775 protein-coding genes, 16 tRNA genes, 3 rRNA genes, 2 other RNA genes, 41 pseudogenes and 2 riboswitches (1 of these 839 only partly in view) are annotated in these 922,746 nt (G+C 72.4%); of the genes and pseudogenes, 374 read left to right on the top strand and 463 right to left on the bottom strand.

Going from position 1 to position 922,746, the window contains the following annotated elements; genetic code table 11:
- Positions 1-2,106: 2,106 nt before the first annotated feature.
- Positions 2,107-2,697, top strand: a complete 591-nt coding sequence (locus D9753_RS25080; RefSeq protein ID WP_163010782.1) for a cobalamin-dependent protein — start codon at positions 2,107-2,109, stop codon at positions 2,695-2,697.
- Positions 2,698-2,946: 249 nt separating this feature from the next.
- Here the strand turns inward: D9753_RS25080 and rnpB are convergent.
- The 3 genes and pseudogenes from rnpB to D9753_RS25060 form a co-directional block, all read right to left on the bottom strand.
- Positions 2,947-3,350: RNase P RNA component class A (gene rnpB, locus D9753_RS25075), an RNA gene on the bottom strand.
- Positions 3,351-3,417: 67 nt separating this feature from the next.
- A pseudogene (locus tag D9753_RS39420) lies at positions 3,418-4,182 on the bottom strand (DMT family transporter); the annotation flags it as partial.
- Positions 4,183-4,241: 59 nt separating this feature from the next.
- Positions 4,242-5,213: an AraC family transcriptional regulator gene (locus D9753_RS25060; RefSeq protein WP_121789043.1), complete on the bottom strand. Its 972-nt coding sequence runs from the start codon at positions 5,211-5,213 to the stop codon at positions 4,242-4,244.
- A 335-nt stretch (positions 5,214-5,548) separates the two neighbouring features.
- Between D9753_RS25060 and yaaA the strand changes: the two genes are divergently transcribed.
- Positions 5,549-6,331: a peroxide stress protein YaaA gene (gene yaaA, locus D9753_RS25055; protein WP_121789042.1), complete on the top strand. Its 783-nt coding sequence runs from the start codon at positions 5,549-5,551 to the stop codon at positions 6,329-6,331.
- A 63-nt stretch (positions 6,332-6,394) separates the two neighbouring features.
- Entirely contained in the window at positions 6,395-7,099 is a 705-nt protein-coding gene (eda, locus tag D9753_RS25050; RefSeq protein ID WP_121789041.1) for a bifunctional 4-hydroxy-2-oxoglutarate aldolase/2-dehydro-3-deoxy-phosphogluconate aldolase, read from the top strand.
- Here eda and D9753_RS25045 read toward each other — a convergent pair.
- The 3 genes from D9753_RS25045 to D9753_RS25035 are packed head-to-tail and all read right to left on the bottom strand — an operon-like array spanning position 7,071 to position 10,174.
- Positions 7,071-8,561 (bottom strand): bifunctional RNase H/acid phosphatase, encoded by a 1,491-nt coding sequence (locus tag D9753_RS25045; protein WP_121789040.1) that lies wholly within the window; start codon positions 8,559-8,561, stop codon positions 7,071-7,073. The two genes, eda and D9753_RS25045, sit on opposite strands and share 29 nt — an antisense overlap.
- 16 nt (positions 8,562-8,577) lie before the next feature.
- Positions 8,578-9,321, bottom strand: a complete 744-nt coding sequence (locus tag D9753_RS25040; RefSeq protein WP_121791273.1) for a zinc ribbon domain-containing protein — start codon at positions 9,319-9,321, stop codon at positions 8,578-8,580.
- A gap of 13 nt (positions 9,322-9,334) precedes the next feature.
- On the bottom strand, positions 9,335-10,174 hold the full coding sequence (locus tag D9753_RS25035) for a Nif3-like dinuclear metal center hexameric protein (protein WP_121789039.1): 840 nt from the start codon (positions 10,172-10,174) through the stop codon (positions 9,335-9,337).
- Between the two features lie 188 nt (positions 10,175-10,362).
- Between D9753_RS25035 and D9753_RS25030 the strand changes: the two genes are divergently transcribed.
- Positions 10,363-11,748, top strand: coding sequence for a hypothetical protein (locus D9753_RS25030; RefSeq protein WP_121789038.1), 1,386 nt, complete (start codon positions 10,363-10,365; stop codon positions 11,746-11,748).
- A 96-nt stretch (positions 11,749-11,844) separates the two neighbouring features.
- Complete coding sequence (locus tag D9753_RS36680) at positions 11,845-12,006, top strand: hypothetical protein (RefSeq protein ID WP_163010781.1); 162 nt, start codon at positions 11,845-11,847, stop codon at positions 12,004-12,006.
- 104 nt (positions 12,007-12,110) lie between these two features.
- Here D9753_RS36680 and D9753_RS25025 read toward each other — a convergent pair whose 3' ends face one another.
- On the bottom strand, positions 12,111-12,983 hold the full coding sequence (locus D9753_RS25025; protein WP_121789037.1) for a MaoC/PaaZ C-terminal domain-containing protein: 873 nt from the start codon (positions 12,981-12,983) through the stop codon (positions 12,111-12,113).
- A gap of 189 nt (positions 12,984-13,172) precedes the next feature.
- Here D9753_RS25025 and D9753_RS25020 point away from each other — a divergent pair, with 189 nt between their 5' ends.
- Positions 13,173-14,513 (top strand): sensor histidine kinase, encoded by a 1,341-nt coding sequence (locus D9753_RS25020; protein WP_121789036.1) that lies wholly within the window; start codon positions 13,173-13,175, stop codon positions 14,511-14,513.
- Here D9753_RS25020 and D9753_RS25015 read toward each other — a convergent pair.
- Entirely contained in the window at positions 14,479-16,062 is a 1,584-nt protein-coding gene (locus D9753_RS25015; protein ID WP_121789035.1) for an alpha-L-arabinofuranosidase B, read from the bottom strand. The two genes, D9753_RS25020 and D9753_RS25015, sit on opposite strands and share 35 nt — an antisense overlap.
- 365 nt (positions 16,063-16,427) lie before the next feature.
- Between D9753_RS25015 and D9753_RS25010 the strand changes: the two genes are divergently transcribed.
- The 4 genes from D9753_RS25010 (at position 16,428) to D9753_RS24995 (ending at position 20,853) form a co-directional block, all read left to right on the top strand.
- Positions 16,428-18,170, top strand: coding sequence for an MFS transporter (locus tag D9753_RS25010; RefSeq protein WP_121789034.1), 1,743 nt, complete (start codon positions 16,428-16,430; stop codon positions 18,168-18,170).
- Positions 18,171-18,354: 184 nt separating this feature from the next.
- Positions 18,355-19,005 carry a class I SAM-dependent methyltransferase gene (locus tag D9753_RS25005; protein WP_121789033.1) on the top strand — a complete coding sequence of 217 codons (651 nt, stop codon included), beginning with the start codon at positions 18,355-18,357 and terminating at the stop codon, positions 19,003-19,005.
- 22 nt (positions 19,006-19,027) lie between these two features.
- Positions 19,028-19,963, top strand: coding sequence for an N-acetylmuramoyl-L-alanine amidase (locus D9753_RS25000; protein ID WP_205614251.1), 936 nt, complete (start codon positions 19,028-19,030; stop codon positions 19,961-19,963).
- A gap of 83 nt (positions 19,964-20,046) precedes the next feature.
- Complete coding sequence (locus tag D9753_RS24995) at positions 20,047-20,853, top strand: DUF5336 domain-containing protein (RefSeq protein WP_205614250.1); 807 nt, start codon at positions 20,047-20,049, stop codon at positions 20,851-20,853.
- Positions 20,854-20,958: 105 nt separating this feature from the next.
- Here D9753_RS24995 and D9753_RS24990 read toward each other — a convergent pair whose 3' ends face one another.
- The gene (locus D9753_RS24990; protein WP_121789031.1) at positions 20,959-21,534 is read right to left on the bottom strand and encodes a hypothetical protein; all 576 of its coding nucleotides are present in this window, start codon (positions 21,532-21,534) and stop codon (positions 20,959-20,961) included.
- Positions 21,535-21,660: 126 nt separating this feature from the next.
- Here D9753_RS24990 and D9753_RS24985 point away from each other — a divergent pair, with 126 nt between their 5' ends.
- Positions 21,661-21,954 (top strand): hypothetical protein, encoded by a 294-nt coding sequence (locus D9753_RS24985; RefSeq protein WP_121789030.1) that lies wholly within the window; start codon positions 21,661-21,663, stop codon positions 21,952-21,954.
- Between the two features lie 58 nt (positions 21,955-22,012).
- Here D9753_RS24985 and D9753_RS24980 read toward each other — a convergent pair whose 3' ends face one another.
- The 3 genes from D9753_RS24980 to D9753_RS24970 are packed head-to-tail and all read right to left on the bottom strand — an operon-like array spanning position 22,013 to position 25,256.
- Positions 22,013-23,083 (bottom strand): prenyltransferase/squalene oxidase repeat-containing protein, encoded by a 1,071-nt coding sequence (locus D9753_RS24980; protein ID WP_121789029.1) that lies wholly within the window; start codon positions 23,081-23,083, stop codon positions 22,013-22,015.
- Positions 23,080-23,844, bottom strand: a complete 765-nt coding sequence (locus D9753_RS24975) for a class I SAM-dependent methyltransferase (protein ID WP_121789028.1) — start codon at positions 23,842-23,844, stop codon at positions 23,080-23,082. Before D9753_RS24975 ends, D9753_RS24980 begins: the two co-directional genes overlap by 4 nt.
- Positions 23,838-25,256, bottom strand: a complete 1,419-nt coding sequence (locus tag D9753_RS24970; protein ID WP_121789027.1) for a glycosyltransferase family 4 protein — start codon at positions 25,254-25,256, stop codon at positions 23,838-23,840. Before D9753_RS24970 ends, D9753_RS24975 begins: the two co-directional genes overlap by 7 nt.
- Before the next feature lie 217 nt (positions 25,257-25,473).
- Between D9753_RS24970 and D9753_RS24965 the strand changes: the two genes are divergently transcribed.
- Positions 25,474-26,151, top strand: coding sequence for a TetR family transcriptional regulator (locus D9753_RS24965; protein WP_121789026.1), 678 nt, complete (start codon positions 25,474-25,476; stop codon positions 26,149-26,151).
- Between the two features lie 287 nt (positions 26,152-26,438).
- Here D9753_RS24965 and D9753_RS24960 read toward each other — a convergent pair whose 3' ends face one another.
- From D9753_RS24960 to D9753_RS24945, 4 genes are all read right to left on the bottom strand, one after another.
- Positions 26,439-27,302: a tetratricopeptide repeat protein gene (locus tag D9753_RS24960; protein ID WP_121789025.1), complete on the bottom strand. Its 864-nt coding sequence runs from the start codon at positions 27,300-27,302 to the stop codon at positions 26,439-26,441.
- A 169-nt stretch (positions 27,303-27,471) separates the two neighbouring features.
- Positions 27,472-28,677 (bottom strand): MAB_1171c family putative transporter, encoded by a 1,206-nt coding sequence (locus D9753_RS24955; protein ID WP_121789024.1) that lies wholly within the window; start codon positions 28,675-28,677, stop codon positions 27,472-27,474.
- Positions 28,677-29,315, bottom strand: coding sequence for a hypothetical protein (locus D9753_RS24950; RefSeq protein WP_240468281.1), 639 nt, complete (start codon positions 29,313-29,315; stop codon positions 28,677-28,679). Before D9753_RS24950 ends, D9753_RS24955 begins: the two co-directional genes overlap by 1 nt.
- A complete protein-coding gene (locus D9753_RS24945) occupies positions 29,308-29,901 on the bottom strand; it encodes a helix-turn-helix domain-containing protein (RefSeq protein ID WP_121789023.1) in 594 nt (197 codons plus the stop codon). The genes D9753_RS24950 and D9753_RS24945 overlap by 8 nt, the downstream gene beginning before the upstream one ends.
- A 239-nt stretch (positions 29,902-30,140) precedes the next feature.
- Between D9753_RS24945 and D9753_RS24940 the strand changes: the two genes are divergently transcribed.
- From D9753_RS24940 to D9753_RS24910, 8 genes and pseudogenes are all read left to right on the top strand, one after another.
- Positions 30,141-31,187 (top strand): ATP-grasp domain-containing protein, encoded by a 1,047-nt coding sequence (locus tag D9753_RS24940; RefSeq protein ID WP_121789022.1) that lies wholly within the window; start codon positions 30,141-30,143, stop codon positions 31,185-31,187.
- Positions 31,188-31,630: 443 nt separating this feature from the next.
- On the top strand, positions 31,631-32,842 hold the full coding sequence (locus D9753_RS24935) for a prenyltransferase/squalene oxidase repeat-containing protein (protein WP_121791269.1): 1,212 nt from the start codon (positions 31,631-31,633) through the stop codon (positions 32,840-32,842).
- 17 nt (positions 32,843-32,859) lie between these two features.
- Positions 32,860-33,501, top strand: a complete 642-nt coding sequence (locus tag D9753_RS24930; protein WP_121791270.1) for an SCO2322 family protein — start codon at positions 32,860-32,862, stop codon at positions 33,499-33,501.
- Positions 33,502-33,553: 52 nt separating this feature from the next.
- Complete coding sequence (locus tag D9753_RS24925) at positions 33,554-34,672, top strand: CbiQ family ECF transporter T component (RefSeq protein ID WP_394346751.1); 1,119 nt, start codon at positions 33,554-33,556, stop codon at positions 34,670-34,672.
- The gene (locus D9753_RS39415; RefSeq protein WP_394346750.1) at positions 34,669-34,956 is read left to right on the top strand and encodes an ATP-binding cassette domain-containing protein; all 288 of its coding nucleotides are present in this window, start codon (positions 34,669-34,671) and stop codon (positions 34,954-34,956) included. Before D9753_RS24925 ends, D9753_RS39415 begins: the two co-directional genes overlap by 4 nt.
- Positions 34,953-36,488, top strand: coding sequence for an ATP-binding cassette domain-containing protein (locus D9753_RS24920; RefSeq protein ID WP_394346749.1), 1,536 nt, complete (start codon positions 34,953-34,955; stop codon positions 36,486-36,488). The genes D9753_RS39415 and D9753_RS24920 overlap by 4 nt, the downstream gene beginning before the upstream one ends.
- On the top strand, positions 36,485-37,324 hold the full coding sequence (locus tag D9753_RS24915; protein WP_121789020.1) for an ECF transporter S component: 840 nt from the start codon (positions 36,485-36,487) through the stop codon (positions 37,322-37,324). Before D9753_RS24920 ends, D9753_RS24915 begins: the two co-directional genes overlap by 4 nt.
- A 336-nt stretch (positions 37,325-37,660) precedes the next feature.
- Positions 37,661-38,078: pseudogene (locus D9753_RS24910) on the top strand (aggregation-promoting factor C-terminal-like domain-containing protein).
- A 7-nt stretch (positions 38,079-38,085) separates the two neighbouring features.
- Here the strand turns inward: D9753_RS24910 and D9753_RS24905 are convergent.
- Positions 38,086-39,336, bottom strand: coding sequence for an alpha/beta hydrolase (locus D9753_RS24905; RefSeq protein WP_240468278.1), 1,251 nt, complete (start codon positions 39,334-39,336; stop codon positions 38,086-38,088).
- A gap of 162 nt (positions 39,337-39,498) precedes the next feature.
- Here D9753_RS24905 and D9753_RS24900 point away from each other — a divergent pair.
- The 3 genes and pseudogenes from D9753_RS24900 to D9753_RS24890 all read left to right on the top strand — a co-directional run.
- Positions 39,499-39,663 (top strand): annotated as a pseudogene (locus D9753_RS24900) (DUF1275 family protein); the annotation flags it as partial.
- Positions 39,664-39,915: 252 nt separating this feature from the next.
- Positions 39,916-41,298: a glycine betaine/L-proline transporter ProP gene (gene proP / locus D9753_RS24895; protein ID WP_121789019.1), complete on the top strand. Its 1,383-nt coding sequence runs from the start codon at positions 39,916-39,918 to the stop codon at positions 41,296-41,298.
- 239 nt (positions 41,299-41,537) lie between these two features.
- A complete protein-coding gene (locus D9753_RS24890; RefSeq protein ID WP_121789018.1) occupies positions 41,538-42,209 on the top strand; it encodes an O-methyltransferase in 672 nt (223 codons plus the stop codon).
- A gap of 27 nt (positions 42,210-42,236) precedes the next feature.
- On the opposite strand, the gene D9753_RS24885 is transcribed toward D9753_RS24890, so the two are convergent.
- Positions 42,237-42,629 carry a hypothetical protein gene (locus D9753_RS24885; protein ID WP_121789017.1) on the bottom strand — a complete coding sequence of 131 codons (393 nt, stop codon included), beginning with the start codon at positions 42,627-42,629 and terminating at the stop codon, positions 42,237-42,239.
- 99 nt (positions 42,630-42,728) lie between these two features.
- Here D9753_RS24885 and D9753_RS24880 point away from each other — a divergent pair, with 99 nt between their 5' ends.
- Positions 42,729-43,163, top strand: coding sequence for a DnaJ family domain-containing protein (locus D9753_RS24880; RefSeq protein ID WP_121789016.1), 435 nt, complete (start codon positions 42,729-42,731; stop codon positions 43,161-43,163).
- Here the strand turns inward: D9753_RS24880 and D9753_RS38195 are convergent.
- Positions 43,152-43,934 carry a hypothetical protein gene (locus tag D9753_RS38195; protein WP_240468277.1) on the bottom strand — a complete coding sequence of 261 codons (783 nt, stop codon included), beginning with the start codon at positions 43,932-43,934 and terminating at the stop codon, positions 43,152-43,154. The two genes, D9753_RS24880 and D9753_RS38195, sit on opposite strands and share 12 nt — an antisense overlap.
- Positions 43,935-43,939: 5 nt before the next feature.
- Complete coding sequence (locus tag D9753_RS24870; RefSeq protein WP_121789015.1) at positions 43,940-44,623, bottom strand: hypothetical protein; 684 nt, start codon at positions 44,621-44,623, stop codon at positions 43,940-43,942.
- A gap of 131 nt (positions 44,624-44,754) precedes the next feature.
- Here D9753_RS24870 and D9753_RS24865 point away from each other — a divergent pair, with 131 nt between their 5' ends.
- On the top strand, positions 44,755-45,288 hold the full coding sequence (locus D9753_RS24865; protein ID WP_121789014.1) for a GNAT family N-acetyltransferase: 534 nt from the start codon (positions 44,755-44,757) through the stop codon (positions 45,286-45,288).
- Here D9753_RS24865 and D9753_RS24860 read toward each other — a convergent pair.
- Positions 45,266-47,311 carry an MDR family MFS transporter gene (locus D9753_RS24860; RefSeq protein ID WP_121789013.1) on the bottom strand — a complete coding sequence of 682 codons (2,046 nt, stop codon included), beginning with the start codon at positions 47,309-47,311 and terminating at the stop codon, positions 45,266-45,268. The genes D9753_RS24865 and D9753_RS24860 overlap by 23 nt on opposite strands.
- A 127-nt stretch (positions 47,312-47,438) precedes the next feature.
- On the opposite strand from D9753_RS24860, the gene D9753_RS24855 reads away from it, so the two are divergent.
- On the top strand, positions 47,439-48,422 hold the full coding sequence (locus D9753_RS24855; RefSeq protein ID WP_121789012.1) for a peptidoglycan-binding domain-containing protein: 984 nt from the start codon (positions 47,439-47,441) through the stop codon (positions 48,420-48,422).
- A gap of 176 nt (positions 48,423-48,598) precedes the next feature.
- Here the strand turns inward: D9753_RS24855 and D9753_RS24850 are convergent, their stop codons facing one another.
- Both D9753_RS24850 and D9753_RS24845 read right to left on the bottom strand, forming a co-directional pair.
- Positions 48,599-49,270, bottom strand: coding sequence for an HAD-IA family hydrolase (locus D9753_RS24850; RefSeq protein WP_121789011.1), 672 nt, complete (start codon positions 49,268-49,270; stop codon positions 48,599-48,601).
- A 170-nt stretch (positions 49,271-49,440) separates the two neighbouring features.
- On the bottom strand, positions 49,441-50,022 hold the full coding sequence (locus D9753_RS24845) for a TMEM165/GDT1 family protein (protein ID WP_121789010.1): 582 nt from the start codon (positions 50,020-50,022) through the stop codon (positions 49,441-49,443).
- Between the two features lie 384 nt (positions 50,023-50,406).
- Between D9753_RS24845 and D9753_RS24840 the strand changes: the two genes are divergently transcribed.
- Positions 50,407-51,051 carry an HNH endonuclease family protein gene (locus D9753_RS24840; protein WP_121789009.1) on the top strand — a complete coding sequence of 215 codons (645 nt, stop codon included), beginning with the start codon at positions 50,407-50,409 and terminating at the stop codon, positions 51,049-51,051.
- Between the two features lie 103 nt (positions 51,052-51,154).
- Here the strand turns inward: D9753_RS24840 and D9753_RS24835 are convergent, their stop codons facing one another.
- The 3 genes from D9753_RS24835 to D9753_RS24825 all read right to left on the bottom strand — a co-directional run bounded on the left by D9753_RS24835 (position 51,155) and on the right by D9753_RS24825 (position 52,829).
- Positions 51,155-51,769 carry a DedA family protein gene (locus tag D9753_RS24835; RefSeq protein WP_121791267.1) on the bottom strand — a complete coding sequence of 205 codons (615 nt, stop codon included), beginning with the start codon at positions 51,767-51,769 and terminating at the stop codon, positions 51,155-51,157.
- An 88-nt stretch (positions 51,770-51,857) separates the two neighbouring features.
- The gene (locus D9753_RS24830) at positions 51,858-52,325 is read right to left on the bottom strand and encodes a DoxX family protein (protein WP_121789008.1); all 468 of its coding nucleotides are present in this window, start codon (positions 52,323-52,325) and stop codon (positions 51,858-51,860) included.
- 237 nt (positions 52,326-52,562) lie between these two features.
- A complete protein-coding gene (locus D9753_RS24825) occupies positions 52,563-52,829 on the bottom strand; it encodes a DUF2277 domain-containing protein (RefSeq protein ID WP_205614249.1) in 267 nt (88 codons plus the stop codon).
- Positions 52,830-52,920: 91 nt separating this feature from the next.
- On the opposite strand from D9753_RS24825, the gene D9753_RS24820 reads away from it, so the two are divergent.
- Together D9753_RS24820 and D9753_RS24815 are read left to right on the top strand one after the other, a co-directional pair.
- Complete coding sequence (locus D9753_RS24820) at positions 52,921-53,820, top strand: ketopantoate reductase family protein (RefSeq protein ID WP_121789007.1); 900 nt, start codon at positions 52,921-52,923, stop codon at positions 53,818-53,820.
- An 84-nt stretch (positions 53,821-53,904) separates the two neighbouring features.
- Positions 53,905-54,252 carry a hypothetical protein gene (locus D9753_RS24815; protein ID WP_121789006.1) on the top strand — a complete coding sequence of 116 codons (348 nt, stop codon included), beginning with the start codon at positions 53,905-53,907 and terminating at the stop codon, positions 54,250-54,252.
- A gap of 89 nt (positions 54,253-54,341) precedes the next feature.
- On the opposite strand, the gene D9753_RS24810 is transcribed toward D9753_RS24815, so the two are convergent.
- Positions 54,342-54,413, bottom strand: a tRNA-Val gene (locus D9753_RS24810).
- Positions 54,414-54,623: 210 nt separating this feature from the next.
- Between D9753_RS24810 and D9753_RS24805 the strand changes: the two genes are divergently transcribed.
- From D9753_RS24805 to D9753_RS24795, 3 genes are all read left to right on the top strand, one after another.
- Entirely contained in the window at positions 54,624-55,394 is a 771-nt protein-coding gene (locus D9753_RS24805; protein WP_121789005.1) for a DUF4097 family beta strand repeat-containing protein, read from the top strand.
- Between the two features lie 74 nt (positions 55,395-55,468).
- A complete protein-coding gene (locus D9753_RS24800) occupies positions 55,469-56,875 on the top strand; it encodes a coiled-coil domain-containing protein (RefSeq protein WP_121789004.1) in 1,407 nt (468 codons plus the stop codon).
- 83 nt (positions 56,876-56,958) lie between these two features.
- Entirely contained in the window at positions 56,959-57,531 is a 573-nt protein-coding gene (locus D9753_RS24795) for a DUF4383 domain-containing protein (protein ID WP_121789003.1), read from the top strand.
- Here D9753_RS24795 and D9753_RS24790 read toward each other — a convergent pair.
- The 3 genes from D9753_RS24790 to D9753_RS24780 all read right to left on the bottom strand — a co-directional run bounded on the left by D9753_RS24790 (position 57,519) and on the right by D9753_RS24780 (position 62,432).
- Positions 57,519-58,622, bottom strand: coding sequence for an amidase domain-containing protein (locus tag D9753_RS24790; RefSeq protein WP_121791265.1), 1,104 nt, complete (start codon positions 58,620-58,622; stop codon positions 57,519-57,521). The genes D9753_RS24795 and D9753_RS24790 overlap by 13 nt on opposite strands.
- A 187-nt stretch (positions 58,623-58,809) precedes the next feature.
- Positions 58,810-60,105, bottom strand: coding sequence for a polysaccharide deacetylase family protein (locus D9753_RS24785; protein ID WP_121789002.1), 1,296 nt, complete (start codon positions 60,103-60,105; stop codon positions 58,810-58,812).
- 38 nt (positions 60,106-60,143) lie between these two features.
- Positions 60,144-62,432: a transglycosylase domain-containing protein gene (locus D9753_RS24780; protein WP_394346748.1), complete on the bottom strand. Its 2,289-nt coding sequence runs from the start codon at positions 62,430-62,432 to the stop codon at positions 60,144-60,146.
- A gap of 177 nt (positions 62,433-62,609) precedes the next feature.
- Here D9753_RS24780 and D9753_RS24775 point away from each other — a divergent pair, with 177 nt between their 5' ends.
- Positions 62,610-62,858 carry an FmdB family zinc ribbon protein gene (locus D9753_RS24775; protein WP_121789001.1) on the top strand — a complete coding sequence of 83 codons (249 nt, stop codon included), beginning with the start codon at positions 62,610-62,612 and terminating at the stop codon, positions 62,856-62,858.
- A 168-nt stretch (positions 62,859-63,026) separates the two neighbouring features.
- Here D9753_RS24775 and D9753_RS24770 read toward each other — a convergent pair whose 3' ends face one another.
- Genes D9753_RS24770 through D9753_RS24760 form a run of 3 tightly spaced genes read right to left on the bottom strand, consistent with a single transcriptional unit; the run spans position 63,027 to position 67,552 of the window.
- Positions 63,027-63,875 carry an HAD family hydrolase gene (locus tag D9753_RS24770; RefSeq protein ID WP_121789000.1) on the bottom strand — a complete coding sequence of 283 codons (849 nt, stop codon included), beginning with the start codon at positions 63,873-63,875 and terminating at the stop codon, positions 63,027-63,029.
- A complete protein-coding gene (locus tag D9753_RS24765; protein WP_121788999.1) occupies positions 63,875-66,349 on the bottom strand; it encodes a phosphoribosyltransferase in 2,475 nt (824 codons plus the stop codon). The genes D9753_RS24770 and D9753_RS24765 overlap by 1 nt, the downstream gene beginning before the upstream one ends.
- 27 nt (positions 66,350-66,376) lie before the next feature.
- Positions 66,377-67,552 carry an HpcH/HpaI aldolase/citrate lyase family protein gene (locus D9753_RS24760; protein ID WP_121788998.1) on the bottom strand — a complete coding sequence of 392 codons (1,176 nt, stop codon included), beginning with the start codon at positions 67,550-67,552 and terminating at the stop codon, positions 66,377-66,379.
- 177 nt (positions 67,553-67,729) lie between these two features.
- On the opposite strand from D9753_RS24760, the gene D9753_RS24755 reads away from it, so the two are divergent.
- Complete coding sequence (locus D9753_RS24755; RefSeq protein WP_121788997.1) at positions 67,730-68,503, top strand: TerD family protein; 774 nt, start codon at positions 67,730-67,732, stop codon at positions 68,501-68,503.
- 32 nt (positions 68,504-68,535) lie between these two features.
- Here D9753_RS24755 and D9753_RS24750 read toward each other — a convergent pair whose 3' ends face one another.
- The 6 genes from D9753_RS24750 to D9753_RS24725 all read right to left on the bottom strand — a co-directional run bounded on the left by D9753_RS24750 (position 68,536) and on the right by D9753_RS24725 (position 73,014).
- Positions 68,536-69,270: a TerD family protein gene (locus tag D9753_RS24750; RefSeq protein WP_121788996.1), complete on the bottom strand. Its 735-nt coding sequence runs from the start codon at positions 69,268-69,270 to the stop codon at positions 68,536-68,538.
- A 97-nt stretch (positions 69,271-69,367) separates the two neighbouring features.
- Positions 69,368-70,507, bottom strand: a complete 1,140-nt coding sequence (locus tag D9753_RS24745; RefSeq protein WP_121788995.1) for a DUF475 domain-containing protein — start codon at positions 70,505-70,507, stop codon at positions 69,368-69,370.
- Between the two features lie 76 nt (positions 70,508-70,583).
- Positions 70,584-71,162, bottom strand: coding sequence for a TerD family protein (locus tag D9753_RS24740; protein ID WP_121788994.1), 579 nt, complete (start codon positions 71,160-71,162; stop codon positions 70,584-70,586).
- A gap of 96 nt (positions 71,163-71,258) precedes the next feature.
- Complete coding sequence (locus tag D9753_RS24735) at positions 71,259-71,834, bottom strand: TerD family protein (RefSeq protein WP_121788993.1); 576 nt, start codon at positions 71,832-71,834, stop codon at positions 71,259-71,261.
- A gap of 151 nt (positions 71,835-71,985) precedes the next feature.
- Positions 71,986-72,444, bottom strand: coding sequence for a peroxiredoxin (locus D9753_RS24730; protein ID WP_121788992.1), 459 nt, complete (start codon positions 72,442-72,444; stop codon positions 71,986-71,988).
- A 132-nt stretch (positions 72,445-72,576) separates the two neighbouring features.
- Positions 72,577-73,014, bottom strand: a complete 438-nt coding sequence (locus D9753_RS24725) for a DUF3052 domain-containing protein (RefSeq protein WP_205614247.1) — start codon at positions 73,012-73,014, stop codon at positions 72,577-72,579.
- A gap of 380 nt (positions 73,015-73,394) precedes the next feature.
- Between D9753_RS24725 and aceE the strand changes: the two are divergent.
- Both aceE and D9753_RS24715 read left to right on the top strand, forming a co-directional pair.
- Positions 73,395-76,143, top strand: a pseudogene (gene aceE / locus D9753_RS24720) (pyruvate dehydrogenase (acetyl-transferring), homodimeric type).
- A 79-nt stretch (positions 76,144-76,222) separates the two neighbouring features.
- Positions 76,223-76,964, top strand: a pseudogene (locus D9753_RS24715) (potassium channel family protein).
- Between the two features lie 131 nt (positions 76,965-77,095).
- On the opposite strand, the pseudogene D9753_RS38190 reads toward D9753_RS24715, so the two are convergent.
- Together D9753_RS38190 and D9753_RS24705 are read right to left on the bottom strand one after the other, a co-directional pair.
- Positions 77,096-77,405, bottom strand: a pseudogene (locus D9753_RS38190) (small hydrophobic protein).
- A 150-nt stretch (positions 77,406-77,555) separates the two neighbouring features.
- On the bottom strand, positions 77,556-79,172 hold the full coding sequence (locus D9753_RS24705; protein ID WP_121788990.1) for an MFS transporter: 1,617 nt from the start codon (positions 79,170-79,172) through the stop codon (positions 77,556-77,558).
- A gap of 113 nt (positions 79,173-79,285) precedes the next feature.
- Between D9753_RS24705 and D9753_RS24700 the strand changes: the two genes are divergently transcribed.
- From D9753_RS24700 to D9753_RS24690, 3 genes are all read left to right on the top strand, one after another.
- Positions 79,286-79,912, top strand: a complete 627-nt coding sequence (locus tag D9753_RS24700) for a TetR family transcriptional regulator (RefSeq protein WP_121788989.1) — start codon at positions 79,286-79,288, stop codon at positions 79,910-79,912.
- 196 nt (positions 79,913-80,108) lie between these two features.
- The gene (locus tag D9753_RS24695) at positions 80,109-81,326 is read left to right on the top strand and encodes an alpha/beta hydrolase (protein WP_121788988.1); all 1,218 of its coding nucleotides are present in this window, start codon (positions 80,109-80,111) and stop codon (positions 81,324-81,326) included.
- 66 nt (positions 81,327-81,392) lie between these two features.
- Positions 81,393-82,241 (top strand): DUF4429 domain-containing protein, encoded by an 849-nt coding sequence (locus tag D9753_RS24690; RefSeq protein WP_121788987.1) that lies wholly within the window; start codon positions 81,393-81,395, stop codon positions 82,239-82,241.
- A gap of 157 nt (positions 82,242-82,398) precedes the next feature.
- Here D9753_RS24690 and D9753_RS24685 read toward each other — a convergent pair whose 3' ends face one another.
- Entirely contained in the window at positions 82,399-83,415 is a 1,017-nt protein-coding gene (locus D9753_RS24685; RefSeq protein ID WP_121788986.1) for an aldo/keto reductase, read from the bottom strand.
- Positions 83,412-83,876 carry a MerR family transcriptional regulator gene (locus D9753_RS24680; RefSeq protein WP_121788985.1) on the bottom strand — a complete coding sequence of 155 codons (465 nt, stop codon included), beginning with the start codon at positions 83,874-83,876 and terminating at the stop codon, positions 83,412-83,414. Before D9753_RS24680 ends, D9753_RS24685 begins: the two co-directional genes overlap by 4 nt.
- A gap of 97 nt (positions 83,877-83,973) precedes the next feature.
- Between D9753_RS24680 and D9753_RS24675 the strand changes: the two genes are divergently transcribed.
- Complete coding sequence (locus tag D9753_RS24675) at positions 83,974-84,405, top strand: GNAT family N-acetyltransferase (protein ID WP_121791263.1); 432 nt, start codon at positions 83,974-83,976, stop codon at positions 84,403-84,405.
- Positions 84,406-84,651: 246 nt separating this feature from the next.
- Complete coding sequence (locus tag D9753_RS24670; protein ID WP_121788984.1) at positions 84,652-85,473, top strand: serine hydrolase domain-containing protein; 822 nt, start codon at positions 84,652-84,654, stop codon at positions 85,471-85,473.
- Positions 85,474-85,622: 149 nt separating this feature from the next.
- On the opposite strand, the pseudogene D9753_RS38185 reads toward D9753_RS24670, so the two are convergent.
- A pseudogene (locus tag D9753_RS38185) lies at positions 85,623-85,748 on the bottom strand (ATP-binding protein); the annotation flags it as partial.
- Between the two features lie 624 nt (positions 85,749-86,372).
- On the opposite strand from D9753_RS38185, the pseudogene D9753_RS39410 reads away from it, so the two are divergent.
- The 4 genes and pseudogenes from D9753_RS39410 to D9753_RS24645 all read left to right on the top strand — a co-directional run bounded on the left by D9753_RS39410 (position 86,373) and on the right by D9753_RS24645 (position 89,391).
- Positions 86,373-86,766 (top strand): annotated as a pseudogene (locus D9753_RS39410) (Scr1 family TA system antitoxin-like transcriptional regulator).
- A 40-nt stretch (positions 86,767-86,806) separates the two neighbouring features.
- Positions 86,807-86,920 carry a DUF397 domain-containing protein gene (locus D9753_RS39405; RefSeq protein WP_394346746.1) on the top strand — a complete coding sequence of 38 codons (114 nt, stop codon included), beginning with the start codon at positions 86,807-86,809 and terminating at the stop codon, positions 86,918-86,920.
- A 90-nt stretch (positions 86,921-87,010) separates the two neighbouring features.
- Positions 87,011-88,714 (top strand): DUF262 domain-containing protein, encoded by a 1,704-nt coding sequence (locus D9753_RS24650; protein WP_163010780.1) that lies wholly within the window; start codon positions 87,011-87,013, stop codon positions 88,712-88,714.
- Positions 88,715-88,737: 23 nt separating this feature from the next.
- A complete protein-coding gene (locus D9753_RS24645; protein ID WP_121788981.1) occupies positions 88,738-89,391 on the top strand; it encodes a JAB domain-containing protein in 654 nt (217 codons plus the stop codon).
- 12 nt (positions 89,392-89,403) lie between these two features.
- On the opposite strand, the gene D9753_RS36675 is transcribed toward D9753_RS24645, so the two are convergent.
- The 6 genes from D9753_RS36675 to D9753_RS24620 form a co-directional block, all read right to left on the bottom strand.
- Positions 89,404-90,588 (bottom strand): restriction endonuclease subunit S, encoded by a 1,185-nt coding sequence (locus D9753_RS36675; RefSeq protein WP_163010779.1) that lies wholly within the window; start codon positions 90,586-90,588, stop codon positions 89,404-89,406.
- Complete coding sequence (locus tag D9753_RS24640) at positions 90,575-92,092, bottom strand: type I restriction-modification system subunit M (protein ID WP_121788980.1); 1,518 nt, start codon at positions 92,090-92,092, stop codon at positions 90,575-90,577. Before D9753_RS24640 ends, D9753_RS36675 begins: the two co-directional genes overlap by 14 nt.
- A 50-nt stretch (positions 92,093-92,142) precedes the next feature.
- Positions 92,143-93,024 (bottom strand): nucleotidyl transferase AbiEii/AbiGii toxin family protein, encoded by an 882-nt coding sequence (locus tag D9753_RS24635; protein ID WP_121788979.1) that lies wholly within the window; start codon positions 93,022-93,024, stop codon positions 92,143-92,145.
- Positions 93,021-93,620 (bottom strand): type IV toxin-antitoxin system AbiEi family antitoxin domain-containing protein, encoded by a 600-nt coding sequence (locus D9753_RS24630; protein WP_121788978.1) that lies wholly within the window; start codon positions 93,618-93,620, stop codon positions 93,021-93,023. Before D9753_RS24630 ends, D9753_RS24635 begins: the two co-directional genes overlap by 4 nt.
- Before the next feature lie 102 nt (positions 93,621-93,722).
- A complete protein-coding gene (gene hsdR, locus D9753_RS24625; protein WP_121788977.1) occupies positions 93,723-96,224 on the bottom strand; it encodes an EcoAI/FtnUII family type I restriction enzme subunit R in 2,502 nt (833 codons plus the stop codon).
- A gap of 95 nt (positions 96,225-96,319) precedes the next feature.
- A complete protein-coding gene (locus tag D9753_RS24620; protein WP_121791262.1) occupies positions 96,320-96,976 on the bottom strand; it encodes a pirin family protein in 657 nt (218 codons plus the stop codon).
- 74 nt (positions 96,977-97,050) lie between these two features.
- Between D9753_RS24620 and D9753_RS24615 the strand changes: the two genes are divergently transcribed.
- The 5 genes from D9753_RS24615 to D9753_RS24595 all read left to right on the top strand — a co-directional run bounded on the left by D9753_RS24615 (position 97,051) and on the right by D9753_RS24595 (position 102,016).
- Positions 97,051-98,256 (top strand): PucR family transcriptional regulator, encoded by a 1,206-nt coding sequence (locus D9753_RS24615; RefSeq protein ID WP_121788976.1) that lies wholly within the window; start codon positions 97,051-97,053, stop codon positions 98,254-98,256.
- An 89-nt stretch (positions 98,257-98,345) separates the two neighbouring features.
- Positions 98,346-99,272 carry an ACP S-malonyltransferase gene (locus tag D9753_RS24610; protein ID WP_121788975.1) on the top strand — a complete coding sequence of 309 codons (927 nt, stop codon included), beginning with the start codon at positions 98,346-98,348 and terminating at the stop codon, positions 99,270-99,272.
- 10 nt (positions 99,273-99,282) lie between these two features.
- Complete coding sequence (locus tag D9753_RS24605) at positions 99,283-100,314, top strand: ketoacyl-ACP synthase III (RefSeq protein WP_121788974.1); 1,032 nt, start codon at positions 99,283-99,285, stop codon at positions 100,312-100,314.
- 81 nt (positions 100,315-100,395) lie between these two features.
- Complete coding sequence (locus D9753_RS24600) at positions 100,396-100,644, top strand: acyl carrier protein (protein WP_121788973.1); 249 nt, start codon at positions 100,396-100,398, stop codon at positions 100,642-100,644.
- 85 nt (positions 100,645-100,729) lie between these two features.
- Positions 100,730-102,016 (top strand): beta-ketoacyl-[acyl-carrier-protein] synthase family protein, encoded by a 1,287-nt coding sequence (locus tag D9753_RS24595; RefSeq protein ID WP_121788972.1) that lies wholly within the window; start codon positions 100,730-100,732, stop codon positions 102,014-102,016.
- A gap of 67 nt (positions 102,017-102,083) precedes the next feature.
- Here the strand turns inward: D9753_RS24595 and D9753_RS24590 are convergent, their stop codons facing one another.
- Positions 102,084-102,578, bottom strand: coding sequence for a DUF3145 domain-containing protein (locus tag D9753_RS24590; protein ID WP_121788971.1), 495 nt, complete (start codon positions 102,576-102,578; stop codon positions 102,084-102,086).
- Between the two features lie 255 nt (positions 102,579-102,833).
- Here D9753_RS24590 and D9753_RS24585 point away from each other — a divergent pair, with 255 nt between their 5' ends.
- Positions 102,834-103,709 (top strand): SGNH/GDSL hydrolase family protein, encoded by an 876-nt coding sequence (locus D9753_RS24585; protein ID WP_121788970.1) that lies wholly within the window; start codon positions 102,834-102,836, stop codon positions 103,707-103,709.
- A gap of 14 nt (positions 103,710-103,723) precedes the next feature.
- Positions 103,724-104,716 (top strand): aldose epimerase family protein, encoded by a 993-nt coding sequence (locus D9753_RS24580; RefSeq protein ID WP_121788969.1) that lies wholly within the window; start codon positions 103,724-103,726, stop codon positions 104,714-104,716.
- Between the two features lie 79 nt (positions 104,717-104,795).
- Here D9753_RS24580 and D9753_RS24575 read toward each other — a convergent pair.
- Positions 104,796-105,464, bottom strand: a pseudogene (locus D9753_RS24575) (glycoside hydrolase family 3 C-terminal domain-containing protein); the annotation flags it as partial.
- A 235-nt stretch (positions 105,465-105,699) separates the two neighbouring features.
- Between D9753_RS24575 and D9753_RS38750 the strand changes: the two are divergent.
- Both D9753_RS38750 and D9753_RS24570 read left to right on the top strand, forming a co-directional pair.
- Complete coding sequence (locus tag D9753_RS38750; RefSeq protein ID WP_276209445.1) at positions 105,700-105,822, top strand: hypothetical protein; 123 nt, start codon at positions 105,700-105,702, stop codon at positions 105,820-105,822.
- A gap of 178 nt (positions 105,823-106,000) precedes the next feature.
- A complete protein-coding gene (locus tag D9753_RS24570) occupies positions 106,001-107,260 on the top strand; it encodes a C15 family peptidase (protein WP_163010778.1) in 1,260 nt (419 codons plus the stop codon).
- Between the two features lie 19 nt (positions 107,261-107,279).
- On the opposite strand, the gene D9753_RS24565 is transcribed toward D9753_RS24570, so the two are convergent.
- Positions 107,280-108,086 (bottom strand): EI24 domain-containing protein, encoded by an 807-nt coding sequence (locus D9753_RS24565; protein ID WP_121788967.1) that lies wholly within the window; start codon positions 108,084-108,086, stop codon positions 107,280-107,282.
- Between the two features lie 38 nt (positions 108,087-108,124).
- The gene (locus D9753_RS24560) at positions 108,125-108,562 is read right to left on the bottom strand and encodes a MarR family winged helix-turn-helix transcriptional regulator (protein WP_121788966.1); all 438 of its coding nucleotides are present in this window, start codon (positions 108,560-108,562) and stop codon (positions 108,125-108,127) included.
- Positions 108,563-108,650: 88 nt separating this feature from the next.
- On the opposite strand from D9753_RS24560, the pseudogene D9753_RS24555 reads away from it, so the two are divergent.
- Positions 108,651-109,651: pseudogene (locus D9753_RS24555) on the top strand (NADP-dependent oxidoreductase).
- 131 nt (positions 109,652-109,782) lie between these two features.
- Entirely contained in the window at positions 109,783-110,202 is a 420-nt protein-coding gene (locus tag D9753_RS24550) for an organic hydroperoxide resistance protein (protein ID WP_121788965.1), read from the top strand.
- Positions 110,203-110,387: 185 nt separating this feature from the next.
- On the opposite strand, the gene D9753_RS36670 is transcribed toward D9753_RS24550, so the two are convergent.
- A complete protein-coding gene (locus tag D9753_RS36670) occupies positions 110,388-111,305 on the bottom strand; it encodes an SCO2400 family protein (protein ID WP_163010552.1) in 918 nt (305 codons plus the stop codon).
- A 201-nt stretch (positions 111,306-111,506) separates the two neighbouring features.
- On the opposite strand from D9753_RS36670, the gene D9753_RS24545 reads away from it, so the two are divergent.
- The 9 genes and pseudogenes from D9753_RS24545 (at position 111,507) to D9753_RS39395 (ending at position 121,733) form a co-directional block, all read left to right on the top strand.
- Complete coding sequence (locus tag D9753_RS24545) at positions 111,507-112,664, top strand: mandelate racemase/muconate lactonizing enzyme family protein (protein ID WP_121788964.1); 1,158 nt, start codon at positions 111,507-111,509, stop codon at positions 112,662-112,664.
- Positions 112,661-113,665 (top strand): zinc-dependent alcohol dehydrogenase, encoded by a 1,005-nt coding sequence (locus tag D9753_RS24540; protein ID WP_121788963.1) that lies wholly within the window; start codon positions 112,661-112,663, stop codon positions 113,663-113,665. The genes D9753_RS24545 and D9753_RS24540 overlap by 4 nt, the downstream gene beginning before the upstream one ends.
- Before the next feature lie 132 nt (positions 113,666-113,797).
- A complete protein-coding gene (locus D9753_RS24535; RefSeq protein WP_121788962.1) occupies positions 113,798-114,799 on the top strand; it encodes a hypothetical protein in 1,002 nt (333 codons plus the stop codon).
- 4 nt (positions 114,800-114,803) lie between these two features.
- Positions 114,804-115,913: a multiple monosaccharide ABC transporter substrate-binding protein gene (chvE, locus tag D9753_RS24530; protein ID WP_121788961.1), complete on the top strand. Its 1,110-nt coding sequence runs from the start codon at positions 114,804-114,806 to the stop codon at positions 115,911-115,913.
- A 44-nt stretch (positions 115,914-115,957) separates the two neighbouring features.
- On the top strand, positions 115,958-117,508 hold the full coding sequence (gene mmsA, locus D9753_RS24525; RefSeq protein ID WP_121788960.1) for a multiple monosaccharide ABC transporter ATP-binding protein: 1,551 nt from the start codon (positions 115,958-115,960) through the stop codon (positions 117,506-117,508).
- On the top strand, positions 117,505-118,749 hold the full coding sequence (mmsB, locus tag D9753_RS24520) for a multiple monosaccharide ABC transporter permease (protein ID WP_121788959.1): 1,245 nt from the start codon (positions 117,505-117,507) through the stop codon (positions 118,747-118,749). The genes mmsA (D9753_RS24525) and mmsB overlap by 4 nt, the downstream gene beginning before the upstream one ends.
- A gap of 25 nt (positions 118,750-118,774) precedes the next feature.
- Positions 118,775-119,929, top strand: a complete 1,155-nt coding sequence (locus D9753_RS24515) for an aldose epimerase family protein (protein WP_121788958.1) — start codon at positions 118,775-118,777, stop codon at positions 119,927-119,929.
- Positions 119,930-120,085: 156 nt separating this feature from the next.
- Positions 120,086-120,760: pseudogene (locus tag D9753_RS39400) on the top strand (aminotransferase class I/II-fold pyridoxal phosphate-dependent enzyme); the annotation flags it as partial.
- A gap of 64 nt (positions 120,761-120,824) precedes the next feature.
- On the top strand, positions 120,825-121,733 hold the full coding sequence (locus D9753_RS39395; protein ID WP_163010777.1) for a hypothetical protein: 909 nt from the start codon (positions 120,825-120,827) through the stop codon (positions 121,731-121,733).
- Positions 121,734-121,746: 13 nt separating this feature from the next.
- Here D9753_RS39395 and D9753_RS24500 read toward each other — a convergent pair whose 3' ends face one another.
- Entirely contained in the window at positions 121,747-122,232 is a 486-nt protein-coding gene (locus D9753_RS24500; protein ID WP_121788956.1) for an ATP-binding protein, read from the bottom strand.
- Positions 122,233-122,362: 130 nt separating this feature from the next.
- Here D9753_RS24500 and D9753_RS24495 point away from each other — a divergent pair, with 130 nt between their 5' ends.
- Together D9753_RS24495 and D9753_RS24490 are read left to right on the top strand one after the other, a co-directional pair.
- Positions 122,363-123,193, top strand: coding sequence for a helix-turn-helix domain-containing protein (locus D9753_RS24495; RefSeq protein ID WP_240468493.1), 831 nt, complete (start codon positions 122,363-122,365; stop codon positions 123,191-123,193).
- Positions 123,190-123,372: a DUF397 domain-containing protein gene (locus D9753_RS24490; protein ID WP_121788955.1), complete on the top strand. Its 183-nt coding sequence runs from the start codon at positions 123,190-123,192 to the stop codon at positions 123,370-123,372. Before D9753_RS24495 ends, D9753_RS24490 begins: the two co-directional genes overlap by 4 nt.
- Before the next feature lie 55 nt (positions 123,373-123,427).
- On the opposite strand, the gene D9753_RS24485 is transcribed toward D9753_RS24490, so the two are convergent.
- The 3 genes from D9753_RS24485 to D9753_RS24475 all read right to left on the bottom strand — a co-directional run bounded on the left by D9753_RS24485 (position 123,428) and on the right by D9753_RS24475 (position 124,995).
- Positions 123,428-124,078, bottom strand: a complete 651-nt coding sequence (locus D9753_RS24485) for a DUF4360 domain-containing protein (protein ID WP_121788954.1) — start codon at positions 124,076-124,078, stop codon at positions 123,428-123,430.
- Positions 124,079-124,262: 184 nt separating this feature from the next.
- On the bottom strand, positions 124,263-124,466 hold the full coding sequence (locus tag D9753_RS24480; RefSeq protein WP_121788953.1) for a hypothetical protein: 204 nt from the start codon (positions 124,464-124,466) through the stop codon (positions 124,263-124,265).
- Positions 124,467-124,536: 70 nt separating this feature from the next.
- Positions 124,537-124,995, bottom strand: coding sequence for an RrF2 family transcriptional regulator (locus D9753_RS24475; protein WP_121788952.1), 459 nt, complete (start codon positions 124,993-124,995; stop codon positions 124,537-124,539).
- A 75-nt stretch (positions 124,996-125,070) separates the two neighbouring features.
- Here D9753_RS24475 and D9753_RS24470 point away from each other — a divergent pair, with 75 nt between their 5' ends.
- The 3 genes from D9753_RS24470 (at position 125,071) to D9753_RS24460 (ending at position 130,038) form a co-directional block, all read left to right on the top strand.
- A complete protein-coding gene (locus D9753_RS24470; protein WP_121788951.1) occupies positions 125,071-128,025 on the top strand; it encodes a beta-galactosidase in 2,955 nt (984 codons plus the stop codon).
- Positions 128,026-128,152: 127 nt separating this feature from the next.
- Positions 128,153-128,812, top strand: a complete 660-nt coding sequence (locus tag D9753_RS24465) for a toxin-antitoxin system, toxin component family protein (RefSeq protein WP_240468275.1) — start codon at positions 128,153-128,155, stop codon at positions 128,810-128,812.
- Positions 128,809-130,038, top strand: a complete 1,230-nt coding sequence (locus D9753_RS24460) for an MAB_1171c family putative transporter (protein WP_121788950.1) — start codon at positions 128,809-128,811, stop codon at positions 130,036-130,038. Before D9753_RS24465 ends, D9753_RS24460 begins: the two co-directional genes overlap by 4 nt.
- Positions 130,039-130,112: 74 nt before the next feature.
- Here the strand turns inward: D9753_RS24460 and D9753_RS24455 are convergent, their stop codons facing one another.
- Positions 130,113-130,958 (bottom strand): SMP-30/gluconolactonase/LRE family protein, encoded by an 846-nt coding sequence (locus tag D9753_RS24455; protein ID WP_121788949.1) that lies wholly within the window; start codon positions 130,956-130,958, stop codon positions 130,113-130,115.
- The gene (locus tag D9753_RS24450) at positions 130,955-131,728 is read right to left on the bottom strand and encodes an IclR family transcriptional regulator (RefSeq protein ID WP_121788948.1); all 774 of its coding nucleotides are present in this window, start codon (positions 131,726-131,728) and stop codon (positions 130,955-130,957) included. Before D9753_RS24450 ends, D9753_RS24455 begins: the two co-directional genes overlap by 4 nt.
- Positions 131,729-131,889: 161 nt before the next feature.
- On the opposite strand from D9753_RS24450, the gene D9753_RS24445 reads away from it, so the two are divergent.
- Entirely contained in the window at positions 131,890-132,447 is a 558-nt protein-coding gene (locus D9753_RS24445; protein ID WP_338057989.1) for a hypothetical protein, read from the top strand.
- Positions 132,448-132,458: 11 nt separating this feature from the next.
- On the opposite strand, the gene D9753_RS24440 is transcribed toward D9753_RS24445, so the two are convergent.
- The gene (locus D9753_RS24440) at positions 132,459-133,334 is read right to left on the bottom strand and encodes an ATP-grasp domain-containing protein (protein WP_121788946.1); all 876 of its coding nucleotides are present in this window, start codon (positions 133,332-133,334) and stop codon (positions 132,459-132,461) included.
- A 230-nt stretch (positions 133,335-133,564) separates the two neighbouring features.
- Here D9753_RS24440 and D9753_RS24435 point away from each other — a divergent pair, with 230 nt between their 5' ends.
- Positions 133,565-135,010, top strand: coding sequence for an acyl-CoA synthetase (locus D9753_RS24435; RefSeq protein ID WP_121788945.1), 1,446 nt, complete (start codon positions 133,565-133,567; stop codon positions 135,008-135,010).
- Positions 135,003-136,412: a carboxyl transferase domain-containing protein gene (locus D9753_RS24430; RefSeq protein WP_205614245.1), complete on the top strand. Its 1,410-nt coding sequence runs from the start codon at positions 135,003-135,005 to the stop codon at positions 136,410-136,412. The genes D9753_RS24435 and D9753_RS24430 overlap by 8 nt, the downstream gene beginning before the upstream one ends.
- 1 nt (position 136,413) lies before the next feature.
- On the opposite strand, the gene D9753_RS24425 is transcribed toward D9753_RS24430, so the two are convergent.
- Positions 136,414-140,076 (bottom strand): S8 family serine peptidase, encoded by a 3,663-nt coding sequence (locus D9753_RS24425; protein WP_121788944.1) that lies wholly within the window; start codon positions 140,074-140,076, stop codon positions 136,414-136,416.
- A 228-nt stretch (positions 140,077-140,304) separates the two neighbouring features.
- On the opposite strand from D9753_RS24425, the gene D9753_RS24420 reads away from it, so the two are divergent.
- From D9753_RS24420 to D9753_RS38175, 4 genes are read left to right on the top strand one after another with little or no spacing between them, the layout of a single operon-like run.
- On the top strand, positions 140,305-140,709 hold the full coding sequence (locus D9753_RS24420; RefSeq protein ID WP_121788943.1) for a CU044_2847 family protein: 405 nt from the start codon (positions 140,305-140,307) through the stop codon (positions 140,707-140,709).
- Positions 140,709-142,433 (top strand): VMAP-C domain-containing protein, encoded by a 1,725-nt coding sequence (locus D9753_RS24415; RefSeq protein ID WP_240468274.1) that lies wholly within the window; start codon positions 140,709-140,711, stop codon positions 142,431-142,433. Before D9753_RS24420 ends, D9753_RS24415 begins: the two co-directional genes overlap by 1 nt.
- Before the next feature lie 30 nt (positions 142,434-142,463).
- A complete protein-coding gene (locus tag D9753_RS24410) occupies positions 142,464-143,543 on the top strand; it encodes an AAA family ATPase (protein WP_121788941.1) in 1,080 nt (359 codons plus the stop codon).
- On the top strand, positions 143,533-145,134 hold the full coding sequence (locus D9753_RS38175) for an SAV_2336 N-terminal domain-related protein (protein ID WP_240468273.1): 1,602 nt from the start codon (positions 143,533-143,535) through the stop codon (positions 145,132-145,134). The genes D9753_RS24410 and D9753_RS38175 overlap by 11 nt, the downstream gene beginning before the upstream one ends.
- A gap of 241 nt (positions 145,135-145,375) precedes the next feature.
- Here the strand turns inward: D9753_RS38175 and D9753_RS38170 are convergent, their stop codons facing one another.
- Positions 145,376-145,693, bottom strand: a complete 318-nt coding sequence (locus tag D9753_RS38170) for a hypothetical protein (RefSeq protein WP_240468272.1) — start codon at positions 145,691-145,693, stop codon at positions 145,376-145,378.
- A 1,355-nt stretch (positions 145,694-147,048) separates the two neighbouring features.
- Between D9753_RS38170 and D9753_RS24400 the strand changes: the two genes are divergently transcribed.
- Positions 147,049-148,086: a rod shape-determining protein gene (locus tag D9753_RS24400; protein WP_121788940.1), complete on the top strand. Its 1,038-nt coding sequence runs from the start codon at positions 147,049-147,051 to the stop codon at positions 148,084-148,086.
- Positions 148,087-148,099: 13 nt separating this feature from the next.
- On the opposite strand, the gene D9753_RS24395 is transcribed toward D9753_RS24400, so the two are convergent.
- From D9753_RS24395 to D9753_RS24360, 10 genes and pseudogenes are all read right to left on the bottom strand, one after another.
- Positions 148,100-149,065 carry an anti-sigma factor RsbA family regulatory protein gene (locus D9753_RS24395; protein WP_121788939.1) on the bottom strand — a complete coding sequence of 322 codons (966 nt, stop codon included), beginning with the start codon at positions 149,063-149,065 and terminating at the stop codon, positions 148,100-148,102.
- Complete coding sequence (locus D9753_RS24390) at positions 149,062-149,430, bottom strand: STAS domain-containing protein (RefSeq protein WP_240468271.1); 369 nt, start codon at positions 149,428-149,430, stop codon at positions 149,062-149,064. The genes D9753_RS24395 and D9753_RS24390 overlap by 4 nt, the downstream gene beginning before the upstream one ends.
- Before the next feature lie 395 nt (positions 149,431-149,825).
- On the bottom strand, positions 149,826-151,118 hold the full coding sequence (locus D9753_RS24385; RefSeq protein WP_121788938.1) for a serine/threonine-protein kinase: 1,293 nt from the start codon (positions 151,116-151,118) through the stop codon (positions 149,826-149,828).
- A gap of 96 nt (positions 151,119-151,214) precedes the next feature.
- Positions 151,215-151,481, bottom strand: a complete 267-nt coding sequence (locus D9753_RS38165) for a hypothetical protein (RefSeq protein ID WP_240468534.1) — start codon at positions 151,479-151,481, stop codon at positions 151,215-151,217.
- 6 nt (positions 151,482-151,487) lie between these two features.
- Positions 151,488-151,717, bottom strand: a pseudogene (locus tag D9753_RS38160) (asparagine synthase-related protein); the annotation flags it as partial.
- 64 nt (positions 151,718-151,781) lie between these two features.
- On the bottom strand, positions 151,782-152,033 hold the full coding sequence (locus tag D9753_RS38155; RefSeq protein ID WP_240468270.1) for a hypothetical protein: 252 nt from the start codon (positions 152,031-152,033) through the stop codon (positions 151,782-151,784).
- Between the two features lie 162 nt (positions 152,034-152,195).
- Positions 152,196-153,491 carry a M20 metallopeptidase family protein gene (locus tag D9753_RS24375; protein WP_121788937.1) on the bottom strand — a complete coding sequence of 432 codons (1,296 nt, stop codon included), beginning with the start codon at positions 153,489-153,491 and terminating at the stop codon, positions 152,196-152,198.
- Between the two features lie 322 nt (positions 153,492-153,813).
- Positions 153,814-153,887 (bottom strand) — tRNA-Ile (locus D9753_RS24370).
- 176 nt (positions 153,888-154,063) lie between these two features.
- Positions 154,064-154,136: transfer RNA gene (locus D9753_RS24365), tRNA-Asn, on the bottom strand.
- Between the two features lie 6 nt (positions 154,137-154,142).
- Positions 154,143-154,215 (bottom strand) — tRNA-Asn (locus tag D9753_RS24360).
- Between the two features lie 159 nt (positions 154,216-154,374).
- Here D9753_RS24360 and D9753_RS24355 point away from each other — a divergent pair.
- The 4 genes from D9753_RS24355 to D9753_RS24340 all read left to right on the top strand — a co-directional run bounded on the left by D9753_RS24355 (position 154,375) and on the right by D9753_RS24340 (position 159,985).
- Entirely contained in the window at positions 154,375-154,680 is a 306-nt protein-coding gene (locus D9753_RS24355) for a YtxH domain-containing protein (protein ID WP_121788936.1), read from the top strand.
- Between the two features lie 76 nt (positions 154,681-154,756).
- Positions 154,757-156,208 (top strand): xylulokinase, encoded by a 1,452-nt coding sequence (locus tag D9753_RS24350; protein ID WP_121788935.1) that lies wholly within the window; start codon positions 154,757-154,759, stop codon positions 156,206-156,208.
- Between the two features lie 115 nt (positions 156,209-156,323).
- Positions 156,324-158,057 carry an ABC transporter ATP-binding protein gene (locus D9753_RS24345; protein ID WP_121788934.1) on the top strand — a complete coding sequence of 578 codons (1,734 nt, stop codon included), beginning with the start codon at positions 156,324-156,326 and terminating at the stop codon, positions 158,055-158,057.
- Positions 158,057-159,985, top strand: a complete 1,929-nt coding sequence (locus D9753_RS24340) for an ABC transporter ATP-binding protein (RefSeq protein ID WP_121788933.1) — start codon at positions 158,057-158,059, stop codon at positions 159,983-159,985. The genes D9753_RS24345 and D9753_RS24340 overlap by 1 nt, the downstream gene beginning before the upstream one ends.
- 32 nt (positions 159,986-160,017) lie before the next feature.
- Here the strand turns inward: D9753_RS24340 and D9753_RS24335 are convergent, their stop codons facing one another.
- The 5 genes from D9753_RS24335 to D9753_RS24315 form a co-directional block, all read right to left on the bottom strand.
- Positions 160,018-161,184 carry an RNA polymerase sigma factor gene (locus D9753_RS24335; protein ID WP_121788932.1) on the bottom strand — a complete coding sequence of 389 codons (1,167 nt, stop codon included), beginning with the start codon at positions 161,182-161,184 and terminating at the stop codon, positions 160,018-160,020.
- A gap of 251 nt (positions 161,185-161,435) precedes the next feature.
- On the bottom strand, positions 161,436-163,346 hold the full coding sequence (gene dnaG / locus D9753_RS24330) for a DNA primase (protein ID WP_121788931.1): 1,911 nt from the start codon (positions 163,344-163,346) through the stop codon (positions 161,436-161,438).
- A gap of 47 nt (positions 163,347-163,393) precedes the next feature.
- On the bottom strand, positions 163,394-164,659 hold the full coding sequence (locus tag D9753_RS24325) for an NAD(P)/FAD-dependent oxidoreductase (protein ID WP_121788930.1): 1,266 nt from the start codon (positions 164,657-164,659) through the stop codon (positions 163,394-163,396).
- Positions 164,660-164,763: 104 nt separating this feature from the next.
- Entirely contained in the window at positions 164,764-166,110 is a 1,347-nt protein-coding gene (locus tag D9753_RS24320; protein WP_121788929.1) for a deoxyguanosinetriphosphate triphosphohydrolase, read from the bottom strand.
- 54 nt (positions 166,111-166,164) lie between these two features.
- On the bottom strand, positions 166,165-167,016 hold the full coding sequence (locus D9753_RS24315) for a sirohydrochlorin chelatase (protein WP_121788928.1): 852 nt from the start codon (positions 167,014-167,016) through the stop codon (positions 166,165-166,167).
- Positions 167,017-167,167: 151 nt separating this feature from the next.
- On the opposite strand from D9753_RS24315, the gene D9753_RS24310 reads away from it, so the two are divergent.
- From D9753_RS24310 to D9753_RS24300, 3 genes are all read left to right on the top strand, one after another.
- Positions 167,168-167,848, top strand: a complete 681-nt coding sequence (locus D9753_RS24310) for a SanA/YdcF family protein (RefSeq protein ID WP_205614244.1) — start codon at positions 167,168-167,170, stop codon at positions 167,846-167,848.
- A gap of 151 nt (positions 167,849-167,999) precedes the next feature.
- The gene (locus D9753_RS24305) at positions 168,000-170,240 is read left to right on the top strand and encodes a molybdopterin oxidoreductase family protein (RefSeq protein ID WP_121788927.1); all 2,241 of its coding nucleotides are present in this window, start codon (positions 168,000-168,002) and stop codon (positions 170,238-170,240) included.
- Positions 170,241-170,249: 9 nt separating this feature from the next.
- Positions 170,250-171,080 (top strand): arylamine N-acetyltransferase family protein, encoded by an 831-nt coding sequence (locus tag D9753_RS24300; RefSeq protein WP_121788926.1) that lies wholly within the window; start codon positions 170,250-170,252, stop codon positions 171,078-171,080.
- 1 nt (position 171,081) lies between these two features.
- Here D9753_RS24300 and D9753_RS24295 read toward each other — a convergent pair whose 3' ends face one another.
- Positions 171,082-171,579: a gamma-glutamylcyclotransferase family protein gene (locus D9753_RS24295; protein WP_121788925.1), complete on the bottom strand. Its 498-nt coding sequence runs from the start codon at positions 171,577-171,579 to the stop codon at positions 171,082-171,084.
- 100 nt (positions 171,580-171,679) lie between these two features.
- On the opposite strand from D9753_RS24295, the gene D9753_RS24290 reads away from it, so the two are divergent.
- The 6 genes from D9753_RS24290 (at position 171,680) to nirD (ending at position 179,231) form a co-directional block, all read left to right on the top strand.
- Positions 171,680-173,329: a M4 family metallopeptidase gene (locus tag D9753_RS24290; RefSeq protein WP_121788924.1), complete on the top strand. Its 1,650-nt coding sequence runs from the start codon at positions 171,680-171,682 to the stop codon at positions 173,327-173,329.
- 264 nt (positions 173,330-173,593) lie between these two features.
- Positions 173,594-174,109, top strand: a complete 516-nt coding sequence (locus D9753_RS24285) for a hypothetical protein (RefSeq protein WP_121788923.1) — start codon at positions 173,594-173,596, stop codon at positions 174,107-174,109.
- A gap of 154 nt (positions 174,110-174,263) precedes the next feature.
- Positions 174,264-174,923 carry a class F sortase gene (locus D9753_RS24280; RefSeq protein WP_121788922.1) on the top strand — a complete coding sequence of 220 codons (660 nt, stop codon included), beginning with the start codon at positions 174,264-174,266 and terminating at the stop codon, positions 174,921-174,923.
- Positions 174,924-175,044: 121 nt separating this feature from the next.
- Positions 175,045-176,259 carry an NAD(P)/FAD-dependent oxidoreductase gene (locus D9753_RS24275; RefSeq protein WP_121788921.1) on the top strand — a complete coding sequence of 405 codons (1,215 nt, stop codon included), beginning with the start codon at positions 175,045-175,047 and terminating at the stop codon, positions 176,257-176,259.
- On the top strand, positions 176,260-178,869 hold the full coding sequence (gene nirB, locus D9753_RS24270) for a nitrite reductase large subunit NirB (protein ID WP_121788920.1): 2,610 nt from the start codon (positions 176,260-176,262) through the stop codon (positions 178,867-178,869).
- Positions 178,866-179,231, top strand: a complete 366-nt coding sequence (gene nirD / locus D9753_RS24265; protein WP_121788919.1) for a nitrite reductase small subunit NirD — start codon at positions 178,866-178,868, stop codon at positions 179,229-179,231. The genes nirB and nirD overlap by 4 nt, the downstream gene beginning before the upstream one ends.
- Positions 179,232-179,285: 54 nt before the next feature.
- On the opposite strand, the gene D9753_RS24260 is transcribed toward nirD, so the two are convergent.
- The 5 genes from D9753_RS24260 to D9753_RS24240 all read right to left on the bottom strand — a co-directional run bounded on the left by D9753_RS24260 (position 179,286) and on the right by D9753_RS24240 (position 186,964).
- Positions 179,286-180,119 (bottom strand): carbohydrate ABC transporter permease, encoded by an 834-nt coding sequence (locus D9753_RS24260; protein WP_121788918.1) that lies wholly within the window; start codon positions 180,117-180,119, stop codon positions 179,286-179,288.
- A complete protein-coding gene (locus tag D9753_RS24255; protein WP_121788917.1) occupies positions 180,112-181,014 on the bottom strand; it encodes a carbohydrate ABC transporter permease in 903 nt (300 codons plus the stop codon). The genes D9753_RS24260 and D9753_RS24255 overlap by 8 nt, the downstream gene beginning before the upstream one ends.
- On the bottom strand, positions 181,011-182,258 hold the full coding sequence (locus D9753_RS24250) for an ABC transporter substrate-binding protein (RefSeq protein ID WP_205614243.1): 1,248 nt from the start codon (positions 182,256-182,258) through the stop codon (positions 181,011-181,013). Before D9753_RS24250 ends, D9753_RS24255 begins: the two co-directional genes overlap by 4 nt.
- Before the next feature lie 254 nt (positions 182,259-182,512).
- The gene (ppdK, locus tag D9753_RS24245) at positions 182,513-185,233 is read right to left on the bottom strand and encodes a pyruvate, phosphate dikinase (protein WP_121791255.1); all 2,721 of its coding nucleotides are present in this window, start codon (positions 185,231-185,233) and stop codon (positions 182,513-182,515) included.
- A 510-nt stretch (positions 185,234-185,743) separates the two neighbouring features.
- Positions 185,744-186,964: an ROK family transcriptional regulator gene (locus D9753_RS24240; protein ID WP_205614242.1), complete on the bottom strand. Its 1,221-nt coding sequence runs from the start codon at positions 186,962-186,964 to the stop codon at positions 185,744-185,746.
- A 120-nt stretch (positions 186,965-187,084) separates the two neighbouring features.
- Between D9753_RS24240 and D9753_RS24235 the strand changes: the two genes are divergently transcribed.
- The 3 genes from D9753_RS24235 to D9753_RS24225 all read left to right on the top strand — a co-directional run bounded on the left by D9753_RS24235 (position 187,085) and on the right by D9753_RS24225 (position 192,491).
- Complete coding sequence (locus tag D9753_RS24235; protein ID WP_121788915.1) at positions 187,085-188,518, top strand: MGH1-like glycoside hydrolase domain-containing protein; 1,434 nt, start codon at positions 187,085-187,087, stop codon at positions 188,516-188,518.
- Positions 188,515-190,452, top strand: a complete 1,938-nt coding sequence (locus tag D9753_RS24230; protein WP_121788914.1) for an amylo-alpha-1,6-glucosidase — start codon at positions 188,515-188,517, stop codon at positions 190,450-190,452. Before D9753_RS24235 ends, D9753_RS24230 begins: the two co-directional genes overlap by 4 nt.
- A 275-nt stretch (positions 190,453-190,727) precedes the next feature.
- Entirely contained in the window at positions 190,728-192,491 is a 1,764-nt protein-coding gene (locus D9753_RS24225) for an alkaline phosphatase family protein (protein ID WP_394346745.1), read from the top strand.
- Here the strand turns inward: D9753_RS24225 and dusB are convergent, their stop codons facing one another.
- Positions 192,492-193,622 (bottom strand): tRNA dihydrouridine synthase DusB, encoded by a 1,131-nt coding sequence (dusB, locus tag D9753_RS24220; protein WP_121788913.1) that lies wholly within the window; start codon positions 193,620-193,622, stop codon positions 192,492-192,494. It lies immediately after the preceding gene.
- 181 nt (positions 193,623-193,803) lie between these two features.
- On the opposite strand from dusB, the gene D9753_RS24215 reads away from it, so the two are divergent.
- From D9753_RS24215 to D9753_RS24205, 3 genes are all read left to right on the top strand, one after another.
- Positions 193,804-195,252: an MFS transporter gene (locus tag D9753_RS24215; RefSeq protein WP_121788912.1), complete on the top strand. Its 1,449-nt coding sequence runs from the start codon at positions 193,804-193,806 to the stop codon at positions 195,250-195,252.
- 154 nt (positions 195,253-195,406) lie between these two features.
- Complete coding sequence (locus D9753_RS24210) at positions 195,407-196,366, top strand: hypothetical protein (RefSeq protein WP_121788911.1); 960 nt, start codon at positions 195,407-195,409, stop codon at positions 196,364-196,366.
- 27 nt (positions 196,367-196,393) lie between these two features.
- The gene (locus D9753_RS24205; protein WP_121788910.1) at positions 196,394-196,669 is read left to right on the top strand and encodes a hypothetical protein; all 276 of its coding nucleotides are present in this window, start codon (positions 196,394-196,396) and stop codon (positions 196,667-196,669) included.
- Between the two features lie 182 nt (positions 196,670-196,851).
- Here D9753_RS24205 and D9753_RS24200 read toward each other — a convergent pair whose 3' ends face one another.
- A complete protein-coding gene (locus tag D9753_RS24200; RefSeq protein WP_121788909.1) occupies positions 196,852-197,451 on the bottom strand; it encodes a TetR family transcriptional regulator in 600 nt (199 codons plus the stop codon).
- 17 nt (positions 197,452-197,468) lie between these two features.
- The gene (locus tag D9753_RS24195) at positions 197,469-198,488 is read right to left on the bottom strand and encodes an aldo/keto reductase (protein ID WP_121788908.1); all 1,020 of its coding nucleotides are present in this window, start codon (positions 198,486-198,488) and stop codon (positions 197,469-197,471) included.
- Between the two features lie 187 nt (positions 198,489-198,675).
- Between D9753_RS24195 and D9753_RS39390 the strand changes: the two are divergent.
- Positions 198,676-199,570, top strand: a pseudogene (locus tag D9753_RS39390) (chitinase).
- Here the strand turns inward: D9753_RS39390 and D9753_RS24185 are convergent.
- On the bottom strand, positions 199,548-200,189 hold the full coding sequence (locus tag D9753_RS24185; protein WP_121788907.1) for a TetR/AcrR family transcriptional regulator: 642 nt from the start codon (positions 200,187-200,189) through the stop codon (positions 199,548-199,550). The pseudogene D9753_RS39390 and the gene D9753_RS24185 overlap by 23 nt on opposite strands.
- Before the next feature lie 182 nt (positions 200,190-200,371).
- On the bottom strand, positions 200,372-201,754 hold the full coding sequence (locus tag D9753_RS24180) for a glycine--tRNA ligase (RefSeq protein ID WP_121788906.1): 1,383 nt from the start codon (positions 201,752-201,754) through the stop codon (positions 200,372-200,374).
- A gap of 160 nt (positions 201,755-201,914) precedes the next feature.
- Between D9753_RS24180 and D9753_RS24175 the strand changes: the two genes are divergently transcribed.
- Genes D9753_RS24175 through D9753_RS24160 form a run of 4 tightly spaced genes read left to right on the top strand, consistent with a single transcriptional unit; the run spans position 201,915 to position 205,050 of the window.
- Positions 201,915-202,889, top strand: a complete 975-nt coding sequence (locus D9753_RS24175) for a metal ABC transporter substrate-binding protein (protein ID WP_121788905.1) — start codon at positions 201,915-201,917, stop codon at positions 202,887-202,889.
- A gap of 20 nt (positions 202,890-202,909) precedes the next feature.
- Positions 202,910-203,677, top strand: coding sequence for a metal ABC transporter ATP-binding protein (locus tag D9753_RS24170; RefSeq protein WP_163010776.1), 768 nt, complete (start codon positions 202,910-202,912; stop codon positions 203,675-203,677).
- Positions 203,677-204,579, top strand: a complete 903-nt coding sequence (locus tag D9753_RS24165) for a metal ABC transporter permease (protein WP_121788904.1) — start codon at positions 203,677-203,679, stop codon at positions 204,577-204,579. Before D9753_RS24170 ends, D9753_RS24165 begins: the two co-directional genes overlap by 1 nt.
- A gap of 60 nt (positions 204,580-204,639) precedes the next feature.
- The gene (locus tag D9753_RS24160) at positions 204,640-205,050 is read left to right on the top strand and encodes a Fur family transcriptional regulator (protein ID WP_121788903.1); all 411 of its coding nucleotides are present in this window, start codon (positions 204,640-204,642) and stop codon (positions 205,048-205,050) included.
- 91 nt (positions 205,051-205,141) lie between these two features.
- On the opposite strand, the gene D9753_RS24155 is transcribed toward D9753_RS24160, so the two are convergent.
- The 7 genes from D9753_RS24155 to D9753_RS24130 form a co-directional block, all read right to left on the bottom strand.
- Complete coding sequence (locus tag D9753_RS24155) at positions 205,142-206,470, bottom strand: histidine-type phosphatase (protein WP_121788902.1); 1,329 nt, start codon at positions 206,468-206,470, stop codon at positions 205,142-205,144.
- Between the two features lie 38 nt (positions 206,471-206,508).
- The gene (locus D9753_RS24150) at positions 206,509-207,357 is read right to left on the bottom strand and encodes an isoprenyl transferase (RefSeq protein ID WP_121788901.1); all 849 of its coding nucleotides are present in this window, start codon (positions 207,355-207,357) and stop codon (positions 206,509-206,511) included.
- Between the two features lie 26 nt (positions 207,358-207,383).
- Positions 207,384-208,130, bottom strand: coding sequence for a DNA repair protein RecO (gene recO, locus D9753_RS24145; protein WP_121788900.1), 747 nt, complete (start codon positions 208,128-208,130; stop codon positions 207,384-207,386).
- A gap of 57 nt (positions 208,131-208,187) precedes the next feature.
- On the bottom strand, positions 208,188-209,687 hold the full coding sequence (locus tag D9753_RS24140) for a caspase family protein (protein WP_163010775.1): 1,500 nt from the start codon (positions 209,685-209,687) through the stop codon (positions 208,188-208,190).
- Positions 209,674-210,105: an effector-associated constant component EACC1 gene (locus D9753_RS36665; protein ID WP_163010774.1), complete on the bottom strand. Its 432-nt coding sequence runs from the start codon at positions 210,103-210,105 to the stop codon at positions 209,674-209,676. Before D9753_RS36665 ends, D9753_RS24140 begins: the two co-directional genes overlap by 14 nt.
- A 113-nt stretch (positions 210,106-210,218) precedes the next feature.
- Positions 210,219-210,434, bottom strand: coding sequence for a hypothetical protein (locus D9753_RS24135; protein WP_163010773.1), 216 nt, complete (start codon positions 210,432-210,434; stop codon positions 210,219-210,221).
- Positions 210,431-210,640, bottom strand: a complete 210-nt coding sequence (locus D9753_RS24130) for a hypothetical protein (protein ID WP_121788897.1) — start codon at positions 210,638-210,640, stop codon at positions 210,431-210,433. The genes D9753_RS24135 and D9753_RS24130 overlap by 4 nt, the downstream gene beginning before the upstream one ends.
- A gap of 115 nt (positions 210,641-210,755) precedes the next feature.
- Between D9753_RS24130 and D9753_RS24125 the strand changes: the two genes are divergently transcribed.
- The 7 genes from D9753_RS24125 to D9753_RS24095 all read left to right on the top strand — a co-directional run bounded on the left by D9753_RS24125 (position 210,756) and on the right by D9753_RS24095 (position 218,569).
- Positions 210,756-211,589: a helix-turn-helix domain-containing protein gene (locus D9753_RS24125; protein WP_121791252.1), complete on the top strand. Its 834-nt coding sequence runs from the start codon at positions 210,756-210,758 to the stop codon at positions 211,587-211,589.
- Positions 211,571-211,840 carry a DUF397 domain-containing protein gene (locus D9753_RS24120; protein WP_121788896.1) on the top strand — a complete coding sequence of 90 codons (270 nt, stop codon included), beginning with the start codon at positions 211,571-211,573 and terminating at the stop codon, positions 211,838-211,840. The genes D9753_RS24125 and D9753_RS24120 overlap by 19 nt, the downstream gene beginning before the upstream one ends.
- Before the next feature lie 185 nt (positions 211,841-212,025).
- Positions 212,026-213,648 carry an ABC transporter substrate-binding protein gene (locus tag D9753_RS24115; RefSeq protein WP_121788895.1) on the top strand — a complete coding sequence of 541 codons (1,623 nt, stop codon included), beginning with the start codon at positions 212,026-212,028 and terminating at the stop codon, positions 213,646-213,648.
- A gap of 4 nt (positions 213,649-213,652) precedes the next feature.
- On the top strand, positions 213,653-214,609 hold the full coding sequence (locus D9753_RS24110; protein WP_121788894.1) for an ABC transporter permease: 957 nt from the start codon (positions 213,653-213,655) through the stop codon (positions 214,607-214,609).
- Positions 214,609-216,585 (top strand): dipeptide/oligopeptide/nickel ABC transporter permease/ATP-binding protein, encoded by a 1,977-nt coding sequence (locus tag D9753_RS24105; protein WP_121788893.1) that lies wholly within the window; start codon positions 214,609-214,611, stop codon positions 216,583-216,585. The genes D9753_RS24110 and D9753_RS24105 overlap by 1 nt, the downstream gene beginning before the upstream one ends.
- Entirely contained in the window at positions 216,582-217,589 is a 1,008-nt protein-coding gene (locus D9753_RS24100) for an oligopeptide/dipeptide ABC transporter ATP-binding protein (protein WP_121788892.1), read from the top strand. The genes D9753_RS24105 and D9753_RS24100 overlap by 4 nt, the downstream gene beginning before the upstream one ends.
- Entirely contained in the window at positions 217,586-218,569 is a 984-nt protein-coding gene (locus D9753_RS24095) for a dihydrodipicolinate synthase family protein (protein WP_121788891.1), read from the top strand. The genes D9753_RS24100 and D9753_RS24095 overlap by 4 nt, the downstream gene beginning before the upstream one ends.
- Here the strand turns inward: D9753_RS24095 and D9753_RS24090 are convergent.
- The 3 genes from D9753_RS24090 to leuA form a co-directional block, all read right to left on the bottom strand.
- A complete protein-coding gene (locus D9753_RS24090) occupies positions 218,521-219,702 on the bottom strand; it encodes a sialidase family protein (RefSeq protein WP_121788890.1) in 1,182 nt (393 codons plus the stop codon). The two genes, D9753_RS24095 and D9753_RS24090, sit on opposite strands and share 49 nt — an antisense overlap.
- A gap of 463 nt (positions 219,703-220,165) precedes the next feature.
- Positions 220,166-220,861 (bottom strand): TerB family tellurite resistance protein, encoded by a 696-nt coding sequence (locus tag D9753_RS24085; protein ID WP_121788889.1) that lies wholly within the window; start codon positions 220,859-220,861, stop codon positions 220,166-220,168.
- Between the two features lie 184 nt (positions 220,862-221,045).
- The gene (gene leuA, locus D9753_RS24080; protein WP_121788888.1) at positions 221,046-222,767 is read right to left on the bottom strand and encodes a 2-isopropylmalate synthase; all 1,722 of its coding nucleotides are present in this window, start codon (positions 222,765-222,767) and stop codon (positions 221,046-221,048) included.
- Between the two features lie 342 nt (positions 222,768-223,109).
- On the opposite strand from leuA, the gene D9753_RS24070 reads away from it, so the two are divergent.
- The gene (locus D9753_RS24070; RefSeq protein WP_121788887.1) at positions 223,110-224,174 is read left to right on the top strand and encodes a M4 family metallopeptidase; all 1,065 of its coding nucleotides are present in this window, start codon (positions 223,110-223,112) and stop codon (positions 224,172-224,174) included.
- A gap of 21 nt (positions 224,175-224,195) precedes the next feature.
- Positions 224,196-224,462: a protealysin inhibitor emfourin gene (locus D9753_RS24065; protein WP_121788886.1), complete on the top strand. Its 267-nt coding sequence runs from the start codon at positions 224,196-224,198 to the stop codon at positions 224,460-224,462.
- On the opposite strand, the gene D9753_RS24060 is transcribed toward D9753_RS24065, so the two are convergent.
- Complete coding sequence (locus D9753_RS24060) at positions 224,436-225,002, bottom strand: GNAT family N-acetyltransferase (protein WP_121788885.1); 567 nt, start codon at positions 225,000-225,002, stop codon at positions 224,436-224,438. The genes D9753_RS24065 and D9753_RS24060 overlap by 27 nt on opposite strands.
- Positions 225,003-225,085: 83 nt before the next feature.
- On the opposite strand from D9753_RS24060, the gene D9753_RS24055 reads away from it, so the two are divergent.
- A complete protein-coding gene (locus D9753_RS24055) occupies positions 225,086-226,429 on the top strand; it encodes a GH1 family beta-glucosidase (RefSeq protein ID WP_121788884.1) in 1,344 nt (447 codons plus the stop codon).
- Between the two features lie 34 nt (positions 226,430-226,463).
- Here D9753_RS24055 and D9753_RS24050 read toward each other — a convergent pair whose 3' ends face one another.
- Positions 226,464-227,312: an NAD-dependent epimerase/dehydratase family protein gene (locus D9753_RS24050; protein WP_121788883.1), complete on the bottom strand. Its 849-nt coding sequence runs from the start codon at positions 227,310-227,312 to the stop codon at positions 226,464-226,466.
- Positions 227,313-227,435: 123 nt separating this feature from the next.
- Here D9753_RS24050 and D9753_RS24045 point away from each other — a divergent pair, with 123 nt between their 5' ends.
- Positions 227,436-228,314, top strand: a complete 879-nt coding sequence (locus tag D9753_RS24045) for a helix-turn-helix transcriptional regulator (RefSeq protein WP_121788882.1) — start codon at positions 227,436-227,438, stop codon at positions 228,312-228,314.
- Positions 228,315-228,339: 25 nt separating this feature from the next.
- On the opposite strand, the gene era is transcribed toward D9753_RS24045, so the two are convergent.
- Positions 228,340-229,293, bottom strand: coding sequence for a GTPase Era (gene era, locus D9753_RS24040; RefSeq protein WP_121788881.1), 954 nt, complete (start codon positions 229,291-229,293; stop codon positions 228,340-228,342).
- A gap of 175 nt (positions 229,294-229,468) precedes the next feature.
- Here era and D9753_RS24035 point away from each other — a divergent pair, with 175 nt between their 5' ends.
- Both D9753_RS24035 and D9753_RS24030 read left to right on the top strand, forming a co-directional pair.
- Complete coding sequence (locus D9753_RS24035; protein ID WP_121788880.1) at positions 229,469-230,779, top strand: ammonium transporter; 1,311 nt, start codon at positions 229,469-229,471, stop codon at positions 230,777-230,779.
- Positions 230,776-231,114 carry a P-II family nitrogen regulator gene (locus D9753_RS24030; RefSeq protein WP_121788879.1) on the top strand — a complete coding sequence of 113 codons (339 nt, stop codon included), beginning with the start codon at positions 230,776-230,778 and terminating at the stop codon, positions 231,112-231,114. The genes D9753_RS24035 and D9753_RS24030 overlap by 4 nt, the downstream gene beginning before the upstream one ends.
- Before the next feature lie 43 nt (positions 231,115-231,157).
- Here the strand turns inward: D9753_RS24030 and D9753_RS24025 are convergent, their stop codons facing one another.
- Both D9753_RS24025 and D9753_RS24020 read right to left on the bottom strand, forming a co-directional pair.
- Positions 231,158-231,511, bottom strand: coding sequence for a cytidine/deoxycytidylate deaminase family protein (locus tag D9753_RS24025; protein ID WP_121788878.1), 354 nt, complete (start codon positions 231,509-231,511; stop codon positions 231,158-231,160).
- Between the two features lie 29 nt (positions 231,512-231,540).
- Positions 231,541-232,362 (bottom strand): helix-turn-helix transcriptional regulator, encoded by an 822-nt coding sequence (locus D9753_RS24020; RefSeq protein WP_240468489.1) that lies wholly within the window; start codon positions 232,360-232,362, stop codon positions 231,541-231,543.
- 148 nt (positions 232,363-232,510) lie between these two features.
- Between D9753_RS24020 and D9753_RS24015 the strand changes: the two genes are divergently transcribed.
- Positions 232,511-233,932: an MFS transporter gene (locus tag D9753_RS24015; protein WP_121788876.1), complete on the top strand. Its 1,422-nt coding sequence runs from the start codon at positions 232,511-232,513 to the stop codon at positions 233,930-233,932.
- A gap of 107 nt (positions 233,933-234,039) precedes the next feature.
- On the opposite strand, the gene D9753_RS24010 is transcribed toward D9753_RS24015, so the two are convergent.
- The 17 genes and pseudogenes from D9753_RS24010 to hrcA form a co-directional block, all read right to left on the bottom strand.
- Positions 234,040-234,399 (bottom strand): MmcQ/YjbR family DNA-binding protein, encoded by a 360-nt coding sequence (locus D9753_RS24010; protein ID WP_121788875.1) that lies wholly within the window; start codon positions 234,397-234,399, stop codon positions 234,040-234,042.
- Positions 234,396-235,697 carry a hemolysin family protein gene (locus tag D9753_RS24005; RefSeq protein WP_121788874.1) on the bottom strand — a complete coding sequence of 434 codons (1,302 nt, stop codon included), beginning with the start codon at positions 235,695-235,697 and terminating at the stop codon, positions 234,396-234,398. The genes D9753_RS24010 and D9753_RS24005 overlap by 4 nt, the downstream gene beginning before the upstream one ends.
- A gap of 6 nt (positions 235,698-235,703) precedes the next feature.
- Positions 235,704-236,201 carry an rRNA maturation RNase YbeY gene (gene ybeY / locus D9753_RS24000; protein ID WP_121788873.1) on the bottom strand — a complete coding sequence of 166 codons (498 nt, stop codon included), beginning with the start codon at positions 236,199-236,201 and terminating at the stop codon, positions 235,704-235,706.
- 12 nt (positions 236,202-236,213) lie between these two features.
- Positions 236,214-237,293, bottom strand: a complete 1,080-nt coding sequence (locus D9753_RS23995) for a PhoH family protein (protein ID WP_121788872.1) — start codon at positions 237,291-237,293, stop codon at positions 236,214-236,216.
- 152 nt (positions 237,294-237,445) lie between these two features.
- Positions 237,446-238,579: a carbohydrate kinase family protein gene (locus D9753_RS23990; protein WP_240468488.1), complete on the bottom strand. Its 1,134-nt coding sequence runs from the start codon at positions 238,577-238,579 to the stop codon at positions 237,446-237,448.
- 84 nt (positions 238,580-238,663) lie between these two features.
- Complete coding sequence (locus tag D9753_RS23985) at positions 238,664-239,953, bottom strand: glucarate dehydratase family protein (RefSeq protein WP_121788871.1); 1,290 nt, start codon at positions 239,951-239,953, stop codon at positions 238,664-238,666.
- A pseudogene (locus tag D9753_RS23980) lies at positions 239,950-240,869 on the bottom strand (5-dehydro-4-deoxyglucarate dehydratase). The gene D9753_RS23985 and the pseudogene D9753_RS23980 overlap by 4 nt, the downstream one beginning before the upstream one ends.
- Before the next feature lie 187 nt (positions 240,870-241,056).
- Positions 241,057-242,061, bottom strand: a complete 1,005-nt coding sequence (locus D9753_RS23975) for an adenosine deaminase (RefSeq protein ID WP_121788870.1) — start codon at positions 242,059-242,061, stop codon at positions 241,057-241,059.
- Between the two features lie 20 nt (positions 242,062-242,081).
- Positions 242,082-242,987: a ribonuclease Z gene (locus tag D9753_RS23970; protein ID WP_121788869.1), complete on the bottom strand. Its 906-nt coding sequence runs from the start codon at positions 242,985-242,987 to the stop codon at positions 242,082-242,084.
- Positions 242,988-242,992: 5 nt separating this feature from the next.
- Positions 242,993-243,346, bottom strand: coding sequence for a histidine triad nucleotide-binding protein (locus D9753_RS23965; protein ID WP_121788868.1), 354 nt, complete (start codon positions 243,344-243,346; stop codon positions 242,993-242,995).
- Between the two features lie 89 nt (positions 243,347-243,435).
- A complete protein-coding gene (locus D9753_RS23960; protein ID WP_121788867.1) occupies positions 243,436-246,654 on the bottom strand; it encodes a S41 family peptidase in 3,219 nt (1,072 codons plus the stop codon).
- Between the two features lie 46 nt (positions 246,655-246,700).
- On the bottom strand, positions 246,701-247,240 hold the full coding sequence (locus D9753_RS23955; protein ID WP_240468267.1) for a hypothetical protein: 540 nt from the start codon (positions 247,238-247,240) through the stop codon (positions 246,701-246,703).
- Positions 247,241-247,361: 121 nt separating this feature from the next.
- Positions 247,362-247,754, bottom strand: a complete 393-nt coding sequence (locus tag D9753_RS23950) for a VOC family protein (protein ID WP_121788865.1) — start codon at positions 247,752-247,754, stop codon at positions 247,362-247,364.
- 16 nt (positions 247,755-247,770) lie between these two features.
- Entirely contained in the window at positions 247,771-248,511 is a 741-nt protein-coding gene (locus D9753_RS23945) for a 16S rRNA (uracil(1498)-N(3))-methyltransferase (RefSeq protein WP_121788864.1), read from the bottom strand.
- Complete coding sequence (locus tag D9753_RS23940; RefSeq protein ID WP_121788863.1) at positions 248,508-249,638, bottom strand: nitronate monooxygenase; 1,131 nt, start codon at positions 249,636-249,638, stop codon at positions 248,508-248,510. The genes D9753_RS23945 and D9753_RS23940 overlap by 4 nt, the downstream gene beginning before the upstream one ends.
- Before the next feature lie 220 nt (positions 249,639-249,858).
- Entirely contained in the window at positions 249,859-250,995 is a 1,137-nt protein-coding gene (gene dnaJ / locus D9753_RS23935; RefSeq protein WP_121788862.1) for a molecular chaperone DnaJ, read from the bottom strand.
- A complete protein-coding gene (gene hrcA / locus D9753_RS23930; protein ID WP_121788861.1) occupies positions 250,996-252,012 on the bottom strand; it encodes a heat-inducible transcriptional repressor HrcA in 1,017 nt (338 codons plus the stop codon).
- A gap of 170 nt (positions 252,013-252,182) precedes the next feature.
- Here hrcA and D9753_RS23925 point away from each other — a divergent pair, with 170 nt between their 5' ends.
- Together D9753_RS23925 and D9753_RS23920 are read left to right on the top strand one after the other, a co-directional pair.
- A complete protein-coding gene (locus tag D9753_RS23925; protein WP_121788860.1) occupies positions 252,183-252,905 on the top strand; it encodes an MBL fold metallo-hydrolase in 723 nt (240 codons plus the stop codon).
- Positions 252,906-252,973: 68 nt separating this feature from the next.
- Positions 252,974-253,777, top strand: a complete 804-nt coding sequence (locus D9753_RS23920) for a DUF3097 domain-containing protein (RefSeq protein ID WP_121788859.1) — start codon at positions 252,974-252,976, stop codon at positions 253,775-253,777.
- An 89-nt stretch (positions 253,778-253,866) separates the two neighbouring features.
- On the opposite strand, the gene hemW is transcribed toward D9753_RS23920, so the two are convergent.
- From hemW to lepA, 3 genes are all read right to left on the bottom strand, one after another.
- Positions 253,867-255,099 (bottom strand): radical SAM family heme chaperone HemW, encoded by a 1,233-nt coding sequence (hemW, locus tag D9753_RS23915; RefSeq protein WP_121788858.1) that lies wholly within the window; start codon positions 255,097-255,099, stop codon positions 253,867-253,869.
- Between the two features lie 173 nt (positions 255,100-255,272).
- Entirely contained in the window at positions 255,273-257,147 is a 1,875-nt protein-coding gene (locus D9753_RS23910) for an AMP-dependent synthetase/ligase (protein ID WP_121788857.1), read from the bottom strand.
- A 262-nt stretch (positions 257,148-257,409) separates the two neighbouring features.
- Entirely contained in the window at positions 257,410-259,284 is a 1,875-nt protein-coding gene (gene lepA, locus D9753_RS23905) for a translation elongation factor 4 (protein ID WP_121788856.1), read from the bottom strand.
- Positions 259,285-259,509: 225 nt separating this feature from the next.
- Between lepA and rpsT the strand changes: the two genes are divergently transcribed.
- On the top strand, positions 259,510-259,776 hold the full coding sequence (rpsT, locus tag D9753_RS23895) for a 30S ribosomal protein S20 (RefSeq protein ID WP_121788854.1): 267 nt from the start codon (positions 259,510-259,512) through the stop codon (positions 259,774-259,776).
- A gap of 530 nt (positions 259,777-260,306) precedes the next feature.
- Here the strand turns inward: rpsT and holA are convergent.
- Together holA and D9753_RS23885 are read right to left on the bottom strand one after the other, a co-directional pair.
- Positions 260,307-261,296: a DNA polymerase III subunit delta gene (gene holA, locus D9753_RS23890; protein WP_205614241.1), complete on the bottom strand. Its 990-nt coding sequence runs from the start codon at positions 261,294-261,296 to the stop codon at positions 260,307-260,309.
- 277 nt (positions 261,297-261,573) lie between these two features.
- Complete coding sequence (locus D9753_RS23885; RefSeq protein ID WP_121788852.1) at positions 261,574-262,482, bottom strand: NAD(P)-dependent oxidoreductase; 909 nt, start codon at positions 262,480-262,482, stop codon at positions 261,574-261,576.
- 84 nt (positions 262,483-262,566) lie between these two features.
- Here D9753_RS23885 and D9753_RS23880 point away from each other — a divergent pair, with 84 nt between their 5' ends.
- Positions 262,567-262,938, top strand: coding sequence for a winged helix-turn-helix transcriptional regulator (locus D9753_RS23880; protein ID WP_121788851.1), 372 nt, complete (start codon positions 262,567-262,569; stop codon positions 262,936-262,938).
- 177 nt (positions 262,939-263,115) lie between these two features.
- Here the strand turns inward: D9753_RS23880 and D9753_RS23875 are convergent, their stop codons facing one another.
- The 6 genes from D9753_RS23875 to leuS all read right to left on the bottom strand — a co-directional run bounded on the left by D9753_RS23875 (position 263,116) and on the right by leuS (position 272,594).
- The gene (locus tag D9753_RS23875; protein ID WP_121788850.1) at positions 263,116-263,361 is read right to left on the bottom strand and encodes a hypothetical protein; all 246 of its coding nucleotides are present in this window, start codon (positions 263,359-263,361) and stop codon (positions 263,116-263,118) included.
- Between the two features lie 64 nt (positions 263,362-263,425).
- Complete coding sequence (locus D9753_RS23870; RefSeq protein WP_240468266.1) at positions 263,426-266,347, bottom strand: ComEC/Rec2 family competence protein; 2,922 nt, start codon at positions 266,345-266,347, stop codon at positions 263,426-263,428.
- 113 nt (positions 266,348-266,460) lie between these two features.
- Positions 266,461-267,345 (bottom strand): helix-hairpin-helix domain-containing protein, encoded by an 885-nt coding sequence (locus D9753_RS23865; protein ID WP_394346742.1) that lies wholly within the window; start codon positions 267,343-267,345, stop codon positions 266,461-266,463.
- Between the two features lie 559 nt (positions 267,346-267,904).
- Complete coding sequence (locus tag D9753_RS23860; RefSeq protein WP_121788848.1) at positions 267,905-268,750, bottom strand: DegV family protein; 846 nt, start codon at positions 268,748-268,750, stop codon at positions 267,905-267,907.
- A gap of 72 nt (positions 268,751-268,822) precedes the next feature.
- Complete coding sequence (locus tag D9753_RS23855; RefSeq protein ID WP_121788847.1) at positions 268,823-269,572, bottom strand: hypothetical protein; 750 nt, start codon at positions 269,570-269,572, stop codon at positions 268,823-268,825.
- Positions 269,573-269,711: 139 nt separating this feature from the next.
- Positions 269,712-272,594, bottom strand: a complete 2,883-nt coding sequence (gene leuS, locus D9753_RS23850) for a leucine--tRNA ligase (protein ID WP_121788846.1) — start codon at positions 272,592-272,594, stop codon at positions 269,712-269,714.
- A gap of 401 nt (positions 272,595-272,995) precedes the next feature.
- On the opposite strand from leuS, the gene D9753_RS23840 reads away from it, so the two are divergent.
- Positions 272,996-274,294 (top strand): cytochrome b/b6 domain-containing protein, encoded by a 1,299-nt coding sequence (locus D9753_RS23840; RefSeq protein WP_205614240.1) that lies wholly within the window; start codon positions 272,996-272,998, stop codon positions 274,292-274,294.
- On the top strand, positions 274,291-275,901 hold the full coding sequence (locus tag D9753_RS23835) for an NADH-quinone oxidoreductase subunit NuoF family protein (RefSeq protein WP_163010770.1): 1,611 nt from the start codon (positions 274,291-274,293) through the stop codon (positions 275,899-275,901). The genes D9753_RS23840 and D9753_RS23835 overlap by 4 nt, the downstream gene beginning before the upstream one ends.
- Positions 275,902-276,037: 136 nt before the next feature.
- Here D9753_RS23835 and D9753_RS23830 read toward each other — a convergent pair.
- A tRNA-Ala gene (locus tag D9753_RS23830) sits at positions 276,038-276,110 on the bottom strand.
- A 139-nt stretch (positions 276,111-276,249) separates the two neighbouring features.
- Between D9753_RS23830 and D9753_RS23825 the strand changes: the two genes are divergently transcribed.
- Positions 276,250-277,461 carry a glycosyltransferase 87 family protein gene (locus tag D9753_RS23825; protein ID WP_240468265.1) on the top strand — a complete coding sequence of 404 codons (1,212 nt, stop codon included), beginning with the start codon at positions 276,250-276,252 and terminating at the stop codon, positions 277,459-277,461.
- Here the strand turns inward: D9753_RS23825 and D9753_RS23820 are convergent.
- From D9753_RS23820 to D9753_RS23785, 9 genes are all read right to left on the bottom strand, one after another.
- Entirely contained in the window at positions 277,451-277,684 is a 234-nt protein-coding gene (locus D9753_RS23820) for a hypothetical protein (RefSeq protein ID WP_030653820.1), read from the bottom strand. The genes D9753_RS23825 and D9753_RS23820 overlap by 11 nt on opposite strands.
- 3 nt (positions 277,685-277,687) lie before the next feature.
- Positions 277,688-277,861, bottom strand: coding sequence for a hypothetical protein (locus D9753_RS23815; RefSeq protein ID WP_014672673.1), 174 nt, complete (start codon positions 277,859-277,861; stop codon positions 277,688-277,690).
- Between the two features lie 280 nt (positions 277,862-278,141).
- Positions 278,142-278,214, bottom strand: a tRNA-Ala gene (locus tag D9753_RS23810).
- Between the two features lie 92 nt (positions 278,215-278,306).
- Positions 278,307-278,975, bottom strand: a complete 669-nt coding sequence (locus D9753_RS23805; protein ID WP_121788843.1) for a histidine phosphatase family protein — start codon at positions 278,973-278,975, stop codon at positions 278,307-278,309.
- Complete coding sequence (gene rsfS, locus D9753_RS23800) at positions 278,972-279,418, bottom strand: ribosome silencing factor (protein ID WP_121788842.1); 447 nt, start codon at positions 279,416-279,418, stop codon at positions 278,972-278,974. Before rsfS ends, D9753_RS23805 begins: the two co-directional genes overlap by 4 nt.
- 122 nt (positions 279,419-279,540) lie before the next feature.
- Positions 279,541-281,295, bottom strand: coding sequence for an LCP family protein (locus D9753_RS23795; protein WP_121788841.1), 1,755 nt, complete (start codon positions 281,293-281,295; stop codon positions 279,541-279,543).
- 16 nt (positions 281,296-281,311) lie between these two features.
- A complete protein-coding gene (gene nadD / locus D9753_RS23790) occupies positions 281,312-281,998 on the bottom strand; it encodes a nicotinate-nucleotide adenylyltransferase (protein WP_121788840.1) in 687 nt (228 codons plus the stop codon).
- A 55-nt stretch (positions 281,999-282,053) separates the two neighbouring features.
- The gene (locus tag D9753_RS36660; protein WP_163010769.1) at positions 282,054-282,218 is read right to left on the bottom strand and encodes a hypothetical protein; all 165 of its coding nucleotides are present in this window, start codon (positions 282,216-282,218) and stop codon (positions 282,054-282,056) included.
- 184 nt (positions 282,219-282,402) lie between these two features.
- Positions 282,403-282,567: a hypothetical protein gene (locus D9753_RS23785; protein ID WP_121788839.1), complete on the bottom strand. Its 165-nt coding sequence runs from the start codon at positions 282,565-282,567 to the stop codon at positions 282,403-282,405.
- 106 nt (positions 282,568-282,673) lie between these two features.
- On the opposite strand from D9753_RS23785, the gene D9753_RS23780 reads away from it, so the two are divergent.
- Positions 282,674-283,762, top strand: coding sequence for a M48 family metallopeptidase (locus D9753_RS23780; protein ID WP_121788838.1), 1,089 nt, complete (start codon positions 282,674-282,676; stop codon positions 283,760-283,762).
- Between the two features lie 6 nt (positions 283,763-283,768).
- Here D9753_RS23780 and D9753_RS23775 read toward each other — a convergent pair whose 3' ends face one another.
- The 28 genes and pseudogenes from D9753_RS23775 to D9753_RS23635 all read right to left on the bottom strand — a co-directional run bounded on the left by D9753_RS23775 (position 283,769) and on the right by D9753_RS23635 (position 323,563).
- Positions 283,769-284,839 carry an SCO2583 family membrane protein gene (locus D9753_RS23775; protein ID WP_121788837.1) on the bottom strand — a complete coding sequence of 357 codons (1,071 nt, stop codon included), beginning with the start codon at positions 284,837-284,839 and terminating at the stop codon, positions 283,769-283,771.
- Positions 284,840-284,926: 87 nt separating this feature from the next.
- Entirely contained in the window at positions 284,927-285,499 is a 573-nt protein-coding gene (locus D9753_RS23770) for an SCO2584 family spore wall biosynthesis protein (protein ID WP_121788836.1), read from the bottom strand.
- 120 nt (positions 285,500-285,619) lie between these two features.
- Positions 285,620-286,906, bottom strand: a complete 1,287-nt coding sequence (locus D9753_RS23765; RefSeq protein ID WP_121788835.1) for a glutamate-5-semialdehyde dehydrogenase — start codon at positions 286,904-286,906, stop codon at positions 285,620-285,622.
- Positions 286,907-287,061: 155 nt separating this feature from the next.
- Positions 287,062-287,487: a hypothetical protein gene (locus tag D9753_RS23760; RefSeq protein WP_121791248.1), complete on the bottom strand. Its 426-nt coding sequence runs from the start codon at positions 287,485-287,487 to the stop codon at positions 287,062-287,064.
- A 193-nt stretch (positions 287,488-287,680) separates the two neighbouring features.
- A complete protein-coding gene (gene proB / locus D9753_RS23755; RefSeq protein ID WP_121788834.1) occupies positions 287,681-288,787 on the bottom strand; it encodes a glutamate 5-kinase in 1,107 nt (368 codons plus the stop codon).
- Between the two features lie 132 nt (positions 288,788-288,919).
- Entirely contained in the window at positions 288,920-290,080 is a 1,161-nt protein-coding gene (locus tag D9753_RS23750; RefSeq protein ID WP_240468487.1) for a glycosyltransferase family 2 protein, read from the bottom strand.
- 276 nt (positions 290,081-290,356) lie between these two features.
- Positions 290,357-292,477, bottom strand: coding sequence for a CDP-glycerol glycerophosphotransferase family protein (locus D9753_RS23745; protein ID WP_240468264.1), 2,121 nt, complete (start codon positions 292,475-292,477; stop codon positions 290,357-290,359).
- Positions 292,478-292,634: 157 nt separating this feature from the next.
- Positions 292,635-294,131 (bottom strand): bifunctional cytidylyltransferase/SDR family oxidoreductase, encoded by a 1,497-nt coding sequence (locus D9753_RS23740; protein WP_121788831.1) that lies wholly within the window; start codon positions 294,129-294,131, stop codon positions 292,635-292,637.
- Positions 294,132-294,659: 528 nt separating this feature from the next.
- Entirely contained in the window at positions 294,660-296,207 is a 1,548-nt protein-coding gene (locus tag D9753_RS23735; protein WP_121788830.1) for an alkaline phosphatase D family protein, read from the bottom strand.
- A gap of 207 nt (positions 296,208-296,414) precedes the next feature.
- A complete protein-coding gene (locus tag D9753_RS23730; RefSeq protein WP_240468263.1) occupies positions 296,415-297,938 on the bottom strand; it encodes an FG-GAP-like repeat-containing protein in 1,524 nt (507 codons plus the stop codon).
- Positions 297,939-298,071: 133 nt separating this feature from the next.
- A complete protein-coding gene (gene obgE / locus D9753_RS23725; protein WP_121788829.1) occupies positions 298,072-299,520 on the bottom strand; it encodes a GTPase ObgE in 1,449 nt (482 codons plus the stop codon).
- Positions 299,521-299,647: 127 nt separating this feature from the next.
- A complete protein-coding gene (rpmA, locus tag D9753_RS23720) occupies positions 299,648-299,902 on the bottom strand; it encodes a 50S ribosomal protein L27 (RefSeq protein ID WP_061922958.1) in 255 nt (84 codons plus the stop codon).
- 14 nt (positions 299,903-299,916) lie between these two features.
- Positions 299,917-300,237, bottom strand: a complete 321-nt coding sequence (rplU, locus tag D9753_RS23715; protein WP_030653874.1) for a 50S ribosomal protein L21 — start codon at positions 300,235-300,237, stop codon at positions 299,917-299,919.
- Positions 300,238-300,468: 231 nt separating this feature from the next.
- A complete protein-coding gene (locus D9753_RS23710; RefSeq protein ID WP_205614239.1) occupies positions 300,469-305,007 on the bottom strand; it encodes a ribonuclease E/G in 4,539 nt (1,512 codons plus the stop codon).
- Between the two features lie 262 nt (positions 305,008-305,269).
- The gene (locus D9753_RS23705; protein WP_121788828.1) at positions 305,270-306,046 is read right to left on the bottom strand and encodes a TIGR03936 family radical SAM-associated protein; all 777 of its coding nucleotides are present in this window, start codon (positions 306,044-306,046) and stop codon (positions 305,270-305,272) included.
- Between the two features lie 46 nt (positions 306,047-306,092).
- Positions 306,093-307,205, bottom strand: coding sequence for a hypothetical protein (locus D9753_RS23700; protein ID WP_121788827.1), 1,113 nt, complete (start codon positions 307,203-307,205; stop codon positions 306,093-306,095).
- 37 nt (positions 307,206-307,242) lie between these two features.
- Entirely contained in the window at positions 307,243-307,842 is a 600-nt protein-coding gene (locus D9753_RS23695) for a hypothetical protein (RefSeq protein WP_121788826.1), read from the bottom strand.
- Positions 307,843-308,115: 273 nt separating this feature from the next.
- Positions 308,116-310,078: pseudogene (locus tag D9753_RS23690) on the bottom strand (TIGR03960 family B12-binding radical SAM protein).
- Positions 310,079-310,148: 70 nt separating this feature from the next.
- Positions 310,149-311,651 (bottom strand): CYTH and CHAD domain-containing protein, encoded by a 1,503-nt coding sequence (locus D9753_RS23680; protein ID WP_121788824.1) that lies wholly within the window; start codon positions 311,649-311,651, stop codon positions 310,149-310,151.
- Between the two features lie 50 nt (positions 311,652-311,701).
- Complete coding sequence (gene rodA, locus D9753_RS23675; protein ID WP_121788823.1) at positions 311,702-312,898, bottom strand: rod shape-determining protein RodA; 1,197 nt, start codon at positions 312,896-312,898, stop codon at positions 311,702-311,704.
- Positions 312,895-315,156 carry a penicillin-binding protein 2 gene (mrdA, locus tag D9753_RS23670; protein ID WP_121788822.1) on the bottom strand — a complete coding sequence of 754 codons (2,262 nt, stop codon included), beginning with the start codon at positions 315,154-315,156 and terminating at the stop codon, positions 312,895-312,897. The genes rodA and mrdA overlap by 4 nt, the downstream gene beginning before the upstream one ends.
- Before the next feature lie 175 nt (positions 315,157-315,331).
- Positions 315,332-316,009 carry a rod shape-determining protein MreD gene (gene mreD, locus D9753_RS23665; RefSeq protein ID WP_121788821.1) on the bottom strand — a complete coding sequence of 226 codons (678 nt, stop codon included), beginning with the start codon at positions 316,007-316,009 and terminating at the stop codon, positions 315,332-315,334.
- Between the two features lie 12 nt (positions 316,010-316,021).
- Positions 316,022-316,960, bottom strand: a complete 939-nt coding sequence (gene mreC / locus D9753_RS23660; protein WP_121788820.1) for a rod shape-determining protein MreC — start codon at positions 316,958-316,960, stop codon at positions 316,022-316,024.
- A 164-nt stretch (positions 316,961-317,124) separates the two neighbouring features.
- Complete coding sequence (locus tag D9753_RS23655) at positions 317,125-318,144, bottom strand: rod shape-determining protein (protein ID WP_121788819.1); 1,020 nt, start codon at positions 318,142-318,144, stop codon at positions 317,125-317,127.
- Positions 318,145-318,364: 220 nt separating this feature from the next.
- Complete coding sequence (gene ndk / locus D9753_RS23650) at positions 318,365-318,778, bottom strand: nucleoside-diphosphate kinase (RefSeq protein ID WP_121788818.1); 414 nt, start codon at positions 318,776-318,778, stop codon at positions 318,365-318,367.
- A 65-nt stretch (positions 318,779-318,843) separates the two neighbouring features.
- Complete coding sequence (locus D9753_RS23645) at positions 318,844-319,206, bottom strand: DUF4233 domain-containing protein (protein WP_121788817.1); 363 nt, start codon at positions 319,204-319,206, stop codon at positions 318,844-318,846.
- Between the two features lie 7 nt (positions 319,207-319,213).
- Positions 319,214-320,728 carry a bifunctional tetrahydrofolate synthase/dihydrofolate synthase gene (folC, locus tag D9753_RS23640; RefSeq protein WP_121788816.1) on the bottom strand — a complete coding sequence of 505 codons (1,515 nt, stop codon included), beginning with the start codon at positions 320,726-320,728 and terminating at the stop codon, positions 319,214-319,216.
- A 210-nt stretch (positions 320,729-320,938) separates the two neighbouring features.
- Positions 320,939-323,563, bottom strand: a complete 2,625-nt coding sequence (locus D9753_RS23635) for a valine--tRNA ligase (RefSeq protein ID WP_121788815.1) — start codon at positions 323,561-323,563, stop codon at positions 320,939-320,941.
- A 137-nt stretch (positions 323,564-323,700) separates the two neighbouring features.
- On the opposite strand from D9753_RS23635, the gene D9753_RS23630 reads away from it, so the two are divergent.
- Entirely contained in the window at positions 323,701-324,681 is a 981-nt protein-coding gene (locus D9753_RS23630; RefSeq protein ID WP_121788814.1) for a hypothetical protein, read from the top strand.
- Between the two features lie 65 nt (positions 324,682-324,746).
- On the opposite strand, the gene clpX is transcribed toward D9753_RS23630, so the two are convergent.
- From clpX to D9753_RS23605, 5 genes are all read right to left on the bottom strand, one after another.
- Complete coding sequence (gene clpX / locus D9753_RS23625) at positions 324,747-326,033, bottom strand: ATP-dependent Clp protease ATP-binding subunit ClpX (RefSeq protein WP_121788813.1); 1,287 nt, start codon at positions 326,031-326,033, stop codon at positions 324,747-324,749.
- Between the two features lie 171 nt (positions 326,034-326,204).
- Complete coding sequence (locus tag D9753_RS23620; RefSeq protein WP_121788812.1) at positions 326,205-326,870, bottom strand: ATP-dependent Clp protease proteolytic subunit; 666 nt, start codon at positions 326,868-326,870, stop codon at positions 326,205-326,207.
- Positions 326,871-326,939: 69 nt separating this feature from the next.
- Positions 326,940-327,545: an ATP-dependent Clp protease proteolytic subunit gene (locus D9753_RS23615; RefSeq protein ID WP_121788811.1), complete on the bottom strand. Its 606-nt coding sequence runs from the start codon at positions 327,543-327,545 to the stop codon at positions 326,940-326,942.
- A 322-nt stretch (positions 327,546-327,867) separates the two neighbouring features.
- Positions 327,868-329,292 (bottom strand): trigger factor, encoded by a 1,425-nt coding sequence (gene tig, locus D9753_RS23610; protein WP_163010768.1) that lies wholly within the window; start codon positions 329,290-329,292, stop codon positions 327,868-327,870.
- A 181-nt stretch (positions 329,293-329,473) separates the two neighbouring features.
- Positions 329,474-329,550, bottom strand: a tRNA-Pro gene (locus tag D9753_RS23605).
- A 161-nt stretch (positions 329,551-329,711) separates the two neighbouring features.
- Between D9753_RS23605 and D9753_RS23600 the strand changes: the two genes are divergently transcribed.
- Positions 329,712-329,782 (top strand) — tRNA-Gly (locus D9753_RS23600).
- A 443-nt stretch (positions 329,783-330,225) separates the two neighbouring features.
- Here the strand turns inward: D9753_RS23600 and D9753_RS23590 are convergent.
- Positions 330,226-330,420 carry a hypothetical protein gene (locus D9753_RS23590; protein WP_121788808.1) on the bottom strand — a complete coding sequence of 65 codons (195 nt, stop codon included), beginning with the start codon at positions 330,418-330,420 and terminating at the stop codon, positions 330,226-330,228.
- A 438-nt stretch (positions 330,421-330,858) separates the two neighbouring features.
- Here D9753_RS23590 and D9753_RS23585 point away from each other — a divergent pair, with 438 nt between their 5' ends.
- Complete coding sequence (locus D9753_RS23585) at positions 330,859-332,037, top strand: acyltransferase family protein (RefSeq protein WP_121788807.1); 1,179 nt, start codon at positions 330,859-330,861, stop codon at positions 332,035-332,037.
- A 155-nt stretch (positions 332,038-332,192) separates the two neighbouring features.
- Here the strand turns inward: D9753_RS23585 and D9753_RS23580 are convergent, their stop codons facing one another.
- The gene (locus tag D9753_RS23580) at positions 332,193-332,699 is read right to left on the bottom strand and encodes an HD domain-containing protein (protein ID WP_121788806.1); all 507 of its coding nucleotides are present in this window, start codon (positions 332,697-332,699) and stop codon (positions 332,193-332,195) included.
- Between the two features lie 49 nt (positions 332,700-332,748).
- Entirely contained in the window at positions 332,749-333,921 is a 1,173-nt protein-coding gene (locus tag D9753_RS23575) for a PP2C family protein-serine/threonine phosphatase (protein ID WP_121788805.1), read from the bottom strand.
- 149 nt (positions 333,922-334,070) lie between these two features.
- On the opposite strand from D9753_RS23575, the gene D9753_RS23570 reads away from it, so the two are divergent.
- The gene (locus tag D9753_RS23570) at positions 334,071-335,312 is read left to right on the top strand and encodes a GNAT family N-acetyltransferase (RefSeq protein WP_121788804.1); all 1,242 of its coding nucleotides are present in this window, start codon (positions 334,071-334,073) and stop codon (positions 335,310-335,312) included.
- Positions 335,313-335,314: 2 nt separating this feature from the next.
- Here D9753_RS23570 and D9753_RS23565 read toward each other — a convergent pair whose 3' ends face one another.
- Together D9753_RS23565 and D9753_RS23560 are read right to left on the bottom strand one after the other, a co-directional pair.
- The gene (locus tag D9753_RS23565) at positions 335,315-336,124 is read right to left on the bottom strand and encodes an Fpg/Nei family DNA glycosylase (RefSeq protein ID WP_121788803.1); all 810 of its coding nucleotides are present in this window, start codon (positions 336,122-336,124) and stop codon (positions 335,315-335,317) included.
- Between the two features lie 50 nt (positions 336,125-336,174).
- On the bottom strand, positions 336,175-336,663 hold the full coding sequence (locus D9753_RS23560) for a ribose-5-phosphate isomerase (protein WP_121788802.1): 489 nt from the start codon (positions 336,661-336,663) through the stop codon (positions 336,175-336,177).
- Between the two features lie 214 nt (positions 336,664-336,877).
- Here D9753_RS23560 and D9753_RS23555 point away from each other — a divergent pair, with 214 nt between their 5' ends.
- Complete coding sequence (locus D9753_RS23555) at positions 336,878-338,296, top strand: amino acid permease (RefSeq protein WP_121788801.1); 1,419 nt, start codon at positions 336,878-336,880, stop codon at positions 338,294-338,296.
- 75 nt (positions 338,297-338,371) lie between these two features.
- Here the strand turns inward: D9753_RS23555 and D9753_RS23550 are convergent, their stop codons facing one another.
- The gene (locus D9753_RS23550) at positions 338,372-338,953 is read right to left on the bottom strand and encodes a biotin transporter BioY (protein WP_121788800.1); all 582 of its coding nucleotides are present in this window, start codon (positions 338,951-338,953) and stop codon (positions 338,372-338,374) included.
- Between the two features lie 448 nt (positions 338,954-339,401).
- On the opposite strand from D9753_RS23550, the gene D9753_RS23545 reads away from it, so the two are divergent.
- From D9753_RS23545 to D9753_RS23510, 8 genes are all read left to right on the top strand, one after another.
- A complete protein-coding gene (locus D9753_RS23545) occupies positions 339,402-340,601 on the top strand; it encodes an ROK family transcriptional regulator (RefSeq protein WP_121788799.1) in 1,200 nt (399 codons plus the stop codon).
- A 204-nt stretch (positions 340,602-340,805) separates the two neighbouring features.
- Entirely contained in the window at positions 340,806-341,849 is a 1,044-nt protein-coding gene (locus D9753_RS23540) for an ABC transporter substrate-binding protein (RefSeq protein WP_121788798.1), read from the top strand.
- Between the two features lie 5 nt (positions 341,850-341,854).
- The gene (locus D9753_RS23535) at positions 341,855-342,694 is read left to right on the top strand and encodes an ABC transporter permease (RefSeq protein WP_394346813.1); all 840 of its coding nucleotides are present in this window, start codon (positions 341,855-341,857) and stop codon (positions 342,692-342,694) included.
- On the top strand, positions 342,670-343,404 hold the full coding sequence (locus tag D9753_RS23530) for an ABC transporter ATP-binding protein (protein ID WP_121788796.1): 735 nt from the start codon (positions 342,670-342,672) through the stop codon (positions 343,402-343,404). Before D9753_RS23535 ends, D9753_RS23530 begins: the two co-directional genes overlap by 25 nt.
- Positions 343,401-344,756: an LLM class flavin-dependent oxidoreductase gene (locus tag D9753_RS23525; protein WP_121788795.1), complete on the top strand. Its 1,356-nt coding sequence runs from the start codon at positions 343,401-343,403 to the stop codon at positions 344,754-344,756. The genes D9753_RS23530 and D9753_RS23525 overlap by 4 nt, the downstream gene beginning before the upstream one ends.
- An 11-nt stretch (positions 344,757-344,767) precedes the next feature.
- Positions 344,768-345,658, top strand: a complete 891-nt coding sequence (locus tag D9753_RS23520) for a TauD/TfdA dioxygenase family protein (RefSeq protein WP_121788794.1) — start codon at positions 344,768-344,770, stop codon at positions 345,656-345,658.
- Positions 345,659-345,777: 119 nt separating this feature from the next.
- Positions 345,778-347,163 carry an amino acid permease gene (locus D9753_RS23515; RefSeq protein ID WP_121788793.1) on the top strand — a complete coding sequence of 462 codons (1,386 nt, stop codon included), beginning with the start codon at positions 345,778-345,780 and terminating at the stop codon, positions 347,161-347,163.
- Positions 347,164-347,287: 124 nt separating this feature from the next.
- Complete coding sequence (locus D9753_RS23510) at positions 347,288-347,935, top strand: superoxide dismutase (protein ID WP_121788792.1); 648 nt, start codon at positions 347,288-347,290, stop codon at positions 347,933-347,935.
- Positions 347,936-348,049: 114 nt separating this feature from the next.
- Here D9753_RS23510 and D9753_RS23505 read toward each other — a convergent pair whose 3' ends face one another.
- Together D9753_RS23505 and D9753_RS23500 are read right to left on the bottom strand one after the other, a co-directional pair.
- Positions 348,050-348,661 (bottom strand): histidine phosphatase family protein, encoded by a 612-nt coding sequence (locus D9753_RS23505; protein WP_121788791.1) that lies wholly within the window; start codon positions 348,659-348,661, stop codon positions 348,050-348,052.
- Positions 348,662-348,705: 44 nt separating this feature from the next.
- Complete coding sequence (locus D9753_RS23500; RefSeq protein WP_121788790.1) at positions 348,706-350,127, bottom strand: FGGY-family carbohydrate kinase; 1,422 nt, start codon at positions 350,125-350,127, stop codon at positions 348,706-348,708.
- Between the two features lie 179 nt (positions 350,128-350,306).
- On the opposite strand from D9753_RS23500, the gene D9753_RS23495 reads away from it, so the two are divergent.
- The 8 genes and pseudogenes from D9753_RS23495 to D9753_RS23460 all read left to right on the top strand — a co-directional run bounded on the left by D9753_RS23495 (position 350,307) and on the right by D9753_RS23460 (position 358,933).
- Positions 350,307-351,731 (top strand): ABC transporter substrate-binding protein, encoded by a 1,425-nt coding sequence (locus tag D9753_RS23495; protein ID WP_121788789.1) that lies wholly within the window; start codon positions 350,307-350,309, stop codon positions 351,729-351,731.
- Positions 351,731-352,615 (top strand): carbohydrate ABC transporter permease, encoded by an 885-nt coding sequence (locus D9753_RS23490; RefSeq protein ID WP_121788788.1) that lies wholly within the window; start codon positions 351,731-351,733, stop codon positions 352,613-352,615. The genes D9753_RS23495 and D9753_RS23490 overlap by 1 nt, the downstream gene beginning before the upstream one ends.
- Complete coding sequence (locus D9753_RS23485) at positions 352,612-353,436, top strand: carbohydrate ABC transporter permease (protein WP_121788787.1); 825 nt, start codon at positions 352,612-352,614, stop codon at positions 353,434-353,436. Before D9753_RS23490 ends, D9753_RS23485 begins: the two co-directional genes overlap by 4 nt.
- The gene (locus D9753_RS23480) at positions 353,433-354,521 is read left to right on the top strand and encodes an ABC transporter ATP-binding protein (RefSeq protein ID WP_121788786.1); all 1,089 of its coding nucleotides are present in this window, start codon (positions 353,433-353,435) and stop codon (positions 354,519-354,521) included. Before D9753_RS23485 ends, D9753_RS23480 begins: the two co-directional genes overlap by 4 nt.
- Positions 354,518-355,349, top strand: a pseudogene (locus D9753_RS23475) (DeoR/GlpR family DNA-binding transcription regulator). The gene D9753_RS23480 and the pseudogene D9753_RS23475 overlap by 4 nt, the downstream one beginning before the upstream one ends.
- Complete coding sequence (locus tag D9753_RS23470) at positions 355,327-356,400, top strand: ABC transporter ATP-binding protein (RefSeq protein ID WP_121788785.1); 1,074 nt, start codon at positions 355,327-355,329, stop codon at positions 356,398-356,400. Before D9753_RS23475 ends, D9753_RS23470 begins: the two are co-directional and overlap by 23 nt.
- Complete coding sequence (locus tag D9753_RS23465) at positions 356,397-357,422, top strand: 2-hydroxyacid dehydrogenase (RefSeq protein ID WP_121788784.1); 1,026 nt, start codon at positions 356,397-356,399, stop codon at positions 357,420-357,422. The genes D9753_RS23470 and D9753_RS23465 overlap by 4 nt, the downstream gene beginning before the upstream one ends.
- Positions 357,423-357,472: 50 nt before the next feature.
- Positions 357,473-358,933 carry an FGGY-family carbohydrate kinase gene (locus D9753_RS23460; protein ID WP_121788783.1) on the top strand — a complete coding sequence of 487 codons (1,461 nt, stop codon included), beginning with the start codon at positions 357,473-357,475 and terminating at the stop codon, positions 358,931-358,933.
- Here the strand turns inward: D9753_RS23460 and D9753_RS23455 are convergent.
- Positions 358,920-359,582 (bottom strand): mycothiol-dependent nitroreductase Rv2466c family protein, encoded by a 663-nt coding sequence (locus tag D9753_RS23455; RefSeq protein ID WP_121788782.1) that lies wholly within the window; start codon positions 359,580-359,582, stop codon positions 358,920-358,922. The genes D9753_RS23460 and D9753_RS23455 overlap by 14 nt on opposite strands.
- 141 nt (positions 359,583-359,723) lie before the next feature.
- Here D9753_RS23455 and pepN (D9753_RS23450) point away from each other — a divergent pair, with 141 nt between their 5' ends.
- Complete coding sequence (gene pepN / locus D9753_RS23450) at positions 359,724-362,306, top strand: aminopeptidase N (RefSeq protein WP_121788781.1); 2,583 nt, start codon at positions 359,724-359,726, stop codon at positions 362,304-362,306.
- Positions 362,307-362,513: 207 nt separating this feature from the next.
- Entirely contained in the window at positions 362,514-363,563 is a 1,050-nt protein-coding gene (locus D9753_RS23445) for a hypothetical protein (RefSeq protein WP_121788780.1), read from the top strand.
- Positions 363,564-363,581: 18 nt separating this feature from the next.
- On the opposite strand, the gene D9753_RS23440 is transcribed toward D9753_RS23445, so the two are convergent.
- The 4 genes from D9753_RS23440 to D9753_RS36655 form a co-directional block, all read right to left on the bottom strand.
- On the bottom strand, positions 363,582-364,385 hold the full coding sequence (locus tag D9753_RS23440) for a hypothetical protein (RefSeq protein WP_338057988.1): 804 nt from the start codon (positions 364,383-364,385) through the stop codon (positions 363,582-363,584).
- A 145-nt stretch (positions 364,386-364,530) separates the two neighbouring features.
- Complete coding sequence (locus tag D9753_RS23435; protein WP_121788779.1) at positions 364,531-365,685, bottom strand: serine hydrolase domain-containing protein; 1,155 nt, start codon at positions 365,683-365,685, stop codon at positions 364,531-364,533.
- Between the two features lie 91 nt (positions 365,686-365,776).
- Positions 365,777-367,540 carry a TIGR03767 family metallophosphoesterase gene (locus D9753_RS23430; RefSeq protein WP_121788778.1) on the bottom strand — a complete coding sequence of 588 codons (1,764 nt, stop codon included), beginning with the start codon at positions 367,538-367,540 and terminating at the stop codon, positions 365,777-365,779.
- Positions 367,541-367,740: 200 nt separating this feature from the next.
- The gene (locus D9753_RS36655; protein ID WP_163010551.1) at positions 367,741-367,890 is read right to left on the bottom strand and encodes a hypothetical protein; all 150 of its coding nucleotides are present in this window, start codon (positions 367,888-367,890) and stop codon (positions 367,741-367,743) included.
- A gap of 5 nt (positions 367,891-367,895) precedes the next feature.
- Here D9753_RS36655 and D9753_RS23425 point away from each other — a divergent pair.
- Together D9753_RS23425 and D9753_RS23420 are read left to right on the top strand one after the other, a co-directional pair.
- Positions 367,896-368,348 (top strand): annotated as a pseudogene (locus D9753_RS23425) (CGNR zinc finger domain-containing protein); the annotation flags it as partial.
- A gap of 154 nt (positions 368,349-368,502) precedes the next feature.
- Entirely contained in the window at positions 368,503-371,808 is a 3,306-nt protein-coding gene (locus D9753_RS23420; RefSeq protein ID WP_121788777.1) for a S8 family serine peptidase, read from the top strand.
- A gap of 328 nt (positions 371,809-372,136) precedes the next feature.
- Here D9753_RS23420 and D9753_RS37150 read toward each other — a convergent pair whose 3' ends face one another.
- Positions 372,137-373,300 carry a hypothetical protein gene (locus D9753_RS37150; RefSeq protein WP_205614237.1) on the bottom strand — a complete coding sequence of 388 codons (1,164 nt, stop codon included), beginning with the start codon at positions 373,298-373,300 and terminating at the stop codon, positions 372,137-372,139.
- 1 nt (position 373,301) lies between these two features.
- Positions 373,302-373,850, bottom strand: a complete 549-nt coding sequence (locus D9753_RS23410; protein WP_121788776.1) for an RNA polymerase sigma factor — start codon at positions 373,848-373,850, stop codon at positions 373,302-373,304.
- 329 nt (positions 373,851-374,179) lie between these two features.
- Here D9753_RS23410 and D9753_RS23405 point away from each other — a divergent pair, with 329 nt between their 5' ends.
- The 3 genes and pseudogenes from D9753_RS23405 to pepN (D9753_RS23395) all read left to right on the top strand — a co-directional run bounded on the left by D9753_RS23405 (position 374,180) and on the right by pepN (D9753_RS23395) (position 378,550).
- Positions 374,180-375,199 carry an aspartate-semialdehyde dehydrogenase gene (locus tag D9753_RS23405; protein ID WP_121788775.1) on the top strand — a complete coding sequence of 340 codons (1,020 nt, stop codon included), beginning with the start codon at positions 374,180-374,182 and terminating at the stop codon, positions 375,197-375,199.
- Between the two features lie 353 nt (positions 375,200-375,552).
- On the top strand, positions 375,553-375,810 hold the full coding sequence (locus D9753_RS23400) for a hypothetical protein (protein ID WP_121788774.1): 258 nt from the start codon (positions 375,553-375,555) through the stop codon (positions 375,808-375,810).
- A 165-nt stretch (positions 375,811-375,975) separates the two neighbouring features.
- Positions 375,976-378,550: pseudogene (pepN, locus tag D9753_RS23395) on the top strand (aminopeptidase N).
- 92 nt (positions 378,551-378,642) lie between these two features.
- Here the strand turns inward: pepN (D9753_RS23395) and D9753_RS23390 are convergent.
- On the bottom strand, positions 378,643-379,644 hold the full coding sequence (locus D9753_RS23390; RefSeq protein WP_121788773.1) for an EamA family transporter: 1,002 nt from the start codon (positions 379,642-379,644) through the stop codon (positions 378,643-378,645).
- 142 nt (positions 379,645-379,786) lie between these two features.
- On the opposite strand from D9753_RS23390, the gene D9753_RS23385 reads away from it, so the two are divergent.
- Positions 379,787-380,287 (top strand): MarR family winged helix-turn-helix transcriptional regulator, encoded by a 501-nt coding sequence (locus D9753_RS23385; RefSeq protein WP_121788772.1) that lies wholly within the window; start codon positions 379,787-379,789, stop codon positions 380,285-380,287.
- Between the two features lie 71 nt (positions 380,288-380,358).
- Here D9753_RS23385 and D9753_RS23380 read toward each other — a convergent pair whose 3' ends face one another.
- Positions 380,359-381,897, bottom strand: coding sequence for an FAD-dependent monooxygenase (locus D9753_RS23380; protein WP_163010767.1), 1,539 nt, complete (start codon positions 381,895-381,897; stop codon positions 380,359-380,361).
- Between the two features lie 169 nt (positions 381,898-382,066).
- Here D9753_RS23380 and D9753_RS23375 point away from each other — a divergent pair, with 169 nt between their 5' ends.
- Complete coding sequence (locus D9753_RS23375; RefSeq protein WP_121788770.1) at positions 382,067-382,654, top strand: TetR/AcrR family transcriptional regulator; 588 nt, start codon at positions 382,067-382,069, stop codon at positions 382,652-382,654.
- Positions 382,655-382,808: 154 nt separating this feature from the next.
- Here the strand turns inward: D9753_RS23375 and D9753_RS23370 are convergent, their stop codons facing one another.
- The 3 genes and pseudogenes from D9753_RS23370 to D9753_RS23360 all read right to left on the bottom strand — a co-directional run bounded on the left by D9753_RS23370 (position 382,809) and on the right by D9753_RS23360 (position 385,569).
- Complete coding sequence (locus tag D9753_RS23370) at positions 382,809-383,096, bottom strand: hypothetical protein (protein WP_121788769.1); 288 nt, start codon at positions 383,094-383,096, stop codon at positions 382,809-382,811.
- Positions 383,097-383,227: 131 nt separating this feature from the next.
- Positions 383,228-385,326, bottom strand: a pseudogene (gene malQ / locus D9753_RS23365) (4-alpha-glucanotransferase).
- The gene (locus D9753_RS23360; protein WP_121788768.1) at positions 385,327-385,569 is read right to left on the bottom strand and encodes a hypothetical protein; all 243 of its coding nucleotides are present in this window, start codon (positions 385,567-385,569) and stop codon (positions 385,327-385,329) included.
- 156 nt (positions 385,570-385,725) lie between these two features.
- Here D9753_RS23360 and D9753_RS23355 point away from each other — a divergent pair, with 156 nt between their 5' ends.
- From D9753_RS23355 to D9753_RS23335, 5 genes and pseudogenes are all read left to right on the top strand, one after another.
- Entirely contained in the window at positions 385,726-386,343 is a 618-nt protein-coding gene (locus tag D9753_RS23355) for an RNA polymerase sigma factor (RefSeq protein WP_121788767.1), read from the top strand.
- Positions 386,340-387,428 carry a zf-HC2 domain-containing protein gene (locus tag D9753_RS23350; RefSeq protein WP_121788766.1) on the top strand — a complete coding sequence of 363 codons (1,089 nt, stop codon included), beginning with the start codon at positions 386,340-386,342 and terminating at the stop codon, positions 387,426-387,428. The genes D9753_RS23355 and D9753_RS23350 overlap by 4 nt, the downstream gene beginning before the upstream one ends.
- Positions 387,429-387,555: 127 nt before the next feature.
- Complete coding sequence (locus D9753_RS23345) at positions 387,556-388,311, top strand: ABC transporter ATP-binding protein (RefSeq protein WP_121788765.1); 756 nt, start codon at positions 387,556-387,558, stop codon at positions 388,309-388,311.
- Positions 388,311-389,630 carry a hypothetical protein gene (locus D9753_RS23340; protein WP_121788764.1) on the top strand — a complete coding sequence of 440 codons (1,320 nt, stop codon included), beginning with the start codon at positions 388,311-388,313 and terminating at the stop codon, positions 389,628-389,630. The genes D9753_RS23345 and D9753_RS23340 overlap by 1 nt, the downstream gene beginning before the upstream one ends.
- Positions 389,627-390,239 (top strand): annotated as a pseudogene (locus D9753_RS23335) (hypothetical protein). Before D9753_RS23340 ends, D9753_RS23335 begins: the two are co-directional and overlap by 4 nt.
- Positions 390,240-390,303: 64 nt before the next feature.
- Here the strand turns inward: D9753_RS23335 and D9753_RS23330 are convergent.
- A pseudogene (locus tag D9753_RS23330) lies at positions 390,304-390,841 on the bottom strand (HNH endonuclease).
- A gap of 340 nt (positions 390,842-391,181) precedes the next feature.
- Here D9753_RS23330 and D9753_RS23325 point away from each other — a divergent pair.
- The 3 genes from D9753_RS23325 to D9753_RS38120 all read left to right on the top strand — a co-directional run bounded on the left by D9753_RS23325 (position 391,182) and on the right by D9753_RS38120 (position 393,003).
- Positions 391,182-392,270, top strand: a complete 1,089-nt coding sequence (locus tag D9753_RS23325; protein WP_205614414.1) for a mechanosensitive ion channel family protein — start codon at positions 391,182-391,184, stop codon at positions 392,268-392,270.
- Positions 392,271-392,401: 131 nt separating this feature from the next.
- Positions 392,402-392,572 carry a hypothetical protein gene (locus tag D9753_RS38125; protein WP_240468260.1) on the top strand — a complete coding sequence of 57 codons (171 nt, stop codon included), beginning with the start codon at positions 392,402-392,404 and terminating at the stop codon, positions 392,570-392,572.
- Positions 392,573-392,652: 80 nt separating this feature from the next.
- Entirely contained in the window at positions 392,653-393,003 is a 351-nt protein-coding gene (locus D9753_RS38120) for a Uma2 family endonuclease (protein ID WP_240468259.1), read from the top strand.
- Positions 393,004-393,108: 105 nt separating this feature from the next.
- Here D9753_RS38120 and D9753_RS23315 read toward each other — a convergent pair whose 3' ends face one another.
- On the bottom strand, positions 393,109-393,564 hold the full coding sequence (locus D9753_RS23315; protein ID WP_121788762.1) for a hypothetical protein: 456 nt from the start codon (positions 393,562-393,564) through the stop codon (positions 393,109-393,111).
- A 330-nt stretch (positions 393,565-393,894) separates the two neighbouring features.
- Here D9753_RS23315 and D9753_RS23310 point away from each other — a divergent pair, with 330 nt between their 5' ends.
- The 13 genes from D9753_RS23310 to D9753_RS23245 all read left to right on the top strand — a co-directional run bounded on the left by D9753_RS23310 (position 393,895) and on the right by D9753_RS23245 (position 411,945).
- On the top strand, positions 393,895-395,106 hold the full coding sequence (locus D9753_RS23310; RefSeq protein ID WP_121788761.1) for an ROK family transcriptional regulator: 1,212 nt from the start codon (positions 393,895-393,897) through the stop codon (positions 395,104-395,106).
- A gap of 59 nt (positions 395,107-395,165) precedes the next feature.
- The gene (locus D9753_RS23305; protein WP_121788760.1) at positions 395,166-396,509 is read left to right on the top strand and encodes an ABC transporter substrate-binding protein; all 1,344 of its coding nucleotides are present in this window, start codon (positions 395,166-395,168) and stop codon (positions 396,507-396,509) included.
- Positions 396,509-397,450 (top strand): carbohydrate ABC transporter permease, encoded by a 942-nt coding sequence (locus D9753_RS23300; RefSeq protein ID WP_121788759.1) that lies wholly within the window; start codon positions 396,509-396,511, stop codon positions 397,448-397,450. Before D9753_RS23305 ends, D9753_RS23300 begins: the two co-directional genes overlap by 1 nt.
- Before the next feature lie 2 nt (positions 397,451-397,452).
- A complete protein-coding gene (locus tag D9753_RS23295; RefSeq protein ID WP_121788758.1) occupies positions 397,453-398,346 on the top strand; it encodes a carbohydrate ABC transporter permease in 894 nt (297 codons plus the stop codon).
- A gap of 7 nt (positions 398,347-398,353) precedes the next feature.
- Complete coding sequence (locus D9753_RS23290) at positions 398,354-399,619, top strand: 6-phospho-beta-glucosidase (protein ID WP_121788757.1); 1,266 nt, start codon at positions 398,354-398,356, stop codon at positions 399,617-399,619.
- Positions 399,610-400,602 (top strand): N-acetylglucosamine kinase, encoded by a 993-nt coding sequence (locus D9753_RS23285; RefSeq protein WP_121788756.1) that lies wholly within the window; start codon positions 399,610-399,612, stop codon positions 400,600-400,602. The genes D9753_RS23290 and D9753_RS23285 overlap by 10 nt, the downstream gene beginning before the upstream one ends.
- Positions 400,603-401,016: 414 nt before the next feature.
- Positions 401,017-402,360, top strand: a complete 1,344-nt coding sequence (locus tag D9753_RS23275) for a hypothetical protein (protein WP_394346740.1) — start codon at positions 401,017-401,019, stop codon at positions 402,358-402,360.
- A gap of 14 nt (positions 402,361-402,374) precedes the next feature.
- Positions 402,375-403,400, top strand: a complete 1,026-nt coding sequence (locus tag D9753_RS23270; protein ID WP_121788755.1) for a glutamate ABC transporter substrate-binding protein — start codon at positions 402,375-402,377, stop codon at positions 403,398-403,400.
- A 41-nt stretch (positions 403,401-403,441) separates the two neighbouring features.
- The gene (locus D9753_RS23265; RefSeq protein ID WP_121788754.1) at positions 403,442-404,722 is read left to right on the top strand and encodes a coiled-coil domain-containing protein; all 1,281 of its coding nucleotides are present in this window, start codon (positions 403,442-403,444) and stop codon (positions 404,720-404,722) included.
- On the top strand, positions 404,719-407,460 hold the full coding sequence (locus D9753_RS23260) for a tetratricopeptide repeat protein (RefSeq protein ID WP_121788753.1): 2,742 nt from the start codon (positions 404,719-404,721) through the stop codon (positions 407,458-407,460). The genes D9753_RS23265 and D9753_RS23260 overlap by 4 nt, the downstream gene beginning before the upstream one ends.
- A 3-nt stretch (positions 407,461-407,463) precedes the next feature.
- The gene (locus D9753_RS23255) at positions 407,464-408,789 is read left to right on the top strand and encodes a PP2C family serine/threonine-protein phosphatase (protein ID WP_121788752.1); all 1,326 of its coding nucleotides are present in this window, start codon (positions 407,464-407,466) and stop codon (positions 408,787-408,789) included.
- 98 nt (positions 408,790-408,887) lie between these two features.
- Entirely contained in the window at positions 408,888-410,231 is a 1,344-nt protein-coding gene (locus D9753_RS23250; RefSeq protein ID WP_121788751.1) for a vWA domain-containing protein, read from the top strand.
- A 58-nt stretch (positions 410,232-410,289) separates the two neighbouring features.
- Complete coding sequence (locus tag D9753_RS23245; RefSeq protein WP_121788750.1) at positions 410,290-411,945, top strand: FHA domain-containing protein; 1,656 nt, start codon at positions 410,290-410,292, stop codon at positions 411,943-411,945.
- A gap of 6 nt (positions 411,946-411,951) precedes the next feature.
- On the opposite strand, the gene D9753_RS23240 is transcribed toward D9753_RS23245, so the two are convergent.
- Positions 411,952-412,929, bottom strand: coding sequence for a methyltransferase domain-containing protein (locus D9753_RS23240; RefSeq protein ID WP_121788749.1), 978 nt, complete (start codon positions 412,927-412,929; stop codon positions 411,952-411,954).
- A 167-nt stretch (positions 412,930-413,096) separates the two neighbouring features.
- Here D9753_RS23240 and D9753_RS23235 point away from each other — a divergent pair, with 167 nt between their 5' ends.
- Entirely contained in the window at positions 413,097-413,501 is a 405-nt protein-coding gene (locus tag D9753_RS23235) for a globin (protein WP_121788748.1), read from the top strand.
- Between the two features lie 138 nt (positions 413,502-413,639).
- Here the strand turns inward: D9753_RS23235 and D9753_RS23230 are convergent, their stop codons facing one another.
- From D9753_RS23230 to D9753_RS23195, 8 genes and pseudogenes are all read right to left on the bottom strand, one after another.
- A complete protein-coding gene (locus D9753_RS23230; protein ID WP_121788747.1) occupies positions 413,640-414,317 on the bottom strand; it encodes a hypothetical protein in 678 nt (225 codons plus the stop codon).
- Positions 414,314-414,742 (bottom strand): acyl-CoA thioesterase, encoded by a 429-nt coding sequence (locus D9753_RS23225; RefSeq protein WP_121788746.1) that lies wholly within the window; start codon positions 414,740-414,742, stop codon positions 414,314-414,316. The genes D9753_RS23230 and D9753_RS23225 overlap by 4 nt, the downstream gene beginning before the upstream one ends.
- Positions 414,743-414,748: 6 nt before the next feature.
- Entirely contained in the window at positions 414,749-416,413 is a 1,665-nt protein-coding gene (ettA, locus tag D9753_RS23220) for an energy-dependent translational throttle protein EttA (protein WP_121788745.1), read from the bottom strand.
- A 615-nt stretch (positions 416,414-417,028) separates the two neighbouring features.
- Positions 417,029-417,490: pseudogene (locus D9753_RS38110) on the bottom strand (hypothetical protein); the annotation flags it as partial.
- A gap of 198 nt (positions 417,491-417,688) precedes the next feature.
- Positions 417,689-419,095 carry a Cys-Gln thioester bond-forming surface protein gene (locus D9753_RS23210; RefSeq protein ID WP_240468258.1) on the bottom strand — a complete coding sequence of 469 codons (1,407 nt, stop codon included), beginning with the start codon at positions 419,093-419,095 and terminating at the stop codon, positions 417,689-417,691.
- Positions 419,096-419,558: 463 nt separating this feature from the next.
- Entirely contained in the window at positions 419,559-420,035 is a 477-nt protein-coding gene (locus tag D9753_RS23205) for a single-stranded DNA-binding protein (protein WP_121788744.1), read from the bottom strand.
- Between the two features lie 425 nt (positions 420,036-420,460).
- On the bottom strand, positions 420,461-422,485 hold the full coding sequence (locus D9753_RS23200) for a YfjP family GTPase (protein WP_240468486.1): 2,025 nt from the start codon (positions 422,483-422,485) through the stop codon (positions 420,461-420,463).
- A gap of 717 nt (positions 422,486-423,202) precedes the next feature.
- Positions 423,203-424,810: a dynamin family protein gene (locus D9753_RS23195; protein ID WP_121788742.1), complete on the bottom strand. Its 1,608-nt coding sequence runs from the start codon at positions 424,808-424,810 to the stop codon at positions 423,203-423,205.
- A 322-nt stretch (positions 424,811-425,132) separates the two neighbouring features.
- Between D9753_RS23195 and D9753_RS23190 the strand changes: the two genes are divergently transcribed.
- Positions 425,133-425,208 (top strand) — tRNA-Arg (locus tag D9753_RS23190).
- A gap of 106 nt (positions 425,209-425,314) precedes the next feature.
- Here D9753_RS23190 and D9753_RS23185 read toward each other — a convergent pair.
- Positions 425,315-425,548: pseudogene (locus tag D9753_RS23185) on the bottom strand (tyrosine-type recombinase/integrase); the annotation flags it as partial.
- Positions 425,549-425,608: 60 nt separating this feature from the next.
- Between D9753_RS23185 and D9753_RS23180 the strand changes: the two are divergent.
- Positions 425,609-426,439, top strand: a complete 831-nt coding sequence (locus tag D9753_RS23180; RefSeq protein ID WP_121788741.1) for an endonuclease/exonuclease/phosphatase family protein — start codon at positions 425,609-425,611, stop codon at positions 426,437-426,439.
- Between the two features lie 564 nt (positions 426,440-427,003).
- Positions 427,004-427,483, top strand: coding sequence for a hypothetical protein (locus D9753_RS23175; RefSeq protein ID WP_240468256.1), 480 nt, complete (start codon positions 427,004-427,006; stop codon positions 427,481-427,483).
- A gap of 121 nt (positions 427,484-427,604) precedes the next feature.
- Here D9753_RS23175 and D9753_RS23170 read toward each other — a convergent pair whose 3' ends face one another.
- From D9753_RS23170 to D9753_RS23150, 5 genes are all read right to left on the bottom strand, one after another.
- Entirely contained in the window at positions 427,605-428,117 is a 513-nt protein-coding gene (locus D9753_RS23170; protein WP_121788740.1) for a hypothetical protein, read from the bottom strand.
- Between the two features lie 60 nt (positions 428,118-428,177).
- The gene (locus tag D9753_RS23165) at positions 428,178-428,675 is read right to left on the bottom strand and encodes a hypothetical protein (protein WP_121788739.1); all 498 of its coding nucleotides are present in this window, start codon (positions 428,673-428,675) and stop codon (positions 428,178-428,180) included.
- 80 nt (positions 428,676-428,755) lie between these two features.
- The gene (locus D9753_RS23160) at positions 428,756-430,060 is read right to left on the bottom strand and encodes a hypothetical protein (protein WP_163010765.1); all 1,305 of its coding nucleotides are present in this window, start codon (positions 430,058-430,060) and stop codon (positions 428,756-428,758) included.
- Between the two features lie 98 nt (positions 430,061-430,158).
- Complete coding sequence (locus D9753_RS23155; RefSeq protein ID WP_240468255.1) at positions 430,159-430,596, bottom strand: hypothetical protein; 438 nt, start codon at positions 430,594-430,596, stop codon at positions 430,159-430,161.
- A gap of 129 nt (positions 430,597-430,725) precedes the next feature.
- Positions 430,726-431,082, bottom strand: coding sequence for a DUF4333 domain-containing protein (locus D9753_RS23150; protein ID WP_121788737.1), 357 nt, complete (start codon positions 431,080-431,082; stop codon positions 430,726-430,728).
- Between the two features lie 276 nt (positions 431,083-431,358).
- Here D9753_RS23150 and D9753_RS23145 point away from each other — a divergent pair, with 276 nt between their 5' ends.
- Positions 431,359-432,318, top strand: a complete 960-nt coding sequence (locus D9753_RS23145) for a D-2-hydroxyacid dehydrogenase family protein (RefSeq protein WP_121788736.1) — start codon at positions 431,359-431,361, stop codon at positions 432,316-432,318.
- A 368-nt stretch (positions 432,319-432,686) separates the two neighbouring features.
- The gene (locus D9753_RS23140; protein ID WP_121788735.1) at positions 432,687-432,959 is read left to right on the top strand and encodes a chaplin; all 273 of its coding nucleotides are present in this window, start codon (positions 432,687-432,689) and stop codon (positions 432,957-432,959) included.
- 81 nt (positions 432,960-433,040) lie between these two features.
- On the opposite strand, the gene D9753_RS23135 is transcribed toward D9753_RS23140, so the two are convergent.
- From D9753_RS23135 to D9753_RS23110, 7 genes are all read right to left on the bottom strand, one after another.
- The gene (locus D9753_RS23135) at positions 433,041-433,907 is read right to left on the bottom strand and encodes a tyrosinase family protein (RefSeq protein WP_121788734.1); all 867 of its coding nucleotides are present in this window, start codon (positions 433,905-433,907) and stop codon (positions 433,041-433,043) included.
- A complete protein-coding gene (locus D9753_RS23130; RefSeq protein WP_121788733.1) occupies positions 433,891-434,385 on the bottom strand; it encodes a tyrosinase family oxidase copper chaperone in 495 nt (164 codons plus the stop codon). Before D9753_RS23130 ends, D9753_RS23135 begins: the two co-directional genes overlap by 17 nt.
- A gap of 341 nt (positions 434,386-434,726) precedes the next feature.
- On the bottom strand, positions 434,727-435,311 hold the full coding sequence (locus D9753_RS23125) for a vitamin K epoxide reductase family protein (protein ID WP_121788732.1): 585 nt from the start codon (positions 435,309-435,311) through the stop codon (positions 434,727-434,729).
- Complete coding sequence (locus D9753_RS36650) at positions 435,311-435,481, bottom strand: DUF5949 family protein (protein WP_163010550.1); 171 nt, start codon at positions 435,479-435,481, stop codon at positions 435,311-435,313. The genes D9753_RS23125 and D9753_RS36650 overlap by 1 nt, the downstream gene beginning before the upstream one ends.
- Positions 435,482-435,640: 159 nt before the next feature.
- Positions 435,641-435,928: a hypothetical protein gene (locus D9753_RS23120; protein WP_121788731.1), complete on the bottom strand. Its 288-nt coding sequence runs from the start codon at positions 435,926-435,928 to the stop codon at positions 435,641-435,643.
- 172 nt (positions 435,929-436,100) lie between these two features.
- Positions 436,101-436,694, bottom strand: a complete 594-nt coding sequence (locus tag D9753_RS23115; protein ID WP_240468254.1) for a hypothetical protein — start codon at positions 436,692-436,694, stop codon at positions 436,101-436,103.
- Between the two features lie 340 nt (positions 436,695-437,034).
- The gene (locus D9753_RS23110; protein WP_121788730.1) at positions 437,035-437,274 is read right to left on the bottom strand and encodes a chaplin; all 240 of its coding nucleotides are present in this window, start codon (positions 437,272-437,274) and stop codon (positions 437,035-437,037) included.
- 213 nt (positions 437,275-437,487) lie between these two features.
- Between D9753_RS23110 and D9753_RS23105 the strand changes: the two genes are divergently transcribed.
- The 9 genes and pseudogenes from D9753_RS23105 to D9753_RS23065 all read left to right on the top strand — a co-directional run bounded on the left by D9753_RS23105 (position 437,488) and on the right by D9753_RS23065 (position 448,198).
- Positions 437,488-438,138, top strand: a complete 651-nt coding sequence (locus D9753_RS23105) for a hypothetical protein (RefSeq protein WP_121788729.1) — start codon at positions 437,488-437,490, stop codon at positions 438,136-438,138.
- A 55-nt stretch (positions 438,139-438,193) separates the two neighbouring features.
- On the top strand, positions 438,194-439,486 hold the full coding sequence (locus D9753_RS23100) for a glycosyltransferase (protein ID WP_121788728.1): 1,293 nt from the start codon (positions 438,194-438,196) through the stop codon (positions 439,484-439,486).
- Positions 439,483-440,904: an exopolysaccharide biosynthesis polyprenyl glycosylphosphotransferase gene (locus D9753_RS23095; protein WP_121788727.1), complete on the top strand. Its 1,422-nt coding sequence runs from the start codon at positions 439,483-439,485 to the stop codon at positions 440,902-440,904. Before D9753_RS23100 ends, D9753_RS23095 begins: the two co-directional genes overlap by 4 nt.
- A gap of 3 nt (positions 440,905-440,907) precedes the next feature.
- Entirely contained in the window at positions 440,908-442,269 is a 1,362-nt protein-coding gene (locus D9753_RS23090; RefSeq protein WP_121788726.1) for an O-antigen ligase family protein, read from the top strand.
- A gap of 649 nt (positions 442,270-442,918) precedes the next feature.
- On the top strand, positions 442,919-444,514 hold the full coding sequence (gene murJ / locus D9753_RS23085; protein ID WP_276209443.1) for a murein biosynthesis integral membrane protein MurJ: 1,596 nt from the start codon (positions 442,919-442,921) through the stop codon (positions 444,512-444,514).
- On the top strand, positions 444,498-445,265 hold the full coding sequence (locus D9753_RS23080) for a polysaccharide deacetylase family protein (RefSeq protein ID WP_205614236.1): 768 nt from the start codon (positions 444,498-444,500) through the stop codon (positions 445,263-445,265). The genes murJ and D9753_RS23080 overlap by 17 nt, the downstream gene beginning before the upstream one ends.
- Complete coding sequence (locus tag D9753_RS23075) at positions 445,262-446,419, top strand: glycosyltransferase (protein ID WP_121788723.1); 1,158 nt, start codon at positions 445,262-445,264, stop codon at positions 446,417-446,419. The genes D9753_RS23080 and D9753_RS23075 overlap by 4 nt, the downstream gene beginning before the upstream one ends.
- On the top strand, positions 446,416-447,072 hold the full coding sequence (locus tag D9753_RS23070; protein WP_121788722.1) for a YveK family protein: 657 nt from the start codon (positions 446,416-446,418) through the stop codon (positions 447,070-447,072). Before D9753_RS23075 ends, D9753_RS23070 begins: the two co-directional genes overlap by 4 nt.
- 78 nt (positions 447,073-447,150) lie before the next feature.
- Positions 447,151-448,198, top strand: a pseudogene (locus D9753_RS23065) (GNAT family N-acetyltransferase).
- On the opposite strand, the gene D9753_RS23060 reads toward D9753_RS23065, so the two are convergent.
- Entirely contained in the window at positions 448,195-449,466 is a 1,272-nt protein-coding gene (locus D9753_RS23060; RefSeq protein WP_121788721.1) for a glycoside hydrolase family 26 protein, read from the bottom strand. The pseudogene D9753_RS23065 and the gene D9753_RS23060 overlap by 4 nt on opposite strands.
- A gap of 154 nt (positions 449,467-449,620) precedes the next feature.
- On the opposite strand from D9753_RS23060, the gene D9753_RS23055 reads away from it, so the two are divergent.
- Together D9753_RS23055 and D9753_RS23050 are read left to right on the top strand one after the other, a co-directional pair.
- Positions 449,621-450,910 (top strand): carboxylate--amine ligase, encoded by a 1,290-nt coding sequence (locus tag D9753_RS23055; protein ID WP_240468253.1) that lies wholly within the window; start codon positions 449,621-449,623, stop codon positions 450,908-450,910.
- Complete coding sequence (locus tag D9753_RS23050) at positions 450,910-452,166, top strand: NAD(P)-binding domain-containing protein (RefSeq protein ID WP_121788720.1); 1,257 nt, start codon at positions 450,910-450,912, stop codon at positions 452,164-452,166. Before D9753_RS23055 ends, D9753_RS23050 begins: the two co-directional genes overlap by 1 nt.
- Before the next feature lie 240 nt (positions 452,167-452,406).
- Here the strand turns inward: D9753_RS23050 and D9753_RS23045 are convergent, their stop codons facing one another.
- The 8 genes from D9753_RS23045 to iolC all read right to left on the bottom strand — a co-directional run bounded on the left by D9753_RS23045 (position 452,407) and on the right by iolC (position 464,285).
- Positions 452,407-453,261: an ABC transporter permease gene (locus D9753_RS23045; protein WP_121788719.1), complete on the bottom strand. Its 855-nt coding sequence runs from the start codon at positions 453,259-453,261 to the stop codon at positions 452,407-452,409.
- Complete coding sequence (locus D9753_RS23040; RefSeq protein WP_121788718.1) at positions 453,258-455,909, bottom strand: CocE/NonD family hydrolase; 2,652 nt, start codon at positions 455,907-455,909, stop codon at positions 453,258-453,260. The genes D9753_RS23045 and D9753_RS23040 overlap by 4 nt, the downstream gene beginning before the upstream one ends.
- Positions 455,910-456,248: 339 nt before the next feature.
- Complete coding sequence (locus D9753_RS23035; RefSeq protein ID WP_240468252.1) at positions 456,249-457,730, bottom strand: APC family permease; 1,482 nt, start codon at positions 457,728-457,730, stop codon at positions 456,249-456,251.
- A 445-nt stretch (positions 457,731-458,175) separates the two neighbouring features.
- Positions 458,176-459,678 (bottom strand): CoA-acylating methylmalonate-semialdehyde dehydrogenase, encoded by a 1,503-nt coding sequence (mmsA, locus tag D9753_RS23030; protein ID WP_121788717.1) that lies wholly within the window; start codon positions 459,676-459,678, stop codon positions 458,176-458,178.
- Between the two features lie 15 nt (positions 459,679-459,693).
- Positions 459,694-461,571 carry a 3D-(3,5/4)-trihydroxycyclohexane-1,2-dione acylhydrolase (decyclizing) gene (gene iolD, locus D9753_RS23025; protein ID WP_121788716.1) on the bottom strand — a complete coding sequence of 626 codons (1,878 nt, stop codon included), beginning with the start codon at positions 461,569-461,571 and terminating at the stop codon, positions 459,694-459,696.
- Positions 461,568-462,392, bottom strand: a complete 825-nt coding sequence (gene iolB, locus D9753_RS23020; RefSeq protein ID WP_121788715.1) for a 5-deoxy-glucuronate isomerase — start codon at positions 462,390-462,392, stop codon at positions 461,568-461,570. Before iolB ends, iolD begins: the two co-directional genes overlap by 4 nt.
- 7 nt (positions 462,393-462,399) lie before the next feature.
- Positions 462,400-463,275: a Cgl0159 family (beta/alpha)8-fold protein gene (locus tag D9753_RS23015; protein ID WP_449455429.1), complete on the bottom strand. Its 876-nt coding sequence runs from the start codon at positions 463,273-463,275 to the stop codon at positions 462,400-462,402.
- 59 nt (positions 463,276-463,334) lie between these two features.
- On the bottom strand, positions 463,335-464,285 hold the full coding sequence (gene iolC / locus D9753_RS23010; RefSeq protein ID WP_121788714.1) for a 5-dehydro-2-deoxygluconokinase: 951 nt from the start codon (positions 464,283-464,285) through the stop codon (positions 463,335-463,337).
- Positions 464,286-464,622: 337 nt separating this feature from the next.
- Between iolC and D9753_RS38105 the strand changes: the two are divergent.
- The 6 genes and pseudogenes from D9753_RS38105 (at position 464,623) to D9753_RS22980 (ending at position 468,569) form a co-directional block, all read left to right on the top strand.
- Positions 464,623-464,824: pseudogene (locus D9753_RS38105) on the top strand (helix-turn-helix transcriptional regulator).
- A 300-nt stretch (positions 464,825-465,124) separates the two neighbouring features.
- Positions 465,125-466,537 (top strand): condensation domain-containing protein, encoded by a 1,413-nt coding sequence (locus D9753_RS23000; RefSeq protein WP_121788713.1) that lies wholly within the window; start codon positions 465,125-465,127, stop codon positions 466,535-466,537.
- 255 nt (positions 466,538-466,792) lie between these two features.
- Complete coding sequence (locus tag D9753_RS22995; RefSeq protein WP_121788712.1) at positions 466,793-467,038, top strand: hypothetical protein; 246 nt, start codon at positions 466,793-466,795, stop codon at positions 467,036-467,038.
- 155 nt (positions 467,039-467,193) lie between these two features.
- Positions 467,194-467,499 (top strand): hypothetical protein, encoded by a 306-nt coding sequence (locus D9753_RS22990; protein WP_121788711.1) that lies wholly within the window; start codon positions 467,194-467,196, stop codon positions 467,497-467,499.
- Between the two features lie 141 nt (positions 467,500-467,640).
- Positions 467,641-467,991 (top strand): hypothetical protein, encoded by a 351-nt coding sequence (locus D9753_RS36645; protein ID WP_163010764.1) that lies wholly within the window; start codon positions 467,641-467,643, stop codon positions 467,989-467,991.
- 236 nt (positions 467,992-468,227) lie between these two features.
- Positions 468,228-468,569, top strand: a complete 342-nt coding sequence (locus tag D9753_RS22980) for a hypothetical protein (RefSeq protein WP_240468251.1) — start codon at positions 468,228-468,230, stop codon at positions 468,567-468,569.
- A 141-nt stretch (positions 468,570-468,710) separates the two neighbouring features.
- On the opposite strand, the gene D9753_RS22975 is transcribed toward D9753_RS22980, so the two are convergent.
- From D9753_RS22975 to D9753_RS22960, 4 genes are all read right to left on the bottom strand, one after another.
- Positions 468,711-468,983: a hypothetical protein gene (locus D9753_RS22975; RefSeq protein ID WP_121788710.1), complete on the bottom strand. Its 273-nt coding sequence runs from the start codon at positions 468,981-468,983 to the stop codon at positions 468,711-468,713.
- Positions 468,984-469,198: 215 nt separating this feature from the next.
- The gene (locus tag D9753_RS22970; protein WP_121788709.1) at positions 469,199-469,471 is read right to left on the bottom strand and encodes a hypothetical protein; all 273 of its coding nucleotides are present in this window, start codon (positions 469,469-469,471) and stop codon (positions 469,199-469,201) included.
- Positions 469,472-469,686: 215 nt separating this feature from the next.
- Positions 469,687-469,968: a hypothetical protein gene (locus D9753_RS22965; RefSeq protein WP_121788708.1), complete on the bottom strand. Its 282-nt coding sequence runs from the start codon at positions 469,966-469,968 to the stop codon at positions 469,687-469,689.
- Between the two features lie 198 nt (positions 469,969-470,166).
- A complete protein-coding gene (locus D9753_RS22960; RefSeq protein ID WP_121788707.1) occupies positions 470,167-470,649 on the bottom strand; it encodes a hypothetical protein in 483 nt (160 codons plus the stop codon).
- Positions 470,650-471,096: 447 nt separating this feature from the next.
- Here D9753_RS22960 and D9753_RS22955 point away from each other — a divergent pair, with 447 nt between their 5' ends.
- Together D9753_RS22955 and D9753_RS22950 are read left to right on the top strand one after the other, a co-directional pair.
- Entirely contained in the window at positions 471,097-471,765 is a 669-nt protein-coding gene (locus tag D9753_RS22955; RefSeq protein ID WP_121788706.1) for a hypothetical protein, read from the top strand.
- Positions 471,766-471,838: 73 nt separating this feature from the next.
- Positions 471,839-472,117: a hypothetical protein gene (locus tag D9753_RS22950; protein WP_121788705.1), complete on the top strand. Its 279-nt coding sequence runs from the start codon at positions 471,839-471,841 to the stop codon at positions 472,115-472,117.
- 290 nt (positions 472,118-472,407) lie between these two features.
- Here D9753_RS22950 and D9753_RS22945 read toward each other — a convergent pair whose 3' ends face one another.
- Entirely contained in the window at positions 472,408-473,163 is a 756-nt protein-coding gene (locus D9753_RS22945) for a chaplin (RefSeq protein ID WP_205614235.1), read from the bottom strand.
- 263 nt (positions 473,164-473,426) lie between these two features.
- Here D9753_RS22945 and D9753_RS22940 point away from each other — a divergent pair, with 263 nt between their 5' ends.
- Positions 473,427-473,666, top strand: a complete 240-nt coding sequence (locus tag D9753_RS22940; RefSeq protein WP_121788703.1) for a heavy-metal-associated domain-containing protein — start codon at positions 473,427-473,429, stop codon at positions 473,664-473,666.
- An 86-nt stretch (positions 473,667-473,752) separates the two neighbouring features.
- The gene (locus D9753_RS22935; protein ID WP_121788702.1) at positions 473,753-476,011 is read left to right on the top strand and encodes a heavy metal translocating P-type ATPase; all 2,259 of its coding nucleotides are present in this window, start codon (positions 473,753-473,755) and stop codon (positions 476,009-476,011) included.
- Between the two features lie 621 nt (positions 476,012-476,632).
- On the opposite strand, the pseudogene D9753_RS22930 reads toward D9753_RS22935, so the two are convergent.
- Both D9753_RS22930 and recD2 read right to left on the bottom strand, forming a co-directional pair.
- Positions 476,633-477,924, bottom strand: a pseudogene (locus D9753_RS22930) (citrate synthase).
- Between the two features lie 179 nt (positions 477,925-478,103).
- Complete coding sequence (gene recD2 / locus D9753_RS22925) at positions 478,104-480,380, bottom strand: SF1B family DNA helicase RecD2 (RefSeq protein ID WP_121788701.1); 2,277 nt, start codon at positions 480,378-480,380, stop codon at positions 478,104-478,106.
- Positions 480,381-480,434: 54 nt separating this feature from the next.
- Between recD2 and D9753_RS22920 the strand changes: the two genes are divergently transcribed.
- Complete coding sequence (locus D9753_RS22920; protein WP_121788700.1) at positions 480,435-480,938, top strand: hypothetical protein; 504 nt, start codon at positions 480,435-480,437, stop codon at positions 480,936-480,938.
- Positions 480,939-480,942: 4 nt separating this feature from the next.
- Here D9753_RS22920 and D9753_RS22915 read toward each other — a convergent pair whose 3' ends face one another.
- A complete protein-coding gene (locus tag D9753_RS22915) occupies positions 480,943-481,131 on the bottom strand; it encodes a DUF397 domain-containing protein (protein ID WP_121788699.1) in 189 nt (62 codons plus the stop codon).
- A gap of 8 nt (positions 481,132-481,139) precedes the next feature.
- Positions 481,140-481,862 (bottom strand): DUF5753 domain-containing protein, encoded by a 723-nt coding sequence (locus tag D9753_RS22910; protein ID WP_121788698.1) that lies wholly within the window; start codon positions 481,860-481,862, stop codon positions 481,140-481,142.
- A gap of 47 nt (positions 481,863-481,909) precedes the next feature.
- On the opposite strand from D9753_RS22910, the gene D9753_RS22905 reads away from it, so the two are divergent.
- Positions 481,910-482,320 (top strand): ATP-binding protein, encoded by a 411-nt coding sequence (locus tag D9753_RS22905; protein ID WP_121788697.1) that lies wholly within the window; start codon positions 481,910-481,912, stop codon positions 482,318-482,320.
- A 33-nt stretch (positions 482,321-482,353) separates the two neighbouring features.
- Complete coding sequence (locus D9753_RS22900) at positions 482,354-483,262, top strand: RpnC/YadD family protein (protein WP_121788696.1); 909 nt, start codon at positions 482,354-482,356, stop codon at positions 483,260-483,262.
- Between the two features lie 806 nt (positions 483,263-484,068).
- On the opposite strand, the pseudogene D9753_RS22895 reads toward D9753_RS22900, so the two are convergent.
- Positions 484,069-484,809, bottom strand: a pseudogene (locus D9753_RS22895) (serine/threonine-protein kinase); the annotation flags it as partial.
- Positions 484,810-485,040: 231 nt separating this feature from the next.
- Here D9753_RS22895 and D9753_RS22890 point away from each other — a divergent pair.
- The 5 genes from D9753_RS22890 to rbsD all read left to right on the top strand — a co-directional run bounded on the left by D9753_RS22890 (position 485,041) and on the right by rbsD (position 490,955).
- The gene (locus D9753_RS22890; protein ID WP_121788695.1) at positions 485,041-486,075 is read left to right on the top strand and encodes a LacI family DNA-binding transcriptional regulator; all 1,035 of its coding nucleotides are present in this window, start codon (positions 485,041-485,043) and stop codon (positions 486,073-486,075) included.
- Entirely contained in the window at positions 486,072-487,643 is a 1,572-nt protein-coding gene (locus D9753_RS22885; RefSeq protein WP_121788694.1) for a sugar ABC transporter ATP-binding protein, read from the top strand. The genes D9753_RS22890 and D9753_RS22885 overlap by 4 nt, the downstream gene beginning before the upstream one ends.
- Positions 487,633-489,582 (top strand): ABC transporter permease/substrate-binding protein, encoded by a 1,950-nt coding sequence (locus tag D9753_RS22880; RefSeq protein WP_121788693.1) that lies wholly within the window; start codon positions 487,633-487,635, stop codon positions 489,580-489,582. The genes D9753_RS22885 and D9753_RS22880 overlap by 11 nt, the downstream gene beginning before the upstream one ends.
- 84 nt (positions 489,583-489,666) lie before the next feature.
- Entirely contained in the window at positions 489,667-490,569 is a 903-nt protein-coding gene (locus D9753_RS22875; protein WP_121788692.1) for a ribokinase, read from the top strand.
- Positions 490,566-490,955: a D-ribose pyranase gene (gene rbsD, locus D9753_RS22870; protein ID WP_121788691.1), complete on the top strand. Its 390-nt coding sequence runs from the start codon at positions 490,566-490,568 to the stop codon at positions 490,953-490,955. Before D9753_RS22875 ends, rbsD begins: the two co-directional genes overlap by 4 nt.
- Positions 490,956-490,959: 4 nt before the next feature.
- On the opposite strand, the gene D9753_RS22865 is transcribed toward rbsD, so the two are convergent.
- Positions 490,960-491,268: a hypothetical protein gene (locus D9753_RS22865; protein WP_121791236.1), complete on the bottom strand. Its 309-nt coding sequence runs from the start codon at positions 491,266-491,268 to the stop codon at positions 490,960-490,962.
- 8 nt (positions 491,269-491,276) lie between these two features.
- Positions 491,277-491,507 carry a hypothetical protein gene (locus tag D9753_RS22860; RefSeq protein WP_121788690.1) on the bottom strand — a complete coding sequence of 77 codons (231 nt, stop codon included), beginning with the start codon at positions 491,505-491,507 and terminating at the stop codon, positions 491,277-491,279.
- A 128-nt stretch (positions 491,508-491,635) separates the two neighbouring features.
- Here D9753_RS22860 and D9753_RS22855 point away from each other — a divergent pair, with 128 nt between their 5' ends.
- Positions 491,636-492,460, top strand: coding sequence for a helix-turn-helix domain-containing protein (locus D9753_RS22855; RefSeq protein ID WP_121788689.1), 825 nt, complete (start codon positions 491,636-491,638; stop codon positions 492,458-492,460).
- A complete protein-coding gene (locus D9753_RS22850; protein WP_121788688.1) occupies positions 492,447-492,674 on the top strand; it encodes a DUF397 domain-containing protein in 228 nt (75 codons plus the stop codon). The genes D9753_RS22855 and D9753_RS22850 overlap by 14 nt, the downstream gene beginning before the upstream one ends.
- A gap of 174 nt (positions 492,675-492,848) precedes the next feature.
- On the opposite strand, the gene D9753_RS22845 is transcribed toward D9753_RS22850, so the two are convergent.
- From D9753_RS22845 to D9753_RS22835, 3 genes are read right to left on the bottom strand one after another with little or no spacing between them, the layout of a single operon-like run.
- On the bottom strand, positions 492,849-493,646 hold the full coding sequence (locus D9753_RS22845) for a sugar phosphate isomerase/epimerase family protein (protein ID WP_121791235.1): 798 nt from the start codon (positions 493,644-493,646) through the stop codon (positions 492,849-492,851).
- A gap of 38 nt (positions 493,647-493,684) precedes the next feature.
- Positions 493,685-494,836 carry a dihydrodipicolinate synthase family protein gene (locus D9753_RS22840; RefSeq protein ID WP_121788687.1) on the bottom strand — a complete coding sequence of 384 codons (1,152 nt, stop codon included), beginning with the start codon at positions 494,834-494,836 and terminating at the stop codon, positions 493,685-493,687.
- Positions 494,833-495,984 (bottom strand): Gfo/Idh/MocA family protein, encoded by a 1,152-nt coding sequence (locus D9753_RS22835; protein WP_121788686.1) that lies wholly within the window; start codon positions 495,982-495,984, stop codon positions 494,833-494,835. The genes D9753_RS22840 and D9753_RS22835 overlap by 4 nt, the downstream gene beginning before the upstream one ends.
- Before the next feature lie 248 nt (positions 495,985-496,232).
- On the opposite strand from D9753_RS22835, the gene D9753_RS22830 reads away from it, so the two are divergent.
- The 3 genes from D9753_RS22830 (at position 496,233) to D9753_RS22820 (ending at position 499,009) form a co-directional block, all read left to right on the top strand.
- Positions 496,233-497,282, top strand: a complete 1,050-nt coding sequence (locus D9753_RS22830) for a LacI family DNA-binding transcriptional regulator (RefSeq protein ID WP_240468485.1) — start codon at positions 496,233-496,235, stop codon at positions 497,280-497,282.
- A 244-nt stretch (positions 497,283-497,526) separates the two neighbouring features.
- Positions 497,527-498,129: a dihydrofolate reductase family protein gene (locus D9753_RS22825; RefSeq protein ID WP_121788684.1), complete on the top strand. Its 603-nt coding sequence runs from the start codon at positions 497,527-497,529 to the stop codon at positions 498,127-498,129.
- Between the two features lie 79 nt (positions 498,130-498,208).
- Complete coding sequence (locus D9753_RS22820) at positions 498,209-499,009, top strand: sugar phosphate isomerase/epimerase family protein (protein ID WP_121788683.1); 801 nt, start codon at positions 498,209-498,211, stop codon at positions 499,007-499,009.
- A 51-nt stretch (positions 499,010-499,060) separates the two neighbouring features.
- Here D9753_RS22820 and aroA read toward each other — a convergent pair whose 3' ends face one another.
- Positions 499,061-500,296, bottom strand: coding sequence for a 3-phosphoshikimate 1-carboxyvinyltransferase (gene aroA / locus D9753_RS22815; RefSeq protein ID WP_121788682.1), 1,236 nt, complete (start codon positions 500,294-500,296; stop codon positions 499,061-499,063).
- Positions 500,297-500,483: 187 nt separating this feature from the next.
- On the opposite strand from aroA, the gene D9753_RS22810 reads away from it, so the two are divergent.
- On the top strand, positions 500,484-502,364 hold the full coding sequence (locus D9753_RS22810; RefSeq protein WP_121788681.1) for a glycoside hydrolase family 3 protein: 1,881 nt from the start codon (positions 500,484-500,486) through the stop codon (positions 502,362-502,364).
- A 20-nt stretch (positions 502,365-502,384) separates the two neighbouring features.
- Here the strand turns inward: D9753_RS22810 and D9753_RS22805 are convergent, their stop codons facing one another.
- From D9753_RS22805 to D9753_RS22730, 16 genes and pseudogenes are all read right to left on the bottom strand, one after another.
- Complete coding sequence (locus D9753_RS22805) at positions 502,385-503,803, bottom strand: S28 family serine protease (protein ID WP_121788680.1); 1,419 nt, start codon at positions 503,801-503,803, stop codon at positions 502,385-502,387.
- Positions 503,804-503,908: 105 nt separating this feature from the next.
- Positions 503,909-504,305: pseudogene (locus D9753_RS22800) on the bottom strand (hypothetical protein).
- Between the two features lie 112 nt (positions 504,306-504,417).
- A pseudogene (locus D9753_RS22795) lies at positions 504,418-508,152 on the bottom strand (ABC transporter ATP-binding protein).
- 60 nt (positions 508,153-508,212) lie between these two features.
- Entirely contained in the window at positions 508,213-508,518 is a 306-nt protein-coding gene (locus D9753_RS22790) for a putative quinol monooxygenase (RefSeq protein ID WP_121788679.1), read from the bottom strand.
- Positions 508,518-509,477 (bottom strand): NAD-dependent epimerase/dehydratase family protein, encoded by a 960-nt coding sequence (locus D9753_RS38745; RefSeq protein ID WP_121788678.1) that lies wholly within the window; start codon positions 509,475-509,477, stop codon positions 508,518-508,520. Before D9753_RS38745 ends, D9753_RS22790 begins: the two co-directional genes overlap by 1 nt.
- Entirely contained in the window at positions 509,470-510,711 is a 1,242-nt protein-coding gene (locus D9753_RS22780; RefSeq protein ID WP_121788677.1) for an MFS transporter, read from the bottom strand. The genes D9753_RS38745 and D9753_RS22780 overlap by 8 nt, the downstream gene beginning before the upstream one ends.
- The gene (locus D9753_RS22775; protein WP_240468250.1) at positions 510,708-512,009 is read right to left on the bottom strand and encodes an amidohydrolase family protein; all 1,302 of its coding nucleotides are present in this window, start codon (positions 512,007-512,009) and stop codon (positions 510,708-510,710) included. The genes D9753_RS22780 and D9753_RS22775 overlap by 4 nt, the downstream gene beginning before the upstream one ends.
- On the bottom strand, positions 512,006-513,268 hold the full coding sequence (locus tag D9753_RS22770; protein ID WP_121788675.1) for an ATP-grasp domain-containing protein: 1,263 nt from the start codon (positions 513,266-513,268) through the stop codon (positions 512,006-512,008). The genes D9753_RS22775 and D9753_RS22770 overlap by 4 nt, the downstream gene beginning before the upstream one ends.
- Positions 513,256-514,296: a transketolase family protein gene (locus D9753_RS22765; RefSeq protein ID WP_121788674.1), complete on the bottom strand. Its 1,041-nt coding sequence runs from the start codon at positions 514,294-514,296 to the stop codon at positions 513,256-513,258. Before D9753_RS22765 ends, D9753_RS22770 begins: the two co-directional genes overlap by 13 nt.
- A complete protein-coding gene (locus D9753_RS22760) occupies positions 514,293-515,111 on the bottom strand; it encodes a thiamine pyrophosphate-dependent enzyme (protein ID WP_121788673.1) in 819 nt (272 codons plus the stop codon). Before D9753_RS22760 ends, D9753_RS22765 begins: the two co-directional genes overlap by 4 nt.
- Entirely contained in the window at positions 515,108-516,964 is a 1,857-nt protein-coding gene (locus D9753_RS22755) for a M20/M25/M40 family metallo-hydrolase (protein ID WP_121788672.1), read from the bottom strand. The genes D9753_RS22760 and D9753_RS22755 overlap by 4 nt, the downstream gene beginning before the upstream one ends.
- Positions 516,961-518,031, bottom strand: a complete 1,071-nt coding sequence (gene argC, locus D9753_RS22750) for an N-acetyl-gamma-glutamyl-phosphate reductase (protein ID WP_121788671.1) — start codon at positions 518,029-518,031, stop codon at positions 516,961-516,963. Before argC ends, D9753_RS22755 begins: the two co-directional genes overlap by 4 nt.
- Entirely contained in the window at positions 518,024-519,343 is a 1,320-nt protein-coding gene (locus tag D9753_RS22745; protein WP_121788670.1) for a DegT/DnrJ/EryC1/StrS family aminotransferase, read from the bottom strand. The genes argC and D9753_RS22745 overlap by 8 nt, the downstream gene beginning before the upstream one ends.
- Entirely contained in the window at positions 519,340-519,972 is a 633-nt protein-coding gene (locus tag D9753_RS22740; protein ID WP_121788669.1) for a PLP-dependent aminotransferase family protein, read from the bottom strand. Before D9753_RS22740 ends, D9753_RS22745 begins: the two co-directional genes overlap by 4 nt.
- A 41-nt stretch (positions 519,973-520,013) precedes the next feature.
- The gene (locus tag D9753_RS22735; RefSeq protein WP_121788668.1) at positions 520,014-520,883 is read right to left on the bottom strand and encodes a RimK family alpha-L-glutamate ligase; all 870 of its coding nucleotides are present in this window, start codon (positions 520,881-520,883) and stop codon (positions 520,014-520,016) included.
- Entirely contained in the window at positions 520,880-521,068 is a 189-nt protein-coding gene (locus tag D9753_RS22730; protein WP_121788667.1) for a lysine biosynthesis protein LysW, read from the bottom strand. Before D9753_RS22730 ends, D9753_RS22735 begins: the two co-directional genes overlap by 4 nt.
- A 459-nt stretch (positions 521,069-521,527) precedes the next feature.
- Here D9753_RS22730 and D9753_RS22725 point away from each other — a divergent pair, with 459 nt between their 5' ends.
- Complete coding sequence (locus D9753_RS22725) at positions 521,528-522,541, top strand: helix-turn-helix transcriptional regulator (protein ID WP_121788666.1); 1,014 nt, start codon at positions 521,528-521,530, stop codon at positions 522,539-522,541.
- A 42-nt stretch (positions 522,542-522,583) separates the two neighbouring features.
- Here the strand turns inward: D9753_RS22725 and D9753_RS22720 are convergent, their stop codons facing one another.
- Together D9753_RS22720 and D9753_RS22715 are read right to left on the bottom strand one after the other, a co-directional pair.
- Positions 522,584-523,588: an esterase-like activity of phytase family protein gene (locus tag D9753_RS22720; RefSeq protein WP_121788665.1), complete on the bottom strand. Its 1,005-nt coding sequence runs from the start codon at positions 523,586-523,588 to the stop codon at positions 522,584-522,586.
- A gap of 64 nt (positions 523,589-523,652) precedes the next feature.
- Positions 523,653-524,573 (bottom strand): serine hydrolase, encoded by a 921-nt coding sequence (locus D9753_RS22715; protein WP_121788664.1) that lies wholly within the window; start codon positions 524,571-524,573, stop codon positions 523,653-523,655.
- Positions 524,574-524,894: 321 nt separating this feature from the next.
- On the opposite strand from D9753_RS22715, the gene D9753_RS22710 reads away from it, so the two are divergent.
- Entirely contained in the window at positions 524,895-525,275 is a 381-nt protein-coding gene (locus D9753_RS22710) for a hypothetical protein (protein ID WP_163010763.1), read from the top strand.
- Between the two features lie 45 nt (positions 525,276-525,320).
- On the opposite strand, the gene D9753_RS22705 is transcribed toward D9753_RS22710, so the two are convergent.
- The 7 genes and pseudogenes from D9753_RS22705 to D9753_RS22675 all read right to left on the bottom strand — a co-directional run bounded on the left by D9753_RS22705 (position 525,321) and on the right by D9753_RS22675 (position 533,681).
- Complete coding sequence (locus D9753_RS22705) at positions 525,321-526,247, bottom strand: serine hydrolase (protein ID WP_121788662.1); 927 nt, start codon at positions 526,245-526,247, stop codon at positions 525,321-525,323.
- A gap of 137 nt (positions 526,248-526,384) precedes the next feature.
- Complete coding sequence (locus D9753_RS22700) at positions 526,385-527,725, bottom strand: VanZ family protein (RefSeq protein WP_240468249.1); 1,341 nt, start codon at positions 527,723-527,725, stop codon at positions 526,385-526,387.
- A 169-nt stretch (positions 527,726-527,894) separates the two neighbouring features.
- Positions 527,895-528,239 (bottom strand): annotated as a pseudogene (locus tag D9753_RS22695) (thiamine pyrophosphate-dependent enzyme); the annotation flags it as partial.
- A 65-nt stretch (positions 528,240-528,304) separates the two neighbouring features.
- Positions 528,305-529,096, bottom strand: a complete 792-nt coding sequence (locus D9753_RS22690; protein WP_240468248.1) for a M48 family metallopeptidase — start codon at positions 529,094-529,096, stop codon at positions 528,305-528,307.
- Between the two features lie 4 nt (positions 529,097-529,100).
- Positions 529,101-532,670 carry a type I restriction endonuclease gene (locus D9753_RS22685; protein WP_121788660.1) on the bottom strand — a complete coding sequence of 1,190 codons (3,570 nt, stop codon included), beginning with the start codon at positions 532,668-532,670 and terminating at the stop codon, positions 529,101-529,103.
- 163 nt (positions 532,671-532,833) lie between these two features.
- Entirely contained in the window at positions 532,834-533,202 is a 369-nt protein-coding gene (locus tag D9753_RS22680) for a hypothetical protein (RefSeq protein WP_121788659.1), read from the bottom strand.
- Positions 533,199-533,681 (bottom strand): hypothetical protein, encoded by a 483-nt coding sequence (locus D9753_RS22675; RefSeq protein WP_240468247.1) that lies wholly within the window; start codon positions 533,679-533,681, stop codon positions 533,199-533,201. The genes D9753_RS22680 and D9753_RS22675 overlap by 4 nt, the downstream gene beginning before the upstream one ends.
- A gap of 77 nt (positions 533,682-533,758) precedes the next feature.
- Here D9753_RS22675 and D9753_RS22670 point away from each other — a divergent pair, with 77 nt between their 5' ends.
- Entirely contained in the window at positions 533,759-534,553 is a 795-nt protein-coding gene (locus D9753_RS22670) for a helix-turn-helix domain-containing protein (protein WP_121788657.1), read from the top strand.
- Positions 534,546-534,767 carry a DUF397 domain-containing protein gene (locus tag D9753_RS22665; protein ID WP_121788656.1) on the top strand — a complete coding sequence of 74 codons (222 nt, stop codon included), beginning with the start codon at positions 534,546-534,548 and terminating at the stop codon, positions 534,765-534,767. The genes D9753_RS22670 and D9753_RS22665 overlap by 8 nt, the downstream gene beginning before the upstream one ends.
- Positions 534,768-534,825: 58 nt before the next feature.
- Here the strand turns inward: D9753_RS22665 and D9753_RS22660 are convergent, their stop codons facing one another.
- The 7 genes from D9753_RS22660 to D9753_RS22630 form a co-directional block, all read right to left on the bottom strand.
- On the bottom strand, positions 534,826-536,007 hold the full coding sequence (locus D9753_RS22660; RefSeq protein ID WP_240468246.1) for a restriction endonuclease subunit S: 1,182 nt from the start codon (positions 536,005-536,007) through the stop codon (positions 534,826-534,828).
- Entirely contained in the window at positions 535,997-538,618 is a 2,622-nt protein-coding gene (locus D9753_RS22655; RefSeq protein WP_121788654.1) for a type I restriction-modification system subunit M, read from the bottom strand. The genes D9753_RS22660 and D9753_RS22655 overlap by 11 nt, the downstream gene beginning before the upstream one ends.
- Before the next feature lie 96 nt (positions 538,619-538,714).
- Positions 538,715-539,395, bottom strand: coding sequence for an RloB family protein (locus tag D9753_RS22650; protein ID WP_121788653.1), 681 nt, complete (start codon positions 539,393-539,395; stop codon positions 538,715-538,717).
- A complete protein-coding gene (locus tag D9753_RS22645) occupies positions 539,395-540,672 on the bottom strand; it encodes an AAA family ATPase (RefSeq protein ID WP_121788652.1) in 1,278 nt (425 codons plus the stop codon). Before D9753_RS22645 ends, D9753_RS22650 begins: the two co-directional genes overlap by 1 nt.
- A 117-nt stretch (positions 540,673-540,789) precedes the next feature.
- A complete protein-coding gene (locus tag D9753_RS22640; protein ID WP_121788651.1) occupies positions 540,790-542,481 on the bottom strand; it encodes a thiamine pyrophosphate-binding protein in 1,692 nt (563 codons plus the stop codon).
- The gene (gene speB, locus D9753_RS22635) at positions 542,478-543,458 is read right to left on the bottom strand and encodes an agmatinase (protein ID WP_121788650.1); all 981 of its coding nucleotides are present in this window, start codon (positions 543,456-543,458) and stop codon (positions 542,478-542,480) included. The genes D9753_RS22640 and speB overlap by 4 nt, the downstream gene beginning before the upstream one ends.
- A gap of 56 nt (positions 543,459-543,514) precedes the next feature.
- Positions 543,515-544,975, bottom strand: coding sequence for a sodium:solute symporter (locus D9753_RS22630; RefSeq protein ID WP_121788649.1), 1,461 nt, complete (start codon positions 544,973-544,975; stop codon positions 543,515-543,517).
- A 194-nt stretch (positions 544,976-545,169) separates the two neighbouring features.
- On the opposite strand from D9753_RS22630, the gene D9753_RS22625 reads away from it, so the two are divergent.
- Entirely contained in the window at positions 545,170-546,735 is a 1,566-nt protein-coding gene (locus D9753_RS22625) for a PucR family transcriptional regulator (RefSeq protein ID WP_205614234.1), read from the top strand.
- A gap of 78 nt (positions 546,736-546,813) precedes the next feature.
- On the top strand, positions 546,814-547,605 hold the full coding sequence (locus D9753_RS22620) for a phosphatase (RefSeq protein WP_121788647.1): 792 nt from the start codon (positions 546,814-546,816) through the stop codon (positions 547,603-547,605).
- Positions 547,606-547,682: 77 nt separating this feature from the next.
- Here the strand turns inward: D9753_RS22620 and D9753_RS22615 are convergent, their stop codons facing one another.
- From D9753_RS22615 to D9753_RS22600, 4 genes are all read right to left on the bottom strand, one after another.
- Complete coding sequence (locus D9753_RS22615) at positions 547,683-547,952, bottom strand: hypothetical protein (protein WP_121788646.1); 270 nt, start codon at positions 547,950-547,952, stop codon at positions 547,683-547,685.
- Between the two features lie 355 nt (positions 547,953-548,307).
- The gene (locus D9753_RS22610) at positions 548,308-549,192 is read right to left on the bottom strand and encodes an acyl-CoA thioesterase (RefSeq protein WP_121788645.1); all 885 of its coding nucleotides are present in this window, start codon (positions 549,190-549,192) and stop codon (positions 548,308-548,310) included.
- A gap of 36 nt (positions 549,193-549,228) precedes the next feature.
- Positions 549,229-550,386 (bottom strand): acyl-CoA dehydrogenase family protein, encoded by a 1,158-nt coding sequence (locus tag D9753_RS22605; RefSeq protein WP_121788644.1) that lies wholly within the window; start codon positions 550,384-550,386, stop codon positions 549,229-549,231.
- 291 nt (positions 550,387-550,677) lie between these two features.
- Positions 550,678-551,274: an SACE_7040 family transcriptional regulator gene (locus D9753_RS22600; protein ID WP_121788643.1), complete on the bottom strand. Its 597-nt coding sequence runs from the start codon at positions 551,272-551,274 to the stop codon at positions 550,678-550,680.
- Between the two features lie 98 nt (positions 551,275-551,372).
- Here D9753_RS22600 and D9753_RS22595 point away from each other — a divergent pair, with 98 nt between their 5' ends.
- The 11 genes from D9753_RS22595 (at position 551,373) to D9753_RS22545 (ending at position 566,791) form a co-directional block, all read left to right on the top strand.
- Positions 551,373-552,989 carry a carboxyl transferase domain-containing protein gene (locus D9753_RS22595; RefSeq protein WP_121788642.1) on the top strand — a complete coding sequence of 539 codons (1,617 nt, stop codon included), beginning with the start codon at positions 551,373-551,375 and terminating at the stop codon, positions 552,987-552,989.
- 11 nt (positions 552,990-553,000) lie between these two features.
- A complete protein-coding gene (locus tag D9753_RS22590; protein ID WP_121788641.1) occupies positions 553,001-554,941 on the top strand; it encodes an acetyl-CoA carboxylase biotin carboxylase subunit in 1,941 nt (646 codons plus the stop codon).
- A 17-nt stretch (positions 554,942-554,958) separates the two neighbouring features.
- Entirely contained in the window at positions 554,959-555,882 is a 924-nt protein-coding gene (locus D9753_RS22585; RefSeq protein WP_394346812.1) for a hydroxymethylglutaryl-CoA lyase, read from the top strand.
- 5 nt (positions 555,883-555,887) lie between these two features.
- A complete protein-coding gene (locus D9753_RS22580; protein WP_121791233.1) occupies positions 555,888-557,048 on the top strand; it encodes an acyl-CoA dehydrogenase family protein in 1,161 nt (386 codons plus the stop codon).
- A 157-nt stretch (positions 557,049-557,205) separates the two neighbouring features.
- Positions 557,206-558,252, top strand: a complete 1,047-nt coding sequence (locus D9753_RS22575) for an ABC transporter substrate-binding protein (RefSeq protein ID WP_121788639.1) — start codon at positions 557,206-557,208, stop codon at positions 558,250-558,252.
- A gap of 112 nt (positions 558,253-558,364) precedes the next feature.
- Complete coding sequence (locus tag D9753_RS22570) at positions 558,365-559,231, top strand: siderophore-interacting protein (RefSeq protein WP_121788638.1); 867 nt, start codon at positions 558,365-558,367, stop codon at positions 559,229-559,231.
- Positions 559,232-559,342: 111 nt separating this feature from the next.
- On the top strand, positions 559,343-560,785 hold the full coding sequence (desA, locus tag D9753_RS22565) for a lysine decarboxylase DesA (protein WP_121788637.1): 1,443 nt from the start codon (positions 559,343-559,345) through the stop codon (positions 560,783-560,785).
- Complete coding sequence (locus D9753_RS22560; protein ID WP_121788636.1) at positions 560,769-562,052, top strand: lysine N(6)-hydroxylase/L-ornithine N(5)-oxygenase family protein; 1,284 nt, start codon at positions 560,769-560,771, stop codon at positions 562,050-562,052. Before desA ends, D9753_RS22560 begins: the two co-directional genes overlap by 17 nt.
- Positions 562,049-562,573: a GNAT family N-acetyltransferase gene (locus D9753_RS22555; protein ID WP_121788635.1), complete on the top strand. Its 525-nt coding sequence runs from the start codon at positions 562,049-562,051 to the stop codon at positions 562,571-562,573. Before D9753_RS22560 ends, D9753_RS22555 begins: the two co-directional genes overlap by 4 nt.
- Entirely contained in the window at positions 562,570-564,339 is a 1,770-nt protein-coding gene (locus tag D9753_RS22550) for an IucA/IucC family protein (RefSeq protein ID WP_121788634.1), read from the top strand. The genes D9753_RS22555 and D9753_RS22550 overlap by 4 nt, the downstream gene beginning before the upstream one ends.
- A 274-nt stretch (positions 564,340-564,613) precedes the next feature.
- The gene (locus D9753_RS22545) at positions 564,614-566,791 is read left to right on the top strand and encodes a BTAD domain-containing putative transcriptional regulator (protein ID WP_121788633.1); all 2,178 of its coding nucleotides are present in this window, start codon (positions 564,614-564,616) and stop codon (positions 566,789-566,791) included.
- A 59-nt stretch (positions 566,792-566,850) separates the two neighbouring features.
- On the opposite strand, the gene D9753_RS22540 is transcribed toward D9753_RS22545, so the two are convergent.
- The 14 genes from D9753_RS22540 to D9753_RS22475 all read right to left on the bottom strand — a co-directional run bounded on the left by D9753_RS22540 (position 566,851) and on the right by D9753_RS22475 (position 582,023).
- Positions 566,851-567,489, bottom strand: coding sequence for a LysE family translocator (locus tag D9753_RS22540; protein ID WP_121788632.1), 639 nt, complete (start codon positions 567,487-567,489; stop codon positions 566,851-566,853).
- On the bottom strand, positions 567,486-568,769 hold the full coding sequence (locus D9753_RS22535) for an ATP-grasp domain-containing protein (RefSeq protein WP_121788631.1): 1,284 nt from the start codon (positions 568,767-568,769) through the stop codon (positions 567,486-567,488). The genes D9753_RS22540 and D9753_RS22535 overlap by 4 nt, the downstream gene beginning before the upstream one ends.
- Positions 568,756-569,754, bottom strand: a complete 999-nt coding sequence (locus D9753_RS22530; protein WP_240468245.1) for an alpha/beta hydrolase — start codon at positions 569,752-569,754, stop codon at positions 568,756-568,758. Before D9753_RS22530 ends, D9753_RS22535 begins: the two co-directional genes overlap by 14 nt.
- Positions 569,755-569,780: 26 nt before the next feature.
- Positions 569,781-571,076, bottom strand: a complete 1,296-nt coding sequence (locus D9753_RS22525; RefSeq protein ID WP_121788630.1) for an MFS transporter — start codon at positions 571,074-571,076, stop codon at positions 569,781-569,783.
- Positions 571,076-572,323, bottom strand: coding sequence for an ATP-grasp domain-containing protein (locus D9753_RS22520; protein WP_121788629.1), 1,248 nt, complete (start codon positions 572,321-572,323; stop codon positions 571,076-571,078). The genes D9753_RS22525 and D9753_RS22520 overlap by 1 nt, the downstream gene beginning before the upstream one ends.
- A 132-nt stretch (positions 572,324-572,455) precedes the next feature.
- Positions 572,456-572,824 (bottom strand): Rieske 2Fe-2S domain-containing protein, encoded by a 369-nt coding sequence (locus tag D9753_RS22515; protein ID WP_205614233.1) that lies wholly within the window; start codon positions 572,822-572,824, stop codon positions 572,456-572,458.
- Positions 572,821-574,239: an iron-containing redox enzyme family protein gene (locus D9753_RS22510; RefSeq protein WP_121788627.1), complete on the bottom strand. Its 1,419-nt coding sequence runs from the start codon at positions 574,237-574,239 to the stop codon at positions 572,821-572,823. The genes D9753_RS22515 and D9753_RS22510 overlap by 4 nt, the downstream gene beginning before the upstream one ends.
- 70 nt (positions 574,240-574,309) lie before the next feature.
- The gene (locus D9753_RS22505; RefSeq protein ID WP_240468244.1) at positions 574,310-575,395 is read right to left on the bottom strand and encodes a 50S ribosomal protein L11 methyltransferase; all 1,086 of its coding nucleotides are present in this window, start codon (positions 575,393-575,395) and stop codon (positions 574,310-574,312) included.
- Between the two features lie 260 nt (positions 575,396-575,655).
- Complete coding sequence (locus D9753_RS22500; RefSeq protein WP_121788625.1) at positions 575,656-576,432, bottom strand: 2OG-Fe(II) oxygenase; 777 nt, start codon at positions 576,430-576,432, stop codon at positions 575,656-575,658.
- 90 nt (positions 576,433-576,522) lie between these two features.
- On the bottom strand, positions 576,523-577,140 hold the full coding sequence (locus tag D9753_RS22495; RefSeq protein WP_121788624.1) for a methylated-DNA--[protein]-cysteine S-methyltransferase: 618 nt from the start codon (positions 577,138-577,140) through the stop codon (positions 576,523-576,525).
- 42 nt (positions 577,141-577,182) lie between these two features.
- Positions 577,183-577,983 (bottom strand): MGMT family protein, encoded by an 801-nt coding sequence (locus tag D9753_RS22490; RefSeq protein ID WP_121788623.1) that lies wholly within the window; start codon positions 577,981-577,983, stop codon positions 577,183-577,185.
- Positions 577,980-578,573 carry an RNA polymerase sigma factor gene (locus D9753_RS22485; protein ID WP_121788622.1) on the bottom strand — a complete coding sequence of 198 codons (594 nt, stop codon included), beginning with the start codon at positions 578,571-578,573 and terminating at the stop codon, positions 577,980-577,982. The genes D9753_RS22490 and D9753_RS22485 overlap by 4 nt, the downstream gene beginning before the upstream one ends.
- Positions 578,574-578,640: 67 nt before the next feature.
- Positions 578,641-580,248, bottom strand: coding sequence for a beta-N-acetylhexosaminidase (locus tag D9753_RS22480; protein ID WP_121788621.1), 1,608 nt, complete (start codon positions 580,246-580,248; stop codon positions 578,641-578,643).
- A 209-nt stretch (positions 580,249-580,457) separates the two neighbouring features.
- The gene (locus D9753_RS22475) at positions 580,458-582,023 is read right to left on the bottom strand and encodes a purple acid phosphatase family protein (RefSeq protein ID WP_205614232.1); all 1,566 of its coding nucleotides are present in this window, start codon (positions 582,021-582,023) and stop codon (positions 580,458-580,460) included.
- A 165-nt stretch (positions 582,024-582,188) separates the two neighbouring features.
- Between D9753_RS22475 and D9753_RS22470 the strand changes: the two genes are divergently transcribed.
- Together D9753_RS22470 and glmS are read left to right on the top strand one after the other, a co-directional pair.
- Positions 582,189-582,446 carry a hypothetical protein gene (locus tag D9753_RS22470; protein ID WP_121788619.1) on the top strand — a complete coding sequence of 86 codons (258 nt, stop codon included), beginning with the start codon at positions 582,189-582,191 and terminating at the stop codon, positions 582,444-582,446.
- 54 nt (positions 582,447-582,500) lie between these two features.
- The gene (gene glmS, locus D9753_RS22465) at positions 582,501-584,318 is read left to right on the top strand and encodes a glutamine--fructose-6-phosphate transaminase (isomerizing) (protein ID WP_121788618.1); all 1,818 of its coding nucleotides are present in this window, start codon (positions 582,501-582,503) and stop codon (positions 584,316-584,318) included.
- Between the two features lie 338 nt (positions 584,319-584,656).
- Here glmS and D9753_RS22460 read toward each other — a convergent pair whose 3' ends face one another.
- Positions 584,657-585,184 carry a universal stress protein gene (locus D9753_RS22460; RefSeq protein ID WP_121788617.1) on the bottom strand — a complete coding sequence of 176 codons (528 nt, stop codon included), beginning with the start codon at positions 585,182-585,184 and terminating at the stop codon, positions 584,657-584,659.
- A 319-nt stretch (positions 585,185-585,503) separates the two neighbouring features.
- Here D9753_RS22460 and D9753_RS22455 point away from each other — a divergent pair, with 319 nt between their 5' ends.
- From D9753_RS22455 to D9753_RS38740, 5 genes are all read left to right on the top strand, one after another.
- Positions 585,504-585,773, top strand: coding sequence for a hypothetical protein (locus D9753_RS22455; RefSeq protein ID WP_205614231.1), 270 nt, complete (start codon positions 585,504-585,506; stop codon positions 585,771-585,773).
- 378 nt (positions 585,774-586,151) lie between these two features.
- Entirely contained in the window at positions 586,152-587,372 is a 1,221-nt protein-coding gene (locus D9753_RS22450) for a helix-turn-helix domain-containing protein (RefSeq protein WP_121788616.1), read from the top strand.
- A 140-nt stretch (positions 587,373-587,512) separates the two neighbouring features.
- Positions 587,513-588,115, top strand: a complete 603-nt coding sequence (gene orn, locus D9753_RS22445) for an oligoribonuclease (protein ID WP_121788615.1) — start codon at positions 587,513-587,515, stop codon at positions 588,113-588,115.
- A gap of 114 nt (positions 588,116-588,229) precedes the next feature.
- Positions 588,230-588,302, top strand: a tRNA-His gene (locus D9753_RS22440).
- Between the two features lie 252 nt (positions 588,303-588,554).
- Positions 588,555-588,677 (top strand): hypothetical protein, encoded by a 123-nt coding sequence (locus tag D9753_RS38740; protein WP_276209442.1) that lies wholly within the window; start codon positions 588,555-588,557, stop codon positions 588,675-588,677.
- A 24-nt stretch (positions 588,678-588,701) separates the two neighbouring features.
- On the opposite strand, the gene D9753_RS22435 is transcribed toward D9753_RS38740, so the two are convergent.
- From D9753_RS22435 to D9753_RS22425, 3 genes are all read right to left on the bottom strand, one after another.
- Positions 588,702-588,911 (bottom strand): hypothetical protein, encoded by a 210-nt coding sequence (locus D9753_RS22435; protein WP_121788614.1) that lies wholly within the window; start codon positions 588,909-588,911, stop codon positions 588,702-588,704.
- A gap of 66 nt (positions 588,912-588,977) precedes the next feature.
- Positions 588,978-589,559 carry an HD domain-containing protein gene (locus D9753_RS22430; protein WP_121788613.1) on the bottom strand — a complete coding sequence of 194 codons (582 nt, stop codon included), beginning with the start codon at positions 589,557-589,559 and terminating at the stop codon, positions 588,978-588,980.
- Positions 589,560-589,571: 12 nt separating this feature from the next.
- Positions 589,572-590,690, bottom strand: coding sequence for a helix-turn-helix domain-containing protein (locus D9753_RS22425; protein ID WP_121788612.1), 1,119 nt, complete (start codon positions 590,688-590,690; stop codon positions 589,572-589,574).
- 125 nt (positions 590,691-590,815) lie between these two features.
- On the opposite strand from D9753_RS22425, the gene D9753_RS22420 reads away from it, so the two are divergent.
- Genes D9753_RS22420 through D9753_RS22405 form a run of 4 tightly spaced genes read left to right on the top strand, consistent with a single transcriptional unit; the run spans position 590,816 to position 592,918 of the window.
- The gene (locus tag D9753_RS22420; RefSeq protein WP_240468242.1) at positions 590,816-591,364 is read left to right on the top strand and encodes a hypothetical protein; all 549 of its coding nucleotides are present in this window, start codon (positions 590,816-590,818) and stop codon (positions 591,362-591,364) included.
- A gap of 23 nt (positions 591,365-591,387) precedes the next feature.
- Complete coding sequence (locus tag D9753_RS22415; RefSeq protein WP_240468241.1) at positions 591,388-591,702, top strand: hypothetical protein; 315 nt, start codon at positions 591,388-591,390, stop codon at positions 591,700-591,702.
- Positions 591,699-592,172: a hypothetical protein gene (locus D9753_RS22410; protein WP_121788610.1), complete on the top strand. Its 474-nt coding sequence runs from the start codon at positions 591,699-591,701 to the stop codon at positions 592,170-592,172. The genes D9753_RS22415 and D9753_RS22410 overlap by 4 nt, the downstream gene beginning before the upstream one ends.
- Positions 592,142-592,918: a hypothetical protein gene (locus D9753_RS22405; protein ID WP_121788609.1), complete on the top strand. Its 777-nt coding sequence runs from the start codon at positions 592,142-592,144 to the stop codon at positions 592,916-592,918. Before D9753_RS22410 ends, D9753_RS22405 begins: the two co-directional genes overlap by 31 nt.
- 39 nt (positions 592,919-592,957) lie before the next feature.
- Here D9753_RS22405 and D9753_RS39385 read toward each other — a convergent pair whose 3' ends face one another.
- A complete protein-coding gene (locus D9753_RS39385; protein WP_163010760.1) occupies positions 592,958-593,107 on the bottom strand; it encodes a helix-turn-helix domain-containing protein in 150 nt (49 codons plus the stop codon).
- Between the two features lie 549 nt (positions 593,108-593,656).
- On the opposite strand from D9753_RS39385, the gene D9753_RS22395 reads away from it, so the two are divergent.
- From D9753_RS22395 to D9753_RS22385, 3 genes are all read left to right on the top strand, one after another.
- The gene (locus D9753_RS22395) at positions 593,657-593,860 is read left to right on the top strand and encodes a cold-shock protein (RefSeq protein ID WP_077060004.1); all 204 of its coding nucleotides are present in this window, start codon (positions 593,657-593,659) and stop codon (positions 593,858-593,860) included.
- Positions 593,861-594,209: 349 nt separating this feature from the next.
- Positions 594,210-595,688: a DEAD/DEAH box helicase gene (locus tag D9753_RS22390; protein WP_121788607.1), complete on the top strand. Its 1,479-nt coding sequence runs from the start codon at positions 594,210-594,212 to the stop codon at positions 595,686-595,688.
- 45 nt (positions 595,689-595,733) lie between these two features.
- Positions 595,734-596,054, top strand: a complete 321-nt coding sequence (locus tag D9753_RS22385; protein ID WP_394346739.1) for a CBS domain-containing protein — start codon at positions 595,734-595,736, stop codon at positions 596,052-596,054.
- Positions 596,055-596,216: 162 nt separating this feature from the next.
- On the opposite strand, the gene D9753_RS22380 is transcribed toward D9753_RS22385, so the two are convergent.
- Positions 596,217-597,272: a LacI family DNA-binding transcriptional regulator gene (locus tag D9753_RS22380; RefSeq protein ID WP_121788606.1), complete on the bottom strand. Its 1,056-nt coding sequence runs from the start codon at positions 597,270-597,272 to the stop codon at positions 596,217-596,219.
- Between the two features lie 312 nt (positions 597,273-597,584).
- On the opposite strand from D9753_RS22380, the gene D9753_RS22375 reads away from it, so the two are divergent.
- From D9753_RS22375 to D9753_RS22360, 4 genes are all read left to right on the top strand, one after another.
- Positions 597,585-598,913, top strand: coding sequence for an ABC transporter substrate-binding protein (locus D9753_RS22375; RefSeq protein ID WP_121788605.1), 1,329 nt, complete (start codon positions 597,585-597,587; stop codon positions 598,911-598,913).
- Positions 598,910-599,935, top strand: coding sequence for a carbohydrate ABC transporter permease (locus D9753_RS22370; RefSeq protein WP_121788604.1), 1,026 nt, complete (start codon positions 598,910-598,912; stop codon positions 599,933-599,935). Before D9753_RS22375 ends, D9753_RS22370 begins: the two co-directional genes overlap by 4 nt.
- Positions 599,932-600,828, top strand: a complete 897-nt coding sequence (locus D9753_RS22365) for a carbohydrate ABC transporter permease (RefSeq protein WP_394346738.1) — start codon at positions 599,932-599,934, stop codon at positions 600,826-600,828. The genes D9753_RS22370 and D9753_RS22365 overlap by 4 nt, the downstream gene beginning before the upstream one ends.
- Before the next feature lie 112 nt (positions 600,829-600,940).
- The gene (locus tag D9753_RS22360) at positions 600,941-602,374 is read left to right on the top strand and encodes a GH1 family beta-glucosidase (RefSeq protein WP_121788602.1); all 1,434 of its coding nucleotides are present in this window, start codon (positions 600,941-600,943) and stop codon (positions 602,372-602,374) included.
- Positions 602,375-602,437: 63 nt separating this feature from the next.
- Here the strand turns inward: D9753_RS22360 and D9753_RS22355 are convergent, their stop codons facing one another.
- The 3 genes from D9753_RS22355 to D9753_RS22345 all read right to left on the bottom strand — a co-directional run bounded on the left by D9753_RS22355 (position 602,438) and on the right by D9753_RS22345 (position 606,118).
- Positions 602,438-603,880, bottom strand: a complete 1,443-nt coding sequence (locus tag D9753_RS22355; protein ID WP_121788601.1) for a glycoside hydrolase family 18 protein — start codon at positions 603,878-603,880, stop codon at positions 602,438-602,440.
- A gap of 130 nt (positions 603,881-604,010) precedes the next feature.
- Positions 604,011-605,414, bottom strand: a complete 1,404-nt coding sequence (locus tag D9753_RS22350; RefSeq protein WP_121788600.1) for a sensor histidine kinase — start codon at positions 605,412-605,414, stop codon at positions 604,011-604,013.
- On the bottom strand, positions 605,411-606,118 hold the full coding sequence (locus D9753_RS22345) for a response regulator transcription factor (RefSeq protein ID WP_121788599.1): 708 nt from the start codon (positions 606,116-606,118) through the stop codon (positions 605,411-605,413). The genes D9753_RS22350 and D9753_RS22345 overlap by 4 nt, the downstream gene beginning before the upstream one ends.
- Positions 606,119-606,216: 98 nt before the next feature.
- Between D9753_RS22345 and D9753_RS22340 the strand changes: the two genes are divergently transcribed.
- Positions 606,217-606,744, top strand: coding sequence for a hypothetical protein (locus D9753_RS22340; protein WP_121788598.1), 528 nt, complete (start codon positions 606,217-606,219; stop codon positions 606,742-606,744).
- A 40-nt stretch (positions 606,745-606,784) separates the two neighbouring features.
- Here the strand turns inward: D9753_RS22340 and D9753_RS22335 are convergent, their stop codons facing one another.
- Both D9753_RS22335 and D9753_RS22330 read right to left on the bottom strand, forming a co-directional pair.
- A complete protein-coding gene (locus D9753_RS22335) occupies positions 606,785-607,654 on the bottom strand; it encodes a spermidine synthase (protein ID WP_121788597.1) in 870 nt (289 codons plus the stop codon).
- 34 nt (positions 607,655-607,688) lie between these two features.
- The gene (locus D9753_RS22330) at positions 607,689-608,120 is read right to left on the bottom strand and encodes a hypothetical protein (protein WP_121791228.1); all 432 of its coding nucleotides are present in this window, start codon (positions 608,118-608,120) and stop codon (positions 607,689-607,691) included.
- 275 nt (positions 608,121-608,395) lie between these two features.
- Here D9753_RS22330 and D9753_RS22325 point away from each other — a divergent pair, with 275 nt between their 5' ends.
- Positions 608,396-609,877, top strand: a complete 1,482-nt coding sequence (locus tag D9753_RS22325; protein ID WP_205614230.1) for a hypothetical protein — start codon at positions 608,396-608,398, stop codon at positions 609,875-609,877.
- Between the two features lie 243 nt (positions 609,878-610,120).
- On the opposite strand, the gene D9753_RS22320 is transcribed toward D9753_RS22325, so the two are convergent.
- On the bottom strand, positions 610,121-610,717 hold the full coding sequence (locus D9753_RS22320) for a histidine phosphatase family protein (protein WP_121788596.1): 597 nt from the start codon (positions 610,715-610,717) through the stop codon (positions 610,121-610,123).
- 241 nt (positions 610,718-610,958) lie between these two features.
- Between D9753_RS22320 and D9753_RS22315 the strand changes: the two genes are divergently transcribed.
- The 7 genes from D9753_RS22315 (at position 610,959) to D9753_RS22285 (ending at position 617,191) form a co-directional block, all read left to right on the top strand.
- Positions 610,959-611,903, top strand: coding sequence for a phosphatase PAP2 family protein (locus D9753_RS22315; RefSeq protein WP_121788595.1), 945 nt, complete (start codon positions 610,959-610,961; stop codon positions 611,901-611,903).
- A 1-nt stretch (position 611,904) separates the two neighbouring features.
- Positions 611,905-612,990 carry a hypothetical protein gene (locus D9753_RS22310; RefSeq protein ID WP_121791226.1) on the top strand — a complete coding sequence of 362 codons (1,086 nt, stop codon included), beginning with the start codon at positions 611,905-611,907 and terminating at the stop codon, positions 612,988-612,990.
- A complete protein-coding gene (locus D9753_RS22305; RefSeq protein ID WP_121788594.1) occupies positions 612,981-614,570 on the top strand; it encodes a hypothetical protein in 1,590 nt (529 codons plus the stop codon). Before D9753_RS22310 ends, D9753_RS22305 begins: the two co-directional genes overlap by 10 nt.
- A complete protein-coding gene (locus D9753_RS22300) occupies positions 614,567-615,928 on the top strand; it encodes an AAA family ATPase (protein ID WP_121788593.1) in 1,362 nt (453 codons plus the stop codon). Before D9753_RS22305 ends, D9753_RS22300 begins: the two co-directional genes overlap by 4 nt.
- Positions 615,929-616,058: 130 nt before the next feature.
- Positions 616,059-616,427, top strand: coding sequence for a hypothetical protein (locus D9753_RS22295; protein WP_121788592.1), 369 nt, complete (start codon positions 616,059-616,061; stop codon positions 616,425-616,427).
- 130 nt (positions 616,428-616,557) lie between these two features.
- Entirely contained in the window at positions 616,558-617,127 is a 570-nt protein-coding gene (locus tag D9753_RS22290; protein ID WP_121788591.1) for a bifunctional DNA primase/polymerase, read from the top strand.
- Positions 617,118-617,191: transfer RNA gene (locus D9753_RS22285), tRNA-Lys, on the top strand. The genes D9753_RS22290 and D9753_RS22285 overlap by 10 nt, the downstream gene beginning before the upstream one ends.
- Before the next feature lie 75 nt (positions 617,192-617,266).
- On the opposite strand, the gene D9753_RS22280 is transcribed toward D9753_RS22285, so the two are convergent.
- Positions 617,267-618,526, bottom strand: a complete 1,260-nt coding sequence (locus D9753_RS22280; protein ID WP_121791225.1) for a M6 family metalloprotease domain-containing protein — start codon at positions 618,524-618,526, stop codon at positions 617,267-617,269.
- A 320-nt stretch (positions 618,527-618,846) separates the two neighbouring features.
- Here D9753_RS22280 and D9753_RS22275 point away from each other — a divergent pair, with 320 nt between their 5' ends.
- Positions 618,847-620,652 carry a putative bifunctional diguanylate cyclase/phosphodiesterase gene (locus D9753_RS22275; RefSeq protein WP_121788590.1) on the top strand — a complete coding sequence of 602 codons (1,806 nt, stop codon included), beginning with the start codon at positions 618,847-618,849 and terminating at the stop codon, positions 620,650-620,652.
- Here D9753_RS22275 and D9753_RS22270 read toward each other — a convergent pair.
- Both D9753_RS22270 and D9753_RS22265 read right to left on the bottom strand, forming a co-directional pair.
- Positions 620,631-621,728, bottom strand: a complete 1,098-nt coding sequence (locus tag D9753_RS22270; protein WP_121788589.1) for an LLM class flavin-dependent oxidoreductase — start codon at positions 621,726-621,728, stop codon at positions 620,631-620,633. The two genes, D9753_RS22275 and D9753_RS22270, sit on opposite strands and share 22 nt — an antisense overlap.
- A 124-nt stretch (positions 621,729-621,852) precedes the next feature.
- On the bottom strand, positions 621,853-622,584 hold the full coding sequence (locus D9753_RS22265) for a maleate cis-trans isomerase family protein (protein ID WP_121788588.1): 732 nt from the start codon (positions 622,582-622,584) through the stop codon (positions 621,853-621,855).
- A gap of 238 nt (positions 622,585-622,822) precedes the next feature.
- Between D9753_RS22265 and D9753_RS22260 the strand changes: the two genes are divergently transcribed.
- From D9753_RS22260 to D9753_RS22250, 3 genes are all read left to right on the top strand, one after another.
- Positions 622,823-623,767: a D-2-hydroxyacid dehydrogenase gene (locus D9753_RS22260; protein WP_121788587.1), complete on the top strand. Its 945-nt coding sequence runs from the start codon at positions 622,823-622,825 to the stop codon at positions 623,765-623,767.
- Between the two features lie 683 nt (positions 623,768-624,450).
- Positions 624,451-625,203, top strand: coding sequence for an IclR family transcriptional regulator (locus D9753_RS22255; RefSeq protein WP_121788586.1), 753 nt, complete (start codon positions 624,451-624,453; stop codon positions 625,201-625,203).
- A gap of 99 nt (positions 625,204-625,302) precedes the next feature.
- Positions 625,303-625,376, top strand: a tRNA-Lys gene (locus D9753_RS22250).
- Between the two features lie 64 nt (positions 625,377-625,440).
- Here the strand turns inward: D9753_RS22250 and D9753_RS22245 are convergent.
- From D9753_RS22245 to D9753_RS22230, 4 genes are all read right to left on the bottom strand, one after another.
- Positions 625,441-625,905, bottom strand: coding sequence for a DUF3592 domain-containing protein (locus tag D9753_RS22245; RefSeq protein ID WP_121788585.1), 465 nt, complete (start codon positions 625,903-625,905; stop codon positions 625,441-625,443).
- A gap of 118 nt (positions 625,906-626,023) precedes the next feature.
- On the bottom strand, positions 626,024-626,629 hold the full coding sequence (locus D9753_RS22240) for a lytic polysaccharide monooxygenase auxiliary activity family 9 protein (protein WP_121788584.1): 606 nt from the start codon (positions 626,627-626,629) through the stop codon (positions 626,024-626,026).
- A 112-nt stretch (positions 626,630-626,741) separates the two neighbouring features.
- A complete protein-coding gene (locus D9753_RS22235) occupies positions 626,742-627,878 on the bottom strand; it encodes an SPFH domain-containing protein (protein WP_121788583.1) in 1,137 nt (378 codons plus the stop codon).
- Between the two features lie 237 nt (positions 627,879-628,115).
- Complete coding sequence (locus D9753_RS22230; protein ID WP_121788582.1) at positions 628,116-629,243, bottom strand: peptidoglycan-binding protein; 1,128 nt, start codon at positions 629,241-629,243, stop codon at positions 628,116-628,118.
- Between the two features lie 185 nt (positions 629,244-629,428).
- Here D9753_RS22230 and D9753_RS22225 point away from each other — a divergent pair.
- Positions 629,429-629,502: transfer RNA gene (locus D9753_RS22225), tRNA-Lys, on the top strand.
- A gap of 72 nt (positions 629,503-629,574) precedes the next feature.
- On the top strand, positions 629,575-630,264 hold the full coding sequence (locus D9753_RS22220; RefSeq protein WP_121788581.1) for a FadR/GntR family transcriptional regulator: 690 nt from the start codon (positions 629,575-629,577) through the stop codon (positions 630,262-630,264).
- 5 nt (positions 630,265-630,269) lie between these two features.
- Here D9753_RS22220 and D9753_RS22215 read toward each other — a convergent pair whose 3' ends face one another.
- The 5 genes from D9753_RS22215 to D9753_RS22195 form a co-directional block, all read right to left on the bottom strand.
- The gene (locus D9753_RS22215; protein ID WP_121788580.1) at positions 630,270-630,941 is read right to left on the bottom strand and encodes a class F sortase; all 672 of its coding nucleotides are present in this window, start codon (positions 630,939-630,941) and stop codon (positions 630,270-630,272) included.
- Between the two features lie 8 nt (positions 630,942-630,949).
- The gene (locus tag D9753_RS22210; protein ID WP_163010759.1) at positions 630,950-631,504 is read right to left on the bottom strand and encodes a hypothetical protein; all 555 of its coding nucleotides are present in this window, start codon (positions 631,502-631,504) and stop codon (positions 630,950-630,952) included.
- Positions 631,505-631,642: 138 nt separating this feature from the next.
- Positions 631,643-632,422 carry an HAD-IIA family hydrolase gene (locus tag D9753_RS22205; RefSeq protein WP_121788579.1) on the bottom strand — a complete coding sequence of 260 codons (780 nt, stop codon included), beginning with the start codon at positions 632,420-632,422 and terminating at the stop codon, positions 631,643-631,645.
- A 480-nt stretch (positions 632,423-632,902) separates the two neighbouring features.
- Positions 632,903-633,649 (bottom strand): hypothetical protein, encoded by a 747-nt coding sequence (locus D9753_RS39070; RefSeq protein WP_338057987.1) that lies wholly within the window; start codon positions 633,647-633,649, stop codon positions 632,903-632,905.
- Positions 633,650-634,167: 518 nt separating this feature from the next.
- The gene (locus D9753_RS22195; protein ID WP_121788578.1) at positions 634,168-635,331 is read right to left on the bottom strand and encodes an ROK family transcriptional regulator; all 1,164 of its coding nucleotides are present in this window, start codon (positions 635,329-635,331) and stop codon (positions 634,168-634,170) included.
- 48 nt (positions 635,332-635,379) lie between these two features.
- Here D9753_RS22195 and D9753_RS22190 point away from each other — a divergent pair, with 48 nt between their 5' ends.
- Complete coding sequence (locus tag D9753_RS22190; protein WP_121788577.1) at positions 635,380-636,453, top strand: Gfo/Idh/MocA family protein; 1,074 nt, start codon at positions 635,380-635,382, stop codon at positions 636,451-636,453.
- Positions 636,453-636,941, top strand: a complete 489-nt coding sequence (locus D9753_RS22185) for a heme-degrading domain-containing protein (protein ID WP_121788576.1) — start codon at positions 636,453-636,455, stop codon at positions 636,939-636,941. Before D9753_RS22190 ends, D9753_RS22185 begins: the two co-directional genes overlap by 1 nt.
- A 10-nt stretch (positions 636,942-636,951) precedes the next feature.
- Here D9753_RS22185 and D9753_RS22180 read toward each other — a convergent pair whose 3' ends face one another.
- The 4 genes from D9753_RS22180 to D9753_RS22165 form a co-directional block, all read right to left on the bottom strand.
- The gene (locus D9753_RS22180; protein WP_121788575.1) at positions 636,952-637,809 is read right to left on the bottom strand and encodes a fumarylacetoacetate hydrolase family protein; all 858 of its coding nucleotides are present in this window, start codon (positions 637,807-637,809) and stop codon (positions 636,952-636,954) included.
- Between the two features lie 232 nt (positions 637,810-638,041).
- Entirely contained in the window at positions 638,042-638,752 is a 711-nt protein-coding gene (gene yidC, locus D9753_RS22175; RefSeq protein WP_121788574.1) for a membrane protein insertase YidC, read from the bottom strand.
- Positions 638,753-638,849: 97 nt separating this feature from the next.
- Positions 638,850-639,173: a DUF6412 domain-containing protein gene (locus D9753_RS22170; RefSeq protein WP_121791223.1), complete on the bottom strand. Its 324-nt coding sequence runs from the start codon at positions 639,171-639,173 to the stop codon at positions 638,850-638,852.
- A gap of 47 nt (positions 639,174-639,220) precedes the next feature.
- Entirely contained in the window at positions 639,221-639,760 is a 540-nt protein-coding gene (locus D9753_RS22165; protein WP_205614229.1) for a winged helix-turn-helix transcriptional regulator, read from the bottom strand.
- 153 nt (positions 639,761-639,913) lie between these two features.
- On the opposite strand from D9753_RS22165, the gene D9753_RS22160 reads away from it, so the two are divergent.
- The 3 genes from D9753_RS22160 (at position 639,914) to D9753_RS22150 (ending at position 643,374) form a co-directional block, all read left to right on the top strand.
- Positions 639,914-641,305: an MFS transporter gene (locus tag D9753_RS22160; RefSeq protein ID WP_121788572.1), complete on the top strand. Its 1,392-nt coding sequence runs from the start codon at positions 639,914-639,916 to the stop codon at positions 641,303-641,305.
- Between the two features lie 220 nt (positions 641,306-641,525).
- The gene (locus D9753_RS22155) at positions 641,526-642,545 is read left to right on the top strand and encodes a tetratricopeptide repeat protein (RefSeq protein WP_121788571.1); all 1,020 of its coding nucleotides are present in this window, start codon (positions 641,526-641,528) and stop codon (positions 642,543-642,545) included.
- A gap of 343 nt (positions 642,546-642,888) precedes the next feature.
- Positions 642,889-643,374: a very short patch repair endonuclease gene (locus tag D9753_RS22150; protein ID WP_240468239.1), complete on the top strand. Its 486-nt coding sequence runs from the start codon at positions 642,889-642,891 to the stop codon at positions 643,372-643,374.
- On the opposite strand, the gene D9753_RS22145 is transcribed toward D9753_RS22150, so the two are convergent.
- From D9753_RS22145 to D9753_RS22130, 4 genes are all read right to left on the bottom strand, one after another.
- Positions 643,346-644,629: a DNA cytosine methyltransferase gene (locus D9753_RS22145; RefSeq protein WP_121788569.1), complete on the bottom strand. Its 1,284-nt coding sequence runs from the start codon at positions 644,627-644,629 to the stop codon at positions 643,346-643,348. The genes D9753_RS22150 and D9753_RS22145 overlap by 29 nt on opposite strands.
- Positions 644,630-644,788: 159 nt before the next feature.
- Positions 644,789-646,594, bottom strand: coding sequence for a DEAD/DEAH box helicase (locus D9753_RS22140; RefSeq protein WP_121788568.1), 1,806 nt, complete (start codon positions 646,592-646,594; stop codon positions 644,789-644,791).
- Positions 646,591-648,024: a ParB N-terminal domain-containing protein gene (locus D9753_RS22135; RefSeq protein WP_121788567.1), complete on the bottom strand. Its 1,434-nt coding sequence runs from the start codon at positions 648,022-648,024 to the stop codon at positions 646,591-646,593. Before D9753_RS22135 ends, D9753_RS22140 begins: the two co-directional genes overlap by 4 nt.
- Before the next feature lie 60 nt (positions 648,025-648,084).
- Positions 648,085-648,786, bottom strand: coding sequence for a hypothetical protein (locus D9753_RS22130; RefSeq protein WP_121788566.1), 702 nt, complete (start codon positions 648,784-648,786; stop codon positions 648,085-648,087).
- Positions 648,787-649,235: 449 nt separating this feature from the next.
- Here D9753_RS22130 and D9753_RS22125 point away from each other — a divergent pair, with 449 nt between their 5' ends.
- Both D9753_RS22125 and D9753_RS22120 read left to right on the top strand, forming a co-directional pair.
- A complete protein-coding gene (locus tag D9753_RS22125; RefSeq protein WP_121788565.1) occupies positions 649,236-650,090 on the top strand; it encodes a hypothetical protein in 855 nt (284 codons plus the stop codon).
- Between the two features lie 316 nt (positions 650,091-650,406).
- Positions 650,407-651,174 (top strand): transposase, encoded by a 768-nt coding sequence (locus tag D9753_RS22120; RefSeq protein WP_121788564.1) that lies wholly within the window; start codon positions 650,407-650,409, stop codon positions 651,172-651,174.
- Between the two features lie 24 nt (positions 651,175-651,198).
- Here the strand turns inward: D9753_RS22120 and D9753_RS22115 are convergent, their stop codons facing one another.
- Together D9753_RS22115 and D9753_RS22110 are read right to left on the bottom strand one after the other, a co-directional pair.
- Positions 651,199-652,371 carry a serine hydrolase domain-containing protein gene (locus D9753_RS22115; RefSeq protein WP_121788563.1) on the bottom strand — a complete coding sequence of 391 codons (1,173 nt, stop codon included), beginning with the start codon at positions 652,369-652,371 and terminating at the stop codon, positions 651,199-651,201.
- Between the two features lie 70 nt (positions 652,372-652,441).
- Positions 652,442-653,785 carry a transcriptional regulator gene (locus D9753_RS22110; RefSeq protein ID WP_121788562.1) on the bottom strand — a complete coding sequence of 448 codons (1,344 nt, stop codon included), beginning with the start codon at positions 653,783-653,785 and terminating at the stop codon, positions 652,442-652,444.
- A 254-nt stretch (positions 653,786-654,039) separates the two neighbouring features.
- Here D9753_RS22110 and D9753_RS22105 point away from each other — a divergent pair, with 254 nt between their 5' ends.
- From D9753_RS22105 to D9753_RS22095, 4 genes are all read left to right on the top strand, one after another.
- Entirely contained in the window at positions 654,040-654,867 is an 828-nt protein-coding gene (locus tag D9753_RS22105) for an ATP-binding protein (protein ID WP_205614228.1), read from the top strand.
- Between the two features lie 132 nt (positions 654,868-654,999).
- Positions 655,000-655,167 (top strand): hypothetical protein, encoded by a 168-nt coding sequence (locus D9753_RS36640; protein WP_163010549.1) that lies wholly within the window; start codon positions 655,000-655,002, stop codon positions 655,165-655,167.
- 89 nt (positions 655,168-655,256) lie between these two features.
- Positions 655,257-656,453 (top strand): JmjC domain-containing protein, encoded by a 1,197-nt coding sequence (locus D9753_RS22100; protein ID WP_121788560.1) that lies wholly within the window; start codon positions 655,257-655,259, stop codon positions 656,451-656,453.
- Positions 656,387-657,244, top strand: coding sequence for an aldo/keto reductase (locus D9753_RS22095; RefSeq protein ID WP_121788559.1), 858 nt, complete (start codon positions 656,387-656,389; stop codon positions 657,242-657,244). The genes D9753_RS22100 and D9753_RS22095 overlap by 67 nt, the downstream gene beginning before the upstream one ends.
- On the opposite strand, the gene D9753_RS22090 is transcribed toward D9753_RS22095, so the two are convergent.
- The 3 genes from D9753_RS22090 to D9753_RS22080 all read right to left on the bottom strand — a co-directional run bounded on the left by D9753_RS22090 (position 657,232) and on the right by D9753_RS22080 (position 659,783).
- A complete protein-coding gene (locus D9753_RS22090; RefSeq protein ID WP_121788558.1) occupies positions 657,232-658,089 on the bottom strand; it encodes a hypothetical protein in 858 nt (285 codons plus the stop codon). The two genes, D9753_RS22095 and D9753_RS22090, sit on opposite strands and share 13 nt — an antisense overlap.
- Positions 658,090-658,395: 306 nt before the next feature.
- The gene (locus tag D9753_RS22085) at positions 658,396-658,887 is read right to left on the bottom strand and encodes a DUF2267 domain-containing protein (protein ID WP_121788557.1); all 492 of its coding nucleotides are present in this window, start codon (positions 658,885-658,887) and stop codon (positions 658,396-658,398) included.
- A 470-nt stretch (positions 658,888-659,357) separates the two neighbouring features.
- Positions 659,358-659,783: an Hsp20/alpha crystallin family protein gene (locus D9753_RS22080; RefSeq protein WP_205614412.1), complete on the bottom strand. Its 426-nt coding sequence runs from the start codon at positions 659,781-659,783 to the stop codon at positions 659,358-659,360.
- Between the two features lie 192 nt (positions 659,784-659,975).
- On the opposite strand from D9753_RS22080, the gene D9753_RS22075 reads away from it, so the two are divergent.
- Positions 659,976-660,278, top strand: coding sequence for a hypothetical protein (locus D9753_RS22075; RefSeq protein WP_121788555.1), 303 nt, complete (start codon positions 659,976-659,978; stop codon positions 660,276-660,278).
- A gap of 485 nt (positions 660,279-660,763) precedes the next feature.
- Here the strand turns inward: D9753_RS22075 and D9753_RS22070 are convergent, their stop codons facing one another.
- Positions 660,764-662,239: an MFS transporter gene (locus D9753_RS22070; protein ID WP_121788554.1), complete on the bottom strand. Its 1,476-nt coding sequence runs from the start codon at positions 662,237-662,239 to the stop codon at positions 660,764-660,766.
- A gap of 160 nt (positions 662,240-662,399) precedes the next feature.
- Positions 662,400-663,713: a DUF445 domain-containing protein gene (locus D9753_RS22065; protein WP_121791222.1), complete on the bottom strand. Its 1,314-nt coding sequence runs from the start codon at positions 663,711-663,713 to the stop codon at positions 662,400-662,402.
- Between the two features lie 196 nt (positions 663,714-663,909).
- Here D9753_RS22065 and D9753_RS22060 point away from each other — a divergent pair, with 196 nt between their 5' ends.
- Positions 663,910-665,253, top strand: a complete 1,344-nt coding sequence (locus D9753_RS22060) for an SGNH/GDSL hydrolase family protein (RefSeq protein ID WP_121788553.1) — start codon at positions 663,910-663,912, stop codon at positions 665,251-665,253.
- Between the two features lie 26 nt (positions 665,254-665,279).
- Positions 665,280-665,882 (top strand): RdgB/HAM1 family non-canonical purine NTP pyrophosphatase, encoded by a 603-nt coding sequence (gene rdgB / locus D9753_RS22055; RefSeq protein ID WP_121788552.1) that lies wholly within the window; start codon positions 665,280-665,282, stop codon positions 665,880-665,882.
- Between the two features lie 58 nt (positions 665,883-665,940).
- On the opposite strand, the gene D9753_RS22050 is transcribed toward rdgB, so the two are convergent.
- A tRNA-Leu gene (locus D9753_RS22050) sits at positions 665,941-666,024 on the bottom strand.
- A gap of 154 nt (positions 666,025-666,178) precedes the next feature.
- The gene (bcp, locus tag D9753_RS22045; RefSeq protein ID WP_121788551.1) at positions 666,179-666,646 is read right to left on the bottom strand and encodes a thioredoxin-dependent thiol peroxidase; all 468 of its coding nucleotides are present in this window, start codon (positions 666,644-666,646) and stop codon (positions 666,179-666,181) included.
- Between the two features lie 93 nt (positions 666,647-666,739).
- On the opposite strand from bcp, the gene D9753_RS22040 reads away from it, so the two are divergent.
- From D9753_RS22040 to D9753_RS22030, 3 genes are all read left to right on the top strand, one after another.
- Complete coding sequence (locus tag D9753_RS22040; RefSeq protein WP_121788550.1) at positions 666,740-667,069, top strand: DUF3618 domain-containing protein; 330 nt, start codon at positions 666,740-666,742, stop codon at positions 667,067-667,069.
- A gap of 54 nt (positions 667,070-667,123) precedes the next feature.
- Positions 667,124-667,483, top strand: coding sequence for a GroES family chaperonin (locus D9753_RS22035; RefSeq protein WP_014672972.1), 360 nt, complete (start codon positions 667,124-667,126; stop codon positions 667,481-667,483).
- A gap of 64 nt (positions 667,484-667,547) precedes the next feature.
- Positions 667,548-667,610: riboswitch (guanidine-III (ykkC-III) riboswitch) on the top strand.
- A 35-nt stretch (positions 667,611-667,645) separates the two neighbouring features.
- Positions 667,646-667,966, top strand: coding sequence for a DMT family transporter (locus D9753_RS22030; protein ID WP_121788549.1), 321 nt, complete (start codon positions 667,646-667,648; stop codon positions 667,964-667,966).
- Between the two features lie 2 nt (positions 667,967-667,968).
- On the opposite strand, the gene D9753_RS22025 is transcribed toward D9753_RS22030, so the two are convergent.
- The gene (locus tag D9753_RS22025; RefSeq protein ID WP_121788548.1) at positions 667,969-670,791 is read right to left on the bottom strand and encodes a transglycosylase domain-containing protein; all 2,823 of its coding nucleotides are present in this window, start codon (positions 670,789-670,791) and stop codon (positions 667,969-667,971) included.
- A gap of 1,136 nt (positions 670,792-671,927) precedes the next feature.
- On the opposite strand from D9753_RS22025, the pseudogene D9753_RS22015 reads away from it, so the two are divergent.
- The 4 genes and pseudogenes from D9753_RS22015 to D9753_RS22000 all read left to right on the top strand — a co-directional run bounded on the left by D9753_RS22015 (position 671,928) and on the right by D9753_RS22000 (position 675,335).
- A pseudogene (locus tag D9753_RS22015) lies at positions 671,928-672,729 on the top strand (ABC transporter permease).
- Positions 672,722-673,567, top strand: coding sequence for an ABC transporter permease (locus tag D9753_RS22010; protein ID WP_240468238.1), 846 nt, complete (start codon positions 672,722-672,724; stop codon positions 673,565-673,567). Before D9753_RS22015 ends, D9753_RS22010 begins: the two are co-directional and overlap by 8 nt.
- 1 nt (position 673,568) lies before the next feature.
- On the top strand, positions 673,569-674,531 hold the full coding sequence (locus D9753_RS22005; protein ID WP_205614227.1) for an ABC transporter ATP-binding protein: 963 nt from the start codon (positions 673,569-673,571) through the stop codon (positions 674,529-674,531).
- Between the two features lie 9 nt (positions 674,532-674,540).
- Complete coding sequence (locus tag D9753_RS22000) at positions 674,541-675,335, top strand: DUF1707 SHOCT-like domain-containing protein (protein ID WP_121788546.1); 795 nt, start codon at positions 674,541-674,543, stop codon at positions 675,333-675,335.
- Positions 675,336-675,426: 91 nt separating this feature from the next.
- On the opposite strand, the gene D9753_RS21995 is transcribed toward D9753_RS22000, so the two are convergent.
- From D9753_RS21995 to D9753_RS21985, 3 genes are all read right to left on the bottom strand, one after another.
- Entirely contained in the window at positions 675,427-675,834 is a 408-nt protein-coding gene (locus D9753_RS21995) for a prefoldin domain-containing protein (protein ID WP_121788545.1), read from the bottom strand.
- A 220-nt stretch (positions 675,835-676,054) separates the two neighbouring features.
- Complete coding sequence (gene rph / locus D9753_RS21990; protein ID WP_121788544.1) at positions 676,055-676,792, bottom strand: ribonuclease PH; 738 nt, start codon at positions 676,790-676,792, stop codon at positions 676,055-676,057.
- Between the two features lie 95 nt (positions 676,793-676,887).
- The gene (locus D9753_RS21985; RefSeq protein ID WP_121788543.1) at positions 676,888-677,121 is read right to left on the bottom strand and encodes a glucose PTS transporter subunit EIIB; all 234 of its coding nucleotides are present in this window, start codon (positions 677,119-677,121) and stop codon (positions 676,888-676,890) included.
- A 184-nt stretch (positions 677,122-677,305) separates the two neighbouring features.
- Here D9753_RS21985 and D9753_RS21980 point away from each other — a divergent pair, with 184 nt between their 5' ends.
- Together D9753_RS21980 and D9753_RS21975 are read left to right on the top strand one after the other, a co-directional pair.
- Positions 677,306-678,616 (top strand): PTS transporter subunit EIIC, encoded by a 1,311-nt coding sequence (locus tag D9753_RS21980; RefSeq protein ID WP_121788542.1) that lies wholly within the window; start codon positions 677,306-677,308, stop codon positions 678,614-678,616.
- A gap of 208 nt (positions 678,617-678,824) precedes the next feature.
- A pseudogene (locus D9753_RS21975) lies at positions 678,825-680,093 on the top strand (PTS transporter subunit EIIC).
- 71 nt (positions 680,094-680,164) lie between these two features.
- Here D9753_RS21975 and D9753_RS21970 read toward each other — a convergent pair.
- A pseudogene (locus tag D9753_RS21970) lies at positions 680,165-680,919 on the bottom strand (MBL fold metallo-hydrolase).
- 236 nt (positions 680,920-681,155) lie between these two features.
- Here D9753_RS21970 and D9753_RS21965 point away from each other — a divergent pair.
- Entirely contained in the window at positions 681,156-681,614 is a 459-nt protein-coding gene (locus D9753_RS21965) for a type II toxin-antitoxin system PemK/MazF family toxin (protein ID WP_121788541.1), read from the top strand.
- Between the two features lie 90 nt (positions 681,615-681,704).
- Here the strand turns inward: D9753_RS21965 and D9753_RS21960 are convergent, their stop codons facing one another.
- The 8 genes from D9753_RS21960 to clpS all read right to left on the bottom strand — a co-directional run bounded on the left by D9753_RS21960 (position 681,705) and on the right by clpS (position 687,080).
- Positions 681,705-682,154, bottom strand: coding sequence for a hypothetical protein (locus D9753_RS21960; RefSeq protein ID WP_121788540.1), 450 nt, complete (start codon positions 682,152-682,154; stop codon positions 681,705-681,707).
- Positions 682,155-682,235: 81 nt separating this feature from the next.
- Positions 682,236-683,186 carry a PLP-dependent cysteine synthase family protein gene (locus tag D9753_RS21955; protein WP_121788539.1) on the bottom strand — a complete coding sequence of 317 codons (951 nt, stop codon included), beginning with the start codon at positions 683,184-683,186 and terminating at the stop codon, positions 682,236-682,238.
- A gap of 17 nt (positions 683,187-683,203) precedes the next feature.
- The gene (locus D9753_RS21950; RefSeq protein ID WP_121788538.1) at positions 683,204-683,482 is read right to left on the bottom strand and encodes a MoaD/ThiS family protein; all 279 of its coding nucleotides are present in this window, start codon (positions 683,480-683,482) and stop codon (positions 683,204-683,206) included.
- 119 nt (positions 683,483-683,601) lie between these two features.
- Entirely contained in the window at positions 683,602-683,697 is a 96-nt protein-coding gene (locus tag D9753_RS39065) for a putative leader peptide (protein WP_309504872.1), read from the bottom strand.
- Positions 683,698-683,792: 95 nt separating this feature from the next.
- The gene (locus tag D9753_RS21940; protein WP_121788536.1) at positions 683,793-684,224 is read right to left on the bottom strand and encodes a Mov34/MPN/PAD-1 family protein; all 432 of its coding nucleotides are present in this window, start codon (positions 684,222-684,224) and stop codon (positions 683,793-683,795) included.
- Between the two features lie 155 nt (positions 684,225-684,379).
- Complete coding sequence (locus tag D9753_RS21935) at positions 684,380-685,816, bottom strand: amino acid permease (protein WP_121788535.1); 1,437 nt, start codon at positions 685,814-685,816, stop codon at positions 684,380-684,382.
- A gap of 327 nt (positions 685,817-686,143) precedes the next feature.
- The gene (locus D9753_RS21930; RefSeq protein WP_121788534.1) at positions 686,144-686,749 is read right to left on the bottom strand and encodes a DUF2017 domain-containing protein; all 606 of its coding nucleotides are present in this window, start codon (positions 686,747-686,749) and stop codon (positions 686,144-686,146) included.
- 13 nt (positions 686,750-686,762) lie between these two features.
- Positions 686,763-687,080 carry an ATP-dependent Clp protease adapter ClpS gene (gene clpS / locus D9753_RS21925; protein ID WP_121788533.1) on the bottom strand — a complete coding sequence of 106 codons (318 nt, stop codon included), beginning with the start codon at positions 687,078-687,080 and terminating at the stop codon, positions 686,763-686,765.
- Positions 687,081-687,136: 56 nt separating this feature from the next.
- Here clpS and D9753_RS21920 point away from each other — a divergent pair, with 56 nt between their 5' ends.
- From D9753_RS21920 to D9753_RS21905, 4 genes are all read left to right on the top strand, one after another.
- Positions 687,137-688,483, top strand: a complete 1,347-nt coding sequence (locus D9753_RS21920) for a nicotinate phosphoribosyltransferase (RefSeq protein WP_121788532.1) — start codon at positions 687,137-687,139, stop codon at positions 688,481-688,483.
- Between the two features lie 102 nt (positions 688,484-688,585).
- A complete protein-coding gene (locus D9753_RS21915) occupies positions 688,586-689,179 on the top strand; it encodes a nicotinamidase (RefSeq protein WP_121788531.1) in 594 nt (197 codons plus the stop codon).
- Between the two features lie 196 nt (positions 689,180-689,375).
- Positions 689,376-689,978 carry a zinc metalloprotease gene (locus D9753_RS21910; protein WP_121788530.1) on the top strand — a complete coding sequence of 201 codons (603 nt, stop codon included), beginning with the start codon at positions 689,376-689,378 and terminating at the stop codon, positions 689,976-689,978.
- Positions 689,979-690,003: 25 nt separating this feature from the next.
- Positions 690,004-690,795, top strand: a complete 792-nt coding sequence (locus D9753_RS21905; RefSeq protein ID WP_121788529.1) for a hypothetical protein — start codon at positions 690,004-690,006, stop codon at positions 690,793-690,795.
- A gap of 90 nt (positions 690,796-690,885) precedes the next feature.
- Here the strand turns inward: D9753_RS21905 and D9753_RS21900 are convergent, their stop codons facing one another.
- Together D9753_RS21900 and D9753_RS21895 are read right to left on the bottom strand one after the other, a co-directional pair.
- Complete coding sequence (locus D9753_RS21900; protein WP_121788528.1) at positions 690,886-691,212, bottom strand: hypothetical protein; 327 nt, start codon at positions 691,210-691,212, stop codon at positions 690,886-690,888.
- 122 nt (positions 691,213-691,334) lie between these two features.
- Complete coding sequence (locus tag D9753_RS21895; protein ID WP_121788527.1) at positions 691,335-693,698, bottom strand: immune inhibitor A domain-containing protein; 2,364 nt, start codon at positions 693,696-693,698, stop codon at positions 691,335-691,337.
- A gap of 361 nt (positions 693,699-694,059) precedes the next feature.
- On the opposite strand from D9753_RS21895, the gene D9753_RS21890 reads away from it, so the two are divergent.
- On the top strand, positions 694,060-694,296 hold the full coding sequence (locus D9753_RS21890) for a hypothetical protein (RefSeq protein ID WP_121788526.1): 237 nt from the start codon (positions 694,060-694,062) through the stop codon (positions 694,294-694,296).
- A gap of 145 nt (positions 694,297-694,441) precedes the next feature.
- Here D9753_RS21890 and D9753_RS21885 read toward each other — a convergent pair whose 3' ends face one another.
- Both D9753_RS21885 and D9753_RS21880 read right to left on the bottom strand, forming a co-directional pair.
- Complete coding sequence (locus tag D9753_RS21885; protein ID WP_121788525.1) at positions 694,442-695,038, bottom strand: RDD family protein; 597 nt, start codon at positions 695,036-695,038, stop codon at positions 694,442-694,444.
- 76 nt (positions 695,039-695,114) lie between these two features.
- Complete coding sequence (locus tag D9753_RS21880) at positions 695,115-696,689, bottom strand: RDD family protein (RefSeq protein WP_121788524.1); 1,575 nt, start codon at positions 696,687-696,689, stop codon at positions 695,115-695,117.
- A gap of 232 nt (positions 696,690-696,921) precedes the next feature.
- On the opposite strand from D9753_RS21880, the gene D9753_RS21875 reads away from it, so the two are divergent.
- Complete coding sequence (locus D9753_RS21875) at positions 696,922-697,335, top strand: SsgA family sporulation/cell division regulator (RefSeq protein ID WP_121788523.1); 414 nt, start codon at positions 696,922-696,924, stop codon at positions 697,333-697,335.
- A gap of 118 nt (positions 697,336-697,453) precedes the next feature.
- On the opposite strand, the gene D9753_RS21870 is transcribed toward D9753_RS21875, so the two are convergent.
- Positions 697,454-698,860, bottom strand: coding sequence for an FAD-binding oxidoreductase (locus D9753_RS21870; RefSeq protein ID WP_121788522.1), 1,407 nt, complete (start codon positions 698,858-698,860; stop codon positions 697,454-697,456).
- Between the two features lie 94 nt (positions 698,861-698,954).
- Here D9753_RS21870 and D9753_RS21865 point away from each other — a divergent pair.
- Positions 698,955-700,446 (top strand): annotated as a pseudogene (locus D9753_RS21865) (tetratricopeptide repeat protein).
- A gap of 4 nt (positions 700,447-700,450) precedes the next feature.
- On the opposite strand, the gene D9753_RS21860 reads toward D9753_RS21865, so the two are convergent.
- A complete protein-coding gene (locus D9753_RS21860; protein WP_121788521.1) occupies positions 700,451-701,302 on the bottom strand; it encodes a phage baseplate protein in 852 nt (283 codons plus the stop codon).
- Positions 701,303-701,338: 36 nt separating this feature from the next.
- Positions 701,339-702,487 carry a 4-hydroxyphenylpyruvate dioxygenase gene (gene hppD / locus D9753_RS21855; protein WP_121788520.1) on the bottom strand — a complete coding sequence of 383 codons (1,149 nt, stop codon included), beginning with the start codon at positions 702,485-702,487 and terminating at the stop codon, positions 701,339-701,341.
- A 122-nt stretch (positions 702,488-702,609) separates the two neighbouring features.
- On the opposite strand from hppD, the gene D9753_RS21850 reads away from it, so the two are divergent.
- The 5 genes from D9753_RS21850 (at position 702,610) to D9753_RS21830 (ending at position 706,839) form a co-directional block, all read left to right on the top strand.
- A complete protein-coding gene (locus tag D9753_RS21850; RefSeq protein WP_205614226.1) occupies positions 702,610-703,080 on the top strand; it encodes an Lrp/AsnC family transcriptional regulator in 471 nt (156 codons plus the stop codon).
- 82 nt (positions 703,081-703,162) lie between these two features.
- Positions 703,163-703,810: an ABC transporter permease gene (locus D9753_RS21845; RefSeq protein ID WP_121788518.1), complete on the top strand. Its 648-nt coding sequence runs from the start codon at positions 703,163-703,165 to the stop codon at positions 703,808-703,810.
- The gene (locus D9753_RS21840; RefSeq protein WP_121788517.1) at positions 703,803-705,041 is read left to right on the top strand and encodes a betaine/proline/choline family ABC transporter ATP-binding protein; all 1,239 of its coding nucleotides are present in this window, start codon (positions 703,803-703,805) and stop codon (positions 705,039-705,041) included. The genes D9753_RS21845 and D9753_RS21840 overlap by 8 nt, the downstream gene beginning before the upstream one ends.
- A complete protein-coding gene (locus tag D9753_RS21835) occupies positions 705,038-705,883 on the top strand; it encodes an ABC transporter permease (RefSeq protein ID WP_121788516.1) in 846 nt (281 codons plus the stop codon). Before D9753_RS21840 ends, D9753_RS21835 begins: the two co-directional genes overlap by 4 nt.
- The gene (locus tag D9753_RS21830) at positions 705,880-706,839 is read left to right on the top strand and encodes a glycine betaine ABC transporter substrate-binding protein (protein WP_121788515.1); all 960 of its coding nucleotides are present in this window, start codon (positions 705,880-705,882) and stop codon (positions 706,837-706,839) included. Before D9753_RS21835 ends, D9753_RS21830 begins: the two co-directional genes overlap by 4 nt.
- Before the next feature lie 31 nt (positions 706,840-706,870).
- Here D9753_RS21830 and D9753_RS21825 read toward each other — a convergent pair whose 3' ends face one another.
- The 4 genes from D9753_RS21825 to D9753_RS21810 form a co-directional block, all read right to left on the bottom strand.
- The gene (locus D9753_RS21825) at positions 706,871-707,662 is read right to left on the bottom strand and encodes a S16 family serine protease (RefSeq protein ID WP_121788514.1); all 792 of its coding nucleotides are present in this window, start codon (positions 707,660-707,662) and stop codon (positions 706,871-706,873) included.
- A gap of 289 nt (positions 707,663-707,951) precedes the next feature.
- A complete protein-coding gene (locus D9753_RS21820) occupies positions 707,952-708,593 on the bottom strand; it encodes an IclR family transcriptional regulator (protein WP_121788513.1) in 642 nt (213 codons plus the stop codon).
- Positions 708,594-708,885: 292 nt separating this feature from the next.
- Positions 708,886-710,685 (bottom strand): DEAD/DEAH box helicase, encoded by a 1,800-nt coding sequence (locus D9753_RS21815; protein ID WP_121788512.1) that lies wholly within the window; start codon positions 710,683-710,685, stop codon positions 708,886-708,888.
- A gap of 357 nt (positions 710,686-711,042) precedes the next feature.
- On the bottom strand, positions 711,043-712,485 hold the full coding sequence (locus D9753_RS21810) for an MFS transporter (protein WP_121788511.1): 1,443 nt from the start codon (positions 712,483-712,485) through the stop codon (positions 711,043-711,045).
- 177 nt (positions 712,486-712,662) lie between these two features.
- Here D9753_RS21810 and D9753_RS21805 point away from each other — a divergent pair.
- The 3 genes from D9753_RS21805 to D9753_RS36630 all read left to right on the top strand — a co-directional run bounded on the left by D9753_RS21805 (position 712,663) and on the right by D9753_RS36630 (position 714,373).
- Positions 712,663-712,734: transfer RNA gene (locus tag D9753_RS21805), tRNA-Cys, on the top strand.
- Positions 712,735-713,146: 412 nt separating this feature from the next.
- Positions 713,147-714,109, top strand: coding sequence for a hypothetical protein (locus D9753_RS21800; RefSeq protein WP_121788510.1), 963 nt, complete (start codon positions 713,147-713,149; stop codon positions 714,107-714,109).
- A 120-nt stretch (positions 714,110-714,229) separates the two neighbouring features.
- Positions 714,230-714,373, top strand: coding sequence for a hypothetical protein (locus D9753_RS36630; RefSeq protein ID WP_163010758.1), 144 nt, complete (start codon positions 714,230-714,232; stop codon positions 714,371-714,373).
- Positions 714,374-714,711: 338 nt separating this feature from the next.
- On the opposite strand, the gene D9753_RS21795 is transcribed toward D9753_RS36630, so the two are convergent.
- The 8 genes from D9753_RS21795 to D9753_RS21765 form a co-directional block, all read right to left on the bottom strand.
- Positions 714,712-715,869: an SUKH-4 family immunity protein gene (locus D9753_RS21795; protein ID WP_121788509.1), complete on the bottom strand. Its 1,158-nt coding sequence runs from the start codon at positions 715,867-715,869 to the stop codon at positions 714,712-714,714.
- Positions 715,870-716,041: 172 nt separating this feature from the next.
- On the bottom strand, positions 716,042-716,167 hold the full coding sequence (locus D9753_RS38735; protein ID WP_276209441.1) for a hypothetical protein: 126 nt from the start codon (positions 716,165-716,167) through the stop codon (positions 716,042-716,044).
- Positions 716,164-718,473, bottom strand: a complete 2,310-nt coding sequence (locus tag D9753_RS21790; RefSeq protein ID WP_121788508.1) for a xanthine dehydrogenase family protein molybdopterin-binding subunit — start codon at positions 718,471-718,473, stop codon at positions 716,164-716,166. The genes D9753_RS38735 and D9753_RS21790 overlap by 4 nt, the downstream gene beginning before the upstream one ends.
- The gene (locus D9753_RS21785) at positions 718,470-720,746 is read right to left on the bottom strand and encodes a 2Fe-2S iron-sulfur cluster-binding protein (protein WP_121788507.1); all 2,277 of its coding nucleotides are present in this window, start codon (positions 720,744-720,746) and stop codon (positions 718,470-718,472) included. Before D9753_RS21785 ends, D9753_RS21790 begins: the two co-directional genes overlap by 4 nt.
- Positions 720,743-721,636: an FAD binding domain-containing protein gene (locus tag D9753_RS21780; protein ID WP_121788506.1), complete on the bottom strand. Its 894-nt coding sequence runs from the start codon at positions 721,634-721,636 to the stop codon at positions 720,743-720,745. The genes D9753_RS21785 and D9753_RS21780 overlap by 4 nt, the downstream gene beginning before the upstream one ends.
- 224 nt (positions 721,637-721,860) lie before the next feature.
- Entirely contained in the window at positions 721,861-723,498 is a 1,638-nt protein-coding gene (locus D9753_RS21775) for a beta-N-acetylhexosaminidase (protein WP_121788505.1), read from the bottom strand.
- 198 nt (positions 723,499-723,696) lie between these two features.
- Positions 723,697-723,990: a DUF3039 domain-containing protein gene (locus D9753_RS21770; protein WP_121791220.1), complete on the bottom strand. Its 294-nt coding sequence runs from the start codon at positions 723,988-723,990 to the stop codon at positions 723,697-723,699.
- Positions 723,991-724,019: 29 nt separating this feature from the next.
- On the bottom strand, positions 724,020-724,592 hold the full coding sequence (locus D9753_RS21765; protein WP_163010757.1) for a YqgE/AlgH family protein: 573 nt from the start codon (positions 724,590-724,592) through the stop codon (positions 724,020-724,022).
- Positions 724,593-724,858: 266 nt separating this feature from the next.
- Between D9753_RS21765 and murA the strand changes: the two genes are divergently transcribed.
- Positions 724,859-726,199, top strand: coding sequence for a UDP-N-acetylglucosamine 1-carboxyvinyltransferase (gene murA, locus D9753_RS21760; protein WP_121788503.1), 1,341 nt, complete (start codon positions 724,859-724,861; stop codon positions 726,197-726,199).
- 171 nt (positions 726,200-726,370) lie between these two features.
- On the opposite strand, the gene D9753_RS21755 is transcribed toward murA, so the two are convergent.
- The 6 genes from D9753_RS21755 to D9753_RS21730 form a co-directional block, all read right to left on the bottom strand.
- Positions 726,371-726,652, bottom strand: coding sequence for an HU family DNA-binding protein (locus D9753_RS21755; RefSeq protein WP_023550134.1), 282 nt, complete (start codon positions 726,650-726,652; stop codon positions 726,371-726,373).
- Positions 726,653-727,027: 375 nt separating this feature from the next.
- The gene (locus tag D9753_RS21750) at positions 727,028-728,443 is read right to left on the bottom strand and encodes an NAD-dependent malic enzyme (RefSeq protein ID WP_121788502.1); all 1,416 of its coding nucleotides are present in this window, start codon (positions 728,441-728,443) and stop codon (positions 727,028-727,030) included.
- A gap of 372 nt (positions 728,444-728,815) precedes the next feature.
- On the bottom strand, positions 728,816-731,206 hold the full coding sequence (locus D9753_RS21745; protein WP_121788501.1) for a HelD family protein: 2,391 nt from the start codon (positions 731,204-731,206) through the stop codon (positions 728,816-728,818).
- Positions 731,207-731,342: 136 nt separating this feature from the next.
- A complete protein-coding gene (locus D9753_RS21740) occupies positions 731,343-732,110 on the bottom strand; it encodes an anti-sigma factor family protein (protein ID WP_205614225.1) in 768 nt (255 codons plus the stop codon).
- 62 nt (positions 732,111-732,172) lie between these two features.
- Complete coding sequence (locus D9753_RS21735; RefSeq protein ID WP_030167252.1) at positions 732,173-732,757, bottom strand: sigma-70 family RNA polymerase sigma factor; 585 nt, start codon at positions 732,755-732,757, stop codon at positions 732,173-732,175.
- A gap of 248 nt (positions 732,758-733,005) precedes the next feature.
- Positions 733,006-733,599 carry a CGNR zinc finger domain-containing protein gene (locus D9753_RS21730; RefSeq protein WP_121788499.1) on the bottom strand — a complete coding sequence of 198 codons (594 nt, stop codon included), beginning with the start codon at positions 733,597-733,599 and terminating at the stop codon, positions 733,006-733,008.
- A 47-nt stretch (positions 733,600-733,646) separates the two neighbouring features.
- Between D9753_RS21730 and D9753_RS39060 the strand changes: the two genes are divergently transcribed.
- From D9753_RS39060 to D9753_RS21705, 4 genes are all read left to right on the top strand, one after another.
- Positions 733,647-734,642: a putative immunity protein gene (locus D9753_RS39060; RefSeq protein WP_338057986.1), complete on the top strand. Its 996-nt coding sequence runs from the start codon at positions 733,647-733,649 to the stop codon at positions 734,640-734,642.
- A 113-nt stretch (positions 734,643-734,755) separates the two neighbouring features.
- Positions 734,756-736,129, top strand: coding sequence for a nitrate/nitrite transporter (locus D9753_RS21715; protein WP_121788498.1), 1,374 nt, complete (start codon positions 734,756-734,758; stop codon positions 736,127-736,129).
- A gap of 88 nt (positions 736,130-736,217) precedes the next feature.
- Positions 736,218-737,369 (top strand): uroporphyrinogen-III synthase, encoded by a 1,152-nt coding sequence (locus D9753_RS21710; protein ID WP_121788497.1) that lies wholly within the window; start codon positions 736,218-736,220, stop codon positions 737,367-737,369.
- 169 nt (positions 737,370-737,538) lie between these two features.
- Positions 737,539-737,883 carry a hypothetical protein gene (locus D9753_RS21705; RefSeq protein ID WP_205614224.1) on the top strand — a complete coding sequence of 115 codons (345 nt, stop codon included), beginning with the start codon at positions 737,539-737,541 and terminating at the stop codon, positions 737,881-737,883.
- A 52-nt stretch (positions 737,884-737,935) separates the two neighbouring features.
- Here D9753_RS21705 and D9753_RS21700 read toward each other — a convergent pair whose 3' ends face one another.
- Positions 737,936-738,913, bottom strand: coding sequence for a LysR family transcriptional regulator (locus D9753_RS21700; protein WP_121788496.1), 978 nt, complete (start codon positions 738,911-738,913; stop codon positions 737,936-737,938).
- A gap of 83 nt (positions 738,914-738,996) precedes the next feature.
- Between D9753_RS21700 and D9753_RS21695 the strand changes: the two genes are divergently transcribed.
- From D9753_RS21695 to D9753_RS21690, 3 genes are all read left to right on the top strand, one after another.
- Positions 738,997-740,289, top strand: coding sequence for an MFS transporter (locus D9753_RS21695; protein ID WP_121788495.1), 1,293 nt, complete (start codon positions 738,997-738,999; stop codon positions 740,287-740,289).
- A 392-nt stretch (positions 740,290-740,681) separates the two neighbouring features.
- Positions 740,682-740,804, top strand: coding sequence for a hypothetical protein (locus D9753_RS38730; RefSeq protein ID WP_276209440.1), 123 nt, complete (start codon positions 740,682-740,684; stop codon positions 740,802-740,804).
- A 313-nt stretch (positions 740,805-741,117) separates the two neighbouring features.
- On the top strand, positions 741,118-742,482 hold the full coding sequence (locus D9753_RS21690) for a helix-turn-helix transcriptional regulator (protein ID WP_163010756.1): 1,365 nt from the start codon (positions 741,118-741,120) through the stop codon (positions 742,480-742,482).
- Between the two features lie 110 nt (positions 742,483-742,592).
- Here D9753_RS21690 and ssrA read toward each other — a convergent pair.
- From ssrA to ftsE, 5 genes are all read right to left on the bottom strand, one after another.
- Positions 742,593-742,960, bottom strand: a transfer-messenger RNA (tmRNA) gene (ssrA, locus tag D9753_RS21685).
- 97 nt (positions 742,961-743,057) lie between these two features.
- Positions 743,058-743,537 carry an SsrA-binding protein SmpB gene (gene smpB, locus D9753_RS21680; protein WP_121788493.1) on the bottom strand — a complete coding sequence of 160 codons (480 nt, stop codon included), beginning with the start codon at positions 743,535-743,537 and terminating at the stop codon, positions 743,058-743,060.
- Between the two features lie 56 nt (positions 743,538-743,593).
- Entirely contained in the window at positions 743,594-744,775 is a 1,182-nt protein-coding gene (locus D9753_RS21675; protein WP_205614223.1) for a S41 family peptidase, read from the bottom strand.
- Between the two features lie 67 nt (positions 744,776-744,842).
- Positions 744,843-745,760: a permease-like cell division protein FtsX gene (gene ftsX, locus D9753_RS21670; protein ID WP_121788491.1), complete on the bottom strand. Its 918-nt coding sequence runs from the start codon at positions 745,758-745,760 to the stop codon at positions 744,843-744,845.
- Between the two features lie 36 nt (positions 745,761-745,796).
- Positions 745,797-746,486, bottom strand: coding sequence for a cell division ATP-binding protein FtsE (gene ftsE / locus D9753_RS21665; RefSeq protein WP_121788490.1), 690 nt, complete (start codon positions 746,484-746,486; stop codon positions 745,797-745,799).
- Between the two features lie 259 nt (positions 746,487-746,745).
- On the opposite strand from ftsE, the gene D9753_RS21660 reads away from it, so the two are divergent.
- The gene (locus D9753_RS21660; RefSeq protein WP_121788489.1) at positions 746,746-746,937 is read left to right on the top strand and encodes a hypothetical protein; all 192 of its coding nucleotides are present in this window, start codon (positions 746,746-746,748) and stop codon (positions 746,935-746,937) included.
- 138 nt (positions 746,938-747,075) lie between these two features.
- Here D9753_RS21660 and D9753_RS21655 read toward each other — a convergent pair whose 3' ends face one another.
- From D9753_RS21655 to D9753_RS21640, 4 genes are all read right to left on the bottom strand, one after another.
- Entirely contained in the window at positions 747,076-748,044 is a 969-nt protein-coding gene (locus D9753_RS21655; protein ID WP_121788488.1) for a hypothetical protein, read from the bottom strand.
- A 297-nt stretch (positions 748,045-748,341) separates the two neighbouring features.
- On the bottom strand, positions 748,342-749,448 hold the full coding sequence (gene prfB / locus D9753_RS21650; protein WP_121788487.1) for a peptide chain release factor 2: 1,107 nt from the start codon (positions 749,446-749,448) through the stop codon (positions 748,342-748,344).
- Positions 749,449-749,582: 134 nt separating this feature from the next.
- Complete coding sequence (locus tag D9753_RS21645; protein WP_121788486.1) at positions 749,583-750,809, bottom strand: serine/threonine-protein kinase; 1,227 nt, start codon at positions 750,807-750,809, stop codon at positions 749,583-749,585.
- A gap of 111 nt (positions 750,810-750,920) precedes the next feature.
- Positions 750,921-752,702 carry a serine/threonine-protein kinase gene (locus D9753_RS21640; RefSeq protein WP_121788485.1) on the bottom strand — a complete coding sequence of 594 codons (1,782 nt, stop codon included), beginning with the start codon at positions 752,700-752,702 and terminating at the stop codon, positions 750,921-750,923.
- A gap of 371 nt (positions 752,703-753,073) precedes the next feature.
- Between D9753_RS21640 and D9753_RS21635 the strand changes: the two genes are divergently transcribed.
- The 7 genes from D9753_RS21635 to D9753_RS21605 all read left to right on the top strand — a co-directional run bounded on the left by D9753_RS21635 (position 753,074) and on the right by D9753_RS21605 (position 767,879).
- Positions 753,074-757,114 (top strand): FHA domain-containing protein, encoded by a 4,041-nt coding sequence (locus tag D9753_RS21635; protein WP_121788484.1) that lies wholly within the window; start codon positions 753,074-753,076, stop codon positions 757,112-757,114.
- A 181-nt stretch (positions 757,115-757,295) separates the two neighbouring features.
- Positions 757,296-758,675, top strand: coding sequence for an ABC transporter substrate-binding protein (locus D9753_RS21630; RefSeq protein ID WP_121788483.1), 1,380 nt, complete (start codon positions 757,296-757,298; stop codon positions 758,673-758,675).
- 70 nt (positions 758,676-758,745) lie between these two features.
- Complete coding sequence (locus D9753_RS21625) at positions 758,746-760,026, top strand: carbohydrate ABC transporter permease (RefSeq protein WP_121788482.1); 1,281 nt, start codon at positions 758,746-758,748, stop codon at positions 760,024-760,026.
- Positions 760,023-760,934: a carbohydrate ABC transporter permease gene (locus D9753_RS21620; RefSeq protein ID WP_121788481.1), complete on the top strand. Its 912-nt coding sequence runs from the start codon at positions 760,023-760,025 to the stop codon at positions 760,932-760,934. Before D9753_RS21625 ends, D9753_RS21620 begins: the two co-directional genes overlap by 4 nt.
- A gap of 187 nt (positions 760,935-761,121) precedes the next feature.
- Positions 761,122-763,338 carry a bifunctional glycosyltransferase/CDP-glycerol:glycerophosphate glycerophosphotransferase gene (locus tag D9753_RS21615; RefSeq protein ID WP_121788480.1) on the top strand — a complete coding sequence of 739 codons (2,217 nt, stop codon included), beginning with the start codon at positions 761,122-761,124 and terminating at the stop codon, positions 763,336-763,338.
- A 125-nt stretch (positions 763,339-763,463) separates the two neighbouring features.
- Positions 763,464-765,665, top strand: coding sequence for a bifunctional glycosyltransferase/CDP-glycerol:glycerophosphate glycerophosphotransferase (locus D9753_RS21610; RefSeq protein ID WP_121788479.1), 2,202 nt, complete (start codon positions 763,464-763,466; stop codon positions 765,663-765,665).
- Between the two features lie 6 nt (positions 765,666-765,671).
- Positions 765,672-767,879: a bifunctional glycosyltransferase/CDP-glycerol:glycerophosphate glycerophosphotransferase gene (locus D9753_RS21605; protein WP_121788478.1), complete on the top strand. Its 2,208-nt coding sequence runs from the start codon at positions 765,672-765,674 to the stop codon at positions 767,877-767,879.
- A gap of 79 nt (positions 767,880-767,958) precedes the next feature.
- Here the strand turns inward: D9753_RS21605 and D9753_RS21600 are convergent, their stop codons facing one another.
- Positions 767,959-768,372 (bottom strand): organic hydroperoxide resistance protein, encoded by a 414-nt coding sequence (locus tag D9753_RS21600; RefSeq protein ID WP_121788477.1) that lies wholly within the window; start codon positions 768,370-768,372, stop codon positions 767,959-767,961.
- Between the two features lie 122 nt (positions 768,373-768,494).
- Here D9753_RS21600 and D9753_RS21595 point away from each other — a divergent pair, with 122 nt between their 5' ends.
- The gene (locus D9753_RS21595; RefSeq protein WP_121788476.1) at positions 768,495-768,986 is read left to right on the top strand and encodes a MarR family winged helix-turn-helix transcriptional regulator; all 492 of its coding nucleotides are present in this window, start codon (positions 768,495-768,497) and stop codon (positions 768,984-768,986) included.
- On the opposite strand, the gene D9753_RS38725 is transcribed toward D9753_RS21595, so the two are convergent.
- On the bottom strand, positions 768,934-770,688 hold the full coding sequence (locus D9753_RS38725) for a glycosyltransferase family 39 protein (RefSeq protein ID WP_338057985.1): 1,755 nt from the start codon (positions 770,686-770,688) through the stop codon (positions 768,934-768,936). The genes D9753_RS21595 and D9753_RS38725 overlap by 53 nt on opposite strands.
- A gap of 190 nt (positions 770,689-770,878) precedes the next feature.
- Between D9753_RS38725 and D9753_RS21585 the strand changes: the two genes are divergently transcribed.
- The 3 genes from D9753_RS21585 to galE are packed head-to-tail and all read left to right on the top strand — an operon-like array spanning position 770,879 to position 774,831.
- A complete protein-coding gene (locus D9753_RS21585) occupies positions 770,879-772,150 on the top strand; it encodes a glycosyltransferase 87 family protein (protein ID WP_205614222.1) in 1,272 nt (423 codons plus the stop codon).
- Positions 772,151-772,195: 45 nt separating this feature from the next.
- On the top strand, positions 772,196-773,854 hold the full coding sequence (locus tag D9753_RS21580; protein ID WP_121788474.1) for a glycosyltransferase family 2 protein: 1,659 nt from the start codon (positions 772,196-772,198) through the stop codon (positions 773,852-773,854).
- Positions 773,851-774,831, top strand: a complete 981-nt coding sequence (gene galE / locus D9753_RS21575) for a UDP-glucose 4-epimerase GalE (protein WP_121788473.1) — start codon at positions 773,851-773,853, stop codon at positions 774,829-774,831. Before D9753_RS21580 ends, galE begins: the two co-directional genes overlap by 4 nt.
- A 99-nt stretch (positions 774,832-774,930) precedes the next feature.
- On the opposite strand, the gene D9753_RS21570 is transcribed toward galE, so the two are convergent.
- Positions 774,931-775,566 (bottom strand): TetR/AcrR family transcriptional regulator, encoded by a 636-nt coding sequence (locus D9753_RS21570; RefSeq protein ID WP_121791218.1) that lies wholly within the window; start codon positions 775,564-775,566, stop codon positions 774,931-774,933.
- Positions 775,567-775,771: 205 nt separating this feature from the next.
- Between D9753_RS21570 and D9753_RS21565 the strand changes: the two genes are divergently transcribed.
- The 6 genes from D9753_RS21565 to D9753_RS21540 all read left to right on the top strand — a co-directional run bounded on the left by D9753_RS21565 (position 775,772) and on the right by D9753_RS21540 (position 784,245).
- Positions 775,772-776,686 (top strand): ABC transporter permease, encoded by a 915-nt coding sequence (locus D9753_RS21565; RefSeq protein ID WP_121788472.1) that lies wholly within the window; start codon positions 775,772-775,774, stop codon positions 776,684-776,686.
- A gap of 43 nt (positions 776,687-776,729) precedes the next feature.
- The gene (locus D9753_RS21560) at positions 776,730-777,584 is read left to right on the top strand and encodes an ABC transporter ATP-binding protein (RefSeq protein WP_121791217.1); all 855 of its coding nucleotides are present in this window, start codon (positions 776,730-776,732) and stop codon (positions 777,582-777,584) included.
- A 111-nt stretch (positions 777,585-777,695) separates the two neighbouring features.
- Positions 777,696-779,954 (top strand): CDP-glycerol glycerophosphotransferase family protein, encoded by a 2,259-nt coding sequence (locus D9753_RS21555; RefSeq protein WP_121791216.1) that lies wholly within the window; start codon positions 777,696-777,698, stop codon positions 779,952-779,954.
- Positions 779,951-781,615, top strand: a complete 1,665-nt coding sequence (locus D9753_RS21550) for a glycosyltransferase family 2 protein (protein WP_121788471.1) — start codon at positions 779,951-779,953, stop codon at positions 781,613-781,615. The genes D9753_RS21555 and D9753_RS21550 overlap by 4 nt, the downstream gene beginning before the upstream one ends.
- 54 nt (positions 781,616-781,669) lie before the next feature.
- Entirely contained in the window at positions 781,670-782,890 is a 1,221-nt protein-coding gene (locus D9753_RS21545) for a hypothetical protein (protein ID WP_121788470.1), read from the top strand.
- Between the two features lie 92 nt (positions 782,891-782,982).
- Complete coding sequence (locus tag D9753_RS21540) at positions 782,983-784,245, top strand: hypothetical protein (RefSeq protein ID WP_121788469.1); 1,263 nt, start codon at positions 782,983-782,985, stop codon at positions 784,243-784,245.
- A 96-nt stretch (positions 784,246-784,341) separates the two neighbouring features.
- On the opposite strand, the gene D9753_RS21535 is transcribed toward D9753_RS21540, so the two are convergent.
- Positions 784,342-789,285, bottom strand: a complete 4,944-nt coding sequence (locus D9753_RS21535) for an NAD-glutamate dehydrogenase (protein ID WP_121788468.1) — start codon at positions 789,283-789,285, stop codon at positions 784,342-784,344.
- A 577-nt stretch (positions 789,286-789,862) separates the two neighbouring features.
- On the opposite strand from D9753_RS21535, the gene D9753_RS21530 reads away from it, so the two are divergent.
- Positions 789,863-790,435 (top strand): DJ-1/PfpI family protein, encoded by a 573-nt coding sequence (locus tag D9753_RS21530; RefSeq protein ID WP_121788467.1) that lies wholly within the window; start codon positions 789,863-789,865, stop codon positions 790,433-790,435.
- A 154-nt stretch (positions 790,436-790,589) separates the two neighbouring features.
- On the opposite strand, the gene D9753_RS21525 is transcribed toward D9753_RS21530, so the two are convergent.
- Together D9753_RS21525 and D9753_RS21520 are read right to left on the bottom strand one after the other, a co-directional pair.
- The gene (locus D9753_RS21525; RefSeq protein WP_121791215.1) at positions 790,590-791,258 is read right to left on the bottom strand and encodes an HAD family hydrolase; all 669 of its coding nucleotides are present in this window, start codon (positions 791,256-791,258) and stop codon (positions 790,590-790,592) included.
- Positions 791,259-791,306: 48 nt separating this feature from the next.
- Positions 791,307-791,819 carry a DUF6912 family protein gene (locus D9753_RS21520; RefSeq protein ID WP_121788466.1) on the bottom strand — a complete coding sequence of 171 codons (513 nt, stop codon included), beginning with the start codon at positions 791,817-791,819 and terminating at the stop codon, positions 791,307-791,309.
- Positions 791,820-792,151: 332 nt separating this feature from the next.
- On the opposite strand from D9753_RS21520, the gene D9753_RS21515 reads away from it, so the two are divergent.
- Complete coding sequence (locus D9753_RS21515) at positions 792,152-792,640, top strand: Rv3235 family protein (protein ID WP_121788465.1); 489 nt, start codon at positions 792,152-792,154, stop codon at positions 792,638-792,640.
- A 232-nt stretch (positions 792,641-792,872) separates the two neighbouring features.
- Here the strand turns inward: D9753_RS21515 and secA are convergent, their stop codons facing one another.
- On the bottom strand, positions 792,873-795,683 hold the full coding sequence (gene secA / locus D9753_RS21510; protein WP_121788464.1) for a preprotein translocase subunit SecA: 2,811 nt from the start codon (positions 795,681-795,683) through the stop codon (positions 792,873-792,875).
- Between the two features lie 252 nt (positions 795,684-795,935).
- Here secA and D9753_RS21505 point away from each other — a divergent pair, with 252 nt between their 5' ends.
- Both D9753_RS21505 and D9753_RS21500 read left to right on the top strand, forming a co-directional pair.
- Positions 795,936-796,505 carry a GNAT family N-acetyltransferase gene (locus D9753_RS21505; RefSeq protein ID WP_121791214.1) on the top strand — a complete coding sequence of 190 codons (570 nt, stop codon included), beginning with the start codon at positions 795,936-795,938 and terminating at the stop codon, positions 796,503-796,505.
- Positions 796,506-796,557: 52 nt separating this feature from the next.
- Complete coding sequence (locus D9753_RS21500; RefSeq protein WP_121788463.1) at positions 796,558-797,739, top strand: winged helix-turn-helix domain-containing protein; 1,182 nt, start codon at positions 796,558-796,560, stop codon at positions 797,737-797,739.
- A gap of 9 nt (positions 797,740-797,748) precedes the next feature.
- On the opposite strand, the gene D9753_RS21495 is transcribed toward D9753_RS21500, so the two are convergent.
- The 7 genes from D9753_RS21495 to mtnA all read right to left on the bottom strand — a co-directional run bounded on the left by D9753_RS21495 (position 797,749) and on the right by mtnA (position 806,819).
- Positions 797,749-798,495 (bottom strand): response regulator, encoded by a 747-nt coding sequence (locus D9753_RS21495; RefSeq protein WP_121788462.1) that lies wholly within the window; start codon positions 798,493-798,495, stop codon positions 797,749-797,751.
- A 204-nt stretch (positions 798,496-798,699) separates the two neighbouring features.
- A complete protein-coding gene (hpf, locus tag D9753_RS21490) occupies positions 798,700-799,395 on the bottom strand; it encodes a ribosome hibernation-promoting factor, HPF/YfiA family (RefSeq protein WP_240468237.1) in 696 nt (231 codons plus the stop codon).
- Positions 799,396-799,718: 323 nt separating this feature from the next.
- Positions 799,719-800,588: a ComF family protein gene (locus D9753_RS21485; protein ID WP_121791213.1), complete on the bottom strand. Its 870-nt coding sequence runs from the start codon at positions 800,586-800,588 to the stop codon at positions 799,719-799,721.
- Between the two features lie 192 nt (positions 800,589-800,780).
- Positions 800,781-802,619, bottom strand: a complete 1,839-nt coding sequence (locus D9753_RS21480) for an LpqB family beta-propeller domain-containing protein (RefSeq protein WP_205614221.1) — start codon at positions 802,617-802,619, stop codon at positions 800,781-800,783.
- Positions 802,609-804,786: an MtrAB system histidine kinase MtrB gene (gene mtrB / locus D9753_RS21475; RefSeq protein WP_240468236.1), complete on the bottom strand. Its 2,178-nt coding sequence runs from the start codon at positions 804,784-804,786 to the stop codon at positions 802,609-802,611. The genes D9753_RS21480 and mtrB overlap by 11 nt, the downstream gene beginning before the upstream one ends.
- A gap of 1 nt (position 804,787) precedes the next feature.
- Complete coding sequence (mtrA, locus tag D9753_RS21470) at positions 804,788-805,477, bottom strand: two-component system response regulator MtrA (RefSeq protein ID WP_187279108.1); 690 nt, start codon at positions 805,475-805,477, stop codon at positions 804,788-804,790.
- Between the two features lie 199 nt (positions 805,478-805,676).
- Positions 805,677-806,819 (bottom strand): S-methyl-5-thioribose-1-phosphate isomerase, encoded by a 1,143-nt coding sequence (gene mtnA, locus D9753_RS21465; RefSeq protein WP_121788460.1) that lies wholly within the window; start codon positions 806,817-806,819, stop codon positions 805,677-805,679.
- Between the two features lie 140 nt (positions 806,820-806,959).
- Here mtnA and D9753_RS21460 point away from each other — a divergent pair, with 140 nt between their 5' ends.
- Genes D9753_RS21460 through D9753_RS21440 form a run of 5 tightly spaced genes read left to right on the top strand, consistent with a single transcriptional unit; the run spans position 806,960 to position 812,687 of the window.
- Positions 806,960-808,387 carry a glycerophosphoryl diester phosphodiesterase membrane domain-containing protein gene (locus D9753_RS21460; protein ID WP_121788459.1) on the top strand — a complete coding sequence of 476 codons (1,428 nt, stop codon included), beginning with the start codon at positions 806,960-806,962 and terminating at the stop codon, positions 808,385-808,387.
- A 4-nt stretch (positions 808,388-808,391) separates the two neighbouring features.
- Positions 808,392-809,180, top strand: coding sequence for a DUF4129 domain-containing protein (locus D9753_RS21455; RefSeq protein ID WP_205614220.1), 789 nt, complete (start codon positions 808,392-808,394; stop codon positions 809,178-809,180).
- Positions 809,180-810,388: a DUF4350 domain-containing protein gene (locus D9753_RS21450; RefSeq protein WP_121791209.1), complete on the top strand. Its 1,209-nt coding sequence runs from the start codon at positions 809,180-809,182 to the stop codon at positions 810,386-810,388. Before D9753_RS21455 ends, D9753_RS21450 begins: the two co-directional genes overlap by 1 nt.
- The gene (locus D9753_RS21445; protein WP_121788458.1) at positions 810,388-811,377 is read left to right on the top strand and encodes an AAA family ATPase; all 990 of its coding nucleotides are present in this window, start codon (positions 810,388-810,390) and stop codon (positions 811,375-811,377) included. The genes D9753_RS21450 and D9753_RS21445 overlap by 1 nt, the downstream gene beginning before the upstream one ends.
- Positions 811,377-812,687 carry a DUF58 domain-containing protein gene (locus D9753_RS21440; protein ID WP_121788457.1) on the top strand — a complete coding sequence of 437 codons (1,311 nt, stop codon included), beginning with the start codon at positions 811,377-811,379 and terminating at the stop codon, positions 812,685-812,687. The genes D9753_RS21445 and D9753_RS21440 overlap by 1 nt, the downstream gene beginning before the upstream one ends.
- A gap of 141 nt (positions 812,688-812,828) precedes the next feature.
- Here D9753_RS21440 and rrf read toward each other — a convergent pair.
- The 4 genes from rrf to D9753_RS21415 all read right to left on the bottom strand — a co-directional run bounded on the left by rrf (position 812,829) and on the right by D9753_RS21415 (position 819,533).
- Positions 812,829-812,945 (bottom strand): 5S ribosomal RNA (gene rrf / locus D9753_RS21435).
- Positions 812,946-813,031: 86 nt separating this feature from the next.
- Positions 813,032-816,144: ribosomal RNA gene (locus D9753_RS21430) — 23S ribosomal RNA — on the bottom strand.
- 300 nt (positions 816,145-816,444) lie between these two features.
- Positions 816,445-817,966: ribosomal RNA gene (locus D9753_RS21425) — 16S ribosomal RNA — on the bottom strand.
- The 16S, 23S and 5S rRNA genes sit together here, the layout of an rRNA operon.
- A gap of 559 nt (positions 817,967-818,525) precedes the next feature.
- On the bottom strand, positions 818,526-819,533 hold the full coding sequence (locus tag D9753_RS21415; protein ID WP_121788456.1) for a stage II sporulation protein M: 1,008 nt from the start codon (positions 819,531-819,533) through the stop codon (positions 818,526-818,528).
- A gap of 142 nt (positions 819,534-819,675) precedes the next feature.
- Here D9753_RS21415 and D9753_RS21410 point away from each other — a divergent pair, with 142 nt between their 5' ends.
- The gene (locus tag D9753_RS21410) at positions 819,676-820,698 is read left to right on the top strand and encodes an RDD family protein (protein WP_205614219.1); all 1,023 of its coding nucleotides are present in this window, start codon (positions 819,676-819,678) and stop codon (positions 820,696-820,698) included.
- A 53-nt stretch (positions 820,699-820,751) separates the two neighbouring features.
- Here the strand turns inward: D9753_RS21410 and D9753_RS21405 are convergent, their stop codons facing one another.
- The 8 genes from D9753_RS21405 to D9753_RS21365 form a co-directional block, all read right to left on the bottom strand.
- On the bottom strand, positions 820,752-821,366 hold the full coding sequence (locus D9753_RS21405) for a hypothetical protein (RefSeq protein WP_121788455.1): 615 nt from the start codon (positions 821,364-821,366) through the stop codon (positions 820,752-820,754).
- 189 nt (positions 821,367-821,555) lie between these two features.
- Positions 821,556-823,013 carry an adenosylhomocysteinase gene (gene ahcY / locus D9753_RS21400; RefSeq protein ID WP_121788454.1) on the bottom strand — a complete coding sequence of 486 codons (1,458 nt, stop codon included), beginning with the start codon at positions 823,011-823,013 and terminating at the stop codon, positions 821,556-821,558.
- 827 nt (positions 823,014-823,840) lie between these two features.
- The gene (locus tag D9753_RS21390) at positions 823,841-824,821 is read right to left on the bottom strand and encodes a cation diffusion facilitator family transporter (protein ID WP_121788453.1); all 981 of its coding nucleotides are present in this window, start codon (positions 824,819-824,821) and stop codon (positions 823,841-823,843) included.
- A gap of 141 nt (positions 824,822-824,962) precedes the next feature.
- Positions 824,963-826,114 carry a mannose-6-phosphate isomerase, class I gene (gene manA, locus D9753_RS21385; protein WP_121788452.1) on the bottom strand — a complete coding sequence of 384 codons (1,152 nt, stop codon included), beginning with the start codon at positions 826,112-826,114 and terminating at the stop codon, positions 824,963-824,965.
- 101 nt (positions 826,115-826,215) lie between these two features.
- Entirely contained in the window at positions 826,216-827,343 is a 1,128-nt protein-coding gene (locus tag D9753_RS21380; protein WP_121788451.1) for an SIS domain-containing protein, read from the bottom strand.
- 135 nt (positions 827,344-827,478) lie between these two features.
- Positions 827,479-827,649 carry a Trm112 family protein gene (locus D9753_RS21375; protein ID WP_121788450.1) on the bottom strand — a complete coding sequence of 57 codons (171 nt, stop codon included), beginning with the start codon at positions 827,647-827,649 and terminating at the stop codon, positions 827,479-827,481.
- 70 nt (positions 827,650-827,719) lie between these two features.
- Positions 827,720-829,084, bottom strand: a complete 1,365-nt coding sequence (locus D9753_RS21370) for a phosphomannomutase/phosphoglucomutase (protein WP_121788449.1) — start codon at positions 829,082-829,084, stop codon at positions 827,720-827,722.
- Between the two features lie 154 nt (positions 829,085-829,238).
- Complete coding sequence (locus D9753_RS21365; RefSeq protein ID WP_394346737.1) at positions 829,239-829,616, bottom strand: DUF3499 domain-containing protein; 378 nt, start codon at positions 829,614-829,616, stop codon at positions 829,239-829,241.
- A 398-nt stretch (positions 829,617-830,014) separates the two neighbouring features.
- On the opposite strand from D9753_RS21365, the gene D9753_RS21360 reads away from it, so the two are divergent.
- Complete coding sequence (locus D9753_RS21360) at positions 830,015-830,401, top strand: metallopeptidase family protein (protein ID WP_121788448.1); 387 nt, start codon at positions 830,015-830,017, stop codon at positions 830,399-830,401.
- 90 nt (positions 830,402-830,491) lie between these two features.
- Here the strand turns inward: D9753_RS21360 and D9753_RS21355 are convergent, their stop codons facing one another.
- The 3 genes and pseudogenes from D9753_RS21355 to D9753_RS21345 all read right to left on the bottom strand — a co-directional run bounded on the left by D9753_RS21355 (position 830,492) and on the right by D9753_RS21345 (position 836,147).
- Positions 830,492-831,985, bottom strand: a complete 1,494-nt coding sequence (locus D9753_RS21355; protein ID WP_121788447.1) for a DUF5719 family protein — start codon at positions 831,983-831,985, stop codon at positions 830,492-830,494.
- Positions 831,982-835,647, bottom strand: a pseudogene (locus D9753_RS21350) (glycosyltransferase). The gene D9753_RS21355 and the pseudogene D9753_RS21350 overlap by 4 nt, the downstream one beginning before the upstream one ends.
- 236 nt (positions 835,648-835,883) lie before the next feature.
- Positions 835,884-836,147: a WhiB family transcriptional regulator gene (locus D9753_RS21345; RefSeq protein WP_003975777.1), complete on the bottom strand. Its 264-nt coding sequence runs from the start codon at positions 836,145-836,147 to the stop codon at positions 835,884-835,886.
- 689 nt (positions 836,148-836,836) lie between these two features.
- On the opposite strand from D9753_RS21345, the gene D9753_RS21335 reads away from it, so the two are divergent.
- The 4 genes from D9753_RS21335 (at position 836,837) to D9753_RS21320 (ending at position 840,905) form a co-directional block, all read left to right on the top strand.
- Complete coding sequence (locus D9753_RS21335; protein WP_121788445.1) at positions 836,837-837,391, top strand: cysteine dioxygenase; 555 nt, start codon at positions 836,837-836,839, stop codon at positions 837,389-837,391.
- Positions 837,392-837,488: 97 nt separating this feature from the next.
- Entirely contained in the window at positions 837,489-838,475 is a 987-nt protein-coding gene (cofD, locus tag D9753_RS21330; RefSeq protein ID WP_121788444.1) for a 2-phospho-L-lactate transferase, read from the top strand.
- Positions 838,472-839,824 (top strand): coenzyme F420-0:L-glutamate ligase, encoded by a 1,353-nt coding sequence (locus D9753_RS21325; protein WP_121788443.1) that lies wholly within the window; start codon positions 838,472-838,474, stop codon positions 839,822-839,824. The genes cofD and D9753_RS21325 overlap by 4 nt, the downstream gene beginning before the upstream one ends.
- 58 nt (positions 839,825-839,882) lie before the next feature.
- Entirely contained in the window at positions 839,883-840,905 is a 1,023-nt protein-coding gene (locus D9753_RS21320; protein ID WP_205614218.1) for a DNA-3-methyladenine glycosylase family protein, read from the top strand.
- Positions 840,906-841,212: 307 nt separating this feature from the next.
- Here the strand turns inward: D9753_RS21320 and D9753_RS21315 are convergent, their stop codons facing one another.
- Positions 841,213-842,295, bottom strand: coding sequence for a mannose-1-phosphate guanylyltransferase (locus tag D9753_RS21315; protein ID WP_121788442.1), 1,083 nt, complete (start codon positions 842,293-842,295; stop codon positions 841,213-841,215).
- A 398-nt stretch (positions 842,296-842,693) separates the two neighbouring features.
- Between D9753_RS21315 and D9753_RS21310 the strand changes: the two are divergent.
- From D9753_RS21310 to D9753_RS21290, 4 genes and pseudogenes are all read left to right on the top strand, one after another.
- A pseudogene (locus D9753_RS21310) lies at positions 842,694-843,447 on the top strand (TIGR03089 family protein).
- A gap of 468 nt (positions 843,448-843,915) precedes the next feature.
- On the top strand, positions 843,916-845,097 hold the full coding sequence (locus tag D9753_RS21300) for an LCP family protein (RefSeq protein WP_121788441.1): 1,182 nt from the start codon (positions 843,916-843,918) through the stop codon (positions 845,095-845,097).
- 231 nt (positions 845,098-845,328) lie between these two features.
- The gene (locus D9753_RS21295; protein ID WP_121788440.1) at positions 845,329-847,092 is read left to right on the top strand and encodes an LCP family protein; all 1,764 of its coding nucleotides are present in this window, start codon (positions 845,329-845,331) and stop codon (positions 847,090-847,092) included.
- An 81-nt stretch (positions 847,093-847,173) separates the two neighbouring features.
- Entirely contained in the window at positions 847,174-848,820 is a 1,647-nt protein-coding gene (locus D9753_RS21290; protein WP_121788439.1) for an LCP family protein, read from the top strand.
- 58 nt (positions 848,821-848,878) lie between these two features.
- On the opposite strand, the gene D9753_RS21285 is transcribed toward D9753_RS21290, so the two are convergent.
- Positions 848,879-849,907, bottom strand: coding sequence for a glycosyltransferase family 2 protein (locus tag D9753_RS21285; protein ID WP_121788438.1), 1,029 nt, complete (start codon positions 849,905-849,907; stop codon positions 848,879-848,881).
- 128 nt (positions 849,908-850,035) lie between these two features.
- Here D9753_RS21285 and D9753_RS21280 point away from each other — a divergent pair, with 128 nt between their 5' ends.
- The gene (locus D9753_RS21280) at positions 850,036-851,541 is read left to right on the top strand and encodes an LCP family protein (protein ID WP_449455328.1); all 1,506 of its coding nucleotides are present in this window, start codon (positions 850,036-850,038) and stop codon (positions 851,539-851,541) included.
- Positions 851,542-851,586: 45 nt separating this feature from the next.
- Here the strand turns inward: D9753_RS21280 and D9753_RS21275 are convergent, their stop codons facing one another.
- The gene (locus tag D9753_RS21275) at positions 851,587-852,135 is read right to left on the bottom strand and encodes an acyl-CoA thioesterase (protein ID WP_121788437.1); all 549 of its coding nucleotides are present in this window, start codon (positions 852,133-852,135) and stop codon (positions 851,587-851,589) included.
- A 118-nt stretch (positions 852,136-852,253) separates the two neighbouring features.
- Between D9753_RS21275 and D9753_RS21270 the strand changes: the two genes are divergently transcribed.
- On the top strand, positions 852,254-853,531 hold the full coding sequence (locus tag D9753_RS21270; RefSeq protein WP_121788436.1) for an LCP family protein: 1,278 nt from the start codon (positions 852,254-852,256) through the stop codon (positions 853,529-853,531).
- Between the two features lie 71 nt (positions 853,532-853,602).
- On the opposite strand, the gene D9753_RS21265 is transcribed toward D9753_RS21270, so the two are convergent.
- Positions 853,603-853,965, bottom strand: a complete 363-nt coding sequence (locus tag D9753_RS21265; RefSeq protein ID WP_121788435.1) for a four-helix bundle copper-binding protein — start codon at positions 853,963-853,965, stop codon at positions 853,603-853,605.
- A gap of 599 nt (positions 853,966-854,564) precedes the next feature.
- Positions 854,565-855,737 (bottom strand): acyl-CoA dehydrogenase family protein, encoded by a 1,173-nt coding sequence (locus D9753_RS21260; RefSeq protein WP_121788434.1) that lies wholly within the window; start codon positions 855,735-855,737, stop codon positions 854,565-854,567.
- 188 nt (positions 855,738-855,925) lie between these two features.
- Between D9753_RS21260 and D9753_RS21255 the strand changes: the two genes are divergently transcribed.
- Entirely contained in the window at positions 855,926-857,269 is a 1,344-nt protein-coding gene (locus D9753_RS21255; RefSeq protein ID WP_121788433.1) for a UDP-glucose dehydrogenase family protein, read from the top strand.
- Positions 857,270-857,412: 143 nt separating this feature from the next.
- Here D9753_RS21255 and D9753_RS21250 read toward each other — a convergent pair whose 3' ends face one another.
- Positions 857,413-857,919: a CGNR zinc finger domain-containing protein gene (locus D9753_RS21250; RefSeq protein WP_121788432.1), complete on the bottom strand. Its 507-nt coding sequence runs from the start codon at positions 857,917-857,919 to the stop codon at positions 857,413-857,415.
- Positions 857,920-858,003: 84 nt separating this feature from the next.
- Here D9753_RS21250 and D9753_RS21245 point away from each other — a divergent pair, with 84 nt between their 5' ends.
- A complete protein-coding gene (locus tag D9753_RS21245; protein ID WP_121788431.1) occupies positions 858,004-858,363 on the top strand; it encodes a VOC family protein in 360 nt (119 codons plus the stop codon).
- Between the two features lie 68 nt (positions 858,364-858,431).
- Positions 858,432-858,818, top strand: coding sequence for a VOC family protein (locus D9753_RS21240; RefSeq protein WP_121788430.1), 387 nt, complete (start codon positions 858,432-858,434; stop codon positions 858,816-858,818).
- 36 nt (positions 858,819-858,854) lie between these two features.
- On the opposite strand, the gene D9753_RS21235 is transcribed toward D9753_RS21240, so the two are convergent.
- The 5 genes and pseudogenes from D9753_RS21235 to D9753_RS21210 form a co-directional block, all read right to left on the bottom strand.
- Positions 858,855-859,961 (bottom strand): dipeptidase, encoded by a 1,107-nt coding sequence (locus D9753_RS21235; RefSeq protein WP_121788429.1) that lies wholly within the window; start codon positions 859,959-859,961, stop codon positions 858,855-858,857.
- 111 nt (positions 859,962-860,072) lie between these two features.
- Positions 860,073-860,286: pseudogene (locus D9753_RS21230) on the bottom strand (MerR family transcriptional regulator); the annotation flags it as partial.
- Between the two features lie 210 nt (positions 860,287-860,496).
- The gene (locus tag D9753_RS21220) at positions 860,497-861,684 is read right to left on the bottom strand and encodes a dipeptidase (protein ID WP_121788428.1); all 1,188 of its coding nucleotides are present in this window, start codon (positions 861,682-861,684) and stop codon (positions 860,497-860,499) included.
- Positions 861,681-862,202 (bottom strand): 5-(carboxyamino)imidazole ribonucleotide mutase, encoded by a 522-nt coding sequence (gene purE / locus D9753_RS21215; RefSeq protein WP_121788427.1) that lies wholly within the window; start codon positions 862,200-862,202, stop codon positions 861,681-861,683. The genes D9753_RS21220 and purE overlap by 4 nt, the downstream gene beginning before the upstream one ends.
- Entirely contained in the window at positions 862,199-863,338 is a 1,140-nt protein-coding gene (locus tag D9753_RS21210; protein ID WP_121788426.1) for a 5-(carboxyamino)imidazole ribonucleotide synthase, read from the bottom strand. The genes purE and D9753_RS21210 overlap by 4 nt, the downstream gene beginning before the upstream one ends.
- Positions 863,339-863,520: 182 nt before the next feature.
- Between D9753_RS21210 and D9753_RS21205 the strand changes: the two genes are divergently transcribed.
- Positions 863,521-864,024, top strand: coding sequence for a GtrA family protein (locus D9753_RS21205; RefSeq protein ID WP_121788425.1), 504 nt, complete (start codon positions 863,521-863,523; stop codon positions 864,022-864,024).
- Positions 864,025-864,059: 35 nt separating this feature from the next.
- Here the strand turns inward: D9753_RS21205 and D9753_RS21200 are convergent, their stop codons facing one another.
- A complete protein-coding gene (locus D9753_RS21200; protein WP_121788424.1) occupies positions 864,060-865,331 on the bottom strand; it encodes an ATP-binding protein in 1,272 nt (423 codons plus the stop codon).
- 75 nt (positions 865,332-865,406) lie between these two features.
- Positions 865,407-866,084 (bottom strand): response regulator transcription factor, encoded by a 678-nt coding sequence (locus D9753_RS21195; RefSeq protein WP_121788423.1) that lies wholly within the window; start codon positions 866,082-866,084, stop codon positions 865,407-865,409.
- 492 nt (positions 866,085-866,576) lie between these two features.
- Here D9753_RS21195 and D9753_RS21190 point away from each other — a divergent pair, with 492 nt between their 5' ends.
- Complete coding sequence (locus tag D9753_RS21190; RefSeq protein ID WP_121788422.1) at positions 866,577-868,082, top strand: peptide MFS transporter; 1,506 nt, start codon at positions 866,577-866,579, stop codon at positions 868,080-868,082.
- A 424-nt stretch (positions 868,083-868,506) separates the two neighbouring features.
- Here D9753_RS21190 and D9753_RS21185 read toward each other — a convergent pair whose 3' ends face one another.
- Complete coding sequence (locus D9753_RS21185) at positions 868,507-869,076, bottom strand: ATP-binding protein (RefSeq protein ID WP_121788421.1); 570 nt, start codon at positions 869,074-869,076, stop codon at positions 868,507-868,509.
- Between the two features lie 324 nt (positions 869,077-869,400).
- A complete protein-coding gene (locus D9753_RS21180; protein WP_121788420.1) occupies positions 869,401-869,778 on the bottom strand; it encodes an STAS domain-containing protein in 378 nt (125 codons plus the stop codon).
- A 246-nt stretch (positions 869,779-870,024) separates the two neighbouring features.
- On the opposite strand from D9753_RS21180, the gene D9753_RS21175 reads away from it, so the two are divergent.
- Positions 870,025-870,921, top strand: coding sequence for an RNA polymerase sigma factor SigF (locus tag D9753_RS21175; protein ID WP_121788419.1), 897 nt, complete (start codon positions 870,025-870,027; stop codon positions 870,919-870,921).
- 172 nt (positions 870,922-871,093) lie between these two features.
- Positions 871,094-871,972 (top strand): annotated as a pseudogene (locus D9753_RS21170) (DMT family transporter); the annotation flags it as partial.
- A gap of 281 nt (positions 871,973-872,253) precedes the next feature.
- Here the strand turns inward: D9753_RS21170 and hutI are convergent.
- The 4 genes from hutI to hutU are packed head-to-tail and all read right to left on the bottom strand — an operon-like array spanning position 872,254 to position 877,698.
- Complete coding sequence (gene hutI / locus D9753_RS21165; protein WP_121788418.1) at positions 872,254-873,423, bottom strand: imidazolonepropionase; 1,170 nt, start codon at positions 873,421-873,423, stop codon at positions 872,254-872,256.
- A 29-nt stretch (positions 873,424-873,452) separates the two neighbouring features.
- Positions 873,453-874,790 (bottom strand): formimidoylglutamate deiminase, encoded by a 1,338-nt coding sequence (locus D9753_RS21160; protein ID WP_121788417.1) that lies wholly within the window; start codon positions 874,788-874,790, stop codon positions 873,453-873,455.
- Complete coding sequence (locus tag D9753_RS21155) at positions 874,787-875,989, bottom strand: allantoate amidohydrolase (protein WP_121791204.1); 1,203 nt, start codon at positions 875,987-875,989, stop codon at positions 874,787-874,789. The genes D9753_RS21160 and D9753_RS21155 overlap by 4 nt, the downstream gene beginning before the upstream one ends.
- A gap of 44 nt (positions 875,990-876,033) precedes the next feature.
- Positions 876,034-877,698: a urocanate hydratase gene (gene hutU / locus D9753_RS21150; protein ID WP_121788416.1), complete on the bottom strand. Its 1,665-nt coding sequence runs from the start codon at positions 877,696-877,698 to the stop codon at positions 876,034-876,036.
- A gap of 367 nt (positions 877,699-878,065) precedes the next feature.
- Between hutU and D9753_RS21145 the strand changes: the two genes are divergently transcribed.
- The 4 genes from D9753_RS21145 to D9753_RS21130 are packed head-to-tail and all read left to right on the top strand — an operon-like array spanning position 878,066 to position 880,179.
- On the top strand, positions 878,066-878,449 hold the full coding sequence (locus D9753_RS21145; RefSeq protein WP_121788415.1) for a hypothetical protein: 384 nt from the start codon (positions 878,066-878,068) through the stop codon (positions 878,447-878,449).
- Positions 878,446-879,246 (top strand): transcriptional regulator, encoded by an 801-nt coding sequence (locus tag D9753_RS21140; protein WP_121788414.1) that lies wholly within the window; start codon positions 878,446-878,448, stop codon positions 879,244-879,246. Before D9753_RS21145 ends, D9753_RS21140 begins: the two co-directional genes overlap by 4 nt.
- 31 nt (positions 879,247-879,277) lie before the next feature.
- Positions 879,278-879,784 carry a roadblock/LC7 domain-containing protein gene (locus D9753_RS21135; protein WP_121788413.1) on the top strand — a complete coding sequence of 169 codons (507 nt, stop codon included), beginning with the start codon at positions 879,278-879,280 and terminating at the stop codon, positions 879,782-879,784.
- Between the two features lie 20 nt (positions 879,785-879,804).
- Positions 879,805-880,179, top strand: coding sequence for a roadblock/LC7 domain-containing protein (locus D9753_RS21130; protein ID WP_121788412.1), 375 nt, complete (start codon positions 879,805-879,807; stop codon positions 880,177-880,179).
- 7 nt (positions 880,180-880,186) lie between these two features.
- On the opposite strand, the gene D9753_RS21125 is transcribed toward D9753_RS21130, so the two are convergent.
- Positions 880,187-880,771, bottom strand: a complete 585-nt coding sequence (locus D9753_RS21125; RefSeq protein ID WP_121788411.1) for a hypothetical protein — start codon at positions 880,769-880,771, stop codon at positions 880,187-880,189.
- A 97-nt stretch (positions 880,772-880,868) separates the two neighbouring features.
- A complete protein-coding gene (locus D9753_RS21120) occupies positions 880,869-881,711 on the bottom strand; it encodes a MurR/RpiR family transcriptional regulator (RefSeq protein ID WP_121788410.1) in 843 nt (280 codons plus the stop codon).
- A gap of 177 nt (positions 881,712-881,888) precedes the next feature.
- Here D9753_RS21120 and D9753_RS21115 point away from each other — a divergent pair, with 177 nt between their 5' ends.
- On the top strand, positions 881,889-882,311 hold the full coding sequence (locus D9753_RS21115; RefSeq protein ID WP_121788409.1) for a hypothetical protein: 423 nt from the start codon (positions 881,889-881,891) through the stop codon (positions 882,309-882,311).
- A gap of 437 nt (positions 882,312-882,748) precedes the next feature.
- On the opposite strand, the gene D9753_RS21110 is transcribed toward D9753_RS21115, so the two are convergent.
- Positions 882,749-884,140 (bottom strand): cystathionine beta-synthase, encoded by a 1,392-nt coding sequence (locus tag D9753_RS21110; RefSeq protein WP_121788408.1) that lies wholly within the window; start codon positions 884,138-884,140, stop codon positions 882,749-882,751.
- A gap of 161 nt (positions 884,141-884,301) precedes the next feature.
- Between D9753_RS21110 and D9753_RS21105 the strand changes: the two genes are divergently transcribed.
- The 3 genes from D9753_RS21105 to D9753_RS21095 all read left to right on the top strand — a co-directional run bounded on the left by D9753_RS21105 (position 884,302) and on the right by D9753_RS21095 (position 887,873).
- Positions 884,302-885,321 carry an SGNH/GDSL hydrolase family protein gene (locus D9753_RS21105; RefSeq protein ID WP_205614217.1) on the top strand — a complete coding sequence of 340 codons (1,020 nt, stop codon included), beginning with the start codon at positions 884,302-884,304 and terminating at the stop codon, positions 885,319-885,321.
- A gap of 259 nt (positions 885,322-885,580) precedes the next feature.
- Entirely contained in the window at positions 885,581-886,798 is a 1,218-nt protein-coding gene (locus D9753_RS21100; RefSeq protein ID WP_121788406.1) for an acetyl-CoA C-acetyltransferase, read from the top strand.
- Between the two features lie 292 nt (positions 886,799-887,090).
- Complete coding sequence (locus D9753_RS21095; protein WP_121791203.1) at positions 887,091-887,873, top strand: hypothetical protein; 783 nt, start codon at positions 887,091-887,093, stop codon at positions 887,871-887,873.
- A gap of 7 nt (positions 887,874-887,880) precedes the next feature.
- On the opposite strand, the gene D9753_RS21090 is transcribed toward D9753_RS21095, so the two are convergent.
- On the bottom strand, positions 887,881-888,192 hold the full coding sequence (locus D9753_RS21090) for a hypothetical protein (protein ID WP_205614216.1): 312 nt from the start codon (positions 888,190-888,192) through the stop codon (positions 887,881-887,883).
- A 99-nt stretch (positions 888,193-888,291) separates the two neighbouring features.
- Between D9753_RS21090 and D9753_RS21085 the strand changes: the two genes are divergently transcribed.
- Entirely contained in the window at positions 888,292-888,522 is a 231-nt protein-coding gene (locus D9753_RS21085; protein ID WP_121788404.1) for a DUF4287 domain-containing protein, read from the top strand.
- A gap of 76 nt (positions 888,523-888,598) precedes the next feature.
- On the opposite strand, the gene D9753_RS21080 is transcribed toward D9753_RS21085, so the two are convergent.
- The 8 genes and pseudogenes from D9753_RS21080 to D9753_RS21045 all read right to left on the bottom strand — a co-directional run bounded on the left by D9753_RS21080 (position 888,599) and on the right by D9753_RS21045 (position 895,343).
- Complete coding sequence (locus D9753_RS21080) at positions 888,599-889,444, bottom strand: Bax inhibitor-1/YccA family protein (RefSeq protein ID WP_121788403.1); 846 nt, start codon at positions 889,442-889,444, stop codon at positions 888,599-888,601.
- Between the two features lie 186 nt (positions 889,445-889,630).
- Positions 889,631-889,735, bottom strand: a pseudogene (locus tag D9753_RS21075) (FAD-dependent monooxygenase); the annotation flags it as partial.
- A gap of 625 nt (positions 889,736-890,360) precedes the next feature.
- Positions 890,361-891,176 carry an aminoglycoside phosphotransferase gene (locus D9753_RS21070; RefSeq protein WP_121788402.1) on the bottom strand — a complete coding sequence of 272 codons (816 nt, stop codon included), beginning with the start codon at positions 891,174-891,176 and terminating at the stop codon, positions 890,361-890,363.
- Positions 891,177-891,270: 94 nt separating this feature from the next.
- Positions 891,271-892,047 carry an enoyl-ACP reductase FabI gene (fabI, locus tag D9753_RS21065; protein ID WP_121788401.1) on the bottom strand — a complete coding sequence of 259 codons (777 nt, stop codon included), beginning with the start codon at positions 892,045-892,047 and terminating at the stop codon, positions 891,271-891,273.
- Positions 892,048-892,051: 4 nt separating this feature from the next.
- Positions 892,052-892,813 carry an acyl carrier protein gene (locus tag D9753_RS21060; RefSeq protein ID WP_163010753.1) on the bottom strand — a complete coding sequence of 254 codons (762 nt, stop codon included), beginning with the start codon at positions 892,811-892,813 and terminating at the stop codon, positions 892,052-892,054.
- Complete coding sequence (locus D9753_RS21055; RefSeq protein ID WP_163010752.1) at positions 892,810-893,991, bottom strand: 4Fe-4S cluster-binding domain-containing protein; 1,182 nt, start codon at positions 893,989-893,991, stop codon at positions 892,810-892,812. Before D9753_RS21055 ends, D9753_RS21060 begins: the two co-directional genes overlap by 4 nt.
- Before the next feature lie 318 nt (positions 893,992-894,309).
- On the bottom strand, positions 894,310-894,891 hold the full coding sequence (locus D9753_RS21050) for a hypothetical protein (protein ID WP_121788398.1): 582 nt from the start codon (positions 894,889-894,891) through the stop codon (positions 894,310-894,312).
- Positions 894,888-895,343, bottom strand: coding sequence for an ATP-binding protein (locus D9753_RS21045; protein WP_121788397.1), 456 nt, complete (start codon positions 895,341-895,343; stop codon positions 894,888-894,890). The genes D9753_RS21050 and D9753_RS21045 overlap by 4 nt, the downstream gene beginning before the upstream one ends.
- Positions 895,344-895,494: 151 nt before the next feature.
- On the opposite strand from D9753_RS21045, the gene D9753_RS21040 reads away from it, so the two are divergent.
- Positions 895,495-896,868, top strand: coding sequence for a tetratricopeptide repeat protein (locus D9753_RS21040; RefSeq protein ID WP_240468234.1), 1,374 nt, complete (start codon positions 895,495-895,497; stop codon positions 896,866-896,868).
- Between the two features lie 43 nt (positions 896,869-896,911).
- Positions 896,912-897,097: a DciA family protein gene (locus D9753_RS21035; RefSeq protein ID WP_121788395.1), complete on the top strand. Its 186-nt coding sequence runs from the start codon at positions 896,912-896,914 to the stop codon at positions 897,095-897,097.
- Between the two features lie 92 nt (positions 897,098-897,189).
- Here the strand turns inward: D9753_RS21035 and D9753_RS21030 are convergent, their stop codons facing one another.
- The 3 genes from D9753_RS21030 to D9753_RS36625 form a co-directional block, all read right to left on the bottom strand.
- Complete coding sequence (locus D9753_RS21030) at positions 897,190-897,429, bottom strand: hypothetical protein (protein WP_121788394.1); 240 nt, start codon at positions 897,427-897,429, stop codon at positions 897,190-897,192.
- A gap of 4 nt (positions 897,430-897,433) precedes the next feature.
- On the bottom strand, positions 897,434-897,670 hold the full coding sequence (locus D9753_RS21025) for a hypothetical protein (RefSeq protein WP_163010751.1): 237 nt from the start codon (positions 897,668-897,670) through the stop codon (positions 897,434-897,436).
- A 371-nt stretch (positions 897,671-898,041) separates the two neighbouring features.
- Positions 898,042-898,125 (bottom strand) — tRNA-Leu (locus D9753_RS36625).
- Between the two features lie 415 nt (positions 898,126-898,540).
- Between D9753_RS36625 and D9753_RS21020 the strand changes: the two genes are divergently transcribed.
- Together D9753_RS21020 and D9753_RS21015 are read left to right on the top strand one after the other, a co-directional pair.
- Entirely contained in the window at positions 898,541-899,338 is a 798-nt protein-coding gene (locus tag D9753_RS21020; RefSeq protein WP_121788392.1) for an ABC transporter ATP-binding protein, read from the top strand.
- Positions 899,338-901,866 (top strand): ABC transporter permease, encoded by a 2,529-nt coding sequence (locus D9753_RS21015; protein WP_121788391.1) that lies wholly within the window; start codon positions 899,338-899,340, stop codon positions 901,864-901,866. Before D9753_RS21020 ends, D9753_RS21015 begins: the two co-directional genes overlap by 1 nt.
- 77 nt (positions 901,867-901,943) lie before the next feature.
- On the opposite strand, the gene D9753_RS21010 is transcribed toward D9753_RS21015, so the two are convergent.
- On the bottom strand, positions 901,944-903,245 hold the full coding sequence (locus D9753_RS21010; protein WP_121788390.1) for an SAM-dependent methyltransferase: 1,302 nt from the start codon (positions 903,243-903,245) through the stop codon (positions 901,944-901,946).
- 240 nt (positions 903,246-903,485) lie between these two features.
- Here D9753_RS21010 and D9753_RS36620 point away from each other — a divergent pair, with 240 nt between their 5' ends.
- The gene (locus D9753_RS36620; protein WP_163010750.1) at positions 903,486-904,223 is read left to right on the top strand and encodes a hypothetical protein; all 738 of its coding nucleotides are present in this window, start codon (positions 903,486-903,488) and stop codon (positions 904,221-904,223) included.
- Positions 904,224-904,275: 52 nt separating this feature from the next.
- Here the strand turns inward: D9753_RS36620 and D9753_RS21000 are convergent, their stop codons facing one another.
- The 15 genes and pseudogenes from D9753_RS21000 to D9753_RS20925 all read right to left on the bottom strand — a co-directional run bounded on the left by D9753_RS21000 (position 904,276) and on the right by D9753_RS20925 (position 921,868).
- Positions 904,276-905,040, bottom strand: a complete 765-nt coding sequence (locus D9753_RS21000) for a hypothetical protein (RefSeq protein WP_163010749.1) — start codon at positions 905,038-905,040, stop codon at positions 904,276-904,278.
- 186 nt (positions 905,041-905,226) lie between these two features.
- A complete protein-coding gene (locus D9753_RS20995; RefSeq protein WP_121788388.1) occupies positions 905,227-906,606 on the bottom strand; it encodes an NAD(P)/FAD-dependent oxidoreductase in 1,380 nt (459 codons plus the stop codon).
- 444 nt (positions 906,607-907,050) lie between these two features.
- A complete protein-coding gene (locus D9753_RS20990; RefSeq protein ID WP_121788387.1) occupies positions 907,051-908,019 on the bottom strand; it encodes a Ppx/GppA phosphatase family protein in 969 nt (322 codons plus the stop codon).
- Positions 908,016-908,552 carry a DUF501 domain-containing protein gene (locus tag D9753_RS20985; RefSeq protein ID WP_121788386.1) on the bottom strand — a complete coding sequence of 179 codons (537 nt, stop codon included), beginning with the start codon at positions 908,550-908,552 and terminating at the stop codon, positions 908,016-908,018. Before D9753_RS20985 ends, D9753_RS20990 begins: the two co-directional genes overlap by 4 nt.
- A 50-nt stretch (positions 908,553-908,602) precedes the next feature.
- Positions 908,603-909,079 (bottom strand): FtsB family cell division protein, encoded by a 477-nt coding sequence (locus D9753_RS20980; RefSeq protein WP_121788385.1) that lies wholly within the window; start codon positions 909,077-909,079, stop codon positions 908,603-908,605.
- 189 nt (positions 909,080-909,268) lie between these two features.
- Positions 909,269-910,558, bottom strand: coding sequence for a phosphopyruvate hydratase (eno, locus tag D9753_RS20975; protein ID WP_121791202.1), 1,290 nt, complete (start codon positions 910,556-910,558; stop codon positions 909,269-909,271).
- Positions 910,559-910,889: 331 nt separating this feature from the next.
- Positions 910,890-911,627, bottom strand: a complete 738-nt coding sequence (locus D9753_RS20970) for a LysM peptidoglycan-binding domain-containing protein (protein ID WP_121788384.1) — start codon at positions 911,625-911,627, stop codon at positions 910,890-910,892.
- 4 nt (positions 911,628-911,631) lie between these two features.
- Positions 911,632-911,809, bottom strand: a riboswitch (cyclic di-AMP (ydaO/yuaA leader).
- A 182-nt stretch (positions 911,810-911,991) separates the two neighbouring features.
- The gene (locus D9753_RS20965; protein ID WP_121788383.1) at positions 911,992-913,095 is read right to left on the bottom strand and encodes a LysM peptidoglycan-binding domain-containing protein; all 1,104 of its coding nucleotides are present in this window, start codon (positions 913,093-913,095) and stop codon (positions 911,992-911,994) included.
- A 164-nt stretch (positions 913,096-913,259) separates the two neighbouring features.
- The gene (locus tag D9753_RS20960) at positions 913,260-914,531 is read right to left on the bottom strand and encodes a cytochrome P450 family protein (RefSeq protein ID WP_121788382.1); all 1,272 of its coding nucleotides are present in this window, start codon (positions 914,529-914,531) and stop codon (positions 913,260-913,262) included.
- A gap of 362 nt (positions 914,532-914,893) precedes the next feature.
- A pseudogene (locus tag D9753_RS20950) lies at positions 914,894-915,878 on the bottom strand (nucleoside triphosphate pyrophosphohydrolase).
- 228 nt (positions 915,879-916,106) lie between these two features.
- The gene (locus D9753_RS20945) at positions 916,107-916,757 is read right to left on the bottom strand and encodes a SurA N-terminal domain-containing protein (RefSeq protein WP_121788380.1); all 651 of its coding nucleotides are present in this window, start codon (positions 916,755-916,757) and stop codon (positions 916,107-916,109) included.
- A gap of 133 nt (positions 916,758-916,890) precedes the next feature.
- Positions 916,891-917,097 (bottom strand): annotated as a pseudogene (locus D9753_RS20940) (glycoside hydrolase domain-containing protein); the annotation flags it as partial.
- Between the two features lie 105 nt (positions 917,098-917,202).
- Positions 917,203-918,696: a serine/threonine-protein kinase gene (locus tag D9753_RS20935; protein WP_276209464.1), complete on the bottom strand. Its 1,494-nt coding sequence runs from the start codon at positions 918,694-918,696 to the stop codon at positions 917,203-917,205.
- Positions 918,697-918,734: 38 nt separating this feature from the next.
- Positions 918,735-919,427, bottom strand: coding sequence for a hypothetical protein (locus tag D9753_RS20930; protein ID WP_121788378.1), 693 nt, complete (start codon positions 919,425-919,427; stop codon positions 918,735-918,737).
- A 161-nt stretch (positions 919,428-919,588) separates the two neighbouring features.
- Entirely contained in the window at positions 919,589-921,868 is a 2,280-nt protein-coding gene (locus tag D9753_RS20925) for an N-6 DNA methylase (protein ID WP_121788377.1), read from the bottom strand.
- A gap of 224 nt (positions 921,869-922,092) precedes the next feature.
- On the opposite strand from D9753_RS20925, the gene D9753_RS20920 reads away from it, so the two are divergent.
- Positions 922,093-922,746: the 5' portion of a hypothetical protein gene (locus tag D9753_RS20920; protein WP_121788376.1), read on the top strand. The gene runs 60 nt beyond the window's last position; only the first 654 of its 714 coding nucleotides appear in the window; its start codon is at positions 922,093-922,095; its stop codon lies off the right edge, out of view.

The raw sequence follows: 922,746 nt of genomic DNA, 5'->3' as shown, positions 1-922,746 counted from the left end.
GGCATGGGCGCTTGCCCACCGTCGTCCGGAGGATGCTCTTCCCATAGATGAAAGAGTTCGTGAAGACTGGCGTGGAGGCGGGTGAGTTCACTGGCGTTGGAATCCACTACGATGTAGTCGCGGTCCCGGCCGCGAGCGCACAGACCGGAAACCTCAGGCGGTAGTGGTGCTTCTGTCAGAGTGATAGGCCTGCCGCGCTTCAATGCAACTATGTCAACTAGATCTTGGAGGCTCCGAACACCTGAAAGGCCGATATCCCGGCGAATGAGTCGTGCAGTCGCCCACGTGGCGGCAAGAATAGCTACGTGCTCGCGGACCGAGGACCACATTGATCCGGGCAGAAAGCGCTTAGCATAGTCCCCTTGCGTTTCTGGATACCGTGATCGCTCTGTCGCGGGCGCTAGCTTGTTGCTTCGGATCTCAGTCATGACTCACCGAGGACCCATCCCCGTGCGATGCCAACTAGTTGAAATTGGTCTTACCTGGGCGGACTCACGAAGTCTTTGCGGCATCCTGCGCTCCCCCTCCCCCGGGTACGCACCCAGGCGCCACCCAGAGCTGCCACGGCGTGCAAGATGAACGTCGTCGTTTGCCGGGTCCGCTAGCTGGCTAACAAGGCATTCTTGGTCGAACGGTGATCCTACCCGCAAGGGAAGTGTGTGTGCGACTTGTTGGCATGTGCCTTGGCTGCCCCAGGGGGACGGAACAACGCTGAGCGTCAGCAGCCCATGCGCGCTTCGTACTCCACGTGACCCTCGGCTATTGCTGCACCCAGACTGTCGGATCCCTACCAAATCGTGGCGGTTTAACCGAGGAATATGGTTCCAGGTGGTGAAAGGCAGGGGCATGCTATCCGTCAGGCTGCAACCTCCAACGGACTGAGTGGGGCCAGCTACTGCTACGGCCACCAGCATCAAGTAGGGCATTTTCGACAAACTCCAACTGGACCCTCGGCGGTACCTTGCCCGCGGCCGCTCCAGCGAGTTGCTCGGCCGGCACATCACCAGCACGACCCTGCGCATAAGACACACGACCGCTGACCACTGCATGCTGAGGCCGTCCCAGAACACCGATCTTGCATCGTCGCTGCTCTGACCTTCCAGCCGCGCCACTTCAGTTCCTTCCGAGCCTCCCGGAGTGCTGGCATCGCCTGGGTCGGCGAGCCCCCCTTCAACGCCCATTCGCTGCTCACGATGACCACGCCCGGCACAATGGGCGGGGTGTCGGCCAGGTTGTCGAGCAGGTGATCAAGCCCGCGGTAGCGGCTGCTGTAGCGGACTGTGTGTAGCCGTCCAACTGCGTGGCCGTGGCGGCCGGATCTACAACGGGGTACGGCTGCCCCTTCCAGAGACGCTCGAACCAGCGGCCGATCCCAATGGCCCCGGCCGCCGTTCCGGCCAGGGCCAGCCCTACGGTCGACATGATGAGGATCTTCCGGCTCCGGCCGAAGCGAAGGTTTCTCTGCGCCATGCACAGCACCGTGTGTACGAGTCGGGGTCGAGGCGCGACTGGAGCTCGGACAGGCAGAGCGCGAACTGCCTCGTACTCTCGGCAAGAGTGCGTTCGTCCATGGGGACATGGTCGCCGAGCCGGCGGCCGTGGGTGAGGTGTTCGTCGATTTTGGGATAAGCCGACATCTGGGACCGGCTACGCCAGCGGATGACTCTTCAGCACTTTCAGTAGTACGAACGCCCGTAGCGCCCCAGGGCGACGGTCTGGAGCCTACGGCCTGGGGCGATGTACCTGGTGGCGGTTGGGTACGGGCCCTCATGCCCGCCCCGCAGCGCCCACTGCAGGAACTTCTCACCCCTGAGTTCACCGATTCGCTGCGCCGACTGCTCAGACTGTCTCGGACCACTCGGCATGAACCTGATCGTGGACATCAATCTCCCGCAGCAGCCCAGCCCGAGCCAGCGGGAGCAGGACGGGCGGGAGATCGACGGGATCGCGAGAGTCAGCGGAATGGGGCCGTAGCGACAGATGGCCACCGCGGTTGGCGAGGGATGTCCACTGCGCGCATGCATGGTCCGGGACGTCACTCACGCAGCTGCATCGGCGCCACCTGGGGCGGCATTGCCGGCTCAGCAGACGGTCTCTGCCGAGACGATGCCGCAGGCGATCGCCGGCCTGGCCACGTACGCCACCACGAAGATGGACCTGAGGCACCCGGTGTGGCTGTTCAAGTATCCCGAGGCGCTGGCGGCCGCGCTGGAGCAGGACGGCCCGCCGGACGTGATCGGGTTCTCCCACTACATCTGGAACAGCCAGCTCTCGCTCGCGTTCGCCGAGCTGGTCAAACGGCGCTTCCCGCACACCACGGTCGTCTTCGGCGGCCCTCACTATCCGCTCCATCTCCCGGACCAGACCGACTTCTGGCACCAGCGCCTGGCCGGAAAGGTGGACTTCTACGTCGAAGGGGAGGGCGAGCCGGCGTTCGCGGACCTGCTGCTCACCTTCAACGACTTCGACCGGAAAGAAGTACGCGGCACCATCTCCGGAGCACACAACCTCCACGACGACGGCATCCTCTACACGCGGCCGCCCCGCCTGCGGATCCACAACCTGTCCAGCGTGCCCTCTCCCTACCTGGCCGGTCTCATGGACGAGTTCTTCGACGGCATGCACCCCCGGCTCACCGCAGCCCGTGCCGAATGGGCGGCGCGGACCGACACAACCACCAACGCCGAGGCCGCGTAATACCGCCGGGCCAAGACCGCCCTCACGCCGGCGGTGGCTCCAGCTCCGTGCTCCGACGGCTAGCGCGAACGCCCAGCTCAGAGGCCTCGACCACCCCCTTCACTCCAGGGACTTCTCAGGGACTTTCAGCGCTGTCCGAGGGACTTCCGAGGAACTTTCCGCCGCGTAACGCGGCAAGCCCCCGAAAGACCGGAAAGGGCCTCCGTCCCAGATCAGAGGCCCTTTCCAAGGCAAAGCCGCAGGTGGCGGCAGACGAGTCGGGCTGTACGCCGGGTTCTGTTCCCCGGTCGCCTCGCGGCGGCCGGGGCGACGGCCATCCATCTAGGGCCGGCGTTGCCGCCGGCCTCGTGCGGTCTACCCGCGGACTCGGGCGGGCAGCCCTCGATCGTCCGCGCAGAGCGCTTTTCACGGCGCTCCTCTTGACCTTGCTCCGGGTGGGGTTTACCTAGCTGCCCAGGTCACCCTGGGCACTGGTGGTCTCTTACACCACCGTTTCACCCTTACCGAGGACCGAGGTCCCCGGCGGTCTGCTTTCTGTGGCACTGTCCCGCGGGTCACCCCGGGTGGCCGTTAGCCACCACCCTGCCCTGTGGAGCCCGGACGTTCCTCGGGGAGCCCCCTGAGGGATTCCACGCGGCCGTCCGCCCGGCTCGTCTGCCGTGTCGACCATGGTACCGGGCGTGTGCCGCGCCGCGGACCGGCGGCCGTCGCCAGGACCGAGCCGGCCAGGATGAGCGCGAAGGCGGCCAGTACGGGCAGGGTCAGCGGCTCGTCCAGGAAGAGCGCGCCCGCCGCCACCGCCACCGCCGGGTTGACGTAGGTGATCACGGTCGCCCGTGTCGGGCCGGCCTCCCCGATCAGCTCCAGGAACGCCACGAACGCCACCGCCGTGCAGATCACGCCCAGGCCGGCCAGCGCGGCCAGGACCGTCGCGGACGGGACGGCGGACGGGCGGGTGAGCGCGGCCACGGGGGCGTAGACCAGCGCGGCCAGGGTCAGGCAGGCGGCGGTGAGGTGGAGGGACGGGACCTCCCTGAGGCGGCGCGCGGCGATGAGGGGGGCCGTGGCGTAGCCCAGGACGGTCAGCAGGACCTCCACCAGCGAGCGCGCGTCCCCGCCGGTGAGGTGCGGCAGGGTGAGGACCGTCACGCCGGCGAGGCCCAGCGTCAGGCCGGCCACCCGGCGGACGCCGAGGTGTTCGGTGTCCCCCAGCAGCCGCGCCACGATCACGCCCACGATCGGTACGCCCGCGATCAGCAGGCCGGCCGTCGAGCTGGACAGGTGCCGTTCGGCGTCGGTGAGGGTGAACCAGGGGACGATGATCTCCAGCACCGCGAAGGCCAGCAGGGGCCGCCAGTGGGCCCGTACGGTCGCGGGCAGGCCGCCCTGGCGCAGGGCGAACGGGAGCAGCAGGGCCGCGCCGAGCGCGCAGCGCGTGAACACCACCACCGGCGGGGACACCTCGTCCACCGCCACCTTGATCATCAGATAGGGGATGCCCCAGACCACTCCCATCAGGGAGAACAGGAACCAGCCGCGTGCAGTCATGCGGCCCAGTCTCGGCCGGTGCGCCCCGGGGTGTCTTGAACGCTGTTGCGGTAGACCGCCGGGGTCACCCCGAGCACCCGGCGGAACCAGCGGGTCAGGTGCGCCTGGTCGGCGAAGCCGACGAGGGCGGCGACCTCGGCCGGGCGCAGGCCGGTGTCGAACAGGGTGCGGGCGCGGGCGACCCGGTGCTGGGCGAGCCAGGCGTACGGGGGGATGCCCATGGTCGTACGGAAGGCGCGCAGGAGCTGGTAGCGGGACAGGCCGAGGTCGGTGGCGAGGAGGGCGAGGGACGGCGGGTCGGCGAGCTCACCGGCGAGGCGGTCACGGACCGTGCGGGCTATCGCGGCGGCGCCGGGGACGCGGTCGGGCACCGGGCGGGCTGTCGAGTGGCGCCGGGCCAGGGCGGTCAGCAGCCAGGGCAGCCGGGACTCGGCCTCCAGGGGGTCGGGGCAGGCGCTGAGCTGCGTGTGGGCGGTGCCCAGGGCCCTGACCAGCGCGGGGTCGTCGATGAGGGGCTCGCGGAAGTGCGCCGGGCCGCCGAGGGTGCCGTCGGCCAGCAGGGACGGCTCGGCGTACAGGGCGAGGTAGGCGTAGCCGTCGGTGGGGTTGCCGGGACCGCCGGTGTGCACCTCGCCGGGTTCGAGGACGATGATCGTGCCCGGGCCGGTGCGGACGTGGCCGCCCCGGTAGTCGATGACCTCGGAGCCGCCGACACAGACGCCGATCGTGTACTCGTCGTGGGCGTGCGGGGCGTACACGTGCCGCCGGAAGCTCGCGGTCAGCAGGTCGAGCGGGGGCCCGCAACGCCCCAGCCGGGCCCGCGTCCACCGCGCCTGCTCGCCGAGCGCCCGCTTGCCGAGCCCTTGCCCCCCGGACGCCTGCTCCCCGACTTCCGGGTTCCCCGCTCCCTGCTTCCCGGCACCCTGCTCATCCCCGAGCCCTCGCTGCACCCGGTTCCGCTCCCCCATCGGACTCCCCCTTGTCGTGCCGTCCGCCACGGGTGCAACGTCGACGGGCCCCGCTTCCATGCCGCGGGTCGCGCGTCCGCGGGTCGCGCGACCGCTTGCCGCGTGCGGCCTGGCCGTGCCGGTCCGGACCGGCACGGCCAGGAAGGTGGGGAGGTGGCGGGAAGCCGGGGAGGCGGGGCGCCGGGCAGGTGGGGGGTCGTGGCGGGAAGCCGGGGAGGCGGGGCGCCGGGCAGGTGGGGGGTCGGAGCGTGGGGCCGGGAGCCGTCGACGCCGGGGCGAGGACGTGCCCGCGGTACGCCGTACCCTGGCGCGGAGGTCTACGTGAGGAGTACGTGTTGCTGGTCCTGCTGCCCCCCTCGGAAGGCAAGGCGAGCGCGGGTGAGGGCGCCCCGCTGGAGCTGGAGTCGCTGTCCCTGCCGGGGCTGGCCGGCGCGCGGGAGGCCGTGCTCGCCGAACTGGTCGAGCTGTGCGCCGCCGACGAGGAGAAGGCCCGCGAGATCCTCGGGCTGAGCGAGGGACTGCGCGGCGAGGTCGCGAAGAACGCCGGGCTGCGTGCGGCCGGCGCCCGCCCCGCCGGGGAGATCTACACCGGCGTGCTCTACGACGCCCTCGGCCTGGCCACGCTGGACAAGGCGGCGAAGCGGCGCGCGGCGGACTCGCTGCTGGTGTTCTCGGGACTGTGGGGTGCCGTGCGGGTGACCGACCGCATCCCCTCCTACCGCTGCGCGATGGGCGTGAAGCTGCCGGGACTGGGTCCGCTGGCCGCGCACTGGCGGGCGCCGATGGCCGAGGTGCTGCCCGCCGCGGCTGCCGAGGGCCTGGTGCTCGACCTGCGGTCCGCCGCCTACGCGGCCGCCTGGAAGCCGAAGGGTGGGGTCGCCGAGCGGACGGCGACGGTACGGGTGCTGCACGCGCCGACCCGGAAGGTCGTCAGCCACTTCAACAAGGCGACGAAGGGGCGGATCGTCCGCGGCCTGCTGACCGCCGGGGCGGTGCCCGCGAGCCCCGCCGAGCTGGTGGAAGCATTGCGGGGGCTGGGGTACGCCGTGGAGGCGGAGGCCACCGGGAAGGCGGGCCGGGCGTGGTCGCTGGACGTACTGGTGGACGACGTCCACTGACCTTCCGTTGCGTCGTACGCAACGCTCATTGCGTGTGACGCAGTCGCTGGGCACGATGAGGGCATGACCTCGCCGCTGCCCTCCTTCCCGGCTGCCTCCGTGCTCGACCTGGCGCCCGTCGTGCCCGTGGTGGTGCTCGACGACGCCGCCGACGCCGTGCCGCTCGCGCGGGCGCTGGTGGCGGGCGGGCTGCCCGCGATCGAGGTGACCCTGCGGACACCGGCCGCGCCGGCCGCGATCCGGGCGATCGCCGAGGAGGTCCCGGAGGCCGTGGTCGGGGCGGGCACCGTGATCACGCCGGAACAGGTCGCGGTGTGCACGGCGGCCGGGGCGCGGTTCCTGGTCAGTCCCGGGTGGACGGAGGCACTGCTGGGGGCGATGCGCGGCTCCGGCGTGCCGTTCCTGCCCGGGGTGTCGACCACCTCGGAGGTCGTCGCGCTGCTGGAGCGCGGAGTGCGCGAGATGAAGTTCTTCCCGGCGCAGGCCGCGGGTGGAACGGCGTATCTGAGGTCCCTGGCCGGGCCGTTGCCGCAGGCGCGCTTCTGCCCGACCGGCGGGATCGGCCCGCGGAACGCCCCGGACTATCTGGCGCTGCCCAACGTCGGCTGCGTGGGCGGCGGCTGGATGGTCCCGGCGGAGGCGGTGACCGCCGGTGACTGGGGCCGGATCGAGGAACTGGCGCGGGCGGCGGCCGGGTTGGGGTCCGCCGCCGACGGTGACCTATGGGCCGGAGGTGGGCTCAGGGCCGGAGGTGGGACGTGTCGTTGAAGAGCCGGACGCTCGCGTTGCCGTCCGCGTAGTACGCCACCGCCGACAGGGAGGCGGCCGAAAGCTCCATGCGGAAAAGGGACTTGGCCGGGGCGCCCAGGGCGAGACGGATCAGGGTCTTGATCGGGGTGACGTGCGTGACCAGCAGCACCGTACGGCCCGCGTGGGCGGCGACCAGCTCGTCCCGGGCGGCGGCGATCCTGATGGCCGTATCGGCGAAGCTCTCGCCGCCGCCGGTGGGGTGGGCCTCCGGGTCGGCGAGCCAGGCGTTCAGGTCGTCCGGGTAGCGGTCCCGTACCTCACCGAAGGTCAGGCCCTCCCAGGCGCCGAAGTCCGTCTCCCGCAAGCCCTCTTCGAGCGTGACGTCCAGACCCAGCCGGGCGGCCACGATGGCGGCGGTCTCCCGGGTACGGGCGAGGGGCGAGGCGACGACGGCCTGGACCGTCCCGCGCCTGGCCAGCGCCTCCGCGACGCGCCGGGCCTGCTCACGGCCGGCACCGGAAAGGGAGGGATCCGTGCCGCCGCTCCCGGAGAAGCGCTTCTGCGGGGTGAGCGGTGTCTCGCCGTGGCGGAGCAGTACGAAGGTGGCGGGGGCCCCGAGATCGGGCGCCGCGCTCCAGCCGGGAGCGGACACGCGCCGCTCGGCGTCACCGGGAGCGGAGGAGCGTTGCTCGACGTCACCGGGAACGGAGGAACGCCGCTCGGCGGAGGGTGCCGTCTGCCGTGGGGCGGGCGTCCCCCCGTCGGCGCGGCTCTCCACCGCCGCGTCGGCGGCGGCAGGGAGCGCCGCGTCGGCGTCGGGAGCCGCGGCGGCCGGGAGCACCGCATCGGCGGCGGGCGCCGCATCCGCAGAGGTCGCCTCGTCGGAGTCGCCCACCGGAACGGCCGAAGCGCCGCGAGTGGCGGGAGTGGCCGAAGCGCCCTGTGCGGCCGGAGCAACCGAGGCAGCCGAGGCAGCCGAGGCAGCCGCGGGAATCGAAGTCGCCGTATCGGCGCCCTCGGTCTTCGTGTCCGCTGGGGCCGGCGGCTGGGGCGGCGGTGACCACTGTTCGCCCCTCGCCCCCGCGTCCATCGCCTCGTTGGCCAGCCGGTCCGCGTGCTTGTTCTGCTCGCGGGGGATCCACTCGTACGTGACCTGGTCCGGCGGGAAGACGGACCGGGCCGCCGCGGCCAGGGGCTTCATCGCGGGGTGTTTGATCTTCCAGCGGCCCGACATCTGCTCGACCACCAGCTTGGAGTCCATGCGGACGTGGACCGGCGCGGACGGGTCGAGGGCGTGGGCGGCACGGAGACCGGCCAGGAGACCGCGGTACTCGGCGACGTTGTTCGTGGCGACGCCGATGTACTCCGCCGCCTCGGCCAGGGTCTGGCCCGTCGCCGCGTCGCACACCACGGCACCGTAGCCCGCGGGTCCCGGGTTGCCCCGTGACCCGCCGTCGGCCTCGACGATGAACTCCCGCACCCGTCCGGCCCCTCGTCTACAGGCCCGACTCGGCCGTGCGCACCAGGATGCGGCGGCAGTTCTCGCAGCGCACCACCGTGTCCGGCGCCGCCGAGCGGATGTCGCTCAGCTCGGTGATCGCCAGCTCCTGCCGGCAGCCCTGGCAGGTGCGGGCGTACAGCTTGGCCGCGCCGATCCCGCCCTGCTGCGCGCGCAGCTTGTCGTAGAGCTTGAGCAGGTCCGCGGGGACGGAGGCCGCGACGACCTCGCGCTCCTTGGTGACCGAGGCGACCTCGCCGTCGATCTGCTCGAAGGCCGCGTTCCGGCGGCCGGTGGCGTCGTCGATCTTCGACTGGACGGACGCCACCCGCTCGGTCAGCTCGCCGACCCGCTCCTGCGCGGACTCGCGGCGCTCCATGACCTCGAGGACCACGTCCTCCAGGTCGCCCTGCCGCTTGGCGAGGGAGACGATCTCGTGCTGGAGGTTGGAGAGGTCCTTGGGCGAGGCGACCGCGCCGGAGTCCAGGCGCTGCTGGTCGCGGGTGGCGCGCCGGCGCACCTGGTCCACGTCCTGCTCCGCCTTGGTCTGCTCGCGGGCGCAGTCGCTCTCCTCGGTCTGCGCGGCCACGAGCAGGTCGCGTAGCTGGGTGAGGTCCTTGGTCAGCGAATCGATCTCGGCGTGCTCGGGCAGCGACTTCCGCTTGTGCGCGAGCTGCTGGAGACGGACGTCGAGGTCCTGGACGTCGAGGAGTCGGATCTGGTCGGCGGGCGCGGCGTTCAGTTGGGGGCTCCTGTTAGCTAGAGGGGGTGGTGGACGCCGCGTGGGCGGTCCAGGGGTCGGTGACCGTCCTGGAGACGTGGACGCGCAGGTCCCAGCCGTGGCGGTCGGAGATTTCGTCGAGCTGGGTGGCGGCCAGCTCGCACCAGGGCCACTCGGTGGCCCAGTGCGCCGCGTCGAGCAGCGCGAGGGGGCTGTGGGCCACCGCCTCGGAGGCCGGGTGGTGGCGCAGGTCGGCGGTGAGGAAGGCGTCGACGCCGGCCGTGCGGACCTGGTCGAAGAGGCTGTCGCCGGAGCCGCCGCTGACGGCGACCGTACGGACGACGGCCTCCGGGTCGCCGGCCACCCGGATGCCCTGCGCGGTGGCGGGCAGCCGTTCGGCGGCGCGGACGGCGAGTTCGCGCACGGTGAGCGGGTGGTCCAGTTCGCAGACGCGGCCGAGGCCCCGGCGGCCGTGCGGGTCGGTGGGGTCGGGCACGAGGGGTCGTACGACCCGGAGGTCCAGCGCGCCGGCGAGGGCGTCGGAGACACCCGGGTCGGCGGTGTCGGCGTTGGTGTGTGCGACGTGCAGCGCGATGTCGTTCTTGATGAGCGTGTGCACGGCCCGGCCCTTGAAGTGCGAGGCCGCGACCGTCGTCGTACCGCGCAGATAGAGCGGGTGGTGGGTGACCAGCAGGTCGGCGCCGAGCTTCACCGCCTCGTCGACGATCTCCTGGACCGGGTCGACGGCGAACAGGACCCGGGTGACCTCCTGGCCGGGGTCGCCCACGACGGTGCCGACCGCGTCCCAGGACTCGGCCCGCTCGGCGGGCCACAGGTTCTCCAGCGCGGCGATGACTTCAGACAGACGGGGCACGAGGGACAGGCTACCTGGCTGTTCTGCGGGCCTGTACCGCATCCGCCCGCTCCGGTCCCGGTCAGCACAGCCGCCCCGGTTATCTCAGAGGAATCGCTTCTGCCCCACCCGTATGTGTGAAGCGTGAGCCGCCGCATCCCCCGCCCGTGCGTACGAAAACTAGCTTCGTCGCAGGAGGTGACCGAACGATGACGGCCTGTGCGATCGAACCCCCGCCCACGGACGGGGCCGACGGTGCGCCGGGGGCGGGGTGTGCGATCACGGCGGACGGCGCGTACGCCGCCCGGCTCGCGCCGGCCGGTGACTCCTGGTTCCCGGAGCGCTGGACCCTGGACGGCCCGGAGCCGTACGCGGTGCCGCTGCCCGGCGACCAGCCGGAGGAGCCCGGCACCGAGGTGCAGCCCCTGGGCGACGGCCGGGTACTGATCCACCGGCTGGTGGAGCGGCGCCACGCGTTCTCGCTGCTGTATCCGACCGGGCCCGGCACCGGCGAACTGCCGCTGGGCACGGTGGAGTGCCCCGGACCCGGCCCCGGACTCACCCTGCTGCCGCCGGCGCCGGGGGGCACGCGCGCGTACGCCCTCGCCGTCGGGCCGCGTTCCAGCGCGGTGTGGCTGGTGGCGGGCGGGGCGTCCGGCCCGGAGCGGCTCGCCGAGGTACCGGGGCGCTGCTCGGGCGGGGTCTGGCTGGACCGCACCGGGCGGCTGCTGGCACTGGACCGGGGACTGGACGGGTGCACCAAGACGGTCGTGGTGGACCTGGAGCGCGGTGGCGCCGTCTCGCCGCTCCTTCAGATCACGGAGGACAGCGACGACCGGCTGCTGCTCGCCGACCCCGACAGCGGGTTGCTGCTGATCTCCTCGGACGCCCCCTCCCCGGGGCGGCGGCGACTGGGCTGGGGGGTGCTCGGCAGCACCCTGCCGGTGCGCTTCCCCGAGTCCCTGCGGGTGCCGGAGTGCCGGGTGACGCCGTTCGCGATCCAGCCGGGGCAGGTGCTGACGCCGGAGAACTGCGGGGTGGGGCTGCGGATCGACGGGACGTTCGGCACGTGGGTGGGCACCTGGCGGCCGTCCGAACGGCGCGTACGTCATCTTCCCGCGCCGCACGGCTGGCTGGCGGGGGCGGGGCTGTGGACACCGGAGGGCGTGCTGCGACTGCCGTACGCCACGCGGGACACCCCGTGCGGCGTGGCGGAGCTGACGGCCCCCAGGGGCGAGGCGGCGGACGCGTGCGCCGTCGGCGGGACGGAGCCCCCTGGGGGAACGGGAGCAATGGAGGTGGAGGGGGCAGGGGCCCTGGAGGGGACGGGGGGCCGGGGAGGAACCGGCGGGACGAGCGGGGCGGGCGAGACCGGCGGGACCGGATGGACAGTCGGGACAGGCGCGATCGGCAGGGCAGTCGAGACCCTCGGGATGGGAGATGCATTGGGGACCGGAGATGCATTCGGGGCAGCCGAGGTGCCCGGGGCCCTCGGAGCGTCCCCGGGCGGGGCGGAACCGGGCCCCGCGGAGCCCGTGGTGGCCCGTCCCGTGCCGCTCCAACAGGCGCCTCTGGGCCGTCTTGTAACGAACTAGTGCCGGTCGGCGTGTGCGCCTGGATTCGGCCCGTGGGGTGCCGGTTAGACTCGCCCGGCTGTAGGAAAGATCATGTTGACGGGGTGAATTCTTCCGATGAGCGACACCAGGACGCGGCAGCCGTCTGCCGACTCCAAGGAGAGCGCCGGCCACGGCCGGCACCGGGGCCCGATCGCGGCCCAGGAGAGCGAGACGACTCCGACTCCGCGCGGCCGGCACCGCAAGCCGGTCCAGGAGACGGTCGAGGCGGCTTTCTGACCGCAGGGGGCAGCAGGACCGGAGGGGCGCTCGTAGGGCGAGCGCCCCTCTGCCGTGTGCCGGCGCCGGCACCCACTCCTCCGGCCGCGTCGAGGTCTCCGGCGTCAGAGGTGCTGGACGACGGTGCCGGTGAGCACCGTGGTGTTCCGCTCGGCGGCGTCCACGGTGACCCGCACCCGGTCCTCCCCGCGCCACATGCGGACGCGCAGGGTCTCCCCCGGGTACACCACGCCGGTGAACCGGGCGTCGTAGCCGCGTACTTCGGTCACGTCACCGCCGAGCAGCGTGTCCACGACCGCCTTGAGCGTGATGCCGTAGCTGCACAGCCCGTGCAGGACCGGCCGGTCGAAACCGGCGCGCCCGGCGAACTCCGGGTCGGCGTGCAGGGGGTTCAGGTCACCGGAGAGGCGGTAGAGGAGTGCCTGGTCGGGGCGGACGGGGCGCTCGACGGTCCGGTCGGGGGCGCCGGCGGGCGGGTCAGGGCGGGAGGCGGGGCCGCGGTCGCCGCCCCAGCCGCCCTCGCCGCGCACGAAGACCCGGGCGTCATCGGTCCACAACGGGCCCTCGGCGTCCGTGACTTCGGTGCGCATGACGAGGACGGCGGCCTCGCCCTTGTCGTACACGGCTGCGATGCGGCTCGTGGCGGTGGCCGTGCCCGAGGCGGGGACCGGCCGGTGCAGCGTCAGGTCCTGGCCGCCGTGCAGGACCCTGGCGAGGTCGACGTCGACACCGGGCATGGACAGTGCGCGGATGACGCCGGGTGAGCCGGCGCCGGCGACGGTGGCGAAGCTCGGCAGGACGTGCAGCCGGGACTCCAGGGTGTAGCGCAGCTCGGCCGGGTCGATGGCGGGGTCGTCCCGGTCGGGGTGGGCGCCGGCCCCGATGCCGAGGTGGTAGAGCTGGACGTCCCTGGGGGTCCAGGAGATCCCGGCGGAACGGGGTGCGGCGGCGAGGGCCAGGGCTGCGTCGACGGGCATGCGGCTCCAGACGGTGAGGCTGATGCTGACACGGCGTCAGCACTGGTGGGCTCCGCCCGTGACATTCGTACCGCCCGGAACCGTACGCACGCATCTGCCCGCGGTCCCGTCCGGCTCCTTACCGTTGGTCCATACGCTGTGCGTCCTACCGCCGCACGGCGGGGACCACTCGACCGGGGGACGACAGAGATGACACGGTGGCGCGCACCGCGCTGCGGGACAGCGGCCTGGCAGGCCGAACGGCGCCGGTGGCGGGCGGAACAGCGTCGGTGGCGGGCGGAGCGCGAGGATTTCAGGGCCGCGCCACGGGCCGGCCGGAAGAACGGCGGTGCGCGGGGCGCCGAGCAACCGGGCCCGCCGCCCACCGGCTTCACGCTGCTGCCCTGGCTGCTGGTAGGCATGGGGGCCATCTCCAACGTGCTCCAGGGCAGGACCGCGCATCCGTGGATCGGCGGTCTGGGGCTGCTGGTCTTCAACTCCCTTTACGTGTACGTCACTTTCCGCGCCTTCGGCCGGCGCACGCGCGAGGCGGTGTCCACCCGGGTGGCGCTCGGCCTGATGGGCCTGCTCACCACCGGCCTGGCCCTCGGGTACGGCGGTGACTGGCTGGTGTTCTTCCCGCTGCTGGGCCTCGCCGCGGGCGCCTGCCTGCGCGGTCCGCTGCTGGGGCGCGCGGGGACGCTGCTCGCGCTGTACGCGGGTGCCATCGCCTATCTGCGTGGCGGCTGGGACGAGGCGACGAGCATCGGGTACGCCACCTTCATCTCCAGCATGGTGACCGCCGCGATCCTCGGCCTGTCGGAGGCCGTGCGGGAGTTGCGGGCCGCCCGCGAGGAACTGGCCCGGCAGGCCGTGGAGAAGGAGCGGCTGCGGTTCTCCCGCGATCTGCACGACCTGCTCGGGCACACCCTGTCGGTGATCGTGGTGAAGTCCGAGGCGGCCCGGCGACTGGCCCCGCGGGATCTCGACGCGGCGCTGACGCAGGTCGCGGACATCGAGTCGGTGGGCCGGCAGGCGCTCACCGAGATCCGCGAGGCGGTGACCGGCTACCGCGAGGGCAGTCTGGCCACCGAGCTGACCCGGGCCCGGTCGGCGCTGTCCGCGGCGAGCGTGGAGCCGGTGGTCCACCGGTCCGGGACGCCGCTCGACCCGCAGACGGAGGCGCTGCTGGGCTGGGTGGTGCGCGAGGCGGTCACCAACGTCGTCCGGCACAGCCACGCGACCCGCTGCGAGATCACCGTGGAGAGCACCCCCGAGCGGGCCCGGCTGACGGTCACGGACAACGGCACCGGCACCAGTACGAGCCCGGAGGCCGATGCCGGCGAGGGGGCCGGACGGTCCCGGGGGTGCGTCGGCGGTACGGGGCTGAAGGGGCTGACCGAACGCCTCGCGATGGCGGCCGGCTCCCTCACGGCCGGTCCGGCACCGCGCGGCGGCTTCTCGGTCACCGCCGAAATCCCCGTATCCGCCGACGCGTTGCTGCCGGCGGCGGCGGTTACGGCGCCCAGGGGGAGCCGGTCACCCAGCTAACGTCCGCGGCCCAGGAGGTGCTGCTGTCGAAGTCGTTGGACCCGCCGTTGCTCGCTATGTACAGCGTGTGGTTGTAGTGGCGCAGGTAGCGCGTCGGATAGTTGTACGAGGCGAACGAGGTGCCGGTGCCGCTCTTGCCGGTCTGCGGGCAGAAGGTGGCGTCGGCCCGGAACTGGGCGGTGCCGTCCATGGGCTGCCGGTGGAGCCGGTAGTCGAAGTGGCGCAGGAAGTCACCGGGGTAGTTGCGCGACTCGAAGGAGACGCAGGAGGCGTTGGCGAGCCCGCGGCGCACGATCCAGGTGGCGTCGCCCTTGTCGACGGCCGGGCTGCTCGACGTCACCGTGGAGGTGACGGCCGCGTCGTTCTGGTGGCGGACGTACTCGGTGGTGCAGCAGGCGGTCGTGGCGCGCAGCGAGATCTCCGAGCCGGGGTTCAGTGTGCCGGTGCTGCCGGTCGGGCCGCCGTAGCCGACGGAGACGATGTCGGCCTGGACGGCGGCGTCGGCGGCGTCGGTCGGGATGCCGGAGGTCATGACGCCCTCGAAGAACGACCCGATGGAGCCGTTGCTGTTGTCGCCTCCGGTGCCGAGGACGATCGCGCCCTCCTGGTGCATCGGCGAGTAGCCGCTCGCGGTCGGCTCACCGCCGGAATAGGTGGTCGTCAGTCCGCCGGACCGGGCGTTCGCGTATTTCAGCGCGAAGTGGTTCTGCCCGTTGTTCTTGAGCAGCGCGGTCACGAACGGCAGCGGTCCGGTCCCGGTGTTGGCCGTGTTCCTGCTGTATCCGGCGTCGGACTGGAACAGGCCGTTCTCCAGGTCGGCCTGCACCCACGGCCCCTGGCCGTAGCAGGGTGAGAACCAGCACTCGGTGCCGAAGTTGAGGGCGTCCATGTGACCGTTGCCGGTGTCCAGGTTGTTGGTCTCGGCGTTGCCGTAGTCGAAGCAGCAGCGGTTGTTGACGTGGGTGCCGGAGGTCACCATGTACATCCCCTCGGCCTGCCCGTTCACGGCGACGCCCGAGGTGGAGTTGTCCCGGTAGCCCATGCCGGCGGAGATCTCCAGGCCGTAGACCTGGTGGCCGCCGGCGGTCACCGGCAGGGCGTCCGCGGGCGCCCCCACATCGGCGGCGCCGGCGCCGCCCGCGCCCTCGACCGTGAGGTCGTTGTGGCGCGGGGACTGGTCGTAGATCTCGGTGATGATGCACGTCGTGCCGGAACAGAAGGAGTCCTGCGCGGCGGCGTCGGCGTAGCCGCCGGCGGACAGCAGGCCGATCCTCGTGGTCGCCCCGTCCGAGGCCCGCCGCACCTGGTAGAGCGGGCCGTTGTACGACCCGTACAGCGCCCGGGCCAGGCTGTGCGCGGCGACGCACGGGGTGCCCGCGGCGCCGTAGATGTCACAGGGCAGCGAAGCGGCGGCGGCCGCCGGGGGCGCGCCGGTGCCGAGGAGCAGGGCGGCGAGGCCGGCGAAGACGGTGAGGACGGACAGGAGCGCGGTTCTGACGCGCCGGGGAGTGCGAGGGGTTCGTGAGACTCGGGGGGTTCGGGGAAGCACGGTGTACCTCGTATTCGTCGGAGGCAGTGCGGGTCGCCCTCTTGTCCGATATTCCGAACATTGTTCGGTCGGTGTACCGGACGTGCCCCGCTGGAGGTGACCGGGGGTTGTCGCGAAGGCAGGGGCGATTGTTTGCGTACGGTCAAGAACCGTCAACCCCCGCCGCACGGGAGAAGGGAGATTCTTTAACCGGAACCCGCCCCCGGCCCACGCCCGCTCAGGCCGGCAGCCCACCCCGGACCGTGACGGCGCGTCAGAATCCCATGGATCGGTCAAGAATTCATTAGAGGCCCGAAGCAACGGAATAGTTGCCCGTGCATACGAGGTTTTACGCAGCACTTATGACACGCGGAAGGCCTCACCCCATGCCAGACACGACGACCGACCAGCCCACCCGGAGAGCGAGCGGGGCCGTGGTCCCCGTGCTCGCCTTCGCGGGCATCGTGGTCGCGGTGATGCAGACCCTGCTCGTGCCGGTCATCAAGGATCTGCCGGAGCTGCTGGACACCGCCCCCACCGACGCCACCTGGGTGCTCACCTCGACGCTCCTGTCAGGCGCCGTCGCCACCCCGATCATGGGCCGGCTCGGCGACCTGTACGGCAAGCGGCGCATGCTGGTGTTCAGCCTCTCCGTGATGGTGGTCGGCGCCCTGGTCAGCGCGCTCACCAGCGACCTGATCACCATGATCGTCGGCCGCACCCTCCAGGGCTTCGCCATGGGCGCGATACCGCTCGGCATCGGCCTGATGCGCGACATGCTGCCGCGCGAGAAGCTCGGCTCGGCCATGGCGCTCATGAGTTCCTCCATCGGCGTCGGCGGTGGCCTCGCCCTGCCCGCCGCGGCCCTGGTCGCACAGCACTCCGACTGGCACGCCCTGTTCTACGGCGCCGCCGGGCTCGGCGTGCTCGCCATCGCCCTCACCCTGGTCGTCGTCCCCGAGTCCCCCATGCGCGCCCGCGGCACGTTCGACGTGCTCGGTGCGGCAGGCCTGTCCGTCGGCCTGGTCCTCCTGCTGCTCCCGATCACCAAGGGCAGCGACTGGGGCTGGTCCTCCGGCACGACGCTCGGCCTGTTCGCCGCGGCCGTCGCCGTCCTCCTGCTGTGGGGCGTGTACGAGCTGCGCATCCAGGCACCCCTGGTCGACCTGCGCACCACCGCCCGCCGCGAGGTACTGCTCACCAACCTCGCCTCGATCATGGTCGGCGTCAGCTTCTACGTCGTCTCGCTGGTCCTGCCCCAACTGCTCCAGCTACCCGCCGCGACCGGCTACGGTCTCGGCCGGTCCATGGTCGTCGCGGGCCTGTGCGTGGCCCCGCTGGGCCTGACGATGATGTTCACGGCACCGGTCTACGCCCGCCTGTCCGCCCGCTACGGCCCCAAGGTCACCCTCATCCTCGGCATGCTGATCATCGCCGTCGGCTACGGCGGCGGCCTCGGCCTGATGGACGCGGCCTGGCAGACGGTCATCACCTCCGTGGTCCTCGGCGCGGGCATCGGCCTCGCCTACTCCTCGCTGCCCGCGCTGATCGTCGGCGCGGTCCCCGCCTCGGAGACCGGCGCGGCCAACGGCCTCAACACCCTCATGCGGTCCATCGGTACGTCGGTCTCCAGCGCCGTCATCGGCATGGTGCTGGCCAACACGGCGAACAACGTGGGCGGCGTCGCCGTCCCGACCATGCACGGCTTCCGGGTCTCGTTCCTGATCGCCACGGCCGCCGTCGCGGTGGGGCTGCTGCTCGCCCTCTGCCTGCCGAAGGCCTCTCGGCCGGCCCAGCACACCCGGCTGCGCGCGAGCAGCGAGGAGGACACGAACCTGGAGCACGCCGAGGATGTGCTGCGGGGCTTCAGGGGACGGGTGCTGGACGCCGGCGGCACGCCGGTGGCCCGGGCCACGGTCACCCTGATCGACCGCCGCGGCCGGCAGGCCGGGGCCACGGTCTCCGCGGAGGACGGCTCGTACACCCTCGCGGTGCCTTCGCAGGGCGCGTACGTACTCGCCGCGAAGGCCTCCGGCCATGGGCCGCTGGCGTCGTCGGCGACCCATTCCGGTGAGGAGCGGGCCGTCGACCTGGACCTTGCGTTGCCGGGGGCTTCGGTCAGCGCGTAGCGCTCCGCTGGGGGGCGGGTGCTCCACCGGGGGGCGTGCTGATGTCGTTCGGCGGCTGCGGCCGGGATGTGGCCGGGCGCGCCGTTCCTCGCGGACCTTCGGGAGTTGTCCCCACCCCCTGTCGAGTCGGTGGGTGGGGTGGGGGAGCATGGGGGTGGATCGTTGCGTCAGTGAGAGGTTGAGCATGGCCGCTGTGCCCCGTCCCGAGATTCTGGCCGCGTTCGAGGGGGCCAAGGGGTTCATGCCCGTGGACGAGGGGCTGGCGCTGTACGCGGCGGCGGTGGAGGCGGGGCGGCTGGGGCTGCCGCTGCTGGAGGTCGGCACGTACTGCGGGCGCTCCACCGTTCTGCTGGCCGACGCGGCCCGCGCGGCCGGCGTCGGTGCGCTGACCGTCGACCACCACCGGGGCAGTGAGGAGCAGCAGCCCGGCTGGGACTATCACGACCCGGAGACGGTGGACCCCGAGGTCGGCCTGATGGACACGCTCCCCGCCTTCCGGCGCACGCTGTTCCGGGCGGGCCTGGAGAAGCACGTGATCGCCCTTGTCGGCCGCTCCCCGCAGATCGCGCGGATCTGGAACTCCCCGCTCGGGCTGGTCTTCGTCGACGGCGGCCACACCGACGAGCACGCCACGGCCGACTACGAGGGCTGGGCGCCGCACGTGGCCGAGGGCGGGCTGCTCGTCATCCACGACGTCTTCCCGGACCCCGAGGACGAGTTCACCGGCCAGGCGCCGTACCGGGTGTATCTGCGGGCGCTGGGATCGGGGGCGTTCACGGAGGTGTCGGTGACCGGCTCGCTCCGGGTCCTGCGGCGAACGGGCGCGGGAACCTGAGCCCCCGGTTAGAGTCGCAGACGTGTCGTACGCAGGCCCGGACCTCGATCCCCCGCAGCCCCGCCGGCCCCGGCGCGGCCCACTGACCGTGGCGCTCGCCGCACTGGTGCCCGGTGCGCTGCTCGGCTGGGTGGTGTACGAGGCGGTGGGCGGCGGCGGTCCGGGCGGCCACTCCGGTACGGCCTCCCCCGCGTCGGCCCCGCGCCGCTCCGCGGTGTCCTCCTCCCCGTCGGCCCTGACCGCCCCGCCCGGCACCGGCGGCACACCGGACGGCGCCGCCCCGCTCAAGGGGAAGGTCGTCGTCATCGACCCGGGACACAACCCGGGCAACTTCCGGCACACGGCCGAGATCGGCCGCGCGGTGGACATCGGCACCCATCGCAAGGAGTGCGACACCACCGGCACGTCCACTGACGACGGTTATGCGGAGGCCCGGTTCACCCTGGACCTGGCGCACCGGCTGCGGGTGCTGCTGGAACGGCAGGGCGCCACCGTGAAGCTGACGCACGATCAGGACCGTCCGGCCTGGGGGCCGTGCGTGGACGAGCGGGCCCGGATCGGGAACACCGCGCGCGCGGACGCGGCCGTCTCCCTGCACGCCGACGGCTCCGCACCCGGGAACCGGGGCTTCCACGTCATCCTGCCCGGGTCCGTGCACGCGGGTGCGGCCGACACCCGTGCCATCGTCGGCCCCTCCCACGACCTGGGGACGCGCATCGCGGGCGGTTTCCTGCGGGCGACGGGCGAGCCGCCGTCCAACTACCTCGGTGAAGGCACCGGTCTGGTCACGCGGACGGACCTGGGCGGTCTCAATCTGTCAACGGTTCCCAAGGTGTTCCTCGAGTGCGGCAACATGCGCGATAGCAAGGACGCGGCACTGCTGACCAGCGGCGCCTGGCGGCAGAAGGCGGCGCGGGGGATCTCCGAGGGAATCGTGGGGTTCCTGCGTCAGTCGTGACCGGCGGGCGGATCCGGCCGTACGGCCGGATCTTGTGGGCGATAGTGTCTACCGACGACGAGACGACCTACGAAGGACCTGAAGTGAATATCCGCTCCCTCACTAGAGGCGACGGCGTGGTGATCGGAGCAGCGGTGGTGCTGTTCATCGCGTCGTTTCTCGACACGTTCGACACCGGCAGCGACAGCACCAACGCCTGGGACAACCTGGGCCTCGTGATGAGCATGTACGTCGGCGGCATCATCGGCGCGGTCCTGATCGTCGTCGCCCGCGCGCTGCCGAAGCCGCGCAAGGTCGTCGGCCTCGACCTCGGCCAGGTGGGCGTCGCCCTGGCGGTGTTCGCCGCCTGGACGGCGTTCTGGTCGATCCTCGACCCGTTGGGCGCCTTCGACGACTTCGACCGGTTCGACGTCGGCGCCGGCGCCGGCCTGGTCCTGGGGCTCATCGCCGCTCTGCTGCTGGCCGCGGGCGCCATCGCCACTCCTCTGGTGCCCGCCCTCCAGGCCGCCCTGGTCCCGGTTCCCAAGCCGGCCGCCCCGCAGCCCTACGGCGCCCAGCCGCCCGGCGGTTACGGCTACCCGGGTGCCCAGCCGCAGCAGCCGTACGGCGCCCAGCCGCAGCCGGGCCAGCCGTTCGGGCAGCAGCAGCCGCCGGCCCCGCAGGGCGCTGCGGCGCCGCAGCCGCCGGCCGGGGACTTCTCCCCGTTCTGGTTCGCCGTGCCGGTGGCCCGTCCGCTGTTCGCGGAGGACGGTTCGCCGAACCAGATCGCCGAACTGGCGCCGGGTACCTGGTATCTGGCCGTCGAGCAGCGCGGTGCCGCGCTGGTCGCGCAGACCCAGGACGGTCGTCGTGGTGTGCTCCAGGACAGTTCGGGCATCCAGCGCGGCTGAGCCGTGCACCCCGTACCGCACGGCCCCTCGCCCTTTGTGGCGGGGGGCCGTTGTCGTACGGCCGCTCCTCGTAGCAGATGTGCCGGAGCGTCAGATACGCCCGTGCTAGCCCTGGGAGAGCTGGGAGGCCGAGGGCACCTTGTTCTCCACCGGGGCGCCGGCGCTCTTGCCCGCGTCCTTGACCTTGTTGATGATGTCGTCGAAGGAGCCGGCCGCTCCCTCGTCGCCCTTGCGGAGCTTGGACGGCAGGTTCTTCAGGGATTCGATGCCGGTGGCCAGGGGTGCGAGGGCCTTGGACAGCAGCGGGTCCGCCTGGGCGTTCTTCTTGGCCGCCTTGAGCCGGTTGTAGGCGAAGAGGCCGGCGACACCGGCCTTCACCAGGGCCAGCTTGCGGCCGTGGGCGCCCTTCTTGAACTTGCCGGCCTTCCAGGGCTTCACGATCCACTGGTAGGTGGCGCCGGCGGCGAGGCCCGCGTCCACCACGAACCGCGTCTTGGCGAACTTGCGCTTCTCCGCGGACGTGCTGGGGCTGGGGGTGGGACTGTCCGCGGCGGGAACGGCCTGGGTCGCCGCGCTGTTCTTCGTCGTGCTCTTCCCGTCGCTTCCACAGGCGGTGGAACCGGCGAGCAGGGCGCAGCACAGGGTGAGCGCCACGGCGAGGCGCCGCATCGGTACGGGCACGAGATCCTCCGGACGTGTCTCCCCGAGCGGTTGGCTTCCTCCGGCAGCCTCCCCCGGGAAGCCCGGCCGCGCCACCCGGGGACGCCGTCCGGGTTTCACCGCCCGCCGCCCGGCAATCCGCAAGGCATGTCCCCTAGATATCGCAACGGTGCGAATCAGGCCGGGACGGTCATCGCGATCGTCGCCGACGTCATGGCCTTCATCCTCGGCCTGTGGATCCTGATGTACCTGTTGGACGCGAACCGGGCCAACAGCCTGGTGCAGTTCGTCCATGACGCGGCCTCCTGGCTGGCAGGCTGGTCGCACGACCTGTTCACCTTCGACGAGGCGTGGGCCCGGGTGGTCGCCGGGTACGGTCTGGCCGCGGTCGTCTACCTCTTCGTGGGCCACGCCATCGCCAACCGCATGAGCCGGCACTGACCCCGTCCCCACGGCCCACGCACCTCCCCCGGCGGGGGCGGTGCGTGGGCGACGGGCGTCAGTCGCAGCAGTCCGGCGTCAGGCCGGCCGGCAGGTACTGTCCGCCGAAGACCGCGCAGGTGGCCTCGTGGCCGCCCAGCGCGGCGACGGCCAGCAGCAGGGAGCCCGCCGTCCAGGTGGTCAGCTCGCGCGGCCAGACGGCGTCGTCGTCGAAGACGTAACCCGTCCAGTACAGGCCGCTGTCCGGGTCCCGCAGGTGCTGGATCGACTGCAGGATCTCCAGGGCGCGGTCCGACTCCCCCACCGCCCACAGGGCCAGGGCGAGTTCGCTGGACTCGCCGCCGGTCACCCAGGGGTTGGGGAGCACACAGCGCACGCCGAGGCCGGGGACGACGAACCGGTCCCAGGATTCCTCGATGCGCGCCTTGGCCGCCTCGTCCGTCAGCGCGCCGCCCAGGACCGGGTAGTACCAGTCCATCGAGTAGCGGTTCTTGTCCAGGAAGCGCTCGGGGTGCCGGGATATCGCGTGCCGCAGCGCGCCGACGGCCAACTCCCAGTCGGGCTGCGGCTCTTCGCGCTCCTCGGCGATGGCGAGCGCGCACCGCAGGGCGTGGTGGACGGAGGAGCTGCCGGTGAGCAGGGCGTCCGTCGCGGGCGTGCCGTCGTCGTCGCGGCGCCAGCCGATCTCACCGCCGGGCTGCTGCAGCCGCAGCACCCATTCCATGGCCGCGTAGACGGTCGGCCACATCCGGTCCAGGAACATGTCGTCGCCCGTGGACAGGTAGTGGTGCCAGACGCCGACGGCTATGTAGGCGACGAAGTTGGACTCGCGGGCCCGGTCGGTGACGTCGTCGTGGGCGCCGTCGGCGTAGGCGGCGTACCAGGAGCCGTCCTCGTTCTGGTGCCGGGCGAGCCAGTCGTAGGCCCGCTCGGCGGCCTCGTGCTCGCCGGCCGCGTCCAGGGCCATGGCGGCCTCGGTGTGGTCCCACGGGTCCAGGTGGTGCCCGCGGAACCACGGGAGCGCACCGTCCTCCCGCTGCACGGCGAGGATGCCGCGGACGGTCGCGGCGGCCTGCTCGGCGGTGAGGACCCCGGGCAGGACGAGGTGTTCTGTCCGGGGGGTGGTCACTTGGCGGCCACCTCGGAGGTCCCGGTCCCGGCGTCGGCCGGCCGCGGCAGGTGCGGCTTGGTGGCGTAGACGACGAAGCTCTTGCCGATGAGCGGGTTCAGGGCCCGCTCGGCGAGGCGGGTGGCGAGCGGCTTCTTCATGATGTCCCAGACCAGCAGCTTGTGGTACGCCCGCACCGGCAGCGCCTTGTCGTTGTCCACGCCGAACGCGCACTTCAGCCACCAGTACGGCGAGTGCAGCGCGTGCGCGTGATGGCTGCCGTACGGCTTCAGGCCGGCCTCGCGGACCTTGGTGACCAGTTCGTCGGCCCGGTAGATGCGGATGTGGCCGCCCTCGACCTCGTGGTAGGCGTCGGACAGTGCCCAGCAGACCTTCTCGGGGCCGTAGCGGGGCACGGTGACCGCGATCCGGCCGCCGGGCCTGAGCACGCGGACCATCTCGGCGAGCACGCCCTTGTCGTCGGGGATGTGCTCCATCACCTCGGAGATGATGACGACGTCGAAGGAGTCGTCGGGGAAGGGCAGGGCGAGGGCGTCGCCCTCCATGGCGGTGGCGGTGGCACCCTCGGGGGCCTCCCTGGCCTCCCGCATCGCCGCGAACCACTTGGCGACCTCGCGGATCTCCTCGGCGTTCTGGTCCAGCGCCACGACCTGGGCGCCGCGCCGGTAGCACTCGAAGGCGTGCCGGCCGGCCCCGCAGCCGAGGTCCAGGACACGGTCGCCGGGGGCGATCGGGAACCGGGAGAAGTCGACGGTCAGCACGTGGCCCTGCTTTCGGTGTAGACGCCGGGGGTGGCCGCGGGGCGGCCGGGGTCCTGCGGCCCGGGGCGCGGGCCGCCGGAACGGGCGATGGCCTCGCGGTAGCGGGCCACGGTGCCCTCGGCGGCCCGGGCCCAGGTGAAGCGTTCGAGCACCCGCTCGCGGCCGGCCGCGCCGAGCCGGGCCCGCAACGCCGGGTCGCCGAGCAGCCGGCCGAGACCGGCGGCGAGGGCGCCCGCGTCACCGGGCGGTACGGCCAGGCAGGTCTCGCCGTCCCGGCCGGCGACCTCGGGGATCGCGCCGCCGGTGGTGGCGACCAGCGGGGTGCCGGTGGCCATGGCCTCGGCGGCGGGCAGCGAGAACCCCTCGTACAGGGAGGGCACGCAGGCGACCTGGGCGGAGCGGATCAGGTCGACCAGTTCGGTGTCGGAGATGCCCTTGACGAACTCGACGGCGCCCTGGAGGCCGTACCGCTCGACGGCCTGGGCGACCGGGCCCTCCTGCGGGCGCTTGCCGACGACGACGAGATGGGCGTCCGGGTGCTCGGTGCGCAGCTTGGCGAGCGCCTCCACGAGGAACACCAGGCCCTTGAGGGGTACGTCGGCGCTGGAGGTGGTGACGATGCGTCCGGGGATCTCGGGCACGGCGGGGTCGGGCGCGAACAGGTCGGTGTCGGCGCCGATGTGGACCACGTGCACGCGGTCGTCGCGGACGCCGAGGTGGTCCACGATCTCCTGCCGGGAGCTGCCGGAGACGGTGAGGACCGAGGACAGGCGGCGGGCGACCCGCTTCTGCATGCGGGTGAACGCGTACCAGCGGCGCACCGAGTAGCGGCGCTGCCAGGTGCCGGCCGCGTCCAGCTCAAGCTGCCGGTCGACGGTTATGGGGTGGTGGATCGTGGTCACCAGGGGTGCGCCGATGTCGCCCAGCAGGCCGTAGCCCAGCGTCTGGTTGTCGTGCACGATGTCGAACTCGCCGCGCCGGGCGCGCAGATGCCGGCGGGCGCGCAGCGAGAAGGTCAGCGGCTCGGGGAAGCCGCCGGTCCACATGGTCGCCACTTCGAGGGCGTCGATCCAGTTCCGGTACTCGTCCCGTCCGGGGGTGCGGAAGGGATCGGGCTGGCGGTAGAGGTCGAGGCTGGGCAGCTCGGTGAGGGTGAGGTTCGGGTAGCCCTCGTCCAGGACGGGGTAGGGCTGCGATCCGATGACCTCGACCCGGTGGCCGAGGCGGGCCAGCTCGCGCGAGAGGTGCCGCACGTAGACGCCCTGCCCGCCGCAGAACGGGTTCCCCTTGTAGGTGAGGAGCGCGATGTCGAGCGGTCGCTCTCCCCCGCTCCCGGCCGTGCTCGAGCGGGAGGGACCCCCACCGGCAGCGGGTTGTGGACCGGCACCCGCTCCCCGGGCCTCAGCGGTCACTCCGTGCCCCCTTCTGCCTGCACTGCCCGCGACACTACGACGGGGGCTAATCTAGAACAAGTTTCAGACTTGATCGTTCAGGAGGCTCTGAATCTACCGGCAGGTAGAAGCGCTGTGAGCAGTGGATCAGGTGATTCGCGCCACGGCGAACGGCGCTGTCATGCTGTCCGATCACGAGCCCCACTGACGACCTCACCGACTGTCACGGACGGTACCCATGCCCGCGGAAGCCCGTACCTCGCGTCCGTCCCCCGAGCTGTCGGCCCCACTCGGGCGGGGGGCCTCCCCGCAGCCGCCCCTGACCGAACGGCAGGAGGCCCGGCGCCGCAGGATTCTGCTCGCCAGCGCCGAGCTGGCCGGCCGGGGCGGGTTCGACGGCGTGCAGATGCGCGAGGTCGCCGAGTCCTCGCAGGTGGCCCTCGGCACGCTGTACCGCTACTTCCCGTCCAAGGTGCACCTGCTCGTGGCCACCATGCACGACCAGCTCGAACACCTGCACCGCACCCTGCGCAAGAGGCCCCCCACGGGTGACACGGCCGCCGAGCGGGTCACCGAGACCCTGATGCGGGCCTTCCGCGCCCTTCAGCGGGAACCGCACCTGGCCGACGCGATGGTCCGCGCCCTCATCTTCGCCGACCGCAGCGTCTCGCCCGAGGTCGAGCGGGTCTCCCGCCGGACGACCGCGATCATCCTGGACGCGACGGGGCTGGCGGAGCCCACGCCCGGGCAACTGTCCGCGATCCGGGTCATCGAGCACACGTGGCACTCGGCGCTCACCACCTGGCTGTCGGGCCGCGCGTCCGTCGCGCAGGTCGAGGGCGACCTCGGGACGGTGTGCCGGCTGATCGACCTGCCGGAGCCGGGGGCGCCGGGCCCCACGGCACCGCGCGACTGACCGGGTCTGCGTACGGCACACGAAAGGACCTACGAGACGGGTTCCCTTCGCCGGCATGGTCCGGATCAGGTGCTGGGGGTCGCCGGCCGGCCTGACTGCTGCCGTGCGGCCTCTCAGCCCCACCGTCGCTGTCGGCCCCGGCGGATGCGTGCGCGTCGCGCCGTAGTCGGCTACTCCGGTTGGACTCCCTCACTCGCCTCGTAGGCTGTTCTCAGGATAGACCCGGCGACCGGTGTCAGAACCGGCCATTTCGCACCATTTGCCGACATCGGAGTGCCGGGTGCCTCTCAGCCGACCGGTTCCAGCCCCTTCCAGCTCCGGGCGGGCGCCTGTCGGCCGGCCCACTCCGCCAGCAGACGGCGGGCCTCCTGCGGCGGGGCGGCCAGGGAGACCCGCTGGGTGCCGGCGTGGGTGTCGCGCCTCTGCTCCAGCGTGCCCGCACTGCAGCAGGAGCACAGCGTCTCGAAGCTGCTCGCGGGCTCGGCGCCGTAGTCCTGCCGGCCGAACAGGTCGACCAGCGCCTCGATGTCGGCGGCCTCGGCCGCGTGCACCGTCACCGTGAGCGTGGGCAGGCCGGAGGGCTCGAAGAGGAGCAGTTCGTCGAAGACCGGGTACTCGCGGCCGTCCACGACCCGGCGGCCCGTAGGCTCGCCGTCGTGCACGACGACCTCGCCGTACCGGCGGCCGGCGGTCACCGGTACGTTCATCACCCGGCCCCGGGTCGGGCAGAGCCGGTCGATCCACACGACCTCCCGCTCGCCGCCGGTGTCCAGGCGTACGCAGGCCGGCCCGAGCCGGGCCTCGATCGCGCCGTCGCCCGCCGGGAGCGTGATGCCGAACCCCTCCCACGCCTGGCGTGCGGTGACCCAGTCACGCTGGATGGTGGCCGCGATGCCCAGGTTCCAGTACGCCGGATCGCCCTCACCGCGCGGGGCGCGCGCGGCGGCCTCCCGGCCCAGCTCGTACGCCTTCGCCCAGTTGCGCATGACCTTGTGGCCGAGGGCGGCGTCGTACCACCACCCCCCGCTCGGCTCCTCGTCGGGGAAGTGCGCGAGCACCCGTTCCAGCAGACCGGCGGCGGTCAGCCACTCCTCGGCGTCCCACGCCTGGTACGCCCGCTCGATCAGCTTCTCGGCCTCGGACTTGCGCACGCTGTCTTCCCCACCCCGGTCGGTACCCGTCAAAACCGCAGGAGCCTACCCCGCCCCCGCGTCACCGCGGCCCCGGGGTGGGAACACGGAACCCGCCCCCGAGCGCCCGGCACCGCCCGGATCGAGAAGGCCCGCGTCTCCCTGCCCGACGGGCCGCGGTTGTCGTGGGTCAGGCGGGGGTGGTGAGTCCTTCCGCGGTGGTCGCCCGGTGGCGGAACGTGTCGACGGCGGCGGCGTGGAAGCGCAGCGCGTGGGCGACGGACTCCAGTTCGCCGGGACCGCGGGCGGTCGCGGTGGGTCCGGCCGGCGCCGGGCGGCCCCGGCCCCGTGGCGCGTGCAGCATCTCGGCGGCGACGAGGATGTCCACCGCCGCCGCGATGCCGCGCGCGACGCACTCCGGATGACCCGCCGCGATCGCCGCCCGCAGGGTCCTCTCGCGCCGGGCTCCGCTGAGGTGCGGGGCCAGCTTGAGGAGGCCGTCGTTGATGGCGGCCCGGCGCAGTTCGAGGCGGAGGGCGGCGCCGCTGACCCGGCCGGTCGCCGGGGCCGCCGGGGCGCTGACGGTCAGCATGATCTGCCACAGCGGTTCCAGGCGCCGGTAGGTGCGCACGAGCCGGCGGCGCTCCGCCAGCAGCGGCCCGGCCTGCCCGGCGATGAAGGCGACGGCCACCAGGCCGGCCTCGGCGATGGCGAAGGGCGGGGCGACGTACGTGGACAGCCAGTCCCAGTCCCGGCCGCTCCACCGCGCGCCGATCGCGGTGAGTTTGGCCAGGTCGAAGAGGAGTCCGAGGGCGTAGGCCTCCTGGAGGAAGATCACCGCCCGGCGCAGCCAGGTCTCCTCGACCTCCTGGAACCAGGCCCACAGCATGCCGGCCGCGACCAGCGCCGACACCAGGTGGGCGACGAGGTAGAGCAGGACGAACTCGCGCATCCAGGGCGTGTCGGCGTAGTAGGTGTCGAGGTCCCGTACCCGTTCCACGTGGTGGTCGCCGAGCAGGAACGCCGTCCACAGACCGACGATGATCACGGAGTACGTCAGCCAGACCAGCCGGGTGCGCCGGCGGCGGACGGCGGACGGCGGCTCGCGCCAGGTGATGATGAGCCACAGGCAGGCGCCGCAGTAGACGGTCAGCAGGGAGTAGACCCACAGACCGGCGAAGTTGGGGATGCCGGTGAGCCGGTTGATGCCGTGCAGACCGGCCGGCGGCAGCGAGGCGAAGACGACCGCGCCGATGCCCAGCAGCAGGGCGGTGGCCCGCAGGATCGGGTCCTGCCAGGCGCGCCGCAGCAGCGGCAGTTTGATCACGAAGGCCACGGCGAGCAGGACGGCCGGGACGGCGTAGGCGGCGAAACAGCCGGCGAGGTCCCAGCGCATCAGGGCCCGCCGATGTTGCCCAGTGAGGAGGACAGCCGGTCGGTGAGGGTGTCCTGGCTCGTCCGGCCGGCCGCGCCCGGCCCGACGACCTTGGAGAACTTGGCCGCGAGGCGCAGTCCGCACTCCTCGGCCTCCCACTCGGCCTCGGCCGCCGGCGCGGCGGGCGAGCGGGTGGCCGTGGCGACCACCTGGTCCCAGGGGATGTCGTCCTCGGCGCGGGACAGCAGCCGGCGTGCGGCGGCGGGCAGTCCGGCCGGGTAGTGCACGTCCAGCGTGCCGTAGTGGACGTGGCCGATCTCATGGCCGGCGATGACGAACTGGTGCAGTTCGGGGGCGCGTTCCTCGACCACGACGAGGTACTCCTCGTCCCGGGCGAGGGTGACCCCGGAGACCTCCAGGGCGGCCGGGAAGGCGACGAACTTCAGCCGCACCGGGCGGTCGAGGCGCGGGCTGAGCGTGGCGCACAGCGCGTGCAGGAAGGCCCTCGGTTCCGTGGGCGGGGTGAGGGTGCGGACGGTGTCGCGCACGAGCTGGTCCAGGAAGCGCTTGGGGGACTTCGCGTGCTTCGGGGAGCCGCCCGGCCGCGGGCGGGAGGCGGGCGCCGGGTACTTCCGGGAGCGGGCGGGGCGCTCAGGCACGCCCGGTGTCCTTCACCCGCTCCGAGGAGATGATCATCTCGGCCAGGTCGGCCAGGGTGGCGAGCTGCCGGGCGTTCATCTGCGGGGCGCGGGCGGCCAGCCGTACCAGTCCGCTCTCGCGCAGCCGCAGCAGCGGGTCGGCCTCGGCCTCCAGGCTCTGGAGCACCGGTTGCAGCGCCTCGTGCAGCGCCTCCGGCTCGTCCGCGGTGAAGAAGCCCGCGGGCAGGCCGAAGAACCGGCGCAGCCGGTCGGCGTGTTCGAGGCTCGGCATGCCGCTCTTGCGCCACTCGCTCAGCCACTGCCGGCTGGTCCCGGCGATCCGGGCCAGCTCGTCCAGCGAGTACCGCTTGCCGTCGGGCCGGCGCCGGGTCTCCCGGATGAAGTCCAGCCGTTGGCGCACCCGTTGAGCCAGACAGGGCTCCGACACTCGGCCGCCGCGCAGGAGTTCGACGACGGTGCCCGCGGCGACGCCGGTGCGGTACGAGAGGCCGGACACGTCGAGGACCTCCGGCAGGCGGCCGGGCCGGCCGGTCAACTCCCCCAGGCGGGCCAGGACTTCGGTCAGCGAGGCGTAGGAGTCACTCACCGAGGTCCCCTCCGTTCGGCGGCTGAGCTGACGCGAGGCTACCCGGTCGCCCGTGCGTCGACCAGACGTGACAACACTCCCTGCGGAAGTACGCAGCTATCGTTGACAGTTGGGGGCGCGGTGGGTGAGGATCACTGCACAGAGAGCAAGATCTGACCCGCCCCGGGTGCCGCCGATGGGGGAGCGGCACCCGGGGTGTTTCTCGTCCGCCTTCGCCGTCGAGGAAGGACCAGGCACCCATGGCGCAGCCCGTCCTCCTCCTCGGAGCCGGACACGGGGACACGTGCGGCGAATTCTCGCTCGCGCGGATCGCCGCGGCCCACCCGGTGATCCTCGTCGACCCGGACCCGCCCGCCTGGGCGCGCCCGTACCTGGCCGGCCATCTCGCGGCCGACCCGGCCCGCGAGGCGCAGACGGCCGACGCGGTGCTGCGGTACGCGGCCCGGCGCCCGGTCGGCGGCCTGCTCACCTGGTCCGCGGAACACCTGGTGACCGCCGCGCGCGTCGCCGCCCGGCTGGAACTGCCCGGCCTGCCGTACGAGACGGCCGCGGCCTGCGCCGACCCCGCCGCACTGCGGGCGCTGCTGCTGCGGCACCGGGTGGCGCCGGCCGGTCCCGAGGACACCGAGGGGCCGCTCGTGTCCGCCGAGACCGTCGTCCTCGACGACGAGATCCGCATCGTCGCTCTCACCCGTACGACGACGGGTCCGCCGCCCGCCCGCCACGCGCTGCGCCACTGCGTCCATGCCCATGACGGGCTCCTGCACAACCGGTTCCTGCGCCAGTGCGTCGAACGGGCCGTCCGCGCGCTCGGGCTCACCCACACGGTCGCGCACGTCACCCTGCGGCTGACCGATCGCGGCCCCCGCGTCACCGGCGTCGCCCCGCACCTGCCCGGCGACCTCCTCCCGCTCCTGGTGGAGCAGGCCACCGGTGTCGACCTCGCCCGGGCCGCCGCCACCCTGGCCACCGGCCGGCTCCCGGAACTGACCCCGACCCGGCAGCGGGCCGCCGCCGTCCAGTTCGCCTACCCGGCCACCACCGGCCGTCTGACCCACCTGCGCCTGGACCCCGGCGCCGCGCACGAGCCGTCCGCCGAACGCATGGTCCTCACCCGGCGGGCCGGTGACCCGGTGACGGCCGCCGCGCACGCGGACGTCACCGACCGGCTCGCGCACTGGGTGGCCACGGGCGAGGACCCCGCACAGTGCGAGGAGGCACTGCGCCGCATGGCCCGCCACCTGAGCGCGACGGTGACCCCGACGACGACCACGTACGCGGCGTAGAGGGCCGGGCGCCGGTCGTCGTGGCCGTACGCCAAGGCCCGGACCGCGCAGTGCCCGTGCACCGCCCGGCCCCGGCGGCGGCCCGCGCGTCCGTCGCCGGCGCGGCCGTGACCCCGGTCACCGCCGCCGTGTGCCCACGGCCACCCCTCGGCCCGCGCGGGGCGGCCGGTACAGTGGCGGGGTCGTCATCACACCCGTACGGGGGGAAGCCGGTGCAATTCCGGCGTCGGCCCTTCCCACGCCCTCGACTTCGCTCGAGCAGGGGACACCCCTGTCCGTGAACCGTCGTCCGACGGTGCGCCGGACCGCCCCGGGCGGGACGTTGACCGGCTCCCGTGCGCCGGCGGCCCGCCGCGCACGGCACCGTCGAGTTCTACGGAGCCGAGCCGCCCGGGGGTCTCCCGCGCGCTGCCGGCTCCCCGCAGGAGAGGCAGTCGCCGACCATGAACGTCCGCCGCAGTGCCGCGGCCCTCGCCGCCGTAGGCGTGCTGGCCGCCGCCGCGCCCGCCACGGCCGCCGCCCCGTCCGCGCCGTCCCCCAAGGTGACGGTCCCGTCCGGGCTGTACGGCAAGGGGGACCCGACATGGGACGGCGTGTGGCGGCAGTCCCTCACGCTGATCGCCCAGCGCACCCTCGGCTACCGTCCCGCCGCCACGGCCGTGGACTGGCTCACCGGACAGCAGTGCGCGAACGGCGCGTTCGCCGCGTTCCGCGCCACCCCCGGCACCGCCTGCGACAGCAAGGTCAAGACCGACACCAACAGCACGGCCGCCGCCGTCCAGGCCCTCGCGGCGGTCGGCGGGCGCGGCGGCGCGGCCGGCAAGGCCGTGGACTGGCTGAAGTCCGTGCAGAACAAGGACGGCGGCTGGGGCTACTACCCGGGCGACCCCAGCGACACCAACTCCACCTCCGTCGTCATCGGCGCGCTCGCCGCGGCCGGCACGGACCCGGCGGACGTCCGCAGGTCCGGCCGGTCCCCCTACGACCCGCTGCCCGCCTGGTCCGTCCCCTGCGACCGGGACGGCGGCGGCGCCCTCGCCTTCCAGCCGGACAAGAAGGGCAAGCTGCTCGCCAACGCGGACGCGACCGCGGCCGGCGTGCTGGGCGCCCTCGGCAAGGGGTTCGTGACCCGGGCCGGCCACGCCCCGGCGAAGGACGGCTGCACCGGGGGCGGCCACCTCACCCGGACACAGGTGGCCGACAACGCGGGCGCGTACCTCGCGGCGGCCGTCGCGAAGAGCGGCCATCTGCGGTCCACGCTGCCCGGCGCCAAGGACCAGCCCGACTTCGGCAACACGGCGGACGCCGTCGTCGCGCTCTCCGCGGACGGCCGGACCGAGGCGGCCCGCACGGCGTACGCCTGGCTGGAGAAGAACGCCGGCCGATGGGCGGCGCAGAGCGGCCCGGCCGCGTACGCACAGCTCATCCTCGCCGCGCACGCGGTCGGGGAGCAGCCGGGCGACTTCGACGGCACCAGCCTGGTCCGTTCCCTCAACGCGCTCGGCCCGGCCCCGCACATGGACTCCGCCGCGGACCCGTCGGCGTCCGGCGAGAAGGACTCCGGGACCGGCGTGTGGTGGATCGTCGGCGTCGGTCTCGTCGCGGGCATCGGCATCGGTTTCCTGCTGAGCGGCCGGAAGAAGCGGCAGCCGTGACCGCGGTCCGCCGTGCCGTGACCGTCCGCCGTGCCGTGCCGGTGCTCGTCGCCGGGGCGCTGCTGTTCGGCTCCGCCGGGCAGGCCGGTGCCACCGGTTACCGCTACTGGTCGTTCTGGGAGCGCACCGGCGGGCACTGGGCCTACGCCACGCAGGGCCCGGCGTCCGTCCGCCCCGACGACGGCAGCGTGCAGGGCTTCCGGTTCGCGGTGAGCGCGGACTCCGCGGACGCGAGCCGGCCGCGCGGTACGGCGGACTTCAGCACGGTGTGTGCGGGGACGCCCGCGAAGTCCGGTACGAAGCGGGTGGGTCTGGTGCTGGACTTCGGTACGGCGTCGGACGCGCCGTCCGGCGAGGCCCCGCCCACGTCGCGTACGGCGTGCGCGCGGGTGTCGCCGGACGCGACGACGGCGGACGCGCTGGCCGCTGTGGCGAAGCCGCTGCGCTACGACACCGACGCCCTGTTGTGCGCGATCGCCGGATACCCGCGGAAGGGGTGCGGGGAGCAGGCCTCCGCCGGGGGTGGTTCCGCGTCCGAGGGCGGGAACGCGTCCGACGGTGGGCCCTCGCTGGGGCTGCCGATCGGCGTGGGCGTGGTCGCCGCGCTGGCGGGGGCGGCGGTCTGGCGGGCCAAACGGCGGCGCGATGACTCCGGGTGAGACCGGAGGGGGGTGCGGGTGCGCTGGGCCGGCTTGCGGGTGCGGGTGCGTCGTGGCTGGTCGCGCGGTTCCCCGCGCCCGTGGGGAGTTGCGGTCGGCGTCGGCCTTCAGTGGGAGTGTTGTGCATCCTGGGGCCTGGTGGGGGTGGGCCCTCGGGGTGGGGGTCGCGGCCGGCCGTACCACCAATCCGCTTCTCCTCGGCCTCCTCATAGCCGCCTCCGGCTACGTGGTGGCGACGCACCGCTCGTCCGCGCCCTGGTCCCGCTCGTACGCCGCCTTCGCACGGCTCGGGCTCGCCGTCGTCCTCGTCCGTCTCCTCTTCGCGGTGGCACTCGGCTCCCCGATCCCCGGCACGCACACGCTTCTCACGCTGCCCGAAGTCCCGCTGCCGCACTGGGCGCAGGGCATCCGTCTGGGCGGCCGGGTCACCGCGGAGGCGGTCGTGTTCGCCGCGTACGACGGACTCAAGCTCGCCACCCTCCTCGTCTGCGTCGGCGCGGCGAACGCGCTGGCCGCCCCGGCCCGCCTCCTGAAGTCCCTGCCCGGCGTCCTGTACGAGACGGGCGTGGCGGTGGTCGTCGCGCTCACCTTCGCGCCGCATCTCGTGGCCGACGTCCAGCGGCTGCGGGCCGCCCGCCGCCTGCGCGGTCGTCCCGACCGGGGTGTGCGGGGCCTGTTCCAGGTCGGACTGCCGGTTCTGGAGGGCGCGTTGGAGCGTTCGGTGGCGCTGGCCGCCGCCATGGAGGCGCGCGGTTACGGCCGTACCGCCGAGGTTCCCGCCCGGGTCCGCCGTACCACGGCCGCACTCACCCTCGGCGGTCTGCTGGGCGTGTGCGGGGGAACGTACGGGTTGTTGGCGGCCGAAGGGGGCACGTACGGCGTCCCCCTGCTGTGCGCCGGGGTCGCCGCCGCGCTCGCGGGCCTGCGGCTGGGCGGCCGGCGCTCCCTGCGGACCCGGTACCGCCCGGACCCGTGGGGTGCGCGCGCCTGGCTGGTCGCGGGCTCCGGTGCCGCGGTGGCCGCGCTGCTCACGCTCGCCTCCGTACGTGATCCGGGAGCGTTGCACCCGGGGGTCGTCCCCCTGGTCGCCCCCGGGCTTCCGGTCTGGCCCGCCGCGGCCGTCCTGTTCGCCCTGCTGCCCGCCTTCGCCGTCCCCAGGGAGCCGTCGTGATCCGTTTCGAGGATGTCAGCGTGACGTACGACGGTGCGGCCGGACCCATCGTCACCGGCGTCGACTTCGAGGTGCCCGAGGGCGAACTGGTGCTGCTGGCCGGTCCGTCCGGAGTCGGCAAGTCGACGGTGCTGGGCGCGGTGAGCGGGCTGGTGCCGCACTTCACCGGCGGTACCCTGCGCGGGCGCGTCACGGTGGCCGGCCGGGACCACCCGTACGCACCGGCCGCGTCATCTCGCCGACGTGGTCGGCACGGTGGGCCAGGCCGCTCGCGCACTTCGTGACGGACACCGTGGAGGACGAACTCGCCTACGGCATGGAGTCGTTGGGGCTCGCCCCGGAGGTGATGCGGCGCCGGGTGGAGGAGACCCTGGATCTGCTGGGCCTGGCCGGGCTGCGGGACCGGCCCATCGCCACGCTGTCCGGCGGGCAGCGCCAGCGCGTGGCGATCGGCTCGGTCCTCACCCCGCATCCGCGGGTGCTGGTCCTGGACGAGCCGACGTCGGCGCTGGACCCGGCCGCCGCGGAGGAGGTGCTGGCCGTGGTGCAGCGGCTGGTGCACGATCTGGGGACGACGGTGCTGATGGCCGAGCACCGGCTGGAGCGGGTGATCCAGTACGCCGACCGGGTCGTCCTGCTGCCGGCACCGGGTGCGGCTCCGGTCGTCGGTCCCCCGGCCGAGGTGATGGCCGTCTCGCCGGTGTTCCCGCCGGTGGTGGACCTGGGCCGGCTGGCCGGCTGGTCCCCGCTCCCCCTCACCGTCCGCGACGCCCGCCGCCGCGCGTCCGACCTGCGCACCCGTCTGAGCACCGCGAGCGGGAGCGCGAAGGCGAGCCCGGCCGAGAACGCGAGCGCGTACGCCAACACCAACACCAACACCAACACCAACGCGACCACGCCCACAACTGCCACCACCACCGCCACCGCCGCCCCCTTGGACACCCCCACCGCCACCGCCGCGGACATCCCCGCCCAGCCGCGGCCCCCCGCGCCCGCCCCCGCCGGGCCCGTCCGCCGGCCCTTCTTCCGCCGCCGGCCCTCCCCCGACCCGGTGCCGCCGGCCGCGCGCGTCGCCGAGGTACGCGGTCTCTCCGTGCGCCGGGACGGTGTCCACGCGCTGCGGCGGGTGGACCTGACCGTGACCCCGGGTGAGACGGTCGCCGTCATGGGCCGCAACGGCGCCGGGAAGTCGACCCTGCTCGGTTCCCTCGTCGGGCTCGTGGCACCCGGAGCCGGCACGGTCACCGTCGGCGGCGCCGTCCCTCACCGCGCCTCGCCCCGGGATCTCGTCCGCAAGGTCGGTCTCGTCCCGCAGGACCCGCGCGACCTGCTGTACGCGGACACGGTGGCCGTCGAGTGCGCGGCCGCCGACCGGGACGCGGGTGCGGCGCCCGGCACCTGCCGGGCGCTGGTGTCGGAACTGCTGCCGGGCATCGCGGACGACACGCACCCCCGCGACCTGTCCGAGGGCCAGTGTCTGGCGCTCGCCCTGGCCGTCGTGCTGACCGCCCGCCCTCCCCTGCTCCTGCTGGACGAGCCGACGCGCGGCCTGGACTATGCGGCGAAGGGCCGTCTGGTGGCCGTCCTGCGCGGGCTGGCGGCCGAGGGGCACGCGATCGTACTGGCCACGCACGACGTGGAGCTGGCCGCCGAACTGGCCCACCGGGTGGTGCTGCTCGCCGAGGGCGAGGTGATCGCCGACGGCCCCACGGCCGAGATCGTGGTGTCGTCGCCGTCGTTCGCCCCGCAGGTCACGAAGATCCTGGCACCGCAGCGGTGGCTGACGGTGTCCGAGGTGCGGGAGGCCCTGGCATGAGCGGTGCCCCACGGGTCCGGGCCCCACGCGTCCGTGCCGTCCGTCTCGGTCCCCGCTCCGTCGCCGCGCTCGCGCTGACCGGCGCGGTGGGTGTGGCGGCCTTCGGCTGGCCGTTCCTCGCCCCGCCCGGCTCCGGGCTGAGCGCGCACGCCCAGGACGCGCCGTGGCTGTTCGCGGGCCTGCTGCTGCTCCTGGTGGCGGTCGTGGGGGCGACGATCTCCGAGTCGGACCTCGGGCCGAAGGCCGTGGCCATGCTGGGGGTGCTGGCCGCGACGGGGGCGGCGTTGCGCCCGATCGGCGCGGGCACGGCGGGGCTGGAGCCGATGTTCTTCCTGATGGTGCTGAGCGGGCGGGTGCTCGGTCCGGGGTTCGGGTTCGCGCTGGGGTCGGTGACGATGTTCGCCTCCGCGCTGCTCACGGGCGGGGTGGGGCCGTGGCTGCCGTTCCAGATGCTGGCGATGGGCTGGTTCACGATGGGGGCCGGCCTGCTCCCGGGTCCGGTCCGCCTGCGCGGTCGCGGGGAACTGCTGGTGCTGGCCGTCTACGGCTTCCTGGCGGCCTTCGCGTACGGCACGGTCATGAACCTGGCCGGCTGGCCCTTCATGGGTGCGGCGGCCTCGGGGATCTCCTTCGACGCGGACGCGCCGGTCGCCGCCAACCTGGCCCGCTTCGTCGCGTACTGCGTGGCCACCTCGCTCGGCTGGGACCTGGGCCGGGCGGTGTGCACGGTGGTGCTGACGCTCGCCCTCGGTCCGGCGGTACTGCGCGCCCTGCGCCGGGCCACGCGGCGGGCCGCGTTCGAGACCGCGGTCACATTCGACGGCCCCGGTACGTGAGACGCCGCCTCCGCACGGTGAGTGCGACGGTGAAGCACCCCACATGACGCACGTCACCTACGACCCTCGACAGTAGTCCTATTTGTCCGATACATCCTTCCGTGCACCCCTTCTGACCTGCGCTTTGAGACCCACGCCACAGAGCCGGTCACACGGGCAGATCCGGCCACAACTAGTAAAAGGGGTCATTGCGGACTCGTTTCGCGCCTGTTTCTCTGGAGGACGTCGCCAGGTGCCACGAGCCTTCACGGGCCGCGGCACCGCCGCATGCGGCCACAGTGCGTGGTCCTTCCCATGCGGGTGACCCACCGTCCCCCACACAGAAAAGGTTTCTCCGTGTCCGTCTCCTTCATCCGCCGCATCGCTTCTCCGAAGAAGGCCCTCACCACCGTGGCCCTGGCCGCCGCCACCGCCGGCATGGCGCTGACCGCGGCGCCCGCCCAGGCCGCCCCCGCCTCCGGCTCCTCCGCCCAGGCGATCGCGCACAAGATGATCCCGGACGCCGCACAGTTCAACGCCTTCAGCAGGATCGTCGAGCACGAGAGCGGCTGGAACCCCAGCGCCACGAACAGCTCCTCCGGCGCCTACGGCCTGGTCCAGGCCCTGCCGGCCTCCAAGATGTCCTCCGCCGGCGCGGACTGGAAGACCAACCCCGCCACCCAGATCAAGTGGGGTCTGGACTACATGAACTCCCGCTACGGCAGCCCCGCCCAGGCCTGCCTGGAACTTCTGGCAGGCCAACGGCTGGTACTGAGCCACCCCTACGCGGTCGCACCGCTGAACCAGCGTGCGATCCCGGCCAGCGCCGCCCGGTCCGACCCGAAGTGGCCGACGGGCCCCACCTCCAGCACCCGCACCCTCGCCCCCCGGCCGGCGAGGGTGCGCGCGCATGTCCGGGCGTTGCCGATGGGCACGTCCGTGTCGCGGTTGCCCGCGTACAGCCGCACCGGCACGTCGGGCTTCCAGTCGCAGGCGTGCCCGTTGGCGCGCAGCGCCTCCAGCAGGCCGCCGGCCGGCTTGCGCAGCTCCCGGTAGAAACGGTCGGTCAGCAGCTTCCGGACGGTGGGCGCGAGCTGGCGGACGATGTCCTCGTCCTTGTGCCGCCCGTCGAAGAGCCCCTCGACCCGCCCGGCGTAGGGCTGCCGGAACACCTCGGCGGGGTCCTTGTAGATGGGGTGCAGCCGGTTCTGGGCGACGAGGAAGTAGGAGAGGTAGAACACTCCGCTGACGTTGTTGACCCGCCCGTCGGTGAGCGCGGGCTCCTCGGTGCCCTGGAGGTCGTACGGCCCCGCGACCGGCGCCACCGCCTTCAGCCGGAACCCGGCCGCGTCACCGCCCTGCACGGCCCGGGCCAGCGCCATCGCCACCTGACCGCCCTGGGAGAACCCGGTGACGTACAGGTCCCGGTCCAGTGAGCGCCCCAGCAGACGGCTCGCCGTCCGGGCCGCGCGCAGCATGTCCACGGAGGCGGTCACCGCGGACCGGGTGTCCATGTAGGGGTGGCGTCCGGGTCCTTCGCCCAGCCCCAGGTAGTCGGGCGCGGCGACCGCCCGCCCGGTGGCGGCGAACAGGTACGACCGGGTCCGCGCGTCCTCCGCGACGGAGGGGGCGTAGGCGCGGTTCGCCATGGTGCCGTGGGTGTCGGAGACCAGGCCGAGACGGCGCCCGCCGCCCGACGGCACGGACAGCAGACCGGTCGCGGTGGTCGGCCGCCCCTGCGGGTCCACCGTGCGGTACGTCACCCGGTACGCGAGGACGCCGTAGCGCAGCGGTACGGCCCCGACGTGCTGCCGGCCCAGTACCCGGGCGATCTCGGCGCGGCTGTGCGCGGCCACCGGTACGACGGACACGACCTCCCCCCGGTCACCGCTTCCCTGCCCCTCGGCCGCGGGCAGCCCCGGCACCACCCCGGCGACTCCGACGAGCGCCAGGGCACCCAGCGTGACCGCCGGGCCCTTCCGCATGGGCCGACCGGGCTGCGTTCCCACCACTTCGCGCGTGTCCTGTGTCATGCCCGGAACGCTACGGACGCAGGCTGCGCCGGGACATCCGAGAGCCCCCCGTCCTCGGGGTGGACTTCTTTCGCGCACCGGGTGGAGTTCTTTCCACCCGCCGGCCGCCACCGTCGCCCCGGAGGCACGACGCCACCGGTACCGGACCCGGAGGCGCGCGGGCTGCGGCTGGTGGCCGTACTGCTGGTGCCGGCCGTGGTGAGCGGGCTGGTCGACGCCGTCAGCTATCTCGGCCTGGGCCGGGTCCTCACGGCCGACATGACCGGCAACGTGGTCGTCCTGGGCTTCGCCGCGGCCGGCGCCCCCGTCTTCTCCGTCCTCCACACTGGAAGCCGACAGTCCAGGTGACCCGTGGTTGCGTGCCGGGGACGCGAGAAGGATCACATTGATCTTGTGGAATGGCAGTGGGTGAGGGGGCAGGAGTACCTGCGTATCCGCCCTTTAACTGCATCCTGCACCGATCCGCACACGGTACGTAGGGGGCAGACGTGCCCCTATGGTCGTTTTTCGGCCCGTCGTACGTCAGCGACGCCGTCCGGGTCCGTCCCCTGTCCCCGTCGAAAGTAGGCGAGCTCCGTCTTGGCGACCGTCACAGCCGTCACTCCGCCCCCGAAGGCACGACGGGCCACCACGGCCCGCGACACCGGCGACGTCACCGTCACCGACCCCGCGCTCGTCAAGCGCGCCGTGAAGGCGGCGGCGCTCGGCAACGCGATGGAATGGTTCGACTTCGGTGTCTACAGCTACATCGCGGTCACCCTGGGCAAGGTCTTCTTCCCGTCCGGCAACCCGACCGCACAACTGTTGTCGACCTTCGGCGCCTTCGCGGCGGCCTTCCTGGTCCGCCCGCTCGGCGGCATGGTCTTCGGTCCGCTGGGCGACCGCGTCGGCCGGCAGAAGGTCCTCGCCGTCACCATGATCATGATGGCGGCGGGCACGTTCGCGATCGGCCTGATCCCGTCGTACGCGACGATCGGCGTCGGCGCGCCGCTCCTGCTGCTGGCCGCGCGGCTCGTGCAGGGCTTCTCCACCGGCGGTGAGTACGCGGGCGCGACCACGTTCATCGCCGAGTACGCCCCGGACAAGAAGCGCGGCTTCCTCGGGAGCTGGCTGGAGTTCGGCACGCTCGCCGGCTACATCGGTGGCGCCGGCCTGGTCACCCTGATGACGGCCCTGCTCTCCTCCGACGACCTCACCTCCTGGGGCTGGCGGATCCCGTTCCTGATCGCGGGCCCCATGGGCGTCATCGGCCTGTACCTGCGGATGCGTCTGGAAGAGACCCCGGCGTTCGCCGCCGAGGTCGAGAAGGCGGAGGCCGCCCGGCCGAAGGTGCCGCTGCGCGAGATGGTCACGGGCCAGTGGAAGGCGCTGCTGCTGTGCATGGGCCTGGTCCTGGTCTTCAACGTCACCGACTACATGCTGCTGTCGTACATGCCGAGCTACCTCACCAGTGAGCTGAAGTACGACGAGACACACGGGCTGCTGGTCGTGCTCGGCGTGATGGCCCTGATGATGATCGTCCAGCCGTTCGCCGGCGCCCTGACCGACCGTGTCGGCCGCCGGCCGGTCATCGCGGCGGGCTGTGCGGGCTTCCTGCTGCTGTCCGTGCCCGCGCTGCTGCTGATCCGCCAGGGCAGCCTGGTCGCCGTCGCGCTGGGCATGGGCGCGCTGGGTCTGCTGCTGGTCTGCTTCACGGCCGCCATGCCCGCCGCGCTGCCCGCGCTCTTCCCGACACGGGTGCGCTACGGCTCCCTGTCGATCGGGTTCAACGTGTCCGTGTCCCTGTTCGGCGGGACGACTCCGCTCGTCGTGACCGCGCTGATCGGGATGACCGGGAACATGATGATGCCCGCGTACTACATGATGGCCGCGGCCGTCGTGGGCGGGTTCGCGGTGTGGCGGATGTCCGAGTCCGCGGGCCGGCCGCTGCCCGGGTCCGCGCCGGCGGTGGAGGAGCGGTAACCGTCGGCACGTCTCCGGGGAGCGCCGCGAGGGTTGAGGTTGCTCGCCGGGTGCGGACCGGTCGTGGCTGATCGCGTCGTTCCCCGCGCCCCTTCGGGGGCGCGGTGGCGTTTTCGGGGGCGCGGTTCCCCGTGCTCCTTCGGGGGTGCGGGGATCTCTGCTGGGATCATCTGGGGTGGGCAGGGGCAGGCAGTCCGGGGAAGACTCGGGAATGACACTCGGGAAAGGCAGCAGGCGCTATGAGCGGGTCGCAGCTCTGGGACGACGTCGACGACTACTTCATCAACCGCCTCTCACCGGACGACGAGGCACTGCGTGCGGCGCTGCGGGAGAGTGCGGCCGCGGGGCTGCCGCAGATCGGTGTGACGGCCGCGCAGGGCAAGCTGCTGCATCTGCTCGCCCGGCTCCAGGGCGCCCGGAACATCCTGGAGATCGGCACGCTCGGCGGCTACAGCACGATCTGGCTGGCCCGCGCCCTGCCCGAGGACGGCAGGCTGGTGTCGCTGGAGTACGACGCCAAGCACGCCGAGGTGGCCAACCGGAACATCGCCCGCGCGGGCCTGGAGCGGATCGCGCAGGTGCGGGTGGGGCCGGCGCTGGAGTCGCTGCCCAAGCTCGCCGATGAGAACCCGGCCCCCTTCGACCTGGTCTTCATCGACGCCGACAAGGTCAACAACGGTCGCTACGTGGAGTGGGCGCTGCGGCTCACCCGGGCCGGCAGCCTGATCGTCGTGGACAACGTGGTGCGCGGCGGCCGGGTGGCCGACGCGGACAGCACCGAGCCGGACGTGGTGGGCACCCGCGCGGCGATCGAGCTGATCGCCACGCACCCGAGACTGAGCGGTACGGCGATCCAGACCGTCGGCAGCAAGGGCTACGACGGCTTCGCGCTGGCCCACGTGCTGGGCTGACCGCCGGCACGCACGCCGGCCGGCACCTCACGCCTCGTGGTAGAAGCCCACGTTCACGCTGCGCGGTGCGGTGCGGTCCTGGACGACGACCTCGCCGGACCCGCCGAACGGCAGCGGGACGGTCGCGCCGTAGCCGACGGGCTGGACGTGCTCCCCCACCGCGACCCGGACGTCGGACGCCGGGTCGGGCTGTGAACCGCGCAGCCAGGTCACCTGCCAGGCACCCTCGGGGCCGCACAGGAACTCCAGGTGGACCCGGGAGACGAACAGCCAGTCCTCGGGGGTGGCCAGCCGGCACACGCTCGCGTCGCGGCCGACCCGCAGCACGGCACCGGGCTCGCTGGGCGCTTCGGCCATCGTCATGCCGGCCGTGGCGCCCGCGTCCTCCCCGGAGACGGCGGCCATGGTGAGTTCGAGCACGAGCGTTCCCCCTGCGACGTCCTGGCGCGGTGGGCGGATCGCCGTACCGCCGCCGCATGATAAAACGCCCGGCGGGGTCCCGTCCGGCACAATGGGTTCATGACCGAGCGAAAGCCACCGGGTGTCCCGTTCGAGTCCTGGGCCGACAAGCAGATCCGCGACGCGCAGCGGCGCGGGGAGTTCGACCGGCTGCCGGGGGCGGGGGCGCCGTTGCCCGCCGAGGTCGACTCCACGTACGACGAACTCTGGTGGGTCAAGCGGAAGTTGGCGCGTGAGGGGCTGGCCGTGCTGCCGCCCGCGCTGGCGCTGCGCAAGGAGGCGGAGGACGCGCTGGAGGCGGCGTACGCGGCGCCGTCGGAGCGGATCGCGCGGCGCATCGTCGAGGACGTCAACGTCCGGATCCGGCACATGATGTTCAGGCCGCCGCCCGGTCCGCCGCTGGGCAGGAAGCCGTACGACGTCGAGCAGGTGGCACGCGAATGGCGGCAGCGCAGGGCTGCCGCCAGGGCGGAGGGACCGGGGTCAGCCGTGTAGCAGGCGTCCGGCCAGTTCCCGGTAGTCGCGCAGGGCGAGCCGCAGCCGCTCGGTGTCGGTACCGGCGCCGGGGTCCTCGCCGCCCTCCCAGGAGGTGCGCAGGGCGCGGCGGCGCTCCGTCACCGCCTCGGTGAACCGTGCGGCGATCTCCTCCAGCGCCCGGTCGGCCTCCTCGACGGCAGCCTTCGGCTCGTCCACGAACCCGGCGACCACCTCCCGCATCCGCCGCTCCCACCCGTCCGCCTCGTCGTGCGGGAGCAGGGGCGTGTCCACGCCGGCGCCGTTGCGGGCCTCGTGAGCACCGCCGGACGCACCCGGCGCACCGGGCGTCCCGCCCGTGCGCGTGCCGGATGTTTCCGAGCCCAGGTCCTCCGTGCCGGGGCGCAGGCCCTCGGTGCCGTGTCCCTGTCCCGGGTCGAAGGGTCCGGCAGCGGGTGCCGCCGCGTCCTGCGACGGGGACGGGGCGAATCCTCCCGTGTCCGGTCCCGGCGCCGGCTGTGCCGAGTCGTGCGGGGCGCGGTCGTCGGCCGCCGGCCCTTCCCGGCCGGGGCCCGCCGAGCCCGGGAGCCGGCCGCCCGCGTGCTCGGCCGGGGCCGGTTCGCCCGGGAGCCGCTCCTGCGGGAGGGCCTCCCTCGGCGTGCGGTGGCCGGGTGCCGCGTCCCCGGCGGCCCACTCGTCGCTCTGTCCGGGCTCGCCCGCCGGCACCCCCGCGTCCGCCGGGGTGCGCGTGAAGCGCCGGTCGTCGCCCGTACCGCTCGTCCTGTCCGCCATGATGCTCAGCTCTCCTTCGGTCGGCTCCGGTGGAGGACCGGAGTGTGGGACCGGCCGTGGGAACGGGTACCGGCCTGGCTCCCGGGGCGGTCCGAACCGGCGGAGGCGCGGTGCCGGCCGGGCTCCGTGCTCGTCAGGTCGTCGAAGAGGGCGCGGGCGCCCAGCAGCGCCGACCGCAGCTCCTCGGTGGCGGCGCCGGACTCGGCCGTGCCGGCACCGGTGGCAGCACCGGTGCGGGCGGCCCGGTGCACCTGGCGGTAGCCGTCGACGTGCTCGGCGTGGTGCACGGACAGCGCGTCGAGCTGCTCCTCGTACCGCTCGCCGTCGGGGTAGCCGCGCACCGCGGCGAGTTCCGCGAGCAGCCGGTCGGCCTCGGCCACGGCTTCGCGCGGGGAGTCGACGAAGCGTTCCTGGACGGCCGTCCAGCGGTCCGCCCAGCGCTGCCGCTCGGCGGGGTCCAGCGGCCGTTCCCGCAGTTCGCCGTGGCGTTCGAGGCGCGCGGTCAGCTCTCGTTCGGCTGCCTGGTGGTCCCCGTCGTGCAGGGCCACGGTCCGCTCGTACTCGGGCCCGAAGCGCCGCCTGAGGCTGGGTCCGCCGTGCCGTCCGCGGCCGCGCGCGATCAGGGCCACCGCCCCGACGACCACGACCGCCACGATCACGGCCAACGCGATGATCATGCCTGTGGACATGGTTGCCTTCCGATCGGACCGGCTCCACTGGCCGGTTCATCCTTCGTGTGACCCGGAACCCCGGCCACAAACGGCCTCCGGCACGCCTGCCCGCATATCCGGTTGCCGAGGGTGAGGGGCACCTCCCGACAATGGCCGGCATGACATGGACGATCGCTCCGGAGCCGTACGACTCCCCGGCCGCCGCCGACCTGTGGCGGGCGTACTACACGGAGGTCAGCGACCGCTGGTACCTGCTGCACGAGGGACGCCGCACCGACCCGGACGAGCTGGAGCGGGAGATCGCCGCCCACCCGGGCGGCGAACTCGCCCCGCCGACGGGCCGGCTGCTCGTCGGGCGGTACGCGGGCACACCGGCCGGGTCGGCGGGCGTACGGCTGCTGGACGCGGACACGGCCGAACTGACCCGGGTGTTCGTGCGGGAGGAGGCGCGCGGCCGGGGCGGGGCCGCGCTGCTCATCGCCGCCGCCGAGGAGACGGCCCGCGGCCTCGGTGCCCGGCGGATCGTGCTCGACACCCGCGGCGACCTGGTCGAGGCCCGCGCCCTGTACGCCCGGCTCGGCTACACCGAGACCGGTCCGCACAACGACGCCCCGTACGCCGAGCACTGGTTCCGCAAGGACCTGGTCCGGGCGGAGCCCCTCAGCGGGCCCCGGACTTCGTGACCGTGCCGTTGTGCGGGCGTTCGCGTTCGGCGCCGCACAGTTCGCCGGTGAGGTCCCGGACCAGCTTCGTCAGGTCGGTGGGACGGCCCGGCTGCCACCAGTCGCCGAGCAGCTCGCCCAGGGTCTCCTCACGGGCCCGGGTGAGCCGTTCGGCGACCTCGCGGCCCGGCCCGGTCAGCACCAGCTCCAGCCCCTGGCGCTCGGCGAGCCGCCGCTCCTCGACCTGGCGGGCGGCGGCCATGACCGCCCGGAGCGGGACGGGACTGCGCTCGGCGAGCACGGCCGGCTCCACGGAGCCGTACCGGCGGATGCGCAGCAGCAGCCAGCTCGCGGCGGGCAGCAGGTCGTAGCCGGCCCGTTCGGTGATGTCCCGGTAGATCTCGCGGCGGCCCTCGCGGGTGCCGAGCACGGACAGGGCGCGGCACACCTCGTCGTAGGAGGAGCGCTCGACCGGGTTGGGCGGGATCGTCTCGGAGACGTCCGGTGCCGTGACCGAGCCGCGCAGCCGGTCCTCCTTCAGGAACCAGGCCAGCACGAAACCGACGGCGGCCACGGGCGCGGCGTACAGGAAGACGTCGGTGATGGCGGACGCGTACGCGTGCAGGGCCGCCGGGCGCAGCGCGGACGGCAGGGTGGCGATGCCCCGTGGGTCGGACCGGAGCGCGTCTGGGGTCGCGCCGGGCGGCAGGCGCAGACCCCGGAGGGCGTCGGCGAGCTTGTCGCCGAGGCGGCCGGCGAAGATCGTGCCGAAGATGGCCACGCCGAAGGCGGCGCCGATGGAGCGGAAGAAGGTGACGCCGGAGGTGGCGACGCCCAGGTCCGCGTAGGAGACGGCGTTCTGCACGATGAGCACGAGGACCTGCATGACCAGGCCCAGCCCCAGGCCGAGGACGAACAGGCAGGCGCTCATCTCGGCGGTCCCGCTGCGCTCGTCGAGCCGGTGCAGCAGGAGCAGGCCGATGGTGGTGACGGCGGTGCCGACGACCGGGAACACCTTCCAGCGGCCGGTGCGGCTGACGATCTGCCCGGAGACCGTGGACGACAGCAGCAGACCGAACACCATCGGCAGCATGTGCACGCCGGACAGGGTCGGGGAGACGCCGTGCACGACCTGGAGGAACGTCGGCAGGTAGGTCATCGCGCCGAACATCGCGAAACCGACGATGAAGCTGATCAGGGCGGCCAGGGTGAAGGTGCGGACGCGGAACAGGCCGAGCGGCAGGACCGGTTCGGCGGCCCGGCGCTCCACGACGACGAACGCCACGGCCAGCAGGACGCCCAGCACCGCCAGCCCGATGATCTGCGCCGAGCCCCACGCCCAGGTGGTGCCGCCGAGCGAGGCGACCAGGACCAGGCAGGTGGCGACGGCCGCGATCAGGGACGTACCCAGGTAGTCGATGACGTGGCGGGCGGCCCGGTGCGGGATGTGCAGGGCGACGGCGATCACGGCGAGCGCGACGACGCCGACGGGCAGGTTGACGTAGAACACCCAGCGCCAGCTCAGGTGCTCGGTGAACAGCCCGCCGAGCAGCGGCCCGAGCACGCTGGCCGCGCCGAAGACGGAACCGAACAGGCCCTGGTAGCGACCGCGCTCCCGCGGGGGCACGAGGTCGCCGACGATCGCCATGGACAGCACGATGAGCCCGCCGCCGCCCAGGCCCTGGAGCGCCCGGAAGGCGATGAGCTGGGGCATGTCCTGCGCGGCCCCGCACAGCGCCGAACCGATCAGGAAGATCACGATGGCCGTCTGGAACAGCCGTTTGCGCCCGTACTGGTCGCCCAGCTTGCCCCACAGCGGGGTCGCGGCGGTCGACGCCAGCAGATAGGCGGTGACGACCCAGGACAGGTGCTCCAGGCCGCCGAGTTCGCTGACGATCGTCGGCAGCGCGGTCGACACGATGGTCTGGTCCAGCGCGGCCAGCAGCAGGCCGAGCAGCAGGGCGCCGATCGGCACCAGCACGCTGCCCGGTACGTGTTCACCGCTCCGCACGTCCTTGGCCGTGCCGTGCGTGTCCAGGGCCATGGAGACCTCCCGGGGCTCGGATGCCCTCTCCCATCGTGATCGGTGTCACCACTTATGGCCTGTTGAGTCCCGCGGACGCGGAGAAGTCCGCATAATCTCTGAAGTTCCCTAGGGGAGGGCCGGACGGGTGACGGAGAAGACGGGGAAAACGGGGGCAGAGGACACCGGGTGCCCGGAGTGCGGGGCGCCGAGGGAGCCGGACCACACGCCGTCCTGCGACTGCACCGAGCGGGCCGCGGAAGCGCTGCACGAGACACGCACGGCCGAGGCGGCAGCGGCGGAGGACTTCGACCCACTGCGGATACGACCGTACGTGGAGATGCGGAACGCACCCACGGGACCGCCGGACGCGCCCGAGGACGTTCTTCCGGGCACGCCGGTGACGAGGCCGGACGCGGCCACAGGGCTGCCGGACACGCCACGAGCACCGCACCTGACGGCGGAGACCGGCGCCCTCGCAGCGGAGACCGGCGCCCCCACACCGGACGGGTCCGCTCCGCGCTCCCGGTCACCGCGCCGTTCCCGCCGTACCGTGCTGCCGGCGGCCGGGGGCGCGGGGATCGCACTCGTCGCGGCGGCCGGTCTCGCGCTGTCCTCCTACCACGAGCCCGCACGGGCCCAGGCGGCCCCAGCGATCAGGCAGAGCATCCCGGACGCCGTCACACCGGGCGCCGCGTCGGCGCCGGCGCCTGCGGTCGCGCCCCGCTCACCGGCCCCGCCCCCGTCCCGGTCCCCGGCGGCAGCATCGGCATCGGCCGATCCGAGCCCGTCCCAGGGCTCCGCTTCCCCGTCCCCGGCCCCGGCGCCCTCCGGCAGCGCGTCCGGCTCCGCCTCCCCCACCCCGTCCGGGACGGTCTCCGGCACCCCGCACACCACGCTCGCGGCGGCACCGGTGCTGCGACGCGGCGACACCGGCCCGCAGGTCACGGAACTCCAGCAGCGGCTGCGCCGGCTGAACCTCTACGGCGACCAGATGAACGGCGTCTTCACCCGCCCGGTGGAGGACGGCGTACGCAACTACCAACTGGCCCGGGGCATCGAGGGCGACATCCTGGGCGAGTACGGCCCGGCTACCCGAGCAAGCCTGGAATCGGAGACCTCACAGCCGTAGCCCGAAGGGGCGCACCGAATCGACACCGCCGACGCACCCCATCCAAGGGGCGCCAGGAACCGCGCGACCGGCCGACGCCGGCCCGCACCCGACCACCGGCCGAGCCACCCCGGACAACGCCCACCGGCGTCCGGCGAAAGACCCCTCCCCCGGCCGAGGCCCACCCGGAGCCCCGCTCAGCCGAGTCGCAACCGCACCGTGCCGGTGTCGTCCGAAGCCTCCACCGCGACCTGCGTAAGGTCGCGGACGACGGCGTCGGGCCCGTGGACCGCGGCGCGCGCCCCCACCCCCACGACTCGCATCCCCGCCGCGCGCCCCGCCGCGATACCCGCGCCGGAGTCCTCGAAGACGACGCAGTCGGCGGGGTCGACGCCCAGTTCGGCGGCGCCCTTGAGGAACCCCTCGGGGTCGGGCTTGCTCGCGCTCACGGACTCGGCGGTGATGCGGACGGCGGGCAGCGGCAGCCGCGCGGCGTTCATGCGCGCGGTGGACAGGGCGTCGTCGGCGGAGGTCACCAGCGCGTGCGGGATCCCGCGCAGGGCGGCGAGGAAGGCGCCCGCGCCGGGCACCTCGGTGACCCCGTCGGTGTCGGCGGTCTCCTCGGCGAGCATCCGGGCGTTGTCGGCGAGGTTCTGCTTCCCGGGCCGGTCGGGGAGCAGGACGGCCATGGAGGCGTGGCCCTGCCGGCCGTGCACGACCCGCATCACCTCGTCGCCGTCCAGCCCGTGCCGCTCGGCCCAGCGCCGCCAGATCCGTTCGACCACGGCGTCGGAGTCGACGAGGGTGCCGTCCATGTCGAGCAGGAGGGCCCGGGCGGTGAGGACGGTGGGCGTGGCGGTGGCCGGCATCGGCAACTCCAGGAACGGAAGAGGTCCCGTGTCGGGGGGGCGGCGGGAGGGACAAGGCGGCCCCGCCCGCCGGTCAGGGAGAACGGGCGGGAGCCACTTTGTTCCCCCACGGTACAAAACCGTTCGGACATGCGCCACCACCCACGGCGGACGTTCATCCGCCGTTCAGCTCAGCCGGCCACGGCCTCGTACAGGCTCCACACGCCGAGCGCCAGCATCAGCGCCGCCGCGATCTGCGTGATCAGCCGCAGCGGTACGCGCTTCATCAGGGCCTTTCCACCGACGATGCCGAGTCCGGCGACGGCCCACAGGCCCAGCACGGCACCGAGGCCGACGGAGAGCGGGGCGTCGTAGCGGGCGGCGAGGTTGGCGGTCATGATCTGGGTGAGATCGCCGAACTCGGCGACCAGGATGAGCATGAAGCCGGTGCCGGCGACCTTCCAGAAGGACTGGTCGGCGGGCTTCCTGACCTCCTCCTCGTCCTCGTCCTTCTTCAGCAGCAGCACCGCGGCCCCGCCGAGGAAGAGGACGCCGGTGACGGCGTGCACTATCTGCTGGGGCAGCAGGGTCAGCACGCTGCCGGCCGCGACGGCGAGCACGACGTGCAGCAGGAAGGCGGCGGCGACGCCCGCGAAGACGTACGAGGCGCGGTAGCGGGTGCCGAGGACGAGGCCGGCGAGCGCGGTCTTGTCGGGCAGTTCGGCGAGGAAGACGATGCCGAAGACGAGCGCCGTCACGGTGATGCTGATCAAGGTTCCTCAATCGGTCGGGCTGCCCCGCCGAGAGTGCGGTACGTCACGCGGTGACACCTCGGCACGGCAGCGCACACGGCGCCCGCGCCGGGGGCACGGGCGTGCACTGCTTGCCGAAGGTCTCGCTGACGGACCTCGATGAGAATCGACGGTCCGCCTCCGGGCGCCGGCTCAGGCTCGCTGAGCAGTATGTCGACGGTCCGGCGAAGAGCTACTCCCCTTCTGCGCCACCCATCGTACGGGATGTGAAGGTTCGGCCGTGAACCTTGTCGTGTCATGCGCACGTCATTAGTTTCTTACCGAGCGCTCACCCCCCGGCAACACGGCCCCGCGAGCATTCCCTCGCCCGCACCCCAACGCCCCCACCCCATAAGGGAGTTACCCATGCCCAAACTCTACGCGCGTCGACGGCTGAGCATACTCGCGGCCCTGACCGGCCTGATAGCCTCCGTCGCCCTGGTCAACTCCCCGAGCGCCTCGGCCGCCCTCCCCACGCCGGTCAGCGCCGCCACCGCCCGCGGCTACCTCGCCCAGCTCACCGTGGCCACCGAGAACCGCACCGGCTACAGCCGCGACCTCTTCCCGCTCTGGATCACCATCAGCGGCACCTGCAACACCCGCGAGACGGTCCTCAAGCGGGACGGCACGAACGTCGTCACCGACTCCGCCTGCGCCGCCACCAGCGGGAGCTGGTACTCCCCGTACGACGGCGCCACCTGGACCGCCGCCTCGGACCTGGACATCGACCACCTCGTCCCGCTGGCCGAGGCCTGGGACTCCGGGGCGAGCAAGTGGACCACCGCCCAGCGCCAGGGCTTCGCCAACGACCTGACCCGGCCGCAACTGATCGCCGTCACCGACAACGTCAACCAGGCCAAGGGCGACCAGGACCCGGCCACCTGGGTGCCGTCCCGGTCCGCGTACGTCTGCACCTACGTCCGCGCCTGGGTCCAGGTGAAGTACTACTACAACCTGTCGGTCGACTCCGCCGAGAAGAGCGCGCTGACGAACTACCTGGCCGGCTGCTGAACCCCGTGGAGCCGGTGACCGCGGGCCCGCCGGGGCCGGCCGTGCGGTGCCCGCGTCGTCGCGGGTACCGCGTGCCGCGTCCCCGCGGGCACCGCGCGTCGCGTCAGGCGGCCGGCCGGCGGCGCACCAGGAAGCCCGCCGCCGCGCCCGCCCCGAACAGCGCGGCCACGGAGACGCCCGTGGCCAGCCAGGTCGCGCCCAGCCACTGGGCGCCGTAGTACCCCAGGGCGACGCTGTACGCGGCCCAGGACAGGCCGGCCAGCGCCGACCAGGGGAGGAAGTCGCGGGCGCGGCGGTGGGCGGCGCCCGCGCAGAAGGAGACGACCGAGCGGCCGGCGGGGGCGAAGCGGGCGAGGACGACCAGCGCGCCGCCGCCCCGGGCGAGGGCGTCGCCGAGACGTTCCTGCGCGGTGGTCAGCCGCCGGGAGCGGGCTATCGCGCGATCCAGGCGGGCACCGCCCCGCCACGCCAGCCGGTAGGCCACCAGGTCACCGAGGACCGAAGCGGTCGCCGCGGAGACGATCAGGGCCAGGATGTCCGGCACCTCGTGCGGGACCCCGCCCGCCGCCGCGCCCGACCCCGCTGCCGCCGCCGTGCCGGCCGTGATGACGAGCACCCCGCTCGGCAGCACCGGCAGGAACACGTCGAACAGCACCGACAGGGCCACCACGGCATAGATCCATGGACCGGCCGCCAGCGACCCCACGCTTTCGAACACCACGACTCCCGACACTCCCCCGTTGACAGCCGTACAGCGTACGCCGGGGGTGTGACAGGAGGTTCGCGGGGGTTTCGGCGGTGCCGGGTCAGGCCGCCAGCGGGGCCTGTTCGGCACCTTCGGCCTCGACCGGCTTCTCGCCGGCCGCGGCCGTGCGCCGGGCGAGGATCCGGTCGAGGCCCAGGGCGCCGGAACCGGTGAAGACCAGCAGGAGGAACGCCCAGCAGAAGAGCACGGACGGCTCGCCGCCGTTCTGGATGGGCCACAGTGCGGCCTGCTGGTGGACGTCGAAGTAGGCGTACGCCATCGAGCCGGAGGCGATCAGCGCGGCTCCGCGGGTGCCGAGGCCCAGCAGCACCAGGCCGCCGGCGACGAGCTGGATCACGGCGGCGTACCAGCCGGGCCAGGTGCCGGCCCCGAGCGTGCCGCCGGTGCCGGCGGCGCCGCCGAGGACGCCGAACAGGGAGGCGGCGCCGTGCACGGCGAAGAGCAGGCCGATGACTATGCGGAAGAGCCCGAGGACGTAGGGCTGAGCGGAGTCGAGACGTGCGGACATGGGGGATTTCTCCTCTTCGGTGTCGGTCGGACCGGCCGTGAAGGATGGCCGGCCGTGGGGGCGGCGGAAACCGAACGAGGGCCCAGGTTAGGCGCCCCTAAGCAGTACTTGCAAGTTCAACATCCAACGCCGAGGACTCCCGCGTCCCGTCACCAGGGCATGACGAGACGGCGGGACGGCGCGCACCCCGACCGGACCGTGGGCGTCCGGTCCGCCGTTCCGCCGGGCCCCGGGCGGCTACCCCCGCACCGCCCGGTCCGGTTCCGCCCGGTCCGGTTCCGCCCGGACCGCGCCCGCGCCCCGCACCTCCAGTCCGTCGAGCAGCTCCGCCGTGGCCCGGGCCACGGCGTCCACCGCCCGGTCGAACACCTCACGGTTGTGGGCGGCGGGGGCCCGGAAACCGGACACCTTCCGCACGTACTGCAACGCGGCGGCGCGCATGTCCTCGTCCGTGGCCTCGCCCGGCAGCGCGGGCGGACGCAGCGTCTTGATGCTCCGGCACATGCCCTCAGTCTGGCGCGCCCCGGCCGGCCCTGCGATGATCATCGACAAGGCGGCCACCGACCCCGGGGCCGACCGTCGGAAGGACAACTCCATGACGAACCCGCTCACCGTCGCCGTACTCGGCCCCGGCGGCACCGGCGGCCTGCTCGCCGCCCTGCTGTCCCGCGCCGGCCACCGCGTCGTCTGCGTGGCCCGCGACGACACGGCCGACACCCTGCGTCGTACCGGCATCACGGTCCGCAGCCCGCAGTTCGGCGACTTCACCGCCCCCGTCGAGGCGGACACCGAGCTGCGCGGACCGGTGGACGCCTGCCTGGTCGCCGTCAAGCACACCGCGCTCGACGCCGCCCTCACCCGGGTCCCGCCCGCCGCCCTCGGCGACGCGCTCGTCGTACCCCTGCTGAACGGCGTCGAGCACCCGGCGGCCCTACGCGCCCGCTACCGCCCCGACCGGGTCGCCCCGGCAGTGATCCGCGTGGAGTCCACCCGGCTCGCCCCGGGCGTGATCGAACACGGCAGCCCCTTCACGGAACTGGAACTGGCCGGGGACGCCGTACCTCGCGCCCGTCTCGACACCCTCGCCGCGCACCTCGGTGCCGCCGGTCCGACCGTCCGCGTGGCCGGGGACGAGACGGCGGCCCTGTGGGCCAAGATGGCCTTCCTCGCCCCGTTCGCCCTGCTCACCACCCGGTACGGCCGTCCGCTCGGCGAGGTCCGCAGCGCTCACCGGGAGGAGCTGGAGGCGCTGGTCGCCGAGACCGCCGCGGTCGGCCGGGCCTGCGGCGTGCCGGCCGATCCGGCCGGCGCCATGGCCCGGTACGACGCCTTCCCGCCGGCCGCCAGGTCGTCCATGCAGCGCGACGCCGAGGCCGGCCGGCCGCTCGAACTGGACGCCATCGGCGGGGCCCTGCTCCGCGCGGCCGGGCGGCACGGCGTACCGGTGCCGGTGACGGCGCGGCTGGTGCGGGAGCTGCGCGACGCCGGCCACTGACACCGGCCACCCGTTCGGATGGACACCGTCCGCTTTCCCCGATCGGACTCGCCCCATAAATTCGAACAGGCGTAGCATTACCACGTGGCTACGACCTATGACTTCCCCAGTGACCTCCTCGCCGGCCAGGAGGAGCTGCATCAGGTCCGGGCCGAGTTGTCGGCCCTGCTCAGGCGGCTTCCCTGGTCGGTGGAGCCGATGGACGGCTTCAGCGACGACAACGGCTGGCGCCAGGTGGAACGGCCCGCGTCCCCCGGCTGGACGGACGACGAGCAGGCCGAGGTGGAGAAGCTGCGGCGCCGCGAGCACGAACTCGCGGTCTTCGTCAGCACCCATCGCTTCTGGAGCGAGGTCGCGGCGGCGGACCGCGTCGAGGCGCGCACCCGGCTGAAGCACTCCCACGGGGAGGCGGCGGCGGAGGGCGGGAGGTAGCGGGCGGGCGCCGCCGAAGCGCGACGGCCCCCGCAGACCTCCGGTGAAGCACGACGGCCCCCCGGAGACTTCTCCGGGGGGCCGGCCGGTGGGCGCGGACGGTTTCGAACCGCCGACATCCTGCTTGTAAGGCAGGCGCTCTACCCCTGAGCTACGCACCCGGGACAGGCCGACAGCCTACATTGCCCGGTGGGCTGCGCCGCAAACCGTTCTCCCCGCCCTCCGGGGCCGGGCGGCGGAGCGGGGGGTTGTCCCCACCCTCGTACGGGTGGCCGCCGGAGCGTCATGCGGGCGCCTACTGCCTAGAGTCGCCGGAGACCGACGTACTCCGGCCCCCCGGTCCGGCGGGCCGGCTCAGGGGGGAACATCCAATGGCCCGTTCCGTTTCCGTCCGTGCCACCGGCGCGGCCGTCCTCACCGGCGCGCTCCTCGCGGGGGTCAGCGCCTGCGGCGCCTCCGCCGCCGACGACGCGCACCCGGACCACCGGTCCTTCGCGCTGCACGGCCACACCCTCACCGTCGACTCCGACGACTCCGCCCTGGAGATCGTCGCCGCGGACGGACAGCGGGCCGGGACCGTCGCCGTGACCCGCTGGTTCGACGCGTCCGTGGTGGGCGGCGGTGACCCCACGGTGCGGTGGTCCATGACCGGCGGCCGGCTCGTCCTGCGCGTGCACTGCTCCGGGATCGTCACCGACTGCTCGGCCCGGCACCGGATCGAGGTGCCCCGCGGGGTCGGCGTGAACGTCGTGAACGAGGACGGCGCCGTGCGGGCCTCCGGGTTCCGGGACCCGCTCAGCGTCCGCGTCAGCGACGGCGCCGTGCACGTCACCGACTCCAGCGGCCCGCTGGACCTGCGGGCCGACGACGGGTCGGTGCGCGCGGAGGTAGCCTCGCGCCGGGTGAGGGCCGCCACGGAGGACGGCCCGGTGGACGTCCGGCTGTCCGGCGCGCCCGACCTCGTGGACGCCCACAGCGACGACGGTTCGGTGACGGTCACCGTGCCCAGGGGCGCCTACCGGGTGTCGGCCGGCGCGGACGACGGGACGGTGTCCGTGTCCGTGCCCCGCGACGACACCAGCCCGCACCGGGTGTCCGCGCACGCCCAGGACGGCGAAGTCACGGTGCGAACGGCGAACTGACCGGCCCGTGTGTTCGTCTTGGACGGGTGGGAGAATGACACCACCCAGGGCGAACCACAGCACGGGAGAGGGATGTGACGGCGACACCGGGCACGCCAGCGACGCGGCCGTACCCGCCGCCGTCCACCGCACGGGCCCGGCACGGGTCCGCCCCGCCGCGGGGCGCCCTGCGGGACGCCCTCACCCTGATGAGCCTGCCCGTGCTGGCCGCGCTCGCGCTGCCCGCCGCGTTCGCCGGCGGCGGCACCCGCCGTTGGTTCGGCGGGCGGGCGGACGGCCGGCGGGCCGACGCGCAGGCCGCCAAGGACGCCGCGGCGGCGGCGTTCTACGAACTCGACACCGCCCAGCGGGATCTGCGGATCTCGATCGAGACCATCACGGCGGTGGACGACTCCCCCGCCGCCCGGCGCGCCGTATCCGACTTCGAGGCGCTGGGCCGCCGGATCGACGAGGCCAGCGGACAGTACATCCAGGCCGTCGACGCCCACGACCTGGACCGCGACGACCTGGAGGCGGGCACGGCCGCCCGGGCGCGGGCCGAGCTGACCGCGGCCCGGGACGAGCTGGTGCGCGTCCGGCAGGACCTGGAGCGGTTCGGCACCTCGCTCGGGCCGCTGCTGGGCACCGCGGAGACCGCGCTGGCCCGGCTGGCACCGGCCGTGGAGCGGGCCCGGCAGTCGCTGCTGGCCGCGAGCAACGCCCTGGACGCCGTACGGGGGCACGGGCTGCGCGCCGACGAGCTGGCCGCGCGGCTGGCGGCCCTGTCGCCGGACCTGACCCGGCTGAACCAGGGTGCCGGGCAGCACGGTGTGGCGCCCACCCTGGAGCGCGCCGAGCGGGTGCAGCGGGAGGCCGGGGCGATCCGGGCGGAGGCCGAGCGGCTGCCGGAGAAGGCCGCCGAGATCGACCACCGGCTGGTCAGCCTGCGCACCAGGGCGCAGGCCCTGACCACGCGCGCCGGTCAGGTGCAGCCGGTGCTGAGCGAGCTGCGGCGCCGGTTCGCCGCCACCTGCTGGCAGGACCTCCAGCACGTGCCCGAACAGGCCGCGGAGAGCGTGCGGCAGGCCGAGCTGAAGCTCCGCGAGGCGCAGGCGGCGCGGGACGCCCAGCGGTGGCCGGACGCCACCTCGCTGCTGTCGACCGTGCGGGCCCTGCTGAACACCACGGACGACGCGGTCTCGGCCGCCGGGGACCGGCTGACCAGGCTGAACGCGGTGCAGAAGGATCCGCATCAGGAGATCGAGCGGACCCGGTTCGCGATCCGGGACGCCCAGCGGCTGGCCATGACGGGCCGTACGACCCCCGATCCGCGGGACGCCCGGCCCCTGGACGACGCGGTGGCCCGGCTGGAGCGGGCGATCGGCACGCTGGAGGGGCGGCACCCGGACTACTGGCACTTCCTGACCGAGACGGACGCGGTGCGGCAGGCGGCGGCCCGGGTGGTGTCGCGGATCCGCGAGGAGCGCGGCACCGGGCACTGAACCGCGCGTGTTGCCGAGTGGGGCGGAGCGGGCGGATATTGAAGTGGACCGATGGCCTCCGCTAGCGCCCGAGGGAGCCGGACATGGCCGCACACGCAGCGCACACGAGGAACGCCGGCGAGCGCCGGCGGACGCAGCTCGACGACCACCTGCCCGTCGACCACCGCCTCAACCGGGTCTACCGGTTCGGCGCGGGCCTGATCGGCGCGTTCCTGATCGTCTTCGGCATCCTCGGCCTGATCGACCACATCGGCTACTTCAACACCGGCGGTAACACCGTCACCGGGCTGAACACCAACGGCTCACTCAGTGTGCTGTCGATCTGCATCGGCGCGATCCTGCTGGTCGGCATGGTGATCGGCGGGAATTTCGCCTCGACCCTGAACATGGTCCTCGGCGTGCTGTTCCTGCTGAACGGCTTCTTGTTCCTCGGCCTGCTGGACACCGACAGCAACTTCCTGGCCTTCAAGATCCAGAACGTGTTCTTCAGCTTCGTCGTGGGCCTGCTGCTGATGACGTTCGGCATGTACGGCCGGGTCGGACACGCCCTGCCCCACGACAACCCGTACTGGCGGGCCCGCCACCCCGAACCCTCCCCGCACGAGCGGCGGGACGGGCAGGAGCGGCAGGACCCGCAGCGGGGTCAGGTGCGGTAGGCGTAGAACGCCGCGCCCGGGTACGAGGCGACGAGGCTCGCTACCGACCTGTTGTAGGTGTTGGTCGAGTGATAGCTCACGTACGGCACGCCGCGGCGGTCGCGGTACGTGACGATCATGGAGTGGTCCTTCGACCCGTCCCGGTTGAAGTCCATCTGGAGGACGTCACCGACGTCCAGCTGGTAGACGTTGGCCAGGCTGGTGACCCGCTTGGAGGACAGGGCGAACCAGGAGAACTCGTTGACCCCGACGAACGAGTCCGACTGGATGTCGGAGTTGCCGAACCACTTGTGGAAGTCGTTCGTGTAGCCGGGTACGTGCTTCCAGCCGCCCGCCTTCAGGGACTGGCTGACGAAGTTGGTGCAGTCGCCGCCGGCCCCCTGCCCGTTGAAGTCCGGGTAGGCCGGGTTGTACCTGTTCCAGTACTTGGCCGCGTACGCCGCCATGGCCTGGTAGTCGTAGCCGGACGCGGAGAAGTTCTTCGCGTTGGCCGGCGCGGGCCAGTTGGTGGCCGAGCGGACCGCGCTCGGCGGCCCGTCGTCCTCGCCCGCGGTCTTCACCTTGGCCACGGACGGCTTGGCGACCTGGTTCACCGCGAGGTAACCGTCGTCCGTGTCACGGATGCCGGTCAACTGCCAGTTCCCGTGCCGGTCGGCCGTGAAGGTCAGCTCGTGGTGCGCCTGGAAGCCGGTGGACTTCGGGCCCTTGGTCGTTGCCTTGTCGTAGGACAGCGCCGTGTTCTCGGTGACGGCCACCTTCGCGTGCCGGCCCGTGACCCGGGTCGCGTCCAGCGTGACCTTGGTGCTTCCCCCGCCGTACGTCTCGCCCAGCCGGGCCAGCCGGCTGCGGCGCTCACGCAGCTCGCCCAGCGCGGACGTCTGCTCGCGGGTCTGCCCGCCGGACAGGCGCACCGATCCCGAGAAGCCGGACGTGTGCCGGGTGCCGGCCTTGCCGGCGCCCTCCACGAGAGCCTGCGTGCGGTCGGTGAAGACCGCGTCGGCCAGCCGCTGGAAGGTCGCCTTGGTGGCCGCGTCCACGGTCGGATCGTCGGTCACCGCCGCCCCCGCGCTCCAGTTCGGCACCAGGGCCACACCGGCGACCACCGAGGCGGCGGCCGCGGTGACTATGGCCGCGCGGCTCCGCTTACGGCTCAGTCTTCTTGATTTCAATGATGTTTCCCCTCTACGCCGGTACACCTACCGGGGAGGGGCATCTTCGCACGGCGCGGGCGCCGGTTGTGAAGGGGGTTGCACAAGTGGAATCAGCGGCGTGCGCCGGTCACTTGACGACCGTCGACCAGTCCGGCGACTGGGCGGGGTCGAGGCTGCGCAGGGCGGCCAGGGTCTGCGGCTTCTGCACGTCGAGCCAGTCGGACAGCTCCTTGAAGGACACGCACTTCACGCCCTTCTTGGTGCAGACGTTCTTGACCACCTGGTCGATGGACCGCATGTAGATGCCACCGTTCCAGTCCTCGAAGTGGTTGCCGATGAACAGGGGTGCCCGGCTGCCGTAGTACACGCGGTTGAAGCCGGCCATGTAGGAGTCGACGGTCTGCTGCTCCCACTCGGGGTACTTGGCCGGGTCGCCCTTGGTCTCACCCTCGGACTGGTTGTAGAGGAAGTTGAAGTCCATCGACAGGCCCTGGTACTTGCCGCTCTCGTACGGCAGCATCTGGAGCGGGAAGTCCCAGATGCCGTTCTTCTTCGACGGCCATATCTGGAAGTCGCCCGGTGAACTGGCGTCGTAGCGCCAGCCGTAGCTCTTGATGGCCTTCAGCAGGTTCTTCTGGCCCTCCAGGCAGGGCGCCCGGCCCCCGGTGACCTCCTGCTTGAAGTCGAACGGCAGCGGGGGCAGGTCCTTGAAGCCGGTGTTGGTCTTCCAGTGCTCCACGAACGAGAAGAACTGGTCGATCTCGCTCTTCCACTCCCGCACGCTCCAGTCGCCGCCGCCCTTGGCCTCGCAGAAGTGACCGTTGAAGTGCGTGCCGATCTCGTCGCCGTCCTTGTACGCCTCGCCAAGCTGCTCCAGCGTGGTGCGTATGTGGTCGTCGGTGGCGTAGTCGATCGCGGCGTCGCCGGGCGAGTGCATGGGGCCGCGGTAGAGCGACTTCTTGCTCTTGGGCAGCAGGTAGATGCCGGTGAGGAAGAACGTCATGTGGGCGTCGTACTGCTCGGCCAGCTCCCGGTAGTGCGAGAACAGGTGGTCGCCGCCCTCCAGCGCGCCGTCCCAGGAGAACACCACGAACTGCGGCGGCGTCTCCCCCGGTTTGAGCGGCACCGGCTTCAACTGCCCCTTCTGCGGGCCCGTGTACGAGGTCGAGCCGTCACCGAGGATCTTGGTCCTGCCGTCCCAGCTCGGGCTCGGCGTCGCCTTCGGTGCGGCCGTGGGCTTCCGGTCCGCGGAGGCGGTCGGCGTGGTGCTGTCCGAGCGGGACAGCACCAGGAAACCGGCCACCAGCGACGCCACGACGAGGAGCGCCGCCAGGGCGGTCAGCAGTTGGGGCCGGGTGGGGCGGGGTGCACCGCGGCGACGGGGGGCGCGACGGCGGCCTGACGACGACATCTTGCGGGGCATGCGCGGCTCATTCTGGGGAAGGGGAAGGTGGGCAGGTCTCAGCCGAGGCCCGTCGCGGCCGACCAGAGGGTGTACGGGACGCTGTCGGCGGACGTGCCGGCCAGTCCGTCGAGCGGCAGCGGCTCCAGGGACCTGGCCAGGTCGATCCGGTAGACGACGATCGCGGTGGACACGGAGTCGGCCGTGCCGACGTACCAGGCGGCGGTGTCCTTCTCGGTGGTGCCGGCCCTCCCCGACACCCCGGTCCGGCCGGCCGCCGCCCCGGGATGGGCGGTGCGGAAGGAGTCGGCGAGCGCCTCGGTGACCTCCTCGGCCACCTGCGCGCCGACCGCCCGCCTGGCGTGCGGGACGGTCAGGGCGACCGGGGCGCCGTTGCGGGTGATGCGGCGCACCGAGTACGGCTCGGTGTGGGTGCCGCCGGCCGCGAACGTGGCGTAGCCGCTGGCCATGCGGATCGCACTCGGCGTGGAGTTGCCCAGCGACAGGGCGGGCACCTGCGGGCCGATGCTGGAGGACAGCAGCCCGGACGCCTCGGCGGTCCGGCGCACCGTGGTCAGGCCGGCGTCCATCCCCAACTGCATGAACGGGGTGTTCACCGACCGGGCCATCGCCTCGCGCAGCGTGATCCGCCCGTACGACGTCCCGCCGTCGTTGTGCGCGGCGACCTTCTTGCCGCTGCGGTCCCAGTAGGGCCCCTCCGGGGTGGTGACGGGCACGCCGTCGTCGCCGTCGTACACGGACTCCGGCGTGACGGGCGTGGCGGGGCCGCCGCGCGAGGTGTGGACGCCGTGTTCGAGTCCGGCGGCGTAGACGAACGGCGTGAACGCGGTGCCGGCCGGGACGGTGGTCGCGTTGGAGTCGTTGTAGCCCTGCTTACGGTGGTCCGGGCCGCCGTAGACGGCGAGGACGCGCCCGTCCGCGGCCACCGAGGAGCCGCCGTAGTGGGCGTTCGCCGCCACCTTCGCGTCGTTCCGCCTCGCCTGCTCACGGGCCTTGGTGACGGCGTCGGTCAGCGCCTTCTCCCGCTTGCGGTCGAACGTCGTGTAGATCTGGTAACCGCCCAGGTCGAACTGTTTGTCCGTAAGATGCGCGGCCTTCTTGGCGTACTGCGACGCCAGCTCCATCAGGTAGTCGCTCTGCTCACCGGTGTCGTACAGCGGGTTGCTCTTGAGCGGCTCGGGGAACTCGGTGTACTTCGCCCGTTCCTGCGGCGACAGTTTGCCGATCTTGACCATGCGGTCGAGGATCCAGGACCAGCGCTCCACCGCCCGCGCGTGGTTGGCCTTGCCGAGCGTCGGGTCGTACAGGCCGGCGCCCTTGAGCAGCGAGGCGAGCATGGCCGCCTGGGAGGCGTTGAGCTTGCCGACGTCCTTGCCGTAGTACGCCTGCGCCGCCCGCTGGATGCCGTAGGTGCCGCGGCCGAACCAGCTGGTGTTGAGATAGCCCTCGAGGATCTGGTCCTTGCTCATCGCGTTGTCGAGCTTGAGGGAGATCATCGCCTCGGTGAATTTGCGGCTTACCGTCTGATTCTGTGTGAGATAAACGTTTTTGACGTACTGCTGGGTGATGGTGGACCCGCCCTCGGTGTCCCCCTCGCCCAGCGTGCGGAACAGCGCCCGGGTGATGCCCTTGGCGGATATCCCCGGGTCCGAGTAGAAACTCTCGTTCTCCGCCGCGAGCACCGCCCAGCGGACGTCCGGGGGTATGTCCCGCAGCGGCATCGCCTGCCGCTGCACCCAGCCCGTCCGGGCCATGGGCGTACCGTCGGACCAGAAGTAGACGTTGTCCTGTTGCGTCGCGTACGAATTGAGATTGCTCGGTATGTCCGTCATCGCGTACGCGGTCACGAGGAAGGTGCCGAGCAGTCCGAACGAGGTCAGGAAGGCGCCGACCCACTGGCGCCAGGAGGGTATCCAGCGCCGCCAGCCGACCCGGCCGCGGCGCGGGTAGACCGGCTTCAGCCGGCGCGCGTACGGGGCCACGCGGCGCGCGTACGGGGCCAGCGGGCCGACCAGAGGGGCGAGGGCGGCGGCGGCGCGCTCACGGGCGGCGGAGAGGCCGGAGGCGCGACCCCCGGAGGCGCGACCCCCGGAGGAACGGCCGGAAGCATCCGCCGGGGGGCCCTCGGCGGAGCGCGCGCCACGCCGTCGCTCCGCCCGGCCGCCGGCCGGGGCGGACCGCTCGGGCGGCGGCGTGACCCGCAACTGCATGGTCTCGTCCGCCCTGAGGGCGTCCACTCTCAGATGCAGGGTCTCGTCGGCCTCCTGCGGCTTCTCGCCCCGGCCATCCCCCATGGAGCCGCCTTCCCCCTGCGACGCGTCGGTCACGCCTGCGTCCCCCTCCGCACTAGGTCTTGCTCGCGCGGGTGAGCTGAGCATCCTCGCAACGGCATTCACAAATTATCAGTAACGTTTTCGAATGCCCTGCACATATGCCGGATAGTAAGCAACACTCATAGAACATTGAGATGCCCTCCAGGGGTCCTTGACGACTAACCTGGGCTCATGCCTCGCTACGAGTACCGCTGCCGGACCTGCGGCGACACCTTCGAACTGAACCGCCCGATGGCGGAGTCCGCCACCCCCGCGAGCTGCCCCGCGGGCCACGACGACACGGTCAAACTCCTGTCGACGGTGGCCGTGGCCGGCGTCTCCCGCACCCCCTCCCCATCCCCGACGCCCCGCGCCGGCGGAGGCGGTGGCGGTGGCGGTGGCGGTGGCGGTGGGTGCTGCGGCGGAGGGTGCTGCGGCTGAGCGGAGGCGATTGCCAACGGACGGTTGCCAACAAGTGTTTGCCGACACCCGTTGGCAAACAGGTGATCGCCAACAAATGATTGCCAACAAGTGACTGCCAACGGGCGTCGGCCTACAGGCGTTGCCCTACCACCGTAGGCCAACACCTGTAGGCAAACATCTGTGGGCCTACAGGTGTTGGCCAACCGTCGTTGACCCGTGCACGGCCCCCGCCGCCCCCGCCGCCGCCAGGAACTCCCGCAGGATGCGCTCCCCGGCCAGCACTCCCCGCTCCGGCAGCGCGCTGACGTGCGGCGCGCTCCACGTGATGTCGGCCAATTCGCCGTGGCCGGGGCGCCAGCCCCGGTCGGCGGCCAGCAGCAGGTCCGCGTCGAGCAGCGAGTCCCCCGCCGCCAGCGTCAGCTCCGCGCCGGTGCGGCGGGCGACCTCACGGACGGCCGCGCTCTTGGTGAGCGGCTTCGGCACGGCGTAGATCTTGCGGCCCTGGAGCGAGACGGTCCAGCCCCGGTCCTCCGCCCACACCGCCAGCTCCTTGACCCACTCCTCGGGCAGCAGCTCGCGCTCGACCACGAGGTAGGCGAACAGGTCCTCGGCGACCCGCTGCCTGCGCACCCAGACCGGGTCGGCGGACCTCAGCAGGTGCTCGCGGATCTCCTCCAGCGGTGCGCACTCGTCGGCGAGCCGCGCCTGCACGGCCGCGTGCCAGCCGGCGTCGGTGACCCCGTCGACCAGGAGGTGGCCGCCGTTGGCGCAGATCGCGTACTTCGGCGGTGGCCCGGGCAGGTTGATGCGCTGGTACTGCTTGCGCGTCCGGGTCGTGGTCGGCACGAAGACGGCCGCGTCGCCGAGGTCGGTCAGCAGCCGGGCCGCGGTCTCCGTCAGGTAGGACAGCGGTCGCGCCTCGTGCACCTCCACGCACAGCAGTCGGGGTGCCCGAGCGTCCGGCATGGTCAGCGCGAGGGCCGCGGCGGAGTAGATCAGCGTACGGTCGAGGTCGCTCGCCACCAGCACCGGCATCACGCGGTCACCGCCCGGCCGTCGGCGCCCGTGGCACCGCGCGTGTACTGGGGGTGGATCAGCCCGACGCAGGTGTACGGCAGGCCGTCGACCTCCTCGACCGGCACCCCGCGCTGCCCGGCGAGCAGCCGGACGTGGTCCAGGTCGGCGCCGGCGCCGGCCCGCGCGAGGATCTTCCACGGCACCCGGCGCAGCAGCACCCGGGTGGTCTCGCCGACGCCGGGCTTGACGAGGTTCACGTCCTGGATGCCGTACTCCTCGCTGATGTGCTCCACGGCCCGCCAGCCCGCCCAGGTGGGCGAGCGGTCCTCGGCCATCAGTTCCCCGGCCGCCGCGCCGACCGAGCCGGCGACCTCCGGGAAGCGGGCGGAGACGGCGTCGAGGAAGGCTCCGGAGACGTCGGAGCCGGCGAGTTCACGGTAGAACTTGGCGCCGTGGAAGTCGTCCGGGCCGACCAGGTCGGCGCGCAGGACGGTGCGGGAGACCAGGCCGGACACCGTGGAGTTGAGGCAGGCGGAGGGGATGAGGAAGTCCTCGCGGGTGCCGTAGGTGCGTACGCAGGCGCCGGGGTCGGCGAGGACGGCGATCTCCGGGTCGAAGCCCGTGATGCCCTCCTTCTCCTCGAACTCCTCGACGGCCTGGGCGAGTTCGCGGGTGATGGCGCCCTTGCCGGTCCAGCCGTCCACGAAGACGACGTCCCGGGGGTCGTGGTGGGCGGCGAGCCAGCGCAGCGCGTTGGCGTCGATGCCCCGGCCCCGGACGATGGAGACGGCGTAGTGCGGCAGGTCGAGGCCGTGCCGGAACCGCGCCCAGCGGCGCATGAGGATGCCGACCGGGGTGCCCGCGCGGGCGAGGGAGACCAGCACCGGGCGCGGCGAGCGCTCCGCCAGGACCAGTTCCGTCACGGCGCCGGCCGCCCGGGCGATCCGCGCGGCCGAGGCGTCCAGGGCCGCGTGGAACAGCCGCTGGTACTGCTCGCTGGGCTGGTACTCCACCGGCAGCGACTCGGCGTAGTGCGCGCCGCCGCCCTGGATGGCCTCCTCGCGCTCCTCGGTCGGCGCCTCCAGGGTGACGTCGGAGAGGTCCTGGAGCAGCCAGCCGACCTCCTCGGGCGCGTACGAGGAGAATGCGGGGCCGCGGAGGGGCTCGGGCAGCATGGCCGGCCTTTCGGGTGCGTGCGGGACGTAGGAGGGGACGACCGCGAGCAGGACGTGCGGGACGTGCGCGGCGAGGCGGGCGAGGAGGCCGTCGGGCGCGTGCAGGGCGGGGGTGTCGGCGGCCGAGTCGACCACGGCGACGACGGCGTCGAAGCCGGCGCCGGCGACGTTGTAGGCGTAGCGCTCGCCGGGGCCGTCGGCCGGGTCGTCGTGGGCGGGGAAGACGAGGCGGGTGCGGATGGCGTAGCCGGGGTCGTCGACCGCGAGCACGGGCGAGCGGGTGGTGGTGGAGAACCGCACGTCGGCCGGCAGGAGCCGTTCCAGCTCGCGGGCGAGGCGCAGCGGGGTGTACATCAGCTCCTCGGACCCGAGCACGAGGACGCGGCCGGCGCCGGCGGGCAGCGCCTCGGCCAGTCGGGTGGCCATGGCGGGCAGCGCGGTGTCGAGGCGGGTGCGGTGGGCGGGGGTGAAGCCGTGCCGGCCGCCGTCGGGGAGGCCGGGGGGCCAGTGCAGGTCGACCCGGGCGGCCCGCTCCGGCCGGTGCGCTTCTCCCGGGGTGCGGGGGGAGGCGTCGGGCGCGGACGGGGCGTCGGCGGCGGACGTGTACCGCGCGACCAGTTCCTGGCCCTTCTCCAGCACCCCCTCCGGCAGCCGCACGGTCCCGGACGCGGCGGCGACGAGGTCCACCCGCGCCCCGATCTCAGCGGCGAACCGTTCCATCCGGGCGGTGTCCTCGGGCGCGCGCATGTCCACCAGCGCGACCACCACATAGCGCCGCCGCGGATACCGTTCATGCAGGTCACGGATGGTGTTCAGGACCGTGTTCCCGGTGGAGAACTCGTCGTCCACCAGAATCAGCGGCCCGCTGCCGGACAGCAGCCCGGGATCCTCGGGGAGCAGCAGATGGGACGTGGCGTGGGAGTGCGACTCCTCGAAGCCGCCGGCCCGGGCGACGCCGGCCACCGGCCGGCGCGTGGAGTGCAGGTACGGCGCCGTACCGAGGCCGTCGGCCACCGCGTGGCCCAGCCCGGTCGCGGTCTCCGCGTAGCCGAGGACGACCGCGGTGGCCGCCTCCGTCCCGCCGAGCAGCCCGGCGACCCGGCGGCCCAGCCGGAACCCGTGGTCGTAGACCACGGCCGGCGACTGCGGGACGTGCTTGCCGAGGACGTTCGAGACCAGCAGGTGGGCCCGCTTGGGGTTGCGGCGCAGGGCGAGTCCGAGCAGGGCCGGCAGCCCGTCGTCGCCCGTGAGTCCGACCCCGAGTCGCTCGGCGACCCAGCTACCGGACCAGACCCCGTCGTTCACTGCGTTCTTCATGCGTTCCTTGGAGAGAGGTGGGAAAGGTCAGCCGGGTATGCCGGCGGCGAGCAGCTCCACGAAGCCGACGTCCTCGTTGGCGACGCCGAACACCTCGGCGCGCAGCAGGGTCCGCTCGGCCCAGGCGCGGTGCGGCTTCACCTCGTTCATCTTGTTCGTGTAGGCCGACCTGAGGACACCCCCGCCGCCGCGTTCGGGCCGCAGGATGTCCCGGGCGTCGCTGAACTCCTCGTGGCTGACCACGGAGAGCGCGTGGACGGGCAGGACGTGGGAGGGGTGGATGCAGGTCTTGCCGAGGAGACCGTTGGCCTGGTCGAGGGAGATCTCGCGGAGCAGGCCGTCCATGGCGTGTTCGATGAGCTTCTCGCGCAGCTCGACGGCCTGCATCTCCAGGAAGGGGCTCTGCCGGAGCTGCGGCTTGAACATGCGCTCGGAGACGCGGAAGTACTCCCAGACCGGGCCGGTGACGGTGAAGCCGGTGCCGTCGGCGCGGCCGAGCATGTTCACGACGTCGGCGATCACGGAGGCGACGATCCGGACGTCGTAGGCCGTCATGTCGGGGGCGCGGCGCAGGCCGTAGGAGGAGCAGAAGTCGGTCACGCCGAGGCGGAGGGCCAGCACCCGCTCGCGGTACTTGTCGACCGCGCGGAATATGCCCTCCAGGGTGTCCACGCGGGACTCGAGGTAGAGCAGTTCGGGGGATTCCAGGACCGGCATGGCGAAGAGCCGCCGGCCGGCGGCGGCCTCGGCGACGGTCAGGGCCTCCAGGAACGGGATGCCGCGTTCCCCGGTGAACTTGGGCAGCACGAAACCGGACAGCAGGCGCACGGCCGGGCCGAGGCGCCGGGCGAGGTCGGGGATCTGTTCGGGGGTGCGCACCCGGATGAACAGCAGGGGCAGTTCCACGCCGGGCCGGGCGGCATGGGCGGCGAGGGCGGCGAACTGGCGGACGAGGTTCTCCTCGCCCGCCGCGACGTCCGCGTCGCCGATCGAGTCCTCCAGGCAGAGCACCATCGAGACCACGCCGTGGCCGGCCTGTCTGACGATGTCGTCGGCCAGCCGGGGCCGGGTGGCCGGGCTGTACAGCGTGGCGCCCAGGGCCGCGGAGAGCAGCCGGGCCGGGGAGTCGGCGGTGAACGCGCACGGCTCCCGGTGGAAGAGGCGCTGACGCACCTCCGGGGCGATGTGCCCGAAGTGACGCATGAGACTCCCTCTGGGGTGCGAGCCGAGTCTGAGGATTCGGTAAAGGGTGGCCGGTAATAGTACGTAGGGATCCATGTCGGGAGTTCCCGGTGGGCATGAATTTCCGGTAACCCGCCCATGTCGGCGCCTCGGCCCCCCGCATTGTCGTGAGCAGGACCGAGAGGGCAGGATGACCGCATGACGCACGCGATGCTGAAGGGGTCGAACGTCCCGCTGGAGGCCACCACGGTCCGCGCGGTGCTGCGCTGGACGCCGGGGCGGGAGGTCCCGGACGTGGACGCCTCGGCGCTGCTGCTGGGCCCCGACGGCCGTGTGCGCTCCGACGAGGACTTCGTCTTCTACAACCAGCCCCGGCACCCCTCCGGGGTGGTGTGGCGGCTGGGCAAGAAGCGGATCGCCGAGGGGCTGACCGACACGATCCAGACAGACCTGCCCGGTGTCGAACCGAGCGTCGGCCGGATCCTGCTGGTCGCCTCCGCCGACGGTGTCCCCTTCGACCGGGTGCCGGCGCTGTGCATCCTGCTGTACGACGCGGGGGCCGCCGACGGGGAGCCGCTGGCCCGGTTCGACATCAAGCCGGAGACCGGTGCGGAGACGGCGCTGATCTGCGGGGAGCTGTACCGGCGCGGGGAGGGGTGGAAGTTCCGCGCGCTGGGCGAGGGCTACTCGAACGGGCTGAAGGGGCTCGCCACCGACTTCGGGATCTCGGTGGACGAGTCGGAGGGGACGGCGGAGGAGTCCCAGGAGGAGTGGACGCCCGCCGGGCCGGCGTCCCGGCCGCTGCCCCCGGAGCTGCCGGCGTCCGTGGTGCCGGCGCAGGAGGCGTACGGCTACCCGCAGCCGGCTCCGCAGACGCACCCCCGGCCGATGCCGGTTCCGCTGCCGGCGACCGTGGGGCTGGACCCGCACTTCCGGCTGCCGCCGCAGGGCCCGCAGTTCCTCGGGCGGTAGGGGCGGCGCCTACGGGCCCGCCACCGGGGTGACTACCGGTCGACCTTGGTCTTGTAGCCCCGGCCCCACTGCAGTCCCCAGCCGTACAGGCGGTCCAGTTCGCCCTGGAAGCCGTAGACGAACTTGACCTCCCGGCGGACGACGAGTTCGCCCTTCACGTTCTCGATCATGACCACGGCGCAGGAGCGGGCCTGGGGGTGGCGTTCGTCCAGGCCTATCTCGATGCGGGGGCCGTTGCTCGGGTAGAGGGTGACGATCGCGTGGGTGCGGTCGAAGGCGGGCGTCCGGTCGTAGATGTAGACGAAGACCAGCAGCCGCTTGAGCGCGTCCCGGTGGTCGAGATTGACGTACATCGTCTCGCCGGATCCCGAGCCGAACCGGTCGTCGCCGCTGAGTTTGATGTACGGCGGGGCGTTGACGTCGCCGAGGTAGCCGCCGAGGGGCTGGACGACGCCCTTGGTGCCGTCGGCCAGTTCGTACAGGCAGCCCAGGTCGAGGTCGACGTCGACCATGCTCTGCCCGTGGCCGAGGATCTCCGGGGGCTTCAGTGCCTTGAAGGGGTGCCGCAGCAGGCTGGGGCGCCGGCTCCCGTCGAAGTCGGAGGTGCGCATTCGCCAGGTGAGGTTGACGCGCAGGTGGCCGGTGGCCGCGTCCTGCTTGGTGAGGGACACCGCCTGGTGCCGTCTGGTCAGCTCGATGGCGTTGGTCGCGTTGCCCGAGTCGAAGTCGGCGGTTCGCCCGCCCAGCAGTCCGTCGAAGAAACCCATTCCCGCCCCCAGGTACTCGCGTGCTCGTCCAGACGCCGTCGGGGCGGCCGACCCGCGTCGGCCGCCCCGCTCAGAGCGTTCCTCACCCGCGGGGGTGTCACACCCCGGAGGAGACCTCGGCCTTGTCGCCGGTGCCCTCGCCGGCCGCGGCCAGCGCGCGGTTGCGGCGGACGGAGGACCAGAACGACCAGGCGATCAGGATGACGCCGACGAGGCCGGTGATGACCTCGTTGATCTCGTACCGGATGGTGACCATGAGGATGATGGCCAGGGCGCCGATGGCGTAGTGGGCGCCGTGCTCCAGGTAGACGTAGTCGTCGAGGGTGCCCTGGCGGACCAGGTACACGGTCAGCGACCGGACGTACATCGCGCCGATGCCGAGGCCGAGGGCCATCAGGACGATGTCGTTGGTGATGGCGAAGGCGCCGATGACGCCGTCGAAGGAGAAGGACGCGTCCAGGACCTCGAGGTAGAGGAACATGAAGAACGCGGCCTGGCCGGCCAGGACGACCGCCGAGCGCTGCTTGCCCGAGCGGGCGGCCTCTTCCTCCTCCTCGTGCTCGCGCTCCTCCGCTTCCTCGAGCCTGTCCTCGAAGTAGCCGGAGAGGCCGCCGACGACCATGTAGGTGATCAGGCCCGCGATGCCGGCGATCAGGACCGTCTGGGCCTTGTCGGCGTGGGCGCCGCCGTGCTGGTGGGCGTGGGCGGCGAAGGTGAAGGAGGTGATCAGCAGGACGACGAGGGAGATGCAGACCGCCAGCATGTCGACCTTGCCGAGCTTGGCCAGGGGCCGCTCGATCCAGCGCAGCCACTGGATGTCCCGGTCCTCGAAGATGAAGTCGAGGAAGATCATCAGCAGGAACATGCCACCGAAGGCGGCGATCGCCGGGTGCGCGTCGGTGACGAGCTGCTGGTAGCGGTCCTTGTCGTTGAGCGCGAGGTCGACGGCCTGGAGCGGGCCCATCTTGGCCGTGACCGCCACGATGACGACGGGGAACACCAGCCGCATACCGAACACCGCGATGAGAACGCCGACCGTGAGGAAGATCTTCTGCCAGAAGGCACTCATCTTCTTCAGGATGCCGGCGTTGACCACCGCGTTGTCGAAGGAGAGCGAGATCTCCAGGACGGCGAGGATCGCCACGATGCCGAAGGCGGTCCACCCCCCGTAGAACACCGCAGCGACCAGACCGAGCGCGGTAATCGCGAACGACCAGCCGAAGGTTTTCAGAAGCACTGGCTACCCCATCATCTGTCGGGGGCTCCTCCCAGACGCTGTCTGGGGCAGGGCCTCCCCCATGCCGTACGCGGCTTTACGAAACGTTGACTCCGAAGTCTAGAGCGATACCCCGGAGGCCCGACGCGTACCCCTGTCCGACGGCGCGGAACTTCCACTCGCCCTGGTACCGGTACAGCTCGCCGAAAATCATGGCGGTCTCGGTGGAGGCGTCCTCGCTGAGGTCGTAGCGGGCCAGCTCCTGGCCGTCGGCCTGGTTCACGACGCGGATGAAGGCGTTGGAGACCTGGCCGAAGGTCTGGCCGCGCTCGTCCGCCATGTGGATGGAGACCGGAAAGACGATCTTCTCGCACCGGGCCGGCACCTTGCCGAGGTCCACCAGGACCGACTCGTCGTCGCCCTCGCCCTCACCGGTGAGGTTGTCCCCGGTGTGCTCGACGGAGCCCTCAGGGCTCGTGAGCTGGTTGTAGAACACGAAGTACTCGTCGCCGAGCACCCGGTTGGTGCCGTCGCACAGCAGCGCGCTGGCGTCCAGGTCGAAGGGGGCACCGGTGGTGGACCGCGCGTCCCAGCCGAGCCCGATCAAGACGTTGGTGAGGTTCGGTGCGGCCTTGGAGAGGGAGACGTTGCCTCCCTTGGCGAGCGTGACGCCCATGATGCTGGTCCTCCCCTGGTGGTGCCTGCCTGGTTGTGCTGCGCGTCCGGCGCCGCCCGTCGAACGGTGCGGCGCCGGGGCGGGAGCGGATCGGTGTCAGACGTTGACGCCGAAGTCCTGGGCGATGCCGCGCAGACCCGAGGCGTAGCCCTGGCCGATGGCGCGGAACTTCCACTCCGCGCCGTTCCGGTACAGCTCGCCGAAGACCATGGCGGTCTCGGTGGAGGCGTCCTCGCTGAGGTCGTAGCGGGCGATCTCCTGCTGGTTGGCCTGGTTCACCACGCGGATGAAGGCGTTGCGGACCTGGCCGAAGGACTGCTGGCGGTTCTCGGCCTCGTAGATCGACACCGGGAAGACGATCCTCTCGACGTCGGCCGGGACGCCGGCCAGGTCGACCTTGACCTGTTCGTCGTCGCCCTCGCCCTCACCGGTGATGTTGTCGCCGGTGTGCTCGACGGACCCGTCAGGGCTCTTGAGGTTGTTGAAGAAGACGAAGTGCTGGTCGCTCGCGACCTTGCCGGAGTTGTTCAGCAGCAGCGCACTGGCGTCGAGGTCGAAGTCCGTGCCGGTCGTGGTGCGCACGTCCCAGCCCAGACCGACGATGACGGCGGTCAGGCCCGGGGCCTCCTTCGTCAGGGATACGTTGCCGCCCTTGCTGAGGCTGACTCCCACGGGTCCTCCATGTGGTGTTCGGGGGCGGGGGCCCCGTCGTTCTTCGGATATGGGATCAACGTGCCGATCCTAGTGACGGGTTCCCGCCCCCCGCAGACCATGAGCATGGGAATCCGGCGGTTCCTGGCCGCCGGACGGCTCAGCGGGCGTCTCAGAGGGCGTCGAGTGCCTTGACGTATTCGCCCAGGTCACGGGCGTCCGGCAGGCCGTTGACCACGGTCCACCGCACGATGCCCTCCTTGTCGATGATGAAAGTGCCCCTAACGGCGCAGCCCTTGTCCTCGTCGAGGACGCCGTACGCGCGCGAGACCTCGCCGTGCGGCCAGAAGTCGCTCAGCAGGGGGTACTCGAAGCCCTCCTGTTCGGCGAAGACGCGCAGGGTGTGGATGGAGTCGTTGGAGACGGCGAGCAGCGTGGTGTCGCGGTCCGAGAACCGCGGCAGGTTGTCGCGCAGCTCGCACAGCTCGCCGGTGCACACGCCGGTGAAGGCGAAGGGATAGAAGAGGAGGACCACGTTCTTCTCGCCGTGGAACTCCGAGAGCCGCACGGTCCGGCCGTGGTTGTCCTTCAGCTCGAAGTCGGGCGCCTTGTCTCCGACCTGGATCGCCATCGTCGTGCATCCCTTCGGTGGGCTGTCGGGGGAGGAGGGCACAGCAAACGCCGTGGTCCACCCTACGCAGCGATCCCCCGGAGGTTACGGACGGGCCGGGCGTTCCCGGCCCGTCCGTGGGTGACGACGCGGTCACTTCTTGGACTTGGCCGCCTTCGGCGTCGCCAGACGGCTGCCGCTCCAGTCCTTGCCGACACTGACGCTCTTGGCCGCGGTCAGGCCTGCCGTCGTGGCGGCGTCCTGGATGTCGCTCGGCTCCACGTACCCCGAACGGCCGGTCTTCGGCGTGAGGAGCAGGATGATGCCGCCCTCTTCGATGTACGTGGTGGCATCCACCAGCGCATCCGTCAGGTCGCCGTCGTCATCACGGAACCACAGCACAACGGCGTCGGCCACGTCGTCGTAGTCCTCGTCCATGAGGTCGCCCTCGATGGCTTCCTCGATGGCCTCGCGGAGCTCCTGATCGACGTCGTCGTCGTAGCCGATCTCCTGGACCACCTGCCCGGGCTGGAACCCCAGCCTGCCGGCAGGGTTCGTCCGCTCCTCCGCGTGGTCCGCGGTCGCGCTCACGGGGTGCCTCCTGATCTTGTCTTGGGAATATCTCAGCCACGCGCGTGCGCGAAGCATTGGCCGTAGTCCACACGGGCGGGGCGGATCGCGCAAGTACCCGGCCCTCGGGACCGCCGAAACGGTGACGATCCCGGCCGGGTCGCCGCAACTTCTGGCACCGTATCCCGATTCTACGTAACCCACCTCACACCGATGTGCCCCGTTTGTACCGTTCGGAATCATCCGCAGACACGTCACTCGAACGACTTTGCCAAGCGCGTCACACCCCGGGCGTATCGTTGCGTTTTGACCGGTGCGGATGACGTACGCCCTCCCCAGGTACACGATGGGGACGGCGTAGGCAGGCGCAGAAACTGGCCCTCTCACAGGTAAGGAACAGCGTGGCTTCCGGATCCGATCGTAATCCGATCATCATTGGCGGCCTTCCGAGTCAGGTTCCTGACTTCGATCCCGAAGAGACCCAGGAGTGGCTCGACTCCCTGGACGCCGCCGTCGACGAGCGCGGCCGGGAGCGGGCGCGCTACCTCATGCTCCGTCTGATCGAGCGGGCGCGCGAGAAGCGCGTGGCCGTGCCCGAGATGCGCAGCACGGACTACGTCAACACCATCCCCACCAAGAGCGAGCCGTTCTTCCCGGGCAACGAGGAGATCGAGCGCCGGATCCTGAACGCGACGCGCTGGAACGCGGCCGTGATGGTGTCCCGCGCCCAGCGTCCGGGTATCGGCGTCGGCGGCCACATCGCCACGTTCGCCTCCTCCGCCTCCCTGTACGACGTCGGCTTCAACCACTTCTTCCGCGGCAAGGACGAGGGCGACGGCGGCGACCAGGTCTTCTTCCAGGGCCACGCCTCCCCCGGCATCTACGCCCGCGCGTACCTGCTCGACCGGCTCACCGAGGACCAGCTCGACGGCTTCCGCCAGGAGAAGTCGAAGCACCCGGTCGGCCTGTCCAGCTATCCCCACCCGCGCTCCATGCCGGACTTCTGGGAGTTCCCGACGGTCTCCATGGGCCTCGGCCCGCTCGGCGCGATCTACCAGGCGCGGATGAACCGCTACATGGAGGCGCGCGGTATCGCGGACACCTCCCGTTCGCACGTGTGGGCGTTCCTCGGCGACGGCGAGATGGACGAGCCGGAGTCCCTCGGCCAGCTGACCATCGCCGCGCGCGAGGGTCTGGACAACCTGACCTTCGTCGTGAACTGCAACCTCCAGCGCCTCGACGGCCCGGTGCGCGGCAACGGCAAGATCATCCAGGAGCTGGAGTCCGTGTTCCGGGGCGCCGGCTGGAACGTGATCAAGCTGATCTGGGACCGCACCTGGGACCCGCTGCTCGCGCAGGACCGGGACGGCATCCTCGTCAACAAGATGAACCGCACCCCGGACGGGCAGTTCCAGACGTACGCCACCGAGTCCGGCGCCTACATCCGCGACCACTTCTTCGGCGACGACCACCGGTTGCGCGCGATGGTCGAGAACATGACCGACGACCAGATCCTGCACCTGGGCCGCGGCGGTCACGACCACCGCAAGATCTACGCGGCGTTCAAGGCGGCCAAGGAGCACCGGGGCCAGCCGACGGTCATCCTCGCCAAGACGGTCAAGGGCTGGACGCTGGGCCCGAACTTCGAGGGCCGCAACGCCACCCATCAGATGAAGAAGCTGACGGTCGACGACCTCAAGCGCTTCCGGGACCGTCTGCACCTGCCGATCTCGGACAAGGAGCTGGACTCCGGCCTGCCGCCGTACTACCACCCGGGCCGGGACACGGAGGAGATCCAGTACATGCACGACCGCCGCCGGTCGCTCGGCGGTTACGTGCCCACCCGCGTCGTCCGCTCCCAGCCGCTGCCGCTGCCGGACGACAAGACGTACGCGACGGTGAAGAAGGGCACGGGCCAGCAGTCCATCGCGACGACGATGGCCTTCGTGCGCCTCCTCAAGGACCTGATGCGCGACAAGGAGATCGGCAGGCGGTTCGTGCTGATCGCGCCGGACGAGTACCGCACGTTCGGCATGGACTCCTTCTTCCCGAGTGCGAAGATCTACAACCCGCTCGGCCAGCAGTACGAGGCGGTGGACCGGGAGCTGCTCCTGGCCTACAAGGAGTCGCCGACCGGCCAGATGCTGCACGACGGCATCTCCGAGGCCGGCTGTACGGCCTCCCTGATCGCGGCCGGCTCGGCGTACGCCACGCACGGCGAGCCGCTGATCCCGGTCTACGTCTTCTACTCGATGTTCGGTTTCCAGCGCACCGGCGACCAGTTCTGGCAGATGGCCGACCAGCTTGCGCGCGGTTTCGTCCTGGGTGCGACCGCCGGCCGTACGACCCTGACGGGTGAGGGGCTCCAGCACGCGGACGGCCACTCGCAGCTCCTCGCCTCGACCAACCCGGCGTGCGTGGCCTACGACCCGGCGTACGCCTACGAGATCGCGCACATCGTGCAGGACGGCCTGCGCCGGATGTACGGCAGCTCGCCCGAGCACCCGCACGGCGAGGACGTCTTCTACTACCTGACCGTCTACAACGAGCCCATCCAGCACCCGGCCGAGCCCGCGGACGTGGACGTCGAGGGCATCGTCAAGGGTGTCCACCGGATCGGCGAGGGCACCGGCGGCTCGATCCCGGCGCAGATCATGGCCTCCGGTGTCGCGGTGCCGTGGGCGCTCCAGGCGCAGCGGATCCTCGCCGAGGAGTGGGACGTCAAGGCGGACGTGTGGTCCGCGACCTCCTGGAACGAGCTGCGCCGCGAGGCCGTGGAGTGCGAGCGGCACAACCTGCTGCACCCCGAGGAGGAGCAGCGGGTGCCGTACGTGACACGCAAGCTCGGCGCCGCGGAGGGCCCGTTCGTGGCCGTGTCCGACTGGATGCGGTCGGTCCCGGACCAGATCGCCCGGTGGGTGCCGGGCACCTACCAGTCCCTCGGTGCGGACGGCTTCGGCTTCGCCGACACCCGGGGGGCCGCGCGCCGCTTCTTCCACATCGACGCGCAGTCGATCGTGGTGGCGGTGCTGACCGAGCTGGCGCGCGAGGGGAAGGTGGACCGCTCCGTGCTGAAGGCAGGCCATCGACCGGTACCGGCTGCTGGACGTCTCGGCGGCGGACCCGGGCACGGCGGGCGGCGACGCGTGACCTGAGCGGCCCGGGAACGACCCGAGGGCGGTGGAGCCGGACGCTCCACCGCCCTTACGTTTTCTTTACGATACGTTTCATGGAACAACTGTCGGCGCAGGCGCGGTGGGAGCGGCACACCCAACGGCCGCTGCTGGCGTTCGCGCTCGCGTTCGCCGTCGCCTACGCGGTGCCGATCGTGGACGCGTCCGCCGGACGGTCGCTGACCGCCGCGTGCACGATGGTGGAGTGGGTGGTGTGGGGCGCGTTCGCCGTCGACTACCTGATGCGGCTGGCTCTCACCCCGCGCCGCGGGGAGTTCGTACGGCGCCACTGGCCCGACCTGTGCGCGGTGGTCCTGCCGATGCTCCAGCCGCTGCGGCTGCTGCGCCTGGTGTCCACGCTGCTGCTGGTGGGACGGCGGGCGCGGATGGCCCCGCAGATCCGGCTGACCACGTACGTCGTGGGGGCCGTGATCGGGCTGCTGATGTTCGGCTCGCTGGCGGTGCTGTCCGTGGAACGGGAGTCGCCGCACGGGAACATCCGGACACTGGGCGACGCCGTGTGGTGGTCTTTCACGACGATGACGACCGTGGGGTACGGGGGACCACGCACCGACCACCGGGCTCGGACGGATGATCGCGGTCGGGCTGATGCTGTCCGGCATCGCGCTGCTCGGTGTCGTCACGGCGAACATCGCCGCGTGGTTCATCTCGCGGTTCGAGAAGGACGACGTGGAGGAGCGGCGGCAGACGGAGGCGATCGCCTCCCTGACCGAGGAGGTGCGGCTGCTGCGCGCGGAGGTGGCCCGGCTGGTCGCGGAGCAACGGGAACACCGCTGACGCGACGCCGGGCTCCGCTCCACCGGACCGCGACCGCGTAGTACCGCCGGGGGCGCGGGGAACTGCGCGACCGGCCACGACGAGCCCGCGGCCGGCCACCCGTCCGCACCCTCACGGCGCGGCGCCGCCGGTCACAACAGGCCGTGGCCCCAGGTCGCCGCGCCCGCCAGGGCGATGAGGGCGAGCAGGGTGTCGATCGCGCCCAGGATCAGGGCCACCAGAGCCGGGTACGTTGCGGTCGTTGGACCAGGTGCGGCCCATCGACTGCCAGCCGCAGAACATCGCGACGGGGCCGAGGACGATGCCCAGCGCGAAGAAGCCGGCCACCGCGCAGATGGTTCCGATGATCCCGAGCGTCGCACGGTCCGGCCCGGTCCGCTGCCACGTCCGGCCGCGGGACCGGGGGTACCCGCGCGTTCCTTGCCCGAAGCCCGCCATCATCAACTCCCTGGGGTCTATGGGACAGTTCGGCTTCGGTGTGCGGGTACCCCGGTTCCGTCCCGGCAGACCTGCGCGCGCCGGGAGCGAGTGGTCTTCGGCGGTGTCACCCCGATAGGGGAACTCCGCCGGGGAGAGGCACGTGACCGGGCCTCAGATGTGGCCCACGCCCGCGCCCGCCTCCGCGTTCTCGCCCCGCTTGGTGAGCAGGGCGACCAGGACGGCCGCCGCCGCCACGCCGGCCGCGACCAGGGAGGCCAGGCTCATGCCGGAGATGAACGTGTCGTGGGCAACGGCGGTGATCTTCGCAGCGACCGGCTCCGGGATGCCCTTCGTCACCGGGGCCACGCCGACCTGCACCGCCTCGGAGGCCTGGGCGAGCTGACCTGGCGTCAGCTTCGGCAGGCCGGCGTCGGCCCAGTTGCCCGGCAGGTCGCTGTCGACCCTGGAGGCCATCACGGCACCGAGCACCGCCGTACCGAGGCTGCTGCCGATCTGCATGGCCGCCTGCTGGAGACCGCCGGCCACGCCGGACAGCTCCATGGGGGCGTTGCCGACGATGACCTCCGTGGCACCGACCATGACCGGCGCGAGACCGAGGCCGAGCAGGGCGAACCAGAGGGACAGCAGCGCGCTGCCGGTGTCGACCTCGAGCGCGGACATGCCGTACAGGGCGACCGCGGTGACGGCCATGCCGCCGGCCAGCGGGATGCGCGGGCCGAGCCGGGTGATCGCGGCGCCGGCGAGCGGGGAGCCTACGATCATCATGCCGGTGAGCGGCAGCAGGTGCAGACCGGCGTCGACCGGACTCATCCCGTGCACGTTCTGGAGGTAGAACGTCACGAAGAACAGGCCGCCCATGAACGCGATGGACATCAGCACCATCAGCACCGCGCCCGCCGAGAACGGCACGGAACGGAACAGGCGCAGCGGGATCAGCGGCTCCGCCACCCGCGTCTCCCAGAGGGCGAAGAGCACGAACAGCAGCACGGAGACGGCGAGGAACATCCAGGTGCGGCCCGCGCCCCAGCCCCACGCCGGGGCCTTGATGAGCGCCCAGACCAGGCAGAACATCGCGCCGGACAGCAGGGCGATGCCGAGGACGTCGAAGGAGCGCGGGGCGTTCTCGGCCCGGTGGTCGAGCAGGATCAGGGTGCCGAGGAGCAGGGCCAGGGCGCCGACCGGCACGTTGATGAAGAACACCGACTGCCAGTTGACGTGCTCGACGAGGATGCCGCCGAGGATGGGGCCGGCCGCCGTGGAGGCGCCGATCACCATGCCCCACACGCCGATGGCCATGTTGAGCTTCTCGGCCGGGAAGGTGGCCCGCAGCACGCCGAGCGCGGCCGGCATCAGCAGCGCGCCGAACAGGCCCTGGAAGACCCGGAAGGTGACGACCGCGGCGATGCTGCCGGAGAGTCCGATGACACCGGAGGCGGCGGCGAAGCCGGTGACCCCGATGAGGAAGGTCTGCCGGTGGCCGAAGCGGTCACCGAGCTTGCCCGCGGTGATCAGTGTGACCGCGAGGGCGAGGAAGTAGGAGTTGGTGATCCACTGCACGTCGGCGAAGGACGCGTGCAGATCGTCGCGGATGGCCGGGTTGGCGATGGCCACGATGGTGCCGTCCAGGGCCACCATCATGACCCCTACGGCGACGGTGATGAGGGTGAGCCACGGGTGGCCACGCAGGCCCGGGGCCGGGGGCGGCCCCGACGGAGCGGGCGCCTTGTCCCCCGGCCCCGTCGAGTCGATGGCGGTCTGACTAGTCATACCCTGAGATTAGTGACAGCGACTGACAGTTGACAAACGTATTCACACGACGGTTACTGACATGTCGCCGCCGGATAGGCTGAGCAGGCCGGACGTTCACGGAAGAGAGGGCCATGGAGACGCTGCGCGAGCTGAAGAAGCGGCGTACCCGGGAGGCACTGCTGCGGGCCGCTCTCGAACTGTTCACCACACAGGGGTACGAACAGACCACCGTCGACGAGATCGCCGAGGCCGTCGACGTCTCGCAGCGCACCTTCTTCCGCTATTTCGCGGGCAAGGAGGACGTGGCGTTCGCGGTCCAGCAGACGACGGAGGCGGCCTTCGTGGCGGCCGTCCGGGCCCGGCCGCCGCAGGAGGCGCCGATGCAGGCGCTGCGGCAGGCGTTCCTGGAGGGCTGGGACGCGATCCGTGAGACCGTCGAGTCGGCCGTCCCGGTCGAGCTGTACCTGCGCATGTACCGCACGATCGACTCCACGCCCGCGTTGCTCGCCGCCCATCTGCGCCGGTCGGCGGCGGCGGAGGAGACCATCGCGCGGGCGCTGGCCGAGCGCGAGGGCGTCGACGTGGACGCCGACCCGCGGCCACGGCTGGCGGTGGCCGTGTTCGGCGGGGTGATCCGGGTCTCCGAACGGCAGTGGTCCACCAGCGAGGACCTCGGCCTGGAGTCGATCCGCACGCTCACCGCGTCGTACCTCGACCAACTGGGTTCGGCGCTCACGGGGAGCTGGCGCGCCGGCTGAGAACGCCGGCGGACCAGGCGGACCACGGCGGATCAGCACGGATCGGCACGGACGACCGGAGGATCGGCACGGATCAGCGCGGATGACCGGCGGATCGACGGCGTGGTGTCCGTCGCCTGCTGAAACGTCCTCCGGCACGTGATCCGTGTCACTCCGTTACCGCGAGACCCTCCCGTTCTCTTAGTGTGTCCTCCCAGTGACTTCCTTCGACACCTCCCCGAAATTCAACGTCTGGCGCGCCCTGCCGGCGCTGGCCGTGGTGTTCGTGATGCTCGCGACCACCGGCTGGACCGCCATGCGCACCCACCGGGTGTCGACGGCACTCCAGGCCTCGCTCTCCCAGTGGGAGCACGGCAGCATCCACGGCCGCCACCTGCCGGACCCCGGGTCCGGCCCGGCGCGCCTCGGCCGCTTCTTCGCCTCCCTCACCCCGCACGAGCGCGACCGTCTCGCCCACCGCTACCCGTTGGCGGTCGGCAACATGAACGGCGCCCCCGTCCCGCTGCGCTACCGCGCCAACCGCGTCGCGCTGAAGCAGGCCCGCGAGGTGGACCGGAAGCGGATGCACGACAGCCGGCTCAGCGTGGCCGGCCAGCAGGACGCGGGCCAGCGGATGCAGCGCTACACGTCCCTGCTGGACCCCGGCCGGCACATCCTGGCCTTCGACCCCGAGGGTTCGGGCCGGGTCGCCGAGGTGTTCGGCGACCTCGACCGGGCGCAGCGGATCTCGGTCGTCGTCCCCGGCGTCGACACCGACCTGCTCACCTTCCAGCGGACGTACCGCAGGTACAGCGCCCCGGTCGGCATGGCCGAGGCCCTGTACGCGGCCGAGCGCACGGCCAGCCCCGGGACCGGTACGGCGGTGATCGCCTGGGCCGACTACACCGCCCCCGACGGGCTCGGCGTGGACGCGGCCACCGGCCTGCGCGCCGAGGAGGGCGCCGTACGGCTGAACGCGCTGCTGCGCGGGCTGCCCGGCCGGGCCCCGGTGTCGATGTTCTGCCACAGCTACGGCTCGGTCGTCTGCGGCGTCGCCGCGCACGGCATGCCCGGCAGGGTGGCCGACATAGCCGTGGCCGCGAGCCCGGGCATGCGGGTCACCAAGGCCGGTCACCTGGGCACGGCGGCCCGGGTGTGGGCCATGCGGGACGCCACCGACTGGGTGCAGGACGTGCCGTACCTGGAGCTGGGCGGCCTCGGTCACGGCGCCGACCCGGTGTCCGCGGGGTTCGGGGCGCGGGTGCTGTCGGCACGGGACGCGCAGGGCCACAGCGGTTACTTCCAGCCGGGCACGGACAGCCTGCGCAATCTCGCCGGGATCGGTGTGGGCGCGTACGACGTGGTGACGTGCGCACAGGAGAACGACGCGTGCCGGTCCGGTCTGTCCGGCACGATGACGGCCGGACGCGCGTAGAGACAGCAGGAAGTGCGGTCTGCGCGGGTGGCGACGGAGGAGCACGTGCCGCATACGATGAGCCGCATGGGTGACGTACTGGCGGGTTTTCATGCCGTATGGGGGTTCGAGTCCGACTCCGTGCTCATCCGTTACGAACGGGGGATACGGACACCGAAGCTGTTCCAGGCGCTCGGCGAGCGCCGGATTCCGCTGGCCGCGGTCGAGGAGGTGACCCTCACCCCGGGCAGACGCGGCACGGTCGTCCTGCGGCTGCGGCCACGCCCCGGCGCCGATCCGCTGGTGGAGGCGGCCGACGGCCAGCTCAAGGAGGGCTCCGACCCCTACCGGCTGGTGCTGCCGGCCGAGCGGGAGACCCTCGCGGAGTACTACGCCGACGAGCTGAAGGGCCTGCTGACCGCCTCCGGGCCCGCCGAACGGTATCTGGTGGCGGCGCCCGAGGCACCGCTCCAGTTCAAGGCGTACGACGGGAAGGCCTCCTTCGACGGCACGTCCGTGCAGTTCCGCTGGTCCTGGACGGGAGCGTCCTCGGCGAAGTGGAAGGCCGGCGACCAGAGCTTCGCGGTGGCCGGGCTGAGCGGGGTCGAGTGGCGTTCGCCGGAGCTCTTCGAGGGACACCTGCGGCTGCTGTCCCGTGACCCGGGCGCCGGCCGGTCCGTCCAGCCGGACCAGGACCCGGCGTCGGTGGTGTTCGGGCTGGGGTACGGGCCGGTGCACGAGTCGCTGCCGTTCGCCGCGGCGGTCCTCGCTGCGGTGCGCTCCCGCGGGCCGGCACCGGTGGCACCGGCCGTGTCGCGCCGCGACCCCGCCGGCGTCGCCGAGCGGATCCGGCATCTCGGGGAGCTGCACCGGGCCGGGCTGATCACCGACGAGGAGTTCGCCGCCAAGAAGGCCGAACTGCTCGCCGAGCTGTAGCGTCCGCCGGGCACGTGCGGCGGGCGAGGTCCACCACGCCACCCGGCGTCCGGCTGCCACCCCGCCTCCGGACAGGAGGTCCGGCTCGGCCGGCCACCACCGGGGTCGCGGCCGGCCCCGTCCGCCGGGCGCGGTCCGCGCCACCCGTGACCGGTCCTTACTCCCTGCCCGCGGAGGTGAAGGTCATGTCGGTGTAGCGGTCGCCCGCCACCTCGGCCGCAAGGGGTTCCAGCCGGGCCAGTTCCGCGTCGGTCAGGGTGATCCGCGTCGCCGCGGCGTTCTCCGCCACCCTGTCCGGACTGCGGGTGCCCGGGATGGGGACCACCGTCAGCCCGTCGACCGCCGCCCGCTGCTGGATCCAGGCCAGCGCGATCTGGCCGGGGGTGGCCCCGTGGGCCTCGGCGATCGCGCGGACCGGCGCCAGCAGCGCCGCGTTGGCGGCCGCGTTGTCCCCGCTGTAGCGGGGCATGTGGCGGCGGAAGTCGCCGGCGGTGAGATCCCGCGCGGCGTCGGCGAAGGCGCCGGTGAGGAAGCCGCGGCCCAGCGGGGAATACGGCACGAGGGCGACGCCCAGGTCCCGGGCGGCCGGTACGACGCGGGCCTCGATGTCCCGGCTGAACAGGGACCACTCCGACTGCACGGCCGCGACCGGGTGCACGGCGTGCGCGGCGCGCAGCTCGTCGGCGGTGACCTCGCTGAGCCCGAGGTGCTTGACCTTGCCCTCCCGGACCAGGTCCGCCATCGTGCCGACGGTCTCCTCGATGGGGACGTCCACGTCGCGGCGGTGCATGTAGTAGAGGTCGATCACGTCGACGCCGAGCCGCCGCAGGCTGGCCTCGACGGCCTGGCGGATGTAGGGCGGGTCGTTGCGGATGATCCGCTTCGTCGGGTCGTCCGGGTGCCAGGAGAGGGCGAACTTGGTGGCGATGACCACCTCGTCCCGGTGGGCCTCGAAGAACGGGGCGAGGAACCGTTCGTTCTCGCCGGAGCCGTAGAAGTCGGCGGTGTCGTAGAGGGTGACGCCGAGTTCGAGGGCCCGCTCCAGCGTCGACCGGGCCCGGCCGGTGTCGGTGGGTCCGTACGCGGCGCTGATGCCCATGCAGCCGAGCCCCTGGACGCCGGTCACCGGCCCCTGTGCGCCGAGCCGTACCGTGGCGATCCTGGCGTCGGTCATCGGTTGGTTCCCTCCGTGGCGTAGAAACTGATCTTGCGGTCGAGCACGGCGAGCGTGTCCCGCAGTTCGGCGATCCGGCCGAGCACGTCCCGGCGGGTGGCCTCCAGCAGCCCCCGGCGCGCCGCGTACGTGCTCTCGCCCTCGCGCACCAGTTCCGCGTACCGGACCATGTCCGCCACCGGCATCCCGGTCAGCCGCAGCTTGGTCACGAAGTCCAGCCAGTCCAGGTCGCGGTTGCTGTAGCGGCGCTGGCCGGTGTGCGAGCGGTCGACGTGCGGCATCAGCCCGATCCGCTCGTACCAGCGCAGGGTGTGCGCGGTCAGACCGGTGCGGGCGACGACCTCGCTGATCGTGTAGCGGTCCTGGCCGTCGGGCCGTGGATGGCGCCGGGGCGGGGCGGAGCAGATGTCGGCGGGGGTGGCGTGCCCGGTGGCCGCTGGCGTGGTCTGCATCACCGTCATGGCCCCCACGCTATGACCTTCGAGTGCACTCCAGGCAAGCGGGACCGGTGAGAAATCCGCGCGACGTGATCAAGGCGGGATGGTCGGCGTGCGGGACATGAGTTCCGTACGCCGGGCCCGGCCCGAGGACGCCGCCGAAGTGCTGCGGCTGCGCCAGCGGATGATCGACTCCCTGTGGGGCGCGGGGAGTTCGGGTCCGGCGGGGCCGGCCGACCGGCACGCGGAGTCGCTGCCGAGGCTGCGGGAGCGGCTCGGTGAGGAGGACGGGGACTTCGCGGCGTTCGTCGTGGAGGGCGCCGGCCGGCCGGGGAGGCCGGCCGCGCCGGTGGCGGGGACCGTGGAGTACCGCATCGGCTGGGCGGGGAATCCGCGGGAGCGGGTCGGCCAGGTCTTCAGTGTCGTGACCGACCCGGACGCGCGGCGGCGCGGCCACGCGCGCGCGTGCATGACCGAGCTGCTGGCCTGGTTCCGGGCGCGGGGCGCCGGGCACGTGCCGCTCAACGCCTCGCCGGAGGCGTACGCGGCGTAGCGGAGGCCGCGCGTCGGGTCGCCGACAGAGGGCGGGGGCTGCCCACCGTTTTGCGCGACCTCACCGGCCCCTGCCCGACGGGCGGCCGCGGGCACGTCGTGGCCGGTCGCGCAGGCCGCGCTGCGGGCGTTCGGCCACCGGAGCGGTGCTGACGACCGGCGCGCCGGAGGGGGCCTGCGCGCCCATGACCAGCGTCCGCCGACCCGTCGATGCGGCCGCCGCTGTGAGCCGCATAGGCTCGGGCGCATGTCGTCGCAGAGCCTGGCACTGATCGAGAACTGGCCCGTCCCCACCGCCGCCGCGGGTGTCGTACGCGCCGACGGGACCGTCCTCGGGACACACGGCCCCGTCGGGCACCGCTTCCCGCTGGCCTCCGTCACCAAGCCGCTGGCGGCCTACGCGGCGCTCGTGGCGTACGAGGAGGGGGCGGTCGAGCTGGACGAGCCGGCCGGTCCGCCCGGGTCGACGGTCCGTCATCTGCTCGCCCACACCTCCGGGCTGGCCTTCGACGAGCACCGGGTCACCGCCACGGCCGGGGAGCGGCGGCTGTACTCCAACGCCGGGTTCGAGCAGCTCGGTGACCACATCGCCCGGGCGACGGACATCCCGTTCGCCGAGTACCTGCGGCAGGCCGTGCTGGCGCCGCTGGGGATGACGTCGACGTCGCTGGAGGGCTCACCGGCCAAGGACGGCGTGTCGACGGTGGAGGATCTGCTGCGGTTCGCCGCCGAGGTGCAGGCGCCGCGGCTGCTGGACCCGCGGACGGTCGCGGAGGCGATGACCGTGCAGTACCCGGGGCGCAAGGGCGTCCTGCCCGGTTACGGCCACCAGAACCCCAACGACTGGGGCCTGGGCTTCGAGATCCGCGACGGCAAGTCCCCGCACTGGACGGGCGGTTCGTCCTCGCCGCGCACGTTCGGGCACTTCGGCCAGTCCGGTACGTTCCTGTGGATCGACCCCGACGCGCAGCTAGCCTGCGCGGCCCTGACCGACCGCGCCTTCGGCCCCTGGGCGACCGAGGCGTGGCCGGCGTTCACGGACGCGGTGCTGGCGGAGCTGCGACACTGAGGTACTCCTGGCTGCCAGGCGGCCTCACTCTCCGCCCGGCGGCTTGACGAGGCATTCGAACCACAGCGTCTTCCCCTCCCGTCGGTGCGGGGTTCCACTCCCCACCGATCGGTGAACGCCGCGACGAGAAGAAGGCCCTGGCCGCCCTCGGCGAGTGCGTCATCGGCTGCCGGAACGGGCAGTCGCGAGCAACTGTCGGAAACTTCCACCCGCGCGTTGCCCGGCCCGATATGGAAGCAGACGCGACAGTGGCGGCCGGGTACGTGTCGGACCATGTTGGCGACAAGCTCCGTAAGCGCCAGTTCGGCCGCATCGGCCACCTCCAGCAGGCCCCCGCCGGTGAGGTAGATCCACGGAATGCGACGCAGCTGCCGGGCCGAGTGCTCACCCACCGTGAACTCGGCGCGGTACTTCTCGACGTCCGCCGTCGGCTGATCGGTTACGCGATTCATGTCATCACAGTGCGACGGCTTGATTACCTTCGGCTATGCAATGAAGCGAACGCCGCGAGGCGTTGCAGGCCGGAGATACCGCAGTGGCCAACGTCCAATCGCTCGACCCCAGCGCTTCCCCGCTCGACTACTACTGCTGGGAGCTGCGTCGGCAGCGCGAGGCCCACGGCCTCAAACAGGGCCAGCTCGGCGAGATCATCTTATGCACGGGCTCGTCGGTCAGATCGAGACCACGAAAAAGATTCCCACCCGCGACTTCGCCGAACGGGTGGACGCAGCAGTCGGCACGGGCGGGATCTTCTCCCGGCTGATCGGCCTCGTACTGCGCAGTCAACTGCCCACCTGGTTCCAGCCCTACGCGGAGATTGAGGCGAAGGCGGCGTACATCTCACGTATCAGGCGCAGTTGTTGTACGGGCTGCCGCAGACGGAGGAGTACGCGCGGGCAGTGCTGGCCACCGGCATGCCGGACGACCTCGACACCCTAGTCGCGGCTCGGATGGAGCACCAGCGCATCCTGGAGAGGCAACAGCCGCCGCTGGCCTGGACGATCCACGACGAGGCCGTGCTGCACCGGCCCACGAACTCGGCGGGTGAACACGTCAGCTTCGATGGGGCTTCACTGCCTGCGCTTCGACGACGATCCCGACATCATCTACACGGAAGACCTCATTTCCGGCCACATGACGGCCAACCCCGAGACTGTCAGGGATGCCGCACGCCGTTACGCTCGCTTGCAGGCTGCCGCCCTCTCCGTAGAGGATTCTGCGGCACTGATCGCCCGCGTGATGGGGGAACGCTATGAAGACCAGCCCCGGACTGAGGAACGCACAGTGGCGTAAATCCAGCTACAGCGGAAGTACTGGCGGCGAATGCCTCGAGGTGGCCGACGGCTTCCCCGACGCCGTCCCCGTCCGCGACAGCAAGAACCCGGCCGGACCTGCGCTGCTCATCCGCCCGGACGCCTGGCGGGCCTTCGTGGACGGGCTCCGGTAGAACGCGGGCTCGTTCGCTTGTCAGTGCTGCCCCCTACGATCGTTGTCACAGCTGTTCCGGCTGTCGAGCGCGGCGATCAGGGGGTACGCAATGGGGACGTCACCAGCGAGGGTGCGCGCGCCCGAGCCGACGATCGCACCGATCACCTCACTCGCTTCGCGGGTCCTGAGCGGCGACATCGTTTTACCCAAGTTCCAGCGGGCGTTCGTCTGGACCCCGCAGCAGATCCTGTATCTGCTCGACTCGGTGCGCCGCAACTACCCCATCGGTAGCCTGCTCATGTGGCGCACAACGGCTAGGCTGGCCAGCGGACACGAGATCGCGGGCCTGGATACCGTGCCGCAGCACGACGGCGCACCGGTGCACTACGTCCTCGACGGCCAGCAGCGGCTGGCGAGCCTGGTCGGCGCGCTGCACGGTTCCGGGGCGATCTGGGAGATCGCGTACGACTTGGAGCGGGAGGAATTCCTGCACCTCACGGAGGATGCCCTGACGGGGCCGCACATCCTCCCAGTACGAGATCTCACCTCGGTCAGCGCGATCATGTCGTGGATCCGGCGGGACAACCCGAACGACGAGCTTCAGAGCCGCGCCCAAGCGCTGAGTGAGCAGTTCTCGCACTACCAGGTGCCGATGGTGACGCTGCTCGATGTCTCCGAGGAGGACTCGGCCCGGATCTTCGAGCGGATCAACAGTACGGGCACGTCCATGGACATCGTCGACCTGATCCGGGCCGGCACCTGGTCGAAGGACTTCGACCTCAAGGACGAGATCGAGCAGCTTCTCCTGGTCCTCGACGCCAAGAAGTACGGCCGGGTCGACGCCAAGACCATGCTGCGGACGATCTCGGCGGCGGCGGGTTTCGGCTTCTCCACCAAGTCCATCCACGAGCTGCGCGGGCTCGACCGGCAGCAGTTGCAGACCGCAGTTGCCGACGCAGGGAAGGCGGCTGCGCGGGCTGTGGACTTCCTCTCAACTCAGATCCACACCCCGCAGGCCGAAGCGCTGCCCTACTACAACCAGTTCGCGGTCCTGGTCGAGCTGTTCAGGCAGTTGCCCAAGCCGACCGCCGCCCAGTACGACGCTGTGACGCGCTGGTTCTGGCTCACGGCGAGCGGCGAGTACTTCAAGGGGTGGCGGGAGTCGCAGATGGGGCCGGATCTCACGGCCGTCACGGAGTTCGCGGCGGGTCGCTCGACGGAGGTCGAGACAGCGGCCGCGCTTCCTCGAAACGTCCTGTGGCAGCGCGCCCAGTTCTCCCGGCAGAACGCACCCAGCAAGCTTCTCGTGCTGCTGATGTCGTACGAGAAGCCCGTCGACCTGAACACGGGGCGCATCATCGACGTGGCCGACGCGTTGTCCTGGCAGAACGGGAAGCAGTTCCACCACTTCTTCCCGCGTGCGCACCTGAGGAAGGAGGGAGTGAAGGCAGGGAAGGACAACGTCTGCGGCAACCTGATCATGCTCAGCGCGATCACCAACAACTGGATCTCCGACCGCCGCCCCTCCGCCTATCTCAAGGACCTCGCCGACTGGCACGGCGAGGACGTCCTGCGTCAGCGCCTACACACCTGCCTGATCGAAGAGGACGCGTACCAGGCCGCGTTGCGCGACGACTACGACGCCTTCTTGCGGGCCCGCTCGGCGACGCTGCACCGGCGGCTGATGGAACTCATCGGCTCGGCAGCGGGAAGCAGCGGGGACGAGGATGCGTACGTTCCCTCCCCCGACCTGGAGCCCGAGCCGCCGGTAGCCGCTGACTCAGAGCCTCTCGACCGCGACTCGGTGGACTGAGGGGGTGCAGGGCCGTGGTAAGGATGCGGGACGTTCCGGCCCGGGACCGGCCGCGCGAACGGCCGTTGGCGCGGAGCGCGGAGGCTTTGTCCGACCGTGAGTTGCTTGGGTTGTTGCTGGGTGCGGGCCTTCCAGGCCAGGATGCGGTGGAACTGGCCGGCCAGTTGATCAACCGGTACGGCGACCTGTACGAACTGTCCCGACTCCCCGCGCATGAGATGGCGGCCGGCCTGCTTGGGATCGGCCCGGCGAAGGCAGCGCGGGTCGCAGCGGCGTTCCAGCTAGGCCGCCGGGTCTCGCCGCCGTCGGCCCGACAACGAGTTCGGGGCTCCGCAGACCTGGCGACGATTGCGGCTCCCCTTCTCCACGGCCTACGGCACGAACGCGTCGTGGTGGTCATCTGCGACGGATCGGGCTCGGTTCTCCGTACGCCCGTCCTCACGGAGGGCGTGACGGACCGCAGCCTGCTGCCGGTCCGGGATGTCCTCGCCCTGGTCCTCGCAGCGGGCGGCACATCCTTCGGCGTGGCCCATAACCACCCCACGGGTTGCACCGACCCCAGCGAGGCCGACCGCCGGGCAACGACCCGCCTGGCGGCGGGGGCTGCGACGGTCGGCCTACGGTTCCTTGACCATGTGGTGGTCACAGACCGGGGGTGGCGGCGCGTACACGAGTGAATCGGAACAAGGCTAAATCCGACCCGAGAAAGCCGCATCGAGCAGGGCAGATCGCAGACATTTCACACTACCAACCTCCTGGATGTGGAGGTCCCGAAACCTAACCCTCTGCTCGTGAATACGGTCTAGCGCCTTCAAAGCCGCCTCCCTCGCCGCCGAGTTGGGTGGGATTGGAATCTCGACGTTCCGTAGGTATTGGGCAGGCACACGTTGCTGACCGGCTGTTCCCGTCATAAACGGTAGTGCGGTGTCACGAAAGCGCCGAGAACGGACAATCCTATGGATCCAACGATTATCGCCCTCAGCATGAGCACGAATTACATGGAATTCGGTAGAACCGAATCCATGAACAGCAAGATCATCCTGGAATATAGCCGACTTCCCGTTCTGCATGCAAGGGGTAATTCTGGCGAACACCACATCCCCGCGCCGGAAGAGCTTATAGCCTGAACCAACGTCTCCGGCGGCCTTATAACTCGCACCGTCAATCTCTCCCTTGAAATCACTCAGTGCAGCCATCGGCACGAATGCGACATTTTCCGTTGCCCCAGGCCTTTCGGTCTTGGGGTTCACCTCAGCGAAGGAATGCATCGGGTCCGATTTCCACCCTCTTGCTAGGCAGTCGTCGAAAACTTGCGCCTCAAGAGCATCCAAGGTTGAGCTCACCAAAGCAGCTCGACCCGAGATCTTTTCATGCAGTCTGATTCGTGTTTCCATGGCCGCGTCTAGCCTGTCAGCAACGCGGCGCTGCTCAGCCATGTCCGGCAGTGGAACGATCGCGCTTTCGAAGTTCCTCGGCGAGACAGTCTGGTTACGGGCCACAGTCCCCGTCGATACTGATTTGATGAGGGATTTTCCCGCATCACTCTGGAAGAAGTAGTTCAGGTAGCGCAGGTCCACTTCTCCAATCGGCCGGTAGCTCAGAAAACGAGCTGAACCTACAAACCCATCCTCTTCCTTGGTTGAAACACCAATCGCCCCCTCCCAGGCCATGATGTTACTCACCACAAGCCGACCAGGGACGACCTCGAAATATTTAAGCTTGCTCAGTTCGCTACCCAAGCAAGGGTCCCGGTGAAAGATTCCATTCCCAAAGGACCTGACACCGATCTGACGATATTCAGCATCCGGATCCACGTCGACGGCGATCCGTTCCAGTTGAAGCACATCTCCGAGACGAACTTCACGCAGCACCATTACTCGCCCCCAGACCCTTGCGCAGCTCCTTCAACAGCCCGAGAATATCCGTCTCCGTCCGCATTAGCTCGTCCACCAACTCTTCCGGCGTCCGGTGCGCAAGCTTGTCACCCACATGCGGGTTGGCGATGTCGAGATTGAAGCCAGAGTCAATAATCTTCGCCGCCGGGACGACCCACGCTTGTTCGCCCACCTTGCGGTCTTTACGCGCCTTGCCACCCCACCAATCCACGCAGGGCTGGAAATCCTCGATCCTCATCGGCTTTGTCTTGGTGTAGCCGCGGCGACCCTCCGGCAACGGAATTTCGTAGAACCAGACCTCTTGCGTCGGTCCGGTCTTCTCAAAGAACAGGATATTAGACTGGATCTGCGTGTAGGGCGCGAAGACGCCCTGCGGGAGGCGGACGATGGTGTGCAGGTGGCAGTCCTTCATTAGCTTCTTCTTGATCTTCGCGCCGATGGAGTTCTCCCCCATCGCGAAGAGACTCCCGTTGGGCAGAACGATCGCGCACCGGCCGCCGAGCTTGAGCTGGTCGAGGATCGAGTAGAGGAAGAGCCAGGCCGTTTCCTGGGTCCGAAAGCCGTCCGGGAACGCCTTGACGACCGTCGCTTCCTCCTCCCCGCCGAAGGGCGGGTTGGTGAGGACCACGTCCACCTTGTCGGCGGCGCTGGAGTTCCGCATCTCCAGCAGCGAGTTGCCGCGCCGCACGTGCGGCGCGTCGATGCCGTGCAGCAGCAGGTTCATCGAGCCCAACAGGTAGGGCAGCGGCTTCTTCTCGATGCCCCGGATGTTCTTGTGCAGCCTCCTGCGCTGGGTGTCCGTCTTGACCTGGCCCTTCAGTTCCTCGTACGCCTGGACCAGGAACCCGCCGGTGCCACTGGCCGGGTCGAGGATCGACTCGTCGAGTTTGAGGAAGGACTGCTGCACCATGAAGCGGTTGACCGGACGCGGAGTGTAGAACTCGCCCGAGTCGCCGGCCGCGTCCCGCATCTCCTTGAGGATCGACTCATACACGAACGCCATGGTGTGGATGTCATCGGTGGAGACGAAGTGGATCTGGTTGACAATGTTGACCAGATCCCGTAGCAGCGTGCCCGACTGCATACGGTTGACGACGTCCTTGAAGATGGTCGAGATGACGTTGCGCGGGTCCTCCGCATCATCGCCGACCAACCCCGCCAGATGCGGAATGAGCTTCTCATTGACGAAGGATTTCAGCTCTTCACCGCTGAAGTCCGGGTCGGTCGCCCAGTCCTCCCAGCGGTACGGCTCCTCGATGGCACGCCTATAACCGTCCGGGTCCAGTGCCTCACCCTCCTGCTCCACGCGCTCGTCGAACGCCTTGAGGAAGAGCAGCCAGGAGAGTTGTGGCAGCCGGTCCAGGTCGCCGTTCATTCCGGCGTCCTTGCGCATCGTGTCTCGCGCGGACTTGATGAGGGACGCGAGGCGGGCCTGGGAGGTACCCGGGAACTTTCCCACCGTTTTCTTCGTGGTCACTGCCATGTGAGCTCAGCCGGTCTCTCTGTTCAGGTCGGGAAGAGGTAGGTGGTTCGTCAACGTGATGCATCGGCGAGGGCCGTCGCCCACAGCCCACGCACCAGCGCGAGTGCCGCGTCCAGCGTCGGCGGGATGCCTGTGGTCAGCTCCTGCGCCAGTTCCGGGTAGCTGTCGCGCCATCGGGGTGGAGGGTCGGGAAGTTCGTCCGGGACGTCGTGGGTGTCCCGGACCGCGAAGACGTGACGTACGGCAGTGACCAGCGCCGCGTCCCCCGGCAGACCGTCCTCGGCCAGCAGGACGAGGTCCGCCAAATCCTTGACGCGAGTATTGGGCCGGTCGCCGTAGTCGCGGGTGAAAGCGTGCAGCTTCTCCGCGAAGTGCTGGCGGCGGTCCACGGCCTCTATGGTCCGCTGCGGAGTGCCAGCGAAGGCGAGGGCGTTGGGGAGCGGAAGGCGCTCGGTCCGGGCGATCTCCTCACCCCGGTCCACCACGTCCACACGGACGCCCGCGAAGAGCTTCCCTGCGAGGTGGGCCTCAACGGAGAACCGCCAGCCGCCCCGCCCTGCCGTGTCCGCGGTCAGCGAGACGGGCGCACCGACACGGAAGCGGAACCAGTCCCCGTCGAGGTCGGCGGACAGGGCTTCGATAAGCAGCTCCCGGACCTCGTCACCATCGGTGTCCGAGCCGTCCTCGGGCCGTAGCGCCAGGTCCAGGTCCTTGGTGGTGCGGGCGCGGCCGGTCAGCCGGAACTCCATCGCCGCACCGCCCTTGAGGATCCAGCCGCCGGCCGGATCCTCCGCGAGACGCGCCGCCATGCGGTCGAAGACGACAAGGCGACGGCGGCGGCTCAGGTCGGTACCGGATGCGTCCGCGTCCTGCTTAAGCCGTGCCTCCAGCGCTCGGCGCAGGTCCGAGGCGTCGCGGTAGCGGCCGGTCACGACAGCGCTCCCAGAGCCCGCTCCACACCCAGTTCGGCACCGGCGCCCAGCAGCTGTGCCGCATGCAACAGTTTCCGGCGGGTCACGATCCCCTGCTCCAGCGCCTCCGCCACAGCACCGTCGATCACGTCCTGATCGTCACCGTCCGCCGCACACTCGGCGATCGCGCGCGACGGCACCGTCACCCGGTATCCCGCCCTGCCCTCGATGTCCGAGTCCGCCAGCTCCGCACGGTGCAGAGTCACAGCATCCGACTTCTGCCGGAAGCCACGCGGCACGGTGAGATGGACACGGGACGGGTTGGCCGTACCGAGGTCATGAACGGCGAGGGCGGTGGCGTGCGAGACGACCGCCCGCCCCTTGCTCCACAGCGACCAGCGCACCAGCTGCTCGTCACCCTCGCCCGGAAGATCGCTGAACTCCCGGAACCGGTAGAGAGCACGGTCGATCACCAGCCAGTTGCCGTGCTGGGCGTGATAACGCTGGGCCTGGTACGAGTACCCGGCTTCCAATGCCTGCGCGGCGGTGAAGTAGCCGCGCTGTCCGGCGGCGGTCCGCCAGAGCGTTGCGCGGCTGTCCGTACGGTCTCTGAGCACCGGGCCACCCTAGCAGTATCACGTTAATCAAAGACAACTTTAGTTCCATGATGTGAGCCAACATAGAACTAAAGTGCTTTTGTCGTTTTCCGAGCGCATCGCCTACACGGCCGACAGAAGCCGGGCGGCCAGCTGGTCTATGGCTTCGTGCGCCTCGCGGGGACCGCCGAACCGCCGGGTCAGGTCCACCACACGGCCCATCGAGTCGAAGGGCGGCACCTTGAGTGTGTCCACCTTCAGCTGCGGGGATCCCGACTCGGCGAACTTCACCAGCATCGCCTCCAGCACCTCACGGGCCTGCTCCCCAAAGGAGTCCAGGAACTCTCCGTGCTCCCGACGGAACCAGGTCAGCCGCTCGTCCCGGCTCACCACGGCGAGCCCCTCCCAAGCCGCGCTGACCAGCAGGTCCACCGGATCCACGTCGGGCTTGCCCAATTCCTCGGGCAGTTCCTCCACGTCGATGTCGGCCTCCCGAAGGGCTTCCATCAGGACGGCACGGCTCTTGGCCCGTGCCCACCGGGTACGCAACTGCGCCGGGTCCAGGTCCAGTTCGAGCACCTGGTTGTGCACCCACTGCTCGACGCTCACCAGCCGCATGGTTACGCCGTCGTCAGCGAGCTGATAACGCCGCTCGCCCAACTTGTAGACGTCCACACCACGCACCTCGTAGCGCTTGCCGCGCGCCTGGATGCGATCGACCTCGTCCGGGTCGGTGACCGTGTCGCCGTCACCTTCGTACACGTCGAACGAGCCGCCGTCCTGCTGCTCGTACTCCGCCTGCGGCTCTGTGACCGACTCCCCGTCGCCGTCATCCGCCTCCTCGGCCGGCGGGGTGATGTCCTCGACGTCCACCAGCTCGCCCTGCTCGTCGGCCGTCTCCCGGAGGAGCTTCAGCGGCGGCCCGTCAAACGCGTTGTCCTCGAAGAGACGGGTTGCCTCCACGAAGTCGATGATGTCGAACGACTCCTTGCCGATCTCCGGGCACAGCCGCGTACCGCGCCCGATGACCTGCTTGAACTCCGGCATGGAGGCCATCCGCCGGAACAACACCACATTGCGCACCGCAGGCAGATCCACACCCGTGGACAGCAGCTTCGACGTCACCGCGATGACCGGCTGGCTTGAGTCCGCCTTCCGGAACTCCTCCAGGGACTCGGCCCAATCAGACACGTCAGCGCTGGTGATCCGCTTGACGAAGTCCGGAAGGACGGCGACTTCCTCGGAGGCGATGTTGTGCAAAGCGGTGCGCATCCGCCCCGCGTGTCCGTTGTTCTCGCAGAACACGAGCGTCTTTCCCAGCCGTCCGTCCTCTGCGTTCTTGCGGAGGTGGTCCATGAGGTACTGCGCCGCCGTCTCGGTACGTTCGAGAATCACCATGACCCGCTCGAACTCCTTGGGTCCGTATAGGTCGTCGGGGATCTCCCGGCCGTAGACGTCCTTCTTGCCCGGCTCGGGTCGGTAGCCTTCCACGTCCACGTTCAGCCGGACCCTGCGCACCCGGTAGGGCGAGAGGAAACCGTCTTCGATGCCGTCCCGGAGCGAGTACGTGTAGACGGGGTTGCCGAAGTAATCGAAGGTGTCGGTCTTCTTGCCGCTGTCTCTGATCGGCGTGGCGGTCAGCCCGATCTGCACAGCGGGCGAGAAGTGCTCCAGCACCTTGCGCCACCGCGAGTCGCTGCTCGCGCTGCCCCGGTGACACTCGTCGACGATGACGAGGTCGAAATAGTCCGGCGGATACTCCCTGAAGAGCTCGGTCTGCGCCTCCCCCTGCTCCAGAGACTGATAGAGCGCGAAGTAGATCTTCCGACCACGCTTGGCCTCACCGCCGCCGATCTTGTGGACGTCGTCCTCGCCGAACACCGGTAGGAAGTAACGGTCCTTGGGGTCATCGACCAGCATGTTGCGGTCCGCGAGGTAGAGGACTCGGGGCTTGCGCCCACCGAACGCTCCCGGGGCCTTGGAGAGCCGGGCCACCAACTGGAGGGCGAGCATGGTCTTACCCGTACCGGTGGCTAGTACGAGCAGGATGCGGCGCTCGTCACGGGCAAGCGCCGCGAGTGCTCGGGTGATGGCGACCCGCTGGTAGTAGCGCGGACGCTTCACCGAGTTGTCGGTGTTCCGGAGGGTGTAGTCGTACGGAGCCGACATGAGCTCCTCACCCGCCGCGGTACCGCTGACCCCCTGATCGCGCAGGAAGCGCCCCCACAGATCGCCGGGCGAAGGGAACCGGTCGACAGACTGGATGACGGGCTTGTTCCCGCTGAAGTCGATCTCCACGATGTTGCGGCCGTTGGTGGCGTACGCGAAGGACAGACCCAGCTTGCGCGCGTAACGGCGCGCCTGCTCCACCCCGTTCTCCTCGCTGATGCGGTAGCGCTTGGCCTCCACCACCGCGATCGGCACGTCGGGGATGTACTCGAGCACATAGTCGGCGGCCAGCGCCGCCCCCCGCTTGTGGCGCCTGCGCGTCGGCACCAACCGGCCGTCGTTGATCCGGTACTGCGGACGGATCTGCTTCTCGCTCCACCCCGCTGCCCGCAGGGCAGGAAGGACGAACCGCTTGCACGTCTCGTCCTCGTTCATCTTGTATGCGTCGATCCCCATGAAGACAGGTGTACTTCATGCCTCTGACAACGGTGCCCGAACGGTGGAATCGACCACGGGTCAGGCCAGCTGCGCGGCCTCACTGCCGTGTCCTTTCACCTGGCTGCCATCTCCCACAGCAGCAGCTCCGCCGCCGTGACCGCCCTCGCCTCCAGGCCCGCCGCGTCCGTGACCCGGGCCGCGTCGCCCGCTCCCAGCTCCTCGCCGTCCAGCCGCACATCACCGCGCACCACGTGCACGTACACGAACGCCGCGTCCGGCACCGCGGTCCGCTCCCCCGGTGCCAGGCGCCGTACGTGCAGCATCGCGCCCGCGGCCGGGACCGCGTAAGGGGTGGAGCCGGCGATGCCCGTGACGGTCCGGTACGCGGGCTCGCCGCCCGTCTCCCGGGGAACCAGCCACATCTGGAGGAAGACCAGCGGGACGGTGCCGTCGTTGCGCTCGACGTGCCGCACACCCGTCGCCGCGCTGAGGTGCTGGACGTCCCCGGGGCGGACGGTCGTCCCGTGGCCCGTGGAGTCGCGGTGGGTCAGTTCGCCCTCGATCACCCAGGTGACGATCTCGGTGTGGCTGTGCGGGTGTTCGCCGAAGCCGGCGCCGGGGGCGAGCCGTTCCTCGTTGCAGGCGATCAGCACGCCGAAGCGGAGGTTGTCCGGGTCGTAGTGCGGGCCGAAGGAGAAGGCGTGGCGGGAGTCGGTCCCCGCCTCCGGGTCCCCTCCGCGGTAGCGCTCAGCGGCGCGCCGGACGTCCATCACGGGCACCACCGTAGACCCCGTCCCGGACCCGGCGACGCAGGGGCCCGTCCCGATAAGGCAGTCTTGTCCCCGTGCCCGAACCCGAAACCCACCGCAGCGATCCCGCAGTACACGCCGTCCACGCGCACGCCGCGACCCTGAGGCGACTGGAGAAGTCCTCCGGAAGTCTCGCCGCGCAGGCCATCGCGCGGATGGACGAGACCCTGCCGTGGTACCGGGCCATGCCCCCCGAGAACCGCTCCTGGATCGGGCTCGTCGCCCAGGCGGGCATCGCGGCCTTCACCGAGTGGTTCCGGCGCCCGGACGCGCCCCAGGCGATCTCCACGGACGTCTTCGGGACCGCGCCGCGCGAGCTGACCCGGGCCATCACGCTGCGGCAGACCGTGGAGATGGTGCGCACCACGATCGAGGTGATGGAGAGCGCTATCGACGAGGTGGCGGCGCCCGGCGACGAACGGGTGCTGCGCGAGGCGCTCCTCGTGTACGCCCGCGAGATCGCCTTCGCCACCGCCCAGGTGTACGCCCAGGCCGCCGAGGCACGGGGTGCCTGGGACGCGCGCCTGGAGTCCCTGGTGGTGAACGCCGTGCTCAGCGGGGAGGCCGACGAGGGGGCCGTCAGCCGGGCCGCCGCGCTGGGCTGGAACTCCCCCGAGCATGTGTGCGTGGTGCTCGGGACCGCCCCGGACGGGGACAGCGAGCTGACCGTCGAGGCGATCCGGCGGGCCGCCCGGCACGCCAAGCTCCAGGTGCTCACCGGGGTGCTCGGGGACCGGCTCGTCGTCGTGGCCGGCGGCAGCCCCAACCCGCTCGCGGTCGCCAAGTCGCTGATCGGGCCGTACGCGGCCGGGCCGGTGGTCGCCGGACCCGTCGTACCCGACCTGCTGGCCGCCACCCGGTCCGCGCAGGCCGCCGCCGCCGGACTGAAGGCCTGTTCCGCCTGGCAGGACGCGCCGCGGCCGGTGCTCGCGGACGATCTGCTGCCGGAGCGGGCCATGGCGGGTGATCCCAGCGCCCGTGAGCAGTTGGTGGAGGAGATCTACAGACCGCTGGAGGAGGCGGGCTCGGCCCTCCTGGAAACCCTGAGTGTCTACCTGGAGCAGGCGAGCAGCCTGGAAGGCGCGGCGAGAATGCTCTTCGTTCACCCGAACACCGTGCGCTACCGGCTCCGACGTGTGACAGACGTCACCGGTTGGTCGCCCTCGGATGTACGATCCGCCTTCACACTGCGGATCGCGCTCATCCTGGGGCGTCTGGCCGACGGTGATACTCAGGCATAGGGTTTTGTGGAGGCCCCACAAAACCCCTCCATGTTCTTCGTCCTTGTCCTCACGGGCGGCCGCGCCCGTCCCCAAGAGAGAGTGTGAGAGTGCTCGTACTCGTCGCTCCCGGCCAGGGTGCCCAGACGCCCGGCTTCCTGACCCCCTGGCTCGACCTCCCCGGTGCCGCGGACCGCGTCGCCGCGTGGTCGGACGCCCTCGGACTGGACCTGGTCCACTACGGCACCCAGGCCGACGCCGACGCCATCCGGGACACCGCGGTGGCCCAGCCGTTGCTGGTGGCAGCCGGCCTGCTGTCCGCCGCGGCACTGGGTGACATGTCCGAGATCGCGCCGGGCGCGGTCGCGGGTCACAGCGTCGGTGAGATCACCGCCGCCGTCTTCGCCGGGGTCCTCGACGACACGGCCGCCCTCGGTCTCGTCCGCACGCGGGGTCTGGCGATGGCCGACGCCGCCGCGGTCACCAAGACCGGCATGGCGGCGCTGCTGGGCGGCGACCCGGAGGTCACCCTCCCGCACCTGGAGAAGCTGGGGTTGACCCCCGCGAACATCAACGGCGCGGGCCAGATCGTCGCCGCCGGCACGCTGGAGCAGCTCGCCGCGCTGGCCGAGGACAAGCCCGAGGGCGTCCGCAAGGTCGTCCCGCTGAAGGTCGCCGGCGCCTTCCACACGCGTCACATGGCGCCCGCGGTCGAGACGCTGGCCAAGGCGGCGGCGGACCTCACGCCCGCCGACCCGCGGGTCGCCTACGTCTCCAACAAGGACGGACGGACCGTCGCCACCGGTGCCGAGGTGCTGGAGCGGCTGGTCGGCCAGGTCGCCAACCCCGTGCGCTGGGACCTGTGCATGGAGACCTTCAAGGAACTCGGCGTCACCGCGCTGATCGAGGTGTGCCCGGGCGGCACGCTGACCGGCCTGGCCAAGCGCGCGCTGCCCGGCGTGCCGACGCTGGCACTGAAGACCCCCGACGATCTCGACGCGGCCCGCGCTCTCCTCGCAGAGCACGCCGGCGTCTAAGGAGCCGTACATGGCGAAGATCAAGCCCAGCAAGGGCGCCCCGTACGCGCGCATTCTCGGTGTCGGCGGCTACCGTCCGACCCGGGTCGTGCCCAACGAGGTGATCCTCGAGAAGATCGACTCGTCGGATGAGTGGATCCGTTCGCGCTCCGGTATCGAGACCCGGCACTGGGCGGGACCCGACGAGACCGTGGCCACGATGGCGGTCGAGGCCTCCGGCAAGGCGATCGCGGACGCGGGCATCGACGCCGAGCGGATCGGCGCGGTGGTCGTCTCCACCGTCTCGCACTTCAGCCAGACCCCGGCCGTCGCCACCGAGATCGCCGACCGGCTGGGCACGAACAAGGCCGCCGCCTTCGACATCTCGGCCGGCTGTGCGGGCTTCGGCTACGGCCTGACGCTCGCCAAGGGCATGGTGGTGGAAGGTTCCGCCGACCACGTCCTCGTCATCGGCGTCGAGCGGCTGAGCGACCTGACCGACCTGGAGGACCGGGCCACCGCGTTCCTCTTCGGCGACGGCGCCGGTGCGGTCGTCGTCGGCCCCTCCGAGGAGCCGGCTATCGGCCCGACCGTGTGGGGTTCCGAGGGCGACAAGTCCGAGACGATCCGGCAGACCGTCTCGTGGGACCGGTTCCGGCTCGGTGACCTGTCCGCGCTGCCGCTCGACAGCGACGGCAACATCAAGTTCCCTGCGATCACGCAGGAGGGCCAGGCGGTGTTCCGCTGGGCCGTGTTCGAGATGGCGAAGGTCGCCCAGCAGGCGCTGGACGCGGCCGGAATCACCCCGGACGAACTGGACGTCTTCATCCCGCACCAGGCCAATGTGCGGATCATCGACTCGATGGTGAAGACGCTGAAACTGCCGGAGCACGTCACGGTCGCCCGTGACATCCGCACCACCGGCAACACCTCGGCCGCCTCGATCCCGCTCGCGATGGAGCGGCTCCTGGCGACCGGTGAGGCGAAGAGCGGTGACACCGCGCTCGTCATCGGATTCGGGGCGGGTCTCGTGTACGCCGCCACGGTCGTTACCCTCCCCTAGGCACTCCGTGCCGGACCATGCGGTCCGGAACGGGGACAACTGCCACAAACCGTCTGGAACATCGAAGAAGGAGCGCCTGACATGGCCGCCACTCAGGAAGAGATCGTCGCCGGTCTCGCCGAGATCGTGAACGAGATCGCCGGGATCCCCACCGAGGACGTCCAGAGGGACAAGTCCTTCACCGACGACCTGGACGTGGACTCGCTGTCCATGGTCGAGGTCGTCGTCGCCGCCGAGGAGCGCTTCGACGTGAAGATCCCGGACGAGGACGTCAAGAACCTCAGGACCGTCGGCGACGCCACCGACTACATCCTCAAGCACCAGGCCTGAGCAACCGCGCAGGCACCAGGCTGCTAGGCCCCGCCACCCGGCGGTGGCGCCGTCGAATCCCGTATCCGTTGGAGAAAGAATTCCCGTGAGCCCGACCAATCGCACCGTGGTCGTCACCGGTATCGGCGCAACCACACCGCTGGGTGGCGACGCAGCCTCGACCTGGGAGGCCCTCCTCGCCGGCACGTCCGGTGTCCGCCTTCTGGAGGAGGACTGGGCGGCCCAGCTCCCCGTCCGGATCGCCGCGCGGATCGCCGTCGAGCCGGGCGAGATCCTTCCCCGCCCGCAGGCCCGCAAGTTGGACCGGTCCGCGCAGTTCGCGCTGATCGCCGCTCAGGAGGCATGGAAGGACGCCGGTTTCACCGCCAGGGCCGGTGCTGTGACATCAGACGCTTCGGCGTCGGGCGCGTCCGTGAACCCCGACCGCCTCGGTGCGGTCATCGCCTCCGGCATCGGCGGTGTGACGACCCTCCTGGACCAGTACGACGTGCTCCGGGACAAGGGCGTCCGCCGTGTCTCCCCGCACACCGTGCCCATGCTGATGCCCAACTCCCCGGCGGCCAACGTCGGGATCGAGCTGGGTGCCCGCGCCGGTGTGCACACCCCGGTCTCGGCCTGCGCCTCGGGCGCGGAGGCCATCGGGTACGCGATCGAGATGATCCGCACCGGGCGTGCGGACGTGGTCGTGGCCGGTGGCACCGAGGCCGCCATCCACCCGCTTCCCATCGCCGCGTTCGGCAACATGATGGCGATGTCCAAGAACAACGACGACCCCACGGGCGCGTCGCGGCCGTACGACGCGGGCCGTGACGGCTTCGTGCTCGGCGAGGGCGCCGGTGTGATCGTCCTGGAGTCCGAGGAGCACGCGAAGGCCCGCGGCGCCCGGATCTACGTCGAGGCGGTCGGCCAGGGCATCTCCGCCGACAGCCACCACATCACGCAGCCGGAGCCGTCCGGCAACGGCATCGCGCACGCGCTGCACAACCTGCTGGACAACACGGATCTGAAGCCGGCCGAGATCGTGCACGTCAACGCGCACGCCACGTCGACCCCGCAGGGCGACGTCGCCGAGATCAAGGCACTGCGGAAGGTGTTCGGCGACGACGTCGACCACATGGCGGTCTCCGCGACCAAGTCGATGACCGGTCATCTGCTGGGCGGGGCCGGCGGTGTCGAGACCGTCGCGTCGATCCTGGCGCTGGTGAACCGTACGGCTCCGCCGACCATCAACGTGGACGACCTCGACCCCGAGGTCAACGCCGACGTGGTGACCGGTGCCCCGCGGGCGCTGCCCGAGGGCCGGATCGCCGTGCTGAACGACTCGTTCGGGTTCGGCGGGCACAACGTGGTCCTGGCGTTCAGGACCGTCTGAGCACACACATGACGAGGGGCCCTCACCGGCGGTGAGGGCCCCTCGTCATGTCCGGCGCCCGCCGGACTCACACCACCTGGTGCAACCAGCGCACCGGCGCGCCCTCTCCCGCGTAGCGGAACGGCTCCAGTTCGTCGTCCCACGGCTTGCCCAACAGCCGGGACAGCTCCCCCTCCAGGTCCGTCTCGCCGCTCCGGCTGCGTTGCAGGGCCGCGCGGAGCCGGTCCTCGGGGATGAGGATGTCGCCGTGGATACCGGTGACGGCGTGGAAGATGCCGAGGCCGGGGGTGCAGCTATAGCGCTCGCCCTCGGCGGTGGGGCAGGGCTCGGCGGTGACCTCGAAGCGCAGCAGGCGCCAGCCGCGCAGCGCGGAGGCGAGCTTGGAGGCGGTGCCGGCCTCGCCCCGCCAGGAGAACTCCGAGCGCCAGGTGCCGGGGGCCGCGGGCTGCCGGATCCAGTCGAGGCTGACGCGCGCGCCGAGCACCCCGGCGACGGCCCACTCGACGTGCGGGCACAGCGCGCGCGGCGCGGAGTGCACGTACAGAACTCCACGTGTCGTCACCGGAACCTCCGGGCAGAGCGGGACATCTTGCGGACTGGCTGGGCGGCTGTGGCACGACGGCCGCGTTGATGGCGAGGCTACCTTGCGACGGGGCAAGGAGTGTGACGTACCGTCGGTCCCGCTGCCAGGAAAACGCCGCCATTCACCCAGGGGGACGCTTGTGCGGGGGTGTGCCGTTCCCGGGGGGAGCCGGCCGGGAACCCCCGCACGTTGTCAGGGCAGGAGGCCGACCGTCGAGCGAGGGGAACACCAGGGATGCGGAAGCGAAGCCGCCGGGTGCGGGCCGTGCTCGTCGCCGTGGCGGCCGTCATGCTGGGCGCCGCCGGATGTGACGGCGCGGGGCCGGCCGCCCCGGAGGGCACGAAGCACGCGGCCCGGCCCCCGGTGTGGGACCGCAGCCCGGAGTCGATCGCCGCGGTGGGTGACTCCATCACGCGCGGTTTCGACGCGTGCGCGGTGCTGTCGGACTGCCCGGAGGTGTCGTGGGCGACGGGCGGTGACGCCCGGGTGGACAGTCTGGCGGTGCGGCTGCTGGGCGTGCCGGGGGCGGCGGAGCGGAGCTGGAACTACGCGGTGACCGGCGCCCGTATGGCGGACCTGCCCGGCCAGATGGAGCAGGCGGCGCGGCGCGGCCCGCAACTGGTGACGGTCATGGCCGGCGCGAACGACGCCTGCCGGTCGTCGGCGTCGGCGATGACGCCGGTGGCCGCCTTCCGCGCGGACTTCGAGAGGGCGATGCGCACCCTGCGTACGGCGCTGCCGCGGACACAGGTGTACGTGGCCAGCGTGCCGAACCTGAAGCGGCTGTGGTCCGAGGGCCGGACGAACCCGCTGGGCAAGCAGGTGTGGAAGCTCGGCATCTGCCCGTCGATGCTGGCCGACGCGGACGATCTGACCGGCTCGGCGATGGTGCGCCGGGACAGCGTGCAGCAGCGGGTGGTGGCGTACAACGCGGTGCTGAAGGACGTCTGCGCCCGGGACCGGCGCTGCCGGTTCGACGGGAACGCGGTCTACGACTACCGCTTCGGCACGGATCAGCTCAGTCACTGGGACTGGTTCCACCCCAGCACGGACGGCCAGGCGCGGCTGGCCGAGATCGCCTACGGAAGGATCACGGCGCGACAGCCGTGACCTAGGGTTTCCACATGAACGAACTTTTCGGCACACTTCCCGACGGCACGCCGGTGCACCGCTGGACGCTGGAGCGCGCCGGGGTCCGGGTCCGGGTGCTGTCCTACGGCGGGATCGTGCAGTCGGTGGAGGTCCCGGACGAGGCCCGACGGATGACGGACGTGGTGCTGGGATTCCCGTCCCTCGACGGCTATCTGGAGCATCCGGAACCGTATCTGGGCGCCGTGATCGGCCGGTACGCCAACCGGATCGCGGGCGGCCGGTTCCCGCTGGACGGCCGGACGTACGCCCTGACGCCGAACGAGGGCACCAACTCGCTGCACGGCGGCGCGCGGGGCTTCGACAAGCGGGTCTGGGACGTGACACCGGTCGGGCACGGGGTGCGCCTGAGCCGGGTGAGCCCGCACGGCGAGGAGGGCTTCCCGGGCCGGCTGGAGGTCGCGGTGACGTACACGCTGACGGACACGGGCGCGCTGCGCATCGCGTACGAGGCGGTCACCGACGCGCCGACCGTCGTCAGCCTGACGAACCACACGTACTGGAACCTGAGCGGCTCCGGCCACGCGGGCGGACACGAGCTGCGGCTGGCCGCGTCCCGGTACACGCCGGTGGACGCGGACCTCATCCCCACCGGTGCGCTGGAGGACGTGACCGGCTCCCGCCTCGACTTCCGCACGGCCCGGGCGGTGGGCACCGGCTACGACCACAACCTCGTGCTGGACAAGGGGGTGAGCGAGGCGGCCGAGGAGGTGGCCGAGCTGTACGACCCCGTGACCGGCCGCGTCCTGACGGTGGCGACGACCGAGCCGGGCGTCCAGCTCTACACCGCCGACCACCTCTCCGCCCCGTTCACCCCCGGCGCCGCGATCGCCCTGGAGACCCAGCACTTCCCGGACTCCCCCAACCACCCGTCCTTCCCCACCACGACCCTGCGACCGGGCGCCCCCTTGCGCTCCGAGACGGTGTACGGGTTCGGGGTACGGGGGCGGGGCGGGGCCGGCGACTGACGTTGCCCCGGTCCAGGGGTCAGGTCCCGGACCGGGGCTGTTCTTGGGGAGCCCCGCTGGGTGGGGGACTTGTCCTGGATCAGACGTTAATCGGTGCGGTGAGCCTTTGGTCGGCGATCGAGCGTCCGGCGGCGATCTCGTACGAACCCTTCACACACGCCCACGCCTTCGCCGTCTCGTCCCAGACCTCGAAGGCGCGGCGCGGGAGTTCGACGGTCACCTCGGTGCTCTCGCCGGGGGCGGCCTCGGCGGCGGCGAAAGCGGCCAGCCGGCGTGCGGGGCGTTCGGGGCCGGGGCCGGCCGGGGCGACGTAGATCTGGACGACCTCGCGGCCGGGGCGCTCGCCGGTGTGGCGCAGGCGGACGCGGACGGTGGTGCCGTCGACGTCCAGGGACTCGTAGGCCCAGTCGGTGTGGCCGAGGCCGTGGCCGAAGGGGTAGGACGGGGTGCGGCCGGCCTTCTCCCAGGCGGCGTAGCCGATGAACACGCCCTCTTCGTAGCGGAGTTCGCCGTCGGTCGGGACGACCTGGGTGACCAGGGCGTCGGCGAGGGAGCCCGAGGTGGTGGGCAGCCGGCCGCCGGGCTCGTGGGCGCCGGTGAGGACGTCGGCGAGGGCGGCGCCGCCCTCCTGGCCGGGGAACCAGCCGAGCAGGACGGCGGCGACCTCGTCCCGCCAGGGCAGTTCCACCGGGGAGCCCGCGTTCACGACGACGGTGTTCGGGTTGGCGGCTGCGACCGCGCGGACCACGCCTCGCGGGCCTGGTCGGCCGGGGTGGGCTGGGCTCCCGCCATCGCGGTTCCTCCTCGTCGGGGTCCGTGCAGGTGCCTCCATCGTGCATCCGGGGAGGTGATCGCCGAGCGCGGTCACCGGGATGCGAGCCTGTCCGCGGCGGCCGAGCGGGCGGGGCTGACCCGGCAGGCCTGCCGCACTGCTTCGGCACCGAGGACGCCCTGCCGGTGGCCGTGCTCCGGGAGCGCGACCGGTGGGACGCGGTGCCGGACACCCCCTGGCGGACGGACCTGCCGGCCTGCTGGACCCGGAGCCGGTCGAGGTGCCGGGCGCGTTCCGCGACTTCCCGCGGCTGCAGGGCGGACCGGCGGCCTGAGCGGGCGGGCCCTCGCGCGGCCGTCCTGCCTCAGCCGGCGGCGCCCATGTCCGACTACGGTCGACGCCGCCCGCGTTCGGGCCAGGTTCGTGGCATGGCGCGGGTGACTCCCGTCGCGTCATACTGCCGCCGTCCACCGCATCACGCGCCCCACAGCGACGGAAGGACCCGAACTCCCTTGACGTGCATATCCCTTCGTCTCGGCGTCATCGGCCTGGCTCTGCTCACCGGCCTGTCCGCCCCCGCCACCGCGGCCTCCGCAGGACCGGCGGCCCCGTCCCCCACCGTCGAGGAGCAACGGCTCGACCGGGCCGTACCGCGGGAGATCCTGCGACGCTCCGGGTTCGACGGGGTGGCGCCCGGTCTCCGCGACGGGCTGGAGCGCGTGCACTCCTACGCGCAGGCCCGCCGACTCGTCGGACGGGAGGGGACCGCGCTGTGGCGGCGGGCCGTGGCGCGGGCGCAGGGGCGGGGGCCGGCGGGGGGCGACCTGAGCCGGGACGACGACCGGCCGCTGTACTGGGCACGGCTGGGGATGAGCCGGGAACTGCGCGTGTGGGAGCCCGGGTTCGAGTTGACCGGCGGGCAACGGGGGGCGCTGCTGAACGAGTTGGAGCGGACCTCGCGCGGACAGACCGGCATCCGCTACCCCGGGGCGAAGCACCTGCGGCGCGTGCTGCTCACCGGCTTCGACCCCTTCACGCTCGACCGGGACATCCGCATCTCCAACCCGTCCGGGGCGAGCGCGCTCGCGCTGGACGGCACGGTGATCGAGACGGACCGGGGGCCGGCGCGCGTCGAGACCGCCGTGTTCCCGGTGCGCTGGCAGGACTTCGCCGAGGGCACGGTGGAGCGCGCCCTGCGGCCGTACCTGCCGGAGGTGGACCTGTTCACGACCGTGAGCCAGGGCCGCGTCGGCCGGTTCGACGTCGAGCGCACCAACGGCGCCTGGCGGGGCGGCTTCCCGGACAACGACAGCGTCTCGCGGACGGAGACCGTCCCGGTCGCCGACCCGGCCTCGCAGCCGCAGTGGACGAGCACGACCCTGCCGTACGCCGCAATGGTGGCCGCCCGGACAGGACGCTTCCCCGTCTACGACCACACCGAGGTGACCGAGATCCCGGCCGGGGGAGACAACCCCGTCGTACGGCCGGACGGGCCGACCCCCGGCTCCACCGCCCGCGCCGGGGGCGGCGGCGACTACCTCTCCAACGAGATCGCCTACCGGGTCACGCTGCTGCGGGACCGGCTCGGGCTGCACGACACCGTGCCCGGCGGCCATGTGCACACGCCCGTCCTGACCTTCGGCACCGGCAACACCGACCCGGCGACGGGTGCGGTGACCGACCCGGAGTTCGTACACAACCGGCTGGACATCATCGCTCAGGTGCGGTCCATCGTGACGGTCGCGGTCGGCGCCCCGGCGGCACACGGCTGACGCGCCGGGGCCACCGAGGTCACTGGGGGACGTCCTCCCTGTCCGGCTGGGCGGCGGAGGCCGCGGAGTCGCCGGCGGCGCTCTCCTCACCCAGCAGGTCGCGGGCGAGGAACGTGGCGCCGGCCACCGCGCCCGGCATCAGGAACACCGCGACGAACGGAACCAGGAAGGCCAGGCCCAGAGGGGTGCCGAAGCCCCAGACCAGCGTCTTGCGGGAGCGGAGCAGGGCGAGGCGGGCGCGCAGGTCGACGCCCCGGCGCTGGAGCGCCACGGCGGCGAGTTCCTCGGTGAGGAAGAAACCGGTGACGAAGAAGCCGAGCACGGGGACGACCGCCTGCCCGACGAACGGCAGGAAACCGAGGGCGAAGAGCAGCACGCCCCACAGGGCGGCGCGGACCAGGACGCGCAGGCTGTCACGGGCGGAGATCCACAGCTCGCGCCAGAGCGGAAGGTCGGAGCGGGGCGCGGTGCCGTCGGGCGAGACGTCGGCGTCGGCCTTCTCCGAGAGGTTCTCGTAGAAGGGCTGGCCGACCAGCAGGGTGACGGCCGTGAACGTCAGCACGGCCAGCAGCAGGCCGAGGGCGAACAGGACGGCGGTCAGAAAGCCGCGGAACAGGCCCTGCCAGGGGCTGGACCAGTCGTCCGCGAACGGGGTCGCCCAGGTGACGGCGCTCTCGCCCCACACGGCGAGCGCGACCAGCGCTGCGGCGTACAGCACCAGCGTGATCAGTCCGGGCAGCAACCCGAAGCCGTACTGCCGCCCGTGCCGGGCCACCCACCGCTGGCCCTTCAGCAGATAACCGAAACCCACCCCGAGATCGCGCATGCCCAGGACTTTACTGGCTCGGCACGCGGGGCGGATCCTCAGTCGTCGAGCATGCGGCGGAGCAGGTCCCGCAGGGAGCGGCGCTGCTCGTCGGACAGGCCGGCGAGGGGTTCGCGGGCGAAGTGCAGGCCCTCGCGGAGATCCTGGGCCACGCGCCGGCCCTCCTCGGTGGCGGCGGCCACCTTCACCCGGCGGTCGGCCGGGTCGGGGCGGCGCTCCGCCAGCCCGCGGGCCTCCAGGCGGTCCACGATCCCGGTCACGTTCGACGGCTCGCACTTCAGCTTCTGCGCCAGCTTGCGCATGGGCAGCGGCTCCAGCGAGAGCAGGCTGAGGAGGCGGGCCTGCGGGCCGGTCAGCGCGTGTTCGCCCGCCGCCTTCTCGTAGTCCTCGTAGAAGCGGGCCACGACGTCCCCGATCAGCTCGACGACCTCCAGGGTGAGCGCGTCGGGGCGGGGGGACTTCGATGGGGTGGACATATCCGCCAGGATACCCGGTTACTTGACATCATGAAATATCCATGAGCATGGTTGTTTCAGGTACTGAAATAAACAGGAAGGCGTTGTCATGATCAACCGCGAGTGGCACCTGCTCAGCCGTCCCGTCGGCTGGCCCAAGCCCGAGGACTTCGCCCTCGTCGAGGGCCCGGTCCCGACCCCGGGCGAGGGGCAGGTGCTGGTGCGGAACAAGTACCTCTCCGTCGACCCGTACATGCGCGGCCGGATGAGTGCCGCGAAGTCGTACGCCGCCCCGTTCGAGCTGAACAAGGTCATGCAGGGCGGTGCGGTCGGCGAGGTGATCGAGTCCCGCGCCGAGGGCATCTCCGCCGGCGACCACGTCCTGCACTTCTTCGGCTGGCGCGAGTACGCGGCCCTGGACGCGAAGCACGCCGTCAAGGTCGACCCCGACGCCGCGCCGCTCTCGACGTACCTCGGCGTCCTCGGCATGACCGGGCTGACCGCCTACGCCGGCCTGCTGCGCACCGCCTCCTTCAAGGAGGGCGACGTCGTCTTCGTCTCCGGAGCGGCGGGTGCCGTCGGCAGCCAGGTGGGACAGATCGCCAAGCTCAAGGGCGCCTCCCGGGTCATCGGCTCCGCCGGGTCCGACGAGAAGGTCAAGCTCCTGGTGGAGGAGTACGGCTTCGACGCCGCCTTCAACTACAAGAACGGCCCGGTCGCCGAGCAGTTGCGGCAGGCCGCGCCGGACGGCATCGACGTCTACTTCGACAACGTCGGCGGGGACCACCTGGAGGCCGCCATCGGCTCGCTGAACCAGGGCGGCCGGATCGCCGTCTGCGGCATGATCTCGGTCTACAACAACACCGAGCCCGCCCCCGGCCCGAAGAACCTCGCCCGGCTGATCCAGACCCGCGGCCGCATCGAGGGCTTTCTCGTCGGAGACCCACTACGACCTCCAGCCCCAGTTCGTCCAGGAGGTCGGCCCCCTGGGTCGCCTCGGGTGCGCTGAAGTACCGCGAGACCGTGGCCGAGGGCATCGAGAACAACCTGGAGGCGTTCCTCGGGGTCCTGCGGGGCGACAACATCGGCAAGATGGTCGTCAAGCTCTGACGGCACCCTTCCTGGGGCCGCCCTCTCCCTTGGGCGACCTTCCCGTTGATTTCGGCATGCGGTAACTTCATTCCGAAATCCGTCGGCGATCGTGGGCGCGAGTCGCGGCGGACCGAGAGGAAGACAACCGCATGCCCATCACGCAGTCAGACGTCCTGTACACGGCCGTCGCCACCGCCGAGAACGGCCGCGACGGGCGGGTCGCCACCGACGACGGCGCGCTCGACGTCGTCGTGAACCCGCCCGAGGTGATGGGCGGCGACGGCGCCGGCACCAACCCCGAGCAACTGTTCGCCGCGGGGTACAGCGCCTGCTTCCAGGGGGCGCTCGGTGTCGTCGCACGGCAGGAGGGCGTGGACGTGTCCGGGTCCACCGTCACCGCGAAGGTCGGTATCGGCAAGAACGAGGACGGGTTCGGGATCATCATGGAGATCTCGGCGAGCATTCCGAACGCCGACGGGGCGACCGCGCGGGCGCTGGTCGAGAAGGCTCACCAGGTGTGCCCCTACTCGAAGGCTACGCGCGGCAACATCACCGTGACGCTGGCCTGACGGCGTCCCGGCGGGGGCGGGGCGTCGTGTGCGGGGTGCGGTGAGGCCGCGGCGTGTTGTCGGGCGCGGGGCGTCGTGGGCCGGTCGCGCAGTTCCCCGCGCCCCTTCAGGGGCCTTGCCGTCGGCCGGCGTGTCAGGGGCTTGTTGCGCGGGATTCCGCGGCCCTCGGTACTGCGTCGGTGGTGTCAGGTGCACCACCAGAGGAAGCGGTCGCAGGTTCTGGTGGGGGTCGGGGTCGGGGTCGGGGTGGGGGCGGTGGTCGTGTGGGGGTGGCCGTCGTCGGGGTGGTGGTGGGCTCGGTGGCGGCCGGTGGTGCGGGGTCGTCCGCAGCGGCCGTACCGGAAGGCGTCGTGGCCGACTGCTCGGGCTTGTCGGTCTCCTGAGCCGACGGGGAGGCGGAATCCTTCTCCCGAGGGGACTTCGAGGCCGACGCGGAGGCCGCAGCCGCGGACGCGGAGCCCCGCGCGCCCCGGGGTCGCAGCGGAGACGGCGTCCAGCGGGTCTGCCGTGCGGGCCGCTGCCGCCGGGGAGGTACCGCCGTCCGCCGCCGCCTCCCCGGCCGGGGCCGGCTTGTCCCCGGTGAACGGCGAGAAGGGCATGTCCGTGCCCAGTTCGGCGAGGCTGAGTCCACCCGCCGCGAGGACGAACCCGGCGGCGACCAGGGCCGTACGGCGACGCCGGCGGCGGTGCGCGGCGGCCTTGCGGTCCCGTCGGCTGTCCTCGGCCCGGCCACGGGCCCGCCTGCCCGTGGGCGCGATGTCACCCTCGGCGGTCGCCACACCCTCGACGGCTTCCGCGGGCTGATCCGTGCGCTCCGACTCGCCGTACGGATACCCCCCGACGGCTTCGACGGCTCCGCCCCCGGACTGCGAGTCCCCGTACGGGTCTCCCCCGGCGGCTTCGGCGGGCCCGCCCCCGGGCGACGACTCCCCGTACGGGTGTCCCCCGACGGCTTCGGCGGGGCGGGGTGTGTGTTCCGCGGGGGTGTACGTGTATGCCTCGTACACCGGCGTCGGCGTCTGCGCGTACGTGGCCGGTGTTCCGCACCCGGGGCAGGCCAGGGCGCCGTTGAGGTGCCGTTGGCACGGGTGACAGAAGTTCATGACGCCGGAAGACTAGAGTCCGCACGACCCGGCTTCCAGGTGAGGCTGTGAAGGTTTCGTGCGGGACCGAAAGAGTTTCCGGTCACCGTGCCGAAACCGTTACCTGTTCGACCCATTGACACCCCTGCCGCACCGTCCTTACTGTCACGCCAGCATTTCGAACGTGTGACGAAATCTCGAACAGTCTGAGGGGCAACTGTCGTGCGCATCACCGGAATCAGCACGCACGTGGTCGGTACACCGTGGCGGAACCTGACCTACGTCCAGGTGCACACCGACGAGGGGATCACCGGCGTCGGCGAGACCCGGATGCTCGGTCACACCGACGCGCTGATCGGCTATCTGCGGGAGGCCGAGGCCAACCACATTCTCGGGTCGGACCCGTTCGCCGTCGAGGACCTGGCGCGCCGGATGAAGTACGGCGACTACGGCCGCGCCGGCGAGATCGTCATGTCGGGCATCGCGGTCGTGGAGATGGCCTGCTGGGACATCAAGGGCAAGGCCCTGGGCGTGCCGGTGTGGCAGCTACTCGGCGGGAAGGTCACCGACAAGGTCAAGGCGTACGCCAACGGGTGGTACACCACCGAGCGGACCCCGGAGGCGTACCACAGGGCCGCGCAGGGCGTGGTGGAGCGCGGCTACCGGGCGCTGAAGATCGACCCGTTCGGCACCGGACACTTCGAGCTGGACCACCGGGAGACCCTGTACGCCGTCTCGCTCATCGAGGCCGTACGGGACGCCATCGGCCCGGAGACGGAGCTGATGCTGGAGATGCACGGCCGCTTCTCCCCCGCCACCGCCGTCCGGCTGGCCAAGGAGATGGCGCCGTTCAAGCCGGCCTGGCTGGAGGAGCCGGTGCCGCCGGAGAACCTCAAGGCGCTGGAGAAGGTCGCCGCCAAGGTCGACATCCCGGTCGCCACCGGTGAACGCATCCACGACCGGATCGAGTTCCGCGAGCTGTTCGACAGCCAGGCCGTGGACATCATCCAGCCCGACGTCGGACACATCGGCGGCATCTGGGAGACCCGGAAGCTCGCCGCGACCGCCGAGACGCACTACATGCTGGTCGCCCCGCACAACGTGGGCGGGTCCGTGCTCACCGCCGCCTCCCTCCAGGTCGGCTTCACCTCCCCGAACTTCAAGATCCTTGAGCACTTCAACGACTTCGCCGACGCGGAGATCAAGAAGGTGGTCAAGGGGGCGCCGGAGGTCGTGGACGGGTACTTCCACCTGTCCGACGCACCGGGTCTCGGCGTGGAGCTGGACGTCGACGCGGCGGCCGAGTTCCCGCAGCAGCAGGCCCGGTTCGACCTGTGGGCCGAGGGCTGGGAGCAGCGCAAGCCGAAGGGCACTCAGTGAGTTCCCAGATCCTGGTCGAGGCGCCCGGCGTCCACCGGGTGGAGGCGCACGCGCCGCGGGAGCCCGGCCCGGGTGAGGCGCTGGTGGCCGTGCACGCGGTCGGCATCTGCGGCAGCGACCGCGAGGTGTACCAGGGCAACCGGCCCGAGGGGTACGTGCGTTACCCGCTGACCCCCGGACACGAGTGGTCGGGGACGGTCACCGCGGTGGGGCCCGGGGTGCCCGGCACGCTCGCCGGCCGCAAGGTGGTCGGCGAGGGTTTCCGCAACTGCCAGGTGTGCGAACGCTGTCACGCGGGCGAGACCACCCTGTGCACGGCCGGGTACGAGGAGACCGGGTTCACCCGGCCCGGGGCCATGGCGGCCACGCTGACCCTGCCGGCCCGGCTGCTGCACGTCCTGCCGGACGACGCCGACCTGACGGCCGCCGCACTGCTGGAGCCGGCCGCCTGTGTCGCCGCCGCCGCGCTGAAGGCGAACGCCCGGCCGGGTGAGCGGGTCGCGGTGGTGGGCACGGGCACGCTGGGCATGTTCGCCGTGCAGTTCCTGCGGGCCGTCTCACCGGCGGAGCTGCTCGTCGTCGGCACGCGCGACGACCGGGAGGCGCTGGCCCGGCGGTTCGGGGCCACCGGTTTCCGGCTCAAGGACGAGGAACTGCCCGCCGATTTCGACGTGGTGATCGAGACCGCCGGATCCGCGTCCGCCGCGCGCACCGCCGCCGCACTGCTACGGCGCGGCGGGCGCCTGGTCCTCACCGGGATCCCGGCGCCGGGCGCGGACGGGCTGGACCCGACCGATCTCGTCGTACGGCAGTTGGAGGTGCACACGGTCTTCGGGGCGCCGCCGGACGCCTGGGCGCACACCGTGCGGGTGTTCGGCGCCGGGCTGCTGGACCCGCTGCCGCTGGTCACGCACGAGCTGCCGCTGGCCGAGTTCTCGCGGGCCATCGAGCTGGTCGGGGCCGGCGACCCGGCGGTGGGCAAGGTGCTGCTCCACCCCTAGGGCCGCCTGCCGGACCCAGCCGTACGCCGGCCGGGGTGTGACCTGACGGCGCCCCGGCCGGCGTACCACCAGTGCCTCGCCGTACCCAGAGCCGCGAACTTTGTCCGATATACCGAACACGAAGGACAGCTTGTGACCGACGCTTCCGCCCCGGCAGTCCGCAGGCCCGGCGAGCAGGTGCTCGCCGCACTCGGCCTGGGGGCACCCGCCCTCGACCCCGCCGACGCCTCCGCCCGCACCTTCCCGGGCGGTGGCCGCTGGCGCACCGAGATCCCCTCGTGCGAGGGGCCCGAAGCGCTGGCGGTCATCCTGAAGGAGGCCTCGCGCCTCGACGTGCCGATCCACCGGATCAGCCAGGGCAGCGGCGTGTGGATGCTCACCGACGCCGAGATCACCGAGATGGTGGACGCCACCGCCGAACGCGACATCGAACTCTGCCTGTTCACCGGTCCGCGCGGCACCTGGGACATCGGCGGCTCGGTGCGGTCCGACTCGCGGGGGGCCGGACTGCGCGCCCGGGGCCACGACGCCGTGGCCGGCTGTGTCGAGGACGCCGTCCGCGCCACCGAACTGGGCGTCAAGTGCCTGCTCGTGGCCGACGAGGGCGTGCTGTGGACCCTGCACCGGGCGCGCGAGGCCGGGATCATCCCGGCCGACACCACCCTGAAGGTGTCGGCGCTCATCGGTCCCGTCAATCCGGCCTCGTACGCCGTCTACGAGCGGCTCGGCGCCGACTCCGTCAACGTGCCCAGCGACCTGACGCTGGATCACCTCACGGAGATCCGCCGGGTGTCCGGCGCTCCCATGGACATGTACATCGAGGCCCCCGACGACCTCGGCGGCTACATCCGGATGTACGAGGTCGCCGAGCTGATCCGGCGCGGCGCACCGCTCTACCTGAAGTTCGGCCTGTCCAAGGCCCCCGGCATCTACCCGTGGGGCACCCACCTCAGGGACCTGACCCTGCACACCGCCCGGGAGCGGGTGCGGCGCGGCCGGCTCGCCCTGGACCTGCTCGCCCGGCACGGCGCGGACGACGGCATGGCGCCGCTCGGCTCCCGGCTGCCCGGACCGCTCCACCGCTTCCCCGCCGAAGCATCCGCTCCCCTCAACGACGAGATCGACAAGGACTGATCCCATGCGCAACCGCAGAGCCGCACTCGCCGCGACAGCCGCGGCCGCCTCACTCGCCCTGACCCTGACCGCCTGCGGGCAGAGCGGCGAGGGCGGCAGCAAGGAGAAGCCCGGCGACGCCAAGGGCGCCACCATCGGCATCGCGATGCCGACCAAGTCCTCCGAGCGCTGGATATCCGACGGCAAGAACGTCGTGAGGGATCTGGAGGCCAAGGGTTACAAGACCAAGCTGGTCTACGGCGAGGACGACCCCGAGCAGCAGGTCTCGGAGATAGAGAACCTGATCACACAGGGCGTCAAGGGCCTGATCGTCGCGGCCATCGACAACAAGTCCCTGAACAGCGTGCTCCAGCAGGCCGCGGACGCGAACATCCCGGTCATCTCCTACGACCGGCTGATCCTCGGCACCAAGAACGTCGACTACTACGCCTCCTTCGACAACGAGAAGGTCGGCAGGCTCCAGGGCTCGTACATCGTGCACAAGCTCGGCCTGGACAGCGGCAAGAAGGGCCCGTTCAACATCGAGCTGTTCGCCGGCTCCAACGACGACAACAACACCCGGTACTTCTTCAACGGCGCGATGAGCGTCCTGAAGCCGTACATGGACAAGAAGCAGCTCGTCGTCCGGTCCGGCCAGACCGCGCTCAACAAGGTCGTCACCCTGCGCTGGGACGGCGCCACGGCCCAGCGGCGCATGGACGACATCCTCACCTCCTCGTACAAGAGCGAGCGGGTCGACGCGGTCCTCTCGCCCTACGACGGCATCTCCATCGGCATCCTGTCCGCGCTGAAGTCGGACGGCTACGGCTCCGGGAGCAAGCCGCTGCCGGTGATCACCGGCCAGGACGCCGAACTCGCCTCCGTGAAGTCGATCATCGGCGGGCAGCAGACGCAGACCGTCTACAAGGACCTCCGCAAGCTCGCCGAGGTGGCCTCCACGATGGTCGACGACGCCCTGAAGGGCAAGAAGCCGCAGGTCAACGACGTCAAGTCCTACGACAACGGCAGCAAGGTCGTCCCCGCCTACCTGCTCCAGCCGGTCAGTGTCGACAAGACCAACTACGAGGACGTGCTCGTCAAGGGCGGCTACTACACGGCCGCCCAGCTCAAGTAGTCCCGCCGGCCGACCGACCCCACCCCTGACTGAAAGGCACGACCATGGCGGGACCCGTCCTGGAAATGCGCTCGATCGTCAAGACCTTCCCCGGTGTCACAGCGCTCTCGGACGTCACGCTGACGGTACGTCAGGGCGAGGTCCACGCCATCTGCGGTGAGAACGGCGCCGGGAAGTCCACCCTGATGAAGGTGCTCTCCGGCGTCCACCCGTACGGCAGTTACGAGGGCGACGTCCTCTTCGAGGGCGAGCCCTGCCGCTTCAAGGACATCCGGGCGAGCGAGCAGCACGGCATCGTCATCATCCACCAGGAGCTGGCGCTGGTGCCGTACCTCTCCGTCGCGGAGAACATCTTCCTCGGCAACGAGCACGCCACGCGCGGCTTCATCAACTGGAACGACACCCTCAGGCACGCCACCGAACTGCTGCGCCGGGTCGGTCTGAGCGACCATCCGAAGACCCGCGTCGCCGACATCGGCGTGGGCAAGCAGCAGCTCGTGGAGATCGCCAAGGCACTGTCCAAGAAGGTGAAGCTGCTCATCCTGGACGAGCCGACGGCCGCCCTGAACGACGAGGACAGCGACAAACTCCTCGACCTGATCCTGGAGCTGAAGAAGCAGGGCATCACCTCGATCATCATCTCCCACAAGCTGGGCGAGATCCGCAAGGTCGCCGACTCGGTGACGATCATCCGCGACGGGCACTCCATCGAGACGCTCGACGTGAAGTCGGCGCAGACGACCGAGGACCGGATCATCAGCGGCATGGTCGGCCGCGACCTCGACCACCGCTTTCCCCAGCGCACCGCGCACGAGGCGCAGGAGGGCACGGCCCCGGCGCTGGAGATCCGCGACTGGACCGTGCACCACCCGATCGACCAGCAGCGCAAGGTGGTCGACCAGGTGTCGCTCAAGGTGCGGCGCGGGGAGATCGTCGGCATCGCGGGCCTCATGGGCGCCGGCCGCACCGAACTCGCCATGAGCGTCTTCGGGCGCTCCTACGGCCGGTACGCGGGCGGCACGGTCCTCAAGGACGGCACGGAGATCCGTACCCGGACCGTCCCCGAGGCCATCGGGCACGGCATCGCCTACGTCACCGAGGACCGCAAGCACTACGGCCTCAACCTCATCGACACCATCAACCGCAACATCTCGCTGACCTCCCTGCGCAAGGTGGCCCGGCGCGGTGTGGTCGACGAGCACGAGGAGCGGCGGGTCGCCGAACGGTTCCGCACCTCGATGAACATCAAGGCGCCGACCGTCTTCGAGCCGGTGGGCAAACTCTCGGGCGGCAACCAGCAGAAGGTCGTCCTCAGCAAATGGATCTTCGCGGGTCCCGACGTGCTGATCCTGGACGAGCCGACGCGCGGCATCGACGTCGGCGCCAAGTTCGAGATCTACACGGTCATCGACCAACTGGCGGCCGAAGGCAAGGCGGTCGTCTTCATCTCCTCCGAGCTGCCGGAGCTGCTCGGCATGTGCGACCGCATCTACACGATGGCCGCGGGGCGGCTGACCGGCGAGTTCTCACGGGCCGAGGCATCCCAGGAATCGCTGATGCGCCAGATGACGAAGGACAAAGAGGTAACCCGATGAGCACGGACGTGACCGCCAAGACCCCGGCACCGGCGCCGCCCGGGAAGAGCGGCGGCCAGGCCTCCGGCGGCCTGCTGCACCTGATCCTCGACGGCCTGCGCAACAACATGCGGCAGTACGGCATGCTGATCGCGCTCGGCCTGATCGTGATCCTGTTCTCGGTGTGGACCGGCGGCGACCTGCTGCTGCCGCGCAACGTCTCCAACCTGGTGCTCCAGAACAGCCACATCCTGATCCTCGCGATCGGCATGATGCTGGTGATCATCGCGGGCCACATCGACCTGTCGGTCGGCTCGCTGACGGCGTTCACCGGCGCGTTCGCGGCCGTCCTCACGGTGGAGCACGGCGTGTCCTGGCCCATCGCCCTGGTGCTGTGCCTGCTGGTGGGCGCGGTGGCCGGCGCGGTACAGGGCTTCATGATCGCCTACCTCGGCATACCCTCGTTCATCGTCACCCTCGCCGGGATGCTGATCTTCCGCGGCCTGACCGAGATCTTCCTTCAGGGCCAGACCCTCGGCCCGTTCCCGGACGGGCTCCAGAAGATGGGCAACGGCTTCCTGCCGGAGACCGGTCCGGACACGAACTACCACAACCTCACCCTGCTGCTGGGCCTCGCCCTGATCGTCTTCACGGTCCTGCGGGAGATCCGCGACCGGCGGCGCCAGCAGGAGTTCTCCCTCGACGTGCTGCCGGGCAACATCTTCCTGCTCAAGCTCGTCGCCATCACCGCCGCGATCCTCGTCGTCACGATGCTGCTCGCCAGCTACAAGGGCGCCCCCATCGTGCTGATCATCCTCGGCGTGCTGGTGGTCGGCTACGGCTACGTCATGCGCAACGCCGTCTTCGGCCGCCACATCTACGCCATCGGCGGCAACCTGCCGGCGGCCAAGCTGTCCGGCGTGAAGGACAAGAAGGTCACCTTCTACGTCTTCCTGAACATGGGCGTGCTCGCGGCCCTGGCGGGTCTGGTGGTCGCCGCCCGCCTGAACGCGGCCTCGCCGAAGGCGGGCCTCAACTTCGAACTCGAGGCCATCGCCTCGTCGTTCATCGGTGGCGCGTCCATGAGCGGCGGTGTCGGCACCGTCCTCGGCGCCATCATCGGCGGTCTCGTCCTCGGCGTGCTGAACAACGGCATGAACCTCCTCAGCGTCGGAACCGACTGGCAGCAGGTCATCAAGGGCCTGGCCCTGCTGGTGGCGGTCGGGTTCGACGTGTGGAACAAGCGCAAGTCCGGTTCGTAAGCGCCCAGACAAGGGAGCCGCACCCATGGAACTGAACAGACGCACGGTCATCGCAGGCGCCGCCGCAGCGGGCCTCGCCGCCACCACCCTCGGCACGGGCAGCGCCCAGGCCGCCGCCTCGGGCCGCAAACCCGTCCGGGAACCCTTCGGCACGCTCACCGACGGCACGAAGGTCCACCGCTGGTCGCTGGAGAACGGCGGCACCCGGCTGAAGGTGCTGTCGTACGGCGGCATCGTCCAGTCGCTCCAGACACCGGACCGGCACGGCCGCCACGCCGACATCGTCGCCGGCTTCGACGACATCGCCGACTACGAGGCGAAGAGCCCGTACTTCGGCGCCCTGATAGGCCGCTACGGCAACCGCATCGGCAAGGGCCGGTTCACGCTGGACGGCACGAGCCACCAGTTGTCCGTCAACGACGGCGTCAATCACCTGCACGGCGGCGCCAAGGGCTTCGACAAGCACGTGTGGGACGTCGAGCCGTTCACCGAGGGCTCCGACGTCGGACTGCACCTCCACTACACCAGCGTCGACGGCGAGATGGGCTACCCGGGCACCCTCAGGACGAAGGTGACGTACACCCTCACCCGGCACGGCGACTGGCGCATCACCTACGAGGCCACCACCGACCGGGCCACCATCGTCAACCTCACCAGCCACGTGTACTGGAACCTGGCCGGCGAGGGCAGCGGCACGATCGAGGACCACGAGCTGACGATCGCCGCCTCCCGCTACACCCCCACCGACTCCGGCCTGATCCCCACCGGCGAGCTGGCCGGGGTCGCGGGCACCCCCTTCGACTTCCGCCGGGGCAAGCCGATCGGCCGGGACCTGCGGGCGGGCCACGAGCAGCAGGTGCAGGCCAAGGGGTACGACCACAACTGGGTCCTGGACAAGGGCATCACCGCCCGGCCCGAGCACATCGCCACGCTCCGCGACCCGCGCTCCGGCCGCACCCTGAGGATCGCCACCGACCAGCCGGGCCTCCAGTTCTACTCCGGCAACTTCCTCGACGGCACCCTGACCGGCACCGGTGGCCGCACCTACCGCCAGGGCGACGCGCTCTGCCTGGAGACCCAGCACTTCCCGGACTCGCCGAACCACCCGCACTTCCCGTCGACGGTGCTCCGGCCGGGGCAGCCGTACCGCACGACGACGATCCACACGTTCGGGGCGTGAAGCGGCTCACACAGCGGCCGAGTTGAACGCCACTGACGCCACCTCCGTACCAGTGGGCGGCCCGTGCTCCCCCGCACGGGCCACCCCCGGACGGAGGTTCCCTTGCCTGACAACGTCACCTCGTTGTTCCGCGACGCCGCCGCGCACAGCCCTTCGATGGCGGCGCTGACGCGGGAGAGCGACGGGTCGGGCCCGGTGGACTTCTGCATCCCGTGCAACCCGTACTTCCCCACCCCCGCCATGTTCGAGGAGATGGGGGCCCGGCTGCGCGAGATCATCACGTACTACCCGAGCAGCACCGACACCATCACCGCGGAACTGTGCGGTCTGCTCCGGCTGCCCCCGCAGTGCGTGGCGATGGGCAACGGCTCCACGGAACTGATCACCTGGATCGACCACCTCCTCGTCCGCGAGTCCCTGGCGATCCCGGTGCCCACCTTCGGCCGCTGGACCGACCAGCCGATGGAGACGGGCAAGCGGGTCGACATGTTCCCGCTCCAGGAGGCGAACGGCTTCGCCCTGGACCTCGGCCGGTACGCCGAGTTCATCCGCGCCCGGGGCACCCGGGTCGCGGTGGTCTGCAACCCGAACAACCCCGACGGCGGCTATCTGCACCGCCGGCAGGTCGTGGAGTTCATGGACGCCATGGCGGACCTCGACCTGGTGATCGTGGACGAGTCCTTCCTGGAGTTCGCCGACGCGGAGCCCGAGCCGAGCGTCGTCCAGGAGGCCGTGCTCCGCCCCAACGTGGTCGTGCTGCGCAGCCTCGGCAAGAACTTCGGCCTGCACGGCGTACGCTTCGGCTACCTCGTCGCCAACCCCGGCACTCGCGGGCAGGATCCGCTCCAGACTGCCGAAGTGGAACCTCAACTCCCTCGCCGAGCACGTGGTGTTCATGCTGCGGGAGCACGGGCCCGAGTACGCGCAGAGCCTGGACCAGGTCCGCCGCGACCGGCTGGACATGGCCGGCCGGCTCTCCGCGCTCCCCGGCCTCACGGTCTACCCCTCCCAGGGCAACTTCCTCTTCGTCCGCCTTCCCGTCGGCGCCGAGGGCACGGTGGTCCGGGACCGGATGCTCACCGAGCACCGGATCCTGGTCCGCGAATGCGGCAACAAGATCGGATCCTCCAGCCGCTTCCTGCGGCTCGTGGTGCGCCCCCAGGTCGACGTGCGTCGCCTGGTGTCCGGCCTGGAACAGGTGCTCTACGGGTCCAGGAGGGGAGCCGCCGTACCCGGGCCGGGCGCCGGGATGAGCTACAGCTCGGGTACGGCGGCGGTGGACCGGCTGGTCAGCGAGACCAACGGGGCGGGTCTGCCGGGACTGGCCGCCCAGGCCGCCGGCACGGGCGTGGGGGTCGCCCCGGCCGTCCCCGCCCCGGCCACCGGCACGGGCATGCCGCTCCCGGCCGCCGTACCGCCGCCCGCCACGGGAACCCCGCTCCCGGCGGCGGCCTCCCTCCCCCAGCCGGCGTACACCCCGGCCCCCCGGCCCACGCCGGCGCCCCCACCCGTGCCCCCCACCGCCCCCACTCCCGTGCCGGCCCCCACTCCGGTACCGGCACCCACGCCCGCACCGGCTCCCACGCCCGTACCGGCCCCCGCACCCGCGCCCCTGGCCCCCGCGGCGTATGCCGCCTCCGCCCCCACTCCGCCCGGTGTCCCGGCCCGCGGCGGGCTCACCGCGGCCCAGGTCCGCGGGATGACGGCCCCGGCCCCGGCCACGGGCCTGACCCCGGCCCCCGCGACGGGCTGGCCCAACGCCCAGAGCTGGCCGAACGCGGCGGGCATCGGCCAGACCGGATAGGGCTTCGCTCCGATCAGGCGGACGCGCCGTCGGGCCGGTGGTTCAGGCCGGTGGCAGCGATGGACAGCCAGCGCGGCACATCGACCTCGGCCCGTACGGTCTTGCCCGGCGGCTCGCGGTCGACCACCTCCCACCGGTCGGCCAGCGCGTCCACCAGCACGAGCCCACGCCCCGTCTCCGCGAGGGACGCGGGCTCGGGTACGTCCCCCGGATCGGGCGGGCGCCGTTCGACGAGAGTGTCACTGACCTCGATCCGGACACTTCCGGTGACGAGAGCGATCCGCAGCTCGAAGTCGCGCCCCGGCACGCGCCCGTGGGTCACGGCGTTGGCGGCCAGCTCGGCGACGATCACGGCGACGGCCTCGGCCGTGCCGGAGTCGGGCGGGATGCCCCAGTCGTCGAGTTGGGCGAGCGCGAGCCGCCTTGCCAGGCGAGCGCCTCGGGGAGTGGGGCTGAGACGTTGCGTGAGCGTGGGCGGACGGACCGGTGGTGCTGTCATGGGACCAATGTGGGCCTCAGGGCAGGCACTTCACCAGGGTCGGGCCGCGTACGCTGCGGGAGCGTACGCGGTGACGCACTGGACAGTACCGGTGACCGAACGTGACTATGGGTGCCGGGAGGTGACCGAGGTGGTCGATGGTCGCGCGGGCAGCGAGCCGGAGTCGTCGGACAGCATGCGGACGTTCGGGGCGGTCGTTCAAGCGCTGCGGGAGTATCACCGGCTGAGCCGGGAGGAACTCGGCCGGCATGTCGGATACTCCAAACACACCGTCGCCTCGGTGGAACTGGGCCGTCGGATGCCGGACGCGGACTTCATCGAGGCGGCGGAAGGGGTGCTGGGAAACACGGGGGCACTGCGGAGGGCGGCGGGGCATCTGGTGCGGCAACCGGGATTGGCCTCATGGTTCCAGCGATGGGCCGCGCTGGAGAAGGCCGCCATCCACCTCTTCAACTACGAGTGCAGGATGATCCCCGGCCTGTTGCAGACGGAGGCGTACGCACGCCAACTGTTCGCCGACGAGTTGCCTCCGCTGACCGATGCTCAGATCGAGGCGACATGGGCCGCCCGAGCAAAACGTCAGCGCCTGCTGCGGGAACGGCCGAACACCGCGTTCAACTTCATCATCGAGGAGCACGCCCTCCTCCGCCACACAGGTGGCGTGGCGGTCACGCGTGACGCCGTCGACCGCATCCTCGACATCGCGCAACTGCGCAACGTGGAGATCCAGGTCATGCCGCTCCTTCAGAGGTCACACGCAGGACTGCACGGGCCGATCGCCTTGCTGGAGACCCCGAAGAACAAGTGGTTCGCGTACAGCGAGGGACAGGAGAGCGGTCAGTTCATCTCCGATGTGAAGGTGATCAGCACACTCCAGAGCAGGTATGCCAGGATTCGTTCGCAGGCTCTCACCATCGCGGACTCCGTGAGCCTGTTGCAGCGGATTCGAGGAGACCTATGAGCAACCCCGAACTGGCGTGGTTCAAGAGCAGCTACAGCAGCGGCTCCGGTGACAACTGCATCGAGGTCGCCCACACCCCCACCACCATCCACATCCGCGACTCCAAAGCCGAGGAAGGCCCCCAGTTGGCCCTCTCCCCCGCCGCCTGGTCGGCCTTCGTCGGCCACGCCGGGAAGTGACCCGAGGAGCCCGCGCCCCGTCCGGGGCCGCGGGTTCCCTGGTGTGCGGCTCCCGTCAGGCCTTCGGGCAGTTCTTCCAGGCCATGTGGTACACCGTGCTGATGTCCCCGTCGGTCGAGTCCATCGTCATGAAGCTGACCTTGTCGGGGGCCGCGGTGCCGGCGTTCACCCGCAGCTCGGTGTTGATGTTGAAGTTGCGCAGCACCCCGCAGGGCGCCCAGACCAGTTGGGCCCAGTCGGTGGAGTCGCCGGCCTGCCAGTCGTCGTTGTAGGGGCCGTTGAACGGGTGGGTCCGGGGCACGGTGCTGGAGGAGCCCTGGAAGTAGTACGACGCCTTCTGCGTGGCCGTGGCGCCCCGCTGGAGCGAGGCGAAGCCGCGGTAGTCCGCGCTGGCTATCGCGTAGGTGAAGCCCTGGGGGACGTGGACCACCAGGTTGAGCTGGCAGTTCTTGCGGAAAGCCGTGGGGTCGGAGTTGCCGCCGGCCTGGGCCAGGTAGGCGCTGTAGGTGACGGTGAAGGCCGTGTTGTCCGGTGCGACCGCCACGGCGGCCGTGCCGGCCGGGCAGCCCGAGCCGTTGACCGTCGCCACGTCGATGACGATCTTGTCCGGGGGCGGGTCGTCGAACACGGAGGAGGGGCTCTGGGCGGGCAGTGCGGTGGTGAGGAGAGCGGCCACGGCACCGCTCAGGAGGAGGCCACCAGCCATGGTTTCTCCCGGGTCGTCGGGTGGGGGGTGAGCCTCCCCCCGGTGTCCGCCCCCAGGTGAAGGATCTGTGCGTCACCTGTGAAGCGGGGAGGGAGGCGTGGGCATCGTAGGAAGCCCCGACCCGGCCCGGCAGGGTGAACTCCGGCCATTCACACCGGGGTTTTCACGTCGTCCGGGCCGTGGCTCACCCGCCCAGGACGCCCAGGGGCACCAGGGTCTGCGGGGAGGCGGTCGGGTGCCCCAGCTCCAGGGCGCCGAGGAGGCCCCGGAGGAGGGGCGCGCCGGGGACACCGGCGGACGGGACGGGCTGCACGGCCGCCTCGGCGGCGGGAGCGGACGCCAGGAGGGCGACGGCGAGGACGGAGGCGCAGGCGAGTTTCCTGATCATGCCGAGCCCAACGACGGACGCCCGCAGGGGGAAACCCGCCCGTCCCCCGGTCGGGCGAGCGGCGGGACTCCTAGGGGTTCTCCCAGGCCGCCGGTTCCGCCGCGAGCGCCCGGACCGGTTCGGGCAGGGCGTCCGCGGCGAGGTCGGCGAGGGTGACGCCCTCCAGGACGCGGCGGACGTTGGCGCGCAGGGCGATCCACAGGGGCAGCAGGGGCTGGGCCGTACCGGTGTAGGCGAGGCCGGTCGGGCGTTCGCCGCGTACCGAGACGATCGGGCCGTCGACCGAGCGGATGACGTCCGCCACGGTGATCGCCGCCGCGTCCCCGGCGAGCCGGTAGCCGCCGCCCCCGCCGCGCCGGCTGTCCACGATCCCGGCCCGCCGCAGGTCGCCCAGGATGCCCTCCAGGAACTTGTGCGGGATGTCCTGTACGGCGGCGATCTGCTCGGCCTTCACCGGGCCGTCACCCTGCCGTACGGCCAGCTCCAGCACCGCCCGTACCGCGTAATCCGCCCGCGCCGAGATCCTCATGCGTCCATTGTGGGGCGTCCTCCCGTGCAGAATGGCCGCACCCGCGCCCCGTAAGATCGCCCGGGAGGATCCACCTTGGCGCTCAGCAGACGTACCTTCAGTGCCCTGACCGGCTCGGCCGCGCTCGGTCTCGCCATGGGCGGCAGCGGCGGCCCGGGGGCGCCCTCGGCGTACGCGGGCGGCGGTGTGCCGGCCGGCCCGGCGCCGGCCCCGCCGGGCGCGGACGGTGTCCGGCACACCGTCGGCCACGACCGCCGCTCGCTGCTCGTGGACGGGCGGCGGCTGGTGGTGTGGTCCGGGGAGATGCATCCCTTCCGGCTGCCCAGCCCCTCCCTGTGGCGGGACGTGCTCCAGAAGATGCGGGCTCACGGCTTCAACGCGGTGAGCATCTACGTGGCCTGGAACTACCACTCCCCCGCGCCGGGCCGGTACGACTTCACCGGCGTCCGGGACCTCGGCCTGTTCCTGCGCACGGCCGCCGAGACCGGGCTGTACGTCATCCTGCGGCCGGGCCCGTACATCAACGCCGAGGTCGACGGCGGCGGCTTCCCCGGCTGGCTGACGGCGGCGAAGGGCACGGCCCGCACCGACGACCCGGCCTATCTCGCCCACGTCGACGAGTGGCTGGGCCAGGTGAACCGGATCGCCCGCGAGCACCTGTTCACGCGGGGCACGGGGACGGTCCTGCTCTACCAGATCGAGAACGAGTACGACGCCCATGTGAGCGAGGCCGCCGGCCGGAACTACATGTCCCACCTGTACCGGAAGGTGCGGGCCGACGGGATCGACGTACCCCTGTTCCACAACGACAAGGGGCGCAACGGGTACTGGGTGCCCGGGTCGTTCGACACCGGCGGGGAACGGGACGGCTGGCTGTACGGGTTCGACGGGTATCCCTCGCCCTCCCAGACCCCGCCGGACTGGGGGCACTACGGGCCCGGCGGGCCGAAGGGCGGGTCCACGGCGTCGCCGTCCACGCCCGGGTTCGTGCCCGAGTTCGGGGGCGGCTGGTTCGACCCGTGGGGCGGGGCCTGGTTCGACGGAAAGGGGTACGCCGAGTCGCGGCGCACCCGCGACGCGGCCTACGAGCGCCGCTTCTACCTGACCAACCTCGCCAACGGGCTCACCCTCCACAACGTGTACATGACCTTCGGCGGCACGTCGTGGGGCTGGCTGCCCGCACCCGTCGTCTACACCTCGTACGACTACGGCGCCGCCATCGACGAGGGCCGCAACGTCACCGCCAAGACGGCCCCGCTGCACCAGCTCGGGCACCTGCTGCAACGCGTGCCCGCCTTCGCCGGGCTGGACCGGGCGGCCGATGTGCGGGCCGAGGGCCTGAAGGTCTACCACCTCACCGACCGGCACACCGGCACCCATGTGTACGTCGCCCGCAACGACGGCACGGACGACGTCACCACCGACCTGCCGACCGACGCCGGCCGCCTGCGGATCACCGTGCCCGGCAAGGACGCCAAGCTGTTCACCACGGGGCTGCCGCTGGGCGCTCGGACCCTGAAGTACGCCACCGCCGCGCCGATGCTGTGCCTGACGGCGGGCCGCCAGGACATCGCCGTGTTCGCCGGCCGGCGCGGCGAGATGGCCGAGCTGGTGCTGAGGTGCCCGGCCGAGCCGTACGTGCAGCGGCTCGACCCGGAGGCCGCCTGGGTCTACGACCGGGACGAACTCCACGTGAACGCCCCGCTCGGGAAGGCCGGCCTGACCCGGGTCCTGGTGCGGAAGGGCGAGACCGACACCCCGCTGCTGCTGCTCTTCGCCGACGACGCCACCAGCCTCCGCCTCTTCCCGTACGACACCCCGTCCGGCACCCTGCTCGTGTACGGGCCGGCCCTGCTGCGCCACGCCGAGGTGCGCGGCTCCGAGGTCCGTCTGACCGGTGACCTCACCGAGGCGGCCGGCCTGGAGGTGTGGGGTCCGCGCGGGATCGACACCCTGGTGTGGAACGGGCGCAGGCAGGCCACCCGGGTCACCCTCTCCGGCAGCGTGAAGACCACCGGTGTGCTGCCGGCCGTCCCCGAGGTGCGGCTGCCCGAGCTGGGCGGCTGGCGGATGCGCACGGAGAACCCGGAGGCGGGCCCCGGCTTCGACGACTCGAAGTGGCGGGCCGCGGACAGGACGTCGTCGTACAGCACCACGGCCGTCCCGGCCGGGCAGCCGGTGCTGTTCGCCGACGACTACGGCTTCCACTACGGAGACGTCTGGTACCGGGGCACGCTCACCGGCACCACCGGCGTCGAGGAGGTCTCGCTCGCCTACAGCACCGGCACCCAGGGCCTGCTGATGGCCTGGCTGGACGGCGAACCGCTCGGCACCCACCGCATGCCCGTACCCGACAAGGAGGTGACGATCCGCAAGGGCACCTGGACGGACACGGCGGTCTTCCCGGTGCGCGCGCGGCTGCGCTCCCCCGGCCGGCACGTGCTGTCCGTCCTCGTCCGGCGCATGCAGCACGACCAGGACGGCAGGTCCCTCGACACGCACAAGGCGGCACGCGGACTGACGGCCGTCACCTTCGAAGGCGCGTCCCCGAGGGTGCGGTGGCGCATCCAGGGCGAGGGCGCGCCCGACCCGGTGCGCGGGCCGATGAACAACGGCGGTCTGTACGGGGAGCGGGAGGGCTGGCACCTGCCCGGCTTCCAGGACCGGGACTGGGAGAAGGTGACCTTCCCGCGCGCCGTGCGACGGCAGGGCGTCACCTGGTACCGGACCGCCTTCCGGCTGTCGGTGCCGGCCGACGTCGACGCCTCCGTGGGGCTGACCCTGGAGGACGACCCGTACCGCGCCTACCGTGCGCAGATCTTCCTCAACGGCTGGAACCTGGGGCAGTACATCAACAACGTGGGCCCGCAGCACACCTTCGTCCTGCCCAACGGCATCCTGCGCACCCGGGGCACCAACACCCTCGCGCTGGCGGTCCTCTCGGAGTTCACCACGCTGTCGGGGCCGGGGTCGGTGCGGCTGACGCTGCTGGGCGCGGCGTCGGGCGGAGTGCCGGTCACGCCCGTCTGACCACATCCGGCCACACGCCGGAACAGATCGTTCCGGGTGGGGCGACGGTCGCCGGATCGCATGACGCGGACACGCCCGGACGCGTACGCTCGGACCGGCCTGACACCGCGGACGGGAAGGGAGACCGATGAGCTTCGGCGGCGCGCGAGAAGGAACCGCACGCCTGGCCGCCCGCCTGCGGCGCCCCCGTCCGCGCTCCGCGATGCGCTCCCTCGCCCGGGACCTGGCCACCGCCGTCCGCGCCCGGCCGCGACAACCCCATGACGTACGGGAGTTGTGCCTGGCGCTGTGCGAGGAGACGAGCGCGCTGCGCGGCGGACGGCCGGTGGAGCTGCGGTTCGAACGGTTCCCCGACGAGATCGAGGTCACCGGACTGTGGGTGGAGTTCACCGACTTCGACCTGGTCATCGTCGAGGAACGCGCCGAAGCCGTGCAGCAACTGGTCATCCTCGGCCACGAACTGTGGCACCTGCACGCCGGACACCGCCACCACCACCTGGCCGGGACCGCCGCCGCCCGCGCGCTCGCCGGCACACCCGGCTGGCGGGAGGCGGCCCTCACGGTGGCCGCCCGCGACGGCTCCCGGGAGGCCGACGAGGCCGAGGCCGACGACTTCGGACACCGGCTGGCCACCCTGTTCCGGCACCGTCTCTCCCGCACCCGCGACCTCCCCCTCGACCCCGTCCAGCGTTCCCTCGGCTACCGCGGAGGGGAGCGGGCGGGTGAGCGCACGGGGCGCGCCCCGCGGGCGGACCGAGCGGCGGGGACGGGTGGAGCCACGCGGTGACCCCGCTGGCGCTGGATCCCGCGGGACTCCTCGGCGAGTTCTACATCTCCTTCTGGATCCCCACCGCCGTGCTCACCACCGCCCTGGTGATCAAGCTGCCCTCGATCATCCGGTTGTGGCGGGACCCGCTGCTGCGCGCGGTCGGCGGACTGCTGCTGCTCGCCTGCGCGGTGTTCGTGTTCTGCACGCCCTCCACCATCGCCGGGGTGAACCGGCTGACCGGCGTGCCCAACATCTCGGCGCCCTGGTGCTATTCGCTGATCACCGCGTTCTGCGGCTCCTGCCTGCTGCTCATCATCACCTGGCGCAACGGCCTGTCCGACCGCTCGGCCGCCACCCGCCGTGCGACGCGCTGGGTGATCACGGTGTACTCCGGGGTGATCGCCGCCCTGTGGACGCTCTTCCTGCTCGCCGACGCCCCCGAGGAACGGGTGCGCGACCTCGACACCTACTACGCCACCACGCCGTTCATGCGCGAGGAGATCCTGCTCTACCTCCTCGCGCACGCCGCGGCCTGCCTGATCACGTCCCGCCTCGTCTGGAACTGGGTACGCGGCGAGGGCCTGGACGCCTGGCTGCGGTGGGGCCTGGAACTCCTGGGCGCCGGCTACGTCCTCAACCTCGTCTTCGACGCGGCCAAGCTGACCGCCGTCACCGCCCGCTGGTGCGGCCGTGACCTGGACTGGCTCAGCACCGGCCTGGCCCCGCCGGTCGCCGCGCTGTCCGCCATCCTCATCGCGGTCGGCTTCATCCTGCCGCACGCCGGGCAGTACCTGCGCGACCGCTGGCGGGTCCGGCTCGCCCACCGTGAACTGCGGCCCCTGTACCGGCTGATGCGCGCCGCGAGCGGCGACGGCGTGCCGTTCGTGCTGCGCGCCACCCCCGAACTCCGGCTCACCCGGCGGGAGACGTTCATCCGGGACGTGCTGCTGCCCCTGGCCCGGCACATCGACACCGGCCTGGGCAGACGGTCCTACGACGCCGCCCTCGGACTCGGACATCCGCCGGAGCGGGCCCGGGCACTGGCCGCCGCGGTGAGCATCCTGGACGCCGTCGGCGCCGGGGCCCGTACGCCGGCACCGCCCGAACCGGCCACCGGGCCCGACACCACCGGCCTGCTCCAGGAGATCGGGGCCCTCTCCCGCGCCCTCCGCCGCCCCGACGACATCGAGGCGGTCCGCGCCCGTGCGACCGCCCCGGCGAAGAGCGTCGCCGCACACGAGTGAGCGACGGCGCCCTGCTCGGCAGTGCCCACCGCCGAGCGCCGCCGGCGGGCACTGCCGGGCGCCGCCGGGCGGGCTCAGCCCGTGAACGCCGGCTGCGGCAGGCCCTGGCCCGCTCCCGGGACCACCAGGAGCGAACCGGACAGGGGGTGCGGTGCCGGCAGGCCCGTGCGTGCCGTCGTGATGTACAGGTCGGTCAGCGCCGGGCCGCCGAACGCGCAGGCCGTCGTGCGCGGCGCGGGCACCCGGATCACCCGGTCGAGGAGCCCGTCGGGCGTGTACCGGCGCACCGCGCCGCCGTCCCACAGCGCCACCCACACGCAGCCCTCCGCGTCGACCGTGAGGCCGTCCGGGTAGCCCGCGCCCTCCTCGATCTCCACGAGCAGGCGGCGGTCGCGCACGCCGTCCGCGTCGTGGTCGAAGACGTCCACGCGGCGGGTCGGGGTGTCGACGTAGTACATGAGGCTGCCGTCGGGGCTCCAGCCGGTGCCGTTGCTGACGGTGACGTCGGCGAGGACCGTCCGCACCGTCCCGTCCCCGGTCAGCCGGGACAGCGTGCCGCCGCCCGCCGCCTCGTCGTAGCGCATCGTGCCCGCCCACAGCGAGCCGTCCGGGGCCACCGCGGCGTCGTTCGCGCGGCGGCCCGCGACCGGCTCGTGGTGCAGCCAGCGGAACGTGTCGTCGGGGTCCAGCAGACCCACGCCGTCCCGCAGGTTCAGCACCAGGCCGCCGCCCGCCCGGGGCTTGACCGCGCCGACGTGCTGTTCCGTCGTACGGACCGTGCGCCGGCCGGTCACCGGGTCGTACGTGTGCACCCGCATGCCCAGGATGTCGAGCCAGACCAGCCGGCCCGTCGCCGGGTCCCAGGTCGGTCCCTCGCCGAGCGTCGCCTCGGCCCGCACCGCCACCTCGTACGCCGTCATGCCCCGCTCCGGTGGCCCAGGCGCTCCGACAGCTCCGCCGCGCCCTTCACGGCGAGCTGCTCCAGCTCGGTCCGGCGCTCCTCGCTCCAGCGGATCATGGGCACGGAGATGGACAGGGCGGCCACGACCTGGCCGGTGCGGTCGCGGACCGGCGCGGCCACGCAGGACACGTCCGGGTTGGACTCGCGGTTCTCGACCGCGAGTCCGCGCTGCCGGATCTCCGCCAGGGCCTCGCGCAGGGCGGCCGGCCCGGTGATGCTGTTCGGGGTCATCGCGGCCAGCTCGGTGCCGTCGGGGATCCGCGCGGCCAGCTCCGGCTCCGGCAGGGAGGCCAGCAGCATCTTGCCGACGGAGGTGCAGTGGGCGGGGAGGCGGCGGCCCGCGGCGGAGACCATCCGGACCGCGTGCGTGGAGTCGACCTTGGCGATGTAGATGACGTCGGTGCCCTCGAGGATGGCGACGTGGACCGTCTCGTCGCAGGTCTCGGCGACGGAGCGGGCCACCTGCTGGCCCTCGGCGGCGAGGTCGAGCTGTTCGGCGTAGCGGCTGCCGAGCTGGTACGGGCGCACGCCGAGCCGGTACCGTCCGGGCTGTCCGGGCAACGGCACGATGTACGACCGTGCGGCGAGCGTGGTGACCAGCTCGTGCACGGTGGTGCGCGGCAGCCGGAGGCGGCGCACGATGTCGGGGGCGGAGAGTGTCCCGTCCCCCTCGAGGAACAGCTCCAGAATGTCGAGAGCCCGGGTCACGGCAGGCACGAGGCGTCCCACGTCCGGCCCCCTCCCTTTGGGTCTAGGCGCCTGCGGGCGATATCCCCACGTGATGTTCGAGATATCAACAGACGATCGGCATGACGAACACAGGCTAGTCAGGGAAGGGGGTGCGGGCAATGGCCGGGGGCGGGCGGAACGGTCCGGGCACCATGGATGCCATGCGACTCGACTTCCAGTTGGTGCTGCTGCGCCGGATGGCCGACCACAACCCCGACCTCGTCGAGGACGCCCGCCGCGAACTGGGCGCCTCGCTCGCGCAGATGCGGGAGACCAACAGACGCTGGCAGGCCATGGTCCGCTCACCCCGGGCCCGGGGTGCCGCCGCGCGCTACCGCTCCGTCCTCGGCGCACCCGAGCGCGTGCTCCCGCGCCGCCTCGGCGACGTCGACTGCGCGGCCTGGCAGTGGGCCCTGCCGCTCTGGCCCGGCCTGCGCTTCGAGGTGCTCGTGGGTCCCGACGGCGGGGTCTGGAACGAGTGGCTGGTGCGGGCGCCGGACGCCTCCGCCCCGGACCTGCGCGCCCTGGAGGACCTGACGCCCTGGTCCTGCACGGTGGACGAGGCGGCCCGCGCCTTCGCCCCCGCCCGCCCTCTGGAGGGCACGGCCCCGACCCGGTGGGGACTGGCGTTCACCGCCCCCGACCGGACCGGCACCCGGCGCGAGGTGGTCGCCGAGTTCACCTGGGGTCTGCTCCAGCGCACGGCACTCGTCACCTGAGCCGCGGGGGCCTACCCTTCGGCCGCCGTCAGGATCGCCCGGGTCACGTGCTCCAGCGAGCCGGGGTGCAGCCACAGGAACAGGTTGGGTTCCACCAGCTCCAGTTCCATCAGGCGGGGTGCGCCGTCCTCCCCGTCCACCAGGTCCACCCGCGCGTACAGCAGCCCGGATGAGCCGCCGGGCACGGCCGCCAGCGCCCGTTGGGCGACGGCGAGTTCGGCGGCCGTGGGCCGCCAGGGCTCCAGGCCGGGATGGGCGACCTTGACGGCGTCGTACGGGGTGCCGGGGGACAGCACGGCCCCCTTGCGGCTGGCGTGCAGCAGCCGGCCGCCGAAGAACTGCAGCGCCCGCTCGCCGTTGACGTCGATGCCCGGCATGTAGGGCTGCACCATCGCCGTGAGGCCCTCCGCGTGCATCCGCGCGAGCTGCCGTAGCGCCGTGTCGTGTTCGGCGGGCGTGTACCGGGCGGCGAACCGGGCGCCCGCGCCCGACGTCGGCTTGATCACGAAGTCGTGCCCGGCGGGCAGGCCGGCCGGCTCGCCCGATGCCGCGTACCGGGTGGGCACCGTGGGCACGCCGGCCGCCGCCAGCTCCCCGAGGTAGCGCTTGTCGCTGTTCCAGCGCACCACGGAGGCCGGGTTGGCCAGCCGGGTCAGCGCGCCGGCCCGCTCCACCCAGGCGGCGAACTCCGCGGCCCGCCAGCTGTAGTCCCAGGTGGACCGGATGACGACGAGGTCGTAGCCGCCCCAGTCCACCGCCGGGTCGTCCCAGTACGGGGCCTCCGCCCGCGCCCCGGCGTCCCCGAGCGCCCGCACCAGCAAGGGCAGGTCGGTGTCCCTGCTCGGCTCGGCTCCGGGGTCATAGGTGGCCAGGGCGATGCGGGGCACGGGCGGGCTCTCTTTCGTACGGCGGTTCGATCGGCGGACGCGCTGCGAGGCTAACAAGCACCGGGCGGCCCCAGCACGCCATTTGGCCTTCCCCCGCGGGCGGGCGCGTGGTCGCCGATGTGGTGGATGCCTCACCGGTCCGAGGGCGGTCGTCGGCCGGCGGGGTCTGGTGTAGGAAGGGTGCTGTCGTCCCCGGCGGTCGGCACCGTCGACAGTAAGGAGTGCGTCGCGTGTCCTCTCTCTTCCCCGCTCTGACGGACGGTCCGGGCGAGCGGGCCGCCCTGCGGTTCGGCCCGCGGACCCTGACGTACGGCGGGCTCGCGGGCGCCGCCGGGGCCCTCGCCGGCCGGCTGGCGGGCACCGGACGGGTCGCCGTGTGGGCCACCCCCGAGCTGGAGACGGCCGTCGCCGTCACCGGCGCGCTGCTGGCCGGGGTGGCCGCGGTGCCGCTGAACCCGAGGTCGGGCGAGAAGGAGCTGGCGCACATCCTGTCGGACAGCGCGCCGTCGCTGGTCCTCGCCGCCCCCGGGGCCCAGTTGCCGCCCGTCCTCGGGGCGCTGCCCCGGACCGACGTCGACGCCTTCGCCACCGGCACCGTCCCCGAGGAGCGGGCGGCGGACGGTGACCCGGCGCTGGTCGTCTACACCTCCGGCACCACCGGTCCGCCCAAGGGCGCGGTGCTGCCCCGCCGGGCCCTGGCCACCACCCTGGACGCGCTCGCCGACGCCTGGCAGTGGACCGCGGACGACGTGCTGGTGCACGGGCTGCCCCTGTTCCATGTGCACGGGCTGGTGCTGGGCGTCCTGGGCCCGCTGCGGCGCGGCGGCTCGGTGCGGCACCTGGGGCGGTTCTCCCCCCAGGGCGTGGCCCGGGAGCTGAACGACGGCGCGACCATGGTGTTCGGGGTGCCGACGATGTACCACCGCATCGCCGAGGCCCTGCCCGGCGACCCGGAGCTGGCGGGGGCGCTGGGTCGGGCCCGGCTGCTGGTCTCGGGGTCGGCGGCGCTGCCCGTGCACGACCACGAGCGGATCGCCGCCGCCACCGGGCGCCGGGTGATCGAGCGGTACGGCATGACCGAGACGCTGATGAACACCAGTGTGCGCGCCGACGGGGAGGCCCGGGCGGGCACGGTCGGGGTGCCGCTGCCGGGCGTGGAGCTGCGGCTGGTGGAGGAGGACGGCTCGGAGATCACCGGGTACGACGGGGAGAGCGTGGGCGAGATCCAGGTGCGCGGACCCCACCTGTTCACCGAGTACCTGAACCGGCCCGACGCCACCGCCGCCGCGTACACCGCCGACGGCTGGTTCCGCACCGGCGACATGGCCGTGCGCGAGCCCGACGGCTACGTCCGCATCGTCGGGCGCAAGGCCACCGACCTGATCAAGAGCGGTGGTTACAAGATCGGGGCCGGTGAGATCGAGAACGCGCTGCTGGAGCATCCGGGGGTGCGGGAGGCGGCGGTCACCGGGGAACCCGACGCCGACCTGGGCGAGCGGATCGTGGCCTGGATCGTGCCCGCGGAGCCGGGGACCCCGCCCGGCACCGAGGAGCTGGCGGACCATGTGGCCCGGCGGCTGGCCCCGCACAAGCGTCCCCGGGTCGTCCGCTACCTGGAGGCCCTCCCCCGCAACGACATGGGGAAGATCATGAAGCGGGCGCTGACCGGTGCCTGAACGGCTGTCCGCGCGGGAGGTGCTGGCGCTCGTCACGGACGCCGGCAGCTTCCGTGACCTCCCCGCGCCGCCGGAGGAGTCGGGGCCGGACGGCCCGCTCGGCTGGCAGGGCTACGACGCCTCGCGCGCCCGCGCCGCCGGCCGCACCGGCGAGCGGGAGTCGGTCGTCTGCGGCACCGCGAGCGTCGCGGGCACCCGGGCCGTGCTGATCGCCTTCGAGTTCGGCTTCCTGGGCGGCTCGCTCGGCGAACGCACCGGGGACCGGCTGGTGGCGGCGTACACGCATGCCCGCGCGCACCGGCTGCCGGTCGTGCCGCTCGTCGCGACCGGCGGCAGCCGGATGCAGGAGGGCATGCTCGCGCTGACCCAGCTCCAGCGGGTCGCCCGTCAGTCCGCGCTCACCAGGGAGGCCGGCCTGCCCCAGATCGCGGTCCTGCGGGACCCGACGACCGGCGGCGGCTGGGCCACGCTGGGCGCGGGCGCGGACGTCGTCCTGGCCCTGCCCGGTGCCCAGGTGGGCTTCGCCGGCTCCCGCGTGCGTCCCCCGGACGCCGACCCGGCGGCCTACACGGCCGAGGCGCAGGTGGCGGCGGGTTCGGTGGACGCGGTGGTGGAGCCGGCCGAGGTGCGGGAGGTGCTGGGCCGGTGGCTGCGGCTGCTGTCCCGCGGCACGCCCCTGGACGGCGGGCGGGTCGTGGCCGCGGACGTGCCGGCCGCTCTCGGTGCCGCCGGACTGCCCGGTACCGGCTGGGAGGCCGTACGGCGGGCCCGTTCGCCGCGACGGCCGCGCTGCCGGGCCTATCTGGACGCCTACTTCACCCACCGGGCCGGCATCAGCGGCGACCGGTGCGGGGGCACGGACACCGACGGCATGCTGTGCGGGTTCGGCGAGCGGGACGGCCGTACCGTGGCGTACGCGGCGCAGACCGGGGCGGCGACCCGTCCCGCCGGGTACCGCACCGCCGCCCGGCTCATCCGGCTGGCGGACCGGCTGGGGGCACCGGTGCTGACCCTGGTGGACACCCCGGGCGCCGCCAACGACGCGGAGGCGGAGCGGCAGGGCGCCGGCCCGGCCATCGCCGAGGTGTTCGGCGCGGTCGCCGCCGCCCGCGTGCCGGTCACCACCCTCGTCATCGGCGAGGGCGGCTCCGGCGGGGCCCTGGCGCTGGCGGCGCCCGGCAACACCTGGGCCACCCCGGACAGTTATTTCTCGGTGATCGCCCCGGAACTCGCCGCCGCGATCCTCAAACGCGGGCCCGGGCAGGTGGAGGCGACCGCGGGGCAGCTTCGTCTGCGGCCACAGGACCTGGTGGAACTGGGAGTGGTGCGGGGCATCGTGACGCACGAGGGGTCCGCGGAGGGCCCAGGTGGGGCCGGCCGCGGGGGACGGCCCCGGCCGTAGGTCAGCGCACCGCCACCGCCCGGACGATCTCCTGGGTCACCGAGCCGCCCCGGTCGTCGTGGGCCGAGGCCCGCAGGGAGATGTCGGACGCGGTGCGCGGCACGGTCAGGGTGCCGTGCCAGGAGGCGTCCCGGCCCGCCAGCGGCACCGGCCGCCAGGTCCGGCCGGCGTCGTACGACACCTCCAGGCGGGCGTCGCCGAGCGTCCCGGTGCCCGGGGCGTCCGCCACGTACTCCGCGTGCAGCGTGACCGGTGTCCGCCGCCCGCCGGGCACGGTGCCGGCGAGGCCGGTGCGCGGGCGGCAGACGAGGTTGATCAGCGGCAGGGCGGTCCAGTGGTCCTCCGGGGTGGCCGCCGAGCGGAACGTCCACTCGCTGTGGCCCCGGGTGGCCAGCGGCCAGCGGCCGGCGTCCAGGGCGGTGTCGGTGACGACCGTGTACGTGTGCTCGTCGGCGGGCGCGCCCTCGACCTGGACGGCGGATCCGGTGCGCCGGTCGGCCAGGGTGCCGTCCAGGCGGACGGCGGTGGTCTGGGTCATCCCGCTGCTCCCGCTCCACACGTCCCCGGAGCCGGTGTGGCCGGGCCCGGAGTCGCCCCAGCCGGGGGTGTCCAGCCGGATCCGGTCACCGGCGCGTTCCTGGCCCCGGCCGAGTCCGGTACCCAGCCACGGATGCCACACGGGACCGAACCAGTCCAGTGCCGGCCGGGTACCGCCGGTGTAGCGGACGAGCCCGCCGCGTTCCTCCAGGGCGCCGTCGGCGGCCGTGACGGTCTCCTGCCAGCGCCGGCCGGGTCCGGCGGAGACGTAGTCGGTGCGCTCGGAGGGCAGGGCGACGCGCTCCTGGAAGCCGAGTCCGACCGGGAAGGCGTCGGTGAGCGAGTACCGGAACTCGCCGCCGTCCCGCGAACCGGCGGCGTGGAACCGGACGTGCACGGCGGCCAGTTCACCCCGGCCGGGCGCGTACGTGAGGTCCCGGTCCGGGATCGCGCCCCGGTGGCCCTGCGTGAGGTCGTAGACGTACGGCGGGTAGGCCCTGCCGGTCATGTCGACGCGGCCCGCCGCCCGCAGGCGGGCCGCGTCCGCCCGGTTCACCGTGGCGATCGTCAGCGGCCGGTCGGTGTTGTCGTCGGTGCCCCACCAGGCCGTCAGCCGGCCGGGGACGTCGTCCGTGACGAACAGGGCCCGGGCGCCGGCGTCCTCGGCGGCACGGGCGAGCGCGGCCGGGTCGGTGCCGTCGGCGAGACGGGCGAGGACCGCCTTGCCGGACACCCCGGTGACCGGTCCGTCGGCCACGTCCACCAGGGGCAGTCGCGTGCGGCCCCCGACGAGGGTGCCGCCCGGCTGGACGGTCGCCTCGGTGACGCCCCTGACCTCCAGCCGGGGCGCGGCCAGCCGCCACACGGTCCGGTACTCGAAGGTGCCCCGGGCGACCCGGGGCGTGGGCGCGGCGAGGACGCTGTCGTAGGTGAGGGGCACCTGGACGGCGCCGGACAGGTCGGCGCCGCCGGCCCGGCGGTCGTACTCCATGACGAGCTGGCGGGTCTCGGTGCGCCGGTCCACGCGTGCCGCCACCTCCCGCAGCCGGCGCCCGTCCAGGGTGACGTCGCGGTCCCGGTCGAGGACGGTCCCGGGGGCCGTGAGGAAGCCGAGGCCGAGGGAGTCGGGGCCGTGACCGCCGGGCACGTCGAGGAAGGTGACGAGGGCGTAGGTGCCGGGTGGCAGGCGCAGCGCGAGCGTGCCGGAGTCGTCCACCCGGGCCTGCTGGGCGTCCTCGCCGGCGGCGAGCCGCTGGACGGTGAGGTCGGCGGGGGCCGGGCCTCCCGCGCGGTCCCGGACATGGACGGTGAGCGTGTACCGCTCCTCCTTGACCAGCCCGAACACGGTGTGCGCGACGATGGCGCCGGTCCCGTCCACGGCCACCACCCACCCGCTGGTCGTACCGGCCGGCGCCCGGGAGGCGTCGCCGGTGACGGTGGTGGAGGCGGTGCCGTGCGCGGGCACGGTGAGGGTGTCGTCGGCGAGGGTGGCGACCCCGTCCGGGGCGCCCCGCACCGACAGCCGCAACTCGGCCGGTCCGGCGGCGGTGTTGGTGTAGGTGAGGGTCCGGGTGACCGGTTCGTCGGTGTCCCGCGGCCGGCTGTGGAAGCCGAGGTCGGCGCTGCCCGTCGCGGTGACCGTCGCCCGCACCGCGTCCGGCACGCTCACCCGTCCGGCGCCCAGCACGTAGGGGGAGGCGTCCAGTCGCCGTGCGCCGGACATCAGCGCGTTCTTCAACTGGGGGCCGGTGAGGCCGGGGTGTTCCTCGGCGAGCAGCGCCGCGGCGCCCGCGACCTGCGGGGCCGCCATGGACGTACCGCTCATGGCGGTGTAGTAGCCGTCGCCGGGCGCGAGGTGGGAGCGGGCGGCGAGGACGCCGACGCCGGGGGCGGCGAGGTCCGGTTTCAGGGCGTTGTCGCCGTAGCGGGGGCCGGCGGAGGTGAAGGGGGCCGCGTGGTCGTCGGCGTCGACCGCGCCGACGGTGAGGGCGGCGTCGGCGGCGCCGGGCGAACCGATGGAGGACGGGGCGCCGGCGTTGCCGGCGGCGACGACGAACAGCGCGCCGGTCTCCCGGGACAGGGTGTCGAGCGCCCTGGCCATCGGGTCGGTGCCGTCGCTGGCCTCCGCCGTGCCCAGGCTCATCGAGACGATCCGGGCGTGCACGTCCCGTGCGGCCCACTCCATGCCGGCGATGATCTGGGACTCGCTGCCCGAGCCCTGGTCGCCGAGCACCTTGCCGACGGCGAGTGTCACGCCCGGCGCCACGCCCCGCTCCCGGCCGCCGGAGGCGGCACCGCTGCCGCCGACGACGGAGGTGACGTGGGTGCCGTGCCCGTCGCGGTCGACGACCTCCTGCCCGTCGACGAAACTCCTCGCCTCGTCGACCCGGCCGGCGAGGTCGGGGTGGCTCAGGTCGGCGCCGGTGTCCAGGACGGCGACGGTGACGCCCTTCCCGGTCAGCCCCGCGTCCCACGCCACCCGGGTGCCGATCTGGGCGTTGCTCTCGGCCAGACGGGCCGTCACCCGCCCGTCGAGCCACACCCGGTCGATGCCGGACGAAGCGGTGAACGCCCGCCAGAAGGTGCGCCCCCGGCCGGCCTCGACGGCCGCCCCTCGGACACTGGCCAGTGTGCGGATCCGCTCGGCTCCGGCCGGGACGGCGGCCCGCGCGTTCCTGCCGTAGGCCAGGATCAGCGGCAGCGCGTCGGTCCCGGCGTCCGTGAACCCCTGCCGGATAAGCCCGCTCACGTCGAACAGCCGCCGGTCCAGCGTCCCGGCCCGCAGATACGGCAGCGCCTCGTCCGGTACGACGGTCAGGTCGCCGTCGCTCGTCCGCGTCCGCACGGCACCGGTGGCCCCGGGCGGGCGGCGCACGGTGACCGTCCTCCTGCCGTGCCCGAGGTCGGTGACGGTCACCCGGTCGCCGGTGACGAGGGTGACGGTCCGGGCGGCGGCCGTCGTGCGCGGGGCCCGCGGCGCACCGCCCACGGCAGCCGGCGCCGCCGCCGTCGCCCCTGCTGTCGCCGCTGCCGCTGCCTGCGGCGTTCCCGTCGCCGTCGGCGACAGCGTCAGCACGAGCCCGGCCGCCCACAGCGCCGCCCCGCGTCCGACCGGTTCTCTTCTCATCGACGCCCCTCTTCCACGTCCGTGTGCGAGGCCGGGACCGCTGTGCAGAGTGCCGGGCGGGGCGCGCGACGGGAAGGCCGCCGGGGCGGCCGGGCCGGCGCGGTGGCGGGTTCTCGCCAACCTCGGCCGACACCTCGCCGCGCGCCGTCAACGGTGGGACACCCGAAGCGCCGTCCGTACCATGAGAGTTGTCAGCAGGTCAGGTACGACGGGGGAGCGAGCGGCGCCATGGACGGGCTGGTGGAGTTCACGACCGAGGACGGCGCGCGGGTCGTGGTGGAGGACGTGGTGACCCGGTCCGGTGCCCGACTCGTCTCGCGCGGCGACGGACCGGCGCAGGCGGCGCGGACCTTCGAGGGCGCCCTGGAGGGCGTACGGGCGGCGGCCTCGGCCGCGCTGCGGGTGTTCCGGGACGGCAGCCTGCGCCCCGACGCGGTGGAGATCGAGTTCGGGGTGCGGATGTCCGCGGAGGCCGGTGCCGTCATCGCGAAGGGATCGACGGAGGGCCACCTGGTGGTCAAGCTGAGCTGGTCCCCCGGACAGCAGCCGGAGCCGACGGCACCCGCGGAGCCCGCGCCGGGGCGGAGTGTGCCGGGCCAGGCCGCGCCGGTCCCGGAGGCCGCCGACCGGTGATGAGCAGTGCTGCCTGGCACGCCCGGATCGTCTGCGGCCACGAGGTGGGGGCCGGGTTCCTGATCACCGGCCGCCGGGTCCTCACCTGTGCCCACGTGGTCGAGGGCAGCGGCACGGCGGCGGTGACCGTCTCCTTCCCGCACGCCCGGGAGCTGGGCGAGCTGTCCGCCTCGGTCGTCGCCCACGGCGGCTGGGCGGGCGACGTCACCGACCCCGGTGACGTGGCCGTACTGGAACTGGAGCGGGACGTCCCGCTCGCGCCGGCCGGCTTCGCGCCGCCGGACGCCGCGTACACGGAGCCGTACCCCAAACTGATCGCGTACGGCTTCCCCGAGGGTTACGACGAGGGCACCCTCGCCGAGTACCAGGCCGTCTCCGGCCAGTTGATCGCCGGCGAGTGGCTGGAACTGGTCGCCTGGCACGGGCACGGGCAGCCGCTCGTGGCCGGATTCAGCGGGGCGGCGGCGACCCTGCCGGACGGCAGGGTCGCCGGCATGGTCACCGCGGCCCTGGACGCGCCGGCGGTGCGCAAGGGCCGGATGCTGCCGCTGGACGTGATGGCCCGGTACTGGCCCGAACTGGGCGAGCTGGTGCCCACCCCCGGCCACCGGGACGACAGCCGCCGGCGGCTGTACGCCCTGCTGCGGCGGGCCGCGGGCGCCGGCCGCGGAGGCGACTCGGACGCCGGCCGCGGCTGCGATCCGAACCGGCTCTACGTGGACGCGGTGGGCGCGTTCGGGCCGCCCCTGCCCGCGGGCGGCTTCCCCTCCCTGTGGGCGGCTGCCGCGTACGTGCAGTGGGAGGTGCCGGATCCGGAGGCGGTGAACCGGTTCGCCGCCCGCCTCGGGGAACTGCTGGACGCGGCCCCGGCCCCTCCCGCCCCTCCGGCGTCGCCGGCCTGGGCTCCGGTCGTCGTCGAGATCGAGCACAGCGGCGCCGGTCCCGACCAGGTGACCGTGGAGGTGTCCGCGTACCGCGACGGACAGCGCCGTCCGGTGGGCGCGGGCCGGCTGCCGCGGACCGGTGTGCGGGCCTACGTCCAGAGCCGCATCGACGAGGCCGTCGCCCAGCTCGCCCCGGACGCCGACGAGCTGGTGACGTTCGTCCTGCCGCGCGAGTGGCTCAACGAGGCGGTGGCGCACTGGGAGTGCGGCGCGGAGGACAGCACCCCCCTCGGGTGCGCGTATCCCCTCGTGGTGACCGACCGGGCACGCCACCACAGTGGCCGGCTGCGCCACCAGCTTCGCAAGAAGTGGCAGAAGCTGGACTCCGCCGGACAGGGGGTCGAGGTGCACCGCGTGGAGTGCGGCACCGCCGAGCGCCCGCCGAGCCTGCGCAAGCGGCTGTGGGACGGCGACGCCGGACTGGCCGGCTACGCCTCCCCGCCCACGGCGGCACGCGGCCACTTCGAGGTCGGTCTCACCGTGCCCGTCCCCGTCCTGCTGTGGTCCCGGACCGGCTGCCCCCACACCGCGCACACGGACCCGGGCCACCCCGGGCCCACGGAACAGCCCTGCCCCGGCGGGGCGTTCCTCGACCAGCTAGCCGTGTCGGTCGCGGAGGTCCCGCCCGCCGAACTCCCGCGCCACATCCTGTCCCTGCGGCTGGCCGCGGACGCCGCCGACGAGCCGGACCTGCACTGGGCGCGAGACCTCCAGCTCCTCTGGGACGACCCGCGCTGCTTCCCCGAGGCCACCGCGAGCCTGCACTCCCCCGTCGTCTGACCGACCGCCCCCCACGGAGAAGAAGAGCAAATGCCCCTGTGGCCCGTCTATACCGGTACGAACGAGCCGCACGACGGCATCGGGAAGCTGCCCCCGCCACCGCCGTGGCGGGCCTTCGACGGCGGGCCGGTGCTCCGGGCGCCCGACGCGGTCACCGAGGCCTCCGCCGTCTCACCCGACCGCATGCACCGCGCCGAGACGTACCAGGCCACGGAGCAGACGGTCCAGCTCGTCAACGCGGCCCTGTACCTGCGCCGCCCGCTGCTGGTCACCGGGCCGCCGGGCACCGGCAAGTCCTCCCTCGTGTACGCGGTCGCCCGTGAGCTGCGGCTCGGTCCGGTCCTGCGCTGGAACATCACCAGCCGCAGCACGCTGCACGACGGCCTGTACCAGTACGACCCGCTGTCGCGGCTGTACTCGGCCCGGCAGGTGGTCACCCGGACCGACCGGACCGGCCGGACCGGCCCCGGCGGACCGGCCGGCCAGGACGGGCGGGCGGAGGGGGCGGCCGGCGGGTCGGGCATCGAGGACCATCTGCGCCTCGGCCCGCTCGGCACCGCCCTGCTGCCCTACGACCGGCCCCGCGCCCTGCTCATCGACGAGATCGACAAGAGCGACCTCGACCTGCCCAACGACCTGCTGAACGTGCTGGAGGAGGGCCAGTACGAGATTCCCGAGCTGGTGCGCGCCGCCCGCCTCGCACCGGACGGCGTCGCCGAGGTGCTGGCCGACGGCGCCGACGAGCGGGTGCCGGTGGCGCACGGCCGGGTCCGCTGCCGGGCCTTCCCGTTCGTCGTCCTCACCAGCAACGGCGAGCGCGAGTTCCCGCCCGCCTTCCTGCGCCGCTGCGTCACGCTGCACCTGCGGCAGCCGGACGACCGGCACCTCGCCGAGATCGTCCGCGCCCACCTGGGGGAACCGGACGCGTACGCGCGGACCCTGATCGACCGCTTCCTGTCCCGGGCGGGCGTCGGCGACCTGGCCACCGACCAGCTCCTCAACGCGATCTACCTGGCCCGCTCCGCCGACCTGGACACCGAGTCCCTCGACCGGCTGGCCGAACGGCTGATGCCGTACCTCGGGCAGGCGGCGCAGTCCGATGTCTTCTGACCGCGCCGGTTCCCCGGACCCCGTGGTCCGCCTGGCCGGCATCCTGGCCGAGGCGGCCCACGGGGTGCGCCCGACCCCGCTCGAACTGGCAGAACTGCTGTGGCTGGCCGGACACATGAGCCCCGGCGCCACGGACGGCGAGACCACCGGGCAGCCGCCGGCCCCGGAGCAGGCACCACCGCCCCCGAAGCCGCCGCCCACCCGGCCGCCCACGGACCGGCCGGCGCCCCGGCCCTCCCGCCCGGCGGACCGGGACCCTGCGCCCGCACCGGCCCGAGCCCCCGGGCCGCCCTCCCGCGTCCCCCTGCACCTGCCCTCCCACCTCCCCGCCCCCGCACCGGCGGGCCGGCCCCGCACCACGCTGCTGGCCCCGGCGCCCCCGATGCTGCGCCACCCCCTCGCGCTCCAGCGCGCGCTGCGCCCGCTGGGGCGCCGCGTCGACGCGCCCGTCGGCCGCGAGCTGGACGAGCGGGCGACCGCCGACCGCATCGCCCGCCTGGGCGCCGCCCCCGAGTGGTGGCTGCCCGTGCTGCGCCCCGCCCAGGAGCGCTGGCTGCGCCTGAACCTGGTGTACGACACCGGGCCCACGATGCCGGTCTGGCGGCCCCTGATCCGCGAACTGCACACGGCCCTGGCCCAGTCGGGCACCTTCCGCACGGTCGCCCTGTACCGGGCCGCCGCCGACGGCACCGTACGCGGCGCCGACACGCACGCCCCCGGCGACGGCGGCCGCACCGTCACCCTCCTGATCAGCGACTGCATGGGCCCGCAGTGGCGGGAGGGCCCCGCCGGCACCCGCTGGTACGCCACCCTGCGCCGCTGGGCACGACGCACGCCCCTCGCCGTCGTCCAGCCGCTCCCGGAGCATCTGTGGCGGGACACGGCGCTTCCCGCCACGCCCGGCCGCCTGTCGGCCCCGCACCCCGTGGCGCCCTCGGCGACGCTCATGTTCACCCCGTACGAGCGGCACGCGCACGAGCCGGCCGTGGACACCGTGCCCCTCCCCGTGCTGGAGCCGGAACCGCGCTGGCTGGCGCACTGGGCGGCGCTGCTCACGGCGCCGGGCGGCGGGGAGGTGCCCGGCGCGGTCGCCGAGCTGGGCCGGCCGCTCCCGGCGGACGCCGAGGACCGCACGGACGTCGGCGCGCTGTCCGCCGAGGAACTGGTGCTGCGGTTCCGGGCGACCGCCTCCCCCCGAGGCGTTCCGGCTGGCCGGCCATCTCGCGGTGGGGCGCCCCGACCTGCCGGTCATGCGCCTGGTCCAGGCCGCCGTCGAACCCGAACCCCGCCCCCAGCACCTGGCCGAGATCGTCCTGAGCGGCATGCTCGTCACCGTCCCGGGGCGGCCCGCCCGGCGCCTACGCCTTCCGGGACGGGGTGCGGGAACTGCTCCTGCTCGGCCTGCCGCGCACCGCCCGCAACAGCACCGCCGGACTCCTGGAACGCGTGGGCGAGTTCATCGACCGGCGGGCGGGCCGGGCGCCGGGCGAGTTCCGGGCGTCGGTGCCCGCCGCGCGGGGCGCGGGCACGGCGGCGGAGGACGACCCGTTCGCCACGGTCAGCGAGGACAGCGTGCGCCGGCTCTCGGTAGCGGCCACGCCGCACCGGGAGCACACCCCCAGCGCCGACGCCGGGGCCCGGGACGGGGACGGGGTCCCCGTCGGCCGCTCCGGGATCCGGTTCTCGGCCGATGACCTCAGCGGCCGGCCGGAGGCCCGCATCACGCTCGAAGCCGCCGTGCACGAGGTCCTGGCCCGCGGTTCCCTCGGCCCCCGCCAGTACGCGGTGGACGTCCGTCCGGACGGCTACCTGGTACGCACCGAGCCGGACGCCTATCTGCTGCCCGCCCTCGTCGCCGTCCTGCGGGAACTCCCCCAGGCGCTGAGCCGGCTGACCGACCCGCCCCGGCTCGGGGTGACGTTCGGGGAGCCGTCCGTCCGGCCGCCGGAGGCGGCCGCGGACATCGTGGTCGTCGTACCGCCCGCGCTGTACGACGGCTTCGCCGCCAGCTCCGCCGCCCGGCGCTCCCCGCCGTTCCGGCCGCTCTTCCGCGACAGCGCCCCGGACAGTCCGCCGGCCGCCTGGTACTGCCTGCTGGGCCCGAGGTCCCCCGAGCCCGGTGAACGCGACCTGGTGCGGGGCCCGTTCATCACGCCCGATCTGCACGAGCTGGGCGTCCCCACCCCGGGCCGCACGGCGATCGTGCACACGCGGCCCGGCGGCCCGCTGACCCTGCTCGACCCGATCCAGCCGTACGGCACCCGCGCGCCCCGCCCGGAGACGTACTACACGGTCGACCTCACCCCGCACGAGGCCCGGCACCTGGTGTCCCTGCCGAGTTCCGGGAAGGGCGCGTTCAAGGCCGCGGTCAAGCTGTCCTGGCGCGTCGAGGACCCCATCGCCTTCGTCCGCGCCGAGACCACCGGCGTCCCCGGGCTCCTGCTGGCGCATCTCACCGCCGCGGCGGCCCCGCTCACGCGCCACCATCCGCTGCGCCGCGCGGGCGCGGCCCAGCGGGCGGTGAACGCGGGGGTCGACGCGTGGCCGGTGCCGGGGCTGGCGGTGTCGTACACCGTGCAGTTGGTCCCCGAGTGGGCGCCCGCACCGGAGGCGGAGCCGCCGGTCCCGTCGCGCCGCCGGCTGTCGGCCCTCCTGGACGACGCCCAGACGGTGCTGATCGGCTTCGACGGTCCCCTCGCCCGGCTGTTCCCGGCGCAGCGGGCCCGGGAGGCCGTCCTCGACCTGCTGTCCGTCGTGGCCGACCACCGCGATCCGCAGGACGCGCTGACGGGCCGGCCACTGCCCCTCGCCGGACCCGTCGGCCGCGAGGCGTTCACCCATCCGCTGGACCTGCTGCGCGCCTTCGCCCACGACCGGCTCGGTCCCCTGCTGCGGGCACGCCTGGACGACCTGGAACTGCGCGCCGTCCCCGACGCGCCCACGACGCACCGCTCCCTCGCGCTGGTGCGCGCCCTGCACCGCTCCGGCCGGCGCGTCAGCGTGGTGACGGACGTCAGCACCCCGGCCGTCCAGCGTTACCTGGAGCCCTGCCGGCTGCCGCTCGCGGGCGTCCACGGCCGCCGCGCCGACCTCGGCCTGCTGACGCCCCACCCCGACTGTCTGCTGCGCGCCCTGCGGGCCCGCGGCACACCGGCCCGCGGCGGCGTCCTGATCAGCTCCTCGGTCGCCGAACTCACCGCCGCCCAGCAGCTCGGCCTCCGCTTCATCGGATACGCCCCCCACCGCCGCCGGGGCGCCGGCGGCTGCGCGAGGAGGGCAGCGAGGTCACCGTGTCGTCCCTCGAACCGCTGCTGGAGGCCGCCCGTTCCCTGTGAAGGGGGGTGCTGTCCGGCCGACACTCCGCAGCGGCCCGGAATTACCCCCGTTCAGCGGCGCCCCGCCCGGCCGCCCAGGGAAGGCGCCCGCCCCCGGTGCCGCGCAGCATGTCCAGTGAGCCCGCCGACCAGGCGGGACGCCGAGGCCCGCGCACCCGGGAGGAGCTGCCGTGACCGTCAGCCTGGAGCAGTTGCGCCGCTGTCACTTCGCCGTCGACCTGGGCGCGGCGCGTACCCGCGTGTACGTGAAGGGCACCGGCCTGGTCGTCGACCAGCCGTCGGTCGCGGCCGTGAACACGCGGTCCGGCGCGCTCATCGCGGTGGGCGAGTTCGCGGAGCAGATGACGGGACGGACCCCGGACTACATCCGGGTCGTGCGGCCCATCTCCGGGGGCACCGTGGTCGACATCGAGATGGCCCAGCGGATGCTGCGGCACCTGCTCGGCGACAGGACGCGCCGGGCGCTGCGCCGCAAGCCCCGGCTGCGCGCGGCGGCCTGCACCCCGCACGACGCCGATCCGCTGGCCCAGCGGGCGACGATCGAGACGCTGGTCGGGCTCGGGGCCAGGCGGGTGGAGCTGGTGGACACGCTCATCGCGGCGGCCGTGGGGTGCGGGCTGCCGGTGGAACGGGCCGAGGCCACCATGATCATGGTGTGCGGGGCGGCGGCCACCCAGGTCGCGGTGCTGTCGATGGGGTCCATCGTCGCCGCCGAGCGGGTCCCGGTGGGCGGCGAGGCCGTGGACCACGCCATCGTGCAGCACCTGCGGCACGAGCACGAGCTGATGCTGCCCAGCCAGTCGGTACGGCCGCTCCAGCTCGCCCTGTCGGGCAACGGGCTCACCTCGCAGGGGCCGGCGTCCGCGGAGATCCACGGCCGGGACGTGGTGACGGGCCTGCCGCGCAGTGTGCGGGTGGACACCGCCGCCGTGCGCGGCGCGATCCAGACCCCGCTGACGGCCGTCCTGGACGGGATCGGCAAGGTGCTGCGCGACTGCCCGCCCGACCTGGTGGCCGATCTCGCCGACCGCGGGATCACCATGGTCGGCGGCTCCGCGCGGCTGCCCGGCTTCGACCAGATGCTGCGGCAGGCGACGGGGATGCCGGTGCACATCGCCGAACGGCCCGACATCTGCGCGGCGCAGGGCCTGGGCGACATGCTGGAGGGCCGGATCGAGCCGCTGGTGCTGAACCCCCTGGCCGCCTGAGGCCGGCGGCGGCTCAGCGGCCCAGGTAGGCCCGGATGGTCGTCCCCTCGGGTCCGGCGTGGACCCGCACCAGGTCCGCCACCAGGTTGACCAGCAGCAGACCGCGTCCGCCGCGCTGGTCGCGGGCGACGGGCCGGCGGCCGGCCAGCGGGTCGGCGAGGCGGCCCCCGTCGCGGACCTGGCACAGCACGGACCCGCTGTCGGGCCACACCGTGAGCACGCCCGTGCCGCCGCCGTGGACGACGCTGTTGGTGGTCAGCTCGGCGGTGATCAGCGTCAGGTTCTCCAGGGCCAGGCCGGACAGGCCCAGCCGGGCGCCGTGGTCGGTGGCCGAGTGCCGGACGGCGGAGAGCACGTCCTTGTGGAAGCCGACGGAGAGCAGGTCCGGGCCGTCCGGCACCGGTGGCAGCGGCTCGTTGTAGCGGGCGACCACCCCGTCCGGGTCGTAGGCGGCGCTCGCCCGCTCGCCCGCGGAGCCGGCCGGGATGAGGACGGGGTGGGTGGCGTGCGCGTCGGCGAGCGCCCGCTCGTCCAGGCGGGAGGTGTCGTACGGGCACAGGATGGTGATCTCGCGGCCCTGGAACGCGGCGTTGATCAGCGCCTCGTGCTGGGCGCAGGCCGGGTACTCGGCCGGGCTGCGGCCCGCCCACACCGGCTCGCCGATGATGCGGACCCGCCGGCCGGGCGGCTGGGCGTCGGCGAAGGCCCGCAGCACGCCGGGGATGATCCGGCCGGGGTTGCGGCCGGCCTCCCGCATGTCCAGGAACCGTACGGCGTCGCCGTCGGCGCCCAGCTCGTCCTGGATGAGGCGCAGGTTCTCGCCGGGCACCGCCACCGCGACCGGCTCCCCGGCGGCCAGCGCCGCCCGGACGAAGGGGACGGTGCCGGACACGTACTCCCGTGCGCCGGCGTAGAACAGGGCGGGGTGCACGAACGGGTCGGCGGCCTCGGCGGACCGGGCCTCGACGACTGCGGTCATGACGCCGACACCTCGATCCCCCGGAGTCCGGGCCACAGCAGGTCCAGCATGCGTGGCAGGACGGCCGGGGGCCGGTCCAGCACCAGCCGCCGCCGCTCGCCCCGGCGCCGGGCCGCGTCCGCCAGCGCGCCGGCGCCCGCGACGTCGACGAAGGTCAGCGCGGAAAGCTCCAAGTGATACACGTCATCGCCCTCGCGAACGGCCCGCTCCAGCGCGCGTTCCCAGATGCCCCGCGTGGGCAGGCTGACCTCGCCCGCCGCCCGCAGTCCGGTCCGCCCGCTCAGCGGGTACACATCGAGTCGCGGCACGGCGGGCGTGGGCACGACAACGACCCGCTGGGGCCTTCCCGGCTCGGTTCCGCTCACGCCATCCCCCCGCTGCACAGATACACGAGCGCCCAGTATGCGCCTCCGGCCGGCCCCGGGGGCCGAAGGCCCGGACACGACGGGCCGGTGCACGTGTCCGCACCCCGGACCGGGCGGGGCGAACCGCGCGGGGAACGCGCCGGGCGGCCGGAGCCAGGGGGCGGCCGGTTCAGTACGGCAGGATGCGTCCCGAGGGCGTCCTGCGGTCGATCTCCTGCCCTCGCGGCGCGGCGGGCCGCCGGCTGACACGTACCCGGATCCGACGGTCCATGACGCCCTCCTCCTGCCGACACCCCCCGGCTGGACGCCGGTAGGAGGTCCGTGCCCAGGACATGGCCCGTTCAAGCCTGAACGGGTCAAGTCGTGCCCGCGTCGGGGCGGTTGCCGTGGGCCGGCTACCGGGTCAGGTACCGGCCGAGGACCGGGTCGAGCTGGGTCACCCAGGTGCTCAGCCGGGCCTTGCGGCGGGCGTTCAGCTCGCAGGAGTACACACCGCCGTCCCACAGCCGGACGGTGACGGTGAGACGGTTGCCGCGCCAGGTGCGTTCGACGTGCGCGATCTCGTCCCACGGGAAGTCCGCGGTGGTGCCCGCGATCTCCAGGAGCACCCCGGCGGCGTTGACGACCACGCCGGCCTGCGCGTCGGCGAGGACGGCCTCCGGGCTGCCGTACGGGACCGGCGGCCCGAAACCGTAGGGGGCCGGCGGCGCGGCGGCGGGCAGGTGCGCGGGCGTGGCGGCCTGCACGGGCTGCTGGTACGGGGGCGGCGGGGGCGCGCCGAACCCCTGCGCCGCCGGGAGGAACACCGGCGGGGGCGCGGTGGGCATCTGCGGGGGCGCGGTGGGCACCTGCGGCGGCGGGGGCGGGGTGAGCGTCGTCGGTGGGTACGGGGTCAGCGGGTGGGCCGGCGGCGGGGCGGAGCCGGTCAGCAGGTCCAGCAGCGCGGTGGGCGTGGGCCGGTCCGCGGGCTCCTTGGCCAGACAGGCGGCCACGACGTCCGCCAGGGCGGCCGGTACGGCGGACAGGTCCGGCGGCTCGTGCACCGAGCGGTACATCAGCCCCATCGGGGTGCCCTCGCCCCACGCGGTGCCGCCCGCCGCCGCCACCAGCACGGCTCCGAGGGCGAACACGTCGGCGGCGCCGGTCACGTCGTGCCCCAGGGCCTGCTCGGGCGCGAGGAAGCCGGGGGTGCCGAAGGCGGTGCCGGTGGCGGTGAGGCGGGTGGACTCCACGGCCCGGGCGATGCCGAAGTCCAGGACGCGCGGCCCGTCGTCGGCCATGATGATGTTGCCCGGCTTCAGGTCGCGGTGGACCAGGCCGCAGGAGTGGATGGACTCCAGGGCCTCGGCGAGGGCGGCTCCCAGGGCCCGCAGCCGCGGCTCGTCCATGGCGCCGTCGGCGGCGAGCCGGGCCGCGAGGGTGGGCCCGGGGATGTAGGCGGTGGCCAGCCAGAGCGGGTCGCCGGTGACGTCGGCGTCTACCACCGGCGCCGTGTGGAAGCCGCCCACCGCCCGAGCCGCCTCGACCTCGCTGCGGAACCGCTCGCGGAAGACCGGGTCGGCGGCCAGTTCGGGCTTGGCGACCTTCAGCGCGACGGCCCGTCCGCCGCGCGTCCGTGCGAGGTGGACCGTGCCCATGCCGCCCTCGCCGAGCCGGCGCTCGACGAGGTATCCCCCGATGCGTTCCATGCGGACAAGTATGGCCGCCGGACAGGACCGTCCATCACCCCATCCGCGCCCGGGGGGCGGCCCGTGCCCCCTTCCGTGTCCGGCGGCCGGAGCGGCTCAGAGCACGACGTCCACGTCGTACGTGCGCAGCCAGGCGTCGAGCTGGAGGGTCGTCTCCAGCGCGGCCCGGCTCATGCCCTGCTCCAGTGCCGCGGCGCCCTCGCGCCGTACCCGTGCTCCGAGTTCCGGCGAGAGGAACGGGTCGAGCGGGCCGGAGCCGGCGCGGACCAGCTCGGCGAGGCGCTCGCGCAGGGTCCGGTTGTAGGCCTCGGCATTCATGGCCGCGCGCAGCAGGCTCTTCTCCCGGCCGTCGAAACTCTTCATCGCCCAGGGGATGTTGAAGGTGTACTCGACCAGCCGTGGTCGGCGAAGGGCACGCGGACCTCCAGTCCGCAGGTCATGCTCATGCGGTCCTTGCGGTCGAAGAGCACCTGGGCGTGGCGGGTGAGGGCTAGGTAGGTGACCTCGCGGTAGCGGGCCTCGGCGGGGTCGTCCAGGTGACGGCCGGCGTCGACCTCGGCGACGGCCGCGCTGTGGCAGTCCCGTTCGTAGGTGGCCAGGTCGAGCTTGGCGAGCAGGTCGGGGGTGAGGACGACCTCGTTGCCCCGGTAGTTGTGGCGGCCTTCAATGCTGAACAGCAGTCGTCGCCCTTGGCGATGGGCAGGTCGGGGTCGCTGACCGAGCAGGAGCGGATGCGGTCCAGGCCCCGGGTACGACCATCTGCTGTTCCACGACGGACGCGAGGAGTTCGCGCACCGTCCGGACGGTGTCGTCCAGGGAGTCGGTGTGCTCGGCCACGTGGAGCTGCCAGTAGCGCTCCTCGGTGAGGCCCGAGCGGTTCACGCGGACCACGCAGCCCGCCGGGACCTCGCGCATGCCGCGGAAGATCACGTGCCGGGATGTCCCGCAGCCCGTCCGCGTCGAGCACGGGACGGAAGGACGGGGTGGGCGACGACCTGCTCCGGTTCGCGGGGCGGGCGACCCCTTGTCCGGGGTGGACGACCCCTGTGTCCGGGGCGGACGGCCCGTACGGGGCGGTCACCGGGTCGGCCGCGCTCCGCGGTCGGCTAGGAAGGCCAGGGCCACGGCGGCCTCGCAGGCGATGCCCGTGGCGATGACCTCCTCGTCGATGCCCGTGCGGGACGAGTGCAGGGACGGGGCCTCGTCCGGGGACCGGCCCGGCGGGCAGGCGCCGAGGAAGGCCAGGGCGCCGGGGACCTCCTGGAGGACGTAGGAGAAGTCCTCCGCCGTCAGCGGCGCGGCCGGCAGCACGCCCACCGCCCCGGCGCCGAGCGCCTCCCCGGCGGTGCGCAGGACGAACCCGGTGAACCCGGCGTCGTTGACGGTGACCGGGTAGCCGGGTGTGACGGTCGCCTCCGCCGTCGCTCCGTGCGCCGCGGCCACCCCGTGGGCGACCCGGGCGATCGCCTCGTGCAGCCGCCGCCGGGTCCGCCCGGACAGGGTGCGCACGGTGCCGCCCAGCTCCGCGGTGTCCGGGACGACGCCCGGGGCGGTGCCCGCTTCCAGCCGCGTCACGCTGAGGACGGCGCTGTCGTCGGCGGCGAGGCCGCGGCTGACTGTCGTCTGGAGGGCGAGCACGATCTCGCAGGCCACGGGCACCGGGTCGCACGTGGTGTGCGGTGCCGACGCGTGGCCGCCGCGCCCGCGGACCAGGATCCGGAACCGGTCGGAGGCCGCCATCTGCGGTCCGGGGCGCAGCCACACCGTCCCGGCGGGCAGGGTGGGCTGTACGTGCAGGGCGAAGGCCGCGTCGGCCCGGCTGCCGGAGGCCTCCAGCACCCCTTCCGCGATCATGTGGCGGGCTCCGTGGTCGCCCTCCTCGCCGGGCTGGAACATGAACACCACGCGCCCGGCGAACGCCTCGCGCCGTCCGGCCAGCAGCCGTGCGGCGCCCACCAGCATCGCCATGTGGGCGTCGTGCCCGCACGCGTGCATCAGCCCGGGGGTCCGCGAGGCGAACGGCAGCCCGGTGTCCTCGGTGACCGGCAGCGCGTCCATGTCGGAGCGCAGCAGGATCGTCGGGCCGTCGCCGGCCCCGGTGAGGGTCGCGGTCACGGAGGACAGGGCGCGGCCGGTGCGGATCTCCAGGCCGAGGCCGTCGAGCGCGTCCAGGACCAGGCGCTGGGTGGCGGGCAGGTCCAGGCCCGTCTCCGGGCTGCGGTGCAGGGCGCGGCGCAGCGCGACCGCACCGGGAGCCCGCCGGCGTGCCGCATCGAGCAGGCCGGGGAGATCCGGGCCGGTGGGGTCGGGGCCCGCCGGGCGGGCGGGGTCGGCGTCGGGTGTGCCGGGCGGGGTCCGGGGCGGAGGTGGCAATGCGACCGTTCTCCTTCCGGGCCCGGCCCTGCCGGCGCGGCCCGCGAGGGGGCCTCACGAAGAGGCGGTACCCCTTCACCGTAGGGACGCCCCGGCCGCACCGCACCGCCCCGGGCGGTCTGCGGGCCACGGGACGCGGGACATGGGGCACGGCCATGGGACGCGGACGGTGAACGGGATGGGGGGCACGTGACAAGTAAAGAGGGTGACGGCCGTTCAACTGCGTGGCCCGCGCGGGTGAACGGTGGTCGCCGCCTCGGCGTGGCGGCCACCGTTCATCCGTCCTAGCAGGTCGCATCGATTCTGCGCCTGCACTGTCGGGTGGGGCGGGTGGGACTCGAACCCACGGCCGACGGATTATGAGTCCGCTGCTCTAACCGGCTGAGCTACCGCCCCATCGCGGCGTGTCGCGTACATGTGTGCGCGCCGTCTGCCGCAGCATAGCCGCTCATACGATCTCCTGCTTCGGATGGTCGGCTTCCGCGCTGCTCATGATCCCGAGGACGGCGACGCCGGGCCCGGCGGTTCCCGCGGACATGAAAAAGGACCCCTGCGGGGGTCCTCGTTCAGCGCTCCCCCGACTGGACTCGAACCAGTAACCTGCCGGTTAACAGCCGGCTGCTCTGCCAATTGAGCTACGGAGGACCGAAGCTCCCCCGACTGGACTCGAACCAGTAACCTGCCGGTTAACAGCCGGCTGCTCTGCCAATTGAGCTACGGAGGATCGCCTCGATTGCATCGATCGTACCTACCTGGGTATTCGCCAGGGGGCGGACGCTCGCTGCGACACATACATTAGCGCAAGCAGGGGGGTGCTCCGCCAATCGCTTCCCCTCGGGGTCAGCGCCGCACCAGAAACCAACGCACGGGAAGGGTGGCAGCCATGCGCTACCGGCTCACGTTCCTCGCCGGACTGTCCCTCGGTTACGTACTCGGCACGAGGGCCGGACGCGAGCGCTACGAGCAGTTGAAGAAGTCCGCACGGCAGGTCACCCAGAACCCTGCCGTGCGCAACACCGCCGAGACGGCCGCCCAGCAGGGCCGTGTCTACGCCGGCAAGGCCTTCCACACGGTCAGCGACAAGGTCGGCGACCACGTCCCGGAGTCCGTCGCCCAGCGGGTGCGGTCCCTGCGCGAGCGCGGCGTCAACGGCACGGGTGAGGACGACTGGGGCACCAGCACCACCTGAGGCCGTTGCCCGGCGCCGGCGACCGCCGCGGCCCCTCGGCCGGACCAGCCCCGCGGATACGGCAAAATTCGTAGGCATGGGGATAGTCGCCGGCTTGGACAGCTCGCCCGATTTCACGCGCATCGTGGTCTGCGACACGGACACGGGCGCCGTGCTGAGGCAGGGGTACGCCCCTCATCCGGTCGAGGCGCCGGACGGGGGGCGGCCCAGTGACGTCGACCCGCAGGCCTGGCTGCTCTCCCTGGGCGAGGCCGCGGGCGGCGGTCTGCTGGAGGGCGTGCAGGCCATCGGCGTCTCCTCGCAGCAGAACGCGCTGATCCCGCTGGACGCCCAGGGCAACACCGTCCGCCCGGCACTGGTCGGCGGCGACAAGCGCGCGCAGGTCGCGGCGGCGGACCTCGTGGACGCGCTCGGCGGCCGGGAGGCCTGGGCACAGGCAGTCGGAAGCGTTCCGCAGGCCGCCCAGCCGGTCACCAAACTGCGCTGGCTGGCGAAGAACGAACCGGAGAACGCGCGGCGCGCCACCGTCCTGCTCCAGGCCCACGACTGGCTGGTCTGGCAGCTACTGGGACGGCCGGCGCGCCGCACCACCGACCGCGGCGGGGCCTCCGGCACGGGGTACTGGTCGGCGGCCACCGGCGCCTACCGGCCCGAGCTGATCGAGCTGGCCCTCGGTCACCAGGCGATGCTGCCGGAGGTGATCGGCCCCTCGGACGCGGCCGGTACGACCCCGGAGGGGCTGCTGATATCCGCCGGGACCGGGGAGACCATGGCCGCCGCGTTCGGGCTCGGGATCGGGCTCGGGGACGCCGTCGTCTCGCTCGGCGCGTCCGGGTCCGTGATGGCCGTCCATCCGGAGGCGCTCGCCGACCAGTCCGGGATGATCACCTCCCTCGCCGACGCCACCGGCATGCACCTGCCGGTCGTCACCACCCTGAACGCCGTACGCACGCTGCGCGGCACCGCCGAACTGCTCGGGCTGGCGGACCTGGAGAGCCTGTCCGACCTGGCGGCGAAGTCCACGCCGGGCGCGCACGGCCTGGTGCTGCTGCCCTATCTGGAGGGTGAGCGGACGCCGAACCTGCCGCACACCGCGGGGACCCTGTCGGGGCTGCGGCGGGAGTCGATGAAGCCGGAGCACCTGGCGCGGGCCGCGTTCGAGGGCATGCTGTGCGGGCTCGCCGACGCGCTGGACGTGCTGCGCGGGCGGGGTGTGGAGGTGCGGCGGATCTTCCTGCTCGGCCCGGCCGGGGGGCTGTCCGCCGTGCAGGCCTCGGCGCCCTCGCTGTTCGGCGCGCAGGTCGTCGTGCCGCAGCCCGCGGACTACGCGGCGATCGGCGCGGCCCGGCAGGCGGCCTGGGCGCTCGGGGTGTCGCAGGGCACCCTCGACCCGCGGAACCCGCCGGCCTGGCAGGGCGCGGCGGCGCAGGTGCTGGAACCGGGCGAGGAGCTGGCCGTGGGGCAGGCGGTACGGCAGCAGTTCACGGCGGTGCGGGAACAGACCCATCCGGGGGCGTTCCGGTCATGACGCGGCGCGCACCGGACCGGTCGGGTTAATCGGTTGGGGTAACACGGGTGGTGTGCCCGACGATAGGGGCCAGGGGCAACCGTCCAGCCCTGTCGCCGACTCCGAGAGACGTAGCGTGCTCATACGACTTCTGCGGACCTATCTCAGGCCCTACAAGAAACCCATCGCCTTCCTGGTGCTGCTCCAGTTCCTCCAGACCTGCGCCACCCTCTACCTGCCCACCCTGAACGCCGACATCATCGACAACGGTGTGGTGAAGGGTGACACCGGGTACATCCTGTCTTTCGGCGCCCTGATGATCGGCATCTCGCTGGCCCAGGTCGTGTGCAACATCGGTGCCGTGTACCACGGCGCCCGGACCGCCTCCGCCCTCGGCCGGGACGTGCGCGGTGCCGTCTTCGACCGCGTCCAGTCGTTCTCCGCGCGTGAGGTCGGTCATTTCGGGGCCCCCTCGCTCATCACCCGTACGACGAACGACGTGCAGCAGGTCCAGATGCTGGCCCTGATGACGTTCACCCTGATGGTGTCGGCGCCCATCATGTGCGTGGGCGGGATCGTGCTGGCGCTCGGCCTGGACGTGCCGCTGTCCGGGGTACTGGCCGCGGTCGTACCCGTGCTCGGTGTCTGCGTGACGCTCATCGTGCGCCGGCTCCGCCCGCTGTTCCGGTCGATGCAGGTCCGCCTGGACACGGTGAACCGGGTGCTGCGCGAGCAGATCACCGGCAACCGGGTCATCCGCGCCTTCGTCCGGGACGAGTACGAGCAGGGCCGGTTCGGCGAGGCGAACGCCGAGCTGACCGGGATGCAGCTCGCCACCGGCCGGATGCTCGCCCTGATGTTCCCGATCGTCATGACGGTGGTGAACCTGTCGTCCCTCGCGGTGGTCTGGTTCGGCGCCCACCGGATCGACAGCGGCGAGATGGCGATCGGCGACCTGACCGCGTTCCTCGCGTATCTGATGCAGATCGTCATGTCGGTGATGATGGCGACCTTCATGTTCATGATGGTGCCGCGCGCCGAGGTGTGCGCCGAGCGGATCGAGGAGGTCCTCGGGACGGAGTCCAGCGTCGTACCGCCGGCCGCCCCGGTCCGGGAGCTGCGCGGGCACGGACACCTGGAGATCCGGGACGCGGGCTTCCGCTATCCGGGCGCCGAGGAGCCGGTGCTGAAGGCCGTCGGCCTGGTGGCCCGGCCCGGCGAGACGACCGCCGTGATCGGCTCCACCGGCAGCGGCAAGTCGACGCTGCTCGGACTCGTCCCCCGGCTGTTCGACGCCACCGAGGGCGAGGTGCTGGTCAACGGCGTGGACGTCCGGTCCGTCGATCCGGCGCTGCTCGCGAGGACCGTGGGGCTCGTCCCGCAGAAGCCGTACCTGTTCGCGGGCACCGTCGCCACCAACCTCCGTTACGGCAACCCGGACGCCACCGACGAGGAGCTGTGGCACGCGCTGGAGGTGGCACAGGCCGAGGGCTTCGTGCGGAAGCTGGAGGGCGGCCTGGACGCCCCGATCGCGCAGGGCGGCACCAACGTCTCCGGCGGCCAGCGCCAGCGCCTGGCCATCGCGCGCACCCTGGTGCAGCGCCCCGGGATCTACCTGTTCGACGACTCCTTCTCCGCGCTCGACTACGCGACCGACGCGGCCCTGCGCGCCGCGCTCATCCGGGAGACCGCCGAGGCGACCGTCGTCATCGTCGCCCAGCGGGTGGCGACCATCCGGGACGCCGACCGGATCATCGTGCTCGACGAGGGCCGCGTGGTCGGCTCCGGCCGGCACGCCGAACTGATGGCGTCCAACGAGACCTACCGGGAGATCGTGCTCTCCCAACTGACGGAAGCGGAGGCCGCCTGATGGCCGGGCCCATGGGACGCATGATGGCCGGGGGCGGCCCGGACCAGCGCTCGATGGACTTCAAGGGGTCGGGCAGACGGCTCGTCGCCCAGTTCAGACCGGAACGCGTCACGATCTACACGCTGCTGCTCTGCGTGGTCGTCAGCGTGGGCCTGAGCGTGATCGGCCCGAAGATCCTCGGGCGCGCCACCGACCTGGTGTTCTCCGGCCTCATCGGCCGGCAGATGCCGGACGGCGCCACGAAGGCACAGGTCCTGGCGAGGATGCGCGAGCACGGCCAGGGCCGGGTCGCGGACATGCTCAAGAGCACCGACTTCACGCCGGGCCAGGGCATCGACTTCGACGCCGTCGGCCGCGTCCTGCTGTTCGCGCTCGGCACCTTCCTGGTCGCCGGTCTGCTGATGGCGGTCGCGACCCGGCTGGTGAACCGGGCCGTGAACCGCACGATGTACCGGCTGCGCGAGGACGTGCAGAAGAAGCTGTCGCGGCTGCCGCTGTCGTACTTCGACAAGCGTCAGCGCGGTGAGGTGCTGTCCCGGGCGACCAACGACATCGACAACATCGGGCAGACGCTCCAGCAGTCGATGGGCCAGTTGATCAACTCGGTGCTGACCATCGTCGGCGTCCTCGCGATGATGTTCTGGGTCTCCTGGATCCTGGCGCTGGTCGCGCTCGTCACCGTCCCGCTGTCGTTCGTGGTCGCCACCCGGGTCGGCAAGCGGTCGCAGCCGCACTTCGTGCAGCAGTGGCGGTCCACCGGCAAGCTGAACGCGCACGTCGAGGAGATGTACACCGGGCACGCCCTGGTGAAGGTCTTCGGGCGGCAGGCGGAGTCGGCGCGGCAGTTCGCCGAGCAGAACGAGGCGCTGTACGAGGCCGGGTTCAGGGCGCAGTTCAACAGCGGCGTCATGCAGCCGCTGATGATGTTCGTGTCCAACCTCAACTACGTGCTGGTGGCGGTCGTCGGCGGGCTGCGGGTCGCGTCCGGCGCCCTGTCCATCGGTGACGTGCAGGCCTTCATCCAGTACTCGCGGCAGTTCTCGATGCCGCTGACGCAGGTCGCGTCGATGGCGAACCTGGTGCAGTCCGGTGTCGCCTCGGCCGAGCGGGTCTTCGAACTCCTGGACGCGGAGGAGCAGGAGGCGGACCCGGTGCCGGGCGAGCGGCCCGAGGAGCTGCGCGGCCGGGTGCGGCTGGAGCACGTGTCGTTCCGGTACGACCCCGAGAAGCCGCTGATCGAGGACCTGAACCTCGCGGTGGAGCCGGGGCACACGGTGGCCATCGTCGGCCCGACCGGTGCGGGCAAGACCACGCTGGTCAACCTGCTGATGCGGTTCTACGACGTCTCCGGCGGGCGGATCACGCTCGACGGGGTCGACATCCGCAGGATGTCCCGCGACGAACTGCGGGCCGGGATCGGCATGGTGCTCCAGGACACCTGGCTGTTCGGCGGCACCATCGCGGAGAACATCGCGTACGGCGCCTCGCGGGAGGTCACGCGCGGGGAGATCGAGGAGGCGGCGCGGGCGGCGCACGCCGACCGGTTCGTCCGCACGCTCCCCGACGGGTACGACACCGTGCTCGACGACGAGGGCACGGGCGTCAGCGCCGGCGAGAAGCAGCTCATCACCATCGCGCGGGCGTTCCTGTCCGACCCGGTGATCCTGGTGCTGGACGAGGCGACGAGTTCCGTCGACACGCGCACGGAGGTGCTGATCCAGAAGGCGATGGCCAAACTGGCGGCCGGGCGCACGTCGTTCGTGATCGCGCACCGGCTGTCGACGATCCGGGACGCCGACGTCATCCTCGTCATGGAGAACGGGTCCATCGTGGAACAGGGCGCGCACGCCGAGCTGCTGGCGGCCGGCGGCGCCTACGCCCGCCTGTACCAGGCCCAGTTCGCGCAGGCCGTCGCCGAGGTGGACTAGGCGGCCGGGGGCCGCCGCCGGGCGGCCCCCGGTCAGTCCAGGTAGCCCCTGAGCTGGTCCGCGAAGGCGTGGTCGCGGAGTTTGTTCAGGGTCTTGGACTCGATCTGCCGTATCCGCTCCCGGGTCACCCCGAAGATGCGGCCGATCTCCTCCAGGGTGCGGGGGCGGCCGTCGGCCAGGCCGTAGCGGAGCTGGACGACCTTCCGCTCCCGCTCCCCCAGCGTGGACAGCACGGCCTCCAGGTGCTGGCGCAGCAGCAGGAACGCCGCCGACTCCACGGGGCTGGCCGCGTCGCCGTCCTCGATGAGGTCACCGAGGGCGACATCGTCCTCCTCGCCGACCGGGGCGTGCAGCGACACCGGTTCCTGGGCGAGCCGCAGCACCTCGCCGATCCGCTCGGGCGGCAGGTCCAGGTGGGCGGCGACCTCGTCCGCCGTCGGCTCGCAGCCGCGCTCCTGGAGCAGCCGCCGCTGGACGCGGACGACCCGGTTGATCAGCTCCACGACGTGGACCGGGACGCGGATGGTGCGGGCCTGGTCGGCCAGGGCCCGGGACATGGCCTGACGGATCCACCAGGTGGCGTACGTGGAGAACTTGTAGCCGCGCGCGTAGTCGAACTTCTCCACGGCCCGGATGAGCCCGAGGTTGCCCTCCTGGACGAGGTCCAGCATGGTCAGTCCGCGGCCGACGTACCGCTTGGCGACGGACACCACCAGGCGCAGGTTGGCCTCGATGAGCCGGCGCTTGGCCATCCGGCCCATGACCACCAGGCGGTCCAGGTCGTGCGCCAGCCGGCTGTCCAGGTCGGGCGTGCTGACCAGCTTCTCCTCGGCGAACAGGCCGGCCTCGACCCGGCGGGCCAGCTCGACCTCCTCGGCGGCGGTGAGCAGCGGGATGCGGCCGATCTCGCGCAGGTACTGGCGGAACAGGTCGGCCGAGGGGCCGCCGGACTCGGCCCGGGCGACGGCCGGGGCCTCGACGGGTTCGGTGACGTCCTCGGCCTCCTCGATCTCCGCCGGTTCCGCCGCTTCGGCCGGTTCTCCGGGGTCCTCGTCGGACACCCCGGCGGCCGGGGCCTCGGGGTGCCGGGCGGCGCGGCCCTGCGGGGGTACGGCCCTGAGGACGTCCGTCTCCGCGTCCGGTTCGTCCGCGGTGGAGCGGGCGCTGCTGTCGGTCTGGGCGACGATCTGGGTCTGCACGGGGGGCGACCTCCAGGATGATCGCTGCTGAAGGGGGCGGCAGCGGTACTTCGGGGGCGGAGAGTCGACGGCCTGCGCTCCGAGGACCCGGGCACCGGCCCCCAGTGTGGAGTACGACACAACGCCGCCACGAGGGGCGTGCGGTGACTTTTTGCATCCGGTCCGTGACCGTTCGCTGACCGCGCCCTCAGCGGCGGCCCCGGCTGCGCCGCTGACCTGGCGTGATCCCGGGCGCCCGGGGACCGGGGTGGCTAGAGCGCTGCCGCGCCGCGTTCGCGCAGGGCCTGGTCGTACTGCTGGAGGACCCACACCTCGTTCTGGACGGCGGTCAGCCGGGCCGGGTCGCCGCCGGCGGCGAGGCGGGTGAGCTGGGACTGGATGTCGCGGATGCGGCGCTCCACGGCCCGGCGGCGGATCTGCACCAGGACCGTGCCGGCGTACGTCTCGTCCACCGTGCGGCGCAGGATCGGCTCGACGGCCAGTTCGGTGACCATCGCGCGGACGGTGTCGTCGGGGGCGGCCTCCCGCACCCGGACGACGTACTCCTGCGGGTCGGACACGCCGTACTCGGCGCCGCCCGCCTCCGCGACGGCCTGGCGCACGGCGGCGTACGGCGGGGCGGTGAACTCGTCCATGCCGTAGGCGTCGAAGGCCGGGGAGACCAGCTCGGGGCGCTGCAGGGCGAGTTTGAGCAGCTCGCGTTCGGCGGCGTGGACGGGGTTGCGCAGGGTCAGCGCCGGGCCGCCGGAGGTCGGGCGGGGGGCCTCGGTCCACTGGGGGCCGGCCGGGCGGGACGGGCCCTGCCGCGGGTCGCCCTTGCCGCCGCGGTCGCGGGCCCAGCGGGCGAGCTGGCCGACCCGGCGGACCACGAACTGGGTGTCGAGGATGCCGAGCATGCCGGCCAGTTCGACGGCGACCTCGTGCTGGGCGCCGCTGTTCTTGATCCGGGCGACGATCGGGGCGGCCTCGTCCAGGGCGGCGGCGCGGCCGGCCGGGGTGTCGAGGTCGTAGCGGATCAGGATCTGGCGGAGCGCGAACTCGAAGAGCGGGGTGCGGGGCTGGACCAGGTCGGCGACGGCCTCGTCGCCCTTGGCGAGACGCAGGTCACAGGGGTCCATGCCGTCGGGCGCGATCGCGATGTACGTCTCGGCGGCGAACTTCTGGTCGTCCTCGAAGGCGCGCAGGGCGGCCTTCTGGCCGGCCGCGTCGCCGTCGAAGGTGAAGATGACGCGGGCGCTGCCGTTGTCCATCAGCAGCCGACGCAGGATCTTGATGTGGTCGCCGCCGAAGGCCGTGCCGCAGGTCGCGATGGCGGTCGTCACCCCGGCGAGGTGGCAGGCCATGACGTCGGTGTAGCCCTCGACCACGACCGCCCGGCTCGCCTTCACGATCTCCTTCTTGGCCAGGTCGATGCCGTACAGGACCTGGCTCTTCCGGTAGATCGCCGTGTCGGGGGTGTTGAGGTACTTCGGGCCGTTGTCCGCCTCGTACAGCTTGCGGGCGCCGAAGCCGACGACCTCGCCGCCGATGTCCCGGATCGGCCACATCAGGCGGCCCCGGAACCGGTCGATGGGGCCCCGGCGGCCCTCCTGGGACAGGCCGGACAGGAGCAGTTCCTTGTCGGTGAAGCCCTTGCCGCGCAGGTAGCGGGTGAGGTGGTCCCAGCCCTGGGGGCTGTAGCCGACGCCGAAGTGGACGGCGGCGGCCTGGTCGAAGCCGCGTTCGGCGAGGAAGACCCGGCCGGTCTCGGCCTCGGGGCTGGTGGCGAGCTGCTCCGCGTACCACTGGGCGGCGATCTTGTGCGCCTCGACCAGGCGGATGCGCTCACCGCGCTGGTGGGCCGGGTTGTACCCGCCCTCCTCGTACCGCAGGGTGATGCCGGCCTGGGCGGCGAGGCGCTCGACCGCCTCCGAGAAGGAGAGGTGGTCCACCTTCATCACGAAGGTGATGGTGTCGCCGCCCTCCTGGCAGCCGAAGCAGTGGAAGAGTCCCTTGCTGGGGCTGACCTGGAAGGACGGCGACTTCTCGTCGTGGAACGGGCACAGGCCCTTGAGGTTGCCGCCGCCCGCGCTGCGTAGCTGGAGGTACTCGGAGACCACGGCGTCGATCGGGACCGCGTCCCGTACCGCCTTCACGTCCTCGTCGTTGATCCGTCCTGCCACGCGTGAATTCTACGGGGGTGGTGCGGCAGTGCCGGTGCGCGCGGCGGTCAGGAGGTGAGGCTGTCGAGCGGTACGTGCGGGTTCGAGAGTGCCTCGATGTTCACCGGGGACCGGGAACGGAGGAGCTGCTGGATCTGCTCTGTGACATCCCACACGTTCACGTTCATCCCGGCCAGCACGCGGCCCCGCTGCACCCAGAACGCGATGAACTCCCGTTTGCCGGCGTCGCCGCGGATCACCACCTCGTCGTACGAGCCGGGCGGCGCCCACCCGCTGTACTCCATGCCCAGGTCGTACTGGTCACTGAAGAAGTACGGCACGCGGTCGTAGATGACGTCCTTGCCGAGCATGGAGCGGGCGGCGGCCGGCCCGCCGTTCAGGGCGTTGGCCCAGTGCTCGACCCGCAGCCGGGTGCCGAACAGGGCGAGCGGGAAGGACGCCACGTCACCGGCCGCGTAGATGTCCGGGTCACTGGTGCGCAGCCGCTCGTCGACGACGATGCCGCCGCCGCGCGCCGGGTCGGCGGTCTCCAGCCCCGCGGCCTCCGCGAGGCCCGTGCGGGGAGCGGCGCCGATCGCGGCGAGGACGTCGTGCGCGGGGTGTTCCTCACCGTCGTCCGTGCGGGCGGCGAGGACCATGCCGTCCTGTCCGACGATCTCCGTGAGCCGGACGCCGAAGCGGAAGCGGACGCCGTGCTCGCGGTGCAGCTCCGCGAAGACGTTGCCCAGCTCGGGGCCGAGAACGCCGTGCAGCGGGGTCGGCGCCGGCTCGATCACCGTGACCTCCGCGCCGTACTCGCGGGCCGCCGCCGCGACCTCCAGGCCGATCCAGCCGGCGCCGGCGATCACGAGGTGCCCGTTGTCCCGGCCGAGCGCGGCCAGTACGCGTCTGAGCCGTTCGGCGTGGGACAGCCGGCGCAGATGGTGGACGCCCGTGAGGTCGGTGCCCGGGATGTCGAGGCGGCGGGGTTCGGCGCCGGTGACCAGGAGCAGCTTGTCGTAGCGGACGAGGGTGCCGTCGTCGCCGAAGCGGACCGTCTTCGCCGTACGGTCGACGCGGTCGACGGTCTGCCCGAGGTGCAGCTCGATGTCGTTGCGCGCGTACCAGGCGGGCTCGTGCACGAAGACGCTGTCGCGTTCCTCCTTGCCGAGCAGGTAGCCCTTGGACAGCGGCGGGCGCTCGTAGGGGTGGTCGCGTTCGTCGCAGATCAGTATCACCCGGCCGGTGAAGCCCTCCGCCCGGAGCGTCTCGGCCGCCTTCGCCCCGGCGAGACCGCCTCCGACGATGACGAATGTCTGATCCGCGTCGACCACGTGATGCCTCCTCATAAGGTTGCCGCCACCTGCGAGCGTCCCGCACGCAGCGTGATGCGGGAAGAGGGTGTGACCCGTTCAGGCCACGTAGGGTCACATTCCTTTCACAGCCGCCCCGTCAGTCTCGCGTGCAGCGAGAGGGCGGAGGCGTCGGTGAGGGAGGCGACCTGGTCGACGATCACCCGCTTGCGCGCGTGGTCGTCGGCCGCCGCGACGAACAGCGCCCGGAACTGCGGGTCCAGGTCGTCCGGGGCGCGGGCGGTGAGCGCCTCGGCCAGCTCCGCGACGATCACCCGCTGGTCGGCGCGCAGTTGTTCCTGCTCGGCGCGCTGTATGACGAACCGGTCGGCGACCGCCTTGAGCACCGCGCACTCCATGCGGGCGGCGCGGGGCACGACGAGTTCGGCGCCGTAGCGGGTGAGCCGGCCGGTGCCGTACGCGGCCCGGGTGGCGCCCTCGGCGGCCAGGCAGAACCGGCCGATGAGCTGGCTGGTGGCGTCCTTCAGGCGGGCCTGTGCCACCGCCGTGCCGTCATAGCCGTGCGGCCACCACTCCTGCTCCAGGAGGCGGTCCAGGGCCGCGGCGAGTTCCGCGGGGCTGGTGTCCGCGGGGACGTACCGGCCGACGGCGACCTCGAACACCGCCTGCCGTTCCGGTTGGGCGCGCAGGCAGCCGGGATCGATGTGGCCCGCGTGCAGGCCGTCCTCCACGTCGTGCACCGAGTAGGCCACATCGTCCGACCAGTCCATCACCTGCGCCTCGAAGCAGATGCGGGCGCCGGGGGCGTGCTGTCTGACCCAGTCGAACACCGGGCGGTCGTCCTCGTACACGCCGAACTTCCCCGACGCCGGGTCGGTGGGGTGGGCGCCGCGCGGCCAGGGGTACTTGGTGGCGGCGTCGAGGGTGGCGCGGGTGAGGTTGAGACCGACGGAGCCCTCCGGGGTGAAGCGCTTGGGTTCGATGCGGGTGAGCAGCCGCAGGGACTGGGCGTTGCCCTCGAAGCCGCCGCAGTCGTCGGCGAACTCGTTCAGCGCGTGTTCGCCGTTGTGGCCGAAGGGCGGGTGGCCGAGGTCGTGGGAGAGACAGGCCGCCTCGACCAGGTCGGGGTCGCAGCCGAGGGCGGCGCCCAGCTCCCGGCCGACCTGGGCGCACTCCAGGGAGTGGGTGAGGCGGGTGCGGGGGCTGGCGTCCCAGACCAGGCTGCGCGTTCCCGGGGTGACCACCTGGGTCTTGCCCGCCAGGCGGCGCAGGGCGGCGGAGTGCAGGACGCGGGCGCGGTCGCGCTGGAAGGCGGTGCGGCCGGGGCGTTTGTCCGGCTCGGGGGCCCAGCGGTCGGCCGACACCGGGTCGTATGCCGACGCGAGCGCGGTGCTTGTGCCTGTGCCTGTGCCTGTGCCTGTGCCTGTGCGTGCGGTGCGTGCGGTGCCTGCGGTGCGTGCGGTGCCTTCCATGGTTCGACAGTACGGGCCGGCACCGACAAAAACGGGCTGCCGCCTGCCGTGCTCTCAGGCGGAGGCCAGTTCCGGCTCCCGGCTCACGTGGGCCTGGTCGTACCGGTGCAGGACCAGACGGGCCATCGCCTCGTGGGCGCCCAAGGGGGCCGAGGCGAGCCACGGGGCCCGGTCCGCGCACTGGGTGGCGAAGCGGCCCGGGGCCGTGAAGTACGACGCGACCGCCACCCGGTGCCGGCCGCGTGCCGCGAGGGCGCGCAGGGCGGCCGGAACCGTCGGTGCCGCCGCGCAGGCGTACGCGGGGACGACGGGCACGCCGAGGCGGGCGGAGAGCAGGCGGGCGGTGCCGCGGGTGTCGGCGGCCGAGTCGGGGTCGCGGGAACCGGCCGCGGCGAGGACCACCGCGCTGGTGCGGCGGGCGGCGGCGTCCATGGCCACGGGCCAGCCGGCCTCCAGGAGGCGGTCGTGCAGGGTGCGGGCGAGGAGCGGGTGCGGGCCGAGGGGGGCGGCCACGCGTGCGCCCGCCGGTGCGGCTGCGGCCATCGCGGGGATGTCCTGCCGGACGTGGTAACCGCGGCCGAGGAGCAGCGGTACGAGCACGGCGGGGGTGTCGCCGAGGGCGGCGAGGGTGTCGGGCAGCAGGGGCGCGTTCAGTTCGATGTGGCCGAGGTGGACCGGGAGGCCGGGGCGCAGTGCGCGGACCTGTCCGGCCAGGGCCCGTACGGTGGTGAGCGCCCGGGGGTCGCGGCTGCCGTGGGCGACCAGGACCAGGGCGGGCGGGGCCGGGCGGCGGGACCGGAGCGGGGGGACGAGCCGGAGCCGGCCGGTGCTGCCATCGGTCCTAGGGTCCGCCGTGGGGCCGAGGGGGACGCGGGGTTCGTCGCTGCGTGGGTTCGACGCCGTCATGGAAGGATCCTGTCGGTCGGAGGTTGCGTCGCCGTTGCCGGCCCGTCACGGGTGTTTTCCGCCGTTTCACCACGGACGGACGCGGGGTGTGAGGCGAACCGGACGGGCGCCGGTGGCGTCTCCCTGACCGGAAGCGATCTCTGGGGGGCGCATGAGGATCCGTCGACCGCGGCTGCCGCGCACGCGCACCGGGCAGCGGCGGCTGGTGCAGGCCGTGATGGCCGGGTGCGTGCTGGCGCTGCTGCCGGTGACCTGGCTGTACGTGTCCACGGCGGACCGGCTGCGCACCACGGCCGACGTGCCGCACACCGAGGTGGCGATGGTGTTCGGGGCGGGGTTGTGGAAGCAGGGGGAACCGTCGCCGTACCTCGCGCACCGGCTGGACGCGGCGGCCCGGCTGTACCGGCAGGGGCGGATCGAGGTCGTCCTCGTCACCGGGGACAACAGCCGGGAGGACTACGACGAGCCGGACGCCATGCGCACCTATCTGACCCGGCACGGCGTGCCGGACGCGCGCATCGTCAGCGACTACGCCGGCTTCGACACCTGGGACTCCTGCGTCCGGGCCAGGAAGATCTTCGGGGTGCACCGGGCGGTGCTGATCAGCCAGGGCTTCCACATCCGGCGGGCGGTCGCGCTGTGCGAGGCCGCGGGCGTGGCGTCGTACGGCGTCGGGGTGGACGCGAAGCACGACGCGACCTGGTACTACGGCGGCACGCGCGAGGTGTTCGCGGCGGGCAAGGCGGCGCTGGACGCGGTGTTCCGCCCGGACCCGCGGTTCCTCGGGCGGAAGGAGCCGGGGGTGGCGCGGGCGCTGGCCGCCGGGCGGTGACCGTGTCCTCACGACCCCACCGCCCCACCGCCCCATGGCCTCTCGGCCCCACGGCCTCACGGCCCCCGGACCGGCGCGGGGAGGTCGCCGTGCCGGGCGTGTAACGGGATCCGGCCCGGGGGCGTAACACGCCGGACCCACGCTGGGCGGCATGGAGAACACCTCGGCGCCCACCCACTGCCCGTACTGCGCCCTTCAGTGCGGGATGACGCTCACACCCCTGCCCCAGGGGGGCGTCGAGGTCACCGAGCGCCCGGACTTCCCCGTCAACCGGGGCGCGCTGTGCGGCAAGGGCCGCACAGCGGCACAGGTGCTGTCGCCGGCGGTACGGCTGACCGCGCCGCTGGTCCGGGAGGGCGGCCGGCTGGTGGAGGCCGACTGGCCCCAGGCGCTGGACCGGATCGCCGAGCGGCTCGGGGCGGCCCGGGAGCGGTACGGCGCGGACGCCCTCGGGGTGTTCGGCGGGGGCGGGCTGACCAACGAGAAGGCGTACGCGCTCGGCAAGTTCGCGCGGGTCGTGCTGGGCACCTCGCAGATCGACTACAACGGCCGGTTCTGCATGTCGTCGGCCGCCGCGGCGGGCACGAAGGCGTTCGGTCTCGACCGTGGGCTGCCGTTCCCGCTGGAGGACATCCCGCGGACCGGCTGCGTGATCCTCGTCGGATCCAATCTCGCCGAGACCATGCCGCCGTCGCTGCGCTTCTTCACGGAACTCCGGGAGAACGGCGGCACGCTGATCGTCGTGGACCCGCGCCGGACGAAGACCGCCGAACAGGCCGACCTGCACCTCGCGCCGCGCCCCGGCACCGATCTCGCCCTCGCGCTCGGCCTGCTGCACCTGGTGGTCGCGGAGGGGCGGACGGACGAGGCGTACATCCGCGAGCGGACCACCGGCTGGGCGGAGGCCCGGGCCGCGGCGATGGCGCACTGGCCGGAGTACGTGGAGCGGATCACGGGCGTGCCCGTGCCGCAGCTCCGCGAGGCGGTACGGATGTTCTGCGCACCGGAGGCGGCGATGGTGCTCACCGCGCGCGGGCCGGAGCAGCAGTCCAAGGGCACGGACACGGTGGGCGCGTGGATCAACCTGTGCCTGGCCACCGGGCGGGCGGGGCGTCCGCTGTCCGGGTACGGGTGTCTGACCGGCCAGGGCAACGGGCAGGGCGGACGCGAACACGGCCAGAAGGCCGACCAGTTGCCCGGCTACCGCAAGCTCGACGACCCGGCGGCCAGGCGGCACGTGGCCGGGGTGTGGGGCGTGGACCCGGACGCGCTTCCCGGCCCGGGGCGCAGCGCCTACGAACTCCTCGACGCCCTCGGCACGGACGTGCGGACGCTGCTGCTGATGGGCTCCAACCCGGTGGTCTCCGCCCCCCGCGCGGCCCACGTCGAACAACGGCTGCGCTCCCTGGACTTCCTGGCCGTGGCCGACGTCGTCCTGTCGGAGACGGCGGAGCTGGCGGACGTCGTGCTGCCGGTCGCCCAGTGGGCGGAGGAGACCGGCACGACGACCAGCCTGGAGGGCAGGGTGCTGCTGCGCCGCCGGGCCGTCGCTCCCCCGCCCGGCGTCCGCACCGACCTGTACGTCCTGCACGAGCTGGCCGCCCGGCTCGGGGTGGAGAAGGGCTTCCCGACCGACCCCGAGGAGGTCTTCGAGGAACTCCGCCGAGCCAGCGCGGGCGGCCCCGCGGACTACTCGGGCATCACCTACCGCCGCCTCGCCGAGGAGAACGGCGTCTTCTGGCCCTGCCCGGCCGAACCACCCACCACGCGGACCGGAGGCGCGGACGCGGGCGCGGCACCGGGGTCGGACGGCCTGGCGGTGGCGCGGGCCGACGGCACCCGGGCGGCTCCCGGCGGCGTCCCCGGCCCCGGTCCCGACCCCGTTCCCGGCACCGAGGCGCATCCCGGGTCGCCGCGGCTCTTCCTCGAACGGTTCGCGACTGCCGACGGTCGCGCGCGGTTCGTCCCCGTCGTGCACCGGGCGACCGCCGAGGAGCCGGACGACGAGTATCCGCTGGTGCTGACCACCGGCCGGGTGGTGTCGCAGTACCAGTCGGGGGCGCAGACCCGGCGTGTGGCGGAGCTGAACGCGGCGGCGCCGGGACCGTTCGTGGAGCTGCATCCGCGGCTCGCGGCCCGGCTGGGGGCGGCCGACGGCGACCCGGTCGCGGTGGTCTCCCGGCGGGGCCGGGCCGTGGCGCCGGCGCGGGTCACCGCCGCCATCCGCCCGGACACCGTCTTCATGCCCTTCCACTGGCCGGGCGAGGGCCGTGCCAACACCCTCACCAACCCGGCCCTGGACCCTACGTCGGGGATGCCGGAGTTCAAGTCGTGCGCGGTGCGGGTGGAGGCCCTGGGGCCACGGACGCGGCCGGGGGACGCTCTCGCGTAGGTTCGGGGTATGGACGGCACCGGGCAGTACGACCTCGACGCCTATCTCGACCGCATCGGCTGGCAGGGCGAGCGGCGGGCCGACCTGGGCACCCTTCGTGGCGTGCACCTGGCGCACGCGCTGTCGCTGCCGTTCGAGAACCTGGACCCGCTGCGCGGGTCGGTGCCCTCGCTGGCGCCCGGGGACCTGATGGCGAAGATGGTGCACGGCCGGCGCGGCGGCTACTGCTACGAGCACAACACCCTGCTCCGGCTGGCCCTGGAGGCGCTCGGTTTCCGGGTGACCCTGCTGGCCGGCCGGGTGGTGCTGGGGGCGGAGCGCCCGGACAGCCGGCCGCGGACGCACGCGATGCTCCAGGTGGAGGTGGCGGGCGAGGCCGGGCCGTATCTGGCTGACGTCGGTTTCGGCGCCTCGGGGGCGCTGCTGCTGCCGGCGCCGCTGGTCACCGGCGTCGAGTCGGAGGGTGCCGGGCGCCGGCACCGGCTGGCGCGGCTGCCGCACGACGGGCCGCTGGAGCTGTCGGAGCTGCGGACGTACGACCGCCGGGACGGGGTGTGGGCCGGGCAGTACGCGTTCACGCGGGAGCCGTTCACCGCCACCGACCTGGAGGTGTTCAACTGGTATGTCGCCACGCACCCGCGTTCCCCGTTCACCCGCCGCCCCTATCTCCAGCGGACCACCGCCGAGCGTCATCTCGCGCTGGAAGGCGACCGGTTCACGCAGACTCTCGCCGACGGCACGGTGAGCGAGCGCACACTGACGCGAGAGGCGGAGGCGCGGCGCGTGGTGGCGGAGGAGTTCGGCATCGAGGTGCCCGAGGGGCTCGCCCTGCTGGGCTGAGTCAGCGGCCGTCCGGCCACTGGCCGCCCGGGATCGGCCGGCCCCGGGCGCGCAGCCGGTCCGCGACGCGGGGGGCGGCCAGGTTCACCCAGGCGCGGACGGTGGTGCCGTCGGCGCGTTCGACGTCCCGGGCGACGCGCTCGTAGAGGTTGCGGGGGTCGCCCGGCACGTACTCCTCCAGCCGGTCGAGGTCGGTGAGCAGGGCTTCGTACACCTCCGGGAGTGCGGTCACCAGTTCCCCGCGCACCCGTCCGCCGGGCTGCTCGACGGCGTAGGGGTGGCCGGGGCCGTCGTACAGCACGGCGCCGGCCAGCCGGGCCGGTTCCCCGGCGAGCGTACGTCCGCGCAGGAACCGGTCGTGGTTCGCCCCGCCGGCGCGCAGGGTGCCGTAGACGAAGAACGGCCGGGGGCCGCGGGGTCCACCCGGGCCGGGCTGTGGGGCGGGGGTTCCTCGGCGATCACGGAACCGATTCTGTACCCCCGCCGGCTCCCCACACATCCCTCCGAAAATGCTATGGACATGACATGTCATGCCCCCTTAAATCACAGGGACATCCGTGCCACCCCCACGCCTGCCGGGCGCCTTTTCGAGGAGACAGATGAGCCGGATACGGCACCACGTCCGAGGAACCCGTCGCACCGCCACCGCCGGCGCCGCCGTCACCGGCGCGGCCCTGCTGACCGTCACCCTCTCTCCCACCGCCCACGCCGACGCCAGACCGACCCGGGCCACCGCGGTCGCCAACGCGGCCTCGGCGCTCCTGGCCCACGCGGCCACGCTGGGCCTCGCCGCCGACCAGGACACGAGCGTCCGGGACGTGATCGTCGACAAGGACGGCACCCAGCACGTCCGCTACGACCGCGCCTACCACCGGCTCCCCGTCCTCGGCGGCGACTTCGTCGTCCACCTGGCCGGAGACGGCCGCTACCGCGGCGCCGACCGGGCCACCCGGCAGCCGCTCTCCCTGCCCTCCGTCACCCCCGAGGTCTCCGGCCCGAAGGCCGCCGCTCTCGCGGTGAGCGCCCTGCGCGCGGCCCACCCCGGCCACCGGATCGAGCAGGTCAAGGCCAAGCCGCGGCTGGTGGTCGACGCCCTCCACGGACACCCCCGGCTGGCCTGGCGGACCGACGCCGTCGGCCTCGACACGCTCGGCAACCCCGTCGCCCGCACCGTGCTGACCGACGCCCGCACCGGCACCCGGATCGACGCCTGGGACAGCATCGAGACGGCCACCGGCGACGGCGCGTCCCTGTACAGCGGGACGGTGCCGCTCCAGACCACCCCGTCCGGGTCGTCGTACCAACTGAAGGACCCGACGCGCGGGAACACCTACACCGGCGACGCGGCCAACAGGACCGACCTGTGCATCTTCGGCATCTGCATCAGCCGGGCCCCCGCGACCCTGTTCACGGACGCCGACAACCACTGGGGCACCGGCGCCACCGCGGACCGCTCCTCGGCGGCGGTCGACGCCCAGTACGGCACCGACGCGACCTGGGACTACTACAAGAACATCCACGGCCGCAACGGCATCGCGAACGACGGCAAGGGCTCGTACAACCGCGTCCACTACGGCAGCAACTACAACAACGCCTTCTGGGACGACAGTTGCTTCTGCATGACGTACGGCGACGGCGACGGCACCACCTTCGGCCCGCTGGTGGCGCTGGACGTCGCCGGGCACGAGATGACGCACGGCGTGACGTCCAAGTCGGCCGCGCTGGCCTACTCCGGGGAGTCCGGCGGGCTGAACGAGGCCACCTCCGACATCCTCGGCACCATGGTCGAGTGGTACGCGGGCAACTCCTCCGACCCGGGTGACTACCTGATCGGCGAGAAGATCGTCCGGCCCGGCTTCGGCAAGGCCGCCCTGCGCTTCATGGACCGGCCCTCCAGGGACGGCAGTTCGGCCGACTACTGGAGCTCGTCGGTCGGCAACCTGGACGTCCACTACTCCTCCGGCGTCGCCAACCACTTCGCCTACCTCCTCGCCGAGGGCAGCGGCGCGAAGACCGTCAACGGCGTCAGCTACGACTCGCCGACCGCCGACGGCGCCGCGCTCACCGGCATCGGCCGCGACAAGGTCGGCCGGATCTGGTACCGGGCGCTGACGGTCTACATGACGTCCTCGACGAACTACGCGGGCGCGCGCACCGCCACCCTGAACGCGGCCAGGGACCTGTACGGCGCCGGCAGCGCCGAGTACGACGCGGTCGCCGCCGCCTGGAGCGCGGTCAACGTGAACTGAGCCGGAGCGGCGCCTCCGCCGGCCCGCCCCGCCGACGGGGCGGGCCGGCGGGTGGAGGCCAATCGTGTGCTCTTCATACACAGCCCCCCACACGTCCGTGACCTGCCGGAACACTCCCCGGCTGGGCCGTGTGGGGGGCCGTCCGCGCCACCCGTTCACCGCATTCCCGGCGGTGCCCCGGGAAGCGGATCCCCGCGAGTGCGACTTATCTCGGTAGGGCAGGGGCGCACCCCTGGACGAGTCGGACAAGCGCTGGGGAGCACCATGCGACGCACTGCCCGTCTGCTGGCCGGTACGGCGCTCGCCGTGACCGCCGCGGCGCCCGCCCACGGCGCGGCCGGGGACACCGGCCGCCTGGACGTGTACCCGTCCACCGTGGCGCCCGGCGGTCACGTCACGGTGAACACCGCCGCGTGCGGGGACCGGGGTTCGGCGACCGGAGACGCGGGTGCGGTCGGCGCCGGCACCTTCACGCTGGCACCCACCGCGCACGACGGCGAGGCGATCGGCCGGTTCCAGGTGCCGCCGAGCGCGCAGCCAGGGACGTACGAGATCGTCGCCAGGTGCGCCGAGGGCGGCCGGCAGGTGGCGGGCGACCTGGTGGTGGCGCTGGGCGCGGCGCACGAACAGGTGCAGCCGCGCGGAAGTGTGAAGACGGGGGTCGGCGGCGGACTCGGTCCCGACCCCGTGCAGACCGCGGCGGGTGTGGCGGCGCTGGCCGTCGCCGCCGCGGGCGGTACCTGGCTCCTGCATCGCCGGGCGAGAGGCGACGGGATCTGACGGACACCCTCCGCTGTCCGTCCGCCGGTACCGCACGTCCCGCCCCCTCCGGGTCCGACGCCCCTCGCGGCCCGGAGGGGGAGGGGACCGGCCCCGAGGCCGGTCCCCTTCTCAGGGTCCCGTTCGGGGGCGCGCCCCCGGGAGAGGGGTTCGCATGCGCAGGAGAGCCAGGCTCGGCGACACCGCCATAGCCGCCGTCACCGTCGTCGCCCTCGGCTCGGGCGTGTGGCTGCTGGACGGTGGCACCGGCAGCCACGCGCCCCCGCAGCCGGCGGCCGCCGAGGGCCGCCCCGACCCGACGGGCGAGCGGCTGGCGGCGCCCGCGCTCGCGCCGTCCCCGCCGGTCCGCATCCGCATCCCCGCGATCCGCGTGGACGCCCCGCTGACGGGCCTGGCCCTGACCCGCTCCGGCAACCTGGAGGCGCCGCCCGCCGGGCGGAAGAACCTGGCCGGCTGGTACCGGGCCGGCACCGTGCCCGGCGAGACGGGCACCGCGGTCGTCGCCGGCCACGTCGACAACACCGAGGGCCCCGCCGTCTTCTACGACCTGGGCGCGCTGAAGCGGGGCGCCACCGTCGAGGTGGACCGCCAGGACGGCAGCGTGGCCGTCTTCACCGTGGACGCGGTGGAGGTGTACCCGGCCCGCGGCTTCCCCGACGACAAGGTGTACGGCGCCGCGCCCCGCCCCGAACTGCGCGTCATCACCTGCGGCGGCGGCTACTCCAGGACGACCGGCTACCAGGGCAACGTGGTGGTGTTCGCGCACCTGACGGGCAGCCGCCACACCACCGGGCAGGCGCCACCGGGCCGTTGACCGGCCGCGGGCCCCGGCACGCGCGGCCTCACACCCCCGGCGTGCCACCACTGAGGGCAGCGTTCCCCGCGGGAAACAGGGGTGATGCCACCGGGTAACGTCGGGGCCGCACGCTCGGGACATGACCTCGAATACGCGTGTGGTGGTGATCGGCGCCGGCCTCGCGGGCGTACGGCTCGCCCGGCGGCTCGGCGAGCTGGGTACGCCCGCGCTGCTCGTCGGCGAGGAGGAGCACCCCCCGTACAACCGCGTCCTGCTGGCCGAGGTGCTGGCCGGCCGGTACGCGCCGGAGGTGATCGCCCTCCCGCCGCCCGCCGGCCTGCTGCGCGCCCGGATCACCGGCATCGACCGGGCCGCCCGGACCGTCACCCGCGCCGACGGCATGCCGATCGCCTACGACACGCTGGTCCTGGCCACCGGCTCCAACCCCGTACTGCCGCCGCTGCGCGGCCTGTTCACGGCCGATCACCGGCTGCCCGAGGGTGTGCACGCGTTCCGCACCCTGGACGACTGCCTGGGCCTGGCGAAGGCCGTCCGGCCGGGCGTGCGCGCGGTCGTCATCGGCGGCGGCCTGCTGGGGGTCTCCGCGGCCCGCGCGCTCGCCGTGCGCGGCGCGCAGGTGGTCCTCGCCCAGCAGTCCGAACGGCTCATGGAACGCCAGCTCGACCCGGACGCCTCCCGGCTGGTGCTGCGGCACCTGACGGACCTGGGCGTCGAGGTGCACACCGAGTGCCGGGTGCGGGACGTGCGCTGCGTCGCGGGCGCGGTCCGCTCGGTGGAACTGGCCGACGGCTACGCCCTGGACGCCGACCTCGTCGTGGTCGCCTGCGGGGTGCGCCCGCGCACCGGCCTGGCGGAACAGGCCGGGCTCGCCGTCCACAAGGGCGTCCTCGTGGACGACGCGCTGCGCACCTCCGACCCGCACATCCACGCCGTCGGCGACTGCGCCCAGCACGACGGCACCGTCTACGGCCTGGCCGCCCCCGCGCTGGAACAGGCCGACGTGCTCGCCCGGCTGCTCGCCGGCGAGCCGGACGCCCGCTACCTCGGCACCCGCTCCCTGACCCGGCTGACCCTCACCGGCCCCGGCTCCCCGTTCGACCTCGCCGCGTTCGGCGACACCGAGGCACGCCCCGGCGACGACGTGGTGCGGCTCGCCGACGCCACCCGGGGCACCTACCGCAAGGTCGTCGTCCGCGACGAACGCCTGGTCGGCGGGGTCCTCGTCGGCGAACTCGGCACCGTAGGCGCGCTCGCCCGCGCCTGGGAGGGAGCAGAGCCGCTCCCCGGTGACGGCCCCCTGCTCCACCTGCTCACCCACGATGGAGGCTCCTGAATGACCGCCACCCCGGAGGCCACCCCCACGATCGTGCTCGTCGGCCACGGCATGGTCGGCCAGCGCTTCCTCGAAGCGCTCGCCGAGCGCGGCCTGACCGCCACGCACCGCGTGGTCGTGCTGTGCGAGGAGCCACGTCCGGCGTACGACCGCGTCCAGCTCACCTCGTACTTCTCCGGCCGGACGCCGCAGGACCTGTCCCTGACCGACGAGCGGTTCCTCGCGGACCACGGCATCGAGCTGCACCTCGGCGACCCGGCGGAGACGATCGACCGCGAGGCACGGCGGGTGACCGCCCGCTCCGGTCTGGTCGTCGGCTACGACGTCCTCGTCCTGGCGACCGGCTCCTACCCGTTCGTGCCGCCGGTGCCGAACAAGGACGCCACCGGCTGCTTCGTCTACCGCACCATCGAGGACCTCCTCGCCATCGAGGAGTACGCGGGGCGGAAGGCCTCGACGGGTGCCGTGGTCGGCGGCGGCCTGCTCGGTCTGGAGGCGGCGGGCGCCCTCAAGGGCCTCGGACTCGACGCCCACATCGTGGAGTTCGCGCCGCGCCTGATGCCGGTGCAGGTCGACGAGGGCGGCGGCGCGGCCCTCCTGCGGACCATCGAGGACATGGGGCTGACGGTCCACACCGGCGTGGGCACCCAGGAGATCGTCACGGACGCCTCCGGTGCCGTCACCGGCATGCGGCTGTCCGACGGCTCCGAACTCGCCGCCGACCTGGTCGTGTTCAGCGCCGGTGTCCGCCCCCGCGACCAGCTTGCCCGCGACTGCGGTCTGACGGTCGGCGAGCGCGGCGGCATCACGGTCGACGAGCAGTGCCGTACCGTCACCGATCCGCACGTCTTCGCCATCGGCGAGTGCGCGCTGGCGGCGGACGGCCGGGTGTACGGCCTGGTGGCGCCCGGGTACGAGCAGGCTCAGACCGCGGCGGCGACGATCGCGGCGGACGAGGCGTCCTTCACCGGCGCCGACCTGTCCACCAAGCTGAAGCTGCTCGGCGTGGACGTGGCGTCCTTCGGCGACGCGCACGGCACCACCGCGGACTGCCTGGACGTCGTCTACTCCGACTCCCGCGCCGGCCTGTACAAGAAGCTGGTCATCGGCCGGGACGGCACGCTCCTCGGCGGCGTCCTGGTCGGCGACGCGGAGGCGTACGGCACCCTGCGCGCGCTCACCGGCTCGGTGCCGCCCGTCTCCCCCGAGTCGCTGGTGCTGCCCGCCGGCGCCGGCTCGGCGGACCGGCTCGGCCCGTCCGCGCTGCCGGACGACGCGGTCATCTGCTCCTGCCACAACGTCACCAAGGGCACCATCCGCGGCGCGGTCACCGAGCACGCGTGCACCACCGTGCCCGAGGTGAAGAAGTGCACCCGGGCCGGCACCGGCTGCGGCTCCTGCGTGAAGGTCCTCGGCCAGCTCGTCACCGCCGAGCTGGAGGCGTCCGGCGTCGAGGTCGACAAGGGGCTGTGCGGCTGCTTCCCCCAGACCCGCGAGGAGCTGTACGAGATCGTCCGCGCCCTGCGTGTCACGTCGTACCGGGAGCTGCTGGACCGGTACGGCCGCGAGGACGCCCGGGGCGGGGACGGCTGCGAGGTGTGCAAGCCGGCCGTCGGCTCGGTCATCGCCTCGCTCGCCCCGGCGATCGGCGCCAGCGGCTACGTCCTGGACGGCGAGCAGGCGGCCCTCCAGGACACCAACGACCACTTCCTCGCCAACCTCCAGAAGAACGGCTCGTACTCGGTGGTGCCGCGGATCCCCGGCGGGGAGATCGCGCCCGAGAAACTGATCGTGATCGGCGAGATCGCCCGGGACTTCGGCCTCTACACGAAGATCACCGGAGGTCAGCGGATCGACATGTTCGGCGCCCGGGTCGAGGAGCTGCCGCTGATCTGGGCTCGGCTGGTGGACGCCGGCTTCGAGTCCGGGCACGCGTACGGCAAGTCGCTGCGCACGGTGAAGTCCTGCGTGGGCTCCACCTGGTGCCGCTACGGCGTGCAGGACTCGGTGCGGATGGCGATCGACCTGGAACTGCGCTACCGGGGGCTGAGGTCCCCGCACAAGCTGAAGTCGGCCGTGTCCGGGTGCGCCCGCGAGTGCGCGGAGGCCCAGTCGAAGGACTTCGGGGTGATCGCCACCTCCCACGGCTGGAACCTGTACGTCGGCGGCAACGGCGGTGCCACCCCCCGCCACGCCGACCTGCTGGCCCAGGACCTCTCCGACGCCGAACTGGTGCGTCTGATCGACCGGTTCCTGATGTTCTACATCCGTACGGCCGACCGTCTGGAGCGCACCAGCACCTGGCTGGAGCGGATCCCGGGCGGCCTGGACCACGTACGGGACGTGGTGGTGCGCGACTCGCTCGGCATCTGCGACGAGCTGGAGAAGCTCATGCGGGCGCACGTCGCGCACTACCGCGACGAGTGGGCGGAGACGGTCAACGACCCCGAGCGGCTGGCCCGGTTCGTGTCCTTCGTGAACGCCCCGGACACCCCGGACCCGGTCGTCTCCTTCGTCCCCGAGCGCGACCAGATCAAGCCCGACCTGCCGCTGCTGAACATCGGCCTGCGGCCCGCCGACGACGTCCTGGAAGGAAGCGCCCAGCGATGACCCTGGCACTCGAGACGACCGACCTGGCGGTACAGCTCCGGCTGGCGGACAACTGGTTCACGGTCTGCGACCTGAGCACGCTGGTCCCGGGCCGCGGGGTGGCGGCCCTGCTGCCGGACGGCCGCCAGGTGGCCGTCTTCCGCGACCGCGCGGACCGGCTGTACGCCGTCGACAACCGCGACCCCTTCACCGGCGCGGCCGTCCTCTCGCGCGGTCTGACCGGCAGTCACGAGGGTCGCCCGTTCGTGGCGTCCCCGCTGCTCAAGCAGCGCTTCGACCTGGCCGGCGGCCAGTGCCTGGACGACGAGGCGGTACGGGTGACCACGTACGAGGTCCGGGCGGCCCCGCCGTCTCTCGACTGATCGCGGGCGCGGGGCGGGCCGGCCGGGGAGCGCGTCCGGCCGGCCCTCGCCGGCTCAGTCGATGCCGGAGCGCTCCACCCCCGCCACGATCCACCGCTGGAAGCACAGGAACACCAGCAGCAGCGGCAGCACCGACACGGCGGCGGCGACGAACAGCTCGTGCAGCCGCACGACCTGGGCGGTGGTGAACGTGGAGAGGGCGACCTGCACCGTCCAGGCGTTCTGGTCCTGCCCGATCACCAGCGGCCACAGGAAGGCGTTCCAGGCCCCCAGGAACACGATGGTCCCGACGGCCGCGAACACCGGCCGGGCGTTGGGCACGACGACCAGCCAGTACGTCCGCCAGTACCCGAGCCCGTCCACCTCTGCCGCGTCCTCCAGTTCGTGCGGGAACCCGAGGAAGTACTGCCGGAAGACGAAGCAGGCGAACGCCGGGAACAGCGTCGGGACGATCAGCCCCCGCAGCGTGGAGATCCAGCCCAGCGACGACACCAGCACGAAGCTGGGGACGAAGGTGACGGCCGCCGGGACCAGCAGGGTGCCCAGGACGGCGTGGAACACCTTGTTCGCGTGCCGGTAGGGGATGCGGGCCAGGCCGTACCCGGCGAGGGAGGCCAGGAGCAGGGTGCCCAGGGTGGTGGCGACGGCGATCAGCGCGGAGTTGAGCAGGGACCGGGCGAACGGCACGGACGGATCGGCGAACAGCTCGCGGACGTTCCCCCACCGCACCTGCCGCGGGAAGAACGTCCAGGCCGGGGAGGTGATGTCCCGCTCAGCGGCCAGGCCGTTGCGCAGGAGCAGGTAGAAGGGGATCAGGAAGAGCAGGGCGAGGACGATCAGCAGCACCAGCCGCAGCGCCCGGCCGGCCCGCACCAGGGCGTCATCCATCGCCGTCCGTCCTTCCCAGCCTCAGCCAGCGCGCCTGTCCCACCGTGACGACGGCGACGACCAGCGCCAGGATCACCGCGCCCGCGCTGCCGAGCCCCAGGTTCTGTCCCTGCCCGAGCGCGGTGTAGTACAGGTAGACCAGGGGCGGCCGGGCGTACGGCGGATAGCCCCGGGCGTCCGACAGCAGGTTGTAGAACTCGTCGAAGGCCTGGAAGGCGTTGACGACGAGCAGCAGCACCACCGCGGCCGAGGTGGCCCGTAGCTGGGGCAGGGTGATGTGCCGCAGCACGGTCCAGCCGGGCCGGGCCCCGTCCACGGCCGCCGCCTCGTACAGCGCCGGGTCGATCCGCTGGAGCCCGGCGAGGAACAGGATCATGTAGAACCCGGCCTGGAGCCACAGCCGTACGGTCACGATGACCAGCCAGTACCAGGGCGGGTCGGGGGAGGCGAGCCAGGCGACGGGGCCGGCGCCGAACCAGCCCAGCACCGTGTTCGCCAGCCCGAACCGCACCCCGCTGAAGACGGACATCTTCCACACGAGCGCGGCCACCACATAGCTGCACGCGGCCGGCAGGAAGAACACGGACCGGAAGAAGGCCCGGGCGCGCCGGACCCGGTTGACCATCAGGGCCAGGGACAGGGAGCACCCGTAGGTGACGGGCACGATGAAGGCGGTGAAGACGAGGAAGGTGCGCAGGCTGTCGAGGAAGGCGTGGTCCCGCAGCATCGCCGTGTAGTTGTCCAGGCCGGTGAAGTGCGTGGGCGTGACGGTGTTGTGCGCGTCGAAGAAGCTGAGTGCCACGCTCCACAGCAGCGGTACGTACGTGAACAGGGCGAGCCCGAGGGCGAACGGCCCGACGAACACCCAGAACCACAGTGCCCGCCACCGCCTCACGGCTTCTTCCTCACCCGGTCGAGTTCGGCCGACACCTTTCCGACGACCGGCCTCAGTTCCCGCGCGGGATCCGCGCCGTTCCTGATGATCCGGCTGAGCGCGTCCTGGTAGGCGGTCTGGCCGGCCGGGGTCCACAGCAGCGGCTGGGCGTAGCCGTGGTCGGTGGCGAACCGGACGGCGTCGGCGGCGGCCCCCGATCTCAGCCGGCCGGCCTTCTTCGCGAGGGAGATCCGGGCCGGGATGTGGAAGCCGTACGACAACGCGAAGTCCCGTTGGTAGTCGGTCCGTTCGACCCACAGCCACTTCACGTACTCCTTGGCGGCCTCCCGGTGCCCGCTGCGGGCGCTGACGGCGGACCCGTACGCGCCGACGGGTACGGCGGGCCGGCCGGCGGCACCGTCCGCGGGGAACGGCAGCACCCCGAAGTCGTCGCCGAGTTCCTTGCGCACCTGCGGCAGCGCCCACAGCCCGGACCACTGCATCGCGGTCAGCCCCTGGAGGAGGGCGGACGGGTCGGACCAGTCGCTGGGCGCGCCCAGGAGCAGCGAGTCGTCGGCGTACAGCCGGTGCAGCTTGCCGAGGGTGCGGGCGGCGGCGGGATCGTCGAAGCCGGGCTTCCCGTCCTCGGTGACGAGGCTGAGTCCCGCCGCGTACAGGGGTGTTCCGCCGAGCACGCCCGCTCCCCCGTCGTTGCCGAGGAACAGTCCCTTGACGTTGCGGTCCGTGAGCGCGCGTGCCGCGTCGACCAGGGCGTCCAGGGTGGTGGGCGGCTCCACGCCGGCGTCCTTCAGCAGGCTCTTGCGGTAGTAGAGGAGCTGCGTGTCGATGACCTGCGGGACGGCCCAGATCCTGCCGTCGTACGTCTTCGGCGCGAGCGCGGCCGGCGCGAAGTCGTCCTTGACGCCCTCCAGCAGGGCGGTGAGGTCGGCGACCTGCCCGCCCCGGATCTGGTCCAGCGTGGGCCCGTTGACCTCGAAGACGTCGGGTCCGGCGGCGGTGAGCAGCGCGGCGGCGGTCTGCTGGTCGTAGTTCCCCGGCCGCCACTGCACGTCGACGCGCGCCTTCCGGTACGCGCCGGCGTAGCGCCGTACGGCCTGCTCGGTGCCCTGTTCGCCGTACTGGTGGTACCACTGCGACAGCGACGGCCCCGAAACACCGTCCCCGCGTCCGGTGTTGCCCCCGCACGCCGTGAGCAGTCCGGCGCCCGCACCCGCGGCCAGCAGGGTCCTGCGGCTGATCGTCATCCTGTGCCCCCAGACATCCGTCATCGATGCACGGCCCAACGATCAACCATCCACGACGATTACGAAAGGGGTGTTGCACGCACGTGTCGCGCCGGAGGGACCGTCCCGCCGCCCGCCCGTGCGGGCCGACGACCGCACGCGAAGCGGCGGCACCCCCCGCACAGGGATGCCGCCGCCTCTCTTTTCGTGTGCCGGAGCCGTCGCCGATCGGATGAGGGTCGGGGACCGGCGACGGCTCCGGGGTCCGGACGGGCCTAGCGGTGGTCGCTGCCCGTCGACTGTGTGGCCGCGCGGCCGGCCTCCAGGCGGGCGACCGGGATGCGGAACGGGGAGCACGAGACGTAGTCCAGGCCGACCTCGTGGAAGAAGTGCACCGACTCCGGGTCACCGCCGTGCTCGCCGCAGACGCCGAGCTTCAGGTCGGGGCGGGTGCGCCGGCCCGCTTCCGCCGCCGACTTCACGAGGGAGCCGACGCCGTCCCTGTCGATCGTCTCGAACGGGGAGACCCCGAAGATGCCCTTCTCCAGGTAGGCGGTGAAGAAGGAGGCCTCCACGTCGTCGCGGCTGAAGCCCCACACCGTCTGGGTCAGGTCGTTGGTGCCGAAGCTGAAGAACTCGGCCGCCTCCGCGATCTGCCCGGCGGTCAGCGCGGCGCGCGGCAGCTCGATCATCGTGCCGATCGCCAGCCTGAGCGCCGTACCGGTCGCCGCCTGGACGTCGGCGATGACCTGGTCCGCCTCCTCGCGGACGATCTCCAGCTCCTGGACCGTGCCGACGAGCGGGATCATGATCTCCGCGCGCGGGTCGCCCTTGGCGGCCTTGCGCTCCGCCGCGGCCTCGGCGATGGCGCGGACCTGCATGGTGAACAGGCCGGGGATAACCAGTCCGAGGCGTACGCCGCGCAGGCCCAGCATCGGGTTCTGCTCGTGCAGGCGGTGCACGGCCTGGAGCAGGCGCAGGTCGTTCTCGTGCGGCTCCTGGCGGGACTCGGCCAGGGCCACGCGGACCGACAGCTCGGTGATGTCGGGGAGGAACTCGTGCAGCGGGGGGTCGAGGAGGCGGACGGTGACGGGCAGGCCGTCCATCGCCTCGAACAGTTCCACGAAGTCCTTCTTCTGGAGCGGCAGCAGGGCCTTGAGGGACTCCTCGCGCTCCTCCTCCGTGTCCGCCAGGATCAGGCGCTCGACCAGTTCGCGGCGGTCGCCGAGGAACATGTGCTCCGTGCGGCACAGGCCGATGCCCTGGGCGCCGAAGCGGCGGGCGCGCAGCGCGTCCTCGGCGTTGTCGGCGTTGGCGCGTACGCGCAGGCGGCGCTTGCGGTCGGCGAAGGCCATCATGCGGTGGACCGCCTCGACCAGCTCGTCCGCGTCGTCGGCGCCGGGGTGCATCCGGCCCTCGAAGTACTCGACGACCGGGGAGGGCACGACGGGCACCTCGCCCAGGTAGACCTTGCCGGACGAGCCGTCGATGGAGATCAGGTCGCCCTCCTCCACCACATGGCCGCCGGGGACCGTCATCCGGCGGCGCTTGGTGTCGACCTCCAGCTCCTCGGCTCCGCAGACACAGGTCTTGCCCATGCCGCGGGCGACGACCGCCGCGTGGGAGGTCTTGCCGCCGCGCGAGGTCAGGATGCCCTCGGCGGCGATCATGCCGTCGAGGTCGTCGGGGTTGGTCTCGCGGCGGACCAGGATGACCTTCTCGCCGGAGCGGGACCACTTCACGGCGGTGTAGGAGTCGAAGACGGCCTTGCCGACCGCGGCGCCCGGCGAGGCGGCGATGCCCCGGCCGACCTGCGCGGCCTTGGCGTGCTCGTCGAAGCGCGGGAACATAAGCTGGGCAAGCTGGGCGCCGGTGACGCGCTGGAGCGCCTCGGTCTCGTCGATCAGGCCCTGGTCCACGAGCTGGGTGGCGATGCGGAAGGCGGCGCCGGCGGTGCGCTTGCCGACGCGGGTCTGGAGCATCCAGAGCTGGCCGCGCTCGATGGTGAACTCGATGTCGCAGAGATCCTTGTAGTGGTTCTCCAGGGTCTTCATGATCTGCATGAGCTGGTCGTACGACTTCTTGTCGATCTGCTCCAGCTCCGCCAGCGGGACGGTGTTGCGGATGCCCGCGACGACGTCCTCGCCCTGCGCGTTCTGGAGGTAGTCGCCGTAGACGCCCTGGTGGCCGGAGGCGGGGTCGCGGGTGAAGGCGACGCCGGTGCCGGAGTCCGGGCCCAGGTTGCCGAAGACCATGGAGCAGACGTTGACGGCGGTGCCGAGGTCGTGCGGGATGCGCTCCTGGCGGCGGTACAGCTTGGCGCGGTCGCCGTTCCAGGAGTCGAAGACCGCCTTGATGGCGAGGTCCATCTGCTCGCGCGGGTCCTGCGGGAAGTCCCGGCCGGCCTCCGCCTTGACGATCTTCTTGAAGGTCGCGACCAGCTTCTTCAGGTCGGCGGCCTCCAGGTCGGTGTCGACCGTGACCTTCTTGGCGTGCTTGGCCTTCTCCAGGGCCTCCTCGAAGAGGTCGCCGTCGACGCCGAGGACGGTCTTGCCGAACATCTGGATCAGGCGGCGGTAGGAGTCCCACGCGAAGCGGTCGTCGCCGGCCTGCTCGGCCAGACCCTTGACCGACTTGTCGGAGAGGCCGATGTTCAGGACGGTGTCCATCATGCCGGGCATGGAGAACTTGGCGCCGGAGCGCACGGAGACGAGCAGCGGGTTTTCGGGCTGGCCGAGCTTCTTGCCCATCTTCTGCTCAAGGGCGTCGAGGTGCGCACTCACCTCGTCACGCAGTGCCGCGGGCTCCTCACCGCTGTCCAGGTAGACCTTGCAGGCCTCCGTGGTGATGGTGAAGCCGGGAGGGACGGGGAGACCCAGGTTGGTCATCTCGGCGAGGTTGGCACCCTTGCCACCGAGGAGGTCCTTGAGGTCCTTGTTGCCCTCGGTGAAGTCGTAAACGAACTTCGCTGCGTGGGGATCTTTGTTTTCCGACACGGGTCTCGACTCCTTGAGGCCACGGTGGCTGCCCTGACGGCGAGGAACATACCCAGATCGAAGGCCCATGGGTACGTCCACTTGCGCGTCATACGCCTGTAACCACCTGTCCGCCAGCGGATCGAAAGTCAAGGCTTGGCAAGCCAAGCGCCGTTTGTGTTTTCACTTCTTGAAGACAACAGCCCCTCCGACGTGAACTTTCGCGCTCATGTGAGCATCTCCCAGCACGACTGAGTTCGATCGATGAACGATCAAGGGGTGGCACGCAGTGCCACCCCTTGGAGAAGTGCAGTCGTGCATGATCCGCTCATCTGAGCGCAACCCTTATCAAGGGTGGCGAGAATCACGCTGCCACAGAGCGGCCGGTTCCACCATGCGGACCCGGCCACGGACGCGCCCGGTCAGAGGAAACACCCGCGTCACACAACCTGCGTCACACGGTCCCCGGCCACGTCACGCGCCCCCTCGCCCATGTCACGCGCCCCACCCTCACGCGCCCCTCGCCCGCGCTCACACACCCATCGCCGAGAGCCGCTCCTCCACCCGCTCCGGCGCGTACAGGTGCTCCACCACCAGCGCGCCGGCGCCCAGCAGTCCGGCCCGCTCCCCGAGCCGGGAGGTGACGACCTCCAGGCGGGCCGTGGAGCGGGGCAGCGCCCGCTGGTAGAGCAGCTCGCGCACGCCGGTGACGAACGGCGTCCCGGCCAGGTCGCCCGCGATCATCAGGACGCCCGGGTTGAGCAGGGTCACGACGGTCGCCAGTACGTCCCCGACCCGGCGCCCGGCCTCCCGGGCGAGCGCCGCGGCCTCCGGATGGCCCGCGGCCAGCAGGTCCCGTACGTCCGAGCCGGAGGCGGCCGGCACCCCGGAGGCGGCCAGCCGGCGGGCCACGGCGCCGCCGCTCGCGACGGCGGCGAGACAGCCGTACGAGCCGCACCGGCACAGCGCCTCGGTGCCCACCCTGATGTGTCCGATGTCGCCGGCGCCGCCGTCCACGCCCCGGTAGACCGAGCCGTGCACGACCACCCCGGCGCCGATGCCGGTGGACACCTTGACCAGTACGAAGGCCGTGCAGTCGGGGTGTCCGGCGCGCTGTTCGCCGTACGCCATCAGGTTGGCGTCGTTGTCGACCAGGACCGGGACCGTGCGGGCCCCGGTGTGCTCGGTGAAGGCGCGGGACAGCCGGCCCCGTATGTCGTAGCCGTCCCAGCCGGGCATGATCGGGGGCTGCACGACCCGGCCGGTCCCGCTGTCCACCGGGCCGGGCACGGCGAGTCCGATGCCGCAGACCTCCCCGGCCCGGTGCCCGGCCTCGGCCAGCAACCGGGCGAACCAGCGGCCCAGTTCGCCGAGGACGGCCTCCGGGCCGTCGTCGACGGCGAGCGCGCCGGAGTGCTCGGCGAGAAGGTCACCGGTCAGGGTGAGGACGGCGGCACGGGCGTGCCGGGTGTCGAGGTCGGCGGCGAGGACGACCGCGTGGGAGTCGTCGAACTCCAGTGTGACGGCGGGGCGTCCGCCGAGCGGCGAGCCGACCGGGCCGCCGGCGCCCTCCCGCAGCCAGCCGGCCCGGAACAGCCGGTCCAGGCGGTGGCCGACGGTGGCCCGGGACAGTCCGGTCGCCTGCTGGAGCGCACCCCGTGTCACGGCCCTTCCGCTGCGCACCAGTTCGAGCAGCTCGCCGGAGCTGGCCTGTCCCGCGCCCCTGCCCGTCCGTCCCGGCCGCCCGGTCATGCGCACCCCCTTGTGTTCATCAAGCTTCCCTTACATATTGGGTTTTGCGTGTTAAATAGACGTAACCCTGCGGTAGCCGTAGCCAAACCCGGTCGGCCGGATGTCTTCGGGGAGTCCCGAGTGGATCGCTCTGCCCAGCTCACAGCCCGTCCCGCCCCCGGCGAGATCGCATACGATCAGCCGCCTTCAGCAACGTCCGCGCACGTCGCAGCGGCCCGGGTGCTGGCCGCCAACTGGACGGGCAGTTCGACGGTCCCGTCCCGCAGCCTGTACCCGCACCAGTGGTCCTGGGACTCCGCGTTCATCGCCATCGGGCTGCGGCACATCTCGCCGCTGCGCGCCCAGACCGAGCTGGAGACGCTGCTGACGGCCCAGTGGGCCGACGGGCGCGTCCCGCACATCGTGTTCAACCCCTCCGTACCGCTCGACGCGTACTTCCCGAGCCCCGACTTCTGGCGCTCCGTCACCGCCGGGCGCGGAGCGGGCGCCCCGCGCACCGTACAGACGTCCGGGATCGTGCAGCCACCCGTGCACGCGCTGGCGGCCTGGCTGGTGCACCGCGCCGACCCCGTCCTGTCCCGGGCCCGCGGCTTCCTGGCCCGGCTCCACCCGCGGCTGGCCGCCTGGCACCGGTATCTGCTGCACCGGCGCGACCTGGGCGGCGCCGGCCTGGCGTCCGTCGTCCACCCCTGGGAGCAGGGCATGGACAACAGCCCCTGCTGGGACGCCCCGCTCGCCCGGATCACCCCGGCCCCGGCCCGCTCCTTCCGGCGCGCCGACCTCGACCACGGCGCGCCCGGGGACCGGCCGACCGACCTGGACTACGGGCGGTACGTGCGGCTGGCCGCCGACTACCGGGACCGCGGATACACCCGGGAGGACGGGGAGTTCGCAGTGGAGGACCCGTCGTTCAACGCGCTCCTCATCGCCTCCGAGTACGCCCTCGCCCGGATCGCCGGGGAACTGGGCGCGACCGGCACCGCCCGCCGCGCCCGCGCCGAACGGCTCACGGCGACGCTGGTGGAACGGCTGTGGGACCCGCGGGCCGGGATGTTCCTCTGCCGCGACCTGCGGGGCGGCGGCCTCCTCACCGAGCGCGGTGTCGGCGGCCTGGTCCCGCTGCTGCTGCCGGGCCTGCCCAGGGAGGTCGCCGCCGCGCTCGTCCGCACCCTGCGGGGGCCGCACTTCTCGTTCGGCGACCGCACCCGGCTCGTGCCGAGCTACGACCTGCTCGGCGAGGCCTTCGACCCGCACCGGTACTGGCGCGGGCCGGCCTGGTTCAACACCGGCTGGCTGGTGGAGCGCGGGCTGCGGACGCACGGCGAGACGGCGGCGGCCGACGCCCTGCGCGCGGCCGTGGTGCGGCTGGCCGACGCCTCGGGTTTCGCCGAGTACGTCGACCCGTTCACCGGTGAGGCCTGCGGCGCCACCGGCTTCAGTTGGACCGCCGCGCTCGCGCTCGACCTGCTGGCCACGGACCACCCGGAACCGGGCGTGTCCCCGACGGGCACCGGCGCGTTCGACAGAAGTGACGAAGGAGGGGACCGGAGATGACGGAACGGCATCATCTGCTCGTGCACGGTGCGACGTTCGCCGCCGTGGGTGACCGGGGTGACATCGGCGGAGTGCGGGGCGGGTGCGTGCCGGACGGGCTGTTCGTCCGGGACGCCCGGCACCTCAGCCGCTGGCAGCTCACCGTCGACGGCGCGGTGCCCGAGGTGCTCACGCCGGTCACGGACGGGGACGCGGCCCGCTGCGTGCTGGTCCCGCGCGGCGGCCGGCAGGAACCGCCGGCCCACACCCTCTTCCGTGAACAGGCTGTCGGGGACAGCTCGTTGGTGGAGTCGGTGAAGGTGACCAGCAACCGCCCGGTGGCCACCACCGTACGGCTCGCCCTCACCGTCGACGCCGACTTCACCGACCAGTTCGAACTCCGCTCCGACCACCGCACCTACGTCAAGGCCGGCGCCGTACGCTCCCGCGAGATCCTCGACGACGGCATCGAGTTCACCTACCGGCGCGCCGAGTGGCGCTCCAGTACGACGATCATGGCCGATCCGCCCCCCGACGCCGTGGAGGAGACGGGCACCGGCGCCCGCCGGCTGGTGTGGACCCTGGGCCTCGCACCGCACGGCACGACGGAGCTGGTGCTGCGGGTGATCGCCCGGCCCCACGGCGAGAAGCGGGCCCTGCGCGTGCCCCGCGACCCGGCCGCCGTGCACGAGCAGGTCCGGGAGCTGGAGGGCGAGTTCGTGGAGGGGGTCGCCTTCCCGACCGGCTGGCCGGAGCTGGCGGCGGCCTGCGCCCGGGGTCTGGCCGACCTGGCGGCGCTCCAGATCCAGGCGCGCGGCCCCGACGGGGAGGAACTGCGGGTCCCGGCGGCCGGCGCCCCCTGGTTCCTCACCCTGATCGCCCGCGACGCGCTCCTCACCTCCCTCTTCGCCCTGCCCTACCGCCCCCGGCCGGCCGCCGCCACCCTCCTCGCCCTGGCCGCCACCCAGGCGACCGGCGGCGGCATCTCCCCGGTCACCCAGCCCGGCAAGATCGTGCACGAGGTCCGGCACGGCGAACTGGCGCACTTCGGGCAGGTGCCCTACGGCCGCTACTACGGCTCGGTCGACGCCACCCCGCTGTTCCTGATCCTGCTCGGCGCGTACGTGGAGCGGACCGGCGACACCGCCCTGGCCCGGCGTCTGGAGCCGCACGCGCGCGCCGCCGTCGGCTGGATGCTCGACCACGGCGGCCTCACCTCGCGCGGCTACCTGGTCTACCGCGCCGACGAGGGCGGCCTCGCCAACCAGAACTGGAAGGACTCCCCCGGCGCGATCTGCTGCGCCGACGGCACCCGGCCCAGCGGCGCGGTGATGGCGGCGGGCGCCCAGGGCTACGCGTACGACGCGCTGCGCCGCACGGCGGGGGTGGCGCGCGGGGTGTGGGCCGACGAGACGTACGCCGCGTTGCTGGAGCAGGCTGCGGCCGACCTCCGGGACCGGTTCCAGCGCGACTTCTGGATGCGCGAGCACTCCTTCCCGGCGCTCGCGCTGGACGGGCAGGGCCGCCGCATCGACGCGCTGGCGTCCGACGCCGGGCACCTGCTGTGGTCGGGGCTGCTGGACAAGGAGTACGGGGAGATGGTGGGCCGGCGGCTGCTGGAGCCGGACTTCTTCTCCGGCTGGGGCGTACGCACGGTCGCCTCCGGCCAGCCGGCGTACCACCCGCTGTCCTATCACCGTGGCTCGGTCTGGCCGCACGACAACGCGCTGATCACGCTGGGGCTCGCGCGGTACGGGCTGCACGACGAGGCCCGCACGGTCGCGCACGCGCTGGTCGACGCGGCGACGGTGACCGGGCACCGGCTGCCGGAGGTGTGGGCGGGGTACGGGCGGGACACGCACAGTGAGCCGGTGCCGTATCCGCACGCGTGCGTGCGGGAGGCCCGCTCGGCGGCGACACCACTGGCACTGCTGACCGCGGTGGGCGGCGCGTAGGAGGTCCGGGCGGGCGCCGGGAGTGGGGCGGGGCCCGGCGTGCGTGCGAGCGGGACCGCGTCTCCGCGGACGCACGGACCGCGGGGGCACCCGGCGGACGCCGCGAGCGGCAGGGGCCGGCGGTAGCACGACACGTACGGGCTTCCGGCGGGCGCGCCGACCGTCGGGGCTCCCGGCGGACGTCGTGTCGGTCCCCCGCGCCCCTCCCGCGCTGTTGACCAGGTGTTTGCCCGGTGGGCGTGAACGATGGTCCCCGGGGGGCCGTAACGGTGGGCATGAGCACGCTCCAGTCAGCCGAGGAAGCGGGTGCCGACGCGGTGACCGCCCCTGCCCCGCGTCCCTTGCGCCGCCCCTGGACCGTCTGGCCGGCGTGGCGGCGGCGCTGGCGGGAGGAGCATCCGGCCGCCGCCCACGCGCTGTCCGTCACCGTCACGGTGCTGGCCGCCGCCCTCGTCGTCGCCGCGCTCGTGATGCCCGACCGGGTGGTGGGGCTGGGTCCCGCGAAGTTCCTGCGGATCCCCGCCGAGGCGGTCGTCGGGGCCGCCGTGCTGCTCGCGCTGCCGCGCCGGCCCCGGGTGGTGCTGGCGGCGGTGTCCGGCGTCGCGCTCGGGGCGATGACCGTGCTGAACATGCTCGACATGGGCTTCAACCAGTACCTCGGCCGCAGCTTCAACGTGATCCTCGACTGGGAGTTGTTCGGCGACGCGGAGTCGTATCTGGAGGACTCCCTCGGCCGTACGACGACCCTTGCCGCCGTGGCCGGGGTGATCGTCGCCGTCCTGCTCCTCCTCGTGCTGCCGGCGCTGGCCATGGTCCGGCTGGCCAACCTGCTCGCCCGGCACTCCGGCGCCGCGACCCGCGGCACGCTGATCGCCGGGGTCGTCTGGATCACCTGTTCCTCGCTCGGCCTGGAGGTCGCCGGCGTGCCGCTCGCCGCCGACCGCACCGCCACCGCGCTGAAGGCCCAGGCCCGCCGCGTCTCGGCCACGCTGCGCGACGAGGCGGAGTTCCGCAAGGTGGCCCGCGTCGACGCGTTCGGGAACACCCCGGGCAGCCAGCTCGTCCCCGACCTGCGCGGCAAGGACATGATCTTCACGTTCATCGAGAGCTACGGCCGCAGCGCCATCGAGGACCCGGTCATGGCCCCGGGGGTCGACGCGACCCTCGACGCCCGCACCAAGGCCCTCGACAAGGCCGGCTTCCACGCGAAGAGCGGCTGGCTGACCTCGGCGACCTACGGCGGCAGTAGCTGGCTCGGCCACTCCACCACCATGTCGGGCCTGTGGATCAGCAACCAGCAGCGCTACCGCACCGTCATGGCCAGCGACCACCTCAGCCTGACGGAGGCGTTCGAGAAGACCGGCTCGTTCGACACGGTCGGCGTCATGCCGGGCGTGCAGAAGGGCTGGCCGGAGCAGAAGTGGTACGGCCTCGACAAGGTCTACAACGCCTTCCGGCTCGGCTACCGGGGACCGAAGTTCAGCTGGTCGACCATGCCCGACCAGTACGCGCTCCAGCAGTACCAGGAGCGGGTGCACAGCAAGCGGCCGGCCGACGGCAGGTCGCGGATGTCGCTGCTCATCCTGACCTCCAGCCACCAGCCCTGGGCGCCGATCCCGAAGATGGTCGGCTGGGACCGGCTGGGTGACGGCTCGGTCTTCAAGGGCATCGAGGCGGCGGGCAACGACCCGGCGGACGTCATCGCCGACACCACCAGGTCCCGCGAGGAGTACGGCAAGTCGGTCCAGTACTCGGTGACCGCGCTCACCCAGTGGCTGGAGCGCTACGGCACCAAGGACACCGTGCTGGTGTTCCTCGGCGACCACCAGCCCATCGCCCGGGTCAGCGGCAACCACGCCAGCCGGGACGTGCCGGTCTCGATCGTCGCCAAGGATCCGAAGGTGCTGGACAAGGTCGCCGACTGGGGCTGGACCGACGGGCTGCGGCCCGCGCACGACGCCCCGGTGTGGAAGATGAGTTCCTTCCGGGACCGCTTCCTGCGGGCGTACGGCTCCACACCGCACCCCAGGAAGGGCTGATCAGCCGCCGGACGTGTCCAGTTCCGCGTCCTCGCTCACGCCCGCGCAGTCGTACGGGTCCTTCAGCCAGCCGTCCGGCAGCACCACCCGGTTGTTGCCGGACGTACGGCCGCGCGGGCCGTCCGCGCCGGCCGGCCAGCCCTGGCCGAGGTCCAGTTCGTCCAGGCCGGCCCGCAGTTCCGCCAGCGAGGAGGTCACCGCGAGCCGCTTGCGCATCTCGGAGCCGACCGCGAACCCCTTGAGGTACCAGGCCACGTGCTTGCGGAAGTCGATGACGCCGCGCGCCTCGTCGCCGAGCCACTCCCCGAGCAGGGTGGCGTGCCGCACCATCACGTCGGCCACCTCGCGCAGGTCCGGCCGGCGGAAGTCGTCGCGCCCCTCGAACGCCGCCACCAGGTCCGCGAACAGCCACGGCCGCCCCAGACAGCCCCGGCCCACGACCACCCCGTCGCAGCCCGTCTCGCGCACCATCCGCAGGGCGTCCTCAGCCGACCAGATGTCGCCGTTGCCGAGCACCGGGATCTCCGGGACGTGCTCCTTCAGGCGCGCGATGGCGTCCCAGTCGGCGGTGCCTCCGTAGTGCTGGGCCGCCGTGCGGCCGTGCAGGGCGATCGCCGTGACCCCCTCCTCGACGGCGATGCGCCCGGCGTCGAGGTAGGTGATGTGGTCGTCGTCGATGCCCTTGCGCATCTTCATGGTCACCGGCAGGTCGCCCGCACCGGTGACCGCCTCGCGCAGGATGGCCCGCAGCAGGTTCCGCTTGAAGGGGAGGGCGGAGCCGCCGCCCTTGCGCGTGACCTTCGGGACGGGGCAGCCGAAGTTCAGGTCGATGTGGTCGGCGAGGTCCTCCTCCGCGATCATGCGGACGGCCTTGCCGACGGTCGCCGGGTCGACGCCGTAAAGCTGGAGGGAGCGGGGGCGCTCGCTCGCGTCGAACCTGATGAGCTGCATCGTCTTCTCGTTGCGCTCGACCAGCGCCCGGGTCGTGATCATCTCACTCACGAACAGGCCCTTGCCGCCGCTGAACTCCCGGCACAGCGTACGGAAGGGCGCGTTGGTGATCCCTGCCATGGGGGCGAGCACGACGGGCGGCACGACGGCGTGCGGGCCGATGGTCAGCGGGTGGGTCATCGAGGGGCTCCGGGACGGACGTACGGCACAGGGCGAACACCCATTGTCCCTCACCGCGCGCGTCACCCGCCCGCCTGGGGCCGTCGGCCACCGGCCGGCGCGGACGACGTACCGCACCGGCAAAGACGATGTATCGCTCATTAGTTAACCGCACTATCGATATCGGCGTACGATGGAGCGCATGCCCGAGCTGAGCCATCGCCGACGTCTGCTCGTGCTCGCGATCTGCTGCATGAGCCTGCTGATCGTGAGCCTGGACAACACCGCGCTGAACGTGGCACTGCCCTCCATGCAGCGCGACCTGCACGCCGACACGTCCGGCCTCCAGTGGACCATCGACGCGTACACGCTCGTCCTGGCCTCCCTGCTCATGCTCGCCGGCTCCACCGCCGACCGGATCGGCCGCAAACGCGTCTTCATGGCCGGCCTGGTCGTGTTCTCCATCGGCTCACTGCTCTGCTCCCTCGCCCCGAACCTGGAACTCCTCATCGTGTTCCGCATGGTCCAGGCGGTGGGCGGCTCGATGCTCAACCCGGTCGCCATGTCGATCATCACCAACACCTTCACCGACGCCCGGGAACGCGCCCGTGCGATCGGCGTGTGGGGCGCCGTGGTCGGCATATCCATGGCGGCCGGCCCGCTGGTCGGTGGCCTGCTGGTGCAGTCGGTGAGCTGGCGCGCCATCTTCTGGGTCAACCTCCCGGTCGGCCTCACCGCCCTCCTGCTCACCCTCCGCTTCGTCCCCGAGTCCCGCGCGCCCAGGGCCCGCCGCCCCGACCCGGTCGGCCAGCTACTGGTGATCGCGCTGTTCGGCTCGCTGACGTACGCGATCATCGAGGCGCCCGCGGGCGCCGGCACGGTGGCGCCGTTCGCCGTGATCGCCGTGGCGGCCCTGCTGGCCCTGCTGCGGTACGAGCCCCGTCGCGACGAACCCCTCATCGACCTGCGCTTCTTCCGCTCGGCGCCGTTCAGCGGGGCCACCGTCATCGCGATCAGCGCGTTCGCGGCCCTGGGCGGTTTCCTGTTCCTGTCCACCCTGTACCTCCAGAACGTGCGCGGCCTCGACGCGCTGCACGCCGGCCTGTGGATGCTCCCGATGGCCGTGCCGACGTTCCTGTGCGCGCCCCTGTCCGGCCGTCTGGTCGGCAGCCGCGGCCCCCGCCTGCCCCTCGTGGTGGCCGGTACGGCGATGACCGCGAGCGCCGTCCTGTTCGCCGCGTTCGACGCGCAGACCACCGGCGCCGCCCGCCTGGCCGGCTACGTCCTCTTCGGCATCGGCTTCGGCTTCGTGAACGCGCCGATCACCAACACGGCTGTCTCGGGCATGCCCCGGGCGCAGGCCGGCGTCGCCGCGGCCGTCGCCTCCACCAGCCGCCAGTTGGGCCAGACGCTCGGCGTCGCGGTGATCGGCGCGCTCCTGGCGTCCGGCATCGGCTCGTCGACGTACCGGCACACGTTCGTCTCCGCCGCCCGCCCCGGCTGGTGGACCCTCGCCGGCTGCGGCCTGGCCGTCCTGGTCCTCGGCCTCCTGACCAGCGGCCGGTGGGCCCGCCGCACGGCCGAACGCACGGCCGCCGACCTGGTGCCGACGGAACCACGCGAGCCCGTGGGGGCTCCGGGCCGCCCCTGAACCGCGTCGGCCCGACTCTGCCGAGTTCGGCGAACCCGCCGAGCACGCCTGGCGGCCACCGCCCTTGCCCGGACGGGCGGCACTGACCTCGCATCCATGACCATAGTGGATCAAAATTGGTCGAAACACATGCCAGAACCGCGGAGGCGTGGCGATGCGCGGCAACGCCGAGAACGACGAGGGCTCCGTCGAGGAGCACGACGACGAGTACGGTGACGAACCCGACGCCGAGGACGGTGACGAGTACGCCGACCCCGAGGCCTACGACGAGGAGCCGGCAGCGGACGAAGAGCAGCCGGTGTCCTACGACGAGGAGGACGCGGCCGGTACGAGCCCTGACGTCTTCCTCGACGTTCCGGTCCTGAAGGTGGACCAGCTCGACCTGGACGTCGAGGACCTGCGGGCACATGTCTCGCTCCAGGCCGAGGTGCTGGACCTGCTCAAACTGAATGTGGGCGCCGACGTCACGCTCGGCCGGGTGCACCTGGGCATCTCGGGCGTCGAGGCACAGGCCCAGCTCAAGGTGCGTCTCCACCACGTCGCACAGATCATCGACCGAGTGCTCACCACGCTCGATCGCAACCCGGAGATCCTGCACGAGCTGGCGGGGGGTGGAGTCGGGTCCGCCGTACAGGATGTGGGGCAGGGCGCCGGGGCTGCCGTCCAGGACGTGGGCCGGGGCGTCGGCTCCGTGGCGCAGGATGTCGGGCAGGGAGCCGGGAGGGCCGTTCAGGACGTGGGCGGTGGTGCCGGGCGCGCGGTGGAGGACGTCGGCCATGAGACGAGCCGGGCCGTCGGAAGCGCCGGCAGGGCGGTGGGCGGCACCGCCGGGAGCGTGGCCGAACAGGCCGCGGGTGTGACGGAAGCGGCAGGCGACACGGTGCGGGGCGGCGGCCACGCCGTCGCGGACGCTGCGGAGACGGCGGACGCCACCGCGGAACGGGCAGAACCGGCCGAGCCGCGTGCGGCGCGCAAGGGCGCGGAGGGAGAGCGGGGCCGAGCCGGCCGGAGCCAGGGCGGCACCCGCACGCGCCGGGTGCGCGGAGAGGACGGGAAGCTCCCGCCGAGGTCCGGTCGCCCTCGTACCGCCAGGGAGCCGGAGGAGCCGCCCTGAACGCGAGGCGCGGGAGCCGGGAGCCCGGTGGGGGACATCTTGTTCCGGTCGACGGTCCACGCCGAACGGCTCCGCTTCACGCGGGAACCCCGGACAGCCGTCCGCTTCCCCGGCACCGGGGAGCGAGAGTCGACGAGCCACAGCGACCGCACCCACCTGCCGGACACGGTCGCCCCCGGTCAGGAGTACCAGGACGTCACCGTCGCCTACCACCTCGCGACCCGGCTCACCAGGGAGCCGGATGCCGGGCGGAGCGGTGACGACGGCCTCGCACGCGTCGAGGGGCCGAACCCCGGGGGGTGACCAGCGCCGTCGATCGCCCACCGGGAGACCGAGGACATGACCATGACCGCACTGCACGCGCCGGGCAGCGGGAGATCGGCCGGCTGTTCCCGGAGGACAGGGCTGGGGCTACGGCGGCCAGCTCACCCAGGTCGCGATGGCCGGTCCCACGCCGACCCCGCTGATGAGGGACCTCTGGCGGATCACGGCGTGACGGGTGCGGACAGGCCGCGCACCAGCAGGTCCACCACGTCCTGGAACTCCTCCTCGACGCCGGAGCGCCGCCACTCCCCGGCGTGGCACGGGTTGTGGAAGCGGATGGTGGCGTAGAAGACGGCACGCGCCGCGGCGGCCGGGTCGGGCACCGAGAAGACTCCCGACGCGTTCCCCGCCGTGATGATCCCGGTCAGTTGGGCGGTCAGGTCGGCTATGTGCTCGCCGACCACCGTCCCGCTCTCCGTGGCCAGCACCCCGTACGTGGCGAACAGCTCGGGGTCGTCGTGCGCCTTGCGGCGTTTGATGTCGAACAGCCCCTTGAGCCAGGCGCGCAGCCGCTCCTGCGGGTCGCGGTCCTCGGCCGCGGTGCCGGCGAGCGACCGGCACGTACGGTCCAGCCACCGCTTCGTGACCGCCTCCCGCAGCGCCGCCTTCGTCCGGAAGTGCCGGTAGACGCTGCCGTGGCTGACGCCGAGCGCGCGGGCCACGTCGACCACGGTGGCCTTGGCCGGACCGTGGCGGCGCAGCACCTCCTCGGTCGCCTCGAGGATGCGCTCGGCGGTCAGGGTCTCGCTGGTCGGTGGCATGCCCTAGACCGTACCCGTCAAAGGGTTCGGCGCTCGCTGTCGAGGAGTGCCATCTGCGCGGCCGGGTAACGCTCGCCGGCCGCGGCGTCCGCGGGGACGGCCTCCTCGACCGCCGCGAGGTCGGCCGCGTCCAGGGTGACGTCGAGGGCGCCCAGGGACTCGGTCAGCCGCTCGCGGGTGCGGGCGCCGATCAGCGGCACGATGTCCTCGCCGCGGGAGAGGACCCAGGCGATGGCGATCTGCGCGACGGTCGCGCCCTTCCGCTCGGCGATCGCGCGGAGGGCGTCGACCAGGTCGAGGTTGTGCCGGAGGTTGTCGCCCTGGAAGCGGGGCGAGTGGGCGCGGAAGTCGTTCGCGGCCAGCCGCCGGTCGCGGGAGAAGTGGCCGGAGATGAGCCCGCGGGAGAGCACCCCGTAGGCGGTGATGCCGATGCCCAGTTCGCGGGTGGTGGGCAGGATGTCCTGCTCGATGCCGCGCGACAGGAGCGAGTACTCGATCTGGAGGTCGGCGACGGGGGCGGTGGCGGCGGCCCGCCGGACGGTCTCGGCGCCGACCTCGCTGAGGCCGACGTGCCGGACGTACCCCTTCTCGATCAGTTCGGCTATGGCGCCGACGGTCTCCTCGATCGGCACCTCCGGGTCGAGGCGGGCGATGCGGTAGACGTCGATGTGGTCGACGCCCAGGCGCTGGAGGGAGTAGGCGGCGAAGTTGCGGACGGCGGCGGGGCGGCCGTCGAAGCCGATCCAGTTGCCGGCCGGGTCGCGCAGGGCGCCGAACTTCACGCTGACCAGCGCCTGTTCGCGGCGGGCCGGCGGGGCGGTGCGCAGGGCCTCGCCGACGAGCATCTCGTTGTGGCCCATGGCGTAGAAGTCGCCGGTGTCGAGCAGGGTGACGCCCGCTTCCAGGGCGGCGTGGACGGTCGCGACGGACTCCGCGCGGTCGGCGTCGCCGTAGAGGGCGGACATGCCCATGCAGCCCAGGCCGAGGGCGGAGACACGGGGGCCGGTGGTTCCGAGGTTTCGGGTTCGCAGCGTCATGCCTCCACCCTGCCATGATGGCTGACAGATTTCAATATCTGTCATCTGTCATTCCATACGTCACCTTCGGCGCAGGAGCCTGGTCCAGACCTCTTGACGAAAGGTCTGGACCAGACGCACTGTCGTAACCCCCCGCATGTCATGTCTACGACACCTCACCTCACCGCACCCCCACCGGGAGGACCGCATGCTCCGCCGCACGCTGCGCCTGCTCACCGCCGCTGTCACCACGGCCGTCCTGGCCCCGCTCGCCGTCGCCACCGCGCCCACCGCCTCCGCCGCCGACACCTGCGCGGTGAAGTCACGGCCGGCGGGCAAGGTGCTCAAGGGGTACTGGGAGAACTGGGACGGCGAGGCCGCGATGATCACGTTGTAGCCGTGGGCGGGGATGCGGGAGTCGGTGATCGGGGTCCAGCCGAAGGGTGGGTGGACGCCGTTGGCGGCGGCGGTCGCGGACCGCTTCGTGTCGACCGTCGTGCCGATCCCGAAGAAGTACAACTTCGACGGCATCGACATCGACATCGAGACGGGCCTCACGGGCAGCGGGAACATCGGGCAGCTCTCCGCCTCCCAGGCCAACCTGATCCGCGTCATCGACGGCATCCTCGCCCAGATGCCCTCCGACTTCGGCCTGACGATGGCCCCGGAGACCGCGTACGTCACCGGGGGCAGCATCACCTACGGCTCGATCTGGGGCGCGTACCTGCCGGTCATCAAGAAGTACGCGGACAACGGCCGCCTGTGGTGGGCTGAACATGCAGTACTACAACGGCGGCATGTACGGCTGTTCCGGTGACTCCTACTCGGCGGGCACGGTGCAGGGCTTCACCGCGCAGACCGACTGCCTGAACAAGGGCCTGGTGGTGCAGGGCACGACGATCAGGGTGCCCTACGACAAGCAGGTCCCGGGGCTGCCCGCCCAGCCCGGCGCGGGCGGCGGCTACATGTCCCCCTCCCTGGTCTCCCAGGCGTGGCGGCACTACGGCACCTCGCTCAAGGGCCTGATGACGTGGTCGCTCAACTGGGACGGCTCGAAGAACTGGACGTTCGGCGACAACGTCAAGGCGCTCCAGGGCCGTTGACCGGACCGCTCGGCCGCCGGCGCCGGTTCCCGGTGCCGTCGGCCGGCGTGTTCTCCTCCCGCGGTTCCGCCAGGGCGCTGAGGGCCGGCCGGAGCAGCGCGGCGGTGCGGTCGGCCGGGGCGTCGCTCAGCGGGGGCAGGCCGAGGAGCTGATGGCCGATGGTGACGCCCAGCAGGCTGGTGACGATCAGCGCGGCGCGCAGCTCGGGGTCCGCACCCGCGGGCAGGGCGGCGGCGACGGCGTCGATCCGCCGGCCGAGGGCGTCCCGGACGTGGTCGGCGACTGCCGGGTCGGTGAGCATGGACCGCATCATCGCCAGCGTGCCCTCGGGGAGACCGCCGAGTTCGAGGCCGAGCGCGGCAAGGAGCTGCTCGACGAGGGCGTCGGCGCCGGTGGCCGTCGGCAGCGCGGGGAACGTCTGCGCGGCCCGGGTGAACAGCTCGCGCTTCGAGCCGAAGTACTGCATGACCAGGGCCGGGTCGACGCCCGCCGCGGTCGCCACCGCGCGGATGGTGGTGCGGTCGAAGCCCTTCTCGGCGAACAGCTCCCGGGCGCTGTCGAGGATGCGCGCCTCGGTGGCTCGTCGGCGGTCGGCGCGGGACCGGTGAGGGCTGGACACGTCTTCACTCTACGGTCGTTGACCGAACTCCGCCCGGCGGCCACCGCGAGGGGGCCGAGGAGGGTGGCCGCCGGGCAGGCCTGGGACAGCGCAGGGCCCGGCCGGCAGCCCGGACGGCACGAGGCCCGCCCGTCGCCCGGAGTCCGGGCGACGGGCGGGCCGGGTGGCCGGTTCGGCCGGGGTCAGCAGCCCAGCAGGCGGCTGGCGAGGTAGCCCTCGATCTGGTCGAGGGACACGCGCTCCTGCTTCATGGTGTCGCGCTCGCGCACGGTCACCGCGTTGTCCTCGAGCGTGTCGAAGTCGACGGTGACGCAGTACGGCGTACCGATCTCGTCCTGACGGCGGTAGCGGCGGCCGATGGCGCCCGCGTCGTCGAAGTCGATGTTCCAGTTCTGGCGCAGCGCCTGTGCGAGGCCCTTGGCCTTCGGGGACAGCTCCGGGTTGCGCGACAGCGGGAGGACGGCCACCTTCACCGGGGCCAGACGGTGGTCGAGGCGCAGCACCGTCCGCTTCTCCATCTTGCCCTTGGCGTTGGGCGCCTCGTCCTCGACGTAGGCGTCGAGCAGGAAGGCCAGCATGGTGCGGCCGACGCCCGCCGCGGGCTCGATGACGTACGGCGTCCAGCGCTCGCCGGCCTCCTGGTCGAAGTAGGAGAGGTCCTGGCCGGAGGCCTTGGAGTGGGCGCCGAGGTCGTAGTCGGTGCGGTTGGCGACACCCTCCAGCTCGCCCCACTCCGAGCCGCCGAACTGGAAGCGGTACTCGATGTCGGCGGTGCGCTTGGAGTAGTGGGAGAGCTTCTCCTTCGGGTGCTCGTACCAGCGCATGTTCTCCTCACGCAGGCCCAGCCCGGTGTACCAGCCCCAGCGCTGCTCCATCCAGTACTCCTGCCACTGCTCGTCCTCGCCCGGCTTGACGAAGAACTCCATCTCCATCTGCTCGAACTCGCGGGTGCGGAAGATGAAGTTGCCAGGAGTGATCTCGTTGCGGAACGACTTGCCCATCTGGGCGATGCCGAACGGCGGCTTGCGGCGCGAAGTGGTCTGCACCTGGGCGAAGTTGGTGAAGATGCCCTGGGCGGTCTCGGGGCGCAGGTAGGCGACGGAGCCGGAGTCCTGCGTCGGGCCGAGGTGGGTGGAGAGCAGGCCGGAGAACTGCTTGGGCTCGGTGAACTGGCCCTTGTTGCCGCAGTTCGGGCAGTTGACGTCCGCCAGGCCGTTCGCCGGGGCGTGGCCCTTCTTCTCCTCGTACGACTCTTCCAGGTGGTCGGCACGGAACCGCTTGTGGCACGAGGTGCACTCGGTCAGCGGGTCCGTGAAGGTGGCGACGTGGCCGGAGGCGACCCAGACCTCGGAGGCGAGGATGACGGAGGAGTCGATGCCGACCACGTCCTCGCGCGACGTCACCATGTAGCGCCACCACTGGCGCTTGATGTTCTCCTTGAGCTCGACACCCAGCGGTCCGTAGTCCCAGGCGGCACGCTGTCCGCCGTAGATCTCACTGCACGGGAAAACGAAGCCACGGCGCTTGCTCAGGCTGACGATGGTGTCGATCTTGTCGGCGGCCACGGTGCTCTCTTCATTACGACGACGGGCGTTGAAGCGAGATGCTTCCAGCGAATGATTCAGGTTACCGGCGCATGCTCCCCCACGACCAAATCGGCCCCCGCCAAGACCATCTGGTGAGCGTAGTTGACAACGGTTTCCATGTTTGTTGAAAATGACTGTCATGAACGTACGTCGACGCCTCATACCCGCCGCCGCGGTCGCCGCGGTCGCCGCCCTCGGGGCCGGCACGCTGTCCGGATGCTCCGGCGGCACGGGGGTCGTGGCCAACACGAGCAAGTTCGACGTCGTCGCGTCGTTCTACCCGATGACCTTCCTCGCCGAGCGGATCGGCGGTGAGCACGTCCGCGTCACCACCCTCACCTCCCCCGGCCAGGAGCCGCACGACCTGGAGATCAGCCCCCGGCAGATCGCCCAGCTAGAGGAGTCCGACGCGGCCCTCTACCTGAGCGGCCTCCAGCCCTCCGTCGACGAGGCTGTGGCCCAGTCCCCGGTCCGCACCAAGATCGACGCGGCCCGCCTGACCACGCTGGAGGAGCACGGCACCGAGGTCGGCGGCCACGCGGCCGGACACGCCACCCACGAGGACGGGGAACACGAGGACGGGGAAGGCACGGGCAAGGACCCGCACATCTGGCTCGACCCGGTGAGGTACGCCCAGGTCGCCGAGGGCGTCGGCAAGGCCTTCGAGAAGGCCGACCCCGAGCACGCGGCCGACTACCGCAAGAACACCGCGGCCCTGGCAGGCGAGCTGGACGCCCTGGACCTCCGGTTCCGGCGGAGCCTCGCGCACACCCGGAGCAAGGTCTTCCTCACCACGCACGCCGCCTTCGGCTACCTCGCCGAGCGCTACGGCCTCACCGAGGAGGCCGTCAACGGCCTCGACCCCGAGTCCGAGCCGAGCGCCGCGCGCGTGAAGGCCCTGGAACGGACGGCCCGGGCCGACGGTGTCAGCACCGTCTTCTACGAGACGCTCGTCAGCGACAGGACCGCCCGGACCCTCGCCCACGACACGGGCCTGCGGACCGACGTCCTCGACCCGCTGGAGGGCATCACCGACAGGTCCCGCGGCAAGGACTACCTCGCCGTCCAGGAGGCCAACCTCAAGGCGCTCCGCCAGGCGCTGGACGCCAAGTGACCGGCACGGAAGGCAGGATCATGCGAGAGCCCGTCATAGCCCTGCGCGGGGTGAGCGCCGAACTCGGCGCGCGTCCCGTCCTGCGGGGCATCGAACTCACCGTCGGCCGCGGCGAGGTGGTCGCGCTGCTCGGCGCGAACGGCTCCGGCAAGTCGACGGCGGTACGCACGGTCATCGGCCAGGTGCCGGTCAGCGGCGGCACCGTCGAACTGTTCGGCACCCCGCGCCGGTCCTTCCGCGACTGGGCGCGCGTCGGCTACGTGCCGCAGCGCACCACGGCCGCGGGCGGGGTCCCGGCGACCGTGACCGAGATCGTCTCCTCGGGCCGGCTTTCCCGCACCCGCTTCGGCGTCTTCCGCAGGGCCGACCGGCAGGCCGTGCACCGGGCCCTGGAGCTGGTCGGCATGGCGGACCGCGCCAAGGACCCCGTCGACGCCCTCTCCGGCGGCCAGCACCAGCGGGTGCTGATCGCCCGCGCCCTGGTCTGTGAACCCGAGCTGCTGATCATGGATGAGCCGATGGCGGGCGTCGACCTGGCCAGCCAGGAGGTGCTGGCACGGACGCTGCGGCAGCAGGTCGAGGCCGGTACGACGGTCCTGCTGGTCCTGCACGAACTGGGCCCGCTGGAGCCCCTGATCGACCGGGCGGTCGTCCTGCGGGACGGCTGCGTGCTGCACGACGGCCCGCCGCCCCGCGCGGTCGGCCAGCACGCGCTGCCCGGCCACGACCACGTACACCCGCACGCACCGGCGGGCACCGAACCGATCCGCACGGGACTGCTGAGCTGATGGAATTCCTGGACTACGCCTTCATGCAGCGGGCGCTGCTCGCGGCCGTGCTCGTCGGCATCACCGCGCCCGCGGTCGGCATCTACCTGGTCCAGCGCCGCCAGGCGCTGATGGGCGACGGCATCGGGCACGTGGCCATGACCGGTGTCGGCCTGGGCTTCCTGCTGTCCACGTCCCCGGTGTGGATGGCGACGGCGGTATCGGTGCTCGGCGCGGTGCTCATGGAACTGATCCGCTGGTACGGCAGGACCCGCGGCGACATCGCCCTGGCCATGCTGTTCTACGGCGGCATGGCCGGCGGCGTGATGCTGATCAACCTCGCGCCGGGCGGCTCCAACGCCAACCTGACCTCGTACCTGTTCGGCTCGCTGTCCACGGTGTCGCGGTCCGACGTGACCACGATCTGCGTCCTGGCCGCCTTCGTGCTGCTGGTCACCCTCGGCCTGCGCCGCCAACTGTTCGCGGTCAGCCAGGACGAGGAGTTCGCCCGGGTCACGGGCCTGCCGGTGCGCGCGCTGAACCTGCTGACGGCGGTCACCGCGGCGGTGACCGTCACGGTGGCCATGCGGGTCGTCGGCCTGCTGCTGGTGTCCGCGCTGATGGTGGTGCCCGTGGCCGCGGCGCAGCAGCTCAGCCGCAGCTTCACCGTCACGCTGGTGATCGCGGTGGCGATCGGGGTGGCCGTCACCGTCAGCGGCACGGTCACCTCCTTCTACCAGGACGTCCCGCCGGGCGCCACGATCGTCCTCCTGACCATCGCCGCGTTCGTCGCGCTGACCGCCCTGGCCGCCCCGCTGGCCCGGCGACGCGCCCGTGCGGCAGCCGCGGCCCAGCCCGCGGGTGACCCGGCGGAATGCTCGATTCCGGCCGCGCGGGGCGCCGGGGACCAGGTCGGCGCCTGACCACTGTCGGTGCGGGCTGGCACAATGGCCCGGCAGACGCCAGACGTGAGGAGGCAACCGGTGACCACCGCTGGACCGCCCGTTAAGGGCCGCGCGACCCGCCAGCGTGCAGCCGTGGCGGCGGCCCTGGACGAGGTCGACGAGTTCCGCAGCGCGCAGGAACTGCACGACATGCTCAAGCACAAGGGCGACTCGGTCGGGCTCACCACCGTCTACCGCACGCTCCAGAACCTCGCCGAGGCCGGCGAGGTCGACGTCCTGCGCACCTCCGACGGCGAGTCCGTCTACCGCCGCTGCTCCACCGGCGAGCACCACCACCACCTGGTCTGCCGCGCCTGCGGCAGGGCCGTGGAGGTGGAGGGCCCGGCGGTCGAGAAGTGGGCGGAGGCGATCGCCGCGGAACACGGGTACGTCAACGTGGCGCACACGGTGGAGATCTTCGGCACGTGCGCCGACTGCGCGGCGGGCTGAGCGGACTTCGACGGCCGCGAATCCGTCGCGGCCCGCCGCGGGTCCGCCGTGGCCGTTCGCGCGGTTCCCCGCGCCCCTTCGGGCCGCTCCCTCAGCCCCGGTCGAAGCAGCGCTCCAGTTCGTCCAGGTCGTAGAAGGCGCTGTTCCTGGCGACGGGACGGCAGCCGGCCTTGAACGCCGTCTCCTTCTCGTTGTAGAGCATGCGGACCAGGTAGCGGTCGCCCTTCTGGAACACGTCCCACTGGATGTTCGCGCCCAGCGGGGAGACCGAGGCGCCGCGCCACGGGTTGTCGGCGTACGTGTACGGCTGCCCCGGTGCCGCCGGCCGGGTGCTGCCCGGCAGGCCCATCAGCGCGGCCAGCGGGATGACCTCCTCGGCGTGGGTGAAGCGCAGCTCGGCCCCGAGGTCGCTGGTCCCGGCGCGCTTGGCCTCGACCTGCTTGAAGAGGTCGTCGAGCAGGACGCCGGCCATCTTGTAGGTGATGTCGCTGTCCGAGAAGCCGGGGCCCTTCTCGTAGAAGTCCTCGGCGTCACCGAGGTAGCCGAACCAGGCCGCGTCCGTACGGGAGATGTAGTGCTCCAGCCCCCAGCCCTCGCCGTCCGGGCTCTCCTCGCTCATCGCGGGGGCGATGGCGTACAGGTTGTAGACGGCCTGGGCGGCGCCGGCCGGGTCCTGGATCCGTGCGACGAAGGAATCCGTGAAGATCTTCCGCAGGACGCTGCGGGCGGCCTGCCGCGTGCGGTCCTGGCCGGTGATGCCGTTCAGGGTGTCCTTGAGGCGCTGGTCGCCGGCGATGTAGTCGCGGTAGGCCGCGCCGCCCGCCGCCTTGTGGAAGTACAGCAGGTCCTTGTCGGTGCGGGTCGGCCCGATCAGCGGCTTCAGCGCGGGGTCGGCGTCGGCGAGGGCGCCGGCGAAGACGTTTCCGCTGTCCACGGCCCGGCCCTGGCCGGAGCTGACGACGTCGATCTTCTCGCCGTCGCGGGCGATCTTCGCGAACAGGGACGGCAGCCGCTTCTGCATGCGGGCGGCGGTCTCCGCCAGCTCCTGCCGGCCGCGCCCGCTGAGGTTGCCGTAGCCGGTCTTCGCCATGGCGGCGAGCAGTACCCGCACCCGGGGCCCGAACTCCTCGCCCTCGCGGGTGAGTCGCCCCTCGGCCTCCGCCTTGTCCCACAGCGCGAGGATCAGGTCCCCGTCCTCGCTGTCGGTGGCCGCGCGCGAGCCGTGCCGGGAGACGTTCTCGGTGAGGACAGGAACGAAGCCGGCCGGGGGCTTCTGGTAGTCGCGCGGGTTCTGCTGGGGCGCATAGGGCGCCTTGGTGCCGTAGCTCTCGCGGTGTGCGGGGCCGTCGTCGGCGGCGTGCGCGGGCAGGGCGGTGAGCAGCAGGGCGCCGAGGGCGAGGACAGGGGTGAGGCGTCTCATGATCCGCATCCTCGGCGGCCCGTGTGAACTGCCGATGGCTAGGAGGTTGACCCGCCCTTCATGGCGGCTTCCATGGCGAGCAGGTCCTCGTTCGGGACGGCACCGCCGAAACGCCGGTCGCGGGAGGCGAACTCGACGCAGGCCCGCCACAGGTCACGGCGGTCGAAGTCGGGCCACAGCACGTCCTGGAAGACCATCTCGGCGTACGCGCTCTGCCAGAGCAGGTAGTTGGAGGTGCGCTGCTCGCCGCTCGGACGCAGGAACAGGTCGACGTCCGGCATGTCCGGGTAGTACAGGTACTTCTGGATGGTCTTCTCGTTGACCTTGGCCGGGTCCAGCCGGCCGGCCTTCACGTCCTCGGCGAGGGCCTTCGCCGCGTCGGCCAGCTCGGCCCGGCCGCCGTAGTTCATGCAGAAGTACAGGGTGAGCAGGTCGTTGTCCTTGGTCTGCTCCTGGGCGATCTGGAGTTCCTTGGCGACCGACTTCCACAGCCTGGGCATCCGGCCCACCCAGCGCACCCGGATGCCGAGCGAGTCGAGCTGGTCGCGGGTGCGGCGGATGAAGTCGCGGTTGAAGTTCATCAGGAAGCGGACCTCGTCGGGCGACCGCTTCCAGTTCTCGGTGGAGAAGGCGTACAGGGAGATGTTGCGCACACCGACCTCGATGGAGCCCTGGAGCACGTCCAGCACCCGCTCGGCGCCGACCTTGTGCCCCTCGGTCCGCGGCAGTCCGCGCTCCTTCGCCCACCGCCCGTTGCCGTCCATCACGATCGCGACGTGCTCCGGGACCAGCTCGGCCGGGAGCTTCGGCGGGCGGGCACCGGACGGATGCGGCTCCGGCGCCGTGTACTCGCGCCGCTGGCGCCCCAGGAACCCGCGTACGACCATGTGCTTCTCGTCTCCTCGACCGTGGACTACTTCTCTACGTACCGCAGGGAGCGCAGCCCGCGCTCCAGATGCCAGTGCAGGTAGGCGGACACCAGTCCGCTGCCCTCGCGGACGTACCGCGCCTCGCACGCGTCCGCCGTCTCCCAGTCTCCCGTAAGCAGCGCGCCCAGCAGAATCAGGGTCTGCGGGGACGGTACGACGCTGCCGGGCATCCGGCAGTCGACGCAGACGGAGCCGCCGGAGGCCACGGAGAAGAACCGGTTCGGGCCGGGCATGCCGCACCGCGCGCAGTCGCCGAAGCTGGGCGCGTACCCGTTGACGGCGAGGGACCGCAGCAGGAAGGCGTCGAGGACGAGATGGGGGGCGTGCTCGCCCCGGGCGAGGGTCCGCAGGGCCCCGACCAGCAGCAGGTACTGCTGCACGGCCGGCTCCCCCTCGTGGTCCGTGAACCGCTCGGCGGTCTCCAGCATGGCGGTGCCCGCCGTGTACCGCGCGTAGTCGGTGACGATGCCCCCGCCGTACGGCGCGATCGTCTCGCTCTGGGTGCACAGCGGCAGCCCGCGCCCGACCAGCTCGCTGCCGCGCGCGAAGAACTGCACGTCCACGTGGGAGAACGGCTCCAGCCGGGCCCCGAACTTCGACTTCGTGCGCCGCACCCCGCGCGCCACCGCGCGCACGCGCCCGTGACCGCGGGTGAGCAGGGTGATGATCCGGTCCGCCTCACCCAGCTTCTGGGTGCGCAGCACGATGCCGTCGTCGCGGAACAGACTCATGCCCCCATTCTCGCCCATGCGGCGGACGGCCCGAGGACACCGGGCCTTTCCCGCCGCCTAGCGGAACCACTCGGGGCGACGCCGGCGCAGGTCGTCCATCGCGGGCAGGAAGGCTCGGAGTGCCTCCCTTACGGGCGCCATGGAGGACTCGTCGAACTCCAGGGTGCGGTGTCCGAAGGTGACGCGCGTGATGAAGCGAAGACTCTCGTCCGAGAATCCTCCCTGGTCCGTGACGGTGACCGTGCGGACCGTTTTGGGCAAGGTGGCGAGGGACACGTCTTCGAGCGCGGAGTGGGGAATCCTCATCAAGGCCGAGGAGCTCAGACACAGGTGGGTGTCCGTGCAGGTCATCGCCCCCTTCTCGGCGTAGCCGATCAGGCGCTCCGCTCCAAGGGCACCGCATCTCTCCCTCAGCCGGCTGCCTCCGGGGTCGCCGTCGGGCAGGACGGTGATGCCCTGACGTGCCAGGAGCAGACGCAGGGCATCGACGAACTCCGTGGGGTCCGCGCGTTGTCGCTCGATGTGGGCGTCGACCTGCCGCATGTCGTACCCCCAGAACCACCTGCCCGACACGGTGCGGAAGTGGGGTGACAGGGCCCGCCACCCGAGGCGGGGATCCCCCACGGTCGCGAGGACGCCGTTCAACTCCCGCTTGACCGCACCGATCCGGTATCCGCCGCCCTGGACGGTGTCGAACGGGAACTCCGCGGAGAGGGCGGCCGGACGGGGTGCCGGGCCCGTCCCGGCGTGCGGGACGGGCCGGGGCGGTGCGTCCTGTGGGCCCTCGTGAGCGCGGTTGCGGACCCAGGACTCCTCCCCCGCGGCGTTGTGGTCGGCGCACTGGGGCCGCGGATACTTCAGTGTCCGGAGACGGTCCCCGGCCTCCTTCGCGATCCGGTCGAAGGACAGCGTCGGACCTGCCCCGGCGATCCCGTGCTCCAGGACGTCGATCAGGGCACCGGTGAAGTAGGGGTAGCCGCGGGGCGGCGAGAACGAGAGTTCCGTCCTCGACGTGGAGGTCATGATCCAGCTTGCGAAGCCGCTGTCCTCCGGGCTGCCGCCCTCCCCCGCGTCCGGCTCCTTCACCAGGTGGCCCAGAGCGGTGGCGGAGTCGCCCATCGGGATGGCCAGGCCGCTGTAGCAGCAGTCGAGGAGCGTGACGCGGCGGCGTGCATCACGTCCGGCCCGTCTGGCGAGGCCGAGCAGCAACGGATACGGAAGCGCCCCGATCTCCACGTCGTCCCGGTCGGCGTCGGCCAGCGCCAGGTGCAACTGATCACTGTGGTGCTCGCGCCGTCCGTGCCCCGCGAAGTAGACGAGGAAAGTGTCGGTCGTCGCCCGCCCGGCCCTGCGCACCGCCTTGAGGATGTCGTCCGCCGAGGCCCGGGCGCCGAAGACGGTGACGTTGCGCCGGGGCAGGCCCCAGACCTCGCGGTCGCACAGCAGCTCGGCCAGTTTGCTGACGCCGGCTTCCACACCGGGCAGGGGTTCGAGCTGCCGGTAGTCGTGTACGCCGATGAGCACGGCGTGGCTGCGTTCCGGGTCAGGCAGTGGCACGGCCGGGCGTCCCCTCGTCCGGCGCCGGCAGGAGGCCGAGCGCCCGCGCCACGCGCGCGGCGTCCTCCGGCGTCTCCTCGTCGATGAGGTAGCGCTTCCCGCCGCACTCCACCACCAGTCGCGCGGACGCCTCCTCGCGCCGGGGCAGCGCGGCGCGGAAGGCAACGAACAGCCCGATCAGGCCGGTCAGGAACGAACCGGAGTCGACGGCCAGGCTGATCCAGTCCGTCGCGCCCGGTGACATCGCGCCGCCACGGGGCGGGACGCTCACCCGGCGCACGACGACCGACCGGCCCAGCCGGCGGTCCTCGGTGATCCAGTCGGCGAAGGACTCCGTCCATCCCTCGGTGTCACTCCGCTCGTCACCCACGCCCTCGCCGTACGGATGGATGCGCGCGACTCTGACCCGTAACTCCATGTGCGAGGCCCCCTCTTGGCCAGAAAACGTCCGCGATCGCCTCAGAGTAGAGCGGACCCGGCGCCCATGTCTGGAAATCTGGCGTGATGGAGTGACTGCCCGGTCAGGGAGGTCTAGAGCGCCTCTCCGCGGCTGCGCGCGTTGGCGTACGCGGTGGCCGCGCTCAGTCGCTCGGCGAGGGTCGCCCCGCGCAGCGCCTCCGGCTCGGCGTCCCACTCCCGGCCCCCGCCGTAGGGCCTCACCTGCACGTACGGCCCCTCGTGCCCCATGACGATGCCGACCCGGCCGGTGCGGGTGTCGACCACATGACTGCCGGCGGGAGGCATCACCGCGTCACCCCCGGGGACGCCGTCAGAGCCGCCGTGAGACTCCGCGCCGTCTCCACCGAACAGCGCCCCAGTTCCACCAGCGGGCAGGGCGCCTCCCTCGCGAGACTCACCGGGTCGAGTCCCAGCGACGGGAGAACGACTCCGGCCTTCTCCAGCGCCGACCGCAATTCCCGCAACGTCTCCTCCGCCTCTTCGACAGCCCTCACTGTGCTTCCCTGCCTTTCCGTGTTTCACGCTTCGTGCATCCAGGGTGACGCTCCGCGCCTACACTCGGCAATCGCCCGCGCCCTACAAGCGCGCGGCAGGTGAAGGGGGTTGGCCGTGGCCAATGGTTCACGTCAGGCGGTCTGGGAGTTCTTCGGCGCCGAGCTGAAGAGGCGCCGGGAGGACGCGGGAATCACCCAGGTGGAACTGGGGGCCCGGGTCTTCGTCTCCGGCGCCTACATCGGACAGTTCGAGCAGGCCATTCGAAAACCCCAGCTCGACATCACCCAGCGAATCGACGAGGTCCTGCAAACCGACGGTATTTTCGAGCGGCTGTGCCGCAAGCTCATCGACGACCGGCGGTACGCGGAGTACTTCGCCGAGGTCGTGGAGCTGGAGCGGGTGGCCACGAGGATCTGCGAGTTCGCACCGACCGCGGTGCCGGGACTGTTGCAGACCAGGGCGTACGCGGAGGCGGTGACCATCGCGGCCAATCCGTTCGTCACCGACGAGTACGTCGAGGAGATCGTCGGCGCCCGCCTGGAACGCGGACACATCCTGAAGGACGCCACCCGGCCGGAGTACTGGGTGATCCTGCACGAAAACGCGCTGCGTGTTCCGGTGGGTGGGCCTGCCGTGATGGCCGAGCAACTGGAGCACATCACGACACTGGCACACGACCGGAAGGTTCTGATGACGGTGCTCCCGTGCGCGGAGGGAGCACACGCGTACATGACCGGCACGCTGAAGCTCATGGAGTTCGAAGACGCTCCGCCAACCGCTTATACAGAGACGGAGTTTTCGGGGAACCTGCTGGATCACCCGGCAGTGGTGAAGCACGCACAGCGCGCCTACGATCTGCTGAGGGCCGCCGCGCTGTCGCCGAGGGCGTCCCTGCCCCTGGTCGAGTCGGCGGCGGAGGACTTCAGACGATGCGCGAGTACGACCTGAGCAACGCCCGCTGGAGCAGGAGCAGTCACAGCAACGGCCAGGGCGGCGACTGCGTCGAGGTCGGCCACGACTTCCCCGGTGCCGCCTGGCGCAAGAGCAGCTACAGCAACGGTGAGGGCGGCAGTTGCGTCGAGGTGGCCGACGGCGTCCCCGGTGTCGTGCCCGTCCGGGACAGCAAGGTGTCCGACGGGGCCGTGCTGGTGGTCGGGGCCCCGGCCTGGGCGGAGTTCGTCGGCGCCCTGACGGCCTGAGCGCACCCACTCACCAGCCCAGTTGCCGGACGGGTCCGTCATTGGCCCGACCTCTGGCGGCTGGGCCATTCGTGTGTGCCGTCTTGACCGACCCCACAGCCCCTCCTATGGTCGCGCTACCGACCGGACGTAGGACGTAGGACGTCGTATCTCCCACCCCTCCCCACCGACTTGCTGGAGGACCCGTGCGCGACGACGTGATTCCCGACGTGCCGGCGCCGCGCCGCCGGTCGTTCCTGAGGGGCGCCGGGGCGCTGGGGGCGGGCGCCGCGCTGGCCGCCTGCTCCGGCGGCCCGCAGTCCACGAACGACACCGGGCACGGGGGCGGCGGCAAGGAGCGGACGCTGACCGCCGTGATCGGGTACGGCAACGACGGCAGTTGGGACCCGACGCAGACCGCGTCGGCGTTCGCGATGGCCGCCAACAACCACATCTACGAAGGGCTGCTGGACACCGACCCGATCACCCGGGTGCCGTATCCGGCGCTGGCCACCGGGGTGCCGAAGGATCCGGGTGCCACCCGCTGGCGGTTCACCCTGCGGCCGGGCGCCACCTTCCACGACGGCAGGCCCGTCACCGCCGACGACGTCGTGTTCGTCTTCGACCGGATCCTGGACCCGGACACCCAGACCCTCGCCAAGGGGTTCTTCGCCGGCTGGCTGGACGGCGTGAAGAAGATCGACGCGCGCACGGTCGAGCTGGTGCTCAGGTTCCCGTTCCCGGACGGGCTCGCCCGGCTCACCCTCGCCAAGGTCATGCCGAAGCACGTCTTCTCCCGGCCCGGTGCCTGGGACGAGGCGGTCAGAGGGCTGGCCGTCGGCTCGGGGCCGTACCGGCAGACCGCGCACCACCCGAAGTCCAACACCACCTTCGAGGCGTTCGCCGCCTACAACGGCCCCCGCAAGCCGGCCTTCAAGCGCATGAACTGGCTCACCATCGTGGACGCGGCCTCGCGCGTCGCGAAGATCTCGGGGACCGACGCCGGCGCGCAGATCGCCGACAACGTCCCCTACGCCAACATCCCGCGCCTGGAGCAGGGCGGGCTGAAGGTCGCGGGCGGCGCCGGGATGAACAACCTGTTCCTGATGTTCAACACCCGGCACAAGCCCTTCGACGACGTGCGGGTCCGCCAGGCACTGCACTACGCCGTCGACAGCGAGAAGATGGTGCGGGTGGCGCTCAAGGGGCACGGGAAACCCGCGACGTCCTTCCTCGACGAGGGCAACCCCGGCTACCGGCCGGCCGGGACCGTCTACGGCCACGACCCGGCGAAGGCGAAGGCGCTGCTGAAGGCCGCCGGGGTGCAGAACCTCAAGGTCGAGATCCTCGCCGTCAACGTGAGCTGGATCGTCGACTGCCTGCCGACCGTCAAGGCCTCCTGGGACGCCATCGGCGTGGAGACCACCCTCGCCCCGCAGGAGACCACGGCCGTCTTCACCAAGATGGACCAGAAGCGGGACTACCAGGTCGTCGCCGCCGCCTCCAACCCCAACCAGTTCGGGCTCGACGCGGACCTGATCATGCACTACAACTACGGGCCCGAGAACCTGTGGATGCGCTACACCCGGTGGGCCGACGACCCCGTCGCCCGGCGGCTGTTCAAGGACATGGAGCGGGCGACCCGGGAACCCGACCCCGCGAAGAAGAAGACCATGGTCCAGGACTACATCGACGTGATCGCCGAACAGGCCGTGCTGTACCCGGTGGTGCACAACGAGCTGATGACGGCCTGGGACCCGCGCAGGCTCACCGGGATACGGGCCCAGCCGTACCCGGGCGTCAACCTTCTGCGCGCGCGATGGACCTGACGGCATGACAGCCGTCGTACGCATCCTGCTCCGCCGGGTCGTCCTGCTCGTACCGCTGCTCCTCGGCATCGTGCTGTTCGTCTTCCTGGTGATGCGGTTCTCGGACGCCGACCCCGCGTCCGCGTTCTTCCAGGGCGCCAATCCGACCCCCCGGCAACTGCACGACTTCCGCGAACGCAACGGCCTGCTGGACCCGCTGCCCGTGCGCTACGTCCACTTCGTCGGCGACCTGCTCCACGGCGACCTCGGCACCAGCGCCCTCACCCGCGCCCCGGTGGCCGACCAGGTCGCCACCGCGCTGCCGCTCACCCTCCAGCTCACCTTCCTCGGTCTCACGCTCGCGGTCGTGGCGGCACTGGCGGGCGGGGTCACCGCGGCCGTGTACCGGGACCGGGTGCCGGACCAGGTCATCCGGGTCGTCTCGCTGGTGGGGGTGGCGGCGCCGGGATTCTGGCTGGCACTGCTGATGATCCAGTACCTGGCCGTCGACCGGGGCTGGTTCCCGACCGGCGGCTACGTCAACCCCGCCGACTCCGTCACCGGCTGGCTGCGGACCATGACCCTGCCCGCCGTCGCACTGTCCCTGCCGGTGGCCGCGCAACTGACCCGGATCGTGCGGACCTCGGTCGTGGAGGAGCTGGACAAGGACTACGTGCGCACCGCGATCGGCAGCGGACTGCCGCCCCGGGTGGTGGTCGGCCGGAACGTCCTCAGGAATGCCCTGGTCAATCCGCTGACCGTGCTGGGGCTGCGCGTCGGCTACCTCCTCGGCGGCGCCGTCGTCATCGAGACGATCTTCTCGCTGCCCGGCATGGGCAAGCTGATGATCGACGCCGTGCAGAACGGTGACCCGGCCGTCGTGCAGGGGGTCGTCCTGACCACCGCCACCGGGTTCGTGGTCGTCAACCTCGTCATCGACCTCCTGTACCTGCTGGTCAACCCACGTATGAGGGCGGGCTGATGATCACGCGCGCGCGTCTCACCGAGCGGCTCCCCCGGCCCGGCGTCCGGCCGCGCGGCCCGCGCCGGCTGCCGCTGTCGTCGAAGGCGGCCGTCTGCTTCCTGGCCCTGGTCGTCCTGGTCGCCGTACTCGCCCCGCTGCTCGCCCCGGACGACCCGCTGGACCAGCAGGACCCGGCCGGCGGCACCGGGCAGCCGTCCGCCGCGCACTGGATGGGCCAGGACAGCCTGGGCCGGGACATCCTGAGCCGGCTGATGTACGGCGCCCGGTGGTCCCTCGCGATCGGGCTCGGCGCCACCGGGCTCGCCCTGGTCGCCGGGGCACTGCTCGGGGCGCTCGCCGCGACCTCCCGCCGATCCGTCGACGAGACGCTGATGCGCTGCCTCGACGTGGTGATGGCGTTCCCCGGCATCGCTCTCGCGGCCGTGCTCGTCGCCGTGTTCGGCGGCGGGATCGGCGTGCTGATCTGCGCCCTGGCCTTCCTGTTCACCCCGCCGGTGGCCCGCGTCGTCCGGGCCAACGTCCTGGACCAGTACGGCGAGGACTACGTCACCGCCGAACGGGTCATCGGCGCCCGCACCCCGCACATCGTGCTGCGGCACGTGGCCGTCAACTGTGCCGCCCCGGTGCTGGTGTTCTGCACCGTCCAGGTCGCCGAGGCCATCGTGTTCGAGGCGTCGCTGTCCTTCATCGGCGCCGGAGTACGGCCCCCCGACCCGTCCTGGGGCAGTGTCATCGCCGACGGCAAGAACATGGTGCTGACCGGCGGCTGGTGGGCCACCGTCTTCCCCGGGCTGCTGATCCTGCTGACCGTGCTGTCGCTGAACATCCTGTCCGAGGGCGTCTCCGACGCCTGGGCCGCGCCCGCGCCGCGCGAGGTGGCGGCGCCGGCGGACCGGCTGGAGACACCCGAGCCCGGCAGCGGCGAGGTGCTTCCGCTGCCCGGACTGACCGAGGCCGCCCGGCGGCTGCGCTCCCGGGCCCGGCCGCTGCCCTCCCGGGACGGGCAGCCGGTGCTCGCCGTGGAGAACCTCGCCATCGGCTTCCCCGGCCGGCACCGGGGCGTGGACATCGTGGCCGGCGTCGGCTTCGAGGTGTATCCCGGCGAGGTGCTGGGCCTGGTGGGCGAGTCGGGGTGCGGGAAGTCGCTGACCGCGCTCACCGTCATGGGCCTCCAACCGGAGGGGGCGCGGGTGCGGGGCCAGGTGCGGTTCCGGCAGCGGGACCTGCTCGCCGAACCGGCGCGGGCCCGGCGGCGGCTGCTCGGCCACGAGATGGCCATGGTCCACCAGGACGCCCTGTCCGCGCTGAACCCCGCCATGACCGTCCGCGCCCAGCTCCGGCAGCTCGTCCGGCGCGGGGGCCGCCGCAGCCCGCGCGAACTGCTGACACTGGTCGGTCTCGATCCGGAGCGCACCCTGCGCAGCTACCCGCACGAACTGTCCGGCGGGCAGCGCCAGCGCGTCCTCATCGCCATGGCCCTCTCCCGCGACCCGTCCCTGATCGTCGCCGACGAACCCACGACGGCCCTGGACGTCACCGTGCAGGCCCAGATCATGGAGCTGCTGCTGCGGCTGCGCGGGGAACTGGGCTTCGCGCTGCTCCTGGTCTCCCACGACCTCGCGCTCGTCGCCGACGTCACCGACCGGGTGGTGGTGATGTACGGCGGGCAGATCGTGGAGAGCGGGGTGACCTCCGACCTGGTGGCCGCGCCGGCCCACCACTACACGCGCGGCCTGCTCGCCGGTGTGCTGTCGCTGGAGTCCGCCGAGGAACGGCTGGCACAGATCAAGGGGGTCGTACCGGCCCCCGCCGGCTTCCCCCCGGGCTGCCGGTTCGCCGACCGCTGCCCGCTCGCCGACGAGGTGTGCCGCACGGCCGCCCCGGTCCTCGCGGGCATCCCCGCGCACACGGCCGCCTGCCACCACCCGGCGGTGGACCTGACGTCGGCACGGAACGAGGAGGCCCGCCCGTGACCGCTGTCGTCGAGGTACGGGACGCGCACGTCGTCCACCGGGCGCGCAGCGGCGGCCTGTTCCGGCGCGACCGGGTGTACGCGCTGACCGGCGCCACCCTGCGCGTCGGCGCCGGTGAGACGGTCGGCGTGGTCGGCGAGTCGGGATGCGGGAAGTCGACGCTGGCCAAGGTGCTGGTGGGCATCGAGCGGCCCGCGCGCGGAACGGTGACGTTCCGGGGCCGGGACCTGTGGACGATGCCGCCCGCCGAACGCCGGGCCACGGTCGGCGCGGGCGTCGGCATGGTCTTCCAGGACCCGTCGACGGCCCTGAACCGCCGGCTGACCGTCCGCCGGGTCCTGCGCGACCCGCTGGACGTCCACGCCCGCGGCACCCGGACCGAACGGGAGGACCGGGTACGGGAGCTGATGGCCCTGGTCGGCCTGCCCTGGGCCCTCGCCGACGCCGTGCCCGGGCAGCTTTCCGGCGGGCAGCGCCAGCGCGTCGCGATCGCCCGCGCGCTGGCCCTGGACCCCGCCCTGCTCGTCGCCGACGAACCGACCAGCGCCCTGGACGTCTCGGTCCGCGCGCAGATCCTCAACCTGCTGCTCGACCTGAGGGAACGCCTCGGCCTCGCCATGGTGTTCGTCTCCCACGACATCCAGACGGTGCGGCGGATGAGCGACCGGGTGATCACCATGTACCTCGGCCGGATCGTGGAGGAGACCCCGGCCGGCCGCGTCACCGACGCCGCCCGGCACCCGTACACCCGCGCCCTGTTCTCGGCCACGCCCGGCCTGCTGGACCCCGTCGAACCGATCCCGCTGACCGGGCCCGTGCCGTCGGCGACCCGGCCGCCGAGCGGCTGCCCGTTCCGCACCCGCTGCTGGAAGGCGGACGCGGTGTGCGCCGAGGCCATGCCGGACTTCTCGGCCGCGTCGCGGCCGGGACACCGCTACCGCTGTCACCATCCTGTGGAGGAGGACCAGCCGACCCGCGACCCCGCTCGCCAGGAGCCCCGATGACCTTCCCCGCCCCGCTCACCGGTGTCGTCCCGCCCGTCTGCACGCCCCTGACACCGGAGCGCGAGGTGGACGTGCCCTCGCTGCTGCGCCTGGTCGGCCATCTGGTGGAGGGCGGGGTGCACGCGCTGTTCCTGCTCGGCTCCACGTCGGAGGCGGCCTTCCTGACGGACGCGCAGCGCAGCCAGGTGGTGTCGGCCGTGACGGCCCACGTGGCCGGTCAGCTCCCCGTCCTCGCGGGTGCCATCGACATGACCACCCCGCGGGTGCTCGAACACGTGGCGGCGGTCACCGCGGCCGGCGCGCGGGCCGTCGTCGTCACCGCGCCGTTCTACGCCCGCACCCACCCCGCGGAGATCGTCCACCACTACCGCCGGATCGCCGCCGCCAGCCCCGTCCCGGTCATCGCCTACGACATCCCCTCCGCCGTGCACGCCAAGCTCCCCGCCGACCTGGTGCTGGGGCTCGCCGGGGACGGGGTGCTGGCCGGGGTCAAGGACTCCAGCGGGGACCTGGCGGCCTTCCGGGAGGTCGTCACCGGCGCCCGCGCCCACCCCGGGTTCAGCGTGCTGACCGGCTCCGAGCTGATCACCGACTCGGCGCTCGCTCTGGGCGCCGACGGGGCGGTGCCGGGGCTGGCCAACGTCGACCCGCACGGCTACGTCCGGCTGTACCGGCTGTGCCGGGCCGGTGACACGGACGGTGCGCGGGCCGAACAGGAGCGGCTGTGCGCACTGTTCGGGCTGACCGGGGTCGGGGACCCGGCGCGGATGGGCGGCAGCTCGTCCGCGCTGGGCGCGTTCAAGGCGGCACTGCATCTGCGGGGCGTCATCGACTGCCCGGTGACGGCCGAACCGCAGGTGCCGCTGTCCGGCGCGGAGGTCGAGAGGGTCGGCAGGTTCCTGACGGCGGCCGGGCTGCTCGGCCCCTGCTCTCAGGGCAGCGGGAGCCTGCGGAACTCAAGCGACTCGTACGGGCGCTGACCGCCGGTCTCGTACAGGATGCCGACCGTGCCGGGGCCGAGCTGGGTGAGGTCGGAGTAGGCGGCCGGGCGGTCCGAGAGGGTGAGCAGCCGGGTGAAGGTGCGGCCGGCGTCCGTACTGGACCACAGGGCCAGGGCGCGGCGGGCGGTCGGCACGGAGGGCGCGGAGAACAGCAGCGGGGCGCCGGGGGCGTGGGGCCGCAGGACGCTGCCCTGGACCACCGGGACGTCGTTCAGGGCCGGCTGGACGGCGTAAGGGCGGTCCAGGGTGCGCCCGCCGTCGGACGAGTAGCTGTCGAGGCGGTTGCCGGGGGCGGTGCCGCCCTGGTCGCGGGAGCTGAGGTACAGGCGGCCGTCGGCCAGCTCGGCGGCGGCGGTCTCGTCGGCGTCGGTCACGCCGTCGTAGCCGTCGTCCACGAAGCCCAGGTGCCAGGTGCGGCCGGAGTCGTCACTGTAGAGGGCGTGGCCGCCGTGGTAGCGGGGCTCCTGGCCGGTGTCGCGGGAACCGGCGGGCGGGGCGGCGGAGTGGTTGGCGGGAACCAGCAGGCGGCCGGCTCGCGGACCGTGGGTGAGGGCGACGGCGTGGCCGGGGCCGGTGGCGTACCAGCGCCAGTCCGGGCGCGTCACCCCGGCCGTGATGTCCCGGGGGGCCGTGAAGCTCCGGCCGTCGTCCCGGCTGCGCTGCGTGAACACCCGGCGGCCCCGCTCCGGGGAGACCTCACCGCGCATGATCTGCGCCTGGGTGACGGCCCCGCTGTTGCCGCAGGTCACCAGGACGACCTCGCCGGTGCGCGGGTCGATGACGGGCGCCGGGTTGCCACGGGTGTCACCCCGCCCGGCGGTCACGACCGCCGGCGGGCCCCAGGTGCAGCCGCCGTCGGTGGAGCGGCGCAGGACGACGTCGATGTCCCCGGTGTCCCCCACGCCGTCCCGCCGTCCCTCGGCGAAGGCCAGGACGGTGCCCTGCCGGGTGACGACGACCGCGGGGATCCGGTAGGCGGCGTAGCCGCCCTGCCCGGAGACGTAGGGCACGGAGGAGACACAACCGAGGGGAGAGGCGTGCGCGGGCACCGGCACGGTGCACAGTCCGAGCAGGCCCAGCCCGACGAGAAACCGGCGGCACAGTGTGATCACCCCCTGATCCTCGCCGCATCCACCGCCCCACCCCTACTCCACCGGGGCCGAACGAACGACGCCGGCCCGGGTGCCGGGCGGTCGGGGTGGGGGGCAGGCAGGCGGGGCCAACGCCCCGAACCGGCGGTCAGGCGCCGGACGGGCCGCACCGGCAAGCGGGCCCGGGCCCCGGCCGGCCGTGAGGCGGACGGACGGACGCAGGCGGCTGTACGGGTGTCCCAGCGAACAGCCGGAGGCCGACGGCCCGCCCAGTCGGCCACCAGGCGGACGCCGGGCGGCCGACGGGGGCCAGAGCGGCCAGGGCGGGGAGACGGCAGGCGGCGGGTGTTCGGCCGAGCGGGCGGCGGGCGGTCGGCCGAGCGGGTGCTGAGCAGCCCGGCGGAGGCCGAGCGGGCGCCGGGCTGTCAGGCGGAGGTCGAACGGGCCGGGGGGGCAGGCGGAGGCCAGGCTGTGGTCCCGGGGGTCAGGACGGGGTGCGGGCTGCTGTCAGGAGGCGGGTCACGTCGTCGGCGCAGATGGTGAGGGCCGCGCCCACCGTGGCGAGGGCGTCGCGTTCGGCCGGGGTGTAGGGGCCGTCGGCGAGGGCGATGCGGGCGGCCTGGACGAGGAGCGCCTCGCGGCCGGCGGGGGCGAGGTGCGGGGCGAGCGGGCCCAGGGCCTCGTGCAGCTCTATGGTCAGGCTCGCGCTGCCCGGCTGCTCGAAGAACCGTCCGGTGTCCGCGGCGAGCGCGTCGACCAGGGCGGCGAGCTGGTCCTCCGTGCAGTCGGTGAAGCCGGCCGCGCGGACGGCGGTGACGGCCGCCTCCAGCGCCGTACGGGAGCCGGTGCCGCCCGCGGTGAGCACGGCGAGGGCGACGGTGTGCACGGCGTCGCGGAGCATCGCGGAGAAGCGGCGGGTGGTGGGGTGGTCCAGGACGTCGGTGCCGTAGTGCCGGTGGCAGGCCGCGCACTCCACGACCGGTCCGGTCGCCCCGCGCGGCAGCACGGGCACGCCCAGCAGGGTGAGCCGGCGGCGGCCGGTGAGCCGCTGGTAGTTGCGGTCGCCGCCGCAGCCCGGGCAGTAGAAGTCGCCGTCCCCGGCGGGGGTCCACGCGGTGCGGGTGCCCAGGATGCGCGCAGCCCTGGCGGCACGGCCGTCTCGTCCCCGTACTGGCAGCACGTCGCACCTCCGTAACCGCACGGCCACATCGCCGCACTGGCGTGATGTTAGCCACATCCCGGGAGCTGAGTCAGTACCCCGGAAGAGACCTTTCCGTGACCTGGGGTGCGCGATGGCCGAGAACCGACGGGGCCCCGACCGTCGTACCGCACGGTCGGGGCCCCGAAACTGCCGGTGGGAGGCGTCAGCGGGCGGCGCGGTTGACGGCGGAGACGACCGCCTTCAGCGACGCACGCGTCGTGTTCGCGTCGATGCCGATGCCCCACAGGACCTTGTCGCCGATCGCGCACTCGATGTACGAGGCGGCCTGCGCGGAGGCGCCCTCGCTCATCGTGTGCTCCTGGTAGTCCAGCAGGCGTACGTCGACGCCGACGGACTGGAGGGCGTCGAAGAAGGCCGAGATCGGACCGTTTCCGGAGCCGGTCAGGACGGTGTCCTCGCCGTCGACGGTGGCCTCGACGGTCAGGGTGTCCACCCCGTCGGTGTCGGTCGTCGACTGACCGGTCTTCAGTTGGATGCGGCCCCACGGGTTGCCGGGGTTGGGCAGGTACTCGTCCTGGAAGACCGCCCAGATGTCCTTCGGCGTGATCTCGCCGCCCTCGGCGTCCGTCTTCGCCTGGATGATCTTGGAGAACTCGATCTGCATCCGGCGCGGCAGTTCCAGCTTGTGGTCGTTCTTCAGGACGTAGGAGACACCGCCCTTGCCGGACTGGGAGTTGACCCGGATGACGGCCTCGTAGGAGCGGCCGACGTCCTTGGGGTCGATCGGCAGGTACGGCACGGCCCACTCGATGTCGTCCACCGTGACGCCCTTGGCCTTCGCGTCGGCCTCCATGGCGTCGAAGCCCTTCTTGATGGCGTCCTGGTGGGAGCCGGAGAAGGACGTGTAGACCAGGTCGCCCACGTACGGATGGCGCGGGTGGACCTCCATCTGGTTGCAGTACTCCCACGTACGGCGGATCTCGTCGATGTCGGAGAAGTCGATCTGCGGGTCGACGCCCTGGGAGAACAGGTTCATGCCCAGGGTGACCAGGTCCACGTTGCCGGTGCGCTCACCCTGCCCGAACAGGCAGCCCTCGATGCGGTCGGCGCCGGCCATCAGCGCCAGCTCAGCCGCGGCGACGGCCGTACCGCGGTCGTTGTGCGGGTGGACGGACAGGCAGACGTGCTCGCGGCGGGAGAGGTTGCGGTGCATCCACTCGAAGCGGTCCGCGTGCGTGGAGGGGGTCGAACGCTCCACGGTGGCGGGCAGGTTGAGGATGATCTCGCGGCCCGGACCCGGCTGGTAGACGTCCATGACCGCCTCGCAGACCTCCAGGGCGAAGTCCAGCTCGGTGTCGGTGAAGATCTCCGGCGAGTACTGGTAGCCGAACTCGGTCTCGGGGCCCAGGAGCTTCTCGGCGTACTCCATCACCAGGCGGGTGCCGTCGACGGCGATCTGCCGGATGTCGTCCTTGGAGCCGCGGAAGACGACGCGGCGGAAGACCGGCGCGGTCGCGTTGTACAGGTGGACGGTGGCCCGGCGGGCGCCCTTCAGGGACTCCACGGTGCGCTCGATCAGGTCCTCGCGGGCCTGGGTGAGGACGGAGACGGTCACGTCCTCGGGGATCGCGCCCTCCTCCTCGATGATGGAGCGCACGAAGTCGAAGTCGGTCTGGCCGGAGGCGGGGAAGCCGACCTCGATCTCCTTGTAGCCCATCGCGACCAACTGGTCGAACATCCGGCGCTTGCGCTCGGGCGACATCGGGTCGATCAGGGACTGGTTGCCGTCACGCAGGTCCGTCGAGAGCCAGCGGGGGGCGGCGGTGATCCGCTTCCCGGGCCAGGTGCGGTCGGGGATGTCGACCTGCTCGTAGCGGCCGTACTTGTGGATCGGCATGCGGCTGGGCCGCTGGCGGTTGGCCATGATGCGTAAGGCTCCTCAAGGGGTCCGGAAGGACGGCCGACGACGCAACGCCAAGCTCCGCGGGGAGGGAGTCGGCCTCGACTACAGGCCCTCGCCGCGGCAGCTAAGAAGGAGCAGCCAGGAACGCATGATGCTCCGCAGCCTAGCCGAGCCGCTCCGGGGGCGCGGGCCCGTCCCAGTATGCGGGACCGGCGCCACCAGTCCACACAAAAAGGGCATAAAGTGCGCCGAGCCACATCGCCGTACCACAGCGTCACGGAGTGTCGCGCTCCCTGTCCCGGTATTTCACCAATCATGGTGGCGCGTAGTGACATCGACATCACGTAGTGCAATGGTCCGAACATGACGACCCACGGGGGCTTGACGCCCGTCTTCTGCACGATCGTGCCGCCGCACGTCCTCGACCGGCTCGCCCGCCACGAGGACCCCGCGCTCTCCGGTCCGGCCCGCCGGTCCCTGGAGCACGACGCCTACCAGCGCACCAAGCGCCGCCTGACCACCGTCGTCGGCGCACCCGCCGTCACCGCGCCGGCCGCCGCCGACCAGCCGCACCGCACCGTCTACGACGCCGAGCGCACCCAGGACCTGCCCGGCGCCAGCGTCCGCACGGAGGGCTCCGATCCCGGCTCCGACGCCACCGTCAACCGCGCCTACGCGGGCCTCGGCGCCACCTTCGACCTGTACCTGAAGGCGTACGGCCGGCACTCCATCGACGACAACGGGCTCCCGCTGGACGCCACCGTGCACTTCGGGGAGGGCTACGACAACGCCTTCTGGAACGGCGAGCAGATGGTGTTCGGCGACGGCGACAACGAGATCTTCCTGGACTTCACCATCCCGGTGGATGTCATCGGGCACGAGCTGACCCACGGCGTCACCCAGCACACCGCCAACCTGACCTACTTCGGGCAGCCCGGCGCGCTCAACGAGTCCCTCTCCGACGTCTTCGGCTCGCTGATCAAGCAGTACACGCTCGGCCAGACCGCCGCCGACGCCGACTGGCTGATCGGCGCCGGGCTCCTCGCGCCCCGCGTCAGCGGCACCGCCCTGCGCTCGATGAAGGCACCGGGCACGGCCTACGACGACGACGTCCTAGGCAAGGACCCGCAGCCGGCCACCATGGAGGACTACGTCCGCACCGGCCGCGACAACGGCGGTGTGCACATCAACTCGGGCATCCCCAACCACGCCTTCTACCTCGCCGCCACCGCTCTCGGCGGCTACGCCTGGGAGAAGGCCGGCCGGATCTGGTACGACGTGCTCACCGGCGGCCGGCTGAAGAAGGACGCCCGCTTCGGCGACTTCGCCGCCCTGACGGTGAAGGCGGCGCGCGAACGGTACGGCGCCGGCGACGAACTCCAGGCCGTGCAGAAGGCCTGGGAGGAGGTGGGGGTGCGGACGCTGTAGTTCCGTACTAGACAGGGACCCATGCGTATTCAAGTGCGGCGCACGGGCGGTTTCGCGGGCATCGAGCGCCGGGCCGAGGTCGACACCTCGGGCCGGCCCGACGCCGACGAGTGGCGGACCCTGGCCGAACACGTCCTCACGTCCGGCCAGGACACGCCACCGGCGGGCGTCCCGGACGGCTTCCGCTACGAGATCACGGTGGACGGCCGCACGGTGCACGCGGCGGATCCCCGGCTCACCGAGGAGCAGCGGGAGTTGGTGTCACGGCTGCTGAAGGAGGGCGCCTGAGGCCGCCCAGTCCTCGCGGAGGAGGCCGAACTCCACGGTGTCGTACCACTCCTCGCCCACCCGTACGGCGGCCCGCCGGCGCCCCTCCTCCACGAAGCCGAGGCGCCGGAAGGCCCGCAGGGCGCGCTCGTTCCCGCTCCAGGTGTCCAGCTCGACCCGGCGCAGCCGGCAGGCCCCGAACAGATGGCCGAGCAGCAGCCGCAGCGCCTCGGAGCCGTGGCCGCCGCCCCAGCGGTCCCGCTCCCCGATGGTGATGCCGACCGTCGCCCGCCCCGCGAACGCGTCCAGGTCGCGGTAGTCGGCCATGCCGATGGGCCGTCCGCCGTCCAGCTCCTCGACCGTGAAGGTGGCCCCGTCCCGCGGATCCTCGCGCAGCCGGGCCTCGTGGAAGCGCTCCACGGCCTCCCGGGACACCGGGCCGAAGTGCGGGTGGCCCCCGGTCGCCCAGTGCGCCACCTCCGGGTCGTTGCGCCAGCGGAGCTGGGCGCCCAGGTCGTCGGCGCGCAGGGCGCGGAGTCGTACGAGTCTGCCTTCGAACATCCGGCGATCATAAGGCGCTCGCGCAACCACCGCGACCCGCACGGGCGTTGACGGGCATTACCTGGGGTAAGGATGATCCGGGCATGGCGACTGACGCAGGTACTCCCCGCCCGGCGGCCCCGAGCCCCGGTGCTCCGGTCCCGCGGTTCCCGGACGGCTTCCTGTGGGGGGTGTCGACCTCGGCGCACCAGATCGAGGGAGCGGCCGGACAGCGGGAGGCGTCCGTCTGGGACGTGTTCACGGCCGAGCCGGGCCGGGTGAAGGACGGCTCGACGGCGGCGGTGGCCTGCGACCACTACCACCGCTACGCCGAGGACGTGGCACTCCTCGCCGGCCTCGGCGTGGACGCCTACCGCTTCTCCGTCTCCTGGCCCCGGGTGAACTCCCCCGGCGGCCTGGACTTCTACGACCGGCTGGTGGACGAGCTGTGCGCGGCGGGCGTACGGCCCGTGCCCACCCTGTTCCACTGGGACCTGCCCGCCTCGCTGGACTGGCTCCGGCGGGACACCGCCGAGCGGTTCGCCGCGTACGTGGCGGTCGTCGCCGAACGGCTCGGGGACCGCGTCGGCACCTGGATCACCCTCAACGAGCCCGCCGAACACACCCTGCTGGGCCATGCCCTGGGCGTCCACGCACCGGGCAGGCAGCTCCTCTTCGACGCCCTCCCGGCCGCCCACCACCAGCTCCTCGCCCACGGCCTCGCGGTTCGGGCCCTGCGCGCGGCCGGCGCGACCGACATCGGCATCGCCAACTCCCACGGCCCGACCTGGCCGGCCTCCGGCGATCCGGCGGACACGGAGGCGGCCGGCTTCCACGACCTGCTGCTCAACCGACTGTTCGCCGAACCGGTCATCCTCGGGCAGTACCCGCAGGGGATGGGCGCGCTGATGCCCGGTGACGTGGAGACCGACCTGCTCGTCATCGCCGAACCCGTCGACTGGTACGGCGTCAACTACTACGCCCCGACCCGGGTGGGCGCCCCCCGAGGCGGCGCCACCGAGTACGGCGGGGTGACACTGCCCGCCGGGCTCCCCTTCTCCGTGCGGGAGATCGAGGGACGGCCGGTGACCGACTTCGGCTGGCCGGTGGTGCCCGAGGGACTGACCCAACTGCTGACCGGCTTCCGCGACCGCTACGGCGACCGGCTCCCGCCCGTCGTCATCACCGAGAACGGCTGCTCCTACGAGGGCCTCGACGACCAGGAACGCATCGCCTACCTGGACGGCCACATCCGGGCGCTGCACACCGCGGTGACCGCCGGGGTCGACGTGCGCGGTTACTTCGTGTGGTCCCTGCTGGACAACTTCGAGTGGGCGGAGGGCTACGCCCGCCGGTTCGGGCTCGTCCACGTGGACCGCGAGACGCTGCGGCGCACGCCCAAGGCCTCCTACCACTGGTTCAGAGACCTCCTGCGGGCGCAGAGGTGACGACCGCCCGCGCCCGGGCCGGCGCTCCCGGCCCCTACAGGGCACCGGCGTCGCGGGCGCTCCACAGGGTCGGGAACAGCGGCCGGTAGCCCAGTTCGCGGCGGATGCGGTCGGTGGAGGCGATCGCGTACCAGGGGTCGGGGTCGGGGCCGTCCGCCGGCGGCTCCACGCCGAGAAGCTGATGGATCTCCAGCACCGTCACCGGGGCGTCGTCGGCGATGTTGTGGATCCGGCCGCCGGCACCGGGGGCGTACAGCAGGCGCGTCAGCCCCTGGGCGGCGTCGGCGACATGCACCAGGTGGTGCCGCTTGGTGGCCGGCTGGGACGCGGTCCAGCGGGTGATGCCGGGCAGGTGCGGGTCGCCCTCGCCGTAGACGAAGGCGAGACGGCCCACCCGGACGTCCAGCCCGTCCAGCTCCAGCAGACCGCGTTCGGCCTCCGCCTTGGACTGCGGGTAGGCCGTCCACAGCGGGCCGCCGCCCGGCACGGTCGGGTCGTCCTCGACCAGCGGCCGTCCGCGCCCGACGCCGTACACCAGGATGGTGCTGGCCTGCACGAACCGGTGCACCCCGAAGCTGCGGGCCGCCCGGCCCAGCTCCAGCGCGGCGTCCCGGTTGACCGCCCACACCTCCTCGTCGGGCACGCCCCGGAAGGAGGCCGCGATGTTGACGACGGCGTCCACCCCGGTGAGCGCCTTGCCGAGGGCGTCGGTGTCGCGCAGGTCGCCGACGACGACCTCGGCGCCGCCCGCGGCGAGGGAGGCGGCGCGGGCCTCGTCACGGACGATCACCCGGACCCGCTCCCCGGGCCGGGCCTGGGCGAGCAGCCGGGCGGCGAAGCCGCGTCCCACCTGTCCGGTGGCACCGGTGATCAGGGTCAGCATGGTGGTGCTCCTCTCGTTCGGTGCTCCCAGCCTCCGCCGCGGGCGGCGACGGCGGGAGAGACCTCCCGATCGGGGGACCGGCGGTCCCTGGATAACCCGCATGGTCTGCCGCACGCTGGAGGGGTGAACCGAGCCGAACTCGCCGACTTCCTGCGCCGTGGCCGCGCCCGCCTGGAACCGGCCGACGTGGGCCTCGCGCCCGGCGCCCGCCGCCGTACCCCCGGACTGCGCCGGGAGGAGGTGGCCGCGCTGGCCGGGATGTCGGTGGACTACTACACGCGGCTGGAGCAGCGCCGGGGTCCGCGCCCGTCCCGGCAGATGCTCACGGCGCTGGCCCGCGCGCTGCGGCTGACCGACGACGAACGCGACCACCTCTTCCACCTGGTGGGCGAGGAGCCGCCGCGCCGGGACGCGGCCACGGCGCACGTCCGGCCGGGGCTGCTGCTCGTCCTGGACCGGCTGTACGACTCACCGGCGCAGGTGGTCACGGACTGCGGCGCGGTGCTGGCGCAGAACGCGCTGGCGAAGGCGCTGGTCGGCGACGCGTCGGCCCGCCCGGTGCGCGAGCGGAACCTGACCCGGCGGTTCTTCCTGGACCCCACGGCCCGCGCGCTCTTCCCGCCCGAGGACCTCCCGGGGCACGCCCGTGACCACGTGGCCAACCTGCGCGCGGTGGCGGCGTCCCGGCCCGACGACCCGGAGCCGGCCACCCTCGTGGCCGAACTGCGGGCAGGGAGCGAGGAGTTCGCGCGGCTGTGGACCGAGCACGAGGTGTCCCGGCGCCGCCCGGCCGTCAAACGTTTCCTGCACCCGGTGGTGGGCCTGCTGGAACTGGACTGCGAGGTCCTGCTCAGCCACGGCGGGCGGAACCAGCTCGTCCTGCACACGGCCCGCCCGGGCACGGAGTCCCATGACCGCCTCCAGCTACTGCGGGTGGTGGGCACGCAGGACATGCGGCCGGGCACCACCCCGCTGGGCGGCACCCGGGGTACTGCCCCCTGACGGCCGCGGTCCGGCAGCGCCCGGGCTAGAAGCCCAGCTTGCGTAGCTGCTTGGGGTCGCGCTGCCAGTCCTTGGCCACCTTGACGTGCAGGTCCAGGAAGACCGGCGTGCCCAGGAGCGCCTCGATCTGCTGGCGGGACCTGATGCCGACCTCCTTCAGGCGCTTGCCCTTGGGGCCGATGATGATGCCCTTCTGGCTGGGGCGTTCGATGTAGACGTTGGCGTGGATGTCCAGCAGCGGGCGGTCGGCGGGACGGTCCTCGCGGGGCAGCATCTCCTCCACGACCACCGCGATGGAGTGCGGCAGTTCGTCGCGGACGCCCTCCAGCGCGGCCTCGCGGATCAGCTCGGCCACCATCACCTGCTCGGGCTCGTCCGTGAGGTCGCCCTCGGGGTAGAGCGCGGGGCTTTCCGGCAGGAGGGGGACCAGCAGGTCGGCGAGCAGGTCGACCTGCTTGGACCCGACCGCCGACACCGGGACGATCTCGGCCCACTCGAAGCCCAGCTCCTTGCTCATCTGGTCGATGGCGATCAGCTGCTCGGCGAGGGTCTTGCTGTCGACGAGGTCCGTCTTGGTGACGACGGCGATCTTGGGGGTCTTCCGGATGCCCGCGAGTTCCTTGGCGATGAAGCGGTCACCGGGGCCGATCTTCTGGTCGGCGGGCAGGCAGAAGCCGATCACGTCGACCTCGGCCCACGTGGTGCGGACCACGTCGTTGAGGCGCTCGCCGAGCAGCGTGCGCGGCTTGTGCAGCCCGGGGGTGTCCACCAGGATCAACTGCGCGTCCGGGCGGTGCACGATGCCCCGCACGGTGTGCCGGGTCGTCTGGGGGCGGTTGGAGGTGATCGCCACCTTCTGCCCGACCAGAGCGTTCGTGAGGGTGGACTTGCCCGCGTTGGGCCGGCCCACGAAGCAGGCGAAGCCGGCGCGGTGGATGGTCTCCGCCGGCTGCTCGGATGACTGGGTACGAACACTCATGCCGCCCATTCTCCCTGATTCACGGAGCCCCGCCGTACCAGCGTCCGTCACCGCCTTCCACCCGTGAGCTTCCGGAAACCCGCACGCAACGAAACGTCACGGAAACACACCCGTACGCGACCGGAAACGCCCACCGGTGACCCTCTGACGAGCCCGCACACCGTTGGAGACGCCCGTGACCCTGGCCGCACCCCACGTCGACACCGGCGACACCGCCTGGCTGCTCGCCGCCACCGCCCTCGTCCTGCTGATGACCCCGGGCCTCGCCCTGTTCTACGGCGGCATGGTCCGCACCAAGAGCGTCCTCAACATGCTGATGATGAGCTTCGTGTCGATCGCCCTGGTCACGGTGGTGTGGCTGGCGGCCGGCTACTCCCTGGCCTTCGGGGACGACTCCTTCGGCGGACTGATCGGCGGCCTGGGACACGCCGGCATGAGCGGGCTCGGCCCCGACAGCGTCCACGGCTCGGTGCCGACACTGCTCTTCGCGACCTTCCAGCTTACCTTCGCGGTCGTCACGGCCGCGCTGATCAGCGGCGCGGTCGCCGACCGCACGCGGTTCGCGGCGTGGCTGGTCTTCGTACCGGTGTGGACCCTGCTCGTCTACGTGCCGGTCACCCACTGGGTGTGGGGTCCCGGCGGCTGGATCATGGAGCGGCTCGGCGCCCTCGACTTCGCCGGCGGTCTGCCCGTCGAGATCACCTCCGGCGCCTCCGGACTGGCCCTGTGCCTGGTCCTCGGGCCGCGGCTGGGCTTCAAGAGGGACGCCATGCGCCCGCACAACCTGCCGATGGTGATGCTCGGCGCGGGTCTGCTGTGGTTCGGCTGGTTCGGCTTCAACGCGGGTTCCGCGCTCGGCGCGAACGGCCTCGCCGCCGCCGCGTTCCTCAACACGCTCGCCGCCGGCTGCACCGGCCTGCTCGGCTGGCTCTTCGTCGAGCAGCGGCGCGACGGCCACCCGACCACCCTGGGCGCGGCGTCCGGCGCGGTGGCGGGCCTGGTCGCGATCACCCCCTCGTGCGGGACGGTCTCCGTGCTGGGCGCGCTCGCCGTGGGCCTGGCCGCCGGTGTCGTCTGCTCGTACGCGGTGAGCTGGAAGTTCCGGCTGAACTACGACGACTCCCTCGACGTCGTCGGTGTGCACCTGGTCGGCGGGGTCATCGGCACGCTGCTGATCGGCCTGTTCGCCGAGAAGGCGATGACCGGCGGCCCCCAGGGGCTGTTCTACGGCGGCGGGCTCGCCCCGTTCGGGAAACAGCTTCTCGCCGTGGTGGTCGTCGCGGGGTACGCGTTCGCGGTGACGTACGGACTCGGGAAACTGATCGACCGGGTGCTGGGCTTCCGGGCGAGCGAGGAGCAGGAGCACACCGGCCTGGACCTTACCGTGCACGCCGAGACGGCATACGATCACGGTGTACTGGGCCACGGCGCCCCGGTCAGCGCCTCCGTCCTCTCCTCCGGCCAGAAGGTCAGCAACCAGGCATGAAGCTCATCACCGCGATCGTCAAGCCGTACCGTCTGGACGAGGTCAAGACCGCCCTCCAGGAACTGGGGGTGCACGGTCTGACCGTGACCGAGGCGAGCGGGTACGGCCGGCAGCGTGGTCACACCGAGGTGTACCGGGGGGCCGAGTACCGCGTCGACCTGGTGCCGAAGGTGCGCATCGAGGTCGTGGTGGAGGACGCGGTCGCCGACGACGTGATCGACGCGATCGTCGGGGCCGCGCACACCGGGAAGATCGGGGACGGCAAGGTATGGGCCGTCCCCGTGGAGACGGTCGTGCGGGTACGGACCGGCGAGCGCGGCCCCGACGCGCTCTGACCGGCGCCACCCCGGGGCGGCCGGATCAGCCGGCGGGGACGGATCAGCCGGCGGGGACGGTGAGGCGGACCGTTCCGTCGGCGCCGGCGAGCAGCACCGGCGTTCCCGCACCGCCGAGATCGGCTACGGCGGCCAGGTCGGCGGCCGGCACGGACTCCGCGTCGCTCACCACGGCCGCCGCCTCCAGCGACGTCGCGCCGGACGCCACGGCCATCGCCACGGCGGTGCGCAGGGCGCTGAGGCTCAGCGAGGCCAGCTCCACCGACCCGGCGACGTAGGTCCGCCCGGTCTCGTCCCGTACGGCCGCCCCCTCGGGCACACCGTTGCGGGCCCGCGCCGAGCGGGCCAGGGTGACGATCTTGCGGTCTTCGGGGTCAAGCGCGTTGCTCTCGGTCATGCCCAGAGCATACGAAGCCCGGGGGCCGGTCATCCGGCCACGGGGTACATCGCTCCCCGGCGGCCCTCCGGCGAGGCCAGCCACTCCAGTTTGGCCGCGGTGTTCGCCTCGTCCAGCGGCGTGTGCAGCACGATCATCAGATCGGGGCGGGCCGGCACCTTCATCACCGTGGACTCCACGACCAACAGCCCGACCAGGGGATGGCCCAGCTCCTTGCGGACCTGCCCCTGGTCCTCGATGTCCCGCTCGGCCCACAGCGCCCTGAACTCCGGGCTGCTCGCCGACACCTCGGCGAGCACCGCCTGGAACCCCTCGTCGTCCGGCCGGGCCGCGCACGCGGCCCTGAACTGCGCCACGACCGTACGCGCGTTGCGCTCCCAACTGTTGCTGCGCGAGCGGTACAGCGGATCGGTGAAGAAGTCGACGAGGCAGTTCTGGGTGGTGTCCGGCCGCATGCCGAGGACCAGCGACGCCGCGTCGTTGTACATCACGCAGTTGTAGTACGGGTCCATGATGTGGGCCGGGTACGGCATCCAGGTGTCGATCAGCCGCCGCAGCCCGTCGCACATGTCCGCCCTCCCGGGCACGACCTGGGGCGCGGGCGGGTTCGTACCGGCCAGCAGATACAGGTGCCGGCGCTCGGCGTCGCTCAACCGCAGCACCCGGGCGACGGCGTCGAGGACCTGCGGCGAGACGGAGATGTCCCGCCCCTGCTCCAGCCACTGGTACCAGGAGGCGCCCACGCCTGCGAGCACGGCGACCTCCTCCCGGCGCAGCCCGGGCGTGCGGCGCCGGCCCCCGCCGCCCGGCAGCCCGGCGTCCTCGGGACTGACCCGGGCCCGCCTGCTCATCAGGAACTCGCGCAGCTCGTCCCGCCGATGACTCCTCGTCGCCTCCGCAGCAGGCACGCGCCGCTCCTCCCCCGTCGTGTCCGGTGGTGCCACCACCACCATAAGTTCTGACTCCCCACGATTGTTCCGGCCGCCCCAAGCTCGTGCCATGGCGATCGACACCACCACCCGACCCACCACTCCCGCGGACGCGCCGCTCGGCACCCCCCGGCTGTCGACGCGCGACAGGCTCGTCCTGTTCGTGCTGTGCGCGGCCCAGTTCATGGTCGCGCTGGACTTCTCCGTCCTCAACGTGGCCCTGCCGGAGCTGGGTTCGGACCTCGGCATGAGCCGCTCCGCCCTCCAGTGGGCGGTCACCGCGTTCGCACTGCCCTCCGGCGGCTTCCTGCTCCTCTTCGGCCGCATCGGCGACCTGTACGGCCGCCGCCGGCTGTTCCTGGCCGGCCTGTCCCTGTTCGGCGCGGCCTCGCTGCTGGCGACCCTGGCCTGGGACCCGGCGTCCTTCCTGGCCGGGCGGGCCCTGCAGGGTCTCGGCGCGGCGGCGATCGTCCCGGCCGGCATGTCCCTGCTGACCACGACCTTCCCTGAGGGCCCGGCCCGCGACCGCGCCCTCGGCATCTCCGGCACGCTGCTCTCGCTGGGCTTCACCGTCGGCATGGTCGCGGGCGGTGTGCTGACCGACGCGTTCGGCTGGCGCTCCACGATGGCCCTCCTCACGGTGTTCGCGCTGCTCGTGCTGCCGCTGGCCCCGAGCCTGCTGCCGGAGTCGCGCACCCCGGACCGCCCGCGCCTGGACGTGCCCGGCGCGGTCACCGTCACCACCGGTCTGCTGTCGCTGATCTACGCCCTGTCCACGGCCGCCGACCACGGCTTCGGCCGCGCGGACGTCATCACGGCACTCGCCGCCGGCCTGCTGCTGCTGACCGCGTTCACGGTCGTGGAGTCCCGCTCGGCGGCCCCCCTGGTCTCCCTGCCCATGCTGCGCCGGCGCACGGTGGCCTGGGGCAACGTGGGCGGTCTGGTCACCTTCTCGATGATGTCGACGGTCGTCTTCGTCCTGACCCTGTACCTCCAGGAGGTCCTGCGCCTGTCGGCCTTCGAGACCGGCCTCGTCTTCGGCGTCCAGGGCGTGCTGTCGGCCGTCGCCGGCAGCCTCGCCGCCAAGGTGATCGGCCGCTTCGGCGCCCGCCGCACGCTGGTCGGCTCGCTGGCGGGTCAGGGCGCGCTGATCGCGGCCCTGCTGCTGCTGAACGCCCACACCTGGTCGGTGTGGCTCGCCACGGCCGCCTTGTCCCTGGCGAGCATGTGCCACCTGGGCGCGATCGTCTCGTACGGCCTGACCGTCACCTCCGGTGTCGCGGACGAGGAACAGGGCCTGGCCACCGGCCTGGTGACCTCCACCCAGCAGGTCGGCATCACGGTCGGCATCCCGGTGCTGGGCGTCCTGGCCACCACCTCGGGCGACCTGCTGGCGGGCGTCCACACGGTCCTCGCCCTCGACGCGGCGGTCGTCCTGGCCGCCGCCGTCCTGGTCGGCCTGGGCCTGCGCCGCGACCGGTCCGGCAACTGAACGATGTCGCTCCGCGCGGCCGTGCCCACCGCACGGCCGCGCGCGCCGTCGGCCAGGGGGACGGTCACCCCCTCCGGCACAGGGTCACCGCGTCCCGGCACCGGATGTCACGGCCGGTCCAGGCGCAGCCGCTCCGACCTCGGCAGGCCGGCGACGACCAGGTCGTACGAGTCCTCGACCAGCTCTTTCACGAGGCGGTCGGGGAGTGCCGCGTCGGCCGTCACGGTGTTCCAGTGGCGTTTGTTCATGTGCCAGCCCGGCACGATCAGCCCCTCGTGCTCGCCGCGCAGCCGGATCGCGTCCTCGGGGTCGCACTTGAGGTTGACCGTCAGGGGCCGCGCGTCCAGGTTCGTCAGGGCGAACATCTTGCCCAGCACCTTGAAGACCGAGATCTCCGGGCTGAACGGGAAGTCCTCCACGGCCGCGCCGAAGGACAGGCAGAAGGCGCGCAGCTCCTGGGGGGTCATCCGGTCCGGCCCTCCCCGGCGACGGCCACGGGGAGCGGCTCCACCAGGACCGTGACGATCTTGTTCCGGCGTCCGGCCGCGGCCTCCGCCGTAAGCTGGAGCCGGCGCCCGTCGGGCAGGTCGACCTCGGCGGACGCGCCGGCGATGGGCACCCGGCCGAGCGCCTTGGCGAGCAGCCCGCCGACGGTCTCCACGTCCTCGTCGTCGTACTCGTCCAGGCCGTACAGCTCGCCGAGGTCGGTGATGTCCAGACGGGCGGTGACCCGGAAGCGGTCGTCGCCGAGGTCCTCGACCGGCGGGAGTTCCCGGTCGTACTCGTCGGTGATCTCGCCGACGATCTCCTCCAGGATGTCCTCGATGGTGACGATCCCGGCGGTGCCGCCGTACTCGTCGATGACGACGGCGACGTGGTTGCGTTCCTTCTGCATCTCGCGCAGCAGGTCGCCGGCGTTCTTGGTGTCGGGCACGAAGACGGCCGGACGCATGGCCGTGGACACCAGGTCGCCCTCCGCGTCCCGGCTGATGTGCGTCTTGCGGACCAGGTCCTTCAGATACACGATCCCGACGATGTCGTCCTCGCTCTCCCCGGTGACCGGGATCCGGGAGAACCCGGAGCGCAGGGCGAGGGTGAGGGCCTGCCGGATGGTCTTGTACCGCTCGATCACCACGAGGTCGGTGCGCGGCACCATCACCTCGCGGACCAGGGTGTCGCCCAGCTCGAAGACCGAGTGCACCATGCGGCGCTCCTCGTCCTCGATCAGCGACTCCTTCTCGGCGAGGTCGACCAGCGCGCGCAGCTCCGCCTCGGAGGCGAAGGGGCCGCGCCGGAAGCCCCGGCCGGGGGTCAGCGCGTTGCCGATGAGGATCAGCAGCGAGGGGATCGGGCCCATCACGCGGGCGAGCGGCAGCAGCACGTAGGCCGCCGCGGTCGCCGTGTTCAGCGGATGCTGCCGGCCGATGGTGCGCGGGGAGACGCCGACGGCGACGTACGACACGAGCACCATCACGCCGATGGCGACGAGCAGCGCCTGCCAGGTGGCCGTGAACTCCTTGAGGCAGGCGTAGGTCACCAGGGCCGCCGCCGCCATCTCGCAGGCGACACGGACCAGCAGGGCAAGGTTGAGGTAGCGGGTGGGGTCGGCGGCGAGCTGGGCGAGCTTGGCGCTGCCCCGGCGGCCGGACTTGACGGCCTCCTCGGCGCGGAAGCTGGAGACCCGCGCCAGGCCCGCCTCGGCGCAGGCGGCGAGCCAGGCGACGACGACCAGCGCGATCGCGCCGACCACGATCTGCACGGACATGGGCGGCTACGAGACGGTCGGCGCCGGGGAGGGGCCGGTCAGGCCGTGCTCGGCCCGCCACCCGTCCACGATGGCGGCCTGGAGCCCGAACATCTCGGCCTTCTCGTCGGGCTCCTCGTGGTCGTAGCCGAGCAGGTGCAGCACACCGTGGACGGTGAGCAGGTGCAGCTCCTCGTCCATGGTGTGCTGCGTCGGCGCTTCCGCGCCCTGCCGGGCGGCGACCTCCGGGCACAGCACGATGTCGCCGAGCAGCCCCTGCGGCGGCTCCTCGTCGTCCTTGGACGGCGGGCGCAGCTCGTCCATCGGGAAGGACATGACATCGGTCGGACCCGGCAGGTCCATCCACTGGATGTGGAGCTGCTCCATGGCGTCGGCGTCCACGACGATCACCGAGAGTTCGGAGAGCGGGTGGATGCGCATCCGCGCGAGCGCGTAGCGGGCGACGTCGAGGATCGCCTGCTCGTCGACCTCGGTACCGGACTCGTTGTTGACGTCGATCGACATGGTCGTGCTGGTCTACTTCCCCTGGGGAGCCTTGGCGCCGGTCCTGCCACGGCCGCCCTTGTGCGTGCCGTTCTCCGTGCCGTGCTTGCTGTCGTACTCCTCGTACGCGTCGACGATACGGCCCACCAGCTTGTGCCGGACGACGTCCTGGGACGACAGCCGGGAGAAATGGACGTCGTCGACCCCTTCGAGGATCTCCTGCACCTGCCGCAGACCCGACTTCTGCCCGTTGGGCAGGTCGACCTGCGTCACGTCACCCGTGATCACGATCTTCGACTCGAAACCGAGGCGGGTGAGGAACATCTTCATCTGTTCGGGGCTCGTGTTCTGGGCCTCGTCCAGGATGATGAAGGCGTCGTTGAGCGTGCGTCCACGCATGTACGCGAGCGGCGCGACCTCGATCGTCCCGGCGGCCATGAGCCGCGGGATGGAGTCCGGGTCGAGCATGTCGTGCAGCGCGTCGTACAGCGGGCGCAGATAGGGGTCGATCTTCTCGTAGAGCGTGCCCGGCAGGAACCCGAGCCGCTCCCCCGCCTCGACCGCGGGCCGGGTCAGGATGATCCGGTTGACCTGCTTGGACTGGAGGGCCTGGACGGCCTTGGCCATGGCCAGGTAGGTCTTGCCGGTGCCGGCGGGGCCGATGCCGAAGACGATCGTGTGCTTGTCGATGGCGTCGACGTAGCGCTTCTGGTTGAGGGTCTTGGGGCGGATCGTGCGACCGCGCGAGGACAGGATGTTCTGCGTGAGCACCTCTGCCGGGGTCTCCGGCCCGTCGCTCGTCCCGTTCTCGCTCGCCTTGAGCATGGCGATCGAGCGTTCCACTGCGTCCTCCGTCATCGGCTGCCCGGTGCGGAGCACCAGCATCATCTCGTCGAACACGCGCGCGATCAGGGCCACGTCGACCGGGTCGCCCGCCGCGCTGATCTCATTGCCCCGGACGTGGATGTCGGCCGCCGGGAAGGCCCTCTCGATCACCCGCAGGAGGGCGTCGCCGGAGCCCAGCACGGTCACCATGGGGTGCTGTGCGGGGACGGTGAACCGGGCTCTCGCCTGCTCCTGCGCGGGGGTGTGAGCTGTGGGTGTCTCTGTCATGGGCCGGCGCTGAAGGCCTGCGCTTCCTCCTCGTCACGGCCGCGCTGCTGTGGGCGGCCTCGCGCTACCAAGCGTACGACGCGGGACTGACAACACCGAAGGTCTTTTCCCACAACTGCGCACCCGCACCGGGGCCGCGGACCCGCGGCGGGTCAGCCGGAGCGCCGGAACCCGATGGTCGGCACCGCCCGGCGCAGCGGCCACGGCCGGTCCAGCTCCCACGGCACCAGCCCGTCGAGGAACGCGTACCGCCGCAGCGCCTTCGGCTCCTGTCCCGGCAGGGACTGCACCCGGCGCCACCACGCCCCGATCTCCGACCAGCCCGGCGCCGACAGCGACCCCCCGAACTCCTGCACCGACAGCGCCGCGGTGAGCCCCGCGAAGGCCAGCCGGTCGGCCAGCGGCCAGCCCGCCAGCGACCCCGTCACGAACCCGGCGACGAACACGTCCCCGGCCCCCGTCGGATCGAGCGCCTCCACCGCGATGGCCGGCACCTCCGCCGTCTCGCCCGTACGCCGGTCCACCGCGTACGCCCCCTGCGCCCCCAGCGTCACCACGGCCACCGGCACCCGCTCGGTCAGGGCGCGCGCGGCGGCCCGCGGACAGTCCGCCCCCGTGTACCGCATGGCCTCCTCCGCGTTGGGCAGGAACGCCTCGCAGTGCTCCAGGTCGGCCAGCCCGGCCAGGTCCCACGCGCCCGTCTCGTCCCAGCCGACGTCGGCGAAGATCCGGGTGCCCTTCCGCGCGGCCTGCGCGATCCACGGGGCCCGCGCGGAGGGCGTGAGGGAGGCGACGGCCGCGCGCGCGGGGGGCGGGCAGTGGGGCGCCGGCTCCTCGGGCGGCGGCTCGTGCCCGTGGGAGACCATGGTCCGCTCCCCCTCGTACGCCATGGAGACGGTCACCGGGGAGTGCCAGCCGGGCACGGTCCGCGAGGCCGAGAGGTCGATGCCCTCGCCCCGGGCGAGCACGTCCCAGCAGTAGTCGCCGTAGTGGTCGTCACCGAAGGCCGCGGCGAGGGAGGTGCGCAGGCCGAGCCGGGCCAGGGCGGCGGCCATGTTGGCGACCCCGCCGGGGCTGGACCCCATGCCCCGGGCCCAGGACTCGGTGCCGCGCACGGGCGCCGAGTCCAGGCCGGTGAAGACGATGTCGAGGAAGACCGTGCCGGTGAGGTACACGTCCCAGGGCGGGTCCCCCGGGGCGCGCAGCGCGGCGAGCGGATCGACCTGGTCCTGGCCGCGCGCTGCCTGCGTGAGGTGTTCCGGTTCCTCTCCGGTGGCCGTGTGCAACGGGGTCACGGTGCGCTCCCTGACGGTGGTGCGGTTCTGGCCAGTGTGCACCAGGCCACCCTCCGGGACGCCGCACGCCCCTGGTCACCAGCGGGGCATCACCGGGGGCCGCCAGTGCGGCTCGGCCACCCGCATCGCCGCCGCGTCGTCGCGGTCCCGGTACCCGCCGTCGTCCGCGGCCCAGCGCCGGTGCAGCCGGGCCAGCTCGTCGCGGTCCAGCTCCACGCCGAGGCCGGGGGCGTCGCCCACCGCGATCCGGCCGCCCTCGAGGACGAGCCGCTCGGTGAGGACGTCCTCGGACTGCCAGGGGTAGTGGGAGTCGCACGCGTGGTGCAGGCCGGGGACCGTGGACGCCACCTGGGTCATCGCGGCGAGGCTGATGCCCAGATGCGTGTTGGAGTGCATGGACACCCCGACCCCGAAGGCGGCGCAGATCGCGGCGAGGTGCTGGGTGTTGCGCAGCCCGCCCCAGTAGTGGTGGTCGGAGAGGACGACCTGCACGGCGTGCCGCTCGAACGCCTCCCTGATCTCGCCGAAGGTCGTCACGCACATGTTGGTCGCGAGGGGGACGTCCGTGCCCGCGGCCACGGCGGCCATCCCGGGGGTGCCCAGCGTCGGGTCCTCCAGGTACTCCAGGACGTCCCCGAGTTCCGCCGCCACCTTCAGCGAGGTCGCCACCGACCAGGCGCCGTTGGGGTCCAGGCGCAGCGGACGCCCGGGGAAGGCCTCGGCGAGGGCGCGTACGGCGGCGGTCTCCTCCTCGGGCGGGAGGACGCCGCCCTTGAGCTTGAAGGAGCCGAAGCCGTGCAGCTCCCGCAGCCGGCGCGCCTGTGCCACCACCCCGGCCGGGTCCAGGGCGGGGCCCCACTCGTCGGGTTCGGCGGGGACGCCCGCCGGGTGGGCGGCCCACTTGTAGAAGAGGTAGGCGCTGTACTCGACGGCGTCCCGGACCCTGCCGCCGAGCAGCGCGTGCACGGGCAGGCCGAGCGCCCTGCCCTGGGCGTCGAGGCAGGCGACCTCGAAGGCGGAGAGCACGGACAGCCGCAGCTTGTCGGCGCTCTGCACGCCGCGAAGCCCGCCGGCGTCCGCCTGGCCCTCGACCCGGGAGGCGTCCACGGCGAGGTCGATCCCGAACAGGCCGTTCACATCCATGACCGAGCGTCCGGTGAGCCGCCCGGCCAGCGGCCGTGCCAGTTCGAGGTACTTGGTGTCGCCGTAGGTCTCGCCGAGCCCGGTGATCCCGTCGGCGGTCACGACCTCCACGATCAGCCGGGGGGTGTACGGCTGGTGCACCCCCTGGGTGTTGAGCAGCGGCGGGTCGGCGACCAGGATCGGCGTCAGCCGCACCTCGGTGATGGTCAGGTCACGGGTCACAGGGAGGCTCCCACGAGGTCGAGTCCGGTGGCGAGGAGGGCCTTCAGGGCGGCGAGATCGGCGGGCGCGGGGTCGGTGAGCGGGGCGCGTACGGGACCGACGCGCCGTCCGCGCAGCCGGGCCGCCGCCTTCACCAGGGACACGGCGTATCCGGGTGCGCGGTCGCGGAGTTCGACGAAGGGGACGTAGAAGGCGCGCAGCAGCGCGTCGACGGTGCCGTGGTCCTCCTCGCGCAGCGCGGTGCGGAAGGCGCCGGCGATCTCGGGGCGAAGGCGTGGACGGCGGAGGAGTAGGCGGGGACACCGACGGCCGCGTAGGCGCGGGCCTGGATCTCGGCGGTGGCGGCGCCGTTGAAGAAGAGGAAGCCGTCGGGGACGGCGAGGGTGAGGCGCTGGAGGCGGTCGAGGTCGCTGTGCCCGTCCTTGAGGCCGATGACGTTCGGGACGCGCGCGATGCGCCGCAAGGCGTCGACGCCGTAGGCGACCTGGCCGCGCTGGTAGGCGATCAGGGGCAGCCGGGTACGGGCGGCGAGCCGCTCCAGCCGGGCGGCGAGGCCGTCCTGCGGGGCGGCGACCAGGTAGTGCGGCAGCACGAGCAGGGCGTCGGCGCCGGCCTCCTCGGCGATCCGCGCGAACCGGGCGGCCTGCGCCCAGCCGTATCCGGTGCCGGCGACGACGGGCACCCTGCCACCTGCCCGGGGGCCCTCGCCGCGGGCCGCCTCCTCGACGGCGACGGTGACGACCGTGCGGTACTCGCCCTCGTCCAGGGAGAAGAACTCGCCGGTGCCGCAGGCCGGGAAGAGGGCGCCGGGCCCGGCGGCGAGCTGGTCGGCGGCATGGGCGCGGAAGCCGTCGGGATCGAGGGTGCCGTCGTCGTGGAAGGCGGTGAGCGGGAAGGACAGCACGCCGCGCGCCATCCCCTCCCGCAGCCGCCGCGCCACGTCCTGCGGAGCCGGGTCACCGCCCACTGGACCATCTCCTCTTATGAATAGAGGTCACATATAAGAACAGAGGCTAGACGGTCGCCCTTCTGTCCGCCATCCCCGGACGGCGACGTGACCCGGATCACCCCCGGCGGAGAGGTCCCCGCCGGGAGCGGGGGGCCTACGCCACGGTGTCGCCGAACTCGTAGGCGTCGACCTCGGCGAGGTAGCGGGCCCTGCGGTCCTCGTCGTCCTCCAGGAAGGAGGCGAGGAAGGAGTTGCGGGCCAGCTCGCGCAGCCGGTCCCGGGACAGGCCCAGGACCGTGCCCACCGCCGCGAAGTTGTCGTCGGCGTACCCGCCGAAGTACGCGGGGTCGTCGGAGTTGACCGTGCACAGCAGGCCGGCGTCGAGCATGGCCGGCAGCGGATGGTCCGCCAGGGTGTCCACGGCGCGCAGCCGCACGTTGGACAGCGGGCACAGGGTGAGCGGGACGCGGTCCCGGACCAGCCGCTCGACCAGCGCCGGGTCCTCCATGCAGCGCAGGCCGTGGTCGACGCGCTCCACACCGAGCACGTCCAGGGCCTCGGTGACGTACTCGGGCGGCCCCTCCTCGCCGGCGTGCGCGACACGGCGCAGCCCGAGCGCGGCGGCGGCGTCGTACACCTCGCGGAACTTCACCGGCGGGTGCCCGACCTCGGCGGAGTCCAGGCCGACCCCGGTGATCCGGTCCAGGTACGGCCGCGCGGCCTCCAGCGTCGCCAGGGCCGACTCGGCGGACTCGTCCCGCAGGAAGCACATGATCAGCCGGGTGGAGACGCCGTGCCGCTCCTCGCTGCGGCCGAGCGCCCGCCACAGCCCCTCCACGACCGTGCCCATGGCCACCCCCCGGGCCAGGTGGGCCTGCGGGTCGAAGAAGATCTCGGCGTGCCGCACGCCCTGCGCGGCGGCACGGGCGAGGTAGGCGTCCGCCAGATCGGCGAAGTCCTGCTCGGTGCGCAGGACGGCCATCAGCTCGTAGTACAGGTTGAGGAAGGACTGGAGGTCCTCGAAGCGGTAGGCCTCACGGAGCGCTTCCGTGTCGGCGTACGGCAGCTCGACGCCGTTGCGCGCGGCCAGCGCGAACGCCAGCTCGGGCTCCAGGGTGCCTTCGATGTGGAGGTGCAGTTCTGCTTTCGGGAGGGGCATCAAAGCATCGTACGGGTGCTTTACCGCCTTTTCGGAACCGGTACGCGGAGCAGGTCGTGGGCCACGGTCAGCTCGCCCTCGAAGCCCGCCGCCCGCGCCTGCCGCTCGAACTCCTCCGGGTCGGTGTAGCGCTGGCTGAAATGGGTCAGAACCAGGTGCCGTACGCCGGCGTCGCGCGCCACCCGGGCGGCCTGACCGGCGGTCAGATGCCCGTGCTCGACGGCCAGCGGCTCGTCCTCGTCGAGGAACGTGGACTCGATGACGAGCAGGTCGCAGCCCTCAGCGAGCGCGTGGACGCCGTCGCAGAGACGTGTGTCCATGACGAACGCGAACCGCTGCCCGCGCCGCACCTCGCTGACGTCCTCCAGCGACACGTCCCCGACCCGGCCCGCGCGCTGGAGCACGCCGACGTCGGGACCCGCGACCCCGAGCGCGGCGAGCCGGTCGGGCAGCATGCGGCGCCCGTCGGGTTCGACGAGCCGGTAGCCGTAGGACTCGACGGGGTGGGAGAGCCGGCGGGCCTCCACGGTGTACGACGGGGTCACGGCGAGGACGCCGTCGGCGGCGACCGGGACCTCGGTGAGGGCGACCGTCTCCCGGTAGGCGGTCGCGTGCCGCAGGCGGTCGAAGAACACCTGGCCGGAGCGCGGGTAGTGGGCGGTGATCTCGTGCGGCACCCGGTCGAGGTTGATCCGCTGGATGACACCCGCCAGGCCCAGGGAGTGGTCGCCGTGGAAGTGCGTGACGCAGATCCGGTTCAGGTCGTGGGCGGCGACCCCGGCGCGCAGCATCTGCCGCTGGGTACCCTCGCCGGGATCGAACAGGATGCCCTCGCCGTCCCACCGCAGCAGGTAGCCGTTGTGGTTGCGGTGCCGGGTGGGGACCTGGCTGGCGGTGCCGAGGACCACCAGTTCACGGACGGACACGACGCCTATCCGGGGGGCCACTCGAGGCCACGGCCGCCGAGGACGTGGGCGTGGGCGTGCCACACGGTCTGGCCGGCGCCCGCACCGGTGTTGAAGACGGTGCGGTAGCTTTCCAGCCCCTCCCCCTCGGCCACGGCCCGGGTCTCGGCGAGGACGTCGGCCGCGATCTGCGGGGCGCCGGCGGCAAGGGCGGCGGCGTTCTCGTAGTGGGCTTTGGGGATCACCAGGACGTGGGTGGGTGCCTGGGGGTTTATGTCCCTGAACGCCAGGGTCGTCTCGGTCTCACGGACGATCGTCGCCGGGATCCCGCCCGCCACGATCTTGCAGAACAGGCAGTCGTCCTGCGGTTCGCCGGCCATGCGTGTGCCTCCTGTGATCGATACCGTGGGCATCGTAGTGGTTCGGTGACGGGTGGTCCGTGGCCGGTCGGCGCGGTCGCTCGCGCCCCTCAGGCCGGCAGGTCCGGCGGGGTCTTCGCCGGTACCGACTCCAGTGCCGCCAGCGCGAGTCCGACGGCCGCGTCCAGTTGGGCGTCCCTGCCCTCCACCCAGTCCTGCGGCCGCTGGACGACCTCCACGTCGGGGTCCACGCCGTGGTTCTCCACGTCCCAGCCGGAACCCTCCAGCCACATCGCGTACTTCGGCTGGGTGACCAGGGTGCCGTCGACCAGGTGGTAGCGGCTGTCGATACCGATGACACCGCCCCAGGTGCGGGTGCCGACGACCGGGCCGATGCCGAGCGCCTTGACGGCCGCGTTGACGATGTCGCCGTCGGAGCCGGAGAACTCGTTGGCGACGGCGACGACCGGGCCGCGGGGCGCGTCCAGGGGGTAGCTGGTGGGCCGCATCCCGCGCGCGAGGTCCCAGCCGATGACCCGGCGGGCCAGTTTCTCCACGACGAGCTGGGAGGTGTGGCCGCCGCGGTTCTCGCGGACGTCGACCACGAGGCCCTCGCGGGTGACCTCGACCCGCAGGTCGCGGTGGATCTGCGCCCAGCCGGGTGCCTGCATGTCGGGCACGTGGAGGTAGCCGAGCCGGCCGCCGGAGACGGCGTGGACGTGGGCGCGGCGGTCGGCGACCCAGGCGTGGTAGCGCAGGGGTTCCTCGTCGGCGACGGGGACGACGACCGGGTGGCGGGGTTCGCCGCCGGCGGCCGGGGAGACGGTCAGCTCGACGGGGTGGCCGGCCGTGCCCGCCAGGAGGGGGCCGGGGCCCCGCACCGGGTCGACGGGGTGCCCGGCCACGGCGATGATCGCGTCCCCGGGGCGGACGGCGACCCCGGGTGCGGCGAGCGGGGAGCGGGCGTCCGGGTCGGAGGTCTCCGCGGGCAGGATGCGGTCGATGCGCCAGGTGCCGTCCTCGTGGCGGGAGATGTCGGCACCGAGCAGACCGTGCCGGGCACCGCCGCCGGAACCACCGCCCGGGACGACGTAGGCGTGCGAGGTGCCGAGTTCGCCCTGCACCTCCCACAGCAGGTCGACGAGGTCGCTGTGGGAGGCGAGGCGGCCGAGCAGCGGGCGGTAGCGGTCGAGGACGCCGTCCCAGTCGACGCCGCCGAGGTCGGGGCGCCAGAAGTGGTCGCGCATGAGGCGGCCGGTCTCGTCGTACATCTGCCGCCACTCGGCGGCCGGGTCGACGGTCTGCCGGACGCGGGCGAGATCGACGGTGACGCTGGTGTCGCCGTCGTCGTCGGCGCCGGTACGGCGGTCGCCGGGGACGACCCGCAGGCGGCCGTCGCTCCACAGCAGCACGCGCCGGCCGTCGCCGCTGACCTCGAAGTGGTCGGCGTCGGGGGCGAGATGCTCCAGGCGGCGCTGGGCCAGGTCGTAGCGCTCCAGCTCGGTGTGCGGGTCGGGGTCCTCGGGATGGGCGCGGGCGGCACCGAGGACGCCCTGCACGGGGTGGCGCAGCCAGAGGACGCCGTCCTTGGCGGCGCGCAGCGTGGAGTAGCGGCCGGCCTCGACCGGGAAGGGCACGATCCGGTCGGCGAGCCCCTCGAGGTCGATGCGGGTGGCGGGGGTGCCCTCGCTGTCGGGGGTCTCGTCCTTGTCCGGCGTCTCGAAGGAACGGCCGTGACGCTGCGGGCCGAACGGCGAGGGTGTCGTGGCGGCCAGTGTGATCAGGTGCGGGCGGGCGCCGACCACGAACGCGAGGTCGAAGACGTGTTCGTCGTAGACCGGGTCGAAGGCGCGGTTGGAGAGGAACGCGAGGTGCCGGCCGTCGAGGGTGAAGGCGGGCGCGTAGTCCTGGAAGCGCAGCGGGGTCGCCTCGGTGACCGACAGGTCGGTGGTGTGGGCGAGGCGTAGCTGGGACAGCGGGCGGGGGCCGGGGTGGGCCCAGGCGAGCCAGGCGGAGTCGGGGGAGAAGGTGAGGCCGGAGACCTCGCCGTCGTCGCTGCGGTCGACCTCGCGGACCTCGCCGGTCTCGCGTTCGACGAGCAGCAGCCGGCCGTCGTGCGCGGCGACGGCGGCCCGGCTGCCGTCGGGCGCCACGGCCAGCTCCATGACCCGGCCGAGCTGCCCGGCGGCGAGCCGGCGGGGCGGGGCGCCGGGCACGGTGCCGGTCGCGGGGGCGAACTCCAGGGCGTCGTCGCCCTCGGCGTCCGTCACCCACACCGCCCACTCCTCGCCCGCGGCGCGGAAGGCGCGCGGCATCCGGGCGCGCACGCCGGGGGTGGCGGCGAGGGCGCGGGCGGGTCCGGAGCGGTGGGTGACCCAGTGGATGCCGCCGCGCACGCACACGGCGCTGCCGCGCGCGGTGTGGTCGGGGGACGCCTCGCCGAACCAGCGGGCGGCGTTGACCTGGCGTGGCCGCAGGTCCGTCCGGGGCCCGCCCAGCGTTACGTCCAGGCGGCGCGGCTCGGCGCCCTCCAGGTCGTCCAGAAGCCAGAGTTCACCGGCCGAGCTGTAGACGACCCGCTCGCCGTCACCGGCCGCGTGCCGGGCGTAGAAACCCCCGAGGGGGGTGTGCCGGCGCAGGTCGGAGCCGTCGGCGAGGGAGGAGTAGACGGCTCCGGTGCCCTCGTGGTCGGAGAGGAAGGCGATCCGGTCGCCGGCCCACACCGGGCACTCGATGTTCCCGGCGATGTCCGCGTGCAGTCGCACGAACCGGCCGTCGCCGTCGTGGTCGATCCACAGCTTTCCCGCCGTACCGCCCCGGTAGCGCTTCCAGTAGGCGGCCTCGCGGCCCATCGGCGCGGACAGCAGCACGGTCGCCGGCCCCGGCGCCACGTCGCCGACCGGCCCGTACGGCAGGGTCTCGGCGGGTCCGCCGTCGAGCGGGACGGCGTGCGCCCAGGTGTGCCGGGAGCTGTGCCGGCCGTGCGCGCCGAGCACGAGCACCCGCCCGTCCGCCGTCCAGCCGCGCACCTCGGTACGGTGGGCGCCCCAGTACGTCAGCCGCTCGGCGGGGCCGCCGTCGACCGGGGCGACATGCACCTCGGGGGCGCCGTCCCGGGTGGACGTCCAGGCGAGGTGTCTGCCGTCCGGGGATATCCGGGGCAGCGACACCGGCCGGTTGTCGGCGCTGACCCGCCAGGCCCGGCCGCCGTCGAGCGGCGCGAGCCAGACGTCGTCCTCGGCGACGAAGGTCACCAAGTCGCCGTGCGGATGGGGGAATCGGAGATAGGCGGCGGTCGCCGTGGTTCCCGTGGAGGCACCCTGAGTCACGCCGTCACTCTACGCAGCGCCCGGTGCGCCCCGCTGCCGGTTCCGATCACTTGCCCCGCACGGACCCGCAGGCGGCCTCGGTCCGGCACCACAGGGTCCGGGTGACGGTGACGGTCACGGCGGGCTGCGGCCGTCCCACCGTGGGCGGGCGGTACGTCGGTCCGGGCCGGGCCGCGCAGTCGCCGAGCCCGTCGACGTGGAAGACCTGTCTGCCGCCGGCCTTCGCCGTCAGGTCCCCGCGCACGCAGGCGCCGTCGACAACCTTGGTCACCTGTCCGGTGACGGCGATCTTCCGCCCGTCGCCCGTGCGGCCCTGGCAGTCGACGGAGACGACGGTGATCTCGCCCGGCCCGGATGAGGTGCCGTGCGTGCGTCCGCCACCGTCACTGCCGGTGCAGGTGAGCCAGGCGACGTCGACGTGCCGCCGTTCCAGCGCGGCGGTGGCGGTCCGGTCGGTGGTGTACGCGACGGTCATGGAGCCGAGCCCGCCCGGCCGGCACGCCACCGCGGCACCCGTGGCCAGCACGACGAGCCCCGCCACGGCCATCGCCCGCGAGCCGTTCCGCATCCGTCCCCATGCCGCCATACAGGGCAGCGTGCCACCGGCCCGGGCGGCGCGGTAGACCGCATACGGCCACTCACCCGTCCGGGGGACCGTCCCCGTCCGGCACCCGCACACGGCGGGCGCGCCGTCCCGGCCGTCGCGGTCAGCCGCGCAGCAGCAGCCACTCCTGGAGTTCGACGAGGTTGCCCTCCGGGTCCTTCAGGTAGGCCACCCGCATGCGGTCGGTCAGGGGGGCCGGGCCGTGCAGCAGCGTCGCGCCGCGGGCGGTGATCCGCGCGCAGCAGGCGTCGAGATCGTCCACCCGCAGCACGACCAGGGAGCGGTGGCCGGTCGCGGTCCCGCCCAGCTCGGCCAGGACCCCGGCCATCATGGCGCGGTCCTGGAGCGCGATGCCGGCGGAGCCGGCGTGCGGGGTGAACTTCTCGTACGGGCCCCGCTCCGCGCCGGACTGCGGGGTGAGGCCGAGCACGTCGGCGTAGAAGCGGTAGCAGGCGGCGAAGTCGGTGACGAGGAGCCGGATGTGGGCGAGTTCCACGGCGTCTCCCGGGCGGTCAGGACCAGCGGCCGGTGCGGCCCAGCAGGAGGGCCGCGGCGGCGGTGCCGGCGGTGGACGTACGCAGCACGGTGGGACCGAGGACGTACGGCCTCGCGCCCGCCTCGGCGAACAGGGCCAGCTCCTCGGGGGAGACACCGCCCTCGGGGCCGACGACCAGCACGATCTCGCCGTGGGCGGGGAGCGCGGCGGTGGCGAGGCGCTCGTCGCCGCTCTCGTGCAGGACGGCGGCGAGGTCGGCGCGGGCGAGCAGCTCGGCCACCTGTCTCGTCGTCGCCGTGTCCCCGACCTCGGGGAAGCGGACCCGGCGGGACTGCTTGCCGGCCTCCCGGGCGGTGGCCCGCCACTTGCCGAGGGCCTTCAGACCGCGGTCGCCCTTCCACTGGGTGATGCAACGGGACGCCTGCCAGGGCACGACGGCGTCGACACCGACCTCGGTCATCGTCTCCACGGCCAGTTCTCCGCGGTCGCCCTTGGGCAGGGCCTGGACGACGGTGATCCGCGGGGCGGCCGGGGGCTCCTCGTGCACCGACTCCAGGTCCGTGACCACCAGGCGGTCCTTGCCCTCGGCGGCCTTGACGACGCCCTCCGCCCAGCGCCCGCGCCCGTCGGTGAGGACCACGTCCTCGCCCGGCCGCAGCCGCTTCACGGACACGGCGTGCCGTCCCTCGGGGCCGTCGAGCACGAACTCCGGCCCGATCCGTTCGAGTTGCTCCACGACGAAGACGGGGGCGGTCATCGCGCCTCACCTCCGGTCCGCGGCAGGTCCGACAACGCTCCCCTGGCCTCGGCGAGTTCGGCCGCCAGCACCTCCACCAGCTCACCGGCCGGCAGCGCCCGGACCAGCCGGTGTCCCTGGCCCGCCCACAGCGCCATGCCCTGCGCGTCCCCGGCCTTCGCGGCGGCCTTGCGCAGGGGTGCCGTCATGTGGTGGACGTCCGGGTAGGCGGCGGGCGCGTACGGGCCGTGCTCGCGCAGGAAGCGGTTGACCAGGCCGCGGGCCGGGCGGCCGGAGAAGGCGCGGGTCAGCTCGGTGCGGGCGAACAGGGGGTTGGTCAGCGCCTGCTTGTGCAGGGCGTGCGCGCCGGACTCGGGGGTGGCGAGGAACGCGGTGCCCAACTGGGCCGCGCTCGCACCGGCCGCGAGGACTGCGGCGATCTGGCCGCCGCGCATGATGCCGCCGGCCGCCACGACCGGGACGCGGACCGTCTCGCGGATCTGCGTGACCAGCGACAGCAGTCCGATGCCGGAGCCGTCGTTCTCCGGGAGGTCCCGGTGGGTGCCCTGGTGACCGCCGGCCTCCACGCCCTGGGCGATCACCGCATCCGCGCCGGCCCGTTCGACCGCGCGGGCCTCCTCCGCGGTGGTCGCGGTGACCAGGGTGAACGTGCCCGCCCGGCGGAACCGGTCGAGCACCTCGCGGCTCGGCACGCCGAAGTGGAAGGAGACCACCGGCACCGGGTTGTCGAGCAGCACGGCGAGCTTGGCCTCGTAGCCGTCGTCCCGGCCGCTGTCCGGGTCCCCCAGCTCGGTCTCGTACCAGGCGGCCTCACCGGCCAACTGGTGGGCGTACACCTCGACGGCGCCGGACGAGGGCGCGGCGCCGGCCGGCGCGCTGATGCCGGTGGCCGCGCCGGGGTGCTCCGGCTGCGGCATGAACACGTTCACGCCGAAGGGGCGGGCCGTCAGTCCCCGCAGCCGCTTGATCTCCTGGTACATGCCGTCGGCGGTCTTGTACCCGGCGGCGAGGAACCCGAGCCCGCCGGCCTCGCAGACGGCGGCGACGAGCTGGGGCACGGAGACGCCGCCCGCCATGGGGGCCTGCACGATCGGGTGGGGGAAGAGATCGGTCAGTGCGGAGGACATGACCGCATGGTGTCACGTCCCCCGTACGGGACCGAATCCGGGTTTCCGTCGCACAGGCCGGTGGCACAAGGGGATTTGCGGGGGCCGACCCCCGCAAATCCCCGGCCACTCCCCGGCGACTCCCCGACCGGCTGCGACCGCCCCCGGCCGCCCGGCTCGGCGGCCGGCCGAAGCGTCCGTCAGCCGCCTCGGCGGCCGTCGCACGCGTCCCTCGACCGCCTCAGCGGCCGTTGAAGGCGTCCTTCAGCCGGGAGAACAGACCCTGCTGCCCCGGCTGGAACTGGCCCTGGGGGCGTTCCTCGCCGCGCAGCTTGGCCAGTTCACGCAGGAGGCGTTCCTGCTCGGGGTCGAGCTTGGTCGGGGTCATGACCTCGACGTGGACGATCAGGTCACCCCGGCCGCCGCCGCGCAGGTGGGTCACGCCCCGGTCGTGCAGCGGGATCGACTGGCCGGACTGGGTGCCGGGCCGGATGTCGACCTCCTCCATGCCGTCCAGGGTCTCCAGCGGCACCTTCGTGCCGAGGGCCGCCGCCGTCATCGGGACAGTGACCGTGCAGTGCAGGTCGTCACCGCGCCGCTGGAACATCGCGTGCGGCAGCTCGTGGATCTCGACGTACAGGTCACCGGCCGGACCGCCGCCGGGGCCGACCTCGCCCTCACCGGCGAGCTGGATCCGCGTGCCGTTGTCGACGCCGGCCGGGATCTTCACGGTGAGCGTGCGGCGCGAGCGGACACGGCCGTCGCCGGCGCACTCCGGGCAGGGGGTCGGCACCACCGTGCCGAAGCCCTGGCACTGGGGGCAGGGCCGGGAGGTCATGACCTGGCCCAGGAAGGACCGGGTGACCTGCGACACCTCGCCACGGCCGCGGCACATGTCACACGTCTGCGCCGACGTGCCCGGGGCCGCGCCCTCGCCGTTGCAGGTGTTGCAGACGACGGCGGTGTCGACCTGGATGTCCTTGGTCGTCCCGAAGGCCGCCTCGTCCAGCTCGATCTCGATGCGGATCATCGCATCCTGGCCGCGCCGTGTGCGCGAGCGCGGCCCGCGCTGCGACGCCGTACCGAAGAACGCGTCCATGATGTCGGAGAAGTTGCCGAAGCCGCCGGCGCCGAAACCGCCCGCACCGGCCCCGCCCGACTGGGAGAGCGGATCGCCGCCGAGGTCGTAGACCTGCTTCTTCTGCGGGTCCGACAACACCTCGTAGGCGGCGTTGATCTCCTTGAACCGCTCCTGGGTCTTCGGATCGGGGTTGACGTCCGGATGCAGCTCGCGAGCGAGCCTGCGGAACGCCTTCTTGATCTCATCCTGCGACGCGTCGCGGCGCACGCCGAGAACGGCGTAGTAGTCCGTGGCCACTTACGACTCCGCCAGGATCTGTCCGACGTACCGTGCCACTGCGCGTACCGCTCCCATCGTTCCCGGGTAGTCCATGCGGGTCGGTCCGACCACGCCGAGCTTGGCGACTGCCTCGCCGCCCGAACCGTAGCCCACCGACACGACGGAGGTGGAGTTGAGTCCTTCATGGGCGTTCTCGTGGCCGATGCGCACGGTCACGCCGGGGTCCTTCGCCTCGCCCAGGAGCTTGAGGAGCACGACCTGCTCCTCCAGGGCCTCCAGGACGGGCCGGATCGTGAGGGGGAAGTCGTGCCCGAAGCGGGTGAGATTGGCGGTACCGCCGATCATCAGCCGCTCCTCGTTCTCCTCGACGAGTGTCTCCAGAAGAGTGGAGAGCACTGTGGAGACCGTACCTCGGTCCTCGTGCTCGAAGGCCTCCGGCAGGTCCTCGACCAGTTTCGGCACGTCCGCGAAGCGGCGGCCCGCGACCCGGCTGTTCAGCCGCGCCCGCAGATCCGCCAGCGACGCCTCGCCGAACGGCGCCGGGCAGTCGACCATCCGCTGCTCGACCCGGCCGGTGTCCGTGATCAGCACCAGCATCACCCGCGCGGGAGCCAGCGAGAGCAGCTCCACGTGCCGGACCGTGGACCGGGTCAGCGAGGGGTACTGCACGACGGCGACCTGGCGGGTCAGTTGCGCCAGCAGCCGGACCGTGCGCGCCACGACGTCGTCGAGGTCGACGGCGCCCCCCAGGAAGTTCTGGATGGCCCGCCGCTCGGGCCCGGTCATCGGCTTGACGCCGGCGAGCTTGTCCACGAACAGCCGGTAGCCCTTGTCGGTGGGGATGCGCCCCGCGCTGGTGTGCGGCTGGGCGATGTACCCCTCGTCCTCCAGGGCCGCCATGTCGTTGCGGACGGTCGCCGGGGATACGCCGAGGCTGTGCCGCTCGGTGAGCGCCTTGGAGCCCACCGGCTCCTCGGTGCCGACGTAGTCCTGGACGATGGCGCGCAGCACCTGAAGCCTGCGTTCACTCAGCATCCGCGCGCACCTCCAGCACGTCGTCCCTCGTCCGTTCGTCCGTTCGAGCCGGCCGCCTGGCACTCCGCCCGTGCGAGTGCCAGCCTTCCCCGGCCCAGTGTACGGCCGCCGGGCATGCACCGGGCAAGGCCGGGCCCGCCGTACCGACCCGTAGCGCTAGCGTCGCCGCTATGACGGTGACTTGGGAAGACCTGGGCTGGGAACGGTTGGCCGCCGGGGTGGGGCGGTGCCGGCTGCCCGGCTGGGACTGCACCTCGGGCCTGGTACTGGGCGCGGGGACGGCGCTGGTGGTGGACGCGGGGTCGAGCCTGGCGGAGGGGGCGCGGCTGCGGTCCCGGGCCGAGGCGCTGTCCGGCGGCCGTGTGACCCATCTCGCGCTCACCCATCCCCATTTCGACCATGTCCTCGGGGCGTCAGCGTTCGCCGGCGCCGAGATGTACGCGGCCGTGGGCGTGGACGCGGTCCTGGCCCACCGGCGCGAGGAGCTGCGCCTGGACGCGCTCGGCAACGGCCTGCCGGCCGCCGACGCCGACGAGGCGGTGGACGCCCTGGTCGCGCCCGGCCATCCGGTGTCCGGCGAGCGGACCCTCGACCTGGGCGGCGGCCGGCAGGTGCTGCTGGCCGCCGTGGGCCCCGGCCACACCGCGTACGACCTCGCCGTGCTCGTCCCCGGCGCACCGAAGGTGGTGTTCTGCGGCGACCTGGTGGAGGAGTCCGGGGAGCCGCAGGCGGGGCCGGACGCGGTGCCGTCGCACTGGCCGGCCGCGCTGGACCGGCTGCTGGCGCTCGGCGGCGAGGACGCGCTGTACGTGCCGGGGCACGGAGCGGTGGTGGACGCCGCCTTCGTACGGCGTCAACGGGACGCCCTGGCCGCCCGTTTCGGCGTGAGCTGAGCCGCTCCGCCGACCGGTTCCCGGCGTGTCGTGGGCGTCGCCGTACGGCTTCTCCTATCGTCATCCGAATGCGCCAGTACTCCGTCGACCTGACCCCGCCGTGGAAGAAGCCGAAGCCCGTGCCGGAGGTGCCGGCCGAGCCGGGCCTGGTGGTCGAGGAGCCCGGCAGCGGGTTCTGCGGGGCGGTGATCCGCTGCGAGGCCGGCACGGTGACCCTGGAGGACCGTTCCGGCAAGCACCGGGTCTTCCCGCTCCAGCCGAACGGCTTCCTGCTGGAGGGCCGCGCGGTGACCCTCGTACGGCCGCCGTCGGGGCCGGTACGCCCCACCCGCACGGCGTCCGGCTCGGTCGCCGTCCCGGACGCACGCGCGCGCGTGGCCCGCGCCGGCCGCATCTACGTCGAGGGCCGGCACGACGCCGAACTGGTCGAGAAGGTGTGGGGCGACGACCTGCGCGTCGAGGGCGTGGTGGTGGAGTACCTGGGGGGCGTGGACGACCTGCCGGCGATCGTCGCCGAGTTCGCGCCGGGCCCGGACGCCCGGCTGGGCGTGCTCGTGGACCACCTGGTGCCCGGCACCAAGGAGTGGCGCATCGCACAGTCGGTGACCAGCGAGCACGCGCTCGTCGTCGGACACCCGTACATCGACGTCTGGGAGGCGGTGAAGCCGTCCGCCGTGGGCATCCCGGCCTGGCCGACGGTGCCGCACGGCCAGGACTGGAAGACGGGGGTGTGCCGGGCACTGGGCTGGCCGGAGAACACGGGCGCGGTCTGGCAGGGGATCCTGGCGCGGGTGCGGTCGTACAAGGACCTGGAGCCTGAGCTGCTGGGACGGGTCGAGGAGCTGATCGACTTCGTGACCGCGCCCGCGTGAGGGCCGTTCGAGGAGCTGATCGACCTCGTGACCGCGCCCGTGCGAGGCCGGTCCACCAGGGTCCGTGCCGGCCGCGCCCGCCGTGGGGGTCAGTCGACCAGGTCCCGCACCACCGCGTCCGCCAGCAGCCGACCGCGCAGGGTCAGCGCGGCGCGCCCCTCCTCGTACGGCCCCTCCCGCAGCAGTCCGTCGGCCAGGGCCCGGCGCGCCGCCGCGAGCCCCTGGGCCCGGAGCAGATCCAGCGGTACGCCCTCGCGCAGCCGCAGCTCCAGCAGGACGCGCTCGACCCGGCGGTCCTCGTCGGACAGCAGCTCCCGGCCCGCGCCCGGCGACCGCCCCGAGGCCAGCGCCGCCGCGTACGCGCCCGGGTGCTTCACGTTCCACCAGCGCACGCCGCCCACGTGGCTGTGCGCGCCCGGTCCGGCGCCCCACCAGTCGGCGCCCCGCCAGTACAGCTCGTTGTGCAGGCAGCGGGCCGCCGGGGAGGTGGCCCAGTTGGAGACCTCGTACCAGTCGAAGCCGGCCGCGCCCAGCATCTCCTCGGCGATCAGATAGCGGTCGGCGTGGACGTCGTCGTCCGTCATCGGGATCTCGCCCCGGCGGACCCGGCCGGCGAGCCGGGTGCCCTCCTCGACGATGAGCGCGTACGCGCTGACATGATCGGGGCCCGCGCCCAGGGCCGCCTCCAGGGAGGCCCGCCAGTCGTCGTCCGACTCCCCCGGGGTGCCGTAGATCAGGTCCAGGTTGACGTGCTCGAAGCCCGCCGCCCTGGCCTCCGCCACGCACGCCTCGGGCCGGCCGGGGGTGTGGGTGCGGTCGAGGACCCTCAGTACGTGCTGCCTGGCGCTCTGCATGCCGAAGGAGATCCGGTTGAACCCGCCCTCCCGGAGGGCGGCGAGGTACTCCGGGCCGACCGATTCCGGGTTCGCCTCCGTCGTGACCTCCGCGTCCGGCGCGAGACCGAACTCGTCGCGGACCGCGGTCAGCATCCGTACCAGGTCGCCGGCGGCGAGCAGGGTCGGCGTACCGCCGCCGACGAAGACCGTGCGGACCTCGCGCGGATCGTCGCCCAGCACCTTGCGGGCCAGCCGGATCTCGTCGGTCAGCGTCTCGGCGTAGTTGTCCCGGGAGGCGAGGACCCCGCCGGTGCCGCGCAGCTCGGTCGCGGTGTAGGTGTTGAAGTCGCAGTAGCCGCAGCGGGTCGCGCAGTACGGCACGTGGAGGTAGAAACCGAGCGGGCGCTCGCCGGCCCCGGCGAGCGCGTGCGCGGGCAGCGCACCGTCGGCGGGGACGGGCTCGCCGTCGGGAAGTGCGGAAGGCATGTCCCCCATTGTCCCGCACCCCGACGGCCACTCCGGCTGGAGCGGGCGGGGCGGGCCGGGCGTTGCGTCCGGGCGTACGAGGGTGGCCTGCCGCAGCCCGGGGTGCCGGGGTGGCGTCGGGCAGGCCGCCGCCACCGGGCGTGGGCCGGGCCGCGGGTCCGCTCCGCCGTCCCCTACTGCTCCCGCGTCCCCGCGTACATCTCGTCGATGAGGTGCCGGTACTCCCGCTCCACCACCGGCCGCTTCAGCTTCAGGCTCGGCGTGATCTCGCCGTGCTCCACGTCGAGGTCGCGGGGCAGCAGCCGGAACTTCTTGATGGTCTGCCAGCGCTGGAGCCCGCTGTTGAGCTGCCGGACGTAGCCGTCGACCATCTCCACCGTCTGCGGCGCGGCGACGATCTCCGCGTACGGCCTGCCCTCCAGGCCGTTGTCCTTCGCCCAGTCCTGGATCGCGAGTTCGTCCAGGGTGATCAGGGCGGTGCAGTAGTTCCGGTCGGCGCCGTGCACGAGGATGTTGGAGACGTACGGGCACACCGCCTTGAACTGGCCCTCGACCTCGGCCGGCGCGACGTACTTGCCGCCGGAGGTCTTGATGAGGTCCTTCTTGCGGTCGGTGATGCGCAGATAGCCGTCGGGCGAGAGTTCACCGATGTCGCCGGTGTGGAACCAGCCGTCGGACTCCAGCACCTCGGCGGTCTTCCCGGGCTGCTGGTGGTAGCCCTCCATGATGCCGGGGCCGCGCAGCAGGATCTCGCCGTCGTCGGCGATGCGCACCTCGGTGCCGGGCAGCGGCTTGCCGACCGTGCCGGTGCGGTAGGCCTCGCCGGGGTTGACGAAGGACGCGGCGGAGGTCTCCGTGAGGCCGTAGCCCTCCAGGATGTGGATGCCGGCGCCGGCGAAGAAGAAACCGATCTCCGGGGAGAGCGCGGAGGCGCCGGAGACACAGGCGCGCAGCCGGCCGCCGAAGGCCTCGCGGAGCTTGCCGTAGACGAGGGTGTCGGCGACCTTGTGCCGGGTGGCGAGGCCGAAGGGCACGGAGGCGGTGCCGGTGCGCCGGAAGTTGTCCTGGCTGGCCTTGGCGTACTCGCGGGCGACCTGGGCCGCCCACTGGAAGATCTTGTACTTCGCCGCGCCGCCCTCGCGGGCCTTGGCCGCGACGCCGTTGTACACCTTCTCGAAGATGCGCGGCACGGCCGCCATGTACGTCGGCCGCACCACCGGAAGGTTCTCGATGATCTTGTCGACGCGGCCGTCGACGGCGGTGACGTGCCCGACCTCGATCTGCCCGGAGGTGAGCACCTTGCCGAAGACGTGCGCGAGCGGCAGCCACAGGTACTGCACGTCGTCGACGGTGACCAGGCCGGTCGCCGCGATCGCCCGCGCCATGTACGCCCAGTTGTCGTGCGGCAGGCGCACGCCCTTGGGCCGGCCGGTGGTGCCGGAGGTGTAGATGAGGGTGGCGAGCTGGTCCCTGGTGATCGCGCCGACCCGCTCCTTGATGAGCTGCGGGTGCCTCTCCAGGTAGGCGTTGCCGCGCTCCTCCAGCTCGGCGAGGGTGGTCACCCAGTCGTTCGTCTCGACACCGGCCGGGTCGACGACCACGACCTTGGTCAGGGCGGGCAGCTCGGCGCGCTTCTCCACGGCCTTGGCGAGCTGGGCCGCGTCCTCGGCGATCAGCACCCGGCTCTCGGAGTCCGACAGGATGAACGCGGACTCGTCGGCGTTGGTCTGCGGGTAGACGGTGGTGGTGGCGCCGCCGGCACACATGATGCCCAGGTCGGCGAGGATCCACTCGACGCGGGTGGAGGAGGCGAGCGCCACCCGCTGCTCGGGCTGGATGCCCAGGTCGATGAGACCGGCCGCGATCGCGTGCACCCGGTCGGCCGCCTGGGCCCAGCTCAGCGACTTCCAGTCGTCGGGGCCCTGGCCGGAGGCCGGCGGTACGGGGTACCGGTAGGCCTCGGCGTCCGGTGTGGCCGCGACGCGCTCCAGGAAGAGGGCCGCCACGGACGGCGGACGGGTCTCGATCAGGGTCTGTGTGTCGCTCACGACATCCTCCGGGGGCCCGCGACGGTGCGGCGAACTGGGTGCGGCTGGATTAACTCACGGTGGGGGTTCGGGTTGCTTGTTTAACTCGCGAGTAACTATCGAGCAGGGATCAGAGTAAGGCGCGACCGGCCGCTGCGTAAGGGGCATCGGCCTGTCACTTTCCCCTCATCGTGACGCTCCGCACGCGCGGGGGCCCGCCGCGCTTTCGCACGGCGAGCCCCCGAGTGCCCGGTTTGCGGACGTAACCCGCTGTTACCTCTGGTTACTTCTTGCCCTTGGCCGGCCCCGCGCTGTCATCGCTGGACAGGACGGCGATGAAGGCTTCCTGAGGAACCTCCACGGAACCCACCATCTTCATCCGCTTCTTGCCTTCCTTCTGCTTCTCCAGCAGCTTCCGCTTCCGGGAGATGTCACCGCCGTAGCACTTGGCGAGGACGTCCTTGCGGATGGCGCGGATGGTCTCACGGGCGATCACCCGGGAGCCGATGGCGGCCTGCACCGGCACCTCGAAGTTCTGCCGCGGGATCAGCTCCTTGAGCTTGGCGACGAGCCGCACGCCGTACGCGTACGCCTGGTCCTTGTGGGTGATCGCCGAGAAGGCGTCCACCTTGTCGCCGTGCAGCAGGATGTCGACCTTGACCAGCGAGCTGCTCTGCTCACCCGTGGGCTCGTAGTCCAGCGAGGCGTAACCGCGCGTCTTGGACTTGAGCTGGTCGAAGAAGTCGAAGACGATCTCGGCGAGCGGGAGGGTGTAGCGGATCTCGACGCGGTCCTCGGAGAGGTAGTCCATGCCGAGCAGAGTGCCGCGCCGGGTCTGGCACAGCTCCATGATCGCGCCGATGAACTCCGTGGGCGCGAGGACCGTGGCCCGCACGACCGGCTCGAAGACCTGCTCGATCTTCCCCTCGGGGAACTCGCTGGGGTTGGTGACCGTGATCTCGCTGCCGTCCTCCAGGATCACGCGGTAGACCACGTTCGGGGCGGTGGCGATCAGGTCGAGGCCGAACTCGCGCTCCAACCGCTCCCGGATCACGTCGAGGTGGAGCAGGCCGAGGAAGCCGACGCGGAAGCCGAAGCCGAGGGCGGCGGAGGTCTCCGGCTCGTAGACCAGGGCCGCGTCGTTGAGCTGCAGCTTGTCCAGCGCCTCGCGCAGCTCCGGGTAGTCCGAGCCGTCGAGCGGATACAGACCCGAGAAGACCATCGGCTTCGGGTCCTTGTAGCCGCCGAGCGCCTCGGTGGCGCCCTTGTGCTGGCTGGTGACGGTGTCACCGACCTTGGACTGGCGGACGTCCTTCACACCGGTGATCAGATAGCCCACCTCGCCGACGCCGAGGCCGTCCGCCGGCAGCATCTCGGGCGAGTTGGTGCCGATCTCCAGCAGCTCGTGGGTGGCGCCCGTCGACATCATCCTGATGCGCTCGCGCCGGTTGAGCTGGCCGTCGATGACACGGACGTACGTCACGACACCGCGGTAGGAGTCGTAGACCGAGTCGAAGATCATCGCGCGGGCGGGCGCGTCGGCCACCCCGACCGGCGCCGGGATCTCCTTGACGACCTTGTTCAGCAGCGCGTCCACGCCGATACCGGTCTTCGCGGAGACCTTCAGCACGTCGTCCGGGTCACAGCCGACCAGGTTCGCCAGCTCCTCGGCGAACTTCTCCGGCTGCGCGGCCGGCAGGTCGATCTTGTTCAGCACCGGGATGATCGTGAGGTCGTTCTCCATCGCCAGGTAGAGGTTGGCGAGGGTCTGCGCCTCGATGCCCTGGGCGGCGTCGACAAGGAGGACGGTCCCCTCGCAGGCGGCCAGCGACCGCGAGACCTCGTAGGTGAAGTCGACGTGCCCCGGGGTGTCGATCATGTTGAGGATGTGCGTCGTGCCCTGGTCGGGGCCCTCGGTCGGGGCCCAGGGCAGACGCACCGCCTGGGACTTGATCGTGATGCCGCGCTCGCGCTCGATGTCCATCCGGTCGAGGTACTGAGCACGCATCTGCCGCTGCTCGACCACACCGGTGAGCTGGAGCATCCGGTCGGCGAGCGTGGACTTGCCGTGGTCGATGTGCGCGATGATGCAGAAGTTGCGGATCTGAGCCGGGTCGGTACGGCTCGGCTCGGGCACATGGTTAGGGGTCGCGGGCACGCAGGGTCCTGTCTCTTGAGGCGCCTTATGCCTCGGGTCGGATCGATACGTAGTCTCCATGGTCCCACGGGGAGGGACCGGGAGCCGTTTTGGGCCGCCCGGAGGGCCACTGGTACTGTAGATGGCTGTGCCTCATGCCCTCTCGGCGCGAGGCACGACAGACAAGTTTGGATCACCGGAGCGGGACCCGTGCGGCCCCGCTCCTGAACCTGAAAAGGCTCCTTCGTGGCGAACATCAAGTCCCAGATCAAGCGGATCAAGACCAACGAGAAGGCCCGGCTGCGCAACAAGGCCGTCAAGTCCTCCCTGAAGACCGCGGTCCGCAAGGCTCGCGAGGCCGCTGCCGCGGGTGACGTCGAGAAGGCCACCGAGCTCCAGCGCGCGGCTGCGCGTGCGCTCGACAAGGCCGTCTCGAAGGGCGTCATCCACAAGAACCAGGCTGCCAACAAGAAGTCGGCGCTCGCTTCCAAGGTCACGTCCCTCAAGGGCTGAACCTCCTCTCTGATCTGACCGCCGGAAGGACCCAGAGCGGGCCCTCTCTCTCCGCTCCCGTCCGGCATCCCGAGCCTGTACGCGGCCTGCGTTCGCCACGCGGGTACGGGCTCACAAGCTTGATCCCAAGGCCCCGGTGGCCACCCTTCCCCAGGGCGGCCACCGGGGCCTTCGGCATGTGCGGGGCCCTGGAGCCCTATGGGGCTCGTCACCGCGGGGTCCGGCGGTCAGCCGGGTGCGCCGACCAGCCGGGTTTCCGCCGGGCAGCGGGCAGCGGGCAGCGGGCAGCGGGCAGCGGAGGCTGTGTTCACCGGGGGCGGGGCTGTGCTCACCGGGCGGGGCTGTGCTCCCCTCCCCGGGGGCTGGGCCGTGCTCCCCGGCGGGCCGGCTCATCCGGCCTGGCGTCCGGTCCCGGAGTGACCGGATCCGCCGCCTCTCCCACCGCCGGGTCCATGGCGACCGGGTCCGTGGTCACCGGCCTGACCGCCGGTCGCCGGCCCGGGTCTCCGGCCGGCACGGTCCGCGTCCTCTCAGCCCCGGCCCCTGGACCGCGCCGCCCGGGCGATCGTCACGACCGCCTTCTCCAGGGCGTACTCCGGGTCGTCGCCGCCGCCCTTCACACCCGCGTCGGCCTCGGCGACCGCGCGCATCGCCAGGGCGACACCGTCGGGCGTCCATCCCCGCATCTGCTGCCGGACCCGGTCGATCTTCCACGGCGGCATCCCCAGCTCGCGCGCCAGCTCGGCCGGCCGTCCCCCGCGCGCGGATGACAGCTTCCCGATCGCCCGTACGCCCTGCGCCAGCGCACTGGTGATCAGCACGGGGGCGACCCCCGTCGCCAGCGACCACCTGAGCGCCTCCAGCGCCTCCGCCGTGCGCCCCTCCACGGCCCGGTCGGCGACCGTGAAGCTGGATGCCTCGGCCCGCCCGGTGTAGTACCGCCCGACGACCGCCTCGTCGATCGTGCCCTCCACGTCGGCCACCAACTGCGACACGGCCGAGGCCAACTCCCTCAGATCGCTCCCGATGGCGTCGCAGAGCGCCTGGCAGGCCTCCGGGGTGGCCGATCGCCCGGTCGAGCGGAACTCCCCCCGCACGAAGGCCAGTCGGTCAGCCGGCTTGGTCATCTTCGGGCAGGCCACCTCCCGCGCACCGGCCTTGCGCGCGGCGTCCAGCAGCCCCTTGCCCTTGGCGCCGCCGGCGTGCAGCAGCACGAGGGTGATCTCCTCGGCGGGCGAACCGAGGTACGCCTTCACGTCCTTGACCGTGTCGGCGGACAGGTCCTGCGCATCGCGTACGACCACGACCTTGCGCTCGGCGAAGAGCGACGGGCTGGTCAGCTCGGCGAGGGTGCCGGGCTGTAGCTGGTCCGGGGTCAGGTCACGTACGTCCGTGTCGGCGTCGGCGGCCCTCGCGGCGGCCACCACCTCCCGCACGGCACGGTCGAGCAGGAGATCCTCCTGGCCCACGGCAAGGGTCACCGGGGCGAGAGGGGCGTCATTCGCAGTTTTCCTGGCCATCGCCTCAAGCATCCCACGTGCCACCGACACCGAACCGGCCCGAAGCCCCTGACCGGCCCCCGACCCGACCCCGATCCGGCCTCAGGGCGCATCCATGAGTTCGTCAGCCCGACGTGGTCCACACCGGTGAGGGCGACGCCGTCACCACGGCCCGGGTGGGGTCGTGGAATCGGCGTGGTCACGCTCCGAGCCGGGCCGGAATCCGCCGAGGGTGCGAGCGAGCGGCGGGTCAGGGCGGCGTCGCCGTCGCGAGTGAGCTCATCGGTCCCGCGTTTGATCAGCGCGTCTCTCGGATGCTGTCGATGATGCGGGTCCAGTTGTCGCTGCCATGACCGTCCATGATCGCGCGTCGATAGTGGGCCTGCACGGCCAGTGGGAGCGCGAGGTCGAGGCCGAGCGAGGTGCTGGTCTCGACGATGTGGTCGGACGTCGCACCCATCATGGTCACCGTGCTGAGGTCGCCGGGATGCTCTCCGGCATCGAGTGCGGCACCGGGGTTCTCTTCACCCGCCCTCAGGATGTCGCCGATCGATTCGGCGGAGGAGAGCAACTCCGGCAGTGCTTCCTCGGCTTTCATCCCCGCGGTGCCCAGCATCGCGGTGGCGTGCATCAGTCCGGACAGGGTGGTGAGGAACACCGTGAGCTGGGCTTGGTACATCATCTGGGCGAGACCCGGGTCCTTGCCCAGGTACTTGGGCGTGCCGAGCAGTGCCAACGTCGCCAGGTGGCTCGCCATCGCCTGGTCGGAACCGCTGTAGTAGACATAGGCCGCCTGCGTACCGACCATCGGCGCGGGAACCATGACACCCCCGGTGAGGAAGGTGGCGTCGTGGCCGGCTGCCCAGTTCGCCGCCTCGCGTGTGCGGTCGGGGGTGTCGGAACTCAGGTTGACCAGCGTCCGGCCGGCGAGCGATCCGGTGGCGCTGCCGAGGACGTCGTACATCGCCTGGTAGTCGGTGAGGCTGAGGACCACGAGGTCACTCGCTTCGACCGCCTCACCGGGTGTCGCCGCGAGCGTCGCGCCGTCGGTGACGACGCCGTCGGCCCGACTGGCGGTGCGGTTCCAGACGGTGACCGGGTGGCCGGCGCCGAGGAGGGTGCGGGTCATCGCCTGGCCCATAGGGCCGAGCCCGATCACGGTGACAGCGCTGTTCTGCCTGGTGGTGCGGTTCTGTTGTTCGTTCATGCCTCCATGCTCGGAGAGCGCCGCTAGTGTCGGAAGTACCCACTATTTTCTGCGGTACTTACCTTTTCGTAAGGGGGGTCAGTGATGGCCAAGGCGCCGAGATGCGGGCCTTACATCTGTGGCATCGACGCTGCGCTCGACGTGGTGAGCGGCAAGTGGAAGGGACTGATCCTCTGGGAACTCGAGGCCCGCCGCGTACGCCGCTTCGCTGAGCTGCGTCGCGGTCTGCCGGGAGTGAGCGAGAAGATGCTGACGCAGCACCTGCGTGAGATGGAGGCGGACGGTCTCGTGCACCGGGAGGTTCACGCCGAGGTGCCGCCGCGGGTGGAGTACTCCCTGACTGAACACGGGCGCACCCTCAATCAAGCGCTCGGGCCGCTCGGCGCCTGGGGAGTTGAGCGGATGCGTCGCGAAGGCTTCGAAGCGGTCGACGTGGCCGAGGCCTCACAAGGCTGAGCATTCCAGCGCGCGCTCGGCCGGCGGGCGGGCGGTTCGCCCGACAGGGCTCCTGGGTTCGGGGCGAGAGTCAAGGGCCGCGCCAGCGGCGCGTCCCGGTCGACACCGGAGCTACCCCTCACGTCCGCTGTGCCCCCGTACGGCACGGCGCCGGGCGGACGGGGACCGCCGTGAGGGTCACGGCTCCTCGCGCCAGCCGTCCCACTCCCCCGCGAACGCGTCCAGCTCGGCGGGGTCGAGGCGCTCGTTCTCGTCGCGCAGGAGCACCAGCCACTGGGCGTCCTCGGCGTCGTCCTCACCGGCCAGGGCGTCCCGGACGAGCCGCGGTTCCTCGTCGGTCCCGAACCGTTCCCTGAGCGCCTCAGTCACCTCCTCGGCGGCGTCACGGTCGGGCAGCACCAGCACGTGTCTCACATCGCTCACGGCCCTATTCTCCGACACCGGGCCACCCCCCGAAGCGCCAGGTCAGACCCCCGCCCAACCCCTCTCAGCGCGCTCTCGTCACCCGTACCTCCCCGTCCGTCCCTCCGGTGCCGCCCACCGCGAGCGCGCCGTCCCGGTCCGTGCTCAGCACCACCGCGCCGCCGGCCCGCAGCGCCGCCACGGTCGTCGGTGCCGGGTGACCGTACGGGTTGTCGGCGCCGGCGGAGACGAGGGCCACCCGGGGTGCCGCGAGCCGTATCAGTTCCGGGTCCTGGTGGGCCGAGCCGTGATGGGCCACCTTCAGGACGTCCACCCCGGCCAGTCCGGCCGCCGCCGGGGACCGCAACAGCGCTTGCTGGGAGGGAGGTTCCAGATCTCCGAGCAACAGCAGCCGCAGCCCGCCGGTACGTACGAGCAGGGCCACACTGGCGTCGTTCGGTCCCTCCGGTTGCGGGAGTGCGTCCGGCCGGGCGGGTGACGCGCGCCCGCCGGTGGGAGACCGCGGGCTCTCCGGCGGCCACAGGACCCGCCAGGCGAGCGGCCCGGCGCGCCGCTCCTCTCCCGCGACGGCCGTCGTGACCGGGATGTGCCGTTCGGCTGCCTCGCTCCTGACGAACTCGGCCTGTGCGGCCGGTTCCGCGAACCCGGTGGTCTCGATCGCGGCCACCGAGCGGCCCCGCAGGACGCCGGGCAGTCCCGCGACGTGGTCGGCGTGGAAGTGGGTGAGCACCAGGAGGGGGATCCGCGTGATGCCGAGCTGTGTCAGGCACCGGTCGACCAGCACCGGATCGGGTCCGGCGTCCACGACCACCCCCGCGCCGTCGCCCGCCGCCAGCACGGTCGCGTCTCCCTGTCCGACATCGCACATCGCGAACCGCCAGCCCGGCGGCGGCCAGCCCGTGATCACCCGGGTCAGCGGTGCCGGCCGCGTCACCAGCAACACGAGCAGCAGCCCGAGCAGCCCGCACCACCACGGGTGCCGCACCAGTCTCCGGCCGGCCAGGACGACCGCCACGGTGACCACGGCGAGCAGCAGCGCGCCGGGCCAGCTCCCCGGCCAGTCCACACCCGCGCCGGGCTGCGCGGCCCCGGTGCGGGCCACCCCCGCGATCCAGCCGGCGGGCCAACTCGCGCACCAGGCCAGCCCCCTGGCCACCGGCATCACCACCGGCGCCGTCACGAGCGCCGCGAACCCCAGCACCGTGGCCGGTGCCACCGCCACCTCGGCCAGCAGGTTGCACGGCACCGCCACCAGGCTCACCCGCGCCGACAGCACCACCACGACCGGCGCGCACACCGCCTGCGCGGCGGCTGCCGCCGCCAGGGCCTCGGCGAGCCGCGGCGGCACCCGGCGCCGCCGCAGCGCCGCGCTCCAGCCGGGCGCCAGCACCAGCAGGGCGCCGGTGGCCAGGACGGACAGCAGGAAGCCGTAACTGCGCGCCAGCCACGGGTCGTAGAGCACCAGCAGCAGGACGGCAGTGGCCAGCGCCGGTACGAGTGATCCGCGGCGCCCGGTGGCCAGGGCGAGCAGGGCGACCGCACCGCAGGCGGCGGCCCGCAGAACGCTGGGGTCGGGCCGGCACACCATCACGAAGACCAGCGTCAGCGCTCCCGCGAGCAGGGCCGTCGCCCGCAGTGAGAGACCCAGCCGCGGGGCCAGTCCACGGCGCTCGGCCCGGCGGGCCAGGCCCGGCGGCCCGATGAGCAGCGCGAGCAGGATGGTGAGGTTGCTGCCGGAGACGGCGAGCGTGTGCGCCAGGTCCGTCCTGTCGAAGGCGTCGTCCAGCTCGGGCGTGATCCGTGAGGTGTCCCCGACGACCAGCCCTGGCAGCAGTGCCCGCGCGTCCGCGGGCAGGCCGTCGGTCGCCTTCCGCAGGCCGGCCCTGAGCCGCGCCGCCAGTCGTTGCGGCCCGTTCGGCCCCGCTACGACGCGCGGCTCGGGCCGGCCGCGCACCCGCAGCACGGCCGCCGTACGGTCGCCGTCCGTCAGCGCGGGCGCCAGCCGCCCGCTCACCCGCAGCCGCGTGGACGGCGTCAGCCCGAGCCAGGCCGCACGCCCGGCGGGCCTTTCACCTTCGACGGGCCCCGCGCCGCCGGTGGGCCTGTCGTGTCCGGCGGACTTCTCGTCTCCGGCGGGCCTGTCGTCTCCGGCGGGCCTGTCGTCTCCGGCGGGCCTGTCGTCTCCGGCGGACTCTTCGTCTCCGGCTCCCTCGCGTCCGGCGGCCGGTGGTGCGGGAACGTGGTCGTCCCCCGCGCTTCCCTCGGGTGCCGGGACGTCCGTGTCGACGATCAGCAGCACGGGGGTTCGTGTCCGCACACGCTTCCCGTCGGTGTCCTCGACGACGCGCACCTCCGCCCGGGCCAGCACCGCCACGGGCGCCGCGTGGTCGCCCCGCACCCGTGGCCCGCTCAGCCAGGGATCGCCGGTGATCTCGATCTCGGCGGTCACGGTCGCGGACCGCCGGGCCAGCTCGGGTACCGGGCCACGCCGGACGTCCGCCCCGTGCAACCCCGCGGAAACGGCCGCCGCCGCGGCGCAGAGCAACACCGCGGCGACGGCGGCACGGGCCCAGCCGAACCGGCCACGCACCCACGGCCCGTCCCCCTCACGCACAGCCCGCCGGAGAACCACCCCTCGCCCACCCGGCGCCGGTTCCCACCCGCCCGGCACCCCCACCGGCGCCCGCAGCCGCACCGGCACCGGCACCGGCACCGAAGTCACCGTTGGCCCCGGCAGTGCCCGTCCGGCCATCGCCGTTCGCCCCGTCCGTGCCGGGCCGGTGTTCCCCGCCGTGCGGTCGGCCAGGCCGTTCCGTCCGGGCCGGGCCGGCCGCCGCACCGACAGCAGGGCGATTCCGCCGGCCAGGCAGACGACCACGATCGCGACGGTCCAGGCCGGAGGTGCGTCCAGGGTCAGGGCCGCTGTGGCCCAGGCCGCGAGCGCGGGCGGTACCAGGCGCAGGTCCAGGGGGTCCGTTCCGCCCATGTCCGCGATCGCCGACTTCTCGGACCCCCCGGACCCCCCGGATCCCCCGGTTCCTTCGGCTCCTTCCGGCCCTTCGGGGACGGCACGCGCACGCGCCTCCTCCGGTGTGCCGTTCATGGCCGTACCAGGTCGCGCAGATCGGTGAAGCGGCGGTCGCCGATGCCGTTGACCTGGCGCAGCTCGTCCACCGAGCGGAAACCGCCGTGCTGGGTGCGGTAGTCGATGATGTGCTGGGCCAGCACCGGGCCGACGCCGGGCAGGGCGTCGAGCTGGTCCGCGGTGGCGGTGTTGAGGGGAACCGGCGACGTGGGGCCCGCGCCCGCCGGTCCGGGGAGCGGGCCTGTGAGCACTCCGGTGGCCCGGCCGGGCGGGGCGGCGGCCCCGGCTCCGGCCACGGCCCCCGAGATGCCGACGACGATCTGTTCGCCGTCGACCAGGAAACGGGCGCGATTGAGTCCCTCCGTGCTCACACCCGGCCGGACGCCGCCCGCCGCCCGCAGCGCGTCGGCCACCCGGGCACCGGCCGGCAGCCGTCTGATCCCCGGCTCGCGGACCTTGCCGCTGACGTCCACGACGATCTCCGCGCCCGATGTCGCCGACGGACCGCCGCCCACCCCGGCCGTGGCCTCCGCGTTCTTCTGGGCGGACGACGGGTGCGCACGCACCACCTGAGGCGCGCTCACGGGCTGGGGGCGGGCCGCCCAGAAGTGCTGCACGGCGAAGACGGCGGCGGCCACGAGCAGCACGGTGAGCGCCAGGACTCCCCGGCGCTCCACCGCGTACCGCGCCTGGAGCCATACCGGCATCCGTTCCCGCAGTGCCAGCCCGGCCCGCTCCCGCCGGCCCGGAACCGCGTCCACCGAGTCCCCGACATCCCCCAAGTCCTCCGACTCGCCCGACTCCCACGGGTGCTGCGGGTCCTCCGGGTCCTGCGGGTCTTCCGCCTCCGACGGGCCGCCCCCAGCGGTCCGTTGGGGTTCCAGGGCGATGCCTCGCACCGGAGCCGCCCCCTCGGCCGGGGCGGGTGCCGTGGCCCGTCCCGGTGTCTTCGCGGACCAGGTCGTCGCCCGGGCGAGGCCTGGTGCCGGTCCCGTCGCCGTCCTCGTCGCTGTCGCCGTCGTCGTCGCTGTCGTCGCTGTCGTCGCTGTCGTCGCTGTCGCCGTTGCCGTCCGCACGGACCCGGGCGGATCCGGCGGTGCGTTTCCCGACTCCCGCCACGATGTGGCGCGTTCACCGAAGAGGAGTTCCGCGCGGCGGCGCAGTTCCTCCGCCGGTGCGGGCGGGCGGTGGCGAGTGCCGCTGTGGGCGTGGCCGGTGGGGCGGCGGTGGCGGACGCGGCCGTCGGAGGTCGGAGAGCGGCCGGGGCCGCTGGTGGGCGTCGCCGTGCGTGGACGTGATCGAAGTGCCATGCGACGAGGATGAGGCAATCCGCCATCCCGCGATGATCTTGGTCGATTCCGGTGGATGACGTCCCGATTGTGGACAACTCCGTCAGCCGGAGGGGTGAAACGGCGCCGCCCACCACGCACCGGGGCAGGGGGTGCGGCGGGCCCGGTCTCAGCGGGGTGAGACGACCGCGCCCAGCAGCCCGGGGCCGGTGTGTGCGCCGATCACCGCTCCGACCTCGCTGACGTGCAGGTCGGCCAGCCCGGGGACACGTACCCGCAGCCGGTCGGCGAGCGCGGCGGCGCGGTCCGGGGCGGCGAGGTGGTGAACGGCGATGTCGACCTCGGCGTCGGCCGCCCGCTCGGCGGCGAGTTCCCCCAGGCGCGCGATCGCCCTGGACGCCGTACGCACCTTCTCCAGCAGCTCGATACGGCCCCCCTCGAGCTGGAGCAGGGGCTTGACGGCGAGCGCGGAACCGAGGAGGGCCTGCGCTGCTCCCATGCGGCCGCCTCGGCGCAGATAGTCGAGGGTGTCGACGTAGAAGAAGGCGGAGGTGCCCGCGGCCCGTTTCTCGGCGGCCGTGACGGCCTCGTCCGCGGTGCCGCCCGCCGCCGCGGTCTCGGCCGCGGTGAGCGCGCAGAAACCGAGCGCCATGGCGACCATGCCGGTGTCCACCACCCGCACGGGCACCGGCGCCTCGCGTGCGGCGAGGACGGCCGCGTCGTAGGTGCCGGACAGCTCGGCGGACAGGTGCAGGGAGACGATCCCGTCCGCGCCGGACGCGGCGACCCGGCGGTAGGTCTCCGCGAACACCTGGGGGCTGGGGCGGGAGGTGGTGACGGAGCGCCGTTTCTGGAGCGCCTGGGCGAGGGAGCGGGTGGAGATCTCGGTGCCCTCTTCCAGGGCGCGGTCGCCGAGGACCACGGTCAGCGGGACCGCGGTGATGCCGTGACGCTCCATCGCCCGGGGCGGCAGGTAGGCCGTTGAATCGGTGACGATCGCGACATGGCGGGACATGAGCTGGAGGTTACCTGCCGGGGCGCTCGTGCGGCAGCCCGGCCCGGGCGGCGCGGGCGGGGAGCGGTCCGCTCATGTGGTCTTCTCCGGGCGGGACTTCTTCTGCCAGGGGAAGGATGTGCGCCCGGCCGGCGGGGCGATCGCCTCGGGGGCCGGCTCTCCCGCGGGGCCGGCGCCCGAGGTGCGGGGCCAGGTCTGCTCCGTGGCCGGGCCGTGGGACCCGGAGGGCGTGGGGGCGGGCGCTTCGGGCCACTGCGGAGGTGCCTCGGCGGGCTCGGTCCGCGTCCAGTGACGCAGGGCGCCCGCTTCCATGTCGATCTGGGCGCTGAGGCTGCCCAGGTCGTCGTCCGCGAAGCGGCGGGCCCGGTCGCGGACGGCCCAGCGCAGGGAGTCCGCGGATCGGGTGATGCGCTCGGTGCGTTCCCGCAGTCCGGGCAGGCGCTCGGTGAGTGTGGCCCGGTCCGGCTCGGACTCCAGGCGCTTGAGGTCGGCGTCCAGCTCGTACCCGTGCACGCTGAGCCGCTGGAAGAGGCCGAGGGACTCCTTCAGCGACTCGTCCTCGGCCACGCCCGCGTGCAGCGCGTCCTGCGTGGCACGCATGGAGGTGCGCAGCGCGAGCCGGAGCTGGGCGATCTCACCGGCCGGACCGATCTGGGCGAAGGACTTGGCGCGCAGGGTGTGGTCCTCCACCGTGCGGCGGGCCTGTGCGATCGTCCGGTCGACCCCGCGCCGGGCGGCGCCCACCGCTTTGACCGTGGCGTACGTGCCCAGGCCGACGAAGAGCAGGAAGAGCAGGGCGAACACGGCGATCACTACTTCCATGACGCTCCTCCTCGGGTCGGTACGGCGGGCCGCCGCGCTCTCCACGGTAAACGCTGCGGGCAGGCCCGGAGTTCCGCGAGAACCCCGAACCTGCCCGTAGGGGACTACCCCGACACCGGTCCTACCCGGCATCCGATGATCACGCCGGGACGATGTTCACCAGCTTCGGTGCCCGCACGATCACCTTGCGGATGCCCGCGCCGCCCAGCGCCGCGACGACCCTCTCGTCGGACAGGGCCGCCTTCTCCAGCTCCTCCTCGGAGATGGCGGGCGGCACCTCCAGACGCGCCTTGACCTTGCCCTTGATCTGCACGACGCAGGTCACGGTGTCGTCCACCACGTACCGCGGGTCGGCGACCGGGAAGTCCCGGTGGACGACCGACCCGGTGCGGCCCAGCCTGCGCCACAGCTCCTCGGCGATGTGCGGGGCCAGCGGCGCGACCATCAGCACCAGCGGCTCGGCGACCGAGCGCGGCACCGGGCCGCCCGCCTTGGTCAGGTGGTTGTTCAGCTCGGTGACCTTGGCGATGGCGGTGTTGAAGCGCAGGCCCTCCAGGTCCTGGCGGACGCCGTCGACGGCCTTGTGCAGGGCGCGCAGGGTCTCCTCGTCGGGCTCGGCGTCGGTGACGGTGACCTCGCCGGTGTTCTCGTCGACGATGTTGCGCCACAGCCGCTGGAGCAGCCGGAACTGGCCGACCACCGCGCGCGTGTCCCACGGGCGGGAGACGTCCAGCGGGCCCATGGCCATCTCGTACAGGCGCAGTGTGTCGGCGCCGTACTCCGCGCAGATCTCGTCCGGGGTCACCGCGTTCTTCAGGGACTTGCCCATCTTGCCCAGCAGGCGGCTGACCTGCTCGCCCTCGTGGTAGTAGGCGCCGTCGCGCTCCTCCACCTCGGCGGCCGGCACCGCGATGCCGCGGCTGTCGCGGTAGACGTAGGCCTGGATCATGCCCTGGTTGTACAGCTTGTGGAACGGCTCGGCGGAGGAGACGTGTCCCAGGTCGTACAGGACCTTGGACCAGAAGCGCGCGTACAGCAGGTGCAGCACCGCGTGCTCGGCGCCGCCGACGTACAGGTCGACGCCGCCGTGCGGCCGGTCCTCGCGCGGGCCCATCCAGTACCGCTCGACCTCGGGGTCGACCAACTGCCGGTCGTTGTGGGGGTCCAGGTAGCGGAACTCGTACCAGCAGGAACCGGCCCAGTTGGGCATGGTGTTGGTCTCGCGGCGGTACTTCCTGGGGCCGTCGCCCAGGTCCAGGGTGACGTCGACCCAGTCCTCGTTGCGCGACAGAGGCGTCTCGGGCCGGGTGTCGGCGTCGTCCGGGTCGAAGGTGCGCGGGCTGTAGTCCTCGACCTCGGGCAGCTCCAGCGGCAGCATCGACTCGGGCAGCGCGTGGGCGACGCCGTCCTCGTCGTAGACGATCGGGAAGGGCTCGCCCCAGTAGCGCTGGCGGCTGAACAGCCAGTCGCGCAGCCGGAAGTTGACGGTGCCCTCGCCGATGCCCCGCTCCCGCAGCCACTCGGTGATGCGGGCCTTGGCCTCGGTGACGCCCAGGCCGTCCAGGGACACGTCGCCGTTGGCGGAGTTGACGATCTTCGCGTCGTACGAGGCGAAGGCGTTCTCCCACGCGGAGGTGTCCGTGTCCCGGCCGTCGGTCGGCTCGACCACGCAGCGGATCGGCAGCTCGAAGGCGCGCGCGAACTCGAAGTCGCGGCTGTCGTGTGCCGGGACGGCCATGATCGCGCCGGTGCCGTAGCCCATCAGGACGTAGTCGGCGATGAAGACGGGGACCTGCTCGCCGTTGACCGGGTTGGTGGCGTAGGCGCCGATGAAGACGCCGGTCTTGTCCTTGGCCTCGGCCTGCCGCTCGACGTCGGACTTGGCGGCGGCCTGCGCGCGGTAGGCGGCGACGGCCTCGGTGGGGGCCGCGTGGCCGCCGGTCCACGCCTCGCGGGTGCCCTCCGGCCAGGTGTCGGCGGTGAACTTCTCGACCAGGGGGTGCTCGGGGGCCAGCACCATGTAGGTCGCGCCGAACAGGGTGTCCGGGCGGGTGGTGAAGACCGTGATGCGCTCGCCGTCGATCGGGAAGCCGACGCGGGCGCCCTCGCTGCGGCCGATCCAGTTGCGCTGCTGGAGCTTGATGGCCTCGGGCCAGTCCAGCTCCTCCAGGTCCTCCAGCAGCCGGTCGGCGTAGGCGGTGATGCGCATGTTCCACTGGCGCAGCTTGGACTTGAAGACCGGGAAGTTGCCGCGCTCGGAGCGGCCGTCGGCGGTGACCTCCTCGTTGGCCAGTACGGTGCCCAGGCCGGGGCACCAGTTCACGGGCGCCTCGGAGGCGTAGGCCAGGCGGTACTCGCCCAGGATCTCGGCGCGCTCGGCGGCGGTCAGCTCGCCCCACGCGCGCGTGGTGCCCGGAACCGGCCGCTCACCGGACTCGAAGCGGGCGATCAGCTCGGAGATCGGGCGGGCCTTCCCCGCCTCCTCGTCGTACCAGGAGTTGAAGATCTGCAGGAAGATCCACTGGGTCCACTTGTAGTACTGCGGGTCGATCGTGGCGAACGACCGGCGCTTGTCGTGGCCCAGACCCAGCCGGCGAAGCTGGGCCTTCATGTTCTCGATGTTGGCCTCGGTGGACACGCGCGGGTGCGTGCCGGTCTGCACGGCATACTGCTCGGCGGGCAGGCCGAAGGCGTCGAAGCCCAGGGTGTGCAGGACGTTGTGACCGGTCATGCGCTGGAACCGGGCGTAGACGTCGGTGGCGATGTAGCCCAGCGGGTGGCCGACGTGGAGGCCGGCGCCGGAGGGGTACGGGAACATGTCCATGATGAACTTCTTGGGCCTGGCGACCAGCTCGGGGTCGCCCGCCAGGTCGCCCGTGGGGTTGGGCGCCGCGTAGGTGCCGTCGGCGTCCCAGAAGTCCTGCCAGCGTGCCTCGATGTCGGCCGCCATGACGGCCGTGTAGCGGTGCGGCGCCGTCTCCGCCGGCACGGCGGCGGTGGCAGCGGGGTTCGTCTCGCTCATGATCCTCAAAGCTCCATCGATCGTCTCTGCCCGCGGAAATGAAAAAGCCCCTCGCACAGGAGGGGACGCCGCGCCGATGCCGACCTCACGGCTGACCGCCGGGTCGGTACTGATCAGCGCGGCCCGCTAAGCAGAAGGCGTACGGCACGCATGGCGTTAGGGTACCGCAGCCCTTGAGCAAGCGGCGACGCGCTTCCGTATGCCTGAGGGACATGTCACGCACCCCGCCGGAACTGAATGAAGGTCAACGATGACCAGGCGTACCGTCCCCCGAGGACACCGTTCCAGTCGCCTGGTCCGTCGACGACGACGCGATGACTCAAACCCCGTACTGATCGGTATGGCGCCACCTAGAGTGCGGCAGCGGGACCGCTTTCCCGAAACTGCTCGGAGTTGCCCCCATGAACCCTCGTCGTAGTACCAGCTCGCTCCCCAGGCCGGGCCGCTCGGCCTATGGGGTGGCGTCCGCTGTCGTCCTGCTGCTGATACCCGTGGTCGTGCTGGTCGGAGGCAGCCAGTTCCGCGAGTTCCTGAACTTCGGCGCGGGCGTGCTGTCCCTCGTCTCGCTGAGCTGCTCGGTGATCTGGGGCCTGTTCGCCCAGGACCGGATCTTCCTGAACACCCGGCAGCGGATCGTCGGCCAGGCGGTGCACCGTACGACCGCGGTCGCCTCGATCGCCTTCCTGTTGCTGCACATCACCACGAAGATCGTGCTGGACCACACCCAGTTGATCGCCGCGGTCATCCCGTTCTCGCTGGGCGTCACCGGGATCGGCGGCCTGATCGGACTGGGCTCCCTGGCCGGCCTGCTGATGATCTTCGTGGGCGTCACCGGTGCCCTGCGCAGCAATTTCGCCGCCCCGGCCCCGGTCGCCGCCCGCTGGCGCGCCATGCACATGCTGGCCTACCCGGCCTGGTGCGCGGCGCTCGTCCACGGGCTCTACGCGGGTCGCGCCGCCAAGCCGGTCTTCGTGATCCTCTACAGCCTGTCCCTGCTCGGCGTGATGGGCGCCCTCGCGCTGCGCGCGGCCCCGCGGCCGGTCAAGCGCAAGGTCGCCGACCGGCTGGTGGCGCTGTTCGGCAGCTCCGAGCGCCCCGGGCTGGACGAGCTGGACGCGAGCCGCTCCCGGGTGTCCGAGCCATCGCTGCCCGGTTACGGCAGCCGGCGGCAGCCGAAGCCCGCCGGGCCGGCGGCCACCGGCGCGCCGTTGTACCAGTCCCCCGCGGACCCCGCGCCGGATCCCGCCGCGGGCTTCGCGGCGGCCTACCGCGCGGTGTCGACGCCGGGCATCCCGGGCGGGGCGTTCCCGGGCAGCCCGTTCGTGCCCGGCCAGACGGCCCGCATGGACCTGCCGCTGGACCTCCAGCCCACGGAGGCCGTCCCGCGTGTGGACGGCCCCTCCAGCACCTCGGGTAGCTGGCCGGTGCCGTCCCCGCCGCCGGTCGGCGAGGCCCCGCCGTCCGCGTACGACCCGCTCCAGGACACCGGATACACCATCCCGGTCTACGGCAATCCGGGCGCCGGCGGATACGGCGGAGGTGACGTGTACGACACCGGTGAGACAAACGGCCTCTACGGCACGTACAACCCGAGTGACACGTACGACAGCGGTCCCGCCACCGAAACGCTGCCCGGCACGTCCTACGACACGACGGGCTCGGGCGAACCTTGGAACACGCCTTCCGGAGGCTTTAAGTGAACGAGGCCCTGCCCGACGTCCCCGAGGTCCGCGTGGTCGGGCTTCCCCAGCTCACGTCGGGCTTCGACCTTGTGGAGCGGCTCGATCTGCCCATGCACCTGAAGGTGCACGGGCCGCTCGACCCGCTGGGCGGCGAGCAGCTCGCCCAGCTCTCCGAACGCATCAACCTCCGGGGCCGCGGCGGCGCCGGCTTCCCCTTCCACAAGAAGCTGCGCTCGGTCGCCGAGGCGGCGATCAAGCGCGGGGTGCGGCCGGTCGTCGTGGTCAACGGCAGCGAGGACGAGCCCGCCTGCCGCAAGGACACGGTGCTCATCAACCGCGCCCCGCACCTCATCCTGGACGGCGCGCTGCTGTGCGCGGAGGCGCTCGGCGCGCGCACCCTGGTCATCGGGGTCACCCGGGAGTCCACGCAGCGCTCCATGGAGGCGGCGCTCGCCGAGCGGGGTCTGAGCAACAGCCGTAGATCGGTGCTGCGCGCGTGGGTGCAGCGCAATCCGGTGCGCATGGTCACCGGCGCCGCCGCCTCGCTGATCCGCTCGGTCGACGGCGGCCCGGCGGTCCCGCCCGGCCGCAAGATCAGCGCCTCGCAGAGCGGGGTCGGCGGAGCGCCCACGCTGCTGTCGAACGCGGAGACGTTCGCGCAGCTTGCGATCGCCGCCCGCATCGGCCCGGAGCGGTACGGCAACACCGGCCTGTACGACGAGCCGGGCACCGTGATGCTCACCGTGTCCGGCGCCGTGGCCCGCCCGATGGTGATCGAGGTCCCGACCGGCGTGCCGCTGCGCTACGTGCTCCAGCTCGCGGGCGCCCCGCCGGTGCCGCAGGGCGTGCTGACCGGCGGATACCACGGCAAGTGGATCGACGCGGCGACGGTCGACGAGGCGATCGTCTCCCGCAACTCGCTGGACGCGGTGGGCGGTTCGCTGGGCGCGGGCGCGATTCTGCCGATCAGCCAGGACACCTGCCCGCTGGGCGAGTCGCTGCGGGTGGCGCAGTGGCTGGCCGAGGAGAGCGCCGGCCAGTGCGGCCCCTGCTACCTGGGACTGCCCGCCGCCGCGCGCGGGCTGGAGGACATCCTCAACGGCGGCGGACCGGCCGCCCTGGAGGCGCTGAAGCAGGTCGCGAAGAACGTCAAGCGGCGCGGGGCGTGTTCCCACCCGGACGGCTCGGCGATGTTCCTGGAGTCGACCATCAAGGCGTTCACCGACGACCTGGCCGCCCATGTCCTCGGGAACGGCTGCGGACGGCCCGTGGCGGGCGTGCTGCCGCTCTTCGAGGCAGGCAAGGGCCCCACGGGCATCCCGGGCGGCGCGGAGCCCGAGGAGACCGGCGGCAGCCGGCAGAAGATCTACGTCGACTGGACGCTGTGCCGGGGCCACGGGCTGTGCGCGGACATCCTGCCGGAGGTGTTCGAGCTGGGCGCCGACGGCTTCCCGACCGTCGCCCAGGCGCAGGTGCCCCGGTACGCGGAGGCGAAGGCGCTGCGCGCGGTGCGCCGCTGCCCGGCGCTGGCGCTGCGCATCGAGGAGGACACCCGCGGGCAGGCGCCGGCACGCAACCTGCCGGTTCTCTCCCAGGGGCGCGGCCGGCGCGCGCTGGGCCGCTGAGCACACGGCGACGGCGGGCCGCCCGGTCCGGGTGGCCCGCCGTCGCCGTTCGCGCGTCCTGCGGGCGTGATGCGCGGCACAGGGGGCAACACGCCGAAGACGGACCATCCGTGGGATGATCCGCCTTCGACTTCTGTGGAGCTAAGGAGAATTGAACTCCTGACCTCCTGCATGCCATGCAGGCGCTCTACCAACTGAGCTATAGCCCCGTCCCGCCACGCGATGGAACCGCGTGTGGTGCGTTCCGCCCGGTTTCCCCGGCGGCGACGCCAACATTACACGGTCCCTGGGGTGCGGTACCAAATCGGTTCCCGCTCTGCCCCGGTCAGCGCGGTATTGTCCGCCTTCGTGCCCGTGAACGCGTTCTCCGCAGCCCGCCGCCGGACACCGGTCGCCGCGGGGGTGTGCCTGCTGTCGTTCGCGGCGTTATGGGCCGCGCAGCGGGCCGCGCGCGTGTCGATGATCGACCTGATGGTCTACCGTGCCGAGGGCGCCGCCGTGCGCTCCGGCGGCGACCTGTACGCGCTGCGGGCGACGGCCGCGCACCTGCCGGCCACCTACCCGCCCTTCGCGGCCCTGCTGTTCACGCCGCTGCCCCTGCTGGACACGGCCGTCCTGCGCGCGCTGGCGACGGCCGGCAACCTCGCGCTGCTGCTGGCGTTCGTACGGCTGTCGCTGGAACTGGTCGGCCACGCGCGCGTGGAGACCGTCTGGTGGGTCGCGGCGCCGGCCGTGTGGTGCGAGCCGGTGTGGACGACCCTGCGCTACGGCCAGGTCAACCTGCTGCTGGCGGTCCTGGTGCTCTGGGACCTGACCCGCCGCCCCGCCGGCGGGTACGACCGCTGGAGCGGGCTGGGTCTGGGGCTGGCCGCGGCGGTCAAGCTGACGCCCGCGCTGTTCCCCGTGTTCCTGCTCGCCACGGGCGTCACGGCCCGCCTGCGGGGCGGCGACGCGGGCCCGTGGCTGCGGCACGCGCGCGGGGCGGCCGTCGCGTTCGCCGGGGCGACCCTGCTCGCGGCGGCCGTCCTGCCGTACGACTCCTGGCGCTTCTGGACGGACACGGTGCTCCGGGCCGGCCGGGCCGGCCACGCCGAGGACACCGCCAACCAGGCCCTGCGCGGCGTTCTGGCCCGCTTCCTGCACACACCCGACCCGGGGGCGCTCTGGGCGGTCTGCGCGGCCCTGACGGCCGTCGTGGGCCTCACGCTGGCCGCGCGGGCGGAGTTGCGGGGTCAGCGGGCCCGGGCGGTGTGCGGCTGCGCGGTCACCGCCCTGCTGGCCAGCCCGGTGTCCTGGACCCACCACTGGGTGTGGTGCGTGCCCGTGGTGCTGTTCCTGTGGACGCGCGGACACCGGGCGGCGGCCCTGGGCACGCTGCTGGTCTTCTGCTCGTACGCCCCCTGGTGGGTGCCCCACGGCATCGGCCGCCCGGAACTGCGCCTCGGAGGAGCCGAATTGGCGCTCTCGGCCCTCTACGGAGCGGCCGGTGCGCTCTTCCTCGCACTGACCCGGACACCGTTGCCGAGGACCGGGTCCGGTGCGGTCCGCGTCACGCCGTGACGAACTGGTAGAACCTCTTGAGCGTGCAGTGCTCCTCCAGGAGCCGGCCGTAGATCGGCTCGCCCTCCAGTTCCCGGTACGTCTCGATCGGGTCGCCTTTTATGATCAGCGCCCGCGCGCATTCCTCGCACCAGTACTGGTAGTCGGGATTGATCGGCTCCATGTCCCGGACGATCGGTGTCCCGCTCCCGCACCAGTCGCACTTCCGCCTGTGTGCCCCCATCGATCAGCTCCAGCTGTGGCCGCAGGCCGTACACACGTAAGAGATCCCGCCGTTGTCACCGAGGACCTGCGCCACGTGCGCGGAACCGCAGGAAGGGCAGCTCAGCCGGGTGGTCGTGTCGCGTATCAACGCGGCACCGAGGAGGTGGCCCACCTCCTCGAGGATGCTCGCAGGCATCGCTACTCCCTCCCGTCGGGCAGCGCCCCCTTCCGGCCGTTTGATTCTGCCACGGCCGGACCAATACGGTCAGCGACGCCTCAGTACCAGTGCGGACACGGCTCCCACCGCCGCCGTCGCGGCCGGCGTGCGAACGCGCACGGAGAACGCCTCCGCGGAGCTATACGACAGCGGACCCCCCAAAGACTCAAAGCGTCGGGCCGGACGCAGAAGATCCCGCCCCCTGGAGGGACGGGATCCTCATCACCGATCTTTGACATCTCAACAGAGTGTCGATCTGTGGAGCTAAGGAGAATTGAACTCCTGACCTCCTGCATGCCATGCAGGCGCTCTACCAACTGAGCTATAGCCCCTCGCGTTCTTCCCGCTCGGCGGGGCGAACAAGAAGAACTTTAGCCTGTGACCAGCCGGAAAGTGAAATCCGGGGTCGGGGGTCCCAGGACGGTCAGTCGTCGTCGCCGAGGACGGGCTCCGGGAGGGTGCCCGCGTTGTGCTCCAGCAGGCGCCAGCCGCGGGCGCCCTCGCCCAGCACGGACCAGCAGCAGTTGGAGAGGCCGCCGAGGCTCTCCCAGTGCGGGGACTCCAGGCCGAGGAGGCGGCCGATGGTGGTGCGGATGGTGCCGCCGTGGCTGACGACGACGAGGGTGCCCTCCTCGGGCAGCTTCTCGGCGTGCCGCAGTACGACGGGCGCGGCCCGGTCGGCGACCTCGGTCTCCAGCTCACCGCCACCGCGGCGGACCGCCTCGCCGCGCTTCCAGGCGGCGTACTCCTCGCCGTGGCGGGCGATGATCTCCTGGTGCGTCAGCCCCTGCCAGACGCCCGCGTAGGTCTCCCGCAGGCCCTCCTCGCGGGTGACCTCCAGGCCGGTGAGGGCGGCCAGCTCGGCGGCCGTGTACGCGGCCCGCCGCAGGTCCGAGGAGATGATCGCGTCGGGGCGCAGGGAGGCGAGCAGCCGGGCCGCGCGGCGGGCCTGGCCGACGCCGGTCTCGGTCAGCTCCACGTCGGTCGAGCCCTGGAAGCGGCGCTCCACGTTCCAGGAGGTCTGGCCGTGCCGCCACAGGATGATGCGGCGGCCCCGGCTCGGGCGGTCGGTCACCTCACCGGTGGCGCTCACGACCAGTCCCCGCCCGGTTCCTGGTCGGCCTCGGCGGCCCGCTCGCGGGCGTGCTCCTCGCCCTTGCCCCGGGTGGCCCTGGCGTCGTCGGGCAGCTCCAGCTCGGGGCAGTCCTTCCACAGCCTCTCCAGGGCGTAGAAGACCCGCTCCTCGCTGTGCTGGACGTGGACGACGATGTCGACGTAGTCGAGCAGCACCCAGCGGGCCTCGCGGTCGCCCTCGCGGCGGACCGGCTTGGCGCCCAGCTCCTTGGACAGGCGCTCCTCGATCTCGTCGACGATGGCCTTGACCTGGCGGTCGTTCGGCGCGGAGGCCAGCAGGAAGGCGTCCGTGATCGACAGCACGTCACTGACGTCGTAGGCGATGACGTCGTGGGCGAGCTTGTCGGCCGCCGCCTGGGCGGCGGTGTTGATGAGGTGAACAGAACGGTCGGTGGCGGTCACTACTCGGCTTTCGGTCGGCGGACTTCTGGCTTCAAGGGTCTCACGGACCGCCCGGGGCACCCCACGTGATGACGGCCTCACGCGGGGTGCCCCGGCCGGGCGGGCCGGGCGGGGGCTCGCCGTCAGGAGGCGGAGGGCCGGTAGTCGCCGCCGAGGACCACCGAGACGTCGGCGCCGGAGGAGACGGTGCCCCGGGTCACGGAGCCGGCGGGCAGCCCGAGGGTCTTGGCGACCTCGGTGGCGTCCGCCCGGTGCGCGGCGTCGGCGTAGACCACCTTCGAGGTGACCTGGGTACCGGAGGCGCTGCCGCCCTCCAGGAACGTGAAGCCGCCGTTCAGGAGCGCGACGCGGGCCTTGTCCGTGTCGTCCTTCACTCCGGTGGCGTTCTGCACGGAGACGCGGACCGCGGAGCCCGCGCCGGGGCTCTTCGCGGTGCCGCCGAGGATGTCCTTCACCACGCTGTCGCTGGTCCGCGCGCTGAGGGTGCCGTCGGTCCGCACGGGCAGCAGGGTGGTCCGGTAGGCGCCGCTCTTGGCGAGGTCGGCCAGCCGGGCGAGGAAGGCGCCGAGGTCCTTGTCGGTGAGCGGCGGGTCCAGGATCTGGGCGAGGGTCCGCACCGTGGTGGTGGCCGCGGAGGGGTCGGAGGACATCTTGCGCAGCACGCCCTGCATGACCTGGCCGAACCGCTCCAACTGGGCGTTCTGGGACTCGCCGGCCGCGCGGTAGGTGGCGTAGGCCACGGCCGCCTTGCCGCCGAGGGTCTGCTGGTGGCCCCGGTGGACGAGCGGGGCGGTGCCCTTCTTGCCGGCGTCCGGGTCGGGCACGTCGGTGTCGGTGTCGATCTCGATGTTGCCGACGAGTTCGACGAGGTTCTGGAGGTAGGGGGTGTCCAGGCGCCAGCTCCCCTGGATGCTGGTGCCGAGGACGGTGTCGAGCTGGTCGCGGGTGCCGGAGGCGCCGTCGCCGTCGACGGACTTGGCGAGGGTCGTGGTGGAGCCGTCGTCGCCGGTCACCGCGAGGGCGTTGGGCAGCAGGACGGTGGTGCCCTGCTTGGTGGTGGTGTTGTCGACCAGCAGCGCGGTGGAGGTGCCGCCCTTGCCGGTGTTGTGCAGGTGGACGACGATCACGTCGCGTTTCTGGGCGGCGACGGGTGTGCCGCTGCCGGTCCTGTCGCCGGAGGAGGACAGGCCGGGCAGGTCTCCGGCGTACCAGAGGTAGCCGGCGCCGCCGGTCAGGACGAGGGCGAGGACGACGAGGAGGGCGATGATCCGGCCGCGGGCGCGGCGGCGGGCCTCCTCGCGGCGCTCGGTGCGGTTCTCCGTGAACTTCAGCCAGTCGATGACGTCCTCGGGGTCGCCGTCCGGGTCCTCGGGGAAGGTGAACCGGTCGGCGTCGGGGTCCCGTTCGCCGGGGGCCGGCTCGTCCTCCCGCGCGGACCGCGTGTCCTCGGCGGGACCGGCCTGCTGCGGGATGTAGGCGGTCTGCTCGGCGGCCCGGGGCTGCTGTCCGCTGCTCGCCGCCTGCCCGTAGGGGTCGTAGCCCGTGGCGGCCTGGGGGCCGGGGGCGTACGGGTCGTAGGGGTCGTGCGGGTTGTAGGGGGCCTGGGAGCCGTAGGACTCGTAGGAGCCGTAGGAGTCGTAGGAGTCGTACGCGGACGGCTGGTGGCCGGCGTCGTCGGCGGGCGCCGGCGGCTGCTGGCCGGTGGCGTGGGGATCGTGGCCGTAGCCCTGCTGCTGGGCGTACGGGTCGTAGGCCGCCTGCGGGGCCTGCTGTGCCGGGATCTGCCGGTACATGGGCCGGCCGTACTCGTCGTAGCCGACGAGTTCGTACGGGCCGGCGCCGTAGGCTGCGTCCCCCGCGTCGTATCGGTCGTTCACCGGTGCCCCTCTCGGCTCACTCGCCGCGGTACAGCTCGCGCTTGTCGATGTAGCGCACCACTCCGTCCGGCACCATGTACCAGATGGGGTCCCCCTTGGCGACCCTCCCGCGGCAGTCCGTGGAGGAGATGGCGAGCGCCGGCACCTCGACGAGCGAGACGCCGCCCTCGGGCAGGCCCGGGTTGCTCAGTTGGTGGCCGGGGCGGGTGACGCCGATGAAGTGCGCGAGGGAGAACAGCTCCTCGGAGTCGCGCCAGGTCAGCAACTGGGCGAGGGCGTCGGCGCCGGTGATGAAGAAGAGGTCGGTTTCGGGGTTGAGGGCGCGCAGGTCCCGCAGGGTGTCCACGGTGTAGGTGGGGCCGCCGCGGTCGATGTCGATGCGGCTGACGGAGAACTGGGGGTTCTCGGCGGTCGCGATGACCGTCATCAGGTAGCGGTCCTCGGCCGGTGAGACGTCGCGGTGGGACTTCTGCCACGGCTGGCCGGTGGGGACGAACACCACCTCGTCCAGCCGGAACCGCGCGGCGACCTCGCTGGCCGCCACGAGGTGCCCGTGGTGGATCGGGTCGAAGGTTCCGCCCATGACGCCCAGGCGCCGCCTGCCCGTGTGGCAGGGGCCGTTGCCCGGTCCGTGCTGGGGGTGTTTCACCGTGTCGCCGGCCGTCTCGTGCGCCGGACCGGTAGGCATGTCCTGCTCTCCCATGCGTGCAGACCCTACCGGCCCGGCCTGCGGCGTCCGGCCGGGGACGGGTCCCCGCTCAGCGGTCGCGGTTGAAGCGGGTGGTGATCCACAGCAGGAGCAGCAGGACGACCAGGGCGCCGCCACCGGTGAGCGCCGGATTGAGGCTGGGGTGGTTTCCGCCGTGCTCCTCGCCCTCGGCGGCGAGGGTGACCAACTGGGCTGCGGCGCTGTGGAAGCTCATCTTCGGCAGGACCTATCGCGTGTGGGCGGAATAAAGACGTCGGCTCATCGTAAGCGGGCGGTCCCGCGCCGATCACGCCGACTCCGCCGTTGGGACGGCCGGGCACCGGCGGCCCGCCCGCGACGGACGGCACCGGGACGGCCCGAGCGGGGCGGGGCGGGGCGGCGGGAACTTTCGCCGGTGGTCAGTCGTCCTTGCGCTTGTAGCCGCGCAGCAGGAACCAGGCGGTCAGCGCGCAGCCGAGGACCATCACCACCAGGACGACGCGGAGCAGGTTTCCCGTCCCGTGCTGCTGGACGGCGACGACGGCGGCCTCGGTCAGCCGGGCGGCTGCGGGGTGGTGCTCCATGGGCGGGACTCCTTCGGTGTACTGCCCGTCCACGGTATCTCCGCCTAGGCTGGGGGCCGCCTCGGGGGGCACCACAGTGGGCACTCACACGCACATGGGGGAAGACATGTCCGACGACGGCCACCAGCACACGGGGACCGAGCGCGTGCCCAGCAGGCAGCGCAGGCGCTTCCCGGGGATCTCCTCGCGTGCGTACGAGCATCCGGCGGACCGTTCGGCCCTGGTGGCGCTGCGCAAGCTGACCGGGTTCGACGCCGTGTTCAAGGCGCTCAGCGGACTGCTGCCGGAGCGGAGCCTGCGGCTGCTGTTCCTGTCCGACTCGGTGCGCGTCTCCGAGCGGCAGTTCGCGCACCTGCACGACATGCTGCGGGACGCCTGTTACATCCTGGACCTGGAGAAGGTCCCGCCGATGTACGTCACGCAGGACCCGCAGCCGAGCGCGATGTGCATCGGCCTGGACGAGCCGGTCATCGTGGTCTCCACGGGGCTGGTGGAGCTGCTCGACGAGGAGGAGATGCGGGCGGTCGTCGGGCACGAGGTGGGACACGCGCTGTCCGGGCACTCGGTGTACCGCACGATCCTGCTGTTCCTGACGTCCCTCGCGCTGAAGGTCGCCTGGATCCCGCTGGGCAACGTGGCGATCATGGCGATCGTCACGGCGCTGCGGGAGTGGTTCCGGAAGTCGGAACTGTCCGCGGACCGGGCCGGCCTGCTGGTGGGCCAGGACGTGCGGGCGTCGATGCGGGGTCTGATGAAGATCGCGGGCGGCAACCATCTGCACGAGATGAACGTGGACGCGTTCCTGGAACAGGCCGAGGAGTACGACTCGGGCGGCGATCTGCGGGACTCCGTGCTGAAGATCCTCAACGTGCTGCCCCGTTCGCACCCGTTCACCACCGTGCGGGCCGCCGAGCTGAAGAAGTGGGCCGAGTCCCGGGACCACCAGCGGATCATGGACGGCCGCTACCCGCGGCGCGACGAGGACGGCGACACCTCCGTCGGCGCTTCCTTCCGTGAGTCGGCGGCCAGCTACGCCGGTGACGTGAAGGACTCCAAGGATCCGCTGATGAAGCTGGTCACGGACCTCGCGGGCGGCGCGGGCGACCTGGGCGGGAGGGTCCGGCGGGGCTTCGACGGCTTCCGCAGCCCGCCGCCCTCAAAGGGGGACACCGCGGACGGGGACCGGGACGAGTAGGGCGGCTCACACCGTCGGCTGGGCGCCCGGGGACAGCGTTCCGCACAGCACCGCCGGGCGGTCCGTCCCGTAGGGGTCGGTGCCCGCCGGACCGCCGGAGCGGGCGGTCCGGCCGGCGAGGAGGGGGCGGAGGTAGGCCGTGGCGTCCTCCGCGCAGGCGAGGGGGCCCGCCTGGAGGTAGGACGCCGTTAGCTGGACCTGGTGGGTGCGCAGGTCGGTGCGGTCGAAGCGGAAGGTCAGCTCGCGGCGGACCGTGAAGAGGGAGACGGGGGCGTCGGCGGCGGAACCGGTGGGTCGCAGGGCGTAGACGAAGGTGTGGTCGGCGGTGACCTCCAGCGTCGCCGGGTCGGTCTCGGCGGCCTCCAGGCTGCCCTGGACGCGTATCCGGTCGTCGGCCAGCCGGGCCCGGGCCGGGTCGAGACGGACCACCCAGCCGGTGGGCGCGTGCCGGCCGTCCGCCGTGGGCCTGTCGAAGCTACGGTCGAACTGGTCGAGCTGGTCGGCGTCGAGCAGGGACCGGGCGGGGCTCACCTCGCGGCCGGTCAGCACCTCGGGGTAGAGGGAGGAGCGGACGAGGTAGTCCTTGGCGGTGGTGAGCGCGGCCACCACCTGGCTGTCGGAGAAGTGGGCCGTGGCCCGGGATGCGGGCAGCGGTATGCCCTCGGCGCCGGTGTCGAAGTGGGCGGCGGGGCTGCGCGCGTACATCCTCTCGGGGTCGGCGCCGCCTGGCACCCGGCCCTGCGGGGCGAGCGGGACGACCGTCATCCGCAGGGGTTCCGGGGGCCGCCGGACCTGCGAGGAGCCGGCGGAGTGGCGGACGCCCAGGTAGACCGCGGTGCCGAAGGCGACGGTGATCAGCACGACGAGGGCCAGGACCTGCCGGGTGAGCCCGCGGTGCAGGGGCGGGCGGCGGCGTACGGCGGGCGCGTGGTCGGTCACCCTCTCCTCGGCGGAGGACTCCTGGAGCCGGGCAGCCCGGACGAACGACTCGTCGAACACGACGGATCGGTATTCGTCCTCGGCGCCGGAGGGACCGCCCTCGGGTGTCCCCTCCGGGGGGTCTCCACGCCCGCCCATACCTTCAGGGTAGGTCTCGTGGGGCGCCGGTAAACGCCCTGCTACGGGACAACTTCTGACAGGTTCTCACCAGGGCGGGCGTGCTGTTCAGGGGGAGTGCGGGGCGGCCGGGACCGTCGGCCGCACGACGCCGGCGGGAACGGACGGAGCGGCGGCGCTGCCCTGGTCCCGGCCGGTCGAGGCGGGGGCGGGCACCCGGTCCCGGGTGCCCGGGGAGCCGCCCCGGTAGACGGCGGCGAAGGTCAGGGCGACCATGCCGATGCCCATCACGACGGCGAGGATCCAGGCCACCGGGCGGTGCCAGCGGACCTGCTTGCCGAAGGGGCCGTAGAGGCCGCGGTGGTCGCCCAGGACGTAGGTGCCGTCCAGTTCGCCGTCGTCCGGATCTTGGCCGGATCCGGTGCTCTCGGGGTCGTAGCCGTCATTGAGGCGTTCGCCCCGGGCGTGCGCGCGACGGGCCTCGGCCTCGGAGGCCTCGGCTCTGGCGCGGGCGGCGGCCAGGAGGCGTTCGACGGCGGACGGCTCGTGGACCGTGGCCGCCCGCACGAAGGCCTCGTCGAGTACCACGGAGGCGAACTCTTCGTCCGACACTCCGTGGTCGTGGTCGTCGTCGGGCTCCCAGCCGTCCGGGAACGGCGTGCCCCCCACGTCCTCCGGCACACATCCAGAGTAGACCTGGAGGGTCGTTCTGGGCAGACGGTACGGAATTCCGTCCGCCTGGCGGGACGCCTTTTCGGAACACGCCGCGGTGCCCCGGGCGTACGGCGTCACGGGCGGCGGTCAGCGGCGCAGGTGCCCGTCACCGGTGACGATGTACTTCGTGCTGGTCAGCTCCGGCAGGCCCATCGGGCCGCGGGCGTGCAGCTTCTGGGTGGAGATGCCGATCTCGGCACCGAAGCCGAACTGGCCGCCGTCGGTGAAGCGGGTGGAGGCGTTCACGGCGACGGTGGTGGAGTCGACCAACTGGGTGAAGCGGCGGGCGGCCTGCTGGGACGTGGTGACGATGGCCTCGGTGTGACCGGAGGTCCACAGCCGGATGTGCTCGACGGCCTTGTCGAGGGAGTCGACGACGGCGGCGGCGATGTCGTGGGACAGGTACTCGGTCTCCCAGTCCTCGGGGGTCGCCTCGACCACGGTGGCCCGGGAGTCCTTGGCATGTGCCATGACCCGCTCGTCGGCGTGGACGGTGACGCCGGCCTCGGCGAGCGCGTCCAGGGCGCGCGGCAGGAACTCGGCGGCGATGTCCTGGTGGACGAGGAGGGTCTCGGCGGCGTTGCAGACGCTGACCCGCTGGGCCTTGGAGTTGACCAGGATCTCGACGGCCGTGCCGATGTCGGCCTGGGCGTCGACGTAGACGTGGCAGTTGCCCGTGCCGGTCTCGATCACGGGGACGGTGGACTCGTTGACCACGGTCCGGATCAGGGAGGCGCCGCCGCGCGGGATGAGGACGTCGACCAGGCCCCGGGCGCGCATCAGCTCGCGCACGGAGTCGCGGCTCTCCCCCGGCACAAGCTGGACGGCGTCGGCGGGCAGCCCGGCGCCGCCGACGGCGTCGCGGATCACCCGGACGAGGGCGGTGTTGGACGCGTAGGCGGAGCCGGAACCGCGCAGCAGTACGGCGTTGCCGGACTTCAGGCAGAGGGCGGCGGCGTCGACGGTGACGTTCGGGCGGGCCTCGTAGATGATGCCGACGACGCCGAGCGGGACGCGGACCTGGCGCAGGTCGATGCCGTTGGGGAGGGTGGAGCCGCGGACGACCTCGCCGACCGGGTCGGGCAGCTTCGCGACGTCACGGACGTCGGAGGCGATGGCACGGATCCGTTCGGGGGTGAGGGTGAGCCGGTCGACGATGGCCTCGCTGGTGCCGGCCTCGCGGGCCTTGGCCACGTCCTCGGCGTTGGCATCGACGATCTCGGCGGTCCGGACCTCCAGGGCGTCGGCGATGGCGAGCAGCGCGTCGTCCTTCACGGCGCGCGGGAGCGGCGCGAGGTCGGCGGCGGCGGCCTTGGCCCGGTGGGCGGCCTGGGTGACCGGGGACATCGAGTCGTACGGCGAGAGCGTGGTCATGGGGGAAGGGTAGTGCGCGGGCCGCGGCCGTTCAGCGGCCGTCCCACAGCGCGAGACACCGCAAAAGGGGTGAACCCCTCAAGGCGCTGTGCCCGGGAGCGGTGCCCTCAAGCCTTCGTGCCCGCGCCCGGTCCGCCGCTCGGCCGTGCTGCGGCTCAGAACGGGTGCACGCCGACCGGGGTCGCCGGTGCGGGGCCGTAGCCCTCGGCGATGCGCTGGTGGTAGGTCTCGCGGTCGATGACCTCCAGGCCGACGATCTCCCAGGGAGGCAGTCCGGCGCTCTGGCGGTGCTCGCCCCACAGGCGCAGCGCCACGGCGGCGGCGTCGTGCAGGTCGCGGGCCTCCTCCCAGTACCGGATCTCCGCGTGGTCGGTCGCGTATCTGCTGGTCAGCAGGAAGGGATGGTCGTGGGCGAGCTGTTCCAGGGCCCGCCGCAGCTCGGGCAGGGGGACCTTCCTGCCGGAGACGCTGAGGGTGACGTGCCACAACCGGGGCAGCTCTGCGGGCTCCTCATAGGTGTCCCCGGCCGCGACGCTCGTCAGAGCACCGCGGGACGCCGTCCCAGGGCGCGCTCGTCTCACGACGGCCTCCTTCACGCATGCCTCGCATGCCGCGCGTCTCCGCACGGCCCGCGCGACCCCTTGCCGGAACGTGTCCCTTCAACATGTCCCCGGGACAAAGTTGAGCAGGCCTCTCGGCTCCGCGTGGGGGTTTTACGGAACGTCCCCCACCGGGGTCGGTCCGCGGTTCACCGTGCGAGCGGTCTTGCGAGCGTCAGGCGTGCAGGAGCACCAGGTCGTCCCTGTGCACGACCTCGCGTTCGTAGGCCGGGCCCAGCTCGCGCGCCAGCTCGCGGGTGGAGCGCCCGAGCAGCCGGGGGATCTCCTTGGCGTCGAAGTTGACGAGGCCCCGGGCCACCGCGCGGCCCGTCGCGTCGCGCAGTTCCACGGGGTCGCCGGCGTTGAACTCGCCCTCGACGGCGGCGATTCCGGCGGGCAGCAGGGACGTGCGCCGCCGTACGACCGCGTCCACCGCCCCGTCGTCCAGGACGAGGGCGCCCTGCGGGGTGGAGGCGTGCTGGAGCCAGAGGAGGCGGTCGGCGGAGCGTTTGCCGGTGGGGTGGAAGTAGGTGCCGGTGTCGCCGCCGGCGAGGGCCTCGGCGGCGTGGACGGCGCTGGTCAGCACCACCGGGATGCCGGCGGCGGCGGCGATCCGGGCGGCCTCGACCTTGGTGACCATGCCGCCGGTGCCGACGCCGGCCCTGCCCGCGCTGCCGATCTCGACACCGGCGAGGTCCTCCGGGCCCCTCACCTGCGCTATGCGGGAGGTGCCGGGCCTGCCGGGGTCGCCGTCGTAGACGCCGTCGATGTCGGAGAGCAGGACCAGCAGGTCGGCGCGGACGAGGTGGGCGACGAGGGCGGCGAGGCGGTCGTTGTCGCCGAAGCGGATCTCGTCGGTGGCGACGGTGTCGTTCTCGTTGACGACCGGGACGGCGCCCATCGCGAGCAGCTTGTCGAGGGTGCGGGAGGCGTTGCGGTGGTGGGCGCGGCGGCTCATGTCGTCGCTGGTGAGCAGGACCTGGCCGACGCGGACGCCGTAGCGGGCGAAGGAGGCGGTGTAGCGGGCGACGAGCAGGCCCTGGCCGACGCTGGCGGCGGCCTGCTGGCGGGCGAGGTCCTTGGGGCGGCGGCGCAGGCCCAGCGGGGCGAGGCCGGCGGCGATGGCGCCGGAGGAGACGAGGACGATCTCCTTCTCCCCGCCGCCGCGCAGCTTGGCGAGGACGTCGACGAGTGCGTCGACGCGGTCGGCGTCCAGGCCGCCCGCGGCGGTCGTCAGTGACGAGGAGCCCACCTTGACGACGATCCTGCGGGCCTCGCCCACGGCCTGCCTTGCCCTTGCCACGTGCTGTCTCCACTTCCTCGCGCGTGGCAGCAATCTACGCGAACGGGACCGCCGCGCAGGCGACGGTCCGGTGTGCGGACGGCGCGCGGCCCCCCGGCGGCCCCGGGCCCGTCAGGCCGCGGCCGTCCCGAAGCCCTTGCGCGGCAGCATCCGGCGGATCTTGCGCAGGGCGCGGCGCGGGAAGGAGTTGGCGGCGGCCTCGCGGTAGCCCTCGAAGGCGCGTGCCTCGCGGGCGTCGGCGAGGTACATCTCGTCGGGGATGCCGGCCTTCGGGGACCGGAAGTGCGGATAGACGAGGTAGAGGCGGGTGCCGCGCTTCTCCAGGACGGCGGCGGCCTGCCTCTTGGCCTTGACGAACTTGACGACGTCCAGCAGCAGATCGGCGCGCTGCATGGCGACCAGGTGCAGCCGCAGCCGTTCGTGGACCTTCAGGCGGCGGGCCACGCCGGGCGTCCAGTAGGCGTCCATCAGCGGCTTGGCCAGCTCGAACTTGTGCCGTCGCACCTCTTCGGCGTCGGTCAGGAACTTGGGGCCGAACTGCGGCAGCAGCGTGATGAGGAACGGCCGGACCATCAGGAGGTCGCGTCTGTCACCGGCCGGGACCATGTCGGCGATCAGCTTCATCAGGGCGCGCGCGGAGTCGAAGCGCAGCGCGTAACCGCCGGTCTTGGTGACGTGCTTGCCGTCGTCGCGGCCGACCAGGTAGTAGCAGGTGTAGTCGGCGAGCACGGAGACGCCGTCCGCCCGCAGGTAGGCCTCCAGCGTGAACACGGCGTCCTCGCCGGTCCACAGCGACTCGTCGAACCGCATGCCGTGCCGGTCCAGCAGGGCGCGGCGGAACAGCTTCTGCGCGCTCAGCGTGAACTTGATGTTGGAGGAGAAGACGTCGGTCCGGTCGAGCGTCTGGCCCCACATGGACTTCGGGGCGGTGCGGTTGACGCCCTCGACGCGGCCGAGGACGACGTCCGTGCCGTTCCTGTCGGCCATGGCGACCATGCGCTCCAGCGCCTCGGGGCCGAGCCGGTCGTCGGCGTCGAGGAAGAAGACGTAGCGTCCGGTCGCCTTGGCGAGGCCGACGTTGCGGGGGCCGCTGGGGCCGCCGGAGTTCTCCTGGCGGATGACGGTGACCGGTATGGGCACGCGGGCCGCGAACTCCTCCAGGCACTCCCCCGTGCCGTCCGTCGAGCCGTCGTCGACCGCGATGACCTCCATCCGTCCCGGGTCGATGGTCTGCGCCTCGACGGAGGCCAGGCACTCGACCAGGTACGGCATTGCTTCGTACGCCCCGATGATCACACTCACATCAGGCTGCGTCACGACAGTCACTCTTCCCCCTCGTCACAGAAGATTTCCCCCGTATCGCCTCAATCGCAATGTGTTAGACGGATACTTCGGGCAAGCGGTTGCCTCACGCACGGTCATGAGTGACGCACCTCGCAGGACGGTACGCGGGTGCGGTAAGAGCCGTTCGGTCCCGGTTAAGAACCGGGCAAGACGCGGGCCCCCGAGGACTGTGTCCTCGGGGGCCCGGTGATCGCGCGCGGAGAGTCAGCCCGCGGTCACGCCGTCCGTCTCCCCGGCCGACGCGGCGCGCTGGCCCGGCACCGCGTTGGTCAGCTCGGCCGCCTCGGCGGGGTCGGCGTCGGCCGCGCCGAGACGGGACTCCTGGCCGGCGTTGCGGGCCTCGGCCTTGAGGGCCAGGTCGCCGACCGCGGCGTTGAACTGGACGATCGACTTCGGCTCGTCCGGGCCGAGCAGGTACTGCTTCAGTTCCGTGCGGTCGTCCGCGAGCGGGTCGGCGGCCGGGTCGCGCACGGCGTCCAGCAGGCCGCCCAGCTCGGCCGCGCTGTTGGACAGGATGACCGCGGCGCGCACGGCCGTGTTCTGCCGCCTGAACTCCTCGGCGCCCAGTTCGCCGGAGTCGGTGACCGCGTAGGGCTTGCCGCTGGCGATGAAGTCGGAGACCACGGAGGAGATGTCCGAGACCATCGCGTCGGAGACGTTGAAGCAGTCGTACAGGCGCGGCTGGGCGCCCGTGATGACGCGGTGCTCGTACGACGGGAAGGAGCGCCAGTAGGCGGTGTTCCACTCGGCGCGCAGCCGGGCGACCTCCTCGTGCCGGTGCACGTCCACGATGCCCTCGCGGGTGGCCACGGCCTCGTCGCCCTTGGTGCCGCGGGCGGCGGCCAGCTCGGCGAGCCGGGCCTCGATGCGGGCCAGTTCGGCCTTGGCCGCGGCCATGGCGGCGGTGTCGGCGGTGAACCGGGAGTCGGCGGCGCGCTCGGCGGCGGACTTCTCGACCAGGGCGGTGATGCGCTGGTGGGCGGCCTTGGCGTCCTTGCTGACGGTGCCGGTGAACGGGTGCGGCTTGTACAGGACGCGGACCGGCGGGTCGGCCGTCACCAGCCGGGTCACGATGTTCTCACCGGCGAGCACGATCGAGGTGTTGCCGGGGTTGCCGTCCCAGCCCTCCCAGGTGGGGGCGTACAGCACGGTCGGGATGCGGTCCCCGGGCACGCCCTGCCAGGTCCGGATGGGCGCGAGCTGCGGACGGCCGACCTCGACGATGTCGTCGTCGCGGACGCCGACGTCGGCGATGGCGTAGCGGTCGCGGCCGGCGCGGCCGGCGGTCCACACCTCGTCGTACACCTTGCTGTACGGGTTGACGCTGGCCAGCTTGTCGCTGTCGCCGTGGCCGATGAAGACGTGCTTCATGGTGGGCACGCGCAGCAGGTGGATGTTCTTGCCGACGTTGGCCGCGTAGAGCGCGACGCGCACGGTGGACAGGTCCAGGTTCATCAGGTGCACCCCTCCGGGCACGCAGATGACGGGAACCGTGGTGGGCGCGAGGTTGTTCAGGATGGTGCGCTCGCGCAGGATGATCAGCGGCCGGGTGTCCAGCCGCTCCATCGTCTCCAGCCACATGTTGACCTGGTACGCGGAGTCCCGGGAGCCGGAGAAGTACAGGACGGTCTCGGGCCGGTAGGCGGCCAGCCAGTCGTCGACGGCGGCGAGGACGACGTCGGCCTTCGGCGGGGTCATACGGCCGCGCACGAACGGCACGAGCACGAGGACGTACAGGCAGCCGAGGCCGGCGGTGAGGCCGATGCCGGTGAAACCGGCGACGGCGGAGCCCGCCTCGGCGGAGACCAGGATGCCGGCGACCGCGAACAGGTCGAGGTGGAGCATCTTCTCCGCGGAGCGGTGCAGCAGGCGGCGCGGCGGGGCGTCCGGGATGCGGATGCGCGCCTTCAGGTCGATGTTGCGGGTGGCGACCGGCATCCGGCGGCGGTTGCGGATGAGGGTGACCAGCGCGCCGTGCGGGGCCTGGAGGCCGTAGAAGGCGATGAAGCAGGCGACCGCGCCGTAGAAGATCAGGTCGTCGGAGAGGGACAGCCGGGCCAGCAGCAGGACCAGCAGTAGCTGGCGGATCAGGAAGCGGATCGACAGCCCCGCCCGGACCTTGCTGAGGCGGTTGATCAGGTAGCTGCCCTTGCGGTGCAGATAGTGGTCCGCCAGGTACGTCACGGCGGCCAGGGCCGCGAAGGCGGGAACGCTCGGGACGAGCGCGGCCAGCATGAGCGCCGGGAAGCCCAGCATCACGAGGGCCGCCGCGGCCAGCTCGGCCGCGCTGCCCACCCGGGCGACGCGAATAGCGGTGGATATCACGGAGAACCTGCTCTGGGAGGGGGGAGTGCCGGTTTTGTTCTGGAATGCCGGGAGATGCCGGTGATTTGCGCGGGTACGGACACAGGCCTCTGCGAATACCCGGTGAACGGGCACCCACAGAGGCCTGAATTCCTAAAAGCTTAATTACCCTCGATTATTACACGCCGTCCTGACGGTCCAGCACCGAGGCGAGCGCCTGCTCGAAGCCGGAAGCCCGGGCGGCACCCGCGGTCGGGTCCTGCTGACGGACGTCGATGACGTGACCGGTCAGCTCCGACAGCAGCACGTCCAGGGAGGTACGGGCCACGGCCTCGGAGGACAGCAGCGAACCCGAGGGCTCCTGGCCGAAGGCCTTCGTGCGCATCGGGGTGGCGGTGCGCTCGGGGTTGACGCAGTTGACGCGGATGCCGTCGCCGGCCCACTCGTCGGACAGCGCCTGGGTGAGGTTCACCATGGCGGCCTTGGTGGAGGAGTAGAGGGAGTACTCGGCGCGGCCGCGGGTGTAGCTGCTGGAGGTGTAGAGCAGCAACTGGCCCTTGGTCTCGGACAGGTACTTGTAGGAGGAGCGCGCGATCTGCACCGGGGCCAGGTAGTTGACCTTCAGCGCCTCCTCGATGGTGGCGTTGTCGGTCTCGGCGAGCTTGCCGATGCGCAGCACGCCCGCGGTGTTGACGACGTAGTCGATCCGGCCGGTCTCGGCATAGGCCTTGGACAGCGCGTCGTCGACCTCCTCCGGGTTCTCCACGTGGGTGCCGGTGGTGGAGCGGCCGAGGGCGTAGACCTGCGCGCCGTAGGACGCGGCGAGTTCGGCGATGTCCTTGCCGATGCCGTAGGAGCCGCCGAAGATGACGACCGTCTTGCCGGTCAGCAGCTCGCGGTAGGCCTCCTCGCCGTTCTGCTCGGGCGTGGCGGTGGAGGCGAGCTGGAACAGCTTGTCGGCGATGAAGACGTCGACCGGCTGAGTGACCTTCATGTTGTACTCGTCGCCCGCGACGACGTGGATCGGCACGTCGGGCAGGTACCTGAGGACCACCGAACAGTCGTCCGTGGCCTGGAAGTTGGGGTCACCGGCGGCGACCTGGTAGGCGCGGCGGATCGTGGACAGCTTGAAGGCCTGCGGGGTCTGCCCGCGGCGCAGCCGGGAGCGGTCCGGGATCTCGGTGATGAACTCGCCGTCCTCGCCGTGGGTGCGCGTCACGATGATGGTGTCCGCGGACGGGATGGCGACGTCCACGGCCTGGTAGCGCTCCAGCGCGGCCACGCAGTCGTCGATGACGCGCTGCGAGAGCAGGGGGCGTACGGCGTCGTGGAAGAGGACGTTGCGGTCCTCGCCCTCGGCCAGGCCCTCGCCGAGGGCGCTGATCGCGCGCTCGGTGGTCTCGTTCCGGGTCGAACCGCCCTCGATGACCTTCTTCACCTTGGTGAAGCCCGCCTTGGCGACGATCTTCTCGACGTCCGGCACGTAGCCCGGGGCCATCAGCACGATGATGTCGTCGATCGAGTCGGCGTTCTCGAAGGTGGTCAGGGTGTGCTCGATGACTGCCTTGCCGGCGATCTTCAGCAGCTGCTTGGGGATCGACAGACCCACCCGCTGACCGGTGCCACCGGCCAGGATCACTGCGGTGGTACGGGGCTTGGCTATGTGCTGGGACACAGGTGACCTACCTTGGGGCGACAGGGAACCGTGAAATGGTCCCACTTCGGGTAACCGCAGTGCAAGGTGAGCGACCTCCCATGCATATGTGCGCGCCACCTGTCATTCACCTTGCACCCCCGGTGATTGGCCGCGGGCGGTGTGAACCCCGGTGAATTTGCTGTGAGTAAGTACACAGGGGAGCCGGGGAAGGCCCTCGGTGCCGCCGCGGACGCCGGTGCGCGGGTAGCCGCGCGGCGCCGTTCCACGACGCCCCACGGCGGCGGCCCGCTCCCCCGTTCCGGCCGCCCGGCGGGCGGGGGATCTTCACATCCCGGTGCGTGGAACCGCACACGGTCCGCGAAATCGGCACGGCACCAGCCGGACAAGACGGGCAATAAAGCTCTTCGGAGAAGTCCATTGCCGCGGAATTCCCGCCGCGGATTCAGTGGCATTTCGGTCACGAGGATTTCTCCGGACGGTCCGTACGGCGACGCGCCGGAGCCCGGGACACGGATGCGTCCCGGGCTCCGGCGGTCCGGTGCCGGCTCACACGAGCGTGACCCCGGGCTCGTCCGACTCCACCCGGAGCCGGGCCAGGGTGCTCGCCGTCGCCTGCGGCTTCAGCACCGTGTCGACGACCCGGACCTGGGCGTCGATGCCGTCACGGCGGATGTCGAACAGGTGGTAGCCGCGGTGGGCGTCGATGAGCTTCCAGTGCGGGTTGTCCGCCTTCAGCGGGTCCCACTGCCGGTGGAAGGCGTCCTGGTCCTGGTCGCCGCTGCTGGAGATGGAGGTGCCGACGAACTCGGCGCCGACCACGTCGGAGTCCGGGTCGGCGTAGTCCGTCCTGAGGTCGCTGATCATCGTCAGGTGCCGGTCGCCGCTGAGCACGACCGGGTTGCGGATGCCGGCGAACTCCTCCAGCAGGGCGTTGCGTTCGGCCTGGTAGCCGTCCCAGGCGTCGTAGTACCAGAGTTTGCCGTCGCCGGGCAGCAGATCGGTCTCGGCCATCATGATCTGCGAGGCGATGAGGTTCCAGCGGGCCGGGGAGTCCTGCAGCCCGTCGAGCAGCCACTGCTTCTGCTCGGCGCCGAGCATGGTCTGCGACGGCGCCTGCGCGCCCTCCTGGGTGGTGGCCTGGTCGCTGCGGAACTGCCGGGTGTCCAGGACGTTGAGCCGGGCGAGCCGGCCGAACTCCAGGCGGCGGTACATCTGGATGTGCGGGCCGTTCGGTACGGCCGTGGCGCGTACCGGCATGTGCTCGTAGTACGCCTGGAAGGCCGCGGTGAGCCGGGCCACGAACGCGTCGTGCGGCTGCTTGTCCGGGTCCTGGGGGATCTCGCCGGCCCAGTCGTTGTCCACCTCGTGGTCGTCGAAGGTGACCACCCAGGGCGCGCTGGCGTGCATCGCGGCCAGGTCGGGGTCGGTGCGGTACTGCGCGTACCGGTTGCGGTACTGCGTGAGCGTGTACGGCTCGCCCTTGCCCTCGTGCCGGCGGACGGCCGTGGCGGACGGCGCCGACTCGTAGATGTAGTCGCCGACGAAGAGCACGAAGTCGGGGTCCTGGGCGAGCATGTCGGCGTACGGCGTGAAATAGCCGTGCTGCCAGTTCTGGCAGGAGGCGAGGGCGACGCGCAGCGAGCCGCCCCGCCGGTGCGGGTGGGGTGCGGTACGGGTGCGGCCGGTGGGCGAGAGCTGGCCGCCGGCCCGGAAGCGGTACCAGTACGGGCGGTCCGGACGCAGGCCGCGGACGTCCACGTGGACGCTGTGGCCGAGTTCCGGACGGGCCTGGGCGGTGTCCCGGCGGACGGTTCTGCGGAACCGCTCGTCCTCGGCGATCTCCCACTCCACGGGGAAGACCGCGTCGGGCATGCCACCGCCGCCCAGGGGGTCGGGCGCGAGTCTGGTCCACAGCACGATGCCGTCGGGCAGCGGATCGCCGGAGCCGACGCCGAGGGTGAACACCCCGTCGGGCAGCGGGGTGCCGGCGGCGCGGGCCGTGCCGGGCAGCCATAGCTGGGCGGAGGCGGCGGCGCCGAGGACGGCGGCCCCGGCGGTCAGAAAGCGGCGGCGGTCGGGCGATGGTGCGGTCATGCGCTGACTCCCTTTGCCACAGTGGCCTCGTGGACAGGTCGGTTCGGACATGCGGAAGCTCCCACGGCCGGACGGCCCGACTGCTGAACGAAGCCCACCGCGAGCATGACAACTGGGCAGACAACAGAAGACCCGTTGCGGCACAGGAAAACCCTCGCGCCACAACGGGTCTGACGGTAGGTCGGAATCCGCCCCGCCGCCTACGTTTCAGGAACCGAGACCGGCCCCCAGCGCTCCACCCGCGGCCACCGTGCCGAGCGTGCCGCTCGCGAAGCTGAACGAGCCGCTCGGCGTGATCCCCCTGGTGGTGCCGCGCAGCACCCACACGGCCCCGGCCTTGGCGTTCTCCCCCGGCGCGCCGACGGCCAGTTCGGCCCGGCCGTCGCCGTCCGCGTCCACCAGGCGCACGGCCGAGCCGAACGCGTCACCCGGCTCGCCGGTGCCGGGCACGCCCGTGGTGTCCTGGCCGAACATCTTCGCGCCACTGCCCGTCGGCCCCTTGGCGGTGCCGGGCAGGGTGATGACCCGTCCGCCAGGGGAGATACCGGGCGCGCCGACCGCGATGTCGGCGTAGTGGTCTCCGTCGATGTCCGCCACCGAGAGGCCGGTGCCGAAACCGGATCCCCGCTCGGCGGTGCCCGGCACCCCGGCGGTGTCCAGGTTGACGAGCACCGCCTTCGTCCCGTCGGGTCCCTTCGCCGTGCCCGGGATCCAGGCGATCCGGCCGCCCTTGGCGAGCGGGGTGTCCACATCGCTGTCGGCGCCCTCGACGGCCCGGCCCACGACCAGGTCGGCGTAGCCGTCCCGGTTCACGTCGCCGACGGCGAGGTGCTCGCCGCCCTGGAGCCCGGTACCGGCGCCGCTCACCAGGGTGTACGGGAGGAGCCCGTCGTGCGTGCCCGTCCAGTACACGACGTGGCGGGCGTCCCACTCGTCGCCGTCGTTCTCCGCGGCGGCGATGTCGGTGATGCCGTCGCCGTCGAGGTCGCCGGCGGCCAGGTCGAGGACCCGGCTGTCGAACGGGCCGGTGACCAGCTCGCTGGCGTGCGTGGTGGCGCCGTTGCGGCCGAACGGCCCGTTCAAGACCCGCAGATCGTGCGCGTTCACCACGGTGACGACGTCCGGCGCGCCGTTGCCGTCCACGTCCCCGACGGTCAGGCGCCCCCGGTCGCCGAGGGCGCCGTACTCCGTCCCGCCGGCCAGTGTCACCCCGCCGGACAGGCCCTTCGCCCCGCCCCAGAGCACCACGACCGACCCGGCGTCGGGGCCGGCCGACGTGTCCTCGCCGCCCGCCCCGACGACCAGGTCGGCATAGCCGTCCCGGTCGAGGTCGGCGGTGGCGACGGCGCTGCCGAACCGGTCGCCGGCCTCCGCACTGCCCGGCACCCCGGCACTGTTCTGGCTGAGGACCTGCCGGGTGGAGGTCTTCAGGCCGCTCGCCGAACCGTAGACCACGGCGACGTATCCGGCACCCTGCTGGCCGCTCACGGTCGCCGAGGGGGCCGTGACGGCAAGGTCGGCGTAGCCGTCGCCGTTGAAGTCGTCGTGCAGGTGCTTGCCGCTCACGGCCGGTGCGGGGGCCGCCTGGGCGGGCACGGCGACGGCCGGAAGCGCGAGGGCGCCGGCCGCGAGGGCGAGAGTGGTGGCGAGCGTCAGGGCGCGACGGCGGGCGGGGCGGGGCTGGTCGGGCACGTCTGCTCCGGGGATCGGGGAGAAAGAGAAGTGCGACACGAGGAGGACCAAGATCCTCTTCGTGTCGCACTGTTCGACTCACCAGGGTGGCGCGGGGTTGCCCTCACCGCCGCCGCGGCTTTCCCCGCCGTTCACCCGCCCGGTTCTCCGGCGGGCGGGCGGCGCGTGCCCCCTACTCGAACGGGTCGAAGTCGTCGTACTCCCGCAGCGCGTCGTCGCGCTCCGCCTCCTTGTCGCGGCGGCGCTGCGCGGCGGGCCGCTGCCCGTCGAAGCGGTGGTCCTCGCCACGGCGGCCGAGCATCTCCGCGCCGGCCATGACCGTCGGCTCCCAGTCGAAGACGACCGCGTTGTCCTCGGGGCCGATGGCGACGCCGTCGCCAGAACGGGCGCCCGCCTTCATCAGTTCCGTTTCCACACCGAGGCGGTTGAGCCGGTCGGCGAGGTAGCCGACGGCCTCGTCGTTGTTGAAGTCGGTCTGGCGCACCCAGCGTTCGGGCTTCTCGCCGCGCACCCGGAACAGCAGCTCGCCGCCGGCCTCCTCACGGGTGACGGTGAAGCCCGCGTCGTCCACGGCCTTCGGCCGGATGACGATCCGGGTCGCCTCCTCCTTGGGCCTGGCGGCGCGCGCCGTCGCGATCAGCTCACCGAGCGCGAAGGTCAGCTCGCGCAGGCCGATGTGGGCGACGGCCGACACCTCGAAGACGCGGTAGCCGCGGGACTCCAGGTCGGGGCGGACCATCTCGGCGAGGTCCTTGCCGTCGGGCACGTCGATCTTGTTCAGGACGACGATGCGCGGCCGGTTGTCGAGACCGCCGTACTGCCGCAGCTCCTCCTCGATGGTGTCGAGGTCGGAGACCGGGTCGCGCTCGGACTCCAGGGTGGCGGTGTCCAGCACGTGCACCAGCACGCTGCACCGCTCCACATGCCGCAGGAACTCCAGGCCCAGACCGCGGCCCTGGCTGGCGCCGGGGATGAGACCGGGCACGTCGGCGATGGTGTAGACGGTGGAACCCGCGGTGACCACGCCCAGGTTGGGGACCAGCGTGGTGAACGGGTAGTCGGCGATCTTCGGCTTGGCCGCGCTCAGCACGGAGATCAGCGAGGACTTCCCGGCGCTCGGGTAGCCGACGAGGGCCACGTCGGCGACGGTCTTCAGCTCCAGGACGATGTCGCTCAGGTCACCGGGCTCGCCGAGCAGCGCGAAGCCGGGCGCCTTGCGGCGGGCCGAGGCCAGCGCCGCGTTGCCGAGGCCGCCCCGGCCGCCCTGCGCGGCGACGTACGAGGTGCCGTGGCCGACCAGGTCGGCGAGCACGTTGCCCGCCTTGTCCAGCACGACCGTGCCGTCCGGGACCGGCAGGACCAGGTCCTGGCCGTCCTTGCCGGAACGGTTGCCGCCCTCGCCGGGCTTGCCGCTGGTGGCCTTGCGGTGCGGGGAGTGGTGGTAGTCGAGCAGCGTCGTGACCGACTGGTCGACGGTCAGGATGACGTCGCCGCCCCGGCCGCCGTTGCCTCCGTCGGGGCCGCCGAGCGGCTTGAACTTCTCACGGTGGACGGAGGCACAGCCGTGGCCCCCGCTACCCGCGGCGACATGCAGTTCGACGCGGTCCACGAAGGTGGTCATGGTTCAGTGCCTCCAGAAACGTGCGGATCTGTCTTCTAGGTAACACGCGAAAGGCGGACCCGCCTTCCCGACCGGGAAGTGAGGTCCGCCTCGCGAGTTGTTCGGTCGATGCCGTGAATCAGACGATTCAGGCGACCGGAACGATGTTCACGACCTTGCGGCCACGGTGGGAGCCGAACTCCACCGCACCGGCCTGGAGGGCGAACAGGGTGTCGTCGCCACCGCGGCCGACGCCGGCGCCGGGGTGGAAGTGGGTGCCGCGCTGGCGGACCAGGATCTCACCCGCGTTGACGACCTGACCGCCGAAGCGCTTCACGCCGAGCCGCTGGGCATTGGAGTCGCGACCGTTCCGGGTGGACGATGCGCCCTTCTTGTGTGCCATTTCTCCTCAGTCCCTTACTTCGCAGCCGCGGGGATCGACGTGACCTTGATCGCCGTGTACTGCTGGCGGTGGCCCTGCCGACGGCGGTAGCCGGTCTTGTTCTTGTAGCGCAGAATGTCGATCTTCTGGCCCTTGTGGTGGTCCACGACCTCGGCCTGGACCTTGATACCGGCCAGCACCCACGGGTCGCTGGTCACGGAGTCGCCGTCGACAACGAGCAGGGTCGAGAGCTCGACCGTGTCGCCAACCTTGGCAGTGGAAATCTTGTCAACCTCAACGATGTCGCCGACAGCAACCTTGTGCTGGCGACCACCGCTGCGCACGATGGCGTACACGCGGATCTCACTTTCGCTCGAAGAAACGGCACCCCCGCAGGCCAGCCGCCCGAAAACAGCACGAACGACCTCTCCCGGCCCGCATTGCGTCCGGGAGGAAGAGGTTTACGGGGATGTGGCGTGTCAGTGGACACGCCGACGCTCCAGGTTACGGGGCCACGGCCGAGGGGGTCAAACCGGGCCCCGCCGGTGTGCGGCCGGTCACTCGGACCGGCCGCACACCCGTGGGTGTCAGCCCTCGTCGCCGGCGGTGGGGACCGTGCTGGTCTTCTTCGCCGTCGACTTCGCGGCGGCCGTCTTGGCGGTCTTCGTCGCCTTCTTGGCCGTCGTCTTCTTGGCGGCCGTCTTCTTGGCCGCGGTCTTCTTGGCGGCGGTGGCCTTCTTCGCCGGGGCCTTCTTGGCCGCCTTACGGGCGGTCTTCTTGGCCGGCGCGACCTCCTCCGCCGTCTCCTCGGCCACCGGGACCTGCTCCACCGGGGCCTGCTCCACCGCGGGCTCCGCCGGGGCCGACGGGACGACCACGACGGCCGCCTCCTCGGACGCGGTCGGCGCGGTGGCCTTGCGCACCGCACGGCGGCGCGGACGGGCCGGTGCGGCGGCCTCGGCGGGCGCGGGCGCCTCCTCGGCGGCCGGGACCCCGGCGACGGGCTCCGCGGCCGGCACCTCGGCCGCGGGCGCGGCCTCCGGCACCGTCACGACGGCCGCCTCGGCACCCGCGGGGGAACCGGCCGGGGCCGACACCTTCCGGGTCGCCCGACGGCGCGTACGGCCCTTGGGTGCGGCCTCCTCGGCGGCCGGGGCCTCGGCCTGCGGCGCCGGGACCACCTGGTCCTCGGCGGCCACGGGCTCGGCCAGCGCCTCGGCGGCCGGCTCGGACGGCACCGGACGCGCCGCCGCCTCCTCGGCGGTGACGTGCTGCGCGGTCGGAACCCCGGCGGGCTCGGCCTCGACGGCGAACCCGGCCTCGGCCTCCTCCGCCCGCGCTGCCCGCTCGGCCCGCTCGGACCTGGACGTCCGCTCGGCCCGCTCCGGCTTCGGCGCGCCCGCCGGAGCCGACGCCCGGCGGCTCGTCCGGCGACGCGAACGGCCACGGGTGGCCGCCGCCTCCGCCTCGGCGACGCTGCTGTACAGCTCCTCGTCCGGTGCGAAGTCCGGCCCGGGCAGCGCGACCGGCTCGGCGGCCTCGGCGGCCACCTCCACGGCCGTCTCCACCTCGGGCTCGACGGCCTCGCCGGTCTCCACGGCCACGGCGGCGGTCTCGTGCACGTGCTCCTGGGCGTCGCCGCCCCGGCCGCGCTTCTTGCGCTTGCCGCCGCCACCGTTCGCGGTGGCCTGGTCGAGGTGGACGACGACACCGCGGCCGTTGCAGTGGACGCAGGTCTCGGAGAAGGACTCCAGCAGGCCCTGGCCGACCCGCTTACGGGTCATCTGCACCAGGCCCAGCGAGGTGACCTCGGCCACCTGGTGCTTCGTCCGGTCCCGGCCCAGGCACTCCAGCAGGCGGCGCAGCACCAGGTCCCGGTTCGACTCCAGGACCATGTCGATGAAGTCGATCACGATGATGCCGCCGAGGTCGCGCAGCCGTAGCTGACGCACGATCTCCTCGGCCGCCTCCAGGTTGTTCCTGGTGACCGTCTCCTCCAGGTTGCCGCCCTGGCCGGTGAACTTGCCGGTGTTGACGTCGATGACGACCATCGCCTCGGTCCGGTCGATCACCAGCGAACCGCCGCTGGGCAGCCAGACCTTGCGGTCCAGCGCCTTGGCGAGCTGCTCGTCGATCCGGTACGTGGCGAAGACGTCGGTCTCGGACGTCCACCTCGACAGCCGCCCGGCCAGGTCCGGGGCGACGTGCGCGACGTACCCGTGGATCGTCTGCCAGGCCTCGTCACCGCTGACGATGACCTTGGAGAAGTCCTCGTTGAAGATGTCGCGGACGACCCGGACGGTCATGTCGGGCTCGCCGTAGAGCAGCGTGGGCGCACTCGAGCCGCCGCCGTTCTTGGCCTTCTTCTGGATGTCCTCCCACTGCCCCTGGAGCCGCTCGACGTCGCGGCGCAGCTCCTCCTCGCTCGCGCCCTCGGCGGCGGTGCGCACGATGACGCCCGCGTCCTCGGGGACGATCTTCTTGAGGATGGTCTTCAGCCGGGCCCGCTCGGTGTCGGGCAGCTTGCGGCTGATGCCGGTCATCGAGCCCTCGGGCACGTACACGAGGTAGCGGCCGGGCAGGGAGACCTGGCTGGTCAGGCGCGCGCCCTTGTGACCGATCGGGTCCTTGGTGACCTGCACGAGCACGGGCTGCCCGGACTTCAGGGCGGACTCGATGCGACGCGGCCCGTTGGCCATGCCCAGCGCGCCGAAGTTGACCTCACCGGCGTACAGCACCGCGTTGCGGCCCTTGCCGACGTCGATGAAGGCGGCCTCCATCGACGGCAGCACGTTCTGGACCTTGCCCAGGTAGACGTTGCCGACGTACGAGGTCGACTGCTCCTTGTTGACGTAGTGCTCGACGAGCACACCGTCCTCGAGCACGCCGATCTGGGTGCGCTCGCCGTGCTGGCGGACGACCATCACCCGCTCGACGGCCTCGCGGCGGGCCAGGAACTCGGCCTCGGTGATGATCGGCACCCGGCGGCGGCCCTGCTCGCGGCCTTCCCGGCGGCGCTGCTTCTTGGCCTCCAGACGGGTCGAGCCCTTGATGGACTGCACCTCGTCGGACGGCTCGCTGAGCTTGCGCGGCTCGCGGACCTTGACGACCGTGCGCTCCGGGTCGTCGACGGACGGCTCGGGCTCGGCGGCCGTGTCACCGGCCCGGCGGCGACGGCGGCGACGGCGGCGGCTGGAGCTGGAACCGGCGGAGTCGTCGCCCCGGACGTCGTCGGCGTCCTCTTCCTCCTGCTCGGCGGTGTCCTCGGCGTCCTGCGCGGCGGCCGGCTCGTCGTCCTCGGCCTCGGCGCCCTCACCGTCGGCCGCGTCACCGCGCCGGCGGCGGCGTCCGCCACGACGGCGACGGCGGCGCGAACCGGACTCCTCGAAGCCGTCGGCACCCTCGGTGTCGTCGCCCTCCTCGGCGTCGACGTCGGCGTCGGCGAGGTCCTCGGCGGCCTCCGGAGCCTCGTCGGCGTCCTCGGCCTCCTCAGCTTCCTCGTCCTCGGTGTCCTCGGTCACGGCCCGCACCGGCCGGGTCTCCTCGGCGGCGGCACCGCGGCGGCGACGACGGCGGCGCGAACCGGTCTCGGCGCGCTCGTCCGCGTACTCCTCGGTCTCCTCCTCACCCACGGCCTCGGCGGCGGCCTCGGCGGCGGCACGCTGCGGGGTCTGGAACCTGGGCTCGGTGAACACCGGCGCCTGGAAGACGGCGACGGCGGGGCGGGCGGGCCGGCGCGGGTCGGCGTCCTCGGCGGACCCGGCCGAGGCCGGCCGCGCGGGCTCGGCGAACCCGGACTCGGCGCGCTCACCCCGGCGGCGGGCCCGGCGCTGGGGCACGCTCTCGGCGGCGGCCGGCGCGGGGGCCTGCGACGCACGGGCGGGCTCGGCGGTCTGCGCGGTCGCGGGGACCGGCTGGGTCTCGGAGGGCACCGCGGGCTCCTCCGCCTGCTCGGCCTCGGCGGCCTCCTCGCTCATGGGCGTACCGGCCGGCGCGGACACCCGGCGGGTGGCCCGGCGGCGCGTACGACGCGAAGCGGTCTCCTCGGCGGCGTCCTGGACGCCCTCCTCGGCAGCCGGCTGCCGGGGCGTCTCGGGCGCCTCCTGCACGGCCGGAGCGGCCTCGGCGACGGCCGTGTTCTCCTCGGCACCCTGGGGGGCACCGGCGGGCGCGGACGCCCGGCGGGTGGCCCGGCGACGCGGACGCGCGGCGGGAGCCTCGGCCTCGGCAGGGGCCTCGGCGGCGGGCTCCTGGGCCGTCCCGGCGTCGGCGGCCGGGATCACGGTCTCGGCGGGCGCGGCCTCGGCGGACACGGGTGCGCCGGTGGGCGCCGACGCACGGCGGGTCGCGCGACGGCGCGGACGCCCGGCGGGCGCGGCTTCCTCGGCGGGCTGCTCCGTCACGGCGGGCTCCTCCACGACAGCGGGCTCGGCGGCCTCGGCGGTCCTGGTGGTCTCCGTGGCGCCGGTCGCACCGTCGGCGGCCGTCGGCACGCTGCGGGTGGCCCGGCGCCGGGTGCGGCGCGGAGCGGCTTCCTCGGCGGGCTGCTCCGTCACGGCGGGCTCCTCCACGACAGCGGGCTCGGCGGACTGTGCGGGCTCGACAGTCCTGGCGGTCTCGGAGGTCTCCGACGCACCGGTGGCACCGTCGGTCGGCGTCGACACGCTGCGGGTGGCCCGGCGGCGGGTACGGCGCGGAGCGGCTTCCTCGCCGACGACGACAGCGCCGGCCTCGGCGACGGCGGAGTCCGCCGGCTCGGCGCCCGCGGACGCGGCCGGTACGACGGTCTCCGCGGCCTCGGCGGGCGCCGGGGCGCCCACGGGCGCGGACGCGCGGCGGGTGGCCCGGCGGCGCGGACGCGCCGGCGCGGCCTCCTCGGCGGCAGGCGCCTGCGCGGCGGCGTCCCCGTGCGGCTGTCCGGTGTCCTCGGGGGTCCCGGTCACCGCGGCCACCTCGTCCGCTTCCGCGGCCGATACGGCCGGCACGGTGACCTCGGCGGTCGTCTCCGCGGGTCCGGCGGGCGGGCCCGCCGGGCGGGACGCGGCACGGCGACGCCTGCGCGGCGGCAGGGTGTCGCTGGGGGTGTTGAGTTCGGAACCCTCAGTGGGTTCGGTCGGCTCGAGCATGCGGGCGTTTCTCCCGTCGGGCTCCCGGGCGCCGCGCCTGGAACGCCGGCGGTCTCTAGGGACCGTCCGCCGTTGACGTCCGCGGCCCGCGCGATACGCGGTGGCCGCCGTCCGGGGCGCGGGCGCCACACGGGAGCACTCTGTGTCCTGTCTCGCCGGTTCCGTACGCCTTGTCGGTACGGCCTGGCGAAAGTCTTCTGGTCGGTGCGCTGCCCGACCCAGGTGGCTCCCGAGTACGAGGGCGGCGCTACGACGTCCGTCCCTACGCGGAACCTTCCGGCGTCGGCGCCGTCGCGGCGGCAGCCGGTGCGGCCGTAAGGGCCTGGGCTGCCTCGCGGTCGGGCGCGAGCGGGTCGGTCACCGTGCCGGTCTCTTCATCGAGCAGCCCCTGCGCCAGCCTGGTCACCGCTGCGGGGACCGGCGGCGCCAGGTCGGCCACGGCGCGGAGACCGGACAGGACGTCGTCGGGTCGTACGGCAGGCGTCACGTGCCGAACAACCAGCCGCAGTATCGCACAGGGGTGGTCTGTCGGCCTATCAGCCGGCGATCCGTGCGTGTCGAGGCTCACCACGGCGGGGCGGGCGTCGAAGGTACGGACGCCGTTCTTGGTCATGCGCTGCACCTCGACGGTGCCGGCCCCGGCGAAGGCCGCGACCGCGCGCTCGGCGTCGGCCGGGTCGACCCCGTCCAGCCGCAGCTCCCAGACGGAGGCCGTCAGCCGGTCGGCGAGACCCGAGGTCCGCGCCTCCACCGCGTCGATCACGTCGAGCCCGGCGGGCAGCGACTCGTCGAGGAGGACGCGCAGGGTCTCCGGGTCGCACGCCCGGGTGAGCGCGATCTCCAGATATTCCGCCTCACTGCCCGTGCCGGTGGGTGCGGCATTGGCGTACGACACCTTCGGATGGGGCGTGAACCCCGCCGAGTACGCCATGGGCACCTCGGCGCGGCGCAGCGCACGCTCGAAGGCGCGCTGGAAGTCTCGGTGGCTGGTGAACCTCAGGCGGCCGCGCTTGGTGTAGCGCAGTCGGATGCGCTGCACCGCGGGTGCGGGCGGCGGGCCTTCGGGCTGTCGCTTGCCCAGTGTCCTAGTCCTTCGTGAGAGCGGTCGTACTGTCACCAAGACTACGTGCCACGGCGCCCGAGGGTTCCCGCCGGTCGGCCGGGACCGCCGGGCGTGGTCCGCCGAACAGCATCCGGCGGGCCCCGGCGCGGGCCTGCCGCACGGTGGCGCGGGCCGTGGCCAGGGCATCCCGGCCGGCCCGGCCCACGGCGCGCACGCCCTCGGCGACGGGCCGCAGGACGGCGTCACGGACGACGTGTCCGACCGGGGTGAGGACGCTGCGGTACACCCAGCGCGCCGGCTCCACGAAGGTCCACCGCAAGAGGGTCCCGAGCGCCCGTCCGACGACGCGGGAGATCCGCCCGGCGATCCGCCAGGCGTGCCCGAGGGCGTCCCCCACCTCGCGGGCGACGACCGCGAGGAACCGGCCGACGGGCGCGAGCACCCAGCGCCACAGCGCCAGGACGGGCAGGACGAACAGGACACGGCCGGTCCAGTAGAGGGCCAGGCCGGCACCGGTGGCGAGCAGTCCCAGCAGCCACCCCAGACCCCGTACGCACCAGGCGACGGCCCGGCCGGCGGGCGCGAGCACCCAGGTGTACAGCCACCGGGCGGGCAGGACCACCAGGTGGCGCACCAGCCAGGCGACGGCCGTGTACGTCCCGGTCCCGAGGACGGCGAGCACCGCGCCGACGCCCGTCAGCAGCCGGGCCAGCGCATGCCCGGCCGGGGTGAGCACGCGCGCGTACACCCACACCAGCGCGGCGCCGGCCCCGCGCGCGAGCCGGGCGAGGGCATGCCCCACGGGGGTGAGGACCCAGCGGTACAGAAACACCGCCGGCAGGCCGACGAGGACCGCCGCGAGCCAGGCCAGCGCCCGGCCGGCGGGCACCAGGACATAGCGCCACAGGCCCACGAACGGCCACACGAACACCGCCCTGCCCAGCCACAGCAGGGCCCGTCCGAGCGGCCTCAGCACGGTGTCACGCAGCAGCCGCCCGGTGGCCACGAGGACGTCCCACACCATGCGCACCGGTACGACCAGGACGAGGACGACGATCCGCACCGGCAGGCGGACGGCGACGACGAGGCATCCTTGGGGCTGCGGCGGTTCGGGGGGCGGCTTGCGGAGTTCCATACCCGGGTAGACGCCGGGGCCGCCCGTTCGGATGCGGCTACAGCACCCGCGCTTTGTACGCCTCGGGATAGTGCTCGGTGAACTTCACGGCCGCGACCAGCAGGGCGATGGGGACGACCCAGTTGAACCAGTCGTCCTGGGCGGGATACCGGACGGCCAGCCAGGTCGAGACCGCCATCAGGGCGAAGGCCGCGCCCCACACCGCCGTCAGCACCCTGTTGATGTGCTTGAAGACGGGCGAGCCCCACACGGCCCGGGGAGACGACTCACGGGCGTACTGCGCGGTGAACGGGTCGGCGAACAGCGAGCCGAGCGCCACGACGGCCACCAGTCCGTTGGAGATGACCTGGGCGTATGTCTCCAGCCAGACGAGCTGCCCGCGGCCCAGGGCGAGTGCCAGCACCGAGAGCACGGCGAAGAACACGATGCCGGTGATGTCGAGGGGGCGGAGCCTGCCGTTCAGTATGTCCCGTCCCGACAGGACGATCGCGGCGATCAGCGCGGCGAGGGCCGCGTACTCCCAGGTGGAGGGGCTGGCGACCACGCCGAAGATGATCCACGGGGCGAACGAGAAGAAGACGCCGCCGGTGCTCACGGGCTTCGTCGGCGGGGCCTTCGCCGCCGTCTGCTGCGCCATGGGAGTGCCTCCCGTCGGGTACGCGGCCGCCCCCTCTCCCCCATCGTGCCGTCACCGGACCGCATGCCGCCCGTCGTGCGGCCCGGGCACGGCCGCCCTGGCGTGAGACCACGGGGTGCGGACGGGCGCCGGTACGACCTGTCAGGGAGCCGCCATGCCCTCTCGGCTGGCGCGGGGGCGGCCGAGGGGCGCGGCCAGGACCGGCCCTGGCCGCGACCCGGCGCCGGCGGCCCCTCGGCATGCACGGCATCGACGCCGGGCACCGCACTCACCTCAGTGCGCGTGCCCGCTGGGAGCCGGTGTCGGGCCCGCGTTCTTGACCGTCAGCGGCAGGAGCTTCTTGCCGGTGGGGCCGATCTGGATGGACGTGTCCATCTGCGGGCACACGCCGCAGTCGAAACACGGGGTCCAGCGGCAGTCCTCGACCTCGGTCTCGTCGAGGGCGTCCTGCCAGTCCTCCCAGAGCCAGTCCTTGTCGAGACCGGAGTCCAGGTGGTCCCAGGGCAGGACCTCCTCGTAGGTGCGCTCGCGGGTGGTGTACCAGTCGACGTCGACGCCGAAGGGGGCCAGCGCCTTGCCCGCGCAGGCCATCCAGCGGTCGTAGGAGAAGTGCTCGCGCCAGCCGTCGAAACGGCCGCCGTCGTCGTAGACCGCGCGGATGACCGCGCCGGTCCTGCGGTCGCCGCGGGAGAGCAGGCCCTCGACGATGCCGGGCTTGCCGTCGTGGTAGCGGAAGCCGATCGAACGGCCGTACTTCTTGTCGCCGCGGATCTTGTTGCGGAGCTTCTCCAGGCGCGCGTCCGTCTCCTCCGCCGACAACTGGGGCGCCCACTGGAACGGCGTGTGCGGCTTCGGCACGAAACCGCCGATCGACACCGTGCAGCGGATGTCGTTGGCGCCCGAGACCTCGCGGCCCTTCTGGATGACGTGCATCGCCATGTCGGCGATCTGGAGGACGTCCTCGTCCGTCTCCGTCGGCAGGCCGCACATGAAGTACAACTTCACCTGGCGCCAGCCGTTGCCGTAGGCGGTGGCGACGGTCCTGATCAGGTCCTCTTCCGAGACCATCTTGTTGATGACCTTGCGCATGCGCTCGGAGCCGCCCTCGGGGGCGAAGGTCAGGCCCGAGCGGCGGCCGTTGCGGGTCAGCTCGTTGGCCAGGTCGACGTTGAAGGCGTCGACGCGGGTGGAGGGCAGGGAGAGGCCGATCTTGTCGTCGGTGTAGCGGTCCGCCAGGCCCTTGGCGATGTCCCCGATCTCCGAGTGGTCGGCGGAGGACAGGGAGAGCAGGCCCACCTCCTCGAAGCCGGTGGCCTTCAGGCCCTTGTCGACCATCTCGCCGATGCCCGTGATGGAGCGTTCCCGGACCGGGCGGGTGATCATGCCGGCCTGGCAGAAGCGGCAGCCGCGGGTACAGCCGCGGAAGATCTCCACGGACATCCTCCGCTCGTGGACCGTCTCGGCCAGCGGCACCAGGGGCTGCTTGGGGTAGGGCCACTCGTCCAGGTCCATGACGGTGTGCTTGGACACGCGCCAGGGGACACCGCTCCGGTTCGGTACGACACGGGCGATACGGCCGTCGGGCAGGTACTCGACGTCGTAGAACGCCGGGATGTACACAGCCCGTCCTCGCCAGGCGGAACAGGACCTCCTCGCGTCCGCCGGGGCGGCCCTCCGCCTTCCACTCGCGGACGATCCGGGTCATGTCGAGCACGGCCTGCTCGCCGTCGCCGATCACGGCCGCGTCGATGAAGTCGGCGATCGGCTCCGGGTTGAAGGCCGCGTGGCCGCCGGCCAGGACGATCGGGTCGTCGACCGTACGGTCCCTGGACTCCAGCGGGATCCCGGCCAGGTCGAGGGCGGAGAGCATGTTCGTGTAACCCAGCTCCGTGGAGAAGCTGATGCCGAACACGTCGAAGGCCTTGACCGGGCGATGGCTGTCCACCGTGAACTGCGGGACGCGGTGCTCGCGCATCAGCGCCTCCAGGTCCGGCCACACGCTGTAGGTGCGCTCGGCGAGGACGCCCTTCTGCTCGTTGAGGACCTCGTAGAGGATCATGACGCCCTGGTTGGGCAGACCGACCTCGTACGCGTCGGGGTACATGAGCGCCCAGCGGACATCGCACTCGTCCCACGGCTTGACCGTGGAGTTGAGCTCGCCGCCGACGTACTGGATCGGCTTCTGCACGTGCGGGAGCAGAGCTTCGAGCTGCGGGAAAACCGACTCGACAGGCATCTCGCGAACCTTCATGAGCTGACAGGGGGGACCCTTCAGCGTAACCCGCCCGGCGGCTCCCCCCGAACGCTCAGCCGGGCGCCCCGGCCCCGGTCCCGCGCCACCGCGCGGGCAGCTCCGCCTCCGCGGCGGCAGCCCGTGCCTCCTCCCTGCCGTACAGCACCCCGTACGTGAACGCGCTCTCTCCCGCCGTGTGGGCCACCGCGGCCAGCTCGCGCAGGGCACGGCGGGCCATGAGGCTGTCCTGGTGGCCGCCGAGGAGGGTGGTGAGGGACTTCATGTCCTTGGTCAGGGTGCGGGCGGACGCGCCGAGGGCCGCGGTGGCCGCCTCGGCCGCGTAGCGGGTGCGTTTGGCCTTCTTGCGGGCCTCGTGCAGGGCGAGGTCGCGTTCCTCGCCGGGCGGCAGGCGCAGCGCGTGCCGCATGGCCCGCTTCAGCTTCTTCTCGTCCTTGCGTACGGCCTTGGCGAGTGGCTTCCCCGGCTTCTTCCCGGCCGCCCTGAGCAGCGGCGGGTCGGCGAGGAGGGCGTCCAGGCCGTCCAGCAGGGCGAGGTGGCGGCGGGAGTCCAGGATGCCGGTCAGGTGGGCGTGGGTGCCGGTGCGGCGGGGGTCCGTCCGGGTGGCGAGCCGTTCGGCGACGGGGCCGGTGACCAGGCCGGGCGGCAGGGCGTCGAGGGCGGTCGTCAGCCGGTCGGCCAGCACCTCCTGGTCGCGGCCGGCGCCCAGCTCGCCCGCGAGCCACTTCAGTTCGGCGCCTACGGGGCCGGTGACCTCGCGGTCCAGGACGCCGCGGAAGGAGCGCAGGGCGCTGCGGGCGCGCCGGGTGGCGACGCGCATCTGGTGCACCGCGTCGGGGAGGTCGCGGCGCACGGCGGGGTCGAGCCCGACAAGTGCGTCCCGCTGGGCGTGGAGGTAGGCGAGGACGTGGTCGCCGGCCGTCCGGGGCGGCGCGGGCGCGCTGTCCTTCTCCGGGCGGTCACCGGCGGTGCGCTCCAGGGCGTGGGCCAGTTTCGACGGCGAGCCGGAGGGGCGTACGCCCGCCTTGCGCAGGCGTTCGTCCACCCGGTCGAGGAAGGCGGGGTCGCCGCCGTCGGCGAGTTCCACCTCTATCTCGGTCCACCGGGTGCTGCCGCTCCCGCCGGCGAGCCGCTCGGCGGTCACGACGTCGACGCTCGCCTCGGCCAGCAGGGTGCCGTCGGCGTCGACCAGGTGGCGCACGTCGCGGGCGGAGCGCAGCCGGACGAGGGGGATCAGCTCGCGGTCCCGGACGCGGGAGCGGACGAGGGCGGCGATCTCCTCGGGGACGGTGTCGGAGAGCGGGGCCCGGATCTCGTCGCGGACTCCGGGGGCGACCGGGAACTTCAGGTGCCAGCCGGCGTCCGAGCCGCCGGTTCGGCGGCGCAGGGTGAGCGAGGCCGCGGCCAGGCGTTCGTCGGCGGTGTCGTAGTAGGTGGCGTCCAGTTCGGCCAGGCCCTGGTCGAGGACGGCCGCCACCCCGGCGACTCCGGTCAGGTCGGGGAGCCCGCTGTCGTCGGATTCGTACTTGCGCTCGATCTCGCGTTTCGCGTCCGCCATGCCCCGAATCTAGTACCCGGGGCTCCGGCGGGGCAGGGGCCGCCGCGGCTCTACGCGGACATCGGCCGCTGCACCTTGATCGACTGCAACAGTCCCAGCGCCACCCACACCGCGAACATCGACGAGCCGCCGTACGACACGAACGGCAGCGGCAGACCGGTGACCGGCATGATGCCGAGGGTCATGCCGATGTTCTCGAAGGCCTGGAAGGCGAACCAGGCGACGATCCCGGCGGCGACGATCGTCCCGTACAGCTCCGGGGAGTCACGTGCTATCCGGCAGGCGCGCCACAGGACGACTCCGAGCAGGAAGATGATCAGGCCCGCGCCGAGGAAGCCCAGCTCCTCCCCCGCGACCGTGAAGACGAAGTCCGTCTGCTGCTCGGGCACGAACTGGCCGGTGGTCTGGGAGCCGTGGAAGAGCCCGGCGCCGGTGAGGCCGCCGGAGCCGATGGCGATGCGGGCCTGGTTGGTGTTGTAGCCGACGCCCGCCGGGTCCAGGTCGGGGTTGGCGAAGGCCGCGAAGCGGTTGATCTGGTACTCGTCCAGGATGTGCAGCTTCCAGATCGCGATGCAGCCGATCACCCCGGCGGTGAGCAGGCCGAAGACCCAGCGGTTGGAGGCTCCGGAGGCGAGCAGGATGCCGAGGATGATCGCGACCATGGCCAGCACCGAACCGAGGTCCGGCATGAGCAGCAGGATGAGGATCGGTACGGCGGCCAGGCAGAGGGACTGGAAGACGGTCCGGTGGTCCGGGTACGGCTTGTCGCCGGCGTCGACCCGGGCGGCCAGCATCATGGCCATCCCGAGGATGATCGTCACCTTGAGGAACTCGGCGGGCTGGAGCGAGAAGCCGCCGATGACGAGCCAGTTGCGCTGGCCGTTGATGGTGGCGCCGAGCGGGGTGAGGACGACCAGGGCGAGGAGCACCGACAGGCCGTAGAGGATCGGCACGGCGTTGCGCAGGGCCCGGTGGCCGAGCCAGACCGTGGCGATCATCAGGGCGATCCCGATGCCCAGGTTCATCAGGTGCCGGACCAGGAAGAAGTACGGGTCGCCCTGGTTCAGTTCGGTGCGGTTGCGGGTCGCCGAGTACACCAGCAGCGAGCCCATCAGGGACAGCGCGGTGGCCGCGAGCAGGATGGGCCAGTCCAGCCGGCGGGCCAGCGAGTCGCGCGCGAAGATCCTGGTCCAGCCGGCCCGCTCGGGGCCGTACCCGGAGACGGAGAAGCTGTTCGTGCCGGTCATGAGGGCATCCTCCGGCTTCCGGTCCCGCGGGACCGTCTACGGCTCCTGCGGGTGTCGCGGTTGCCCGTGGTGGGCGGGGCCGTGGTGCCCGCGGGCTGCTCGTCGTCGCCGTTGCTGGGGTTGTTCTTCTGGGCGGCCTCGGCGTCCTTCGCCGGGTCGCCGGTGACCTTGGGGGCGGCGATGGTGCCGTCCGGGCGGACCTTGGGCAGGCCCTTCTGCGGCTCGGACAGCATCGCCCGCTTCTTGTCGACGGTGCCGTCGGCCTGGACGCCGTAGAGCGCGCTGTAGATGTTGCGGACGGCTTCACCGGAGGCCCCGGAACCCGTACCGGCCTGGGCGATCGTCATGATCACCGTGTAGTCCCCGGAGTAGGTGGCCAGCCAGGACGTGGTCTGCTTGCCGTAGACCTCGGCCGTGCCGGTCTTGCCGTGCAGCGGGATCTTGTCCTGCGGCCAGCCGCCGAACTTCCAGGCGGCCGTACCGCGGGTGATGACGCCGGCGAAGGCGTCGTTCATGCCCTTGAGGGTGGCCTGGCTTACCGGCAGCCTGCCGCGCTTCTTCGGCTTGATCTCCTGGACGGACTTCCCGTCGGCGCTGATGACCGCCTTGCCGATGGTCGGCTGGTACATGGTGCCGCCGTTGGCGACGGCGCCGTAGATCACGGCCTCCTGGATCGGCGTGACGAGGGTGTCGCCCTGGCCGATGGAGTAGTTGATCTCGTCGCCCTCGCGCATCTTGTTGCCTTCGAGGCAGTTCTCGTAGGCGATCTTCTCGACGTAGGAGCCGTCCTTCTTGCCGGACCTGCACCAGGCGTCCTTGTTGGCCTTCCAGTAGTTCAGCTTCCACTGGCGGTCCGGGACCCGGCCGGTGACCTCGTTGGGCAGGTCGACGCCGGTCTCGGCGCCGAGGCCGAACTGGTGGGCGGCCTTGAAGAAGTAGTCCTTCGGGCGGCCCTTCGCGGGGTTGATGCCGCCGTCGCGCTTCCACTCCCGGTCGGCGAGGCCGTAGAAGACGGTGTCGCAGGAGACCTCCAGGGCGCGGCCGAGGGAGATCGGCCCGAAGTTCTCGCCCTCGAAGTTCTTGAAGACCTGGCCGCCCACCGAGTAGGAACTGGTGCAGGGATAGCGGCCGTCGAACGCGTAACCGGCCTCGACCGCGGCGGCCGTGGAGACCACCTTGAAGGTCGAACCGGGTGCGGCCTGGCCCTGTATGGCCCTGTTCAGCAGGGGGTAGTCGGAGTCCTTGCCGGTGAGGGCCTTGTAGTCCTTCCCGGAGATGCCGCCGACCCAGACGTTCGGGTCGTACGTCGGCGCGGAGGCCATCGCGACGATCCGGCCGGTCCTGGCCTCCATCACCACGACGGCACCGGAGTCGGCCTTGTAGTTCTCGCCGGTGATCTTGTCGTACTGCTGGCGGGCGACCTTCATCGCCTTGTCGAGTTCGTACTCGGCGACCCGCTGGACCCGGGAGTCGATGCTGGTGACCAGGTTCGAACCGGACTCGGCCGCGTCCGACTTGGCCTTGCCGATGACCCGGCCGAGGTTGTCGACCTCGTAGCGGGTGACGCCGGCCTTGCCGCGCAGCACCTTGTCGTACTTGCGCTCCAGACCGGAGCGGCCGACCATGTCGGAGCGCAGGTAGGGCGAATCGGTGTGCTGGGCCTGCTGGATCTCGGAGTCGGTGACGGGCGAGAGGTAGCCGAGGACCTGCGCGCTGTTGGACTTGCCGGGCGCCGGGTAGCGGCGGACGGCCTCGGGTTCGGCGGTGATGCCGGGGAAGTCCTCGGAGCGCTCACGGATCTGGAGGGCCTGCTTGGCGGTGGCCTCGTCCGTGATGGGGATCGGCTGGTAGGGCGAGCCGTTCCAGCAGGGCTGGGGCGTCTTGGCGTCGCACAGCCGGACCTTCCGCATGACCTCCTCGGGCTCGATGCCGAGGACATCGGCCAGCTTGGTGAGGACGGCCCTGCCGTTGTCCTTCTGCTTCAGCAGGTCGGTGCGGGAGGCGGAGACGACCAGGCGGGTCTCGTTGTCGGCGAGGGGCACGCCCCGGGCGTCCAGGATGTCGCCGCGCACGGCGGGGTCGACGACCTGCTGGACATGGTTGCCGGACGCCTCCTTCTGGTACTCCGCGCCCTCCCGGATCTGGAGGTACCACAGCCGGCCGCCGAGCGTGCCGAGGAGGGAGAGGACGAGGATCTGGATCACGACGAGCCGGATCTGGACCCGTGGGGTCCGGCCGGTCTCGGGGATGTTGGTCACTGCGGTGTCTCCCCCTCTCCGGGTGCGCGGGTGTGGGCGCGGGGCGCCAGGGCGCGAGGCGTGTGCGCGAGCGGCGCGGGTGTGCGAACGGGCCGCGGGTGTACGCATGATGAACGGCCGGCCGGTGCGCCCGCGTTCCGCGCGGGCTGACCCGTTCGGGTGAACTTCGCATGGTTCACAGCCGCTTGACCCCCTTGATGCGGCCGACCCGGGCGGACCGCGTGCGGGCCTTGGCCTTCAGCGCGCCGACTCCGCCGCGCCGGCCGCCGACGCGCAGGCCGGTGCCCGAGGACAGCCAGCCTGAGGAGATGTCACCGGCCGTCGCCGCGGGGCCGGTCTCGGTGAGCGGGTCGTTGTCGGCGCGGCGGGCCAGCCACATCACCCCGGGGACCACGAACGGGGCGAGCAGCAGGTCGTACAGGGCGGCCGAGAACAGCAGTCCGGGCAGGCCGACATGGCGGGCGGCGGTGTCGCCGACCAGGGCGCCCACCCCGGCGTACAGCAGGGTGGAGCCGACGGCGGCGGCGACCACGACGGCCATCGGGCCGGTCGCCGACTTCAGCCGGCCGTTCTCCGGCCTGATGAGCCCGGCGACGTAGCCGGTGACGCAGAGCACGAGCGCGTAGCGGCCCGCCGCGTGGTCGGCGGGCGGCGCCAGGTCGGCGAGCAGGCCGGCGCCGAACCCGACGAGGGCGCCGCCGACATGGCCGTACACCATCGCCAGGCCGAGGACGGTGAGCAGCAGCAGGTCGGGGACGGCGCCCGGCAGGTGCAGCCGGGCCAGGACGCTCACCTGGATGACCAGGGCCACGACGACCAGTGCGCTGGAGAGCAGGATGCGGTTGACACGCATGGGATACAGCTCCTACTGCTGCTGGTCGGTGACGGGAGCGCCGGCGGAGGGGTTGACCGTGACGGTCACCGTCGGCGTCGGGTGTGGCCGGGGCTTGGCCGGGAGCACGGTGTCGCGGGGGTCCTTCCGCGGGGCCGACACGACCACGCCCACGACGTCGAGCTTGGTGAAGCTCACGTACGGGGTGACGTAGAGGGTGCGGGTGAGGCCGCCGCCGGAGGGGTCGACGCGGGAGACGACGCCGACCGGGACGCCCGGCACGAACGGCTTGTCGGCCTGCGAGCCGAAGGTGACGAGCCGGTCGCCCTTCTTCACCTCCGCCTTGCCGTTGAGCAGTTCCACGCGCAGCGGGCGGTCGCCCTGCCCGGAGGTGAAGCCGAGTTCGTCGTCGCCCTCCATGCGGGTGCCGACGGTGAAGTCGGGGTCGTTGGCGAGCAGCACGGTGGAGGTGCTGGGCCCGACGGTGGTGACCCGGCCGACCAGGCCGTCGCCGTTGAGGACGGTCATGTCCCGTTTGATGCCGTCGTCGGCGCCGGCGTCGATGGTGATGGTCCAGGAGAAGCCCTGGGCCGACCCTATGGCGATGACCTGGGCGCCCTTGACGCCGTACTGCCCCTCGCCGGCGGTCTTCAGCAGGCTGTCGAGCTGCCGGAGGCGGCTGCGGTTGCGGTCGTCGCTGCCGAGCTTCGCCTTGAGGGCCGCGTTCTCCTTCTCCAGCGCGGCGAGCCGGTCGTGTCGGCTGCCGGAGTCCCGGATCGCGGAGACGGCGTTGCCGACCGGGTCGACCGCGGAGGACATCCCGTTCTCGACCGGGCCGAACACCGTGGCGGCGGCCTGCCGGGCACCGTCGACCGGGGAGTTCCGGCCCCCACGGATGTCCACCGTGATCAGCGCGAACGCGATGGCGACCAGCAGGACCAGGAGCAGCCGGCTCTCTTTCGTGTCCCTCACGTGCGGCGGCCGTGCCCTTCCTCAAGTAGGAATGCGGGGCCCCTGGAGAACGCGCGTGGCGCGGCGTCGGCCCGGGAGACCCATTCGTGGGAGCTTATGCCTCTATGTCAACGATCCGCCGCACGAGAGGAGAACGTCTCGTACGGCGGACCGGAACAGTCGCGTCATCTGCGCGGCTGGGCGTCCAGGACCTGCTGGAGCGCCTCGAACTCCTCGACGCACTTGCCGGAGCCGAGCGCCACGCTGTCCAGCGGGTCCTCGGCGATGTGGATCGGCATGCCGGTCTCGCGGCGCAGCCGCTCGTCGATTCCGCGCAGCAGCGCGCCGCCGCCGGTCAGGACGATTCCCCGGTCCATGATGTCGCCGGACAGCTCCGGCGGGCACTTGTCGAGGGTCGTCTTGACCGCGTCGACGATCGCGTTGACCGGCTCCTCGATCGCCTTGCGGACCTCGGCGGCCGAGATGACGACGGTCTTCGGCAGTCCGGACACCAGGTCCCGGCCGCGGACCTCGGTGTGCTCGTCGGCTTCCAGCTCGTACGCCGAACCGATCGTGATCTTGATCTGTTCCGCGGTCCGCTCACCCAGCAGGAGGCTGTACTCCTTCTTGATGTACTGGATGATCGCGTTGTCGAGCTCGTCGCCGGCGACACGGATCGACTGGGCGGTGACGATACCGCCGAGCGAGATGACGGCGACCTCCGTGGTGCCGCCGCCGATGTCCACCACCATGTTGCCGGTGGCCTCGTGGACCGGCAGACCCGAGCCGATGGCCGCGGCCATCGGCTCCTCGATGATGTGCACCTGGCGGGCACCGGCCTGGGACGACGCCTCGATGACCGCGCGGCGCTCGACGCCCGTGATGCCCGAGGGCACGCAGACGACGACCCGCGGCCGGGCCAGGTACCGCCGCTTGTGGATCTTCAGGATGAAGTAGCGGAGCATCCGCTCGGTGATCTCGAAGTCGGCGATGACGCCGTCCTTCAGCGGGCGGACGGCCACGATGTTGCCCGGCGTCCGGCCGATCATCTTCTTCGCTTCGGCACCGACCGCGAGGATCCCACCCGTGTTGGTGTTGATCGCCACGACGGACGGCTCGTTCAGGACGATCCCGCGACCCCTGACGTACACCAGCGTGTTGGCGGTCCCGAGGTCGACAGCCATGTCACGGCCGATGAACGACATTGAGTTCCCCATCCGGATTCATCTGGCCTTCCCGAGCTTTTGAGGGCATGTCAGGACGGCGAGGCGGGTGCTGTGACGTGAAGGCTTCCATCGTAAACGCGCCTGCACGCACACTGCGCGAGGGTCTCCGCCATTGTCACCGGATGGCGTGCCGCCCCGCTTGTGGAGACGGGCGTTCGGGGACGCTCGTTCCCTCGATCGCCGGTACCGGCCGCGGGTGTCAGGCGCGGCCCGGGAAGAAGATCTTCACCTCGCGCTCGGCCGACTCCTCGGAGTCGGAGGCGTGGATCAGGTTCTCGCGGACGATCACGCCGAAGTCACCGCGGATCGAACCGGGCGCGGCGGCGATCGGGTCGGTCGGGCCGGCCAGTTGCCGCACCCCCTCGATGACCCGCTCGCCCTCGACGATCAGCGCGACGACCGGGCCGGAGGACATGAACTCCACCAGCGGCTCGTAGAACGGCTTGCCCTTGTGCTCACCGTAGTGCTGCTCCAGCGTGTCCTGGTCCAGGGTGCGCAGCTCCAGCGCGGTGATCTGCCAGCCGGCCTTGCGCTCGATACGGCTGAGGATCTCGCCGGTCAGGCCTCGACGGACGGCGTCGGGCTTGAGGAGGACAAGGGTGCGCTGGCTCACGAAGGGCTCCTTACGCGACGGACGGGTGCGGTGGGACGAGGCTACAGGGCGTGTCGGAGCCCCTGTCACGCAGCGTCAGCCCGGGAGGAGGCGGACTCGGCCCCCGCCGCGAAACGGGCCTTCGCCTCGTCCACCTTTCTCCCGAAGTGCACCGATGCCCACCACAGGGCCGCGAAGACCGCACCCATGAAATACATGGTCGGGACGAAGACCCCGGACGCGATCAGGGCGAGCTGGAGGGCCCAGCCGAGGGCCACCCCGCCGGGCCGGGTGACCATGCCGCACAGCAGCACGCACAGCAGCATGGCGATACCGCTGACCAGCCACACCGTCGTCATGGACAGGTCCGGGTCCTTCATGGCGACGAGCCCGGCGAAGCCGATGATGAAGAACTCGCCGATCAGCGTCGATGCACAGAGCGTACGCACGGGATCCTCAGCCCTTTCCCAGCAGCAGCCGGGCCTCGCCGACCGTGATGACGGAACCGGTGACCAGCACGCCACCGCCCGAGAACTCGCCCTCCTCCTCGGCCAGCGTGATCGCGGCCTCCAGGGCGTCCGGCAGCCGCGGCTCGACCTGGACCCGCTCGTCGCCGAACACCTCGACGGCGATCGCGGCCAGCTCGTCCGCGTCCATGGCCCGGTGGCTGGAGTTCTGCGTGACGACGACCTCGGCGAAGATCGGCTCGAAGGCCTCCAGCAGCCCCCGCACGTTCTTGTCGCCGCTCGCGCCGACGACCCCGATCAGCCGGCTGAAGTCGAACGCCTCGCGCACCGCCTCCGCGGCGGCCTCGGCGCCCGCCGGGTTGTGCGCGGCGTCCAGCACGACCGTCGGGGAGCGCCGTACGACCTCCAGACGGCCCGGCGAGGACACCGCCGCGAACGCCTTGCGCACCGTGTCGATGTCCAGCGGTTCGGCGCGCTGCGCACCGACGCCGAAGAACGCCTCGACGGCGGCGAGCGCGACGGACGCGTTGTGCGCCTGGTGGGCACCGTGCAGCGGGAGGTACACCTCGGGGTACTCGCCGCCGAGGCCGCGCAGCGTGACCATCTGCCCGCCGACGGCGACCTGGCGGGCGACGATCCCGAACTCCAGCCCCTCACGGGCGACCGTGGCGTCCACCTCGACGGCCTTCTTCAGCAGCACCTGCGCCGCGTCCACCGGCTGCTGGGCCAGGATGACGGTCGCGCCCTGCTTGACGATGCCGCTCTTCTCGACGGCGATCTCCGCGGTCGTCCCGCCGAGGCGGTCGGTGTGGTCCAGGTCGATCGGGGTGATGACGGCGACGTCGCCGTCGATCACGTTCGTCGCGTCCCAGGAGCCGCCCATGCCGACCTCGACCACGGCGACGTCGACGGGCGCGTCGGCGAAGGCGGCGTACGCCATGCCGGTCAGGACCTCGAAGAAGGACAGCCGGTACTCCTGCGCGGAGTCGACCATCTCCACGTACGGCTTGATGTCCTGGTACGTCTCGACGAACCGCTCGGCGGAGACCGGGGCGCCGTCCAGGCTGATCCGCTCGGTGACCGACTGCACGTGGGGGCTGGTGTAGCGGCCGGTGCGCAGCTCGAAGGCGCCGAGCAGGGCCTCGATCATGCGGGCGGTGGAGGTCTTGCCGTTGGTGCCCGTGATGTGGATCGAGGGGTACGCCCGCTGCGGATCGCCCAGCACGTCCATCAGCGCGGCGATCCTGGCGACCGAGGGCTCCAGCTTGGTCTCGCCCCAGCGGGTGGCCAGCTCCGTCTCGACCTCGCGCAGGGCCTTGTCGACCTCCGGGTCCTCCGGGCGCCCGGGTACGTCGGCCTGCGGGGAGCCGCCCTGGGTCCGCAGGGTACGGCTGCCGGCCTCGATCACCGCTAGGTCGGGGTCACGGTCGGTCTCTTCCGCGATCAGCTCCTCGAAGGCGTCGAGGGGGTCGGGGGTGTCACTGGTGCCGGGGTGGTCGCTCACGGTGTCAGTCTACGGAGCGGGCGGGAACTTCGGGGCGCCGGTATGAGGTGGCTTGTCTCGTGAGCCGGCCGCGGGTCCGTCGTGGCCGGTCGCGCGGTTCCCCCCGCCCCTTCAGGGCAGCCGCGCGGCCTGCGGGCAGCGCCCGGCCCGGGGCACGCGAAGGCTCCCGCGACCTCACGGCTGCGGGAGCCTTCGACGGCGTACGGGTGCCTACGCCTGCGGCAGCCTGTCAAGCTGGGACCGGATGCGGGTGATGTCCTCCTCCGCCTTGGCGAGGCGGGTGCGGATCTTGTCCACCACGTTCTCCGGGGCCTTGGCGAGGAACGCCTCGTTGCCGAGCTTGGCGTCGGCCTGGGCCTTCTCCTTCTCGGCGGCGGCGAGGTCCTTCGCGAGGCGCTTGCGCTCCGCGGCGACGTCGATCGTGCCGGACAGGTCGAGGGCGACCTCGGCGCCGCCGACCGGGAGGGTCGCCGTGGCCGTGAAGGCGTCGCCCTCCGGCTGGAGGCGGAGCAACTGGCGGATGGCGGCCTCGTGCGGAGCGAGGTCCGTACCGTCGAGCGTCAGCCGGGCCGGGACCCGCTGGCCGGGCTGGAGACCCTGGTCGGCGCGGAAGCGGCGGACCTCGGTGATGACGGACTGGAGGGTCTCGATCTCCCGCTCGGCGGCCCGGTCCCGGAAGCCCGAGTCCGTGGGCCACTCGGCGATCACGACCGACTCGCCGCCGGTGAGGGTGGTCCACAGGGTCTCCGTGACGAACGGGACGACCGGGTGGAGCAGCCTGAGCGTGACGTCCAGGACCTCGCCCAGGACGCGCTTGCTGACCTCGGCCGGCTCGCCGCCCGCCTGGAAGACCGTCTTGGACAGCTCGACGTACCAGTCGAAGACCTCGTCCCAGGCGAAGTGGAAGAGGGCGTCGGAGAGCTTCGCGAACTGGAAGTCCTCGTAGTGGGCGTCGACTTCGGCGACCACCGAGTTCAGCCGGGACAGGATCCAGCGATCCGTCGCCGACATCGCCGAGGGCTCCGGCAGCGGGCCCTGGACCGTCGCGCCGTTCATCAGCGCGAAGCGGGTGGCGTTCCAGATCTTGTTGGCGAAGTTCCGGGAGCCCTGGACCCAGTCCTCGCCGATCGGGACGTCGACGCCGGGATTGGCACCGCGGGCCAGCGTGAAGCGCAGGGCGTCGGAGCCGTACTTGTCCATCCAGTCCAGCGGGTTGACCGCGTTGCCGAAGGACTTCGACATCTTCTTGCCGAACTGGTCGCGGACCATGCCGTGCAGGGCGATGGTGTGGAACGGCGGGGTGCCGTCCATCGCGTACAGGCCGAACATCATCATCCGGGCGACCCAGAAGAAGAGGATGTCGTAGCCGGTGACCAGGACGGAGTTCGGGTAGAACTTCGCGAGCGACTCGGTCTGTCCGGGCCAGCCGAGGGTGGAGAACGGCCACAGGCCGGAGGAGAACCAGGTGTCGAGGACGTCGGTGTCCTGGTGCCAGCCCTCGCCGGTGGGCGGCTCGTCGTCGGGGCCGACGCAGACGATCTCGCCGTCGGGGCCGTACCAGACCGGGATCCGGTGGCCCCACCAGAGCTGGCGCGAGATGCACCAGTCGTGGAGGTTGTCGACCCAGTCGAAGTACCGCTTCTCCATCTCCTGCGGATGGATCTTGACCTTGCCGTCGCGGACGGCGTCCCCGGCGGCCTTCGCGAGCGGACCGACCTTGACCCACCACTGCATGGACAGGCGCGGTTCGATGGTGGTCTTGCAGCGGGAGCAGTGGCCGACGGAGTGGACGTACGGCCGCTTCTCGGCGACGATCCGGCCCTCGGCGCGCAGGGCGGCGACGATGGCCGAGCGGGCCTCCAGCCGGTCCAGGCCCTGGAAGGGCCCGTGAGCGGTGATGACGGCGTGCTCGTCCATCACGGCGACGGAGGGCAGGCCGTGCCGCTGACCGATCTCGAAGTCGTTCGGGTCGTGGGCCGGGGTGACCTTGACGGCGCCCGTGCCGAACTCGGGGTCGACGTGCGCGTCGGCGACGACCGGGATGGAGCGGTCGGTCAGCGGCAGCCTGATGCTCCTGCCGACCAGGTGCCGGTACCGCTCGTCGTCGGGGTGGACGGCGACGGCGGTGTCGCCGAGCATCGTCTCGGCGCGGGTGGTGGCGACGACGAGCGTCTCGTCACCCTCGCCGTACGTGATGGAGACCAGCTCGCCGTCGTCGTCCTGGTACTCCACCTCGATGTCCGAGATGGCCGTCAGACAGCGCGGGCACCAGTTGATGATGCGCTCGGCGCGGTAGATCAGCTCGTCGTCGTACAGCTTCTTGAAGATCGTCTGGACGGCCTGGGAGAGGCCCTCGTCCATGGTGAAGCGCTCACGGGACCAGGCGACGCCGTCACCGAGGCGGCGCATCTGACCACTGATCTGACCACCGGACTCGGCCTTCCACTGCCAGACGCGCTCGACGAACGCCTCCCGGCCGAGGTCGTGGCGGGACTTGCCCTCCTTGCCCAGCTCCCGCTCGACGACGTTCTGCGTGGCGATACCGGCGTGGTCCATGCCCGGCTGCCACAGCGTCTCGTGGCCCTGCATGCGCTTGCGGCGGGTGAGGGCGTCGATGAGGGTGTGCTCGAAGGCGTGCCCGAGGTGCAGGCTGCCCGTGACGTTCGGCGGCGGGATGACGACGGTGTACGGCGGCTTCTCGCTCTTCGCGTCGGCCTCGAAGTAACCCCGCTCCACCCAGCGCTCGTACAGCGGCCCCTCTACATCGGCCGGCGCGTACTGGGTCGGCAGTTCGGAGTCGGGCGCGGGTGGCTGCTGCTGAGCGTTCTCGGTCACGGGGCTCAGTTTAGGGGTGTCACGGGGTCGTCCCGAAACGCGTTTGTTCTGTAACGGTGCGGCCCCCGGTGCCGGGGGTTTTCCGGGCCTGGGCCAGGATGTCGTGAACACATAAGCTTCTGGAGGGGAACCCAGCAATGAGCCACAACCAGCCGGGCCCGTACGGCCAGCCGCCCCAGCAGCCGGGCCCGTACGGCCAGCCGGGGCAGCCTGGGCAGCCTGGGCCGTACGGCCAGCCGGGCGCCTACGGCCAGCAGCCGCAGGCTCCGCAGCCCGGCTACGGCTATCCCCAGCAGGCCCCTCCGGCGCCGCAGCCCGGCTACGGCTACCCGCAGCAGGGCGCGCCGCAGCAGCCCGGCCCGTACGGCCAGCAGCAGGCCCCCTACGGCCAGCAGCCCCAGTACGGCACACCGCAGGCGCCGCAGTCGGGCGGGGGGAAGAAGAAGACGGGGCTGATCATCGGCGCGGTGGCCGTGGTGGCCGTGGTGGCCGCCGTGGCGGTGGGCGCGTACTTCGTGCTCGGCGGCAAGGGCGGCGACAGCGGTGTGGCGGACGACGGTCCGCACAAGCTGACGACTCCGCCGACGGTGCTGAGCGAGTACAAGAAGGCCAAGAGCCAGTCGGACAGCATGACGTCGAGCGACCTCAAGGACGCCGAGAAGTGGGGTGTGCACGACCCCAAGGACGTCACCGCCGACTACGAGTCCGGCGACCCGGACAACCCGCTGAGCAAGAAGCAGATCAAGTTCGGCGGGGTGTACGGCTCGATCGACGATCCCGAGAAGGCCGTCGACGCGATGTTCGCCTACATGAAGAAGGAAAGCACCAAGGAAAGCACCGACGGTGTCGGCCTGGTGGGCGAGCCGAAGCAGTACAAGCCCGCCTCGCTGAAGGGGGCGGTCCTCAAGTGCCAGCAGATCAAGGGCCAGAACCCCAGCAGCTCGTCCGGGGGCCCCAAGGAGATGACGTTCGACATCTGCATCTGGGGCGACAACAGCACGCTCGGCATGGTCATGCCGATGGACATCGCCACCCTCGCGTCCGGCCGGAGCAGCGACCCGGCGGACGACGCCGAGCTGACGGCCAAGTTCCGCAACGAGGTCCGCGTCAAGGCCTGACATCGCCGCAGGACATGTGAAAGGGGCCCCGGCCGGCCGGCCGGGGCCCCTTCACGTGCGAGCGGTCACGCCGTCTTCTGCTCCCCCGGGCCCCGGCCCCGGGCGTCGCGCGGGATCAGGGTCGGGTTGACGTTGGAGAGGACCACGTCGGCGGTGATGACGACGCGGGCGACGTCCTTGCGGGACGGGACCTCGTACATCACGCCCTGGAGAACCTCCTCCATGATGGCGCGCAGGCCGCGGGCGCCGGTCTGGCGGAGGATGGCCTGGTCGGCGATGGCCTCCAGTGCCTCACGCTCGAAGTCCAGCTCCACGCCGTCGAGTTCGAAGAGCCTCTGGTACTGCTTGACGAGCGCGTTACGGGGCTCGACCAGGATCTTCAGCAGCGCCTCGCGGTCCAGGTTGTGGACGCTGGTGATCACCGGGAGGCGGCCGATGAACTCGGGGATCATGCCGAACTTGACCAGGTCCTCCGGCATGATGTCCTCGAAGACGTCCTTGGCCTCCAGCTCGCGCTTGGACAGGATCGTCGCGCCGAAGCCGATTCCCTTGGCGCCGGCCCGGGACTCGATGATCTTCTCCAGACCCGCGAAGGCACCGCCCACGATGAACAGGACGTTCGTCGTGTCGATCTGGATGAACTCCTGGTGGGGATGCTTGCGGCCGCCCTGCGGCGGGACGGAGGCCGTGGTGCCCTCCAGGATCTTCAGCAGGGCCTGCTGCACACCCTCGCCGGAGACGTCGCGGGTGATCGACGGGTTCTCGCTCTTGCGGGCGACCTTGTCGATCTCGTCGATGTAGATGATCCCGGTCTCGGCCTTCTTGACGTCGTAGTCCGCCGCCTGGATCAGCTTCAGCAGGATGTTCTCGACGTCCTCGCCGACGTAGCCCGCCTCGGTCAGCGCCGTCGCGTCGGCGATCGCGAAGGGGACGTTCAGCATGCGTGCCAGGGTCTGCGCCAGGAGGGTCTTGCCGGAACCCGTGGGGCCCAGCAGGAGGATGTTGGACTTCGCCAGCTCGATGGCGTCGTCCCGGCCGCTCCCGCCGCCGTTCTCGCCCGCCTGGACCCGCTTGTAGTGGTTGTACACCGCGACGGAGAGGGCTTTCTTGGCGGCCTCCTGGCCGACCACGTAGCCCTCCAGGAACTCGTAGATCTCGCGGGGCTTGGGCAGCTCCTCCCAGCGCACCTCGCTGGTCTCCGCGAGTTCCTCCTCGATGATCTCGTTACAGAGATCGATGCACTCGTCGCAGATGTACACACCGGGCCCTGCGATGAGCTTCTTGACCTGCTTCTGGCTCTTGCCGCAGAACGAGCACTTGAGCAGATCGCCCCCGTCACCGATGCGTGCCACGGTGTGCTTCCCCTTCGCCTGGGAGACGTCTGGACGCTTGCGAGTCCAGCGGCTCCTGGTGCTGCCTTATGTCCGACGGTACCTTGCCGGGCCGGGTGTTCGGGCCCCCCTTGGCAGTGTTCACTTTGACGTGCACCGCGCCAAGAGGGGCTCCGAGTGCCGTGTTCCGCTTCAGCGGACGGCGCTGTTGTTCAGCTTGCGGGTGGAGATGATCTGGTCGACGATGCCGTACTCCAGCGCCTCCTCGGCCGTGAGGATCTTGTCGCGCTCGATGTCCTCGCGGATCTTCTCGATCGGCCGGCTGGTGTGCGTGGCCAGCATGTCCTCGAGCTGCTCACGCATCCGGGTGAACTCGTTGGCGATGATCTCCAGGTCGGAGAGCTGGCCGCGGCCGGTGGAGCCGGCGGGCTGGTGGATGAGCACGCGCGAGTTCGGCAGCGCCATGCGCTTGCCGGGCGTACCGGCGGCGAGCAGGATGGCCGCGGCGGAGGCCGCCTGGCCCATGCAGACCGTCTGGATGTCCGGCTTCACGAACTGCATCGTGTCGTAGATCGCCGTGAGCGCGGTCATGTCGCCGCCGGGGCTGTTGATGTAGATGGAGATGTCCCGGTCCGGGTCCATCGACTCCAGGCACAGCAGTTGCGCCATGACGTCGTTGGCCGAGGCGTCGTCGATCTGGACGCCCAGGAAGATCACGCGCTCCTCGAAGAGCTTCGCGTACGGGTCGTACTCGCGGATGCCCTGGGAGGTGCGCTCGACGAAGCGCGGGATGACATAGCGGTTGTCCGGGCGGGGCCCTTCGTACGTGCCGCTGGCGGCGCCGGGGAAGTTGCTCATGGGGTGTTCACCGTCCTGGTGGCGTTCTGGGGGCTGGGGTCTAGGCGGTGCGTGGTGTGGCCGGGCCGGTCAGGCACCGGTGCCGCCGCCTCCCGGAACACCCGATGCGTGCGTGATGATCTCGTCGATGAGACCGTACTCCTTGGCTTCTTCCGGGGTGAACCAGCGGTCGCGGTCGCCGTCACGGATGATCGCCTCGACCGACTGGCCCGAGTGCCGCGCGGTCAGCTCGGCCATGCGCCTCTTGGTGCGCAGCAGGTACTCGGCCTGGATCTTGATGTCGGAGACCGTACCGCCGAGGCCCGCGGAGCCCTGGTGCATCATGATGTCGGCGTGGGGCAGCGCGAAGCGCTTGCCGTCGGCACCGCCGGTGAGCAGGAACTGGCCCATCGAGGCCGCCATGCCCATGGCGATCGTGACCACGTCGTTCGGGATGTACTGCATGGTGTCGTAGATGGCCATGCCGGCCGTCACCGAGCCACCGGGGCTGTTGATGTAGAGGTAGACGTCCTTCTCCGGGTCGGCGGCCAGGAGCAGCAACTGTGCGGTGATCTTGTTGGCGATGTCGTCGTCGACCTGCTGGCCGAGGAAGATGATCCGCTCGTTGAGCAGCCGGTTGTAGACCTGGTCGCCGAGGCCACCACCGAAGGAAGGCTCGCCGGCGGCGGAGGGCATCAGATTCGTCACGTATCCACCTGCTCGTCTTACGACGGCGCCGGGCCGTCTCACGTCGTCCTGCCGGAGGCTTGGCGGGGGGCTTCAGGAGACTCCCCTGCCCCCGTATTCATGGACCCTAACGCTCAGGTCCCCCCGGGGAATCCCGGAGATGGGGGTGTTCGCCGGGGGCGTAGAGGCTCCACCCGGGCACCGGTGCGGTTCCCGGGCGTGGCGCGGCCGTCGCCGCGGTGCGGGGGCCGGGCGGCCGTCCCGGTACGCCGACGGGCCCCGGGGGAGGTCCCCGGGGCCCGTCGTACGCGCGTCAGAGGTGCCGCGGGACTCAGCCCTCGGTGTTCTCGTCGGTCTTCTCGGCCTTCTCGGCCTTCTCCTCGGTGGCGGCCTCGGTGGCGGCCTCGGTGGTCCCGGCCTCGGCCGGCGCCCCCTCGGTCTCCTCCTCGTCGTCCAGGTCGACGACCTCGCCGTTGGTGTCCTTCACCGTGGCGGCCTCGACCACGACGGCCAGGGCCTTGCCGCGGGCGACCTCGCCGACGAGGAGCGGCACCTGGCCACCCTCGACGACGGCCTGGGCGAACTGGTCGGGGGACATGCCGGAGGAGGCGGCGCGCCGCATGAGGTGCTCGGTGAGCTCCTCCTGGTTGACGTTGAGCTGCTCCTTCTTGACCAGCTCGTCCAGGACGAACTGGGTCTTGATGCCCTTGACCGCGGCCTCGCGGGTCTCGGTCTCGAACTCCTCGGCGGTCTTGCCCTGGATCTCCAGGTACTTGTCGAGGGTCAGACCCATCTGGCCGAGCTGGTGGTGCTCGAGGTTGTGCTTGCGGGTGTTGATCTCGTCCTCGAGGAGCTTCTCGGGGACCGGGACCTCCACCAGCTCCAGCAGCTTCTCCAGGACGCGCTCCTGGGCCTGCGTGGCCTGGTCGAACTGCTTCATGTTGGCGAGGCGCTTACGGCTGTCGGCCCTCAGCTCCTCCAGGGTGTCGAACTCCGAGGCGAGCTGCGCGAACTCGTCGTCCAGCTCGGGCAGTTCGCGGGCGGCGACCTGGGTGACCTTGACGGTGACCTCGGCCTCCTTGCCCGCGGCGGAGCCACCCTTCAGCTCGGAGGCGAAGGTGGCCTCGCCACCGGCCTCCAGGCCCTTCACGGCGTCGTCGATACCGTCCAGCAGCTCACCGGAGCCGATGGTGTAGGAGACGCCGTTGGCGATGCCGTCCTCGAGGACCTCGCCGTCGACCTTGGCCTCCAGGTCGATGGTGACGACGTCACCCTCCTCGGCGGCACGCTCGACCGGGGAGGTCGAGGCGAAGCGCTCGCGGAGCTGCTCGACCGACTTCTCGACGTCCTCGTCGGTGACCTCGACGGCGTCGACCTCGACCTCGATACCGGAGTAGTCCGGGATCTCGAGGGCCGGGCGGATGTCGACCTCGGCGGTGAAGTTCAGCGTCTCGCCGTCCTTCAGCTCGGTGATGTCGACCTCGGGCTGGCCCAGCGGGTTCAGCTCGGCGTCGTTGACCGCCTCGGTGTAGAACTTGGGCAGCGCGTCGTTGACGGCCTCCTCCAGCACCGCACCGCGGCCGAACCGCTGGTCGATCACGCGGGCGGGGATCTTGCCCTTACGGAAGCCCTTCACCGTGACCTGCTGGTTGATCTTCTTGTACGCCGCGTCGAGGCTGTCCTTGAGCTCCTCGAAGGGCACCTCGACAGTGAGCCGAACCCGGGTCGGGTTCAGGGTCTCCACGGCGCTCTTCACGGTTCGGTCTCCTTGTGGCTGACTTCTTGGTTTCTGCCGGAGCCAGACTGGTCCCGGCGGATCTAGCCGCCCGGAGGAGTTCGTAGGCCGAGTGGGCCGGGACACACGGGCGCGCAGCTTGCATAGTAACCGCAGCCGGTCAGCGCCCCCAAAAGGCGGGCATCGCGACGTCATGAGCCGGTGGTCGGGGTGGCGGGATTTGAACCCACGGCCTTCCGCTCCCAAAGCGGACGCGCTACCAAGCTGCGCCACACCCCGTCTGGTGCGACACGTAGGGTACATGCCCGGACCGTTCCGGGCGGCCGTATTCTCCTGCGCGGCGGGCGCGCCGCCCCGGGTGCGCGACTCGGTGGCCTCGACGGCGGGCGACCCGCTACGATGCCTCCAGTGCCGAGGTCACCGACCTGCGGCGCGGTACTGCGGGCGTAGCTCAATGGTAGAGCCCTAGTCTTCCAAACTAGCTACGCGGGTTCGATTCCCGTCGCCCGCTCTTGTTGACTCAGGGCCAGGTCAGAGGATCATTCCTCCGCCTGGCCCCAGTCATTTCGGCAGCCGGCGTCCAGTCCGCCGTGTCCCCCGCGTGCCCGTTCCTCACCGAGGTGGCGCCGGCGGTGGGAGACCCGGGCCGCGCCAGGGTCAGGGCCGCGAAGGGGGATGATCCGCTCATGCGAATACGCCGAGAGGTCCGCTGGGTCTCGTGGGGGCTGTGGCTCGCGTGTCTGGTGTTCTGCATCTGGTTCTTCGCGGAGGCGATCACGCTGTTCCTGCAGGCCGGGTCCTGGTGACGCGGGCGGGGTACGTACACGATCCGCCGAGCCGGCTACGCGGGTTCGATCCCCGTCGCCCGCTCCGTGCCGCTCAGGGCCGGGCCGGGGTGAGGCCCCCCTGACCCTGATCGTTTTCCGGGCGCGCGGCCCGCGGGGGCCCGGCGGGTCAGAATCTGATCGAGTTGATCGACTCCGCTATCGAGTGCAGGAAGCGGCTGATGGACGGCGCCATGCCGGTCGAGGCGAGGAAGAAGCCGAAGAGGATCGCGACGACGGCGGGGCCGGCCTTGATGTTCCCCCCTCGGACCAGCACCACGAGGATGATCGCCAACAGCAGCACCACGGACAGTGAAATGGCCACAACTGATCCCACCCTCGGTCGGTCCGCTCTCCCGGCCCGGAGGTACGGCCACGCACCCCCGCCAGGACCATCGTGCCACCAACCCGGCCTCCTTATGCGGGGTGTGACAGAACGTCGGGCGGCGGACCGTCGCGGGCGACGTCCCGCACGGCAATTCGAGCGGCCCGGGCACACGACTCCCGGCGGAATTCCCCGACTTCGTTTCCGTGTCCACGCATCCCGCGCGCAGGTAATTCGAATTGGGGACGCGGAGGCGACGCATGCCCCAATTAGTCAGCATGAATCGGGACATCACGGGTGAACAGATGGCATCCACGGGCGCACCACCACGTCAACAGGGGTGACACGTTCCGCCCATCAGTGGGTACCCGTGGGTGAAAACCAGGAATGACTGCGGGCGTTTTACGGAATGCCGCAGACGACGCTAGGGTGCCTGAGATGTTTGACGCCGCCTCGTCCCACGGCCAGAACCGCAGGCCGCTCCCCCCGGCACAGCCGCCGGCTGACGGAGTGCCCGGCCCGCGTACCCCGGTGAGCGCGCAGGAGCGGCGGACGCGGGCGGACAGACCCGGCCGGCAGCGTGACGCGTTCTTCGACAACGCCAAGTACCTGGCCATCGTGCTGGTCGCGATGGGGCACGCCTGGGAGCCGCTGAAGGGCGACAGCCGGATCCTGGAGGCCGTGTACACCGTCGTGTACTCCTTCCACATGCCGGCGTTCATCATCATCTCCGGCTTCTTCTCGCGCAGTTTCGACATGCGCCCCGACCGGCTGAAGCGGCTGATCACCGGGGTCGTCGTGCCGTACGTCCTGTTCGAGTCGGCGTACCCGCTCTTCAAGAACCTCGTCACCGGCTCCCACGAGGAGATCACCCTCCTCGACCCCTGGTACCTCACCTGGTTCCTGGTCGCCCTGTTCGTGTGGCGGCTGACCACGCCCGTCTGGAAGCTGGTGCGCTGGCCGCTGCCGCTGGCCCTCGGCATCGCCATGCTGGCCACCGTCTCCCCGGCCATCGGTGACGACCTCGACCTCCAGCGCGTCCTCCAGTTCCTGCCCTACTTCGTGCTCGGCCTGTGCATGCGGCCCGAGCACTTCCACCTGGTGCGCCGCCGTTGGGTGCGGACCGCCTCGGTGCCGGTGTTCGCGGCGGCGCTGGCGGTGGGCTGGTGGGCGGTGCCGCGGATGAACACCGCCTGGTTCTACCACCGTGACGCCGCGCAGGAGCTGGGCGCCCCGTGGTGGTGCGGCCCGGTGATGACGCTCGCGCTGATGGGCTGCTCGCTGCTGCTGACGGCCTGCTTCTTCGCGTGGGTGCCGAGCCGGACGACGTGGTTCACCGCACTCGGGGCGGGCACCCTCTACGGCTATCTGCTGCACGGCTTCCTGGTGAAGCTCGGCGGCTACCGCGGCTGGTTCGAACAGCCCTGGCTGCACCGCCCGTTCGGTGAGATCGCGATGACCGTGCTCGCCGGTGCCGTCGTCACGGTGCTGTGCACCCGGCCCGTGCAGCGCGTGTTCCGCTTCGCCATGGAGCCGAAGCTGGAGTGGGCGTTCCGGCAGGACGCGGCGGCCCAGGCCCGCGAGCGGCAGAAACAGCGGGAGACGGTCAGCGTCTGACACCCGGGGCCGTCGGTGTCTTGACGCCCGAGAAGTCCAGCGTCCGACGTGCGAGACGGTCGGGGTCCGGACCGGTCCGTCCCCGGCCCGTTCACCGATCCGTCCCGAGTCCCGTCCCGGCCCGCTCACCGCTTGCTCCCGAGACCCGGCCCCGCTCACCGCTCCGCTTTCGGCTCCGTTTCGCGTTCCGCTTCCGCGTCGGCCCCGGGTTGCGGCCGGGGTTCCGGGCCGAGGAGGGCGCGCATGCGGGCGTACTTCGCGGTCAGCCGTGCGCGGGTCGGCCCGTCGAGGGCCGCGAGGCGGCGGGGGTCGGCGTTGTGCGCCAGGTCCGCCTCCTTCACCAGCCGCGCGCCCGGCGTGGCGAGGATGCGGCGCGCGTAGGCCTCCGGCGGCTCTCCCCGCCGCCTGGTGAGGGCGCGCACGATCGCCTTGGTCCGCGGGGACAGAGCGGCGTCCGCCAGCCACTCCTCGCTCAGCGCGTCGTCCTCCACGGAGTCGTGCAGCCAGGCCGCCGCGATCTGTTCGGCGTCGCCGCCGCGGGCGCGCACGCCCTCGGCGACGGCCGCGAGGTGTTCGGCGTAGGGCCGCCCCGCCTTGTCGGTCTGCCCCTGGTGGGCGGTGCGCGCGAGGGCCTCGACCTCGGCCGGAGTGAGCTGGGTCATGGCCCCAGTGTCCCCCGGGGCCCGCGCGCGGCGGTGCCGGGGCGGCGGTTCAGCGGGCGCTCACCGTGGCCTCGTGGCAGATCAGCAGCAGCGCCCGGTCGTCGTTGACGTCCTTGGCGACCGCCTCGATGAGGTGCCAGGCGGCGCCGTGGAAGCCGCCGGCGACATAGCGGTCGGCCTCGCCGGTGAGCCGGTCGATGCCCTCCACGATGTCCCGTTCGGAGGTCTCCACCAGGCCGTCCGTGAACAGCATCAGCACGTCGCCGGGCCGCAGCGAGCCCTTCACGGGGTCGAACTGGGCGCCGTCGTACACACCGAGCAGGGGTCCCTCGGCGACCTTCTCCTCCCAGCGTCCGCTGCCCGCGCTGAGCTGGAGCCCCGGCGGATGGCCGGCGGAGTACAGCTCGTAGTCCCCGGAGTCGAGGTCCAGGACGAGGTGGATGGAGGTGGCGAAGCCCTCCTCCCAGTCCTGGCGCAGGAGATAGCCGTTGGCGGCGGGAAGGAAGGCGTGCGGGGGCAGGGAGCCGAGGAGGCCGCCGAAGGCGCCGGACAGCAGCAGGGCGCGCGAGCCGGCGTCCATGCCCTTGCCGGACACGTCCGTGAGCACGACCTCCAGGGTCCGGCCGCCGTTGGTGCGGGCCGCGACGACGAAGTCGCCGGAGAAGGACTGGCCGCCGGCCGGGCGCAGCGCCATCTCGTGGTGCCAGCCCCGCGGCAGTCCGGGCAGCTTGCTCTGTACGCGGATCCGCTCGCGCAGGTCGAACAGCATGGTGCCGCCGCGCCGCCAGGGCACGCCGACGCGGCTGCGGAACTGCGCGGTGAGCAGCCCGAAGAAGCCGCACGCGGCGACCACCAGGACGATGCCCGGGGTGACCCGGGAGGGGCCCTCGGTGTACGGGCCGAGCCGCACCGACTCCACGATCAGCGCGGTGGCCGCCGCCGCGTACAGGCCGAGCAGGCTGGCCGGGCGCAGCAGCAGGCCGCCCGCGACGATGGGCAGCACCAGGGTGGCCGGTGAGCACCACACCGAGTCGACCAGGGTCATGGCCGCGAGGAGCGGGACGGTCAGCAGCAGTCCGGCGAAGGCGATCCAGTCGGAGCCGTCGCCGCGGAAGTAGTCCACGGCGCTTCTGCGCAGCCCGACGCGGGCCCGGTGCCACTGCATCTTCCACCGGGCCGTGAACGTCTCGGCCTTCGCGCGCCGCGCTCGTCCTGCTGCCATTAGTCCGGGACCCTATCCAGCGGACCGGCCGCTTGGCACGGGAGGTCCCACTTGTCCCCCGTGGGAGGCTCCGCTTCGCCGCCGCCGCGTGGTGCGTGCCCGGAGGATATTCGCTGGCCCGTCCCCTGACGCCCTGATAGGCATGGCCCATGGGGACTGACCACGGAACCGGGCCGAGGGTGCTGCGCGAGGACGAGTGGGACCGGTGGTACGACGCCTTGTACCGGTCCTTCGGTTCGGGGCCGGCGTCGGCCGAGGAGCGGGCGCTGGACCGGTCCGTGACCGAGTTCGACCGCTCTCTGGCCGTCTGGGACGGGGACGCGGTCGTCGGCACGGCGGGGGCGTTCAGCTTCCGGATGACCGTGCCGGGCGGGGCCGCGGTGCCGGCGGCCGGGGTGACGATGGTGGGCGTGGCGGCCACCCACCGCCGGCGCGGGGTGCTGACCTCGATGATGCGCCGCCAGCTCGACGACGTCCGTGTGCTGGGTGAGCCGGTCGCGGTGCTGACCGCGTCGGAGCCGGCCATCTACGGCCGTTTCGGATACGGCGCGGCGACCTTCCGGGTCGGCGCGGAGATCGACACGAGCCGGGTGACGGTGGCCGTGCCCGACGGTACCGACGAGGTGCGGCTGCGGTACGCGGACCCGGCCGAGGTCCTGGACGCCTGCGAGGCCGTGTACGCGGCGCTGGTGCCGCGACGGCCCGGCATGCTGGTCCGGCAGCCCGGCTGGGAGCGGGCCGGACTGCTCGACCCGGAGAGCGGGCGCGAGGGCGGGTCGGCGCTGCGGTGCGTGGTCGCCGAACGGGACGGCAGGACCAGCGGTTACGTCCGCTTCCACACCCGCAGCGGCTGGAGCGAGGGCGGTGCCGACGGCACGGTGCACCTGCGGGCCCTGGCCGCGCTCGATCCCGTGACCGAGGCCGCGCTGTGGCGTTTCCTGTTCGGCATCGACCTGATGACGACGCTGTCGGTGCGGTCGCGGCCGGTGGACGACGCCTGGCGGTACCTGGTCTCCGACACCCGCCGCTGCAAGCCGCGGCTGGGCGACGACGCCTACGTGCGGCTGGTGGACGTGGGGCCGGCCCTGTCGGCGCGCACCTATCTGGCGCCGGTGGACGTCGTGTTCGAGGTGGAGGACGCCTTCTGCCCGTGGAACGCCGGGCGTTGGCGGCTGACGGGCGACGCGAAGGGGGCGTGCTGCGAGCGGACGACCGACGCGGCCGATCTCTCCCTGTCCGTACGGGAGCTGGGCGCGGCCTACCTCGGCGGGGTGTCCCTGCTGTCGCTGGCGGCGGCCGGGCGGGTGCGGGAGCTGCGGCCGGGGGCGCTGGCGGAGGCGTCGGTGGCGTTCGGCTCAGCGGTGGCCCCGTGGCTGCCGCACGGCTTCTGACCTCAGTGTCGTTGGCAGCCGGGGCACCAGAAGAGGTTGCGGGCGGCGAGGCCGGCGGTGCGGATCTCGTCGCCGCAGACATGGCAGGACAGGCCGGCGCGGCGGTACACGTACACCTCGCCGCCGTGGTCGTCCACGCGGGGTGGGCGGCCCATCGCCTCGGGGGTGTGCTCCGGGCGGACGGTGTCGATCCGGTTGTTCCGGACGCCCTCGCGCATCAGCGCGGCCAGGTCGGCCCAGAGGGCGTCCCACTCGGCCGGGGTGATGTCCCGGCCTGCCCGGTAGGGGTCGACGCCGTGCCGGAAGAGGACCTCGGCGCGGTAGACGTTGCCGACGCCGGCGACCACCTTCTGGTCCATGAGCAGCGCGGCGATCGTCGTACGGCTGCGGGAGAGCCGCCGGTACGCGGCGCCCGGGTCGGCGTCCTCGCGGAGCGGGTCGGGGCCGAGCCGGTCGTGGACGGCCCGCTTCTCGGCGTCCGTGATCAGCGCGCAGGTGGTGGGGCCCCGCAGGTCGACGTACGCCGTGTCGTGCGCGAGCCGGAGCCGGACGGTGTCCGTCGGCGGGGGCGCGGGGCCGTCACCGAAGCCGACCTTCCCGAAGAGGCCGAGGTGGATGTGGACCCAGTCGGCGTCCCGGAAGCCCAGGAAGAGGTGCTTGCCGTGGGCTTCGGTGGCGGTCAGCTCGGTGCGGTCCAGGAGGGCGGCGGCGTCGGAGAACTTGCCCTGGGGGCTGGTGACCCGCGGGGCCGTGCCGGAGAAGCGGGCGGCGTAGTCCTGCGCCAGCCGGTGGATCGTGTGCCCCTCTGGCACGGTCGCCGTTCCTTCCCCTCCTGTGGTTCCCGCTGCTCCCGGGGGAGCCCTCAGTCCTGCTGCGGGTGGTGGGCGGGGATCGGCGGGAGGTCGCCCGTGGTCTCGTACGCCGCCAGCATGTCGATGCGGCGGATGTGGCGCTCGTCGCCGGAGAAGGGGGTGGCGAGGAAGATCTCGACGAACCTGGTCGCCTCCTCGGTGCCGTGCATGCGCGCGCCGACGGCCACCACGTTGGCGTCGTTGTGCTGGCGGCCGAGCGCCGCCGTCTCCTCGCTCCAGGCCAGCGCGGCACGCACGCCCTTGACCTTGTTCGCGGCGATCTGCTCGCCGTTGCCGGAGCCGCCGATCACGACGCCGAGGGCGTCCGGGTCGGCCGCCGCCTTCTCCGCGGCGCGCAGGCAGAACGGCGGGTAGTCGTCCTGGGCGTCGTAGAGGTGGGGCCCGCAGTCGACGGGCTCGTGGCCGGCGGCCTTCAGCCACTCGACGAGGTGGTTCTTGAGTTCGTAGCCCGCATGGTCGGAGCCGAGGTACACGCGCATGCCACGAGTGTGACACGCCTGTTCCGGGGCAGCAGCCCCGGGTGCCGGGGTGTGGACGGGGCCTTGAGATGTGAGGGACACCATAGAACCTCAAGGAAACCTCAGGTAACAATCCGGATTCAGAGGTTCCCGAATTGGTTGGCCTCAGATTCACTGGACCGACTCGTACACCGCTCGTACGGGCAGCTCCACCTGGCGCAAAGGAAATCCGTCCATGACCCCTGGTTCGGGCCTCCAAGCAGGACTCAAGAACCGCCATCTGACGATGATCGCGATCGGTGGCGTCATCGGAGCCGGCCTCTTCGTCGGCTCCAGTTCCGGTATCGCCACCGCGGGACCCGGCATTCTCCTGTCCTACGCCCTCGTCGGCACGCTCGTCGTGCTGGTGATGCGCATGCTCGGCGAGATGTCCGCCGCCAATCCGACCTCCGGCTCGTTCTCCGCGCACGCCGACCGTGCGCTGGGCCGCTGGGCCGGGTTCTCCATCGGCTGGCTGTACTGGTTCTTCTGGGGCGTCGTGCTCGCCGTCGAGGCGACCGCCGGCGCGAAGATCCTCGAAGGGTGGGTGCCGAGCGTCCCGCAGTGGGGCTGGGCACTCATCGTGATGACCGTGCTGACCGCGACCAACCTGGTCTCCGTCGGCTCCTACGGCGAGTTCGAGTTCTGGTTCGCCGGCATCAAGGTCGTGGCGATCGGCGCGTTCATCGTCATCGGTCTGCTCGCCGTGTTCGGTGTGCTGCCGGGCGTCCACGCCGACAAGGCCTCCTTCGGCAACCTCACCTCGCACGGCGGTTTCCTGCCGCACGGCCCCGGGGCGATCCTCACCGGCGTCCTGCTGGTCGTCTTCTCCTTCATGGGCAGCGAGATCGCGACCCTGGCGGCCGGCGAGTCCGAGGACCCGCGGCGGGCGGTCACCAAGTCGACCAACAGCATCATCTGGCGGATCGGCGTCTTCTACCTCGGCTCGATCCTCATCGTGGTCGCGCTGCTGCCGTGGGACGACGCCTCCATCGCGAAGGACGGCTCCTACGTCGCCGCCCTGAACTCGCTGGGCATCGCGCACGCCGGCGAGATCATGAACGTCATCGTGCTGACCTCGGTGCTGTCCTGTCTCAACTCCGGCCTCTACACGGCCTCCCGGATGGCCTTCTCGCTCGGCGAGCGGGGTGACGCCCCGAAGGCGTTCGCACGGGTCAACGCCCGGGGTGTGCCGATGACGGCGATCCTCGCGTCGGTCGTGTTCGGCTTCGTCGCCGTCTTCTTCAACTACCTGTCCCCGGACAAGATCTTCCTCTTCCTGGTCAACTCCTCCGGCGCGGTGGCGCTGTTCGTGTGGCTGGTCATCTGCTTCTCGCAGCTACGGATGCGCAAGATCATCGAGCGGGAGTCGCCGGACAAGCTCGTCGTGCGGATGTGGCTGTACCCGTACCTGACCTGGGCCACGGCCGCGATGATCGTGGGCGTCCTCGTCTACATGCTGTTCGACACCGAGCACGACGGCCGCGAGACCGTGCTGCTGTCGCTGCTGGTCGCGGCGGTGGTGCTGGTGATCGCCCTGGTGAAGGAGCGGCTCGCCGCGCGCCGGGCGCCCGCGGCGGCCGAGGCGCCGGCCGACAAGGTGTCCATCGGCTGACCCGGCACCACGAGCGGCAGGGCCGCACCCCCCGGCATGTGCCGGGGGGTGCGGCCCTGCCGCGTTCCGGGTGCCTCAGCGCTCGCCGGCGAACTTCCAGGCCGTGGGCAGCGCGCCCATCGCCAGGGCCGCCTTGAGGGCGTCGCCGAGCAGGAACGGGGTGAGACCGGCCGCGACCGCCTGGGACGCCGACATGTGGGCGGCCAGGGCCAGGTACGGCACGCCGACGGCGTAGATGACTGCCTCGCCGAGGATCATCGTGCCCGCCATGCGCAGCGGGGAGCGGTCGGCGCCGCGCCGGGCCAGGGCGCCGACGAGGGCGGAGGCCAGCAGCATGCCGAGGACGTAGCCGAAGGAGACCAGGCCGGCGCCGGAGGCACCGCCCGCGAACCACGGCACGCCGGCCACACCGGCGAGCGCGTACAGGGCGAGGGAGAGGAAGCCGCGGCGGGCGCCGAGCGTGGTGCCGACGAGCAGCGCGGCGAAGGTCTGGCCCGTCACCGGCACCGGGGAGCCGGGCACCTGGACCGAGAGCTGGGCCGCGAGGCCGGTGAGCGCGGCACCGCCGAGGACGAGGGCCGCGTCGCGGACGCGGGACGCGGGGAGCAGGTCGGCGAGGACTGCGCCGGGGCGGACGGTGGCGGTGGCGGTGCTCATGGGGACTCCGCGAGGTGGTGTGGACATGTCGGGACACCGCGACGCTATCCCAGCGTCCGCACGCCGATCACCGTCGGCGCTCGACAAAGGGGGGAACGGCGACTTGGTGTGCTTCGCACAAAGGAGGCCGCCGACACCTGTGCGGGCGTGATACCGGTCACTGAGGCAGGGACGCTCCGCTCACTCCACCACCCGGGCCGGCGACTGTAGGGACCCACCAAAAGCCCCTCGCGTGTCCGTCTCGCCCGTCGGTCGCCGTCTGGGCAGCGCGAAGGCGTTTTGCTAGCTTCGCAGGCATGGTTGCCCAGGCCCGGTACCTCACCTCGCGTCGCTATGTCGACCTGCGACGTCAGGGCACGGCCACCTGTCGCCGTCCCGGATAGGGGCGGGCCGCGGCACGCCCCTGTCCTCCGTGACGTGTCGGCCCCGTTCCCGAGGACGGTTCTCCATGCCCCGTACCGCGGCATCCACCCTTGTCTCCCCCGTTCCGCGTGCCGCCGACAGCGACCGGCGGCGCACCAGCGCCAGTGTCGTGCTGCGCTCCGTCCTGGAGCACGGCCCGGTGGCGCGCAGTACCATCGCCCGGCTGACCGGCCTGTCGCCCGCGTCGGTGACCGAGCACTGTGCCCGGCTCACCGGCCTCGGCCTGCTCCGCGAGTCGGCCGCGCCCCGCCGCTCGGGCGGGGTCGGCCGGCCGCATGTCCCCCTCGACCTGGACGACGCCCGCTTCCTGGTCGCCGGGGTGCACGTGGCTGTGCCGTACACCACGGTCGCCCTGCTCGACCTGCGCGGCCGGGTGGTGGCCCGGCGGGAACTGAAGCATGAACGCACCGATCCCGGGCGGGTGCTGGCGCGGGCCGCCGAGGGGCTCGCGGCGCTGCTCGCCGGGGTGCCGGGCCGGCGAGCGCTGGCGGTGGGGGTGGCGGTCGGCGGCTGGGTGGACCGGGAGACGGGCACCGTGGTCGAGCACGAGCTGCTGGGCTGGCGGGACGTGCCGGTGCGGGAGCTGCTCTGCGCCCGCACGGGTCTGCCGGTCCAGGTGGACGGCCACGCGCGGGCGCTGGTGAACGGGGAGCGGCTGTTCGGGCGGGCCCGGGGCAGCCGCAGCGTGCTGCACCTGTTCGTGGGCAACGTGGTGGACGCGGCCTTCGCCACCAACGACGAGGTGCACCACGGGCCGCGTTCGGCGGCCGGGGCGATCGCCCATCTGCCGGTGCCGGGCGGCACCGAGCCGTGCGCGTGCGGCGGTACCGGCTGCCTCCAGGCCGAGTTGAGCGAGCGGACGCTGTGCCGGCGGGCGCGGGCGGCCGGGGTGACCGATTCGGCCAATCCGATGCACGTGGTGGCCGCGGCGGCGGCCGGGGACGCGGTGGCCCGGCGGCTGCTGGTGGAGCGGTCGCGGGCGACCGGGCGGGCGGCCGGACTGCTGCTGGACGTGCTGAACCCGGAGACGGTCGTGGTGACCGAGGTCGGGGTCATGCACGTCGAGGGCTGCCTCGACGCGTTGCGGGAGGCGGTGGGGACGGCACGTTCGGCGCACGTCCTGCCGACGAGTTTCCCGGACGACGTGCTGGCGACGGCGGGCGGTTCGGTGGCACTGGACATATTGTTCCGGGACCCGCTGGGTGCGTCACCTGAGGCTATTTAATTCAGAAACTCGGAATGTTGACAGGGGCCGTCCATGACCGGGAACATCCTGGTCATGGACCCGCATACGAGCTGTCGCACCTTCTGTTGCTGACACATTGCCGCGCATGAAGCGCGTGTTTCCGTTGCGTGAGTTCTTTTCTTCCGGCTTGCCCTCCCGGAATTCTTCCTGCCTTTCCTTTTTCCCCTCCCAGGGAGTGCTCCCATGCATCGTCGTGTCTTTCTCACCTCCCTGCTCGGCGCGTCCGCCGCCGTGGCGGGTCTCAGCGGCTGCGCCGACGGCGAGGCCACCGCCGCCACCCGGGGCGCGGCCACGAAGCCGCTCGCCGGCAAGGTCCCGGCCGGCACCAGCCTGAAGATCGCCTCGTACCAGAACGTGCAGCAGTTGCAGTTCCGGCTGGCGAAGCTCCCCCGGCTGCCGTTCACGGTGTCGAGCTGGGCGAACATCGGGGCGGGCCCGGACGTGATCAACGCCTTCCGCGCCAGGTCCCTGGACGTCGCCAACAACGCGGGCATCCCGCCGATCCAGGCGCACTACCAGGGCTTCGACGCGAAGATCGTCGCCATCGACGTCACCCGCAGGCCCAACTACCTCTTCGCCACCAAGCCGGGCAGCGACATCCGCACGGTGACGGACTTCCGGGGCAAGCGGCTCGCCTTCTCCCAGGGACAGGCCCAGGGGGTCGTGCTGCTGCGGGCGCTGAAGCAGGCGGGCCTGAAGTACGACGACGTGACACTGGTCCCGCTGACCAGCAACCAGTTCCTGACCGCCCTCCAGTCCGGCCAGGTCGACATCGCCCCGCTCGCCAACAGCCAGGCACCGGCGTACCTGAAGCAGTACGGGGACAAGGGCGCCCACGCTGTCAAGACCGATGTCGTCGACCTGCTCAACCTGCTGTGGGCCCCGCAGTCCGTGCTGGACGACCCGGCGAAGGCCGCCGCGATCGCCGCCTACATCCCCCAGTGGGCCAGGGGCCAGGTGTGGCAGTACGAGCACCCGGACGTGTGGAACGAGGAGTTCTTCGTCAAGACGCAGAACCTCAGCCTCGACCAGGCGAAGGCCGTCACCGCCCTCGCCAACAAGCCGCTGTTCCCGCCCAGTTGGGACGAGGCCGTCAAGTGGGAGCAGGAGACCGCCGACCTGCTCGCCGAGGGCGGCTTCGTGAAGAAGTTCGACGTGTCCTCCCTCTTCGACCACCGCTTCGAGTCCATCGCCGCCAAGGCCGTACCAGAGGAGTACCGGAGGTGACCACCGTGACCACGACGACGACCGCGCCGCCGGCGGCAGCGGCCGGGGAACTCCCCCAGGTCCGCAGACGCCGCCGCCTCTCCCCCGGCCGCCGGCTGCCCGCCGCCCGGCTGGCCGGACCGCTGGTGCTGCTCGCCCTGTGGGCCGGCGCCTCGGCCGCCGGGCAGCTCGACCCGGGCGCGGTCCCCGCGCCCTGGACCGTCCTGCGGACCGCCGGCCACCTGTGGACGGACGGCACACTGCCCACCGATGTGCTGACCTCCCTGGAACGGGCCGGCTACGGCTTCGCGATCGGGCTGACCGCCGGGGTGCTGCTCGCCCTCGCCGCCGGCCTCAGCCGGACCGGTGAGGCGCTGATCGACGGCACCGTGCAGCTCAACCGGGCGATCCCCACCCTCGGGCTGATCCCGCTGTTCATCCTCTGGCTGGGCATCGGGGAAACGTTCAAGATCGCCATCATCGCGATAGTCGTCTACGTCCCGATCTATCTGAACACGCACGCCGCGCTGTCCGGCATCGACAGCCGTTTCGTCGAACTCGCCGAGGTGCAGGGCCTGTCACGGCTCGCCTTCGTCCGCCAGGTGGTCGTCCCCGGCGCGCTGCCCGGGTTCTTCGTGGGGCTCCGGCTCGGGGTGACCGGCTCCTGGCTGGGCCTGGTGGTGCTGGAGCAGATCAACGCCACCAACGGGCTCGGCTACCTGATGTTCCAGGCGCAGAACTACGGCCGGACCGACGTCATCCTGGTCGGCCTGCTGATCTACGGCGTCTTCGGCCTCGTCTCCGACAGCGTGGTCCGTCTGATCGAACGGAGGGTGCTGTCGTGGCGCCGCACACTGAGCAACTGACCCGTCCCGCCGTCCGGCTGAGGGGCCTGACCCGGTCGTTCGAGGGCCGTACCGTCCTCGACGGCATCGACCTGGACCTGCCCGCCGGCCAGTTCACGGCCCTGCTCGGGCACAGCGGCTCCGGCAAGTCCACCCTGCTGCGGGCGGTGGCCGGCCTGGACCACGGGGTGGCCGGCAGCGGGCAGCTCACCGCGCCGCAGCGGGTCTCGGTGGTGTTCCAGGACTCCCGGCTGCTGCCCTGGCGGCGGGTGCTGGACAACGTCCTGCTCGGCCTGGACGGCAAGGACGCCGGGGAACGCGGCCGGGCGGCGCTGGCGGAGGTCGGGCTGAAGGGCCGGGAGCGGGCCTGGCCGGCCCAGCTCTCCGGGGGCGAGGCACAGCGTGCCGCGCTCGCCCGCTCCCTGGTCCGCGAGCCCGAACTGCTGCTCGCCGACGAGCCGTTCGGCGCCCTGGACGCGCTCACCCGGATCCGGATGCACCACCTGCTGCGCGAGCTGTGGAAGCGCCACCGGCCCTCCGTGCTGCTCGTCACCCACGACGTCGACGAGGCGATCGTGCTCGCCGACCGGGTCCTCGTCCTGGACGGGGGCCGGATCGGCCTCGACCTGACCATCGACCGTCCCCACCCGCGCTCCTACCGGGAGCCGGTGCTGGGCGAGTACCGCGAGCGGCTGCTGGCCGCCCTCGGTGTCACGGAGGACCACCGGTGACCACCCGACAGCTCCACCTGAACGCGTTCCTGATGAACACCGGCCACCACGAGGCGTCGTGGCGGCTGCCGGAGAGCGACCCGTACGCGCACGTCGACCTCGCCCACTACGTCGGCCTGGCGCGGATCGCCGAACGCGGCACGTTCGACTCCCTCTTCCTCGCCGACGGCCCCCAGCTCTGGAGCAACCTCGCCCAGCGGCCGGCCGGCGCCCTGGAACCGCTCACCCTGCTGACCGCGCTGGCCACGGCCACCGAGCACATCGGACTGATCGCCACCGCCTCCACGTCCTACAACTCCCCCTACAACCTGGCCCGCAGGTTCGCCTCCCTGGACATCATCAGCGGCGGCCGGGCCGGCTGGAACATCGTCACCACCGCCGGCGCGGAGGCCGCCCGCAACTTCGGCCTGGAGCACGAGCCCGCGCACGCCGAGCGGTACGCCCGTGCCGCCGAGTTCCTCGACGTGGCCCTGAAGCTGTGGGACAGCTGGGAGGACGACGCGGTCGTCGCCGACAAGGCCGCCGGTGTCTGGGGCGACGACAACCGCATCCACCCGCCCCGGCACCGGGGGACGTACTTCAGCGTCGCCGGCGCCCTCAACGTCCCGCGCACCCCGCAGGGCTATCCGCTGCTGGTCCAGGCGGGCTCCTCGGAGGACGGCAAGGCGTTCGCCGCCCGGTACGCGGAGGCCGTGTTCACCGCCCAGCAGACCCTCACCGACGCGCAGGCCTTCTACCGCGACCTCAAGGCCCGCACCCGGCGGGCCGGGCGCGACCCGGAGCAGGTCAAGGTGCTGCCGGGGATCGTCCCCGTCCTCGGGTCGACGCAGGCCGAGGCGCGGGCGAACGAGCAGATCCTCGAGGACCACATCGTGTACGACCACGGGGTGGCCCGGCTGGAGAGCCTGCTCCAGCTTGAGCCCGGCACGCTGGAGCTGGACGCCCGGCTGCCCGCGGACCTGCCGCCCGAGTCGGCCGTCGAGGGCGCCAAGAGCCGCTACACGCTCGTCGTGGAGCTGGCCCGGCGCGACCGGCTCACCGTCCGGCAGCTGATCGGCCGGCTCGGCGGCGGGCGCGGGCACCTCACCTTCGCCGGGACGCCCGAGCAGGTCGCCGACCAGATCGGGACCTGGTTCACCGAGGGCGCCGCCGACGGCTTCAACATCATGCCGGCCGTCCTGCCCTCCGGCCTGGAGGCGTTCGTCGAGCACGTCGTGCCGATCCTGCGCGCCCGCGGCCTGCTGCGCACCGCGTACGGCCCCCGGCAGACCCTGCGGGAGCGCTACGGCCTTCCCCGCCCCGCCAATCAGTACGTGACCCCCGCCTCCTCCCCCGCCCCCGCGCTCGTCTGAAAGGACCCGTCATGCCCCTCGAGATCACCAAGGTCACCGCACGCATCGGCGCCCGGGTCACCGGCGTCGACATCACCCGGCCGCTCGCCCCGGAGCAGGTCGACGCCGTCCGCGAGGCCCTGAACGCCCACAAGGCGCTGGTCTTCGACGCCGGGGACCTGGACGACGCGGGCCAGCAGGCCTTCGCCCGCCACTTCGGCGACCTGACCACCGCCCACCCGACGGTCGGGGCCGTGGACGGCGCCCCGAACGTGCTGCCCGTGGACAGCGAACGGGGCCGGGCCAACCACTGGCACACCGACGTGACCTTCGTGCTGAACCCACCGCAGGCCAGCACCCTGCGCTCGATCACCGTTCCGCCGTACGGCGGCGAGACCCTGATCGCCGACGCGGCCGCCGCCTATCGGGACCTGCCCGAGCCGCTGCGCCGTTTCGCCGACACCCTGTGGGCCGAGCACACCAACGACTACGACTACGCGGTGCCGGAGGAGGAGATCGACGAGGAGCGGGCCGCCCAGCGCGCCCGGTTCACCTCCATCAAGTACCGCACCGTCCACCCGGTGGTCCGCGTCCACCCGCTGACCGGTGAGCGCGGGCTGTTCGTCGGCGGGTTCGCGCAGCGGATCGTGGGCCTGTCGGCCGGCGAGTCCCGGAAGATCCTGGAGCTGTTCCAGGCGTACGTCACCCGGCCGGAGAACGTGCTGCGCTGGCGCTGGTCGGAGCGGCAACTGGTCCTCTTCGACAACCGCATCACCCAGCACTACGCCATCGACAACTACGACGGGCAGCCGCGCCGTCTGCACCGGGTGACCGTCGCGGGTGACATCCCGGTCGGCATCGAGGGCAAAGAGAGCTACTCCGTCGAGGGCGACGCCTCGCACTACACACCCGTGGCGGCGTGACGGCCCGTACACGCTGCGTACGGCGGATGTCCGCATAGTGGGCGGCCCCTTCGCGTGAGCGGACGGGCCGCCCAGACTGGCGGGGTTTTTATCCTTGCTTGACCGGGAGAGCCGCGCCCATGCCCAGCAGCACGACCACGCAAGAGCCGCCGGACCAGCGAACGGACGGCTCCCTCTCCCACGGCCTCAAACAGCGCCATCTGTCGATGATCGCCCTCGGCGGGGTCATCGGCGCGGGCCTGTTCGTCGGTTCCGGGGCGGGGATCGCCGCCGCCGGTCCGTCCATCGTGATCGCCTACGCCCTCTCCGGCCTCCTGGTGATGCTGGTGATGCGGATGCTCGGCGAGATGTCGGCCGCGTACCCGTCCTCCGGTTCCTTCTCGGCGCACGCCGAGCGGGCGATCGGCCCGTGGGCGGGCTTCGCGGCGGGCTGGTCGTTCTGGGTGCTGCTGTGCACGGCCGTCGGCCTGGAGGGCATAGGCGCCGCGCACATCGTGCAGGGCTGGGTGCCGGGCACCCCGCAGTGGGCCTGGGTCGCGCTGTTCATGGTGGTGTTCTGCGGGGCGAACCTGGCCGCCGTGAAGAACTTCGGCGAGTTCGAGTTCTGGTTCGCCGCACTGAAGGTCGGCGCGATCAGCCTGTTCCTGATCCTGGGCGTGCTGGCCATCGCGGGGGTACTGCCGGGCACGGACTCCCCCGGCGCCTCGCACCTGTCCGACTTCCTGCCCCACGGCAACGAGGGTCTGCTGGTCGGGCTGCTCGCCTCGGTGTTCGCGTACGGCGGCCTGGAGACGGTCACCATCGCGGCGGCGGAGTCGGAGGACCCGGTGCGGGGCGTGGCCTCCGCCGTCCGCACGGCGATGTGGCGCATCGCCCTGTTCTACATCGGCTCCATGGCGGTCGTCGTCACCCTCGTCCCGTGGGACTCCAAGGAGGTCGTGGAGAAGGGCCCGTACGTGGCCACCCTGGACCACCTGGGCATCCCGGGCGCGGGCCAGCTCATGAACGTGGTCGTCCTGGTCGCCCTGCTGTCCGCGATGAACGCCAACATCTACGGCTCCTCGCGCATCGCCTACTCGCTGGTCGGGCGCGGCCAGGGCCCGAAGGCGCTGGCGCGGCTCTCCGGCGGGGTCCCCCGGATCGCGGTCCTCACCTCCTGCGTCCTCGGCTTCGTCTGTGTGATGCTCAACTACTGGCGTCCGGACGACATCTTCCGCTGGCTGCTGAACATGATCGGGGCGGTCATCCTGGTCGTCTGGATCTTCATCGCGGTCTCCCAGCTACTGCTGCGGCGCCGGATCGAGCGCGAGGCACCGGACAAGCTCGTCGTGCGGATGTGGGCGTTCCCGTGGCTGACCTGGGCGGCGCTGGCCGGCATGGCCGCGATCTTCGTCCTGATGGCCCGGGAGCCGGACACCCGGGTGCAGCTCTACTCGACCGGCACGATGACGCTGGTCCTGGCGGTCGCCGGTTACGCCTGGCAGCGGGTGCGCGCCCGCCGCTGATCCGGCCCCCTCGCGCACGAGGCCCCCACGGACGACACGTGGGGGCCTTTGTGTTGCCCGGACGTTCTTGTTGCTAGCGTGTACCTGCAAGTGACTTGCAATAAGGTTCCGGAGGGGATCACCCATGCCCGTCTACACGCTGCCCGACCTGCCCTACGACTACTCCGCGCTGGCCCCCGTGATCAGCCCCGAGATCATCGAGCTGCACCACGACAAGCACCACGCGGCCTATGTGAAGGGCGCCAACGACACCCTGGAGCAGCTCGCCGAGGCGCGTGAGAAGGAGTCGTGGGGCTCGGTCAACGGCCTGGAGAAGAACCTGGCGTTCCATCTGTCCGGGCACATCCTGCACTCGGTCTACTGGCAGAACATGACCGGCCCCAAGGACGGCGGCGGCGAGCCGCTGGCCGCCGACGGCGTGGGCGAACTGGCCGACGCGATCAAGGAGTCGTTCGGTTCCTTCGCCGCGTTCCGGACACAGCTCTCCAAGGCCGCGGCCACGACCCAGGGCTCGGGCTGGGGCGTGCTCGCCCACGAGCCGCTGAGCGGACGCCTGATCGTGGAGCAGGTCTACGACCACCAGGGCAACGTCGGCCAGGGCTCCGTCCCGATCCTGGTCTTCGACGCCTGGGAGCACGCCTTCTACCTCCAGTACAGGAACCAGAAGGCCGACTTCGTCGAGGCCATGTGGCAGGTCGTGAACTGGCAGGACGTCGCACGCCGCCACGAGGCCGCCCGGTCCCGCGCGGACGTGCTGCTGCTCGCGCCCTGAGCGGCCGCGGATCGTCCCGCCTCGTGATCGTCTTCTCACCCTTCACGGCGGCGGGCGGATGAAGGGAGGGCCCCGGCGAGGACGTGACTCGCGGGGGCCCTCCTGTCGTGCGGGTCAGGCGCAGGGCACGTTCAGCGAGAGCAGCGCGGTCCGGTCACCGTCGACGTGGATCTCGGACACCGCCGCGTTGCGCAGCCGTGGGAACACCCCGCGGTACTCGGCCAGGGGGATGCCCAGCAGGGAGCAGAGCACGAGTCGCAGCAGAGTGTTGTGGGCGACGACCAGGACGCGCCCGCCGGAGTGGGCGGCGGCGATGCGGCGCAGGGCGGCGGTGCCGCGCCCCGCCGCCGCGCGGGGGTCCTCGGCGCCGGGGAACGGGTGCGCCACCGGGTCCCGGCGGAACGCCTCCGCCGCCCGCGGGTCCTCCACCGCGAACTCCGCGAGCGTACGGCCCTCCACCACGCCGAAGTCGCATTCCCTGAGGTCCGGTTCGCGGTGCGGGGTGACGCCCAGGGTCCGGCAGGCGGGCTCGGCGGTGGCGGTCGCCCGGGACAGGGGCGAGGTCCACACGGCGTCCACCGGGTGCGCGGCGGTCCACCGCCCCAGCGCCTCGGCCTGGGCACGCCCGGTGTCGGTGAGGGCCACGTCGCTGACCCCGGCGTACCGGTTCCGGGCGTGCCAGACGGTCTCGCCGTGACGGGAGAGGAGAAGCGTGGTGGACGTCATGGCCGCCAGTATCGCGGGCACTCCGGTACCGCGCCGCCCGGTCGCTACATCCGGGCCCGCGCGTGGTCGGCCACCGGGCGCGGCAGCCAGCCCCGGGCCTCCAGCTCCGCCACCAGCCGCGCGTACGGCTCGGTGAAGCGGCCGGTGCGGCCGGGCCGCGGTTCGACCGTCGTGCCCGCCCGCACCATGCCCTCCGCCGCCTCGGCGAGAGTCGGCGCCGCCCCCGTGCCGTACGCGGCCAGCGCCGCCATGCCCAGCGCCGGTTCGGTGCGGTCCGGCACCCGCACCGGGCGGCCCAGGACGTCGGCGCGAAGCTGGGTCCAGTAGGCGCTGCGGGCACCGCCGCCGGTCAGGGTGAGGGTGCCGTCCAGGGGGGCGCCCAGGTGGTGGAGGTAGTCCAGGCAGAGGCGCTCGGCGAAGGCCACGCCCTGCAGGAGGGCCGCCCACAGGTCGGCTTCCGACTCCGGGTCGCCCAGCAGCAGCGACGTCGCGTGCGGGGCGTGGAAGGGGAAGCGTTCGCCGGGCGAGACGAGGGGGTAGGCGACGGCGCCCGAGGGCTCGAACGCGGCGGCGCGGGCGTCCAGCGCGGCCGGGTCGGCGCCCGGGAAGCGGGCGGTGAGGACGCCCGCGCCGACGCTGGAGGCGCCGCCGGGCAGCCAGGTGCCGTCCGGCCCGCGATGGTTGTAGACCACGCCGGCCGGGTCGGACACGGGCTCCGTGGCGGCGCCCTTGAGCACGAGTGTCGTGCCCAGCACCGAGTTCCACGCGCCCGGGCGCAGCGCCCCGGCGGCGATCTGGGCGGCGCAGCCGTCGGTCATGCCCGCGAGGACGGGCGTGCCGGCGGGGATGCCGGTGGCGTCGGCGGCGGCCGGGCCGACCTCGCCGAGCCGGGTGCCGGGGCGCACGACGGGCGGGAGGGCGCCAGGGGGCAGGCCGGTCAGTTCCGGCCAGGCGTCGCGCCGCAGGTCGTAGGCGGTCTTCAGGGCGTGGCTGGAGTCGCTGGGCACCCGGTGCCCGACCAGCCGGGCCGTGATCACGTCCGGCTGGTGCGCGACCCGGCCGGGTCCGTGCCGGGCGACCAGCCAGCGGGCCTTGGGCAGCGCCCAGGTGTCCTGGACGGCGAGCCCCGCCGACCGCAGCCGCGCGCCCTCGGCCGCGGCCCGCCGGTCGTCGTACATCAGCGCGGGCCCCAGCGGGCGGCCCGCGTCGTCCGTGAGCAGCACGGTCCCGGACGTGCCGCACACCGCGACCCCGGCCACCGGCGTCCGCACCCCGTCGAGCGCCGCCCGGGCGGCCGTGCGGACCGCCTCCCACCACTCCCCGGGGTCCTGCTCGTGCCGTGTCCCCTCCCGGCGGCCCCGCACGAGCGGCGCCGCCCCCTCGCCGAGCACCCGGCCGTCGGCGGTCACGAGCAGGGCCCGTACGCCCTGGGTGCCGAGGTCGATCCCGAGCCACGCCAACGCCATGCCCGCCTCCCGCACTTAGCGACCGGCCGTGTGAACTTCCCATGCTCCTCCGAGATTTCCCCCTGTTTTCCCCGTGCGCAAGGGATTGACGCTCTTCCGTCCCCGTTACACGCTCTGTTGTCGAGCCGACTCGCACGGTTGACCGCCCGACCCCACCGCCCCACCGACGGAGGTCCCGGATGGACAGGCACGTGCACGACCGCCGACGCTTCCTCGCGCTCACCGGCACCCTCGCCGCCGCCCCGCTGGTCTCCGCCTGCGGCACCGGGTTCGGCGGCGGCCGGCAGGACAAGGGCGGCGGTTCGGCCGCGGACGACGTCACCGGGTCCTTCGACTGGAAGCGGGAGAAGGGCACCACCGTGAAGGCGCTGCTGAACAAGCACCCCTACACCGACGCCCTGATCGCCGACCTGAAGTCGTTCACCGAGAAGACCGGCATCCAGGTGACCTACGACGTCTTCCCCGAGGACAACTACTTCGACAAGCTCACCGTCGACCTGTCCAGCGGGCGCGCCTCCTACGACGTGTTCATGCTGGGCGCCTACATGGTGTGGCAGTACGGGCCGCCGGGCTGGCTGGAGGACCTGGGGCCGTGGATGCGCAACTCCTCGGCCACCGCCGCCGAATGGGACCGGACGGACTTCTACCCCAACCTCCTCCGGGCCGGCCAGTGGTCGCTGAGGGCGGGCGAGCCGCTCGGCCGGGGCGGGCAGTACGCGCTGCCGTGGGGCTGGGAGACCAACGTGGTCGCCTACCACACCGGGGTGTTCCGCAAGCTGGGGCTCAGACCGGCCGAGACCTTCGAGGAGCTGCGCGAACTGGCCGGGGTGATCGAACGGAAGGCGCCCGGCGCCGGGTTCGACGGGATGTACGGGATCGCGGTGCGCGGCTCGCGGAGCTGGGCCACCATCCACCCCGGGTTCATGACGATGTACGCCCGCAACGGCCTGCGCGACTTCACCGTCGAGGGCGGCAGGCTCACGCCCGCCATGAACTCCCCCCGGGCCGTCGCCTTCACCGAGGACTGGGCGGACATGGTGCGGCGGGGCGGGCCGCCGTCCTGGACGTCGTACACCTGGTACCAGTGCTCCAGCGACCTCGGGGCGCAGAAGGCCGGGATGCTGTTCGACGCCGACACGGCCGCGTACTTCCAGGCCGTGAAGGGCGCGAGCCCCGCCTCCGGGCGGATCGCCTTCCATCCGGGGCCGAAGGGGCCGGACGGTTCGCTCGCCACCAACATGTGGGTCTGGTCGCTCGGCATGAACGCCAGGAGCCGGCGCAAGAGCGCCGCCTGGCTGCTCCTCCAGTGGGCCACGGGCCGGGAGCACCTCCGCAGGGCCGCCCTCACCGGCCACCACATCGACCCCGTGCGCAGGTCGGTCAGCCAGGACGGCGCCTACAAGGACCGGATGCGGCACCTCCCCGGCTTCCTGGAGACCTTCGAGACGGTCGCCGGCCGGACACGGATCCAGTTCACCCCGCAGGCGCAGTTCTTCGACACCACCACAAGCTGGGCGGCGGCCCTCCAGGAGATCTACGGCGGGAAGGACGCCCGGTCCGTGCTGGACGGGCTGGCCGGCGACCTGAAGGCGAAGGCCGGCTGATGCGCCGGCGCCCGGCGCTGCGGCCGTACCTGCTCGTCCTGCCGGCGCTGCTGCTGACCTGCGGGATCCTCTACCCGTTCGCGCTCGGCCTGTACTACACCCTGTTCGACTTCTCGGCGGCGAAGCCGCAGCCGGACCTGGTGCGGCTGCACAACTACGGGACACTCCTGAGCCAGGACGCCTTCTGGAACTCGGCCTGGGTGACCGTGCTGTACGCGGTCGGCGCGGCCGGTGCGGAGACCGTGCTCGGGGTGGCCGTCGCCCTGCTGCTGCACCGCTCCTCGCCGGTGGGCCGGGTCCTGGAGAAGATCCTGATCCTGCCGTTGATGATCGCGCCGGTGATCGCGGCGATCATCTGGAAGCTGATGCTCCAGCCGTCCGTGGGGGTGGTCAACCACCTGCTGCGGCCGTTCGGTCTGGGCGGGGTGCAGTGGACGGACACGCCGGCGGGCGCGCTGCTGTCGTCGATCGCCGTGGACGTGTGGGTGTACACCCCGTTCGTGGCGGTCCTCGCGCTGGCGGGGCTGCGGTCGCTGCCCGGCTCCCCGTTCGAGGCGGCGGCCGTGGACGGGGCCGGCCGGTGGTACACGCTGCGGCGGCTGACCCTGCCGATGCTGTGGCCGTACGTCCTGGTCGCGGTGATCTTCCGGTTCATGGACTCGCTGAAGGTCTTCGACATCATCTACGCCCTCACCGAGGGCGGCCCCGGCGACTCCACCATGGTGCTCCAGATCCGGGCCTATCTGGAGGCGATCCGGTTCCAGCGGTACTCGTTCGGGATCAGCTACACGATCGTGCTGTGGGCCGTGGTGTACCTGGCGGCGATGGTGCTGGTGCGGCGGCTCGGGCGGATCCAGCGCGGGGCGGCGGAGGTGTCCGGGTGAGAAGACGCCTGCCGGGGTGGCTCGCGGACGCCGCCCTGATCCTCTACTTCCTCTTCGCGCTGTTCCCGGTCGCCTGGATGGTCATCCTCTCCCTGAAACCGGCCGACAAGCTGTTCAGCACCTACTTCTCCTTCACGCCGACCCTGGAGTCCTACCGGACGGTGCTGGGCGACAGCGAGGGCATCCCGTTCACCCGGTTCTTCGTCAACAGCCTGGTGGTGTCGGTGGGTGCGGTCGCGCTGTCGCTGGTGGTCGGGCTGCCGGCCGCGTACGCCTCGGCGCGCTGGCGGTTCAAGGGCTCGGAGAACCTGATGTTCACGCTGCTGTCGTTCCGCTTCGCCCCCGAACTCACCGTCATCATCCCGCTGTTCGTGCTGTACCAGAAGCTGGGCCTGTTCGACACGTACGTCGGCATGGTGTGGGTGCTGCAACTGGTCACCCTGCCGCTGGTGGTGTGGATCATGCGGTCGTACTTCGCCGACCTGACCCCCGAGCTGGAGCAGGCCGCCCTGCTCGACGGGTACACACGCCGGCAGGCGTTCCTGCGGGTCGCCCTGCCGCTGGTCGGGCCGGGGGTCGCCGCCGTGTCGCTGCTGGCGTTCATCTTCGCCTGGAACAACTTCGTCTTCCCGCTGATCCTCACCTCCCACGAGGCCCAGACGGTGACCGTGGGCGCACTGTCCTTCCTCGGCGGCGACCGCCCCCGCTACAACCTCACGGCCGCCGCCGCACTCGTCTCCGTCGTCCCGCCGCTGCTGCTGGCACTGACCATCCAGCGCTACCTGGTGCGCGGGCTGTCGTTCGGGGCGGTCAAGTCATGAGCATCACCCTGCGGGACGTGCACAAGGCGTACGGCCGGACCACCGCCCTGGACGGAGTCCGACTCGACGTACGGGAGGGCGAGTTCTTCTGCCTGCTCGGGCCGTCGGGGGCCGGCAAGACGACCACCCTGAAGACGGTCGCCGGGCTGGAACGGCCGGACGCCGGCACGGTCGAGATCGGCGGCCGGGACATGCGGGACGTGGAGCCGTACGACCGGGGCGTGGCCATGTGCTTCGAGAGCTACGCCCTGTACCCGCACCGGTCCGTGTACGACAACCTGGTCTCGCCGCTGCGCTCCCCGCGTCACCGGCTGCCCGCCGCCGAGGCCCGCGACCGGGTCGGTGCCGTCGCCGAACTGCTCGGCATCAGCGGCCTGCTGGACCGCTCGCCCGGACAGCTCTCCAACGGGCAGCGGCAGCGGGTCGCGCTCGGCCGGGTGCTGGTCCGCCCGGCCCGCGCGTTCCTGCTGGACGAGCCGCTGTCCCACCTCGACGCCAAGCTGCGCCAGCGGATGCGGGCCGAGCTGAAGGCGCTCGGCGCCGTCCGGCGCACCACCACCCTGTACGTCACCCACGACTGGGTGGAGGCGCTGGCGCTGGGCGACCGGATCGGGGTCATCCGCGACGGCCGGATCGTGCAGACCGGCACCCGGGAGGACATCTGGTACCGGCCGTACGACACCGAGGTCGCGCGGGCCTTCGGCCGGCCCCGGATCAACCTGCTGCCCGGGGTGGTCACCGAGGCCGGGGACTTCCGGTCGGCGGACGGGGCGCTGGCCCTGCCGCTGCCGGTGCGGGTCGCGGCCGGCACCGGGGTGCTGGTCGGGGTCCGGCCCCGGGACGTGTCGCTGACCGGCGGCGGGCACCGGATCGCCGGGACCGTGTACGTCACCGAGGTGCTCGGCCGGTCCGTGGAGGTGACCGTGCGGATCGGCGCCCAGCACCTGTCGTTCGTCGCGGCCCGGGGCGACGCGGCCGGACTGCGTCCCGACGACCCGGTCCGTCCGGCCGTCCGGCCTGAGAACCTCCTGGTGTTCGAGGCCGACCGGCCACAGTGCCCAGGACGACGGATAGAGCAGAGATGACCAGCACCGGTGCACAGCAGGGACCCGCGGCCCGGCAGGCCGCCCTGGCCGAACGCGTCCTCGCCGAGGGCTCGGCGTCCGCCGCCGAACTGGCCGAACGGTTCGGGGTGAGCCTGATGACCATCCACCGGGACCTGGACGAACTCGAACGGCAGGGCATCGTACGGAAGTTCCGCGGCGGGGTGACCGCGCAGCCCTCCGGGGTGTTCGAGTCGAACGTGCAGTACCGGCTGAAGACGATGCGCGCGCAGAAGGCCGCGCTCGCCGGGCACGCCCTGGAACACATCGAGCCCGGGATGGCGATCCTGCTCGACGACTCCACCACCACCCTGGAGATAGCCCGCCGGCTGCGGTCCGGCGAGATCACCCCGCTGACCGTCGTCACCAACTTCCTGGAGGCCGTCAACCTGCTCGCCGGCCGGCGGGGCATCCACCTGGTGGTGCTCGGCGGCGACTACGACCGGCTGCACTCCTCCTTCCTCGGGGTGTCCTGCGTGGACGCGGTCGGGCAACTGCGCGTCGACGTCGGGTTCGTGTCCACCTCCGGTGTGCACGGCGGCCACGCCTACCACCAGGAGCAGCACATCGTCTCCGTGAAGCGGGCCATGCTCGACTCGGCCGCCCGGACCCTGCTGCTGGCCGACCACACCAAGCTGGGCCGGGTCGCCCTGCACCGGGTCGCCCCGCTCTCCCGCTTCGACCTGCTGCTGGTCGACGACGGCGCCGGTCCCGAGGGCACTGCGCGACGACCTGGACGAGCACCACGTGCGCTACGAGGTGTGCGCCACCGGCACGAAGGAGGGCGATGACCGCGCTGGAGTTACGTGAGCTGCGCAAGACCTACCGGCCGCGGGGCCGCCCGCCGGTGGAGGCGGTCCGCGGCATCGGGCTGCGCCTCGGCTCCGGGGAACTGCTCGGCCTGCTGGGCCCGTCGGGCTGCGGGAAGTCCACGACCCTGCGGATGATCGCGGGCCTGGAACCGGTGACCGGCGGCGACATCCTGGTCGGCGGCACCTCCGTGACGGACCGGCCGGCCCGGCGGCGGAACATCGGGGTCGCCTTCGAGAACTACGCCCTGTATCCGCCGCTCACCGTCGCGGAGAACCTGGCGTTCGGACTGCGGGCCCGCCGCGGGAACGACCGGGACGCCGTGCGGCGCCGGGTCGCCCGGATCGCCGAGCGGGTCGGCCTCACCGACGTCCTCGACGCCCGCCCGGCCGGCCTGTCCAGCGGGCAGAAACAGCGCGTGTCGCTGGCCCGCGCCCTGATCCGGGAACCGGACGTCCTCCTGCTGGACGAGCCGCTGTCCCACCTGGACGCGGCGCAGCGCGACACCACCCGCCGCGAACTCAAGCGCATCCAGCGCGATCTGGGCCACACCACCATCCTCGTCACCCACGACCAGGAGGAGGCGATGTCCCTGGCCGACCGGATCGCCGTCATGCGGGACGGCGTCATCCAGCAGGCCGGCACCCCGTACGAGATCTACGACCGCCCCGCCACCACGTTCGTGGCGGACTTCGTCGGCGAGCCCGCGATCAACCTGCTGCCCGGCATCGCCGGCGCCGACGGCCACGCCCGGCTGTCTGCCGGGGTGCGCGTCCCGCTGCCGGTGTCCGTGCCGGCGGGCCGGCCGGTCGTGGTCGGCATCCGCCCCGAGGACCTCGCCCTGACCGGCGCCGACGGCATCCCCGCCCGGGTCGTCGCCCACGAACCCCTGCTGGAGTCCGGCATCGCCACCCTCGCCCTCGCCGGGGTGGAACGGCGCCTGGTCGTCCTCACCGGACCCGGGGTGCGCCTCGCCCACGACGAACAGGTCCGGGTGGCGGCCGGACTCGTCCATGTCTTCGACGCCGAGACGGGAGACTCCCTGCGATGACCTCCGGTGCTGTACGCGTGGTGGCCGCCGGCGACCACTTCGTCCTGCCGTCCCTGATCACCCGCGCCCTGGCGGAGGCGACCGACTGCGAGACGCGGGAGCTGACGCTCGGCTGGCCGCTGGAACCGTTCGGGCCGGTCGCCGAGGTGAGCGAGGCCAGCGACGCCGAGGAGGAGCTGATCGGCGCGCTCGCCGGCGCGCAGGTCCTGGTCACCCAGATGGGACCGGTCACCGAACGGGTCCTGGAGGCCTGCCCGGCGCTGCGGCTGGTCGTCGTCTGCCGCGGCGGACCGGTGAACGTCAACCTGGACGCGGCCCGGCGATGCGGCGTGCGGGTGTGCTTCGCGCCCGGCCGCAACGCCGCCGCCACCGCCGAGTTCACCGTCGGCCTGCTGCTCGCCGCCCTGCGCCGCATCCCGCAGGCCCACGACCTGCTGGCCCGGCAGGGAAGCTGGGCCGGCGCGACGTACTACACCTACGAGCACAGCGGCCTGGAGCTGGAGGACCTGCCCGTCGGGCTCGTCGGCTACGGCGCGGTCGGCAGCCGGGTCGCCCGGGTGCTGTGCGCGTTCGGGGCGCGGGTGATGGTGTACGACCCGTACGTGCGCGGCGAGGTGCACGGGCTGCGCATGCCGTCCCTGGACGAGCTGCTGCGCCGCTCGGCCGTGATCAGCCTGCACGCCCGGCTCACCGAGGAGACCCGCGGTCTGATCGGCGCCCGCGAGCTGGCGCTGCTGCCGCCGGGCGCGGTGGTGGTCAACGCGGCGAGGGGACCGCTGCTGGACGAGGACGCGCTGTGCGACGCGCTCGGGGAGGGGCGGCTGTCGGCGGCGGCCCTGGACACCTACGCCCGCGAACCGCTTCCGCCGGACTCGCGGCTGCGCCCGCTCGCCGGCCGGGTCGTGCTCACCCCGCATCTGGGCGGGGCGAGCCGGGCGGTGGCGGAGAAGGCCGCGCGGATCGCGGCGGCCGAGGTGGGCCGCTGGGTGCGCGGGGAGCCGCTCGCGCACTGCCTGACCTGAACGGGCCCGGTGACGAGGGCCGACCACAGCCGTGAGGGGTGAGGGGTGTCATGTTCGTCGGGATCGATGTGGGCACGTCCCTGGTGAAGGCCGCGGCCTTCGACCGTTCGGGCCGCGTGCTGGCCGTGGAGGCCCGCCCGGTGGGACTCGACCTGTGCGGCGGGGCGGTAGAACAGGACGCGGGCGAGGTGTACGCGGCCGTCACCGCGGTGCTGGAGGCGCTGACCGCGCGGGTGCCGGAACCCGTGGAGCTGGCCGGGCTGACCGGGCAGGGCGACGGGGTGTGGCTGGTGGACGCGGCGGGACTGCCGGTGCGGCCGGCGATCTCCTGGATGGACGGCCGGGCGCACGGGCTGGTGGACCGCTGGCTGGCGGACGGCACCGTCGAGGCCGTCTTCCGGCGCACCGGCGGCGCGCTGTTCCCGGGCAGCCCCGGTCCGCTGCTGGCCTGGCTGGACCGGCACGAGCCGGCCTGTCTGGACCGGGCCGCGGCGGCCGTGTGCTGCAAGGACATGGTCTTCCAGCGGCTGACCGGCGCCGGGCGGGCGGTGACGGACGTGTCCGACGCGTCGATGCCGTTCCTGGACCCGCGCACCCGGTCCTACGACGACGGGGTGCTGGAGCTGCTGGGCCTGGCCCGCCGGCGGCGGCTGCTGCCCGCGATCGGCGACCCGGCCGCCACCGGCGAGGCGGGCGGCGAGGGGCTGCCCGCCGGGACCCCGCTGGCGAACGGGCCGTACGACCTGGCCGCCTGCGCGCTCGGCGCGGGCGTCACCGCGCCCGGCGACGGGCTGCTGATCGTCGGCACCTGTCTGGCGAGCCTGGTCGTCACCACCGGGCTGGACCTCGGCGGCGAACCGGCCGGCCTGTACATCTCCACCGACCGGCCGGGCCACCGGCTGCGCGCGATGCCCGCGATGGTCGGCACGGCGGCCCTGGACTGGGTGCTGGCCACGACGGGTGCCCGGCACCAGGAGCTGGACGCCCTGCTCGCCGGGGCCCCGCCCGGCTCCTCCGGGGTGCGCGTGCTGCCGTACTTCGCGCCCTCCGGCGAGCGGGCGCCGTTCGTGGAGCCGGGGCTGCGGGCCGACCTGCTCGGGGTGTCCCTGGAGACGCGCCCCGCCGACCTGGTCCGGGCCACCTGTGAGGGCATCGGCTACGCGGCCCGGCACTGCCTGGCGGCGGCGGGGCTGACCGGGACGCTCGCGGTGTGCGGCGGCGGCACCCGCAGCGCGGCCTGGACGCGGCTGCTGGCCGACGTGCTGGGCCGGCCGCTGCGGGTGGTGGAGGGCGAGGTGGGCGCGCGGGGCGCGGTGCTGGCGGCGGCCGGGCGGTACGGCGTGGAGCTGGACGCCGGGGCGTGGACGCGGCCCACCCGGCTGGTCGACCCGGACCCGGACCGGGCGGCGTACTACGCGCGGGGGTACGCGGAGCATCTGGAGCTGCTGGCCGGGGCGCGGGAACGGGCCCGGCCGGGGACCGGGCCCGTCACAGGCGTCACAGGTTGCTGAAGTCGGGGCCCTTGGTGCGGCTGCGCTTGATCTCGTAGAAGCCCGGCACGGAGGCCACGGCGAGCGTGCCGTCCCACAGGCGGGCCGCCTCCTCGCCCTGCGGGGCGGGGGTGACGACCGGGCCGAAGAAGGCGATCTGCTCGCCGTCGGGGCCCGGGACCGCGATGACCGGGGTGCCGACGTCCTGGCCGACCTTCTCGATGCCCTCCTTGTGGGAGGCGCGCAGCTCGGCGTCGAACTCGAAGTCGTCCTGGCCGGCGTGGTCGATCAGGTCGGCGGGCAGGCCGACGTCGGCGAGCGCGCCGGCGATCGCCTCCAGGGTCGGGCCCTCGCCGTTGTTGTGGATGCGGGTGCCGAGCGCGGTGTAGAGCGGGCCGAGAACGTCGGCGCCGTGCTTCTGCCAGGCCGCGGTCACCACGCGCACCGGCGGCCACGCCTTGGTCTCCAACAGTTCGCGGTACTCCTCGGGCAGCTCGTCGAGCCTGTCCTCGTTGAGCACGGCGAGACTCATGAGGTGCCAGCGGACCTCGATGTCGCGGACCTTCTCCACCTCGAGCACCCACCGGGAGGTCATCCACGCCCACGGGCACAGGGGGTCGAACCAGAAGTCGACGGGGGTCTTGCCGGACGGGGTGGCGGTCTTCGACACGGAGGGCTCCTCAGGACGAACGTCGTTTGCCTCGACAACGAGGTCACCGCCCGTCGCATTCCCCGCTGTCCGCCGTCAGGAGCGCATGGCAGGATCGGTCCCGTTCCGCCACCTTCACGCGATCACAAGGGAGTGCCGTCCGTGCCCGGTGAGAATCTGTCCCGCGACGAGGCCCGGGAGCGGGCCGCCCTGCTGTCCGTCGACGGGTACGAGGTGTTCCTCGACATCCGGTCCGCCGTCGGTGACGGCGGCGACGAGCCGCGCACGTTCCGCTCGGTGACCACCGTCCGCTTCCGCTGCGCCGAGCCGGGCGCGGCCGGCTTCGCCGACCTGATCGCGCCGGCCGTGACGTCCGTCTCGCTCAACGGCCGGGACCTGGACCCGGGCGAGGTCTTCGACGGCTCCCGGATCCTGCTGGAGGACCTGGCCGCGGAGAACGAGCTGGTGGTGGACGCCCGCTGCGCCTACTCGCGCACCGGTGAGGGCCTGCACCGCTTCGTCGACCCGGAGGACGGCGAGGTCTACCTGTACACCCAGTACGAGCCGGCCGACGCCCGCCGGGTGTTCGCGAACTTCGAGCAGCCGGACCTGAAGGCGCCGTACCGCTTCGAGGTGCGGGCGCCCGAGGGCTGGACGGTGTGGAGCAACGGCGCCGGTGAACTCGCCGACGGGGTGTGGCGGTTCGCGGAGACCAAGCCGATCTCGACGTACATCACGTGCGTGGTGGCGGGCCCGTACCACTATGTGACGGACTCCTACACGCGCACCCTCGAGGACGGCACGAAGCTGGAGATCGCGCTCGGCGCGATGTGCCGCAAGGGTCTGGCGCCGCACTTCGACGCGGACGACGTCTTCCTGGTGACCAAGCAGGGCCTGGACTTCTTCCACGACCACTTCGACTTCCCGTACCCGTTCGGCAAGTACGACCAGGCGTTCGTGCCGGAGTACAACCTGGGCGCGATGGAGAACCCGGGCCTGGTGACCTTCCGGGAGGAGTACATCTTCCGCGGGAAGGTGACGCAGGCGTCGTACGAGGCGCGGGCCAACGTCATCCTGCACGAGATGGCGCACATGTGGTTCGGCGACCTGGTCACCATGGTGTGGTGGGACGACCTGTGGCTGAAGGAGTCCTTCGCGGACTTCATGGGCACCTTCGCGAACGTCGGCGCGACCCGCTTCCGGGACGCCTGGGTCACCTTCGCCAACCGCCGCAAGGCCTGGGCGTACCGGGCGGACCAACTGCCGTCCACGCACCCGGTCACGGCGGACATCCGGGACCTGCAGGACGCCAAGCTGAACTTCGACGGCATCACCTACGCCAAGGGTGCCTCGGTGCTGAAGCAGCTCGTGGCCTACGTCGGCCAGGACGCGTTCCTGGAGGGTGCCCGGCGCTACTTCAAGCGCAACGCCTACGGGAACACGCGCCTGGGCGACCTGCTGTCGGTGCTGGCCGAGACCAGCGGCCGGGACATGTCGGGCTGGGCGCGGTCCTGGCTCCAGACGGCCGGGGTGAACGCGCTGACCCCGCAGGTGCTGCTGGACACCGAGGGCGGCCGGATCGCCGAGCTGGCGGTGGTGCAGGAGGCGGCCGAGTCGCATCCCGAACTGCGTCCGCACCGGGTCGCGGTGGGTCTGTACCGCGGCACGCCGGACGGCGCGCTGGAGCGGTACGCGCGCGTGGAGACGGACGTGCAGGGCCCGCGGACGGTCGTGGCGGAGCTGGCGGGCGAGCAGGCGCCGGAGCTGGTGCTCGTCAACGACGACGACCTCACCTACTGCAAGATCCGCTTCGACGAGACCTCGCTGGCGACCCTGCGGGCCCGGCTGGGGGCGCTCACCGACCCGCTCGCCCGCGCCCTGTGCTGGTCGGCACTGTGGAACCTGACCCGGGACGGACTGCTGCCCGCACGGGACTTCATCGCTCTGGTGCTGCGCTTCGCGGGCCGCGAGTCCGACATCGGTGTGCTCCAGATGCTGCACGCCTGGGCGGACTCGGCGCTGGTGCACTACGCGGCACCGGCGTGGCGGGAGACCGGCGGCCGGCTGCTGGCGGAGGGCGCGCTGCGGGAGCTGCGGGCGGCCGGGCCGGGCAGTGAGCAGCAGCTCGCCTGGGCGCGGTTCTTCGCGGCCGTGGCGACTTCCGAGGGTGACCTCGGCCTGCTGCGGGAGCTGCTGGACGGCACCACCGGGATCGACGGGCTGGCCGTCGACCAGGAGCTGCGCTGGGTGTTCCTGGAGCCGCTGGCGGCGCACGGGGTGGCCGGCGAGCGCGAGCTGGCGGCCGAACTGGCCCGGGACGACACGGCGTCCGGCAAGCGGCACCAGGTGCGCTGCCTGGCCGCCCGTCCGTCGGCGGCGGTCAAGGCGCAGGCGTGGGCGCAGGTGGTGGAGTCCGAGGCACTGTCGAACGCGCATGTGGAGGCGACGATCGCGGGCTTCGCCCGGCCGTCGCAGCGGGAGCTGACCGCGCCGTACGCGCAGTTGTACTTCGCGGCGATCGAGCGGGTGTGGCGGGAGCGGTCGATCCAGATCGGCATGGACGTGGTGCGGGGCCTGTTCCCGGCGTACCAGGACCGCCCGGAGACGCTGGAGGCGACGGACGCGTGGCTGCGGGAGCACGCGGACGCGGCACCGGCGCTGCGCCGGCTGGTGCTGGAGGCGCGGGACGACCTGGCGCGTGCACTGCGGGCACAGGAGTGCGACGCGGCGGCGGCCGGCCACTGATCCTTGGCCTGAGCCTGCCCGGTGGGTGACCGTTACGAAATCCGGTCAGACCTCACCGTGACCCCTGGTCCGCACCCGATCGGACCAGGGGTTTCCCGTCCCTACTCGGCACCCGAACACCTGACCTTTAGTCCCGTCTTGTCCGTATTCTTCGACGGCCGTGTAACAGCGGTTAGAGGACCGCCCCGGCGCGGGAATCCCCCCGCCATGACGCACGACGCCCCGCTCTCCCCCCGCTCCCCGAGCCACCTCTCCGACGTCCGGCGCCGGGTCCTGACGGCAGCTCAGCTCCGCACCCACGGTGTGACACCGGCCGAGCAGGCCGAGCAGTGCCGACCCGGCGGCCCCTGGCGGGAACTGCTGCCGAACGTCGTCCTGCTGCACCCCGGCCCGCCGACCGGCGAGGAACGGCTGCACGGGGCGCTGCTGTACGCGGCCCGCGCGGCGACGCCGGGCGTCCCCGTCCAGCCGACGTCCCGGTCCCCGCACGGCCCGGGGTACACGGAGGCGGTGCTCACCGGCCCGGCGGCACTCACCCTGCACGGCTTCTCCTGCACCCCGGCGCTGCACGCCCTGGACCGGGTGGACGTCCTGGTCCCGAGGCTGCGCCGGCTGCGTTCCACGGGCTACGTCCGTGTCCTGCGCACCCCCGTCCTGCCGGTGCCGCACCCGGTGTCGGGCCTGCCGGTGGCGCCGGTGCCACGGGCGCTGGCGGACACGGTGGCGCAGCTCACGGACGCGCAGGCGGTACTGCGGCTGCTGACCGAGGCGGTGCGCGGGGGGCACTGCGAACCTGCGGCGGTGGTGCGGGAGCTGACCCGGGCGAAGCTGCTGGGCCGGGCGTGTGTGGTGGACGCGGTGGACTCGCTGGTGGCCGAGGGCCGCTCGGCCGCCGAGGAACGCCTGTACCGGATGGTCCGCGAGTACGGCCTGCCCGACCCGGTGTGGAACGTCGACCTGCGGTTGCCGGGCGGACCGCACCTGGGCGGACTGGACGCCTACTGGCCGGACCAGGCGGTCGCCGTCGAACTGGACACGCGCGCGCCCCGGCCGGGCGGCCGGGCGGACGACGACGCGCTGTGGTCGGAGTACGCCCGCAAGCGCGAGCACCTGGAGCGGCTGGGCATCACGGTCGTGCACACCACCCCGAAGAAGCTCCGGGACTGCCCGGAGCAGCAGGCGGCGGTGGTGCGGACGGCGCTCATGGCGTCCGGCGACCGCGATCCGGCCGCGCACGTCGTGGTGCTGCCCCGGTAGCCGGGGACGGGGATGGCCTCACGGCGCGACGGAGGGCGGTGCGGTCACCGGCGGGTGGCTCGGACGCAGCGAGGCACGCAGCGGCTCCAGCGACGCGCACAGGGCCGTAGGGAACGCGGGCTCCGCGCGCCGCACGTCCCGGCAGCCTCCGGCCGCGCTGTCGAGGAGCGGCACCCATCCGGACTTCCCCGCCCGGAAGAACCAGCGGGCGCCCAGCCGGGACGAGCAGCCGGGCGCCGACGTGTCGTCGCATGCCGGCCCGGTGCGCCACGAGAGGTCCAGCACCAGCCACTCGCCGTCGCACCGCTCGGAGTCCCGGTAGGTGTGGTTCGGCACGTCCGCCGCGAGCACCGCCTGGTCGTAGGAGGCGGCGGTGCACCCGGTCCTCGGCGGGTCGCAGCCCAGCGGCCCGCACCGGCGCAGCGCGGGGGGCTCGGCTCCGTGGCGGGTGAAGTGCGTGTAGTGGTCGACGATCACGTCCAGCCCGCCCAGCGGCTTCGGCAACGTCACCCGCGTGGTGGCGGGCTTCTCCCGCGTGCACCCCGAACCGCGGTCCATCGACGGGGACGAGTAGGTGACCTCCACCCACACGGCACCGTTCACCCGGTCGGTGGCCACGGCCCTCAGGTGACGGACACAGGCCGCCGCGCCACTGGGCACCGGGACGTCGACGCTGAGCGTGCGATCGTCGGCGCCGACGCGGACGGCGGTGACCGAGGAGGGCTGCATCGTGGTCCACGGCAGGTGCGCGCCGGCCCGCCGGCCGCCGCACGCCCCGAGCAGCAGCACGGCGACCGCGCCGAGCAGGGCGGTCACGACCACGCCACGCCGTCTTCCGTTTCCGCCGGACCGTGCGGTCACTGGGCATCCCCCCTGATGCGCCGACACGGCTCCGCCGTGGCGGGCGGGGCCGTGCGCCACGGTACCCGCCCGGTTCCGGGGACGGGTCAGGGGGCCGGGACGGTGGTCAGCAGAACTCCGCCCGCACCACCGCGTCCGGGTCCCCGGTCCAGTCCGCGTTCAGGTTCAGGGCCAGGGAGTGCCGGCCGTCCGCGGTCGTCACGGCGGCCGACCCGGAGCCGTGGATGCCGCCGTCATGGCCCCAGACGTGCACTCCGCAGTCCAGCACGGTCTCCTGGAGGCCGAGGCCGTAGCCGGCGCGGGGCACCTCGGCGCCCTTCACGGTGGTCTTCATCTCCGTGAGCTGCCGCGGCGGCAGGAGCCTCCCGCGCAGCAGGGCGCTGTAGAAGCGGTCCAGGTCGGCGGAGTCGGAGATCATCTCGCCCGCGGCGGAGGCGAAGGACGGGTTGAGGTCCGTGACGTCGTAGGTCGGGCCCGTCGCCGTCTCGGCGAGCTTGCCGTAGGCACGGCTGCTCGGCCGCGGGACGGTGACCCTCGTGCCGGGGACGGAGGTGGCCGTCAGGTGCAGGGGTTCCAGGATGCGGCGGCGGATCTCCGTGGCGTACGGGTGGCCCGTCACCTTCTCGATCACCATGCCGGCCAGGACGTAGTTGGTGTTGGAGTAGTGCCAGGAGGTGCCCGGGGCGAAGTACGGACTGTGCCGCATCGCGATGGCCACCAGGTCCCGCGGGGCGAGGGTGTCGTAGCGGTGCCGCAGGAAGCCGTCCTTGAGGAAGTAGGTGCGGGTGAAGTCCTCGTCCTCCGTGTAGTTGTGGATGCCGCTGGTGTGGTTGAGAAGCTGCCGGACGGTGATCGCGTGGCCGTCGTGGCCGTGGCCGCGGACGACGCCCGGCAGCCACGCGTCCACCGTGTCCTCCAGGGAGAGCCGGCCCTCCGCCTCGAGCTGGAGAAGGACGGTGGCGACGAAGGTCTTGGTGATGCTGCCGACGCGGTAGCGGTCGGCGGCCGAACGCGGCGCGTCCGTGCGGGTGTCGCCCACGCCGGCGGTCGCCGACCAGGTGCCGTGGGCGTCCTTCACGGTGGCGGTCACGCCGGGCACGCCGTCCCGGACGACCGCCTCGACGGCCTCACGGGTCGCGGCGTGGCCGTGCCCGTGGCCCCGGCCGTGGCGGGCGGGGCCGGCCGCCGCCACGGCCGGGGCCGCGAGGGCCACGGAGAGGAGCAGGGCGGCGGTGCCCGCCAGAGTCGTCCGTACGCGCATGTCTTCCCCCAGGGGTGGATCCGGTGTGGTCGCGGGAAAGGACCGCGGCCGGGGCGCGGGGGTTGCGCGGACCGGGCCGGTTGAGTGAGTCTCAGCCCTTCTTGAGCACCAGCTCCGTGTTCCGGTCGGCCGCGTGGCCCGCGAGAGCCTTGTTGGCGCCGGGGGCGTTGTAGGACAGCTCACGGTAGAGCGCGGCGAGGCCCGTCTGGGACAGGTCGGCGTAATCGGTGCGGTGCGGGGCGGCGGCCTCGATCAAGGTCGTGAACACGGAGATCGTGCCGTCTTTGTTGTCGACCAGCTCGATGACCCGGGCGAGCTGGGGGAAGTCGACGTGCGAGGCGGTGGAGATCTCCCAGAAGGAACGGCCGCCGGAGGCCTGGTGCGGGGTGACGACGTTCTTGTGGATGTGGCCGTTCACCCAGGCCAGCACATTGGTGTGGGCGCACAGCACGGAGATCACCTCGGCGCCGCCGTGCCGCTTCTCGCCCGGACGGGCCGGGTCGGGGCGGGTGTTGGTCATCGTCGCGCTGGTGTGATGGCTGAAAACGACGGCGTAGGAGTCGTTGTGCTCCTTCAGCGTCCTGTCGAGCCACTTGAGCTGGGCGGTGCCGATGGAGCCCTCGTAGTGGCCGCCGGCGCCGGTGGTGTCGAGGCTGATGCCGATGACGTCGTCGGAGATACGGAAGGCGTAGTACTGGGTGCCCGAGTCCAGGTTGGCCGAGGAGTAGCCGTGTCCGACCGGGCCGGCGCCCTGGTGGGCGGGGTCCAGATGGGCCTTGAGGTAGTCCCCCTGGGTGTAGGGGGCCCGCTTCTCGTCCGGCGTGACCGGGCGCATGGAGCGGGCGTGGGCCTTGAGGAAGTCGCGGTAGCCGGTGCCCCGGGGGTCCTTCGCGTTCTTGATGGCGTCCTGGAGCTTCTTGGCGTCGGCGGCGGGGACGCTCAGCAGCTTGCGGCCGCCGATGGCCGCCTCGGTGAGGTAGGGGTCGCCGTGGGAGCCGTAGCAGCCGAGCGGGAGGGCGTCGTGGTTGCCGGCGGTGGAGTACCAGGGCAGGTCGAGGCCGGGGCTGCGCACCTCGCGGATCGCGGCGGCCAGGAAGCCCTTCAGGTAGGGGAAACCGAGCGCCTTGTCGTGGTCGCGGGCGCCGGAGCCGGGCTGCCAGTACAGCGGGAGGCCGCTGTTCTGCACGCCCTCGTAGTGTTTCGGGTCACCGGAGTTGGGGGTGATGCGGCCACCGCTCATCACCTTCATGAACCACTCCAGTTCGGAGTGGGCGTTGTTGTCGGTGTTGTCGCCGGTGGTCATCACGAAGTGCAGCGGGGCTCCGGTGACGGGGGCGCCGCGCAGCGCGTTGACCCGCTCCACCAGGGAGACGGCGCCGGGCACGGTGAGGGCCTCGTGCGGGCGCCAGGCGTGCACGTCGTGGGAGCGCAGGTACTCCAGGCGCAGCGGGTGCTGGACGTCCATCAGATGCAGGTCGGTGAACTGCACGAACGCGGCGAGGGCCGTACGGCGGGCGGCGCGGCCGGACCGGGGTGCCGCCAGTTCGGTGCGCACGACCCGCTGCCAGCCGGGCCCGTCGCCGAGGCGGCGGTAGCCGGAGCTGTTCCGCGGGGTGGCGACGGAGGCGACGGTGGTGCCCTTGGTGAAGGGGGTGAGCGGGGTGGTGGCGGCCTGCCGGGAGTGGGCGACGGGCGTCTGCGCCCCCGCCCCGGCGGGGGTGGTGGCGGCCTGGCTGTCGGTGGGGTGGAGGGCGTAGCCGGCGCCCGCGGAGAGCGAGACCGCTCCGGCGGCGGCGAGGACGGTGCGGCGGTTGACCCCCGCGGCAAAGGCGGCGACAGAGCGTGTGCGCGACATGGCGCGATCTCCCCGGGTGCGAACGCGTCGGCAGTGGTCGCGGGCCGTCACGGACGCGAACGCCCCGCTCACCATGGATCGTTGGCAGCGGGAATGACCTGCGCGTGAACGCGGTGGCAACGCGTGACGCCGATCACCGTACGTGGATCACGGGGTACCGGGCGCGGTCACGAAGTGGATCGCGGGCCGCCGGAGACCGGTCACTCCCCGTTCATCTCCCGGGGCAGGAGGAGGTCTTCGGACCGGGACCGGCCGAACCGGCGCGCGCGGCCGGGGCGTTGGCCGTCGGCGGTCTCGCCGTCGCGGACGGTGCGGTGGGGGTGGCCGCCGACGCGGGGAGGGCTGGTCACCTCGGCGCGACCTGCTCGCCTGCACCGACGGGCTGGGGGTGTGGCTCGCGAGCAACGGGCTGACCGGGGCCCATCCGGCCGGCGCGGAGGCGCTGCGCCATCTGTGCGCGGCACGCGAGGCGCTCACGGCCGCGGTCGACGGGTCGCCGCAGCAGGCGGCGCCGCTCGTGGACGCCGTCCTGGCACACGGCCGGATCCGGGCCCGGCTCACCGCCGAGGGCCCCACCGAGGAGCCCGAGTTCGCCGACCCGTCCTGGGGACCGGCCTGGCTGGCCGCCCGCAGCTATCTGGACCTGCTGAGCCGGGCCCCGGAACGCATCCGCGTCTGCTCCGGCACCGGCTGCGTCCTGCACTTCTTCGACACGTCCCGCAACGGCACCCGGCGGTGGTGCTCGATGGCCGCGTGCGGCAACCGGGCCAAGGCGTCCCGGCATTACGCCCGCTCCAAGGAGAACTGAGGAGATCCCGGCCGGACCGGGACGGACCGTCGCACATCCCATCGCGGGTTTTCCCCATACATTCATATCGATTCGGTCAACGGACCCCAAAACAAGGGCCCTTGGGTGAAGCTGAGCGCTCTCGTCCGCTCGTTCCTTTACCTGAGGGATGCCGATGACCCACACGCCCGAGCGTGATCCGATACCCGGCCCGAGACGCCTGACCCGCATAGCCCTGGCCGTGGGTGTCGTGGCCGCTCTCTCCGCGGCCGGACCGGTACCGCTGGCCCTCGCCGCGGACACGCCGCCCGCCCCGGCCACCACCGGCCCCGGCGTCAAGTCCGCCGACGACAAGCTCGGCCCCGACGACGCCGCCCTCCTCGCCGACGCCAAGGCCGACGGCGACAAGACCGTCACCATGATGATCGCGACCTCGCCCGGCAGGACCGAGCAGGTCGCCGGAGAACTGGACGCGGTCGAGGGCGGCCTGGTCGGCCGCACCGACGACAAGCTCGGCTACGTCCGCGCCACCGTCCCCACGGGCAGGGCGGAGACGGCCATCGCCGCCGCCGCGAAGCTGTCCTCCGTGCGGGCCATCGACCTCAAGCAGGAGATCCCGCTCGACGACCCGGCACCAGCACCCCACGGCGCCAAGTCCCCCGCCGGCAAGGCCGCTTACCCGGGCCCGGACCGCGGCACCCCGACGGAGAACCCGTACAACCCGTCCTTCGAGACCGGTGCCGTCGACTTCGTCGCGGACCACCCGAAGGCCGACGGCCGCGGCGTCACCATCGGCATCCTCGACTCCGGCATCGACCTCGGCCACCCGGCACTGCAGAAGACCACCACCGGCGAGCGCAAGATCGTCGACTGGGTGACCGCGACCGACCCGGTCACCGACGGCGACGGCACCTGGCGGCGGATGACCACCGCCGTCTCCGGGCCCTCCTTCTCCGTCACCACGCCCACGCAGGGCACCGAGAAGTTCACCGCGCCCGAGGGCTCGTACAAGTTCAACTACATGTACGAGTCCGCCACCGCCGGCGGCGACGAGAAGGGCGACCTCAACCGCGACGGCGACACCACCGACGCCTGGGGCGTGCTCTACGACCCGGCCGCCGGCACGGTCCGCGTCGACACGAACGACAACCTGGACTTCACCGACGACACGCCGATGAAGCCCTACAAGGACGGGTACCAGGTCGGGTACTTCGGCACCGACGATCCGGCGACGGACGTCGCCGAACGCGTCCCCTTCGTGGTCGAGACCCGCAAGGACGTCGTCTACAACTCCTCGGGCGCCAAGGCCGACTACGTCAACATCGGCGTCATCGAGTCCGAGCACGGCACCCACGTCGCCGGCATCACCGCCGCCCACGGCCTGTTCGGCGGGAAGATGAACGGCGCGGCCCCCGGCGCCAAGCTCGTCTCCTCGCGGGCCTGCACCTGGACCGGCGGCTGCACCAACGTCGCCCTCACCGAAGGCATGATCGACCTCGTCACCAAGCGGGGCGTCGACATCGTCAACATGTCGATCGGCGGCCTGCCCGCGCTGAACGACGGCAACAACGCGCGCGCCGAGCTGTACACCCGGCTCATCGACACCTACGGCGTCCAACTGGTGATCTCCGCCGGCAACTCCGGCCCCGGCGCCAACACCATCGGCGACCCCGGCCTGGCCGACAAGGTCATCTCGGTCGGCGCGGCCATCTCCAAGCAGACCTGGGCCGCCAACTACGGCTCGGCCGTGGAGACCAGGTACGCGATGATGCCCTTCTCCTCGCGCGGCCCGCGCGAGGACGGCGGCTTCACCCCGACCCTGACCGCGCCCGGCGCCGCCATCAACACCACCCAGACCTGGCTGCCGGGCGCCCCGGTCGCCGAGGCGGGCTACACGCTGCCGGCCGGCTACTCCATGCTCCAGGGCACCTCGATGGCCTCCCCGCAGGCCACCGGCGCCTCCGCGCTGCTGCTGTCCGCCGCGAAGCAGAAGGGCATCGACCTGACGCCCGCCGGGCTCCGCACCGCGCTGACCTCGACCGCCGACCACATCAAGGGCGTACAGGCCTACGAGGAGGGTGCGGGCCTCATCAACGTCGTGGACGCGTGGGAGTCGGTCGAGGACGGCGCCTCCGCCCACGACTACACCGTCAAGGCACCGGTCGACACCGCGATGGACGGCGCCCTGAAGACCCCGGGCTACGGCACCGGCCTGTACGACCGCGAGGGCGGCCTGAAGGCCGGGCAGAAGAAGACGTACGACATCACGATCACCCGCACCTCCGGCCCGGACCAGGCGGTCCGGCACGAGCTGCACTTCGAGAACAACGCCGGCCACACCTTCCGGATCGTCGGCGACGACGTGGTGCGGCTGCCGCTGAACCAGCCGGTGACCGTCAAGGTCCGGGCGGCCCCGGCGTCGGCGGGCATCAAGAGCGCGATCCTGGAGGTCGACGACCCGCGGACCGAGGGCATCGACAAGCAGGTCCTCACCACGGTCGTCGTCGCCGACCCGGTCCACTACGCCTTCTCGGCGTCGGACTCGGTGCAGCGCAACAGCACGCGGTCGTACTTCCTGACCGTGCCCGAGGGCGCGAAGTCGCTGGAGGTCGCGATCGGCGGGCTGCGGGACAAGAGCCAGACCCGGTTCGTCGCCATCCACCCCTACGGCGTCCCGTCGGACAACACCGGCACCCCGTACTGCTACAACAACTACCTGGACGGCAACGGCTGCAAGCCGGACGTGCGCGCGTACGCCGACCCGCAGCCCGGCGTCTGGGAGGTCGAGGTCGAGGCCCGGCGCACCTCGCCGCTGCTCGACAACCCCTACCGGCTGGACGTCTCCGTCCTCGGCGCCGCCTTCGACCCCGAGACCGTGACCGTCCCCGAGGCCAAGGCCGGTACGCCGACCGCCGCCTCCTGGAAGGTCACCAACACGTACGCGGCACTGGACGGCAAGCTCATCGGCGGCCCCCTGGGCTCCGCCAAGACGGCCCGCCCGGCCATCAAGGAAGGCGAGACGCAGACCACCACGGTCGACGTCCCGGCCGGCGCCACCTCGCTCGACGTCGCCATCGGCGGCGTCTCGGACGCGGCGGCCGACCTCGACCTGATGGTGTACGACTCCGCGGGCAAGGAGGTCGGCAAGTCCGCCGACGGCGACTCCGAGGAGGCGGTCTCCGTACCGTCCCCGGCCGCCGGCACCTACACCGTCCAGGTCGTGGGCTACTCCGTCCCGTCCGGCTCGACCGGCTACGACTACCGGGACGTGTTCTTCTCCACCGCGCTCGGCTCCGTCACGGTCGACGACTCGGCACCGGTCAAGCTCGGCACGGGCGACTCGGCGACGGTGACCGGCCAGGTCACGGCCGCCGCCGAGGCCCCGGCCGGCCGGGAGTTCTTCGGCCGCGTGCAACTGGTCAACGCCCACGGCACCGTCGCGGGCACCGGCAGCGTGAAGATCGGCAAGGTCACCCCGTAACGAGGTGACACAACCGGGGGGCGGGCGTCCGACGGGACCCCCGCCCCTTTCCTCCACCGCCCCCACCGGCCCCGCCAGGGGTCCTCGCCGGTACGGGCCCGCCCAGCCCCGGCCAGGGGCGCGGCACAGGTCACCGGCCCTGCGGCGCCCGGCTTCCCGGCTTCCCGGCTTCCCGGCTCACCGTGGTCCACGTCCGCGTGCCCCTGCCCCTGCCCCCGCCCCGCGACTTCCCTCGTCCGCCGTGACGTCATGACGTCTCCTTTCAGCGCCGGTCCTGGGACGTGGGGGCGGTGTGGACGTTCGGGGCCACCGTTCGCGGCATAGCGGGTCAGGGGCAGGACGTGTGCCGGGATCCGGGCAGGGTGTCGGTGATCCAGGCGCGGGCGGCGGCCACCTGGGCGTCACCGAGGGCCCACACGCTCGCCTCCTCCTCACCCCGGCCGACCCCGACCACGACGCGCTGTCCCGTGCGCGGCGCCGGCTGCGTGCCGCCGTCCAGCAGGAAGGCGACCTCGGCCGGGCCGCGCGCGGGCTTGTACGAGCGGAGCACGGTCAGCGTGACCCGGCTGGCCGGGGAGTCCGGCAGCCGCCGCACCTTCGCCACGGTGCCCTCCACCACCAGCCGGGAACAGGCCAGCTCGCGTTCCGCGTCCGCCGGGCGCCCGCCGTCCCCGGCCCCCTTGCCCGCGGAGTCGGCGGCGCTCTTGGACGAGCCCCCGCTGTCGTCCGCGCCGCCGCCGGCCCGCGTCACCAGCCAGCCGAGACCGAGGACCAGGGAGAAGGCCGCGGCCCCGGCGAGCGAGCCGAGCGCGATCCGCAGGGCCCGCCGCGCCCCGGGCGGCCGCCCGGCGGGCCTGGTGCGACTCCGGCCACGGCGAGGGACGCCCCCACCCGCCACGCCCCCTCCCGCACCTCCGGGGCCCCCGGCCCCGGTGCTCCCCGCCCCCCGCGCCTCCGCACGCCCGGCCACCGCCTCGCCGGCCACCGCCTCGCCGACCACCGCATCCCCGACCGCCGCACGCCCGGCCACCGCCTCGCCGACCACCGCATCCCCGACCGCCGCACGCCCGGCCACCGCCTCGCCGACCACCGCCTCGCCGACCACCGCATCCCCGACCGCCGCGCCCCCGGCGACCGCACGCCCGGCCACCCGCTCACCGGCCGCCGCGTCCCCGGTGCCCGCAGGCCGAGCCCCGCCGTCCCCGGCCACGGCAGGGCCGGCCCCCGCTTTCCCGGCCACCGAACCCCGGACCCCCGCGCCCTCGCTCGCGCGTTCCCCCGTGAGCGCCTCGGCCAGCCAGTGGAGTCGGTCGCGCAGGAGCGCCACGTCGGCCTCGGCCGCGCGGTGGCCGGTGCGGAAGGCGGGGTCCCGGTGGGCCTCCTCCGGGAGGGGGTCGCCGGTGATCGCGGCCATGAGGGCGTCCATGCCGCCGTACTCCCCGGCGCCGTCCGCGCCCCGCGCACCGTCCGCGCCCTCGTGTTCGGCGGTCATGTCACACCACCTCGTCCTCGTGCAGCCGGTCGCGCAGCGCGCGGACCGCCGTGTGCAGCCTGCTCTTGACCGTGCCCTCCGGGATGCCCAGCTCTCCGGCGATGTCCCGCACGGGCAGGTCGGCGAAGAAGCGCAGGACGACCACCTGCCGCTGGGCGGCGGGCAGTTCGTCGAGGCCGCGGGCGACGGCGAGGGAGAGCAGGCTGGTCTCCTCGCCGGAGGGGTGCGCGGGCTCGCGCAGCGCGGCGAGCCGCTCCCCCAGCCGTTCCCGGCGCCGCTTGGCCCGGTGCCAGTCCATGGCCAGGTTGGAGGCGACGACCGCCGCCCACGCCGACACGTCCCGCGGTGCCTCACGACCGCTCGCGGCCCGCTCCAGCAGCCGCAGTCGGACCTGCTGCACCCCGTCCGGCAGGTCCGACTGCGGCACTCCGCCGAGCGCGAGCACCGCCCGCACCCGGCGTTCCTGGGCCGCGTCCAGTGGATCGCCGACGGTACGGTCCCCGCCGTCGGCGTACGCCCCCTGGTCGCGGCGCGCCCTTCCGCGCAGCACAGGCCACCCCCTCACGCGTCTGCCCCTACGACGCGGCGGCGGGCCGGAACGTTCAGCCGGCGCCGCACGCTTGCAGAGGCGTACGTCACACCCTCGTATGGCCGGGATCCCCTCGGGCAGGGGCGGGACAGCACAGCTTGCGGCGCGTGCCCCTGGGGGAGGGAATATCTCCAGCTCAGCGGGGTGCCGGACGGACGGACGGAACTGTGCGCCGGTGAATCGTGTCCCACTCCTCGGGCACGCGCGGCAAAGAACTGGACAGGTGGGCCGGGGTTCGCCGCATGATGGAAAAGCCCCGGTCGGGCAAGAGACACGTAGAGGGAGTCGCTGTGAGGGTCGGAATCGTCGGAGCCACCGGTCAGGTCGGCACGGTCATGCGCAGGATCCTCACGGAGCGCGACTTCCCGGTGACGGAGCTGCGCCTGTTCGCCTCGGCCCGTTCGGCCGGGACCGTGCTGGACGGCGTGACGGTGGAGGACGCGGCGAGCGCCGACTACACCGGTCTGGACATCGTCCTCTTCTCCGCGGGCGGCGCGACCTCCAGGGCGCTGGCCGAGAAGGTCGCCTCCCAGGGGGCCGTCGTGATCGACAACTCCTCCGCCTGGCGCACGGACCCCGAGGTCCCGCTGGTGGTGTCCGAGGTGAACCCGCACGCGATCGCCGACCGCCCCAAGGGCATCATCGCCAACCCGAACTGCACCACCATGGCCGCGATGCCCGTGCTGAAGGTGCTGCACGAGGAGGCCGGGCTGGAGGCGCTGGTCGTCGCCACCTACCAGGCGGTGTCCGGTTCGGGTCTCGCGGGCGTGGCGGAGCTGCACGGCCAGGTGCAGAAGGTGGCCGCCGAGGCCGACCGGCTCACCCACGACGGCGCGGCGGTCGACTTCCCCGAGCCGCAGGTCTACAAGCGCACCATCGCCTTCAACGTGCTCCCCCTCGCCGGCAACATCGTGGACGACGGTCTGAACGAGACCGACGAGGAGCAGAAGCTGCGCAACGAGTCCCGCAAGATCCTGGAGATCCCCGGGCTGAAGGTCTCCGGCACGTGCGTGCGCGTCCCGGTCTTCTCCGGCCACTCCCTCCAGGTCAATGCCCGTTTCGCCCGCCCGGTCAGCCCCGAGCGCGCGACCGAGCTGCTCGGGAAGGCCCCGGGTGTCGCCCTCTCCGACATCCCCACCCCGCTCCAGGCGGCCGGCCAGGACCCGTCGTACGTCGGCCGTATCCGCCGCGACGAGACGGTGGACAACGGCCTCGCCCTGTTCATCTCCAACGACAACCTGCGCAAGGGTGCCGCGCTGAACGCGGTGCAGATCGCGGAGCTGGTGGCGGCGGAGCTGTCGAGCCGGTAACGCCCGTCCGTACCGCGCGGGTCGTACGTCCCGTAGCGCGCGGATCGTATGCAAGGGGCGGCCGGGAACGGCCGCCCTTTTTGTGTGTCCCCGCCCCCTCGGGGGCCGTCGCCGCCCGAGATGCTGAGTCCGGGGCGGGCGGCTAGCGTGAGGGAAAGGGCCGCGACCGGGGCCGCGACCGGCGTCGACGAGTGCCCTGTCCACCGGGGCGGGCCGCCCGCACGGCGCGGGCCGTGCATCCGGTCCCCCGCGCGGCGACACCTACGACCGCGGCGTGCGCGCACCCACCACGGCCGCGGCCATCGCCCCCGTACCGGCCAACCGGCACGAGGGCGTGGAAGGAAGGCAGGCCCATGAAACCACTACGCGCGAGGCGACTGTTCGCGGGATCCGCGGTCGCCGTTCTCCTGGCCGGCGGCGCCGCGATCGGCGCGGCGGGCACGGCCTCGGCAGCCACCCCGGTCCACGTGCCCACCAACCGCGGCTGCTTCGATCGCGGCAACGGCTGGTTCGACAACTGCGACAACTTCGGTAACCGTGGCGGGAACGGGAACTTCTTCCCCAGCGGTGTCGTCGGCGGCGGCGGTGTCGTGGTGATCGTGCTGAGCTGAACGCGGGCCGTGAGCCGGGCGGGTCCCCGTACCCGCCCGGCTCCGGCGTGTCGCGGCCCGGGGCCCCGCGGGGGGGCGCCGCCGGCCGGCGGGGCGGGGACATCGCGTCGTGTGTGGATCCCATGGAAGGATGTCGCAACCTACCCATAACGAGGAGATGACCGCGTGCCTGGCACAAACCTGACTCGCGAAGAGGCGCAGCAGCGGGCGGAGCTGCTCACCGTTGACTCGTACGAGATCGATCTCGACCTCTCCGGCGCGCAGGAGGGCGGTACCTACCGGTCCGTGACCACGGTGCGCTTCGACGTGGCACGCGGCGGCACCGGGTCCTTCATCGACCTGGTGGCCCCGGCCGTCCACGAGGTGGTCCTCAACGGCGACCACCTGGACCCCGCCGAGGTCTCCGGCGACTCGCGGATCACGCTGCCGGAGCTGCTGGAGGGGCGCAACGTCCTGCGGGTGGTCGCGGACTGCGCCTACACCAACACCGGCGAGGGCCTGCACCGCTTCGTCGACCCCGTGGACGACCAGGCCTACCTCTACACCCAGTTCGAGGTGCCGGACGCCCGCCGGGTGTTCGCCTCGTTCGAGCAGCCGGACCTGAAGGCCACCTTCCAGTTCACCGTGAAGGCGCCCGCCGGCTGGACCGTCATCTCCAACTCGCCGACGCCGGAACCGGCGGACAACGTCTGGGTCTTCGAGCCGACCCCGCGGATCTCGACGTACATCACCGCGCTGATCGCCGGCCCGTACCACTCCGTGCACAGCGTGTACGAGAAGGACGGGCGCAGCGTTCCACTCGGCATCTACTGCCGGCCCTCGCTCGCCGAGTTCCTCGACTCGGACGCCATCTTCGAGGTCACCCGGCAGGGCTTCGACTGGTTCCAGGAGAAGTTCGACCACGCGTACCCGTTCGCGAAGTACGACCAGCTCTTCGTGCCCGAGTTCAACGCGGGCGCCATGGAGAACGCCGGCGCGGTGACCATCCGCGACCAGTACGTCTTCCGCTCCAAGGTGACCGACGCGGCGTACGAGGTGCGCGCGGAGACCATCCTGCACGAGCTGGCCCACATGTGGTTCGGCGACCTGGTGACCATGGAGTGGTGGAACGACCTGTGGCTGAACGAGTCGTTCGCCACCTACACCTCCATCGCCTGCCAGGCCGCCGCGCCGGGCTCCAGGTGGCCGCACTCGTGGACCACGTTCGCCAACTCGATGAAGACCTGGGCGTACCGGCAGGACCAGCTACCGTCCACGCACCCGATCATGGCGGACATCCGTGATCTGGACGACGTCCTCGTCAACTTCGACGGCATCACGTACGCCAAGGGCGCGAGCGTGCTCAAGCAGCTCGTCGCGTACGTCGGTGAAAACGAGTTCTTCAAGGGCGTGCAGGCCTACTTCAAGCGGCACGCCTTCGGCAACACCCGCCTGTCCGACCTGCTGGGCGCCCTGGAGGAGACCTCCGGCCGCGACCTGAGGACCTGGTCGAAGAAGTGGCTGGAGACGGCCGGCATCAACATCCTGCGACCCGAGATCACCACCGGCGCCGACGGGGCCATCACCTCCTTCGCCGTCCGCCAGGAGGCCCCGGCGCTCCCGGCCGGCGCCAAGGGCGACCCGACGCTGCGCCCGCACCGCATCGCGGTGGGCCTGTACGACCTCGACGGCTCCGGCAAGCTCGTGCGCACCGAGCGGATCGAGCTGGACGTCGACGGGGAGCTGACCGACGTACCGCAACTGGCCGGCAGGAGCCGTCCGGCGGTCGTCCTGCTCAACGACGACGACCTGTCCTACGCCAAGGTCCGCCTGGACGAGGAGTCGCTGAGGACGGTCACCGAGCACCTCGGCGACTTCGCGGAGTCCCTGCCGCGCGCTCTGTGCTGGGCGTCGGCCTGGGACATGACGCGGGACGCCGAACTGGCCGCCCGTGACTACCTCGCCCTCGTGCTGTCCGGCATCGGCAAGGAGTCCGACATCGGCGTGGTGCAGTCGCTGCACCGCCAGGTCAAGCTGGCCATCGACCTGTACGCCGCCCCGGCCTCCCGCGAGGCCCTGCTGACCCGCTGGACCGACGCCACGCTGGCGCACCTGCGCGCGGCCGAGCCGGGCAGCGACCACCAAGCTCGCCTGGGCGCGGGCGTTCGCGGCGACCGCGCGTACCCCGGAGCAGCTTGACCTGCTGGAAGCGCTGCTGGACGGCGCGCAGACGGTGGAGGGCCTGGCCGTGGACACCGAGCTGCGCTGGGCGTTCGTCCAGCGGCTCGCGGCCGTCGGCCGGTACGACGAGGCGGAGATCGCCGCCGAGTACGAGCGGGACAGGACGGCGGCCGGCGAGCGCCACGCGGCCACCGCCCGCGCGGCCCGGCCCACCGCCGAGGCCAAGGCGGAGGCGTGGGCGTCGGTCATCGACTCCGACAAGCTGCCGAACGCCGTGCAGGAGGCCGTGATCGGCGGCTTCGTCCAGACCGACCAGCGCGAGCTGCTCGCGCCGTACGCGGACACGTACTTCGAGGTCGTCAAGGACGTCTGGGACTCCCGTTCGCACGAGATCGCCCAGCAGATCGCGATCGGCCTGTACCCGTCGGTCCAGGTCTCCGAGGAGACCTTGGCCCGGACGGACACCTGGCTGGCCGGTGCCGAGCCGAACGCGGCCCTGCGCCGCCTCGTCTCGGAGGCCCGCTCGGGCGTCGAGCGCGCCCTGCGAGCCCAGGCGGCCGACGCGACGGCAGCCGAATAACACCCCGAGGGCGCCCGGCACGACCCGGGCGCCCTCGCGTTCCCTCCTCGGCGCAGCCCCGGCCACCGCCCGGCCGGGGCTCTGTGTCGTCCTCAGACTCGCGGCGCCGGAACCGGCGGGGGCGTCGCGGTCGCTGGGCCGATGTTCTCGACGGGGCCGGTGTTCTCGGCGGGGCCGGTGTTCTCGACGGGGTTGTTGTTCTCGGCGGGGCCGGACGGGTGTCGGCGGCGGTCGCCCGCGAACTGTCCTGCCAGGGTCGCTCCGGACGCCAGCGCCATGCCCGCGATCTGCACCGGTGTGAGCGCCTGGCCGAGGGCCGCCCAGCCGACGACCGCCGCGGTCAGCGGGGAGAGCGGGCCGAGGAAACCGGCCTGGGTGGCGGTGAGCCGGCCGATGCCGCGGAACCAGAGCCAGTAGGCGACGGCCGTGTTGGCCAGGGCGAGGTAGAGGTAGCCGCCGACGGCCGGGGCGTCGAGGGCGGGCGGGGCGCCCTCGGCCAGGAGCGCGATCGGTGCGATGAGCAGGCCGCCGGCGGTTAGCTGCCAGCCGGTGAGCGCCAGCGGGCCGACGCCGTCGGGGCGGTCCCAGCGCTTGGTCAGGACCGTTCCCGCGGCCATGGAGCCCGTGGAGGCGACGGCCGCCAGGACGCCGGTGAGGTCGAGCGCCCCGGCCCCCCGCAGCACGACGAGGCTGACACCGAACGCGGCCACCAGCCCGGTGAGCAGCGTCCGCAACGCCGGCCGCTGCCCGAGCAGCAGCGCCGAGAGCCCGACGACGAACAGCGGTCCGGCGGAACCGACGACCGCGGCCGTCCCGCCGGGCAACCGGTACGCCGCCACGAACAGCAGCGGGAAGAACGCGCCGATGTTCAGTGCCCCGAGCACGGCCGCCTTGACCCACCAGGTGCCGCGCGGCAGCACCCGGGTGAGGGCGAGGAGCAGCAGGCCGGCGGGCAGGGCCCGCATCAGCGCCGTGAACAGGGGGCGGTCCGGCGGCAGGAACTCGGTGGTGACCGCGTAGGTCGTGCCCCAGGAGATGGGCGCGAGTGCGGTGACGGCGATGACGGCGGTGCTGCCCGGGCGGCGGGTGGCCATGGGAGGACCCCTTCCGGTGAGGCGGTGACGGATCCGGTCGGATCAACAAGGATTAGCTTAGTCGTAAGCTACTTAGTGTCAAGTGGCTTTCTCGTGGGCCAGTTTCTTGCGGTCGAGCGGAAGGCGGCCGATACTTTCGCCCATGCAGCAACAGCCAGCGGACCCCGTCGACGTGATCACCGAGCAGTGGGCGCGGGTGCGGCCCGACCTCGACACCCGGGCCATGGAGGTGTTCGGCCGCATCTTCCGGCTCGCGCGCGCGATGGGCGACCGCATGGAGCGGGCGTACAAGCCGTACGGCATCTCCCGCGGCGAGTTCGACGTCCTCGCCACACTGCGCCGCTCCGGCGAGCCGTACGCCCTCTCGCCCCGCCAGCTCTCGGCCACCCTCATGCTGACCACCGGCGGGATGACCGGCCGCCTCGACAAACTGGAGCACGCCGGCCTGCTGCGCCGCTCCCCCGACCCGCACGACCGGCGCGGCCTCCAGGTGACCCTCACCGAGGAGGGACTGCGGCTGATCGACGAGGCGGTCGGCGCGGGCCTGGCGGAGGAGAACGCCGCCCTGGCCGCCCTGGGCACCGAACAGGCCGACCACCTGGCCGGCCTGCTGCGGACCCTGCTCGACGCGACGACCGAGTAGCCGCCGCCCGGCGTCAGCCGGTGAGCCGAGGCGTCCTCGACGTCAGCCGGTGAGCCGAGGCGGCCCCGGGGTCAGCCGGTGGGGCCGAGGTGCCGGGCGAGGGCCGCCCCGGTCTGCGCCGGGGTGGCCGCGTCGGCGGCCCAGGCCGCGTATCCGTCCGGGCGCACCAGCACGGTCGTACGACGGTCGCTCACCCACCGCGCCACGGCCAGCCGGTCCGCGCGCCCGGACCCCGCCTCGTACGGCTCCGGCGCGATCAGTACGAACCGGCCGCCGCGCAGCGCCTCGTGGAGCCGGCCGCCGCCGGCGAGGGCGACGTCCGGGACGCGGACACCGGTGAGCGGGTGGGCGCCGCGCGGCGCGGCGTAGCGGTAGCCGATGCCGGTGACCTGGCCGACGAGCCTGCGCCGCACCGGGCCGACCGCGCCCAGGAACGCGGTGAGGGCCGCGCGGGCCGCCAGCGCCCAGGGGCGCCTGGCCATGGCGAGGCGGACGATCCCACCGCTGCTGCGCAGCACCGCCCTGCCGACGGGGTGCCGTTCGGCCTGGTAGCTGTCGAGCAGCCCGGGGTCCGCGTGGCCGCCCGCGACCGCCGCCAGCTTCCAGCCGAGGTTCGCCGCGTCCTGGAGCCCGGTGTTCATGCCCTGCCCGCCGGCCGGCGTGTGCACGTGCGCGGCGTCCCCGGCGAGGAAGACCCGCCCGGCCCGGTACGCCGGCGCCTGCCGCTCGTCGCTGTGGAACCGGGACATCCAGCGGGCGTCGTGCATGCCGAAGTCCCGGCCGAGGGCGAGTCGGACGGTCTCCCTGACCTCGTCGAGGTCCAGCGGCGCACTGTCCGGGACGTCACGGGCGCGGTTCCAGCCGATCACCCGGTAGTAGCCGTCACCGAAGGGCACGAGGAAGGCGAAGGCGTCACCCACGGCGTTGGCGGTGAACACCGTCGACGGCCGCTCGGCGAGCCTGACGTCCGCGAGGACGACGGAACGGATCACCGATCTGCCCGGGAAGGGCAGCCCGACCGCCTGCCGCACGGCACTGCGCATGCCGTCGGCGCCGACGACGTACGCGGCCCGGAAGATCTCGGTACGCCCTTCCGCCGGTTCTTCCCCTTCCGGTCCGCCGGCCCGTACCGTCACACCGGTCGCGTCCTGTGTGAGGCCGGTCAGCTCCGTCTCGTAGCGGATGTCGGCGCCCGCCTCGACCGCGCGCCGCTCCAGCACCTTCTCCACCTCGTACTGCGGCAGGACGAGGAGGTGGTTGAAGCGGGAGGGGAGGCCCGCGAGATCGATGGTGAGCCGGCCGAAGAGGCCGAGCCGGTCGAGGGGCTGCCCGAGCGCCTCCAGCTCGTCGGCGAGGCCGCGGGCGTCGAGCTGCTCAAGGGTCCGGGCGTGCAGGACGAAGGCGCGGGAGAGGTTGCTGAGCCGGTGGGGGCGCTTCTCCAGGACGGTGACCGGGATACCGGCGGTGGCGAGGTCACCGGCGAGGAGGAGACCGGTGGGGCCGGCGCCGACGACGATGACGCGCGGGGTGGTGGTGCCCGGGGCGGTGCCCGACGTGGCCGTATCCGTGGTGGCCGTACCCGTGGTGGTCGTACCCGTGGTGCCGGTCATGATGGCCTCCTGGGTGCCAACGGCTGTTGGCCAACGCTCGGTGCCCGGATCGCGTTGCCGACGTCCGCTTGCCAACATCCGTTGGTCAACGCTTGTTGGCAAGCGTAGAACGCCGACACAGCGTGGTCAACACTTGTTGGCCCACACCCGTTGGCCTACGCTCGTCACCATGACGGCCAGCATCCAGTCGAAGTCGGCCCCCAAGCCCCGCCGCTCCGACGCCACCCGTACCGCCATCCTCGCCGCCGCCCGCGAGCGCTTCGCCGCCGACGGCTACGAGCGGGCCACCATCCGGGCCGTCGCCGCCGACGCACGGATCGACCCCTCCATGGTGATGCGCTACTTCGGCAGCAAGGAGGGACTGTTCGCCGCGGCCGTCACGCTCGATCTGCGGCTGCCCGACCTGGCGCGGGTGCCGCGCGAGGAGGTGGGCCGCGCGCTGGTGGGCCACTTCCTCGGCCTGTGGGAGGAGAACGAGGAGCTGAGAGCCGTCCTGCGGGTCGGTGTCACCAACCAGGCCGGGGCCGAGCGGATGCAGGACATCTTCCGGGAGCAGTTGCTGCCCGTCGCCCGGCAGGTGTGTCCCGATCCCGAGCAGGCGCCGGCGCGGGCCGCGCTGTGCGCCGCGCAACTGCTCGGACTGGCCCTGACGCGTTATGTGCTGCGGCTGCCGCCGGCCCGGGCGCTCACCCGCGAGGAGCTGGTGGCGTGGCTGGGGCCGGCGGTGCAGCGGTATCTGACCGCGCCACACCCGTGACCTCGCCGCACGCCCCCCTGACCGGTCAGGGCGGTGAAAACGCCGAGGGCGCCTGTCCTCCCCGGGTACGGCATGTGCGCGTACCGGCGGAGAGGACAGGCGCCCTCGGTGACGGAACCGGTGGACCCGGTCGGTCCTGGGTCCGAACCGAGGCTCAGGCCCTGACCTGGGCCTGGGCGTCGGGCTTGATGTCGATGTTGGACGAGGTGGTGTCCTTCCTGGCCCGCGACTTGTCCAGCAGCATCACCAGGCCGGCGATCACCGCGAACAGCACCAGTGGGGCGAAGACATACAGGCCCAGCGTCTCGATGACGCTCAGGCCCTTGCCGGGGTCGTCACCGTCGTCGCGGGTCAGCGCGAGCGCGGGGGACGACATGAGCAGCATCATCAGCGTCGTACCGGCAGCCAGGGCGCCGGCGCGCAGGGCGTTGTTCTTGTCCACGGTGCCAAGTTAGCGAACGGCCGCGGAGTGTGCGCGCCCGGGGTGCCGGTAGCGGGCCGGGCGTCCGCGCGGCGCAGCCCCGGGGACCGCCGCCCCCGGGGCTCCGCCGCGGCCGTGCACCGGCCCCGTCCTCACTGCCCGGACGGGCCGGATTCGTCGCGCAGTACGCCGAGCAGCCCCCGCAGCCGCGGGGAGGCCACCAGTTCCTCCAGGGGCACCGGCCGGCCCTCGGGGTCCGCGATCGACAGGCGCCAGTTCGGGTACTGGGCCCAGGTGCCGGGCAGGTTCTGCGGGCGGCGGTCGCCGATGCCGTCCGGGAGCCAGACGCCGATCAGGCGGGCGGGCGTGCGCAGCAGGAAGCGGTGGACGGCGCGGATCTCCTCCTCCTCGTCGGAGCCGGGCGGTCCGGCCGCCGGGCTGTCCAGCAGGCCGAGGCTGCCGAGCAGGGCGAGCCACTCCGCGGCGTCGGCGGCGGCCTCCGCGCGTTCCTCGGCCGCCGAACGGGTCAGCAGGCCCAGGCGGTCGCGCAGGTCGACGTGGTCGCCGGTGAGCCGGGCGGCGGTGGGCGGCAGGTCGTGGGTGGTGGCGGTGGCCAGGCAGTCGGCACGCCAGCGTTCGGGGAGCAGGGGACGGCCGTCGCCCTCCCAGTCCCGTTCGAACCAGAGCACGGAGGTGCCGAGGACCCCGCGCCGCTCCAGCATCTCGCGCACGCCGGGCTCCACGGTGCCCAGGTCCTCGCCGATCACGACGGCCCCGGCGCGGGTGGCCTCCAGGGCGAGGATCGCGAGCATGGCGTCGGAGTCGTAATGGATGTAGGTGCCCTCGGTGGGCGGGCTGCCCTGGGGGATCCACCACAGCCGGAACAGGCCCATGACGTGGTCGATGCGCAGGGCTCCGGCGTAGCGGAAGAGGGCGCGCAGCAGGTCACGGTAGGGGGCGTGACCGCAGGCGGCGAGCCGGTCGGGGCGCCAGGGCGGCAGGCCCCAGTCCTGGCCGCGGGCGTTGAAGGCGTCCGGGGGCGCGCCGACGGACATACCGGCGGCGAAGACGTCCTGCTGGGCCCAGGCGTCGGCACCGCAGGGGTGCACGCCGACGGCGAGGTCGTGGACGATCCCGACGGACATGCCGGCCTCGCGGGCGGCGCGCTGGGCGGCCCGTAGCTGGCCGTCGGTGAGCCAGGCGAGGCGGGCGTGGAAGTCGACGCGGTCGGCGAGATCGGCGCGGGCGCGGGCGGTGGCGGCGGAGCGGGGGTCGCGCAGCCCGTCCGGCCAGTACTGCCGGTCGGGGCCGTGGACCTCGGTGAGGGGCGTACCAGGTGGCGTGGTCGTCGAGGGCCTGGCCGTGGGCGGCGCGGAAGGCGTCGTAGGCGGCCTGCCGGCCGGGGGCGAGGGGGACCCGGAGGACGAGTTCCAGCGCCTCCCGCTTCAGTTCCCACACGGCGTCCCGGTCGATGAGGGCGCCCTTGTCGAGGACGTCGGCGCGCAGCCGCTCGGCCCGCTCCAGCAGGCTGTGCAGGCGGTCGCGGTCCTGTACGTAGGCGAACTCGGGCACGTCCTCGACGCGCAGGTGGACGGGGTCGGGGAAGCGGCGGGAGGAGGGGCGGTACGGGGAGGGGTCGGTGGGGGCGCCGGGTACGGCCGCGTGCAGCGGGTTGACCTGGACGAAGCCGGCGCCGGCGGTGCGTCCGGCCCAGCCGGCCAGCTCGGCGAGGTCGGTGAGGTCGCCCATGCCCCAGGAGCGGCGGGAGAGCAGGGAGTAGAGCTGGACGAGGAGGCCGTGGGAGCGGCCGGGCGGGGCGGGCAGCCGGTCGGGGGCGGTGACGAGGTGGGCCGTCCCCGGTCCGCCCGTCGGGGGCGGTGGCGGTGAGCCGGTGCACGCCCAGGGGCAGGTCCGCGGTGTCCTCGCGTTCCTCCCCGTCCTCGGTCAGGACGCGCAGCCGGGTGCCGGCGGGCAGCGCGGTGAGGGCGGCGGGCGGTTCGGCGCCGGCCCACTGGACCACGGTCGGGGGCAGCAGGCGTTCACGCAGTTCGCGTTCGCGCGCGGCGAGGGCGGTGCGCACGGCGTCCGGGCCGGCCGCGTCGACGCCGAGGGCGGCCAGCGCGGCGGTGACGGCGGAGGCGGGGACCTGGACGGTGCGGTCGGGGGCGGGGCGGTAGGAGGTGGCGACCCCGTGCAGCTCGGCGAGCCGGGCGAGGTCGGGCGCGGGGTGCTCGTCGGGCGCCGCGGCCATCTACAGCCCCGGTGCGAAGGAGTCCGGGACCGGGTCGGCCTCGCTGGTGAGCTGGACGGTCTCGGCGAGCGGGGGCTCACTGGTCAGGGGTTCGGCGTCGGGCAGCGGTGGTTCGCTGGTCAGCGGTGTCTGTGCGTACGCGGTCTCGGAGCTGGAGGCGCACAGCCATGCCGCGTCGGTGTCGGCGGAGGGCTCCGCCACGGGTTTGTACTGGGCCGGGATCGAGAGAGCCGGTGCGGCCACGGGGGTCTCCTTGTCGGTGTGCCGGATGCTAGGGCTCGGACGGTTACGGGCAGGCCTACCCCGTGACGCCGTCGCCACGCGCGGCACCCGGCCGGTGCGGGGTGATCCGGCTCGGGCCGGCTGATCGATAGAGGGGGTGTGAGACTGTTCCGCCCCATGGGGGGCCAGCGGGAGGACGACGACGCCAGCGGCGGGGACGCGGCCCTGCTGCGGGCGGTCGCGCGGGGCGACGCGACGGCGATGGGCACCCTGTACGACCGGCACGCCGGATGGCTGCACGCGCGGCTGACCCGGCGGTGCGCCGATCCCGAGGTGGTCCGGGAGGTGCTCCAGGACACCTTCGTCACGGTGTGGCGGTCGGCGGCCGGGCATCGCGGGCAGGAGGCCGGCGGCTGGCTGTGGACGATCGCCGCGCGCCGGCTGGTCGACGCGCGGCGGGTACAGGAGCGGGCCGCGCGGGCCGCGGGACCGCTGCCGGAGCCCGGGTTCCCCGGCCGGTACGAGCCCGCCGCCGCGCCGTCCGCCGAGGACCGGGTGCTGGCGGGACTGGAGTACGGCGATGTCGGCACCGCGCTCGACCGGATCTCCCCCGAGCTGCGCGAGGTGCTGCGGGCGACGGTCGTCGACGGGCTGAGCACCCGCGAGGCGGCCCGGCTGCTCGGTATCCCGGAGGGCACGGTCAAGTCCCGGGCCCGCCGCGCCCGTGCGGAACTGCGGGACGCCCTCGACCGGTTGAACCCGTCCCCGGTGTCCCCGATGGGAGGCACGGCATGACGCACCCCGACAGGCGGCCCTGGCACGCCTGCGACGACCTGGTGTCCCGCTACGCCGAGGGCACGCTGCCGGAACCGGACGCCTGGTCCCTGGAGAAACACGTGGAGGGCTGCACGGAATGCGCGACCCGGGTGTCGGCCGCGGTACGCGACACGGCGGCGGGCGCGGTACTCGCGCAGGTACGGGCGGCGGTGCTGGAGCCGTCACCGGAACAGGCGCGGGCGGCGATGCCGGCGCCGGCGCACGTCCGGGCGGGGGGGCCTTCGCCGGCGCACGTCAGGGAGGGAGTGCCGGATCCTGGCCGGGCGTGGGAGGCGGGCGCGGGCGCGGCACGGGAACCGCGGACCGGCCGGAGGCCTGGGCACACCCTGCCGTCGCGGCCCCTACGGTCGTGGAGCGTGCCGTCGGGGTTGCCGCGGCTGTCGCGGGCCGGCCGGGCCGCCGGGCCGGGCGTGCCGTCGCGGTTCCTGCGGCTGTTGTGGGCCGCCGGACCCGCCGTGCGCGGGGCGTGGTCGCCGGCCGTGGTGGTGGTGGCCGTCGGCGCGCTGCTCCTGTCGTACGGGGCCGGGTTCCCGTGGGCGCGGGCGCTGCTGCTGGCCGTCTCCCCGCTGGTGCCGGTCGCCGGGGTGGCCCTGTCCTACGGGCCGCACGCCGACCCGCTGCACGAGGTGGCCGCGGCGACGCCGGGCGGCGGACTGCGGCTGGCGCTCACCCGTACGGTCGCCGTGCTCGCGGTGAGCCTGCCGCTGCTGACCCTGACCGGGCTGCTGCTGCCCGCCTCGGGCGCTCCGGCCGCGGCGGCCTGGCTGCTGCCCGGACTGGCACTGGCGCTGGCCACGCTGGGCCTGGCCTCCTTCACCGGGTGCCGGGTGGCGGCCGGGGTGACGGGGGGCGGCTGGCTGCTCGCCGTGCTGGCACCGCTGGCCGCCGCGCCGGGCGGCGCGGTCACCGCGCGGCTGGCCGGGCAGCTTTCCCGCTGTCTGGACGGTGCCGCCGCGCAGAGCGGGTGGGCGGCGGGGGCCGCGCTGAGCGCCGTCCTGCTGCTGGCGCGCCGCCCGGTGTTCGACCGCCCGCTGCGCCCGTGACGACGCCCGCCGCGCGGTCCACGGCACGCCCCCCTGTTCCTGCTGTTCCTGATCGCCCCGATTCCCGGGGTCACCGTGCCGTCGTGGTGCGGTGTCCCGTCCTGGAGAGACTGTGAGTTCGCTACGTGTGGCCGGCCTGCGGGTCCGGCACCGCAAGACCCTCGCCCTCGACTCGCTCGACCTGACGCTCGGCACCGGTGTGCACGGGTTGCTGGGGCCGAACGGGGCGGGGAAGACCTCGCTGATCCGAGTGCTGGCCACGGTGGCCCGGCCGGACGCCGGGCGGGTGGAGCTGCTCGGTGAGGACATCGCCGGCCGGCGCGGCCGGGCCGGGGTGCGGCGCCGGCTCGGCTATCTGCCGCAGGAGTTCGGCTACTACCCGGGGTTCACCGTGCGGGAGTTCGTGGCGTACATGGCCTGGCTGAAGGAGGTTCCGGCCGCGCGGGTGCCGGCGGCCGTGGAGCGGGCCGTGGCCCGGGTGGGCCTCGGGGACCGTGCCGGCGCGAGGATCCGGACGCTGTCGGGCGGCATGGTCCGTCGGGTCGGGATCGCGCAGGCCATCGTGAACGACCCCGCGCTGCTGCTGCTGGACGAGCCGACCGCCGGTCTCGACCCGGAGCAGCGGGTGGAGTTCCGGGAGCTGTTGCGCGAGCTGGGGGCCACGGCGACCGTGGTGGTCTCCACCCACCTGGTGGAGGACGTGGCCGCCGCCTGCACGGGGGTCACCCTGCTGGACGGGGGCCGGATCGCCTACCGCGGTACGCCGAAGGCGCTCAGCCTGCTCGGTGAGACGTCCGGGGGGCCGGGCGACCACCCGATCGAGCGCGGGTACACGGCGGCGCTGCGGGCGCACCGTGCGCCGGGCGCCCGGGAGGCGGTGTGATGACGTCGGCCACTGCCCGGCAGAGGCGCGTGCGGGCGCCGCATCCGCTGCGGACCGAGGGGGTGCGGGGGTTCGCGCCGTGGGCCGGGGCCGCGGTGCTGCTGACCTGCGGGGCGATGCTGTCCGGGACGGCGGGCCGCTGGCAGGGCGGCTGGTCGGAGACGGCCGTCCAAGTGCACACGGCGCTGCTGATCACGGTTCCGCTGGCCGCGGCGGCGGGCTGCTGGCAGGGCGGCCGGGAGCGGCGGCGCCGTACCGAGGAGCTGTGGGCGACGACCGTACGCACGCCCCTCGCCCGTCTGCTGCTCGCGGCCCTGCCCGTCGCGTTCTGGGTGGTCGCCGGCTATCTGCTCACGGTGGCCGCGGCGTTCCTCGCCACCTGGCCCTACGCGCAGGGTGACCGGCCGCACCTGGCGCTGCTGCCGGGGGACTCGGCCGCCGTCGCGGCGGGCGCGCTGGCCGGGCATGTGGTGGGGCGGGCCGTGCCCACGCGGCTGGCGGCACCGCTGCTGGCGATGACCGGGTACGTGGGGCTGGGCGTCATGACGGCCGGCGGCTCGTCGGCCGGCCGCGCGCTGAGTCCCGCCGCCCTGGCCGGGGTCGGGGAGCTGCCGGTGTGGTGGCAGCCGTGGGCGATGGCCGTGTGGACGGGCGGCCTGGCCTGCGCCGCCGCGCTGGGCTACGCGGCCCGGCGCCGGGCGGTGGCCCTGCTGCCGCTGGCCGCCGCGCTGGCCGCGGGGACTCTGCTCGCGCAGAGTGGGGACGCCCTGTGGTACCCCGATCCGCTCACCCGGCGCCAGGTGTGCGACACCTCCCGTACTCCGGCGGTGTGCGTGAACGCCCGGTACGCCGGGATGCTTCCGCAGGTCAGCGACGCCCTGTCGGGGGTCACGGACAAGCTGCGGGGCGTGCGTGACCTGCCGGTGCGCTGGGCGGACCACGGCGACGCGCCGCACGCCGACGAGGCGGCGCTGCCGGCTGTCACGCCGCTCGGCTGGTCGGCGGTACGGGGGCGGCTGACCGATCCGCAGGAGTACGCGTGGGAGGCGGTCGGTGCGCTGGCGCTGCGCGGCGACTGTCCGGAGGAACAGGAGTCCGACCGGGTGCTGACGGCGGACGACGCGGTGGAGCACTACCTCGCGCCGAGCCCGGTGCGGGACCGCCTGGACGGGTCCGACGCCCAGGACGCCTGGCTGCGCCGGGCCGTCGCCGCCCGGGCCCGGCTGGCCGGGATGGACGGGCACGAGCGCCGCGCGTGGCTGTCGGCGTACTTCGCGGCCCGGGCGGACTGCCGTACGAAGGAGATTCCCGCACTGTGACGACGCTCCACGGACCCGTGCTCCACGTCCGCTCCCGGGCGCTCCCCCTGACCCTGGCCGCGCTCGCCGCCACGGCCGCCTTCGCGGTGTGGGCGGCCGGCCGGCTGGACGCCTACCTCGACCCCGACCGCCGGGTGCCGGTCGTCGCCCTGGCGCCGCTGCTGGCGTCGGCGGTGATCGGGACGAGCCTGTACAGCGCGTCGGACGAACTGGACCGCACCGCCGTACGGCCGTGGTGGCCGCGCCGGCTGACGCAACTGGCGGCCCTGACCGCGCTGGCCGCGCTGCTGCTGATGCCGGCCGTGCTCGGCCGTACGGAGACCTTCGGGGCCGCCGGCGGTGCTGCGCAACACCCTGGGCTGTACGGGGGTCACCGCGGCGGCGGCCGTCCTGCTGGGCGCCCGGGTGAGCTGGCTGCCCGCGTTCGGCTACGTGACCGCGGTGTACCTGGGCTCCCACGGTGCGCACGGCCGCGCGGCCACGGTGTGGGCGTGGCCGGTGCAGCCGGGCGCGCAGCCGGGCGCGTGGGCGGCGGCGCTGACGGCGTTCGTGCTGGGCGCGGCCGGGTACGCCGTGCGGGGCGCCCGCCCCGAGGGGCCCCGCGGCTGAACCGCGGCCGGCGCCGGCCCGCCACGGGGACCGCCTGGCGGGGGCGGTGCGCGGGCCGGGGGGCCTACGCGGAGATGCCGTCGATCCGGGCCAGTGCGTCGTCCGCGCCGTACGGCTGCAAGTAGGGGAGCCAGCGCGGATCGCGGTGACCGGTGCCGATGATGCGCCAGGCCAGGCCCGAGGGGCGGGGCGGGTTTGTGACGCAGCCGCCAGCCCAGCTCGACCAGGTGGCGGTCGGCCTTGACGTGGTTGCAGCGGCGACAGGAGGCCACCACGTTGTCCCAGACGTGCTTGCCCCCGCGGCTGCGCGGGATGACGTGGTCGACGCTGGTTGCGATGCCACCGCAGTACATGCACCGGCCCCCGTCGCGGGCGAAGAGCGCCCGCCGGGTCAGAGGCACGGGCCCCCGGTAGGGAACCCGCACGAAACGCTTGAGCCGGACCACGCTGGGAGCGGGGAGTGTGACGGTCGCGCTGTGCAGATAGGCGCCGGATTCCTCGAGGGAGACGGCCTTGTTCTCCAGGACGAGGACGAGCGCGCGGCGGAGCGGTACGACGCCGAGCGGCTCGTACGACGCGTTGAGGACCAGGACATGCGGCACGGGTGCCTCCTTGGGCGTCGGCGGCGCGTGGCTCGCGCCGGGACGATCTGAGGTCAGTCTCCCTTGACGCCTGGTGGAAGCGCCACCATGTGCCGGTAACGGGCTGGGAGTGTTTTCGACCACACCTGATGCATCCCCCGGAGCACGGCCCGTTCAAGCCCGCGTGAGCCGTGTCTCTCCTGCGCGCCTCCTGTGCGGAACGGCCGAAGGCACGCACGATGCCCCGTTAGTGTGGTGGTCCTGTCCGCCCGGTGACCTTTTCGTGACCTTGACCGCCCGCCGGTGCGGACCGCGCAGCACCTTGGAGGTACCTGCCGTGTCGTCCCTGCCCATCGTCCTGATGGCCGCCGGCGCGTCCCCGTCCCCCTCTCCGTCCCCTTCGCAGTCGACGGCGCCGGCCGTGCCGTCCCTCCAGGACGCCCAGGAGAGCGCGACGAACGCGGCGAGCTGGGTCGAGCAGAACTGGTCGACGTGGCTCGCGATGGGTCTCCAGATCCTGCTGATCGTGATCGTGGCGGTCTCGCTCAGAGCGGTGGTGCGGCGGGCGATCACCAAGCTGATCGACCGGATGAACCGCACCGCGCAGGCCGTGGACGGCAGTGCGCTGGGCGGGCTGCTGGTCAACGCCGAGCGGCGCCGGCAGCGGGCGGCGGCGATCGGCTCGGTGCTGCGGTCGGTGGCCAGCTTCCTGATCCTCGGCACGGCCGCGCTGATGGTGCTGGGCACCTTCAAGATCAACCTGGCGCCGCTGCTGGCGTCCGCCGGTGTCGCGGGCGTGGCCATCGGTTTCGGCGCCCGGAACCTGGTCACGGACTTCCTGTCCGGCGTGTTCATGATCCTGGAGGACCAGTACGGCGTCGGGGACGTGATCGACGCGGGCGTGGCCACCGGCGAGGTGATCGAGGTCGGGCTGCGCGTGACCAAGCTGCGGGGTGACGGCGGCGAGATCTGGTACGTCCGCAACGGCGAGGTCAAGCGGATCGGCAACCTCTCCCAGGGCTGGGCGACGGCCGGAGTCGACGTGACCGTACGGGCCGGCGAGGAACTGGACCGGGTCCGGGCCACGCTGGACGAGGTCGCCGAGAAGCTGAGCAAGGAAGAGCCCTGGAACGAACTGCTGTGGGGCCCGGTCGAGGTGCTCGGCCTGGATTCCGTGCTGATCGACTCCATGGTGGTCCGCGTCTCGGCGAAGACCATGCCGGGCAAGTCGGTGACCGTCGAGCGGGAGCTGCGCTGGCGGATCAAGCGGGCGTTCGACGCGGCGAGCATCCGCATCGTGGGCGGCGCGACGGCCCTGGAGGACGCGGAGAACACCCCCGACCCGGCGGCGACGGTCGCGGCCCCGTCGGCGTACGCCAACGCGGACTCCCCGCAGGTGGCGGCGACGGCACCGATCGTCTCGCAGCGTCCGGCGCCACCGGCGAAGTAGCGGAACGGTTCAGCACGCTCGTTCGAGTGAACAGATGGGCCGTTCCGGCGCGCGAAGCGAATGCCCCATCGTTCTGCCGGGGCCCCCAGCGCGGGCTTAGCCTGGCACCAGTGCGACAAGGAGAACCAGCGATGAGCGCCGAACCGATCATGGAGCCGGTGATGACGCAGGTGGACCCCATCGACCTGTTGAGCGCGATCGAAGAGGCAACCTCGATGCCGATTCGTCCCGAGTGCATCGAGGGGACGGCCATCGTGCCGCCGCAACCGAACGACGATCACACGACGGCGCTTTCGAGCTGAGCTTCCAGTTCCGGGCGGCCGGGTTCCGCCTCGTGGGCATGGGTAACGGCTACCGCGCTGCACACGAGGACGGCAGGACCATGGCCCTCATCGTGCCGGACCTCTACGTCCGCCGTCGCAGGCCGACCGAGCTCGACGAGTCGTACCGGAAAGCCCACGAGGGCTGGTACCCCATCGACATGCTCGCCCTCGTCGGCGAGGTCACCTCCACCGGCCCCAAGCTCCGCACCTACGCCGCCGCCGGCGTCCCGGTCTACGTCCTCGTCGACCGCCACTCCAGGACGGCCCACTGCTACACGGATCCGGTCCTCCCCGGTGACGACCCCACCGAGGCGTACTACGCCACCGGCACCAAGGCCGACCTCGGCGAACCGCTCCCGCTCCCGGCGCCGTACCCGACCCTGGACACGGCCCCGTTCGTCACCGGCTGAGCGGGCCGCAGACCGGCCGGCAGGCCCACGCCTCCCCGTCGGGGTCGGCACCGCGGGCCGGAGCGGCGCCCCGGGCACCGGTGAGCCAGGTGGGGTGCCCCCCGCTCACTCCGCCTCCGCCAGCCTCGTCATCCGGCACAGCGCGACGGACGCGCTCGCCGTTCGCTCTCCCGGCATGCCGCGCGGTGCCTCGTCCGTGTGGAGCCGGAGGCGGGGCTCGCCCGACGTCTCGTCGACGGTCACGCATCCGGTGACGGCGTGCGGGCCGCGCAACGGCCGCCACCGGAACTCCAGCGGGCCGCCGTCCACCACGTCGTACGCCCGCCCGGACCCGGCGAGCCCCGCGCGCAGGCGCTCGGTGGCCCCGGCGGGCAGGGGCCGCTCCTGGGCGGCCGTGAGGGCGTCCCGGGTGACCGCGATGCCGGTGCCGCGTGCCCGGTGGAGCAGGGCGCCGTGGACGTAGTCGGCGACGAGCAGGCTGAGCAGGGCCCAGACGGCCGGCGCGAGGACGATGCCGCCGACGGCCGGCCAGGACAGGCCGGCGTCCGCCACGGTGGCCATCGCCCGGTGAGCAGCGGCAACCGTGTGAGTGGCGTACTCGTGACGGGGCTGCGGATCCGGCCCCGCCCGGCCCGGGGTCCCACGTCTCCGCCATGGCCGGCCCGTCGGGAGTCCCTCCGTCGGCGCCCGTACCGCAACGCCCTTGAGATAACGACTCCGTTGCCTCGGGGGCGTTGTCTATTGACGCCCCCTTCGTCCTGGGCTTACGTTCCTCCCATCCGAATAGGAAACTTTCCTAACAGTGATCTCCCGGCGGCCCGTGATCAAGACTGGACGCCGTCACCCGGTCACTGAAAGGCTGGGCGGCTGGAAAGGCAGGTGTCGACCCCCATGGCAGGAACCGCCGGTACGCCGGGCACCCCGCGCGTCCTGCGCGCCATGAACGACCGCGCCGCCCTGGACCTGCTGCTGGAGCACGGGCCGCTGTCGCGCACCCGGATCGGCAAGCTCACCGGCCTGTCCAAGCCCACCGCCTCACAGTTGCTGGCCCGCCTGGAGGCCGCCGGACTGGTCCGGCTCACCGGCACCAGCGAGGGCCGGCCGGGCCCCAACGCCCAGCTCTACGCGATCGACCCGGCCGCCGCGTACGCCGCCGGGCTCGACGTCACCCCGCACCGCATCCGGGCCGCCGTCGCCGACATCACCGGCCGCACGGTCGGCGAGTACCGGCTGCCCACCCCCGGCCGACGGCCCGCCCAGCCCGTCGTCCAGCAGGTCACCGAGGCGCTGGACGGTGCCGTCAAGGCCGCCGGGCTCGCCCGGTCCGACGTGCACCGGCTGGTCATCGGCACCCCCGGCGCCTTCGATCCGGGCACCGGCCGCCTGCGCTACGCCTCCCACCTGCCCGGCTGGCACTCCCCCACCCTCCTCGACGAACTCGCGGCGGCGCTGCCGATGCCGGTCGAGTACGAGAACGACGTCAACCTCGCCGCCATAGCCGAGCAACGCCTCGGCGCGGCCCGCGGCCACGCGGACTTCGTGCTGCTGTGGAACCAGGAGGGCCTCGGCGCCGCCCTGGTCCTCGGCGGCCGGCTGCACCGCGGCTGGACCGGCGGCGCCGGCGAGGTCGGCTTCCTGCCGGTGCCGGGCGCCCCCCTGGTCCGGCAGGTCACCAAGGCCAACAGCGGCGGCTACCAGGAGCTGGCCGGCTCCCAGGCCGTACCGGGGCTGGCCCGCGAACTCGGCATCGAGGACGTGCCGTCGGGGCCGTACGCCGAGGCCGCCACCGCGCTCGTCGCCCGCGCCGCCGACCACACCGGCGGCCCCCACCGGGAACTGCTGCGAACCTACGCGACCCGGCTGGCCACCGGTCTCGCCTCGCTCGTCTCCGTCCTCGACCCCGAACTCGTCGTCCTCAGCGGCTCCGCCCTGACGGCCGGCGGCGAGGTGCTGCGCGCCCTCGTCCAGGCCGAGCTGGAGGAGCTGGCCGCGGCCCGGCCCCGGCTGGTCGTCGGCGAAGTCCGCGAACACCCCGTCCTGCGCGGCGCGCTGGAGTCCGCGCTCGCCGCCACCCGCGACGAGGTCTTCGACACCTCGCGCTGAGCCCCACCGCACCTCGGTAGCACTCCCCTTCCGCCCACCCGCCCCTGGGAGACCCCGCCATGCCCGACGTCATACCCCCGGCTGTCCGAAAGACGGCTTTTGCCCTGACCGCGTCGCTGGCCCTGCTCACCACCGCCTGTACCGGCCGGTCCGGCTCGGGTGCCACGGACGACGCCTCGAAGAACACGACGATCAACTTCTGGCACGCCTGGAGCGCGCCGAACGAGGTGGAGGCCGTCCGGTCACTGGTCGCCGGCTTCGAGAAGGCGCACCCCAACATCCATGTGAACGTCGTCGGCAACATGACCGACGACAAGATCAACCAGGCGCTGCGCTCCGGCGGCGGCGACGCCCCGGACGTGATCTCCTCGTTCACCACCAACAACGTGGGCAAGTTCTGCTCCTCGGGCGCCCTGGTGGACCTGAACCCCTTCTTCGAGAAGTCCCGGATCGACCCGAGCACGACGTTCCCGAAGCCGATGAACGAGTACACCCGGTTCGAGGGCAACCGCTGCACGGTCCCGCTGCTCGGTGACGCCTACGGCCTCTACTACAACAAGACGGCCTTCCGGAAGGCGGGCATCACGGCACCGCCCCGGACCTGGTCGCAGTTCACGGCCGACGCCGAGAAGCTGACCGTGCGTCAGGGAGACGGCTACAAGCAGCTCGGGTTCATGCCGGACTACCACGGCTGGGAGTCCACCACCGAGCACTACCTCGCCCAGTTCTCGCCGACGTACTTCGACCGCGACGGCAGATCCCGGGTCGCCGGGGACCCCGCCTTCCAGCAGGGGTTCACGCTCCAGAAGAAACTCGTCGACCAACTCGGCGGCTTCCGCAGGCTGGAGCGGTTCCGGGCGACCCTCGGCGACGAGTGGGGCGCCCGGCACCCCTTCCACACCGGCCAGGTCGCCATGCAGCTCGACGGCGAATGGCGGCTCGGCATGGCGGAGGAGGCGAAGCCCGGCTTCGAGATCGGCGTGGCCCCGCTGCCCGTACCGGACGACCGGGCCGGCGAGTACGGCAAGGGCTACATCACCGGCACCGTCGCGGGCATCGCCGCCACCAGCCACAAGCAGAACGCGGCCTGGGAGCTGGTGAAGTACATGACCACGGACACGGACGCGGTGGTCGGTTTCGCCAACGCCATCCACAACGTGCCCTCCACGCTGGCCGCGCTGAAGTCCCCGAAGCTGAAGTACGACCCGCGTTTCAGGACGTTCCTGGACATCGCCGCGAACCCGCACTCCACCACCACGCCCGCCTCCCTCAACGGCGGGGTGTACCTGGTGACGATCCAGCAGTTCGGCTACGACTACGAGAGCGGCAAGGTCACCGATCTGAAGGCCGGCCTTCGGAAGACGGCCGCGCAGATCGACACGGACATCGCGCAGGCCCGGTGATGAGCACCGTCACCCTGGCGTCCAGGCGCCGGCGCTCGGCCCTGCGCACGCTCGCCTTCATGTCGCCGTGGCTCGTCGGGTTCGCGGTCTTCTTCGCCTACCCGCTGCTCTCCACGGTCTACTTCTCCTTCATGCACTACGACGGCTTCCAGCCGCCGCGGTGGACCGGCGGGAAGAACTGGGTGTACGTCTTCGCCCACTACCCGCTGTTCTGGCCCGCCCTGCGCAACACGCTGTGGCTGGTCGCGGTCATGGTGAGCCTCCGGGTGCTCTTCGGGCTCGGCGTCGGCCTGCTCATCACGAAGATCAAGACCGGCACGGGCGTCTTCCGCACCCTGTTCTACCTGCCCTACCTGGCCCCGCCGGTCGCGGCGACCATGGCCTTCGCGTTCCTCCTCAACCCCGGCACGGGCCCCGTCGACTCCCTCCTGGAGAAGACCGGCATCGCGGCCCCGGGCTGGTTCAGCGACCCCGCCTGGTCCAAGCCGGCGCTGACCCTGCTGGCCCTGTGGGGCATCGGCGACCTGATGGTCATCTTCATGGCCGCGCTGCTGGACGTGCCGGCCGAGCAGTACGAGGCGGCGGAACTGGACGGCGCCTCGGCGTGGCAGCGGTTCCGGTACGTCACCCTGCCGAACATCTCGCCGATCGTGATGTTCGCCGTCGTCACCGGCGTGATCCAGGCCATGCAGTACTACACCCAGCCGCTGGTCGCCGGGAAGGTCGCCTCCGGCGTGATCCAGGGCGCGGGCACCCAGTTCGAGCCCGGCTACCCCGACAAGTCCACCCTCACCCTCCCCCAGCTCGTCTACAACCTCGGCTTCCAGCGCTTCGACTACGGCTCGGCCTGCGCGGTGGCGCTGGTGCTGTTCGCCCTGTCGATGGCGTTCACCGCGCTGCTGATGCGGCGCCGGGGCGGCCTGATCCAGGCAGGTGACTGACCATGACCCACGTACTGGACCGGCCCGTGCGGCCGGCGCCGTCCGTCTCCGCGGCCGGGCGCGCCGCCCGCCGCAGGGCGCTGCTGGAGTGGATCGCGGTCCACGCCCTCGGCGTCGCCGCCGCACTGTTCTTCACCCTGCCGTTCGTGTTCGTGGTGCTGACGTCGCTGATGAGCGACAGCCAGGCGCTGAGCCGGGACCTGATCCCGCACACCTGGGAGTGGGGCAACTACCGGAAGGTCTTCGACACCCCCGGCTTCCTCACCTGGTGGCGCAACACGCTGGTCTACGCCGGCCTCGGCACCGTCCTGACCGTCGTGTCCTCGGTGCCGGTGGCGTACGCGCTCGCCAAGTTCCGCTTCCGGGGCCGCAACCTGTCACTCATGCTGGTGATCTCGATGATGATGCTGCCGCCGCAGGTGGTCGTCATCCCGATGTACCTGTTCTGGGCGAAGCAGCTCGACCTGTCCGGCACGCTGTGGCCGCTGATCGTCCCGATGGCGTTCGGGGACGCGTTCTCCGTCTTCCTGCTGCGCCAGTTCCTGATGACCATCCCGAACGAGTACCTGGACGCGGCGAAGGTCGACGGCTGCGGCGACCTGCGCACCCTCGTCCGGGTGGTCCTGCCCATGGCCAGGCCGGGCATCGCCGCCGTGGCCCTCTTCCAGTTCTTCTACGCCTGGAACGACTATTTCGGCCCGCAGATCTACGCGTCGGAGAACCCCGGCGCCTGGACCCTGTCCTACGGCCTGGAGTCCTTCAAGGGCGCCCACCACACCGACTGGAACCTCACCATGGCGGCGACCGTGCTGGTCATGGCCCCCGTGATCCTCGTGTTCTTCTTCGCCCAGAAGGCGTTCGTCGAGGGCGTCACCCTCACCGGAGTAAAGGGTTGATCTGGCTGTGAAACTCACCGTGGTCGGCGGCGGCTCGACCTACACGCCCGAACTCGTCGACGGCTTCGCCCGCCTGCGCGACACCCTGCCGCTGGAGGAACTCGTCCTCGTGGACCCGGCGGCGGACCGGCTGGAACTGGTCGGCGGCCTGGCCCGGCGCATCTTCGCCAAACAGGGCCACCCCGGCCGTGTCGTGACGACGTCCGACCTGGACGCGGGAATCGACGGCGCCGACGCGGTGCTGCTGCAACTGCGCGTCGGCGGTCAGGCGGCCCGGCAGCAGGACGAGACCTGGCCGTTGGAGTGCGGCTGCGTCGGACAGGAGACGACCGGCGCCGGTGGCCTGGCGAAGGCCCTGCGCACCGTCCCCGTCGTGCTCGACATCGCCGAACGGGTCCGCCGTGCCAACCCCCGCGCCTGGATCGTCGACTTCACCAACCCGGTCGGCATCGTCACCCGCGCCCTGCTCCGGGAGGGCCACCGGGCGGTCGGCCTGTGCAACGTGGCGATCGGCCTGCAACGCAAGTTCGCCGGACTGCTGGGCACGGCCCCGACGGACCTCCATCTCGGCCACGTCGGCCTCAACCACCTCACCTGGGAGACCGGCGTACGGCTGGGCGGCCCCGACGGCGACGACGTCCTGCCCGGGCTGCTGGCGGAGCACGGCGAGGCGATCGCCGCCGACCTCCGCCTTCCCCACGCCCTCCTGGACCGTCTCGGCGTCGTCCCCTCGTACTACCTGCGCTACTACTACGCGCACGACGAGGTCGTCCGGGAACTCGCCACCAAGCCGTCCCGGGCCGCCGAAGTGGCCTCCATGGAGGCCGAGTTGCTGACGATGTACGCCGACCCGGCCCTGGACGAGAAGCCGGCCCTGCTGGCGAGACGCGGCGGCGCCTACTACTCGGAGGCCGCCGTGGACCTGGCCGCGGCGCTGCTCGGCGGAGGCGGCAGCCCCTACCAGGTGGTGAACACCCTCAACCGGGGCACACTGCCCTTCCTCCCCGACGACGCGGTCATCGAGGTCCAGGCGGCGGTCGGCCCGGCGGGCCCGGTCCCGCTCCCCGTCCCGGCCCTCGACCCGCTGTTCTCCGGTCTGGTCGCCAACGTGACGGCGTACGAGGAACTGGCCCTGGACGCGGCGCTGCGCGGCGGCCGGGACCGCGTCTTCCGCGCGTTGCTGGCGCATCCCCTGATCGCCCAGTACGCGTACGCCGAGACCCTCACCGACCGTCTCATCGCACACAACCGGGAGCATCTGGCGTGGGCCTGACCGCAGCCGAGCCGCCGACGGTCCTCGCCGTCGACGCGGGCAACAGCAAGACCGACGTGGCCGTGGTCACCGCCGCCGGCGAGGTCCTGGCCACGGCCCGCGGCGGTGGCTTCCGCCCGCCCGCCGTGGGGGTGACCACGGCGCTGGACGCGCTGGCGGAGCCGGTGACCCGGGCGTTCGCGGACGCCGGGGTCACCTCCGTGACCCATGTCTCGGCCTGCCTGGCCAACGCCGACCTGCCGGTGGAGGAGGAACGCCTGGCGACCGCGCTGCACGCGCGCGGGTGGGGCACGACCGTGGAGGTCCGCAACGACACCTTCGCGGTGCTGCGCGCGGGCGTCGCCGAACCCCGTGGCGTGGCGGTCGTCTGCGGCGCGGGCATCAACTGCGTGGGCATGCGCCCCGACGGCCGCACCGCCCGCTTCCCGGCGATCGGCCGTATCTCCGGCGACTGGGGCGGCGGCTGGGGCCTGGCCGAGGAGGCGCTGTGGTACGCGGCCCGCGCGGAGGACGGCAGGGGCGAGCCGACGGCCCTGTCCCGCACCCTGCCGGCGCACTTCGGCCTGCCGACCATGTACGCCCTGATCGAGGCCCTGCACCTGGGACACGTCGCGCACGACCGGCGTCACGAACTGACCCCGGTCCTCTTCACCACGGCCGAGGCCGGCGACCCGGTGGCCGGCACGCTCGTCACCCGGCTCGCCGAGGAGGTCACGGTGATGGCCACGGTCGCCCTCACCCGCCTCGACCTGCTCGCCGAGGAGATCCCCGTCGTGCTCGGCGGCAGCGTCCTGACGGCCGGCCACGCCCGGCTGAACGACGCCATCCGCACCCTGCTGGCCGCCCGCGCCCCCAAGGCCACCGTCCGCGTCGTCACGGCCGGCCCGGTCCTGGGCGCGGCCCTGCTGGGCCTGGACCGGCTCGGGGCCGGGGCGGAGGCCGCAGTACGGGCACGCGGGCACTGGGAGAACGCGACACGGTGACCACCGCCCCGGGGTGCCGGCCGGCGCCCCGGGGGAACCGATCCCCCGTCACCGGCGTGTTCCTCAACCGGGGGGTGGTGCGCCCGGCGGCACACGCCCCCGGGCACACTGCGATCCGATCAAGATCCCGTGAAGGCCGGTGCGGATGCCGGTGCCTACGGCGATACTGGGCGGCGAACGGATGACCACGGGGGAGGTCGAGTGACACAACCGCCGAAGAGCAGCGCGGCGCCACCGCCGGCCCGGCCCGCCACATCCACCGGCGCCCCCGGCACGACCGGCCCTTCCGGCGCCTTGGGCGCCCCGGGCGCCTTCGGTGTCCCCGGTCCTCCCGGCGCGCCCGGTCTCCCCGGCACACCCGGCGCTCCCCCTGCCCCCGGCGTCCCCGCTCGGCCCGGCGGGCCCGGAGGGCCCGTGGCCGGCGTCCCGCCGGTGCCGCCCAGCCGGCGGACCGCGTTCGCCGAGGGGGCCGAGCGGCTGCGGGCCGCCGCGACGACCGAGCCGGGACGGCTGCGGATCATCGGTGCCGTACTGGCGCTGCTGGTCGTCGCGTTCGGGGCGGTCACCGCATGGCAGACCAGTGCCCGGTCCGCCGCGGCCGACGACGTGCTGCACCGCAGCCAGCCGCTGAGCGCGGGCGCGGCCGGGATCTACCGGTCGCTGGCGGACGCCAACACGGCCGCCTCCACCGGGTACCTGGCGGGCGGGCAGGAGACCCCGGACTCCCGGGACCGGTACGAGAAGGACATCAGCACCGCCGCCGCCGGACTCGTCACCGCCGCCGCCAACGCCGAGCCCGGCTCGGCCCCGGAGGCGACCATCGCCCGGCTGAACCGGCTGCTGCCGGAGTACAAGGGCCTGATCGAGCGGGCCCGGACGTACAACCGGCAGGGCTACCCGGTGGGCGGCGCCTATCTGCGCTACGCCAACGAGAAGATGCAGAAGCAGATGCTCCCGGCGGCGGAGGACCTGTACTCGACGGAGAACCGGCGGCTCACCGGCGACTACGGGGACGCGACACCGTACCCGTGGGCGGCGATCGCGCTCGGGGTGCTCGCCCTCGCCGCGCTCGGCCGGGCCCAGCACCGCATGTACCGGCGCACCAACCGCGTCCTCAACCACGGCCTGGTCGCCGCCAGCGCCGCGACCGCCGTCGCCCTGCTGTGGCTGGTCGTCGGGCACGCGATCGCCCGGTCGGGACTCGACGGCTCCTACGAGCACGGCATCCGCTCGCTCAACGTCCTGCACGACGCCCGGATCGCGTCCCTGAAGGCGCGCGGGAACGAGAACCTGAGCCTGGTGTCGCGCGGCGCCGAGACCGTCACGGTCGGCGGCACGTCCTACGACGCCTACTACCACGACTTCGACAAGGACATGGCCGTGCTCGGCAAGGGACTCACCGAGGCCGCGAGGCTCGCCGACGACCGGGCGGGCACCGCCCCGGTCAAGGCGGCCGAGACCGACATGGCGGTGTGGAAGCGGCGCCACGCCGCGGCGCGGGCCGAGGACGAGAACGGCAACTACCAGCAGGCGCTCGACAAGGTGATCGGCGCGAAGGGCGCGACCGGCGAGTGCTTCGACGGCGTGGACCGCAGCCTCGTCCGCGCCATCGGCCGCGAGCAGGCCCGGTTCCGGCAGGCGGCCGGTGACGGCCGCGACGCCATGACCGGGCTGCCGGCCGGCGCGGCCGTCCTCGCGGTGCTGGGCGCGGCCGCCGCCGTCGCCGGCATCGGGCGCCGGCTCTCGGAGTACCGGTGACAGGGGGCAGGGCGATGGACGCAAGCCGTGCACGGGCCTCGCTGCGGGGCTGGGGCGGGGTCGCCGCGATGGCGGTGCTGTGCGCGCTGGCGCTGGCGTTCGCCCTGCTGCTGCCCTGCACCCAGACGCCGGTGCCGGAGCGGACCGGCTCGCGGACCGTCACCGCCACCCAGGCCCGCGCCGACGGCTGCGAGGACGCGGACGCCCACCGGCACTCCCTCGCCCCGTCCGATGCCGACGGACCGGTGATCGACGCCATCAAGGCCCGTACCGGCGACCGGCGCAAGCTGATCGTCGGCGTCGACCAGAACAGCTACCGCTGGGGCTACCGCAACCCCAACACCGAGGGCGCTCGACTGGAGGGCTTCGACATCGACCTCGTCCACCGGATCGCCGAGGACATCCTCGGCGACCCGGAAGCGGTGCAGTTCAAGGCCATACCGACCAGCCAGCGCATCCCCGCCATCGAGAACGGGCGGGTGGACATGGTCGTACGGACCATGACGATCACCTGCGACCGGCTCACCCATGTCGCCTTCTCCGCGCCCTACTTCAAGACCGGGCAGCAGGTCCTCGCCCCGAAGTCGTCGGCGATCACCGGCTACGACGGTTCGCTGGCCCGCAAGAAGGTGTGCACGTCGGCCGGTTCGACCGCGCACACCAAGCTGGACGCCGACCGCAAGGACGGCCGGCTGCCCGCCTCCACCGACATCTCCACCACCGTCCCCAGCCAGCTCGACTGCCTGGTCCGGCTCCAACTCGGCGAGGTGGACGCGGTGGTGACCGATGCCGCGCTCGCCGCGAGCCAGGCGGCCCAGGACCCGACCGTCGCGCTGAAGGGCAGGGCGTTCACCGAGGAGTACTACGGCGTGGCGATGCGCAAGGACGCCACCGACCTGGTACGCCGGGTCAACCGCGTCCTGGTGGACTACCGCGCGAACGGCTGGCAGGCGTCGTACGACAAGTGGCTGTCGGCGACACTGGGTAAGGATCCGGCGGCGTCGAAACCGCCCGTGCCGCAGTACGCGCACGGCGGTTGAGCCGCACCCGACCGGAACACACAGCGAGCGAGAGGTGATCGATGGGCGTCACGGACCCCGCCGGGCCGGTGATGGACCGGGACGAGGTGGACCGTGCGCTGGCGCGGCTCGGCCAGGAGCACGAGGCGATCGAGACCTCGCTGCTGGCCCTCCAGGACCACGCGGGCCGCAGACTCCTCGAAGGGGCGGCCCTGACCGGTGTCACCGAAGAGCGCTGGCAGGCCGCAGAGGCCCGGATCACCTCGCTGTGGGCGTGCTTCGACGCGTACACGGCCGCGCTGCGCGGTGCCCGGCAGATCCGCGCCCGGCGCCGCTGGTCCAGCCGCGAGGACCTGGCGCAGCTCACCGGGCTGCTGCGCGGCGAGTCCGTGACCGTCCCCGACAGCGGCACCGGCAGGCTGAGCGAGACGTTCACGCTGTCCGCGCTGGTGGACCGGATGAACGAGCTGTACGCGACGAGCCTGGACGTGATCGTCGCCGCCGACGCGGTGTGGTCGGCGCTGCCCGCGCGGATCGATCTGCTCGCCGAGGAGCTCCGGCGCACCCGGCAGCTCGCGCACTCGGTGGGGGTGCGCCCCGGCGAACACCCGGCCGGCGACGACCTGGAGCGGATCACGCGCACGCTGACGCGGCTGCGCGAGGACGTCGTCTCGGACCCGCTCGCCTTCTGGGTGCCGGCCGCGGGCAGTTCGGCACCCGGCGGCGGCCGTCCGGACACGACGGTCTACGACCGCGAGGCGCGCGCCCTGGAGGACGTACGCCGGGAGATCGACGCGGTGCTGACGGTGCGGCAGGACGCGGAGGCGCGGCTGATCCGGCTGCGGGACGTGCTCTCGCGCGCGGACCGCACCCTCGCCGAGGCCCGTGCGGCACGCGGTGAGGTGCTGGCGAAGATCGCCGCGACCGAGGTACCGGTGGTCAGCGGGCCGCCGACCGCGCTCCACGAGCAACTGGCCACCGCGGCCGAGTACCGCAGGCAGGCCCGCTGGCACCGGCTCTCCCCGCTGCTGGAGGACCTGGAGCGCAAGGCGGAGGACGAACTGCTGCGCGCCCGTGAGTCGCTGACCGAGGTCACCGCGCCGCTCGCGGTCCGCGCCGAGCTGCGCGGCCGGCTGGACGCCTATCGGGCCAAGGTCGCCCGGCACGGACTCGCGGAGGATTCGCTGCTGGTCGAGCGGTACGACGTGGCCCGGCGCATGCTGTGGAGCGCGCCCTGCGACCTGCGCGTGGCCGAACAGGCCGTCCTGCGCTACCAGCAGGCGGCGGCCGAGATGCTGGGCAGCGCGAGCGCGCCGCAGGACCGTGGGGGGGACCAGTCATGAGTCAGCCGGGGCAGATCTGCCAGCGGCCGGGCTGCGGAGGAGCGTACGAGGACGTCGGCGGCGGCGAACTGTACTGCGACACCTGCGGTCTCGCGCCGGTCGTCTCCGCGACCGGGTCGGTCGGCTCGCCGCCCACCGGGGTCACCCGGGGCTCGGCGCAGAGCGGCAGGTCCGGCAGCGCGCGTACGTCGTCCCGGTCGTCGAGGTCCCGCCGCTCGGTGTCCGGGCGGCTCTCCCGGTCGCTGTCGGGCGCGTCCGCCGGCCGTTCGGTGTCGGTGCGCAGCTCCGGTTCGTCGTCCGGTCCGTCCACGCGCGGGCGGCTGGGCGCGGGGCTGGTCGCCGTGCCGCAGGTGCCGCGGCCGGATCCGCGTGCGATGGTGCTGGACAACCCGGAGGTGCCGGAGCGCAAGCGGTTCTGCTCCCGTTCGGACTGCGGGGCGCCGGTGGGCCGGTCCCGGGGCGAGCGGCCGGGCCGTACGGAGGGCTTCTGCACCAAGTGCGGGCACCCGTACTCCTTCGTGCCCAAGCTGAGGGGCGGGGACATCGTGCACGGCCAGTACGAGGTCGCCGGCTGCCTCGCGCACGGCGGACTCGGCTGGGTCTACCTCGCCGTGGACCGGGCCGTCTCCGACCGCTGGGTGGTGCTCAAGGGCCTGCTGGACACCGGCGACCAGGACGCGATGGCCGCGGCGATCTCCGAACGGCGGTTCCTGGCGGAGATCGAGCACGCCAACATCGTGCGGATCTACAACTTTGTGGAGCACCTGGACCAGCGCACCGGCTCCCTCGACGGCTACATCGTCATGGAGTACGTGGGCGGCAAGTCCCTGAAGGAGATCGCCAACGCCCGCCGCGCACCCGACGGCCGGCGCGACCCGCTGCCGGTGGAGCAGGCGTGCGCGTACGGCATCGAGGCGCTGGAGGCGCTCGGCCATCTGCACAGCCGCAACCTGCTGTACTGCGACTTCAAGGTCGACAACGCCATCCAGACCGAGGACCAGCTCAAGCTGATCGACATGGGCGCGGTGCGCAGGATGGACGACGACGAGTCGGCCATCTACGGCACGGTCGGCTACCAGGCGCCGGAGGTCGCCGAGGCCGGCCCGTCGGTGGCCAGCGACCTGTACACGGTGGGCCGTACGCTCGCCGTGCTGACCTTCGACTTCCAGGGCTACACGAACGTCTACGCGGACTGTCTGCCCGACCCCGACAGCATCGAGGTCTTCCACCGGTACGAGTCCTTCTACCGGCTCCTGGTCCGCGCCACCGACCCCGATCCGGCCCGCCGGTTCGCCTCCGCGCAGGAGATGGCCGAGCAGTTGACGGGCGTGCTGCGGGAGGTCGTGTCACTCCAGAGCGGACACGCCCGGCCCGCGCTCTCGACGCTGTTCGGACCCGAGGTGAAGGTCACGGACGCGGAGCTGTTCCCACGGCTGCACGGGGAGGTGTCCCGGCTGGGGTCGCGCGCGGTACACGGCCGTAAGCGGGCCGCCGCCCGCACGACACCGGTGCCTTCGGCCGCGGCGGTGGCGGGTGGGGCGATGTCTCCGGCTCCGTCGGGAACGGCTGGGACGCTACCCGCTCCGGCTCCGTCGGGAACGGCTGGGACGCTACCCGCTCCGGCTCGGGCGGGGGCGGCGTCGGGTACGTCGGACCCGGTCCCGGCGGCGCCGGCTCCCGGGGTGCCGGCCTCAGCGGTGCCGGCTCAGGCGTCGACGGGCGGGGCGGCATCGGCCAGCGGGGTACCGGCTGCCGCGGCGTCGGCCCCCGGCGTGCCGGTTTCCGGGCCGTCGGACCTGGTCAGGCCCGTCGACACCCCCGCCGCCGCCCTGGCCCTGCCGGTCCCGCTGGTGGACCCGACCGACCCCGACGCGGGTTTCCTGGCGGGCCTCATGACCTCCGCGCCGGCCGAACTGATCGGCGCCCTGGCCGCCGCGCCCGCCCGGTCCGTCGAGACCCGGCTGCGCCGGATCCGCGCCCGGCTGGAGAGCGGCGACCACCGGACCGCGCTGACCGGCCTGGCCGAGCTGGACGAGGAACGGCCCGACGACTGGCGGGTGGTGTGGTACCGGGGCGTCGCCGCCCTGGCCACCGGCGACTTCGAGGGCGCCGCGCCCGCCTTCGACGCGATCTACGACGCCTTCCCCGGCGAGGCCGCGCCCAAGCTGGCGCTCGGCCTGTGCGCCGAGGTGCTGGGCCAGCCGGACAACGCGGCCGAGTACTACCGCCTGGTGTGGGCGACCGACCCCAGCTATGTGAGCGCCGCGTTCGGCCTGGCCCGGGTGCGGCTCGCGGCCGGGGACCGGCGCGGTGCCGTGACGACGCTGGAGTCGGTGCCGGAGTCGTCCATCCACTACACGGCCGCCCGGGTCGCCGCCGTCCGGGCACGCCTGAGACAGCGCACGGCGAGCGCCGGTGACGTACCGTTCCTGGACGACCTGACGGCCGCCGCCGGGCAGGTCGAGGCGCTCCAGGTGTACGGTCTGGACCCGGCCCGGCGCGAGCAGTTGGTGGCGGAGGTGCTCGGCTGCGCCCTGGACTGGGTACTCTCCGGGGGCCAGGACACCGGCCCCGCCGCCGGCGGCCGGGTGCTGCTGGGCAGCGGTCTGGACGAGCGGGGCCTGCGCTTCGGCCTGGAGCGCGCCTACCGCACGCTGGCCCGGCTGGCGCCCGGCGGCGAGGAAAGGATCGAGCTGGTGGAACGGGCCAACCGTTACCGCCCCCGGACGTGGGTGTAGTCGATGTCGCAGATGCCCCAGCAGGCCGCACTGCCGAAGTGCCCGAGCTGCGCGGAGCCCGTCGAACCGGGTGACCTGTTCTGCGGAGCGTGCGGGTACGACCTCTCGGTGGTGCCCGCTTCCCCCCAGGACCAGCCGACCATGACCATGAACGGTCCCGGCGCGCCCGGCGACGGTGTGGACTGGCCGGCCCCCGAGCCGCCGGGCTCCGCCGGCACCCCGCCCGGGGTGCTCCTGCCGGCCGACCTGCCCGGCACCGATTCGGGCGGCACCCCGCTGGCCGGGCACGAGCCCGACGCCGAGCGGTCCACCGGCTCCGGGGTGCGGTTCGACCGGCCGGCGGAGCCCGACGAGTACCCGCTCCAGGCACCGGACCCACGGCTGTCCGCCGATCCCGGCACCCCGGCCGCTCCCGCGACCGTGTGCGTGGCCTGCCGGGCGGGCCGGGTGGACAGCGACGGCTACTGCGAGAACTGCGGACACGCCCAGCCCCGCGAACGCGACCACCTGGAGCGGGAGTCGGGTCCGGTCGCCGCCGTCAGCGACCGCGGGCTGCGCCACCACCGCAATGAGGACGCCTTCGCCGTCGGCCACACCACGCTGCCGGACGGCACCCCGGCGGCGCTGGCGGTCGTCTGCGACGGCGTGTCGTCCGCGACCCGCCCCGACGACGCGTCCCTGGCCGCCTCCCGGGCGGCCGGTGACATCCTGCTGGCCGCCCTGCCGCGCGGCACCCACCCGCAGCAGGCGATGCACGAGGCGATCGTCGCCGCCGCGCAGGCGGTCAACGCGCTCGCCGAGGAGCCCGCCACGGCCCGTGAGCAGGCCCCGCACCAGAACGCGCCGGCCTGCACGATCGTCGGCGCGGTGGTCACCTCCGGGCTGCTGGTCGTCGGCTGGGTCGGCGACAGCCGGGCCTACTGGGTGCCCGCCGACCGCGGCGCGCCGCCGGCCCGGCTGACCGAGGACGACTCCTGGGCCGCGCAGATGGTCGCCGCCGGCCTGATGAGCGAGGCCGAGGCGTACGCCGACGAGCGGGCCCACGCGATCACCGGCTGGCTCGGCGCCGACGCCTACGAACTGGACCCGCACACCGCGTCGTTCAAGCCGGACCGGCCCGGAACCGTGGTGGTGTGCACCGACGGGCTGTGGAACTACGCCGAGTCGGCGGAGGAGCTGTCCGAGGTCGTGCCGGCGGACGCGGCGGTCCGTCCGCTGCACAGCGCCCGGGTGCTGGTCGGCCACGCCCTGGACGGCGGGGGCCACGACAACGTAACAGTGGCCGTGCTGCCGTTCCCCGCGCCGCGCCAGGGGGCAGGATCGGCCTGAGGCCGGAACGGGGAGGCCTCGGCGGACCGGAGGGGACCGGTCCGCTCATCTGCGTCGCCTCGCGTCCGCGAGGTGTCCGAGGGGGATGTGGAAGCAGCATGGCCAGTTTCGCGAAGCCGAACGTGCCGCAGTTCTCGGTGGACGTCTACCAGAACGAGTACCTGCCCGAGGGCGGCAGCGAGGTCAACGCCGTCGTGACGGTGACGGCGACCGGCGGCGGCACCGCCGGCGGCGCCGTCACCGCACCCGTCCACACACCGGGGCGGCAGCCGTCCGCCGCCGTCGCGGTCATGGTCGACTGCTCGGGTTCCATGGACCACCCGTCGGCCAAGATGCGCAACGCGCGGGACGCCACGGCCGCCGCGATCGACACCCTGCGCGACGGCACGCACTTCGCGGTGATCGGCGGCACCCACGTCGCCAAGGAGATCTACCCGGGCGGCGGACGCCTCGCGGTCGCCGACGGCGTCACCCGCGAGCAGGCCAAGCAGGCGCTGCACCGGCTGAGCACGGGCGGCGGTACGGCCATCGGCACCTGGCTGCGGCTCGCCGACCGGCTGCTGTCCTCGGTGGACGTCACCATCCGGCACGGCATCCTGCTCACCGACGGCCGCAACGAGCACGAGTCGGCGGACGACCTGCGGGCCACGCTGGAGGCGTGCGCCGGACGGTTCACCTGTGACGCGCGGGGCGTGGGCACCGACTGGGAAGTGAAAGACGTCACAGGCATCGCCTCCGCGCTGCTCGGCACCGCCGACATAGTCGCCGACCCGGCCGGCCTGGCCGCCGACTTCACGCGGATGATGGAGACGGTGATGGGCAAGGAGGTCGCCGACGTCGCCCTGCGGGTGTGGACACCGGTCGGCACGGCCATCCGGTTCGTCAAGCAAGTCGCCCCTGTCATGGAGGACTTGACCGGCCGCCGCACCGAGGCCGGGCCACGCGCCGGGGACTATCCCACCGGGTCCTGGGGCGACGAGTCCCGCGACTACCACGTGTGCGTCGCGGTCCCGCCGGCCGGGATCGGGCAGGAGATGCTCGCCGCACGGGTCTCCCTGGTCGTCCCACAACCGGACGGAACGGTACAGAACCTCGGCGCGCAGGGGCTCGTACGGGCCGTGTGGACGGCCGACATGACGGCCTCCACCTCGATCAACCCCCAAGTCGCCCACTACACCGGGCAGGCCGAACTGGCGCATGTCATCCAGAAGGGCCTCGACCTTCGCAAAGCGGGCGATTTCGACGGAGCAACGGCCAAACTGGGGCGCGCGGTTCAGCTCGCGAGCGCCTCGGGGAACGCGGATACTGCGAAACTGCTTGCGAAGGTGGTGGACGTGGTCGACGCCGCGACAGGTACTGTGCGGTTGAAGACGAGGGTCGCGGAGGCGGACGAGATGACTCTGGAGACCCGGTCCACGAAGACTGTCCGTGTGAAGAAGTGACTCCTGGAAGCGATCGCAGCGATCCAGACGGACCCTCAGGAGAAGGGGAAGCACCGACATGCCGACCTGCCCGAACGGACACCAGTCGGGTTCCGACGACTGGTGCGAGGTCTGCGGTCACCGCATGGCCGGTGCCGTACCTCCGCCCCCTCCGCCGCCGCCCGCCGGTGGCTACGGCTTCCCGCCGCCCGCCGGCCCGGGCGGTCCCGGCGGTCCTGGCGGCCGGACCGGCGCCGGACGCCCGCACACCGGGTCCGCCCCGGAGCCGGAGCTGTGCCCGCAGTGCCGTACGCCCCGCGAGGGCGGCGCGCCGTTCTGCGAGGAGTGCCGGTGGAACTTCCTGACCAACACGGCCACCTCGTACACACCGGCCGCCCCGGCCGCCCCGCGCTCGCCGCAGCCGCGGTTCCAGCCGCCGAGCGCGACGTACGGCGGCGATGACGGGTACGAGTACCAGGGCTCCCGTCCCTCGCAGATGAACCGGCCCGCCGAGCCGCTCCCGTCCTTCACCAGCGAGCCGTCGGGTCCGACGCCGTTCGCCGGTGAACGGCGCCCCTCCGGCCCGCCGACCACCCCCGGCCCCACGGGCGCGCCCCCCTTCGGCCCCGGGAACCAGCGCCGCCCCGGCACCCCACCGCCCTTCCCCGGCACCCCGGGCACGGTCCCGGGCCAGCCCGGCCGGCCCGGCTTCGGCGGCGGCCAGGGTCAGGGTCCCCAGGGCCCCGGCGGTCCGTCCGGCTTCGGCGGCGGTCAGGGGCAAGGGCAGGGTCCCCAGGGCCCCGGCTCCGGCGGACCCTCGGGGTACGGCGGCGGTCAGGGTCCCCAGGGGCCCGGCGGACCCTCCGGCTTCGGCGGCGGCCAGGGGCAGGGGCAGGGTCCTGGTGGCCCGTCCGGCTTCGGTGGTGGTCAGGGGCAGGGTCAGGGGTCACAGGGTCCCGGCTCCGGCGGTCCCTCCGGCTTCGGGGGCGGTCAGAGCCACGGTCAGAGTCAGGGTCCCGGCGGACCGTCCGGCTTCGGCGGCCACGGCCCGGGTCAACGCCAGGGCCAGGGTCAGGGTCACGGCGGTGCCCCGCAGGCGTTCCAGCAGACCGGCGCCCCGGCTCCGTCCGCCTTCCCGCGTGAGGGCGGCCGGACCCGGGCCGGTGACGACGACTGGGTGCTGTCCCCGCCGTCGTCCTCCGACCCGTCCGGACCCGGCCAGGGCCCCGGCGGCGGCTACGGCTACCCGCAGCCCGGCGCCACCCAGGCCCCGCCTCCCGGGCCGGGCGGCTTCCCGCAGGCACCGCACTCGCCGCACGCACCGCGGTCGGCCACCTGGACCGCGACCATAGGCCCGGACCGCGAGTACTTCATGGCGATGATGCAGCGCTCCGGCCCCGAGGCCGCGGGCCTGAACCTGCCCGCGTACTCGCCGGAGCAGCAGCGCACGCTCACCGGGAACCAGGTCACCATCGGCCGCCGCCGGCACTCCACCGGTGACACCCCCGACATCGACCTGTCGGTGCCGCCGGAGGACCCGGGCGTCTCGCACCAGCACGCCGTGCTGGTGCAGCAGCCGGACGGCGGCTGGGCGGTCGTGGACCAGAACTCGACGAACGGCACCACGGTCAACATGTCCGAGGAGCCGATCCAGCCGTTCGTGCCGGTGCCGCTCCAGGACGGCGACCGGGTGCACGTGGGCGCCTGGACGTCGATCACCGTCCGCCGGGGCTGAGGGCGATCACGGCAGGGGCCAGCGGTACGGCCCCTCCGGGTCGTCCAGCCACGCCCAGGCGCGCCCGCCGCCGACCGTGACGCCGTACCGGCCGCGGTCCGGCCTGCCCTCGCGCTCCCACAGCGCGTACGCCTCCAGCGGATCGAGGGTTCCCCGGGTCAGCCCGAGCAGGAAGCGGAACGGCTCCTCGGCGCGGGCCCGGCCCGGCAGTCCGGCGAGGGACACGTCCTCGGGTTCCGTGCGGCCCTCGCCGCGCAGCGGGACGAAGAAGGCGGCCGTGGGCAGGAAGCGGCCCTCGGCGTGCTCCCGGCCGTGCACGGTGAGGGTCAGCAGTCCGGTGGCCATCGGGGTGAGGACGCGGGCGCCGGGGCGGCACTGGGCGATCCAGGCGCGCGGGACGGTCGGCAGCTCGCAGGTGGCGATGATCCGGTCGAAGGGGGCGCGTTCGGGCACCCCGCGGGCGCCGTCGCCGGTCACCACGACCGGGTGGAAGCCGGCCGCCGCGAGGTGCTGCCGGGCCGATTCGGTGATCTCCGGCTCCAGGTCGATGGTGGTGACGAGGCCGTCGTCGCCGAGCCGGTGGGCGAGCAGGGCCGCGTTGTAGCCGGTGCCGGCGCCCACCTCCAGGACCCGGTCGCCGTCCCGGACGCGCAGCGCGACCAGCATCCGTGCCATCAGCGAGGGCTGGCTGCTGGAGGAGAGGAGTTCGCCGTCGCGCAGCCGGGTGGCGAGCGGGGCGTCCGCGTAGGCGCCGCGCACCCAGCGTCTGCGGGCCTGCCGGTCGTCGCTCTCGCCCCAGCGGCGTTCGTAGCCGCGGGGCCCGGCGACGTAGTAGTACGGCACGAACAGGTGTCGGGGCACCTCCGTGAACGCCTCCCGCCACGCCGGGTCCCCGGTCCAGGCCCCGTCGGCGTCGATCTCCCGTACCAGCGCGGCCCGCGCCGTGGCGGCGAGTCCCTCGGTCTCCGTGTCGTAGGCGCCCATGCCTCCACAGTAGGGTCGCGTCCGGCCGGGGCCGGTCCATGAGCCCGGAGTCCTCGGTCACCGGGTCTGAGACGATGGACGGGTACTGCAATTCCCGGGGGCGTCCCCGGACCCCCGGCCGAACGAGCCCAGGGGCGGACCGGCACACAGATGTGAGGCAATCCAACGTGACCGAGATTCGGCGCGGCACGCTTCAGGAGCAGACCTTCTACGAGCAGGTCGGCGGCGAGGACACCTTCCGCCGGCTCGTCCACCGGTTCTACGAGGGAGTCGCCGGTGACCCGGTCCTGCGGCCGATGTACCCGGAGGAGGACCTGGGTCCGGCCGAGGAACGGCTGGCCCTGTTCCTGATGCAGTACTGGGGCGGCCCCACGACGTACAGCGAGAACCGCGGCCACCCCCGGCTGCGGATGCGGCACGCCCCGTTCACCGTGGACCGGGCGGCGCACGACGCCTGGCTGCGGCACATGCGGACGGCCGTCGACGAGCTGGGCCTGTCCGAGGAGCACGAGCGGACGCTGTGGAACTACCTGACGTACGCCGCCGCGTCGATGGTGAACACCCCCGACTGACCCCGGCGCCCCCGTGCCGGCGACCGTCGCCGTGCTCCACGGGCAGCCCCGGGCCGGCACGGGCGGCGGCCCGGCTCGACGCCCGAGGCCCACGGTCGTACGGCGCACGGTGAGCCGTACGGAGGACCCGCGCGCGGCTCAGCGCACGCTGAGGCCGAGGGACTCCAGCCCGGTCTGCCGGACGGCGACGGACCCGTAGGGGGTGCGCAGCCGGAGCCACGCCCCCGAGGAGAACACCCCGAGGTCCCCGGGCTCGGTCCCGGGCCGCAGGAAACCGAGGGACTGGGCGGCGTGCACGGCCCGTACGGGCAGCCGGGTGCCGTCGATCCGCCGGGACCAGATGTCCCGCCCGATCCGGTCCAGCTCCGCGCGGGTCCGCCCCTGCGGCCCCAGCTCCTCGGTGCGCGACCGGAACTCGGCCACCGCGGCGGCGACCGTGGCGCGCAGCGCGTCCGGCGCGGGCGGTCCCGGCTCGGCCCGCCAGCCGGCCCGCGGCGGCAGCACACCGGCCCACGGCGGCCCCGTGACGGCGCCCGGGACGCCGGCGGTGGCCGCCCGCTCGGCCACGGACTCCAGGAACTCACCGGCGGAGACGGTCACGTCGAGGGTGACGTCGAGACCGTGCTCGTACGGCTTGGCCAGCCGCACCGCGCGGACCGCCAGCACCTCGAAGGACGGCGGCCGGCCGAAGACGGCGAGCGCCGTGCCGGCCGCCTGGAGACGCACCGCGGCTCCACGGTCGTAGTGGAGCAGCCGGGAGAGGAAGGCGGCGAGGTCCGCGGCCTCCGTCTCGTCGTCCAGGTGGAGCACCGTCATGCGGCGACGGCCTCCCCCTCGGTCCGGGCGTCGTCGGCCGCGTCCATGTACTCCTGGAGGAACTCGCGCTCCTCCGCGGTGATCCGCCGCGGACGCTGGCCCTCGAAGTCGAACGGGACGATGACCGTCGAGGCCCGTACGTACACGAGGTCACCGTCCTTCACCTCGTAGGAGAGGGTGAAGGACGCGGCCCTGATCTCGGTGATCCACAGCTCGATGTCCACCGGCGCGTGCCGGTGGACGAGCTGCCGCTTGTAGTCGATCTCGTGGCGCGCCACCACGGACCCCTGCTTGAAGTCCTTGTCCGGGCGGAACAGGAAGTCGATACGCGCCTCCTCCAGGTAGCGGAGGAAGACCACGTTGTTGACGTGGCCGTACGCGTCCATGTCCGCCCAGCGCAGCGGGCAGCGGTAGATGTGGCGCAAGACCGATCAGCCCCGGGTCAGCTTCTTGTAGGTGGCACGGTGCGGGCGCGCGGCGTCCGGGCCGAGCCGCTCGACCTTGTTCTTCTCGTACGAATCGAAGTTGCCCTCGAACCAGAACCACTTCGACTCACCCTCGTAGGCGAGGATGTGCGTGGCGACCCGGTCCAGGAACCACCGGTCGTGGGAGACGACGACGGCGCAGCCGGGGAACTCCAGCAGGGCGTTCTCCAGGCTGGAGAGGGTCTCCACGTCCAGGTCGTTGGTGGGCTCGTCGAGGAGCAGCAGGTTGCCGCCCTGCTTGAGGGTCAGCGCCAGGTTCAGCCGGTTGCGCTCACCACCGGAGAGCACGCCCGCGGGCTTCTGCTGGTCCGGGCCCTTGAAGCCGAAGGCGGAGACGTAGGCGCGGGACGGCATCTCGACCTGGCCGACGTTGATGTAGTCGAGCCCGTCGGACACGACCTCCCACAGCGTCTTCTTGGGGTCGATGTTCTCGCGGCTCTGGTCGACGTAGGAGATCTTGACCGTGTCGCCGACCCTGATGTCACCGGAGTCCGGGGTCTCCAGACCCTGGATCATCTTGAACAGCGTGGTCTTGCCGGCGCCGTTCGGGCCGATGATCCCGACGATGCCGTTGCGCGGCAGCGTGAACGACAGGCCGTCGATGAGGATCTTCTCCGCGAAGCCCTTGTGCAGGTCGTTGACCTCGACCACGACGTTGCCCAGCCGCGGGCCCGGCGGGATCTGGATCTCCTCGAAGTCCAGCTTCCGCATCTTGTCCGCCTCGGCGGCCATCTCCTCGTAGCGCGCGAGACGGGCCTTGGACTTGGCCTGGCGCCCCTTGGCGTTCGACCGCACCCACTCCAGCTCTTCCTTGAGCCGCTTCTGGCGCTTGGCGTCCTTCTGGCCCTCGACCTTGAGGCGGGTGGCCTTGGTCTCCAGGTACTTGGAGTAGTTGCCCTCGTAGCCGTGCAGGCGGCCGCGGTCCACCTCGCAGATCCACCCGGCGACGTTGTCCAGGAAGTACCGGTCGTGGGTGACCGCCACGACGGTGCCCTCGTACTTGGCGAGGTGCTGCTCCAGCCAGTTCACCGACTCGGCGTCGAGGTGGTTGGTGGGCTCGTCGAGGAGCAGCAGGTCGGGCTGCTCCAGCAGCAGCTTGCAGAGCGCGACGCGGCGCCTCTCACCACCGGAGAGGGTGGTGACCGGCCAGTCGCCGGGAGGGCAGCCCAGCGCGTCCATGGCCTGCTCCAGCTGGGCGTCGAGGTCCCAGGCGTTGGCGTGGTCCAGCTCCTCCTGGAGCTTGCCCATCTCGTCGAGCAGCGCGTCGGAGTAGTCGGTCGCCATCAGCTCGGCGATCTCGTTGAACCGGTCGAGCTTGCCCTTGACCTCGGCGACACCCTCCTGGACGTTCTCCAGGACGTTCTTCTCCTCGTTCAGCGGGGGCTCCTGGAGCAGGATGCCGACGCTGTAGCCGGGGGACAGGAACGCGTCACCGTTCGACGGCTGCTCGAGGCCCGCCATGATCTTCAGCACGGTCGACTTACCGGCGCCGTTCGGACCGACGACGCCGATCTTCGCCCCCGGCAGGAAGCTCAGGGTGACGTCGTCGAGGATCACCTTGTCGCCGTGCGCTTTGCGCGCCTTGCGCATGGTGTAAATGAACTCAGCCAAAGGAAACCGTCCGGCAGCTTGAAACTGGCAGTGGGCAGATACACCCCATCTTGCCTGACCGCCACCCCTGGGGGGAAACCCGTGAGGTCGGGGGGCGCTGACCTGGAGGTTCGCCGCTGCGGGCTGCGGCTCGCCTGTCACTCGCGGTCACCGTCGGTCGACCTGGGGCACCCTCGCACGGCCCAGGGACGGCCCAGGGCCGATCACGCAGACTCGCCGGTTGATCGACGCCGGACGCCTCCGACCAGGCCGCACGAACCTCAGCCGACGACAGCCAGCCACGACGGCGGGCACGCCGACCGACCAGGCGCGCGTATGCCTCGCTGCACCCCTATCGGCCTCAGCCACGGTGCAGCACCGTCGTCGGGAGCAGCCACGCCGGCCGGGCCGTGGGGACGGCGCCGAGTGTTCTCCTCGCACAGCCCTCAGCTTGGGAAGCTGCGGTTCTTTGTGGCCAGCCTGGGCACTGTCCTGCGCGAACGGCTGTGGTGCGGCCTCGTCTGGACTGGTTGTTTTCACCGTGGTTCCCCCCTGTTCCCCGCTCGATCTGGTGCGCATGTGGTGCGGTTCCCGAAGGCGTTCGGGTTCAGTCCAGCGGCCTGTGCAAGCACAGCAAAGATGCTGCTTCGCTGAGCCGACGAGTCGGCTGATGTCGTCACGGGTCTGCGCTCTCACCTCGTCCAGCTCGGCCCTGCTGTCCACCTTGGGCAGCGTCGTGATGCCCGTGAGTACGTCTTCCGCAGTCCGGCTCAGCCTGCCGTCGTCTGTCAGCATCTGCACTCGGAAGAGGGCCTCCTGGGCGTTGGAGCGCAGGTCGTAGGCGCGGATACGCACGGCGGCGGGGTCCTCGGGTGGTGGCTGCTCGTGCTCGCAGAACCAAAGATGGACCAGGCAGCGGCGGTAGTTGACCAACGCGCCTGCATAGGCGGAGTAGGCATCGAGTCGCTCCTGCCGAAGCTTCTCGCGGCGGGCGAACTCATGGCTCCTGTCGGTGGTGCGCTGCTGAAAAGCCAGAGTGATCCCCGACCCAAGCAGGGTTCCAACAACGGCTATGGCGCTGGCGATGATGGACTCCACGCCTCAAGCTGATCACGCTTCGCCGCCGGCGGTGGGCTGCTGGCCCGACTTCGCTGCCAAGTTGGCGATGCCCTCGGCACATCACTGATGCCGAGGGCACCCTGTGGTTCGACGACGTGGCCGCCGGCCCGGCATCGATCGGCTGCTGACGCGCCGCCCGGACCTCACCCGGCACGTCGGCGCCGTCGCCCGGCGCCGTCACGCGCCGGGTGTCGTCTCCTTGCGGCGCAGCACCACCAGCACCGTGCCGCCTATCACCACCAGGCCGATGGCCACGCCCGCGATCAGCGGGGTGATCGCCGAGCCGCCCGTCGCGGCCAGGTCGGTGGTGTCCGCGGTGACGGCGCCCACCGTGGCGGGGCTGGGCTCGCTGCGTAGCTGGGCCGTCTCGGTCGTGACCGCGCCCTGGGTCCGGCAGTCCATGACGCCGGTGAAGCGGTGGCTGAAGCCGTGGGGGCCGGTGATCGTGAAGTCGTAGGCCTGGTCCTCCTGGAGCGGGACGGTCACCGTGCGGGAGGCACCCGCGGGGATGGTGTGCTCGACGCCCATCAGCTCGAAGGTGAACGGCTTGTCGCCCTTGTCGGCCACGACGATGTCCACACCGCCCTCGGCACAGTTCTTGCGGGCCGAGACGGCCGCTACGGCGCCCTCGGCCGCCCAGCCGGCCGTCACGGACGCGGAGACCGTGGACTCGCTGGAGCCGGCCAGGACCTGGGTCTGGCTGCGGCTCTCGGAGGCGAAGGCGCGGCCCACCGGCACGGTCGTCGACGCCTGCACGGTCAGCTCGGCCGTCCCGTCCGCCGCGTCCGCGGGCACGTCGAAGTACAGCCGGGTGCCGTTCTTCGCCGAGGTGATCCCCTTGCCGGTCTTGTCGGTGATCCGCACCCCGGCGGCCGCCGCGCCCGCCGGCGGGCTCACCGTGACGGCGCCCGCGTTGGTGTGCACGGTCACCGGTCCGAGCAGATCGCCGGGCCGGCCGGATACCGCGGGCGGGTCCAGGGTCAGCGAGGCCTGCGGTTCGGAGATGCCTCGGGCGTTCTTCTCCAGGTAGTCGGCGAGCTTCTCGGCCTGCGGGTCGACGGCGTCGACCTCGGCCCCGTCCGAGTAGCGCCAGATGGCCACCTGGGTGCCGGCCGCCGCGTCCTGCTCGGTCAGCCCCCTCGTGCCCGCCCGCCGTGCGAGCGCGGCGAGGTCGTTGACCTGGGGGTAGGAGTGCTGGAGTATCCAGCGGATCCGGCCCGCGCCCTTGTTGGTGCCCAGCGACGTACCGCTCCAGGCCGTCTCCTGGTACCGGGCGTCACGCTGGGTCGGGTTGTGGAGGTCGACGCAGTACGTCTGCAGGGTGCCGCCGCCGTCCACGGACATCTCGAACAGGCCCGCCGACACCCGCTGGTCGCCGCCGTCCCCGTGGATCACGGCCTCGCCGTAGGTCTTCAGGCCGTTGATCGTCGCCGTGGCCCCGCCCTGTCTCTGCGGCGTCCCCTCGGCCGCGGCCGTACCGGCGCCGGACAGCACGCCGGCTGCCGCGAGGCCGGTCACCGTGGTGGCGGCGGCCAGGCGGGCCGCTCCGGTGGACCGGCAGAACGCAGAGAGCGCAGCAAGCACAGAATTCCCCTTCGAGCAGGACCCGTTGGACGTGGGGGACGGTCCCACCAGCAGAATCGGCAGCCCCTAGGGGCACGCCCGGCATCCTATGGATCAGGCGGAGCCTCGCCCGCCGGTCGGATCATCCGATGGCCGATCCGATCTGGAATCGTTATCGCCAGGACGTCCACGAGCTGGCCATATCGACAAATCCACCGCTTCGTGCGCGGAGTTGAGGCGGTACGGACCGCGCCCGGGGCGGGCACGGTGCACACGGGCGGCACGGGCACGGTGCCGCACCGGGGGGAGGGAACGGAGCGCCGGCCGGGGCTCGGACGTCGTTCCGGTGCACCCCGGGCGACGCCCGACCGGTGTCACGTCGCCGCCGAACGTCGGGCTGACGTCACGTCAGGGACGCGTCCGGACCGACGGCGCGCCGCCGCCGCGATCGACTGACGTCACGTCACCACCCGGTCCACTGACGTTACGTCACCGCTAGTGCTGTCGCCGCTTCTTGTGGCTCCGGAGTCTCCTGGGGGTCGGTCTGTCGGGGTGTCTCCCAGTTCGGCTCCGGTCGGTTCGCCGTCGGTGGTGCCTCCGGTTTGGCCGCGCGGTGGAAGAGCGCCGTACCGCGGGACAGGTCATGGCCGATCGCCACGGCGTCGATGTCGGCCGACGTCCACTGCTGCTGCCCCTCACGCTGCTCCGTGCGCACCTTCAGCCGGCCCTGGACGATGACGGGCTGGCCCACCTCCACGCACGCGGCCACGTTGACCGCTAGCTGGCGGTTGGCCCACACCGTGAAGAAGTTGGTGTGCCCGTCCACCCACGCGTTCTTCTCCCGGTCCCAGTAGCGCGCGGTCACCGCCAGCCGGAACCGCGCCGACGGCCCCGCCGCCAGTTCGCGGTACGCCGGCTGGGTCGCCACGTTGCCCACCACGCACACGATCGTCTCGTTCATGTCCTCGCTCCCCTCCCTCGCCCGTCCCCTTCCGGCCGGGCGGGCACGCGTACGGGCCCGTCCCGTACGGCTGCGTCTGCCGTGCCGGCGCGTACGACTGCCGTACGTGCCCGCACCTCCCGCCGACCGCCCGTACCGTCCGCTGTGTCTCCGCCGGACCCGCCGTGCGATCGCCGTGACCTCAGACTGCCTCCGCCGGGCCGGGCCCGCTGAGCGCTGTGGACGACCACCTGCCTGTGGAAAACCTCGCCACCCGCGTGGGTGACCATCGCGTCACCGCGTGCAGGGGAAGCGCCGCCTCACCCCTTGGACCGCCCGTGTTCCGACCGCTGCTTCCGCTCCCTGTCAGCCGACCGCCACCGGCCCCTCTTCGGCTTCGGCGCTCGCCGATGCCTGGCCGCCCCCGCCCCCGCCCCCGCCCCCGCTCAACCCACCCCGGCGGCGCCGGTACGGGCGACCCTGCCGTACTGCTCGCGGACCTCCCGGTACCGCAGCAGCTCCGCCGCCACCGGGTCCAGCACCCGGGCCCGGCCGCAGCTCGCCGCCGCCTCCCGCAGCCGGCGTTCCGCGTCCTGGCCGTAGCGCCGTGCCGGGCCACGGGCCGCCATCCGGCAGCCCCACTCCACCAGCGGACCACCGACGATCCCGCACACCATCAGCAGCACCGGCACACCGAGGTTGGGCGCCATCACGCCGGCGATCTGGCCCACCAGCCACAGACCGCCCACGATCTGGAGCAGCGTCATCGCCGCCTGGACCAGCACGGCCATCGGCCACCAGCCCGGCCGCGGCGGCCGGCCCGGCGGCAGCCCGGCCCGCGACGCCAGATCGTCCAACGCCTCGGACAGCCCCTGGGAGCCGCGCACGGCAGCCTCGCGCACCGCCTGCGCCCACGGCGTGGGCAGCCCGGCCGAGGCGCGCTCGGAGACCGTACGGACCGCCTGTTCCACGCGCTGGCGAGCCGTGGCCTCCTCGTCCGCCTGGGTGCGCACCGGGATCCGGCCCGTCGTGGACTCGCCGCGGCCGTGGTACCAGCGCCACAGCCGCAGCCAGGGCGTGCCGCACGCGCGGTTGGCGTTGCGCAGCCAGGCGCGCTCGGCGGCCTCACCGGCCGCCGTGGCGCCCACCGCGTCCGCGAGCCGCGCGGCGAACTCCTCACGCGCCTCCTCGGTCAGGCCGACCCGCCGCCCGGTGGCGTAGACGGGCCGCAGCTCGGCCGCCGCGGCGTCCAGGTCGGCCGCCACCCGGCGGGCCGCCGCGCCGCGTTCCGCCACGAACTCGCCGAGCGACTCGCGCAGATCACCGACGCCCTCGCCGGTGAGCGCGGACAGCGCGAGCACCGTGGCACCCGGTTCGCCGTACTCGCCGAGCGCGATGCCGTCCTCGTCGAGCAGTCGCCGCAGGTCGTCCAGGACCTGGTCGGCGGCGTCGCCGGGCAGCCGGTCCACCTGGTTGAGGACGATGAACATGATCTCCGCGTGACCGGCCATGGGCCGCAGATAGCGCTCGTGGAGGATGGCGTCGGCGTACTTCTCTGGGTCGACCACCCAGATCACCGCGTCGACCAGCTTCAGGATCCTGTCGACCTGTTCGCGGTGCTGTACGGCCGCGGAGTCGTGGTCGGGCAGGTCGATCAGGACCAGCCCGCGCAACTGCGCCTCGCTCTCCTGGTTGTGCAGCGGCCTGCGGCGCAACCGGCCCGGGATGCCCAGCCGGTCGATGAGGCCCGCCGCGCCGTCGCTCCAACTGCACGCGATGGGCGCGGCGGTGGTGGGGCGTCGTACGCCCGTCTCCGAGATGGGCACCCCCGCGAGCGCGTTGAACAGCTGGGACTTGCCGCTGCCGGTGGCCCCGGCGAGGGCGACGACGGTGTGCCGGCCGGACAGCTTGCGGCGGGCCGCGGCCTCGTCCAGTACCCGGCCCGCCTCGGCGAGGGTGTGGCTGTCCAGGCGGGTGCGGGACAGCCCGACGAGTTCCCGCAGGGCGTCCAGGCGGGACCGCAGGGGGCCGTCGTAGGCCAGCGGGGTCGGAATGTGGCCGGCCGGGCCGCGGTGCGCGGGTTCGATCGCGGAGGCGCGTTCGGCGGCGAGGGCGGCGGCGTTGGCCTCGGTGACGCGCCGGGCGATGAGACCGTCGTCCCAGGTCTCCTGGGATTCCGCATCGGCTGCGGTGTCCGGGCCGGTGGCGGTGTCCGGGGTCGTGCCGGCCTTCGCCTTCGTCTTCGTGTTCGTGCGCGTGTTCGTGTTCGTGCGCGTGTTCGTGTTCGTCGTCGCGTGCGGTCCTGGGTCGGTGCCAGTGCCAGTGCTGGTACCGGCACTGGCGCTGACGCCGGTGCCGGCGCTGGCGCTGAGGCCGGTGCCGGTGCTGGCGCTGGTGCCGGTGCCCGGCTTGGCTTCCGCCGCGGTGCGGGGCCGGGGTGAGTGGACGTGTGGGCGAGGGACAGAGGCGATCTCACCGACGCCGGGCCCGCGCGCGGGTCGGTCAGGGGCGGCGCTCTCGCCGTGCGCGCTTGCGGGTCGCTCACGGTCCGCGTGCTCGCCGTGCTCGCCGTGCACGCGTGCGGGGCTCTCGCGGTCGGCGTCCTCGCCCGTCCCGCGAGCGTGCTGTTCACCGACGGTCTCCTTGCCCTCGCCCTTCCCCTTGCCGCCGCCCTCTTCCTGGTCGCCTTCACTGTGACCGTCACCCCGGCCGTGGCCGTCACCATCACCGCCGCTGTTCCGGCCAGTGACCGCGCCTCCGCCGCGGTTCTTCTCGCCGTTCCCGTCGGCGTCTCCCCCGACGTCCTCGGGGACGCCGAGGACGGAGACGCTGACGGCGGCGGACCGCGGGGCGGGGTTCGCGGTGCAGTGGTTGTCGGTGGCGGGACCGTCACCGCCACGGCTGCCCTCCGCGAGGCTCACATGTCCATTCCCGGGACTCACGTGTCCGTGCCCCTGCGCGGGGCTCTCCTGCCCGTGCGCGGGGTCCGCGTGCCCCTCCGCGCGGCGCGCCTGCCCGTTCGTGGGGCCGTCGGCACGCGCGGCGGTCGCGGCGTTGTCCGTGGGCACCGTGCCGACGCGACCGCTGTGCTCCGTGGACCGGGTGCCGCCACTGTCGCTGTCGTGATCGCCGCGCCTCATGTGGTCGGTGTGTTCGGTGTGGTCCTGGTCAGTGACGGCGGTCACCGGTCACCTCTCCTTCTGAAGTACCGACAGCGCGGCGATGAGTTCGGCCTGGTGCTCGGGATGGACGTCCAGGGCGTCGAGCGGGGCGAGTCGCCGTTCCCGTTCGGCGTGCACGACCCGGTCCACGTGTTCGATGAGCAGCCGCCCGGCCCGGTCCCGCAGGCGCAGCGCGCCATGGGCGCCGAGCCGTCGGGCGAGCCCCTCGCCGGCGGTACGTGCCCGGCGCCCGCCCAGCACCGCGGTCGCGACCAGGGCGGCGACGGCCTCCGAGTCGAGGGTGCCGGTGCGATCCAGGTCCCGTACCTCGTCTTCGGCGTACTCCTCCAGTTCCCGCCGCCAGCGTCGTACCGCCAGGCCGATACGGTGCTCGGCGCTCTCCAGGGACACGTCGCGGCCGGTGAGGCCGGGGGCGCCTGCGGCGGGCTCTCGCCGCCACACGTCGTCGACACGCTCGTCGGCGGCGGTGACGGCACACAGCAGCAGGGCCGCGAGGCTCTCCACGAGGGCGTCGAGGAGTTCGCCCGCGGTGCAGTCCAGGGGGAAGGCGCGCCAGCGTTTGAGGGCGTCCCCGGCGAGTACGGCGCCGGCCTGGAGGCGGCCCCGTACCCGCTCGTGTTCGCGGTCGTAGGCGGTCTCCACGGCTGAGGTGAGCCGGAGCGCCGCCGCGTACTGGGCGGCGGCGGCGCTGGCCAGCTCGGGCATGCGTGCCTTGAGCGAGTCGAGTACGCCGTAGGCGGTACGGGCCATGACGTACTGCCGGGCGGCGGCGTCCTGGGCGTGCTGGGTGAGCCAGCTCTTCAGGGGCGCGACGGCGGTGGCGGGCAGCAGCCCGGCACCCCAGGCGGACTCGGGCAGCTCCGGCACGGTGAAGCGGGGCACGTGACCGAGGCCGGCCTTGGTGAGCAGGGCGCCGTACTGCCGGGAGACCTCGGAGACGACCTGGTGGGGCACCCGGTCCAGGACGGTGACGAGGGCGGCGTCGTACTCCTTGGCGGTGCGCAGCAGGTGCCAGGGGACGGCGTCGGCGTAGCGGGCGGCCGTCGTGACCATGATCCAGATGTCGGCGGCGCAGATCAGTTCGGCCGCGAGGACACGGTGGTCGGCGAGCAGGGAGTCGATGTCGGGGGCATCGAGGAGGGCGAGCCCGCGCGGGAGGGAGTCGGCGGACTCGACGCGCAGTACGCGTCCGGGATCCTCGCCGGGGGGCATGTATTCGTCGACGGGGTCCTGGTGGGGCACCCACACGCGCGTCAGGTCGGGAAGCACGCGCATGCCGCTGAACCAGTGATGGTCCTCCGGATGGCAGACCAGCACCGGCGTCCGGGTGGTCGGCCGGAGCACGCCGGCCTCGCTCACCCGGCGGCCGACGAGAGAGTTGACGAGCGTCGACTTCCCCGCGCCCGTGGAACCGCCGACGACGGCGAGCAGCGGCGCCTCGGGTTCCCGTAGCCGGGGTACGAGGTAGTCGTCGAGCTGCGCGAGGAGTTCGTCGCGGTTGGCACGCGCGCGTGGGGCCCCGGCCAGGGGCAGCGGAAAGCGTGCGGCGGCGACACGGTCGCGCAGAGCGGAGAGAGTGTCGAGCAGCTGAGGCCGTACGTCCAAGGTCACCACATGTGAAGAATGCCCAATTTTAGGGGAATTCTGAAGCATATAGACATGTCTGCGTGCCGACGGGACAGAACGGACGGACGGGACGACTGGGACACGGGCCGGGTCGAGGCATAACGAGTGCACAACACCCGGTGGCGCAGGTCGCCAAAAACGGTGCACGATTCGCACCTGCCTGCGATTATCAGGACCGCTTCACCGAACCTCCACATCGAGCCACGGAGGCGAAGCGACAGGGTCAAGGAACCGGGAGCCCTATCCTTGACCCCGGCACCGTCACGGATCAGCCCCCACCAGGGCACCGCTCACGAGGCCACCCCACCCGGCCCCCGTAGCTCAGTGGATAGAGCAGGCGCCTTCTAAGCGCTTGGCCGCAGGTTCGAGTCCTGCCGGGGGCGCCACGTCTGAGCAGCAAGAACGCCCCGGAAGGGGTGACCCTTCCAGGGCGTTTCGCATCTCTGACGGCAACGCTGACGGCAACGTCCCCGCCGACTCACCGGCGCCGCGTCAATCGTCGCCCAGCAGCGTCCCGAGCCGATCCAGTGCCGCACGCTTCTCCCGCATGTCCGTGTGCGCGTAAATGTTCATGGTCACGTCGAGGGCACTGTGGCCCACGATGTCCCGAACGATGTGTGGCGGGATACCGAGCCCGAGCAGCAGCGTGACACAGGTGTGACGCAGGTCGTGGAAGCGGACCTCCAGTCCCAGCCGCTCACGAACCGGAAGGTGGCCGCGCCCGAGCCGTGCCCGAGCGAACACGTCGGGCCCTTCGGCGGCATCGGCGACAGTACGATCAACGCCGTGAGCGGCTACCCGCACGGCCCGACGGGCCGCCGGACGGAAGGTGACAAGTCCGTGAAGGCCCTGCGACTGCTGACCATGAACACCCTCTTCACCGGCGATGTCCCGGCTCGGCTGCGTGCCCTCGGCGCGGCGCTCGACCGGTCCGACTACGACATCGTCTGCCTGCAGGAGGTCATGTTCCGCCGCAACGCCCGGCTGATCCGCCGTGCCGCTCCTGCATACCGGCACGTCGCCTACTCGGGCTCGGTCCTGCTCAAGGGCGGCCTGGTGCTGCTGTCCCGGTGGCCGATCAGCCGATGGCGGTTCGTGCGGTACCCGATGACGGGCCCGGTGCGCGGCGAACTCCTCATGCGCAAGGGTGCCCAGCTAGCGTCCGTGACCACCCCGGACGGTGAACTGGTCGTCGTGAACACCCACCTGTCGGCCAACCGCGACGACGACTGGTCCCGCACGAACCGGTACACACGGATCGCTGGTGCCGAACTGGCCCGGCTCAGCGGGCTGATCGCGGCCATCGGCCCATCCCTGCCCGTCGCCGTGGTCGGTGACCTGAATGTCCCGCGCGACTCGGCGGTACTCGCCGAGTTCGTCGCCACGGCGGGGCTGCGCGACATCCTCGCCGGCGACACGCGTCCCACCTTCCGGCCCACACCTCGATGGCCGTCGCCGCCGGCCTTGGACCACGTACTGGTCCGGGCCGCGGCCGGGGAGACGCTGACCGGCAGCGCCGACTTGGTGTTCCAGGACAAGGTGACATTGGGTGACGGCCGCCAGGCCTACCTGTCCGACCACTACGGCGTGCAGGCGCGGCTGATCCGGTCGAAGTGACACTTGAGACCGGCCCGACCGGGCTTGAGGAGCACAGGGCGGCAGGCACGGAGCCGCCCGACGGGGGTAAGACGGGCACGGCGCCCAGGTGAGGCCTCACGCCCGGGCGGTCCCGCCGGCCCTGTGGCACCGCATCAGTCGGTGACGAGTACGTCCATCGGGCGCGCCTGCGCCGGGCGTTCTCCCGCCGGTGGGCCGGCGCCGACGCCCAGGTAAGCGCGTCCGGGCAACACCACAAATCAACTCCAGCACGGTGGTTATGGCCTGATACGCCGTAAGGAACGTACGAACCCAAGGCATGGCCCCCACCCAAGTCGCTCCGGGACGAAGAGGTCGTGGGTTCCATGCTGCGCCGGGATGGTGCGGAGCCAGGTCAGGCCCGGCGTCGCGGAGGCAGCACCGGGCCTGATGGGTGCCAACTGTCGCGGGGGGAATGTGAGGCCCCGATCAACCGTCATCAACGGTTGTCCCGCGGAGACGGGACGATCTCGGCAGGACCGCAGTGCCCGCTTCCGTGGTGCCAACCACTGGTGCCGGCGCGTTCGTCGGGCCAAGCTGCGGCACATGGACTGGATGCCGCTTCTCTCCACACTGACCGGTGCCGTCATCGGCATCACAGCCACTTTGCTCGCCGATCGCAACCGGTGGAGGCGGGAGGAGGCCAGGCATGCGTGGGAAGTACGGCGCGAGGTGTACACGGAGTTCGTGTCCGCCCTCAAGGCGGCGGGAGAGGAGATGCGGGCCGTCGCCTTGGGCGATCACATGTCCGCGTCGGCGCGTGATGCGGCCGTGAGGGAAGCCGTCCGTGGCGCCGGCCTCTACACAGCCAGTGAACGCCTCTGGCTCGTGGGCCCGCCGCAGGTCGTAGCGGCGGGCAACGAGGCGTTTCATGGCCTGCGCGCGATACGCGACGCTTACGCCCGGGGGGTGGCGGTCGGCTCCGCCGAGGAAGCGTCCCTGGTGGGAACGCGTCGTACGGCCATGGCTCGGATGCGTCGTCTCATGCGTGAGGATCTGGGTTTCGGGCCCCTCGGGATCGAGTGACGTCACCGGCATCCACGGTGCGTCGGCGGGGCGGCCGATCGCGGGGTCGTCCTTGGAACCGTGCGGCCGGACACCCCACTTGCTGTGACGACACGGCAGGGGGGCGCCGTGGCCGGTGGCCTCAGAGCTTGCCGAAGACCACTCCCCGCCAGGTCCAGCCGGACTTGAGGACGGTGTCGCGCAGTGGCTCGCGCATCCGGGCGCTGTCGAAACGGAAGGTCTCCGTCGCCTCGACGTGACCGTCGGCCCCGCGTCCGATGGTCCATTGGCGGCTGACGGTCCGGCTCGGCCCGCGCGTGTACTCCGATGTCACCTGGAGCCTCGTCGGGGTTCCGACCCGGCTGAGCTCCCACTGTTCCTCCAGAGCGCGCACCTCGTGCTCCTTGTGGTCCAGCCGCATCCGGATCCGCACCGCGTGACTGATCTGGGACTGCAGGAAGATCTGCTGCCAGGCGGGCTCCGTCAGCCGCCACTCCGCCAGCAGGTCGCACTGCTCACCGCCGCCGTACCGGATGACGTACGGAACCTCGGGCTGGTTGAGGCCGAGCAGCGCCGACCGCAGTTCCTGCCCCGGGACCGGCGGCACTCCCTCTGGCGGGTGCTGTGTGCCGGTCAGCTTGTCGAAGAGTCCCATGGGGTCAACCTACGAAGGGCGGTGCCGGTGGCACAAGCCTCGCCCGCCGCCCGTGAACCGCTACGGTGTCGCGCCCTCACCCGGGCGAACGCTGCGCACCAGGTCCCGGAAGTCGTCCAGCAGGGCGGGATGCTGTGACGCGGTGGAGGTGAACATCAGCCGGATCACGACCCGCCGGTGCGGGTCGTCGACGTCGAGCATGGACAAGTACGCCTGCGACTGGACGAGGTCGTGGCGCTGCCGGCCGGTGACGACCGAGAAGGCCAGGGTCTGTGTGAGGCCCGGCGCGTCCGCGGAGCCGGTCTCCCGGCGGTCGGTGACCATGACCGTCGCGACGGACCTGTCCATGACTTCCACCGACTCGTCGGCGATCTCGGGGAGCGTCGCCGGGTCGGGGCGGTATTCGCCGTCGACGGTGATGTTCGCGGTGAAGCCGGCGTCCGACGGCAGATGGACCGCGACGAACGCCGCACCGGGAGCGCCGACCTCGTCCGGGGGCGCGGCTCGCCAGCCTTGCGGCACATCGAACTGGATCGGGATCGGCAGGGTCGTCGACATTACGAGGTTTCCTTCCTCCGACGGCACACCCGTGGCGGTGAGCCACATGGAGCGCCGGATCGGAGCACGTAGAAATGGGGTCAGAACACGCTGGTGACCGCATGCCCGAACGAACTCGCACCATGGCTGACGGCACCGGCCAGGTCACCAGCGGTGTCGGCGACCTTGCCCGGGTCGACACTGAATTCGAAGCCCAGCTCACCGCCGAGGGCGGGAGAGAGACCCACCTTGGTGCTGAATTTCCACACGCCTTCGTTGTTCTTGCCGAGGTCCAGGCTGGCTTCGGCGCCGGGACCGGCCCAACCCTGGGCGGAGAAGCCCGCCGAGACCCCTCCGACGTCCGCGCCGACCTCGCCGCCGCCCTTGGCGCCCGCGAAGGCCTCGCCCCCCAGGTGTACACCCTCGCCGCCGACCCCCGCGTCGACGTTGGCCTCGGCCCCCGCCATGCCCTCGACCTTCGCGGAGACGCCGACCGGGCCGACACCGACACCGCCCTCGGCGGAGCCCTCACCCCCCGCGAAGACGCTCGCGTTCCCTTCCACGCCGTTCTGGGAGACGCCGCCGCTGGCGGAACCCTTGGCTCCGGCGTAGGCCTCGGCCTTTCCGTCGAGTTTCCACGGCCCCCGGGTGAGCGAGCCCTCGGCGCTCGCGCTGCCCAGGTCGGCGTGCGCCTCCGCCTCGCCGAGTTTGCCGGATCCGAAGTCCGGCCCCGTCGCACTCGCCCCGACACCGGGGCCGGACGTCTCGGTCTTTCCTTCGGACTTCCACCCGTCGGGTTCGGTCCGGGCGGCCTCTCGCTCCGCCTCGTCCTCGTACGTCTTGATGTCGCCGTGGGCGTGGCCGTTGAAGCCGGTGAGCGTGCCGTCACTGAGGTCGGAGTCGAGCACCACCCGGGTGAGGGCGTTCTCGACCTCGGTGTCGGTGTCGCCCATCTCCTTCACGAGCCGATCGATCTCCGCCTGCCAGGAGGTGACGGCCTTGCCGACGGAGTGCTGGTAGTCGGGGTCGTGGTGCAGGGCGTTGCGCTCACCGTCGGACAGCTTCGTGGTGTCGTACGAGACCACGCCTCCCTCCGATACCGCCATGCCCGCCTTGACGGCGTCCGCCCGGGCGGACTCCAGCTTCTTGCGGAGGTCCGTGAAGTCCGTGTGCGCCTCACGCAGCAGTGAGGCCACCGCCTTCGCCTCGACCTGCGCGGCCTGGAACTGCTTGAGCGTGACGTTGAAGCGTCCGTTCGCGGCGTCCGCGCTCAGCCCCGACCAGCCCGGAGACAGGGTGATGCCGTAGACGTCGCGCCGGTAGGCGGTCTCCTGCTTGTTGAACTCTTTCGCCATCCCGTCCCAGCGCTCTGCGGCCGTCGTGAGCGCGGACAGGTCGGTCGTCATGATCTCGTGATACGTCGGCATGGGTTCCCCGTTGTCATTGCCCGGCTGTCTGCGAGTTGCGGCCTCGGCCCAGGACCCAGCCGCGTGGCACCGCCCGGTCAGTACCCGTAGAGCGCCGACACCGAGTTGTTCGTCTGGGAACCGACCTGCAGGTCCGTGCCCTGCAAGGTGGTGTTGGCGCTGCGCAGGGCCGCCTTGTCCGCGGCGAGCATGTTCATCAGGTTCGTCACCTGCTGTCCCCAGGCCGTGTGCGCCTTCTTCAGCGCCCCCGAGGTGTGCCATCCGTCGTGGAAGGCCTTGACCGCCGTGTCGGTCTCCGTGTCCGCGTAGTCTCCGGCTTTGCGGGTGTCGGGCTGGATGTGCTGCTCGATGGCGTTGGCGGCGGTCTGTTTCTGGGCCGGCGTGGAGGCGAGCTTCTGCTGACCGCCGATCAGGCCCGGTGGAGTCGGGGAGCCTCCGGCATCGCCCGGTAGCTGGTTCAGTCGCATCCCGACGGACTGTGCCGTCGCGGTGCTTCCCGGTTCCGTGCCTGCCATCAGCCTTGCCTCCCGTGTCTGCCGCTGCCCGGCGCCGGCGTGGCGGACGCCCCCGTCGCAACGATCCGCTCGTACCGTAGCGCCCTCGGCCGAGTAAGCGGATCTGACCCAACTGGTTCCGCGAGCAGGTCAGTTAGGCGCCGGGGAGGCCTTGTCGTCGGCCTTGAAGTCGTAGTGGATCCGGCCGCCGCTGACGGAGGTGACCTTGACCGTCACGCCCAGGGTGCTGCCGTCGTCCGCCGTGAGCGTGCAGCGCGAGGTGGTGCCGACCTTGCCGACGAGGTCCTCGGGGCAGGAGACGTGCGGCTTCGGCTGCCCCGTGGCGGCGGCGAGCTTTTCGGAGAGCGTGCCGGAGAGCTTGTCCGCGGACAGCGTCGGCGGCGTGGACTTCTTGACCTCGACGGAGGACGAGCAGCCCAGGAGCAGCGTGCTGGCCGCGACGGCCGCGAGGATCGACAGGCCTGTGGTCGTCCGGGCTTTGAACATCGTGCACTCCTGGTCGGCTGGTCAGGGCGAGAAGACCCGAAGAGCATACTGGCGGGATGCCGTGGACATGCCGAAGGGGACGGCCATGACGGTCACACAGTTCCCCGGTCACACGGATTCTCCATATGCCTTCACGTCATCGACGGGAATGTCGCACCACGTCGAGAGGCGCGCGTACAGGGCTGAGGCCCCGGCGCGAGACCGGACGCGCTGTGCTGCCTGACGAACGCCCCGTCGAGGGGTGGTCGTTAGAGTCGTAGGCGGGAGGGAGACGACGTGCGACTTCGTTGTGCGGTGCTGGACGACTTCCAGGGGGTGGCCACCGAGTTGGCCGACTGGTCGGTGCTCGGGGAGCGGGTGGAGGTCGTCTCGTTGCGCGAGCACCTCGGTGACGAGGACGCCCTCGCCGCTGCCCTCGCCGACTACGACATCGTCGTCACCCTGCGCGAACGCGTCCCCTTTCCCGGCTCCCTGATCGCCCGCCTCCCCCGGCTGAGGCTGCTCGTCGCCTCCGGGATGCGCAACAGCGTCATCGACTACGCCGCCGCCGAGGCCCACGGCGTCACCGTGTGCGGTACGGCGAGCGCCAGTACCCCACCGGTCGAGCTGACCTGGGCGCTGCTGCTCGGTCTCGCCCGGGGGATCGTCCAGGAGAGCACCGCGCTGCGCCACAACGGGCCCTGGCAGTCGACCGTCGGTGCCGATCTGCACGGACGCCGGCTGGGGCTGCTCGGGCTCGGGAAGATCGGCAGCCGGGTGGCGCAGGTCGGGCTCGCCTTCGGGATGCGGGTGAGCGCGTGGAGCCAGAACCTCACCGAGGAGCGCGCCGCCGAGTCCGGGGTGGAACTCGCCGCCTCCAAGGAGGAGTTGCTCACCACGAGCGACTTCGTCTCCGTCCATCTGGCCCTCGGTGACCGTACCCGCGGTCTTCTCGGCGCCGCCGAACTCGCCCTGATGAAACCGACCGCCTATCTGGTCAACACCTCGCGCGCGGCGATCGTCGACCAGGACGCGCTGCTGGCCGCGCTGCACGAGGGCCGGATCGCGGGCGCCGGCGTCGACGTCTTCGACATCGAACCGCTGCCCGCCGACCACCCCATGCGGACCGCGCCCCGCCTCCTCGCCACACCCCACCTCGGCTACGTCTCCCACGCCAACTACACGACGTACTACGGCCAGGCGGTGGAGGACGTCCGGGCCTGGCTGGAGGGGGCGCCAATACGCCGGCTGCCCTGAGACCGACGGCCGCCCGCCCGACGCCGACGGCGTGCCCGGGGCGCCCTCGGACTCGCTCGGCCGGCCTCCGGGGCCGGGCCGGCTGCGCGCCGGGAGTGCCGGGTTCCGGGCAGAGGCCGGGCCGGCTGCGCGCGTCGGGAAGGTTGTCGTTGTCCATGGCCGGAGGGTAGGTGAGGGCCCCGGACCGGTGCCTGCGAATAACGCCGGAGGCGCGTGCACGCCGCCCCGGCTCGTCCGCCGAGGGCGCGTTGCCGTTGAAAGGGTGATCCCCGGCCGATCACCGTGACCAGCCCCGCGTGGCGCCGTTGAACGGACAGTGCGGCGGCTGGTCTGCCGCTGCGCTATCCGAGCTACCAAAGGAGAACGTGATGTCTCGCATCGCGAAGGCGGCCGCTGTCGCTCTCGGCACCAGTGCCGTGGTGATCAGCGGGGCCGGGCTTGCCCTGGCCGACGCCACTGCCGAGGGCGCGGCCGTCGGTTCCCCCGGCGTCCTGTCGGGCAACGTCATCCAGGTTCCGGTCCACGTGCCGATCAACCTCTGCGGCAACACCGTCGACGTCATCGCCCTGCTGAACCCGGCGTTCGGCAACGTCTGCGTCAACGACGGTCACGAGAGCAAGGCCGGGGGCTACGGCGGCTGAGCCGGCCGGCATCCCCAGGCAAGAGCCCCGGCACTCCGAGCGCCGGGGCTCTTCCCGTGCCCGCTTCACCCGGCGGGCACCTCACGCGTACCGGTAGATCCGGCTCACGTCCTCCAGCCGGTCCGGTGTCTCGTCCCACGGCGGCAGCTTCTCGTGCCGGGCGACGACCCGGCCGTGCTGGCCGTCGGTGGCCCGGGGCGGCTCGGCCGGCAGGTAGCGGTGGTCGTGGTGGGCCCGCTGCCAGCGGGACCACTGGAGGTCGACGAAGGCGTGGTGCAGCCAGAACACCGGGTCGTTCACGGACGCGCCGCCGAGCATCACGCCGCCGACCCAGCGGTGCACCCGGTTGTGGTTGCGCCAGGAGGCGCTGCCGGTGCCGGTCCCCCAGCCCTCCAGTTTGTTGCGGAAGCCCTTGCGGACGGTGGAGTCCCAGGGCCACGCGTCGTACACGGGGTCGTCGAGCGCCCCCTGGAGTTCGCCGCGGGTGGGCAGCTCGATGGGGGCGGCGGCCCGGCCCAGGTCCCGGGTGAGGAACCGGCCGTCGGTGACACCCTCGCGGATGGTCCAGTGGCCCGCCGAGTAGGCGAACGGACCGGTGGTCACCTGCTGGTCGGAGCGCCGCCCGTTGCCGCCGAGGAGGTCCTTCGTCCAGGGCACGGAGGTCGTCGTGCGGTCCCGGGTCCAGTCCCAGTACGGCACCGTCACCGAGGAGTCGACGCGGCGCAGCGCCCGCTCCAGCTCCAGCAGGAACCGGCGGTGCCAGGGCAGGAACGACGGCGCCATGTGGGCGCTGCGCAGGCCGTCGTCGCCGTCGGTGGTGTAGAAGTCGATGTGCACGCGCACGAACTCGTCGTACTCCCCGCGCCGTTTCAGCTCCAGCAGCGCGTCGACGAACCGCCGGCGCTCGGTGCGGGTGAGTGTGCTGACGTCCTTACGCACGTACGCCATGCCGGCCCCCCATGTACGTGTGGTCGCCCGGCCCGCTGTCGCCGACCGGTCCCGGTGCCAGGTCGCGCAGCCGCCGGCCGGGGCCGAGCCCGTCGACGGCCGCCCGGGTGGCCTCCAGGGGCGTGCGGTACGACGTGTAGTGGTCGACCATGCTCAGCCAGGTGCCGTCGGCCCGGCGCATCAGGTGCAGCGGGCGGCTGTCGATGGTGATCCGCCAGTGGCCGCCGGCCGCCCGGGGCCCCGCGGCCGGCATCAGGACGCCCTGGATGCGGCGGCCCCGATAGGTCTCGTCGAAGGAACCGCTCGCGGTGCCGCCGGCCGGGGCCGTGGGCCGGGACGCGGCGACGACCGGGGCGAGCGCCAGGGTGGCGGCGGAGGCCAGCAGCCCCCGCGCCACCTCCCTCCGCGAGGGTCTGCCCGCCCCCGCTCCGGCCCGCCGTCCCGCACCGACCGCCACGCCACCGACACCGACGACCATCGCTCGCTCCTCCTCCGGGTTCGGATGTCCTACCGATTAACCGGCGAGGGGGGCGCGGGGTCACCGGCGAAGGGCCATACGGGGTGTACGGGAGAAGGGGGCGTACGGCCCGGGGCACGGCGGAGTACGGGGGCAGGGCGCGTACGGCCCGGGACGCGGCGGGCCCGTCGGGGGCGCCCGCCGTCAGCAGCCGCAGCTCCGCGCCGAGCCTGGGCACCTCCATGTGCAGGGCCCTGAACACGCCGCCCGAGGGGTCCCTTCCAGGATGCGGGGATTCGACGTCCGTAGCGCGTATCGAGCGGGAAACGCTTCGGCGCACCGTTCCCCGGGTGCCGTAGTGGTCAGCTCGTCCAGAAGTCCCACCAACGGGTCAGTACGAGCATGCCGACCACCCCGATGTGCAGGACGGGAAGCACCCAGGTGAACTCGGCGAAGAACGCCGTGAGCCAGTGGGGCGCGGGCAGGAATCCGTGGCGCACGCAGACGGATGTCACGTACCAGAACAGGATGATCGTCGCGATCCAGGCCAGGCAGCACCACAGGCACAGCGCGTTGATCCGGTACAGCGACTCGAACTGGAGCCAGGACACGAAGCCGACGCCGAACAGGCAGCCCGCCTCGAACAGCAGCCAGTACCAGCCGGGGAAGCGGGCTCCGGCGAGCAGGCTCACGCCGGCGCAGACCACGATGCCGTAGGCCACCAGGCCCAGCATCGGGTTGGGGAACCCGAAGACGGCGGCCTGCTCGCTCTTCATCACGCTGCCGCAGGAGAGCACCGGGTTCAGGCTGCACCCGGGGACGAAGTGCGGGTCCTGGAGCAGCTTGAACTTGTCCAGGGTGATCACCCAGGAGGCCAGCACTCCCGGCGCCCCCGTGAGCACGATCAGCAGGGCGAGCCCGCGGCTCGCGCCCGCTTGCCGGCCCATCAAGCGCGCAGGCTGCGCGCGGGCAGGCAGAGGCGGGCGGCGGCGTTCGTGGCCTCCGGGGCACCCGCGAACGCGGCCGGCGCCTCCCCGGTGGCCGGCCGGCGGGGGCCGGCCGAGGGGCAGACGCGGGTGGCGCGGGAGGGGCGGGTTCCGCTCGGTACCGAGGTCATCGCGCGACCATACTGACGGGCCGCGGGGCGGTCCGGTCGCTTCTCACCCTTCCGGGCTAGTGCCCGGGGCCGCTCCACACGATCGGGGGACGCGGCCGGGGAGACACGCCGGGGGCCGGTCCCGCGGGTGCGGTACCGGCCCGTTCGGTGCGGCGGACGTCAGTGCCGCACAGGCAGGCCGCCCAGCAGCCCCTTCTTGTTGAGGGTCGTGGTGGTGCCCTTGACGCCGCTCAGCACGGAGTCCTTGTTCTCGGTGTCGAGCGCGTCCGACTGGTGCTTGAGCGGCAGCAGGTCGGTGACGGTGGGCGGGTGCTCGGCGACGTGGGCGAGCCCGCCGTTGACACTCAAGGGCGGCAGGTGCTGGGCGTCGTAGGCGAACGCGGGCGCGGCGACGCCGGCAAGGGCGACGGAACCGGCGACAACGGCGGCAGCCTTCAGGGACTTCATGGTGTTCCTTTCCTCGGCAACTCACGTCGCCCCGGGCATTCTGACGCCCTGCCTAACGAGGTCCGGCCGGGCCGGAAACCCCGCGCCGAGAAGACATATGAGATCCCCGTGGAGCCGGCGGGGAGTCCGGCCCCGTCTGGGCCGGTGACCGGCCGATCGGCGGGCAGGCCGGTCAGCCGGTGGCGGTCAGGCTCGGCGTCGCGGGGAGGGACGGCAGGGCGGGCAGCGACGGGAGGGAGGGCAGGGAGTCGATGCCGCCGGGGGCGGGCATGTCGCTGCTGAGGAGGGTCGTCCCGAGCAGGTCCACCAGTCCGGACACCACGTCGCTGGCGGACGACAGGAGCTGGTCGAGGCCGCCGGTGGCCGCCTGCACCAGGTTGTCGATCGCGGTCCGGAGGGCGGAGAGCGCGTCGTCCGTGAGGTCACGGGACGAGGGCGGCTTGCCGTCGTCCGCCTTGGCGGGGGTGGCGGGCTCGGTGGCCTGCGGGGACGCGACGGCCGAGGGGGAGGCGGCGGACGACAGGGACGAGGGGGAGGCGGCGGCCGAGGGGGAGGCGGGGGACGTGGGCGTGGCGGGCTTCGCAGGGGACGCGGGGGACGCGGATGTCGCCGGGGCGGGGTCCTCGGCGGCCTTGGCGATGGCCTTCTTCGCCGCTTCCCCCAGCCTGCTGGCCTCGTCGGTGGGCAGTCTGCCCTTCGCCAGCGACCGGTTGAGCAGGTCGACGACCGGGTCGAGGACGGAACCGGCGGCACCGAGGGCCCTCACCTGTGCGAGCAGCCTCTCCCCTTTCCGCCGCTGGGCCGGGCGTCCGGGGCACGGCGTGGCCGTGTCCGCGTGCCGTGTCGGCGGCGACGGCGGCGGGGCCGGTGATGCCGACCAGGACGGCCGCGCAGAGAGCGGTGGACGCGAGACGCCGGGCAGGCAGATCACGCATGGGTGTTCCTTTCGGTGAACAGTGGGGACCTGAGCCCACCGTCAGTTCACCGACGGCCGGACGCAACCGCTCATACACGGGACGTGATCTGTCCGGAGTAACACAGAACCGGCCGTCCGCGCCGCGGCGGATGCGCGGGCGGCCGGCCGGCCGAAGGGTTGCGTCCCGGTGTCAGTCGTTGACGCAGGTGTTGGCGAACGCCGGGTTCAAGAGGCCGATGACGTCGATGGTGTTGCCGCAGACGTTCACCGGAATGTGGACCGGAACCTGGATCACATTGCCCGACAGCACTCCCGGCGAGTTGGCGGCGACGCCGTGCGCGTCGGAGTCGGCGGAGGCCACACCGGCACCGCCGGCAACGGCCGCGACGGCGGCGGAGGTCAGGACCAGGCCCTTCGCGATACGCGACATGGAAGGTACTCCTTGGGATCGACGCAACATCCGGGCGGAATGCCCAGCGCTGTGTCAACGCGCCGCACTCCCCGGAGTTGTGCCGCCAATGGAGTGATGCGCGAGGAGAGATGCCTCTACGATTCCGACACAGTTGCCCGGTTTATCCATATTGATACGGATGTCGCTAGAGTTGCGAATCTCTCCAGTACGTGCGAAAGGGCACCGCCGGCCATGCGCAAGTTCCCGGGTTCGCCGCTGTGTACGACGGCGGGCGCCCTAGCCGTCCTGTCCGTCCCGGCCACCGCCCGGGCCGGCGCGCCCCCCTCCCCCGAGGCCTCCAGGGTGGCCTTCGCCCCGCGCCACCACGTGGTACAGCAAGGCGGGTTCGTCCACCCGGCCGCCGACACGGTCGTGGGGCACCGGGTGGCGCACGGCGCCGACGCCTTCCAGGCCTCGGCCGACGTCAGGCGGCTGGTGCGGGACAGCGGTTCGGGGCTGTGCACCGTCGCGCGGACCACCATCGCGCGGGGCAGGCCGGCGGCCGGGGCGGGCGGACGCGTCGGCCCGGTGGCGTACGACGGCGACCGCGGACGCGCGGGTGACGCGCTCACGTTCTCCGCAGGGCACCGGCGTACGCCCGTCGCACTCGGCGCCCCCGCGAGTCCCACGGACGGCGTACCGAACTCCACGACCAACGAACCAGGTGCCGTACCGGCCCGGCGGGTTCCGGCCTACGCCGACACGCTCGGCTACGACGCTGACGTGTCCGATCTCGGCCCGGCTCTGCGGCACGGCGGTGACCAGCCAGGCTTCCGGCTCGTTCCCCACGCGGACGCGGCGTGGGCCGGCGCGCACCCCGTCGCCGTGGACGCCCGGTGGTGAGACGCGTTCACGACCGCAATCCCGAGCGCCCCCCCGTGAGCGAGGAAACCCGCGAATGCACCAGCCAGCGCCCGACCCACGCCCCCGGGTCCTGCACCTCGCGCAACCCGTCGACGGCGGGGTCGCCAGGGTCGTGCTCGACCTGGCGCGGGCCCAGCTCTCGGCGGGTCTGCGGGTCACGGTGGCCTGCCCCGGCGGCGAACTGGCCGCGGGACTGCGGGACCTGGGCGCCGACGTACGGCAGTGGCGGGCGGGCCGGTCCCCGGGGCCCGGTCTGCCGGGCGAGGTACGGCGGCTCGTGCGCCTGATCGACGACGTACGACCCGCACTGGTGCACGCGCACAGCGCCAAGGCCGGGCTCGCCGCGCGGCTCGCCGTCCGCGGGCGCACGCCCACCGTGTTCCAGCCGCACGCCTGGTCGTTCGCGGCGGTCGGCGGACTCACCGCGGCGCTCGCCCTGCGCTGGGAGCGGTGGGGGGCGCGCTGGGCCGACCGGGTGGTGTGCGTGAGCGAGGCGGAGCGTGCGACAGGCGTACGCTGCGGGGTACGCGCCGCGTACACGGTCATCCCGAACGGCATCGACACCACCCGCTTCTCACCGGCCCTTCCCGTCGGCACGGCGGCCCCCTTCCACCCACCGCAGACCCCCGACGGCAGCAACGTTCCACCCGGGCCGTCCGCACCACCGGCACAGCCCGCACGGGGCCGCGCCCGCCGCACAAGCCCCGCCGGTGGCGGGGACGGCGCCGAGGCGGCACCCCTCGTCGTCTGCGTGGGACGCCTCTGCCGCCAGAAGGGCCAGGACGTGCTGCTGCGCGCCTGGGAGGACGTCCTCCGCGCGCTGCCGCGGGCCCGGCTGGTGCTGGTCGGTGACGGCCCGGACCGTGAGGCCCTGCGGCGGCAGGCACATCCCGGCGTGCACTTCACCGGCGCCGTCACCGACGTCGTGCCCTGGTACCGGGCCGCGGACCTGGTGGTGCTGCCCTCGCGCTGGGAGGGCATGGCGCTCGCCCCGCTGGAGGCGCTGGGCTGTGGCCGGCCCGTCGTACTCACCGACGTCGACGGCGCCCGCGAGAGCCTGCCGCCCGCCCTCGCCGCGCACTGCCTGGTGCCGCCGGAGGATCCCGTGGCGCTGGCCGGCGCGGTCACCGGTCTGCTGTCCGATCCGCCGCTGCGCGCGGCGCTCGGCGCCCAGGGGCGCCATCACATCCTGTCCACGCACGACGTACGGCACACCGCCGGACAGGTCGCGGCCCTCTACCGCGAACTCCTCGTCCCCGCACCGGCGGCGAACAGCGGAACAGCCCGGCCCGTGCCCTCCGAGCGCAGGGAGTCCACCCACTCGTGACTGCGGAAAGTACCGTCCCCTCCCCCGGCGCGCAGCCATGGGACCACGGACTCTCATCCGTCTCGGTCCTCCCGGCCCGTGCCGCCGGCGGCTTCCGGTTCCCGCTGCGGCGCCCGCCCGCACGGCCCGCCTCGCCGCTGCCGCTGCTCGCCGCCGACCTGTTCGCCGCGCTGGCGGGCGCGGTCACGCTGGACGGGGCCGCCGGCCGGCCGGTGCTCGTCGGCATCCTGGTGGCCGGCGCGCTGCTGCTGCGCCCGCACTCCGCCCGGCCGGTCCCCGGCATCCTCGACGAACTGCCCACGGTGTGCGGACGGATCGCGGTGGTCTGGCTGGCGCTCGCCACCGTGGTCGCCGCCCGCGACCCGGAGCGCGCACTCGCCGTCCACACCCTGCTGCTCGGCTGGGCGGCGCAGGCGGCGGCGGCCTGCGCGGGCCGGGGAGCGGTGCACTGGCGGCGACGGTCCGCGCTGCTGCGCCGGCCGGTCACCGCCCTGGTGATCGGGCCGGCCGTGACGGCGCAGCGGGTGGCCGCCGCGCTGCTCAGGCACCCGCGCTGCGGGGTGCGGCCGGTGGGCGTGGTCGCGGAACACCCGGACGGCCCCGCCGGCCTGCCGGTGCTCACCACCGGCGACGAGGTGGAGCGGGCCCTGGTCCAGAACGGGGTGCAGGCCGTCCTCACCGTCGACCCGTCCGTGCGCACCGGGAAGGGGCCGCTGCTGCGGGCGCTCGCCGAGTCGGGCTGCACGGTCTGGGAGGTGGACGCGGACTGCCCGGCGTACGAGGTGCGCGACCAGCTCGCCGGGTTCGCCGTTCGCCGCCTGGACCTGGGCGCGGGACGGCGGACGATCGCCGGGAAGCGGCTGCTGGACGTGCTGGTGTCCGGGACGCTGCTGGCGCTCGTCAGCCCCCTGCTGCTGGTGTGCGCGGTGGTGCTGCGGCTCACCGACGGGCCCGGGGTGGTCTTCCGGCAGGAGCGCATCGGCAAGGACGGCCAACCCTTCACCCTGCTGAAGTTCCGCACCCTCCGTCCGGTCGACGAGCACGAGGCGGCCACCCGGTGGAGCGTGGCCGGCGAACGGAGGATGAGCCCTTTCTGCCGGTTCCTGCGGCAGACCTCGCTGGACGAGCTGCTCCAGCTATGGAACGTCTTCTGGGGTGACATGAGCCTGGTCGGCCCGCGTCCCGAACGGCCTTACTTCGTCTCGCAGTTCAGCCAGGCCTACCCGGGTTACGCGGCCCGGCACCGCATGCAGACCGGCGTCACCGGGCTCGCCCAGATCAACGGGCTGCGCGGCGACACCTCCATCGAGGACCGGGCCCGCTTCGACAACGCCTACATCGACAACTGGTCGCTGTGGCAGGACGTCTGCATCCTGCTGCGCACCGCCGCCGCGCTCGTGCGTCCGACGGGGAGCTGACCGATGGCCCTCGCCCTGCCGCTCGACCGCCCCGCGCGGTTCTCCCCGGTGCTGCCGGTGGTGGCCGTGGTCGCCCTGCTCGCGCTGCCGGTCACGCCCGGCGCCGACGGCGGCGCCGGACCCGCCGACGCGCTGTCCGCGCTGGTCGTCGTGGTCTGCGCGGTCCGCCTGCTGCGGGCGCGCCGCCGCCCGCTCACCCGGACCGCCGCGGTGGTCCTCGGCCTGCCGGTGGCCGGCGTCGCGCTCGCCGCGCTGCACGCGGTCTCACCGGGCGCCGGGATCACCGGCCTGGGCCGCTACCTCCAGGTCTTCGTGCTGGTCCCGGCCGCCGTCGTGCTGCTCGTCCGCGACCGCCGCGACTTCCGGCTGCTGGCCTGGTCGTTCGTGGCCCTGGCGGGATGGCAGGGGGCGGTGGGCGTGCACCAGTACGCCACCGGGACCGGGGCCTCCTACCAGGGCGAGGACGTCCGGGCGGTCGGCACCTTCGGGGCGACGGACGTGATGGGCATGGCGACGGTGGTGGCCTTCGGGCTGGTGTGCGCGGTGGGGCTGGCGCTCGGCCGGACCGCGGCGCGCGAGCGTGCGGTCGCCGTCTGCTGCGCGCTCGCCCTGGCCGTCCCCCTCGCCCTGTCCTTCAGCCGGGGCGCCTGGATCGCCACCGTGGTCACGCTCACCGTCCAGCTTGTACTGTCCGGGCCGCGCCGGGCGCTGCGGGTGGGGGCGGCAGTGGTGGCCGTGGGTGTGGTGCTGGTGGGCGGGTTCGGGACGGGTACGGCCATGCTCCAGGAGCGGATCGACAGCATCGGCCAGGTCGCCGAGGCGCCCGACCAGTCGGTCACCGACCGGTACACGATGTGGGCCGCGGCCGGCGACATGTGGCGGGAGCGCCCGCTGACCGGCGTCGGGCTGAAGGGGTTCCCCGAGTACCGCGACGGGTACGCCTCGCTCGGGCTGTCCTCGGGCAGCGACACCGAGGGCGCGGGCGCCGCCTTCCGCCGGCAGCCGCTGTTGTCCCCGCACAACATGTACCTGCTGGTCCTCGGCGAACAGGGCCTGATCGGGCTGCTCTGCCTGGCGGGCGGCTGGCTCGCCCTGCTGGTGTGCGCCCTGCGCGGCCTGTGGCGGGCCCGCGCGGCCGGCGGCCGGGGCCTGGACTGCGCCCTGGTCGCCTGCGGGCTGCTGGTGTGGCAACTGGTGGACTTCGCGTACGCCGACATCGGCGGCCCCTCGACCGTGCTGACGGCGGTGTGCTTCGGCCTGGTCGCCTGGTGGGCGCTGGCCGGCGCCGACCGGGTTGCCCGCGACGAGCGCACCGCCGTGACGGCCGGACGGGGAACGGTGACGGGTGAGGCGGCCCTGCGATGACGACGACACCGCCCCGCCCGCCCCGCACTCCGTCGGAGTGCCGGAGGCCGACACGATGACGACCCCCACAACCGGCGGACCCCCGGACCCGGAGACGGCCACCGCGGAACAGCCGACGACGCGTGCGGGCCGGGGCTGGCGCCCGGGCCCGGACTCCGCCCCAGGGACCGGCGTGGCACCGGGGCCGGTGGTGAGTCCGGGTGCGGAGGCCGGCGCGGTTCCCGCCCCGACGGTCGGTTCGGGCTCCGGGCCGCAGGACGGTTCGGCACCGACATCGACAGCGCGTTCGGGGCCGGGTGCGGAGGCCGGGGCGACGCCGACAGGGCGTACCTGGGCCGGGGCCTGGCCGAGAGCCGGTACGGCGCAGAGGCCCACAGTGGCTCCCGACCTGGGGTTCGGGTCGGGGACCGGTTCCGAGGCCGGTGGCGTGTCCAGGCCTGCGGCCGTGTCGGAGGCCGATGGTGGCAGGGCCGCCCTTCCGCTGGCCCGGTCGGCCGTGCCCCAACCGGCGCATCGCACCACGGCAGTGGGCCCGCCCACGGCCCCTGCGGACCCCGCACCCACCCCACCGGCCCCACCGGCGGTATCACCCCCGGCATCGCCGGCCCCCGGGCCGGCGCACGCGCCCGCGACCGCGCCCGCGTCACCCGTGGAAACCCCGCCCCCGCCCCCCGACCTCCCCCACCCCACCCGCAGGTTCCTCGCCAGGGCGACGCTCGTCACCGCGTCGCTGTCCATCGCGGCGGCGTTGCTCGGGCTGATGCGGGATCAGTCGTTGGCGCGGTTGTTCGGGGCCGGGCAGGACACGGACGCCTTTCTCGTGGCGTGGACCGTGCCGGAGTTCGCGGCCACGCTGCTCATCGAGGACGGGCTGGCGTTCGTGCTGGTCCCGGCGTTCAGCCGGGCCCTGGCGCGCCGCGCCCAGGGCGCCCCGGGGGATCCGGTGCGGTCGCTGGTCGCGGGCACCCTGCCCCGGCTCGCGCTGTCGTTCGCGACGGTCGGGGGGCTGCTGGCGCTGGCGGCGCCGCAGTTCGTCCGGGTGCTCGCCCCGGGCCTGCCCGATCCGGGGCTCGCCGTGGACTGCACCCGGCTCACCGCGACCTGTGTGTTCAGCTTCGGCCTCGCCGGATACCTCAGCGCGGTGCTCCGGGCACACCGCCGTTTCCTGGCACCGGCCGCGATCTACATCGCGTACAACGTCGGCATCGTCACGGCGATGTACGTGCTCGGCACCCGCTGGGGCGTGCGTTCGGCCGCGTTCGGGGTGGCGGCGGGCGGCTGCCTGATGGTGTTGGTGCAGCTTCCGTCGCTGGTGAGAGAGTTGCGCCGCCGCCCGGGGAGGGCGGACGTCGGGGCCGTGGCCACCGCACAGCCGATGGGCGTGCGGCTGCTGGCCACCGTGCTGCTGTTCGCGCTGTGCCGGCAGTCACAGGTGCTGATCGAGCGGTTCCTCGCCTCGGGCCTGCCCGCCGGGGCCATCAGCCACCTGAACTACGCGCAGAAGGTCGCGCAGATCCCGATGACCCTGTCGATGATGCTGTGCACGGTCACGTTCCCCGTGGTGGCGCGGGCCCTGGCCGACGGGGACACCGAGCGGGCCCGGGTCCGGGTGGAGCGGGATCTGGCGCTGGCCGCCCGCCTGGTGCTGCTCGGCACCGCGGCGGTCGTGGCGTGCGCGCCGCAACTGATCACGCTGCTGTTCCAGCGGGGCGCGTTCACGGCCCAGGACACCGCGGCGACCGCCGAGGTGATGCGGGTCTACGCGCTAGGGCTGCTCGGCCAGACCCTGACCGGTGTCCTGGTCCGCTCCTACTTCTCGGCGGGCCGCGTCACCTGGTACCCGCTGGCCTCGATGACCGCCGGGATCGTCGTGACCTCCGGCGTCGGCGCCTGGACGATCGGGCCCTGGGGGGTCACCGGGATCGCCGCCGCCAACGCCACCGGCATCACGCTCACCGCTGTCCTGCTGCTCGCCGGCATGCGCCGCCGGAGCGTGCCCATCCGCACGGGGGCCGTGCTGCGCGGGCTGGGCCGGCCGCTGTGGGCGGCAGGGTCGGCCGCCGTGGCCGGTGCGTTCGCGGCAGCCCTGTCCTCGGCCCCGTTCGCCGGGCTCATGGCCGGCGGCACCACGGTGACCGTCGTGTTCGCCCTGCTCGGCCTGGGTCTGGACGCCCGGGGTCCGGCATCCGCTCTCCGTTCCGTACGCACCCACACCCGAAGGCTCGCTCATGCCGTCTTCCGTTGAGTCCGCTCGCGCGGCGACCTCGGCCGCCGCCGGCACCGGTCCGGTCCCGTGGATCGCCATGTACCACTCGGTCGGTGACTGTTCCGACGACCCGTACCGCATCACGGTCACCCCCGACCGGCTGGACCGGCAGCTACGCTGGCTGCGCGGGCAGGGGCTGCGCGGGGTGTCCGTGGGCGAACTGCTCGCCGCCCGGGCCCGGGGCGGGGGGCGGGACCTGGTGGGTCTCACCTTCGACGACGGGTACGCCGACTTCGTCGCCCACGCCCTGCCCGTGCTGGCGCGCCGGGAGTGCACGGCCACCCTGTTCGTGCTGCCCGGCCGGCTCGGCGGCGACAACGCCTGGGATCCGCGGGGCCCGCGCAAGCCGCTGCTGACCGCCGACGGCATCCGGCGGGCCGCCGCGGCGGGCGTCGAGATCGGCTCGCACGGCCTCACCCACGTCGATCTGACCCGGGCCGACGACGCGCGGTTGGCGGCGGAGACCGCCGGCAGCCGGGCCGCGCTGGAGGAGCTGACCGGCACCCCGGTGAGCGGCTTCTGCTATCCGTACGGCACGGTCGACCGGCGTGCCGTGGACGCCGTGCGGCGGGCCGGTTACGGCTACGCCTGCGCCATCGACCCCGGTGGGCTGAACGGCCCGCACGTCCTGCCGCGTGTGCACGTCGGGCAGAACGACACCGGCGTACGCCTGTTCCTGAAGTACCGGCTGCACCGGTTGCGCCGGCGGCCGGTCGAGGGGCTGCGGTGAGGGCGCTGCACGTCATCACCGGGCTCGGGGTGGGCGGCGCCGAGCAGCAACTGCGGCTGCTGCTGCGCCATCTGCCCGTCGAGTGCGACGTGGTGACGCTGACCGAACCCGGGGCGGTGGCCGACGGGCTGGTGGCCGACGGGGTCCGGGTGGTGCACCTGGGCATGGCCGGCAACCGCGACCTGGGCGCGCTGCCCCGGCTGGCCCGGATCGTCCGGCGGGGCCGGTACGACCTCGTGCACACCCACCTCTACCGGGCCTGCCTGTACGGGCGGATCGCCGCCCGGCTGGCCGGGGTGCGGGCGGTCGTCGCCACCGAACACTCCCTCGGCGACTCGCAGATGGAGGGCCGGCCGCTCACCGCGGGGGTGCGTTCGCTGTATCTGCTGGGCGAGCGGCTGGGCCGGTCCACCGTCGCCGTGTCGCCCACGGTCGCCGCCCGGCTGACCCGCTGGGGTGTGCCGGGGCAGCGCATCGCGGTCGTACCCAACGGCATCGACCTGGAACGTTTCGCCTTCGACCCGGTGGCCCGCCGGCACGCCCGGCAGCAACTCGGCCTGCCGGAGGACGCCTTCGTCATCGGCGGCATCGGCCGGCTGGTCCCCGGCAAGCGTTTCGACGTCGTCGTCCGCGCCCTGGCCGCGCTGCCCGACGACTGCCGGCTGCTGCTGGTCGGCGGCGGACCGGAGGAACGCGCGCTGAGGGAGAGCGCGCGGGCGGCGGGGGTCGCCGGACGGGTGCTGTTCGCCGGCGAGCGGCCGTACCTGCCCGACGGCTCGTCCGGGCCCGGCCTGCCCGCGCTGGCCTCGGCGATGGACGTGCTCGCCGCCCCCTCCCCGGAGGAGGCGTTCGGCCTCGCGGTCGTGGAGGCGCTCGCGGCCGGGCTGCCCGTGCGCTACACCTCCTGCCCGGCCCTGGAGGACCTGCCGCCCGGCGCCGCCCCGGACGCGCTGCGCGTCCCCTGCGACGCCGGCGCCTACGCCCGTGCGCTCGCCGGCGTCCGTGCCGCCGGGCCCGGTCCGCGCACCGCGCCGGAGGCGGCCCGCCACTACTGCATCACCCGCAGTGCCGCCCGGCTCATGGACGTCTACACGGCGACGCTCGCCCGCACGGTCCCGAAGTCCCGATCCCCTCAGGAGGTCAGCCCCTCATGACCGACAACCACACCCGGCACCACCGCTCTTCCCGTCTGTCCCGCGCCCGCGCGCTGCCGTCCTGGGCGCTCGTGGCGGCCGGTGTCCTCGCGGGCGGACTGCTGGGCAGCGGGTACGGGGTGCTGAAGACCCCGGAGTACACGGCGACCAGCTATGTCATCGCCGTTCCCACGGAACGGTCCGACACCGCCACCGCACTCGGTTTCGCCCAGGCCTACGGCCGGGTCGCCACCCAGCTCGCGGTCATCGGCGACGCGCAGGTGGAGGCCGGGGTGCCGGCGAGGACCCTGCGCGACAGCGTGCGCACCTCGACGTCGCCGGACGCCCCCATGGTGGCCGTCTCCGCCGTCTCCGGCCGCCCGTCCCAGGCCGCCGACATGGCCAACGCTGTCGCCCACGCCCTCATCCGGCACGCCGACACCGACAAGGCCGGCACGCACGTCGGGCTCCTGCAGTTCTCCCGGGCGGTGACGCCGGCCGAGCCGGGCTCGGCCTCCGCCGGGGTGACCGGGCTGGTCGGGGCGAGCGCGGGCGGGCTGCTCGGCGCCCTGGCGCTGCTGGTCCGGCCGGGCCGCCGGCCGGAGGACGAGACGGTGCGCCCGGCCTCGGTGCCCGGCCCGGCCGTCGCCGCCGACGCGCACGGCAAGCTGTGACCGCGACGTACACGGCGCGCACCGCGTCCACCGTCCCTCACGGTGGAGGTCGTCACCGACGAGGCCGCCTTCGCGGCCATGACCCCGGCCTGGGGGCGATTGCACGAGCGGTGCACCGCCGCGACCCCGTTCCAGACCCATGCCTGGCTGCACTCGTGGTGGCTGTCGTACGGCCGGCCCGGCCGGCTCCGGCTGCTGGTGGTGCGGGCCGGCCGCGACCTGGTGGCCGCCGCGCCGCTGATGCTGGTCAGCCGGCCGCTGCCCACGCTGGTGCCGCTCGGCGGGGCGATCTCCGACTACGCGGACGTCCTGCTGGACGACACCGACGACGGGCGGGCCGCCGGCGCGCTCACCGAGGCGCTCGCGGACGCGGCGCGCACGGCGCTGGTCGACTTCCGTGAGGTGCGCCCGGGCGGCGCGGTCGAGCGGGTGTACGACCGCTGGAGCGGGCCGCGCCGCGTGGTCCGCGACTCGCTGTGCCTGGAGCTGCCCGCCGTGCCCCATGGGCGAGCTGATCGCCCGGCTGCCGTCGGCCAAGTCCGGCCAGCGGGCGCGGGCCCAGCTACGCAAGCTGGCCGCGCTGGGGGTGCGGCGGCGGGCCGTGGGCCCGGAGGAGGTGGAGGCGACGCTCGGCCTCCTGCTGGATCTGCACCGGCTCCAGTGGCAGGGGCGGAAGGTGACCGGCGAGCATCTGCGGCCCCGGTTCCGGGAGCATCTGGTGCGCGCGGTGGGCCCGATGGTGCGCTCGGGCAACGCGGTGGTCACCGAGTTCCGGATCGGCGACGAGGTGGTGGCCGTCGACCTGACCCTGCTCTCGCGCAGCCTGACCGGCGGCTACCTCTACGGCGCCCATCCCAGCCTCAGGCAGCGGAAGGCGGACGTGGCGGTGATGCTGCTGGACGCGTCCGCCGAGTACTGCGGCAGTGGCCCGGCCGGCACGCTGAGCCTGCTGCGCGGCGACGAGCCGTACAAGCGCCACTGGCGGCCCGAACGGGTCGTCAACCAGCGGTTCCTCATGGCCCGGCGGCGCACCGCCCCGCTGCTGACGGCCGCGCTGTGCGACGCGACCGCCCGGCAGCGGAGCAGGGAGGTGCTGCACCGATGGCGGGCACACGAGCAGGGCTAGCGGCTCCGCGACCACCAGTCGAGGCGGATGCAGAGCTTTCCGCCGAGCCAGTACTCGACCCAGTCGCCGAGGTCCAGCGGCGAGCAGTGGGCCGGGGGCTTCGTGGTGGGCGTGGGCTCGGGGACGGGGGTCGGGGTCGGTGTGGGCGCCGGGACCGGCTGGTCGGTGCGGCCGTACAGGGTGGTCCGGTAGATCCGCGACGAGCGGGGGTTGCCCGAGCACTGCCACACACCGTGCGGGCAGTAGTCGGTCAGCGTGTTGTACAGCGGCCGGTGTTCGTCGAACCAGGCGAGCATGCGCCGCATGTACTCGGCGTTGTCACCGTTGCGGAACAGGCCCCATTCCGGATAGGAGATGGGCTTGCCGTGGGATTTCGCGAATTCCACGTGCTGCTGGAGACCGAGGGGCTCTTTCACCTGTTGGTCGAACGACAATCCACTCGGCTGGTCGTAGGAATCCATGCCGATGATGTCGACCGTGTCGTCCCCCGGGTAGCACTCGGTCCAGGGCACGGCGTCCCGGCCGCGGCTCGGCGTGAAGTCGAACCGGAACGCCTGGCCCGGCACCGCGCGCATGGTGGTGACGATCCTGTTCCAGTACGTCTTCCAGGCGTCGGGGTCCGGTCCGCAGCGATGGGTGTAGGTGGTGCCGTTCATCTCCCAGCCGAGCACGATGACCGTGTCCGGCACCTTGAGCTGCACCAGCTTTTCGGCCAGGGCCCTGAAGTGACGGTCGAACGCGCCGGCCGCGGCCTGCCCCAGCAGCCGCCGCACCTCGGAGTCGGGGACGTTCTCCTCGTTGCGCTCCTGCATCGGCACGTTGAGCACGAGGGTGCGGTCGGCCTTCTCGCGCCGCCAGTGCGCCCAGACGTCCAGGAAGCCGGGTGGGCCCTCGATGTCCCGCCAGCGGCCGCCGGGCAGATAGGTGTGGGCGACCCTCAGCTCGGTCCCGCCGAGCCAGTGGCTCAGCTCGGCCATCCGGGCGACCCCGCGGGCCCCGGAGTCCAGGAAGGCCCCGAACGGCGGGACCGCCCTCACCGGTACCGGGACGGCCGGCCCCGCCGGGGTGGCCTGCGAGGCCGCCGGTGCGAGCGGGATGGCCGGTGGGGTCGCCGGTGCCGGTGCCGTCGGGGCGGGCGCGGGAGGGCCGGCGGCCCACGCCGCCCCCGCCGCGGACCCGGGTCCGGTCGCCAGGACGACCGTCGCGGCGACCGCCGCCGCGACCACGGTCAGCCGCCGGGAGCGGTCCCGTCGCTGCTGTAGAGCCATGCCTGCCCCTCTTTCCGCTCGACCGCGTCTCCGCCGTCTATTTCCCGCTATTGACACACAGTCATATTTATCCGGATTTCGCCAGTGCGGTTACGGCTTTCAGGTGGCCCGAACCCCCGCACGGACGAACGGACCAGAGAAAAAGGAATCGCCCGTGTCGCTACTGGACATCCGGGTCCCCGCGGTGCTGCTGCGGATCGACCGGAATCCCTTTCACCACGGCACCCTGGGTGCCGTGCGCTCGCTCGGCAGGGCCGGGGTGGAGGTGCACGTCGTCGCCGACTCCACGGCAAGCCCGGTGCACGTGTCGCGCTTTGTACGGCAACTGCATCCGCCACCGGCGCCCGGCGCGTCCACCCGTGAGATCGCCGCCGTGCTGCACCGGGTCGCGACCCTCGTCGCCCGCCCGGCCGTGCTGATCCCGATGGACGACGCCGGCGCCATCGCGGCCGGCCTGCTGCGGGAGGACCTGGCACCCGCCTACCTGCTGCCGCGGCAGCCCGGCACCCTGCCCGGGCGGGTGGCGGACAAGGCGCAACTGGCCGGCATGTGCGCCGCCACCGGTGTCCCGCACCCGGTGACCCTGGTCCCGGACAGCGCCGAGGACGCGGCGGCGGCCACCCGGCGGCTGGGCCTGCCGGTGGTGGCCAAATGGAGCCGGCCCTGGCTGGTGCCGGCCGGCAGCGGGCTCCGCTCGACCGTGCTGCTGCGCTCGGCGCGGGAGGCGCGGGAGCTGTACCTGCGCACCGGCGAGGCGGGCAGTCCGCTGCTGTTGCAGGCCTACCTCCCGCCCGGCCCGGGCCGCGACTGGTTCTTCCACGGGTACGCCGACCACGCCGGTGTCCTGCGTGCCGGCGGGTCCGGACGCAAAGAGCTGGCGTGGCCGCGCGGGGCGGGCCTGACCGCGGCCGGCCGGTGGACGCCGGACCCCGAGGTACGGGCGCTGGCCGAACGGCTCACCGGCGAACTGGGCTACCGGGGCATCTTCGACCTGGACTTCCGCCGCTGCGGCCACACCGGCCGCTACCACCTGCTGGACTTCAACCCCCGCCCCGGCGCACAGTTCCGGCTGTTCACCGACAGCGCCGGCCTGGACGTCGTACGCGCCCTGCACCTGGACCTGACACACCGTCCGCTGCCGGCCGGGGTGCCGCTGCCCGGCCGGGAGTTCGTGGTGGAGAACTACGCGCCGCTGACCGCGCTGCGCCCCGCGCCCCTGGGCCGCGAACTGGCCTGGTACGCCCCGGACGACCCGGCGCCCGGCCTGGCGATGTGGGCGCTGTGGGCCCGGCACGTGACGGGCCGGCTCGCCGGACGCCTGCCCCTTCGCGCGAGACGGGCGGCACCGCCCGCGCCGCGGCCCCGGCCCGGCACGGCCCTCCGGGTGAACGCCCAGGACCTCCCCCACACCCTGACCGACGACGAGAAAGCGAGTAGCTGCTGATGTATGACCTGTTGGTGGTGGGCGCCGGCCCGTACGGCCTGTCCATCGCGTCGCACGCCGCGGCGGCCGGGCTGGACGTCTGCGTCCTCGGGCGGCCCATGGAGACCTGGCGTGATCACATGCCGCGCGGCATGTTCCTGAAGTCGGAGCCGTGGGCGTCCAACCTGTCCGACCCCGACGGCCGCTGGCGGCTGGACGTGTTCTGCGCCTTCCGCGGCATCACGGCCCGGCACGCCGAGCCGATCCCGCTGGAGATGTTCACCGAATACGGCGTGTGGTTCGCCCGCAACGCCGTCCCCCGGGTCGACGAACGGATCGTGACCCGGGTGACGCCGTGCGCCGGCGGCTTCGAAGCCGTCACCGAGGACGGGGAGACACTCACCGCGCGGACCGTCGCCCTGGCCGTGGGCGTGCTGCCGTTCACCGAGATCCCGGCCGCCCTGCACGGCCTGCCGCCGACCCTGGTCTCGCACAGCAGCCACCACGGCTCGCTCGACCGTTTCCGCGGCCAGGACGTCACCGTGATCGGCGGTGGCCAGGCGGCCCTGGAGACGGCCGCGCTCCTCGCCGAGCAGGGCACCCGGGTCCGGGTGCTGGCCCGCGCGGACCGGCTGTGCTGGAACGACGTGCCGCCGCCTTGGGAGCGCCCCTGGTGGCGTTCGGCCCGCTCCCCGCACAGCGGACTCGGCCCCGGCTGGCGGAACTGGTTCTACGCCGAGCGGCCCGGCCTGTACCGGCGGCTGCCGGAGCGCACCCGGACCCGGATCGCGACCGACGCGCTGGGCCCGGCCGGTGCCTGGTGGGTGCGGGAGCGGGTGGAGCGGCAGGTGGAGGTGCTGCCGGGCCGGGAGGTGGTGCGGGTCCGTGAGGTGCCGGGCGGGCTGCGGCTGGAGACCGCGGCCCGGCGGGGCGCTCCGGCCGTGCTGGAGACGGAGCATGTGATCGCCGCGACCGGGTTCCGGGCCGGCCTCGACCGGCTGCGGCTGCTCTCCCCCGATCTGGGCGCGCTGCTGGTGACGGGCGCCGACGGGGCACCGGAGGTGGGGCTGGAGTTCGAGTCGTCGTACCCCGGTCTGTTCCTGGCCGGTCTGGTCACGGCCGCGGGCTTCGGCCCGGCGATGCGGTTCGTGCACGGCGCGACGTTCACGGCGGGCACGCTGGTGCGCGGGGTACGACGGCGGCTGCGCACGGGTCCGGCGGACCGGGACGTCCGGGCCGGCCAGCGTCACACCGTGCCGGAGGCGGTGGGGCGCTGACCGGTGCCGCACGGCGGGGTGCCGGGCCCGGGCCCGGCACCCGGCGCGCTACCGGCGGGAGGCGGCCCTGCCTCGCCGTTCACGTCCCCATGACGGCCTGATCGTGTGAGCACGGCGTGGACAGTCGGGGCACGGAACGAGGGACGGACACAACGGGAGGCCGCAGAACGGGACCACCCGGTAATCACTCGATCGCGCCGCTTCTCACGGTGAGGGCCGACGGGGCGTGCGCACCCGTCCCTAGGAGACGACGTCCTTGCGGGAGAAGCCCCGGAAGGCCAGGGCGAACAGCACGAGCGCGTACGTCACGGACAGCGCGCTGCCCTGGATCATCCCGGACCACTCGGGGTGCGGCTGGACGGCGTCGGCCCAGGCGAACTGCCAGTGCGCGGGCAGGAAGTCCCGCCAGTGGCCGAGGGCGGTGACGGCGTCCAGGACGTTGCCGACGATGGTCAGGCCCACCGCGCCGCCGACCGCGCCGAGCGGGGCGTCCGTCTTCGTGGACAGCCAGAACGCCAGCCCGGCGGTGACCAGTTGGGAGACGAAGATGTACGCCACGGCCACCACGAGCCGCTGGGTCGCCGTACCCGTGTCCAGCGCACCGCCCGTGGGGATCTCCAGCGGGCCCCAGCCGTAGGCGGCCGTGCCGGCCGCCAGCGCGACGAGCGGCAGCAACAGCATGGCGGCGAGGCTCAGCCCGAGCGCCACGACGAGCTTGGACCACAACAGCCGGGCGCGGGGCACGGGCGCGGCGAGCAGATAGCGCAGCGAGGACCAGCTCGCCTCCGAGGCGACCGTGTCCCCGCAGAACAGGGCGACCGGGATGACCAGCAGGAAACCCGCCGAGACGAACAGGTTCACGGCGGCGAAGTTGGCGCCGGACGCGGTCGCCGTGTCCATCAGCGTGACCTGGTTGTTCCGGCTGCCCGGGTCGCCGCCGACGGCGAAGGCGATCAGCAGCACGAGGGGCAGTACGGCCAGGATCGCGCCCATGACCAGGGTGCGCCGGCGGGTGAGCTGGCGGACCAGCTCCACGCGCAGCGGCAGGGTGCGGCCCGCCCGGTAGCCGGGGGCGACCTCGGTGAGCGCGCTCATGCGGCACCTCCGATCAGGGTGAGGAAGGCGTCTTCCAGGCGTCGGTGGGGGCCGACCGAGACGACCGGCACCGCCAGCCGGACCAGCTCCACGACCAGCCGCTCGGCCGTGCCGTCCGGTCCGAGCCGGATCAGCAGCCCGTCGTCGGCGCGCACGGCGGAGGCGATGCCGGGCAGTGCGGCCACCTTCTCCACCACCGGCTCCTCCACGGGCGTGGCGGTGCCGACCAGCAGGGTGTCGCCGGAGCCGGTGATCTCGCGGACCGGGCCGGCCTGCACGAGCCGCCCGCGGTCCATGACCACCAGGTGGGTGCAGGACTGTTCGACCTCGGCGAGGAGGTGGCTTGAGACGATCACGGTGCGGCCGGCGGCGGCGTAGCGGATCATGACCTCGCGCATTTCGCGGATCTGGGGCGGGTCGAGGCCGTTGGTGGGCTCGTCCAGGATGAGCAGGTCGGGCAGGCCGAGCATGGCCTGGGCGATGGCCAGCCGCTGGCGCATGCCCTGGGAGTAGGTGCGCACCGCGCGGGCGAGGGCGTCACCGAGGCCGGCGATCTCCAGGGCCTCGTCCAGGTGGGCGTCCTCGGACGGGCGGCCGGTGGCCCGCCAGTACAGCTCCAGGTTCTCGCGGCCGGACAGGTGCGGCAGGAAACCCGCGCCCTCCACGAACGCGCCGACCCGGGAGAGCACGGTGGCGCCGGGCCGGATGATGTGGCCGAACACCCGGATCTCGCCGTCGTCCGGCACGATCAGGCCCATCAGCATCCGCAGGGTGGTGGTCTTGCCCGCGCCGTTGGGTCCGAGCAGGCCGAGCACCTGGCCGCGTTCGACGCGGAAGGACAGCTCGCGCACCGCGTACCGGTCGGCGGAGCCGGCGTACCGCTTGTGCAGGTCCTTGATCACGAGCGGGACGTCGGCCAGCTCGGGGTCGGGTGCGGGGGCCGCGGTGCGGCGGCGGGCGGTGAGCAGCAGGGCGAGCGCGGTGACCGCGCCGGCCGCGGGCAGCCACCACACCCAGGCGGGCAGGGGGGCCGCCGCGGTGGTGACGGCGGGGGCCGTCGGCACGCTCAGGCCGCCCTTCAGGGAGACGGTGTAGGTGGCCGGGGCGGCCGGTGAGGCGTAGCCGAGATCGGTGGAGGCCAGGACCAGGCGGAGCCGGTGGCCCTTGCGTACCTCGTGGTCGATGGCCGGGAGGGTGACCGTGACGTCCTTGCCGGCCTTGGCGCCGGTCACCCGGAAGGGGGCGACGAGCTGGGCGGGCAGCACCTGCCCGGTGCCGTCGGGGGCGACGTCGTAGACCTTGCCGAACAGGACGGCGTCGTCACGGGTGGAGGTGACGCGCACGGTGGCGGTCGGGGCGCCGGTGATCTGCAGGTCGCGGGTGAGCGGTGCCGAGTCGAAGTGCGCGTACTGACCGGGGAAGTCCAGGGAGACGCCGACGCCGAGCGTGGAGAGCTGGGCGAGGCCGCCGGAGCCGCCGAGGCCGGGCAGGGCGGAGACGCCGGGCGGGCTGGCGCCGGCCGGGTTGGTGACGTACTGGGTGCGGCCGGTGAGGGCGAGGGTGCGCCGGTGGTCGTGCAGGCCGGGGTAGGAGCCGGCGCTCGCGCCGCGCAGTTGGGCGGTGCCGTCGGTGGAGTCGACGCCTCCGGTGCGGGTGATCCGGAAGGCCGGGCCGGTGCCGGCGGTCCTGTCGCCCTTCAGGTACCGGTCGAACCACGCACGCACGCGTGCCTCGACGCGGCCGGTCTCCATGTCGCCGCCGTCGTGTCCGCCGGCGATCCAGTCGACGTCGACGGGGGCGCCGTTCGCCCGGATCGCCCGCTGGGCCGCGTCGGCCTGGTCGAGGGTGAACAGGGAGTCCGTCTGCCCCTGCACCAGCAGGGTGGGTACCTTGACGCGGGTGCCGACGGCGGACGGCGAGCGTGCCTCCAGCAGGGCGCGGGCGGCCGGGTCGGGGGTGCCGGACTCGGCGACCCGGTCGTACATCCGGCACAGCGCGGGTTCGAATCTCGCGCAGCCGCCGCCGGTGTTCATGAAGATGCCGGTCCACAGCTTCTTGAACACGCCGTTCGGGAACAGGGCGTCCGCGAGGTTCCAGTAGGTGATGGCCGGGGCGATGGCGTCCACGCGGCGGTCGTGACCGGCGGCAAGCAGCGAGACGGCGCCGCCGTAGGAGCCGCCGGCGACGCCCACGCGCGGGTCGCCGGGCGCGTCGAGCCGGACCTGGGGCTGTCCGGCGAGCCAGTCGAGGAGCCGGGAGACGTCGGCGACCTCGCCCTCGGGGTCGTTCAGCCCGATCTTCCCGGTGGACCGGCCGAAGCCGCGCGCGGACCAGGTCAGCACCGCGTACCCGTCGCGGGCGAGGTCCTCGGCCTGTCGGCGCATGTCGTCCTTGCTGCCGCCGAAGCCGTGTGCGAGCAGGACGGCGGGGTGCCGGCCGACGCCGGCCGGCGTGAAGAACGAGGTGTCCAGGCGCACTCCGTCGACCGCCATGACCCGGTCGCTGCGGCGCACGGCCCGGGTGTCGTCGGAGGCGACGGCCGCCGTCCACGTCCCGGCACCGGCGAGCACGACGGCGGCGGCCACGCCGGCGAGGAGCCGGCGCGGTCCGCGCAGCAGCGCCCGCAGCCGGGGAGGTCGGAGATCCATGGTCCAACGGTACGGGCCACCACCGACAACCGCTGCAGCCGCCGGTCGGAGCCACATGCCCTCCCTGGGGCGTACGAACCTGTCCCGGCGTACTTCACCCGTGGTACGGGGAGGCCCTGCGAATCCGCCGGGCCGCCGGCGCCGCCGGGCCGCCGCCGCGCACCTGTCCGATCATCCGGTTCGCCCGAACGAGGAGACGGCCGTCGCCGGTCTCCGTCGGCGGCGGGAAGACCCTCCACGCCGACCAGGCCGACCACGACGTCGTCCTCGCCGCCTGTCGCGGTGCGGGCGGTGAGGACGACGGGACGTGCGCCGTGGTGATGCGGGGGTTCTGGGCCCCTAGGCCCGCGCGGCCCCGGGGAGCGGCGTGCCCGCGGGGAGCTGTGCCCCTTCCGTGAGCTGCGTCCGTTCCGTGACCGGCGCGTCCTCGGCCGGCCGGGCGTCCTCGGGGATGGACACCAGCCAGCGGGTCTCGCGGCGCGGGCGCAGGTAGAACGCCCAGTAGAGGGTGGCGACGGCGGTGATGCCGCCGGTCCACAGCAGGTAGGTCGCCTCCTGCTGGGTCAGGATGTAGGCGAGGACGGCGATCAGCAGGAGCGGCACCGCGGGCCACAGCGGCATCCGCCAGGCGGTCGTGTGCTTGTGGGAGCCGCGGCGGGCGAGCAGGGCGGCGACCGCGACGAGCAGGTACATGCCGGTGACGGAGACGCCGGTGACGCCGTACAGGGTGTCGAGGTTGACGAAGCAGAGCAGCGCGCCGGGGACGCCGACCGCGAGCGTGGCGACCCACGGGGAGCCGAAGCGGCCGAGCTTGGCGAAGACGGTGTTGACGGGGCCGGGCCAGGCCTTGTCACGGGCGGAGGCGAACAGCACGCGGGAGTTCTGGATGACCATGACGATGCCCGCGTTGATGATCGCGAGGGCCACGCAGAGGCTCACGAAGGTGCCGACCGCGGAGTTGGACCAGGCGGTGACCATGGCGCTGATGTCGCCGCCGGTGAGCTGCTCCAGGTCACCGGCGCCCATGGTGATGGCGGCGACCGGCACCAGGATGACCACGGTGGAGATGGCGAGGGTGGCCATGACGGTCCGGGCGACGTTGCGGCGCGGGTTCTCCAGTTCCTCGGAGAGGTAGACGGCGGTCGAGAAGCCCTGGGTGACGAAGAGGGCGATGGCGAGGCCGGAGACGACCAGCATGGCGGTCACGGTGTCGGCGTGGCCGCCGGAGCCGGCGACCCGCATGGAGGTGAGGCTGCTCAGGCCGCGGTGGCTGTGCGAGAAGCCGAGCAGGGCGACGACTCCGGCGGCGATGACCTCCAGGACCAGGAAGATACCGGTGATCCAGGCGTTGGCGCGCAGGTCGAGCAGGCCGGCGAGGGTGGCGAGCAGCATGACGCCGGCGCCGGTCATCGCCGGGTCGAGGTGGACGAGCGGGGCGAGGTAGTCCGCGGTGCCCATCGCGATGACGGGCGGCACGATCATGACGACCAGCAGGGAGAGCACGAAGACGAGCCAGCCCGCGAGCCGTCCGGCCATCGTGGAGACCATGGCGTACTCGCCGCCCGCGCTGGGGATCAGGGTGCCCAGCTCGGAGTAGCAGAACGCGACGGCGATGCAGAGGAGGGAGCCGATGCCGATGGTGAGGGCGGTGGCGGTGCCGAGTGAGCCGAACAGGTCGGGGACGACGACGAAGAGCGTGGAGGCGGGCGTGACGCAGGACAGCGTCAGCAGCGTGCCGCCGACGACACCGATGGAACGCTTCAGCTCGGGTGCGGGGGCTGTCGCGGTGTCGACCACGGACTTCTGGAGCGTGTCGGTCATTCGGTGGTTCCGATCGACGTGAGCGGCTGAGGGTGGGGGCGGGAGCGCTATCGCCTCCGGCGGATCGTCGTACGTTCATTTCGTCCGCTCCCGGCGTTGCATAGAGAACCCCGACGAAAACCGCCACGTCAATGGTCGTTTACCTGCGGAATCCGCACCTGCGGAAGTTCCGGCACCGCATCACTTTCCCAGGCTGTGACGCCCTATAGGTGCATCCATCAAGCTTCAGCCAAGTGCGACCTTGCTTTCAAAGGGGATATCGGCGAACCTCCTTCATCATCCGTTTCGTCCGGCCAGCACGAGAACCGCAGCGGGTGTTTCAAAAAAATGTCAGCCGTCCGTTATCCGGACGTCATGCGGACGGCATATCCGGCCGCGGGCCGGACACGGCGGCGCCCCGCCCCCTCCCCGCGCGGGGAGGGGGCGGGGCGCCGTGCCGTCCGGATCAGTGGTTGCGCGGGAAGCCCAGATCCACGCCCGTCGGGGCGTCCGCCGGGTCGGGCCAGCGGGTGGTGACGACCTTGCCGCGGGTGTAGAAGTGCGTGCCGTCGTTGCCGTAGACGTGGTGGTCGCCGAAGAGCGAGTCCTTCCAGCCGCCGAAGGAGTGGTACCCGACGGGGACCGGGATCGGCACGTTCACGCCGACCATGCCGGCCTCGACCTCCAGTTGGAAGCGGCGCGCGGCACCGCCGTCCCGGGTGAAGATCGCGGTGCCGTTGCCGAACGGCGACGCGTTGATGAGCGCCAGGCCCTCCTCGTAGGTCTCGGCGCGCAGCACGCACAGCACCGGGCCGAAGATCTCGTCCTGGTACGCCTTCGCGCCGGTCGGCACCTTGTCGAGCAGCGAGATGCCGATCCAGTGGCCGTCCTCGTAGCCCTCGACGGTGTACCCGGTGCCGTCGAGCACGACCTCCGCGCCCTCGGCGGCGGCCCCGGAGACGTACGAGGCCACCTTGTCGCGGTGGGCCTTGGTGATCAGCGGGCCCATCTCGGACGCCGGGTCGCTGCCCGGGCCGATCTTGATTTTCTCGGCGCGCTCACGGATCTTCTCCACCAGCGTGTCGCCGATCGCGCCCACGGCCACGACGGCCGAGATGGCCATGCAGCGCTCGCCCGCCGAGCCGTACGCCGCCGAGACCGCCGCGTCGGCCGCCGCGTCCAGGTCGGCGTCCGGCAGCACCAGCATGTGGTTCTTGGCGCCGCCGAGCGCCTGCACACGCTTGCCGTGGGCGGAGGCGGTGGTGTGGATGTGGCGGGCGATCGGGGTCGAGCCGACGAAGGAGACGGCCTTGACGTCCGGGTGCTCCAGGAGGCGGTCGACGGCCACCTTGTCGCCGTGGACCACGTTGAACACGCCGTCGGGCAGGCCCGCCTCGGCCAGCAGCTCGGCGATCCGGACGGAGGCCGAGGGGTCCTTCTCGGACGGCTTCAGCACGAAGGTGTTGCCGGTCGCGACGGCGAGCGGGAACATCCACATCGGGACCATCGCGGGGAAGTTGAACGGTGTGATGCCCGCGACGACACCGAGCGGCTGGCGGATCGAGGCCACGTCGACCCGGCTGGCGACCTGCGTGGACAGTTCGCCCTTGAGCTGGACGTTGATCCCGCAGGCCAGGTCGACGATCTCCAGGCCGCGCGCGACCTCGCCGAGCGCGTCGGAGTGCACCTTGCCGTGCTCGGCGGTGATCAGCTCGGCGATCTCGTCGCGGTGGGCGTCCAGCAGCGCGCGGAACCGGAAGAGGACGGTGGTCCGCTGGGCCAGCGAGGACTGGCCCCAGGTCAGGAAGGCGACCTTGGCCGCCGCGACCGCCGCGTCGACCTCCTCGGCGGAGGCGAAGGCGACCTTGGTGGTGACCACGCCGGTCGCCGGGTCGGTGACCGGCCCGTACGTGCCCGACGCGCCTTCGACGGTCTTTCCGCCGATCCAGTGGTTGACGATTTTCGTCATGCCCAGAAACTCCTTCTACAGATGGCGGCGTCGGGTCGAGACGTGCCGTTCGTACAGCTCACGTGCCCTGACCGCCGACGGTCGGGTCGCGGTCTCGGCCACAGGAACATCCCACCAGGCCTGCGCCCCGGGCGCGCCCGACACAGTGTCGGACGTTTCGGTCTCCACGTAGACACATGTGGGAGTGCCGGCGGCCCGGGCCTCGGCGAGCGCCTCCCGCAGCTCCCGTACGGTCGTGGCGCGCAGCACCCGCATGCCCAGGCTGGCGGCGTTGGCGGCGAGGTCGACGGGCAGCGGGGCCCCCGTGAACGTGCCGTCCTCGGCCGGGAAGCGGTAGGCGGTGCCGAACCGCTCGCCGCCGACCGACTCCGACAGGCCGCCGATCGAGGCGTACCCGTGGTTCTGCACCAGCAGGACCTTGATCGCGACACCCTCCTGCACGGCGGTCACGATCTCCGTCGGCATCATCAGATACGTGCCGTCGCCGACCAGCGCCCACACGTTCCGCTCCGGCGCGGCGAGCTTCACGCCGAGCGCGGCCGGGATCTCGTAGCCCATGCAGGAGTAGCCGTACTCCAGGTGGTACTGGTCGCGGGAGCGCGCCCGCCACAGCTTGTGCAGGTCGCCGGGGAGCGAGCCGGCCGCGTTGACGATGATGTCCGACCCGTCCACCAGCGCGTCCAGCGCGCCGATGACCTGCGGCTGGGTCGGCCGCGCGGCGTCGTCGCCGGCCGCGAAGCAGGCGTCGACGCGCCGCTCCCAGCGTTCCTTGTCCGCGGTGTAGCCGGCGACGTAGGCGTCGGTGACCGTGTGTCCGTGCATCACCAGGGCCTCGGTCAGTTCGCCGAGCCCGCTGCGGGCGTCGGCGATCAGCGGGAGCCCGGCGAGCTTGTGGCCGTCGTAGGGTGCGATGTTCAGGTTGAGGAAGCGGACGTCCGGGTGTGCGAAGAGGGTGCCGGAGGCGGTGGTGAAGTCGGTGTACCGGGTGCCGACGCCGATCACCAGGTCGGCGGTGCGGGCCAGCTCGTCGGCGGTCGCGGTGCCGGTGTGCCCGATCCCGCCGACGTCCTGCGGGTGGTCGTGGCGCAGCGAACCCTTGCCGGCCTGGGTGGAGGCGACGGGGATGCGGGTGGCCGACGCGAACTCCGCGAGGGCCTCCTCCGCGCGGCTGTGGTGCACTCCGCCGCCCGCGACGACCAGCGGCCGGCGCGCCTGGCGGACCGCCCGGACCGCCTCCGCCAGCTCGGCCGGGTCCGCGCCCGGCCGGCGTACGGTCCACACGCGCTCGGCGAAGAACTCCTCCGGCCAGTCGTGGGCCTCGGCCTGCACGTCCTGCGGCAGGGCGAGGGTGACCGCGCCGGTCTGGACCGGGTCGGTGAGCACCCGTGCGGCCTGGAGGGCCGCCGGGATCAGGGCCTCGGGGCGGGTGACGCGGTCGAAGTAGCGGGACACCGGGCGCAGGGTGTCGTTGACCGACACGTCGCCCGCGTACGGCACCTCGAGCTGCTGGAGCACCGGGTCGGCCGGGCGGGCGGCGAACACGTCGCCGGGCAGGAGCAGCACCGGCAGGTGGTTGACGGTGGCCAGGGCGGCGCCGGTGACGAGGTTGGTCGCGCCGGGGCCGATGGACGTCGTCACCGCGTGCGTGGACAGCCGGTTCGACTGGCGGGCGTAGCCGACCGCCGCGTGCACCATGGACTGCTCGTTGCGGCCCTGGTGGTACGGCATGACGTCGGCGTGCTCGACCAGTGCCTGGCCGATCCCGGCGACGTTGCCGTGCCCGAAGATGCCCCAGGTGGCGCCGATCAGCCGCCGCCGCTCGCCGTCCCGCTCGGTGTACTGGGCGGCGAGGAAGCGGACGAGTGCCTGGGCGACGGTCAGCCGCGTCGTCATCGGTATCCCCCTGTGGTCTCGGTGTGGTCCGGGTGGAAGCAGATCTTCCACTCACGGGTCGCGCCCGGGCCGGCCATGACGTTCAGGTAGTAGAGGTCGTGCCCGGGCTGGGCGATCGAGGGGCCGTGCCAGCCGTCGGGGACGAGGACCGCGTCGCCGGAGCGGACCTCGGCGAGCAGGTCGGAGCCGCCCGGCCGGGAGGGGAACACCCGCTGGTAGCCAAGACCGTTCGGGCCGTCGATCTCGAAGTAGTAGATCTCCTCCAGCTCGGACTCCTCGCCCGGCCGGTGCTCGTCGTGCTTGTGCGGCGGGTACGACGACCAGTTGCCGCCCGGGGTGATGACCTCGACGGCGATCAGCCTGTCGCAGTCGAAGGAGTCGGCCGAGGCGAAGTTGCGCACCCGGCGGGCGCACCTGCCGCTGCCGCGCTCCTCGACGGGTACCTCCGGCGCGGGGCCGTAGCGGGCGGGGAGTCGTCGCTCGCACTTCGCTCCTGCCAGGGCGAAGCGGCCTCCCGCGCCGGAGGCGATCTGGACCCGGGTGTCCCGGGGGGCGTACACGAAGTCGGAGACGCCCGTGAACACGCTTTCCCGGCCCAGGAGTTGGAACTCTCGCTGTTCCGTTCGCACGGTACATCCGCCTTCCAGCGGAAGCACGATCCATTCGCTGTCGCCGGTGGTGAAAGTCTGCGTACCGCCGGGTGTCAGCTCCACGACGCGCAGGCTGCTGTGCGTCCACCCGGCCCGCTCGGGGCCGATGTCGACGGCGTACCGGGCGTTCGCGGTCGTGCCCCTGGGCAGATGCAGGTCGGTGCTCGTCATGCGGCCCTCACAGCAGTCCTACGGCGGTGTCCACGGCGGCGGCCACGTCGCCGTCCGCCGGGTACAGCAGCGAGCGGCCGACGACCAGGCCGCGCACGGTGGGCAGTCGCAGGGCGCCGCGCCACTTCTCGTACGCCCCCTCCTGGTCGTCCCCGACCTCGCCGCCGAGGAGCACGGCGGGGAGGGTGGAGGTCTCCATGACGTGGGCCATGTCGTCGGGGTTCTCGGTGACCGGCACCTTCAGCCAGGTGTAGGCGGAGGAGCCGCCGAGGCCCGAGGCGATGGCGAGGGACCGGGTGACCGCCTCGGCCGACAGGTCGTTGCTCAGTCGGCCCTCGGGGGTGCGGCGGCTGATGAACGGTTCCACGAACACCGGGAGCCGGCGGGCGGCCATGGCGTCGATGGCGCGGGCGGCGGCCTCCAGGGTGGTCAGGGAGCCCGGATCGGCGTAGTCGACGCGCAGCAGCAGCTTGCCCGCGTCGAAGCCGAGGCGTTCGATGTCCTCGGGGCGGTGGCCGGTGAACCGGTCGTCCAGCTCGAAGCTGGCCCCCTGGAGGCCGCCGCGGTTCATCGAGCCCATGACGACCTTGTTCTCCAGGGCGCCGAGCAGCAGCAGGTCGTCCAGGATGTCGGCGGTGGCGAGGACGCCGTCGACGCCGGGCCGGGACAGCGCGAGGCAGAGGCGTCCGAGGAGGTCGGCGCGGTTGGCCATGGCGAGCCCGCGGTCGCCGACGCCGAGGGCGCCGCGGGCCGGGTGGTCGGCGGCGACGATCATCAGCCGGCCGTTCTCGTTCAGCAGGGGCCGGCGGGCCCGGCGGGCGGCGGCCTCGGCGATCGCCTCGGGGTGGCGGGTGCGGACGCCGACGAGTGCGGAGACGTCCACGCGAGGGTGGCGGATACCGTCGCCGCCGTGGGTGTGCGTGCCCGTGACGCGGCCCGCCCTCACCGGACCGCTCCGGCCTCGAGCGCGGCGGCCACCTCGTCGGGGGCGGGCATCGCGGAGGAGCACTCCAGCCGGGAGGCGACGATCGCGCCGGCCGCGTTGGCGTGCCGCATGACCGTCTCCAGGTCCCAGCCGGCGAGCAGGCCGTGGCAGAGGGAGCCGCCGAAGGCGTCCCCGGCGCCGAGTCCGTTCAGGACGGTGACGGGCAGGGGCGGGACCTCGGCGCTCTCGCCGTCGCTGCGGACGGCGAGGACCCCCTCGGGCCCCTGCTTGACGACGGCCAGCTCGACGCCGGAGGCAAGCAGGGCGCGGGCGGCGGCGTACGGTTCGCGTTCCCCGGTGGCCACCTCGACCTCGTCCACGTTGCCGACGGCGACCGTGGCGTGGCGCAGCGCCTCGGTGTAGAACGGGCGGGCGGACGCGGGGTCGGCCCAGAACATCGGGCGCCAGTCGAGGTCGAGGACGGTGGTCCCCGACCCGGCCCGGTGGGCGAGGGCCGCGAGGGTCGCCGTCCGGCTCGGCTCCTCGCTCAGACCGGTGCCGGTGACCCAGAAGATCCGGGCCTCGCGGACGGCGTCCAGGTCGAGCTGGTGGGCGTCGATCTCCAGGTCGGGGGCCTTGGGCTGCCGGTAGAAGTAGAGCGGGAAGTCGTCCGGCGGGAAGACCTCGCAGAAGGTCACCGGGGTCGGCAGGCCGGGGACGGGGGTGACCCAGCGGTCGTCGACGCCGAAACCGCGCAGCGCCTCGTGGAGGTAGGCACCGAACGGGTCGTCGCCGGTGCGGGTGATCACGGCGGTGCGCCGGCCGAGCCGGGCCGCGGCGACCGCGACGTTCGCCGCCGACCCGCCGAGGAACTTGCCGAAGGACGACACCCGGGCGAGCGGGACACCGGTCTGGAGCGGGTAGAGGTCCACCCCGATCCGCCCCATGGTGATCAGGTCGTAGGCCATCGGCATCCCTTCGTCGCGGCTCTCCCCCGGCTTTCTAGTCCCGCGCGCCGAGCCCTGTCAATGTTTTGTCCGGACATTCGGACGACTTCCCTCCGAGGTGGGGGCGGGCCCCCTGCGAGGCACCGCCCTTTTATGACGGACGTGTCACAAACTCCCCCTTCCTGTCACGCATGTCACGTATACGCGGGCTCTCGGTCACACCCGGACGACAAGGATGCCCGGCCGGTAACTCTGCGTCGTTCAACGGGCACAGGCTTGGTGATCGCCAGCGCAGCGCCCGGTCCCCCCGGCGGCCGTACCCGGCCGCCGCCGCGGCGCGCGCGGGGAGGTACGGCTCATGACCGACCGAAGGCTCTGGTCCTACAAGGAGATCGCGGCGCACATCCGGGTCCAGCCGGACACCGTGCGGTCCTACCGCAAGCACGGGCTGCTGCCCCCGCCCGACCATGTCGAGGGCGGCAAGCCCCTACTGGTACGCCGACACCGTCCGCGCCTGGGTCGCCTCCCGCCCCGGCAACCGCGGCCGCGGGGGCGGCTGACCCCGTCCGCGGACCCGGCGGCCGGACGGCGCAGGCGGCGGGTTGTCGACGGCCGAGGGCGTCGAGGGAGAGGTGGGCGCCGCCGCCGGTCGGCCCACGGGCGGCGGCGGCCCCCGGCCCGGACCCGCCGGCCGCGTCCAGGCACACGGCGGCATCACGGTTGCCCGCGGTGGGGAAAAGGGGTCGCTCCGCCGTTCGAGGCGTCACACATCCCGCTGAAATGCCCGCGACACAGCGGCCACCGCTCGCGCACGGCTCCCCCTTGATCAAGCTGGTGTCTTCTGCGAAGGAGACGCCACTGTGCGAATTTCTGACATTCAGCGCTGCGAGGTCCGGCCCGGACGGCTCGTCGAGTGGACGTTCAGCCCGGCGACCATCGCGGCAGCGGCAGCGCTGCCACCGGACCCGCGGCCGCCGGCGTACATTCAGGAGTCGCACATCAGGACGGCGCGGTCGGTGCGCGAGGACGGACTGTTCGTACCGACCTGGCTCGGCACAGCGTTCGATCTGCCGGGCCGGGCCGACCTCGACGTGCTGGAACGGGTGTTGCGCGACTGGACGCTGCGGCACGAGACGCTGCGCAGCGGCTTCCGGTGGTCCGGCGACGACATGCACCGGTTCACGCTCGACGGAAGGGACGTGTCGTTGCGCCGGGAGGTGGTCGGCGACTTCGCCGACGCGGGTGCGCTGACCCGGTACCTACAGGACCGGTTCGACGTCGCGGCGGACGCGCTCGGCTGGCCGAACCTCATCTACGCGGCGGTCGTCCGCGACGACTCCACCAGCGTGTACATGGCCTCCGACCACACCAATGTCGACGCCTACTCCCTCCAGCGCGTCCCGGACGAGATCCACGAGCTGTACACGGCGGCTGCCACGGGACGGAGCGCCGCCGACCCGTCCGCGGGGAGTTACGTGGACTTCTGCCAACAGGAGCGGGCGGACGCGGACGGGATCGACGACACGCACGCGATCGTCGCGCGCTGGCGGGACTTCATCGGCCGCTGCGACGGAAGGCTTCCGGAGTTCCCCGTCGACCTCGGCCTGCGGCCCGGCGGCGAACTACCCGCCCAGAAGCTGATGTGCGGGCCGCTCCTCGACGCGGACGCGGCGGCCGCGTTCGAGACGCACTGCCGGCCCTACGGCGGCAGCCTGGTCGGCGTCCTCGCCGCGACCAGCCTGATCGTCCACGAGCTCGGTGGACAGCCGTACTACCGCACGGTCGTGCCGTTCCACACCCGGGTGAAGTCCGCGTGGTCGGACTCCGTGGGCTGGTACGTCGGCGGCGCACCGATCGAGGTGCCCGCGGCACGGGACTTCGGCAGCGCGCTCACCGCCGTCCGCTCCGAACTGCGGGCCAACCGGTCGCTGGCACGCATCCCGCTGGCCCGCGTACTGCGTCTGCTGGGCGCGGACTTCCGTCCGACCTCGCCCGACATGTACTCGATCGTCTCGTACATGGATGCACGTGGCGCTCCCGGTTCGGCCCGCTGGGCCGAGAAGAAGGCGTACGGGCTGATCCGGGTGTCGCGCGGAGACCAGGTGTGCGTCTGGGTCAACCGGCTGCACGAGGGACTGTGGTTCGCCTGCCGCTACCCGGACACCGAGGTCGCCCACAAGAACGTGCGGCGGTATATCGAGGGACTGCGGGAACTGATCGTCTCGGCGCCGGACCGCGGTCACCTCCGGGTCGCGGAGCCGGCATTCTCCTGACGCAACTTTCGGCGCGTTCACCCGTGTTGGTGCTGTCGTCGTACCGCACCTGACGCACTTCCACGGCGCTGCGACCGACAGCGCGCCACAACTCGATTCTTTGGTCGGCACGTTGGCGACGGCACAGCACTTCTGCGCTCTTCCGACTACCTCGTGACACAGATGTCCAGCAAGGAACACCTCTCCGCTACTGGTAGTGTCTGTTGGGTCACGTTGAGCAACAATTTGTTGCACAAGCGAAGAACCGAGGGTTCCATGCGCAAGCTTCAGACGGTCGTGATCGCAGCAGTCGCGGCGGCCGGCGGCCTGTCGGCCATCGGCGCCGGCACCGCCGTCGCCGACACCTCCGACGGCGGGCAGCAGGTGTCCAACCTCTACCGCCCCTACCAGGAGTGCAGTCCGCAGACGGCATTCGAGAACGACATCCCGATCGCCGTGCTCGGCCTCGCCGGCAACCTGGACACCACCTGCGGCCAGTTCAACGACGCCTTCAGCGGCTGAGCTCGGCAGCGTCCTCGTACACGACGCCCTCGGGACCCTTCGGAGTCAGCCGCGAAGGGTCCCGCCTCCCCGGCCGGTTGCCCGGGCATTGAAGACAGCGCCCGGCGCGGCCGGCACCCGGGCGCCGGGTACTCCCACGAAGGAAGACGCATCACATGTTCAGCAGGAAGAAGATCATGGCCGTCGCGGGGCTCGTCGGCGGTCTCGCCGTCACCTGCACCGGCATGGCCCAGGCGCATGCCGGCAGCGACCCGGGAACCTGCACCCGCGACCAGTCGGGCGCCATCATCTGCACCCAGCAGATCAAGGGCGAGGTGCCCGCGGACGGCGTCATCCCCCACCAGGAAACCTGCATGCCGGTGCAGCCCACGACGCTGCCCGCCGCCACGGGAGGCGGGACGACGCAGTTCGGGCCCAGGGTGACCTGTTCCCCCTCGACGACGGTCCTGCCGCCGCTCTGAGGGACGCACGACACAGAAACGGACAAAAATAGCGTATGCGACATATGCAGTGTAGGTCCCGAAAAACTACGTAACGTCCGTCTATTCTCACGATACGTAGTCATACGCTGGGCGCCGTGCCCGCGTAAGAAAGGGTCAACCATGCGTAAGTTGCAGCGCGCCGCGGTCGTAGCGGCCGCGGTCGCCGGTCTGTCCGCCTTCGGTGCCGGGGTCGGCTTCGCCGGCGAGGGCGCGCCGCCGGCGGTCACCGCCGTGGCCACCTCATCGGCCAACGCCCTGGCCGTCGGCGGCGGTTACTACGCTCCCCCGGAGGAGCGGCACCAGCCGGAGGGCCAGCCGGAGGAGCGGCACCAGGCGGAGGGCCAGCCGGAGGGCCAGCACCAGGCGGAGGGCCAGCCGGAGGGCCAGCACCAGGCGGAGGGCCAGCCGGAGGAGCAGAAGGACCACGAGCCCGAGCAGGGTTACGGCGAGCACCAGGGAGAGGGCGAGTAAGGCCTGTCGAAGGCTCACCCTCTCTGCGCCAACGGTGTGTCGAACGACAACCGTGGCACAGGCTGCCCGGACGCACGATCCCACAGGATGCGCGTCCGGGCTGCGGCCATCCTGCCGTCGCGCTCACCTGACAGCGCATCCGGTCAGGATGCTCTGTCTCGACCTCTTCTCGGGCCCGGGCGCACGCCGGTCAATGGCACAGGCGCCCGGGCCACCGTTGTAAAGGAACACAGCACATGTTCAGTCCGCAGAAGATCGCCACCGTCTCGGGACTCGTCGGAAGTCTCGCCATCATCTGCCTCGGCGGCGCGCACGCGTACGCGGAGGGCAAGCCGGACGACTGCAAGACCAACGAACAGGGCACCGTCTGCATCCACAAGAGCGAGACCTACACCGACGAGAACGGCACCCACGTCATCAAGCAGACGCAGGACTGCACGACGACCGACCGGCCGAGCGTGGTGCACCCGGAGAACGGACTGGTGGGCGGCGGGTCCACCAGCGTCGGCCCGGTCGTAGGCTGCTCCAACAAGGCGAATCTGCCCAAGGGCTTCAAGTTGCCGCACACCGCGTTCTGATCACTGCCGGAAAATGCCGGGCCGGGATTGCTCCCGGCCCGGCATTTCTGTCTCCGTCTCCGCGGAGGCGGGCCCACCGACGGCACGAGAACGCCCGGTGCCCCGGCCGTCGGCCGGGGCACCGGGAAACGTTCCGCGCTATCAGCGGCCGACGGTGTTGTTGCAGCCCTGGTCGGAACCGATGCCGGTCTGCTGCGCACCCGGGTTGCCCTCGCCGTTGAGCGCGTTGCCCAGCACGCCGTTGAGGATGCCGACCTCGCCGAGGATGTCGACGTTCAGGTCGTGCGACCGACAGGTGCTGCTCTGCTTGATGTCGAAGCCGCCGTCGCCGCCGGCGTAGGCGGAGCCGGCACCCAGGAGTCCGACGCTCCCGAGCGCAGCGATGAGGACGGCAGCCGTGCGAAGCTTGCGCATGTCATCTCCGGTGATTCGAAGGGGATGTGAGCTGTGAACGATCAAGGCCGTGCGGTCACGAAGGGTGTGATCCGCGACGGCCGGAAGAAACCAGCGGCGCGCCGAAACAGGTGTTTCGCCACACCGCCGGTGCACATCGACAGCCTCCGGCGCCCTGCCGCGGGGCTGGCGCCGGGGACCGTTCACTGTCCGGCGCCTCAGCGCCGGACAGAGCCTCAGAAGGCGCTGTTGCTGCAGCCCTGGGTGGAGCCGAGGTGAGTCGCCTGGGCGCCCGGGTTGCCCTCGCCGTTCAGCAGGTTGCCGCCCAGGCCGTTGAGGACGCCGACCTCGCCGAGGACGTCGAGGTTCAGGTCGTGCGAGGTGCAGGTGCTGCTCTGCTTGACGCCGAAGCCGTCGCCGCCGCCGCCGGCGTAGGCGGAGCCGGCACCCAGGAGCCCGACGCTCCCGAGCGCAGCGATGAGGACGGCAGCCGTGCGAAGCTTGCGCATGTCATCTCCAGTGGATCGAGGGGGGTGTGATCTGCGAACGATCGAGGCCGTGCGATCACGAAGGGGCGCGATCCGAAACGGCCGGATGGATCCAGTGGCGCGCCGGAAGAGAGTTCTCCCGGCGTCGCGAGCGGACCTCAATGGTCCCCAGCACCACGCCTCGGCCCGGTGCCGGGGACCATGTGTTGTCCGACGCCTCCGCGTCGTTCAGAGCCTCAGAAGGCGCTGTTGTTGCAGCCCTGCGTGGAGCCGATGTCGGTCGCCTGGGCGCCCGGGTTGCCCTCGCCGTTCAGCGCGTTGCCCAGCAGGCCGTTGAGGATGCCGACCTCGCCGAGAACGTCGACGTTCAGGTCGTGCGAGCGACAGTTGCTGGTCTGCGTGACGCTGAACCGGTCACCCTGGTCGCCGCCCATGTCGCCCGCCAGGGCCGTGCCGCCCGCCAGGCCGATGGTGCCGAGTGCGGCGACGAGGACGGCAACGCTGCGAAGGTTACGCATGTCATCTCCGATGAGTTAGTGGGTGCGATCTGTGACAGATCGACTTCCTACAGCCACGGAGACTAGTACGAATCACTCCAAAGCGGACAGCGGCGCGCCGAGTATGTGATCGCGAAGCAGAAGCACCCGAAAGGCGTATCGCATGCGAACGGACCGCTCATCGGCCGCGATCCGCCAACGGTCCGTGCCGGGCGGCCGCTAGCGCTGCTGCTGTGCGCTGGCGAGGGAGTTCGCCTGGCTGTTGGCCTGGGTGCAGTCGACGCCCTTGGTCTCGGATGCGGCGAGCAGGGCGATCGGGACGTTCGCGCCGAGCAGGGTCTGCGGGCTGCACTCCTGGTACGGACGGAACAGGTTGGACTGGTTCACCGCTCCGCCCTGTACCGACTGCGGGGCGGGCGGGGAGAGCTGCGGAGAGAGCTGCGGGTTCAGTTGGGGGTTGACCTGCGGGGCCACCTCGGTGCCCCGCTGGGGAGCCGCCTGCTGCGGGGCCGCCGGCGAGCCGTAGGTCTGCGCGGTCGCCTGGGACGAGGTGGCCGAGGCGGCCTGGGCGTCCGACTGCGAAACGGGAACCGGCGCCGCCCCGTTGTGGGCGGGGGTGACGGCAGAGCTGGGACCGGCACCGGCGGCGGCCAGGCCGCCGGCTGCCGCGACGACGAGCGCGACCTTCTGAAGCTTGCGCATGGGATTCTCGGCCCTTCATTGACCTGTGCACGAAACCTGGTGAAATGCCGATGCGGCGACGCGGTTGGCGCTGTTCTTGCCGCTCTGCGACCGCGTGCCATCGCTCTCGGCCCGTGGGGAACGAGGTGGACGCGATCCCGGATACGGGCGCCCGGCCGCAGGTCACCCATTTGACGCAGGGGCGTACGGGTCGCCACGCGCGACGGTCGGGGCAAATGGGTGACGGGTATTCGGCTGCCGTGACCACAGGGCGCGAGTCCTCGTTCCAACGGGGAGAAGGCAGCGACCGTTGACCTGTGGGTGAGGGAATGCGCTGCCGGTTCCGAACCAAAGTCCGCGCGCTGCTCACGCATCACCGCTGCTGCCGTGCAGCGGCAGTACCCCACCGTCTGCACGCGTGACCGCACCGCATGCAATGTTTTCAGGTATCGAAGGGCCGAGGGTTTCATGCGCAAGCTTCACAAGGCCGCGCTCGTCGTAGCAGCGGCCAGCAGTCTCTCCGGCATCGGCGCCGGCGCCGGCCATGCCGACGCTCCGGTCGTCCATGGCAGTCCCGCTCCGGCGCCGGCTCCCGAGTACCCGGCTCCGCAGGCCGCGCCGGCGCCGCAGCAGCAGACCGCGCCGGCTCCGCAAGCCGCGCCGCAGCAGCAGACCGGCTACGCCGCCGCCTCGGCCTCGTCGCAGGGAACGGCACAGGCCACGACCACGCCGTACCCGCAGCAGGCCGCTCCTCCGCAGCAGCCCGCGCAGGCGTACCCACAGCAGGCCGCTCCCCCGCAGGCGTACCCACAGCAGGCCGCTCCCCCGCAGGCGTACCCACAGCAGGCCGCTCCCCCGCAGGCGTACCCACAGCAGGCCGCTCCTGCGCAGCAGCCCGCGCAGGTCATGCCGCAGGTCGCCCCGCAGGTCGCCCCCCAGGTCACCGTGCCCCAGGCGTTCGGCCCGGAGCCCCCGATGTGGGTCGCCCCCCAGGTGAACCCGCAGGTGAACCCGCAGATCAACCCGCTTGTCAATCCGCAGGTCGCGCCCGAGAGCGTGCCGCAGGTGACGCCGGTCGGCCTCGGGCAGGTCGCGGCGCCTCCCGTCGGGCAGCTAGGACTTCCCCGGCTCGGCTGACCCTTCCCGCGCTCGCCCGCAATCCCCACTCGATCTGTTGCGGATCCCGTCCGCTGAACCAACGGAGAACCCCATGCGCAAGATGCACAAGGCAGTCCTCGTGGGCGCCATCCTCGGCAGCGTCGGCTCCCTCGCCGGCAGCACCGCCGCCTTCGCTCACGGTGAGCCGGGGCACGACCTCGATGTCAACCAGGGCATCGAGTGCCGCTCACACGACATGAACGTCGAGGTGATCGGCGGCATCAGTGCCCTCACCGGCCTGGCGGGCAACCTGCTGAACGGTGAGGGCAACCCGGGCGCGCAGCAGAGCCATCTCGGTTCGAACATGGGCTGCAACAACCAGGCGCTCTGACTTCGCCACCCTTCACTCCGGGCACGCACAGATCGTTCCGGCGAAACCACCTCACCGCCCTCGTCCGCGGTGTGTGGCCTCGTCGACTGTGCGTGCCCTTCGAGCTTTGTGGCGACTCCGGTCGTACCCGGGCTACGGCCGCTTCGTGGCCTGATCGGTCCGGACGCGTCACGGGCCCCGGGAGGAACTGCTTCTCCCGGGGCCCGCTCGAAGTGGTTCGGCGCTGCGGGTCCGGGACGTCACGACGGACCCGCAGCGCTTGTCGGAACCGGGCCATGCCCGGTGCCGGGTCAGCGGATGTGACCAGGGGTGTAGCGGCGGTACAGGATGGCACCCGCGACAATGAGCGCGGCGCTGCCGGCAAGGGCGGGAGCCGTGAAATCAGCGCCGGTGTGGGCCAGCGAGGGCGCCGCGTGGCGCGGGATGTGCGGAGCGGGGTGGGACCGGACGGAAGCCGGGGGCTTGGGGGCCCGGGGCTTCGGGACCGCGGAACGCGAGGGCTGGCGCGGGTGGTCGCCGGAGTCGTTGACCGACTCGTTGCCGTAGACCGCGTTGCCCACGCCGACCACGTTGACACTGTTCCCCGACACGTTCACCGGCAGGTGGACCGGGACCTGGAGGTCGTTGCCGGACAGCAGCCCGGGCGAGCCCACGGTGCTGCCGTGAGCCGACGCCCCACCGGACCCGGCCGATCCGTCACGCTCCCTGCCACCGTCGGTGTGCGCCGCGGTGCCCTTCCTCGCACCCTCAGCCCGCGCCGAGCCGCTCTTCCCCGCACCGTCGGCCGTCGCCGAGCCGCCGTTCACACAGGTGTTGCCCACGGCCGGGTTGAGCAGCCCCACGACGTCCACGGTATTCCCACAGACGTTCACCGGCGCGTGCACAGGGACCTGGACGGAGTTGCCGGAGAGCACACCGGGTGAGCCGGCCGCCGTGGCGTTGGCGGCGGCCCCCTCGGCCGCGAACGCGGCGGACACCGGCAGGGCTACGGCCATCGCGCCGGACGCGGCCACGGCGATCACGCCGTATCGGGTAGTCCGTCTCATGAGTTTCCTGCCTTCCTGACATCATCACGGGCACTCACCCGCACCACAGCAAACGCGGGTGAACCCATCATGGTTATGCTGTGTGCCCTACCAATTACTCTGCGTCACGTTCAGGTGAGCGACTCGCCGCCACCCGACGGGCCCCGGCGAAGAGCGGCCGGCGCACCCCTCCCCTGAGGGGATACCCCCCAGGGGTACACTGAGAGGCGTGGGGTACTCGAGTGCCTCACCGACCGCACCACGCCTCGACGAGGAGTAACGACATGACCGCCCACACCGACACCCCGGGCTCCGTCACCGCCGTCTACCAGGTGACCGGCATGAGCTGTGGCCACTGCGAGGGCTCCGTCTCCGGTGAGATCTCCCAGATCCCCGGCGTCACCTCGGTGCAGGCCGTCGCGTCGAAGGGCGAGGTGACCGTCGTCTCCGAGGCCCCGCTGGACGAGGAGGCCGTCCGCGCCGCCGTGGACGAGGCCGGCTTCGAGCTGGCCGGCAAGGCCTGAGAAAGACTCTCCCCTTCCCCGATCGGGCCGCGCCGACCAGCTCATACTGGATCCGTACGGCCCGGTCCGATGTCTGGAGTCCGGACATGACCAGCACCACCGCACAGACAGCGACAACCGCGGACGCGGCCCACGAGGTCGAGCTGCTCATCGGCGGCATGACCTGCGCTTCCTGTGCCGCCCGGGTGGAGAAGAAGCTCAACCGGATGGAGGGCGTCAGCGCCACCGTCAACTACGCCACCGAGAAGGCCAAGGTCGCCTACGCCGACGGCGTGGGCGTCGCCGACCTGATCGCCACCGTGGAGAGGACCGGCTACACCGCCGAGGAGCCCCCGCCGCCGGACCCCGCGCCCGGGACCGGGGCCGGGCCGAAGTCGCCGGAACGGGACCCGGAACTCGGCGCCCTGCGCCACCGCCTCCTCGTCTCCGCGCTGCTCGCGGCCCCCGTTGTGCTGCTCGCGATGATCCCGGCACTCCAGTTCGACAACTGGCAGTGGCTGTCGCTGACGCTCGCCGCGCCCGTGGTGGTCTGGGGCGGCGCCCCCTTCCACCGGGCCGCGTGGACCAACGCCCGGCACGGCGCCGCCACCATGGACACCCTCGTCTCGGTCGGCACGCTGGCCGCGTTCGGCTGGTCGCTGTGGGCACTGTTCCTCGGCGACGCGGGCATGCCGGGGACGCACGACGAGTTCCGCCTGACCGTGTCCCGCATGGACGGCGCCTCCACCATCTATCTGGAGGTCGCCGCCGGGGTCGTCGCGCTGATCCTGCTCGGCCGGTACCTGGAGGCCCGCTCCAAGCGGCGCGCCGGTGCCGCCCTGCGGGCCCTGCTGGAGCTGGGCGCCAAGGAGGTGGCGGTCCTGCGGGACGGCCGCGAGGTGCGCGTACCGGTGGCGTCGCTGGCCGTCGGCGACCGGTTCGTCGTACGGCCCGGCGAGAAGATCGCCACCGACGGCACGGTGACGGAGGGCGTCTCCGCGGTGGACGCGTCCATGCTGACCGGCGAGTCCGTGCCGGTGGACGTCGGCCCCGGCGACCGGGTCACCGGCGCCACGGTCAACGCGGGCGGCCGGCTGGTCGTCGAGGCCACCCGGGTCGGCGCGGACACCCAGCTCGCCCGGATGGCGAAGCTGGTGGAGGACGCGCAGAACGGCAAGGCCGAGGTGCAGCGGCTCGCCGACCGGGTGTCCGCGGTCTTCGTGCCCGTGGTCATCCTGATCGCGCTCGGCACGTTCGGCGTGTGGCTCGGCGTCACCGGGGACACGGTCGCCGCGTTCACCGCCGCCGTCGCCGTGCTGATCATTGCCTGCCCGTGCGCGCTGGGCCTGGCCACCCCGACCGCGCTGATGGTCGGCACCGGCCGGGGCGCCCAGCTCGGCATCCTGATCAAGGGCCCGGAGGTGCTGGAGTCCACGCGCCGCGTCGACACGGTCGTCCTCGACAAGACCGGCACGGTCACCACCGGCCGGATGAGCCTGCAGGCGGTGTACGTCGCCGACGGCGAGGACGAGAAGGAGCTGCTGCGGCTCGCGGGCGCCCTGGAGCACGCCTCCGAGCATCCGGTCGCCCGCGCGATCGCGGCGGGCGCCGAGGAACGCGCCGGCACGCTGCCGGCGGCCGACCGCTTCGAGAACGTGCCCGGACGGGGCGTACGCGGGCGCGTGGAGGGCCGCGAGGTGGCCGTGGGCCGCCTCTACGACGACCTCCCCGAGGAGCTGGCCCGCGCGGCGCGCGAGGCCGAGCGGGAGGGCCGTACGGCCGTCGTGGCCGGCTGGGACGGGCGGGCGCGTGGCGTCCTAGCGGTGGCCGACACGGTCAAGGGGACCAGCGCCGAGGCGGTCCGTGCGCTGCGCGGGCTGGGGCTCACGCCGGTCCTGCTCACCGGCGACAACCGGACCGTCGCCGAGGCCGTCGCCCGCTCCGTCGGCATCGACCCCGCGAACGTCCACGCCGAGGTACTGCCCGAGGACAAGGTGGACGTCGTACGGCGGCTCCAGCGCGAGGGCCGGTCCGTGGCGATGGTCGGCGACGGCGTGAACGACGCGGCGGCGCTCGCCACCGCCGACCTGGGCCTCGCCATGGGCACCGGCACCGACGCGGCGATAGAGGCCGGCGACCTGACGCTGGTCCGCGGCGACCTGCGCGTGGCCGCCGACGCGATACGGCTCTCCCGCAGGACGCTGGCCACCATCAAGGGCAACCTGGTGTGGGCCTTCGGCTACAACGTCGCCGCGCTTCCGCTGGCCGCCGCGGGTCTGCTCAACCCGATGATCGCGGGCGCCGCGATGGCGTTCTCCTCGGTCTTCGTGGTGACCAACAGCCTGCGGCTGCGCGCCTTCCGCTGAACCGGCGCGGACGAACCGGCACCGATTGCCCGCGACCGAAACGGACTCCCCCCTGGAGTCCGGCGCGTACCTCACATAAGCTCTTCACAAGGCTCGCGCATCTTCCTTACGCTTGGGATCCGATCGACGTATCGGCGCTCTTGCGTACCTAAAGGACATATGCAAGAGACGCACATCACAGTGATGCGAACGTAACCCTCGAAGGGCTTCGAAGGTCTAAGTTGGCGATGTCGGACCAGCGTCTTGGGGGGCGCTGACCGGCATCTGAGGATGTCTTGGGGGACTTCCTCAGAGTTGCGTTGCCGGGGCACGTACACCGGGGAGCTTTGAGCGGCCCTCCCAGCGTGCGTTGTCCCGGCAGACCGCACCGCATCACCGGAGCAGGACGGGCTGTTGCCTGTCCTGCTCACAGACAGCGGTTCAGGCGCTGTCCTCTCCGAGCGCCCGGCCGGATCCCGTGGGGGGAATCCGCACCGGGACATGGGAAGGCGCCCTGGTCGTCGGCCCGTGGGGGGACCGGCGTCCTGGGGCGCCTTCCGTCTTTCCGCTCGCGGCTGTCCGCTCACCCGCCGCCGGTGACGCGGGGCCCGCCGGTCCGGCAGGCCCCGCCGCCCGGTCGGTTCAGCGCTTCTCGACCGGCACGAAGTCGCGCTCGACGACACCCGTGTAGATCTGGCGCGGGCGGCCGATGCGGGAACCCGGCTCCTTGATCATCTCGGTCCACTGGGCGATCCAGCCCGGCAGGCGGCCGAGGGCGAACAGGACCGTGAACATCTCGGTCGGGAAGCCCATGGCCCGGTAGATCAGACCGGTGTAGAAGTCGACGTTCGGGTACAGCTTGCGCTCGACGAAGTAGTCGTCGGACAGCGCGTGCTCCTCCAGCTTCAGGGCGATGTCGAGCAGCTCGTCGTCCTTGCCCAGCGCGGAGAGCACGTCGTGGGCGGCGGCCTTGATGATGCGGGCGCGCGGGTCGAAGTTCTTGTAGACCCGGTGGCCGAAGCCCATCAGACGGACGCCGTCCTCCTTGTTCTTCACCTTGCGGATGAAGGTGTCGACGTCGGAGCCGGAGTCCCGGATGCCCTCGAGCATCTCCAGCACGGACTGGTTGGCGCCGCCGTGCAGCGGGCCCCACAGGGCGCTGATGCCCGCCGAGATCGACGCGAACATGTTGGCCTGCGAGGAGCCGACGAGGCGGACCGTGGAGGTCGAACAGTTCTGCTCGTGGTCGGCGTGCAGGATGAGCAGCTTGTCCAGCGCGGACACCACGACCGGGTCCAGCTCGTAGTCGTCCGCCGGCACCGAGAACGTCATGCGCAGGAAGTTCTCGACGTAGCCGAGGTCGTTGCGCGGGTAGACGAACGGGTGGCCGATCGACTTCTTGTACGCGTACGCCGCGATCGTCGGGAGCTTCGCGAGCAGCCGGATCGTGGAGAGGTCGCGCTGCTTCTCGTCGAACGGGTTGTGGCTGTCCTGGTAGAAGGTGGACAGCGCCGAGACCACCGAGGACAGCATCGCCATCGGGTGGGCGTCGCGCGGGAAGCCCTTGTAGAAGTTCTTGACGTCCTCGTGCAGCAGGGTGTGCCGCGTGATGTCGTTCTTGAACGTCGTCAGCTCGTCGACGGTGGGCAGCTCGCCGTTGATCAGCAGGTACGCCACCTCGAGGAAGGTGGAGCGCTCGGCTAGCTGCTCGATGGGGTAACCGCGGTAGCGGAGGATGCCCGCCTCGCCGTCGAGGTAGGTGATGGCGGATTTATAGGCGGCCGTGTTGCCGTAACCGCTGTCCAGAGTCACACCAGACCGGTCTGGGCGCGGAGCTTCCCGATGTCGAAGCCCTTGTCGCCGACGGTGCTGCCGACCACCGGATAGGTGTATTCGCCGTCGCCGTACCGCAGTACTACAGAGTTGTCGCTCACGTCTTCCCTCACCGACCTAGTGCCTCATCTTCGAGGTGCCCTGACTGTCTCTACCATCCCCCATTTGGCTCAGGAGAGTGCACTCGGGGTCGACCATTGGGCCTATTGGCGGCACTCAGTGCCGTCAACCTGCTCATCCTGCCCCCCTCCGGGGGGCATCCGGAAGTGCTCTGTGACCTTCATGACTCATTTGATCGATCATTTTTTCCGAGGAGCCGGTGGTCCAGCGCCGTGCAGCGCCGACCGGCCGACACCGTGCGCACCGCCTGGCCGATCGCCCGGCGCGAACCGACGAGTACGACCAGCCGTTTCGCCCGGGTCACCGCCGTGTAGAGGAGATTGCGCTGGAGCATCATCCATGCCCCGGTGGTGACGGGAATCACCACGGCGGGATATTCGCTCCCCTGCGAGCGGTGGATGGTCACCGCGTAGGCGTGTGCCAACTCGTCCAGTTCGTCGAACTCGTACGGCACCTCCTCGTCCTCGTCCGTCAGCACCGTCAGCCGCTGGTCGACCGGGTCGAGGGAGGTGACGACACCCACGGTGCCGTTGAAGACGCCGTTCTTCCCCTTCTCGTAATTGTTGCGGACCTGGGTGACCTTGTCGCCGACGCGGAAGACGCGGCCGCCGAACCGCTTCTCCGCCAGCTCGGGCCGCCCCGGCGTGATGGCCTGCTGCAACAGTCCGTTCAGCGCCCCCGCGCCGGCCGGCCCCCGGTGCATCGGCGCGAGTACCTGCACGTCCCGGCGCGGGTCCAGCCCGAACTTGGCGGGAATCCGCCGCGCCGCCACGTCCACGGTGAGCCGGCCGGCGGCCTCGGTGTCGTCCTCGACGAAGAGGAAGAAGTCCTTCAGCCCGTCGGTGAGCGGCTGCTGACCGGCGTTGATCCGGTGCGCGTTGGCGACCACGCCCGACTGCTGGGCCTGCCGGAAGACCCGGGTGAGCCGCACGGCCGGGACGGGGCTGCCGTCGGCGAGGAGATCGCGCAGGACCTCCCCGGCACCCACGCTCGGCAACTGGTCCACGTCCCCGACGAAGAGCAGATGGGCGCCCGGCGGTACGGCCTTCACGAGCTTGTTGGCGAGCAGCAGGTCCAGCATGGACGCTTCGTCCACGACGACCAGGTCGGCGTCCAGCGGCCGGTCCCGGTCGTAGGCCGCGTCACCCCCCGGCCTCAGCTCCAGCAGCCGGTGCACGGTCGAGGCCTCGGCGCCGGTCAGCTCGGCCAGCCGCTTGGCGGCCCGGCCGGTCGGGGCGGCCAGCAGCACCTTCGCGCGCTTGGCCCGGGCCAGCTCCACGATCGAGCGGACGGTGAACGACTTGCCGCAGCCCGGGCCGCCGGTCAGCACGGCCACCTTCTCGGTCAGCGCGAGCCGGACGGCGGCCTCCTGCTCGGGGGCCAGATCGGCGCCGGTGCGCGACGCCAGCCAGCCCAGGGCCTTGTCCCACTCGACGTCCCGGAAGGCGGGCATCCGGTCCTGGTCCGTCCGCAGCAGCCGCAGCAACTGCCCGGACAGGGACAGCTCGGCCCGGTGGAAGGGCACCAGATAGACGGCGCTGACGGGCTCCGGGTCACCGTCGGGACCGGGCACCCGCTCCCGTACGACCCCCGGGTCGGCGCCCTCCTCAGGCGCCCGGCCCAGCTCCGCGAGGCACTCGATGACCAGGCCCGTGTCGACCTGGAGGAGCTTGACGGCGTCGGCGATCAGCCGCTCCTCCGGCAGGAAGCAGTGCCCCTGGTCGGCGGACTGCGACAGCGCGTACTGGAGACCGGCCTTGACCCGCTCCGGGCTGTCGTGCGGGATGCCGACCGACCGGGCGATCTTGTCGGCGGTGAGGAAGCCGATGCCCCACACGTCCGAGGCGAGCCGGTAGGGGTGCTCCTTCACCACGGAGATCGACGCGTCGCCGTACTTCTTGTAGATCCGCACGGCGATCGAGGTGGACACCTCCACGGTCTGGAGGAAGAGCATGACCTCCTTGATCGCCTTCTGCTCCTCCCAGGCGTCGGCGATCTTCGCGGTCCGCTTGGGCCCGAGCCCCGGCACCTCGATCAGCCGCTTCGGCTCCTCCTCGATGACCCGCAGCGTGTCCACCCCGAAGTGCTGGGTGATCCGGTCGGCGAACACCGGCCCGATCCCCTTGACCAGCCCGGAGCCCAGGTAACGCCGGATGCCCTGGACGGTGGCGGGCAGCACGGTCGTGTAGTTCTCCACGTGGAACTGCTTGCCGTACTGCGGATGCGACCCCCAGCGCCCCTCCATGCGCAGGGACTCCCCCACCTGGGCCCCGAGCAGCGCGCCGACCACGGTGAGCAGCTCCCCGGCGCCTCTGCCGGTGTCGACCCGGGCGACCGTGTAGCCGTTCTCCTCATTGGCGTACGTGACACGCTCCAGCACGCCTTCGAGCACGGCGAGACGCCGCTCACCCGTGGGATTCCCCGCCTGGTTGGACATGATCCGACGGTACCGGGGAGGTCCGACAACAGCGCACTGTTACTGTGCCTGCCCGTGATCGACTCCGGCACCCCAGACGCCCGCCAGGACTTCTACGACCGCGTCGTGGCCGCCACCGCGGACACCCGGTACCGGCCACGCCGGACCGTGCCGGGCTTCGACCTGACCGTGGACGTGCCCCGGTCGCCCCTGACCGCGCGGCGGATCAGCCAGGTGCACACCTACCGGGTCGTGCTGCACCCGCAGGAACGGCGCTTCTCCATGACGGACATCGTCCGCACCGTCGAGTACGAGGCCGGCCTCGGCGGAGTGCGCACCAGCAAGACGGTGTCCTCCGGCCGGAACGTGTACGTCACCTGGAGCCGCAGCCTCGACGGCACCCGGCGCCACTCCTTCTCGTCCGCCGCCGGCCACCGCCTGATCCGGGGCGTGGCCCGGGAACTGGGCTGGGAGGAGATCCGCCCCACCAGCGTCAAGGCAGCCCGGGCCGCGGGCCTCCTCGGCGCCGCCATAGCCCTGGGCACGCTGATCGCCTGCGCCGTGGTCTTCCTGTTCTGAGGGTTCAGGAGCGGGGTGGGTGGCTCTTCAGCCCGTCGAGGAAGGTGACGAAGGCGGCGGCGGGGAAGGTGAGGGTGGCCCGGGCGGGGGTCTTGGAGTCGCGGACGGCTATGTGGGTGGGTGAACTGGCTATCTCGACGCAGTTATTGCCGTCGCCGGGGCCCGAGTAGGACGACTTCCGCCAATTGTCCATGGCGTACCTCACAACTCTCGCACCAGCCGGTGGATGAAGTCTCGCGACCGTTGAGGGTCGAGTGACACGGCCTCCACCTTACGGAAGCGTGTTCGGAAGGCGCTGAGTTGTGCCTCGGAGTCGATGAAGCCGGAGCCATGGGGTACGTCACGCACCACGGTGTCCAGCTTGGGCACCGGACCACCTGCGTACGTCATGGTGCTGGCGGCTCTGGCGAAGCCGTCCAGGTCGAAGGGGATGACCCGCACGGTGATGTTCTCCGCTTCGGAGAGTTCCAGGATCCTGGTGAGCTGGGCTCGCGAGGCGGGGCGGTCGCTGACTCTGATTCTCAAGGCCGCCTCATGGATCACCAGCTCGTACGGAAGACCCGTCCGCTGGCGTCTCATTCGGTGCTCGACACGCAACTCCAGTTCTTCAGTTGTCAGTTCTGGCACCCGGGCGGAGAAGACCGCGCGGGCGTAGTCCTCGGTCTGTAGCAGGCCCGGTACGTACAGGACCGCCACCTCGCGCAAAAACGTGGCGTAGTGATCGAGCTCGGCGAGGTCCAGGAATGACGTCGGCAACAGGCCCCGGTACTCCTCCCACCAGCCGCGCGTACGTTCGGTGGCCATGGTGACCAAGGCATCGACGAACTCCACGTCGGTGCAGGCGTAGTGAGACGCCAGTCGGCGAAGGCGCCCTAACACATCACGGAAGCGCACCGCTCCGCCGCGCAACGGCGGCTGCGGCATGCCACCGCGCCACGCAAGCCCCCGAAATCACCGGAGTTGATTGACGCGTGCCCGAAAACGAGTGCTGGGACTACACCCTCTACATCCCCAACGACCTCAGAGCCGTCACCGTCTGCCGCCGCACCCTGCGCCTGATCCTGACCATGCACGGGCTGATCGGCCTGGTGGACACGGCCGAACTGCTCGCCGCCGAGCTGGTGTCGAACGCCGTACGGCACACCAAGGGACCGGCCGCGCTGCGGGTCCGCCGGTCGCCCGAGGGCCTGGTGTGGATCGGGGCGTGGGACACGGACCCCGCGCCGCCCCCGCCGCCCCGACCGCTGGACCTGGCCATGGACCTTGAGGAGGGGCGGGGGCTGGGGCTGGTCGTGGCCTGCGCGGAGTACTGGGGGTGGCAGCCGTCGGCCCGGTTCGGGGACCGGGGGAAGTTCGTGTGGTGCGAACTTGTGGCGGCCTAGCTCGTTGATCACGTCGTACGGAAAGGAGAGCTGATGGTCGGCTCGTCGCACGAGGCGCTGCACCGAATCTTCCAGAAGGATCCGGCGCTGCTGACGCGAGCGTTACAACGGGTGCTGCACGTGCCGTTTCCCGAGCCCCGGGAGATCGCCGCGCTGAACGTGGACCTCACGGAGGTCGAACCGGTCGAGCGCCGGGTGGACACGTTGCTCCGGGCGGAGACCGACGAGGGGACGTACCTCCTCGTGGTCGAGTCCCAGGGGAAGGTGGACGACCGCAAGCGGGGTAGCTGGCCGTATTACTTGTCGTACCTGTACGAGAAATACCGTTGCGAGCCCGTGCTCATCGTCATCACCCAGAGCAGCAACACCGCGCGGTGGGCGTCCCGGCCGATCCGGCTGGGCTTTCCTGGCTGGCACTCGCTGACGGTACGTCCGCTGGTCCTCGGCCCGGACAACGTGCCGGTGATCGCCGACGAGCGGCAGGCCGAACGGGACGTACCCCTTGCGGTGCTCTCGGCGATGACACACGGGCGTGGCCCCCAGGCGCCCGCCATACTGGAATCGCTGGCATCCGCCCTGCGGACCATCGACCCCGACAGTGCCGCGGTCTTCGTGCAGTTCGTCGACTCCTGCCTGGCCGACCCCCAGGCGAAGCAGATGTGGAGGGACCTGATGACGGCAATCCAGTACTTCTGGCGACACCCGCTGGCCGAACAGGTGCGCGAGGAAGGACGAGAACAAGGGCTTGAGCAGGGCCTGGAGCAGGGGCGCATCGAGGAACGTCAGCAGATGGTCCTCGGCGCCCTGGAATGGCGCGGCATCCCGGTACCCGACCCCGTCCGGGAGCGTGTGAACGCCTGCACGGACCTCGACCAACTCGGGGTCTGGGCCCAGCGTGCCGTACAAGCCAACGACGCGGCGGAGCTGTTCGCCGGGGAGTGAGGCCTGTTACTTCTTCTGCTTCTTCCCGGCCTTCTTCTGCGCCTTCTTCTGCGCCTTCTCCTGCGCCTTCTCCTGCGTCTTTTCCTGAGCCTTCTCGGCTTTGCCCGGCTTGCTGGGCTTGCCGCGCTTGCCTGAGTGTTCGTCGGGGGTTCGCGCCGTCTTCGTGGCCGGGGGGCCACCGGCGGCGGAGTGTGAAGGCGGCGGCGTGCCGGGGGGCGGTCGTGGCGGGGGCGGTCGTGGCGGGGGCGGTCGTGGCGGGGGCCGGTTTCCGGCTCGGGGTGGTGGCAGGGCCTGCGTCCCGGTCGAGCGCGGCGTCGCGGAGCCGTACGGCGGAGGCGTCGCGGGTGGGGGACGGAGCCGCAGGTTCCGGCTCGTGGACGGCAGCGGACGTGTCCGGGTGCTCGGCCCTCACGGAAGGGGGTGCCGGCGGCCCGTGTCGTTCCGTCACCGCTGCCGTGGTGTGCGGAGCCGTCGGAGACGGTGAACGCGGCGGCCATGACAGCGGCGAGCGCTGCCACTCCGCCGGCGACCGCGGTCCGCCCACGTGCGGGCGCGCCCTTCCGTGTGGTCGCACCCCCGGCATGCGGCGGATGCGCGTGCGTGACGTCGGCCGTCGCCGGTGCCTCCCGGGAAACCACGCTGATGACGTCGGCCGTCGCCGGTGCCTCCCGGAGAACCATGCCGATGTCGTCGGCCGGTGCCGTGACGGACCGCGATCCGGTCACGTCGGCGAGGGCGGCCAGCCTCCCGGCACAGTCGCGTGCCGACGGCCGGTCCGGCGCCTCCAGCGCGGTCATGTCCCGCAGCAGGGCGGCGAGTTCGTCCGGCAGGCAGCCGGGCAGCTCGGGCGGGCGGTGGAGTCGCGCGATCGCGGCCTCCAGGGGGCCGCCGTCGTATTCGAGCCTGCTGGTGACGCACTCGAGGAGGACCAGCCCGAGCGCGTAGACATCGGCGGGCGGGCCGACGGGCCCGCCGAGCACCTGCTCGGGCGACAGGTAGGCGGCCGTGCCGATGAGGGTGCCGGTGGCGGTGCGGGTGGTGGCGTCGAGCAGCCGGGAGATGCCGAAATCGGTCAGGTGGGGGCGCCCGGACGCGTCCAGGATGATGTTCGAGGGCTTCACGTCGCGGTGGACGACCCCTGCCTCGTGCGCGTGGGAGAGGGCCCGGGCGAGATCGGCGCCGAGTGCGGCGGTCTCGGCGGGGTCCAGGGGGCCAGTGGCGATGCGCTCCTTCAGCGTGGGGCCCTCGATCAACTGCATGACCAGGTAGGCGCGGCCGTTGTGCCGTCCGGCGTCGTAGACGGTGACCAGGCCGGGATGGTGCAGCCGGGCCAGGATCACGGCCTCGTTGTCGAGGCGGTCCTCCATGTCGATGTCGGCGTCCGTGCGGAAGACCTTGACCGCCACCGGTCGTTTCAGACGCAGGTCGTAGCCGCGGTGGACGTCGCCCGCGCCGCCCGAGCCGATGACCGCGTCCAGACGGTACCGCCCGCCCAGCACTTCCGTGGCGCACCGGGACAGCGCCAGGGCCGGCCGGCTGAGCCTCATGTCGTCTCCCTCTGTGTCGCGTGCTGGGGCGGGCGTCCTCCCGGGAGGGCGCCGAGCACGCGTACCCACGGGAGGCCGGCGTACCCCTGTGACGGTCCTCCCACGCTCCGACCGGGCTGGTCACGATTGGGTTTCGGCCATCCCCACCCCCCTTGCCCCCCGCCGTGTAATCGATTCCAATGCTTGCACCGTAGCGATGTAAACGATTCCACGAGGAGGTGGAGGCGGCTCATGGCGAGCATCAAGGATGTCGCCGCCGCGGCCGGGGTGTCCGTGGCCACGGTGTCGCGGGTGCTGAACGCGCATCCGTCGGTCAGTGCGGACGCACGGACGCGGGTGCTGGCCGCCGTCGACGCCCTCGGGTACCGGCCCAACGCCGTCGCCCGGTCCCTGCGGACCGACCAGACCCACACCCTCGGGCTGGTGATCAGCGACGTGCTGAACCCGTACTTCACCGAGCTGGCCCGTTCCGTCGAGGAGGAGGCCCGCGCGCTCGGCTACAGCGTGATCATCGGCAACGCCGACGAGCGGCCCGAGCTGCAGGACCACCACGTGCGGAACCTGCTGGACCGGCGCATCGACGGGCTGCTCGTGTCGCCGACCGACGGGGGGTCGCCGCTGATGCTGGACGCCGTCCGCGCGGGGACCCCGATGGTGTTCGTCGACCGGTGGATCCCGGGCGTGGACGTGCCCGTCGTGCGGGCCGACGGGCGGGCGGCCGTACGGGACCTCGTGGCCCATCTGTACGGGCTCGGGCACCGCCGGCTCGCGATCATCGCGGGACCGGCGGCCACCACCACCGGCAGTGAGCGGGTCGAGGCCTTCCGGGCGGCCCTCGCCGAGTACGGCATACCGCTCCCGGACGCCTACATCGGCCAGGGCGACTTCCAGGCGGAGAGCGGGCGGCGCGTGACCGAGGGGTTCCTGGATCTTCCCCGGCCGCCGGAGGTCGTCTTCGCGGCCGACAACCTGATGGCGCTCGGCGCGCTGGACGCCGTACGCGCGCGCGGGCTGCGCGTGCCGGACGACATCGCGCTGGCCGCGTTCGACGACATCCCGTGGTTCGTGCACACCGACCCGCCGGTGACCGCGATCGCCCAGCCGACCGGCGAGCTGGGGCGCGCCGCCGTACGCGCGCTGGCCGACCGGATCGAGGGGCGCGCCCCCCGGTCCGTCACCCTGCCCGCCCGGCTCGTCGTGCGCCGCTCGTGCGGTGCGCCGGCCCAGCCCCAGTCCCCCTCCCCAGTGCAAAGGAGCACGTCGTGAGCAACCCGGACGAGTTGCTGCGCATCGAGGGCATACGCAAGACCTTCCCCGGCGTGGTGGCGCTCGACGGCGTCGACTTCGACCTGCGCCGGGGCGAGGTCCATGTGCTGCTCGGTGAGAACGGCGCCGGCAAGAGCACGCTCATCAAGATGCTCTCCGGCGCCTACACGCCCGACGCGGGGCGGATCCACGTCGGCGGCCGGGAGGTGCGCATCCAGGGCGCCCAGGACGCCGAGCGGCTCGGGATCGCCACCATCTACCAGGAGTTCAACCTGGTCCCGGATCTCACCGTGGCCGAGAACATCTTCCTGGGGCGGCAGCCGCGCCGCTTCGGGATGATCGACCGCAAGCGGATGGAGGCCCGGGCCGGCGAGCTGCTGGAGCGGGTGGGCGTCGACGTCTCGCCCCGCGCCCGCGTGCGGGACCTCGGTATCGCGCGGCTCCAGATGGTCGAGATCGCCAAGGCGCTCAGCGTCGACGCGCGCGTGCTCGTCATGGACGAGCCGACCGCCGTGCTCACCTCCGAGGAGGTGGAGAAGCTGTTCGCCATCGTGCGCTCACTGCGCGCGGACGGCGTCGGCATCGTGTTCATCACCCACCACCTGGAGGAGATCGCCGCCCTGGGTGACCGGGTCACCGTCATCCGGGACGGCAGGAGCGTCGGGCAGGTGCCCGCCTCCACGGCCGAGGACGAACTCGTACGGCTGATGGTGGGGCGGTCCATCGAGCAGCAGTATCCGCGGGAACGGCCCGAGCGGGGCGCCCCGTTGCTGTCCGTGGAGGGGCTCACCCGTGACGGGGTCTTCCACGACGTGAGTTTCGAGGTGCACGCCGGCGAGGTCGTCGGCGTCGCGGGGCTCGTGGGCGCCGGGCGGACGGAGGTCGTGCGGGCCGTGTTCGGCGCCGATCCGTACGACCACGGAGTGGTGCGGGTGTCGGGCGGGCGGCTCAGGCGGCACGACGTGAACGCGGCGATGGCGGCCGGGATCGGACTCGTGCCGGAGGACCGCAAGGGCCAGGGGCTGGTGCTGGACGCCTCCGTCGAGGAGAACCTCGGTTTGGTGACCCTGCGCTCCGCGACGCGGGCCGGGCTGGTCGACCGCAAGGCGCAGCACGCGGCGGCCGGGCGGATCGCGGGGCAACTGGGCGTGCGGATGGCCGGACTGGGGCAGCGGGTGCGGACCCTGTCCGGCGGCAACCAGCAGAAGGTCGTCATCGGCAAGTGGCTGCTGGCCGACACCCGGGTGCTGATCCTCGACGAGCCGACGCGCGGTATCGACGTCGGCGCGAAGGTCGAGATCTACCAGCTCATCAACGAACTGACGGCCGCCGGGGCCGCCGTCCTGATGATCTCCAGTGATCTGCCGGAGGTGCTCGGCATGAGCGACCGGGTGCTGGTCATGGCCCAGGGCCGGATCACCGGTGAACTCGCCGCCGGCGAGGCCACCCAGGACGCCGTCATGGCGCTCGCCGTCTCCGCCCCGGCCACCGGGACCGATCCCGCCGGCTCCACCCCCGTCCCCACCCAGACCACCGGAACCGAGAAGGAGGCCACCCGTGGCCACTGACACGCTCAGAAGCACGACGGGCGCGAGTGAAGCCCCGGGCGGCCTGCGCCGGCTGCTCCTCGACAACGGCGCGCTCACCGCGCTGATCGTCCTCGTCGTCGCCCTGTCGGTACTGTCCGGCGACTTCCTGACGACGGACAACCTGCTGAACATCGGTGTCCAGGCGGCCGTCACGGCGATCCTCGCCTTCGGTGTGACCTTCGTGATCGTCTCCGCGGGCATCGACCTCTCCGTAGGCTCGGTGGCCGCGCTGTCGGCGACCGTGCTGGCCTGGAGCGCGACGCAGCACGGCGTGCCGGTGGTCCTCGCGGTCGTCCTCGCCGTCGCCACCGGAGTCGTCGCCGGGCTGATGAACGGTTTCCTCATCGCCTACGGCAAGCTGCCGCCGTTCATCGCGACGCTGGCCATGCTGTCGGTGGGGCGCGGTCTCGCCCTGGTGATCTCGCAGGGCTCCCCCATCCCCTTCCCGGGCTCGGTGTCGCACCTCGGCGACACCCTCGGCGGCTGGCTGCCGGTGCCGGTGCTGGTCATGGTGATGATGGGGCTGATCGCCGCCCTGGTGCTCGGGCGGACCTACATCGGCCGGTCGATGTACGCGATCGGCGGCAACGAGGAGGCCGCCCGGCTGTCGGGGCTGCGGGTGCGCAAGCAGAAGCTCGCGATCTACGCCCTGTCCGGGGTGTTCGCCGCGGTCGCCGGCGTCGTGCTGGCCTCCCGGCTGTCCTCGGCGCAGCCGCAGGCCGCCGACGGCTACGAGCTGGACGCCATCGCGGCGGTCGTCATCGGCGGCGCCTCCCTGGCGGGCGGCACCGGCAAGGCGTCCGGCACGCTGATCGGCGCGCTGATCCTGGCGGTGCTGCGCAACGGCCTGAACCTGCTGTCGGTGTCGGCGTTCTGGCAGCAGGTCGTGATCGGTGTCGTGATCGCGCTGGCGGTGCTGCTGGACACCGTGCGCCGCAAGGCCGGGGCGACCCCGGTGGCGGCCGGCACGGGCGGACCGAAGGGACGGCAGGCGGCGACATACGGGCTCGCGGCCGTGGTGACCGTGGCGGTGGTCGGCGCGAGCTCCTTCCTGCACGGCGGCTCCTCGTCCTCGGCGAAGCCGAGGATGGGCCTGTCCCTGTCGACGCTCAACAACCCCTTCTTCGTGCAGATCCGGACGGGCGCCCAGGCCGAGGCGGAGCGGCTGGGCATCGACCTCACCGTCACCGACGCCCAGAACGATGCCTCCCAGCAGGCCAACCAGTTGCAGAACTTCACCAGTTCGCGGCTGGGGGCGGTCATCGTCAACCCGGTGGACTCGGACGCGGCCGGCAACTCGGTCAAGGCCGCCGACCGGGCGGGCATCCCGGTGATCGCCGTCGACCGGGGCGTCAACAAGGCGTCCGTCGACGCCCTGGTGGCCTCCGACAACGTCGCCGGCGGCGAGCTGGCCGCGAAGACGATCGCCGAGAAGCTCGGTGGCAGCGGCAGGATCGTGATCCTCCAGGGCCAGGCGGGCACCTCCGCGGCCCGGGAGCGCGCGCAGGGCTTCGCGAACGGGCTCAAGGCCTATCCCGGCATCCGGGTGCTGGCCCAGCAGCCCGCCGACTTCGACCGCACCAAGGGCCTGGACGTGATGTCGAACCTGCTCCAGGCCCACCCCGACGTGCAGGGCGTCGTCGCCGCGAACGACGAGATGGCCCTCGGCGCGATCAAGGCGCTCGGCTCCAGGGCCGGCCGGTCCGTGCAGGTCGTCGGCTTCGACGGCACCCCGGACGGACTGACCGCGGTCAAGGACGGCACGCTGTACGCGTCGGTCGCCCAGCAGCCGGCCCAGTTGGGGCGGACCGCCGTGGACAACGCGCTGAAGGCGGTCCGGGGCAAGAAGGTGGAACCGATGGTGAAGGTGCCGGTGAAGGTGGTCACGAAGGACAACGTGGCCGGCTTCGGCGGCTGACACGGACGCGGGGGCGGACGGCCGTGACGGGCGAGGAGCCCGCGCGGCCGTCCGCCCCACAGCCATTCACAGGGGAGTCAACAGATGTACGACTACGACCTTCTGGTCGTGGGATCGGCCAACGCCGACCTGGTGATCGGTGTCGAGCGGCGGCCGGCCGCCGGCGAGACGGTGCTCGGCGGCGACCTCGCCGTCCACCCGGGCGGCAAGGGCGCCAACCAGGCGGTCGCCGCCGCCCGGCTCGGCGCCGCGACGGCCCTGCTGGCGCGGGTCGGTGACGACGGGCACGGCCGGCTGCTGCTCGACTCCCTGCGCACGGCCGGGGTCGACACGGTGGGTGTCCTGGTGGGCGGCGCCCCGACGGGTGTCGCGCTCATCACCGTCGACCCCTCCGGCGACAACAGCATCGTGGTGTCGCCGGGCGCCAACTCCCGGCTCACGCCCGGGGACGTCCGGGCGGCCACGAGCCTCTTCCAGGCGTCCCGGGTGGTGTCGGCGCAGCTTGAGATCCCGCTGGAGACGGTCGTGGAGGTGGTCCGCGCCCTGGCGCCGGGCAGCCGCTTCGTGCTGAACCCCTCTCCCCCGCGTGAGCTGCCCGTGGAGGTGCTGGCGGCCTGCGACCCGCTGATCGTCAACGAGCACGAGGCGCGGGTGGTCCTCGGCGACGCCTGCGTGAGCGAGGACCCCGCGGACTGGGCCCGGCTGCTGCTGGCCAAGGGCCCGCGCTCGGTGGTGGTCACGCTGGGCGCGCAAGGTGCTCTGGTGTGCGACCGCTCCGGGGTGACCCGGGTGCCGTCGGTGCGGGTGGAGGCGGTGGACACGACCGGCGCGGGTGACGCCTTCACCGCGGCCCTGGCCTGGAAGCTGGGCACGGGTGCCGCACCGGCCGAGGCGGCGGCCTACGGGGCCCGGGTCGGCGCGGCGGCCGTGACACGGCGGGGCGCGCAGCAGTCGTACCCCACGGCGGCGGAGGTCGAGGCCCTGTGAAGAAGGCCGGCATCCTCAACCGCCATCTGTCCGGAGCCCTCGCCGAGCTGGGGCACGGGGACGGGGTGCTGGTCTGCGATGCGGGCATGCCCGTCCCGGACGGCCCGCGGGTGGTGGACCTGGCGTTCCGGGCCGGAGTGCCGTCGTTCGCCGAGGTGTTGGACGGTCTGCTGGCCGAGCTGGTGGTGGAGGGCGCGACGGCGGCGGAGGAGGTCCGGGCGGCCAACCCGGCGGCGACGGCGCTGCTGGAGTCCCGCCTCCCCGGTCTGGCCCTGGTCCCGCACGAGCGGCTGAAGGAGCTGTCGGCGGGGGCCCGCCTGGTGGTCCGCACCGGCGAGGCCCGGCCGTACGCCAACGTGCTGCTGCGGTGCGGGGTGTTCTTCTGACGGTTCACCCCGGGCCCCCCGTTGCGTCCGCCCCCTCCAGGCGCGCGCCCCTGCTCTCCGCGACGCGCTTGACGTCGCGCAGGGACTCGCTGAGCCGCCGGGCCAGATAGTGCAGCTCCGCACCGGTCAGCCGGTGCGCGGCGAGGAGTTCGGCGGCGTGTTCCAGCAGAGCGTCCGCCATGCCGAGCTGCACGCCCTCGATCTGGTCCGCGAGCCGGGAGACGTACCCCGTGCCGTCGCCCAGGAGGTAGCACGGCTTGCCCTCCGTGCCGGTCCAGGGAAGCAGGCGTCCGCCCGCCGAGGGGTCGGGCATCAGGTCGTTCACGCGTCGGTCTCCACGCGGTCGAGGTAGGGCCGGACCAGCGGGCTGTCCTCGCCGCGCAGGGGGGCCTCGCCCCTGCGGTACGCGGTGGGACCGCCGACGTACCGGCACGAGTACGGGTACGCGCGGACGCACGGGGGCGGTGCGGCCGATCCCCGGCGCCGTCGCCCCCGGGCGGGCAGGAGCGACCGGAGCAGCGGCTCCAGCAGCCGGGCCAGGAAATGTGTCATGTCAGCCTGCTCTCTCACCTGCGGTGACTGCGTTCTGTGGCGAATCACTCACAGCGTGGGGTCGGCGGTGGCTAGGCTGCCAGGGGTGGGGGGTTGACATCGCGCCTGTCAGCAAGGGAGTTGGCCGCATGAGCGAGGACCACAGGCCGCGGACGCCGCGCGAGAAGTACGGCGAGGAGTTACGGCTGCGCCGGACGGCGGCCCGGCTCACGCAGGAGAAACTGGGCGACCAGGTGGTCTGCTCGCCGACGCTGATCAGTCACTACGAGGCGGGCAGACGGCTGCCCAAGCCCGACGACGCCCGGCGGATCGACCAGGCGCTGGGGACGGACGGGTTCTTCGCCCGGTGGCTGGAGGACCTGGAGACGAAGTACACCGACCATTTCGCTGTCGTCGCGGAGCTGGAGCAACAGGCCGTGATGATGCAACAGTTCGCGCTGACACTGGTTCCAGGGGTCTTGCAGACCGACGACTACGCGAGCGCCCTCTTCCGTGCCTACAGGCCGAACTACACGGCCGCGGAACTTGACGAGTTCGTCGTCATCCGAACAAACCGCCGCCGCGTTCTGGAGGGACCGGCACGCCCTGTCGTCTGGACACTGCTGGACGAGGGTGTCCTCAGGCGCCGTGTCGGCGGTCCGCGGGTCATGGCGGAGCAGCTACGGCGTATCGCCGACATGGCCGAGGCGGGTCAATTACGCCTGCACGTCCTGCCGTACGAAGTCGGCGCACACGCACTCCTGCAGAGCCTGCTCACGCTGATGGCCTTCGATGACTCGGCGCCGGTGGCCTACGTCGAGGGCTTCCTGACGGGGAACTTGATGGATGATCCCGCCCTGGTGACGGCCAGCCAGACGGCCTACGCTCTTGCGCTGAGCGACGCGTTGTCGCAGCAGGAGTCACTGGCCCTGGTCAGGGCAGCAGCGGAGGAACACGCACATGGTCAGCAGTGAGCACGCCGTCGTCGACTCGTCCACGCTCACCGGGTGGTACAAGTCGAGCCACAGTGGCGGCGACCAGGGCGAGTGCCTCGAAGTCGCCCGTGGTCACGCCGCCGTGCCCGTGCGCGACAGCAAGGCGGGACCCGCCGGTCCGGCGTTGCTCTTCTCCGCGGACGGCTGGGCGAGCTTCGTGACCGCCGTGAAGCGGGGGCAGCTCCAGGACTGACGTTTCGAGGGGCTTGCCCGGTCCGCGGACCGGGCAAGCCCCTCGGCTCTCCCCCCTCAGAACTCCCTGTCCCCCCCCGGGTCCCCCGTCGGGAGTGCTGATGCCATGTACGACACGCTCCGGGGCGAGAGGGTTGCACGGCGTCCCGGAGAATCTCGCGCGTCCCGGCGGACCTCAGCCGACGTGGGTGACGAACCGTGCCGCCGTCTCGGCCAGCACCTCCCGGCCGTCCCGGGCCCACAGGCCGTCGTTGAAGAGTTCGACCTCGATCGGGCCGGTGTAGCCGGCGGCGTCCACGTGGCCCAGCCACTCGCGCATGTCGATCGCGCCGTCGCCGAGCTGGCCGCGGCCGTTGAGCACGCCCTCGGGCAGGGGGGTGGTCCAGTCGGCGAGCTGGAAGGCGTGGATGCGGCCGGTCGCGCCCGCGCGGGCGATCTGTGCGGGCGCCTGGTCGTCCCACCAGACGTGGTACGTGTCCACGGTCACGCCGACCTGGTGCGCGGGGAGGCGTTCGGCGAGGTCCAGGGCCTGGGCGAGGGTGGAGACCACGCAGCGGTCGGCGGCGTACATCGGGTGCAGGGGCTCGATGGCGAGGCGTACACCGTGGTCCTCGGCGTACGGGCCGAGTTCCGCCAGGGCGTCGGCGATCCGCTCCCGGGCGCCGTGCAGGTCCCTGGAGCCGGCCGGGAGGCCGCCGCAGACCAGCACCAGGGTGTCGGTGCCGAGGGTGGCGGCCTCCTCGACCGCCCGGCGGTTGTCGGACAGGGCCGCCGCGCGGGCCGCCGGATCGATCGCGGTGAGGAAGCCGCCCCGGCACAGGGTCGTCACCGTCAGACCGGCGTCGCGCACCAGCCCGGCCGCCGCCTCGACGCCGTACGCCTGGACGGGTTCCCGCCACAGGCCCACCCGGGAGACGCCCGACTCCGCGCAGGCGGCGACGAGTTCGGGGAGGGGAAGCTGCTTCACGGTCATCTGGTTGATCGAGAAGCGCTCCAGGCCGCTCGTCGTGCTCACTGGTCCACCCCGTACAGGGAGAGAAGGGTCTTCATGCGTTCCTCGGCCAGCCGCGGATCGGGGAACAGGCCGAGTGCGTCGGCGAGTTCGTAGGCGCGGGCGAGGTGCGGGAGGGAGCGGGCCGACTGGAGTCCGCCGACCATCGCGAAGTGGGACTGGTGGCCCGCGAGCCAGGCGAGGAGGACGACTCCCGTCTTGTAGTAGCGGGTGGGGGGCTGGAAGAGGTGCCGGGACAGCTCGACCGTGGGGTCGAGGAGTGCGCGGAAGCCGGTCACGTCTCCCGTGTCCAGGACCCGGACCGCCTCCGCCGCCAGGGGGCCCAGCGGGTCGAAGATGCCCAGCAGGGCGTGGCTGAAGCCCTGTTCGTCGCCCGCGATCAACTCGGGGTAGTGGAAGTCGTCGCCGGTGTAGCAGCGCACCCCGTGCGGCAGCCTGCGCCGCAGGTCCGTCTCACGTCGCGCGTCGAGCAGGGAGACCTTGACGCCGTCGACCTTGTCGGGGTGGGCCGCGATCACCTCCAGGAAGGTGTCGGTGGCCGCGTCGAGGTCCGCCGCGCCCCAGTAGCCCTCCAGCGCCGGGTCGAACATCGGGCCCAGCCAGTGCAGGACGACCGGCTCGGCGGACTGGCGCAGGAGGTGGCCGTAGATCTCCAGGTAGTCCTCGGGGCCGGTGGCGGTCGCGGCCAGCGCCCTGGACGCCATGACGATGGCCTGGGCGCCCGCGTCCTCGACCACGGCGAGCTGTTCCTCGTAGGCGGCGCGGATGCCGGCGAGGGTGCCGCCGGTGATCTGGTCGGTGCCGGCTCCGCAGGCGATGGGGCCACCGACCGCCTTCGCCTCCGCCGCCGACCGGCGGATCAACTCGGCCGCGCCCGCCCAGTGAAGGCCCATGCCGCGCTGGGCGGTGTCCATGGCCTCGGCGACACCGAGGCCGTGCGACCACAGGTGGCGGCGGAAGGCGAGGGTGGCGTCCCAGTCGACGGCGGCGGGCGCGTCGGGCGAGACGTCCGCGTACGGGTCGGCGACGACGTGGGCCGCGGAGAAGACCGTACGGGAGGTGAAGGGGGTGCCGGGGGCGACGGCGAGGGGTGCGGTGCGCGGTTCGTACGTCCGCAGCCGCCCCCCGGCGCCGGGGAGCCTGATCGTCACAGGGAGACCTCCGGCACCTCGACACGGCGGCCCTCGGCGGAGGACCTGAGGCCCAGTTCGGCGAGCTGGACGCCGCGGGCGCCCGCCAGGAGGTCCCAGTGGTAGGGGGCGCCGGCGTAGACGTGCTTGAGGAACAGCTCCCACTGGGCCTTGAAGCCGTTGTCGAACTCGGTGTTGTCGGGAACCTCCTGCCACTGGTCGCGGAAGGCCTCGGTGGCGGGGACGTCCGGGTTCCAGACGGGCTTGGGGGTGGCGCCGCGGTGCTGCACGCGGCAGGTGCGCAGGCCGGCCACGGCCGAGCCCTCGGTGCCGTCGACCTGGAACTCGACCAGTTCGTCGCGGTGGACGCGGACCGTCCAGGAGGAGTTGATCTGGGCGACGGCGCCGCCCTCCAGTTCGAAGACGCCGTAGGCGGCGTCGTCGGCGGTGGCGTCGTAGGGCTTGCCCTGTTCGTCCCAGCGCTGCGGGATGTGGGTGGTGGCCAGGGCCTGGACGGACGTCACCCGGCCGAACAACTCGTGCAGGACGTACTCCCAGTGCGGGAACATGTCGACGACGATGCCGCCGCCGTCCTCGGCCCGGTAGTTCCAGGAGGGGCGCTGGGCCGGCTGCCAGTCGCCCTCGAAGACCCAGTAGCCGAACTCGCCGCGGACGGAGAGGACGCGGCCGAAGAAGCCGCCGTCGACGAGCCGCTTCAGCTTCCGCAGGCCCGGCAGGAAGATCTTGTCCTGGACGACGCCGTGCCGGACGCCCCGGGCGTGGGCGAGGCGGGCGAGTGCGAGGGCGCCGTCCAGGCCGGTGGCGGTGGGCTTCTCGGTGTAGACGTGCTTGCCGGCGGCGATCGCCTTCCCGAGGGCTTCTTCGCGGGCGGAGGTGACCTGGGAGTCGAAGTAGATGTCGACGGACGGGTCGGCGAGGACGGCGTCGATGTCGGTGGAGACCTCGGTGAGGCCGTGCCGGCCGGCGATCTCCTTCAGGGCGTGCTCGCGGCGGCCGAGCAGGATGGGCTCGGGCCAGAGCACGGTGCCGTCGCCGAGGTCGAGGCCGCCCTGCTCGCGCAGGGCGAGGATCGACCGGACGAGGTGCTGGCGGTAGCCCATGCGCCCGGTCACGCCGTTCATGGCGATACGCACCGTCTTGCGTGTCACGTCAGTCCCCTCCGTGGGCGCCGCGCGCCCCGATCAGTACGGCAAGCCCCTGCCCGCACCCATGCAGCAAGCGCTTTCTATGCAGAGAAGCTAGCCTCTGGGCGTGGTCCGTACAAGACCGTGTCCGCTTCGAGTCGTTCGAGGGGGCGAACAAACAGTGCCCTTGGCCTTAGGGTCTGCTCGGAACCAGGACTTCTGCCTGGATGTCTACGAGGGCGTACGACGACATGCGCGACCGGAGGACGACGATGACGGTGACCCTGGCGGACGTGGCGGCCCGCGCCCAGGTCTCCCCAGCGACGGTGTCGCGCGTGCTGAACGGCAACTACCCGGTGGCCGCCTCCACGCGCGAGCGGGTGCTGCGGGCCGTGGACGAGCTGGACTACGTCCTCAACGGGCCCGCCAGCGCGCTCGCCGCGGCCACCTCCGACCTGGTCGGCATCCTCGTCAACGACATCGCCGACCCGTTCTTCGGGATCATGGCCGGCGCGATCCAGGCCGAGATCGGCGGACCCGGCGGACGGGCCGGCGGCGAGCGGCTCGCGGTCGTCTGCAACACCGGCGGCTCCCCGGAACGCGAACTCACCTACCTGACCCTGCTCCAGCGGCAGCGGGCCGCGGCCGTAGTGCTGACCGGCGGAGCCGTGGAGAAGGCGCCGCACGCGGCGGCCGTCGCGGCGAAACTGCGGAAGCTGGCGGACGCCGGGACCCGGATCGTGCTGTGCGGGCGACCGCCGGCACCCGACGCCAAGGCCATCGCGCTGACCTTCGACAACCGGGGCGGCGCCCGCGCCCTGACCGACCACCTCGTCGGCCTCGGCCACCGCCGGCTCGGCTACATCGCCGGCCCCGGGGAACGCACCACCACCCGGCACCGCCTGGAGGGCCACCGCGCGGCCCTCACGGCGGCCGGCATCGAGGACGACCCGAGCCGGACGGTGTACGGCCGCTACGACCGCCGGTCCGGGTACGAGGCCACGCTGGAGCTGCTGCGCCGCGACCCCTCCCTGACGGCCGTCGTGGCCGCGAACGACTCCGTCGCCCTCGGCGCCTGCGCCGCCCTGCGCGAATCCGGCCTGCGCATCCCCGCGGACGTCTCGGTCGCCGGCTTCGACGACCTGCCGTTCAGCGTCGACACGCTGCCGTCGCTGACCACGGTCCGCCTGCCCTTGGCGGAGGCGGGGGCACGGGCGGGCCGCATCGCGATGGGCCGCGAGGAGCCACCGCCCGGGGGGATCGCCTCGGTGCGGGGGGAGTTGATGGTGCGGGGGTCCACGGGAGTGCCGCGGACGCCGTGAGCGGCGGGGCCGGGCGCGGCGCGAGCTGCGGGCGGACGGTGGGCCGCGGAGTTCTCGGTGTCGCGCCGGCGCGTACGGTGTCCTTGCCGCGCGGTCGACTCCCCGGAGTCGTCGCCGGCGGCTTCGGTGTCCGTGGCGCCCGGCGCGGGCAACGGCAGGCCGGCCCGGCGATGAGTTTCGCGGCGGCCACCGGTCTGCACTGCCGTACGGACCACGGACCGGAAAACAGGAACGGGAGCTCCCCATGCGTGTCGTCGTCACCGAGTTCATCAGCCTCGACGGAGTCGTGCAGGCTCCCGGCGGGCCCGAGGAGGACACCGACGGAGGGTTCGCGCACGGCGGCTGGTCGCATCCCTTCTTCGACCCGGAGGTCCTCGGCGGCGCCTTCGCCGCGGGCCTGGAGAAGGCCGAGGCGCTGCTGTACGGGCGGCGGACCTATCTGACGATGGCCGCCGCCTGGCCGGAGCGCGCCGGGGACCCCTTCGCCGACCGGCTGAACTCCCTGCGCAAGTACGTCGTGTCGGACACCCTCGGGGACGAGGACCTGACCTGGGACAACACCGTGCGCGTGCCGGGGGCGCAGGCGCTGGACAAGGTGCGCGAGCTGCGCGCCGCCGACGGTGGTGACCTGACGATGATGGGCAGTCCGACGCTGGTGCGGGCGCTGATCGCCGCGGACCTGGTGGACGAGCTGCAGCTCGTGGTCATGCCCGTGATGCTCGGCGGCGGCAAGTCGGTCTTCCCGGCGGACGGAGCCCTGCGGACCTGGGAGCTGGTGTCGTCGGTCACCGCGAGGACCGGCGCCCAGATCAACGTGTTCCGGCCGGTGCGGGGGCCGCGGGACTGAGCGGCCCCCGCGGATCGCAGCGGTGCCGTGCCGTCGTGCGGGGCATGAGGTCGGCGGCTGGGGGGTACGTTCCGTGACCATGAAGCTGGCGTTCTCCACTCTTGGTGTCCCCGGTCTGCCCGTCCCGGAGGTTCTGGCGCTCGCGAGCGCCCACGGTTACCACGGGGTCGAACTGCGCGCCCACCCGGAGGAACCGGTGCATGCGGGGCTCTCCCCGGCCGGCCGCGCCGAGATCGCGGCCCAGTTCCGGGGCGCCGGGATCGAGGTACTGGCGATCGCCGGGTACGCCCGCGTGGCCGCCCCCGGCGACGACGCCCCGGTGCTGGAGGAGATCCGCGGACTGCTCCGGCTGGCCCAGGACCTCGGTGCGCCCTACGTCCGCGTCCTCCCCGGCGCCGACGCGGAGCAGCCCGGCGAGGAGTCCGACGCGATCGCCGCCCGGCGGCTCGGCACCGCCGCGCAGGACGCCGCCGCGCTCGGCGTCCGCATCCTGCTGGAGACGCACGACTCGCACCGCACCGGCGCCGACGCGATCCGCATCATCGGCCCGGTCGGCCACCGGCAGGTGGGCGCGGTGTGGGACGTGATGCACACCTGGCTGGGCGGCGAGCAGCCGGCCGAGACCTACGCGGCCCTCGCCCCGCACCTGGGGTACGTGCAGGTGAAGGACGTCTCCTCGGCCGAGGACACCGCCCCGCTGCCGCTCGGCGCGGGCGTGCTGCCGCTCGGCGAGTGCGTGGACGTCCTCACCCGGAACGGCTGGGACGGCTGGCTGTGCTGGGAGTACGAGAAGCGCTGGTACGAGGAGGCCGCCCCGCTCGCCGGGCTGCTGGACGAGGGCCGCGACCACCTGACGCGGCTGCTGGGCGAGGCGGCGTAGACCGCACGCCCCACCTGCGGGCCGCACGTCTCGGGACGTTTCCCGGGGGCGTCAGCCGGCGGTGGGCAGCGTCGCGAACGCGTCGTGGAAGCCGGGGAACGTCTTGCGCACGCAGCCGGGGTCGTCGTACGTCAGTCCGGGGGTGCGCAGGGCGGTGACGGCGAACGACATGACGATGCGGTGGTCGCCGAAGGACTTGATCTCGACGCCGGGCGCGGGCTTGCCGGGCCGGATCTCGATCCGGTCGGGGCCGGTCAGCACGTCGACGCCGAGCCGCCGCAGGTTGTCCGCGCAGGCCTCCAGGCGGTCGCACTCCTTCACCCGGGCGTTGGCGACGTCCTCGATGCGGACCGGTCCGGAGGCGAACGGCGCGATCGCGGCCAGCGTCGGCATGGTGTCGGAGATGTCCCGCATGTTCACCGTGAGCCCGCGCAGCTCTCCCGTGCCGCGTACGGTCGTGCGGTCCTTCGCCACCGTCACCTCCGCGCCCATCCGCCGCAGCACCTCCACGAAGCGCAGGTCGCCCTGGAGGGCGTCCGCACCCAGACCGGGCACGGTGATCTCGCGGCCCGGGGTGACCGCCGCCGCGGCGAAGAAGTAGCTCGCGGTGGAGGCGTCGGGTTCGACGGCGTAGGTGGTGGCCCGGTAGCCGCCGGGCGGGACGTCGTACACCGTGCCGTCCCGGACGACGTCGACGCCGAACGCCCGCATCATCGCCAGGGTGATCTCCACGTACGGCGCCGACACCAGGTCGGTCACCCGGATCCGCAGGCCGGTGCGGGTCAGCGGGCCCAGCAGGAGCAGCGCGGTGAGGTACTGGGAGGACTGGCCGGCGTCCAGCGAGACCTCGCCGCCCTCGACGCCGGCCGCGTGCACGGTGAGCGGGTGGTGGCCCTCCGCCTCCCCGTGCCGCAGGTCGACGCCGAGGTCGCGCAGGGCGCGGGTGAGCGGGCCGAGGGGGCGGCGGCGCATCTGCGGGGAGGCGTCGAAGCGGTAGGTGCCGTGTCCGGCGGCGGCCAGGGTGGGCAGGAAGCGGGCGGTGGTGGCGCCGTCGCGGCAGAAGACGTCGGCCTCGGCGCGCGCCGGTCCCTGCGGGCGGCCGTCGATCTGCCAGGTGTCGGGGGTGCGTCCGACCCGGTAGCCGAGCCGGGTCAGGCCTTCGGAGAAGCCTTCGGTGTCGTCGGAGCGCAGCGGCCGGACCAGGGTGGTGACGCCGTCGGCGGCCGCGGCGAGGAAGAGCGCGCGGGCGGTGATGGACTTGGAACCGGGGATGTCGACTGCGGGCATGGCCGCATGATGACGGCTCGCCCGGGGTCCGGTCACGTGATGTCCAGGAGCTGGACGCGCCCGGCGTAATGCGTCGGCGGCGGCCCTCCCGTGGTTACTGTGCATTCCCTTGACGGAAAGAAACTTCCCGGATATTGCTGACTCCTCGGAAGTTTCCTTCAGCGGTTCTCCTCTGGAAGGAGCGCACGTGCACGACACCAGCACGGGAAGCACGGGAAGCACGGGAAGCACGGGAAGCACGGGAAGCACGGGAAGCACCGAACGGCCGTCCAGGCGCGCCGTCCTCGCCGCCACCGCCGGCCTCACCGCCGGACTCACCGTTGCGGCGACCGCGCGGGCCGCCGCCGACCGCTCCGCCGTCCACGACCGCCGGCTGCGCGCCCTGATCTCCCGGATGACGCTGGAGGAGAAGGTCGGCCAGCTCTTCGTGATGCGGGTCTACGGCCACTCCGCCACCGCCCCCGACAAAGCCGACGTCGACGCCAACCTCCGGGAGATCGGCGTCCGCACCGCCGCCGAGCTGATCGCCACCTACCGCGTCGGCGGCATCATCTACTTCACCTGGGCCCACAACACCCGCGACCCGCGGCAGATCGCGGACCTGTCCGACGGCATCCAGCGGGCCTGCCTGGAGCAGCCGCGCGGACTGCCGGCGCTCATCGCCACCGACCAGGAGCACGGCGCCGTCTGCCGGATCGGCAGGCCGGCCACCCTCTTCCCGGGCGCGATGGCGGTCGGCGCGGGCGGCTCCCGCGCCGACGCCCACGCCCTCGGCCGGATCTCCGGCACCGAGCTGCGCGCGATGGGCGTCAACCAGGACTACTCCCCCGACGCCGACGTGAACGTCAACCCGGCCAACCCGGTCATCGGGGTCCGCTCCTTCGGCGCCGACCCGGACGCGGTGGCCGCTCTGGTCGCCGCCGAGGTGAGGGGCTATCAGGCGGCCCGGGTCGCGGCGACCGCCAAGCACTTCCCGGGCCACGGGGACACCGCCGTCGACAGCCACTACGGCTTCCCGGTCATCACACACAGCCGGGAGCTGTGGGAGCGGCTGGACGCGGTGCCGTTCCGGGCCGCGATCCGGGCGGGCATCGACTCGGTCATGACGGCGCACATCCAGTTCCCGGCCCTGGACGACTCCGGGGACCCGGCGACCCTGTCCCGTCCGATCGTCACCGGCATCCTGCGCGGCGAACTCGGTTACGACGGGGTGGTGATCACCGACTCGCTGGGCATGCAGGGCGTCCGCACCAAGTACGGCGACGACCGGGTGCCGGTGCTCGCGCTCGAGGCAGGCGTCGACCAGCTACTCAACCCGCCGTCGCTGGACGTGGCGTGGCACGCGGTGCTGACGGCCGTGCGCGAGGGCGAGCTGACCGAGGGCCGCCTGGATGAATCGATCCTGCGCATCCTGCGGCTGAAGGCCCGGCTCGGGCTCTTCGAGCACCCCTACGCCGACCCGGCGGGCGTCGGCCGCGCGGTGGGCACCCGGGCGCACCTGGCCGCCGCCGACCGCATCGCCGAACGCTCCACCACGCTGCTGGTCAACGAGGACGGCACCCTGCCGTTCGACCCCCGTCGGGAACGCGGGGTCCTGGTCGTCGGCGCCGACCCGGCCTCGCCGTCCGGCACCACCGGGCCGCCCACCGGCGTCCTGGCCGCCGCCCTCACCGGGCTGGGGTTCGCCGCCACGGCCCTGTCCACCGGCACCACGCCCTCCGCCGCGGCCATCACCGAGGCGGTCACGGCCGCGCGGGACGCGGACGCCGTGGTCGTGTGCACGTACAACGTGACGGCGTCCAGCGCCCAGCGGACCCTGGTGGACCGCCTGCTGGCGACCGGGAGGCCGGTGGCCGTGGTGGCGGTCCGCAACCCGTACGACGTCGCGCAGTTCCCCTCCGTCCGGGCCTGCCTGGCCACGTACTGCTGGACGGACGTCGAACTGCGCGCCGCCGCACGGGTGATCGCCGGCCGGGTGGCACCGCGCGGCAAGCTGCCGGTGCCGGTGCAGCGGGCGGACGACCCGGCGCGGGTGCTGTACCCGGTCGGACACGGGCTGACGTATTAGCGGCCGGCCCGCCGGGGCGTTCAGGGACGCAGCGTGCGCTCCCGCTCCTGGGCGTTTCGGGCGTCCAGCCGGGCGTCGTACGGGGCGAGCGGCTTCGCCCGGGCCACGGTGGCCGGCGGGAGGCCCGCCCAGTCCAGGACGCGGGCGGTGGCGAGGCTCTTCTGGTCGGCGACCAGGCCCGCCACGTTCGCGCCGTGGTTCAGGCCGGGCGCCGTGAAGACGTACGAGTCACGGGCGCCCGCGCCGAGCCGGAAACGCTCCGCCCCCCAGGGGTCGTTCTGGCCGTAGACGAAGAGCATGTGCGTGGCGTGGTGCCGCACCCAGGTGTCCACGTCCCGCATGGCCCGCGGCTGGAAACGCATCGGGACGGACCGGGGCACGAGGTTGCGCGGCGGCTGGTAGCCGTAGCGGACCAGATGCTTGCCGAGGTAGGGGAAGTGGATGGTCGGCGCGCCGAGCTGGGTGCCCGCCTGATAGTAGTACGGCGTGTACGTCTGAAGACCCTGGTCGGTGTAGGCGGAGAAACCGGAGATGGCGTCGACCGAGTCCCAGATCGCGTCGTCGCTCGCGGTGGCCGCGTCCGCCGGGACGGTGTCGCAGTCCTTGAGCAGGCTGTACTGCCAGAAACCCCACACGTAGTCGAGGACGACCGCCTCGTAGGCCCTGTCCAGGCTGCCGATGGTGTCGAAGGTGTAGCCGTTGTCGGCGGCGTACCGGGCGTACCGCTTCTCCAGCGGCTCGCGGCGCACCAGTGCCTCCCGCTGGACGGCGTTCAGCCGCTCCCGGCACTCCTCGGTGCCGACGCGGGTGAAGAAGCGGTCGTACGCGGAGTCCTCGTCGTTGACGACGTCGTTCGGGGCGACGTACGCCACCACGCCGTCCATGTCGCGCGGGTAGAACCGCTCGTAGTAGGTGGCCGTCATGCCGCCCTTGGAGCCGCCCGTGGCCAGCCAGTTGGCCGGGTAGAGCGCTTTGAGGGCCTGGTAGACGCGGTGCTGGTCGCTCGCGGCCTGCCAGATGTCGAGCTTGGACCAGTCGGCCGGCTCGGGGCGGGACGGGGTGAAGAAGCGGTACTCCAGGGAGACCTGGTTGCCGTCCACGATCTGGGTGGGCTCGCGGCGCGAGGGGGTCGTGGAGACGTTGTAGCCGCTGGTGTAGAAGACCGTGGGGCGGCTGGTGTCCTTGTGCAGCACGGTGATCCGCTGCTGGAAGGTGCCCCGGCCGGGGTGGCGGTGGTCGACCGGCTGGGTGTAGTTCAGGACGAAGTAGCGGTAGCCGGGGTACGGCTTCTCCTGGACCAGGCTCATGCCGGGTATCGACAGCAGCCAGTCCTTGATGTCGGTGGGCTCGGGCTCGGCGGCGGTGGCCGCCCCGGCCGCCGTGCTCAGCGTGCCCAGGAGCACCGTGAGCGCCAGCAGCCATCTGAGCGCCTTGCGCATGCGTACTCTCCCCCTGTGAGACAGATGTGCGCCGGAAGCTATCCCAGCAACTGTCGTCACACCAGGGGGGATTGCGCGGGGATGCGCGGGGCCCCGCTCAGGCGTTCAGCACAGGATCCAGCCGGAGCTGACCGCGTACCCGGTCCACCGATCCCTTGATCCAGACGCAGCGGTGGCCGGCGTGCACGGTCACCGGGCCGGCGTGGTGCCGGTAGCGGCCCCGGTCGAGGACCGGCCGGTTGCCGCGGGCCTGCACGCTGACCGACATCGTCTGGGCGGCGCCGGGGCGTCTGGCGACGGTGACGGCGCAGACGTAGCCGTCGTGCTTGTAGACGTGGGTGACGCCGGTTCTGAACGGCAGGGCCCGCACCTCGTGCCCGGCGCAGCCGCCACCGGCCGGGGCGGCCTGCGCCGTCCCCGTCACCGAGAGGGTGAGCGCCCCCGACACGGCCAGCACGGCCGCACCGAACGCCAGTCGCCGGCGTATCGCACCACTGTCCACTCGTCGTCCTCCCCGTACCGCGGTTCACACTCCCCTGTGCCCGTACTGATGTACGGACGCACAGGTGTGTCGGATGGTTGCACGACCGTCAGCGGGACGCGTCGCCGGGGGTTCAGGCCGTGTCGACCTGGCCGGACACACCGACCGGCTCCTCCGGTCCGGACCGGCCGACGAAGGTCCGCCACAGGTCGGCGTACCGGCCGCCGCGGGCCAGCAGCTCCTCGTGGGTGCCGTCCTCGGCGACCCGGCCGCGGTCCATCACCACCACCCGGTCGGCGCGTGCCGCGGTGGTCAGGCGGTGGGCGACGACCAGAGTGGTACGGCGGCCGGCGAGGCGGTCGGTGGCCTGGTTGACCTGCGCCTCGGTGGCCAGGTCGAGGGCGGCCGTGGCCTCGTCCAGGAGCAGGACGTCCGGGTCGACCAGTTCGGCGCGGGCGAGGGCGATCAACTGGCGCTGGCCCGCCGAGAGGTTGCGGCCGCGCTCGGCGACCCGGTGCAGATAGCCGCCCTCCAGGGTGGCGATCATGTCGTGCGCGCCGACCGCGCGGGCCGCGGCCTCCACCTCGGCGTCGGTGGCGTCCGGCCGGCCGTAGGCGATGGCGTCCCGGACGGTGCCCGGGAAGAGGTACGCCTCCTGCGGGACGACGCCGAGCCGGTGCCGGTACGAGGTGAGGTCCAGGGCGCGCAGGTCCGTGCCGTCGGCCGTGACCCGGCCGGCGGTTGGGGTCGTAGAACCGCGCGACCAGCTTCACCACCGTCGACTTGCCGGCACCGGTCTCGCCGACGAACGCGACCGTCTGCCCGGCCGGGATCCGCAGGTCGATGCCGGACAGGGCCTCCTCCTCGTCGCCGTACGCGAAGTGGACGCCCTCGAAGGCGATGTCCCCGCGCAGCGACGGCACCTCCTCAGGCTCGCCGGCGGACCCGGTGGACGTCTGCTCGCGCAGCAGTTCCTGGATGCGGCCCAGCGACACCGTGGCCTGCTGGTAGCCGTCGAAGACCTGGGAGAGCTGCTGGACGGGCGTGAAGAACAGGTCGATGTAGAGCAGGTAGGCGACCAGGGCGCCGGTGGTGAGCGTGGCCGCCTCGATCCGGCCGGCGCCCGCGATCAGCACGGCCGCCGCGGCGACCGAGGACAGTAGCTGCACGAACGGGAAGTAGACGGAGATCAGCCGCTGGCCGCGGACGCGGCGCGCCGGTAGGCGTCGCTGCGCTCGGCGAACCGCCGGCCGCCGTCCCCCTCCCGCCGGAACGCCTGCACGATCCGCAGCCCGGCCACGGTCTCCTGGAGGTCGGCGTTGACCGTCGAGACGCGCTCGCGGGCGAGTTCGTACGCCTTCACGCTGGCCCGGCGGAAGAAGAAGGTGGCCACGACCAGCGGGGGCAGGGTCGCGAACACGACGAGGGCGAGCTGTACGTCGAGCACCAGCAGGGCGACCATGATGCCGAAGAAGGTGACGACCGAGACGAACGCGGTCACCAGGCCGGTCTGGAGGAACGCGGACAGGGCGTCGACGTCGGTCGTCATCCGGGTCATGATGCGGCCGGTCAGCTCGCGCTCGTAGTAGTCCAGGCCGAGCCGCTGGAGCTGCGCGAAGATCTTCAGCCGCAGGGTGTACAGCACGCGTTCGCCGGTGCGGCCGGTCATCCGGATCTCGCCGGTCTGCGCGGCCCACTGGACGACGACGGTCAGCAGGCCGAGCAGCGCCGCCGACCAGACCGCGCCGAGCGCCGCCTTCGTCACACCCGAGTCGATGCCGTGCCGGATCAGCACCGGCAGCAGCAGGCCGGCGCCCGCGTCCACGGCGACCAGCAGCAGGCTGACCAGCAGGGGCAGCCGGAAGCCGCGCAGCAGGCGGCGCAGCCCGTAGGAGTCCTCGGGCAGGACCGCGCGGCCCTCGTCGATGTCCGGGGTGTCGGTGGCCGGGGGCAGCGCCTCGACCTGGGCGAGGAGTCCTGGGGTGGCCGGGGTGCCGGACAGGGCGTGGTCGCGGGGCTCACGGTCGCCGGTCCACAGCCGGGGGGTCACACCCCGCTCGGCGTCGAACTCGGCGTCAAGCTCGTCCCGGACGGAGGTGTCCTCCCGCGGCCCGGCGGGCACGGCGTGGCCCGGGGAGACCTGGCCCAGCTCGTCGGGGTCGGTGAGCAGGCGGCGGTAGAGCGCCGAGCGCTGCTGGAGTTCCTCGTGGGTGCCGAGGTCGGCGAGCCGGCCGCCGTCGAGGACGGCGATGCGGTCGGCGAGGTTGAGGGTGGAGCGGCGGTGGGCGATGAGCAGGGTCGTACGGCCCTCCATCACCTGGCCCAGCGCTTCGTGGATCTCGTGCTCCACGCGGGCGTCCACGGCGGAGGTGGCGTCGTCCAGGACGAGCAGGCGGGGGTCGGTGAGCAGGGCGCGGGCGAGCGCGACGCGCTGGCGCTGGCCGCCGGAGAGGGTGAGGCCGTGCTCGCCGACCGTGGTGTCGTAGCCGTCGGGCAGCTCGGCGATGAAACGATCCGCCTGGGCGGCGCGGGCGGCGGCCTCGATCTCCTCCCCGGTGGCGTCCGGGCGGCCGTAGGCGATGTTGTTCCGGACGGTGTCGGAGAAGAGGAACGAGTCCTCCGGGACCAGCCCGATCGCGGCCCGCAGCGAGTCCAGGGTCAGCTCGCGCACGTCGTGACCGCCGATCAGGACGGCGCCGTGGGTGACGTCGTAGAACCGCGGCAGGAGCAGGGAGAGGGTGGACTTGCCGGAGCCGGAGGAGCCGACGACGGCGAGGGTCTCGCCGGGGCGTATCTCGAAGCTGAGTCCCTGGAGGACGGGTGCGCCGTCGCCGTAGGCGAAGGACACGTCGTCGAACTCGACGGCCGCGGGGGCGTCGGCGGGGAGGGCCCTGGTGCCGTCCGTCAGACCGGGCTCGGTGTCGATCAGCTCCAGGACGCGCTCGGTGCCGGCGCGGGCCTGCTGGCCGACCGTGAGGACCATCGCGAGCATGCGGACCGGGCCGACGAGCTGGGCGAGGTAGGTGGAGAAGGCGACGAACGTGCCGAGCGTGATGTGACCGCGTACGGCGAGCCAGCCGCCGAGGGCCAGCATGGCGACCTGGCCGAGCGCCGGGACCGCCTGGAGCGCGGGGGTGTACCTGCTGTTCAGACGGATGGTGCGCAGCCGTCCGGCGAAGAGCCGCCGGCCGACCTCGCGCAGCTTGCCGGTCTCCTGCTCCTCCTGCCCGAAGCCCTTCACCACGCGTACACCGCTCACCGAGCCGTCGACGACGCCCGCCACGGCGGCGGCCTGGGCCTGGGCGTACCAGGTGGCGGGGTGCAGCCTGCTGCGGCTGCGCCGGGCGATCCAGCCGAGGGCCGGGGCGACGGCCAGGGCGACCAGGGTCAGCGGCAGCGACAGCCACGCCATGATCACCAGGGACATCACGAAGAGCAGGACGTTCCCGATGGTCATCGGGAGCATGAAGAGCAGGCCCTGGATAAGCTGGAGGTCGCTGGTGGCCCGGCCGACGACCTGCCCGGTGGACAGCTCGTCCTGGCGGCGGCCGTCCAGCCGGGTGATCGTGCCGTACATCTCGGTGCGCAGGTCGTGCTGGACGTCCAGGGCGAGCCGGCCGCCGTAGAAACGGCGGACGTAGGTGAGGGCGTACACGAGGAGGGCCGCGCCGACCAGGGCGCCGGCCCAGGGGGCCATCGCGCGGGTGTGGGCGCCGATCACGTCGTCGATGATCACCTTGGTGACCAGCGGGACGAGGGCCATGACGGCCATGCCGGCGAGGGAGGAGCCGAGGGCCAGGACGACGTCCTTCGGATACCGCCAGGCATAACCCGCCAGCCTTCGTGCCCATCCCCGTCGCGGTGCCACACCGGTGCCTTCCGTCAGAGCCGATCTACCGCAAGGCTGCAACGCCGCCGGATGCGGATTTCATCCCTCCGCAACAATCGGGGTCACCGGCCGGCAGGGATGCACCTCCCGCTCGACGCGCGGCAGCAGCTCCGGGACGTAGATCTCCCGGATGGCCGCGCCGGAGCCGTGCGCCTCCCAGTGCGCCCGGTCGGCCCACCGCTCGACCAGGACGAACCGGGCCGGGTCCGCCTCCGACCGGTACGCCTCCCAGGCGACGCAGCCGTCCTCGGCCAGGCACAGCGGGCGCATCCGGGCCAGCGCGTCGGCGACCGCCGCGATGTCGCCGGCCGCACGGACCCGGATGATCACCACCAGGTCGAACATCAGCGCCCCCCGGAGCCGCCGGACCGCTCCGCCACGGTCCGGGCCAGCTCGGGCAGCCACTCGGCGGCCGGCGTGAACCGGTGGCCCAGCGCCGCCGCGCGGTCGGTCGCCATGCCGAAGTCGGCCGGGCAGGAGAACGGGGACAGGTCCGGGTCACCGGCCGCGTCCGCCTTCTCCACCACCCGGGCCGTGCGCCCGGTGACCGCCTCCACCGCGCGGCACACGTCATGGACGCCGACGGGGTCGGGCGAGGCGACGTTGACCGTGCCGGTGACGCCGGAGACGGCCGCGGAGGCGAGGAAGCCGGCGACGTCACGGGCGAGCACCAGGGAGGTGCGGCCGGGGCGGGCGTGGGCGACCACGGGCCACCCGGCCCGGATCCGGTCCAGGTGGAACCTGAAGCGCCCGGTGAAGTCGTCCTCGGCGGCCAGCACGTGCGCCACCCGGGCCAGCACCACCGGCACGCGCGCCCGGTCGGCCAGCACGGCCTCGGCCTGCCGCTTGCCCTCGCCGTAATGGACGTCCAGGTAGGCGGGGTCCGCCCAGGGCAGCGCGGTGTCGTACGGGTAGCGCGCCGCGTCCAGCTCGTCCTCGCGGGCGAAGGCGCTCATGGGCGGGGCGGGGGGCCGCCAGCGGAAGGTGTCCGCGTTGTACACCTCCATGCTGCTGGTCAGCACGATCTTCCCGGCGCGGTCGGCGAAGGCCGCGCAGGTCTCGGCGGCGGCCAGGGGCGTGTAGCACATCTGGTGCACGACGGCGTCGAACCGCTCCCCCGCGACCGCGGCGGTCAGCTCACCGGGACCGTTCACGTCGGCGCGCAGCCGCCGCACCGCGTCCCCGAAGGCGTCGGGGGTACGGCCGCGGTTGACCACCGTGACGCGGTGCCCCTCGTCCAGCAGCCGCCGCACCAGCAGCTTGCCCACGAACCGGGTGCCGCCGATGACGCAGACGTCAGGCATCCGCCGTCACCTGCTCCTGCGGGTCCGGCGCGACGGGGGCGTCCCGGCCGGTGGCGGGCTCCCGGTCGGCCAGGCACACCAGCGCGCATCCGGCCGCCACCGCGGCGGCGACGTACCAGTTCGCGCCGGGCACGCCGAGCGAGCGGGACAGGTCGAAGAGGATGCCGGCGAGCAGCGAGCCGGCCATGTTCCCGGCGCTGCGGAAGAAGTGCATCGCGCCCATGGCCTTGGCGAGCCGGTCCTCGGGGACCTTGTGGGCGACCCACATGTCGAACGACGGCACGAAGAGGATGTCGCCGAGCACGACGGTCAGGCAGCCGGCGAACACCCAGCCGGCGCTGCGCCCGGCGCCGAAGGCCAGGAACGCCAGGGTCATCCCGGTCAGGCCGATCGCCATGACCGTGCCGGGGTTCAGCCGCTTGATGAGGGTCTTGAACAGCGGGTACTGCAGCACGAGGACGGTCAGGCCGGTGATCCAGAAGGGCGCGGAGGGCGCCCAGCCGTGCACGTAGGTCTCCATGTGCAGCGGGATGCCGACGATGAAACCGATCGACAGGAACCAGAAGACGGCCGACAGCAGGAAGTAGCGGGTGGCGCCGCGCACGTCGATCCCCTTGAACACCGCCGTGCTGAACAGCGGGGGACGCCCGGCCGCGGGCGTCGCGGCGCCGTCCTTGGGCCGGAAGCCGTCACGCGGGATGAACGCCGAGGAGGCGAGGCAGAAGCCGATGAAGATCGCGAACACCACGGAGAACAGGACGCGCAGGTCCACCCCGGCCAGCGCCCCGCCGAGCAGCGCGCCGCCGAGCAGACCGACCTGTGCCGCCATCTGGAACGTCGACAGCGCCTTGGGCCGCTCGTCGTCCGGGTAGGACACGAGGACGTTCTTCAGCCCGGGGAAGGCGGTTCCGGAACCGAACCCGATGAACAGCGCGAGCACGCTGTAGGTGACCACGCCGCTGCCGAAGCCCATGAGGAACAGGGCCGTAGCCTCCAGGGCGGTACCGGCGAACACCGCGCCCCGGATGCCGGCACGGGCGGCGACACCCTCGTAGAAGAAGGTGGCGAGGAGGCGCCCCACGTAGGTCATGCACATCACCACACCGGCCCAGAAGCCGCTGTCGGTGCCACCGAGCGAGGCGAGGAAGAGGGGGAACCAGATGTAGTTGCCGATGTGGGCGAGGAAGATGCCGGCGTTGATGCCGATCAACGCCCGCCTGCGTTCAGTGGTCACGGCGTGGCCTTTCCGTTCGGTGCGGTGGCGCGCAGGCCCGCGATGGCGCGCGCGAGGGCGGGACGGTCGACGGGCACACCGCGGACGACGGTGGCCAGCGGGAGCGCGGTCAGGGGCGCGCCGGGGGCGTGCAGGTTGTACGTGGCGCACGCGCCGGTGCCGAGCGGGCCGGCCGGGGAGGCATCGCCGCGCAGCTCGTCGAAGTAGCGACGGCCGGTGAAGGTGGCCTGGTGGCGCAGGGCGTGGTCGAGCGTGGGGTCGTCGCCGCGCAGCAGGCCGAGCTCGCTGAGGAACGAGTAGCCGTGGTAGGCGCCCGTGTTGCCGGAGTCGGTGCCCACCAGCAGGCTGCCGTCGCGCAGGGCGGCCAGCGCGTTGCGGCGCATGTCGGCCAGGGCGGCGGTACGGGTCTCCTGGCAGCCGAACCCGATGCCGTACGGCTTCTCGATGCCCCGGACGAACTCCAGGTTGGCCGGGTCCTGCGTGAGCGCGAAGCTCTCCCGGCCGTACTCGGCGAGGAACTCCTCCCCCGTCATGACCATCGGGCGCAGACCGGCCAGCGTGGAGACGAACCGGGCGCCCGCGAACTCCGCGCGTTCGGCCGCGCCGAGGGTGCGGTCGCGCACGGTGTGGGCGAAGAGCCGGAAGCCGCACGCGTAGGCCCAGCGGGTCTCCTGGAGGGTGTTGCAGTCGATGACCGCGGTGATGCCGCGCTCGGCCGCCGTCCGGGCGGTGAACCGCAGGACCTCCTCGGACAGCCGGGAGAACTTCACCGGACTGCCCGGCTGTTCGGTGCCGTCGGTGAACATCACCTTCAGGAAGGTGCCGCCGCGCGCGGCGTTGGCCCGCAGCGCCTGGTCCAGGTCGGCCTCGACGCCGATCATGTACACCGGCGCCGGGAACTCGACGCCGTGTCCGGTGCGTCCGGCGGCGTCGGTCAGGGCCGTGACCGCGTACCCGCAGTGGACGATCTCCGGGTACGGCCACGGCGAGGCGGCGGCGCCCTCCCGCCAGGCGTCGGCGACCAGCGGGAAACCGAACATGTCCACCACGTGGGTCACCCCGTGGTAGAGGTACTGCAACGCGATGATCCGCGGGTCGTCGGCCGTGTCGTCCCAGTTGGCGGGCAGCGAGACATGGGCGTGGGTCTCGGTGTAGCCGGGCCACAGCTCCCGCTCCCCGCCGCGGCGGGGTCCGGTGGCCTCGAAGCGGGCGAAGACGCCGTCCTCGACCGTCACGTCGAAGACGGTGCCGGTGTCGAGGCCGGGGACGGCGACGCCGGAGAGCACCTGTCGGCTCACCGGGCCACCTCGACCCGCATCCCGAGGTCGATCAGGTCCAGCGCCTCCTCGCACCGCTTGTTGACCTCGGTGCGGTCGGCGCCGGTGAAGATGACGTGCCCGATCCAGTCGAAGTTGGAGCGGGACAGCCGGGTGACCTGGGTGCCGGGCTTCTTGTAGGCGAGGGCGTCGTGGTAGCCGGGCAGAGCGGTCAGCGCGTCGAAGCCGATGCGCTCGACCGTGCCGGCGACGGGGGCGCCGAACCAGTGGCCGCCGGCCGTGGTCGCGCCGGGGAAGGGCAGCTCGGGGCGCTCGCCCAGGGCCTGCCGGATGACCTCCAGGTACGGGTCGACACCCGAGCTGAGCTGCATCAGGGTCGGCACGATCCCGCCGATGAGCCGGCCGTTGACCTCGCACAGCACCGGGCCGTCCGGGCCGAGGAGGTACTCGGTGTGGATGAAGCCGAAGTCCACGCCGAGCCCGTCCAGGACACGGGTGGTCATGGCGAACAGCTCGTCCTGGAGCGGGTGTCCCGTGAAGTAGGTGGCGCCCATCTCGATGAAGTGCGGGAAGCCGCTGAGCGGCCGGTCGGTCAGGCCGAGGTTGACCACCTCGCCGCTGCCCAGCACGCACGACTCCACCGAGATCAGCTCGCCGGTGACGAACTCCTCGATCAGCACATCCGGGATACGGGTCACGCCGCGCCCGTAGTCGGCGACGTCCGCCAGCTCGGCGAGGTAGCCGCGCAGGTCCTCCTCGTCCTTCAGGTGCAGCACGTGCAGGCTCGCCGTGCCGTCGGAGGGCTTGACCACGCAGGGGAAACCGATCTCGCGGACGGCGGCCTCGACGGCGGCCGGGTCGTCGGCGTCGGCGACGTGCGCGAAGCGCGGCTGGCGGATGCCGGTGCCGTCCAGGGTGAGGCGGGTGAGGTGCTTGTGGCGGGCGTTGCGGGCGCCGTCGACGCTCATGCCGGGCAGGCCGAGCGCCTCGGCGACGGCCGCGGTGTGGACGGTGTGGTACTCGCTGTAGGTGGTCACCCCGTGGACCGGGTTCTCCTCGTGCAGCCGGCGTGCCAGCGCCGTCAGCTCCTCGATGGAGAACGCCTGCTCGCTTTGGACCACGTGGCACTTGGGGTGCGCGTAGGCGGCCTCGGCCAGCGGGGAGGCGGCGAGGTAGAAGCCGGGGTCGACCGAGACGAGGGTGACCTCGTGGCCCAGCTCCAGGGCGTTGGCGATGCCGGCGATGCCGTTGGGGTTGCATTCGATCATCAGGATGTGCATGCCAGGCTCCTTGAGTGGTTGGTGGAGTGGGGGGCGCCGGCCCGGGTCAGGGCGTGCAGGACGGCGTTCAGATCGAGGCCGAGGGCGGCCATGACCTCCGCGTGGTCGCCGCCGTGCGAGGGCCAGCGGCGGTCCGCGGCGACGGAGGTGACCTCGCAGCGGGGCAGCAGCAGGGCCAGGGCCTCGGCGACGCCGCCCTGGCCGCGGTGTTCCTCGACGACGACGAAGTGGCTGTGCCGGCGGGCCAGTTCGGCCGCGGACCGGGTGAGGTGCTCGTGGTCGGCGTACACCAGGTGCGCGTGCGCGGTGCCCGGCGTCAGGGTCCTGGCCTCGACGGCCAGGCGGGTGCCCTCCTCACCCACCGACACCAGGCAGACGGCGTCCGGACCGGCCGGGAACTCCCAGTTCACGTCCGGTAGTTCCGCTCCGGCCGGCAGGTCGAGGGAGGTGTAGCGGGCGTTGCGTCCGGTACGGATGTAGTGCGGGCGCCCGGAGCGGGCCGCGGCCCGGACCACCGCGCGCATCTCGGCCTCGCCGTGGGGCGCGGCGATGGTGACGCCGGGGATGCTCCGCAGGATGGCGAGGTCCTCCAGGCAGTGGTGGGTGGTGCCGAACCAGGCGCCGGAGACACCGGCGTACGGCGCCACCACGGTGACCCCGGAGTTCAGGTAGCCGAGGGTCAGCTTCAGGCTCTCGGCGGCGCGCAGCGCGGCGAACGGGGCGAAGGTGCTGACGAACGGCCGGTAGCCGCCCGCGGCGAGGCCCGCCGCCATGTCGACCATGGCGCCCTCGGCGATACCGAGGTTGAAGAAGCGGCCGGGGTGGGCCGCCTGGAAGGGGTGTCCCTTGCCGCCCAGGTCCGCCTCCAGGCACAGGATCGAGGGATCCAGTTCGGCGAGCCGGGTCAGCTCGTCGCGGTAGGCGTCCCGGCCGGAGAGCGGCGCGGGGGCGGCGGGGGTGCCACGGGTGCCGGCCACGGTGGTCGTCGGGTGGCTCTGGGCGGCGGGGGTGTCGGTCACGGTGGTCATCGGATGGCTCGCTTCCACTTGGCGGCGCGGGCGGCGTCGATGGTCACGTAGTGGGAGCCCGCCCGGCCCTCCACGGCCGGTACGCCCTTGCCCTTGACGGTCCGGGCGAGGACGGCCAGCGGCCGGCGCTCGGCCCGGCGGTCGTCGGCGAACACCTCGGTCAGCGCCGCGAGGTCGTGCCCGTCCACCTCCACCACGTCGAACCCGAAGGCGGCGAACCGCTCGGCGAGCCGGGGCAGCGGCGAGATGTCCGCCACGAGCCCGTCGTTCTGCCCGCCGTTGACGTCCACGACGAGGACGAGGTTGCCCAGCTCCCGGGCGGCGGCGACCTGGCAGGTCTCCCAGACCAGGCCCTCCTGCAGCTCGCCGTCGCCCGCCACGGCGATGCCGAGTCCCCCCTGGCCGCCGATCCGCCGGGCGAGCGCCCACCCCGCGGCGTAGGGAACGCCGTGGCCGAGGCTGCCGGTCGGGAACCGGACGCCCGGCACCCCGGGTCCGGGGTGCCCGGTGTACGGCTCGCCCGCCAGGCCGTAGCGCGGGGCCGGATCGTCCGGCAGGACGCCGCTGACGTGCAGCGCCGCGTACAGTCCGGCGGCGGCGTGGCCCTTGCTGAGCACGACCTCCGTGCCGTCGCCGGCGGCGGCCCGGTCCAGGGCCGCGAGGAGGATGTCCAGCACGGACAGGCTGCCGCCGAGGTGGCAGCCGCGCGGGCTCGCCGCCATGTCGACGACGAGACGGCGAGCCGCCACGGCCCGTTCGGCGAGGGTGGCGAGATCGGCCCGGAGGGTGACGGGCCGCTCGGTCACGGCGGTCATCGACGGCTCCCCTCGGGCAGCGAGAACCAGCGGTTGACCGCGTCGGCGAGCAACGAGCGGGCGGTGCGGTACTCCATGGCGCCGATGCGCTCCTCGTCGGTGTGGTCGAGGGCGGAGTCGCCCGGTCCGTACGCCACCATCGGCACGTCGTGCCAGGTCGTGGCCAGGGTGTTCATGTCGGAGGTGCCCTTCTTCACCACGAACCGGGGACGGATCCCGGCGTCGGCGAAGGCCCGGGTGAAGACCTTCACCAGGGGTCCGGATCGACCGCCGGCGTAGCCGGGCGTGGCACGCAGCACCTCGACGGTGACGCCGTCGCCGGTGTGGGCGAGCGCGGCGGCGCGCAGCGCGTCCAGGTCGGCGCCGGGCGGCACACGGAAGTTGAGGATGCCGGTGCCCCGGCTGTGCTGCCGTCCGCTCTCGCTGCCGACCTCGATGACGGCGCTGAGCGCGTCCGGTGCGGCGGCCAGGACGCCGGCGCGGATGTCGGCCAGGGCGCCGATGAGGCGGTCCGGTGCGGACACCGCGTCCAGGCCGGCCGAGTGGCCGGTGGTCACGGCGGCCGTCACCCTCAGCTTGAACAGCCCGAAGTAGCCGAGGGTCAGCTTGTGCGCGCCGCTGGGTTCGCCGATGACGACCGCGTCCGCCGGGTAGTGGTCGCGGGCGTGGAAGGCGCCCTTGGAGGAGGAGATCTCCTCCTCGACGGCGCCGACCACGACGAGCCGGCCGTCCTCGGGGATGTCGGCGTGCGCGAGTACCTCCAGGAACGCGGCGAGGCTGGCCTTGGCGTCGACACTGCCCCGCCCCCACAGCTCCTCCCCGCGCCAGGCGGCGGGCCACCGGTGCGGGACCGTGTCGAGGTGGCCGAGGAGCAGCAGCCGGCGGGAGCCGCGGCCCCGGGCGGCGACCAGGTTGCCGACCGCGTCGACGTGGGCCTCCATGCCGCGCTCCCGGCACCATTCGGCCAGGTAGGCGGCGAGTTCGGCCTCGTCGCCGGAGACGGACGGGACGCCGACGACCCGGGTGAGCAGGGTGAGGTCGGCGGTGGGCTGCCGGGTGCGCCAGAAACGGGTCCAGCCGGTGAGGTCGCCCATGGTGTGCGGGCCGGTGATGGCCACGTCCGCGCTGCCGCCCTCCAGGGCGATCTCGGCGGCCCGGACCTTCTGCCGCATCCTGCCCCCGGCGTAGCGCGCCGCGTCGCCGGGGTAGGCGTCGGACAGCGTCGAGGCCGGGTCGGCCGGGTCGGTGAGCAGTCCGGCGGTACCGGTGACCAGGCGCAGGTGGTCGGCGTCCAGGGCGACTGCGAGGACCGCGGCCAGCACGTCGGCGTCGACGTTCAGCGGGGCGCCGCCCGCCGCGTCGGCGACCGGCGGGGACAGGCAGACGACGTCGTACGCCTCCAGCAGGGCCGTCAGCCGTACGGTGTCGGCCTCGGTGGGCAGGCCGGCGCGGTGGTCGCGGACCACGACGGGCCGGTCCTCGGCGCTCAGGGCCTTCAGCGGGCGGTTGGCCCGGCCGGTGACCAGCCCGCCGCGGGCGGCGACGGCCGTGAAGGCGTTCAGCCCGAGGTCCCTCAGGCCCTGCTCGACGGCGGGCAGGGTGACCCGCTCGTAGGCGTCGACCAGGTGGGGCATCTCCTCGGGCGGGCAGTAGCGCACCTCGTCGCCGCCTGCGAGCCGGAGCCTGGGCATCGGGCGGCCGATCGCGGTGTAGTGCCGTTCGATGCCGGTGGCGCCGCCGGCGATCATGAGCACCCGGGCGCCGCGGGCCACCAGGTCCGCGATCTCCTTGAGCACGATGCCGTGGTCGAGGGTGGCGCTGCCCGCCTTGACGACGTACAGGGGACGGGTCATGGCGACACCGCCGTGGTGGGCAGTCCGGCCGACTCGGGGAAGCCGGAGATCAGGTTCATGGCCTGCACGGCCTGCCCGGCGGCGCCCTTGATCAGGTTGTCGAGGGCGGCGACGGTGACGCACTGGCCGTCCCGGACGGCGATGGCGACCTCGGCGACGTTGGAGCCGACGACGGCCTTGAGCATCGGGAAATCCTGCGGTGCCTTGGGCGCGGGACGCACCCGTACGAACGGCCGGCCGACGTACGCCTTGGCGTAGGCGCGCTTGACGTCCAGCGCCGTGACCCCGTCGCGCAGTTCGCTGTAGGCGGTGATCATGATGCCGCGTGCCACGTCGAGGCTGTGCGTGGAGAAGCGCAGGTCGACCGCGGTGCCCGTGAAGTCGGCGAGGGCCTGCCGGATCTCCGGGGCGTGCCGGTGGCCGTGCAGCTTGTGCACGCGGAAGTTGCCGGTGCGTTCGGCCGGCGGTTCGCCGCTGCCGCGTCCGCCGCCGGTGGAGCCGGTCTTGGCGTCGACGATCACGCGGCCGGTGACCAGCGGCTCGTCGTGGGCGAACAGCGGGTAGAGGGCGTAGACGGTGGTGACGGCCATGCACCCGGGCAGGTTGACGAAGCGGCCTTCGGGGACGGCGGGGCTCAGCTCGGGTACGTAGTAGGCGAAGTCCTCCTGCGGCGGGTGGGCGGCGGTGTCCGGGTAGTGCCGGCGGATGTCGCCGGTGTCCCGCAGCCGGAAGTCGCCGCCGAGGTTCAGCACCCGCTCGGCGCGCTGGGCGATCAGCGGCAGCCGCTCGGGCAGCGTGCCGGTCGGCAGGCAGCCGAAGGCGATGTCGACGGGGTCGGTGTCCGCCAGCTCGGCGAGCGGGCGGAAGGTGAGGCCGGCCGCCCGCGGATGGTTGCGCAGCCAGGGGTGGACGCTGCCGACGGCGGCGCCCGCGGCGCGCTCCGCCGACAGGAACGCCAGGTCGACGTGGGGGTGTTCGAGCAGCAGGCGGATCACCTCGCCGCCGGTGTAGCCGCTGGCGCCGATGACGGCGACGCGGATCCTCTGGGGCGCGAGCGTGTCAGCCAAGGCGGGCCGCCTTCTCGTACGGGCGCCGGTACTCGCGCGTCTCGACGAGCTTGCGGATCGCGTCGGGCCGGCGGGCGACCTTCCGGAAGGCGTCGGCGTAGCGCAGGATGCGCTCGTACTCGACCGGGGAGCGCAGCTCGCGGCAGAGCACCAGGGTGGAGTCGAGCATGCCCAGCGTGACCGGGAAGTCCTGCGGGCGGTGGTCGCGTACGGCGGCCGGGTTGAGCGTGAACGGGTAGCCGCCCCCGAAACCGTCGCGGTGCCGGAACGGCAGGTGGCACGGGATCGGTGTGTTCTGCCACTCGCGGGCCGGTACGCCCTCGGCGACGAGCAGTTCGTGCGCCGCCTCCTTCACCGCGAACACCGGCAGGTCGTCCAGTCCGACGGCCTCGGGGCGCAGGGTGATCCGGTACATGTTGTAGGCGTGGACGTGGCCGTCGGGCACGTGCGGCGGCGCGAACAGGCCGGTGCCGTCGAGGGCCTCGCCGAGCAGGGCGGCGTTGCGGGCGCGCACCTGGTCGTAGTACGGCAGGCGCCGCAACTGGCTGCTGCCGAAGGCGGCGGCGACCCAGGACATGCCGTAGTCGATGCCGTGCCGCTCCAGGTAGGCGGTGGCGCGCTCGTACGCCTCCCCGGTGGCGAAGAAGGCGATGCCGCCCTCGCCGCCGAGCGGGAAGTTCTTGTCGGCCATCAGGCTCTGTCCGGCCGCGTCGCCGAAGGACCCGGCGACCCGCTCGCCGATCTTCGCGGAGTGGGCGTGCGAGGCGTCCTCCACCAGGGCGATGCCGTGGCGGTCCGCGAGGGCGCGCAGGGCGGGCACGTCGGCGGGCAGGCCGTGGACGTGCACCGGCATCAGGGCGCGGGTGCGGTCGGTGATCGCGGCGGCCGCCGCCGCGGGGTCCATGCAGTAGGTGACCGGGTCGATGTCGACGAACACCGGGACGGCGTGGGCGGCGACGACGGCCTGTGCGGTGGCGATGAAGGTGAACGCCGGGACGATCACCTCGTCGCCGGGCCGGACGCCCGCGCCGACGAGGGCCATGTGCAGGCTGGAGGTGCCGCTGGCGGTGGGCAGGGCGTGGGCGGCGCCGACGTACGCCCGGTAGGCGTCGGCGAAGTCGGCGACGACCTTCTCCGGGGCCTGCCGCTGGGCGAGCATCAGGTTGAAGACGTCTTCCTTGGTGATGACCGGGAAGAGCGTTCGGCGCAGCGCCTTGGGGATCATCTCGCCCCCGCCGAGGGCGGCGAGTTCCTCCTCGACGGCGGCGGCGTCGGGAAGCGGCAGCGGGGCCGCGGGAAAGTCGGTGATCATGAGCGGGCTCCGGAGGGGGCGGCGGGGCGGGCCGCCTGGGTCAGGGCCATCCGCGCGCAGGCGGCCACGAGCGGGCTGAGCCGGTAGTTGAACTGGACGCCGGGCACCAGGGAGAGGTCGGCCTCCTCCTGCGTCCACATGGTCCGCAGGTCGTGGGCGCCGAAGATCTTCAGCCGCTCGGCGCGGGCCCAGATCAGCTCGTCGTCGGTCAGCACGGCGGCGGCCGGCCCGAAGCCGAGGCCGGTGAGGTCCACCACCAGCGCGGGGGCGGTGGCGCGGGCGGCCAGTTCGGGCAGGCGGTCGGCGTTCTGAGGGTCGAGGGCCACGTGGTCGTACGTCACCGGGCCCCCGTCGGCCGTGACGGTGACGCCGAGCCAGTCGAGGAACGCCCGGCCGGCGTCGTCGATGTCCGCGACGACGGCGGTGCCGCCGTGCCCGATGCCCTGGCCGGCCACGGCGGCGTGCAGGGCGCCGGTGCGGCTGTTGAGGAGGACGGCCTTGGCACGCCCGGTCCGCTTGGTCAGCAGCCGTTCCAGACCGGGCAGTTCCCGGTCGCTCTTCTCGATGCTCATGACCACGCCCGAGGTGAGGACGCGGGTGAGCACCGTGGCGGTGTCGAACAGTTCCATAGGTGTCGGTTCTTCTCCGGTCTTGTGCGGGCCGGTCCGGGTCATACGGCCGCGGCGGCGAGCTGCTCCGCGACGTACGCGGCGAGCAGGCCCGCGACGTCCACGCCGTGCCGGGCGGAGGAGCGGGCGAACTCGGGATTGGCGTTGACTTCGAGCACGAGCAGGTCCCCGGTGGCCCGGTCCTCGACCAGGTCCACGCCGTAGAAGCCGGGGCCGAGGACGTCGACGACCTGCCCGCAGAGCTTCTCGATCTCGGGGCTGACCTCGATGCGCCGGACCTCGGCGCCCAGGTGGGTGTTGGTGCGCCAGTCGTCCGAGACCCGCTGGATCGCCACCACGGGGCTGCTCCCGACGACCACCACCCGCAGGTCGTGGCCCGGCTTGTCGACGTACTCCTGGACGACGACGGGGAACAGCTTGCCCGAGGCGTCCGCCGATTCACGGCCGCCGGCCCACGCCTCCACGCACTCGGCGTTCGCCATCTTGGTCACCCCGCGTCCCCACGACCCGCTGACCGGCTTGACGACGGCGGGCAGGCCCAGCTCCGCGACGCGCGTGCGGACCTGGTCGTAGCTGAAGGCGTGCCGGGTGGCGGGGTGCGGGATGCCGTACCGGGCGAAGAGCAGGGCCTGGAGGCCCTTGTCGTTGCAGGTCTCGATGGCCGCGGCCCTGTTCAGGGTGGTGACGCCGGCGTGTTCCAGCCGGCGGGAGACGCTGATCGCCTCCCGGTGGGACAGATTCCTGATCAGGGCGAGGGAGGCCATGCCGGCCTCTCCCGCCACGACCGCGGAGAGGTCCTCCAGGAGCAGCGGACGCGCCGCGAGCCCCTGGGCGCGCAGCGCCCCGAGGAGGAGTTTCTCCTCGGGACGCAGCATCGTGACCGAGAGCAGGATCTGGTCGGCGTCCGTCACTCGCCCCAGTCCTCTTCCACCTCGGGAGCGAGGTCGAGACGTACCGCGGAGTCGGACTTCTCGACCACCTCGTGTTCCTGCCCGCAGGCGGTGCACTCGGTGATCTCGCCCTTCTCCCAGTCCTCCTGCACCTCGAATTCGGTATCGCACACGAGGCACTTCGGGGCCATTACAGCAAGGCTCATTCGTTGTCTCCTCACAATTTCGGCATGCGGACATGGCCGTACGGCCGTTCTTACGGAATAACTGCTACCGGACGGTGCGCGCCGGCCGGCCCCCCGGCCGGCGCGCACGTCAAACGGTCTGCCGCTGCTCAGCTATGACGGATCGTCAGATCCGGAGGTCGCTGCTCATCCCCAACTGTCATCGCTCATGTGCGCGACCATGCTGGTGGCCGTCCCGGTGTCGCGGCCGGCACCGGCAAGGCCGGCGGAGAATGCGAGAGCCGCGGTGAACACCGCGACGGCGCCGGTGATTCTGCGGACCAACTGAGAGCGCTTCATTTCCAGTCCCCCCTGGACACGTGCGGGCGGCCATTCATGTGATCGCCGCCCCTGCACGGAAAAGAATGCCCCGCCGGGGAAGTTGCCGGAAGCGATTCCAGGCCTCATGATCTTGCACTGCGGAAGTACGAAGGGGGCGGCGTGTGCAGCAAAACGGACATAGGTGAGGGTGACGGCCAAACAGAACTCTGCCGCGAGGGCGCGGAGTTCTACCGGAGCGCCGTACGGTCCGGAAGAGCCGTACGGGAGCGCGTCCCGGACTGTCTGCTCGCGCTCGGCCTGCTGACGCCCGCGGTGGGCGATCCGCAGACACTGGTACCCGTCCCGCCCGAGGTGGCCACGGCCGCCCTGACCCGTCCCCTGGAACAGGGGATCCTGGAGAAGCAGCAAGCCCTGACCGCCGTCCGTACGACGATGTCACAGGTGGAGGGCGTCTACCGTGATCTGCGTCAGAAGGACGCCGGCGTGGTGCAGCGGCTCACCGGCGCGTCACTGATCAGCGCGGCGGTGGACGAGGCGGCCCGGTCGGCCGCACGCGAGGTGCTGACCGCGCATCCCGGCGGCGGCAGGCCCGAACACATGCTCGCCAGATCCCTGCCGCTCGCCCTCGAGGCCCAGCGCAGGGGCGTGCTCCAGCGCCGCCTCTACCAGCACACCGTGCGGGCCCACGGCCCGACGCTCGACTACATCAAGGCCGTCACCGCCGTCGGGGTGGAGGTACGCACCGTGGACGAGGTGTTCGACCGTTTACTCATCTACGACCGCTCGGTGGCGTTCATCCCCGACATGGAGAAGGAGCACCGCGACCACGCCCTGCGGATCACCGATCCGGGTGTGGTGCACTTCCTCGTCTCGATCTTCGAGCACGCCTGGGAGCGGGGCGATCCGATCGTCTACGAGCAGGACCAGCAGCGCCCCAGGCTGCTCACCGACGAGACCCGGCTGCGGGTGCTGCGCCTCATGGTCGACGGTTACACGGACGCCGCCATCGCCGGCCGGCTCGGCATGAGCACCCGCAGCGTGGCCACCCATCTGAAGAAGGTGTCGGACCTGCTCGGCAGCAAGAGCCGGGCCCAGCTCGCCTATCTGACCGCCCAGAGCGGCCTCCTGGACGAACCGGAACCCGGCATGTCCGCCGGGCGGGACGATAGCTGAGCCCGGACGGCCGTCAGGTCACGGTGTGCGTACCCGCAGGAATTAGACGCGGGTGGTCTGGGCGGCGTTCTGGTTGTCGTCGCTGACCAGGAGGACCCGCAGGCGGCCCGTGCGGTCCCGGCCCGTGACCGTCATGCCCTCGATGTTGTCCAGCAGCGGATCGGGCTGGGGCTGCCTGGCCGTCGCACCCAGGGACGGGCAGGCGGCGATGTCGGCCAGCAGGGTCTTGCGGGCCGGGCGGACACCGTCCTGGCCGGTCAGGTTCTCGATGCCGCTCGTGTCCGTGGCGTGGCGCAGGTCGGCCAGGTAGAGGCGGACCGTGTTGCCCACGCCGGCGGTGAAACCGCGCTCCAGGACGAGGAGGCGGCCGTCGGGGGTGGCCCGGACCTCGGGAACGCCGAGACCGGCGTCGGTGCGGTAGGCGTACTGGGCGGCGAGCCGGAAGTGGCCGCCCGCGGTGCGGCGCCAGGTCTGGAAGCGGACGATGCCGGCGGTGTCGCCCGAGAGCGCGTACTCCATGGAGGCCAGCAAGGTCCGGCCGCCGGGCAGCAGCGTCAGGCCCTCGAAGGTCTGGTTGGCGGTGGCGCGGCCGGCCGGGGCGGTGCGCAGGGGGGCCGGCACCGGGAGCCGGTCGAGGATCCGCCCGTCACGGGAGTAGCGGCGCACGGACGGCTCGGTCTCGGAGGTGATCAGCCGGGTGCCGTCGGCGTCGACGGCGAGGCCCTCGGAGTCGAGGCCGGCGCCCGTCTCGTCGGCGAGGCGGACGACCGACTCGGGCCGCAGGGTACGGGCGTCCAGGCGGAGCAGGGACGAGCGGTCCTCCAGCGCCGCGAGCGAGCCGTCCCGGTCCACGGCGAGGGCGGACAGGTTGCCGACGAACGTGCCGTCGTACGTCGTCCTGTCGAGCGCGTCGGAGAAGCGGTCGAGCTGGACGCGGGGTGAACAGGCATGGCCGGGTGGCGTGTCGGCGGCGGCCGGTCCCGCGGTGAGGCAGGTGGCCGCCGCCAGGCCGGCGGCGAGAGAGGCGAGTACGGTTCTCGGGCGCATGGCGGTCACCGTAGAACGGGACGGTGTCCGGCGGGAGACCGCCCCGTGAAGCCGCGGCCCCGGATCAGCTCCGCGGCGGTACGGCGACGAGCGCCTCGCGCGGCTGGCTGGTCGGGGTGTAGCGGGTGACGCCGGAGGTGGCCGGCACCAGGTCCTTGTGGATGGCCCTGGCGACGTTCTGGATGGTGGTGACGCCGTAGTCCATGGTGCTGTCGTCCTGCGTCAGCACCGTGATCATGTAGTCGTGGCCGGCGCCGTTGAAGGTGCCCAGGCTGTGCACGCGCCAGCCGTGCGTGGAGCGCTGCAGCCAGCCGTTCTTGACGTGCACGGAGACGGACGACGGCGCCCCGGCCGGAGTGCCCCAGCGCTGGTCCGCGACGACCTGGCCCATCAGCTTCAGGATGTAGGCGCGGGCGTTGTCGCTCAGCACGCTGTTCTTCGCGGTGACCAGTTTGAGCAGCTTCTGCTCGTCGGTGACGTTCTCCTGGGTCAGACCCCAGTAACCGTCCGCCCCCGGCACGGTCTTCGTCATCCCGGCGGCGGTCAGGAAGCCCTTGATCTTCGTCACGCCGAGCTGCTTCCACAGCTTGCTGGTCGCGTCGTTGTCCGACTCGGTGATCATGGCCGTGGCGAGTGCGGTCTCGGTGTCGGTCAGGTACCGGTCGTGCTTCTTCGCGTCCCACAGCAGCGCGGCGAGCACGGTGACCTTGACGCTGCTGGCCGAGTCGAAGGCGGTGGTGGCGTTCAGCGTGCAGGTGGTGCCGGTGGAGCGGTCGTACAGGCCGACGGCGACGGTGCCCTCGCGGTTCGCGAGGGCGGCCGTGATGTCCTTCTCCAACTTGTCGGCCAGACCCGCCTTGGCGGACGTACAACTGACGGTGGCCGTGGGTGCCGCCGCGGCCGGAAGGGCGGTGGTGCCGACGAGCAGCGTGGCACCGAGAGCGGTCGCGAGCGCGCCGGCTCGGCCGGATATCCGGTGGGTCATGAACAGAGTCCCCCTGGAACGTCGTTCGGGCGTCCTGCGGTCGTGCGCCGGCCGCGACACGCGCCGACGACTGCACGCATGTTCGCAGGCACGACAGTTCGGTGACGCAGGGGGACGGCCATCGGGACGGGGACCCGTCGACGGACCGGGCGAAACGGACAACACCCCCGCGCCGGCGGCACGTTCCGGCCATCCGGCGCGCCCGCGTGCATTCGTGCGCCCCCGCCGTACCTCTTCCCCCACCGCCACCGGCACCGCGAGGCTCGGCGCCACGGCCGCCGCCCCGTCCCGGGGCGCGGCACGATCAGGGAGGGGAAGACGATGGGGACCACACGAGGCAGACGTCGCGCCGTGACGGGAGCCGTCCTCGCACTGCTGGCGGGGCTCGGCGCCGTCGCGGCTTCGGAGGGCACCGCGGCAGCGGCCACCGGGGATGTGCTGATCGTGCAGAAGGGCAGCTCGGGCAACCTGGTGACCCTGCAGACCTTCGTGTTCCTTCCCGGCATCGCCGAGCAGGGTGACGGCGTCCAGGCCGGGGCCACCCAGTTCGCGGTCACGAACCTCACGAACCGGACCCTTACCCTGACGGAGAGGACACCGGCGGGCGCGGTCGTCCACAGCGGCACGGTCGCCGCCGGCGGGTCCGGCACCTTCGCCGTGACGGGCGGAGACACGGTGGCGCTGACCGTACCGGCCGACTAGGACCCGGCCCGGCCCGCCGGCCCGGGAGGGCCGGCGGGCCGTTTCTCAACCCTGCGGCGGTACGGCGACGAGCGCCTCGCGCGGCTCGCTGGTCGGGGTGTAGCGGGTGACGCCGGAGGTGGCCGGCACCAGGTCCTTGTGGATGGCCCTGGCGACGTTCTGGATGGTGGTGACGCCGTAGTCCATGGTGCTGTCGTCCTGCGTCAGCACCGTCATCACGTAGTCGTGTCCGGCGCCGTTGAAGGTGCCCAGGCTGTGCACGCGCCAGCCGTGCGTGGAGCGCTGCAGCCAACCGTTCTTGACGTGCACGGAGACGGACGACGGCGCCCCGGCCGGAGTGCCCCAGCGCTGGTCCGCGACGACCTGGCCCATCAGCTTCAGGATGTAGGCGCGGGCGTTGTCGCTCAGCACGCTGTTCTTCGCGGTGACCAGCTTGAGCAGCTTCTGCTCGTCGACGACGTTCTCCTGGGTCAGACCCCAGTAACCGTCCGCCCCCGGCACGGTCTTCGTCATCCCGGCGGTGGTCAGGAAGCCCTTGATCTTCGTCACGCCGAGCTGCTTCCACAGCTTGCTGGTCGCGGTGTTGTCCGACTGCGTGATCATGGCCTTGGCGAGCGACTGCTCGGTGCTCGTCAGGTACCGGTCGTGCTTCTTGGCGTCCCACAGCAGCGCGGCGAGCACGGTGACCTTGACGCTGCTGGCCGAGTCGTAGGCGCTGGTGGCGCGCAGCGTGCACGTCGTCTTGGTGCTGCGGTCGTACAGGCCGACCGCGACGGTGCCCTTGCGGTTGGCGAGGGCGGCCGTGATGTCCTTCTTCAGCTTGTCGGCCAGGCCCGCCTTGGCGGACGTACAGCCGACGGTGGGTGTCGTGGCGGCGGCCGGGGTGGCGGCGGTGACGGCCGGTATGAGCAGCGCGGCACCGACGGCGGCGGCCGCGAGCACACCGGCCCGGCCGGATATCCGGTAAGTCATGGAAAAAGTCCCCCCTCGAACATCGAACAGGCGTCGTCTGCAACGCCGTCGAGCGCACCCATGCGCTACGGAGAAGACTCACCAGTGGGGCGGACGGCTGTACACCAGTTCAGGGGACGTGTGTTCGGCACACCGTGTCAGTCGACGATCTCCCGGGTCGCGGCATCCACCGACGTGACGTAGGGCTCACAGCCGTCCCCGTCCCCGTCGGGACGGCACCTCGGGTCGGCCACCTCCACGGACCACACCGCGCGCCAGGGCCCCTGATGCCCCTTGACGCGCTCCGTCGTCAACTCCCGGGCGTGGATATGCAGGTGCCCGGCATCGGCTCGGCTCCGCCGCTCCCGCTTCCTGACGAGGTACTCGGCCTGCCGTGCCGAGAGGAGTCCCGCGGGCAGCTCCACGTGCGTGGGGCCGAGGTCGACGGACAGCCCGTAGACGCGCCCGGCCCGGCTGATCCGCACATCGAGGCTGCGGGGCATGGCCACCCCGCGCCCCCTGAACCGCCACGAGGTGACCCACGCGCCGCCGCCCGCGTAGTGGCCCACCGCGCGCGTCACATGCCAGGAGGCCGACTCGGCCCACGGGTAGTGGGCGCGCATGTAGGCGCGGGCGACGCGGTAGGCGTCCCGGGCGTCGTGGGGCTGGGTGGCACCGGGGACGGCGTACCCCGCGCCGGAGGTGCCGGCGAAGTCGACGGTGAGCCGGCGCCCGCCAGGCCACATCAGCTCCGCGGGGAACCCGCCGGCGAACTCGACGGACATCCAGCCGTTGTAGCCGTCGACGCCGGGACTGACGCGCACGTCACCAATCTCGTACCGGTTCCCGAAGGCCTGCCGTACGGCCCGCTCGGCGGCCTCCCGCTCATCCCCGTGGGCGTCCCGGACGCTGGAACCGTCGACATGCTCCAGGGTGACCGCGCTCTGCAGCACGGTGGCCCCAAGGACACCGAGCACCCCGAGGGCAACCGCAGTGGACCTGCCCAGCGCCCGCCAGGCCACCCGGCCACGCACCGCCGACAGCCCCACGGCGAGACCGGCCAGTCCCCCGGCCACATTCATCTCGACATCGGCGCTGTCGCAGACGCCGGCGGCCAACGGGGCCAGCGCCTGGATGAGTTCGATGAGACAGGGCAGCGCGAGCACACCACCGAGCACGGGCACCGGCCGCCGCGACGCGAGCACCCCGAACAGCCCGACCGGCACGAACATCACCAGGTTCCACAGGCCCTGGGTGGTGTAGAGCGGCTCGGTGACCTCATGGTTGATCACACACTCGCCCCTCCCGGCCCCGCCCCCACGCATGGCGAGTGTGACTCCGAGCACGCCGGTGAGGCAGAACACGAACGGCACCCACCAGAAGGGCCGCTCGGCCCGGCACCCCCGAGCCACCCGCCACGCCGTCCCCCCGAGCACGGTCGCGAGGACGGTGAGTCCCCCCAGGAACCAGTGATCGTCGCCGAACACAGCCTCGAACACGTCTGCCCTCCCCCGCCGGTGACGGCCTGGTCAGGGCCGCCAGTTCATGATCACCCGAGAGGACGGCCACGACGGCCGGGCAGTTCCGTGCACCAGCTCCCCGACGACGGAACAGCACCCATCCGAGCGCAGGGGAGCCGAGAGCGGGGCCGCCCGTCGGGGCGGGGGTTCAAGCCAGATGCGTCGGCGCGAACATCCTCAGTACCGCCGGGAGTACCACCACCGACGGGCCCGGGGCGGACAGGGCGTCGATCAGGTCCCTACGCAGGGACTCCGGGGTCGTCCGGACCCCCGGGACGCCGAAGGACTCGGCGAGGGCCACGAAGTCCGGGCCGGTCAGGTCCGTCGCCGTCGTCCGGCCGAAGGCCTCCGTCATGTACTCGCGCAGGATGCCGTAGCCGCCGTCGTCGACGATCAGCCAGGTGACCGGCAGGTCGTACTGGCGGGCCGTGGCCAGTTCCGCGACGGAGTACAGCGCGCCGCCGTCGCCGGACACCGCCAGCACCGGGCGGGTCAGGCCGGAGTAGGTGGACGGGATCTGGCAGCACTGCGGTGACTGAACTACCTACATGCGAGGAGTCACCCAGGACCTACCCGAATATCACCCATCCAGAGTCGCCGCCCCAGCTCGTCGAGGTCCGCCCGCCGCTCTTCGTACTCGGGCAGCGCGATCCGCAGCAGCCGCCAGAAGTCCTCTCGGTGCCCGGACACCTTCACGTGGGCCAGCTCATGGGCGATGACGTAGTCGATCAGATGCATGGGCAGCTGGAAGAGCGGCCACCCGAGGCTCATCAGCCCCTTGGCGCCCGCCCCGGCCTGCGGCGGCCGGTACGAACCCCATCGGTCCCCCAGGTCCCGCACGTCGAGTTCCGGCTCGGCCACCCCCATGCGGGCCGCCCAGGGCTGCAGCCGATGTCCCGTCCAGTTCCGGCCGGCCCGGCAGTACCAGTCGACCAGCGCTGCCCGACCCGCCTGCGGCTGTGCCGCCAGATCCGTGCCCATGATGAGGCGCCCCGCGATCAGCCGGACTCCTCCGCCCGCCCCCTCCTCACCGGACACGGCCAGCCGGTACGTCCTCCCCAGGTAGCGGAAGACCTCTCCGTCGGCGAGCTGCTTGACGGGGCTGAGCGGGCGCGTGCGCTCCCGCTCCCGCCGCTTGGTCAGCAGCCAGTCCCGGTGCGCGCGGACGAACTGCTCCGCCTCGGCCGTCGAGCGCCCGGCCGGGGTGTGCAGGGTGAGGGTCGCGTCGGTCTCGACGGTCAGTGCGAACCGTTTCCTTCGGGCGCTGGCACACACCCGAAGGGACAGCCCGTCCACAGTGAGGTGGGCTTCGGGAGCGGAGTACGTCGAAGGATCGGCCGGGACGGTCACCCGCCTATTCTCCCCTCGCCCTGCTTCGGAACTGCCGCAGGTTGTCCTGCGCGAAGGACGCCAGGCGCTCAGCGGCGTTCTCCAACGACGCCCAGTTTCCGCCCACGGGCCGGACATCGTTACTGAGCAAGGCATCCTGGAGGTCTCCGGCCAGCATGCTGATGTCCTGGTGCTGCCCCTGGTACGACGCCCTGGCCATGACCCCGGTGGCCACGTCGCACACCTTGCCCGTGAGCCGTCTGACGTCTCCGCCATCGGCGAGCCTGATCCCGGGGGTGTCCTCCAGGATCTGCTCCACGAGCCGGTACACCCTCTGTTCGAGCGGCGTGAGACCGGCGAGTTCCGGGGACTCCTCCTGCTCCTGCCTGGCCTCCTCGATCAGCGGGCCGAACTCCTCGATCTGCTCCTCGAAGCGACCCGGCATCGTGCGCAGGATCTCTTCCAGGCGCTTGGAGAGCCTTTCGTACTTCGCGGGGTCCTCCCGCTTCGTCCGTTCCTCCAGGTGGAAGCGGAGCGCATGGCCCATCTCCGCCGCCGCCTCCTGCGGCGGCAGCCGTCGCACGGCGTCGTCGAAGGTGAGAGCCGTGAGCGAGACCGGCGGGATGACCTGGTCGATCTCGGGCCCTTCGAGGTGGTCGGCGATCATCGCCCGGACCTTGCGCCCGTACCGGCGCAGCGTGAACGTGCCGCCCTCGGCGTCCCGGCACAGCCGCCGCACCCGCTTCTGGAGCAGGCTCCAGCGCCGGGCGTCCGCCACGCAGTCCAGGGCGTCCTCGTGCGGGAGGACGCGTTCGAGGGTGGCGAGGAACTCGTGCAGCACCTCGTCGAAGCCGAACCGCAGGTCTTCGGGTTGCAGTGCGAGGGCCGCGGGCCCCAGTTTGGCGAGCTGGTCGAGCTGCGCGTCGTCGATGCCGTTGCGTCCCAGGAAGTCGCGGACCTTCTGGGCAGCGGGCCCGAGCTTGTCCACCTCGTAGGACAGATCGCGCATGGTGTCGGTGACGTCGGCGTTCCGGTACCCGGCGAGGGCGCTGGAGAGGTGCTCGAAGACGCCGTAGTAGTCGACGACGTAACCGACTTCCTTACCGGGCGAGGTGCGGTTGACACGCGCGACGGCCTGGAGCAGCTCAGCGTCCCGGATCGGCCGGTCCAGGTAGAGCACCTGTTCGCGCGGGGCGTCGAATCCGGTGAGCAGCATGGACTTTACGATCAGGAACGCGATGGGGCTGTCGGGGTGCACGGGGTCGGGCACCGAGGCGGGGAGCGGCGGCTCGCTGTTCGCGGCCTCGGACCACGGGGTGTTCATCCCGCCGGCGGGACCGGTGGGCGGAGTCAGGGCCTGCGGTGGGTTGAAGGGGGTCACCGCGACCCACTCCGGATCGGGCTTCAGCTCGGGGAACGCCTTCTGAAAGCGCTCGGTGTACGCCTCCTGGCGGCCGGCGTCGGTCCACTCCCTCCATTCCCCGCGCTTGTGGCCAGAACCCGGGGAGATGACGGGAACGAAGTCGATCCGCCGCAGCAGCGCCCGGAACTGGTAAGCCTGGTGGAGATACCGCTGTCTGGCGGACAGCTTCTCCAGTGGTGTTCCCGTCACCGACTCCGGGTCGAACTCGTGCAACTGCGCCAGCAGTTCGTCACGGGCCTTGCGCAGGGCGTGGTGGTACTGCACGGCCGCCTTCCGGCTGACGGCCGCGACCTGTGCCTTGAAGCCGCCGGGCAGCACGGTGGTCACCCAGTGCTCCAGCATGTCCTCGGCCTTCGCCTCGATCATGGGAACGGACTCGGCGACGTCCCGCTCGGTGGGCCACCGCTTGAGCAGCGCGGCCCGCTCCTCGGGGGTGCGGTCCCGGACGAGGTCGTCGAACCCCCTGTCGAGGACCTCCCCGTCACGGACCTCGCCCTCCCCGGTCCGTCCCTCGTAGCGGATACGGACGACGACGCCGTCGTGCTCGGCGTCCTCCATCCGGTACTCGTCGAGGAAGCCCCGCGGCGAGTAGCCCCGCCCGAAGATCCGGCGCGTGTCCTCCTCGCGCCCGGTGATGATCGGCGTACCCGTGAACCCGATCTTGGCGGCGTTCGGGATCGCCTTGCGCAGGGCGGCGTGCAGGACGCTGGTGTGGGAGCGGTGTGCCTCGTCGACGAGGACGAGGATGTCCGGCGACTTGTTGCACTCGGGGAAGTCCGGTACGGGGCCAGGGCTTTCGTCCTCGCTCCGGCCCGCTCCCTCTCCCGTCAGATCCCGGTCGTCCCCGCTGCCTTCCGCGTCCCCGGCGAAGGTGAAGCCGGTCCCGTACTTCTGGATCATGCCGAAGACGACGCGCCGCCCGCCGTCGCGCAGCAGCCCCTCCATTTGCGTCCGGGTTTCCGCCGTCTCGACGTCGGACTCGCTGAGCTTCAGCGTCCGTGAGAGCTGAGTCTGCAACTGGGTGCGGTCGGTGACCACGACCACCATGAACTCACTGAGCCGAGGGTGCAGATGCACGCGTCGCACCAGGAACGTCATGGTCAGCGACTTGCCGGAGCCCTGCGTGTGCCAGATGACACCGCCGCGCTCGTCCTCGGTGTCCCGCCCGGCACGGGTCCGCCCGGTCAGCAGTCTGCGGACGGCCTTCTCGGCGGCCCGGTACTGCTGGTGCCGGGCGACGGCTTTCACGGTCCGCACGGCCCCGCCGTCCGCCCCGGACTCGACGGCCATCGGGATCACGTAGTGCCGTACGACGTTGAGCAGGGCGGCCGGCCGCAGGACCACACCGACGAGCTTCTGCTGCTCGCCAAGCGGCGCAGGCGCGGCCGGGTCGGCGCCGTCCGCGAGCAGTCCGGCGGTACGCAGCTCCCGCCGCAGTGTGCCCTCCTCCTCCGGTTCGACGCTGCGCCACGGGTGGAAGTGCTCGGGCTCGGAGGTGACGGTGCCCAGGTGGGCGGTCTCGCCGGTCGCGGCGACGAGGAGCTGCACGGTCCGGAACAGTTCCGGCACACCGGCGGGGACCGGAGCCAAGGTGGCGTCGAGGTCCGGAACGGGACTCCCGGCGTAGTGACGGAGATCGAGCACGGCGCTGCGGACGGGCTCGGCGAGATCGGGGCTCTTGCACTCGACGGCGACGAGCGGAATGCCGTTCACGAACAGGACGACGTCGAGTATCGACAGCTCGCCGGAGCGACTGCGCACGCGGAGCTGGTCGACGACGGTGAAGGTGTTGCGCGTGACGAAATCCGGATGCCACTCGACGTACTGGACGGTGGCGGACGGACCACCGTGCGCGGCGGAGGGCGAGGGAAGCGTCCAGCCGTGGAGCAGCATGTCGGTAGCGGCGAGGTTCGCCTGCACGACGCCCTTGCCGAGGGAGAGGGAGGCGAGCTCGCCGACCGCCCGCCGGATGTCGTCCTCGCCCATCCAGGGCTGACCGTCACTGCCCCGGAGGTTGATCCGCCGCAGCGCGGGCCCGAGCTGGTCGACCAGCAGCGGCACAGCCGCGTCGAGCTCGTCCAACTCCACGCCCGGCACATGCGTCCACCCCATGGCCTCCAACTGCGCGACGAACGGCCGCTCCACCTCGTCCCGTTCGACGTGCACCACCACAGCCCCGCGCCTCTCCGTACGTCCCGCCGTTCCCCGGAGATCCATTCTGTGCCCAGGGGGCGGGGTGAGGGGAAGAGAGCCAGGCGTAGGACATGGCCGAGCACGCGGGCGTACGGGGCCTTTGCACCGGTACGTCCGCACGCTCGGCGCCAGGGTGGGTGGGTCAGGTGCCGGGGTCCTCTTCCGGGGCGGCGTCGGAGCTCTTCTCTTCGCCGTGGGGCGCGGGCAGGCGCGCTCCCCTGCTGCGGGCGATGCGGTGCACGTCGTGGAGCGCCTCGGCCAAGCGGGCGGCCAAGTAACGGAGTTGGGGTGCGGTGGCCTTGTCGTCGCCCAAGAGATTGACAGCATGGCCGAGAAGGTCGTCGGCCATGCCGAGCTGGACGGCTTCGACATCGTCGGCGAGGCATGAGAGACGGCCGGTGCCGGTGTCGTCGGTGACGAGGTAGCAGGGGTTGCCGTCGAGGGTGGACCAGGGGAGGAGGCGGGGCCGGCTGGCCGTGGGGTCGGCGGCGTCGTGACTCTTGTAGATCACGCGGCGACCGCCTCGGGGACCGGGATTCGGCGGGAGCCGACATCGACGCCGTGGATGCGCCGTGGTCCTACGTCGATGCCGTGCACGGCGAGCCAGAGGGTCCGGCGGCGGGCGCGCTGCTGCTTGGCCTGCGTGCGCCGTTCGTGGGCGAGGAGGTAGGGGCGGACGAGCCGGGAGTCCTCGCCGTGGAGGAGGGCTTCGTGCGGGGAGGGGCGGCGGCCGGGTGCGCCGGGGGCGGCCGGCACGGGGGTGCGCTGTGCCCCTCCCCCGGCGCGGTGCCTGCCCCGGTTCCGGTGCCGCCCGGAGGCGGGCCACAGGAGCCGCAGCAGCGGCTCGACGAGGAGGGCGATACGGTGCAACACGTCTTCAACTCCGATGCGGTTGAGGGCCATGCCCCCGGGCCGTCGGTAGCGGTCGCGGGGGTCTTCGGTACCCGAGGGCAGGTCGACGTGCATGGACGTCGCTGTGTAGCGATCCACTCACAGAGTGAGACGGGTCGGGCTAGGCTCGCCAGGGGGTCGGAGGTGACACCGCATCTGTCACATGGGAGTTGACGATGAGCAACATCTATGGGGAGTGGTTGAAGGCGCAGCGCGAGGCGGCCGGGCTGACGCAGCAGGAGCTGGCGACGGCCGCCGTCATGACGCGTTCGCACATCGCCCACATCGAGGCGGGCCGGCGCACCCCGTCCAAGGAGGACGCGAGACGCCTCGACAGGGCGCTGAACACGGGCGATGTGCTCAGCAGCTTCCTGCCGGACGACGACACGGCTGTCGCGGGGTACTTCGAGGCGGCCCTTCAGCTCGAACAGCAGGCGACGATGATCCGCGAGTTCGCTCTGTCGTTCATCCCCGGCATCCTCCAGACGGGAAGGTACGCGCGTGCGGTTCTGAGTACGTCGTTCCCTCCCGTGGGTGAAGCGGAATGTGACAGGCTCGTTGTCACACGCCTTGAGCGGGCGAAGATCCTGGAGGACCCGGTGACGCCCGTAGTGTGGGCGCTGCTTGACGAGGCTGTACTGCGGCGGGTGGTGGGCGGGCCGGAGGTCATGGCGGAACAACTCCGCCACATCGTGAAGCTGGTGGAATCAGGACGCGTACGCGTCCACGTGCTGCCCTTCGGACTGGGGGTCCATCCCCTCATGCAGAGCATGCTCACCCTGCTCAACTTCGAGGATCAGCCGCCGGTGGCGTACTCCGAAGGCATCCAGGTGGGCAAGATCCACGACTCCCCCGCCATGGTCGACCGCCTTGAAGGCACCTACGATCTCGCGCTAGGCGACGCAATGCCGCTCAAGGAGTCACTGACCCTGATGAGGGCGACAGCAAAGGACTACGAACACCGTGAATGAACCCACCATCCCCAACGCCTCATCCCTGCAGGGCTGGCGCAAGTCGACGTACAGCGGCAACGAAGGCGGCAGTTGCCTCGAGGTCCTGGACGGCTACACGACCGGTGTCCCGGTCCGTGACTCGAAGGCCCTTCAGGGACCCGCGTTGGTCTTCTCGTCGACCGGCTGGACATCGTTCGTCGCAGCGGTCGGGGACGGCCGCCTGCCCGTCTGACCGCTCACGGCCATGATCCGTCCGGCCCGCCTTATGGCGCGGGCCGGACGTCGCCCGCTCAGGCCACCGCAGCAGATACCGCAACCCGTCCCGACAGCAAGTCATCCACAAGCCCCTGCTTGAGTTGACGCAATTTCGCAAGCTCGGCCGCCTCTGCCAGTCTCTGATCGTCCACGGCATTGAGCCGCTCAAGAAACGCCAACTGCCCTGGCAAACTCATTTTCGGGAACGGACAATTGCGCACGTCATCGCCATTGATGCTGGCCTGAGAGATGGCGCTCTTGGCGCACTGCAGAAAGTACCGCTTAACTATCGAGCTCCCCAACCAAGTCTCCGTAAACACAGGGTCGGCTGCGGAGTAAATCAGCTTACAACGCATCATGTTTGACTCGAAGATCGTGGGCTCGATCAAACGTCGCACCGATGTCGATTTGCCAACGAGATCGGGCGTATTCACGCGATTGATTACGATATCCCCCACGTCGAGCCCGTATTGTGCAATTTCGCTACCCTTCACGGAGACTCGCAAAAGACCTCGAGTAAGGTCCGACTTCCCCCTGGAGAAACTATCGATGCGCACGATGGGAGTACCTTGCAGGCCATACGAGCGTGCGGGCTTGTAGATACCGTTCTGGGGTCCTTGTTTGAGCACCTCACCGAACTGCCCGCACTCCAGCTCGGCAAGCTCCTCCATCAATCCGGAGCGCAATGCGTCAAACTTAGCGATCGACGCCTCGATGCCCCGCTCCAGCCCAGTAAAACTGTCGATTACCTCAACGATCCGCCGCTGTTCACTGAGCGGCGGAACTGGCAACCAGAACCCCTCCAAGTCCCCTCTGTTGACTTTTGGGATTCCAGTACGCCCCGAAAGACTCTCCACGTATCGCGAAAACTGATCACCGAGAAGGACAGCCTTGACAAAACCCCCAACCATCTCCTCCCTTGGTCGCAGTGGATACATATCTGCCGAGCAGATCCCCGTAAAGTCGGCGAGAGCTACTTTCCTTAGCGCAGGCCTGATCTTACTGAATACGACGTCCCCAGGGCGAACTACATACTTGCCGCTGATAGCCCCTTGCCATTCAGCAGTCTCCAGCCTGAGGATCGCACCTGTACCGGGCTCTACGTGATCCGGCGCGAGCAAGAACTGGCTTCTATACGGAGGGTCTAGGGGACTCACTTGCCCCTTGGGGAGGCTCACCACATCGGTCAGCCGCCGAAGTGGCCACTCAACCGACATAGCCCAGCGCCTCCAGGTAGCCATCCAACTTCTCCGCCGCAGCTTCCCGCCCCGCCCGAATCTCCCGCAACGAAACGGCGTACTTCTGCTCCCACGTCTCATAAGACGCCGCCAACTCACGCTGCCACCGCATCACATGCCCGTCCAGCTTCGCCGCCAGGTCATCCCGCAGCAGGTCGAGCACCACCCGGCGCTCCCCCTCCGCGTCCAGCTCCGCCCTCGCCCGGAACAACCTCGGTGGCTTCTCCCCCAGCGTGGGCGAGTCGCTCGGGTACGGATACCGGTGGAAGTCCGCCTCAAGGCGTTTGATGTCCGCGCCCGCCTTCGTGCGCGCCTTCTTCACCCGCGCCAGTTCAGCCGTGAGCTCGGCCAACTCCTCCATACTCAGGGCGACTTCCTCCGAGTCGACCTCACCCTCGGCCGAGTCGCCGTCGGCCTCGGGTTCCTCCCCGCCCCCGGAAAGCCGCGCGCTCAGCTCCTTAAACCGCGCGTCCGCTTCCGCCTTACGCGCGTCCGCCTCCGCCAGCTCTTCCAGGAACTGCGGAGCGATCGCGGCGACCACCTTGTGGTCGTACGCCTGACGTCGCTCAGCGGCCGTCCGCGTACGCAGCTTCTTCGTTCGTGCGTCCTGTTCGGGCGAGAGCATCGTGTCGACGTTCTCGACCCACCCGTCGACGACACCCCCGAATCCGTTCTCCGACAGCGCGAGAAGGTCATACTTGGCGTCGTACCACCACCCTGCGACCGCTCCCGCCAACGCGTACCGGTCCAGCAGCCCGACCCGTCCCAGCCGTTCCCCGAACGACTTCATCAGCTGCCCCCGCACCGCCATCAACGCGGCCTTGCGCTCGGAGGACGTGGACGAGGCGAGAGCCTCGGGCGTGGCCGCCACCGCCTCCAGCCGGCGGGCAGCCGATTCCTCCCACCACTTGCCGAACTCCGCCCGCAGCGCTTCCTCCCGGGGCCGGGCCAGCTCGCCCAGCTCGGGACGGCCGCCCGCCGCCTCGTCCCGGAAGTCCACGTACGCCGGGTCGGCCGGCTCCCGCTCCACGAACAGATCGGTCACCCCGATCCCGTACGAGTCGAGCAGCGGCTTCTTCGCCTCGATCTCGGCGCGCGGCACCCCGCCCACCAGGTGCGCCCGCACGTCCTGCGGCTCGGGTGGCGGTGTGTTGTCCACATACCGGCGGATGTTGAGGTTGTCGTCGTTGGCGGCGAGTTCCTCGCGGGTGACGATCCGCGAGAAGCCGGGTACCTCCTCGTACGCGTGGAACGTCGAGACGATCTTCTCGGCGTGCTCGGGCAGCAGCACGTTCTGTGCCCGCTCCGCGTGGAACTCGCGGTCGGCGTTGATGAACAGCACCTTGCCTTCCCGCGCCCGGTCCTTCCGGCCCGGCGGGCGGAGCACCAGGATGCAGGCGGGGATGCCGGTCCCGTAGAAGAGGTTTGGCGCGAGGCCGATGACCGCCTCGATGGCGTCCTTCTCCAGCAGCTCCGTACGGATGGCCTGCTCACCACCACCCCGGAACAGCACTCCGTGCGGCATGACCGTGATCACCATGCCGCCGCGAGAGCCCTCCCGCTTGGCCTCCCACAGCATGTGCTGGAGGAACATCAGGTCGGCCTTGCCGCGCTCGCTCGTCGCCCCGTACTTGGCGCGCTCGGCCGGATGCGCCAGGTCCTCGAAGACGTAGTCCAGAGAGAACGGCGGATTACTGAGTACTCCGTCGAAGCGGTCCTCGTCCGAGCGCGGAACGTGCGCCGGCTGCGAGAGCGTGTCCCCGGTGGCCAGGTCGAAGCGGCGCACCCCGTGCAGGACCATGTTCATCGTCGACATGATCCAGGAACCGGAGTTGGCGTCCTGTCCGGCGAAGAACATCGACGACGTATCGCCGCCGTGCTCCTCCACGTACTCCGCCGCATGGATGAGCATGCCGCCCGAGCCGACGCACGGGTCGTAGATCCTCATGTTCTCGGTGGGGGCGAGGAGCTCCACCATCATGCGGACCACGGCACGCGGGGTGTAGAACTCGCCGCCCTTGCGTCCGGCCGTGTCCGCGAACTCCTTGATCAGGTACTCGTACGCGGCACCGATCAGGTCGGGGAACTCGAAGTCCTCCGTACGCAGCCGGATCCGCCCGAAGTGCGCGATGAGGAGCTTGAGGCGCTGGTCGGCCAGCTTCGCCGCTCCCGAAGCAGCGCCTGAACCACCGATGCGATTGAAGTCGAGGTGGTCGAAGAGTCCCTTGAGCTTCGCGTTCTGCCTCTCGAGCGCTTGCAGCGCGGGACGCAACGCCTTCTCATTGATGTTGTGGGGGACGGCGGAGACCTCGTGCCAGCGGGCCTCCTCCGGCACGTACAGCACATCGCGCTTGCGGTAGGGGCCCGGCTGCTCCAGGTAGCCGCGAAGGTCCTCGTCGCCGAGCTTCAGCTCCTCGACCGCGTACTGCTTGAGCCTGTCCCTAGCCGCCTCGAACTCGTCGTTGGCACGCTTCAGGAAAAGCAGTCCGAAGATGTAATCCTTGTACTCGGAGGCGTCCATCGTGCCGCGCAGGATGTCCGCGGCGGCCCACAGATGCCGTTCCAACTGGGCGAGCGTGAGCTTGGCCACGTACGAGACTCCCTACAACCCGACCTGAGATGACGGAGAGACCTTATGGCCCGGCCGGGGCCATACCGAAATCGCTCGTGATCATGGCCGAGAGGGTCAGTACGTGTCGATGTGCAGCGCCTTCTTCACGAACTCGTGCACGTCCGTGTAAGGGTCCTTGTCCCACTTGTCCACATGTGCCGCGTGCTGTTTGTTCATCCGCTCGGCGTTCTTCCGTGCCGTCTTGTAGCGGCCCAGGACCTGGTGCGGCAGGACCACCTTGGGGGCCTTGGCGTCCTGGGAGCCTCGCTGGAACGGGAGCCGCCCGGCCGCCCCGTCGCACACCCCGGCGAACGAACCGCTGACCGGCTTGTAGTGGGCCAGGCGCCACACCTCGAAGCACGGATGCGAGAAGGCGACGCCGATGTCCGCCTTCTCCGCCTGCTTCAGCGCGTCGCGGACGTACTTGTAGTTGTCGTGGTCGAAGAGGCACCAGACCTGAGGCAGGTACTTCTCCTCCAGTCCGGCCCGCTTCGCCTTGCGGTCCTCCTCGCGCTTCAGCCTGATCGCCTGCTCGACCAGGTCGAGCGGCTTGCGCCCGCTGTCCGCTCTGCGGTTGGCGATGTGCATCTCCACCGGGACCTCGTCGGCGAGCGGGACGCCCTGTTCCTTGAGGATGTCGAGGTACGACGGCTCGGTCACCTTGCCCTCGGTGAGGATGAAGACCTGGCGCTTGCGCTGTCCGCCCCTCCGGGCCGGACGCTCCCACGAGTCCTTGCCCCTCTGCGCCCGCCCCATCAGTCGCGCCCCGCCCCGTCCGCTCGCTCGCCCGTCCCGTCGTACGTGCCCGCCTCACGCGCCACGAGCAGCCGCCGCGCGATCTGCCCCTCCAGGAGGGCCGGAACCCCGCCGAAGGCCCCCGCCAGATAGGACTGCGTGAGGTCCTCGTCCTCGCCCGGCTCCGCGTCGGTGAGCGGATACAGCTCGGTCGCCCCGTCCTTGTCCTTCTCCGTCAGCCACACCTGCGCCGGGTCGAGGAGCCGCTCGCCGCTCGGGGTGGTGAGCACCGTCGCGTCGTGCGACGTGAAGACTAGCTGGGCGCCCCTGGGGTTCGCGTACGGGTCGTGGAAGAGTCGGACGACCTCGGCTGCGAAACGGGAGTGCAGGCTGGCGTCGAGTTCGTCGACGAGGAGGACCGCGCCTTCGTCGAGGGCGAGGAGCAGGGGGCCCAGGAGGGCGAACCAGGACCGGGTGCCGTAGGACTCCTCCCGCCAGTCGAAGGAGACGTCCCCGGCAGCCGAGTGGTGCGTCAGCTTCACCGTGTCCCGGCCCGGGCCGTCCTGGACGACCGTGGCTCCGGTGATGCCGAGGTCGGCGACCCTCAGCAGCTCCTGGATCCTGGTGGCCCTCGGACCGGACAGCTCCTTCGTGGTGTACCGCGCGCGCTCGTCCCGCTCGACCTCAGGGCTGATCATCCAGAAGTTGCGGCGGAACCAGTGGAACAGCGGCGAGAGCTGCGGGTGGTTGTCCGTGCCGGCCGTGGAGAGCAGCAGCGCGTTCGGCCGCGTGCGCCGTACGAGCTGGGCCCGGTCCTTGACGCGTCCGCCGGGCCACTTGAAGACGTCCGGCCGGGAGGCGTCGCGGTCGAGCCATTCCTGACGGCGACCGCGCGGGTAGCTGTGCAGCCATTCGGACTCGACGCGGGTGGCGCCGAGCTCGAAGCCGTACGTCCAGCGGACCCCGTCGATGACGACGTCGACCTCGAAGAACGAGGGCTCGCCCCCGCTCTTGGGGTCCAGGGAGAAGACCTGGCGCGGGATGCCGTCGTAAGAGGCCCAGTGCGCGTAGGAGTTGAGGACCGCGTTGCGCATGTCCGTCATCGCGGTCAGCACGTTCGACTTGCCGGAGGCGTTGGCCCCGAAAATGCCGATCAGCGGGAAGACGGAGACGGATCCGCCGCCTGCGAGATCCACCGGATTCGCCGATCCGCCCTGTTCCTCGCCGGGCGCGACGAAGGACAGCTCCTGCTCGTCTCGCAGGGACCGTACGTTCGCGACGCGGAACCTCAGCAGCACGCTGTCCCCCTCTCCGGGCTCAGGGTAATGGCAGCATCCGACATCGGCCCGGCCGGGACGCCTGTGGCCTCCCGGAACATATCCCTTGAAGGTCACCGCGAACAGCCGATCGGGTGATCAGTCCGAGCCCAGATGCGTCGGCGCGAACATCCGCAGCACCGCCGGCAGCACCACCACCGAGGGGCCCGGTGCGGACAGCGCCTTGGTCAGGTCCTTCTTCAGGGACTCCGGGGTCGTCCGGACCCCCGGGACGCCGAAGGACTCGGCGAGGGCCACGAAGTCCGGGCCGGTCAGGTCCGTCGCCGTCGTCCGGCCGAAGGCCTCCGTCATGTACTCGCGCAGGATGCCGTAGCCGCCGTCGTCGACGATCAGCCAGGTGACCGGCAGGTCGTACTGGCGGGCCGTGGCCAGTTCCGCGACGGAGTACAGGGCGCCGCCGTCGCCGGACACGGCCAGCACCGGGCGGGTCGGGTCGGCCGTCGCCGCGCCGAGTGCCGCCGGGAAGCCGTAGCCGAGGCCGCCGGCGCCCTGGGCCGAGTGCATGGTGTTGGGGCCCTGGGCGTCGAAGGCGGACCAGGCCCAGTAGGCCAGGATGGTCATGTCCCAGAAGGACGGGGAGTCCGCGGGCAGGGCGGCGCGGACGGCGGCCAGCACGTCCTGTTCCAGGGTGAGTTCCTGGGACGCGATGCGCTGCTCGATCCTCGCGAGGACATTCCGTACGCGTTCCGGCGCCGATGCGTCCGTCCGCTCCGTCACCGTCTCCAGCAGCGCCTGGAGAGCCAGGCGGGCGTCGGCGTGGATGCCCAGGGCCGGGTGGTTGGACTCCAGTTTGCCGGCGTCCGCCTCGATCTGGATCACCCGGCCGCGGGGCTTGAACGTGTGGTAGTTCGAGGAGAGTTCGCCGAGGCCGGAGCCGACCACGAGGAGTACGTCCGCGTCCTCCAGGAAGTCGGTGGTGTGCCGGTCCTCCAGCCAGGACTGGAGGGAGAGAGGGTGCTTCCAGGGGAAGGCGCCCTTGCCGCCGAACGTCGTCACCACGGGCGCGTCCAGCTTCTCGGCCAGCCGGCGCAGCTTGCCCGACGCGTCCGACCGTACGACTCCCCCGCCCGCGATGATCACCGGGCGGGCCGCGTTCGACAGCAGGTCCGCGGCCACCGCCGTCAGTTCGGGGCGCGGGACCAGGTCGTCGGGGGTCGCGTCGATCGCCGTCACCACGGGCAGGGCCGTCTCCGCGAGGAGCACGTCCTGCGGGATCTCCACCCACACCGGCCCGTGCGGGGCCGTGAGCGCCGACTTCCAAGCCGCCGCGACGGCGGAGGGGATCTGGGACTGGGTGCGGACGGTGTGGACCGACTTGACGACACCCCGGAACGAGGCCGCCTGGTCGGGGAGTTCGTGGAGGTAGCCGTGCCGGCCGCCGCCCAGGCCGGCCGTCGGGATCTGGCTGCTGATCGCCAGGACGGGGGCGGAGGCGGCCGCCGCCTCCTGGAGGGCGGCGAGCGAGGTCAGGGCGCCGGGGCCGGTCGACAGCAGCAGCGGGGCCGCCTCGCCGGTGATCCTGCCGTAGGCGTCCGCCGCGAAGCCCGCGTTGTTCTCCACCCGCAGGCCGACGTAGTGGAGAGTGGAGCGGCGCAGCGCGTCGAACATGCCGAGGGCGTGCTGGCCGGGCAGGCCGAAGACCGTGGTCGCGCCGAGCCCGGCCAGCGTCTCCACGACCAGGTCTCCGCCGTTGCGGCCGGCGGGCGGGTTCAGCGCGGCCTCCGTCTGCGCGGCCGTCGGGCGGAGCACCAGGTCGTGGTCGTGCGTCACTTCGCTTCCGCGTCCTTCCGGGCCGCCGCGATCTGGCTGCTCATGATGGTGGTGAGTTCGTACGCCGTGTGGGAGGCGGCGACCGAGGTGATCTCGGCGTGGTCGTACGCCGGTGCCACCTCGACGACGTCCGCCGAGACCAGGTTGCAGGAGGCCAGGCCGCGCAGGATCTCCAGGAGTTCGCGGGAGGTCATGCCGCCGGCCTCCGGGGTGCCGGTGCCGGGCGCGTGGGCCGGGTCGAGGCAGTCGATGTCGATGGAGATGTACAGCGGGCGGTCGCCGATGCGCTGGCGTAGCTGGTCGGCGACCTCGTCGGCGCCGCGGCGGTAGATGTCGGCGGAGGTGACGATGCCGAAGCCCATCTTCTCGTCGTCGGTGAGGTCCTGCTTGCCGTACAGCGGGCCGCGGGTGCCGACGTGGGAGAGGGCCTCGGTGTCGAGGATGCCCTCCTCGACGGCGCGGCGGAACGGGGTGCCGTGGGTGTACTCGGCGCCGAAGTAGGTGTCCCACGTGTCGAGGTGGGCGTCGAAGTGGAGCAGGGCGACCGGGCCGTGCTTCTTCGCGACCGAGCGCAGCAGCGGCAGGGCGATGGTGTGGTCGCCGCCGAGGGTCATCAGGCGGGCGCCGGTGCCGAGCAGCTCGTCCGCGGCGGCCTCGACGGTCTCCACGGCCTCGTTGATGTTGAACGGGTTCACGGCGATGTCACCGCCGTCCGCGACCTGCGCGAGGGCGAACGGGGACGCGTCCTGCGCCGGGTTGTACGGGCGCAGCAGCCGGGAAGCCTCGCGGATGGCGTTGCCGCCGAAGCGGGCGCCCGGCCGGTACGAGACGCCGGAGTCGAACGGCACGCCGACGACGGCGACATCGGCGGTGCCGACCTCGTCGAGGCGGGGCAGCCGGGCGAAGGTCGCGGGGCCGGCGTACCGCGGGATGCGGGAGGAGTCCACGGGGCCGCGGGGCGTCTCGTTGCTGCTCATGGTCGTATGCCTTCTTTCCTGCGCTTCGTCGCGCATGTACTGCTTTCCCTACGACTCTACTGGTGAGCCGGGGCCGGTTCGGACACGAGTTCGGGGGACCGTCCGGCGAGGCGTTCGCGCCAGGCGGCGAGGACCGCCTCGTCGGTGGGCTCCGTCGCCAGGGACACGGCGACGTAGGCCACGAGGGAGGCCGGCAGGCCGTAGTAGACGGGCTCGCCGGCGAGGATGCCGTAGCCGGCCATGAGCCCGATGACGGCGAGGCCGCCGACGACGACCGAGGCCAGCGCGCCCCGGGCCGTGCCCCGCTTCCAGAGCAGGCCGCCGAGGATGGGCACGAGCAGACCGCCGACGAGCAGGTCGTAGGCCACGGTGAGGGCCTCGACCACGTTGTCCAGGGCGATCGCGGTGCCGATCACGGCCACGCCCATGACGAGGATGAAGGCGCGGTTGCCCGCGACCTCGTCGTGGCAGTCGCCGTCCCGTCGTACGGCACCGCGCAGGCGGGACCAGATGTCGTGGTCGGCGACCGTGGCGCAGGCGATCAGGGCGCCGGAGGACGTCGACATCACCGCGGCGAGCGCGGCGGCCAGCACCAGTCCGCGCACCCCGACGGGGAGTTCGTCCTTGACGATGGTGGCGAAGGCGTCGTCGGGGCTGCCCAGGTCGGGGTAGAGCACCTTGGCGGCCGTGCCGATCACCGCGCCGGCGAGGGCGTAGGCCAGACAGTACGTTCCGGCCACCGTGCCGCCCCACCTCGCGGTCCTGTCGCTGCGGGCGGTGAACACGCGCTGCCAGATGTCCTGGCCGATCAGCATGCCGAACGTGTAGATCAGGACGTAGGTGAAGACGGTCTCGCCGCCGATGCCCAGCGGGTCGAAGTACGAGGCCGGTAGCTGGGCCTTCATCTGCGAGAAGCCGCCCGCCCTGACGACGGCGACCGGCAGGAGCAGGAGCAGCACGCCGACCGTCTTGACGACGAACTGGACCATGTCGGTGAGCGTGATGGACCACATGCCGCCGAGGGTGGAGTAGGCGACGACGACGGAGCCGCCCAGGACGATCGCGACCGTACGGTTCATGTCGAACAGGACGTCGAAGATCGTGGCGTAGGCGATGGTGGACGTCACCGCCAGCATGAGGGTGTACGCCCACATGACCACGCCCGAGATGACCCCCGCCCGGCCGCCGTAGCGCAGGTCGAGCATCTCGGAGACCGTGTAGACCTTCAGGCGGGCGATGCGGGCGGAGAAGAAGACCGACAGGGCGAGCAGGCCCAGGCCGATGGTGAGGACCATCCAGGCGCCGGACAGGCCGTAGCGGTAGCCGAGACCCACGCCGCCGATGGTGGAGGCGCCGCCGAGGACGATCGCCGCCATGGTGCCGGAGTACATGACCGGCCCGAGGCGGCGGCCGGCGACCAGGAAGTCGCTCCTGGACCTCGCCCGGCGCATGCCCCACCAGCCCATGCCCAGCATGCCGGCGAGATAGACGACGATCACTGTGTAGTCGACGGCCATGGGCGGTGCTCCTTCGCTGACTCCGGTGGCGTGTCGTGCGGGGGCGTGGGGGTGGGGTGTGACGGCAGCGGATCGCGGGGACATCCGCCCGTACCCGCGGCTGCCGTTCCCCGTCGACACTAGGTGGCCGGAAAGCGACTGCGAAGAGTACGTTTCATCCATCCGAACGGGGCGGGCTGGAGGAAACGCACACCATGCCGGAGACGATCACCCCGGCGGTCCCGCCGACCCCGCCCGTACCGCTCGCGGCCCTGCTGGCCCGGGAGGACCTCGGCCTGCGGCAGATCGCGGGCCCCGCGGACCCGGGCACCGTCGTCCACTGGGCGCACACCTCCGAGATGGCCGACCCGTACCCGTACCTGCTCGGCGGCGAGCTGCTGCTGACGGCCGGGGTACACATCCCCCGGGCGGCGGAACGGGGGACGTACTTCGACGACTACGTCTCCCGGATCGTGGCCGCGGGCGGCGCGGCGCTCGGCTTCGGCCTGGCACCGGTGCACGACACGGTGCCCCGCGCCCTGGCCACCGCCTGCGACCGCCACGGCCTGCCGCTGCTGGAGGTCCCGCCGCAGACCACCTTCTCCGGCGTCGCCCGCGCGGTGTGGGAGCTGATGGCGCAGGCCCGGCTGGCCGAGCTGCGCCGCGTCACGGAGGCCCAGCAGAGCCTCGCCGCCGCGGCCTCCCGCCCGGACCCGGTGCCGTCGGTCCTGCGCCGGCTGGCCCAGCGGCTCGGCGGACACGCGGTCCTGCACGGCCCCGACGGCACCGCGATCGCGGCGGCGGGCCACGAGCCGGCGCGGGGCGTGCGGGAGGCACTGGCGGAGCTGACCGGGGTGGTCAGACCGACGACCGGACGAACGACCGGACCGACAACCGGACGAACGACCGGTGGGCCCTTGCCCGCCTCCGCCACCGACACCCTCGGCTCCACCCACCTCGCCGTCTACGCCCTCGGTGCCGGTGAGGGGTTCGTGCTCGGTGTGGCCACGCCCCGCCGGGAACCCGGTGACCACACCATCGCCTCCGTGGCCGCCGTCCTGCTGTCCCTGCTGACCGGTGAACACCGCAGCGGCACCGGCACCGCCCGGTCCTCCGCGCTGGTACGGCTGCTGCTGGGCGCCCCGCCCGAGGAGGTGGCGCCCCTGCTGGGCGCCGGTGAGTGGCTCGTCGTGCACGCGCGGCCGGACCGGCAGGCTCCGCCCGGCTCCCGGCTCGGCCCGGACCGCGTCGGCTCGGACCGGGGTGGTCCGCATGACGCCGTCTCCGCCTCCGCCCTCGGCGCGGCCCTGGGGTCACCGCTGGTCGACGTCGGCCGGAACGTCGTACGCGTACTGGTGCCGGCCGGGCGGGACCCGGAACCGCAGCCCGGCTGGACTCTCGGGGTCAGTGCCGCCGTGGCACCGCGCGACTGGCCGGCCGGCGACACCCAGGCGGCCCGGGCCCTGGCCCGCGCCCGCGCCACCCGCGCCCGTCTGCTCCGGCACGGCGCCCGGCCGGCCCTGGCCGACCTGGTGCCCCGGGCGGAAGCGCGGGCGCACGCCCGGACGCTGCTCGCACCGCTCGCCGGGCAGCCGGCGCTCGCCGAGACCCTGCGCACCTGGCTGTCGCTGCACGGCAGTTGGGACCGTACGGCGGTGGCGCTGGACGTGCACCGCAACACCGTGCGGCAGCGGATCGCCCGCTGCGCGGCCCTGCTGCCGGCCGACCTGGACGACCCGGACGTGCGCATGGAGCTGTGGTTCGCGCTGCGGCAGGACTGACGGACGGGACGGGTGACGCCCGTCCCAGCGGGCGATATGCCGAGGACGCCCGGGACGCGCTGCCCCACAATGGGAGCCATGCCGATACCCGGGACACCCAGCCGCGCCCAGCTCGTCGACCACCTGGTGAGGACCCGTATCGCGGGGGACGTCGCCACGCCCCGCGAGAACAACCTCTCCCACTACCGTCAGCTCGCCAACGGTGTCCGCAACTTCTGGTTCGGTCTGGAGCTGGGTGACCGCTGGACGGACGAGCAGGACGTGCTCGCGGTGATGGCCGAGCGGGTGGGGGTCAACGACGACCCTGAGTACCGGTACGGGCAGGACACCATCGACCCCGAGCTGACCGTGGACGCGCTGGAACGGATGGCGGCGCGGCTGCGCAAGGCGGCGGAGGGGCGCCAGCGGGTGCTGTTCGCGACCGGGCACCCCGGTGGCCTGCTGGACGTGCACCGGGCCACGGCCGCCGCGCTGCGCGCCGCCGGCTGCGAGATCGTCGTCATCCCGGACGGGCTGCGGACGGACGAGGGGTACGTCATGCAGTTCGCCGACGTGGCCGTGCTGGAGCACGGGGCGACGCTGTGGCACACGCACTCCGGGGAGCCGATGCGGGCCGTCCTCACGGGACTGGAGCGCGAGGGGCGCCCGCTGCCGGACCTGGTGGTCGCCGACCACGGCTGGGCGGGGTACGCGGCGCAGCACGGCCTGGACTCGGTCGGGTACGCCGACAGCAACGACCCGGCGCTGTTCCTCGCCGAGTCCGAGGGGACGCTCCAGGTCGCCGTACCGCTGGACGACCACGTGGTCAGCCCCCGCCACTACGACCCGATGACGGCGTATCTGCTGGCTGAGGCGGGACTCCGGGCCTGACGTGGGGTGGGAAGCGCCGCGGCGTGCGGCCCGGTCGGTGAACCGGAGCCGCACGCCGTGCTGGTCGGACGGGTCAGTCAGTCACAGTCGTCGTTGTTGTGGTGACGGCCGTTGTCGTGGTCACCATAACCGTTGCCATGGTTGCGACCGCCGTGGTCGTCGTCGTTGTTCCACCAGTTGTTGTGGTGCCTGTTGTATCCGTCGTCGTGACGGCTGTAGCTGCCATTGTCGTGGTGGTCCCAGGACGACGCCGACGCGGTGCCGGCCCCGGCGATTGCGGCTCCGCCGGCCAGCAGCAGCCCGGCCGCTGACGTCGCGACGAGACGCCTCGTGCGTTGTGATCGCATAGGAGATACCTTCCGTTCCCATCGTCTCTCGCGGCTCCCTGCGGGAACGTACGAGGTGGATGGCCGGCGCCGCCATGACGAAGGGGAAGTGGCGGTGCGGTCTTCGGATGTCACCGCTGCGTCGATGAACACGACGCTCGCGCCGACGCCTGCAGCCCACCCGTACGTCGTGACGCCTTCGGGTGCTGCGGCTGAGCTGCGGAACGTTCCCGCACCTCGCCGGCCGAGCATGCCGTTCGCTGCGGCTTTCACTCGAAGAGCCTAGTACCGCATCCGTCACACGTCATCTCGGACGGCGCCTGCCGCGCCACGCCGTGTATGGCCGGCAGGGGGACGGTCAGCGCGGGACGCGGACTCAGCGCGGGACGCGGACGACGCCCTCCTGGATGACCGTGACGGCGAGCCGCCCGTCCTGGGTGTAGATGCGGGCCTGGCCGAGGCCACGGCCACCGTGGGCGGAGGGCGACTCCTGGTCGTACAGCAGCCACTCGTCGGCGCGGAAGGGCCGGTGGAACCACATCGCGTGGTCGAGGGACGCCCCGACGACGTCACCGACGGCCCAGCCGCCGCGGCCGTGCGCGAGCAGCACGGAGTCGAGCAGGGTCATGTCGGAGACATAGGTGGCGAGGACGACGTGCAACAGGGACTCGTCCAGAGCGCCGACGGCGCCGCCGAGCTTGCCGTTGGTGCGGAACCACACCTGCGAGTGCGGGTCGCGCGGCTCGCCGAACCTGCCGTACGGCGGCTCGTCCACGTATCTCAGGTCGATCGCCTCGCGGGCCTCCAGGAAGCGTTCCACCACCTCGGGCGCGAGGTGGTCGTAGCCGCGCAGCCGCTCCTGGGAGGTGGGCAGGGTCGCCGGGTCGGGCGCGGGCGGCATGGCCGCCTGGTGCTCCAGACCCTCCTCGTGCACCTGGAAGGACGCCGAGAGGTGGAAGATCGGCTTGCCATGCTGGACGGCGACCACCCGGCGGGTGGTGAAGGACCGGCCGTCGCGGATGCGGTCCACGGTGTAGACGATCGGCGCGCCGGGGTCGCCGGGGCGCAGGAAGTACGCGTGCAGGGAGTGGGCGGGCCGGTCGGCGGGGACCGTCCGCCCGGCGGCGACCAGCGCCTGGGCCGCGACCTGCCCGCCGAAGACCCGGGGGACGACGGCGGAGCGGGACCGGCCGCGGAAGATGTTCTCCTCGATCTGCTCGAGGTCGAGCAGATCGAGGAGTTCCTGGAGTGCCTGGCTCATGGGTGTCGGTTGTACCGGACGGCGGTCGCCGGGACCCTACAGCCCCATGTCCTTGGCGATGATCGTCTTCATGATCTCGCTCGTGCCGCCGTAGATGCGGTTGACCCGGTTGTCCGCGTACAGGCGGGCGATCGGGTACTCGTTCATGTAGCCGTAGCCGCCGTGCAACTGGAGGCAGCGGTCGATCACGCGGTGGGCGACCTCGGTGCAGAACAGCTTGGCGGAGGCGGCCTCGGCGGGGGTCAGCTCACCGGCGTCCAGGGCCTCCGTGGCGCGGTCGGCGACGGCCTCGGCGGCGTCCACCTCGGCCTGGCAGGCGGCCAGCTCGAACTTGGTGTTCTGGAAGTGGGCGACCGGCTTGCCGAAGACGGTGCGCTCCTGCACGTACTGCTTGGCGAACCGGACGGCGGCCTTGGCCTGCGCGTAGGCGCCGAAGGCGATGCCCCAGCGCTCGGAGGCCAGGTTGTGGCCGAGGTAGTAGAAGCCCTTGTTCTCCTCGCCGAGGAGGTCCTCGACGGGGACCTTGACGTCGACGAAGGCCAGCTCGGCCGTGTCGGAGGTCTTCAGGCCGAGCTTGTCGAGCTTGCGGCCGACGGAGTAGCCCTCGGACTTGGTGTCCACGGCGAACAGGGAGATGCCGTGGCGGCGGTCCTCGGCGCTCGGCGCGGCCGTGCGGGCGCAGACGATCACCTTGTCGGCGTGCACGCCGCCGGTGATGAAGGTCTTGGCGCCGTTGAGGACGTAGTGCGTGCCGTCCTCGGAGAGCTTGGCGCTGGTCTTCATGCCCGCGAGGTCGGAACCGGTGCCCGGCTCCGTCATCGCGATGGCCCACATCTCCTCGCCGGTGGCGAACTTCGGGAGGTAGCGCTTCTTCTGCTCGTCGGTGGCGAGCATCTTGATGTACGGCAGTGCGAGCAGGACGTGCACGCCGGAGCCGCCGAACTGGACGCCCGCGCGCGCCGTCTCCTCGTACATGACGGCCTCGAACTTGTGGGTGTCCAGGCCCGCGCCGCCGAACTCCTCGGGCACGCTGATGCCGAAGATGCCCAGCTCGCCGAGCTTGTAGTAGAAGTCGCGCGGCGCCTGGCCGGCGGCGAACCACTCGTCGTACACCGGGACGACCTCGGCCTCGATGAAGGAACGAAGAGTCTCCCGGAACGCCTCGTGGTCCTCGTTGAACACCGTACGGCGCACGCCGCCACCGCCCTTCTTCGCGCCTGGTCCGGCGCCGCTCTCGCGTACCTGGCTGCTCGCAATCGGGCTTCCCCCGGCTGGGTGACGACCCGATGGCTAAGCGCTTGCTCACTCAACCGTACCGGCCGGTAGGAAAGCTCGTCCAGGGGTTCGGCCGTAATGCTCGTCACGCGAGGCGGCGCCGGCCGACCGGCGCGCCGCTTCGGCGTGCTGCCGCGAGGGGAACGATCACGCACCCGGCTCCCGCCGGGACCTCGTACGCCACCGGGGCCGGGAAGCGGTCCCGCCCCGTCACTCCTCGCCCGCCGCCGCGAACGCGCCCCGCGCCATCCGGTGCAGCAGGGCCGCCGTCGCGCCCCGGCCGGGCAGCGTGCCGGCGCGGCCCAGGTGCGGGGTGGAGTTGAGCAGGCCGAAGACCGAGTGGACGGCCGAGCGGGCGGACGGCTCGGTCAGCCCCGGGTGCGCCTCGCGCACCACCTCCACCCACAGCTCCACGTACTGCCGCTGGAGCTGGCGCACCAGCTTGCGGTCGCTGTCGCGCAGCCGGTCCAGCTCGCGGTCGTGCAGGGTGATCAGGGGCCGGTCGTCCAGCGCGAAATCGATGTGGCCCTCGACGAGCGAGTCCAGGACCCGGCTCGCGGGCACCCCGTCGGCCTCCGCCAGCCGCCGCCTGGCGCCGGTCAGTAGCTGGCCGCTGATGCCGACGAGCAGCTCGGCGAGCATCGCGTCCTTGCCCGGGAAGTGCCGGTAGAGACCGGGACCGCTGATGCCGACCGCGGCGCCTATCTCGTCGACACCGACGCCGTGGAAGCCGCGCTCGGCGAAGAGCCGGGCGGCCTCCTTGAGGATCTGCTCGCGGCGGGTCGAGGCGTCGGTTCTGGTGACCATGCCGTCAATTCTAGACAGCGCGGTTAGCGGTCGTTAACCTGAAGGAAATGGTTAACGCTCATTAACAGGTTCGACCACCGGGTGAGGGGAACCGCAGGATGCAGGAGGCACCGGAGCTTCGGAGCGCGGCCGATCCCGCGTCGGAGGCCTGGCGGGCCAACGAGGAGGGCCATCGGGCGCTGGTGGAGGAGCTGCGCGCCAAGCTGGCCGCGGCGGCGCTCGGCGGCGGCGAGAAGGCACGGGCGCGGCACACCGCGCGCGGCAAGCTGCTGCCCAGGGACCGGGTGGACACCCTGCTCGACCCGGGCTCGCCCTTCCTGGAGCTGGCCCCGCTGGCGGCCGACGGGATGTACGACGGGCAGGCCCCGGCGGCCGGCGTGATCGCCGGTATCGGCCGGGTCGCCGGACGCGCGTGCGTGATCGTCGCCAACGACGCCACCGTCAAGGGCGGCACGTACTACCCGATGACGGTGAAGAAGCACCTGCGCGCCCAGGAGGTGGCCCTCGACAACCGGCTGCCGTGCGTCTACCTGGTCGACTCCGGCGGCGCCTTCCTGCCGATGCAGGACGAGGTCTTCCCGGACCGGGACCACTTCGGGCGGATCTTCTACAACCAGGCGCGCATGTCCGGCGCCGGGATCCCGCAGATCGCGGCCGTCCTCGGCTCCTGCACCGCCGGCGGCGCGTACGTCCCGGCGATGAGCGACGAGGCGGTCATCGTCCGCAACCAGGGCACGATCTTCCTGGGCGGCCCGCCGCTGGTGAAGGCGGCCACCGGCGAGGTCGTGACGGCCGAGGAGCTGGGCGGCGGCGAGGTCCACTCCCGGACCTCCGGGGTCACCGACCACCTCGCCGAGGACGACGCGCACGCCCTCAGGATCGTCCGGAACATCGTCGCCACCCTGCCCGCCCGGCAGTCCCCGCCCTGGGAGGTCGCGGCCCCGGTCGAGCCGAAGGCGGACCCGTACGGCCTCTACGGCACCGTCCCGGTCGACTCCCGCACCCCCTACGACGTCCGCGAGATCATCGCGCGCGTGGTCGACGGCTCCCGGTTCGCGGAGTTCAAGAGCGAGTACGGGCAGACCCTGGTCACCGGCTTCGCCCGGATCCACGGCCACCCGGTCGGGATCGTCGCCAACAACGGCATCCTGTTCTCCGAGTCCGCCCAGAAGGGCGCCCACTTCATCGAGCTGTGCGACCAGCGCGGCATCCCGCTGGTGTTCCTCCAGAACATCTCCGGCTTCATGGTCGGCAGGGACTACGAGGCGGGCGGCATCGCCAAGCACGGCGCCAAGATGGTCACGGCGGTGGCCTGCACGCGCGTGCCGAAGCTGACCGTCGTCGTCGGCGGCTCGTACGGCGCGGGCAACTACTCGATGTGCGGCCGGGCCTACTCCCCCCGCTTCCTGTGGATGTGGCCCAACGCCAAGATCTCCGTCATGGGCGGCGAACAGGCCGCCAGCGTCCTCGCCACCGTCAAGCGCGACCAGTTCGAGGCCCGCGGGGAGGACTGGCCCGCCGAGGAGGAAGAGTCCTTCAAGGCGCCGATCCGCGCGCAGTACGAGCACCAGGGCAACGCCTACTACGCCACCGCCCGGCTCTGGGACGACGGCGTGATCGACCCGCTGGACACCCGTCAGGTCCTCGGACTCGCCCTGACGGCCTGCGCCAACGCGCCTCTGGGAGATCCCCAGTTCGGCGTCTTCCGGATGTGAGGAGGGGAACCGTGTTCGACACAGTGCTGGTCGCCAACCGGGGCGAGATCGCCGTACGCGTGATCCGTACGCTGCGCTCGCTGGGCGTGCGCTCGGTGGCGGTCTTCTCCGACGCGGACGCCGACGCGCGGCATGTGCGGGAGGCCGACACGGCGGTACGGATCGGTCCGGCGCCGGCCGCCGAGAGCTATCTGTCGGTGGAGCGGCTCCTGGAGGCCGCCGCCCGCACCGGCGCCCAGGCCGTCCACCCGGGATACGGCTTCCTGGCGGAGAACGCGGGCTTCGCGCGGGCGTGCGAGGAGGCGGGCCTGGTCTTCATCGGCCCGCCGGCCGACGCGATCGCGCTCATGGGCGACAAGATCCGCGCCAAGGAGACGGTGCGGGCCGCCGGGGTGCCGGTGGTGCCGGGGTCGAGCGGCAGCGGGCTGTCCGATGCCGAACTGGCCGCCGCCGCCCGCGAGATCGGTACGCCGGTGCTGCTCAAGCCGTCGGCCGGCGGCGGCGGCAAGGGCATGCGCCTGGTGCGGGACGTGGGCGCGCTGGCCGAGGAGATCGCCGCCGCCCGCCGCGAGGCCCGCGCCTCCTTCGGCGACGACACGCTGCTGGTGGAGCGGTGGGTCGACCGGCCCCGGCACATCGAGATCCAGGTGCTGGCCGACGGCCACGGCAGTGTGGTCCACCTCGGCGAGCGCGAGTGCTCCCTCCAGCGGCGGCACCAGAAGATCATCGAGGAGGCGCCCAGCGTGCTCCTCGACGAGCGGACCCGGTCCGCGATGGGCGAGGCGGCCGTGCAGGCGGCCCGCTCGTGCGGGTACCGGGGCGCGGGCACGGTGGAGTTCATCGTCCCCGGCGGGGACCCGGACTCGTACTACTTCATGGAGATGAACACCCGCCTCCAGGTGGAGCACCCGGTCACCGAACTCGTCACCGGGCTGGACCTCGTGGAGTGGCAGCTACGGGTGGCGGCCGGGGAGCGGCTGGGCTTCGCGCAGGACGACGTGCGGCTGACCGGGCACGCGGTGGAGGCCCGCATCTGCGCGGAGGACCCCGCGCGCGGCTTCCTCCCCTCCGGCGGCACGGTGCTGCTCCTGGACGAGCCCGGCGGCGACGGTGTCCGCACCGACTCCGGGCTCAGCGAGGGCACCGAGGTCGGCAGCCTGTACGACCCGATGCTGTCCAAGGTGATCGCCTACGGCCCCGACCGCGAGACGGCGCTGCGCAGGCTCCGCGCGGCCCTGGCGGACACGGTCACGCTGGGGGTGCAGACCAACGCGGGGTTCCTGCGCCGGCTGCTGGGCCATCCGGCGGTCGTGGCCGGTGAGCTGGACACCGGACTGGTGGAGCGGGCCGTGGACGAGCTGGTCCCCACGGACGTGCCGCAGGAGGTGTACGAGGCGGCGGCGGCCGTCCGTCTGGAGGCGCTCCGGCCGCGCGCACAGGGCTGGGTGGACCCGTTCTCCGTGCCCAGCGGCTGGCGGCTCGGCGGCACCCCGAAACCGCCCGCGTTCCCGCTGCGGGTGGCCGAACCGGTGACGTACAGCCCGCGCGGCGCCCACACCGTGACCGGCGACCGGGTGACGGTCACCCTGGACGGCGTCCGGCACACCTTCCGCCGGGCCGGTGAGTGGATCGGCCGGGACGGCGACGCCTGGCACGTGCGCGACCACGACCCGGTGGCCGCCTCCCTCGACCGGGCCGCGCACGCGGGCGCCGACTCGCTGACCGCGCCCATGCCCGGCACGGTCACCGTGGTCAAGGTGGCCGTCGGCGACGAGGTGACCGCCGGTCAGAGCCTGCTGGTGGTCGAGGCGATGAAGATGGAGCACGTCATCTCCGCCCCGCACGCCGGCACGGTCGCCGAGCTGGACGTGTCCCCGGGCTCGACGGTCGCCATGGACCAGGTGCTGGCCGTCATCGCCCCCCACGACGAGGAAGCGGAGGTGGCGCGGTGACCGCCGGCGCGCTGCCCATGGTCGTACCGGCCCCGGACCTGCCCGCCCGGGTGCGGATCCACGAGGTCGGCGCGCGCGACGGCCTCCAGAACGAGAAGACGGCCGTACCGACCGCGGTGAAGGCGGAGTTCGTCCGCCGGCTGGCCGGCGCGGGCCTGACGACCGTCGAGGCGACGAGCTTCGTGCACCCGAAGTGGGTCCCCCAGCTCGCGGACGCCGAGGAGCTGTACCCGCTGGTGAGCGACCTGGCCGGGGTGGACCTGCCCGTCCTGGTCCCCAACCGGCGCGGCCTGGACCGCGCGCTGGCCCTCGGCGCCCGCCGGGTCGCGGTGTTCGCCAGCGCCACCGAGTCCTTCGCGAAGGCCAACCTCAACCGCACCGTGGACGAGTCGCTGGCCGTGTTCGAGCCGGTGGTGCGCGAGGCGAAGGACGCCGGCGCGCACGTGCGCGGTTACGTGTCCATGTGCTTCGGCGACCCCTGGGAGGGCGCGGTGCCGCCGCACCAGGTGGCCCGGGTCTGCACGGCCCTGCGCGACATGGGCTGTGACGAGCTGAGCCTCGGTGACACCATCGGGGTCGCCACCCCGGGCCATGTGCAGGCCCTCCTCGCCCTGCTGAACGAGCGGGGCGTGCCGACCCCCGCGCTCGGTGTGCACTTCCACGACACGTACGGCCAGGCGCTCGCCAACACCCTGGCCGCCCTGCGCCACGGCGTCACCACGGTCGACGCCTCCGCGGGCGGTCTCGGCGGCTGCCCGTACGCCAGGTCCGCCACCGGCAACCTCGCCACCGAGGACCTCGTCTGGATGCTGCACGGGCTCGGCATCGAGACCGGTGTCGACCTCGGCCGTCTGACCGCCACCAGCGTGTGGATGGCCGAACAACTGGGCCGGCCCAGCCCGTCCCGTACCGTCCGCGCTCTCTCCCACAAGGACCAGTGATCAGCATGGACCACCGCCTCAGCCCCGAGCTGGAGGAACTCCGGCGCACGGTGGAGGAGTTCGCGCACGACGTGGTGGCGCCGAAGATCGGCGACTTCTACGAACGGCACGAGTTCCCCTACGAGATCGTCCGCGAGATGGGCCGCATGGGTCTGTTCGGGCTGCCCTTCCCCGAGGAGTACGGCGGCATGGGCGGCGACTATCTCGCGCTCGGCATCGCCCTGGAGGAACTGGCCCGTGTCGACTCGTCGGTGGCCATCACCCTGGAGGCGGGGGTGTCGCTGGGCGCCATGCCGCTGCACCTGTACGGCACCGAGGAGCAGAAGCGCGAGTGGCTGCCCCGGCTGTGCGCGGGCGAGATCCTGGGCGCGTTCGGCCTGACGGAGCCGGACGGGGGCAGCGACGCCGGGGCGACCCGTACGACGGCCCGCCTGGACCCGGACACGGACGAGTGGGTGATCAACGGCACGAAGTGCTTCATCACCAACTCGGGCACGGACATCACGGGCCTGGTGACGGTCACCGCGGTCACCGGCCGCAAGCCGGACGGACGGCCCAGGATCTCGGCGATCATCGTCCCCTCCGGCACGCCCGGTTTCACGGTGGCCGCGCCGTACTCGAAGGTCGGCTGGAACGCCTCCGACACCCGCGAGCTGTCCTTCCAGGACGTCCGGGTCCCGGCCGCCAACCTGCTCGGCGAGGAGGGCCGCGGCTACGCCCAGTTCCTGCGCATCCTGGACGAGGGCCGCATCGCGATCGCGGCGCTCGCGACCGGGCTGGCGCAGGGCTGTGTGGACGAGTCGGTGAAGTACGCCAGGGAACGGCACGCCTTCGGCCGGCCGATCGGTGCCAACCAGGCGATCCAGTTCAAGATCGCTGACATGGAGATGAAGGCGTACACCGCCCGTCTGGCCTGGCGGGACGCGGCCTCGCGGCTCGTGGCCGGCGAACCCTTCAAGAAGGAGGCGGCCCTGGCCAAGCTGCACTCCTCCACGGTCGCCGTCGACAACGCCCGCGACGCCACCCAGATCCACGGCGGCTACGGCTTCATGAACGAGTACCCGGTGGCCCGCATGTGGCGCGACTCCAAGATCCTGGAGATCGGCGAGGGCACGAGCGAGGTCCAGCGCATGCTGATCGCCCGCGAGCTGGGCCTGGTGAGCTGAGGCAGGCGTACCACGGAGGTCAACTCCGGCCGGTCCGCGGGCCGTGGACCGGCCGGGGTGCGGAGCGACCGCTCTCTGGACAACATCTGAGGTTAGGCTAACCTACCTTCGAACTTGTCCGGCGGGCGTTTCGCCCCGTTCGAAAGCAGTCATACCCATGCCCCGTGCCTGTGCCACCCACCCCACTCGCCGCGGCCTGCTCGCCGCGGGCGGCGCCCTCGGACTCGGTGCCGCGCTCGCCGCCTGCGGGGACGACAAGGGGAAGGACACCGGCTCCGGCAAGGGGGCGGCGGGCGGCGGGTCCGGTCCCTGGTCGTTCAAGGACGACCGGGGCACGACCGTGAAGCTGGACAAGGTCCCGGCGAACATCGTCGCGTTCACCGGTGTCGCCGCCGCGCTGTACGACTACGGCGTCCGGGTGAAGGGCGTCTTCGGCCCGACGACGACCAGCGGCGGCAAGCCCGACGTCCAGGCCGGCGACATGGACGTCAGCAAGGTGACCGTCCTCGGCAACACCTGGGGCCAGTTCAGCATCGAGAAGTACGCGTCCCTGGCACCGGACGTGCTCATCAGCACGATGTTCGACGACGCCGGCACCCTGTGGTACGTCCCCGACGAGTCGAAGAAGAAGATCTCCCGGCTGGCGCCCAGCGTCGGCATCTCCGTCTACGACCGCCCGCTCACCGAGCCGCTCCAGCGGATGTGGGAGCTGGCCGGGTCGCTGGGCGCGGACCTGAAGGCCGCCGAGGTCACCGCGGCGAAGAAGCGGTTCGAGGACGCCGCCGCCCGGCTGCGCGCCGCCGCCAAGGCCAAGCCCGGCATCAAGGTGATGGCCGCCAGCGCGAGCGACCAGCTCTTCTACGTCTCCGGCACCGACCTCTCCATCGACCTGGAGTACTTCAAGTCCCTCGGAGTGAACCTCGTGGAGCCGCCGGCGAGCGCCAAGGCCAAGGGCGGCGGCTGGTACGAGTCGCTGAGCTGGGAGAACGTCGACAAGTACCAGGCCGACATCATCATGATGGACGACCGTTCCTCGGCCATCCAGCCGGCCGACATCAGCAAGGCCACCTGGAAGAAGCTCCCCGCGGTGAAGGCCGGCCAGGTCATCTCCCGCTCCCCGGAGCCGATCCTCTCCTACGACAAGTGCGTTCCGCTGCTGACCGGCCTCGCCGAGGCGCTGGAGAAGGCCAGGAAGGTCGGCTAGGGACCGCCGAAGGGCCGGTCCACTGCCGGTGACCGCGGGCTCGTCGTGGCTCGTCGCGCGGTTCCCGGCGCTCCTCCGGCACGCCGACTCCCCGCATCCCTCAGGAGCCCCCATGACAACGGCCGTGGCCGCCCCGTTCCGTTTCTTCTCCCTCCAGGTCGTACGGACGAGGCGGCTCGGTCCGTCCCTGGTCCGGGTGACCTTCGCCGGCCCGGATCTGCACGCCCTCCACTCCCACGGCCGGGACCAGTCCCTGTCGCTGTTCCTGCCGCACCCGGGGCAGGCCGAGCCGGTCGTCCCGCTCGAACTGGGCGACAACTGGTGGCAGGGCTGGCGTGAACTCCCGGACGACATACGGGCGGTGATGCGCTCGTACACACTGCGGGCCCTGCGGCGGGACGCCGTCGGGCAGACGGCCGAGATCGACATCGACTTCGCGCTGCACGGGGTCGCACCGGGCGCCGCCTCCCCCGCCGGGCCGGCCTCCCGGTGGGCCGCCCGGGCCGCCGCCGGGGACCGCGTGCTGCTGCTCGGGCCGGCCCTGGCGGACAACCGCGCGATCCGCTTCCGTCCACCCGTGGACACCGGTCTCGTGGTGCTGTGCGGCGACGAGACCGCCGTCCCCGCGGCGACCGCGATCCTCGAATCCCTGCCCGCCGGCACCCGCGTGCGGGGCTGGCTGGAGGTGCCGCACGCCGGGGACGTCCAGGACGTGCGCACGGAGGCCGACGCGGAGATCACCTGGCTGGTGCGGCGCGACGCCACGGGTGCGCCCGCCTCCACGGCCGTCGACGCCGTACGGGCCGCCGGACTCACCGGCGCCGAGCGGCCGTACGTGTGGATCGCGGGCGAGTCCGCTCAGGTGAGGGCGCTGCGGCGGCACTTCGTCACCGAATGCGGGGTGGACCGGCGGCGCGTGACGTTCGTCGGGTACTGGCGGCGGGGGATGACGGAGGAGCAACTCCGCGCCGCCGCATGACCTGGCGTGGCCGCGACGCCGGCCATCGGTGAGGCATACCTCGGCCCAGGGATTTTAGGTTAGGCTAACCTAAGTTGATCTCGACGGACCGTCCCCTCGGAGGACCCCCGCATGCGCTCCCACCTGCTCAATGGCCTCACCGCGGAGCACTACCGCCGCTCCGTGACCGAAGGAGTCGAGCGGGTGGCGGCCAAACTCGCCACCACCGAACGTCCGTTCACCGGCGTCACCGTGGACGCGCTCGCGCCCCGCATCGACGCGATCGACCTCGACCGGCCGCTGGGCGACACCTCCGCCGTCCTGGACGAGCTGGAGGACGTCTACCTCCGGGACGCGGTCTATTTCCACCACCCTCGCTACCTCGCCCACCTCAACTGCCCCGTCGTCATCCCGGCGGTGCTCGGCGAGGCCGTGCTCTGCGCGGTCAACTCCTCCCTGGACACCTGGGACCAGTCGGCGGGCGCCACCCTCATCGAGCGCAGGCTCGTCGACTGGACGGCCGCCCGCGCCGGCCTCGGCCCGTCCGCCGACGGCGTGTTCACCTCCGGCGGCACCCAGTCCAACCTCCAGGCACTGCTGCTGGCGCGGGAGGAGGCCAAGACCGACAGCCCGGGGAAGCTGCGCGTCTTCGCCTCCGAGGCGAGCCACTTCAGCGTCCGGAAGTCCGCGAAACTCCTCGGCCTGGGGCAGGACGCCGTCGTCACGATCCCCGTCGACCACGACAAGCGCATGCAGACGGTGGCCCTCGCCCACGAGCTGGAGCGCTGCACGAAGGACGGCCTGGTCCCCATGGCCGTCGTCGCCACCGCCGGCACCACCGACTTCGGCTCCATCGACCCGCTGCCGGAGATCGCCGGGCTGTGCGCCCAGTACGGCGTCTGGATGCACGTCGACGCCGCCTACGGCTGCGGGCTGCTCGCCTCGCTCAGGTACCGGGACCGGATCGCCGGCATCGAGCGCGCCGACTCGATCACCATCGACTTCCACAAGTCCTTCTTCCAGCCGGTGAGTTCGTCGGCGCTGCTGGTGCGGGACGCGGCCACCCTGCGGCACGCCACCTACCACGCGGAGTACCTCAACCCGCGCCGCATGGCGCAGGAACGTATCCCCAACCAGGTCGACAAGTCCCTCCAGACCACCCGCCGCTTCGACGCCCTGAAACTGTGGCTCACCCTGCGCACGATGGGCGCCGACGGCATCGGACAGCTCTTCGACGAGGTCTGCGACCTGGCGCGGGAGGGCTACCGGCTGCTCGCCGCCGACCCGCGCTACGACGTCGTCGTCGAGCCCACCCTGTCCACCCTCGTCTTCCGCTACGTCCCCGCGGCCGTCACCGACCCCGCCGCGACCGACCGGGCCAATCTGTATGCCCGCAAGGCCCTGTTCGCCTCCGGCGACGCCGTGGTCGCGGGCACCAAGGTGGCCGGCCGCCACTACCTGAAGTTCACCCTGCTCAACCCCGAGACCACGACGGCCGACATCACCGCCGTCCTCGACTTGATCGCCGGCCACGCCGAGCAGTACCTGGGAGAGTCTCTTGACCGCGCGTCCTGAAGCCCACCGCACCACCCACGACTTCGTGGGGATCGGGCTCGGTCCCTTCAACCTCGGCCTCGCCTGCCTCACCGAACCGATCGCCGAGCTGGACGGCGTGTTCCTGGAGTCCAAGCCCGACTTCGAATGGCACGCCGGCATGTTCCTGGACGGCGCCCACCTCCAGACCCCGTTCATGTCGGACCTGGTCACCCTGGCCGACCCGACGTCGCCGTACTCCTTCCTCAACTACCTGAAGGAGAAGGGCAGACTGTACTCGTTCTACATCCGCGAGAACTTCTACCCGCTGCGCGTCGAGTACGACGACTACTGCCGCTGGGCCGCGCACCGGCTGAGCAGCGTCCGCTTCGGCGCCACGGTCACCGAGGTGACGTACGAGGACGAGGACGAGACGTACGTCGTGCGCACCGGGGCCGGCGACACCTACCGCGCCCGGCACCTGGTCCTCGGCACCGGCACCCCGCCCCACATCCCCGACGCCTGCCGGGACCTGGGCGGCGACTTCATCCACAACTCCCGCTACCTGCACCACAAGGCGGAGCTCCAGCGCAAGAAGTCGATCACGCTGGTCGGCAGCGGCCAGTCGGCGGCCGAGATCTACCAGGACCTGCTCGGCGAGATCGACGTCCACGGCTACCACCTGAACTGGGTCACCCGCTCCCCCCGCTTCTTCCCGCTCGAGTACACCAAGCTCACGCTGGAGATGACCGGCCCGGAGTACGTCGACTACTTCCACGCCCTCCCCGAGGCGACCCGGTACCGCCTCACCGACGCGCACAAGGGCCTGTTCAAGGGCATCGACGGCGACCTGGTCGACGAGATCTTCGACCTGCTCTACCGCAAGAGCCTCGGCGGCCCGGTCCCCACCCGGCTGCTCACCAACTCCGCGCTCACCACCGCCCGTCACGAGAACGGCACGTACGTCCTGGGGCTGCGCCAGGAGGAGCAGGAGAAGGACTACGAGCTGACCAGCGAGGGCCTGATCCTGGCCACCGGCTACCGCTACGCCGAACCGGAGTTCCTGCGGCCCGTCCGCGACCGGCTGCGCTACGACACCCGGGGCAACTTCGACATCGCCCGCAACTACACCATCGACCACACCGGCCGGGGCGTCTTCCTCCAGAACGCCGGCGTCCACGCGCACAGCATCACCAGCCCCGACCTGGGGATGGGCGCGTACCGGAACGCGTACATCATCCGTGAACTGCTCGGCACGGAGTACTACCCGGTCGAGAAGACCATCGCCTTCCAGGAGTTCGCCGTATGACCTTCACCTTCCGTCCCGTCGACCCCCCGAAGGACGCGGAGCTGCTGCACTCCTGGGTCACCCACCCGAAGGCGGTGTTCTGGATGATGCAGGACGCGAGCGAGGCGGACGTCGAGCGCGCCTACGCGGAGATCGCGGCGGACGAGCACCACCACGCGCTGCTCGGGCTGCGCGACGGCACTCCCGCCTTCCTCATGGAGTGGTACGACCCCGCGCACCGGGAACTGGCCGGGCTGTACGAGCCGCGGCCCGGGGACGTCGGCATGCACTTCCTCGTGCCGGCGACCGGCACGCCCGTGCACGGCTTCACCCGGTCCGTCATCACCGCCGTGCTGGCCCACCTCTTCGAGGACCCGGCCGTGGCACGCGTCGTCGTCGAGCCGGACGTCCGCAACACGGCGGTGCACGCCCTGAACGAGGCCGTCGGGTTCGTGCCCGAGCGGGAGATCCAGAAGCCGGAGAAGAAGGCCCTGCTGAGCTTCTGCACCCGCGAGCGCTTCGAGCGGGCGGTGGCCGCGTGACCCCCTCCGACGCCGTGGCCCACCTGTCCCCCGAGCGCTGGGAGACCGCCAACCGGCTGCTGGTCCGCAAGGCACTCGCCGAGTTCGCGCACGAGCGGCTGCTCACGCCCGAGCCGGACGGCGAGACGTACACCGTCCGCAGCGACGACGGGCTCACCACCTACCGGTTCTCCGCCCTGCGGCGGGCCCTGGACCACTGGCAGATCGACGCCGGCTCCGTCACCCGGCACCGCGACGGGGAACGGCTGCCCCTGGCCGCGCTCGACTTCTTCCTGGAGTTCCGGGAGTCCCTGGGCCTGAGTGACGAGATCCTGCCGGTCTATCTGGAGGAGATCTCCTCCACCCTCTCCAGCACCTGCTACAAACTCGCCAAGCCGCGGGTGACCTCCGCCGAGCTGGCCCGCGGCGGATTCCAGGCCATCGAGACCGGGATGACCGAGGGCCACCCCTGCTTCGTCGCGAACAACGGACGGCTCGGGTTCGGCAGCCACGAGTACCTGGCGTACGCCCCCGAGACGGCGAACCCGGTCCGGCTGGTGTGGCTGGCCGCGCACCGCTCGCGAGCCGCGTTCACGGCGGGCTCCGGGATCGCGTACGAGTCCTTCCTGCGCGAGGAGCTGGGCGAACCGGCGGTGCGCCGCTTCCGGGCCGTCCTCACCGGCCGGGGCCTCGACCCCGCCGACTACCTGTTCATCCCGGTCCACCCCTGGCAGTGGTGGAACAAGCTCAGCGTCACGTTCGCCGCCGAGGTGGCCCGGGGCCACCTGGTGTGTCTCGGCGAGGGCGACGACGAGTACCTGGCGCAGCAGTCGATCCGGACGTTCTTCAACACCAGCGACCCGCGCAAGCACTATGTGAAGACCGCCCTGTCGGTGCTCAACATGGGCTTCATGCGGGGCCTGTCGGCCGCCTACATGGAGGCGACCCCTGCCATCAACGACTGGCTGGCCAAGCTGATCGAGGACGACCCGGTGCTGAGGTCGACGGGCCTGACGATCATCCGGGAGCGGGCGGCCGTCGGCTACCGGCACCTGGAGTACGAGCAGGCCACCGACCGCTACTCGCCGTACCGCAAGATGCTGGCCGCGCTGTGGCGGGAGAGCCCGGTGTCCTCGCTGCGGGACGGCGAGTCCCTCGCGACCATGGCCTCCCTGCTGCACGTGGACCACCGGGGCGCCTCCTTCGCGGGCGCGCTGATCGAGCGCTCCGGCCTCGGACCCACCACGTGGCTGCGGCAGTACCTGCGGGCCTACTACACCCCGCTGCTGCACAGCTTCTACGCCTACGACCTGGTGTTCATGCCGCACGGCGAGAACACGATCCTGGTGCTGAAGGACGGTGCCGTACAGCGCGCGGTCTACAAGGACATCGCCGAGGAGATCGCCGTCATGGACCCGGACGCGGCCCTGCCGCGCGAGGTGCGGCGGATCCGGGTCGAGGTGCCGGACGAGAAGAAGCTGCTGTCGATCTTCACCGACGTCTTCGACTGCTTCTTCCGCTTCCTCGCCGCCCTGCTGGCCGACGAGGGCGTGCTCGCGGAGGACGGCTTCTGGCGGACGGTCGCCGAGGTGACCCGCGAGTACCAGGAGGCGAACCCCGGGCTGGCGGACAAGTTCGGCCAGTACGACATGTTCGCGCCCGAGTTCCCGCTGTCCTGTCTCAACCGGCTCCAGCTCCGGGACAACCGGCAGATGGTGGACCTCGCCGATCCGTCCGGGGCGCTCCAGCTCGCCGGCAGCCTGAAGAACCCCCTCGCGGGCTGCTGAGGGCCGGCCGGCGGACGGGCACCCCCGAATACGGTCCTCGGGGGTGCCCGTCAACTTCCTTTTCGGACAACAATATGTGACCGGAATTCTGCCGTGCCGCCGGGGATTTTTGCGGGGTACCGGGTCGTTCACCAGAGTGTCAATTGCGGTATCCAGCCACTCGATCTACGATCATTCACGATCGAGCGGTGCCGGGGATCGAGATCAAAAAGTCGAGATCACCCGGGGACATTCTGATCACGAGCTGAGCCATCACTCGGCGGCGGGGGGGACCATGTCGCACCTTCGAAGTGCCGGAACGGCCACGAGCCATCGCCTCCATCGGGCAGAACCGCTGTCCGTCCGCACCCAGATCCGCACGTTCCGGCAGCGCACAGGCCTGACGCAGCGTCAGTTCGCCGAGCTGGCCGGGGTGGGCGTGCGGACGCTGCGCGACATCGAGAGCGGCCGGGTGGAACAGCCGCAGGAGCGGACCCTGCGCAGTCTGGCGGTCGTCCTGGGACTCGACGTCGACGACCTACGACGTTCCATGACCGATATGCGGAAACCCGTCGACCAGGACGGAACGGGCCTGCGTATCGGCATTCTCGGCGCACTGACCATCGAACGCGACGGTGTCGTCAGCGAAGTGCGCGCTTTCAAACTGCGGCGCTTATTGTCCCTGCTGGCGCTCTGCCACCCCCAGCCGGCCGGACTCGACGAAATAGGCAGCACCCTCTGGCCGAAGGAGCCGCCGCGCTCCTACCAGAACCTCATCCACACCTACGTGAGCCAGGCGCGCGGGCTGCTGCGCTCCCCGGAGTCCGGCCCCGCCGGCCAGGCCACCTCCTACCTGGTCCGCACCCCGACCGGCTACGCGCTGTCCCTGGGACGCGACCAGGTCGACCTGACCCGGTTCAGGGGCCTGGCGGAGAAGGCGCGGCAGGCCCACGCCGCCGGGGAGGCCGGAGCGGCCTACGAGTTCGCCTCGCTCGCCCACCACTGCTGGCGCGGCCCGATCCTGGCGGACGAGCCGCTGCTCGCCCTGCATCCGGCGGCCACGGCCGCGGTCCGCCGGCGGATCGAGAACCTCCTGCTGTACGCGGATCTCGCCCTGCGGTTCCAGCAGCCCGAACACGTGGTGCCGGCGCTGCGCGCCGCCGCCGAGGACGAACCGCTGCACGAGGGGCTCCAGGCGCGGCTCATGCTGGCCCTGGCGAGCTGCGGCGAGCAGTACGAGGCGCTGCGGGTGTTCGCCGACGTCACCCAGCGCCTCGACGGCGAACTGGGCCTCCAGCCCGGGCCGGAGTTGCGCCAGGCCCATCTGCGGGTTCTCCAGCAGGAGCTGACCTGGCCCGGGAACGGGCCGCTGACCCGGCAGCAGGCGGACGCACCGCGCCATTCCGGGCCGGCGGCGCCCCATCCGGCGCCGGAGGTCAGGCCGTCGCAACTGCCGGCCAGGACCCGGCACTTCGTGGGGCGCGCCGCCCAGCTCGGGGACCTGGACCAGCTCTTCCTCGCCGCCGGCGAACGCGACGGACAGGTGCCGGCCGCGTTGATCACCGGGCCGCCCGGCGTGGGCAAGACGGCGCTGGCGCTGCGGTGGGCGCACCGGGTGCTCGACCGCTTCCCGGACGGGCAGCTCTACATCGACCTGCACGGCCACGCCCGCCGGGGCCCCCTCGACGCCCTGACGGCCCTGGCCTCGTTCCTGCGGGCCCTCGGCGTCCCGGACGGCAGCATCCCGGACACCCTGGACGAGGCGGCGAACCTGTTCCGCACCCGGCTGTCCGGCAGAAGGGTGCTGGTGGTCCTGGACAACGCCCGCGACGAGGACCAGATACGGCCGCTGATCCCCGGGGACGCGGGCTGCGCCGTGCTCGTCACCAGCCGCAACACGCTGCCCGGCCTGGTGGCCAGGGACGGGGTCCGGCGGGTCTTCGTGGACGCGCTCGACGACGAGGACGTGCTGGCGCTGCTCGGGCGGCTGCTGGGACCGGAACGGGTCGGGGTGGAGGCGCTGGCCGCCATGGCCCTGGGCCGGTACTGCGGCGGGCTGCCGCTGATGGTCCGGATCCTCGCCACGCGTCTGGCGCAGCATCCCTGCCTCAGCATCGCCCAGTACTACGTGGAGCTGCAGGACGCCGGGCTCTTCCGGCGGCCCTCCGTCCCGGGGGACCTGCTGCTCTCCTCCGTCCAGACGGCCTTCGAGCTGTCCTACACGGCGCTCCCGGAGCCGGCGCGCCGGGTGTTCCGGCTGCTCGGCCGGACCGACGGCAACGGCATCACCGCGTACGGCCTCGCCGACGCGGCGGGCATGACGCCGGCGGAGACCAGGTGGGTCCTGTACCGCCTGGTCGACGCGAGTCTGCTGCGGGAGCACGCGCCCGGCCGGTTCAGCATGTCCACCCCGCTGCTGCGGTACGCGCAGGCGCTGCTCGATCAGGAGGAGGAACGCTTCCAGCCGGTCTGAGCGGCCCGGGGCCGCCGGACGGAGGCGGGGACCGGCCGTGGCCCGGCGGCGGGGGGCGCTCATCCGCCGAGGGCCAGGCGCACCGCGAACACGCCGAAGACGGCGGCGGTGAGCCCGTTGGTCAGGCGCTGGGCGGACGCGGAGTTCAGGTGCCGGGCCAGCCGGTGCACCAGTCTCATCCAGGTCAGCAGCCATCCGAGCACCAGGACGAGGTAGCAGCAGGCCAGGACCACCACCCCGGCGGTCGGGTTCATCCCGGCCGGCACGAACTGCGGCAGGAACGCCATCAGGAAGATGCCGACCTTGGGGTTGGAGCCGGTGCACAGCAGTCCCAGGGCGAAGGCCCGGCGCCTGCCGTGCGGGGGCCCGTCCGGCTCCGCCCGCTCCTCGGGGCCGGGAGCCACGGGCTCGGGCGGACGCAGGGCGGCGCGCAGGGCCCGGTAGGCCCAGACGAGCAGGACGGCGGCACCCGCCCAGCGGAAGGCGGTGAACAGGTCCGGGCGTGCGGCGAGCAGCGCGGCCAGGCCCAGGGCGCCCAGGGCCGCCTGTGCGGCCCCCGCCGCGATCATCCCGAACGCGGCCGGCGCCGCCGTACGCGGGGAGCCGGCCAGCACCAGGCGGGTGATCAGGGCCAGGTCGGGACCCGGCGCCATGATCACCACCAGTGAACTCGTCAGGAACGCGAGCGCGTTGATCACGGCTCTCCGATGACCAGCCGCTGTTCCAGGGCGCGGACGGCCCGATAGTCCCGCTGGAGCTGTTCCTCGTCCGGGTGGGCGAGGATCACGAACCCGAAGTTGAGGCTGTCGACGAGGTCCCGGGTGACGGGCACGTGGTCCCCGTCGGACAGGTTCTGCACCGAGAAGTGGTGGCTCGGCAGTGTCCGGATCTCGTCCAGGACGGCGGTGTTGCGTACCTCCCCGGAGCGGCGGGCCATGTGGAAGACGCATAGCTGGTGGGTCAGCAGCTCGTAGCTCTGCGGCAGTTCGCCCCCGGTCAGCCAGCGCACCGTGCGGTCGATCTGGCTGTCGCCGGTGGCGTTGCGGTTGAACCGCGGCTGGCCGCCGCCGTGCGGGCGGGCGCCCAGCTCGATGAGGACGGGCCCGTCGGCGGTGCCCATCACCTCGACGTGGGCGGAGCCGAAGCGGACGCCCACCGCGTCCAGCACGCCGAAGACGTACTCGGCCAGGACCGCGACGGCGGGCTCGTCCGGCGGCAGCCACCGCATGGTGTCGTAGACGGCCATGTGCGGGCCGTTGTCGACCTTGCCGTAGGCGCAGACGTCGACGAGGGAGTGCTTGCCGTCGTGGCTGAAGGTGTCCACCACGTACTCGGTGCCGGTGACGAACTTCTGCACGAGCAGCCGGTCGTCGACCTCGCCGAACTGGTTGACCCGGCCGATCTGCCGCTCGAACACGGCCCGCCAGTCCGTGCCGCCCTGCACCTTGACGACGCCGTCCGTGCTGGCGCTCTTCGGTGGCTTGATGACGAGGTCGGCGCCGGACAGGCCCTCGCGTTCCAGCCAGGCCGCCGCCTCCTCGACGTCGGAGGTGCATAGCTGCGGGATGACCGGCAGCCCGGCCGCCCGTACGGCGTCGGCCATGCGGCTCTTGTCCCGGCGGGCCTCGGCCAGCTCGGGCACGTTGCTCAGTCCGGGCAGCACCCGGGGGGCGAGCCGCTCGGCCAGTTCCACGCCGGACTCGCAGCCGGCGATGACGCAGCGCGGCTCCAGCGCCCGCACCCGCCGTACGACGTCGTCCAGGTTGTCCAGGGCAGCGTCGTGGACGATGACGTCGGGGAAGTCCTGCGGCCGGTAGGAGGAGGCGAACGCCTCCGGCGGGTGCGGGCTGCTCACCACCGCCGCGACCGGGACGCCCTGGGCGCGCAGGGCCTCCGTGAAGAGGGCTCCCGAGGAGTAGGGGTCGACGATGACGCAGGGGCCGTGCCCCGGCTCGGTGAGCGGGTCAGTGCCGGCCATCGGCGCTCTCCTTCGCCGCCAGGGCGGAGACGGCGGTGCAGTAGCGGGCGAAGAAGTCGGCCGCGGGCTCGCTGACCCGCCGGGCGCGCACCGGGGCGTGCACCATGCCCTCCTCCCGCACAAAGGTCACGGGCGTGCCGTTCTCCTTGAGCAGGGCGGTGTACTTCTCCGCGTCCACGCACAGCGAGTCCATCTCGCAGCCGACGACGTAGGCCGGCGGCAGGTCGTGGAACTCGGCGCCCAGCAGCGGCGAGACGTAAGGGTCGGTGGCCTGTTCCGGCTGGGGGCAGTAGCAGGCCGTGTAGAACTCCATCTCGCCGCCGGACAGCAGGGGGGCGTCCTCGCCGCCGTGCCGCCAGCGGGTGAAGTCCAGGACCGGGCTGATGACCGCCTGGCCGCGCAGCCGGGGGCCGCCGCGGTCGCGGGCGATCATCGACAGCACCACGGCCATGTTGGCGCCGGAGCTCTCGCCGCAGATCACCGCGCCGTCCGGGTCGAGGCCGTCCAGCCCGAGTCCGGGCAGGTCGGCGAGGGTCCCACAGAGGCCGGCGTAGCAGTCCTCCAGCGGGCCCGGGAAGGGGTTCTCCGGTGCCATGCCGAAGTCCAGGGCTATGGTCACCAGGCCGGTGCGGTCGGCGAGTTCGGCGACCAGGCTGTGGTGGCTGTGCAGCGAGCCGATGACGAAGCCGCCGCCGCGGATGTAGAAGAGCACGGCGTCGCCGGCACGTTCGGCCGGCTCGTAGATGCGGATGCGGGCGGTGCGGCCCTCGTGGACGACGGTCGCGTCCCGGTGCCGGACACCGTCGGGGACGGGGATGGGGAGTACCTCGGTCAGCGAGTCGTACAGGACGCGCTGCCGGTCGACGGGGTAGGTGTAGAAGTCGGGCGGCAGCGCGCCGTTCACGGTTTCCACGAACTTCTCGATGCCATCGGCGTACGCCATGCGCAGCTCGCTCACTTCCGGGGACTGGGTGCCGGAACCCACGGCACGGAATCAAGGGGTGGGACGGGTCAGGGGGTGTCGGCGGCGACCGGTCCGGTCCGCCCGGCCGGCTCGTCGGCCGGGGCGGTGGCGCCGGGGTCCGCGTCCGCGGACCGTTCGCTCATGCCGAAGAGGACGGCGGCCACGGCGCCCACGGTCAGCAGCCCGGACAGCCACCACACGGAGGCCGACGACGCCTGCCAGGCGGCGACGCCCAGCACGGGGCCGATCGCGTAGCCGATCTGCATGGGGAAGGCGGCGGCTGCGATGTAGCGGCCCCGCAGGTGTTCCGGGGCGACCTTGCCCGGCCAGGCCGAGGCGGTCGGTGTGCCGATCATCTCGCCCGACGTCCACACCACGGTCGCCACCACGTACATGGCCATGCTGGGTCCGGCCACGTACAGGTTCATCCCGACGCCGACCAGGCCGACGCCGAGGGCCACCGCGACCTTGCCGGGCAGGTGCTGCACGTACTTCGTGAACAGCAGCTCCAGGGAGATGACCATGACGGCGTTCAGCGACAGCAGGCTGGAGTAGAACGTCACACCGTGTCCGTCGGCCTTGATCTGGAGCGGCAGCGCGGAGGTGTGCTGGATGTAGACGACGGCGTTGAGGAACAGCGCCAGCAGGAACACCACGTACCGGGTGTCCCGCAGCACGGCGGCGTACGACCGGGTGGGGCCGTCCGCGTCGTGTCCGGCCGGCCGGGCCGCGCCCCCGGAACGCGCCAGGATCAGGGCGAACGCGGCGAAGACCAGTTGGGCCGTCGCCTCCAGGTAGAAGATCAGGTTGTACGAGTGGCTGATGAGCAGCGCGCCGAGCAGCGGGCCGACCGTGGTGCCGAGGTTGAACGCCATCCGGTAGACGGCGAACACCATCACGTGGTGGTCCTCGGGGGTGCGCTCCACCAGCAGCGCCGACGAGGCCGGCCGGTACATCTGCGCCAGGAGACCGATGACCGAGGCCACCGCGATGATCAGGGGCAGGCTGTTCAGGTGGGGCAGGCTCAGCGTGCCGAGTCCGGCGAGCGCCATGGAACCGACGATCGTCCAGGCGTAGCCGATCCGGTCGGACGCCGTGCCGCCCACCAGCACGCCGACCACCGAGCCCACGCCGTAGGCGCCGAGCGCCAGGCCCGCCTCGGTCGCGGAGAAGCCCTTCGCGGTGAGGTAGAGGACCAGGTAGATCTGGAGGAAGTTGCCGAGCCGGTTGACCAGCATGCCGACGAGCACGAGCCAGATGGGGCCCGGGATGCCCCGCAGGGTCTGCACGATCGACGGCCGGCCGGTCTTCCCGGGCTCGGGCTGGGTCTTTCCGGGGCTCATCAGGGGGACTCCTCCACCGGGCGGCCCGTGAGTTCGACGATCTCCGGCGCCCGCAGCAGTGCCGCCCGCGCCTGTTCGACCGAGTCCGCGAGGGTGATGACCCGGGCGTAGCGGGAGATGTAGCCGCGCGGCGGCAGCCGCAGCACGGCTCCCGGGTCGGCCATCACGTCCGCGCTGTGGACGTCGGGCGTGAACCGGTCCTCGTGCACGGTCACCGACTCGATCTCGGTGTCGTGCTCGGGGTACAGGAAGGTGATCGCCGCGGCCCGCCGCCGGGTCGCCGTCGTCTCCGGGCGCCGGCCGGCCGCGACGTCGGCCGCGGCCAGCGCCACGTCGACGCCGGTGGCCAGCTCGCCGAGGAAGGGGATCATGTCGCCGCCGAGGCGGGCGTTGACCTCCATGAGGCGCGGGCCGTTCGCGGTGAGGCGGAACTCGGTGTGGCTGACGCCGGTGTGGAAGCCGAGCGCGGCGTGGCTGGCGCGCAGGGCCTCAAGGAGCTGCGGATCGGTCAGCAGCGGGTCGGCCGCGTCGACCTCGTGGCCGGTCTCCTCGAAGAAGGGCGCGAGCCCCACCTTCTTGCGGGCCACCGCCAGCGGGGTGCCCTCGCCCTCGAAGAAGACGGCGTCGACGCTGATCTCGGGGCCGTCGACGTACTCCTCGACGAGCACCGACACCTCGAAGACGGGAACGCCCGGGTAGGAGGCGCCGGACGCCGCCCGGTAGGCGCTCTCCACGTCAGCGGGCCCGTCGGCCCTGCGCACGCCCATGCCGCCGGCCAGACCGCGGGGCTTGAGGACGACCGGGAAACCGATCTTCTCGGCCGCCTGCCGTGCCTCCTCCAGGGAACGCACGCCGATGGAGGCGGGCTGGGCCACCCCGGCCCGCTCCAGCGCCACCCGGGTGGCGTTCTTGTCCCGGCAGGCGATGACGGTCTCCGGGGAGTTCCCCGGCAGTCCGAGCGCCTGCGCCACGTGGGCCGCCGGGGTGACCAGGCCCTCGTCGTAGCAGAACACGCCGGCCACCTCGTGCTCGGCGGCCACCTGCCGGGCGGCCTCGACGAGGAGTTCGGGACGGGTGTTGTCGACCGAGGTGCTGCCGACGACGTAGGGCTCCTCCCAGGTCACCTGGGCCGGCTGGAGCAGCCAGAGCGCATAGCGCCGGCTCACCGACCGAAGGATGAATTCCCGGCTGCGCCGGGCGCTGCTGCCGATCAGCAGCAGCAACGGCTTGCCACCGTCCGTGCCCATGTTCCGCTCTCCTCGCATGTGGTCTTCCGTGGTCCGGTACGCGCGCCGGGGACCATGCCGGGCCCCCGGCGCGCGCGTACCGGCCGTCTGTAGAACACCGGCCGGCCCCGGGTCGTTGCAGTCGCCGGCAGGTCAGCCGACCGTCACGCGCGAACGCGTGAGCGCGGGTGTCAGCGGCCGGTGCTCCAGGGCCACGCCGCACGCCGCCGGCGCCGCGGGCCAGCCCCGGGCGGGCGGGCGGTCCGGGAAGACCGCGGTGATCCGCTCGCCCACCCGTACTGCCGGGATCTCCCCGCGCATCCGGGCCACGGAGGTCTTGCGCTCGTGCCACGGACACACGAGCCGGACACCGTCCTCGGCGACGTCGGCCAGGTGCAGGGGGCCGCCGCGGTGCGGGCACTGGGCCCGCATCACGAAGCCCCGGCCGCCGACCGTCGCGTAGACGTACGGTGTCCCGGCGACGACGACGCAGTTGTCCCGCCCCGCGGCGGAGAAGGTCACGACAGGCACTTGCGGTAGTCCCCCACCGAGTGGATCTCGTAGACGCACTCGTCGGATTCGATGTTGGCGCCGTGCAGCCGGTTGCGCCGGATGACGACGCCCTCGCCCGCCTCCAGCGTGAGCGACGAACCCAGGCCGGACTCGAAGCGCATGGTGCCGGAGACGATGTGGCACAGCTCGTCGCCGTCGTGGCAGTGGGTGTTGGACAGCTCGCCGCGGGGCTCGACGATGTGCGCCACGGGCGCGTCGACCTTGCCCTGCTTCAGGCCCTCGAAGACCGGGTCGTGCAGCTTCTTCAGCTCGGGCTGGTCGTCCATCCAGGCGATCTGCTGGGAGAAGTCGAAGTCGGAGACGTCCAGGAGCACCCGGTACTCCTCGATGCCCCGCACGATCTCCGGGATGATGCCCTCGCCGTGGGCCTCCACCAGCGGCTTGATGATCTTCTCGCGGGCCATCCGGCCGTGGTGCTGGTCGATGTGGACGTGCTCGGTGAAGTAGGTGGTGTCCACCGAGTCGCCGAAGACGTCGCGCAGCAGTTGGTCGGCGCGGCGGCAGAAGTCGACCAGGGAGCTCTCCGTGTAGTAGAGCGCCCCGACGTAGCGGAAGAACAGCTCGTGGTTCTTGCCCAGGTAGTGGAAGTAGTTGTTCAGCAGCAGGCTGCTGTTGAGGTAGTACTGCCAGTACCGGTGCAGGTCGGACTCGAGGCCGACCGACTCCAGGGTCCGCTCGAACAGGGTGCTGTGCTTGGTGTCGTGGACGCCGTAGCCGTACTCGTCGATGACGACCTTGAACCACTCGGACTGGGCCGGACCGTAGTAGCCGAGGACGTTACGCATCATCGGGGAGGCCTCGGAGAGGAAGTCCGGGGCGAACTGCACCAGCCACATCCGGGCCGCCCGCTGGGGGTCGGAGGATTCGGCGATGGCCTTCTCGGCCGGCGACCGCTCCTGGCCGCCGCTGGTGTCCAGCGAGTCCAGGTAGGCGTCCAGGCTCTCGGCGGTCCAGTTCCCGGACGTCTCCACCTCGTCGTCGAGGAAGCCGAAGGCGTAGCGCTCCAGCGCCGGCCGGATCCGCTCGCCGAGCGCGCGGTTCGCGGGGCTGTAGAACGCCCGGAAGTCCTCCTCCTTGCCCTTGAGGCCGGACTTCGGGAAGAACACGAGGTCGGCCTCGTAGATCGAGGTCAGCAGGCGCTGCACGGCCAGGCTCGAGTAGTCGAGTATGTTCTCCCGGCCCGGTATCTTGTCGTAGTTCAGATGGGGCAGGACCTGCGGCCTGAGCTGCCGGCGGTACGGGTTGTCGTGGTTCAGCCAGTCCAGGTTGTCGTGGTAGATCGGGGCGGTGGCGTACTGCACCACCGCGTCGCGCAGCTCCGTGCCACTCAGCTCGAACGGGACGTGCGCGGGGACGTGACTCATCGCTTGCTCCCTGGTCCTAATCGAATAAGGTCCGGCGGCCGGTGCCGCGCGGGCGCCTGGCGAGGGCGGGTCAGAGGCTCAGGCGGAGGGTGAAGTCGCTCCAGCGGAGCCGGAGGGAGACCGTCTCGCCCGCCTTCGTCGGTACGGGCTTCTCCAGCGGGACCCAGCCCTGCATCCAGTGCGAGCCGGGGTTGTCCGGCGGGTTGGACAGGACGACTCCGTTGCCCATGTCCAGCTCGAACCAGACCACCAGGGCCTGTGCCTCACCGTCGGCGGTGGCGGGCAGCGTCAGGGTGCGTTCGCCGGGCTCCAGGGCGTCGCGCGCCAGGTCGAACTCCAGCACCGGTGCCGCCTCGGACAGGAACCGGTGGGGCCAGGTGTCCAGCCGTACCGGGAAGTGGCCGCGGGTGGCGACCGTGTTCATGAGCGAGACGTCGAAGCCGCCGGCCGTGGTGACCTGGTTCAGCTTCAGCACCGCCTCGCTGCTGACCAGCCTGCCGCGCAGCCGGGCCGCCGACGGCAGCATGATCCCGTCCGGCGCCAGGAGGTGCTCGCGGGCGTGGCGCACCGAGGGCAGCAGGCCCTCACCGATGAGGCCGCAGTCGACGATCTCGGACACGAGGACGTCCACCCGGCCACCGAGGTCGCGCTCGGCGTCCAGTTCGGTGGACGGCTTGCCGAACACCGTGATCACGTCGGACAGGCCGTGCGCGTCGATGACGTTGCGGGCGATCTCGGCCAGCAGCGGGTTCATCTCACAGGTGATCACCTTGCTCGCACCGGCGCGGGCCGCTGCCATGGCGAGCAGTCCGCTGCCGGAGCCGATGTCCAGCACGGTCGCCCCCGCCGGGATGCCCCGCTCCAGGGCGGCGACGAGCCCGTCGTTGCGCTCGATGTCGTTGAGCATGGCGAAATGCCAGCGCGGAACGTTCCTGCGCGCGATCTGGGCGACGATGTCCGCGTCCAGGGACAGGCTCTCCGGGGGCGTGCTCAACAGCGCGGACGCCTGCTCGGCGAGTGCGTTCATCTCCTGCGCGAGCGATTGCAGCAGAGCCGCGCCCAGCCGGTAGGACGAGCCGCTCGACGGCACGGCTCCCGGTTCCGGCCGGACTTCCTGCTCCGCTGGGGTGTCCCGTGCCCCTTGTACGTGCTGCATGTGTGCCACTGCTCCTTACGGTGACTCGCCGGGTTGACAGTGGTACGAGGCAGGTCACGAATCCCTCCTGCCATCGCAACAGCGACCGTACGTAACGGTGTTGTTGCGGTTCTCCAGCGGCACTTGAGCCGGAGCGGCAGTTCCATGAGCGGAATCGGCCGCGCTGACCAGCGGCGTTGCGGAGACTGCCGGTTCACTGGAGCGAGGCGGCAGAACCGGGCCGGTGCAGCGGTCGTACACGGGTTCGCCGCGGCGGCGTCTCAGCGGGCGTCGTGGAAGATCACGCCGAGCACATGCCGCTGTCCGCTGGTGACGGCGCTCACCCCGTGCCGCAGCATCACCCGGCTCCAGCCGCGCGCCGAACGCACCGGGCGGTGGTGCACGGCGAAGATCAGCCCCTGCCCCTGCGCCGGCCGCCGCACGAGGGGCCGGGACTGGGCGCGCGGACGCTGCTCCACGAACACGCTCTCCCCGCCGGTGAAGTCCTCGTCCGGCCGGTCCAGCACCACCGCCACCTGGAGCGGGAACGTGAGGTCGCCGTAGATGTCCTGGTGCAGGCAGTTGTAGCCGCCCTGCCCGTAACGCAGCAGCAGGGGCGTCGGCCGGTGCTGGCCCTCGGCGGCGCAGGCCGCGACGAGGTCCTCGTGCCGGTCGGGGAACTCCGGCTCGCCGAGCCGCGCGGCCCAGGTGTTGGCGATACGTGCCAGGGGCGGATACAGCTCCCGGCGCAGCGCCGACACCGGCTCGGGCAGCGGGCGGGCGAAGTAGCGGTAGGAGCCCTCGCCGAACCGGTGCCTCGCCATCGTCACCGTGCTGCGGAACAGCCCCGGCTCGTCGAACAGGTCCCGCAGCCGGGCGCACTCGTCGGCGGAGAGCAGGGGCGGGGTGAGTGCGACGCCCTCCGCGTCCAGCTCGGCGGCCAGCGCGGGCCAGTCGAGCCGGCGCAGCGCGGGCAGCCCGTCGGCGTCGGGGGCCGGCCGGTCGAGGGCCGCCGGCTCTGCGAGCCCGGGCAGGGGCGGGGTGTCGTAGGCGTTCACGCGCTCAGCTCTCCGGGGACGGAAGGTCGTACGAGGGATACGGGAGGGAAGGTGGGCGCCGGTGACGGGGGATCTCCCGGCGCCCACCGGTCAGGGGGCCGTCAGGCCGTCGGGTGCGCTCAGGCCGGTGGGCAGGGTCACCGGTTCCCGCTGTCCGGCCGGGCCGTCGTGCCAGGACTCCAGGCCGAGCAGGAACTGCTTGGCCGCCAGACCGCCCGCGTACCCGGTCAGGCTGCCCCCGGAACCGACGATCCGGTGGCACGGCTGCAGGACGCAGACCGGGTTCGCGCCGAGCGCCGTGCCGACCGCGCGGGCGGCCCGCGGCCGGTCGATGGCCGCGGCCAGCTCCGCGTACGTCGCGGTGCGCCCGTAGGGCACGAACGCGTCCAGCGCCGACACGGTCAGCCGGCTGAAGGGGGTGGCGAGCCGCAGGTCCACCGGCACGGTGAAGTCTCGGCGGGCGCCGGTGAGATAGGCGTCGAGCTGGGTCCGGGTCTCCGCCAGCACCTCGCGCTGACCCGCGTCCGCGTGCTCCTCATCGACGGTGCCCAGTCCCGCCCTGGTGAGGCGGGCGATGGCGGTCTCGGGGGTGCCGTAGCAGCACAGCACGAGGGCGTCGGCCGTGGCCGCCAGCACGAGCGGCCCCAGCGGCGTGGGGTGGACCGCGACCGCCGCCGTGGTGTCGCCGGGGATGTTACTGGTTCGCACAACAACTCCGTGTGGATCGTGACCGTAGGGTTCGGGTGGCTGTCATACCGCGACCGGCCGGCAGCTCTTGCACGCGCGGTACCCGGCCCGTCCGGCTTCCCGCGCGGTACTGAACGGCACCTGGTGGGGCGGGGTGATGCGGCGGGCGTGGGCGCACGTGGGATGGCAGTAGATACGGGTCGTGTCGCTGCCGAGGAACACCACTCCGCGCCGGTGCAGCTCCGCCACCCGCAGCAGGTCGATGCCCTCCGCGGCGCGCAGCGCGTCCCCCACCTCGGGGAGGTGGCCGGCGTCGCACGGCGTGCCGTTGTCGTACGTCACGCGGTGGCAGGGGACCAGGACCGCGGCCGGGTTGCGGGCCAGCGCGCCGACCACGAGTTCCGGTGCCACCGCGGCCTCCCTGGCGAGCCAGCCGACCGGGCGGAGCTGCCCGGCGGGCACGGCGCGGACCGCCTCCAGCACGGCCCGGTCCGCCGGGCCGAGCGGGGACAGGTCGACGGGCAGCCGCCGGGCGCGGCCTGTCCGCAGCGCGGTGGTCACGCCCGGGAACGGCCTGGCCGACCGTACGGCCGAGCGGTGGGTCCGGGCGCGGTGCAGTTCCTCGAAGCGCGTGGCGGTCAGTCCGCCCGTGTCCAGCGCGGCCCCGGTCACCGCCTGCGGGCTCGCCGCCACGAAGAGACCGCCGACGGCGGTGTCGAGGCGGACATAGGTGTCGTAGATCTCGCGCGGGACGCCGGTGCGCCGCAGCACGCGCACGGCGAAGTCCGCCGGCGGTTCCGTGGCGAGCCCGGCCAGGCCGGACCGGTCCGCGTCGAGGCGCGGCACCTCTCGGTCACTCCTCATGTCGTCACCTCCTCCAGCACGGCTGTCTCCGGCTCCAGCAGCCGGCGCAGACTCTTCAGACCCCGGGACACCTGTGCCTTGGCCGTTCCGACCGCGCACCGCTGCACCTCGGCCACCTCCGTGTAGCTCAGACCCACCACGTGGCGCAGCACCACGGGCGTGCGGTGGTGCTCCGGCAGTTCCAGCAGTGCCGTGACCAGCCGGCGCCGGTCGTCGGCGAGCGCGGCCCGCTCCTCCGGCCCCGGACTGTGGTCGGTCCAAGTGTCGGCGGTGTCCTCGACGGGCAGCCCCGCCAGGGCGGGCCGGCGTGAACAGGTGCGCAGGTGGTTGCGCCACACGTTGGCGGCGATGGTGAGCAGCCAGGCACGCGGCCTGAGGTCCCGCCGGCGCTCGGGGTCGTAGTCCTGTAAGGCCGTGTACGCGCGCAGGAAGGCGTCCTGCCCCAGGTCGTCGGCCTCGGTGGCCGAGCCGCAGACCCGGAGCAGAAACGTGTACACCGCCCTGCCGTGGACCCTGACCAGCTCGGTGAAGCCGTCGTCGAGGTCCGCCGCCAGGAGTTCGGTCAACTGCCGCTCGGCCTTCTCATCCATCACCTAGGGAAACACCGGCACCCGGCGAAGGGTTGCACCCCGCTCCGCGAGGCGTGCCCGCCGCCGGTCATCGCCTCGGCCAGGGCACCTGCGGCGACCTGTAGTAGGTGATGCCGAGGGCGTCCCAGCGCGGGCCCTGGGCGGCCAGCCGCGTGCGGTAGCGGTTCCAGTCGTGGGTGGCCGCCGGTGACCAGCCCAGTTCTGCCGTGCCGGCGAGCCGGGGGAAGGCCATGTACTCGATGTCGGCGGACTTGCGCAGCGTCTCCGACCACAGCGGTGCCTCCACCCCGCGGACGGCCGCCGCGGGCACGCCCGGCAGATAGGCGCCCGGGTTCCAGTCGTAGGCCCGCCTGACCTCCACCAGGCCCGCCCAGTCCGTGCCGAGCCGGGTGCTCCTCGTGTACCTCATGTCGAGGTAGGCGCGGTCGGCCGGGGACAGGATCAGGCCCGTGCCGTTCCGCGCGGCCTTCGCGACCTGCGCCTTCTCCGCCGCGCCGGTGCCGTCCAGACCCCAGTACTGGGCGAGGGCACCACGGGCGGGACGGGCGCCGGTGAGCTGGTGCCAGCCGATGACCTTCTTGCCGTACGCCGCCACCACCGGCTGGACGCGGTCCATGAACGTCACGTAGTCGGCGTGGGGCGTGGAGTGCGCCTCGTCGCCGCCGATGTGCAGATAGCGGCCCGGGGTGAGGGCGGCCAGCTCCCGGACGACGTCGTCCACGAAGTCGTACGTCGCCTGCCGGGCGACGCACAGGGAGCTGAAGCCGACGGCGGTGCCGGTGTACAGCGGGGGTGCCACGCCGTCGCAGTTGAGTTTCGCGTAGGAGGCGAGGGCCGCGTCGGTGTGGCCGGGCATGTCGATCTCGGGCACGACCTCCAGGTACCGGGAGGCCGCGTACCGGACGATCTCCCGGTAGTCGGCCTTGGTGTAGAAGCCGCCCCGGCCGCCGCCTACCTGGGTGGAGCCGCCGTAGGAGGCCAGGCGCGGCCAGGAGTCGACGGCGATGCGCCAGCCCTGGTCGTCGCTGAGGTGCAGATGCAGCTCGTTGACCTTGTACAGGGCCAACTGGTCGATGTACCGCTCGACCTGGGCGACCGTGAAGAAGTGCCGGGCGACGTCCAGCATGGCGCCCCGGTAGGCGTACCGGGGACGGTCCCGCACGGTGCCGCCGGCCACGAGCCAGGGGCCGCTGCGCACGGTCCCGCTCTCGACGGCGGCCGGGAGTAGCTGACGCAGCGTCTGGACGCCGTGGAAGAGCCCGGCCGGGGTGCTCGCGGTGACGGTGACCCCGTCGGCGCCGCTGTGCAGCCGGTACCCCTCGGCTCCGAGGTCCCCGGCGGACAGGTGGAGCCGCACACCGCCGCTGCCGTGGTCGGTGACCGGCAGCGGGTAGCCGGTGGAGGGCCGCAGGACGCCGGCCAGGTAGGCGCCGACGCGGCGGACCCCGGCGGAGTCGTCGACGCGGATGCCGGTCGCACGGGTGATGCGGTACGGGGCACCGCCCGGTACGACCGAGGCGGGTGCCGGGACGACCCGGTCCAGGGGGACGGGGGCCGCGGCCGGTGCGGCGGGGGCGGCGGGGGTCGCGCCGAGGGTGAGGACGCCTGCCGTGAGAAGGAGCAGGGATCCGAGGACGCGGGACGTCCGGGAGGTCGTGGCGTGATTCCGTCTCACATGCACTCCCTTCGAGAGGGGGCCGGCCGTCGGACACGGCCGGATCCACCACTCTCCCGCACAACGACCGGAACGGCCCCCGTGCGGAGGGAGTTGGGGGCGCAGTTCGGCGCCGGACGGGCCGGCGGCCCCCGGACGACCGTGCGGGCCGGGAGGACCGCCCGCCGTTCGCCGGGGCCGCGCCTGCCCGTCCGGGCGCGCCCGGACCGCTACTTCGCCCTGCGGGACACCGTGAAGTGGTCGACGCGGTGACCGGTCTCGGCGATGCCCGACACCGTCAGCGTCGTCTGCCGGCCCTTGGGGGCGGGCGTGACGTCCACGCGCAGGAAGGAGTAGTCGAGGTAACGCACCCGGGACCAGGCGACGGTCTCGCCGACCTTGCCGTCCTTGGTGTTGACGAACGAGGCCACGGAGTCGGTCTCGTGCTCGTGGCCCTCGTAGGAGTCGGGGGCGCTGAAGGCGTACAGGCTGCGGCCCGCCGCGCCGGCGGTGACGTAGACCACGCCCTCGGTCTCGGGGTAGGCGGTGCCGCCGATCGGCAGCTTCTTGGCGACCTTGCCGCCCTTGATGACGTCGGTGCGCTCGTACTGGTGGTTGTGGCCGTTGATGACCAGGTCCACGGTGTACTTCTCGAACAGCGGCACCCACTCCTGGCGCACCCCGCCCTCCGAGGCGTGCGCGGTGGAGGTGCAGTAGGCGCAGTGGTGGAAGAAGACGACGACGAAGTCGACGTCCTTCGCGGCCCGGAACTTCTTCAACTGGCCTTCGAGCCACTTGGTCTGGGTTCCGCCGGAGATGCCCAAGTTCGCCGGGATCTCGAAGGAGATGTCGTTGGCGTCGAGCGATATGACGGCCGTGTTGCCGTACACGAAGGAGTAGACGCCCGGCAGGTTCTTCTTGTCGGGTCCGTTGTCGGGGAGGTTCCAGCGGGCCTCCTCGCCGCCGTAGCCGTTGGGCGAGTACCAGGCCTCCATGTCGTGGTTGCCGTAGGCGGGCATCCACGGGACCTGCTTGGCGACCGACTCGGTCTGGGCGAGGAACTGGTCCCAGGTGCGGGCGTCGAAACCGGTGTCGGTGGTCTTGCCCGCGCCGGACGGGTCGGCGTAGGCGATGTCGCCGGCGTGCAGGTGGAAGGCGGGGTTCTGGCCGAGGAGGAGGGCGTTGTTGGCCAGGCCGTGGTAGCCGACGCCCTCGTCGCCGAAGGCGGTGAAGGTGAACGGCGCCTTGTGGGCGGGGGCGGTGGTGAAGGTGCCCAGGGTGCCCGCCAGGTGCGGCCGGGCCGGGTCGAAGCCCTGGTGGCCGACGCCGTAGTAGTACGTCCGGCCGGGACGCAGGTGGGTGAGCTTCGCGTGCAGGTAGTACTGCGTGTGGTCGCCGCTCGCGCCGACGCCGGCCGGGGTGTACAGGGTGCGGACCTCGGCCTCGATCCTGCGGGAGAGGTCCCAGGGGTGGGCGCCGATGCGGATGAACGGCTTCTTGACGGCGACCGGGACCTGCCAGGAGACGGTGATCTCGGTGCGCGGGTCGTTGCCGTAGGCGAGGTGGCGGCCGAAGGGGGCGACGAGCGCGCCGTCGACCGGGGTGGCGGCCGGGGCGGTGTGCCGCGCGGGCGCCGCCGCCTGCGCGGTGGCGCCGGGCACGAACGCACCGCCCGCGACGGCGCCCAGCGTGACGGCGCCGCCTCTGATCATCGAGCGCCGCGAGAAACGGGCGCGCAGGTACTCGTGCTGCTCGGCCATGCTCATGCGCTCGGCCAGCTTCTCGGGTACGCCCATGCGAGGAATGTCCATGGCGTCTGAAACTCGTCTGTCCGGGCAACGAAGCGCAAGACGCGGGATGGACAGCTCGCGAACAGAGCACCATAAGAGATCCAACAGGCGCCTGCCCGGAATCGGGCACGATTCTTGCGAAAGAGACGCCGGTACTCCAGGATCTACCGGGTGCACGACGAACTCGTTGATCATCTGACGCGGTCCACGCCCCTGAGCCGGGGCGAGGCGCTGCGCGTGGTCCAGGACGTGCTCGCCTACTTCGACGAGACGACCGCCGAGTACGTCCGTCGCCGCCACCGTGAACTCCAGGCCCAGGGCCTGGTGAACACGGAGATCTTCGGACGGATCGAGGCGGACCTGAAATACCGCGCGGTCGCGCCGCCGGAGCTGACGCTCAGGCAGTTGCGCCGCATGGTCTACGGCTGAGAACCGGCCGTACCGGACCAGCGACACCAGCGACACCCAAGGGGTACCTCTTACATGTGCGGAATTGTCGGATACATCGGGAAGCGTGACGTGGCGCCCCTCCTGCTGGAGGGCTTGCAGCGCCTGGAGTACCGCGGCTACGACTCCGCGGGCATCGTCGTCACCTCCCCGAAGACGCCCGGCCTGAAGATGGTCAAGGCCAAGGGCCGGGTGCGCGACCTGGAGGTCAAGGTCCCGGCGCGCTTCAAGGGCACCACCGGTATCGCCCACACCCGCTGGGCCACCCACGGCGCCCCCTCCGACGCGAACGCCCACCCGCACATGTCGGCCGACCAGAAGGTCGCCGTCGTCCACAACGGCATCATCGACAACGCCGCCGACCTGCGCCGCAAGCTGGAGGCGGACGGCGTCGAGTTCCTCTCCGAGACCGACACCGAGGTCCTCACCCACCTGATCGCCCGCTCCCAGGCCGAGAAGCTGGAGGACAAGGTCCGCCAGGTGGTGCGTCTGATCGAGGGCACGTACGGCATCGCCGTGCTGCACGCCGACTTCCCGGACCGGATCGTGGTGGCCCGCAACGGCTCCCCGGTCGTCCTCGGCATCGGCGAGAAGGAGATGTTCGTCGCCTCGGACATCGCCGCGCTGGTCACCCACACCCGGCAGATAGTGACCCTCGACGACGGCGAGATGGCCACCCTCAAGGCCGACGACTTCCGCACCTACACCACCGAGGGCACCCGTACGACGGCCGAGCCCACCACCGTGGAGTGGGAGGCCGAGTCGTACGACATGGGCGGCCACGACACGTACATGCACAAGGAGATCCACGAGCAGGCCGACGCCGTGGACCGCGTGCTGCGCGGCCGCATCGACGAACGGTTCTCCACCGTGCACCTCGGCGGGCTGAACCTGGACGCCCGCGAGGCCCGGCGGATCCGCCGCGTGAAGATCCTCGGCTGCGGCACCTCCTACCACGCGGGCATGATCGGCGCCCAGATGATCGAGGAGCTGGCCCGCATCCCCGCCGACGCCGAGCCCGCCTCCGAGTTCCGCTACCGCAACGCGGTCGTGGACCCCGACACCCTGTACGTCGCGGTGTCGCAGTCCGGTGAGACGTACGACGTCCTCGCCGCCGTGCAGGAGCTGAAGCGCAAGGGCGCCCGCGTCCTCGGCGTGGTCAACGTGGTCGGCTCCGCGATCGCCCGCGAGGCCGACGGCGGCATCTACGTGCACGCGGGCCCCGAGGTCTGCGTCGTCTCCACCAAGTGCTTCACCAACACGACGGTCGCCTTCGCGCTGCTCGCCCTGCACCTCGGCCGCACCCGCGACCTCTCCGTCCGCGACGGCAAGCGGATCATCGAGGGCCTGCGCCGGCTGCCGGCGCAGATCACCGAGATCCTGGCGCAGGAGGAGGAGATCAGGAAGCTGGCGGAGAGCTACGCCGACGCCCGCTCGATGCTCTTCATCGGCCGCGTCCGGGGCTACCCGGTGGCCCGCGAGGCCTCCCTGAAGCTCAAGGAGGTCTCCTACATCCACGCCGAGGCCTACCCCGCCTCCGAGCTGAAGCACGGCCCGCTGGCCCTCATCGAGCCGGCCCTGCCGACGGTCGCCATCGTCCCCGACGACGACCTGCTGGAGAAGAACCGCGCGGCCCTGGAGGAGATCAAGGCCCGCGAGGGCAGGATCCTGGCGGTGGCCCACCGGCACCAGGAGAAGGCGGACGAGACGGTGATCGTCCCGAAGAACGAGGACGAGCTGGACCCGATCCTGATGGGCATCCCGCTCCAGCTCCTCGCCTACCACACGGCCAAGGCCCTGGGCCGGGACATCGACAAGCCGAGGAACCTCGCCAAGTCGGTCACGGTCGAATAGGCGGCGGAACGGACCCCCACGTGTGCCACCCAGCACGTGGGGGTCCTTCCCGTGCCGCGGTCCATCGGCCGGTGGCCGTCACCCCCCGGCCGGCGGCACGCCACGGAGGGGACGCGAACCGGCGCCTCTCCTGCGTGTGTGGTGGTGCGATGACCGCTATATGCCCTGCGCAAGGGCGCGAACCACCTCTACGCACGAGTAGTTTCGGGTCGGGGCGGGGAAGTTGACGGCGTGTGAGACCGCCCGGGAACGACGGGCGGGGAGCGACGGCCGGGAAGCGACCTTCGGGGAGTGACCGTCAGGGCAGGACCGTCAGGGCAGGACGAGCAGGATGAGGTTCAGGGGATGACGATCACGGGCCGCCGCGCCCGCTTGGCGAGCCGCCCGGCGACGGAGCCGAAGATCCGGCCGACGATGCCGTGCGTGGAACCCACGACGATCGCGTCCGCCTCGTACTCCCGCCCGACCTCCTCGAGCTCGTGGCAGATGTCGCCGCCGCGCTCGACCAGGATCCAGGGCACCTCGGCCAGATAATCCGCGCAGGCCAGCTCCAGCCCGAGGACCTCGGTGCGGTGGTCCGGGACGTCGACGAAGACCGGCGGCTCGCAGCCGGCCCACACGGTGGTGGGCAGCCGGTTGGCGACATGGACGATGATCAGGCCGGAACGGGAGCGGTGGGCCATGCCGATCGCGTAGGCGAGGGCGCGCTCACTGGAGTCGGAGCCGTCGAAGCCGACGACCACTCCGTGCCGGAAGGCGGGATCGCAGGACGGGCGTGAGTCTGCCGCCGCCAGGGGATCGGCCGCCGTGGGATCGGCGACCGGCCGCTTGCGGTCCGCGGGTTCGAAGAATTCGTGACCGGCCATGACTGTCTCGGCGTCGTGATCCTTTATGGGGGACAGTGTGCGGCGTAGGTGCGGCGGAGCTGTGTCCGGGAAACATCTTCCCGGGCCCTTACCCATAAGGGTACGGCGGCAAGCCTCCTGAGCCCAGATCCCGCGCACGCTCCGTGAGCGGCCCCTGACGTCCGCAGGGGTTCACCGGAGCATGCACGAGCCGCGCCCGTAACGCAACGGTCGCTGCCCGGTACAGGCGGTTCGCACGGGGTACACGGACGCGCGGCCGGTGACCGACGGGCCGTAGGCACGTTGAACCGGGGTGAACCACCGCCACAGGGAGTACGAGATGCCCGCACCCCGGTCCCCTCGCGACCCGCGGTCCGCGCCGGACACCGTGAGTGATGTGATCCGCTGGGCAGCCTTCAGTTGTGTGCTCGTGCCGGTCGTCCTCCTCTGGTACGGCACCTCGCTGGCCGGCGCCACGGGCACCGCACTGGGCCTCGCGGCCGTCACGGCCGTCTGCCGGTGGCTGCTGCGCCGCTCGGAGCGGTGCGCCGAGCGTTGCGACGCGCAAAAGGGCGGGCGGCACACTCGCGGGCAGACACCGGTCGACTGACCTGTTTCCGTACCTTCGAGCGCTGCTTTTCAGCCAACTTCTGGATACCGGCCAAGGGGGGTTCCGCACCACCCTCAACCCCCGTTCCACCTGCACGGAAAGGGTCCACAGGCCGCTGCGCACCCTACGCGGTTTGGCCACCGCGACAAGGCGCACTTCCCTGTGCGTCTTCCGAGTGCAACGCTTCGTGATCGAATGCTTCACGCCAAGTTGTCATGTCGACAATGTGGCGTGTGTGCAACTGGTCACCGTGCCCACGCGGGAGCCAGTAAATTCGATCTTGACTGTCTTACGGCGGGGGACTCGTGCAGGACCGAGGGGAAACGTGCAGGAGCGACACGACCTAGGAGCCGCGACCACCGAGGGGGGCTTAGCAGGATGAGCCACGACTCCACTGCCGCGCCGGACGCCGCGGCCCGGAAACTGTCCGGGCGACGACGCAAGGAGATCGTCGCGGTACTGCTGTTCAGCGGCGGTCCCATCTTCGAGAGTTCCATACCGCTTTCGGTGTTCGGGATCGACCGCCAGGACGCCGGAGTACCGCGCTATCGCCTGCTGGTGTGTGCCGGCGAGGAAGGCCCGCTGCGGACCACAGGGGGCCTGGAACTCACCGCGCCACATGGGCTGGAGGCCATCTCACGCGCCGGGACGGTCGTCGTACCGGCCTGGCGCTCGATCACCTCACCGCCCCCGGAGGACGCGCTCGACGCGCTCCGCCGGGCGCACGAGGAGGGGGCCCGCATCGTCGGCCTGTGCACGGGCGCGTTCGTGCTCGCTGCGGCCGGCCTGCTGGACGGCCGCCCGGCGACCACCCACTGGATGTACGCGCCGACGCTGGCCAAACGCTATCCGTCCGTGCACGTCGATCCGCGGGAGCTGTTCGTCGACGACGGCGACGTCCTGACGTCGGCCGGCACGGCCGCGGGCATCGACCTGTGTCTGCACATCGTGCGGTCGGACCACGGCAACGAGGCGGCCGGCGCGCTCGCCCGGCGCCTGGTGGTCCCGCCGCGCCGCAGCGGCGGACAGGAGCGCTACCTCGACAGGTCTTTACCCGAGGAGATCGGCGCCGACCCGCTCGCCGAGGTCGTCGCCTGGGCGCTGGAACACCTCCACGAGCAGTTCGACGTGGAGACACTGGCGGCACGCGCCTATATGAGCCGCCGTACGTTCGACCGCCGGTTCCGCTCGCTCACCGGGAGCGCTCCGCTCCAGTGGCTGATCACCCAACGGGTGCTCCAGGCACAGCGGCTGCTGGAGACGTCGGACTACTCGGTGGACGAGGTGGCGGGCCGGTGCGGTTTCCGCTCGCCGGTCGCGCTGCGCGGGCACTTCCGCCGCCAGCTCGGCTCGTCCCCCGCCGCCTACCGGGCCGCCTACCGGGCTCGCCGCCCGCAGGGCGACCGGCCGGGTGAGGCCGAGCCGGCGATGCCGTCGCCCGGCCAGCACGGATCGCCCATGGGCCTGTCCGGCCACGGACCGATGGGCGCCGGGGCCGCCCTGCTCCACTCGGAGCGGGACGGCGGGGTGCCGATGCAGAGCCGCCGCGCGACGGCCGGCGCGGTGGGCCTGCTCCCGGGCCCGCGCAGCGGCAACTGAGCAGAGGCGGGAGAAAGCAGGCGAAAGCCGGAGCAAGGGGGACGGAGCACGACTCCGTCCCCCTTACTCATGTGCGTCCGCGCGCTGCCCCGCACCGACGCGGGGCATCGAAACGCGGACGTCAGCTTTAGGGTGGTCGCATGAACGATCGCATGGTGTGGATCGACTGCGAGATGACCGGCCTCTCGCTGTCCGACGACGCGCTCATCGAGGTGGCCGCCCTCGTCACCGACTCCGAGCTGAACGTACTCGGCGAGGGGGTGGACATCGTCATCCGGCCGCCGGCCCGGGCGCTGGAGACGATGCCGGAGGTGGTGCGTCGGATGCACACCGCGTCCGGGCTGCTCGACGAACTGGAGCGGGGCACGACGCTGGCCGACGCCGAGGAACAGGTCCTCGCCTACGTCCGGGAGCACGTCAAGGAGCCCGGCAAGGCCCCGCTGTGCGGCAACTCGGTCGGCACCGACCGCGGTTTCCTGCTGCGGGACATGCCGACCCTGGAGGGCCACCTCCACTACCGGATCGTCGACGTGTCCTCCATCAAGGAGCTGGCCCGCCGCTGGTACCCGCGGGCGTACTACAACAGCCCCGAGAAGAACGGCAACCACCGGGCCCTCGCCGACATCCGCGAGTCGATCGCCGAGCTGCGCTACTACCGCGAGGCCGTCTTCGTCCCGCAGCCCGGCCCGGACTCCGACACCGCGAGGACGATCGCCGCCCGGCACGTCCTGCCCTCCCGGTAACCGCCCCGGGGCCGCGTGGGCGCCCGCGCGAAAACCTGTGCGCGAGCATCCCTTCGGACCCTGTAGACTTCTTCTCGGCCGGTCGGGGAAACGACAGTTCCACCGCCGGTCATGGTGGGTGTAGCTCAGCTGGCAGAGCACCTGGTTGTGGTCCAGGATGTCGCGGGTTCAAGTCCCGTCACTCACCCTGAATGATCAAGGGCTGACCTGCGTAAACGGGTCAGCCCTTGGTGTCGTTCGGGCACCTTGGGAACAGAGGGGAACACGACCCCCTCTCCAGGGCCCGATTCGGGCCGTATCTCCCCCATGGGAGGGGCATGGCAGCAAGTGACCGTACGGCTGCGTGAAAGGCCACGGCTTTGTCGAGCCGGAGACTGTCTCCCGGCGACAGGGATCTGATCGCTACGCCCAGCGGTAGCCGACAATCTCACCGGCATCGATGAGCGGACCCACAAGGACTACGGACTGGCAGGCCGCCACCGCTGTGTTCATGCGCAAGGTGGACGGCAAGCTCGAGCTCTTGTTCCTGCGGGAACAGCGCACCCGCCCCGGCCAACGCTGACACGGCCCCTCGGCCCTCGTCCTCCTACGGGAGGGCGAGGGCCGTTTCGTCATGCCCGGGGCCGGCCGCTGCCTCACGCTGCCGGGCCGCCGCCCACTCGATGACGAGCTGCTCGTACCGGGCTCGATCCTGGGAAGTGGGCCGTCCTGCGGAGCGGTGCCACAGCTCACGGATCTCGGCGTTGACCACGGCGGCCGGGCGCGCGGGACCACGGCCGGGGACATCGGGGGACATGCGGCCAGAGTAAGTGCTCCCACTGACAGCGGGGAGGGCGTCAGGGCCCTTTCGTCATGTCCGGGGTCAGCCCTTCTCGCCCATGGCCGCGCGTAGCCAGTCGAGAGGCGCCTGGGCCAGCAGCTCATCAGCGAGCCGCTGCCCGGCCGCCGTGACGATACGGGCCCGGCTGTTGTCGACCCATCGCTGGGCCGCCTCATACCCCTGCCCCCGGTACTCCAGGCCCTGCAACATGCACTCGAGCTTGTCCGCGTCGCGCGCGCAGATGGCCTCGGGCGTCTCGCGCGCCTCGTACTCGGCGACGACGGCGCGGATGGCAGTACGCAGGATCTCGGGCATGCCGACCGTCTGGTCCACCGTCACTGCCTCGGGGTCGCCCGGGTCGGTGTACTTCTTCCCCAGGTGATTCACGTCGCCCGTGCGCGTCTCCTTCGTATCGTGCCAGACCGCCAGGTGCGCGGCACGCGCGGCATCCGCGCCCTCCAGAGTGGCGATCACCGAAGCGATGACGGACGTGCGCCATGCGTGCTCGGCGACACTCTCGGGGTCACGAACGCCGGCCATCCACCAGCCCGTTCTGCGCGCCGTCTTGAGAGTGCCCGCCTCCCACAGGAAGTGGGCTACGTCCGTCAGATCCTGATCAGCCACGGGTCTCCCCTTTCACGCCTCGGCGAGGCGGATTGCGTACCTGATGCCCTCCAGCTCCCGCCGAGCCTGCGGCGACAGCCCGGAGTTATCCAACATCACCGGTAGGCGTTCGCGTAGGGCTCGCCCGGCAGCTGACCGCGCACGCAACAGGTTCGGGCGGGCGGCGAGCAGCGCCCACAGGGTGTGGACGTTGAGGTCAAAGAAGCCGTGCCGTGGCGTCAGTCCTTGGACCAGGTGGGCCATCAGCCGGTCGCCGTGCCAGGGCCCGGGGGGCTCGCCAATGAAGTCGTCCGACAGCTGGATGTGCGGGGCCTCGCCGATCCAGTACGCCCAGTAGTTGAGGTTCGCCACCTCAGCTCTGGCGTCGTCGCCAAGGGTGCGCGTGATGAAGTGCGTCATGCGGTCCCGGTCGCCTTGGCGGGCGGCCACGGCGGCGACGGAGCGGGAGTTGAGCCACTGCGTCAGCCAGTCGTCCGGCCGCTCCGTCCGCTGCTGGTGCGCCAGCCACTCGGATGTGTCGGCGTCCTGGTCGAACCCAGCAAGGTAGAGGGCCTGCCGGCGCAGCAGGAAGTCCTGGCCACCTCGGGCCTGCTCGGCCGTCTGCCGCATCCGAGCGAAGAAGCGGCGACGGTCAACCGCGGGCAGCTCCGGCGCCGTCGGCACCGGACCGCGGCGCGGACGAGGGGGCGCTGGTAGACGACGCAGCGGCGTGGGAGGCCCACCGTTGAGCGGCCACGTCAGCACCTCAACGAGGTCACGCTGCATGACCCAGGTGCCGAGCGGGCTGGCCTCGGCCGGCCCCTCGTCCTCGTCGAGCACGCTGGACAGCAGCATGTCCGCTTCCATCGCCCGTTCCAGCACGGCCAGCAGCGCGGGCGCCGGGCCCATCTGCATGAGCCGATTGCGATGCACCAGCATCTGGCCCACGGGCAGGGAGGTCAGTGGGCGTCGCCCGGTCTCCCACCCGGCCACGGTGTCCGGCGCCACTCTGAAAACCTCGGCGAGGCTGTCCTGGGTGTGCCCCATCTGCTCGCGGATGACCCGGAAGGCGTACCCGGAAATGATGCCCGAGCGGCCTCGCGCGGACGCTCCCTGACCGCCGGTCAGGGTTTCCTTCGCCTGATGCCCCATGACGCCCCCCTACTCACCCCTGGCGAGCCGTTACCCGTACTCACGGTCACTACAAGCGGTGATCACGCCTACCTAATGTCGTGAGTGACAACCGGGCAACTCAGCGTAGTAGGAGTGATGCCGCCATGACCGCCCATGCCTATGGGAAGAAGACCCGGATGCCCGTCGTCTGGAGCAGGCGGGAGGCTGTTCCGGTGAGTCGTCAGCCCGCAGAGGCGATCCGAGCCTGGCTCGCCGGCGCGCACCCGACCGCTCAGGTCCGCCTGGAGTGGACGACGCAGCGCCTGGCGCTGGTGCCACTCCGCGACGAACTCGGCGCCGTACGCATCCCGGGCGACATCCTTCACGCGGCCGTCGGCACCGACGACCCCCGGACGGTCGCAGCAACCGTCCGGGACCAGTTGCACGGGCCGGTCATCCACGACGTACGCACCGCCCTCGGCCCGACCTACTGGGCGCTGGTGCCCTACCGCGGCCACGCCCACTGGGGCGGGGCTGCGGACACGCCGCTGCTCGGCCCCGGTACCTACCTCGGCGTACCGGACATCGGCGTCACCGAGCCGCCCGGCGCGTACTGGGTGGTGCAGCCGTACGGCCGTGGCAACCTCTGCGAGCTGCCAGCCGTCGCCGCCTTCATCCAGCGCGGCCGCCACGCAGTGGAGGTCCCGGCATGAGGCCTGCCCACACCACTGCTGTGATGTTTCTCCCCACCGACTTCGTACCGCACATCCCGCTGCCGCGCCTGGAGCTCCTGTCCGAGGCCCGGACGCGCGGCGCAGAGTGCGTCTGGGGCGGCGAGGCGCTGAACACGGATACCGCCATCGATCTGAACGAACGCGTCACCGGCACCGGCACGCACTGGTTCCCCCGCGCCTGCCGACCCTGCCTGAGGAGAGCCGTACGGGCCGCCCGCGGCCGGCACCCGGGCGACTGCGCGGAATGCGCGGACGCCACCCACCTGTGTGAGACACGCCATGCCCTGCACGACCTCCTGCTGGAGTTGAGCCGATGACGGTACAGATCGCCGAGGAGCTGGCGCGCCTGCACCGGCTCATCAGCTGGTACGACGTGCCGCAGCAGTCTGCCGACGGCCGCCCTCACCGGCGAGGCCTGCGTCTGGTGCTCGACGCCGGCCGACAGTACGGCCGTGCATCTGGAGCCGACCGAGATTCCCCGGCAGAGATGCACGGACTGCTACGCGGCCCGGCTCGCCTGGTGCATCAGCTCGTACGACTGGCACAAGCACGTCGAGGCGTGCACCGCCTGCCGGCAGCGGCGGGTCGCTACGTCGGACACGGCCGGCGCGTCCCGCACGAGCTGACCATCGGCCCGGCCGACAAGGAGGCCCCGTTCTGCATCATCTGCGTGAAGGCGCCGTCGGCCGCCGAGCCGACGGTACCTGTGCGGTGGGAGGGGCTCGACCGGCTGTACCTGAGCTGCGCCCACGCTGTGTGCGCGAGCAGCCGGTGGGCCGCCCGGTGACCGGCATCCGCCCCGTCCAGTACTGGGACGGCACCCCCGTCCCGTTCATCACCGGCTGGTCCCGGGAGCACATCCCGCCGCAGCCCCTGGTCGCCCGCCGCGGCTGGAGAGGTACCACAGGCCTCGGTTTTCAGGACGAGACCAGCCACGTCGACCGGCACTACGACGCCCTGTGGCCGCGTATGTCCGCTGCACGCGGCGGCCGCCCGGACTTCGTGACCGTTCACGCCCTACGGCAACGGCAGGCCATGAGCCGCTTCCTGTGCCAGGTGTGCGGCGGGCCGACGCTCGGCACACGGCGGCCCGATGAGCGGACGCTGTTCCTGGCCGGCTCAGCAGCCGGCCGGCCGCTGACCGACGGGGAGCGGACGGCGTCGCCGCCGCTCCATGCGGTCTGCGCCCGACTCGCGGTGGAGCACTGCCCTCCCCTGGGCAAAGGGTGGGTCGCGGCCCTCGTCTCACACACACCGGTGTGGGGCGTATCAGGTCTGCTGTACGACCCGCATACCCTCCACTCTCTGCCCACGGCCGACCCCACGGGCATGCATCACGTCCCCTTCACGGACGAGCTGCGCCTGCGCTGGGTGCTGGCCATGCGCCTCGTCGTCACGCTGGTGGACGTCACGCCCGTCACCGATCTCGCTGCCCTGGCCGACGAGGAGGTCGCCGTGGGCCGGGGCACACCTGACTCCCGTGGCTGGCGGGCCGACAAGCCGGCCACGGGTACAGCTCCAGCGCGGTCCTGACGGCGAATCGGGCAGCGCTGGAGGGAGGCGGCCACCTCGTCATCCCCATCGGGGCGGCGGCTCATCCACCGACTGCACGAGCTGGACGCCGATCGCGTCGGCGATCCGGATGAGCGTGTCCAACTTCGGTGAGCTGTGCCGATGCTCGATGCGGCTGTAGGTCTGATGTCGATGCCGGAGCGGCCGCACACGTCTTGCTGGCTGAGGTTGTGCTGCTCGCGTACGGCGCCTTGTGTGCCGGATAGGCCGTTCTGCACGAGCAACACTGAGCCGGGTGGTATGTCCCCACTTTCAGGCATCGCCGCAGGTCAGACGTGTAACAAGATCTGGTTCAAGTCCCGTCACTCACCCTCGAAGGTCAAGGGCCGATCCGGAGAACCGGATCGGCCCTTGATCGTTTTTGTGTGCCCGGAGCGGCGGGACAGCCGGCCGGCCCGCCGCCCCGCGCCCCTCCCGCCCCTCGTGCCCCTCCTGCCCCCGCGCGGGACATGACCCCGGCGGTGAGCGAATATCTGTAGTCGGGAAGCGAGAATTCGGAGCGATTCGGAGTCAGCATTTCTCAAACGGGCGGGCCGGGAGGGATTAGTCACCCGGCAGGGCCGCACACGCCGTGCTACTGTCGTTTCCAGTTGCAGTTGTGGTTCCCAAAAACTCCAAGCTTTCCGGAGGGGCGATCAACGCGGCGACGCGGAGTCCGCACAGTGTGGACTCCGGGCACTGCCCCGAAGGAGATTTGACATGGCATCTGGCACCGTGAAGTGGTTCAACGCGGAAAAGGGCTTCGGCTTCATCGAGCAGGACGGCGGCGGCCCCGACGTCTTCGCCCACTACTCGAACATCGCCGCCCAGGGCTTCCGTGAGCTGCTCGAAGGCCAGAAGGTGAACTTCGACATCGCGCAGGGCCAGAAGGGCCCGACGGCCGAGAACATCGTTCCCGCCTGACATACGCGCACTGTGAGCTGGGGCCCGCACCTTGGGGTGCGGGCCCCAGCTCATGAAGTATCCGGGCACAACCCTCCCCCGGTCCCGGCGCCCGTCCGACGCGACGGGCCCTGAACCGCGGGTTCACGCGCAGTGGGTGTGCCGATCCTGCTCCGGACACATGTTCCGTATGAGCTTCGATCCCGGCCGACGACCCCTGCCGTCACTTTTTTCTCCAGCGATCGCGGCCTTTTCCCCTGGCCGCATTTTCTTTCGCTGCTGTTTTCATTCTGGCCCGTTCTCGCGATTCTCCGTGCGGCTATCTTCCGCGGTAATTCCTTGACACGAGCCGCATCGAGGAAGGTTCCGCATGAACCGCACACGTACGTCCGACCGCTCCCGCACCCGTTCGAGCGGCGGCTCCGACCGCGCCGCCCGCTGGGGTGGTTCGGGTCGCTCCGGCAAGCCGAGCCGCTCGGGCGGCCAGGGCCGCCGGGCCTCCGTGCAGGGTGAGTTCGCCCTGCCCGTCTCCCAGACCCCGGCGCTGCCCGCCGTCGAGGCGTTCGCCGATCTCGACATGCCCGAGCAGCTACTGGCCGCGCTCCGCGCCGAGGGGATGAGCGTGCCGTTCCCGATCCAGGCCGCCACCCTGCCCAACACCCTCGCCGGCCGTGACGTCCTGGGCCGCGGGCGCACCGGGTCCGGCAAGACCCTGGCGTTCGGTCTGGCCCTGCTGGCCCGGACCGCCGGGCAGCGCGCCGAAGCACGGCAGCCGCTGGCCCTGGTCCTCGTCCCCACCCGCGAGCTGGCCCAGCAGGTCACCGACGCGCTCACCCCGTACGCCCGCTCGGTCAGGTTGCGGCTCGCCACGGTCGTCGGCGGCATGTCGATCGGCCGCCAGGCCGCGGCGCTGCGCGGTGGAGCCGAGGTCGTCGTCGCCACTCCCGGACGGCTGAAGGACCTCATCGACCGCGGCGACTGCCGGCTGAACCAGGTCGGCATCACCGTCCTGGACGAGGCCGACCAGATGACCGACATGGGCTTCATGCCCCAGGTCACCGCCCTGCTCGACCAGGTCCGTCCGGAGGGGCAGCGGATGCTCTTCTCCGCCACCCTGGACCGCAACGTCGACCTGCTGGTCCGCCGCTACCTGACCGACCCGGTCGTGCACTCGGTCGACCCCTCGGCCGGCGCGGTGACGACGATGGAGCACCACGTGCTGCACGTCCACAGCGCCGACAAGCAGGCCACCACGACCGAGATCGCCGCCCGCGACGGCCGCGTGATCATGTTCCTGGACACCAAGCACGCGGTCGACCGGCTGACCCAGGACCTGCTCAACAGCGGAGTGCGGGCCGCCGCGCTGCACGGCGGCAAGTCGCAGCCCCAGCGCACCCGGACGCTGACGCAGTTCAAGACCGGGCACGTCACCGTCCTCGTCGCCACGAACGTCGCCGCCCGCGGCATCCATGTCGACAACCTCGACCTCGTGGTCAACGTCGACCCGCCGACCGACCACAAGGACTACCTCCACCGCGGCGGCCGTACGGCCCGGGCGGGCGAGTCCGGCAGCGTCGTCACCCTGGTCACCCCCAACCAGCGCCGCGGCATGACGCACCTGATGTCGAGCGCCGGCATCCTCCCGCAGATCACCCAGGTCCGGCCCGGAGAGGCGGAGCTGAACCGCATCACCGGTGCGCAGGCCCCCTCCGGCGTGCCGGTCGTCATCACCGCTCCGGTGGCCGAACGCCCGCAGCGCGGCACCGCCTCCCGCTCCCGGCGCGGTCGCCCCTCGCAGTCGTCCCGCCGGCCCGCGCGGCGACGGTCCACCACCGAGACGGCCGCCTAGCCAATTCGCCGACGGCACACCACCAACCCATCGAGGAGGCACCCCTTGGCATCCGTCCGCACACAGCTCCACACGGCGAACGCGACACCCCTCGATGCGGCGGTGGCCGACGCCACGGGCTCTCCCGGGCCGAAGGCGTGGGGTGACATGACCGTCGAGGTGGCCATGTCCGTCATGGCCGGCGCCCGCATCGGGTACCTGCCCGTCTGCGACGAGGACGATCTGTGCACCGGCCTGGTCACCCAGGCCCAGCTCACCGTCGTCCGCGACAGCGCCACGTACACCGACCGCCTCCGCCTGCGCGACCTCACCGGCCCCTGCCCGACGGCTTCCGCCGGGACGGTCGACACCGGGTACGCGGCGTAGCGGAGCCCGCGCGTCGGGTCGCCGACAGGGGGCGGGGGCTGCCCACCGTTTCCGGCCGCGGGCACGTCGTGGCCGGTCGCGCAGTTCCCCGGGGCGTCACGGGGACGCCCGTGTCAGCTCAGCAGCACCGTCGGCAGGACCGCCCGGCGGTGCTGACGCACGTCACGAGGACGCCCGTGTCACCAGTTCCGTAGGCAGGACCGCCTGGCGGCGGTCCAGGCCCCGGGACGCGGCCGGGCGGCGGTCGGCGATGTCCGTGAGGAGCAGGTCGATCATCGCGCGGCCCATCTCCTCTATGGGCTGGCGGACGCTGGTCATGGGCGGGTCCATGTGCCGGGCGATGGCCGAGTCGTCGTAACCGACCAGGGCGATGTCGTCGGGGACGCGGCGGCCCGCCTCCCGCAGCACCTGCCGCGCGCCCGCCGCCATCACGTCCGAGCCGGCGAAGACCGCGTCCAGGTCGGGATGCCGGTCGAGCAGGACCGTCATCGCGCGCCGGCCGCCCTCCTCCGTGAAGTCACCCGTCTCGATGAGCCGTTCGTCCGCCGCGTGGCCCGCGTCGCGCAGGGCCGCGCGATAGCCGTCGACGCGCCGCTGGGCGCCGTAGACGTCCGGCCGCCCGGTGATGTGCGCGATCCGGCGGCGGCCGCGGCTCAGCAGGTGCTCCACCGCCGAGCGGGCCCCGCCGTAGTTGTCCGAGTCCACCGAGGTGAGCGACTCCGCCGCCGAGCGCGGGCCGCTGATCACGGCCGGGATCTCCAGCCGGGCCAGCAGGTCCGGCAGCGGGTCGTCGGCGTGGACCGAGACCAGCAGCACGCCGTCGACGCGGTGGGCCGCCAGGTACTGGGCGAGGCGTCGGCGCTCCCGGTCGCTGCCGGCGAAGATCAGCACCAACTGCATCTCGGTGTCGGAGAGTTCGGAGCCGACCCCGCGCAGCATGTCCGAGAAGTACGGCTCGGCGAAGAACCGGGTCTCCGGCTCGGGGACGACGAGCGCGATGGCGTCGGTGCGGTTGGCCGCGAGCGCGCGGGCGGCGTTGTTGGGGACGTAGCCCAGTTCGGCGACGGCCGCCTCGACCGCGGCGCGGGTGACGTCGCTGACCCGGGGCGAGCCGTTGATCACCCGGGAGACCGTGCCTCGCCCGACCCCGGCCCGGGCGGCGACCTCTTCGAGCGTGGGCCGTCCCCCGCCCCGGCCCCGCCCTCCGTGGCTTGCCATGGGCTCCGCCTCTCTCGACAGCAATTCCGGCTGGCTGGAATCTAACAGTCCTGGCCAGAGCGGCGAGCGGCAGCGGGCGCCCGGCGCGGTCCAGTTAACACTCCGATAACTGAACGCATCCCTCCGTGTCCGGTCCCTTGACACCCCGCTCGGAAGCGACGACTCTTCAACTCATCACTGGTGGGAGCGCTCCCACAGTACCTGACACCTACATATCCCGCACGTTCCCCGCCCGAGCCGCAGCGAGTACGAACGGGCCCGATTCCATGCAGTTGGCCGGGGGGTCGGCACGTCAGGCAACAGGAGGACGCAATGCGCACGAGCATCCGCCGGTCACATCGGCTGATGGCCCTCGCGGCCGTGGCCGCGCTGACCACGGGGCTGCTGGCCGGCTGCGCCAACGACTCGGACGACGGCTCGTCGGACAACTCGGGTGGCGACGGCAGTGGCAAGGGCGAGATCACGCTGACCATCGGGACCTTCGGCGTCTTCGGCTACAAGCAGGCCGGCCTCTACGACGAGTACACGAAGCTGCATCCGGACATCAGCATCAAGGAAAACGTCACCACCCGTACCGACGTGTACTGGCCGAAGGTGCTCACCCGTCTCCAGGCGGGTTCCGGCACCGACGACATCCAGGCCATCGAGGTCGGCAACATCACCGAGGCCGTGCAGACCCAGGCGAACAAGTTCGTCGACCTCGGCAAGGAGGTCGACAAGTCCCAGTGGCTGGACTGGAAGCTCGCTCAGGCCACCACGAAGGACGGCAGGACCATCGGGCTCGGCACCGACATCGGGCCGATGGCGATCTGCTACCGCAAGGACCTGTTCAAGAAGGCCGGGCTGGAGACGGACCGCGACAAGCTGGCCGCCCAGTGGAAGGGCGACTGGGCCAAGTACGTCGACCTGGGCAAGAAGTACATGAAGAAGGCGCCCAGCGGCACCAAGTTCGTGGACTCCGCGTCCTCCGTCTACAACGCGGCCCTCGGCGGCGGTGCCACCCGGTACTACGACAAGGACGGCAACGTCGTCTGGGACAAGTCGCAGGGCGTGCAGAAGGCCTGGAACGCCGCGATGACGGTCGCCACCAGCGACATGTCGGCGAAGCTGAAGCAGTTCGACAAGCCGTGGGACCAGGGCTTCGCCAACGGCTCCTTCGCGAGCGTGGCCTGCCCGGCCTGGATGATGGGCTACATCGAGCAGAAGTCCGGTGACGCCGGCAAGGGCAACTGGGACGTGGCGGCGGCGCCCACCGCGGCCAACTGGGGCGGCTCCTTCGTCGGCGTGCCGACGGCGGGCAAGCACCAGAAGGAGGCCATCGCCCTGGCGAAGTGGCTGACCGCGCCGGAGCAGCAGGCGAAGGTCTTCGCCAAGCAGGCCAGCTTCCCGTCCACCCCGTCGGCCTACGCGGGCCTGAAGCCGGCCGCGGACACGACGGCGTACTTCTCGAACGCGCCGATCACGCAGATCTTCTCCGACTCGGCGAAGACGATCCCGACGCAGTACTTCGGCATCAAGGACCAGCCCATCAACAGCGCGCTGACCGACGTGGGCATCCTCCAGGTCGAGCAGAAGGGCAAGTCGCCCGAGCAGGGCTGGAACGCCGCGAAGAACGAGATCAAGGACGTGCTCGGCCAGTGAGCAGTCCCAAGCAGGCTCTCGCGCATCCCGCGTCGAGCGCCGAGGCCGCGCCCGGCACCCCGCCGGGCGCGGCCGGGGGCGCTCGCGGTCGCGGCGCGCCGGCGGACGCCGACTCCTGGCGCGGCCGGTTCTACCGCTGGGACACGAAGGCGGCGCCGTACGCCTTCGTCGCCCCCTTCTTCGTGCTCTTCGGGGCCTTCTCCCTGATACCGCTGCTCTACACGGCCTGGTACTCGCTGCACAACGTGCAGTTGTCCTCGCTGGACCACCAGACCTGGGCGGGCCTGGACAACTACCGGAACCTGTTGTCCTCGGACTTCTTCTGGAACGCCCTGAAGAACACGTTCAGCATCGGCCTGATCTCGACCGTGCCGCAACTGCTGGCCGCGCTCGGGCTCGCGCACCTGCTGAACTACAAACTGCGCGGCTCCACCATGTGGCGCGTGGTGATGCTGACCCCGTACGCGACCTCCGTGGCCGCGGCGACCCTGGTGTTCACGCTGCTGTACTCGTGGGACGGCGGCATGGTCAACTGGGTGCTGCACTTCTTCGGTGTGGAGCCGGTCAACTGGCGTGAGTCGGACTGGGGTTCGCAGTTCGCGGTGTCCTCGATCGTGATCTGGCGGTGGACCGGCTACAACGCGCTGATCTATCTGGCCGCGATGCAGGCCATCCCGGCCGACCTGTACGAGTCGGCGGCGATCGACGGTGCGAACCGCTGGCAGCAGTTCCGGCACGTGACGGTCCCGCAGCTCCGGCCGACGATCCTGTTCACGGTCGTCGTCTCCACCATCGGCGCGACCCAGCTCTTCGGTGAGCCGCTGCTGTTCGGCGGGGTCAGCGGCTCCAAGGGCGGCTCCGAGCACCAGTACCAGACGCTCGGTCTGTACATGTACGACCAGGGCTGGATCATCGGCAACCTCGGGAAGGCGTCCGCGATCGCCTGGTCGATGTTCCTGCTCCTGCTGATCATCGCCGCGGTCAACCTGCTGCTCACCCGACGGCTGAGGAAGTCCCAATGAGCCAACTGAGCATCTCCCGGGCCGGGCGCCGGGAAGGAAAGGCGCCGCGGCAGCGCGGTCGCATGGGCGCCGGCAAGCAGTTGCACGCGGGCCCGGTGACGTACCTCGTGCTGGCCGTGTTCGCGCTGGTCTCGCTGGCCCCGCTGGTGTGGACGGCGATCGCGGCCTCCCGTACCGACCGGCGGCTGGCCCAGACCCCGCCGCCGCTGTGGTTCGGCGGCAACCTGTTCCGCAACCTGGAGGCGGCCTGGGACCAGGCCGGGCTCGGCACCGCGATGCTCAACTCGGTGATCGTGGCGGGCACGATCACGGTGAGCACGGTGCTGTTCTCCACGCTGGCCGGGTTCGCCTTCGCCAAGCTGCGGTTCCGGTTCTCCGGCGTGCTGTTGCTGCTGACCGTCGGCACGATGATGATCCCGCCGCAACTGGCCGTCGTACCACTGTATCTGTGGATGTCGAATCTGGGCTGGTCCAACCAGCTCCAGACGGTGATCCTGCCGAGCCTCGTGACCGCGTTCGGCACGTTCTTCATGCGGCAGTACCTGGTGCAGGCGCTGCCCACCGAGCTGATCGAGGCGGCCCGGGTGGACGGGGCGAGCAGTCTGCGGATCGTCTGGCACGTCGTCTTCCCGGCCGCGCGGCCGGCGATGGCGGTGCTCGGCCTGCTGACGTTCGTGTTCGCCTGGAACGACTTCCTGTGGCCGATCATCGCCCTGACCCAGCAGAACCCGACCGTGCAGGTCGCCCTGAACTCGCTCGGCACCGGTTACGTCCCCGACCAGGCGGTGATCATGGCGGGCGCGCTGCTGGGCACCCTGCCGCTGCTGATCGCCTTCCTGCTGTTCGGCAAGCAGATCGTGGGCGGGATCATGCAGGGCGCGATCAAGGGCTGACCGGCCCGCACGACCGTGCCCGCACGACTTCACGGGGGCCGGGCCACCGCCGTCCCGGCCCCTCCTTGCCCCTCATCCGCCGCCCCTTCCGACCGTATATGGGAGCGCTTCCATGTCTGACTCCGTTCCGTCGTCCGTGACCTTCCCGCCCGCCTTCCTCTGGGGCGCGGCGACCTCGGCGTACCAGATCGAGGGGGCGGTGCGGGAGGACGGCCGCACCCCCTCGATCTGGGACACGTTCAGCCATACGCCGGGCAAGACGGCCGGCGGCGAGACGGGGGACGTCGCGGTCGACCACTACCACCGCTACCGCGACGACGTGGCGCTGATGGCGGAGCTGGGCCTGAACGCCTACCGCTTCTCCGTCTCGTGGTCCCGGGTGCAGCCGACGGGGCGCGGGCCGGCGGTCCAGCGGGGCCTGGACTTCTACCGCCGGCTGGTCGACGAGCTGCTGGCGGCCGGCATCAAGCCCGCGGTCACCCTCTACCACTGGGACCTGCCGCAGGAGCTGGAGGACGCGGGCGGCTGGCCGGAGCGGGACACCGCGTTCCGGTTCGCCGAGTACGCGCAGCTCGTCGGCGAGGCGCTCGGCGACCGGGTGGAACAGTGGATCACCCTCAACGAGCCCTGGTGCAGCGCCTTCCTCGGCTACGGCTCCGGGGTGCACGCCCCCGGCCGCACCGACCCGGCGGCCTCCCTGCGCGCGGCCCACCACCTCAACCTGGGCCACGGACTGGCGGCCTCCGCCCTGCGGTCGGCCATGCCGGCCCGCAACCAGATCGCGATCAGCCTCAACTCCTCGGTGGTACGGCCCCTCACCCAGGACCCGGCCGACCTGGCGGCGGCCCGCCGCATCGACGACCTCGCCAACGGCGTGTTCCACGGCCCGATGCTGCACGGGGCGTACCCGGAGACGCTGCTCGCCGCGACCGCCTCGGTCACCGACTGGTCGTACGTCCTCGACGGCGACGTCCGCACGATCAACGCGCCGCTGGACGCCCTCGGCCTGAACTACTACACCCCGGCCCTGGTCTCGGCCGTGTCCGGGGACACCAAGGGGCCGCGGGCGGACGGCCACGGGGTGAGCGACCACTCCCCCTGGCCCGCCGCCGACGACATCCTCTTCCACCAGACCCCCGGCGAGCGAACGGAGATGGGCTGGACGATCGACCCGACGGGCCTGTACGACCTGCTGATGCGCTACTCGCGCGAGGCCCCCGGGCTCCCGCTCTACATCACCGAGAACGGCGCGGCCTACGACGACAAGCCCGACCCCGAGGGCCGCGTCCACGACCCCGAGCGCATCGCCTACCTCCGTGGCCACCTCGCGGAGGTACGGCACGCCATCGCCGACGGCGCCGATGTGCGCGGCTACTTCCTGTGGTCCCTGATGGACAACTTCGAGTGGTCGTACGGCTACGGCAAGCGGTTCGGCGCGGTGTACGTGGACTACGCGACGCTGGAGCGCACCCCGAAGTCGAGCGCGCGGTGGTACGGGGAGGCGGCACGGACCGGGACGCTGCCGTCGGTGGAGTCCCTGGCCTGACCGTCCCGGGCGCGGCCCGTCGTGGGGGCGGGCCGCACCCGGGGGCCGGGGGTCGGCCGGGTGTTACTTGTACGCGGCGAACGCCTTGGCGAACGCGTTCGTGTCCTGGCTGATGGAGCTGCACGTGGCGTCGGCGGTGGGCTTGGGGCCGCCGGCGCACTGCTTGTCGCGGGTCGCGGACCACATGGAGAGCCAGCCGATCCCCTTGGACCTGGCGAAGTTCACCAGTTGGGTGGCGTCCTCGACCTTGAAGACCTCCGAGGAGACGTCGTTGACGCCGATCATCGGGGTGACGGCGACGGTCTTCCAGGCGGCGGAGTCGGACAGTTCCAGCACGCTCTTGATCTGGGCCTGCGTGGCGGTGGCGGCCTGCTCGGCGTAGGTGCCCATGTCGCCGCTGTACGAGGGGCCGTAGTCCATCGCCATGATGTTGACGGTGCTGGTCCGCACACCGTTGGACTTGGCGTCGGCGAGCAGGTTCACGCCGTCCTGGGTGAGGCCCTCGGGCATCACCGGGAGGGTGAAGGAGACGTCCAGACCGGGGTGCTGGGCCTGGAGCTCGGCGATGGCCCGGGCGCGGCGGGTGTTGGCCGCGGTGTTGGGCAGCGCGCCGCCCTCGACGTCGAAGTCGACCTTGGTCAGTTTGAACGCGTCGACCACCTTGCCGTACGCCGTCGCCAGCGCGTCCGCCGAGGAGCAGGTGGTGGCCAGCTCGGAGCCGGAGGCGCCGCCGAAGGAGACGCGGACGTCACCGCCCTTGGCGCGCAGCGAGCCGATCTGCGCGGCCACGGCGTCGCTGTTCACGTCGGTCACGCCGCCCCACTTGGGGGTGCAGCCACCGCCGTCGTTGACGAAGGCGAGGTTGTAGTTCTTCACGCCGGTCGCTTCGGCCGCGCCGAGGAGGTCGAAGGCGGGGTAGAGGGAGGTGTCGACGTAGGGGGCGAAGCCGGCGGCGGAGGCGGTGCCGGTCCCGGTGCTGCCGGTGGGGGTGGGGGTGGGCGTGGGGGTCGACCTGGTGGGGGCCGGGGTGGGGGCCGGGGTGGTCTGCGTGGGCCGGCCGCTCGGTTCGGGAGTGGCGCCGTCGTCCGCGGAACACCGGGCGTCGTCGATCCGGCAGCCCGTCGGGTCGCCGCTGCCGTCGACCACGAAGCCGACGGTCACCGACTTGCCGGGGGCCAGGCCGTCGGTGTCCCATGTGGCCGGCTTCACGGTGACGTGCTGGCCGGCGACGCTGGAGCGGCCGTTCCACAGGGAGGCGAGCCTGGCGCCCGCCGGGAGGTCGAACTCCAGCGTCCAGGTCTTCTCGGCCTGGCCGGAGTTGTTGGTGACGACGTACTGGGCGGAGTACCCGGTGGACCAGTCGCTGGTCCGGGTGTAGGCGGCGTTCGCGCCGGCCGCGTTGGCGGTGCCGGTGAGCAGGACCGCACCCCCGCCGATCACCGCGGCGGCCACCAGTCCGCCTATCGCCTTGTTCCTGCCGCTGATCCTGCGCCGGTGCGTGCTCATGCGCGTGCCTGCCTTCGCTGTTCACGGGGGTCCACAGGACTGTCCCGACCTGTGGATGCGGCAGACGCTAGCGGGCCCGATTCGGACAAATGGCTTGTTCGGGGCGGTGGTTGCCGGGCTTATGGCGCGCTTAAGGGAGCGATCGGGATCGGTTAATGGTCGGGACCAGCCGGCGCGGCCGGCGCCGGCGCACCGCTCCCCGGTGCCCCCGGCCCACCGGCCCCCGTCCGTCCAGCCGGAACCAGATCCGCACCTCGGTGCCGCCCAGGACCGAGCCGCCGATGCGGACGTCGCCGCCGGTGGACTCGGCCAGCCGGCGCACGATGTCCAGGCCGAGGCCGGTCGATCCGGCGTTCCCGGAACCCCGGCCGCGGGCCATCGCCGCCTCCGGGTCGGGTATCCCCGGGCCCGCGTCGGAGACCAGCACGAGCACCGCGTCGTCGCCGTTGTGCACGTCGACCGCGAAGGCGGTGCCCTCGGGGGTGTGCCGGAAGACGTTGCCGAGCAGGGCGTCGAGCGCGGCGGCCAGGTCGGCGCGGGCCGCGGGCACGCGCACCGGCCGGTCGGCGCCGGCCACCCGCCACTTGCGGCCCTCGTCCTCGGCCAGCGCGGACCAGAACTCCATGCGCTCACGCACCACCGCGGCCACGTCGCACCCGGCGCCGGGTCCGGCGGCGGCCGTCTGCGGCTTGGCCTCCCGGGCCGTGCGGATGATGGTGTCGACCTCGCGTTCGAGCTGGGCGACGGCTGCCCGGGTCTGCTCGGCGGCCGGCCCGGCACCGAGGGAGGCCGCGTTGAGCCGGAGGACGGTGAGCGGGGTGCGCAGCCGGTGCGAGAGGTCGGCCGCCAGCTCACGCTCGTTGGCGAGGAGCTGGACCACCTGGTCGGCCATGGCGTTGAACGCGACGGCGGCGAAACGCAGTTCGGTCGGGCCGTCCTCCGGCACCCGGGCGCCCAGCTTGCCCTCGCCCAGCTCGTGCGCGCCCTCGACCAGGCGCCGCGCGGGCCGCACCATGCGCACTCCGAGCCGGTCGGCGACCGCGACCGAGCCGACGATCAGCGCGAGGCCGACGGCCGCGAGCACCGCCCAGGCCGTGCCGACGCCGTTGGTCACCTCGGCCTCGGGGACGTACACCTCGACCACGGCGATCGCGCCGGAGCCGAGCGCGACCGGCTGGAGCAGGGCGGAGCCGCCGGGTACGGAGCCGGTGGAGGCGCGGCCGAGTCTGCGCACGGCCTGGATGTCGCGGCCGGCGGCGCGCTGCCGGCCGAGGTCGAGCGCGGGCCGGCCGCCGTCGGCGGGCAGGTGCACGGCCATCCCGGAGTCGGCGCCGGCCGAGGCCACCACCCGCTCCAGCTCGTCCCGGTCGGTGGTGATGGACAGCGCGGGCGCGACCGCGGCGGCCTCCCGTTCGGCGCCTGCGAAGGCGCGGTCGCGGGCCATCTCCTTGACGACCAGGCCGAGCGGGACGGCGAACGCGACCACGACCATCGTGGTGACCGCCAGGCAGACCTTGACCAGAGCCCATCTCATCGCGGCACCTCTCCGTCCGCCGGGGGTTCGAGCTTCACGCCGACGCCTCGCAGGGTGTGCAGATAGCGCGGCCGGGCCGCCGTCTCCCCCAGCTTGCGGCGCAGCCAGGACAGATGGACGTCGATGGTCTGGTCGTCGCCGTAGGACTGCTGCCAGACCTCGGCGAGCAGTTCCCGGCGGGGGACGACGACACCGGGCCGGCCGGCCAGGAAGGCGAGCAGGTCGAACTCGCGCCGGGTCAGGTCGAGCCGGACGCCGTCCAGCTCCGCCTGGCGGCGCAGCGCGTCGACGGTGAGTCCGCCGACGCGGAGCACACAGGGGGGCTGGGGTTCCGCGCCGGCCGAGCGGGCGCGGCGCAGCACGGCGGCCATGCGGGCGGAGAGGTGCTCGACGGAGAACGGCTTGACGAGGTAGTCGTCCGCCCCGGCGTTGAGCAGCCGGACGATCTCCGTCTCGTCGTCCCGGGCGGTGGCGATGATGACGGGCACGTCGGTGATGCCGCGCAGCATCTTCAGAGCCTCGGAGCCGTCCAGGTCGGGCAGTCCGAGGTCCAGGACGACCACGTCGAAGCGGAGCTGGGCGACCTCGCGCAGCGCCTCCAGTGCGGTGCCGACGCTGCGCACGGTGTGTGCCGCGTCGGTCAGATGCCGGATGAGCGCCGAGCGTACGAACTGGTCGTCCTCGACCACGAGAACACTTGCCATGCGCCGCACCGTACGCCATGCGGGCGGGCCGGGCGGGGGCCTGTGGACAACCCGGGACAGGTGCGTACGGCCGTCCCCCTGGGGCAGTATGGCCCGCGATGCGCAGAGGACTCGTACATGTATTGGCGTGGCTGCTCGCGACGGGAGCGGCGGTCACGCTGTCGTGGTGGGGCGTGCACACGGTGATGGCGGGGACGGCGTACGAGCCGCCGCGTGCCCTGCCGGTCACGGCGGCCGACGCGGCCACCCGGCGTCCGCGGCCACCGGCCACGAAGCCGCCGGCCTCGCCGGCCGTCCTGCCGTCGCCGTCCGGGAGCCCGTCGTCCGCGAGCCCTTCGCCGGGGCCGCCGGCGGCCACGCCCTCGCGGACGACGGCCCCCGCCGCCTCCTCCACCGTCGCCCCCGGCCGGGTCAGGGCCTACGACACCGACGGCGGTCGGGCGGTCTTCGACCTGGGCACCTCCGGCGCGACCCTCGTCTCGGCGACCCCGGGGACCGGCTGGTCGATGCAGGTGTGGAAGACGACGGCGTGGATCCGGGTGGAGTTCGCCCGGGGCGCGGACCGGGTGTCGGTGTTCTGCACCTGGCACGACGGCCCGCCGCGGGTCGAGATCGGAACCTACTGACCGGCCGGCCCGGTTCCCGGCCGGGGGCGGGCGCGGAGCCCTACTGGAACACCGAGGGCGGCGGGGCCGGGGAGGCCACCGCGACCGCGTCCGTCACGGGTCCCGCGCCACCGGTGAAGTCGGTGAGCGCCCGGCCGTGTTCGACCCGGCCGGTGTGCGGGTCGGAGGCGGCGCGCCGGGTGAGTTCGGCGAGCGGCAGCGGCAGGTCGGAGGCGACCAGGACGGCGTTGCCGAAGCGCTTGCCGCGCAGGACGGCCGGGTCGGCGACGAGCGCGAGTTCAGCGAACCGGGCTGCCGCGGTGGCGATCTGGCCGCGCAGGTGCGCGAGGGGCGGGCCGTCGGCCAGGTTGGCCGCGTAGACGCCGGAGGGCTTCAGCGCGCGGCGGACCTCGTCCAGGAACTCGGTGGAGGTCAGGTGGGCGGGGGTGCGGGCGCCGCTGAAGACGTCGGCGAGGACCAGGTCGGCCCAGCCGTCCGGCACCTTGGCGAGCCCCGCGCGGGCGTCCGTCGTACGCACCCGGACGCGGGCCTGGGGGTCCAGGGGCAGTTCGCGCCGGACCAACTGGACCAGGCCCGCGTCCCGTTCGACGACCTGCTGGGCGGAGCGGGGCCGGGTCGCGGCGACGTACCGGGCGAGGGTGAACGCGCCGCCGCCGAGGTGCACGGCGTGCACGGGTCTGCCGGGCGGGGCGGCGAGGTCGATGACATGGCCGATGCGGCGCTGGTACTCGAAGGACAGGTACGCGGGATCGTCCAGGTCGACGTGCGACTGGGGCGCCCCGTCGATCAGCAGCGTCCAGGCGCGGGCGCGGTCCGGGTCGGGTACGAGCCGCGCGAGCCCGCCGTCGACCGCTTCCTCCACGGCCGCGGCGGGGGCCGACCTGCGCCGTGTGTTCCTCGACCTGCCCATCCGCCCATTTTCGCAGCTACCGCGGGCCCGCGCGTCACCGGCGGCTGTCGGCCGCCTCGATCAGCCGGGCCGCCTCCCCGAGGGCCCGGCGCAGCACCGCCGGGTCGGTGGCGAGGTCGGCCTCACCGGGCGGCAGCAGCCAGTCGGAGCCCGCCACGGGGGGCTCGGGCGCCAGGCGCAGCCCGCGCCCGTCCGTCTCGGTGCAGGTGCTGCCCGGCAGGTCCCAGCCGGCCGCCGTACCGGCCGGCACCACGAAGCCGAGGGTGCCGCAGCCGTCGTCGTGCAGGACGGGCCCCACCGCGTCGCCGGCGCCACGACGCAGGATGTCGACCGCCTCCAGGCCCTGCCGGGCCGGTACCGTCACGAGGTCGCACCCCGGATCGCCTCCCGCGGCCGTGGACGACGGCGACGGCGACGGCGACGGCGACGGCGACGTCCAAGGATCCTTGCTCTGGCTGGTCTCCATGCCGGCCTCCACCACACAGCCCACTCGCGGTCCATGAAGTCCAACGCCCGAGCACGTCAACGGCAACGGCACAAGTGCGCCGCAAAGGATGGCACTTCATGGCAGATCGTGCGTGAGATGACCGTTTTGTAGCCAAACGCTGTGCGGCGGGTCCCGCACAGCGGGTACGTTCAGGCCCGCCGGAACCAGCGCGTCACACGGACACCTCGTCCCGAGACCGCCCCCGGGTCCGGCACGGTTCGACGGTTCCACGGTTCGCACGAGAGGACCCGGCCATGGCGTCGTCCACGGTGACCTCGTCACAGTCCGGCCGGCCGCCCCGGCCCAACCTCGCCTTCCGGCGGCTGCGCGGCCGGCGCTCACCGGCCGAGTTCGCGGCGCTGGTACGGCGGGCGGCGCGGGAGATCGGTGAGCGCGTGAGCTGTGACGCGCGCTACGTCGGCCGGGTCGAGGCGGGTGAGATCCGCTGCCCCAACTACGCGTACGAACGGGTGCTCCTGCACATGTTCCCCGGTCGCACCCTCACCGACCTCGGCTTCGCGCCCCGTTCGGCCGTCCGCGGACGCGCGGCGCGTACGGCCGTGGAGGCGCGCGCCTCGGGTGCGGTGCCGGATGAGACGCGCAGGGCCTTCGGACCGTATGACACACAGGACCCGCACGACCCGGCCGGCCCGGATCCCTCGGACGTCCGGTACGGACCGTACGAGAACGGCCCCTGGAACCACGAGGAGAGCGACGTGCTGCGTCGCGCGTTCATGACCGGCACAGGCGCCACGGTGGCCGCCGCCACACTGGCCCCGCTGGGGATCACCACCGGTGCCGCGGCGGCCGGGCGGCCGCTCCGGCGCGTCGGCGCCCCCGAGGCGGCCGCCCTGGAGGAGGCCGTCCGCCGCATCCGGCTGCTCGACGACCGGCACGGCGCGGACGGCCTCTACCGGCGCGCGGCGGCTCCGCTGCGCGCGGCGTACGCGCTGCTGGACGCCGGCGCGACCCGGCAGGCCACCGCCGACCGGCTGCACGCGGGCGCCGGGGAACTCGCCATCTCCGTGGGCTGGCTGGCCCACGACTCCAGCCGTTTCGACGACGCACGCTCGCACTACGCCGAGGCGCTGGCCACGGCCCGCATGACCGGCGACCCGGGGCTGGAGGCGCACGCCTTCTGCAACACCGCGTTCCTGGCACGGGACGCCGGCCGCCCCCGGGAGGCGGTGCGGGCCGCGCAGGCCGCCCAGCGCGCCGGCCGGGCCCTGGGCTCCGACCGCCTGATGTCCCTCCTCGCGCTGCGCGAGGCGGGCGGCTGGGCGGGGCTCGCCGACCGCACCGGCTGCGAGCAGGCGCTGGCCCGCGCGCAGGCCCTCTTCGCACGGGGCCGCTCGGACGCCGACCCCGAGTGGATGAGCTTCTACGGAGAGGCCGAACTGGAGGGGCTGGAAGCGCAGTGCTGGTCCACACTGGGCGACTGGCGGCGGGCGTCCCGGCACGCGCGGCACGCGGCGCGGCTCCAGGACCCGCACTTCACCCGCAACATCGCGCTCTACACCGCGGAACTGGCCGGCGACCTCGCCCACGAGGGCCGTCCCGACGAGGCCGCCGAGGCGGGGCTGCGGGTACTGGGCCTGCTGGACCAGGTCCAGTCCTCCCGCATCCGGACGATGCTGGCGGCCACGGCCAGGGCCCTGCTCCCGCACCGACGCGCGCCGGGCGTCCCGGACTTCCTGAACCGCCACGCGTCGCTGCCGCGCTCCGGCCGGGCGTAGGACGCGGTCGGGGGACCGGTGAGCCGGGGCGCCGCCGGCCCGGGGCGGCGGGTCCGGGGCGGGCGTACGCACCGCCGAGGCGCACGTTGCCGCCGGCGGGCCGCCGGAACAGCTCCGCCGACCGCCCGGCGTGCGCGGACCGCCGAGGCGAGGGCGATGTCACCGTGCGGCACCCCGGCGGGCGCGCCCCTCTTCGAGGCGTCCGTCACCCTGCTCCGCTCCGGCGCCGCCCGGCGGTGGGCGTCAGCCTGCCAGGTGGCCCACGTCGTTCCAGATTTCGATCGCCGGTTCGCCGTAGGCCCAGCCCAGTACGGACAGTGACGTCGGGTTCAGTCGTATCCGGGCGGCGAAGTCCAGGGGCAGGCCCAGCCAGCGCGCCCCGATCGACCGCAGGATGTGCCCGTGGGCGAAGACCAGCACGTCCCGGTCGGCCGAACGCGCCCAGGACACCACCTCGTCCGCGCGCGCGGTCACCTCGGCCAGGGACTCGCCCTCCGGGACCCCGTCCCGCCAGATCAGCCACCCGGGCCGGGCGGCCTGGATCTCGGCGGGGGTCATGCCCTCGTACGCGCCGTAGTCCCACTCCATGAGCGTGTCCCACGCCGTGGCCCGATCGCCGAAGCCGGCCAGTTCGCACGTCTCGCGCGCGCGGGACAGCGGGCTGGTGCGCACCTCCGCGTCCGCCAGCCCGTCCAGCGGGGCGTGGTGCAGCCGCTCGCCGAGCAGCTTGGCCCCGCGCCGGCCCTCCTCCAGCAACGGCACGTCGGTCCTGCCGGTGTGCTTGCCGGACAGCGACCAGGCCGTCTGTCCGTGCCGGGCCAGCAGGATGCGCGGTGCCATGGGGGACCTTCCGGGACGGTGACGCCGACACGGACGCCACGGAAAAACGTGTGCATGCGGTCCCTCCATCATCGCGCACCGCGCTCCGGCGCAACCCGGCGGGCGGTCTCGGCGTCTTCGAGGGCTGGACGACCACCGGTGCGCAAGCCGGGAGCGCCCTCATGGGCGGCGTTCGGACACCGTAAGGTGGCACGGTCGCCCGCCGGGGCGCGCCGTACAGCAGAAGGGGGAGGGCGAGCGGATGCCGCAGACCGAGACACCGGGCACCGAGGCGGCCCCGCGATCCCGGTTGCGGTGGTGGACCGAACTGCCGCTGCTCCTGCTCGTGTACGGCTGCTACTCGGGCGGCCGGCTCCTCGCGCGCGGTGACGTCACCGGCGCCGTCGACCACGGCCTGGCGATCCTGCGCATCGAGAAGGCCCTGCACCTCAACGCGGAACACCCGCTGAACCGGCTGTTCACGCGGGAGACCTGGCTCGGCGTGCCGGCCGACTTCTGGTACGCCTCGCTGCACTACCTGGTCACGCCCGCCGTCCTGATCTGGATGTTCCGCGCGCGTGCCCGGCACTACCGGGCGGCCCGCACCTGGCTGATGACGTCCACGTTCATGGGGCTGATCGGCTTCACGCTGCTGCCGACCTGCCCGCCCCGCCTGCTCTTGGCCGGCCACGGCTTCGTGGACACGATGGCGCAGTACAGCGCCTACGGCTGGTGGGGCGACCAGGCCAGCGCGCCGCGCGGCATGGGCGGCATGACCAACCAGTACGCGGCGATGCCGAGCCTGCACGTGGGCTGGGCGCTGTGGTGCGGGGTGATGCTGTGGCGGCACGGCGGCTCGCGCCTGACGAAGGTCCTGGGCGTCGCCTACCCGCTGCTGACCGCGCTCGTGGTCATGGGCACCGCCAACCACTACCTCCTGGACGCGGTCGCGGGCGTCGCCGTGATGGGCGCGGGCCTCCTGCTGGCGCCGCGCGTGACGCGGGCCGCGGACCTGGTCCGGTCCCGCCTGTCCCGGCCCGCCCCGGCGGTCGCGGGCGCCACCGGTTCCCCGATTGTCAGTGCCGGATGCCAGACTTCCGCGGGTGAGCGAATTCCACGGCAGCGCGAGTCATCGCCCGACCTCGCGGCCGGACCGGACGTCTCCCCCGCCGGAGCGGGAGAAGGGGCTCCGGCACCGGCTCGCTGAGCTGCGCGGTCCCGACGTCCCGGCCAAGGCCCTGGACGCGCGCGCCCTCGCGGCCCTCGCCGCGAACCCCGGCTGTTCCCGGCGGGCGATCCTGGACGGCGCCGGGGTGGACAAGGCGTGGCTGGCCACCGCGCTGGGCGCCCCGTCCGGCTTCGGGCAGTCGCAGTTCGCGCTGACCAGGGGCAACGCCTTCGAGGCGCGGGTGAAGGCGGACGGCGGCGCGGAGCTGCTGCGCCTGGCGCACGCCCACCTCGATCCGGGCGCCGAACCGCCTTCGGGGGCGGCCCTGCCGGACCTGACCGCGCACGGCCCGCAGGGGCGTACGGCCCGTACGGCGCTGGCACTGCGCGAGGCCACACGGGGGGCCGGCGGCTGGACGCTCCTCGACCACCCGATGCTGGCCCTGGACGTGGCGGGTTCGCTCGCGTTCGTGGAGCCGGACGCGGTGGTGGTGCACCCGGACGGCGGCTGGTCGGTGGTGGAGATCAAGTCCTTCCCGATGGTGGACGGCTCCGCGGACCCGTCGAAGGTGGGCGCGGCGGCCCGGCAGGCGGCGGTGTACGTGCTCGCTCTGGAGGACGTCGCCTCCCGTCTCGATCCCGCCCCGCGCGTACGTCACCGGGTGCTGCTGGTGTGCCCGAAGGACTTCTCCAACCTGCCCGCGGGCCGCGCCGTGGACGTCCGCAAGCAGCGTGCGGTCACCGCCCGCCAGCTCGCCCGGCTGACCCGCGTCGAGGAGATCGCCGGCGCGCTGCCCGAGGGCACGTGCTTCGCGCCCGACCGGCCCGCCGAGGAGCTGACGGCGGCCGTGGAGGCGGTGCCGGCGACGTACGCGCCCGAGTGCCTGTCCACCTGCGAACTCGCCTTCCACTGCCGGGAACGCGCCCGCGCGGCCGGTGCCGTCACCCGCCTCGGCCGGCCCCTGCGGGCCGAACTGGGCGGCCTGGCCACGGTCGAGGAGGTCCTCGCGGCGGCCCGCGGCGAGAGCGGCGACCCCGCTGACCCGGCGGTGGTGGCCCTGCGCCGGGCGGCGCGGCTGCGCGCGGAGGCCCTGGCGGCCGCCCGGGAGGTGGCCACGTGTCCCTGATCGACACCCTCGCCCGGCTGGAAGCCGTCGGCAGCGGCCGGGCGCAGCCCGCCGCGACCGTCCGGCACCGGCATCTGTCCGACCGCCCGCTGGTGTTCGTGCCGCTCACCACGGCCGGTGAGACGGGCGCCCCGCTCGGCGCACTGGTCGGCACCGACCGGGACGCTCCCCGGCTGCTGGCCGTACCGCAGCCGCGTGACCGGGATCTGCGCTTCGCGTTCCTCGCCGACCTGGCCGACGCCGTCCTGCCGTACCTGGACTCCTTCACGGAGTCGGTGGAGCCGGCCGAGCGCACGGAGACCGATCCGGAGACCGGCAAGCGGGTCAAGGTGGAGGCCGAGCTGTGCGCGGACGCGCCCCAGCTCATCGTGCCGAGCCGCGCGGGCCTGGACTTCGTACGGCTCCTCGGCCGCTCGACGCGTTTTCGCCGCACCGCCGAGCAGGATCCGGACGCGCCCTACCCGGCGCCGCCCCGGGTGCCGCTGCTCGGCCGCTGGCTGACCCACTACGGCGAGCGGTCCCGGGTGCCCGGCTCCTCCCTGCTCCTGGCCCTCACCGACCTGCTGGCCCGGCACTGGGCGACCGGCCAGTCCGGCCTGGAGGACCAGCATCTGGGCGCCCTGCTCGCCTGGATCGACCCTCCCGGGGGCGAGAGCGGCGCGCAGGCCGCGCGCCGGGCCGAGCTGGAGCGGGACGCGGCCGGACACCTGCTGTGCCCGCCGGCCGGCCCCGCGACCGATCCGGCGTTCGACAACAAGCTGCTGGCCCCGGCGATCGAGCGGTACGACCGCGCGCGGACCGCCCTGGCCGCCGCCCAGGACCCGTTGGAGGCCGACGACCGGCTGGCCGCGCTCACCGCGGCCGAACACGACGTCCGCGCGCTCGTCGAGAGCCGTACGCGGCCCACCTGGGACGCGGTGTGGCGGGGTGTGGACCTGTTGCGGGCGCTGCCGGAGGGCGCCCATGTCGAGGAGCGCTGGACGCGGGACCGCTGGTCGTTCACCGGACACCGGGACCGGGTGCTGGCCGGGGAGCCGCCGCAGCCGCGCCGGGACGACGCGGTGACGGCGGCGAACAAGCTGGCCACGCGCGAGCGCGAGCAGGCCCGCCTGGAGGCGCAGGAGGCGCTGGACGATCCGCTGGTGATGGCGGGGCGGCGGCTGGCCGGGGAGGCGTTCGCGGGTGAGGTGACCGAGGTGGTGATGGCGTACAGCGAGAGCAGACGGCCGAGCCCGCGTCCGCTGGTGACGGTGCGCACGGAGGACCGGCCGCATCTCGGGGAGCGGGCCCGGGTGTACCGCTCGGTGGGCGGCAGGGCGCAGTCGGCGGAGTTCGCCGGCGCCGCGGACGAGGGCGTGCTGGTGCTGCGGATCCTGGACCGGATGGGCCGCGGGAAGGAGCCCGAGCCCGGGTCGGTGCCCGAGAAGGGCGACCGGGTGTGTTTCACCCTGTTCGAGCACGAGCAGCGGGGCGGCGCGAAGCTGCCCGGCCCGGAGGAGACCCCGTGGACGCACGGCGGCCCGCCGGGCGAGCCCGTGGCGGAGACGCCCGACACCGTGACCGAGGAGGACGTGCTGTGACGACCGTCGGCTTCGACCCCGCGGCCGCGGCCGCCCGCGCCACCGACGCGATCCTGCGCGACACGCTGCACGGCACCGAGCGGGGCGTGGTGGTCGACTCCCCGCCCGGCGCCGGCAAGTCCACGCTGGTGGTCCGCGCGGCGCTGGAACTGGCCGGCGCGGGCCGCCCGCTGATGGTGGTCGCCCAGACGAACGCCCAGGTGGACGACCTCGTCCTGCGTCTCGCCGCGAAGAGTCCCGAGCTGCCGGTCGGTCGCCTGCACAGCAGCGACAGCGACCCGTACGACACGGCGCTGGACGCCCTGCCGAACGTCCGTACGTCCGCGAAGGCCGCCGACCTGAAGGGCTTGCCGGTGGTGCTCTCCACCGCCGCGAAGTGGGCGCACGTGACGGTGGACGAGCCGTGGCGGCACGCGATCGTCGACGAGGCGTACCAGATGCGGTCGGACTCCCTGCTCGCCGTGGCCGGCCTGTTCGAGCGGGCGCTGTTCGTGGGCGACCCGGGCCAGTTGGACCCGTTCGCGACCGTCGGCAGCGACCAGTGGGCGGGCCTGTCGTACGACCCGTCGGCGTCCGCGGTCACCACCCTGCTGGCGCACAACCCGGGCCTGCCGCAGCACCGCCTGCCGGTGTCCTGGCGCCTGCCGGCCTCGGCGGCCCCCCTGGTCTCGCGCGCCTTCTACCCGTACACCCCGTTCCGCAGCGGCACGGACCACGGCGACCGCCACCTCACCTTCGCGGTCCCCTCCGACGGCTCCGGCCCCGACCGGGTGATCGACGAGGCCGCGGAGACCGGCTGGGGCCTGCTGGAGCTGCCCGCCCGGCACACGCCGCGCACGGACCCGGAGGCGGTGCGGGCGGTGGCGGCGGTGGTCCGGCGTCTGCTGGACCGCGGCGGTGCGGCGGTCTCGGAGCCGCCCCCGTCCCCGCGTCCCGCGGCCGGGGGCGGCGCCACCCCGCTCACCGCCGACCGGGTCGCCGTGGGCACGGCGCACCGCGACCAGGCGGCGGCGGTCCGCGCGGCCCTGGCCGACCTCGGTGTCCCGGACGTGACCGTCGACACCGCGAACCGCCTCCAGGGCCGTGAGTACGACGTCACGGTCGTCCTGCACCCGCTCTCCGGCCGCCCCGACGCCACCGCGTTCCACCTGGAGACCGGCCGCCTGTGCGTCCTGGCCTCCCGCCACCGCCACGCGTGCATCGTGGTCTGCCGCGCCGGCGTGAGCGACCTCCTGGACGACTACCCGTCCACGGAACCGGTCCAGCTCGGCACGCTCGTGAAGTTCCCGGACGGCTGGGAGGCCAACCACGCCGTACTGGCCCACCTCGCCGAACACCGAGTGCCCTGGCACCCCTGACCACCGCCCCGGCACCTGGCCGTCCGGGGGGCCGTCGGCGTGCCGACGGCCCCTTGCGGGGGCGCGGGACAATGGAGGGTGGCCCACCTGATGGTGGTGCCCAGCGAACCGTACGAGGAGGAGACACAACATGGCGGAGCCCACGCCGCGTCGTAACGAACCGCGGCTACGCCCCGCGCCCCTGCTCTTCGAGCCCGCGGAGGCGGCTGCCGATCCGGAGCACTTCTTCGACCTGGAGTCGATGGAGGATCCGCGGGAGCTGCTGGCGCGGTCGACGGAGCTGGCCCAGGCGTTCCGCGCCGCGGCGGACCGGGCCGTGGAGTTCCAGGCCCTCGCGGCGGCCCAGCTCGCCGACCCGCGCCGGTTCGACCGGCTGACGGCGGCGGACATCGCCGAGCGGGCGGAGTGGACCGAGGACTACGCGAAGAAGATGGTGGAGTTCGGCCGGGACCTGCTGCGAGGAAACGTCGAGGGGCGGACGCCCGTCGATCCCGGGTAGCCGCGCCCGGCCCCGCGGGTACCTTCCAGGCATATGCCAGGCGGGCAAGATACTCCTCCCCTCCACCCGCTGTCCCGTCTTTCGGCAACTCTGGAGAACCGTCCGCTCACCGCCTGTACACCTGGGTCGCATGAGCAGCGCACCGCACGTCACCCGCGTCAGTTCCGAGGGCGTCGCCTGGCTCGCCTCGGCAGGAACGTACCCGCGCAGCACCCTGGCCCTCTGGGAGGAGCGCCCGGACGCCCCGGTCGTCCTGCCCTGCGGCACCGTCTTCGACGTGGTCAGCGCCCCGGCCGCCTTCGGCCGCCGGCTGCTGGACCGGCTGTGGGACGAGGGTCCGGGATCGGGGCCCGTCGCGGTGTTCCGGGGCCGGACCCTGCTGTTCACCGCCCCGGGCACGGCCCAGCGGCTGCCCTCGCTGCTGGCCTGGGAGGAGTGGGGGTCCCAGCGGACGCGATCGGTGCCGCCGCTGCTGTGCCACGGCACCGGCGACGCGGTGACCGTGCCGGCCCCGGCCGGGACCGACACCCCCGGCGCCTCCCGCTGGCTGGCCGCCCCCGACACCCGGCACCCCTGGCTGCCCGGCCCCGAGATCGTGCTCTGGGCGGCCGTCCGGGCGGCGCGGGCGGCCGTCCGCATATCGATTTTTCCTACCGCCGACCAGGATGCTAAGGTCTACGACGTCAGCAGGCGCCGCTAGCTCAGTTGGTTAGAGCAGCTGACTCTTAATCAGCGGGTCCGGGGTTCGAGTCCCTGGCGGCGCACATGACGAGGGCGGGTCACGACCGGTTAGGTTCCGGTGGTGGCCCGCCTTTTTCGTTCCCGTGCCGGCCGGGGATTCAGTCGCTCAGCGCCGGGGTGATCCGCACCGTCCACGCCCCCGAGGCCGTGCGGTCCTCCACCTCCACCTTCACGCCCTCCCCGGGCACGGTGAAGCTCTCCCCGAGGGAGACCGGCGCGTCGGCCAGCGGCGGGTAGACCGAGTTCTCCCAGCAGGCCTCGGTGTGCGGGTGGGCGTCCACCACCTCCACCGGGCCGCCGCCGGACTCGGCGCCGCCGCGCACCCGGTAGACCAGGATGCCCTGCCGGCAGGAGGCGCGGTCGTTGCCGGCGGTGCCGCGCGCCTCGAAGGCCAGGGCGCTGTCCGGGCCGGTGCGCACCACCGCCAGTTTGGCGCCGTGCCCGAGGCCGAAGGCGGGTGCGCCGCCCGTGCCCCGCAGCGCGACGCCCGGTCCGGCCGCGAGGGGCTCCAGGGTGAGCCGGGTCGGCGCGGTGCCGTGCACGCACACCACCTGGCGCGGGTCCAGCCAGCCGAGTTTCCACTTGTGCCAGGCGAACAGGTCGGGTGCGAGGCCGAACTGGCTGCCCATCAGGTCCCAGTCGCCGACGTAGGTGTCCCAGTCGCCCTTGCCGTCGACGGGCCGGTGGTAGAGGTCGGGCAGGTCGAAGACATGGCCGGTCTCGTGGGCGAGGACGAGACGGTCCGGCGGGTGTTTCTCGAACACCGTGACGACCCGGCGGATGCCGGTGCCGTCCACGTGCAGGGGTGTGTCGAGGTTGACGACCTTCGTGGCGTCGGAGTCGACGCCGGGCGCGTCCGGGTCGGCGACGAGGTAGACGACCCGGTAGCGCGAGAAGTCGACCTGCTTGTCGGCCACGGCGAACGCGTCCCGCAGGTAGGCGGCCCGGTCCTCGGCACTCCAGTCCCGCCGCATGGCGTACGCCGTCGACGGGCGCGGCATGCGCAGCCAGCGCGGGAGCGGGTGCGGGCGCAGGGCGAACCGGCCGTAGGAGGCCTGGGCGAAGAAGCGGCTGGTGACGGGGAAGTGGTCGGCGGTGAGCTGGGCGGGGCTGGTGCGCGGGGCGGCGTCCGGGAAGGAGAGGAAGACCAGGACGGCGTCCACGGTGCCGGTGGGGCGGGCGTAGGCGGTGTTCCAGGTGTCCAGGCCCTCGGAGTGGTGGGCCTCGGTCCGGTGCAGCGCGCAGGGGGCCGTCGAGAAGGGCTCGGCGACCGACGGGCCGGTGAGGATCGAGGTCGCGGCGAGCGCCGACATCGTGGTGAACACGGCGGCGGTGCTGCGCAGCTTGGGCACGGACATGACCTCCGGGTGCGGTTCGGGGACCCGCACTCAGATTGCTGGTAATTGTCATGCTTTGCCGCGTTTGCCTGCACCAGAAGGGTGAGCGCGCCGCCGTCGGACGCCGGCGTGCCCCGGCGCCCGACACCCCGAAACACTCACGGAACGTCACAACTGGTCGGAGGCTTGAAGAACCCGTCCAGGTGCGGGCAGAAACGATCTGTCAGAACCTGTGTCCGGTCCGGGACACTGGACAGTGGCTGGAAGGGCGGGGGGCCAGCCTCTATGATCGGCACACTTTCCGGCACGGACACAGATCGAGTGCACTGCGGGAGCGAGCGGTGAGCGGAACGTCCGAAGGGCCGACGCCCGCGGCAGACCTCGACCGGTCAGCCGTCACAGTCAGTGACCAAACCCCCTACTACCGTGTGTTCGCGGCCGCCCCGCTCGCCATGGCCGTCGTGGACCCCGAGGGACTCGTCGTCAGCGCCAACGCCGCCTTCGGCGAGCTGATCGGCGCCGATCCGGCGACGCTCACCGGGCGAGCCGCCGCCGACCTGGTCGGGTTGGCCTCGGACGCCCGCAACCGGCACGCCTACCGCGAGGTGCTGCGCGGCGGGCAGGGCCGCCTGCGCTGCACCCGGCGGCTCAAGCACCGAGAGGGGCACTCGGTGTGGGTGCGGGTCACCGTCACCCCGCTGACCGGCGGCGGACCCGGCGTGCTGCTGTCGGCCACCGACATCAGCGCCCGCCGCGAACTCCAGGCCAGACTGCGGCACTTGGAGATGCACGACCCGGTGACCCGGCTGCCCAACCGCGCGCTGTTCTTCGAGCGGCTGACGGCCGCGCTGGAGGCGGAGTCGTACGAGCGCAGCGGCACCGGCCGGATCGGCCTGTGCTATCTGGACCTCGACGGATTCAAGGCCGTCAACGACACTCTCGGCCATCGTCTGGGCGACCGGCTCCTCGCGGCCGTCGCCGAGCGCCTGACCCGGGTCGCCGACGAGGCCGGGCGCGCGCGGGCCGCCACTCCCCTGGTGGCCCGGCTGGGCGGTGACGAGTTCGCCCTGCTGGTGGAGGACTCCACCGGCACCGAACAGCTCGCCGACCTCGCCGAGTCTGCGCTGAGAGCGCTCGAGGAGCCCTTCGACCTGGGCGGGCAGCGGCTGTCGTCGACCGCGTCCATCGGTGTCGTCGAACGGCACGCGGCGGGAACCTCCGCGACCGGTCTGATGCAGGCGGCGGACACGACCCTGTACTGGGCGAAAGCCGACGGCAAGGGCCGCTGGACGCTGTTCGACCCCGAGCGCAACGCCCACCGCATGACCCGTCAGGCCCTGTCGTCCACGCTCCGCCCCGCCATCGAGCGCGGCGAGTTCGTCCTGGAGTACCAGCCGTTGGTCGGCATGGGGGACGGACGGCTCAGCGGGGTGGAGGCGCTGGTGCGCTGGAACCACCCGCAGTTCGGCATGCTGACGCCGAATCGGTTCATCGGACTGGCCGAGGAGGATGGTTCGATCGTGCAGCTCGGCCGCTGGGCGCTGGCCACCGCCTGCCGGCAGGCCCGCCGCTGGCAGACGGACAACCCCGGGGAGCCGCCCATCTTCGTCAGCGTGAACGTGGCCGTCCGCCAGGTGTGGGACTCCGACCTGGTGGCCGACGTGGCGCGCACCCTCACCGAGACCGGGCTCGCCCCGCGTCTGCTCCAACTGGAGCTGACCGAGTCGGCGGTGATGGGTTCGGCGGGCCGCCCGCTCCAGGCGCTCCAGGCCCTCAGCGACATGGGCGTGCGCATCGCCATCGACGACTTCGGCACCGGCTACTCCAACCTCGCCTACCTCAGCCGCCTGCCGGTGTCGGTCCTGAAGCTGGACGGCTCCTTCGTGCGCGGCTTCCAGTACGAGGGCGACAAGAAGGCGCTGGCCCCCAACCCGGCCGACGAGGTCATCGTGGAGGCGATGATCCAGCTTGCCCACCGGCTCGGCCTGACGGTCACCGCCGAGTGCGTGGAGACCGCCGCCCAGGCCACCCGGCTGCGCCGGATCGGCTGCGACACCGGGCAGGGCTGGCTGTACTCCCGCCCGGTGCCGCCGGACCGTATCTCCGAACTGCTTCAGGCGCAGACCTACGCGGTCGGCAACCCGTAGGCGTCCGCGATCAGTTCGTAGGAGCGCAGGCGGAGTTCGCCGCGGTGGGCGTGCGAGGTGAGCATCAGCTCGTCGGCGCCGGTGCGCTTGCGCAGGTCGTCCAGGCCGGAGCGGACCTCGTCGGCCGTGCCGTGCACGATGTTGGTCGTCCAGGAGGCGGCGAACTCCTCCTCCATCGGGCTGAACTCGTGCCGTTCGGCCTCCTGCGGGTCGGGGAACAGACCGGGGCGGCCGGTACGCAGCCGGACCATGTTCAGCGCCGTCGCCCGGACCTGGCGGCGGGCCTCCCGCTCGTCGTCCGCGGCGAGCGCGGAGACACCGATGAGGGCGTACGGCTCGGTGAGGGCCTGGGAGGGGCGGAAGCTCTGCCGGTACAGGTCCAGGGCCGGGAGGGTGTTCTGCGCGGAGAAATGGTGCGCGAAGGCGAACGGCAGGCCCAGCATCCCGGCCAGGCGGGCGCTGAACCCGGAGGAGCCCAGCAGCCACACCGGCGGGCGGTGCGGGGACTGCACTCCGCCGGGCGCGGTGCCCTGGACCGGGCCGGGGATCGCGTGGATACGACGGAAGGGGTGGCCGTCGGGGAAGTCGTCGTCCAGGAAGCGGATCAGCTCGGCGAGCTGCTGCGGGAAGTCGTCGGCGCCCTCGTCGAGGGTGTCGCTGCGGCGCAGGGCCGCGGCCGTGGCGCCGTCCGTGCCCGGCGCCCGGCCGAGGCCCAGGTCGATGCGGCCCGGCGCCATCGCCTCCAGCGTGCCGAACTGCTCGGCGATCACCAGCGGGGCGTGGTTGGGCAGCATGACGCCGCCCGAGCCGAGCCGGATGCGGTCGGTGTGGGCGGCGAGGTGGGCGAGGATCACGGCGGGCGAGGAGGAGGCCACGCCGGGCATCGAGTGGTGCTCGGCGACCCAGTACCGGTGGAAACCGCGGGACTCCGTGAACCGGGCGAGCGCGACGCTGGTGCGCAGGGCGTCGGTGGCGGTGCTGCCCGCGCCGACGGTCACCAGGTCCAGTACGGACAGGGGGACGGGGGCGGTTCCGTGCGTCGTGCCCCGGATCTCGTCTGCCTCGGCTGCGGACACGGTGGGGGCCTCCTGTGATCGGGCGTGCTGTCAGGCGCGGGAAGGCAGGCGTGCGCTGTCCCGCGTCCGCCAACAGGAGGCGGTCTCCGTTTATTCCGTGGGCGTCCCCCCGGCCGCGCGCTCGCTACGCCTGGACCCGGGGTTCCCGGGTGAAGAGGGTCCCGAGCGACGGCGCGTTCACCCGCCGGTCCGCCAGCCTGAGCCCCTCCCACACCGTGACCTGGTTCGCCGTGAGGACCGGCTTGGACAGCGCCTTCTCCAGCAGCGGGAGGTGGGCGGCCGTGTGCAGGGCCGTGTCCGGCAGCAGCACGGCTTCCGCGTCCGCGGTGTCCGCCGCGCGGGCCAGCGTCAGCACGTCCTCCTCCTTCCAGGTGGCGGCCTCCGCCGCCGTGACGGTCCCCGAGGACCGCACCCCGGTCACCTCCAGGCCCCCGGCGCGCAGGAACGCGGCGAACAGCTCGGCGACGTCCGCCGGGTAGGTCGCGCCGACGGCGACCCGGCGGACGCCGATCTCCCGGGCCGCGTGCACGAAGCCGAACGACGTCGACGACGCCGGCATCCCGGCCAGCCGGGCCAGGGTCCGCACCTGTTCGTGGGCGCTCTCCCAGCCGTGCAGGAAGCTGCCGCTGCTGGACGCCCACACCACCGCCTCCGCCCCGGCCAGCCGCAGCGCCGCCACGCCCTCGGCGAGCCGGTCGGCGGAACCCGCCGCGCCCGGCGCGTCCGCCCGGCGCGTGTCCTCGCCGATGCCGGTGTGCGCCAGGTCCACCCGGATGTCGCTGCCCAGGAGCTGCTCGATGCGTGGATAGTCGTCCTCGGCGAAGTGGCCCGGGGAGAGGAGTCCGAGTGCGGTCATGTCCAGCCTTTCTGCTGTGCGTCGGGCGGTACGGGCCGTGGGCGGACAGCCGTGTGCGGCGGCGCGCGGTAGGGCCTCATGGTGCGGATACCCCTTCGGCGCGGCGCTGCCCACATCGCGGCTGTGGACGCGCCGGGCGGTGCGGGCGACGGACGGCGGTGACGGCCGTGTTGACGAGGGTGGGGCCGGGTGCGAGCGTGGGCCGTCCGCGCAGGCCAGCCGCCGGGAGTCGCTCCGCATGACGCCGACCGTCCTCGTTCTCGACGCCGATCCGCCGCCCCGGCTGGGCCGTCTCACCGGCCGCGCCCGCATCGTGCACACGGACGCCGCGCACCTGGCCGAACGACTGCCGGCGGCGGACGTCCTGCTGGTCTGGGACTTCACCTCGCACGCGGTGCGCGAGGCCTGGCCGGGCGACGGGCCCCGGCCGCGCTGGGTGCACACCGCGAGCGCGGGCGTCGACCATCTGATGTGCCCGGAACTGGCCGCGTCCGACACGGTGGTCACCAACGCGCGCGGCGTCTTCGACCAGCCGGTCGCCGAGTACGTGGCGGCCCTCGTCCTGGCGGTCGCCAAGGATCTGCCGCGCACCCTGGAGCTGCAACGGGAGCGGACCTGGCGGCACCGGGAGGGCCGGCGGGTGGCGGGTACGCGCGCGTGCGTGGTCGGCTCCGGCCCGATCGGCCGGGCGACCGCCCGCACGCTGAAGGCCCTGGGCGTGACGACGGCGCTGGTCGGGCGGGTGCCGCGGACCGGCGTGCACGGCCCGGCCGACCTCGACCGGCTGATCGCCCGCGCGGACTGGGTCGTCGCGGCGGCTCCGCTGACCGGGCAGACGTACCGCATGTTCGACGCGCACCGGTTCGGCGTGATGCAGCCCTCGGCGTTCTTCGTGAACGTCGGCCGGGGCGGGCTGGTCGACGAGGAGGCTCTCGCCCGGGCGCTGGCCCGGCGCTGGATCGCGGGCGCGGCCCTGGACGTGTTCGCCGCCGAACCCCTGCCCGCGGACAGCCCGTTGTGGGAGCTGCCGGGGCTGATCGTGTCCCCGCACATGAGCGGTGACACGGCCGGCTGGCGGGACGAACTGGGCGTGCAGTTCGTGGCGTCGTACGAGCGGTGGGCGGCGGGCCGGCCGTTGCCGAACGTGGTCGACAAGACGCGCGGTTACGTGCCCGGTCACTGACCCGGCAGGGAGAGGAGGAAATGACGGAGGCCGCCGGGAACCGGGGCGGCCGTGGGGTCCCGCCGTGCGGTTTGTGTGGAGGCGGCCCCGGCTCGCGCGCCCGGCCCCCGCGTGCGGCCCGGCGTCCGTGGACGGACCGCCTCCCCCGTTGCCGTGCAGGTCAAGGGCGTGCGGCCGGCCGGGAGCCGGGGCCGCGCCCCCCGGTGTCCCGTCGGCGAGCGGGCCGGTGACGCCCCGGCCGGCCGGGGAGAGCGGGGCGCATGGCCCTGATCCACTTGGGTAGCCGCACCGCCAAGGCTCCTCGTGGGACGACGCACACACCTTCCGGCCGGCGCGCAGACGCAGCCGGCGCTCGCTGCTCACGGGCATCGCGGCGCTCGGCGCACTCGGTGCCGCGGGCTGCACGCGGGTGTCGTCGGCGTCCGGGAAGAGCGCCGGCGACCTGCTGGAACGGCTCCGCGCGCAGGGCGTCGTACGGCTCGCGGAGGGGCCGAGGTCCGGCCACCGGAGGACGGCTCCGGCACCCGCCACCCCCTCTGCGGCCCGGCCGGGCGGGCGGACGTCCACCGGCCGGGCGGTCGAACGCACGGACGCGATCTCACCAAGCCCCTCTTCCCGGGAGGTGTCCGACGGCTATCGTGGTGAGGATCCGCCGACCCGGATCGCGGCCGAGGGGGAGCGCCATGAGGATCGAGCCGACCACCCCGTACCACTCCGTCCAGGACGCGCTGCGCGTGCTGGAGACGGTGGCCCGCCACCCCGTCGGCGTCACCGACACCGAGCTGGCCCGCCGCACCGCTCTCGACCCCGGGCGGCTCACCGCCCTGCTGCGCATGCTGCGCCGCGAGGGCTACGTCGAGCGGATCACCGGCGGGGCGTACGTCACCGGCGACACCCTGCGCCGGCTCACCTCGGCGCACGGCCGGGAGCGGGCCCTGCGCGACAAGCTCCAGCACACCCTGGACCGGCTGCGGGACGCGGTCGGCGCGGCCGTCTACCTCAGCCGGTACGTCGACGGCGAGGTCCGGGTCACCCAGTACGCCGCCGGGCCCGCCACCCCGGCGGTCAACGAGTGGGTGGACTTCCGCTGCTCGGCGCACGCCACCGCCGTCGGCAAGAGCCTGCTCACCCAGTTGGACCACAACGGCCGCCGCGACCACCTCTCCCGGCACCGGATGGCCCGTCTCACCTCGCACACCATCACGAGCGACAAGCTGCTGCTGTCCCGCCTGGAGTCCCAGCCGCCGACGGTGCCGGTGCTCGACCTCCAGGAGTACGCGGTCGGCACGGTCTGCGCGGCCGTCCCGGTCACGGCGGGTTCCTCGGTGGGCTGTCTGGCGCTGTCGCTGCCGGTGCGGGACGCGCACCGGCTCAGGCAGGCGGCGCGGACCCTGAACCGCAGCGCGGCCCCGGTCCTGCTCTCGATGGCGCTCTGAGGGCGTGCCCGGGCGGCCCCGGGGTGGTCACCGGCACCCGGCCGGACCAGGTAGTATTTTCTTCGTCGCCGGCCGCGCCAAGCGGACGGCGGGAGTCATGCGCCGCTAGCTCAGTTGGTTAGAGCAGCTGACTCTTAATCAGCGGGTCCGGGGTTCGAGTCCCTGGCGGCGCACACGGATGAAGGGCCCCTCGCTCGCGCGAGGGGCCCTTCGCCGTTTCCGGCGGCCCCCGGAGGGCTACGGCATCAGGCCCTCCGACTCGGCGAAGATCGTGTGGGCGAGGACCATGAAGCCGACGCAGATGGTGGCGGCCACGCCGAGGAAGGCCAGCAGGCAGCCGGTGCCGGCGGCGAGCCTGCCGGGCTCGGGCGGCAGCGCGGTGGCCCGCTCGGGGGAGTCCGGCAGGTAGCGGACGGTCGTGAAGTCGCCCTCCAGGACGGTCGCGGGGCCGTCCTTCTCGGCGAAGCGGACCGTGCGCCCCTCACGGGTGGTGAACTCGTAGACGTGGTGCAGGGTGGTGCGCACGGAGGTGTCCCCGCCACCGCCGCCGGTCGTCGTGTACATGCGCAGGCAGCGCGCCTCGGCCGTCATGCCGTTCGCCCACGTCCTGTTGATGCGCCGGGCGCGGGCCACCAGGCGGTACGCGGCGAGCGCGAAGGCCGCGAGCATCACGCTCGGCACGGCGTAGAAGAACAATTGCATGAGGATCCCCCGAGGTCGGTACGCCGTTTCGGTCGATCGGCGTGGCCGGAACCTATCCGACCGGCCGGTCCGCCGACCTCAGGGGAAGCTCAGTTTCCGGATCGTTCCGGAACGTGGATCAGAAGGTGACGTCCGAGCAGGCGTAGAAGGCGTTGCCGGTGTCGGCGACCGTCCACACCGCGAGGATGACGTGGTGACCGCTCAGCCCGGTCGGCAGGGTGCCGCTGTGGCTGAGGGTGGCCGGCGGGCGCTGGCCGTTGTACGGCACCGTCAGGAACGGGGTGAGGTTCAGGTCCGAGCGGGTGAGGGCGTGGCTCTGGTTCCAGCCCGGCCTGGTGACGTAGTACTTGAAGTCGGTCGTGGCGTGCATGGCCGTGAACTGCCAGCGGAAGGTGTAGGACTGACCGCCCGTCACTCTCGTGGTCGGCCAGGCCGCGCCGGACGGCGTGGTGGGCGCGCTGAGCTGGGAGAACTGGCCCTGTCCCGCGTTGCAGAGCTGGCCGTCGGCGGGTCCGGCGGCCGGGAAGCCCTTGGGGCCCTCGACGCTCTGCGGCTCCCACTGGATCTGGCCGCAGTTCGCCACGGTGCCGTTCTGACAGAGCTTCTGCCTGCTGATGGGCAGGTCGGTGTAGCCGTGCCCGCTGGCGCCGCCGGTGGAGAGCGCGAAGGCTCCGGCGGTCACCGCGCCCAGCACGACTGCGGACAACTTGGTCTTGGTGCGCATGCTGCCGCTCCTGGAGAACGTGGGGAGTTCGGTGAGCTGGTGCAGGTAGGTCTAGACCAAGTCTCAGGTTATTGCCGACAGTTGAACATGTCCATACCAATCGGCGATTGCGCTAGACCGGTTCCCCGCGCCCCGAGCAGAACGCCACCGTCAGATCACGGACCAGCACCTTGCGCTCGTAGTCGTCGAGTTCGACCAGCCCGCGCACGGTCAGCCGGGTGACCGTGTCCTCCACCGAGTCCACCACCGAGTTGAGCATGCTGGCCCGCTGCCGGGCGTCCAGCGCGGCGATCCGGCGCCGGTGCATCGCGGGAGCGACCTCGGGGGCGTACTCCACCCGGACCGGCTGCACCGAGAACACCTCCACGCCCACCGGCGCCGTCTCCGCCGCCACCAGCCGGGTCAGCGCGTCCCCGGCCGCCGTCGCCCCGCCCCGCGTCCCACCCGCCGGCTCCACCGGCACCCGGGCCAGCGCCGCCTCCACGCACTCGCGCAGATAACCCTCGTGGTCCTCGACACCGAGCAGGGCCCGCGCGGTGTCCCGCACCCGCCACACCACCAGCACGACCACCCGCAGGGCCATCCCGTCGGGATCCGCCGCCGCCATCGCCTCGCTGCGCCAGTGCCGCAGCCGCACGTCCATCCGGCGGCGCCGCACCAGCGGGTTCACCCAGAGCAGCCCGGTGCGCCGGACCGTCCCCCGGTAGCGGCCGAACAGGCCGAGCACCCAGGCCCGCCCGGTCCGGCACCGGGTCAGCCCGCCGAAACCGAACGCGCCGAGCGCCCCGGCCCCGGCGTACGCCGCCCACTGCGCCGGGCCGAGACCCGCGCCCGCGTACGCCGGCAGGCGCAACGCCTCCGACGCCTGCGGCGGCAGCAGGCCCGCCCACCAGGCCGCGGTCAGGCACCCGGTGAGCCCGCACACTCCGGCGAGCACCCCGGCCGCCCCGGGCAGCACCCGCGCCGGGCGCTCCACCAACTCCGGGTCGACCTCCACCTGGGGCCGCCTGCGCACCGGGGCCGGGCGGCCCTGGCGGGGCTGTTCGCCGGTGCCCTGCCGGCGGGCCACCACGGCCGGCCTCAGCGGCGCCCGCACCGGGTCGGGATCGTCCCGGAAGAGCAGATGGACGGGGATCTCGGTGGTCGCCTCGTTCTGGATGAGGCGGGCGGGCCGGGTGACGGGACCCACGGCGCCGCCGTCCGGATACCCCTCGGACTCGGGTGGTGTGTGCGATGTGGTGGTACTCATGCGAGCCTCCAGCCTCCGCGCCAGATGCGTCATGAACGGGGGAACGGGTCTTACGCGTGTCGTTACGTGGGGGGGATCGGGGGGTGTTGGTGCAGGGGGGTGCAGGGGGGTTGGTGCAGGGGGGGTAGTGCCCGGGGGATGTGGTGCCGGGGTGTGGGTGCCGGGGGGGTGTGGGTGCCGGGGATTCAGGGCGCGGGGCGCGGGGCGCGGGGTGCGGGGGTGCGGGGTGCGGGGTGATCAGGCGAACAGGCGGCGCCAGGTGTCGGGGCCCGGGTAGCCGTCCGCCGGGCCGCCCCGCCGGCCCTGGGCGCGCTGGAAGGCCGCCACGGCCCGCCGGTCCGCGTCGCCCCAGTGCGGACCCGGACCCAGCGGGTAGAACCGGCCGAACCCCTTCCGCACCAGTTGCACGCCCAGCCGGGTGACATGGTCGTTGGCCGCACCCGGCCGGAACCAGCGCCCGCCGGGATATCCGGGCGCCCGTCGCCGGGCCGGTCCGGGCGTCCCGGCCCCGACGTCCTCGCCCTCGCCGGTGGCGAGCAGCTCCCAGGCGGCCGGGCCGGGCAGCCCGTCGGCGTCGGCGCCCGTCCAGCCCTGGGCCCGCTGGAACGCCTGGGTGGCCTGCCGGTCCGCGTCGCCCCAGACCGGCCCCGGGCCGTCGGCGTAGTAGGCGCCGGCGCCCCGTGCGGTCAGCATCCGGCCGAGCAGGGTGACGTACGCGTTGTCGGCGCCCGGCCCGAAGGAGGCCGCGCCCGGATAGGCCGCCGGTGTCGTCGTGCCGGCCGGCGTCGCTCCGGCCGTGCGCTGGGGGTCGTCCGGGTTGTGGTGGAGCAGGATGTCGCCGGGCCGGAGTTCCTCTCTGGTGATCCGCACGCCGAACCGGCCGAGGCTTCCCGTCCACTCGTTGCCCGGCAGGCCCCAGGCCATGGAGACGTAGCCCGAGCAGTCCTGCCGGTAACCGTCGGGCCAGTAGGCGTCCATGCCGTACGGCACCCGCGCGGCCACCCAGGTCCTGGCCCGGTTGACGATCTCGGTCCGGGTGGTGGCCGGGACGGGAGCGGCGGTGGACCCCGAAGGGGGTCGCGCCGCCGGTCCGTGCAGCGGGGACCTGGTGCCCTGCGGGGTGCCGGGCTCGCCGTCGCCGGGCAGGGCCTGCCGGTGCGGGGGGTGGCCGGGGGTGAGGGCGGCGGCCGGGGGGACCGCGCCGAGGGCGGCGGACGCGGCGGCCACGACCACGACCCCACGGGCCGCCGGGTGACCGCCGAGGCGGGCGGGCCGCGGGCGGGAGTCCGTCCGCCGCCGCAGGACGCAGCCGGGGCAGTCGCAGTCGCTCGCCGGGTCCACGTCCTCGAACACCGGAGCGGTCATGCGATCCGCCTCACATCCAGGAGTGATATGTCCGCATGTGTGCACGTTGATCAGTTTTCCAACTGTCGCCGGGACGCGCATGTTGACGGTCCGAATGATGTACGCCGCCCCACGGCCGGCCGCACCGCCCGCGCGGGTGGTGCGGAGCACGCCGGCAGGTCGGGTAAAGTTCTCTTCGTCAGCAGGCGCCGCTAGCTCAGTTGGTTAGAGCAGCTGACTCTTAATCAGCGGGTCCGGGGTTCGAGTCCCTGGCGGCGCACCGACCGGAAAGGCCCCTCGCGCGAGCGGGGGGCCTTCCGCATGCCCCACAATGGCCGGATACCCTCTCGCCATGGCAGCCCGGGACCTTCAGGAACGGATCAAGAAACTGATCGTGGACCAGCGGCTGCCCTCGGGTGCGCCGCTGCCCACCGAGCCCGAGCTGATGCGGCTCCTCGGGGTGAGCCGGAACTCGGTGCGCGAAGCCCTGAAGGCGCTCCAGGCCGTCGGCATCGTGGAGATCCGGCACGGGTTCGGGACGTACGTCGGCGCGATGTCGTTCGCGCCGATGATCGAGGGGCTGGCCTTCCGGACCGTCGCCGGGCACCGCCGCGGCGAGGACTCCCTGCTCCAGTTGCTCGAACTGCGCGAGGCCGTCGAGACGGGACTGGTGTCGCGGCTCGCCGGGCGGCTGCCGGAGGCGGACCTGGCGGCACTGGACGCGCTCGTGGACCGCATGGACCGGGAGGCCGCCGAGGGGGCGGGCCTCGCCGAGACCGACCGCGCCTTTCACGCCACTCTCTACCGGGGGCTGGACAACGTGCTGCTGGGCGAGGTGCTGGAGGCGTTCTGGGACGCCTTCCACCGGGTGCAGCGGGACCTGGTGGACCTGCCGCAGGACCCGCGGGTCACCTGCCGCCAGCACCGGGAGATCCTCGACGCGGTGCGCTCCGGCGACTCCCTGCGGGCCGAACGGGCCATACGGGACCACTTCGGCAACATCCGCACCCGCCTGTCCCTGGTGGCCGCCGCCAACCGGTAGAAGCTTCAGCGGCCGGCGGCGGTGAGATAGGCGGAGACCACCACGTTCGCCGTGTAGCTGCCGCTGGCCCGGTCGAAGGAGCCGCCGCAGGTGATCAGGCGCAGTTCGGCGCGGCCGGGCTCGCGGGGGCCGTAGGCCTGCCGGGCGTCGAAGCCCTCACGGGGCAGCACCCGGATGTCGTCGATGGTGAACTCGGCGACCCTGCCGTCCGCGCGGACCACGCGGACCGTCCCGCCCGCCTTCAGGGTGCTGAGCCGGTAGAAGACGGCGGGACGGGTCCGGGTGTCGACGTGGCCGACCAGCAGGGCCACGCCCCGGGCGCCGGGCGTGGCACCGGCGCCGTACCAGCCGACCACGCCCGGCTGGGCGTAGGGCGGCGGGTCCACGGCACCGCGGGCGTCCAGGCCACGGGCCACCACCGGGGCCTGGACGCCGATCCGGGGGATGTCGAGGCGCTGCGGCGACGCGGCGCGCAGGGGGGTCACCGCGGGCGGCAGCCGGGCCGGGCCGGCGGGACGGCCGAGGCCGGAGACGTCACCCGTGGCGGGGCCGTCCGCGCTGTGCGGCACGCCCGTCACCCCGCGCCCCCACAGCCACAGCCCGAACAGCAGCACCGCCCAGGCCAGTCCGGTGACGAGCCGCCCGGCGTTGGTGGTGCGCCCGTGGTCGTCGCCCATCGCGGGACTCAACGCGTACCGCGGCTCCGGCGGGCCCGGAGCCCGACGGCGACCGCGGCGATGCCGGCGAGCGCCAGACCGGTGGCCGCCTGCGCGGTGCCGGGCCCGGAGCCGCTGGTGGCCACCGTGGCGAAGTGCGCGGTGCCACCGCCGCCCGCGGGGACCGGGGCGACGGGGGAGGCGGCCGCGTCGGGCAGCCGGACGGACTCCTGGCGTCGGCCGGCTCCCGTCCGCGCCACCGTGATCCTGCCGGTGATCGCGTAATCGGCGCAGGTGATGCGTACGTCGTAGGCGCCGGGCTCGATGGAGGTGCGGACCCGGGTCTCGCCGGACAGGCTCCCCTGGGCACCGGCCAGCCGGGCGTCGGCGACGAAGGCGGCCGAGGCGGCGGTGCCCTGCCGGCCCGTGCAGCCGCTGACCCGCAGGGTGACGTCGGCGCCCGGTGCCGGGGAGGCAGGGGTCACGGAGACCGAGCCGGCGTCCGCCGCGACGGCGTGGGCCGCCGGGGCGAGCGCGGTCACGGCCAGGAATCCGGTGCAGAGAGTGAGGCGTAGTGAGCCCATCGTGAACCTCCAGTCACCAAGGAGGCTCCCCCGCGCCGGACGCCCACGCATCCCAGGAGGGCGCCCCGCTGCTCCGAACGGGTGAGGCCGGGTTTCGGCCGGCCGGGCCGGGGCGGGCCAGGGCTTGCGGGCCGTGCCTCAGACCAGGTCGACGAGGTCCGCGATGGAGTCCACGACCTGGGAGGGGCGGAACGGGTAGCGGTCCACGTCGTCCGGCCGGGTCACTCCGCTGAGTACCAGGAACGTCCGCATCCCGGCCTCCAGGCCGGCGAGCACGTCGGTGTCCATCCGGTCACCGATCATCGCGGACGTCTCCGAGTGCGCGCCGATCGCGTTCAGCCCGGCCCGCATCATCAGGGGGTTCGGCTTGCCCACGAAGTACGGCTTCTTGCCCGTCGCGGCGGTGATCAGCGCGGCGACCGAGCCGGTGGCCGGCAGGTCGCCCTCGACGGAGGGGCCCACGTTGTCGGGGTTGGTCGCGATGAACCGGGCGCCGTTGTTGATGAGGCGGACGGCCTTCGTCAGGGCCTCGAAGGAGTAGGTGCGGGTCTCGCCGAGGATCACGAAGTCGGGTTCGTGGTCGGTGAGGATGTAGCCGATGTCGTGCAGGGCGGTGGTCAGACCGGCCTCGCCGATGACATAGGCGCTGCCGGCGGGCCGCTGGTCGTTCAGGAACTGGGCGGTCGCCAGCGCCGAGGTCCAGATGTTCTCCACCGGCACGTCCAGGCCCATGCGGCGCAGCCGCGCGTGCAGGTCACGGGCGGTGTAGATGGAGTTGTTGGTGAGCACCAGGAAGGGCCGGCCGGACTCGCGAAGCCGCTTCAGGAAGGCCTCGGCACCGGGGATCGGCACCCCCTCGTGGATCAGGACGCCGTCCATGTCGGTGAGCCATGACTCGATGGGCTTGCGGTCTGCCATGTTGAGCGTCTCCAGACGTACGTACGGGCGAGAAGCGGGGGCGCCGGAACCACGGCGTACCGACGCCCCCAGCCTAGTCAGCCTGGCGTGATCCGTACCCTGCCGATCACCGGGCAGCGGGTCCTGGGGCGGTGAGGCTCGGGCGGTGGGGCCCTTGCGGTGGGGCGAGACCGTGGGGCCCGGACGATGGGGCCCTTGCGGTGGGTCGATGACCGTAGGGCCCGGGCCGTAGAGCCCCGACAGGGGAGCCCGGACAGTGGGTCGATGACCGTGGGAGTCGCGGCTGTCGCCGCACCGGGGGGCGGGGCCGGCGCCGCGTCCGGCCGACGGGGCGCGCGTCAGTGAACCCGGCAGTCACCGGAGCAGGCGCGGCCGGCGCCCGCTCGGCTTGGCCTGCCCCGCCGTCGAGAGGCCGCACCCGCCCACGGCCTCCCCGGGTCCTGTCGACCCCTCGCCGGATTCCCGCGTCCACGGTGGTCCTCAGCGGCGGCGGCCACGCACCAGCAGGAACGCGACGACGCCCACGCCGAACAGCGCCGTGACGGCCACGAGCAGCCCTCGGGCCAGCGCCGGCCCGGTACGCGCCAGCTCGCGCGCCCGTTCTCCGGCCTCCTGGGCTTCCTCGGCCACCTGGGCCACCTGCGTCTCACCTGCCTGCTGGGCCTCCTCCGCCTGCTGGGCCTCCTCCGCCTGCTGGGCCTCCTCCGTCTGCTGGGCCTGCTCCGTCTGCTCGGCCTCCTCCGTCTGCTGGGCCTGCTCGGCCTCCTCTTCCGCCTGAGTCTCCCGGGCGGAGGGCGGGGAGGAAGGCGGCGTGGCGGTGCCGGTGGGGCTGGCCTGGGCGCTGCCGGACGGCGTGACCGTCGCCTCCCCGGTGCCCTGCGCGTCCTCCTCGCCCCCGCCGATCGAGAAGCGGTAGGTGTTGGACTCCCCCACCCAGTCCCCGTCCTCCCCCCGGCGCTGCACGGCGGCGGCGTTGGCGGTGACCTGGCCGGCCTGCGCGTCGGAGGTGAGCGCGAGGCGGACCCGGACGCTGACGGTGCCTCCTGGGGGCACGGTGAACCCGTCGAACCCGGCGCCGTCGAGGACGCCGACCAGTTCATGCGCGTCGGTGCTCTCGAAGGTGACCGGCCGGACGCGGGAACCCTCGTAGAAGTCGAGCTGGGACTGCTCCGGCCGCAGGGCACGCCGGTCGTCGGCCAGGGACGACGACCGGGTGGATACGGGCACAGGCTCGGTGGGTGGTGTTGGTCAGGTCGATGTACCAGGTGCCGTATCCGCCGCCCGCCTCGTAGGCGTCGGGGCCGCCGCGGATCCGGGTGGCCAGCGGGAAGTTCCGCGCGTCGGTGCCGGCGCAGGAGGGGGCCGCGTCGGCGAAGGCGGCGTCCGGCGACACGGGCACGACGACGGTGGCGGTGGCGGCGCCTGTGGCGAGGCAGAGGGACAGGGGCGTGCGCAGTCGCATGAACACATGACCATGCCGGGCGGGGTGGGGGGTTCGGTGCCGCCACTCCGGGGTGGGGGCCGAATCCGCTCGATCAGCGGAGCGAGTTGCGTCGACGGGACGGGAGGGTTGCCGACCGTTTTCGGCCTCGGGTGCGTCATGGCTGGTCGCGCCGTTCCCCGCGCCGCTGGGGGGCTGGCGTGGGCGTATCCCGCGTGGGCACTGGAGTTGGGGCGCGCGGCGGTGGCCACCGGCCGTGGGGGCGCCGGGCTGGGCCCCCACGGAGTGGGCTCGTGTCGCTCGGTCAGGCCTCTCCTCGGCCGAACAAGGGAGCCAGCAGCAGTTGGGCCGCTCCCTCGGCCACCGCCCGCTCGCCGCGCGGAGCGACCCGCACCGGTACGCCCCCGGTGGGCGTCCCCTCCCGTCGGGCCCGTGCCTCCAGCACCTCGCCCACTCCCCGTACGTACGCCTCGGGCGCGCCCGCGACCGTACGGCCCCCGAGCAGCACCACGTCGATGTCCAGCAGTCCCACCAGGTTGCCCGCCGCCACCCCCAGGACGCGTGCCGCCTCGGCCACCTCCCCCCGCGCCGCCGCCCGCAGGCACAGCACCTCGACGCACCCCCGGTTGCCGCACTCGCACGGCGGCCCGTCAAGCTGGATCACCTGGTGTCCGAACTCCCCGGCCCCGGTCCGCGCCCCCCGGTGCACGCTCCCGCCGATCACCAGCCCGGCACCGAGTCCCGTGCCGAGGTGCAGATAGGCGAAGGAGTCACCCGCGGCGCCCTGCTCCTTCCCGACCGCCAGTCCGAGCGCGGCGGCGTTGGTGTCCTTGTCCACGACCACCGGCACCCCCAGCCGCGCGGCGAGCGCGTCCCGCAGCGGGAAGCCGTCCCACTCGGGGAACCCGGTGACCCGGTGCAGTACCCCGCGCGTATGGTCCAGCGGACCGGGCAGCGCGACCCCCACCCCCAGCAACGATCCGACCCCGGCAAGCCCTCCGTCGTCGGGCGCCGCGCCGCCCAGCCTCTCCGCCGCCAGCCCCTCGACCGCCCCGTACACCGCGTCCAGTACGGCCGGCGCGCCCGCGCCCAGGTCCAGTTCGGCCCGGCGTTCCCCCACCACCGTGCCGTCCAGGTCGGCCAGTACCACCCGCAGCTCGTCACGGTCCAGGTGTACGCCCACCGCGTGCCCCGCCTCCGGTACCAGCCGCAGCACGGTCCGCGGCTTGCCGCCGGTCGACGCGCGCCGTCCGGCCTCCGCGGCGAGGCCCGCCTCCCGCAGCCGCGCGGTGATCTTGCTGACGGCCTGCGGGGTGAGTCCGGTGCGCTCGGCCAGTTCCAGGCGGCTGATGCCCCCCGCCCCTGCGTCCCGCAGCAGCCCGAGCACCAGCGCGGCGTTGTGGTTGCGCACCGCGCCCAGATTCGCTCCCGCCGGTCCGCCGTTCCTCGTCCTGTTCACGCGACCCATTGTCCCCGCCGCTTGCACTTTGGCAACAGTGTTGCCAAAGTGGGAGTCATGACTACTGCCCCCCTCCGCGTCGGCCTGATCGGCTACGGCCTCGCCGGCTCCGTCTTCCACGCCCCGTTGATCGCCGCCACCGAGGGCCTCGCCCTGGACACGGTGGTCACCTCCCAGCCGGAGCGGCAGCAGCAGGCCCGCGCCGAGTTCCCGGACGTCCGGCTCGCCGCCACCTCCGACGAGCTGTTCGACCGCGCCGGCGAGCTGGACCTGATCGTCGTCGCCTCCCCGAACAAGACGCACGTACCGCTGGCCACGGCCGCGCTCGAGGCGGGCCTGCCGGTGGTCGTGGACAAGCCGGTCGCCGGTACGGCGGCGGAGGCCCGCGGCCTCGCCGCCCTCGCCGACGAGCGCGGCCTGCTGCTGTCGGTCTTCCAGAACCGCCGCTGGGACAACGACTTCCTGACCTTGCGCGCACTGCTGGCCGACGGCGAACTCGGCGACGCCTGGCGCTTCGAGTCCCGTTTCGAGCGCTGGCGCCCCCGGCCCAAGGGCGGCTGGCGCGAGTCCGGCGACCCGGCGGAGATCGGCGGCCTGCTCTACGACCTCGGCAGCCACGTCGTCGACCAGGCCCTGGTCCTCTTCGGCCCGGTCACCGAGGTCTACGCCGAGACGGACGTCCGCCGTCCCGGCGCCGAGGCCGACGACGACACCTTCCTCGCGCTCACCCACGCGAGCGGCGTCCGCTCCCACCTCCACGTCTCCGCGACGACCGCCCAGCTAGGCCCCCGTTTCCGGGTGCTCGGTTCCCGTGCGGGGTACGTCAAGTACGGCCTGGACCCGCAGGAGGCGGCCCTGCGCGAAGGCAGCCGTCCGGGCAGCACCCCCGACTGGGGCGCGGAGGACGAGGCCCTGTGGGGCCGGGTCGGTTCCGGGGAGTCCCCGCTGACCGGCGGCGGCACCCCCGTGCCGACGCTCCCCGGCGACTACCCCGCCTACTACGCGGCCGTCGCCGCCGCCGTGACCGGCGCCGGCCCCAACCCGGTGACGGCCCTGGAGGCCGCCGCCGCGCTCGACGTACTGGAAGCGGCCCGCAGGTCCGCCCGCGACAAGGTGACGGTGACCCTCTGATGACCCAGCCCCGGACCACCCCCGACACCACCCCGAGCCCGGAGGAGCTGGAGGCGCAGGAACGCCGCCTGGTCTTCCGCCGGTTCACGCACGATGACGCCTGGGCGCTCGGCTCGCTCCTGGTGGAGCTGGCGCGGGAGCGCCGCGCACCGGTCGCCATCGACATCCACCGCGCCGGCCAGCAGCTCTTCCACGCGGCGCTGCCGGGCTCCACGCCCGACAACGACGCCTGGATCGCCCGCAAGCGCCGGGTCGTGGAGCGCTACGGCGCTTCCTCCTACCTGGTCGGGACCCGCTTCCGCGCCAAGGGCACGACGTTCGAGGATTCCTCCCGCCTGGACCCCGACACGTACGCGGCGCACGGCGGTTCCTTCCCGGTCCGGGTCGAGGACGTGGGTGTCATCGGCGCGGTGACGGTCTCGGGCCTGCCCCAACTCCAGGACCACCGGCTGGTGGTGGAGGCCCTGGAGAAGTTCCTGTCCGTCTGACCGTGGGGGCTCAGGCGTCCTTGAGTTCCTGCCGCTGCCGCCCGAGCCCCTCGATCTCCAACTCCACGACGTCCCCGGCCCGCAGATACGGCTTGGGCTCGGGTCGGCCCATGGCCACCCCGGCCGGTGTCCCCGTGCTGACGACGTCTCCGGGGTACAGCGTCATGAACCGGCTGAGGTAGCGCACGACCTCGCCCACCGGGAAGATCTGTTCGGCCGTCGTGCCGTCCTGCTGCACCTCTCCGTTCACCCACAGCCTCAGGGGCAGTCGCTGCGGGTCCGGCACCTCGTCGGCCGTCACCAGCCACGGGCCCAGGGGGTTGAACGTCTCGCAGTTCTTGCCCTTGTCCCAGGTCCCGCCCCGCTCGATCTGGTACTCCCGCTCGGAGACGTCGTGCGCCACCGCGTACCCGGCGACGTGCGCGAGCCCCTCCTCCGCCGTCTCCAGGTAGCGGGCCGTACGGCCGATGACGACCGCGAGTTCGACCTCCCAGTCGGTCTTCACCGAGCCGCGCGGCACCAGCACGGTGTCGTGCGGCCCGACGACCGTGTCCGGCGCCTTGAGGAACACCACCGGCTCGGGCGGCGGTTCGGCGCCGATCTCGCGGGCGTGGTCGTGGTAGTTGAGCCCGATGCAGACGATCTTCCCGATGCGGCCGACCGGGGGCCCGATCCGCAGTCCGGTCGCGTCGAGCGCGGGCAGCTCACCGGCCTCGGCCGCCGACCGCACCCGGCCGAGCGCGGTGTCGTCGGCGAGGAGCGCGCCGTCGATGTCGTCCACGAGGCCGGACAGGTCCCTGAGGGTCCCCCGGGCGTCGAGCAGCGCGGGGCGCTCGGCCCCTGCGGTACCGACTCGCAGCAGCTTCATGGTCACAATCTCCCTCGATCGCGGGCGCCCGGCCGGCGGGTGCGGCCGCCGTAAGGGCTGGACGATCCTCCAATTCCGCCGTCCACTTCGCAAGACCCTGTTCACGGACTGGACCGGGTCGGCCCGGACTGGACCGGGACCGGCCCGGCCGGACCGTGTCCATGACCATGGCCACGGCCATGGCCTGCCCAGCGGAACGGCGGGGTCCGTTCCGCAGGACAGCCGGGCCCGCTCAGCGGGCCAGCAGGGCCTGTTCCGCGGCGCTCCAGGCCGTGCTGGTGACGACGTACAGGGCGGCGGCGAGCGGGACGACGGCGACGGTGACGAGCGTGAAGAAGGACAGGAACGGCGTCACGCGGGTGACCGCGCCGAGACCTGGCACCGCGTCACCCGCACCCGTCGGTATCGGCTGCTCGGCCATCGTCCGCCGGGCACGCCGGTAGTTGACGGCGGCGACGGCCGCGACGAGGACGAACAGGCCGGCGTAGACCAGCCCGGCCGGACCGAACACCCCGCCGTCGGCGAGCGCGTCGGACCAGCGTCCGCCGAGCGGTGCCGCGAGGAGCCGGTGGGTGAGCAGGCCGTTGCTCTCGCCGCCGACCGTCGAGCTGGAGAAGAGGTGGTAGAGGACGAAGAAGGCGGGGAGCTGGAGCAGGCCGGGCAGCAGGCCGGAGAGCGGCGAGACCTTCTCCTCGGCGTGCAGGTCCAGCACCGCCTGCTGGAGGCGCCGCGGATCGCCGGCGTGCTTCGCGCGCAGCGCGGCGACTCTCGGCTGGAGCGCGGCGCGGGCGCGCCGGCCACGGGCGGCGGCCCGGGACAGGGGGTGGACGAGGAGCCGTACGAGGGCGGTGAACAGGACGATCGCGGCGGCTGCCGCGGAGGCGTGGAAGAGCGGGGTCAGCAGGTGGGCGAGCTGCTCGACCAGGTGACTGACAACGGACATGGCTGAGCCCTCCGGGGGTCTCGTCGTGCCGGAAGTGAAGGGAGATCGGCAGGACGACCCGCGCGGGGTCACGCGCAGACGTGCGGGAGAACGTGCCCTACGCGACGGTCGCCGGACCGGCGCATCCCGGCGCTCTGGGCCGCCGCCGGCCGCGCGCGTCGGGGTCGCGCTGGGGCAGGAAGGCCGTACGGCGGGCCCGGTCGCGTATCGCCTCGCGGACGCGGGTGGGGAGCACGGCGGGGACGCCGCGGGCGGCGAGCAGGGCGCTCACGGCGAGGCCGGCGGCGACGGTGGCGGTCGCGGCGAGGGCGACGGCGGTGGTCAGGCCGCCGGTGCCGAGCAACGCGGCCTGGAGCAGCAGCAGTTGCACGAGGACCGACGCGAGGACGAGGGGACGCGTGACGACGGCTCGGCTGCGCATCGACACTCCCCCCTTCCACCTTTTCAGCCGATCTTCGTCGGCCTTCTTCAGTATGCCGGTTGCACCGGATCCGGCGCCAGGGGCTCCAGCAGCCGTTTCGGCCGCAGCAGCGCCCTGCTCACCGGATCCGCCGGCGCGGGATCGAGTCCCGGCCCCGGCACCATGACAACGTCCGGGACCGGCACGAGAGTTCCGCACCCCGCGCACATTCCGTACGGCCCGACGTCCCCGCCGCAGTCCGCGTGCCGGAACGAGCGCTGCCGGGTGTCGTCGACGTACTCGCGCCCCCACTGGCCGAGGGCGCGCAGCGCGGGCCAGAGGGCGATGCCGCGCTCGGTGACGACGTACTCGTCCCGGGGCGGCGTCTCCTGGTAGCGGCGCCTTTCGAGGACCCCCTCCTCGGTGAGCGTCCTGAGGCGGGCCGAGAGGACGGCGCGCGGGATGCCGAGGTGGACGAGGAAGTCGTTGTAGCGCCGGACGCCGTAGATCGCGTCGCGGACGACGAGCAGCGTCCACCGCTCGCCGACGACCTCCAGCGCGCGGGCGACGGCGCACTCCTGCGTCGCGTAGTCCTTGCCCAGTGCCATGCCGTCCACTGTAGCCATCCGACAGAAGTAGGTTCAATGAATGAACCTGTGGTGTTACGGTGACGTCGACAGGTCGGTTCACTGACCGAATCGACAGCCCGCAGGCCTCGGCGGACAGGGCGGAGGCCTCGTACGGACAGGACAGGACAGGCCATGACCGGTCTCGACGCGACCACCCCCGCGGCCGTACGCGGCACCACCGCTCCGGACGCCCCCGCGCGCCCCCGCGCCACCCTCGCCCTGACCAGCGCCGCCACCGCCGTCGCCCTGATGACGTACACCGCCCCGATGGTCACGCTCCCGGACACCGCGGCCACCCTGCACACCCCGCTGTCCGCCCAGGCCTGGTTGCTGAACGGCACCCCGCTCGGCCTCGCCGCGCTCCTGCTGGTGGCCGGCAGCCTCGCCGACGACTACGGCCGCCGCCGGGTCTTCCTCGCCGGCACCGTCGCCCTCGGCCTCACCACCGCCCTCGGCGCCCTCACCACGTCGACCTGGCTGTTCACCCTCGCCCGCGTCGCCCAGGGCGCGGCCAGTGCGGCCCTGCTGGCCAGCAGCCTCGGCCTGCTCGTGCACGCCTTCCCGAGCCCGCGCGGCCGGCTGCACGCCACCGGCGTCTGGGGCGCCTTCGTCAGCGGCGGCATCGCGGTCGGCCCGCTCATCGGGGGCGCCCTGCCGGACTGGCGGACGGTCTACGGCGTCCTGGGCGCCGCCGCCCTCCTCGTGGCCGCGCTCGGCGGCCGGGCGCTGACCGAGTCCCGTGCCCCGCGCGGCGGCCGGCCGGACATCCTCGGCGCCCTGACCTTCGGGCTGGCCCTGGTGGCCCTGATCGCGGCCCTGACACTGGGCCGCGACGGCTGGCTGCGCGCCCCGGTGGGCCTGCTCCTCGCCGCGGCCGCCTCGCTGGTCGCCGTGTTCGTCGCGGTGGAACGCCGGACCGGCACCCCGATGATCGACCTCGGCCTGCTGCGCCGCCCCCGCTTCCTCGCCTCCTCCGCGGGCGCCCTGTTCACCGGTCTCGCGGTGATCGGCCTGTTCAGCTTCCTGCCGGCACTGCTGCAGCAGGCGCTGCACCTCTCCCCGCTCGGCACCGCCTGGCTGTTCCTGCTCTGGGCCGGCCTGAGCTTCGTGGTCGCCCTCCAGGTCAAGCACCTGGCCGGCCGCGTCTCCCCGCGGGTCCAACTCGCCCTCGGCTTCGCCCTGCACGCGATCGCCGTCGTCACGATGCTCGGCGCCGTCGGCTCCGGCTCCTGGACCCGCCTGCTGCCCGGCCTGATCACCGGCGGCATCGGCAGCGGCCTGCTGAACGGGGCCCTGCCCCTGCTCGCCGTCGAGTCCGTGCCCCGCGAGCGGGCCGCGATGGGCTCCGGCGCCCAGCAGACCTTCCGCTACATCGGCTCCAGCGCCGGCGTGGCCCTGACCATCGCCCTCGCCACCTCGTCCGGCGACCTGTCCCACGGCGCGAACCTCGCCCTGCTGGTGTCGGCGGGGCTGGCGGTGACGGGCGCGGCGACCGTACTGGGACTACGGGAACGGGCGGCGTAACCGACGGGGGGCGGGCTTCTCAGGTCGGGGCGCGTCGCCCCCGTACCCGAGCCGGAGGGGAATCCTCCCCCTCCTCATAACAGGACACTCGAGGTGGACGGCGTCACCGTACGACCGCATCCGCGCATCGGCCGGAAGTCCCCTCCCAGGCAGCCCCTGTCCTCCTCCACGGCCCCACCGCACCTCACCTCCGTCACCGGCCGGCAGTACGGTGTCCCCCATGCGCCCCGACACGCCTGCCGAGAACGTCGACCACACCGCCGAAGCGGCACGCCTGGAGCGGACCGCCGGCCTGTACCCCGAGGACGCCGAGGTCCTCCTCCTCCGGGCGGCGGCCCACCTGGAGCTGTCCGGCGACCGCCCCGCGGCGACCGCTCTCTACGACCGCCTGCTGTCGTCCGCCCAAGGCCTGGACAACCCTGCCCTGGTCCGTGCCCTGAAGGCGTCGAACCTGTGGGAGTACGACCACGAGGCGGAGGAGGCACGGGCGATCATCGAGGGCCTGCGCACGTCGGCCCCGCGCGACCCGGCGCCCTGGGTGATCATCGCGGAGGCACTGGAGGCCCACGACGAGCTGGAGGCGGCGGAGGAGACGTTCACCGAAGCGGCCCGCCTCCTGCTGACGGACGCGGCCGAGCCCGCTCCCTCCACCCACCCCCTCCTCTACGGCCGCCACCGCGTCCGCCGCATGCGGGGCCTCCCCCACGACGACTGGGACGCCCTCGCCGACACCCTCCACACGTCCCCGGTCACCCTGGACGAACTCCACGACCCGAAGCGCGTGTGGTCCCTGGGCTCGGACAACCCGGCCGAACTGGCGGCGGAGATCTCCCGCCTCCGCGCGGAGCTGGGCGCCTACCGCGAGGCGCTCTCCCGCCCCTTCCCGGTGGCCGTCCTCCACTGGCCGGCCCCCGAACTGGCCGAGCTGCTCTCGGCGTATCCGACCCTGACCTCGGAATACCCCTCCCACGAGACCCACCTGTCGACCATAGAGACCTCCCTGCGCGAACTCGCCTCCTCCGGCACGGCCAACCTGGGCATCGTGACCGGCACGGTCCCCTCCTACGAGGCCTTCGCGGCGTCGGAGGGCACCTCACCGGAGGACACCACGCTCCTCCCCCAGTACGCGACGACCCTGGCAGCCCGCGGCCGAGCCATCGCCTGGCCGCCACAGCGGGGGGCGGAGTGCTGGTGCGGGACGGGATCGGGCTATGCGGAGTGTCACGGGACGAGTACCTGACACAGCCAGGCAAAGACTGTTAGGCAGACCGCCCGGCCGCCTTCCTCACCCACCGTGCCCCACTCGGCGTATGCGCGCCGCCTTCCCGTGCCATTACTCAGCCAGCCTCCGGCCCACCGGCCTGGTCTGCCCGTGTCCGAGCCGCCCGCTCGCTCCTTCCCGGGGCGAGCGGGCCGGGTGAAAGGTGGCCGCGAGACACAGCGGAGTGAAGCGCCCCCGACGCGGTCCACGGGAGTACGACCTGATCAGGAAGCGCGTGGCCCGTGTCTGCCTCCGTGGGCGGCGCATCCCTCCGTAAGGCCGCCTGTCCCACGCCGTCTGGCGCCGGACTACCCTCTTCGATGTGTCTGAAGCTTCTGAGTGGAAAGCCCCCGAAGGTTCCTGGGCCTCGTCAGCGGCACGTCGGCGCAACATGCAAGCGATCCGCAGCCGTGACACACAGCCCGAGAAGCTGATCCGTCGGCTTGTCCACGCCCAAGGACTCCGATACCGGGTGGCCGCCCGGCCCTTGCCGGACCTGCGCCGCACAGCCGACATGGTGTTCCGGCGCGTTAAAGTGGCTGTCTTCATCGACGGCTGTTACTGGCATGGCTGCCCGGAACACTACGTCCCACCAAAGACCAACTCCGACTACTGGTCCGAAAAGGTCATGCGCAACATACGGCGCGATCGCGACACCGATCAGCGACTGAAGGAAGCGGGATGGCTCGTCCTCCGCTTTTGGGAACACGAGCCGTCGGAAACATGCGCCCAGCAGATCGCAGAAACAGTAGCTGAGCGCCGATCGAAACCGCGGGACCTTAAACCGGAAACACCATCTGCTCAGTAGGCATGGACTCACTTCCGCCGTCACCGGTATCCATCACATAATCCCGGAGCAACTCGTTACGAGCCTCCGGGCGCAGAACGGCGGCGATAGCCCTTCCCACCGCTTCCGCAACCGGCGGAGGGAAGGCGTTACCAACCTGGCGGTAGCGAGCTGTCTTCCTGCCTTGGAATTTCCAGCCTTGCGGGAACCCCTGTACCACGGCCGCCTGCTGAACCGTTAGCATCGGACCAGCCGGCCTGAAGAGATCGCGTTTCGGGTCACACTCGTGCGGATCGTTCGCCAGGCCCATCGCGTCCACACCGAGTGCCGCCCACGCCCGCTTGGCACGCGTAGGTCCAAGGTCAGCACCACCATGTTTCCGTGACCCTCCCACGAGAGTGGGTGCGATACCCCGGCCTGCAGCTTTAGCCCTCTGAGCAGCGTCACGCCAGTCTTGATAGATGGCCGCACCTGTTCGTTCGCCGCGTTCGGCGGGCGCTCCATCCTCATTTTTATTCCAGAATTTCCGGCAGCGCTCCTTCATGCTCTCGTCGAGAGCATCGAACACTGTCACCTCTGCATCATGGAGCCTGAGAGGCCATTGGAATTCAACAGGGCTTCCGTCCAGAGCATCCTTATGAATCGCAACCAAAATGGCACGGGGACGCAACTGGGGAACACCGAAGAACTTCGCATCCATCCTGCGCCAGACGCTGCGCATGACGTAATCCTGCTTCTCCGCTGACCAATGGTCCTCAACCCTGGGCACTACATACCCATAGGATCGCAGCGTGTTCAGAATGTCCCTGCGATAGTCAATGAAAAACTCGGGGGGCTCAAGAATGCCGCGGACATTCTCAATCATGACAGCTCTAGGCCTCAGCTCATCGATGATTTTGAGCGCGTCCGGGAAGAGATCCCGCTCATCATCCTTTCCCAACCGCTTTCCGGCGAGGGAAAAGGGCGGACACGGCACGCCGCCCGCCAGGAGATCAAGCGTGCCCGACTTTACAGGCAGACCATCATGAACTGCTGAGCCCAAAAACTCTTTCACGTCCATCGGCGTGAGCCTCTGGGCCCGTTGCTCGTCCCATCCGGGCCAGCCTGCGACGTTGGCCTTCAGGGTCTCAACGGCATGCGCATCCCACTCAACGAGAGCCAAGTGATCAAAACCTGCCGTATGCAGCCCCACAGCTTGCCCGCCTGCCCCCGCACAGATCTCGACGGAGGTCAGGGGCGAGGTGAACTGCGGACGCTCGCGGCCGCTGGGGCGCATGGCGCTCCTCCCGGAAGTGACTCAAACCGACATCAAGTGTCCCAGAGTCATTGCTCATGCGCTGACCCTTGGTCCCTTGGTCCCATGAGTCTCCCATTTACTCAGACCTCCTGGCCCCCGCCCGATACGGCCGGGGGCCAGTAAGTCCGACCGTCGGCGTCAGCGGCTGCCCATGTGGCGCAGCAAGGCCTCCATGTCGCTCGGTGCCAGTCCTGCCGCGACTGCCGGCTCCTCCTCAAGGTCTGCAAGCTGCTGCACTGTGGGATCGTCAAGGATCTTGCCCATGAACTCCAGCTTCTGGTCGAGCCGTATCTCGACCACCTCGTCGATAGTGCCTCGGGCGGCTAGCACTGTGACACGGGTCTCCGCGTCTGGTGCGAGGCCCAAGCGATGGATCCGGTCGAGGCTCTGGAGGAAGCGGCCGGCCATGAAATCCCTGTCCACGTAGATCGCGTCGTGGCACACGTGATGGAGGCTGATCCCCTCGCCCAGAGTCGCTGGGTTCGAGATCAGCACCATGCAACTCGGATCCTCACGGAAACGGCGCAGTTGCTCATCCCGGTCAGGCGTACCGCCGTACACGACCGCGGGGCTGTACTTCTCCAGCATCAGCGCCAAGGTTGTCAGGCTGCGCACGAAGGTCGTCCAGACCAACGTCTTGCGTCCCTGTGCGGCGTTCTCAGCAATGATCGCCAGCGCTTCCTTGTACTTCGGGGACAGCTCATAGTCCGGAAGGTTCTGCATCAGCGAATACAGCGAGCTGCCGGACGGGATCTCGAGCGGAGGAAGCTGGTAAGCCAGTGGCTCATACCTGGTGGCCCCCTCCAGCAGCAGAGCTGGACTGGTCGCCGCCATCAGCAGACGCAGCGCCGTCTTGCCGAGTGCGCTGAGATCGTCGCGTGCGGTGCCGTTGGACATGCCGCCCACCAGCGAGCTGTAAATCTCGGCGTGCAGGTCCGGCATCTCGACGTAGCGCATCCGCAGGGTCATGGGCGGCAAGCCGAGCTCCTGCTTGGTTGTCCGAGTGAACAGCGGCCGCAGGACCGTACTCGCGTAGGCAAGGTCCCCGCCCGCCACCGCCCGGGTCACCGTGCGCTGCCCGTGGCCCGGCCAGACGAAACCCAGCAGGTTCTCCAGGTCTTTGGAGCCGTTCGGCGCAGGCGTACCAGTCAGGATTAGCCGGCGTTCCGCAAGCGGGCCCAGCGCCATGCATGCGGCACCGTACGTGCCGCGCGCACCGAGCTTCATCCGGTGGGCTTCATCAAGGACGATCATCGAAGGGGCGGACTTCAGCCAGTTCGCGAGCAACGGCAACGAGCGGTCCAGACGCTCGTAGTTGACGATGAGGACCTCGGCCCACTCATCCAGGGAACCGTCAAGCACATGGGTGCGCAACGGGTAGCTGAAGCAGACGGCGGTCTCGTACCGCCACGATTCGTACGCTGACTTAGGGCAGACAACCAAAAGTCTGCTGGCGCTGCCCTGAGCCCGCTGGGCGGCGTACACAGCGAGCGCGACACGGGTCTTGCCGGCGCCGGGGACGCTGAAGTTCGCCCCGTGCCCGAGCGAGAGCAGCTTGGCGACGTCCCGGCGCTGGAAGGCGTTGAGGTCTTCCTTCCAGATGCCTCCGAGCATGCTCAGCACGTCATCTGCGGCGACCTCCGGGCGTGCTCCGGAACCGGCCAGCCGCTCCTCGACCAGCCTGGAGTCCTTGACCACACCGGATACGAGGTTCCGGAGTTCCGGAGCCCACTCGACACCGGCGGGGTTGGGCCAGCTGCTGAGGACGGGCAGGTTCGCGAGGAGGTCGTCCAGCGCCAACGAGGCAGAGAGCGGGCCTAGCTGACCGCCGGTACGGAACCGGGCGGCCAGCTGGACGAGGTCCTGCCGGTACTGGTCGGTAGTCCGCAGGACCACACGGGTACGCGAGTCGTCGAACCCCAGATGCAGGGACGTTTCCGTCACCGGGTGCCCTCCGCGGTGGCAGCAGCGAGAAGCCAGGAGACGCCGTCGCCGGGGTTCGGGATGCCGCGTCCGGCCTGCTGAGCGAGCTTGCGCAGGCTGCTCTGGAGCTTGAGCACGGCTTCGTCGAAGGCCTCCTCGTCCAGGCTGTTCGAAGTACGGGCCTGGACCAGCTCGATGACGCACTGGTCAATGCTCGCGCAGGCGTCCGCGAGCCGGGCCGGCGCGAGCTGCTTGCGCTTGCGGATCCGCGCGTCTCGACCGTGACTGTCGATCGCCCTGTCGAAGGCTTCCCTGGCCTGGTCGAGCAGTGCCTGGGCCGAAGCCTTCTCGCTGTCAGGCAGTCCCGCCGTCGTATTGCGAACAGTGGCGGCCGCCCGGAGGATGCGGTCGTTCAAAGCGCGGGCCGCCGACACAGCCGACGAAGCAGCCGGCACGTCAAGGTCCAGCCCGGGGATGGAAACCGACTCCGGCTGTGCAGCCATGGGGCTCTCTGCCAGTTCTGCCGGCAGTACCTTCTCCAGATACGCCTCCTCCAGGAACACTTCGTCGATGTGACGCACGTCCGTCTTGGAAAAGTGCAGCAGGATCGCCGCCAGACGGCGCTCCTTCAGGATTTCGGCCTGGTCTCGGTCCAGGTTCTCCAACTTCACGTAAAGTCGCTGGAGTTCCTTGAGACGCTCCTGCGCGCCCTCCCAGTCCACCAGTCGCAGCGCGACGCCCCCGCCGCTCGCGCTGCGGTCGTTCAGCTCCTTGATCACGCTGAGGATCCACCGCTCCTGGTGGTACGTCGCGGTCCGGATCCGGAATTCCTTGGCGATCTGCTCAGGTGTCCGGCCCAGCGCAGCCTGTTCCTCCATGGCGAGCAGCCTGTTGATGTACGAGTAATCGCGCCGCTGATCCTGGCGAAGCTGAAGCGCCAGCTCCACGGCGTCGATGTCGGCCTGGGTGAACGACGAGGGGAGTACTCCCACCCGCATCGACTGCTTGCCGAGCTCTCGCAACGCGACGGCGCGCGTGTTGCCGTTCACCAGTACGCCGTGATGGGTGACCAGCCCAGGGTCGTTCTGGCCGAACTCCCGGAGGTCGTCCTTCAGCTTGTCGAAGGCGGGGTCCCGCAGCTCCGGGTCGGACGGCATGGCCTGCAGCAGGCAGCGCAGGTAGTCCTGGCCGGCCTCTCCGAAGGGATCCGTGTCCAGGTTCCGGTCCTGGTCAGGCTTGTGGGTGCGCTGGGCTCGAATTCTGTGTGTACCAGGGTTGAGATAGAGGTCGGCCAGCGGAAGGTCCACCACGTCGACATGGATCTGCTGCCCGTTCCAGTCGACCGTCACAGTCTCCCGGGTGCCTCCAGCGGCCTTGGCCTCCTCCACCCTCTTCTTGATCAGCTCACTGAACTGTTCCGCACGCGGCGGCGGCGGGAACTCCCGCACCATGTCTCTCCCCTTCCCTCTCTGTCGCCGGTCTCTTCAGCCGCTGTTGCCGGTCGCTCCGGATCAGCCGGCCATGTCATCAATGGCCTGGGCCACCGCCGCACGCGACTCCTCGGGCAGCGTCCGGTAGATGCCCCACACCTTTTCCAGCGGGCTGAATGAACGCTGGTCGGCGTCGATCCACTTGGCGAACAGGCGCTGCTCCAGTGGAGCCAGCGACCTCACGAGTCCCAGCAGCGCTCCAAGGTCGGCCTCCCGGTCAGCGCCACCCCCGGCCCCGCACCTCTTGCACTCGGTGACGAGCTGGTGCTCGACAGTTCCGTCCGAGTGGAGCACCTTACGCCGGGATACGTTGAGCTTGGCAAGCTCGATTCCACCGCCATCCTCGTACGCCTCGCCGGCCCCGACGCCGCACGACCGGCACAGGTGGTTGTCATCCCGGAGGGCCTTCGCACGCTGGGCGGGGGTCAAACTGGTCTTGTGCTTCGGCGCCTTCGACTTGCCGGGGATCCAGACGTCAGCGCCTCGGGTCACAAACCTCTGTTCCTGCTGGTGCAGGGACGGGTCGTCTCGGCTCGTATCGATGCGCCAGCCGTGGTCCCGCAGGTCGCGGAGCCTCCGGTCGATCTGCGAGACATCCGGAAACGCCTCGCGCAGCTGCGCCTTGGTGAAAACTTCGCCCTCTCCCACCGCAGTGAGCAACCACAGTGCAGCCCGCACCATGGTCCCGAACTTCTTGTCCTGATAGGACGGGAATTCTTCCATCACTAGCCTCCGTCAACTCGCCAGAACGTGCCCTTCGGACACGCTGTCGCTTTTGTGGAACATGCAGCGGCCGCTTCGGCCGGTGCGCACTCAAGCCTCGTACTCCGCAGCTTTCGCTCCTCAGCGGCTCATGAAGCAGCTCACACCATGCTCGGGAAGGAAGTCCAGCCTTTTCGCTCTTGCTCGGGTCAAGCAAGTTTCCCGCGCTTGACTTGCTCGCAAAATGGCAAGTCGGCTCGTCAAAAAGCAAGCGCTGTAGGGGTGTTCGGTCCAGGCGGGTCGGGCACAATTGCCCGACCGGGGACAAGCCTCGCGGACATGCTTCTTGTTGGCATCTGTACAGCTCAGGAAGGCAGAACCACATGACATCAGGGGGAAGCCACCCACCCGCGCAGGGTTGGTTGGACAGACCGCTCGACGCCAGCCGTCGCCCACGGAAGTGGCGGCTTGTGAGGCACATCAAGCCGTTGTTGTGCCTGCTGCAAGCGACGGGCTCTGCCGAATCCGGCAGTAAACCGCGAACTCAGGCAGAGCTGGCAAAGCTCCTGCACAGCAATCCGACGTCCCTGTCACGGTTCGTGAGCCTCGCCGATCCGCGAATCCCCAGCCCAGTCTTCATCAAGGACCTGTACAAAGCGGCTCATTCGGAGGCAGCCACCACCGGCCATGACCTCGGCGTCACCCTTGAAGCCCTGCAGGATCTTCGCACCAGTGCGGAGGGCGAGAGGCGTGGCTGCCAGCAGTGCGTTGAGCTGGGTGAGCGAATCGATTCGCTCACCCAGCAGCTCAACGCCCCCTGCCCCTCATGCGTGGCCTACCAGAAGGAACAGGAGGAGAGCGTCGCCGAGGTAGCGGATCTCCGGAAGAGAATGGCCGCCCTGCGGGCCGAAATGCAGGCCATGGAGACCATCGAGGCCGGCCTGCAGGTACGTCTGGCGATGGCCAAGGCTTCCCGGACTCCGCTGCCGGTCCCCCGTCGGCAGAGGGACCGGCAGCGGAGCAAGCAAGAAGTGACCGCAGCACGCCAGCTGACGGCACGGGCCGGGGAGCTGGACGCTGCCGGGAAGGAGAACGAAGCTCTCGGTCTCCTCCACAGGGGCACGATTGAACTGCTGACCCCGGCCGAGACCGCGCTGGTGATAGTGGAGCTAAGACAGCAGAAACGAGATCACCTGGCAGACAACCTGATCCACGTCTATAGCCGAGACCAGGCAGACCGGCCTGTCATGGCAGTTGCAATGGAGCTGCATGAGGAAGGAGCGGTGGACGACGCCGGCGCCGTACTGCGGGCGGCTCTGAGGTAGCCCGCCGGCGGCACACAAATACACCCACCGCTGCCAGTGGTGCCCTTGATGCACGTCAGGCCGCGTCCGCTTCCGCCTTATAGGGCAGCTGAGCCAGGTCGAAGGCTGCCGTTCAAGTCGTGGCCTCCGGCAGCGGTCCACTTCACCTGAGGAGTGCCCCTTCCCTGACGACGAGCAAGACCCTAGACAAGTACCATCGCCCCAGGTCAGATGCACTCCTCGCTCATTTGATCAGCCATCGGGCAGCCCGCCACGTGAAAGCGCGAGGCTAAAGGTTGTCCCGTAACCGGTGGTGCGGTTGGTGCGTTGGCTGGGCATGGGTGGGGTGATCTCAGCAGGTGATCCGAAGTGGATCGAGCCGTTTGCGGGTCTGACCGAGGTGCAGTTCGCCAGGCTGGTGGCACTCGTACGGCGTCGCGGTGGCGATGTTCAGCGTGGCCGGCCGTGGCGGCTGTCGCTTGAAGATCGGGTGTTGCTGGTGGCGACGTACTGGCGCACGAACCTCACGTTGCGGCAGGTGGCGCCGTTGTTCGGAGTCTCGAAGTCCGCGGCTGACAGGATCCTCGACCACCTCGCACCGCTGCTGGCGGTCTCCCCGGCCCGCCGGCCACGCAAGGACACCGTCTACATCGTCGACGGCACCCTGGTGCCCACCCGTGACCGCACCATCGCGTCCTCGAGCAAGAACTACCGGTACTCGACCAACCTGCAGGTTGTCATCGACGCCAACAGCCGCCTGGTCGTGGCCATCGGCCTCCCGCTGCCCGGCAGCCGCAACGACTGCCGGGCCTTCACGGTATCCGGCGTCGACCGGGCTTGCCGCGGAGCCCCGACCATCGCCGATGGCGGCTACCAAGGCACCGGTCTCCTCATCCCGCACCGCAAACGACGAGGTCAGAGCCGCCTCAGCCCACAGCAGGAAGCAGAGAACGCCGTCCATCGCCGGGCCCGTGCACGGGTCGAACACGCCTTGTCGCGGCTGAAGAACTGGAAGATCCTGCGAGACTGCCGACTCAAGGGCGACGGAGTTCACCAGGCCATGCTCGGCATCGCCCGGCTGCACAACATGGCCCTCATCCGATAACTCACACCCCATACGGGACAACCTCTAGGCAAGTGACCTTCGCACCGCGTCGACCAGAGATGCAGCACGGACATCGTCAATTCCTCCGATGATGCTGTTCATCGCGTACCCGAAGGCAACACCGTGCTCCGGATCGGCGAAGGCGAGCGACCCGCCTCGGCCGGTGTGACCGAAAGAGCTTGGCCCGATCATCGGGTTGGTCTCGGTGGGCAGCATGTATCCGGCGCTGAAGCGGCTCGGGATGAGCATGACCTGGTCCTTGCCGCTGGCCTGCTCCTCGGTCGCCGGCGCCAGGGCGGCCGGGGAGAGCAGACGCACTCCGTCCACTTCGCCGATCAGCGCGGCGTACATGCGCGCAAGAGCACGTGCGGTGCTGATGCCGTTGGAGGCGGGGAGCTCCGCGGCCTGTACCTCCGGTGAGTCGAAGTCGATCTCAGGCGGGTCGGTGACCGCGTACGCCCTGTTGCTGAATGAGTTCGGGTCCCGCCAGGCGGCGACCTGTTCGCGGAGGTCCTCGGGAACCGACTCGGTGGGCAGGGTGGTGAGGTCGACGTCCGGCCGTTGGTACACCATGCGGCTGACTCGGTTGCGTTCGTCGGCGGGCAAGCCGATGAAGAAGTCCAAGCCGAGTGGAACGGCGATCTCGTCGGCGAAGAAGCGGCCCGGTGAGCGGCCGGATACCCGTCGGATCACCTCGCCGACCAGCCAGCCCCAGGTCCGGCCGTGATATCCGTGCGCTGTGCCCGGAGTCCAGAGGGGCCGTTGAGCGGCCAGTGCTGCCGCCATCGGGTGCCAGGACAGTGCCTCCTGCAACGGCACCGGCTGATCCAGCGCGACCAGGCCGGCCTGGTGGGACAGGAGCCAGCGCACAGGGATGTCCGCCTTGCCGTTCGCGGCGAATTCCGGCCAGTACTTCGCGACAGGTGCGTCCAGGTCGAGTGCTCCACGCTCGGCCAGCATGTGCACGGCGGTGGCGGTCGCTCCTTTGGTCGCCGAGTAGACCAGTTGCAGCGTGTCCCGTGTCCAGGGACGACCGGTTTCGGCGTCGGCCACGCCACCCCACAGGTCCACCACCGGTCGGCCGTTCCGGTACACGCACACCGCCGCGCCGAGGTCCCCGTGCCGGGTGAAGTTCTCCATGAACGCCGCCCGCACTGGCTCGAACCCGGGGGCCACCTCACCGTAGATCGTCGTCATGTCGGCCATCCTGGCAGTCTTGCAGCCCTCTTCACGAGACGGCTCGTCCCCGGTGTTCAGGCGGTAGCCATCAAACGGCGACGGACAGTTCCTGCAGGCGCTCGCGGAACTCGCGGACGGAGGGAACGCACTTGTGCGGCTCCAGCCGTGTGGAGAATTCCTTGAGGCGGTTAAGGGCCCGAATGGAGCTGACGCTGTCCTCCAGCAGTTCGGCGCCGTAGTTCGCGGCGTCCAACGCACCCTCCAGGTCACCGCCAGCAAGTCGCGCCTCAGCCAGACGGCTTGACCGTACTGCCTTGTCCCGGGGGGCGGCTCTCGTCACGGAAGTCTCCAGGGAACTGGTCGCGCGTTCCACCTGCCCCGAGCGCAACAGGACCTTTCCCTCGGTCGACCGCAGTTGTGCCTCGCCGAACCAGTCGAGCCAGTCAGGGTTCTCGTCCGTCACGTGACGCTCCCACAGGGAGGTGGCACGGTTGAGTGCCGTGCCCGCCTCGCGGTGGCCGCCGTCGCGTGAAAGCGCCTCTGCCTTGTGCAGGTAGAGGAACGACTGGGTCCAGGGCGACAGAGAGCGTGGCGCGTTGTCGATGGCGGTCGAGATGAGGTCGACACGCTCGGCGGCGCGCCCGGCCTCGGAGACGTGCACGCCCATCTCCGCGAGGATGAAGGCGCCGAAGGCGTCGTCGCCGGCGGTGCGGGCGCTGCGCAGGGCACCGACGTAATAGCGCTGCCCTGCGGATCGTAGGCCGGCGTCGTAGGCCATCCATCCGGTCAGGTGCGACACGCGGGCCGCCAGCGCGTACAGCCGGAGCCTGACTTTGTCGGTATAGCGGCCACCGCCGAGGAGACCGGTGACCAGAGCCAGGTCGCCTCGTGCCTGTTCCAGCAGTCGAGCGCCGCCAAGCTGGTCGTCGAGCGTGCGGAGGGTGCTGATGCGCTGCTCGATCGTCGAGATCATCGTGTCCGTGACCTGGTCACCGTTGAGCGCCGCGGCTATGGCGGAGGGCGCGTCCACCCAGCTCGCCGCGAGACCGGTCAGGGCGGCTCCTGTGATGGTGAGGACGCCTCTGCGATCCGTCCATCCGCTCCCCACCAGGTCGGACAATGCCTCGACGGTACCGGCCTCTGTCCAGGGAGCGGTGAGCCCGGTTACCTCCCAGACAGGGAGCCAGCGGGGCCATCCCTCCGCACATGCCTGCTCGTATGGGACGCCCAGCAGGTCGGCGAGGACGCGCTGGGCGTCCGCTTCCGGCTCCTGGCCCTGTGCCCACTTCCATACAGTCGTCCGGTTGGTCGCCAGCGGGATACCGAGCTTCCGCCCATGGTCCTGCATGAGCCGGGCGAATTCGGCCTTGCCCCATCCACACGTCTGGAGGAGGAAGGTCAGCGGGTGGACTGCTACCGGCTCGGTAGGCACGTCATCACTCCTGTCGTCCCCTCAAGGCGTCGTTGGAAGGCTACCTTCGCGTGTCCGAGTACGGGGAGGGCGTCCCCAGGAGAAACCCCCTAGAAACGTTCCGGTGGGCCGGCGCACCGCCGTTGACTGAGTATCAGCCGCCGGCGAGCGAGTTCAGTTGAACGCTCGCGGAGCGGCTCCTCAGATCGGCGGCTCCATTCCTGTGCCCCCCGTCGGGGATGGAGCCGCTCTCCAGCTCTTCGGAGGCGTCCGCCATGCCCACGCTCGTCCATCGGTTCGTCCTCGCGGGTATCGAATCCGAGGTGCCCCCGGCTCGGCGCGAGATCGTCGACAAGGTACGTGCATGGGGTGTGCCGCTGGACGAGGAGACCGCCGACGCCATCCGACTCGTCGCCTCGGAGCTCATCACCAACGCCGTGGTCCACGGGGCGGGGCCGACCACCGTCACCGTGTTCAACCGGCCCGGTCGCTTGCTGATCGATGTCCTGGACGGCGACCCGTCGGTTCCGCGGACCGGGTCTGCCCAAGCGGACGACGAGAACGGGCGTGGCTTGGCGTTGGTCCGACTACTCTCGGCGCGCTGTTCCTGGGAGCCCGCTGGCGCCGGTAAGCGGGTATGGGCCGAGATGGCACTGCCCATGGCGGTGGAGCCGAGCACGGCTGCCGCTGGACCGCGTGGCTTATTCGCGATGTGGGCCAAGCACCGGGATGGGGCCGAGCCCCAAGTCGCTGACGATGGCGATTGCCTGATGGGGAGGCACGCAGTACGAGCGGCTCTGTCTCCGGAGCGCGATGTGGTCTTCCGCCCCATCCGCCGCGACATCGACCCCGTCACCGGCGAGCCGACGGCCTATGCGCTGTGGGACCGGCATGAGTGGCAGGCGCATGGCGAGTGCTGGCTGTGGTGCGGCCGTGACGACGTCGAGGTGACGTGGATCGGGCCCGTCCGGTCGAGCGGCATGCACGCGGCTCTCTTCGCGTGCCGCGCGTGCCTGTACGAACTGGACCAGCACGTCCTGGAAGCCAACATGCGCCAGGACGCAGCCGTCCTGGCGATGATCGGCCGGGCCGCCTGGCCGTAGGCACAGAGCTGCGGCTCACTGGGCCGCCCAATTACCGCCGCCTCACGGAAATCCATCTCTCCCACGGCCGTGAGACGGCCATGACCTCCCCCCGGAGCCCCGGCGGGAGACCCGAAGAGGAAGGAGCACGAGGTGGAAGAGCGCACAGCACTGCCTCCGGCCCATAGCGGGCTGCTGATGGCGGTCGAAGAGCTGACCGCCGTCCACGACCGGTACGACAGCCTCCGGTCCGACAACGCCGGAAGCTCCGGCGACGCGCCGTGGCCCGGCGGCGACGGCAACCTGCACGACAGCGAGTAGGCACGCACCAAGCGGCTGGGGCCGGCACAACTGGCCGTGCCGGCCCCGCCGTGTCCGCATCAGGTGACCACACCCTTGGAGGCACAGCGATGGAACATCGGCTGATCAACGCGATCGAGACAGCACTCGGGTGGAGCGGAGCCGAGGAACTGGGCAAGAGCTTCGCGCGGGGCAGTTTGGACGACCCCGCACTCCTCTCCCGCCTCCTGACCCCCAACCGGCTGCTCGACATCGCCATGCGCAGGAGCCTGCATCGCCCGCAGTTCCGGTGCTTTCAGAACGGTGTGGAGGTGCACCCGGCCGTCTATTACACCGACAGCGTCAGCCCTCGGGGCCAGAGCATCCCCATGGTCAACATGCGCAGCCTAGGGAACCTCCTTCGAGAAGGCGCGACGCTCATCCTCGACCAGGCCAACGTCTTCGACCCGACGATGGAGGTCGCGTGCCGGGCGCTGCAGTGGTGGTCCCATGAGCGCGTGCAGGTCAACGCATACCTGACAACGAACGACGCCGCCGGCTTCCCCCTGCACTGGGACGACCACGACGTCGTGATCGTGCAACTCGCAGGCGAGAAGGAGTGGGAGGTGCGCGCGGCTTCCCGCAAGGTCCCCATGTACCGGGACTCCGACCCCAACAACACCCCGAGCGACGAGATCATCTGGTCCGGCGTGATGAGGACCGGCAACGTCATGCACATCCCCCGAGGCCACTGGCACCAGGCGACCAGGACCGGCAGCGGCTCGGGGAAGAGCCTCCACGTCACGTTCGGCATCACCAAACGCACCGGCGCCAGCTGGCTCGCCTGGCTTGCCGACTGGAGCCGCGAGCACGAGATCTTCAGGCACGATCTGGACCGCTGGCACGTTCCCGACAACGCGTCTCTGACCGAGGCCGCCACGACACTGCTCGGCGAGCGCTCCCCGGCCGCCTACCTGGCCGCGTACGAGCAGGAAACGACACTGCCTCGGCATGTGCCGTTCCTCGGCACCCTCGGGCCGCTCGACTCCGTGGTGTGCACTACACACTTCCCTCCCCGGATCCAGGAGAGCGGGGAGGCCGTCGACGTCTTGACCTCGGGGAAGAAGGTGACCCTCGCGGCCAAGGCCCTGCCGGCGCTGCGTCTGCTCTTGAGCGGCAGGCCGGTCGTGCTGGAACAGGCCGCGGCCCTCGTCGGGGCCGAAGTGGCAGAGGTCGCTGAGATCCTGGTGGAGGAGGAGCTGTGCGCGGTCCTGACCCCCGAGTTGTCCTCGGGCTACACCGGTCTCGTCACGAACGCCGGCTCCTGACCGGCGCGCTGGACCTGGGCGTCGCCGCACTCGACACCAGCACCAACTACCTCGGCTTCCGCTCGCACCAGATCCTGGCTCGGACAGCCAGTGACCTGCTGCCGAAGTTCACGGTCTCCACAAAGGTCGGCTACTTCGCGGGGCCCGACGGGGCGGTGCACTCCCTGGATCCCACGCGGCTGAACTTGGCCGTGGAAAAGGCGGCCAAGGACCTCGGACGGGAGCCAGACCTTGTGTTCCTGCACAACCCGGAACACTCGCTGCGGAAAGCCGCCCCGCACAACCAGGATCTGCTAGCAGCGGCGTGCACCGCCCTGGATGACGCCAAAGAAAAGGGGCTGTGCGGCGCCTGGGGGGTCGCGTCGTGGGATCCGTCCCCGCTGCTGAGCCTGGTCGAGGTGACCGTGCCGAGGCCATCGGTTCTCATGGTGCGCGCCGGCTTGCTGGTCGGCGCCAGAACGCTGGACGCGGCGGACACCCTCATCAATGCGTGGAATCTGGGGTCTGGCGAGGTCTGGGGGATGAGCCCCTTTGGGAGCAGCACCAGTGCCTCGGTGTGGGACAGGCTGGACCCGCGCCTTTTCCTCCAGGACGGCGGCCGGCTCTCCCGCATCCAGGCAGCTTTCAGAGCCGCCTACCACCTCCCGGGGGTCGACTCCATAGCCGTGGGCACCGACAAGCCGACCCACCTGGGGGAACTCGTCGGAGCCCTGGCGGGCCAGGTGGAGGAGCGGACCGTCCAGGAGTACCGGAAGCTCCTCCGCGACCGCTCGCGTGATCAGTCCGCCTGAAGCTCCTCGATGACCTGCTCGGCCATGCGCTGTGCAGGCTCCAACCGAGGATCCTCAGGGTGCGCGTGAAGCCCGAGGATCTTCGAGCAGACGAACAGCGTCATCAGCTTGCCGTCCCGGCTCTCGAAGTCATGCCGACGCTCCTGCCGTACGCGATCGGCCAGAGACGGGACGGCAAGCGAGCTCGCCCACAGCGAGGCGGAGTCCAGTCCCTGCGGGGCGTTCCCCCAGTCCTCCCAGTCGAACAGACTGAACACCGGGGCCGTTACGTTGGCCCAGTTCAGGTCGGCGTGGGCAGGCACCCAACACTGGACGGTCGTATCGAAGTCGCCGGGAAAGACAGCTCGGATGGTCTCCGTGACCGACGCCTGGGTGATGGTCTCAGTGTCGGGTGTGGCGACCCGCCTCGTCCGGTGCGTTGCCAGCGCGTCCAGGGATGCGTTCAACCCATCCCACCACTCGTCCGGGAGTTCCGGGGCCTCACTCAGAATGGCGTTTCCGACGGGAGGGGCTGGCAGGAGGTCAGTCTCGTCGGCACGCCACATCACCGGTTCGTTCGTGTCCCGCCAGACCACGCATCCTTGCCATGCCGGCTGGGCGACGCCATCCAAGCGGGCGGCGCACTCCGCGCCGTTCCATCCTTGATCGGTGATCTTGTCGAGCAGGCGTCGCTCGATGCGGACCCAGGTCTCGCGGTCTGTCCGGGCTCCCACGGAACGGCGCTTGCGCACCACCGTATCCGGGGGGAAACGCACCTGCAGAGATCGCGCGACGCGATCAAGAAGCCCATCGACCGGTTGCACTCGCAGATCAACAGTCCGCCCCGGGGAGACCGAGAGTGTCATACGCGCGACCGTAGCAGCGGAGCGGCGTCGAGAAGGCCGACTCGGGCCACGGCGACCACCGCTTGCATGTCGCTCCCGAAAGGAAAGGGGACCATGGTCTGAGTCTGTTCACCGGGGATCGAATCAGTCACCTTTGACCTGGCAGCGGCTCAGCCCATAGCTGTCGCCACCGGCGAGTATTCCCTTCGGGGCCGACCCCGCCGGATAGTCCGGCGACTGCTCCTGGACACCGTCACTCGTTCTTCGCAGCCGGACGGCTGACCAGCTCCACAGGACGCCGCGTGTGTGGGCGGCGCCCTGTTGGGGTCAGGCTGCTGCCGCCAGGTCCGCTCGGCCGAAGAGGAGGGCGTAGCCCGGGGGGAGTTGGGACAGGACGCGGGTGGTGAGGGGCTCGCCGACGTGGTCCGAGAGGACGCTCAGGACGGTGCTGACGTCCCAGCGGGCCGTCGCGGGGGTCGAGCCCTCGATGCGGGTCGCCACCGACTCGACGAACTCACGGGCCGCCAGGGGCTCGGCCTCGGGGACCTGGGAGGCGATCAGCCGGCCCGCCTCCAGGGGGAGGGCCTGCGCCAGGGCCACCCGTTCCTCGCCGGTGACGTGGCCGCCCAGGGCCGAGAGGACGGTACGGGTGACGTGGTCCGCCTCCGTCCTCGTCGGGTACTGGCCCGCCTCACGCACCGCCTCGGTCAGCTCCCGCCAGCCGGCGTCCTCGGTCACGTCCTTGACGCGGGGGCGCAGGGACGTGGCGTGGGACGGGGTGGGGATGGTGGTTCTCGGCTGCGGGGTTGTCACGGTCATCGTGCTGGCTCCTCCTCCGGAACGCTTCGGGGCACCGCAAGCCCGGTACCCCGTAATGCGGCCGGCATGAGCGGGAGTTCGGCCCATGTGAGGTATGTGGCGTGATGTGTGCCATGGGGTGGCGTACCGGCCGGGGTGGCGTACCGGCCGGGGTGGCGTACCGGCCGGGGTGGCGTACCGGTCGTGGTGGCTTGCGGGTCGTGGTGGCTTGCGGCCGTGGTGCGGGTCGTGGTGGTCTGCGGGTGGGTGTGGCGTGCGGGCGCGCGGCGTCCGGGCTGTCGCCGCTGTGGCGTGCGCGGCGTACGGGCTGGGGTGGCTGCGGCGTGCGGGGCGCGCTGCGTGCGGACTGTCGGGGCGGCGCGACGCCCTCGTGCCGCTGTGGGCGGGGGCGCGTCCCGGGCCCTGTTCGGGCCGCGGGACGCGTGGGGTGGGCGGCGGCGAGTGCCCGGACGGGCCTCGCCGGAGCGCCGTCAGCCGTTGAGTTGCTTCCGGCCGCCGCCCCCGCCGCTGATCTGGATGCGGCGCGGCTTGGCCTGTTCGGCCACGGGGATACGCAGGGTCAGGACCCCGGAGTCGTACGAGGCGTCGATGCGCTCGGTGTCGAGGGTCTCGCCCAGGAACAACTGGCGGGTGAATGTGCCCGTGGGTCGTTCGGCGACCAGCATCTCGGCGCCCTCGGGGGCGACGGCACGGCGTTCGGCGCGGACGTTGAGGACGTTGCGCTCGACGTCGAGTTCGATCGACTCGGGGTCGATGCCGGGCAGGTCGAAGTGGACGAGGAAGTCGTCACCGGAACGGTAGGCGTCCATCGGCATGGCGGCCGGGCGGGCGTTCGCCCCGAGGACCTGCTGCGCGAGCCGGTCGAGTTCGCGGAACGGGTCGGTACGCATGAGCATCACGGGTCACTCCTCTCTTCAGGTGGGTGCGATGCCCTACGACTTCTTATATACCCCCTCAGCCGGAAAGTTGACAAGCATCGACTCAGGTTCAGCCTTTCGAGGCTTCCGCGCGCTAGCCTCGGAACAGATCTCAAGACAGATCTCGGGGCAGATCTCGGGGCAGCAGCAGGGACACAGGAGGAGGCACTCATGGCCAGGGTTCCCAGCGCGGTCGTCGCCGCGACCGGGCTCGTCGGCGGGTACGGCGTCGCCCGCTGGACGAAGAAGCGGCAGTTGGGCGGCGTGGTCCTGACCGTCGCGGGTGCCGCCGCGGCGCGGCAGTGGCAGCGGCAGGCGGGCGGGACGGCCGCGGGCGCGCTGACCGCCGCGTACGTCGCCGCGTTCGCCGGCTCCCATCCGCTCGCCAAGAAGGTCGGCGCCTGGCCGTCCGTCCTCGGCGTCGCCGGCGCCGTCGCCCTCACCTCCTGGGCCGTCGCCGACCGCAAGGCCTAGACAGCGACCGCCGGGTCGGACACCGCCCGCACCGGGGGCGGGCCCACCGCTCGACGGTGTCGCGCTGCGTGCGGGGCTCGCGGACGAAGCGGCGAGTGGCCTGCCGGCCGCCCCGGTGCCCCGTCGCCACCGGTGGCCTTGCAGTTGCCGTACTCGTTCGGCGGATGGGCCGACTGTGTACCGGTCCGGGACCTGGGGGCGATCGCGTCGGTCTCCTGCCGGTCATCTCGCCGGCGACCGCCCCGCTCCGGCGTCCGGTCCGGGAGTGGTGGTGCGGCGTCCACCGCGCGCCCGTCCACCGCGCGCCCGTCCGTCGCACACCCGGACCGACGACCGGCCTGCCGGGCCTGCTCGTGCCGCCGGCCCGGTCCGCGCTCCTGCTGGGGGCGCGGACCGGGCCGGGCCGGCTGTGCGGCTCGCCGTGTTCACGGGGGTGTGCGAACCGCCCGCGGGGTGTCAGGCGTGCCCCGGGACGATCCGGCCTTCTACGCCGCCGTCTTCGCCCGGCCGGTGACCGCGGTCAGCGGGCGGGCGACGTCCTCCAGGGAGCGGCGTTCGGCCCGTACCGCCAGGGCCGCCGCGACCAGGCCGGCCGCGCACATCAGCCCCGCGCCGATCGAGAAGGCGAGGACCGTGTCGCCGACCCGGCCGGTGTTGGTGAGGTCGGCGAAGAGCAGCGGGCCGCTGATGCCGCCGGCCGCGGTGCCGAGGGCGTAGAAGAAGGCGATCGACATCGCCCGTGTCTCCATCGGGAAGATCTCCGACACCGTGAGGTAGGCGCTGGAGGCGCCGGCGGAGGCGAAGAACAGCACCGCGCACCAGCAGGCGGTCAGGGTGACCGCGCTCAGGGAGCCCCGGCCGAAGAGCCATGCCGTGCCGAACAGCAGCAGGCCGGACAGGATGTACGTCGAGGAGATCATCACCCGGCGGCCGACCGTGTCGAAGAACCTGCCGAGCAGCAGCGGGCCGCAGAAGTTGCCGATCGCGATCACCGCGAAGTAGTAGCCGGTGCGGTCGGCGGGCACGTCATAGAACTTGGTCAGGATCGCGCCGAAGCCGAAGGTGATCGCGTTGTACAGGAACGCCTGGCCGACGAAGAGGGAGAACCCGAGGACGGCCCGCTTGCGGTACTGGCCGAAGACGGTGCGGGCGATCTCCAGGAAGGTCACGTTCTTGCGCTGGCGGATCTCCAGCTCGCCCTCGGGCCTGGGGAGCCGCTCGCCCTTCTCGGCTTCCACCCGGCGTTCGATGCCGGTGACGATGTCCTCCGCCTCCCGGTCCCGGCCGTGGATCAGCAGCCAGCGCGGACTCTCCGGGACGTGCCGTCGTACGAGCAGGATGACCAGGGCCAGGACGGTGCCGAGCGCGAAGGTCAGCCGCCAGCCGACATCGGCGGCCAGCAGGTCGGTGTCGAGCGCGACGATGGACAGCAGGGAGCCGCCGACGGCGCCCAGCCAGAAGCTGCCGTTGATGATCAGGTCGACCCGGCCGCGGTAGTTCGCCGGGATCAGCTCGTCGATGGCAGAGTTGATCGCCGCGTACTCGCCGCCGATGCCGAAGCCGGTCAGGAAGCGGAAGAGGAAGAACCACCAGGCCTCCCAGGAGACGGCCGTCATGGCCGTCGCGGCGAGGTACACCGCCAGGGTGATCATGAAGAGGTTCTTCCGGCCGAACCGGTCGGTCAGCCGGCCCCAGAACAGCGCCCCCACGCAGGCGCCCGCCACGTACAGCGCGGCCGCGGTGCCGGTGACCTGCCCGGAGCTGATCGACAGGCCGCTGCCGGGCTCCGACAGGCGGCTGGCGATGTTGCCGACGACCGTGACCTCCAGACCGTCCAGGATCCACACGGTCCCCAGGCCGATCACGATGGTCCAGTGCCAGCGGGACCAGGGCAGACGGTCCAGCCGGGCGGGTATGTCGGTGGTGATGGTCCGGCCTCTCTCGGCCTGCGCTGTACTCATGGGCTCCCTCCCTCGCCGAGGACGGGATATCGGGTGCCCTGAGCCCGTCGGAACAGTCCGGTCCGGCAGCCGGGCCGGCCGGGGCCCCGCCAGGTCGCCGGCCCGGTCCGGCAACTGCCCCGGCCGCAGGAGCCCCGGCCCCTCGGCCGGGCCGGTTGCGTCAGGCGCCCAGCCCGCGCGACACCGTGTAGATCAGCAGCCCGGCCAGGGAGCCCACGACTGTGCCGTTGATCCGGATGAACTGGAGGTCGCGACCGATGTGCGCCTCGATCTTGCGGGTGGTGTGCTCGGCGTCCCAGCCCGCCACGGTGTCCGTGATCAGTGAGGTGATCTCCTTGCGGTACGTCGTCACGACGTGCACCGCCGCGCCCTCCACCCAGCTATCGACCTTTCCCTGCACCTTCGACTCGGTCGCCATCCGCGTGCCCAGCGACAGCAGCGCGGCCCGCACCCGCAGCCGCAGCTCACTGCGCTCGTCGTCCGCCGCCGCCACGATCATCGACCGTACGGCCGTCCACGCGGACGCGATCAGCTCCTGCACCTCGCCCCGGCCCAGCACCTCGGTCTTGAGCCGTTCCACCCGGGCGCGCGTGTCCGTGTCGGACTGCAGGTCGGCGGCGAAGTCGGTGAGGAAGCGGTCGAGGGCGCCGCGCGCCGGATGGGAGGGCATGTCCCGCATCTCGATGACGAAGCGCAGCAGCTCCTTGTAGACCCGCTCGCCGACCTTGCGGTCCACGAACCGCGGGGTCCAGCCGGGGGCGCCGCCCTCCACGGCCACCATCACGTCGTCGCGGTGGAGCACCAGCCAGTCGTGGGCGCGGGTCACCACCAGGTCGACCACGCGCCGGTGCCCGCCGTCGGCGACGACCTTCTCCAGCATCGTGCCGAGTCGGGGCGCGATCTCCCGGGCGTCCGCCCGCCGGGTGATCGCCTCGCCGACCACCGCCTGCACGTCCGAGTCCCGCAGCACCGTCAGCGCGCCGCGCAGCGCGGTGGCCAGCTCCGCCGTCACGCGGTCGGCGTGCTCCGGCTCCGCGAGCCAGGTGCCGAGCCGGCCGCCGATCCCGACCGCGCGCAGCCGCTGCCGTACGACGTCCTCGGAGAGGAAGTTCTCCCCGACGAACTCGCCCAGCGAGACGCCTAGCTGGTCCTTCTTGTTGGGGATGATCGCGGTGTGCGGGATGGGCAGGCCGAGCGGGTGCCGGAAGAGCGCCGTGACCGCGAACCAGTCGGCGAGCGCGCCCACCATGCCCGCCTCGGCCGCCGCCGCCACATAGCCCGTCCACGTCCCGGCTCCCGCGTGGCCGGCCACCTTCGCCAGCACGTACACCACGGCCACCAGCAGCAGCAGCCCCGCCGCCGTCAGCTTCATCCGCCGCACCCCGCGCCGGCGCTCCTCGTCGGCCGGGGTGAACGCGGTCATGGTCCGGTACGACGTGCCCCGTCCCTGCGTTCCCGTCTCGGTAGGTTCCATCAGCTCCACCCGTTCGGTGATCCCGCACACAATTGTCCCTGTCCGACCGACTTCTGGAACGAAACCGGGGTTCCCGGCGTCTGTCTCTACGGGAGTAGTGGCAGGGTCCTGTCAGATCTCCCCGGCCCATGACGGATCATGGGCTCAGCAAGATCGGAGCCTCGGGCTCCCATCTCCCGAGGAGAACAACACAAGCATGACCAAGCGTCATGGTTATGCCGTCCTGTGCGCGCTCGTCGCGCTGGTCGCGGCCCTTTCCGCCGCCATCTACGTCACCGTCGCGGCCGATGACGGCACCGCCGGCACCGTCCGCGGCACCCTCGCCGACAGCCGCCCGCACCGCGACTCCGCCGCCGCCCCCGCCTCCACCGGCACCTGGGTGGGCGCCTGGGCCACCGCACCGGTCGGCGGCGAACCCGGCACCGAGGCGGCCGGCATGGCGGGCCGCTCGGTCCGCAACGTCGTCCACACCGCCACCGGCGGTACGAGTGCCCGCATCACGCTCTCCAATCTGTACGGCCAGTCACCGCTGACCCTCACCCACGCCACGATCGCGCTCTCGGCCGGGGACGGCACCGCGGCGGCCGACGCGACGACGATGCGCCGTCTCACCTTCGACGGCGGCACCGGCGTCGTCGTCCCCGCGGGCGGACAGACCGTCAGCGACGCCGTACGCCTCACCATCCCGCGCGGCAGCGACGTCCTCGTCACCACCTACTCCCCCACCGCCTCCGGGCCGGTCACCTACCACCCCCACGCCCGCCAGACGTCCTTCGTCGCCGACGGCGAGCGCGCCGAGGACGTGACCGGCGCCCCGTACACGCAACAGACCCCCTACTGGCGATATCTGACGGCGCTCGACGTCCTCAGCAACGAGGCCGACGGCACCGTCGTCGTCTTCGGTGACTCCATCACCGACGGCATCACCTCCACCACGGGCGCCAACCACCGCTGGCCCGACATCCTCGCCGGCCGGCTGCGCGGCGCCCTGGAAGGCGGGCGTCAACTGCCGCGCTACAGCGTCGTCAACGAGGGCATCAGCGGCAACCAGGTCCTCGCCGACGGTCTCGGCCGGCCCGCCGAGAACCAGAGCGGCCTCGGCCGTTTCGGTCGCGACACGCTCTCCCGCACCAACGCCAGGGCCGTCGTCATCGACCTCGGCGTCAACGACATCCTCCGCAACCGCGAGCTGGCCGACCCCGACCGCATCGTCACCGGCCTGCGCACCCTCGTCCGCCAGGCCCACGCCCGCGGCCTGAAGGCCGTAGGTGCCACCCTGATGCCCTTCCGCGGCCACCGCGGCTTCACCCCGGCCCGCGAGGCCGTGCGGCAGCAGGTCAACGCGCGGATCCGGGCGGGCGGCGTGTACGACGCCGTCGTCGACTTCGACCGGGCGCTGCGGGATCCGTACGACCCCCGCCGGCTGCGCGCGGAGTACGATTCCGGCGACCATCTGCACCCCGGCGACCTGGGCTTCGCCAGGATGGCCGAGGTCTTCGACCTGCGCACGCTGCGGGGGGCGGGGCAGACGGAGCTGTGAGGGGGAGGCGAGGAATACTGGCGGGCATGACCCGCTTGATCCTCGCCACCCGCAACGCCGGAAAGATCACCGAGCTGAGGGCGATCCTCGCCGAGGCAGGCCTGCCGCACGGACTGACCGGCGCGGACGCCTACCCCGACATCCCCGACGTCAGGGAGACCGGCGTCACCTTCGCCGAGAACGCCCTGCTGAAGGCCCACGCCCTCGCGCGGGCCACCGGCCTGCCGGCCGTCGCCGACGACTCCGGCCTCTGCGTCGACGTCCTGGGCGGCGCGCCCGGCATCTTCTCCGCCCGCTGGGCGGGCCGGCACGGCGACGACCGCGCCAACCTGGAACTGCTCCTGGCCCAGCTATCCGACATCGCGGACGAACACCGCGGCGCCCACTTCGCGTGCGCCGCCGCCCTCGCCCTGCCGGACGGCACGGAGCGGGTGGTGGAGGGCCGGCTGCGGGGCGTCCTGCGGCACGCCCCCGCCGGCACGAACGGCTTCGGCTACGACCCGATCCTCCAGCCGGAGGACGAGACCCGGACGTGCGCCGAGCTGAGCCCGCGGGAGAAGAACGCGATCAGCCACCGGGGGAAGGCGTTCCGGGCGCTGGTGCCGGTGGTCCGGGAGCTGGTGGGCTGACCACGGGAGCAGGAAGGCCCGCCCAGGGGTCCTGGGCGGGCCTTCGCGCTCACACGTGTGCGGCCGGAGGGACTCGAACCCTCAAGGGATTTCTCCCACAACATCCTAAGTGTTGCGCGTAGGCCAATTCCGCCACGGCCGCGTGCCACGCACATGCTACCGGTCACGGGGGGCCGCGCTCCGGGGGATTCCCGGCCACCCCGACGGCCCGGTCCCCCGTGACCGCGTGCCCGGAACGGAGAGCGGCCCGCACCGCCTCGCGCCGGTACGGGCCGCGGGGCGGCGGACAGGGGCGGTCAGATGCCCAGGTCCTTGATGATCTTCGCTACGTGGCCCGTCGCGCGGACGTTGTACAGGGCCCGTTCGACCTTGCCCTGCTCGTCGACGATCACCGTGGAGCGGATGACCCCCAGGTACGTCTTGCCGTAGTTCTTCTTCTCGCCGTAGGCGCCGTAGGCCTCGGTGACCCGCTTGTCGGGGTCGGCCAGCAGGGTGATCCTCAGGGACTCCTTCTCGCGGAACTTCGCGAGTTTCTCCGGCTCGTCGGGGGAGACGCCGATGACGTCGTAGCCGGCGTCGGCCAGGAGCTGGAGGTTGTCGGTGAAGTCGCAGGCCTGCTTGGTGCAGCCGGGGGTCAGGGCGGCCGGATAGAAGTAGACGATGACCTTGCGGCCCTCGTGGTCCGACAGGGAGACGTCGTTGCCGTCGGCGTCGGGGAGGGTGAAGGCGGGGGCAACGTCCCCGGGCTGGAGTCGCTCGCTCATCGGACCAGCGTAACCGGGGGGCCTTGCGGTGCGGTGCGGGCAGGAGCTGACAGACTGTCCGGAACAGCATCAGCAGACTTCGGAGGCCGTACGGTGGCGGACACGTCGGACACCAGAACCCCGGCGCAGATCGAGGCGGCCATCAGGCGCCGCCGTGAAGTGCTGGCCGAGACGCTCGACGAGATCGGGGTGCGGGTTCACCCGAAGACGATCGTCGGGGACGCGAAGGCCAAGGTCGTCGCGAACGTCGATCACACGGTCGGACGCGCATACGTGCAGGTGAACCGGGTGGTGAGCGAGCTACGGGGGCAATTCGTGGACGAGGAGGGCGCACCCCGGCCGGAGCGGGTCGTGCCGGCCGCGCTCGTCGTCGTGGGGGTCGTGGGGCTGCTGGCCCTCGCGTCCCGGCGGCGCCGGGGCTGAGGCGACGGTGACCCGGGCGCGTACGGGCCGGGCGAGGACAGGTAGGTTCACAGCGTGAGCGCCAACAGAAACGAGCACAGCACCCCCCATCACGACAAGCTGCCCATCCGGATGCTGCACGACCGGGTTCTCGTGCGGCAGGAGACCGGTGAGGGTGAGCGGCGGTCGGGGGGCGGCATCCTGATCCCCGCCACCGCGGCGGTCGGACGGCGGCTGGCCTGGGCCGAGGTCGTCGCGGTCGGCCAGAACGTACGGACGGTGGAGCCCGGGGACCGCGTCCTGTTCGACCCGGAGGACCGGGCGGAGGTGGAGGTGCGGGGCGTGGCGTACGTGCTGATGCGCGAGCGTGATCTGCACGCCGTCGCCGCGGACCGGTTCGAGGGGTCGGAGGACTCCACGGGCCTGTATCTCTGACTCCCCGGAGCAACGGCGAAGAGGGCCGGTGACCATGGTCACCGGCCCTCTTCGCCGTGCTTTTGCTATGTTCGGAAGGAACCCGACGAGACGCGCCGTACCGGGTCGAAGGCAAAGACGACGCACCCGCGAAATCGTCGCCGCGTCTCGGAGGTGCCTGTCATGGCCTGGGTCCTGCTCGTCGTCGCCGGTCTGCTGGAGGTCGGCTGGTCGGTCGGGATGAAGTACAGCGAGGGCTTCACCCGGCCGGTCCCGAGTCTGTTCACCGGGGCCGGCATCGTCGCCAGCATGATCCTGCTGTCGTACGCCGCGAGGTCCCTGCCCATCGGCACGGCCTACGGCGTGTGGGTGGGCATCGGCGCGGCCGGTGCGGCGGTGCTCGGCATGGTGGTGCTGGGTGAGCCGGTCACCGCCGCCCGCGTCTTCTTCGTGTGTCTGCTGCTGGTCGCCGTGGTGGGGCTGAAGGCGACCGGCGGCCACTGACCTCAGGTGCCGGGGAAACCTCCGGTGCCGGTGCCCGTGTCGGTGCCGGTGGTGTTGCCGCCCTGGGTGCCGCCGCCCGCCGTGCCGCCGCCACCGGTGGTCGGGCCACCGCCGCCGGTCGTACCGCCGCCGGTGGGGACGCCCCCGTCCGTGGTCGTGCCGTCGCCGCCGGTCGTGTCACCGCCGGTACCGGTAGTGGTGGTGGTGCCCCCGCCTGTGGCCGTGCCCCCGTCGGTGGGGGTGCCGCCGTCGGTGGCCGTACCGCCGTCGGTGGGGGTGCCGGTGGTGCCGCCGTCGGTCGGGGTGGCGGTCGCGCCGCCGCCGGCCGTGCCACCGTCCGTGGCGGTGCCACCGGTGCCCTGGCCGGCGTCGGTGCCGGGCTGGGTGGGAGCGGTGGTGCCGGGCGCCTGGGGCTGGTCGGCGCCGGTCTGGAGCTGGAGGTCGAAGGCGCCGGCCGGCTTGCCCTTCAACGCGTCCCGCGTGTACTGGGCCCAGATCTGGGTGGGCGGGCCACCGCCGTTCATACGGTTCACGCCGAGGGCGCCGTACAGCGGCATGTGCTTGGCCGTCACCGGGTCCTGGCCCATGACGGACACCACGGTGGCCAGGTCGGGGGTGTATCCGGCGAACCAGGCGGCGGTGTCGCTCTCGGCGGTACCGGTCTTGCCGGCCGCCGGCCGGCCCGCGTTCTGCGCGGCGGTGGCGGTGCCGCTCTCGACCACGCTGCGCAGCACGGAGGTGGTGGTGTCGGCGGCCTCCCGGCTGACGGCCTGCCTGGCCGGGCGCCCGGGCAGCTCCATCGGCTCGGTGCCGTCCTTGGTGATCTTCTGCACCAGCGTGTACGTGCCGTGCTTGCCGTGGTTGGCGAGCGTGGCGTACGCCTCCGCCATGTCCAGGACGCTGGCGTTGGCGGTGCCGAGGGCCATGGACGGGGACGGGTACAGGTCCGGGGTGCCGGCGGGGATGCCCAGGTCGACCGCGGTCTGCTTGACCTTGGCGGGACCCACGTCGGCGGCCATCTGCGCGTACACCGAGTTCACCGACAGATCGGTGGCCTTGCCGACGGTGATCGGGCCGTACGACTTCTGGTCCTCGTTCTCCGGGTTGTACGGCGCGCCGCTCCAGCCCTGGACGAGGCGCTTGTTGGTGCCGTCGTAGATCGTGTTCGGGGTGATCGTGCGGCCGTCCTGGGTGGTCGAGCCGTTCTCCACCGCCGAGGTGAACACGAACGGCTTGAACGTCGAGCCGACCTGGAAGTCACCGCGGGTCGCGCCGTTGGTGTACTGCTTCACGTAGTCGACGCCGCCGTACATGGCGACGACCTCACCGGTCTTCGGATCGACGGAGGCCCCGCCGGCCCGGACGTAGGTGTCGGCCTTGCGGTTCTCCTTGTCCAGCTTGGACATGAGCTGGTCGTCGACGGCCTTGACGAAGGCGTCCTGCTTCTTCTTCTGGATGGTGGTGGTGATGCGGTAGCCGCCGGCCTGCAACTGGTCGGCCGTGACGATCTTGTTGGTGATCAGGTAGTGCCTGACCGCATCGACGAGGTAACCGCGCTGACCGGACAGGCCCGTGGAGAGTATCTGCTGCTTGGGCATGGGGAACTTCGCGCCGGCGCGCTCGCCCTGGCTGAGCCAGCCCTTCTTCACCATGCCGTCCAGCACGTAGTTCCAGCGGGCGACGGCCGCCTTCCTGTTCTCCGGGTGCGCCACCACGTCGTACTCGCTGGGCGCGTTGACGAGCGCGGCGAGATAGGCGGCGCGGGCCGGGTCGAGGTCGGCGGCGTCACGGCCGTAGTAGGCCTGGGCGGCGGCCTGGATGCCGTAGGCGCCGCGGCCGAAGTAGCTGGTGTTGAGGTAGCCCTCCAGGATCTCGTTCTTGGACTTCTCACGGTCCAGCTTGATCGAGATGAAGAACTCCTTGGCCTTGCGGGTGACCGTCTGCTCCTGGCCCAGGTAGTAGTTCTTCACGTACTGCTGGGTGATCGTGGAGCCGGACTGCTTGCCCTTGCCGGTCGCGGTGTTCCAGCCGGCGCGGAGCATCGCCTTGAGGTCGACGGCGGACTCGGTGTAGAAGTCGCGGTCCTCGGCGGCCAGTGCGGCGTGCTGGGCGTCCTTGGAGATCTCGGCCAGACCGACGTTCTCGCGGTTGACCTGGCTGTCGCGGGTGTCGCGGGCGATCTGGGAGCCGTCGGCGTAGAGGTAGACGTTGGCCTGCTTGGTGGCGAAGGCGTTGGCCGAGGGGATCTGGACCAGGGAGTAGCCGACGAAGAAGAGGCCGACGACGAGGAGTACGCCGACGACGAAGGTGCCGAGCACCATGCGCCAGGTCGGCAGCAGCCGCCGCAACCCGGTCCGCCTGGGCCGCTTGCCCTTGCCGCCACCGTCGGCGGCCTTGCCCTTGCCCTTGCCGCTGTCGCTGCCTCCGCCGGCCGGGCCGTCCGTGGCGGCGAGCGCGGTGGTCTCGGCCTCGGAGGAGCCCGGACGGGCGGCGGCACCGGCACCGGCCGGGGATGCCTGAGCGGCGGCTCCGGCGGCACTGGCGGCTCCGGCGACGGCACCGGCGGCTGCCCCTGCGGCTCCGGCCGCGCGGGCGGCTCGGGCGGCTCGGGCGGCGGCCGGGGAGGACGCGGCGGCGGCGCCAGTGGCGGCAACCGCGGCGGTGGCACCGGCGCTCTTGGCGGCGGGGCCGGTGCCGGAGTTCCGGCCGGCCGGGCGGGGCACGGAGGCACGGGGAGTGCGTCCGGCGGGGTCCTGCTTCCCCGCCGAGGAGGCGCCGGCGTCACCGGGCTCCCCCGAGCGAGGCGCACCGACCCGCCGCAGCACCTGCGTGGTCTCGGCCGCCGGCGCCCCACCGGCACCGGCCGCCTTGCCGGAACCCTGGGCAGCACCCGCCGCCCCGTCGGAACCGGCGGCCGTACCGGCACCCGCGGCGGCACCGGCCGCCTTGCCGGACGCCTCTGCGGCACCGGACGCCTGACCCGCCTGCGGCTGCCGGCCGCCCTTCCCGGACCGAGCCGAGGACGCGGAACCGGCCGCGGGCGCCTCGGATGCCCTCGGCGGGGTGATGCGCCGGAGCACCTGGGTGCTCTCGGCCGACTGGGCCCGCTCCGAGGCGGACGCCCCCTCGGAGGCACCCGCCCCGCCGGCGCCGGACCGCTTACCGGAAGCGTCACCGGAACCCTTGACGCCACCGGAACCGCCAGTCCCGCCGGAGCCCTTGGCGCCACCCGAACCGGCAGTCCCGCCCGCGCCCTCGGCGCCGGCGGTGCCCATGGCGGTGCCCGTGAGCCCGGGCTTGCCGGTGTCCGCGGCTTCCGGCGCTTCCGTCCGGCCCTGGGCCGCCCGGCGGGCGCGGATCACGGAAGCCGTACGGTCCTGGGCGGCCGGGCCGGAGCCGCGCCCGGCCGTCGGGTCCGCCGGGCCGGAACCGGTCCGGGGCGTCCGGTCCGTGTCACGGCCGGGTGCTCCCGGTGTGCTGCGGCCGGCGTCGGGGCCGGGCACGTCCGGGGCGCCCGCGCGGGTGCCCTCGGCTCCGCGGGTCCCGGAACCGGCTCCGCTGCCGGGGTTCGCGGGGCCGGTCGTGGTGGGCCGGGGGCGGGCCGGTCGCCTCGTGGTGTCGTCGGACCCGCTCGTCCCCCCGCGCGGCTCACCGGCCGTCTCCTCGCGGCGCCCCGGGTTCCCGGGCCCTTCAGCCGGCAGCGGCTCTTTCGGTGCCGCGCCCTCGTTCGGCTGCTGCGGCTGCGGCTCGTCGCTCATGTCGTGCACGGACTCCTGTTTCGCGTCGTACGTTCCCGTACGCCTCGTACGCCTTCTGCGCCCCCTGTTTGAAGACTCTCGCACCTGGCGTTCCGTTCCCGGATTCCGGCACGCTTCCGGCCGGATAACGCGTGGCCGACCACCGGGGCTCCGGACTAGGCTCCTGCGCTTCGGTGTCGAGCAGTCCGAGGAGGTCGACTCGCGTGGGTACGGGACGGTTGTATGCGGCCGTCGCGGCAGGGGGCTTCAGACGGTACGCGACCTATCGGGCCGCCACTGCGGCAGGGGTGTTCACCAACACTGCCTTCGGGCTGATCCTCGTCTACACCTACCGCGCGCTGTGGGACCAGAGGCCGCACCTCGGCGGGTACGACCAGGCGCAGGTCGTCACCTATGTCTGGCTCGGGCAGGCGTTCCTGTCGACGCTCGCGATCGGCGGTGGGGGCGTCGAGGAGGAGTTGATCGAGCGCATCCGTACGGGGGATGTGGTGATCGACCTGTACCGGCCGGCCGACCTCCAGTTGTGGTGGCTGGCGGCGGACCTGGGCCGGGCGTCGTTCCAGCTACTCGGCCGGGGAGTCGTCCCGTTCCTGTTCGGCACGCTGTGTTTCCCGGTGTACCTGCCGTCCGACGCCGGCACCTGGGTGGCCTTCCTGGTCGCCGTACTGCTCGCGATGCTTGGTGGGTTTCGGCATCCGGTACCTGGTGGCGCTGAGCGCGTTCTGGCTGCTGGACGGCACCGGCGTGGGGCAGATGGCGTGGCTGCTGGGGTTCTTCTGCTCGGGGATGCTGCTGCCGCTGAACGTGTTCCCGGGCGCGTTCGGCGAGGTCGTACGGGCGCTGCCGTGGTCCGCGCTGCTCCAGGCGCCGGCGGACATCCTGCTGGGCCGCGCGGAGCCGCTGCCCACCTATCTGTTCCAGGCGGCGTGGGCGGTGGTGCTGCTGGGCGGGGGGCGGCTGGTGCAGTCGGCGGCGACGCGCCGGGTGGTGGTGCAGGGTGGCTGAGGGGAGCCCGGCGGCACCGGGGGCGCTGGAGCGGCTGGCCGGGTGGGTGCGGGCGTACCGGCTGGTGGCGGGGATGTGGGTGCGGTCCACGATGGCCTACCGCGCGTCGTTCGCCATGACCACGTTCGGGAACTTCGCGGCGACCTTCTTCGACTTCGTCACGATCATGCTGATGTTCTCCCGGGTGGACACGCTGGGCGGCTACTCACTGCCCGAGGTGGCGTTCCTGTACGGGCTGTCGGCGACCTCGTTCGGGCTGGCGGATCTGGTGATCGGCTCGATGGACCGGCTCGGGCGGCGGGTGCGGGACGGCACGCTGGACACGCTGCTGGTGCGGCCGGCGCCGGTGCTGGCGCAGGTGGCGGCCGACCGGTTCGCGCTGCGCCGGCTGGGCCGGGTGACGCAGGGGGCGCTGGTGCTGGGCTGGTCGCTGACCCGGCTGGACATCGCGTGGACGGTGCCGAAGGTGCTGCTGCTGCCGGTGACGGTGGTGAGCGGCTTCGGGATCTTCGCCGCGGTGTTCGTGGCGGGGGCGGCGTTCCAGTTCCTGGCGCAGGACGCCTCGGAGGTGCAGAACGCCTTCACGTACGGCGGTACGACGCTGTTGCAGTATCCGCCGACGGTGTTCGCGAAGGAGCTGGTGCGCGGAGTGACGTTCGTGCTGCCGCTGGCCTTCGTCAACTGGCTGCCCGCGTGCTACGTGCTGGGGCGGCCGTATCCGCTGGACCTGCCGGAGTGGGCCGCGTTCACACCGCCGCTGGTGGCGGTGGGGTGCTGTGCGGCGGCGGGGCTGGCCTGGCGGGCGGGACTGCGTTCGTATCGCGGCACAGGGAGTTAGCGTGAATGACTTCATCGCTCTGGAGAAGGTCGAGAAGGTCTTCGAGGTGCGTCGGAAGGCCGGGTTCCTCAAGCGGGAGCGGCACGAGGTGCGAGCGGTGGACTCGATCTCGTTCACCGTGGCGCGTGGGGAGATGGTCGGATACATCGGGCCGAACGGCGCGGGGAAGTCGACCACGATCAAGATGCTGACCGGCATCCTGACGCCGAGCGCGGGGCGGCTGCGGGTGGCCGGCATCGATCCGGCGCGGGAGCGGGTGCGGCTGGCGCACCGGATCGGTGTGGTGTTCGGGCAGCGGACCACGCTGTGGTGGGACCTGCCGCTGGCCGACTCCTACCGGCTGGCACACCGCATGTACCGCATCCCGGACGCCCGTTACCGCCAGAACCTGGACCGGCTGGTGGAACTGCTGGATCTGGGCGCCCTGTTGGACGTGCCGGTGCGGCAGCTTTCGCTGGGGCAGCGGATGCGCGGGGACATCGCGGCGGCGCTGCTGCACGATCCGGAGGTGCTGTACCTGGACGAGCCGACGATCGGTCTGGACGTCGTGTCGAAGGCCAGGGTGCGGGAGTTCCTGCGGGAGGTGAACGCCGAGCGCGGTACGACGGTGCTGCTGACCACGCACGACCTCCAGGACATCGAGCAGTTGTGTTCGCGGGTGATGGTGATCGACCACGGGCGGCTGGTGCACGACGGTTCGCTGGCGGGGCTGCACGAGGCCGGGGAGAGCGAACGGACGCTGGTGGTGGACCTGGAGCGGGAACTGCCGCCGGTCGAGGTGGCGTCGGCGCGGGTGGTGCGGGTGGAGGGGCCGCGGCAGTGGCTGGCGTTCCCCGCGGGGCGGTCGGCGGCGCCCCTGGTGGCGGACCTGGCGGCCCGGTACCCGCTGGTGGATCTGTCGGTGCGGGAACCGGACATCGAGGCCGTCATCGCCAGGATGTACGCGGAGAGGGCCGTCTCGTAGGGTGTCGCCATGAGCGATGACGCAGCCCCGGACCTCCGCGCGTCCGACGCCGACCGCGAGCGAGTCGCCGAGATCCTGCGGGACGCCCTGGCCGAGGGGCGGCTCGTCATGGAGGAGTTCGAGGAGCGGCTGGAGGCGGCCTGCACCGCGCGGACGTACGGTGAGCTGGCGCCGCTGACCCGCGATCTGCCCGGGGCCGGCGCCGTGGCACCGGCCCCGGTGTCCTTCACCAAGGCGCCGGTGGGCGACGGTGGTTGGGCGGACCGGATCACCGGGGGCGCGGGGTCCTCGGCGTGGGCGGTCGCGCTCCTGTCGGGGTTCGAGCGCAAGGGCCGCTGGACGGTACCGAGACGGTTCAACTGCTTCGCCCTCCTGGGCGGCGGCGTGATCGACCTCAGGGACGCGGACTTCGCGGAGCGTGAGGTCGAGATCTTCTGTGTGGCCGTCATGGGCGGCCTTCAGGTCGTCGTGCCGCCGGGGGTCGAGGTCGACGTGCGCGGGATCGGGGTGATGGGCACCTTCGCGCATCCGCCGGGCGACGTTCCGTCCGCGCCGGGTGCCCCGCGGGTGGTCGTCGGCGGCTTCGCGTTCTGGGGCGGGGTCGGCGTGGAACGCAAACTCTCGCGCGCGCAGCGGCAGCGGCTGAAGGAGCGGCGCCGCCAGGAGAAGCTGGAGCGCAGGGAGTCCCGGCACGAGCTGCGGCGCGCGCGCCGCGCGGAGCGGCACGCGCTGGACCCGGCGCGCCGGATCGGGCGCCGGGACGAGCAGCGGGAGCGGCAGCGGTACCGCGGCGGGGAGCGCTGAGGCGCCCCGCCCAGGCGCGGGCGACCGCGTGAGAGACCCCGGCCCCCTCCCCCACGGCGCTACGGCCCAACGGCGGTACGACCCAACGGTGCTACGACGTGCAGACCTTGGTGAGTTCGCCGGCCGCGTCGGTGACGGGACCGACGTCGGGGGTGTCGTCGCCGTCGCGGATGGCGGCGCGGACGTTGCCGATGGCCTGGTTCAGGTCGTCCACGGCCTTGTTCACGTCGGTGTCGTCCGTCTTGTCGCCGATCTTCCGCAGGCTCTTCTCGATGGAGTCGAGCGAGGCGTCGGTCTGCGAGGGGTCGTCGGCGGCGTTCTCCACGGCCTGCTGGAGGTCGGTGACGTTGTCGGCGATGGCGTCGGCGGTCTGCACGCAGTCCAGGGCCTTGTTCACGGCGTCGCAGCCGGTGGTGAGGCCGGCGGTGAGTGCGGCGGCGGCCACGGCGGCGGCGATGGCGGTGACGCGGTGCCGGCGTGAGCGTCGGCTGGCGGCCATGATGGGGTCCCCTCCCTGGTACGGCTGGCCGGGCGCACGCCGATGGGTCGTGCGCCCGTACCCACAGGGACGCCGGGGAGGCCCGACGGGTTGCTCTGCGGCGCCGGGGCGGGCCCCCGGGCGCCGGGCGGTCCCGCGGCGGACCGGCGAGACGGCCCACTCGGCTGCCGGCGACCGCTGCCGGCCGCCGGCGTCTCCCCCCACCGCCGGAAGGAACCGGCTAGCTCTCCCGGGTCCGCTCCAGGGCGGCCTGCTGGAGTGCGGTCAGGTCGGCGCAGCCGGCGACGGCGAGGTCGAGCAGGGCGTCGAGTTCCGCGCGGGCGAAGGGCTGGGCCTCGGCGGTGCCCTGGACCTCGACGAAGCGGCCGTCGCCGGTGCAGACGACGTTCATGTCGGTCTCGGCGCGCACGTCCTCCTCGTAGCAGAGGTCGAGCAGCGGGACGCCGCCGACGATGCCGACGGAGACGGCGCTGACGGTGCCGGTGAGCGGCTTCCGGCCGGCCTTGACGAGCTTCCTGCCCTGGGCCCAGGCGACGGCGTCGGCCAGGGCGACGTAGGCGCCGGTGATGGCCGCCGTGCGTGTGCCGCCGTCGGCCTGGAGGACGTCGCAGTCGAGGACGACGGTGTTCTCACCGAGCGCCTTGTAGTCGATGACGGCGCGCAGGGAGCGGCCGATGAGCCGGGAGATCTCGTGGGTGCGGCCGCCGATCCTGCCCTTGACGGACTCGCGGTCGCCGCGGGTGTTGGTGGCGCGGGGCAGCATGGCGTACTCGGCGGTGACCCAGCCCTCGCCGCTGCCCTTGCGCCAGCGCGGGACGCCTTCGGTGACGGATGCGGTGCAGAGGACCCGGGTGTCGCCGAAGGAGACGAGGACGGAGCCCTCGGCGTGCTTGCTCCATCCCCGTTCGATGGTGACCGGGCGGAGCTGTTCGGGGGTACGGCCGTCGATGCGAGACATGCCGACGAGCCTATCGGCACAGGCGGAAGGGGCTCCTCCCGCGTCGGGAAGAGCCCCTTGTGGGGTGAACCGGGTTCACCGGTGAGCGGGCGTGCTCACATCATGTCTTCGATCTCCGCGGCGAGCGGGTCCGCGTCGGTGCCGATGACGACCTGGATGGCGGTGCCCATCCTGACGACGCCGTGGGCGCCGGCGGCCTTCAGGGCGGTGTCGTCGACCAGCGAGGGGTCGGACACCTCGGTGCGCAGCCGGGTGATGCAGCCCTCGATCTCCTCGATGTTGTCGATGCCGCCGAGCCCGGCGACGATCTTCTCAGCCTTGCTGGCCATGTTCCTTCTCCCTGATCCGAACCGCTTTGTCGCAGTAACCCACAGTTGGCCCATCTTCGCGAGCGGTCGTGCCGCCCGTGCCCAATGATGGCCTTCACGACAGCGGAACCGCGCCGACTGGTCTACACCACCCTGGGGAAGGTCGCCAAACCGCCTCCCGGTCGGGCGCCCCGGAAAGGACGCCATGAGTGCCGAGAGCGCGGCCGGCCCCGCCCGGGTCCACTTCAACCGGCTGTTCCAGGGCCTCCAGAAGATGGGCCGCAGCCTTCAGCTACCCATCGCCGTGCTGCCGGCCGCGGGCATCCTGAACCGGCTGGGCCAGCCCGACGTGTTCGGGGACCAGGGCCTGGGCTGGACCGGCGTCTCGAAGGTGATGAAGGGGGCGGGCGGCGCGCTGCTCGACGGCTCCCTCGGCCTGCCGCTGCTGTTCTGCGTGGGCGTCGCGATCGGCATGGCGAAGAAGTCGGACGGCTCCACGGCGCTGGCGGCGGTGGCCGGCTTCCTCGTCTACTACAACGTCCTGCACCAGTTCCCCGGACGGTGCCCGGGCGGCTCGACGTCGGTCCCGGACGTCGGCTGCCAGGTGAGCGTCGGCGCGGGTGCCGGCGCGGTGACGCCGTTCACGTTCCAGAACCCCGGGGTGTTCGGCGGCATCGTGATGGGTCTGCTGGCGGCCTTCTTCTGGGCCCGCTACCACCGCACGCGACTGGTGGACTGGCTGGGCTTCTTCAACGGCCGCCGTCTCGTCCCCATCATCATGGCGTTCGTCGCGATCGCCTTCGCGGCCCTGTGCCTGTGGGTCTGGCCGCCGGTCGGCGACGCCCTGGAGAGCTTCGCGCACTGGCTGCGGGACCTGGGCGCCCGGGGCGCCGGCCTCTTCGGCCTCGCCAACCGGGCGCTGCTCGTCATCGGCCTGCACCAGTTCCTGAACGTGCCCGTCTGGTTCCAGTTCGGCACCTACACACCGCCGGGCGGCAAGCCCGTGCACGGTGACATCAACATGTTCCTGGCGGGCGACCCGCACGCGGGCCAGTTCACCACGGGTTTCTTCCCGATCATGATGTTCGCGCTGCCGGCCGCCGCGCTGGCGATCACGCACTGCGCCCGGCCGGAGCGGCGCAAGGAGGTCGGCGGCCTGATGCTCTCGGTCGCGCTGACGTCGTTCGTGACGGGCATCACCGAACCCCTGGAATACTCCTTCCTGTTCGTCGCGCCGGCGCTGTACGCCGTCCACGCCGTGCTCACCGGCGTCTGCCTGGGGGCGAGCTGGGCGCTCGGGGTGCACGACGGCTTCAGCTTCTCCGCGGGCCTGATCGACTACGTCATCAACTGGAACCTGGCGACGAAGCCGTGGGCGATCATCCCGATCGGCCTGGCCTTCGCGGCGGTGTACTACGCCGTCTTCCGGTTCGCGATCACGCGGTTCGACCTGCGGACGCCGGGGCGGGAACCGGCCGAGGTGGCGCAGGAGATGGACCGCGACAACGTGAGGTGAGCGGGGGGCCGGGCGGCCGGCCGGACGAGTACGCGCTGTAGCGCCGTGACCGCGTTTTCGTGGGTTCCTCATCCCGCGTTCATCGTGCTACAACAGGTCTACACCACTGAGTGGTGTAGACCAGAGACGCTGCCGTCCCCCTCCTTGGTTCCCGGGCGGCGCCCTGCCCTCCCCCGGCCCCGGCCGGGGGTATTCCCAGGAGGAAGTTGTGACCACGGCCAGCGCCGCTCCCGCGGCCGACCAGAAGAAGAAGGGCGCCGGCGTGATGGCCGTCCTCCAGCGTATCGGGCGCAGCCTGATGCTGCCGGTGGCCGTACTGCCCGCCGCCGCTCTCCTGGTGCGCCTCGGCAACACCGACATGCTGGGACGCCCGTCCTTCCCGGCCTTCCTGACGAAGATCGCGACCTTCATGGCCGCCGGCGGCAACGCGATCCTCGACAACATGGCCCTGCTGTTCGCGGTGGGCATCGCCATCGGCTTCGCGAAGAAGTCGGACGGCTCCACCGCGCTCGCCGCGGTCGCCGGTTACCTGGTCTTCAAGAACGTGCTCGGCACGTTCACCGACAAGAACCTGCCCAAGGTGGCCACCGTCGTCGACGGCAAGGTCCACATGGTGGACGCCCCGGTGGACGCCAAGGTCCTCGGCGGTGTGGTGATGGGCATAGTCGTGGCCCTGCTGTACCAGCGCTTCTACCGCACCAAGCTGCCCGACTGGGCGGGCTTCTTCGGCGGTCGTCGTCTCGTCCCGATCCTGTCGGCATTCGCCGGTCTCCTCCTCGGCATCGTCTTCGGCTAAATCTGGCCGGTCCTCGGCACGGGCCTGCACAACTTCGGTGAGTGGCTGGTCGGCTCGGGCGCGGTCGGCGCGGGCATCTTCGGTGTCGCCAACCGTGCGCTGATCCCGATCGGCATGCACCACCTGCTGAACTCGTTCCCGTGGTTCCAGGCGGGCGAGTACCACGGCAAGAGCGGCGACATCGCGCGCTTCCTGGCCGGCGACCCGCACGCGGGCCAGTTCATGACCGGCTTCTTCCCGATCATGATGTTCGCCCTGCCGGCCGCGTGCCTGGCCATCGTCCACTGCGCCCGGCCCGAGCGCCGCAAGGTCGTCGGCGGCATGATGTTCTCGCTGGCGCTGACGTCCTTCGTCACCGGCGTCACCGAGCCCATCGAGTTCACCTTCATGTTCATCGCGCCGGTGCTGTACGCCATCCACGCGGTCCTCACCGGCCTCTCGCTGGGGCTGACCTGGGCACTGGGCATGAAGGACGGCTTCGGCTTCTCGGCGGGCGTGGTCGACTTCGGCCTGAACCTGGGCATCGCCAGCAACCCGTGGGGCCTGGTCGTGGTCGGTCTGTGCTTCGCGGTCGTCTACTACGTGGTCTTCCGCTTCGCCATCACCCGGTTCGACCTGCCCACGCCGGGCCGCGAGTCCGACGAGGAACTGGCCGAACTCCGGAAGGCCGAGGGCAAGTAGCCCGGCCGGCCCGGACAGCGCGCGGGGCCCTGGAACCGAGACGGTTCCGGGGCCCCGCGCATGCCATGGGGTCAGATGTCGTACGTCTGTCCCGGCGCCGCCAGCGCCACCGGCCCGGCGAACACCTCGCGGGCGTCCCGCAGGTTGACCAGGGGGTCGGTCCACGGCGGGATGTGGGTGTGAGCACCAGGCGGCGGGCGCCCGCGCGGGCCGCCGTCTCACCCGCCTCGCGGCCGTTGAGGTGCAGGTCGGGAATGCTCTCCTTGCCGTGCGTGAACGCGGCCTCGCACAGGAACAGGTCGGTGTCCCGGGCCAGCTCGTCCAGCGTCGCGGTGACGCCCGTGTCGCCGGAGTAGGTCAGCGACGTACCGCCGTGCTCGACCCGGATGCCGTACGCCTCCACGGGGTGGCGGACCCGCTCCGTGTGCACGGTGAACGGGCCGATCTCGAACGTGGACGGCTTGACCGTGTGGAAGTCGAAGACCTCGCTCATCGAGGAGGCGGAAGGGGTGTCCGCGTAGGCCGTGGTCAGCCGGTGCTCGGTGCCCTCGGGGCCGTAGACCGGGACGGGGCCGCACCTGCCGCCGTCATGGCGGTAGTAGCGCGCCACGAAGTAGGCGCACATGTCGATGCAGTGGTCGGCGTGCAGATGACTGAGGAAGATCGCGTCGAGGTCGTAGAGACCGCAGTGGCGCTGGAGCTCGCCGAGGGCGCCGTTGCCCATGTCGAGAAGCAGCCGGAAGCCGTCGGCCTCGAGGAGGTAGCTCGAACAGGCCGATTCCGCGGACGGGAACGACCCCGAGCAGCCGACGACGGTGAGCTTCATGAAGCAGAAACCTCCGCTGGCGGGAAACCGGTGGGCGGGACGGGAGGGCCAGTCAGGGTGGGGGCTGACGGTGGTCGTGCGGTGCGTCGAGCGTAAGGCGCTGGAGCGCGGGTCGCTCCTTCGCCAGGGGCCGTTGTGGGCGAACTCACCTGTGCTGTCACCGGTTCGGCTGGACCCGGGGCGGCGGATTCACCGGAGGGCGCGCGGTGCGCCGCGCGCGCCGGTAACGTCGTCGTATGGACACGTCCTGGTGGCTGGCGCTCGCGGCGGTCGTACTGCTCGCACTGGTCGCCACGCTCGTCGACGGCTGGGGCCGCGGTCGCCGGCCGGGCGGGCGGCGGCTTCGGCCCCCGGGCCGGCCGGGCACGCGGACGGCCCGCGCGGCACGGCCCTCCCCCGGCGACATCTGGTGGGCGGACGTGCCCTACGAGGACCGGGCCGCGGTCAAGGACCGGCCCTGCCTGGTGCTGGCCGTGCGCGGCGACCGGGCCACGGTCGCGAAGATCACCAGCAAGTACCACGACGAGCGCAGCGGGGTGATCCCCCTGCCGCCGGGCGCGGTCGGCGACGCCCGGGGCCGGCCCAGCTTCCTGGAGACCGATGAGCTGCGCGAGGTGCCGGTGGGCGACTTCCGGCGCCGGGTGGGCGTGGTCGACCCGGTCCTGTGGGACCAGGTGCGCCACCTCGCGGGTTAGGGCCCGCCTGCCGGATCCCGCCGGCGCCGCGGGATCGGCCCGGCCGGTGGGCGACGGCGGCGGGAGCCGGACCGATCCGGCGGGCAGGTTCTAGCCGACCCGCACGGTCACCGTCCACTCCTCGACGCCCTTGCAGGAGACCCGGTCCGGTGCGGTGGGCTCGGCGCACAGCGGGCGGGACGAGGTCAGCCGCACCGTGCCGGCGGCCACCGCCCGGTACGCGGCCGTGGCGTCACCCGGCCGCAGGACGAAGCCGGCGTTGATCCCCCGCAGACCGGTGCCGCTGGCGGTGACCGCCTTCCAGGGGCGGGCCCGGGTGCCGTCCAGGGTGAGCCGGACCTCGCCGCCCTCGGTCACGCAGACGGTACGGCCGTGGTCGGCGGCCGTCAGGTCCGCCTGACCGGTGCAGCCGCCGGCGGACCGGGTGGGGGACGGCGGCTCCGACGCCTTGCCGCCGCTCCCGGTGTCCTCCTGCTGGGAGCCGCAGCCCGCGAGGAGCAGCGCTGCCGCCGCGAGGGCGAGGGGCGTCGTACGGCGCATGGGGTCCGCCTTTCTGCCGGTGTCCGCTTTCCCGGTGTTTCCCGGTACGGATGTGACGTACCACCGGCGCGGTCGGATCCCCTATGCCCAGAGCTGGCCCTGGAGCGTCTCGATGGCCTCCTCCGTGGTGGCCGCCGTGTAGACGCCGGTGGAGAGGTACTTCCAGCCGCCGTCGGCCACGACGAAGACGATGTCGGCACTCTCGCCCGCCTGGACGGCCTTCCTGCCGACGCCGATCGCGGCGTGCAGGGCCGCGCCGGTGGAGACGCCCGCGAAGATGCCCTCCTGCTGCAGGAGTTCGCGGGTGCGGGTGACCGCGTCGGCGGAGCCGACCGAGAAGCGGGTGGTGAGCACGGAGGCGTCGTACAGCTCCGGGACGAAGCCCTCGTCGAGGTTCCTCAGCCCGTACACCAGGTCGTCGTAGCGGGGTTCGGCGGCGACGATCTTGACGTCCGGCTTGTGCTCGCGCAGGAAGCGGCCGACGCCCATGAGGGTGCCGGTGGTGCCGAGACCGGCCACGAAGTGGGTGATCGAGGGGAGGTCGGCGAGGATCTCCGGGCCGGTCGTGGCGTAGTGGGCGCCCGCGTTGTCCGGGTTGCCGTACTGGTAGAGCATCACCCAGTCGGGGTGCTCGGCGGCCAGTTCCTTCGCCACGCGTACGGCGGTGTTGGAGCCGCCGGCGGCCGGTGAGGAGATGATCTCGGCGCCCCACATCCCCAGCAGGTCCCGGCGCTCCCGCGAGGTGTTCTCCGGCATCACGCACACCATGCGGTAGCCCTTGAGCTTGGCCGCCATGGCGAGGGAGATGCCGGTGTTGCCGGAGGTGGGCTCCAGAACGGTGCAGCCCGGGGTGAGCCGGCCGTCCTTCTCCGCCTGCTCGATCATGTGCAGGGCGGGGCGGTCCTTGACCGAGCCGGTGGGGTTGCGGTCCTCCAGCTTGGCCCAGATCCGGACGTCGGAGGACGGCGACAGCCGCGGCAGGCGCACCAGGGGGGTGTTGCCCACCGCGGCCAGCGGGGAGTCGTAGCGCATCGCTGGTCAGCGGCCGATCAGCGCATGCCGCCGGCCACGGCCGGCAGGATCGTGACGTTGTCGCCGTCGGACAGCTTGGTGTTGATGCCGTCCAGGAAGCGGACGTCCTCGTCGTTCAGGTACACGTTGACGAAGCGGCGCAACTGGTCGCCGTCCACGATGCGGGCCTGGATGCCCGCGTGCCGGGCCTCGAGGTCGGCGAACAGCTCGGCGAGGGTGTTCCCGCTGCCCTCCACCGCCTTCTGGCCGTCGGTGTACTGGCGGAGGATGGTGGGGATGCGGACCTCGATGGCCATGGCTCAGGGCTCCTGTCGGAAGGTGTCGGGTCGGTGGGCGCGCGGCGGCGCGGGGCGCACGGGTGGCGTACGCGGGTCTGGACGCCGCGGCTCACGGCCGTACGGCGGCAGCGCCGGCGTCAACAGATGGCGCTGGCGAGCCTGCACAGGTCGACGTGCAGCCGCGCCACGAGCAGTGCGCCCGGCGTCTTCTCGCTCACGTCGTGGAAAACCATGGGCTCATCGTATCGATTCCCCCGCCGTTTCCCGGAGGGTGTTCCCACATCCCGGACGTGATTCGTTCAGTCCGCGAGACGAGGGGCGCGTGGTGTCACTGGGGCGGGTACGCCTCCACCACCTTGACCTCCTCCTCGGTGACCTCACCGGCGAGGATCCGGAACGAGCGGAACTGGAACTCGCCGGCGTCATCGGTGTCGGCCGTGGAGACCAGGACGTAGTGGGCGCCGGGCTCGTTGGCGTAGGAGATGTCCGTGCGGGAGGGGTAGGCCTCGGTCGCGGTGTGGGAGTGGTAGATGATCACCGGCTCCTCGTCGCGGTCGTCGAGTTCGCGGTAGAGCCTGAGCAGGTCCTGGGAGTCGAACTCGTAAAAGGTGGGCGAGCGGGCCGCGTTGAGCATCGGGACGAACCGCTCGGGGCGGCCGGAGCCCGCCGGACCGGCGACCACGCCGCATGCCTCGTCGGGGTGGTCCTCGCGCGCGTGGGCGACGATTTTGTCGTACAGGGCCTGGGTGATGGTCAGCATGGGGGTCAGGATAAGCAGAGGGGCCGTCCCGTACCGGAGGTCGGTACGGGACGGCCCACATGCCGGACGTCCTGAGCGGCAGCCGCCGGGGGCGCCACGAGTGCTCCCGGCGGCCGGACGTCCCGGAGAGGTGTCCTGCGGGGTGTCTCGGGTCCTCAGCGCTTCTGGAAGGCCGCGGCCTCCGGGTTGCGCCGCTTGAGCACCAGGTAGGCGACGCCGAGGATCAGGGCCCACAGCGGTGCGCAGTACAGCGAGACCCGGGCGTCCTTGTCGATGCCCATCATCACGATCACCATGCCGATGAAGGCGAGCGCGAACCAACTGGTGAACGGGGCGCCCGGCGCACGGAACTCCGAGCGGGGCAGTTCGCCGCGGTCGGACTTGGCGCGGTAGCGGATCTGGCAGAACAGGATGACGATCCAGGCCCACATGCCGGAGATGGTGGCGAAGGAGACCACGTAGTCGAACGCCTTGCCCGGCCACTGGTAGTTGATCCACACGCCGACCAGCATCAGCGCGGCGGAGACCGACGTGCCGACGAGCGGGGTGCCGCTGGACGTCAGGCGGGTGAAGGCCTTCGGGCCCTGGCTGTTGAGCGCGAGGTCGCGCAGCATGCGGCCGGTGGAGTACATGCCGGAGTTGCAGGAGGACAGCGCCGCGGTGAGCACGACGAAGTTCACGATGCCGGCGCCGGCGGCCAGGCCCATCTTCTGGAACGCGGCCACGAACGGGCTGACACCCGGGTGGAAGTTGGTCCACGGCACGACCGACAGGATCATGATCAGCGCGCCGACGTAGAAGACGGCGATGCGCCACGGCACGGTGTTGATCGCCTTGGGCAGCACGGTCTTGGGGTCCTTGGACTCGCCCGCGGTCACACCGACCAGCTCGACGGCGAGGAAGGCGAACATGACCATCTGGAGGGTCATCAGGGTGCTGCCGACGCCGTGCGGGAAGAAGCCGCCCTCGTTCCACAGGTGGCTGACGGAGGCGGTGTCACCGGCGTCGGAGAAGCCGATCGTGAGGATGCCGGCGCAGATCAGGATCATGCCGATGATGGCGGTGACCTTGACCATGGAGAACCAGAACTCCAGCTCACCGAAGAGCTTCACGGAGATCAGGTTGGCGCCGTACAGGACGATCGTGAAGATCAGCGCCGAGATCCACTGCGGGATGTTCCACCAGTAGGTCATGTAGGCGGCGGCAGCGGTGACCTCGGTGATGCCCGTGACCACCCAGAACAGCCAGTACGTCCACCCGGTGACGAAGCCGGCGAACGGGCCGATGAACTCGCGCGCGTACTCGGAGAACGAACCCGACACCGGGCGGTACATCAGCAGCTCGCCGAGTGCCCGCATGATGAAGAAGATGACGAGGCCCGCGATGGCGTACGCCAGGATCAGGCTGGGGCCCGCCTTGGAGATGCCCTTGCCCGCGCCGAGGAACAGGCCGGTGCCGATGGCACCGCCGATGGCGATCATCTGGATCTGCCGGGCACCGAGCCCGCGCTGATACCCCTCGCCGCCCTCGTGATCCTCGGCCCGCACGGCCTCATTGCCGTCGCGATGCTGGTCGACCTGCGATGAGGTCATGTGTGGTGCGCCTTTCTCCATGCCGATCCGGGCCTTTCGTCGGCCTCGGACCGGGTCTCGATCCCCCTGGATTTCTGGAGCTCTTGCCTGGCCGACGGTCGTCGGCTCGGTGGCGCACCCGGCCGGAACATGGGTGGTGTTCGCCGGGCGGTCGTGAAGATTTATCACGGCCGCAACACTGATCACAGGGGTGAGGTGTGGTGCATCACACAAGGAGAAGCGGACAAAAGGTGTTCGGATGCGTCAAAACCGGCCGCAACGGTGACGGGATCGTTATCCGGATTTGAGCGTCCTCTGAGCGAACGGTGTCGCAGGGATATGCCCGGATTACGGCATGAGGGTCGTGACCAAGGTCTCCTGGAGACCGCCCAGCCACAGGTAGGCCAGCACCATCGGCTTGCGCGGGTCCTCCTCCGGGAGCCGGTAGAGCAGGTCGGTGTCGTCCTCGTCGGTGATCTCCAGGCGGGCGCCGATCGCCAGCCGGAGGTCGTTGAGGGCGCCGAGCCACTGCCGCGACTCCTGCGGGGACAGCTCCAGCACCGCCCCGCCGTCATCCACCGGGGTGAGCGCGTCCAGGGTGCGGATCACCGTCAGGGCGCTCTCCCGCTTGCCGGCGCGCAGGTCGTTCTCGGTGAAGCGGCGGAACTCGGCGGAGTGCGCCAGCCGTTCCTCGGCCTCGGCCGGCGAGGCGGGGGCCTGCTCAGGATCGCTGTAGGCGTCCGGGAAGAGCCGGCGCAGCACCGGGTCCGCGGGCGGCTCGCTCGGCCCCTCGGCGAACAGCTCGGCGAGCGGGTCGTCGGGGGCGTCGGCACCGGGGCCGGGGCCGATCAGCTCCAGGAGCTGGACGGCCAGCGACCGGATGATGGAGATCTCGACGTCGTCGAGCGCGACGGCCGCGCCGCCGCCGGGGAGCGGTTCGAAGTGTCCGGGCATAAGTGGTCGGTCGCTACTTCCGGTCCTGCTGAAGGGTGGCCCACAGACCGTAACCGTGCATCGCCTGCACGTCGCGTTCCATCTCCTCGCGGCTCCCGCTGGAGACGACCGCCCGGCCCTTGTGGTGGACGTCGAGCATGAGCTTGGTGGCCTTGTCCTTGGAGTAGCCGAAGTACGTCTGGAAGACGTACGTCACGTAGCTCATGAGGTTGACCGGGTCGTTGTGGACGATCGTGATCCAGGGGACGTCGGGCTCGGGTACGGCGAAGACCTCCTCCGCCGACTCGGTGCGTTCGATCTCTACGGGCGCGGGTGACGTCACAGAGCCCATGCTCCCACGGGCACGATAAATCGTCACACTGACGAGATGGGGGGTACTATCTGGTCATGAACACAGCGGACCTTGGGCTGCCGGTGGATGTTCCCTCGACGGCACTCTTCACGGACCAGTACGAGCTGACCATGCTGCGGGCCGCACTGAAGGCCGGCACGGCCGACCGGCGCAGCGTGTTCGAGGTCTTCACCCGGCGGCTGCCCGACGGGCGGCGCTACGGCGTGGTGGCCGGCACCGGGCGCGTCCTGGACGCGATCGAGAACTTCCGCTTCGACGCCGGCGTGCTCGGCTTCCTGCGCGAACAGGGCATCGTCGACGAGGAGACCCTGGCGTGGCTCGCCGGCTACCGCTTCAGCGGTGACGTCTGGGGCTATCCCGAGGGCGAGGTCTACTTCCCGGGCTCGCCGATCATGCGTGTCGAGGGCAGCTTCGCCGAGTGCGTCCTGCTGGAGACCGTGATCCTCTCGATCCTCAACCACGACTCGGCGATCGCCGCGGCGGCCTCCCGCATGGCCTCCGCCGCCGGTGACCGCCCGCTCATCGAGATGGGCGCCCGCCGCACCCACGAGCTGGCCGCCGTGGCCGCCGCGCGGGCCGCGTACGTCGGCGGCTTCACGACCACCTCCGACCTCGCCGCGGGCTTCCGCTACGGCATCCCGACCGTGGGCACCTCGGCCCACGCCTTCACTCTCCTGCACGACCGCGAACGCGATGCCTTCCGGGCCCAGGTCGACACCCTCGGCCGCGGCACGACCCTGCTGGTGGACACCTACGACGTCACCGAGGCCGTCCGTACGGCGGTGGAGGTGGCCGGACCCGAGCTGGGCGCGGTCCGCATCGACTCCGGCGACCTGCTGCTGGTGGCCCACCGGGTGCGCCAGCAACTGGACGAGCTGGGCGCGACCGGCACCAGGATCATCGTGACCTCCGACCTCGACGAGTACGCCATCGCCTCGCTGGCCGCCGCACCCGTGGACGCGTACGGCGTCGGCACCCAACTGGTCACCGGCTCCGGGCACCCCACCGCGTCCATGGTCTACAAGCTGGTCGCCCGCGCCGAGACCGCCGACCCGAAGGCGCCCCTGGTGCCGGTCGCGAAGAAGTCCAGCGGCGGCAAGACGTCCGTCGGCGGACGCAAGTGGGCCGCGCGCCGCACCGACGCGGAGGGGATCGCGGAGGCCGAGGTCGTCGGCACCGGGCCGGTCCCGTCCGCCCTGGCCGGCCGCCAGCTCCAGGTCGAGCTGGTCAAGGGCGGCGAGGTGATCGCCCGCGAGCCGCTGGACGTGACGCGCGACCGCCACATCGCGGCCCGCGCCCGGCTGCCGCTCTCCGCCACCCAGCTATCCCGGGGGGAACCGGTCCTCCCGACGGAGTACGTCCACGGGGGCTCGGGTAGCTAGGACGACACGGCCCAAAGCGGGACCGTCGTCCGGCCCCCTCCCGCACCGGCCGGTAAGTCCCTAGGCTCAGTCACCTGCCTCCTCACCCGAAGGACACCCACCATGCGCCGCGCCTTGATCGTCGTAGACGTCCAGAACGACTTCTGCGAGGGGGGCAGCCTCGCGGTGTCCGGCGGCGCGGACGTGGCCGCCGCCGTCACCGAGCTGATCGGCCAGGCGGCGGGCACCGGATACCGGCATGTGGTGGCCACCCGCGACCACCACATCGCGCCCGGCGGCCACTTCGCGGACGACCCCGACTACGTCCGCTCCTGGCCCGCGCACTGCGTCGCGGGCACGGAGGGCGTCGGCTTCCACCCGAACTTCGCCCCCGCCGTCGCCTCCGGCGCGGTGGACGCCGTGTTCGACAAGGGGGCGTACTCGGCGGCCTACAGCGGCTTCGAGGGCACCGACGAGAACGGGGTCACGCTCGCCGACTGGCTGCGCGCCCGGGAGATCGGCGAGGTGGACGTCGTCGGCATCGCCACGGACCACTGCGTGCGCGCCACCGCGCTGGACGCCGTGCGGGAGGGCTTCCGCACGCACGTCCTGCTGGACCTGACCGCGGGAGTCGGCGAGGAGACCACCACGCGCGCGCTGCGGGAACTGCGCGAGGCGGGCGTGGAGCTGACCGGCAGGCCCGTCGTCTCTTCCTGACCGAGCGGCCCCGCGGCCGCCCCTCCTCAAGATCCGCACAACCCGACCAGCTCTCTTACATTTTGTGGATCATCTATGTAATGTCCACGCCAGGGGGCGGTAAAGAGACTGCCGGTCGCGCGGGCTGTCTGCTTTGTCATGTCCGGACCACGGCACTGCTCCTCTGTCCGCCACTTCCCCACAGGGAGCCAGCCAGATGTCCGAACCGCCGCGCCGCAGCGGAACCAGAGCCGTGCCCAGGATCCTCCAGGTATTCCTGCTGTGCGCCTCGTTCGTCGCCGTCCACTTCAGCACCGCCGCTCCCGCCCAGGCCTACCACCACCTGTGCGGCAGCTTCTACGGGGTCAGCGGCAACGACCCCATCTCGTACAAGTACAGCAAGATCACCAACACGTACTACAACGCGTTCAACGGCGCCCAGGGCCGTTGGGACACCACCAGCGCCCCTGGTTACTTCCGGTACGAGAAGAACAACGGCGACCCCGAGGTCGAGGTGAGGGACGAGGGGCACGCGTGGGACGACTGGGCGCGGACGAGCTGGCAGGGCTGCACGTTCGGCTACTGGTCCTACGACGAGGTGTACATCGTCTTCAACACCTCCACCATGCGCGGCCTGAGCGCACGCGAGAAGAAGCTCGTCGCCGAGCACGAACTGGGCCATGCCTACGGTCTCGACCACGAGTACTACACCTGCGCCAACCCCGGACCGGCCGTCATGCGGCAGGGCACGGGCAAGTTCAGCTGTGGGAGCGACGGCCCCTGGTACGACGACGTCAAGGGCGTCAAGGCGAAGTACTGAGCGGTCGAGGAGGACAACGACAGTGATGAAGACGAAAGCGCGTTTCGCCCTGGCCGCCGGTGTGGCACTGGCCTGCCTGACGGCCTGCTCCGGCCCCGGATCGTCCGAGGCCGGCGGGGGCCTGCACGTCGAGGCGGACTACGCCTACTACAGCAGCGCCGAGGACGTCAGCTCGGTGGCGGAGATCGCCGTCACCGGGCCCGTGCTCAGCATCGAGACCCGGGAGTGCGACAAGGGCGGCGACAACGCCGGCGAGCCCGCCATCGACCCGACGGAACCGGACAGCACCGACCCCAACCCGGACCCGTCGGCCACCAGCTCTCCCGATCCGACGGTCACCCCGTCCGGGATCGCCGGCGACGGGCCGGGCACGGCGGACTGCACACCGATGGTCTTCCTGAAGGTGCGGGTCGCCGGGATGATGAAGCGCGGCGGCGGTGTGAACGACGGTGACGAGATCATCGTCGGCAACATCGACACCGACAAGGTGACGATGGAGGGCGCCACCCCGCTGACCGTGGGCAAGCAGTACGCGCTGTACCTGCGGCAGCTCACGGCGAGCGACCACCCCGGCATCACCAGCGTGCAGAACTTCTGGATCCCGGTGGGCGGAAGCCAGGGCGTCTTCGTCGTGGCCAAGGGCACCGTGACGCCGGCCTCGGCCAACATCGTGGCCCTCACGAACACCGAGGCGCGCAAGAAGCTGAGCGCCGCCTCGGGCAAGTCCCGGCCCGAACGGCTCCACACGACCGTGGCCGGTCTGCGGAAGGCCGCCAAGGTGGCAGCCGCCGCCGAGCGGCGCTCCGCCTCGCGGTAGGTGCGCTGTCCGGGGACCCCGGTCTCCGGCCCGCGCCGAGCGGCCCCCGCCCCCCCGGGCGGGGGCCGCTCCGTCATGCCGCAGGGCCGGTCACGGCTGGAGCAGCGCGGGCCGCAGCAGGGCGCGGATCGGGCGCCACAGCTCGGGCCCGCTGACACCGCCGTCGCCGGCCGTGCGCCATATCAGGCCGTCGGGATGGTGCAGCACCGCCGTGACCTCGTCCGGCGTGGGAGGCAGCGCGTTGCCGCGCAGGTACACGGCCCGCAGCCCCAGGTTGCGCAGCCGGGTCAGGGCCCGGGCCCGGTTCGGGGCGTGTACCAGGACTCGCACCCCTTCCGGGCCCCCGGCGGGACTCGGCAGGTTCAGTGCCACCACCACCGTGTTGTCCGGCAGCTTGCAGAAGCCTCCAGCGGCCATGCGGTCACATCCCCGTCCCGGTCGGTGTCAATAAGCACTCCACGGGACGCACCTAAACACGACCGGCGGCAACCCGCCAGGGGGTTGCCGCCGATACGCCTGTGACCTGCGCGGATGTGGGACTACTTCACCGCGGGGCCGACCTTGAGCTGGATCGTGGAGCCGTCCTTGGCCTCCTTGACGATCGTGATCTTGGTGTTGGTGTCAGTGACCTTGACGCCGCCGGTGGGGTTGGACGCGTCGTAGTAGGTGCTGATGTGGTCGTTGAAGACCGGGACACCCTTCGACGCCTTGACCTTCCGAGCGACCCCGGCCTGGTGCAGGGTGATGCCGTCCGTGCCGTAGAGGCTGAACGGGGAGTCGTACGCCTGGACGCGGTTGCGCAGCAGCGTGCCGTCGGCCCACCTCAGCGCCTTCGGGTGCGAGTCGACCGGCAGGATCAGGCCGGTGCCCGGGTGGCCGTTGGTGTCGTTGGTGTTGTTGTCCGCCTGGGAGGTGTCCCACTTCCAGACCAGCAGGCCGTTCTGGTACGGGTAGTGCTCCACCCAGTCCGGGCGGCTGGTGGTGAGGTACCCGAAGTTGTACGGGCCGACCTTGAGGGTCTTGTCGTACGACACGTACTGGCGGTTCTCGGCGATGTAGTACTGCGCGTAGTCCTTGGTGAACGACGCGCCGGCCCGGGAGAAACCGGCCGCGGTCCAGCCGGCGTCAGCGGTCTCGGCGTTGTCCGAGAACACCGGGGCGCCGTCGGCGGTCACGGTGATCTCGTCGGCCGTGAAGCCGTTCTCCGCGACACCGCCGTCGGTGGCGTAGCGGAAGCGCACGTCGATCTTCTTGCCCGCGTAGGCGTCGAGCGGGAACGACAGCTTCTTGTGCGTCTGCGAGAAGCCGGTCAGCGCCGGCTTGCCGCTGGCGTCACGCGGGAGGGCCTGGCCGTCCGCCGTGCCGTCCAGGGCCGTCCAGTTGGCGCCGCCGTCGGTCGACACCTCGGTGTAGACGTAGTCGTAGCCCTCCTCGGTGGCCCACCAGCCGTCCAGGCTGAGGTTCGCCGACGTCTTGCCGGTGAGGTCCACGGTGCGGGTCAGCGTGTTCTTCAGGTCGTTGCCGCTGCCGCTCCACCACTGGGTCGAGCCCTCGGCGGGCTGGGTGATCGTGGTGGTGACGGCCTTGTCCGGCAGGGACACCACGAGGGCCTGCTTGTCCCACGTGTTGTACTCGGCGGGGCCGAGCTTGTGCGTGGACTGCTTGCCCGCCTTGGCGCTGTCGTAGTTCAGCCAGCCGAGCTGGAGCTTGTCCCAGGCGTTCATGTCGCCGGGCAGGTCGCCGATGGACTCCTTGCCGGTGCCCAGCCAGGAGCCGGACGACATCAGGGTCCAGAAACCGGTGGAGTTGTCGCCGCCGGCGGTGTCGTACTCGTCCGGCAGACCGAGGTCGTGGCCGTACTCGTGGGCGTAGACGCCGAGGCCGCCGTTCTCCGGCTGGATGGTGTAGTCGCCGACCCAGATGCCGGTGTCGCCGACCTGCGTGCCGCCGAGCTTGTTGCTGCCGGGGCCGGTGGCGCCGGCGTCGGTGCCGAAGGCGTACCAGCGGTGGGCCCAGATCGCGTCCTCGCCCTGCGCGCCGCCGCCCGCGGACTCGTCCTCACCGGCGTGCACGATCTGGAAGTGGTCGACGTAGCCGTCGGGCTCGTTGAAGTTGCCGTCGCCGTCGTAGTCGTAGCGGTCCCACTGGTCGTACTTGGCCAGCTCCGCCTTGATGTCGGTGTCGGACTTGCCCGCCTTCTTCTGCTGGGCGACCCAGGCGCTCAGGCCGTCGCTGACGACGTTCCACACGCTCGGGCAGTTCTTGGAGCCGCACGCGTTGTTGCCGTAACGGGCCTCGTTGTACGGGACCTTGACCCAGTCGGTGACCTCACCGGAGACCGAGTAGCGGCCCGAGGACTGCTTCTCGTAGTACTTCTTCAGCGACTCGGTCTTCTTGCCGGAGCCGAAGTAGAGGTCCTGGTAGTGCTTCTGGTCGTAGTCCTTCTGCCAGGCCGTGGAGTTGTCCTTCTTGCGGTCCGGCGCGGCGATCTTGTTGTGCAGCGGGCCCGCGGTGCCCCCGTACTTGGGGTCCGTCTGGTTCCCGAACTCCACCAGGATGGTGAAGATCTTGTCGGTCTTCTCGCGGCTCAGCTCGACGTACTTGCTCCGGCCCTTGCGGCTCTTGAGCTTGACGACCTTGGAGCCGTTACGCTCCTGCGCGGTGGCCTTGCCCGATATGAGCTGCTTCAGGGCCTCCTCGCGCTGGGCGTCCTGAGTCTTGCTCAGCGGGCCGTCCAGGTCGTGCTTCTGCTGCTTCACCGGGGCCGGGTCGTGCCGGTTTGCGGCCGCGGCCGGGCGCTGCGTGCCCGCTTCCGCGACGGCGAAGGTGGCGAACGTGGCGGAGGCCGCCGCGAGCGTCACACCGATGGCGGCCGCTCTGAACGTCCAGGATCTGCTGGTCACTTGAGTTCCTCCCCCGCGCCGCGCGCACGGACAGGGGGTTCCAGGGCATGGAGGAATCCGTGCGTGCTCGATCAACGCGTGTATCAAGTGACGACATTTGACTAGAGGTTTGACAGAAAAGACAGACCTTGACTTGAGCAGGACAAGTGCACTATGCGGAGGTGGCGTTCGCTTTACGGACACGTGTCGCCCCGGCGACCGGCGCAGGAAGCCGTCCGTCCGACGAGGCCGGTGTCTCCGTGCGCCCCCCGTGCACCGGTACCGTGGGTTAGGCCGCGCTTACCGGGCGTCCCGCTCGGGCATGCACGCCAAGAGAGCCCCACGGCACCCCATCCCCGAAACCGCCGAGGACACGATTGCCATGCCTCGTCCGACCGCCGCACAGCTCGCCTACGGTGTCTGCACCGTGATCCTCTCGACGTTCGCCATGCTGCTGCTGTCGCAGGCGAGTTCGCCCGTCGGGATCAGCGTCATCGCCCTCGCGGCCCTCGCGCTGGGGCTGCTGGTCGCCATGACGGCCACCGCCCCGCGAGGCCGCCCGGCACACGCACCCGCCGAGGCCGTACCGGACGAGGAGCGCGTCCCCACCTCCTTCTGACCGGGACACCCGGGCGGCGCGAGCGACGGATCGACGCCGCACGGGCGGCTCCGCTCCACGCGGGCACGCTCCGCGGGGTGGGCACAGGTCACCTGGAACCGGGTCCGGCCCGTACCGGTCCTTCCCGGCGACCGGCTGGCGGCCCTCAACCGGTGCTGACCACCACCGTCTTGGCCGCCTTGTCGTGCAGCCCCTGCTTGTACGGCTTGTCGAAGAAGCTCCACCCGCCCGCGATCACCGTCCACAGGCAGCAACAGCAGGCGAACGGCACCCACAGCACCAGGGAGCGGATCAGCGTGGTCCCCACGGAGGGGGTGGCGCCGTCGTCCAGGTCGGCCACCCGCATGGCGAGCCACTTCTTGCCGAGGGTCTGCCCCGATCTGCTGATCATGACGGTGTCGTAGGCGACGTAGAGCACGGCCATGACGACGTCCGCGGCGACGGACCGGCCGACCTGCATGCGGTCGCTGTCGACGGAGTACAGCCGCAGCCCGAAGACCCAGGTGAGCAGCCAGACGACGACACCGACGAGGACCATGTCGATGAGCCTCGCGAGCGTCCGCCGGGCGCTGTCGGCGAGCGGGGGCATACCGGCCAGGGGGTCGCCGGGGTAGCCGGAGCCGCCACCGCCGTCGTATGGGCCGCCACCGCCTTCGTACGGGCCGCCGCCGTACGGGGGTGTCGGGCCGCCGCCGGGCGGCGGGGGCTGGGATCCGGAGCCGGAGGGCGGTTCGCTGATCATGGCCCGAGTGCACCGCGGCCCCTCCGGCCCCGCATCCGGAGGGCGGCCGTACGGGCTACGGCCGTCCGTGTCGCTGTCAGCCCGCGACGAACGTGTGGGCCGCCTTGTCGTGCCAGCACTGGTGCCACGGCCGGTCGAACAGGCACCACAGCATGCCCACGACACCGACGACCAGCAGCCCCGGCACGCTGAACACCAGCCAGCGGCGCAGCGCCGGGCCGAACGCCGGGGGCTCGTGCCCCTCGATGTCCCGCACCTGGAGACCGCACAGCTTCTTGCCGAGTGTGCGGCCCCACTTGGCGGTGGGCAGCACCTCGTACAGGACTCCGGCGAGGAGCAGGACGGCGAGGACGATGCCGAGGCTGGTGCCCGTCGTGCCGTCGAGCAGCCAGACGGTGACGGTACGGCCGGACAGCCGGGCCGCGTCGATCTTCTCCTGCACGTGGTCCGCCGCCCGCAGGCCGAGCGGCACCGCGGCGGCGGCCGTCACGGCCCCCACCACCAACAGGTCGATCAGCCGGGCCGCGAACCGCTTGCCGAGCCCGGCGGGCCGCGCGGCCGCCTGGCGGCGGGCGGCGGCCTGGAACACGTCCTCCACCGGCGGCTTCCACGGGGCCGGCGGCTGCTCGTCACCGCCCCCGGCCAGTTGGTGCACCTGCTGCGCCCAGGAGGACTGACCACCGCCGGAGCCGCTGGTCAGCGGGGTGGTCGGGGCAGCGCTCTGCTGGGGGACGGACGGGGTGACGCCGGCGGGCGAGGCGGGGACGCCGGAGGCGGTGGGGAAGCCGGCGGCGGCCGGGCCCGGCTGCACGCCCTGCGGGGTCTGCGGAGTTCCCGGCGTCCACGGGGCCTGCGTGGTCCCCGGGGTCTCGGGCGACGGTGCGGCGGTGGCGCGGGCGGCGGCGGCCTTTCCGGCACCGAAGCCGTGGTTGCCGGCCGCGGCTGAGGAGGCGGGGGTGGTCGGCGTGGTCGCGCCGACCGGGCCCTGGGTGCCGAAACCGGCCGGACCCGGACCGCCGGGCGGGTCGCCCTCCGCGCCGGCCGGTACCGGGCGGAAGGTCATCGTGCCGTCGTCGCTGTGGGCCGCCGGGCCGGGGATCGGGCGCCGGAAGAGGAAGGTGCCGGGGTCCGGGGCCTCGTCCTCCGCCGGGGGCGTCGCCGCGGCGCCCTCGGTACGGGCGGCGACACGACCGCCGGCCGCCCCGGCCGGCACCCGGGGGTCCGCCCCCCAGCCCTCGACCCGCCCTGCCTCACCCTGGAGACCGGGGAGGCCGGGGTGGGTCCGGTGGTCCCACTGCGCACCCTGCGCGTCCTGTCCGTCCTCCGCCGCCTGTCCGGCGTGTGCGGTGTGCTCGGCCGGGTCCGTGCGGGGCCACTGGTCGGCGGGATCGGTCCGGGCGGTGTGCGGCTGCCGTACGGGGTCGGCCGGGTCCTCGTCGAAGAAGTGGGGGCCCGTCTCCTCGACGGACGGGGCCGCGGGGCGGATGCCGGCCGGCGGGATGAGCGGCTCGCCGTCCTTCGGCGCCGGGCGACTGGTGCCGGGCACCCAGGAGGAGCCGTTCCAGTACCGGACGTAGCCGGGGATGGACGGGTCCGGGTAGTAGCCCTCACGGGGCCTGTCGTCACCTGCGGCCGGGGTTGGGGCGCTCATGTCCGTCGTCCCGTATCTGCTCGGGGGTGGGATGGGGGCCTCCACATCTATCAGACCCGGGCACCCCCCACGGCCACTCCCGCAGGACCCACTCCTTTCCGGGTAATGCCGTGCCGGTCCCCCGGACATGGCGGAGAGAACTCCCCCGGACCCGCGTAATGCCCGGGTCCCCGCCGCCTCTCCCCCGTACGGGCCCGGTCCGAGCGGCCCCGACCGGAGAGGAACCCAGGTCATGCGTCACACCGTGGTGGAACGGGAGCTGGAGCTGAGGCTCATTCTGTCGCCGGACCGGAGCGTCCCGGTGCCGGCCCGGCTCGGCTACCGCTCCGACGACCCCTACGCCGTCCACGTCACCTTCCACATCGACTCCGAGCACCCCGTCAACTGGACGTTCGCCCGTGAGCTGCTGGTGGAGGGGGTGTTCCGGCCGTGCGGGAGCGGGGACGTGCGGGTGTGGCCGGCGAGGGCGGACGGGCGCGGGGTCGTCCTGATAGCGCTGGGTTCACCGGACGGCGACGCGCTGCTGCGGGCGCCGGTCCCGCAGGTGTCGGCATGGCTGGAGCGGACGCTGCGGGCGGTGCCGCCGGGGACGGAGGCCGGGCGGCTGGGCATCGACGGCGCGCTGGACGAGCTGCTCGCCCGGTGACCCGGGCGGCCGGGCTAGCCCGGCCGGACCGGCGGCCCCGGTCGTACGCGGCCCCGTCCGTAAGCACAGCCCCGGCCCGACGGTGGCCCCGTCCGTAAGCACAGCCCCGGCCCGACGGTCAGAAGACCTTGCCCGGGTTGAGGATGCCGAGCGGGTCGAAGACCTGCTTCACCGCCCGCTGCATCTCCACCCCGACGGGGCCGATCTCGCGGGCCAGCCACTCCTTCTTCAGGACGCCGACGCCGTGTTCGCCGGTGATGGTGCCGCCCAGCCGCAGGCCAAGGGCCATGATCTCGTCGAAGGACTCGCGGGCCCGCCGGGACTCGTCGGGGTCGCCGGCGTCGAAGCAGACGGTGGGGTGGGTGTTGCCGTCACCGGCGTGCGCGCAGACGCCGATCGTCAGGCCGTACGCGGCGGCGATCCGCTCGACGCCCTCCAGCATGGCGCCGAGCTGTGAGCGGGGCACGCACACGTCATCGATCATCGTCGTGCCCTTGACCGCCTCCAGCGCGGTCAGCGAGAGCCGCCGGGCCTGGAGCAGCAGCTCGGACTCGGCGGCGTCCTCGGCGGGGACGACCTGGGTGGCTCCGGCCGCCTCGCACAGGGCGCCGACGGCGGCGAGGTCGGCGGCGGGGTCCGGGGTGTCGAAGGCGGCCAGGAGCAGCGCCTCGGTGGTCTCCGGCAGACCCATGCGGGCGAGGGCGTTGACGGCGTTGACGGTCGTACGGTCCATCAGTTCGAGGAGGGACGGGACGTGACCGCCCGCCATGATCCGGCAGACGGCGTCGCAGGCGGCGGTCGCGGAAGGGAACTCGGCGGCCAGGACGAGCTGCCGGGGCGGCTGGGGCTTCAGGGCGAGGACCGCGCGGACCACGATGCCGAGGGAGCCCTCGGAGCCGACGAAGAGGCGGGTCAGGTCGTAACCGGCGACGCCCTTGGCGGTGCGGCGGCCGGTGGTCAGCAGGCGGCCGTCGGCGAGGACGACGTCCAGCCCGAGGACGTACTCGGCGGTCACGCCGTACTTGACGCAGCACAGGCCGCCGGAGGCCGTGCCGATGTTGCCGCCGATGGTGCACGTCTCCCAGCTCGAAGGGTCCGGCGGGTAGTACAGGCCGTGTTCCGCCACCGCGCGGGACAGGACCGCGTTGACCACGCCGGCCTCGACCACGGCGATCCGGTCGACGGGGCTGATCTCCAGGACGCGGTCCATCTTCGTGAGGGAGAGCACGATGCAGCCGTCGGTGGCGTTGGCGCCGCCGGACAGGCCGGTGCGGGCGCCCTGCGGGACGACGGGGACGCGCAGCTCGGTGGCGGTGCGCATGACGTGCCGCACCTCCTCGACCGTGCGCGGCAGTACGACGACGGCGGGGGCGCCGGCCGGGCAGAAGCTCGCCATGTCGTGGGAGTAGGAGGCGGTGACGTCGGGGTCGGTCAGGACGGCCTCGGGCGGCAGGCCGGCCAGGAGCCGGTCGGTGAGAGTGCTCGTCTCCGCGTCGTGCGTCGCTTCGATACGGCTCATGATCACAGGTTCGCACTCGCAGCCATCGGTGTGAACCCCGTCCGCGCGCCGCCCTTGGGCCACCCGGATGTGTTTGTCATATTGGCGCACAGTAAGCCTTATGAACGACCGACTGTGCGAGCCGGGTACGTCCCTGCCGGCCGGGCCGCCGCGCCGGTCGCGGCGGACGGCGCGGCGGCTGCTGGTCGCCGCGCTGGCGGGCGGTGTCGTCGCGGGCGCGGCTGATGCTGCTGCCGCAGGAGCGGCGCCAGCCCGCCGCGCCGCCCGCCGCGGGCCCGCGCCCGCGGACGCTGACGTCGACGGCGGTGACCTACGGGGTGCCGGCCGCGCTGCCCGGCCTGACGGCGCTGGTGGCCCGGCAGGAACAGCGGGTGCGGGCGCAGCCGCGGGACGCGCGGGCGTGGGCGGTGCTGGGGGCGGCGTACGCGGAGCGGGGCCGCCGGACGGGTGACGCGGCGGACTACCCGCGGGCCGGCCGTGCGCTGCGGACCTCGCTGGAGGTGCGCGGCACGCGGAACACCGCGGCGCTGGACGGGCTGACCTCGCTGGCGCTGGCCCGCCGGGACTTCCCGGCGGCGAGACGGTACGGCGAACAGGCGCTGAAGGCGGCGCCGAAGCGGTGGTCGGCGTATCCGCCGCTGATCGACGCGTACACCGGGCTCGGCGACCACAAGGCGGCCCAGCAGGCCCTGGACAAGCTGCTGGGGCTGCGCACCGGTGCGGAGGTGCGGCCGGCCGTGATGGCGCGGGCCGCGGCGGTGTACCGGGACCGGGGCTGGCGCGAGGACGCGGTGGCCCAGCTCACCGACGCGGCGGCTGCCGCCCGCACCCCGGCCGAGCGGGCGGCATGGCTGACCGGGGTGGGTGAGCTGGCCTGGGAGCGCGGGGACCTGCCGGACGCGCTGCGGCACTTCGAGGCCGCCCTGCGCCTCGACCCGGACCAGCAGGCGGCGCCGCCCGGGCGGGCACGGACGCTGGCCGCGCTGGGGCGTACGACGGAGGCGCTGAGCGGGTACCGCGCGGCTCTCGCCCGGCAGCCGGACCCGGCGGTCCTGCTGGAGCTGGGTGAGCTGTACGAGTCGCTGGGGCAGGAGCGGCTCGCCGCGGAGCAGTACACGCGGCTGCGGGCGGCGGTGGGGCGGGCGGTGGCGGGCGGGGTCGACGAGGAGCTGCTGATCGGGCGGTTCGAGGCGGACCACGGGGACGCGCCGGACGCCGTGGAGCGGTTGCGGGACGAGTGGCGGCGGCAGCCGGGGACCGAGGTGGCCGACGCGCTGGGCTGGGCGCTGCACCGGGCCGGGGAGAACGAGGAGGCGCTGACCTACGCGTCCGCGGCGACGGACAAGACGAAGGGCGGCGGGGTGCGCAGCGCGCTGTACGCGTTCCACCGGGGCATGATCGAGGGCGAGCTGGAGCGGTACGGTCCCGCGCGTCGGCATCTCGAGGAGGCGCTGCGGATCAACCCGTACTTCTCCCCCCTGGGCGTGCCGGTGGCCCGGACGGCACTGCGGGCACTGGGTGAGCCCGCACCCGACGAACCGCCCGGCGAAGAGGGCGTGGAGGACGGAGGGGACGGGGAGCCGCGCCGGTGAGGGGTCACTTGTAGTAGATCGAGAACCTGCGTGCGCCCTCCGGCCCGGACGCGAGACCCAGGTACAGGCGCGGGGTACCGGTGTGGCGGACGGCGAGGCCCTCCGGTTCGCGGTGGTCGAGGGAGTAGGCCGCCTCGGTGCGGTGGCGGGCGAGGAGTTCGCCGGTGCGGATGTCCAGGCAGGACAGGTGGGTGTCGCCGTGGCCGGCGGGCCGGTCGGTGCGCGGGTCGTAGGCGGAGCCCGCGAGCTGGTAGAGGTGGTCGCCGTGCAGGGCGTACCCCTGGAAGGGTGCGGCCGGGTCGGGGTGGGCGCCGGTCTGGGGGAAGTCGGCGAGCGGGGAGGCGTGGTCCCGGGCGGTGAAGGCGGCCATGTCCCAGACGCGGTAGCGGGGTGTGCTGCCGCGCAGCCGGTAGCGGAGGGCCAGGCGGCCGGTGGCCGGGCAGACCGTGGGCTGGTTGCCGTGCGAGCCCTCGACCGGGTGGCGGATCCGGACATCCCCGCCCGTGCGGGTCGCCCCGTGCGCGAACCTGAAGCGGGTGACGCCCCGGCCGTAGCCGCCGGCGGCGTCGGCCTCGGTCCAGATCCACACCGTGCCGTCGGTGTCGTGCTGGACGCCCATGCTCACGCCGTGCCCGAAGCCCCTGAGGTACATGTGGCCCAGGCGCCGGCCCCGGAGGTCCAGGCGGTTGAGGCACAGGTCGCCGGCGTCCCGGCCGCCCGGGGTGAGCTGGAGGACGTAGAGGTGGTGGTGGACCTCGTCGAAGGCGAACGACTGGAGGACCGTGGGTTCGCGCAGCGTGTCCTTCTGCCGCAGCCAGCGGACGGCCGGGGCGGCGAGGTCGATGCGTTCCTCCACGGTCCCCCCTGGACTGGCCCGGCGGGGACCCGGCGGTTACAGGTTGCCCCGCTTGTCCTGCTCGCGTTCGATCGCCTCGAACAGTGCCTTGAAGTTGCCCTTGCCGAAGCCCATCGAACCGTGCCGCTCGATGAGTTCGAAGAAGACGGTCGGCCGGTCCTGGACGGGCTTGGTGAAGATCTGGAGCAGGTAGCCGTCCTCGTCGCGGTCGGCCAGGATCTTCAGCTCGCGCAGGGTGTCGACGGGCACGCGGGTGTCGCCGACCCACTCGCCGAGGGTGTCGTAGTAGGAGTCGGGGGTGTCGAGGAACTCGACGCCGGCCGCGCGCATGGTGCGGACGGTCTGCACGATGTCGTTCGTGTTGAGCGCGATGTGCTGGACGCCCGCACCGCCGTAGAACTCCAGGTACTCGTCGATCTGCGACTTCTTCTTGGCGATCGCGGGCTCGTTGATCGGGAACTTCACCTTCAGGGTGCCGTCCGCGACGACCTTCGACATCAGCGCGCTGTACTCGGTGGCGATGTCGTCGCCCACGAACTCCTTCATGTTCGTGAAGCCCATGACCGTGTTGTAGAACCGGACCCACTCGTTCATCCGGCCGAGTTCGACGTTGCCGACGCAGTGGTCGACGGCCTGGAAGGTGCGCTGGGCGGGCGGCTCGACGAGCGGCGCGGCGGCGGTGTAGCCGGGCAGGTAGGGGCCGTCGTAGCCGGTGCGCTCGACCAGGGTGTGGCGGGTCTCGCCGTAGGTGGCGATCGCGGCGAGGACGACCGTGCCGTGCTCGTCCTTCACCTCGTACGGCTCGGTGATCGAGCGGGCGCCGTGCTCGACGACGTAGGCGTGGGCGCGGCGGGCGTCGGGCACCTCGATGGCCAGGTCGACGACGCCGTCGCCGTGCTCGGCCACGTGCTGGGCGAGGAAGTGGCCCCAGGGGGTGGCCGGCTTGATCACCGAGGTGAGGACGAAGCGGGCGGAGCCGTTCTCCAGCACATAGCTCGCGGTCTCGCGGCTGCCGTTCTCCGGTCCGGAGTAGGCGGCCAGCCGCATGCCGAAGGCGGTGGAGTAGTAGTGCGCCGCCTGCTTGGCGTTGCCCACGGCGAAGACGACCGCGTCCATTCCCTTGACCGGGAAGGGGTCGGCCTGCCGGGCGGTCGTCTCGGGAGTGTGGTCTGTGGTCTGCGTCATAGCGGAAGAGTCGCGCTGCTCAGCAAGGTGCGCAATAGTTCGCGTTATGGCTGGGCAATCAGACCAGTGATACGCGCATTCGGGCGGGCTTTCTGTACAGGCTGACCATCTCGGGGGGTCCCGTGGCGATCGATCATCTGGACGGACGCATCATCGTGCTGCTGGCCGAGGAGCCGCGCATCGGGGTGCTGGAGATGTCCCGGCGGCTGGGTGTCGCCCGGGGCACGGTGCAGGCGCGCCTCGACCGGCTTCAGTCGAACGGAGTCATCCGCGGATTCGGCCCCCAGGTGGACCCGGCGGCTCTCGGCTACCCGGTCACCGCGTTCGCCACGCTGGAGATCCGCCAGGGCCAAGGGGTCGACGTACGGGCCCACTTGGCGAGCGTGCCGGAGGTACTGGAGCTGCTGACCACCACCGGCAACGGAGACATGCTGTGCCGCCTGGTGGCCCGCTCCAACGCCGATCTCCAACGGGTGATCGACCGGGTTGTCGGCTTTGATGGCATTGTCCGGGCGTCCACGACGATCGTCATGGAGAACCCCGTTCCGCTGCGGATCATCCCGCTGGTGGAGCAGGCGGCCCTCGGTGAGTGAGCCGACGGGCCGTACTCCGGGCGGACCAGTTGTACCACCGCGTCCGGCGCAGGGACGCGGCCGACCCTGGGGGTGAGCGCGGGTGAGCTTCTGGGAGTACCTGGCCGGCCGGCACCAGCAGCTACTCACGGACGCCTACCAGCACGCCTCCGCGGTCTTCCAGTGCATGGTCCTGGCGACCGCGACCGGGGTGCTCCTCGCCATCGCCACCTACCGCACCGAGTGGGCCGGCAACCTCGCCACCACCGTCACCTCCACCCTGCTCACCGTCCCCTCCCTCGCCATGATCGGTCTGCTCGTCCCGGTGGTCGGCCTGGGCGTGCCGCCCACGGTGATCTCACTGACGCTGTACGGGCTGTTGCCGGTCGTGCGGAACGCGATCGTGGGCCTGCGCGGCGTGGACCCGGCACTGGTGGACGCGGCGCGCGGCATCGGCATGTCGGCGCCCGTGCGGCTGGTACGGGTGGAGCTGCCGCTGGCCTGGCCGCCGATCCTGACCGGCATCCGGGTCTCCACGCAGATGCTGATGGGCATCGCCGCGATCGCCGCCTACGCCTCCGGCCCCGGCCTCGGCAACGAGATCTTCCGCGGGCTCGCCTCCCTGGGCAGCAGGAACGCGCTGAACCAGGTGCTCGCGGGCACGCTCGGGATCGTCATCCTCGCCCTGTTGTTCGACGCCGCGTACGTGCTGCTCGGCCGGCTGACCATCCCCAGGGGGATCCGTGTCTGAGGCATCCGTCGCCGGGGCGGCCATCGAGCTGGAGAACCTCACCAAGCGGTATCCGAACAGCGCCCAACCGGCCGTGGACAACGTGAGCATGGAGATCAGGGCGGGCGAGACGGTCGTCTTCGTCGGCCCGTCCGGCTGCGGGAAGTCCACGACGCTGAAGATGATCAACCGGTTGATCGAGCCGACCGGCGGACGCATCCGCATCGGCGGCGAGGACGTCACCGGCATCGACCCGGTACGGCTGCGCCGCAAGGTCGGGTACGCCATCCAGTCCTCGGGCCTGTTCCCGCACATGACCGTCGCCCAGAACATCGCTCTCGTACCGAGGATGACCGGCTGGCCGAAGCAGCGGATCCGCGACCGGGTCGAGGAGATGCTGGACCTGGTCGGGCTCGACCCGGGCGAGTTCCACGGCCGCTATCCGCGCCAGCTCTCCGGCGGCCAGCAGCAGCGCGTCGGCGTGGCCCGGGCGCTCGCCGCCGACCCGCCGGTGCTGCTGATGGACGAGCCGTTCGGCGCGGTCGACCCCATCACCCGCGACCACCTCCAGGATGAGCTGATCCGGCTCCAGCGCGAACTGCACAAGACGATCGTCTTCGTCACCCACGACTTCGACGAGGCGATCAAACTGGGCGACCGGATCGCGGTGCTGCGCGAACGCTCGCACATCGCCCAGTTCGACACCCCGGAGGCGATCCTCACCAACCCCGCCGACGACTTCGTCTCGGGTTTCGTCGGCGCCGGCGCGGCCCTGAAACGGCTCAACCTGACCCGGGTGCGGGATGTGGAGATGCGGGACTACCCGACGGTGACCGTCGACACCCCGCTCCAGCAGATCTTCGGCGACCTGCGCGGCAGCGGCACCAACGAGATCCTGCTCCTCGACAGGCGCGGCCGGCCCTACAAGTGGCTGCGGCGCGGCGACCTGATGCGGGCCCGCGGCTCGCTCGCCCGCGCGGGCACCCTGGTGCACGACACGGTGACCCGGGACGCCACCCTCCGGGACGCCCTGGAGGCCGTCCTGACCGACAACGCGGGGCGGGTCGCGGTGACCGGGCGGCGCGGCGAGTACATCGGCGTCGTCGACATGGAGACGCTGATGAACTCCGTGCACGAACTGCTGGAGGCCGACCGGCTGGAGGCCATCGAGGCCCAGCACGAGCTGATGGAGGCGCGCGCCACCCAGACCCACTTCGAGCAGGAGGGCCACGGAGCGGAGAAGAAGGCGTGAGCACCGTCCGGCCCCCCGAGGGCGAACGCGAGGACCCCGGCGCCCGCCACGACGCGGACGGGGCGGAGCGGGAGACCCCGCCCCCGGCCCGGGGCGCGCCCCGACGGCGGCTGTCCGGGGGGCGGCTGACCGTGCTGCCCGCGTTCCTGGCCGTCGTGCTCCTCGCGACCTGGCTGTGGTTCCGGCAGGCCGACCTGGACACGATCTCCCGGAACGCGCTGTCCGGCGGCCAGGTCTCCGAGGCACTGTGGCAGCACGTGCGGCTGACGGTGATCTCCACCTTCTTCGTGCTCGTCATCGCCATCCCGCTGGGCATCCTGCTGACCCGGCGGGCGTTCCGCAGAGCCACCCCGGCGGCCATGACCCTGGCCAACACGGGCCAGGCGACCCCCGCGATCGGCCTGCTCGCCCTCCTCGTCATCTGGCTCGGCACGGGGACGAGGGCGGCCCTGATCGGGATGATCATCTACGCCATCCTCCCGGTCCTCTCCAACACGATCGCCGGCCTGCGGGCCAACGACCCGACCCTGCTGGAGGCGGCCCGCGGCATCGGCATGTCACCGCTGGGCGTGCTCACCCGGGTCGAACTCCCCCTCGGCGTCCCGCTGATCCTCGCCGGCGTCCGCACCGCGCTGGTCCTCAACGTCGGTACGGCGACCCTGGCGACCTTCGGCGGGGGCGGCGGCCTCGGCACCCTGATCACCACCGGCATCACCACCCAGCGCATGCCGGTGCTGGTCCTCGGCTCGCTCCTGACCGTGGCACTCGCCCTGCTGGTGGACTGGCTGGCCTCGCTGGCGGAAGTGCTGCTGCGGCCCCGGGGACTGGAGGCGGGCCCATGAGACGCCGAGCCAGCCTGCTGCTGGCCGCGCTGCTCGTCGTACCGTCCGGCTGCGGGCTGACCAGCGGCTCCCCCATGGCCGACGACGTCCGCCCCGGCTCGATCGGGCGGGGACGGCCGCTCGCGGGGGCCCACCTCACCGTCACCTCCAAGGAGTTCACCGAGCAGTTGATCCTCGGCGCCATCATGGGCATCGCCTTCCAGGCGGCCGGCGCGGACGTCCTCGACCGGACCGGCATCCAGGGGTCGATCGGTTCCCGGGAGGCGGTCCGCAACGGGGACGCCGACGCCCAGTTCGAGTACACGGGCACCGGCTGGATCACCTACCTGGGCAACAACAGTCCGATCCCCGACGCGCACCGGCAGTGGCAGGCCGTGCGGGACGCCGACCTGCGGAACGGGCTCACCTGGCTGCCGCCCTCCGACCTGAACAACACCTACGCGCTCGCCATGAACCGGGCGCACTTCGCCGAGTACCGCACGAGAACGCTGTCCGACGTGGCCGCGCTGGCGAAGAAGGACCCCGGCGCCGTCACCCTGTGCGTGGAGGGCGAGTTCGCCAACCGGGCCGACGGGCTGCCCGGCATGGAGAAGGCGTACGGCATGCGCATCCCGGCGGGCAACGTCACGCAGATGGACACCGGCATCATCTACACCCAGGTGGCGAAGGGCAGTTGCACCTACGGGGAGGTGTTCACCACCGACGGCCGCATCAGGTCGATGCACCTGGTGGTGATGGAGGACGACAAGAAGTTCTTCCCCGACTACAACGCCACGCCCGTGGTCAACACGAAGGTGCTCAGGAAATGGCCGGCCATCGCCGGCGTCATCGGGCCCGTCACCCGGAGACTGGACAACACGGTGGCGCAGACCCTCAATGCCAGGGTGGACGTCGACGGCCAGGACCCGCACCAGGTGGCGCTGGACTGGATGCGGCAGGAGGGGTTCGTGAAATAGCGGCCCGGCACGGAGCCCTCCCGGTGTCCGCCTAGCAGCTCGGGACCGGCCCCTTGCCCTTCTCCAGGGCCACCAGGGAGTCGACCGCGCCCTTCAGCGTGGTCACCGGGACCAGCCGCAGGCCCTTCGGCAGCTCCGACCCGGCGTCGGCGCACTCCGCCTTCGGCACCAGGAAGACGGTGGCCCCGTCCCGGCGCGCGGCCTGTGTCTTCAGGGCCACCCCGCCGACCGCGCCGACCTTGCCGTCGGCGTCGATCGTGCCGGTACCGGCGATCGTGCGGCCACCCGTGAGGTCGCCGCCGCTGCCGTCGCCGTCCAGCTTGTCCACGATGCCCAGGGTGAACAGCAGTCCCGCGCTGGGCCCGCCCACGTCGGCGAGGTTGAGCGACACGCTGACCTTGTCGGCGCTCAGGTGCAGGTACTTCAGCGCCGCCTGGGCCGCCGCGTCCTGCGACTGCCGCATCTGCGCCGCGTTGTGCCGCTCGATCTCCTTGACGGTGTCACCGCTCGGGTAGACCGAGCCGCGCGGCATGACGGCCCGGTCGGTGCGGAACCAGTTGCCGAGCATGTCGCCGAGGGACACGCGGGCGTCCGGGCCGGTCGCCTCGATCGTGGTCATGCGCAGTTGCCCGCTGGTCCTCCGGGTCGCCGCGCCGGAGACGCTGATCACCGGGGTGCCCTTGTTCTCGCCGAGCACGTTCGCCGTCATGCCGGGCTGCGCCACCGAGAACGGCAGCGGCGCGAACACGGCCGTGGCGATCAGGGCCACGACGGGCAGCGCGCAGACGGCGAGGGCCTGGAGGCGTGTGAGACGTGAGAGCACGAAGTCAATCTAACGTGCGTCCCCACCCCGCCCGCGCGGCACGGACCGCGCACCGAACGGGGCGCACAGGTCCGGTGTCCGCGGGCGTACGGTCCCGCGACCGCCGGCATACGGTCCCGCGTCGGGGGCCGCTCACGGGGACACGGGTGAGCAGGGACTCGACAGAGGCCGGACCCGGGCACGACCAGGGGGCGGACCCGGGCTGGCTCGACCAGGGGGCGGACCGGGGCTGGCTCGGCCAGGGGACGGACCGGGGCGGACCGGGGTGGACCGGTGCTCGGTCCGCCGGTCAGCGCAGGGCCTCCGCGACCTCTCGTGCCGCCTCCACCACCCGCGGTCCCACGCGCTCCGGCACGGAGTCCGTCAGCATCACCACACCCACACTGCCCTCGACCCCGGTGACCCCGACCAGCGGCGCCGCGGCCCCGCTCGCCCCCGCCTCCAGCTCGCCGTGCGTGAGCGTGTACCCGGGATCGGCGGACGGCGACTGCCGCGCGGCGAGGATCGCCCGGCCGGCCGCGCCCCGGTCCAGGGGGTGGCGGAACCCGGCCCGGTAGGCCACGTGGTAGTCCGTCCACGTCGGCTCCACCACCGCCACGGCCAGCGCCTCCGAACCGTCGACCAGGGTCAGGTGCGCGGTCGCCCCTATGTCCTCGGCGAGCGACCGCAGCGCGGGCAGCGCGGCCTCCCGTACCAGCGGATGCACCTGCCGGCCCAGCCGCAGCACCCCGAGCCCTACGCGGGCCCGGCCGCCCAGGTCTCGCCGTACCAGCGCATGCTGCTCCAGCGTGGCGAGCAACCGGTAGACCACGGTCCGGTTCACGCCCAGTTTCGTGGACAGCTCGGTGACGGTCAGTCCGTGGTCGGTGTCGGCGAGCAGTTTGAGGACGCGCAGTCCCCGGTCGAGCGTCTGAGAGGTCTCCGCGGTCACGACGCCCACTCCTTTGGTGGTGAGGCCGACGGCCCCTGAGCGGCGGATGCGTCGTCGAGTCCCGTCGGCGACGCGCTTCAGAGGCCGCCGATCGGCAGGACGGCCCGGCGGCTGGCGGGCCGAGTCGCTTCACGGCTGCGCTCCGCGGCGGCGCTGCCACGGGGCGTGTGCGTAGCGGGACAGTAGCGAAGCCGGTTCGCTGAGCGGAAGGCTTCGTCCAGAATCCGGGCAGGCCCGGATCCGGCCTGCCTGCATTCGTCCGGATACGCACGGCCCCCGACGTGGGGGGACGTCACCGCATCCGCGTGGCCCACTCCTGCACCTTCGCAATGCGCTGCCGCAACTGCCCCGCGGTCGCCTCCGCGCTCGGCGGCCCCCCGCACACCCGTCGCAGCTCGGTGTGGATCACCCCGTGCGGCTTGCCGCTCTGGTGCACGTACGCGCCGACCATCGTGTTGAGCTGCTTGCGCAGCTCCATCAGCTCCTTGTGCGTGACCACCGGGCGCCGCTCGGCGGGAACCTCCAGCAGATCGGCCTCGGTGTCCGGCTTCTTCCGGCTGTGCGCGATCTGCCGGGCCTGCCGCTTCTGGAGCAGCATCTGCACCTGGTCCGGCTCCAGCAGTCCGGGAATGCCGAGGTAGTCCTGCTCCTCCTCGCTGCCGGGGTGGGCCTGCATGCCGAACTCGGCGCCGTCGTACAGCACCCGGTCGAAGACGGCGTCGGACTCCAGCGCCTCGAAGGGCAGCATGTCCTGATCGCCGGTGTCCTCGTCCTGCTGCTTGTTCGCCTCCTCCATCTCCTTCTCGGAGTCGGCGTACGGGTCCTCCTCGCCCTCCTTCTTCGGCTTGTCGAGGGCGTGGTCCCGTTCCTTCTCCATCTCGTTGGCGAAGGTCAGCAGGTCGGGCACGGTCGGCAGGAACACGGACGCGGTCTCGCCGCGCCGCCGGGACCGCACGAAACGCCCGACGGCCTGCGCGAAGAACAGCGGGGTGGAGATCGTGGTGGCGTACACCCCGACCGCGAGCCGCGGCACGTCGACGCCCTCCGACACCATGCGTACGGCGACCATCCACCGGTCGTCACCGTCGCTGAACTCGTCGATCCGCTTCGACGCGCCGACGTCGTCGGAGAGGACGAGCGTCGCCTTCGTACCGGTGATCTCCCGGATCAGCTTCGCGTACGCGCGCGCGGAGTCCTGGTCGGAGGCGATGACGAGCGCGCCCGCGTCCGGGATCGCCTTGCGCACCTCGGTCAGCCGCTGGTCGGCGGCGCGCAGCACGCTCGGCATCCAGTCGCCGCGCGGGTCGAGGGCCGTACGCCAGGCCTGGCTGACCGCATCCTTGGTCATCGGCTCGCCGAGCCGGGCGGCGACCTCGTCACCGGCCTTCGTACGCCAGCGCATGTTGCCGCTGTAGGAGAGGAAGATGACCGGCCGGACGACCCCGTCGGACAGCGCGGACCCGTATCCGTACGTGTAGTCCGCGGCGGATCGCCGGATGCCGTCCAACCCCTCCTCGTACGTCACGAAGGGGATGGGGTTGGTGTCGGACCGGAACGGCGTACCGGTCAGCGCCAGCCGGCGGGTGGCGGGCTCGAAGGCCTCCAGACAGGCCTCGCCCCACGACTTGCTGTCGCCGGCGTGGTGGATCTCGTCGAGGATGACGAGGGTCTTGCGCTGCTCGGCGCGGTTGCGGTGCAGCATCGGACGGACACCGACACCGGCGTAGGTGACGGCGACCCCGTCGTACTCCCGGCCGAGGGGACCCGCGCTGTACTCGGGATCCAGCTTGATCCCGATCCGCGCCGCGGCCTCCGCCCACTGCTTCTTCAGATGCTCGGTGGGCGCGACGACGGTCACCTGCTGCACGACGTGGTGGTGCAGCAGCCAGGAGGCGAGGGTCAGCGCGAAGGTGGTCTTGCCGGCGCCGGGCGTGGCGACGGCGAGGAAGTCACGCGGCTGCTCCTGGAGGTACTTCTCCATCGCCCCCTGCTGCCAGGCGCGCAGCTTGCCGGCGGTACCCCAGGGGGCCCGGCCCGGGAACGCGGGCGACAGGTGGTGGGAGTGGGCGGAGGAAGCGGCGGTGGTAGTCACGGTCTCCGTGCATGAGGTCGAATCGAGGGGGCCGCGCGCGGTGGGTGACGGGCGGGCGGCTCGGCTACGTAGGACAACCGGGCCACCCTACCGGCGCCGCCGGTCCGGTCACGCCCGGACGAGGCCGGCCCGGCCCCGGGTGGGACCCACGTCACAACCGCCGCGCCGGCCCCACGATCACGGCCGCTTCCCGCTCCCCACCGGACGGCACGCCGCTGACCAGGCCGCACGCCGTGCCCCGCCCGCAGCGGTTCCCGCCTCGCCCATCGCCTCCCCCTGCCCGACGGCACGCCGCTGACCGAGCCGTACGCCGTGCCCCGCCCGCCGGCCGCCCGCAGGGGCTCCCGCATCGCCCGCTCACCGCTGCCGCAGGCGGCGCGTCACCCACGTCCCGGCCAGCGCGACCACCGCCGTCGGCAGGAAGACGGCGGCGAAGGCGGCGGGATGACCGGCGCCGGCCGGCGTCGCCGTGGAGGTGCCGGCGGCCGTGCTGCCGCCGCCCAGGGCCGCGAAGGCCGCGCCGGTCGCGGCCAGCAGGACGACGTTCGACAGCGCGTCGGAGATCTGGAGGGCCGCCGAGTTCGCGCCGGCCTCCTCCGGGGCGGAGAGCTGGAGCAGCAGCACACTCGTGGAGGAGATCACCAGCCCCATCCCGAAGCAGCCCACGGCCCAGGCGACGGCGACCGTCCACACGGGCACGGAGTGCACCAGCACACTCGGTGCGGTCACGATCGCAACGGCGACCAGCACCATCCCCACGGTCACCAGCCGCTCCCGGTACGGCGCCACGCGCGCCCGCGACTGCACGAACGACCCCAGCGCCCACGTGACGCCGCCCGCGGCCAGCGAGAACCCGGCGAGCGTCGGCGACAGCCCGCGCTGGGTGACGAGCATCAGCGGCACGAAGGACTCGGCGGCGATGAACGACCCGGCGGACAGCCCGCGCAGCAGCACGACGGAGGGCAGGCCGCGGGCCGCCCGGTAGGTGCCGCGGGGCAGCAGCCCGCGGACGGCGGGCACCAGCAGCGCGGCACCGGCCAGCCCCGGGAGCACCGACAGGGGGCGCAGGTCCTGGGCGGCGTACTGGAGCAGCCCGGCCCCCAGGGAGATGCCCAGGGCGAGCCGGATCCGCCGCCGGTCGAAACCGTTGGCCCCGGTCTCCTCGTCCACCGGGCCCGACGCCCGCCGCCGTATCTGCGGCAGGGCGAGCGCGAGGGGGAACACGACGAGCGCCGGGATGCCGAGGAACACCCAGCGCCAGCCGAGGTGCTCGGTGACGGCGCCGGAGGCGAGGGGGCCGACGATGGACGGTACGACCCAGCCGGCCGCGAAGGCCGCCATGATCGCGGGCCGCAGCCGGTCGGGGTAGGCGCGGCCGACGACGACGTACAACGCCACGATGACCAGTCCGCCCCCCAGCCCCTGGACGGCCCGCCCCAGGATGAACACCCACATCACCTGGGCCGTCCCGGCGACGACCAGGCCCGCCGCGAAGGCGCCGATGCCCGCGGTGAGCGGGCTCAGGGGGCCCCGCCGGTCGGACCACTGTCCCGCGAGGACCATGCCGAACAGGCTGGTCGTGAAGTACCCGGAGAAGGCGAACGCGTACAACGCCACGCCGTCGAGTTCCCGCGCCGCGACGGGCATCGCGGTGCCCACGGCTGTCGCCTCGAACGCGATGAGCACGACGACGGACACGATCCCGACGCTGAGCGCCCGGTAGGCCCGGCTCAGCACGCCGTCGTCCCGCCCGAGGGGTGGTTCGAGGACAGCGGGGTCACGGGATTCGAGGGCACTCATGAACGCCAGAGTAAGGCCCGCAACAGACCTTCGCCCCTGTCAGTAGCCCGACCGTCCCTCCGCCCTTGGTCCTACGCCCCGGGTCCCCCCATGAACGCCGTATGGCAGTCCCGTTGCAGCCCGGTCATCCCCCTTGAGCCCCACACCCCCACCCCCGTACGTTCATCTCACGAACACGGCCGTGTGCCCGAGTGGTTCAGGGGCTCGCCTGCAAAGCGAGTTACGTGGGTTCGATTCCCGCCACGGCCTCCGACTGCCTGACCAGGCAAAAGGAACGGGCGGCTCCCTCCGGGGTGCCGCCCGTTCGCTCGCCCATCTCAGTTTCCGTCTCGGTCGGAGCGCCAACGCCCTTCCACGGGGCGGCACACGCTGACCGTGGCAGCCCAAAGGCAGTGGGCAGTAGCCGTAGCTCTGGGCCCGGCCGACACCTGTAAGCGAGGGAACGCCCAGGCTGGGAGCCTCTGCACTCAACTCCGGCCTGCCATCAAGGCCCGCCGTAGGAGAAATTGCTCGCGAACAAGTGTGTTAATCGGATAGCTTTTCTCCGATCGGCCGACGTCGCGCCTGACCAGCGCTGAATGACGGGCGGCCGGACTACGGAGGGGAAAACAACTTGAAGAGGACAACGGTCCGTCGTTTCACACGAACGGGCGCTACAGCCATGCTCGCTGCCACGGTGATGGCTGGCACCGTTGCCGGCGCGTCGGCGGCCGACGGCTCACCGACCACACCCGCGGAATCGGCACCGCACATCGTCAGTGCAGCCCAGTACACCGAGGAAGGCGGCGCGGACCCGCAATCCATGGCGCCTGTCGGCGAGGTGTCACCGGCCCAGGGCGCCAGCGTGCAGGAACTTACCAACCTGTTGGCCAAGACAACCGGGCTCGACCTCTTGCAGGCGCCCGCAGTCGCGGACTACGAGAAGGTCGGTCAGTCACTCACGTTCAGCCTCGGAGACGAGAATGTCGTGCGCCCGCTGAACATCACCCGCCTGACCGTCCACGGAGACGTACCGTCGTCGGTGCTCTCATCCGATGGCGACACGACGCAGACGACTACGCTGCCCAGCGGCAGTCAGCTATTCACCGCTGTGGGCGACGACGGCGTGAGGGTCAGCACTCTGTCCCGGGACGGCCAGCTCACCCAGTGGGAAGCCCCGGCCATCTCGGCACAGCACACCTACAGCACCGAGGACTTGGTGCGCTGGGCCACCACGGTTGACGAGCAGAATGTTCCGGCCTCGCACTCCCCGACTCCAGGCGTCACTCGGGCAGCCAAGCCTCACTGCCAGCTGATCCACAGCAACGCGCCGTATCTGCACGGGGGCTACACGCACATCCAGGCTGACGCGCAGATGCTGTGCAACCAGCGAGGTAAAGGCAACTTCGAAGCCTCGCTGCGCCAGTACCAGGGGCTCAGCATCTGGAGGACCAAGGACGTCCGGGGATACACGAACACGCAGGGCCAGAACTTCTCGCTCCTCCTGCACTATGACTGCTCACGGCTCACCACCAGTGGGTGGATCTACCGCGAGGACATCGGTAACGCGACCCTACGCAACGGCAACGGCTACTGGGGAGACCACAACGTCTGGTCCAAAACAGCCACGATCCACTGCGCGTAGAACACCCTGCCCCTTCCAGCGGCTATCGTGGGTGCGCGGGGACACGGGCCAGGCGCGCTCCGATGAATGGGGAAACGGGTGCAGAACGAGCAACACCGCCCTGATTCAGCGGATCTCGTCGTGGCCGGATGCGGATGGCTGCTCATCGTGGCCGTGATCTCCCTGCCCGGCCTCCTGTTGAAAGACGGACCGCTGACCGCATACATGGCCACTGTGGGCGGACTGATCGGCTTCCTCTGGGCGCGCAAGAGGCTGCACCGCTGACGGGCCTTGTTCTCTGACCTGAATCACCCTGGGCAAGCCGGAACTTCCGGCTTGCCCAGACCTGTAGCTACTCAGTCGCCAACGTGCGATCTATGACTCCTAGTCCGTCTCGGTCTTCCAGATCAGGCCGTCCACATGCCTCGCGATGCCGACGTACGGCGTCCACCATGTACTGGTACCGGGCGGCCATGGCCGTGGTTGACCACCCCATGAGACCCATGACCCGTCATTCGCACCCCCTCCATCACCGTGTGCGCCGACCTCGTCACGCACAACGGTAGGGAGGGTGGGGCGGGCCAAGTGGCCGGATGCGGGGAAATGGACCGGGGCCCGGGGCCTTAGAACACGCCGCTCGTCTCGTTCTGGAAGAGGTCCGTCCAGTAGTGCCAGGTGGTGGACGGCAGGGTGCCCGTGGGGTCCAGGGTGTCGAGGGTCTCGATCATGGCGGCGGCCAGGTGGTCGTAGGCGTGGGTCGCCAGTTCGTGGCCGAGGTGGGCGTCGATGGTGCGCTCGTGGTGGACGAGCCACAGGGTGAAGGCCAGGGTGGAGACGTCGGTGTTGAGGGGGTGGAGCGTCGCCTCCGGCTCGTCGAAGGTGAGGACCGCGCCCGTTCTGCCGTCGACCAGCAGGCTGGTCTCCTCCGGCAGGCAGCCGAGGCGGATCAGGTGGTCGCTGTGGGCGGGGAGCCGGTCCACGGGGTAGCCGGCGCGCTCCTGCGTGACGTACTCCCGCAGTGTCGGCAGCGGCACGTCCGTGTCGGCGTGGAAGAGGACCGCCTCCTCCGGCAGCCCCGTCCCCCGCAGGAAGCGGCGCGTCGGTTGGTGCGTGAGCGTCGCCGGGAAGTCGACCTCCTCGAAGCGGGCCACCCTGCCGTGCCCGAACTGCTGGTCCAGGAGGCGCGCGGGGAGGTCGAGGGTGAGCCCGGACACCGTGCCGGGACCGGCGATGAGGGAGAGCGGGCGGATCAGTGCCGCCGCCTTCCAGTACGGCGGGACCTCGCCGCCCGTGCCCTCCTCGAAGAGGGCGAGGAGGCGGCGGGAGGCCTCGGTCACCGTCTCCGGGCCGTACTGTCCCGCCAGGGCGGCGAACCGGCCGCGCAGGCCCGCGAGTTCCTCGGTGACGGCGGCGAAGCGCAGCAGCGTGTGCAGGGAGGGCGCGAAGGGGCGGGCGGCGGACGGGGCACCGAGGCGGGCCGTCGTCAGCTCGCCGGTGACGCCGTCGAGCAGGATCGACTCGCGCTCCATGCCGGCCGGGGTGAGCAGTTCGCCTATGACCAGGCGGCTGCGCAGTTCCTCGGCCAGGCCGAGGGGGCCGTCCGTGGCGTCGGCGAGCGTGCGCAGGCCGTACGTGCGCAGCGGGGAGAAGGTCAGCGGACCGGTGTCCGCGGGCAGGCCGGGCCCGGTGAGCAGGCCGCGCGTCGGTGCGTGGGTGACGTAGCGGTCCAGCTCCGCCTCGGTCAGTGTGATCGCCGGGATCCCGGCCTCGGTCGTGCTCATCGCTCCCCCGCGATCTCCCCTGTGCGTGACAGGCGTGCGTACCCTGTCGTACGCGGCGCCCGGTCAGGTGCCCCGACTGCTCCGCACACTACGCCGCCCCACTGACAACGGCCCCCACCAGCAAGGACGTCGGGAGGGCCGGGGCCGTTGCCCGCCGGGGCGAGGCCGTCCGTCAGATGAGGTAGACACCGCCCAGCACGACGGCCAGCGCCGCCGCGGCGAACAGCAGGATCCAGAGGACCAGCTTGCCCGCACCGGGCGGGGGTTCGTAGCGGGGCTCCTGACCGGGAGTGCTCACCGGTCCGTGACCACGGCCGCCTGGGGGCGGATCGGGAGGCGGTTGACCGGGCGGCCGGTGGCGGCGCGGACGGCGGAGGCGATGGCCGCCGGGGCCGTCACCACCGGGACCGCGCTGACCGACTTGGCGCCGAAGGGAGCGACGACGTCGCGTTCCTCGACCAGTCTGACGATGCGGATGTCCGGGGCGTCGAGGGCGGTCGGCAGGGCGTAGCCGGTCAGGTCGGGGTGGCGGACCAGGCCGCGCGGGGTGCGGAGGTTCTCGGTGAGCGCGATGCCGACGCCCTGGGTCACGCCGGCCTCGATCCGGGCCGCCAACTGGGCCGGGTTGAGGATCCTGCCGACGTCCTGGGCCACCGCCAGCTCCACCACGCGGACCGAGCCCAGCTCGATGTCGACGTCGACCACCGCGCGGATCGCGCAGAAGGCGAGCCCGACGAAGGCGTCGCCCTGGCCGGAGGCGTCCAGCGGCTCGGTGGGGTGCGGGCGGCACTGGGCCGTCGCCCACAGCTCCTTGCCGTCCAGCGCCTCGGTGACCGTCGTGGACAGCACACCGTCGTACGAGGTGATCTTGCCGTCGGTGATCTGGAGCAGCTCGGTGGACATGCCGAAATTGTGGGCGAGAGGCTGGAGCAACTGGGTGCGGACCATCTTCGCCGCCCGCTCCACCGCGCCGCCCGACACCCAGGTGTGCCGGCTCCGGCAGCCCGGGCCGGCCGGCGGCTGGTCGGTGTCGACCGGGGCGACGTGGACCTCCTCGATGCCCAGGGTGTCCTGCACGATCTGCCGGGCGAGGGTGGCGAAGCCCTGGCCGGTCTCCACGGCCGCGCACAGTACGGTCGCGATGCCGTCGTGGACCTTGACCGTCGCCGTGGACACCTCGTCGGCGCCCTCCGCGCCCAGCATGTGCACCATGCCCAGGCCGTAGCCGACGCCCCGGCGCACCGCGCCGGGCTCGCCCGCGCCCTCGGGGCCGCCGGGCAGCAGCCAGTCCTCCTCGGGCATGTCCTTGGGCAGCGCGGGCAGCGGGGCGTCCCGGACGGCCTGGAGGAGTTCGGCGACCGGCGCGGGGCAGGTCACGGTCTGCCCGATCGGCAGGACGTCACCGGTGGCGAGGACGTTGCGCAGGCGCAGCTCGGCCGGGTCCAGGCCGAGTTTCTTCGCGAGCTTGTCCATCTGGGCCTCGTAGGCGGCGCACACCTGGAGGGCGCCCTCGCCGCGCACGTGGCCGGAGGGCGGGTTGTTGGTGCGGACGGCCCAGCCCTCGATGAAGGCGTTCGGGACGACGTACGGGCCGCACGCGAAGGAGACGGCGGCGGCGAGGGCCTGCGCGGAGGTGTCGGCGTAGGCGCCCGCGTCGAGCAGGATCTGCGCCTCGACCTTGACCAGCCGGCCCTCGGCGTCGGCGTGGTGGCGGTAGCGCAGCAGGGTGGGGTGGCGGTGGGCGTGGCCGAGGAAGGACTCCTCGCGCGTGGCGGTGAGTTTCACCGGGCAGCCGGTCCTGAGCGCGAGCAGGCCCAACGGGAGCTGGAAGCCCTGGTCCTCGCGGTCCGCCGTGGCGCCGGGCACCCCCGTGACGACGATCTTCACCCGGTCGGGGGACAGGCCGTAGCAGGCGGCGGCCGTGTTGCGGTCGGTGTGCGGGTCGGTGGAGGCGAGGTACAGCTCCACACCGCCGTCGGGGCGGGGCACGGCGAGGCCGGCCTCGGCGCCGATGGGGGCGGGGTCCTGGCGGCCGATGCGGTACAGGCCCTCGACGACGATGTCGCCGGCCGCCTCCGGGTCGCCGTGGTGCAGCGGGATGTGCCGGATCAGGTTGCCGTCGGGGTGCAGCGGCTCGGCCTCGAAGGCCTGTTCGGGATCGGTGACGGGGTCCAGCACCTCGTACTCGACGATGACGGCGGCGGCGGCCATCCGCGCGGTGTCCGGGTGGTCGGCGGCGACCGCGGCGATGGGTTCGCCGTGGTGGCGTACGACCTCCGAGGCGAACACCGGCCGGTCGGGCGTGCCCCGGCCGTGGCGGGGCGTGCCGGGGACGTCCTCGTGGGTGATGACGGCGCGGACGCCGGGCATCTCACGGGCGTGGGTGGTGTCGATGGACACGATGCGCGCGTGCGCGTGCGGGGAGCGCAGCACGGCCGCCCACAGCAGGCCCTCGGCCCACAGGTCGGCGGCGTACGGGAAAGTGCCCTCGGTCTTCGCACTGGCGTCGGCGTGCGGCAGGGAGACGCCGAGGCCGTGCGGCGACGGCTCGGCCTCGGGAGCGGGTTCCGCCGCGGTGGTCGCGATGCCGGCCTCGTTGCTCACGCCTGGCCTCCGTCCTGCCCGTAGTGCTGGTCCTGCGGTCCGGGCGCGCCGTACGCGTCCGGAGTGTCGCCGTACGCGTCCCGCGGGTCGCCGTAGCCGTCGGGGGTGTCGCCATAATCCTCGGGGGCGGCGTCGAACGGGGGCGGCGCGTGCGGTGCGGGCGGCGAGCCGAACGCTCCCGGTGCCTCGAACGCCGACGGGTGGACGCCGCCGGAGCCGGGGCCCGCCTGGCGCGGGATACGCGCCTCGTCCGCGTCCGTCCCGGGGCCGGCCTGGGACGCCTCGCGCTCGGCGACGACCTCCTTGACGGCCTCCAGCACGCCGCGGTAGCCGGAGCAGCGGCACAGGTTGCCGCACAAGGCCTGCCGGGTCTCCAGCTCGGTGGGCGCCGGATTGCCCTCCAGCAGGTCGTGCACGGTCATCGCGATGCCGGGCACGCAGAACCCGCACTGCACGGCACCGCAGCGGGCGAGCGCGCGCTGGACGTCGGAGGGCTCCCCCTCGGCGGCCAGGCCCTCGACCGTCCGCACCTCGCTGCCGGCCGCGGTGACGGCCGGGACCAGGCAGGAGGCCACGAGCCGGCCGTCGACCTGCACGTTGCAGGCCCCGCACTCGCCCTGCGAGCAGCCGTCCTTGGCACCCGCGAGGCCGAGCCGTTCGCGCAGCACGTACAGCAGCGACTCGCCGATCCAGGCGTCGGAGACCGGCCGGTCGGTGCCGTTGACGCGCAGCATGTAGGAGGCGAGGGGGTGGTCGTCGTGCGGCGGGAAGGGCACGGCGTCCGGCTCCCCGGCGCCGTCGGGGGCGGCGTCCTGGACGTGCTGGACGTCCCGGCTGTCCCGGGTCTCTTCGGCGCTGTCCCGGGTCTCTTCGGCGTCCGTGCCCGCCTGGGCGTCCTGGCCGGTGTCCTCGGGGCTGTCCGGGCCGGTCTCCTCGGCGGGACTGCCCGAGGCGGGCGCGTCGGCGGCGGGCTGCTGCGGCTCGGGTGCCTCCGCATCCGCGGGATGCGGCTCCGCCGGGGCGTCCGGGTCCAGGGGGGCGGCCGTGGCCGCCGCTGTCGCGGGCCGCGGGGCGGGCGCGGGGTCCGTGGGCTCCTCGTGGCCCGCCGGAGCGTCACCGGGGCGCTCAGGGGCCTGGGCGAGGCCGTGGGCCTCCGGTTCCGGCTCCGTCTCCGTGTCCGTCTCCGGTACGGCAGCGGGCTCCGCGGGCGGAAGCGCCGCACTGAACGCGGCCTGTGTCGCCGCACCGCCGTGCGGATCGTCGTCCGCACCGGCATCCGCGCGGCCGGCCCCGGCCGGACCAGGGTCGGGGTGACCGTCGTCCCGATGCGCGCCGTCCCCACGGTCGTCGTCGACGTGGCCGTTCCCGGCGTAACCGCTCCCGGCGTAACCGCTCTCGGCGTGACCGGCCCCCTCGGGGCCGAAGTCACCGTGACCGGCCGGGCCCTGCCCGTGCCCGTCCTGCCGGACGTACCCGTCCTGCCGGACGTACCCGTTCTCCGGTACGTACCCCTCGTCGGGCACATAGCCCTCGTCCGGGACGTACCCGTCGTCGGGGACGTACCCGTCGTCCGGGACGTACCCGTCGTCCGGGACGTACCCGTCCTCCCGCGCGAACCCGTCCCGCGGCACGCGCGTGTCCGGCGCCGGGGCCGTGGCGGCGCCCGCCGGGTGGGTGCCGGTGTGGTCGGACGGGCCGGGGTGGCCGGGGTCGGCCGGCTGGGCCGGGGGCGCGTCCCAGGGGTGGCCCGCGCCGTCCGTCGCCCAGGGTGCGGGCGCGCCGCCGGGCAGCGTGGCCGGCGGAGTGCCGCCCCACTGCTCGACCAGCGAGGACGTCGTGAACTCGCCGGACTCGTCCGGCAGGTCGCCGCCGGCGACGGGGATGGACCACTGCCCGGTGACGTCGTGTCCCGGGGCGGCCGGTGCCGCGGGCTCCTCGAAGGTCCAGTGCTGGGTGGCACCGGGCCGGTAGGTGAAACGGTCGTCCGCGGCCTGCGGCGGGGCCGGCGTGGCGTTCGGGTCGGGCCAGTGGGCGTCGCCCCCGGGCGCGGGCCACGCGTCCGGGGCGCCGTCGGTGGGCGCGGCCGTGATCCGCGGCGGCACATAGCCGTGTCCGGGCGCGGCAAGCGGGCTGTCGCCGGACAGCAGTGCGTCGATGCCGCCCTCGGGGAGCCGGACGAAGGCGGTGGCGCCGTCGTCGTAGTCACCCTGCGGCAGCGGGTCCCAGCGGCCGCCGCTCTGGGGCGTGCCCTCTCCGTGCTGGTCGTCGGTCACGACAGCGCCCTCCCCAGTGCTCGTCGGGCCAGCGCGGCGACGGTGCGCCGCAGGTGCAGTACGGCGGGCGGAAGCGGGGTCACCGAGCCGTCGGGCTCGGGGGCCGGGTCGGGGATGCAGGCCGCGGCGACGTACTCGCCGAAGGCGCGCAGGGCCTCCGGGACGAGGGCGCGGTCGTTGTCCCAGTCGATGAGCTGCGCGACCCACTGCTCGGCCTCCAGGGGCCGCAGCGGCATCGGCGCTATGGCTCCGACGGCGCAGCGCACGCCGCGCCGCGCGGGGTCGAGGACGAGGGCGACGGAGGCCAGCGCGCGGCCGGGGCCGGTGCGTCCGGTGGCCTTCACGAAGACCTGCGGGGCGTGCAGCAGCGGCACGCGCACGTAGCCGATGAGTTCGCCGCCGCGCAGCATCTCCATGCCGGCCAGCAGGTGCGACACCGGGATCTCCCGGCGGGCTCCGCCCGGGCCCGCGATGACCAGGGTCGCTTCCAGGGCGGCGAGCACCGGCAGGGCGTCCCCGGTGGGGGCGGCCGTGGCGATGTTGCCGCCCAGGGTGCCCGCGTTGCGGATGTGCGGCGGGCCGGCGGCGCGCGCCGCGGCGGCGAGCGCCGGGATCAGGGCCGCGAAGTCGGGGCGGCCCATGCGGGCGTGGGTGAGGCCGGCGCCGAGCAGTGCGTGGCCGTCCTGGTACTGCCAGCCGCGGATCTCGCTGATCCGGCCGAGGCCCACCAGGGCGGCGGGCCTGAGCTGCCCGGAGTTGACGGCGGCCATCAGGTCGGTGCCTCCCGCGACGGGGACGGCGGCGGGCAGGGCGGCGAGGGCCGCCACGGCCTCGTCCAGCGTCGTGGGCAGCGTGACGGCCTGCGCCGCCTGCGGTGCGTGCGTGGTCAAACCGGCTGCCCCTTCCCGCTGCCCCACCTGGTCCCGCCTGTGCTGCCGTACGGTACGTGCTGACAGGGCGGACGACGCAACTCTGGCACATCTTCGCAAGGCTCGAACGCGGGGGTCCGCTAGGAGGCATTCGCCCACCTCATCGGGGAGATGGTCCGGTTTGGCATGGCATCACCGGTGCGTGCGGATTGCCACTCTTCGGTGATACTGACGGGGTTTTTCCGTTACCTGTTCGGGGGCGGTCCCTCGATCGGGCGGCCGGGCACGCCGGGGCGCCGCTGCCACGGCCGGGGCCCGGTGGGCGGCCGGTAGCCGACGCCGAGCGCGTCAAGTCGCCGGTAGTGGGCGGTCATCCGGCGTTCGAAGTCCGCGTAGTCCCGGTCCGCCGGGGCGGGCAGCCGGCTCCAGGCGACCTCGGCGAACGCCGCGAGCCGGGGGAACGCCTGGTAGTCGACGCGCGCGGAGTCCTCCAACGCCTCGGTCCACACGTTGGCCTGAGTGCCCAGCACGTGCCGGGCCTCCTGGCCGGTGAGTCCGGCGGGCACGGGTTCGAAGCGGTAGACGTCCTCCAGGGTGCGCACGAAGCCGATCGGCACCGGTTCGTCCGCGCCAGGGGCCTGCCGGTGGTCCAGGTACACGTACTGCTCCGGGCACATGACCACGTCGTGGCCGGCCCGGGCGGCGGCGGTCCCGCCCGCGTAGCCCCGCCAGGAGGAGACCGCCGCGCCCGGGGCGAGCCCGCCCTCCAGGATCTCGTCCCAGCCGATGAGGCGGCGTCCGCGCGCGGCGAGCCAGGCGTCGAAGTGGCCGATGAACCAGGACTGCAACCCGGCCTCGCCGGCGAGGCCGAGGTCGGCGATGCGGGTCTTGGCGGTCACGGACTCGGCCCACTGCTCCTTGGGGCACTCGTCGCCGCCGATGTGGACGAACTCCGAGAAGCCGGCGGCGTCCGCGGGGAACAGCTCCAGGACCTCCTCGAGAACGCCCTCGTAGAAGCGCAGGGTGGTGTCGGTGGGGGCCAGCACGTTGGCGGAGATGCCCCAGGTGTCCCAGACGGCGAGGGCGGTGGTGTCGACGACGTCGGTGTTGCCGAGTTCGGGGTACGCGGCGATGGCGGCCTGCGAGTGGCCCGGTACGTCGATCTCCGGGACGACGGCGATGTGCCGGTCGGCGGCGTAGGCGACGATCTCCCGGATGTCGTCCTGGGTGTAGTGACCCCCGTGCGGTTTCTCCTCCCAGAGCGGTGAGGCGCGGTGGCCGAACTTCGTCCGTGGCCGCCAGGATGCTTTTTCGGTCAGTTTCGGGTAGCGCTTGATCTCGATGCGCCAGCCCTGGTCGTCCGTCAGGTGCAGGTGCAGGACGTTGACTTTGTGCGCGGCCATCAGGTCCAGGTAGCGCAGCACGCCGTCCTTGGGCATGAAGTGCCGGGCGACGTCGAGGAGGAGGCCGCGCCAGCGGAACCGGGGGGCGTCCTCGACGGTCCGGCAGGGGACGCGGAGGGCGGCGTCGGGCCGTACGGGGGCGCGCCGGAAGGCGTCGGGGCCGAGGAGCTGGCGCAGGGTCTGCGCGCCCCAGAACACCCCGGCGGACCCACCGCCGCGGATCTCGACGCCCCGGCCGGTGCCGGCGACGAGCCGGTACGCCTCCGGTTCCAGGGTGTCGTCCACGACCAGTTGTACGCCGCCGGGGGCGTCCCGGGGTCCGGGGCGCAGCGGCAGGCCCAGGGCCGCGCCGAGCGTCGCGCGCAGCCAGCGTTCGGCGCGTTCCGCGCCCGGACCGGCCCACAGGGTGGTGCCGGGGCCGAGCGGCACGCCGTCGCCCGCCGGTTCCTCGACGGCGCGCGGCGCCGGAATCAGTTCCATGACCTCAACCCCTCACCCAGCGGTGCGTTGCGCTCTGCGCAACAGCGGCTTCTCTGCACACAACGCCCCGAAGGCTAGGGAGTGCGGCGGCACCCCCACAAGAGGTCTGGACCACTCAGGTGCGCGGGAACGCGGAGATCCCCGGGACGCGCCTCACGCGCGTCCCGGGGATCCCGTCGCTCACTGCCGGTCCGGGGCCTACTTGTCGCCGCCCTTGCCGCCCTTGCCCTTGTCGTCGCCGCCGCTGCCCATGGATTCGTAGATCTCCTTGCACATGGGACACACGGGGTACTTCTTCGGGTCGCGGCCCGGCACCCAGACCTTGCCGCACAGCGCCACGACGGGGGTGCCGTCGAGGGCGCTCGCCATGATCTTGTCCTTCTGGACGTAGTGGGCGTAGCGCTCGTGGTCACCGTCGCCGTGGGACACCTGTGGCGTCGGCTCTACGAGGGTCCCCGTACCAGTCCCGCGCTCGGGCTCGAGAGTGCTCATACCGCCCAGGGTACTGAAGCTCACACGCATCAGTTGAGCGACGGGTCGTCCGGATACGTGGCCACCATCGCCAGCTCGCTGCGCTGACGGCGCAGCACTTCGCGCCACAGCCGCTCCGGGGCCGGCGAGGACACGTCACCCGGCTCGGACTCCACGACGTACCAGGCGCCCTCCACCAGCTCGTCCTCCAGTTGGCCCGGGCCCCAGCCGGCGTAACCGGCGAAGATGCGCAGCGAGCCGACCGAGGAGGCGAGCAGTTCCGGCGGGGCCTCCAGGTCGACCAGCCCGATCGCGCCGTGCACCCGCCGCCAGCCGAGCGGGGCGCCGCCACCGTCGGCGTCGCCGGGGATCACCGCGATGCCGAGCGCCGAGTCCAGCGAGACGGGGCCGCCCTGGAAGACCACGCCGGGCTCACCGGCGAGGCCGGCCCAGCCCTCCAGGATGTCGCCCACGTCCACCGGTGTGGGGCGGTTGAGGACGACACCGAGGGAGCCCTCCTCGTCGTGGTCGAGAAGGAGCACCACCGCACGGTCGAAGTTCGGGTCCGCCAGGGCGGGCGTGGCCACGAGCAGCCGCCCTGTGAGCGAGGACACCTCGGTCATGCCAGACATGATCCCGCATCTTCCCCTCGCGTGGGGAGCCAATCAGGTGGACGCAGCTCAGGGCGCGGGGAGCCGCCCCGGCGCGCGCGGCGGCCCGGTGACCCCTCGTGCCCGGAAGGGAACGGTTCGTGTTGTGACACGGCCATGACGCGATTGGGCGGTCCTCGGGCTTACGGCCGAGGGGTGATCGGCGATTACCCTGTCTTCCCGGCCCCTGCGCACAGTGATCGGCCGGCCCCTGACCAACTCATCGGAACGCGAGATTCATGACCGTCAACGACGATGTCCTGCTTGTCCACGGCGGAACCCCGCTGGAGGGCGAGATCCGTGTCCGCGGTGCGAAGAACCTCGTGCCGAAGGCCATGGTCGCCGCCCTGCTGGGCAGTGAGCCGAGCCGACTGCGCAATGTTCCGGACATCCGTGACGTGCGGGTCGTCCGCGGCCTGCTCCAGCTCCACGGGGTGACGGTCCGCCCGGGTGAGGAGCCCGGTGAGCTGGTGCTCGACCCGACGCGCGTCGAGAGCGCCAACGTGGCCGACATCGATGCCCACGCGGGTTCCAGCCGTATTCCGATCCTCTTCTGCGGCCCGCTGCTGCACCGTCTCGGCCACGCGTTCATCCCGGGCCTGGGCGGCTGCGACATCGGCGGCCGGCCCATCGACTTCCACTTCGACGTGCTGCGGCAGTTCGGCGCGACCATCGAGAAGCGGGCCGACGGCCAGTACCTGGAGGCGCCGCAGCGGCTGCGCGGCACCAAGATCCGGCTGCCGTACCCGTCGGTCGGCGCGACCGAGCAGGTGCTGCTGACGGCCGTGCTCGCCGAGGGCGTCACCGAGTTGTCCAACGCGGCCGTCGAGCCGGAGATCGAGGACCTCATCTGCGTGTTGCAGAAGATGGGCGCGATCATCGCGATGGACACCGACCGGACGATCCGCATCACCGGTGTGGACAAGCTCGGCGGCTACGACCACCGTGCCCTCGCCGACCGGCTGGAGGCCGCGTCCTGGGCGTCGGCGGCGCTGGCGACCAACGGCAACATCTACGTCCGCGGCGCCCAGCAGCGCTCGATGATGACGTTCCTGAACACCTACCGGAAGGTGGGCGGTGCCTTCCGGATCGACGACGAGGGCATCCGGTTCTGGCACCCCGGCGGCCAGCTCAAGTCCATCGCCCTGGAGACGGACGTGCACCCCGGCTTCCAGACGGACTGGCAGCAGCCGCTGGTGGTGGCGCTCACCCAGGCCACGGGCCTGTCGATCATCCACGAGACGGTCTACGAGTCCCGCCTCGGCTTCACCTCCGCCCTGAACCAGATGGGCGCGCACATCCAGCTCTACCGCGAGTGCCTGGGCGGCTCGGACTGCCGTTTCGGCCAGCGCAACTTCCTGCACTCCGCGGTCGTCTCCGGGCCCACCCGGCTCCAGGGTGCCGACCTGGTCATCCCCGACCTGCGCGGCGGTTTCTCGTACCTCATCGCGGCCCTGGCCGCCGAGGGCACCTCCCGCGTCCACGGCATCGAGCTCATCAACCGCGGCTACGAGAACTTCATGGAGAAGCTCGTCGAACTCGGCGCGAAGGTGGAGCTGCCGGGCAAGGCCCTCGGCTAGGCCTCACCGACGGCGAAAGGGCGGCCCCCTCGATGGGAGGGGGCCGCCCTTTTCGGCGTCTTCGGCTGAGGCGCCCCAAAGGAGCGCGGGGAACTGCGCGACCAGCCACATCGGACCCGCAGTCGCCCACGACACTCACGTGGGACGGCGCTCAGAGCGGAGCGCTTACGCTTACTTGCCCTTGGCGGCTTCCTTGAGCTTGCTGCCCGCGGTCACCTTCACGCTGTAGCCGGCCGGGATGTTGATGGGCTCGCCGGTCTGCGGGTTCCGCGCGGTGCGAGCGGCACGGTGGGTGCGCTCGAAGGTCAGGAAGCCGGGGATGGTGACCTTCTCGTCGCCCTTGGCGACGATCTCGCCGACGGTCTCGGCGAACGCGGCCAGCACGGCGTCGGCGTCCTTGCGGGTCACCTCGGCGCGGTCGGCCAGCGCGGCCACCAGCTCACTGCGGTTCATGTTGTTACTCCCGTGTATTTCTTGCCGTTGGGGTGTGCCACGCGGCTCAGTCGCCCGAGGCACTGCGATGCCGATGCGCTCGCGCCCAGGGACGCATCCTGCCCCTACCTGCGGCGGGAAAGCCAATCCGGCACCCGTAGGAGTCGTGAGAACACCCTGGGGAGTCACACGAAAAGCGCCTGCTCGGCCGTCACCCTAGAGCGCACCCGGCATCCGTCGGTTCCACGACGCGCCGGTGCGGGGGGCAGCCGTGGCGATGCTCACAGCCGCGCGACCGCCCCGCACACCGTGGCGCACGCCCTGTCACACGCCGGGCACACCCCGTGTCGCACGCGGTGGCACACGCCGTGACGCACGCGGTGTCGCGCGCCGTGTCTAGGCCGTCGCGCCGGCCGCCTTGGCGGCCTCGCGGACCGCGCCGGCCACGGCGCCCGCGACCTTGTCGTTGAAGACGCTCGGGACGATGTAGTTCGGGTTCAGCTCGTCCTCGCTGACCACGTCGGCCAGCGCCTTCGCGGCGGCCAGCATCATCTCGGTGTTCACCGTGCGGGACTGCGCGTCCAGCAGGCCGCGGAAGACGCCCGGGAAGACCAGCACGTTGTTGATCTGGTTGGGGAAGTCGGAGCGGCCGGTGGCCACGACGGCGGCCGTCTGGCGGGCGATCGCGGGATCCACCTCGGGGTCCGGGTTCGCGAGCGCGAACACGATGGCGCCGTCGGCCATGGCGGCCACGTCGTCGCCGTCCAGGACGTTCGGGGCGGAGACGCCGATGAAGACGTCGGCGCCGTGCACGGCCTCCTTCAGGGTACCGGTGAGGCCCTCGGGGTTGGTGTTGTCGGCGATCCAGCGCAGCGGCGAGTCGGCCGGGGCGTCCACCAGGTCCTCGCGGCCCGCGTGGACGACACCGTGGATGTCGGCGACGACGGCGTTCTTCACGCCGGCGGCGATCAGCAGCTTGAGGATCGCCGTACCGGCCGCGCCGGCGCCGGACATGACCACCCGGATGTTCTCGATGGCCTTGTCCGTGACGCGCAGGGCGTTGGTCAGGGCGGCGAGGACGACGATGGCGGTGCCGTGCTGGTCGTCGTGGAAGACGGGGATGTCCAGGGCCTCACGCAGCCGGGCCTCGATCTCGAAGCAGCGGGGGGCGGAGATGTCCTCGAGGTTGATGCCGGCGAAGCCGGGGGCGATCGCCTTGACGATCGCCACGATCGCGTCGGAGTCCTGGGTGTCCAGGCAGATCGGCCAGGCGTCGATGCCGGCGAAACGCTTGAAGAGGGCCGCCTTGCCCTCCATGACGGGCAGCGCGGCCTTGGGGCCGATGTTGCCGAGGCCGAGCACGGCGGAGCCGTCCGTCACGACCGCAACGGAGTTGCGCTTGATGGTGAGGCGGCGGGCGTCCTCGGGGTTCTCGGCGATGGCCATGCAGACGCGGGCCACACCCGGCGTGTAGATCATGGACAGGTCGTCACGGTTGCGGATGGGGTGCTTCGACGCCATCTCGATCTTGCCGCCGAGGTGCATCAGGAACGTACGGTCCGAGACCTTGCCCAGCGTGACGCCCTCGATGCCGCGCAGCTTCCCGACGATCTCCTCCGCGTGGGCCGTGGAGGTGGCCGCGATGGTGACGTCGATACGGAGCTTCTCGTGACCGGACGCGGTGACGTCGAGGCCGGTGACCGAGCCTCCGGAGGACTCCACGACGTTGGTGAGCTGCGAGACGGCGGTTCCGCTCGCGGGCACCTCCAGCCGGATCGTCATCGAGTAGGAGACGCTGGGCGCCGTTGCCATGGCCGACTTCCTCTGCTTTCACCGTGTCGCTAGTTGTGCCGTCCGATCGTCGCACCTACCGGTCAGTACGTGGTAGTCGCCCTGGATTGCGGACGTTGTGTTCACGGCACCGGCCGACGGCTGCTCGTTTTCGGAAAACGACTTCCACCATACGAGAAGCAACCGGACAAAGAAAGAGGCCCACGTCACTTCCGTGACGTGGGCCTCCACGTTCATGACACCGACCCGCCATGCTCGCCTCGCGGCAAGTGGTCGCTCGTAGCGACGAAGGTTGGGCCCGGGGGCTTGGATCGGGCCGGTGCCACGTCAAGGCTAACAAACAGATGCCGGGGACCATTCCTGCTGCGCCGAGTTCACCGGAAAACCTCTCCCTCAGTCCCTGAGAAGGTCCGGGACCCCCGCCGCGTCGGGCTCGTCCCGCTCCCCCGACACCACCGTAAGCTGCTGGGTGGCCCGGGTCAGCGCCACGTACAGCACGCGCAGTCCCGCCGGAGACTCGTCGGCGATCTCCGCGGGCGAGACGACCACCGTCGCGTCGTACTCCAGGCCCTTGGCCTCCAGGCTGCCCAGCGCCACCACCCGGTCGCCGAGCCCGGCCAGCCAGCGCCGCGCCTCCTCGCGCCGGTTCATCGCGACGACGACGCCGACCGTGCCGTCCACCAGCCCGAGCAGCCGCTCCGCCTCGGCCCGCACGGTCCGCTCCAGGGAGTCCCCCACGACGGTGAAGCGGGGTTCGACGCCGGTGGACCGTACGGCGGTCGGCGCCTCGGCACCCGGCATCGCGAGGGCCAGCACCCGGGCGGCCAGCTCGGCGATCTCCGCCGGGTTGCGGTAGTTCACGGTGAGCTGGAAACGGCGCCGGGGCCGAGCGCCGAGGGCCTCGTCGCGGGCCTCGGCCGCCTCGTCCGGGTCGGACCAGGACGACTGCGCCGGATCCCCGACCACCGTCCAGGTGGCGTGCCGGCCGCGGCGGCCGACCATGCGCCACTGCATCGGCGTGAGGTCCTGTGCCTCGTCCACGATGACGTGCGCGTACTCGGTGCGCTCCTGCGCGAGGCGCTCGGCCCGCTCCCACTGCGTCTCCGCGCGCACCGGCATCAGCTCCTCCAGGCCGGTGAGCTGGTCCAGCGGGTCCAGCTCGCGCTTCCTGCGCGGCCGGGCCGGCGCGCCGAGGATCGCCTGCAGCTCGTCGAGCAGGGCGATGTCGTGCACCGAGTGGCCGTCCCGCCGCAGGGCGCGGGCGACCTTGCGGACCTCGCCCGGGTTCAGGATCCGCCGGGCCCAGCGCCCGAGCCGCTTCTCGTCGGCCATGGCGGCGAGCACGGCCCCCGGGGTCAGTTCGGGCCACCAGGCGTCGAGGAAGCCGAGGAAGCTGTCCTCCGTGCTGACGTCCTCGTCGAAGGAGGAGCGCAGTTCGGCGGCCAGTTCGGGGTCGGCGTGCCGGCCGGCGGCACCGGATCTCGCCCACAGGGCGTCCAGGAGCAGCCTGCGGGCGCGCGGGCGCAGCAGGTTGACGGGCGCGGTGCCGCTGAGCACGGTACGGCGGATGCGTTCCAGCTCGCCGGCCTCCAGCTCGATCCGGCGCCCGAAGGCGACCACCCGGAGACGAGCGGGCGGACCGCCGGCCGGCCGCGCCCCGGCGTTCCCGGCGCCGTCGGCGTCGTCGGCGTCGTCGGCCAGGGCGAGCTGCCCCACCGGGGCGCCGGATCCCAGCTCCAGGGCGCCCCGGGCCGCCTTCCGCAGCACCTTCAGCATCCGGTACGAGCCCTTGGCGCGGGCCACGGCCGGGGAGTCGTACAGCGTGGCCTCCGCGCCGTCGACCAGCGAACCGATCGCGCGGACGGCGACCTGGCCCTCCTCACCGAGGGAGGGCAGCACGCCCTCGGTGTAGGCGACGAGCAGCGGGGTCGGCGAGACGATCAGGATGCCGCCCGCGTAGCGGCGCCGGTCCTGGTAGAGCAGGTAGGCGGCGCGGTGCAGGGCGACGGCGGTCTTCCCGGTGCCCGGCCCGCCCTCGACGTAGGTGACGGAGGCGGCGGGGGCGCGGATGACCAGGTCCTGCTCGGCCTGGATGGAGGAGACGATGTCCCGCATGGTGTGGCCACGGGCCTGGCCGAGGGCGGCCATGAGGGCGCCGTCACCGATGACGGGCAGCTCGTCACCGCCCAGGTACGCCGTCAGCTCCGGGCGCATGAGGTCGTCCTCGACCCCCAGCACCCGGCGCCCCCGGGACCGGATGACCCGGCGCCGCACGACCCGTCCCGGCTCCACGGGGGTGGCCCGGTAGAAGGGCGCGGCGGCGGGCGCGCGCCAGTCGATGACCAGCGGGGAGTAGTCCGCGTCCAGCACACCGATGCGCCCGATGTGCAGGGTCTCGGCGATGTCGGCGGTGTCGTCGTCGCGCACCGCGCCCTCGGCGGGCTCCACGGCGGTGTACGCGCCGTCGGGCCCCTTCTTGCCGTCCTTGCCGGGCAGCAGGTCGATCCGGCCGAAGAGGAAGTCCTCGAACTCGTTGTTGAGCCGGTTGAGGTGGACACCGGCCCGGAACACCTGTGCGTCGCGCTCGGCCAGCGCGCCGGGCGTGCCGACCTGGCCGCGCTGGGCCGCGTCGTGCATCAGGAACTCGGCCTCGTGGATCTTCTCCTCGAGCCGCCGGTACACCCGGTCCAGGTGTTCCTGTTCGACGCTGATCTCCCGGTCACGGACGGTGTCACGTGCGTCCTGTACCGAGTCGACCGCGGACTGCTGAACCTGAGCGGCCACCGGGCCCCCTTCTGACGTGCTGGGCAGCCGTCAACCGTACGCGAAGGGGGCGGGCGCGGGCTACGGCACGTCGGTCCGGCGCCCCCGGAACACCCGGGAACGCCGGAAAGAGGGGCTCGCCGAGCCCGCCGCGGTCCTACGCGTCGACCTGGACGAGCTTCTTGCCCTCGAAGGTCACGATCTCGAAGTGGTCGATCTCGTTCGGCTGGAAGGCCGCGGCTCCGCCGATGTAGAGCGGCTTCTTGGACTCCTCGGTCTTGGCGCCCGGGATGCCGTACCCCCAGTTCGGGACCGACCACGACGACATGGTCACGCGCTGCCCGTTCTTGGCGACGAGCACCAGGGAGCATTTCAGCGGGCCCTTGACGTTCTTCAGCTCCAGGACCGCCTGGGTGCCCCAGTCCTTGCGGGCCATGCCGACGGTCGCGCTGACCGAGGTCGACGGGTCCGTGGCCGACTTCTTGTCGGCCATCGTCTCGAACGTCGCCTGGGCGGGCGTCGCGGTGACCTGCCGGCCACCGTCCGAGCCGCCGTTCACGGCCACGGCGGCCAGCGGTCCGGCGATGATCAGCGCGGCCGCCGCCGCGACCATGTAGAAGCTGCGCCGGCGCTTCTGGGCGCGCCGCTCGGCGACCTCGTCCACCAGCTTCTCCGCCAGCCGCGGGCTGGGCCGGGCGGACAGCGACTCACCGATCGCGGGCGTGCTGCCGGAACCCGGCAGGTCCGCGAGCGCGGCCAGCATCGGTTCCATCCCGGCCAGCTCGTCGAGCTGCTGGGCGCACCACTCGCAGCCGGCGAGGTGGGCCTCGAAAGCGGTTGCCTCGGCGTCGTCGAGAATTCCGAGGGCGTAGGCGCCGACGGTCTCGTGCTCGCTCGGCACCGAAGATCCCTGCCTGGGGTTCATGGGGCCAGACATACCCGGACCACCTGGTCCGAACCCTGGCATTCCCCCGTATCCGTTGCTCATCACGCCGTCACCCCCCGCTCCTCCAGTGCCAGCTTCATCGACCGCAGGGCGTAGAACACCCGGGAGCGGACCGTGCCGCTCGGGATGCCCAGCGTCTCGGCCGCCTCGTTGACCGTACGCCCCTTGAAGTACGTCTCGACGAGCACCTCCCGGTGGGCCGGGGTCAGGTCGTCGAGCGCGTCCGACAACGTCATCAGCCACAGCGCCTTGTCGATCTCGTCCTCCGCGGGGATGACCTCCAGCGGCGACGGATCGACCTCCTGCGGCCGGGCCTGCCGGCTGCGATGGCCGTCGATGACGATGCGGCGCGCGACCGTCACCAGCCAGGGGCGTACCGAACCGGTCGCCCGATTTAGCTGACCGGCGTTCTTCCAGGCACGGATGAGCGTCTCCTGCACGACGTCCTCGGCACGCTGCCGATCGCCGGCGACCAGTCGCAGGACATACGCGAGGAGAGGGCCGGCGTGCTCCCGGTACAGGGCACGCATCAGCTCCTCGTCAGGTTCCGAGGGCTGTGAGGACATGCGATGTCGGGCCCTCGATCCACGTTCATTGGCCACGGCCGCATCCTTGCGCACGCCCACCTCCGGTGTCCGGGGGTTCCCCCAGTCGGTCGCTCGCCCACTCGTACGGACAGGGGCGTCCCGGTGTTCAAACCGGAGTGACAGATTTCTCCGAAGTGACGTGACGAGCGGGACATGGGTGCACATTCCCACGCTGCGATCTTTACATTTGAGACACATCGCCGAAGCCGCCCGACGATGCCCGTGTACATGGCAACTAAAACCTGGTGTTACGTAAATCACTCCAGGTCCGGGGCGCGCGGGACCGCTCAGATGCGCGTCGGCGCGGTCCGCCGCCGGTGCCGGGCCACCCGCTCCCGGTTCCCGCACACCTCGCTGGAGCACCAGCGGCGACGGCGCCCACGGGAGGTGTCGAGGTACACGAGGGGGCAGTTGTCCCCCTCGCACTCGCGCACGGCGGCTCTCGCCGCGGGGTCGGTGAGCAGCTCGACGGCGTCCCGGGCCACGACGGCGAGCAGCGCGGCGCGGCCGGGCGGCGCGGCCAGTTCCCGTACGAGGCCGCCGTCCTCGCCCCGTACGGCGAGGACGACCGGGACCGCGGCCCCGGCGGCCTCGTTCACCCGCCGCAGCGCCCGCCCGTACGACGACCGGCCGCCGGCGTGCGGCTCCCGCACCAACGTCCCTATGCTCCCGCGCAGTTCCCGGAACCCGGCCGGCCAGGAGGCGTCGGCGTGGTCCAGCACCGTACCGGCGGGCACGATCCCCGCGCCGGCGATCCACGCGCACAACGGCCCCGTCCCGTCCAGCCGTTCGACCGGATACGTGGTGGCGAGAAGGTCCAGACACACCCGCCCGGCGTCGAACCGCAGCTCGTACGGGGCCGTGGCGCCACCGAGTGCCATGTGCCAGTCACCGCCTAGGCAGGAACCGCGCGGAGCCATGCGCGAGCATGCTGGGGGGCCGTTCCGTCCCCTCCTCACACAGTGCCCGCCCAAGAGGAACCCCGGAACCCCCCACGCCCGGTTCCCGTCACCGACGGCACCCCGCGACCCCGGCCTCGCACCGGCCGGACGGACCGCGGCAGGATCGGGCCATGCCGAAGGAACCGAACGGACCGGACACGATCGAGCTGAGCGCGGACGAGCTGCGGGAGATCGCGGGCTGGGCCGCGGACTGCGCGCTCGGCGTCCTGGCGCTCTTCGAGGAGAGCGTCCCCGCCGACCCGCGTCCCCGCGAGGCCGTCGAAGCGGCCCGCGCCTTCGCGGCGGGCGGCCGGCGCACGGCGGCGCTGCGGCAGAGCGCGTGGGCGGCGTACCGGGCGGCGCGGGAAGCCACCTCACCCGCAGCGGCCGAGGCGGCGCGGGCGGCGAGCCACGCGGCCGGCGCCGCCTTTCTGCACCCCAGGGCAAGCGCTCACCAGGTGCGCCATGTACTCGGCGCGGCGGCACACGCCGTCCGGGCCGGAGAACTGGCGGCCGGGGAACCGGGGGCCGGGGAACTGGCAGCCGGGGATTCCCGGGACGCCGGCGCCGGCGTCGGAGAGCCGGCGGCCGGGGAACTAGGAGCCGGAGAACCGGGGGCCGGAGAACTGGCAGCCGGGGACGGCCGGGACGCCTACGCCGGCGCCCGGGCCCCGGTGGGGCCGGGGCGCGCCCGCCGCGCTCGTCGCGCCCGCCGCCGTCGTCGCGGTGCTCGGGCGGCTGCCTGCCGCACCGGCCGGCGGTGGACGTGTGGGTCAGATCATGCGGGGCCTCGACGCCGTGCTCCGCGGCTGAGGGCGGGTGGGGATGGGGCGGGGGGGCTCACCGCGGGGCGGGAATCGGGCGGGGCGGGGGGCTCACCGGCGGGCGGGGACCGGGCACGGCGGGGACCGGGCACGGTGTGCCTCGCCACGAGGCAGGGATCGCGGGGGGCGGGGCTCACCGGGGGGTGGGGGGGCGAGTGAGAGCAACGTTCCCTTCCGGTCACCCACAGCCACAGGGCGGAAACCCGGCCTCCCTACCTTCGGGCTCAGTCAGTGGTCGGCAGACCGAGCAGCCGGAGCACCGTGGAGGCGCGATGACAGCCCCAGCCCCAACCCGTCGCAGTGGACGCTGGATCGAGCGCTGGGATCCGGAGGACGAGGGATTCTGGGCGGCGACCGGGGAGCGGATCGCCCGCCGCAACCTGTGGTTCTCCGTGCTCTGCGAGCACATCGGGTTCTCCGTGTGGACCCTGTGGTCGGTGCTGGTGCTGTTCATGGGGCCCGAGTACGGGCTCACCCCGGCCGACAAGTTCCTGCTGACCTCGGTGGTGACCCTGGTCGGCGCGGTCGCCCGCGTGCCGTACACCTTCGCCGTCGCCGTCTTCGGCGGCCGGAACTGGACGGTGATCTCGGCCGGTCTGCTGCTCGTCCCGACCGTCGCCGCGTTCTGGGTGATGGAACCGGGCACGTCCTTCACCACGTTCCTCCTGGTGGGCCTGCTGACCGGCATCGGCGGCGGCAACTTCGCCTCCTCCATGACCAACATCAACGCCTTCTTCCCGCTCAGGAAGAAGGGCTGGGCGCTGGGGCTGAACGCCGGCGGCGGCAACATCGGCGTGCCCGTCATCCAGCTCGTCGCGCTCGCCGTCATCGGCGCGAGCGGCGGCCCGCGCGTGCTGCTCGGGATCTACATCCCGCTGATCGTCGTGGCCGCCGTGCTCGCCGCGCTGTTCATGGACAACCTGGCCTCGGTGCGCAACGACACCGGCGCCGCCAGGGACGCCGCGAAGGACGCCCACACCTGGATCATGGCGTTCCTGTACATCGGCACCTTCGGCTCCTTCATCGGCTACAGCTTCGCGTTCGGCCAGGTGCTGACGATCGAGTTCGGCCGGACCCCGCTCCAGGCGGCGTACCTCACCTTCGTCGGCCCGCTGCTCGGTTCCCTCGTCCGGCCCGTCGGCGGCCGGCTCGCCGACCGGTACGGCGGCGCCCGCATCACCCTGTGGAACTACGTCGGCATGGCCGCCGCCACGGCCGTCCTCGTGGCCGCCAGCATGCGGCGGTCACTGCCGCTGTTCGTGTCCGTCTTCGTCGTCCTGTTCATGCTCAGCGGCCTCGGGAACGGGTCGACGTTCAAGATGATCCCCGGCATCTTCCACGCCAAGGCCCTGGCCGAGGGCCTGGAGGGCGAGGCGGCCGTCGCCCAGGGCCGGCGGCTGTCCGGCGCCTCCATGGGCCTGATCGGCGCGGTCGGCGCGCTCGGCGGAGTCGGTATCAACCTCGCCTTCCGGCAGTCCTTCCTCTCCTCCGGCTCCGGCACCGGGGCGTTCGTCGCCTTCCTCGTCTTCTACGGCGCCTGCTTCGCGCTCACCTGGGCCGTATACCTTCGTCGCACGGCCGGGCAGGTACCGGCGACGGCAGCGGCTTCACCGGAGAAGGCCCAGCTCGGCTACGCCGAGGTGTGACGTAACACCGGCGACATGGAGCCGAACCGAGCCCGTCACGCACCGTTGACAGGCTCGGTCGGCGTGCCGGTCAGCTAGGAGAGCCCCCATGGACGACGAAGAGCAGCAATCCGAGCACGGTCCCCTCGCCGGGTTCACCGTGGGCGTCACCGCCGCGCGCCGCGCCGACGAACTGGGCGCCCTGCTGCGGCGGCGCGGCGCCGCGGTCGTGCACGCCCCCGCCCTGCGGATCGTGCCGCTGTCCGACGACGGCGAACTGCTCGCCGCGACGAAGGAGATCATCGCTCACGCGCCGGACGTGGTGGTGGCCACCACCGCGATCGGCTTCCGCGGCTGGGTCGAGGCCGCCGACGGCTGGGGCCTCGGCGAACAGCTCCTCGGCCGGCTGCGCGGGGTACGGCTGCTGGCCCGCGGCCCCAAGGTCAAGGGCGCCATCCGGGCCGCCGGCCTCACGGAGGAGTGGTCGCCCTCCTCGGAGTCCCTGGCCGAGGTGCTCGACCGCCTCCTGGAGGAAGGCGTCGACGGACACCGCGTCGCCGTACAGCTCCACGGGGAGCCCCTGCCCGGCTTCGTGGAGTCGCTGCGCGCCGCGGGCGCGGACGTGGTCCCGGTCCCGGTGTACCGCTGGATGCCCCCCGAGGACATCAGCCCCCTGGACCGTCTCCTGGACGCGGCCGTCACCCGCGGTGTGGACGCCCTGACCTTCACCAGCGCCCCCGCCGCGGCCTCCCTGCTCTCGCGCGCGCAGGACCGCGGCCTGCTGGACGAGCTGCTGGCGGCCATGGCCCACGACGTCCTGCCGGCCTGTGTGGGCCCGGTCACCGCGATCCCCCTCCAGGCGCACGGAGTGGACACGGTCCAGCCGGAGCGCTTCCGCCTCGGCCCCCTCGTCCAGTTGCTGTGCCAGGAACTCCCCTCCCGTGCGCGCGCGTTGCCCGTCGCGGGCCACCGGGTGGAGATCCGCGGCCACGCGGTCCTGGTCGACGGCGACCTCAGGCCCGTACCCCCGGCCGGCATGTCCCTGCTGCGCGCCCTGGCCCGCCGCCCCGGCTGGGTGGTCGCACGCGCCGATCTGCTGCGTGCCCTGCCCGGCGCGGGCCGCGACGAACACGCCGTGGAGTCGGCGATGGCCCGCCTGCGCACGGCCCTGGGCGCGCCGAAGCTGATCCAGACGGTGGTGAAACGGGGCTACCGCCTGGCACTGGACCCGGCGGCGGACGCGAAGTACGCGGACACGTAGGCGCGTTGCCCGTGCCGGGCGGGCCGAGGGCCTGGAACCCCGGACTTTCGGATCTACGGGGTCCGCAACTCCAGCCTCGGTGGCTCCGGGTTCCGCAACTCTGCATTCTGGAACTCCAGGCTCTGAACTTCCTCAAGTGGTTCGGGAAACGCGGTCCGTCGCCCGCACCATGATCCCTGTGAAGGGATTCGCGGGATTCGACAGGAAACAGGACTGCGTGCTGGTCATCCGGGACTCGGACATCGTCACGGCGGCCCTGCGGGAGGCGCTGGCCGGGGCGCCGCCCGAGGAACGCCCGGGGCTGGAACGCGCGCTCGCCACCGTCGCCGCCACCGCAGACGCGACGGAGGAGCGGCTGCGTGCCCGCTGGGTCCGCTCCCGGCTGGCCGACGCCGGCTTCACCGGGGACATCACCTCGGTCGCCGCGCTGAGGGCGCTGCGCCGGGCCGAGCCGCGGCTGAGCCTGCTGGCGGCGGTCCTGCTCCAGAGGCAGGCGGTGGCCCACCCGGAGTAGGGCGGCCCGTGGGCCACCTCACCGGCCGGGGTGCGGGGTGCGGGGGACCGCGTCACGGGCGGGCGTTCATCACGTCCTCGTCGGCGGCGGGGATCCAGCCGTCGCCGGGGCGCCGCAGCCATCCCCCGGCCCGGGCCATCTCGGCCCCCGCCCGGCGCAGCGCGGCCAGTGCGGGATGCGCCAGCCCCCTGCGCCAGACCAGGGAGACGGGCGACAGCGGGACGGGGCCGACGAGGGGCCGCCGTACCGTGCCGGGCATGGGCGGGAAGTCCAGGACGGCCAGCACCGGGGTGCGGGTCTTGGCCATGATCCGCCCGAACTCCTCGTCGCCGACGGCCATCGGGACGGGCGGGGCGAGCCGGATCCCCCGGCCCTCGAAGAGCTGCCGGGCCAGGTCGGTCCACTCCCGGGTGCGCGGGTTCCCGGCACCGGCGTACACCGTCTCCCCGGCCAACGCGCCCACCGGCACCCGGGGCAGCGCGGCCAGCGGGTGATCGTCGGGCAGGACGACGGCCATCGGCTCGTACCGCACCGGTTGCTGCTCCAGGCCCGACCGCAACGCCGGGTCCAGCCCCGCGAACCGGCCGAAGGACACGTCCAGCCGGCCGGCCAGCAGATCGGCGGCGGCACCCGTCAGGCCGCTCTCGTAGCGGGCCATCAGCTCGCAGTCGGGGGCGAGTTCGCGGGCCCGGTGCAGCACCCGGCGGCCGGTGACCAGGCCGGGACTGTTGAGGTCGACCAGCAGCGGGCGGGCCTGGCCGGGGGCGAACGCGGCCAGCAGGTCGTCCTGGGCGGCGAGGACGCGGCGCGCGAGCGGCAGCAGACGCTCGCCGTCCGCGGTCAGCGTGACCTGCCGGGTGGTCCGCACGAACAGCTCGGCGCCCAGCTCGCGTTCGAGCCGCCGTACGTCCCGGCTGAGCGCCTGCTGGGCGACGTAGAGGCGGGCGGCGGCCCGGGTGAAGTGCAGTTCCTCGGCGACGGCGACGAAGGAACGCAGCAGGCGGGGGTCTGCGGGAGCGGGGACGGGCATGGGCGGAACCTACAACGCCGGTGCGTGAATCGGCACGCGGAAGGTGTTGGACCGCCGACCCGCTCCGGGACGACCGTTGAGGCATGCCTCAACAGACCGCCGCCGACGGCCGGACAGGCCGGCAGGACCCACCGCTCACCGGTTACCGCCGTCTCTTCGCCCTCCCCGGCGCCCGCGCCTTCACCGCCGGGAACCTGCTCGCCCGCCTTCCCATGGGCATGTTCAGCGTGAGCGCGGTCGTGATGATCGCCGGTTCCCGGGGCTCGTACGCCCTCGCCGGCGCCGTCACCGCGACCGGTCTCGCGGCGACCGGGCTCGCCGGCCCCTGGATCGCCCGGCTGGTCGACCGGCACGGACAGGCCCGTGTCGCGCTGCCGGCCACGCTCGCCTCCGTGCTCGGCAGCCTCGCGCTGCTGCTGTGCGTCCGCTGTGACGCCCCCGACTGGACCCTGTTCGCCGCCTACGCCGGTACCGCGGCCACCCCGAACATCGGCGGCCTCTCCCGCGCCCGCTGGGCCCATCTGCTGCGCGACGAACCGGACGCGCTGCACACCGCGAACTCCTTCGAACAGGCCGCCGACGAGCTGTGTTTCATGGTCGGCCCGGTGCTCGCCTCCTTCCTGACCGGCACGTTCTTCCCGGAGGCGGGCACGCTCGCCGGGGCGGTGCTGCTCCTCACCGGCATGCTGCTGTTCACCGCGCGGCGGGCGACCGAGCCGCCGCCGGTGGGCCGGTCCAGGGCGCCGTCCCCGCTGCGCAGCCCGGGCATCGCGCCGCTGCTGGTCTGCTTCACGGCCACCGGCGCGGTGTTCGGTTCGATGGAGGTCGTCACGATCGCGTACGCCGACGCGCAGGGGCATCGCGCGGCGGCCGGTGCCGTGCTCGCGCTCCAGGCGGCGGGGTCCTGCGTGGCGGGTCTGGTGTACGGCGCGCGGAAGCCGGCCGTACCGCGGCTGACCCGGTGCCTGGCGGCCATGGCCGTACTGATGGTCCTGCCGTGGTCGGCCGCCGCGTTCACCGGTTCGCTGCCGGTGCTGGCGGGGGCGCTGCTGCCGGCGGGCATGGCGACCGCGCCGACCATGGTGACGGCGATGACGCTGGTGCAGCGACGCACCCCGGCCGGCCGCCTCAACGAGGGCATGAGTCTGGTGGTGACCGGGCTGCTCACCGGTGTCGCCTGTGGCTCCGCGGCGGGCGGCTGGGCGGCGGAGCACCTCGGCGCGGTCACCGCCTTCGCCGTGCCGGCCGCGGCGGCCGCGCTGGCACTGTTGGTCGGCGCGGGCTCGGGCGCGGCGGGCCGGTTCGCGCACCGTGACACCGCCCGGACCGGCCAACGCTCACCTGAGCACGGAAGTACGGTCCGCGATGTGAAGTAAGCGGATTGTTATGGACGTGACCGATCCCACACGATCGGCCTTCTTCTACGACCGGAAACACGGGCCACTCGGAGCCGGTGTCGCCACAGTCCCCACCGGTGAGGCCGGCCCGGCCCACCCGTAGCGGCTGTGAACTGCGACAACCGTGAACAACCGACGGTGCCTACCGGCGAGTCGGCCGGCCACCCCGTCAGCCGGCGAGATGGTCAAACAAGCAACTGATCGTCAAGTAGACATTTACGAAGGGAGTTGGGGTCCGACGCGTCCACAACTGGGCCTGTATCGCGCGTGTGACCCGGTAGGCTCATCCCAACATCGTCTCTCGCGGCGCACTTCGCGATCGGCTCGCCCGATCGGGGCCGATCGCCCCGCGACCGAGAGGAGGTGTGCGCGTGGAGGACCCGCCCGACGGCGGCGGGCGTGACAACCGGAAGACCGCCCGGAGGATCTTCGGCTGGCTGGCGCTCCAGGCACTGGGTGCCTGGCTGCGACACCAACTGGAAAACATCTTCTGACGGCGGAAGGCCCCCTGCGGTAACAGGGGACCTTCGGGGTCTCGCTCCCACACGCCGGCCCTGCGCCCCCGCCGACGGCGTCGACACCGTGGGGGCCAGGGCCACTTTCACAACCGAGCTACGTGGACCACAGTGACGAACCTGCGGCCGACGTCGTCCAACCTCGCGCATTTCGGCGGGCGCATCCACCGGTTCAGCCGCCTAAAAGCAAAGCGGACCAGGTGAGTTGCGACCGCCGCCTGACGATGTGAAACGGTCGTGGCCTGGAAATGGTACCCCTAAAGTGGTCCTCCCGAGGAGGATGAGCACGCTCATGGCACGGGGCCTGGCCGATTTCAGCCCGTCGGAGCTGCGCGCGCTCCGCATGAACATCTACGCGCGTCCCGGCGCGGTCGCCCTGACGGCGGAGGAGCTGGCGCGGGAGGTCGGCACCACCAAGGCGCAGATCCTCGCCTACGAGAACGGGCACCGAGTGCCAGATCCGCCCCGGGTGCGCGCCCTCGCCCGGGCGCTGGGCACCCACCCCTCCACGCTGATGAACCACCAGCGCCACGCCTCCTGGGACATCGCCGACGTGCGGCGCGCCTGCGGTCTGCGGGCCCGGGACGTGGTGGACGCGCTCGGGGTGTCGCCCAAGAACTACCGGCGGTTCGAGAACGAGGGCATCGTGCCCAGCCGGCGGCCCCGCTTCCTCGACCAGGTGGCGGCCCTGTTCGCCATATCGCGGGCCACCCTGGAGCGCGCCGTCAACCGCACCCCGGCCGTCCGGCTGCGCCAGGAGCGGGCCGCGGAGCTGATCGAGGCCCTCGCCGAGCGGTACGTACCCGCCCCGGGGCCGTGGAAGGGACCGGCGCCCGACGACCCGGACCTGATCGAACTGGCCACCGCCTACGGCCGGCCCGTACAGCGCACCCGACGCGTCCTGACCTACGAACTGGGCGAGCTGCGGCAGACGCACGTACGGGCGGAGCGGGAGCGGGTCATCGCCGACTTCGACACCGACCGGGACCGGCAGGCCAACGCCCAGCTCGCCCTGGCCCGCTGGAACCAGGTGTACGCCCGGGAGCTGGGCCGCATAGCCCCCCGGCTGGAACAGTTCCACCGCAACGCCCAGCCGTCCACGTACTGGCAGTTGCTCGTGGACCTGTTCAACGTGGAGGCGTACGCGTCCCGCGCCGAGGGCGGGCTGTGGGCGGTGACCAGGCTGCTGGCCGCCGACGCCGCGCGCCTGCCGCCCCACCTGGTCGAACAGCGGCAGATCGAGGGCGTCTGCGTCTGCCGGCTGACGGCGGCCGGGCTGGGACACCTCAACACCTTCGCCGGCCTGTACGCGGCCCTGTACCCGGGCGTCCGCCGGCCGCTGCGCTCCACCCATCGCTCCGGCGGGTCACGCGGCCGGCTGTCACCGGGGGCCGAGACCTTCTCCGTGCCGCAGCACGGCGAACGCCTGGTGGTGCCCCAGCCCGCGCTGGAGGGGTTCCGCGGCGTGGTGGCGCGCACCAAGTCGTTCGTGACCGTGGAGCTGGGCCCCCGTCTGCGGCTCACCGTCGGACCGAACTTCGTGTCCGCCGTCCCTGTCGAGGAGGAGCTGCCCGATCCGGGCCTCCTCGACGAGAACACGGGCGCGGACGGGGGCGGGGACCGGGAAGAGGGAGGGAAGGACACACCGCCGGCCTGAGCGGGACGCCCGGTGCGCCGGGCGCGGGGCGGGCATGACGAAGGCCCCGCCGCTGCGTGCGGCGGGGCCTTCGCCCACATGGGAGGTGGGAGGCCCCGGGGGCCTCCCGATCGTGGAGATGGCGGGAATCGAACCCGCGTCCAACGGTGCGGAATCAGGGCTTCTCCGTGTGCAGTCCGCTACGTTTTTCTCGGCCCCGGAGATCACGCGGACAAGTCTCCGACGGGCTCAGTCACTGTTTGGTTTCCCTCTTCACCCCGTGACCGGGATCAAGGTTTAGTTCCCTAGCTGATGCCAGGATCCGGGTCGGGAACAGCCCCGGGCTGACACTTCGCAAGTCGCTACTTAGGCAGCGAGGGCGAAGGAATCGCGCTTGGTGTTGGCGATTATTTTTTCGGCCTGTGGTTTACGAGATCATGGCCGCTTCCTCGACACGCTTCCCCTGCTTCGACAGCCGCTGTCGAAACCGATCATCCCCATGTGTATTTCTCAAAGTGCGCACCCGCTGTGAGGTGCAGACGCCATTGTACGGGAACAACGCGGCCACGTGCCAGCGTGTTCCCCCGCCGGCCCCGCTAGCCGCGCTGGCGCCGGCGTGCGGCGGAGATCACCCGCTCCGTCTCCCGCCGGTCCTGCTTCTCCCGCAGGGTCTGGCGCTTGTCGAACTCCTTCTTGCCCCGGGCCAGCGCGATCTCGACCTTGGCCCGGCCGTCCTTGAAGTACAGGGCGAGGGGCACGATCGTGTGACCCGTCTCCTGCGACTTCGCCTCCAGCTTGTCGATCTCCGCGCGGTGCAGCAGGAGCTTCCGCTTGCGGCGGGCGCTGTGGTTGGTCCAGGTGCCCTGGACGTACTCGGGGACGTGCACGTTGTGCAGCCACGCCTCGTGCCCGTCGAGCTGCACGAAGCCGTCGGCCAGCGAGGCCCGCCCCTGGCGCAGCGACTTCACCTCGGTGCCCATGAGGACCAGGCCGGCCTCGTAGGTGTCGAGGATGTGGTAGTCGTGCCGCGCCTTCTTGTTCTGCGCGATCAGCTTGCGCCCTTGTTCCTTAGCCATAGTGCCGACCATTTTCGCACCAGGGAGGGGGTGCGCGTACAGCCGATTACGGGCGGCTAGGAAGGGTCGCCCAGGCCCGTGAGGACCGTCTCGGCCCGCCCCAGGGCCTCCGGGCCCGCCTCCAGGTCCGGGGTGATGCCCCGGCCGTCGACGGCGTGTCCCGAGGGGGTGCGGTAGTGGCCGACGGTCAGCTCGGCCACCGAGCCGTCGGGCAGCTCGGTCGGCATCTGGACGGAGCCCTTGCCGAAGGTGCGGGAGCCGATCACGACCGCGCGGCCCCGGTCCTGGAGGGCGCCGGTGAGCAGCTCGGCCGCGCTCATGGTGCCGCCGTCGACGAGGACCACCAGGGGCCGGTCGGTGTCGCCGCCGGTGTGCGCGTGCAGGGCGCGCTGGACGCCGTCGACGTCGTAGGTGGCGACCAGGCCGCCGTCCAGGAACCCGGAGGCGGTGTCCACCGCCTCGGTGACCAGGCCGCCGGAGTTGCCCCGCAGGTCGAGGATGGTCCCGCCGTCGGCCGGGGCGGCGCGCAGGGCCTCGCGGACCGCGTCGGCGGAACCCTTGGTGAACGCGGCGATCCGCACGACGGTGACCCCGCCGGGCAGCCGGCGCGCGGTCACGGAGTGGGTGGACAGCCGGGCCCGGCGCAGGGACTCGGTCCACGCGCGCGTGCCCCGCTGGAGGCCGAGCCGGACCGTCGTACCGGCCGGGGCGTCGTGGGCGTGCGCGGCCGGGGCGTCCCCGCGCAGCAGGGAGACCACCTCGGTGACCGGCCGGCCGTCGACCCTGCTGCCGTCGACGCTGCGCAGCCGGTCCCCGGTGCGGATCCCGGCGTCGGCGGCGGGCGAGCCGGGCTGCACCCCCGTCACCTCGATCCGGCCGTCGGGCTCCCGTCGCGCCGACAGCCCGACGCCGGTGTAGCGGCCGTCGAGGGCCTCCTGGAACTCCTCGTACTCGCCCTCGGAGTAGACCGCGCCCCAGCGGTCCCCGCTGCGGCTCACGGCCCGTTCGGCGGCCTCCATCGGGGACTTGCCGTCGGCCATCGCCTCGGCGGCGGCCCGCTGCACGGCCTCGTGCCGGGTGGCCGGGCCCAACGGCCCGGCGGCGGACTCGTGCGCGGGCGCGGGCTCCGGGAAGCAGCCGGTGGCGGCGCCGGCGGCCAGCACGCCCGCGAAGACCAATGCCAGGGCGGCCCCGCGGCGCGTGCGGCGGGGCTGACAGAACGGGTCACGGCCTGACATGGCGGTGAGTCTAGGACAACGCGAAGGGCCGTACGGGCGGATGCCCGTACGGCCCTCTTGGCATGCGTCACACCTTCAGGTACTTGCGCAGCGCGAAGAACGCCGCAAGTGCCGGCATCAGCACGCTGGTGGCGAGGATCAGCGGCAGCTTCGTCAACACCGCGTCCCAGCCGACGAAGTTGATGAGCGTGAGCTTGTGGGAGAGGTCCATGCCGTGGTCGATGGTGAAGTACCGGCCGACCACGAGGCCCACACAGGCGAGACCGCCGCCGATGAGCCCGGCGACCGCCGCCTCGGCGATGAAGGGCGCCTGGATGTAGAAGCCCGAGGCACCGACCAGACGCATGATGCCGGTCTCGCGCCGGCGGCTGAACGCGGACACGCGCACGGTGTTGACGATCAGCAGCAGAGCGACGATCAGCATCATCGCCATCACCCCGAGCGCGCCGCGGTTCATCAGGTTGAGGAGCTGGAAGAGGTTGTCCAGGATGCCCTTCTGGTCCTGCACCGACTGCACGCCGTCGCGTCCGTTGAACGCGGTGGCGATCACCTGGTACTTCTGCGGGTCCTCGAGCTTGATCCGGTACGACTCCTGCATCTGGTCCGGCGTCAGCGAGCCGGCCAGCGGGGAGTTGCCGAACTGCTCCTTGTAGTGCTTGTACGCCTCGTCCTGCGACTCGTGGGTCACGTTCTCGACGACGGGCATCTTCTTCAGGTCGACGAGGATCTGCTTCTTCTGGTCCTCGGTGACGGCGCCCTTGGCGCAGTGCACGTCGTTCTCCGCGTCGTGCTTGTTGCACAGGAAGATCGAGACGTTGACCTTGTCGTACCAGTAGCCCTTCATGGTGCTGACCTGGTCGCTCATCAGCAGTGAGCCGCCGAAGAGGGCCAGGGACAGGGCGACGGAGACGATGACGGCGAAGGTCATCGTCAGGTTGCGGCGGAGACCGACACCGATCTCCGACAGGACGAACTGGGCGCGCATGGCGGGTTCTTCAGGCCTTTCGGGAACTGGGGGCGGTCAGTGCTGGTAGCCGTAGACGCCGCGGGCCTGGTCGCGGACGAGGCGGCCCTTCTCCAGCTCGATGACGCGCTTGCGCATCTGGTCCACGATGTTCTGGTCGTGCGTCGCCATGATGACGGTGGTGCCCGTCCGGTTGATGCGGTCGAGCAGCTTCATGATGCCGACGGAGGTCTGCGGGTCGAGGTTGCCGGTGGGTTCGTCGGCGATCAGCAGCTTCGGCCGGTTGACGAACGCGCGCGCGATGGCCACGCGCTGCTGCTCACCGCCGGACAGCTCGCCCGGCCTGCGGTCCTCCTTGCCGCCGAGCCCGACGAGGTCGAGCACCTGCGGCACGGATTTGCGGATCTCGCCGCGCGACTTGCCGATGACCTCCTGCGCGAAGGCCACGTTCTCCGCGACCGTCTTGTTGGGCAGCAGCCGGAAGTCCTGGAAGACCGTGCCGAGCTGGCGGCGCATCTGCGGCACCTTCCAGTTGGACAGGCGCGCGAGGTCCTTGCCCAGCACGTGCACCTGGCCGTGACTGCACCGCTCCTCGCGCAGGACGAGCCGCAGGAAGGTCGACTTCCCGGAGCCGGAGGACCCCACGAGGAAGACGAACTCGCCCTTCTCCACCTCCAGGGAGACATCCCTGAGTGCGGGGTGGGTCTGCTTGGGGTAGACCTTGGAGACGTTGTCGAATCGGATCACGGATGCACCACGGGTCGCCGGGGGTAGATGAGCGTGACCATACGCGAACCCGGTGTGCAAGTGCAGTCGCAGGCTGAGGTTGGGCAAGAGATGTACGTTTTTGTACCGGCTGCCCACCCCGGCCCCCTCCCACGCCCCTGCTTCCCGGGGCCCCACGCACGCCGCACGGGAACCTGGCACAGTGGATGGGGAACGCAGGGAACGTTCGCGTTCCCGTGAGCGTTGTATGTGTGATGGACGGCGCGAGGAGGGCGAGCGCATGACGTACGACCGGTTGGTGTGCGCGAACTGTGCCGCGCCCGTGAGCGAGGGCCGGTGCCCGGTGTGCCGTGCCAACCGCCAGCGCCTGCAGCAGGAAGGCTTCCTCGCGGGGCTGAACCCGGTGGCGCTGATCGCGCTGCTGGCGGTGCTGATCGCCGCGGTGGCGCTGCTGGCGCACCAGACCGCGTAGCAGCCCGCGGAGCGCCGGCGGGGGCGTGGACGCGCGGGGAGCGCGGAAGACACGGAAACGCCCGTAAGGGCCCGGAGCGCCTGGCTCCGGGCCCTTACGTACATGCCGTGCGTGCGGTGGGTGACCGCGTGGCCACGGTCAGGCGGTGGCGCCGCCCCGGCCGTTCACCAGACGCGGCAGGACGCGGAAGCCGATACCGCCGGCGATCATCGTCGCGGCACCGACGAGCAGGAACGCGGTCTGACCGGCACCGGTCTCGGCGAGCTGCTTGTCACCGCCCTGGACCGTGGTGTCGGAGCCGGTGTCGGTGAGCGTCGCGGAGCCCTCGTCCTGCGGGACGTCGTTGTTGCCGCCCTCGGGGGTGGTGTGGTTGCCCCCGGTGCTGCTCCCGCCGTCACCGGAACCGCCGGTGCTGCCCGAGCCACCGGACGTGCCGCTGTCGCCGCCGGAAGTGCCGGAGGTCCCGGAGCCGCCGTTGCCGTTGCCGCCGTCGGTGCCGTTGCCACCGTTACCGTTGCCGCCGTCGGTGCCGTTGGAGCCGCCGTCGGTCGTACCGCCGTCCGTCGAGCCACCCGTGGTGACGGTGCCACCGTCGGTCGTACCGCCGTCGGTCGAACCGCCGTCGGTGGTCCCGCCCGTGGTGACGGTGCCGCCGTCGGTGGTACCGCCGTCCGTCGAGCCACCCGTGGTGACGGTGCCACCGTCGGTCGTACCGCCGTCCGTCGTGCCGCCGTCGGTCGTGCCACCCGTGGTGACGGTGCCACCGGTGGTGACGGTACCGCCGTCGGTCGTGCCACCGTCCGTCGTGCCGCCGTCGGTCGTGCCGCCGTCGGTCGTGCCACCGTCCGTCGAACCGCCGTCGGTCGTGCCACCGTCCGTCGAACCGCCGTCGGTGGTCCCGCCGTCGGTGCAGATGCCGATCGGGCAGCCGCCGTCGGTCGAGCCGCCGTCGGTGTTGCCGACGCCGCTCACGCCCAGGCTGATCGGGCCCGCCTGGACATCGAGGTCCAGAGCGGACGCCGCGCCGGCGGCGGTCAGCGACGCACCGGCCGCGATCACGGCGCCGGCGGCTATCCGCGCGACCCGGATCCGCGTCTTCTTCGTCATATGGTTGCTACCCCCAGTAGCTGATCGTCAATGAGGCGGCGTGTGGGGCAGGCCGTGATCGACGGAGGCAGCCGGTGACGAAGATCGCGTCAACTCATTCCCCCGGTTCACATGCGCCCCAGACCGTACGCATGCCGCGGCTCACCTTTCCGATTTTTCAAAGCAACGTCAAGGCCGTTGCGGGCGCAATGTCCACCGGGGCGGCGTTTAGGGCTAGATGGCGCCTGTGAGTGTGATGTAAAACCCAGACAAAAGACAACTGCCGCCCCGGGGGCGGCAGTTGTCATGTCGACAAACTTACTTCTCCTGCTGCTTGCGCCAGCGAATGCCGGCCTCCAGGAAGCCGTCGATCTCACCGTTGAACACGGCCTCGGGGTTGCCCACCTCGTGCTCGGTGCGCAGGTCCTTGACCATCTGGTACGGGTGCAGCACGTACGAACGCATCTGGTTGCCCCAGGAGTTGCCGCCGTCGCCCTTGAGGGCGTTCATCTTCTCCTGCTCCTCCTGGCGGCGCCGCTCCAGCAGCTTGGCCTGGAGGACGTTCATCGCGGTCGCCTTGTTCTGGATCTGCGACCGCTCGTTCTGGCAGGAGACCACGATGCCGGTGGGCAGGTGGGTGAGCCGCACCGCGGAGTCGGTGGTGTTCACGCCCTGGCCGCCGGGGCCGGAGGAGCGGTAGACGTCCACCCGCAGTTCGGACTCGTCGATCTCGATGTGGTCGGTCTGCTCGACCACCGGAAGGATCTCGACGCCCGCGAAGGAGGTCTGGCGGCGGCCCTGGTTGTCGTACGGGGAGATGCGCACGAGGCGGTGCGTGCCCTGCTCGACGGAGAGCGTGCCGTAGGCGTACGGCGCCTGCACGGCGAAGGTGGTCGACTTGATGCCGGCCTCTTCGGCGAACGACGTCTCGTAGATCTCGGTCTTGTAGCCGCGCTGCTCGGCCCAGCGCAGGTACATGCGCTGGAGCTTCTCGGCGAAGTCGGCGGCGTCGACGCCGCCGGCCTCGGCACGGATGTTGACGAGTGCCTCACGGGCGTCGTACTCACCGGACAGGAGGGTACGGACCTCCATCTCGTCCAGCGCCTTGCGCACCGAGGTCAGCTCGGACTCGGCCTCGGCGCGGGTGTCCGAGTCGTCCTCCTCCTCGGCCATCTGGAAGAGGACCGCGAGGTCGTCGATCCGGCCGCGCAGCGCCTCCGCCTTCCTGACCTCCGCCTGGAGGTGGGAGAGCTTGCTGGTGACCTTCTGTGCCTCGTCCGGGTTGTCCCAGAGGGACGGGGCCGCCGCCTGCTCCTCGAGCGCGGCGATTTCTGCCCTCATCGTATCGAGGTCCAGGACGGCCTCGATCGACTCCATGGTCGAGGAGAGGGACTTCAGCTCTTCGGATACATCGACGACTGCCACGCCTCCAGCGTAACGGCTGCGGCAAGCGGTCCCGCCCGCCTCCCGGCCGACCGGCGCGGGCGGGGCCGGCGGGCGGGCCCGGACGACGGGCGGGCGGGAGCACGGAGGGGGCCGCTCGCGGGACCCCCGGCCGGTCAGGGGGCCGACGTGCTGTGGGAGGGCCGCGGCGGTGGATCGTCCCCGTCCGCCGAGGCCAGCCACACGCCGATGCCCGCGACCGCCGCCAGGGTCGCCGCGGCCACGCCCAGCGTGATCCGGCGCCGGCGCACGGCGGCGCGGTGCCGTGCCGAGCCCGGCCGGGGCGCGCCGGCGGCCCTGGGGACGCGCGCGGTCCCGTGGGCCCCGCCGGCCAGCTCGTCCGGCGCGGGGACCCGCATCGAGGTGTGCGTGTCGCGGTTGGAGTCCGGGCGGGCGCCGGGTACCAGGGGCACGGCGCCCTTGCGCCGTACCGGCTCGGGCGCGCCCGGAGCCGCCGGCACCGCCTCCGTCGTCTCCTCCTCGGCCGGGTCCGGCTCGTCCACCTCCAGTGGCGGTATCCCGGCCAGTGTCGGAAGCTGCTCGCGCAGCCGGGCCGCCAGCTCCGAGGCGCGCAGCCGGGAGGCGGGCGCCTTGGCCAGGCACTGCACCAGCAATTGCCACAGCTCCTCGGGGATGCCGGGCAGGGGTACGACGGTCTCGGTGACGTGCCGCCGCAGCACCGCGCCCGGGTGTCCGCCGCCGAAGGGCGTGAAGCCGGCCAGCAGCTCGTACAGGACGGTGGCCAGCGCGTAGATGTCCACGGCGGCCCGGGGCGGCAGGCCCTCGACGATCTCGGGGGCGAGGTAGTCCGGCGTACCGATGATCTTCGTGGCGCGGGTCCGCTTCGGCGAGTCGATCAGCTTGGCGACGCCGAAGTCGGTGAGCAGGGCGGGGTGGGCGCCGCCCGGCCCCAGCGGGCCCTGCATGTCGAGCAGGACGTTCTCCGGTTTGACGTCCCGGTGGACGATCCCGGCCGCGTGGGCCGCCGCCAGGGCGTCGGCGACGTCCGCGACGATCGCCACGGCCGCCTCCGGGGCGAGCCGCCGCTCCCGCTCCAGGCGGGTGCGCAGGTCGGTGCCGCGCACGAGGTCCATGACCAGGGCCAGGTCGTTGCCGTCGACCACGAGGTCCCGCACGGTGACGATGTGCGGGTGTTCCAGGCCGAGCAGCGCGGTCCGCTCCTGGACGAAGCGTCCGACGAGCTCCTGGTCGGAGGCGAGGTCCTCACGCAGCAGCTTGACGGCGACGGGTCCTTCCGGTCCCTCGCCCAGCCACACCGTGCCGGCGCTGCCCCGCCCCAGGATCTGGTGGGCGGTGTACCGGCTGCCGATCTTCCGTGCCAAGGCTGCTCCTACAGACGCGTGTTGTCGTTAAAACTACGCGTCCGGCGAGCCAACCTTCACCGCGGAGACGGAAATCACCCGGCAGATGTCGACAAATCTCCAGACCGGCGATCAGTTTCCGTTGCCGGACGAGCCGCTCAGGTCCTTCACCCAGCCGCTCGCCTTGCCGATCCAGTCGCTCACCTGGTCCCAGTACCCCTTGCCCTGGCCGATCCAGGTGTGCAGCGGGGTCAGCTCCCAGACCAGCCAGCTCGCCACCACCAGGATGACGATCGTGAACAGGCAGCCCTTCAGGCAGCCGAGACCCGGGATCTTCATCGGGTTGGCGCTGCGCTGCCGCGGCGCCCGGGGCTCCCGCGCGGGCCGCTGCGGCTCGGGCCGGGCCGGCGGCGCGTACCGCTGGGGCTGCTGGGGCTGCGGTGTCGCGTACCGCTGGGGCTGCTGCTGCGGGTAGCCGTACCCGGCACCCGGCCCGCCCTGTCCCCCCGGTTCACCCTGCCCGCGCTGCCGGCCGCGCGGCTGCGGCTGCTGCGGGCGGGCCTGCGGGGCCGGGCGCGGCTGCTGCTGGGGCCGGGCCACCTGCCGCTGGGGGCGGCGGCGCAGCGGGTCCTCGTCGGGACCGAGGTACTGGACCTGCGTCTGGTCGTTGCGGTCGCGGGCGGCCCGAAGCTGCGTCTGCCAGGGATGCGGCTGCTCGGGCTGCCCCTCCTGACCCTGCTGACCGTACGGGTCCAGCTCGCCGTACTGCCCCTGCTGACCGTACTGGCCCTGCCGGCCCGGGGAGACGGGGGGCAGGACGGCCGTCGGGTCCGCGGCGCCGGTGCTCGGCAGGACGGCCGTCGGGTCCGCGGCGCCGGCCGGGCCGCCGGTGTGCGGCAGCATGCTGGTCGCGGCGTTCGGGTCGTACGCCCCCTGCGGTCCGTTCGCCGGCAGCACCTGGGTGGCGTCCGCGGCGCCGGGCACGCCCGGGACGGCGGCCGGGGCCGGGTCCGGGGCCAGCAGCGCGCCGACACCCTCGGCGGCGGCGATCTGCGCGGCGGTCGCGTGCACGCCGACGCCCTCGGAGACGACGCGCAGCCCGCGCGCGAGGTTCTCCGCGCTGGGCCGCTCGTCGGGGTTCTTGCGCAGGCAGCGCTCGATGACCGTCCACAGCGGGTCGGGCACGGTGGACGGGCGGCGCGGCTCGGCGCTCAGGTGCTGGTGCAGCACCTCCAGGGCCGTGCCGCCACCGAACGGCGGACGGCCGGTGACCAGCTCGTACAGCAGGATGCCGGCGCCGTAGACGTCGACGGCGGAGGTCTGCGGGCGGCCCTCGGCGGACTCCGGCGCCACGTACGCGGGCGTGCCGACGAACTCGTGGGTACGGGTCAGGCCCGGGGAGTCGGCGAGGCGGGCGATGCCGAAGTCGGTCAGCATCGGGTGCATCTGCCCGTCGTACTGCCTGAGCAGGACGTTCGCGGGCTTCAGATCGCGGTGGACGACGCCGTCCGCGTGACTCGCGGCGAGCGCGTCGGCGATCTGGGCCGTCAGCAGCGCGGCGGCGACCGGCGTGAAGGGGCCGTTCTCGCGCAGATAGCGGTGCAGGTCGGGGCCGTCGACGAGGTCCATGACGAGGGCCAGCAGGTCGCCCTCGACGACCAGGTCACGGACCCGGACGATGTTCGGGTGGGTGAGCCGGAGCAGGACGGAGCGCTCGCGCAGGAAGCGCATCACGATGTCGGGGTCGCTCGCCAGCTCCTCCTTGAGGACCTTGATCGCGACGGTCTCCCCCGGCTGGCCGGGCACGGCAGCCTCCGCGCCCGCGGTCTCGCGCTGGCGGGCACGCCAGACGGTGCCTGTGGCGCCGCGTCCGAGCGGCTCCTCAAGCAGGTACTTGCTGCCGACTGGCCGCACGTCACGCGCTCCCTGCTGATTGCTGTGGCTCGCTGTCGCTCGCCTGCGTTCCGGTGTCCCGGACCACTGTAGTGCGGCCCTCCAAGGCACTACGTACGCGTTCCCGGGCATGTTCGAAGGAAAGACGCTGGGTCCGGTCCGGTGGTTGCCGGAGGCGGACGTGACCGATCTCAACTGATCACGGGCGGAGCACCGGTCAGGCACTTTTGGGGGCAGAGCCGACCAATCAAGATCACTTGTCACCGGGGCCGGGGCGCGTTGTCAGCGGCAGGTGCGAGGATGCCTCCAGCAGTTACTGGCCGACGTGCTCGTGCGGGGTGGGGGGAAGTCCGCGCCCGCGCAGACCCGCGCAGAAGGGACCGCTGACGCCGATGCAGATCCGGCTGACCGTCGTAGATCCGCTGGGCCCTTCCCCGCAGCGGGGCCGCGCCGCGAGCCGTGACGTGCTGGTCACGGCGCCCGTGGGCACGGAGCTGGCCGCGGTCGCCTCGGCGCTGGCCGGGGCGGTCACCGGGGAGAACGGCCCCGGCGCCGGCCGGGACGGCGGCAGCGCGGCCGTCGTCCTCTACGCGGACACCGAGCGGCTGGACCCGCGCCGCGCCACCCTCGGCGAGCCCCCGCTGGTCGACGGCGCCGTGCTGTCCCTCGGCGCGCCGGCCGTCCCCGAGCCGCATCCCGAGCCGGCCGACGCCCCCACCCAGCTTCACGTGGTCGCCGGCCCCGACGCGGGCGGGGTCCATCTGCTGCACGGCGGCCGCATCACCGTCGGCCGCTCCGCCGAGGCGGACGTTCCGCTGGACGACCCCGACGTCTCCCGCCTGCACTGCGCGGTCACCGTCGGCGCGGACGGCCGCGTCTCCGTCGCCGACCTCGGCTCCACGAACGGCACGTCGCTCGACGGGGTGCGGGTGGGCGAACAGCCGGTGCGGGTCCCTGCCGGGGGGTTGCTGCGGATCGGGGAATCGGCGTTGCGGGTCGCTCCGTCGGGGGGAACGGGGCGGATCCCTGCCGGGCGGGTTCCTGCGGTGCGGATCGCTGCGGTGCCTGACGGGGAGGGGTGCGTGCGGGTTGCCGTGGGCGGGGTGGCCTCGGGTGGCCCTGGTGGTGGCGGTCCGCTGTCGGCGGGTGCGGGGGCGTCCGGGGGTGGCCCTGGTGGTGGCGGTCCGCTGTCGGCGGGTGCGGGGGCGTCCGGGGGTGGCCCTGGTGGAGGGGGCTCGCCGTCGGCGGGTGCGGAGGCGTCCGGGGGCGGCCTTCCTGGTGGAGTCTCGCCGTCGGTGAGTGCGGGTGCGTCGGGGCTGGGGCCCATGTCCCCAGCCGCACCACCCGTGCGGGAAGCGTTGTCGGGTGCGGGTGCCCCTGGTGGGGGGTTCTCGCCGTCGGCGGCTGCGGGTGCGGCTGCGGGTGGTCCCGGTGGGGCGCCCTCGGCGGCTGCGGGTGCGGGTGCGGATTGGGGGGCGCGGGCCGGGGGGCCCGGGGCGGGTGACTCGTCCACGTTCGGCGCGGATGCGGAGGCGGGTGGTCCCGGTGGGGCGCCCTCGGCGGGTGCGGGTGCGGGTTGGGGGGCGCGGGCCGGGGGGCCCGGGGCGGGTGACTCGTCCACGTTCGGCGCGGGTGCTGGTGCCGGGGAGACCGGTGGCGGGGTCCCGGCGTCGGACCGTGGAGGTGCCGGCCGGGGCGGTGCGGGTGCGCCGCCTTCGGCCGGTGGAGGTGTGGGCGGGGCCCGCACGGGCTCCTCGCCTTCGGTCGGCGGGGTTGGTGGCGGCTCCTTGTCCTCGGCCGGTGTGGGATCCGGTGGGGACACGCATGCCGGGCGGTTCGGCGTCGGCGGGGCGGCGGGGGCGGTCGAGGCTCCGTACGGGGGTGCGGCCGCTTCCGGTGGCCGGCGGCGCGGCCTCGGTGCCTGGGCTCGACGTCTGGCCGGTGGGCGTGCGGAGCAGCCGGAGGGCCGGGAGACGTACGCCGGTACGGCCGCCGGCACCGGCGTCGCTCCGGTGGCCGGTGCCCCCCAGCAGCCGGAGACGTGGCCGGACCCGGCCGCCCTGCTGCTGACCGCGCTCGGTCCGGGCCCCCGGCTGTGGGAGCGCGGGCCGGGTCACCCCGAGGCGCTGACCGTGCGGCTCGGCACGGCGGACCGGAGCGCGCCCGACGGTTCGGGCCTGCTGCCCGCGGTGCCGGTGACCGCCGCGCTGCGTGAGGCGGGGGCGCTCGGGCTGGCCGGTCCCCGCCCCCGGCTGTCCGGCCTGGCCCGCGCGGTGCTGGCGCAGCTCGCCGCCCTGCACTCCCCCGACCTGCTGGAGATCGTGCTGATCAGCGCCGACCGGTCCCGTCCGGTGGCGGACCGTACGGCCGAGTGGTCCTGGCTGGGCTGGCTCCCGCACGTGCGGCCGGGCCACGGGCAGGACTGCCGCCTGTTGCTGGCCTACGACCGTGAGCAGGCGGCGGCCCGCACGGAGGAGTTGCTGCGCCGGGTGGAGGACCACGCGGCTTCGGGCCGGACCACCGCCCACCCCGGCCCGCCGCGCCCCCCGGTTCCCGCGGCGGCCGGGGTCCCGGGACGGACCACGCCGTACGCCACACCCGATGACCCGCACGGCGGGTCCATACCGCCCGCGGGGCCCGCACCGGCCGCCGCCCCCCGTACTCCCGGCGCCCCCGCCGCCGCTCCCCAGGGCACCGGCGCCCGCCGTCCGTCCTGGGCCCAGGACGGGGCCGGGCCGGCCGGTGTCGGCGGGTTCCCGGGGCCATACACCGTCGTCGTCGTGGACGGTGATCCCGGTGGCTCGGCGCTGCGGGACGCCCTCGCGCGGCTGGCCGTGGCCGGACCGCGGGCCGGGATACACGTGGTGTGTCTCGCCGAGACCGCGCCCGCCTCGCCCGCCTCCCCGGTGACCCGGACGTACGAGGACGCCTGCGCGGTGACGCCGACGTTCCGGCACTGCGGTGCCGTGGCCCTGCTCGGCGGGGACGTCGCCGCCGCCCTGCATCTGCTGCGGGTCGCGCCGAGCGGTCCCGTCGGTCCGGGCACGCTCGCGGGGGTAGACGCCGTCTCCGCCGCCTGGGCGGAGCGGTTCGCGCGGGCGCTGGCGCCGCTGCGGCCCGACGGCCCGGCCGCTGAGGGGCAGGCGCGCGTGGCCGTACCGCTGCCGCAGTCGGCCCGGCTGCTGGACGAGCTGGGGCTGGCGCGTGCCACTCCCGCGTCCCTGATGGCGCGCTGGGCGGACGCGGCCGACGACACCGGTTCGCCGGGCGGGCGGGCGCGGGCGGTGCTGGGTGCCGGGCCGCACGGGCCGGTCGGCGTGGACCTGGTGGCCGACGGGCCGCAGCTGCTGATCGAGGGGCCGGACGGCAGCGGCCGTACCGAGCTGCTGCGGGCCGTGGTGGCCTCGCTGGCCGCCGCCGAGCGGCCGGACCGGCTGGCGGTGGCCCTGCTCGACGGCCGGGACGGGGTCGGCACCGGCGCGGGGCGCGGTGAGGGCCTGCGGGTGTGCACCGACATACCGCACGTCACCACGTACCTCATCGCCAACGACCCCGTGCGGATGCGGGAGTTCGCGCAGGCCCTGGCGGCCGAGCTGAAGCGGCGTGCGGAGCTGCTGGGCCGTACGGACTTCGCGCAGTGGCACACGGGCCGGGAGGTGTCGGGCCGGCTGGTCACCCAGCGGGCGCCGGCCGGCGGGGACACCGCGCCGCGCGCGTCGGCCCGCCAGGACGCCGCCGCGCGGCGCGGTACGGCCGCCGGTGACCTCGCCGCCCGCCTTCCCGCGTCCGCCGAACGCCTCACCGCACACCGCGCCCAGGCCCCCGGCGACACCTCCGCCTCCGGAGACATCGAGAGCCCGTCCAGCTCCACGCTGCGGCTGCGGCCCGGTGCGGCGGCGCGGCGGCGGGCCGAGGTGGTGGCGCTGCCCCGGCTGGTGGTGGTCGTGGACGACCTGGACGCGCTGGTCGCTCCCCCGCTCGGTTCGCCCGGCCGGCCCGCCGCCGGGTCGGTGATGCGGGCGCTGGAGGCGGTGGCCCGGGAGGGTGAGCGGCTCGGTGTGCACCTGGTGGCGGCGGCCGAGGCCGGTGGCCGTACCGCGGAGTGGGAACCGGCGCGCCGGGCGGCCCTGCGGGTCGCGCTGGACGCGCCGCAGGCGGGGCCGGAGCAGCCGGCGCCGGGGCGGGGCACGGTGGTGTACGCGGACGGGCGGGCCGTCGGTTTCCAGGGCGGCCGGGTGACGGGCCGTATCCCGCGGACGGCGACGCAGCGGCCGACGGTGGTCCCGCTGGACTGGCAGCGCATGGGCGATCCGCCGGCCCGCCGGCCGGTGCGGGAGCTGGGCAACGGCCCGACGGACCTGGCCCTGCTGGCGAGCGCGGTGGAGCGGGCGGCCCGGGAGGTCGGGGCGGCGGAGGTCCCCTCGCTGCTGTAGCCGAAAGCGTGGCGCATACCCCCCTGGTCACGAGCCGGTCACGATGAGCGGGTCGACACGGCAGGCGCTCTTGCCCGCCCGGAGCGGCCCGGCGTACACCGGAGCGCACGGGACAGTCTTATGACGTTCAAGAGCCTTCCTTGACACCGACGTTCAACGGAGAACGACGAACGGGGCATTGATGCGCAGCAAGAGCAGCACCGTCCGGACGCACAGCAGCGCCACCGCGCTCGCCGCACTGCTCGCGGGAGCCCTCGCGCTCACCGCCTGCTCCAGCGGTGACAACGACAAGAAGGGCAGCGGGGAGACGACCGGCACGGCCGCCGGCTCCACCGTCACCCTGCCGAAGCTGGACGGCGCGAAGCTGGAGATCGCCGCCGTCTGGACCGGCCAGGAGCAGAAGAACTTCAAGCGGGTGCTGGCCGAGTTCGAGAAGCGGACGGGCGCGAAGGTGACCTTCGTGCCCGCGCAGGACCCGATCATCAACTTCCTCGGTTCCAAGATCGCGGGCGGTCAGCCGCCGGACGTCGCGCTGCTGCCGCAGCCCGGTGCGATCCGGCAGGCCGTGCAGAAGGGCTGGGCCAAGCCGCTGGGAGCGGAGGCCGTGAAGGAGCTGCGGAAGAACTACTCGCAGGGCTGGCAGGACATCGGCTCGGTCGGCGGCAAGCAGTACGGCGTCTACTACAAGGCGGCGAACAAGTCGCTGATCTGGTACAACGCCACCGCCTTCGGCAACGCGGGCGCCAAGGAGCCCAAGACCTGGCAGGACCTGCTGACCGCCTCGCGGGCGGTGTACGACTCGGGGGTGACGCCCTTCTCGGTGGCGGGCGCGGACGGCTGGCCGCTGACCGACTGGTTCGAGAACGTCTATCTGTCCCAGGCGGGCCCGGAGAAGTACGACCAGCTCGCCCAGCACAAGATCAAGTGGACGGATCCGTCCGTGAAGCGGGCGCTGACCACCCTCGCCCAGATCTGGGGCAAGAAGGACTATCTGGCGGGCGGCCGGAGCGGTGCGCTCCAGACGGAGTTCCCCCAGTCGGTCACGCAGACCTTCACCGGCGGCGACCAGCCGAAGTCGGCGATGGTCTACGAGGGTGACTTCGTGCAGGTCAACATCGGTGAGACCAAGGCGAAGGTGGGCACTGACGCGAAGGTCTTCCCGTTCCCGGCCGTCGGTTCCACGGCGCCCGTGGTCTCCGGCGGCGACGCGGCGGTGATCCTGAAGGACTCCAAGGCGGCCCAGGCACTGGCCACTTTCCTCGCCTCCCCGGACGCGGCCACGATCCAGGCGAAGCTGGGCGGCTACCTCTCCCCGAACAAGAACGTGCCGGTGTCGGCGTACCCGAACGCGGTGCAGCAGAAGATCGCCGAGGCGCTGGTCGCGTCCGGTGACGACTTCCGCTTCGACATGTCCGACCAGGCCCCGCAGGCCTTCGGCGGCACCCCGGGCAAGGGCGAGTGGAAGGACCTCCAGGACTTCCTGAAGAACCCGGCCGACGTCGCGGGCGCCCAGGCGCGGCTGGAGAAGGACGCGGCGGCGGCGTACGGAAGCGGGAGCTGATCCGGCGATGGCGTCGGCAGCGGCGGCCGGGGCCCCACCGGGCCCCGCCGCGCCCCGCAGTCGCCGAAGCGTGACCGGCACCCGGAAGGCCGTGGCAGCGCTGTTCCTGCTGCCCGCCCTGGTGCTGCTCGGCGCGCTCGTGGTCTACCCGATCGGGTACTCGGTCGTCCGCAGTTTCTTCGACTCCTCCGGCGACCGCTTCACGGGTGTCGACAACTACCGGACCCTGTTCACCGACGACGGCATCCGCACGGCGCTGAAGAACAACGTGATCTGGGTGGTGTTCGCGCCGACGGTCTCCACCGCACTGGGGCTGATCTTCGCCGTGCTGACCGAGCGGATCCGCTGGGGCACGGCGTTCAAGCTGGTCGTCTTCATGCCGATGGCGATCTCGATGCTGGCCGCGGGGATCATCTTCCGGCTGGTGTACGACCAGGACCCGGACAAGGGCGTCGCGAACGCCGTGTGGGTGGGGGTGCACGACACGTTCGCGCAGTCGTCGGCGTTCCCCAAGGCCCACCCGGGGCGCGAGTCGCCGCTCGTCGCCGAGGGCGGCGGGTTCGTCACGAAGGACGCCGTCCACGCCGGGCGGCCGGTCGTCCTGCCGCTCGTCGGTGTCGCGCCGGACCGGATGCCGGACGGCGCGAAGAAGGCCGTCGCCGCCCGACCGGAGCCGGGCAGGATCACGGGTACGACCTGGCAGGACTTCACCCGCGGCAAGGGCGTCGGACGGCTGGGTTCGCCCGACCCGGCCGAGCTGGGGTACGCCGGGATGCTTGTCGAGGCGGTGAAGGACGGCAAGGTGGTCGCCACCGCGCGGGCGTCCGGTGACGGCACCTTCACCCTGCCCGCGTCGGCCGACGGGGCCCGGCTGCGGCTGCCCGCGGCCAACTTCCGGGAGCCGTACGACGGGGTCGGGTGGCTCGGCCCGGCGCTGGTGACCCCGGCGATCATCGGCTCGTACGTGTGGATGTGGGCGGGCTTCGCGATGGTGCTGATCGCGGCCGGGCTCGCGGGCGTGCCCCGGGAGCTGCTGGAGGCGGCGCGGGTCGACGGCGCCAACGAGTGGCAGGTGTTCCGCAGGGTCACGGTGCCGCTGCTGGCGCCGGTCCTGGCGGTGGTCACCGTGACGCTGATGATCAACGTGCTGAAGGTGTTCGACCTGGTGTTCATCATCGCGCCGGGCTCCTCCCAGGACGACGCGAACGTGCTGGCGCTGGAGCTGTACCGCAAGGGCTTCGCGGAGGGCCGGCCCGGCGTGGCGAGCGCGATCGCGGTGTTCCTCCTGCTCCTGGTGATCCCGGTGATGCTGTTCAACATGCGCAGGCTGCGGCGGGAGGTACGGCGATGACGGCGACCGCCGACAGCATCGGGAAGACGGCCCCCGCGGGGGCGCCGGTGACGGCCCGCCGGTCGCTCGGCGGGCGGATCGCGGGCAGGCTGAGCGGCGGGCTCGTCCAGGCGTTCCTGGTCGTGGTGGGCCTGTTCTGGCTGGTGCCGACCATCGGTCTGCTCATCTCCTCGCTGCGCACACCGGAGGACATGAGCGCGAGCGGCTGGTGGACGGTGCTCAGCAAGCCGTCCCGGCTGACCGTGGACAGCTACCGGAAGCTGCTGGAGAACGGTGACATCACCCATTCGCTGGTGAACACCGTGCTGATCACGGTCCCGGCGACCCTCCTGGTCGTCGTGATCGGCGCGCTGGCCGGGTACGCGTTCGCGTGGATGGAGTTCCCGGGCCGCGACTGGTGGTTCCTGGGCGTGGTGAGCCTGCTGGTGGTGCCCGTGCAGGTGGCGCTGATCCCGATCGCCGAACTGTTCGGGAAGATCGGGCTGTTCGGGACGATCTTCGGGGTGATCCTGTTCCACACCGGGTTCGGTCTGCCGTTCGCGGTGTTCCTGCTGCGGAACTTCTTCGCGGAGATCCCGCGGGAGCTGCTGGAGGCGGCGCGGCTGGACGGCGCGGGTGAACTGCGCCTGTTCGCACGGGTGGTGCTGCCGCTCGGCGGTCCGGCCATCGCCTCGCTGGGCATCTTCCAGTTCCTGTGGGTGTGGAACGACATGCTGGTCGCGCTGGTGTTCACCAAGTCGGGGACCCAGCCCATCACGGTCGCCCTCCAGACGCAGGTACGGCAGTTCGGCAACAACATCGACGTGCTGGCGCCCGGCGCGTTCCTGTCGATGGTGATCCCGCTGGCCGTGTTCTTCGCGTTCCAGCGGCAGTTCGTGTCCGGGGTGATGGCCGGGGCGGTCAAGTAGCCGCCGGACGCCGGATCGTGGCGGGGGCGGGTCGGCAACGGCCCGCCCCCGCGCGGGTTTTCGAGAGGGACACCGGGTGGCCGGCATCGCGTCCGGTGTAGCCCGAATGCCGTACGGGCCGTAACCAAGTCACTCCGTCGGCCGTTGCCGGGCAGAACGCCCGCGCCGTCCGACCCATGGATGTCCCTTGCCCAGGTTCAGTGTCATCGTCCCCGCGTACAAGGTCCAGGCGTACCTCTCCGAGTGCCTGGACTCGGTGCTCTCGCAGTCGTGTCCCGATCTGGAACTGATCGCCGTGGACGACTGCTCGCCCGACGCCTGCGGGGCGATCATCGACGAGTACGCGGCCCGGGACGCGCGCGTGAAGCCCGTGCACCTGGCCGCGAACCAGGGCCTGGGCCCGGCGCGCAACGCGGGCATGGCGGAGGCGGCCGGCGACTACCTGGTGTTCCTGGACAGCGACGACACGCTCACCCCGGGGGCGCTGCGGGCGGTCGGCGACCGGCTCGAGGAGACCGGTGACCCGGACGTCCTGGTCTTCGACTACGCGCGCACGTACTGGGACGGCCGGACGGTGCGCAACCAGCTCGCCGGCCGGCTCACCGAGCAGGGTCCGGCGCCGTTCCGCCTGGTGGACCGGCCGGAACTGCTCGGGGTGCTGATGGTGGCGTGGAACAAGGCCTACCGGCGGGAGTTCGTCGCGAGGCACGGCTTCCGGTTCCCGCCGGGCCACTACGAGGACACCCCCTGGACCTTCCCGGTGCTGATGACCGCGCAGTCGCTCGCCACCCTGGACCGGGTGTGCGTGCACTACCGCCAGCGCCGGCGGGGCAGCATCCTCGGCACCACGAGCCGCAAGCACTTCGATCTGTTCGAGCAGTACGACCGGGTGTTCGCGTACGTCGACGAGCGGCCCGGACTCGCCCGCTGGAAGCCGGAGTTGCTCCGCCGGATGCTCGACCACCACGCCGTGGTGTTCAGCCGGCCGGACCGGCTGCCGCGCGGCAGCCACGGCGAGTACCTGCGCCGCGCCCGCGCCCAGTGCCGCCGCCACCGGGTGCAGGGGGTGCGGCTGAAGCCGCGGCAGGCCCTGGTCCGTTTCGGCCTGCACCGCACGTTCCGGGCGCTGCGGCTGGCCGCCGCCGTACGCCGGCGCGCGGGGCGGGCCGGGGCCGGGTGGGTCCGCGGGCTGCGCACCGCCGTGCTCCGGCTGCACTACCGCGTCCAGTTGTGCCTGCCGCTGCGCGCCGACCGGGCGGTGTTCACCGCGCACGAGGGGCACGGCGGTGACCCGGCCGCGCTGGAGGCGGCGTTCCGCGCGCTCGCCCCGCAGGTGCGGACCGCGTGGCTCGTCCGCCCCGGGCAGGAGCGGGCTGCCCCGCCGGGCCCGCGTCCGCTGACGCCGGGCACGGCAGCCTGCTGGACGGCGCTGGCCCGCTCCCGGTACCTGGTCAGCGACGCCGGCTTCGACGCGCGGATGCGCAAGCGGCCCGGACAGGTCTTCGTGCAGACCCGGCAGGGCACCCCGCTGGCCCACACGGGCCTCGATCTGCTGGAGCGCCCGGCGGCGGCCCGGGGTACCGACTTCGCGGAGCTGCTGCGGGGCGTCGACCAGTGGGACCACGTCCTGTCCGGCAACCGGCACACCACCCTGACCTGGGAGCGGACGCACCCCGGGAGCTACACCACGCTGGAGTACGGGCTGCCCCGCAACGACGTCCTCCAGCGGGCGACGGCCGCGGACGTGGCCCGGCTGCGGGCGTCGCTGGGCGTCCCGGAGGGCACGGTCGCCATCCTGTACGCGCCCGCCCACCGGGCCCATCTGCGCACCCAGCGTCCGCTGCCCGACCTGGAGCGGGTGCTGCGCCGGCTGGGCCCGCGCTTCGTGGTCCTGGCCCGCACCCACCTGCCCGTCCGGGGCAGCGGGATCATCGACGTCTCCGGCCATCCGGACCCGGCCGGCCTGTGCCTGGCCTCGGACGCGCTGCTCACCGACCACGCGCCGGTCATGTTCGACTACGCCAACCTCGACCGGCCGATCGTGGTGCAGACCCCGGACCGGGAGGTGTACGAGGCGGTCCACGGCACCTACCTCGACCTGCGGGCGTTCCCGCCGGGACCGGTGGTGCGGAGCGACGACGAGTTGATCGACGTCTTCGCCACCGGGCTCTGGCGCGACGCGCGTTCCGCCGGGCTGCGGGCGGCGTTCCGGGAGCGGTTCTGCCCGTGGGACGACGGACGCGCCGCCGAACGGGTCGTACGGCGGGTGGTGCTGGGCGAGACGGACCTGCCGCCGGTGGTGCCGCCCGGGGAGCGCACCGCGGTGCCGGCGGCCGGTGCGCCCGTCCCGCCGGTCACCGCGCCGCAACCTTCCCGGCCCCTCCCCGTCACCGAGAGCCACTGAACGGCGTTGGTCCTCGCGGGAGTTCCCATGCCCCTCGGCTCGACGCGGCCCACCCCGAGCCGGCCGTCCACCTGGCGTCCGGCGGGCCGGCCCGGCCGCGTCCGCACGACGACAGAAAGAACAGAATGCCCCGCTTCAGCATCATCGTCCCCTCCCACGGGGTCGCCGGCCGGCTGTCCCAGGCGCTGGACTCGGTCCTCGGCCAGTCCTTCGGCGACCTCCAGCTAATCCCCGTCTGCGACGACCCCGGCGTCCCGGCCGCCACGGTGGCCGCCGGGTACGCCGGACGGGACTCCCGGGTCACCCCGGTCCACTCCCCGCCGTCCGAGGGCCTGAGCGGGGCGCGCAACGCCGGGATGCGGGCGGCGACCGGCGCGTATCTGCTGTTCCTGGACGGCGACGACCTGCTGTTGCCGGGCGCGCTCGCGGCCCTGGACGCCCGGCTGACCGAGACCGCCGACGTGGACGTGCTCTACAGCGGGCACGAGCGCGCCCCCTGGTGGGAGGGCGAGCCGACGACCCCGGCCGCCCCCCTGCTCGCGAAGGCTCCCGAAGGCGCGTTCGCCCCGGCCGGCCTGCCGGAGCTGACCGGCGTGCCGCTGCCTGCGTGGAGTGCCGCCTACCGCCGCGCCTTCCTCACCGAGCGGGACCTCACCTTCCCCGACAGCCACTTCACCGACCTCGGCTGGGGCGGGCTGGTCACCGTCGCCGCCGAGCGGATCGCCGTGCTGCGCCAGGCCGTCGTACGGCACCGGCTGCGCCGCCAGGGCAGCCGGCTCAACCTGCCCGGCCCCCACCAGCACGCCCTGCTGGACCAGGTGGAGCGGGTCCTGACGGTGGCGGCCGAGCGCGGCCTGCCCGCCGAACGCACCGGCCCGCTGTTCGACCAGCTTTTCACGGTGGTGCTGAAGACCGCGTCCCGGCCGGAGCGGCTGCCCTGCGGGCACCGGGCGTTCTTCCGCCGCGCGGCCCGCCTGCACCGGCGGCACCGGCCGGCCGGCCACCGGACACCGGGTGGCAGTCTGGGCGTGCAGCACCGGCTGCTGGCGGCGGGGGCGTACAGCGCGTTCCGTGCCCTGCGCGGCGCCAACCAGGTGGCCGCGCGCTCCGCCGAGGCCCTGCCCCGCCCGCACATGCTGCGCACCCGGCTGCGCTACGCCCGCGACCTGCGCCGCCCGCTCGACCCGGCCCTCGTCGTGTACTGCGCCTACTGGGGCCGCGGCTACGCCTGCAACCCGGCCGCGATCCACGCCAAGGCCCGCGAACTCGCCCCGCACCTGCGCTCGGTGTTCCTGGTCGAGGCCGGCCAGGAACACACCCTGCCCAAGGACGTGGAGTACGCGGTGATCGGCTCCCGCCGCTACTGGGAGGTGCTGGCCCGCGCGACGTACCTGGTGAACAACGCCAACTTCGCCGAGGGCGTCGTCAAACGGCCGGGCAGCGTGCACCTGCAGACCCAGCACGGCACCCCGCTGAAGACGATGGGCGTGGACCAGTCGTCGTACCCGGTGGTGGCCGCGCAGTCCGGCAGCTTCGCCAGGCTGCTGGGCCGGGTCGACCGCTGGGACTTCAACCTGTCGTCCAACCGCCACTCGACCCGGATGTGGGAGCGCGCCTTCCCCGGCTCCTACGAGCACCTGGAGTACGGCTATCCGCGCAACGACGTCTACTGCACGGCGACCGCCGAGGACGTGGCGCGGGTCCGGCGGGAACTGGGCGTCCCGGAGGGCCGCACGGCGGTGCTGTACGCGCCGACCCACCGCGACCACCACGGCGGCTTCGCGCCCGGCCTGGATCTGGAGGCGTTCTGCGAGGCGGCCGGCGAGGACGTCGTCGTCCTGCTGCGCGCGCACTACTTCTACGACCGGGGCCGCTCCCGGGGCTCGGACCGGATCATCGACGTGACCGCGCACCGCTCCTCCGAGGACGTCTGCCTGGCCGCGGACGCGCTGGTCACCGACTACTCGTCGATCATGTTCGACTACGCCAACCTCGACCGGCCGATCGTCGTGTACGCCGACGACTGGGAGGTCTACCGGGAGACCCGGGGCGTCTACTTCGACCTGATGGCCGAGCCGCCCGGAGCGGTCGCCCGGACCCCTGAAGAGCTGGCCGCCGTCTTCCGCGACGGCTCGTACGCGGGCCCGGAGGCCGGGGCGCTGCGGGCCGCGTTCCGGGAGCGGTTCTGCGAGTTCGACGACGGGCGGGCCGCCGAACGGGTCGTCCGGCGGGTGCTGCTCGGTGAGCCGCCCGAGGCGGTGCCGCCCGTGATCCCGCTCGCGGAACGCGTCCCCGCCCCCGCCGCCGCGACCCTCGTGAGGAGCTGACCCGCCGTGCCCCGCTTCAGTGTCATCGTGCCCTGTTACCAGGTGCAGGCTTTCCTGCCCGAGTGCCTGGACTCGGTGCTCCAGCAGTCCTTCGGCGACTTCGAGCTGATCGCCGTGGACGACTGCTCCCCGGACGGCTGCGGCGCGATCCTGGACGAGTACGCCGCGCGCGACCCGCGGGTGACGGTGCTGCACCTGCCGGAGAACGCCGGCCTCGGCCGCGCCCGCAACGCGGGCATCCCGCACGCCACCGGCGACTACCTGTTCTTCCTGGACAGCGACGACACCCTCACCCCGGGTGCGCTGCGGTCCATCGCCGACCGGCTCACGGAGTCCACCGACCCGGACGTGCTCGTCTTCGACTACGCGCGCACGTACTGGTGGGGCGGCACCCGCCGCAACGTCCTCGCGCACATCCTGGCCGAGGCCGGGGCGGAGACCTTCACGGCGGCCGGGCGCCCGGAGATCCTGGATCTGCTGATGGTGGTGTGGAACAAGGTCTACCGGCGGGGGTTCGTCGCGGAGAACGGCTTCGTCTTCCCGCCCGGCTACTACGAGGACACCCCCTGGACGTTCCCGGTCCTGCTCAGCGCCCGCCGGATCGCCGCGCTGGACCGGATCTGCCTGAACTACCGGCAGCGCCGGCAGGGCAGCATCCTGTCCACCACCAGCCGCAAGCACTTCGACATCCACGACCAGTACGAGCGCGTCTTCGCGTTCGTCGGGCAGCGCCCGGAGCTGGCCGGCTGGCGGCCGTACCTGCACCGCAAGATGGGCGAGCACTGTCTGGACATCCTCGCCAAGCCCGACCGGCTGCCGCCCGCCGACAAGGCGGAGTTCTTCCGGCGCACGGCGGAGCTGTTCCGCCGGCACAGGCCGCAGGGCGCCCGGGTGGACGGCGAGGTCGCCGTGCTGGAGGGCTCCTGGACCGGGTACCGGCTGCGGCGGCAGACGGCGCGGGCCGGCCGGGAGGCGGCGCGGCGGGCGGGCCAGGCGCGCCGGGCGGCCGGCGTCCGGGCCCGCGCCGGCTGGGCGTCCCTGCACGCCCGCCGGCCGCTCGACCCGCACCTCGTCGTCTACTCGGCGTCCTCGCACCAGGGCCTGATCGGCGACCCGGCGGCCGTCTACGCCGCGGCCCGTGAGGTCGCCCCCCAGTTGCGCGGGGTGTGGGTGGTGCGGGACGCGGAGACGGCGGCAGGGCTGCCGGCCGGCGTGGAACACGTGATCGTCGGCTCCCGGCGCTATCTGGAGGTCACCGCGCGCGCCGCGTTCTTCGTCAACGACGTGAACTGGCCCGGCACCCTGGCCAAGCGGCCCGGCAGCGTCCACATCCACACCCACCAGAGCACCCCGCTGAAGTACCTGGGCGCCGACCTGCTGGACAAGCCGGGGGCCCGGCTCGGCTTCGACGTACCGCAGATGCTGCGCCGGGCCGACCGCTGGGACTACAGCCTGGTCGCCAACCGGCACTCCGAACTGGTCTGGGAACGGGCCTTCCCCTGCCACTTCACCTCGGTGCGCACCGGCAGTCCGCGCAACGACGTCCTGGTGAACGGCGGCACCGGCGACTTCCGGGAGCGGCACGGCATCCCGGCGGACCACACGGTCGTGCTGTACGCGCCCACCCGCCGGGACTACCGCCGCAGCGGGCACGTGGACCGCATCGATCTGGCCCGGTTCGCGGCCGACCTCGGGGAGGGGCACACGCTCGTCGTCCGGCTGCATCCGTCGCTGGCGAACGGCCCGGCGCGGGGCCTGGGCCTCACGGAGCTGGACCGGCGCCGGATCGTGGTCGACGCGACCGGTGAACCGGGTGCGGCGGAGGTGCTGCTCGCCGCGGACGTGCTGGTCACGGACTACTCGGGCGTGATGTTCGACTACGCCAACCTCGACCGGCCGATCGTGGTGCACGCCGACGACCGGCCCGCGTACACCGCGAGCCGGGGCACCTATCTCGACATCACCGCCGAGCCGCCGGGCCACGTCTCGTCCTCCTACCGGGAGCTGGCCCGGCTGTTCGAATCGGGCGCGTGGCGGGACGAGGAGTCGGCGCGGCTGCGGGCGGAGTTCCGGGCCCGGTTCTGCGAGTTCGACGACGGGCGGGCCGCCGAACGGGTCGTGCGGACCCTGCTGCTGGGCGAGCCGATGCCGGACGCGGAGTCCGCGCGGATCCCGGGGCAGGCGGCGGCGCCGGACACGCTGGCGTCGACGTGACCGGCGCGCGGCCGGCGTGACCGGCGCGCGCGAGGGGGCCGGCCCCGGTCGGGACCGGCCCCCTGGCGGGGCGGCGTGACTACTCGATGACGAGGTCGACGTCGATGTTGCCGCGGGTGGCGTTGGAGTACGGGCAGACCTGGTGGGCGGTCTCGACCAGCTTGCGGCCGGTCGCCTCGTCCACGGTGCCGGGCAGCTCGACGCGCAGGGTGACCTTCAGGCCGAAGCCCTCGCCCTGCTTGCCTATGCCGACCTCGGCGGTCACCGCGGCGTCGCTGACGTCGACCTTGGCCTGGCGTCCGACGAGACCGAGGGCGCTGCCGAAGCAGGCGGCGTAACCGGCGGCGAAGAGCTGCTCGGGGTTGGTGCCCTGGCCGTTGCCGCCCAGCTCCGCCGGCATGGCGAGGGCGAGGTCGATCCTGCCGTCGGAGGAGACCGCACGGCCCTCGCGGCCGTGGGTGGCGGTGGCGACAGCGGTGTAGAGCGCGTCCATGGAAGACCATCCCTCTCGATGTGGGGTGCGTTGCCGGATCCGCCGGGGATCGCGACAACCCAAGTAGAGCACACAATTAAATTGTGCACAATCAAATGGCTCGCTAGAGCTACCCTGGACCCATGACCACCACGCCCGACGCCCCGGGAGCCCCCGACGCCGACTGGCTCCGCCTCGACCGCCAGATCTGCTTCTCGCTGCACGCCACGTCCCGCGCCTTCAACGGTGTCTACCGCGTGATCCTGAAGGACCTCGGGCTCACCTACCCGCAGTACCTGGTGCTGCTCGTGCTGTGGGAGCGGGACGACCTGCCCGTCAAGGCGCTCGGCGAGCGGCTGCGGCTCGACTCGGGCACGCTGTCCCCGCTGCTCAAGCGGCTGGAGGGGGCCGGCCTGGTCCGGCGCGAGCGCAGCGCCGAGGACGAGCGGTCGGTGCGGGTCCGGCTCACCGACGAGGGTGCGGCCCTGCGCGAGCGGGCTCTGGAGGTACCGCGCCGGATCATGACGGCGACCGGCTTCGACCTGGCGGAGATCGCCGGGCTGCGCACCCGGCTGGACCAGCTCACCACCGCCCTGGACGCGGCGGCCGAGGCGGAGTCCGGGGGCGGGCACTGACGGGAGCACGGGGCCGGGCGCCGGCCGGAGTACCGGGGCCCGAGCCGACCGCACTCCCGGGCCGGGCGTCGGCCGGAGTACTGGGGTCCACGTCGGCTGCACTCCCGGGCCGGGCATCGGCCGGAGTACCGGGCCGGGCGTCAACCGGCGCCCCGGGCCAGGCGCCGGCCGGGGTCCCGGGGTGGGCGCCGAGTGGGCGGACGTAGAGCCGTACGGTCAGCAGGCCCCGGTCGGACTCCCGCTCCCCGGTGAACTGCTGCCACAGAACGGTCAGTTTGGTCCGTTCGGTGGGGTCGCGCGGAATCCAGCGGCCGGCGAGCAGCCGCCGGTCCGCCACCACCCACACCCGGTCCAGCCGCGCCAGCCTGCGGCGCAGCTCGCCGGGCCCGGCCTCCCGCCCGTACAGGGTGCCCGACCGGGCCGCCCCCGCCACCAGCGCCAGGTCACGCGTCCCCCGGAACGCCCGCGGATAGGTGAGCGCCGCGTTCCGCGTCTGTGCCGGCAGGAACAGCACCGGCTCGCCGGGGCCCACCTCCCGCGCGGCCACCCGGGAGACGGCGGCGAGGTCGTCGGGCCGGCGGGCCGGATCGCGGTCCTGCTGGAGAAGGGGGAACTGGTGGAGCAGGGAGAGCCCGACGGCCAGGACGCCGGCGAGGGTGAGCACCCGGAGCCGTGCGGCCGGCACCCCCGGCAGGACGGTCCCGTGCCGGTCCGGCCGCGGGCGCTCCAGCACTCCCGCCAGCCGCTCGGCCCCCGCGGCCACCACCAGCGGCGCCCCCGACAGCGCGTACAGCACGTACCGGTCGACGTACAGCGGCGAGACCTGGGAAACCAGCATCAGCAGGGCGGGCGGTACCACCGCCACCGGCAACCCGACGCCCGCGCACGTCAGTTCGCCCCGCCGTCCCACCATCCCGGCCAGCCCGAACAGGGCCAGCGCGGCACACACCCAGTACACCTCGTCGGCCGGTCCGAGGAATCCGCGCAGCAGCCCTCCCGCCGTCTCGGCCGTGGGCGGCCGCAGCCACGCCACCTGCGCCGCCTGCCCCCGCGACACCAGCACCATCGGCAGCAGGGCGAGGCCGGCCGCACCCGCCGCGCCCCCGAACCGCCGCCACGTCCGCGCCCCGGCCCGGGCGAGCGCCAGCGACACCGCGTGCGCGAGCGGCAGCAGCACCGCGAACTCGTGCAGCCAGCAGGTGAGTCCGAGAACGACGCCGTACGGCCACCACGAACCGCCCTGCACGGCCCGGACGAAGAGCAGCGTCGCGCAGGTGGCGCCGGCCGCGACGAGCGCGTAGGAGCGGCCCTCCTGGGCGTAGTGGCCGGCCATCGGTGCGACGGCGTAGAGCAGGCCGGCCCACAGGCCGACCCGCGGCCGGGCGAGCCGGCAGCCGAGCGCGGCCACCAGGCCCGCCGTGACGGCCGCCGCGCACACGGACGGCAGCCGCAGGACGACCTCGCCGGGGTGCACGGCGAGGACCGCGTGCACGAACAGGTAGTACATGCCGTGCACGGCGTCCACGTCGTGCAGCAGCCGCCAGATCTGCGGCACCGTACGGCGCCCGACCTGGAAGCTGACGGCCTCGTCGCGCCACATGCCGCCCCGGTCGAGCCCCCACAGCCCGAGCGCCGCCATCACCAGCGCGGGCACGCCCACGGCGGCGGCACGCGCCAGCCGCTCCCGGGAACGCCCGGGCACCCGGCGGGGAGCGCGGCCCGTCGCACCGGCCGGCGCGGCGCCGATCGCTCCAGCCGCCCGACGTGACTGCGGTTGCACAGGAAGCCCGACGTTCACCATGGCCCGATCTTTTGTGATTAGCCAACCTTTGTAGGTCATTGACGGCGTATCGGCATGGATACCCCATCCGCTCGGCTTAGGCTCCCATGTGATGAACCGTCTCCGTGTCACCCCCGGCCCGGTCCTCGCCCTCACCGTCCTCTGGCTCGCCACCCGCGCCCTCATGCTGTGGCTGCTCACGCACAGCACCGCCCCGCTGCTGGGCGGGGGCTCGGTGACCCGGGAGGTGTGGCGGCTGTACTTCCACTGGTACGGCGTCCTCGCGCACGGCTCCTTCCCCGTGCACGACACGCTGTGGCAGTACCCGCCGGGCGCGGGCGCGGTGCTGCTGGCACCGGGCCTGCTGCCGGGGCTGACGTACTTCCAGGCGTTCGTGCTGCTGACGCTGGCCGTGGACGCGATCACCACGGCGGCGCTGCTCCGCGCGGGCACCCGGCCCGGGCGCAGCCTGCTCGGGGCGGCCGTGTGGACCGGCGGGCTGCCGCTGCTGCTGCACCTGCCGCTCGCCCGGTACGACGCCGAGGTCACCGCCCTGGCCGTGCTGTCCCTGCTGGCGTCGGCACGCTCCCCGCGCGCGGGAGGGGTGCTCGGGGCCCTGGGCGCGCTGGTGAAGATGTGGCCGGCGCTGGTGCTGCTGGGCGTGCCCCGGGGGCGGCCCACCCGCAGGGCGTGGACGTGGGCGGCGGCGACCGGGGCCGTGTGCTTCGGGCTGCTCGCGGCCTCCCTCGCCCACCCGCTGTCCTTCCTGCGGGAACAGGGCGGCCGGGGCGTGCAGATCGAGTCGCTCGGCGGCACGGCGCTGAACCTGGCCCGGCACGCCGGCTGGCGGGGCCGCACCCGCTACCGGTACGGCGCGATCGAACTCACCGGCCCGCACGTGCACGCCGTCGCCACGGCCTCGCTCGCGCTCACCGCCCTCGCGTTCGGACTGCTGCTGCTGTGGCGGCTGCGGGCGCGGCACTGGAGCGAGGCCACGCCGTACGACGCGGCGCTGAGCGCGGTGCTGCTGTTCACTGTCACCAGCCGGGTCATCAGCCCCCAGTACATGATCTGGCTGATCGGGCTCGCCGCCGTGTGCCTGACCTCGCGCCGCACCGGCCAGCGGCCGGTGGCGGTGCTGATCCTGGCGGCGTCCGCGCTGAGCACCCTCGTGTACCCCATGTACTACCGGGAGGTGATCGACGGCTCCTGGGCCGGCTGTCTGCTGATGCTGGCCCGCAACGGGCTGCTGGCCGTCGCCGCCGTGCTGTCCTTCATGCGGCTGTGGCGGGACGCGCGGCCGCCGGCCGGGGAGACCGTGCCGCCGGTGGAACCCCGGCCCGGTTCCGACCGGCTCCCCGCGCGGGCGCTCAGCTCGCCGTGACGGGATAATTCCGTGCATTCCCGTACGTTCCGGCCCGTGGACCCCATGTACCCAGAACCGCGAGACCCGCACCCGGCACCCCGGGCCGCCGTCGTCGTCATCGGCTACGACGACCGCGCCCATGTGGCCGACGCCGTGCGCTCGGCCCTGGCCCAGAGGCCCGCCGTCGCCGAGGTCATCGCCGTGGACGACGGCTCCACCGACGGCAGCGCCGGGCTGCTCGCCCGGCTGGCCGACGGCGAGCCGCGGCTGCGGGTGGTGCGCCGGGACGTGAACAGCGGCGGCTGCGGCAGCCCGCGCAACGCCGGGATCGACGCGGCGACGGCACCGTACGTGATGTTCCTGGACAGTGACGACGTGCTGCCGCCCGGTGCGGTGGACGCGCTGCTCGCGGCGGCCACCGGGGCGCACGCCGAGGTCGCGAGCGGACTGTGCGTGCGCCGGGAACAGCCGTCGGGGCGCGAACAGCCGTGGCAGGCGTTCCTCTACCCGGCGCACCGCGTCCTCGCCCGCCCCGCCCAGCTCCCCCGGCTGGTCCACGACACGCTGTGCGTCAACAAGCTGTACCGCACCGGTTTCCTGCGCGACCACGGCATCCGCTTCCCCGAGGGCCGCTTCCGCTACGAGGACTTCGTCTTCACCGCGCGGGTGCTGGCCGCGAGCCCGCGCGTCGTGCTCGTACCGGACCGGGTGTACGTGTGGCAGGTGCGCCGGTCTGCCGAGCGGTTGTCGCTCTCGCTGGACCGGGAGCACGTCGAGAACTGGGCGGCGCGCGTCGAGGCGTGTGCGCTGGCGTACGACATCCTGCTGGGTGCCGGGCAGAAGGAGCTGGCCCGGGCGGCGCGCGCCAAGTTCCTCGACCACGAGCTGCGCATGTACGCGCGCGAGCTGGGGCTGCGGGACGCTGCCTACCGGCGCGCGTGGTGGGCGCTCACCCGGGAGTACCTCGCGCGCTACGACGCCGCCGACTGGGAGCCGGACCCCGCCGCCCCCGGCCGGCTGCTCGGGCGGGTCCTGCTGGCGTCCCCCGAGCCCCGCGACCTGCCCCGCCTGGGTGAACTCGCCGCCCGCTCGGCGCGGCTGCTCCCGCCCTACGCCCGCACCCCCGACGGCGTCCCGGTCTGGTCCGCCGACCTGCCCCAGGTCTCCCTGGCCCCGCTCCTGACCCGCCCCGTCCCTGTGCTCCCCCTCGCGGTGGACGCGGAGCTGCGCCCACGCGCGCGTGCCTCGCTCCTGTGTCTGCGGCTGCACGAGCTGTACGGCAGGGTGACCGCGGCGGGCCCGACCGAGGTGGACGTGGTGTGGCACGCGCGTGAGGACGGCCGCGCGCGCGGGCGCACGACGGCCGCGCTCACGCCCTCCGGTCCCGGCATCTGGTCGGCAGAGGTGCCCGTGGGCCTGGCCGGGCTCGGCTCCGGCACCTGGGACCTGCGCCTGACCCTTCGCTTCGCGGACGGCGGGCGACGGGCGGTCACGGCGCACGCCCGGACGGGCGCCGGCCGACTGCGCCGACGCGCTGTGCCGAGCGCCGCGCACGGCGTACTCCTGGCGCAGCCGTACGCCACGCACTCCGGCGCACTCGCGCTGCGCGTGGCGAGCGGTGTACGCGGCGTGCTCGCCGTGGCCCGCGGCCGGCTCCGCCGCCGCCTGCTTCACTGGGACCCGGGCCCACCGAAGAGTCGACGAGGGGACGGCCGCACATGACCTGGCTGATCACCGGCGGTGCCGGATACATCGGGGCGCACGTCGTCCGGGCGATGACCGAGGCGGGCGAGCGCGCGGTCGTCTACGACGACCTGTCCACAGGGATCGCCGAGCGGGTACCGGCCGAGGTGCCGCTGGTGCGCGGGTCCACGCTGGACGCGGAGCTGCTGGCCCGCACCCTCACCGGGCACGGGATCACGGGCGTCGTCCATCTGGCGGCGAAGAAGCAGGTGGGCGAGTCGGTGGACCGGCCGTTGCACTACTACCGGGAGAACGTCGAGGGCCTGCGGGTCCTCCTGGCGGCGGTGACGGCGGCGGAGGTCCCCTCCTTCCTCTTCTCCTCCTCGGCGGCCGTCTACGGCATGCCCGACGTCGACCTGGTCACGGAGGAGACGCCCTGCCGTCCCCTGTCCCCCTACGGCGAGACGAAGCTGGCCGGCGAGTGGCTCGTGCGCGCCACGGGCCGGGCGACCGGCCTCGCCACCGCCTCGCTGCGCTACTTCAACGTGGCGGGCGCGGCCACGCCCGAGCTGGCCGACACGGGCGTGTCCAACCTGATCCCGATGGTCTTCGAGCGGCTCACCGAGGGCGCGCGGCCCCGCATCCTGGGCGACGACTACCCCACCCCCGACGGCACCTGCGTCCGCGACTACATCCACGTGGCCGACCTGGCCGAGGCCCACGTGACCGTCGCCCGCGCCCTCGGTTCCGCCCCGGGCACCGGCCTGACCCTCAACATCGGCCGCGGCGAGGGGGTCTCCGTCCGGGAGATGATCGACCACGTCAACGCGGTCACCGGCTACGACCGCCCCCCGACCGTCACCGCCCGCCGACCCGGTGACCCCGCCCGCGTCGTCGCCTCCGCCGCCCGCATCGCCACGGAGCTGGGCTGGCAGGCCAAGTACGACGTCCAGGACATGATCACCTCGGCCTGGGAGGGCTGGGTGCGCAGCCACCCGGAGGCGGCACGCTCGTAGGGAACACGGGCCACACGGGGAACACGGCGAACACAGCGAAGACAGCCACCGGCCGAGCGCGCCGGCCGGGGCGCGCGGTGAGCCGGCCACGGGCGCGCGTCACAGCGCCCTGAGCGCCGCCGCCGTGGCCCGGGCCAGCTTCTCCAGGTAACCCTTGGGCGGCTTGGGGGAGCGGATGACGACCGAGCGCCAGTACAGGGGGCCGGAGATCAGGTCGAGGGCGAGGTCGGGATCCACACCGGCGCGGAGTTCGCCGCGTTGCGCCGCCGCCGCGACGATCCCGCTGGCCACGCCCTCCTGACCGTCCCGCAGCGCCTTCTGGAAGGCCTCGGCGAGGTCGGGGTTGCGGGCGGCCTCGGCCTGGAGGTCGGGGATGACCTGCGAGGCGACGGGGTGCCGCAGGGCGCGGGAGGTGACCTCGTACAGCAGGTGCAGGTCGCCCTCCAGGGAGCCGGTGTCGGGGACCGGGAAGCCCGTCACCGCCATGGCCGAGACGACGTCCAGGACCAGGTGGAGCTTGGAACGCCAGCGCCGGTAGACCGCCGTCTTGCCCACGCCCGCCCGCCGCGCGATCCCCTCGATGGACATGCGCGCGTACCCGGCCGCCGCCAGTTCCTCGAAGACGGCCGCGCGGATGGCCTCGGTCACGTCCTCGCGCAGGACGGCGGCCCCGGCGGGGGCCCGGCGGCGCGGACGCGCCGGCGGCTCGTCGGCGGGCTCGGCGTTCGTCGTCATGCCGCACAGCATAGGCCGTAGCGACGAAACGGTTGCGTTCCGACGTCCATTGGGCCTACGCTCGCGTTGCGACGATACGGTCCCGTCCCGACGTAAAGAACGTAAAGAGAAACGCGGGGAAACGCCGGGCGACGGGACACGGACGCGGCGACCCCGGCGGCAGCCGGACGCAGCAGCCCCCTCCCCCCGAGCGAAAGCAGCGGATGTGAGCCAGGTCCTCCACACACCGCCCCCCACCCGGGCCCGGACCGACGACGACCTCCCGGCCCTGGCCGCCCGGCACGGCCTGTCGGTCAGCGGCGCCCGCCCCTCCCTGCCGGAGTACGTCCGCCACTTGTGGGCGCGGCGCCACTTCATCGGCGCGTTCGCCACCGCCAAGCTCACGGCGCAGTACAGCCAGGCGAAGCTGGGCCAGTTGTGGCAGGTCATGAACCCGCTGCTGAACGCGGCGGTCTACTACTTCATCTTCGGCGTCCTGCTCGGTACCAAGCAGCACGTGCCCGACTACGTGCCCTTCCTGGTCACGGGCGTGTTCATCTGGACCTTCACGCAGAGTTCGATCATGGCGGGCACCCGGGCGATCTCCGGCAACCTGGGCCTGGTCCGCGCCCTGCACTTCCCGCGCGCCGCGCTGCCGATCTCCTTCGCGCTCCAGCAGCTCCAGCAGCTCCTGTTCTCGATGGCCGCGCTGGTCGTCATCCTGCTCTGTTTCGGCGTACCGGTCGCCGCCTCCTGGCTGCTGGCGGTCCCCGCACTCGTCCTCCAGTTCACGTTCAACGCCGGCGTGTCGATGATCGTGGCCCGGATGGGCGCCAAGACGCCGGACATCGCCCAGCTAATGCCCTTCCTGCTGCGTACGTGGATGTACGTGTCCGGCGTGATGTGGAGCATCGACAAGATCACCAAGCACGACCACCTGCCGCACCTCGTGACGGTCCTGCTCCAGATCAACCCGGCCGCCGTCTACATCGACCTGATGCGGTTCGCGCTGATCGACAGCTTCCACGCCAGGTCCCTGCCGCCGCACGTGTGGGCGGCGGCCACCGGCTGGGCCCTGCTCGCCGGCATCGGCGGTTTCATCTACTTCTGGAAGGCTGAGGAGACGTACGGCCGTGGCTGAGCAGACCCCCGGGACGACCGGGACCATCGAGACCGCCGGGACCATCGGGGCGGGCGGGGCGAGCGGGGCGGCCGGGAAGGTTCCCACCGTCGTCGCCGACCGCGTCGACATCGTCTACCGGGTCAACGGCACCGGCGCGGGCCGCGGCTCCGCCACCGCCGCCCTCAACCGCATCCTGCGCCGCCGGCAGACCGAGCAGGCGGCCGGTGTGCGCCGGGTGCACGCGGTGCGGAAGGTGTCGTTCGTCGCGTACAAGGGCGAGGCGATCGGGCTCATCGGCACCAACGGTTCCGGCAAGTCCACCCTGCTCAAGGCGGTCGCCGGGCTGCTGCCGGTGGAGAGCGGCCAGATCTTCACCGACGGCCAGCCCTCCCTGCTCGGCGTCAACGCGGCCCTGATGAACGACCTCACCGGTGAGCGCAACGTGCTCCTCGGCGGCCTCGCCATGGGGATGTCCCGGGAGCAGGTCAAGGAGCGCTACCAGGACATCGTCGACTTCTCCGGGATCAACGAGAAGGGCGACTTCATCACCCTGCCGATGCGCACGTACTCCTCCGGCATGGCCGCCCGGCTCCGGTTCTCCATCGCCGCCGCCAAGGATCACGACGTCCTGCTGATCGACGAGGCGCTGGCCACCGGCGACCGCTCCTTCCAGAAGCGGTCCGAGCAGCGGATCCGCGAGCTGCGGCAGCACGCGGGCACGGTGTTCCTGGTCAGCCACAACAACAAGTCGATCCGTGACACCTGCGAACGGGTCCTGTGGCTGGAGCGCGGCGAGCTGCGCATGGACGGGCCGACGGAAGAGGTCATGAAGGAGTACGAGGCCTTCACCGGCGAGAAGAAGCCGGCCGCCAAGCCGGTTGCCAAACCGGCCGTCGAGCCGGCCGCCAAGGCCTGAACGACCCCGGACGGGCTCCCTCACCGGGCACATATATCCCTTTCATCTGTTTAATGACAGTATGTGATGGAAGGTGTGCCCGGAGACATCGAGCCGAAGGAGTCCCCCGCGATGCCCCAGTTGAGCGTGATCGTCTACGGGCCGAACACCCAGGGGCATCTGACCGAACTCCTCGGCTCCCTGGACGCCCACCCGCTCAGCGACGCCGAGGTGATCGTCGTCGCGGTCGGCGAGTGGGCGCGGGAGACGGCCGAGCGCCACGCCCCGGACACGGTCATCGTCGCCCTGCCGGAGGGCACCGGTGACGCGGAGGCGCGGGCGGCCGGCGCCGCCCGTGCCTCCGGCCGCTGGCTGCACTTCGTGCACGCCAAGGACGGCCTGCCCGCCGGCGCGCCCCGCCTGATCGCCGAACGGACCGCCGAACTGGACGCCACCGGCGACGGGGACGCCACCGGCACCCCGGAAGCCCCCGGCGCGCCCGGTGGCCCCGACGCCCCCGTCGACGTGCTGCTCTTCGACCACGTCACCACCACCTGGCGGACCGCCGCCACCCCCTCCCGCGACGGCCGCCTCCTCGCCGCCGTCGGCCGGGCCCCACTGCCCCTGGCCGGGGCCGCCCATCTGCTGCGGCTCACCCCGCTGCTCGGCAACCGCGCGCTGCGCGCCGCGTTCTGGCGGGCGCACGAGGAGCGGCTCACCACCGACGACGAACCGCACGCCGCCCACGCGGCCCTGCTGTACGCCGGCCGCGTCGCCTGTCTGAACCAGTCGGCGTACGAGAACCGCGTGCTGCGCCCCGAGAGCCTGCCGCCGCGCGCCCCCGAGGACCGGCTCGCCCTCGTCGACCGCTACGAGTCCCTGCTCCCGCTCACCGGGGAGCGCCGCGCCGTCCGCACGGTGCTGTACAACCTGATGGTGCGTGATCTGCTGCGCACCTTCGCCCGTGAGGACCTGCCCGACCCCGTGGCCCGCGAGTTCTTCCGGCGCGCCTCCCTGGCGGCGCTGCGCTGGCGCCCCGAGGGCCATCAGCGGCCGGCGGGCCTGGAGGGCGTACGGCACGCGCTGCTGGAGGAGGGCGCGTACCACCGCTACCGGGCGTTCCAGGCCGCCAACCGCACCCGCCGCGCCGCCCGGAAGGCCGTACGGACGCGCAAACGGCGGCTGGGCGCGAAGGTCCGCGACCACCAGTACCGCCGCGCCCTGAACCGCCCGCTGCGCCCCGACCTCGCCGTGTTCGCCGCGTACTGGGACCGCGGGGTCGCCTGCAACCCGGCCGCGATCGCCGCGAAACTCGCCGAACTCGCCCCGCACATCCACCCGGTGTGGGTGGTGACCGGCCAGAACGCGGCCCTGCTGCCCCCCGGCACCGACCACGTCGTCCCCGGCACCCGCCGCTACTGGGAGACCCTGGCCACCGCCACGTATCTGACGAACAACGTCAACTTCCCCAACGCGGTCGTCAAACGCCCCGGACAGATCCACCTCCAGACCCACCACGGCACCCCCCTCAAACGCATGGGCCTGGACCAGATGGACCACCCGGCCGCCGCCAAGGGCCTGGACTTCGCCGCCCTGCTGACCCGGATCGACCGGTGGGACTACAGCGTCAGCGCCAACAGCCACTCCACCCGCATGTGGGAGCGCGCCTACCCGGCCCGCTACACGTCCCTGGACCACGGCTATCCGCGCAACGACGTCTTCTGCACGGCCACGGCGGCCGACGTCCGCGCGGCCCGCGCCCGCCTCGGCATCGCCCCCGGCACGACGGCCGTCCTGTACGCCCCCACCCACCGCGACTACGAGGCCGGGTTCACCCCCCGCCTCGACCTCGCCGCCCTCGCCGACCGCCTCGGCGACGACACGGTCCTCCTCGTCCGCGCCCACTACTTCTACGGCGGCGCGGTCTCCCCGCTGACCGGCCTGCGCCGCTCCGGCCGGATCATCGACGTCTCCTCCTACGATCCCGTCGAGGAACTGTGCCTGGCCGCCGACGTACTGGTCACGGACTACTCCTCGATCATGTTCGACTACGCCAACCTGGACCGCCCCATCGTGATCCACGCCGATGACTGGGAGACGTACCGCACCACCCGGGGCGTCTACTTCGACCTGATGGCCGAACACCCCGGCCAGGTCGCGCGCACCCAGGAGGAACTGGTCGAGATCTTCGCCTCCGGTGCCTGGCGCGACGAGAGCGCGGCCAAGGCGAGGGCTGCGTTCCGGCGCCGGTTCTGCGAGTACGACGACGGACGCGCCGCCGAACGGGTCGTACGGCGGGTGTTCCTGGGCGAACCGGAGGAATCGCTGCCGCCGGTACTCCCGCTCGAGGACCGCACTCCCGCCCCCACCCCCGAGGAGGCCACGGCATGACCCGCCCCGACGTCACGGTCACGGTCATCGTCTACAACGACGCCGCCCGCCTCCCCCGCGCGGTCGCGTCCGTGCGCGCGCAGACCCACCCCGGCATCGAGATCGTCATCAGCGACGACCACTCCGAGGACGACACACCGGCCGTGGCCCGCGAGCTGGCGGCCCGGGACCACCGCATCCGCTATCTCCGCCTGCCCCGCAACAGCGGCGGGTGCAGCGCCCCGCGCAACCGGGCCGTGGAGATCGCCCGGGCGCCGTACCTGATGTTCCTGGACAGCGACGACGAACTCCCGCCGCGGTCGGTCGAGTCGCTGCTCGCGGCCCACCGCGAACGGGAGGTCGACTTCACCATGGGCGCGGTCCGCCGGGTCCGGGTGGACACCGGCCGGCGCTCGACCTGGATGCCGCACCTGGTCGCCGAGCGCCGCACGGTGGAGGGCATCGGGGCGGACCCGCGGCTGTTCTTCGAGCACCTGTCGACCAGCAAGATGTACGCCCGCTCCTTCCTGGACCGCCACCGGCTCCGCTTCCCCGAGGGCATCCACTACGAGGACCAACTGTTCTCGGCGCAGGCGTACTGCCTGGCGAAGGCGTTCACGATCATCCCCGACCCGGTGTACGTCTGGTACATCGAGCCGTTCGCCGACGCGGCCTCCGCCTCCATCTCCAACCAGCGGCACCGGATCTCCAACGTCCGCGACCGGGTCCACGTCCAGCACCTCATCGACGACTTCCTGGTGAGCAGCGGGCACGCCGGGCTGCGGGCGGACAAGGACTACAAGTTCCTCAAGCACGACTTCCGGATGTACGCCGGTGATCTGCCCTACCGCGACGAGGAGTGGCTCACGGCCTTCGCCGGCCTCATGAACCCCTACCTGGACACGCTGGCCCCCGAGGCGTACGCCCGGCTGCCCCGCGCCGAGCGGGTGGTGCTGGAGCTGCTGCGGGACGACCGGCTGTCCGAGGTCCGGCCTGCGGCGCGCGGGCTGGGGCACGCGGTGGCGCCGAGGCGGGTCACGGCCGACGCGGCGGGCGGCCCGTACTGGGGCGACACGGTCCCCGCCACGGACCGGGCCCGCCGCGAACTGGACCTCTCGGAGCTGGAGCTGGACACCCGGCCCTTCCCCACGGCCCAGTTCCGCCACGAGATCACGGACCTGACCTCCGGTCCCGGAGCGTCCCTGGCCCTCGCCGTGCGCACCTACGACCCCGGGCTGCGCCTCCCGGTCGGCCCCCAGCGCGCCTGCCTGCTGCTCTCCCCCGGCGGGCACCGCATGACGGTCCCCTTCCGACTGGACCCGGTCCGGCCCGGCGTGTTCGAGGGCACCGTCCGCCTCGACCTGGCCACCGCACAGCCGCCCCTCCAGGGCTTCGAGGGCGTACGGCACCCGCTGCTGCGACTCGACCAGCAGGGGCTGTCCCACACCGGCCTCCTGCTCGCCCCGCTGGACTTCCCCACGCGCAGGATCCGCGTGCCCTACCGCTCCGGCGCCACCCCGCACGAGATCGTCCTCGAACCGGAGGGCCGCAACCCCGGCCGCCTCCAACTGCGCTGGCGCCCGGTGGGGGTGACGGCTCGGGTGATCCGGCCGGTGGTCCGGCACGTGGCCCGGCCGCGGATCCGCAGCGCTGCCCAACTGGTGGCGAGCCTGCTGAGGTGAGACGGGCGCAGGGCACCGTTCCGCCGAGCCGTTCCCGCACCCCGTGGAGTCACCGTGGCCCAACTGGTCCCTCCGACGGCCGTCACCCCGGCCCGGCCGCCCGGCGGCGGTCTGCGGGCCCGGCTGCGCGAGGCGGTGCGCCGGCAGCCCGCGCACATCACGTTCGCCCCGCGCGAGACAGGGCGTGCCGTCGCCCTCCAGCTATCGCTGTCCGTCCTCGGGTTCACCGTCCTGCTGCTGCTGAACCGGCATCTCGGCCACGGGGTGACGAGCGTGCTCGGCCGCTGGGACGCGGCCAACTACCTGTCCGTGGCCGCGCACGGCTACCCCGACCGGCTCACCTTCCGGCCCGACGGCGTGCCCGACTACAACACGCTCGCCTTCTTCCCCCTGTTCCCCGGGGTGATCCTCGCCGTGCACGCGGTGACCGGGCTGACCCTGGCCCACGCCGGTGTGCTGGTCTCCTGGGTGGCCGGAGCGGTGGCGGCGAGCGGGGTGCACACACTGGCGCGGGCAGTCGTCGGCAGCCGCGCCGCCCTCGTCTGCGTGGGGCTGTGGGCGTGTTCGCCGTACGCGTTCGTGCTCTGGATCCCGTACTCGGAGGCCGTGTTCACCGCTGTGCTTGTGTGGGCGCTCGTGGCCCTGGTCGCCCGGCGGTGGGTGACGGCGGGGCTCCTGTGCACGCTGGCCGGGACGGTCCGTCCCACCGCGTCGGTGCTGGTCGCGGTGACCGCCCTGACGGGGCTGGTGGCGCTGGCCGGCCGCCGTGACGGCCTGCGGCCCCTGGCCGCGACCGTGCTGGCCCCGCTGGGCCTGGTGTGGAGCTGGCTGTATCTCGGCAGCAGGATCGGCTCGCTCACGGGCTGGTTCGTGGCGCAACGGGCCTGGGGCCAGTCCTTCGACCTCGGCCGGGGCACCGTCCAGTTCCTGCGCCACGCGGCCGGGGAGCACTCGCCCGACATGCGGTACGTGGCCGTGCTCACGACGATCGCCGCCGTCGCCGTCGGGACCGTCGCGCTGGCGCTGGACCGGCGGGTGCCGTGGCCCCTGGTGCTGCTCGTGGCGGGCGCCTGGCTGCTGATGGTCGGCGTGTCCGGTGCCCCGTTCTCCAAGCCCCGCTTCATGCTGCCGTTCCTGCCCGTCCTGCTGCTGTCGCCGGCGCCCGCCCTGGCCAGGGCCCGGCGGGAGGTGCGCTGGATGGTGTACGGGAGCGGCGCGGTGTTCGCCGGCTGGTACGGGGCCGGACTGCTCGCGCTGTTCCGGCCCGCACCCTGACGTCCGGTACGCCGGGAAAAGCCGCTATATGCTGAATCGTCGCGCTCGGCCTGCCGGCCCCTGTTCCCGCACCGACCGGACTGGAGAGACCCTTGGACGGCGGAACGGCTCACCTCGCCCGCCTGCGGGCGCTGCCCCTGCTCGCCGCCGTCGTCCTCGTCGTCCTGCACGTCTTCGCCTATCCGGCGACCCGGTTCTCCAACGACTCCTACCGCTACGCCCGCGAGGCCTACGAGTTCCTCGGTGACTCCCCCCGGCAGGCCCGGCAGAAGGCCGTCGCCGCCTACTGCGCCGACACCGCCCGGCTCGTGCACCGCAACCGGCTGCTGGACCAGCGGGGGTTCGGCGAGCCGGGGCGGGAGGCGGCGTACCGGCACACCTGCGAGACGAAGTACCGCGACGGGCTCACCCCGACCAGCCCGAAGTACGAGCGCATCTTCCGCACCCGGCCCGGCTACCCGCTGATGGCCGCGCCGTTCGTGGCGCTGCTCGGCGCCAAGGCGGGCCTGACCGCGGTGGCGCTCGCCTTCACGACGGCCGCCGGATGGCTCGTGTACCTGCTGCTGCGCGCGCTGCGCTCCCCACCGCCGGCCGCCGTCCTCGGCCAGATCCTGTACTACGTCACACCGCTCGCGCAGTGGGGCGGGCGCCCCCTGTCCGAAGGACCGGTGACGGCCCTGATGACGGCCCTGCTGCTCGCCTCCGTCCTGCTGCTGCAAGGCCGGGTCGCCCGGGGCGCGACGCTCTTCGCCGGCGCCTTCGCCCTAGGGGCCGCCGTCAAGTACTCCAGCTTCCTGATCATCGGGCTGTTCACTGCGGTGGCCGCGTACGCGATCCTGCTCCTGGTCCGGCGCGCACGGCAGCGCGGCACCTGGGTGCTCGCCGGACTCGCGACGGCCGGCACGGTGACCGTGCTCGCCGTCAGCGGGGCGTTCGGGCTGCCGGGCATGACCGACTCGCTGCAGGACATGTTCACCCTGCACTGGACCTACCCCGAGGTCTCCGGCCCCTGGCGCTCCCTGCTCCGGCTGAACACCGTCTACTGGTGGCAGTGGCTCCAGCAGGAGGCCCTCGCCCCGCTGCTGCTCACGCTCCTCGCGGCCGGCGCGTGGGGGCTGTGGAAACGCTCGGTGCCGGTGGCCCTGTGCGTCCTCGCGACGGGCCTGACCGGATTCGCGACCATGGCCGCGCACCCGCTGGCCGTGGAGCAGGACCGGCTCTACGTCCAGGTCTGGCTCGTTCCCGTGATCGGCCTGCCCCTCGCCCTGGAACGGCTGTGGCGGCGGGGAGGCACGGCACCCGCCGCCCCCGACGGCGACCGGACGGCCGGAGAGCCGGCCGGCTGCGCCACCTGACCCCTCCGCCCACCGGTGCACGGCACCCGGCGCACGCGGGAAAGGGAAAGGCGCCCCGGACCGTCACCGGCCCGGGGCGCCCTCTCCGCCGTACGGCTACGAGTGGGTCCGCAGCAGCGTCCGCATCGTGCGCATCGCCACCGACAGGTTGGCGAGGTCGAAGGAGTCCGAGCCGCGGATCTCCTCCAGGGTGGTGCGGGCACGGCCCAGGATCGCGGTGTTCTTCTCCTCCCACGCCGTGAACCGCTGCTCCGGCGTCGAGGTGCCGTCGCCCGCCGCGAAGACGTCCGCGGTGAGCGCCGCGTGGGCCGCGTACAGGTCCTCGCGGATGGAGGCGCGGGCCATGGACTGCCAGCGGTCGGACCGGGGCAGCTCGATGATGCGGTCCATAAGCTGCGTGATCCCCAGCCGGTCGGCGAGGTCGTAGAAGATCTCGGCGACGTCCAGCGGCTCCCTGCCCATGCGGTCGGCCACCGAGACGATGTCCAGCGCCGGGAACGCGGAGGAGAAGCCGGCCACCCGGGTGGCGAGTTCGTCCGGGACACCGGCCTCGGACAGCTCGTCGTACACGTGCTGGTACCACTCCAGGTCCGCGCCGCGCAGCAGCTTCGGCAGCTCCTGCCAGACCCGCTCGACCCGCTCGGCGAAGAACTCCACCGTCTCGGCGAGCTGCAGCGGCTGCGGCCGGTTGTTGAGCAGCCAGCGGGTGCCGCGCTCGATCAGGCGCCGCGAGTGCAGCCGGATACGGGTCTGGACGGCGGCCTCGACCCGGTTGTCCAGGGCCTCCACCTCGTCCCACACCGGCGCCGAGCTGAAGATCCTGCGGGCCGCGGTCTGGGCGCGCACGATCTCCTCCAGCGAGGCGCCGGTCTCCTCGCGCAGACGGTGCAGATACGTGGTACCGCCCGTGTTGACCGTGTCGTTGACCAGCACGGTCGTGGTGATCTCGCGGCGCAGCGGGTGGTTGTCGATCGCGTCGGCGAAGCGCTCGCGCAGGGCCGTCGGGAAGTACGCGTGCAGCAGGCCGCGCAGGTAGGGGTCGTCCGGCAGCGAGGTGCTCAGCAGCTCCTCGGCGACCGTGATCTTCGTGTACGCCAGCACCACGGCCGTCTCCGGGCCGGTCAGGCCCTGGCCCTGGCCGAGGCGCTCGCGGATCTGGCGGTCGGTGGGCAGGAACTCCAGCGCCCGGTCCAGGTGGCCCTCGCGCACCAGGTGGCGGATGAACCGCTGCTGGGCGTGGAGCATGTCCTTGGCCTGGGACAGGGCGTTGGCGAGGGCGGTGTTCTGCGCGTAGTTGTTGCGCAGCACCAGGACGCCGACCTCGTCGGTCATCTCGGCGAGCAGCTTGTTGCGCTGCTTGACGGTCATGTCGCCGTCCGTGACCAGGCCGTTCAGCAGGATCTTGATGTTCACCTCGTGGTCGGAGGTGTCCACGCCGGCGCTGTTGTCGATCGCGTCGGTGTTGATCCGGCCGCCGTGCAGGGCGAACTCGATGCGGCCGAGCTGGGTCAGGCCCAGGTTGCCGCCCTCGCCGACGACCTTGACGCGCAGGTCGGCACCGTCGACGCGGATGGCGTCGTTGGCCTTGTCGCCGACGTCGGCGTTGGACTCCGCCGACGACTTCACGTACGTGCCGATGCCGCCGTTCCACAGCAGGTCCACCGGCGCCCGCAGGATCGTCTTCATCAGGTCGGCCGGGGTCATCTTGGAGATCTTCCCCTCGATGCCCAGGGCCTGCCGGATGTGGTTGTTGAGCGTGATCGACTTGGCGCTGCGCGGGAAGATCCCGCCGCCCGTCGACAGCAGCGTGGTGTCGTAGTCGGCCCAACTGGAGCGGGACAGCTCGAACAGGCGGCGGCGCTCGGCGTAGGAGACGGCCGCGTCCGGGGTGGGGTCGATGAAGATGTGCCGGTGGTCGAAGGCGGCGACCAGGCGGATGTGCTCGCTCAGCAGCATGCCGTTGCCGAACACGTCACCGGACATGTCGCCGATGCCGACGACCGTGAAGTCCTCGGACTGGGTGTCCACGCCCAGCTCGCGGAAGTGCCGCTTCACGGACTCCCAGGCGCCGCGCGCGGTGATGCCCATGCCCTTGTGGTCGTAGCCGGCCGAGCCGCCGGACGCGAAGGCGTCACCGAGCCAGAAGTTGTACGTGCCGGCTACCTGGTTGGCGATGTCCGAGAACGTCGCCGTGCCCTTGTCGGCGGCGACCACCAGATAGGTGTCGTCCCCGTCGTGCCGGACCACGTCCTGCGGCGGCACGACCTCACCGGCGACCATGTTGTCGGTGATGTCGAGCAGCGCCGAGATGAACGTCTTGTAGCTGGCGATGCCCTCGGCCAGCCACGCGTCCCGGTCCTCGGCCGGGTCGGGTAGCTGCTTGGCGACGAAGCCGCCCTTGGCGCCGACCGGCACGATGACGGTGTTCTTCACCATCTGCGCCTTGACCAGGCCGAGGATCTCCGTACGGAAGTCCTCGCGCCGGTCGGACCAGCGCAGACCACCGCGCGCGACCTTGCCGAACCGCAGGTGCACGCCCTCCACGCGCGGCGAGTACACCCAGATCTCGTACGCCGGGCGGGGCGCGGGCAGGTCCGGGATGGCCTGCGGGTCGAACTTCATGGACACGTACTCGTGCGGCTTGCCGCCGAGTGCCTCCTGGAAGAAGTTCGTGCGCAGGGTCGCCTTGATGACGGTCAGGAACGACCGCAGGATGCGGTCCTCGTCCAGGCTGGCCACCTGCTCCAGGGCCGCGTCCAGCTCCTCCAGCAGGGCGTCGGTGATCTCCAGCCCGGCCTGCTGCCGCTCCGGCGACATCCGCGCCTCGAACAGGGAGACGAGGAGCCGGGTGGTGTGGACGTTGTTGCGGAGGGTGTCCTCCATGTAGTCCTGCGAGAAGGTCGAGCCGGCCTGGCGCAGGTACTTGGCGTAGGCGCGCAGCACCATCGCCTGGCGCCAGGTCAGTCCGGCGCTCAGCACGAGGGCGTTGAAGCCGTCGTTCTCGGCCTGGCCGGTCCAGGTCGCGGCGAACGCGTCCTGGAACCGCTCACGGGCGTCGCCGCCCAGGTAGTCGCTGCTGGAGCCGCCGAGCGACTTCGGCATGCGCAGACCGAAGTCGTAGATCCAGGCGGTGGTGCGGTCGGTGCAGCGCAGCTCGTACGGCCGCTCGTCCGTGACCTCCACGCCCAGGCGGCTGAGCACGGGCAGCACCTGGGACAGGGAGACCGAACCGCCCTTCTGGTAGATCTTGAAGCGGCGCTCCTCGGGCGTGGCGCCCACCGGCTCGTACAGGCTCAGCGAGAAGACCTTGTCCTCGCCCAACTGCTCCAGGTGCTGCAGGTCGGCGACCGCCGTGCGCGGCGGGTGGTCGGCCTTGTACCCCTCGGGGAAGGCGTTGTTGTAGCGGCGCAGCACCTCGGCCGCGTATTCCTCGCCGCACTCGGCGGTCAGCGCCTCCGCGAACGCGTCGGCCCAGGAACGGGCCGCCGCGACCAGGCGGGCCTCGATGCGCTCCTTGTCGGCGTCCGACAGCTCGGACAGCTCGGTGCCCTGCGGGACGCGGACCACGAAGTGCAGGCGGGACAGGATCGACTCGGTGTTCCAGGCGGTGAAGTCGACGCTGATGCCGCCCAGCTCCTCCTTCAGGATGTCGATGATCCTCAGGCGGACGCCGGTGGTGTAGCGGTCGCGCGGGAGGTAGACGAGGGCCGAGTAGTAGCGGCCGTACTCGTCCTGGCGCAGGTACAGCCGCAGCCGGCGGCGCTCCTGGAGGTAGAGCACGCTGGTCACTATGGCCTGGAGTTCGGTGACCGGCGTCTGGAACAGCTCGTCGCGCGGGTAGGTCTCCAGGATCTGGAGCAGGTCGCGGCCGTCGTGGCTGTGCGGCGAGAACCCGGCGCGCTCCAGCACCTCCTCGACCTTGCGGCGGATCACCGGGACGCGGCGCACGGACTCGGTGTAGGCGGCGGAGGAGAACAGGCCGAGGAAGCGGCGCTCGCCGACGACGTTGCCGTCCGCGTCGAACTTCTTGACGCCGATGTAGTCCAGGTACGACGGCCGGTGCACGGTGGCCCGGCTGTTGGCCTTGGTCAGCACCAGCAGCTTGTGCTCGCGGGCCTTGGCCCGGGCGTCGGCCGGGAGCCGCTCGAAGGAGGGGCTGACCGGGTGCCGGTCCTCCTCGGCGTGGTGCGGGTCGGAACGCAGTATGCCCAGACCGGTGCCGGGCACGGCGGCGAGCGTGTCGTCGTCGCGCAACTGGTACTCGCGGTAGCCGAGGAAGGTGAAGTGGTCGTCGGCCAGCCAGCGCAGCAGCTCGCGGGCCTCCTCGATCTCGGGCTTCGCCAGGTCGGCGGGGGCAGGCTCGTCCGCCAGGCCGTCGGCGATGCGCATCGAGGTGTTCCGCATCTTTTCCCAGTCCTCGACGGCCTCACGGACGTCCGACAGGACACGCAGCAGATCGGCGGAGATCTGCTTGAGGTCGGCGCGGTCGGTCTCCCGGTCGATCTCGACGTGGATCCAGGACTCGACGTGCGCGTCGTGCGGGAGGTCGCCGGTGGGCGGGGTCGCCAGCACCTCGATCAGCTTGCCGGTCAGGTCCCGCCGGACCACGAACTGCGGGTGGATGACGACGTGGATGCCGCGTCCCTGCCGGGTCAGCTCGTTGGTGACCGAGTCGACGAGGAAGGGCATGTCGTCGGTCACGACCTCCACCACGGTGTGGCTGCAGGTCCACCCGTTCTCCTCCACGGACGGGGTGTGCACCCGGACGTTCGCGGTGCCCTGCGGGCGGGTCTCGGCGAGACGGTGGTGCGAGACCGCGGCGCCGAAGACGTCGACCGGGTCGCGGTCGGCCAGGTCTTCCGGTGCGGTGTGCAGGTAGTAGCGCTGGAGGAACGTGAGCAGGGATTCGCCGTCCGGGGTGCCGGAGCCGCCCTCGCTCGTCGTCCCGGTCGGTAGGTGCCCCCCGACCGGGCTGTTCTCAGCTACCCGGGCGGCCCGTTCGAGCAGCTCGGCCTTGGCTTCGTCCAGCTTGGTCTGCATTGTCCTCTGGCTCCTGTCGCGCGCCGTTGCGTGACGTAGAAGGAAGTACGGTCTCTTTCCCCCCGGCTCGACGCCACGGCCCGGGATGTCCGGTCCGGTACGACGCTATGCCGCGAGGTGAGATTCGTGGGGGGTATTCGGCCATTTCCGGCACGCCCGTCGACTGTGACGCTGCTCTCGGCACCGCCGCGTCCCGGAGCGTCCTCGGCGTCCTGGGGGCACCGGTGCCCCCGTCCCGCCCGCGAAGATCGGCGATCGCCGCCCGGTCACGGAGGTGTTCCGTGCAACCCGGGCGCGGGGCGGGAGCGGCGTCGCTCCCGCGAGATATCGCGCTGATCACGCCACAAGGCTATCGCCACTTACCCGGGACCCGTCATGAGCCGTATGTGTACAAAACCGAGGGGTGAAGTTTGACGTTCTGCACAGCGGCGGTACGCGGCCGGGTGGCGTAACCGGCGATCCGGTCGCGCCCCCGCGCACGCGGACGCACCCTGAGAAGCGCCGGGCCCCCTTGGCAAGCGCCTCCGACGGAGGCACGGTGGCCAGTGTGCCCGGAGTCTGCCCGGAGGAGCCGACCATGCCCACCCAGATCCTGATCGTCACCGGTGACGCGGCGGAGTCCCTGGAGGTGCTCTACCCCTACCAGCGGCTGCGCGAGGAAGGCTACGACGTCCACATCGCGGCCCCCACCCGCAAGACCCTCCGCTTCGTCGTCCACGACTTCGAACCCGGCTACGACACGTACACCGAGAAGCCCGGGTACACCTGGCCCGCCGACCTGGCCTTCGCCGAGGTCGACCCCGGCCGGTACGCGGCCCTGGTCATCCCCGGCGGCCGGGCCCCCGAGTACCTGCGCAACGACCCCGAACTCCGCAAGATCCTCAAGGCCTTCTTCGACGCGGACAAGCCGGTCGCCCAGATCTGCCACGGCCCGCTGCTCACCGCCGCGATCGACTCCCTCCAGGGCCGCCGGGTCACGGCGTACCCGGCGCTGGAACCCGACATGCAGGCCGCCGGCGCGGGCTTCCAGGACACCGAGGCGGTCGTGGACGGCACGCTGGTCTCCGCCCGCGCCTGGCCGGACCACCCGGCCTGGATGCGGGAGTTCCTGAAGATCCTGCGCACGAAGGCACCGGCCACACCGGAGTGACGGACGACACCGCGTGCCCCCGGGGGCCCGGCTCCCGGGTGGGCCGTTTCCGGGTGAGCCCGGCTCCCGGATGAGCCCGGCTTCCGGGTGGGCCGGCATTCATGCCGGGTACGCCGGCAGCGCCCCCCGGGGGCGGGCCGTTACCGCTGCCGGGCTACGCCGATATCCTCCGCGCCTCCGCCACGGCCTCGGCCAGCGTGTCGACCACCGGCACCCCGACCGCCTCCAGGCTGGCCCGGCTGTGCGAGCCCCCGGTGTACAGCACGGCACGCGCGCCCACGTGCCGTGCGGCGACCGCGTCGTCCGCCGCGTCCCCGATCACCACGGTCCGCTCCGGCGCCGCCCGCCCCGTCAGCGCCTCCAGATGCCGCACCATGTGCTCCGCCTTGCTGCCACCGGACGGCCCCGTACGCCCGTCGACCCGGAGGAAGTGCGCCTCGATCCCGAAGCCCCGCACCAGCGGCACCAGGTCCTCGTGCCCGTACATGCTCAGCAAGGACTGGCTGTGTCCCGCCGACCGCCACCCGGCGAGCAGCTCCGCCGCACCCTCGGTGAGCGCGCAACGCACCCGGTGCTCGGCGTAGTACCGGTGGAAGACCCCGTCCATCAGCTCCCACTCGGCGCCCGTCGGCAGCCGGCCCAGCAGCCGTTCGTAGAACTTCGGCACCGGCACGCAGTACAGCGACCGGTACTGCTCCAGCGTGATCGGCGCGAGGCCCAGCTCGGCGAAAGCCGCGTTCGTCGCCCCGATGATCGCGTCATTGTCGTGGAACAGCGTTCCGTTCCAGTCCCAGACGATGTGCGCGCTTCCCTGCGTCCCCATGTCGAGAACCGTACCCGCCGCCACTGACAGTCACGACTCCCTCGCAGGTCAGGCCCGTCCGACCAGGTTGGGGATCTCCTGCGTGGCGTACCACAGCAGCTCGTGGTCGTCCGCCCCGTCCACCACGAACTGCGCGTCGTCGTCCCCGCCGTCCGCCGCGTCGAGGGCGTCCGCCGCCGCGCGCACGTCCCGCTCCGCGTCGTCCGCGTCGACGTGCACGGCAGCCGCCTTCGCGAGCGGCACCGCCGTCTTCACCGTCACCTCGCCCAGGGCGGCCGGGTCGAGCCCGCGGTCGGGGTCGGCGCCCGCGACGCCGTCGGGCACGTCGACGGCGACGACGACCCGGCGCCGCACCGCGTCCGGATCCGCCGCCAGCAGCCGCAGCGAGGCGAGGGCCGCACGGCTGAGCGCCGCGTACTCCAGCTCCTCGATGTCGTCGGAGAGGTACCACTCGCGCAGCGCGGGCGTGACGGCGTACGCCACGAGGGGCCCGCTGGCCAGCTCGCCCGTCCTGTGCGCCTCGGCGAGAGCGGTGAGGGTCAGGGGGACGTAGACGCGCATGCTGGCCGCTCTTTCCTGGTCGAAGGCTCCGCTGGGGCCCCGGGAGGAAGCGGCTGGCGCGTCTCCCGGCGGGCCTTCAGGATACGTGCGCCCCGTCCCCTTTCGAGCCCCTGCCGGACGCCGCCGGGGCGTCCACTCCGGTACGCCCGTTCACCCTCCCCCGCCGCCCCCTGACGCGGTCGCCGGTACCTCGCCTCCCTCGGATAGGTGAACCTGGCGGCCCCCGCCCCGCCCACCGTCACCTCCTTGCCCGTGCCCGCCGGGGGCCGTACAAGATCCCCACCAACTAGTTACCGACCGGTATCACCTGCCCGCCCGAACGGGGACCCCCCATGAACAAGGTCATGAGCCGCGCCGCCGCCCAGCCCCGGCCGCGCCACCGCCCGCCGACCCGCCGTGACTCCCGACGCCCCGGGGGCGCGCCGCCCCGCACGCCCAGCCGGCCGGCAACCGCCCTCACCGGCGCGCAGAAGGCCGCTGCCGGGCCCGCGCCGGCCGCCCGGCCCCCTCGCCCGACCGACCTCTTCGCCGACCGCCTGCTGGCCGTCCTGAGCGGTCAGCGGCCCGTCCACTGGATGCTCCGGCACACAGCGGGCCGCGCCTACGACGACCTGGCCCGCCTCGCCGAACACAGCCCCCTGCGCACCCTGGGCTCCCGTCCGGTCGTCCACGACATCGGCTACTACGTCCCCAGCGAAGGCGCGCTGGAGGTCTTCGCCCGCGTCACCGCCGGGAACAGGATGCGGGCCCTGGCCTTCCGCCTGGAACGGGGCAAGGACCTCCGCTGGCGCTGCACAGCCGTGGAAACGGGGCCGCACTAGTCCTGCGCTGCGAAGGGGCGCGTACGGCCGGCCGACGCGCCCCTTCGCAGCCGCACCGCCCGGTCACAGGCACCGCGCGGGTGCGGGTGAGTGCGCGCGTGCGGGTGATGTCATCACAGGCCGCGCTCGCCCCTGCCCCGCGGACTACCCGGCACCCGGCACCCGGCACGCGGACCGCAAGCGCGAAAGGGCCGGCCCCCCGGAGGGAACCGGCCCTGTTCGAGCGGCGGTGTCACTTCTTGCGGCGGCGTCCGCCCTTCGCCTGCCGGCGGCGCTCGGCGCGCGTCAGCCCGTCCGACTCGGACCGCACCGGCTCCTCGTCCTCCAGGTCACGCTCGACGATGCCGCCCTCGCCGTCCACCGTCGGCGCGGAGAAGTGCAGATCCCGCCGCTGCGGAACGTCCAGCCCCTTCGCGCGGATCTCGGGACGCGCGCCCGCCTGCGCCGGCACCGTGTCGTGCACGCCCTCGCCGACCGGCACGACCTCCTCGACCGGGACCTCCTCGACCTGCTGCTCGACCTGGACCTCCAGGTTGAACAGGTAGCCGACGGACTCCTCCTTGATGCCCTCCATCATGGCGGTGAACATGTCGAAGCCCTCGCGCTGGTACTCGACCAGGGGGTCCTTCTGCGCCATCGCGCGCAGACCGATGCCCTCCTGGAGGTAGTCCATCTCGTAGAGGTGCTCGCGCCACTTGCGGTCCAGGACCGACAGCACGACCCGGCGCTCCAGCTCCCGCATGATCTCGGAGCCGAGCTGCGCCTCACGGGAGGCGTACTGCGCGTAGATGTCCTCCTTGATGGACTCCGAGAGGAACTCGGCGGTCAGGCCCGCGCGGTCGCCGGCCGCCTCCTCCAGCTCCTCGACGGTGATCATCACCGGGTAGAGCTGCCGGAAGGCACCCCACAGCCGGTCCAGGTCCCAGTCCTCGGGGAAGCCCTCGGCGGTCTCGGCGGCGATGTACGCGTCGATCGTGTCATCCATGAAGTGCTGGATCTGCTCCTGGAGGTCCTCGCCCTCCAGCACGCGCCTGCGCTCGCCGTAGATGACCTCGCGCTGGCGGTTGAGCACCTCGTCGTACTTCAGGACGTTCTTACGCGTCTCGAAGTTCTGCGTCTCCACCTGGGCCTGCGCGGACGCGATCGCGCGCGTGACCATCTTGTTCTCGATCGGCACGTCGTCCGGCACGTTCGCCATCGACATCACGCGCTCGACCATCTGCGCCTTGAACAGCCGCATGAGGTCGTCGCCGAGGGAGAGGTAGAAGCGGGACTCACCGGGGTCGCCCTGACGGCCGGAACGGCCGCGAAGCTGGTTGTCGATGCGCCGCGACTCGTGCCGCTCGGTGCCCAGCACGTACAGCCCGCCGAGGGCCTCGACCTCGTCCTTCTCGGCCTTGACCGCCGCCTCGGCCCGCTCCAGGGCGGCCGGCAGGGCCGCGGCCCACTCCTCGATGTGCTCCTCGGGGTCGAGGCCGCGCTGGCGCAGCTCCGCCTCCGCGAGGTCCTCGGGGTTGCCGCCGAGCTTGATGTCCGTACCACGGCCGGCCATGTTGGTGGCCACGGTGACGGCGCCCTTGCGGCCGGCCTGGGCGACGATCTGCGCCTCACGGTCGTGCTGCTTGGCGTTGAGCACCTCGTGCTGGATGCCGCGCTTGCTGAGCTGCTGCGAGAGGTACTCCGACTTCTCGACGGAGGTGGTGCCGACGAGGATCGGCTGGCCCTTCTCGTGCTTCTCGGCGATGTCGTCGACGACCGCCTCGAACTTGGCGACCTCGGTGCGGTAGATGAGGTCCGACTGGTCCTGGCGGACCATGGGCTTGTTGGTCGGGATGGGGACCACGCCGAGCTTGTAGATCTGGTGGAACTCGGCGGCCTCGGTCATCGCCGTACCGGTCATGCCGGACAGCTTGCTGTACAGGCGGAAGAAGTTCTGGAGGGTGATCGTGGCGAGCGTCTGGTTCTCGTCCTTGATGTCCACCCCTTCCTTCGCCTCGATCGCCTGGTGCATGCCCTCGTTGTAGCGGCGGCCGGCGAGGATACGGCCGGTGTGCTCGTCGACGATCATGACCTCGCCGTCGATGACGACGTAGTCCTTGTCCTTCTTGAACAGTTCCTTGGCCTTGATGGCGTTGTTCAGGTAACCCACGAGCGGGGTGTTCACCGACTCGTAGAGGTTGTCGATGCCCAGCCAGTCCTCGACCTTGCCGACCCCGGACTCGTGAATGGCGACCGTGCGCTTCTTCTCGTCGACGTCGTAGTCGCCGGTCTCCTCCAGGCCCTTGAGCGGGTTGCCGGCCTCGCCGCGCTTGAGGCGCGTGACCAGCTTGGCGAAGTCGCCGTACCACTTGGTGGCCTGGTCGGCCGGGCCGGAGATGATCAGCGGCGTACGGGCCTCGTCGATGAGGATGGAGTCGACCTCGTCCACGATGGCGAAGTTGTGGCCGCGCTGCACCAGCTCGTCCTGCGACCAGGCCATGTTGTCGCGCAGGTAGTCGAAGCCGAACTCGTTGTTCGTGCCGTAGGTGATGTCGCACGCGTACTGCTCACGGCGCTGAGCCGGCGTCATGTTGGCGAGGATGCACCCGACCTCGAGGCCCAGGAACTTGTGGACGCGGCCCATCATCTCGGAGTCGCGCTCGGCCAGGTAGTCGTTGACCGTGATCAGGTGGACGCCGGCCCCGGACAGGGCGTTCAGATACGCGGGCAGCGTGCCGACGAGGGTCTTGCCCTCACCGGTCTTCATCTCGGCCACATAACCGAGGTGGAGCGCGGCGCCGCCCATCATCTGGACGTCGTAGTGCCGCTGGCCGAGGACACGCTTGGCGGCCTCGCGCACGGTGGCGAACGCCTCGGGTAGCAGGTCGTCCAGGCTCTCACCGTCGGCGTACCGCTGCTTGTACTCATCGGTGAGGGCGCGCAGCTCGGCGTCGGAGAGGTCGACGAAGTCCTCTTCGATGGAGTTGACCTGGTCCGCGATGCGGTGCAGCCTGCGCAGGATCTTGCCTTCGCCTGCACGCATGATCTTCGAGAGGACGGACACGGGGGCTGGTCTCCTTGCCGGTCGGGCCTGGGACGGTCGAGGTTCCTTGTGACGTACTGAGCAACGGCCATCGTATGCGAGGACCCGGCTGCGCCGGGAGGCCTGGCGGCGCGACGGCTGCTTCACCCGGAACAACGGACGGGGCGGCCGGATAGTGCCGCATCTGACCGGGATTTGCGCGAAACGTGATCACCCGGTCACACAACGCGAAACCTGATGGCCACCCGGCGGCGCGCCGAGCAGAATCGGGCGATGCGACCCGTCACCCTCACCACGGACCGCCTCGTGCTCCGCGCCGTCGGCCCCGCCGACACCGACGCGGTGTACGTGGCCGTACAGGACCCCGACATCCAGCGCTGGACGACGATCCCCTCGCCCTATCTGCCCGAACACGCGTTCACCTTCACCGAGCAGATCGTGCCCGACGGCTGGGCGCAGGCGTCGATGTTCGGTTTCGGCGTGTTCCTCACCGGCGGCGCACTGGCCGGCATGCTCGGCCTGACGATGCGTTCACTGGGCACGGCCGAGATCGGCTTCTGGGCGGCCCGGGAACACCGCGGCAACGGCTACACGACCGAGGCCACCCTCACCGCCTGCCGGTGGCTCTTCACCGAGGTCGGCGTCGACCGGGTCGAATGGCGCGCCGAGGTGGGCAACCACGCCTCCCGCGCGGTGGCCGAACACGCGGGCTTCACCGTCGAGGGCACCCTGCGCTCCGCCCTCAACAACAAGGGAGTACGCCGGGACTGCTGGGTCGGCTCCCTCCTCCCCTCGGACCTCGGCCTGCCCTCCACCACCCCCTACCTGCCCGCCCGTTCGTGACGCAGCCACAGCTCGGCGCGGGTTGTCAGTGGCACCCTCTATCGTCCGACGCATGACGACCCTCCCGCGCCCCACCACCACCCTCACCGCGGACGACGCCCGCCGGATCGTGCTGCGGGCCCAGGGCCTCCTCGGCGCGCCCGACCGGCGTGCCGGTGTCCGCGGGGTGCTGCGCCACCTCGGCGCGGTGCAGCTCGACACGATCTCGGTCCTCGCCCGCTCCCACGAATTCGTGCCGTACGCCCGCCTGGGCGCGGTCGGCCGCAAGGCCGTGGAGGCCGCGTACTGGTCGGACGGCCACGCCTTCGAGTACTGGTCGCACGCGGCCTGCATCCTCCCCGTCGAGGAGTGGCCGCACCTCGCCTTCCGCCGCCGCGCCTACCGCAACCGCCCGCACTGGAACCACGACCTCCCGGCCGGCGTGTACGACCAGGTCGTCAAGCAGTTGCGCGCGGAGGGCCCGCTGACCGCCACGGAGCTGGGCGGTGCGAAGCGGACGAGCGAATGGTGGGACTGGTCGGGCACCAAGGTCGCCGTCGAGCGTGCGCTGATGTACGGCGAGGTGGTGTGCGTGGAACGGCGCGGGTGGAAGCGGGTGTACGACCTGGCCGAGCGCGCGATCCCCGAGGAACTGCTGCACGACGAACTGGACGACACCGCGTGTCTGCGCCGCCTGGTCCGGCTGGCGGGCGAGTCCCTCGGTGTGGGTACGCGCGCGGACATCGCCGACTACCACCGCCTCAAGGGCGAGCAGGTCGACGCGGTGATCGCCGACTCGGGTCTGGTGCCGGTGGAGGTCGAGGGCTGGGGCAGGCCGGCCTGGGCCGACCCGGCGGCCCTGGCCACGCCGCCGCGCGGCCGGCACCGCACCACGCTGCTGTCGCCGTTCGACTCCCTGGTCTGGGAGCGGGCGCGCACGGAGCGGATCTTCGGCTTCACCCACCGCCTGGAGGCGTACGTGCCCCGGCCCAAACGGGTCTACGGCTACTTCGCGATGCCGGTGCTCGCCGGCGGCCGGCTGGTCGGGCGGGTCGACCCGGCCCGCGAGGGCCACACCCTGGTGGCCAAGCAGGTCACCCTGGACGGCCCGAAGGCGGCCCCGGCGGTCGCCCAGGCCCTCGTCGAGGCGGCGATATGGGTGAACTGCACGGACGTGCGCGTGGAACGCGTGGACGCGCCCGAGCTGCGCGAGCCCCTCACCAGGGAACTGTCCGTGCTGCTCGGACAGGGCTAGCGGACAGGGCTAGCGGATCTCGAGGATCTTCTCCCGCATCGCGTAGACCACGGCCTCCATCCGGGAATGAAGCTGCAACTTCTCCAGGATGTTGCGGACGTGGTTCTTCACGGTGTTCTCGGAGATGAACAACTCCTTGGCGATGTCCCGGTTGTTCATCCCGGTCGCGACGAGCTTGAGGACCTCCAGCTCCCGGTCCGTCAGCCGGGGCGCGGGCACCAGCCGGCGCTCGTCGGTGCGCTGGATCATCGACTTGAACTCGGTGAGGAGTTTCGACGCCATCGACGGGCTGATCTGCGACTGCCCGTCGGCCACCGCGCGAATGGCCGTGGCCACCTCGTCGGTCGAGATCTCCTTGAGCAGGTATCCGGTCGCGCCCGCCTTGATCGCGTCGTAGAGGTCGGCCTCCTCGTCGCTGATCGTCAGCATGATGATCTTCGCGCTGGGCGCGACCTCCTTGATGGAGGTGCAGGCCTCGATACCGCCGCGCCGGGGCATGCGGACGTCCATCAGCACGATGTCGGGCAGCAGGTCGGCGGCCTTGTCGACGGCCTCGGCGCCGTCACCCGCCTCGCCGACGACCTGGATGTCCTCCTCGGCCGCGAGGACGATCTCCAGGCCGCGCCGGAAGAGGGCGTGGTCGTCCACGACCAGGACCCTGATCGGCTCCTTGCGTGCGGAGTCCGCGTCCGGGCCCCTGCCGATGACATCGTCGCCGGCGCCCCCGTCCCGCATGGGTCCGAAGGTGTCCGCCATCGTTCCTCCCCCTGAAGGCTGTGGCCTGTGGTCCTGTGCCATCGCCAACCCAAGGCAGCGGCCCACCGGTTGGGCCGGTGCGGCCATGATTCCATGCCCGGGCGGCACCGAGGTGCCGTGCGGGGCGTGAAGTGGTCGCACATCGGTGCCCCTGGGGGCGCACAGGCGCTCCAGGGGCACCGGCCGAGCTTCAGGCCGGGCGGGTCAGCCGCCCAGCGTGCCACCCGCCGCGTGGGGGTCCGTCTCGGTGACCATCGGGTCCGTGCTGAGGTGGATCACACCGTAGTCGTAGGCGTGCCGACGGTAGACGACGCTCGGTTCCTTCGTCTCGGCGTCGACGAACAGATAGAAGTCGTGGCCGACCAGTTCCATCTCGTAGAGGGCCTGGTCGAGGGCCATCGGGGAGGCGACGTGGGTCTTCTCGCGGACGACGAGGGGGCCTTCGCCCTTGACCTCCAGCGGGCCGATCCTCTTGGTCGGCACCGCGTCCTGCTGCTCCTCCGCCGGGACGAGGAGGCCGTTGTCGTCCAGCGTCGCCACGTCCGGGACGTGGTCGGCGATCTCCGCCGGCGACACCCGGTGCGCGCCCCGGCGTGAGTACCGCTTGTCGTGCTGCTTGCGGAGCCGGGCGTCCAGCTTCTCCGCCGCCAGGTCGAGTGCCGCGTACGGGTCGCTGGCCGCTGCCTCCGCCCGGATCACCGGACCGCGGGAGCGGAGCGTGATCTCCACTCGGTCACAGCGGTCGGCCTGTCGGGGGTTGGGCTCCTTGGACACCTCGACGTCGAGGCTGATCACCTTGCCATCGAGCTTCTGGATCTTCTCCAGCTTCAGCTTCTCGGCCACGTGCTTGCGGAACCGCTCGGGCACCTCGGTCTTGCGGCCTTTGACGACGATGTCCACGCAGAACTCCGTTCCCGGATCGCTCCGCTGTCTCGGCGGAGCGTCTCCCTTTCGCACCAGGTCCGGTGATCACCGGACCGCTGACTCGGTGACTTCCACCTCCTCCTCCCCCATGGACGAGATCTCCACCCCACCGGTGCGGGTGATTGAGAAAATCCCGCAGCACGGCATTCGGATATGAGAGGCGTGGCCTGCGCCTTTCCTCTCAACCGAACATATCTCGCCCGGACGGATGGCGTCACCCTCTACTCCGACGTACATCCGTCGGAGTGAATAACCCGTCTCACACCCTTCTCACTACCTGCAACGACGCAGGTCGACGGTCAGTTCCTGTTCATTTCGAAAGAATCCCACGGCGCGGCGACCACCGCGGCGTGGAGTAGCCGCCCGGGGGCGTTCGGTACCACCATTTCCGGTGCACCCAGCACCCACTTCCTCTCCTCCGCCCGTGCACCGTTCCGTCGTTCTCCCCTACCTTCCCGGGTTACGGCCGCATACACGGCCGTCCTTCCATCGAGACGGGATACCGTCGCCGCCCGCAGGGCCCGCGCCGCCTCGGCGAGACTGGCGCCCGTCGTCATCAGGTCGTCGACGAGCACGACACGGCCCGCGCCCAGCAGCCGGCCGCCCCCGGCGGTGACCTCCAGGGCGCCGGCGAGGTTCTCCAGGCGCCGTCGCGCGTCCAGACCGGCCTGGTCCGCCACGGCCCGCCGCTGCCGCAGCACGGGTGCCACCCGGGCCGGTGTTCCGGTGCGCCGCAGTTCCCGGGCCGCCGCGAGCGCCATCCGCCGTACCGGATCGTGCCCGCGCGCCCGCACCGCCCACCGGGCGGAGGGCACGGGAACCAGCAGCACCGGCCCTCGCCGCGGACGGCCGCCCGGCCCGCCACCGGCCGCCTGTCCGCGAAGACCCGCCCGCACGGCTGCCGCCAGTGCCGCGCCCAGCGTCCCGGCGAGCGCCAGCGCGCCGCGCTCCTTGTGGGCGAGCAGCAACGTCCGCACCTCCGCCGCGTACGGCGCCACCGCGTGCACCACCGGCAGCCCGGCCGGCTCCGGCACCGGCCGCACCCGCCGCGCCACGCGTCCCTCCAGCATGGCCCGGCAGCGCGGGCAGAGCACCGTACGAGGTGCCCCGCAGCCCGCGCAGTCGGCCGGCAGCACCAGGTCGGTGAGGTCCTGCCACCACCCCCGCATGCCCACCACTGTGCCAACGCCTCCGCCGGCCTGCCACCCCTGTGGAAAACCCCCTGTGGACAACGCGGAGCACCGCACACCACGGCCGCACACGCACGTCGGCGGGCGTCATTCCCGTCGGCGTGCGTTCACGTGTGGGCGTGCACCGGCGGGCGCGCGTTTCGCCTCGCCGGCGTCGCCGGGCCCGCGTGCTCAGCCCGGATAGGCCGGCGCCGTCCCGTCCTTCTCGATCTTCTGCCACTGCGCGCCGGACGGCAGTCGTACGATCCCGTCATCCGAGTAGGCCACCAGCGGTACCCGCTCGTTCTCGGAGGCGGCGATCGCCTTCACGCCGGGGAGCGCGTCCGGTGCCGGGCTGTCGAGCGCGGAGCCGTCGATCTGGACGTACCGCATCTGCTGCACGCCCCCGTGCTCCTGGCCGACGACGAGCAGTCTGCTGTCACCGGCCCAGGAAATGGCGCTGACCTCCTCCAGGTCCGGTGCCGGGGAGTGCAGTCCGTCCACCGAGATGCCCTGCCCGGTGCCGTCGTCGCGCTGGATCCGGCCGATCGCCAGGGACTGCTTGCCGTCCTTCTCCACGACCAGCGCGATCCGCGTCCCGTCGGCGGCCACCCGCGCGTCCGTGATGCGGCCCGGCAGATCCGGGACCGCGACCTGCTCCGGCTTGTCAGCGCCCTGTTCGAGGACGAACAGCCGCGGCCGGCGCGGGTCCCGGTCGGCCACCCACAGGTCGCCGCGGGCGTCCCAGCTCGGCGTGGCCAGCCGCTCCGTCGGCGCCGCACCGGCGCTGGTCACCAGCGGGTCGCCCAGCGAACCGCCCTCCGCCAGCGAAGTCGTGTACAGCGACGCGCCCTGGTCGCCGACCGCGGCCGCGATGTCCTCGTCCCGCGACACGGCCACCGACTGCAACCGGTTGCCCCCCTCACCCAGCGGTCCGGGCACCCGGTCGGCGCCGGCACCGGTACCGGTGCTGCCGGTCGGCATCCGCACCAGCCGGTGCTTGCCGTCGAGGAAGTACAGGTACTCGGGGCGCCTGGCCGATCCGTGCCAGGCGGCGGACTCCGCGCGCTCCTCGCTCACCTCGCACAGCCGGTCGCCGCCCGCTCCCTGCAACTGCACGGACTCCAGCGTCGGCACGAGGTTGCGCAGGGTGAACAGCACCTGCGTCGCCATCTCGGTGCACTTGCCGGTCGTGACCTGGGAGGTCTTGAGGTTCAGCGGGACGGTCAGCCTGTTCTGGTCGTCCGGTGCCAGCCCGGAGACGCCCTTCCTCAGCGTCGTACCCGTCGGGAAACTCGACCGGACCACCGGGCCGAGCCACGCGGTGGGACCGTGCAGCAGCGAGCGGACCAATTGTGTCATCGGGTCCACTTTGCTGCGTACGAACACCGGGTCGGCGACCGCCACCGGCTGCCCGCCGGATCCGACCGCCGTATTGGAGGCGAAGTAGTACTTGTCGACGGACGTGTAGTTCCGCTGGAAGTCCGACTTGCCCATGACGACGCCGTCGGGCAGCCCGTCGATGCGCCACTGCCCGCTCTTGGGGTTCTTCGTCAGGTGCAGTTTCTTACGGTAGGGGCCCTGGGCGGGCTGGTAGGCCTGCTGCGCGTCGACGGTGGCGACCTGGGCGCCGGTCAGCACGCAGGTCGCGCTGTTGGTCTCCTCCCGGCCTCCCGGGTTGCAGTTGGTCGCGATGCTCGGGCCGTTCGCGAGGACCGTCGTCGACCGCTCCGGCCGCCAGACGCGCGCCGCGTCCGCCGTCAGGTACTTCCGCGCCGTGTCGTACCCGGGGTCGTCGCTGGTCAGCGCCTCTAGGAAGCCCTGCATGATCTCGCCGGGACCGACGCCCTCGGCGGGCGGCATGGCGAACACCCGTACACCGGTGTCCTGTCGTGGTGTGGACTCCACATCCCCCAGGTCCCCGCTGTCGGGCATCGAGGCGCATCCGGCGAGCACCACGATGCCCAGGGCGGCGTACGCCACCGCGCGCCCAGGCCGCCGCCGTGCGCCCCCCGTGCGGTCAGCGACCACGAAATGCCTCCCCTGGCTGGTTCGAGTCCTCCCGCGTGGCCGCGCCCGAAGCGGACGTGGACGGCCGGCCGTTGTCCGGCCGGTCCGCATCCGATCGACCCTCGTCAGGTCGGCCCGCATCCGCTAGGCCCGCGCCCGGCCGGTCCGTGTCCGTGTCGGGTGCCGGGCGGGCGGCCGGTCTGTCGTCCGGACGCCGTGCGCCGCCGGTGGGCCGGGGCACCACGCGCGCGCCGTTGCCGGGCAGGGCGGTCGGGTCGGCGGCGGGACTGTCGGCGGCCAGCCGCGGCGCGATCGATGCCCGCGGCGGCAGCGCGGGCGCCTGCGCGCCACCCTGCTGCACCGGAACCGTCGCCCGCTTCTCCTCGTTCCCGCGGAGCTGGCCGGCGTCGTGGACGCCGCGGTTGCGGCGCGAATCCTTGGGCTCCAGCGGTATCGGGGAGCCCCGCAGCGGCTCGTCCGCCGTCCTGGGCAGCGTCAGCCGGAACTGTGAGCCGCCGCCCGGCTCACCCCACGCCTGCAGCCAGCCGCCGTGCAGCCGCGCGTCCTCCAGGGCGATCGACAGCCCCAGGCCCGTACCACCGGTGGTACGGGCGCGTGCCGGGTCGGCCCGCCAGAAACGGCTGAACACACGGGTCGCCTCTCCGGGCTTCAGTCCGACGCCGTAGTCGCGCACCGCGATGGCCACCGCCCCGCCCGCCGAGGCGAGCCTGACGACGACGTCCCGTCCCTCACCGTGCTCGACGGCGTTGACGACGAGGTTGCGCAGTACGCGCTCCACGCGCCGGGCGTCCGCCTCGGCGACGACGGGCTGCTGGTCGCCGAGCACCCGTATGTGGGTGCCCTTGCGCTCCGCGAGCGGCTCGGCACCGCCGACCACCCGCCGGACGACCTCCCTGAGATCGATCGGCTCGGCCTCCAGCGCCGCCGCCCCGGCGTCGAACCTGCTGATCTCCAGCAGGTCCGCGAGCAGCGACTCGAACCGGTCCAACTGGTCGGCGAGCAGCTCGGCCGACCGCGCGGTCACCGGGTCGAAATCCTCACGCGCCTCGTGGATGACGTCGGCGGCCATCCGGACGGTGGTCAGCGGGGTGCGCAGCTCGTGCGAGACGTCCGACACGAACCGGCGCTGCATCCGGGACAGGTCCTCCAGTTGCTGGATCTTCACCTGGAGGTTCTGCGCCATCTTGTTGAAGGCCTCGCCCAGGCGCGCGATGTCGTCCTCGCCGGTGACCTTCATGCGTTCCTGCAACCGCCCGGCGGACAGCCGCTCCGCGATCCCGGCCGCCATCCGCACCGGCGTGACCACCTGCCGCACCACCAGCCAGGCGATGGCGCCCAGCAGCACGACCACGAACAGCCCGGCGGTCGCCAGAGTGCCCTTGACCAGGCTCAGGGACTTCTCCTCCTGCGTGAGCGGGAAGAGGTAGTACAGCTCGTACGACCGCCCGTTGGGGTCGTTGACCTGCTTGCCGATGACCAGCGCCGGCTGGGACTCCTTGCCGTTGGAGTAGACGATCCGCGTGTAGCTCTGGGCGGCCGTCGTACCGCTGTTGACCCGCTCACGCAGATCCGCGGGCACGCTGGAGGTCGGGCTGACCTTCCCGGAGCCGCGCGGGCTGCGTCCGCCGCCGCTGTCGTCGCCGACGGGCAGCGTCACCACGTCGAAGGCGCCCGCGCCGCCGCTGGACAGCGACTCCACGAGGTCGCTCATCCACGGGATGACGTTCTGCGACTGCCGCCCGTCCGGGGTCACCGTGCCGTCACCGGCACCGGTCCCGCCGGCCGCCTCGTCGGCCTTCTGCTTGGCCACCGCGAACCCGCCCGTGGCCTGGCTCTGCGACGCCCTCACCTTCGCGTCGAGCAGGCCGTTGCGCACCTGCCCGATCACGACGAAACCCAGCAGCAGGACGACGCCCAGCGACATCAGCAGGGTCGTGGCGACGACCCTCAACTGGATGTTGCGCCGCCACAGCCGCATCACCGGCAGCAGCGGACGGCGCACCCAGCGCAGGAGCAGCCGCAGCACCGGGCTGCCCTGGACGCCGGCCTGCGGCAGTCCGCCCTGGAACAGCCGCCGGAAACGCGCGCCCACCGCCGCCCGGCCGACAGGCCGCCCCGGACGGGTCCCGGACCTGCCGGGGGCCGAAGCGGCACTGTCCCCGGGCATGTCAGCTCGGTCCGGCCTTGTAACCGACGCCACGGACGGTCACCACGATCTCCGGCCGCTCCGGGTCCTTCTCGACCTTGGAACGCAGCCGCTGGACGTGCACGTTGACGAGCCGGGTGTCCGCCGCGTGCCGGTAGCCCCACACCTGCTCCAGCAGCACCTCACGCGTGAACACCTGCCACGGCTTGCGCGCGAGCGCGACCAACAGGTCGAACTCCAGCGGGGTCAGCGCGATCGACTGCCCGTCCCGCTTCACCGAGTGCCCGGCCACGTCGATGACCAGGTCACCGATGGTGAGCTGCTCCGGCGCCGGCTCCTCGGACCTGCGCAACCGCGCCCGGATCCGCGCCACCAGCTCTTTCGGCTTGAACGGCTTGACGATGTAGTCGTCGGCGCCGGACTCCAGGCCCACGACGACATCGACGGTGTCGCTCTTGGCCGTGAGCATCACGATCGGCACCCCGGACTCCGCCCGGATCAGCCTGCACACCTCGATGCCGTCCCGTCCGGGCAGCATCAGGTCCAGCAGCACCAGATCGGGCTTGGACTCACGGAAAGCGGCCAGCGCCTTGTCGCCGTCGGCTACGAAAGACGGCTCAAAACCTTCACCACGCAACACGATGCCGAGCATCTCGGCCAGTGCGGTGTCGTCGTCGACGACAAGGACTCGTCCCTTCATAAACGACATCATCCCATTCTCGTAACGACGACAGAGGCGCAGGTGAGCAGGCTCACTGGCCTGTGACGATAGTCGTACCGGGCCGTCACTGTCTGCCCCGGCCCTGCGTCACCCGGTCGGACCCCGGCCCGCGACGGGCCGGACGTCCGCTCCGGCGGCCTGGCCCGGGCCCCGGGAGGCGCTCCCCGGAGGCCCAGCCGGCAGCACGCCGTCAGCCGGTCGCCACCTGACACGACCCGGTGCACAGCGCCGCGAGGGCCTCGGCCGTCACGGGTGAGACGACTCCCGCCTCGGTGACGATGGCCGTCACCAGCTCGGGCGGTGTCACGTCGAACGCCGGGTTGTAGGCCTGGGTTCCCAGGGGCGCCACCGGAATACCGCCGCCCGCTCCCGTCACCGGCACCTGCGGAGCCGCGATCTCGGTGACTTCGTAGCCGGGACGCTGCTCCACCTCGATGGACGCGCCGTCGGGCGTGTCCGGGTCGAGGGTCGTCAGCGGCGCCACCACGATGAACGGCACGTGGTGGTACCGGGCGAGCACGGCGAGCGGGTAGCTCCCCACCTTGTTCGCCACCGAACCGTCGGCCGCGATGCGGTCCGCGCCGACCAGCACCGCGTCGACCTCGCCCGCCGCGAACAGGGAACCCGCCGCGTTGTCGGTGAGCAGGGTGTACGCCATGCCGCTGCGGGCCGCTTCGTACGCCGTCAGGCGGGCACCCTGCAGCAGCGGACGTGTCTCGTCCACCCACAGCCGACGCAGCCGTCCCGCCCGGTGCGCCGCCAGCGCCACCGCGAGGGCCGTGCCCTCCCCGCCGGACACCAGCGAGCCGGTATTGCAGTGCGTGAGAACCCGGTGCCCGCCGGCGGGCAGCAGTTCGTCCAGCAGCGCCAGACCGTGCGCGGCCATCCGGACGCTGCCCTCGGCGTCCTCCCGGTGCAGCGCCCGCGCCGCGGCGAGCGTCGCCACCGCGGCGGCGGTGGGGTCACCGGTACTGGCCAGCGCCGCCTGGTGCGCCGCCCGGGCCCGGCGCACGCCGACGGACAGGTTCACCGCCGTCGGCCGGGCCTCTTCGAGCGCCCGCGCCGCGTCGTCCACCTCGAAGCCGCGCGCGGCGGCGAGCGCGACACCGTACGCCCCCGCGATCCCGAGCAGCGGCGCCCCGCGGACGGCGAGCGAACGGATCGCCTCCACCAGCGCCGACGCGTCCGTGCACACCAGCTCGACCTCTTCGGCCGGGAGCCTCGTCTGATCGAGAAGGACCAGCACGGGCCCCTCTGGTGGTTCCTCCCATCGGATCGCCGGTATCTCGGTCGGCCGCCTGTCCTCACCGGTTCGCACCTGCTGATCAGCCATGCCGTCAGTCTGCCCCGGAATCGGCGGACAATTGAAGGTGGCCACCCCCTACCGCGGCCGGTCCTGCCATGACCGGCCCATGGCACGATGGCTGCCAACCTGCCGCCGCGACTGCGGATGGGCACCGAGAAGGAGCTTCGATGACAGACACTCCGGGCTGGGCCTCGCCCGGATCCGCCCCGTCGCCCGAGGGGCGGGAACCCTGTGCGTCCGGCCCTGGCGAGCCCGCCGCCCGCCCCGGCACCTCCGGCCCCGCCGATCCCACCGGTTCCGCATCGCAGGCGGGCGCGAAGGCGCGGCGCCCGGGCGCGACCTGGGCCGAGGAGCAGCCGCCCCCCGGCCAGTGGCCCGCGCCCACCGGTGCCCCCAGCCCGGAGCAGGCCCCACCGCCCCCGCCGCCCGGCCCCGGCCGGGACGGCCGGCACCCCGGCGCCCCCGGCCCCGCTGGCTACGGCCCCGCTGGCTACGGCGCCCCCGGCACCGGCGGCTGGGGCGGACCCGGCGGCTACGCCGGTCACGGCGCCCCCGGCGGCTACCCCGCCTGGGGCGGCGGCTGGGGCGGCCCCCCGCCCGCGGCCAAGCCCGGTGTCATCCCGCTGCGCCCGCTCGGCGTCGGCGAGATCCTCGACGGCGCCGTCTCCACCATGCGCACGCACTGGCGCGCGGTCCTCGGCATCGCCCTGGCGGTCGCCCTGATCACGGACGTCAGCCTGGTCGTGCTGCAAGGTCTCGTCCTCGACGACACCCTCGCCCGGACGTCCCTGGACAGCCGCACCGCCACTCCCGACGACGTGTTCCGCGCCCTGCGCGAGACGATGATCGGCTCGGGCATCGTCACGGTGATCTCCGTAGCCGCCATCGTCGTCGCCACCGCCCTGCTCGCGACCATCACCAGCCGCGCCGTGCTCGGCAAGCCCATCGGCTTCGGCGAGGCCTGGCGCGAGGCCCGGCCGCAGCTCCCGGGGCTGGCCGGTCTGCTGCTCCTGCTCGGACTGATCATCGCCGGTGTGTTCGTCGCCGGGGCCCTGCCCGGCTTCCTGGTCCGGCAGACCGGCGGCAGCGACGCCGGCGGATCCGCGCTGCTCGCCCTCGGCCTTCTCGTGGCCGTGGTCGTCGCGCTGTGGCTGGCGATCCGCTACAACCTGGCCGCGCCCGCCCTGGTGCTGGAACGACAGGGCGTCGTGAAGGCCATGAGCCGCTCCGCCAAGCTGGTACGCGGCGCCTGGTGGCGCGTCCTCGGCATCCAGGCGCTCGCCTGGATCATCTCCGGCATCGTCTCGGCGATCGTCACGATTCCCTTCGCCGCCATCGGCGCCGCCGTGAGCGGCGACGGCATGGACGACTACCTCACCACCGGCAACGGGCACGTCGGCTGGACGTTCCTGATCATCCGGGGGATCGGTTCCCTCATCGGCACCACGCTCACCCTCCCGATCAGCGCGGGCGTCACCGTGCTCCTCTACATCGACCAGCGCATCCGGCGCGAGGCCCTCGACCTCGAACTGGCCCGCGCCGCCGGCGTCCAGGCCTACGGCACCGGCGCCCCCGGCGCCGTCCCCGGGAGCTGATGCGGTGAGCCTCTCGGGGGGCGTTCTCACGGCGGCGGCCCCACCCGGCGCCGCCGCCACGGCCGTACGACGCCTGCTGCGTGCCACGGACACCGCCGACACCGCCGTCCTGGCAGCCGGCGGCTCGGGCCACGAGCCGCCGGTGACCATCCCGCGCGATCCCGCGCGGGAAGCAGCCCGGCGCGAGCTGTCCCAGCGGATGTACCACGAGAACGACCCCAGCCCGCTCCAGCGCGCCCTGAACGCGTTCTGGAACTGGCTCGACCGGCTGTTCGGCTCGGCCGCCTCCGCGACACCGGGCGGCACGGTGGGCCTGCTCGTGGTGATCCTCTTCGTCGTCGCCGTCCTGGCCGCCCTCTGGTGGCGCCTCGGCACCCCGCGCCGCCGGCCCGCCTCCGCCGCCGCCCTGTTCGGCGACCGCCCCCGCAGCGCCGCCGACCACCGCGCGGCCGGCGACGCCCACGCCGCCCGGGGCCACTGGGGCCAGGCCGTCCAGGAGCGCGTGCGCGCCCTCGTCCGCTCGCTGGAGGAACGCGCCCTGCTCGACGAACGCCCCGGCCGCACCGCCGACGAAGCAGCCGCCGAGGCAGGCCGCGTCCTGCTCGCGCACACGGAACGGCTGCGCGCCGCGGCCCGGGAGTTCGACGACGTCACATACGGCGGGCGCGGGGCGAGCGCACAGGCGTACCACCGCATCGTCGAACTCGACCGCGACCTCGAACGCACCCGGCCGAGTCTCACCGACAGCGCCGCCGGCACGGCCCACACCACCCGCCAGGGGGCCGCAGAGTGATCAGCGAGGCTCCGGCCACGGCCACCCCCACCACGACCACCTCCGCCGCGCTGACCGGACGCCGGGTGTGGACCCGCGCGCGGGGCCTCGCGTTCGCCGCCGTACTGATCCTGGCCGCGGCCGTCGCCATGGCCGCCGTACGCTCCACCAGCCGGCACGGCGACCTGGACCCGCGCTCCGCCGACCCCTACGGCAGCCGCGCCGTCGCCCAGCTCCTCACCGAGCACGGCGTGTCCACCCGCGTGGTCACCACGCTCGGCGCGGCCCGCGCCGCCGCCGGCCCGGACAGCACCCTGCTGGTCGCCGTACCCGACCGACTGACACACCGTCAACAAGAACGATTGCACGCGGCGACGGCGTCCTCCGGCGGGCGGACCGTCCTCGTCGCGGCCGGCAGCTCGTCCGTCGAACGGCTCGCCCCCGGGGTCACCGCGGACCCGGCCACCAGCCTCCACTCCGCACTCGCCCCCCACTGCCGCCTGCCCGAGGCCCGGCGGGCGGGCAGCGCCGACACCGGCGGCGTCCGCTACACCACCACCCACCTCGGCGCCGACTCCTGCTACCCCAGCGAGCGCCTCGCCACCCTGCTGCGCGTCCCCGCGGCCTCCGGGAGCGGCGACACCGTCGTCCTCGGCGCGCCCGACATCCTCCGCAACAACCGCCTCGACGAGCAGGGCAACGCCTCCCTCGCCCTTCAACTCCTCGGCTCGCGCCCCCATCTGGTCTGGTACCTCCCCTCGCTGTCCGACGCCTCCGCCACCGGCACCGGCGAGCGGAAGGACTTCCTCGACCTGCTCCCTGCGGGATGGCTCTGGGCCACCCTGCAACTCTTCGTCGCCGCGACCCTCGCCGCCTTCTGGCGGGCACGCCGCTTCGGCCCCCTCGTCGCCGAGAGACTCCCCGTCGCGATCCGTGCCTCGGAGACCACCGAAGGCCGCGCCCGCCTCTACCGCAAGGCCGACGCCCGCGACCGCGCGGTCGCCGTTCTCCGCTCCACCACCCGCACCCGCCTCGCCCCCCTCGTCGGCGTCCCCCTCACCCAGGCGCACACGCCCGAGGCCCTGCTCCCCGCCCTGTCCGCCCACCTCACCGGCGACGGACAGGCCCTGCACCCCCTCCTCTTCGGCCCGCCGCCCCGCGACGACGCGGCCCTCATCGCACTCACCGACCAACTCGACGCCCTCGAAAGAGAGGTACGCCGTTCATGATGGACCCGACCACTGACAATGCCGGGCGGTCCGGGGACGAGGGCACCGCCCGGGCCTCCCTGGAAGCCCTGCGCGCCGAGATCGCCAAAGCCGTGGTCGGCCAGGACCCCGCCGTGACCGGCCTCGTCGTCGCCCTTCTGTGCCGCGGGCATGTACTGCTCGAAGGGGTCCCCGGGGTCGCCAAAACGCTGCTCGTCCGCGCCCTCGCGTCCGCTCTGGAACTCGACACCAAGCGCGTCCAGTTCACCCCCGACCTGATGCCGAGCGACATCACCGGCTCCCTCGTCTACGACGCCCGCACCGCCGAGTTCTCCTTCCAGCCCGGCCCGGTCTTCACCAACCTCCTCCTCGCGGACGAGATCAACCGGACCCCGCCCAAGACCCAGTCGTCCCTCCTGGAAGCCATGGAGGAGCGCCAGGTCACGGTCGACGGCACTCCCCGCCCGCTCCCCGAACCGTTCCTGGTCGCCGCGACCCAGAACCCGGTCGAGTACGAGGGCACCTACCCTCTCCCCGAGGCCCAACTGGACCGTTTCCTGCTCAAGCTGACGGTCCCTCTGCCGTCCCGCCAGGACGAGATCGACGTCCTCACCCGCCACGCCTCGGGCTTCGACCCCCGCGACCTGCGCGCCGCCGGCGTACGCCCCGTCGCCGGACCAGCCGACCTCGCAGCGGCCCGCGCCGCCGTCGCCAAGACCACCGTCTCCCCCGAGATCACCGCCTACGTCGTCGACATCTGCCGCGCCACCCGCGAGTCCCCCTCCCTCGCCCTGGGCGTCTCCCCGCGCGGCGCCACCGCCCTGCTCGCCACGTCACGCGCCTGGGGGTGGCTGACGGGCCGCGACTACGTCATCCCCGACGACGTGAAGGCCCTGGCCCTGCCCACCCTCCGCCACCGCATCCAGTTGCGCCCCGAGGCCGAGATGGAGGGCGTGACCACCGACTCGGTCATCAACGCCGTCCTCGCCCACGTCCCGGTCCCCCGCTGATGGCACTCACCGGACGCGCCGCTCTCCTCGCCGCCCTCGGCTCGATCCCCGTCGGCGTCCTGGAACCGGGCTGGACGGGCATCCTGGCGGTCAACGGCTCCCTGGCCCTGGCCTGCGCCTGTGACTACGCGCTCGCCGCGCCCGTACGCCGTCTCGCTCTGACCCGCTCCGGAGACACCTCCGCCCGCCTCGGTGAAACCGCCGACGTCACCCTCACGGTCACCAATCCGTCCTCCCGTCCGCTGCGTGCCGGGCTCCGGGACGCGTGGCCGCCCAGTAGCTGGCAGCCAGGCACCGAGACCGACGCCTCCCGGCACCGATTGACCGTGCCCCCGGGCGAACGCCGGCGCGTGACGACCCGGCTGCGCCCCACCCGCCGCGGCGACCGGCAGGCCGACCGCGTGACCATCCGCTCCCACGGTCCCCTCGGCCTGTTCTCCCGCCAGGGCACCCACCGACTGCCCTGGACGGTACGAGTCCTGCCCCCGTTCACGAGCCGGAAGCACCTCCCGTCGAAACTCGCTCGATTGCGTGAACTCGACGGCCGCACCAGCGTGCTGACCCGCGGCGAGGGAACGGAGTTCGACAGCCTGCGCGAGTACGTCCCCGGAGACGACACCCGCTCGATCGACTGGCGGGCCACCGCACGGCAGACCACCGTCGCCGTCCGCACCTGGCGGCCCGAACGGGACCGGCACATCCTTCTCGTCCTGGACACCGGCCGCACCTCGGCCGGCCGGGTGGGCGACGCCCCGCGCCTGGACGCGTCAATGGACGCGGCACTCCTCCTGGCGGCGCTCGCCGCTCGCGCCGGCGACCGTGTCGACCTGCTGGCCTACGACCGCCGGGTACGCGCCCTGGTACAGGGCCGTTCGGCGCGCGACGTGCTGCCGTCCCTTGTCGACGCGATGGCCACGGTGGAACCCGAACTGGTCGAGACGGACGCGCGTGGCCTGACAGGGACCGTCCTGCGCACGGCACCCCGGCGTTCCCTGATCGTGCTCCTGACGACGCTGGACGCGGCACCGGTCGAACAGGGACTGCTTCCGGTCCTTCCGCAGCTCACCAAACGCCGCACTGTCCTGGTCGCCTCGGTGGCGGATCCGCACATCGCCCGCATGGTTCGGGCCCGGGGCAGTGTGGAGGCGGTGTACGAGGCCGCGGCGGGGGCTCAGGCGCAGAGCGAGCGTCGGCACATCGCGGAACAGCTCCGTCGTCACGGGGTGACGGTGGTGGACGCGACGCCGGAGGATCTGGCGCCGGCTCTGGCGGATGCCTATCTGGGCCTCAAGGCGGCGGGACGCCTCTGACCCGCGGATGACTCTATTCCGCGAGTGATTTTGATCCGCGGATGATTTCTATCCGCTTGATCCGCCCCTTCCTGGGGCCGGGAAGTCACCCTGAACGCAGAAAACCCCCGCATCGAAGATGCGGGGGTTTTCTCAAAGATTGTTCGGCGGCGTCCTACTCTCCCACAGGGTCCCCCCTGCAGTACCATCGGCGCTGTAAGGCTTAGCTTCCGGGTTCGATATGTAACCGGGCGTTTCCCTCACGCTATGACCACCGAAACACTATGAAACACTTCAACCGAAACACCCGTAACCCGGGTGACGTGGTCGTGGTTTCAGAACCAACACAGTGAACGCGAGCATCAATGGACAAGCCCTCGGCCTATTAGTACCGGTCACCTCCACACGTTACCGTGCTTCCAGATCCGGCCTATCAACCCAGTCGTCTACTGGGAGCCTTACCCCATCAAGTGGGTGGGAGTCCTCATCTCGAAGCAGGCTTCCCGCTTAGATGCTTTCAGCGGTTATCCCTCCCGAACGTAGCCAACCAGCCATGCCCTTGGCAGGACAACTGGCACACCAGAGGTTCGTCCGTCCCGGTCCTCTCGTACTAGGGACAGCCCTTCTCAAGACTCCTGCGCGCACAGCGGATAGGGACCGAACTGTCTCACGACGTTCTAAACCCAGCTCGCGTACCGCTTTAATGGGCGAACAGCCCAACCCTTGGGACCGACTCCAGCCCCAGGATGCGACGAGCCGACATCGAGGTGCCAAACCATCCCGTCGATATGGACTCTTGGGGAAGATCAGCCTGTTATCCCCGGGTACCTTTTATCCGTTGAGCGACGGCGCTTCCACAAGCCACCGCCGGATCACTAGTCCCGACTTTCGTCCCTGCTCGACCCGTCGGTCTCACAGTCAAGCTCCCTTGTGCACTTACACTCAACACCTGATTGCCAACCAGGCTGAGGGAACCTTTGGGCGCCTCCGTTACTCTTTAGGAGGCAACCGCCCCAGTTAAACTACCCATCAGACACTGTCCCTGATCCGGATCACGGACCCAGGTTAGACATCCAGCACGACCAGACTGGTATTTCAACGACGACTCCACAACCACTCGTGGCTGCTTCAAAGTCTCCCAGCTATCCTACACAAGCCGAACCGAACACCAATATCAAACTGTAGTAAAGGTCCCGGGGTCTTTCCGTCCTGCTGCGCGAAACGAGCATCTTTACTCGTAGTGCAATTTCACCGGGCCTATGGTTGAGACAGTCGAGAAGTCGTTACGCCATTCGTGCAGGTCGGAACTTACCCGGAATTTCGCTACCTTAGGATGGTTATAGTTACCACCGCCGTTTACTGGCGCTTAAGTTCTCAGCTTCGCCCACCCGAAAGTGAGCTAACCGGTCCCCTTAACGTTCCAGCACCGGGCAGGCGTCAGTCCGTATACATCGCCTTACGGCTTCGCACGGACCTGTGTTTTTAGTAAACAGTCGCTTCTCGCTGGTCTCTGCGGCCACCCCCAGCTCAGAGCGTAAAGCTCATCACCGGACATGGCCCCCCTTCTCCCGAAGTTACGGGGGCATTTTGCCGAGTTCCTTAACCATAGTTCACCCGAACGCCTCGGTATTCTCTACCTGACCACCTGAGTCGGTTTAGGGTACGGGCCGCCATGAAACTCGCTAGAGGCTTTTCTCGACAGCATAGGATCATCCACTTCACCACAATCGGCTCGGCATCAGGTCTCACCCTGCATGAGTGACGGATTTACCTACCACTCGGGCTACACCCTTACCCCGGGACAACCACCGCCCGGGATGGACTACCTTCCTGCGTCACCCCATCACTCACCTACTAACCGCTTGGTCCGGCGGCTCCACCACTTTCCTTTCCCCGAAGGGTCCGGAACGGCTTCACGGCCTTAGCATCACGATGCTCGATGTTTGACGCTTCACAGCGGGTACCGGAATATCAACCGGTTATCCATCGACTACGCCTGTCGGCCTCGCCTTAGGTCCCGACTTACCCTGGGCAGATCAGCTTGACCCAGGAACCCTTAGTCAATCGGCGCAAACGTTTCTCACGTTTGTATCGCTACTCATGCCTGCATTCTCACTCGTGAACCGTCCACAACTCGCTTCCGCGGCTGCTTCACCCGGCACACGACGCTCCCCTACCCATCACAGCACCCGTTGGGGCTATATGCTGCAATGACACGACTTCGGCGGTACGCTTGAGCCCCGCTACATTGTCGGCGCGGAATCACTAGACCAGTGAGCTATTACGCACTCTTTCAAGGGTGGCTGCTTCTAAGCCAACCTCCTGGTTGTCTGTGCGACTCCACATCCTTTCCCACTTAGCGTACGCTTGGGGGCCTTAGTCGATGCTCTGGGCTGTTTCCCTCTCGACCATGGAGCTTATCCCCCACAGTCTCACTGCCGCGCTCTCACTTACCGGCATTCGGAGTTTGGCTAAGGTCAGTAACCCGGTAGGGCCCATCGCCTATCCAGTGCTCTACCTCCGGCAAGAAACACGACGCTGCACCTAAATGCATTTCGGGGAGAACCAGCTATCACGGAGTTTGATTGGCCTTTCACCCCTAACCACAGGTCATCCCCCAGGTTTTCAACCCTGGTGGGTTCGGTCCTCCACGAAGTCTTACCTCCGCTTCAACCTGCCCATGGCTAGATCACTCCGCTTCGGGTCTTGAGCGTGCTACTGAAACGCCCTATTCGGACTCGCTTTCGCTACGGCTTCCCCACTCGGGTTAACCTCGCAACACACCGCAAACTCGCAGGCTCATTCTTCAAAAGGCACGCAGTCACGAGAACAAGCAAGCCTCGTTCCGACGCTCCCACGGCTTGTAGGCACACGGTTTCAGGTACTATTTCACTCCGCTCCCGCGGTACTTTTCACCATTCCCTCACGGTACTATCCGCTATCGGTCACCAGGGAATATTTAGGCTTAGCGGGTGGTCCCGCCAGATTCACACGGGATTTCTCGGGCCCCGTGCTACTTGGGTGTCTTTCAAACGAGCCGTTGACGTTTCGACTACGGGGGTCTTACCCTCTACGCCGGGCCTTTCGCATGCCCTTCGCCTACATCAACGGTTTCTGACTCGTCTCACGGCCGGCAGACCGTAAAAGAAGATCCCACAACCCCGTATACGCAACCCCTGCCGGGTCTCACACGCATACGGTTTGGCCTCATCCGGTTTCGCTCGCCACTACTCCCGGAATCACGGTTGTTTTCTCTTCCTGCGGGTACTGAGATGTTCACTTCCCTTCCCGCGTTCCCTCCACTTGCCCTATGTGTTCAGGCAAGGGTGACAGCCCATGACGACTGCCGGGTTTCCCCATTCGGAAACCCCCGGATCAAAGCCTGGTTGACGACTCCCCGGGGACTATCGTGGCCTCCCACGTCCTTCATCGGTTCCTGGTGCCAAGGCATCCACCGTGCGCCCTTAAAAACTTGGCCACAGATGCTCGCGTTCACTGTGCAGTTCTCAAACAACGACCAGCCACCCATCCCCCGAACCAGAAGTCCGAGTGCACTGGGGCCGGCGACTGAGGAAATCCATTCCCTCAGACACCCAACAGCGTGCCCGACACCCTCACCCCACCCAACTCACGTTTCCACGACGCGAAGCAGTACTAGTGACCTGAAGCAGGCCGAGTGTGCCGAATAGTCAACGTTCCACCCATGAGCAACCAGCATCAGACATTCGCCGATGTACTGGCCTCTGACCAACCGAAGCTGGTGAGAAGTGCTCCTTAGAAAGGAGGTGATCCAGCCGCACCTTCCGGTACGGCTACCTTGTTACGACTTCGTCCCAATCGCTAGTCCCACCTTCGACAGCTCCCTCCCACAAGGGGTTGGGCCACCGGCTTCGGGTGTTACCAACTTTCGTGACGTGACGGGCGGTGTGTACAAGGCCCGGGAACGTATTCACCGCAGCAATGCTGATCTGCGATTACTAGCAACTCCGACTTCATGGGGTCGAGTTGCAGACCCCAATCCGAACTGAGACCGGCTTTTTGAGATTCGCTCCACCTCACGGTATCGCAGCTCATTGTACCGGCCATTGTAGCACGTGTGCAGCCCAAGACATAAGGGGCATGATGACTTGACGTCGTCCCCACCTTCCTCCGAGTTGACCCCGGCGGTCTCCTGTGAGTCCCCATCACCCCGAAGGGCATGCTGGCAACACAGGACAAGGGTTGCGCTCGTTGCGGGACTTAACCCAACATCTCACGACACGAGCTGACGACAGCCATGCACCACCTGTACACCGACCACAAGGGGGGCACTATCTCTAATGCTTTCCGGTGTCAAGCCTTGGTAAGGTTCTTCGCGTTGCGTCGAATTAAGCCACATGCTCCGCTGCTTGTGCGGGCCCCCGTCAATTCCTTTGAGTTTTAGCCTTGCGGCCGTACTCCCCAGGCGGGGAACTTAATGCGTTAGCTGCGGCACCGACGACGTGGAATGTCGCCAACACCTAGTTCCCACCGTTTACGGCGTGGACTACCAGGGTATCTAATCCTGTTCGCTCCCCACGCTTTCGCTCCTCAGCGTCAGTAATGGCCCAGAGATCCGCCTTCGCCACCGGTGTTCCTCCTGATATCTGCGCATTTCACCGCTACACCAGGAATTCCGATCTCCCCTACCACACTCTAGCTAGCCCGTATCGAATGCAGACCCGGGGTTAAGCCCCGGGCTTTCACACCCGACGTGACAAGCCGCCTACGAGCTCTTTACGCCCAATAATTCCGGACAACGCTTGCGCCCTACGTATTACCGCGGCTGCTGGCACGTAGTTAGCCGGCGCTTCTTCTGCAGGTACCGTCACTTTCGCTTCTTCCCTGCTGAAAGAGGTTTACAACCCGAAGGCCGTCATCCCTCACGCGGCGTCGCTGCATCAGGCTTTCGCCCATTGTGCAATATTCCCCACTGCTGCCTCCCGTAGGAGTCTGGGCCGTGTCTCAGTCCCAGTGTGGCCGGTCGCCCTCTCAGGCCGGCTACCCGTCGTCGCCTTGGTGAGCCATTACCTCACCAACAAGCTGATAGGCCGCGGGCTCATCCTTCACCGCCGGAGCTTTAAACCATCAAGGATGCCCAAGATGGTCATATCCGGTATTAGACCCCGTTTCCAGGGCTTGTCCCAGAGTGAAGGGCAGATTGCCCACGTGTTACTCACCCGTTCGCCACTAATCCCCACCGAAGTGGTTCATCGTTCGACTTGCATGTGTTAAGCACGCCGCCAGCGTTCGTCCTGAGCCAGGATCAAACTCTCCGTGAATGTTTTCCCGTAATCGGGATGACACCACGAGAGCGGTGCGAGAGGAGGAATGATCCTCTCGCACACAGCGTCCTCGCTGTGTTATTTCAAAGGAACCTCGCCCCCTCGTAACCGAGAGGAACGGGGTATCAACATATCTGGCGTTGACTTTTGGCACGCTGTTGAGTTCTCAAGGAACGGTCGCTTCCTTTGTACTCACCCTCTCGGGCTTTCCTCCGGGCGCTTCCCTTCGGTCTTGCGTTTCCGACTCTATCAGATCTTTTCTCGACCCGATTTCCTCGGTGCTTTCCAGGTTCCCGCTTCCGCGTTTCCCTTTCCGGCGGCTCCGACTTTATCAGAAGTTCTGAGCCGGACTGGCCGGCCGCTCTTTTCTGAATAATCGGGGGATGCTTCTCGATTGCCATTCACGACTTTCGAAGAAGCTAGTAGATTTTATCGGCTGCCGCTGGACGCTGTCCAGTTCTAGGCAACTGTTTAAATCTACCTCCCCACTCCCTCCGTGTCAACGGCTCTTGCGGGGCGAAGAGGAGACTAGCAGCTCGTGCGGGCCGGATGCACATCAGGCGGCCGTGGGTACGGAGGCGCTGCGGTCCGCCGCTTCCAGGTCGCCTGTCTCCCCCGCGCGTGCCGCGCGACCGCCCAGGACGTAGACGTACGCCAGGAACAGCAGCTCGGCCGCGATCCCGATGCCGATGCGCGCCCACGTTGGCAGGCCGGAGGGGGTGACGAAGCCTTCGATGGCACCGGAGACGAGCAGCACCAGGGCCAGACCGATCGCCATGCCGACGGCGGCTCGCCCCTCCTCCGCGAGGGCGGTGCGCCGGGTGCGGGGACCGGGGTCCACAACGGTCCAGCCGAGTCGCAGTCCCGTACCGGCGGCGACGAACACGGCGGTCAGTTCGAGCAGGCCGTGCGGAAGGACCAGCCCGAGGAAGGTGTCGAGGCGGCCGGCCGAGGACATGAGACCGAAGCCGACGCCCAGGTTGAGCATGTTCTCGAAGAGGATCCAGAGGACCGGCAGGCCCAGAAAGACCCCCAGCACCAGGCACATCGCCGCCGCCTGGGCATTGTTGGTCCACACCTGGGCGGCGAAGGCGGTCGCGGGGTGGCTGGAGTAGTAGGTCTCGTACTCGCCGCCGGGGCGGGTCAGCTCACGTAGCTGGCTGGGGGCGGCTATGGAGGACTGCACGTCGGGATGGGTACCGATCCACCAGCCCAGGAGGACGGCGACGGTGGTGGAGACGAGCGCCGTGGGGACCCACCAGTGCCGGGCTCGGTAGACGGCCGCGGGGAAGCCCCGGCCCAGGAAGCGCGTCACATCACGCCACGAGGCGCGGCGGGTACCGGCGACGGCGCTGCGCGCGCGTGCCACGAGTTGGCTGAGGCGTCCCGTCAGTTGCGGGTCCGGGGCGCTGGACCGGATGAGGGAGAGGTGGGTCGCGGTGCGCTGGTAGAGGACGACGAGTTCGTCCGCCTCGGCGCCGGTGAGACGGCGCCGGCGGCGCAGGAGAGCATCGAGACGGTCCCATTCGGCTCGGTGCACGGAGACGAAGACGTCCAGGTCCATCGGGTCTGCCTGCTCCTCGGCTGATCGTCCACGGCTCGTCGTGGATGCTCGTGGATGTTGTCAGCTTGTCGTACTGAGACGCGATGCGCCCACAGCTTGGCAGACTTGCGTTTCAGGGGCGGACCAGGGAAGGGCGGCGGGCGTGAGTGAGCTGGTGACGGGCGAGGCGGTGGCGCTGGAGCTGCGGCCCGCGAAGCTGCCGAGCAGGGCGCTGGCCGTGTTGCTCGACCTGGTGGTGGCCGTGTTCGCCTACCTCGTCGTGATCATGGTGGTGGTGATGTCGGCCGCTTCCCTGGACGAGGCGGCGCAGGTCGCGCTGTCGATCGCGTCGTTCCTGCTGGTGCTGGTCGGCGGGCCGATAGCGGTCGAGACGCTCAGCCACGGGCGGTCGCTGGGGAAGCTGGCCCTCGGTCTCCGGGTGGTCCGGGACGACGGCGGGCCGATCCGGTTCCGGCACGCGTTGGTGCGAGGCGCGGTCGGGGTGATCGAGATCCTGATGACGTTCGGGGTCGTGGCCTGTATCGCCTCGCTGGTGTCGGAGCGGGGGCGGCGGCTCGGGGACGTGTTCGCGGGCACGCTGGTCGTGCGCGAGCGGATACCCGCCGGGCGGACCGGGTTCGTACCGCCTCCGCCTCCGTGGCTCGCGGGGCGCTTCGCCGAGCTGGATCTGTCGGCGGTCCCGGACGGGCTGTGGCTCGCCGTACGGCAGTACCTGACGCGGATGCGGCAACTCGATCCGCAGGTGTCGGCGGGGATGGCGCAGCGGCTCGCGGCCGACCTCGCGGCGCGTACCGGGGCTCGGACGCCGGTGGATCTTCCTCCGGCCGCGTTCCTGGCGGCCGTGCTGCACGAGCGGCAGTCCCGTGAGGCCAGGAAGGCGGTCGGCGGCGGGTTCGCCCCGCCGGCGGGACAGCCCGATGTCCCGTTCGGCCATCAGCCTCAAGCCGCGCATCCGTTTCCGGCTGGGCATCAGCAGCCTCCGGCCGCCTACCCGCCGCACTCCGCTCATCAGCCCTCGCCGGTCCGGCCACCGGGTTCGGCTCAGGCTGCCGGGCCGCAGGAGTGGGCACGGCAGGCGGAGGTTCCTGCCGCTCCGTCGGCGGCGCCGGCGCCGGACGAGCCGGCGGCCGGCCGTCCGGCCACCGGGTTCGCGCCGCCGGCCTGAAGCGCCGCGCGCCCCGGACCGGTGCCGCGGCGGCCGGGCGCTCGGTGCCGTCATCAGGGGAAGGTCGACGGCGGTGACCGGAGGTCTTCCAGCTCGATGCCGGGCGCGGACAGGACGACGTCGCCGGCGAGGTGCACGGTGTGCCGTTCGCCCGTGTCCAGGGCTGTGACCTGGTATTCGTCCACGGTCAGCGGGCCGTTGTCAGTGGCGTGTGCTTCGCTGTTCACCAAGGCCCAGGACTGGTCCACGGTGCGGGGGGCGAGGACCGGGTCGGTGAGGGCCACGAGGCGTACGCGGGTTGCCGCGGACGAGGGGGTGAGGCGCAGGAGACGGGCGGTCGCGACGAGGAACGCGGGGGACGTGCCGGTGAAGGCGTGGGCGCGCGCATTGCCTTCGGTGGCATCGGTGCCGGTGGGGTCGGTGCGGACCCAGGTGACGCCGTCGAGGGCGGCGCCGCGTACCTGCCAGCCACCCGCGTGGAGTTCGAGGCGGATGGGGCGGCCGAGGTCGTCCAGGGTGAGGTCGACCGAGCCCCGGTGATCGCCGGCGGGGGTCGTCAGCCGCGAGACGTAGCGCCAGCCGGACGGGCCGGGGGCGCACTGGAAGTGTTCTTCCGCGAGGGGGGTGTGGTCGTGCGGATCGTGGAGCGAATAACGGCCGCGGGGCATGGGCGTCCTGGGTCTTGACGGGCTGACGGTCGTGAGCCGGCCGGTCGCGCGCCGCCGGAGCGGCGGGTCAAAGGGGCAGGCCCCCGGCACGGGGGTGCGGGGGCCTGCCTCGAAGGACCTGCTGCCGGGGAGGGTGCGTCGGTGCGCCGACGTGCCGTCCCCGGCGGGCCGGGCTACGCGGTCACCGGCTCAGTAGCGGTAGTGGTCCGACTTGAACGGGCCGTCGACCTCGACGCCGATGTACGCGGCCTGCTCCGGGCGGAGCTTGGTGAGCTTGACGCCGAGCGCGTCCAGGTGGAGGCGGGCGACCTTCTCGTCGAGGTGCTTGGGCAGCACGTAGACGCCGGTCGGGTACTCGTCGGGCTTGGTGAACAGCTCGATCTGGGCCAGGGTCTGGTCCGCGAAGGAGTTGGACATCACGAACGACGGGTGACCGGTGGCGTTGCCCAGGTTCAGCAGGCGGCCCTCGGAGAGCACGATGAGCTTCTTGCCCTCCGGGAAGGTCCAGGTGTGGACCTGCGGCTTGACCTCGTCCTTGACGATGCCGGGGATCTTGGCGAGGCCGGCCATGTCGATCTCGTTGTCGAAGTGACCGATGTTGCCGACGATCGCCTGGTGCTTCATCTTCGCCATGTCCGACGCGAGGATGATGTCCTTGTTGCCGGTGGTGGTGATGAAGATGTCGGCGGTCTCGACGACCTCGTCCAGGGTGGTGACCTGGTAGCCGTCCATCGCCGCCTGAAGGGCGCAGATCGGGTCGATCTCGGTGATGATCACGCGGGCGCCCTGGCCGCGCAGGGACTCGGCGCAGCCCTTGCCCACGTCGCCGTAGCCGCACACGACCGCGGTCTTGCCGCCGATCAGAACGTCGGTGGCACGGTTGATGCCGTCGACGAGGGAGTGGCGGCAGCCGTACTTGTTGTCGAACTTCGACTTGGTGACGGCGTCGTTGACGTTGATCGCCGGGAAGAGGAGGGCGCCGTCGCGCTGCATCTCGTACAGGCGGTGGACGCCGGTGGTGGTCTCCTCGGTGACACCACGGATCTCGGAGGCCAACTGGGTCCACTTCTGCGAACCGTCCGTGATGGTGCGGTGCAGGAGTTCGAGGATGACGCGGTGCTCGTCGGACTCGGCGGTGTCGACGGACGGGACCTTGCCGTCCTTCTCGTACTCGACGCCCTTGTGGACGAGGAGGGTGGCGTCACCGCCGTCGTCGAGGATCATGTTCGGGCCCCCGGTGGGGGCGTCCGGCCAGGTCAGCGCCTGCTCGGTGCACCACCAGTACTCCTCCAGGCTTTCGCCCTTCCAGGCGAAGACCGGGATGCCCTGCGGGTTGTCGGGCGTGCCGTTCGGGCCGACGGCGATGGCGGCGGCCGCGTGGTCCTGGGTGGAGAAGATGTTGCAGGAGGCCCAGCGGACCTGGGCGCCGAGGGCGACCAGGGTCTCGATGAGCACGGCGGTCTGCACGGTCATGTGCAGCGAGCCCGTGACGCGGGCGCCGGCCAGCGGCTGCGCCTCGGCGTACTCCTTGCGGAGCGCCATCAGGCCGGGCATCTCGTGCTCGGCGAGGGAGATCTCCTTGCGGCCGAACTCGGCCAGTGAGAGATCGGCGACCTTGAAGTCCTGTCGGTTGTCGACAGTCGTCATTGCGAGCTGCTCCTCGGGATCGGGGCGAGGTGGGTACGGCTGGTCTGCGCGGCGGCGGACACAGGGGTGCCCGAGAAGAGGACACAGGCATGCCCACGTGCGCGCAGCGCAGTCCGTCGGAGGCCCTCTCTCCCTCGGCCGGTCCACCCGGGACCGCCCGACCGCCATCAGCAGCGACGTCTGGCTCCGTCCCAAGCTACACCGCAGGGCCCGTCCGCCCCCAGTCCACCTCAGAACCCTTCGGGCCGGGCGGCCGGCGGCCCGGGGGCCGGGTCGGGCGGTCGGCGGGCGGGAGTGAGCCGTGCGGCCGGGACCGGCGCACCGGTCTGAACTGGGGCTTCTCGACGCTTGGGGCGGAGGTGGCGAGCGGTGCGGTGCCGTTCGCGGGCTGGTTCGGGACGCGGCGGGCGCGGCCGGAAGCGTGAGGAGATCGACGTGATCGGTCCGGCCGGAGCGGGTGGCGGTGGCCTTCCGCCCCGGGCGCACGGGGTTCAGGGAGGGCCGAGAGCGTCCGCGCCGCAAACGGGCCACGTGGGAGGACGGGACATGGCGGGCAGAGGGCGGGGACCGGGGATCACGGCGCTGGTGGTGGGGCTGCTGGGACTGGTGCCGGCCGGTGGGAGCTACCTGTAGGGGCACGGTGCGTACGGCACCGGCACCCTGCCGAGCCGGAGCATCGAGCCGACGTACCAGCGGAGTGACCGGATCGTCCAGGAGCGGGTGGACGGCAGCGAGGTGCGGCGCGGAGACGTCGTGATGTCCTCGGCGCCGGATCGCTTCGGGACCGCCGGGCCCGTCATGCAGCGGGTGGGCGGAGCCGGCGGGGCTCAGTGGCCGGTCGGCTGGGGGTTCGGGCCGCCCGGGGTGGCCTTGGGGTCCGGGCCCTCGGCGGCCTCGGCCTCGCTGTAGATGTCCGGTTCCAGGTAGATGACGCGGGCGATGGGGACCGCGGTGCGGATGCGGGTCTCGGCGGCGTTGATGGCGTTCGCGACCTCGGCGGCCGTGTCGTCGTGCCGGACGGCGATCTTGGCGGCGATCAGCAGTTCCTCGGGGCCGAGGTGCAGGGTGCGCATGTGGATGATGCCGGTGACCGTGGCCCCGTCGACGATCGCGGCCTCGATCTTCTTGACGTCGTCGAGGCCCGCGGACTCGCCGAGCAGCAGCGACTTGGTCTCGGCGGCCAGGACGAGGGCGATGGCGACGAGCAGGACGCCGATGCAGACGGTGCCGATGCCGTCCCAGATGCCGTCGCCGGTGAGCAGGGCGAGGCCGACGCCGCCGAGGGCGAGGGCCAGGCCGATGAGCGCGCCGAAGTCCTCCAGGAGGACGACGGGCAGCTCGGGCGCCTTGGCGCGGCGGATGAACTGGACCCAGGAGAGCTTGCCGCGTGTCTCGTTGGATTCCTTGATGGCCGTGCGGAAGGAGAAGCCCTCCGCGATGATCGCGAAGGCGAGGACGCCCACCGGCCAGTACCAGTGCTCCAGTTGGTGCGGGTGACGGACCTTCTCGTAGCCCTCGTAGATGGCGAACATGCCACCGATCGAGAACAGGACGATCGAGACGAGGAAGGCGTAGATGAACCGCTCGCGGCCGTAGCCGAAGGGGTGCTGGGGGGTCGCCTCGCGCTGTGCCTTCTTGCCGCCGACGAGCAGCAGGAACTGGTTGCCGGAGTCGGCGAGCGAGTGGACGCCCTCGGCGAGCATCGAGGAGGAGCCGCTGAACGCGAACGCCGCGAACTTCGATGCCGCGATCGCGAGGTTGGCGCCGAGTGCCGCCACGATCGCCCTGGTACCGCCTGACGCGCTCATGTGTCCGCGTTGTCCCTTCGCCTCTGTCGCTCTCGTACGTCCGTGCCGTCAGGACGTGTGCCCGGCTTTGCCCGGCCTTTGCCGGTGGATCATTGTTGCAGTCCGGCCGGGCCACGCCGTGTCACCTGTCCACACCCCCGGTCATACGATCACAGTGGCGCGGAAGACCGTGCCGGCGCCCGAGATCTCCGCCTTCTCGCCGGCCGGGACGAAGACCGACCGACCGGGGCCCAGTTCGTGTTCCCCGGCCCGGACGGAACCCGACGTGCAGAGCAGGATCTGCGGGGTGTCCCGGGTGAGGTCGTGGGCGCTGCCGGCCTGCGGGAGGACGTACCGGGAGAGGCGGAACTCGTCGATCGGCGTCTCGTAGACCTCCTCGCCGTCCGGGGATGCCTCGGGGCGGAGCACGCCCGGGTCGCTCGGCTCGAAGCGGACGACCCTCAGGAGTTCGGGGACGTCGATGTGCTTCGGGGTGAGGCCGCAGCGCAGGACGTTGTCGGAGTTGGCCATGATCTCGACGCCGAGGCCGTCGAGGTAGGCGTGCGGGATGCCGGCGCCCAGGAAGAGGGCCTCGCCGGGTTGCAGGCGGACGTGGTTGAGCAGCATGGCGGCGAGGACGCCGGGGTCGCCCGGGTAGTGGTGGGCGATGTCGGCGTAGGGCGCGTAGGCGCCGCCGAGGCGGGCGCAGGCGGTGGTGGCCTCGGCGACCGTGCGGGCCATCTCCTGCGGGTCGGCGCTGAGGATGGCGGTGAGGACCTCGCGCAGGGCCGCGTCCTCGGGGTGCGCGTGCAGCAGGTCGACGTACGGCTTGAGGGAGTCGACGCCGAGTCCGTCGAGCAGGTCGGCGGCCTCGGCGGGGGCGCGGAAGCCGCACAGGCCGTCGAACTCGGTGAGGGCGCAGATCAGTTCGGGCTTGTGGTTGGCGTCCTTGTAGTTGCGGTGCGGGGCGTCGACGGGGACGCCGCGCCGCTCCTCGTCGGCGTACCCCTGCCCGGCCTGTGCCAGGTCGGGGTGCACCTGGAGGGAGAGCGGCGCGCCGGCGGCGAGGATCTTGAGCAGGAACGGCAGGCGCGGGCCGAACCTGGCGACCGCGCGGGAGCCCAGTTCGCGCTCCGGGCCGGCGTCGATGACCTCGGCGAGCGTCCCGCGCGTGGTGCGCGAGGGGGCGCCCGGGTGGGCGCCCATCCACATCTCCGCCTGGGGTTCCCCGGTCGGCTCGGTGCCGAGGAGGTGCGGGATGGCGGTGGTGGAACCCCAGGCGTAGGGGCGGACGGTGTTGTCGAGGCGGTCCATGTGTCTTCTCTGTCTCCGTACGTACGCTGCTCGGCTGGCGCCGGGGGCTACGTCGGTCGCGGCGCCGGTGCGGGCACGGCTGGTCCGGCCCGGAGCAAAGATCAGGCTCCGGAAGCGAGCGCCAGGTAAACGGCGGCGAAATCCGTGACGGCGATCAGTTCCGCGAGGGTCTCGAGTTCGCCGCCTTCCTCCGGTTCGAGCTCGCTGATCGGCGTGTCGTGGTCGAGGGCCAGGTCACGGGCGGCGGGCGCGGCGGTGAGCCCACTGGTCGGGCGGTCGCGGAGGAGCACCACGCGCGCGTGCAGCGCGGGCGGCTCCTCCACGCGGTCGCGGAAGAAGTCCTCCGGATCGGCGCTGGCGGCCAGTGGACCGGCCAGCAGGGTGGTGTGCGCGGCGAGCGCCTCGGGCAGCTCGGCCACCAGGGCGGGCCGGCCGGCGAGTTCGGCGAGGGCGGCGGCGAACCGGCGGCCGGCCGGGCCCGCCGAGGTGCCTTCCGTCCAGATCACGGGGAGCGCGTCGGCGAGTTCCGCGGCCAGGGTCTTGGCCGGGTTGCCGTAGGTCGCGATGGCGGGGCCGCAGCGTTCCGCGATGCGGTCCAGGCGGTCGGCGATCTTCTCGATGGCGTCCGGCGGGGCGTCGAGCAGGCCGACGCGGTCCAGGAGGACCAGCAGCGGGGTCAGCAGGGCCCAGAAGACGCCCGGGGCGGACCCGGCGAGCGGTTCCTGCTCGTCGTAGGGCGCGGTCGCCATCGGTACGAACAGGCCGTGCGCGCCGGCGACGGCTTCGGCGAGCGGGGTGCTCTGCGGGGCCACGGCGACGACCGAGCAGCCGCGCCGGTAGGCCTGCTCGGCGAGGAGGGAGAGGCTCGGTTCGGTGCCGTCCGGGGTGGTGATCAGCAGCAGGTCCACGGAGCCGGCCCAGCCGGGCAGTTCCCAGCGCAGGGCGCCCGGGGCCGGGGCGACGCCGGTGGGGGCGAGCCGGACGACGGGGCTGCCGGCGCCGGCCAGCGTGCCGAGGAGGTCGGCGGTGTGGGTGGCGGCGACGCCCGGGCCCGCGATCAGGACGGCGCGCGGGCGGCCGTCGGGGGTGAGGCCGCCGACACCGGCCTCGGTGGCATGCCGGGCGGCGGTGCGGACGCGGGCACCGGCCTCCGCGGCGCCGCGGAGCAGGCCTCGGTGGTCGGCCTCGGAGAGACCCTCCGGGGTGTCGAGCAGCGATTCGTCCAGCATGGGCGGCAGCCTCCATCGCCGGGGGTCCTGGGCAGAGCCTTTGCAGGGGGTGGCGCGGGGCGCCGTGCCACCACGGGGAACAGGGCCTCGTGGCGGCGGGGTGCAGGGGGCCTCGCTACGGCGTGCGGGGTTCCGTCACTCGGGGCGGCGGGCCTCGTCCACGAGGAGGACCGGGATGTCGTCGCGCACGGGGTAGGCGAGGCCGCAGTCCTGGCCCGTGCAGATCAGCTCGGTGTCCTGCTCCTTGAGGGGGGCGTGGCAGGCCGGGCAGGCGAGGATCTCCAGGAGGCCGGCTTCGAGCGGCATGGGGTGTCCCTTCGGGGGCGTGCGGGTGTCTGTGGATGCCCGGTCAGCGTACCGCTGGTGGGCCGGCCTCTCAGCCCCTGATGATCGCCAGGGCCTCGTCCCTGATCTTCCTCATCGTGGCCTCGTCCTTCGCCTCCGCGTTCAGGCGCAGGAGCGGCTCGGTGTTGGAGGGGCGGACGTTGAACCACCAGTCGGCCGCGGCGACGGTGAGGCCGTCGAGGTCGTCCAGGGTGACGTCGGCGCGGTCCTCGTACGCGGTGCGGATCGCGGCGAGGCGGCCGGTCTGGTCGGCGACGGTGGAGTTGATCTCGCCGGAGCCGGCGTAGCGGTCGTACTGGGCGACCAGGCCGGACAGCGGGCCGTCCTGGCCGCCGAGGGCCGCGAGGACGTGCAGGGCGGCCAGCATGCCCGTGTCGGCGTTCCAGAAGTCCTTGAAGTAGTAGTGGGCGGAGTGCTCGCCGCCGAAGATCGCGCCGGTGCGGGCCATCTCGGCCTTGATGAAGGAGTGGCCGACCCGGGTGCGGGCGGGGGTGCCGCCGTTCTCCCGGACGACCTCCGGGACCGTGCGGGAGGTGATCAGGTTGTGGATGACGGTGCCCGTGCCGCCGTTGCGGGCGAGTTCGCGGGCGGCGACCAGCGCGGTGATCGCGGACGGGGAGACGGGGTCGCCGTTCTCGTCCACGACGAAGCAGCGGTCGGCGTCGCCGTCGAAGGCGATGCCGAGGTCGGCGCCCTCCGCCGGGACCCGCTTCCGGAGGTCCACCAGGTTCGCCGGGTCCAGGGGGTTGGCCTCGTGGTTGGGGAAGGTGCCGTCCAGCTCGAAGTACATCGGGACGAGGGTCAGGGGCAGGCCGGCGAAGACCGGGGGGACCGTGTGGCCGCCCATGCCGTTGCCGGCGTCGACCACGACCTTCAGGGGGCGGACGGAGGTCAGGTCGACGAGGGAGCGCAGGTGCGCCGCGTAGTCCTCCAGCGTCTCGCGCGAGGAGAGGGTTCCCGGCCGGGGGGCGGGCTCGGGAGCGCCTTCCTCCAGCCAGCGCTCGGCCAGCTCGCGGAGCTGCGCGAGTCCGGTGTCCTGGCCGACGGGCGCGGCGCCCGCGCGGCACAGCTTGATGCCGTTGTACCGGGCCGGGTTGTGGGAGGCGGTGAACATGGCGCCCGGGAGGTCCAGCGCGCCCGAGGCGTAGTAGAGCTGGTCCGTGGAGCACAGGCCGATCTCGGTGACGTCCACGCCACGGTCCGCCGCGCCGCGCGCGAAGGCGCGGGAGAGGCCGGGGGACGAGGGGCGCATGTCGTGGCCGACGACGATGGCCGCCGCCCCGGTGACCTGAGCGAAGGCGGCGCCGAACAGTCCGGCCAGTCGCTCGTCCCACTGGTCCGGGACCACACCGCGCACGTCGTACGCCTTCACGAGCTGCGACAGATCAGCAGTCACGGCCAAACCTTCCGAAGTCCTATGGGTGCCCACAAACTACCCGTCCGGGGTGCGGGGCGGTGCGCGGACACCGGGTGGACGCCCGGCGGTCCCCCGGCGGGGACGCTCGCGGGAGAAGAACCGTCACACCTGGCGGGGTGGCGTCGGGTGGCGCTCAGTTGTCCGGAGAGCGCAGGACCCGCAGGTGACCGCGGCGGGCCACCTCCATGGGATCCACCGAGCGGGCTCCGGCGCCGCCCGCCCCGGCCGCGCGCTGCTGCGGACGGGCCGCCTCGCGCACGGCGTTGGCAAGCGCTTCCAGATCGTCTCCGCTGGGCCGCGCGGGAGCGGAACCGTCGAGGAGGCGGACGACCTCCCAGCCGCGCGGGGCGGTGAGGCGCTCGGAGTGCTCGGCGCACAGGTCGTAGCAGTGGGGTTCGGCGTAGGTGGCGAGCGGGCCGAGGACCGCGGTCGAGTCGGCGTAGACGTACGTCAGCGTCGCGACGGCGGGTCGGCCGCAGGCGGTGCGCGAACAGCGACGTACAGGGCTCACGACGTTGGACGGTACCGCACTCTTGAGCGGGCCGCGACGACTCTCCCCCAGGTCACTCCACCGTGTCGGGCTGTGAGACGCCCCACACACCGCTCCTGAGGGCCCCTGCTGACCTGGGCGGAGGGCCTCCCCACGGGTGCCGGGCGGCGGGACGGTCAGTCGCATACCGGGACAGACGCCGCCGGCCGTCGTGCGTTCGGCGGTCCGGGAAGGGTACGAGAACGAGCCACACCTTGGCCGGAACGGTCAGCCTGCGACACGAGTGATCACCGCCGGTTGCCGCGTGGAGACGGACGGGCGCAGGGCGCGGGGACTACGCTTCACCGGTGATGGACAACCGTGTACCGCCCCGTGCCGCCGGACCCGGACCCCGTCGCCGTGATCGCCACGGGAGGGGCATGCGGGGGCCGATCGCACCGCCGCAGGTGCCGCTCGCGGCCAGCCGTGCCGAGGTGTTCGCGGACCTGGTGCAGGACTCCGTGGACCGTCTGGAGCGGCGGTGGCCGCAGCTCGCCGACATCGACTTCCTCGTGCTGGAGGCGCCCCGGCTGGAGGGCCGGGGGGAGCAGGCCGCCTGGAGCGACGAGGCCGTGCCGCTCGGCGGGACCGTCCCCGCGCGGGAGGGGCGGCCGGCCCGGGTGGTCGTGTACCGGCGGCCGGTGGAGATCCGGACCAAGGGGCGCGACGAGCGGGCCGCGCTGGTGCACGAGATCGTGGTGGAGCAGGTGGCCGAGCTGCTCGGGCTGACGCCGGAGACCGTGGATCCGCGGTACGGGGAGGACTAGGCGTTCGCCGGGGCGACCGGCCGGCGCCCGGCTGCGCCGCGGGCAGCGGCGCGCGGGCCGCCCGCGCCACCGCCCGCGGCGGGCGTCCGCCTACTTCTGGAGGACCGCCAGATCCTCCTCCGCCCGGGGGACGGCCACCGTGCCGCGGTCGTTCGGCAGGGTCTGGACGGTGAAGGCGGCGACGTCCGTGCCGGTTACGGCGAGGGTGCGGGCGGCGTAGACGGGACCGCCGGACGTGGGCTCCACCGTGAGGGCGTACGCGCCCCTCAGGCCGGCCGGGACCGGGGCGGCGATGTCCTGGGTGGTGCCGGACTTCACCGTGTACGTCTTGCTGACCGGGGTTCCGCCCTCGCTGCCGGCCGACGCGGTGACCTTGACCGTGGCCGTGGCGGTGGGCGCCGTCAGGGCGAGGGTGGTGCCCTTCGCCCGGTTGTCGGCCGATGTCGCGCGCGTGCCGACGGCGGCGGTGGCCGGGATGAACGCCGTCTCCTTCTTGTCGCCCTTGCCCCGGACGACCTGGAGCGCCGCGACGACCGGGACCGGCCGGCCGGTGGGCGTCAGGACCAGGGAGCCGGCCTCGCCGCGGGTCACGTCACCGAGGTCGACCGCGCCGGTCATGCCGGACTTGACGTGCAGGGTCTCGTTCCCGGCCGGGGTGATCAGGCCGTCGGGCGAGGCCAGGCGGATCTTCAGGTCGGCGTCGTCGTCGCCGGGCGTGAAGGCGATGAGGCGGACGTCGGTGGCGTCCTTCGGGATGCCGGGCAGGACCAGGCTGCCGGCCGGGTCGGCGGCCGGGGCCAGCCAGTCGCCGCCCGCCTTGTCGTCCAGGGCCCGCACGGCCGCGCCGACCCGCCCGCTGCGGACGCCGACGTGCAGGGTCAGGTCGGTCTGCCGCTCGTCGGTGAGCGTGGAGAGCAGGAACGCCTTGCTGGTGTGCGGCTTGACGGTGAGGTTCTCGCCCAGCGGGGACTTGATCGCCCCCTCTTTGCCGAACAGCTCGATGTCGACGACGGCGGCGGAGTCGTCGGGGTTGGTCAGGTGGACGTAGTCGGTGCGGCCGGGGGCCGTGCCGGCGCCCGGGAACCAGAACTCGGTGTCCGCGCCGGTGCAGTTGACGCCCTGGAGGCCGCGGCCGGTGCCGGCGGCGATCTCGGTGGTCTCCTGGAGGGTCCAGCCGGGCGCGAACCCGCCGTCCGCCGTGCCGACCAGTGCGGGGGCGGCGCCGGAGGTGTCGCCGGTGACCGGCGTGCCCGGCGCCTTCGGGGTGAGCACCGGCCGGCCGGCCTTCTGCTTGCCGCCCTTGCCCTTCCCGCTCCCGGCCGCCTCCCCGTCGGCCGCCTGGAGCCGCGCCGTGCCGTGGTGTGCGGCGCCCTTGGTCAGCGGGGTGAACGACGTGTACGTCGTGTCGGCGATGTCCGAGTCGCTGGGTGCCGGGCACAGCAGGCTGGTGCGCTCGACGGGCAGTCGGGCGGCCGTGCGGGGTGCGGCGGCGCCGGACGCGGCCGGCGTGGCGACCGCGGCGAACGCGGTGACGGCGGCCAGCGCGGCCGTGCCGGCGAACAGGGACAGGGTGGTGCGCTTCACTGCTGGCTCCCGTCGGGGCGCTCGCTGCCGGTGCCGTGGGGGTGGGCCGGGTCGTAGCCCTGCCGGGCGGGGTCGTGGGCGGGGTCGTAGGCCTGCTCGTAACCCTGGCCGTAGTGCTGCTGCTGGTAGGCCGCCGGGTCGTACGGCGGCTGCTCGGCGCCGCCGGTGTAGGCGTACGGGTCGTAGGGGGCCGTCGTCTGGTAGGGGTCGGGCTGCTGGTACGTCTGCTGGTCGTAGCCCGTCGCGGTGCGGTACGGGTCCGCGCCGTGGCCGGTGTCGCCGTACGTGCCCGGGTCCCACTCGTCGTAGGACTGCTGGTGGGGCACGGCCGCCGGGGGCTGCTCGGGCGGTGCGGGCGCGGCGGGCGGGTTCCCGGCGGGCGGCTCCTCGGCCTGGGCGCGCAGGCGGCGGGCGCGGCGGCCCTCGCCGGCGGTGGCCTGGGCGGGCAGTGGCTGCTCCTCGGGCAGGTCGTCGTCGACGTCGCGTCGGCGGCCGGGGAGGGCGAGGACGACCAGGACGACGGCGAGCGCGCCCTGGGCCCACAGCCAGGCGGTGTGGGCGAACGGTACGTCGTAGGTGACGTCGAGCCTGCCGCCGGTGGACGGCAGCCGGAAGCCCTGGGCCCAGCCGTCGACCGTGGTGGGGGTGAGCGGTCTGCCGTCGAGGGTGGCCGTCCAGCCGGCGGCGGCGCTGTCGGCCAGGCGCAGGACGCGGCTGCCCGAGCCGGCGGGGATCGTGGTGTGGATCTCCACCGGGCCCCGCGGTGACCGGCTGGGCCACGCTCTGCCCGGCGGCGGGCACGATGGCCGCGCGGGAGACCTCCTGGTCGACGCGCCACAGGGCGTTGCCGCTCTGCCGGCTGAGCCGGGACAGGCCGGGGGTGGCGTCGAGGACGCGGGTGGTGTCGCGGGGGGCGCCCTGGTGCACGAGGACATAGCGCACGGCGAAGCCGCCGAGTTCGTCGGCCTGGTCGGCGCCGGAGAGCCGGCGACCAGGTTGGCGACCACCTTGTCCAGGCGGGCGTTCCCCCCGTCGGCGGCGGCGATTTCGGCATCCCCCATGCGGGCGCCCGAGCCGCGGACCAGGCTGTAGCGGACACGCGCGGCGGAGTCGCTGTCCAGGACCAGGGTGCGGGCCTGGTCGCCGGTGGCGGAGTCCTCGGCGACGAACGCGGGCACCTGCGAGGGGTCGCGGCGCTCCAGGGGGCCGTCGGCGCCGCCGATCATCCAGCCGGCGGCGACCAGCAGGGGGCCGGCGGCCGAGGCGAAGGCGATCAGGGCGGCGACGGGCTGGCGCCAGCCGAAGCTCTGCTCGGCCACGCGTGCGCGTGCGCCGTCGGCGCCGAGCGCGGCGGCGGCCAGCAGGGCGATGCCGTAGACGAGGGTGGCCGGTCCCGCCCAGGCGGAGCGGTTGGACAGGACGGCGAACCCGAGGCCGACGAGGGCGACGGCCCAGGCGGTACGGATGCCGAGCTGCCGTTCGGAGCGCAGGAGGGCGGCGAGGGCGGCGAGCACGATGCCGATGAGCATCAGGCCGTGCACGGTGCCGGGGCCGCCGGGGCTGGAGCCGAGCAGGTCCGTCGCGGAGGCCGCCGAGGGGCCGTACTCCAGGCCGGCCTCCTGGAAGAAGCCGGTCGGCAGGAGGGTCAGCGACCAGGGCGCGAGGGCCAGCAGGGGGGTGCCGAGCTGGACGAGGAAGCGCAGCCCGTGGGCGACGAAGTCGCGGCGGCGCAGGAGGAGCACACCGAGGCCGAGGAGCAGCGCGACGGGCCAGACGATCGGCGTGAAGGCGGTGGCGATGCTCAGCAGCAGCGCGTACGCCCATGTGGCTCGCCAGCTACCGGGTGCGCCGGTGCGGTGCGCGAGGCCGCTCGCGGCGACGCCCGCGCGCGCGATGAGCGGGAGCAGGACGGCGAGGACGGCGGTGCCGATGCGCCCGCCGGCCAGGGCGCCGGTGGTGGCGGGCAGGAAGGCGTAGCCGATGGCCGCCCACGCGCGCAGCAGCCGGGAGGTGACCAGGGGGCGGGACGCGAAGTAGGCGGTGCATCCGGCGAGCGGCACCGAGCAGACCAGCAGGACGGTGACGGCGAGTCCGGTGGAGCCGAACAGGAGGGAACCGAGGGCCGCGACGAACGCCAGGTAGGGCGGTGCGGACGTGGTGCCGCCGGAGCCGACCGGGTGCCAGGCGTCCAGGTAGCGGGACCACAGGTCGCCGGCGTCGGCCGGGGCGGGCAGCAGGGCGCCGCCGCCGAGCGCGTCGCCGCCGATCAGGGCGCGGCAGGCGGCGAGGGAGACGAGCAGCAGGACGAGGAAGAGCACCGGGCCGGGTCTGCGGGCGATCCGCCGGAGCCGGGCGAAGTGCTCGACCTCCAGGAAGTCGGCGTCGTCGCCGCCGGGCCCGGACTCCACGGCGCCGCCGTGCCGGCCGGCCGAGGTGGTGTCGATGTCGGAGTCGCTGGCGAAGTGGCCGGCGAGCTGTTCCATGGTGGCCCGGACGGTGGCGCCGGGCGGCGGGAACAGGCCGCGCAGTTCGCCCTTGCCGGTCTGTGCGGCTCCGCGGCGGCGCCGGGCGGCGATGATCCGCTCGGGGCGCAGCAGGGTGCTCAGCAGGCCGCGGATCTCGTCGAGGGCCTGCCCGGGGACCTTGCCGACGAGATAGGCGAGGGTCCGCAGGACGGTGCCGAGGACGATCCGCGTGAACACCCAGGGCAGCGCGGCCGTACGGGTGTTGACGAGCAGGGTGTAGACGGCGCCGGCCTTGTCGACCTTGTGCGGGGAGGCGGTGGTGCGGCCCGCGCAGTCGACGGTGCGGCGCTCCCGGGAGGCGGCCTCGGCGTGCCGGACGACCGCGTCGGGGGCGACCAGGACCCGGTGGCCGGCGGTGTGGGCGCGCCAGCACAGGTCGACGTCGTCGCGCATCAGGGGCAGCCGGCGGTCGAAGCCGCCGAGCTGTTCGTAGACGTCGCGGCGGATGAGCATGCCGGCGGTGGAGACGGACAGCACGGTGCGGACGTGGTCGTGCTGGCCCTGGTCCTGTTCGCGGCGGTCCAGGCCGGTCCAGCGGCGGCCGGAGTCGGCGAGGGTGACGCCGACCTCCAGCAACTGCCGGCGGTCGTACCAGCCGCGCAGCTTGGGGCCGACGACCGCGACGTCGTCGCGGCCGAGTTCGAGTTCGGTGTCGACGACCCGGAGCAGCTCGGCGAGGGCGTCGCGTTCGGGGGCGCAGTCGTCGTGCAGCAGCCACAGCCACTGGACGGGTTCGCCGTGCGGCAGTGCGGGCAGGTCGTAGGCGTCGTCGCGCCAGCTACGCGTGACCGGGTCCCAGCCGCTGGGGCGCTTGAGGTAGGGCAGGTCCTCCGGGGTGAGGACGGGCGCGGTACGGCTCGCCTCCTCGACGGCCTGGCCGAAGCCGGTACGGCGGGCGAGGTGCAGCACGTTGGCGTCGCCTAGGGCGTCGGTGAGCAGCTCGGCGGAGCCGTCCGCGCTGCCGGTGTCGGCGGCGACCGCGTACTGGACGGGGCGCTCCTGGCCTAGCAGCCCGGCGAGCGCGTCGGGCAGCCAGCGGGCGCCGTCGTGGGAGACGAGGACCGCGGTCACCACATGACGCGGGAACTCAGGGGTGGCGGTGCCGTCTTGGGCCGCCGAATGGCTGTGCACGGACATCGAGGTACGGGCCCCGGTTCGATGGACTGCGGTGGACGCCCGCGCCTCCTCGTGCGTCGAGGGGACGGCGGGGCGTCTCGGACGAGCGACCACACTATCGGCTGGGCATGACGACGGCCCGGCGCCTGTGGACAACCCACCGGCGCCGGGCCGTTCGTGACGTTCCCGTGTGTACGCGTGCGTGCGTGCTGTGCGCGTACGGCTGTGCGCGTGCGGCCGTACGCGTGCTGCTGCGCTCAGACGGCGGCCTTCTTCAGCCGGCGGCGTTCCCGCTCGGAGAGCCCGCCCCAGATGCCGAACCGCTCGTCGTTGGCGAGGGCGTACTCGAGGCACTCGGAGCGGACCTCGCAGGCGAGACAGACCTTTTTGGCCTCTCTGGTGGAGCCGCCCTTCTCGGGGAAGAAGGACTCGGGGTCGGTCTGGGCGCACAGCGCGCGCTCCTGCCAGCCGAGTTCCTCGTCCGCGTCGTCGACCAGCAGTTGCTGCACCAGCTCGGTCATGTGCGCCCCTCGTCCGTCTTTCACGTCCCCGTGCGTGGCCGTTACCGATTCCGGCTGAACGACACGAGTGAAATTACAAGTGTGCTGCTCCGGGCGAGTCAAGCTGAGATCTGCTATTGGGCCCGTTATTCACTCTGCGGAACCAAGGCCGTGCAGAAAGTGTTCAAATCGGCATAAACCTTGACACGCAGACAGGACCCATGGGGCGGCCGACACCCCGCACACATCCCTGTACGGAGAAGGACGTCCCCGTGTTCGATCGCGTTCCGCGGGGCTCGAGCGCTCGGATGTGCCCCATGTGTCCCCACATCCCGGTGAACAAACCTTTCACCTGCCAGAAGAACCGGATGAGGTGAAACATGTCCCACATACCGGGCGGCGAGTTGACAGTGCGGGTGTGAACCGGTGTCCTAGTGGGCATGCTCGCGAACTTGGCGCCCGCCTCGACCCGCTCCGCCGGGTCCCTCGGTGCCGCCCGCGCGCGCTGTAGCTGTTGTTGCTGTCCCAGCCGTTGAGCCGAGTCCGCTCCGGCTGTCCCCGAGTCCATCCCGACTCGGCCGCGTTCCACGCTCCGTGATCCCGCACCGGGGCACCCGCCCGCCCGTGACCCGGGCGGACCGCACGCGTCACCCGGCTCCACACCCCAGCTCCAGCCCCCCCACTCTTCCGCCGAGGACCACCGCACCCCGATGAACAGCGACAACGACCTCCAGATCGCCGGCGACATCCTCGAAGTCCCGCACCTGCTCCAGCCGCCGCGCGAGCACCCGGCCACCATCGCCGAGTTCGTGGGACTCGCGCGCTCGATCGCCGCCGACCGCGCCCAGTGGGCGCACCTCGTCCGCTACGACGCCACCAGCCGCTGGTACCACCGGCTGCGCACCGGCCCCGGCTACGAGGTGTGGCTGCTGTCCTGGGTGCCCGGACAGGGCAGCGGGCCGCACGACCACGGCCGCTCCTCCGGAGTGCTGACCGTCCTGGAGGGCACGCTCACCGAGCGCACCGCGCACGGCACGCGCGCGCTGACGGCCGGCGCGGCGGGCAGGCCGCCGCACGGGGCCGGCGGGGAGTCCGGCGGGGGGTGGGGTCGGGTCTTCGCACCGGGGTACGTCCACGAGGTCGTCAACGACACGCTGGAGCCGGCGGTCAGCCTGCACGTGTACTTCCCGGGACTGACCGAGATGCCGATGCACGGCTCCCCGCACTGCGAGGCGCGCACCGGGCCGCGTCCGGTGACTGCCTGAGCCCCGGCCGGACGGAACCCGGCTGCCTCGAATCAGTCGGTGCCGCGTCCGGTGACTGCCTGACGCGTTGTCGTACCCGCCTGCGAGACTTGGCCTCATGCGCATTGTGGTTCTGGCAGGCGGCATCGGCGGTGCCCGTTTCCTGCGTGGTCTGAAGCGGGCCGTGCCGGACGCGGACATCACGGTCATCGGCAACACCGGCGACGACATCCATCTCTTCGGGCTGAAGGTCTGCCCGGACCTCGACACGGTGATGTACACACTGGGCGGCGGCATCAACGAGGAGCAGGGGTGGGGGCGGACCGACGAGACCTTCCACCTGAAGGAGGAACTGGCGGCCTACGGCGTCGGCCCGGAGTGGTTCGGGCTGGGCGACCGGGACTTCGCCACACACATCGTGCGGACACAGATGCTCGGCGCCGGGTATCCGCTGAGCGCGGTCACCGAGGCGCTGTGCGACCGCTGGCAGCCGGGCGTGAAGCTGATCCCGATGACCGACGACCGCGTCGAGACACACGTGGCCGTCACCCTGCCCGGCAGCGGTTCCGCCGCGGGCGAGGGTGAACGCAAGGTGATCCACTTCCAGGAGTACTGGGTGCGGCTGCGCGCCTCCGTCCCGGCCGAGGCGGTCGTCCCGGTCGGCGCGGAGCAGGCCAAGCCGGCCCCGGGTGTCCTGGAGGCCATCGCCGCCGCGGACGTCATCCTGTTCCCGCCGTCCAACCCGGTCGTGTCCATCGGCACGATCCTGGCCGTGCCCGGCATCCGCGAGGCCATCGCCGACGCGGGCGTGCCCGTGGTCGGCCTGTCCCCCATCGTCGGCGACGCGCCCGTGCGCGGGATGGCCGACAAGGTGCTCGCCGCGGTCGGCGTGGAGTCCACGGCCGCCGCGGTCGCCGAGCACTACGGCTCCGGGCTGCTGGACGGCTGGCTGGTCGACACCGTGGACGCCGGCGTGGTGGAGCGGGTCGAGGCCGACGGACGCATCCGCTGCCGGGCCGTGCCGCTGATGATGACCGGACCGGACGCCACCGCCCAGATGGCACGTGAGGCGCTGGCGCTGGCCGAGGAGGTGCGGGGAGCGTGAGCGAGGAGCGCCCGGGGCACGAGCGCCCGGAGTACTCGGTCCGGGCCCTGTCGGGCATCCCCGAGGTGCAGCCGGGCGACGACCTGGCCAAGCTGATCGCCGCGGCCGAGCCGCGCCTGGCCGACGGTGACGTGCTGCTCGTCACCTCCAAGATCGTCTCCAAGGCCGAGGGCCGGATCGTCCGGGCGGACGACCGGGAGGCCGCGATCGACGCCGAAACGGTCCGGGTCGTGGCCCGGCGCGGCACTCTGCGCATCGTGGAGAACCGACAGGGCCTGGTCATGGCCGCCGCCGGGGTCGACGCCTCCAACACGCCCGCCGGGACGGTGCTGTTGCTGCCCGAGGACCCGGACGCGTCCGCGCGCGCGATCCGGGCCGGCCTGCGCGACGCCCTCGGCGTCGACGTCGGTGTCGTCGTCACCGACACCTTCGGGCGACCCTGGCGCGCGGGGCTGACCGACGTGGCCATCGGCGCCGCCGGGGTGCGCGTGCTGGACGATCTGCGCGGCGGCACGGACGGGCACGGCAACCCGCTCAACGCGACCGTCGTCGCCACGGCGGACGAGCTGGCCGCCGCCGGTGACCTGGTCAAGGGCAAGACGGCGGGCCGGCCCGTGGCCGTGGTGCGCGGCCTGCCGCACCTGGTGACCAAGGCCCAGGACGGCACGGACGGTGACGGGAACGGGAACGGGGAGGGCGCACGGGCGCTGGTGCGCACCGCGCGGGACGACATGTTCCGGCTCGGCACCTCGGAGGCGGTCCGCGAGGCGGTGACCCAGCGGCGCACGGTCCGGGCGTTCACCGACGAGCCCGTCGACCCCGGCGCGGTACGCCGCGCGGTGGCCGCGGCGGTCACCGCGCCCGCCCCGCACCACACCACGCCGTGGCGGTTCGTGCTGCTGGAGTCGGCGGAGTCCCGCACGCGGCTGCTGGACGCGATGCGGGACGCCTGGGTGGCCGACCTGCGCCGGGACGGCAAGAGCGAGGAGTCCGTCGCCCGGCGGATCCGCCGCGGGGACGTGCTCCGCAGCGCGCCCTGTCTGGTCGTGCCGTGCCTCGTCATGGACGGCTCGCACACCTACGGGGACGCGCGGCGGGACGGCGCCGAGCGGGAGATGTTCGTCGTCGCGATGGGCGCGGGCGTGCAGAACCTGCTGGTCGCGCTCGCCGGGGAACGGCTGGGCTCGGCGTGGGTGTCGTCCACGATGTTCTGCCGGGACGTGGTGCGCGACGTGCTGGAGCTGCCGGCCGGCTGGGACCCCATGGGCGCGGTGGCGGTCGGCCATCCGGCCGGGGAGCCGGGACCGCGTCCGCAGCGGGACGCGGGGGCGTTCCTAGAGGTGCGGTGAGACACCTCGGACACCACCTACTCTCGTAGGACAGCCCCGGCAGCTCTAGGACCCTTCAGTGGCAGGACGTTTTCCCCAGCGCCCCACGCGTACGACCGTACGCGGCGGGCATGCCGCCGTACCCGCGGGCGCCGCGGCCGGGGTGGCGCGGCAGGCGAGCGCGCCGGTGCGGGTACGGCGGTGGGTGCCGGACGGGCCCGTCGAGCTCGGGCTGGTCCTCGGACCGCTCCGGCGCGGGCCCGCCGACCCGACGTTCCGGGCCACGGCGGACGGGTCCGTGTGGCGGGCCACCCGTACGCCCGCCGGGCCGGGCACGCTGCGGGTGCGCGCGTACCGGGGTGAGGTGCTCGGCGAGGCGTGGGGGCCCGGCGCCGAGTGGCTGCTGGAGCGGCTGCCGGAGCTGCTCGGTGCCGCCGACGATCCCGGCGCGTTCGTACCGCGGCACCGGGTGGTGGCCCTGGCGCGGCACCGGCGACCGGGGCTGCGGCTGACCCGGACCGGGCTGGTGCTGGAGTCGCTGATCCCGTCCGTGCTGGAACAGAAGGTCACCACTGACGAGGCGTACCGGGCGTGGCGACTGCTCGTACGGCGGTTCGGGGAGCCGGCGCCGGGGCCCGCGGGGGTGGGGGAACGGCCGATGTCCGTGATGCCCGCGCCGCGGACGTGGGCGCTGATTCCCTCCTGGGAGTGGCACCGGGCCGGGGTCGACGACAAGCGGGCGTCCACGATCCTGCGGGCCGTACGCGTCGCCGCGCGGCTGGAGCAGGCGGTCGGGATGCCGGCGGAGGCCGCTCGGGCGCGGTTGGAGGTCGTGCCGGGGGTGGGGCCGTGGACGTCGTCCGAGGTCGTGCAGCGCAGCCACGGGGCGGCGGACGCGGTGACGGTGGGGGATCTGCATCTGCCGGGGATCGTGGGGTGGGCCCTGGCCGGTGACCGGGACGCGGACGACTCCGTGATGCTGCGGCTGCTGGAGCCGTATGCCGGGCAGCGGCATCGGGCGGCCCGGCTGATTCTGCTGAGCGGGTGCGTGCCGGGGCGGCGGGTGCCGAAGATGCCTCGGGTGGATATCGGGCTGCTGTGAGGGGGGCTGTGCTGTCCCTCCGGGTGGGTGGCGCCGAACGCGGGTGACTGTCGCCGGTCGCCGGGTAGGGACACTTGCCTGTGCCGGCTGGGTGCCGCCGGACGCGGGGCCTGTGCCGGCCGGGCGCCGCCGGACACCGGTGGGGACGCTCGCCGGTGACGGCCGGGCGCCGCCGGACACCGGGTAGGGACGCTCGCCGGCGCCGGCCGGTGCCGCTGCGCCCACCCGGGCCGCCCCAGCGCCACGACTGCCCGCAGCGGGGCGGGGGTGCGGCTGGCCGCTGTCGGGGTGGGGCTCTCGGGGGTGGTTACTGATCGGAGGAGAAGCGGAGGGCTGCCGGGGGGATGTGGGCGTCGCACCAGACGCGTGCTCCCTCGCGCAGTTCGTTGTCGGCGCCCACGATCGCGCCGTCGCCGACGACCGTGCCGGTGAGGACGGAGCGTTCGCCGACGCGGGCCCGGGTGCCGACCAGGGAGTCGGTGATGACGGCGTCGGGTTCGATGACGGCGCCGGGGAGGATGGCCGAGCCGGAGACCCGCGCGCCCGGTGCCACGTACGCGCCCTCGCCGACCACCGTGCCACCGGTCAGTTTCGCGTCCGGCGCGACCGTGGCCGTGGGGAGGACCAGGCGGTCGCCGCGTCGGCCGGGGACGGCCGGGGACGGCGCGCGGCCGAGGACCAGGTCGGCCGAGCCGCGGACGAACGCGGCGGGGGTGCCGAGGTCCAGCCAGTAGGTGGAGTCGACCATGCCCTGGAGGTGCGCGCCGGCCGCCAGCAGGCCGGGGAAGGTCTCGCGTTCGACGGAGACGGGGCGGCCCGCCGGGATCGCGTCGATGACCGAGCGGCGGAAGACGTACGCCCCCGCGTTGATCTGGTCGGTGACGATCTCCTCCGCGGTCTGCGGCTTCTCCAGGAAGGCCTGGACGCGCCCGGTCGCGTCCGTGGGGACGAGCCCGTAGGCCCGCGGGTCCGGCACCTTCGTCAGGTGCAGGGAGACGTCCGCGCCCGTCGACTCGTGCGTGCCGATGAGGGCCCTGATGTCGAGGCCGGTCAGGATGTCGCCGTTGAAGACCAGGACCGGGTCGTCGGGGCCGGAGTGGAGGCGGGAGGCGACGTTGCGGAGGGCGCCGCCCGTGCCCAGGGGCTCCTCCTCGGTGACGTACTCCAGGTGCAGGCCCAGCGCGGAGCCGTCGCCGAAACAGGGTTCGAAGACCTCGGCGAGATAGCTGGTGGCGAGGACGATGTGCTCGACGCCCGCCGCCCTGGCCCGCGCCAACTGGTGGGTGAGGAACGGCACCCCGGCGGCGGGGACCATCGGCTTGGGCGTGTGCACCGTGAGCGGTCGCAGCCGCGTGCCCTTGCCACCGACCAGGAGGATCGCTTCTGTCACCTGTCGTCTCTGCTTCCTGCCGGGTCCGGCCGCACCACTCGTCGACCGTCGTTTCGGCCGGTCAGTGTATGCAGACCAGGCGACGACACCCTCGATGGCCGCGCGGAGTCCCGTCGGATCGGTGCGCGGTTTCCCCCGGCCGCCCCCCCTGGCAGCGCGCCGCGCTGGAGCGGGCCGTGCCGAGCTTGCCGTAGAGACGCTTGCCGGGGCACTCGCTGGCGAACCCGTCCCGGGCCCGGAAATCACGTGGAACCGTACGGTCCTCCGCCGCGGCCCGAGACCGCGGCGCAGGTGACGCCGATCCAGCGGGCGGCGAGCGGGGAGGCACCGGAGACGAAGGCCGAACCGGTGGCCTCACCACGCGGTGCGCGCGCCGGCCCGCGCGTACCCTGTGCCGGGTGAACGCCACCGATCGCACCCCTGCCGACCTGCTGACTTCCGCGCTCGCCGCGGACCCCGGCCGCCCGCTGGTGACCTTCTACGACGACGCCACGGGTGAACGCGTCGAACTGTCCGTGGCCACCTTCGCCAACTGGGTGGCCAAGACCGCCAACCTCCTCCAGGGCGACCTCTCCGCCGGGCCCGGCGACCGGGTCGCGCTGCTGCTGCCCGCGCACTGGCAGACGGCGGTGTGGCTGCTGGCGTGTTCCTCGGTGGGCGCGGTCGCGGACGTCGCGGGGGATCCGGCGGCGGCCGACGTCGTCGTCAGCGGACCGGACACCCTGGATGCGGCGCGGGCCTGCCGGGGCGAGCGGGTGGCGCTGGCGCTGCGGCCCCTGGGGCGGACGGTTCCCGCGCACGCCGGACGGTTTCGCCGACTATGCAGTGGAGGTGCCGGGTCAGGGAGACCGGTTCGCTCCGTTCGCGCCGGTGGATCCGGAGGAGCCGGCGCTCATCGTCGCCGGCCGGGAGTTCAGCGCGGCGGAGGTGGTCGAGCGGGCCTCGGCGCAGGCGCCGGCGCTGGAGCTGACGGGGCCGGGGGCGCGACTGTCGGGGCTGCCGTACGACACCTGGGAGGGGCTCAGCGCCGGGCTGTACGCGCCGCTGGCCGTCGGCGGGTCCGTGGTGCTGTGCCGGCACCTGGAACAACTGGACGAGGACCGCCTCGCGAAGCGGGTGGAGAGCGAGCGGGTGACGGCGGTCAGGCGGTAGGGCGGCCCGGGGCTCGCTGGGCTCGCTGCCGCGAGGACGGCGATCGTCGGGGGACGGCCCCGACGTCCGCGGACTTGGGCGACCCGAAGACCGCGACCCCGGGCAGCCCGAAGACCGCGGACCCCGGGCGACCGAGGGCCGCGGCCGCCGGGGCCGCCGCGGCCGTCCTGACGATCGCGGACTGTGGGCGACCCGAAGACCGTGGGCCATGGGCGACCGCGGGCCGCGCCCCCCGGGCGACCGCGGGCCGCGGCCCCAGGTGCCTCCGGAGGCAGCAGCGTCCCCCAGGTGTCCCGGCGGGGCCGCGGAGCCCAGGTGCCCCAAGGGCCGCGTCCCCCAGGCGGTCCAGCAGCCGTGGCCGTGTCGTTCACCCGGTCGGAGTAGTACAGGGCGCCTCCCGCCCCGGCCGCCGCCATGGTCGTAGGAGCAGGACGTGACGCTCGTACGCCATGAGGGGGTGGCCCCACCGTGACCGACACCGCAGGCAACTCCCTCGGTCCCGGTCCGGGAGCCTCCGCCACCGGTGACGGGCTGTCCCGGCGCCGGCGGCGGCGCTGGCTGCGGTACTCGGCGCTGGGGGCCGCCGTGCTCGCCGTCCTGGCCGGCGGGGCCGGGTGGGCCGTCTACGCCAAGCTCAGCGCCAACATCACCGCCGACGACGCGGCAGCCGCCGAGCTGGCGCGCTACGAGCGGGAACGGCCCACCGCGCTGGTGCGCGACGCGCAGAACATCCTGTTGATCGGGTCGGACACGCGGGCCGGGGAGGACAACGGCCGGTACGGGCGCGACCTGGGCAGTGAGCGGTCGGATACGACGATCCTGCTGCACCTTGCCGCCGACCGGCGCAGCGCCACCGCGGTCTCGCTGCCCCGGGACCTGATGGTGGACGTCCCGGGCTGCCGGCAGTCGGACGGCACCCGCAGCGACCCGGTGTTCGCGATGCTCAACCACGCCTTCCAGGTGGGCGGTACGGCCTGCACGATCCGTACCGTCGAGAAGCTGACGGACATCCGCGTGGACCACCACATGGTCGTGGACTTCAGCGGGTTCAAGGACATGGTGGACGCCGTCGACGGCGTCGAGGTGTGCCTGCGGGAACCCGTCGACGACGAGGCGGCGAAGCTGAAGCTGCCCGCCGGGAAGGTCCTGCTCGACGGGGAGCAGGCACTCGGCTATGTGCGCGCCCGCAAGACGCTCGGCGACGGCAGCGACACCGAGCGGATGGAGCGGCAGCAGCGGTTCCTCGGGGCGCTCGTCAGCAAGGTGCGCGGCAACGACGTCCTGCTGAACCCGGTGAAGCTGTATCCGGTGCTGGACGCGGCGACGTCGTCGCTGACCACCGACCCGGAACTGGCGAGTCTGCGCGGTTTGTACCAACTGGTGCGCGGACTGCGCGACATCCCCACCGAACAGGTGCAGTTCCTGACCGTACCGAGGGAGTCGTACGTCTACGACTCCAACCGTGACCAGCTCGTGGAGCCCGCGGCCGAGAGGCTGTTCGCGCGGCTGCGGGCGGACCGGCCGGTCGCGGTGACCCGGGACGGGCACAGCGAGGACACAGGGAAGAACCCGGGACGGGACGGCGGGAGCGACCCCTCGCCGGTGCCGACCTTCCGCGGGAACACCGCCGCCGAACACACCTGTGAGTAAGGCGCTTACCAAGACAACGGACTTCCGTTCGGAAAATGAGGGGGATTGCCCAGTTGTAGGGAGGTGGAATTTGTCACCGGCGTCGCCCGACGCTGAACTGGGCGGATAGTGTGAGCGATCCGGTGCACCTGGCCGCGAGGTCCGACCTGGGGTCGTGCACTGTTTCACCGAGACCCGAGCGCCTTGCAGGGGGAAGGCGCCGCGTGGCCCCGACGGAGGATTCGGACAACCGTGGACGCGCAAGGCCGTGGGCGGGCGGACAACATCGACCCCGCAGACCAGTGGGTACTCAATCCGAACACCGGCGAATACGAACTGCGACTGACTCCTTCCGCAGCGCAGTCGCCGGTCCCCGGGCCGCGCAGGCCCTCCCCTCGCGACGGCGGTCGCGCGGCGGGCGGCCGTACCCGGCAGCCGGCCGGCGAGAGCCGGCCGGAGCCCCGCACGCGCGGTACCGACGTGCCGGCGCCGCGCTCGGCCCGGCGCCGCGGCGGTGAGCCGGAGCCCGAGCCGCCCCAGGGGCGGCGCGCGGCCCGGCGGCCGGTGAAGAAGAAGTCGAGGACGAAGAAGGTCCTGCTGTGGACCGGCGGGAGCATGGCCTTCGTGCTGGTCGCCGTGACGGCCGCCGGCTACCTGTACATAAGGCACCTCAACGGCAACATCACGTCGCTGTCGGACGACGGGGCCAGCACCGGCGGCTTCAGCAAGGATCGGGCGATCAACATCCTGGTGATCGGCACCGACAAGCGCACCGGCAAGGGCAACGAGGGCTACGGCGACTCGGGCAGCGTCGGGCACGCCGACACCACGATCCTGCTGCACCTGTCCAAGGACCGGTCGAACGCCACCGCGCTGAGCATCCCGCGGGACCTGATCACCGATATCCCGGACTGCCCGACGCAGCAGGAGGACGGCACCCGGAAGGTCATCCCCGGTACGGACGGCGCCCGTTTCAACCAGAGCCTCGGGCAGGACGACCGCACGCCGAGCTGCACCATGCGCACGGTGACCGAGCTGACCGGGATAACGCCGGACGACTTCATGGTCGCCGACTTCAACGCGGTCAAGACGCTGACCGAGGCGGTCGAGGGCGTCGACGTCTGCCTGGCCCATGACATCGACGACGCCGACTCGCACCTGAAGCTGTCCAAGGGCACGCACACGATCTCCGGTGAGCAGGCGCTGGCGTTCGTCCGCACCCGGCACTCCGTGGGCTTCGGCGGCGACCTGAGCCGGATCGGGCTCCAGCAGCAGTTCCTGGGCGCGCTGATGCGCAAGCTGAAGGGGAACTCCACGCTCACCAGCCCGACGAAGATGCTGAAGCTGGCGGAGGCGGGCACCAAGGCGCTGACCGTGGACGACAAGCTGGACAGCATCGTCAAGCTGAAGGACCTGGGCCTGGAGATGGGCAAGCTCAACCCGAAGAACCTGACCTTCACCACGGTGCCGGTCAAGGACAACCCGGCGGAGAAGGTCCATGCCACCGTGGTGCTGGACGACGCGAAGGCGCCCGCGGTCTTCGACGCCGTCAGGAACGACGTCTCCTTCTCCGAGGTGAAGAAGAAGGAGAAGGCCGCGAAGGACGCCCAGGCCGCCCGCCTCAAGGGCAGCAAGGCGCCCGCCTCCGAGGTGCGGGTGCGCATCCTCAACGGCGGTGCCGTCACCGGCAGCGCCCAGGCGGTGCTCAGCTGGCTCCAGAACGACGAGGGTGTGACCAGGTCGGAGAACGCGGGCAACGCCCCGGCGGCGCTCGGCAGGACGACGCTGGAGTACGCCCCCGGCCAGGCCGCCCAGGCGCGCCGGCTGGCCGCCCTCATGGGGATGTCCGGGTCGGCGATGAAGCCGGGCAAGAGCGTGACCAACTCCCAGGGGCTGCCGGCGATGACGCTGACCCTGGGCAAGGATTTCAAGGGTGCGGGGGTCTCGCTCACGGTGCCGTCGAAGGCGCCTGAGGTGGACAAGTCCACCGCGGACAAGGTCAAGTGCGCCTCGTAGGTAACCCGACGGGCCCGTCGTGCGTCTAACCGGGCGCGGGGCGGGCCCGTTGTCCGGCGCAAGGGGTGGGAGGGCAGGGAGTTGGCGCAGAGCGAGGTGCGCGGACGGGCTGCGGCGGTCGAGGACGCGAAGTCGCTCACGCCGCGGACCGCGGACGCGTCGGCGGGGCGGGGCCGGCGCGGCGGCAGGCGTCGGGCCGGTGGCCCGAAGAGCGAGCCGAGACGGCGCAGACGGCGAGTCATACGCTGGTCGGCGACCGTGCTGGCGGTGGTGATACTCGGCACGGCAGGCGCCGGCTATCTGTACTACCAGCATCTCAACGGCAATATCAAAAAGGGTGCCCGTGCCAACGGGGACGACTCCAAGGCGCACCGGACCGAGCCGAACGCGGCCGGTCAGACCCCGCTGAACATCCTGCTGATCGGCTCCGACAGCCGCAACAGCGCGGAGAATGTGAAGCTCGGCGGCAGCAGGGACCACGCCGGTGACCCGCCGCTCGCGGATGTGCAGATGCTCATCCACCTCTCGGCGGACCGCAGAAGCGCCGCCATGGTCAGCATCCCACGGGACACCCGGGTGGACATCCCTGAGTGCAAGGACCCCGCGACCGGCAAGCGGTATCCGCCGACGAACGACATCATCAACGTCACCCTGGCCCGCGGCGGCGCCGGCTGCACCCTGCTCACCTGGGAGAACCTCACCGGGGTCTACATCGACCACTGGATGACGATCGACTTCGCCGGTGTGGTGCGGATGGCCGACGCCATCGGCGGTGTCGAGGTCTGCGTGCAGCAGAACGTGTGGGACCACCCGACGCGGGACGTGTCCGGCGGCTCGGGGCTGAAGCTGAGGGCCGGAACGCACAAGATCTACCACGAGCAGGCACTCCAGTGGCTGCGCACGCGGCACGCCTGGGGCGACGACCTGATGCGGGCCCGAGCCCAGCACATGTACCTGAACTCGATGATGCGCACGCTGAAGAAGCAGAACGTGTTCACCGACACCGGCCGGCTCACGGACCTGGCCGAAGCGGCCACCAAGTCGCTGAAGGTGTCCGAGGAGATCGGTACCGTCAAGAAGCTCTACGACCTCGGCATGCAGATGAAGTCGGTGCCGGCCGACCGCATCACCTCGGTGACCATGCCCAACAGGCAGGACCCGCGAAACCGCGACCACGTCGTGCCGGACAAGCCCAACGCCGACAAGATGTGGCAGATGCTCCAGGACGACGTGGCGTTCGACAAGAACGGTGGGAAGTCCGGGTCGAAGAAGGACGCCAAGGACGACAAGCCGACCAGGAAGCCGTCGGTCGACCCGGGCCGGCTCGGGGTGCTGGTGAGCAACGCCACCCGGACCGCCACGCAGGCCGCGGTGCGGCAGCGGGCCTCGGCGATCACCCGGACACTCGTGGGCAAGGGCTACGCCCGGGCCCAGGCCGACACCTCGGGCAGCCTGGCCGAGGACAGGACGGCCGTACGGTATCCGAGCGCGGACCTGGAGGGTGACGCGCAGGCCCTGGCCGCGTCGCTGGGCATCCCGATGAGCGCGGTGCGGAAGTCGACCGACGTCTCGGGGGTCACGCTCGTCGTCGGCGCGGACTGGCGCACCGGCACCTCCTACCCCGGGAAGTCCGAGCCGAAGGCGGGCGACCTGCCCGGTAACACCGACACGGTCAACGGCTCGGACACGAAGTCGTGCATGCCGGTGTACAGCGTCTACCGGTGGTAGCCGGTCGAACGGCGACGGGGCCCCACCCGGCTGGTGGGGCCCCGTCGCGCAGGGCCGGTCAGGCGGCGTCCAGGACCGCCGGGCGCCGGGAGGCGATGACCTTCCTGGCCAGGGACCGGGGGCTGGTGAGGAAGCCCCAGCCCCAGGACATGTGCATGGTGGCGAGGGCCACCGGGATCTGCAGCCGGGCCTTCAGGGGCAGCCCCCGGCCGGCCGGGACGGAGCCCGCGGCGATCGCGGCCAGATAGCCGCCGGGGACCAGCAGGCCCCACGGCGTCAGGGCCGCGCCCACCACGATCCCCGCCGCGATCGCGCACACCGCCGTCGGCGGGGCGAGGTAGCGCAGGTTGATGGAGCCCGGGTGGTAGCGGGCGACGACGTGCCGCCAGCGGCCGTAGTCCTTGTACTGCTTCGCCAGCGCCCGCACGGACGGCCTTGGCCGGTACGACACCCTCAGCTCGGGCGAGAACCAGATCAGCCCGCCCGCCTCACGGATGCGGAAGTTCAGCTCCCAGTCCTGGGCCCGGATGAACTCCTCGTTGTAGCCGCCCTGCCGCTCCAGGGCCTCGCGGCGGAAGACGCCGAGGTAGACCGTCTCGGCGGGACCGGCCTGGCCACCGGTGTGGAAGGCGGCGTTGCCCACGCCGATCTTCGAGGTCATGGCGGCGGCGACCGCGTGCTCCCAGTCGTTCTCGCCCTCGGCGTGCATGATGCCGCCGACGTTCTGCGCGCCGGTCTCCGCCAGGAGGCGGACGGCGGTGGCGATGTAGTCCGGCGAGAGCATGCCGTGGCCGTCGACGCGGACCACGACCGGGTGCCGCGAGGCCTTGATCGCCGCGTTCAGCGCCGCGGGCGTGCGGCCGGTCGGATTGGGGACGGTGTGCACGCGCGGGTCTTCGTGCACCAGCTCGGCGGCGATCTCGTCCGTGCGGTCCGTGGACGGACCGAGGGCGATCACGACCTCCATCTCGCCGGCGTACTCCTGCGCGAGGATCGCTTGGACGGCCCCGCGCAGATGCCGCTCCTCGTTGAGGACGGGCATGATCACGGACACAGCGGGGAGCCGCACGTCGGGCTTGGCGTTCATAGGAGAGTCACGTTACCGCGAACGGGGGACACCGGTGCGCGCCGCCGGGACGGTACAGCGGGCCGGAGATCATATCGGCCTACTGTGCTCACGGATCCCACGCACGGCCTCGTCCGGAGGTGTCCCCCTTGCCCAGCCCGCCTCGGTCGCCCGCGCGTCCGCAGCCTCGTCCGCAACCGCCCCGCCGTGTGCCGCGCCCGCCCGAGCGGCCGGTGCGTTCCGTCCGGCCCCCCCGGCGGCCACGCTGGGCCATGCGGGCGGTGACCACCCTCTCGGTCGTGGTGCTCGCCTCGGCCGGCATCGGACACGCGGTCGTCAGCAGCCTGGACGCCGGCATCGCCCGGGTCGACGCCTTCAAGGACATGAAGAACCGGCCCCGGGCCGGCCACGGCATGAACGTCCTGCTCGTCGGCACCGACGGCCGCGACAAGATCGGCGAGCGGGAGCGGCGCGCGTTCCGGCTGGGCGGCGAGCCCTGCCACTGCACCGACACGATGATGATCGTGCACCTCGCGGAGGGCCGGGAGCGGGCCACCGTGGTGAGCCTGCCGCGCGACTCCTACGCCGAGATGCCCGCGCACGTCGACCAGAACTCCGGGCAGCGCCACGGCCCGCACCCGGTCAAGCTCAACGCGGCCTACGCCGAGGGCGGCCCCCAGCTCACCATCCGCACCGTCGAGAACATGACCCACGTGAAGATCGACCACTACCTGGAGGTCGACTTCACCAGCTTCATGCGGACCGTGGACGTGCTCGGCGGGGTGAAGGTCTGTACGCCGACACCGCTGAAGGACACGTACACCGGCCTGGACCTCCCGCCCGGCACGCACACCCTCATGGGCGGGCAGGCCCTCCAGTACGTGCGGGCCCGGCATGTCGACGGAGCCAGTGACCTGGGCCGGATGAAGCGGCAGCAGCGGTTCCTGGCCGCGCTGATCGAGAAAGCGACCTCCTCCGGGGTGCTGCTGAACCCGATGCGGTTCCGGGACGTGACCCGGGCGGTGCTCGGCTCGGTCCGCGCCGACGAGGGGTTCGGCACCGACGAACTGCTCGACCTCGGCCGCGCGATGCGCACCTTCTCCCCGTCGTCCTCCGAGTTCACCACCGTTCCCCTCGCGCAGATGGACTACCAGGTCAAGGGCATCGGCTCGACCCTGAAGTGGGACCAGGCGAAGGCGGCCGAGCTGTTCCAGTCGCTGCGCGACGACAAACCGCTCACCGTGGACCGCCCGCACCGCGGCCCGGCACCGGTGCCGGTGGAGGTGGCCCCGGACCGGGTCCGGGTGCAGGTGGAGAACGGCTCCGGCACGGCCGGGCTCGCCAAGCGGGTCGACGCCGCGCTCCTGGCGAACGGTTTCGCCACCACCCGGCAGCCGGTGACAGCCACCGTCCGCGTCCGGCACACGGTGATCTCCTACGACCCCCGCTGGGACCGCTCCGCCCGCTCGCTCGCCGCGGCCCTGCCCGGCAGCGAGCTGCGCGCGGCCCCGGGTTCGGGCCCCCTGCTGAAGGTGACCGCCGGGCCCGACCTCGGCGATGTCCGCAAGGTGCGCAAGGTGCGCTTCGAGGACCCGGGACAGCCGGAGCAGAACGTGGTGCGGGGCAACGAGGTGATCTGCTCCGGGAACGCGTAGGACGCCGGAGCGGGACGCGCAGGACGCCGGGGACCAGCGGCGGGCCTAGTCCTCGAAGCCCTCCGCGGCGCGCCTCTCGCGCAGCTCGCGGATCGCCCGGCGGCGGGCCAGGCGGTGGGTGCGGCGGATCTGGGCCTCCTGGTAGCGGCGGCGGTCGCGGTCGGTCTCCGGGACCACCGGCGGCACCCGGCGCGGCTTGCCGTCGGCGTCCACGGCCGCGAAGACCAGGTAGGCCGAACCGACCTGGGTGGCGGGGTCGGACTCGTTCCAGCGTTCGGCCAGGACCCGGACGCCGATTTCCATCGAGGTGCGGCCGGTCCAGTTGACCTGGGCCTTGACATGGACCAGGTCGCCGACGCGGACCGGCTCCAGGAACACCATCTCGTCCATCGACGCGGTGACGGCGGGACCGCCGGAGTGCCGGCCGGCCACCGCGCCCGCCGCGTCGTCGACCAGCTTCATGATCACCCCGCCGTGCACCGTACCCAGCAGGTTGGTGTCGTTGTTCGTCATGATGTGGCTGAGGGTGGTGCGTGAGGCGGACGTGGGCTTGCCCGGGATGTCCGTTTCCCTGTCCGTGGCCTGATCTGTCATGCCCTCCACCTTATGCCGAGCCCCCTTCGCGGAATTTGTGTCGGGTTCGCAACAGCGGCGCCCTGATTTTCCGACAGGCCTTGTGGAGCACATGGCGTCGCCCTGCACACTGGGGCCCATGAATGACTGGCCCGAGGGATGGTCCGACGACAACCGCGGCACGCGCCACGGACGCGGCAGTGCCGGCGCGCAGCCTGAGGGCGCGCGCGTGATGCGCCAGGTGCGGCGGGGCCCGTCGGCACCGCCGTACGGGGCCGGCGTGCCGCAGCAGCCCTCGTACGTCGACGGCCGGGGGCACGACGACGGCGGCCAGGACGCGTACGACAGCGGTTACAACACCGGCCAGGTCTACGGCGCCCCCGGCGGCCGTGGTCCGGACGGCCCCGGCACAGCGGCCGGCCGCGCGCCGCGCCCCGCGCCGAACTGGCGGCGCCGGATCAAGTGGACGGCGATCACGGTGGCGACCGTGGTGGTCGTCACATCGGTCGCGACCTACTTCTGGGCCGACTCCAAGCTGCGCCGCGAGGTGGACCTCTCCACGGTCATCGACCGGCCGGAAGGGGGCGACGGCACGAACTACCTGATCGTCGGCTCCGACAGCCGGGAGGGCATGTCCAAGCAGGACGAGAAGAACCTGCACACCGGTGGCGCCGAGGGCAAGCGCACCGACTCGATGATGATCCTGCACGTCGGCGGCAACGGCGACACGCTCATCTCGCTGCCGCGCGACTCCGACGTGGAGATCCCGTCGTACCGGGGCTCGACGTCCGGGAAGACCTACCCCGCCAGAGGCCGGCACGAGAAGCTGAACGCGGCCTACGCCGAGGACGGGCCGACCCTGCTGGTCCGCGCCGTCGAGTACAACACCGGACTGCACATCGACCACTACGTGGAGATCGGCTTCCAGGGCTTCGCCGACATCGTGGACGCGGTCGGCGGGGTCGACATCACCATCGACAAGGGCTTCAAGGACAAGTGGTCGGGCGCCGACTTCAAGGCCGGCAAGCAGACCCTGGACGGCCGGCAGGCCCTCGCCTTCGTCCGCACCCGGCACGCGTTCGCCGCCTCCGACCTCCAGCGCACCAAGAACCAGCAGAAGTTCCTGGCCGCCCTGGCCCACCAGGTGGCCACCCCGTCGACGGTCCTCAACCCCTTCAAGCTCTACCCGACCATGGGCGCGGGCCTGGACTCCCTCATCGTCGACAAGGACATGTCGCTGTGGGACCTGGCCTCCATGTTCTGGGCGATGAAGGGCGTCAACGGCGGTGACGGCACCTCGATGAACATGCCGGTCTCCGGCTCCGCCGGCGGCAACCTGCTGTGGGACAAGGCGAAGGTGAAGACCCTCGTCAAGGAACTGAACAGCGACGAGAAGGTCACCGTCACCGGCAACTGACGGGGCCGCGCGGTCACGGCGCCAAGGGCACCCGCGAGGGTGCCCCTGACGCGTGGCTCAGCCGGGCCGGGTCACATCGTGGCGCCCGCCATCGCGCGGCAGGTCTCGGCGCAGCGGCGACACGCCTCCGCACAGCGCATCATCTGCTGGTCGTCCGGCACGGACGTACACGCCTCGGCGCACATGTCACAGACCTTCGCGCACAGCATGCTCATCTCGCCGGCCATGGGCGAGCGCCGCATCATCATGTCGGCGCACATCCGGGTCGCCTCGGAGCAGTCCATGAGCGCGCGCATGACCTGCATCTGCGCCTGACCGCCCTGCTGCATGCAGGAGCTCATGGTCTCCTCGCACATGCTGTGGCAGCTCATGCAGGCCTCGATGCAGTCCTGCATCTGCTGGGTGATGGCGGGCATCATTCCGGACTGAGTCATGGCTCCTCCTCGGAGGCGGTGGGGATCCGGGGCGGACCCCGTCTGCTTCCGTCCTACGTCCGGCACCGCCGCTCCGCACGTCGGCCTACGCCCCTACGGCCCTACAGCCCACCGGGGGGATGACGACAGCCCCCGGCACGCCGGGGGCTGTGGGAGATCCGCCGCGTCCCGCTACGGGAGGTTCCTGGCCATCACGATCCGCTGGACCTGGTTCGTGCCCTGCGGTCGCTCCCACGTACGGGAGCACCTGGGAGGAAGTGGCCCGACCGCCGTGCATCTCGATTCGGGCCCGCACCTTGTCCTCAAGGCTGAGCGGCTGCCGCTTCACCTTCGGGCAGCCATCGCAACCATGCTGACGCCCGGCGCGGACGACCCCTCGGAGGCGTCAGAGGTCGCCTGATCCACGTACGGCAACAGCCCCCGGCAGCACGCCGGGGGCTGTGTTGTTTGTGCAGGTCAGTGGCTGTTTTCAGCCCGGCATCTGCCCAGGATTCCCCCAGCATGACGCCCAGGAACGGCCCTGATCGGGCCGCAACGGACAGAAAGCCGAGGGTGTCCCTCCGGACCTTCGAAACAGCTTCTGACCTGCAAAAACCCTGCTAGGGAAGGTTCCTCGCCATCACGATCCGCTGGACTTGATTCGTGCCTTCATAAATCTGCGTGATCTTCGCGTCGCGCATCATGCGCTCCACCGGGTAGTCGCGGGTGTAGCCGTAGCCGCCGAGGAGCTGGACGGCGTCGGTGGTGACCTCCATGGCGGTGTCGGAGGCGAAGCACTTGGCGGCGGCGCCCAGGTAGGTGAGGTCCTTCTCCTCACCTCCGGCGGCGACGCGCTCGGAGGCGGCGGCGGCCTGGTAGGTGAGGGCGCGGGCCGCCGAGATCTTCATGGACATGTCGGCGAGCATGAACTGGATGCCCTGGAAGTCGGCGATCGGCTTGCCGAACTGCTTGCGCTCCTGGACGTAGCCCTTGGCGTAGTCGAGGGCGCCCTGGGCGACACCGAGGGCCTGGGCGGCGATGGTGATGCGGGTGTGGTCCAGGGTCTTCATGGCGGTGGCGAAGCCGGTGCCCTCCTCGCCGATCATGCGGTCGGCGGGGATACGGACGTTGTCGAAGTAGACCTCGCGGGTCGGCGAGCCCTTGATGCCGAGCTTCTTCTCGGGGGCGCCGAAGGAGACGCCCTCGTCGGACTTCTCGACCACGAACGCCGAGATGCCCTTCGAGCGCTTCGACGGGTCGGTCACGGCCATCACCGTGTAGTACTCCGACACGCCCGCGTTGGTGATCCAGCGCTTGACGCCGTTGAGGATCCAGTGGTCGCCGTCGCGGACCGCCTTGGTCTTCATGCCGGCCGCGTCCGAGCCCGCGTCCGGCTCCGAGAGGCAGTACGAGAACATCGCGTCGCCCTTGGCGAGCGGGCCCAGGTACTTCTTCTTCAGGTCCTCGGAGCCGGCGAGGATCACCGGCAGCGAGCCCAGCTTGTTCACGGCCGGGATCAGCGAGGAGGACACGCAGACGCGGGCCACCTCCTCGATGACGATGACCGTGGCGAGCGCGTCGGCGCCGGCGCCGCCGTACTCCTCCGGGACGTGCACGGCCTGCAGGTCGTTGGCCACCAGGGCGTCGAGCGCCTCCTGCGGGAAACGGGCCTCCTCGTCCACCGCGGCGGCGTACGGCGCGATCTTCGCCTCGGCCAGGGCCCGGACGACGTCACGGAGCATGTCGTGCTCCTCGGACGGGCGGTACAGGTCGAAGTCAGCCGTTCCGGCCACGGTCTCTCACGCTCCAAAGACGCAGTGATACTGACGCTAATTACCGTTAAGTAACTGAATTTTAGAGCTCTGGCGCGAACACGCCTACGTGAGCTTGGCGACAGCGGGAAAGTTGCCCGGTCAGCGCCCCGACTATGCTCAGGCACCGCATGACCGAAGGACCGACGGACCCGAGCTGGAGCACTCGCATGAGCCTGAAGATCACCGTGATCGGCACCGGCTACCTCGGCGCCACCCACGCCGCGGCCATGGCCGAGCTGGGCTTCGAGGTGCTGGGCCTGGATGTCGTACCCGAGAAGATCGCCATGCTGGAGCGCGGCGAGACCCCGATGTACGAGCCGGGCCTGGAGGAACTGCTGCGCCGGCACGTGGCAGGGATCGAGGGTGCCACCGGGCGGCTGCGGTTCACCACGGACTGGGCGGAGGTCGGTGCCTTCGGCGACGTGCACTTCGTGTGCGTGAACACGCCGCAGAAGCACGGCGAGTACGCCTGTGACATGTCGTACGTCGACTCGGCGATCGCCTCCCTCGCCCCGCACCTGCACGGCCCGGCCCTGGTCGTCGGCAAGTCGACGGTGCCGGTGGGCTCCGCCGGCCGGCTGGCCGCCTACCTGGCCGAACACGCCCCGGCCGGCGCGGACGCCGAACTCGCCTGGAACCCGGAGTTCCTGCGCGAGGGGTTCGCCGTCCAGGACACCCTGCACCCGGACCGGATCGTCGTCGGCGTGCGCAGCGAACGCGCCGAGAAGCTGCTGCGCGAGGTGTACGCCGGCCCGGTCGGCGACGGCACGCCGTTCGTCGTCACCGACTTCCCTACCGCGGAGCTGGTGAAGACCGCCGCGAACTCCTTCCTCGCCACCAAGATCTCCTTCATCAACGCGATGGCGGAGGTGTGCGAGGCCGCGGGCGGTGACGTGGCGAGGCTCGCGGAGGCCATCGGGCACGACGACCGGATCGGCCGGAAGTTCCTGCGCGCCGGGATCGGCTTCGGCGGCGGCTGCCTGCCCAAGGACATCCGGGCGTTCATGGCCCGCGCGGGCGAGCTGGGCGCGGACCAGGCGCTGACCTTCCTGCGCGAGATCGACTCCATCAACATGCGCCGGCGCGGCCAGATGGTGGAGATGGCCCGGGAGGCGCTCGGCGGCGGCTCCTTCCTCGGCAGGCGGGTGGCGGTGCTCGGCGCCACCTTCAAGCCGGACTCGGACGACGTCCGCGACTCGCCCGCGCTGAACGTGGCCGGCCAGATCCACCTCCAGGGCGGCCAGGTCACCGTGTACGACCCGAAGGGCATGGCCAACGCCCGCAAGGTCTTCCCGACGCTGGGCTACGCCGACTCGGCGCTGGAGGCCGCCCGGGGCGCGGACGTGGTGCTGCACCTGACCGAGTGGCAGGAGTTCCGCGAGCTGGACCCGGTGGCGCTCGGCGAGGCCGCGGCGGACCGGGTCCTGCTGGACGGGCGCAACACCCTGGACCCGGAGCTGTGGCGGCGGGCGGGGTGGACGTACCGGGCGATGGGACGCCCCACCGCGTAGCGCCTCCGGCACGCGGGGCGCACCGGCACACGGTCGGGCCGGCACACGGGGCGGGCCGGAGGCGGGGCGGGTGACACCGGTTCGGCCGAGGCTCAGTCGGCCGAACCGGCGTCTTCCCGCATTCTGCACCACATCGCGCCGGCTCAGGATCCCTTCGCGCGGTACCGGCGCATCTTCGCGCGGGCCCCGCACACCCGCATCGAGCACCAGCGCCCGCGCCCGGCGGGGCTGCGGTCGTAGTACGCCCAGTGGCAGGTGTCGGCCTCGCATGCCTTCAGGCGGGCCCAGGTGTCCGCGACGAGCGCCTCGGCGACGGCGGCGGCGACCCGGGAGAGCAGCGGGCCCTCGTCGGCGGGGGCGAGGCGGGCCGAGCCGTCGTGGCCGTCGACGGTGACGTACAGCGGGGCCCGGGCCAGCAGGGTGTCCAGCGGGGTGACCGCGCGGTGCGGCGGGTGGCCGGCGTGGGCGAGCAGCGCGGCCCGCAGCGACTCGCGCAGCTCCCGGGCGTCGCCCAGCGCGGCCTGGGTGATCCCGAGGCGGGCGCGGACCTCCGCGGTGTCCAGCGAGTCGGCGCCCGTCTCGACGTCCAGCGTGTTCACGAGCGACTCGATCAGGGCCAGGCCGCCGGGAGCGGCCGATCTCTCGCTCATGCTTGCGACGTTACCCCCGATGCGGGAGCATGCAGTAACCGTTACCGGTTACCCGGTTCTGCGGGTAACAAAAGGAGGTGCGTCATGGCTCTCGCCAAGCTCGGTGTCGTGGTCCTGGACTGTCCCGACCCCCGTGCGCTGGCCGGTTTCTACGCCGGTGTGCTGGGCGGCACGGTGGAGGGGAAGGGAGAGTGGGTGGACCTGAAGGTGCCCGGGGGGCCGGCGCTGGCCTTCCAGCGGGCGCCCGGGTTCGTGCCGCCGCGGTGGCCCGCCCCGGACGACTCCCAGCAGTTCCATCTGGACCTGGTGGTGGAGGACCTGGACGCGGCCGAGAAGGGGGTGCTGGAGCTGGGGGCGCAGCCGCTGGACGCGGCGGACCGCTCGCGCGGCTTCCGTGTCTACGCCGACCCCGCGGGGCACCCGTTCTGCCTCTGCGCCTGCTGACCGGGGCGCACGCCGTCCCCGAAGCCGTTCACGAGTCGTTCCCGAAGTCGTATCCGAAGGAGGGCATCATGGCGCCCGTCGCCCGTCTCCGTTCCGTCGTGCTCGACTGTCCCGATCCCCATGCGCTGGCCGCCTTCTACGCGGCGGTGGCCGGGGGCACCCCGCAGGCCGAGGACGACGACTGGGTCGTACTGCGGGTCCCCGACGGGCCTCGGCTGGCCTTCCAGCGGGCCGAGGGGCACACCCCGCCGGAGTGGCCGCGCGCGGACCGCAACGGCCAGCAGTTCCACCTGGACTTCGACGCGGGCAGCACCTGGGCGGAGGTCGACGAGGCGCACGAGCGGGTGCTGGCGCTCGGCGCCCGCCCACTGGACGCGGCGGACCGGGAGAAGAAGGACTTCCAGGTGTACGCGGACCCGGCCGGGCACCCGTTCTGCCTGTGCCGGATCGAGTGACCGCGACGTGCCGGGGGGTGTGTCCCGGGGGGCGTCCTAGGGGACGTCCAGCTCGGTGATCTTGGCGTGGGACGCCTCCCTGCGGTGTTGCGCGGCCCGGGCGGTGGAGTCCGCGCTGCGCAGCACCCGCTGCACGTTGCCCCAGGTCAGCAGGGAGAGCTGCGTCTCGGACCAGCCGCGTCGCAGGAGTTCGGCGATCAGGTGGGGGTAGCGGGAGGCGTCGGCGAGGTCGTGGGGGTGGGTGACGCCGGAGTCGTAGGTGCCGGACAGGCCGACGCACTCGGGGCCGGCGACGTCCCGGACGTGGTCGAGGTGGTCGGCGACGTCGCGGACGGTCGGGCCGGTCTGTTCGGCGGTCAGCGGGACCATGCACAGGCCGCCGGCCTCGCCCAGAGCGGCGAGCAGGTCGTCGGGCAGGTTGGCGGGGTGCGGGCGCAGGGCGCGGGCGGCGGAGCGGGTGCACAGCACCGGGGTCCTGGACAGGGCGACGGTCCGCTCGACGGTGGCCGGTGAGGCGCCGGAGACATCGGCGAGCACGCCGAGCCGGTTCATCTCGCGCACCACCTGCTCGCCGAACCGGGTCAGCCCGGGCCGGTCGGTCCAGGCCGTGCCCGTGAGGGTGAGCACGCGCAGGCCGAGGGCGTGCAGGATGCGCAGGATGCCGAGGGAGTCGCCGAGTGCGGTGCCGTGCGCGGGGCCCGGTACGACGGCGACCCGGCCGCAGTTGCGGGCGTCGATGATCTGTCCCGCGGTGCGGGCCAGGCGCAGTCCCTCGGGGTGGTTCTCGACGACCGTGCGCACCTGGTCGAGTTGTTCCAGGGTCGCCGCCACGACGCGTTCGCCGCCCGGGCCCTCGGGCAGGTGCAGCGAGCAGAACAGCGCGCCGACGTGCCCCTCGCGCATCCGCGGCACGTCCGTGTCGATCGCGGCCTCGCCCAGTTCGAGGTCGTACCAGGGCAGGTGGCGCAGGGCCCAGGGCAGGCCGCTGTAGCCGTCGGCGACCGGGTGGGCGGCGAGCAGGGCGTGCGCCCGCTCGAGTGTCTCGCCGGCCGGCGCGTGCGGCGGACGGAAGGGGTCGTCCGGCAGGCCGTCCTCCCCGCCGCCCTCGGCGGTGGTGGGGATGTCGTCCTGGAGGTCGGCCATGGCGGGCTCCGTACGTCGAGAGCTGCGTCGTGATGTGGCTGGCGTACCGCCCACGGTCGCACGGTGAGGAGGAACGCTTCCTGGTGAGCGGGGCGTTCGGGGGTACGGCGGTCAGGTCTCGCGGGCGGTGCGGATGGCCTCGTCCAGGGTCTCCCGGGAGCGTCGGAGGTCGGTGATCATGCGGTCGATGCGGTGGCGCTCGGCGCTGAGGCCGGTGACCAGCCGGGGGGTGGCGATCGCGGAGGGGCCGGCGTCCCGGTCGCGCGTGCAGGGCAACAGCTCGGATCTTCTCGCTGTTCAGGCCGGCCGCGTACAGCTCCTGGATGCCCGGACCTGGCCGGCGAGGCCGTCGCCCGGGCCGCGCGGGAGATGCTGGTGGCCGGCGCCGACCTGGTGGCGCTCGGCAGGCCGTTCCTCGCCAACCCGGACCTGGTCGACGGCTGCGCGCCGGCGCGCCGCTCCACCCGGTCCGGGACCGCTACTTCATGTACGTGGGCGGGGCGGAGGGCTGCAACGGCTCCCCCGCCCTGGACCGTCAGCCGTCGAGCGACCCGATGGTGGCGAGGGACGGCGCCCGGGTGGCCTGGAGGTCACGGGCCACGTCCTCCGCCGCGCCCAGCACGCGCACCGCGTTCTGCCAGGTCAGCTTGGCCAGGTCGGCCTTGGACCAGCCCCGGTCGAGCAGCTCGGCGAGCAGGTTCGGGTAGCCGGAGACGTCGCTGAGGCCGTCCGGGGTGAACGCGGTGCCGTCGTAGTCGCCGCCGATGCCCAGGTGGTCGACGCCGGCCGCCTCGCGCATGTGGTCGAGGTGGTCCGCCACCGTCGACACCGTGGCGACGGGGCGCGGGGTGCGCTCCTCGAAGGCGCGGTGCAGCCTCATCGCCTCGGGGCCGGTGTCCAGGTGGTGGAAGCCGTGGGCGCGCAGGTTCTCGTCGGCCGCGGCCGTCCAGTCGACGGCCGCCTGGAGCACGAACTTCGGCACGAACGTCACCATGGCCACACCACCGTTGCCGGGCAGCCGCTCCAGGACGTCGTCGGGGATGTTGCGCGGGTGGTCGCAGACGGCGCGGGCGGAGGAGTGCGAGAAGATCACCGGCGCGGAGGCCGTGTCCAGCGCGTCGCGCATGGTCGTCGCCGCGACGTGCGAGAGGTCGACCAGCATGCCGAGCCGGTTCATCTCCCGGACGACCTCACGGCCGAACGCGGTGAGGCCGCCGGCCCTCGGCTCGTCGGTCGCGGAGTCCGCCCAGTCCACGTTGGAGTTGTGGGTGAGCGTCATGTAGCGCACGCCGAGTGCGTGCAGGCCGCGCAGGGTGCCCAGCGAGTTGGCTATGGAGTGGCCGCCCTCGGCGCCCATCAGGGAGGCGATACGGCCGTCCTGGCGCGCCCGGCTCAGGTCCGCGGCGGTCAGCGCGGGCGCCAGGGCCTCCGGGTAGCGGGCGAGCAGTTGCCGGACGCAGTCGATCTGCTCCAGGGTCGCCGCGACCGGCTCGGGCTGCTCGGCGGGCACGTACACCGACCAGTACTGCGCGCCGACGCCGCCCTCGCGCAGCCTCGGCAGGTCGGTGTGCAGGTGGGCGCCCTGGTGGGCGGCGATGTCGAGCTTGTCCAGGTCGTAGCCGGCCTTCTGGCGCAGCGCCCACGGCAGGTCGTTGTGGCCGTCGACGACCGGGAACTCGCGCAGCAGTTCCCGGGCCTCCTCCAGGGACGTCACCGCGGTCACTTGCGGAAGCCGAAGCCGCTCGCGCCCTCCACCTTGGAGCGCAGCCGCTTGCCCTTCTCGGTGGCCTGGTCGTTGAGGTCCTGCTGGAAGTCGCGCATCCGGTGCAGCAGGTCCTCGTCGTGCGCGGCGAGCATCCGGGCCGCGAGCAGACCGGCGTTGCGGGCACCGGCGACGGAGACCGTGGCGACCGGGACACCGGCCGGCATCTGCACGATGGACAGCAGCGAGTCCATGCCGTCCAGGTACTTCAGCGGCACCGGCACGCCGATGACCGGCAGCGGGGTGACGGAGGCGAGCATGCCGGGCAGATGGGCGGCGCCGCCCGCACCGGCGATGATCGCCTTCAGCCCGCGGTCGGCGGCCTGCTCCCCGTACGTGATCATCTCGCGGGGCATGCGGTGCGCGGAGACGACGTCGACCTCGTAGGCGATCTCGAACTCGTCCAGGGCCTTGGCGGCGGCTTCCATGACGGGCCAGTCGGAGTCCGACCCCATGACGATGCCAACAACGGGGCTCATTCGGTGATCGTGCCTCTCAGGTAGCCGGCTGCGTGACGGGCGCGCTCCAGCACGTCGTCCAGGTCGTCGCCGTAAGTGTTGACGTGTCCGACCTTACGGCCGGGCTTCACGTCCTTGCCGTACATGTGGATCTTGAGCTTGGGGTCGCGGGCCATGCAGTGCAGGTACGCCCCGTACATGTCCGGGTAGTCGCCGCCCAGGACGTTGACCATGACCGTCCACGGCGCGCGGGGACGCGGGTCGCCGAGCGGCAGGTCGAGGACAGCGCGGACGTGGTTGGCGAACTGCGAGGTGACGGCGCCGTCCATGGTCCAGTGGCCGGAGTTGTGCGGGCGCATCGCCAGCTCGTTGACCAGGACACGGCCGTCGCGGGTCTGGAACAGCTCCACGGCGAGGTGCCCGACGACGTCCAGCTCCTTGGCGATGGTCAGCGCCAGTTGCTCGGCGTGCAGGGCCAGGCCCTCGTCGAGGTCCGGCGCGGGGGCGATCACCGTGTCGCAGACGCCGTCGACCTGCCGCGACTCCACCACCGGGTAGGCGACGGCCTGGCCGTGCGGGGAGCGTACGACGTTGGCGGCCAGCTCACGGACGTAGTCGACCTTCTCCTCGGCGAGGACCGGCACGCCCGCCCGGAACGGCGCGGCGGCCTCCTCGGCGGAGCCGATGACCCACACGCCCTTGCCGTCGTAGCCGCCGCGGACGGTCTTGAGGACGACCGGGAAGCCGTCGCCCTCCGCCGCGAAGGCCGCCACGTCCGCGGGGTCGCGCACGATCCGGTGCCGCGGGCACGGGATGCCGATCGCGTCGAGCCTCGCGCGCATCACGCCCTTGTCCTGGGCGTGCACCAGCGCGTCGGGCCCGGGGCGGACCGGGATGCCGTCCGCCTCCAGGGCACGCAGATGCTCGGTGGGCACGTGTTCGTGATCGAAGGTGATCACGTCACAGCCACGCGCGAACTCGCGCAGCGTGTCCAGGTCGCGGTAGTCGCCGACGACGACATCACCGACGACCTGCGCCGCGGAATCCTGAGGAGTGTCACTGAGGAGCTTGAACCTGATGCCCAACGGGATGCCCGCCTCGTGCGTCATACGCGCGAGCTGCCCCCCGCCGACCATGCCGACTACCGGGAACGTCACACCCCTAGCGTATCGGCCACGGCGGGGCGGCCGGATACCGTCCCGCTCCCGATCTCTTACCCAGCGCTTTCCCGGCTCTTTCCAGGTCGTTTCCGGGGCGTGTCCCGGCCCACGGGCATCGGCGGCCCGGCCCGGATAGCATGGCGGCGTTGACGGAACCTACCGACAGGAGCTGCACAGCCATGGAACCTCGTTCCTCGGGGCTGCAACGGCTCGTACGCGAGGTGGCCAAGTTCGGGGCCGTCGGCGGCGCCGGTGTCCTCGTCAATCTCGGTGTCTTCAACCTGGTCCGGCACGTCTCCGGGCTGCCGGTGGTGCGGGCCAGTGTCATCGCGACCGTCGTGGCGATCGTCTTCAACTACGTCGGCTTCCGCTACTGGACCTACCGGGACCGCGACAAGCACGGCCGCACCAAGGAACTCTCGCTGTTCCTGCTGTTCAGCGCGATCGGCCTGGTGATCGAGAACGGCCTGCTGTACCTGGCTACCTACGGCTTCGGCTGGGACAGCCCGCTCCAGAGCAACGTCTTCAAGTTCGTCGGCATCGGCGTCGCGACCCTGTTCCGTTTCTGGTCGTACCGCACCTGGGTGTTCCGGGCGCTGCCGTCCCGCGAGGCGGAGTCGATCCTCGCGGCCGAGGCGCACCCGGCACCGCACACGTCCGAGCCGCAGCAGCGCGTCCGCTGACGGGAGCGCCGCGGCGGGGTCGGTGACGGGAGCGCTCAGCGGACCGTCGGGCGGTCCTCGTCCAAGGTGCGGGCCGGGGGCGTGCGGGAGAGGAACAGGCCGAAGACCGGGGGCTGCGCCTGGAGCAGCTCCAGCCGGCCGCCGTCGGCCTCCGCGAGGTCCCGGGCGACGGCCAGGCCGATACCCGTGGAGTTCCGCCCGCTGATCGTGCGCTCGAAGATCCGCGCGCCGAGGTCGGCCGGCACGCCCGGCCCCTCGTCGGTGACCTCGATCACGGCCTGGTTGCCGGTGACCCGGGTGCGCAGGGCGACGGTCCCGCCGCCGTGCATCAGGGAGTTCTCGATCAGCGCGGCCAGCACCTGGGCGACCGCGCCCGGGGTGCCGACCGCCTGGAGATGCCGTTTGCCGGAGCTGACGACCGCCCGGCCGGCGCTGCGGTAGGCGGGCCGCCACTCGGCGAGCTGCTGCTGGATGACCTCGTCGAGGTCGAAGGTGACGGCGGAGCCGGTGCGCGGGTCGCGGGAGTTGGTCAGCAGCCGCTGGACGACGTCCGTCAGCCGTTCCACCTGCGTCAGCGCGATGGTCGCCTCCTCCTTCACCGTGTCCGGGTCGTCGGTGAGGGTGATCTCCTCCAGCCGCATGGACAGGGCGGTCAGCGGCGTGCGGAGCTGGTGGGAGGCGTCGGCGGCCAGTCGCCGCTCGGCGGTCAGCATGCGCCCGATCCGCTCGGCGGAGGAGTCCAGCACATCGGCGACCCGGTCCAGCTCGGGGACGCCGTAGCGCTTGTGCCGGGGGCGCGGGTCGCCGGAGCCGAGCCGCTCGGCGGTCTCGGCGAGGTCGGTCAGCGGGGAGGCGAGCCGGCTGGCCTGGCGTACGGCGAGGAGCACGGCGGCGACCACGGCGAGCAGCGCCACCAGCCCGATGATCAGCAGGGTGCGGCCGACCTCGCGGGTCACCGCGGAGCGCGGCTCCTCCACGGTGACGGTCTCGCCCTCCTCGCCCGTCTGCCGGGCGCGGATGACGTCACCCTCCGGCGGGGCGCCGATCTCGATGGGCGGCCGGCCGGGCATGCGGATCACCGCGTACTGGTCCTTGCTGACCGGGTTGCGCAGCACGTCCGCGTTGACGTTCTCGGCGGCCAGGACCCGGCTGTCGACGATGCTGGCCAGCCGCACCGCCTCGGAGTACACCCGCTCCTGGGCGCTGTTGCTGATCGTGCGCGTCTCCACGATCACCAGGGAGACGCCGAAGACGGCGATCACCACCAGGACGACGGCGAGGGTGGACTGGATGAGACGTCGGCGCATGGTCGGTCACCTGTGCTGTCGCTGGGTCCGGGCTCGGCTCTGCTCGCTCAGCCGTGTCGGCTCAGCTCCGCACGCTCAGCTCTTCTCGAAGCGGAAGCCCACGCCGCGGACCGTCGCGATGTACCTCGGGTTCGCCGCGTCGTCGCCGAGCTTCTTGCGCAGCCAGGAGATGTGCATGTCGAGGGTCTTGGTCGAGGACCACCAGGTGGTGTCCCACACCTCGCGCATCAGCTGATCCCGGGTCACGACCCGGCCGGCGTCCCGCACCAGCACCCGCAGCAGATCGAACTCCTTCGCGGTGAGCTGGAGTTCCTCGTCGCCCATCCAGGCCCGGTGCGACTCGACGTCGATCCGCACTCCGTGCGTGGCCGGCGGCTGCTGCGGCTCGGCGGCGCCGCGCCGCAGCAGGGCCCGGACCCGGGCGAGCAGTTCGGCGAGCCGGAAGGGCTTGGTGACGTAGTCGTCGGCGCCCGCGTCCAGGCCGACGACGGTGTCCACCTCGTCGGCCCGCGCGGTCAGGATGAGGACCGGCACGGTCTGGCCGTCGGCGCGCAGTCGGCGGGCGACCTCCAGGCCGTCCATGCCGGGCAGGCCCAGGTCCAGCACGACCAGGTCGACACCGCCCTGCATTCCGGCGTCGAGCGCGGCGGGTCCGTCCTCGCGCACCTCGACCTCGTAACCTTCCCGGCGCAGGGCGCGGGCCAGCGGCTCCGAGATGGACGCGTCGTCCTCGGCGAGCAGTACACGGGTCATGAGGTGATGGTAGACCGCCCACGGAGGGTGCCGGGGTGTGATCGCTTCCCGGGCTTCTTACCTTCGCGACCCGGTGGTACGAACCATTGACCTGGGGATGGGATCGTAGAAGGGACCTTCGAATTCCCTCGTGCGGTTCCCGTGACACCTGTGATCCGCGTCTCAAGTCCTTCCATATCCGGCAGTGTCCTGCCGTATGGTGACCCTGAACGCCTGTAGTACACCGGGGGCCTTTGGCGGGCAGTGGACGCTGAAGGTCTCTTTTGTGTGCGGGCTGATCAGGATCAGCCTTGAAAGGAATGACCTCTGGCCGGGCTCCGGACGCAGCGACGCGTCGGGGCGTGGATCCCGGTGGTCGCCGTCCACCGCTTCCGTGATCCGGAAGCGGACTCCCCCTGGGCGTGGGGGTGGGCGGCCGACCCCGCCGGTGCCGGCCGCACCCCCACCGGGCGCGCACGCTCGACCGCGCGTCCCGACCAGCAAGGAACGACCATGGCGTCCAGCCTGACGAAGGACTCGGTCCGCCCGGGCACCCCCGGGTCCGAGAAGACCTTCTTCGGCCACCCCCGCGGACTGGCCACTCTCTTCATGACCGAGATGTGGGAGCGTTTCTCCTACTACGGCATGAGGGCCCTGCTCCCGCTGTACCTGGTGGCCCCGGGTGGCCTGCACATGAACGCGGGCACGGCGACCGCGATCTACTCCGTGTACGTGTCGCTCGTCTACCTGCTCGCCCTGCCCGGCGGCTGGTTCGCCGACCGGGTGCTCGGCCCCCGCAAGACGGTCGCCGTCGCCGGTCTGGTCATCATGCTCGGCCACCTGTGCCTGGCGCTGCCCGCCGCCGCCAGCTTCTTCGTCGGCCTGGGTCTCGTCGCCATCGGCTCCGGGCTGCTGAAGGCCAACATCTCCACGATGGTCGGCCACCTGTACAAGGGCCCGGACGACCCTCGCCGGGACGCCGGCTTCACGCTGTTCTACATCGGCATCAACCTCGGCGCCTTCGTCGCGCCGCTGGTCATCGGAACCGTCGGTGAGAACGTCAACTGGCACCTGGGCTTCGCGCTGGCCGCACTGGGCATGGCGCTGGGCCTCGTCCAGTACCTGCTCGGCGGGCGTCACCTGAACCCGCGCAGCAGCGAGGTCCCCACCCCGCTGTCGGCCGAGGAGAAGGCCGCCACCCTGCGCAAGGGCCTGATCTGGCTGGCCGTCGCCGCCGTCTTCTACGGCGCCGTGAGCTTCTCCGGCCACTTCACGCTGAACTGGGCGCTGATCCCGCTCACCCTGATCGGCCTCATCGTGCCGATCCTGGTCATCACCCGGATCCTGCGCGACAAGGACCTGGAGCCGGCGGAGCGCTCGAAGGTGTCGGCGTACATCTGGTTCTTCGTTGCCGCCGCCGTCTTCTGGATGATCTACGACCAGGGCGGCTCGACCATGTCGATCTTCGCCTCGGACTCGGCCAAGAACTCGGTCCTCGGCTGGACGTTCCCGGTCTCCTGGTACCAGTCGGTCAACCCGGTCATGATCATGGCCCTAGCGCCCGTCTTCGCCTGGCTGTGGCTGTGGCTGAACCGGCGCGGCAAGGAGCCGAGCACGATCGTGAAGTTCTCCTCCGGCCTGGTCCTGGTGGGCGCGTCCTTCTTCCTCTTCCTCGCCCCGCTGTCGATCGCCGAGGGCGGTCACAAGGCCGCGGCGCTGTGGCTGGTCGCGATCTACTTCGTGCAGACCGTCGGTGAGCTGACGCTGTCGCCGGTGGGTCTGTCGGTGACGACGAAGATGGCGCCGAAGAAGTACGCCTCGCAGATGATGGGCGTCTGGTTCCTCGCGGTCACCGCGGGCGACTCGATCACCGCGCTGCTGTCCAACCCGGCCGTAGGCGGCGTCAACCTCGACCGGATGGGCTTCGTCGCCCTGGAGGCCGCGCTCGCCGTGATCGCCGGTTTCGCGGTGTGGATGTACCGCAACAAGGTCAAGAAGCTCATGGGCAACGTGAACTGACCCCCGCTCGACATGGCCGGAGGGCCGCCGCATCCCGGGATGCGGCGGCCCTCCGGGCGTTCTACGGGGCCCTGCCGGTGTTTCACGAGGTGCGGCGGCCTGCGCCGCGTGCGCCTGGGATACGGCGCCCTTCCGCGTGTCCTGCGCGCCGTCCGACCGTCGGTGTGGCCGGTGACAGGGGTGGTGCGCCGGGCAGGGGCAGGGCACGGCTCGGCAGGACCGGGCTTCTGACGGGGTGTCGGAGAGCGCCGTCGCGGTACGGCGGAACTTGCGGGGAGGTGAGGCGTGTCGCGCGGCGGGGTGGCGGCGCGAGGAACACCACCGGGGCGGCACAGGCTCCGGTGGCGGTGCTGGGGAACGACTCGGTGGGGCGGGGGCTCCGGAGGCGGTACGGCGGCGCTCACGCGCCGCCTCGCGGCAACGGTCAGGCGGGTGCGCCCATTTCCGCCCAGACGGTCTTGCCGGGGTGGTCGGCCGCGCGGACCACGCCCCAGTCCAGGCACAGCCGCTCCACGATGAACATGCCGTGTCCGCCAGGGCGGCCGGCGCGGTGCGGGTTGCGCGGGGCCGGCTGGCCGGCACCCCGGTCCGAGACCTCCACCCGGATCACCTTGTTGTCGCAGGAGAGGAACAGCTCGTCGGGGCCCTCGGCGTGCAGGCAGGCGTTGGTGACCAGCTCGGAGACGACGAGCAGGACGTCCTCGGCGGCGGCCCGCCGGTCCGCGGAGTCGGCGGGCAGCCAGCCCCACGCGTACAGCGCCTGGCGGGTGAAGTCGCGGGCGAGCGGGACGACCCCGCTCTCGCCCTCCAGACGGAGTCTGCGGATCTGCCGGCTCCGTTCCTGCGGTGTGCCGTCGGTCGGGCCGGACGGCACGGACGGCGCGGCTGCCCCCGTGGCTGCGCCGACGACCGGCGCAGCCCCCTCGGACGCCCCGGAAGCGCCGCTGGGCTCCGGGCCGCGGTCGCCCGGCGAGTAAGGCCGGGTGGTGCTCATCAGCGCTTCACCTCACCGATTCACCAGTTCATGATCCAAAAAGTGCGGTCAAAAGTCCGGCACCGCCGGTGCCGGGTCGTACGTCGTCCGGCCGTCGCCCGCACGTCGTCCGTGCGTGGTGACCACCGGTCCGCCGAGGCACGTCCCGTCCAGGCCGTTCGCCGGACCCGGGCCGGGTCCGGCGGCCGTCCGGTCGCCTCAGGGTTCTTCTGCCCTCTCCTGCCCGACCGATCCGGCGGAACACCCCTGTGTTCGGCGTGACGCGTGCAACGCCCGGAAAGCGGCCGGCGGCGGGTGCGCGGAACGGGCCGCGCGGGCCGCGGGTCAGTCGGCACCGTCGGCCAGGGCCGCCTCCAGGGAGTCGTGGACGGTGAAGACCGCCTCGGCCCCTGTGATCTCGAACACGCGGGCGACTACTGGCTGCATTCCGGCCAGGTGGACACCGCCTCCGGCGGCCTCCGCCTTCAGCCGGGCGCCGAGCAGAACGTTCAGCCCTGTGGAGTCGCAGAACTCCAGGCGTGAGCAGTCCACCACGAGCCGTGCGAAGCCCTTGGCCAGAAGGTCGTCGAGGGGCTCCCGCAGAAGATCGGCGGTGTGGTTGTCCAGCTCTCCGGCCGGTGTCACTACGGCGCTGGAGCCCTCTTCCCGCACCTCCACCAGAAGTCGGCCCGACTGTGCGCTGCCGACCGTCCCGTGGTCCATGCCGTCTCTCTCCCGAGGTCTTGGCTGCTGATGCCCTCGAACATTACGCCTTCCCCGCGCACTCCGACACCCGAACAACCGCGCGGAAACGGACATATCACAACAGAACTCACTTGCGACTCGCTCGGTTCAGCGGGTAGGGCTAGTAAGGACACACATCCCTACACGCCGGCTTCGGAGGCGCCGCACACCGTAGTGCACGCACTGGCTTCGGCAGCCATATGCCGAGAACGATGGAGGACACCCATGTCACCCCGGCTCGACGCATCGCATACCCCGATCGCGACGTCGACACCCCCACCGGAACAACTGGATCATCCCATCGGCCCCCTCGACCCCACCGAGGGACTCCCGGAGATCCCCCCGTACGACGAGATCGGCCCGGTCGACGCGCGAGCGCTGTCCAAGACCCTCTTCGAGCGCCTGGAGTCGCTGGAGGAAGGGACGCACGAGCACGCGTACGTCCGCAACACGCTCGTCGAGCTGAACCTCGCGCTCGTCAAGTTCGCCGCCTCCCGCTTCCGCTCCCGCAGCGAGCCGATGGAGGACATCATCCAGGTCGGCACGATCGGTCTGATCAAGGCGATCGACCGCTTCGAACTCGCCCGTGGTGTGGAATTCCCCACATTCGCGATGCCGACCATCATCGGCGAGATCAAACGCTTCTTCCGTGACACCTCGTGGTCCGTGCGCGTCCCGCGCCGGCTGCAGGAACTTCGGCTGGACCTCGCCAAGGCCGGTGACGAGCTGGCGCAGAAGCTGGACCGCGCCCCGACGGTCGCGGAACTCGCCGAGCGGCTCGGCCTCTCCAACGAGGAGGTCGTCGAGGGCATGTCCGCCTCGAACGCCTACACGGCCTCCTCGCTGGACGCCCAGCCCGACGAGGACGACTCCGAGGGCGCGCTCGCGGACCGCATCGGGTACGAGGACCACGGGCTGGAGGGCATCGAGTACATCGAGTCGCTCAAGCCGCTGATCGCCGGTCTGCCGTCCCGCGACCGGAAGATCCTCTCGCTGCGGTTCGTGGCGAACATGACGCAGTCGGAGATCGGCGAGGAACTCGGCATCTCCCAGATGCACGTGTCCCGGCTGCTGTCGCGCACGCTGGTCCGGCTGCGCAAGGGACTGACCGTGGTGGAGTGACCCCTTCGTGCACCGCGGGAGCGGCCCGGCCGACGCGCCGGGCCGCTCCCGCGTTCCCGGACAGCCTCCACCGGCTGAGGAGTACCCGCCCGGGCAACCGTCATGCCGACGCGGTACGCCCGTCCGCGGGCCCCGCCCGTACGCCCCCGTCCGTACGCCCCGAAGGATGTCCATGACTGTCACCGCGGCCCGCGGCGGCCGGTTCACCGATCTTCCCGTTCTGCTGGTCGCGGTGGTGTGGGGTTCCAGCTACCTGGCCGCCAAGGGCGTCACCACGGAGCGGACGGTGCTCGCCGTGCTGGTGCTGCGGTTCGCCGTGGCCGTGCCGGTGCTGGTCGTCACCGGCCGGCGGCGGTTGCGCGCGCTGAGCGCGGTCCAGGTGCGCGGCGGCGGTCTGCTGGGGCTGATCCTGGCCGGGATCTTCCTGCTGGAGACGTACGGGGTGGTGCACACCTCGGCGACGAACGCGGGTTTGATCATCAGCCTCACCATGGTGTTCACCCCGCTCGCCGAGAGCAGGGTGCGCGGCACCCGGCTGCCCGGGTCCTTCGTGGCGGCGGCCGGACTGTCGGTGCTGGGTGTCGCCCTGCTGACCCTGGGCGCGGGTTTCACCGCCCCGACCGGCGGCGACCTGCTGATGCTCGGGGCAGCCGCCGCCCGTACGGCGCACGTCCTGGCCATGTCCCGTATGAGGTCGGTGCGCGGGGCGGACGCGCTGTCGCTGACGACCGTTCAGCTCGGCGGGGCGGTGGTGGTGTTCGCCGCTCTGGCGGCGCTGCCGGGCACCGGCGCCTCGCCCTGGTCGGCCGCGGCCGGGTTCGGCGCCGGGGGCTGGCTGGGGCTGCTGTACCTGTCCGTGTTCTGCACGTTGCTCGCGTTCTTCGTGCAGATGTGGGCGGTCCGGCGTACGTCCCCCTCCCGGGTCAGCCTGCTGCTCGGCACGGAGCCGGTGTGGGCCGCGGCCGTCGGCATCGCCCTGGGCGGCGACCGGCCGGGCCCGCTCGGATACCTCGGCGCGGTCCTGGTGCTCGCCGGTACGGCATGGGGTCGGATCGGTCCGGCAGGCCGGACGCCGGCGGACCGGGGTGGGAAGGGCGGCGCGGGCGCGGACGGGGTCGCCGCGAACGGTGTCACGGTGGGTGGTGACCCGGCGGATGGTGCCACGGTGGACGGCGGGCAGGCCACGGTGGCGGCCGGCGGGCAGGCGCCGGTGGTGGACGGAGGGCGGGCGCCGGTGGTGGGTGGTGGCCGCGGAGGCAGCGCGGTGGAGCCCGCCTGACCGGTCCGCGAGGACGTCGAGCGGGCTCCGCTGCCGGGTGTTCCGGCCGCCGGTCAGACGACGCGTACGCCCCCGCGCCACACCCCGCTGACCAGCGGCACCCCCGGCCGGTAGGCCAGGTGGACGTGGCTCGGGGCGTCCAGGAGGGTCAGGTCGGCGCGGGCGCCGGGCGTGAGGCGGCCGATGTCGGTGCGGCGCAGGGCGGCGGCGCCGCCCGCCGTGGCCGACCAGACCGCCTCGTCGGGAGTCATCCCCATGTCACGGACGGCGAGGGCGATGCAGAACGGCACCGACGAGGTGAAGGAGGAGCCGGGGTTGCAGTCCGTGGAGAGGGCGACGGTGACGCCCGCGTCCAGCAGGCGGCGGGCGTCGGGCCACTGCGCGCGGGTGGAGAACTCGGCGCCGGGCAGCAGGGTGGCGACCGTACGTCCCTGGGCCAGGGCGTCGACGTCCGCGTCGGTGAGGTGGGTGCAGTGGTCGGCGCTGGCCGCGTCGAGTTCGACGGCGAGCTGGACGCCGGGGCCGTAGGAGAGCTGGTTGGCGTGGATCCGCGGGTGCAGGCCCTTCGCCCGGCCGGCCGTGAGGATCGCGCGGGCCTGGTCGCCGTCGAAGGCGCCCTTCTCGCAGAACACGTCGATCCAGCGGGCGTGCGGCGCGCAGGCGTCCAGCATCTCGCCGGTGACCAGGGCGACGTAGGCCGCCGGGTCGTCGGCGTGGTCCGGGGGGACGATGTGCGCGCCGAGGTAGGTGACCTCCTCGGTGTGCCCGGCCGCGATGCGCAGGGCGCGCGACTCGTGCTCGACGGTCAGGCCGTAGCCCGACTTGGTCTCGAAGGTGGTGGTGCCCTGGCGGAGCGCCTCCGCCAGGTAGCGGGTCAGGTTCGCCTCCAGCTCCGCGTCGCTCGCGGCCCGGGTGGCGGCGACCGTGGTGCGGATGCCGCCCGCGGTGTAGGAGCGGCCGGACATGCGGGCGTTGAACTCCTGCGTGCGGTCGCCCGCGAAGAGCAGGTGGGAGTGGGAGTCCACGAACCCCGGCAGCACCGCCCGGCCGCCCGCGTCGACCCGGTTGTCGGTGGCGGGTGCTTTGCTTGCTTCACCGGTCCACGCGATGCGGTCGCCGTCGATGACGACGGCCGCGTCCTGGATGGGACCGAGGGGGGAGCCTCCCAGGGAGGGGTCGTTGGTGACCAGCGTGGCGATGTTGGTGATGACGGTGCTGCTCATGGTGTCGTCCTCGGGGGAGTCGGCGTTCCTCAGCCGCGCAGGGCTTCGACGGCGGCGGCCAGCGCCCGCGGCACGTCCGGTACGAGCGTGTGCGCGCCGTCGCGTACGACGTGCCGGCCGCCCACGACCGTGTGCCGTACGTCCGCCGCGCCCGCCGCGAAGACGGCCGTCTCGGCGCCCAGCCTGGGCAGCGGCCCGGCCGTCCTGACCGTGTCCAGGGCGATCGTCGTCAGGTCGGCGAGCGCGCCGGGCTCGATGGTGCCGGCGTCGTCCCAGCCCAGGGCGGCGTGGCCGTCGGCGGTGGCGGCCCGCAGCAGTGCCGCGGCGGTCCAGTGGCCCCGGGTGCGGGTGCGCAGCCGCTCGTCCAGCTCCATCGCGCGTGCCTCTTCGAGCAGGTCGATGACGGCGTGGCTGTCGGAGCCGAGGGAGAGCGGGGAGCCGGCCCGCTGCAGCGCCGCAGCCGGGCCGATGCCGTCGGCCAGGTCCCGTTCGGTGGTGGGGCACATGCAGGTGCCGGTGCCCGAGCCGCCGAGCAGGGCGATGTCCTCGTCGGTGAGGTGGGTGTTGTGCACACCGGTGGTGCGCGGTCCGAGGACGCCGTGGTCGGCGAGCAGCCGGGTGGGCGTGCGGCCGTGGGCGGCGCGGCACGCGTCGTTCTCGGCGGTCTGCTCCGACAGGTGCACGTGCAGCGGGGCGCGCCGCTCCCCGGCCCACCGGGCCACGGTCGCCAACTGCCCGGCGGGCACGGCCCGTACGGAGTGGATCGCCGCCCCGATCCGGGCGTGGTCCCGCTCCCGGAGATCCGCGCAGCGTGCGGCCCAGGCCTCCGCGTCGCCGTCGGAGAAGCGCAGTTGATGGCTGTTGGGCGGCTGCCCGAAGCCGGCGGAGAGGTAGCAGGTGTCGAGGAGGGTGATGCGGATCCCGGCCTCGGCGGCGGCGGCGATCAGCGCCTCGCCCATGGCGTTGGGGTCGGCGTAGGGGGTGCCGCCGGGCGCGTGGTGCACGTAGTGGAACTCGCCGACGCAGGTGATGCCGGCGAGGGCCATCTCGGCGTACACCGCGCGGGCCAGGGCGTGGTAGGTCTCCGGGGTCAGCCTGTCGGCGACGGAGTACATCACCTCGCGCCAGGTCCAGAAGGTTCCGCTGCCGACCTGGACGGTGCCGCGCAGCGCCCGGTGGAAGGCGTGGCTGTGGGCATTGGCCAGACCCGGGAGGGTCAGCCCGCGCAGCACCTCGGCGCGGGGCGGCGGGGCGGGGGCCGCGGTGCGGACGGCCGTGATGCGGCCCCGTGCCACGTCGACCGCCACGCCCGGCTCGACCCGGTCGCCCAGCCAGGCGTGCTCCAGCCAGTAGGTTCCCTCGGTCACCGGCAGGCCAGTCCTTCCAGTACGTCGGCGAGTGCGCGCACCCCGGCCACGCAGTCGTCCTCGGCCGCGGACTCGGCCGGGGAGTGCGAGACACCGGTGGGGTTGCGCACGAACAGCATGGCGGTCGGGATGCTCCCGGACAGGATCCCGGCGTCGTGTCCGGCGCCGGTTCCGAGGACGGGCACCCGCAGGCCGCTGTCCCGGCCCAGGATGCGGGCGAGTTCGTCCCGCAGGGCGTGGTCGAACTCGACGACCGGGGTGAAGGACTCCCGGACGACGTCGAGGTCGACGCCGTACGCGGCGGCGTACTCGCGGGCGGCCTTCTGCACCCCCCCGACGACCGTGTCCAGGGTCTCCTGGTCGGCGGCGCGGGAGTCCAGCCAGCCGCGCACCAGCGAGGGGATGGCGTTGACGCCGTTCGGCTCGACGGAGATCTTGCCGAAGGTGGCGACGGCACCGGCGAGTTCGGCCTCGCGGCGGGCGGCGAGCACGGTCTCGGCGTAGGACGGCATCGGGTCGCGGCGGTCGGCCAGCCGGGTGGTGCCGGCGTGGTTGGCCTCGCCGCGGAAGTCGAACCGCCAGCGGCCGTGCGGCCAGATGGCGCTGGCGATGCCGACCGGGTCGCCGGACAGGTCCAGCGCGCGGCCCTGTTCGACGTGCAGTTCGACGAAGGCACCGATCCGGGCCAGGCGCTCGGGGTCGGCGCCGATGGCCTCGGGGTCGTACCCGGCGGCCTCCATGGCGCGCGGCAGGCTGACCCCGTCGCCGTCGGTGAGCCGGTGGGCCTGCTCGACGGTGAGCTGCCCGGCGGTCAGCCGGGACCCGACGCAGGCGAGCCCGAACCGGGCGCCCTCCTCGTCCCCGAAGTTGACGACGGCCAGCGGCCTGGTGAACTCGGCTCCCCGGTCGCGCAGCTCATCCAGGGCGGCGAAGGAGGACACCACCCCGAGGGGCCCGTCGAAGGCGCCGCCGTCCGGCACGGAGTCCAGGTGCGACCCGGTGACGACGGCGTCCCCGGCGGCCGGATCGCCCAGCCAGGCCCACTGGTTGCCGTTCCGGTCGACCTCGTACGCCAGCCCCCGCACCCGGGCCTGCTCCTCGAACCAGGCCCGGCAGTCGGCGTCGGCCCCGGTCCAGGCGTAACGGCGGTATCCCCGGGAGCCGGGGTGGCGGCCGATGGGGAGCAGCTCCGCCCACATCTCATGGAAGGAGCTGCCCACGACGGACTCGGCAGAGCGCTGGGTCACGCCTCGTCACCCTCGCGCATCGGGACCCGGACCCCGCGCTCGGCGGCCACCGACTCGGCGCTGTCGTACCCGGCGTCCACGTGCCGGATGACGCCCATGCCCGGGTCGTTGGTGAGCACGCGCCGGATCTTCTCGCCGCCCAGCTTCGTGCCGTCGGCCACGGTGACCTGCCCGGCGTGGATGGACCGTCCCATGCCGACACCGCCGCCGTGGTGGAGGGACACCCAGGAGGCGCCCGAGGCGACGTTGACCATCGCGTTCAGCAGCGGCCAGTCGGCGATCGCGTCGGACCCGTCGAGCATGGCCTCGGTCTCGCGGTACGGGGAGGCGACGGAGCCGCAGTCCAGGTGGTCGCGGCCGATGGCCAGCGGGGCGGCCAGCTCGCCGCTCGCCACCATGTCGTTGAAGCGCTCGCCGGCCTTGTCGCGCTCGCCGTAGCCGAGCCAGCAGATACGGGCGGGCAGGCCCTGGAAGTGGACGCGCTCGCCGGCCATCTTGATCCAGCGGGCCAGGGACTCGTTCTCGGGGAACAGCTCCAGGAGCGCCTTGTCGGTCTTGGCGATGTCTGCGGGGTCGCCGGACAGGGCGGCCCAGCGGAAGGGGCCCTTGCCCTCGCAGAAGAGGGGGCGGATGTAGGCGGGGACGAAGCCGGGGAACGCGAAGGCGCGGTCGTAGCCGGCGAGCCGGGCCTCGCCGCGGATGGAGTTGCCGTAGTCGAAGACCTCGGCGCCGGCGTCCATGAAGCCGACCATGGCCTCGACGTGGCGTGCCATGGACTCCCGGGCCCGGGTGGTGAAGCCGGCCGGGTCCTTGGCGGCGGCGTCGGCCATGTCCTCGAAGGCGATGCCGGTGGGCAGGTAGGCCAGCGGGTCGTGGGCGGAGGTCTGGTCGGTGACGATGTCGATGGGCGCGTTCATGGCGAGGAGCTGCGGGACCAGTTCCGCCGCGTTGCCGAGGACGCCGATGGACAGCGGGCGGCGGGCGTCACGGGCCTCGACGGCCAGCCGGAGGGCGTGCTCCAGGCTGTCGGCCGCGACGTCGAGGTAGCGGTGCTCGATGCGGCGCTCGATGGCGCGCGGGTCGCAGTCGATGCAGAGGGCGACGCCGTCGTTCATGGTCACGGCGAGGGGCTGGGCGCCGCCCATGCCGCCGAGGCCGGCCGTCAGGGTGATCGTCCCGGCGAGCGTGCCGCCGAACTTCTTCGCGGCGACGGCGGCGAAGGTCTCGTAGGTGCCCTGGAGGATGCCCTGGGTGCCGATGTAGATCCAGGAGCCCGCGGTCATCTGGCCGTACATGGTCAGGCCGAGGGCCTCCAGGCGGCGGAACTCCTCCCAGTTGGCCCAGTCGCCGACGAGGTTGGAGTTGGCGATGAGGACGCGCGGGGCCCACTCGTGGGTCTGCATCACGCCGACCGGGCGGCCGGACTGGACGAGCATGGTCTCGTCCTGCTTGAGCGTCCTCAGCGTGCGCACCATGGCGTCGAAGGAGCGCCAGTCACGGGCGGCCTTGCCGGTGCCGCCGTAGACGACGAGCTTGTCGGGGTGCTCGGCGACCTCGGGGTCGAGGTTGTTCTGGAGCATGCGCAGGGCGGCTTCCTGCTGCCATCCCAGCGCGCTGAGTTCCGTGCCGCGCGGTGCTCGTACGGGGCGGGGTCCCGACATCGTCTGCCTCCTCCGGTGCCTACGTCTATTCACATCCTGTCTGCCTGAATAGGGCTAGTCAATACATGGGGGCGGCCGGGTCCGCGCGCACCGGACGGACGGCCGGTCCTGCGGGAAGGGGGCGCCCCCGGGGCGGCGCAGGTCCGGAGGGGCGTGCACGCCCGCTCTCACCACCCTTGTGCGCCCACGCGCCATTGACGGACCCCCCGCCGGTGGTGATCAACTCCTGCGTCACAGAGGTCAGTTGACCCACATTAGTACGCAGGAAGCATGTTCCAGTGGAAAATGCCAAACACATCACCTCCCGCACACACGTTGCGTAGTGTCTCTGTCACTCAACCGGAGTACAGGCGGGAGGGGAGCCACGGTGCCCGGAATCGACGAGTGCCTGCTGGAAGCGATGCGGTTACCGGGTGCCCGGGGAGCCGCGCTGGTGGACTGGACCAGCGGACTGGCCCTCGGGACCGTCGGGGAGGCCCCCGGCGGCGACCACGAGACGACCGCCGCCGAGGCGGCCGAACTGGCCCGGATGGCCACCGAACACGGCACCTTCGCGGCGCGCGGGGACGACCTGCTCCCCGTGGAGGACGTGATCATCAGCAACGGTGACAGCTACCACCTGCTGCGCTTCCTGGACACGTCCTTCGACAGCAGCGTGTTCCTGCACCTGTGGCTGGGCCGCGAGGAGGGCAACCTCGCGCTCGCCCGGATCCGGCTCGGCGAGATGGCCGCCCGGCTGGTGCTGGGATGACCATGGTCCGGACACCTCCGCCCCTCCTGCCCGTGCGGGACAAGACGGCACCGCGCGCGCTGTCGCCGATGCTGACCCGGCTGGCCGAGGAGCGGGCCACCGGCGTCCTGCTCCGCGAGTACGGCACCCTGTACCTCGCCGAGGGCCGGGTGGTGCACGCCGAGAGCCCCCTCGCCCCCGGCCTCGACGTGCTCCTCACCGCCCACGGCACCCTCGCGACCGCCGCCTGGCAGTGGGCCGCCGCCCGCACCGCGGGCCCCCCGCAGGCCGCCGGACTCCTGCTGGACTCCGGACTGCTGCCCGCGGGCGCGCTGGAGCTGTGCCACCTGGACGCGCTGTACGACGCCGGCTACTTCGCGCTGGCGCCGAGCGGCACCCCTGGCCGGTTCCGCTACGACAGCACGCTCCGACCCGGCCCGCTGCCCTCGGTCCCGGTCGTCGCGCTGGAACGCGAGACGCTGCGACGCCGCCTGCTGCTGCACCGGCTGTGGCCGGACCCGGCCGTCGACGGCACCCCGCTGATCCGCGCGGACCCGGCGGCGTCCACACCGCTGACACCCCGGCAGCGGGCGGTCCTGGACCGCGTGGACGGCGTCCGCTCGGCCGTGGAGATCGCCCGGAACCTGGGGCGGCAGGCCTTCCACACGCTCGTCGACGTACGCCGGCTCGCGGCGGCCGGCCACGTCGCCCCGGCGACGGCCGGGTGCGCGCGGCCCGCTCCGCCGTCCCCACCGCCGGTCACCGACCCCGACATCGCGCTGCTGAAGAGGCTCAGGGATGCGCTGGAGGCACTTTGAACGGCACCGCCCCGCCGAGAGGAGAGAGCTGATGGTGTCCGAGGAGGATCTCCACGCCGTCCTGGACGAGCTGCGCCGGCTGCGCACCCGGGTGCCCCAGCTCACCGGCGCCCTGGCGGCCGGTGTCGACGGTCTCGTCATCGCCCACGACACCCCCGGGGTCGACCCGGAGGGCCTGTCCGCGCTCACCGCGGCCGCGCTCGGCGTCGCCGTACGGGTCACCGACACCACCGGGCACGGCGGCTTCCGCGAACTGCTGGTGCGCGGCGAGCGCGGCTACGTCGCCACCTACGCCGCCGGCCGTACCGCCGTACTGACCCTGCTCGCCCAGGACCGGGTCAACGTCGGCCGGCTGCACCTGGAGGGCCGCCGGGCCGGAGCGCGCGTCGGGGAACTGCTCGACGCCGCCGAGGCCACGGCCCGGACCGCCCGCCCGGCCCGCAGACCGCCGGGCGCCGTCAGCCCCGCGCCCCCGGCCCGCGTCCGTCCGACCCCCCGCACCACGAGCGCCGAAGCGCGCACCGCGACCGACAGTTGAACGATCCGAGAGGACTCACCATGGCCAACACCGAGACCGCGCTGAAAGAGGCGCTGACCTCCATCGAGGGCGCCACCGGCGTCGCGCTCGTCGACTACACCAGCGGGATGGCGCTGGGCACGATGGGCGGCAGCAAGACCTTCGACCTGAACGTGGCCGCCGCCGGCAACACCGACGTGATCCGCGCCAAGATGCGCACGATGGAGATGCTGGGCCTCAAGGGCGGCATCGAGGACATCCTCATCACCCTGTCGGACCAGTACCACCTGATCCGCCTGCTCAACAGCCGCGGCGGCAACGGCCTGTTCCTCTACCTGGTCCTCGACTCGGGCCGGGCCAACCTGGCGATGGCCCGGCACCAGCTCAAGCGGATCGAGGAGGAACTGGAGGTCTGACGGCGGCTCAGACGAGCGCCGCGGTACGGCGGCGGGTCCCGCCCGGGGCCGCGTCGCCGGCCGCGATGCCCGTACCCCGCAGGCCCCTGACGGCCTTGCCGGCCGGGCGTCCGCCGTACCGGCCGAGCCAGTCGACGCGCACCCACAGCAGCGTCTGCCCGGCCCGCTCCAGCCGGCCGAGCCACGCGGCCTTCAGCCGCAGCCCGGCGCCGATCCCGGCCAGCAGCAGGCCGCCGGCCGCGGGCACCGCGAAGGCGGACCCGAGGGCGGCGGCGCCGCCGAGCAGCAGCCACCAGCGGTGTCCCCGGCGCCAGTCGCGCACGGTCACCGCCCGGTCCTGCAGGACGTCGTACTTGCCGGCGCGGACGGCGCCGCGGGCGAGGGCGGCGTACCGGCCCCGGTGGGCGAGCGCCACGCCGGCCGCGGCGAGCAGGAAGAGCGCCGCCCCGGCGAGGACGCCGATCCGGCGTCCGGTCAGTCCCTGCGGTACGGCGCCGATCCCCGCGGCGACCGCCCCGGTCCACCAGAGCGGAGCGGCCCCCGCCCGTACGACGACGGCCACCCGGGCCAGTCCCTGTCCTCCGCGCGCCACGTCAGCCTCCCGTGTCACGTTGCAGTGAGCGCCTGTGTTTCGCAGGCAAGCTAACGGCAGAACGTGAGACGAGTCTGAGAGAGGCCGTGCGGAATCCTCACTCCACGAACAGCCCGCGTGCCGCCGCGCCCGCGTCGAACTCCTCCAGGCGGGCCTGGGCGTCCGGCAGGTCGTCGCAGACCGCCTCCAGCAGCACCCGGCCGAGCAGCATCGGCGCGCACGCGGTGTCGAAGGCCAGCCCGGTGCCGACGGCGGCGGGCAGCAGCAGGTCGGAGTGTTTGGCGACGGGCGCGAACGCGGAGTCGGCGACCGTGACGACGGTCAGCCCCGCGTCCCTGGCGTAGGCGAGGGTGTCCACGACCTCGCGGGGATGCCGGGGCAGAGCGAAGCACAGCAGGGCGGTGGCGCCCGCGCGGACGGCGGCGTCGATGCGGTCGTGGATCATGGTGCCGCCCTCGTGGAGCAGCCGGACGTCGGGGTGGACCTTGGCGGCGAAGTAGGCGAAGCCGTACGCCTGGGAGGCGGCGGCGCGCAGTCCGAGCACCGGCAGCGGGCGGGAGGCGGCGAGGATCCGGCCGGCCTTCTGCACCGGGCGCGGGTCGGCGAGCAGCTCGGCGAGGTGCCTGAGGTTCTCGATCTCGGCCTCGACGGCCTGCTGGTACTCGTTGTAGGTGCCCGCCCCGGCGACCGGTTCGGCCGGGACGACCTCACGCAGGTGCTTGCGCAGGGCCGGATAGCCGTCGAAACCGAGGGCGACCGCGAACCGGGTCACCGACGGCTGGCTGACCCCCGCCAGGTCGGCCAGCTCCACGCTGGACAGGAAGGGCACGTCGGCGGCCCGGCGCACCATGCTGTGCGCGATGCGGCGCTGGGTCGGCGTGAGCCGGTGCCCCTCGAAGAGGGCCTGCAACCGGTTGGCCGGGCTGTCGGTCGCACTCATGACGTACTCCCCCTCTGCGAGTCCTCGACGCCCCGGGAGAGTACAGCGCCGGGGCGTGGACACACACCAGTCATTTATTCAGAGAGCGTGTCACTGTATACCGTTATACATCCCGGAGGTCCGGACCGGGGGCTGGCCCCAGTGCGGCACGGGCCGCCGCTCCCTAGGCTGACCCGCATGAACACTTTCGACCCGCGAGGCACCGACCTCGGGAAGGACCTCGACGCCACCGTGCGGGCCCGCAGGGAGTTGGGCGACGACTACGACTCCGTACTGGTCGACTCGTTCCTGGAGAAGGTCGGACAGCGGATCGACGACGCGGTGGACCGCCGGGTGCGGCGCCGGCTGGCCGAGCAGGACATGGCGGCGGCACGCGGCACCCGACGGCCGAAACCGGCCGACTCCTGGGCCGAGCGCCACGGCTTCGCTCTGATCACGCTGGTCCTGGCCATTCCGCTGTCCGCGATCGCCGCCACCTTCGCCGGGCTGTCCGGGACGGTCGTCACCTGGCTCGGCATCGTCGGCGTCAACGCGGTCCAGGCGGTCCGGCTGAACCCCGGGCTCCTCCCCCGCCACGACCGGTCCACCGGCGACGACTGACCGGACCCGGCCCGGCACCGGTGACCCGCCGGCCGGGCGGGGGCCGGGGACGGCCGGGAGACTCTCGCGGTGCCCGGCAGCGGGGCGAGCGCGTGGAAGACTTTCGCGGGGACCGCCGCACCCCCGTTTCCGGGGGGCGGGACGACGGCGGTCCCCGCGAGGGACGCGGGCCGGGTCAGGCCGGGCCCCCGCGTCCGTGGCGTCCAGGGAGGTCCGGGAGCCGCTCCGGAGGTCCATGGCGCCGTTCGGCGCCGGCCTGGCCGGGGAGCCTCTCCCCGGGCGCTTGGCCCGGGAGGCGCTCCCACCGCCCTGCCGACACCCACCACTGTGCCGGGCCCGTGTTAAGCGGGTGCTGCGCGCACGTGACACGCGCGTACCACTTCCGCGAACCCCGTCCCCCGGTGCTCGCGGCGTCCCCGGGCCGGGCACCGGGTCCGCTACTTGCCGCCGCCCTTGGCCAGGAAGGCCAGCAGGTCCTGCCGGCTGACCACACCGGTCGGCTTGCCCTCGACGAGGACGATCGCCGCGTCGGCCGCGCCGAGCACCGACATCAGGTCGCCGACCGGCTCACCCGAGCCGACCTGGGGCAGCGGCGCCGACATGTGCTTCTCCAGCGGGTCCTCCAGGGACGCGCGCTGGCTGAACAGGGCGTCCAGCAGCTCCCGTTCCACGACCGAGCCGACGACCTCGGCGGCCATGACGTCGGGGTGCCCGGCGCCCGGCTTGACGACCGGCATCTGCGAGACGCCGTACTCGCGCAGCACCTCGATGGCCTGGCCGACGGTCTCCTCCGGGTGCATGTGCACCAGGGACGGGATGGTGCCGCCCGCCTTGTCGCTGAGGACGTCGGCGACGCGGGCGCTCGGGCCCTCGTCCTCCAGGAAGCCGTAGTCGGCCATCCACTCGTCGTTGAAGATCTTGCTGAGGTAGCCGCGGCCGCTGTCCGGCAGCAGGACGACCACGACGTCGTCCGGACCGAGCCGCTCGGCGACCTCCAGCGCGGCGACGACGGCCATGCCGCAGGAGCCGCCCACCAGCAGGCCCTCCTCCTTGGCCAGCCGGCGGGTCATCTGGAAGGAGTCCTTGTCGGAGACGGCGACGATCTCGTCCGCGACGGTGCGGTCGTAGGCGGTCGGCCAGAAGTCCTCACCGACGCCCTCGACCAGGTACGGCCGGCCGGAGCCGCCGGAGTACACGGAGCCCTCGGGGTCGGCGCCGATCACCTTGACCGTGCCCTGGCTGGCCTCCTTCAGGTACCGCCCGGTGCCCGAGATGGTGCCGCCGGTGCCGACGCCCGCGACGAAGTGGGTGATCTTCCCCTCGGTCTGCTCCCACAGCTCGGGGCCGGTCGAGTGATAGTGCGAGAGCGGGTTGTTGGGGTTGGAGTACTGGTCGGGCTTCCACGCGCCCGGCGTCTCACGGACGAGCCGGTCGGAGACGTTGTAGTACGAGTCCGGGTGCTCCGGAGCCACGGCGGTCGGGCACACCACGACCTCGGCGCCGTACGCCCGCAGCACGTTGATCTTGTCGGTGCTCACCTTGTCGGGGCACACGAAGATGCACTTGTACCCCTTCTGCTGCGCGACGATGGCCAGCCCGACGCCGGTGTTCCCACTGGTCGGCTCGACGATCGTGCCACCCGGCTTCAGCTCCCCGCTCTGCTCGGCGGCCTCGATCATGCGCAGGGCGATGCGGTCCTTCACGGAGCCGCCCGGGTTGAAGTACTCCACCTTGGCCAGGACGGTCGCCTGGATGCCCTTGGTGACGCTGTTGAGCCTCAGCAGCGGGGTGTTGCCGACGAGGCTGATCATCGAGTCGTGGAATCGCACCGTTGTCTCCGGTTGCTTGCGCAAAATGTGGTCGTAAGTGGTGCCGCCAGCCTAAGGCCCCGGGGCGAACCGGGGCGGTCGTTCACTCCCCGTCGAGATTGGCGGACCGTCTGTACGGGGCAAGGAGTGGGTGTACGGCTACGAGGAGGTGGCGGCGACGCATGACGAGCATGTCCAGGGCGCGAGTGGCCCGGCGCATCGCGGCCGGAGCGGCGTACGGCGGGGGCGGGGTCGGGCTGGTCGGCGCGGCGGCCGTCGGCCTGGTACTGACGGAGCTGCGGCTGGCCCGGCGCCATGTGGGCAACGGCAGCAGCGGCCGGGTGCCGACGGCCGAGGGGGTGTACGGCCACGGGTACGACATCCCCGGCGAACCTCCCCTCCACCTGACCATGCTCGGCGACTCCACGGCCGCGGGGCAGGGCGTGCACCGGGCGGGCCAGACACCGGGGGCGCTGCTGGCATCGGGCCTGGCGGCGGTGGCGGAGCGCCCGGTGGAGCTGCGGAACGTGGCGCTGCCCGGGGCCCGGTCCGACGACCTCGACCGCCAGGTGACGCTGGTGCTCTCGTCCGCGTTCCCGGTCCCGGACGTCTGCGTGATCATGATCGGGGCGAACGACGTGACCCACCGGATGCCGCCGACCCGCTCGGTACGGCACCTGTCGGCGGCGGTACGACGACTGCGCACGGCCGGCGCCGAGGTGGTGGTCGGCACCTGCCCCGATCTCGGCACGATCGAGCCCGTGCAGCAGCCGCTGCGCTGGCTGGCCCGGCGGGCGTCCCGGCAGCTCGCGGCGGCGCAGACGATCGGGGCGGTGGAGCAGGGCGGACGCACGGTGTCGCTCGGCGACCTGCTGGGCCCCGAGTTCGAGGCGAACCCGCGGGAGCTGTTCGGCCCGGACAACTACCACCCCTCGGCGGAGGGGTACGCGACGGCGGCGATGGCGATACTGCCGACGGTGTGCGCGGCGCTGGGCCTGTGGCCGGCGGACGAGGAACGGCCGGACGCGTCGCGGCGCGAGGGGTTCCTGCCGGTGGCGCGGGCGGCGGCCGAGGCGGCGTCGGAGGCCGGTACGGAGGTCACGGCGGCGATGCCGGCGGGGCCCCGGGGCCCGTGGGCGCTGCTCAAGCGGAGGCGTCGGCGCCGTGTACCCGAAGCGGAGCCGGCCCGCCCCTCGGCCTGACCGGCGCGCGCCGGCCCCGGTCCGGCAGGCGCCGGCCCGCCCGTCACGGCGGGCGGGCGTCGGCCCGTCGCGGCGGGCGCGGCCGGGGCGGGAGGTGCCCGCCGTCGCGTCCCGGTGGCGTCGGCGGCGCCCACCTGGCCAAGCAAGCGCTTAGACAATTGCGGTCAGTGTCACACCGCAACACCGGTGACCTGGGCCATACGGACGGGTAACTTCCCAACCGGCCCTGCCCGATCCCTCCCGTCCCACTGGAGCCGTGATGCCCGAAGCCGTCATCGTCTCGACCGCCCGCTCCCCCATCGGCCGCGCGAACAAGGGCTCCCTGAAGGACCTGCGCCCCGACGACCTGACCGCCACGATCATCCAGGCGGCGCTCGCCAAGGTCCCCGAGCTGAACCCCGAGGACATCGACGACCTGATGCTCGGCTGCGGCCTCCCCGGCGGCGAGCAGGGCCACAACCTCGGCCGGATCGTCGCCGTACAGATGGGCATGGACCACCTGCCGGGCTGCACGATCACCCGCTACTGCTCCTCCTCCCTCCAGACCTCCCGCATGGCGCTGCACGCCATCAAGGCCGGCGAGGGCGACGTCTTCGTCTCGGCCGGTGTCGAGATGGTCTCCCGCTACGCCCACGGCAGCTCCGACATGCCGGGCACCCACAACCCGCTGTTCGCCGAGGCCGAGGCCCGTACCGTCGAGGTCGCCCAGCAGGAGGGCAGCACCTGGCACGACCCGCGCGAGGACGGCCTGCTGCCCGACCCGTACATCGCGATGGGCCAGACCGCCGAGAACCTGGCCCGCGTCAAGGGCATCAGCCGGCAGGAGATGGACGAGTTCGGCGTCCGCTCGCAGAACCTCGCCGAGGAAGCCGTCAAGAACGGCTTCTGGGAGCGCGAGATCACCCCGGTGACCCTCCCCGACGGCACGGTCGTCAGCAAGGACGACGGTCCGCGCGCGGGCGTCACCCTGGAGGGCGTGTCGGGCCTCAAGCCGGTGTTCCGCCCCGACGGCCTGGTCACCGCCGCGAACTGCTGCCCCCTCAACGACGGCGCCGCCGCGCTCGTCATCATGTCCGACACCAAGGCGCGCGAGCTGGGCCTGACCCCGCTCGCCCGGATCGTGTCCACCGGTGTCTCCGGCCTGTCCCCCGAGATCATGGGCCTCGGCCCGGTCGAGGCAAGCCGGCAGGCGCTGCGGCGCGCCGGTCTCACCATCGACGACATCGACCTGGTCGAGATCAACGAGGCCTTCGCCGCCCAGGTGATCCCCTCCTACCAGGACCTCGGCATCGACCTCGACAAGCTGAACGTCAACGGCGGCGCCATCGCCGTCGGCCACCCCTTCGGCATGACCGGCGCCCGCATCACCGGCACGCTCATCAACTCCCTCCAGTGGCACGACAAGCAGTTCGGCCTGGAGACGATGTGCGTCGGCGGCGGCCAGGGCATGGCGATGGTGATCGAGCGCCTCCGCTGACACACCGTCCGTAGCGGGATGCGCACGTCACGTCGCACAAGGGCCCAGAACCGAGGAAACACCGAGGTTCTGGGCCTTTCCGTGATCCAATCTCCCCCAGGATGTGACCTATCTCGCTCCCCGGGGACATCGCCGCAGGTCAGAGGGGGTCGGCGAAATCCATCCCCGCATCGCGCGGCCAAGTTCCTGTCCGTTTCGTGACGTTACGCACTGACAGCGGGATAGTCCGCCCTTCAAGCTGATGTAGGAAGTCGGGGGACGAGTCTGAACCGGGAGTACGTCAGTGAGCGCCATGCCGATCGCCCTGCTGCTCACCACGGCCGCCACCGGCGCCGTGGGCGTCGCCGTCCTGCGCACCGTGCTGAAGCTGCGCCGCCAGCTCACGGAGCTGCAGCGCACGCTGGCCGGGAACCGGGCGGCCGGCGCGCGCACCTTGCTGCCGCACGCCCGCTCCGGCGCGGACGCCGACCAGATACGCGCGGCGGTGGCCGAGGCGCTCGCCGAGGAACGGGAGCGGGAGCTGGCCGAGGCGCGCGCCTTCTGGGCGGCTCAGGAGACCCGTGACATCTCCGACGCCCCCTCGCTGCTGGGCCTGCCCGAGATGGATCTGTTCCTGCCGCGGCAGTCCGACTTCCTCGGCCTGGAGCCGCTGGAGCCGGTGTCCGAGCCGACCCTGGACGCCGACGAGTTCGGCGGGGAGTCCCCGGAGCTGGCCGCGGCCCGCCGCCGCCACCCCTCGCACCCCGACTTCGTACCCGTGCAGTCGCCGGCGGTGAACGACCACGAGCGCACGGTGACCGCCCTGGAGCAATTGGCCGCCGACCGCGTGGCCCTGTCCGACGTCCGCCCCGGCCCGCTCGGCACGCTCGACGTCTACGTCTTCGCCGACGGCACCACCCTGTGCATGACCCCGGGCCACCGCGAGACGGCCGAACGGCTGGCGGCGGCCCTGGAAGCGGGCGAGGCCCCGTACCTCCTAGGCGGCTCCGGCATCTCCGGCGCGTACACCCTGACGTTCGCGTGCGGCGAGGACATGCTCTACATCCTGGCCGACCGGGTCATCGCGTCCTTCTGACGCCGGCTCAGAGCCCGGCCCGCTGCCGGGCCTCCTCCACCAGCCGCACCGCCTCGGCGACCTGTTCGTCGCTCTCCACCACGACCGCCAGGTCGTGCGCGGCCACCAGGATCTGGTCGGCGGCGGCGAACATCCCCGCATCCGGCATCTCCCGGCTCTCGGTGCCCGGCTCCTCCAGCCGCTGGGCCCACCGGGACAGCTCCCGGGCCGCGGCCAGCGCCGCGGCGGCGGCCCCCCGTTGCAGCCGGCTCTGCGGAGCGGCCCGCAGGCGGTCGGCGAAGTGATCCACTGCTCGGCTCAAGGGCGTCGTATCAACCACCCGCCGAGGGTAACGCGCCGCACTGTTGCCAATACGCGGACGCTCAGGCACGGTGACGGGAAGGACCGGCTCACATCCCCTTTGCGTTCGGAGGCGCCGATGTCCCACGTCTTGTCCGAAGAGACCCACCGCAACATTCTCGCCCGCATTCCGCACTGCACCGGCCGCGAGGTCTCCGACTGGCTGCGCACCGTCGAAGAAGGCCCCGCCCTGTTCCGCTTCGAGGAGAAGGTCGGCTGGCTCCGGCACGAGTACGACCTCGCGTACGGCCACGCGAAGGCCCTCGTGCACGAGTACGACCTGAGGAGGGCGGCCCGCAAGCTGCTCTAGCCGCCGCACCGGCGAGGACGACGACGAAGGGCCCCGGAACGAGTCCGGGGCCCTTCGCGTACGACCGTCGGGGCCGCTAGTCGTTGCTGCTGAAGATCGCTACCAGGCGCAGCATCTCCACGTAGATCCACACCAGGGTCATGGTGAGGCCGAACGCGGCGAGCCAGGACTCGTTGCGCGGGGCGCCGTAGGCGATGCCGTCCTCGATCTGCTTGAAGTCGAGGGTCAGGAAGAACGCGCCGAGCAGGATCGCGAAGATGCCGACGATCGCACCGAGCGGGCCGAAGCTGCGCAGACCGCCGTCGGCGGCGACACCGAACGCGACCAGCAGCAGGTTGACCGTCATGACCACCATGAAGGCGATCGCGATGGCGATGCCGATGCGGGCGTAGCGGGCGGTGACGCGGATCCAGCCGGCCTTGTAGACCAGCAGGGTCGCGGCCGACACCGCCATGGTGCCGAGCACCGCCTGGAAGGGGGCGCCGCTCCAGCGGCTGTTGTACATCTCGCTGATGACGCCGAGGAACACGCCCTCGAACGCGGCGTACCCGAGGATCAGCGCGGGCGACGGGGTGCGCTTGAAGCTCTGGACCATGGCCAGGACGAACGCGATCAGCGCGGAGCCGACGGCCAGGCCGTAGCTGGTGCCGGAGACCGGCAGCAGCGCCCAGGCGAGGACGGCGCCGACGGCGACCGTGCCGAGCGTGAGGGCCGAGCGGACGACGACGTCGTCCATGGTCATCCGGTCGGCGGTGACCGGGGCCTGCGGCGGGGCACCGTGCTGGACGTCGGTCTGCGCGTACGGGTTCTGGGCGTAGGGGTTGCCCTGCGCGTACCCGGCCTGCGGTGCGGTGTTGAAGCCGGCGTAGCCGTTGTCGCGGCTGAACCCCCGTCGCGAGAAGACCGGGTTACTGCTCCTCATTTCACTCCTCCATGGCTGCCGTGCGCAGCCTTGGCTCAAGAGTAATGGATTGGCAAAGGATCGACCATGATACTTGAGGAGGATCTTTCCCCTGCCGTGTTCTCCCACACGCTACGCGCAGGACCGGTTCCCGGCCACGGACGATGACCTTTCCGGACGAAACCGCCGCCTGATCGAAAGGAACCCGGTGTCGTCAGGTCCGAGGGCCCGGGCGAGGGTGACGACGTCGCCGACGGCGAGGTTGAGCCCCTTGGCACCGGTCGGCGGCACGACGTGGGCGGCGTCACCGGCAGTGGATCAGCGGGCCCCTGACGCCGCCGTACGGACGCATGACGGCGCCAACCGGTGTTGTCACCTGGTCGGCGTCGTCGGTACGGAAGGTGCCCGGAGCCGGACTTGATCCGGAAGAGGTGACCCCCGTTGACCTGGCACTTTCTCATTCCCGCAGGTCGCCCGGCCCGGACGAGACCGGACCGGCCCGGGCCAGACCCCACCAGACCGTCCCGGCAGGAGCATGGTGCGCCAACTGGCGCACACGCTGGCGCCCTGATCGGTGGCCGGGAGGTAGGTCTGCGCCGCTCGTGCTTCCGTACGTCGAGATCGCGTCAAATAGATGCGGCCGACCGCATACAGCAAGGGGTTTCGCGCCGTATAACTCAGTGGGCCCGGCGGCACGTCTCGCCGCCGGGCCCACCCGCGGCCTCCCTGCCCAACCTGCGGAGTATGGACGAGGGATACCGCTCCACCACGCCCCGTGGGCGCGGCAGCCTGTTCCATCAAGTCACGGCCGTCTGGCCGAAACACGGATGTCATTTAACCGTGAAGTGACCAGCGTGACTAGATGAATGCGCCTCGCAACTCATTGTCACCCGAAAGAAGTACAAGCGCCATTGGCCTGGCCAAGTAACGGGCGCGGTCAGCGCTCCGCCTTGCCGGGCTCCAACGCGAGGTAGGCGCGCAGCTTCGCGGCCTGGACCGCCATGTGCACCTTCCAGGCGGCGGGCTCCTCGATGGCGATCTCGTGCCACACCCGGGCGACCGCCGCGCCAAACGCCCGGATCGCCGCAGGGTCGCCATCTCGCCACGAGGTGACCTCACACGCCCAGTCCACCGCCGAGACCGCCGAGTGGCCGGCCTCCATCAGCCGCAGCGCCCACATGTACGCGTCGATCCACCCCGCGCCCCGGGTGGGCCAGGCCCAGTCCACCAGGCGCACATGGCGGCCGTCGATGAGCACGTCGTCCGCTGCCCACTGGGTGTGGAGCACGACGTCCCCGGCGAACAGCTCCGCGGCGCCCTCGTCGGCGTACGGCCCCCACCGGTCCACGGCGGTGCGTAGCTCCACCTCGGCGGGCGCCTGGAGGCGCTGCGCGTCCTCCAGTGCGGTCAGGACCAGGTGCAGGTCCGCCGGCGCCTGGTAGTCCGCGTGGCGGCCCTGCACAGCCTCGTAGCCGAGCAGCAGCCAGCCGCCAGTCTCCGTGTGCCACAGCAGCCGCGGGGAGTTGGCAGGCACGTGCGGGGCGATGGCCATTTCACGGTGCTGGGAGGCGGCCTGCGGGTGATCGGCGGGGATGCCCTTGACGAAGACCGGCCCGGACGCGGTGGCCAGGACGGCGGCCACGGCGGAGTTGTGGCCGGCTTGCACGGTGCGGACGGAGCGGACGGGCCCGGTGTGGAGAGTGACCGCCTGGAGAGCGGCGGCGGGCAGTTCGGTGAAGTCGACGCGAGGCATGGGCACGGCGAGGTTCCCTTGAGGCAGTAGGGCGGTAACGCGGCGCTGCCCCGGCCAGCGTATGGCCGGGGCAGCAGCGGGGACTGGTGGGCGGTCAGGCGCCCACGGCAGAGAAACCGCCGTCCACGTGCAGGACCTGACCCGTGATGGCGCGAGCCGCGTTGCTCAGCAGGAAGGCGACGGTGTCGGCCACCGGAGTGGCATCCGAGGTGTCCCAGCCCAGCGGGGCCCGCTCTGGCCACAGCTTTGCCAGCTCGTCGAAGCCAGGGATGCTCTTGCCGGCCATGGTCGTGATCGGCCCGCTGTCGACTGCGTTCACGCGGATGCCCTTAGGTCCCAGGTCCCGGGCAAGGTAGCGGTTGACCGACTCCAGTGCGGCCTTGGTGGGGCCCATCCAGTCGTAGACCGGCCACGCCACGGTGGCGTTGAACGTGAGGCTGACCACCGAGGCCCCGTCGGACTTCTCCAGTAGCGGCAGCATGCTCGTCGTCAGAGCCTTGAGGGAGAACGCCGACACGTTCATGGCGGTGGCCACCGACTCGAACGGGGTGTTGAGGAAGTTACCGCCGAGCGCGTCCTGGGGCGCGAACGCGACGGCGTGCACCACACCGTCCAGGGCGTCCCAGCGGCCGGCGATCTCCTCGGCCAGGGCCGCCAGGTCGCCCGGCTCGGTGATGTCCGCGGACAGGCACGCGATCGGCTCCTTCGGCAGCCGTCCGGCGATGCGGCCCATGATGGAGCTGGGCCGGCCCGGAGCGTTGGCGAGGATCACGTCCGCGCCCTGCCTCATCGCTGCCTCGGCGATCTTGAACCCCATGCTGGTCTCGGTGAGGACACCGAAGACCAGGATCTTCCTACCGCTCAGGTCCACGTCGTCAGTCCTTTCGCCACAGGCCACAGATACCGTCCTGGTACTGGCCGTAGAAGTTGTGCAGGCTGGTCGTTAGGCCCCACGACTGGAGAGTCTCCTCGTCCAGGGGTGTGACATGGGTGGGGTCCTGCGCCAAAACATCCATTACACCGCTGTTGGGTGTCGTCACGACGAAGCCTTTCGCAGCGCTTTCCTTCATTCGGCGGACCAGGTCCTCCGGGTCCGCCAGGTGCTCCAGCACCTCCAGGGCCGCGTACCAGCCGACGGGCCGCGCGGGCCGCCAGGTGTCGAGGTCGAAGGTGCCGTCGACCCAGACGTCCATGGCCACGTACCGGCCGCGCCATCCGTACTCAGCGCGCAGGACGTAGTCCAGCTCGGTGAGACCGGCGCCGAGGTCGACGAGGATGTCGGAGTCGTCCAGGGCGCTGGCCCGCAGGCGCTCGCTGGCCGCGCGGAACCGGGCGGCGCGCTCGAAGTGAAGGCTCGTATGACCGCCGAGGTACTCCTCCGCCTGCGCGATCCGGCGGGGAGCACCGCTCGCACACCGGTATACCGCGTCGCGCAGGTCCCCCACCGTCGCCAGTTGCCCGGTGATCTCGTCCGGGATGGTGCAGCGGACCAGCTTCTCCAGAGCCGTCACGGTCTCCATAAGCCCCAGGCTGTCCAAGCCGAGATCGTGGAACAGGTGCCGACCGGGCTCGGCACACTCCACGGGCGGCCTGCCGCTGACGGCCACGAGCGCGCCCGTCACCAGGTTCGTGATCACGCGCGCTGCCCCCCTCGCACTGACAGGTCCTGGAGCGGGATGAATGTGGGCAAGCGCCCGCCGGGCTCCTGCTGGCCGGTCGCCTCCTCGAAGCGGTTGATCAGCAGCTTGCATGACCCGCAGAAGCTGTCACAGGTCATCCGGTCGGTGACGGACGGCGGAACGACCTCGCCCACGCCCTTGAGGCCGTGGCCGGCGCGCACCGTGCGCACGTACGCGGAGGAGTTGACCCGGTCCAGGATCTCCCGGAACGACTCCCGCAGCAGGTTGCCGAACCCCAGCTTCTCCGGGACGTTGAAGGCGGCGCAGGAGTACAGGTCCCCGTTGGCCTTCATGAGCGCGCAGGGCAGGACGTACGTGCCGACCGTGGGGGCGAAGCAGTCGTAGCACGACCTCATCCACCGCGTGACAGTGGTGTTGCCCGGCCGGCTGATCGGGGCCTGGTCCTCCAGGCGCTCGTTCTCCAGGTACACCCGCATCGTCGAGTGCACCCGGTCATGCGGGAAGTCCCCGTACATCTGCTCGTAGAGGGCGAGGAGTTCGTACACGCGGTGCTTGCGGTCGGCCGGGTCCGCCAGGCTGGACACCGCCAGGTTCAGCTCCCGGTCGGTGAACTGGGTCACCACGTGGTGAATGATCCGTGCCACGTATTCCAGCGGTGTCGTCTGCTCTCCGATGGAGATCATCAGCAGCGGCACGAAGATCCGGTTTTCCAGCAGGCCGGCGTTCACCAGCCGCTCGAAGGTCGGCGCGCAGCGCTTCTCGCTGCCCCAGATCCCGTTGGTGGTGATCTTGCCGATATCGACGGTGCCGCGCGCCCGGTCCATGAACCGGTAGAGCTGACGCGACGCCACGAAAGGCTCGCCGCCGGTGATGGCCACCGAGGACAGCGCCACGTCGGCGAACTCAGTGACCAGGCGATCCAACTGTGTGTCGGACAGCGTGACGCCGTCGGCCAGGGGCTTGGCGCCCATGCCGCAGGACTTGCAGGTGTCGTTGCACCGGTCCGTCAGCTCGAACTCGACGCGCAGCGGACGGTAGGCGCCGGAGATGCCCGCCGCGTCCCAGCCGGCACGGATGACGGCGAACGGGTCTTCGTTCTTTACCGCGTATTTCCCCGTGAAAGGCACGACGGGCCCTTGCCCGTCGACGTAGGTGTGAGCACCCTCTTTGATCATTCGGCTTCCTCGTGGGAGGTCGGCCGCCCTGGTCGCGGGCGGCGGTCTGTCATGGGTGGTCCCGGCCGCCAGGAGTCCGAGCGGCCGGGACCGGTGTTCCTGGCCGCCGTCACTCCCCCACGGAGGGTCGGCCCGGAACGCGGGCCCGCCCCGGGCCGGGGACCACGCGGGGAGGGATGCGGGTCCGGGCATGGGGAGCCGGTCTGCCGCTACCGGCCCAGGGCGGGTGCTCAGGTGGTCACGTGAAGGTGGCCAGCAGCAGCGTCGACAACAGCGCCGCACAGGTCACCGAGCACCAGACCACGTGGGTACGGGGGGTCACAGGGGACCTTTCTTCATCACATGGAGGTGGCGGCCGGGGCCGCCTCGGGTCATCTCTCGCCAGCACGTCGGGCAGGCGTGGACCTCGTAGCCCGAGCCCGTGTCGCCGAGGTTGCGGGCCAGCAGATGGCCGGCCCGGGTGGGCGCCGCGCAGGAGACGCACACCTGGATCGGCTGGGCATCGGCGAGGGGCCCGGCCACCCATTCCAGGCCCAGGCGCAGCAGGCGCGCGTCCGTGTCCCACCGGCGGGTCGTCGGCACGCGCAGCCACCGCATCCCGCACCAGTGGCCGTCCAGGGCGCACACCGTCAGCTCCGCGCCCTGCCGGTGCACCTGGACGCCGGCGGCCGTGGCGTCCGGCCAGCCGTCCGCGCCGCCAGGCGGGATCACCCACAGCAGGTGGTCCGCGGCCGGGTCTTCCAGGACCGGCCCGGAACGCTCCGCCAGGACGTCCAGCACCAGGCGGCCCCACAGGGCGGGGACGGTGACCGCGTTCCATGTGCCGTCCACCGCGACCAGGTCCAGCGGCGCAGCCGCGCGCGGCAGGTACGGCGGCGTCACGAGGGTGTCGGCGGTCACGCGGTGCCCACCTCAGCCCACAGGCTCTTGCCCCAGTTGTAAGGAATGACCCCCCACTTCGAGGACACGCCGTCGACCAGGCGCAGGCCGCGGCCGGTCTCGGCCAGTGGATCCCCGAGCTGGAGCGCCGGCAGTGCCCGGCTCTTGTCTGTGATCGCCACGCGTACCCGGTAGCGGGCCGTACGAGTCACCACCATCCGCACGACCGTGCCGCGGGCGTGCCGGGAGGCATTGGCCACCAGCTCCGTGGCTACCAGCTTGGCGTCATCCGCGAGCTGCTCCAGGTGCCAGACGGCCAGCACCGTGTCCACCATCTTCCGGGCGTCCTCGGCAGCCTGCTCGTCCCGCTGTAGCACCCCGCTGTAAGCGGGGTCTCCGGTGGTCGAGTCGACCGGACGCCAGAACGGCCGTAGCCGTTCCGTGCTCGTCGTCTGGTGTGTGGTGCTCGCCATGCTGACGCCCCCAAGCGGCTTCGCGCGGTTTGCTCTTACGGTGAGTACAACGGGGAATACGCTGGGTGCACTAGGACCGCTGGGCGCTGATGCGTCTAACGGGTTTAACGCCCTGCTTGGGAGGGTGGACGACATGGGGAATCACCCGCGCGTGCGTAACGAAGCGCTCGAACAGGCCCTGAGAGACGCCGATCTCACGTACGAACAGGCCGCCGCCGCCGTCCGCGTGGTGGCCGCCGAGGCCGGCGAATTACTCCGCACCAACAAGGCCGCCCTGGGCCACTGGGTCCAAGGCCTCCGGCCGAAGCCACAGACCGCCACGTACATTGCCGAAGCGCTGTCGCGCAGGCTCGGCCGCTGTCTGCGACCGAGCGATCTCGGATTGTGCGACCCCGGCCAGGACCCCGCCCACGACCGGCTGGGCCTGATCCTGGGCGCGGATCCGGTGGACACACTCAAGCGGATCGGGGAGGCGGACATTCACCGGCGGAGATTTCTCACGGGAGCGGCCTACAGCGTCGCAGCGGCTGCTCTGCCGCTGGGCATAGACCAGGCCGTCGAGCAGCACCACCGGGCCGAAGCAGGCCACCAACGGGCCGGACACGCGGAGATCGCAGCCGTCCGGGACATGGTCGACATGTTCACCCGCATCGACGAGCGCCACGGCGGCCAGCACGGCCGCAGCGCCGTCGTCCAGTACCTGCGATCCGACGTCGCCGACCTGTGCCGGGCCACGTTCGACACCGACGACCACCGTCGCGACGCCCTGGGCGCCGCCGCCTGCGTCGCCTACCTATGCGGCTGGAAAGCATTCGACGCCGGCGAGCACGGCCTGGCCCAGCGCTACTACCTCCAGAGCTACTCCCTGACGAAGGAGGCCGGGGACGACCTCCACGGGGCGTGGATACTGCGCATCCTGGCGCACAACGGCATGGACGTCCGCCGACCGGAGCGCACCGTGGACCTGGCAGAGGCCGCCCTAGCCCGCGTCCACGGCCAGGTGGACCCGTCCACGGAAGCGCTGTTCGCCGTCACCCGCGCCCGAGCCCTGGCCCACGCCGGCCGCCGCGCCGATGCAGTCGCCCAGCTCCGCGAGGCGCAGGACCTGGTGCTGCGCGGCGACGAGCAGGCCCTCCCGTTCTGGGCCGCTCTGTGGGGCTCCCCCCGGGCCACCGTCGCCTCCCACACCGCCAAGGCCTTCCGGGAACTCGGCGACCACTCCAACGCCGAGCGACACTATGGCGTATCAGCCCGCAGCCGCCCCGGCAGCGGCCACGAGCACCAGCGGATCACCGCACTCACCCTCGCCGCGCAGGGCCGCGAGCAGGCTGCCCAGGGCCACCTGGAACAGGCATGCTCCACCTGGGGTGAGAGCCTGCACCTGTTCGGCGGGGTCCGCTCCGCCCGCGCCGTCAGCGAGGTCCGCGGCATCCGACGCTCGCTGAAGGTGTTCGAGCGGCGCGGCGTCCAGGCCGCCGCCGACCTGGACGAGCGCGCCCGCTCCTGGCAGCTCGCCTACGCCTGATCAGGGTGCGGGCGGTGTCAGTCCCCGCCCGTACCGTGGTCCCATGTCCACCTTCCCCCGGCTTCCGGGCGCAGCGTGCTGCCCTGCTCGGGACCGCCTCAACGACGTCATCCGCCGCCTGATGGGACAACCCGCCACCCGAGAGCGCGCCGAGCAGTACGCGCGGCTGCTGGAGCGGTGGGCGGAGATCTGTCCACCGGACGGCGCCGGCTGGACGACCGCCGCCTGACCCTGCACATGGGTGCGCCCCGCTCCGGTTTTCCACGCCGGGGCGGGGCGCTTCACATGCGTCCGAGTAGCACGCCTGCCATGTGGACGATTTCACCGTACGCCGGGGGTCTGACACTCCCCCTCGCCTGGGTCCTCCACGTCCACAGTCAGCAGGTCCACCGTGGTGAGCAGCCGGTAGGCGGCGGAGCGCAGCACGTCCTGCGGGCTGCCCTCCTCGATGGCGCCCTCCCCGCCTTCGGGTTCCGTCTCGGCCAGGGCCTCCCGGAGCATCTGGCCGTGGCGGGCCGCGCGCTTGAGGAGTTCGCCCGTGCTCAGTCCGTGCTCAGCCATGGCGTCATCCTTGCAGGGCCCGCAGGTTCTTGAGGGTCTTGGGGCTCATCAGCTTCCGCTTGGAGCCACGCCACACGTACGTCTGCGCCATCTTGTTGACCCAGGCCGCCACGGTCGCCTTGCTGAAGTGCTCAGGGCTCCGGATGTCACAGTTGCCGAACGTCGGCAGCAGGTACGTCTCCAGCTCCCGGTAGCAGTCCTGGCGGTAGCGCTCCTCCACACCGGTCTTGTTCTTGATCACCTCCCGCGCGTAATTGTGAAAGATGTAGGAGTCCTCGACGCCGGCTGAGGGGTCGATGTACCCCTCGCCTGGCACCCACCCCGGGGGCCACTGCTGGCCGGCGTCGTTGACGGCGTCCCGGAAGACCTCGGCCGCCTCCCGGCCAGCCTCGTCACCGTCGAAACGCTCCTTCTACCACTCACCCGTGCGCGCGCCTCCCAGACGCCAGCGCACGCGATGACTGGTGACCGCACCGCCCTTGCCCTTCATCGCCTGCACGTATGCCATGGAGGGGAGGATAGGGGTGCGTGCGCCAGTGGTGCGCCAGTCTGAATTGTGGAAAACGGCGCCGCCGGGTCATTACCCCAGGTCAGGCGCCGTATCGGTAAAGGTGCCCGGAGCCGGACTTGAACCGGCACGCCCGCGAAGGGGCAGCGAGGTTTAAGCTCGCCGTGTCTGCTTTCCACCATCCGGGCAGGCCATGGGCTCCGCTTCGAGGAGTCGAGCCTATCGGCACCCATCCCCCGGACAGCGGAGTGTTGGACCGATGTTGTCTTATTTTATTGGCGCCTGAGGGTGCATCAGCCCAGGGAAAGCGCCGTCCGCACGTGCCAACAGCCTGACCCGCCGCTCCGGCGCCCGTACGTGAAATGACGGAATTTCACCGTCTGAACGAGGGTGGCCCACCTGTTCCTGACAATCAGGCGGCGATTCCCGCGCCGGCCCGCCCTCTCGGGGTCGGCCGTCCTCCCCAGGTATGACACGACCGCCTCCCGTCCGACCCGAGTCGCCCCCCGGAACCGGAACAGCGACTGACTACATGCCCGCTCCGCGCCGGGACGATGAACAGGTCCCCTCGCACAGACGTCGTCCCGACAGGAGCACTGTCCCGTGACCACCACCCCCACCGCCGGCCGGACCACCGCCGTGGCCGCACGCGCCACCGAGCTGTCGAAGATCTACGGGCAGGGTGAGACCCGCGTGGTCGCCCTGGACCGGGTCTCCGTCGGCTTCCGGCAGGCCGAGTTCACCGCGATCATGGGTCCGTCCGGCTCCGGCAAGTCCACGCTGATGCACTGCGTGGCCGGTCTGGACACCTTCTCCTCCGGGTCGGTGCGCATCGGTGAAACCGAGCTGGGCTCCCTGAAGGACAAGCAGCTCACCAAGTTGCGCCGGGACAAGATCGGCTTCATCTTCCAGGCATTCAACCTGCTGCCGACACTGACCGCCCTGGAGAACATCACCCTCCCGATGGACATCGCCGGGCGGAAGCCGGACAAGGCGTGGCTCGACCGGGTCATCCAGATGGTGGGGCTGTCCGAGCGGCTGAGCCACCGGCCCTCCCAGCTCTCCGGCGGCCAGCAGCAGCGCGTCGCCGTCGCCCGGGCCCTCGCCTCCCGGCCCGAGATCATCTTCGGGGACGAGCCGACCGGGAACCTGGACTCGCGCGCCGGCGCCGAGGTCCTCGGCTTCCTGCGCAACTCCGTGCGCGAGCTGGGCCAGACGGTGGTCATGGTGACCCACGACCCGGTGGCCGCCGCGTACGCCGACCGCGTGATCTTCCTGGCCGACGGCCGGATCGTCGACGAGATGTACGACCCCACGGCCGACAGCGTGCTCGACCTCATGCGCAGTTTCCCCGGGGGCGCCCAGCCCGCCGAGTCCGACGCGAAGGGCCGTACCCGCTGATGTTCCGCACCGCCCTGCGCAACGTCCTCGCGCACAAGGCCCGGCTCCTGATGACCGTGCTCGCCGTCATGCTCGGCGTGGCGTTCGTCTCCGGGACGCTGGTCTTCACCAACACCATCTCCGACGCCTACCAGAGGAGTTCCGCCAAGGGCTTCGACCGGGTCGACGTGGCCGTGGAGCCCGAGTACCAGGACTCGAAGGGCGACAAGGTCGGCAGGACCCCCGAGCTGACCCGGGCCCTGCTCGACAAGGCCGCCCACGTCCCCGGGGCCGCCTCCGCCACCGGTGCCGTCTCCGGGTTCACCGCCCTCGCCGGCAAGGACGGCAAGCTCGTCGGCGGCGACTGGCAGTCCGCCGGCGGCAACTACTGGGGCACCGAGGACCCCCGCTATCCGCTGGTCAGCGGCCTGGCGCCGCACGGCAGGGGCGAGGTGCTGATCGACTCCGCGACCGCGAAGCGGACCGGCTACGCGGTCGGCGACCGGGTACGCCTGTCCGTCGACGGCCCGGTCCTCACTCCGGTCGTCAGCGGCATCTTCACCACCGACGACGGCAACGTGGCCGCGGGCGGCAGCCTCGTCCTGTTCGACACCCCGACCGCGCAGGCGCTGTTCGGGAAGAAGGGCACGTACGACGAGATCGACGTGCGGGCCGCGGCCGGCACGAGTCAGCCGGCGCTGAAGGCCGCGCTGGACCGGGCCCTGCCCGCCCACCTGGTGCGGACCACGACGGGCCGGGAACTCGCGGACGACCAGGCCCGCGCCATCTCCGCGTCGATGAGCGGTCTGCGGCAGACGCTGCTGGTGTTCGCCGGCATCGCCCTGTTCGTCGGCACGTTCATCATCGCCAACACCTTCACCATGCTGGTCGCCCAGCGCACCCGGGAACTGGCCCTGATGCGGGCGGTCGGCGCCTCCCGCCGCCAGGTCACCCGCTCGGTGCTGGCCGAGGCGTTCGCGGTCGGCACGGTCGCCGGTGTCGCCGGCCTGGCCGCCGGTGTCGGCATCGGCGCGGGTCTGCGCGCGCTGCTCGGCTCGTTCGGCGCGAGCGTGCCCGACGGGCCGCTGGTGGTCAGCCCCGGCACGGTGGTGGCCGCCCTCGCGGTCGGCGTCCTCGTCACCATGCTGGCCGCCTGGCTGCCCGGCCGCCGGGCCGCGAAGATCCCGCCGGTGGCCGCGATGAACAGCGTGCACGCCAAGGCCACCACCAAGTCGCTGGTGCTGCGCAACACGCTGGGCGCGGTGTGCGCCGGGGCCGGTGTCGCGGCGGTCCTCGCGGCCACGTCGATGGACGCGGACGCGGCGAAGGGACCGATGGGTGTGGGCGCCGTCCTGCTGATCCTCGGCGTGTTCGTCCTGACCCCGCTGCTGTCGCGTCCGCTGATCGCGGCCGCCGCCCCGGTCCTGCGCGTCTTCGGGACGGCGGGCAAGCTGGCCCGCCAGAACTCGGTGCGCAACCCGCGCCGTACCGCCGCCACGGCCTCCGCGCTGATGATCGGGCTGACCCTGATCACCGGCATGACGGTGATGGCGGGCAGTCTCCAGACCTCGATCGACAAGATGGCCGGCGCGGCGATCCGCGCGGACTACGTCGTCTCCATGGCCAACCGCGGCCCGCTCTCCCCCGACGTGGCGCGCAGGCTGGCCGCCGCCGACGGGGTCACCGCCAGCAGCCCGCTGCGCAACGGCGAGTCCCGCATCGACGGCGACACGGAGTTCCTGACCGGTGTCGACGGCGCCGCCATCGGCGAGCTGACCGACCTGAAGGTGACCGACGGTTCCTTCACCGTGGGCGGCACGAAGGCCGTCGTGGACGAGGACGCCGCCGAAGCCCACGGCTGGCGGGCCGGTTCGCGGTTCACCGCGCACTTCGAGGACGGCAAGGCGCGGCGGCTGACGGTCGCCGGGGTCTACCAGGGCAACGACATGCTCAGCGGGATCATCCTGGACGACGAGGTCCTCACCCCGCATCTGAGCGACCCGGCCGACATGCAGGTCATGGTCAGGACCGCGGACGGCGCGTCCGGCGCGGCCAAGGACCGGCTGGAGAAGGTCCTCGGCTCCAACCCGGCGATCAAGGTGCAGGACAGGCAGGACATCTCGGACGAGATCGCCAAGACGTTCACGCTCATGCTGAACATGGTCTACGGCCTGCTCGCCATGGCGGTGATCGTCGCCGTGCTCGGCGTCGTCAACACGCTGGCCATGTCGGTCTTCGAGCGGGCGCAGGAGATCGGCATGCTCCGCGCTATCGGCCTGGACCGCCGGGCGGTCAAGCGGATGGTCCGCCTGGAGTCCCTGGTGATCTCCCTGTTCGGCGGGGTGCTGGGCATCGGCCTCGGCGTGTTCTTCGGCTGGGCGGCCGGTGAACTGCTGGCCGCGAAGATGCCGACGTACGAACTGGTCCTGCCCTGGGGCCGGATGGCGTTGTTCCTGCTGCTGGCGGGGGCGGTCGGCGTGCTGGCCGCGCTGTGGCCGGCCCGCCGCGCGGCCCGGCTGAACATGCTGGCGGCCATCAAGGCCGAGTAGCCGTACGGCGACGGGTCCCGCTCCCGCGGCGGCGGGGCGGGGCCCTTCGTCGTGTCAAATGTCCGGGGGCCCGCGTGTCAGGTGTTCCAGGTGCGGGTGCGCAGCGGGAGGCCGGAGGTGCCGGACTCGGGGGTGCGGACGGCCAGGACCTGGTTGACGCCGATGCGGTTGCGTTCGAAGGCGAGCGCGCAGGCGGCCATGTAAAGCTGCCAGACGCGGGCCCGGCCGAACCCGGTGAGACCGACCGCGTGGTCCCAGCCGGCCTCCAGGTTGGCGACCCAGTGGCGCAGGGTGCGGGCGTAGTGCTCGCGGATGGACTCCACGTCCCGGACCTCGAAGCCGGCCCGTTCCAACTGGGTGACGGTGGTGCCGACGGGAGCGAGTTCGCCGTCGGGGAAGACGTAGGCGTCGATGAACTCGTCCGGCCGGTACGTCGACTCGTCCCGCTCCGGGCGGCGGGCGATCTGGTGGTTGAGCAGCCGTCCGCCGGGCCTCAGCAGCGCGTACAACTGGCGCGCGTACTCCAGGTACCGTTCGGCGCCGACGTGTTCGGCCATGCCGATGGAGGAGATCGCGTCGAAGGGGCCGTCCACGACGTCCCGGTAGTCCTGGACGCGGATCTCCACCCGGTCGGTCAGTCCCTGGTCGGCGACGCGCTTACGGGCGTACGCCGCCTGTTCCTGCGACAGGGTGACCCCGACGACGCTCACCCCGTGCTCGCGGGCCGCGTGGACGGCCATGGAACCCCAGCCGCAGCCGACGTCCAGCAGCCGCTGACCCTCCCTCAGCCCGAGTTTGGCCGAGACCAGTTCGAGCTTGTCGCGCTGGGCGGACTCCAGGCTGGCGCCGCTTCCGTCGGGCTCCCAGTAGGCGCAGGAGTACACCATCGAGGGGCCGAGGACCAGCTCGTAGAAGTCGTTGCCGACGTCGTAGTGGTGGCTGATGGCGCGCCGGTCGGTGCGCCGGGTGTGCAGGCCCCGGCGCGGTCTGCGGACCTCCTCGCGCGGCGGGGCGGGCGGGACGGGCGGACCGGCCAGCCTCAGCAGGTCACGGGCGGCGGCCCGGAGGGCGGGGTCGCGTACGGCCTCGACCAGGCCGCGGGCGTCCTCCCCGCGCTCCCAGACGAGGCCCGCGATCGCGCCGAGCGCGGTGTACAGGTCGCCCTCGATGTCCAGGTCGCCGGAGACCCAGGCGCGGGCGAGGCCCAGTTCTCCCGGTTTGAACAGCATGCGGCGCAGGGCCCGGCGGTTGCGGACCACGAGCGCCGGAGCGTCCGGCGGCCCGGCCTGCGAGCCGTCCCAGGCCCGTACCCGTAGCGGGAGCGGGGCTCCCAGCATCTGCTCGGCAAGACTCGTCAGCCGCGACGCGGCGTCGGCCATGGCGCACACCTCCGTGAGGGGAAATCGGCCCGTACCGTCTGCATCCGTTCCCGGCAAACCATCGCGTACATCGCCGTCATTCCCCTCCGTACGCCCTCGCCGACACGCGGGCCGGTGGAGTGTGCGCGTCCGGTCGCCACCGGTCAAGCCCCGAATTCCCCCGGCATGACCCGGCGCGCGGGGTGCGCCCTAATGGATGCACGGCCCCCACCCACCCCGCAGACCAGGAAGTGCCACCCCATGACCCGTCGCTCCACGTACCAGCGCCTCGCCCTGCTCGCCGCCTCCACCACGGTGATCACCTCAGGCGCACTGCTGCCCACCAGCGCCTTCGCCACGCCGGTGGCTCCCCACACCGCCGCCGTCGCCCCGGACGGCACCGCCACCGCCACCGGTACCGGCGCCGCCGAGGCCGGCGGCACCGGCTCGGTGGACCGGTGGACCGAGGCCACCGACAAGGAGAGCGGGATCTCCGCCCGGCTGCCAGGGCAGCCCGAGACCCAGCGGCTCGACGACGAGGACGGCCGCGCACATCAGGTGCAGACCCCCTACGGGGGCATCGGCTTCTCGGTCTTCGACGGGGGCGACTTCGACCTCCCGGGCACCCTGAAGGAGAACCTGGACCACTACAACAAGGACTCCCGGTCCTCCGACGACGTCCTGCGCAGCGAGCACGTCCAGAAGGGCACCACGGACGACGGGAGCCCCACCCTGGACGCGGACCTCGTCGCCGCCGACGGCACCCTCGGCCACACCACCTACACCGTCGTCAAGGGCCATCTGCTCGAGCTGTACGTGATCGGCACCCAGGACGAGGTGGGCACCATGCAGGCCGACTACGACCAGCTCATGAACAGCGTCCGGCTGCCCGGTGACACGGCACCTCCCGGTGACGGCACGGCACCCTCGGGCGGCGACTCGGCACCGCCCGCCGGTGGCACGGCACCGCCGCCCGGCGACGACACCCGGTCCACCTGACCGCACGGCACCCCGGGGCCCGGTCCGACGGCGGACCGGGCCCCGACGGCTGTCACAGGCGGCCCCGCATGACGGTCAGGGCGTTCTGCGCCTCCTCGCGGTTCTGGCCCGGGGAGGCGTCACGCAGGACGGTCACCTGGAGCAGGAACTGTCCGGTGCGGCCGGTCACGGTCGTGTAGTACCAGTCCGCCTTGCGCCCCGCCGTGTCGACGGTCAGGCGGCCCTCCTCGGCCGTCACCACGTCGTCGAAGCCCTTCAGCGTCGAGATGTCCACCTCGTGGATGTCCTCCCAGCGCGCCTTGCTCCCGGTGTCGCTCTCCTTCCCGCACCGCTGCGCGTCCGCCCGGAACCGGGCGGCGTCCGCCTGCGCGAGGCCGGCGTCGCGGTAGACCATGACCGTCGACGTGACGTACTCGGTCAGGTCCTTCTTGCGGACGTTGCGGTCCAGGTAGCCCAGCATGTTGACCCCCGGCTGCCGCACCACCTTGCAGCCGTCGTCGGCGACGAGCACCACCTTGTCGTCGTTCTCGTAGGGATCGTTCCGCACGGCGTCGGGCCCCCAGTCGGCCGGCGTCAGCGTCACCCGGCGGGTGATGTCCCGGGCCTGAGCGGGCGTGCCGGCGGACGGCGTGTTCCCGCCGCCGCGCCGCGCCAGCACCAGCGCGGCCACCGCGGCGACGGCGACGACCACCACCGCGCCGGCCACCACACCGGACCTGCGCCACCAGGGGCGCCGCGGCGACAGGGCGACGGTGGGCGGACCCAGGGGTCCGGACGGCGGGCCGGGGGGCGGGCCCGGAGGCGGTGGGATGCTCACCTGCGTCGTGTACCACCGGATGCGCCCGCCGGCATGGCGGCGGGCGCGAAGATCACCTGACTGACGGGGAAAACCGTCTGCCCGGCCGCCCCGGGCTGGCCGGGGAACCGTCGGCGTACGCCGAAGGGGCCGCCCGCACCACGGATGGCGGGCGGCCCCTTCGGGCTGTACGGGATGATCCCGAGGTCAGGAGGCCTTGGCCTTCTCCTCGGTCTTGGCGGCGGCGACCGGCGCCGGCTTGGCGGCCTCGTAGAACTCCTCGCGCGGGTTCTCCATGGCGCCCAGGGAGACGACCTCACGCTTGAGGAACATGGCGAGGGTCCAGTCGGCGAAGACGCGGATCTTGCGGTTCCAGGTCGGCATCGCCAGACCGTGGTAACCACGGTGCATGTACCAGGCGAGGCGGCCCTTGAGCTTGATCTTCATCTTGCCCATGACGATCATCGCCACGCCCTTGTGCAGGCCGAGGCCGGCGACCGCACCCTTGTTGGCGTGCTCGTACTCCTTCTGCGGGAAGCCCCGCATACCGGAGATCACGTTGTCGCCGAGGACGCGGGCCTGGCGCAGCGCGTGCTGGGCGTTCGGCGGGCACCAGGCGTTCTCGTTGCCCGCCTTGCGGCCGACGAGGTCCGGGACCTGGGCGTTGTCGCCGGCGGCCCAGATGTACTTCGTGCCCTTGACCTGGAGCGTGGGCTCACAGTCGACGTGACCGCGGGGGCCGAGGGGCAGGCCGAAGCGGGCGAGGGCCGGGTTCGGCTTGACGCCGGCGGTCCAGACGATGGTGTTGGAGTCGACCTCAAGGCCGTTCTTCAGCACCACGTGGCCGTCGACGCAGGAGTCCATCGAGGTGGAGAGGTAGATCTCCACGCCCCGGCTCTCCAGGTGCTCCTTGCCGTACTGGCCGAGCTTGGGGCCGACCTCGGGGAGGATCTTGTCAGCGGCGTCGACGAGGACGAAGCGCATGTCCTCGCGCGACACGTTCTTGTAGTACTTGGCCGCGTCCCGGGCCATGTCCTCGACCTCACCGATGGTCTCCGCGCCGGCGAAGCCGCCGCCGATGAAGACGAAGGTGAGCGCCTTGCGGCGGATCTCCTCGTCGTCGGTCGAGTCGGCCTTGTCGAGCTGCTCGAGGACGTGGTTGCGCAGGCCGATCGACTCCTCGATGCCCTTCATGCCGATGCCCTGCTCGGCGAGGCCGGGGATCGGGAAGGTGCGGGAGACCGCGCCCATGGCGATGACCAGGTAGTCGAAGGGCAGCTCGTACGCCTCGCCCACCAGCGGGGCGATCGTGGCGACCTTGCGGTCCTGGTCGATGGTGGTGACCCGACCGGTGAGGACCTCCGCCTTCGGCAGCACGCGTCGCAGCGGGACGACGACGTGCCGAGGGGAGATGCTGCCGGCGGCGGCTTCGGGGAGGAAGGGCTGGTAGGTCATGTACGACCGGGGGTCGACGACCGTGACGGTCGCCTCGCCGTAGCGCATCTTCTTGAGAATGCGCCGAGCTGCGTACAGGCCTACGTACCCACCGCCTACTACGAGGATCCTGGGACGCTCCGTGGTGCTCATGCCATCGAGTATCCACCCGCCGCCGGGGGGTCGCTCGTGCGCCCCTTCACAAGGTCTGACGGGGCCTGTGTTAAACTCCGCGGCCCACGTGACGCAGGTCATGCGGGCACGGGGGAACCGCAGGACGGCCGGTGCCGTTGTCAATGCCGCGTGAGCTGCCTCTCCAGGGCGACGCGGTGGCCGTGACGGTCGCGTGACACCCCCGGAACGCGCCGTCCCGGGGCACCCTCACCCTTTCCATCTGAACATGTTCAAACGGCTCTTGGGCCCCCGGAAGGGCCAATGGACCCCTATCGGGGATCCGACGTGAGGGAATTCCTTGTGAAGAACTTCACGAACCTTTTCGCGCACCTACGACAGAGGGCCCCTCACGGGGCCCCCGAAGCCGCTCAAACGTTATCCAGCCTGCTCAGCAGATGGCTACCGTTCGGTAATGAAAGAGAGCTACGCCACCGACCACGCGATGCCGTCGAGGATGTCGTGCTCGCTCACCACGACCTCCTCGGCGCCGGTCCGCTCCATGATCGCGAGCAGGACGAGGGCGCCCGCGCCGATGACGTCGACCCGGCCCGGGTGCATGGACGGGATCGCGGCACGCTCGGCATGCGTGGCGCTCAGCAGCCACTCGGTGATCTCGCGGACGCGGTCGCGGGAGATCCGGGAGTGGTGGATGCGCGCGGAGTCGTACGCGGGCAGCTCCTGGGCGATCGCGGACACCGTCGTGACGGATCCGGCGAGGCCCACCAGGGTGCGCGCCTGGCGCAGCGGGACCGTCTGCTCCGCGAGGTCCAGGGCGGCCTCGATGTCGGCCCTCATGGCGGCGATCTGCCGCTCGGTGGGCGGGTCGGCGACCTGGCCGTCGTGCACCAGGTGCCGCTCGGTCATCCGCACGCAGCCGACGTCCACGGACCGCGCGGCGCGTACGCGGTCGTCGCCGACGACGAACTCGGTGGAGCCGCCGCCGATGTCCACCACCAGGTAGGGCCGGGGCAGGTCGTCGCGGCCCCGCAGTTCCCTCGTCGCTCCCGTGAAGGAGAACTCGGCCTCCTGGCCGCCGGTGATGACCTCCGGCTCGACCCCGAGGATGTCCACGACACCCCGGACGAAGTCCGCACGGTTCTCGGCGTCCCGGGAGGCGGAGGTGGCGACGAAGCGGACGCGCTCGGCGCCGTGCTCCCTGATGACGTCCGCGTACTCGCGGCACGCGGCGAAGGTGCGCTCCAGCGCCTCGGGGGCCAGCCGGCCGGTGCGGTCGACCCCCTGGCCGAGCCGCACGATCGTCATACGGCGGTCCAGTTCGGCCAGTTCGGCCGGTCCGCCCGCCGTGCCCGCGCCGGGGGCGCTGTCGGCGGCGTCGGCGACCAGCAGACGGATGGAGTTGGTGCCGCAGTCGATGGCGGCGACGCGGGTCACTTCCCGTCCCCCTCGGTGTCGTCGAGGGTCACGCAGGCGCCCTTGCGCCACCACTCCGGCAGCAACGCCAGGGCCTCGTCGCCGAGCGGGTTCACGCCCGGACCGGCGGCCAGGGAGTGGGCGACGAGCACGTGCAGGCACTTGACCCGGTCCGGCATGCCACCCGCGCTCGGGAAGCCCTGGAGGACCTCGATCTCGTCCCGGCGCCGGATGTAGTCCTCGTGCGCGGCCCGGTAGGCGGCGGCCAGTTCGGGGTCGCGCTGGAGCCGCTCGGTCATCTCCTTCATGACGCCGTTCGCCTCCAGCGTGCCGATGACGGAGGACGCCTTCGGGCACGTCAGGTAGTACAGCGTCGGGAAGGGGGTGCCGTCGGGCAGGCGCGGTGCCGTCTCCACGACGTCCGGCTGACCGCAGGGGCAGCGGTGCGCGATGGCCCTCAGGCCCCGCGGCGGGCGGCCCAGTTGCTGCTTGAAGGCCTCGACATCCGCGTCGGTGGGCTCGGTGCGCGGAGTGGGCGGCGGAGGGGTTTCCATGACTGCTTTCAGGGTGGCTTTCTCGTCGTTGTGCCGGTTCTGACGCCGGCTCACTGGTCGGAGGCGTCGGACTTGTCGACCCCGTCCCAGACGTTCGCGTACCAGGGCCGGTGGGCGGCCCGGAGGTCGGCGCGGGACTGCTTGGCGGCGCCCGGGTCGATGACGACGTACCCGGTCTCGCCGGGCCTCACATAGTGCAGCCGGCGGCGGATCTGCTGCTCGGCGTAGGCGTCGTCCTGCCAGCGGGCCTTGAGGTCGCGCAACTGTTCGACGCGCTCGCGGGCCTGCTGCTGCCGCCGCTGGACGTCGGCGATCTCCGCGCGCTGGGAGACGTACTGCCGCATCGGATAGGCGAGGGCGACGACCAGCGAGCACAGCACGAGCGCGAGCAGGGCCGCGCGTCCGGTGAGCCGGGAGCGGCGGGCCTGCCGTTTCGTCTGGGAGCGGTAGACCCGGGCCGCCGTCTGCTCACCCAGCAGCCGCAGCCTGGTCGCGGTGGAGAACCGGTCACGGTCCTTCACGGCCATTGTTTCCCGCCTCCCGTCACACGCGCGTACGTCCCCGGACACGGTACGGGACCGGGTACGGGGACGTACGTACGACTGGCTAGGACACGGCCCGGGCAGGCTCAGCCCCTGCTGTGCCTACCGGTTCGCGGAGCGCTGTGCCTACCGGTTCGCGGAGCGCTGTGCCTACCGGTTCGCGGAGCGCTGTGCCTACCGGTTCGCGGAGCGAAACCGGGGGAAGGCCGAGCGGCCCGCGTACACCGCGGCGTCGTCGAGGATCTCCTCGATGCGCAGTAGCTGGTTGTACTTGGCGACGCGCTCGGAGCGGGCCGGGGCACCGGTCTTGATCTGGCCGCAGTTGGTCGCGACGGCCAGGTCGGCGATGGTGACGTCCTCGGTCTCGCCGGAGCGGTGGGACATCATGCACTTGTAGCCGCTGCGCTGGGCCAGCTCGACGGCGTCGAGGGTCTCGGTCAGCGAGCCGATCTGGTTCACCTTGACGAGCAGGGCGTTGGCGGCGCCGTCCTCGATGCCCCGGGCGAGGCGCTCGGGGTTGGTGACGAACAGGTCGTCGCCGACTAGCTGGACCTTGTCGCCGAGCTGGGCGGTGATGGTCTTCCAGCCCTCCCAGTCGTCCTCGAACAGCGGGTCCTCGATGGAGACCAGCGGGTACGCCTCGACCAGCTCGGCGTAGTACTCGGTCATCTCCTGCGCGGAGCGGGTCTTGCCCTCGAAGACGTAGGAGCCGTCCTTGTAGAACTCGGAGGCGGCCACGTCGAGGGCCAGCGCGATCTGCTCGCCGGGGGTGTAACCGGCCTCCTTGATCGCCTCGAGGATGAGGTCGAGGGCCTCGCGGTTGGAGCCGAGGTTCGGGGCGAAGCCGCCCTCGTCGCCGAGGCCGGTGGACAGGCCCTTGTTCTTCAGGACCTTCTTCAGCGTGTGGTAGACCTCGGCACCCCAGCGCAGGGCCTCGGAGAAGGACTCCGCGCCGATCGGGGCGATCATGAACTCCTGGATGTCCACGTTGGAGTCGGCGTGCGAGCCGCCGTTCAGGATGTTCATCATCGGCACCGGCAGCAGGTGCGCGTTCGGGCCGCCCAGGTAGCGGAAGAGCGGCAGGTCGCTGGCCTCGGAGGCGGCGTGGGCGACGGCGAGCGAGACGCCGAGGATGGCGTTGGCGCCGAGGGAGCCCTTGTTGTCGGTGGCGTCCAGGTCGAACATGGCCTGGTCGATCAGGCGCTGCTCGGTGGCGTCGTAGCCGACCAGCTCCGGGCCGATCTGCTCGATCACGGCGAGGACGGCCTTCTCGACGCCCTTGCCCTGGTAGCGGTTCGGGTCACCGTCGCGCAGCTCGATGGCCTCGAAGGCGCCGGTCGAGGCGCCGGAGGGAACGGCGGCACGACCCGTGCTGCCGTCGTCGAGGCCGACCTCGACCTCGACCGTGGGGTTGCCTCGGGAGTCCAGGATTTCCCGGGCTACGACGACGTCGATGGACGGCACGAGCATCTCCTTCTTGGATGTGACGCTGGAAGTGCGGGGCTGTGTGCCTTACGGCTGTGCCTTGCGACTAGAGCCTAACCGTCCAGGGGCCGTCGGCCACCGACCGACCGTCCCGTGGACAAGGCGACCGTACTTTTGTTTCTTGTCGAAACAAAGAGCTTGGGGCAACGGGCTCCGCGAAAAGGGCCGCCGACAGCAGAAAGCCCCGCCCGGTGCGTACGGGGGAACACGCACCGGGCGGGGAGCCCGTGGGGACGGGGACCCCCTCACGAGGCGCTCGGCATGGGGGCCGGGCCGCGAGGGGGCTGCGGCTCCGTGCGGAGCCGGGGTGTCACTTCAGGTGCAGCTGCTGACCTGGGTAGATGAGGTTGGCGTCCTCGACGACGTCCTTGTTCAGCTCGAACAGCTTCGCCCAGCCGCCCCGCACGTGCTGCGCGGTGGCGATGGAGCTGAGCGTGTCGCCGGTGACGACCTTGTACTCGCCGTCGCCCTTCTTGACCGTCTTGCCGGTCGGGGTGGTGACGGTCTTGCTCTTGTTCTGACTCGGGCTCGGGGTCTGGCTCGCGGACGCGGCCGGGCGCTCGGCGGAGCGGGAGGCGGCCTGCTGGTCGGCGGAGCGGGTGGTGGTGCCGGCCGAGCCCGAGGTGCTGGTGCCGGCCGAGTCCGAAGTGGTGGTCGGGGCGGAACCGCCGGAGGACGCGCCCGACAGGCCCGTGCCGCAGACCGGCCAGGCACCCTTGCCCTGCGCGGCCAGCACCTTTTCGGCCACGGCGATCTGCTGCGCCTTGCCGGCCTTGTCGGCGGTGGCGGCGTACTGCGTGCCGCCGTACGCGGCCCAGGTGGAGGCGGAGAACTGAAGGCCGCCGTAGTAGCCGTTGCCGGTGTTGATGGACCAGTTGCCACCGGACTCGCACTGGGCGACGGCGTCCCACTCGGAGGAGGTGGCGGCGGAGGCGGTGCCGGTCGCCATCAGCGGGGCGGCGACGGCGGCGCCGGTGACACCGGCGAGCGTGATGGCGCGAACGGCCTTGGACGGACGACGGTGCTTGCCCTTGGCGGAAAACAGCATGAATCTATCCCCTCACCGACGCCTGCGAGGTGAGCTGTCGGGTTCGGGCCGGTTGAGTTGCCCGGCCGCACCCTCGCTGTGTGCGAGGTGCGGCTTCACCCCCAGCCGGTGCCAGCCTCTTCAACTGCTGGTCCCGGCACTTACCTTGGGTCCCCCGCTCCTGCCTGCGGCGCTTGACGCGACGACTGTTCCCGGGCAACCGCTGGCAGGATTCGGCGTTGCGACTGCCGGGGCTCGTGGTGACGAGCGATCTCGACCGTAGACACGTGATCCACGGAATTTCAAAGACGATCAGGGCTTCTGAGACTCATCCCACACTTTCGCCAAAACGGACATCAAGCGCCAAATGAGGCGTCAATTTCCCCTATTCGGCGCCCGTTTCGTCCCCGACTTCGAGGGTCTGACCGGCAGTGATGCGGTTCGGGTCGGTGCCGATGGCCTTCTTGTTGCCGGCATAGAGCACCCGCCATCCTCCGTCGACCTCAAGGGAGTCGGCGATGGAGGCCAGGGAGTCGCCCGCGCGGATCGTGTAGGTGTCCGACTCCCGGGTGGCGTGCCGGCCGGACAGTGCGGGACTTTGACCGTTTGTCGCACTTTCGTCCGCACTCGTGCCGCGATGACGCCCGGCCGCGCCGAGGCTGCCGGTGTCGACCAGGCTCCAGGAACCGGCGGCCTGCTGGGGATTGTCCTGATTGCCGGCATCCGGGGTTGCCGTGGGCGAGCCGTCCACCCCCTGTGAGGCTCCGGCTCCGATGTCCGACGGGGCGGACTTGTCGGACTTGGGAGTGTCGGTCCCGGTGGAACCGGTGGTCCTGCCCGCGCCCTTGCCCGGCTTCGCGCTCGGCGTGGTGGCCGTGCCCGAGGAGGAACCGGCGCCGGAGCCGGAGCCGGTGTCCGAACCGGTACCGGTGGAGGACGGCGAATCCGGCGAACCGGACGTGCCGGAAGTACCGGAACCGTCGGAGGTGCCGGTCGAGCCGGTCGTGCCGGTCGAGTCCGACGTGCCGGACGAGCCCCCGGTGTCATCGGTGCCACCGGTGTCACCCGACCCTCCGGAGCCGCCGACGCCCGTGTCGACGTCCACCGAGCCCGAGTTCGAGGTCAGCCCGGACAGCAGGGCGCAGGTGGCCCACGGTGTGGTGCCCTTGGTGGCGAGGATCTTCTCGGCGACGGCGATCTGCTGGGAGCGGCTGGCCTGGTCGGCGCTGGCCGCGTACTGGGTGCCGCCGTACTTGGCCCAGTCGTCCTGCGAGATCTGGAGGCCGCCGAAGTACCCGTTGCCGGTGTCCGCGCTCCAGGAGCCGCCGCTCTCGCATTCGGCGACCTTGTCCCAAGTGGTGCCGTCGGCCGCGTGGGCGCCCGCCGCGCCGAGGAGCGGAATGGCGATGGCGGAACCGGTCACGCCGGCCGCGACGAGGAGGGCCGGAGCCTGACGGGGGCGACGGTGTCGGCCGTTCCCGGAGAGCATGCAGGAGCCTTTCGAGCGACAGCAGGACCGGCACGGCGAACGGTGCCCGCCGCGCTGAGGGGTGAACGTATCGGCAGACGATCGCTTGTCACAAGTTAATGCCGCACAGATCACGTGAAGATCACAGAGTTGAACGTCCGTCATTTCCCGTGCGACGGCGGCCCTCAGGCGGTGGGCGTGAACTCCACAGGCAGGGTGCGCAGGCCACGCATGATGAGCCCGCCGCGCCAGCGCAGCTCGGCCGGGTCCGCGGCTAGACGCAGGTCGGGCAGGCGGGTGAGCAGGGTGGCGAGCGCGGTCTGACCCTCCAGCCGGGCGAGCGGCGCGCCGAGGCAGTAGTGGATGCCGTGGCCGTAGCCGAGGTGCTGGTTGTCGCGGCGGGCGAGGTCGAGCACGTCCGGGCCGTCGAACCGCTCCGGGTCCCGGTCGGCCGCGGCGAGGACGACGAGCACCGGATCGCCCGGCGCGATGTCCTGCCCGCCGACGGTGAGCGGCTCGGTCGCGAACCGCCAGGTGGCCAGCTCCACCGGGCCGTCGTAGCGGAGCAGTTCCTCCACGCCGGTCTCCAGCAGGTCCCCTTCCCCGCGCACCAGGGACTCCTGGAGCAGCCGGCGCTGCCCGGGGTGGGTGAGCAGGGCGTAGGTGCCGTTGCCGATGAGGTTGACCGTCGTCTCGAAGCCGGCGAACAGCAGGATGAAGGCCATCGCGGCGGCCTCGTTCTCGGTGAGGTGCTCGCCGTGGTCGGAGGCGCGGATCAGGCCGGAGATCAGGTCCTCGCCGGGCGCCGCTTCGGCGGGCAGCGCCGCGCGCTTGCGGTGGATCAGCTCGGCGAGATAGCCGCGCATCTTCTTCACCGACCGGGCGACCCCGCCCCGGGGCCCGCCGCCGTGCCGGATCATCATGCCCGCCCAGTCCCGGAAGTCGTCCTGGTCCTCGCGCGGAACGCCGAGCAGGTCGCAGATGGCGTAGATGGGCAGCGGGAAGGCGAAGTCGTGGATGAGGTCGGCGGATCCCGTCGTCGCGAACCGGTCGATGAGGTGGTCGGTCAGCTCCTGCACCCGGGGTGCGAACTCGGCGACCCGGCGCGGTGTGAACGCCTTGCTGACCAGTCTGCGCAGCCGGGTGTGGTCCGGGGGATCGATGTTCAGCAGGTGCGTCATCAGTTCGGCCTTGCGCTCGCCCGGGATGCCGGTCTTGCCCCTGGCGTGCGCGGGCTCGTCGTGATGCGCCGGGTTCTTGCTCAGCCGCTGGTCGGCCAGGGCCTGCCGGGCATCGGCGTACCGGGTGACGAGCCAGGCCTCGACCCCGCTCGGCAACCGCGTGCGGTGCACGGGGGCGTGCTCGCGCAGCCAGGCGTAGGCGGGGTAGGGGTCGGTGGCGAACTCCCATGTGAAGAGGGCGGGCGCCGGGCCGTCGGGGCGGAGCTGGTCGGTCACTCCCCGACGGTATCCGGCTCGCCGGGGGGCGCGCGGCGGGGTGTCGGGCAAGCGCTTGCGGATCGGCCGTGTGTGCCGCGCGGCGCACGCAGCTCCGGGCTCCTGCCCCGCCCGCTCCCCCGCCGGTACCTCCCCGTACCGGCCGCCGCCTCCGGGCCGGCGCCATCACGGCCGGCGTCACTGGGACGGCGTCACTGGGCCGCCGCCAGTGCGGGCGGCGTCATCGCGGACGGCGTCACCGGGGCCGACGCCGTCATGGCCGGGCGTCACCGGGACGGCGTCACCGGGGCCCACGCCATCTCGGACGGCGTCATCGCGGACGGGTGTCACCGGGCCCGCACCCGCCCCCTGTAGCGAGGGTGCTAGGCGGACAGACCCTCGGCGGTCCGTATCGCGTCCCGGTACACCCGCGCCGCCGCCCGCAGCGCCGCCTCGGGGTCGATGCCGGCCGCCTCCGCACGGACCGCCAGCGCCAGCAGTTCGTACCCGATGCCCTCGCCGCGCGGCAGGGGTACGTCCAGGTCCGCCGTGCGGGTGCGGGAGGCGAGCTTCGCGGCGAGGGCCAGGCCGGGCTGGCCGAGGGGCACGCCGTCCGTGACCGAGGCACGCCGCTTCTCCTCGGCCTTGGTGCGCCGCCAGTGTTCCTTGACGTCCTCCGGGGTCTCGGCCGTCTCGTCGCCGAAGACGTGCGGGTGCCGGTGGACGAGCTTGGCGACGATGCCGCCGGCGACGTCGTCGACGGAGAACGGCGCGTCCGGGTGCTCCTCGGCGATCCGGGAGTGGAAGACGACCTGGAGCAGGACGTCGCCCAGCTCTTCGCGCATTTCCTCGCGGTCGCCGGCCTCGATCGCCTCGACCAGTTCGTACGCCTCCTCTATGCCGTACTTCGCCAGGCCCTCGTGGGTCTGCCGGGAGGACCACGGGCACTGCGCGCGGATGCGGTCCATGACCTGGACCAGGTCCAGGAGGCGGGCGCCGGGCAGGTCGTAGGAGGCGGGCAGCAGCTCCAGGTCCGGCATGGCGGTCCGGCCGGTGCCGGCCAGCCGGGGCCAGGCCGTCGGTGAGGGCGGGCTCCCCCTCACCGGTGGCCACGACCACCACCGTCCGTCCGCCGGCGCAGGCGTCGACCAGCTCCTGCGCGGTGGGCGACGTCTGCGCCACCGCTATCCCCGCCTCCCGCAGATACGGCAACTGCGGATGCTCGCCGTCCGCGCACAGCACGGCGTCGGCGGCGCGCAGCGCCTGCCAGGCGGGCCAGGACAGCAGGCCGGGGGCGACCCGATGGCTGGTGGTGAGCAGGACGACACGGCCGGGGGCGGCAGCGGTTTCGCGGCTGGTTTCGTTCACGATCCGAACGTAACCCACGGCGCGATGGAACGGATTGCGTTGTCCACAGGGCCGAGGAGTCCTGTGATCGTATGACCGGTCGACTTGGCGCTGAGGCCCGCTTGTACCGTGGCCGGCCTGGCGCCACGTTCGCCTGTGCCGTGGCCGGCCTGCGCCCGGGTCGGCCTGTGCGCCGTGCCCGCCCTACGCCGTGGCGTCCTACCCCGTGGCGTCCTACCCCATGGCGTCCTACGCCGTGCCCGGCTGTCCGTCCGCCGTCGTGACCTCACGGACCCACGGCGTCCGGGCGTCCACGCGGCTGCTCTTCTGCACGTCCCAGGTGCCGTAGCGCGGGTTGAGGTCGACGTGAAGTTCCCGGGACGCCGCGGACAGGGCCTTCCAGAACGCCGGCTGGCTGGTGTCGGTACCCAGCTTCGCGGCGAGCTTCTGCGCCTCCAACTGGAGGCGCAGGTTGTCGTCGAGGCGTTCCGGGGCGATGCCGTACTTCTGGAGCCAGGCCGTCTCCAGGCCCTTGGCGCCGCCGGTCTGCTGCTCCAGACCCGCACGCATCTGCTGGATCTCCTTGCGGGTGACCGTGACGCCCTCGTCCCGGGCGGCGCGGTGCAGCACCCGGTCGAGGACCATGTTGTGCAGGGTGTCGCGGGTGAGGCTGCTGGTGGAGGAGACGACCTGCTGGTACTGGGCGTCGTCCGCCACCGCGGCCCGTTGCGCCTCGCGGACCTCGTCGACCCGGTTCTCGAGCTGGGCGACGGTGATCCGCCCGCCGCCGACGACAGCCGCGGCGCCCGGGTGCGCGTCGTTTCCGCAGGCGGTCAGCAGGGGTGCCGCGGCGGCGATCGCGGCGGTGAGGACGAGCGCGGTGCGACGGCGGCGGTGCAAGGAAACCTCCAGGGGAGATTGCAATGACTTGCGATGATCGATGGTAGGCAGTGGGCAGGCTGCGGCCAACCCATTCGACCAACGATTCACACGCCCTTCGGGCACCGCCGCCCGCCACGGTCCTGCCGCCGGGTCAGCCGGCGAGGGCCACCGGCGCGTCCCACGCGTCCCGGTCGACGGTCAGCGTGACGCCGCCGTGCGACTCCTTGCTGTTGACCAGGTACTGGTGGGCGCGGCTGTGCCGGGTGAACCGGGTGGCGCCCCACGGCCGGTCCGCGGTCGTCGTGTTCAGCTTGTCCCGGGGCGCGTACCCGAGGTCGCCCGGCAGGTCGTTCCGGTCCTTCACCCAGGAGGCGATGAGGTTGGGCTGGGCACAGCCGCGGGTCTGCCGTCGGGAAACCCGCGCCCCCGGAGTGCGCGACCGACACCCAGGGAACGGCAGAATCTACCCGCGCACCTGCCCCAGCCACTGCAGGGTCCGCCGGACCTCCACGGCCGTGGGGTGGCCGGGGCCGTGCAGCCGCTCCACGTCCATCAGCAGCCGCGCGAGCGTGTCGTGGGCGGCCGGCCGGTCGCCGAGGGCGAGCAGCAGATGGCCGATGCGCCGGCGCACCTCGTGCGCGAGCCCCGGGTCCCCGGACACGTACTGGTTCTCGTAGTAGGGCAGCAGCGCGCGGTACTCGGCGAGCGCCGCGGCCGGTTCGCCTAGCTGTTCCAGGCACTGCGCGGCCTCGTAGCGGTAGCGCAGGGACTGCGGGTCGGCCTGGCCGGCCTCGGCGGCGCGTTCATCGGCGAGCCGGCGCAGTTCGGGCAGCGCGCGCCGGTACTGGCCGTCGTCCATGAGCGTGGCCGCGTACTGCTTGCGCAGCGTGCGTACGACCGGGGAGTGCTCGCCGTGCTGTTGCGCGGCGGCCGGCAGGATCGCGCCCAGGATGTCGACGGCCTGCGTGATACGGCCCTCCCCCAGCAGCCGTTTGACGTCGTCGACGGCGGCGGCCACGTCGGGTTTCCCGGCCACCGGAGGCGTCGGCGTGACGGGGGCGGGCTGCGGCGCGGGGGTCCGCGCGCGATCCGGCCAGGGGGCGTGCGGGCGCAGGAAGGGGCGGGTGGGATCCAGCGGCGCGCCGGTGGGCATCCCGCGCGCGGGCAGGAGCGGCGCCAGCTCCTCGTACACCTCCTGCGCGGACGCGGGCCGGTGCTGCGGGTCCTTCGCGAGCAGCCGCAGCACCAGGGCTTCCAGCGCCTCGGGGACCTCGGGGCGTATCCGGCGCACCGGCAGCGGAGGCTCGTACAGGTGCCGGTGCAGCACGCCGAGCGCCGTGGACCCGGCGAACGGCACGTCACCGCTGAGCAGTTCGTGCAACAGCACACCCAGCGCGTACAGGTCGGTGTACGGGCCGACCGCGCCGCCCATCGCCTGTTCGGGCGCCATGTAGGCGGGCGAGCCGATCGGGGAGCCGGTGTGGGTGAGGCGCGTGGTGTCGGTGTCCATGACCGAGGCCACGCCCAGGTCCAGGACGGTGACCGTGCCGTCCTGCTGCACCATCACGTTGCGCGGCTTGAGGTCGCGGTGCACGATCGGCACGGCGTGCACGGCGCTCAGCACGGCGCACAACTGCGCGGCCACCGCGACCGCCCACTGCCACGGGTACGGGTCGTGCTCGGCGAGGTGGTCGGAGAGGTCGGCGCCGTCGACGTACTGCATGACGAGGAACAGCTCCTCGCCCTCGGTGCCCGCGTCGTGCACCGTCACCAGTCCGGGGTGGGCCACCTGCGCGGTCACCCGGCACTCGCGCAGGAAGCGCCGGCGCAGCTCGTCCGCCTCCTGGCCCGCCACCTTGTCGGGCCGCAGCAGCTTCACCGCCACGCGCCGGTCCAGCCGCTGGTCGTACGCCGTCCAGACCTGGCCCATGCCGCCCTGGCCGATGAGCGTCGACAGCTCGTAACGGTCCGCGACGACACGTCCGGTCGCCACGCTCACCGGCCGTCCTCATGGCCGTCGTGCCGGCGGAGGTAGTCGCTCAGCTCGTCCAGCTCGGCCCGCACCTGGTCGATCCGGGCGGGCGCGGGACGCTGCGGCGGCGCGGGGGCCAGGCTCGGGGGCACGGGCGTGTGCGGTACCGGGGGCGGGGTGTGCGTGTGCGGGGCGGTCGGGTGCGCGGGGCCCGTGGGCGTGTGGGCCGGGCGCGTGGGCGCCGTGGGTGTTGCCGCCGTCGGCAGGGTCGGTATGGTCGCCGCGGTGTACGGCGTCGCGGCGGCCGGGTAACCGTACGCCGGGGCCTGCTGCGGCGCCCGGTACGCCTGCTGCCGCGCCCCGTAGGCCTGCTGCCGCACCATGAAGTGGCGGATGTCCGCGGCCAGGTAGTACGCCGTCGTGGCCACGAGCGTGCCGAGCAGCAGCAGGATGCCCGTATAGCCGCCGGCCGTGTGGATGTCGTCGCCCGGCTCGGCCGCCAGCAGCGCGGTGCTGAGGATGTCGGCCGCCAGCGCCGCCACGAACAGCCCCCAGTCCAGCGGCCGGCGGGTCACGGCCGCCAGCCGGAGGAGCATCGCCCACGCCAGGAAGCCGATGGTGAGGAACCCGAGCGCCACGAACAGCACACGCAGGAGAACCAGCCACGCGGTGTGCGGCGGCTGCTTCACCGGCTGTCCGTAGCCGTGGCCTTGCATGGCTGCTCCTGATGCCTGAAGTGGGCGTGCGCGCCCGGCCGGCATCCTCCGCGGGGCGGACGGACACCGGTCGTGCGCATGTCGCGTCGAGCATATGGCCCGGCAGGGACAACCGGTCCGGGTTGTACCGAACCGTTGTCCGACGGCCGCCCGCCCCGGAATCAGCCGGGCGCGACCGTGCCGTCGGTGAGACCGTCGTACATCCCGCGCACGAGCTGCTCCCCGAGCCGGCTCGCGTGGCGCAGGGCCCGCTCGAACTCGTCGAGTGCGCGGAACCGCGCGCCGTAACGCCGCTGTTCCTCCAGCGGGAGCCGGGGCAACTGCAACCGGCGCACGTCGAGCCGGGTCGCGGTGGAGGCGTAGCTGCTGGCCTGGCGGTTGTTGGCCGTACCGCGCAGGAAGCCCGCGAGGAACCAGGGGTCGAGCGCCGTGCGGTCGGGGCGCAGGAGCACGAGGTTGCGCCCCAGGGCGGCACCCGCTGTCCCCTCGTCGATCACCCGCGCCACCGAGCCCCCGCCCAGCACCGGTACGACGATGTCACCGGCCTCGGTCAGCACGGCGTCCTCCTCGCTCTCCGGGAGCGTGCCCGAGGGCCCCGTCCCGGCGAGGACGTCGTGGTCGGTGAGGACGGGCACGCGCGCGTGGCCGCCGTTCCCGCCCGTACGCAGCACCAGCGCGCCCCCGCGCGCCAGTTCACCGATCGTGGTGGTCGGACGGCGCGCGGCCGGCACCGGGTCGGTGGGGGCCGGGGTGAGGCCGGCGGTCAGGCGCAGGGTCTCGCCGAGCCGTTCGCGCACCTCGGCGAGCTGCGCGGCACCGTCGGCCACCGCCGGCGGCGGCAGATGACGGGCGGGGGCCAGGTCCACGTCGTCGCCGAGGAGCGCGATCACCGGCACGGAACGGGCGAGCCCCGGCCGCTCCGCCAGCCGGCCGGCCCGCCCGAACGCACGCCAGACGTCCAGGACGGCCTCCCGTACCGCCGCCCGGTCCGGCCCGCCGCGCCCCTCGGCGGCGAACCTCCCGGTGTCCACGAGCAGCACCTCCGGCGCCGCCGGCGTACGGTCCGGCCGGCGCAGCACCCACAGGTGCAGCGGGATGTTGTACGGCGGTGCGGCACCGACCGGCAGCGCGACCACGGCCCTGAGCGCGCCCCGGCGCAGCAGGTCGGCGCGGATCCGGCGCCCGGAACGGCGGGAGGCGGCGGCCGGCGGCATCAGCAGGACGGCGGTGCCGCCGTCGGTCAGCCGGGCCAGCGCGTGCTGGACCCAGGCCAGCTCCGACTCGGTGCGCGCCGGGAAGCCGTACTCCCAGCGGGGGTCGTAGGCGAGTTCGTCGTGCCCCCAGTTGCGCTCGTTGAACGGCGGATGGCACAGGACCGCGTCCGCGCGCAGCTCCGGGTGGGCGTCCGCGCGCAGGCTGTCACCCACGGCACCGCGTACGGCGGCCCTTGAGTGCAGCGCGAGCCGCAGTGCGCTGAGCGCGGCGAGGTCGGGAGCGCTGTCCTGGGCGTACAGCTCCTGGCCGGGGCGCGTGTCCACGGCGCGCAGCAGGGCGCCGGTGCCGCAGGCCGGGTCCAGGACGGTACGGGCCGGGCCGGCGAGGTCCGCCATGAGGCCGGCGAGTTCGGCCGGGGTGAGCGTGTACTGGCGGGGGTTGGCGTCCAGGTGCCGCCCCAGCAGGAACTCGAACGCCTGCCGCGCCCCCACCTCGGCGGCCAGCTCGGCGGCACCGCGCAGGAGGGGGACGGAGGGGAGGAGTTGGGGGCCGGTGGGGGTGCGGATGGCGGGGGCGGTGGGGACGGAGTTTGCGGCGTGGGCGGCAGGGGTTGGGCCGTGAACGGCTGGGGTGCTGTGAACCGTTGGTGAGGGGTTCACGCGTGTCGGGGTCGGCGCGAGGTTCGCGGGCGGCGGCATCGGTGCGAAGCTCACAGGCGGCGCGGCCGGTGAGGCGTTCACGGGCTGCGCCGACGGTGCCGGGTTCACAGCGGGGCGCGCCGACGCGGTGTTCACACCCTCGGCACCCGGCCCGGCGCCCCTGCCGACGCTCATGGTGCCGAAGCGCGGTGCCAGCACCTGCTCCAGTGCGCCCGGCAGCATCGCGGCCAGCCGCGCGTCGGAACCGGCGCTCGCGTCGAGCCAGACCGTGGGGCGTTCGTGGATCAGCAGCAGCGCGCAGCCGGCGTGCACCAGGGCCGTCAGCGGGCCCTCGGGGTGGCCGGCGAGCTGCTGCCAGACCCGCTCCCGCAGCGGGACCTCGGCCAGTTTCCCCTGTGCGCGAAGCCAGGACTCGACCTCGGCGAGCGCGAAGGACGGGCTGGTCTCGGTGCCGCCGACCGGTTTGGGGAAGTCGGCGTGCCGGCGGCGCCAGTTGCTCACGGCGGCACGGCCCACTCCGGCGAGCCGTGCGATACCGGCTGCGGTCACCTCTGTCGCGTCCTGCACGGCTGCCGCTCCCCTCGTCCCGTGTGTGCATCGAGCATACCGACGTACACATGATCCAGAGCTTCACGATGTGTACACAAGAGTATTCATGCATCGTGTTGACTCGGTTCACAAGCTTTGATCTTATTGGCCTCGCGGACGAGCGGTCACTCCGCCTCCGTGGCTCTTCGCCACCCCCCACCCCCGTTCCACCCCCGTTCCAGCCACCGTTCTGAAGGACTGTCATGCGTCTCTCGTCCCGTGTCGTCACCCTGCTCGCGGTCGCGACCCTTCCCCTGGCCCTGTCCGCCTGCTCCTCCGACTCTTCCTCCGACACCACGAGCGCCAAGCCGGCCAAGGCGAAGAACCCCAACGCCGGTCTGCTCACCGGTACGCAGCTCAAGGGTGTGCTGGCGCCCGCGTCGGCCTTCCCGGCCGGGTTCACGGCCGAGGCCGACGGCGCCTCGGACAGCGGCAGCGACTTCGTCGCCGCGTCCGCCAGGAGCACGGCGAAGCCGGACTGCACCCGGCTGGAGGGCACGTCGTGGATACAGGTGTCCGGTTTCAAGGGCGGTGCGTCCTTCGCGCAGAACGACTACGTGAACCAGGACAAGACCGAGGAAGTGGCCCAGGAGGTCGACGCGTTCCAGGGCGCTACGGCGAAGACGGTCATGAAGAGCCTGCGGTCCGTGGCCACCGAGTGCGCCTCCTTCACGGACACCGACGCGCACGCCAAGGTGAAGGTCGCCGGGCAGTCGACGACGGGGCTCGGCGACGAGGCGTACACGATGACGCTGACGAGCGGCGCCTGGGAGAACGGCACCACGCTCATCGCGGCTCGTTCCGGCAACGCCGTGGTCACCGTGCTGTCGACGGCGGGCGGCGACAACGGTTCCGCG

The sequence above is a fragment of the Streptomyces dangxiongensis genome, from assembly GCF_003675325.1.
Classification (GTDB): Bacteria; Actinomycetota; Actinomycetes; order Streptomycetales; family Streptomycetaceae; genus Streptomyces; species Streptomyces dangxiongensis.
The sequence above is the reverse complement of the archived record's forward strand: the minus strand, read 5'-3'. Positions and strand labels throughout refer to the sequence as shown.

Bases quoted from the DNA above. Each gene is read 5' to 3' on its own strand.
- D9753_RS24760 (WP_121788998.1), bottom strand. From the start codon at position 67,552: ATGCGTCACTTCGGGCACATCGCCCCGGAGGTGCGTCAGCGCCTCTTC.
- D9753_RS23575 (WP_121788805.1), bottom strand. From the start codon at position 333,921: ATGGCAGCAGGACGAGCGCGGCGCGCGAAGGCCGAGACGTTCACGGCC.
- D9753_RS24260 (WP_121788918.1), bottom strand. From the start codon at position 180,119: ATGGATGACGCCCTGGTGCGGGCCGGCCGGGCGCTGCGGCTGGTGCTG.
- D9753_RS23420 (WP_121788777.1), top strand. From the start codon at position 368,503: ATGACCCACACGCCCGAGCGTGATCCGATACCCGGCCCGAGACGCCTG.
- D9753_RS21205 (WP_121788425.1), top strand. From the start codon at position 863,521: ATGGAACCTCGTTCCTCGGGGCTGCAACGGCTCGTACGCGAGGTGGCC.
- D9753_RS24465 (WP_240468275.1), top strand. From the start codon at position 128,153: ATGAGCTTCGGCGGCGCGCGAGAAGGAACCGCACGCCTGGCCGCCCGC.
- D9753_RS22855 (WP_121788689.1), top strand. From the start codon at position 491,636: ATGAGCGAGGACCACAGGCCGCGGACGCCGCGCGAGAAGTACGGCGAG.
- D9753_RS22315 (WP_121788595.1), top strand. From the start codon at position 610,959: ATGCCGCAGACCGAGACACCGGGCACCGAGGCGGCCCCGCGATCCCGG.
- D9753_RS21940 (WP_121788536.1), bottom strand. From the start codon at position 684,224: ATGCTGACCATCACCCAGGCCCTGTACGACAAAATCGTCGCCCACGCG.
- D9753_RS21155 (WP_121791204.1), bottom strand. From the start codon at position 875,989: ATGTGGGCGGAGCTGCTCCCCATCGGCCGCCACCCCGGCTCCCGGGGA.
- D9753_RS21390 (WP_121788453.1), bottom strand. From the start codon at position 824,821: ATGAGCGCGTCAGGCGGTACCAGGGCGATCGTGGCGGCACTCGGCGCC.
- D9753_RS21675 (WP_205614223.1), bottom strand. From the start codon at position 744,775: ATGTCAGGCCGTGACCCGTTCTGTCAGCCCCGCCGCACGCGCCGCGGG.
- D9753_RS22060 (WP_121788553.1), top strand. From the start codon at position 663,910: ATGACCAAGCGTCATGGTTATGCCGTCCTGTGCGCGCTCGTCGCGCTG.
- D9753_RS23580 (WP_121788806.1), bottom strand. From the start codon at position 332,699: ATGACCCAGCTCACTCCGGCCGAGGTCGAGGCCCTCGCGCGCACCGCC.
- D9753_RS24965 (WP_121789026.1), top strand. From the start codon at position 25,474: ATGCCCGCGGAAGCCCGTACCTCGCGTCCGTCCCCCGAGCTGTCGGCC.
- D9753_RS21375 (WP_121788450.1), bottom strand. From the start codon at position 827,649: ATGCCGCTCGAAGCCGGCCTCCTGGAGATCCTCGCCTGCCCGGCCTGC.
- D9753_RS23240 (WP_121788749.1), bottom strand. From the start codon at position 412,929: ATGGGCGCCTACGACACGGAGACCGAGGGACTCGCCGCCACGGCGCGG.
- D9753_RS21985 (WP_121788543.1), bottom strand. From the start codon at position 677,121: ATGGCCAGCAAGGCTGAGAAGATCGTCGCCGGGCTCGGCGGCATCGAC.
- D9753_RS36675 (WP_163010779.1), bottom strand. From the start codon at position 90,588: ATGGTGCTGCGTGAAGTTCGTCTCGGAGATGTGCTTCAACTGGAACGG.
- D9753_RS23510 (WP_121788792.1), top strand. From the start codon at position 347,288: ATGCCCGTCTACACGCTGCCCGACCTGCCCTACGACTACTCCGCGCTG.
- D9753_RS24870 (WP_121789015.1), bottom strand. From the start codon at position 44,623: ATGTCCACAGGCATGATCATCGCGTTGGCCGTGATCGTGGCGGTCGTG.
- D9753_RS21570 (WP_121791218.1), bottom strand. From the start codon at position 775,566: ATGACGACGAACGCCGAGCCCGCCGACGAGCCGCCGGCGCGTCCGCGC.
- D9753_RS21275 (WP_121788437.1), bottom strand. From the start codon at position 852,135: ATGACAGATCAGGCCACGGACAGGGAAACGGACATCCCGGGCAAGCCC.
- rdgB (WP_121788552.1), top strand. From the start codon at position 665,280: ATGACCCGCTTGATCCTCGCCACCCGCAACGCCGGAAAGATCACCGAG.
- D9753_RS21695 (WP_121788495.1), top strand. From the start codon at position 738,997: ATGCCTCAACAGACCGCCGCCGACGGCCGGACAGGCCGGCAGGACCCA.
- D9753_RS23570 (WP_121788804.1), top strand. From the start codon at position 334,071: ATGGGGACTGACCACGGAACCGGGCCGAGGGTGCTGCGCGAGGACGAG.
- D9753_RS21525 (WP_121791215.1), bottom strand. From the start codon at position 791,258: ATGGGGACGCAGGGAAGCGCGCACATCGTCTGGGACTGGAACGGAACG.
- D9753_RS22865 (WP_121791236.1), bottom strand. From the start codon at position 491,268: ATGCCCGACCCCTCGGCGGGCGGACGCCTGCTTCCCTGGACCGGCACG.
- D9753_RS23560 (WP_121788802.1), bottom strand. From the start codon at position 336,663: ATGCGCGTGTACCTCGGCTCCGACCATGCGGGCTACGAACTCAAGAAC.
- D9753_RS21775 (WP_121788505.1), bottom strand. From the start codon at position 723,498: ATGGAACTGATTCCGGCGCCGCGCGCCGTCGAGGAACCGGCGGGCGAC.
- D9753_RS24605 (WP_121788974.1), top strand. From the start codon at position 99,283: ATGGCGAAGATCAAGCCCAGCAAGGGCGCCCCGTACGCGCGCATTCTC.
- D9753_RS21135 (WP_121788413.1), top strand. From the start codon at position 879,278: ATGGTGTCCGAGGAGGATCTCCACGCCGTCCTGGACGAGCTGCGCCGG.
- D9753_RS24650 (WP_163010780.1), top strand. From the start codon at position 87,011: ATGGGGACGTCACCAGCGAGGGTGCGCGCGCCCGAGCCGACGATCGCA.
- D9753_RS22215 (WP_121788580.1), bottom strand. From the start codon at position 630,941: ATGGGCGACGACCACGGGCGCACCACCAACGCCGGGCGGCTCGTCACC.
- D9753_RS21705 (WP_205614224.1), top strand. From the start codon at position 737,539: ATGATCCCTGTGAAGGGATTCGCGGGATTCGACAGGAAACAGGACTGC.
- D9753_RS21405 (WP_121788455.1), bottom strand. From the start codon at position 821,366: ATGCCCCGCGGCCGTTATTCGCTCCACGATCCGCACGACCACACCCCC.
- aroA (WP_121788682.1), bottom strand. From the start codon at position 500,296: ATGCCCGCAGTCGACATCCCCGGTTCCAAGTCCATCACCGCCCGCGCG.
- D9753_RS21440 (WP_121788457.1), top strand. From the start codon at position 811,377: ATGGCACTCACCGGACGCGCCGCTCTCCTCGCCGCCCTCGGCTCGATC.
- D9753_RS21095 (WP_121791203.1), top strand. From the start codon at position 887,091: ATGCCGATCGCCCTGCTGCTCACCACGGCCGCCACCGGCGCCGTGGGC.
- D9753_RS22760 (WP_121788673.1), bottom strand. From the start codon at position 515,111: ATGACCGCCGTGACCGAGCGGCCCGTCACCCTCCGGGCCGATCTCGCC.
- D9753_RS23505 (WP_121788791.1), bottom strand. From the start codon at position 348,661: ATGACGTCCACCACGCTTCTCCTCTCCCGTCACGGCGAGACCGTCTGG.
- hrcA (WP_121788861.1), bottom strand. From the start codon at position 252,012: ATGCTGAGTGAACGCAGGCTTCAGGTGCTGCGCGCCATCGTCCAGGAC.
- D9753_RS22130 (WP_121788566.1), bottom strand. From the start codon at position 648,786: ATGGAAGAATTCCCGTCCTATCAGGACAAGAAGTTCGGGACCATGGTG.
- D9753_RS22580 (WP_121791233.1), top strand. From the start codon at position 555,888: ATGGACCACCGCCTCAGCCCCGAGCTGGAGGAACTCCGGCGCACGGTG.
- D9753_RS24305 (WP_121788927.1), top strand. From the start codon at position 168,000: ATGGAGAACACCTCGGCGCCCACCCACTGCCCGTACTGCGCCCTTCAG.
- D9753_RS23295 (WP_121788758.1), top strand. From the start codon at position 397,453: ATGACCCACGTACTGGACCGGCCCGTGCGGCCGGCGCCGTCCGTCTCC.
- D9753_RS21700 (WP_121788496.1), bottom strand. From the start codon at position 738,913: ATGCCCGTCCCCGCTCCCGCAGACCCCCGCCTGCTGCGTTCCTTCGTC.
- D9753_RS23620 (WP_121788812.1), bottom strand. From the start codon at position 326,870: ATGAGCAACTTCCCCGGCGCCGCCAGCGGCACGTACGAAGGGCCCCGC.
- mmsA (WP_121788717.1), bottom strand. From the start codon at position 459,678: ATGACGAAAATCGTCAACCACTGGATCGGCGGAAAGACCGTCGAAGGC.
- nadD (WP_121788840.1), bottom strand. From the start codon at position 281,998: ATGGGAGAGCAGGACATGCCTACCGGTCCGGCGCACGAGACGGCCGGC.
- D9753_RS23555 (WP_121788801.1), top strand. From the start codon at position 336,878: ATGACCCCTGGTTCGGGCCTCCAAGCAGGACTCAAGAACCGCCATCTG.
- D9753_RS23260 (WP_121788753.1), top strand. From the start codon at position 404,719: ATGAGTCAGCCGGGGCAGATCTGCCAGCGGCCGGGCTGCGGAGGAGCG.
- D9753_RS23545 (WP_121788799.1), top strand. From the start codon at position 339,402: ATGCCCCGTACCGCGGCATCCACCCTTGTCTCCCCCGTTCCGCGTGCC.
- D9753_RS22535 (WP_121788631.1), bottom strand. From the start codon at position 568,769: ATGGCCGGCACTGACCCGCTCACCGAGCCGGGGCACGGCCCCTGCGTC.
- D9753_RS24620 (WP_121791262.1), bottom strand. From the start codon at position 96,976: ATGGACGTCCGGCGCGCCGCTGAGCGCTACCGCGGAGGGGACCCGGAG.
- D9753_RS22415 (WP_240468241.1), top strand. From the start codon at position 591,388: ATGTTTCTCCCCACCGACTTCGTACCGCACATCCCGCTGCCGCGCCTG.
- D9753_RS23855 (WP_121788847.1), bottom strand. From the start codon at position 269,572: ATGGAAGTAGTGATCGCCGTGTTCGCCCTGCTCTTCCTGCTCTTCGTC.
- D9753_RS21955 (WP_121788539.1), bottom strand. From the start codon at position 683,186: ATGCGCTACGACTCCCCGCTGGCCGCGGTGGGCAACACCCCCCTGGTG.
- rodA (WP_121788823.1), bottom strand. From the start codon at position 312,898: ATGACCGGCACGAACAGCTTCTCCGTCTCCGGGTACGGCCCCGAGCGG.
- orn (WP_121788615.1), top strand. From the start codon at position 587,513: ATGAACGATCGCATGGTGTGGATCGACTGCGAGATGACCGGCCTCTCG.
- D9753_RS23125 (WP_121788732.1), bottom strand. From the start codon at position 435,311: ATGGGCCGGCAAGCGGGCGCGAGCCGCGGGCTCGCCCTGCTGATCGTG.
- D9753_RS24955 (WP_121789024.1), bottom strand. From the start codon at position 28,677: ATGCGCTGGGACCTCGCCGGCTGTTTCGCCGCCTACGCCGTCCCGGCC.
- D9753_RS38745 (WP_121788678.1), bottom strand. From the start codon at position 509,477: ATGCCTGACGTCTGCGTCATCGGCGGCACCCGGTTCGTGGGCAAGCTG.
- D9753_RS25025 (WP_121789037.1), bottom strand. From the start codon at position 12,983: ATGCCCGTCGACGCAGCCCTGGCCCTCGCCGCCGCACCCCGTTCCGCC.
- D9753_RS22455 (WP_205614231.1), top strand. From the start codon at position 585,504: ATGCCCGCACCCCGGTCCCCTCGCGACCCGCGGTCCGCGCCGGACACC.
- D9753_RS22295 (WP_121788592.1), top strand. From the start codon at position 616,059: ATGGCGGAGCCCACGCCGCGTCGTAACGAACCGCGGCTACGCCCCGCG.
- D9753_RS24585 (WP_121788970.1), top strand. From the start codon at position 102,834: ATGCGGAAGCGAAGCCGCCGGGTGCGGGCCGTGCTCGTCGCCGTGGCG.
- iolD (WP_121788716.1), bottom strand. From the start codon at position 461,571: ATGACGACGCGGCTGACCGTCGCCCAGGCACTCGTCCGCTTCCTCGCC.
- D9753_RS21255 (WP_121788433.1), top strand. From the start codon at position 855,926: ATGAGCCTGAAGATCACCGTGATCGGCACCGGCTACCTCGGCGCCACC.
- D9753_RS24565 (WP_121788967.1), bottom strand. From the start codon at position 108,086: ATGCGCGATCTCGGGGTGGGTTTCGGTTATCTGCTGAAGGGCCAGCGG.
- D9753_RS38120 (WP_240468259.1), top strand. From the start codon at position 392,653: ATGGCCCTCATCGTGCCGGACCTCTACGTCCGCCGTCGCAGGCCGACC.
- D9753_RS38740 (WP_276209442.1), top strand. From the start codon at position 588,555: ATGAGCGGACCCACAAGGACTACGGACTGGCAGGCCGCCACCGCTGTG.
- D9753_RS21250 (WP_121788432.1), bottom strand. From the start codon at position 857,919: ATGAGCGAGAGATCGGCCGCTCCCGGCGGCCTGGCCCTGATCGAGTCG.
- D9753_RS24890 (WP_121789018.1), top strand. From the start codon at position 41,538: ATGAGCGGGTCGCAGCTCTGGGACGACGTCGACGACTACTTCATCAAC.
- D9753_RS24820 (WP_121789007.1), top strand. From the start codon at position 52,921: ATGACGAACCCGCTCACCGTCGCCGTACTCGGCCCCGGCGGCACCGGC.
- D9753_RS23925 (WP_121788860.1), top strand. From the start codon at position 252,183: ATGACGGTGACTTGGGAAGACCTGGGCTGGGAACGGTTGGCCGCCGGG.
- D9753_RS23445 (WP_121788780.1), top strand. From the start codon at position 362,514: ATGACGCACGACGCCCCGCTCTCCCCCCGCTCCCCGAGCCACCTCTCC.
- D9753_RS21195 (WP_121788423.1), bottom strand. From the start codon at position 866,084: ATGACCCGTGTACTGCTCGCCGAGGACGACGCGTCCATCTCGGAGCCG.
- D9753_RS24700 (WP_121788989.1), top strand. From the start codon at position 79,286: ATGGAGACGCTGCGCGAGCTGAAGAAGCGGCGTACCCGGGAGGCACTG.
- D9753_RS22115 (WP_121788563.1), bottom strand. From the start codon at position 652,371: ATGACGACGATCTACGGTGAGGTGGCCCCCGGGTTCGAGCCAGTGCGG.
- D9753_RS22105 (WP_205614228.1), top strand. From the start codon at position 654,040: ATGCCCACGCTCGTCCATCGGTTCGTCCTCGCGGGTATCGAATCCGAG.
- D9753_RS23130 (WP_121788733.1), bottom strand. From the start codon at position 434,385: ATGGTCGTCGGTGTCGGTGGCGTGGCGGTCGGTGCGGGACGGCGGGCC.
- D9753_RS23060 (WP_121788721.1), bottom strand. From the start codon at position 449,466: ATGGCTCTACAGCAGCGACGGGACCGCTCCCGGCGGCTGACCGTGGTC.
- D9753_RS39065 (WP_309504872.1), bottom strand. From the start codon at position 683,697: ATGGTTTTCCACGACGTGAGCGAGAAGACGCCGGGCGCACTGCTCGTG.
- D9753_RS24065 (WP_121788886.1), top strand. From the start codon at position 224,196: ATGCGTATTCAAGTGCGGCGCACGGGCGGTTTCGCGGGCATCGAGCGC.
- D9753_RS23070 (WP_121788722.1), top strand. From the start codon at position 446,416: ATGACCGACAACCACACCCGGCACCACCGCTCTTCCCGTCTGTCCCGC.
- hutU (WP_121788416.1), bottom strand. From the start codon at position 877,698: ATGTCGGGACCCCGCCCCGTACGAGCACCGCGCGGCACGGAACTCAGC.
- D9753_RS25020 (WP_121789036.1), top strand. From the start codon at position 13,173: ATGACACGGTGGCGCGCACCGCGCTGCGGGACAGCGGCCTGGCAGGCC.
- D9753_RS23135 (WP_121788734.1), bottom strand. From the start codon at position 433,907: ATGGCGTACGTGCGTAAGGACGTCAGCACACTCACCCGCACCGAGCGC.
- D9753_RS23680 (WP_121788824.1), bottom strand. From the start codon at position 311,651: ATGGCGGACGCGAAACGCGAGATCGAGCGCAAGTACGAATCCGACGAC.
- D9753_RS22505 (WP_240468244.1), bottom strand. From the start codon at position 575,395: ATGCAGCACGTACAAGGGGCACGGGACACCCCAGCGGAGCAGGAAGTC.
- D9753_RS23470 (WP_121788785.1), top strand. From the start codon at position 355,327: ATGACCGCGCTGGAGTTACGTGAGCTGCGCAAGACCTACCGGCCGCGG.
- D9753_RS21120 (WP_121788410.1), bottom strand. From the start codon at position 881,711: ATGAGTGCGACCGACAGCCCGGCCAACCGGTTGCAGGCCCTCTTCGAG.
- D9753_RS24290 (WP_121788924.1), top strand. From the start codon at position 171,680: ATGAGCCGGATACGGCACCACGTCCGAGGAACCCGTCGCACCGCCACC.
- D9753_RS22080 (WP_205614412.1), bottom strand. From the start codon at position 659,783: ATGCTCATGCGTACCGACCCGTTCCGCGAACTCGACCGGCTCGCGCAG.
- D9753_RS22720 (WP_121788665.1), bottom strand. From the start codon at position 523,588: ATGCGCCCGAGAACCGTACTCGCCTCTCTCGCCGCCGGCCTGGCGGCG.
- D9753_RS36680 (WP_163010781.1), top strand. From the start codon at position 11,845: ATGAGCGACACCAGGACGCGGCAGCCGTCTGCCGACTCCAAGGAGAGC.
- D9753_RS23175 (WP_240468256.1), top strand. From the start codon at position 427,004: ATGGACTGGATGCCGCTTCTCTCCACACTGACCGGTGCCGTCATCGGC.
- leuS (WP_121788846.1), bottom strand. From the start codon at position 272,594: ATGAGCGAGACGAACCCCGCTGCCACCGCCGCCGTGCCGGCGGAGACG.
- D9753_RS24030 (WP_121788879.1), top strand. From the start codon at position 230,776: ATGAAGCTCATCACCGCGATCGTCAAGCCGTACCGTCTGGACGAGGTC.
- D9753_RS24070 (WP_121788887.1), top strand. From the start codon at position 223,110: ATGACGACCCACGGGGGCTTGACGCCCGTCTTCTGCACGATCGTGCCG.
- D9753_RS22425 (WP_121788612.1), bottom strand. From the start codon at position 590,690: ATGGGGCATCAGGCGAAGGAAACCCTGACCGGCGGTCAGGGAGCGTCC.
- nirB (WP_121788920.1), top strand. From the start codon at position 176,260: ATGACCGCCACCCCGGAGGCCACCCCCACGATCGTGCTCGTCGGCCAC.
- D9753_RS21890 (WP_121788526.1), top strand. From the start codon at position 694,060: ATGCCTCGTCCGACCGCCGCACAGCTCGCCTACGGTGTCTGCACCGTG.
- D9753_RS24485 (WP_121788954.1), bottom strand. From the start codon at position 124,078: ATGGCTGGTGGCCTCCTCCTGAGCGGTGCCGTGGCCGCTCTCCTCACC.
- D9753_RS21500 (WP_121788463.1), top strand. From the start codon at position 796,558: ATGACGACCCTCCCGCGCCCCACCACCACCCTCACCGCGGACGACGCC.
- D9753_RS21810 (WP_121788511.1), bottom strand. From the start codon at position 712,485: ATGAGTGCCCTCGAATCCCGTGACCCCGCTGTCCTCGAACCACCCCTC.
- D9753_RS24985 (WP_121789030.1), top strand. From the start codon at position 21,661: ATGTCCCCTAGATATCGCAACGGTGCGAATCAGGCCGGGACGGTCATC.
- D9753_RS22755 (WP_121788672.1), bottom strand. From the start codon at position 516,964: ATGACCCGTCCCCTGTACGTCGTCAAGGCGGGCAGCGCCACCCTCGAC.
- D9753_RS22970 (WP_121788709.1), bottom strand. From the start codon at position 469,471: ATGCGCAAGCTTCGCACGGCTGCCGTCCTCATCGCTGCGCTCGGGAGC.
- D9753_RS24050 (WP_121788883.1), bottom strand. From the start codon at position 227,312: ATGCTGACCCTGATCACCGGTGCCACCGGACAGGTGGGACGCGGCTTC.
- D9753_RS24165 (WP_121788904.1), top strand. From the start codon at position 203,677: ATGGAATTCCTGGACTACGCCTTCATGCAGCGGGCGCTGCTCGCGGCC.
- smpB (WP_121788493.1), bottom strand. From the start codon at position 743,537: ATGGCTAAGGAACAAGGGCGCAAGCTGATCGCGCAGAACAAGAAGGCG.
- D9753_RS21765 (WP_163010757.1), bottom strand. From the start codon at position 724,592: ATGACCGAGGTGTCCTCGCTCACAGGGCGGCTGCTCGTGGCCACGCCC.
- D9753_RS23515 (WP_121788793.1), top strand. From the start codon at position 345,778: ATGCCCAGCAGCACGACCACGCAAGAGCCGCCGGACCAGCGAACGGAC.
- D9753_RS23155 (WP_240468255.1), bottom strand. From the start codon at position 430,596: ATGGCAGGCACGGAACCGGGAAGCACCGCGACGGCACAGTCCGTCGGG.
- D9753_RS22030 (WP_121788549.1), top strand. From the start codon at position 667,646: ATGGCCTGGGTCCTGCTCGTCGTCGCCGGTCTGCTGGAGGTCGGCTGG.
- D9753_RS39395 (WP_163010777.1), top strand. From the start codon at position 120,825: ATGCTGCGGGAGCACGGGCCCGAGTACGCGCAGAGCCTGGACCAGGTC.
- D9753_RS23700 (WP_121788827.1), bottom strand. From the start codon at position 307,205: ATGGAACTCCGCAAGCCGCCCCCCGAACCGCCGCAGCCCCAAGGATGC.
- D9753_RS36660 (WP_163010769.1), bottom strand. From the start codon at position 282,218: ATGAGCTTCCACAGCGCCGCAGCCCAGTTGGTCACCCTCGCCGCCGAG.
- D9753_RS21285 (WP_121788438.1), bottom strand. From the start codon at position 849,907: ATGAACGCCAAGCCCGACGTGCGGCTCCCCGCTGTGTCCGTGATCATG.
- D9753_RS24480 (WP_121788953.1), bottom strand. From the start codon at position 124,466: ATGATCAGGAAACTCGCCTGCGCCTCCGTCCTCGCCGTCGCCCTCCTG.
- D9753_RS36645 (WP_163010764.1), top strand. From the start codon at position 467,641: ATGCGTAAGTTGCAGCGCGCCGCGGTCGTAGCGGCCGCGGTCGCCGGT.
- D9753_RS22100 (WP_121788560.1), top strand. From the start codon at position 655,257: ATGGAACATCGGCTGATCAACGCGATCGAGACAGCACTCGGGTGGAGC.
- D9753_RS22365 (WP_394346738.1), top strand. From the start codon at position 599,932: ATGAGCCAACTGAGCATCTCCCGGGCCGGGCGCCGGGAAGGAAAGGCG.
- D9753_RS23880 (WP_121788851.1), top strand. From the start codon at position 262,567: ATGGCCAAGGCGCCGAGATGCGGGCCTTACATCTGTGGCATCGACGCT.
- D9753_RS23390 (WP_121788773.1), bottom strand. From the start codon at position 379,644: ATGGCCACCCGCCGCCCGGGCAGCACCGCCGTCATCGCCGTCACCGCA.
- D9753_RS22420 (WP_240468242.1), top strand. From the start codon at position 590,816: ATGACCGCCCATGCCTATGGGAAGAAGACCCGGATGCCCGTCGTCTGG.
- D9753_RS22825 (WP_121788684.1), top strand. From the start codon at position 497,527: ATGCGTGTCGTCGTCACCGAGTTCATCAGCCTCGACGGAGTCGTGCAG.
- rpmA (WP_061922958.1), bottom strand. From the start codon at position 299,902: ATGGCACACAAGAAGGGCGCATCGTCCACCCGGAACGGTCGCGACTCC.
- D9753_RS24320 (WP_121788929.1), bottom strand. From the start codon at position 166,110: ATGGAAGGCACCGCACGCACCGCAGGCACCGCACGCACCGCACGCACA.
- D9753_RS24275 (WP_121788921.1), top strand. From the start codon at position 175,045: ATGACCTCGAATACGCGTGTGGTGGTGATCGGCGCCGGCCTCGCGGGC.
- D9753_RS21710 (WP_121788497.1), top strand. From the start codon at position 736,218: ATGGACGACGAAGAGCAGCAATCCGAGCACGGTCCCCTCGCCGGGTTC.
- D9753_RS21595 (WP_121788476.1), top strand. From the start codon at position 768,495: ATGACCACCACGCCCGACGCCCCGGGAGCCCCCGACGCCGACTGGCTC.
- D9753_RS23630 (WP_121788814.1), top strand. From the start codon at position 323,701: ATGAGCCACAACCAGCCGGGCCCGTACGGCCAGCCGCCCCAGCAGCCG.
- D9753_RS21070 (WP_121788402.1), bottom strand. From the start codon at position 891,176: ATGCCTCGCGTCGACTTCACCGAACTGCCCGCCGCCGCTCTCCAGGCG.
- D9753_RS23375 (WP_121788770.1), top strand. From the start codon at position 382,067: ATGACGGCCAGCATCCAGTCGAAGTCGGCCCCCAAGCCCCGCCGCTCC.
- D9753_RS24005 (WP_121788874.1), bottom strand. From the start codon at position 235,697: ATGTCCGTGCAGATCGTGGTCGGCGCGATCGCGCTGGTCGTCGTCGCC.
- D9753_RS21730 (WP_121788499.1), bottom strand. From the start codon at position 733,599: ATGGCACTCGGTGGCGCCACGGCCCCGTACGAGCTGCGGTTCGACGCC.
- D9753_RS21445 (WP_121788458.1), top strand. From the start codon at position 810,388: ATGGACCCGACCACTGACAATGCCGGGCGGTCCGGGGACGAGGGCACC.
- D9753_RS25010 (WP_121789034.1), top strand. From the start codon at position 16,428: ATGCCAGACACGACGACCGACCAGCCCACCCGGAGAGCGAGCGGGGCC.
- ahcY (WP_121788454.1), bottom strand. From the start codon at position 823,013: ATGACGACTGTCGACAACCGACAGGACTTCAAGGTCGCCGATCTCTCA.
- D9753_RS21175 (WP_121788419.1), top strand. From the start codon at position 870,025: ATGTCACCCCGGCTCGACGCATCGCATACCCCGATCGCGACGTCGACA.
- D9753_RS21245 (WP_121788431.1), top strand. From the start codon at position 858,004: ATGGCTCTCGCCAAGCTCGGTGTCGTGGTCCTGGACTGTCCCGACCCC.
- D9753_RS22390 (WP_121788607.1), top strand. From the start codon at position 594,210: ATGAACCGCACACGTACGTCCGACCGCTCCCGCACCCGTTCGAGCGGC.
- D9753_RS22520 (WP_121788629.1), bottom strand. From the start codon at position 572,323: ATGGGCACGGACGGTGGCAAGCCGTTGCTGCTGCTGATCGGCAGCAGC.
- D9753_RS24490 (WP_121788955.1), top strand. From the start codon at position 123,190: ATGAGCAACCCCGAACTGGCGTGGTTCAAGAGCAGCTACAGCAGCGGC.
- D9753_RS22790 (WP_121788679.1), bottom strand. From the start codon at position 508,518: ATGTTCGACCTGGTGGTGATCATCCGGGTCCGTGCGGCCGGCGACATC.
- D9753_RS23385 (WP_121788772.1), top strand. From the start codon at position 379,787: ATGCAGCAACAGCCAGCGGACCCCGTCGACGTGATCACCGAGCAGTGG.
- D9753_RS38175 (WP_240468273.1), top strand. From the start codon at position 143,533: ATGTCTTCTGACCGCGCCGGTTCCCCGGACCCCGTGGTCCGCCTGGCC.
- D9753_RS23750 (WP_240468487.1), bottom strand. From the start codon at position 290,080: ATGCCGTACCTGGTCGAGTGCCTGGCCTCCGTCGAGGCGCAGACCATC.
- D9753_RS24860 (WP_121789013.1), bottom strand. From the start codon at position 47,311: ATGGCCCTGGACACGCACGGCACGGCCAAGGACGTGCGGAGCGGTGAA.
- D9753_RS22485 (WP_121788622.1), bottom strand. From the start codon at position 578,573: ATGGATGAGAAGGCCGAGCGGCAGTTGACCGAACTCCTGGCGGCGGAC.
- D9753_RS23490 (WP_121788788.1), top strand. From the start codon at position 351,731: ATGCGCCGGCGCCCGGCGCTGCGGCCGTACCTGCTCGTCCTGCCGGCG.
- D9753_RS21130 (WP_121788412.1), top strand. From the start codon at position 879,805: ATGGCCAACACCGAGACCGCGCTGAAAGAGGCGCTGACCTCCATCGAG.
- D9753_RS24095 (WP_121788891.1), top strand. From the start codon at position 217,586: ATGACCTTCCCCGCCCCGCTCACCGGTGTCGTCCCGCCCGTCTGCACG.
- D9753_RS21600 (WP_121788477.1), bottom strand. From the start codon at position 768,372: ATGGACGCGCTCTACACCGCTGTCGCCACCGCCACCCACGGCCGCGAG.
- hemW (WP_121788858.1), bottom strand. From the start codon at position 255,099: ATGCCTTCCGCACTTCCCGACGGCGAGCCCGTCCCCGCCGACGGTGCG.
- D9753_RS24250 (WP_205614243.1), bottom strand. From the start codon at position 182,258: ATGACGATCAGCCGCAGGACCCTGCTGGCCGCGGGTGCGGGCGCCGGA.
- D9753_RS36670 (WP_163010552.1), bottom strand. From the start codon at position 111,305: ATGAACTTCTGTCACCCGTGCCAACGGCACCTCAACGGCGCCCTGGCC.
- D9753_RS21100 (WP_121788406.1), top strand. From the start codon at position 885,581: ATGCCCGAAGCCGTCATCGTCTCGACCGCCCGCTCCCCCATCGGCCGC.
- D9753_RS24015 (WP_121788876.1), top strand. From the start codon at position 232,511: ATGGCGATCGACACCACCACCCGACCCACCACTCCCGCGGACGCGCCG.
- D9753_RS22965 (WP_121788708.1), bottom strand. From the start codon at position 469,968: ATGCGTAACCTTCGCAGCGTTGCCGTCCTCGTCGCCGCACTCGGCACC.
- D9753_RS22975 (WP_121788710.1), bottom strand. From the start codon at position 468,983: ATGCGCAAGCTTCGCACGGCTGCCGTCCTCATCGCTGCGCTCGGGAGC.
- D9753_RS21240 (WP_121788430.1), top strand. From the start codon at position 858,432: ATGGCGCCCGTCGCCCGTCTCCGTTCCGTCGTGCTCGACTGTCCCGAT.
- D9753_RS24340 (WP_121788933.1), top strand. From the start codon at position 158,057: ATGGCCGGGCCCATGGGACGCATGATGGCCGGGGGCGGCCCGGACCAG.
- speB (WP_121788650.1), bottom strand. From the start codon at position 543,458: ATGAGCAGCAACGAGACGCCCCGCGGCCCCGTGGACTCCTCCCGCATC.
- D9753_RS23955 (WP_240468267.1), bottom strand. From the start codon at position 247,240: ATGGCGGCATGGGGACGGATGCGGAACGGCTCGCGGGCGATGGCCGTG.
- D9753_RS21140 (WP_121788414.1), top strand. From the start codon at position 878,446: ATGACCATGGTCCGGACACCTCCGCCCCTCCTGCCCGTGCGGGACAAG.
- D9753_RS21960 (WP_121788540.1), bottom strand. From the start codon at position 682,154: ATGCGCCGTACGACGCCCCTCGCCCTCGCGGCGGCAGCGCTGCTCCTC.
- D9753_RS39060 (WP_338057986.1), top strand. From the start codon at position 733,647: ATGCTGGGGGGCCGTTCCGTCCCCTCCTCACACAGTGCCCGCCCAAGA.
- D9753_RS21360 (WP_121788448.1), top strand. From the start codon at position 830,015: ATGCGGGGGCCGATCGCACCGCCGCAGGTGCCGCTCGCGGCCAGCCGT.
- D9753_RS21885 (WP_121788525.1), bottom strand. From the start codon at position 695,038: ATGATCAGCGAACCGCCCTCCGGCTCCGGATCCCAGCCCCCGCCGCCC.
- D9753_RS21980 (WP_121788542.1), top strand. From the start codon at position 677,306: ATGAGTGCCGAGAGCGCGGCCGGCCCCGCCCGGGTCCACTTCAACCGG.
- D9753_RS21200 (WP_121788424.1), bottom strand. From the start codon at position 865,331: ATGCGCCGACGTCTCATCCAGTCCACCCTCGCCGTCGTCCTGGTGGTG.
- D9753_RS21620 (WP_121788481.1), top strand. From the start codon at position 760,023: ATGACGGCGACCGCCGACAGCATCGGGAAGACGGCCCCCGCGGGGGCG.
- D9753_RS22165 (WP_205614229.1), bottom strand. From the start codon at position 639,760: ATGGCACTGGGCAAGGACTACGCGACGCAGGAGTGCGCCGTCGCCCGC.
- D9753_RS22740 (WP_121788669.1), bottom strand. From the start codon at position 519,972: ATGGAACTGTTCGACACCGCCACGGTGCTCACCCGCGTCCTCACCTCG.
- D9753_RS21610 (WP_121788479.1), top strand. From the start codon at position 763,464: ATGCCCCGCTTCAGCATCATCGTCCCCTCCCACGGGGTCGCCGGCCGG.
- D9753_RS21080 (WP_121788403.1), bottom strand. From the start codon at position 889,444: ATGAGGAGCAGTAACCCGGTCTTCTCGCGACGGGGGTTCAGCCGCGAC.
- D9753_RS21380 (WP_121788451.1), bottom strand. From the start codon at position 827,343: ATGCTGGACGAATCGCTGCTCGACACCCCGGAGGGTCTCTCCGAGGCC.
- D9753_RS23870 (WP_240468266.1), bottom strand. From the start codon at position 266,347: ATGGGCGGAACGGACCCCCTGGACCTGCGCCTGGTACCGCCCGCGCTC.
- D9753_RS22990 (WP_121788711.1), top strand. From the start codon at position 467,194: ATGTTCAGCAGGAAGAAGATCATGGCCGTCGCGGGGCTCGTCGGCGGT.
- holA (WP_205614241.1), bottom strand. From the start codon at position 261,296: ATGGCCAGGAAAACTGCGAATGACGCCCCTCTCGCCCCGGTGACCCTT.
- D9753_RS23035 (WP_240468252.1), bottom strand. From the start codon at position 457,730: ATGACCGACACGCTCCAGAAGTCCGTGGTCGACACCGCGACAGCCCCC.
- D9753_RS21265 (WP_121788435.1), bottom strand. From the start codon at position 853,965: ATGACTCAGTCCGGAATGATGCCCGCCATCACCCAGCAGATGCAGGAC.
- D9753_RS23965 (WP_121788868.1), bottom strand. From the start codon at position 243,346: ATGGCCGGCGAACCGCAGGACGACTGCCTGTTCTGCAAGATCGTGGCG.
- D9753_RS23105 (WP_121788729.1), top strand. From the start codon at position 437,488: ATGCGCAAGTTCCCGGGTTCGCCGCTGTGTACGACGGCGGGCGCCCTA.
- mtnA (WP_121788460.1), bottom strand. From the start codon at position 806,819: ATGGCTGATCAGCAGGTGCGAACCGGTGAGGACAGGCGGCCGACCGAG.
- D9753_RS21335 (WP_121788445.1), top strand. From the start codon at position 836,837: ATGAACAGCGACAACGACCTCCAGATCGCCGGCGACATCCTCGAAGTC.
- D9753_RS24670 (WP_121788984.1), top strand. From the start codon at position 84,652: ATGTCGTCGCAGAGCCTGGCACTGATCGAGAACTGGCCCGTCCCCACC.
- D9753_RS23090 (WP_121788726.1), top strand. From the start codon at position 440,908: ATGGCCCTCGCCCTGCCGCTCGACCGCCCCGCGCGGTTCTCCCCGGTG.
- D9753_RS22290 (WP_121788591.1), top strand. From the start codon at position 616,558: ATGAGCAGCGCACCGCACGTCACCCGCGTCAGTTCCGAGGGCGTCGCC.
- D9753_RS21485 (WP_121791213.1), bottom strand. From the start codon at position 800,588: ATGCGGGGGTGGTGGCAGGACCTCACCGACCTGGTGCTGCCGGCCGAC.
- D9753_RS21660 (WP_121788489.1), top strand. From the start codon at position 746,746: ATGACGTACGACCGGTTGGTGTGCGCGAACTGTGCCGCGCCCGTGAGC.
- D9753_RS21415 (WP_121788456.1), bottom strand. From the start codon at position 819,533: ATGGACCTGGACGTCTTCGTCTCCGTGCACCGAGCCGAATGGGACCGT.
- D9753_RS24105 (WP_121788893.1), top strand. From the start codon at position 214,609: ATGATCACGCGCGCGCGTCTCACCGAGCGGCTCCCCCGGCCCGGCGTC.
- D9753_RS22875 (WP_121788692.1), top strand. From the start codon at position 489,667: ATGTACGACTACGACCTTCTGGTCGTGGGATCGGCCAACGCCGACCTG.
- D9753_RS24935 (WP_121791269.1), top strand. From the start codon at position 31,631: ATGAACGTCCGCCGCAGTGCCGCGGCCCTCGCCGCCGTAGGCGTGCTG.
- D9753_RS24060 (WP_121788885.1), bottom strand. From the start codon at position 225,002: ATGTTCGAAGGCAGACTCGTACGACTCCGCGCCCTGCGCGCCGACGAC.
- D9753_RS22260 (WP_121788587.1), top strand. From the start codon at position 622,823: ATGACGCCGACCGTCCTCGTTCTCGACGCCGATCCGCCGCCCCGGCTG.
- D9753_RS23500 (WP_121788790.1), bottom strand. From the start codon at position 350,127: ATGGCGTTGGCGTGGCTCGGGATCGACCTCGGCACCCAGGGCGTACGG.
- D9753_RS21580 (WP_121788474.1), top strand. From the start codon at position 772,196: ATGTACCCAGAACCGCGAGACCCGCACCCGGCACCCCGGGCCGCCGTC.
- D9753_RS24500 (WP_121788956.1), bottom strand. From the start codon at position 122,232: ATGACAGCACCACCGGTCCGTCCGCCCACGCTCACGCAACGTCTCAGC.
- D9753_RS24750 (WP_121788996.1), bottom strand. From the start codon at position 69,270: ATGGGTTTCTTCGACGGACTGCTGGGCGGGCGAACCGCCGACTTCGAC.
- D9753_RS21900 (WP_121788528.1), bottom strand. From the start codon at position 691,212: ATGGCCGCTGGAGGCTTCTGCAAGCTGCCGGACAACACGGTGGTGGTG.
- D9753_RS21270 (WP_121788436.1), top strand. From the start codon at position 852,254: ATGAATGACTGGCCCGAGGGATGGTCCGACGACAACCGCGGCACGCGC.
- murA (WP_121788503.1), top strand. From the start codon at position 724,859: ATGACCGTCAACGACGATGTCCTGCTTGTCCACGGCGGAACCCCGCTG.
- D9753_RS21920 (WP_121788532.1), top strand. From the start codon at position 687,137: ATGAACACAGCGGACCTTGGGCTGCCGGTGGATGTTCCCTCGACGGCA.
- D9753_RS22205 (WP_121788579.1), bottom strand. From the start codon at position 632,422: ATGGCAGACCGCAAGCCCATCGAGTCATGGCTCACCGACATGGACGGC.
- D9753_RS22240 (WP_121788584.1), bottom strand. From the start codon at position 626,629: ATGCGCACCAAGACCAAGTTGTCCGCAGTCGTGCTGGGCGCGGTGACC.
- D9753_RS22820 (WP_121788683.1), top strand. From the start codon at position 498,209: ATGAAGCTGGCGTTCTCCACTCTTGGTGTCCCCGGTCTGCCCGTCCCG.
- mtrA (WP_187279108.1), bottom strand. From the start codon at position 805,477: ATGATGTCGTTTATGAAGGGACGAGTCCTTGTCGTCGACGACGACACC.
- D9753_RS22160 (WP_121788572.1), top strand. From the start codon at position 639,914: ATGACCGGTCTCGACGCGACCACCCCCGCGGCCGTACGCGGCACCACC.
- D9753_RS24830 (WP_121789008.1), bottom strand. From the start codon at position 52,325: ATGTCCGCACGTCTCGACTCCGCTCAGCCCTACGTCCTCGGGCTCTTC.
- D9753_RS21460 (WP_121788459.1), top strand. From the start codon at position 806,960: ATGACAGACACTCCGGGCTGGGCCTCGCCCGGATCCGCCCCGTCGCCC.
- D9753_RS22090 (WP_121788558.1), bottom strand. From the start codon at position 658,089: ATGACACTCTCGGTCTCCCCGGGGCGGACTGTTGATCTGCGAGTGCAA.
- D9753_RS22745 (WP_121788670.1), bottom strand. From the start codon at position 519,343: ATGATCACCGACTTTCCCGCGGCCCCGCTGCCGCTTCCCGACGCCGCC.
- D9753_RS23255 (WP_121788752.1), top strand. From the start codon at position 407,464: ATGTCGCAGATGCCCCAGCAGGCCGCACTGCCGAAGTGCCCGAGCTGC.
- D9753_RS22360 (WP_121788602.1), top strand. From the start codon at position 600,941: ATGTCTGACTCCGTTCCGTCGTCCGTGACCTTCCCGCCCGCCTTCCTC.
- D9753_RS24560 (WP_121788966.1), bottom strand. From the start codon at position 108,562: ATGTCCACCCCATCGAAGTCCCCCCGCCCCGACGCGCTCACCCTGGAG.
- D9753_RS20930 (WP_121788378.1), bottom strand. From the start codon at position 919,427: ATGCAAGGCCACGGCTACGGACAGCCGGTGAAGCAGCCGCCGCACACC.
- D9753_RS22220 (WP_121788581.1), top strand. From the start codon at position 629,575: ATGGCAGCCCGGGACCTTCAGGAACGGATCAAGAAACTGATCGTGGAC.
- D9753_RS22475 (WP_205614232.1), bottom strand. From the start codon at position 582,023: ATGGGCGTACCCGAGAAGCTGGCCGAGCGCATGAGCATGGCCGAGCAG.
- D9753_RS23480 (WP_121788786.1), top strand. From the start codon at position 353,433: ATGAGCATCACCCTGCGGGACGTGCACAAGGCGTACGGCCGGACCACC.
- D9753_RS22435 (WP_121788614.1), bottom strand. From the start codon at position 588,911: ATGTCCCCCGATGTCCCCGGCCGTGGTCCCGCGCGCCCGGCCGCCGTG.
- D9753_RS21015 (WP_121788391.1), top strand. From the start codon at position 899,338: ATGTTCCGCACCGCCCTGCGCAACGTCCTCGCGCACAAGGCCCGGCTC.
- D9753_RS22980 (WP_240468251.1), top strand. From the start codon at position 468,228: ATGTTCAGTCCGCAGAAGATCGCCACCGTCTCGGGACTCGTCGGAAGT.
- D9753_RS23840 (WP_205614240.1), top strand. From the start codon at position 272,996: ATGAACCCTCGTCGTAGTACCAGCTCGCTCCCCAGGCCGGGCCGCTCG.
- D9753_RS20980 (WP_121788385.1), bottom strand. From the start codon at position 909,079: ATGGCCGTGAAGGACCGTGACCGGTTCTCCACCGCGACCAGGCTGCGG.
- D9753_RS23655 (WP_121788819.1), bottom strand. From the start codon at position 318,144: ATGTCGTTCATCGGCCGTGACATGGCTGTCGACCTCGGGACCGCCAAC.
- D9753_RS24580 (WP_121788969.1), top strand. From the start codon at position 103,724: ATGAACGAACTTTTCGGCACACTTCCCGACGGCACGCCGGTGCACCGC.
- D9753_RS22070 (WP_121788554.1), bottom strand. From the start codon at position 662,239: ATGAGTACAGCGCAGGCCGAGAGAGGCCGGACCATCACCACCGACATA.
- D9753_RS22375 (WP_121788605.1), top strand. From the start codon at position 597,585: ATGCGCACGAGCATCCGCCGGTCACATCGGCTGATGGCCCTCGCGGCC.
- clpS (WP_121788533.1), bottom strand. From the start codon at position 687,080: ATGGGCTCTGTGACGTCACCCGCGCCCGTAGAGATCGAACGCACCGAG.
- D9753_RS23860 (WP_121788848.1), bottom strand. From the start codon at position 268,750: ATGTCCCGCCATGTCGCGATCGTCACCGATTCAACGGCCTACCTGCCG.
- D9753_RS22900 (WP_121788696.1), top strand. From the start codon at position 482,354: ATGGTCGGCTCGTCGCACGAGGCGCTGCACCGAATCTTCCAGAAGGAT.
- D9753_RS24840 (WP_121789009.1), top strand. From the start codon at position 50,407: ATGCCCAAACTCTACGCGCGTCGACGGCTGAGCATACTCGCGGCCCTG.
- D9753_RS22545 (WP_121788633.1), top strand. From the start codon at position 564,614: ATGTCGCACCTTCGAAGTGCCGGAACGGCCACGAGCCATCGCCTCCAT.
- D9753_RS22915 (WP_121788699.1), bottom strand. From the start codon at position 481,131: ATGGACAATTGGCGGAAGTCGTCCTACTCGGGCCCCGGCGACGGCAAT.
- D9753_RS21505 (WP_121791214.1), top strand. From the start codon at position 795,936: ATGCGACCCGTCACCCTCACCACGGACCGCCTCGTGCTCCGCGCCGTC.
- D9753_RS22650 (WP_121788653.1), bottom strand. From the start codon at position 539,395: ATGGGGCGGGCGCAGAGGGGCAAGGACTCGTGGGAGCGTCCGGCCCGG.
- D9753_RS24795 (WP_121789003.1), top strand. From the start codon at position 56,959: ATGGCCGCACACGCAGCGCACACGAGGAACGCCGGCGAGCGCCGGCGG.
- D9753_RS38170 (WP_240468272.1), bottom strand. From the start codon at position 145,693: ATGAACGGGCCCCGCACCAGGTCGCGTTCACCGGGCTCGGGGGACCTC.
- D9753_RS23305 (WP_121788760.1), top strand. From the start codon at position 395,166: ATGCCCGACGTCATACCCCCGGCTGTCCGAAAGACGGCTTTTGCCCTG.
- D9753_RS20995 (WP_121788388.1), bottom strand. From the start codon at position 906,606: ATGAGCACCACGGAGCGTCCCAGGATCCTCGTAGTAGGCGGTGGGTAC.
- D9753_RS22195 (WP_121788578.1), bottom strand. From the start codon at position 635,331: ATGGGTCGCGTGAACAGGACGAGGAACGGCGGACCGGCGGGAGCGAAT.
- mmsB (WP_121788959.1), top strand. From the start codon at position 117,505: ATGAGCACGGACGTGACCGCCAAGACCCCGGCACCGGCGCCGCCCGGG.
- D9753_RS22280 (WP_121791225.1), bottom strand. From the start codon at position 618,526: ATGTCCGTGCCCAAGCTGCGCAGCACCGCCGCCGTGTTCACCACGATG.
- ybeY (WP_121788873.1), bottom strand. From the start codon at position 236,201: ATGTCGATCGACGTCAACAACGAGTCCGGTACCGAGGTCGACGAGCAG.
- D9753_RS24415 (WP_240468274.1), top strand. From the start codon at position 140,709: ATGAGCAGTGCTGCCTGGCACGCCCGGATCGTCTGCGGCCACGAGGTG.
- yidC (WP_121788574.1), bottom strand. From the start codon at position 638,752: ATGTCCGTTGTCAGTCACCTGGTCGAGCAGCTCGCCCACCTGCTGACC.
- D9753_RS23100 (WP_121788728.1), top strand. From the start codon at position 438,194: ATGCACCAGCCAGCGCCCGACCCACGCCCCCGGGTCCTGCACCTCGCG.
- D9753_RS22235 (WP_121788583.1), bottom strand. From the start codon at position 627,878: ATGAGTACCACCACATCGCACACACCACCCGAGTCCGAGGGGTATCCG.
- D9753_RS24230 (WP_121788914.1), top strand. From the start codon at position 188,515: ATGACGGAACGGCATCATCTGCTCGTGCACGGTGCGACGTTCGCCGCC.
- D9753_RS24175 (WP_121788905.1), top strand. From the start codon at position 201,915: ATGAACGTACGTCGACGCCTCATACCCGCCGCCGCGGTCGCCGCGGTC.
- desA (WP_121788637.1), top strand. From the start codon at position 559,343: ATGCGCTCCCACCTGCTCAATGGCCTCACCGCGGAGCACTACCGCCGC.
- D9753_RS23430 (WP_121788778.1), bottom strand. From the start codon at position 367,540: ATGTCGCGCACACGCTCTGTCGCCGCCTTTGCCGCGGGGGTCAACCGC.
- D9753_RS23315 (WP_121788762.1), bottom strand. From the start codon at position 393,564: ATGGCCACCGTGGCGGACGCCGGCCTGTCCTGGCCGGCCGTCGGCGGC.
- D9753_RS23050 (WP_121788720.1), top strand. From the start codon at position 450,910: ATGTATGACCTGTTGGTGGTGGGCGCCGGCCCGTACGGCCTGTCCATC.
- D9753_RS22860 (WP_121788690.1), bottom strand. From the start codon at position 491,507: ATGACACATTTCCTGGCCCGGCTGCTGGAGCCGCTGCTCCGGTCGCTC.
- D9753_RS22805 (WP_121788680.1), bottom strand. From the start codon at position 503,803: ATGCGCAAGGCGCTCAGATGGCTGCTGGCGCTCACGGTGCTCCTGGGC.
- D9753_RS24425 (WP_121788944.1), bottom strand. From the start codon at position 140,076: ATGAGAAGAGAACCGGTCGGACGCGGGGCGGCGCTGTGGGCGGCCGGG.
- D9753_RS23495 (WP_121788789.1), top strand. From the start codon at position 350,307: ATGGACAGGCACGTGCACGACCGCCGACGCTTCCTCGCGCTCACCGGC.
- D9753_RS22600 (WP_121788643.1), bottom strand. From the start codon at position 551,274: ATGGTCACCAGAACCGACGCCTCGACCCGCCGCGAGCAGATCCTCAAG.
- D9753_RS21935 (WP_121788535.1), bottom strand. From the start codon at position 685,816: ATGACCTCATCGCAGGTCGACCAGCATCGCGACGGCAATGAGGCCGTG.
- D9753_RS22555 (WP_121788635.1), top strand. From the start codon at position 562,049: ATGACCTTCACCTTCCGTCCCGTCGACCCCCCGAAGGACGCGGAGCTG.
- D9753_RS24675 (WP_121791263.1), top strand. From the start codon at position 83,974: ATGAGTTCCGTACGCCGGGCCCGGCCCGAGGACGCCGCCGAAGTGCTG.
- D9753_RS22335 (WP_121788597.1), bottom strand. From the start codon at position 607,654: ATGGGCAGGTCGAGGAACACACGGCGCAGGTCGGCCCCCGCCGCGGCC.
- D9753_RS24805 (WP_121789005.1), top strand. From the start codon at position 54,624: ATGGCCCGTTCCGTTTCCGTCCGTGCCACCGGCGCGGCCGTCCTCACC.
- D9753_RS24445 (WP_338057989.1), top strand. From the start codon at position 131,890: ATGCGACTCGACTTCCAGTTGGTGCTGCTGCGCCGGATGGCCGACCAC.
- D9753_RS22325 (WP_205614230.1), top strand. From the start codon at position 608,396: ATGGCGTCGTCCACGGTGACCTCGTCACAGTCCGGCCGGCCGCCCCGG.
- D9753_RS24285 (WP_121788923.1), top strand. From the start codon at position 173,594: ATGCGACGCACTGCCCGTCTGCTGGCCGGTACGGCGCTCGCCGTGACC.
- D9753_RS22330 (WP_121791228.1), bottom strand. From the start codon at position 608,120: ATGGAGACCAGCCAGAGCAAGGATCCTTGGACGTCGCCGTCGCCGTCG.
- D9753_RS24755 (WP_121788997.1), top strand. From the start codon at position 67,730: ATGACGCACGCGATGCTGAAGGGGTCGAACGTCCCGCTGGAGGCCACC.
- D9753_RS23045 (WP_121788719.1), bottom strand. From the start codon at position 453,261: ATGAGCGCGCTCACCGAGGTCGCCCCCGGCTACCGGGCGGGCCGCACC.
- D9753_RS24850 (WP_121789011.1), bottom strand. From the start codon at position 49,270: ATGCCGGCCACCGCCACGCCCACCGTCCTCACCGCCCGGGCCCTCCTG.
- D9753_RS23940 (WP_121788863.1), bottom strand. From the start codon at position 249,638: ATGTCCTCCGCACTGACCGATCTCTTCCCCCACCCGATCGTGCAGGCC.
- D9753_RS24300 (WP_121788926.1), top strand. From the start codon at position 170,250: ATGGACGGCACCGGGCAGTACGACCTCGACGCCTATCTCGACCGCATC.
- D9753_RS21950 (WP_121788538.1), bottom strand. From the start codon at position 683,482: ATGGCCATCGAGGTCCGCATCCCCACCATCCTCCGCCAGTACACCGAC.
- D9753_RS23310 (WP_121788761.1), top strand. From the start codon at position 393,895: ATGGCAGGAACCGCCGGTACGCCGGGCACCCCGCGCGTCCTGCGCGCC.
- D9753_RS21875 (WP_121788523.1), top strand. From the start codon at position 696,922: ATGCGTCACACCGTGGTGGAACGGGAGCTGGAGCTGAGGCTCATTCTG.
- D9753_RS21530 (WP_121788467.1), top strand. From the start codon at position 789,863: ATGCCCACCCAGATCCTGATCGTCACCGGTGACGCGGCGGAGTCCCTG.
- D9753_RS22190 (WP_121788577.1), top strand. From the start codon at position 635,380: ATGACTACTGCCCCCCTCCGCGTCGGCCTGATCGGCTACGGCCTCGCC.
- D9753_RS23250 (WP_121788751.1), top strand. From the start codon at position 408,888: ATGGCCAGTTTCGCGAAGCCGAACGTGCCGCAGTTCTCGGTGGACGTC.
- D9753_RS21655 (WP_121788488.1), bottom strand. From the start codon at position 748,044: ATGACGAAGAAGACGCGGATCCGGGTCGCGCGGATAGCCGCCGGCGCC.
- D9753_RS21630 (WP_121788483.1), top strand. From the start codon at position 757,296: ATGCGCAGCAAGAGCAGCACCGTCCGGACGCACAGCAGCGCCACCGCG.
- D9753_RS22350 (WP_121788600.1), bottom strand. From the start codon at position 605,414: ATGAGATGGGCTCTGGTCAAGGTCTGCCTGGCGGTCACCACGATGGTC.
- D9753_RS23975 (WP_121788870.1), bottom strand. From the start codon at position 242,061: ATGCCCCTCCCGAAAGCAGAACTGCACCTCCACATCGAAGGCACCCTG.
- D9753_RS22510 (WP_121788627.1), bottom strand. From the start codon at position 574,239: ATGAGTCACGTCCCCGCGCACGTCCCGTTCGAGCTGAGTGGCACGGAG.
- D9753_RS21910 (WP_121788530.1), top strand. From the start codon at position 689,376: ATGTCCGAACCGCCGCGCCGCAGCGGAACCAGAGCCGTGCCCAGGATC.
- rph (WP_121788544.1), bottom strand. From the start codon at position 676,792: ATGTCTCGCATCGACGGCCGTACCCCCGAACAGCTCCGCCCGGTCACC.
- D9753_RS21555 (WP_121791216.1), top strand. From the start codon at position 777,696: ATGCCCCAGTTGAGCGTGATCGTCTACGGGCCGAACACCCAGGGGCAT.
- D9753_RS24420 (WP_121788943.1), top strand. From the start codon at position 140,305: ATGGACGGGCTGGTGGAGTTCACGACCGAGGACGGCGCGCGGGTCGTG.
- D9753_RS23435 (WP_121788779.1), bottom strand. From the start codon at position 365,685: ATGCGCGTACGGACGACTCTGGCGGGCACCGCCGCCCTGCTCCTCTCC.
- D9753_RS38165 (WP_240468534.1), bottom strand. From the start codon at position 151,481: ATGAAGAGTTTCGACGGCCGGGAGAAGAGCCTGCTGCGCGCGGCCATG.
- galE (WP_121788473.1), top strand. From the start codon at position 773,851: ATGACCTGGCTGATCACCGGCGGTGCCGGATACATCGGGGCGCACGTC.
- D9753_RS23885 (WP_121788852.1), bottom strand. From the start codon at position 262,482: ATGAACGAACAACAGAACCGCACCACCAGGCAGAACAGCGCTGTCACC.
- D9753_RS24155 (WP_121788902.1), bottom strand. From the start codon at position 206,470: ATGAGACGCCTCACCCCTGTCCTCGCCCTCGGCGCCCTGCTGCTCACC.
- D9753_RS22185 (WP_121788576.1), top strand. From the start codon at position 636,453: ATGACCCAGCCCCGGACCACCCCCGACACCACCCCGAGCCCGGAGGAG.
- D9753_RS21190 (WP_121788422.1), top strand. From the start codon at position 866,577: ATGGCGTCCAGCCTGACGAAGGACTCGGTCCGCCCGGGCACCCCCGGG.
- D9753_RS24020 (WP_240468489.1), bottom strand. From the start codon at position 232,362: ATGAGCAGGCGGGCCCGGGTCAGTCCCGAGGACGCCGGGCTGCCGGGC.
- cofD (WP_121788444.1), top strand. From the start codon at position 837,489: ATGCGCATTGTGGTTCTGGCAGGCGGCATCGGCGGTGCCCGTTTCCTG.
- D9753_RS23400 (WP_121788774.1), top strand. From the start codon at position 375,553: ATGAAACCACTACGCGCGAGGCGACTGTTCGCGGGATCCGCGGTCGCC.
- D9753_RS22670 (WP_121788657.1), top strand. From the start codon at position 533,759: ATGAGCAACATCTATGGGGAGTGGTTGAAGGCGCAGCGCGAGGCGGCC.
- D9753_RS25030 (WP_121789038.1), top strand. From the start codon at position 10,363: ATGACGGCCTGTGCGATCGAACCCCCGCCCACGGACGGGGCCGACGGT.
- D9753_RS22450 (WP_121788616.1), top strand. From the start codon at position 586,152: ATGAGCCACGACTCCACTGCCGCGCCGGACGCCGCGGCCCGGAAACTG.
- D9753_RS24410 (WP_121788941.1), top strand. From the start codon at position 142,464: ATGCCCCTGTGGCCCGTCTATACCGGTACGAACGAGCCGCACGACGGC.
- D9753_RS24685 (WP_121788986.1), bottom strand. From the start codon at position 83,415: ATGACCGACGCCAGGATCGCCACGGTACGGCTCGGCGCACAGGGGCCG.
- D9753_RS22955 (WP_121788706.1), top strand. From the start codon at position 471,097: ATGCGCAAGCTTCACAAGGCCGCGCTCGTCGTAGCAGCGGCCAGCAGT.
- D9753_RS22230 (WP_121788582.1), bottom strand. From the start codon at position 629,243: ATGACCGCTCCGGTGTTCGAGGACGTGGACCCGGCGAGCGACTGCGAC.
- D9753_RS23300 (WP_121788759.1), top strand. From the start codon at position 396,509: ATGAGCACCGTCACCCTGGCGTCCAGGCGCCGGCGCTCGGCCCTGCGC.
- D9753_RS22940 (WP_121788703.1), top strand. From the start codon at position 473,427: ATGACCGCCCACACCGACACCCCGGGCTCCGTCACCGCCGTCTACCAG.
- D9753_RS24310 (WP_205614244.1), top strand. From the start codon at position 167,168: ATGAGGATCCGTCGACCGCGGCTGCCGCGCACGCGCACCGGGCAGCGG.
- D9753_RS24765 (WP_121788999.1), bottom strand. From the start codon at position 66,349: ATGAAGAACGCAGTGAACGACGGGGTCTGGTCCGGTAGCTGGGTCGCC.
- D9753_RS24515 (WP_121788958.1), top strand. From the start codon at position 118,775: ATGGAACTGAACAGACGCACGGTCATCGCAGGCGCCGCCGCAGCGGGC.
- D9753_RS22155 (WP_121788571.1), top strand. From the start codon at position 641,526: ATGCGCCCCGACACGCCTGCCGAGAACGTCGACCACACCGCCGAAGCG.
- D9753_RS23205 (WP_121788744.1), bottom strand. From the start codon at position 420,035: ATGAACGAGACGATCGTGTGCGTGGTGGGCAACGTGGCGACCCAGCCG.
- D9753_RS22610 (WP_121788645.1), bottom strand. From the start codon at position 549,192: ATGAGCCAGGCACTCCAGGAACTCCTCGATCTGCTCGACCTCGAGCAG.
- D9753_RS22770 (WP_121788675.1), bottom strand. From the start codon at position 513,268: ATGCACATCCTGATGATCGAATGCAACCCCAACGGCATCGCCGGCATC.
- era (WP_121788881.1), bottom strand. From the start codon at position 229,293: ATGAGTGTTCGTACCCAGTCATCCGAGCAGCCGGCGGAGACCATCCAC.
- D9753_RS23355 (WP_121788767.1), top strand. From the start codon at position 385,726: ATGGGGGGCCAGCGGGAGGACGACGACGCCAGCGGCGGGGACGCGGCC.
- D9753_RS23920 (WP_121788859.1), top strand. From the start codon at position 252,974: ATGCGCCAGTACTCCGTCGACCTGACCCCGCCGTGGAAGAAGCCGAAG.
- bcp (WP_121788551.1), bottom strand. From the start codon at position 666,646: ATGAGCGAGCGACTCCAGCCCGGGGACGTTGCCCCCGCCTTCACCCTC.
- D9753_RS23165 (WP_121788739.1), bottom strand. From the start codon at position 428,675: ATGTCGACGACCCTGCCGATCCCGATCCAGTTCGATGTGCCGCAAGGC.
- D9753_RS22910 (WP_121788698.1), bottom strand. From the start codon at position 481,862: ATGCCGCAGCCGCCGTTGCGCGGCGGAGCGGTGCGCTTCCGTGATGTG.
- D9753_RS23465 (WP_121788784.1), top strand. From the start codon at position 356,397: ATGACCTCCGGTGCTGTACGCGTGGTGGCCGCCGGCGACCACTTCGTC.
- eda (WP_121789041.1), top strand. From the start codon at position 6,395: ATGACCTCGCCGCTGCCCTCCTTCCCGGCTGCCTCCGTGCTCGACCTG.
- D9753_RS24645 (WP_121788981.1), top strand. From the start codon at position 88,738: ATGCGGGACGTTCCGGCCCGGGACCGGCCGCGCGAACGGCCGTTGGCG.
- D9753_RS24195 (WP_121788908.1), bottom strand. From the start codon at position 198,488: ATGACGCTGCGAACCCGAAACCTCGGAACCACCGGCCCCCGTGTCTCC.
- D9753_RS23150 (WP_121788737.1), bottom strand. From the start codon at position 431,082: ATGTTCAAAGCCCGGACGACCACAGGCCTGTCGATCCTCGCGGCCGTC.
- mmsA (WP_121788960.1), top strand. From the start codon at position 115,958: ATGGCGGGACCCGTCCTGGAAATGCGCTCGATCGTCAAGACCTTCCCC.
- D9753_RS21055 (WP_163010752.1), bottom strand. From the start codon at position 893,991: ATGATCAAAGAGGGTGCTCACACCTACGTCGACGGGCAAGGGCCCGTC.
- D9753_RS24730 (WP_121788992.1), bottom strand. From the start codon at position 72,444: ATGGCGATCCAGGTCGGAGACAAGGCGCCCGACTTCGAGCTGAAGGAC.
- D9753_RS23780 (WP_121788838.1), top strand. From the start codon at position 282,674: ATGTCCGACGACGGCCACCAGCACACGGGGACCGAGCGCGTGCCCAGC.
- D9753_RS21520 (WP_121788466.1), bottom strand. From the start codon at position 791,819: ATGCGCGTCTACGTCCCCCTGACCCTCACCGCTCTCGCCGAGGCGCAC.
- D9753_RS22570 (WP_121788638.1), top strand. From the start codon at position 558,365: ATGACAACGGCCGTGGCCGCCCCGTTCCGTTTCTTCTCCCTCCAGGTC.
- D9753_RS22460 (WP_121788617.1), bottom strand. From the start codon at position 585,184: ATGGCCGGTCACGAATTCTTCGAACCCGCGGACCGCAAGCGGCCGGTC.
- D9753_RS22065 (WP_121791222.1), bottom strand. From the start codon at position 663,713: ATGGAACCTACCGAGACGGGAACGCAGGGACGGGGCACGTCGTACCGG.
- D9753_RS21030 (WP_121788394.1), bottom strand. From the start codon at position 897,429: ATGGCTGAGCACGGACTGAGCACGGGCGAACTCCTCAAGCGCGCGGCC.
- D9753_RS21585 (WP_205614222.1), top strand. From the start codon at position 770,879: ATGAACCGTCTCCGTGTCACCCCCGGCCCGGTCCTCGCCCTCACCGTC.
- D9753_RS24280 (WP_121788922.1), top strand. From the start codon at position 174,264: ATGCGCAGGAGAGCCAGGCTCGGCGACACCGCCATAGCCGCCGTCACC.
- D9753_RS23140 (WP_121788735.1), top strand. From the start codon at position 432,687: ATGTCTCGCATCGCGAAGGCGGCCGCTGTCGCTCTCGGCACCAGTGCC.
- D9753_RS23380 (WP_163010767.1), bottom strand. From the start codon at position 381,897: ATGACCGGCACCACGGGTACGACCACCACGGGTACGGCCACCACGGAT.
- D9753_RS24010 (WP_121788875.1), bottom strand. From the start codon at position 234,399: ATGACCCCCCAGGAGCTGCGCGCCTTCTGCCTGTCCTTCGGCGCGGCC.
- D9753_RS24740 (WP_121788994.1), bottom strand. From the start codon at position 71,162: ATGGGCGTCACGCTCGCCAAGGGAGGCAACGTCTCCCTCTCCAAGGCC.
- D9753_RS25005 (WP_121789033.1), top strand. From the start codon at position 18,355: ATGGCCGCTGTGCCCCGTCCCGAGATTCTGGCCGCGTTCGAGGGGGCC.
- hppD (WP_121788520.1), bottom strand. From the start codon at position 702,487: ATGACGCAGACCACAGACCACACTCCCGAGACGACCGCCCGGCAGGCC.
- D9753_RS21905 (WP_121788529.1), top strand. From the start codon at position 690,004: ATGAAGACGAAAGCGCGTTTCGCCCTGGCCGCCGGTGTGGCACTGGCC.
- D9753_RS24025 (WP_121788878.1), bottom strand. From the start codon at position 231,511: ATGACCGAGAGCAACGCGCTTGACCCCGAAGACCGCAAGATCGTCACC.
- D9753_RS22380 (WP_121788606.1), bottom strand. From the start codon at position 597,272: ATGGCAAGCCACGGAGGGCGGGGCCGGGGCGGGGGACGGCCCACGCTC.
- D9753_RS22355 (WP_121788601.1), bottom strand. From the start codon at position 603,880: ATGAGCACGCACCGGCGCAGGATCAGCGGCAGGAACAAGGCGATAGGC.
- D9753_RS23110 (WP_121788730.1), bottom strand. From the start codon at position 437,274: ATGTCGCGTATCGCGAAGGGCCTGGTCCTGACCTCCGCCGCCGTCGCG.
- D9753_RS37150 (WP_205614237.1), bottom strand. From the start codon at position 373,300: ATGACCGCCGAACACGAGGGCGCGGACGGTGCGCGGGGCGCGGACGGC.
- D9753_RS21115 (WP_121788409.1), top strand. From the start codon at position 881,889: ATGAACACTTTCGACCCGCGAGGCACCGACCTCGGGAAGGACCTCGAC.
- D9753_RS21180 (WP_121788420.1), bottom strand. From the start codon at position 869,778: ATGGACCACGGGACGGTCGGCAGCGCACAGTCGGGCCGACTTCTGGTG.
- D9753_RS24395 (WP_121788939.1), bottom strand. From the start codon at position 149,065: ATGACCGCAGTCGTCGAGGCCCGGTCCGCCGAGGCCGCCGACCCGTTC.
- D9753_RS22620 (WP_121788647.1), top strand. From the start codon at position 546,814: ATGCCGATACCCGGGACACCCAGCCGCGCCCAGCTCGTCGACCACCTG.
- D9753_RS23710 (WP_205614239.1), bottom strand. From the start codon at position 305,007: ATGCTCGAGCCGACCGAACCCACTGAGGGTTCCGAACTCAACACCCCC.
- D9753_RS22340 (WP_121788598.1), top strand. From the start codon at position 606,217: ATGCGCAGAGGACTCGTACATGTATTGGCGTGGCTGCTCGCGACGGGA.
- mreD (WP_121788821.1), bottom strand. From the start codon at position 316,009: ATGCGTGTCAACCGCATCCTGCTCTCCAGCGCACTGGTCGTCGTGGCC.
- D9753_RS38155 (WP_240468270.1), bottom strand. From the start codon at position 152,033: ATGCGCGAGGTCCCGGCGGGCTGCGTGGTCCGCGTGAACCGCTCGGGC.
- D9753_RS38195 (WP_240468277.1), bottom strand. From the start codon at position 43,934: ATGGCGGACAGGACGAGCGGTACGGGCGACGACCGGCGCTTCACGCGC.
- D9753_RS24150 (WP_121788901.1), bottom strand. From the start codon at position 207,357: ATGGTCGTACGCGGGTTCCTGGGGCGCCAGCGGCGCGAGTACACGGCG.
- D9753_RS22320 (WP_121788596.1), bottom strand. From the start codon at position 610,717: ATGGCACCGCGCATCCTGCTGGCCCGGCACGGACAGACGGCCTGGTCG.
- D9753_RS24770 (WP_121789000.1), bottom strand. From the start codon at position 63,875: ATGCCGGTGCTGGTGGCGAGCGACCTCGACCGTACGCTGATCTACTCC.
- recD2 (WP_121788701.1), bottom strand. From the start codon at position 480,380: ATGTCCAACCAGGCGGGGAATCCCACGGGTGAGCGGCGTCTCGCCGTG.
- chvE (WP_121788961.1), top strand. From the start codon at position 114,804: ATGCGCAACCGCAGAGCCGCACTCGCCGCGACAGCCGCGGCCGCCTCA.
- D9753_RS24705 (WP_121788990.1), bottom strand. From the start codon at position 79,172: ATGACTAGTCAGACCGCCATCGACTCGACGGGGCCGGGGGACAAGGCG.
- D9753_RS22960 (WP_121788707.1), bottom strand. From the start codon at position 470,649: ATGCGCAAGCTTCAGAAGGTCGCGCTCGTCGTCGCGGCAGCCGGCGGC.
- D9753_RS22625 (WP_205614234.1), top strand. From the start codon at position 545,170: ATGCCGGAGACGATCACCCCGGCGGTCCCGCCGACCCCGCCCGTACCG.
- purE (WP_121788427.1), bottom strand. From the start codon at position 862,202: ATGAGCCCCGTTGTTGGCATCGTCATGGGGTCGGACTCCGACTGGCCC.
- D9753_RS22525 (WP_121788630.1), bottom strand. From the start codon at position 571,076: ATGAGCCCCGGAAAGACCCAGCCCGAGCCCGGGAAGACCGGCCGGCCG.
- D9753_RS22890 (WP_121788695.1), top strand. From the start codon at position 485,041: ATGGCGAGCATCAAGGATGTCGCCGCCGCGGCCGGGGTGTCCGTGGCC.
- D9753_RS22265 (WP_121788588.1), bottom strand. From the start codon at position 622,584: ATGACCGCACTCGGACTCCTCTCCCCGGGCCACTTCGCCGAGGACGAC.
- D9753_RS36665 (WP_163010774.1), bottom strand. From the start codon at position 210,105: ATGGAGTTACGGGTCAGAGTCGCGCGCATCCATCCGTACGGCGAGGGC.
- D9753_RS24225 (WP_394346745.1), top strand. From the start codon at position 190,728: ATGAGCACGCTCCAGTCAGCCGAGGAAGCGGGTGCCGACGCGGTGACC.
- D9753_RS21965 (WP_121788541.1), top strand. From the start codon at position 681,156: ATGGACACGTCCTGGTGGCTGGCGCTCGCGGCGGTCGTACTGCTCGCA.
- D9753_RS25080 (WP_163010782.1), top strand. From the start codon at position 2,107: ATGCCGCAGGCGATCGCCGGCCTGGCCACGTACGCCACCACGAAGATG.
- D9753_RS22595 (WP_121788642.1), top strand. From the start codon at position 551,373: ATGCAGGAGGCACCGGAGCTTCGGAGCGCGGCCGATCCCGCGTCGGAG.
- D9753_RS24355 (WP_121788936.1), top strand. From the start codon at position 154,375: ATGCGCTACCGGCTCACGTTCCTCGCCGGACTGTCCCTCGGTTACGTA.
- iolC (WP_121788714.1), bottom strand. From the start codon at position 464,285: ATGGCCTACGACCTGATCACCATGGGGCGGATCGGGGTGGACCTCTAC.
- D9753_RS23820 (WP_030653820.1), bottom strand. From the start codon at position 277,684: ATGGGGGCACACAGGCGGAAGTGCGACTGGTGCGGGAGCGGGACACCG.
- D9753_RS21010 (WP_121788390.1), bottom strand. From the start codon at position 903,245: ATGGCCGACGCCGCGTCGCGGCTGACGAGTCTTGCCGAGCAGATGCTG.
- D9753_RS20965 (WP_121788383.1), bottom strand. From the start codon at position 913,095: ATGCTCTCCGGGAACGGCCGACACCGTCGCCCCCGTCAGGCTCCGGCC.
- D9753_RS24865 (WP_121789014.1), top strand. From the start codon at position 44,755: ATGGCCGGCATGACATGGACGATCGCTCCGGAGCCGTACGACTCCCCG.
- D9753_RS21035 (WP_121788395.1), top strand. From the start codon at position 896,912: ATGTCCACCTTCCCCCGGCTTCCGGGCGCAGCGTGCTGCCCTGCTCGG.
- D9753_RS21795 (WP_121788509.1), bottom strand. From the start codon at position 715,869: ATGAGCACGACCGAGGCCGGGATCCCGGCGATCACACTGACCGAGGCG.
- D9753_RS36650 (WP_163010550.1), bottom strand. From the start codon at position 435,481: ATGACCTCGGTACCGAGCGGAACCCGCCCCTCCCGCGCCACCCGCGTC.
- D9753_RS21830 (WP_121788515.1), top strand. From the start codon at position 705,880: ATGAGACGCCGAGCCAGCCTGCTGCTGGCCGCGCTGCTCGTCGTACCG.
- D9753_RS22950 (WP_121788705.1), top strand. From the start codon at position 471,839: ATGCGCAAGATGCACAAGGCAGTCCTCGTGGGCGCCATCCTCGGCAGC.
- D9753_RS24550 (WP_121788965.1), top strand. From the start codon at position 109,783: ATGCCCATCACGCAGTCAGACGTCCTGTACACGGCCGTCGCCACCGCC.
- D9753_RS20985 (WP_121788386.1), bottom strand. From the start codon at position 908,552: ATGGAAACCCCTCCGCCGCCCACTCCGCGCACCGAGCCCACCGACGCG.
- D9753_RS20970 (WP_121788384.1), bottom strand. From the start codon at position 911,627: ATGCTGTTTTCCGCCAAGGGCAAGCACCGTCGTCCGTCCAAGGCCGTT.
- iolB (WP_121788715.1), bottom strand. From the start codon at position 462,392: ATGACGAGCACCGACCTGCATCTGCCCAGGGGCACGACCGCGAACGCC.
- recO (WP_121788900.1), bottom strand. From the start codon at position 208,130: ATGAGTCTGTTCCGCGACGACGGCATCGTGCTGCGCACCCAGAAGCTG.
- D9753_RS22490 (WP_121788623.1), bottom strand. From the start codon at position 577,983: ATGAGGAGTGACCGAGAGGTGCCGCGCCTCGACGCGGACCGGTCCGGC.
- D9753_RS23230 (WP_121788747.1), bottom strand. From the start codon at position 414,317: ATGACGGTGCTCCACCTGGACGACGAGACGGAGGCCGCGGACCTCGCC.
- D9753_RS24350 (WP_121788935.1), top strand. From the start codon at position 154,757: ATGGGGATAGTCGCCGGCTTGGACAGCTCGCCCGATTTCACGCGCATC.
- D9753_RS23080 (WP_205614236.1), top strand. From the start codon at position 444,498: ATGCCGTCTTCCGTTGAGTCCGCTCGCGCGGCGACCTCGGCCGCCGCC.
- D9753_RS24240 (WP_205614242.1), bottom strand. From the start codon at position 186,964: ATGACCGGGCGGCCGGGACGGACGGGCAGGGGCGCGGGACAGGCCAGC.
- D9753_RS23735 (WP_121788830.1), bottom strand. From the start codon at position 296,207: ATGACCGCACCATCGCCCGACCGCCGCCGCTTTCTGACCGCCGGGGCC.
- D9753_RS23040 (WP_121788718.1), bottom strand. From the start codon at position 455,909: ATGGATCTCCGACCTCCCCGGCTGCGGGCGCTGCTGCGCGGACCGCGC.
- D9753_RS21755 (WP_023550134.1), bottom strand. From the start codon at position 726,652: ATGAACCGCAGTGAGCTGGTGGCCGCGCTGGCCGACCGCGCCGAGGTG.
- D9753_RS22615 (WP_121788646.1), bottom strand. From the start codon at position 547,952: ATGCGATCACAACGCACGAGGCGTCTCGTCGCGACGTCAGCGGCCGGG.
- D9753_RS24295 (WP_121788925.1), bottom strand. From the start codon at position 171,579: ATGTGTGGGGAGCCGGCGGGGGTACAGAATCGGTTCCGTGATCGCCGA.
- D9753_RS21995 (WP_121788545.1), bottom strand. From the start codon at position 675,834: ATGGCCGCCAGCCGACGCTCACGCCGGCACCGCGTCACCGCCATCGCC.
- D9753_RS23520 (WP_121788794.1), top strand. From the start codon at position 344,768: ATGCCCCTCGAGATCACCAAGGTCACCGCACGCATCGGCGCCCGGGTC.
- D9753_RS22395 (WP_077060004.1), top strand. From the start codon at position 593,657: ATGGCATCTGGCACCGTGAAGTGGTTCAACGCGGAAAAGGGCTTCGGC.
- D9753_RS22945 (WP_205614235.1), bottom strand. From the start codon at position 473,163: ATGAGACGGACTACCCGATACGGCGTGATCGCCGTGGCCGCGTCCGGC.
- D9753_RS24600 (WP_121788973.1), top strand. From the start codon at position 100,396: ATGGCCGCCACTCAGGAAGAGATCGTCGCCGGTCTCGCCGAGATCGTG.
- D9753_RS22585 (WP_394346812.1), top strand. From the start codon at position 554,959: ATGGTCGTACCGGCCCCGGACCTGCCCGCCCGGGTGCGGATCCACGAG.
- D9753_RS22715 (WP_121788664.1), bottom strand. From the start codon at position 524,573: ATGACCCACCGGATATCCGGCCGAGCCGGCGCGCTCGCGACCGCTCTC.
- D9753_RS24785 (WP_121789002.1), bottom strand. From the start codon at position 60,105: ATGCCCCGCAAGATGTCGTCGTCAGGCCGCCGTCGCGCCCCCCGTCGC.
- D9753_RS22660 (WP_240468246.1), bottom strand. From the start codon at position 536,007: ATGTCGGTTGAGTGGCCACTTCGGCGGCTGACCGATGTGGTGAGCCTC.
- D9753_RS23945 (WP_121788864.1), bottom strand. From the start codon at position 248,511: ATGACCGCCCCCGTCTTCGTCGTGGAGCAACTCGAACGGATCGGGCCG.
- D9753_RS23120 (WP_121788731.1), bottom strand. From the start codon at position 435,928: ATGAAGTCCCTGAAGGCTGCCGCCGTTGTCGCCGGTTCCGTCGCCCTT.
- D9753_RS21715 (WP_121788498.1), top strand. From the start codon at position 734,756: ATGACAGCCCCAGCCCCAACCCGTCGCAGTGGACGCTGGATCGAGCGC.
- D9753_RS21495 (WP_121788462.1), bottom strand. From the start codon at position 798,495: ATGGCGGACACCTTCGGACCCATGCGGGACGGGGGCGCCGGCGACGAT.
- D9753_RS23350 (WP_121788766.1), top strand. From the start codon at position 386,340: ATGACGCACCCCGACAGGCGGCCCTGGCACGCCTGCGACGACCTGGTG.
- hsdR (WP_121788977.1), bottom strand. From the start codon at position 96,224: ATGGGGATCGACGCATACAAGATGAACGAGGACGAGACGTGCAAGCGG.
- manA (WP_121788452.1), bottom strand. From the start codon at position 826,114: ATGGACCGCCTCGACAACACCGTCCGCCCCTACGCCTGGGGTTCCACC.
- D9753_RS23160 (WP_163010765.1), bottom strand. From the start codon at position 430,060: ATGACGACCGACCTGTCCGCGCTCACGACGGCCGCAGAGCGCTGGGAC.
- D9753_RS22765 (WP_121788674.1), bottom strand. From the start codon at position 514,296: ATGACCACCGTGACCGACACCCCCGCCGCCCAGAGCCACCCGACGACC.
- D9753_RS21930 (WP_121788534.1), bottom strand. From the start codon at position 686,749: ATGCCCGGACACTTCGAACCGCTCCCCGGCGGCGGCGCGGCCGTCGCG.
- D9753_RS22345 (WP_121788599.1), bottom strand. From the start codon at position 606,118: ATGGCAAGTGTTCTCGTGGTCGAGGACGACCAGTTCGTACGCTCGGCG.
- D9753_RS24200 (WP_121788909.1), bottom strand. From the start codon at position 197,451: ATGCCACCGACCAGCGAGACCCTGACCGCCGAGCGCATCCTCGAGGCG.
- D9753_RS23765 (WP_121788835.1), bottom strand. From the start codon at position 286,906: ATGACCACGCTCTCGCCGTACGACTCGATGTCCCCGGTCACCCAGGCC.
- D9753_RS21800 (WP_121788510.1), top strand. From the start codon at position 713,147: ATGCTCGCTGCCACGGTGATGGCTGGCACCGTTGCCGGCGCGTCGGCG.
- D9753_RS21185 (WP_121788421.1), bottom strand. From the start codon at position 869,076: ATGAGCACCACCCGGCCTTACTCGCCGGGCGACCGCGGCCCGGAGCCC.
- D9753_RS23340 (WP_121788764.1), top strand. From the start codon at position 388,311: ATGACGTCGGCCACTGCCCGGCAGAGGCGCGTGCGGGCGCCGCATCCG.
- D9753_RS21345 (WP_003975777.1), bottom strand. From the start codon at position 836,147: ATGACCGAGCTGGTGCAGCAACTGCTGGTCGACGACGCGGACGAGGAA.
- glmS (WP_121788618.1), top strand. From the start codon at position 582,501: ATGTGCGGAATTGTCGGATACATCGGGAAGCGTGACGTGGCGCCCCTC.
- obgE (WP_121788829.1), bottom strand. From the start codon at position 299,520: ATGACCACCTTCGTGGACCGCGTCGAACTGCATGTCGCCGCGGGTAGC.
- D9753_RS22710 (WP_163010763.1), top strand. From the start codon at position 524,895: ATGGGGACCACACGAGGCAGACGTCGCGCCGTGACGGGAGCCGTCCTC.
- D9753_RS21750 (WP_121788502.1), bottom strand. From the start codon at position 728,443: ATGGCAACGGCGCCCAGCGTCTCCTACTCGATGACGATCCGGCTGGAG.
- D9753_RS23245 (WP_121788750.1), top strand. From the start codon at position 410,290: ATGCCGACCTGCCCGAACGGACACCAGTCGGGTTCCGACGACTGGTGC.
- D9753_RS22000 (WP_121788546.1), top strand. From the start codon at position 674,541: ATGAGCGATGACGCAGCCCCGGACCTCCGCGCGTCCGACGCCGACCGC.
- D9753_RS21550 (WP_121788471.1), top strand. From the start codon at position 779,951: ATGACCCGCCCCGACGTCACGGTCACGGTCATCGTCTACAACGACGCC.
- D9753_RS24055 (WP_121788884.1), top strand. From the start codon at position 225,086: ATGGCGACTGACGCAGGTACTCCCCGCCCGGCGGCCCCGAGCCCCGGT.
- D9753_RS24905 (WP_240468278.1), bottom strand. From the start codon at position 39,336: ATGACACAGGACACGCGCGAAGTGGTGGGAACGCAGCCCGGTCGGCCC.
- D9753_RS21515 (WP_121788465.1), top strand. From the start codon at position 792,152: ATGAACAAGGTCATGAGCCGCGCCGCCGCCCAGCCCCGGCCGCGCCAC.
- D9753_RS23540 (WP_121788798.1), top strand. From the start codon at position 340,806: ATGCATCGTCGTGTCTTTCTCACCTCCCTGCTCGGCGCGTCCGCCGCC.
- D9753_RS22630 (WP_121788649.1), bottom strand. From the start codon at position 544,975: ATGGCCGTCGACTACACAGTGATCGTCGTCTATCTCGCCGGCATGCTG.
- D9753_RS22135 (WP_121788567.1), bottom strand. From the start codon at position 648,024: ATGGTGCGGGAGTTCCCGCCGCCGCCGCGTGCGGAACAGTTCAGTGAG.
- D9753_RS22705 (WP_121788662.1), bottom strand. From the start codon at position 526,247: ATGACTTACCGGATATCCGGCCGGGCCGGTGTGCTCGCGGCCGCCGCC.
- D9753_RS23585 (WP_121788807.1), top strand. From the start codon at position 330,859: ATGTTTGACGCCGCCTCGTCCCACGGCCAGAACCGCAGGCCGCTCCCC.
- D9753_RS22180 (WP_121788575.1), bottom strand. From the start codon at position 637,809: ATGAAGCTGCTGCGAGTCGGTACCGCAGGGGCCGAGCGCCCCGCGCTG.
- D9753_RS36620 (WP_163010750.1), top strand. From the start codon at position 903,486: ATGACCCGTCGCTCCACGTACCAGCGCCTCGCCCTGCTCGCCGCCTCC.
- D9753_RS22255 (WP_121788586.1), top strand. From the start codon at position 624,451: ATGAGGATCGAGCCGACCACCCCGTACCACTCCGTCCAGGACGCGCTG.
- D9753_RS24680 (WP_121788985.1), bottom strand. From the start codon at position 83,876: ATGACGGTGATGCAGACCACGCCAGCGGCCACCGGGCACGCCACCCCC.
- D9753_RS21690 (WP_163010756.1), top strand. From the start codon at position 741,118: ATGGCACGGGGCCTGGCCGATTTCAGCCCGTCGGAGCTGCGCGCGCTC.
- D9753_RS22850 (WP_121788688.1), top strand. From the start codon at position 492,447: ATGGTCAGCAGTGAGCACGCCGTCGTCGACTCGTCCACGCTCACCGGG.
- D9753_RS22120 (WP_121788564.1), top strand. From the start codon at position 650,407: ATGGGTGGGGTGATCTCAGCAGGTGATCCGAAGTGGATCGAGCCGTTT.
- D9753_RS24880 (WP_121789016.1), top strand. From the start codon at position 42,729: ATGACCGAGCGAAAGCCACCGGGTGTCCCGTTCGAGTCCTGGGCCGAC.
- D9753_RS23775 (WP_121788837.1), bottom strand. From the start codon at position 284,839: ATGGGCGGGCGTGGAGACCCCCCGGAGGGGACACCCGAGGGCGGTCCC.
- D9753_RS21915 (WP_121788531.1), top strand. From the start codon at position 688,586: ATGCGCCGCGCCTTGATCGTCGTAGACGTCCAGAACGACTTCTGCGAG.
- D9753_RS21235 (WP_121788429.1), bottom strand. From the start codon at position 859,961: ATGGCCGACCTCCAGGACGACATCCCCACCACCGCCGAGGGCGGCGGG.
- D9753_RS22210 (WP_163010759.1), bottom strand. From the start codon at position 631,504: ATGGGCTCACTACGCCTCACTCTCTGCACCGGATTCCTGGCCGTGACC.
- D9753_RS24640 (WP_121788980.1), bottom strand. From the start codon at position 92,092: ATGGCAGTGACCACGAAGAAAACGGTGGGAAAGTTCCCGGGTACCTCC.
- D9753_RS25060 (WP_121789043.1), bottom strand. From the start codon at position 5,213: ATGGGGGAGCGGAACCGGGTGCAGCGAGGGCTCGGGGATGAGCAGGGT.
- D9753_RS22245 (WP_121788585.1), bottom strand. From the start codon at position 625,905: ATGCAATTGTTCTTCTACGCCGTGCCGAGCGTGATGCTCGCGGCCTTC.
- dusB (WP_121788913.1), bottom strand. From the start codon at position 193,622: ATGACCCACCCGCTGACCATCGGCCCGCACGCCGTCGTGCCGCCCGTC.
- D9753_RS23265 (WP_121788754.1), top strand. From the start codon at position 403,442: ATGGGCGTCACGGACCCCGCCGGGCCGGTGATGGACCGGGACGAGGTG.
- D9753_RS22995 (WP_121788712.1), top strand. From the start codon at position 466,793: ATGCGCAAGCTTCAGACGGTCGTGATCGCAGCAGTCGCGGCGGCCGGC.
- D9753_RS22075 (WP_121788555.1), top strand. From the start codon at position 659,976: ATGGCCAGGGTTCCCAGCGCGGTCGTCGCCGCGACCGGGCTCGTCGGC.
- D9753_RS24120 (WP_121788896.1), top strand. From the start codon at position 211,571: ATGCGCGAGTACGACCTGAGCAACGCCCGCTGGAGCAGGAGCAGTCAC.
- D9753_RS24110 (WP_121788894.1), top strand. From the start codon at position 213,653: ATGACAGCCGTCGTACGCATCCTGCTCCGCCGGGTCGTCCTGCTCGTA.
- D9753_RS21105 (WP_205614217.1), top strand. From the start codon at position 884,302: ATGACGAGCATGTCCAGGGCGCGAGTGGCCCGGCGCATCGCGGCCGGA.
- D9753_RS24690 (WP_121788987.1), top strand. From the start codon at position 81,393: ATGGGTGACGTACTGGCGGGTTTTCATGCCGTATGGGGGTTCGAGTCC.
- D9753_RS24475 (WP_121788952.1), bottom strand. From the start codon at position 124,995: ATGAGGATCTCGGCGCGGGCGGATTACGCGGTACGGGCGGTGCTGGAG.
- D9753_RS21045 (WP_121788397.1), bottom strand. From the start codon at position 895,343: ATGGCGAGCACCACACACCAGACGACGAGCACGGAACGGCTACGGCCG.
- D9753_RS24170 (WP_163010776.1), top strand. From the start codon at position 202,910: ATGCGAGAGCCCGTCATAGCCCTGCGCGGGGTGAGCGCCGAACTCGGC.
- leuA (WP_121788888.1), bottom strand. From the start codon at position 222,767: ATGGCCAACCGCCAGCGGCCCAGCCGCATGCCGATCCACAAGTACGGC.
- nirD (WP_121788919.1), top strand. From the start codon at position 178,866: ATGACCCTGGCACTCGAGACGACCGACCTGGCGGTACAGCTCCGGCTG.
- D9753_RS21880 (WP_121788524.1), bottom strand. From the start codon at position 696,689: ATGAGCGCCCCAACCCCGGCCGCAGGTGACGACAGGCCCCGTGAGGGC.
- D9753_RS23785 (WP_121788839.1), bottom strand. From the start codon at position 282,567: ATGGAGCACCACCCCGCAGCCGCCCGGCTGACCGAGGCCGCCGTCGTC.
- D9753_RS21740 (WP_205614225.1), bottom strand. From the start codon at position 732,110: ATGAACCCCAGGCAGGGATCTTCGGTGCCGAGCGAGCACGAGACCGTC.
- D9753_RS24210 (WP_121788911.1), top strand. From the start codon at position 195,407: ATGCGCGGCAACGCCGAGAACGACGAGGGCTCCGTCGAGGAGCACGAC.
- D9753_RS24940 (WP_121789022.1), top strand. From the start codon at position 30,141: ATGGCGCAGCCCGTCCTCCTCCTCGGAGCCGGACACGGGGACACGTGC.
- D9753_RS24775 (WP_121789001.1), top strand. From the start codon at position 62,610: ATGCCTCGCTACGAGTACCGCTGCCGGACCTGCGGCGACACCTTCGAA.
- D9753_RS23615 (WP_121788811.1), bottom strand. From the start codon at position 327,545: ATGCCCTCCGCCGCCGGCGAGCCTTCCTTCGGTGGTGGCCTCGGCGAC.
- D9753_RS22170 (WP_121791223.1), bottom strand. From the start codon at position 639,173: ATGCGCAGCCGAGCCGTCGTCACGCGTCCCCTCGTCCTCGCGTCGGTC.
- D9753_RS22830 (WP_240468485.1), top strand. From the start codon at position 496,233: ATGACGGTGACCCTGGCGGACGTGGCGGCCCGCGCCCAGGTCTCCCCA.
- D9753_RS22085 (WP_121788557.1), bottom strand. From the start codon at position 658,887: ATGACCGTGACAACCCCGCAGCCGAGAACCACCATCCCCACCCCGTCC.
- D9753_RS22935 (WP_121788702.1), top strand. From the start codon at position 473,753: ATGACCAGCACCACCGCACAGACAGCGACAACCGCGGACGCGGCCCAC.
- D9753_RS23815 (WP_014672673.1), bottom strand. From the start codon at position 277,861: ATGCCTGCGAGCATCCTCGAGGAGGTGGGCCACCTCCTCGGTGCCGCG.
- D9753_RS21535 (WP_121788468.1), bottom strand. From the start codon at position 789,285: ATGCAGACCAAGCTGGACGAAGCCAAGGCCGAGCTGCTCGAACGGGCC.
- D9753_RS23460 (WP_121788783.1), top strand. From the start codon at position 357,473: ATGTTCGTCGGGATCGATGTGGGCACGTCCCTGGTGAAGGCCGCGGCC.
- D9753_RS23270 (WP_121788755.1), top strand. From the start codon at position 402,375: ATGGACGCAAGCCGTGCACGGGCCTCGCTGCGGGGCTGGGGCGGGGTC.
- D9753_RS22575 (WP_121788639.1), top strand. From the start codon at position 557,206: ATGCCCCGTGCCTGTGCCACCCACCCCACTCGCCGCGGCCTGCTCGCC.
- D9753_RS23170 (WP_121788740.1), bottom strand. From the start codon at position 428,117: ATGGGACTCTTCGACAAGCTGACCGGCACACAGCACCCGCCAGAGGGA.
- D9753_RS24455 (WP_121788949.1), bottom strand. From the start codon at position 130,958: ATGACGGCGTACGAGGTGGCGGTGCGGGCCGAGGCGACGCTCGGCGAG.
- D9753_RS22730 (WP_121788667.1), bottom strand. From the start codon at position 521,068: ATGAGCCTTGCTGTAATGGCCCCGAAGTGCCTCGTGTGCGATACCGAA.
- D9753_RS21085 (WP_121788404.1), top strand. From the start codon at position 888,292: ATGTCCCACGTCTTGTCCGAAGAGACCCACCGCAACATTCTCGCCCGC.
- ftsX (WP_121788491.1), bottom strand. From the start codon at position 745,760: ATGCGCGCCCAGTTCGTCCTGTCGGAGATCGGTGTCGGTCTCCGCCGC.
- D9753_RS23995 (WP_121788872.1), bottom strand. From the start codon at position 237,293: ATGACAGAGACACCCACAGCTCACACCCCCGCGCAGGAGCAGGCGAGA.
- D9753_RS22410 (WP_121788610.1), top strand. From the start codon at position 591,699: ATGACGGTACAGATCGCCGAGGAGCTGGCGCGCCTGCACCGGCTCATC.
- D9753_RS24215 (WP_121788912.1), top strand. From the start codon at position 193,804: ATGCCCGAGCTGAGCCATCGCCGACGTCTGCTCGTGCTCGCGATCTGC.
- D9753_RS24825 (WP_205614249.1), bottom strand. From the start codon at position 52,829: ATGTGCCGGAGCATCAAGACGCTGCGTCCGCCCGCGCTGCCGGGCGAG.
- hutI (WP_121788418.1), bottom strand. From the start codon at position 873,423: ATGAGCAGCACCGTCATCACCAACATCGCCACGCTGGTCACCAACGAC.
- D9753_RS21635 (WP_121788484.1), top strand. From the start codon at position 753,074: ATGCAGATCCGGCTGACCGTCGTAGATCCGCTGGGCCCTTCCCCGCAG.
- D9753_RS38125 (WP_240468260.1), top strand. From the start codon at position 392,402: ATGAGCGCCGAACCGATCATGGAGCCGGTGATGACGCAGGTGGACCCC.
- D9753_RS22845 (WP_121791235.1), bottom strand. From the start codon at position 493,646: ATGACCGTGAAGCAGCTTCCCCTCCCCGAACTCGTCGCCGCCTGCGCG.
- D9753_RS23325 (WP_205614414.1), top strand. From the start codon at position 391,182: ATGGCCGCCGGCGCGTCCCCGTCCCCCTCTCCGTCCCCTTCGCAGTCG.
- D9753_RS24385 (WP_121788938.1), bottom strand. From the start codon at position 151,118: ATGGAACGCATCGGGGGATACCTCGTCGAGCGCCGGCTCGGCGAGGGC.
- D9753_RS24915 (WP_121789020.1), top strand. From the start codon at position 36,485: ATGAGCGGTGCCCCACGGGTCCGGGCCCCACGCGTCCGTGCCGTCCGT.
- D9753_RS23550 (WP_121788800.1), bottom strand. From the start codon at position 338,953: ATGAGCACCGCCACCGCCACCGTCCGCCCCGGCGCAGTCCTCGCCGAC.
- D9753_RS21770 (WP_121791220.1), bottom strand. From the start codon at position 723,990: ATGAGCACTCTCGAGCCCGAGCGCGGGACTGGTACGGGGACCCTCGTA.
- mtrB (WP_240468236.1), bottom strand. From the start codon at position 804,786: ATGCCCGGGGACAGTGCCGCTTCGGCCCCCGGCAGGTCCGGGACCCGT.
- D9753_RS22145 (WP_121788569.1), bottom strand. From the start codon at position 644,629: ATGCGCCCCAGCGGCCGCGAGCGTCCGCAGTTCACCTCGCCCCTGACC.
- D9753_RS23695 (WP_121788826.1), bottom strand. From the start codon at position 307,842: ATGGCGCAGCAGACGGCGGCGAAGGCCCCGCCGACGAAGCCCGTGAGC.
- D9753_RS24315 (WP_121788928.1), bottom strand. From the start codon at position 167,016: ATGACGGCGTCGAACCCACGCAGCGACGAACCCCGCGTCCCCCTCGGC.